This is a genomic window from Streptomyces tuirus (assembly GCF_014701095.1).
GTDB classification, from domain to species: Bacteria; Actinomycetota; Actinomycetes; order Streptomycetales; family Streptomycetaceae; genus Streptomyces; species Streptomyces tuirus.
The window spans coordinates 3,263,957-4,170,485 of sequence record NZ_AP023439.1; the positions used below are offsets into that span (position 1 = coordinate 3,263,957).

At 71.1% G+C, this 906,529-nt stretch carries 826 protein-coding genes, 22 tRNA genes, 3 rRNA genes, 1 other RNA gene, 22 pseudogenes and 2 riboswitches (2 of these 876 cut by a window edge); of the genes and pseudogenes, 478 read left to right on the forward strand and 396 right to left on the reverse strand.

The annotated features are described in order from the left end of the window. Both IGS69_RS14865 and IGS69_RS14870 read left to right on the forward strand, forming a co-directional pair. Positions 1-682 carry the 3' portion of an enoyl-CoA hydratase/isomerase family protein gene (locus tag IGS69_RS14865; RefSeq protein WP_190899999.1) on the forward strand. Its footprint begins 110 nt before the window's first position, so the window shows 682 of its 792 coding nt (coding positions 111-792); its start codon lies beyond the left edge, outside the window; its stop codon occupies positions 680-682. A gap of 63 nt (positions 683-745) precedes the next feature. Next, positions 746-1,360, forward strand: coding sequence for a flavin reductase family protein (locus IGS69_RS14870; protein ID WP_232543526.1), 615 nt, complete (start codon positions 746-748; stop codon positions 1,358-1,360). 91 nt (positions 1,361-1,451) lie between these two features. On the opposite strand, the gene IGS69_RS14875 is transcribed toward IGS69_RS14870, so the two are convergent. After that, the gene (locus tag IGS69_RS14875; RefSeq protein WP_190900009.1) at positions 1,452-2,753 is read right to left on the reverse strand and encodes an MFS transporter; all 1,302 of its coding nucleotides are present in this window, start codon (positions 2,751-2,753) and stop codon (positions 1,452-1,454) included. Between the two features lie 71 nt (positions 2,754-2,824). Between IGS69_RS14875 and IGS69_RS14880 the strand changes: the two genes are divergently transcribed. Next, a complete protein-coding gene (locus IGS69_RS14880) occupies positions 2,825-3,838 on the forward strand; it encodes a GlxA family transcriptional regulator (protein WP_190900010.1) in 1,014 nt (337 codons plus the stop codon). Here the strand turns inward: IGS69_RS14880 and IGS69_RS14885 are convergent. From IGS69_RS14885 to IGS69_RS14895, 3 genes are all read right to left on the reverse strand, one after another. Then, on the reverse strand, positions 3,828-4,877 hold the full coding sequence (locus IGS69_RS14885; protein WP_190900011.1) for a Zn-dependent alcohol dehydrogenase: 1,050 nt from the start codon (positions 4,875-4,877) through the stop codon (positions 3,828-3,830). The genes IGS69_RS14880 and IGS69_RS14885 overlap by 11 nt on opposite strands. Next, the gene (locus IGS69_RS14890) at positions 4,877-6,025 is read right to left on the reverse strand and encodes an acyl-CoA dehydrogenase family protein (RefSeq protein WP_190900012.1); all 1,149 of its coding nucleotides are present in this window, start codon (positions 6,023-6,025) and stop codon (positions 4,877-4,879) included. The genes IGS69_RS14885 and IGS69_RS14890 overlap by 1 nt, the downstream gene beginning before the upstream one ends. A gap of 124 nt (positions 6,026-6,149) precedes the next feature. Then, positions 6,150-7,064: an SDR family oxidoreductase gene (locus IGS69_RS14895; RefSeq protein ID WP_190900013.1), complete on the reverse strand. Its 915-nt coding sequence runs from the start codon at positions 7,062-7,064 to the stop codon at positions 6,150-6,152. Positions 7,065-7,168: 104 nt separating this feature from the next. On the opposite strand from IGS69_RS14895, the gene IGS69_RS14900 reads away from it, so the two are divergent. Next, positions 7,169-8,095, forward strand: a complete 927-nt coding sequence (locus tag IGS69_RS14900; RefSeq protein WP_190900014.1) for a cyclase family protein — start codon at positions 7,169-7,171, stop codon at positions 8,093-8,095. Positions 8,096-8,528: 433 nt separating this feature from the next. On the opposite strand, the gene IGS69_RS14905 is transcribed toward IGS69_RS14900, so the two are convergent. From IGS69_RS14905 to IGS69_RS14920, 4 genes are all read right to left on the reverse strand, one after another. Continuing rightward, positions 8,529-9,008 carry an ATP-binding protein gene (locus IGS69_RS14905; protein ID WP_190904505.1) on the reverse strand — a complete coding sequence of 160 codons (480 nt, stop codon included), beginning with the start codon at positions 9,006-9,008 and terminating at the stop codon, positions 8,529-8,531. 443 nt (positions 9,009-9,451) lie between these two features. Then, positions 9,452-10,429, reverse strand: coding sequence for an acyl-CoA dehydrogenase family protein (locus IGS69_RS14910; RefSeq protein ID WP_232543762.1), 978 nt, complete (start codon positions 10,427-10,429; stop codon positions 9,452-9,454). 258 nt (positions 10,430-10,687) lie between these two features. Next, positions 10,688-11,821 (reverse strand): acyl-CoA dehydrogenase family protein, encoded by a 1,134-nt coding sequence (locus IGS69_RS14915; protein ID WP_190900017.1) that lies wholly within the window; start codon positions 11,819-11,821, stop codon positions 10,688-10,690. Positions 11,822-11,830: 9 nt separating this feature from the next. Next, on the reverse strand, positions 11,831-13,039 hold the full coding sequence (locus tag IGS69_RS14920; RefSeq protein ID WP_190900018.1) for an amidohydrolase family protein: 1,209 nt from the start codon (positions 13,037-13,039) through the stop codon (positions 11,831-11,833). A gap of 101 nt (positions 13,040-13,140) precedes the next feature. Here IGS69_RS14920 and IGS69_RS14925 point away from each other — a divergent pair, with 101 nt between their 5' ends. Next, positions 13,141-14,643, forward strand: coding sequence for a class I adenylate-forming enzyme family protein (locus IGS69_RS14925; RefSeq protein ID WP_190900019.1), 1,503 nt, complete (start codon positions 13,141-13,143; stop codon positions 14,641-14,643). Positions 14,644-14,952: 309 nt separating this feature from the next. Here the strand turns inward: IGS69_RS14925 and IGS69_RS14930 are convergent, their stop codons facing one another. Next, positions 14,953-15,465 (reverse strand): EF-hand domain-containing protein, encoded by a 513-nt coding sequence (locus IGS69_RS14930; RefSeq protein ID WP_190900021.1) that lies wholly within the window; start codon positions 15,463-15,465, stop codon positions 14,953-14,955. Positions 15,466-15,633: 168 nt separating this feature from the next. Further along, complete coding sequence (locus IGS69_RS14935; RefSeq protein WP_190900023.1) at positions 15,634-16,014, reverse strand: STAS domain-containing protein; 381 nt, start codon at positions 16,012-16,014, stop codon at positions 15,634-15,636. A 362-nt stretch (positions 16,015-16,376) separates the two neighbouring features. Here IGS69_RS14935 and IGS69_RS14940 point away from each other — a divergent pair, with 362 nt between their 5' ends. Next, positions 16,377-16,958, forward strand: a complete 582-nt coding sequence (locus IGS69_RS14940; RefSeq protein WP_190900027.1) for a sigma-70 family RNA polymerase sigma factor — start codon at positions 16,377-16,379, stop codon at positions 16,956-16,958. Beyond that, positions 16,955-18,325 (forward strand): zf-HC2 domain-containing protein, encoded by a 1,371-nt coding sequence (locus IGS69_RS14945; protein WP_190900029.1) that lies wholly within the window; start codon positions 16,955-16,957, stop codon positions 18,323-18,325. The genes IGS69_RS14940 and IGS69_RS14945 overlap by 4 nt, the downstream gene beginning before the upstream one ends. A gap of 122 nt (positions 18,326-18,447) precedes the next feature. Here IGS69_RS14945 and purU read toward each other — a convergent pair whose 3' ends face one another. Then, positions 18,448-19,329 carry a formyltetrahydrofolate deformylase gene (purU, locus tag IGS69_RS14950; protein ID WP_190900030.1) on the reverse strand — a complete coding sequence of 294 codons (882 nt, stop codon included), beginning with the start codon at positions 19,327-19,329 and terminating at the stop codon, positions 18,448-18,450. A gap of 72 nt (positions 19,330-19,401) precedes the next feature. Further along, positions 19,402-19,902, reverse strand: a complete 501-nt coding sequence (locus IGS69_RS14955; RefSeq protein ID WP_097217291.1) for an SCO4402 family protein — start codon at positions 19,900-19,902, stop codon at positions 19,402-19,404. A gap of 117 nt (positions 19,903-20,019) precedes the next feature. Between IGS69_RS14955 and IGS69_RS14960 the strand changes: the two genes are divergently transcribed. Continuing rightward, positions 20,020-21,330 (forward strand): ABC transporter substrate-binding protein, encoded by a 1,311-nt coding sequence (locus IGS69_RS14960; protein WP_190900031.1) that lies wholly within the window; start codon positions 20,020-20,022, stop codon positions 21,328-21,330. Between the two features lie 33 nt (positions 21,331-21,363). Here the strand turns inward: IGS69_RS14960 and IGS69_RS14965 are convergent, their stop codons facing one another. Both IGS69_RS14965 and IGS69_RS14970 read right to left on the reverse strand, forming a co-directional pair. Beyond that, entirely contained in the window at positions 21,364-23,256 is a 1,893-nt protein-coding gene (locus IGS69_RS14965; protein ID WP_190900034.1) for a hypothetical protein, read from the reverse strand. A gap of 201 nt (positions 23,257-23,457) precedes the next feature. After that, entirely contained in the window at positions 23,458-24,843 is a 1,386-nt protein-coding gene (locus IGS69_RS14970) for a transcriptional regulator (RefSeq protein WP_190900039.1), read from the reverse strand. Positions 24,844-25,149: 306 nt separating this feature from the next. Between IGS69_RS14970 and IGS69_RS14975 the strand changes: the two genes are divergently transcribed. From IGS69_RS14975 to IGS69_RS14985, 3 genes are all read left to right on the forward strand, one after another. Continuing rightward, the gene (locus IGS69_RS14975; protein WP_190900041.1) at positions 25,150-25,812 is read left to right on the forward strand and encodes a bifunctional DNA primase/polymerase; all 663 of its coding nucleotides are present in this window, start codon (positions 25,150-25,152) and stop codon (positions 25,810-25,812) included. A 108-nt stretch (positions 25,813-25,920) separates the two neighbouring features. Continuing rightward, positions 25,921-26,712 carry an ABC transporter ATP-binding protein gene (locus IGS69_RS14980; protein WP_190900044.1) on the forward strand — a complete coding sequence of 264 codons (792 nt, stop codon included), beginning with the start codon at positions 25,921-25,923 and terminating at the stop codon, positions 26,710-26,712. Further along, entirely contained in the window at positions 26,709-28,301 is a 1,593-nt protein-coding gene (locus IGS69_RS14985; protein WP_190900045.1) for a transporter, read from the forward strand. Before IGS69_RS14980 ends, IGS69_RS14985 begins: the two co-directional genes overlap by 4 nt. Before the next feature lie 216 nt (positions 28,302-28,517). On the opposite strand, the gene IGS69_RS14990 is transcribed toward IGS69_RS14985, so the two are convergent. Continuing rightward, positions 28,518-29,417 carry an alpha/beta fold hydrolase gene (locus IGS69_RS14990; RefSeq protein WP_190900048.1) on the reverse strand — a complete coding sequence of 300 codons (900 nt, stop codon included), beginning with the start codon at positions 29,415-29,417 and terminating at the stop codon, positions 28,518-28,520. A 600-nt stretch (positions 29,418-30,017) separates the two neighbouring features. Further along, entirely contained in the window at positions 30,018-30,710 is a 693-nt protein-coding gene (locus IGS69_RS14995) for a metal-dependent transcriptional regulator (protein WP_010035781.1), read from the reverse strand. 294 nt (positions 30,711-31,004) lie between these two features. On the opposite strand from IGS69_RS14995, the gene IGS69_RS15000 reads away from it, so the two are divergent. Further along, positions 31,005-31,760, forward strand: a complete 756-nt coding sequence (locus IGS69_RS15000; RefSeq protein ID WP_190900050.1) for an SIS domain-containing protein — start codon at positions 31,005-31,007, stop codon at positions 31,758-31,760. Between the two features lie 75 nt (positions 31,761-31,835). Here IGS69_RS15000 and IGS69_RS15005 read toward each other — a convergent pair whose 3' ends face one another. After that, positions 31,836-33,293 (reverse strand): PAS domain-containing protein, encoded by a 1,458-nt coding sequence (locus tag IGS69_RS15005; RefSeq protein WP_190900051.1) that lies wholly within the window; start codon positions 33,291-33,293, stop codon positions 31,836-31,838. 420 nt (positions 33,294-33,713) lie between these two features. Here IGS69_RS15005 and IGS69_RS15010 point away from each other — a divergent pair, with 420 nt between their 5' ends. Next, entirely contained in the window at positions 33,714-34,190 is a 477-nt protein-coding gene (locus tag IGS69_RS15010; protein ID WP_190900053.1) for a diadenosine tetraphosphate hydrolase, read from the forward strand. 54 nt (positions 34,191-34,244) lie between these two features. On the opposite strand, the gene IGS69_RS15015 is transcribed toward IGS69_RS15010, so the two are convergent. Then, positions 34,245-35,345, reverse strand: coding sequence for a citrate synthase 2 (locus tag IGS69_RS15015; RefSeq protein WP_184910130.1), 1,101 nt, complete (start codon positions 35,343-35,345; stop codon positions 34,245-34,247). A 285-nt stretch (positions 35,346-35,630) separates the two neighbouring features. Between IGS69_RS15015 and pdxH the strand changes: the two genes are divergently transcribed. Then, positions 35,631-36,299 (forward strand): pyridoxamine 5'-phosphate oxidase, encoded by a 669-nt coding sequence (pdxH, locus tag IGS69_RS15020; RefSeq protein ID WP_190900055.1) that lies wholly within the window; start codon positions 35,631-35,633, stop codon positions 36,297-36,299. Between the two features lie 3 nt (positions 36,300-36,302). Here pdxH and IGS69_RS15025 read toward each other — a convergent pair whose 3' ends face one another. From IGS69_RS15025 to IGS69_RS15085, 13 genes are all read right to left on the reverse strand, one after another. Continuing rightward, the gene (locus tag IGS69_RS15025) at positions 36,303-36,704 is read right to left on the reverse strand and encodes a DNA-binding protein (RefSeq protein WP_190904506.1); all 402 of its coding nucleotides are present in this window, start codon (positions 36,702-36,704) and stop codon (positions 36,303-36,305) included. Beyond that, positions 36,701-36,949, reverse strand: a complete 249-nt coding sequence (locus IGS69_RS15030; RefSeq protein WP_190900057.1) for a type II toxin-antitoxin system CcdA family antitoxin — start codon at positions 36,947-36,949, stop codon at positions 36,701-36,703. Before IGS69_RS15030 ends, IGS69_RS15025 begins: the two co-directional genes overlap by 4 nt. A 54-nt stretch (positions 36,950-37,003) precedes the next feature. Beyond that, complete coding sequence (locus tag IGS69_RS15035; protein WP_190900059.1) at positions 37,004-37,615, reverse strand: TetR/AcrR family transcriptional regulator; 612 nt, start codon at positions 37,613-37,615, stop codon at positions 37,004-37,006. Continuing rightward, positions 37,603-38,337, reverse strand: coding sequence for an enoyl-CoA hydratase family protein (locus tag IGS69_RS15040; protein ID WP_190900061.1), 735 nt, complete (start codon positions 38,335-38,337; stop codon positions 37,603-37,605). The genes IGS69_RS15035 and IGS69_RS15040 overlap by 13 nt, the downstream gene beginning before the upstream one ends. Beyond that, positions 38,334-39,902 (reverse strand): 4-coumarate--CoA ligase family protein, encoded by a 1,569-nt coding sequence (locus IGS69_RS15045; protein ID WP_190900063.1) that lies wholly within the window; start codon positions 39,900-39,902, stop codon positions 38,334-38,336. Before IGS69_RS15045 ends, IGS69_RS15040 begins: the two co-directional genes overlap by 4 nt. 30 nt (positions 39,903-39,932) lie before the next feature. Beyond that, the gene (locus tag IGS69_RS15050; RefSeq protein ID WP_190900065.1) at positions 39,933-41,060 is read right to left on the reverse strand and encodes an acyl-CoA dehydrogenase family protein; all 1,128 of its coding nucleotides are present in this window, start codon (positions 41,058-41,060) and stop codon (positions 39,933-39,935) included. 81 nt (positions 41,061-41,141) lie between these two features. After that, a complete protein-coding gene (locus tag IGS69_RS15055) occupies positions 41,142-42,986 on the reverse strand; it encodes an acetyl/propionyl/methylcrotonyl-CoA carboxylase subunit alpha (protein ID WP_190900067.1) in 1,845 nt (614 codons plus the stop codon). A 5-nt stretch (positions 42,987-42,991) separates the two neighbouring features. After that, positions 42,992-44,590, reverse strand: coding sequence for an acyl-CoA carboxylase subunit beta (locus tag IGS69_RS15060; RefSeq protein WP_190900069.1), 1,599 nt, complete (start codon positions 44,588-44,590; stop codon positions 42,992-42,994). Further along, complete coding sequence (locus IGS69_RS15065; protein WP_190900071.1) at positions 44,587-46,254, reverse strand: acyclic terpene utilization AtuA family protein; 1,668 nt, start codon at positions 46,252-46,254, stop codon at positions 44,587-44,589. Before IGS69_RS15065 ends, IGS69_RS15060 begins: the two co-directional genes overlap by 4 nt. Continuing rightward, positions 46,251-47,045 carry a TIGR03084 family metal-binding protein gene (locus IGS69_RS15070; RefSeq protein WP_190900073.1) on the reverse strand — a complete coding sequence of 265 codons (795 nt, stop codon included), beginning with the start codon at positions 47,043-47,045 and terminating at the stop codon, positions 46,251-46,253. Before IGS69_RS15070 ends, IGS69_RS15065 begins: the two co-directional genes overlap by 4 nt. A gap of 307 nt (positions 47,046-47,352) precedes the next feature. Next, entirely contained in the window at positions 47,353-48,321 is a 969-nt protein-coding gene (locus IGS69_RS15075) for an EamA family transporter (RefSeq protein ID WP_190900075.1), read from the reverse strand. Between the two features lie 171 nt (positions 48,322-48,492). Further along, positions 48,493-49,629 carry a lipid II:glycine glycyltransferase FemX gene (locus tag IGS69_RS15080; protein WP_190900086.1) on the reverse strand — a complete coding sequence of 379 codons (1,137 nt, stop codon included), beginning with the start codon at positions 49,627-49,629 and terminating at the stop codon, positions 48,493-48,495. Between the two features lie 375 nt (positions 49,630-50,004). Next, the gene (locus IGS69_RS15085; protein WP_190900088.1) at positions 50,005-52,890 is read right to left on the reverse strand and encodes an FAD-binding and (Fe-S)-binding domain-containing protein; all 2,886 of its coding nucleotides are present in this window, start codon (positions 52,888-52,890) and stop codon (positions 50,005-50,007) included. A 74-nt stretch (positions 52,891-52,964) separates the two neighbouring features. Here IGS69_RS15085 and serC point away from each other — a divergent pair, with 74 nt between their 5' ends. Then, a complete protein-coding gene (gene serC / locus IGS69_RS15090) occupies positions 52,965-54,083 on the forward strand; it encodes a phosphoserine transaminase (RefSeq protein ID WP_190900091.1) in 1,119 nt (372 codons plus the stop codon). A gap of 153 nt (positions 54,084-54,236) precedes the next feature. On the opposite strand, the gene IGS69_RS15095 is transcribed toward serC, so the two are convergent. The 3 genes from IGS69_RS15095 to IGS69_RS15105 all read right to left on the reverse strand — a co-directional run bounded on the left by IGS69_RS15095 (position 54,237) and on the right by IGS69_RS15105 (position 58,037). Next, entirely contained in the window at positions 54,237-55,844 is a 1,608-nt protein-coding gene (locus IGS69_RS15095) for an alpha/beta hydrolase (RefSeq protein ID WP_190900093.1), read from the reverse strand. Positions 55,845-56,259: 415 nt separating this feature from the next. Next, positions 56,260-57,081, reverse strand: a complete 822-nt coding sequence (locus IGS69_RS15100) for an ABC transporter permease (RefSeq protein WP_190900095.1) — start codon at positions 57,079-57,081, stop codon at positions 56,260-56,262. Further along, on the reverse strand, positions 57,078-58,037 hold the full coding sequence (locus tag IGS69_RS15105) for an ATP-binding cassette domain-containing protein (protein ID WP_190900097.1): 960 nt from the start codon (positions 58,035-58,037) through the stop codon (positions 57,078-57,080). The genes IGS69_RS15100 and IGS69_RS15105 overlap by 4 nt, the downstream gene beginning before the upstream one ends. 109 nt (positions 58,038-58,146) lie before the next feature. Here IGS69_RS15105 and IGS69_RS15110 point away from each other — a divergent pair, with 109 nt between their 5' ends. Beyond that, positions 58,147-58,920, forward strand: a complete 774-nt coding sequence (locus tag IGS69_RS15110; protein ID WP_190900099.1) for a TetR/AcrR family transcriptional regulator — start codon at positions 58,147-58,149, stop codon at positions 58,918-58,920. 28 nt (positions 58,921-58,948) lie between these two features. Here IGS69_RS15110 and IGS69_RS15115 read toward each other — a convergent pair whose 3' ends face one another. Continuing rightward, positions 58,949-59,923, reverse strand: coding sequence for a WD40 repeat domain-containing protein (locus IGS69_RS15115; protein WP_190900101.1), 975 nt, complete (start codon positions 59,921-59,923; stop codon positions 58,949-58,951). A gap of 123 nt (positions 59,924-60,046) precedes the next feature. Between IGS69_RS15115 and IGS69_RS15120 the strand changes: the two genes are divergently transcribed. Both IGS69_RS15120 and IGS69_RS15125 read left to right on the forward strand, forming a co-directional pair. Then, positions 60,047-60,721, forward strand: a complete 675-nt coding sequence (locus tag IGS69_RS15120; RefSeq protein ID WP_190900103.1) for a GDSL-type esterase/lipase family protein — start codon at positions 60,047-60,049, stop codon at positions 60,719-60,721. A 60-nt stretch (positions 60,722-60,781) separates the two neighbouring features. Continuing rightward, positions 60,782-61,774: an aldo/keto reductase gene (locus IGS69_RS15125; protein WP_190900105.1), complete on the forward strand. Its 993-nt coding sequence runs from the start codon at positions 60,782-60,784 to the stop codon at positions 61,772-61,774. Between the two features lie 196 nt (positions 61,775-61,970). Here the strand turns inward: IGS69_RS15125 and thpR are convergent, their stop codons facing one another. Next, a complete protein-coding gene (thpR, locus tag IGS69_RS15130) occupies positions 61,971-62,543 on the reverse strand; it encodes an RNA 2',3'-cyclic phosphodiesterase (RefSeq protein WP_190900108.1) in 573 nt (190 codons plus the stop codon). Positions 62,544-62,568: 25 nt separating this feature from the next. Between thpR and IGS69_RS15135 the strand changes: the two genes are divergently transcribed. Both IGS69_RS15135 and IGS69_RS15140 read left to right on the forward strand, forming a co-directional pair. Beyond that, the gene (locus IGS69_RS15135; RefSeq protein WP_190900110.1) at positions 62,569-63,090 is read left to right on the forward strand and encodes a GNAT family N-acetyltransferase; all 522 of its coding nucleotides are present in this window, start codon (positions 62,569-62,571) and stop codon (positions 63,088-63,090) included. A gap of 100 nt (positions 63,091-63,190) precedes the next feature. After that, positions 63,191-63,778 (forward strand): Uma2 family endonuclease, encoded by a 588-nt coding sequence (locus IGS69_RS15140; RefSeq protein ID WP_190900112.1) that lies wholly within the window; start codon positions 63,191-63,193, stop codon positions 63,776-63,778. Between the two features lie 17 nt (positions 63,779-63,795). Here IGS69_RS15140 and IGS69_RS15145 read toward each other — a convergent pair whose 3' ends face one another. Further along, the gene (locus IGS69_RS15145) at positions 63,796-65,172 is read right to left on the reverse strand and encodes an MFS transporter (protein WP_190900114.1); all 1,377 of its coding nucleotides are present in this window, start codon (positions 65,170-65,172) and stop codon (positions 63,796-63,798) included. 27 nt (positions 65,173-65,199) lie between these two features. After that, complete coding sequence (locus IGS69_RS15150) at positions 65,200-65,637, reverse strand: MarR family winged helix-turn-helix transcriptional regulator (protein ID WP_190900116.1); 438 nt, start codon at positions 65,635-65,637, stop codon at positions 65,200-65,202. 155 nt (positions 65,638-65,792) lie between these two features. Here IGS69_RS15150 and IGS69_RS15155 point away from each other — a divergent pair, with 155 nt between their 5' ends. After that, complete coding sequence (locus IGS69_RS15155) at positions 65,793-66,020, forward strand: ribbon-helix-helix protein, CopG family (RefSeq protein ID WP_190900118.1); 228 nt, start codon at positions 65,793-65,795, stop codon at positions 66,018-66,020. On the opposite strand, the gene IGS69_RS15160 is transcribed toward IGS69_RS15155, so the two are convergent. Next, complete coding sequence (locus IGS69_RS15160; RefSeq protein ID WP_190900120.1) at positions 65,990-67,441, reverse strand: NCS2 family permease; 1,452 nt, start codon at positions 67,439-67,441, stop codon at positions 65,990-65,992. The genes IGS69_RS15155 and IGS69_RS15160 overlap by 31 nt on opposite strands. A 117-nt stretch (positions 67,442-67,558) precedes the next feature. On the opposite strand from IGS69_RS15160, the gene IGS69_RS15165 reads away from it, so the two are divergent. From IGS69_RS15165 to IGS69_RS15175, 3 genes are all read left to right on the forward strand, one after another. Further along, positions 67,559-67,834 (forward strand): DUF2530 domain-containing protein, encoded by a 276-nt coding sequence (locus IGS69_RS15165; RefSeq protein ID WP_190900122.1) that lies wholly within the window; start codon positions 67,559-67,561, stop codon positions 67,832-67,834. A gap of 382 nt (positions 67,835-68,216) precedes the next feature. Further along, positions 68,217-69,056, forward strand: coding sequence for a class I SAM-dependent methyltransferase (locus IGS69_RS15170; protein WP_190900123.1), 840 nt, complete (start codon positions 68,217-68,219; stop codon positions 69,054-69,056). Positions 69,057-69,215: 159 nt separating this feature from the next. Further along, positions 69,216-71,609 carry an HAD-IC family P-type ATPase gene (locus IGS69_RS15175; protein WP_190900125.1) on the forward strand — a complete coding sequence of 798 codons (2,394 nt, stop codon included), beginning with the start codon at positions 69,216-69,218 and terminating at the stop codon, positions 71,607-71,609. A gap of 29 nt (positions 71,610-71,638) precedes the next feature. Here IGS69_RS15175 and IGS69_RS15180 read toward each other — a convergent pair whose 3' ends face one another. From IGS69_RS15180 to IGS69_RS15190, 3 genes are all read right to left on the reverse strand, one after another. After that, complete coding sequence (locus IGS69_RS15180; RefSeq protein ID WP_190900127.1) at positions 71,639-72,547, reverse strand: hypothetical protein; 909 nt, start codon at positions 72,545-72,547, stop codon at positions 71,639-71,641. 215 nt (positions 72,548-72,762) lie between these two features. Then, positions 72,763-75,891 carry a sacsin N-terminal ATP-binding-like domain-containing protein gene (locus IGS69_RS15185; RefSeq protein WP_190900129.1) on the reverse strand — a complete coding sequence of 1,043 codons (3,129 nt, stop codon included), beginning with the start codon at positions 75,889-75,891 and terminating at the stop codon, positions 72,763-72,765. A 549-nt stretch (positions 75,892-76,440) separates the two neighbouring features. After that, on the reverse strand, positions 76,441-77,367 hold the full coding sequence (locus tag IGS69_RS15190; protein ID WP_190900131.1) for a DUF3027 domain-containing protein: 927 nt from the start codon (positions 77,365-77,367) through the stop codon (positions 76,441-76,443). Positions 77,368-77,638: 271 nt separating this feature from the next. On the opposite strand from IGS69_RS15190, the gene IGS69_RS15195 reads away from it, so the two are divergent. The 4 genes from IGS69_RS15195 to IGS69_RS15210 all read left to right on the forward strand — a co-directional run bounded on the left by IGS69_RS15195 (position 77,639) and on the right by IGS69_RS15210 (position 81,273). Next, entirely contained in the window at positions 77,639-79,072 is a 1,434-nt protein-coding gene (locus tag IGS69_RS15195; RefSeq protein WP_190900133.1) for an MFS transporter, read from the forward strand. Positions 79,073-79,248: 176 nt separating this feature from the next. Beyond that, positions 79,249-79,722 (forward strand): DUF2771 domain-containing protein, encoded by a 474-nt coding sequence (locus IGS69_RS15200; protein ID WP_190900134.1) that lies wholly within the window; start codon positions 79,249-79,251, stop codon positions 79,720-79,722. Continuing rightward, a complete protein-coding gene (locus tag IGS69_RS15205) occupies positions 79,692-80,438 on the forward strand; it encodes a futalosine hydrolase (RefSeq protein ID WP_385863093.1) in 747 nt (248 codons plus the stop codon). Before IGS69_RS15200 ends, IGS69_RS15205 begins: the two co-directional genes overlap by 31 nt. Continuing rightward, the gene (locus IGS69_RS15210) at positions 80,428-81,273 is read left to right on the forward strand and encodes a 1,4-dihydroxy-6-naphthoate synthase (RefSeq protein ID WP_190900138.1); all 846 of its coding nucleotides are present in this window, start codon (positions 80,428-80,430) and stop codon (positions 81,271-81,273) included. The genes IGS69_RS15205 and IGS69_RS15210 overlap by 11 nt, the downstream gene beginning before the upstream one ends. 4 nt (positions 81,274-81,277) lie before the next feature. On the opposite strand, the gene IGS69_RS15215 is transcribed toward IGS69_RS15210, so the two are convergent. Beyond that, positions 81,278-81,661 (reverse strand): cold-shock protein, encoded by a 384-nt coding sequence (locus IGS69_RS15215; RefSeq protein WP_010035896.1) that lies wholly within the window; start codon positions 81,659-81,661, stop codon positions 81,278-81,280. Between the two features lie 164 nt (positions 81,662-81,825). On the opposite strand from IGS69_RS15215, the gene IGS69_RS15220 reads away from it, so the two are divergent. Next, on the forward strand, positions 81,826-82,074 hold the full coding sequence (locus tag IGS69_RS15220) for a hypothetical protein (protein ID WP_190900141.1): 249 nt from the start codon (positions 81,826-81,828) through the stop codon (positions 82,072-82,074). Here the strand turns inward: IGS69_RS15220 and IGS69_RS15225 are convergent. Further along, positions 82,053-82,694 carry an HAD family hydrolase gene (locus tag IGS69_RS15225; protein WP_385862908.1) on the reverse strand — a complete coding sequence of 214 codons (642 nt, stop codon included), beginning with the start codon at positions 82,692-82,694 and terminating at the stop codon, positions 82,053-82,055. The genes IGS69_RS15220 and IGS69_RS15225 overlap by 22 nt on opposite strands. 43 nt (positions 82,695-82,737) lie before the next feature. Further along, positions 82,738-83,727: a hypothetical protein gene (locus IGS69_RS15230; RefSeq protein WP_190900155.1), complete on the reverse strand. Its 990-nt coding sequence runs from the start codon at positions 83,725-83,727 to the stop codon at positions 82,738-82,740. Between the two features lie 152 nt (positions 83,728-83,879). Here IGS69_RS15230 and IGS69_RS15235 point away from each other — a divergent pair, with 152 nt between their 5' ends. The 3 genes from IGS69_RS15235 (at position 83,880) to IGS69_RS15240 (ending at position 87,041) form a co-directional block, all read left to right on the forward strand. After that, positions 83,880-86,420: a helicase C-terminal domain-containing protein gene (locus IGS69_RS15235; RefSeq protein WP_190900157.1), complete on the forward strand. Its 2,541-nt coding sequence runs from the start codon at positions 83,880-83,882 to the stop codon at positions 86,418-86,420. A 166-nt stretch (positions 86,421-86,586) separates the two neighbouring features. After that, positions 86,587-86,718 (forward strand): hypothetical protein, encoded by a 132-nt coding sequence (locus tag IGS69_RS34965; protein WP_269783173.1) that lies wholly within the window; start codon positions 86,587-86,589, stop codon positions 86,716-86,718. A 134-nt stretch (positions 86,719-86,852) separates the two neighbouring features. Next, positions 86,853-87,041 carry a hypothetical protein gene (locus tag IGS69_RS15240; protein WP_190900159.1) on the forward strand — a complete coding sequence of 63 codons (189 nt, stop codon included), beginning with the start codon at positions 86,853-86,855 and terminating at the stop codon, positions 87,039-87,041. Here IGS69_RS15240 and istB read toward each other — a convergent pair. Continuing rightward, entirely contained in the window at positions 87,019-88,254 is a 1,236-nt protein-coding gene (gene istB / locus IGS69_RS15245) for an IS21-like element helper ATPase IstB (protein WP_190900161.1), read from the reverse strand. The two genes, IGS69_RS15240 and istB, sit on opposite strands and share 23 nt — an antisense overlap. Before the next feature lie 181 nt (positions 88,255-88,435). Here istB and IGS69_RS15250 point away from each other — a divergent pair, with 181 nt between their 5' ends. Then, the gene (locus tag IGS69_RS15250) at positions 88,436-90,079 is read left to right on the forward strand and encodes a DNA repair helicase XPB (protein WP_190900163.1); all 1,644 of its coding nucleotides are present in this window, start codon (positions 88,436-88,438) and stop codon (positions 90,077-90,079) included. 76 nt (positions 90,080-90,155) lie between these two features. Here IGS69_RS15250 and IGS69_RS15255 read toward each other — a convergent pair whose 3' ends face one another. Continuing rightward, on the reverse strand, positions 90,156-90,344 hold the full coding sequence (locus tag IGS69_RS15255; protein WP_190900165.1) for a hypothetical protein: 189 nt from the start codon (positions 90,342-90,344) through the stop codon (positions 90,156-90,158). 272 nt (positions 90,345-90,616) lie between these two features. Between IGS69_RS15255 and IGS69_RS15260 the strand changes: the two genes are divergently transcribed. Continuing rightward, the gene (locus tag IGS69_RS15260; RefSeq protein ID WP_190900167.1) at positions 90,617-92,656 is read left to right on the forward strand and encodes a HelD family protein; all 2,040 of its coding nucleotides are present in this window, start codon (positions 90,617-90,619) and stop codon (positions 92,654-92,656) included. Between the two features lie 22 nt (positions 92,657-92,678). Here the strand turns inward: IGS69_RS15260 and IGS69_RS15265 are convergent, their stop codons facing one another. Together IGS69_RS15265 and IGS69_RS15270 are read right to left on the reverse strand one after the other, a co-directional pair. Then, positions 92,679-93,371 carry a copper homeostasis protein CutC gene (locus IGS69_RS15265; RefSeq protein WP_190900169.1) on the reverse strand — a complete coding sequence of 231 codons (693 nt, stop codon included), beginning with the start codon at positions 93,369-93,371 and terminating at the stop codon, positions 92,679-92,681. Positions 93,372-93,473: 102 nt separating this feature from the next. After that, positions 93,474-94,154, reverse strand: a complete 681-nt coding sequence (locus IGS69_RS15270) for a maleylpyruvate isomerase family mycothiol-dependent enzyme (protein ID WP_190900171.1) — start codon at positions 94,152-94,154, stop codon at positions 93,474-93,476. A 46-nt stretch (positions 94,155-94,200) separates the two neighbouring features. On the opposite strand from IGS69_RS15270, the gene IGS69_RS15275 reads away from it, so the two are divergent. Together IGS69_RS15275 and IGS69_RS15280 are read left to right on the forward strand one after the other, a co-directional pair. Beyond that, entirely contained in the window at positions 94,201-94,863 is a 663-nt protein-coding gene (locus IGS69_RS15275) for an HD domain-containing protein (RefSeq protein WP_190900173.1), read from the forward strand. Between the two features lie 34 nt (positions 94,864-94,897). After that, positions 94,898-95,953, forward strand: a complete 1,056-nt coding sequence (locus tag IGS69_RS15280; protein WP_190904507.1) for a GNAT family N-acetyltransferase — start codon at positions 94,898-94,900, stop codon at positions 95,951-95,953. On the opposite strand, the gene IGS69_RS15285 is transcribed toward IGS69_RS15280, so the two are convergent. Both IGS69_RS15285 and IGS69_RS15290 read right to left on the reverse strand, forming a co-directional pair. Next, the gene (locus IGS69_RS15285) at positions 95,923-96,210 is read right to left on the reverse strand and encodes a DUF4031 domain-containing protein (RefSeq protein WP_190900174.1); all 288 of its coding nucleotides are present in this window, start codon (positions 96,208-96,210) and stop codon (positions 95,923-95,925) included. The genes IGS69_RS15280 and IGS69_RS15285 overlap by 31 nt on opposite strands. 7 nt (positions 96,211-96,217) lie before the next feature. After that, positions 96,218-96,601: a hypothetical protein gene (locus IGS69_RS15290; protein WP_190900176.1), complete on the reverse strand. Its 384-nt coding sequence runs from the start codon at positions 96,599-96,601 to the stop codon at positions 96,218-96,220. Positions 96,602-96,656: 55 nt separating this feature from the next. Here IGS69_RS15290 and IGS69_RS15295 point away from each other — a divergent pair, with 55 nt between their 5' ends. Then, positions 96,657-97,592, forward strand: a complete 936-nt coding sequence (locus IGS69_RS15295; protein ID WP_190900179.1) for a MurR/RpiR family transcriptional regulator — start codon at positions 96,657-96,659, stop codon at positions 97,590-97,592. A gap of 46 nt (positions 97,593-97,638) precedes the next feature. Continuing rightward, complete coding sequence (gene murQ, locus IGS69_RS15300; RefSeq protein ID WP_190900181.1) at positions 97,639-98,571, forward strand: N-acetylmuramic acid 6-phosphate etherase; 933 nt, start codon at positions 97,639-97,641, stop codon at positions 98,569-98,571. Between the two features lie 21 nt (positions 98,572-98,592). Here the strand turns inward: murQ and IGS69_RS15305 are convergent, their stop codons facing one another. Together IGS69_RS15305 and IGS69_RS15310 are read right to left on the reverse strand one after the other, a co-directional pair. After that, positions 98,593-100,617 (reverse strand): hypothetical protein, encoded by a 2,025-nt coding sequence (locus IGS69_RS15305; protein WP_190900183.1) that lies wholly within the window; start codon positions 100,615-100,617, stop codon positions 98,593-98,595. Positions 100,618-100,806: 189 nt separating this feature from the next. After that, positions 100,807-100,998: pseudogene (locus tag IGS69_RS15310) on the reverse strand (hypothetical protein); the annotation flags it as partial. Between the two features lie 113 nt (positions 100,999-101,111). On the opposite strand from IGS69_RS15310, the pseudogene IGS69_RS15315 reads away from it, so the two are divergent. The 4 genes and pseudogenes from IGS69_RS15315 to IGS69_RS15330 all read left to right on the forward strand — a co-directional run bounded on the left by IGS69_RS15315 (position 101,112) and on the right by IGS69_RS15330 (position 103,759). Beyond that, a pseudogene (locus IGS69_RS15315) lies at positions 101,112-101,947 on the forward strand (helix-turn-helix domain-containing protein). Between the two features lie 10 nt (positions 101,948-101,957). Continuing rightward, positions 101,958-102,122: pseudogene (locus IGS69_RS15320) on the forward strand (DUF397 domain-containing protein); the annotation flags it as partial. Positions 102,123-102,369: 247 nt separating this feature from the next. Beyond that, positions 102,370-103,176, forward strand: a pseudogene (locus tag IGS69_RS15325) (hypothetical protein). Positions 103,177-103,189: 13 nt separating this feature from the next. Continuing rightward, positions 103,190-103,759 (forward strand): hypothetical protein, encoded by a 570-nt coding sequence (locus IGS69_RS15330; RefSeq protein ID WP_190900187.1) that lies wholly within the window; start codon positions 103,190-103,192, stop codon positions 103,757-103,759. Positions 103,760-103,769: 10 nt separating this feature from the next. On the opposite strand, the gene IGS69_RS15335 is transcribed toward IGS69_RS15330, so the two are convergent. From IGS69_RS15335 to thrC, 6 genes are all read right to left on the reverse strand, one after another. Continuing rightward, a complete protein-coding gene (locus IGS69_RS15335; protein WP_190900188.1) occupies positions 103,770-105,320 on the reverse strand; it encodes a carboxylesterase/lipase family protein in 1,551 nt (516 codons plus the stop codon). Positions 105,321-105,410: 90 nt separating this feature from the next. Next, entirely contained in the window at positions 105,411-106,535 is a 1,125-nt protein-coding gene (locus tag IGS69_RS15340) for an NADH:flavin oxidoreductase (protein WP_190900190.1), read from the reverse strand. A gap of 229 nt (positions 106,536-106,764) precedes the next feature. After that, positions 106,765-108,387: a chaperonin GroEL gene (groL, locus tag IGS69_RS15345; protein WP_190900191.1), complete on the reverse strand. Its 1,623-nt coding sequence runs from the start codon at positions 108,385-108,387 to the stop codon at positions 106,765-106,767. Between the two features lie 393 nt (positions 108,388-108,780). Next, a complete protein-coding gene (locus IGS69_RS15350; protein WP_010035953.1) occupies positions 108,781-108,984 on the reverse strand; it encodes a cold-shock protein in 204 nt (67 codons plus the stop codon). A gap of 445 nt (positions 108,985-109,429) precedes the next feature. Continuing rightward, entirely contained in the window at positions 109,430-109,705 is a 276-nt protein-coding gene (locus IGS69_RS15355) for a MoaD/ThiS family protein (protein ID WP_031135858.1), read from the reverse strand. A 119-nt stretch (positions 109,706-109,824) separates the two neighbouring features. After that, positions 109,825-111,111: a threonine synthase gene (gene thrC, locus IGS69_RS15360; RefSeq protein ID WP_190900192.1), complete on the reverse strand. Its 1,287-nt coding sequence runs from the start codon at positions 111,109-111,111 to the stop codon at positions 109,825-109,827. Between the two features lie 18 nt (positions 111,112-111,129). Further along, a riboswitch (SAM riboswitch) is annotated at positions 111,130-111,286 on the reverse strand. 155 nt (positions 111,287-111,441) lie between these two features. Between thrC and IGS69_RS15365 the strand changes: the two genes are divergently transcribed. The 3 genes from IGS69_RS15365 to otsB all read left to right on the forward strand — a co-directional run bounded on the left by IGS69_RS15365 (position 111,442) and on the right by otsB (position 114,677). Next, entirely contained in the window at positions 111,442-112,386 is a 945-nt protein-coding gene (locus IGS69_RS15365; RefSeq protein WP_190900193.1) for a glucosyl-3-phosphoglycerate synthase, read from the forward strand. A gap of 73 nt (positions 112,387-112,459) precedes the next feature. Next, positions 112,460-113,848 carry an alpha,alpha-trehalose-phosphate synthase (UDP-forming) gene (locus IGS69_RS15370; RefSeq protein WP_190900194.1) on the forward strand — a complete coding sequence of 463 codons (1,389 nt, stop codon included), beginning with the start codon at positions 112,460-112,462 and terminating at the stop codon, positions 113,846-113,848. Positions 113,849-113,855: 7 nt separating this feature from the next. Next, on the forward strand, positions 113,856-114,677 hold the full coding sequence (gene otsB / locus IGS69_RS15375; protein ID WP_190900197.1) for a trehalose-phosphatase: 822 nt from the start codon (positions 113,856-113,858) through the stop codon (positions 114,675-114,677). A gap of 83 nt (positions 114,678-114,760) precedes the next feature. Here otsB and IGS69_RS15380 read toward each other — a convergent pair whose 3' ends face one another. Both IGS69_RS15380 and IGS69_RS15385 read right to left on the reverse strand, forming a co-directional pair. Further along, a complete protein-coding gene (locus IGS69_RS15380; protein ID WP_190900198.1) occupies positions 114,761-115,006 on the reverse strand; it encodes a DUF3263 domain-containing protein in 246 nt (81 codons plus the stop codon). A gap of 38 nt (positions 115,007-115,044) precedes the next feature. Beyond that, positions 115,045-116,298 carry an extracellular solute-binding protein gene (locus tag IGS69_RS15385; RefSeq protein WP_190900199.1) on the reverse strand — a complete coding sequence of 418 codons (1,254 nt, stop codon included), beginning with the start codon at positions 116,296-116,298 and terminating at the stop codon, positions 115,045-115,047. Between the two features lie 133 nt (positions 116,299-116,431). Here IGS69_RS15385 and IGS69_RS15390 point away from each other — a divergent pair, with 133 nt between their 5' ends. The 3 genes from IGS69_RS15390 to IGS69_RS15400 all read left to right on the forward strand — a co-directional run bounded on the left by IGS69_RS15390 (position 116,432) and on the right by IGS69_RS15400 (position 119,627). After that, positions 116,432-117,373: an ROK family protein gene (locus tag IGS69_RS15390; RefSeq protein ID WP_190900200.1), complete on the forward strand. Its 942-nt coding sequence runs from the start codon at positions 116,432-116,434 to the stop codon at positions 117,371-117,373. Beyond that, positions 117,373-118,584: an N-acetylglucosamine-6-phosphate deacetylase gene (gene nagA / locus IGS69_RS15395; RefSeq protein ID WP_190900201.1), complete on the forward strand. Its 1,212-nt coding sequence runs from the start codon at positions 117,373-117,375 to the stop codon at positions 118,582-118,584. The genes IGS69_RS15390 and nagA overlap by 1 nt, the downstream gene beginning before the upstream one ends. 113 nt (positions 118,585-118,697) lie before the next feature. Next, entirely contained in the window at positions 118,698-119,627 is a 930-nt protein-coding gene (locus IGS69_RS15400) for a 1-phosphofructokinase family hexose kinase (protein WP_190900202.1), read from the forward strand. A 9-nt stretch (positions 119,628-119,636) separates the two neighbouring features. Here the strand turns inward: IGS69_RS15400 and IGS69_RS15405 are convergent, their stop codons facing one another. Both IGS69_RS15405 and cdgB read right to left on the reverse strand, forming a co-directional pair. Then, positions 119,637-120,569, reverse strand: a complete 933-nt coding sequence (locus tag IGS69_RS15405; protein ID WP_190900203.1) for a CBM35 domain-containing protein — start codon at positions 120,567-120,569, stop codon at positions 119,637-119,639. Between the two features lie 117 nt (positions 120,570-120,686). Further along, entirely contained in the window at positions 120,687-122,345 is a 1,659-nt protein-coding gene (gene cdgB / locus IGS69_RS15410; RefSeq protein WP_190900214.1) for a diguanylate cyclase CdgB, read from the reverse strand. A gap of 393 nt (positions 122,346-122,738) precedes the next feature. On the opposite strand from cdgB, the gene IGS69_RS15415 reads away from it, so the two are divergent. Together IGS69_RS15415 and IGS69_RS15420 are read left to right on the forward strand one after the other, a co-directional pair. Beyond that, positions 122,739-123,323: a flavin reductase family protein gene (locus IGS69_RS15415; RefSeq protein WP_190900216.1), complete on the forward strand. Its 585-nt coding sequence runs from the start codon at positions 122,739-122,741 to the stop codon at positions 123,321-123,323. Between the two features lie 45 nt (positions 123,324-123,368). Then, a complete protein-coding gene (locus tag IGS69_RS15420) occupies positions 123,369-123,836 on the forward strand; it encodes a GNAT family N-acetyltransferase (protein ID WP_190900218.1) in 468 nt (155 codons plus the stop codon). On the opposite strand, the gene arfB is transcribed toward IGS69_RS15420, so the two are convergent. Next, positions 123,833-124,270, reverse strand: a complete 438-nt coding sequence (gene arfB / locus IGS69_RS15425; RefSeq protein ID WP_190900220.1) for an alternative ribosome rescue aminoacyl-tRNA hydrolase ArfB — start codon at positions 124,268-124,270, stop codon at positions 123,833-123,835. The two genes, IGS69_RS15420 and arfB, sit on opposite strands and share 4 nt — an antisense overlap. 146 nt (positions 124,271-124,416) lie before the next feature. Between arfB and IGS69_RS15430 the strand changes: the two genes are divergently transcribed. Further along, entirely contained in the window at positions 124,417-124,992 is a 576-nt protein-coding gene (locus tag IGS69_RS15430) for a TerD family protein (protein ID WP_190900222.1), read from the forward strand. 271 nt (positions 124,993-125,263) lie between these two features. On the opposite strand, the gene IGS69_RS15435 is transcribed toward IGS69_RS15430, so the two are convergent. Next, complete coding sequence (locus IGS69_RS15435; protein ID WP_232543528.1) at positions 125,264-126,679, reverse strand: M1 family metallopeptidase; 1,416 nt, start codon at positions 126,677-126,679, stop codon at positions 125,264-125,266. A 37-nt stretch (positions 126,680-126,716) separates the two neighbouring features. Between IGS69_RS15435 and IGS69_RS15440 the strand changes: the two genes are divergently transcribed. After that, positions 126,717-127,217: a hypothetical protein gene (locus tag IGS69_RS15440; protein ID WP_190900224.1), complete on the forward strand. Its 501-nt coding sequence runs from the start codon at positions 126,717-126,719 to the stop codon at positions 127,215-127,217. 107 nt (positions 127,218-127,324) lie between these two features. On the opposite strand, the gene IGS69_RS15445 is transcribed toward IGS69_RS15440, so the two are convergent. Next, positions 127,325-128,002, reverse strand: coding sequence for a pentapeptide repeat-containing protein (locus tag IGS69_RS15445; RefSeq protein WP_190900226.1), 678 nt, complete (start codon positions 128,000-128,002; stop codon positions 127,325-127,327). A 128-nt stretch (positions 128,003-128,130) separates the two neighbouring features. Between IGS69_RS15445 and IGS69_RS15450 the strand changes: the two genes are divergently transcribed. From IGS69_RS15450 to IGS69_RS15465, 4 genes are all read left to right on the forward strand, one after another. Then, positions 128,131-129,291 (forward strand): NAD(P)-binding protein, encoded by a 1,161-nt coding sequence (locus tag IGS69_RS15450; RefSeq protein WP_190900228.1) that lies wholly within the window; start codon positions 128,131-128,133, stop codon positions 129,289-129,291. Positions 129,292-129,357: 66 nt separating this feature from the next. Further along, positions 129,358-130,341, forward strand: coding sequence for a zinc-binding dehydrogenase (locus tag IGS69_RS15455; RefSeq protein WP_190900230.1), 984 nt, complete (start codon positions 129,358-129,360; stop codon positions 130,339-130,341). A 68-nt stretch (positions 130,342-130,409) separates the two neighbouring features. Next, complete coding sequence (locus IGS69_RS15460; protein WP_190900232.1) at positions 130,410-131,912, forward strand: MFS transporter; 1,503 nt, start codon at positions 130,410-130,412, stop codon at positions 131,910-131,912. Positions 131,913-131,940: 28 nt separating this feature from the next. After that, a complete protein-coding gene (locus IGS69_RS15465; RefSeq protein ID WP_190900234.1) occupies positions 131,941-132,867 on the forward strand; it encodes an aminoglycoside phosphotransferase family protein in 927 nt (308 codons plus the stop codon). A gap of 290 nt (positions 132,868-133,157) precedes the next feature. Here IGS69_RS15465 and IGS69_RS15475 read toward each other — a convergent pair whose 3' ends face one another. From IGS69_RS15475 to IGS69_RS15485, 3 genes are all read right to left on the reverse strand, one after another. Next, complete coding sequence (locus IGS69_RS15475) at positions 133,158-133,934, reverse strand: hypothetical protein (RefSeq protein WP_190900238.1); 777 nt, start codon at positions 133,932-133,934, stop codon at positions 133,158-133,160. A gap of 224 nt (positions 133,935-134,158) precedes the next feature. Continuing rightward, positions 134,159-134,746 (reverse strand): ALF repeat-containing protein, encoded by a 588-nt coding sequence (locus IGS69_RS15480; protein ID WP_190900240.1) that lies wholly within the window; start codon positions 134,744-134,746, stop codon positions 134,159-134,161. Between the two features lie 492 nt (positions 134,747-135,238). Further along, a tRNA-Thr gene (locus tag IGS69_RS15485) sits at positions 135,239-135,312 on the reverse strand. A gap of 309 nt (positions 135,313-135,621) precedes the next feature. Here IGS69_RS15485 and IGS69_RS15490 point away from each other — a divergent pair. The 3 genes from IGS69_RS15490 (at position 135,622) to IGS69_RS15500 (ending at position 138,205) form a co-directional block, all read left to right on the forward strand. Then, positions 135,622-136,710, forward strand: coding sequence for an ABC transporter ATP-binding protein (locus IGS69_RS15490; RefSeq protein ID WP_031105478.1), 1,089 nt, complete (start codon positions 135,622-135,624; stop codon positions 136,708-136,710). 218 nt (positions 136,711-136,928) lie between these two features. Further along, complete coding sequence (locus tag IGS69_RS15495) at positions 136,929-137,378, forward strand: hypothetical protein (RefSeq protein ID WP_190900241.1); 450 nt, start codon at positions 136,929-136,931, stop codon at positions 137,376-137,378. A 98-nt stretch (positions 137,379-137,476) separates the two neighbouring features. Beyond that, positions 137,477-138,205 (forward strand): nucleotidyltransferase family protein, encoded by a 729-nt coding sequence (locus IGS69_RS15500; protein WP_190900243.1) that lies wholly within the window; start codon positions 137,477-137,479, stop codon positions 138,203-138,205. A 510-nt stretch (positions 138,206-138,715) separates the two neighbouring features. Here IGS69_RS15500 and IGS69_RS15505 read toward each other — a convergent pair. From IGS69_RS15505 to IGS69_RS15530, 6 genes are all read right to left on the reverse strand, one after another. Continuing rightward, positions 138,716-140,416, reverse strand: coding sequence for a DoxX family protein (locus IGS69_RS15505; RefSeq protein ID WP_190900245.1), 1,701 nt, complete (start codon positions 140,414-140,416; stop codon positions 138,716-138,718). 128 nt (positions 140,417-140,544) lie between these two features. Further along, positions 140,545-141,486 carry a 23S rRNA (guanosine(2251)-2'-O)-methyltransferase RlmB gene (gene rlmB, locus IGS69_RS15510; RefSeq protein WP_190900247.1) on the reverse strand — a complete coding sequence of 314 codons (942 nt, stop codon included), beginning with the start codon at positions 141,484-141,486 and terminating at the stop codon, positions 140,545-140,547. A gap of 69 nt (positions 141,487-141,555) precedes the next feature. Then, entirely contained in the window at positions 141,556-142,950 is a 1,395-nt protein-coding gene (cysS, locus tag IGS69_RS15515; protein WP_190900249.1) for a cysteine--tRNA ligase, read from the reverse strand. A 100-nt stretch (positions 142,951-143,050) separates the two neighbouring features. Next, positions 143,051-143,545 (reverse strand): 2-C-methyl-D-erythritol 2,4-cyclodiphosphate synthase, encoded by a 495-nt coding sequence (ispF, locus tag IGS69_RS15520; RefSeq protein ID WP_190900251.1) that lies wholly within the window; start codon positions 143,543-143,545, stop codon positions 143,051-143,053. After that, complete coding sequence (ispD, locus tag IGS69_RS15525; protein ID WP_190900253.1) at positions 143,535-144,299, reverse strand: 2-C-methyl-D-erythritol 4-phosphate cytidylyltransferase; 765 nt, start codon at positions 144,297-144,299, stop codon at positions 143,535-143,537. The genes ispF and ispD overlap by 11 nt, the downstream gene beginning before the upstream one ends. Before the next feature lie 323 nt (positions 144,300-144,622). After that, positions 144,623-145,105 carry a CarD family transcriptional regulator gene (locus tag IGS69_RS15530; RefSeq protein WP_003953493.1) on the reverse strand — a complete coding sequence of 161 codons (483 nt, stop codon included), beginning with the start codon at positions 145,103-145,105 and terminating at the stop codon, positions 144,623-144,625. Between the two features lie 582 nt (positions 145,106-145,687). Between IGS69_RS15530 and IGS69_RS15535 the strand changes: the two genes are divergently transcribed. Next, a complete protein-coding gene (locus IGS69_RS15535; RefSeq protein ID WP_190900255.1) occupies positions 145,688-146,371 on the forward strand; it encodes a copper chaperone PCu(A)C in 684 nt (227 codons plus the stop codon). A 76-nt stretch (positions 146,372-146,447) separates the two neighbouring features. Here the strand turns inward: IGS69_RS15535 and IGS69_RS15540 are convergent, their stop codons facing one another. Next, positions 146,448-147,128 carry a response regulator transcription factor gene (locus tag IGS69_RS15540; RefSeq protein ID WP_030243122.1) on the reverse strand — a complete coding sequence of 227 codons (681 nt, stop codon included), beginning with the start codon at positions 147,126-147,128 and terminating at the stop codon, positions 146,448-146,450. Further along, positions 147,125-148,468: a sensor histidine kinase gene (locus tag IGS69_RS15545; protein WP_190900257.1), complete on the reverse strand. Its 1,344-nt coding sequence runs from the start codon at positions 148,466-148,468 to the stop codon at positions 147,125-147,127. Before IGS69_RS15545 ends, IGS69_RS15540 begins: the two co-directional genes overlap by 4 nt. A gap of 266 nt (positions 148,469-148,734) precedes the next feature. Between IGS69_RS15545 and phoU the strand changes: the two genes are divergently transcribed. From phoU to IGS69_RS15560, 3 genes are all read left to right on the forward strand, one after another. Continuing rightward, positions 148,735-149,436, forward strand: coding sequence for a phosphate signaling complex protein PhoU (phoU, locus tag IGS69_RS15550; RefSeq protein WP_190900259.1), 702 nt, complete (start codon positions 148,735-148,737; stop codon positions 149,434-149,436). A 188-nt stretch (positions 149,437-149,624) separates the two neighbouring features. Continuing rightward, positions 149,625-149,780 (forward strand): hypothetical protein, encoded by a 156-nt coding sequence (locus IGS69_RS15555; RefSeq protein ID WP_167345925.1) that lies wholly within the window; start codon positions 149,625-149,627, stop codon positions 149,778-149,780. Positions 149,781-149,966: 186 nt separating this feature from the next. Continuing rightward, the gene (locus IGS69_RS15560) at positions 149,967-150,218 is read left to right on the forward strand and encodes an SCO4226 family nickel-binding protein (protein ID WP_190904509.1); all 252 of its coding nucleotides are present in this window, start codon (positions 149,967-149,969) and stop codon (positions 150,216-150,218) included. Between the two features lie 18 nt (positions 150,219-150,236). Here the strand turns inward: IGS69_RS15560 and IGS69_RS15565 are convergent, their stop codons facing one another. From IGS69_RS15565 to IGS69_RS15575, 3 genes are all read right to left on the reverse strand, one after another. Next, positions 150,237-151,388, reverse strand: coding sequence for an RNA polymerase sigma factor (locus IGS69_RS15565; protein WP_190900261.1), 1,152 nt, complete (start codon positions 151,386-151,388; stop codon positions 150,237-150,239). After that, complete coding sequence (locus IGS69_RS15570) at positions 151,381-151,803, reverse strand: YciI family protein (RefSeq protein WP_190900262.1); 423 nt, start codon at positions 151,801-151,803, stop codon at positions 151,381-151,383. Before IGS69_RS15570 ends, IGS69_RS15565 begins: the two co-directional genes overlap by 8 nt. A 112-nt stretch (positions 151,804-151,915) precedes the next feature. Next, entirely contained in the window at positions 151,916-152,545 is a 630-nt protein-coding gene (locus IGS69_RS15575) for a DinB family protein (RefSeq protein ID WP_232543529.1), read from the reverse strand. A 296-nt stretch (positions 152,546-152,841) separates the two neighbouring features. Here IGS69_RS15575 and IGS69_RS15580 point away from each other — a divergent pair, with 296 nt between their 5' ends. Next, positions 152,842-153,486 carry an SMI1/KNR4 family protein gene (locus IGS69_RS15580; protein ID WP_190900264.1) on the forward strand — a complete coding sequence of 215 codons (645 nt, stop codon included), beginning with the start codon at positions 152,842-152,844 and terminating at the stop codon, positions 153,484-153,486. On the opposite strand, the gene IGS69_RS15585 is transcribed toward IGS69_RS15580, so the two are convergent. From IGS69_RS15585 to IGS69_RS15605, 5 genes are all read right to left on the reverse strand, one after another. Further along, positions 153,459-154,994, reverse strand: a complete 1,536-nt coding sequence (locus IGS69_RS15585; protein ID WP_190900266.1) for an RICIN domain-containing protein — start codon at positions 154,992-154,994, stop codon at positions 153,459-153,461. The genes IGS69_RS15580 and IGS69_RS15585 overlap by 28 nt on opposite strands. An 856-nt stretch (positions 154,995-155,850) precedes the next feature. Next, entirely contained in the window at positions 155,851-156,228 is a 378-nt protein-coding gene (locus tag IGS69_RS15590) for a S1 domain-containing protein (protein WP_190900268.1), read from the reverse strand. Positions 156,229-156,801: 573 nt separating this feature from the next. Then, positions 156,802-160,977 (reverse strand): caspase family protein, encoded by a 4,176-nt coding sequence (locus IGS69_RS15595; RefSeq protein ID WP_190900270.1) that lies wholly within the window; start codon positions 160,975-160,977, stop codon positions 156,802-156,804. A gap of 53 nt (positions 160,978-161,030) precedes the next feature. Further along, on the reverse strand, positions 161,031-161,891 hold the full coding sequence (locus tag IGS69_RS15600; RefSeq protein ID WP_190900272.1) for a hypothetical protein: 861 nt from the start codon (positions 161,889-161,891) through the stop codon (positions 161,031-161,033). Positions 161,892-162,180: 289 nt separating this feature from the next. Continuing rightward, entirely contained in the window at positions 162,181-163,395 is a 1,215-nt protein-coding gene (locus IGS69_RS15605) for an IS110 family RNA-guided transposase (protein WP_190904511.1), read from the reverse strand. 612 nt (positions 163,396-164,007) lie between these two features. On the opposite strand from IGS69_RS15605, the pseudogene IGS69_RS15610 reads away from it, so the two are divergent. Then, positions 164,008-164,553: pseudogene (locus IGS69_RS15610) on the forward strand (IS5 family transposase); the annotation flags it as partial. Between the two features lie 180 nt (positions 164,554-164,733). On the opposite strand, the gene IGS69_RS15615 reads toward IGS69_RS15610, so the two are convergent. Next, a complete protein-coding gene (locus IGS69_RS15615; RefSeq protein ID WP_190900274.1) occupies positions 164,734-165,273 on the reverse strand; it encodes a hypothetical protein in 540 nt (179 codons plus the stop codon). A 472-nt stretch (positions 165,274-165,745) separates the two neighbouring features. Between IGS69_RS15615 and cutA the strand changes: the two genes are divergently transcribed. Continuing rightward, complete coding sequence (gene cutA / locus IGS69_RS15620; protein ID WP_190900276.1) at positions 165,746-166,063, forward strand: divalent-cation tolerance protein CutA; 318 nt, start codon at positions 165,746-165,748, stop codon at positions 166,061-166,063. Here the strand turns inward: cutA and IGS69_RS15625 are convergent. Next, on the reverse strand, positions 166,060-167,364 hold the full coding sequence (locus IGS69_RS15625) for a helix-turn-helix domain-containing protein (protein ID WP_190900279.1): 1,305 nt from the start codon (positions 167,362-167,364) through the stop codon (positions 166,060-166,062). The two genes, cutA and IGS69_RS15625, sit on opposite strands and share 4 nt — an antisense overlap. Positions 167,365-167,798: 434 nt before the next feature. On the opposite strand from IGS69_RS15625, the gene IGS69_RS15630 reads away from it, so the two are divergent. The 5 genes and pseudogenes from IGS69_RS15630 to IGS69_RS15650 all read left to right on the forward strand — a co-directional run bounded on the left by IGS69_RS15630 (position 167,799) and on the right by IGS69_RS15650 (position 171,706). Further along, positions 167,799-168,101 carry a hypothetical protein gene (locus IGS69_RS15630; RefSeq protein WP_190900281.1) on the forward strand — a complete coding sequence of 101 codons (303 nt, stop codon included), beginning with the start codon at positions 167,799-167,801 and terminating at the stop codon, positions 168,099-168,101. Next, positions 168,091-168,483, forward strand: coding sequence for a hypothetical protein (locus tag IGS69_RS15635; RefSeq protein WP_190900283.1), 393 nt, complete (start codon positions 168,091-168,093; stop codon positions 168,481-168,483). Before IGS69_RS15630 ends, IGS69_RS15635 begins: the two co-directional genes overlap by 11 nt. A gap of 275 nt (positions 168,484-168,758) precedes the next feature. Next, a pseudogene (locus IGS69_RS15640) lies at positions 168,759-169,139 on the forward strand (tyrosine-type recombinase/integrase); the annotation flags it as partial. A 654-nt stretch (positions 169,140-169,793) separates the two neighbouring features. Further along, positions 169,794-170,590 (forward strand): IS5 family transposase gene (locus IGS69_RS15645; protein WP_232543531.1). Its coding sequence is split into 2 segments (ribosomal slippage): positions 169,794-170,129 and positions 170,132-170,590, totalling 795 coding nucleotides; the frame shifts between segments, so codons are not numbered across the junction. A 246-nt stretch (positions 170,591-170,836) separates the two neighbouring features. After that, positions 170,837-171,706, forward strand: a complete 870-nt coding sequence (locus IGS69_RS15650) for an IS5 family transposase (RefSeq protein ID WP_190900287.1) — start codon at positions 170,837-170,839, stop codon at positions 171,704-171,706. A 21-nt stretch (positions 171,707-171,727) separates the two neighbouring features. Here the strand turns inward: IGS69_RS15650 and IGS69_RS15655 are convergent, their stop codons facing one another. Further along, on the reverse strand, positions 171,728-171,979 hold the full coding sequence (locus IGS69_RS15655) for a hypothetical protein (RefSeq protein WP_190900289.1): 252 nt from the start codon (positions 171,977-171,979) through the stop codon (positions 171,728-171,730). Between the two features lie 172 nt (positions 171,980-172,151). Here IGS69_RS15655 and IGS69_RS15660 point away from each other — a divergent pair, with 172 nt between their 5' ends. Beyond that, positions 172,152-172,367 carry a hypothetical protein gene (locus tag IGS69_RS15660; RefSeq protein ID WP_161329321.1) on the forward strand — a complete coding sequence of 72 codons (216 nt, stop codon included), beginning with the start codon at positions 172,152-172,154 and terminating at the stop codon, positions 172,365-172,367. Positions 172,368-172,562: 195 nt separating this feature from the next. On the opposite strand, the gene IGS69_RS15665 is transcribed toward IGS69_RS15660, so the two are convergent. Next, a complete protein-coding gene (locus IGS69_RS15665) occupies positions 172,563-173,324 on the reverse strand; it encodes a phosphoglyceromutase (protein WP_190900291.1) in 762 nt (253 codons plus the stop codon). Between the two features lie 208 nt (positions 173,325-173,532). Between IGS69_RS15665 and IGS69_RS15670 the strand changes: the two genes are divergently transcribed. Then, complete coding sequence (locus tag IGS69_RS15670) at positions 173,533-174,846, forward strand: MDR family MFS transporter (RefSeq protein WP_190900293.1); 1,314 nt, start codon at positions 173,533-173,535, stop codon at positions 174,844-174,846. A 108-nt stretch (positions 174,847-174,954) separates the two neighbouring features. Here IGS69_RS15670 and IGS69_RS15675 read toward each other — a convergent pair whose 3' ends face one another. Continuing rightward, entirely contained in the window at positions 174,955-175,290 is a 336-nt protein-coding gene (locus IGS69_RS15675; protein WP_190900295.1) for a DUF6233 domain-containing protein, read from the reverse strand. A gap of 113 nt (positions 175,291-175,403) precedes the next feature. Then, entirely contained in the window at positions 175,404-175,841 is a 438-nt protein-coding gene (locus tag IGS69_RS15680) for a DUF2000 domain-containing protein (RefSeq protein ID WP_190900297.1), read from the reverse strand. Between the two features lie 49 nt (positions 175,842-175,890). On the opposite strand from IGS69_RS15680, the gene IGS69_RS15685 reads away from it, so the two are divergent. Continuing rightward, positions 175,891-176,691: a helix-turn-helix transcriptional regulator gene (locus IGS69_RS15685; RefSeq protein WP_190900300.1), complete on the forward strand. Its 801-nt coding sequence runs from the start codon at positions 175,891-175,893 to the stop codon at positions 176,689-176,691. Positions 176,692-176,697: 6 nt separating this feature from the next. Here the strand turns inward: IGS69_RS15685 and IGS69_RS15690 are convergent, their stop codons facing one another. Both IGS69_RS15690 and mshA read right to left on the reverse strand, forming a co-directional pair. Further along, on the reverse strand, positions 176,698-177,237 hold the full coding sequence (locus IGS69_RS15690) for a type III secretion system chaperone family protein (protein ID WP_190900302.1): 540 nt from the start codon (positions 177,235-177,237) through the stop codon (positions 176,698-176,700). Continuing rightward, on the reverse strand, positions 177,230-178,567 hold the full coding sequence (gene mshA, locus IGS69_RS15695; RefSeq protein WP_190900304.1) for a D-inositol-3-phosphate glycosyltransferase: 1,338 nt from the start codon (positions 178,565-178,567) through the stop codon (positions 177,230-177,232). The genes IGS69_RS15690 and mshA overlap by 8 nt, the downstream gene beginning before the upstream one ends. Positions 178,568-178,866: 299 nt before the next feature. Here mshA and IGS69_RS15700 point away from each other — a divergent pair, with 299 nt between their 5' ends. The 5 genes from IGS69_RS15700 to IGS69_RS15720 all read left to right on the forward strand — a co-directional run bounded on the left by IGS69_RS15700 (position 178,867) and on the right by IGS69_RS15720 (position 184,061). Beyond that, entirely contained in the window at positions 178,867-179,478 is a 612-nt protein-coding gene (locus IGS69_RS15700) for a dihydrofolate reductase family protein (RefSeq protein WP_190900306.1), read from the forward strand. A 58-nt stretch (positions 179,479-179,536) separates the two neighbouring features. Beyond that, the gene (locus IGS69_RS15705; RefSeq protein WP_190900308.1) at positions 179,537-179,965 is read left to right on the forward strand and encodes a CPCC family cysteine-rich protein; all 429 of its coding nucleotides are present in this window, start codon (positions 179,537-179,539) and stop codon (positions 179,963-179,965) included. Between the two features lie 30 nt (positions 179,966-179,995). Continuing rightward, positions 179,996-180,814 carry a class I SAM-dependent methyltransferase gene (locus IGS69_RS15710; RefSeq protein WP_190900310.1) on the forward strand — a complete coding sequence of 273 codons (819 nt, stop codon included), beginning with the start codon at positions 179,996-179,998 and terminating at the stop codon, positions 180,812-180,814. Positions 180,815-181,002: 188 nt separating this feature from the next. After that, on the forward strand, positions 181,003-182,091 hold the full coding sequence (locus IGS69_RS15715; RefSeq protein ID WP_190900312.1) for a C40 family peptidase: 1,089 nt from the start codon (positions 181,003-181,005) through the stop codon (positions 182,089-182,091). Between the two features lie 623 nt (positions 182,092-182,714). Further along, on the forward strand, positions 182,715-184,061 hold the full coding sequence (locus IGS69_RS15720) for a PP2C family protein-serine/threonine phosphatase (protein ID WP_190900314.1): 1,347 nt from the start codon (positions 182,715-182,717) through the stop codon (positions 184,059-184,061). A 27-nt stretch (positions 184,062-184,088) separates the two neighbouring features. Here the strand turns inward: IGS69_RS15720 and IGS69_RS15725 are convergent, their stop codons facing one another. The 3 genes from IGS69_RS15725 to IGS69_RS15735 all read right to left on the reverse strand — a co-directional run bounded on the left by IGS69_RS15725 (position 184,089) and on the right by IGS69_RS15735 (position 185,947). Continuing rightward, positions 184,089-184,421, reverse strand: a complete 333-nt coding sequence (locus tag IGS69_RS15725) for a DUF2516 family protein (protein WP_190904512.1) — start codon at positions 184,419-184,421, stop codon at positions 184,089-184,091. 107 nt (positions 184,422-184,528) lie between these two features. Next, positions 184,529-185,194, reverse strand: a complete 666-nt coding sequence (locus IGS69_RS15730; protein WP_190900316.1) for a hypothetical protein — start codon at positions 185,192-185,194, stop codon at positions 184,529-184,531. Between the two features lie 87 nt (positions 185,195-185,281). Continuing rightward, positions 185,282-185,947 (reverse strand): helix-turn-helix domain-containing protein, encoded by a 666-nt coding sequence (locus IGS69_RS15735; RefSeq protein ID WP_190900318.1) that lies wholly within the window; start codon positions 185,945-185,947, stop codon positions 185,282-185,284. 286 nt (positions 185,948-186,233) lie between these two features. On the opposite strand from IGS69_RS15735, the gene IGS69_RS15740 reads away from it, so the two are divergent. Further along, the gene (locus IGS69_RS15740; RefSeq protein ID WP_190900320.1) at positions 186,234-187,433 is read left to right on the forward strand and encodes an AAA family ATPase; all 1,200 of its coding nucleotides are present in this window, start codon (positions 186,234-186,236) and stop codon (positions 187,431-187,433) included. Next, positions 187,430-189,052 carry a vWA domain-containing protein gene (locus IGS69_RS15745; RefSeq protein ID WP_190900322.1) on the forward strand — a complete coding sequence of 541 codons (1,623 nt, stop codon included), beginning with the start codon at positions 187,430-187,432 and terminating at the stop codon, positions 189,050-189,052. Before IGS69_RS15740 ends, IGS69_RS15745 begins: the two co-directional genes overlap by 4 nt. Positions 189,053-189,176: 124 nt before the next feature. Here IGS69_RS15745 and IGS69_RS15750 read toward each other — a convergent pair whose 3' ends face one another. Further along, positions 189,177-189,491: a hypothetical protein gene (locus IGS69_RS15750; RefSeq protein ID WP_190900324.1), complete on the reverse strand. Its 315-nt coding sequence runs from the start codon at positions 189,489-189,491 to the stop codon at positions 189,177-189,179. Beyond that, on the reverse strand, positions 189,491-189,841 hold the full coding sequence (locus tag IGS69_RS15755) for a hypothetical protein (protein ID WP_190900326.1): 351 nt from the start codon (positions 189,839-189,841) through the stop codon (positions 189,491-189,493). Before IGS69_RS15755 ends, IGS69_RS15750 begins: the two co-directional genes overlap by 1 nt. 198 nt (positions 189,842-190,039) lie before the next feature. On the opposite strand from IGS69_RS15755, the gene IGS69_RS15760 reads away from it, so the two are divergent. Beyond that, positions 190,040-190,288, forward strand: coding sequence for a GntR family transcriptional regulator (locus IGS69_RS15760; RefSeq protein WP_365257513.1), 249 nt, complete (start codon positions 190,040-190,042; stop codon positions 190,286-190,288). A 17-nt stretch (positions 190,289-190,305) separates the two neighbouring features. On the opposite strand, the gene IGS69_RS15765 is transcribed toward IGS69_RS15760, so the two are convergent. Then, a complete protein-coding gene (locus IGS69_RS15765) occupies positions 190,306-190,953 on the reverse strand; it encodes a class I SAM-dependent methyltransferase (RefSeq protein ID WP_190900331.1) in 648 nt (215 codons plus the stop codon). A gap of 110 nt (positions 190,954-191,063) precedes the next feature. Here IGS69_RS15765 and IGS69_RS15770 point away from each other — a divergent pair, with 110 nt between their 5' ends. From IGS69_RS15770 to IGS69_RS15780, 3 genes are read left to right on the forward strand one after another with little or no spacing between them, the layout of a single operon-like run. Beyond that, positions 191,064-191,570 carry a DUF2269 domain-containing protein gene (locus IGS69_RS15770; protein WP_190900332.1) on the forward strand — a complete coding sequence of 169 codons (507 nt, stop codon included), beginning with the start codon at positions 191,064-191,066 and terminating at the stop codon, positions 191,568-191,570. A 60-nt stretch (positions 191,571-191,630) separates the two neighbouring features. Next, entirely contained in the window at positions 191,631-192,218 is a 588-nt protein-coding gene (locus IGS69_RS15775) for a TetR/AcrR family transcriptional regulator (protein ID WP_190900334.1), read from the forward strand. Positions 192,219-192,223: 5 nt separating this feature from the next. Beyond that, a complete protein-coding gene (locus IGS69_RS15780; RefSeq protein WP_190900336.1) occupies positions 192,224-193,402 on the forward strand; it encodes a GDSL-type esterase/lipase family protein in 1,179 nt (392 codons plus the stop codon). A 39-nt stretch (positions 193,403-193,441) separates the two neighbouring features. Here IGS69_RS15780 and IGS69_RS15785 read toward each other — a convergent pair whose 3' ends face one another. Then, positions 193,442-194,551: a phosphotransferase gene (locus IGS69_RS15785; protein WP_190900338.1), complete on the reverse strand. Its 1,110-nt coding sequence runs from the start codon at positions 194,549-194,551 to the stop codon at positions 193,442-193,444. Positions 194,552-194,788: 237 nt separating this feature from the next. Here IGS69_RS15785 and IGS69_RS15790 point away from each other — a divergent pair, with 237 nt between their 5' ends. Continuing rightward, positions 194,789-195,547, forward strand: a complete 759-nt coding sequence (locus tag IGS69_RS15790) for an HAD family hydrolase (protein ID WP_190900340.1) — start codon at positions 194,789-194,791, stop codon at positions 195,545-195,547. Here the strand turns inward: IGS69_RS15790 and IGS69_RS15795 are convergent. Then, positions 195,540-196,406, reverse strand: coding sequence for a winged helix-turn-helix domain-containing protein (locus IGS69_RS15795; RefSeq protein ID WP_190900342.1), 867 nt, complete (start codon positions 196,404-196,406; stop codon positions 195,540-195,542). The two genes, IGS69_RS15790 and IGS69_RS15795, sit on opposite strands and share 8 nt — an antisense overlap. Before the next feature lie 170 nt (positions 196,407-196,576). Between IGS69_RS15795 and IGS69_RS15800 the strand changes: the two genes are divergently transcribed. After that, positions 196,577-196,759, forward strand: a complete 183-nt coding sequence (locus IGS69_RS15800) for a hypothetical protein (protein ID WP_190900344.1) — start codon at positions 196,577-196,579, stop codon at positions 196,757-196,759. Between the two features lie 34 nt (positions 196,760-196,793). Here IGS69_RS15800 and IGS69_RS15805 read toward each other — a convergent pair whose 3' ends face one another. Together IGS69_RS15805 and IGS69_RS15810 are read right to left on the reverse strand one after the other, a co-directional pair. Further along, positions 196,794-197,537, reverse strand: a complete 744-nt coding sequence (locus IGS69_RS15805; protein WP_385865327.1) for an HAD family hydrolase — start codon at positions 197,535-197,537, stop codon at positions 196,794-196,796. After that, a complete protein-coding gene (locus IGS69_RS15810) occupies positions 197,537-198,427 on the reverse strand; it encodes a FadR/GntR family transcriptional regulator (RefSeq protein ID WP_190900348.1) in 891 nt (296 codons plus the stop codon). Before IGS69_RS15810 ends, IGS69_RS15805 begins: the two co-directional genes overlap by 1 nt. Before the next feature lie 147 nt (positions 198,428-198,574). Here IGS69_RS15810 and IGS69_RS15815 point away from each other — a divergent pair, with 147 nt between their 5' ends. Continuing rightward, positions 198,575-198,763: a hypothetical protein gene (locus IGS69_RS15815; RefSeq protein WP_030849031.1), complete on the forward strand. Its 189-nt coding sequence runs from the start codon at positions 198,575-198,577 to the stop codon at positions 198,761-198,763. A 36-nt stretch (positions 198,764-198,799) separates the two neighbouring features. On the opposite strand, the gene IGS69_RS15820 is transcribed toward IGS69_RS15815, so the two are convergent. The 3 genes from IGS69_RS15820 to IGS69_RS15830 all read right to left on the reverse strand — a co-directional run bounded on the left by IGS69_RS15820 (position 198,800) and on the right by IGS69_RS15830 (position 201,947). Then, a complete protein-coding gene (locus IGS69_RS15820) occupies positions 198,800-199,717 on the reverse strand; it encodes a FadR/GntR family transcriptional regulator (RefSeq protein WP_190900350.1) in 918 nt (305 codons plus the stop codon). A 247-nt stretch (positions 199,718-199,964) separates the two neighbouring features. Beyond that, the gene (locus IGS69_RS15825) at positions 199,965-201,227 is read right to left on the reverse strand and encodes a GNAT family N-acetyltransferase (RefSeq protein WP_190900352.1); all 1,263 of its coding nucleotides are present in this window, start codon (positions 201,225-201,227) and stop codon (positions 199,965-199,967) included. A gap of 87 nt (positions 201,228-201,314) precedes the next feature. Further along, the gene (locus IGS69_RS15830) at positions 201,315-201,947 is read right to left on the reverse strand and encodes an RsiG family protein (protein WP_190900354.1); all 633 of its coding nucleotides are present in this window, start codon (positions 201,945-201,947) and stop codon (positions 201,315-201,317) included. A gap of 211 nt (positions 201,948-202,158) precedes the next feature. On the opposite strand from IGS69_RS15830, the gene dtd reads away from it, so the two are divergent. After that, positions 202,159-202,584 carry a D-aminoacyl-tRNA deacylase gene (dtd, locus tag IGS69_RS15835; RefSeq protein ID WP_030242984.1) on the forward strand — a complete coding sequence of 142 codons (426 nt, stop codon included), beginning with the start codon at positions 202,159-202,161 and terminating at the stop codon, positions 202,582-202,584. Between the two features lie 49 nt (positions 202,585-202,633). Here the strand turns inward: dtd and ygfZ are convergent, their stop codons facing one another. The 6 genes from ygfZ to IGS69_RS15865 all read right to left on the reverse strand — a co-directional run bounded on the left by ygfZ (position 202,634) and on the right by IGS69_RS15865 (position 207,344). After that, positions 202,634-203,599, reverse strand: coding sequence for a CAF17-like 4Fe-4S cluster assembly/insertion protein YgfZ (gene ygfZ / locus IGS69_RS15840; protein ID WP_190900356.1), 966 nt, complete (start codon positions 203,597-203,599; stop codon positions 202,634-202,636). A gap of 10 nt (positions 203,600-203,609) precedes the next feature. Next, on the reverse strand, positions 203,610-204,047 hold the full coding sequence (locus tag IGS69_RS15845; protein WP_190900358.1) for a Fur family transcriptional regulator: 438 nt from the start codon (positions 204,045-204,047) through the stop codon (positions 203,610-203,612). 51 nt (positions 204,048-204,098) lie between these two features. Then, on the reverse strand, positions 204,099-204,674 hold the full coding sequence (locus tag IGS69_RS15850; RefSeq protein ID WP_190900359.1) for an FABP family protein: 576 nt from the start codon (positions 204,672-204,674) through the stop codon (positions 204,099-204,101). Between the two features lie 218 nt (positions 204,675-204,892). Further along, entirely contained in the window at positions 204,893-205,741 is an 849-nt protein-coding gene (locus IGS69_RS15855) for a hypothetical protein (protein ID WP_190900361.1), read from the reverse strand. Continuing rightward, on the reverse strand, positions 205,738-206,619 hold the full coding sequence (locus IGS69_RS15860) for a hypothetical protein (protein ID WP_190900363.1): 882 nt from the start codon (positions 206,617-206,619) through the stop codon (positions 205,738-205,740). The genes IGS69_RS15855 and IGS69_RS15860 overlap by 4 nt, the downstream gene beginning before the upstream one ends. Next, positions 206,616-207,344: a hypothetical protein gene (locus IGS69_RS15865; protein ID WP_385865319.1), complete on the reverse strand. Its 729-nt coding sequence runs from the start codon at positions 207,342-207,344 to the stop codon at positions 206,616-206,618. Before IGS69_RS15865 ends, IGS69_RS15860 begins: the two co-directional genes overlap by 4 nt. A 120-nt stretch (positions 207,345-207,464) precedes the next feature. Here IGS69_RS15865 and IGS69_RS15870 point away from each other — a divergent pair, with 120 nt between their 5' ends. After that, positions 207,465-207,827 carry a DsrE family protein gene (locus IGS69_RS15870; protein WP_190900367.1) on the forward strand — a complete coding sequence of 121 codons (363 nt, stop codon included), beginning with the start codon at positions 207,465-207,467 and terminating at the stop codon, positions 207,825-207,827. Here IGS69_RS15870 and IGS69_RS15875 read toward each other — a convergent pair. The 9 genes from IGS69_RS15875 to IGS69_RS15910 form a co-directional block, all read right to left on the reverse strand. Beyond that, entirely contained in the window at positions 207,821-208,201 is a 381-nt protein-coding gene (locus IGS69_RS15875) for a VOC family protein (protein WP_190900369.1), read from the reverse strand. The two genes, IGS69_RS15870 and IGS69_RS15875, sit on opposite strands and share 7 nt — an antisense overlap. A 179-nt stretch (positions 208,202-208,380) precedes the next feature. Then, a complete protein-coding gene (locus tag IGS69_RS15880) occupies positions 208,381-208,641 on the reverse strand; it encodes a DUF3099 domain-containing protein (RefSeq protein ID WP_104787603.1) in 261 nt (86 codons plus the stop codon). An 86-nt stretch (positions 208,642-208,727) separates the two neighbouring features. Further along, entirely contained in the window at positions 208,728-209,015 is a 288-nt protein-coding gene (locus IGS69_RS15885; RefSeq protein WP_003991226.1) for a DUF1416 domain-containing protein, read from the reverse strand. 42 nt (positions 209,016-209,057) lie between these two features. Then, complete coding sequence (locus IGS69_RS15890; protein WP_190900371.1) at positions 209,058-209,903, reverse strand: sulfurtransferase; 846 nt, start codon at positions 209,901-209,903, stop codon at positions 209,058-209,060. A gap of 137 nt (positions 209,904-210,040) precedes the next feature. Beyond that, on the reverse strand, positions 210,041-210,121 hold the full coding sequence (locus tag IGS69_RS35210; RefSeq protein ID WP_350310325.1) for a putative leader peptide: 81 nt from the start codon (positions 210,119-210,121) through the stop codon (positions 210,041-210,043). 203 nt (positions 210,122-210,324) lie between these two features. Further along, entirely contained in the window at positions 210,325-211,062 is a 738-nt protein-coding gene (locus IGS69_RS15895) for an LmeA family phospholipid-binding protein (protein WP_190900373.1), read from the reverse strand. Positions 211,063-211,213: 151 nt separating this feature from the next. After that, complete coding sequence (locus IGS69_RS15900; RefSeq protein WP_190900374.1) at positions 211,214-212,329, reverse strand: hypothetical protein; 1,116 nt, start codon at positions 212,327-212,329, stop codon at positions 211,214-211,216. A 3-nt stretch (positions 212,330-212,332) separates the two neighbouring features. Continuing rightward, positions 212,333-212,587 carry a MoaD/ThiS family protein gene (locus IGS69_RS15905; protein WP_010036212.1) on the reverse strand — a complete coding sequence of 85 codons (255 nt, stop codon included), beginning with the start codon at positions 212,585-212,587 and terminating at the stop codon, positions 212,333-212,335. A 38-nt stretch (positions 212,588-212,625) separates the two neighbouring features. Next, positions 212,626-213,477 carry an alpha/beta hydrolase gene (locus tag IGS69_RS15910; protein ID WP_190900376.1) on the reverse strand — a complete coding sequence of 284 codons (852 nt, stop codon included), beginning with the start codon at positions 213,475-213,477 and terminating at the stop codon, positions 212,626-212,628. 176 nt (positions 213,478-213,653) lie between these two features. On the opposite strand from IGS69_RS15910, the gene IGS69_RS15915 reads away from it, so the two are divergent. The 6 genes from IGS69_RS15915 to IGS69_RS15940 all read left to right on the forward strand — a co-directional run bounded on the left by IGS69_RS15915 (position 213,654) and on the right by IGS69_RS15940 (position 219,246). After that, the gene (locus IGS69_RS15915; RefSeq protein ID WP_190900378.1) at positions 213,654-214,442 is read left to right on the forward strand and encodes a response regulator transcription factor; all 789 of its coding nucleotides are present in this window, start codon (positions 213,654-213,656) and stop codon (positions 214,440-214,442) included. A 127-nt stretch (positions 214,443-214,569) separates the two neighbouring features. Then, positions 214,570-215,592, forward strand: a complete 1,023-nt coding sequence (locus tag IGS69_RS15920) for a LacI family DNA-binding transcriptional regulator (protein WP_190900380.1) — start codon at positions 214,570-214,572, stop codon at positions 215,590-215,592. Between the two features lie 148 nt (positions 215,593-215,740). After that, positions 215,741-216,739 (forward strand): S1C family serine protease, encoded by a 999-nt coding sequence (locus IGS69_RS15925; protein ID WP_190900382.1) that lies wholly within the window; start codon positions 215,741-215,743, stop codon positions 216,737-216,739. 33 nt (positions 216,740-216,772) lie between these two features. Further along, positions 216,773-216,952 (forward strand): hypothetical protein, encoded by a 180-nt coding sequence (locus IGS69_RS15930; RefSeq protein ID WP_190900384.1) that lies wholly within the window; start codon positions 216,773-216,775, stop codon positions 216,950-216,952. Positions 216,953-217,039: 87 nt separating this feature from the next. Next, the gene (locus IGS69_RS15935) at positions 217,040-217,777 is read left to right on the forward strand and encodes a response regulator transcription factor (RefSeq protein ID WP_190900386.1); all 738 of its coding nucleotides are present in this window, start codon (positions 217,040-217,042) and stop codon (positions 217,775-217,777) included. After that, positions 217,774-219,246, forward strand: a complete 1,473-nt coding sequence (locus tag IGS69_RS15940) for a sensor histidine kinase (RefSeq protein ID WP_190900388.1) — start codon at positions 217,774-217,776, stop codon at positions 219,244-219,246. The genes IGS69_RS15935 and IGS69_RS15940 overlap by 4 nt, the downstream gene beginning before the upstream one ends. A 710-nt stretch (positions 219,247-219,956) precedes the next feature. Here the strand turns inward: IGS69_RS15940 and IGS69_RS15945 are convergent. The 3 genes and pseudogenes from IGS69_RS15945 to IGS69_RS15955 form a co-directional block, all read right to left on the reverse strand. After that, positions 219,957-220,118, reverse strand: a pseudogene (locus IGS69_RS15945) (DUF397 domain-containing protein); the annotation flags it as partial. Between the two features lie 9 nt (positions 220,119-220,127). Next, positions 220,128-221,339 carry an LmeA family phospholipid-binding protein gene (locus IGS69_RS15950; protein WP_190900390.1) on the reverse strand — a complete coding sequence of 404 codons (1,212 nt, stop codon included), beginning with the start codon at positions 221,337-221,339 and terminating at the stop codon, positions 220,128-220,130. A 58-nt stretch (positions 221,340-221,397) separates the two neighbouring features. Continuing rightward, the gene (locus IGS69_RS15955) at positions 221,398-223,212 is read right to left on the reverse strand and encodes a bifunctional metallophosphatase/5'-nucleotidase (protein ID WP_190900391.1); all 1,815 of its coding nucleotides are present in this window, start codon (positions 223,210-223,212) and stop codon (positions 221,398-221,400) included. A 156-nt stretch (positions 223,213-223,368) separates the two neighbouring features. Here IGS69_RS15955 and mshD point away from each other — a divergent pair, with 156 nt between their 5' ends. The 3 genes and pseudogenes from mshD (at position 223,369) to IGS69_RS35220 (ending at position 224,606) form a co-directional block, all read left to right on the forward strand. Continuing rightward, positions 223,369-224,295: a mycothiol synthase gene (gene mshD, locus IGS69_RS15960; protein WP_190900393.1), complete on the forward strand. Its 927-nt coding sequence runs from the start codon at positions 223,369-223,371 to the stop codon at positions 224,293-224,295. A 58-nt stretch (positions 224,296-224,353) separates the two neighbouring features. Continuing rightward, a pseudogene (locus IGS69_RS35215) lies at positions 224,354-224,443 on the forward strand (GNAT family N-acetyltransferase); the annotation flags it as partial. Positions 224,444-224,450: 7 nt separating this feature from the next. Then, positions 224,451-224,606: a hypothetical protein gene (locus IGS69_RS35220; RefSeq protein ID WP_385865306.1), complete on the forward strand. Its 156-nt coding sequence runs from the start codon at positions 224,451-224,453 to the stop codon at positions 224,604-224,606. Here IGS69_RS35220 and IGS69_RS15970 read toward each other — a convergent pair. From IGS69_RS15970 to IGS69_RS15990, 5 genes are read right to left on the reverse strand one after another with little or no spacing between them, the layout of a single operon-like run. Further along, complete coding sequence (locus IGS69_RS15970) at positions 224,601-225,227, reverse strand: ABC transporter (protein ID WP_232543533.1); 627 nt, start codon at positions 225,225-225,227, stop codon at positions 224,601-224,603. The genes IGS69_RS35220 and IGS69_RS15970 overlap by 6 nt on opposite strands. Continuing rightward, on the reverse strand, positions 225,218-226,729 hold the full coding sequence (locus IGS69_RS15975; protein WP_190900396.1) for an ABC transporter permease: 1,512 nt from the start codon (positions 226,727-226,729) through the stop codon (positions 225,218-225,220). Before IGS69_RS15975 ends, IGS69_RS15970 begins: the two co-directional genes overlap by 10 nt. Then, positions 226,726-227,586: an ABC transporter ATP-binding protein gene (locus IGS69_RS15980; protein ID WP_190900398.1), complete on the reverse strand. Its 861-nt coding sequence runs from the start codon at positions 227,584-227,586 to the stop codon at positions 226,726-226,728. Before IGS69_RS15980 ends, IGS69_RS15975 begins: the two co-directional genes overlap by 4 nt. Continuing rightward, a complete protein-coding gene (locus tag IGS69_RS15985; RefSeq protein ID WP_190900400.1) occupies positions 227,583-228,419 on the reverse strand; it encodes a zf-HC2 domain-containing protein in 837 nt (278 codons plus the stop codon). The genes IGS69_RS15980 and IGS69_RS15985 overlap by 4 nt, the downstream gene beginning before the upstream one ends. Continuing rightward, positions 228,416-228,958, reverse strand: a complete 543-nt coding sequence (locus tag IGS69_RS15990) for an RNA polymerase sigma factor (protein WP_190900402.1) — start codon at positions 228,956-228,958, stop codon at positions 228,416-228,418. Before IGS69_RS15990 ends, IGS69_RS15985 begins: the two co-directional genes overlap by 4 nt. Positions 228,959-229,069: 111 nt before the next feature. Between IGS69_RS15990 and IGS69_RS15995 the strand changes: the two genes are divergently transcribed. The 11 genes from IGS69_RS15995 to pstB all read left to right on the forward strand — a co-directional run bounded on the left by IGS69_RS15995 (position 229,070) and on the right by pstB (position 240,792). Continuing rightward, positions 229,070-229,462 carry a GntR family transcriptional regulator gene (locus IGS69_RS15995; protein ID WP_190904514.1) on the forward strand — a complete coding sequence of 131 codons (393 nt, stop codon included), beginning with the start codon at positions 229,070-229,072 and terminating at the stop codon, positions 229,460-229,462. Further along, positions 229,459-230,343, forward strand: coding sequence for an ABC transporter ATP-binding protein (locus IGS69_RS16000; protein ID WP_190900404.1), 885 nt, complete (start codon positions 229,459-229,461; stop codon positions 230,341-230,343). Before IGS69_RS15995 ends, IGS69_RS16000 begins: the two co-directional genes overlap by 4 nt. Beyond that, on the forward strand, positions 230,340-231,209 hold the full coding sequence (locus tag IGS69_RS16005) for an ABC transporter permease (RefSeq protein ID WP_190900406.1): 870 nt from the start codon (positions 230,340-230,342) through the stop codon (positions 231,207-231,209). Before IGS69_RS16000 ends, IGS69_RS16005 begins: the two co-directional genes overlap by 4 nt. Beyond that, positions 231,206-232,135: a hypothetical protein gene (locus IGS69_RS16010; RefSeq protein WP_190900408.1), complete on the forward strand. Its 930-nt coding sequence runs from the start codon at positions 231,206-231,208 to the stop codon at positions 232,133-232,135. Before IGS69_RS16005 ends, IGS69_RS16010 begins: the two co-directional genes overlap by 4 nt. Positions 232,136-232,551: 416 nt before the next feature. Continuing rightward, positions 232,552-234,783 (forward strand): RNA degradosome polyphosphate kinase, encoded by a 2,232-nt coding sequence (locus IGS69_RS16015; RefSeq protein WP_190900410.1) that lies wholly within the window; start codon positions 232,552-232,554, stop codon positions 234,781-234,783. Continuing rightward, a complete protein-coding gene (locus IGS69_RS16020; RefSeq protein ID WP_190900412.1) occupies positions 234,764-235,930 on the forward strand; it encodes a CHAD domain-containing protein in 1,167 nt (388 codons plus the stop codon). Before IGS69_RS16015 ends, IGS69_RS16020 begins: the two co-directional genes overlap by 20 nt. A gap of 49 nt (positions 235,931-235,979) precedes the next feature. Further along, a complete protein-coding gene (locus tag IGS69_RS16025) occupies positions 235,980-236,414 on the forward strand; it encodes an NUDIX hydrolase (protein ID WP_232543535.1) in 435 nt (144 codons plus the stop codon). A gap of 246 nt (positions 236,415-236,660) precedes the next feature. Further along, positions 236,661-237,785, forward strand: a complete 1,125-nt coding sequence (pstS, locus tag IGS69_RS16030) for a phosphate ABC transporter substrate-binding protein PstS (RefSeq protein ID WP_190900417.1) — start codon at positions 236,661-236,663, stop codon at positions 237,783-237,785. Between the two features lie 104 nt (positions 237,786-237,889). Next, positions 237,890-238,891: a phosphate ABC transporter permease subunit PstC gene (gene pstC / locus IGS69_RS16035; RefSeq protein WP_190900419.1), complete on the forward strand. Its 1,002-nt coding sequence runs from the start codon at positions 237,890-237,892 to the stop codon at positions 238,889-238,891. Then, the gene (gene pstA, locus IGS69_RS16040; protein ID WP_190900421.1) at positions 238,888-239,943 is read left to right on the forward strand and encodes a phosphate ABC transporter permease PstA; all 1,056 of its coding nucleotides are present in this window, start codon (positions 238,888-238,890) and stop codon (positions 239,941-239,943) included. Before pstC ends, pstA begins: the two co-directional genes overlap by 4 nt. A 72-nt stretch (positions 239,944-240,015) precedes the next feature. After that, the gene (pstB, locus tag IGS69_RS16045; protein WP_190900423.1) at positions 240,016-240,792 is read left to right on the forward strand and encodes a phosphate ABC transporter ATP-binding protein PstB; all 777 of its coding nucleotides are present in this window, start codon (positions 240,016-240,018) and stop codon (positions 240,790-240,792) included. Positions 240,793-240,934: 142 nt separating this feature from the next. Here the strand turns inward: pstB and IGS69_RS16050 are convergent, their stop codons facing one another. Both IGS69_RS16050 and IGS69_RS16055 read right to left on the reverse strand, forming a co-directional pair. Further along, positions 240,935-241,933, reverse strand: a complete 999-nt coding sequence (locus IGS69_RS16050) for an inorganic phosphate transporter (RefSeq protein WP_190900424.1) — start codon at positions 241,931-241,933, stop codon at positions 240,935-240,937. 7 nt (positions 241,934-241,940) lie between these two features. Beyond that, on the reverse strand, positions 241,941-242,561 hold the full coding sequence (locus tag IGS69_RS16055; RefSeq protein ID WP_031105674.1) for a DUF47 domain-containing protein: 621 nt from the start codon (positions 242,559-242,561) through the stop codon (positions 241,941-241,943). Positions 242,562-242,766: 205 nt separating this feature from the next. Between IGS69_RS16055 and IGS69_RS16060 the strand changes: the two genes are divergently transcribed. Then, a complete protein-coding gene (locus IGS69_RS16060) occupies positions 242,767-243,144 on the forward strand; it encodes a metal-sensitive transcriptional regulator (RefSeq protein ID WP_232543536.1) in 378 nt (125 codons plus the stop codon). 21 nt (positions 243,145-243,165) lie between these two features. Here IGS69_RS16060 and IGS69_RS16065 read toward each other — a convergent pair whose 3' ends face one another. Both IGS69_RS16065 and IGS69_RS16070 read right to left on the reverse strand, forming a co-directional pair. Continuing rightward, the gene (locus IGS69_RS16065; RefSeq protein ID WP_162494362.1) at positions 243,166-243,333 is read right to left on the reverse strand and encodes a hypothetical protein; all 168 of its coding nucleotides are present in this window, start codon (positions 243,331-243,333) and stop codon (positions 243,166-243,168) included. Positions 243,334-243,424: 91 nt separating this feature from the next. Next, positions 243,425-244,276, reverse strand: coding sequence for a hypothetical protein (locus IGS69_RS16070; RefSeq protein ID WP_190900428.1), 852 nt, complete (start codon positions 244,274-244,276; stop codon positions 243,425-243,427). 133 nt (positions 244,277-244,409) lie between these two features. On the opposite strand from IGS69_RS16070, the gene IGS69_RS16075 reads away from it, so the two are divergent. Both IGS69_RS16075 and IGS69_RS16080 read left to right on the forward strand, forming a co-directional pair. Further along, positions 244,410-244,580, forward strand: a complete 171-nt coding sequence (locus IGS69_RS16075) for a hypothetical protein (protein ID WP_190904775.1) — start codon at positions 244,410-244,412, stop codon at positions 244,578-244,580. Positions 244,581-244,674: 94 nt separating this feature from the next. Further along, positions 244,675-246,231 carry an FAD-binding oxidoreductase gene (locus IGS69_RS16080; RefSeq protein ID WP_190900430.1) on the forward strand — a complete coding sequence of 519 codons (1,557 nt, stop codon included), beginning with the start codon at positions 244,675-244,677 and terminating at the stop codon, positions 246,229-246,231. Between the two features lie 5 nt (positions 246,232-246,236). Here the strand turns inward: IGS69_RS16080 and IGS69_RS16085 are convergent, their stop codons facing one another. The 3 genes from IGS69_RS16085 to IGS69_RS16095 all read right to left on the reverse strand — a co-directional run bounded on the left by IGS69_RS16085 (position 246,237) and on the right by IGS69_RS16095 (position 249,567). Then, positions 246,237-246,935 (reverse strand): phosphatase PAP2 family protein, encoded by a 699-nt coding sequence (locus tag IGS69_RS16085; RefSeq protein ID WP_190900432.1) that lies wholly within the window; start codon positions 246,933-246,935, stop codon positions 246,237-246,239. 246 nt (positions 246,936-247,181) lie between these two features. Then, the gene (locus IGS69_RS16090; RefSeq protein WP_385865343.1) at positions 247,182-248,126 is read right to left on the reverse strand and encodes a bifunctional lytic transglycosylase/C40 family peptidase; all 945 of its coding nucleotides are present in this window, start codon (positions 248,124-248,126) and stop codon (positions 247,182-247,184) included. Positions 248,127-248,634: 508 nt separating this feature from the next. Further along, positions 248,635-249,567, reverse strand: a complete 933-nt coding sequence (locus IGS69_RS16095) for an oxidoreductase (protein ID WP_190900436.1) — start codon at positions 249,565-249,567, stop codon at positions 248,635-248,637. Between the two features lie 72 nt (positions 249,568-249,639). Between IGS69_RS16095 and IGS69_RS16100 the strand changes: the two genes are divergently transcribed. From IGS69_RS16100 to IGS69_RS16130, 7 genes are all read left to right on the forward strand, one after another. Continuing rightward, positions 249,640-250,260 (forward strand): TetR/AcrR family transcriptional regulator, encoded by a 621-nt coding sequence (locus tag IGS69_RS16100; RefSeq protein ID WP_190900438.1) that lies wholly within the window; start codon positions 249,640-249,642, stop codon positions 250,258-250,260. 520 nt (positions 250,261-250,780) lie between these two features. Further along, entirely contained in the window at positions 250,781-251,089 is a 309-nt protein-coding gene (locus IGS69_RS16105) for a hypothetical protein (RefSeq protein WP_003991275.1), read from the forward strand. Between the two features lie 208 nt (positions 251,090-251,297). Next, the gene (locus IGS69_RS16110; protein WP_190900439.1) at positions 251,298-252,125 is read left to right on the forward strand and encodes a hypothetical protein; all 828 of its coding nucleotides are present in this window, start codon (positions 251,298-251,300) and stop codon (positions 252,123-252,125) included. Next, positions 252,115-253,446 carry a hypothetical protein gene (locus IGS69_RS16115; RefSeq protein WP_190900441.1) on the forward strand — a complete coding sequence of 444 codons (1,332 nt, stop codon included), beginning with the start codon at positions 252,115-252,117 and terminating at the stop codon, positions 253,444-253,446. The genes IGS69_RS16110 and IGS69_RS16115 overlap by 11 nt, the downstream gene beginning before the upstream one ends. Beyond that, complete coding sequence (locus IGS69_RS16120) at positions 253,443-254,999, forward strand: SCO6880 family protein (RefSeq protein WP_190900443.1); 1,557 nt, start codon at positions 253,443-253,445, stop codon at positions 254,997-254,999. The genes IGS69_RS16115 and IGS69_RS16120 overlap by 4 nt, the downstream gene beginning before the upstream one ends. Positions 255,000-255,005: 6 nt before the next feature. Further along, positions 255,006-256,415: an ATP-binding protein gene (locus IGS69_RS16125; protein ID WP_190900445.1), complete on the forward strand. Its 1,410-nt coding sequence runs from the start codon at positions 255,006-255,008 to the stop codon at positions 256,413-256,415. Between the two features lie 16 nt (positions 256,416-256,431). Beyond that, positions 256,432-258,024, forward strand: a complete 1,593-nt coding sequence (locus IGS69_RS16130) for a type IV secretory system conjugative DNA transfer family protein (protein WP_190900447.1) — start codon at positions 256,432-256,434, stop codon at positions 258,022-258,024. A 23-nt stretch (positions 258,025-258,047) separates the two neighbouring features. On the opposite strand, the gene IGS69_RS16135 is transcribed toward IGS69_RS16130, so the two are convergent. Continuing rightward, complete coding sequence (locus tag IGS69_RS16135) at positions 258,048-258,590, reverse strand: GNAT family N-acetyltransferase (protein WP_190900449.1); 543 nt, start codon at positions 258,588-258,590, stop codon at positions 258,048-258,050. Between the two features lie 230 nt (positions 258,591-258,820). On the opposite strand from IGS69_RS16135, the pseudogene IGS69_RS34625 reads away from it, so the two are divergent. Next, positions 258,821-258,922: pseudogene (locus tag IGS69_RS34625) on the forward strand (DNA-binding response regulator); the annotation flags it as partial. A gap of 71 nt (positions 258,923-258,993) precedes the next feature. Here the strand turns inward: IGS69_RS34625 and rrf are convergent. The 4 genes from rrf to IGS69_RS16155 all read right to left on the reverse strand — a co-directional run bounded on the left by rrf (position 258,994) and on the right by IGS69_RS16155 (position 265,353). Further along, positions 258,994-259,110: ribosomal RNA gene (gene rrf / locus IGS69_RS16140) — 5S ribosomal RNA — on the reverse strand. Positions 259,111-259,182: 72 nt separating this feature from the next. Next, positions 259,183-262,303: ribosomal RNA gene (locus IGS69_RS16145) — 23S ribosomal RNA — on the reverse strand. A gap of 313 nt (positions 262,304-262,616) precedes the next feature. Beyond that, positions 262,617-264,142 (reverse strand): 16S ribosomal RNA (locus IGS69_RS16150). The 16S, 23S and 5S rRNA genes sit together here, the layout of an rRNA operon. 662 nt (positions 264,143-264,804) lie before the next feature. Further along, positions 264,805-265,353, reverse strand: coding sequence for a MarR family winged helix-turn-helix transcriptional regulator (locus tag IGS69_RS16155; RefSeq protein ID WP_190900451.1), 549 nt, complete (start codon positions 265,351-265,353; stop codon positions 264,805-264,807). A 122-nt stretch (positions 265,354-265,475) separates the two neighbouring features. Here IGS69_RS16155 and IGS69_RS16160 point away from each other — a divergent pair, with 122 nt between their 5' ends. Further along, the gene (locus IGS69_RS16160) at positions 265,476-266,741 is read left to right on the forward strand and encodes an MFS transporter (protein ID WP_190904516.1); all 1,266 of its coding nucleotides are present in this window, start codon (positions 265,476-265,478) and stop codon (positions 266,739-266,741) included. A gap of 40 nt (positions 266,742-266,781) precedes the next feature. Here IGS69_RS16160 and IGS69_RS16165 read toward each other — a convergent pair whose 3' ends face one another. Continuing rightward, positions 266,782-268,449 (reverse strand): ATP-binding SpoIIE family protein phosphatase, encoded by a 1,668-nt coding sequence (locus tag IGS69_RS16165; RefSeq protein ID WP_190900453.1) that lies wholly within the window; start codon positions 268,447-268,449, stop codon positions 266,782-266,784. Positions 268,450-268,623: 174 nt separating this feature from the next. Further along, positions 268,624-270,003, reverse strand: a complete 1,380-nt coding sequence (locus tag IGS69_RS16170) for an NAD(P)/FAD-dependent oxidoreductase (RefSeq protein WP_190900455.1) — start codon at positions 270,001-270,003, stop codon at positions 268,624-268,626. 372 nt (positions 270,004-270,375) lie between these two features. Here IGS69_RS16170 and IGS69_RS16175 point away from each other — a divergent pair, with 372 nt between their 5' ends. Next, complete coding sequence (locus IGS69_RS16175) at positions 270,376-271,137, forward strand: TetR/AcrR family transcriptional regulator (RefSeq protein ID WP_190900457.1); 762 nt, start codon at positions 270,376-270,378, stop codon at positions 271,135-271,137. Positions 271,138-271,391: 254 nt separating this feature from the next. After that, complete coding sequence (locus IGS69_RS16180) at positions 271,392-273,389, forward strand: sigma-70 family RNA polymerase sigma factor (RefSeq protein ID WP_190900459.1); 1,998 nt, start codon at positions 271,392-271,394, stop codon at positions 273,387-273,389. 360 nt (positions 273,390-273,749) lie between these two features. On the opposite strand, the gene IGS69_RS16185 is transcribed toward IGS69_RS16180, so the two are convergent. Then, the gene (locus tag IGS69_RS16185; RefSeq protein WP_190900461.1) at positions 273,750-275,867 is read right to left on the reverse strand and encodes an asparagine synthase-related protein; all 2,118 of its coding nucleotides are present in this window, start codon (positions 275,865-275,867) and stop codon (positions 273,750-273,752) included. A gap of 931 nt (positions 275,868-276,798) precedes the next feature. Between IGS69_RS16185 and IGS69_RS16190 the strand changes: the two genes are divergently transcribed. The 4 genes from IGS69_RS16190 (at position 276,799) to IGS69_RS16205 (ending at position 282,183) form a co-directional block, all read left to right on the forward strand. Beyond that, complete coding sequence (locus IGS69_RS16190; RefSeq protein WP_190900463.1) at positions 276,799-278,223, forward strand: MFS transporter; 1,425 nt, start codon at positions 276,799-276,801, stop codon at positions 278,221-278,223. A gap of 73 nt (positions 278,224-278,296) precedes the next feature. Next, entirely contained in the window at positions 278,297-279,502 is a 1,206-nt protein-coding gene (gene lhgO / locus IGS69_RS16195; protein WP_385863976.1) for an L-2-hydroxyglutarate oxidase, read from the forward strand. A gap of 342 nt (positions 279,503-279,844) precedes the next feature. Then, positions 279,845-280,777 carry a tRNA (guanosine(46)-N7)-methyltransferase TrmB gene (trmB, locus tag IGS69_RS16200; protein ID WP_232543538.1) on the forward strand — a complete coding sequence of 311 codons (933 nt, stop codon included), beginning with the start codon at positions 279,845-279,847 and terminating at the stop codon, positions 280,775-280,777. A gap of 59 nt (positions 280,778-280,836) precedes the next feature. Next, positions 280,837-282,183: a PrsW family intramembrane metalloprotease gene (locus IGS69_RS16205; protein WP_190900465.1), complete on the forward strand. Its 1,347-nt coding sequence runs from the start codon at positions 280,837-280,839 to the stop codon at positions 282,181-282,183. A 133-nt stretch (positions 282,184-282,316) separates the two neighbouring features. Here the strand turns inward: IGS69_RS16205 and IGS69_RS16210 are convergent, their stop codons facing one another. The 4 genes from IGS69_RS16210 to IGS69_RS16225 all read right to left on the reverse strand — a co-directional run bounded on the left by IGS69_RS16210 (position 282,317) and on the right by IGS69_RS16225 (position 286,255). Continuing rightward, entirely contained in the window at positions 282,317-283,261 is a 945-nt protein-coding gene (locus tag IGS69_RS16210; RefSeq protein ID WP_190900467.1) for an aldo/keto reductase, read from the reverse strand. Between the two features lie 185 nt (positions 283,262-283,446). Continuing rightward, entirely contained in the window at positions 283,447-284,487 is a 1,041-nt protein-coding gene (locus IGS69_RS16215) for a M23 family metallopeptidase (protein ID WP_190900469.1), read from the reverse strand. An 11-nt stretch (positions 284,488-284,498) separates the two neighbouring features. Further along, positions 284,499-284,655, reverse strand: a riboswitch (cyclic di-AMP (ydaO/yuaA leader). Positions 284,656-284,985: 330 nt separating this feature from the next. After that, positions 284,986-285,059: transfer RNA gene (locus IGS69_RS16220), tRNA-Met, on the reverse strand. Between the two features lie 65 nt (positions 285,060-285,124). Further along, positions 285,125-286,255, reverse strand: a complete 1,131-nt coding sequence (locus IGS69_RS16225) for a dihydrofolate reductase family protein (RefSeq protein WP_190900471.1) — start codon at positions 286,253-286,255, stop codon at positions 285,125-285,127. Positions 286,256-286,332: 77 nt separating this feature from the next. Between IGS69_RS16225 and IGS69_RS16230 the strand changes: the two genes are divergently transcribed. From IGS69_RS16230 to IGS69_RS16240, 3 genes are all read left to right on the forward strand, one after another. Further along, positions 286,333-286,848 (forward strand): MarR family winged helix-turn-helix transcriptional regulator, encoded by a 516-nt coding sequence (locus IGS69_RS16230; protein ID WP_190900473.1) that lies wholly within the window; start codon positions 286,333-286,335, stop codon positions 286,846-286,848. A gap of 130 nt (positions 286,849-286,978) precedes the next feature. After that, positions 286,979-287,620 carry a GTP cyclohydrolase II gene (locus IGS69_RS16235; protein ID WP_190900475.1) on the forward strand — a complete coding sequence of 214 codons (642 nt, stop codon included), beginning with the start codon at positions 286,979-286,981 and terminating at the stop codon, positions 287,618-287,620. 118 nt (positions 287,621-287,738) lie between these two features. Continuing rightward, complete coding sequence (locus tag IGS69_RS16240) at positions 287,739-288,242, forward strand: MarR family winged helix-turn-helix transcriptional regulator (RefSeq protein ID WP_190900478.1); 504 nt, start codon at positions 287,739-287,741, stop codon at positions 288,240-288,242. A gap of 204 nt (positions 288,243-288,446) precedes the next feature. On the opposite strand, the gene IGS69_RS16245 is transcribed toward IGS69_RS16240, so the two are convergent. From IGS69_RS16245 to IGS69_RS16265, 5 genes are all read right to left on the reverse strand, one after another. Beyond that, positions 288,447-289,517, reverse strand: coding sequence for an ATP-binding SpoIIE family protein phosphatase (locus IGS69_RS16245; protein WP_190900480.1), 1,071 nt, complete (start codon positions 289,515-289,517; stop codon positions 288,447-288,449). Next, positions 289,517-289,960, reverse strand: a complete 444-nt coding sequence (locus IGS69_RS16250; RefSeq protein ID WP_190900482.1) for an anti-sigma regulatory factor — start codon at positions 289,958-289,960, stop codon at positions 289,517-289,519. The genes IGS69_RS16245 and IGS69_RS16250 overlap by 1 nt, the downstream gene beginning before the upstream one ends. Beyond that, entirely contained in the window at positions 289,960-290,373 is a 414-nt protein-coding gene (locus IGS69_RS16255) for an STAS domain-containing protein (RefSeq protein ID WP_190900484.1), read from the reverse strand. The genes IGS69_RS16250 and IGS69_RS16255 overlap by 1 nt, the downstream gene beginning before the upstream one ends. Then, positions 290,370-291,287 carry an STAS domain-containing protein gene (locus IGS69_RS16260; RefSeq protein WP_190900486.1) on the reverse strand — a complete coding sequence of 306 codons (918 nt, stop codon included), beginning with the start codon at positions 291,285-291,287 and terminating at the stop codon, positions 290,370-290,372. Before IGS69_RS16260 ends, IGS69_RS16255 begins: the two co-directional genes overlap by 4 nt. A 139-nt stretch (positions 291,288-291,426) precedes the next feature. Further along, positions 291,427-292,599, reverse strand: a complete 1,173-nt coding sequence (locus tag IGS69_RS16265; RefSeq protein WP_232543539.1) for a PP2C family protein-serine/threonine phosphatase — start codon at positions 292,597-292,599, stop codon at positions 291,427-291,429. Positions 292,600-292,734: 135 nt separating this feature from the next. Here IGS69_RS16265 and IGS69_RS16270 point away from each other — a divergent pair, with 135 nt between their 5' ends. Continuing rightward, positions 292,735-293,229 (forward strand): MarR family transcriptional regulator, encoded by a 495-nt coding sequence (locus IGS69_RS16270; protein WP_190900488.1) that lies wholly within the window; start codon positions 292,735-292,737, stop codon positions 293,227-293,229. 330 nt (positions 293,230-293,559) lie between these two features. Continuing rightward, positions 293,560-294,420 (forward strand): RNA polymerase sigma factor SigF, encoded by an 861-nt coding sequence (locus IGS69_RS16275; RefSeq protein WP_232543540.1) that lies wholly within the window; start codon positions 293,560-293,562, stop codon positions 294,418-294,420. Between the two features lie 59 nt (positions 294,421-294,479). Here the strand turns inward: IGS69_RS16275 and IGS69_RS16280 are convergent. The 4 genes from IGS69_RS16280 to IGS69_RS16295 form a co-directional block, all read right to left on the reverse strand. After that, positions 294,480-294,552 (reverse strand) — tRNA-Lys (locus tag IGS69_RS16280). A gap of 213 nt (positions 294,553-294,765) precedes the next feature. Then, positions 294,766-296,838, reverse strand: a complete 2,073-nt coding sequence (locus IGS69_RS16285) for a DEAD/DEAH box helicase (RefSeq protein ID WP_190900490.1) — start codon at positions 296,836-296,838, stop codon at positions 294,766-294,768. Positions 296,839-297,206: 368 nt separating this feature from the next. Further along, positions 297,207-297,737, reverse strand: a complete 531-nt coding sequence (locus IGS69_RS16290; RefSeq protein ID WP_190900492.1) for a hypothetical protein — start codon at positions 297,735-297,737, stop codon at positions 297,207-297,209. An 87-nt stretch (positions 297,738-297,824) separates the two neighbouring features. Next, positions 297,825-298,175 (reverse strand): metallopeptidase family protein, encoded by a 351-nt coding sequence (locus IGS69_RS16295; protein ID WP_031108284.1) that lies wholly within the window; start codon positions 298,173-298,175, stop codon positions 297,825-297,827. 83 nt (positions 298,176-298,258) lie between these two features. Between IGS69_RS16295 and IGS69_RS16300 the strand changes: the two genes are divergently transcribed. The 7 genes from IGS69_RS16300 (at position 298,259) to IGS69_RS16330 (ending at position 305,010) form a co-directional block, all read left to right on the forward strand. After that, on the forward strand, positions 298,259-299,833 hold the full coding sequence (locus tag IGS69_RS16300) for a metallophosphoesterase family protein (RefSeq protein ID WP_190900494.1): 1,575 nt from the start codon (positions 298,259-298,261) through the stop codon (positions 299,831-299,833). Positions 299,834-299,913: 80 nt separating this feature from the next. Further along, positions 299,914-299,986 (forward strand) — tRNA-Glu (locus IGS69_RS16305). Between the two features lie 35 nt (positions 299,987-300,021). Further along, positions 300,022-300,096: transfer RNA gene (locus tag IGS69_RS16310), tRNA-Asp, on the forward strand. 24 nt (positions 300,097-300,120) lie between these two features. Then, positions 300,121-300,194: transfer RNA gene (locus IGS69_RS16315), tRNA-Phe, on the forward strand. Between the two features lie 163 nt (positions 300,195-300,357). Continuing rightward, the gene (gene hrpA / locus IGS69_RS16320; protein ID WP_190900496.1) at positions 300,358-304,326 is read left to right on the forward strand and encodes an ATP-dependent RNA helicase HrpA; all 3,969 of its coding nucleotides are present in this window, start codon (positions 300,358-300,360) and stop codon (positions 304,324-304,326) included. Positions 304,327-304,419: 93 nt separating this feature from the next. Continuing rightward, positions 304,420-304,494: transfer RNA gene (locus IGS69_RS16325), tRNA-Asp, on the forward strand. 324 nt (positions 304,495-304,818) lie between these two features. Beyond that, positions 304,819-305,010 carry a DUF6274 family protein gene (locus IGS69_RS16330; RefSeq protein ID WP_190900498.1) on the forward strand — a complete coding sequence of 64 codons (192 nt, stop codon included), beginning with the start codon at positions 304,819-304,821 and terminating at the stop codon, positions 305,008-305,010. Positions 305,011-305,473: 463 nt separating this feature from the next. On the opposite strand, the gene bldC is transcribed toward IGS69_RS16330, so the two are convergent. Then, on the reverse strand, positions 305,474-305,680 hold the full coding sequence (bldC, locus tag IGS69_RS16335) for a developmental transcriptional regulator BldC (RefSeq protein WP_003949541.1): 207 nt from the start codon (positions 305,678-305,680) through the stop codon (positions 305,474-305,476). Positions 305,681-306,279: 599 nt separating this feature from the next. Then, on the reverse strand, positions 306,280-307,125 hold the full coding sequence (locus tag IGS69_RS16340; protein ID WP_190900500.1) for a hypothetical protein: 846 nt from the start codon (positions 307,123-307,125) through the stop codon (positions 306,280-306,282). Between the two features lie 222 nt (positions 307,126-307,347). Between IGS69_RS16340 and IGS69_RS16345 the strand changes: the two genes are divergently transcribed. Then, complete coding sequence (locus IGS69_RS16345; protein ID WP_190900502.1) at positions 307,348-308,454, forward strand: Leu/Phe/Val dehydrogenase; 1,107 nt, start codon at positions 307,348-307,350, stop codon at positions 308,452-308,454. Between the two features lie 319 nt (positions 308,455-308,773). Continuing rightward, positions 308,774-309,022 (forward strand): DUF3073 domain-containing protein, encoded by a 249-nt coding sequence (locus IGS69_RS16350; RefSeq protein ID WP_031108294.1) that lies wholly within the window; start codon positions 308,774-308,776, stop codon positions 309,020-309,022. An 83-nt stretch (positions 309,023-309,105) separates the two neighbouring features. Here the strand turns inward: IGS69_RS16350 and purM are convergent, their stop codons facing one another. The 7 genes from purM to purS form a co-directional block, all read right to left on the reverse strand. Beyond that, positions 309,106-310,173, reverse strand: a complete 1,068-nt coding sequence (purM, locus tag IGS69_RS16355) for a phosphoribosylformylglycinamidine cyclo-ligase (protein WP_190900505.1) — start codon at positions 310,171-310,173, stop codon at positions 309,106-309,108. A gap of 44 nt (positions 310,174-310,217) precedes the next feature. Further along, positions 310,218-311,747 carry an amidophosphoribosyltransferase gene (purF, locus tag IGS69_RS16360; RefSeq protein WP_190900507.1) on the reverse strand — a complete coding sequence of 510 codons (1,530 nt, stop codon included), beginning with the start codon at positions 311,745-311,747 and terminating at the stop codon, positions 310,218-310,220. A gap of 63 nt (positions 311,748-311,810) precedes the next feature. Next, positions 311,811-312,584, reverse strand: coding sequence for an META domain-containing protein (locus tag IGS69_RS16365; RefSeq protein ID WP_190900510.1), 774 nt, complete (start codon positions 312,582-312,584; stop codon positions 311,811-311,813). Between the two features lie 94 nt (positions 312,585-312,678). Then, the gene (locus IGS69_RS16370; RefSeq protein ID WP_190900511.1) at positions 312,679-313,476 is read right to left on the reverse strand and encodes a maleylpyruvate isomerase family mycothiol-dependent enzyme; all 798 of its coding nucleotides are present in this window, start codon (positions 313,474-313,476) and stop codon (positions 312,679-312,681) included. 125 nt (positions 313,477-313,601) lie between these two features. Next, the gene (gene purL / locus IGS69_RS16375) at positions 313,602-315,860 is read right to left on the reverse strand and encodes a phosphoribosylformylglycinamidine synthase subunit PurL (RefSeq protein WP_190900513.1); all 2,259 of its coding nucleotides are present in this window, start codon (positions 315,858-315,860) and stop codon (positions 313,602-313,604) included. Further along, on the reverse strand, positions 315,857-316,561 hold the full coding sequence (purQ, locus tag IGS69_RS16380; RefSeq protein WP_190900515.1) for a phosphoribosylformylglycinamidine synthase subunit PurQ: 705 nt from the start codon (positions 316,559-316,561) through the stop codon (positions 315,857-315,859). The genes purL and purQ overlap by 4 nt, the downstream gene beginning before the upstream one ends. Continuing rightward, positions 316,558-316,821, reverse strand: coding sequence for a phosphoribosylformylglycinamidine synthase subunit PurS (gene purS / locus IGS69_RS16385; protein ID WP_189590372.1), 264 nt, complete (start codon positions 316,819-316,821; stop codon positions 316,558-316,560). The genes purQ and purS overlap by 4 nt, the downstream gene beginning before the upstream one ends. 324 nt (positions 316,822-317,145) lie before the next feature. Between purS and IGS69_RS16390 the strand changes: the two genes are divergently transcribed. From IGS69_RS16390 to IGS69_RS16425, 8 genes are all read left to right on the forward strand, one after another. Beyond that, positions 317,146-317,463 carry a histone-like nucleoid-structuring protein Lsr2 gene (locus tag IGS69_RS16390; protein WP_031109676.1) on the forward strand — a complete coding sequence of 106 codons (318 nt, stop codon included), beginning with the start codon at positions 317,146-317,148 and terminating at the stop codon, positions 317,461-317,463. A gap of 134 nt (positions 317,464-317,597) precedes the next feature. Next, positions 317,598-317,669 (forward strand) — tRNA-Gly (locus tag IGS69_RS16395). Positions 317,670-317,750: 81 nt separating this feature from the next. Beyond that, positions 317,751-317,823 (forward strand) — tRNA-Gly (locus IGS69_RS16400). Positions 317,824-317,952: 129 nt separating this feature from the next. Beyond that, positions 317,953-318,924: an ABC transporter ATP-binding protein gene (locus IGS69_RS16405; protein ID WP_190900517.1), complete on the forward strand. Its 972-nt coding sequence runs from the start codon at positions 317,953-317,955 to the stop codon at positions 318,922-318,924. Next, a complete protein-coding gene (locus IGS69_RS16410) occupies positions 318,921-319,724 on the forward strand; it encodes an ABC transporter permease (protein ID WP_190900519.1) in 804 nt (267 codons plus the stop codon). The genes IGS69_RS16405 and IGS69_RS16410 overlap by 4 nt, the downstream gene beginning before the upstream one ends. A 22-nt stretch (positions 319,725-319,746) precedes the next feature. Further along, positions 319,747-321,030: a sensor histidine kinase gene (locus IGS69_RS16415; RefSeq protein WP_190900521.1), complete on the forward strand. Its 1,284-nt coding sequence runs from the start codon at positions 319,747-319,749 to the stop codon at positions 321,028-321,030. Then, the gene (locus IGS69_RS16420; protein WP_190900523.1) at positions 321,027-321,647 is read left to right on the forward strand and encodes a response regulator transcription factor; all 621 of its coding nucleotides are present in this window, start codon (positions 321,027-321,029) and stop codon (positions 321,645-321,647) included. Before IGS69_RS16415 ends, IGS69_RS16420 begins: the two co-directional genes overlap by 4 nt. Positions 321,648-321,669: 22 nt before the next feature. Continuing rightward, positions 321,670-321,745, forward strand: a tRNA-Gly gene (locus tag IGS69_RS16425). Positions 321,746-321,786: 41 nt separating this feature from the next. Here IGS69_RS16425 and IGS69_RS16430 read toward each other — a convergent pair. From IGS69_RS16430 to ffs, 6 genes and pseudogenes are all read right to left on the reverse strand, one after another. Continuing rightward, positions 321,787-322,686 (reverse strand): phosphoribosylaminoimidazolesuccinocarboxamide synthase, encoded by a 900-nt coding sequence (locus IGS69_RS16430; protein WP_190900525.1) that lies wholly within the window; start codon positions 322,684-322,686, stop codon positions 321,787-321,789. Positions 322,687-322,754: 68 nt separating this feature from the next. Further along, entirely contained in the window at positions 322,755-324,230 is a 1,476-nt protein-coding gene (locus tag IGS69_RS16435; protein ID WP_190900526.1) for a N,N-dimethylformamidase beta subunit family domain-containing protein, read from the reverse strand. Between the two features lie 277 nt (positions 324,231-324,507). After that, positions 324,508-326,365, reverse strand: a pseudogene (locus tag IGS69_RS16440) (hypothetical protein). A gap of 399 nt (positions 326,366-326,764) precedes the next feature. After that, a complete protein-coding gene (purD, locus tag IGS69_RS16445) occupies positions 326,765-328,015 on the reverse strand; it encodes a phosphoribosylamine--glycine ligase (protein WP_190900529.1) in 1,251 nt (416 codons plus the stop codon). Between the two features lie 119 nt (positions 328,016-328,134). Beyond that, positions 328,135-330,609, reverse strand: coding sequence for a DNA polymerase III subunit gamma and tau (locus IGS69_RS16450; protein ID WP_190900530.1), 2,475 nt, complete (start codon positions 330,607-330,609; stop codon positions 328,135-328,137). 72 nt (positions 330,610-330,681) lie between these two features. After that, positions 330,682-330,776, reverse strand: an RNA gene (gene ffs / locus IGS69_RS16455) — signal recognition particle sRNA small type. A gap of 72 nt (positions 330,777-330,848) precedes the next feature. Between ffs and IGS69_RS16460 the strand changes: the two genes are divergently transcribed. Then, positions 330,849-330,936: transfer RNA gene (locus IGS69_RS16460), tRNA-Ser, on the forward strand. 188 nt (positions 330,937-331,124) lie between these two features. Beyond that, positions 331,125-331,583 (forward strand): hypothetical protein, encoded by a 459-nt coding sequence (locus IGS69_RS16465; RefSeq protein WP_190900532.1) that lies wholly within the window; start codon positions 331,125-331,127, stop codon positions 331,581-331,583. A gap of 39 nt (positions 331,584-331,622) precedes the next feature. Here the strand turns inward: IGS69_RS16465 and IGS69_RS16470 are convergent, their stop codons facing one another. From IGS69_RS16470 to IGS69_RS16485, 4 genes are all read right to left on the reverse strand, one after another. Beyond that, positions 331,623-331,952: an amphi-Trp domain-containing protein gene (locus tag IGS69_RS16470; protein ID WP_190900534.1), complete on the reverse strand. Its 330-nt coding sequence runs from the start codon at positions 331,950-331,952 to the stop codon at positions 331,623-331,625. 100 nt (positions 331,953-332,052) lie between these two features. Beyond that, positions 332,053-332,313, reverse strand: a complete 261-nt coding sequence (locus IGS69_RS16475; protein ID WP_190900536.1) for a hypothetical protein — start codon at positions 332,311-332,313, stop codon at positions 332,053-332,055. Positions 332,314-332,329: 16 nt separating this feature from the next. Continuing rightward, positions 332,330-332,554 carry a hypothetical protein gene (locus tag IGS69_RS16480; RefSeq protein ID WP_190900538.1) on the reverse strand — a complete coding sequence of 75 codons (225 nt, stop codon included), beginning with the start codon at positions 332,552-332,554 and terminating at the stop codon, positions 332,330-332,332. A 44-nt stretch (positions 332,555-332,598) separates the two neighbouring features. Beyond that, positions 332,599-332,835 (reverse strand): hypothetical protein, encoded by a 237-nt coding sequence (locus IGS69_RS16485; protein ID WP_190900540.1) that lies wholly within the window; start codon positions 332,833-332,835, stop codon positions 332,599-332,601. A 146-nt stretch (positions 332,836-332,981) separates the two neighbouring features. Here IGS69_RS16485 and IGS69_RS16490 point away from each other — a divergent pair, with 146 nt between their 5' ends. Then, positions 332,982-333,203: a hypothetical protein gene (locus IGS69_RS16490; protein ID WP_031110278.1), complete on the forward strand. Its 222-nt coding sequence runs from the start codon at positions 332,982-332,984 to the stop codon at positions 333,201-333,203. 277 nt (positions 333,204-333,480) lie between these two features. On the opposite strand, the gene IGS69_RS16495 is transcribed toward IGS69_RS16490, so the two are convergent. The 3 genes from IGS69_RS16495 to IGS69_RS16505 all read right to left on the reverse strand — a co-directional run bounded on the left by IGS69_RS16495 (position 333,481) and on the right by IGS69_RS16505 (position 337,022). Further along, on the reverse strand, positions 333,481-333,966 hold the full coding sequence (locus IGS69_RS16495; RefSeq protein ID WP_190900542.1) for an MSMEG_6728 family protein: 486 nt from the start codon (positions 333,964-333,966) through the stop codon (positions 333,481-333,483). Positions 333,967-334,074: 108 nt separating this feature from the next. Further along, positions 334,075-334,527, reverse strand: a complete 453-nt coding sequence (locus IGS69_RS16500) for a DUF4383 domain-containing protein (RefSeq protein WP_190900544.1) — start codon at positions 334,525-334,527, stop codon at positions 334,075-334,077. A gap of 14 nt (positions 334,528-334,541) precedes the next feature. Beyond that, positions 334,542-337,022, reverse strand: a complete 2,481-nt coding sequence (locus tag IGS69_RS16505; RefSeq protein WP_190900546.1) for a SpoIIE family protein phosphatase — start codon at positions 337,020-337,022, stop codon at positions 334,542-334,544. Between the two features lie 144 nt (positions 337,023-337,166). On the opposite strand from IGS69_RS16505, the gene IGS69_RS16510 reads away from it, so the two are divergent. Next, positions 337,167-338,057, forward strand: coding sequence for a DUF72 domain-containing protein (locus IGS69_RS16510; protein ID WP_190900548.1), 891 nt, complete (start codon positions 337,167-337,169; stop codon positions 338,055-338,057). On the opposite strand, the gene IGS69_RS16515 is transcribed toward IGS69_RS16510, so the two are convergent. The 4 genes from IGS69_RS16515 to IGS69_RS16530 form a co-directional block, all read right to left on the reverse strand. Then, on the reverse strand, positions 338,047-339,906 hold the full coding sequence (locus IGS69_RS16515; protein ID WP_190900549.1) for a copper resistance CopC/CopD family protein: 1,860 nt from the start codon (positions 339,904-339,906) through the stop codon (positions 338,047-338,049). The genes IGS69_RS16510 and IGS69_RS16515 overlap by 11 nt on opposite strands. A gap of 303 nt (positions 339,907-340,209) precedes the next feature. Continuing rightward, positions 340,210-340,689 (reverse strand): cupin domain-containing protein, encoded by a 480-nt coding sequence (locus tag IGS69_RS16520; RefSeq protein ID WP_190900551.1) that lies wholly within the window; start codon positions 340,687-340,689, stop codon positions 340,210-340,212. Then, positions 340,686-341,294, reverse strand: a complete 609-nt coding sequence (locus IGS69_RS16525; RefSeq protein WP_190900553.1) for a GNAT family N-acetyltransferase — start codon at positions 341,292-341,294, stop codon at positions 340,686-340,688. The genes IGS69_RS16520 and IGS69_RS16525 overlap by 4 nt, the downstream gene beginning before the upstream one ends. Next, a complete protein-coding gene (locus tag IGS69_RS16530) occupies positions 341,287-343,482 on the reverse strand; it encodes a penicillin acylase family protein (RefSeq protein WP_190904520.1) in 2,196 nt (731 codons plus the stop codon). Before IGS69_RS16530 ends, IGS69_RS16525 begins: the two co-directional genes overlap by 8 nt. Positions 343,483-343,564: 82 nt before the next feature. Between IGS69_RS16530 and IGS69_RS16535 the strand changes: the two genes are divergently transcribed. The 4 genes from IGS69_RS16535 to IGS69_RS16550 all read left to right on the forward strand — a co-directional run bounded on the left by IGS69_RS16535 (position 343,565) and on the right by IGS69_RS16550 (position 346,392). Beyond that, positions 343,565-344,287 (forward strand): siderophore-interacting protein, encoded by a 723-nt coding sequence (locus IGS69_RS16535; protein ID WP_190900555.1) that lies wholly within the window; start codon positions 343,565-343,567, stop codon positions 344,285-344,287. A 36-nt stretch (positions 344,288-344,323) separates the two neighbouring features. Beyond that, a complete protein-coding gene (locus IGS69_RS16540) occupies positions 344,324-344,917 on the forward strand; it encodes an HhH-GPD-type base excision DNA repair protein (protein ID WP_190900556.1) in 594 nt (197 codons plus the stop codon). 920 nt (positions 344,918-345,837) lie between these two features. Further along, the gene (locus IGS69_RS16545) at positions 345,838-346,179 is read left to right on the forward strand and encodes a hypothetical protein (protein WP_232543541.1); all 342 of its coding nucleotides are present in this window, start codon (positions 345,838-345,840) and stop codon (positions 346,177-346,179) included. Positions 346,180-346,254: 75 nt separating this feature from the next. Beyond that, complete coding sequence (locus IGS69_RS16550; protein WP_190900557.1) at positions 346,255-346,392, forward strand: hypothetical protein; 138 nt, start codon at positions 346,255-346,257, stop codon at positions 346,390-346,392. 143 nt (positions 346,393-346,535) lie between these two features. Here IGS69_RS16550 and IGS69_RS16555 read toward each other — a convergent pair whose 3' ends face one another. Beyond that, on the reverse strand, positions 346,536-348,152 hold the full coding sequence (locus tag IGS69_RS16555; RefSeq protein ID WP_190900558.1) for a helicase HerA-like domain-containing protein: 1,617 nt from the start codon (positions 348,150-348,152) through the stop codon (positions 346,536-346,538). A 106-nt stretch (positions 348,153-348,258) separates the two neighbouring features. Between IGS69_RS16555 and IGS69_RS16560 the strand changes: the two genes are divergently transcribed. Together IGS69_RS16560 and IGS69_RS16565 are read left to right on the forward strand one after the other, a co-directional pair. Next, positions 348,259-348,555 carry a type II toxin-antitoxin system VapB family antitoxin gene (locus IGS69_RS16560; RefSeq protein ID WP_003999914.1) on the forward strand — a complete coding sequence of 99 codons (297 nt, stop codon included), beginning with the start codon at positions 348,259-348,261 and terminating at the stop codon, positions 348,553-348,555. Between the two features lie 121 nt (positions 348,556-348,676). Then, the gene (locus IGS69_RS16565; protein WP_190904522.1) at positions 348,677-349,294 is read left to right on the forward strand and encodes a LytR C-terminal domain-containing protein; all 618 of its coding nucleotides are present in this window, start codon (positions 348,677-348,679) and stop codon (positions 349,292-349,294) included. A 28-nt stretch (positions 349,295-349,322) separates the two neighbouring features. On the opposite strand, the gene upp is transcribed toward IGS69_RS16565, so the two are convergent. Beyond that, the gene (upp, locus tag IGS69_RS16570) at positions 349,323-349,958 is read right to left on the reverse strand and encodes a uracil phosphoribosyltransferase (protein ID WP_097217661.1); all 636 of its coding nucleotides are present in this window, start codon (positions 349,956-349,958) and stop codon (positions 349,323-349,325) included. Positions 349,959-350,090: 132 nt separating this feature from the next. Here upp and IGS69_RS16575 point away from each other — a divergent pair, with 132 nt between their 5' ends. The 8 genes from IGS69_RS16575 (at position 350,091) to IGS69_RS16610 (ending at position 354,714) form a co-directional block, all read left to right on the forward strand. Further along, positions 350,091-350,324, forward strand: a complete 234-nt coding sequence (locus tag IGS69_RS16575; RefSeq protein ID WP_190900559.1) for a hypothetical protein — start codon at positions 350,091-350,093, stop codon at positions 350,322-350,324. A gap of 276 nt (positions 350,325-350,600) precedes the next feature. Next, positions 350,601-351,140 carry a tRNA adenosine deaminase-associated protein gene (locus IGS69_RS16580; RefSeq protein ID WP_190904523.1) on the forward strand — a complete coding sequence of 180 codons (540 nt, stop codon included), beginning with the start codon at positions 350,601-350,603 and terminating at the stop codon, positions 351,138-351,140. 56 nt (positions 351,141-351,196) lie between these two features. Next, entirely contained in the window at positions 351,197-351,628 is a 432-nt protein-coding gene (tadA, locus tag IGS69_RS16585; RefSeq protein WP_190900560.1) for a tRNA adenosine(34) deaminase TadA, read from the forward strand. Between the two features lie 45 nt (positions 351,629-351,673). Further along, positions 351,674-351,758 (forward strand) — tRNA-Ser (locus tag IGS69_RS16590). A gap of 116 nt (positions 351,759-351,874) precedes the next feature. After that, on the forward strand, positions 351,875-352,051 hold the full coding sequence (locus IGS69_RS16595; protein ID WP_190900561.1) for a hypothetical protein: 177 nt from the start codon (positions 351,875-351,877) through the stop codon (positions 352,049-352,051). Continuing rightward, the gene (locus IGS69_RS16600) at positions 352,051-352,344 is read left to right on the forward strand and encodes a Dabb family protein (protein WP_031105389.1); all 294 of its coding nucleotides are present in this window, start codon (positions 352,051-352,053) and stop codon (positions 352,342-352,344) included. The genes IGS69_RS16595 and IGS69_RS16600 overlap by 1 nt, the downstream gene beginning before the upstream one ends. Positions 352,345-352,532: 188 nt before the next feature. After that, a complete protein-coding gene (locus tag IGS69_RS16605) occupies positions 352,533-353,543 on the forward strand; it encodes an RNA polymerase sigma factor SigF (RefSeq protein WP_385864040.1) in 1,011 nt (336 codons plus the stop codon). A gap of 268 nt (positions 353,544-353,811) precedes the next feature. After that, on the forward strand, positions 353,812-354,714 hold the full coding sequence (locus IGS69_RS16610) for an RNA polymerase sigma factor SigF (protein WP_190900562.1): 903 nt from the start codon (positions 353,812-353,814) through the stop codon (positions 354,712-354,714). Between the two features lie 510 nt (positions 354,715-355,224). Here IGS69_RS16610 and IGS69_RS16615 read toward each other — a convergent pair. Continuing rightward, positions 355,225-355,422 (reverse strand): hypothetical protein, encoded by a 198-nt coding sequence (locus IGS69_RS16615; RefSeq protein WP_184847865.1) that lies wholly within the window; start codon positions 355,420-355,422, stop codon positions 355,225-355,227. A gap of 215 nt (positions 355,423-355,637) precedes the next feature. Here IGS69_RS16615 and IGS69_RS16620 point away from each other — a divergent pair, with 215 nt between their 5' ends. The 3 genes from IGS69_RS16620 to IGS69_RS16630 all read left to right on the forward strand — a co-directional run bounded on the left by IGS69_RS16620 (position 355,638) and on the right by IGS69_RS16630 (position 359,588). Then, positions 355,638-356,126, forward strand: a complete 489-nt coding sequence (locus IGS69_RS16620; protein WP_190900564.1) for a MarR family winged helix-turn-helix transcriptional regulator — start codon at positions 355,638-355,640, stop codon at positions 356,124-356,126. A gap of 13 nt (positions 356,127-356,139) precedes the next feature. Next, entirely contained in the window at positions 356,140-358,677 is a 2,538-nt protein-coding gene (locus IGS69_RS16625) for an MFS transporter (protein ID WP_190900566.1), read from the forward strand. An 89-nt stretch (positions 358,678-358,766) separates the two neighbouring features. Next, on the forward strand, positions 358,767-359,588 hold the full coding sequence (locus tag IGS69_RS16630; protein ID WP_190900568.1) for a YceI family protein: 822 nt from the start codon (positions 358,767-358,769) through the stop codon (positions 359,586-359,588). Here IGS69_RS16630 and IGS69_RS16635 read toward each other — a convergent pair. Beyond that, positions 359,571-360,272 carry a GAF and ANTAR domain-containing protein gene (locus IGS69_RS16635; protein ID WP_190900570.1) on the reverse strand — a complete coding sequence of 234 codons (702 nt, stop codon included), beginning with the start codon at positions 360,270-360,272 and terminating at the stop codon, positions 359,571-359,573. The two genes, IGS69_RS16630 and IGS69_RS16635, sit on opposite strands and share 18 nt — an antisense overlap. Before the next feature lie 57 nt (positions 360,273-360,329). Next, the gene (locus IGS69_RS16640) at positions 360,330-361,052 is read right to left on the reverse strand and encodes a GAF and ANTAR domain-containing protein (protein ID WP_190900572.1); all 723 of its coding nucleotides are present in this window, start codon (positions 361,050-361,052) and stop codon (positions 360,330-360,332) included. Positions 361,053-361,327: 275 nt separating this feature from the next. On the opposite strand from IGS69_RS16640, the gene IGS69_RS16645 reads away from it, so the two are divergent. Next, complete coding sequence (locus IGS69_RS16645) at positions 361,328-361,621, forward strand: STAS domain-containing protein (protein ID WP_232543767.1); 294 nt, start codon at positions 361,328-361,330, stop codon at positions 361,619-361,621. Between the two features lie 9 nt (positions 361,622-361,630). Further along, the gene (locus IGS69_RS16650; protein WP_190900576.1) at positions 361,631-362,101 is read left to right on the forward strand and encodes a PPOX class F420-dependent oxidoreductase; all 471 of its coding nucleotides are present in this window, start codon (positions 361,631-361,633) and stop codon (positions 362,099-362,101) included. 50 nt (positions 362,102-362,151) lie between these two features. Here IGS69_RS16650 and IGS69_RS16655 read toward each other — a convergent pair whose 3' ends face one another. The 8 genes from IGS69_RS16655 to IGS69_RS16690 form a co-directional block, all read right to left on the reverse strand. Continuing rightward, positions 362,152-362,910, reverse strand: a complete 759-nt coding sequence (locus IGS69_RS16655) for a TetR/AcrR family transcriptional regulator (RefSeq protein ID WP_190900577.1) — start codon at positions 362,908-362,910, stop codon at positions 362,152-362,154. Between the two features lie 124 nt (positions 362,911-363,034). Then, entirely contained in the window at positions 363,035-364,531 is a 1,497-nt protein-coding gene (locus tag IGS69_RS16660) for an MFS transporter (protein ID WP_190900579.1), read from the reverse strand. 123 nt (positions 364,532-364,654) lie between these two features. Further along, positions 364,655-366,865, reverse strand: coding sequence for a glycosyltransferase family 39 protein (locus IGS69_RS16665; protein ID WP_232543542.1), 2,211 nt, complete (start codon positions 366,863-366,865; stop codon positions 364,655-364,657). Continuing rightward, a complete protein-coding gene (locus IGS69_RS16670; RefSeq protein ID WP_190900581.1) occupies positions 366,862-368,346 on the reverse strand; it encodes a bifunctional glycosyltransferase family 2/GtrA family protein in 1,485 nt (494 codons plus the stop codon). Before IGS69_RS16670 ends, IGS69_RS16665 begins: the two co-directional genes overlap by 4 nt. Before the next feature lie 14 nt (positions 368,347-368,360). Further along, positions 368,361-369,995 carry a sensor histidine kinase gene (locus IGS69_RS16675; RefSeq protein ID WP_190900583.1) on the reverse strand — a complete coding sequence of 545 codons (1,635 nt, stop codon included), beginning with the start codon at positions 369,993-369,995 and terminating at the stop codon, positions 368,361-368,363. Continuing rightward, the gene (locus IGS69_RS16680; protein WP_190900585.1) at positions 369,992-370,732 is read right to left on the reverse strand and encodes a response regulator transcription factor; all 741 of its coding nucleotides are present in this window, start codon (positions 370,730-370,732) and stop codon (positions 369,992-369,994) included. Before IGS69_RS16680 ends, IGS69_RS16675 begins: the two co-directional genes overlap by 4 nt. Before the next feature lie 129 nt (positions 370,733-370,861). Then, on the reverse strand, positions 370,862-371,734 hold the full coding sequence (locus IGS69_RS16685) for a DUF2797 domain-containing protein (RefSeq protein WP_190900587.1): 873 nt from the start codon (positions 371,732-371,734) through the stop codon (positions 370,862-370,864). A 57-nt stretch (positions 371,735-371,791) separates the two neighbouring features. Then, positions 371,792-372,187, reverse strand: coding sequence for an HGxxPAAW family protein (locus IGS69_RS16690; RefSeq protein ID WP_190900589.1), 396 nt, complete (start codon positions 372,185-372,187; stop codon positions 371,792-371,794). A 97-nt stretch (positions 372,188-372,284) separates the two neighbouring features. Between IGS69_RS16690 and IGS69_RS16695 the strand changes: the two genes are divergently transcribed. Next, positions 372,285-372,761, forward strand: coding sequence for a MarR family winged helix-turn-helix transcriptional regulator (locus IGS69_RS16695; RefSeq protein ID WP_190900591.1), 477 nt, complete (start codon positions 372,285-372,287; stop codon positions 372,759-372,761). A gap of 81 nt (positions 372,762-372,842) precedes the next feature. On the opposite strand, the gene IGS69_RS16700 is transcribed toward IGS69_RS16695, so the two are convergent. Beyond that, a complete protein-coding gene (locus IGS69_RS16700; protein WP_190900593.1) occupies positions 372,843-373,109 on the reverse strand; it encodes a hypothetical protein in 267 nt (88 codons plus the stop codon). Between the two features lie 349 nt (positions 373,110-373,458). Here IGS69_RS16700 and IGS69_RS16705 point away from each other — a divergent pair, with 349 nt between their 5' ends. Continuing rightward, a complete protein-coding gene (locus tag IGS69_RS16705; RefSeq protein ID WP_190900595.1) occupies positions 373,459-373,968 on the forward strand; it encodes a hypothetical protein in 510 nt (169 codons plus the stop codon). 73 nt (positions 373,969-374,041) lie between these two features. Here IGS69_RS16705 and IGS69_RS16710 read toward each other — a convergent pair. Both IGS69_RS16710 and IGS69_RS34630 read right to left on the reverse strand, forming a co-directional pair. Continuing rightward, positions 374,042-374,341: pseudogene (locus IGS69_RS16710) on the reverse strand (IS5/IS1182 family transposase); the annotation flags it as partial. Between the two features lie 100 nt (positions 374,342-374,441). Further along, the gene (locus IGS69_RS34630) at positions 374,442-374,813 is read right to left on the reverse strand and encodes a hypothetical protein (protein ID WP_232543543.1); all 372 of its coding nucleotides are present in this window, start codon (positions 374,811-374,813) and stop codon (positions 374,442-374,444) included. A 692-nt stretch (positions 374,814-375,505) separates the two neighbouring features. Between IGS69_RS34630 and IGS69_RS16715 the strand changes: the two genes are divergently transcribed. Together IGS69_RS16715 and IGS69_RS16720 are read left to right on the forward strand one after the other, a co-directional pair. Next, complete coding sequence (locus tag IGS69_RS16715) at positions 375,506-376,066, forward strand: hypothetical protein (RefSeq protein ID WP_190900597.1); 561 nt, start codon at positions 375,506-375,508, stop codon at positions 376,064-376,066. A 379-nt stretch (positions 376,067-376,445) separates the two neighbouring features. Further along, positions 376,446-376,961, forward strand: a complete 516-nt coding sequence (locus tag IGS69_RS16720) for a hypothetical protein (protein WP_190900599.1) — start codon at positions 376,446-376,448, stop codon at positions 376,959-376,961. 135 nt (positions 376,962-377,096) lie between these two features. On the opposite strand, the gene IGS69_RS16725 is transcribed toward IGS69_RS16720, so the two are convergent. Further along, on the reverse strand, positions 377,097-377,663 hold the full coding sequence (locus IGS69_RS16725; RefSeq protein ID WP_190900600.1) for a DUF4231 domain-containing protein: 567 nt from the start codon (positions 377,661-377,663) through the stop codon (positions 377,097-377,099). A gap of 229 nt (positions 377,664-377,892) precedes the next feature. Here IGS69_RS16725 and IGS69_RS16730 point away from each other — a divergent pair, with 229 nt between their 5' ends. Next, entirely contained in the window at positions 377,893-378,426 is a 534-nt protein-coding gene (locus IGS69_RS16730; protein ID WP_190900602.1) for an NUDIX hydrolase, read from the forward strand. Here the strand turns inward: IGS69_RS16730 and IGS69_RS16735 are convergent. After that, a complete protein-coding gene (locus IGS69_RS16735; protein ID WP_190900604.1) occupies positions 378,404-379,744 on the reverse strand; it encodes a helix-turn-helix domain-containing protein in 1,341 nt (446 codons plus the stop codon). The two genes, IGS69_RS16730 and IGS69_RS16735, sit on opposite strands and share 23 nt — an antisense overlap. A gap of 112 nt (positions 379,745-379,856) precedes the next feature. Between IGS69_RS16735 and IGS69_RS16740 the strand changes: the two genes are divergently transcribed. The 3 genes from IGS69_RS16740 to IGS69_RS16750 all read left to right on the forward strand — a co-directional run bounded on the left by IGS69_RS16740 (position 379,857) and on the right by IGS69_RS16750 (position 381,642). Then, complete coding sequence (locus tag IGS69_RS16740; protein WP_190900606.1) at positions 379,857-380,087, forward strand: hypothetical protein; 231 nt, start codon at positions 379,857-379,859, stop codon at positions 380,085-380,087. 204 nt (positions 380,088-380,291) lie between these two features. Further along, the gene (locus tag IGS69_RS16745) at positions 380,292-380,735 is read left to right on the forward strand and encodes a glycine-rich domain-containing protein (RefSeq protein ID WP_190900608.1); all 444 of its coding nucleotides are present in this window, start codon (positions 380,292-380,294) and stop codon (positions 380,733-380,735) included. A 70-nt stretch (positions 380,736-380,805) separates the two neighbouring features. Then, a complete protein-coding gene (locus IGS69_RS16750; protein ID WP_190900610.1) occupies positions 380,806-381,642 on the forward strand; it encodes a protein kinase family protein in 837 nt (278 codons plus the stop codon). A gap of 7 nt (positions 381,643-381,649) precedes the next feature. Here the strand turns inward: IGS69_RS16750 and IGS69_RS16755 are convergent, their stop codons facing one another. The 3 genes from IGS69_RS16755 to IGS69_RS16765 form a co-directional block, all read right to left on the reverse strand. After that, the gene (locus IGS69_RS16755) at positions 381,650-381,937 is read right to left on the reverse strand and encodes a GntR family transcriptional regulator (protein WP_190900612.1); all 288 of its coding nucleotides are present in this window, start codon (positions 381,935-381,937) and stop codon (positions 381,650-381,652) included. A 313-nt stretch (positions 381,938-382,250) separates the two neighbouring features. Next, a tRNA-Arg gene (locus IGS69_RS16760) sits at positions 382,251-382,323 on the reverse strand. Between the two features lie 198 nt (positions 382,324-382,521). Further along, positions 382,522-382,612, reverse strand: a tRNA-Ser gene (locus IGS69_RS16765). A gap of 188 nt (positions 382,613-382,800) precedes the next feature. On the opposite strand from IGS69_RS16765, the gene IGS69_RS16770 reads away from it, so the two are divergent. Continuing rightward, a complete protein-coding gene (locus IGS69_RS16770; protein WP_232543544.1) occupies positions 382,801-383,316 on the forward strand; it encodes an SSI family serine proteinase inhibitor in 516 nt (171 codons plus the stop codon). A 410-nt stretch (positions 383,317-383,726) separates the two neighbouring features. Beyond that, positions 383,727-388,595, forward strand: coding sequence for a PAS domain-containing protein (locus IGS69_RS16775; protein ID WP_232543545.1), 4,869 nt, complete (start codon positions 383,727-383,729; stop codon positions 388,593-388,595). Positions 388,596-388,794: 199 nt separating this feature from the next. Here the strand turns inward: IGS69_RS16775 and IGS69_RS16780 are convergent, their stop codons facing one another. The 6 genes from IGS69_RS16780 to IGS69_RS16805 all read right to left on the reverse strand — a co-directional run bounded on the left by IGS69_RS16780 (position 388,795) and on the right by IGS69_RS16805 (position 394,255). Next, on the reverse strand, positions 388,795-390,450 hold the full coding sequence (locus IGS69_RS16780) for a long-chain fatty acid--CoA ligase (RefSeq protein ID WP_190904526.1): 1,656 nt from the start codon (positions 390,448-390,450) through the stop codon (positions 388,795-388,797). Positions 390,451-390,611: 161 nt separating this feature from the next. Further along, positions 390,612-391,172 carry a SigE family RNA polymerase sigma factor gene (locus IGS69_RS16785; RefSeq protein ID WP_190900616.1) on the reverse strand — a complete coding sequence of 187 codons (561 nt, stop codon included), beginning with the start codon at positions 391,170-391,172 and terminating at the stop codon, positions 390,612-390,614. Positions 391,173-391,305: 133 nt separating this feature from the next. Then, entirely contained in the window at positions 391,306-392,478 is a 1,173-nt protein-coding gene (locus IGS69_RS16790; protein WP_190900618.1) for a lipid-transfer protein, read from the reverse strand. Further along, on the reverse strand, positions 392,475-392,858 hold the full coding sequence (locus IGS69_RS16795; protein ID WP_190900620.1) for a MaoC family dehydratase: 384 nt from the start codon (positions 392,856-392,858) through the stop codon (positions 392,475-392,477). The genes IGS69_RS16790 and IGS69_RS16795 overlap by 4 nt, the downstream gene beginning before the upstream one ends. Continuing rightward, positions 392,855-393,769: a bifunctional MaoC family dehydratase N-terminal/OB-fold nucleic acid binding domain-containing protein gene (locus IGS69_RS16800; protein WP_190900627.1), complete on the reverse strand. Its 915-nt coding sequence runs from the start codon at positions 393,767-393,769 to the stop codon at positions 392,855-392,857. The genes IGS69_RS16795 and IGS69_RS16800 overlap by 4 nt, the downstream gene beginning before the upstream one ends. 159 nt (positions 393,770-393,928) lie before the next feature. Continuing rightward, positions 393,929-394,255: a hypothetical protein gene (locus IGS69_RS16805; protein ID WP_190900629.1), complete on the reverse strand. Its 327-nt coding sequence runs from the start codon at positions 394,253-394,255 to the stop codon at positions 393,929-393,931. Between the two features lie 362 nt (positions 394,256-394,617). On the opposite strand from IGS69_RS16805, the gene IGS69_RS16810 reads away from it, so the two are divergent. Next, positions 394,618-395,484, forward strand: coding sequence for a bifunctional DNA primase/polymerase (locus IGS69_RS16810; protein WP_190900631.1), 867 nt, complete (start codon positions 394,618-394,620; stop codon positions 395,482-395,484). A 37-nt stretch (positions 395,485-395,521) separates the two neighbouring features. Then, the gene (locus IGS69_RS16815; RefSeq protein WP_190900633.1) at positions 395,522-396,016 is read left to right on the forward strand and encodes a hypothetical protein; all 495 of its coding nucleotides are present in this window, start codon (positions 395,522-395,524) and stop codon (positions 396,014-396,016) included. Positions 396,017-396,266: 250 nt separating this feature from the next. Here IGS69_RS16815 and IGS69_RS16820 read toward each other — a convergent pair whose 3' ends face one another. Beyond that, positions 396,267-400,619, reverse strand: coding sequence for an nSTAND1 domain-containing NTPase (locus tag IGS69_RS16820; RefSeq protein WP_190900635.1), 4,353 nt, complete (start codon positions 400,617-400,619; stop codon positions 396,267-396,269). A gap of 488 nt (positions 400,620-401,107) precedes the next feature. Between IGS69_RS16820 and IGS69_RS16825 the strand changes: the two genes are divergently transcribed. Further along, positions 401,108-401,533 (forward strand): hypothetical protein, encoded by a 426-nt coding sequence (locus tag IGS69_RS16825; protein WP_190904776.1) that lies wholly within the window; start codon positions 401,108-401,110, stop codon positions 401,531-401,533. Between the two features lie 94 nt (positions 401,534-401,627). Beyond that, positions 401,628-401,885, forward strand: coding sequence for a ferredoxin (locus IGS69_RS16830; RefSeq protein WP_190900637.1), 258 nt, complete (start codon positions 401,628-401,630; stop codon positions 401,883-401,885). A 17-nt stretch (positions 401,886-401,902) separates the two neighbouring features. On the opposite strand, the gene IGS69_RS16835 is transcribed toward IGS69_RS16830, so the two are convergent. Then, on the reverse strand, positions 401,903-402,673 hold the full coding sequence (locus IGS69_RS16835; protein WP_232543546.1) for a glycosyltransferase family 2 protein: 771 nt from the start codon (positions 402,671-402,673) through the stop codon (positions 401,903-401,905). 40 nt (positions 402,674-402,713) lie between these two features. Further along, the gene (locus IGS69_RS16840) at positions 402,714-403,094 is read right to left on the reverse strand and encodes a hypothetical protein (protein ID WP_190900639.1); all 381 of its coding nucleotides are present in this window, start codon (positions 403,092-403,094) and stop codon (positions 402,714-402,716) included. A 220-nt stretch (positions 403,095-403,314) separates the two neighbouring features. Between IGS69_RS16840 and IGS69_RS16845 the strand changes: the two genes are divergently transcribed. Beyond that, a complete protein-coding gene (locus IGS69_RS16845) occupies positions 403,315-404,064 on the forward strand; it encodes a hypothetical protein (protein WP_232543547.1) in 750 nt (249 codons plus the stop codon). Between the two features lie 181 nt (positions 404,065-404,245). Here the strand turns inward: IGS69_RS16845 and IGS69_RS16850 are convergent, their stop codons facing one another. From IGS69_RS16850 to IGS69_RS16860, 3 genes are all read right to left on the reverse strand, one after another. After that, entirely contained in the window at positions 404,246-405,067 is an 822-nt protein-coding gene (locus IGS69_RS16850) for a hypothetical protein (RefSeq protein WP_232543548.1), read from the reverse strand. Positions 405,068-405,585: 518 nt separating this feature from the next. Continuing rightward, positions 405,586-406,062: a hypothetical protein gene (locus IGS69_RS16855; protein ID WP_190900643.1), complete on the reverse strand. Its 477-nt coding sequence runs from the start codon at positions 406,060-406,062 to the stop codon at positions 405,586-405,588. 60 nt (positions 406,063-406,122) lie between these two features. Further along, positions 406,123-406,821 carry a hypothetical protein gene (locus IGS69_RS16860; protein ID WP_190900645.1) on the reverse strand — a complete coding sequence of 233 codons (699 nt, stop codon included), beginning with the start codon at positions 406,819-406,821 and terminating at the stop codon, positions 406,123-406,125. A gap of 202 nt (positions 406,822-407,023) precedes the next feature. On the opposite strand from IGS69_RS16860, the pseudogene IGS69_RS34635 reads away from it, so the two are divergent. The 5 genes and pseudogenes from IGS69_RS34635 to IGS69_RS16880 form a co-directional block, all read left to right on the forward strand. Then, positions 407,024-407,116: pseudogene (locus IGS69_RS34635) on the forward strand (RNHCP domain-containing protein); the annotation flags it as partial. 56 nt (positions 407,117-407,172) lie between these two features. Continuing rightward, positions 407,173-407,301, forward strand: a pseudogene (locus tag IGS69_RS34640) (RNHCP domain-containing protein); the annotation flags it as partial. Between the two features lie 551 nt (positions 407,302-407,852). Continuing rightward, positions 407,853-408,440 (forward strand): reprolysin-like metallopeptidase, encoded by a 588-nt coding sequence (locus IGS69_RS16870; protein ID WP_190900647.1) that lies wholly within the window; start codon positions 407,853-407,855, stop codon positions 408,438-408,440. A 91-nt stretch (positions 408,441-408,531) separates the two neighbouring features. After that, positions 408,532-409,011 (forward strand): RNA polymerase sigma factor, encoded by a 480-nt coding sequence (locus IGS69_RS16875; RefSeq protein WP_190900649.1) that lies wholly within the window; start codon positions 408,532-408,534, stop codon positions 409,009-409,011. Then, a complete protein-coding gene (locus IGS69_RS16880) occupies positions 408,998-409,876 on the forward strand; it encodes a hypothetical protein (protein WP_190900651.1) in 879 nt (292 codons plus the stop codon). Before IGS69_RS16875 ends, IGS69_RS16880 begins: the two co-directional genes overlap by 14 nt. A 359-nt stretch (positions 409,877-410,235) precedes the next feature. Here IGS69_RS16880 and IGS69_RS16885 read toward each other — a convergent pair. Both IGS69_RS16885 and IGS69_RS16890 read right to left on the reverse strand, forming a co-directional pair. After that, positions 410,236-410,322: transfer RNA gene (locus IGS69_RS16885), tRNA-Ser, on the reverse strand. Between the two features lie 63 nt (positions 410,323-410,385). Continuing rightward, entirely contained in the window at positions 410,386-411,852 is a 1,467-nt protein-coding gene (locus IGS69_RS16890; RefSeq protein ID WP_190900653.1) for a S1C family serine protease, read from the reverse strand. 288 nt (positions 411,853-412,140) lie between these two features. Here IGS69_RS16890 and IGS69_RS16895 point away from each other — a divergent pair, with 288 nt between their 5' ends. From IGS69_RS16895 to IGS69_RS16905, 3 genes are all read left to right on the forward strand, one after another. Next, a complete protein-coding gene (locus tag IGS69_RS16895; protein ID WP_190900655.1) occupies positions 412,141-412,968 on the forward strand; it encodes a glycerophosphodiester phosphodiesterase in 828 nt (275 codons plus the stop codon). A 170-nt stretch (positions 412,969-413,138) separates the two neighbouring features. Then, positions 413,139-413,777 carry an ATP-binding protein gene (locus IGS69_RS16900; protein WP_190900657.1) on the forward strand — a complete coding sequence of 213 codons (639 nt, stop codon included), beginning with the start codon at positions 413,139-413,141 and terminating at the stop codon, positions 413,775-413,777. Between the two features lie 258 nt (positions 413,778-414,035). Further along, on the forward strand, positions 414,036-415,025 hold the full coding sequence (locus IGS69_RS16905; protein ID WP_190900659.1) for a DUF5926 family protein: 990 nt from the start codon (positions 414,036-414,038) through the stop codon (positions 415,023-415,025). Between the two features lie 232 nt (positions 415,026-415,257). On the opposite strand, the gene IGS69_RS16910 is transcribed toward IGS69_RS16905, so the two are convergent. Next, positions 415,258-415,941: a hypothetical protein gene (locus tag IGS69_RS16910; RefSeq protein WP_190900661.1), complete on the reverse strand. Its 684-nt coding sequence runs from the start codon at positions 415,939-415,941 to the stop codon at positions 415,258-415,260. 55 nt (positions 415,942-415,996) lie between these two features. After that, positions 415,997-416,662, reverse strand: a complete 666-nt coding sequence (locus IGS69_RS16915) for a bifunctional DNA primase/polymerase (protein ID WP_190900664.1) — start codon at positions 416,660-416,662, stop codon at positions 415,997-415,999. A 505-nt stretch (positions 416,663-417,167) separates the two neighbouring features. On the opposite strand from IGS69_RS16915, the gene IGS69_RS16920 reads away from it, so the two are divergent. Continuing rightward, the gene (locus tag IGS69_RS16920) at positions 417,168-418,682 is read left to right on the forward strand and encodes a PP2C family protein-serine/threonine phosphatase (RefSeq protein WP_190900666.1); all 1,515 of its coding nucleotides are present in this window, start codon (positions 417,168-417,170) and stop codon (positions 418,680-418,682) included. A 79-nt stretch (positions 418,683-418,761) separates the two neighbouring features. Then, the gene (locus tag IGS69_RS16925; RefSeq protein WP_190900668.1) at positions 418,762-420,228 is read left to right on the forward strand and encodes an aminopeptidase P family protein; all 1,467 of its coding nucleotides are present in this window, start codon (positions 418,762-418,764) and stop codon (positions 420,226-420,228) included. A 58-nt stretch (positions 420,229-420,286) separates the two neighbouring features. On the opposite strand, the gene IGS69_RS16930 is transcribed toward IGS69_RS16925, so the two are convergent. Further along, positions 420,287-421,120: a triphosphoribosyl-dephospho-CoA synthase gene (locus IGS69_RS16930; RefSeq protein WP_190900670.1), complete on the reverse strand. Its 834-nt coding sequence runs from the start codon at positions 421,118-421,120 to the stop codon at positions 420,287-420,289. A 199-nt stretch (positions 421,121-421,319) separates the two neighbouring features. On the opposite strand from IGS69_RS16930, the gene IGS69_RS16935 reads away from it, so the two are divergent. Further along, positions 421,320-424,313, forward strand: coding sequence for a glycine--tRNA ligase (locus IGS69_RS16935; protein WP_190900672.1), 2,994 nt, complete (start codon positions 421,320-421,322; stop codon positions 424,311-424,313). A gap of 78 nt (positions 424,314-424,391) precedes the next feature. Here the strand turns inward: IGS69_RS16935 and IGS69_RS16940 are convergent, their stop codons facing one another. Continuing rightward, positions 424,392-424,856, reverse strand: a complete 465-nt coding sequence (locus IGS69_RS16940) for an ATP-binding protein (RefSeq protein ID WP_190900674.1) — start codon at positions 424,854-424,856, stop codon at positions 424,392-424,394. A gap of 244 nt (positions 424,857-425,100) precedes the next feature. On the opposite strand from IGS69_RS16940, the gene IGS69_RS16945 reads away from it, so the two are divergent. From IGS69_RS16945 to IGS69_RS16985, 9 genes are all read left to right on the forward strand, one after another. Then, a complete protein-coding gene (locus tag IGS69_RS16945; RefSeq protein ID WP_190900676.1) occupies positions 425,101-425,922 on the forward strand; it encodes a hypothetical protein in 822 nt (273 codons plus the stop codon). Positions 425,923-426,087: 165 nt separating this feature from the next. Further along, positions 426,088-426,831 carry a YcnI family copper-binding membrane protein gene (locus tag IGS69_RS16950; protein WP_190900678.1) on the forward strand — a complete coding sequence of 248 codons (744 nt, stop codon included), beginning with the start codon at positions 426,088-426,090 and terminating at the stop codon, positions 426,829-426,831. Positions 426,832-426,920: 89 nt separating this feature from the next. Then, the gene (locus tag IGS69_RS16955) at positions 426,921-427,574 is read left to right on the forward strand and encodes an SCO family protein (RefSeq protein WP_190900680.1); all 654 of its coding nucleotides are present in this window, start codon (positions 426,921-426,923) and stop codon (positions 427,572-427,574) included. After that, the gene (locus tag IGS69_RS16960) at positions 427,571-428,050 is read left to right on the forward strand and encodes a copper chaperone PCu(A)C (RefSeq protein ID WP_190900682.1); all 480 of its coding nucleotides are present in this window, start codon (positions 427,571-427,573) and stop codon (positions 428,048-428,050) included. The genes IGS69_RS16955 and IGS69_RS16960 overlap by 4 nt, the downstream gene beginning before the upstream one ends. A gap of 13 nt (positions 428,051-428,063) precedes the next feature. Next, on the forward strand, positions 428,064-430,130 hold the full coding sequence (locus tag IGS69_RS16965; protein ID WP_190900684.1) for a copper resistance CopC/CopD family protein: 2,067 nt from the start codon (positions 428,064-428,066) through the stop codon (positions 430,128-430,130). Positions 430,131-430,136: 6 nt separating this feature from the next. Next, a complete protein-coding gene (gene efeB / locus IGS69_RS16970; protein WP_190900686.1) occupies positions 430,137-431,426 on the forward strand; it encodes an iron uptake transporter deferrochelatase/peroxidase subunit in 1,290 nt (429 codons plus the stop codon). 62 nt (positions 431,427-431,488) lie between these two features. Next, positions 431,489-432,421: a prephenate dehydratase gene (pheA, locus tag IGS69_RS16975; protein WP_190900688.1), complete on the forward strand. Its 933-nt coding sequence runs from the start codon at positions 431,489-431,491 to the stop codon at positions 432,419-432,421. A gap of 540 nt (positions 432,422-432,961) precedes the next feature. Then, entirely contained in the window at positions 432,962-434,239 is a 1,278-nt protein-coding gene (gene serS / locus IGS69_RS16980; protein WP_190900690.1) for a serine--tRNA ligase, read from the forward strand. Further along, positions 434,236-435,054 carry an HAD family hydrolase gene (locus tag IGS69_RS16985; protein WP_190900692.1) on the forward strand — a complete coding sequence of 273 codons (819 nt, stop codon included), beginning with the start codon at positions 434,236-434,238 and terminating at the stop codon, positions 435,052-435,054. Before serS ends, IGS69_RS16985 begins: the two co-directional genes overlap by 4 nt. 93 nt (positions 435,055-435,147) lie before the next feature. On the opposite strand, the gene IGS69_RS16990 is transcribed toward IGS69_RS16985, so the two are convergent. The 6 genes from IGS69_RS16990 to IGS69_RS17015 form a co-directional block, all read right to left on the reverse strand. Beyond that, positions 435,148-435,234: transfer RNA gene (locus IGS69_RS16990), tRNA-Ser, on the reverse strand. Between the two features lie 322 nt (positions 435,235-435,556). Then, positions 435,557-435,784 carry an SGM_3592 family protein gene (locus IGS69_RS16995; protein ID WP_190900694.1) on the reverse strand — a complete coding sequence of 76 codons (228 nt, stop codon included), beginning with the start codon at positions 435,782-435,784 and terminating at the stop codon, positions 435,557-435,559. Positions 435,785-435,884: 100 nt separating this feature from the next. Beyond that, positions 435,885-436,604, reverse strand: a complete 720-nt coding sequence (locus tag IGS69_RS17000) for an ABC transporter permease (protein ID WP_190900696.1) — start codon at positions 436,602-436,604, stop codon at positions 435,885-435,887. 9 nt (positions 436,605-436,613) lie between these two features. Further along, positions 436,614-437,525: an ABC transporter ATP-binding protein gene (locus IGS69_RS17005; RefSeq protein ID WP_190900698.1), complete on the reverse strand. Its 912-nt coding sequence runs from the start codon at positions 437,523-437,525 to the stop codon at positions 436,614-436,616. Beyond that, positions 437,522-438,439: an ABC transporter permease gene (locus IGS69_RS17010; RefSeq protein ID WP_190900700.1), complete on the reverse strand. Its 918-nt coding sequence runs from the start codon at positions 438,437-438,439 to the stop codon at positions 437,522-437,524. The genes IGS69_RS17005 and IGS69_RS17010 overlap by 4 nt, the downstream gene beginning before the upstream one ends. Then, positions 438,429-439,397 (reverse strand): ABC transporter ATP-binding protein, encoded by a 969-nt coding sequence (locus IGS69_RS17015; protein ID WP_189590592.1) that lies wholly within the window; start codon positions 439,395-439,397, stop codon positions 438,429-438,431. The genes IGS69_RS17010 and IGS69_RS17015 overlap by 11 nt, the downstream gene beginning before the upstream one ends. A 180-nt stretch (positions 439,398-439,577) precedes the next feature. On the opposite strand from IGS69_RS17015, the gene IGS69_RS17020 reads away from it, so the two are divergent. From IGS69_RS17020 to IGS69_RS17035, 4 genes are all read left to right on the forward strand, one after another. Beyond that, positions 439,578-441,335 carry an SDR family oxidoreductase gene (locus IGS69_RS17020; RefSeq protein WP_190900702.1) on the forward strand — a complete coding sequence of 586 codons (1,758 nt, stop codon included), beginning with the start codon at positions 439,578-439,580 and terminating at the stop codon, positions 441,333-441,335. 139 nt (positions 441,336-441,474) lie between these two features. After that, the gene (locus IGS69_RS17025; protein ID WP_190900704.1) at positions 441,475-442,023 is read left to right on the forward strand and encodes an RNA 2'-phosphotransferase; all 549 of its coding nucleotides are present in this window, start codon (positions 441,475-441,477) and stop codon (positions 442,021-442,023) included. A 109-nt stretch (positions 442,024-442,132) separates the two neighbouring features. Further along, complete coding sequence (locus tag IGS69_RS17030; protein WP_190900707.1) at positions 442,133-443,035, forward strand: LLM class flavin-dependent oxidoreductase; 903 nt, start codon at positions 442,133-442,135, stop codon at positions 443,033-443,035. A gap of 123 nt (positions 443,036-443,158) precedes the next feature. After that, positions 443,159-444,046, forward strand: a complete 888-nt coding sequence (locus tag IGS69_RS17035) for a Cof-type HAD-IIB family hydrolase (protein WP_190900709.1) — start codon at positions 443,159-443,161, stop codon at positions 444,044-444,046. 18 nt (positions 444,047-444,064) lie between these two features. On the opposite strand, the gene IGS69_RS17040 is transcribed toward IGS69_RS17035, so the two are convergent. The 4 genes from IGS69_RS17040 to IGS69_RS17055 all read right to left on the reverse strand — a co-directional run bounded on the left by IGS69_RS17040 (position 444,065) and on the right by IGS69_RS17055 (position 451,514). Further along, positions 444,065-445,138: a M23 family metallopeptidase gene (locus IGS69_RS17040; protein WP_190900710.1), complete on the reverse strand. Its 1,074-nt coding sequence runs from the start codon at positions 445,136-445,138 to the stop codon at positions 444,065-444,067. 341 nt (positions 445,139-445,479) lie between these two features. Further along, complete coding sequence (cydD, locus tag IGS69_RS17045; RefSeq protein WP_190900712.1) at positions 445,480-448,968, reverse strand: thiol reductant ABC exporter subunit CydD; 3,489 nt, start codon at positions 448,966-448,968, stop codon at positions 445,480-445,482. A 12-nt stretch (positions 448,969-448,980) separates the two neighbouring features. After that, entirely contained in the window at positions 448,981-449,985 is a 1,005-nt protein-coding gene (cydB, locus tag IGS69_RS17050; protein ID WP_190900715.1) for a cytochrome d ubiquinol oxidase subunit II, read from the reverse strand. Positions 449,986-450,005: 20 nt separating this feature from the next. After that, positions 450,006-451,514, reverse strand: a complete 1,509-nt coding sequence (locus IGS69_RS17055) for a cytochrome ubiquinol oxidase subunit I (RefSeq protein WP_190900717.1) — start codon at positions 451,512-451,514, stop codon at positions 450,006-450,008. A gap of 149 nt (positions 451,515-451,663) precedes the next feature. Between IGS69_RS17055 and IGS69_RS17060 the strand changes: the two genes are divergently transcribed. Then, positions 451,664-452,056, forward strand: coding sequence for a cyclophilin-like fold protein (locus IGS69_RS17060; protein WP_190900718.1), 393 nt, complete (start codon positions 451,664-451,666; stop codon positions 452,054-452,056). A gap of 87 nt (positions 452,057-452,143) precedes the next feature. On the opposite strand, the gene hisC is transcribed toward IGS69_RS17060, so the two are convergent. Beyond that, positions 452,144-453,223 carry a histidinol-phosphate transaminase gene (hisC, locus tag IGS69_RS17065; protein WP_190900720.1) on the reverse strand — a complete coding sequence of 360 codons (1,080 nt, stop codon included), beginning with the start codon at positions 453,221-453,223 and terminating at the stop codon, positions 452,144-452,146. A 431-nt stretch (positions 453,224-453,654) separates the two neighbouring features. On the opposite strand from hisC, the gene IGS69_RS17070 reads away from it, so the two are divergent. The 3 genes from IGS69_RS17070 (at position 453,655) to IGS69_RS17080 (ending at position 457,187) form a co-directional block, all read left to right on the forward strand. After that, on the forward strand, positions 453,655-454,767 hold the full coding sequence (locus tag IGS69_RS17070; protein WP_190900722.1) for a LacI family DNA-binding transcriptional regulator: 1,113 nt from the start codon (positions 453,655-453,657) through the stop codon (positions 454,765-454,767). A 278-nt stretch (positions 454,768-455,045) separates the two neighbouring features. Then, entirely contained in the window at positions 455,046-456,137 is a 1,092-nt protein-coding gene (locus IGS69_RS17075) for a metallophosphoesterase (protein ID WP_269783175.1), read from the forward strand. A 183-nt stretch (positions 456,138-456,320) separates the two neighbouring features. Further along, complete coding sequence (locus tag IGS69_RS17080) at positions 456,321-457,187, forward strand: hypothetical protein (RefSeq protein ID WP_190900726.1); 867 nt, start codon at positions 456,321-456,323, stop codon at positions 457,185-457,187. A 198-nt stretch (positions 457,188-457,385) separates the two neighbouring features. On the opposite strand, the gene thiC is transcribed toward IGS69_RS17080, so the two are convergent. Continuing rightward, positions 457,386-459,170 carry a phosphomethylpyrimidine synthase ThiC gene (thiC, locus tag IGS69_RS17085; protein WP_232543549.1) on the reverse strand — a complete coding sequence of 595 codons (1,785 nt, stop codon included), beginning with the start codon at positions 459,168-459,170 and terminating at the stop codon, positions 457,386-457,388. Between the two features lie 254 nt (positions 459,171-459,424). On the opposite strand from thiC, the gene IGS69_RS17090 reads away from it, so the two are divergent. Further along, positions 459,425-461,134 carry a YibE/F family protein gene (locus IGS69_RS17090; protein WP_190900728.1) on the forward strand — a complete coding sequence of 570 codons (1,710 nt, stop codon included), beginning with the start codon at positions 459,425-459,427 and terminating at the stop codon, positions 461,132-461,134. A 151-nt stretch (positions 461,135-461,285) separates the two neighbouring features. On the opposite strand, the gene IGS69_RS17095 is transcribed toward IGS69_RS17090, so the two are convergent. The 4 genes from IGS69_RS17095 to IGS69_RS17110 form a co-directional block, all read right to left on the reverse strand. After that, a complete protein-coding gene (locus tag IGS69_RS17095) occupies positions 461,286-461,720 on the reverse strand; it encodes an SsgA family sporulation/cell division regulator (RefSeq protein ID WP_030849994.1) in 435 nt (144 codons plus the stop codon). Positions 461,721-461,818: 98 nt separating this feature from the next. Then, on the reverse strand, positions 461,819-462,544 hold the full coding sequence (locus IGS69_RS17100; protein WP_332836557.1) for an IclR family transcriptional regulator: 726 nt from the start codon (positions 462,542-462,544) through the stop codon (positions 461,819-461,821). A 329-nt stretch (positions 462,545-462,873) separates the two neighbouring features. Then, positions 462,874-463,086, reverse strand: coding sequence for a DUF5326 family protein (locus IGS69_RS17105; RefSeq protein WP_030189024.1), 213 nt, complete (start codon positions 463,084-463,086; stop codon positions 462,874-462,876). Between the two features lie 164 nt (positions 463,087-463,250). After that, positions 463,251-463,568, reverse strand: coding sequence for a cupin domain-containing protein (locus IGS69_RS17110; RefSeq protein WP_190900730.1), 318 nt, complete (start codon positions 463,566-463,568; stop codon positions 463,251-463,253). Positions 463,569-463,628: 60 nt separating this feature from the next. On the opposite strand from IGS69_RS17110, the gene IGS69_RS17115 reads away from it, so the two are divergent. The 5 genes from IGS69_RS17115 (at position 463,629) to IGS69_RS17135 (ending at position 467,601) form a co-directional block, all read left to right on the forward strand. Continuing rightward, positions 463,629-464,006, forward strand: a complete 378-nt coding sequence (locus IGS69_RS17115) for a phage holin family protein (protein ID WP_190900732.1) — start codon at positions 463,629-463,631, stop codon at positions 464,004-464,006. Between the two features lie 6 nt (positions 464,007-464,012). After that, positions 464,013-464,507 (forward strand): low molecular weight protein-tyrosine-phosphatase, encoded by a 495-nt coding sequence (locus tag IGS69_RS17120; RefSeq protein WP_190900733.1) that lies wholly within the window; start codon positions 464,013-464,015, stop codon positions 464,505-464,507. Next, a complete protein-coding gene (locus IGS69_RS17125; protein WP_232543550.1) occupies positions 464,504-465,898 on the forward strand; it encodes a cystathionine gamma-lyase in 1,395 nt (464 codons plus the stop codon). The genes IGS69_RS17120 and IGS69_RS17125 overlap by 4 nt, the downstream gene beginning before the upstream one ends. 196 nt (positions 465,899-466,094) lie before the next feature. After that, complete coding sequence (locus tag IGS69_RS17130; RefSeq protein WP_190900735.1) at positions 466,095-466,997, forward strand: LysR family transcriptional regulator; 903 nt, start codon at positions 466,095-466,097, stop codon at positions 466,995-466,997. A 121-nt stretch (positions 466,998-467,118) separates the two neighbouring features. After that, positions 467,119-467,601 (forward strand): NUDIX domain-containing protein, encoded by a 483-nt coding sequence (locus IGS69_RS17135; protein ID WP_190900737.1) that lies wholly within the window; start codon positions 467,119-467,121, stop codon positions 467,599-467,601. Positions 467,602-467,609: 8 nt separating this feature from the next. Here IGS69_RS17135 and IGS69_RS17140 read toward each other — a convergent pair whose 3' ends face one another. Beyond that, positions 467,610-469,211, reverse strand: coding sequence for a globin domain-containing protein (locus IGS69_RS17140; RefSeq protein WP_190900739.1), 1,602 nt, complete (start codon positions 469,209-469,211; stop codon positions 467,610-467,612). A 591-nt stretch (positions 469,212-469,802) separates the two neighbouring features. Between IGS69_RS17140 and IGS69_RS17145 the strand changes: the two genes are divergently transcribed. After that, a complete protein-coding gene (locus IGS69_RS17145; RefSeq protein WP_190900742.1) occupies positions 469,803-470,666 on the forward strand; it encodes a GNAT family N-acetyltransferase in 864 nt (287 codons plus the stop codon). An 85-nt stretch (positions 470,667-470,751) separates the two neighbouring features. On the opposite strand, the gene IGS69_RS17150 is transcribed toward IGS69_RS17145, so the two are convergent. Beyond that, positions 470,752-471,174 (reverse strand): GlcG/HbpS family heme-binding protein, encoded by a 423-nt coding sequence (locus tag IGS69_RS17150; RefSeq protein WP_190900744.1) that lies wholly within the window; start codon positions 471,172-471,174, stop codon positions 470,752-470,754. A 68-nt stretch (positions 471,175-471,242) separates the two neighbouring features. After that, entirely contained in the window at positions 471,243-472,451 is a 1,209-nt protein-coding gene (locus IGS69_RS17155) for an MFS transporter (protein ID WP_190900747.1), read from the reverse strand. A 141-nt stretch (positions 472,452-472,592) separates the two neighbouring features. Between IGS69_RS17155 and IGS69_RS17160 the strand changes: the two genes are divergently transcribed. Continuing rightward, positions 472,593-473,057 (forward strand): MarR family winged helix-turn-helix transcriptional regulator, encoded by a 465-nt coding sequence (locus IGS69_RS17160; RefSeq protein WP_190900749.1) that lies wholly within the window; start codon positions 472,593-472,595, stop codon positions 473,055-473,057. Positions 473,058-473,264: 207 nt separating this feature from the next. On the opposite strand, the gene IGS69_RS17165 is transcribed toward IGS69_RS17160, so the two are convergent. Both IGS69_RS17165 and dnaB read right to left on the reverse strand, forming a co-directional pair. Then, complete coding sequence (locus IGS69_RS17165) at positions 473,265-474,650, reverse strand: serine hydrolase domain-containing protein (protein WP_190900751.1); 1,386 nt, start codon at positions 474,648-474,650, stop codon at positions 473,265-473,267. A gap of 73 nt (positions 474,651-474,723) precedes the next feature. Further along, positions 474,724-476,205 (reverse strand): replicative DNA helicase, encoded by a 1,482-nt coding sequence (gene dnaB, locus IGS69_RS17170; protein ID WP_190900753.1) that lies wholly within the window; start codon positions 476,203-476,205, stop codon positions 474,724-474,726. Between the two features lie 460 nt (positions 476,206-476,665). Between dnaB and IGS69_RS17175 the strand changes: the two genes are divergently transcribed. Beyond that, complete coding sequence (locus IGS69_RS17175; RefSeq protein ID WP_190900755.1) at positions 476,666-478,003, forward strand: MATE family efflux transporter; 1,338 nt, start codon at positions 476,666-476,668, stop codon at positions 478,001-478,003. A 172-nt stretch (positions 478,004-478,175) separates the two neighbouring features. Here IGS69_RS17175 and rplI read toward each other — a convergent pair whose 3' ends face one another. From rplI to rpsF, 4 genes are all read right to left on the reverse strand, one after another. Continuing rightward, entirely contained in the window at positions 478,176-478,622 is a 447-nt protein-coding gene (rplI, locus tag IGS69_RS17180) for a 50S ribosomal protein L9 (protein ID WP_190900757.1), read from the reverse strand. An 18-nt stretch (positions 478,623-478,640) separates the two neighbouring features. Next, positions 478,641-478,877 carry a 30S ribosomal protein S18 gene (rpsR, locus tag IGS69_RS17185; RefSeq protein WP_003949403.1) on the reverse strand — a complete coding sequence of 79 codons (237 nt, stop codon included), beginning with the start codon at positions 478,875-478,877 and terminating at the stop codon, positions 478,641-478,643. A 45-nt stretch (positions 478,878-478,922) separates the two neighbouring features. Further along, on the reverse strand, positions 478,923-479,516 hold the full coding sequence (locus IGS69_RS17190; RefSeq protein WP_190900759.1) for a single-stranded DNA-binding protein: 594 nt from the start codon (positions 479,514-479,516) through the stop codon (positions 478,923-478,925). 71 nt (positions 479,517-479,587) lie between these two features. Beyond that, positions 479,588-479,878: a 30S ribosomal protein S6 gene (gene rpsF, locus IGS69_RS17195; RefSeq protein WP_030847098.1), complete on the reverse strand. Its 291-nt coding sequence runs from the start codon at positions 479,876-479,878 to the stop codon at positions 479,588-479,590. 263 nt (positions 479,879-480,141) lie between these two features. Here rpsF and IGS69_RS17200 point away from each other — a divergent pair, with 263 nt between their 5' ends. The 3 genes from IGS69_RS17200 to IGS69_RS17210 all read left to right on the forward strand — a co-directional run bounded on the left by IGS69_RS17200 (position 480,142) and on the right by IGS69_RS17210 (position 482,851). Beyond that, positions 480,142-480,447, forward strand: a complete 306-nt coding sequence (locus IGS69_RS17200) for a hypothetical protein (RefSeq protein ID WP_190900761.1) — start codon at positions 480,142-480,144, stop codon at positions 480,445-480,447. Positions 480,448-480,616: 169 nt separating this feature from the next. After that, positions 480,617-481,738: a peptidoglycan bridge formation glycyltransferase FemX gene (femX, locus tag IGS69_RS17205; RefSeq protein ID WP_142161973.1), complete on the forward strand. Its 1,122-nt coding sequence runs from the start codon at positions 480,617-480,619 to the stop codon at positions 481,736-481,738. A gap of 81 nt (positions 481,739-481,819) precedes the next feature. Continuing rightward, positions 481,820-482,851 (forward strand): alanine racemase, encoded by a 1,032-nt coding sequence (locus tag IGS69_RS17210; protein ID WP_190900764.1) that lies wholly within the window; start codon positions 481,820-481,822, stop codon positions 482,849-482,851. Positions 482,852-482,954: 103 nt separating this feature from the next. Here IGS69_RS17210 and IGS69_RS17215 read toward each other — a convergent pair whose 3' ends face one another. Beyond that, positions 482,955-484,469, reverse strand: a complete 1,515-nt coding sequence (locus tag IGS69_RS17215; RefSeq protein ID WP_190904532.1) for a glycosyltransferase family 87 protein — start codon at positions 484,467-484,469, stop codon at positions 482,955-482,957. Positions 484,470-484,593: 124 nt separating this feature from the next. Beyond that, on the reverse strand, positions 484,594-486,867 hold the full coding sequence (locus IGS69_RS17220; protein WP_190900766.1) for a transglycosylase domain-containing protein: 2,274 nt from the start codon (positions 486,865-486,867) through the stop codon (positions 484,594-484,596). 786 nt (positions 486,868-487,653) lie between these two features. Here IGS69_RS17220 and IGS69_RS17225 point away from each other — a divergent pair. The 4 genes from IGS69_RS17225 (at position 487,654) to IGS69_RS17240 (ending at position 491,452) form a co-directional block, all read left to right on the forward strand. Continuing rightward, positions 487,654-488,337, forward strand: a complete 684-nt coding sequence (locus IGS69_RS17225) for a PadR family transcriptional regulator (RefSeq protein ID WP_190900768.1) — start codon at positions 487,654-487,656, stop codon at positions 488,335-488,337. Between the two features lie 44 nt (positions 488,338-488,381). Next, a complete protein-coding gene (locus IGS69_RS17230; protein WP_190900770.1) occupies positions 488,382-489,464 on the forward strand; it encodes an inositol-3-phosphate synthase in 1,083 nt (360 codons plus the stop codon). Between the two features lie 89 nt (positions 489,465-489,553). Then, positions 489,554-490,816, forward strand: coding sequence for an MFS transporter (locus tag IGS69_RS17235; protein WP_190900772.1), 1,263 nt, complete (start codon positions 489,554-489,556; stop codon positions 490,814-490,816). A gap of 123 nt (positions 490,817-490,939) precedes the next feature. Then, positions 490,940-491,452 carry an LppU/SCO3897 family protein gene (locus IGS69_RS17240; protein ID WP_190900774.1) on the forward strand — a complete coding sequence of 171 codons (513 nt, stop codon included), beginning with the start codon at positions 490,940-490,942 and terminating at the stop codon, positions 491,450-491,452. A gap of 116 nt (positions 491,453-491,568) precedes the next feature. Here IGS69_RS17240 and IGS69_RS17245 read toward each other — a convergent pair whose 3' ends face one another. Next, complete coding sequence (locus IGS69_RS17245) at positions 491,569-493,014, reverse strand: CCA tRNA nucleotidyltransferase (RefSeq protein ID WP_190900776.1); 1,446 nt, start codon at positions 493,012-493,014, stop codon at positions 491,569-491,571. Positions 493,015-493,293: 279 nt separating this feature from the next. On the opposite strand from IGS69_RS17245, the gene IGS69_RS17250 reads away from it, so the two are divergent. The 7 genes from IGS69_RS17250 (at position 493,294) to trxA (ending at position 503,068) form a co-directional block, all read left to right on the forward strand. Then, a complete protein-coding gene (locus IGS69_RS17250) occupies positions 493,294-495,711 on the forward strand; it encodes a DUF6049 family protein (protein WP_190900778.1) in 2,418 nt (805 codons plus the stop codon). A gap of 43 nt (positions 495,712-495,754) precedes the next feature. Next, positions 495,755-498,046, forward strand: a complete 2,292-nt coding sequence (gene murJ / locus IGS69_RS17255; protein ID WP_190900781.1) for a murein biosynthesis integral membrane protein MurJ — start codon at positions 495,755-495,757, stop codon at positions 498,044-498,046. A gap of 140 nt (positions 498,047-498,186) precedes the next feature. Next, positions 498,187-499,881, forward strand: a complete 1,695-nt coding sequence (locus tag IGS69_RS17260) for a protein kinase family protein (protein ID WP_190900783.1) — start codon at positions 498,187-498,189, stop codon at positions 499,879-499,881. Between the two features lie 27 nt (positions 499,882-499,908). Then, entirely contained in the window at positions 499,909-500,634 is a 726-nt protein-coding gene (sigM, locus tag IGS69_RS17265; RefSeq protein ID WP_190900785.1) for an RNA polymerase sigma factor SigM, read from the forward strand. Continuing rightward, positions 500,631-501,554 carry an anti-sigma factor family protein gene (locus tag IGS69_RS17270; protein ID WP_190900787.1) on the forward strand — a complete coding sequence of 308 codons (924 nt, stop codon included), beginning with the start codon at positions 500,631-500,633 and terminating at the stop codon, positions 501,552-501,554. Before sigM ends, IGS69_RS17270 begins: the two co-directional genes overlap by 4 nt. A gap of 167 nt (positions 501,555-501,721) precedes the next feature. Further along, on the forward strand, positions 501,722-502,690 hold the full coding sequence (trxB, locus tag IGS69_RS17275) for a thioredoxin-disulfide reductase (RefSeq protein WP_190900789.1): 969 nt from the start codon (positions 501,722-501,724) through the stop codon (positions 502,688-502,690). Positions 502,691-502,735: 45 nt separating this feature from the next. Next, complete coding sequence (trxA, locus tag IGS69_RS17280) at positions 502,736-503,068, forward strand: thioredoxin (protein ID WP_097217897.1); 333 nt, start codon at positions 502,736-502,738, stop codon at positions 503,066-503,068. 88 nt (positions 503,069-503,156) lie between these two features. Here trxA and IGS69_RS17285 read toward each other — a convergent pair whose 3' ends face one another. The 9 genes from IGS69_RS17285 to rpmH form a co-directional block, all read right to left on the reverse strand. Continuing rightward, positions 503,157-503,774 (reverse strand): GNAT family N-acetyltransferase, encoded by a 618-nt coding sequence (locus tag IGS69_RS17285; RefSeq protein WP_190900791.1) that lies wholly within the window; start codon positions 503,772-503,774, stop codon positions 503,157-503,159. 324 nt (positions 503,775-504,098) lie between these two features. After that, positions 504,099-505,199, reverse strand: a complete 1,101-nt coding sequence (locus IGS69_RS17290; RefSeq protein WP_190900793.1) for a ParB/RepB/Spo0J family partition protein — start codon at positions 505,197-505,199, stop codon at positions 504,099-504,101. After that, entirely contained in the window at positions 505,196-506,272 is a 1,077-nt protein-coding gene (locus IGS69_RS17295) for a ParA family protein (RefSeq protein ID WP_078899128.1), read from the reverse strand. Before IGS69_RS17295 ends, IGS69_RS17290 begins: the two co-directional genes overlap by 4 nt. Before the next feature lie 265 nt (positions 506,273-506,537). Beyond that, on the reverse strand, positions 506,538-507,254 hold the full coding sequence (gene rsmG / locus IGS69_RS17300) for a 16S rRNA (guanine(527)-N(7))-methyltransferase RsmG (RefSeq protein ID WP_190900795.1): 717 nt from the start codon (positions 507,252-507,254) through the stop codon (positions 506,538-506,540). Between the two features lie 125 nt (positions 507,255-507,379). After that, positions 507,380-507,892 carry a Jag family protein gene (locus tag IGS69_RS17305; protein ID WP_185008428.1) on the reverse strand — a complete coding sequence of 171 codons (513 nt, stop codon included), beginning with the start codon at positions 507,890-507,892 and terminating at the stop codon, positions 507,380-507,382. Between the two features lie 15 nt (positions 507,893-507,907). Continuing rightward, the gene (gene yidC / locus IGS69_RS17310) at positions 507,908-509,209 is read right to left on the reverse strand and encodes a membrane protein insertase YidC (protein ID WP_190900797.1); all 1,302 of its coding nucleotides are present in this window, start codon (positions 509,207-509,209) and stop codon (positions 507,908-507,910) included. Between the two features lie 3 nt (positions 509,210-509,212). Beyond that, complete coding sequence (yidD, locus tag IGS69_RS17315; RefSeq protein WP_190900799.1) at positions 509,213-509,587, reverse strand: membrane protein insertion efficiency factor YidD; 375 nt, start codon at positions 509,585-509,587, stop codon at positions 509,213-509,215. Then, positions 509,584-509,955 carry a ribonuclease P protein component gene (gene rnpA, locus IGS69_RS17320; protein ID WP_078615240.1) on the reverse strand — a complete coding sequence of 124 codons (372 nt, stop codon included), beginning with the start codon at positions 509,953-509,955 and terminating at the stop codon, positions 509,584-509,586. Before rnpA ends, yidD begins: the two co-directional genes overlap by 4 nt. Before the next feature lie 21 nt (positions 509,956-509,976). Then, positions 509,977-510,114 carry a 50S ribosomal protein L34 gene (gene rpmH / locus IGS69_RS17325; protein ID WP_005482975.1) on the reverse strand — a complete coding sequence of 46 codons (138 nt, stop codon included), beginning with the start codon at positions 510,112-510,114 and terminating at the stop codon, positions 509,977-509,979. A 374-nt stretch (positions 510,115-510,488) separates the two neighbouring features. Here rpmH and dnaA point away from each other — a divergent pair, with 374 nt between their 5' ends. The 9 genes from dnaA (at position 510,489) to IGS69_RS17370 (ending at position 523,763) form a co-directional block, all read left to right on the forward strand. Further along, a complete protein-coding gene (dnaA, locus tag IGS69_RS17330) occupies positions 510,489-512,606 on the forward strand; it encodes a chromosomal replication initiator protein DnaA (protein ID WP_190900801.1) in 2,118 nt (705 codons plus the stop codon). 1,106 nt (positions 512,607-513,712) lie between these two features. Beyond that, complete coding sequence (gene dnaN / locus IGS69_RS17335) at positions 513,713-514,843, forward strand: DNA polymerase III subunit beta (protein WP_097217913.1); 1,131 nt, start codon at positions 513,713-513,715, stop codon at positions 514,841-514,843. Between the two features lie 207 nt (positions 514,844-515,050). Next, positions 515,051-515,926 (forward strand): phosphogluconate dehydrogenase (NAD(+)-dependent, decarboxylating), encoded by an 876-nt coding sequence (gene gnd / locus IGS69_RS17340; RefSeq protein ID WP_097217915.1) that lies wholly within the window; start codon positions 515,051-515,053, stop codon positions 515,924-515,926. A gap of 30 nt (positions 515,927-515,956) precedes the next feature. Next, on the forward strand, positions 515,957-517,078 hold the full coding sequence (recF, locus tag IGS69_RS17345) for a DNA replication/repair protein RecF (RefSeq protein WP_190900803.1): 1,122 nt from the start codon (positions 515,957-515,959) through the stop codon (positions 517,076-517,078). Continuing rightward, complete coding sequence (locus tag IGS69_RS17350; RefSeq protein ID WP_190900805.1) at positions 517,075-517,620, forward strand: DUF721 domain-containing protein; 546 nt, start codon at positions 517,075-517,077, stop codon at positions 517,618-517,620. The genes recF and IGS69_RS17350 overlap by 4 nt, the downstream gene beginning before the upstream one ends. A gap of 432 nt (positions 517,621-518,052) precedes the next feature. Then, complete coding sequence (gene gyrB, locus IGS69_RS17355; RefSeq protein WP_190900806.1) at positions 518,053-520,113, forward strand: DNA topoisomerase (ATP-hydrolyzing) subunit B; 2,061 nt, start codon at positions 518,053-518,055, stop codon at positions 520,111-520,113. Between the two features lie 42 nt (positions 520,114-520,155). Then, complete coding sequence (gene gyrA / locus IGS69_RS17360; protein WP_190900808.1) at positions 520,156-522,750, forward strand: DNA gyrase subunit A; 2,595 nt, start codon at positions 520,156-520,158, stop codon at positions 522,748-522,750. Between the two features lie 19 nt (positions 522,751-522,769). After that, positions 522,770-523,576 carry a DUF3566 domain-containing protein gene (locus tag IGS69_RS17365; protein ID WP_190900810.1) on the forward strand — a complete coding sequence of 269 codons (807 nt, stop codon included), beginning with the start codon at positions 522,770-522,772 and terminating at the stop codon, positions 523,574-523,576. A 110-nt stretch (positions 523,577-523,686) separates the two neighbouring features. Then, a tRNA-Ile gene (locus IGS69_RS17370) sits at positions 523,687-523,763 on the forward strand. A 381-nt stretch (positions 523,764-524,144) separates the two neighbouring features. Here IGS69_RS17370 and IGS69_RS17375 read toward each other — a convergent pair. Next, entirely contained in the window at positions 524,145-524,633 is a 489-nt protein-coding gene (locus IGS69_RS17375) for a hypothetical protein (RefSeq protein ID WP_190900812.1), read from the reverse strand. Between the two features lie 240 nt (positions 524,634-524,873). Beyond that, positions 524,874-525,236, reverse strand: a complete 363-nt coding sequence (locus IGS69_RS17380) for a DUF6344 domain-containing protein (RefSeq protein ID WP_190900813.1) — start codon at positions 525,234-525,236, stop codon at positions 524,874-524,876. Between the two features lie 337 nt (positions 525,237-525,573). Here IGS69_RS17380 and IGS69_RS34645 point away from each other — a divergent pair, with 337 nt between their 5' ends. Beyond that, the gene (locus tag IGS69_RS34645; RefSeq protein WP_003999697.1) at positions 525,574-525,702 is read left to right on the forward strand and encodes a DLW-39 family protein; all 129 of its coding nucleotides are present in this window, start codon (positions 525,574-525,576) and stop codon (positions 525,700-525,702) included. Between the two features lie 221 nt (positions 525,703-525,923). Next, on the forward strand, positions 525,924-527,201 hold the full coding sequence (locus IGS69_RS17390; RefSeq protein WP_232543552.1) for a hypothetical protein: 1,278 nt from the start codon (positions 525,924-525,926) through the stop codon (positions 527,199-527,201). Between the two features lie 34 nt (positions 527,202-527,235). On the opposite strand, the gene IGS69_RS17395 is transcribed toward IGS69_RS17390, so the two are convergent. Together IGS69_RS17395 and IGS69_RS17400 are read right to left on the reverse strand one after the other, a co-directional pair. Beyond that, positions 527,236-528,780, reverse strand: a complete 1,545-nt coding sequence (locus tag IGS69_RS17395) for a serine/threonine-protein kinase (RefSeq protein WP_190900817.1) — start codon at positions 528,778-528,780, stop codon at positions 527,236-527,238. A 322-nt stretch (positions 528,781-529,102) separates the two neighbouring features. After that, positions 529,103-529,651 (reverse strand): helix-turn-helix domain-containing protein, encoded by a 549-nt coding sequence (locus IGS69_RS17400; RefSeq protein ID WP_190900819.1) that lies wholly within the window; start codon positions 529,649-529,651, stop codon positions 529,103-529,105. 180 nt (positions 529,652-529,831) lie between these two features. On the opposite strand from IGS69_RS17400, the gene IGS69_RS17405 reads away from it, so the two are divergent. Continuing rightward, positions 529,832-529,904, forward strand: a tRNA-Ala gene (locus IGS69_RS17405). 158 nt (positions 529,905-530,062) lie between these two features. Here IGS69_RS17405 and IGS69_RS17410 read toward each other — a convergent pair. Further along, complete coding sequence (locus IGS69_RS17410; RefSeq protein ID WP_190900821.1) at positions 530,063-530,764, reverse strand: DUF5324 family protein; 702 nt, start codon at positions 530,762-530,764, stop codon at positions 530,063-530,065. A 338-nt stretch (positions 530,765-531,102) separates the two neighbouring features. On the opposite strand from IGS69_RS17410, the gene IGS69_RS17415 reads away from it, so the two are divergent. Together IGS69_RS17415 and IGS69_RS17420 are read left to right on the forward strand one after the other, a co-directional pair. After that, positions 531,103-531,630, forward strand: a complete 528-nt coding sequence (locus IGS69_RS17415) for a peptidylprolyl isomerase (protein WP_097217938.1) — start codon at positions 531,103-531,105, stop codon at positions 531,628-531,630. A gap of 88 nt (positions 531,631-531,718) precedes the next feature. Continuing rightward, the gene (locus IGS69_RS17420) at positions 531,719-532,609 is read left to right on the forward strand and encodes a rhomboid family intramembrane serine protease (protein WP_190900823.1); all 891 of its coding nucleotides are present in this window, start codon (positions 531,719-531,721) and stop codon (positions 532,607-532,609) included. Positions 532,610-532,863: 254 nt separating this feature from the next. Here the strand turns inward: IGS69_RS17420 and crgA are convergent, their stop codons facing one another. After that, a complete protein-coding gene (crgA, locus tag IGS69_RS17425) occupies positions 532,864-533,118 on the reverse strand; it encodes a cell division protein CrgA (protein WP_030846986.1) in 255 nt (84 codons plus the stop codon). 139 nt (positions 533,119-533,257) lie between these two features. On the opposite strand from crgA, the gene IGS69_RS17430 reads away from it, so the two are divergent. The 6 genes from IGS69_RS17430 to IGS69_RS17455 are packed head-to-tail and all read left to right on the forward strand — an operon-like array spanning position 533,258 to position 537,478. Further along, positions 533,258-534,040: a DUF881 domain-containing protein gene (locus IGS69_RS17430; RefSeq protein ID WP_190900825.1), complete on the forward strand. Its 783-nt coding sequence runs from the start codon at positions 533,258-533,260 to the stop codon at positions 534,038-534,040. Positions 534,041-534,060: 20 nt separating this feature from the next. Further along, positions 534,061-534,738, forward strand: coding sequence for a class E sortase (locus tag IGS69_RS17435; protein WP_190900827.1), 678 nt, complete (start codon positions 534,061-534,063; stop codon positions 534,736-534,738). A gap of 17 nt (positions 534,739-534,755) precedes the next feature. Further along, on the forward strand, positions 534,756-534,953 hold the full coding sequence (locus IGS69_RS17440; protein ID WP_190904777.1) for a hypothetical protein: 198 nt from the start codon (positions 534,756-534,758) through the stop codon (positions 534,951-534,953). Continuing rightward, complete coding sequence (locus IGS69_RS17445) at positions 534,950-535,588, forward strand: aminodeoxychorismate/anthranilate synthase component II (protein WP_031105357.1); 639 nt, start codon at positions 534,950-534,952, stop codon at positions 535,586-535,588. The genes IGS69_RS17440 and IGS69_RS17445 overlap by 4 nt, the downstream gene beginning before the upstream one ends. Next, entirely contained in the window at positions 535,585-536,715 is a 1,131-nt protein-coding gene (locus IGS69_RS17450; protein ID WP_190900828.1) for a class E sortase, read from the forward strand. The genes IGS69_RS17445 and IGS69_RS17450 overlap by 4 nt, the downstream gene beginning before the upstream one ends. Before the next feature lie 13 nt (positions 536,716-536,728). Beyond that, a complete protein-coding gene (locus IGS69_RS17455; RefSeq protein WP_190900830.1) occupies positions 536,729-537,478 on the forward strand; it encodes a class E sortase in 750 nt (249 codons plus the stop codon). Between the two features lie 94 nt (positions 537,479-537,572). Here the strand turns inward: IGS69_RS17455 and IGS69_RS17460 are convergent, their stop codons facing one another. The 7 genes from IGS69_RS17460 to IGS69_RS17490 all read right to left on the reverse strand — a co-directional run bounded on the left by IGS69_RS17460 (position 537,573) and on the right by IGS69_RS17490 (position 547,016). Next, positions 537,573-538,604: a restriction endonuclease gene (locus tag IGS69_RS17460; protein ID WP_190900832.1), complete on the reverse strand. Its 1,032-nt coding sequence runs from the start codon at positions 538,602-538,604 to the stop codon at positions 537,573-537,575. A gap of 200 nt (positions 538,605-538,804) precedes the next feature. Next, entirely contained in the window at positions 538,805-540,826 is a 2,022-nt protein-coding gene (pknB, locus tag IGS69_RS17465; RefSeq protein WP_190900834.1) for a Stk1 family PASTA domain-containing Ser/Thr kinase, read from the reverse strand. A gap of 169 nt (positions 540,827-540,995) precedes the next feature. After that, entirely contained in the window at positions 540,996-542,474 is a 1,479-nt protein-coding gene (locus IGS69_RS17470) for a penicillin-binding transpeptidase domain-containing protein (RefSeq protein ID WP_190900836.1), read from the reverse strand. Next, positions 542,471-543,919, reverse strand: coding sequence for an FtsW/RodA/SpoVE family cell cycle protein (locus IGS69_RS17475; RefSeq protein ID WP_190900838.1), 1,449 nt, complete (start codon positions 543,917-543,919; stop codon positions 542,471-542,473). Before IGS69_RS17475 ends, IGS69_RS17470 begins: the two co-directional genes overlap by 4 nt. A 22-nt stretch (positions 543,920-543,941) precedes the next feature. Continuing rightward, positions 543,942-545,498, reverse strand: a complete 1,557-nt coding sequence (locus IGS69_RS17480; protein WP_190900840.1) for a Stp1/IreP family PP2C-type Ser/Thr phosphatase — start codon at positions 545,496-545,498, stop codon at positions 543,942-543,944. Positions 545,499-545,638: 140 nt separating this feature from the next. After that, positions 545,639-546,151: an FHA domain-containing protein FhaB/FipA gene (locus IGS69_RS17485; protein ID WP_033309926.1), complete on the reverse strand. Its 513-nt coding sequence runs from the start codon at positions 546,149-546,151 to the stop codon at positions 545,639-545,641. A 10-nt stretch (positions 546,152-546,161) separates the two neighbouring features. Beyond that, positions 546,162-547,016, reverse strand: a complete 855-nt coding sequence (locus IGS69_RS17490) for an FhaA domain-containing protein (protein ID WP_190900842.1) — start codon at positions 547,014-547,016, stop codon at positions 546,162-546,164. 480 nt (positions 547,017-547,496) lie between these two features. Between IGS69_RS17490 and IGS69_RS17495 the strand changes: the two genes are divergently transcribed. The 5 genes and pseudogenes from IGS69_RS17495 to IGS69_RS17515 all read left to right on the forward strand — a co-directional run bounded on the left by IGS69_RS17495 (position 547,497) and on the right by IGS69_RS17515 (position 549,964). Next, a tRNA-Leu gene (locus IGS69_RS17495) sits at positions 547,497-547,580 on the forward strand. Between the two features lie 331 nt (positions 547,581-547,911). Continuing rightward, entirely contained in the window at positions 547,912-548,685 is a 774-nt protein-coding gene (locus IGS69_RS17500; protein WP_198427723.1) for an AMP-binding protein, read from the forward strand. Next, positions 548,571-548,858, forward strand: a complete 288-nt coding sequence (locus tag IGS69_RS34375; RefSeq protein ID WP_232543770.1) for a thioesterase II family protein — start codon at positions 548,571-548,573, stop codon at positions 548,856-548,858. The genes IGS69_RS17500 and IGS69_RS34375 overlap by 115 nt, the downstream gene beginning before the upstream one ends. 74 nt (positions 548,859-548,932) lie before the next feature. Next, positions 548,933-549,247 (forward strand): annotated as a pseudogene (locus tag IGS69_RS17510) (cysteine dioxygenase); the annotation flags it as partial. Positions 549,248-549,418: 171 nt separating this feature from the next. After that, positions 549,419-549,964 carry a GNAT family N-acetyltransferase gene (locus IGS69_RS17515; RefSeq protein WP_190900846.1) on the forward strand — a complete coding sequence of 182 codons (546 nt, stop codon included), beginning with the start codon at positions 549,419-549,421 and terminating at the stop codon, positions 549,962-549,964. A gap of 103 nt (positions 549,965-550,067) precedes the next feature. Here IGS69_RS17515 and IGS69_RS17520 read toward each other — a convergent pair whose 3' ends face one another. Further along, a complete protein-coding gene (locus tag IGS69_RS17520; protein ID WP_198427724.1) occupies positions 550,068-551,105 on the reverse strand; it encodes a quinone oxidoreductase family protein in 1,038 nt (345 codons plus the stop codon). Beyond that, positions 551,102-551,743 carry an MBL fold metallo-hydrolase gene (locus tag IGS69_RS17525; RefSeq protein WP_190900848.1) on the reverse strand — a complete coding sequence of 214 codons (642 nt, stop codon included), beginning with the start codon at positions 551,741-551,743 and terminating at the stop codon, positions 551,102-551,104. Before IGS69_RS17525 ends, IGS69_RS17520 begins: the two co-directional genes overlap by 4 nt. Before the next feature lie 139 nt (positions 551,744-551,882). Between IGS69_RS17525 and IGS69_RS17530 the strand changes: the two genes are divergently transcribed. The 10 genes from IGS69_RS17530 to IGS69_RS17575 all read left to right on the forward strand — a co-directional run bounded on the left by IGS69_RS17530 (position 551,883) and on the right by IGS69_RS17575 (position 561,592). Next, entirely contained in the window at positions 551,883-552,812 is a 930-nt protein-coding gene (locus IGS69_RS17530) for an NADP-dependent oxidoreductase (RefSeq protein ID WP_190900850.1), read from the forward strand. A gap of 272 nt (positions 552,813-553,084) precedes the next feature. Then, complete coding sequence (locus tag IGS69_RS17535) at positions 553,085-554,104, forward strand: ScbA/BarX family gamma-butyrolactone biosynthesis protein (RefSeq protein ID WP_190900852.1); 1,020 nt, start codon at positions 553,085-553,087, stop codon at positions 554,102-554,104. Then, positions 554,094-555,146 (forward strand): ketoacyl-ACP synthase III family protein, encoded by a 1,053-nt coding sequence (locus IGS69_RS17540; protein ID WP_198427725.1) that lies wholly within the window; start codon positions 554,094-554,096, stop codon positions 555,144-555,146. Before IGS69_RS17535 ends, IGS69_RS17540 begins: the two co-directional genes overlap by 11 nt. Positions 555,147-555,212: 66 nt before the next feature. Then, positions 555,213-555,452, forward strand: coding sequence for an acyl carrier protein (locus tag IGS69_RS17545; RefSeq protein ID WP_190900854.1), 240 nt, complete (start codon positions 555,213-555,215; stop codon positions 555,450-555,452). Next, positions 555,452-556,708, forward strand: coding sequence for a beta-ketoacyl-[acyl-carrier-protein] synthase family protein (locus tag IGS69_RS17550; protein WP_190900856.1), 1,257 nt, complete (start codon positions 555,452-555,454; stop codon positions 556,706-556,708). Before IGS69_RS17545 ends, IGS69_RS17550 begins: the two co-directional genes overlap by 1 nt. Then, complete coding sequence (gene fabG / locus IGS69_RS17555) at positions 556,705-557,448, forward strand: 3-oxoacyl-ACP reductase FabG (RefSeq protein WP_190900858.1); 744 nt, start codon at positions 556,705-556,707, stop codon at positions 557,446-557,448. Before IGS69_RS17550 ends, fabG begins: the two co-directional genes overlap by 4 nt. 54 nt (positions 557,449-557,502) lie before the next feature. Then, positions 557,503-558,489 (forward strand): 3-oxoacyl-ACP synthase III family protein, encoded by a 987-nt coding sequence (locus IGS69_RS17560; RefSeq protein WP_190900859.1) that lies wholly within the window; start codon positions 557,503-557,505, stop codon positions 558,487-558,489. 63 nt (positions 558,490-558,552) lie between these two features. Continuing rightward, positions 558,553-559,311 (forward strand): SDR family NAD(P)-dependent oxidoreductase, encoded by a 759-nt coding sequence (locus tag IGS69_RS17565; RefSeq protein WP_190900861.1) that lies wholly within the window; start codon positions 558,553-558,555, stop codon positions 559,309-559,311. After that, positions 559,299-560,864: an FAD-dependent monooxygenase gene (locus tag IGS69_RS17570; RefSeq protein ID WP_190900863.1), complete on the forward strand. Its 1,566-nt coding sequence runs from the start codon at positions 559,299-559,301 to the stop codon at positions 560,862-560,864. Before IGS69_RS17565 ends, IGS69_RS17570 begins: the two co-directional genes overlap by 13 nt. After that, positions 560,861-561,592 carry an HAD family hydrolase gene (locus tag IGS69_RS17575; RefSeq protein WP_190900865.1) on the forward strand — a complete coding sequence of 244 codons (732 nt, stop codon included), beginning with the start codon at positions 560,861-560,863 and terminating at the stop codon, positions 561,590-561,592. The genes IGS69_RS17570 and IGS69_RS17575 overlap by 4 nt, the downstream gene beginning before the upstream one ends. A 125-nt stretch (positions 561,593-561,717) precedes the next feature. Here the strand turns inward: IGS69_RS17575 and IGS69_RS17580 are convergent, their stop codons facing one another. Further along, positions 561,718-562,674, reverse strand: coding sequence for an aldo/keto reductase (locus tag IGS69_RS17580; protein ID WP_190900867.1), 957 nt, complete (start codon positions 562,672-562,674; stop codon positions 561,718-561,720). A 184-nt stretch (positions 562,675-562,858) separates the two neighbouring features. Here IGS69_RS17580 and IGS69_RS17585 point away from each other — a divergent pair, with 184 nt between their 5' ends. The 4 genes from IGS69_RS17585 (at position 562,859) to IGS69_RS17600 (ending at position 566,524) form a co-directional block, all read left to right on the forward strand. After that, positions 562,859-564,424 carry an MFS transporter gene (locus IGS69_RS17585; protein WP_190900869.1) on the forward strand — a complete coding sequence of 522 codons (1,566 nt, stop codon included), beginning with the start codon at positions 562,859-562,861 and terminating at the stop codon, positions 564,422-564,424. 9 nt (positions 564,425-564,433) lie between these two features. Continuing rightward, positions 564,434-564,865 (forward strand): hotdog fold thioesterase, encoded by a 432-nt coding sequence (locus tag IGS69_RS17590; RefSeq protein WP_190900871.1) that lies wholly within the window; start codon positions 564,434-564,436, stop codon positions 564,863-564,865. A 92-nt stretch (positions 564,866-564,957) separates the two neighbouring features. Next, positions 564,958-565,407, forward strand: coding sequence for a MarR family winged helix-turn-helix transcriptional regulator (locus IGS69_RS17595; RefSeq protein ID WP_190900873.1), 450 nt, complete (start codon positions 564,958-564,960; stop codon positions 565,405-565,407). Between the two features lie 229 nt (positions 565,408-565,636). Next, the gene (locus IGS69_RS17600; protein WP_190900875.1) at positions 565,637-566,524 is read left to right on the forward strand and encodes an AfsR/SARP family transcriptional regulator; all 888 of its coding nucleotides are present in this window, start codon (positions 565,637-565,639) and stop codon (positions 566,522-566,524) included. Between the two features lie 63 nt (positions 566,525-566,587). Here the strand turns inward: IGS69_RS17600 and IGS69_RS17605 are convergent, their stop codons facing one another. The 3 genes from IGS69_RS17605 to IGS69_RS17615 all read right to left on the reverse strand — a co-directional run bounded on the left by IGS69_RS17605 (position 566,588) and on the right by IGS69_RS17615 (position 569,134). After that, entirely contained in the window at positions 566,588-567,631 is a 1,044-nt protein-coding gene (locus tag IGS69_RS17605) for a 3-oxoacyl-[acyl-carrier-protein] synthase III C-terminal domain-containing protein (RefSeq protein WP_190900877.1), read from the reverse strand. Next, positions 567,631-568,125 (reverse strand): cupin domain-containing protein, encoded by a 495-nt coding sequence (locus IGS69_RS17610; RefSeq protein ID WP_190900880.1) that lies wholly within the window; start codon positions 568,123-568,125, stop codon positions 567,631-567,633. Before IGS69_RS17610 ends, IGS69_RS17605 begins: the two co-directional genes overlap by 1 nt. A gap of 133 nt (positions 568,126-568,258) precedes the next feature. Beyond that, entirely contained in the window at positions 568,259-569,134 is an 876-nt protein-coding gene (locus IGS69_RS17615) for a helix-turn-helix transcriptional regulator (RefSeq protein ID WP_190900881.1), read from the reverse strand. A gap of 57 nt (positions 569,135-569,191) precedes the next feature. Here IGS69_RS17615 and IGS69_RS17620 point away from each other — a divergent pair, with 57 nt between their 5' ends. Continuing rightward, positions 569,192-570,661, forward strand: coding sequence for an MFS transporter (locus IGS69_RS17620; RefSeq protein WP_190900883.1), 1,470 nt, complete (start codon positions 569,192-569,194; stop codon positions 570,659-570,661). Positions 570,662-570,683: 22 nt separating this feature from the next. Beyond that, positions 570,684-571,718 carry an aldo/keto reductase gene (locus IGS69_RS17625; RefSeq protein WP_190900885.1) on the forward strand — a complete coding sequence of 345 codons (1,035 nt, stop codon included), beginning with the start codon at positions 570,684-570,686 and terminating at the stop codon, positions 571,716-571,718. 48 nt (positions 571,719-571,766) lie between these two features. Here the strand turns inward: IGS69_RS17625 and IGS69_RS17630 are convergent, their stop codons facing one another. Together IGS69_RS17630 and IGS69_RS17635 are read right to left on the reverse strand one after the other, a co-directional pair. Further along, positions 571,767-572,300: a winged helix-turn-helix transcriptional regulator gene (locus IGS69_RS17630; protein WP_190900887.1), complete on the reverse strand. Its 534-nt coding sequence runs from the start codon at positions 572,298-572,300 to the stop codon at positions 571,767-571,769. A 62-nt stretch (positions 572,301-572,362) separates the two neighbouring features. Continuing rightward, positions 572,363-572,533 carry a hypothetical protein gene (locus tag IGS69_RS17635; RefSeq protein WP_232543553.1) on the reverse strand — a complete coding sequence of 57 codons (171 nt, stop codon included), beginning with the start codon at positions 572,531-572,533 and terminating at the stop codon, positions 572,363-572,365. Positions 572,534-572,606: 73 nt separating this feature from the next. Here IGS69_RS17635 and IGS69_RS17640 point away from each other — a divergent pair, with 73 nt between their 5' ends. Further along, positions 572,607-573,236 carry a response regulator transcription factor gene (locus IGS69_RS17640; RefSeq protein WP_190904535.1) on the forward strand — a complete coding sequence of 210 codons (630 nt, stop codon included), beginning with the start codon at positions 572,607-572,609 and terminating at the stop codon, positions 573,234-573,236. Positions 573,237-573,454: 218 nt separating this feature from the next. Further along, entirely contained in the window at positions 573,455-574,735 is a 1,281-nt protein-coding gene (locus IGS69_RS17645) for a cytochrome P450 family protein (protein WP_190900889.1), read from the forward strand. Positions 574,736-574,784: 49 nt separating this feature from the next. Here the strand turns inward: IGS69_RS17645 and IGS69_RS17650 are convergent, their stop codons facing one another. After that, complete coding sequence (locus IGS69_RS17650) at positions 574,785-575,711, reverse strand: NAD-dependent epimerase/dehydratase family protein (RefSeq protein ID WP_190900891.1); 927 nt, start codon at positions 575,709-575,711, stop codon at positions 574,785-574,787. After that, a pseudogene (locus tag IGS69_RS17655) lies at positions 575,708-576,568 on the reverse strand (ScbA/BarX family gamma-butyrolactone biosynthesis protein); the annotation flags it as partial. The pseudogene IGS69_RS17655 and the gene IGS69_RS17650, both read right to left, overlap by 4 nt. Positions 576,569-576,666: 98 nt before the next feature. On the opposite strand from IGS69_RS17655, the gene IGS69_RS17660 reads away from it, so the two are divergent. The 5 genes from IGS69_RS17660 to IGS69_RS17680 all read left to right on the forward strand — a co-directional run bounded on the left by IGS69_RS17660 (position 576,667) and on the right by IGS69_RS17680 (position 580,726). Beyond that, complete coding sequence (locus tag IGS69_RS17660; RefSeq protein WP_190904778.1) at positions 576,667-576,834, forward strand: hypothetical protein; 168 nt, start codon at positions 576,667-576,669, stop codon at positions 576,832-576,834. A 235-nt stretch (positions 576,835-577,069) separates the two neighbouring features. Further along, positions 577,070-577,753: a ScbR family autoregulator-binding transcription factor gene (locus IGS69_RS17665; RefSeq protein WP_190900893.1), complete on the forward strand. Its 684-nt coding sequence runs from the start codon at positions 577,070-577,072 to the stop codon at positions 577,751-577,753. Positions 577,754-577,856: 103 nt separating this feature from the next. After that, positions 577,857-579,341, forward strand: coding sequence for a DUF2252 domain-containing protein (locus tag IGS69_RS17670; protein ID WP_385864128.1), 1,485 nt, complete (start codon positions 577,857-577,859; stop codon positions 579,339-579,341). A gap of 138 nt (positions 579,342-579,479) precedes the next feature. After that, the gene (locus IGS69_RS17675; protein ID WP_190900898.1) at positions 579,480-580,331 is read left to right on the forward strand and encodes a J domain-containing protein; all 852 of its coding nucleotides are present in this window, start codon (positions 579,480-579,482) and stop codon (positions 580,329-580,331) included. Between the two features lie 65 nt (positions 580,332-580,396). Then, a complete protein-coding gene (locus IGS69_RS17680; protein WP_190904537.1) occupies positions 580,397-580,726 on the forward strand; it encodes a rhodanese-like domain-containing protein in 330 nt (109 codons plus the stop codon). A 34-nt stretch (positions 580,727-580,760) separates the two neighbouring features. Here the strand turns inward: IGS69_RS17680 and IGS69_RS17685 are convergent, their stop codons facing one another. Then, positions 580,761-581,894: an acyl-CoA dehydrogenase family protein gene (locus IGS69_RS17685; RefSeq protein ID WP_190900900.1), complete on the reverse strand. Its 1,134-nt coding sequence runs from the start codon at positions 581,892-581,894 to the stop codon at positions 580,761-580,763. A gap of 667 nt (positions 581,895-582,561) precedes the next feature. Between IGS69_RS17685 and IGS69_RS17690 the strand changes: the two genes are divergently transcribed. Genes IGS69_RS17690 through IGS69_RS17700 form a run of 3 tightly spaced genes read left to right on the forward strand, consistent with a single transcriptional unit; the run spans position 582,562 to position 585,364 of the window. Continuing rightward, on the forward strand, positions 582,562-583,416 hold the full coding sequence (locus IGS69_RS17690; RefSeq protein ID WP_332836577.1) for a DUF5819 family protein: 855 nt from the start codon (positions 582,562-582,564) through the stop codon (positions 583,414-583,416). Then, positions 583,413-584,624 (forward strand): HTTM domain-containing protein, encoded by a 1,212-nt coding sequence (locus IGS69_RS17695; RefSeq protein ID WP_190900902.1) that lies wholly within the window; start codon positions 583,413-583,415, stop codon positions 584,622-584,624. The genes IGS69_RS17690 and IGS69_RS17695 overlap by 4 nt, the downstream gene beginning before the upstream one ends. Continuing rightward, on the forward strand, positions 584,621-585,364 hold the full coding sequence (locus IGS69_RS17700) for a TrmH family RNA methyltransferase (RefSeq protein ID WP_190900904.1): 744 nt from the start codon (positions 584,621-584,623) through the stop codon (positions 585,362-585,364). Before IGS69_RS17695 ends, IGS69_RS17700 begins: the two co-directional genes overlap by 4 nt. A 90-nt stretch (positions 585,365-585,454) precedes the next feature. Here IGS69_RS17700 and paaN read toward each other — a convergent pair whose 3' ends face one another. Beyond that, on the reverse strand, positions 585,455-587,146 hold the full coding sequence (gene paaN / locus IGS69_RS17705) for a phenylacetic acid degradation protein PaaN (protein ID WP_190900906.1): 1,692 nt from the start codon (positions 587,144-587,146) through the stop codon (positions 585,455-585,457). Positions 587,147-587,306: 160 nt separating this feature from the next. On the opposite strand from paaN, the gene IGS69_RS17710 reads away from it, so the two are divergent. Both IGS69_RS17710 and IGS69_RS17715 read left to right on the forward strand, forming a co-directional pair. After that, the gene (locus tag IGS69_RS17710) at positions 587,307-588,827 is read left to right on the forward strand and encodes a 3-hydroxyacyl-CoA dehydrogenase (RefSeq protein WP_190900908.1); all 1,521 of its coding nucleotides are present in this window, start codon (positions 587,307-587,309) and stop codon (positions 588,825-588,827) included. After that, positions 588,824-589,414: a TetR/AcrR family transcriptional regulator gene (locus tag IGS69_RS17715; RefSeq protein WP_190900910.1), complete on the forward strand. Its 591-nt coding sequence runs from the start codon at positions 588,824-588,826 to the stop codon at positions 589,412-589,414. The genes IGS69_RS17710 and IGS69_RS17715 overlap by 4 nt, the downstream gene beginning before the upstream one ends. A gap of 21 nt (positions 589,415-589,435) precedes the next feature. Here IGS69_RS17715 and IGS69_RS17720 read toward each other — a convergent pair whose 3' ends face one another. Beyond that, positions 589,436-589,921 carry an Lrp/AsnC family transcriptional regulator gene (locus tag IGS69_RS17720; protein WP_190904539.1) on the reverse strand — a complete coding sequence of 162 codons (486 nt, stop codon included), beginning with the start codon at positions 589,919-589,921 and terminating at the stop codon, positions 589,436-589,438. Positions 589,922-590,111: 190 nt separating this feature from the next. Between IGS69_RS17720 and pdhA (IGS69_RS17725) the strand changes: the two genes are divergently transcribed. The 6 genes from pdhA (IGS69_RS17725) (at position 590,112) to IGS69_RS17750 (ending at position 597,515) form a co-directional block, all read left to right on the forward strand. Then, positions 590,112-591,257 (forward strand): pyruvate dehydrogenase (acetyl-transferring) E1 component subunit alpha, encoded by a 1,146-nt coding sequence (pdhA, locus tag IGS69_RS17725; RefSeq protein WP_190900912.1) that lies wholly within the window; start codon positions 590,112-590,114, stop codon positions 591,255-591,257. Beyond that, on the forward strand, positions 591,254-592,258 hold the full coding sequence (locus IGS69_RS17730) for an alpha-ketoacid dehydrogenase subunit beta (RefSeq protein ID WP_190900914.1): 1,005 nt from the start codon (positions 591,254-591,256) through the stop codon (positions 592,256-592,258). The genes pdhA (IGS69_RS17725) and IGS69_RS17730 overlap by 4 nt, the downstream gene beginning before the upstream one ends. Further along, positions 592,258-593,694 carry a dihydrolipoamide acetyltransferase family protein gene (locus IGS69_RS17735; RefSeq protein ID WP_190900916.1) on the forward strand — a complete coding sequence of 479 codons (1,437 nt, stop codon included), beginning with the start codon at positions 592,258-592,260 and terminating at the stop codon, positions 593,692-593,694. The genes IGS69_RS17730 and IGS69_RS17735 overlap by 1 nt, the downstream gene beginning before the upstream one ends. A gap of 271 nt (positions 593,695-593,965) precedes the next feature. Continuing rightward, the gene (locus tag IGS69_RS17740) at positions 593,966-595,012 is read left to right on the forward strand and encodes an NTP transferase domain-containing protein (RefSeq protein ID WP_190900918.1); all 1,047 of its coding nucleotides are present in this window, start codon (positions 593,966-593,968) and stop codon (positions 595,010-595,012) included. After that, positions 595,009-596,409 (forward strand): molybdopterin molybdotransferase MoeA, encoded by a 1,401-nt coding sequence (locus IGS69_RS17745; protein WP_190900920.1) that lies wholly within the window; start codon positions 595,009-595,011, stop codon positions 596,407-596,409. Before IGS69_RS17740 ends, IGS69_RS17745 begins: the two co-directional genes overlap by 4 nt. Next, positions 596,406-597,515 carry a potassium channel family protein gene (locus tag IGS69_RS17750; protein WP_190900922.1) on the forward strand — a complete coding sequence of 370 codons (1,110 nt, stop codon included), beginning with the start codon at positions 596,406-596,408 and terminating at the stop codon, positions 597,513-597,515. The genes IGS69_RS17745 and IGS69_RS17750 overlap by 4 nt, the downstream gene beginning before the upstream one ends. A 128-nt stretch (positions 597,516-597,643) precedes the next feature. On the opposite strand, the gene IGS69_RS17755 is transcribed toward IGS69_RS17750, so the two are convergent. Together IGS69_RS17755 and IGS69_RS17760 are read right to left on the reverse strand one after the other, a co-directional pair. Continuing rightward, a complete protein-coding gene (locus IGS69_RS17755; protein WP_190900924.1) occupies positions 597,644-598,492 on the reverse strand; it encodes an ABC transporter permease in 849 nt (282 codons plus the stop codon). Next, positions 598,489-599,508 carry an ATP-binding cassette domain-containing protein gene (locus IGS69_RS17760; protein WP_190900926.1) on the reverse strand — a complete coding sequence of 340 codons (1,020 nt, stop codon included), beginning with the start codon at positions 599,506-599,508 and terminating at the stop codon, positions 598,489-598,491. Before IGS69_RS17760 ends, IGS69_RS17755 begins: the two co-directional genes overlap by 4 nt. A gap of 170 nt (positions 599,509-599,678) precedes the next feature. Here IGS69_RS17760 and IGS69_RS17765 point away from each other — a divergent pair, with 170 nt between their 5' ends. After that, positions 599,679-600,668: an NAD(P)H-quinone oxidoreductase gene (locus tag IGS69_RS17765; protein WP_190900929.1), complete on the forward strand. Its 990-nt coding sequence runs from the start codon at positions 599,679-599,681 to the stop codon at positions 600,666-600,668. An 894-nt stretch (positions 600,669-601,562) separates the two neighbouring features. Here the strand turns inward: IGS69_RS17765 and IGS69_RS34650 are convergent. Beyond that, positions 601,563-601,874 (reverse strand): hypothetical protein, encoded by a 312-nt coding sequence (locus IGS69_RS34650; protein ID WP_232543554.1) that lies wholly within the window; start codon positions 601,872-601,874, stop codon positions 601,563-601,565. Positions 601,875-602,335: 461 nt separating this feature from the next. Between IGS69_RS34650 and IGS69_RS17775 the strand changes: the two genes are divergently transcribed. Both IGS69_RS17775 and IGS69_RS17780 read left to right on the forward strand, forming a co-directional pair. Next, the gene (locus IGS69_RS17775; RefSeq protein WP_190900933.1) at positions 602,336-602,905 is read left to right on the forward strand and encodes a PadR family transcriptional regulator; all 570 of its coding nucleotides are present in this window, start codon (positions 602,336-602,338) and stop codon (positions 602,903-602,905) included. A gap of 85 nt (positions 602,906-602,990) precedes the next feature. After that, positions 602,991-603,530 carry a bacterial proteasome activator family protein gene (locus IGS69_RS17780; protein WP_190900935.1) on the forward strand — a complete coding sequence of 180 codons (540 nt, stop codon included), beginning with the start codon at positions 602,991-602,993 and terminating at the stop codon, positions 603,528-603,530. 72 nt (positions 603,531-603,602) lie between these two features. Here IGS69_RS17780 and IGS69_RS17785 read toward each other — a convergent pair whose 3' ends face one another. Beyond that, positions 603,603-605,243: a protein kinase domain-containing protein gene (locus IGS69_RS17785; RefSeq protein WP_190900937.1), complete on the reverse strand. Its 1,641-nt coding sequence runs from the start codon at positions 605,241-605,243 to the stop codon at positions 603,603-603,605. A gap of 347 nt (positions 605,244-605,590) precedes the next feature. Here IGS69_RS17785 and IGS69_RS17790 point away from each other — a divergent pair, with 347 nt between their 5' ends. From IGS69_RS17790 to IGS69_RS17805, 4 genes are all read left to right on the forward strand, one after another. After that, positions 605,591-607,180 (forward strand): protein kinase domain-containing protein, encoded by a 1,590-nt coding sequence (locus IGS69_RS17790; protein ID WP_190900939.1) that lies wholly within the window; start codon positions 605,591-605,593, stop codon positions 607,178-607,180. Between the two features lie 408 nt (positions 607,181-607,588). After that, positions 607,589-608,779: a pyruvate dehydrogenase (acetyl-transferring) E1 component subunit alpha gene (gene pdhA / locus IGS69_RS17795; RefSeq protein ID WP_190900941.1), complete on the forward strand. Its 1,191-nt coding sequence runs from the start codon at positions 607,589-607,591 to the stop codon at positions 608,777-608,779. Between the two features lies 1 nt (position 608,780). After that, positions 608,781-609,758 carry an alpha-ketoacid dehydrogenase subunit beta gene (locus IGS69_RS17800; protein ID WP_190900943.1) on the forward strand — a complete coding sequence of 326 codons (978 nt, stop codon included), beginning with the start codon at positions 608,781-608,783 and terminating at the stop codon, positions 609,756-609,758. A gap of 10 nt (positions 609,759-609,768) precedes the next feature. Then, positions 609,769-611,220: a dihydrolipoamide acetyltransferase family protein gene (locus IGS69_RS17805; RefSeq protein WP_190900945.1), complete on the forward strand. Its 1,452-nt coding sequence runs from the start codon at positions 609,769-609,771 to the stop codon at positions 611,218-611,220. An 89-nt stretch (positions 611,221-611,309) separates the two neighbouring features. Here IGS69_RS17805 and IGS69_RS17810 read toward each other — a convergent pair whose 3' ends face one another. Then, positions 611,310-612,209 carry a D-alanyl-D-alanine carboxypeptidase family protein gene (locus IGS69_RS17810; protein WP_190900947.1) on the reverse strand — a complete coding sequence of 300 codons (900 nt, stop codon included), beginning with the start codon at positions 612,207-612,209 and terminating at the stop codon, positions 611,310-611,312. A 208-nt stretch (positions 612,210-612,417) separates the two neighbouring features. Here IGS69_RS17810 and IGS69_RS17815 point away from each other — a divergent pair, with 208 nt between their 5' ends. Further along, on the forward strand, positions 612,418-613,068 hold the full coding sequence (locus tag IGS69_RS17815; protein ID WP_190900949.1) for a GntR family transcriptional regulator: 651 nt from the start codon (positions 612,418-612,420) through the stop codon (positions 613,066-613,068). After that, entirely contained in the window at positions 613,065-614,360 is a 1,296-nt protein-coding gene (locus tag IGS69_RS17820) for an MFS transporter (protein WP_190900951.1), read from the forward strand. The genes IGS69_RS17815 and IGS69_RS17820 overlap by 4 nt, the downstream gene beginning before the upstream one ends. Positions 614,361-614,366: 6 nt before the next feature. On the opposite strand, the gene IGS69_RS17825 is transcribed toward IGS69_RS17820, so the two are convergent. Together IGS69_RS17825 and IGS69_RS17830 are read right to left on the reverse strand one after the other, a co-directional pair. Continuing rightward, complete coding sequence (locus IGS69_RS17825; RefSeq protein ID WP_232543555.1) at positions 614,367-615,104, reverse strand: SAM-dependent methyltransferase; 738 nt, start codon at positions 615,102-615,104, stop codon at positions 614,367-614,369. Positions 615,105-615,325: 221 nt separating this feature from the next. Next, on the reverse strand, positions 615,326-616,150 hold the full coding sequence (locus tag IGS69_RS17830) for a maleylpyruvate isomerase family mycothiol-dependent enzyme (RefSeq protein ID WP_190900955.1): 825 nt from the start codon (positions 616,148-616,150) through the stop codon (positions 615,326-615,328). Between the two features lie 182 nt (positions 616,151-616,332). Here IGS69_RS17830 and IGS69_RS17835 point away from each other — a divergent pair, with 182 nt between their 5' ends. Beyond that, positions 616,333-617,130 (forward strand): carbon-nitrogen family hydrolase, encoded by a 798-nt coding sequence (locus IGS69_RS17835; RefSeq protein WP_190900957.1) that lies wholly within the window; start codon positions 616,333-616,335, stop codon positions 617,128-617,130. 9 nt (positions 617,131-617,139) lie between these two features. Here the strand turns inward: IGS69_RS17835 and IGS69_RS17840 are convergent, their stop codons facing one another. Beyond that, positions 617,140-617,631 (reverse strand): LURP-one-related/scramblase family protein, encoded by a 492-nt coding sequence (locus tag IGS69_RS17840; protein WP_031104342.1) that lies wholly within the window; start codon positions 617,629-617,631, stop codon positions 617,140-617,142. Then, positions 617,628-618,620: a GlxA family transcriptional regulator gene (locus IGS69_RS17845; protein ID WP_190900959.1), complete on the reverse strand. Its 993-nt coding sequence runs from the start codon at positions 618,618-618,620 to the stop codon at positions 617,628-617,630. The genes IGS69_RS17840 and IGS69_RS17845 overlap by 4 nt, the downstream gene beginning before the upstream one ends. Positions 618,621-618,672: 52 nt before the next feature. Here IGS69_RS17845 and IGS69_RS17850 point away from each other — a divergent pair, with 52 nt between their 5' ends. After that, a complete protein-coding gene (locus tag IGS69_RS17850; protein WP_190900961.1) occupies positions 618,673-619,065 on the forward strand; it encodes a cupin domain-containing protein in 393 nt (130 codons plus the stop codon). Between the two features lie 121 nt (positions 619,066-619,186). Then, positions 619,187-620,992 carry a thioredoxin-like domain-containing protein gene (locus IGS69_RS17855; protein WP_190900963.1) on the forward strand — a complete coding sequence of 602 codons (1,806 nt, stop codon included), beginning with the start codon at positions 619,187-619,189 and terminating at the stop codon, positions 620,990-620,992. Between the two features lie 12 nt (positions 620,993-621,004). Here IGS69_RS17855 and IGS69_RS17860 read toward each other — a convergent pair whose 3' ends face one another. The 4 genes from IGS69_RS17860 to IGS69_RS17875 form a co-directional block, all read right to left on the reverse strand. Next, a complete protein-coding gene (locus IGS69_RS17860) occupies positions 621,005-621,259 on the reverse strand; it encodes a DUF6458 family protein (protein ID WP_190900965.1) in 255 nt (84 codons plus the stop codon). An 88-nt stretch (positions 621,260-621,347) separates the two neighbouring features. Next, positions 621,348-622,697: a M18 family aminopeptidase gene (locus IGS69_RS17865; protein ID WP_269783176.1), complete on the reverse strand. Its 1,350-nt coding sequence runs from the start codon at positions 622,695-622,697 to the stop codon at positions 621,348-621,350. A gap of 76 nt (positions 622,698-622,773) precedes the next feature. Next, positions 622,774-624,600 (reverse strand): acyl-CoA dehydrogenase, encoded by a 1,827-nt coding sequence (locus IGS69_RS17870; protein ID WP_190900966.1) that lies wholly within the window; start codon positions 624,598-624,600, stop codon positions 622,774-622,776. A 135-nt stretch (positions 624,601-624,735) separates the two neighbouring features. Further along, on the reverse strand, positions 624,736-625,548 hold the full coding sequence (locus tag IGS69_RS17875; protein WP_190900968.1) for a dioxygenase family protein: 813 nt from the start codon (positions 625,546-625,548) through the stop codon (positions 624,736-624,738). A gap of 121 nt (positions 625,549-625,669) precedes the next feature. On the opposite strand from IGS69_RS17875, the gene IGS69_RS17880 reads away from it, so the two are divergent. Next, entirely contained in the window at positions 625,670-626,137 is a 468-nt protein-coding gene (locus IGS69_RS17880; protein ID WP_190900978.1) for an SseB family protein, read from the forward strand. A gap of 79 nt (positions 626,138-626,216) precedes the next feature. On the opposite strand, the gene IGS69_RS17885 is transcribed toward IGS69_RS17880, so the two are convergent. Then, positions 626,217-626,948, reverse strand: coding sequence for a TetR/AcrR family transcriptional regulator (locus IGS69_RS17885; RefSeq protein WP_190900980.1), 732 nt, complete (start codon positions 626,946-626,948; stop codon positions 626,217-626,219). A 137-nt stretch (positions 626,949-627,085) separates the two neighbouring features. On the opposite strand from IGS69_RS17885, the gene IGS69_RS17890 reads away from it, so the two are divergent. The 3 genes from IGS69_RS17890 to IGS69_RS17900 all read left to right on the forward strand — a co-directional run bounded on the left by IGS69_RS17890 (position 627,086) and on the right by IGS69_RS17900 (position 631,166). Then, complete coding sequence (locus IGS69_RS17890; RefSeq protein WP_190900982.1) at positions 627,086-628,585, forward strand: MFS transporter; 1,500 nt, start codon at positions 627,086-627,088, stop codon at positions 628,583-628,585. 179 nt (positions 628,586-628,764) lie between these two features. After that, entirely contained in the window at positions 628,765-629,742 is a 978-nt protein-coding gene (locus tag IGS69_RS17895) for a pirin family protein (protein WP_190900984.1), read from the forward strand. A 383-nt stretch (positions 629,743-630,125) separates the two neighbouring features. Next, positions 630,126-631,166: an AI-2E family transporter gene (locus IGS69_RS17900; protein ID WP_232543556.1), complete on the forward strand. Its 1,041-nt coding sequence runs from the start codon at positions 630,126-630,128 to the stop codon at positions 631,164-631,166. Positions 631,167-631,302: 136 nt separating this feature from the next. Here IGS69_RS17900 and IGS69_RS17905 read toward each other — a convergent pair whose 3' ends face one another. Continuing rightward, the gene (locus IGS69_RS17905) at positions 631,303-633,441 is read right to left on the reverse strand and encodes an ATP-binding SpoIIE family protein phosphatase (RefSeq protein ID WP_190900988.1); all 2,139 of its coding nucleotides are present in this window, start codon (positions 633,439-633,441) and stop codon (positions 631,303-631,305) included. Positions 633,442-633,686: 245 nt separating this feature from the next. On the opposite strand from IGS69_RS17905, the gene aspS reads away from it, so the two are divergent. Both aspS and IGS69_RS17915 read left to right on the forward strand, forming a co-directional pair. Then, positions 633,687-635,450, forward strand: coding sequence for an aspartate--tRNA ligase (gene aspS, locus IGS69_RS17910; RefSeq protein ID WP_190900990.1), 1,764 nt, complete (start codon positions 633,687-633,689; stop codon positions 635,448-635,450). Positions 635,451-635,567: 117 nt separating this feature from the next. Beyond that, complete coding sequence (locus IGS69_RS17915) at positions 635,568-636,557, forward strand: intradiol ring-cleavage dioxygenase (protein ID WP_190900992.1); 990 nt, start codon at positions 635,568-635,570, stop codon at positions 636,555-636,557. A gap of 241 nt (positions 636,558-636,798) precedes the next feature. On the opposite strand, the gene IGS69_RS17920 is transcribed toward IGS69_RS17915, so the two are convergent. Together IGS69_RS17920 and IGS69_RS17925 are read right to left on the reverse strand one after the other, a co-directional pair. Continuing rightward, entirely contained in the window at positions 636,799-637,689 is an 891-nt protein-coding gene (locus IGS69_RS17920) for an RpnC/YadD family protein (RefSeq protein WP_190900994.1), read from the reverse strand. Between the two features lie 83 nt (positions 637,690-637,772). Then, positions 637,773-637,934: a hypothetical protein gene (locus tag IGS69_RS17925; protein ID WP_190900996.1), complete on the reverse strand. Its 162-nt coding sequence runs from the start codon at positions 637,932-637,934 to the stop codon at positions 637,773-637,775. Between the two features lie 5 nt (positions 637,935-637,939). On the opposite strand from IGS69_RS17925, the pseudogene IGS69_RS34655 reads away from it, so the two are divergent. Then, positions 637,940-638,119: pseudogene (locus IGS69_RS34655) on the forward strand (Scr1 family TA system antitoxin-like transcriptional regulator); the annotation flags it as partial. 38 nt (positions 638,120-638,157) lie between these two features. Then, complete coding sequence (locus tag IGS69_RS17930) at positions 638,158-638,340, forward strand: DUF397 domain-containing protein (protein WP_190904541.1); 183 nt, start codon at positions 638,158-638,160, stop codon at positions 638,338-638,340. A gap of 19 nt (positions 638,341-638,359) precedes the next feature. Here IGS69_RS17930 and IGS69_RS17935 read toward each other — a convergent pair whose 3' ends face one another. The 5 genes from IGS69_RS17935 to IGS69_RS17955 form a co-directional block, all read right to left on the reverse strand. Then, positions 638,360-638,788 carry a hypothetical protein gene (locus IGS69_RS17935; protein ID WP_190900998.1) on the reverse strand — a complete coding sequence of 143 codons (429 nt, stop codon included), beginning with the start codon at positions 638,786-638,788 and terminating at the stop codon, positions 638,360-638,362. 13 nt (positions 638,789-638,801) lie between these two features. Further along, positions 638,802-639,068 (reverse strand): hypothetical protein, encoded by a 267-nt coding sequence (locus IGS69_RS17940; protein ID WP_190901000.1) that lies wholly within the window; start codon positions 639,066-639,068, stop codon positions 638,802-638,804. Between the two features lie 123 nt (positions 639,069-639,191). Continuing rightward, positions 639,192-639,557, reverse strand: a complete 366-nt coding sequence (locus tag IGS69_RS17945; RefSeq protein ID WP_030846758.1) for a PH domain-containing protein — start codon at positions 639,555-639,557, stop codon at positions 639,192-639,194. A 123-nt stretch (positions 639,558-639,680) separates the two neighbouring features. Then, on the reverse strand, positions 639,681-641,399 hold the full coding sequence (gene metG, locus IGS69_RS17950; RefSeq protein ID WP_190901002.1) for a methionine--tRNA ligase: 1,719 nt from the start codon (positions 641,397-641,399) through the stop codon (positions 639,681-639,683). 171 nt (positions 641,400-641,570) lie between these two features. Next, positions 641,571-643,268 (reverse strand): VWA domain-containing protein, encoded by a 1,698-nt coding sequence (locus tag IGS69_RS17955; RefSeq protein ID WP_190901003.1) that lies wholly within the window; start codon positions 643,266-643,268, stop codon positions 641,571-641,573. A gap of 280 nt (positions 643,269-643,548) precedes the next feature. Here IGS69_RS17955 and IGS69_RS17960 point away from each other — a divergent pair, with 280 nt between their 5' ends. Next, on the forward strand, positions 643,549-645,660 hold the full coding sequence (locus IGS69_RS17960; protein ID WP_190901005.1) for a PhoX family protein: 2,112 nt from the start codon (positions 643,549-643,551) through the stop codon (positions 645,658-645,660). A gap of 36 nt (positions 645,661-645,696) precedes the next feature. Here IGS69_RS17960 and IGS69_RS17965 read toward each other — a convergent pair whose 3' ends face one another. Continuing rightward, positions 645,697-646,656 carry a LysR family transcriptional regulator gene (locus IGS69_RS17965; protein ID WP_190901007.1) on the reverse strand — a complete coding sequence of 320 codons (960 nt, stop codon included), beginning with the start codon at positions 646,654-646,656 and terminating at the stop codon, positions 645,697-645,699. A 172-nt stretch (positions 646,657-646,828) separates the two neighbouring features. Between IGS69_RS17965 and snpA the strand changes: the two genes are divergently transcribed. Beyond that, complete coding sequence (gene snpA / locus IGS69_RS17970; protein ID WP_190901009.1) at positions 646,829-647,506, forward strand: snapalysin; 678 nt, start codon at positions 646,829-646,831, stop codon at positions 647,504-647,506. Between the two features lie 73 nt (positions 647,507-647,579). Here the strand turns inward: snpA and IGS69_RS17975 are convergent, their stop codons facing one another. Together IGS69_RS17975 and IGS69_RS17980 are read right to left on the reverse strand one after the other, a co-directional pair. After that, positions 647,580-648,581 carry an endonuclease/exonuclease/phosphatase family protein gene (locus IGS69_RS17975; RefSeq protein WP_190901011.1) on the reverse strand — a complete coding sequence of 334 codons (1,002 nt, stop codon included), beginning with the start codon at positions 648,579-648,581 and terminating at the stop codon, positions 647,580-647,582. Positions 648,582-648,623: 42 nt separating this feature from the next. After that, positions 648,624-649,433 (reverse strand): alpha/beta fold hydrolase, encoded by an 810-nt coding sequence (locus IGS69_RS17980; RefSeq protein ID WP_190901013.1) that lies wholly within the window; start codon positions 649,431-649,433, stop codon positions 648,624-648,626. A gap of 87 nt (positions 649,434-649,520) precedes the next feature. On the opposite strand from IGS69_RS17980, the gene IGS69_RS17985 reads away from it, so the two are divergent. Further along, positions 649,521-650,867, forward strand: coding sequence for an aminotransferase-like domain-containing protein (locus IGS69_RS17985; protein ID WP_190901015.1), 1,347 nt, complete (start codon positions 649,521-649,523; stop codon positions 650,865-650,867). Here the strand turns inward: IGS69_RS17985 and IGS69_RS17990 are convergent. Together IGS69_RS17990 and IGS69_RS17995 are read right to left on the reverse strand one after the other, a co-directional pair. Next, positions 650,764-651,735 (reverse strand): hypothetical protein, encoded by a 972-nt coding sequence (locus IGS69_RS17990; protein WP_232543557.1) that lies wholly within the window; start codon positions 651,733-651,735, stop codon positions 650,764-650,766. The genes IGS69_RS17985 and IGS69_RS17990 overlap by 104 nt on opposite strands. Positions 651,736-651,891: 156 nt before the next feature. Further along, positions 651,892-652,332, reverse strand: coding sequence for a hypothetical protein (locus IGS69_RS17995; protein ID WP_190901017.1), 441 nt, complete (start codon positions 652,330-652,332; stop codon positions 651,892-651,894). Between the two features lie 120 nt (positions 652,333-652,452). Here IGS69_RS17995 and IGS69_RS18000 point away from each other — a divergent pair, with 120 nt between their 5' ends. The 5 genes from IGS69_RS18000 to IGS69_RS18020 all read left to right on the forward strand — a co-directional run bounded on the left by IGS69_RS18000 (position 652,453) and on the right by IGS69_RS18020 (position 659,366). Then, entirely contained in the window at positions 652,453-653,658 is a 1,206-nt protein-coding gene (locus tag IGS69_RS18000) for a PP2C family protein-serine/threonine phosphatase (RefSeq protein ID WP_232543558.1), read from the forward strand. A 65-nt stretch (positions 653,659-653,723) separates the two neighbouring features. After that, positions 653,724-654,785, forward strand: coding sequence for a hypothetical protein (locus tag IGS69_RS18005; protein ID WP_190901021.1), 1,062 nt, complete (start codon positions 653,724-653,726; stop codon positions 654,783-654,785). 124 nt (positions 654,786-654,909) lie between these two features. After that, positions 654,910-655,245: an effector-associated constant component EACC1 gene (locus tag IGS69_RS18010; RefSeq protein WP_232543559.1), complete on the forward strand. Its 336-nt coding sequence runs from the start codon at positions 654,910-654,912 to the stop codon at positions 655,243-655,245. A gap of 3 nt (positions 655,246-655,248) precedes the next feature. After that, the gene (locus tag IGS69_RS18015) at positions 655,249-657,975 is read left to right on the forward strand and encodes a substrate-binding domain-containing protein (protein ID WP_232543560.1); all 2,727 of its coding nucleotides are present in this window, start codon (positions 655,249-655,251) and stop codon (positions 657,973-657,975) included. After that, positions 657,975-659,366, forward strand: a complete 1,392-nt coding sequence (locus tag IGS69_RS18020; protein ID WP_190901025.1) for an extracellular solute-binding protein — start codon at positions 657,975-657,977, stop codon at positions 659,364-659,366. Before IGS69_RS18015 ends, IGS69_RS18020 begins: the two co-directional genes overlap by 1 nt. A gap of 95 nt (positions 659,367-659,461) precedes the next feature. Here IGS69_RS18020 and IGS69_RS18025 read toward each other — a convergent pair whose 3' ends face one another. Next, complete coding sequence (locus IGS69_RS18025; protein ID WP_190901027.1) at positions 659,462-659,617, reverse strand: hypothetical protein; 156 nt, start codon at positions 659,615-659,617, stop codon at positions 659,462-659,464. 129 nt (positions 659,618-659,746) lie between these two features. Between IGS69_RS18025 and IGS69_RS18030 the strand changes: the two genes are divergently transcribed. After that, positions 659,747-661,090, forward strand: a complete 1,344-nt coding sequence (locus tag IGS69_RS18030; RefSeq protein WP_190901030.1) for a helix-turn-helix domain-containing protein — start codon at positions 659,747-659,749, stop codon at positions 661,088-661,090. Between the two features lie 287 nt (positions 661,091-661,377). After that, positions 661,378-662,175, forward strand: a complete 798-nt coding sequence (locus tag IGS69_RS18035) for a GAF and ANTAR domain-containing protein (RefSeq protein WP_190901032.1) — start codon at positions 661,378-661,380, stop codon at positions 662,173-662,175. Between the two features lie 2 nt (positions 662,176-662,177). On the opposite strand, the gene IGS69_RS18040 is transcribed toward IGS69_RS18035, so the two are convergent. The 3 genes from IGS69_RS18040 to IGS69_RS18050 form a co-directional block, all read right to left on the reverse strand. Then, positions 662,178-662,963 (reverse strand): hypothetical protein, encoded by a 786-nt coding sequence (locus tag IGS69_RS18040; protein ID WP_190901034.1) that lies wholly within the window; start codon positions 662,961-662,963, stop codon positions 662,178-662,180. 44 nt (positions 662,964-663,007) lie between these two features. Further along, positions 663,008-664,210: an IS110 family RNA-guided transposase gene (locus IGS69_RS18045; protein ID WP_385865423.1), complete on the reverse strand. Its 1,203-nt coding sequence runs from the start codon at positions 664,208-664,210 to the stop codon at positions 663,008-663,010. Positions 664,211-664,589: 379 nt separating this feature from the next. Continuing rightward, entirely contained in the window at positions 664,590-665,135 is a 546-nt protein-coding gene (locus IGS69_RS18050) for a pyridoxamine 5'-phosphate oxidase family protein (protein WP_190901036.1), read from the reverse strand. Between the two features lie 220 nt (positions 665,136-665,355). On the opposite strand from IGS69_RS18050, the gene IGS69_RS18055 reads away from it, so the two are divergent. From IGS69_RS18055 to IGS69_RS18065, 3 genes are all read left to right on the forward strand, one after another. Next, positions 665,356-666,330 carry a nucleoside hydrolase gene (locus IGS69_RS18055; RefSeq protein ID WP_190901038.1) on the forward strand — a complete coding sequence of 325 codons (975 nt, stop codon included), beginning with the start codon at positions 665,356-665,358 and terminating at the stop codon, positions 666,328-666,330. A 92-nt stretch (positions 666,331-666,422) separates the two neighbouring features. After that, positions 666,423-668,105 (forward strand): glycoside hydrolase family 13 protein, encoded by a 1,683-nt coding sequence (locus tag IGS69_RS18060; protein ID WP_190901040.1) that lies wholly within the window; start codon positions 666,423-666,425, stop codon positions 668,103-668,105. Between the two features lie 196 nt (positions 668,106-668,301). Continuing rightward, complete coding sequence (locus IGS69_RS18065) at positions 668,302-669,036, forward strand: Ig-like domain-containing protein (protein ID WP_190901042.1); 735 nt, start codon at positions 668,302-668,304, stop codon at positions 669,034-669,036. Here IGS69_RS18065 and IGS69_RS18070 read toward each other — a convergent pair. Beyond that, positions 669,030-669,518: a hypothetical protein gene (locus IGS69_RS18070; protein WP_190901044.1), complete on the reverse strand. Its 489-nt coding sequence runs from the start codon at positions 669,516-669,518 to the stop codon at positions 669,030-669,032. The genes IGS69_RS18065 and IGS69_RS18070 overlap by 7 nt on opposite strands. Before the next feature lie 54 nt (positions 669,519-669,572). After that, a complete protein-coding gene (locus tag IGS69_RS18075) occupies positions 669,573-669,947 on the reverse strand; it encodes a DUF6479 family protein (protein WP_190901046.1) in 375 nt (124 codons plus the stop codon). A gap of 449 nt (positions 669,948-670,396) precedes the next feature. Here IGS69_RS18075 and IGS69_RS18080 point away from each other — a divergent pair, with 449 nt between their 5' ends. The 3 genes from IGS69_RS18080 to IGS69_RS18090 all read left to right on the forward strand — a co-directional run bounded on the left by IGS69_RS18080 (position 670,397) and on the right by IGS69_RS18090 (position 672,222). After that, the gene (locus tag IGS69_RS18080) at positions 670,397-670,951 is read left to right on the forward strand and encodes a tellurite resistance TerB family protein (protein ID WP_190901048.1); all 555 of its coding nucleotides are present in this window, start codon (positions 670,397-670,399) and stop codon (positions 670,949-670,951) included. Positions 670,952-671,174: 223 nt separating this feature from the next. Beyond that, complete coding sequence (locus IGS69_RS18085) at positions 671,175-671,537, forward strand: DUF952 domain-containing protein (RefSeq protein WP_190901050.1); 363 nt, start codon at positions 671,175-671,177, stop codon at positions 671,535-671,537. A gap of 4 nt (positions 671,538-671,541) precedes the next feature. Beyond that, positions 671,542-672,222 carry a DUF4328 domain-containing protein gene (locus IGS69_RS18090; protein ID WP_232543561.1) on the forward strand — a complete coding sequence of 227 codons (681 nt, stop codon included), beginning with the start codon at positions 671,542-671,544 and terminating at the stop codon, positions 672,220-672,222. Here the strand turns inward: IGS69_RS18090 and IGS69_RS18095 are convergent. The 6 genes from IGS69_RS18095 to pip form a co-directional block, all read right to left on the reverse strand. Next, complete coding sequence (locus tag IGS69_RS18095; RefSeq protein ID WP_190901055.1) at positions 672,219-673,088, reverse strand: putative RNA methyltransferase; 870 nt, start codon at positions 673,086-673,088, stop codon at positions 672,219-672,221. The two genes, IGS69_RS18090 and IGS69_RS18095, sit on opposite strands and share 4 nt — an antisense overlap. A 417-nt stretch (positions 673,089-673,505) precedes the next feature. Continuing rightward, positions 673,506-674,030 (reverse strand): hypothetical protein, encoded by a 525-nt coding sequence (locus IGS69_RS18100; RefSeq protein WP_190901057.1) that lies wholly within the window; start codon positions 674,028-674,030, stop codon positions 673,506-673,508. Then, positions 674,014-674,505 (reverse strand): RNA polymerase sigma factor, encoded by a 492-nt coding sequence (locus IGS69_RS18105; RefSeq protein WP_031113208.1) that lies wholly within the window; start codon positions 674,503-674,505, stop codon positions 674,014-674,016. The genes IGS69_RS18100 and IGS69_RS18105 overlap by 17 nt, the downstream gene beginning before the upstream one ends. Continuing rightward, entirely contained in the window at positions 674,502-675,116 is a 615-nt protein-coding gene (locus IGS69_RS18110; protein WP_190901059.1) for a class F sortase, read from the reverse strand. The genes IGS69_RS18105 and IGS69_RS18110 overlap by 4 nt, the downstream gene beginning before the upstream one ends. Beyond that, on the reverse strand, positions 675,113-675,490 hold the full coding sequence (locus tag IGS69_RS18115) for a Tat pathway signal sequence domain protein (RefSeq protein WP_190901061.1): 378 nt from the start codon (positions 675,488-675,490) through the stop codon (positions 675,113-675,115). Before IGS69_RS18115 ends, IGS69_RS18110 begins: the two co-directional genes overlap by 4 nt. A 441-nt stretch (positions 675,491-675,931) precedes the next feature. Continuing rightward, positions 675,932-676,894 carry a prolyl aminopeptidase gene (gene pip / locus IGS69_RS18120; RefSeq protein WP_190901063.1) on the reverse strand — a complete coding sequence of 321 codons (963 nt, stop codon included), beginning with the start codon at positions 676,892-676,894 and terminating at the stop codon, positions 675,932-675,934. Positions 676,895-677,073: 179 nt separating this feature from the next. On the opposite strand from pip, the gene IGS69_RS18125 reads away from it, so the two are divergent. Next, positions 677,074-678,681 carry an RICIN domain-containing protein gene (locus tag IGS69_RS18125; protein ID WP_232543562.1) on the forward strand — a complete coding sequence of 536 codons (1,608 nt, stop codon included), beginning with the start codon at positions 677,074-677,076 and terminating at the stop codon, positions 678,679-678,681. 157 nt (positions 678,682-678,838) lie between these two features. Here the strand turns inward: IGS69_RS18125 and IGS69_RS18130 are convergent, their stop codons facing one another. The 3 genes from IGS69_RS18130 to IGS69_RS18140 all read right to left on the reverse strand — a co-directional run bounded on the left by IGS69_RS18130 (position 678,839) and on the right by IGS69_RS18140 (position 681,317). After that, complete coding sequence (locus IGS69_RS18130) at positions 678,839-680,287, reverse strand: DEAD/DEAH box helicase (protein WP_190901065.1); 1,449 nt, start codon at positions 680,285-680,287, stop codon at positions 678,839-678,841. Positions 680,288-680,437: 150 nt separating this feature from the next. Further along, entirely contained in the window at positions 680,438-680,641 is a 204-nt protein-coding gene (locus IGS69_RS18135) for a cold-shock protein (RefSeq protein WP_003991681.1), read from the reverse strand. A gap of 355 nt (positions 680,642-680,996) precedes the next feature. Beyond that, positions 680,997-681,317, reverse strand: coding sequence for a GYD domain-containing protein (locus tag IGS69_RS18140; RefSeq protein ID WP_190901067.1), 321 nt, complete (start codon positions 681,315-681,317; stop codon positions 680,997-680,999). A gap of 670 nt (positions 681,318-681,987) precedes the next feature. On the opposite strand from IGS69_RS18140, the gene IGS69_RS18145 reads away from it, so the two are divergent. The 3 genes and pseudogenes from IGS69_RS18145 to IGS69_RS18155 all read left to right on the forward strand — a co-directional run. Beyond that, positions 681,988-683,196: a cation:proton antiporter gene (locus tag IGS69_RS18145; protein ID WP_190901069.1), complete on the forward strand. Its 1,209-nt coding sequence runs from the start codon at positions 681,988-681,990 to the stop codon at positions 683,194-683,196. Between the two features lie 260 nt (positions 683,197-683,456). Then, entirely contained in the window at positions 683,457-683,900 is a 444-nt protein-coding gene (locus tag IGS69_RS18150) for a hypothetical protein (RefSeq protein ID WP_190901071.1), read from the forward strand. Between the two features lie 46 nt (positions 683,901-683,946). Then, a pseudogene (locus IGS69_RS18155) lies at positions 683,947-684,156 on the forward strand (ABATE domain-containing protein); the annotation flags it as partial. 34 nt (positions 684,157-684,190) lie between these two features. On the opposite strand, the gene IGS69_RS18160 reads toward IGS69_RS18155, so the two are convergent. The 7 genes from IGS69_RS18160 to IGS69_RS18190 form a co-directional block, all read right to left on the reverse strand. After that, the gene (locus tag IGS69_RS18160) at positions 684,191-684,478 is read right to left on the reverse strand and encodes a DUF4190 domain-containing protein (RefSeq protein WP_031109362.1); all 288 of its coding nucleotides are present in this window, start codon (positions 684,476-684,478) and stop codon (positions 684,191-684,193) included. Positions 684,479-684,600: 122 nt separating this feature from the next. After that, positions 684,601-685,197 carry a TetR/AcrR family transcriptional regulator gene (locus IGS69_RS18165; RefSeq protein ID WP_190901078.1) on the reverse strand — a complete coding sequence of 199 codons (597 nt, stop codon included), beginning with the start codon at positions 685,195-685,197 and terminating at the stop codon, positions 684,601-684,603. 19 nt (positions 685,198-685,216) lie between these two features. Next, positions 685,217-687,280: a galactose-binding domain-containing protein gene (locus IGS69_RS18170; RefSeq protein WP_190901080.1), complete on the reverse strand. Its 2,064-nt coding sequence runs from the start codon at positions 687,278-687,280 to the stop codon at positions 685,217-685,219. Positions 687,281-687,510: 230 nt separating this feature from the next. Then, a complete protein-coding gene (locus IGS69_RS18175; RefSeq protein WP_190901082.1) occupies positions 687,511-687,858 on the reverse strand; it encodes a MerR family transcriptional regulator in 348 nt (115 codons plus the stop codon). A gap of 458 nt (positions 687,859-688,316) precedes the next feature. Next, the gene (locus IGS69_RS18180; RefSeq protein ID WP_190901084.1) at positions 688,317-688,550 is read right to left on the reverse strand and encodes a CBS domain-containing protein; all 234 of its coding nucleotides are present in this window, start codon (positions 688,548-688,550) and stop codon (positions 688,317-688,319) included. Between the two features lie 83 nt (positions 688,551-688,633). Further along, on the reverse strand, positions 688,634-690,124 hold the full coding sequence (locus IGS69_RS18185) for a DEAD/DEAH box helicase (protein ID WP_190901086.1): 1,491 nt from the start codon (positions 690,122-690,124) through the stop codon (positions 688,634-688,636). 245 nt (positions 690,125-690,369) lie between these two features. Further along, positions 690,370-690,573 carry a cold-shock protein gene (locus tag IGS69_RS18190; protein WP_028799214.1) on the reverse strand — a complete coding sequence of 68 codons (204 nt, stop codon included), beginning with the start codon at positions 690,571-690,573 and terminating at the stop codon, positions 690,370-690,372. Between the two features lie 554 nt (positions 690,574-691,127). On the opposite strand from IGS69_RS18190, the gene IGS69_RS18195 reads away from it, so the two are divergent. The 6 genes from IGS69_RS18195 (at position 691,128) to IGS69_RS18215 (ending at position 695,997) form a co-directional block, all read left to right on the forward strand. Next, positions 691,128-691,817: a DUF4232 domain-containing protein gene (locus tag IGS69_RS18195; RefSeq protein ID WP_190901088.1), complete on the forward strand. Its 690-nt coding sequence runs from the start codon at positions 691,128-691,130 to the stop codon at positions 691,815-691,817. Positions 691,818-691,949: 132 nt separating this feature from the next. Next, positions 691,950-692,441: a hypothetical protein gene (locus IGS69_RS34660; protein ID WP_408647952.1), complete on the forward strand. Its 492-nt coding sequence runs from the start codon at positions 691,950-691,952 to the stop codon at positions 692,439-692,441. Further along, positions 692,401-693,087, forward strand: a complete 687-nt coding sequence (locus tag IGS69_RS18200; protein ID WP_190904544.1) for a GntR family transcriptional regulator — start codon at positions 692,401-692,403, stop codon at positions 693,085-693,087. Before IGS69_RS34660 ends, IGS69_RS18200 begins: the two co-directional genes overlap by 41 nt. 106 nt (positions 693,088-693,193) lie before the next feature. Next, positions 693,194-694,546, forward strand: a complete 1,353-nt coding sequence (locus IGS69_RS18205) for a phosphatase PAP2 family protein (protein ID WP_190901090.1) — start codon at positions 693,194-693,196, stop codon at positions 694,544-694,546. Between the two features lie 295 nt (positions 694,547-694,841). Continuing rightward, entirely contained in the window at positions 694,842-695,651 is an 810-nt protein-coding gene (locus tag IGS69_RS18210; RefSeq protein WP_190904545.1) for an SDR family oxidoreductase, read from the forward strand. An 85-nt stretch (positions 695,652-695,736) separates the two neighbouring features. Continuing rightward, positions 695,737-695,997 (forward strand): hypothetical protein, encoded by a 261-nt coding sequence (locus tag IGS69_RS18215; RefSeq protein WP_232543563.1) that lies wholly within the window; start codon positions 695,737-695,739, stop codon positions 695,995-695,997. A 3-nt stretch (positions 695,998-696,000) separates the two neighbouring features. On the opposite strand, the gene IGS69_RS18220 is transcribed toward IGS69_RS18215, so the two are convergent. Next, entirely contained in the window at positions 696,001-697,833 is a 1,833-nt protein-coding gene (locus IGS69_RS18220; RefSeq protein WP_190901094.1) for a glycoside hydrolase family 15 protein, read from the reverse strand. A gap of 555 nt (positions 697,834-698,388) precedes the next feature. Between IGS69_RS18220 and IGS69_RS18225 the strand changes: the two genes are divergently transcribed. After that, positions 698,389-699,177, forward strand: a complete 789-nt coding sequence (locus tag IGS69_RS18225) for a calcium-binding protein (protein ID WP_190901095.1) — start codon at positions 698,389-698,391, stop codon at positions 699,175-699,177. Between the two features lie 160 nt (positions 699,178-699,337). Here IGS69_RS18225 and IGS69_RS18230 read toward each other — a convergent pair whose 3' ends face one another. Continuing rightward, on the reverse strand, positions 699,338-699,967 hold the full coding sequence (locus tag IGS69_RS18230; RefSeq protein WP_232543564.1) for a sigma-70 family RNA polymerase sigma factor: 630 nt from the start codon (positions 699,965-699,967) through the stop codon (positions 699,338-699,340). Between the two features lie 185 nt (positions 699,968-700,152). Continuing rightward, the gene (locus IGS69_RS18235) at positions 700,153-700,965 is read right to left on the reverse strand and encodes a hypothetical protein (RefSeq protein WP_190901099.1); all 813 of its coding nucleotides are present in this window, start codon (positions 700,963-700,965) and stop codon (positions 700,153-700,155) included. Between the two features lie 404 nt (positions 700,966-701,369). Here IGS69_RS18235 and IGS69_RS18240 point away from each other — a divergent pair, with 404 nt between their 5' ends. Both IGS69_RS18240 and IGS69_RS18245 read left to right on the forward strand, forming a co-directional pair. Beyond that, positions 701,370-701,807 carry an NfeD family protein gene (locus IGS69_RS18240; protein WP_190901101.1) on the forward strand — a complete coding sequence of 146 codons (438 nt, stop codon included), beginning with the start codon at positions 701,370-701,372 and terminating at the stop codon, positions 701,805-701,807. A 42-nt stretch (positions 701,808-701,849) separates the two neighbouring features. Next, positions 701,850-702,965, forward strand: coding sequence for an SPFH domain-containing protein (locus IGS69_RS18245; protein ID WP_190901103.1), 1,116 nt, complete (start codon positions 701,850-701,852; stop codon positions 702,963-702,965). Between the two features lie 291 nt (positions 702,966-703,256). Here the strand turns inward: IGS69_RS18245 and IGS69_RS18250 are convergent, their stop codons facing one another. After that, a complete protein-coding gene (locus tag IGS69_RS18250; RefSeq protein WP_232543565.1) occupies positions 703,257-703,697 on the reverse strand; it encodes a DUF6193 family natural product biosynthesis protein in 441 nt (146 codons plus the stop codon). Positions 703,698-703,728: 31 nt separating this feature from the next. Between IGS69_RS18250 and IGS69_RS18255 the strand changes: the two are divergent. Continuing rightward, positions 703,729-704,587: pseudogene (locus IGS69_RS18255) on the forward strand (IS5 family transposase). Positions 704,588-704,604: 17 nt separating this feature from the next. Here IGS69_RS18255 and IGS69_RS35225 read toward each other — a convergent pair. Next, a pseudogene (locus IGS69_RS35225) lies at positions 704,605-704,789 on the reverse strand (hypothetical protein); the annotation flags it as partial. A gap of 356 nt (positions 704,790-705,145) precedes the next feature. Between IGS69_RS35225 and IGS69_RS18260 the strand changes: the two are divergent. Beyond that, positions 705,146-705,841, forward strand: a complete 696-nt coding sequence (locus IGS69_RS18260; protein WP_190901104.1) for a DUF4190 domain-containing protein — start codon at positions 705,146-705,148, stop codon at positions 705,839-705,841. Between the two features lie 155 nt (positions 705,842-705,996). Here IGS69_RS18260 and IGS69_RS18265 read toward each other — a convergent pair whose 3' ends face one another. Beyond that, positions 705,997-706,392 (reverse strand): hypothetical protein, encoded by a 396-nt coding sequence (locus tag IGS69_RS18265; protein ID WP_232543566.1) that lies wholly within the window; start codon positions 706,390-706,392, stop codon positions 705,997-705,999. A gap of 87 nt (positions 706,393-706,479) precedes the next feature. Here IGS69_RS18265 and IGS69_RS18270 point away from each other — a divergent pair, with 87 nt between their 5' ends. Next, positions 706,480-706,701, forward strand: a complete 222-nt coding sequence (locus IGS69_RS18270) for a type II toxin-antitoxin system VapB family antitoxin (protein WP_105973854.1) — start codon at positions 706,480-706,482, stop codon at positions 706,699-706,701. Beyond that, entirely contained in the window at positions 706,698-707,108 is a 411-nt protein-coding gene (locus tag IGS69_RS18275; RefSeq protein ID WP_190901116.1) for a PIN domain-containing protein, read from the forward strand. Before IGS69_RS18270 ends, IGS69_RS18275 begins: the two co-directional genes overlap by 4 nt. Before the next feature lie 610 nt (positions 707,109-707,718). On the opposite strand, the gene IGS69_RS18280 is transcribed toward IGS69_RS18275, so the two are convergent. Then, positions 707,719-708,381 (reverse strand): hypothetical protein, encoded by a 663-nt coding sequence (locus IGS69_RS18280; RefSeq protein WP_190901118.1) that lies wholly within the window; start codon positions 708,379-708,381, stop codon positions 707,719-707,721. A gap of 329 nt (positions 708,382-708,710) precedes the next feature. Here IGS69_RS18280 and IGS69_RS18285 point away from each other — a divergent pair, with 329 nt between their 5' ends. The 4 genes from IGS69_RS18285 (at position 708,711) to IGS69_RS18300 (ending at position 713,519) form a co-directional block, all read left to right on the forward strand. After that, on the forward strand, positions 708,711-709,913 hold the full coding sequence (locus tag IGS69_RS18285; protein WP_385865423.1) for an IS110 family RNA-guided transposase: 1,203 nt from the start codon (positions 708,711-708,713) through the stop codon (positions 709,911-709,913). Positions 709,914-710,473: 560 nt separating this feature from the next. Continuing rightward, on the forward strand, positions 710,474-711,733 hold the full coding sequence (locus IGS69_RS18290) for a nucleotide sugar dehydrogenase (protein ID WP_190901128.1): 1,260 nt from the start codon (positions 710,474-710,476) through the stop codon (positions 711,731-711,733). Positions 711,734-711,840: 107 nt separating this feature from the next. After that, positions 711,841-712,056, forward strand: coding sequence for a hypothetical protein (locus tag IGS69_RS18295; protein WP_190901131.1), 216 nt, complete (start codon positions 711,841-711,843; stop codon positions 712,054-712,056). Positions 712,057-712,121: 65 nt separating this feature from the next. Then, positions 712,122-713,519, forward strand: a complete 1,398-nt coding sequence (locus IGS69_RS18300) for a glycosyltransferase family 2 protein (RefSeq protein ID WP_232543567.1) — start codon at positions 712,122-712,124, stop codon at positions 713,517-713,519. Positions 713,520-713,757: 238 nt separating this feature from the next. Here the strand turns inward: IGS69_RS18300 and IGS69_RS18305 are convergent, their stop codons facing one another. Together IGS69_RS18305 and IGS69_RS18310 are read right to left on the reverse strand one after the other, a co-directional pair. Continuing rightward, positions 713,758-714,339, reverse strand: coding sequence for an HD domain-containing protein (locus IGS69_RS18305; protein WP_190901132.1), 582 nt, complete (start codon positions 714,337-714,339; stop codon positions 713,758-713,760). 13 nt (positions 714,340-714,352) lie between these two features. Then, complete coding sequence (locus IGS69_RS18310) at positions 714,353-715,498, reverse strand: helix-turn-helix domain-containing protein (protein ID WP_190901134.1); 1,146 nt, start codon at positions 715,496-715,498, stop codon at positions 714,353-714,355. Positions 715,499-715,797: 299 nt separating this feature from the next. Between IGS69_RS18310 and IGS69_RS18315 the strand changes: the two genes are divergently transcribed. Next, on the forward strand, positions 715,798-716,214 hold the full coding sequence (locus tag IGS69_RS18315; protein WP_232543568.1) for a hypothetical protein: 417 nt from the start codon (positions 715,798-715,800) through the stop codon (positions 716,212-716,214). Continuing rightward, entirely contained in the window at positions 716,211-716,471 is a 261-nt protein-coding gene (locus IGS69_RS18320) for a hypothetical protein (RefSeq protein ID WP_190901136.1), read from the forward strand. The genes IGS69_RS18315 and IGS69_RS18320 overlap by 4 nt, the downstream gene beginning before the upstream one ends. Positions 716,472-717,573: 1,102 nt before the next feature. Here IGS69_RS18320 and IGS69_RS18325 read toward each other — a convergent pair. Both IGS69_RS18325 and IGS69_RS18330 read right to left on the reverse strand, forming a co-directional pair. Continuing rightward, entirely contained in the window at positions 717,574-718,026 is a 453-nt protein-coding gene (locus IGS69_RS18325) for a hypothetical protein (RefSeq protein WP_190901138.1), read from the reverse strand. 478 nt (positions 718,027-718,504) lie between these two features. Continuing rightward, on the reverse strand, positions 718,505-718,846 hold the full coding sequence (locus tag IGS69_RS18330) for a hypothetical protein (RefSeq protein WP_190901140.1): 342 nt from the start codon (positions 718,844-718,846) through the stop codon (positions 718,505-718,507). Between the two features lie 291 nt (positions 718,847-719,137). Here IGS69_RS18330 and IGS69_RS18335 point away from each other — a divergent pair, with 291 nt between their 5' ends. Further along, positions 719,138-720,058: a hypothetical protein gene (locus IGS69_RS18335; RefSeq protein ID WP_190901142.1), complete on the forward strand. Its 921-nt coding sequence runs from the start codon at positions 719,138-719,140 to the stop codon at positions 720,056-720,058. Between the two features lie 44 nt (positions 720,059-720,102). Beyond that, positions 720,103-720,618 carry a Pycsar system effector family protein gene (locus IGS69_RS18340; RefSeq protein ID WP_190901144.1) on the forward strand — a complete coding sequence of 172 codons (516 nt, stop codon included), beginning with the start codon at positions 720,103-720,105 and terminating at the stop codon, positions 720,616-720,618. A 184-nt stretch (positions 720,619-720,802) separates the two neighbouring features. Here the strand turns inward: IGS69_RS18340 and IGS69_RS18345 are convergent, their stop codons facing one another. Beyond that, positions 720,803-721,960 carry an IS110 family RNA-guided transposase gene (locus IGS69_RS18345; RefSeq protein WP_190904549.1) on the reverse strand — a complete coding sequence of 386 codons (1,158 nt, stop codon included), beginning with the start codon at positions 721,958-721,960 and terminating at the stop codon, positions 720,803-720,805. 90 nt (positions 721,961-722,050) lie between these two features. Beyond that, positions 722,051-723,148, reverse strand: coding sequence for a DUF1152 domain-containing protein (locus tag IGS69_RS18350; protein ID WP_190901146.1), 1,098 nt, complete (start codon positions 723,146-723,148; stop codon positions 722,051-722,053). Between the two features lie 144 nt (positions 723,149-723,292). Here IGS69_RS18350 and IGS69_RS18355 point away from each other — a divergent pair, with 144 nt between their 5' ends. The 3 genes and pseudogenes from IGS69_RS18355 to IGS69_RS35300 all read left to right on the forward strand — a co-directional run. Beyond that, complete coding sequence (locus IGS69_RS18355; protein ID WP_190901148.1) at positions 723,293-724,033, forward strand: GntR family transcriptional regulator; 741 nt, start codon at positions 723,293-723,295, stop codon at positions 724,031-724,033. Positions 724,034-724,306: 273 nt separating this feature from the next. Further along, positions 724,307-724,747, forward strand: a complete 441-nt coding sequence (locus tag IGS69_RS18360; protein ID WP_190901150.1) for an ATP-binding protein — start codon at positions 724,307-724,309, stop codon at positions 724,745-724,747. 18 nt (positions 724,748-724,765) lie between these two features. Beyond that, a pseudogene (locus IGS69_RS35300) lies at positions 724,766-724,954 on the forward strand (hypothetical protein); the annotation flags it as partial. Between the two features lie 15 nt (positions 724,955-724,969). Here IGS69_RS35300 and IGS69_RS18365 read toward each other — a convergent pair. Further along, positions 724,970-725,043: transfer RNA gene (locus IGS69_RS18365), tRNA-Gly, on the reverse strand. A gap of 560 nt (positions 725,044-725,603) precedes the next feature. Here IGS69_RS18365 and dcd point away from each other — a divergent pair. Both dcd and IGS69_RS18375 read left to right on the forward strand, forming a co-directional pair. Further along, complete coding sequence (gene dcd, locus IGS69_RS18370) at positions 725,604-726,179, forward strand: dCTP deaminase (protein ID WP_190901152.1); 576 nt, start codon at positions 725,604-725,606, stop codon at positions 726,177-726,179. A gap of 11 nt (positions 726,180-726,190) precedes the next feature. Further along, positions 726,191-726,688, forward strand: coding sequence for a phosphoribosyltransferase (locus IGS69_RS18375; RefSeq protein WP_190901154.1), 498 nt, complete (start codon positions 726,191-726,193; stop codon positions 726,686-726,688). 90 nt (positions 726,689-726,778) lie between these two features. Here IGS69_RS18375 and IGS69_RS18380 read toward each other — a convergent pair whose 3' ends face one another. The 6 genes from IGS69_RS18380 to IGS69_RS18400 form a co-directional block, all read right to left on the reverse strand. Further along, on the reverse strand, positions 726,779-727,789 hold the full coding sequence (locus tag IGS69_RS18380; RefSeq protein WP_190901156.1) for a Yip1 family protein: 1,011 nt from the start codon (positions 727,787-727,789) through the stop codon (positions 726,779-726,781). 251 nt (positions 727,790-728,040) lie between these two features. Beyond that, positions 728,041-729,393 carry an FG-GAP and VCBS repeat-containing protein gene (locus tag IGS69_RS18385; protein WP_190901158.1) on the reverse strand — a complete coding sequence of 451 codons (1,353 nt, stop codon included), beginning with the start codon at positions 729,391-729,393 and terminating at the stop codon, positions 728,041-728,043. 17 nt (positions 729,394-729,410) lie between these two features. Then, the gene (locus tag IGS69_RS34970) at positions 729,411-729,539 is read right to left on the reverse strand and encodes a hypothetical protein (protein ID WP_269783177.1); all 129 of its coding nucleotides are present in this window, start codon (positions 729,537-729,539) and stop codon (positions 729,411-729,413) included. 99 nt (positions 729,540-729,638) lie between these two features. Next, a complete protein-coding gene (locus IGS69_RS18390) occupies positions 729,639-731,063 on the reverse strand; it encodes an FG-GAP-like repeat-containing protein (protein WP_190901160.1) in 1,425 nt (474 codons plus the stop codon). 35 nt (positions 731,064-731,098) lie between these two features. Beyond that, entirely contained in the window at positions 731,099-732,502 is a 1,404-nt protein-coding gene (locus IGS69_RS18395; RefSeq protein WP_190901161.1) for an FG-GAP-like repeat-containing protein, read from the reverse strand. Between the two features lie 382 nt (positions 732,503-732,884). Beyond that, on the reverse strand, positions 732,885-734,402 hold the full coding sequence (locus tag IGS69_RS18400) for a VCBS repeat-containing protein (protein ID WP_190901163.1): 1,518 nt from the start codon (positions 734,400-734,402) through the stop codon (positions 732,885-732,887). Between the two features lie 329 nt (positions 734,403-734,731). Between IGS69_RS18400 and IGS69_RS18405 the strand changes: the two genes are divergently transcribed. Further along, complete coding sequence (locus tag IGS69_RS18405; protein WP_190901165.1) at positions 734,732-734,980, forward strand: hypothetical protein; 249 nt, start codon at positions 734,732-734,734, stop codon at positions 734,978-734,980. A gap of 46 nt (positions 734,981-735,026) precedes the next feature. Here IGS69_RS18405 and IGS69_RS18410 read toward each other — a convergent pair whose 3' ends face one another. The 3 genes from IGS69_RS18410 to IGS69_RS18420 all read right to left on the reverse strand — a co-directional run bounded on the left by IGS69_RS18410 (position 735,027) and on the right by IGS69_RS18420 (position 736,904). Continuing rightward, complete coding sequence (locus IGS69_RS18410) at positions 735,027-735,833, reverse strand: DUF1963 domain-containing protein (protein WP_190901167.1); 807 nt, start codon at positions 735,831-735,833, stop codon at positions 735,027-735,029. Between the two features lie 190 nt (positions 735,834-736,023). Beyond that, positions 736,024-736,536, reverse strand: coding sequence for a GntR family transcriptional regulator (locus IGS69_RS18415; RefSeq protein WP_385865008.1), 513 nt, complete (start codon positions 736,534-736,536; stop codon positions 736,024-736,026). A gap of 107 nt (positions 736,537-736,643) precedes the next feature. After that, entirely contained in the window at positions 736,644-736,904 is a 261-nt protein-coding gene (locus tag IGS69_RS18420; RefSeq protein WP_190901170.1) for a GntR family transcriptional regulator, read from the reverse strand. A gap of 449 nt (positions 736,905-737,353) precedes the next feature. Between IGS69_RS18420 and IGS69_RS18425 the strand changes: the two genes are divergently transcribed. Then, a complete protein-coding gene (locus IGS69_RS18425) occupies positions 737,354-737,683 on the forward strand; it encodes a hypothetical protein (protein WP_190901172.1) in 330 nt (109 codons plus the stop codon). A gap of 110 nt (positions 737,684-737,793) precedes the next feature. Here the strand turns inward: IGS69_RS18425 and IGS69_RS18430 are convergent, their stop codons facing one another. Then, positions 737,794-740,121 (reverse strand): (Fe-S)-binding protein, encoded by a 2,328-nt coding sequence (locus IGS69_RS18430; RefSeq protein WP_190901175.1) that lies wholly within the window; start codon positions 740,119-740,121, stop codon positions 737,794-737,796. 243 nt (positions 740,122-740,364) lie between these two features. Here IGS69_RS18430 and IGS69_RS18435 point away from each other — a divergent pair, with 243 nt between their 5' ends. From IGS69_RS18435 to IGS69_RS18465, 7 genes are all read left to right on the forward strand, one after another. After that, positions 740,365-741,384: an MraY family glycosyltransferase gene (locus tag IGS69_RS18435; protein WP_190901177.1), complete on the forward strand. Its 1,020-nt coding sequence runs from the start codon at positions 740,365-740,367 to the stop codon at positions 741,382-741,384. 94 nt (positions 741,385-741,478) lie between these two features. After that, complete coding sequence (gene dnaK, locus IGS69_RS18440; RefSeq protein ID WP_190901186.1) at positions 741,479-743,326, forward strand: molecular chaperone DnaK; 1,848 nt, start codon at positions 741,479-741,481, stop codon at positions 743,324-743,326. Then, complete coding sequence (grpE, locus tag IGS69_RS18445; protein ID WP_190901188.1) at positions 743,323-743,979, forward strand: nucleotide exchange factor GrpE; 657 nt, start codon at positions 743,323-743,325, stop codon at positions 743,977-743,979. Before dnaK ends, grpE begins: the two co-directional genes overlap by 4 nt. A 33-nt stretch (positions 743,980-744,012) precedes the next feature. Further along, a complete protein-coding gene (dnaJ, locus tag IGS69_RS18450; protein WP_142161419.1) occupies positions 744,013-745,203 on the forward strand; it encodes a molecular chaperone DnaJ in 1,191 nt (396 codons plus the stop codon). A gap of 5 nt (positions 745,204-745,208) precedes the next feature. Beyond that, positions 745,209-745,661: a heat shock protein transcriptional repressor HspR gene (locus tag IGS69_RS18455; RefSeq protein ID WP_033310108.1), complete on the forward strand. Its 453-nt coding sequence runs from the start codon at positions 745,209-745,211 to the stop codon at positions 745,659-745,661. Positions 745,662-745,941: 280 nt separating this feature from the next. Next, on the forward strand, positions 745,942-747,051 hold the full coding sequence (locus tag IGS69_RS18460; protein WP_385865001.1) for a sugar ABC transporter substrate-binding protein: 1,110 nt from the start codon (positions 745,942-745,944) through the stop codon (positions 747,049-747,051). Positions 747,052-747,238: 187 nt separating this feature from the next. Next, positions 747,239-748,282, forward strand: a complete 1,044-nt coding sequence (locus tag IGS69_RS18465; RefSeq protein WP_190901192.1) for a helix-turn-helix transcriptional regulator — start codon at positions 747,239-747,241, stop codon at positions 748,280-748,282. On the opposite strand, the gene IGS69_RS18470 is transcribed toward IGS69_RS18465, so the two are convergent. Further along, a complete protein-coding gene (locus IGS69_RS18470; RefSeq protein ID WP_190901194.1) occupies positions 748,245-749,255 on the reverse strand; it encodes a helix-turn-helix domain-containing protein in 1,011 nt (336 codons plus the stop codon). The two genes, IGS69_RS18465 and IGS69_RS18470, sit on opposite strands and share 38 nt — an antisense overlap. Before the next feature lie 316 nt (positions 749,256-749,571). Between IGS69_RS18470 and IGS69_RS18475 the strand changes: the two genes are divergently transcribed. Continuing rightward, positions 749,572-749,907, forward strand: a complete 336-nt coding sequence (locus IGS69_RS18475; protein WP_030846386.1) for a Rieske (2Fe-2S) protein — start codon at positions 749,572-749,574, stop codon at positions 749,905-749,907. A 167-nt stretch (positions 749,908-750,074) separates the two neighbouring features. On the opposite strand, the gene IGS69_RS18480 is transcribed toward IGS69_RS18475, so the two are convergent. After that, positions 750,075-750,491 carry a TIGR03618 family F420-dependent PPOX class oxidoreductase gene (locus IGS69_RS18480; protein WP_190901196.1) on the reverse strand — a complete coding sequence of 139 codons (417 nt, stop codon included), beginning with the start codon at positions 750,489-750,491 and terminating at the stop codon, positions 750,075-750,077. Positions 750,492-750,594: 103 nt separating this feature from the next. Between IGS69_RS18480 and clpB the strand changes: the two genes are divergently transcribed. Next, positions 750,595-753,192, forward strand: a complete 2,598-nt coding sequence (gene clpB / locus IGS69_RS18485) for an ATP-dependent chaperone ClpB (protein WP_190901198.1) — start codon at positions 750,595-750,597, stop codon at positions 753,190-753,192. A gap of 4 nt (positions 753,193-753,196) precedes the next feature. Here clpB and IGS69_RS18490 read toward each other — a convergent pair whose 3' ends face one another. Further along, entirely contained in the window at positions 753,197-753,685 is a 489-nt protein-coding gene (locus IGS69_RS18490; protein ID WP_190901200.1) for a hypothetical protein, read from the reverse strand. A gap of 164 nt (positions 753,686-753,849) precedes the next feature. Between IGS69_RS18490 and IGS69_RS18495 the strand changes: the two genes are divergently transcribed. Continuing rightward, positions 753,850-754,380, forward strand: a complete 531-nt coding sequence (locus IGS69_RS18495) for a YbjN domain-containing protein (RefSeq protein WP_190901202.1) — start codon at positions 753,850-753,852, stop codon at positions 754,378-754,380. Between the two features lie 91 nt (positions 754,381-754,471). Here the strand turns inward: IGS69_RS18495 and IGS69_RS18500 are convergent, their stop codons facing one another. Next, entirely contained in the window at positions 754,472-755,671 is a 1,200-nt protein-coding gene (locus IGS69_RS18500) for a pyridoxal phosphate-dependent aminotransferase (RefSeq protein WP_190901203.1), read from the reverse strand. A 201-nt stretch (positions 755,672-755,872) separates the two neighbouring features. Here IGS69_RS18500 and IGS69_RS18505 point away from each other — a divergent pair, with 201 nt between their 5' ends. The 20 genes from IGS69_RS18505 to IGS69_RS18600 all read left to right on the forward strand — a co-directional run bounded on the left by IGS69_RS18505 (position 755,873) and on the right by IGS69_RS18600 (position 778,787). Further along, the gene (locus IGS69_RS18505; RefSeq protein ID WP_190901206.1) at positions 755,873-757,948 is read left to right on the forward strand and encodes a fibronectin type III domain-containing protein; all 2,076 of its coding nucleotides are present in this window, start codon (positions 755,873-755,875) and stop codon (positions 757,946-757,948) included. A 228-nt stretch (positions 757,949-758,176) separates the two neighbouring features. Next, the gene (locus IGS69_RS18510) at positions 758,177-758,449 is read left to right on the forward strand and encodes a hypothetical protein (RefSeq protein WP_190901208.1); all 273 of its coding nucleotides are present in this window, start codon (positions 758,177-758,179) and stop codon (positions 758,447-758,449) included. A 605-nt stretch (positions 758,450-759,054) separates the two neighbouring features. Continuing rightward, positions 759,055-759,582, forward strand: coding sequence for a DUF2617 family protein (locus IGS69_RS18515; RefSeq protein ID WP_190901210.1), 528 nt, complete (start codon positions 759,055-759,057; stop codon positions 759,580-759,582). 134 nt (positions 759,583-759,716) lie between these two features. Beyond that, positions 759,717-761,372 carry a polyamine aminopropyltransferase gene (locus tag IGS69_RS18520; RefSeq protein ID WP_190901212.1) on the forward strand — a complete coding sequence of 552 codons (1,656 nt, stop codon included), beginning with the start codon at positions 759,717-759,719 and terminating at the stop codon, positions 761,370-761,372. A 144-nt stretch (positions 761,373-761,516) separates the two neighbouring features. Further along, a complete protein-coding gene (locus IGS69_RS18525) occupies positions 761,517-762,338 on the forward strand; it encodes an SRPBCC domain-containing protein (RefSeq protein WP_190901215.1) in 822 nt (273 codons plus the stop codon). Positions 762,339-762,456: 118 nt separating this feature from the next. Beyond that, positions 762,457-763,254 carry an aldose epimerase family protein gene (locus tag IGS69_RS18530; RefSeq protein WP_190901217.1) on the forward strand — a complete coding sequence of 266 codons (798 nt, stop codon included), beginning with the start codon at positions 762,457-762,459 and terminating at the stop codon, positions 763,252-763,254. A 165-nt stretch (positions 763,255-763,419) separates the two neighbouring features. Then, on the forward strand, positions 763,420-763,968 hold the full coding sequence (pyrE, locus tag IGS69_RS18535) for an orotate phosphoribosyltransferase (protein ID WP_190901219.1): 549 nt from the start codon (positions 763,420-763,422) through the stop codon (positions 763,966-763,968). Positions 763,969-764,116: 148 nt separating this feature from the next. Continuing rightward, a complete protein-coding gene (fbaA, locus tag IGS69_RS18540; protein WP_190901221.1) occupies positions 764,117-765,139 on the forward strand; it encodes a class II fructose-bisphosphate aldolase in 1,023 nt (340 codons plus the stop codon). A 134-nt stretch (positions 765,140-765,273) separates the two neighbouring features. Then, positions 765,274-766,740 (forward strand): MFS transporter, encoded by a 1,467-nt coding sequence (locus IGS69_RS18545; protein WP_190901223.1) that lies wholly within the window; start codon positions 765,274-765,276, stop codon positions 766,738-766,740. A 181-nt stretch (positions 766,741-766,921) separates the two neighbouring features. Beyond that, positions 766,922-767,335 (forward strand): DUF3151 domain-containing protein, encoded by a 414-nt coding sequence (locus tag IGS69_RS18550; RefSeq protein ID WP_190901225.1) that lies wholly within the window; start codon positions 766,922-766,924, stop codon positions 767,333-767,335. A gap of 167 nt (positions 767,336-767,502) precedes the next feature. After that, a complete protein-coding gene (locus IGS69_RS18555) occupies positions 767,503-768,333 on the forward strand; it encodes a tryptophan 2,3-dioxygenase family protein (protein ID WP_190901227.1) in 831 nt (276 codons plus the stop codon). Next, positions 768,326-769,537 carry a kynureninase gene (kynU, locus tag IGS69_RS18560; RefSeq protein WP_190901229.1) on the forward strand — a complete coding sequence of 404 codons (1,212 nt, stop codon included), beginning with the start codon at positions 768,326-768,328 and terminating at the stop codon, positions 769,535-769,537. Before IGS69_RS18555 ends, kynU begins: the two co-directional genes overlap by 8 nt. A gap of 285 nt (positions 769,538-769,822) precedes the next feature. Then, positions 769,823-770,686 carry an alpha/beta hydrolase gene (locus tag IGS69_RS18565; protein ID WP_190901231.1) on the forward strand — a complete coding sequence of 288 codons (864 nt, stop codon included), beginning with the start codon at positions 769,823-769,825 and terminating at the stop codon, positions 770,684-770,686. Positions 770,687-770,939: 253 nt separating this feature from the next. Further along, the gene (locus tag IGS69_RS18570; protein WP_190904550.1) at positions 770,940-772,016 is read left to right on the forward strand and encodes an alpha/beta hydrolase; all 1,077 of its coding nucleotides are present in this window, start codon (positions 770,940-770,942) and stop codon (positions 772,014-772,016) included. Further along, complete coding sequence (locus IGS69_RS18575; protein ID WP_190901233.1) at positions 772,009-773,220, forward strand: acyltransferase family protein; 1,212 nt, start codon at positions 772,009-772,011, stop codon at positions 773,218-773,220. The genes IGS69_RS18570 and IGS69_RS18575 overlap by 8 nt, the downstream gene beginning before the upstream one ends. Next, on the forward strand, positions 773,213-774,589 hold the full coding sequence (locus tag IGS69_RS18580; protein ID WP_190901235.1) for a sensor histidine kinase: 1,377 nt from the start codon (positions 773,213-773,215) through the stop codon (positions 774,587-774,589). Before IGS69_RS18575 ends, IGS69_RS18580 begins: the two co-directional genes overlap by 8 nt. Further along, positions 774,586-775,269 carry a response regulator gene (locus tag IGS69_RS18585; RefSeq protein ID WP_190901237.1) on the forward strand — a complete coding sequence of 228 codons (684 nt, stop codon included), beginning with the start codon at positions 774,586-774,588 and terminating at the stop codon, positions 775,267-775,269. The genes IGS69_RS18580 and IGS69_RS18585 overlap by 4 nt, the downstream gene beginning before the upstream one ends. Positions 775,270-775,395: 126 nt before the next feature. Then, positions 775,396-776,739 (forward strand): sensor histidine kinase, encoded by a 1,344-nt coding sequence (locus tag IGS69_RS18590; RefSeq protein ID WP_190901239.1) that lies wholly within the window; start codon positions 775,396-775,398, stop codon positions 776,737-776,739. Then, positions 776,736-777,401 (forward strand): response regulator, encoded by a 666-nt coding sequence (locus tag IGS69_RS18595; RefSeq protein WP_190901241.1) that lies wholly within the window; start codon positions 776,736-776,738, stop codon positions 777,399-777,401. Before IGS69_RS18590 ends, IGS69_RS18595 begins: the two co-directional genes overlap by 4 nt. A 180-nt stretch (positions 777,402-777,581) precedes the next feature. Continuing rightward, positions 777,582-778,787, forward strand: coding sequence for a cytochrome P450 (locus IGS69_RS18600; protein ID WP_190901243.1), 1,206 nt, complete (start codon positions 777,582-777,584; stop codon positions 778,785-778,787). Positions 778,788-778,833: 46 nt separating this feature from the next. Here the strand turns inward: IGS69_RS18600 and IGS69_RS18605 are convergent, their stop codons facing one another. Then, a complete protein-coding gene (locus IGS69_RS18605) occupies positions 778,834-780,432 on the reverse strand; it encodes an ABC transporter permease (RefSeq protein WP_190901246.1) in 1,599 nt (532 codons plus the stop codon). Continuing rightward, on the reverse strand, positions 780,429-781,343 hold the full coding sequence (locus IGS69_RS18610) for an ABC transporter ATP-binding protein (protein ID WP_190901248.1): 915 nt from the start codon (positions 781,341-781,343) through the stop codon (positions 780,429-780,431). The genes IGS69_RS18605 and IGS69_RS18610 overlap by 4 nt, the downstream gene beginning before the upstream one ends. 74 nt (positions 781,344-781,417) lie before the next feature. On the opposite strand from IGS69_RS18610, the gene IGS69_RS18615 reads away from it, so the two are divergent. After that, complete coding sequence (locus tag IGS69_RS18615) at positions 781,418-781,918, forward strand: GbsR/MarR family transcriptional regulator (protein ID WP_190901250.1); 501 nt, start codon at positions 781,418-781,420, stop codon at positions 781,916-781,918. A 41-nt stretch (positions 781,919-781,959) separates the two neighbouring features. Here IGS69_RS18615 and IGS69_RS18620 read toward each other — a convergent pair whose 3' ends face one another. Further along, entirely contained in the window at positions 781,960-782,841 is an 882-nt protein-coding gene (locus tag IGS69_RS18620; RefSeq protein WP_190901252.1) for a diacylglycerol kinase catalytic domain-containing protein, read from the reverse strand. A 185-nt stretch (positions 782,842-783,026) separates the two neighbouring features. On the opposite strand from IGS69_RS18620, the gene IGS69_RS18625 reads away from it, so the two are divergent. Together IGS69_RS18625 and IGS69_RS18630 are read left to right on the forward strand one after the other, a co-directional pair. Next, positions 783,027-784,310, forward strand: a complete 1,284-nt coding sequence (locus tag IGS69_RS18625) for an adenylosuccinate synthase (protein ID WP_190901254.1) — start codon at positions 783,027-783,029, stop codon at positions 784,308-784,310. Positions 784,311-784,445: 135 nt separating this feature from the next. Beyond that, positions 784,446-784,739: a hypothetical protein gene (locus IGS69_RS18630; protein WP_190901256.1), complete on the forward strand. Its 294-nt coding sequence runs from the start codon at positions 784,446-784,448 to the stop codon at positions 784,737-784,739. A 53-nt stretch (positions 784,740-784,792) separates the two neighbouring features. Here the strand turns inward: IGS69_RS18630 and IGS69_RS18635 are convergent, their stop codons facing one another. From IGS69_RS18635 to IGS69_RS18645, 3 genes are all read right to left on the reverse strand, one after another. Continuing rightward, a complete protein-coding gene (locus tag IGS69_RS18635; protein WP_031109637.1) occupies positions 784,793-785,443 on the reverse strand; it encodes a hypothetical protein in 651 nt (216 codons plus the stop codon). Positions 785,444-785,651: 208 nt separating this feature from the next. Next, complete coding sequence (locus IGS69_RS18640) at positions 785,652-786,365, reverse strand: GntR family transcriptional regulator (RefSeq protein ID WP_190901258.1); 714 nt, start codon at positions 786,363-786,365, stop codon at positions 785,652-785,654. Positions 786,366-786,487: 122 nt separating this feature from the next. Continuing rightward, positions 786,488-787,843 carry an aspartate aminotransferase family protein gene (locus IGS69_RS18645; RefSeq protein WP_190901260.1) on the reverse strand — a complete coding sequence of 452 codons (1,356 nt, stop codon included), beginning with the start codon at positions 787,841-787,843 and terminating at the stop codon, positions 786,488-786,490. Positions 787,844-788,005: 162 nt separating this feature from the next. Here IGS69_RS18645 and IGS69_RS18650 point away from each other — a divergent pair, with 162 nt between their 5' ends. The 3 genes from IGS69_RS18650 to IGS69_RS18660 all read left to right on the forward strand — a co-directional run bounded on the left by IGS69_RS18650 (position 788,006) and on the right by IGS69_RS18660 (position 791,176). Continuing rightward, complete coding sequence (locus IGS69_RS18650; RefSeq protein ID WP_190901262.1) at positions 788,006-788,644, forward strand: type 1 glutamine amidotransferase family protein; 639 nt, start codon at positions 788,006-788,008, stop codon at positions 788,642-788,644. Continuing rightward, positions 788,641-789,117, forward strand: a complete 477-nt coding sequence (locus IGS69_RS18655) for a MarR family winged helix-turn-helix transcriptional regulator (protein ID WP_190901265.1) — start codon at positions 788,641-788,643, stop codon at positions 789,115-789,117. The genes IGS69_RS18650 and IGS69_RS18655 overlap by 4 nt, the downstream gene beginning before the upstream one ends. Positions 789,118-789,196: 79 nt before the next feature. Further along, complete coding sequence (locus IGS69_RS18660) at positions 789,197-791,176, forward strand: serine/threonine-protein kinase (protein ID WP_190901266.1); 1,980 nt, start codon at positions 789,197-789,199, stop codon at positions 791,174-791,176. Between the two features lie 114 nt (positions 791,177-791,290). Here the strand turns inward: IGS69_RS18660 and IGS69_RS18665 are convergent, their stop codons facing one another. Continuing rightward, positions 791,291-792,046, reverse strand: a complete 756-nt coding sequence (locus tag IGS69_RS18665; protein ID WP_190901268.1) for an SLATT domain-containing protein — start codon at positions 792,044-792,046, stop codon at positions 791,291-791,293. Positions 792,047-792,320: 274 nt separating this feature from the next. Here IGS69_RS18665 and IGS69_RS18670 point away from each other — a divergent pair, with 274 nt between their 5' ends. The 3 genes from IGS69_RS18670 (at position 792,321) to IGS69_RS18680 (ending at position 794,008) form a co-directional block, all read left to right on the forward strand. Beyond that, positions 792,321-792,662, forward strand: a complete 342-nt coding sequence (locus IGS69_RS18670; RefSeq protein ID WP_078885280.1) for a YbaB/EbfC family nucleoid-associated protein — start codon at positions 792,321-792,323, stop codon at positions 792,660-792,662. A gap of 94 nt (positions 792,663-792,756) precedes the next feature. Beyond that, on the forward strand, positions 792,757-793,356 hold the full coding sequence (gene recR / locus IGS69_RS18675; RefSeq protein ID WP_003991835.1) for a recombination mediator RecR: 600 nt from the start codon (positions 792,757-792,759) through the stop codon (positions 793,354-793,356). After that, positions 793,349-794,008, forward strand: a complete 660-nt coding sequence (locus IGS69_RS18680; RefSeq protein ID WP_190901270.1) for a DUF5063 domain-containing protein — start codon at positions 793,349-793,351, stop codon at positions 794,006-794,008. Before recR ends, IGS69_RS18680 begins: the two co-directional genes overlap by 8 nt. A gap of 4 nt (positions 794,009-794,012) precedes the next feature. On the opposite strand, the gene IGS69_RS18685 is transcribed toward IGS69_RS18680, so the two are convergent. After that, positions 794,013-794,849, reverse strand: coding sequence for a PhzF family phenazine biosynthesis protein (locus IGS69_RS18685; protein WP_190901272.1), 837 nt, complete (start codon positions 794,847-794,849; stop codon positions 794,013-794,015). 371 nt (positions 794,850-795,220) lie between these two features. Here IGS69_RS18685 and IGS69_RS18690 point away from each other — a divergent pair, with 371 nt between their 5' ends. The 4 genes from IGS69_RS18690 (at position 795,221) to IGS69_RS18705 (ending at position 799,816) form a co-directional block, all read left to right on the forward strand. Further along, positions 795,221-796,495, forward strand: a complete 1,275-nt coding sequence (locus tag IGS69_RS18690; RefSeq protein WP_161369440.1) for an aspartate kinase — start codon at positions 795,221-795,223, stop codon at positions 796,493-796,495. Then, positions 796,495-797,580: an aspartate-semialdehyde dehydrogenase gene (locus IGS69_RS18695; RefSeq protein WP_190901283.1), complete on the forward strand. Its 1,086-nt coding sequence runs from the start codon at positions 796,495-796,497 to the stop codon at positions 797,578-797,580. Before IGS69_RS18690 ends, IGS69_RS18695 begins: the two co-directional genes overlap by 1 nt. Before the next feature lie 494 nt (positions 797,581-798,074). After that, positions 798,075-798,650 (forward strand): SigE family RNA polymerase sigma factor, encoded by a 576-nt coding sequence (locus IGS69_RS18700; RefSeq protein ID WP_142161321.1) that lies wholly within the window; start codon positions 798,075-798,077, stop codon positions 798,648-798,650. Positions 798,651-798,778: 128 nt separating this feature from the next. After that, positions 798,779-799,816 (forward strand): hypothetical protein, encoded by a 1,038-nt coding sequence (locus tag IGS69_RS18705; RefSeq protein WP_190904551.1) that lies wholly within the window; start codon positions 798,779-798,781, stop codon positions 799,814-799,816. A gap of 42 nt (positions 799,817-799,858) precedes the next feature. On the opposite strand, the gene IGS69_RS18710 is transcribed toward IGS69_RS18705, so the two are convergent. Continuing rightward, complete coding sequence (locus IGS69_RS18710; RefSeq protein ID WP_190901285.1) at positions 799,859-800,653, reverse strand: SURF1 family protein; 795 nt, start codon at positions 800,651-800,653, stop codon at positions 799,859-799,861. A 288-nt stretch (positions 800,654-800,941) separates the two neighbouring features. Between IGS69_RS18710 and IGS69_RS18715 the strand changes: the two genes are divergently transcribed. After that, positions 800,942-802,810, forward strand: a complete 1,869-nt coding sequence (locus tag IGS69_RS18715; RefSeq protein WP_190901287.1) for a S9 family peptidase — start codon at positions 800,942-800,944, stop codon at positions 802,808-802,810. A gap of 139 nt (positions 802,811-802,949) precedes the next feature. On the opposite strand, the gene IGS69_RS18720 is transcribed toward IGS69_RS18715, so the two are convergent. After that, the gene (locus IGS69_RS18720; protein ID WP_190904552.1) at positions 802,950-804,842 is read right to left on the reverse strand and encodes a potassium channel family protein; all 1,893 of its coding nucleotides are present in this window, start codon (positions 804,840-804,842) and stop codon (positions 802,950-802,952) included. A 183-nt stretch (positions 804,843-805,025) separates the two neighbouring features. Between IGS69_RS18720 and IGS69_RS18725 the strand changes: the two genes are divergently transcribed. From IGS69_RS18725 to IGS69_RS18770, 10 genes are all read left to right on the forward strand, one after another. Continuing rightward, complete coding sequence (locus IGS69_RS18725) at positions 805,026-806,084, forward strand: permease (RefSeq protein WP_232543570.1); 1,059 nt, start codon at positions 805,026-805,028, stop codon at positions 806,082-806,084. Beyond that, a complete protein-coding gene (locus IGS69_RS18730; RefSeq protein WP_190901291.1) occupies positions 806,081-806,872 on the forward strand; it encodes a TIGR03943 family putative permease subunit in 792 nt (263 codons plus the stop codon). The genes IGS69_RS18725 and IGS69_RS18730 overlap by 4 nt, the downstream gene beginning before the upstream one ends. Positions 806,873-806,936: 64 nt before the next feature. Then, positions 806,937-807,347 carry a hypothetical protein gene (locus IGS69_RS18735; protein ID WP_190901293.1) on the forward strand — a complete coding sequence of 137 codons (411 nt, stop codon included), beginning with the start codon at positions 806,937-806,939 and terminating at the stop codon, positions 807,345-807,347. A 131-nt stretch (positions 807,348-807,478) separates the two neighbouring features. Further along, complete coding sequence (locus IGS69_RS18740; RefSeq protein WP_190901295.1) at positions 807,479-808,030, forward strand: class I SAM-dependent methyltransferase; 552 nt, start codon at positions 807,479-807,481, stop codon at positions 808,028-808,030. A gap of 375 nt (positions 808,031-808,405) precedes the next feature. Beyond that, positions 808,406-808,774, forward strand: coding sequence for a hypothetical protein (locus tag IGS69_RS18745; RefSeq protein WP_190901297.1), 369 nt, complete (start codon positions 808,406-808,408; stop codon positions 808,772-808,774). Beyond that, positions 808,774-810,222, forward strand: a complete 1,449-nt coding sequence (locus IGS69_RS18750; RefSeq protein WP_190901299.1) for an FAD-dependent oxidoreductase — start codon at positions 808,774-808,776, stop codon at positions 810,220-810,222. The genes IGS69_RS18745 and IGS69_RS18750 overlap by 1 nt, the downstream gene beginning before the upstream one ends. Beyond that, positions 810,219-810,992, forward strand: coding sequence for an SDR family NAD(P)-dependent oxidoreductase (locus IGS69_RS18755; protein WP_190901301.1), 774 nt, complete (start codon positions 810,219-810,221; stop codon positions 810,990-810,992). The genes IGS69_RS18750 and IGS69_RS18755 overlap by 4 nt, the downstream gene beginning before the upstream one ends. A gap of 153 nt (positions 810,993-811,145) precedes the next feature. Further along, positions 811,146-812,108, forward strand: a complete 963-nt coding sequence (locus tag IGS69_RS18760; protein ID WP_190901303.1) for a GNAT family N-acetyltransferase — start codon at positions 811,146-811,148, stop codon at positions 812,106-812,108. 97 nt (positions 812,109-812,205) lie between these two features. Continuing rightward, positions 812,206-813,045 (forward strand): ester cyclase family protein, encoded by an 840-nt coding sequence (locus IGS69_RS18765; RefSeq protein ID WP_190901305.1) that lies wholly within the window; start codon positions 812,206-812,208, stop codon positions 813,043-813,045. A 50-nt stretch (positions 813,046-813,095) separates the two neighbouring features. Beyond that, complete coding sequence (locus IGS69_RS18770; protein WP_190901307.1) at positions 813,096-814,754, forward strand: FAD-dependent oxidoreductase; 1,659 nt, start codon at positions 813,096-813,098, stop codon at positions 814,752-814,754. Positions 814,755-814,838: 84 nt separating this feature from the next. Here the strand turns inward: IGS69_RS18770 and IGS69_RS18775 are convergent, their stop codons facing one another. Continuing rightward, entirely contained in the window at positions 814,839-815,327 is a 489-nt protein-coding gene (locus IGS69_RS18775; protein WP_190901309.1) for a MarR family winged helix-turn-helix transcriptional regulator, read from the reverse strand. Positions 815,328-815,438: 111 nt separating this feature from the next. Between IGS69_RS18775 and IGS69_RS18780 the strand changes: the two genes are divergently transcribed. From IGS69_RS18780 to IGS69_RS18810, 7 genes are all read left to right on the forward strand, one after another. Next, positions 815,439-816,995 carry an FAD-dependent monooxygenase gene (locus IGS69_RS18780; protein ID WP_190901311.1) on the forward strand — a complete coding sequence of 519 codons (1,557 nt, stop codon included), beginning with the start codon at positions 815,439-815,441 and terminating at the stop codon, positions 816,993-816,995. A gap of 94 nt (positions 816,996-817,089) precedes the next feature. Beyond that, positions 817,090-818,091 (forward strand): methyltransferase, encoded by a 1,002-nt coding sequence (locus IGS69_RS18785; RefSeq protein WP_190901313.1) that lies wholly within the window; start codon positions 817,090-817,092, stop codon positions 818,089-818,091. A gap of 82 nt (positions 818,092-818,173) precedes the next feature. Then, positions 818,174-819,151, forward strand: coding sequence for a quinone oxidoreductase family protein (locus IGS69_RS18790; RefSeq protein WP_190901315.1), 978 nt, complete (start codon positions 818,174-818,176; stop codon positions 819,149-819,151). Between the two features lie 154 nt (positions 819,152-819,305). After that, on the forward strand, positions 819,306-820,283 hold the full coding sequence (locus IGS69_RS18795; protein WP_190901317.1) for a quinone oxidoreductase family protein: 978 nt from the start codon (positions 819,306-819,308) through the stop codon (positions 820,281-820,283). Between the two features lie 218 nt (positions 820,284-820,501). Then, entirely contained in the window at positions 820,502-822,067 is a 1,566-nt protein-coding gene (locus IGS69_RS18800) for an MDR family MFS transporter (protein WP_190901319.1), read from the forward strand. A 204-nt stretch (positions 822,068-822,271) separates the two neighbouring features. Further along, positions 822,272-823,312 (forward strand): methyltransferase, encoded by a 1,041-nt coding sequence (locus IGS69_RS18805; RefSeq protein WP_190901321.1) that lies wholly within the window; start codon positions 822,272-822,274, stop codon positions 823,310-823,312. Beyond that, positions 823,309-824,916 carry an FAD-dependent monooxygenase gene (locus tag IGS69_RS18810; protein WP_190901323.1) on the forward strand — a complete coding sequence of 536 codons (1,608 nt, stop codon included), beginning with the start codon at positions 823,309-823,311 and terminating at the stop codon, positions 824,914-824,916. Before IGS69_RS18805 ends, IGS69_RS18810 begins: the two co-directional genes overlap by 4 nt. A gap of 249 nt (positions 824,917-825,165) precedes the next feature. Here the strand turns inward: IGS69_RS18810 and IGS69_RS18815 are convergent, their stop codons facing one another. After that, positions 825,166-826,743, reverse strand: coding sequence for an FAD-dependent monooxygenase (locus IGS69_RS18815; RefSeq protein WP_190901325.1), 1,578 nt, complete (start codon positions 826,741-826,743; stop codon positions 825,166-825,168). A 209-nt stretch (positions 826,744-826,952) separates the two neighbouring features. Between IGS69_RS18815 and IGS69_RS18820 the strand changes: the two genes are divergently transcribed. The 17 genes and pseudogenes from IGS69_RS18820 (at position 826,953) to IGS69_RS18895 (ending at position 842,233) form a co-directional block, all read left to right on the forward strand. Then, positions 826,953-827,399: an anthrone oxygenase family protein gene (locus IGS69_RS18820; protein WP_332836559.1), complete on the forward strand. Its 447-nt coding sequence runs from the start codon at positions 826,953-826,955 to the stop codon at positions 827,397-827,399. Continuing rightward, complete coding sequence (locus IGS69_RS18825) at positions 827,396-827,929, forward strand: PNPOx family protein (RefSeq protein ID WP_190901329.1); 534 nt, start codon at positions 827,396-827,398, stop codon at positions 827,927-827,929. Before IGS69_RS18820 ends, IGS69_RS18825 begins: the two co-directional genes overlap by 4 nt. Then, on the forward strand, positions 827,926-829,797 hold the full coding sequence (gene asnB, locus IGS69_RS18830) for an asparagine synthase (glutamine-hydrolyzing) (protein ID WP_190901331.1): 1,872 nt from the start codon (positions 827,926-827,928) through the stop codon (positions 829,795-829,797). Before IGS69_RS18825 ends, asnB begins: the two co-directional genes overlap by 4 nt. 330 nt (positions 829,798-830,127) lie before the next feature. Continuing rightward, positions 830,128-832,044, forward strand: coding sequence for an AfsR/SARP family transcriptional regulator (locus IGS69_RS18835; protein WP_190901333.1), 1,917 nt, complete (start codon positions 830,128-830,130; stop codon positions 832,042-832,044). A gap of 159 nt (positions 832,045-832,203) precedes the next feature. After that, positions 832,204-832,575, forward strand: a complete 372-nt coding sequence (locus tag IGS69_RS18840; protein ID WP_190901335.1) for a TcmI family type II polyketide cyclase — start codon at positions 832,204-832,206, stop codon at positions 832,573-832,575. Continuing rightward, entirely contained in the window at positions 832,572-833,003 is a 432-nt protein-coding gene (locus IGS69_RS18845) for a cupin domain-containing protein (protein ID WP_190901338.1), read from the forward strand. Before IGS69_RS18840 ends, IGS69_RS18845 begins: the two co-directional genes overlap by 4 nt. Then, complete coding sequence (locus tag IGS69_RS18850; RefSeq protein WP_190901339.1) at positions 833,000-834,286, forward strand: beta-ketoacyl-[acyl-carrier-protein] synthase family protein; 1,287 nt, start codon at positions 833,000-833,002, stop codon at positions 834,284-834,286. The genes IGS69_RS18845 and IGS69_RS18850 overlap by 4 nt, the downstream gene beginning before the upstream one ends. After that, the gene (locus IGS69_RS18855) at positions 834,283-835,551 is read left to right on the forward strand and encodes a ketosynthase chain-length factor (RefSeq protein ID WP_190901341.1); all 1,269 of its coding nucleotides are present in this window, start codon (positions 834,283-834,285) and stop codon (positions 835,549-835,551) included. Before IGS69_RS18850 ends, IGS69_RS18855 begins: the two co-directional genes overlap by 4 nt. A gap of 116 nt (positions 835,552-835,667) precedes the next feature. Beyond that, on the forward strand, positions 835,668-835,931 hold the full coding sequence (locus IGS69_RS18860) for an acyl carrier protein (RefSeq protein WP_190901343.1): 264 nt from the start codon (positions 835,668-835,670) through the stop codon (positions 835,929-835,931). Next, a pseudogene (locus IGS69_RS34675) lies at positions 835,931-836,383 on the forward strand (SRPBCC family protein); the annotation flags it as partial. The gene IGS69_RS18860 and the pseudogene IGS69_RS34675, both read left to right, overlap by 1 nt. A 27-nt stretch (positions 836,384-836,410) precedes the next feature. Continuing rightward, positions 836,411-837,127 (forward strand): SDR family NAD(P)-dependent oxidoreductase, encoded by a 717-nt coding sequence (locus tag IGS69_RS18865; protein WP_232543774.1) that lies wholly within the window; start codon positions 836,411-836,413, stop codon positions 837,125-837,127. A gap of 29 nt (positions 837,128-837,156) precedes the next feature. Further along, positions 837,157-837,906, forward strand: a complete 750-nt coding sequence (locus tag IGS69_RS18870; protein WP_190901345.1) for an SDR family NAD(P)-dependent oxidoreductase — start codon at positions 837,157-837,159, stop codon at positions 837,904-837,906. Between the two features lies 1 nt (position 837,907). Next, a complete protein-coding gene (locus IGS69_RS18875) occupies positions 837,908-838,234 on the forward strand; it encodes an antibiotic biosynthesis monooxygenase family protein (RefSeq protein WP_190901347.1) in 327 nt (108 codons plus the stop codon). Next, a complete protein-coding gene (locus IGS69_RS18880; RefSeq protein ID WP_232543571.1) occupies positions 838,231-838,584 on the forward strand; it encodes an antibiotic biosynthesis monooxygenase family protein in 354 nt (117 codons plus the stop codon). Before IGS69_RS18875 ends, IGS69_RS18880 begins: the two co-directional genes overlap by 4 nt. Positions 838,585-838,586: 2 nt before the next feature. Continuing rightward, positions 838,587-839,846, forward strand: coding sequence for a cytochrome P450 family protein (locus IGS69_RS18885; RefSeq protein ID WP_190901349.1), 1,260 nt, complete (start codon positions 838,587-838,589; stop codon positions 839,844-839,846). A gap of 38 nt (positions 839,847-839,884) precedes the next feature. Beyond that, positions 839,885-840,724 carry an SAM-dependent methyltransferase gene (locus IGS69_RS18890; RefSeq protein ID WP_232543572.1) on the forward strand — a complete coding sequence of 280 codons (840 nt, stop codon included), beginning with the start codon at positions 839,885-839,887 and terminating at the stop codon, positions 840,722-840,724. 6 nt (positions 840,725-840,730) lie between these two features. Beyond that, on the forward strand, positions 840,731-842,233 hold the full coding sequence (locus IGS69_RS18895) for a peptide MFS transporter (protein WP_190901353.1): 1,503 nt from the start codon (positions 840,731-840,733) through the stop codon (positions 842,231-842,233). 41 nt (positions 842,234-842,274) lie between these two features. Here IGS69_RS18895 and IGS69_RS18900 read toward each other — a convergent pair whose 3' ends face one another. Further along, positions 842,275-842,931 (reverse strand): DUF1326 domain-containing protein, encoded by a 657-nt coding sequence (locus IGS69_RS18900; RefSeq protein ID WP_190901355.1) that lies wholly within the window; start codon positions 842,929-842,931, stop codon positions 842,275-842,277. 193 nt (positions 842,932-843,124) lie between these two features. Then, on the reverse strand, positions 843,125-843,961 hold the full coding sequence (locus IGS69_RS18905) for a DUF2182 domain-containing protein (protein WP_190901357.1): 837 nt from the start codon (positions 843,959-843,961) through the stop codon (positions 843,125-843,127). A gap of 507 nt (positions 843,962-844,468) precedes the next feature. On the opposite strand from IGS69_RS18905, the gene IGS69_RS18910 reads away from it, so the two are divergent. Both IGS69_RS18910 and IGS69_RS18915 read left to right on the forward strand, forming a co-directional pair. Further along, positions 844,469-845,407 carry an SRPBCC family protein gene (locus IGS69_RS18910; protein WP_190901358.1) on the forward strand — a complete coding sequence of 313 codons (939 nt, stop codon included), beginning with the start codon at positions 844,469-844,471 and terminating at the stop codon, positions 845,405-845,407. Then, positions 845,404-846,579, forward strand: coding sequence for a zinc-dependent alcohol dehydrogenase (locus IGS69_RS18915; protein ID WP_190901360.1), 1,176 nt, complete (start codon positions 845,404-845,406; stop codon positions 846,577-846,579). The genes IGS69_RS18910 and IGS69_RS18915 overlap by 4 nt, the downstream gene beginning before the upstream one ends. A gap of 131 nt (positions 846,580-846,710) precedes the next feature. Here the strand turns inward: IGS69_RS18915 and IGS69_RS18920 are convergent, their stop codons facing one another. Beyond that, the gene (locus IGS69_RS18920) at positions 846,711-848,678 is read right to left on the reverse strand and encodes a hypothetical protein (protein ID WP_232543573.1); all 1,968 of its coding nucleotides are present in this window, start codon (positions 848,676-848,678) and stop codon (positions 846,711-846,713) included. Positions 848,679-848,912: 234 nt separating this feature from the next. Continuing rightward, the gene (locus tag IGS69_RS18925; protein ID WP_190904779.1) at positions 848,913-849,089 is read right to left on the reverse strand and encodes a hypothetical protein; all 177 of its coding nucleotides are present in this window, start codon (positions 849,087-849,089) and stop codon (positions 848,913-848,915) included. 166 nt (positions 849,090-849,255) lie between these two features. Here IGS69_RS18925 and IGS69_RS18930 point away from each other — a divergent pair, with 166 nt between their 5' ends. Beyond that, positions 849,256-849,783 (forward strand): MerR family transcriptional regulator, encoded by a 528-nt coding sequence (locus IGS69_RS18930; protein ID WP_232543574.1) that lies wholly within the window; start codon positions 849,256-849,258, stop codon positions 849,781-849,783. A gap of 32 nt (positions 849,784-849,815) precedes the next feature. Here the strand turns inward: IGS69_RS18930 and IGS69_RS18935 are convergent, their stop codons facing one another. The 5 genes from IGS69_RS18935 to IGS69_RS18955 form a co-directional block, all read right to left on the reverse strand. Continuing rightward, positions 849,816-850,709 carry a phosphorothioated DNA-binding restriction endonuclease gene (locus IGS69_RS18935; protein ID WP_190901364.1) on the reverse strand — a complete coding sequence of 298 codons (894 nt, stop codon included), beginning with the start codon at positions 850,707-850,709 and terminating at the stop codon, positions 849,816-849,818. 31 nt (positions 850,710-850,740) lie between these two features. After that, positions 850,741-851,088: a GIY-YIG nuclease family protein gene (locus IGS69_RS18940; protein ID WP_232543775.1), complete on the reverse strand. Its 348-nt coding sequence runs from the start codon at positions 851,086-851,088 to the stop codon at positions 850,741-850,743. Between the two features lie 211 nt (positions 851,089-851,299). Then, positions 851,300-851,373: transfer RNA gene (locus tag IGS69_RS18945), tRNA-Pro, on the reverse strand. A 47-nt stretch (positions 851,374-851,420) separates the two neighbouring features. Then, the gene (locus IGS69_RS18950) at positions 851,421-852,191 is read right to left on the reverse strand and encodes a Pr6Pr family membrane protein (protein WP_190901368.1); all 771 of its coding nucleotides are present in this window, start codon (positions 852,189-852,191) and stop codon (positions 851,421-851,423) included. 183 nt (positions 852,192-852,374) lie between these two features. Further along, on the reverse strand, positions 852,375-853,313 hold the full coding sequence (locus tag IGS69_RS18955) for a metallophosphoesterase (RefSeq protein WP_190901370.1): 939 nt from the start codon (positions 853,311-853,313) through the stop codon (positions 852,375-852,377). A gap of 136 nt (positions 853,314-853,449) precedes the next feature. Here IGS69_RS18955 and IGS69_RS18960 point away from each other — a divergent pair, with 136 nt between their 5' ends. Beyond that, on the forward strand, positions 853,450-853,914 hold the full coding sequence (locus tag IGS69_RS18960; protein WP_190901372.1) for a GatB/YqeY domain-containing protein: 465 nt from the start codon (positions 853,450-853,452) through the stop codon (positions 853,912-853,914). A gap of 285 nt (positions 853,915-854,199) precedes the next feature. Here the strand turns inward: IGS69_RS18960 and IGS69_RS18965 are convergent, their stop codons facing one another. After that, on the reverse strand, positions 854,200-856,485 hold the full coding sequence (locus IGS69_RS18965) for a transglycosylase domain-containing protein (protein WP_190901382.1): 2,286 nt from the start codon (positions 856,483-856,485) through the stop codon (positions 854,200-854,202). 408 nt (positions 856,486-856,893) lie between these two features. Here IGS69_RS18965 and wblA point away from each other — a divergent pair, with 408 nt between their 5' ends. Continuing rightward, positions 856,894-857,232 (forward strand): transcriptional regulator WblA, encoded by a 339-nt coding sequence (gene wblA / locus IGS69_RS18970; protein WP_030846174.1) that lies wholly within the window; start codon positions 856,894-856,896, stop codon positions 857,230-857,232. A gap of 141 nt (positions 857,233-857,373) precedes the next feature. Here the strand turns inward: wblA and IGS69_RS18975 are convergent, their stop codons facing one another. Next, positions 857,374-858,801: an ArsA family ATPase gene (locus tag IGS69_RS18975; RefSeq protein ID WP_190901384.1), complete on the reverse strand. Its 1,428-nt coding sequence runs from the start codon at positions 858,799-858,801 to the stop codon at positions 857,374-857,376. 193 nt (positions 858,802-858,994) lie between these two features. After that, positions 858,995-859,972 carry an ArsA family ATPase gene (locus IGS69_RS18980; RefSeq protein WP_190901385.1) on the reverse strand — a complete coding sequence of 326 codons (978 nt, stop codon included), beginning with the start codon at positions 859,970-859,972 and terminating at the stop codon, positions 858,995-858,997. Between the two features lie 107 nt (positions 859,973-860,079). Between IGS69_RS18980 and IGS69_RS18985 the strand changes: the two genes are divergently transcribed. The 4 genes from IGS69_RS18985 to IGS69_RS19000 all read left to right on the forward strand — a co-directional run bounded on the left by IGS69_RS18985 (position 860,080) and on the right by IGS69_RS19000 (position 862,501). After that, positions 860,080-860,238, forward strand: coding sequence for a DUF4177 domain-containing protein (locus IGS69_RS18985; protein ID WP_097218487.1), 159 nt, complete (start codon positions 860,080-860,082; stop codon positions 860,236-860,238). Then, positions 860,238-860,699, forward strand: a complete 462-nt coding sequence (locus IGS69_RS18990; protein ID WP_030846166.1) for a RidA family protein — start codon at positions 860,238-860,240, stop codon at positions 860,697-860,699. The genes IGS69_RS18985 and IGS69_RS18990 overlap by 1 nt, the downstream gene beginning before the upstream one ends. 105 nt (positions 860,700-860,804) lie before the next feature. Beyond that, on the forward strand, positions 860,805-861,674 hold the full coding sequence (locus IGS69_RS18995; RefSeq protein ID WP_190901387.1) for an NUDIX hydrolase: 870 nt from the start codon (positions 860,805-860,807) through the stop codon (positions 861,672-861,674). Continuing rightward, positions 861,671-862,501, forward strand: coding sequence for an MBL fold metallo-hydrolase (locus tag IGS69_RS19000; protein WP_190901389.1), 831 nt, complete (start codon positions 861,671-861,673; stop codon positions 862,499-862,501). Before IGS69_RS18995 ends, IGS69_RS19000 begins: the two co-directional genes overlap by 4 nt. An 82-nt stretch (positions 862,502-862,583) precedes the next feature. Here the strand turns inward: IGS69_RS19000 and IGS69_RS19005 are convergent, their stop codons facing one another. After that, on the reverse strand, positions 862,584-863,258 hold the full coding sequence (locus IGS69_RS19005; protein ID WP_010031945.1) for a Crp/Fnr family transcriptional regulator: 675 nt from the start codon (positions 863,256-863,258) through the stop codon (positions 862,584-862,586). A gap of 494 nt (positions 863,259-863,752) precedes the next feature. Here IGS69_RS19005 and nth point away from each other — a divergent pair, with 494 nt between their 5' ends. From nth to IGS69_RS19020, 3 genes are all read left to right on the forward strand, one after another. Then, on the forward strand, positions 863,753-864,778 hold the full coding sequence (nth, locus tag IGS69_RS19010; protein ID WP_190904555.1) for an endonuclease III: 1,026 nt from the start codon (positions 863,753-863,755) through the stop codon (positions 864,776-864,778). Between the two features lie 199 nt (positions 864,779-864,977). After that, positions 864,978-865,673, forward strand: coding sequence for an NUDIX hydrolase (locus tag IGS69_RS19015; protein ID WP_190901391.1), 696 nt, complete (start codon positions 864,978-864,980; stop codon positions 865,671-865,673). A 13-nt stretch (positions 865,674-865,686) separates the two neighbouring features. Beyond that, positions 865,687-866,886, forward strand: coding sequence for a MarP family serine protease (locus IGS69_RS19020; protein WP_190901403.1), 1,200 nt, complete (start codon positions 865,687-865,689; stop codon positions 866,884-866,886). Between the two features lie 67 nt (positions 866,887-866,953). Here IGS69_RS19020 and IGS69_RS34680 read toward each other — a convergent pair whose 3' ends face one another. From IGS69_RS34680 to IGS69_RS19045, 6 genes are all read right to left on the reverse strand, one after another. Then, entirely contained in the window at positions 866,954-867,136 is a 183-nt protein-coding gene (locus IGS69_RS34680) for a hypothetical protein (protein ID WP_078885154.1), read from the reverse strand. Positions 867,137-867,264: 128 nt separating this feature from the next. Then, the gene (locus IGS69_RS19025) at positions 867,265-868,203 is read right to left on the reverse strand and encodes an alpha/beta fold hydrolase (protein ID WP_190901405.1); all 939 of its coding nucleotides are present in this window, start codon (positions 868,201-868,203) and stop codon (positions 867,265-867,267) included. Next, positions 868,200-868,688, reverse strand: a complete 489-nt coding sequence (locus IGS69_RS19030; RefSeq protein WP_030846131.1) for a phage holin family protein — start codon at positions 868,686-868,688, stop codon at positions 868,200-868,202. The genes IGS69_RS19025 and IGS69_RS19030 overlap by 4 nt, the downstream gene beginning before the upstream one ends. A gap of 41 nt (positions 868,689-868,729) precedes the next feature. After that, entirely contained in the window at positions 868,730-870,166 is a 1,437-nt protein-coding gene (gene nhaA, locus IGS69_RS19035; RefSeq protein ID WP_190901407.1) for a Na+/H+ antiporter NhaA, read from the reverse strand. A 198-nt stretch (positions 870,167-870,364) separates the two neighbouring features. Then, complete coding sequence (gene acs, locus IGS69_RS19040) at positions 870,365-872,320, reverse strand: acetate--CoA ligase (RefSeq protein ID WP_190901409.1); 1,956 nt, start codon at positions 872,318-872,320, stop codon at positions 870,365-870,367. Positions 872,321-872,602: 282 nt separating this feature from the next. Beyond that, the gene (locus IGS69_RS19045; protein ID WP_190901410.1) at positions 872,603-874,972 is read right to left on the reverse strand and encodes a bifunctional SulP family inorganic anion transporter/carbonic anhydrase; all 2,370 of its coding nucleotides are present in this window, start codon (positions 874,970-874,972) and stop codon (positions 872,603-872,605) included. A 291-nt stretch (positions 874,973-875,263) separates the two neighbouring features. Between IGS69_RS19045 and IGS69_RS19050 the strand changes: the two genes are divergently transcribed. Beyond that, positions 875,264-876,637, forward strand: a complete 1,374-nt coding sequence (locus tag IGS69_RS19050) for a polysaccharide deacetylase family protein (protein WP_232543575.1) — start codon at positions 875,264-875,266, stop codon at positions 876,635-876,637. A 207-nt stretch (positions 876,638-876,844) separates the two neighbouring features. Beyond that, positions 876,845-877,669, forward strand: a complete 825-nt coding sequence (locus tag IGS69_RS19055) for a Fic family protein (RefSeq protein ID WP_190901412.1) — start codon at positions 876,845-876,847, stop codon at positions 877,667-877,669. Between the two features lie 380 nt (positions 877,670-878,049). On the opposite strand, the gene IGS69_RS19060 is transcribed toward IGS69_RS19055, so the two are convergent. Next, positions 878,050-878,883 (reverse strand): HAD family hydrolase, encoded by an 834-nt coding sequence (locus IGS69_RS19060; protein WP_190901414.1) that lies wholly within the window; start codon positions 878,881-878,883, stop codon positions 878,050-878,052. A 574-nt stretch (positions 878,884-879,457) separates the two neighbouring features. Between IGS69_RS19060 and ssd the strand changes: the two genes are divergently transcribed. From ssd to IGS69_RS34685, 7 genes and pseudogenes are all read left to right on the forward strand, one after another. Further along, on the forward strand, positions 879,458-880,570 hold the full coding sequence (ssd, locus tag IGS69_RS19065; protein ID WP_190901416.1) for a septum site-determining protein Ssd: 1,113 nt from the start codon (positions 879,458-879,460) through the stop codon (positions 880,568-880,570). After that, positions 880,567-881,877 (forward strand): TadA family conjugal transfer-associated ATPase, encoded by a 1,311-nt coding sequence (locus tag IGS69_RS19070; RefSeq protein ID WP_232543576.1) that lies wholly within the window; start codon positions 880,567-880,569, stop codon positions 881,875-881,877. Before ssd ends, IGS69_RS19070 begins: the two co-directional genes overlap by 4 nt. A gap of 62 nt (positions 881,878-881,939) precedes the next feature. Next, positions 881,940-882,788, forward strand: coding sequence for a type II secretion system F family protein (locus tag IGS69_RS19075; RefSeq protein WP_190904556.1), 849 nt, complete (start codon positions 881,940-881,942; stop codon positions 882,786-882,788). Next, positions 882,785-883,576: a type II secretion system F family protein gene (locus IGS69_RS19080; RefSeq protein WP_190901425.1), complete on the forward strand. Its 792-nt coding sequence runs from the start codon at positions 882,785-882,787 to the stop codon at positions 883,574-883,576. The genes IGS69_RS19075 and IGS69_RS19080 overlap by 4 nt, the downstream gene beginning before the upstream one ends. Positions 883,577-883,653: 77 nt before the next feature. Further along, entirely contained in the window at positions 883,654-883,866 is a 213-nt protein-coding gene (locus IGS69_RS19085) for a DUF4244 domain-containing protein (RefSeq protein ID WP_190901435.1), read from the forward strand. Beyond that, positions 883,853-884,212: a TadE family type IV pilus minor pilin gene (locus IGS69_RS19090; RefSeq protein WP_190901437.1), complete on the forward strand. Its 360-nt coding sequence runs from the start codon at positions 883,853-883,855 to the stop codon at positions 884,210-884,212. The genes IGS69_RS19085 and IGS69_RS19090 overlap by 14 nt, the downstream gene beginning before the upstream one ends. 59 nt (positions 884,213-884,271) lie before the next feature. After that, positions 884,272-884,505 (forward strand): annotated as a pseudogene (locus tag IGS69_RS34685) (Rv3654c family TadE-like protein); the annotation flags it as partial. A 40-nt stretch (positions 884,506-884,545) separates the two neighbouring features. On the opposite strand, the gene IGS69_RS19100 reads toward IGS69_RS34685, so the two are convergent. Next, positions 884,546-887,125 carry a DEAD/DEAH box helicase gene (locus IGS69_RS19100; protein ID WP_232543577.1) on the reverse strand — a complete coding sequence of 860 codons (2,580 nt, stop codon included), beginning with the start codon at positions 887,123-887,125 and terminating at the stop codon, positions 884,546-884,548. 78 nt (positions 887,126-887,203) lie between these two features. Between IGS69_RS19100 and bldG the strand changes: the two genes are divergently transcribed. From bldG to IGS69_RS19155, 11 genes are all read left to right on the forward strand, one after another. After that, positions 887,204-887,545 carry an anti-sigma factor antagonist BldG gene (gene bldG / locus IGS69_RS19105; protein WP_190901439.1) on the forward strand — a complete coding sequence of 114 codons (342 nt, stop codon included), beginning with the start codon at positions 887,204-887,206 and terminating at the stop codon, positions 887,543-887,545. Between the two features lie 122 nt (positions 887,546-887,667). Next, positions 887,668-888,105, forward strand: a complete 438-nt coding sequence (locus IGS69_RS19110; RefSeq protein ID WP_190901441.1) for an ATP-binding protein — start codon at positions 887,668-887,670, stop codon at positions 888,103-888,105. Between the two features lie 274 nt (positions 888,106-888,379). Further along, on the forward strand, positions 888,380-890,785 hold the full coding sequence (locus IGS69_RS19115) for a sodium-translocating pyrophosphatase (RefSeq protein ID WP_190901442.1): 2,406 nt from the start codon (positions 888,380-888,382) through the stop codon (positions 890,783-890,785). A gap of 192 nt (positions 890,786-890,977) precedes the next feature. Then, positions 890,978-891,568: a small secreted protein gene (locus IGS69_RS19120; protein ID WP_190901444.1), complete on the forward strand. Its 591-nt coding sequence runs from the start codon at positions 890,978-890,980 to the stop codon at positions 891,566-891,568. A gap of 214 nt (positions 891,569-891,782) precedes the next feature. Next, positions 891,783-893,321 carry a DUF7059 domain-containing protein gene (locus IGS69_RS19125; RefSeq protein WP_190901447.1) on the forward strand — a complete coding sequence of 513 codons (1,539 nt, stop codon included), beginning with the start codon at positions 891,783-891,785 and terminating at the stop codon, positions 893,319-893,321. A 265-nt stretch (positions 893,322-893,586) separates the two neighbouring features. Beyond that, positions 893,587-893,784, forward strand: coding sequence for a hypothetical protein (locus tag IGS69_RS19130; RefSeq protein WP_190901449.1), 198 nt, complete (start codon positions 893,587-893,589; stop codon positions 893,782-893,784). Between the two features lie 245 nt (positions 893,785-894,029). Beyond that, entirely contained in the window at positions 894,030-896,876 is a 2,847-nt protein-coding gene (gene topA, locus IGS69_RS19135; protein WP_190901451.1) for a type I DNA topoisomerase, read from the forward strand. Between the two features lie 221 nt (positions 896,877-897,097). Beyond that, positions 897,098-900,391: a dTMP kinase gene (gene tmk, locus IGS69_RS19140; RefSeq protein WP_190901453.1), complete on the forward strand. Its 3,294-nt coding sequence runs from the start codon at positions 897,098-897,100 to the stop codon at positions 900,389-900,391. Between the two features lie 103 nt (positions 900,392-900,494). Beyond that, on the forward strand, positions 900,495-901,700 hold the full coding sequence (locus IGS69_RS19145) for a DNA polymerase III subunit delta' (RefSeq protein WP_190901455.1): 1,206 nt from the start codon (positions 900,495-900,497) through the stop codon (positions 901,698-901,700). Between the two features lie 182 nt (positions 901,701-901,882). Continuing rightward, positions 901,883-903,505 (forward strand): alpha/beta hydrolase, encoded by a 1,623-nt coding sequence (locus tag IGS69_RS19150; protein WP_190901457.1) that lies wholly within the window; start codon positions 901,883-901,885, stop codon positions 903,503-903,505. A gap of 107 nt (positions 903,506-903,612) precedes the next feature. Next, a tRNA-Thr gene (locus IGS69_RS19155) sits at positions 903,613-903,689 on the forward strand. Positions 903,690-903,744: 55 nt separating this feature from the next. On the opposite strand, the gene IGS69_RS19160 is transcribed toward IGS69_RS19155, so the two are convergent. Continuing rightward, the gene (locus tag IGS69_RS19160) at positions 903,745-904,641 is read right to left on the reverse strand and encodes an AraC family transcriptional regulator (RefSeq protein ID WP_190901459.1); all 897 of its coding nucleotides are present in this window, start codon (positions 904,639-904,641) and stop codon (positions 903,745-903,747) included. A gap of 205 nt (positions 904,642-904,846) precedes the next feature. Between IGS69_RS19160 and IGS69_RS19165 the strand changes: the two genes are divergently transcribed. Together IGS69_RS19165 and IGS69_RS19170 are read left to right on the forward strand one after the other, a co-directional pair. Next, positions 904,847-905,740 (forward strand): glycosyltransferase family 2 protein, encoded by an 894-nt coding sequence (locus tag IGS69_RS19165; RefSeq protein ID WP_190901461.1) that lies wholly within the window; start codon positions 904,847-904,849, stop codon positions 905,738-905,740. 402 nt (positions 905,741-906,142) lie between these two features. After that, a protein-coding gene (locus IGS69_RS19170) for an AfsR/SARP family transcriptional regulator (RefSeq protein ID WP_269783178.1) crosses the window boundary here: on the forward strand, positions 906,143-906,529 show its beginning. The gene runs 2,877 nt beyond the window's last position; 387 of the gene's 3,264 nt are visible here — the first part of the coding sequence; its start codon is at positions 906,143-906,145; the stop codon falls past the right edge of the window.

Sequence of the window (906,529 nt, forward strand, 5' to 3'; positions counted from 1 at the left end):
CGGGCTGCTGTCGGGGGCGTCCGCCGCGGCCGAGGTGCGGGCCGTGGTGATCACGGGGACGGGCCGCGGTTTCTGCGCCGGGGCGGATCTCCGGGTGGCCGGGACTCCCGGAGAACGCCTCGCGGGCGATGTCGCCCGTACCCTGCGCACGGGCGCCCAGCGTCTGATCGCCGCCGTGCTCGACTGCGAGAAGCCGGTGATCGCGGCCGTGAACGGCACGGCGGCCGGGCTCGGCGCGCATCTGGCGTTCGCCTGCGATCTGGTCCTCGCGGCCGAATCGGCCCGGTTCATCGAGGTGTTCGTGCGCCGCGGTCTGGTCCCGGACGGTGGCGGCGCCCATCTCCTCCCGCGGCTCGTCGGACCGCAGCGCGCGAAGGAGCTGATGTTCTTCGGTGACGCGCTCGGCGCGACGGACGCCGAACGCCTCGGGCTCGTCAACCGGGTCGTCAGGGACGAGGAGCTGGAGAAGACGGCCCGCGCCTGGGCCGAGCGTCTCGCCTCGGGCCCCACCCGCGCCCTCGCCCTGACCAAGCAGCTCGTCAACGCCTCCCTCGAGACCGACCGCGCCGCCGCCTTCGCCGCCGAGGCCGCCGCGCAGGAGATCAACATGACGACGGCGGACGCGCGGGAGGGCGTGCGGAGCTTCCTGGAACGGCGGAGCCCGGAGTACCGGGGCCACTGACCCCGTCCCACCCCCTCACCGCCCTTCCCATCTGACGCTGCGTCAGTTTCAATGCGGGATGTGATGGGACAAGCAGGGATGGCGGAGGCCGCCGTCCGCTACCTCAGGTCGGTCCGCGCCACCGCCCCGGAGCCCGTCGACGCGCTGCCGCGCCCGGAGTTGAGGTGCGTCGGCGCCGACGAACGCGCTCCGCTGGACGCCCGGGAGTTCCGCCGGGTCCTCGGGAACTTCGCCACGGGCGTGGCCGTGATCACGGCACCCGCCGCCACGGCCGGAGAACCGCCCGCCGGCTTCGCCTGCCAGTCCTTCAGCTCCCTCTCCCTCGACCCGCCCCTGGTCGTCTTCATGGTCGGCCGGACCTCGACGACCTGGCCCCGGATCGCCCGCGCCGGGGTGTTCTGCGTGAACGTCCTGGGCTCCGGTCAGGGCGAGATGTGCCGCGCCTTCGCGGTGAGCGGCGCGGACAAGTTCGCGGGGGTGGCGTGCGACGCGGCGCCGGTGTCGGGCTCGCCGCGTCTGACGGGCGCCGTGGCGTGGATCGACTGCGCGATCCACGCCGTCCACACCGGCGGCGACCACCTCATCGTGGTGGGCCGGGTGAACGCCCTCGGCACGCGGGACACCGACGACCCGCTCCTCTTCCACCGGGGGCGCTTCGTCCGGCTGGCGCCGCCGTAGCCCACCCCGGTCGCGCAGGCCTGGCCGTTCGGCCCGGACGTCGCGAAAGCGGGTGTCCTGGGGGCGCAACGTGCTCTACCGCCACGGGGGTTCAGGCCACCGCCAGCTCGCCCCCTGCCCTCCGCCGGATCACCAGCGCCATCAGCGCCGCCGCCGCGCACAGCGCCCCGGAGGCGTACCAGACCACGTCGTACGACCCGAAGGCGTCCCGCGCGACACCGCCCAGGAAGGCGACGACGGCCGCGCCGACCTGGTGGGAGGCGAGGACCCAGCCGAAGACGATCGCGCTGTCCTCGCCGTACTGCTCACGGCACAGGGCGAGGGTGGGCGGCACGGTGGCGACCCAGTCGAGGCCGTAGAAGACGATGAAGAAGATCATCGGGGGGTGGACCGCGGGGCCGAGCAGGAGCGGCAGGAACATCAGGGACATGCCCCGCAGCGCGTAGTACACCGCCAGCAGACGGCGCGGCTCGAAGCGGTCCGTGAACCAGCCGGAGGCGATCGTGCCGACGACGTCGAAGACGCCGATGACCGCGAGCAGGGAGGCGGCGGCCTGGACGGGCATGTGCTGGTCGTGGGCCGCGGGGATGAAGTGGGTCTGGATCAGACCGTTGGTGGAGGCGCCGCAGATCGCGAAGGTGCCGGCGAGCAGCCAGAACGGGCCGGTGCGCACGGCGGACAGCAGCACGGTCACGGCCCGGCGGGCGGCGCCGGGTACGGGCGGCGACTTCGGCACGAACTCGGCGGCGCCGTACGGCTTCTGACCCACGTCGGCCGGGTGGTCGTGCAGCAGGAGCCACACGAACGGGACGACCGCGAGCGCGGCGAGCGCGACCGTCACGGCCGCCGGGCGCCAGTCGTACCGGTCGATGATCCAGGACAGCAGGGGCAGGAAGATCAGCTGGCCGGAGGCCGAGGCGGCGGTGAGGATGCCGCTGACCAGGCCGCGCCGGGCGGTGAACCAGCGGTTGGTGACGGTCGCCGCGAAGGCCAGCGCCATGGAGCCGGAGCCGAGTCCGACGAGCAGGCCCCAGCACAGCATCAGCTGCCAGGCCGCGGTCATCCACACGGTGAGCCAGGAGCCGGCCGCGATCACGGTCAGCGCGACCGCGACGACCCGGCGGATGCCGAAGCGGTCCATCAGGGCCGCCGCGAACGGGGCCGTCAGACCGTAGAGCGCCAGGTTCACCGAGACGGCGGCGCCGATCGTGCCGCGCGACCAGTCGAACTCGGCGTGCAGCGGATCGATGAGCAGGCCCGGCACGGACCGGAAGGCGGCGGCGCCGATGATCGTCACGAAGGTGACGGCGGCGACGAACCAGGCGCGGTGCACCCGTGCACGGGTCGGCTTCGGCGGCTGCTGGACGGCCGCTGCTTCGGTTGTCTGGGTCACGACATAGAGCTTCCGATCTCCGGCGCACTCCATCGAGTGGCCCGGAGGACAGCATTCGTTAGGATCGGGCCATGAGCCGTGAGCCGGAGTTCCGTCCGCACCGGGTCGTCGTCCTCGCCCTCGACGGTCTGCTCCCCTTCGAGCTGGGCATCCCGCACCGCATCTTCGGCCGCCCCCGGGACGCCCGCGGGCGCCTGCTGTACGACGTCGTCACCTGTTCGATCCGCCCGCCGGGCCCGGTGCGGACCGACGCCGACTTCGCCGTCCAGGTCGAGCACGGCCCCGAGACCCTGGCCACGGCCGACACGGTGATCGTCCCGGCGTCGTACGAACTCGGCCCGGTCTTCGAGCAGGGCGTGCTCACCGCCGAACTGGCCGCCGCCCTGGCTCACATCCGCCCGGGCACCCGGCTCGCCTCCATCTGCACCGGCGTCTACGTCCTCGCCGCCGCCGGTCTCCTCGACGGCCGGCCCGCCACCACGCACTGGGCCGACGCCGACCGTTTCCAGCGGCTGTTCCCGCGGATCGAGGTCGACCCGGACGTGCTGTTCATCGACGACGGCGACGTCCTGACGTCCGCCGGCGTCGCGGCCGGCATCGACCTGTGCCTGCACATGGTGCGCCGCGACCACGGCACGGCGGTCGCCAACGAGGTGGCCCGCCGCACGGTCGTGCCGCCGCACCGCGACGGCGGTCAGGCGCAGTACATCCACCGGCCGGTGCCCGACCCGCAGCAGGCGACCACCACCTCGGCCCGCGCCTGGGCCCTGGGCCGTCTCCACGAGCCGATCCAGCTGCGCGACATGGCCGCCCAGGAGTCCATGTCGGTGCGCACCTTCACCCGCCGCTTCCGCGAGGAGACCGGCGTCAGCCCCGGCCAGTGGCTCACCCAGCAGCGCGTGGAGCGGGCCCGCCACCTCCTGGAGTCCACCGACCGCTCCGTCGACCAGGTCGCCCGGGACGCGGGCTTCGGCACGGCCCAGTCGATGCGCCAGCACCTCCAGTCGGCCCTCGGGGTCACACCCACCGCCTACCGGCGCACGTTCCGGGCGGAGAACGACACCGCGGCCGCCGTCAGAAAGTGAGCACCGCCCGCGCCACCCGCCCCGCCTCCGCGTCCGCCGCCGCCTCCTCGAACTCCTCGACCGGGTAGGTCCGGGTGACCAGTTCGTCGAGCAGGAGACGCCCCTGGCGGTACAGGCCGGCGTACAGGGCGATGTCCCGCTGGGGGCGGGAGGAGCCGTAGCGGCAGCCCAGGACGGACTTGTCGAGGTACATCGAGGAGACGCGGAAGGACGCCTCGGCCGTGGCGGGCGGGACGCCGAGCAGGACGGCCTGGCCGTGCCGGTCCAGGGCGTCGACGGCCTGGCGGATCAGCTCCACCCGGCCGACGCACTCGAAGGCGTGGTCCACGCCCGTGGGCAGCAGGTCGCGCACACCCGCGGCCGAGGTGAGGAAGTCGGTCGCACCGAACCGCCGTGCCGCCGCCTCCTTCGCCGGGTTGGCGTCGACGGCCACGATCCGCCCGGCGCCCGCGAGCCGCGCCCCCTGGAGCACGTTCAGGCCGATGCCGCCCGCCCCGATGACCAGGACGCTGTCACCGTGGTCCACCCGCGCCCGGTTCAGCACGGCGCCCACCCCGGTCAGCACGCCGCATCCGATGAGCGCCGCCGAGGCCATCGGGATGTCGGCGGGGATCCGGACCGCCTGGACGGCCTTGACGACCGTGCGCTCCGCGAACGCCGAGTTGGACGCGAACTGGTGCACCAGCGAGCCCTCGTGGCCGAACGGCCGGCCCGGGCGTCCGATGGCCTGCCGGCACATGGTCGGCCGGCCCCGGTCGCACTCCGCGCACGTGCCGCAGTTGGCCAGGGTGGACAGCGCGACATGGTCACCGGGCGCGACATGGGTGACGCCCTCACCCACCGCCTCCACGACCCCGGCCCCCTCATGGCCCAGCACCACGGGCACGGGGAAGGGGATCGTCCCGTCCACCACCGACAGATCGCTGTGGCACAGCCCGGCGGCCGAGATCGCCACCCGCACCTCGCCCGGCCCGGGCTCGCGCACCTCCAGGTCCGTCACGACCCGGACCTGCTTCCCGTCGAAGATCACGCCTCGCATCACACGGCTCCCTTGGGCTCCCTGGGCAGGCCGAGCACGCGCTCGGCGATGATCGTGCGCTGGATCTGGTCGGAGCCGCCGTAGATCGTGTCGGCCCGCGAGAAGAGGAACAGGTGCTGTGCGGCGTCCAGTTCGTACGGCGCCGACGCCGACCAGTCGGTGGGGCCGGCCCCGGCCGCCGCGCCCCGTACCAGCACCGCCAGCTCCCCGAGCCGCTGGTGCCAGCCGGCCCACAGCAGCTTGGCCACGCTCGGGGCACCTAGGTCCGCGGAACCCCCCAGCGTGCGCAGGGCGTTCCAGCGCATCGTGCGCAGCTCGGCCCACTGCCGCACGAGCCGCTCCCGTACGACGGGGTCGTGCACCGCGCCCGACTCCACCGCCGCCCGCACCACAGCGCCCAGTTCCTCGGCGAACCCGATCTGCTGGGCCAGTGTGGACACCCCGCGCTCGAAGCCGAGCAGACTCATGGCGACGCGCCAGCCGTTGCCCTCCCCGCCGACGACATGCTCCGCGTGCGCGCCGTCGAAGAAGACCTCGTTGAAGTCGCTGGTGCCGGTCATCTGGCGGATGGGGCGGACCTCGATGCGGCCGGGCTGGTCCATGGGGACGAGCAGGAAGCTCAGCCCGTGGTGTCGCGCCGAGCCGGGCTCGGTCCTGGCCAGCACGAAACACCAGTCGGCCTCGCGGGCGAGCGACGTCCAGATCTTCTGCCCGGTCACCCGGTAGGTGCCGCCGTCCGGCTCGCGCACGGCCGCGGTACGGACACCGGCCAGGTCCGATCCGGCGCCGGGTTCGCTGTAGCCCTGGCACCAGAGTTCCGCGCCGGCCGCGATCGGGGGCAGGAACCGCGACTTCTGCTCGTCGGTGCCGTGGGCGAGGAGCGTGGGCGCGAGCAGGTTCTCCCCGACGTGCCCGGAGCGCGCCGGCGCCCCCGACCGCGCGTACTCCTCGGCCCAGACGACCTGCTGGGTGAGGGTGGCGATCCGGTTCCCGTACCCGGAGACCCCCCACCCGAGCCCGATCCATCCGGCAGCGCCGAGAGTGCTTTCCCACGTGCGACGGTCGGTGACTCCTTCGGCATGCGCCGCCAGCCAGCCGCGCACCTCGGCACGGAAGTCCTCGTCGTCTTGTCCGAACCCGAATTCCACGGTCACCGCCTCAGATCGGCCAGGTCCTTCACACGTGCGGTGGGGGCAACTCCCCAGGGGCGCGGGGAACTGCGCGACAAGCCACGATGAGACCCGCACTCGCCGGACAACCCCCACCCCCGAGCTACTGGGCGTTCGGCCGCTCCCCCCGCGCCGCCGCCCTCTCCATCCCCGCCACCCGCTCCAGCATCGGCATCGGATCCACCCCCACCGACCCGGGCAGGAACTCCGCGATCCCCTCCACCGTCCACCCGCCGGAGGCATACGCCGCACGCAGCTCCCTCGGCTGCGCCCACACCGCGATCTTCGCCCCGGCGACCGTGTAGACCTGCCCGGTGATCCCCTCCCGGGAGGCCGCGTCGGACAGCAGGTACACCACCAGCGCGGCGACGTCCTCCGGCTCCCCGATCTCCGCCAGTTCCATCGGCACGCCCGCCGACATCCGGGTCCGCGCGACCGGCGCCACCGCGTTCGCGGTCACCCCGTACTTGTGCAGCCCCAGCGCCGCGCTGCGCACCAGCGAGATGATCCCGCCCTTCGCGGCGCTGTAGTTGGCCTGCGACACCGACCCCTGGTGGTTGCCGCTGGTGAAGCCGATCAGCGTCCCGGCCCGCTGCCCGCGCATCACCGCGGAGGCCGCGCGGAACACCGTGAACGTGCCCTTCAGATGCGTGGCGAGAACCGGGTCCCACTCCTCCTCGGTCATGTTGAACAGCATCCGCTCGCGCAGGATCCCGGCCACGCAGACGACCCCGTCCAGCCGCCCGTACGAGGCCAGCGCCACGTCGACGACCCGCTGCCCGCCCGCCATGGTGGAGATGTCGTCGGCGACGGCCACCGCCTCGCCGCCCGCCGCCTCGATCTCCTTGACCACACCCTCGGCGATCTCGCTGGTCGGCGAGGCGCCGTCGACCGCGACGCCGTAGTCGTTGACGACGACCTTCGCGCCCTCGGCCGCCGCCGCGCGTGCGACCGCCCGGCCGATGCCCCGCCCGGCACCCGTGACGGCGACGACCTTGCCTGCCAAGAAGTTCCCCACGCCCGGCCCCTTCCCGTCCCACGGTTTCTGACGGACCGTTAGATTCTCGATTCCCGAATTCTACGGCCCGTCAGATACGGGAGGACAAGCCCCGGGGAGGACTCATGTCGCTGCCGGACGCGTTCCACGACATCGCCAAGCGCGTGAACAACTGGGGGCGTTGGGGCGCCGACGACGAGATCGGCACCCTGAACCTGATCACCGACGAGGTCGTCCGGCAGGCCGCGGCCACCGTCCACACCGGCCGGCGCGTCCCGCTGGCACTGCCCCTGAGGCAGGACGGCGTGCAGACCGGCATGATCCCCGGCCGGGTCGATCCCCTGCACGCCATGGTGCAGATCAACCAGGAGATCTTCGGCCCGGGCACGGTCGCGTGCAGCGACGACATCGTGACCATGGGGCTCCAGGCGGCCACCCACTGGGACGCCCTGTCCCATGTCTCGCACTCGGGCCGGCTCTACAACGGCCGCCCGGCGCACACCGTCACCGCGCACGGCGGCGCCGGGTTCGGCGGCATCGGCACGGTCCGGCACGTCGTCTCACGCGGGGTACTGCTGGACGTCGCCCGGGCCCGGGGCACCAACCGGCTCGACGGTGGGTACGCCGTCACGCCCGAGGACCTGGACGCCGCCGAGGAACTGGCCGGCACGCGGGTGCGGGCCGGTGACATCGCGCTCGTACGGACCGGACAGATCCAGGCCTGCCTGGCGGGAGACCGGCACGGCTACGCGTATCCGTCACCGGGGCTGTCGATCCGCACGCCGGAGTGGTTCCACGCCCGGGACGTGGCGGCCGTCGCCAACGACACCCTGACCTTCGAGGTGTTCCCGCCGGAAGTGGAGGACCTCTGGCTGCCGGTGCACGCCCTGCACCTCGTGGAGATGGGCCTGCCGCAGGGCCAGAACTGGAATCTCGAAAAGTTGTCCACAGCCTGTGGAGAAGCGGGCCGCTACGCCTTCCTGCTGACGGCGACCCCCGAGCCGTTCACCGGGGCGACCGGCTCTCCGGTGGCGCCCGTCGCCGTCCTGTAGACCGGGCCGGGCCGCCACCCACTGAAGCTGGATGGCGGCGCCGCGCTGCTCGCCCCGAGCACGTCAGCGCGCGCCGCCACCCGACTTCGGCGCTCCCGCCCCGACTCCCCGCCCCTGAAGGGAGCCGACGCCGAATCACGACTCACGCTCGCCGAGGGCTGCCGTCCACCGAAGCCCTCGTCGTCCCCTCACGGCGAATCGCTGACCACAAGCGTGAGCAACCGGTCACGACGCGTCAATACCGATTCGGCGATATGTCACTCATGCGGCTTTTGCCGCAGGCGCGCACGGAAGCACGTCCCGGCGCATCGCCGCATCTCCCGAGGGAGCCTGCCGACCCGCCGTGCATCCGTGCCCCGGCCCCGGCGCACACACCCGCGGCATGTGCCGTCGTCCTTCACGCCCGGTCCGGCACGGGCGGCGAGCGGCGGCGCTACACCGCCTCGTACGCCAGCCCCTCGAAAGCCGCCCCGCCGTCGTACGCGGCCACGCCGCCCGCGCACGACGCCGTGAGGTCGCGGGACTTCTCGCACCGGTCCAGTTCGCACCAGATGCGCTTGCCGGTGGCCTCGACGCTCCAGCCCCAGCGGTCGGCGAGCCCGTCGACGAGCGCCAGCCCCCGGCCGCCGGTCGCGTCGTCCCCGGCGCACCGGGGCACGGGGGCCCGGCCGCTGTGGTCCGCGACCTCGAGACGGACCGTGGTCTCCTCCGTCACCGCGTGCGGCAGCGACAGCCGCAGGACCGCGGGCCGGCCGGTGTGCACCACGGCGTTGGTGACGAGCTCGGAGACGAGCAGGATCAGCGTCTCGGCGAGGGGTTCATCGGCCTGTATGCCGGACCCGGCCAGGCGGGAGCGGGCCCACCGCCGGGCACGCCCCACTTCTGCGGGGTCGGGCCGGATCTCCAGCTGCACTTGAAGCACCTGCACCGCTCACACCATCCGAACCGGCGGACACTTAGGCTCGCGCCTCACGAGGGCCACGATCGTAGCCATTTTCTGCATGGCCAGAACAACGGCCGGGACAAGGATCACGGAACGTGAATCCCTTGTGGGACAGCATGGTTGACGTACAGTCACGCCAACAAGCGCTTCGGGCATATTCCAGCGCGAAGGAGTACCCGTGCGGCATACTGTGCGACGCTCGCCGCGGGCAGTCGAACAGGCGGCGCTACGGGGTCGCACTGCGCTCGGAGCCACTCGCATCTGACACAAGGTACCGGAGCGGACAATCGACTCCAGGCCGTAACGAGTCACACTGAGGACACAAGCCGATATCAACGCTCCGTGATTCCGGTGTGCCACGATCCGTGACATCTCCGGGAGCGCGCAGGGCGATGGCGCAGCCAGGCGGCCCGTCAGGCCGTTTCGGCCGCCAGAGCCGCCGCGAGAGCTTCCTCACTCTCCGTGACACCGCCCGCACGCTGGGTTCGAACCCATGCGCGTTTCAGATGCAGATGGACCTCGGACTCCCAGGTGAAGCCCATGCCGCCGTGCACCTGGAGACAGTCGCGGGCGCCGTGCACGGCCGCCTCGTCGGCGAGGATCCGGGCCGCCGCGATGTCGGCCGGGTCGGCGGTGACGGCGGCGGCGTAGACCGCGGCGCGGGCCGTCTCCATCCGGACCAGGATCCCCGCGCACAGGTGCGCCACCGCCTGGAAGGCCCCGATGGGCCGACCGAACTGTTCGCGCGCCCGGGCGTGTTGCGCCGCGAGTTCGCAGACGCGGCCGGCCGTGCCGAGTTGCTCGGCGGCGGTGAGGAGGACGGCGACGGGGTCGGAGGCGACCCGCCCGGCGGGCACCCGGTGCAGGGGCGTCAGCGGGTCGAGCGAACGCAGCGGCACGGCCCCGGTGAGGTCCCCGCGTACGACGTCCGCCTCCTCCAGCCACTCCACGAGCCCGCCGTCCACGGCCGCCACCACCGTCTCCCCGGTGGCCGCGCCCGGTACGGCACCGGCCGCGAGGTGGGTGGCGACGAGCGGCCCGGGCACCAGAGCCCGCCCCGCCTCCTCGAACAGCAACACCGCCTCCGGCAGCCCGAGTCCGACCCCACCGTGCGCCTCCGGCAACCGCAGCGAGAAGAACCCGAGGTCTCCGAGGACCCGCCACAACGCCCGGTCGAGCCGCGGCGACTCGACCGTACGACAGGCCCCCGCAGCGCCCCCGCCCCTCTCGGCAAGCCCTGCCGACCGGCCACGGGCCCCTGCGCGGCCCACGCGTTCGTCGTCGGCCCCTGCACGGCCCACCCGTTCGCCACCGGCCCCGGACCCATCCGCCCGGGCCCCGGCCGAGGCGGAACGGCTCGGCCTGCCTCCGCCCTTCCCGGAACGGACCATCCCGTCACCGTCCGCCCCGCCTCGGCCCTTCCCCGACCGGACCGCCCCATCACCGTCCGACCCGCCTCCGGTAGGACGCGCCCCCGCCGTACGCTCCGTGCCTCCACCGCCCGACCGGGGACGGCCCGTCCCCGCGTCCTCCGGGCCTGCCGCCAAGGCCGACCGCAGGGCGTCCGGGCCGAAGCGCCGGACCAGTGCCTCGCGCAACCCGTCCCGCAGTGCCCGCTGATCGTCCGTCAGGCGGAACCGCACGGCGCCTCACCGTCCCTTCGGCAGGCCGAGGATGCGCTCGGCGATGATGCTGTGCTGCACCTGCGAGGTGCCGGCCGCGATCGTGTACGACAGGGAGCTCAGCCGTTCGAGGGCCCAGGGCCGGTCCAGGTCGAGGCAGTCGGGGCCCAGCACCTGCGCGGCGGCGTCGTAGAGCTCCTGGCGGGCGTGTGAGTAGCGGAGCTTGAAGACCGAACCGCCGGGGCCCGGTACCCCGCCCGATGCCTCCGCCGCGCTGACGTTCCACTGGGTGAGCCGCCACAGCGCCCGGAACTCGGCGTTGAGCCTGCCCAGTCGGCGCCTGAGGGCCGGGTCGTCCCACCGGCCGTTCTTGCGGGCCTCGACGGCCAGTTCGCCCAGGACGCGCCGGCAGGCGACGACCTCGCCGGCGAAGGCCGTGCCCCGCTCGAAGGACAGCGTCACCATGGTCACGCGCCAGCCGTCGTTCTCGTCCCCGACCCGGTTCGCCACCGGCACCCGCACCTCGTCGAGGAACACCTCGGCGAACTCGGCCGACCCGGAGAGCGTGCGCAGCGGACGTACGGTGACGCCGGGCGCGTCCATGGGCAGGGCGAGCCAGGTGATGCCCCGGTGCTTGGGCGCGCCGGGGTCGGTGCGGACCAACAGCTCGCACCAGTCGGCGACTTCCGCGTGGGAGGTCCAGATCTTGGAGCCGGTCACCACGTAGGCGTCGCCGTCGCGCCGCGCGCGGGTGCGCAGGGCCGCGAGGTCGGATCCGGCGTCCGGCTCGCTGAAGCCCTGGCACCAGACCTCCTCGCCGCGCAGGATCGGCGGCAGCCAGCGGGCCCGCTGCTCCGCCGTGCCCTCGGCGGCGATGGTCGGACCGGCGTGCAGCAGGCCCACGAAGTTGGCGCCCACGTAGGGCGCGCCCGCCCGCTCGGTCTCCTCCAGGAAGATCAGCCGCAGGGTCGGGGAGGCGTCCCAGTGGACGTCGGCGTATCCGGCGTCGTGGAGCCGGCGCTGCCAGCCGAGGTCGTAGGCCCGCCGCCCAGGCCAGTCGTCGGGCGACGGCTTGGGCGGGAGAGCGGGGAGCACCCGCGCGAGCCAGTCCCGCAGCCGGGCCCGGAAGTCCTCCTCCTCGGGCGTGTACGACAGGTCCATCCGCGGGCCTCAGCGATCCCGGCCCATGTCGAGGTCGAGGTCGAGCATCCGGATGGCGTTGCCCCGCATCAGCTTGTACACCGTCTCGTCGTCGAGGCCCTTGACGTGGTCGAGGGCGACCTCCTTGGTGTGCGGGAAGGTCGAGTCGACGTGCGGATAGTCGGTCTCGAAGGTGGCGTTGTCCCGGCCGACCACGTCCAGCGACGCCACGCCGTGCTTGTCGCGGAAGAAGCAGCAGTACATCTGCCGGTAGTAGTACGTCGACGGCGGTTCGGGGATCGTCTCGCGCACCCCGCCCCAGGCGCGGTGCTCCTCCCACACGTCGTCGGCGCGCTCCAGGGCGTACGGAACCCAGCCCATCTGCCCTTCGGAGTAGGCGAGTTTGAGGCGCGGGAAGCGCACCAGGACCCCGCTGAAGAGGAAGTCCATCATCGAGGCCATGGCGTTGTTGAAGCTGAGGGAGGCCTGGACGGCGGGCGGGGCGTCGGGGGAGGCGGCGGGCATCTGGGAGCTGCTGCCGATGTGCATGTTGACGACCGTGCCGGTCTCCTGGCAGACCGCGAAGAACGGGTCCCAGTAGCCGGAGTGGATGGACGGCAGCCCGAGGTGGGTGGGGATCTCGGAGAAGGTCACGGCCTTCACCCCGCGCGCGGCGTTGCGGCGGATCTCCTCGACGGCCAGGCCGACGTCCCACAGCGGGATCAGGCACAGCGGGATGAGCCGCCCGCCGCTGTCGCCACACCACTCCTCGACCATCCAGTCGTTGTAGGCGCGCACGCAGGCGAGGGCGACCTCCTTGTCGTGCGCCTCGGCGAAGGTCTGCCCGCAGAAGCGGGGAAAGGACGGGAAGCAGAGGGACGCCTCCACGTGGTTGAGGTCCATGTCCTCCAGGCGGGCCTTCGGGTCCCAGCAGCCGCGCCGCATCTCCTCGCGGGTGATGCCCTCCAGGGTCATCTGGTCGCGGTCGAAGCCGACGGCTGCGATGTTGCGCTTGTACGGGAACTTCAGGTCCTCGTAGATCCACCAGTCGGTGGGCTGGCCGTCGGGGTCCATGGTGATCCGGTACTTGCCGCCGACGTAGGCGAGTTCGCCGATTCCCGCGGTCAGGGCCCTCGGTCCGCGTTCGCGGTACCTGGCCGGCAGCCAGGTGTCGAAGAGGTGGGCGGGCTCGATCACGTGGTCGTCGACGCTGATGATGCGGGGCAGTTCGGTCGCCATGGGTCCCCTCCGCCGGACGGTACTCATCTGATGCAGCGTCAGCTAGCATCCCACCTGACGACCCGTCAGCCAAGCAGCTCTCCGAGGAGCAGGGGGCAGCCGTGAACGAGACCCCGCACGCCCTGAGTTCGTCCCGCACCCTGTGGGAGCTGGTCACCCGCCGTGCCGCCCTCACGCCCGACCGCCCGCTGTTCCTCCAGGACGACCGGACGCTGACCTTCGGGGCTCTCCACGCCCGTGCCGAGCGGGTCGCGGCCGGGCTCTACGGCATGGGCGTACGCCCCGGCACGGTGGTCGCCTGGCAGTTGCCCACCCGCATCGAGACGGCCGTGCTGTCCTTCGCCCTGGCCCGGCTCGGCGCCGTGCAGACCCCGGTGATCCCCTTCTACCGGGACCGCGAGGTCGGCTTCGCGCTGCGCGAGTCGAGGGCCGGGTTCTTCGCGGTGCCGGGCACCTGGCGCGGCTTCGACCACACGGAGATGGCCCGGCGCCTCGGCGCGAAGGGTGTCTTCGAGGCCTACGACGACCTGCCCGAGGGCGATCCGTCCGTGCTCCCGCCCCCGCCCGGCGACGGCACGGCCGTCCGCTGGATCTACTGGACGTCCGGCACGACCTCCGACCCCAAGGGCGTGCTGCACACGGACCGTTCGCTGCTCGCGGGCGGCTCCTGCCTGGCGCACGCGCTGCGCCCCTCGGCGCGGGACGTGGGCTCGATCGCCTTCCCCTACGCCCACATCGGCGGGCCGGACTACACGGTGATGCTGCTGCTGTACGGCTTCCCGGCGGTGCTGTTCGAGCAGTTCGCGCTGCCGGAGGCGCTGGCGGCGTACCGCGCGCACGGGGTGACCATGGCGGGCGGGTCGACGGCGTTCTACTCGATGTTCCTCGCGGAGCAGCGCAAGCGGCCGGGCGAGCCCGTGGTGCCGACCCTGCGGCTGCTGGCGGGCGGCGGGGCACCCAAGCCGCCGGAGCTGTACCGCGCCGTCGTACGCGAGATGGGGGTGCGACTCACCCACGGGTACGGCATGACCGAGGTGCCGATGATCACCATGGGGGCGCCGGACGACACCCCCGAGCTGCTCGCGACGACGGAAGGGCGTCCGCCGCGGGGCATGGAGATCCGGATCGTGGACGGCGAGGTACGGCTGCGCGGGGAGGCGGTGTGCCGCGGGTACCTGGATCCGGGGCAGACGGCGGAGGCGTTCGACGAGGACGGGTTTCTGCGCACCGGTGACCTCGGGCGGCTCACGGACACCGGGCACCTGGTCCTCACCGGCCGGCTGAAGGACGTGATCATCCGCAAGGGCGAGAACATCTCGGCCCAGGAGATAGAGGACCTGCTGCACCGGCATCCGGCGGTCGGCGACGTGGCGGTGATCGGCCTGCCGGACACGGCACGCGGCGAACTGGTGTGCGCGGTGGTGGAACAGCCGCCCGGGGCAGACCCCTTGACGCTCGCCGACGTGACCGCCTTCCTCCGCACGGAGGGCCTGTCGGTACACAAACTGCCGGAGCGCCTGGAGCTGATGGCCGCCCTACCACGGGGCGAAACCCTCCGAAAGATCCTGAAGTACAAACTCCGCGAGCGCTACACGGCCACATGACCCACAGCGCCCCCAGGGGCGCGGGGAACTGCGCGAACAACCACCCCCCAGGGCCGCCGGGACCGGCGCGAACAACCACCCCCTAGGGGCGCGGGGAACTGCGCGAACAACCACCGACGGCCCGCAGCCGCCCGACCGTGAACGCCCCCAACGGCGAAGGGGCGCCCACATCCCACGGACACGTGACCCACAGCGGGCAGCCCCCCAGGGGCGCGGGGAACTGCGCGATCAACCACCGACGGCCCGCAGCCGCCCGCCCGCGAACAACCCCTACGGCGAAAGGGCGCCGACGGGCCCGGCCGCGTGGCCCTACTCGGGCACCGTGAAGTAGCGGGCGAAGGCCGGAACAACCTCGGCCTCGCCGACCTTGCCGTCACCGTCCTCGTCGAGCGCCGCGGCGGCCGGACCCGCGAGCTCCTCAGGAACGCCGAGGCACTTCAGCACGCGCCCGGCCTCCTCGGTCGTCGCGGCGCCGTCACCATCGGTGTCGGCGACATCCAGGGCCGCGTGCAGAAACGGGCGGGCGATCTCGGCGAACCGGTCGGGGTTGTCACGCAGGCGCTTGACCGCGCCGTTGACGAACTCCTCGCGCGTGATGCGCTGATCGCCGTCGCGGTCCGCTATCCCGGCCATGCCCTGCCAGAAGGCCTCGGCGCCGCCGTACAGCGCCTGTCCCTTGTCGGAGCGGGCCGCCACCGCGAACTCGGAGAGCAGCGCCTTGGCCGCACCGTAGAAGTCCTCGCGGTCGATGTAGCCGTTGCCGTCCTGGTCGAAGGTGGCGAACCGGGCGGCGATCCTGCGCTCGTACTCGCTGCTGACCATGTCTCTTTCAGGCCGCCTTACGTCGGGTGGGGTGCGTCTCGGTCGGAGCGTACGACGGGGGGCGCCGTTCGGGCGCGGGAAAACGTCACTTGTGCCAAGACCGGGGGAATTCCGGGACAACGGCGTGCCGGAACGGCAACACTCGGTCTACCGTGCGTCATCGGGCGGTCACGCGGACAGGGGTTCGCCCTCGTCACCGAGAGCCGCGCCCACGTCGCCGTACACGTCGAACAGCCTGCGCACACCCAGCGCGCCGAGGACCCGGTTGACATGCGAGCCGTCCGCCGCGCCGCGGGCGGGCAGCACGAGGCGCAGCCGGCCCTGGCAGGAGCGGATCAGCCGGCGGGCCGCGATGAGCACACCGACGCCGCTGGAGTCGCAGAAGAACACCTCGGACAGGTCCAGGACGAGACAGTGATGCCCCTCGGCCACCACGTCGTGCACGCGCTGACGCAGCACCGGCGACGTCACCAGATCCAGCTCGCCCGACACCTGGAGCACGGCCCATTCGCCCTGCTCGCCGCCGGTCACTTTGAAGGTCACCACCACGCCCCTCGCTCGCCAAACCGGAAGCAGACCCTACGCTTCCTTGCAGCGCGGCTGCCCAGCGGCCGTTCCCTGAAACACAACCCGAAAAACCGATCTCCCGCGAAAGAGGCTTGTTTTAGTCGACTTCGATCCTGTTCGATCCTCTTCAGTCAGGCCTGATCCTTGGCCGGCGGGGTAGGCGCGAGCCCAAAGGCAACCGGTGCGAGCGCCGGTGGCCCCCTACCACCTGCGGCCGGTCAGGGGGCGCACATTGCCACAAAGGGGCGTGCGCTACCGGACGTGCCGACTACATTCGAGGAGAGGTCGGCCACAGGCTGGACAGAACAAGGGCGCGGAACACGAGCAGGGGGTGAGGGGGCCGCATGGCGAAAAAGGACGTACCGCTTCGCTGGGACCGCAAGATGCAGCAGCGGCTCGCCCGCGGGGAAGCCGCCGCGCTCGGTGAGCTCTACGACCGGTTCGCCTCCCTCGTGCACGGCCTCGCCCACCGCGTCCTCGGCGACGAGCGCGCCGCCGACGCCATCACCCGCGAGGTCTTCATCCACGTCTGGGAACACCCCGACTCCTACGACCCCCGGCAGGGCCCGCTACGCACCTGGGTCGCCACCCTGACCCACCGGCTCGCCGTACAGCGGCTGCGCGCCACCGAGACCGCCGCCCTCGCCCGCGAAGGCTCCGGCCCCACCGAGGAACTGGAGCACAAGGTGCGCCTCGCCTCGGTCGCCGCCCGCGCCGACTACATCGTCCAGTCCATGCCCGTCCCGCTGCGCTCGGCCCTGGAGCGGGCCTACTTCCAGCGCCGCGACTACCGCCAGACCGCCGCCGACCTCGGCATCACCGAGGACGAGGCCCGCCGCCGCCTGCGCCTGGGCCTGCAACTGCTCTCCACCGCCCACGACACCGAGGCACCGGGCGCACCGCCCGGGTACGGGGGTGCGGTGTGAACGGCCCGGACCGGTTCGAGGCGTACGACGGCGACGAGGGGGAGAACGACCACGAGGGGAAGGGCAACACCCGGGACGAAAGCGGCATTCGCGATGACGGCGGCGAGGGTGGGCGCGGTGCCGGCCCGCCCGGTGACGCCACGGAGCGCGGGCGTCCGCCGCGGATACCCATGCCCCGGGCCTCCGTCGAGGACAGCGGACTGCCGCTGCCCGCGCCGGCCGGCTCCGGCGCCACCCCGCCGCCGCCCGCCCCGCCCGTCTTCGAGCACCCCGTGCTGAAGGCCCTGCTCGGCGCCTGGGCGCTGGCCGCGTGCTCGGCCGAGGAGGCCACGGCCGTCGAGGAGCACCTCGGCGCGTGCGGCTCCTGCGCCGACGAGGCCCGGCGGCTGCGCGAGGCGGTCGGTCTGCTGCAACGCCCCGAGACCCTCGACCTGGACCCGGGGCTGCGCACCCGCGTCCTGGACACCTGCCTGGAGCGGCGCCCGCCACGCATCCCGGTACCGGACTGGGCCGCCGCCTATGACGCCGAGACCGCGCGCCTGGACGCCCTGCTGCAGGACTTCGGCGACGCCGAGTGGCACGCGCCGGTACGGCTGCGCTGGTTCCGGTCCGACGGGTCGACGAGCCGCCGCACCACCGTCGCCGGGGTCATCGCCCACCTGCTCAGCGTCGACGGCCTGGTCGCGATCGCGCTCGGCCTGGACGACCCGCTGGGCGACGTCCCGTCCCGGCGGCCGACGCCGGCGGCCCGCACCGAGGCCCTCTGGCGCGCCTCCCACTTCCCGCCGACCCGGTTCGTCCGCGCGCCCTGGCGCGAGCAGAGCCACAGCCTCGTGCGCACGGTGTCCTTCACGGGCGGCGGCGCCGGGAAGATGCCGGTGTCGTACGGCGACTTCGAGCTGCCCCTGCACGACGCGATGCTCGACCGCGCCTTCGAGTGCTGGGTGCACGCGGAGGACATCGCCGACGCGGTCGACTACCCCTACGACCCGCCCTCGCCACGCCATCTGCACCGCATGATCGACCTGGCGGCCCGGATGCTGCCGACGGCCCTGGCCCACCGCCGCCGCGCCGGCCTCGCCTCCCCCGCCCACCACCGGCATCTGGTCGCGGCGGGCGAACCGGGCCGCAGCCTCCGGCTGGAGATCGAGGGCTCGGGCGGCGGCGAGTGGCTGATCCCGCTGGACTCCCCCGCGGCGAAGGGCTCCGCCGAGCACGAGGTGGCCCACGTGGCCCTGGACGGCGTCGAGTTCTGCCGCCTGGCCGCCGGCCACGTCCCTCCGCAGGAGGCGGCGGCGGGCCAGGTGGGAGACAGGGAGGCGATCAGAGACGTCCTGTTCGCGGCGGCTTCACTGAGCAGGATGTAGAACCCGACCTCGGGGACGCGCCCTCAGGGGCGCGGGGCTCTGTCTGATATGCGGCTCCGCCGCGTGGGCGCGAACAACCCCCACACAGCCGCACCCGCCACCAAACGGGACGAACCGAACTCTCAGGCGAAAATCACAGTCCGCCGCCCATTGAGCAGAATCCGCCGCTCGGCATGCCACTTGACCGCCCGCGCCAGCGCCTGGCACTCCACGTCCCGCCCGATCGCAACAAGCCCCTCCGGCGTCACATCGTGCCCGACCCGCTCGACCTCCTGCTCGATGATCGGCCCCTCGTCAAGATCAGCCGTCACGTAGTGAGCGGTCGCACCGATCAGCTTCACACCCCGGGCGTGCGCCTGGTGGTACGGCTTCGCACCCTTGAAGCTCGGCAGGAACGAATGGTGGATATTGATGATCCGCCCGGAGAGCGCCTTGCAGAGGTCGTCCGACAGCACCTGCATGTACCGGGCGAGCACGACCAGTTCGACGCCCTCCTCGCGCACGATGTCGAGCAGCCGCCCCTCGGCCTCGGACTTGGTGTCCTTCGTGACCGGAATGTGGTGGAAGGGAATGTTGTACGACTTCACCAGCTCGGCGAAGTCCGTATGGTTCGACACCACTCCGGCGATCTCCACCGGCAGCGCCCCGGTCCGCGCCCGGAACAGCAGGTCGTTCAGGCAGTGCCCGAACTTGCTGACCATGAGCAGGATGCGCATCTTCTGGTCGGCCCGGTTGATCTGCCAGTCCATCTGGAACGAGTCACCGATCGCCGCGAAGCTGGCCCGCAGCTTCTCCACGGTCACCGGGGCGTCCGCGGAGAAGTGGACCCGCATGAAGAACAGTCCCGTGTCGTGGTCGCCGAACTGCTGGCTGTCCTCGATGTTGCACCCGGTCATGAACAGATAGCTCGACACGGCGTGCACGATGCCCTTCCTGTCCGGGCAGGAAAGGGTGAGGACGTACTGATCGGCCGGGACCGCGGCGCTGGAGGACTGCTCGTTCATGCAGGACAGGTTCCCACAAGGGACGACACCCCCGGCAATCGTCCCGCAGGGCGGACCGCACCGCGCAAACCGCTAGGCGGACCTCGTCATGATCCGCAGCACTTCCAGGCTGCGCGGCGCCGCGTCCGGCTCCTCGCCGTCACTCGTCGCGAGCTGCACGTGCGCGTCCCGGGCCGCCTGGACCGCCTCCGGCCACGCCTCGTGCTCGAGGTAGGCGGCGACCGGCGCGTCCGGCCCGACCTGGTGCATGATCCGCAGCACCCGCAGCACCGCACTGTCGACCAGGGCGGCCTCCTGCGCGTCGCGGAAGATCGTGCCGACGTACTTCTCGGCGGACCAGTGGTCCAGCCAGGTGTCCTCGACCAGCCGGTACACGGCGTCGGTCACGTCGCCGAAACCGTCCGCACCGGCCAGCCAGACGTCCCGCTGGAATCCGGGATCGGAGAGCATGTGCAGCGCCGAGCGCACATTGCTGCGCCAGCGCCACCACGGCATGTCGTTGACAGGCATGCCGCCCATGGTGGATGAGCGACGGCCACGACGGGAAGAGTTCTCCGAAGCTTGCACGGTCATCGATCGTACGTTCCCCTCCACATCGGTTACACCAGCCCCCGTAATTCACCTGTGCGTCACCAAGCGTTGACCCGAGATCACACACCGGTTAGCCCTGTGGCGGAATCGTGCAGACCCATGACCGGCAGGCGACGCACCCGCAGCACATTCCTCCCCGGCCTCCTCACCCGTCACGCCAGACACGGCGTCCTCTCCGCGGGCACGGCGGTCGCATGCGCGTCCCTCCTCGCCGGCTGCGGGGTCGTCCCCGGCACCGCGGGGGATGTCGGGGACGACACCATCACCGTCATGACCTGGGCCCCGCAGGACACCAAGGCCACCAACAAGCCCGGCATGCCCGCCTTCGCCGAGGCCTACGCCCGCTGGATCAACGCCGCGGGCGGGATCAACGGCCGCAAGCTCAACGTGCTGACCTGCAACGACCACAACGACAGCGTGGACGCCGCCAAGTGCGCCCGGCGGGCCGCCAAGGAGAACGCGGTCGCGGTCGTCGGATCCTACAGCCAGTACGCGGACTCCTTCTTCCCGTCGCTGGAGGGGGCCGGCATCCCCTACATCGGCGGCTACGGCATCACCAACGCCGAGTTCACCAGCCCCCTGTCCTACCCCGTCAACGGCGGCCAGCCCACGCTGCTCGCCGGTCTCGGCAGCGCCCTCGCCGACTGCGGGCCCGTCGCGCTGATCCGGCCCGACACCCTCGCGGGCGACCAGCTGCCCCCGCTGCTCGACTCCGGTCTGAAGGCCGGCGGCCACCGCCCCTCGACCGACCAGCGGGCGGCGGAGGACGCCACCGAGTACGACGGCCAGGCCGGGCGGGCGCTGCGCACGACGACCCGCGGCGCGGCGGAGGACGGGTGCGTGGTGCCCGCGCTGGGGGACCGCAACAGCACCTTCATGGACTCCTTCCGGCGAGCCCGCGAGGACTACCCCGAGGTGCGGACGGCCACCGTGCTGGGCAGCGTCGACCAGACGGTGATCGACGCGACCGGCGGCGCGTCGGGGCCCTACGAGGGCTCGTACATCACCGGCTGGTACCCGGTGGCGAGCGACCCGCGCTGGAACGGCATGAAGCGGGTGATCCGGGAGCAGGCCTTCGGCGACAACCGCATCGACCCCGCGGACGCCGGAGTGCAGACCACGTGGATCGCCTACACGGTGTTCCGGCAGATCGTCGAGTCGCTCGGGGACGGCGGGGTGAGCGCCGACACGGTGACGGAGGCCCTCGACGACGGCCTGGAGGTCGGCACGGGCGGGCTCACGCCGACACTGCGCTGGCGGTTCCAGGACAAGCTCGCCTCCGTGGGCTTCCCGCGCCTGGTCAATGCGAACGTGACCCTCCAGGTGGTGCGGGACGGGCGGCTGGTGTCGGCGCGCAAGGGCTTCGTCGACACGACGAAGACGCTGCAGGACGCCGACGTGAACTACTGAGCGGCCCCGCGGGTCAGTAGTCCACGCCCCGCGTCACAGCTGGGTCGGCTGGCGCTCGGTCAGGCCGTACTTCTTCGCGATCCCGTTCCACAGCCCGGCCGCCTTGGCCTTCTCGGTGCTGGCGACGCCGCTGGCCCGGTTGCCGGCCTGGGTCTGGTTGGTGGCGCGCGCCTGGCCCTTCTTGCAGCCCTTCTTGCCGGCGGTCTGGTCCGCCCACGCCGCGTAGTGGTTGTCGGCCGAGGCAGAGGCCTGCCAGGCCTTGGTGAGGGCGGTGGTCAGCGCGGCGTGGTCGGGCAGCAGGTCGACCTTGATGCCGGAGAGCCGGGTGACCAGCTGGTTGCGCTGCTTGGCCGCGTCGCGCAGGTCCTTGGCGGCGCCCGGGAGGTTGTCGCAGCCCTTGACGTCGGCGACCGCGTTGATCACGGTGCTGCGGCTGTCGCCGCTGTCGGCGAGCAGCTTGTCCAGCTCGACCGCCTGGGCCCGGGCCGGGTCGGCGGACGGGGAGGGGGAACCGTCCGTCGCGGGTGCGGAGGCGGCCACGGTCTTCTTGTCGCCGCTGTCGTCGTCACCGCCGCCCCCGCCGCCCGCGAGCAGCGCGCCCGCGCCGACGCCGAGGACGGCGATGCCGATGCCGACGGCGGCGATGACGGGCACGCGCGAGCCGGTACGGCCGCCGCGCGACCGGCCGCCGCCGGGCGGGGCGTGGGAGGGCTGGGGAGCGCCGTACGAGGCGGGGGGCTGCTCGATGCGGGGCATCTGCTGGGTGGCCCCGGCCGGGCTCTGTGCGCCCTGGTCGCTGCGGAAGAGGTTGTCGAACTCGGCGGGCGGCTGCTTGTCGCCGCCGGGCACCGGCGGTATGTACTGCGTCGCCTCGGCGTCCGGGTGCGCGGCGGGCGGCAGCGGTCCGGCCCCGGTGCGGGGCCCGGTCCCGAGGAACCGCGTCGCTTCGGGATCCTCCCCGGCGGGCATCTCGGGCGGCAGGGCCCCCGGGGCCACCGGGGGTATGTACTGGGTCGCGCCCTCGTCGGCGGACGGCGCGACGGGCGGCAGATACTGCGTGGCCGCGGCGGCCCCGTCACCCGTGACGGGCGGTATGTACTGGGTCGCGCCCTCGTCGGCGGCGGGGGGCAGGGGGGCACCCCCTGCGGGCCCGTAGCCGCCCGGGGCCTGCGACAGTGCACCGCCGTACGCATCGGAAGCCGGCGGCAGGCCGCCCCCGTAGGCGTCGGCACCCGGCTGCTGCGGGGCGCCCCCACCGGCTGCGCCGTACGCACCGGCGGCGGGCGGCAGACCGGCCCCGTGCGGATACCCGTACCCGGAGCCGCCCTGCGACGGCTGCCCGCCGGCCTCACCGGCCCCGGGCGCGCCGGAGCCCGGCTGCGGCTGGGCGCTGCCGGCCGCGGCGCCGTAGGCACCGGCGGCCGGCCCCTGCGGATATCCGTACCCGGAGCCTGCCTGTGCCTGGCCGGAGCCCTCCGGAGGCAGCGGGGCCGCACCGGGGGTGCCGTACGGGTCGTACCCGGCGCCGCCCGCGGGCGGCCGGCCCGTGCCGTACGGGTCGGGGGTCGCGGGTGTGCCGGCGTAGGGGCCCGGGGACGGGGTGCCGTCCGGGGGGAGCGCTCCCTGCGCGTCCCACGCGGGCTGCTCCGGAGTGCTCCACTGCTCGGGCTGGGCCTGCCAGGTCTGGCCCGGCGCGGGCGGGGCCTGCTGCCGGTCGGGGCCCCACGGCTGGCCCCAGGTCTGGCCCTCCGCGGGGGCCGAGGCCTGCGGCCCGGCCGTCGCCGGCGGGGCGGGCCGGCGGCCGGGGGCGTCGGCGGGTCCGCCCGTCATGCCCGGCAGCAGGGGTTCGCCACCGTCGGAGGGCAGCACGATGCCTTCGCGCGCGGGGCGCGCCGAGGGCTCCTCGCCCTGTCCACTCTGCGTCACCGGGACTCCTACTAATGGGGGACCTTGTGAATCGTCGGGTCACGCTACCGGGTCCCCAGAGCCCCGTGCCACGCAGCACAGGGCGCGACCTCATGCCCTGTGAGCGCGGTAACACCACCGGCTCACGGCGCGCTGTTCATGTCACCTCCTGCGCACCGAGCCGTTGTTTCCCGCACGTTCACGCATCCGCGGACCCCGTGTTCACGCCGCCGCCTGCAGGTCGAGCCGCGCCCCGAACTCCCTTACCACCGCCTCGTCCCGGTACGGCTCCAGCCGCTGCTGGAAGTCCTCCAGGTACTCGGCGCCCCGGTTGGAGCGCAGTCCCTCCAGCAGTTCCACCGCCTTCATGCCTGTGGCGCACGCCTCTTCGATGTCGCGCTGCTGCACCTGCGCCGTGGCCAAGAGCACATATCCGATGGCCCGGCGGCGCGCCCGCGTCTCGGGGTGCCCGGCCAGCGACTCCTGCGCACACCGGGCCGCCGCCTCGGCCTGCCCGAGATCGCGGTGGCAGTGCGCCAACTCGTCGGCCAGATAGGCCTCGTCGAAGTGCGCGATCCACACCGGGTCGTCCCCGGCGGCCGGGTCGGCCGCCTCCAGGGCGCTCACCGCGCGCCCCGCCGAGGACTGGGCGGCGCGCACGTCGCCCATGAGGGCGTGCCCGCGCGCCTCCGCCGCCAGGAACATCGACTCCGCCCGCGGCGACACGCGCCCCCGCGCCCCTTCCTGCGCCGCCCGCGCCAACTGCGCGATCTCCCGCGGGTTTCCGAGCTGCGCGGCGAGATGGCTCATGGACGCGGCGAGGACGTACCCGCCGTAGCCGCGGTCCCCGGCGGCCTGCGCCAGGCGCAGCGCCTGGATGTAGTAGCGCTGGGCCAGGCCGGGTTGCCCCGTGTCGACGGCCATGTACCCGGCGAGCTCGGTCAGCCGGGCCACCGCGGCGAACAGGTCCCGCCCGACCGCCTCCCGGTAGGAGCCCGCCAGCAGCCCCGAGACCACACTGTTGAGGTAGTGCACGACGACCGGCCGCACATGCCCGCTGCCGTACTGGTGGTCGAGCTCCACCAGCGCCTGCGTCATGGCCTGGACCGCCTGCACGTCGGACTGCCCCACCCGCGGCCCCGCCGAGCGCGAGACCTGCGAGTCGGGCGAGGAGATCAGCCAGTCGCGGCTGGGCTCGACCAGTGCGGACGCGGCGACGGAGGAGCCGGACAGGAAGTCCCGCCGCCCCACGTCGCTGCGCCACAGCTCGCAGACCTGCTCGATGGCCCCCAGCACGGTCGGCGAGAACTGCAGGCCCACGCCAGAGGCGAGGTTCTTGCCGTTGGCCATGCCGATCTCGTCGATCGTGACCGTACGGCCGAGTTTGCGGCCCAGGGCCTCGGCGATGATCGCCGGCGCCCGGCCCCGTGGCTGCTGTCCGCGCAGCCACCGCGCCACCGAGGTCTTGTCGTAGCGCAGGTCGAGACTGTGCTCGGCACCGCACATGTTGACCCGGCGGGCCAGGCCGGCGTTGGAGCATCCGGCTTCCTGGATGAGCGCCTGGAGCCGTTCGTTCGGCTGCCGGGCGACGAGCGGCCTTGCGGCCATGGCGTACCCCCTGTGGCTGCGGTGCCTGCCCACGCACCGAGTTGACGTGTCTTCCGCGGCCGAGCCCCTCACGTCCCAGCGAAAAGATCCGGCCGTGAAGATCAATGCCCCGCCCACCAGGTGAAAATGCGAGGCATGTGAGGAATGCCGGGGTAACGGCTGGTGCCGGCCCCACTCGTGGCTACCCAGCTCCGGCCACGGTTCCTCCTGCGCGCCCCCGCACATGCACCCATGCGCCCCGGGAACAGGGGCGATGCTCTCCCCCGCGCACGCGGGCGGGCGTAACCCCTGGTGACGACCAGAGTTGTGTTCATCGTGGAAGAGACGATCGCCGGCACCGAAGCCGCTCAGATCCCGAAGCAGCGCGGGGAATCGCTGCTGGAGACCGCTGTTCGCTACGCCGAGGAGCGTCACTGGGACGTGTTCCCCGGCACCTGGCTGGAAGCCGTCGACGGGAGTCAGCGCTGCTCCTGCGGTGACGCGGCGTGTCCGGCGCCGGGGTCGCACCCGGCGCGTCCGGACTGGGCGACGCAGGCGACGGGCAGTGCGACGGTCGCGCGGCGGATGTGGCAGAAGCAGCCGACCGCGTCGATCCTGCTGCCGACGGGGCGGACGTTCGACGCGATCTCCGTGCCGGAAACGGCGGGGTTCCTGGCGCTGGCGCGGATGGAGCGGATGGAGCTGACGCTCGGGCCGGTGACGCTCACGCCGGATCGGCGGATGGAGTTCTTCGTGCTGCCGGGGGCCGCGGTAAAGGTGCCCGACCTGGTGCGGAAGCTGGGGTGGGCGGTGTCGTCGCTGGATCTGACGGTGCTGGGTGAGGGGGCGTACGTGGCTGCGCCGCCTACGCGGTTCGGGTCCCGTGGGGCTGTGCAGTGGGCCTGCCGGCCGACGCCTGCGAATCGGTGGTTGCCGGATGCGGAGGAGTTGATCTCGCCGTTGGCCTATGCGTGTGGGCGGGATCGGTAGCGCCTGATCGTCCGCGTGGTTGCCGTTGTCCGGCGGCTGCGGGTCGTCCGTGGTTGATCGCGCAGTTCCCCGCGCCCCTGGGGCATCACCGAAACCGTAGGGTGCACGGTGACGGAGGGAGGCGCGGTGGGATCCAGCGCTGTGCGTGTGGAAGGGCTCTGGAAGCGGTTCGGGCAGCAGGTCGCTGTTGCCGGGGTCGATCTCGAGTTGCCCGCGGGCAGGTTCATCGGGCTCGTCGGACCGAACGGGGCCGGGAAGACCACCACCTTGTCGATGGTGACCGGGCTGCTCCGGCCCGACCACGGGACCGTCGAGGTGGTCGGGCACGACGTGTGGCGGGACCCCGTCGAGGTGAAGGCCCGGATCGGGGTGCTGCCGGAGGGGCTGCGGCTGTTCGAGCGGCTGTCGGGTCGGGAACTGCTGGCGTACACGGGGCGGTTGCGCGGGCTGCCCGGTGCCGAGGTCGACAAGCGGGCCACCCAGCTCCTCGACGTCCTCGACCTGGCCGGCGCCCAGCACAAGCTGGTCGTCGACTACTCGACGGGCATGCGCAAGAAGATCGGGCTCGCCGCCGCTCTCCTCCACAATCCCGAAGTGCTGTTCCTGGACGAGCCGTTCGAGGGCGTCGACCCCGTCTCCGCGCAGACCATCCGGGGCGTCCTGGAGCGGTACACGGCCTCCGGCGCCACGGTCGTGTTCTCTTCCCACGTCATGGAGCTCGTCGAGTCGCTGTGCGACTGGGTCGCCGTCATGGCCGCCGGGCGGATCCGCGCCACCGGCACGCTCGCCGAGGTGCGCGGGGACGCGCCGTCGCTGCAGCGGGCGTTCCTCGAACTCGTCGGCGCGCAGAGCCGGGACGCCGGGTCGGACCTGGACTGGCTGGGCGGCGGGGCGCGGTGAGCGCCCCCGCGATCACCCCGGTCTTCGTACGGCTGAAGCTGTCGCTGCTGCGCAACGGGCTGCGGCAGTCCGGCGGGCGGAAGGCCGCCTACATCACCTCGGCCGTCTTCGCCCTGCTGGTCGCCGCGCTCCAGCTGATCGGCCTGATCGCGCTGCGCGGGCACGCGCACGCCGAGTCGGTGGTCGTGCCGGCGGTGGCGGTGCTGGGGCTCGGCTGGGCGGTGATGCCGCTGTTCTTCCCCAGCGGTGACGAGACCCTCGACCCGACGCGGCTGGTGATGCTGCCGCTGCGGCCCCGGCCGCTGGTGCGGGCGCTGCTCACGGCCTCGCTGGTGGGCATCGGGCCGCTGTTCACGCTGTGCCTGCTGGTCGGGTCCGTGGCCGCGGTGGCACGGGGCGGGGCGGCGTTCGCCGTCGCTGTCGTCGCCGTCGTCCTCGCGCTGCTGGTGTGCGTGGCCCTCGCGCGGACCGTCGCCGCCGCCAACGTACGGCTGCTGACCAGCCGCAAGGGGCGGGACCTCGCGGTGCTCAGCGGGCTCGTCATCGCCATCGGGGCGCAGATCGTCAACTTCGGCGCGCAGCGGCTCGGGGCGTCCGGGCTGGGCGAGCTCGACCCGGCGGCCGAGGTGCTCCAGTGGGTGCCGCCCGCGTCGGCGATCGGGGCCGTGCACGCGGTGAGCGAGGGCTCCTACGGCGTCGCCGTCGCGCAACTGGCGCTGAGCGCGGGTGCGCTGGCGGCACTGCTCGCGCTCTGGTCGCGGCATCTGACCCGGCTGATGACCTCGCCCGACGGCTCCACCCTGCCGAGCGCCGAGTCGGCCGCGAAGGAGCGCTCGTCGACCGGGCTCGCGCGGCTGCTGCCGGCCGGCCGTACGGGCACGGTCATGGACCGCAGCCTGCGGTACATCTGGCGCGACCCGAAGACCAAGGCCGCGTGGGTGACGTCGCTGGCCATCGGGCTGATCGTGCCGGTGTTCAACGCCTGGCAGGGCACCGGTTCGGTGTACTTCGCGTGCTTCGCCGCCGGGATGCTCGGCATCCAGATGTACAACCAGTTCGGGCAGGACACCTCGGCGTTCTGGATGGTCGCGACGACGATCTCCTCGGCCCGTGACGCCTACGTCGAACTGCGCGCGCGGGCGTACGCCCTGCTGCTGATCACCCTGCCGTACGCCACGCTCGTGACGGTCCTGACGACGGCCATGCTGGGCGACTGGCGGCGGCTGCCCGAGGCGCTGGGGCTGTCCTTCGCGCTGCTCGGCGCGATGCTCGCGACCGGGGCGTGGACGTCCGCCCGCTTCCCCTACTCCATCCCGCAGGAGGGCTACAAGAACGTCGCCCCCGGGCAGACCGGGCTCGCCTGGATCTCCATCTTCGGCGGGATGATGGCGGCCGCCCTGCTCTGCGCGCCCGTCATCGCGCTCACGATCTGGCTGAACGTGAGCGCGGAGGGCGACGACTGGACGTGGCTGCTGCTGCCGGCGGGCACGGCCTACGGGGCGGCGCTCACGGCGGCGGGGCTGAAACTGGCCGCACCGCCGACGGCCCGGCGGCTGCCGGAGATCCTGGCGGCGGTCAGCAAGGGGTGACACCGGCTTCCGGACTCCGGGGGCCGGGAGCCGGGGGCCGGGAGCCGGAGGCGGTCAGCGAGGGCTGAGCCGGCCTGCGGCGACCCGGAGGTGGTCAGCGAGGGCTGAGCCGGCCTGCGGCGACCGGAGACGATCAGCACGGCCTGACAAGGCCCGAACCGGCCCGCGGAGACCGGAGGCGGTGGGCAGGGGCTGACCCGGACCTGGGAGCCGGTGTCAGCTGTCGGCCAGCGAGTCCAGGAAGGGTTCGATGGCGGCGCGCCAGGCCTCCGGCTGGTCGTAGTGCACCAGGTGGCCGGCGTCGGCGACCTCCGCGTACTGGCCGCGGGGCAGGACCCGGACCATCTCCTGGGCCTCGGCGCGGCCGAGCTCGCCGTCCAGGCCGCGCAGGACCAGGGCGGGGCAGCGGACCTGGGCCAGCTCCTCCCAGTGCGCGTCGTAGACCCAGGTCTCGCGGGAGCGGAGCATCTGCTCCGGTTCGAAGACCGGGCGCCAGCCGTCCGGGGACTCGGCCATCACCTCGGCGTAGAACTCGCCGCGGGCCGGATTGGGCCGCTCCACCCAGGGATCGTCCTCGCCGAACCACTTGCGGACGTCGGCGAGGGTGGCGAAGGGCAGCGGCCAGGACTCGAACCACTGGCCCCACTCGCGCTGGGAGGCGGCGCCGAGCGCGGACGCCCGCATGTCGCAGATGATCAGCCCGCGCACCAGGTCGGGACGCCTGGCGGCGAGCTGCCACGCGGTCAGCGCGCCCATGGCGTGGCCGATGAGGACGACCGGGGCGAGGCCCAGCTGCTCCAGGGCGGCCTCGGCGTCGTCGACGTAGGCGTCACGTGTGAAGGAGCCCCGCGGGGGTTTGTCGCTGCGGCCGTGCCCGCGCTGGTCGAGGGCGACCGCCCGGTAGCGCCCGGAGAGCCAGCGGGCGGTGGACGCCCAGTGCGAGGCGCGGCCCATGAGGCCGTGCAGTAACAGCACGCCCGGGGAGCCCTCCGGTGCGGTGTGCCCGGCGTGCGCCCCCTGGCCGTCCTGCGCCGGATCGGTCTTGGGCGGGTCGCCGAACTCCCAGGCCGCCAGGCGTACGCCGCCCGTCCCGGTCACGTCGATGCGTCGCGCCATGTCCTGGCACCCCCAAGCTTCGCGCGGACCACGGCTCCCTCGAGCCGTCCGGTCCTGTGAACCGTGTTCTGCCTGCTGTGCCTTCTGCCGTGCTCGTTGCCGTATCCGTCGGTGCAAGTGTGCCGTGCGCCGCCCGCAGACTATCGAAAGCGCATTCGAGAATCGGGCTTCCGCGGGCAACACCCCTCGTTCGGGTGACCACCCCCGGGGATTGATCGCCGCTGCCGAGGGGAGATCTTCAGCGGGGGGCGGACCGCTCGGGGAAACCGGTCCGCGGGGAATGACCCTGAGAGCTCGGGGCTCCGGGTCAGCACAGGGGAGGACAGGCCCCGGCGCCGCACGGCGCCGGGGCCCTCCGCATCTCCGCGGCACATCCTCCCGCCCCCTCCCCGGCCGGGCGACATCGCTGTCGAGCCGCGGCCCAGAGCCCCTCAGGTCATATGCCTCACGCGACAGCGTCGCACGGGAAGCGTGCGGGCGCTGCCATTCGGCGGACTGGATCCCGGATCCGGTCCGGATCGCGCCAAGAGCCCACCGGCGCCACAAATACCGCCTACACCAAGGGAGTTGACGCCAGTCCTGGCGCGGTGGCCGACCGGTTCAGGGCTTGGCGACGAACACGTGGGAGGCGACGTCCGACTCCAGCTCGGCCGCCTCGCCACCGCTGCCGACCAGCACCCCGCCCGCTGACTCGGTCACGCTCACCACCGAGCCGGGCTGCACGCCCGCCCGCCGCAGCGTGTACATCAGCTGCGCGTCCGTCTGGATCGGCTCGCCGATCCGGCGCACCACGACCGTCTTGCCCTCGGCGCCCGGGTCGAGGCTGGCCAGCGAGACCATGCCCTCGTCCAGGAACGGGTCGGCGCCGTCCTTCTCGCCGAGCTCCTCGAGACCCGGGATGGGGTTGCCGTACGGCGACTCCGTCGGGTGCCGCAGGAGCTCCAGGACGCGGCGCTCCACGGCCTCGCTCATCACGTGCTCCCAGCGGCACGCCTCCGCGTGGACCTGCTCCCACTCCAGACCGATCACGTCGACGAGCAGGCACTCGGCGAGGCGGTGCTTGCGCATCACGCGCGTGGCCAGCCGGCGGCCCTCGTCGGTCAGCTCCAGATGCCGGTCGCTGGCGACGGACACCAGGCCGTCACGCTCCATCCGCGCCACGGTCTGGCTGACGGTCGGCCCGCTCTGGTCCAACCGCTCGGCGATACGGGCGCGCATGGGGACCACACCCTCTTCCTCCAGCTCGAGGATGGTGCGGAGATACATCTCCGTGGTGTCGATCAGTCCGGACATACGTGCCCCTCGAATGAGATCTGCCGGAGGCTGGACGGCTCACCGGCGTGTGCGCTGGCCCTGCACCCAATTCTGCCGGATACCACCGACAACCGGGCCTCGGGAGGGAAAGCCGGGGATTACCCGGCCCGGCGCAAGGGTACGGACTTCCCTTTCGGCGACTTCCCCGGACTTCCCCCAGGGCGACTTCCCCGGGCTCGGCGCGCGGCACCCACGCGTATTGACACCGCACTGGTCCAGACCGCACCGTGATGCGCGACACAAGCCGCCCAGGCCAGCCCGAAGGGACCCCGTATGAGCGACCGCGTGCCGGCCGGACAGTTCCTCGACGCCGCGATCGGCCTGCTGGAGCGGCTCCGCGACGAGGAGGCCGACAGCATCGCCGCGGCCGGGACGCTCCTCGCCGACACCGTCGCCGACGGGGGCCGGCTCTTCGCCTTCGGCGCCGGGCACTCCTCCCTCGCCGCGCAGGACCTGGTCTACCGCGCCGGCGGTCTCGCGCTGATGAACCTCCTCGTCGTGCCGGGTGTGGTCGGCGTCGACGTCATGCCGGCACCGCTCGGCTCCGCCCTGGAGCGCGTCGACGGCCTTGCGAGCGCCGTCCTCGACAGCTCCCCGCTCCGCGAGGGCGACGCCCTGCTGATCATCTCCCTGTCGGGGCGCAACGCCCTGCCCGTGGAGATGGCCATGAACGCCCGCGCCCTGGGCGTGAAGGTGATCGGCGTGACCTCGGTGGCCTACGCCTCGCAGACGAAGTCCCGGCACGCCTCCGGCACGTATCTGAAGGACCACTGCGACCTCGTCCTCGACTCGAAGATCGCGGTCGGCGACGCGGAACTCACCCACGTCGACATCCCGGCCCCGTTCGCCCCGGCCTCCACGGTCGTCACCTCGGCCGTCCTCCAGGCCGTCATGGCGACGACGGCCACCACCCTCGCCGACCGCGGCATCGAACCGCCCCTGCTGCGCTCCGGGAACGTCGACGGCGGCCACGACTGGAACACCCGGGTGATGGAGCGGTACCGCGACCGGATCTTCTACCGGCACTGAGCGGGCCGGGGCGGGGCCCGCGACGGCCCGGGCTGCCGCAGCCCGGCGAGGAGTACGGCGGGCGGGCCCGGCCCCTTACGCCTCGTCCGGCATCCCCGCGAGATCCAGTGACGCCGCGATCCGTACCGCCACGTCCTCCGCGTACATCGCGTCGGACCGCTCGAAGGCGCTGCGGCCCGCGCCCCGCAGGAACGTCACGACACCCAGGGTCCGGCCCCGGCTGCGCAGCACCGCGCACAGGGCGTGCACCGCGTCCGGCGGCCACTGGCGGGCCAGGGCCCACTCACGGGCCGCCTCGGGCGGGGCCGCGCCCGCGCTCGCGCGCAGGGCCCCCAGGCGCTCCACGCACTGCAGGGCCGGGTGCCCCTCGGCGTAGCGGACGGGCAGGCCCGCCAGGTCGGCCAGCTTGCTCGGGCCCGGTGCGCCGGACGGAGTGGCGGCCACCCGGACCAGCCGGACGGGCCCCTCGGCCTGTGTGTCGGTGAGCGCGCCGCCGACGACCCGGTCGATCACCGCGTGGTCCGCGAAACCGGCCAGGGCGAAGTCCAGGTGGGTCGTCGCCGCCTCCGCCGGGTCCTCGCACTCGGCCGCGGCCCGCGACGCCCGGTGCAGCTGCTGCATACGGAAGCGCAGCAGGGACGCCTCCTGCTCGGCCTGCTTGGCCTCCGTCACGTCCTGGAACAGCCAGCCCACACCCAGCGGAACCGGTTCTTCCGCGAGCGGCGAGGCCAGCCGCAGGAAGCCGCTGCGCCAGCACCGGCGCTTCTCGCCCTCCGACGCGCGCACGGTCACCCACACCTCGGCGGGCGCGGGCGGCGCGCCCTCCGCCAGCACATGCTGCAGCGCGCTCTCCAGTTCCTCCACGCCCTGCGACAGGAGCTCGCCGAGCGGCCGCCCGAGCACCGACGTACGGCCCGTGCCCAGCGCCCGGGCCGCGTGCGCGTTCACCACGGCCGGACGCAGATCCACGTCGACCAGCACGACACCCCAGCTGGCGTCCTCGAACAGCGCCTCGCTCAGCGCGATCGAACGCTCCAGATCGATCTGCGCGTGCACCTCGCTGAACGCGCAGTACACCCCGGCCGGTTTTCCGTCGGGCCCGCGCACCGCCGCCGACTGCGTCCGCACGAGCACCCGTCCGCCGTCCTTGGTCAGCAGGGCGAACTCGTGCACCTGCCGCCCGGGCGCGTGCATGACGGACAGCAGCCGCCCCTCGACCTCCTCGGCGTCCGCGGCGCGCAGGGCCCACCCGGCCAGGCCGCGCCGCCCCACGGCCTCGTCCGCGCTCCATCCGAGGATCCGCTCGGCCTCGCGGTTCCAGTGCGTCACGACCCCGTCGGCGTCGAACGCGCACAGCGCCGCGTCCATCCCGTCCAGCAACGCGGCAAGCAGATCCGAACCATCCGAGTTCTCCCGCTCGGGCTCGTCCGGCCCCAGCTCGTCGGTGGTCCCACTACGCCGGGAAGCACTCACCTGGACCCCCTGCAGGCTGCGTCCGCACGTCGGGCACGTCGGTTCGCTCCTTGCAATCATTCAACTGGAACGTGACCCAGCGCACACCGGGTTCCCACAACATTGAAGGAATCGTTGTACGGCGGCAATCCCCACGTCAACGCCACGGAGCCCGCCCGGCCGGACAGATCGTCGGCCGATCGCCGACGTCCGTCGATAAAAACCGGTTGATCCGAAGCCGAACGGCTTCTTAGGCTCCAGGTACACGAGAGAGGAGGTGGTTCGGCAGATGTATGAGAACCGGACGCGTGAGGTGGCTGCGGGCTAGCGGCCCGTCACCACACACAGTGCGGTGCCGGACCAGCGCGTGAGCGAACGCGCAGCCGGCCCAATCTCCAGCAGTCACCCGACCCGCGAGTCGCCGGCACGTCCGGCCGGCTCCTCCCCAGGAGGAACCAGACTCGCGGGTCGTCTGCGTTTTTCTGCGGCTTCCCGGGGGCGATGACGGTGGGTGCGTGGCGTGAGGACCGGATCGGGAGCGCCCTGCGGGGTGAGAACCCGGCCGTGATGCGGCGGCTGGGCTCGGGGTTCGCGGTGATCGGGGATGTGCAGTTCCTGCCCGGCTACTCGGTGCTGCTGACCGATGATCCCGCGGTGCAGCGGTTGTCCGAACTGCCGCGCAGCGGGCGGCTGGCGTTCCTGGCCGACATGGACCGGCTGGGGGAAGCCGTCGAGCGGGCCTGCGGGCGGATGGAGCCGGGGTTCCGCAGGGTCAATCTGGAGATCCTCGGGAACGCCGACGGGTTCCTGCACGCGCATGTGTGGCCACGCTACGACTGGGAGCCCGAAGAGCTGGTGCGGCGGCCCGTGTGGCTCTATCCGCGACAGCGGTGGAGCGAGGAGCGGTACGCGCTCGGGCCCCGGCACGACCGGCTGCGGGAGGCCATCGGCGAGGAGCTGGACCGGCTCGCGGGGTGAGACGTGCAAACGGCCCCACCCCGGGTCGGGTGGAGCCGTTCCGGGGCCGTTGGGTCAGTGGGCGATGTCCTCGTAGCCCTCGATCTCGCGGGGGTTGCGGGTGCCCGGGCCTACGTAGCGGGCCGAGGGGCGGACCAGGCGGCCCGTGCGCTTCTGCTCCAGGATGTGGGCGGACCAGCCGGCGGTGCGGGCGCAGGTGAACATGGACGTGAACATGTGGGCCGGGACCTCGGCGAAGTCCAGGACGATGGCCGCCCAGAACTCGACGTTCGTGGCGAGGACGCGGTCGGGGCGGCGGGCGTGGAGTTCCGCGAGGGCGGCCTTCTCCAGGGCCTCGGCGACCTCGAAGCGGGGGGCGCCCAGCTCGCGGGCCGTGCGGCGCAGGACCCTCGCCCTCGGGTCCTCGGCGCGGTAGACGCGGTGCCCGAAGCCCATGAGGCGCTCGCCCTTGTCGAGCGCGTTCCTGACGTAGGCCTCCGCGTCGCCTGTGCGCTCGATCTCCTCGATCATGCCGAGGACGCGCGAGGGGGCGCCGCCGTGCAGCGGGCCCGACATCGCGCCGACCGCGCCGGAGAGCGCCGCCGCCACGTCCGCGCCGGTGGAGGCGATGACCCTCGCCGTGAACGTGGACGCGTTCATGCCGTGCTCCGCGGCGCTCGTCCAGTACGCGTCCACCGCCGCCACGTGCTTGGGGTCCGGCTCGCCGCGCCAGCGGATCATGAACCGCTCGACGACGGACTGCGCCTTGTCGATCTCCCGCTGCGGAACCATGGGCAGGCCCTGGCCACGGGCGGACTGGGCGACGTAGGAGAGCGCCATGACGGCCGCCCGGGCCAGGTCCGCACGGGCCTGCTCGGCGTCGATGTCGAGGAGGGGTTTGAGGCCCCAGACGGGCGCGAGCATGGCCAGGGCGGACTGGACGTCCACGCGGATGTCGCCGGAGTGCACGGGGATGGGGAACGGCTCGGCGGGCGGCAGCCCGGGATTGAAGGCGCCGTCGACGAGCAGGCCCCAGACGTTGCCGAACGAGACGTGGCCGACCAGGTCCTCGATGTCGACGCCCCGGTACCTGAGTGCGCCGCCCTCCTTGTCCGGTTCGGCGATCTCCGTCTCGAACGCGACGACTCCCTCGAGCCCGGGTACGAAGTCGGACATCAGGCGGCTCCTCGTGATGTAAGTGACAGATGGTGTGATGTGGGGTGGGGCGAACGAACCATGTGTCAGTCAGCTTGCGAAGCGGGCGGCCGTCCGGGGGATCCGCGGTCGTCTGCGCGACTCGCGGTCCTGGCCGGTCTCCCCCTGTGATGCCCCGAACGGTCGGCGGTCACCCAACCGATACGGCACCGAAACGATATCCTCGAGTGCCACATTTGGGGAGGGTCCACGGCACTGAGTGCCACGCAGTGACGAAGGACACCGTCCGTACGGCAAGATGACCGGGTGACCGACCGCGACGACGTCCCTATCGATCTGGCCTCGATGCGCAAGCACTACCGGGCCGAGGGGCTCTCCGAGACCGAGCTGGCCGCCTCGCCCGTCGAGCAGTTCGCGCGCTGGTTCAAGCAGGCCGCGACGGACGGCGGGCTGTTCGAACCGAACGCCATGATCGTCTCGACGGCCGACGCCGAGGGGCGGACGAGCGCCCGTACGGTGCTGCTGAAGCACTTCGACGAGCAGGGCTTCGTCTTCTACACGAACTACGACTCCCGCAAGGCCCGTGACCTGGCGGAGAACCCGTACGTCTCGCTGCTGTTCCCCTGGCACCCGATGGCCCGGCAGGTCATCGTGTCGGGCGTCGCCCGGCGCACGGGCCGGGACGAGACGGCCGCCTACTTCCGCACCCGGCCGCACGGCTCACAACTGGGGGCGTGGGCCAGCGCCCAGTCCTCGGTGATCTCCACCCGCGCCGACATCGACGCGGCGTACGCCGAGCTGGCGGCCCGCTACCCGGAGGGCGAGCAGGTGCCGGTGCCGCCGCACTGGGGCGGCTTCCGGGTGGCCCCGCAGACGGTGGAGTTCTGGCAGGGCCGCGAGAACCGGCTGCACGACCGGTTGCGGTACGTGGAGCGACCGGACGGCAGCTGGCGGGTGGAGCGGCTCAGCCCGTGAGGCTCACATGCCGATGAGCCGGACGCGGTCGCCGCACAGCCGCGCCATGTCGTCGACATCGGACGTCAGCACGGCCACCGGGCCCGGCTGGCGCAGTGCCACCTCGGCGACGGTCGCGTCGATCGCGTACTTGTGGCCGTGCAGCCCGGCGGCCTTCAGCAGTTCCGCGGATGCTTTCGCGGCGGCCTCGGTCACCGGCTCGACCTTGACCCGCGAGAGCGCCCACTGCAGTCGAGGCATGTTCACCCGCGCATGGCTGACTTCCACGATGGTGTTGGCGCCGATGACGAAATCGGCGCCCGTGGCGTGCAGTACCTGGAACATGGCCAGGATCTTGCGGTCCTGGGCGATCCAGGCGGAGAGCCCCTGAGAATCCAGGACCACCGTCTCGACGTGCTCCATCAGGCAGCACTCGCCGATCCGCCGGCATCCGTCGTGCCGAAGATCCTGGAGCGGGCCTCGGCCAGTTCCTCCTCGGTGAAGGCCCCGTACTCCTCCTGGTGACGCATCAGGTCGGCGCCGAGCAGCTGATGCCGCAGCTGGCGTGCCACCGCCTCGGCGACATAGCCGGAGACGTTGTCGGTGAGCTTCCTGAGTTCGGCGACCTGGTCGGCCGGCAGTGTCACCGTGATGCGTGTCGTGTCCGCCATGCTCCGAGCATACTGCGGTATGCGCATCCCGCGTCCGCGCTGACAGCTGCTTCCTCAGCCCAGCGACTCCTCCAGCAGCCCCGCCCACTGCGCGACCACCCGTTCCCGGCGGGCCGCGTCGTCCGTGAGGAGGTTGGCGAGGCCCAGGCCGCGGGCCATGTCGAGGAGGCCCTGGACCGTTTCGCGGACGCCGGGGAGGGATTCGTCGGCGGAGAGGAGCTCGACCGCGATGCGGTGGGTCTCGCGGCCGACGCGGGATTCCAGTTCGGTGACGCGGGGCCGGAGCTGCTCCTCGTTGGAGGCGGCGACCCAGAGGTGGAGGGCGGCACGGAACAGCGGACCGGTGTAGAGGTCGACCAGGGCGGCGACGACGGCGTGGCGGTCCCCGGCCGCGCCGTCGGGGAACAGGTCGCGCAGGGCGGTGGAGCGTTCCTCGGCGACGTACTCGACGGCCGCCGTGAAGAGGTCCTCGCGGGTCGGGAAGTGGTGCTGGGCGGCGCCGCGGGAGACTCCGGCGCGTTCGGCGACCACGGAGACGGTGGACCCCGCCCAGCCGTGTTCGGCGAGGCAGGACACGGCGGCCTCGAGGAGCCGCTGCCGGGTGGCCCGGCTGCGGTCCTGCTTGGGGACTCTCTCCGCACGGTCGACCGTGCTCACACCACCCATGCCGGATCCCGTCGTTCGAGGAAGGCCGTCATCCCCTCGCGGGCCTGCGGGGAGGAGAACAGCCGGGCCGAGAGCGCGGTCAGGTCGGCGGCGTCCCGGTCGAAGGCTTCCAGCACCCTAGCCGTGAGCAGCCGTTTCGTCTCGGCCAGGGCGTCGGGGGCGGACTTGCGCAGACCGTCCAGGATGGGCTCCAGGGCCGTGTCGACGTCGTCCGCACAGGTGGTGACCAGGCCTGTCGCCTGCGCTTGCGCCGCGTCGAAGCGCTCGCCGGTGAGGCAGTGGCGGGCCAGGGCGCGCGGGTTCGTGCGGGGCAGGAGGGGGAGGGAGATGACCGCGGGGGCGACGCCGATGCGGACCTCCGTGAAGGCGAAGGTGGCGTCCGTGGCTGCGGCCGCGATGTCGCAGGCGGCCAGGAGGCCGAGGCCGCCCGCGCGGACGTGGCCGGTGACCCGGGCGACGACCGGCTTGGGCAGCTCGATGATCTGCCGCAGCACGGCGACCAGCGCCTCGGGCGGCGGCGGGTCCTTGAGGTCGGCGCCCGCGCTGAACGTGTTGCCGGTGTGGGTCAGGACGATCGCGCGGACGCCGGGGTCCTTCCCGGCGTCGGTGAGCGCGCCGGCCAGTTCGCCGACGAGGGCCGCCGACAGGGCGTTGCGGTTGTGCGGCGCGTCGAGGGACAGGGTCTCCACGGCACGCGTGCGGGTACGGGCGATCAGCGTCATGCGCTCTCCCTGAGCTGTCGGCGGAGGATCTTGCCGGAGGCCGCGCGGGGGACGCCGACGATGAAGGTGACGCGGCGGATCCGCTTGTAGGGGGCCACGCGCTCGGCGACGTACATCATGATCTCCGCCTCGGTGAGCTCCCCGGCGGACGGCTGGCGGACGACGTAGGCGTGCGGGACCTCGTTGCCGTCGGCGTCGTACCGGCCGATGACGGCGGCGTCGGCGATGCCCGGGTGGGTCAGGAGCAGGGCCTCCAGCTCGGCGGGGGCCACCTGGAAGCCCTTGTACTTGATGAGTTCCTTGACGCGGTCGACGACGAACAGCCAGCCTTCGCCGTCCACATGGCCCACGTCGCCGGTGTGCAGCCAGCCGTCGGGGTCGATCATGGCGGTGGTGGCGTCGGGGCGGCCGAGGTAGCCCTTCATGATCTGGGGGCCGCGGATGAGGATCTCGCCGGATGCGCCGGCGGGGAGGTCCTTGCCGGGGTCGTCGAGGGAGACGATGCGCATCTCGGTGCCCGCGATGAGCTTGCCGACGGTGCCGGGCGGGGCGTCGTTCATGGCGTCCAGGGGGACGACGTGGGTGCCGGGCGAGAGTTCGGTCATGCCGTAGGCCTGGCCGACGGGCGGCAGGCCGAGGCGCTTGGAGCAGGCGGCGGCGAGGCGGGCGTCCAGGGGTGCGGCGGCGCTGATGATGTACCGCAGGGACGACAGGTCGTACTGGGCGACGGCCGGGTGCTTGGCGAGGGCCAGGACGATCGGCGGGGCCACGTACAGGGCCGTGATGCGGTGGTTCTGGATGGCCGCGAGGAACTGCTCCAGATCGAAGCGGGGCAGGACGACGACGGTGGCGCCCTGCCGCAGAGGCGCGTTCATCAGGGCCGTGAGGCCGTAGATGTGGAAGAAGGGGAGGACCGCCAGGACGCGCTCTCCCGGGCCGGCGGGGACCGCCGGGTGGAGCTGGGCGAGGTTGGTGGCGATCTGCCGGTGCGTGAGCATCACGCCCTTGGGGATGCCGGTGGTCCCGGAGGAGTACGGCAGTGCCGCGACGTCCTCGGCCGGGTCGATGGCGATCCGCGGCTCGGGCGCGGCGGAGGCCAGCATGTCGATCAGGGAGCGGTGTCCGCTCGCGCTGTCGCACACGAATATCTCGCGTATGCCGCCCGCGAGTTCGGCGGCCCGGCGGGCGACGTCCAGCAGCGGTGACACGGAGACGATCCAGCGGGCTCCGGAGTCCCGCAGTTGCTTGGCGAACTCGTCGGCCGTGGCGAGCGGGTGCACGGTGGTGACGGTGGCACCCGCGCGCGTCGCGGCGTAGAAGGCGGTCGGGAAGGCGATGGTGTTGGGGCTGTGCAGGGCGAGGACGTCGCCCTTGCGGACACCGGCCTCGGCGAGCGCGGCGGCGACGCGCCGGTGGAACCGGTCCACCTGCTCGTACGAGAGGGTGGTGCCGTCGGTGCCGTCGATCAGGGCGGGGGTGTCGCCGAACTCGGCGGCCCGGGCCAGCACCGCGTCGTGGATGGGCAGGTCGACGGGCGGGACGTCTGCGTACTCGCTGCGGAACATGGGCGGTTCCTCCTCGCGGCGCGGGCCGTCTCAGTACGACTTGGGCAGGCCCAGGGTCTGGTGGGAGACGTAGTTGAGAATCATCTCCCGGCTCACCGGGGCAATACGAGCCACGCGCGCGGCCGTTATGAGCCGGGCCAGGCCGTACTCGCGGGTGAGGCCGTTGCCGCCGAGGGTGTGCACGGCCTGGTCGACGGCCTTCACACAGGCTTCCCCGGCCGCGTACTTCGCCATGTTGGCGGCCTCTCCGGCGCCGATGTCGTCGCCCGCGTCGTAGAGGGCGGCGGCCTTCTGCATCATCAGTCGGGCGAGTTCGAGGTCGATGTGCGCCTGGGCCAGGGGGTGGGCGATGGCCTGGTGGGCGCCGATGGGGGTGTTCCAGACCGTGCGGTCGCGGGCGTACTCGACGGCCTTGGCGAGCGCGTGGCGGCCCATGCCGATCGCGAAGGCGGCGGTCATGATGCGTTCGGGGTTGAGGCCGGCGAAGAGCTGGAGGAGTCCCGCGTCCTCGTCGCCGACCAGGGCGTCGGCGGGCAGCCGTACGTCGTCCAGGACCAGCTCGAACTGCTTCTCCGCGGCGTTCAGTTCCATGTCGATGGGGCGGCGGGTGAAACCCGGGGTGTCGCGCGGGACGATGAACAGGCAGGGCTTGAGGCGGCCGGTGCGGGCGTCCTCGGTACGGCCGACGATGAGGGTCGCGTCGGCGATGTCCACGCCGGAGACGAAGACCTTGCGGCCGGTGAGGAGCCAGTCGCCGGAGTCCTGGTCGCGGCGGGCCGTGGTGGTGATGCGGTGGCTGTTGGAACCGGCGTCTGGTTCGGTGATGCCGAAGGCCATGAGGCGGGAGCCGTCGGCGAGGGCGGGGAGCCACTGTTGTTTCTGTTGTTCCGTGCCGAAGCGCGCTATCACCGTGCCGCAGATGGCCGGGGAGACGATCATCATCAGCAGGGGGCTGCCCGCGGCGCCGAGTTCTTCGAGGACGAGGGAGAGTTCGGTGATGCCGCCGCCTCCACCGCCGTATGCCTCCGGCAGGTTGACGCCGATGTAGCCGAGCTTGGCTGCGTCGGACCAGAGTTGGAGGGGGTCGGTTTCCCGGCCGTGGCGTTTGCCGAGTGCGGATACGGCTTCTCGTAGGGCCTTGTGGTCTTCGGTTTCCATGGTCGTCCTTTCGGGTGCGGGCCGGATGTGGCTTGTCGCGCTCACGCGGCGGAGCCGCATATCAAGACAGCCCCGCGCCCCTTACGGGGCTTGCTTCACCACTGCCAAGAGCGCGCCCGGCTCGACCTGTTGGCCTGGTACAACGCACAGCTCGGTCAGCGTTCCCGTCACCGGGGCGATGATCTTGTGCTGCATCTTCATCGCCTCCAGCCAGAGGAGGGGGTCTCCCTCCTTCACGGCCGTCCCTACGGCTAGGCCGTCCACCACTCGGACCACCGTGCCCGGCATGGGGGCCAGGAGGGAGCCGGGGGCGTGCTGGGGGGTGGGGTCGGGGAAGCGGGGCAGGGCGGTCAGGGTCGTGGTGTTGACGTAGACCTGGTCGCCGTGGCGGGCCACCTCGTACGTCCGCCGCATCCCGTCCACGTCGAGGATCACGCGCCGCGCGTCGGCGTGCACCACCCGCACCCCGTCCGCCTCCAGGCCTTCCCTGCCGTGCCGGTAGCGGGCCTCGTGCTCCTCGCCCGCCATCAGGTACCGCTTGGTCTGCGGCTGGGAGGGAACGTTGCGCCAGCCGCCGAAGCGGGAGCGGCCGTGGGCGTCGGCGAGGGCGGCGGCCAGGGGCGCGAGCGGGTCGGGGACCGGCTCGGTGAGGTCCGGCAGGTGGCGGTCGTAGAAGCCGGTGTCCATGCGGGCCGCGGTGAACTCGGGGTGACGCAGGGAGCGGACCAGGAGGTCGCGGTTGGTGACGGGGCCGTGGATCACCGCGCGGTCGAGGGCGGCGGCCAGCTTGCGGATCGCCTCGGCGCGGGTGGGGGCGTGGGCGACGACCTTGGCGAGCATGGGGTCGTAGTGGACGCCGATGTCGTCGCCGTCCGCGTAACCGGTGTCCAGGCGCACGGCGTCGGGGACCGCGAGGCGGTGCAGTCGGCCGGTCTGCGGTGCCCAGCCCTTGGCCGGGTCCTCGGCGTAGAGGCGGGCCTCGACGGCGTGGCCCCGCGCGCGTGGGGGTTCGTCCGCGAGGGCGTGACCCTCCGCGACGCGGATCTGCTCGGCGACGAGATCGACTCCGAACACCGCCTCCGTCACGGGGTGTTCCACCTGGAGGCGGGTGTTCATCTCCAGGAAGTGCGCCCTGCCGTCGGCGACGAGGAACTCGACTGTGCCGGCGCCCACGTAGTCCACGGCCCGGGCGGCGCGTACGGCGAGGGCGCGGACCTCCTCGTCGAGGGCGGCGGGCAGTCCGGGCGCCGGGGCCTCCTCGATCACCTTCTGGTGACGGCGCTGGAGGGAGCAGTCGCGGGTGCCGAGCGCCCACACGGTGCCGTGCGTGTCGGCGAGCACCTGCACCTCGACGTGCCGGCCGCCCTCCACGTACGGCTCGACGAACACCTCGCCGTCGCCGAAGGCGCTCACGGCCTCGGCCCGGGCGGCGGCCAACTCGGCGTCCAGGTCGGCGAGGTGCCGTACGACGCGCATGCCGCGGCCGCCGCCGCCCCCCGCCGCCTTCACCAGCACCGGCAGATCGGCCTCGGTGACCTCCCGCAGGGGCTCGATGCCCAGCAGCTCCTTGGCGCGCGTCTTGGACGCCATCGCCTCGATCGCCTCCGGGGGCGGCCCGATCCACACCAGGCCGGCGTCCCGGACGGCCCGCGCGAACCCGGCGTTCTCGGAGAGGAAGCCGTAGCCGGGGTGTACGGCGTCCGCGCCGGCGGCGAGGGCGGCCTTCACGATCAGGTCGCCGCGCAGATAGGTGTCGGCGGGCGCCGATCCCGGCAGCCGTACGGCGGTGTCGGCCACGCGCGCGTGCAGGGCGTTCGCGTCGGCGTCCGAGTGCACGGCGACCGTCCGGATTCCCGCCGCACGGCAGGTGCGGACGACACGGCAGGCGATCTCGCCCCGGTTCGCGACAAGTACTGAAGTGATCATGGGCCTCACATCCGGAAGACGCCGAAGCCGCCGCGGGCGCCCTCGTAGGGGGCGGTGTGGATCGCGGACAGGCACAGGCCGAGGACGGTGCGGGTGTCGCGCGGGTCGATGACGCCGTCGTCGTAGAGCCGCCCGGACAGGAACATCGGCAGCGACTCGGACTCGATCTGCTGCTCCACCATGGCGCGCAGCGCGGCGTCCGCCTCGTCGTCGTAGGGCTGCCCCTTGGCTGCGGCCGACTGGCGGGCGACGATCGACAGCACGCCGGCGAGCTGCTGCGGCCCCATGACGGCGGACTTGGCACTGGGCCAGGCGAAGAGGAAGCGGGGGTCGTAGGCGCGGCCGCACATGCCGTAGTGGCCGGCGCCGTACGACGCCCCCATGAGGACCGAGAGATGGGGAACGCGGCTGTTGCTGACCGCGTTGATCATCATCGCCCCGTGTTTGATGATGCCGCCCTGCTCGTACTCCCGGCCGACCATGTAGCCGGTGGTGTTGTGCAGGAAGAGCAGGGGGATGTCGCGCTGGTTGGCGAGCTGGATGAACTGGGCGGCCTTCTGCGACTCCTCGCTGAACAGGACGCCCCGGGCGTTGGCAAGGATGCCGACGGGGTAGCCGTGCAGGGCGGCCCAGCCGGTGGTCAGGCTCGTCCCGTACAGCGGCTTGAACTCGTCGAAGTCGGAGGCGTCGACGATCCGGGCGATGACCTCGCGCGGGTCGAAGGGGCTCTTGAGGTCGCCGGGGACGATGCCCAGCAGCTCCTCCGGGTCGTACTTGGGCGGCTCGGCGGGGCCTGGATCCCCGTACGCCTTGCGGTGGTTGAGGCGGGCGACCACGCGGCGGGCCTGCCGGAGCGCGTCCGGCTCGTCGACGGCGAAGTAGTCGGCGAGGCCCGAGACGCGGGCGTGCATCTCGGCGCCGCCCAGGGACTCGTCGTCGCTCTCCTCCCCGGTCGCCATCTTCACCAGCGGCGGGCCGCCGAGGAACACCTTCGCCCGCTCCTTGACCATGATCACGTGGTCGGACATGCCGGGGATGTAGGCGCCGCCGGCGGTGGAGTTGCCGAAGACGACCGCGACGGTCGGGATCCCGGCGGCGGACAGCCGGGTGAGGTCGCGGAAGATGGCGCCGCCGGGGATGAAGATCTCCTTCTGCGACGGCAGGTCGGCGCCGCCGGACTCCACCAGGCTGATGCAGGGCAGCCGGTTGGCGAGGGCGATGTCGTTGGCGCGCAGGGCCTTCTTCAGCGACCAGGGGTTGCTCGCTCCGCCGCGCACGGTCGGGTCGTTGGCGGTGATCAGGCACTCCACGCCCTCCACCACCCCGATCCCGGTGACGAGCGACGCGCCGACGGTGTGGTCGCTGCCCCAGGCCGCCAGCGGGGACAGCTCCAGGAAGGGTGTGTCGGGGTCGAGGAGCAGCTCGATACGCTCACGGGCGAGGAGCTTGCCGCGCTTCCGGTGCCGTGCGACGTACTTCTCGCCGCCCCCCGCGAGGGCCTTGGCGTGCTCGGCGTCGAGTGCGGCGAGCTTGGCGAGCATCTCCTCGCGGTTGGCCCGGTGGTCGGGGCCGGCGGGGTCGAGCGCGGAGGTCAGGACGGTCAAAGGAGGGCCTCCGGTATCTCCAGGTGGCGGGAGCGCAGCCATTCGCCGAGGGCTTTGGCCTGCGGATCGAAGCGGTGCTGCGCGGCGACGCCGGCGCCGAGGATGCCCTCGACGACGAAGTTGAGGGCGCGCAGGTTCGGCAGCGCGTGCCGTACGACGGTCAGTTCGCGGCTTTCGGGGATCAGCTCCCGGAACCGGTCGGCGGTCAGTTCGTGCGCGAGCCACCGCCAGGCGTCGTCCGTGCGCGCCCACACGCCGACGTTGGCGTTGCCGCCCTTGTCCCCGCTGCGGGCACCGGCGACGAGCCCGAGGGGGGCGCGCCGGGTGGGCCCGGGCGCCGGCGGCTCCGGCAGGGGCGGCTGCGGCACCGCCTCGAGTACGGCCGTGTCGTGGGCCGGTGGCACGGGGATCCGGCGCCCGTCGTGGAGGACGGCCACATGGTCGACTCCCCCATGGGGCACATACACATCCTCGAAGACCCCATAGGGCGAGCCCTTTCCGGGTGGGGCCAGCACATGGAACCCGGGGTAACTGGCCAGCGCCAGCTCCACGGCCGCCCCGCTCAGCGCCCGCCCGACGGCCCCCTGGTCGGGGTCCCGTACGACGAGCCGCAGCAGCGCGCTCGCCGTCTCCTCGGTCGGGGCGTCGGGGCGGTCGGTGCGGGCCAGCTCCCAGCGCACGTCGGCGACCTTGCCGAGGGCCGGTTCCATCTGGTCGCGCACCAGGGCGGCCTTGGCTTCGATGTCGAGTCCGGTGAGCACGAACACGACCTCGTTGCGGAAGCCGCCGAGCCGGTTGAGCCCGACCTTGAGGGTGGGCGGCGGCGCCTCCCCGCGCACGCCCTCGATCCGCACCCGGTCGGGCCCGTCCTGGCTCAGCCGTACGGTGTCCAGCCGGGCGGTGACGTCCGGCCCCGCGTACCGGGCACCGGCCGTCTCGTACAGCAGCTGCGCGGTGACCGTGCCGACGTCGACGAAGCCGCCGGTGCCGGGGTGCTTGGTGATGACGCAGCTGCCGTCCTCGTGCAGCTCGGCGAGCGGGAAGCCGGGGCGGCGGGCGTCGCCGTCCCGGAAGAAGGCGTAGTTGCCGCCGGTGGCCTGCGCCCCGCACTCCAGGACGTGCCCGGCGACCACGGCGCCCGCGAGCCGGTCGTACTCCGTCGCGCTCCACCCGAAGTGGGCGGCGGCGGGCCCGGTGACCAGGGCCGCGTCCGTCACCCGCCCAGTGACGACGACGTCGGCGCCCGCCCGCAGGCACTCTGTGATGCCGAAGCCGCCGAGGTAGGCATGGGCGGCGAGGGAGCCCGGGTGCGCGGCGGTGAGGTCGTCTCCCGCCACATGGGCGACGCGTACGGGGATGCCCAGCCGGTCGGCCAACCGCCCTACGGCGTCCGCCAGTCCGGCCGGGTTGAGCCCGCCCGCGTTGGTGACGATCCTGACGCCCCGCTCGTGCGCGAGCCCGAGGCACTCCTCCAACTGCCGCAGGAAGGTGCGCGCGTATCCGGCGGCGGGGTCCTTCAGGCGGTCCCGGCCGAGGATCAGCATGGTCAGTTCGGCGAGGTAGTCGCCGGTGAGGACGTCGAGTTCGCCGCCGGTCAGCATCTCGCGCATCGCGTCGAAGCGGTCGCCGTAGAAGCCGGAGGCGTTGCCGATGCGGAGGGTCACGAGGCGGACTCCTTCGGCGGGCGTCCGCCCCCCGGCGGTCCGGCGAAGGCCTGGGCGATGTCCAGCCAGCGGTCGGCGTCGGGGCCGTCGGCGCGCAGGGCGAGGTCGGTGCGGTGGGCGCGCTGGGTGACCAGCAGACAGAAGTCGAGGGCGGTCCCGGTGAGGCGCTGCGTGGCGTCCTCGGGTCCGTAGGTCCACAGGTCGCCCGAGGGGGCGCGCAGTTCGACGCGGAAGGGGTCGGCGGGCGGGGTGAGGCCGTGCACGCCGAAGGCGAAGTCACGGGTCCGTACGCCGAGCCAGGCCACATGGCGCAGCCGGTCGGTGGGTGGGCTCACCACACCCAGGGCGTCGGCCACGTCCTGCCCGTGGGCCCAGGTCTCCATCAGGCGGGCCGTCGCCATGGAGGGGGCCGACATGGGCGGGCCGTACCAGGGGAAGCGCGCCCCGGGCGGAGCGGCCCGCAGGGCCTCCTCCAGTGCCGCTCGGCCCCCGCGCCACCGGGCGAGCAGCTCGCCGGGCGGGAGTCGCGCGCCCTCCTCGGCGCCCTCGTCGACGAAGGAGCCGGGCGCGGCGAGGGCCTTCTCGACCAGCGTGTGGAAGCCGTCGGGGTCCGTGAGGGCGAGCAGGGACGAGCGGTCCGTCCAGGCGAGATGGGCGATCTGATGGGCCACGGACCAGCCGGGCGCGGGGGTCGCGAGCGACCAGCGTTGCGGGGCCAACCCGGCCACGAGGCGGTCGAGTTCCTCGCTCTCCTCGCGCAGATCGTCGATCACGGACGTCGGATCGGACACGGGACGCTCCCCTCGGGGCACGGCGGTGTGCGGGGTGGTGCGGCGTGCGGGGTGGTGCGGTGTGGCGTGCTGAGGAGCATGGCAGCGGCGCCGGAAACAATCAAGCATGCTTGCATGAAAAGCGGACCCACCAGGGGCCCGCACCGCCGCAGGCGTTGTTCAGACGGCCTCGCCCGCCTCCCGCGCAGCCGCCTCAAGCCGCTGCTGATGGGCCTGCCACATGGTCAGGTCGCCCACAAAGGGGCCGGGCCGGACAGCGGCCGCTCCCCTCGGCGGGCCGGACGGGGCCACTTCGCTCGCGGCCCGCTCAGCCCTCCAGGCCCGTGCTCTCCAGTGCCGCCTGCTTCTTGCGGCCCCGGCCCACCTGGGTGCGCACCGCGCCCATGCTCGCCGCGACGACGAGGGCGATGGCGGCGGCCTCGGCGGCGCTGAGGGCCTGGTCGAGGATGAGGAACCCGGCCGTGGCGGCGATGGCCGGTTCGAGGCTCATCAGGATCGCGAAGGTGGAGGCGGGCAGGCGGCGCAGGGCGAGGAGTTCGAGGGTGTAGGGCAGCACCGAGGAGAGCAGGGCGACCGCCGCGCCCAGGCCCAGCGTCACCGGGTCGAGCAGCTTGGTCCCCGACTCGGCGATGCCCAGGGGCAGGAACAGCACCGCTCCCACCGCCATGGCCAGGGCCAGCCCGTCCGCCTGCGGGAAGCGGCGGCCCGTACGGGCGCTGAAGACGATGTAGGCGGCCCACATGGCGCCCGCACCCAGAGCGAAGGCCGCTCCTGTGGGGTCGAGCCCGCTGAAGCCTCCCCCGCCGAGGAGGAACACACCGGCGAGGGCGAGCGCCGCCCAGACGACGTTGATCGCGCGGCGGGAGGCGAAGACCGAGAGGGCGAGGGGGCCGAGCACCTCCAGCGTGACCGCGGGGCCCAGCGGGATGCGCGCGACGGCCTGGTAGAAGAGGCCGTTCATCGCGGCCATGGTGATGCCGAAGACGACGACCGTGCCCCAGTCGGTGCGCGAGTGGCCGCGCAGCCGCGGGCGGCAGACCAGGAGCAGGACGACGGCCGCGACCAGCAGTCGCAGGGCCACCACCCCGAGGGCGCCCGCCCTGGGCATCAGCGTCACGGCCAGGGCGCCGCCGAACTGCACGGAGATCCCGCCGGCCAGCACCAGGCCCACGGGTCCGAGGGAGCCGAGCCGGCCCGGGCCGGAGCCCGGCGCGGTGCCGTCGGGGGCGGCGGCGGTCGCGGGCTGGGGCGTGGTGACGCTGTCGGGGGTGGTCACGGGCGGTCCTGTGCTCGTCGGCGCTGGGTCGGGGGCTGTGCGTACATCCGCGTGCACTCCATGTACACCCCGATGCACTTGCCAGTCCAGAGTAGTGGACTCGGTCAGGTGCGTAAACACCTTTTACCTCTGTCCCGTCCCGTGAGACACCGGACGCCCCGGCCGGTTTCCTCAGCGGCGCGAGAGGTACAGGTCGAACGCCTTGTAGAGCAGCCGGTTGAGCGGGTAGTCCCATTCGCCGAGGTACTCCACGGCCTCGCCGCCGGTGCCCACCTTGAAGCGGAGCAGGCCCAGCAGATGGCTGGACTCCTCAAGGGTGTCGGTGATGCCGCGCAGGTCGTAGACGGCGGCGCCGAGTTCGTGTGCGTCGGTCATCATGCGCCACTGCACGGCGCTGCTCGGCTGGACCTCGCGGTGGCGGCCGGTGGAGGCGCCGTAGGAGTACCAGACGTGGTCGCCGACGGTCAGCATGGTGGCCGCGGCGAGCACCTCGCCGTCGTGGTAGGCGAGGTAGAGCCGCATCCGGTCGGGGTGTTCGGCGGTGAGCGCGCTCCACATGCGCTGGAAGTACGGCAGCGGGCGGGGGATGAACTGGTCCCGTTCCGCTGTCTCCCTGTACAGCTCGTGGAAGGCCGGCAGGTCCTCCAGGTCGCCGCGGACGACCTTCACCCCGGCCTTCTCCGCCTTCTTGATGTTGCGGCGCCACTGCTGGTTCAGGCCGTTGTGGATGTCCTCCAGCGACCGGCCGGCGAACGGCACCTGGAAGACGTACCGGGGCTGGCCCGCGGCGAAGCCGTCCTCGCCGGAGGCCTCGGACTGCCGCCAGCCCATGCGGCGCAGCGCGTTGGCGACCTGGCCGGCGCGCGGTTCGTACGACGTCGCCCGCACGTCGCGCAGCCGCCGGGCGGCCGGGTCCGCGATCGCCGCCTTGACCACGTCGGCGCTCCAGCGGCGCACCACCACGGGCGGGCCCATGCGCACCGCGAAGGCGCCGCGCCGTCTCAGGTGCGCGAGCATCGGCTCCAGCAGGCGGTCGAGGCCGGGCTCGTGCCAGTCGAGGAGCGGGCCCTCAGGCAGGTACGCGAGGTAGCGCGGCAGCCCGGGCACCCGCGGCCCGGGCAGCGGGCGCAGCAGCACCAGTCCCGCGCCGACGAGCTGCCCGCCGTCGTCGAACCAGCCGAGGCTCTCCGCCTGCCAGTCGGGCTTCACCTCACCCCAGGAGGGCACCTGGGTATGGCTGGCGGAGGGGCGGGCCGTGACGAACGCGAGGTGCTCGTCACGGGTGATCGGCTGGACGCGGACGCTCATGCGCGGGCTCCTTCGAGCAGCGGCCCTCGACGGGCCTCGACTGGTCCCGCGAGCCTAGGAGCGACGTCGACCCTCCCCGGCTCAGACACTCGGGTCCGCCGGCCTCGTGGCCCGAACGCCTCACCCAGGGGCCAGCCCGTTCCACGGCCCGTAGGCCTCACCCACGGTCCGGCCGACGCATAGCCCGCAGGCCTCACCCACAGCCCGCCCGACCCACGGCCCGTATGCCTCACCCACAGCCCGCCCGACCCACGGCCCGTATGCCTCACCCACAGCCCGCCCGACCCACGGCCCGCGCAGGCCTCACTCCCTTTCGTGCCCGACCCCGTGGCCGACGCACCACCCCCCGTCGTGCCCGACCCGCGTCCCGACCCCTCACCCCCCGTCGCGCCCGGGCCCCCCGTCCAGCGCCTCGGCCAGTACCTCCGCCAGGTGTCTGCCCCGCACGCCGGCCAGCTGCTCCAGCTGGGTGCGGCAGGAGTAGCCGTCCGCCAGGACCACCGTGCCGTCCGGGGCGTCCCGTACGGACGGCAGGAGCTGTTCCTCCGCGCAGGCGGCGGACACCTCGAAGTGGCCCTTCTCGAAGCCGAAGTTTCCCGCGAGGCCGCAGCAGCCGCCGCTCAGTTCGCCGGTGAGCAGGGCCGCGTCCCGCAGCCGGCGGTCGGCGGCGTCGCCGAGCACCGCGTGCTGGTGGCAGTGGGTCTGCCCGGCCACCGGGCGGTCGACGCGCGGCGGGGTCCAGCCGGGCGCGTGGCGCTCCAGCGTCTCCGCGAAGGTGAGGACCTTCGCGGCGAGCCGGGCCGCGCGCGGGTCGTCGTGCAGCAGCTCGGGGACGTCCGTGCGCAGGGCCGCGGCGCAGCTCGGCTCCAGGACGACGACCGGGGCGTCGGTCTCCAGCACCGGCTCCATCAGGTCGAGCGTGCGGCGCATGACGGCCCGGGCCCGGTCCAGCTGCCCCGTCGACACATACGTCAGCCCGCAGCAGACCCGGCCCCGGCCGCGCAGCAGGGACAGCGGGTCGAGGGCGACCGTCCTGCCGTCGCCCACCGGCGGTTTCTCCAGCCGCACCGTCGGTGGCAACGCCACCCGCAGCCCGGCCGCCTCCAGCACCCGCGCGGCCGCCTGCCCCACGGCCGGCGAGAGGTGCTCGGTGAAGGTGTCGGGCCACAGGACGACCACCTCGCCCCGGGCGTCCGGGCGCCGCGCGGGCCGCCGCTCCCACCACCCGCTGAACGTCCGCGTCGCCACCCGCGGAATTCCCCGCTCGGGCGCGAGGCCGCCCAGTCGTTTCGCCGCCCAGGCCAGGGGCGGTATCGCGGACAGCGCGTTGACCAGCCGTGCCGTGTGCGTGCGGGACACCGCGCGGAGCCACTCCGGCAGACGGCCCAGGGCGTGGTGCGCGGCGGGCCTGCGCCGGCCGGCGTAGTGCCGGTGCAGGAACTCCGCCTTGTAGGTGGCCATGTCGACCCCGACCGGGCAGTCCGACCGGCAGCCCTTGCAGGACAGGCACAGGTCCAGCGCGTCCCGGACCTCCTCCGAGCGCCAGCCGTCCGTCACCACCTCACCGGCGAGCATCTCGTGCAGCAGCCGGGCACGACCGCGCGTGGAGTGCTCCTCCGCGCCCGTCGCCCGGAAGGACGGGCACATGACGCCCGAGCCGGACACCGACGTCGTACGGCACTTGGCGACGCCCACGCAGCGCCGCACCGCCGCCGAGAAGTCGCCGCCGTCGGCGGGGTAGCCGAAGGCCACGTCGACCGGTTCGCGGGGCAGGACGGAGAAGCGCAGGCCGCTGTCCAGGGGCGCGGGGCGCACGAGCATCCCGGGGTTGAGCAGATCGTCGGGATCCCACACGCCCTTGACCCGCTCGAACAGGCCGACCATCTCGGCGCCGTACATCCTCGGCAGCAGTTCCGCCCGCGCCTGCCCGTCGCCGTGCTCCCCGGACAGCGACCCGCCGTGCGCCGCCACCAGGTCCGCGAGCTCCTCCGAGAAGCGGCGGAAACGGGCGACGCCGGGTGCCGTGAGCAGGTCGAAGTCGATACGGACGTGGATGCAGCCGTCCCCGAAGTGCCCGTAGGGCGTGCCGCGCAGCCCGTGCGCCGCCATCAGCGCACGGAAGTCCCGCAGATACGCCCCGAGCCTGGCGGGCGGCACCGCGCAGTCCTCCCAGCCCGGCCACGCCTCGGTGCCGTCCGGCATGCGGGTCGCCGTACCGCTCGCGTCCTCCCGGATCCGCCACAGCGCCCGCTGCCCGGCCGGGTCGGTGACCACGAGCGCGTCCAGGACGTCGGCGGCCCGCACGATCGCCTCCGCACGCGCGCGGGCCTCGCCCGCCGACTCCCCGCCGGTCTCGACGAACAGCCAGGCCCCGCCCCGCGGCAGTTCGGCCGTGGACGGCACCAGGTCCGCCGCCATGCCCTCCACCGTGAGCGGCCCGAAGGGCAGCAGCCCGGCCGCCGCCTCGGCCGCCGCGCTCTCGTCGGCGTACGCCAGCACGGCCAGCGCACGCGCGCGTGGCGCCTCCACGAGGCCTACGACCGCCTCCGTCAGCACCCCGAGCGTGCCCTCGGAGCCGCAGAAGGAGCGGGCCACGTCGGCGCCGTTCTCCGGCAGCAGGGCGTCCAGCGCGTATCCGGAGATGCGGCGGGGCAGCTCCGGGAAGCCGGTGCGCAACCGGGCGAGTTCCCCCTCGGCCAGTTCTCGCAGCCCGTCCGGCGCCCCGGCCCAGTCCCGCCCGAGCCGCAGCCGCCCGCCCCGCGCGGTGACGACGTCCAGTTCTCGCACGCTGTCCGCGGTCGTCCCCCACGCCACGGAGTGCGAGCCGCACGAGTTGTTGCCGATCATGCCGCCGAGCGTGCAGCGGCCGTGGGTGGAGGGGTCGGGGCCGAAGCGCAGGCCGTGCGGGGCGGCGGCCTCCTGGAGCCGGTCCAGCACCAGCCCCGGCTGCACCACGGCCGTCCGCGCCTCGGGGTCCAGGTCGACCAGCCGGTTCATGTGCCGGGTGAAGTCCAGGACGACGCCCGTGCCGGTGGCCTGCCCGGCGATGGAGGTGCCTCCGCCGCGGGCGACGACGGGCACGCCGTGCTCCCGGCAGACCGCCAGGACGGCGGCCACGTCGTCGGCGTCCACCGGGGCGACGACCCCGCGGGGCACCCGCCGGTAGTTGGACGCGTCCATGGTGACCAGCGCCCTGGAGGTGACATCGAACCCGACCTCGCCGCGGACTGCCCCGCGAAGCTCTGCCTCAAGATTCGCCATGCCCCCACTCAACACCGTCTCACCCGACGGACGACGTTTCGCCCACGTTTCCGGAAACGGCTACGCTCCCCTCCGTGGCTGAGATCCGGATTCCCGCTGACATCAAGCCCGCCGACGGACGTTTCGGCGCGGGCCCCTCCAAGGTGCGGACGGAAGCGCTGGACGCGCTGGCCGCGACCGGCACCTCCCTCATGGGCACCTCCCACCGCCAGGCCCCCGTCAAGAACCTGGTCGGCCAGGTGCGCGAAGGCATCAGTGAGCTGTTCCAGCTCCCCGACGGCTACGAGGTGATCCTCGGCAACGGCGGCTCGACCGCGTTCTGGGACGTCGCGACGCACGGCCTGATCGAGAACAAGTCGCAGCACCTGAACTTCGGCGAGTTCTCCTCGAAGTTCGCCAAGGCCGCCAAGCTGGCCCCCTGGCTGGCCGAGCCGGACGTCATCGCCTCGGACCCGGGCACCCACCCCGAGGCGGCCGCCCAGGCGGGCGTGGACGTCTACGCGTTCACCCACAACGAGACGTCGACCGGTGTCGCCATGCCGATCAAGCGCGTGGCCGGTGCCGACGAGGGCGCCCTGGTGCTCGTGGACGCCACCTCCGGCGCCGGCGGCCTGCCCGTCGACGTCAGCGAGACCGACGTCTACTACTTCGCCCCGCAGAAGTCCTTCGCCTCCGACGGCGGCCTGTGGATCGGCGTCTTCTCCCCGGCCGCGATCGAGCGCGCGGAGCGCGTTCACGCGTCCGGCCGTCACGTCCCGGAGTTCTTCTCGCTGCCGACGGCGATCGACAACTCCCGCAAGAACCAGACGTACAACACCCCGGCGCTCGCCACCCTCTTCCTGCTGAACCAGCAGCTGGAGTGGATCAACGGCCAGGGCGGCCTGGACTGGGCGGTCCGGCGCACGGCGACCTCCGCCCGCACGCTGTACGGCTGGGCCGAGGACATCAAGTACGCCAACCCGTTCGTCACGGACCCGGCCAAGCGCTCGCAGGTCATCGGCACGATCGACTTCACGGACGAGGTCGACGCCGCCGCCGTGGCCAAGGTGCTGCGCGCCAACGGCATCGTCGATACCGAGCCCTACCGCAAGCTCGGCCGCAACCAGCTGCGCGTCGCGATGTTCCCGGCGATCGACCCGGCGGACGTCGAGGCGCTCACGAAGTGCGTCGACTACGTGATCGAGAAGCTCTGACCTTCTCGCGTGCGTGACCGAGGGGCGCCCCGCTCGTGCGGGGCGCCCCTCTTGTTCATGCGCTCCCCCATGGCCGCACAGCCTAGGGGCGCCCGGCGCACAGCACCGGACGCCCCCTGTCGTCCCCTCAGGTCTGCGGGGTCAGCGAGGCGCTCAGCGCCCGGACCCCAGGATCCCGCGCAGGCTGTCACCGACCGCCGCGACGGCCGGCTGCGTCGCGCCCGTCGCCTTCTGCGCCGCCGGCTGCGGCTTGGGGTCGGGGTTCTTCTTGCACACCGCGTCGGCCACACCGCTGCCGTGCGGGACCTTGCCGCTGGTGAGGTACGTCGCGAGGTGCTTGTCCAGGCAGGCGTTGCCGCTCAGCGTGATGCCGTGGTTGCCGCCGCCCTGCTCCACCACCAGGCTGGAGCCCTTCAGCAGCCGGTGCATGGTCACACCGCCCTGGTAGGGAGTGGCCGCGTCGTCCGTCGCCTGGAACAGCAGCACCGGCGGGAGCTTGGTGTTGGCGACGTTCACCGGCTTCAGCGTCTTCGTCGGCCAGAACGCGCACGGCGCGTTGTACCAGGCGTTGTTCCACGCCATGAACGGCGCCTTCTCGTAGACCGCCCAGTTGTCCTTGCGCCACTGCTTCCAGTCACGCGGCCAGGACGCGTCACGGCACTGCACGGCGGTGTAGACGCTGTAGCCGTTGTCGCCGGAGGCGTCGATCGCCGCGATGTTGTCGTAGGCCTTGACCAGCGCCGCGGTGTCGTGGTTGTTGACGTACGCGGCGAAGGTCTGGGCGAGCGTGGGCCAGTAGGCGTTGTTGTAGCCGCCGGGTATGAAGATGTCCTCCAGCTCGGAGGCGCCCACCTTGCCGCCGGCCGGCTTCTTGGCCAGGGCCGCCCGCATGGCGTACCACTTGGCCTCGATCTTCTTCGGGTTCGTGCCGAGCTTGTACGTGGAGTCGTATGTGGCGATCCACGCCATGAGCGCCTTGTGGCGCTTGTCGAAGGCGTAGTCCTGCTGGATGTTGTCGTCGTACCAGACACCGGTCGGGTCGACGATCGAGTCCAGCACCAGGCGCCGCACCCGCTCGGGGAACAGCTTGGCGTAGACGGAGCCGAGGTAGGTGCCGTACGAGTAGCCGAAGTAGTTGATCTTCGACGCGCCGAGGCCCTTGCGGATCGAGTCCATGTCCTTCACGGCACTGACCGTGTCGATGTACGGCAGGACGTCCGCGTACTTGGTGCCGCAGGCCTTGGCGAAGGCTTTGGCACGGTCGAGGTTGGCCTTCTCCAGCGCCGGGGTGCTCGGCACGGAGTCGGGACGCACGGGGTCGAAGTGGCCCGGCTTGCAGTCCAGGGCGGGCTGGCTCTCGCCCACGCCGCGCGGGTCGAAGCCGATGACGTCGTACTGGGCTGCGACGGCCTTGGGCAGGGAGGACGCGACGAACTCGGCCAGGGACAGGCCGCTTCCGCCGGGGCCGCCGGGGTTGACGAGCAGCGGGCCCTGGGACTTCGGCGCGGTGTGCGGCACGCGGGAGAGAGCCAGCGTGATCTGCTTCCCTCGCGGCTTCGCGTAGTCGAGCGGCACCTTGACCGACCCGCACTGGAGCGTCGGGGTGTCGTCCGTCGCGCACTTCTTCCAGGTGATCTTCGCGGCGGCGGTCGTCAGGGCAGTGGTCGCGGATGGCGACGCGCTGGCGTTGGCGGGGACGGCGGTGAGTGTCCCGGCCAGGACGACCGTGGCGCCGCACAGTACGGCTGCGCTTCTTCTCATGGAGTTCTCTCGCAACGGTAAGGGGGGTCGCGCCCGCGAGTGACGCGGGCCGTGCCGCATCGTTTCGGAAGAGCGCACCGCGTATGTACGAATTCGAGCAAGACTTGACCAAATCGAGGCACAGCCAGCTCCCAGGAAGCCCCCGGAAACGGGGTGTTCCGGCAATTCCGGACAGGCGGATCAGGCCGTCGGGCCGGGCAGCGGGCGCCCGGCGAACACCGGGCGCCCGCCCCGCCTCACTCCGTCCTCACGCAGCCGCGCAAATCACCCTCGGCACGGCCCCGCCCCCGGGCGCACCGCCCAGGCCGAAGCTCGCCGAACCGCCCCCCGGCACACTCCCGTTGTGCACCGCGTTCACAACTGACGCAGCCTGGGCACGCCATGGCTCTGGGAGGTGTTGCCGGGGCCGGGACGGCTATCGGCTCAGCTTCCGGAACCGCCGTACGGCCAGCGGCAGGAAGATCGCCGTCAGGATCACCGGCCACACTCCGGCCATCAGCAACGCGTGCTGCTCCACCCAGGAGTCGCCGCCCCCGACCGGCGTCCCGAACAGCTCGCGGGTCGCCGCCGCCGTGGAGGAGATCGGGTTCCAGGCCGCCACCCAGCCCAGCCAGTCGGGCATGAGCTGGGGCGCGACGAAGATGCTGGAGATCATCGTCAGCGGGAAGGCGACCGCGAACAGGCCGCCCGCCGCCTCCGGGTTGGGCACCAGCAGGCCGAGCCACACGCCGATCCAGATCAGCGCGAACCGCAGCCACAGCAGGAGAGCGAACGCGGCGAGGAAACCGAGGCCGCCGTCCGGACGCCAGCCCATCGCCAGGGCCGTCAGCATCATGATGGCCAACTCGGCGCAGGCGACGATCAGATCGGTGACCCCGCGCCCGGCCACGACTGCCGAGGACGCCATCGGCATGGAGCGGAAGCGGTCGATGACGCCCTTGGTGGAGTCGTAGACCACGACGGTCGCGGTGTTGATGAAGCCGAAGGCCATGGTCATCACGAACATCCCGGGCATCAGGAAGTCCTTGTAGTCCCCGCCGCCCGGCACCGTCATCGCGCTGCCGAAGACATAGCCGTAGAGCAGCACCGACAGGATCGGGAAGCCCAGCTGCCAGGCGATGTTGACCGGCTGGCGCTGGTAGTGGGTCAGGCCGCGGCGGACGATGTTCCAGCAGTCGGCGAGCAGCCAGTACGTGCCGCTCCGGCGGCTCGGGGTGGTCAGGTCGGTGACGCTCATGCCGCGGACTCCTTCTCGGTGCGGTGTCCGGTCAGGCGCAGGAACACGTCGTCGAGGCTCGGCCTGCGCAGCCCGATGTCCTCGACGCGGACGCCCTCGTCCTGAAGGGTCCGTGCGACCTCGGTGAGGGCGGTGACCCGGTCCGCGACCGGGGCGTGCACCCGCAACTCGGTCTCGTCCGCCTCCGGTTCGCCGTCCGTGACCCGGGCGACGACCTTCACCACCCGCGGGATCTCGGACCGCTCGGCGACCACGACCTCGATGCGGTCGCCGCCGACCAGGTTCTTCAGGCCGTCCGGGGTGTCGTCGGCGATGGAGCGCCCCTGGTCGATGACGGTGATGCGCGAGGCCAGCTTGTCGGCCTCCTCCAGGTACTGCGTGGTCAGCAGCACGGTCGTGCCGCTCGCCACCAACGCCCGTACGGACTCCCAGACTTCGCCCCGGCTGCGGGGGTCGAGACCGGTCGTCGGCTCGTCGAGGAACAGGACGGCCGGGGCGAGGATCATCGACGCGGCGAGGTCGAGGCGGCGCCGCATGCCGCCGCTGTACTTGCCGACGCCCTTGTCGGCGGCGTCGGTCAGGTCGAACTGCTCCAGCAGCTCGGTCGCCCGGAGCCGGGCCCGCTTGCCGCCCAGGTGGAACAGGCGGCCGAACATCTCCAGGTTCTGCCGGCCGGTGAGCACCTCGTCAACCGCCGCGTACTGGCCGGTGAGGCCGATCCGGGCCCGCACCTCACGCGCCTGCCGGGCGACGTCGAGGCCGGCGACCGTCGCACTGCCCCCGTCCAGCCGGACCAGCGTGGACAGGATGCGGACGGCGGTGGTCTTGCCCGCGCCGTTCGGCCCGAGCAGGCCGTGCACCGTGCCCTCGCGCACCTCCAGGTCGAAGCCGTCGAGGGCGCGTTTCTCGCCGTACCTCTTCTCCAGCGCCTCGGCGCGTACCGCGTATCCGTCCATGGCGTCCCCTCCCGTACCGCCCGTGCCACCTCGGCACCGAACTGAGTACACCGTACCCGATTGCGCGTACGCCGTACCCAGTTTTTTGCGTGGCACCTAAGCTGGCCCCATGATGAGCGGGACGAGTGGCACGGGCGGTACGGAGACCAGCGGCAGCGGCGACATCGCCCGCACCCTGGAACTGCTGTGGGAGACCGGCCGCCGCCCCAGCCGGGGTCCCAAACCGACCCTGACGCTGGACCGGATCGTGGAAGCGGCCATCCAGGTGGCGGACACCGAGGGGCTGGAAGGCCTCTCCATGCGCCGCGTCGCCGCGGAGCTGGGCACCGGCACCATGTCGCTGTACCGATACGTGCCCGGCAAGGGCGAGCTGCTCGACCTGATGCTGGACCGGGTGCAGCGCCCCTCCGAGAACCCGGCCGACCTCGCCGACGACGGCTGGCGGGCGGCCCTGGAGGCACTGGGCCGCGCCACCCTCGCCCTCTACCGCCGCCACCCCTGGCTGCTCCAGGTCAACCAGACCCGCCCGATCCTCGGCCCGAGCGCCCTCGACGGGATGGAGAAGGTCCTCACCCGGATCCGCCCGATGGGGCTGACCGACCCCGAACTGGTCTCCGCGATCATCATGATCGACGGATACGTCGTCGGGGCCGCGCGCACGCAGCTCTACGAGCAGGAGGCGGAGCGCCGGACGGGCCTGACGGACGCAGAGTTCTGGCAGGCGCAGGTGCCGGCCCTGGAGAAGGCCATGACCTCGGGCCGCTACCCGGTGCTGGCGTCCCTCTCCGAGGACGCCTTCGGCTCGGACTTCGACCACTTCGAGTTCGGACTGCAGCGGATCCTGGACGGGTTGGAGGTGCTGGTGAACGCCCGCAGGGCCTAGAAGCGGGGGGCGGCCCCGCCGCGGGGCGCTACCCCCGCCGCCTCATCCCCCGCACCCCCAGGACGACCACCAGCAAAACCCCCGCGGCGATCGCACCCGTCTTGAGAGTGCCGGTCAGACCGTCTCCGCCGCTCTCGGACGCCGCCGAACTCCCGCTGCCGGAGGAGGAGTCGGAGTCCCCGCCCCCCGGGGCGTCCTGGGGCTCCACCGGGCTGTCCGCGCCCTCGGCGCCGTACATCAGCTTCTTGCCGTCCGCGGTGTACGTGACAGACTCGCCCTGCCCGAGGAACGGCACGCCGAGACGTTCCCTCTTCTTGACCTTCCCGCCGTTCCAGTCGTACGCGATCGCGCCGAAGTAGCTGCGTACGACGAGGTGTTCGCCGTCCGGGGAGAGCGTGGCGTCGGTGGCCTCCAGGTCGGGGACCGCGGCGACCGGGCGGAAGACGTTGGAGCCGGACGGGGAGAGCTCCGCCGGGCCCTCGAAGAGGTGCCCGCCCTTCTCGTTCTTGTCGACGATGTAGACACGGCCGGTCTTCGGGTGCACGACCAGGGACTCGGCGTCCCGCGCGCCGCCGGAGTACTTCACCACGTACTGCGTGGCCTTGATCGTCTGGTCGCGCAGGTTCTTCGGCTCGGGCAGCCGGTAGATCCAGACGTAGGGCCAGGTGCCGCCGAGGTTGTCGCCGATGTCACCGACGTAGAGCTGGTTGTCCGGGCCGATGGAGATGGCCTCGACGTCGCGCGGGCTGCCGACGCCGGACATGGTGATCGTGGCGACCGTCTCGCCCGTCGAGCTGTCGACGGCGTAGAGGTACGCCCCGTCGTCGCTGTCGTTGTGCGTCCAGTAGATGCCGGGGTGCTGCCGCGAGGCCGCCAGGCCGCTGGACTCGGTGATGCGCGGGTCCTTGATCGTGAACTTCTCGTCGCCGTCGGCGGCGGAGGCGGGCACGGCGAGGGCACCCGTGAGGAGGGCCGCGGCGAGAAGGGCGAACGGTCTGCGCATGCCCCAAGCCTGCCATCCGGCCCGGCGGTTCACCGGCGTAATGGATCACTGGGCCGGCGGCGGGACGTGGGGCGTGTCCCGGCTCACACCCCGTCGGCCGCCGAGATCGTTCATCATGAGCGGATGCTCAGGTTCATGCCCGTCGGTGACTCCATGACGATCGGGAGCACGGGCGAACACACATGGCGCTACCGGCTGTGGCAGCACCTGTGCCGTTCCTACGCCGGTCCCTGCACGCTCGTCGGCCCGCGCGAGACGCTCTACGACAAGCTCGCCGACGCCCCGGTGTCGTACGCCTACGCCGAACCGGACTTCCCGCGCTCCCACCTGGCCGGCTGGGGCGAGGGCTGGCAGCACATGGCGCCGCTGATCGGCGACGCGGTGCGGTCCTGCCGCGCGGACGTGCTGCTGGTCTCCCTGGGCCTGATCGACCTGGGCTTCTACACGAACGCCGAGCAGACCGCCGAGAACGTCCGGGCCTTCACGGCCGAGGCCCGGGCGGCGAACCGCCGGGTGCGGATGGTCTGGCTGCCGGTCACCCCGAACGTGCGCGCCCAGTCGGACGCGGCCTTCGCCGGCGAGGTCACCCGCTTCAACGAACTCCTCGCCAAGACGGCCGCCGACCTCGACGAACCCGGCTCCCCCGTCCTCCTGGCCTCACCCCCGCCCGCGTACGACGTCGCCACCGACACCTACGACGGCACCCACCCCAACGCCAGCGGCGAGCACAAGATCGCGGCGGCCTTCGCGGCGGCGATGCACCAGGGCTGGGACCTGGCCGGCCCCTACGAGGGCTAGGGCCTGTCGCCCCGGTACGTGCTTGCCTGGAGCGCACTCCAAGACGTTGGCTTGGACACCATGAAGTACACGCAGCTCGGACGCACGGGACTCAAGGTCAGCCGGCTCGTCCTCGGCACCATGAACTTCGGCCCGCAGACCGACGAGGCCGACAGCCACGCCATCATGGACGCGGCGCTGGACGCGGGCATCAACTTCTTCGACACCGCCAACGTCTATGGCTGGGGCGAGAACAAGGGCCGTACCGAAAGCATCATCGGCAACTGGTTCGCCAAGGGTGAGGGACGGCGCGACAAGGTCGTCCTCGCCACGAAGGTGTACGGCAACATGGGCGCCGACGGCCCGGCCTGGCCCAACCACGACAAGCTCTCCGCGGTCAACATCCGGCGGGCCGTGGACGCCAGCCTGAAGCGGCTCCAGACGGACCACATCGACGTCTACCAGTTCCACCACGTCGACCGGAACACCCCCTTCGACGAGATCTGGCAGGCGATCGACGTCCTGGTCCAGCAGGGCAAGATCCTCTACGTCGGATCGTCGAACTTCCCCGGCTACAAGATCGCCCAGGCCAACGAGATCGCCGCCCGGCGCGGCGGGACCATCGGCCTGGTCAGCGAGCAGTGCCTGTACAACCTCGCCGAGCGGCGCGCCGAGATGGAGATCATCCCGGCTTCGCAGGAGTACGGGCTGGGCGTCATCCCGTGGTCGCCGCTGCACGGCGGTCTGCTGGGCGGTGTCCTCAAGAAGGAGGTCGAGGGCGGCCGCCGCGCCTCCGGCCGCGCGGCCGACGCACTCGCCGACCCCGCCACCCGCGCACAGATCCAGTCCTACGAGGACCTGCTCGACAAGCACGGCATCGAGCCCGGTGAGGCCGCCCTGGCCTGGCTGCTCACCCGCCCCGGCGTGACCGGCCCGATCGTCGGCCCGCGCACCGCGGAACAGCTCGCCTCCGCCGTCCGCGCGTCCGAGCTGGACCTCTCCGAGGACCTCCTGACCGCCCTGGACGAGATCTTCCCGGGCCCGGGCCCGAGCCCGGAGGCTTTTGCCTGGTAGGCGCCTGTCAGGGGCGCGGGGAACTGCGCGACCGGCCCCCACCGGCCCGCAGCCGGAGAACGGCCGTCAGCCGCAGTTCCCTCGCCGCCCCCTGCCCTACTTCCCGATCACGGAAGCGAGGGCGACGACGAGAAACATCAGCACGAGCACACCGGCCATGATCCGGTTGCGGGTTTTCGGGTCCACGGCATCGAGCCTAACCGGCGCCCCCGAGTGCCCAGCGCCCGACCGCCTCGTACCGGGGCTGCTCCCCGGGGACCCCGGACGTCGGCAGACTGCTCCGTACCAGGCAGAGCTCCCGCACCGTCCAGGTCCGGCCCGTGAAGCCCGCGAGGGTGTCCAGGAAGGCCCGCACGTCCCCCGCCGCCCGGTTCCGCGCCACGGTCAGATGGGCCTTGTACCGCCGGTGCTCCCCCATCGGCACCCCCGCCTTGCGCGCCGCCGCCTCGGCCCGCTCGGCCAGCAGCCGCAGGGCCGCCAGGTCCCCCTCGGCCCCGGCCCACAGCGCCTTCCCGTGCCCGAACTGCCCACCACCCCGTACGGCCAGCGGAAACGGCTCGGTACGGCGCGCGGCCCGCTCCAGCCGCTCCGACAGCGCGGGGACGAGCGCGTCGTCGACCTCGCCGTAGAAGGCGAGCGTGAAGTGCCAGCCGGGCCGGCCGGTCCAGCGCATGCCGTCGGCACCGGGCTGCCTGCGCAACTCGTCGACCACGGCGCCGAGTTCACGGCACACTTCGTCCGGGGGCAGCAGGGCAGCGAAGAGTCTCATGGGGCCAGCCTGGCACCATGGGCCGATGCGGATCACCATCCGGGACGGCGGGCCCGACGACATTCCCTCGATACTCGGCATGCTCGACAGCTGCGTGGAGTGGCTGGTCTCCCAGGGGCGCACGGGGCAGTGGGGGACGAAGCCGCTGTCGCGGAGCCCGAAGACGGTGGAGTCGGTCGGCCGGTACATGGCGGAGGGCAGCGTGTTCATGGCCGACGTCGACGGCGTCCCCGCCGGCACCCTCACCCTCACCGGCTCGGCGGGCGCCTACCTGTCCCACCTCCCGCAGCCCGGCGAACCCGAGCGCTACATCCACTGGCTGGCCTCCGACCGCCGCTTCAAGGGCCACGGCGTCGGCAGCGCCCTCCTCGCGCACGCCGCCGAGGAGACCCGCCGCGCCGGCGTCTCCCTCCTCCGCGTCGACTGCTACGCCGGCGACGACGGCAAACTCGTCCGCTACTACGAGTCCAACGGCTTCACCCGCACGGAGGCCTTCACGGTCGGCGAGAACACCTGGCCGGGGCAGCTGCTGGCGCGGAGGGTGTAGGCACGGGTCCCGCGGACCCGGGCGTGTCCTGGTCACCGTACGTATCGTTGTACTGCTCGGCCGGATTCATCCACGGGTGCGGCCGGGGAGGAGCGCCACGATGACCGTCCTTGACGACAGGATCGAGATGGCCGAAAGCAGCGGCGAACTCACCCTCGACATGATGTTCGAGTGGGTGGAGACGATGCCCGTCCCCGAGGGTTACAAGGTCGAGATCGTCGGGGGGAACATCTTCATGGCGCCTCAGCGGGACACCCACTGGGACATCATCGCGGACATCTACGACCAGCTGCGCAGCAAGTATCCGCGCAAGCGCGTGAAGTCCGACGTCCGTGTCGACTACCCGGGCCACCTCAACGGCTTCGCCTCCGACATCACCGTGATGGCGGAGAACTCGACGAAGAACGCCAAGGGCCTGTGGCGCTACCAGGACGTCGAGTTCGTCGCCGAGGTGATCTCCAGGAAGACCGGCGCCAACGACTACGGCCCCAAGAAGGACGCCTACGCCGCCGCCGGTGTGCCGGTGTACCTGATCGTGGATCCGTACACCGGCCGCTGGCATCTGCACACCAAGCCCAAGGACGGCGAGTACCGGGGCGAGCTGAGCCTCGACTTCGGGGACGAGATCGACCTGACGGGCACCGCGGTCGGGCTCGTCCTCGAGACCGGCGAGTTCCCCCGGGACTGACACCGCACTACCCCGCACTACGCCGCCGGAGCCAGCGCCTCCTGCTGCTCCCGGGGCACGAACCGCACCCGGGGATGTCCGCCGTGCCAGCCCACCGACAGCCGTAGGTTGCCGACCCGGGCCAGGACCAGGCCGATGACGGCCGCGGCGAGTGCCGCCACCGCGCCGCCGGCCGCGAGGCCGACCCGGGCGCCGTAGGTGTCGGTGACCCAGCCGACGATCGGGGCGCCGACCGGCGAGCCGCCGAGGAAGATCATCATGTAGAGAGCCATGACCCGGCCGCGCATGGCGGGGTCCGTGGACATCTGGATGCTGGTGTTCGTGGTGACGTTGACCGTCATGCCGAACAGCCCCAGCGGGACCATGAGCAGGGCGAACATCCACAGCGTGGGGGTCGTCGCCGCCACGATCTCCAGGGCGCCGAAGGCCATGGCCGCCACGATCAGCAGCCGCAGCCGGGCCGTGCCCCGCCGCGCCGCGAGCAGCGCGCCCGCGACCGAGCCGACCGCCATCAGCGTGTTGAACATGCTGTACGCGCCCGCCCCGGCGTGGAACACGTCGTCCGCGAACGCCGAGAGGTACACGGGGAAGTTGAAGGCGAACGTGCCGACGAAACCGACCAGGACGATCGGCCAGATCAGCTCCGGGCGGCCGGTGACGTACCGCACGCCCTCCCGCAGCTGCCCCTTGCCGCGCGGGGCGCGCTCCACGACGTGCAGCTCACGGGCGCGCATCAGCAGCAGGCCGGTGAGCGGCGCGATGAAGGACAGGCCGTTGAAAAGGAAGGCGTAGCCGGTGCCGACGCCGGTGATGAGTATGCCCGCGACGGCGGGGCCGACCAGGCGGGCGGACTGGAAGTTCGCCGAGTTCAGGCTGACGGCGTTCTGCAGCTGCCCCGGGCCGACCAGCTCGGAGACGAAGGACTGCCGGGCCGGGTTGTCCACGACGGTGGCGAGACCGACCGCGAAGGCGGCAACGTAGACGTGCCACACCTGGACGTGCCCGGTGAGGGTGAGGACGGCCAGGGCGATCGCCGTGAGCGCCATCGACGACTGCGTCACGAGCAGCGTGGGCCGCTTGCGCAGCCGGTCGACGAGGACACCGCCGTAGAGGCCGAACAGCAGCATCGGCAGGAACTGCAGGGCGGTGGTGATGCCGACGGCGGCGGCGGAGCCGGTGAGGCTGAGCACCAGCCAGTCCTGGGCGATGCGCTGCATCCAGGTGCCGATGTTGGAGACGACCTGCCCCATGAAGAACAGGCGGTAGTTCCGCACCGAGAGGGAGGAGAACATCGAGGACTTGCGGGCGGGCCGGGCGGCGGGTGCGTCGGAGGTGGGCGGGGAATCGTGGGGGTCAGGTGCGGGGGCGGAAGCTGCTCCGGGTCCCGAACTCAAAGGGTTCGCCTCCTTGCGACCTACTGATTACAGATGCGCGAGCTTCTCCAGCACGGGGGCGGCGGCGCGCAGTTTCGCCCACTCGTCCTCGTCGAGGTTCTCCACCAGCGTGGCCAGGAACGCGTTCCGCTTGGCGCGGCTCTCCTCGAGCATGGCCTCGGCCTGCTCGGTGCGCGTGACGACCTTCTGGCGCCGGTCCTCGGGGTGCGGCTCCAGCCGGACCAGCCCCTTGGCCTCCAGCAGCGCCACGATGCGGGTCATCGACGGCGGCTGGACGTGCTCCTTGCGGGCGAGCTCGCCCGGCGTGGCCTTGCCGCACAGCGACAGGGTGCCCAGCACCGACATCTCGGTGGGGCTGAGCGATTCGTCGACCCGCTGGTGCTTGAGCCGACGGGACAGCCGCATCACTGCGGAGCGGAGGGAGTTCACGGCGGCTACGTCGTCGCCATGGCTGAGGTCCGGCATGTTCTTTAGCGTAACTCATTACTCTCGCTAAAGACCAGTGGGAACGCGCAGGAACGGCCGTGACCCCCGCCACTGAACCGTGACATCACTCATATGGGTGACGTCACGGCGAAACCACGCCCACCGCACCGAAGGCTGCCGCGACCCTCATGCCCATGGGGACCAGCGTGCTCAGCCTGCGAATAGACCACGACCTGCTCGAACGGCTCAGGCACCATGCCGCGAAAAGGGGAATGAGCGTCCAGGACTATGTCGTCCGGACGCTCATTCGAGATGACTTCGACCAGCGGTTCCAGGCCGCGGTGGAGGAGACGGAGAGGTTCTACGGCTCACCCGACTCCGGTGACGAGGATCAGGTCAGACCCAGCGCCGGCATCAGGTAGTAGAACGCGAACACCGCCGACACCACGTACATCGCCACCGGCACCTCCCGGCCCCGTCCGGCCGCCAGCCGCAGCACCGCGAAGGTGATGAAGCCCATGCCGATGCCGTTGGTGATCGAGTAGGTGAACGGCATCATCACCATCGTCACGAAGGCCGGGATCGCGATCGTGTAGTCGGCCCAGTCGATCTCCTTGACCGACCCGGCCATGATCAGGAAGCCGACCGCGACCAGCGCGGGGGTCGCCGCCTGGGACGGGACCATGGTGGCGACCGGCGTCAGGAAGAGCGCGACGGCGAAGAGGCCACCGGTGACGACGTTCGCCAGACCGGTCCGGGCACCCTCGCCGACACCCGCCGTGGACTCCACGAAGGCGGTCGTCGCGGAGGAGGAGCTGGCGCCACCGGCGGCGACCGCGAGGCCGTCGACGAACAGCACCCGGTTGATGCCGGGCATCTGCCCCTCGCCGTCGGTCAGCTTCGCCTCGTCGGAGACGCCCATGATCGTGCCCATCGCGTCGAAGAAGCACGACAGCAGCACGGTGAAGACGAAGAGCACGCCGGTCAGCACACCGACCTTGCCGAAGCCGCCGAACAGGCTGACCTGCCCGATCAGCCCGAAGTCCGGGCTCGCGACCGGGTTGCCGGGCCACGTGGGCGTGGTCAGGCCCCAGCTCGGCACCTTGGCCACCGCGTTGATGATCACGGCGAGGGCCGTCATGGCGACGATCGAGATCAGGATCGCGCCGGAGACCTTGCGCACGATCAGCGCGAAGGTCAGCAGCACGCCGAGCACGAAGACCAGCACCGGCCAGCCGTTCAGGTGACCGTCACCGCCCAGCTGGAGCGGGACGGTGGTCTGGGCGGCGTCCGGGATCCGGGAGACGAAGCCCGCGTCCACGAGCCCGATCAGCATGATGAACAGGCCGATGCCGATGGAGATGGCCTTGCGCAGCCCGAAGGGCACGGCGTTCATGACGCGCTCGCGCAGTCCGGTGGCGACCAGCAGCATGACCAGGAACCCGGCGAGGACCACCATGCCCATCGCGTCCGGCCAGGACATGCGCGGGGCGAGCTGGAGGGCGACGACGGAGTTCACGCCGAGACCGGCGGCCAGGGCGATCGGGACGTTGCCGATGACGCCCATGAGGAGGGTGGTCAGCGCGGCGGTGAGGGCCGTCGCGGTGACCAGCTGCCCGTTGTCGAGCTGGTGACCGTACATGTCCTTGGCACTGCCGAGGATGATCGGGTTCAGCACGATGATGTAGGCCATCGCGAAGAAGGTGGCGAGACCGCCGCGGACCTCACGGGGCAGGGTGCTGCCCCGCTCGGAGATCCGGAAGAAGCGGTCGAGTGCGCCGAACATGGGCCCGGCTCCCGGCTGCTGAGGGGCGGGGGCCTTGGCGGGAGCCGAGGAGGACATGTTTTGGTGTTTCCTACGAAGAGAAGTGGTCAGACACAAACCGTTTCAGTATGAACATATAAGGCCCCGATCGGCCATCTCCGCGCGTAGACCTGATCGCCTCGTAAGCTGTTCCCCATGGCGAAATGGACCCCCAGACACGAGGCGCCGGAGCCCCTTGAGGGCCCCGTGGTCGCCACCATCACCGGCGGCACCATCCTGTGGTTCGTCCTCTTCCTGGTCCAGCTCCCCTTCTACGGCTGGTTCGACGAACACGGCCACACCTGGTGGGTGTGGACATGCCTGGCCGGCGGCGGCCTCGGCCTGATCGGCATCTGGTACGTCCGCAAGCGCGACGCCGCGATCAAGCGCGCGGCGGTGCAGGACCCGACGGCGACTCGCGCGGCCCAGTAGGCGGAACCGAGCCACGACGCGCCCGCACCCGCGTACGGCGAGAAGGGGCCGTGTCGGGGGGTGTCCGCCCGCAGCGGTTGGCGCGTCAACGCCAGTCAGTCGGTATGAAGCTCCATCGCGCCGTTCCGAGGACGGACACCCCCCGGCGCGGCCCCGACCCCCACCCCACGCGAAGGCGAAACGAACACCCCACGCGAAGGCGAACCGGACACCCCACGCGAAGGCGAACCGAACGCGCACCCCCACCCGGCGTCGCGCGAAGCACAGCCCCGCACCCTCCGACGAGACACCCGCCCGCCCCCTCCCTACGCTCAGGAGATGGCGGCGAAACGCTCGAAACCGTCGGCGCGAAACCGCCGTCCGACCGGTGAGGAGCGCAGCGATGACGATGCAGAACAGCGTGACCGAGGCCGACCGCGCCCTGAAGACCAAGCACCGGGCGATGTGGGCCCAGGGCGACTACCCCTCCCTGGCCGCCGAGGTCATCCCCGAGCTCGGATCGGTCCTGGTCGAAGCGTGCGGAGTGCGCTCCGGCCAGCGGGTGCTGGACGTGGCCGCCGGCTCCGGGAACGCCGCGATCCCCGCGGCCCTGGCCGGCGCGGACGTGGTGGCCTCCGACCTCACGCCGGAGCTGTTCGAGGCCGGCCGGGCGGCGGCCGAGCAGCAGGGCGCGCACCTCACCTGGCAGGAGGCCGACGCCGAGGCCCTGCCGTTCGGCGACGCCGAGTTCGACACCGTGCTGTCCTGCGTCGGCGTGATGTTCGCCCCGCACCACCAGCAGGCCGCGGATGAACTCGTCCGGGTCTGCCGTCCCGGCGGCACCATCGGGCTGCTGAACTGGACGCCCCAGGGCTTCATCGGCCGGATGTTCGCCGCGATGAAGCCGTACGCGCCCCCGCCCGGCGCGCAGCCGCCCCCGCTGTGGGGGGACGAGGACCATGTGCGCGCCCTCCTCGGCGACCGGGTCACGGACGTCCGCGCCGAGCGCCGCACGGTCCGGGTCGACCGCTTCGAGACGCCCGAGGCGTTCCGCGACTACTTCAAGGAGCGCTACGGCCCGACCATCAGCGTCTACAAGAACATCGCCGACGACCCCGAACGCGTCGCGGCCCTGGATGCCGCCCTGGTGGACCTCGCCCGCGACGGCGACCTGGGCACGGGCTCGGGCGGAACGGTCCTGGAGTGGGAGTACCTGCTGCTCACCGCCCGCCGGGCGGACTGACACCGGGACGCGGAACCGGGGCCTGGCACCGGGACGTGGCACCGGGGCCCGGCGGCCTACAACTGCCGTACGACCACGGCACGAAGTCCGTCCTTCCCAGGTCGGATCTTCGCCGCATTCAGCGGGTGAACCGGCAAATCCGCACGTACCGTCGGATGCATGACGCATCTCGACGCGGGTGCCCGGCCCGACTCCGCGCGGCCGGCGACGGTCACCTCCCGCGAGACCGGCCTGACCGCCGCTCAGGTCGCCGAACGGGTGGCGCGCGGGCAGCGCAACGACGTGCCGGTGCGCAGCAGCCGCTCCACCGCCGACATCGTCCGCGCGAACGTCTTCACCCGCTTCAACGCGATCATCGGCGTGCTGTGGCTGATCATGCTGGTGGTCGCGCCGATCCAGGACAGCCTGTTCGGGTTCGTGATCCTCGCCAACACCGGCATCGGGATCGTCCAGGAGTGGCGGGCGAAGAAGACGCTGGACTCGCTCGCGCTGATCGGCGAGGTCAGGCCGACCGTGCGGCGCGACGGGACCGCCGCGCAGGTCAGCACGTCCGAGATCGTGCTGGACGACCTGATCGAGATCGGGCCCGGGGACAAGGTCGTCGTCGACGGTGTCTGCGTCGAGGCGGACGGGCTGGAGATCGACGAGTCGCTGCTCACCGGTGAGGCCGACCCGGTCGTCAAGCAGCCCGGCGGCCACGTCATGTCGGGCAGCTTCGTGGTGGCGGGCGGCGGGGCCTTCCAGGCGACGAAGGTCGGCCGTGAGGCCTACGCCGCCCAGCTCGCCGAGGAGGCCTCGCGCTTCACCCTCGTCCAGTCCGAGCTGCGGTCGGGCATCTCGACCATCCTCAAGTACGTCACGTGGATGATGGTCCCGACCGCGATCGGCCTGATCATCAGCCAGCTGGTCGTGAAGGAGAACGCCTTCGACGACTCCGTCGCCCGCACGGTCGGCGGCATCGTCCCGATGGTCCCCGAGGGGCTGGTCCTGCTCACCTCGGTCGCCTTCGCCATCGGTGTGATCCGCCTGGGCCGCAAGCAGTGCCTGGTGCAGGAGCTGCCCGCGATCGAGGGGCTCGCCCGGGTCGACACGGTCTGCCTGGACAAGACCGGCACCCTCACCGAGGGCGGCATGGACGTCACCGAACTGCGGTCGCTTAAGGGCGCCGACGAGACCTACGTACGGAAGGTGCTCGGCGCGCTCGGCGAGTCGGACCCGCGGCCGAACGCGTCCCTGAAGGCGATCATCGACGCCTACCCCGCCGTCGACGGCTGGCGCTGCACCGAGGCCCTGCCGTTCTCCTCCGCCCGCAAGTACAGCGGCGCCGCGCTCAGCGAGGGCGACGGGCAGACCGGCCGGTGGCTGCTGGGCGCGCCCGACGTACTGCTCGCGGACGACGATCCGGCCCTGGCCGAGACCGGGCGGCTGAACGAGCAGGGCCTCAGGGTGCTGCTGCTGGTGCGGGTCGCGCGGGACCTGGACGATCCGGAGGTGACCAGGGGGGCGAAGCCCACCGCCCTGGTCGTGCTGGAGCAGCGGCTGCGGCCGGACGCCGCGGACACGCTGCGCTACTTCGCCGACCAGAACGTGCGGGCCAAGGTCATCTCCGGCGACAACGCGGTGTCGGTCGGGGCGGTCGCCGCCAAGCTCGGGCTGTCCGGCACGACCGTGGACGCGCGCCGGCTGCCCGCCGAGCAGGACGGCATGGCCGACGCCCTCGACGACGGCACGGTGTTCGGGCGGGTCACCCCGCAGCAGAAGCGGACCATGGTGGGGGCGTTGCAGTCCCGCGGGCACACGGTCGCCATGACGGGCGACGGGGTGAACGACGTCCTCGCCCTGAAGGACGCCGACATCGGCGTGGCGATGGGCTCCGGCTCGGAGGCGACCCGGGCGGTGGCGCAGATCGTGCTGCTGAACAACAGCTTCGCGACGCTGCCGTCGGTGGTCGCCGAGGGGCGGCGGGTCATCGGCAACATCACGCGGGTGGCCACGCTGTTCCTCGTCAAGACGGTCTACTCGGTGCTGCTGGCCGTCCTGGTGGTCTGCTCGCAGGTGGAGTACCCGTTCCTGCCGCGCCATCTGACCCTGTTGTCGACGCTGACCATCGGCATCCCGGCGTTCTTCCTCGCGCTCGCCCCCAACAAGGAGCGCGCGAGGCCGAATTTCGTACGGCGGGTCATGCGGTACGCGATCCCGGGCGGGGTCGTGGCGGCGCTGGCGACGTTCGCGACGTATCTGCTCGCCCGGGAGCACTACACGGGGCCCGGGGCGCTGGACGCGGAGACCAGCGCGGCGACGCTCACGCTGTTCCTGATCTCGATGTGGGTGCTGGCGATCATCGCCCGGCCCTACACGTGGTGGCGGATCGCGCTGGTGGCGTCCATGGCCGGGGCGTTCGTGCTGGTGCTGGTCGTGCCGTGGTTGCAGCACTTCTTCGCGCTGAAGCTGGTGGGGGTGACGATGCCGTGGACCGCCGTCGGCATCGCGGCGGTGGCGGCGGCCACCCTGGAACTCCTGTGGAGGTGGGTGGACCGCCGCTTTCCCGCTTAGCGTGGAGCGGGGGTGGAGCGGGGGGCGCTCTACTTCACGTCGACGAAGTCACCCGTGGCGTTGACGGCCGGGGTGGTCGTGGTGCCCGCGAAGGAGTAGCGGAAGTAGCCGTCCGTCGAGGCCGTGACGGTGGTCTTCAGCTCGCCCGTGGAGTTGGACTTGATGGTCTTCACGGTGGTGTAGGTGTTGGAGCTCTTCTTGCGGAACTGCAGCTTCACCGACTGGTTGGTATAGCCGTGGTACTTGTTGTCGTCCCAGTTGGCGCGCGACAGCTTGCCGGTGACCGTGATGGTCTTGCCCTTCTTCACCGGCTCCGGCGAGGCGTTGACCGTCAGCTTCGAGTAGCGCTGGAGCTTGAAGGAGTTCGTCGGGTCCTTCAGCGCGACACCGACGTTGTCCAGGTTCGGGTCCTCGGGGTCCTCGCCGTTGAACGCGACCGCGAACGCGGCCGCCTTCCAGGAGCCGGCGTCCTCGTTCAGCAGCGCGAACGGGTCGATCTCGACGGTGGCCTTGCAGCTCGCGACGGTCGCGGACGAGTCCGTGCAGGTCGCGTCGTTGCTGTCGAAGAAGAAGATCGCCTCCTCGAACGAGGCACCGCGGTACAGCTCGACGCCCGCGAAGAAGTCCGCGGCGTGGATGTTCACTTCCTTGCCGTGGGTCAGCGTGAAGGACACGGGGACCTTGACCACGTTGGTGGTGCCGACGGCGATGTTCTTGCCGTTGTTGACCTTGACCGAGGAGAAGGTCGCGTTCAGGACGGTCGGCTCGCCGTCCACGGCGCCGACGTAGGCCGAGCGGCCCGAGTCGGCGTGGACGACCTCGCTGGCGGCGGCGATGTCCGCGGGAACCTTCGGCTCCGTGGCCTGCGCGGCCGGCACGGCGAGGGCGGAGAGGGCCAGGGCGCCGGTGACGGCGGCCACGGTGGCTCGGATACGCATGCGTTCTCCAGGTGGAGAGGGGCCCCGGTGCTCGTCGTCGGCTCTCGGGACCCAAGTGATCGTGGAGTCTGTTGACTCAGGTGATCAGATTCCTCAGCCATACGGATGGTTGTACGACGGGTGAAAAATATGTGCGGAATCCTTCACGAGCGGTCGCACGGCGCCGCCGACTCGGTCGCGCATCACCGCCGGCTCGGTCGCACATCACCGCCGGATCAGTCGAACCACCGGTCCCGTGCCAGTTCGTCCGTGCGTGACGGGTCCTCCAGGAGGGCCGCCACCTCGAACCTCCGCGGCCACTGCCCCGCCGCCCAGGCGAGCCCCGCGGCGACGCCCTCCAGGGTGGCGGCGTGCAGGACGCCGTCGTCGGTGAGCCGCCAGTCGATCTCCACGCCGTCGACGACGAGTTCCTCGTGCTCGACGTAGTAGGACGGGGTGTTGCGGCCGAGGAGCACCCGCACCGGCTCGGGCACGTCGTGCTCGGCGCCCTCGGAGGTGACCTTCCCGGTGACGGACTCGCTCAGCCGCCGCACCTGGAACAGCTCGGCCAGGTCGGCGGCGCGCGACGGCCGTACGGGAAGCAGCGGGACGCCCTCGGTGAACGGCAGCAGGTCGGGCGAGTCACACACCACGGCGTCGGCCGCGTCCACGACCTCCACCCGGCCGTCGGTGACGGCCCGCAGGTCGTCCGGCAGGGTCACCTGCTCGGGGTCCAGCTCCGCCAACGACCCGTACAGGGCGTGCAGCTGAGCGCCCGTCACCTCGCGGTCGGGGTCGGCGAGCCGCTCCAGCAGTTCGGCGGCGCCGCCGGGCTCGTCCAGCAGCGCGGCGACGGACGTCCGCACGCCCAGCGCCCGCAGCACCTGCTCGTCCTCGAACCCGGTCGCGTCGGCCTCGTCGTAGAGCCCGCGCAGCAGCGGGTCGCCGCCGGCGGCCCGCAGACCGGCCGGGCGGCGGCCGTCGAGCACCGGGTTCCCGCGCAGCCACCAGGCGGTGTACGGCCGGACGACCTCGTGCGTCCCGTCCGGCAGCAGGATCCGCACGGGCTGCACGATGGCGTCCCTGAGCGGCGGCCGGGACAGCAGCGCCAGCGCCTGCGCCCACTTGTCCTCGTCGACGAGGTCCAGGTCCCGTACGGCGACGATCTCGGTGGCGACCGGCGGCACCGGGCTGTCCGGGAAGCGGTCGAGGATGTCCTCGCACCACACGTCGACGGCGTCCAGCAGGCCCGCGTCGTCGGGCTCGGCGAAGTCGCCCTCGCGGGGCTCCAGTTCGTCGGGGTCGAGGACGACGTCGGTGGCGCGGACGAGCGCGAAGTTCACCAGGACACCGCAGGCGGCCAGCGGCTGCTCGCCCCACTTGGCGGCCAGCTCGGCGTCCACGGCGGCGAGTTCGCCCTCGCGCATGACCTGGGCGAAGGGGCTGCCGGGGTAGACGAGTTCGCAGGCCGGGGCCGGTTCGCCGTCCTCGTCGGGCAGGGCGAGCGCGCCGAGCCAGGGCTCGTCACCGGGCTCCAGGCCGGCGTCCCGCACCAGCGCGAGCACGGTGTCGGCCAGTTCGTCGGCGTCGAGGACGTCCTCCTCCCAGTTCACGCCGCCCTCGTCGTCCAGGGACGCGGCGACGGCGGCCCGGACCTGCGGCGTGGTGAGGACGGCCCGGGGTGTGGCGGGCAGCGCGCCGAGCTTCTCCAGGATCGGGTGGGCGGCGTCCGGGTGGGCGACCTTCAGCCCGAGCCGGGCCAGCACCTCGGGGTCGATCCGGGCGGCCTCCGCGCCGGGCAGCAGGACCTGCCGGGGCCCAATGGTCGTCCGGCCGTCGGCCAGCGGGACCGGGAGCCCCGACAGGCGGTCCGGGTCGACCCCGGCCAGGCTGTCGTAGAGCCGCCGCCACCAGCCGGGTTCCTTCTCCAGCCCGGCGAGGCGGTCGATCGCGTCGGTCAGCGGGACGCGGGCGACGCCCAGGGTGCGCAGTTCCGCCCGGCGCTCCAGCCCGGCGGGCAGCAGCGTGGGCAGCACCTCGGCGAGGACCCGCACGGTGTCCGCACCCGCTCCCTCGACGATCTCGGCGTCCCGGGGCCGCAGCGCATCGGGCAGGTCGTCGCCCTCGCGGGGAGGAAGGGCGGGCGGCAGGAAGGAGGTCCGCGGCAGCCGCTGAAGAATGGCTTGTCGCAGGGCGCCGTCCAGCTCGCCCTTGCCGAGCGGGCCGGGCACCAGGCCGATGATCCCGGAGGTCACCGGCCGCCAGTCGGCGAGGAGTTCGGTGTAGGCGTCGGCCGCGCGCTGGACGAGGAAGTCGGTCAGCGGGCCGGGGGCGGCGTGCCGGCGGGTGGAGTCCAGCGGGAACGAGGCGATGAGCAGCGCCGGGACGCCGAGGGGTTCGTCGCTCGGGGTGGGGGCGTGCACGACCGCGCTGGTGCGGGGCCGGGCCGGGCTGCCGTCGCTGTCCACGGGGACGGCCCAGGTGACGGACCAGTGGGGCCGCAGCCGCTCCTCGACGGGCCGGTCGGTGAGGAGGTCGGGGGTGAGGGGGCCGTGAGCCGCCGCGGTGCGCCAGTGGGTGACGCCGTGGACGGAGTCGTCGACGACGGTGAAGGCACCGTCGGTGCGGCGGGTGAGGGTCCGCGGGCTCTCCCCGTTGATCTCGACGACGAGCTCTTCGAGTCCGGGGAGGGTGAGCAGCAGGGCGTCGTCGACGGCCCGCAGCAGCCGCTCGGCGAGATCGGCGGCCGGGGTGTCGCGCAGCGGCAGGATGACGGCGGTGTCGTACGGGGCGGGTGCGGTGCCCTCGGCGGCGTACGGGAGGCGCAGCAGCGGTACGTGTCCGTCCCGGCGCCGGACCTCGTCCCCGAGGCCGGGGCTGTGCCGGGCGGTCTCGGCGGCCAGTGCCCTGGCCTCGGCGAGCGACCACCGCACACCGCCGTGCCGGCCGACGACGGCGGGCTCGTCGGTGACGGAGAGGACGGCGGCGAACCCGACACCGAACCGTCCCACGGAGGACGTGTCGCGGGGGTCCCGCTTGGCCGAGGCGCGCAGCGTGGACAGGGACTCCACTCCGGCGGCGTCCAGCGGGGCGCCGGTGTTGGCGGCGACGAGCACCCCGTCGCGCAGGGTGAGCCGCAGCCGTCCCGGCACGCCGGCCCGGGCCGCCGCGTCGGCGGCGTTCTGGGCGAGCTCCACGACGAGCCGGTCGCGGTAGCCGCCGAGGACCAGGTCCTCCTCGGCGTTGGCGTCCTCGCGGAACCGGGCGGGGCTGGTGGCCCAGGCGTCGAGGACACCGCGCCGCAGGCGGGCGGTACCGAACGGATCGGCCCCCTCGGCGGCGGGCCGCACGAACTTGCTGCTCACGTTCCGTTCCTTCTCCTCGTCTACGTGAGGACGAAGGTACCGCCTGGAACCCACCCACCGCCCGCCCGCCCGACGCGGCCCACGACCGCCCGCCCGGACACACGCGGGAACAACCACGGGCCGCCCGACCGGACACGAGCCCCAGTGTCAGGCCAACCGCCGGGGACACGACCGGGCGCAGGCACCGGAGCCAGGCGGAACGCCGGCGACACGGCCGGGCAGGAGCGCGGAAACCAGGCGGAACGCCACGGCCTCGGCAGCACAACCGACCCCGTCCCAGGCCAACCACCGGCCGCTCGACCAGGCGCGAGCCCCAGTGCCAGGCCAACCGCCGGGGACACGACCGGGCGCAGGCACCGAAGCCAGGCGGAACGCCGGCAACACGTCCGGACACGGACCCCGAAGCCAAGCAGAGCGCACGCGTCACAGCCGGGCACGAACCCGGAGCCAGCCGGGGCGCCGGTGGCCCCGTCAGGCGCGGGCCCGGAGCCGGGCGGGGTGTCAGAGACTCGGCAGTGCAGCGCCCCAGTCCCGTTCAGCCGCCGGAGGCTACGAGTGGCCCAGTTCCTCCGTGTCCTCGTCCGCCGTCGGGGTCACCGAGCCGGAGTCCGAGGACGGGCGCAGGGGGAAGGGGTCGACGCGGGTCTCGTCGATGACCGGGGCGGGCGGCTGGGGCGGGCGCGGCATGACCGCGGCCTCGGAGTGGCCGCCGCAGCCGTAGGCGAGGGAGACCAGGCGGCCGTCGGCCGGGGAGAACTCGTTGGCGCAGGCGCCGAAGGCCTGGCCGAGGGAGCCGCCGATGGGCACGAGGAAGCCGCAGCTGACACAGCGCGCGGGGGCCGCCTGGGCCATGGGCGTGTTGGGGCCGAACGCCTCCTCCCAGCGGTCGGCCGCGGCGTGCAGGCCGTAGCGGGACAGGACGCGGGCCCGTCGCATGCCCAGTTCCTCGGCGACGGCCGGGATCGAACCGCGGGAGGGGGTGCCGGCGAAGCCGGACGGCGGGCCCGTGGTGAGGTCCGCGTCCTCCGCCTCCACCAGGTCGGCCATCTCGTGCGACACGGGCGACTTCGGCGCCGGTTCGTCCTCGCCCGAGTAGCCCGGCTCCAGCCGCAGGTCCTCCGCGTCGGTGGGCAGCAGGTCGCCCGGCCCCAGGTCGCCGGGCCGCAGCCGCTCGCTCCACGGCACCCACTCGGGTGCCAGCACCGCGTCCGGGCCGGGCAGCAGCGCGGCCTCGTCCACGGTGACGATCTTCGCCCGGGACGCCCGGGCCACCGTCACGGCCCAGCGCCAGCCCCGGTACCCGAGCTCCAGGCACTGGAAGAAGTGCGTGACGACGCGGTCCCCCTCGGAGACCAGCCCCACGTGCTCGCCGACGATGCCCGGCGCGGCGGCCTCCTCGGCTGCGGCGCGTGCGAGGTCGACGGCCTCGGCGCACAGACGGTCAGGGGTGCGGCTTCGCGTTGTCGCTGCGCTCACAGGTATCGCTTCTCTCCATACGCCGTCTCACGAGTGCGCCACTCCCGGCACAGGGGCGGACGGAGCGGACCGGGGGACCGCGTCGACGTCCTTCATCCATTTTGCGGGATGGCTGAGATACGCACGCTACCCTTCCGCCCCACTTCGCGTACACCGACGGTCCTGTTGCACCGCCCACCCGCCCCGGACCGCCACCCCGTACGGTCACCCCACAGGCCCTATACAAGCGGTAATGGCACTAGCCACGGCGTTATCGGGGCACTATGACGTCGTGGCAGCCGCGAAGACACCCCCGGGCGCCACCGGCACCGGTGGATCGAAAGGGATCAAGGGAAGCAGCCGACTGAGCGGACCGGGCCGTCTGGGCGGCTCCTTCCGCGCGATCGGCCGTGCCCTGCACTTCCCCGTGACCGGTACGGCCCGCGGCATCCGCAAGGCCACCCACGCGCACGGCGCCGGCGAGTCCGGTCTCGGCAAGTTGATCGAACTGCACGGTGTGAACGGCGCCGGAGACATGATGATCACCGTCGCCCTCGCGTCGACCGTGTTCTTCTCCGTGCCGACCGACGAGGCCCGCGGCCGGGTCGCGCTGTACCTCGCCATCACCATGGCGCCCTTCACCCTCCTCGCGCCGGTGGTCGGCCCCCTCCTGGACCGCGTCCCGCACGGCCGCCGCGCGGCGATGGCCTGCGCGATGCTCGCCCGGGCGCTGCTCGCGATCGTCCTGTCCGGCGCGGTGGTCAGCGGCGGCCTGGAGCTGTATCCGGCCGCGCTGGGCGTCCTCGTCTCGTCGAAGGCGTACGGCGTGGTCAGAAGCGCCGTCGTGCCCCGGCTGCTGCCGCCCCGGTTCTCCCTGGTGAAGGCCAATTCGCGCGTCACCCTCGGCGGGCTCCTCGCCACCGGCATCGCCGCGCCGGTCGGTGCCGGGCTCCAGCAGATCGGGCCGCGCTGGCCTCTCATCGGCGCCTTCGTGATCTTCGTAGCGGGAACGTTCCTGTCGTTCAGGCTGCCGCCGAAGGTCGACTCCGCCAAGGGCGAGGACCGTGCCCTGCTGGCGGCGGACGAGCAGCACCTGCACGGCTTGCACCGGCAGCCCGTCAAGCGCCCCGGGCTGCGCACGGTCGGCCCGGCCGTCACCCACGCCCTGGCCGCCAACGCCGCCATCCGTTGTCTGACCGGGTTCCTGATCTTCTTCCTGGCGTTCCTGCTGCGCGAGCACCCGGTCTCCGGGCAGAGCGCCGCCGTGTCGCTGGGGATAGTGGGCGTGTCGGCGGGCGTGGGCAACGCGCTCGGTACGGCCGTCGGGGCGTGGCTGCGGTCCCGGGCGCCGGAGATCATCATCGTGACGGTCGTGGCGTGCGTGGCGGGCGCGGCGATCACGGCGGCGGCGTTCTTCGGCGCGGTGCTGGTGGCCGGTCTGGCGGCGATCGCCGGGTTCGCGCAGGCCCTGGCCAAGCTGTCGCTGGACGCGCTGATCCAGCGGGACGTGCCCGAGAGCGTCCGTACGTCGGCCTTCGCCCGTTCGGAGACGCTGCTGCAGATGTCCTGGGTGCTGGGCGGGGCGATCGGTATCGCGATGCCGCTCAACGGCACGGCCGGGCTGGCGGTGGGCGCCGCGATCGTCGGCGTCGGGTGGCTGACGACCGTGCGGGGGCTGATCGGCTCGGCCCGGCGCGGGGGCTCGGGGCGGGCGCGTGTCGCGTAGGGCCCGTCCGGCCGACCTCCGGCAGGGCTCCGGTGATCGATCTCCGGTAGGGCCCCGGTGATCGATCTCCGGTAGGGCCCCGGTGATCGATCTCCGGTAGGGCCCTTCTGATGGATCTCCCGGGGAGCCATACCCCGCGTGGGCGGTGCGACCCGCGCGCCCTATAGCCTTCGCCCATGAACACGTTGCAATCCGTTGTGCGACGCCGCCGCGCCGTCGCCGTCGCCGGCGTCGTATCCGCCGGACTGCTCGTCCTGTCGGCCTGTGACAAGCCGACGCCGGTCGCCACGGTCACCGTGGGCAGCGACTCGGTGAACTCCGAGGCCACCTGCGGCGGCGAGGGCGACGCCCTGAAGCCGTCCGACCTCACCGGGTGCCTGAAGGACAAGGGCATCAAGACCATCTCCGTCGACCCGGACGAGACGGTGCGCTTCGGTGTCGACCCCGAGATCGCCGACAACGGCTGGACGATCCTGATGAACGGTCAGCCGCTGACCGACTCCAGCACGAAGACCTACCGCACGATTCCGGGCAGCGTGTTCTTCAACGCCCAGTACGGCGCGCAGGGCAACTCGACGCTGGTCTCCATCAAGGAAGGCGACAAGGACACCTCCGGGCTCTGGAACTTCAAGCTCAAGAAGGACGCCTGATCGCTGCCGCCGGGCCTGGCCGGGTGCTTGTGGCCACCGCTGTTCCCGTGGAGAGGGACGCTGTGGCCGCGGGCCTGGGGGTGCCCCCGGGGTCCGATGAAGCGGTACCCGGCGCCGCCGGGCGTTCGTTCGATGTGATCGCCGCCGGTGTCGGGCCCGCGCGCGCCGCCGCCTCCACCGCCTCCGCGCTCACCGCCGCCGCCCTGAAGGGCGCTCCCTACGGCCTGGTCGTCTCGGCCGGGATCGGGGGCGGGTTCCTGCCCGGGGCTCCCGTGGGGTCGCTCGTGGTCGCCGACGAGATCGTCGCGGCCGATCTGGGGGCCGAGACCGAGGACGGGTTCCTCCCGGTGACCGAGCTCGGGTTCGGGACCGTCAGGCACGAGCCTCCGGCGGAGCTCGTACGGCGGGCCGCCGGGATCACCGGGGCGCGGGCCGGGGCCGTGCTCACCGTGTCGACCGTGACCGGGACGGCCGCCCGGGCCGCCGCGCTGCGGAAGCGGCACCCCACCGCCCTCGCCGAGGCCATGGAGGGCTTCGGTGTCGCCGAGGCCGCCGCCGCGCAGGGGGTGCCCGTGCTGGAGATCCGGGCGGTCTCCAACCCCGTCGGGCCGCGTGACCGTGCCGCCTGGCGGATCGGCGACGCCCTGGCAGCCTTGACCGAGGGGTTCGGGAAGCTCGCGCCCGTACTGGAGAGTTGGAACCGGCATGACAGTTGAGCTGCAGATCGCGTACTCGCCCTGCCCGAACGACACGTTCGTCTTCGACGCCCTCGCCCACGACCGCGTCCCCGGCGCCCCCGCGCTCGACGTGACCTTCGCCGACATCGACATCACCAACGGCATGGCCGAGCGCGGCGAGTGCGACGTGCTGAAGGTGTCGTACGCGGTGCTGCCCTACGTCCTCGACGACTACGCCCTGCTGCCCTGCGGGGGCGCGCTGGGGCGGGGCTGCGGGCCGCTGGTGCTGACGCGGGAGGCGGACGTCAACCTCACGGGGCGGACCGTCGCGGTGCCCAGTGAGAGGTCCACCGCCTATCTGCTGTTCCGGCTGTGGGCCGCGGACACGCTGGAGGGCGGGATCGGCGAAATCGTCGTCATGCCGTTCCACGAGATCATGCCGGCCGTGCGGGACGGCAAGGTCGACGCGGGGCTCGTGATCCACGAGGCGCGCTTCACGTACCGGAACTACGGGCTGCACAAGCTCGCCGACATGGGCGAGCACTGGGAGAACACCACGGGGCTGCCGATCCCGCTGGGCGCGATCATCGCCAAGCGGTCGCTGGGCGAGCAGAAGCTGCGGCTGCTGGCCGACTCGATCCGCACGTCCGTGCGCGCCGCCTGGGACGATCCCGAGGCGTCCCGGCCGTACGTCATGGAGCACGCCCAGGAGATGGACCCGGCCGTCGCCGACCAGCACATCGGGCTGTACGTCAACGAGTTCACGGCGGACCTCGGCGAGGACGGCTACGCGGCCGTGCGCGGGCTGCTCACACGGGCCGCGGCCGAGGGACTCGTACCGCCCCTCGGCCCGGACGCGCTGCGCTTTCCCTGAGGTCTCAGACGTCCAGCTGGTCGGCGACCGCGCGTAGCAGGCCGGCGATCTTCTTGCCGGCGGTCTTCTCGGGGTAGCGGCCGCGCTCCAGCATCGGAGTGATGTTCTCCAGGAGGGTCGTCAGGTCCTGGACGATGGAGGCCAGCTCGTCCGGCTTCTTGCGGGTCGCGGCGGCGACGGACGGGGTCGGGTCCAGGATCGTCAGGGACAGGGCCTGGTCGCCGCGCTGCCCGGCGACGACGCCGAACTCCACGCGCTGACCCGGCTTGAGCGTCTCGACTCCGGCGGGGAGGACCGAGGAATGGACGAAGACGTCACCGCCGTCGTCGCGGGAGAGAAAGCCGAAGCCCTTCTCGCTGTTGAACCACTTGACCTTGCCGGTGGGCACGTCTGTCCTCGTCCTCGTACTCGTCGGAAAACTGCTTCTGGAAACGGCTCTTGATAGCACTCGGGCGGGCCGTACGGACCCGCCGGTACCAAGGCTAATGCTCTTGCAGCCGGTGACAAGACGTCACCCGGTTGTTCCTTCGCGCTGGGAACTACCCTGGTGGGGTGCGTGACAAAACCCAAACGAATTCCGCCGCTCCCGGCGACCGCCTGGTCCGTGCCGGAGCCGTCGTCTTCTTCATCGGTTCCCTGGCCACACTGGTCACGGTCGCCCCGCTGTTCCTCGGGACGACTCCCTTTCCGACATACATGTTCGGATTGAGCATGCTCATGGCCGTCGGATTCCTGGTGGCCGGTGCGGGAGTGCTGCGTTCCGTGACGGCGGGCCGCCGTCAGGCGCGCGCGGGGCGGTAGTCCGAAAGCCACCGCGGGAATTCGGTCAGATCGGTGAGGACGACGTCGGCGCCCGCCGCGCGCAGTTCCTCTTCGGGGCAGGGGCCGGTGGCCACGGCGACCGAGAGCGCGCCGGCGGCCCGGGCGCCGCGGACGTCCCCCACGTGGTCGCCGACGTAGACGCCCGCGTCGTGCTCGCGCAGGGCCTGCGCCTTCTGCTCGGCCCACAGGTCGCCGACGACCGCGTCGGGCTCTATTCCCAGGTGGGCGAGGTGCAGCTTGGCGTTGGGCTCGTACTTGGCGGTGACGACCATCGCCCGTCCGCCGGCCTCCCGTACGGCCGCGATGGCCTCCCGGGCGCCGGTCATCGCCGGGGTCGCGGTGATGGCGATGGCCGGGTACATCTCCCGGTACAGGTCCGCCATGGCCGCGACCTCCTCGGCCGGGAACCAGTTGATCAGCTCCTCGGCCAGCGGCGGCCCGAGCCGCGTGACCGCCAGGTCGGCGTCGATGTACGTCCCCGTCCGCTCGGACAGCGCCTGGTAGCAGGCGCGGATGCCGGGCCGGGAGTCGATGAGGGTCATGTCGAGGTCGAAACCGACGGTGAGCGCGGGCGGGGTCATGAAGGCCATATGGGCCATTGTGCCCAGAGGGCGTGAACGCCAGGCGTCCGGCTGGGGGGCTCTAGCGCGAGCGCTGTGAACGCCACACCAGGAACAGGGCCGACGCCACCGCCGCGCCCCTGACCACCCACGGCCAGGTCTCCGACACCGCGGCGTTCATGTGGCCGTCGGCGATCGGGTCGCCCCAGCGGCCGTTCATCCGGCCCCACAGCCAGACCAGGCCTCCCGCCACCGAGAGGCTCGGCAGGATGACGACCGCCCATTTCGTCTCGGCCTGGGTGAGGCGCCGGGAGGCGTAGGCGATGAGCCATCCGAGCAGGAGGACGAACCAGTTGCCGAGCACGGCACCGGCGACGAGGAGGCCCGCGGCGATCAGGAGGAGCGGGTTGCTCCAGCTGGTGGTGGGCAGGCGCGGGAGCCGGCGGCGGCCGCCCTTCTCGGTCACCTCGGCCGTCTCGACGACCGGGGCGGTCTCCTCGGCGTCCGGCTGCTCCTTCTCGGCCTTGCGCGGCGCCGGCGGCTTCAGCAGGTCCGGCACCTCCACGCCGCCCACGAACCCCGGCACCTCGTCGCCCACGCCGAACGGGCTGCTGTCCACCCGCCACCAGTCCGGCCGGAGCGCGCTGTCGCCGAGCTCGTGCCCGGCGGCCAGGTGCGGCGGGGCCGGGCCGTCGGAGGGCGCGGGGTGCGGCTCCCCGGCGGACCGCGCCGGCCGGGGACGCGGCACGACGCGCCGCATGACGCCCTTCGCCCGCTCCTCCGGCTCGGCCTCGCGCTGCACGGGGACGGCGGCGGGGGCGGCGCCGTGCGCCTCACCACCCGTACCGTCCGCCGCGGCGGTCACGACGTCGTCGGGGCTGCCCAGGCGGGACAGGATGCGGCGGACGGCGGCGGGCGAGTCGACGGTGGCCTTCGCGCGGCGCTTGTCGATCTCGTTGCGCAGGTCCGCGACCAGGCGCATACGGGTGGCCGACGACAACTGCCGCTGCTGGGCCACGTCGCCGACGCGGCTCAGATACTCGTAAACGACCTGGTCGCTCTCAATCCCCACGAAGTCCCCTCCGGGGCGGGTGCGTTGCGTGACGCCGTCGCACGACGGTACCGCGAGTGCCCGCGAAGCGGCCAAAACCCCGTCCCGCGTACGGGGGCGAGGCGGCGCACAGTCCACCCGGGCCGGGGAAGCGACCCGCTACCGTGGACCGGATGAGCACCGAGGACAGGCCCCCGGCCCCCCGCTCCCTCGCGGAAGCGCTCCGCGCGCGGGGCGACGCTTCGCTGGGCGCGCTCCTGCGCAGCCGCCCGGATCTCATCACGCCCGTCCCCACCGACCTCACCCAGCTCGCGACCCGCGCGGGCACCCGTGCCTCGGTCGTGCGGGCGCTGGAGCGCCTTGACCGGTTCGCGCTCCAGACGGCGGAGGCGCTGGCCGTGGCGGCGGACCCGGCGACGTACGGCGAACTGCTCGGACTCATGGCCGGGGACGACGCGGACCCGGCCGTCGTCGCCGCGCTGCCGCACGCCCTGGACCTGCTGCGCGAGCAGGCCCTGGTGTGGGGCGACGACGACCGGCTGCGGCTGGTGCGCACGGCGCGTGAGCTGCTGGCGCCCTCGCCGCAGCACCCCTCGCCGACCGGCCTCGGCCCGACGGTCCAGGAGGCCACCGCCGGGATGTCGCCGGGGCGGATCCAGGAGATCGTCACCGCCGCCGGACTGGCCTCGACGCACGACTCGGTCTCCGCGGTGACCGCCCTGGCCGGCCTGTTCACGGACCGGTCGCGGATGGCCGCGCTGCTCGCCGACGCCCCGCCCGACTCCCTCGACGTGCTGGAACGCCTGGTGTGGGGGCCGCCGTACGGGCAGGTCACCGCCGATCCGGCGCCGCGGCTGCGCTGGCTGCTGGACCGCGGACTGCTGCTGCCGACGGCGCCCGGGACGGTCGTCCTGCCGCGCGAGGTCGCGCTGCATCTGCGGCGCGGCCTGGCGCACCGGGCGCCCGAGCCCGTGCCGCCGGTCGTGGAGACGGCGGCCGTTCACCGTCCACAGGTTGTGGACAGCGCGGCGGCCGGGCAGGCGTACACCGCGCTCGCCACCGTCGAGGAGCTGCTGAAGGACTGGGACGAGGGCGGGCCCGCGGTGCTGCGGGCCGGTGGGCTCAGCGTGCGCGACCTGAAGCGGACCGCCGTCGCGCTCGACCTGCCCGAGCCGGCCGCCGCGTTCTGGGTGGAGCTGGCGTACGCGGCGGGGCTGATCGCCTCGGACGGCGAGGCCGACGAACGGTACGCGGCGACCCCGGCGTACGACGAGTGGCGGGAACTGCCCGCCGCCGAACGCTGGTCGCGGCTGGTCACGGCCTGGCTCGCGGCGACCCGCACGGCCGGTCTGGTGGGCGGGCGGGACGCGAAGGACCGTTCGCTGTCCGCGCTCGGGCCGGGCCTGGACCGCTCGGCCGCGCCCGAGGTGCGGCACCGGGTGCTGGCACTGCTGGCCGGGCTGCCGGAGGGCGCCGCGCCCGCCGCCGGATCGGTGCTGGCCCGGCTGCGCTGGGAGCGGCCCCTGCGGGGCGACCGGCGCGAGGACGATCTGCGCGGCCGGCTCGCCGAGTGGGCGCTGTCCGAGGCGGAGCTGCTGGGCGTCACCGGCCGGGGCGCGCTGTCGGCGCAGGGCCGGGCGCTGCTGGGCGCGCCCGCGGCGCCCGCGCCGGCCCCGGAAGCGGAACCCTCCGGGCCGGGGGACAAGCTGCCCGTCCACCACCATCACCGCCCCGCCCCGCTCGCCCCACTCTCCCCCGCCGAACAGGCCGTGGCCTCGGCCGCCGCGGCCCGGCTGCTGGCGCCGCTGCTGCCCGAGCCGCTGGACCACGTGCTGCTCCAGGCCGACCTGACGGCGGTGGCGCCCGGCCCGCTGCAACGGCCGCTCGCGGACATGCTGGGCGTGCTGGCGGACGTCGAGTCCAAGGGCGGGGCGACCGTCTACCGGTTCACGCCCGGCTCGGTGCGGCGGGCGCTGGACGCCGGGCAGGCCGCCTCCGACCTGCACGCCTTCCTCGCCGCGCACTCCCGCACGCCGGTGCCGCAGCCCCTCGCCTATCTGATCGACGACGTGGCCCGGCGGCACGGCCACCTCCGGGTCGGCGCGGCCTCGGCGTACGTGCGCTGCGACGACGACGCGGTGCTCAGCGAGATCCTCGCCGACAAGCGGGCCGCCGGGCTGGGGCTGCGCCGGCTCGCCCCGACCGTGCTGGCCGCGCAGGCCGACCCCGCCGGGCTCCTGGAGGGCCTGCGGGCGATGGGGTTCGCGCCGGCCGCCGAGTCCGCCGAGGGCGATGTGCTGATCACCCGCGCCCTGGCCCATCGCACTCCGCCGCGCACCGCGCCCGAGCCGGTCCCGGACGGTCCGCCGGTCCCCGACGACACCCTCCTGGCGGCCGCGCTGCGCGCGATCCGGGCCGGCGACCTCGCCTCCACCACCCCGCGCAAGCCGGGCACGGCCCCCGCGGCCAACGGCGAGCTGCCCCGCACGGGTGCCGCCGAGACCCTCGCCACCATGCAGGCCGCCGTCCTCACCGGCGAGGCCCTGTGGATCGGCTACGTCAACGCCGATGGCGCGGCCAGCCAGCGGGTCATCGCCCCGATCCGTGTCGAGGGCGGCTTCGTCACGGCGTACGACCACACCGCGGACGAGGTCCGCACCTATCCGCTGCACCGGATCACCGGGGTCGCCGAGCTCGCCGACGACGCGGGCTGACCTCCGCTCGCGGAGCGTCACCCGTTCGGGTGCAGGCGGGCGTTCATGCACGCCACGCCGGGGAGGTCCCACGCTCGGGCGACCTTCCCGGGCGTGCCGCATCCCGCCGTGTGCGCGGGGGCAGCCACCGGGTGTCCTGTGAGCTCCGCCGAAAGGAAGTCCGCGCATGCGCACCGTCCGCCGAGTCGCCGCCGTCCTCGCCGCCGCCGCCCTGATGACGTTCGGGGGGCTCGCCACCCCGGCCTCCGCGGTGAGCATCGACGTCGCCGGTCTGGTCCTCGAGACACCGCAGATCTGATCCGCTCCCCCGCACCCGGAGGGCCGGCCCAGGCGCCGGGCCGGCCCGCGGTGCGGTGTCCGTCGTCTCTCAGCCCTTGAAAGGCGTCTCCACCGTGAAAGTCCTCTCAGCCCGTGAAAGGCACTGTCACCCTCATGCGTGAGAACCTGCCCGCCGCCGCTCTCTGTGCCGTCGCGCTCGTGGGGGCGCTCGCGCCCTGCGCCGCCGCGGCCCCCGCGCTGCCGCTGCCCCTGCCGGTCGCCGCCGTGGAGCCGCTGGTCACCGAGGGGGTCACGATCGAAGGGCCGCTGGTCCAGAACGTCAGTCTGCCCACGCTGAAGTAGCGCGACGCGTCCGGTAGCTGTCCCCGTCCAGCCGTACGACGTCGGCGTGATGGGCGAGCCGGTCCGTCAGCGCCGGGGCGGACGGGCCGAGCACCTCGTCCCAGCGGCCGAGCGGCCGGTCGGCGGTCACGATCAGCGAGGCCCGCTCGTAGCGGTGGGCGACGAGCTGGAAGAGCAGGCCCGCCGCTGCCGTGTCGAGGGGCGTGTAGCCGACCTCGTCGACGATCAGGAGGGGGTGATCGTCGAGCGCGGTCAGCTCCGCGTCGAGCCGCCCGGCGGCCCGGGCGTCCGCGAGCCGGGCGGCCCACTCGGCGGCGGTCGCGAACAGCACCCGGTGCCCGGCCTGGCAGGCGCGCACGCCCAGGGCGACGGCCAGGTGGGTCTTGCCGGTGCCGGGCGGGCCGACGAAGACCACGTTGCGCCGGGCGGTGACGAAGTCCGCCTTGCCGAGCCGCGCCACGGCCTCCCGGTCGAAGCCCCGGGGGTGCTGCTCGTCGAAGTCCTCCAGCAGCTTGCGCGCGGGGAACCCGGCGGCACGGATCCGGGCCTCGGCGTCGGCGTCCGGGTCGGGCTGCCGTGGGAGGGCGGCGGTGACCGGCGGCGCCTCGGGTTCCGGGTTCGCCTGATGCCGGTCTTCGTGGTCGCGACCCCGTGAACGCTCGACCTGTGTGTGAGCGGGCTGGCCGTGTCCGGCCTGGGCGACCATCGGGCCCGACATATAGGCGAGGATCGCCGCCGAGGCGATGAACGCCATGTGGATCACCGTCCCCCACAGCAGGGCGTGCTGGGAGGTGTGGTGGACGTCCACGAACATCTGGAGCAGATGCACGGAGGAGATGCCCACGATCGCCGTGGCGAGCTTGACCTTCAGTACGTTGGAATTGACGTGGGAGAGCCATTCGGGCTGGTCACGGTGGCCCTGGAGGCCGATGCGCGAGACGAACGTCTCGTAGCCGCCGACGATCACCATGATCAGCAGGTTGGCGATCATGACGACGTCGACCAGCTTGAGCACCGCGAGCATCACGTACGTCTCGGTGGCGTGCCCGCTCACGCACATCAGGATTAAGGTCCACAGCTCTTTGAAGAACTTGTAGACGTAGACGCCCTGGGCGGCCACCAGCCCGAAGTACAGCGGGGCCTGGAGCCAGCGAGTGGCGAACAGGGCGTAGCCGAGCGTGGTCGTCGTCGGGTTCTGCTGCACCCTCGCCATTCTTCGGGGCCGCGATGGAAAAACTGAATTCACACCACACGTTGGGATGAATAGGCATTCAGTACGACCGGACGCGCAGATCACACCACCCGACCCCGTCGATCAGGCACACTGGACGTTTGGCCGAGGCGTCGCGCTGTCGAGCCGTCCGAATCCTCCGGCCACAGAAAGGGTGCCGTGCGTGAATGGTCCGCTGATCGTCCAGTCCGACAAGACCCTGCTCCTGGAAGTCGACCACGAGCAGGCCGACGACTGCCGCCGGGCCATCGCCCCGTTCGCGGAACTGGAGCGGGCGCCGGAGCACATCCACACCTACCGCGTGACCCCGCTGGGCCTGTGGAACGCCCGCGCGGCCGGCCACGACGCCGAGCAGGTCGTGGACGCGCTCGTGCAGTACAGCCGCTACCCCGTGCCGCACGCGCTGCTCGTCGACATCGCCGAGACGATGGACCGCTACGGCCGTCTCACCCTGTCCAAGCACCCGGCGCACGGCCTGGTGCTGACCACCACCGACCGCCCGGTGCTGGAGGAGATCCTGCGGTCGAAGCGGATCATGCCCCTGGTCGGCGCCCGCATCGACCCGGACACGGTCGCCGTGCACCCCTCCGAGCGCGGGCAGATCAAGCAGACGCTGCTGAAGCTGGGCTGGCCGGCCGAGGACCTCGCCGGGTACGTCGACGGCGAGGCGCACGAGATCGAGCTGGCCGAGGACGGCTGGGCGCTGCGGCCGTACCAGAAGCAGGCCGTGGAGAACTTCTGGCACGGCGGTTCCGGCGTCGTCGTCCTGCCCTGCGGCGCCGGGAAGACGCTGGTCGGGGCCGGGTCGATGGCCCAGGCGAAGTCGACCACCCTCATCCTCGTCACGAACACCGTCTCGGCGCGGCAGTGGAAGCACGAGCTGGTGAAGCGGACCTCGCTCACCGAGGAGGAGATCGGCGAGTACAGCGGGACGAAGAAGGAGATCCGGCCCGTCACGATCGCCACGTACCAGGTGCTGACGACCCGGCGGAAGGGCGTCTACCCGCACCTGGAGCTGTTCGACTCGCGGGACTGGGGGCTGATCGTCTACGACGAGGTGCACCTGCTGCCCGCGCCGGTCTTCAAGTTCACCGCCGACCTCCAGGCGCGGCGGCGGCTCGGCCTGACCGCCACGTTGGTGCGTGAGGACGGCCGGGAGTCGGACGTGTTCTCCCTGATCGGCCCCAAGCGGTTCGACGCGCCGTGGAAGGAGATCGAGGCGCAGGGCTACATCGCGCCCGCCGACTGCGTGGAGGTCCGGGTCAATCTGACGGACTCCGAGCGGCTCGCGTACGCCACGGCCGAGACGGAGGAGAAGTACCGCTTCTGCGCCACGACCGCGACGAAGCGGAAGGTCACGGAGGCGATCGTCCGCCGCTTCGCCGGGCAGCAGATCCTCGTGATCGGGCAGTACATCGACCAGCTGGACGAGCTCGGGGAGCATCTGGGCGCGCCCGTGATCAAGGGCGAGACGTCGAACGCGCAGCGGGAGAAGCTCTTCGACGCCTTCCGTGAGGGCGAGATCAGCGTGCTCGTCGTGTCCAAGGTCGCGAACTTCTCGATCGACCTGCCGGAGGCGACGGTCGCCATCCAGGTCTCGGGCACCTTCGGCTCCCGGCAGGAGGAGGCCCAGCGCCTCGGCCGGGTCCTGCGCCCCAAGGCCGACGGCCACCAGGCGCACTTCTACTCGGTGGTCGCCCGGGACACGATCGACCAGGACTTCGCCGCCCACCGCCAGCGGTTCCTGGCGGAGCAGGGGTACGCGTACCGGATCATGGACGCGGACGAGCTGCTGGCGGAGAGCTGACGGGAGAGCCGACGGCGGGGGCCGGTCCGCTCACGTGCGGCGGACCAGGCCTTCTCATGTGCGGCCAGCCGCCTTCTCACTTGCGGCGGACCACGCCGACTTCTTCTCCGTACTGACCGAGTACGACCACGTCGAAGGCGGCGCCCAGGAAGACCTTGACGGCGCGCAGGGCATCGCCGAGGCGGTGGCTGTGACTGCCGCCCACGGCGGTGGCGCCGGGCGGGCGGCCCGGTGCCGGGGCGGGGTGGATGGTTGCTGCGCTCATGTCTCCATGGTGCGTTTCCGGCCGTAAAGCCCGCGTCGGTCTCCGGACCGAACTGTGCGGCGGTCCGCGTACGTCTGTGGGGCGACCCGCTCCCCTCAGAAAGGGCGGCCGTGTCCCCTAGGGGATGGGTGGAGAAAACCGTTCGCGGCCGGTGCCCCGCTCCTCTAAAATCTCCGCTCTTGCCCGCCTCCCTCGCGGAGTGCCGCCGACCGGACGGAAACCGGACGGCATCTACCGCCCACTCTTCAGCAGGTCCCTCCGGAGGCACCCCCTTGTCCACGCCCGTCGACGACCCGCTCTCGCGTGAGCGCTCCCACCTCTCCGCGTCCCGTTCCGCCCTGCGTGCCATGCGCGAGGACGTCGAGGCCCTCGACATCACCGACGTCACCGCGAACTGGGTCAACGCCGAGGTGCTGGCCCGGCAGATCGAGGAGCGCATCAAGGCGCTGGCCGACCTCAGCGACACCCCGCTGTTCTTCGGCCGGCTGGACTATCTGCACGCGCCGGGCGCCGGGCAGGCCGAGGGGGCGGACGGGGAGCGCTTCTACATCGGGCGCCGGCACGTGCACGACCACGACGGCGACCCCATGGTCATCGACTGGCGCGCGCCGGTCTCGCAGCCGTTCTACCGGGCCTCCAAGAAGGACCCGATGGACGTCGCCCTGCGCCGCCGCTTCGGCTACACCCGCGGCGACATCACGGCGTACGAGGACGAGCACCTGTCGGACCCGGCCGAGGCGGCCCGGACCAGCAGGCTGCTCCAGCAGGAGATCGAGCGGCCGCGTGTCGGCCCGATGCGGGACATCGTCGCCACGATCCAGCCCGAGCAGGACGAGATCGTCCGCTCCGGCCTGTCCGGCACGGTGTGCGTGCAAGGGGGCCCGGGCACCGGGAAGACCGCCGTCGGACTGCACCGGGTCGCCTACCTCCTCTACGCCCACCGCGAGCGGCTCGCCCGCACCGGCACCCTGGTCATCGGGCCGAACCGGTCCTTCCTGCACTACATCGAGCAAGTCCTGCCCGCGCTGGGCGAGTTGACCGTGCAGCAGGCGACCGTCGACGACCTCGTCGCCCATGTCGAGATCAGGGGCACGGACGACGCGACGGCCGCCGTCGTCAAGGGCGACGCCCGGCTGGCGCGAGTGCTGCGCCGGGCCCTCTACGCGCACGTCACGATGCCCGCCGAGCCGGTCGTGGTCGTGCGCGGCTCCCGCCGCTGGCGGATCCCGGCGTACGAACTGGAGGAGCTCGTCCGCGAGCTGCTCGACCGCGACATCCGCTACGGCGCTGCCCGCGAGGCCCTGCCGCAGCGCATCGCGCACGCCGTGCTGGTGCGGATGGAACGGTCGGGTGAGGCGCCGGACGACCGGGTGCAGGACGCGGTGGCCCGCAACAGCGCGGTCAAGGCGGCGGTGAAGGCCATCTGGCCGGCGGTCGACCCGGCGAAACTGGTGCTGCGGCTGCTGTCGGACGCGGAGTTCCTCGCCGTCCACGCCGAGGGGATCCTCGACGCGGACGAGCAGAAGGCGATCCTCTGGGCGAAGCCGGCGCGCGGCGTGAAGTCGGCCAAGTGGTCGGCGGCGGACGCCGTGCTGATCGACGAGGCCATGGATCTGATCCAGCGCACGCACTCCCTCGGGCACGTCGTCCTCGACGAGGCGCAGGACCTCTCCCCCATGCAGTACCGGGCGGTCGGCCGCCGCTGCACCACCGGCAGCGCGACCGTCCTCGGCGACCTGGCGCAGGGCACGACGCCGTGGGCGACCCGGAGCTGGCAGGAGGCGCTGACACACCTGGGCAAGCAGGACGCCGTGGTGGAGGAGCTGACGGCCGGCTTCCGCGTCCCGACGGACGTCATCACCTACGCCTCCCGGCTGCTCCCGCACATCGCCCCCGGCCTCACCCCGGTGGTGTCGATCCGCGAGAACCCGGGCCACTTCGAGGTGCGGCCGGTCTCCGGCCCGAAGGACGTGGTCGAGGCCTGCCGTGAGCTGCTGTGCCACGAGGGCTCGACGGGCCTGGTCGCGGCGGACGCCCGCGTTCCGGAGCTGGCCGGGGCTCTCGGGGAGGCCGGGATCCCGTACCTCGGCCCCGGCGAGGAGACCACCATGGACACCCGCCTGACCCTGGTCCCGGCGTCCCTCGCGAAGGGCCTGGAGTACGACTACGTGGTCCTGGACGAGCCCCGGGCGGTAGTCGACGGCGAACCGGACGAACGCACAGGCCTACGCCGCCTCTACGTCACCCTGACCAGGGCGGTCTCGGGTCTGACGGTCACCCACACGGCTCCGCTGCCGACCCAACTGGCTTAGCTGCGAGCGCGGCCCCTGGTACTCAGAGGCCGTCCACCGCCGCCCGCCACTCAGCCACCGCGCCCACAGAAACCGGCTCACCCCAGCCCCCCGGCCGCACGGCCCCGCCGATGTGAAAGGCGTCAACCCCCGCGCCCCGCAACACCGGCACATGCTCCAACCGCAGCCCACCCCCCACCAGCAACCGCTGCTCATACCCCGGCTCCCCCGACCGCCCCGCCTCCGCAAGCAGCACGGGCACCCCCTCGTCGACCCCGCCCGACGCCCCGGCCGTCAGATACGTGTCCAAGCCCGGCATCCCGTCCAGCTGCTTGCGCAGGGCGTCCCGGTCCGCGGCCCGGTCGATGGCCCGGTGAAAGGTCCAGGGGCAGCCGTCCAGCACCCCCACGACCCGCTCCACGGCCGCCAGATCCACCACACCCCCGGCGTCGAGGAACCCCAGCACGAACTCCTCCGCCCCGGCCTCCCGCAGCTCACCGGTCACCCGCACCAGCCGTTCGACGTCCCCCGCCGCGAACCCGTCCGCCAGCCGGATCATCACCCGCAGGGAGATGTCGACCGCACGCCGGATCCCGGTGACGGTGGCGGCCGACGGGCTGAGCCCGTCGGCCGCCATGTCGGTGACCAGCTCGAGGCGGTCCGCGCCTCCCGCCTGGGCGGCGACCGCGTCCTCGACTCCGAGGGCGATCACCTCCAGGACTGCACGCTTGCTCATGGGGCCCCTTCGTCGGCATGCGTCGGCGTTTCAGATGACAGGTCTAGTCCAATCAAGACTACGCTGCCCATCCGCGCCGCCTCCGACGCCCCGGAAGCGGACTCAACCGAAGATGTTCAGTTCCTTCCCCTCCACCCCGGCCAGCTCGAACGCCGGAACGGCGTCGACCGGCCGCCCCGCGTACAGCCGTACGAGCGTCGGCCCGTCCCCGATGAAACGGCCCGGGGGCCGCTCCCCGCCGCTCTCCCCCAGCCGCAGCGGCTCGTCCAGGTCGTCGAGGTCGGCGTGCACCGCCACGTGCCCCCGCTCGCGGGTGATCCGCGCGAGCAGCGCGAGCGCGTCCGGCAGCCCGGCCCCGCCGTACGCCCCCGGCTCCCCCAAGGCCTCGCGCACGTCACCGGCGTGCACCCACTCCCCGAGGGCGAGCCCGTCCAGCTTCCCGCCGGCCCCGGCGATCACGGGCCCGGCCTCGCTCAACCCCCGCTCCAGCTCGTCGACGATCTGCGCGTCGCTCCAGCCGGCCCGGTCGGCGATGTCCCGGTCGTTGGACTCGGGCGAGAACACGCCTGCCTCGAACCGGCCCTCCACCACCCGGCTCAGCGCGGCCGAGGAGTGCGCCAGCACGTCCCGCACCGTCCAGCCCGGACACGCGGCGACGGGCCGCGCGAAGTCCTCCCCGGCCCGGCCCCGCAGCAGCGGAATCAGCGCCTCACGCTCGATCGTCAGCAACCGCCCGGGCTGCTCGGGGTCCCGTACGTCGGGAACATCAGCAGGAGTCGTCATCCCCCCACGCTAGGTGCCCGACCCGTCCCAGCGGGAGAATGCCCCCATGTCCGACCTCGACTCCCTGCACGCCCGCTTCGCCCGCACGCTCGAAGCGGCCCGGGGCCCGGCCGGCGGCCCGGACCCGGCGCCGTACGCCGACGCCCTGCTGACCCGCTGGCAGGAGCCGCAGCGCCGCTACCACACGGTCGAGCACCTCACGGCGGTCCTGGACCGCGTCGACGAACTGGAGCGGTACGCGCGCGACCCGGACGTGGTCCGGCTGGCCGCCTGGTTCCACGACGCGGTCTATCTGCCCGACCGCTCCGAGAACGAGGAGCGCTCGGCCCGCCTCGCCGAACGCGCCCTCACGGAAGCCGGCGTCCCGGACGCGAAGACCGCCGAGGTGGCCCGCCTGGTCCGGCTCACCGTCACCCACGACCCGGCCGGCGACGACCCCGACGGCCAGGTCCTGTGCGACGCCGACCTCGCGGTCCTCGCCTCACCCCCGTCGGCGTACGCCGCCTACACCACGGCCGTCCGCGAGGAGTACCACTTCGTCCCCAGCGACGCCTTCCGCGAGGGCCGCGCCGCGATCCTGCGCCAACTCCTGGACCTCCCGCGCCTGTTCAGAACGCCGTACGGCGCCGCGAAGTGGGAGGCCACGGCCCGCTACAACCTCACCGCCGAGCTGGAAATGCTGTCGCCCCCACGCCACGACGCCTCGTAGCCTGCCCACCATGTGGACAACGGGAGCGGAACAGGTGGAGCAGGCCGTCGCCGAGTGCGCGGGGCTGCTGGGGGCGGTCGCCGAGCGGGAGTGGGAAGGGGTGCGGGCCGGGCGGCTGGAGTGGGACTGCCGGGAGACCGCGGTGCACATCGCCGGATGCCTCCTCGCGTACGCGGGGCAGCTGGCGGGGCCGGAGCAGGACGGCTACTCGCCGTTCGAGCTGTCGATGGAGGAGACCTCGGGCAACGCGGACGTGCTGCGGGTGATCGGCACGACGGGCGCCCTGCTCGCCGCCGCGATCCGCACCGCCCCGCGGCACGTGCGGGCCTTCCATCCGTATCCGTTCCGCAGCGCGAACCGTGAGGGGTTCGCCGCGATGGGCGTGGTCGAGGTGCTGCTGCACACGCACGACATCGCCGAGGGGCTGGGCGTGTCGTACGAACCGGCGCCCGAGCTGTGCGACTTCGTGCTCGGCCGGATCTTCCCGCACGTCCAGCCGGGACCCGCCCCGTGGCCGACCCTGCTGTGGGCCACCGGCCGCGGCGAGCTGGAGGGCCGGACCCCGCTCACCGAGTGGCGCTGGAACAACAACCTGGTGATCGACGCCGAGCGGATCACGCTCCAGGGCGTCACCCCGGCCGCGGCCACCGATCTGTCCACGGTCGGCGACGGCGGCTTCGAGTGGATCGAGGGCGGCCCGGTCGAGGGCACCCGGGTCGGCGCCGGGCTGATGTACAAGCAGTACGAGGACGGGGTCCACCGGCCGGAGTGGACCATGTACGTGCTGGTCCGGCGCGAGGACGAGCGCGCGATCGGCGCCATGGGCTTCCACGGCGTCCCGGACGGGGCGGGCCGGGTCGAGGTCGGCTACGACCTGGTCGACGGCGCCCGCGGCCACGGCTACGCCACCGAGGCACTGCGCGCGCTGACCGGCTGGGCGCTGGACCGGCCCGAGGTGCGGACCGTCGTCGCGAACGTCGAGCGGGGCAACACGCCCTCGCAGAACGTGCTCGCGCGAGCCGGTTTCACCCAGGTCGCCGAGGACCCCGAGCACCTGACCTACGAGCTGCGCGTCCCCGGCGAGGGATAGCGCCCCTTGGGCCGCCGCAGCCCCGACGCGTGCAGCAGCCGCACCACCTCGCGGCTGCTGACCTCGACGGCCCCGGCCCGCACCGCGTCGGCGTACCGCAGGTCGGGGATGTCGTAGTGGTCGCGTTCGAAGGCCCGGCGGGGGACGCCGAGGCCGGCGGCGAAGGTGTGCAGTTCCTCGTAGGAGACGTCGCTGACGAGGTGGGACCACAGGCGGCCGTGGCCGGGCCAGGCCGGCGGGTCGATGTAGATCGTCACGCGGGCCTCACGAGGACGCCGGCCCGCCGATGGCCTCGCCCAGTGATCCCACGGCGGCGACCTTCACGCCCGCCTCGCCGCACACCCAGTGCGGGTCGGGCCCCAACTCCGGCTCCACGTCGAGGGCGTGCGGCTCGCCGGCGCCGCACACCGGGCACAGCGGCCAGCGCCCGTACCGCTCCAGCAGGGAGTCCTGGACGTCCTGCGCGACCAGGCCGGCCACGTACCGGGCGCCCTCGGGCCACTGCTCGACCCACCATCGGCGCTGCTTGACGGACTCCTCGACCAGGGACACGACATCCGCGTCGGCGACGCGGCCCGCGACGAGGTCGGCCAGCACGAGGGCGCGCGCGGCGTGCAGCGCCTGCTCCAGGGGGCTGATGGGATCCATGCACCCATTGTGCGCACTCTTGACCCCACCGCCGCCCCGAAAATATCTTTCAAGGGTGACCCGAGACGTGAAGGAAATTTTCGCCCGCGAGCGCGGCGGCCCCTCGGGCGCGAGCGGCGCCCCGCCCGCCCCGGCCGCCCTCGCGGCCAAGGTCCGCACGCTGGGCCCGTCGATGACGCGGTCCATGCAGCGCGTCGCCGAGGCCGTCGCGGGCGACCCGGCCGGCTGCGCGGCCCTCACGGTCACCGGCCTCGCCGAGCTCACCGGCACCAGCGAGGCGACCGTCGTGCGCACCGCCCGCCTGCTGGGCTATCCGGGTTACCGGGATCTGCGCCTGGCCCTCGCCGGGCTCGCCGCGCAGCAGCAGTCGGGCCGCGCCCCCGCCATCACCACGGACATCGCGGTGGACGACCCGATCGCCGACGTGGTCGCCAAGCTCGCCTACGACGAGCAGCAGACCCTCGCCGACACCGCCGCCGGCCTCGACACCGTCCAACTGGGCGCGGCCGTCACCGCCCTGACCCAGGCCCGCCGCACCGATGTGTACGGCGTCGGGGCGTCCGGCCTGGTCGCCCAGGACCTCACACAGAAGCTGCTGCGCATAGGGCTGATGGCGCACGCCCACAGCGACCCGCACCTCGCCGTCACCAACGCCGTGCAACTGCGCGCGGGCGACGTCGCGATCGCCATCACACACTCCGGGTCGACGGGGGACGTCATCGAGCCGCTGCGGGTCGCCTTCGAGCGCGGGGCGACGACGGTGGCGATCACCGGCCGCCCGACCGGCCCGGTCACGCAGTACGCCGATCATGTCCTCACCACGTCCACCGCACGCGAGAGCGAGCTGCGCCCGGCGGCCATGTCGTCCCGGACCGGTCAGCTCCTCGTGGTGGACTGCCTGTTCGTGGGGGTGGCGCAGCGGACGTACGAGAAGGCGGCGCCCGCGCTGTCGGCGTCGTACGAGGCGCTGGCCCACCGGCACCGTTCCTGAGGCAGCCGCCCCGCCCAGCACCGGAAAGACACGGAAAGAGCCGTTCATGACCTCCACCTCCCACTCCCGTGATCTCAGGACCGAGTTGGAGTCCCTGACCACCGAGGCCTTCCGGCCGGAGCTCGCGGACATCGACCGGCTGCCCACCCTCGACATCGCCCGGCTGATGAACGGCGAGGACGCCACCGTGGCCGGGGCGGTCGCGGCCCGGCTGCCCGGGATCGCCGCCGCGATCGACGCCGTGGCGGAGCGGATGGCCCGGGGCGGCCGTCTGGTCTACGCGGGCGCGGGCACGGCGGGCCGGCTGGGCATCCTGGACGCCTCCGAGTGCCCGCCCACGTTCAACACCGACCCCTCCCGGGTCGTCGGCCTGATCGCGGGCGGCCCGGACGCCGTGGTGACCTCGGTCGAGGGCGCGGAGGACTCCCGGGACCTGGCGAGGACCGACCTGGAGGCCCTCGCCCCGGCCCCCGACGACACGGTGGTCGGCATCTCCGCCTCCGGCCGCACCCCGTACGCCATCGGCGCCGTCGAGCACGCCCGGGCCCGCGGCTGCCTCACCATCGGCCTCGCCTGCAACCCCGGCAGCCCGCTCGCGGCCGCCGCCGACCACGGCATCGAGATCGTCGTCGGCCCGGAACTGCTCACCGGCTCCACCCGCCTGAAGTCCGGCACGGCGCAGAAGCTCGTCCTCAACATGATCTCGACGATCACGATGATCCGGCTGGGCAAGACCTACGGGAACCTGATGGTCGACGTCCGCGCCTCGAACGACAAGCTCCGCGCCCGCTCCCACCGCATCGTCGCCCTCGCCACCGGCGCCGGGGACAAGGAGATCGAGGAGGCCCTCACGGCCACCGACGGCGAGGTGAAGAACGCCATCCTGACGATCCTGGCCGGGGTGGACGGCCCGACGGCCGCCCGACTGCTGGAGGAGTCGGGCGGGCACCTGCGGGCGGCCCTGGCGGCGAGCGGCTGAGCCGTCACACCCCCGACGCCGTCACGCCACCACGACCACGGACTGTTCCTCCCCCAAGCGCTCGGCCTGCTCCCCAGCCGCCTTCTCCGCCAGGGCGTTGACCGCCGCGTTGAAGCGCTCCATGGAGGTGGGGCGGTCCGGGCCGAGGACGTACTCCTTGAGGACCCGGCGCTCGGCCGCCATCGGGTCGCGGCCCGGTGCGCGCACCGAGTCGAGGATCTCCGGCAGCCGGGTGCAGGCGCGGTCGAGGAGGTAGGCGCCCCCGGCGGTGGTGTACGCCGCGCGGAACTCCTCGTCGGACAGGTCGTTCGCGTTGGTCAGGACGTACGGCTTGAGGCTCGCCACGAAGTCCGCGACCACGGAGGACACATCGCTGACGAGGATGTCGGCCTGGTCGAAGCACGCGTACAGCGTGGGCAGTTGCCTGACGATCACCTGGTGCCCGAGCGGGCCCCGGCTCTCCCAGTACAGCCGGTGCCACTCGGCGCGCAGCTCGTGCCACTCGGCCTCCCCGTCCAGGCCGGAGGGGCGGGCCTCGCGGGTCTGCTGGGCGTCGTCACCGGCGAGCCGCCCGGACAGTTCACCGAGCCGCGCCTGGATCTCCGCGAGCCGCGGACGGACGGCGGCGATCGCCGCCTCGGTCTCCTGGGCGCCGCGCCGCTCGTTGTCGGCGCGCAGCAGCTCCCGGATCGCCCGGTCCGCCTCGGCCGCCTCGCGGGAGCGCTTGCCGGTGAGGGGGTGCGGCTTGTAGAGGACCCGTACGTTCTCCGCGAGCAGCTTCTCGACCAGCGGCACACCCATCGGGATCAGCGACGTGTGGCAGTCGTCGTCGCTCCAGCCCTCCCAGGTCGGCGCGTACAGCACGGTCGGCAGCGGACCCGGCACATGGTCGGCGTGCAGCCGGATCGACGACAGCTGCGGGCGGCCCACCTCGACGATCGCCGAGTCGCTGATCGCGTGCCGCACCCGCTGGTAGCGGTCGCGCCCGGCCCGCCCGGCCACCCAGATCTCGTCGTACACCTTGCTCACCCGGTTGCTGCTGGCCAGCTTGTCGCTGTCGCCGTGCCCGATGAAGACGTGCTTGGCCTCGGCGACGCGCAGCATGTGCACGTTCTTGCCCGCGTTCCCCGGGTAGAGCACCACCCGCAGCTCGGGCAGCTCCAGCTGCGCCACGTCGTCGGCCTTCGGCACGCACAGGACCGGGATCGACGTACGGCTCAGGAAGCGGAACGAGGCCCGCTCCCTCAGGATGATCAACGGCCGCCGGTCGAGCTGCTCCAGCGTCTCGATCCACATGTTGACCTGGTACATGAAGTCCCGGGACACGGCCGCGAAGCTGAAGTAAAGCGCCACCTCCGGCCGGTATCCGGCCAGCTGACGGTTGACCTCGGCGATCACCTCGTCCCCCGACGGCACCCGGCGGGCCCGGCGCAGCTGCCCGAGCAGCGCCACCACGGCCGCGACAGCGAGCCCGGCGGTGAGCGCGAAGCCGATGCCCGCGGGCTGCCCCGTCCCGGCCGCCAGCGCGGCGAGCAGCCCGGCATGGGCCGGTAGGTCCAGGTGCAGCAGCTTGCGCAGGAAACGCCGGTAGAGGAGAGCGGGCGGCGACTGCGGAATGCCCGCCCCGCTCATGTCGAGGTTGCGCACCACCACCGGCAGCGTGCGCCGCCGCCGGATGGCGTGGTGCACGGCCGTGAAGATGATGACCAGGGTGAAGTGGGCGGCGAACACGGCCAGCGCGGCCACCAGCACCGCGCCCGGCGCGTCCATCCGGTCGGCCAGCGCGAGCAGCATCACCGTCCGCAGGGCGAACCGCATCGTGCGGGTCAGCTGCAACGCGGCCAACCGCCGCACGAAGGCGGGCGAGCGCGAGTGCAGCACCTCGTCCGCGACGTAGGTCACGGCCGAGGCGGCGGCGAAGCCCCACAGCGACGGGAGCAGCGCGAAGACGGGCAGTGCGGCGAAGCCGGCGGCGAACAGGAGCACAAGAAGAAGGTCGGTCTTCCCGCGCACACGCAGGACACCGCACAGCCAACGCAACGTCATAAGACAGGATTCCTCTAGGGAAAGGATGTGATTTCCGGAGTGGCGTGCGGTGGGGCGAACGCCGGCGTATGCGCGATACGCCTGTTCGACGGCGGTGAAGGGCGAATGGTTGTACTCCCACCGTTGGCCATTACTTCACCGTGACTTCATCTCCCGGTTGACCTGCCGCACGCGAGCCCGCAGCGTCTCCCCAACGGGCAGCGAGCGCAGTACGTCGGTGAGGTGCTCGGCCGTCCGTACGTTGCACCGCCCCAGATCGACCAGCGCGTACGGCTCGTCGCTCGCGCCGGTCACGGGGTCGATGCCCAGTGACGGCAGCACGACCCCGACTCCGGCGAGGGCGTCCCGCAGCGACTGCACGATCTCTTCGGTCGAACGCACCGTTCCTACCTCCACGCTGAGTTTGTGATTCACCACACAGCGTGGCGGACACGTCTCTAACCTGGCCAGATACGGCGGTCCAACAACCCGATCTGTACGACAGGGAGTTGCCCATGCCCGGTTCCAGGGACCTCGACCCGTCCTCCTCCCCTCGTGCCCTCCTGGGCGCCGAACTCCGCCACGCCCGCGAGAAGGCCGGCCTCAGCCAGGAGGACTTGGGTCAGCGGCTGTTCGTGAGCGGGTCGTTCATCGGGCAGCTGGAGGCGGGGACGCGGAGGTTGCAGCGGGAGTACGCGCGGTTGCTGGACGAGGTGCTGGGGACGGAGGACTTCTTCCAGCGGAACTGTGCGGCGGCGGCGAAGTCGAAGTACCGCGCGCACTTCGCAGAAGCAGCAGAGGTGGAGACGCAAGCCGCGGCCATCAGGGAGTACACATCGATGCTGATTCCCGGACTGCTCCAGACACCCGCCTACGCACGAGCCGTCAGCCGCGCTTACCAGCCCTCAGCGGCAGACGAGGTCATCGAGGCGCTGGTGACAGGCCGGATGGAGCGGGCGCGGATTCTCCGCGATCCAACAAAGCCTCTGTTGTGGACGGTGATTGACGAGGCCGCACTGCGCCGCGCGACGGGCGGACCGGAGGTGATGGCGGGGGCGCTACGCCACCTCATCGGCCTGATCCGTGGCAACCGCGTCATCGTTCAGGTGCTGCCGTTCGACGCAGGGGCCCATCCGGGGATGCAGGGCTGCGTCAGGGTGATGGACTTCGACGACGCCCCTCCACTCGCCTACCTGGAAGGGGTCGACACCGGGCAACTGGAGGACGACCCGGCCACCGTCGCGCGCTACAGGCTCTCGAGCTCCTCACGGCTTCGGCGCTCTCGCCTGAGAAGTCTCTGGCCCTCCTCGATGCGATGGCGCAGGATTACGACCATGAGGAACACGCCTGAGTGGTACAAGTCCAGCTACAGCGGCGGCACCGGCGACAACTGCCTGGAAGTCACCCAGGCATTCCCCGATGTCATCCCCGTCCGCGACTCCAAGACCCCCCACGGCCCGAAGCTCGTGTTCCGGGCCACCGCCTGGTCCGCTTTCGTCGAGAACCTCAAGGACGAGACGACCTGAGCTTCGGGATCCGGGCTTCGAGCTCTCTTTTCAAGGAGTGGGTGGAGGGCCTCAACCCACCCACCCTCCCGACTGGTTGACGCGACGCATCCGGTTTGCCACGGACAGTCACCTACCTCTAACGTTTCTGGAAAAGCAACAGCCCCCGCTTGGTGCGCCAACACCTGCGGGGGCTTAACCATCGAGATCGGACAGCGATCCCATGGCTGACGCCAACTTTAGTGCTGCCTCCCCGTCCGCGCACCCCATGGCCAACCCCGGCTACGGCAAGCGCACGACCCACGACCAAACCCCCGTGCACGAAACGCGACTTCGCCCACCTCCCACCCCGCGAAGCCGCCGTCGCCGCCTACCTCGACCGGCTCCCCGACGGCGCCGACATCTCCGTGAAGACGCTGGCCAAGCAGCTCCCGTACGGACAGTGCGCCCTGGGCACCGCCCTCAACCGCATCCAGCAGGCAGGTCACCTGCGCCGAGGCCGGGAGTGCGTCACGGCGGACGACGGCAGCTCCCGCTGGATCACCCGATCGTGGTGGTCCGGTACCGCCAGGGATGACGACTGGTGGACGGCGTTCACCCGCGGCGACGCGCCACGGCCGCAGGCGGCACGCCCCACCCGTTCCCGCGCTCACATCCTCCTGGCCGCCCTCGGCCGCACAACCCCCGTCCTGTCCCTCTCCCAGACCGACTGCGCGGACCTCGCCCCACTCGTGACGGAGTGGTTCGCACGGGGCGCCTCGGAGGAGGACGTAGTCGTGCGCTCACAGCCGGCCTGCCGACACCGGTCCATCACCCCGCCGCGCTCGTCCGCACTCGCCTGACCAGCAAACTCCCGCCCCCACCCCCTCCACGCCCACCCCTACGGGTCCTGGAGTGCGCGAAGTGCGGCGCCCCAGGGCGTCCGGAAACCCTGCCAGGAGGCCGTTGCAGCGCCTGCCGGGGCGAACGCGCCCCCACGCAACCCGCCGCACCCCTCTCCGCCCCCACGGTCCACGCACACGCGGCCGGGATCCGGGCCGCGATGTCCCGCCGACGCCACGACTACGCCGACTGACGACAATGGACTCATGAACCACTCCCAGCTGACCGCCCTAGGCCGCGCCCTCCGTCTGCTCGGGGAGCACGGGGAGGCCCTCTCCGCCGACACCCCGGACGCCAAGCTGCACGAGGTCAAGGCCGATCTGAAGCGCGCCCTGGACCTGCTGGACGAGAGTGTCACGGGCGCCGCGCCCAGTACCCGCTGCCCCGAGCACCCGAACGGCCCGGTCGACGAGGCCGCCCCCGATCTGTGCCTGCTGTGCGAGACGCGGCGCAGGGCGGCCCGCCGGGCGGAGTTCAACGGGCCCGCCCCGCAGCACCGGCCCGCCGAGCCCGCGCCGTCCCGCTACGGCGTGCGCGGCGACCGTCCCCAGCCCCAGCAGCGCTGGCTGGCGGAGCTGTGGAACGGTCAGGCCTGGCAGCTGTGCGGCACCCCGCGCCGGGACCGACGCGAGGCCGAACTGTTCATCAACGCCCAGCGCAAGGCTCCCCGGGCCGCCATGGCGTACCGGCTGGTCCACGAGTTCACCGACTACGAGGTGCTGCGGGTGTGGGGGACGCCGGTGCGGGTGGACATCGAGCCGATGGGCAACCTGTAGCGGCCCGGGCTCACAGCAGCGGCAGGGGCAGGAACTCGTACCCCTCCCACAGCCGCCGCGACCGCTCCTCCGGGTACGCCCGCACCTCTGGCTCCGCGTCGAGCACCTGCACCAGCCGCCGCTCGTCGTCGTACGCCGGCCAGCCCGGGTCGCCCGACCTCGCGAAGGACGTCCAGGACGCGCGGAAGCGGGACGAGAGCGCGAGGGCCTCGGCGGACGGCTCCGCGCCCGCGAACAGCAGCAGCCCCAGGTCCGCCCCGTAGGTGCCGAACAGCAGCGGGATGTCCAGGGCGTGGCAGGCGCCGAGCGCGCCGCCGTTGCCCGGGGCCGGCCAGGTCAGTTCGTAGACGTGCGCGCTGCCGCCGCCCGCGCGCTGCGCCTCGGCCAGGTGCAGGGACGGCATGTTGAACAGCCAGTCCGTCTGGACGCGTTCGTAGAGCTCGCTCGGGGAGGCGTCGGGGAAGGCGTCGCGGTACGCCTGTGCACCGCTGGGGGCGAAGAGGCTCAGGGCCGAGGCCGCCCGCTCGTCGGATATCTGGCCGAGCTGTCCGGCCATGGCGATGAAGAGGCGGTACTCGTCGCGGTTGTGGCCGACGAGGAGGTCGACGTCCGCCGCCGATCCGGACCGCAGCGCCTGCCACGGGCTCGTCGGCAGGACCTCGCCGTCGACGACCGGGGCGAACGGCGTGACCGTGGGCGCCGCCTGGCCCCAGCGGTCGATGCGCTGGAGCATCTTGGCGCTCAGTGTCTCGCCCGCCGACGTCAGCCGGTGCGGGGCGATCGTCGAGAGGTCGGCGACGGTGGGGCGCAGTCCCGCCTCGGCGGCGAGGGCGGTGCCGATGTCCCGGGCGAGCGCGTCGGAGAAGAACGTCCCCGGCACGCTCTGGGCGATCGCCCGCTGGAACAGCCCGGCCGCGCGCGGCATGGAGAGCAGCGAGGCGACCGAGCCTGCGCCCGCGGACTCCCCGAAGATCGTGACCTGGTCGGGGTCGCCGCCGAAGGCCTCGACGTTGTCCCTCACCCACTCCAGCGCGGCCACCTGGTCGAGCAGTCCGCGGTTGGCGGGCGCTCCCTCGATGTGCGCGAAACCCTCCATGCCCAGGCGGTAGTTGAGGGACACGACCACCACGTCGCCGTCGGCGGCGATGCGGTGGGCGTCGTAGCCGGGGCTGCCGGAGTGGCCGAGCTTGTAGGCGCCGCCGTAGATCCACACCATGACCGGGCGGCGGGCCGCCGGGTCGGGTTCGGGCGTCCAGACGTTGACCGTGAGCCAGTCGTCGCCCTCGGGAAGGTCGAGCAGGCCCGGGCCGCCCAGGCTGCCGAGGTCCTGCGGGGGCGGCGGGCCGAAGGCGTGGGCCTCCCGTATGCCGTCCCAGGGCTGGGCGGGGCGGGGTGCCTGGAAGCGGGCCGCGCCCACCGGGGGCGCGGCGAACGGGATGCCGCGGAAGACCGCGAGCCCCGCCTCCCTCCGGCCCCGGACCGCCCCGGCGGTGGTGCGCACCACCGGCCCGGGCTGCCCGGCGGAACCGTCGTGCGGCGGGCGGGACTCGGTCGTCGTCATCTGGATCTCCTCAACTCAAGGCCGGTGAACGGGCGCTCAGTCAGTGTCCTTGACTGACGCAAGCAGATCCAGGGCCTCAGGTGACGGAGGTCAGCTGAGGGACTTCAGCGCCGCCGGGTTGTAGGGCGCCAGCTCCTCGGTGCGGCCGTCGAGCACCTTGCGGGCCCACTCGGGGTCCTGGAGCAGCGCGCGGCCGACGGCGACCATGTCGAACTCGTCGCGCTCGAAACGGTCCAGGAGGTTGTCGAGGTCGCCCAGTTCGGCGCCCTGGCCCTGGAAGGCCTTGAGGAAGTCACCGTTCAGGCCGACCGAGCCGACGGTGATGGTGGGCTTGCCGGTGAGCTTCTTGGTCCAGCCGGCCAGGTTGAGGTCGGAGTCGTCGAACTCGGGCACCCAGTAACGGCGGGTGGAGGCGTGGAAGGCGTCGACACCGGCCGCCGCGAGCGGGGCCAGGATGGCCTCCAGCTCCTCGGGCGTCTCGGCGAGGCGGGCGTCGTAGGCCTCCTGCTTCCACTGGGAGTAGCGGAAGATGACGGGGAAGTCGGCGGAGACGCTCTCGCGGACGGCGGTGACGATCTCCTCGGAGAGCTTGGCGCGGGCGACCCTGTCGCCGCCGTAGGCGTCGGTGCGGCGGTTGGTGCCCTCCCAGAGGAACTGGTCGAGCAGGTAGCCGTGGGCGCCGTGCAGCTCGACGCCGTCGAAGCCGATGCGCTCGGCGGCAGCGGCGGCCTCGGCGAACGCGCCGATGACGGCGTCGATGTCGGCCTGGGTCATGGCCTTGCCGGTGGGCTCCGTCGCGCCGATGCGCAGACCGGAGGGGCCGACGGCGGGGGCGTCGGCGACCGGGGGCTCGCCCTGGTTGCGGACCATGCCGATGTGCCACAGCTGGGGCACGATCGTGCCGCCCGCGGCGTGCACCGCCTCGGCGACCTTCGCCCAGCCCGCGAGCTGCTCCTCGCCGTGGAAGCGCGGCACGCGGTCGCTCTGCCCGGCCGAGTCGTGGCCGACGTAGGTGCCCTCGGTGACAATCAGGCCGACTCCGGCGGCGGCGCGGCGCGCGTAGTACGAGACGACGTCCTCGCCGGGCACGCCGCCCGGGGAGAACATGCGGGTCATCGGGGCCATCGCGATCCGGTTCGGAACGGTCAGGCCGCCCAGCGTTACGGGCCGGGACAGGATTTCGGCGGCGCGGGATGCGGAGGCGGCGACAGTCACGTGGGGGCTCCCTCGGGGGTACCGGATGGTATGTGCATACGCATAGGACGCATGATTCAACCACCCAGCCCGGCCCCCGCATCCCGTCCCGGCTGTGATCCCGGACACGCGAGAGGCGCGCCCTTGAGCTCGCGAGGGGGCGTACCCCCGGACACGCCCGAGGGCGGCACCCCCTGCCGGAACAGGAAGTGCCGCCCTCGGTAAGGACGTTGATCAACCCTGGGGTCGATCAGAAGTCCATGTCACCGCCCGGCATGCCGCCGCCGGCGGGCGCGGCGGCCTTCTCCGGCTTGTCGGCGATGACGGCCTCGGTGGTGAGGAACAGCGCGGCGATGGAGGCGGCGTTCTGCAGGGCAGAGCGGGTCACCTTCGCCGGGTCGATGATGCCCTCGGCGATCATGTCGACGTACTCACCGGTCGCGGCGTTCAGGCCGTGGCCGACCTGGAGGTTGCGGACCTTCTCCACGACGACGCCGCCCTCGAGACCACCGTTGACGGCGATCTGCTTCAGCGGGGCCTCCAGGGCGAGCTTCACGGCGTTGGCGCCGGTCGCCTCGTCACCCTCGAGCTCCAGCTTCTCGAAGACCTGGGAGGCCTGCAGCAGGGCCACGCCACCACCGGCGACGATGCCCTCCTCGACGGCCGCCTTGGCGTTGCGCACGGCGTCCTCGATGCGGTGCTTGCGCTCCTTGAGCTCCACCTCGGTGGCGGCACCGGCCTTGATGACCGCGACACCGCCGGCGAGCTTCGCCAGGCGCTCCTGCAGCTTCTCGCGGTCGTAGTCCGAGTCGCTGTTCTCGATCTCGGCGCGGATCTGGTTGACCCGGCCCTGGACCTGCTCGGGGGAGCCGGCACCGTCGACGATGGTGGTCTCGTCCTTGGTGACGACGACCTTGCGGGCCCGGCCCAGCAGGTCGATCGTGGCGTTCTCCAGCTTGAGGCCGACCTCCTCGGAGATCACCTCGCCGCCGGTGAGGATGCCGATGTCCTGCAGCATCGCCTTGCGGCGGTCGCCGAAGCCCGGGGCCTTGACGGCGACGGACTTGAAGGTGCCGCGGATCTTGTTGACGACCAGGGTCGACAGGGCCTCGCCCTCGACGTCCTCGGCGATGATCAGCAGCGGCTTGCCCGACTGCATGACCTTCTCGAGGAGCGGCAGCAGGTCCTTGACGTTGCTGATCTTCGAGTTGGCGATCAGGATGTACGGGTCGTCGAGGACGGCCTCCATACGCTCCATGTCGGTGGCGAAGTACGCCGAGATGTAGCCCTTGTCGAAGCGCATACCCTCGGTGAGCTCCAGTTCCAGACCGAAGGTCTGGGACTCCTCGACGGTGATGACGCCTTCCTTGCCGACCTTGTCCATGGCCTCGGCGATGAGCTCGCCGATCTGGGTGTCGGCGGCGGAGATGGAGGCCGTGGAGGCGATCTGCTCCTTGGTCTCGACGTCCTTCGCCTGCTCCAGCAGGGCGGCGGAGACGGCCTCGACGGCGCGCTCGATACCGCGCTTGAGGGCCATCGGGTTGGCGCCGGCGGCTACGTTGCGCAGACCCTCCTTGACCAGGGCCTGGGCGAGAACGGTCGCGGTGGTCGTACCGTCACCGGCGACGTCGTCCGTCTTCTTGGCGACTTCCTTGACCAGCTCGGCGCCGATCTTCTCGTACGGGTCCTCGAGCTCGATCTCCTTGGCGATGGACACACCATCGTTGGTGATCGTGGGCGCGCCCCACTTCTTCTCGAGGACGACGTTGCGGCCCTTGGGGCCGAGCGTCACCTTGACAGCGTCCGCGAGCTGGTTCATGCCGCGCTCGAGGCCGCGCCGCGCCTCCTCGTCGAACGCGATGATCTTGGCCATGTGAAGTGGTCCCTCCAGGACTGGGGGTGATTACTTCGGACCGCGCCCGCGCCCGCGACGGACGGCTCGCCAGCCTTGTGGTTCCTTCCCCACCCGGCCTGCGGGCCTCACCGACCCGGTCCTTACGTTGTCACTCTCACCTTCAGAGTGCTAACGCAATGATTAGCACTCGACCCCCGAGAGTGCAAGGCGCGCTCGCGTAGCGAGTGCTCGTTGAGGGGTGGTGGTCGGGCGACGGGTGGGCGCAAGCGCCTCCGGGGGATCGGGCGGGGGCGTCAGCCCCTCGCGAACACCGCTCCATGGGGTGTTCGAACAGGCCGAAGGGCCCGCACCCCGGGGGGTACGGGCCCTTCTGAGAAGACCGGTCGCTGATGCGTTGGTCGTGGTGCGCGTTCAGGCAGAGACGCGAACCATGTCGGCCTGCGGTCCCTTCTGGCCCTGCGAGATCTCGAACTCGACCCGCTGGCCCTCTTCAAGGGTGCGGTAGCCGTCCATCTGAATCGCGCTGTAGTGGACGAAAACATCCGCACCACCGTCGACCGCGATGAAGCCGTACCCCTTCTCCGCGTTGAACCACTTGACGGTGCCCTGAGCCATGCCTAACTCCCCTATTACTGGCCCTTGCACAGATCCACACTTCGCGGATCCGGGTCAGACCTCACCCCCCACGGTTGGGGGCGTGCGCCGGAACGCGTCGACCGCGGCTGAATGTATCTGTCCAACTGCCGTCTGCAACAGGTCAATCGGACGAGAATTCTGGACGCGCCGGGTCCGGAATGTAGGGAGAATTCGTCCGAATTCAGGGCAAGTCGGGCCGCACAAAGGGAACAAAAGCCGCAAAAGATGCGCACACTTTGGCTACATCTTGTCGGACTCGCAGCGGGAATTCAGGGTTCCGATCAGGGGATCGGGATCGCGTTCCCCAACTGTACCGCGCTCAATCACGCAGAATTGCCCCCTCCGCTTCTCTCACGGAGGGGGCAATTCGATGAACTCTCAGTGACGGCCGTTACCGAAGGTAATAACAGGCCGCCCGACCGGTTCAGCCGCCGGCGACGGCGGGAATGATCGACACACCGGCACCGTCCGGCGTGGCCGTCTCCAGCCCCTGCTCGAACCGCACATCGTCGTCGTTGACGTACACGTTGACGAACCGACGCAGCTTGCCCTGGTCGTCCAGCACCCGGGCGGCGATCCCGGTGTGGTTCTTCTCCAGGTCGGCGATGACCTCGCCGAGGGTCCCACCATCGGCGGACACCTCAGCCTGCCCGCCGGTGTAGGTACGCAGGATGGTGGGGATGCGGACGGTGACGCTCATGACTTGCAACCTCCGGGTTGGGTGACGCACCTGCTTCTAGGGGCGCGGGGCTGTGTCGATTTGCGGCTCCGCCGCGCGGGCGCGACCAGCCCCCACAGGCCCGCAGCAAACAACGACGCTCAGACGAGCCCGGCCTCACGGAAAGACTCGAGGCTGGGACGAATGGTCGCCGTCAGACCCGTGCCCGCCACCGCATCCAGCGTCTTGAGACCGTCCCCCGTGTTGAGCACCACCGTGGTCTTGGACGGATCCAGCAGCCCGTTCTCCAGCAGCTTCTTGGTGACACCCACCGTCACACCACCGGCGGTCTCCGCAAAGATCCCCTCGGTCCGGGCAAGGACCTTGATCGCGTCGACGACCTGCTCGTCGTTCACGTCCTCCACCGCACCGCCGGTCCGCCGCGCGATGTCCAGCACGTAGGGCCCGTCCGCCGGGTTGCCGATGGCGAGCGACTTGGCGATGGTGTTCGGCTTCTGCGGGCGGACGACGTCGTGCCCGGCCTTGTAGGCGACGGACACCGGCGAGCAGCCCTCGGCCTGCGCACCGAAGATCTTGTACGGCTTGTCCTCGACGAGACCGAGCTTGATCAGCTCCTGAAGACCCTTGTCGATCTTCGTCAGCTGCGAGCCGGAGGCGATCGGCACCACGAGCTGGTCCGGCAGCTGCCAGCCGAGCTGCTCGCAGATCTCGTACGCGAGGGTCTTGGAGCCCTCCGCGTAGTACGGCCGGAGGTTGACGTTGACGAAGCCCCAGCCCTCACCGGCCGGGTCGCCGATGAGCTCGGAGCAGAAGCGGTTCACGTCGTCGTAGTTGCCCTCGATGCCGACGAGCTCGCCGCCGTAGACCGCGGCCATGACGACCTTGCCCTGCTCCAGGTCGTGCGGGATGAACACACAGGAACGGAAGCCGGCGCGGGCGGCGGCGGCGCCCACCGCACCGGCGAGGTTGCCGGTGGAGGAGCAGGAGAGCGTGGTGAAGCCGAAGGCGCGGGCGGCCTCCAGGGCCTGGGCGACGACGCGGTCCTTGAAGGAGTGCGTCGGGTTGCCGGAGTCGTCCTTCACGAACAGCTTGCCGGCGTCGACGCCCAGCTCGCGCGCGAGGTTGTCGGCCTTGACGAGCTTGGTCCAGCCGGGGTTGATGTTCGGCTTGTCCGCGACGTCGGCCGGGACCGGCAGCAGCGGGGCGTAGCGCCAGATGTTCGCGGGTCCCGCTTCGATGCGCTTGCGGAGCTCTTCGGTTTCGTAGGCCGAGAAGTCGTAGGCGATCTCCAGCGGGCCGAAACACTCCTCGCACGCGAAGACCGGGCCGAGGGGCACGCGGTGACCGCATTCGCGGCAGCTCAGCGCGGCGGCGGGGCCGAGGTCTACGGTGGATTCGGTGGTGCTTGCAACAGTCTGCGCAGCCATGTGAGGCGAGGCCCTTTCTCCTCATCTTCCTCACGACGCATCTCGCCGTGAGACGGATTTGGCACCTTCCCGAGCCGGGAGCCTCGCGCTGGCGGTCGACAGTGACCTACGAGTACCGACTGGAGGGTTGCCGGGGCTTCATCGGGCCGTTTCCCTCTGCCCCTCTGGATGAGCTGTATGTGGTTGTAAACGACGGCCGACCCCGGACATGCGATGGTCACCCGCGCTGTTCAAGACTGTAACCGACGACCAGGACAGTTGAGATAGTCGTCCGAACCGCGAGACGCGTCACATTCCGTCCCGCCGAGAGAACGCTAAGGAGCCGCCACGGTGCTGGAAGAAGTCGAGCGCTGGCTGAGCACCCGTTCCTGGTCCGCGAACGAGCGCCCGCTCCACCGGATCCTCGCCGCGAAGCAGCGCACGGGCCAGACGGTCAGCGTCGTACTGCCCGCTCTCAACGAGGAGGCGACGGTCGGGGACATCGTCTCCGTCATCCGCCACGACCTGATGCGGCAGGTGCCGCTCGTCGACGAACTGGTCGTCGTCGACTCCGGGTCCACCGACCGCACGTCCGAGGTGGCCGCCGCCGCGGGCGCGCGGGTGGTGCACCGGGACGAGATACTCCCGCGCCTGCCCGCCGTGCCCGGCAAGGGCGAGGTGCTGTGGCGCTCGCTCCTGGTCACCCGCGGGGACATCGTCTGCTTCGTCGACGCCGACCTCAAGGACTTCTCGTCCGACTTCGTCTCCGGGATCGTGGGCCCGCTGCTCACCGAGCCGGACGTGGACCTGGTGAAGGCCATGTACGACCGCCCGCTGGCCGGGGCCTCCGGGCAGGGCGGCCGGGTCACGGAACTGATGGCGCGCCCGCTGCTCAACATGCACTGGCCGCAGCTGGCCGGCTTCGTGCAGCCGCTCGGCGGCGAGTACGCGGCCCGCCGCTCCCTGCTGGAGCAGCTGCCGTTCCCCGTCGGGTACGGCGTGGAGCTGGGCATGCTGGTCGACGCCCTGCACCTGGCGGGCCTGGACGCCCTCGCCCAGGTGGACGTGGGGGTGCGCAGGCACCGCCACCAGGACGGGCAGGCGCTGGGCCGGATGGCCGCCGCGATCTACCGCACGGCCCAGCTGCGGCTCGCCCGCGGGCATCTGATCCGGCCGGCCCTGACGCAGTTCGAGCGCGGGGAGGACGGCTTCGAGCCGCGGACGTACTCCGTGGACACCGAGGAGCGTCCGCCGATGGTGGACATCGCCGAGTACCAGGCGCGGAGAGCGGCCTGACCGGGACGGTTTTCGGCCGGACGGGTCAGATCCGCACGTTTGAGCGTCCGGGGCCCGGGCTAGGTTGAGGCTTATGGCTTCGACGAACGGTGCTGCACAGGTGCTGGTGGCCTCCAACCGGGGTCCCGTCTCGTACACGGTGGGCGAGGACGGTTCGCTGGAGGCCAAACGGGGCGGTGGCGGGCTGGTCTCCGGGCTCTCCGCGATCGGCTCCGACGCGGACGCGCTGTGGGTGTGCTCGGCGCTGTCCGACGGCGACCGGGAGGCGGTGCGGCGCGGGGTCGGCGAGGACGGCGTGCGGATGCTGGACATCCCGGCCGACGTGCACGCCGACGCCTACAACGGCATCGCCAACTCGGTCCTGTGGTTCGTCCACCACATGCTCTACCAGACGCCGCTGGAGCCGGTCTTCGACGCGGAGTTCCGGCGGCAGTGGGCGTCCTACGAGGCGTACAACCGGGCGTTCGCCGAGGCGCTGGCCGAGGAGGCGGCCCGGGGCGCGGCGGTCGTGGTGCAGGACTACCACCTCACGCTGGTGCCGGGCATGCTCCGCGAGCTGCGGCCCGACCTGCGCATCGGGCACTTCTCGCACACGCCGTGGGCGCCGCCGGAGTACTTCCGGATGCTGCCGGACGACGTGGCCGGGCAGGTGCTGCGCGGCATGCTCGGCGCGGACCGGCTGGGCTTCCTCACCGAGCGCTGGGCGGAGGCGTTCACCGCGTGCGCCGAGCGGTTCGCGGGCGGGCTCGGCGGCACGCGGGTGGGGGTGCACGGGCTGGGCGCCGACGCGGACTTCCTGCGCAAGCGGGCGCACGAGCCGGACGTCGACGAGCGGATGGCCGCGCTGCGGCAGGAGATCGGCGAGGGCCGGCGCACCATCGTCCGGGTCGACCGCACCGAGCTGTCCAAGAACATCGTGCGCGGCCTGCTGGCCTACCGCCGGCTGCTGGAGGCGCACGCCGAGTGGCGCGAGCGGGTGGTGCACGTCGCCTTCGCGTACCCCTCGCGGCAGGACCTCGCGGTGTACCGGGACTACACGGCCGAGGTGCAGCGGCTCGCCGACGAGATCAACGCCGAGTACGGCACGCCCGGGTGGACCCCGGTCCTCCTCAACCTCAAGGACGACTTCGCCCGCTCGCTGGCCGCCTACCGGCTGGCCGACGTGGCCCTGGTCAACCCCATCCGCGACGGCATGAACCTCGTCGCCAAGGAGATCCCGGTGATCTCCGACGCGGGCTGCGCGCTGGTGCTGTCGCGGGAGGCCGGGGCGCACGAGGAGCTGGGCGAGGACGCGCTCACGGTGAACCCCTACGACATCACGGGCACGGCGTCGGCCCTGCACGAGGCCCTGTCGATGCGCCCGGAGGAACGCGCCGAACGCGGCAAGCGCCTGGCCGCGGCGGCGACGGCACTGCCACCGGCGCAGTGGTTCGTCGACCAGCTCGACGCGTTGAGGGGCTGAGAGCCGGATGAGCAGCCTTCCCACCCCCGCCACGCAGGCCGGGCAGGACGGCCTCGACGCCCTCCTCGCGCAGCCCGGCAAGGCACTGATCGGGCTCGACTTCGACGGGACGCTCGCGCCGATCGTGGCCGATCCGGAGCTGGCCCGGGCCCACCCCCGGGCGCTGTCCGCGCTGGCCGCCCTCGCGCCGAAGGTGGCCGCCGTCGCGGTGATCACCGGCCGGCCGGCCGAGGTCGCGGTGCGCAACGGCGGCTTCGCGGACGTGCCGGGTCTGGAGCACCTCGTCGTCCTCGGGCACTACGGCGCCGAGCGGTGGGACGCCCGCACCGGCAAGGTCACCGCGCCCGAGCCGCACCCCGGCGTCGCGGCCGTACGCGCCGAGCTGCCCGGGCTGCTCGACGGGAGCGGGACCTGGATCGAGGACAAGGGCAGGGCGGTGGCCGTGCACACCCGCCGGGCCGCCGACCCGCAGGCCGCCTTCGACGCCCTGCGCGAGCCGCTCACCGACCTGGCGACCCGGCACGGCCTGATCGTCGAGCCCGGCCGCATGGTCCTGGAACTGCGCCCGCCCGGCATGGACAAGGGCGTCGCCCTGACCGGCTTCGCCCAGGAGATCGGCGCCGGTTCGGTCCTCTACGCCGGCGACGACCTGGGCGACCTGCCCGCCTACGCGGCCGTCGACACCCTCCGCACGACCGGCACCCCGGGCCTGCTGGTGTGCAGCGGCAGCGACGAGGTGACGGAACTGCGCAAGCGAGCGGACGTGGTGGTGAACGGCCCGGAGGGGGTCGTGGACCTGCTGGCGGCCTTGGCGGACCGGATCGGCTGAAGGACACGTCCCCCTTAGGGGCGCGGGGAACTGCGCGAGCAACCACAACGGGCCCGCAGCCCGCGACGGCCGGGAATCCCCACTCACCGCTCGGACCGACGCCGCTCCCGAACCCGCCGCAACCGATTCACCGTCACCGGATCATGCTCCAACGCCCGCGCATCATCCAGCAGCGCATTGAGAAGCTGGTAGTAGCGCACAGGGGCGAGCCCCAGCTCCTCCCGTATCGCCCGCTCCTTCGCACCGGGCCCGGAGAACCCCCGGCGCTCGAGCGCGAGAATGTCCCGCTCCCGACGCCCGAGCCCCTGCTCACCCGCGTCCTCATCCATGAACGGCACCGTAACGCCCCCCACCGACAGCAGCGAAGCTACTCCGCACTCTCCGCCCGAGCCGCCCCCGCCTGAAGGTGCCCAAGGACGCCCGTGGGGCTGCCGCCGGGCGCGACGGCCTTGCCGATCTGCTGCTTGACCTGGGAGGCGACGTCGGCCCAGGACGTCTTGCCGACCGGGTAGAGCTCGGAGGCCAGCAGCTCCTCCAGGAACGGCCTGAGGTGCCGGTCCTCGTCGGAGGCGGCCATCGTGCCGGACGCGGAGGAGGTGACCGGCAGCAGGTCGTACTCGCGGGAGAAGGCCAGCACGTTCTTCTCGCTGTAGACGAAGTCGAGGAAATCGCCCACCTGGTCACGGTGGCCGTTCTTGCGGAACGCCGTCATCCAGTCGGTGACGCCGAGCGTGGACCTGCTCGGGCCCTCCTTGCCCGGCGTGGGCACCATCCCGTACTTGACGCCCTTCTTGGCGGCGATCTTCATCAGCGAGGGGTGGCCGTTGAGCATGCCGACCTGGCCCTTGGCGAAGGCGGCGAACGCCGCGGCCCGGTTCAGCTCCCCGGGCGCGACCGGCCCGGTCAGGTCCTTGCCGACCAGGTCCTGCTTCAGCCAGGAGAAGGTGTCGATGTTCTCCGGGGAGTCGATGCCGTAGCTGTCGACGCCGTCGGTGTAGCCGCCCCCGCCGCTGAGCATCCACTGCATGGTCTCGGCCTGTGCCTCCTCGGGGCCGAGGGGCAGCGCGTACGGGTACTTCACGCCCTCGGCCTTGAGCGCCTCGGCGTCCGCGGCCAGGTCGTTCCAGGACCCGGGCGGGGTGATGCCGGCCTTGGCGAAGAGGGTCTTGTTGTAGAAGAGCACGCGGGTGGAGGCGGCGAAGGGCAGCCCGTACTGCACGCCCCTCACCTGGCCCGCGGAGGCCAGCTGCCCCACGAAGTCGGCCTGTGTGCGTATGGAGAGCAGGTCGTCGGCCTTGTAGAGCTGGTCCTGGGCGGCGTAGTCGGCGTACGCGCCGATCTGCGCCATGTCCGGCGGGTCACCGGCGGCGACCATCTCCCTGACCTTGCGGTCGACGTCGTTCCAGGAGTGGACGCTGACGTCGATCTCGACGTCGGGGTGGTCGGCCTCGTACTCCTCGACGAGCTTGTCCCAGTACTTCTTCGAGCTGTTGGCCGCGCTGTCGCCGTAGTCGGCGGCGACCAGCTTCAGGGTCACGTCGGCCGATCCGCCGGTGACGCCGCAGCCGCCGAGGACCGCCGTCATGCCCAGTGCGGACACCACCGCGATCGTTCCTGCCATCCGCCGACGCTGCACCGCTGCTCTTCCCCAACCCCGGCGTCACCGCCGCCGAAACATTTCGATATCCGGAACAAGGTCTACACCACGTGAATGGACTAGACCTCTTGCGGGTCCCCGGGTCACACTGTTCTCCGTGAAACATGTCATCGCCCTCGACGTGGGCGGCACCGGAATGAAGGCCGCGCTGGTTGGGCCGGGGGGCGAGGTGCTGCACCGGGCCCGCCGGGCCACCGGACGCGCCCAGGGACCGGACGCCGTGATCGCGGGCATCCTGGACTTCGCCGCCGAGCTGCGCGCGTACGGCGCCGAGCGTTTCGGCACGCCCGCGTCCGCCGCCGGTGTGGCCGTGCCCGGCATCGTCGACGAGGCGCACGGCCTCGCCGTCTACGCCGCCAACCTCGGCTGGCGCGACGTCCCGCTGCGCGACCTGCTGACGCAGCGGCTCGGCGTCCCGGTCGCCCTCGGCCACGACGTGCGCACCGGCGGCCTCGCCGAGGGGCGGGTCGGCGCGGGCCGGGGCGCGGACCGGTTCCTGTTCGTGGCCCTGGGCACCGGCATCGCGGGCGCCATCGGCGTCGACGGCCGGGTCGAGGCGGGCGCGCACGGCTTCGCGGGCGAGATCGGCCACATCGTCGTACGCCCCGGCGGGGCCCCCTGCCCCTGCGGGCAGCACGGCTGTCTGGAGCGCTTCGCCTCGGCGGCAGCCGTGAGCGAGGCCTGGGCCGCGGCCTCGGGCGACCCGGGCGCCGACGCCGCCGACTGCGCCAAGGCGGTGGACGCCGGCGACCCGAAGGCCGAGGCGGTCTGGCAGGAGGCCGTGGCCGCCCTGGCCGACGGCCTGGTCACGGCCCTGACCCTGCTGGATCCCCGCGTCCTGATCATCGGCGGCGGGCTGGCGGAGGCGGGAGAGACCCTCTTCACGCCGCTGAGGGAAGCGATCCGCAGCCGCATCACCTTCCAGAAACAGCCGGCACTCGTCCCGGCGGCGCTGGGTGACACGGCCGGATGTCTCGGTGCTGGGCTCCTGGCCTGGGATCTCCTCGACCACACCGACCGCATGGAGGTAACCCCCTGATGACCAACGCCTCAGGGGCGCGGGGAACTGCGCGACAAGCCCCCACGCACCCGCACCCCGCAACGGCCGGACACCCCACGGTCCTCACCGGCGCGACAGTGGTCCTCCCCACAGGACCCGTCGAAAACGGCCGGCTGACCATCGAGGGGCCCCGCATCACCGGGTCGACACCAAAAAACGCCCAGGTCATCCACGCCCCCGCCCACTTCGTCATCCCCGGCTTCGTCGACCTGCACAACCACGGCGGCGGCGGAGCCTCCTTCACCTCCGGCTCGGTCGACGACATCCTCAAGGGCATCCACACCCACCGGCTGCACGGCACGACCACCCTGGTCGCCTCCACCGTCACCGGCGACCTGGACTCCCTCACGCGGCGCGCCGGCCTGCTGAGCGAACTCGCCGAGCAGGGCGAGATCGCCGGCGTCCACTTCGAGGGCCCGTTCATCTCCCCCTGCCGCAAGGGCGCCCACTCCGAGGCCCTCCTGCGCGACCCCCACCCCGCGGACGTCCGCAAGCTGATCGACGCGGCCCGGGGGCGGGCGAAGATGCTCACCCTGGCCACCGAACTGCCCGGCGGCCTCGAATCGGTACGTCTCCTCGCCGACCACGGCGTGATCGCGGCGATCGGCCACACGGACGCCACGTACGAGCAGACGGTGCAGGCCATCGAAGCGGGCGCCACGGTCGCCACGCACCTCTTCAACGCGATGCCGCCGCTCGGCCACCGCTCCCCCGGCCCGATCACCGCGCTGCTGGAGGACGACCGGATCACGGTCGAGCTGATCAACGACGGCACACACCTCCACCCCGCGGCGCTGCGACTGGCGTTCCATCACGCGGGCGCCGACCGGGTCGCGTTCATCACGGACGCGATGGACGCCGCCGGTTTCGGCGACGGGCGCTACTGGCTGGGCCCGCTGGAGGTGGAGGTCGCGGACGGCGTGGCCCGGCTGGTGGAGGACGGCACGATCGCCGGCTCGACCCTCACCCAGGACCGTGCGTTCAAGCGGGCGGTCACGGTCGACGGCCTCTCCGTGGAGGACGCGGTGCGGGCACTCTCGGCGACCCCCGCCCGGCTGCTCGGCATGGCCGACACGATCGGCTCACTGGAGCCCGGGAAGTACGCCGACCTGCTGCTCGTGGACTCCGCGTACGAACTGAAGGGCGTCATGCGCCGTGGCGAATGGGTGGTCCCTCCCCGACTGGGCTGATCCGTCCCGCAGTCGGGAGACGGTGGCCGACTCCAGGACTGGGCCGACCGCCGTCTCTTTGGCATGATCAGGGAACGTTCACGGCAACAAGCGCGCCTGGGGAGGTCGGCCCGGTGATCCTCACGGTCACGCTGAACACCGCTCTCGACATCACCTACCGCGTACGGTCCCTCAGGCCGCACGCCTCCCACCGCGTCTCCGAGGTGACGGAACGCCCCGGCGGCAAGGGCGTCAACGTGGCCCGGGTGCTCGCGGCCCTCGGGCGCGAGGTGACGGTGACGGGGTTCACGGGCGGGGCGACGGGCCGGGTCGTGCAGGAGAAGCTCGCGGCGGTGCCGGGGGTGGTGGACGCGCTGGTCCCGGTGTCGGGCGCGACCCGCCGCACGGTCGCCGTGGCCGACGAGCGCACCGGCGACACGACGCAGCTGAACGAACCGGGCCCGACGATCACGGCGTCCGAATGGTCGTCGTTCCAGGAGGCCTACGAGGACCTGCTCCCCGGGGCGTCGGCGGTGGCCCTGTGCGGCAGCCTGCCGCCGGGCGTCCCGGTGGGCGCGTACGCGGGCCTGGTCCGCACGGCCCGCTCCTTCTCGGTCCCGGTCCTCCTGGACACCAGCGGCGAACCCCTGCGCCGGGGCGTCGCGGCCCGCCCCGACATCATCAAGCCGAACGCCGAGGAACTGGCGGAACTCACGGGCTCCCACGACCCGCTCCGCGCGACCCAGGACGCCCGCCGCCGGGGCGCGGGCGCGGTGGTCGCCTCCCTCGGCCCGGAGGGCCTTCTGGCCCTCACCCGAGAAGGCCGCTGGCGAGCCACCCCACCGGCCTCGGTACGAGGCAACCCCACAGGCGCGGGCGACTCAGCGGTAGCGGGCCTGCTCTCGGCCTGGGTGGAACACCTCCCCTGGCCGGCCTGCCTCACCCGCGCGACGGCTCTCGCGGCAGCGACGGTGCGGGCACCGGTGGCCGGGGAGTTCGACCGGGGGCTGTACGAGGAGTTGCTGACGGGGGTGACGGTTTCGGGGGAGGTCAGCGCGGCTTGAGCCGAGCCGTCACTTCTTCAGCCAGAGCTGGTCGAGAACCGCGTCACACTGGTTGCCCTCGTTGCAGGCGATCTCGATCGTGTTGGTGCCCTTGGTCAGGTTGACGTTGGACCACGTCTCCTGCCAGCCCTTTTCCCAGTCGCCCTTGGGCAGACCGCCGAAGTTCTTCATGTTGACGGGCCGGTCCTGGGTGTCACCGTTGACCACCAGCGTGGCGTTGGCGTCCACGCCCGGGATGCCGTAGCGCACGTAGAGGCGGTAGCTGCCGGCCTTCTCGATACCGTCCACCGTCCAGGTCACCTTGGCACCGACCTGGTTGAAGCCCGTCACATAGACCCCGCCGTCGGCCTTCGCGCCCTTGAAGTCCGACGCCGTCGTCAGGCCGGGGCTGAGCCGCAGGGCCTTCGCGTCGGCCTCCGGGAGGTCCTTCGGGGCCGCGCCGGCCTTGGTCGCCGAGGGGCTCGGCTTGGACTCCTGGGACTGGGTCGGGGTGGTCCCCGTCTCGTTGCCCGCGTCGCTCTTTTCCTTGTCGCCGCCCAGCATGGCCACGCCGATGCCGATGACGACCGCGGCCACCACCGCGATCGCGCCGATCAGCAGACCCTTGTGGTTCGGGCCGCGGCCACCCCGGCCGCCACCGCCGCCGACCGGCATCTGCTGGGCGGTGGTGGCACCGCCGGGCAGCGTCTCCGGCGCGGCGTAGTGCGCGTTCGGCTGGCTGTAGGTGGCCTGCTGCGGGACCTGGCCGTACGGCGCGGTCTGTGCGTGCTGCGGCGGCTGGCCGTACTGGCGCGTGCCGACCGCTCGCACCCGGTTGACCGAGTTCGGGTAGCCGTAGCCCCCGGACGGCGGCTGGGCTCCGTTGGCCTGCCCGTCGGCGTAGAGATAGCCGAACGGGTCGTCGTCCTCGGGCGTGCTCGCGCCGTTGTTGCCGGGCGTCATCCCTTGGTCTCCTCAGTCAGGTGCGGTGCATGCGGTACACGGGTGAGTAAGCGAGCCTACCCGCTCCCAGAGACCCAAACGGGTGACTCAGACCGCATCAACTCACTGAGCTGGGCTTCACCCGGCGCGTCTGTGTTGTTTGGGACGAGATCGTTTCTCGACGTACATCCGCTCGTCAGCGGATTTCAACACTTCGTCCGCCGTCATTCCACAGTGTGCCCATCCGATGCCGAAGCTGGCGCCCACCCGCACGGCCCGCCCCTCGGCACGGATGGGCTGGATGATCTCGCTGCGGAGCCGGACCGCGAGGTCCTGCGCGTCCGCCCGGCCGAGCCCGTCGGCCAGAATGACGAATTCGTCACCCCCGAGCCGGGCGACCGTGTCACCGTCGCGGACGCCGCCGCTCAGCCGCCGGGCGACCTCGATGAGAACCGCGTCACCCGCGTTGTGCCCGAACCGGTCGTTGATCGACTTGAAGCCGTCGAGGTCGCAGAAGAGCACCGCGAGACCCTTGGTGCCGTCGTCGTGGGTCCCCTCCGGGGCGACGGTGTGCACATGGTGGTCGTAGGCGTCGTACGGCTCGGCGCCCTGCCGGAAGTCGAAGCCGGGCCCGACCACGTCGAAGGCGGGATGGCCGTAGGCCGCGTCGACGGATTCCACGGCGGAGCTCGGGGATGACGCGCGTTGACAGAGCCGGGCGGACAGGCGGGATCGCAGCTCGGCGGAGTTCGGCAGGCCGGTGAGCGAGTCGTGCGAGGCACGGTGGGCGAGCTGGAGCTCGCGGCGCTTGCGCTCCTCGATGTCCTCGACGTGGGTGAGCAGGAAGCGCGGCCCGTCCGCGGCGTCCGCGACGACGCTGTTGCGCAGCGACACCCACACGTACGTGCCGTCGCGGCGGCCCAGGCGGAGCTCCGCGCGGCCGCCCTCCGCCGAGGTGCGCAGCAGGGTGCCTATGTCCTCGGGGTGGACCAGGTCGGAGAAGGAGTAGCGGCGCATCGCGGAGGCCGGGCGGCCCAGCAGCCGGCACAGCGCGTCGTTCGTGCGCAGGATCCGGCCGTGCTGGTCGCCGCCCATCTCGGCGATGGCCATGCCGGACGGCGCGTACTCGAAGGCCTGCCTGAAGCTTTCCTCACTGGCCCGCAGCGCCTGCTGCTCGCGCTCCAGCCGGACGAGGGCGCGCTGCATGTTGGCGCGCAGCCGGGCGTTGCTGATCGCGATGGCGGCCTGGAAGGCGTACATCTGGAGCGCCTCGCGGCCCCATGCCCCGGGCCGGCGGCCGTTGCGCGGCCGGTCCACGGAGAGCACGCCGATCAGTTCGCCGCACGCCGCGCTGCCCTGGGGGCCGGGCGCGTACATGGGCGCGAAGAGGCGGTCGGAGGGGTGCCACTCGTCCTCGAAGCGGGGGGCGGGGCCGTCGGTGTACCACTGCGGGACGTCGTCGTCGTCGAGGACCCAGCCCTCGGTGTGCGGTATGAACACCAGGTCGCCCCACTGCTCGCCCATGGCGAGGCGGCGTTCCCAGGACTCGCGCGAGCCGACCCGGCCCGTGATGAGGGCCTCGGCCGCGGGGTTCCCGGCGAAGGCGGCGACGACGAGGTCGCCGTCCGGCCGTACGAGGTTCACGCACGCCAGCTCGTACCCGAGGGCCGCGACGACGCCCTCCGCGACGGTCTGCAGTGTGTCCGCCAGGCTCCGGGCCGTGTTCATGTCGGCCATGACCTGGTGCAGTTGTCGCAGGGACGCAAGACGGACGTAGGGTTCCGACTCGGTCTCCATGCTCGCCCTCCCCCCGAGTACTCGCAGCGATTCAAGGGTCTCGTCGGCGTATCCTCCTGGCAGCTTCCCCGCCACTGAATCACAGCGCGCTGCCCACTCGGTACACAGGGTCAACAATTCCTGCCCCTTGTGACTCAAGTCACAGGCAAACCTGAACAATTGAGTGGAGTTTCTGCGTTCTTCACGTGCTCTACCGAACGCAAAGTTTGTCGGGGTGCGCGCATGTATTTTCCCTGGTGACCGCGGGGAGACCGCGGATGTCCGTGGGGCGTCCGCCGCGATGTCCGTCGGGTGTCCTGGGGTGTCCGTCGCGATGTCCGTCCTGAGTCCTAGGACCGTGATCGGGCGGGAGTCCGATGCGGGGCGCGCGGGAGGCAGATTAGCGTCTCTGCTGTGCCGAACACTCCCGCTGCCACGTCCCCGATCATTCCGTCGCCCGCCTCCGGGCATGCTGAGGGGGTGAGCAACGACGAGTTCCGCGCCGCCATGTCCCGGCTGGCCTCGGGCGTGGTCCTGGTGACCGCGCAGGAGCCGCCGCTCGACCCGGACGACGCCACGGCGCCGGGCGGCGAGGACGTGGGCATGACGGCCACGGCCTTCATGTCGGTGTCCCTGGACCCTCCCCTGGTGCTGGTGAGCCTGCGCGAGGGCTCCCGCATGGACGAGCTGCTGGAGGAGCAGGACCTGTGGGGGGTCTCGGTCCTCTCCGAGAGCCAGCGGCACATCGCGGGCCGTTTCGCGATGAAGGGCCGCGTCAGCGACCGGCTGCTGTTCGCGGACATCCCGTACACGCGCGGCGAGTACACCGGCTCCCCGCTGGTCGGCGGCGCCCTGGCCGTCCTGGAGTGCCGCACCGAGCAGCGGGTGCCGGCCGGCGACCACACGCTGGTCATCGGCCGCGTCCTGACCGCCTCCGTCCCCAGCGCGGAGGGCGGCCCCCTGACGTACTTCCGCGGCAGGTACCGGCAGTTGGGCTGAGGAAATCGTTGGCCCGTCCACGGACCGGCTGCCTAGGGTGCGCGCATGACCGCGACCGGCCCGTGCCTCGAAGAGATCACCCCCGCGAATCTCGACGCCGCCCTCGGCATCCGCGTCCGCCCCGATCAGGAACACGCGGTCGCCCCGGTCGTGAAGTCGCTCGCCGAGGCCTACGTCCATCCCGGCATCGCCTGGCCGCGCCTGATCGTCGACGGCGACCGGCCGGTCGGCTTCCTGATGGCCTGCCTCGGCATCGACTGGTACGGGGACGGCAGCGAGTTCCGTTCGGGCCTGTGGCGGCTGAACATCGCGGCCGGTGAGCAGGGCAAGGGGTACGGCCGGTTCGCCGTCGAGTCGGTGGCCGAGCAGCTGCGCCGGCGCGGCACCGAGAAGTTCTACGTCACGTGGCACCCGGGCGCGGACGGCCCGGAGGGCTTCTACCTGGGGCTCGGCTTCCGCCCGGACGGGGAGAACAGCGGCGGCCAGACGGTAGGAGTGCTGGAGCTGGACTAGGCCCAGTTCCGCGCGGAGCGCCCCTGCTTCGTCTCCGAGCGCTGCTTCTTCTGTCGCAGCCGGCGCTCGTTGATGCCCCGGGGGATCCGGGTCGGCTTGCGGGGCTTGGGCGGGGGTGCGGTGGCCTCGGCCAGCAGCGCGGTGAGGCGTACGGCGGCGGCCTCGCGGTTGCGCCACTGGGAGCGGTGCTCGGAGGAGCGGACGGTGACGACCCCGTCGACCAGACGCCCGGCCAGCCGCTCCAGGGCCCGCTGCTTCCACACCTCGGGCAGTGCCTCGGTCTTCGCCAGGTCGAAGCTCAGCTCGACCTTCGAGTCGCTGGTGTTGACATGCTGCCCGCCCGGCCCCGATGACCGCGAGAAACGCCACATGAGCTCGGCCTCGGGCAGGGAGACGGAGCCGCGGATGACGTGGGAACCGGACATGCCGTCCATGTTCCCGCTTCTGCGCCGTCCACGTCACCCGAATAATCGCGAGTAAAGAAAGTAAAGGAGCTGGAACCTCGCGTACCCCTCTCCACGTTCATGGGGGTAGCTGTAGCTTCTTTGCCGTACGTAAACGAGGGAAGGGACTCCCAACAATGGCTGTAAGCCTGTCCAAGGGTGGCAACGTCTCGCTCACCAAGGAGGCTCCGGGCCTGACCGACGTCACCGTGGGCCTCGGCTGGGACGTCCGCACCACCACCGGCACGGACTTCGACCTCGACGCCTCCGCGATCGCGGTCAACACGCAGGGCAAGGTCTACTCGGACGCGCACTTCGTCTTCTTCAACAACAAGCAGACGCCGGACAACACGATCGTCCACACCGGCGACAACCGCACGGGCGAGGGCGCCGGCGACGACGAGGCGATCAACGTCAACCTCGCCGCGCTCCCGGCCGACATCGACAAGATCGTCTTCCCGGTCTCGATCTACGACGCGGAGAACCGCTCGCAGAACTTCGGCCAGGTCCGCAACGCCTACATCCGCATCGTCAACCAGGCCGGCGGCACGGAGATCGCCCGCTACGACCTGTCGGAGGACGCGGCGACGGAGACGGCCATGGTCTTCGGCGAGCTCTACCGCAACGGCGCCGAGTGGAAGTTCCGCGCGGTGGGCCAGGGCTACGCCTCGGGCCTGGTCGGCATCGCCCAGGACTTCGGCGTCAACGTCTGACGGACGCGCCTCAGCGTTTCGCGGGAAGCCCCCCGGGCCGGTCGTCCGGCCCGGGGGGCTTCGCCCTCAGGAGGCGCGGGGAACTGCGCCGCCCGGGGACTTGGCCCTAAGGGGCGCGGGGAACTGCGCGACAAGCCACACCCCACCCGCACCGGACAAAGCACCCGAGCCCCTGCGGCGCATCGAAGCCCCCTCGTCGACCACCGCGAGGACAAGCAGCCGGGACGCCCCTGCGCGGCCCTGCGCAAGGAACTGACCGGGCCCTGAGACCTCACGGCTGCTCCGGCTTCCCCTCCCCGTACAGCCACTCGTCCCAGACCGCCTCCAGGTCCGTCCCGGGCGCCTGCTTCTCCACGTAGGCCGTGAAGTCGGCGGTGTCGGCGTTGCCGTGCCGGTACGTGGCCGCCCACCCCCGCAGGATCGAGAAGAACCGGTCGTCCCCGACGGCCTGCCGCACCTTCTGCAGCACCATCGCCCCCCGGACGTACACAGGCGGGTCGGAGATCTGCCCGGCGCCCGGCGGGTCCGCCGGCGGGAACTCCCAGATCTCCTCCGCGGCCTCCTCCGTGTCGAAGGACGCGCCGGAGTACACCTCGTCGAAGGTCTTCTGCGCGCCGGCCCCGCCGTGGTCCTCCTCCCACAGCCACTCCGCGTAGGTCGCGAACCCCTCGTTGAGCCACATGTCCCGCCAGCTCTCGGGCGTGACGGAATCGCCGTACCACTGGTGGGCGAGCTCATGGACGAGCAGCGTCATGTCGGGGGCGCCGGGGAAGACCGGGCGGGTCTGCGTCTCCAGGGCGTAGCCGACGGAGGCCGCGCTGTCGACGATCGCGCCGGCGGAGGAGAAGGGGTACGGCCCGAACCTCCGCTCCGACCACCGCAGCACCTCCGGGATCCGGCCGAGCACGGGCCGGCTCGCCGCCGCCTCGGCCGGGTCGACAGCCGTGTACAGGGGCAGGTCCCCGGCCCTGGAGCGGCTGATGTCGAAGCGGCCGATCGCGAGGGTGGCGAGGTAGCTCGCCATCGGCTCCCCGCTGTGCCACACGAACGTCGTGCTCCCCCGCGCGGTGCGCTCGCTGCGCAACTCCCCGTTGGAGACGGCGTGCAGTCCCTCGGGCACGGTCACCGCGAGGTCGTAGGCCGCCTTGTCGGAGGGGTGGTGGTTGCCGGGGAACCACGCCATCGACCCCGTCGGCTCGCCGAGCGCGAGCACCCCGTCCGCGGTGCGCAGCCAGCCCTCCTGGGAGCCGTCCGGGTCGGTGACGGTCTCGGGCGTTCCGGAGTAGCGGACGGTCACGCGGAACGTCGCGTCCCGGCCGATGTCACCGTGCGGCCGGACCGTGAGCTCCTGCCCGGCGCGGTTCCAGCGTGCGATCTCGCCGCCGACGGTGACCTTCTCGACCTCCATGCCGAGCAGGTCGAGGTTGAACGCGGAGAGGTCCTTCTCCGCGCGGGCGGTGAGGACGGCCGTGCCGGTGAGGTGGCGGGCTCCGGGGTCGTAGGCCAGGCGCAGGCCGTAGTGGGTGACGTCGTAGCCGCCGTTGCCGGCCTTCGGGAAGTACGGGTCGCGGACGCCGGAGCCGCCCGGGGTGCCGTGCACTCCGCCGCCGCACGCGCTGAGGACGAGCGCGCAGGCGAGCAGGGAGGCTGCGGGCAGCGTGGGGACAAGACGTACAGATCGGGCCACGCTCGTGATCCTACGATCGCGTGACACCATCACCTTCGTGCTCGACATCGGCTACGCCCTCTCCAACCGCTTCCCCGACCCGCCGCAGACGGACTACCGCCGCGCGGACGTCCGGGCGCTGCGGCACGACCTGTTCTGCGGGGACGTCTATCTGGCGGACACCAAGACGGACCACGAGGTGTCCACAGCCTGGGGATGGGTGCCGGTGCTCGACTTCGCGTGGGCGCTGTGCGACATCGTGGAGCGCATCGACCGGGACCCGGCGGGCTCGCGGGCGTCCCGGCCGCAGCGGGCGGAGCTGGACTTCACCGAGTCGACGGACCGGATGCTCTTCGAGCGCCGCTTCGGGTGGGTGGACATCGAGGCGGACTGGATGCGCGCGGAGGAGCCCGCGCTCACCGTCTCCCACGCCGAACTGCGCCGCGAGTCACGGGACTTCCTGCACGACCTGATCGCGGACCTCACCGACCTCCACGACGACCTCGCGGAGAACCCGGCGATCTGGACCCTCCAGGCCCGCTTTCCCCGGGTCTCCTGACCCGTACCGGCGACCCTGCCCCGCGCCCGCCGGAAGGTGATCCATCCGGCTACGCGGGCTCTCTCGTGTGGTGGGCGCTGTGGCGGCCCCCCGTGCCGGTCGGCGCGTCAGCCCTCCACCCGGATCCCCCACTGCGCGGCCAGCACCGGTGCCAGGTCCAGTAGTTGCGACGTGCTGATCACCGCCCCCGACAGCCGGTCCAGCCCACGGGTGATCTCCAGGGACGCGGCGCCGCGCAGGTCGACGTCCGTGAGGGTCGCCGCGTGCAGGTCGGCGCCCTTCAGGGCGCAGTCGACGAACTCCACCCGCTCCAGGCGGGCGCCGCCGAAATCCGGCTCGACGAGGACGCAGCCCTCGAAGACGACGTCCCTGAGCCGGGCCGTGCGCAGGTTCAGATAGTCGATCTTGCCGCCGCGGATCAGCACCCGCTCCAGCACCGCCCCGTGCAACTGCGGCCCGCCGAGCCGGGCATCGGTCAGCTCCACGTCGCGCAGGGTCGCCTCGGAGAGGTCGGTGCCGACGCCCCGGACACCGGTGAGGGCGGAGTCCAGGACGCGGGCGTGCCGCAGCCGGGTCTCGTCCAGCGCACAGCCCGTCAGGGCGCAGTCCATGAAACGGGCGCCCGACCCGTCCTGCCCGGCGAGGTCGGCCTCCCGGAAGTCCAGCCCGTCGTAGTCCCCGTCCGGCTCCAGACCACCGCCCTCGTACGGCTCCAGCTGCGGCAGCCGCACCTCCGGTCGCCGCGCGCCCTTCACACCCGTACCGCCCGCCGCTCTCCTCGCCATGCCCCCATGCTGCACCCCGCCTCTGACAACCGTCCCTGACCTGCGCGGACACCGCTGATGTCACATTCCGGGGCCCGGTTCGGTCGTACTCACAGAAGGCGAACCCGACCCGAGGGAGATCCCCAGCCATGCACCGCATCACCGTCATCGGCGGCGGCCTCGCCGGACTGACCGCGGCCATCACCGCCGCCGAGGCGGGCGCCAAGGTCACCGTCCACGAGGCCCACCACACCCTCGGCGGCCGGGCGCGCACCGCCGACGGCCCGTACCGCACCAACGAGGGCCCGCACGCCCTCTACAACGGCGGCCCGCACTGGGCCTGGCTCAAGCAGCGCGACCTCATCGGCCCGCTCGCCCCGCTCCCGCCCCTGGAGGCCGCCCGGCTCCGGCTGCGGCACCAGGGCGTGCTGCGCCGCACCCCGCCCTTCCCGATGCTGAAGCTGCTGCGCCGCACGGCCCGTCAGGCCCCCGTGGACGCCGACTTCCTGACCTGGGCGACGGACATCGCGGGCGAGGAGGGGGCCCGGGCCGCCGCCCACTACTCGGCGGTCGCCCTGTTCCACCACGACCCCGGGTCGCTGTCGGCCGCGTTCGTCCAGGAGCGGCTGCGCCGCGCCACCAAGCTGCCGCCCGAGGCGCACTACCCGCGCGGCGGCTGGGCGAGCGTCATCGACCGGATGGCCGCCCGCGCCTGGAACCTGGGCGTCCGGATGGAGACGCTGTCCCGCGTCGACACGCTCCCCACCGACACGCCCGTCGTCGTCGCCACCTCCCTCGACGCCGCCCGCCGCCTGCTCGGCGACGACTCCCTGACCTGGCCGAGCGGCCGTACCGCCCTCGTCGACCTGGCCGTGCGCACCCGGCGCGGGGACGCCTTCGCGGTCTCCGACCTGGACGCACCCGGCTGGCTGGAGCGCTTCACCGCCCAGGACCGCAGCCTCGCCCCGGCCGGCGAGCAGCTGATCCAGGGCCAGATCCCCCTCGCCCCGCACGAGTCCAAGGCCGACGGCACCGCACGTGCCGAGCACCTTCTCGACCTGGGCTTCCCGGGCTGGCGCGAGCGGGTCACCTGGCGGCGCGAGTCGGTGGCGAGCGGCCGTACGGGCGCGGTCGACCGGCCCGGCACCAGCTGGCGCGACCGGCCGGCCGTGGACCGGGGCGACGGGGTCTACCTCGCCGGGGACCAGGTCGCGGCCCCCGGTGTGCTGTCGGAGGTGTCCTTCAACAGCGCCCTGACGGCGGTCTCACTGGCCCTCGGCCGGCGCGAGGTTGACCTCAAGCAAGCTTGAGGTTGAAGGCTGGTCGCATCCAACGCCCGATCAGAGGACACCGACCACCCGACCAGAGGAGTCGCCATGCACGCCATCCGGCTGCACGCCTTCGGCCCGCCCGAGAACCTCACCCACGAGCGGGTCGAGGACCCCCGGCCGGGCCCCGGCCAGGTCCGGATCGCCGTACGGGCCGCGGGTGTTCACCTCCTGGACGCCGCCCTGCGCGAGGGCATGCGGGGCGGCCCGGCGGCCGAGCCGACGCCGCTGCCCACCATCCCCGGCCGGGAGGTCGCCGGAGTCGTCGAGTCGCTGGGCGAGGGCGTCGCCGGCCTGTGGCTCGGCAAGCGGGTCGTCGCCCACCTCGGCTTCGTCCCCGGCGGATACGCCGAACTGGCCGTCACCGAGGTCGAGCGCCTGCACGAGATCCCCGGCAACCTGGACTTCGCCGAGGCCGTCGCCATGATCGGCACGGGCCGTACGGCGATGGGCATCCTCCAGTTCGCCGAGCTCGGCCCCGACTCGGTGGTGATCGTCCCGGCCGCGGCCGGAGGCATCGGCACCCTCCTCGTGCAGTACGCCAAGAACGCCGGCGCGACCGTCGTGGGCCTCGCGGGCGGGCCGGAGAAGACCGCGCGTGTGCAGGCCGGCGGCGCCGATCTCGCCGTCGACTACAAGGGCCCCGCCTGGCCCGCGAAGGTGCGTGCGCATCTCGGCGGCCGCAGGGCGACCGTCGTCTTCGACGGCGTCGGCGGCGACATCGCCCGCGAGGCCGTCGGCCTCCTCGGTCCCGGCGGCAAGCACATCGTGTTCGGCTGGTCCGGTGAGGGCATCATGGACGGCGAGCCCTACCTCGTCGACGGCGTCTCCGAGCAGGTCCTCGGCCCGGTGATGCTGGGCAGGGCCGGCGGGCCCGACCCCGTCCGCACCCTCGAACTGCGCGCCCTCGCCGAGGCCGCCGCCGGCCGGCTCACCCCGGCCGTGCAGCGCTTCCCGCTCGCCGAGGCCGCGGCCGCGCACCGCGCGCTGGAGACCCGCGGCACGGTCGGAAAGGTGGTCCTGGAGCCATGACCCGACGCCCCACCAGCGGCGACGAATCCGCGGATGCAGGCCGCCCGGATCCATGGTCTTCTGACCAGATGAGTGTCACCCGGACAGGCGAACAGGGCCCTCCCGTGGACACCGACCCGCGCCGCTGGTGGGGCCTGGTCGTCATCGCCCTGGCCCAGCTCATGGTCGTCCTCGACGCGACCATCGTGAACATCGCCCTCCCCTCCGCCCAGCGCGACCTCGGCATGTCCGACGGCAACCGGCAGTGGGTGATCACCGCCTACACCCTCGCCTTCGGCGGGCTGCTCCTGCTGGGCGGCCGGATCGCCGACCTGGTGGGCCGCAAGCGGACCTTCGTGATCGGGCTGATCGGCTTCGCCGCCGCCTCCGCGCTCGGCGGCGCCGCCACCAACGCGGGCATGCTCTTCGGCGCCCGCGCGCTCCAGGGCGCCTTCGCCGCGGTCCTGGCCCCTTCCGCGCTGTCCCTGCTGACCACGACGTTCACCGACCCCAAGGAGCGCGGCAAGGCCTTCGGCATCTACGGCGCCCTGGCCGGCAGCGGCGCCGCGATCGGCTTCATGGTCGGCGGGCTGCTCACCGAGTACCTGGACTGGCGGTGGTGCCTCTACGTCAACGTGCCCATCGCGATCGTCGCCGTGCTCGGCGCCCTCGCCCTGCTGCACGACCGCCCCGTCCGCACCGGCGCCCGCCTCGACGTCCCCGGCGTCCTGCTGGGCTGCGGCGGCCTCGTCGCGATCGTCTACGGCTTCAGCGAGGCCGAGTCCCGGGGCTGGAGCGACCCGATGGTGCTGTCGCTGTTCGCCGCCGGCATCGTCCTGCTCGCGGTGTTCGTCTGGTGGCAGTCCCGGGCGCCCAGCCCCCTGCTGCCGCTGCACATCATCCGCGACCGCAACCGCGCCGGCTGCTTCCTGACCATGGCCCTGGCCGTGATCGGCATGTTCGGCCTGTTCCTGTTCATGACGTACTACCTCCAGGCCATCCTCGCCTACTCCCCCGTCAAGACGGGCCTGGCCTTCCTGCCCCTCACGGCCGCGATCATCGTCGGCTCGACCCAGATCTCCGCCCGGCTCCTCCAGCGCGTGCCACCGCGCATGCTCATGGTCCCCGGCATGATCCTCGCCGCGACCGGCATGATCCTCCTCACCCGGATCACGACGCACTCCTCGTACGCCTCCGAGATCCTGCCCGCCCTGCTGCTGCTCGGCCTCGGCATGGGCCTGACGTTCATGCCGGTCTTCGCCACCGCCACCGCGGGCGTCGCCCCGCAGGACTCGGGCGTGACGTCCGCGACGGTCAACACCTCGCAGCAGGTCGGCGGCTCCATCGGCACGGCCCTGCTCAACACCATCGCGACGACCAGCACCGCCACGTACGTCAGCGCGCACCTCACCGACCCGTCCGACCGCACCCGGGTGATGCGGGAGGGCGTCGTCCACGGCTACACCGTCGCCATCTGGTGGGCCGCCGGCATCATGCTGCTGGCCGGGCTCGTCGCGGGCCTGATGGTGACGAAGAAGGCCCCGGAACACGGCACCCCGACGACCACGAAGGTGCCGGAACCGGTGGCCTGAGGGGGGACGGCGCCCGGGCGAAAATGGCATGCCCCACCCCGCCCGTCCCACTACCGTGCCGGGAGTGATCGACATCCCCCGGGAACTGGCGGCATCACAGGCGAGGTTCAACGGCGAGGCGGGCCGCGCCTTCATCGCCGGGCTGCCCGAGCGGACGGCCCACTTCCTCGACCACTGGGGCCTGAAGCCCGACGGCCCCCCGATGCACGGCGTCTCCGCCCTGGTCGTGCCGGTCGTCCGGACCGCCGACGGCACCGCGGCGGTCCTCAAGCTCCAGATCCTCGACGAGGAGAGCGAGGGCGAACCGGTCGCGCTGCGCGTCTGGAACGGCGACGGAGCCGTCCGCCTCCTCGACCTCGACGAGCCCACCGGCACCATGCTGCTGGAGCGCCTCGACGAGACCCGCATGCTGTCCCACCTGCCGGACCCCCATCAGGCCGTGGTCACCATCGCCGAGCTCCTGGCCCACCTCACGTCCGTCCCGGCCCCGCCCGGCATGCGCCGCCTCGGCGACGTCGCGCAGGGCATGCTCGACCGGACCCCGTGGGCCCTCGCCCGCATCCCCGACCCCGAGGCCCGCCGCCTCGTCGCCGACTGCGCGGCCGCCGTACGCGAGGTCGTGGACGACCCGGGCGACCGGCTCCTCCACTGGGACCTCCACGACGAGAACGTCCTGGCCGCCACCCGCGCCCCCTGGTTGGCGATCGACCCCAAGCCCCTCGCCGGCGACCCCGGCTTCGAACTGTGGCCGGCCCTCGACAACCGCTACGACCCCGACGACATCCTCTGGCGCTTCGACGCCATGACCGCCATCCTCGCCCTGGACCGCCCCCGAGCCCACGCCTGGACCCTGGCCCGCCTCCTCCAGAACACCCTGTGGGACACCGAGGACGCCCGCCCGGTCGACGACGCCCAGTTCGAGATTGCCCGCCGGCTGCGCGGTCACGTGCGCTGACCGCCGCCCCATACACGCTGCTGGTACGCCGGATCCGCCAGAGCACGTACGGATGCGATGATCTCCGCGCGCATGTCGGGGAGCGTGATGTCATGTCGTGCTGTCACGGCCTGTTCCACGCCTTCCACGTCAGCCATTCGTCCAGGGGAATGTGGGCCGCCCGCGCGTTCTTCTTGATGGAGCCGCTGATGGGCTTGCCGTCGCGGCCGATGACCTTGCCGCCCGAGTTGATGACAACATGGTCGACCGGCGAACCGTGCGCAGTGGGCAGAGCGCAGGGGCGGGCCCGATCAGTTGGCCGACGTGTTCCGTGTCATCTCGGCTGCCTCCTTGATGGCTCGCTGTCTGAGATCGCCGAACAGCTGCATCGTGACGGCGGCCAGGACGTCGTCCCCGCCAACAGTCCGCCCGTCCCCGCGACGGGTGGACAGGGCGAGGAGGGGGTCCTTGAGCAGCGGGGCCGGGGCCGGCTCGCCCGGCACCACCAGACTGACCGTCCCGAACCGCTTGACCCCGCCCTCGCGGACGACCTTGGCCGCGTCCCGGGCCAGGGCCGTCAGGAACACGCTCGCGATTCCGTCCAGGTCGCGGACCATCGCCGGGACCGCCCTCACCCCCCGGCTCCCCAGCAGCCTTCTCACCCCGGCCTCGAACCGGTGGGCGCCGGCCACACCACTCGGTGTCCGCGCCCCGCGGCGCTCACGAAGAGACACGAGCGCACCATCGGCGTTGCGCACCTCGCCCATCAGGCCGTGGAAGGTCGGGCTGTGCAGGTACCACTCCGATCCCACCTCCACCTCGACGTTCCGGTCGATCGCCGAGATGAGGTCCTTGGGAATCAGCCTCTTCCTGACCTCCTCGGCCGCCGCGCTTCTCGCGCCCTCGATGATCTCCGTCAGCACGGTCCGCGTCACCGACGCGGCGGCCCACGCAGCCGACCGGGAGACGTGCAACGAGGTCACGTCCCTGAACACCGCTTTGACGAGCTGAGGCCTGAACGGCAGGTCGGTCACGACGGAAGCGGTCTGCGGACGCCTGCGCTCGACGCGTAGGAGTTGTGTGGTCATCGAAGAATGCGCTTTCTGCTGTCGGAGGTGTCAGTGGCCCGTGCCGCACCGGGCGGCGAGGCCACAGAGCTCTGCGAAGGGCGCCGAGCCGGCACAGGACCTGCCAGGCGGGGCCGCCGGCACACAGAGGTGCAGGCGGCCCCGCCCGGATTGTCGGCGTTCCGGCGACCGGGCGTGCGGCAGGGGTGCCACCCGGGCGACGCCCTGTGGTACGGCGCCGCCGGTCAGGCGACCTGGTACCTGCCGACTTCCAGGAAGTGCCGCAGTGCTTCGGGTGTGTTGTCGTCCAGGGCGGCGTTGGCTGCCGCGCGCAGGGCCGGGCTGATGGACGAATCGGCGAGGATGCGGGCGATGGCGACGCGGTCGTCCTCGGCCTGGGCGATGCGGTAGCCGGTCTCCAGCCAGGCGCGTATCGCGTCGGAGTCGTTGGCGTCCAGGAGGGCGTTGACCTCGGCGATGACGCGCCGGCCGCTGTCGGGGTCGGCGAGCAGACGCGTGATGGCGACGCGGTCGTCCTCGGCCTGGGCGATGCGGTAGCCGGTCTCCAGCCAGGCGCGCATCGCCTCGGGGTCGTTGGCGTCCAGGAGGGCGTTGGCTTCTCGTGTCACACGCCGGCCGCTGTCCGGGTCGGCGAGGATCCGGACTATGGCCACCCTCAGGTCGTCGGCGTCCGGCTCGTCCGCGGACGAGGACACTGGGGGCACCGTCACCGCGGTCGGTGCCGCCGTGGCGGCGAAGGACGGGGTGGCGAGCAGGAGGGCCGGGGCAAGGATGCCCGCGGCGATGCCGGGCGCTACCTGATGCAGTCGCAAGGGAAATGCTCCTCTTCGTTGGCGACGGAGGCGAGTTGAGGATGCCTCAGGACGTTCACTTGGGTGATGCTGCCACCTGGGTCTGACAGTGGCAGTCGCCCCGCAGCGGTCGCAGGGCACCGTCGCCGCGGACGTGGCCGGTGTTTCATGGCGCCGCGCCTTCGAGAAGGGCGGCCTTGAGCGCGGCCCGTGGCTGTCGGGGCATGATCGGGGCGAGACGATTCCTGGGGACGGTCCTGGTGTGGTCCGCGCGTGTGGTGGTGCGCGACGGGGTTCGGCTTGTCTGCCGGGACCAGGGCGGGCCGGGGGAGCCGGTCGTGCTGCTGCACAGCTTGGCCGGTCATGCGGGTGAGTGGGGGCCGGCGGATCCGGACCCCACTGAGACCAGAACTGAGACCGCCGACACCCGCGCGGCTCGCGCCCGACGCCGCCGCCGCATCCGCTGACGACGAAACCCCAGGTCAGACAGCATCTGACCTGGGGTTCCAAGGGAGCCCCCTGTCGGATTCGAACCGACGACCTACGCATTACAAGTGCGTTGCTCTGGCCAGCTGAGCTAAGGAGGCGGGTGCCGTGTGGCGCGTTGCCGCGCGCGAGGGCGGCTCCACTGTACACAGAGCCCGTTACGCCGAGCCACGAAGTTCCGTTGCCGTGGGCCACGGCCGTCCCACCGTGGCATGCGGCCGTGACGTGCCGCTTCGAAAATTTCCGCGAAGTTCACCGGCCCGGAACTGCTGACAGACGTCTGAACGCCAGGTACCGTCCTGAGCCAGTTCACACACGTGGACTACACCACAACGGAACACCCGTCGTGGCACCGCCTTCCTACTCGGATCGTCCGGCACGTTCCTGCCGGTAGAAGGGGTTCATTCACCATGGCCACTGTCTCGTTCGACAAGGCGACCCGGATCTACCCGGGTTCCACCAAGCCCGCCGTCGACGCGCTGGAGATCGACATCGAGGACGGCGAGTTCCTCGTCCTCGTCGGCCCCTCCGGCTGCGGAAAGTCCACCTCGCTCCGCATGCTCGCGGGGCTCGAGGACGTCAACGGCGGCGCCATCCGCATCGGTGACCGCGACGTCACGCACCTGCCGCCGAAGGACCGGGACATCGCCATGGTGTTCCAGAACTACGCGCTCTATCCGCACATGACCGTCGCCGACAACATGGGCTTCGCGCTCAAGATCGCCGGCGTCAACAAGGCGGAGATCCGGCAGAAGGTCGAGGAGGCCGCGAAGATCCTCGACCTCACCGACTACCTGGACCGCAAGCCGAAGGCGCTCTCCGGCGGTCAGCGCCAGCGTGTCGCCATGGGCCGCGCCATCGTGCGCGAGCCCCAGGTGTTCCTCATGGACGAGCCGCTGTCCAACCTGGACGCCAAGCTCCGTGTCTCCACGCGTACGCAGATCGCCTCGCTCCAGCGCCGCCTGGGCATCACCACCGTCTACGTCACCCACGACCAGGTCGAGGCCATGACGATGGGCGACCGCGTGGCGGTCCTCAAGGACGGCCTGCTCCAGCAGATCGACACCCCGCGCAACATGTACGACAAGCCCGCCAACCTCTTCGTGGCCGGCTTCATCGGCTCCCCGGCGATGAACCTCGTCGAGGTGCCGATCACCGACGGCGGCGTGAAGTTCGGCAAGTCGGTCGTGCCGGTGCAGCGCGACGCGATCGCCGCCGCCACCGACAAGACCGTCACCGTGGGCGTGCGCCCCGAGCACTTCGAGGTGGCCGGCGCGGATGCCGAGCTGGGCCTCGCGGTCACCGTCAACGTCGTCGAGGAGCTCGGCGCCGACGCGTACGTCTACGGCACCGCCAAGGTCGGCGACGACTCCAAGGACCTCGTGGTCCGCGTCAGCGGCCGTGACGTCCCGGAGAAGGGCAGCCAGCTGCACGTCGTGCCCCGCTCCGGCGAGACCCACGTGTTCTCGACGTCGACCGGTGCGCGCCTGTCCGACTGATCAACCAGCAAACGCACAACCCCGGGTGAATCACCCAGGTTGACGACGAGGGCCCCGCAGCGTGCTGCGGGGCCCCTCTCGTTGTCGACAAATACCCCGGCAGACCGGACGTTTCGAGCCGTGTGCGTCAACCCCCTACCCGGAAAGTGGCACTCTCTCATCCCCCGAACCGGTGACTAAATGTCTACAAACCATTACCGGGCGCTACCCTCACACGCGTGAAGCACTCCATGAACCAACAGACGCGACGCGGCCAGGGCCCCGCCCGCCGGATCGGCCGCACCCTCGCATTCGTCCTGCCCGTCGTCCTGGTGCTCTCCGGGACCCTCGCGGTCACCCGAGTCAACTGGTCGGGGAACTCCACCGACCCGGTGCTCACCGCAGCGGACACCTCCGTGGGTTCCCCACGGGTCGCCAAGCGCGCCCCCCAGGAGATCCTGCGGGACAAGCTGCTGACCGAACTGCAGGAGGAGGACCCGGGTGTCGCCCTCACCCACCTCCAGCAGGCCGTCAACGGCCGCCCGTCGCTGGCGAAGCACTGCGCGTCCATCGCCCGCGCCCTCGGCCAGGCCGCCGTCCGCGTCTACGGCCCCACCCGCGCCCAGTCCTACGCGCGCCCGGTCTGCGACACCGCCTTCGCCACCGGCGTCGCCGCGGCGCACAGCTGAGCGCACGCCCTGCCGACGGGTGGGAGGTCCATCACGGCTGACATGAGATCGATCGTCGGCCGCCGTCCCGGGCGGGACGCCACGTACAGTTCGTGTCCATGAGCGATCCGAGCGCCGCGTCCCGCCCCGTTCAAGCCGTCGTGCTGGCCGGTGGCCAGGGCTCCCGGCTGCGTCCGTACACCGACGACCGGCCCAAGCCGATGGTCGAGATCCCCGGGACGGGCACGCCGATCATCGGCCACCAGTTGTCCTGGCTCGCCGACGAGGGCGTGACGGACGTCGTGGTCTCCTGCGGCCATCTCGCCGAGGTGCTGCAGAAATGGCTGGAGACGGCCGAGTTGCCCGTCTCCGTCACGACGGTCGTCGAGTCCGAACCGCTCGGACGCGGCGGCGGCCTCAAGTACGCCGCAGCGCATCTCCCCCACCCCGACCAGCCCTGGTACGCGACCAACGGGGACATCTGGACGCGCTTCTCGCTGCGCGACATGGCCGATTTCCACGCCGAGCGCGATGCCGTCGCGACGCTGGCGCTGGCGCGGCCCCGGCTGCCGTGGGGGGCGGTGCAGACCGACGGGTTCGGGCGTATCACCGACTTCATCGAGGCGCCGCCGTCGACGTTCGAGATCAACGCCGGCGTGTACGTCTTCTCCCCCGAGTTCGCCGGGCTGTTGCCGCACCGGGGTGACCATGAGCGGACGACGTTTCCCCATCTGGCCCGTGAGCGGCGGCTGGCCGGGTTCACGATTCCCCAGGGGTCGTACTGGCGGGCCATCGACACGGCGAAGGATCTGACCGAGGCGGCGAAGGAACTGGCGGCGGGGCGCTAACCGCGCTGTCCAGTGTGCTTCGGCCGCGGGCCCGTCGTGGTCGCTCGCGCAGTTCCCCGCGCCCCTTAAGGGCGTCTGGCTCCCGGGCGTCGAAAGGTGCTCTCGGCATCGCATGCGGCCGCGGGCCCGTCGTGGTTGCTCGCGCAGTTCCCCGCGCCCCTGAAGGGCGTCTGGCTCCCGGGCATCCGAAAGTGCTCTCGGCATCGCACGCGGCCGCGGGCCCGTCGTGGTTGCTCGCGCAGTTCCCCGCGCCCCTTAGGGACGTCTGGCTCCCGGGCATCCGAAAGTGCTCTCGGCATCGCATGCCGCCGCGAGCCCGTCGTGGTCGCTCGCGCAGTTCCCCGCGCCCCTTAAGGGCGTCTGGCTCCCGGGCATCCGAAAGTGCTCTCGGCGTCGCACGCGGCCGCGGGCCCGTCGTGGTTGCTCGCGCCGTTCCCCGCGCCCCTTAAGGGCGTGTGTGAAAAGGCCCCGCACCTCCCAGTGCGGGGCCTTTTCGTGTCCGGTCGGGGGCTAGCCCAGGAGGCCACCCACCAGGCCCGGGCGGCCTGTGGAGGAGCCGCCGCCCGTGCCGCCGGTCGAGCCCGTGCCGCCCGTTGCCGTGCCGCCGGAGGTGGGGCCGGTCGTGGTGCTCGGGGCCTGGTTCTCCGGGGTGGACTGCTGGGGCGGGGCCTGGCCCGCGGTGCCCTGGGTCTGGCTCGGGGAGCCACCGGTGACCGTGCCGGTGTCGCGCGTGGCGCCCGGCCTGGTCGTGGTGCCCGCGCTGGGGCTCGCCGAGCCGGCCGTGGCGCCCTGGGTGGGCGACGAGGAGGCCGACGGGGTCCGCTTGTCCTGCCGCTCGCCGGGCTCGCCCGGGAGCGGGGAGCCGGGCAGCTCGTTGCGCGGGGCCTCGCCGGGGCCCGGGACGACGACCCGGTCGGCGTCCCGGACGGCGCCGCCGAGCAGCGAGCCGACGAGCAGGGTGAGGCCGGTGGCGATGGCGGTGACGAGGGCGCCGCGGCGCAGCACGTAACGGCGCAGGTCCCAGATGTCGGCGCGGGGGCCGAGCCGGCGCCAGGCGCCGCCGGCGAGGCGGCCGTCGACGGAGTAGACGGGGGCGCCGGCGATGATCAGCGGGGACCAGGCGGCGAGGTAGATGATGTCGGGGGTCTCGTAGGCGGGGACGCTCTTCCAGCTGACCGTGACCAGCAGCGCGGCCGACAGCAGGGCGCCCAGGCACGCGGCGACGCGCTGCCAGCAGCCCAGCACCGTCAGGACGCCGACGATGACCTGCGCGAAGGCGATGACCAGACCGGCGCCGACCGGGTGCTCGAGGGCGAACTGGCGCAGCGGCTCGGCGACTTCCCACGGGTGCAGGGTGTTGAGCCACTTGACCATGGAGCCGCGCTTGCCGCCTTCGAAGTAGACGGGGTCGCACAGCTTGCCCATGCCGGCGTAGATCGAGATGAAGCCGAGGAAGACGCGCAGCGGGAGCAGGACGACGCCGAGGTTCATCCGGCGGCCCGGGTAGTAGGCGTGCCGGGCCGGGTCGTCGCCGTGCCGCTTGGCCCGGCGGCCGGTGTCGTCCGCGTCGGGGGCGGACTCCTCGAACTCGCCGTCCGCGTAGGCCGGTTCGTCGTAGGCACTGCCGACGGTGCGCATGGGCGGCAGCAGCCGGGTGCCGTCGGCGGGCTCGTGGGTGCGCTGGGGGCCGACGACCGGGGTCTCGACGGTCTGGGCGAGGTCGTCCCCGTAGCCGTCGCCGCCGTAGCCGCCGTAGCCCGCGCCCTGGTAGCCCGGGCCGTCGTAGCCGGGGCCGTCGTAGCCCGGTGCCACGCGGGAGATGACCTGGGTGGCTCCGGTGTCGGAGGCCGGCTCGTCGGCGTGGCGGACGCTCTCGTGCCGCACGGCTTGCAGGAGCCGGTGCGCGCCGGTGTCGTCGGGGGCGGATCTGCCGCTCCAGACGACGGGCCGGCGGCGGGCGGTGGCCCCGTCCGCCTCGCTCCCCACCTGGGGGATGCGGGCGGTGTCCTCGGTGGCGGTCAGATGCCGTGCGACCCGGGGGGACTGGACGCGACGCGTCGATACGCCCAACTGCACGCGGAAACTCGCGTGATTGACGATGACCTGCGCCGGGTCGCTCGGCACCTTCACCATGCTCAGCGCGGGAGCGTCGTCGAGTCCCGACGAGCGGTCCCCCGTGGGTGTGCGGGGTGTTCTGGTGTCCACACTCATCTAACCGAGTGACGTCGCGTTAGGACACTGCTTTGACCCGCCGGATCTGTCCGGACCCCGTCAAGCTTGTCCTCGTCGCCCCGATGACACCGGAATTACCCCGTACGGGTGAAGTTCCGGACGCGTGTTCAGCTGCGGCGGCGGGCCGCCTCGTACAGCACGATCCCCGCCGCGACACCGGCGTTGAGCGACTCGGCGCCGCCCGGCATCGGGATCCGCACCCGGACGTCACAGGTCTCCCCGACGAGCCGGGACAGTCCCTTGCCCTCACTGCCGACGACGATGACGACGGGGCCGTCCAGCGCCGGAAGCTCGCCGAGCTCGGCCTCGCCGTCGGCGGCCAGGCCGACGACCGTGATGCCGGCCTTCTTGTACGCCTCGAGCGTCCGGGTGAGGTTCGTGGCACGGGCGACCGGGGTGCGGGCCGCCGTACCGGCGGAGGTCTTCCAGGCACCGGCCGTCATGCCGGCCGCGCGGCGCTCGGGGACGACCACGCCATGCCCGCCGAAGGCGGAGACGGAGCGGACGACCGCGCCGAGGTTGCGCGGGTCGGTGACGCCGTCGAGGGCGACGATCAGCGGGTCCACACCCTCGTCGTAGGCGGCGGACGCCAGGTCCTCGGGGTGGGCGTACTCGTACGGCGGGACCTGGAGGACCATGCCCTGGTGGTTGAGACCGTTGGTCATCCGGTCCAGCTCGGGACGCGGGGCCTCCATGAGGTTGATGCCGCCGCGCTCGGCGGCGACCTGGAGGGCCTCGCGCACCCGCTCGTCGTTGTCGATGAACTGCTGGACGTAGAGGGTGGAGGCCGGGACGCCCTCGCGCAGCGCCTCCAGGACCGGGTTGCGTCCGACGACCAGCTCGGACGTGCCCTTGCCGCCGCGCCCGCGCACGGTGGGCCGGCGGACGGCCTGCTTGGCCTTGGCATTGGCGACGCGGTTCTTCTTGTGTCCCTTGCGCATCTCGGCGGGCGGGGTGGGGCCCTTGCCCTCCAGGCCCCGGCGCCGCTGGCCGCCACTGCCGACCTGCGCGCCCTTCTTGCCGGACATGCGGCGGTTGTTCGCGGCCATTGAGCTACTCGTCTCCGTGAGTGTCGCGTACGTACGACTGCGTCCGTACGGCTGTGTATGTCTGTTCCGTCAGCGGGGGCCGAGGCTCCAGCGCGGTCCCTGCGGGCCGTCCTCGATGACCAGGCCGGACTGGCCGAGCTGGTCGCGGATGGCGTCGGCGGTGGGCCAGTCCTTGCGGGCCCGGGCAGCCTCGCGCTGGTCGAGGACCATGCGGACGAGCGTGTCGACCACGCCGTGCAGGTCCTGGCCGCGGTCGCCCTCCCCGGCCCACTGGGGGTCCAGCGGGTCGAGGCCGAGCACGCCGAGCATCGCGCGGACCTCGGCGAGCCGGGCCACGGCGGCTTCCTTGTCGTCGGCGGCCAGCGCGCTGTTGCCCTGCCGGACGGTGGTGTGCACCACGGCGAGCGCCTGCGGCACGCCCAGGTCGTCGTCCATGGCCTCGGCGAAGGCGAGCGGCACCTCGGGGGCGGGCTCGACGACGCCGGCCTTCTCCACCACCCGCTGCACGAAGCCCTCGATCCGCGCGAACGCCGACTCGGCCTCGCGCAGCGCCTCCTCGCTGTACTCGATCATCGACCGGTAGTGCGGGGTGCCCAGGTAGTAGCGCAGCACGATGGGACGCCAGCGCTTGACCATCTCGCTGACCAGCACCGAGTTGCCCAGCGACTTGGACATCTTCTCGCCGCTCATGGTGACCCAGGCGTTGTGCACCCAGTACCGGGCGAACTCGTCGCCGTAGGCCTTGGCCTGCGCGATCTCGTTCTCGTGGTGCGGGAAGACCAGGTCGAGGCCGCCGCCGTGGATGTCGAAGGCGGTGCCGAGGTACTTGTGGGCCATCGCCGAGCACTCCAGGTGCCAGCCGGGACGGCCGCGGCCCCAGGGCGTCTCCCAGTCGGGCTCGCCGGGCTTGGTGGCCTTCCACATGGCGAAGTCGCGCGGGTCGCGCTTGCCCGAGACGCCCTCGTCGGGCTGGCGCAGGTCGTCGATGTCCTGGTTGGACAGCGCCAGGTACTCCGGGAAGGAGCGGACGTCGAAGTAGACGCTGCCGTCCGCGACGTAGGCGTGCCCGCGCTCGATCAGGCCGCGCATCATCTCCACCATCTCGGTGATGTGGCCGGTGGCGCGCGGCTCGTAGGTCGGGGGCAGGCAGCCGAGGGCGCGGTAGCCGTCGTTGAACGCCCGCTCGTTCTCGTAGCCGATGGCCCACCAAGGGCGGTTCTGCTCGGCCGACTTGGCGATGATCTTGTCGTCGATGTCGGTGACGTTCCGCACGAAGGTGACGTCGTAGCCGCGGTACTCGAACCAGCGGCGCATGATGTCGAAGTTCAGCCCGGAACGGATGTGCCCGATGTGCGGGGCGGCCTGCACGGTGGCACCACACAGGTAGATCGAGACGCAACCCGGCTGGAGCGGGGTGAAGTCACGGATCTGCCGGGCGCTGGTGTCGTACAGGCGAATAGTCACCACTCCAGGGTAGTGGGCCCCGGGGTGTGCCTCAGGACCTTCACCCCGGGGGCGCACACATTCGTGACATTGGCCATGAGAACGCCCCGGGCCCTTGTCTTCAGCCGGTTCGCACGACCAGCGCGGTGGCCACCGCCATCAGCCCTTCCTCCCGGCCGGGGAAGCCCAGGCCGTCGGTCGTCGCGCCCGACACCGACACCGGGGCCCCGGCCGCCTCCGACAGGAGTCTCTGGGCCTCGTCCCGGCGCTTGCCGATCTTCGGGCGGGGGCCCACCACCTGTACGGCGATGTTGCCGATGCGGAAGCCCGCCTCGCGCACGATGCGCGCGGCCTCCGTCAGGAGGGTGACTCCGGAGGCGCCGGACCACTCGGGGCGGCCCGTGCCGAAGTGCTGCCCGAGGTCGCCGAGACCCGCGGCGGAGAAGAGGGCGTTGCACGCGGCGTGGGCGACGACGTCCGCGTCGGAGTGGCCGGCCAGGCCCGGGCCCGCGTCCTCCCACTTCAGGCCGGCGCACCACAGCTCGCGGCCCTCCTCGAAGGCGTGGATGTCGGTACCGATGCCGACCTGGGGCAGAACGGGCTGGTCAGAAGCCATCGTTGAGCCTCCTGCGGGCCAGGACCGCCTCCGCGAGGACCAGGTCCAGGGGACGGGTGACCTTGAACGCCTCCTCGTGGCCGGGGACGGCCACGACCGCGAGGCCGAGCTGCTCGACCATGCCGGCGTCGTCGGTGACCTCGCCGGTCACCGTCTCGTGGGCCCGCACCAGCGTGGCCCGGTCGAAGCCCTGCGGGGTCTGCACCGCCCGCAGCAGCGAGCGCTCGGGCGTGGCGACAACCGGCTCCGGCTCGCCGGGGGTGGCGGCGGGCTCGACCTGCTTGACCGTGTCGGCCAGCGGCAGCGCCGGCACCACGGCCGGCGCGCCGTCCCGTACGGCCTCGATCACGGCGTCGACCGTGTCCACCGGGACCAGCGGCCGGGCCGCGTCGTGGACCAGCACGATGTCGTGGCCGGGCGGCAGCGCGTCCAGGCCGAGCTTCACGGACTCCTGGCGGCTCTGCCCGCCCGGGACGACGAGGAAGTCCGTCCGCTCGGGCAGCGCGTGCGCGTCGAGCAGCGACTTGACCTCGGCGGCACCGTCGGGCGGGGCCACGACGACGACCAGGGAGACGGCGCGGGAGGCGGCCATCGCCCGGATCGCGTGGATCAGCATGGGGGTGCCCCCCAGCGAGCGGAGTGCCTTGGGGGCGCCCGGACCGAGCCGGACACCCCGGCCGGCGGCCGGGATCACGGCCGCCGTACGGGCCGTGGAGGGACCTGCGGGCGGCGAGGGACGCGAATCGTCAGACATCGGTTCCTGTCAGGTTTGTGTGCTGGCCTGGCGTGGGTATGGCCTGGAGGAGTGCCGGGCGCGACGCGCTCGACCGGACCCTTCCGTGACGCCGGTCGAGCCGGCTGCCCGGGCCCGGCACGCCAGACAAACAACCGGGGCGTGAGTGATAACACACCTCGGGGTGGCGGTGCATCGGCATCAGGGAATGAACATGCCGCAGCGCCCGGCGACAGGGAATTCGTCATCGGGCACCGCGGCATTTCGATGTGCAGGCGCGCTCGATCAGCAGCCTTGATCAGCGGCAGCCTTGACAAGCGGAGCGCTGAGCGACCGGCTTCGCCTCAGGAGGCGAGAACCTCGTCGAGCAGAGCTTCGGCCTTGTCCTCGTTGGTGTTCTCCGCGAGGGCCAGCTCGCTCACCAGGATCTGGCGGGCCTTGGCGAGCATGCGCTTCTCACCGGCGGAGAGTCCACGCTCACGCTCACGACGCCACAGGTCACGCACCACTTCCGCGACCTTGATGACATCGCCCGAGGCGAGCTTCTCCAGGTTTGCCTTGTATCGACGGGACCAGTTCGTGGGCTCCTCGGCGTACGGCGCGCGCAGCACCTCGAAGACCCGGTCCAGCCCGTCCTGACCGACCACATCACGCACGCCGACGAACTCCGCATTGTCCGCTGGCACACGTACCGTCAGGTCGCCCTGGGCGACCTTCAGCACCAAGTAGGTCTTGTCCACGCCTTTGATCTGGCGAGTTTCGATGGCCTCGATCAGCGCGGCCCCGTGATGGGGATAGACCACGGTGTCGCCAACCTTGAACGTCATGTGACAGGTACCCCTTCCGTGGCTATCCAGGGTAACACGGAAACTGCGGGTTCTGAATGGCGTTTTCGCAGGTCAGGGCATATCTCGGGGCTTGACAACTCCAACAGGAACGTGCTTCGGACAGGGAGTGGAAGAAGGTATTCGCAGGTGAGAGCGGCTCTCCGGGGGGAGCGAAACGCGTACGTTACACGCATCCGGAGCACCCTCCAGAAGGCCGAACATCCCCATATGTCCGGTTCCGTATGATCGACTTCCGCTACTCCGTTCGGAGGCCCGAGCCGGGTTCCGGCCGAATCCGGAATTGATCACGAGCCACCCCGGCGGACCGCCGATGATCAATTCCGAGGTGCTCCGCGCATTCCTTCACGCAACATTTGCGGTACTCCCCGGGGCTCTTATGTGAATGCCGGACGAGCGCCGCGCCAATGTGACCCGGGAGTCATGTGTGACTCAGGTGGGATCGCCGGTGACGGGGGGTCGGGTGCGGCCCGACGAGGACGGCTCGGTAACCTAAGGCCCGCTGACAGACACTTAGGGCGGCTTTTCCGGCCGCTCCGCTCGAGTCAAGGAGTTGCCGCCGCCGTGAGCAGCAGCCTTCGACGCGGTGCCCTCGCCGCCGCCGTCATCGCGTTCTCGATCGCCTCGCTCGCCGCGTGCGGCGCCGGCAACAACGCCCAGACCCTGGAGATCCAGCCGGACAACGCGGCCACGAGCGTCGGTGACATCAAGATCCAGAACGCGATCGTCATCACGCAGCCCGACCTCGAGTCGACGGGCCCGGCCGCGATCTCCGCGACCGTGTTCAACTCCGGCAAGAGCGCCGAGACGCTGGAGTCCATCACCCTCCCCGGCACCGGCAAGACCGCCGAGCTCAAGCCCGCCAAGGGCGGCAGCCTCAGCATCCCGCCCGGCGGCTCGCTGATCCTGGGCGGCAAGGGCAACGCCACGGCGATCCTGCCCAGCAGCCGCGAGGCCGTGCAGGACGGCAACGCCCAGAAGGTCACCTTCACCTTCAGCAGGACGGGTGACGTGAGCCTGCGCGCCTTCGTCGTGCCCGCCGAGCACCACTTCAAGGAGTGGGGCCCGTCCGAGGTCCCGTCCGCGCCGGGCGCGTCGTCGTCCCCGTCCGGGTCGCCGTCCGGTTCCCCGGCCGAGGGTGCCTCGGGTGCGCCGGAGAGCCCCGCGGGCGGTGAGACGCCGGGTGGCCACGCGGCATCCGGCACGCCGACCGACGCGGCTTCGGCGAGCGCGGACGCCGGGCACTGAGCAGTCGTACCGACGAAGGGCGGGGCCTCTCCCGGGAGAGGCCCCGCCCTTCGCTCTGCCGTCGGGCGCGGCCGGTCTACGGCTCGAACTTGTAGCCGAGGCCGCGGACCGTCACCAGGTAGCGCGGGGCGCCCGGGTCCGGCTCGATCTTGGCGCGCAGCCGCTTGACGTGGACGTCGAGGGTCTTGGTGTCACCGACGTAGTCGGCACCCCAGACGCGGTCGATGAGCTGCATGCGGGTCAGGACGCGGCCGGCGTTGCGCAGCAGCATCTCCAGCAGGTCGAACTCCTTCAGCGGCAGGTCGATCTTGGTGCCGCCGACGGTGACCACGTGCCGGTCGACGTCCATGCGGACCGGACCGGCCTCCAGGGCCGCCGGCGTGACCTCCTCGGGCTCGCCGCGCCGGCGCAGCACCGCACGGATGCGCGCGACCAGCTCGCGCGAGGAGAACGGCTTGGTGACGTAGTCGTCGGCTCCTATCTCCAGCCCGACGACCTTGTCGATCTCACTGTCCTTGGCGGTCACCATGATGACGGGGACGTTGGAACGGCCGCGCAGCTGGCGGCAGACCTCGGTGCCCGGCAGGCCGGGCAGCATCAGGTCGAGGAGGACGAGGTCGGCGCCGTTGCGCTCGAACTCGTCGAGTCCGTCGGGCCCGGTGGTCGCGACGGCGACCTCGAAGCCCTCCTTGCGGAGCATGTACGACAGGGCGTCGGAGAAGGACTCCTCGTCCTCGACGACGAGCACTCGGGTCACGGAAGGACCTCCGGGGCGGGAAGCGTTTCGTACGCGGTTGATTCGGGGGATGTGGGGGTGGACCGCCCGGCCTCATCGTCGAGGCCCGCGCCTCCTGCGCGCTCGTGTCGGGCGGTCTGCTGATGTGCGCGGTCGCGGGCCGCACCGGCCTCCGGCAGCCGCAGGGTGAAGGTGGAGCCCTGGCCTTCGGCGCTCCACACCGCGACCTCCCCGCCGTGCGAGGCGGCCACGTGCTTCACGATCGCCAGCCCCAGCCCCGTGCCACCGGTGGCACGGGAGCGGGCCGGGTCGACACGGTAGAAGCGCTCGAAGATGCGCTCCTTGTCCTTGTCGGAGATGCCGATGCCCTGGTCGGTGACGGCGATCTCGATGTGATCGCCGCCGGGCGCGTTCACACTGCGGGCCGCTATGCCGACGCGGGTGCGGGCGGGCGAGTAGTTGACCGCGTTCTCGACGAGGTTGCCGAGGGCGGCGGCGAGCTGGCCGCGGTTTCCCCACACGCGCAGGTCGGCGGTGCCGCCCGCCCGTCGCCCGCCGCCACCCTGATCGAGCCCTTCGGGCGACCATACATTCGAGGCCATGGTGATCTGTTTGGCGCCGGCCTGGTGCCGGCAGCGGTCGACGGCCTCGGCGACGAGTTCGTCGACGCGGACCGGCTCTGCGTCCTCCAGCGGGTCGTCGTTCTGCACCCGTGAGAGGTCGATGAGCTCCTGCACCAGGCTGGTCAGCCGGGTGGCCTCGATCTGCATGCGCCCGGCGAACCGCTCGACGGCCTCGGGGTCGTCGGAGGCGTCCATCACGGCCTCGGAGAGCAGCGACAGGGCGCCCACCGGCGTCTTCAGCTCGTGGCTCACGTTGGCGACGAAATCGCGCCGGACCGCCTCGATGCGGCGGGCCTCGGTCAGGTCCTCCACGAGCAGCAGCACCAGCCGGGAGCCCAGCGGCGCGACCCGCGCGGAGACGGCCAGGGCCTCTCCGCGTCCGGTGCCGCGCCGCGGCAGGTCGAGCTCGACCTGGCGTATCTCGCCGTCCCGGCGGGTGTCCCGCGCCATCTGCAGCATCGGTTCGACGGCGAGCTTGCCGCCGCGGACCAGGCCGAGGGCGTACGCCGCCGAGCTGGCCTTGACCACGGCGTCCGCCTCGTCGAGGACGACGGCGGACGACCTGAGGACCGACAGCACCGTGTCCACACCCGGCGGGAGCACCGCGTCGGTGTGCAGGGAGCTGCGGGTGGGGCGATTCTGCTCGCGCTCGCTCCACCGGAACGCCAGCACGGCGATGACACCGGTGAGCACCCCGGCGATCGCTGCCGCTGCGGCGACCGCCGCGTTCACGTCCATGCACCCAGGTTAGGCATGGCTCCGGCACCCTCCACAGCTGTCGGGGTGCGAGCTCGAACACTCGTCGCCCAGAGTTCACCTTGGAGCCAGTATTGGTTCATTTGGGATGACGGAAACGGACGCGTACGGGGCGGAACGTGGGAGCGTGGGGTTCGGACCGTTGGTAATACGACGGTCGTACCGCCGGTTGTCCGGTGGGCCCCGGCACGTTCGGCGGGCCCCGGCCCGATGAACCCCCGACACAGACGTACGAGAGGGAAAGCCTGATGCGGGACGCGTACCACGAGGAACTGGACTCGATAAGCGACAGTCTGGTGGAGATGGCCCGGCTGGTCGGGTCGGCGATCGGGCGCGCCACGACCGCGATGCTCGACTCCGATCTGAAGCTGGCCGAGGCCGTCATCGAGGGCGACCAGAAGGTCGACGAGCTCCAGCACGACCTGGAGGCCCGGGCCATAGCCCTGCTGGCGCGGCAGCAGCCGGTGGCGACGGACCTGCGCATCGTCGTCACGTCGCTGCGGATGTCGGCCGACCTGGAGCGCTCGGGCGACCTCGCCCAGCACGTGGCGAAGCTCGCGCGCCTGCGCTACCCGGACCGCGCGGTGCCGAGCGACCTGCACGCCACCATCCTGGAGATGGGCCAGCTCGCGCAGCGCCTGATGGCGAAGGCCGCCGAGGTGATCATCACCAAGGACGTCGACCTGGCGCTCCAGCTGGAGCAGGACGACGATGAGATGGACCTGCTGCACCGCACCCTCTTCCAGCACCTGATGGACGACCGCTGGAAGCACGGCATCGAGACGGCCGTGGACGTCACCCTGCTCGGCCGCTACTACGAGCGGTTCGCCGACCACGCCGTGTCGGTCGCCAAGCGTGTGGTGTACCTGGTGACGGGTGAGCACGCGGACGAGCTCCAGACAGACGCGCAGCCGGAGATCCAGGCGGTCACGGGAGCGGAGAGCGCCTGACGATACGGATGCCTGGTGCCGGGTGTCGGCCGGAGCGGGTGCCGGGTGCCGGCCGGGGGCGGGTGCCAGGGCGGGTGCCGGGGGCGGGCGGGGATCGGCTGGGGCGCGTGGGCGCCTCAGTGCGCCGTTGATGCGCCCGGCGGAGCGGGCATCCAATGGGCACAGGCACCAGCCTCGAGGAGGGACCCATGGCCGAATCCCCCAGTACGACGCCCGACCCCGCCCGGCAGCGCGAGACCGAGCAGCCCGCCGAGATCAGGAGCCTTCCCCTGATCGCCGCGTGCGGCTGCGGCTCGGGCTGCGGCTGCGGGTGCCAGTCGGGCAGCCCCTGCCAGTGCGGCTGACGCCGACGCGTTGTCGTCCGTACGAGCGTTGTCGTTCGTACGACCCTTAGTTCGCAGGACCTGTAGGGCCCGGCCGGTCTCGCCGGGCCCTACGGCGTGGGGTCGCTCTCGTGGCCGTACGGGCGGAGCATGAGAGGGAGGCAAGGCGGCGCGGGCGAGCGCCGTGCCGGAAAGGAGACGCGAGGCATACCCAAGTTCATGGATGTCCATCGCGGCATGAAGGGCATCACGGAGGAGCAGCTGCGTGAAGCCCACAACGCGGACCTCGCCATAGAGAAGGACGAGCAGGTCCACTTCGAGATGGCCTGGGCGGACCCGGAGTCCGGCCACGTCTACTGCCTCTCCGAGGCGCCCTCGGCCGAAGCGGTCCAGCGCATTCACGAGCGGGCCGGGCACCTGGCGGACGAGGTGCACCCCGTGCCGTTGACCGTCCGGTGATCTGCCGCGTGCGGCCCGTCAGCGGCGCCCGCGCCGGTCGGCGTTGAGGCGGGCCGCCTGGCGGGTCAGATAGTCGCGTTCGGCGAGGTTCGGAGCCTTGCGGGCCGCCTCGGCGTACAGACGTGCGGCTGTCTCCGGGTCGCCGTCGCGCTCGTGGAGGTACGCCGCCACCGCGGAGTAGCGGGGCAGGGAGTCGTCCAGCGCCGCGAGCGCCGCCAGTCCGGCGCGCGGTCCGTCGGCCTCACCCACGGCCACCGCGCGGTTGAGCCGGACGACCGGGTTGTCCGTCAGGCGCAGCAGCTCGTCGTACCACTCCACGATCTGCACCCAGTCGGTCTCCTCGGCGGTGAACGCGTCGGCGTGGAGCGCCGCGATGGCGGCCTGGGCCTGGAACTCGCCCAGCCGGTCACGGGCGAGTGCCCCCTGCAGGATCCCGATGCCCTCGGCGATGGCCGCGGTGTCCCACCGGCTGCGGTCCTGCTCGGCGAGCGGCACCAGGCTGCCGTCGGGCGCGGTACGGCCGGCGCGCCGGGCGTGGTGGAGCAGCATGAGCGCCAGCAGCCCCGCCACCTCGGGGTGGTCGATCGTGCCCGCGAGCTGCCGGGTGAGCCGGATGGCCTCGGCGGAGAGGTCGATGTCACCGGAGTAGCCCTCGTTGAAGACCAGGTAGAGGACGCGCAGCACGGTCGCGACATCGCCGGGCTGGTCGAACCGCACGCCGGAGACGGTGCGCTTGGCCCGGCTGATGCGCTGCGCCATGGTCGCCTCGGGCACCAGATAGGCCTGGGCGATCTGCCGTGTGGTGAGCCCGCCGACGGCGCGCAGGGTGAGCGCGACCGCCGACGAGGGGGTCAGGGAGGGGTGGGCGCACAGGAAGTAGAGCTGGAGCGTGTCGTCGGCGTCGGGCGTGGGCCCGGGCGCGGGCTCCTCGTCGACCAGGTCCTCACGCCGGCGGCGGGCGCTGTCGGCCCGCGCCTGGTCGAGGAACTTGCGCCAGGCCGCGGTGACCAGCCAGCCCTTCGCGTCCCGGGGAGGGTCGGCCGGCCACACGCGGAGCGCCTCGATCAGCGCGTCCTGGACGGCGTCCTCGGCCGCCGCGAAGTCGGCTCCGCGGCGGACGAGGATCGTGAGCACGCTCGGAGTGAGGCTGCGGAGCAGTGCCTCATCCATGGGCGGAGCACTCCGGGATGGTGGGCGGCGCCGTCAGGAACGGACGCACCTCCAGCCACTCGTGGATCGGCTTCCCGCCCGCGCCGGGGGCGGCGGACAGCTCCCCGGCGAGCTCGACGGCCCGCTCGTAGCTGTCGACGTCGATGATCATCCAGCCGGCGATGAGGTCCTTCGTCTCGGCGAACGGGCCGTCGGTGACCGGCGGGCGCCCCTCACCGTCGTACCGGACCCACGCCCCCTCGGCGGCGAGGGCCTGCCCGTCGACGAACTCGCCGGTCTTCTCCAGCCGGGCCGCGAAGTCGTTCATGTACTGGATGTGCGCAGAGATCTCCTCCGGCGTCCACTGGTCCATGGGCACGTCGTTCACCGCTGCCGGGGCGCCGCGGTAGTGCTTCAGAAGCAGGTACTTGGCCATCGTCTTCTCCTCGGTGCTGTGCGACCCATCCTGGTCGCCTTCACCCCGGGAACGGAGCCGGACGCGGGTTCTCGACATCGCCGCCGAATTTTTTTTTCTCAGCTGTTTCCGTTCACTGCCCGACGCGGCCGTCGATGCGCTCGCGCAGGAGGTCGGCGTGGCCGCAGTGCCGCGCGTACTCGGCGATCTGCGCGACCAGGATGTCGCGGAGCTGGACCTGTCCGCCCTGCTCGGGGCCGTAGTCGGAGAAGCCGGCGTTGCGGGTGGCGAGGTCGGTGACGCCGGCCAGGAAGCGGTCGGTGCGCTCGATCTCGGCACGCCACGCCCGCCAGGCCTCGTCCACGACCGCCTGGTCGGCGACAGCACCGTTGAAGTCGCCGTCCCGGTCCTCCTCCGTGCGGTACAGCTTCGGCGCGTCCTCGCCGGCCATCACCCGCCGGAGGTGCCGCTCGTCCTCGGTCAGGTGCCGCACCAGCCCGAGGAGGGACATCGTGGACGGCGGGACGGAACGCCGGGCCATCTGCTCGGCGTCGAGTCCCGCGCACTTCATCTCGAACGTGAGGCGGTAGTTGCGCAGGTAGTCGAGGAGGATGCCGCGTTCGTCGACGGGCTGGGCGTCGGTCTCGCGGGGGTCGTCGTCGGGGTCGACCCACATGTCGGGGTGGACGGTCGCCCGCGTCCACCGCGTCATGTCCGAGGCTTGTGCCATCACCGCTTCGCCGGGGTGTTCACCAGAGACCATGCGGGCATGGTGGACCGGCGGGAGCGGTGCCGCCACCGAATATCGGGCTCACGGGGGTCGGACGTGCGTCAGCAGGGGCGGGCAGCCGACGTGGATGGTGCCGAGCGCGAACAGCCGAGCAGTCGAGCAGGATGAGGACGGGCAACTGCTGTGCTCCACCGAGCAGTTCGGCCAGCCCGGCCGGCACGGTTGTCGTCGAAGGCGGCGGCCTGGGGCAGGTAGTGGCCATCGGGGTCACGGTCACCGTCCGGCTGCTCCCCGGGGGTTGTCGGCACCCGGTGGCAGGATGCCGTGCCATGACCGCACCGATCAGTGAGTCGTGGACGCGCATCGAGAACTGGCTGGCCGAGCACGCCCCGGCGACCTACGCCGGGCTGGCGCCGCCCGCGGATCCGGCAGACATCGCCGCGATCGAACACGTCGTCGGCCGGCCACTGCTGAAGCCCTTGGTGATGTCGCTGGCGCGGCACGACGGTCTCCTCGACCAGCGGGGCTCGCTGCTGCCGGGGTTCTACAGGCCTATGAGCGCACGCGAGATGGCGGCTGCGTGGCAACTTCTCACCGGCTTCCACGACAAGCGCACGGCGGATGAGAAGGGAGAGGAGGCGGACTACGACTTCATGAGGACCGGGTCCAGCAGCGTCCTGTACGGACACCTGCAGTTGATCCCCATCGCACGGCACCCCGGCGGAGGTCATCTCGTGCTGGACCACCGTCCCGAGATCGACCGGGGGCGCGTCCACGAAGCCGAGGCCGTGGAAGGCATCATGCGCGTATCGCACGAGATGTGGACGTCCCTGCCTTTGCTCATGGAGGCGATCGCCACGTCACTTGAGACCTCCCGGCCCCTCAACGGCTATACGCCGGTAGTGGATGAGGAACAGAGGCTGCACTGGGAATTCGAAGGGGCGGGTCATTCCGCCCCCGCCCGCCACCGCTGAGCCGTGCCGCCGGTCAGCGGCTCCAGCGACAGCTCGCCGCCCCTGTCCGGAGTGACCGCCGTCTCGATGGCGATCGCCGGGCGGATGACCCCGTCGGAGTCGACCGTGAAGCGCAGGTTGTCGCCGTTGTCGCCGTCGACCGAGTCGCAGTCCCAGATGCCTACGCCCTTCTCGACGGAACCGCGGCTGTCCAGGCAGTAGTCGGGGTCCGCGGACGACTGCACGACACCGCGGCCGGTGTCGACGCGCCAGCGCTGGGTGGGGGCGGCGGTGCAGGGGGCGGTGACGACGTCGGTGCCGTTGTCGAAGTCGCCGTACACCTCCAGACACCGGCCCGAGGCGACGTTCACGACCTGGGCGTACCTGCCGCTCGGGGCGTGAGCCGTGGGGGAGGGGGACGGACGGTGGCTGGGGCGCGGGGGCCGTGTCGTCGGGCTCGGGCTCGGACTCCGCGTGGGAGAGGGGGACTTGGAGGTCCGGGACGGCGACGGTGTCGCGGACACCGTCGCCGTGACCGTGACCGGCGGCGCGGTCGTGGGCGTGCCGACGGCGCCCGCTGAGCGGTGGTCCGCGGTGTCGCCCGAGGGCAGCATGAGGATCACCAGGGGGACCAGGGCCACGCCGAAGGCCGCGGAGGCCAGCAGTAAGCGGCGGGACGGAGGGCGCCGCGACCCCGTGCCGCCGGCGACGACCCGGGGCTCGGGGCCCTGCCGGGTCGTGTACGCCGGACCGGACCACGGCAGCAGGCCCTCTGCCAGGGCCGCGCGCGGGGTGTCCCGCAGGGTCGTCAACTCCTCGTGCGCGGCCGTGCAATGCGGGCATTGCGCCATGTGCGCGTGCAGGTCGGCACTGTGGCGGGGGGCGTCCGCCCGCGTCGACTCCTCGATCAGGCGGCGGAAGTCCGCGCAGCGCGGGTCGTCGGAGGCAGCCAGGCGCGACTTGATACACGCCTGGGCCATCGCCTGGAGGGCCTGCGCTGTCCCGTACACCACGTCCTGGGGGGCGAGGTCGAGGAATGCGGCCGTGCGGTCCTCGGGCTCGTCGTCCACGACGGCGTACCAGAGGAGGCCCTGGGTGCGGGAGGGCAGGGCGTGGAACGCGGCCAGCAGAGGCGGCAGTGGGCCCCCCGGGGTGCCGGTGGTGTTCAGGACCAGCAGCAGGCCAGGGTCCAGGCCGGCGGAGCGGTCGTCGTGAGCCCAGGAGGCGGCCAGCCGGGCGGTCAGCAGCAGGAGGTGGTGGCGGAGCGGGACGCGGGGTTCCACACCGTGTGCCGTCTCGCGGGCCGCCGCCGTGAAGGTCTCGGCCACCAGCCGCCGAGCCGCCGACTCGCTCGCGGTGCACAGCCGGGCGTAGGCGAGGGCCGCCGGGCGGTGCCGTCGGTGGAGCTCCCGCAGCGCCGCGTAGGCGGTGGCGGTGTCGCCGCGCAGCAGTACGGTAAGCCGCGCGTCCGGCGCCTCGCCGTACGGCCCGCGGCCCGCGTCCCCGGCAGTGTCGCCGCCCTGAGCCATCCTCGCCCCTCCTCGCCCGCCACCCATCCCCAGTGCTGACGTACCAGCCAGTTTGGGGTGCCCACATGGTGGCGGAGGCGGCCCTCCCGGAAAAGAGAGTTACCTCAGGTAACTTGTCGGGGTTTCGGCAACCGGGAAGCGGACCTCCGAAAAGCGGCCCGGCGGTCCGGCGTCGTGGGCACCCACAGATGGCCCCAGGATGCGGACAAGCCCCCCATCTGCCGTGAAACAGCAGGTGGGGGGCTTGTTCGTGCGGGCTTACTTCTTCTTGCCCTGGGTGTTGTCGGGGATCTCGGGGAGCTGGGTCTTCGCTGGTCAGGTGCGGCGGGATCGTGCGCCTGGTGGTCGTCGTTTGTCGTCATTGACCACCGCCGAGCGGCCTCGGACGACCCAGGGACGGCCCAGCCAGCACCGTCATGAGCGTCGGCCTATCGCGTTGCGTAGCGCCTCGAACCAACCCATGACGACCCACCTCAACCGCCAGAACCGGCCTCTCCGCCTGCCCTGTTGCTGCGGTTCCGGAGGCGCCGGCATGCGCGGAAGTCGGGGAGGAGTAGAGACACGTGGGCTTCGGCTTCGTCGACCTCCACCACTGTGCAGATGGCAGTAGCCGTTCCATCCGGCCGGGTTTCCGCAGGCTCGTCCCTGCCGTGTCACCCCAGCGCAACGCCCCATGAAGCGAGTCTGGCAGAGCCTGCGCAGGGAGGGTTCGGCTGTGGGGCAACTGCTCCAAGAGCTGCTGCGTTTCGCCCAGGAGCCATCAGCTTGGGAAGCTGCGTTCTTTCAGGGCCCGTTGGCGGGCCGACCTGGCAGAACCGCTTTCTCGCGGTTGGGGCTCGGTCGGCCGGTCTCCCCGTTATTCCCCGTTGTTCCCCGAGGGATCTGGTGCGGTAGTGGCGCAGCCCGTGGTGCCCAGACGGGATGAGTTCGGCAGGGCCCACTCATCGAGCCGGATCTTCACCTGGCGGTTGCGATCTGCGTGCCAGATGACCTCGCCGGCGACGGCCCCCATGGCGGGTAGCTCCATGTGATGGGGCATGGCAGTGATCTCTGCGAGACCAAGCGCATTGGACACGCCGTCGATCAGGAGGAAGACGCCGAACGGCTGGCGTGCGACAACCCGACCGCTGACATGAGATCCGAGGGGCAGGGCAGCGACCGTTGACGGCCAGCTGCGGTTTATGGCCTCCGGCGTCGGCACCTGAGAGCGGTCTGGCCAGCTGAACTCGGACATTGACCCATCATGGAGAGTCCGAAGCTAGCTGTCCACAGACGAACGCAGCTGACCGCGAGACCCGCGGGCGCTCGACCTTGCAACACGCTTTCCAACTGTGGTGGTGGCCTGCGGTGCGGTGTGCAGGGGCGTTCGCCTGCGTTCATGGCCGACTGACAGCCGGTGAGGGGGCGACTGCGTGTCCCGCCTGAACGGCCGTGAACGGGGCTGAATGAGACGGGAACTGAGACGGCGCTTGGTCTGACGCAGTGCACGACCTGCCCCTTCGTGCAGTGGTCTGGGCTGCTGGCCGTCGGGTCACACTTCCCGCTGCTTTGGTGGATTGGCCAGGGCCAAGACAACGGGTACGACGTGGGCTCGGTGTTTCGCTATGGGGCGGGCGGCTTAACTCGGGAGTCCGAGCGTAGCGACCCCAGCTGATGAAGGCGTTGGCGCTCTCGGATCACCGCTACAGAAGTTCAATCCGAGTTTGCCTGTTGGCACACGTCCCGGTGCTCACGGCCGTTGCCCTGCTTAATCTCCTTGATTTGCAGTGGAAAGCAAGCTCGTGAGAGTGACCGATTGAGGTTCAAATCAGGGGGTTGACTTCGGTTCTAGGACTACAACTTCGTGTCCCATTGCGACGACGAGTTCTCCAGACGATCCAAAGGTCATTTCGGCCACATCATAGGGGAACGTCCAGTCGTCCAGTTCTGCTGTGGATTCTAGATCCCAAATCCGAACCTTATTGTCGTACGCGGACGCGATAATCATGCTTCCGTTAAGAACTCCGAGGCTGGACACTGCCCCCGCCCCCCGGTCGCTTTCGGCGAAGATTGTGCGGTATTTGATCCCGGACTCCAAGTCCCAGACGCACACTGTTCCATCTGTATGGCTGCTGGTAGCGTAAGGTCTCCCCAAAAGGAGCCTGGCTGCCACGTGACTCACCGGAGCCATAGGCCTTTCGCAGAGGTTTCGCTCCGTGCCGGCCGCTTCATTCCAGATGCTCACTTCTCCGCTGTGTGCGTAACCGTTGGCGTACCGATTGCGCGCTACCGCGATGATTGGTCCTTCGCTCCATTCGACGCAAGCAAGTCCGTCGATGGACGTGCCCGGCTGGTCGCTTAGAGCGACCTCCACGGCGTCTGTGCTCAGGCCTAGCGACTCGAGACGACTTCCGATGCCCATAACCGCCGTCGGCCTACCGCCGAGTACCGTGTACAACAGAGGGCGTACATTAGTGGGTTCGACTTCGAGAGCTTTTAGCTCCACACCTCTCTCGTAGTCCCAAAACCGGATCATGTCCGAACCTCCGCCCGATGTGACCACTACGGGCTGTCCGTCCCACTGTCCATGGGATATGGAGAGGACTCCCAAGCGATGCGCAGCCATGGTTGCCTGGACGTTTCCGGTTGCGAGATTCCATACCAGCACTGTGCCGTCGCTGCACCCTGTGATCGCCACAGAGTGGTTATCTTTTGTCACGCAAACCATCGCCTGGATTGCACCCGAGTGCCCTTCGGTGGAATCCTCGGTGGGGGCGTGATTCAAATCCCATACCCGTACTTCCTGGTCATAGCCGGATGTGATAGCTACTGGTTTGCCTCCCACTTCGCCACAAGCGACGGCATAGACGTGCCGCGTGTGACCTGCCAAGACCCTAGGCTGGGTTTGTCTGTCGAGATTCCATATCCTCACTCGGCCTGAGGGCTCGCCACAGATCGCAACGGGTGTCTTTTCGACTACTGAGGTCGCCATGTGCTCTGTCCCTGGCAGGTCATAGTCTGTGAGTTTTTGATGGCGATTCGACCCGCTCAAGTCCCAGAGGCTCAATCCGCGGCCGACAGACACAACGACAGGCCTTCCGTCCACGAAGGCACAGTCAATGGAGCGGCACCAGCTACCGGTATCGAACTCATACTTTTTGGTGCCGGAGGTCAAATCCCACACGTCAACGACACTGTCTCGGCCTCCGATGGCGGCGACAGGGGAGCCGTTCACGAAGATGCAGGCCACACTTTCGATAAACTGCGCACGCCCGGAAAAGGCGTGGCGTTGAGTGGCCGTTGCGAGGTCCCATACCTGCACTGTGCCGTCTATGCATCCCATAACCGCCAAGGGAACGCCGTCGAGCGTCGTGCAAGCAATAGCTGAGACGTGAGTTGGCGATTCCTGTTCTGAGGGTTGCCGCAGTACGGCCCGCTCGCTGCCCGCACGGAGGTCCCACACTCGAACGGAACCATCACGCGAGCTGCTTACAGCAATTGGAACCCCGTCAACCTCGCTGCACGCCACGGCATCGATGATGTGGCGGTGTCCCGTGAGGACGTGACGCTCTGAGTTGGTGTCAAGGTCCCAGACGCGCACGGTCATATCGCCGCTCGCACCGCCGGTGACAGCTACGGGAGTACCATCGATCGATGTGAATCCCACAGCCATGACCCAACCGGTATGACCCACTAGTGTCGCACGCAGTGCCGCACTGATTTGCGCTCCCGAGGCCCATCGCACCTGCCAATGCTCATCTTGGGAAAGCGCATGGGCCAGTGAGCGGTCGCCAAGGCGCATCGCATCCACCGACAGAACCGACCGCCGGCCGGCAGGCTCCAGTCCAGCATGACGGCCAGCGGAGGCCCTATACATCGCTCTGAGCTGTCGTCCTCTTGAGGTCACTACTTTCTGCAATGCTTGCAGCAACTGATGCGGGGCCGCCAACACCAGGTACTCGCGATCGTTCAGCAGTTCATCGACGCGACCGACATGCATCGCGTGGATGGCGAGATGGCGCAAGGTATAGGGATGAGCCCGGCTCCAATCGCGCCGCCCGTCAATTGATCGCGGAACGCCGCCAAGCAACACATCCACGAACGCCTTTTGCACGGCGTCCTCATCGCACCCACGCTTGAGATGCTCTGCGAGCGCAATATGGTACAGCCGGTAGACGGAGCGCCCGTCCTCTGTGGCCTCTACTACGTAGGAGCCGGCGTTGCGTTTGAGCCACAGCAGGTCGTCGTTACCGTAGGCGCGATCGGAAATCCGTGAGGCGAGGGGGCCCCAGATGTCTTCCCACGGCAGGCCCTGCCCTTCGGCGTAGGCAAGGGCCCGCAGTAGGTCTCGTGCCCGGACGGCATGGTCGCCAAGGCGCGTGTCAAGGTCCCGTGCCATGGCTGCGTCTGCACTGCGCGGGAGAGCAGCGCGCCATGCGTGGTCGCTCGGATCGGCGAAGGACGGCTCGGCGGCCAGGGTGCCGGAGACGATACGGGCGACAAGGAACGAGGGGACAGCAGCCTCTGCAACCGCTTCCGCTACTTCGGCGGTGAGACGGGGAGGGGCTTGAAGGTATGGGGTTCCAGGAACAGACTCCAGCAGCCCGCGTAGAGCGTACGCAGCGATTGCCCGCCGGTCGACGTGAGCTGGGTCGTCCAGGTTGATCACGGGTATTTCAGTCGACAGGTGTCGCAGGAGGTGCGGGCGGGTGCCAAGCAGCATGCGCACGCGTCCCTGGCCGTGCTCCAAGAGCGGCCGGATAAGTTGTGTCAGCAGGGTGTCAGGTGTAGCGGCCTCATCCAGCGCGTCAATGATTACGGTGAGTGGCCGTGCTTGCCCGGCTAGGGCGTCCACCAGATCACCGGGAACGGCGGCGGCGGTGCGGGCCGCCGCAGCAAGAGCGCGCAGTACTTCGTCGTTGGTCAACGCCTGCGCGTAGATGGCCACGTCTACCGATCCTGGCGCCGGTATCTCATGTGACTGCAGAGCCAGGAGGTGAAGAGGTACTGTGTTCCGTTGCTCGGGGTGACACAGAGCGGCGGTGAGGCCGAGGACCGCAGTCTTGCCGGACCCAGGCCCGGCCGTGACGACGAGTCCTGCCCGACCAGGGCCCGGCCGGACCAGCCAGTCGGTGATGTCGGACATCACCTCGTGGCGCCCCGTGAACCACCACTGCTCGGTGTCGCCGATGTAGCCCATGGCTCGTATGAGCATGCGCCGCGTGAACTCCGTGTCCCGGCGCTGGGACTGTGCGTCCCACTCTGCGGCGTGCTGGATAGCGAGATCCACCTCATGTGGCCCGGCGTCATGGCGTGGGTTGGGGAAGAAGTTGGGTAGCGCGCCGGTAAGTTTGGCCGCGTCCCATTCGATGCGCTGGGTCGGGGGCTTGGCCGGGTCGGCGTTCATGTGAGTGACGAGCGCCCCAAGATCCAAGGTCGGCGGTCGCTCGCCGGCGGTGGCCCGACTCTCGACTGCGGCTTCCAGGAGGTCGGGGAAAGCGCCCTCGATCGCCTGCTGCGCGGGCTGAGCGGAGGCGATAACGGCGATGCCTGACGGATCGTCGTCGATGCTGCGGCGCAGGCTTTCCAAGGCCGCTGAGATGGAATCGCTTCCCCCCTGACCCGAGTGGCAGGTGTCCAGGATCAGCAATAGCTGCGTGATCTTGGTGTCGTCGGTGAGGGCGGCCGCGATCTGTGCCGTGGGCAAGGCCAATTTAGGCTTTGCCAGGTCAGCGTCGGCAGGGAAGAACATGTGACGCCGTGGTGTGGAACCGATGAGCTGGCCGTGCCCGGCTAGGTATACGGCCACGATGTCGTCAGGGCGCCGGTCAGGGTCCGTGGCAAACCGGTCGAGGTGCTGCAGCAGCGAGTTTCGGTCAGGGTCTAGGCCTAGGTCGCTGACATGCGTGTAGCCAAGCCGCTGGGTGAACAGGGCGATGATCTTCTGCCGTGCCGCTACGAGGCCGGGCCGGTCACCGTCTGGGGAGCGCTGGTGGTGAGCCACCGCGGTCGCAATGAGGAAACGTCGCGGGTGCTGTCCCTGCGGAACCGTCCCAGTCAACGCAGCACCGCCGATAGTGCTGCTCCTGTCTCCCGTTTCCCTAGATAGTGGGTGGCGTCGTGGGCGTGGGAGCCATTGGGAACCAACTGACAGACCACGCGTGCGCCGAAGCGGGGGCGCAGGTCTTTGACCAGCGCCACGATGTCCGTCCTGTCGGCGATGTTGGTCCAGCTCAGTGTGTCGCTACCCGGCCAGGCTCCGATGCCGTCCGCAGGTGCGGGATCTAGCTGATCGAAGATCAGATTCCTGATTCCGAGGGGCGAACCGAGGGTAATGAGGGCCCGTACCCCATGGTCTGGCAGCGCGCATAGGGTCTCGTAGGCCACCACGGAGCCCAGAGAATGTGCCACCACGGCGACGGTGTCCGCCCCAATCAATGCCCGCAGCCGTGCACGGGCTGCAGCCCGCAGCCCCGGTTGGGTGAGGTAGCGGCGAACCTGCTTCAGGTCGAAGATCAGCGCCCGTTCGGCCAGTCCAGCAAAGAATCTGGATTGGGACAACGCGATCAAAGCACTTTGCACCGATATGGATATGCCGCCCAGCGTGCCCTCTGCTGCGGGGGCCATCACTTGGGGTTCGACCTCGGCGGCTTGTGCCCACCACGCCATCAGGGCATCGGTCTCCCATCCGGGCTCGACGTCCGGCGCAGAAAAGAACGGGTCGGCACCAGCTAGCGTGCGGCGCGGAGGGAGGAAGAGGTCGCCGTAGAAGGCCATGGCCACGTCGCCGGAACCTAACAGCCCCGGCGCCCCGGCACGCGTGAGGCCGTCCTGTAGGGCTGGCAACCAGTCCTTCAACAGCTGTTCTTCCCCTAACTGCTGGCTTCCGACACCGTGTAGACACACAACGCGCGCCACTGAGCCTCCCCCCTCGCTGTGCCACAGAGAATCAACTCTATAGCGACGTGACCGCCATGGGACGGTCCGCTACTCCTTAGCGTAAATCCGACACACCGAAGCGTGCATCCCGACAGCAGCTTGGTCTTCCGCTATGCCGACCTTCATGTCGAACTGGGTCGAGTGCCGACTCGTGAAAATTTCTTGAGAGCTTGTTCGATCTGATTACGTCGGCAAGCGAGCGGACTGAAAGTGGGAGTATTTCTCGGCGTAGCCCATGAACGAGGTCGGTGGAGTCTTAATGACCGAGTCAAGCGGCTGTAGCGGTGTGTGTCCTTGCTGGTGGGCTGGTGGTGAAGGGGCGGTCGTCGCGTAGCAGGGCCCAGAGGACGTCGGTGCGGCGGCGGGCGAGGGCGATGACGGCGGGGATGTGCTTGTGTCCCTGGGCTCGTTTCTTGAGGTAGTAGGTCCGGTTGGGGCCGTCGCGGATGATGCTGGTCTGCGCGGAGAGGTAGAACACTCTGCGCAGGCGGCGGCTGTAGCGCTGTGGCCGGCGGAGGTTGCCGGTGCGGCGTCCGGAGTCTTTGGCGACGGGGACCAGGCCGGCGGCGGAGGCGAGGTGACCGGCGTCGGGGTAGGAAGCCAGATCACCCGCGGCGACAAGGAACTCGGCGCCGAGGATGGGGCCGATCCCGGGCATCGACTCGGTGACGGCGGCCTGCGGGTGGGTGTGGAAGACGTCGCTGATCTGCCGGTCGAGCTGCTTGAGCCGTTTGTCCAGGGCCAGCACTTGCGCGGCGAGGTCTGCGGTGATGCCCGCGGCCGTGTTTTGGCCGGGCAGTTGGATGTGCTGGGCATGCGCGGCGGCGAGGGCGGTGGCGCCAACCGTTTCGGGGTGGCGCACGCCTCGTGCGGCGAGCCAGCGCGTCAGGCGGGCCTGGCCGCAGCGGCGCAGGGCTGCGGGGGTCTGGTAGCCGGTGAGCAGGACCAGGGCGCCCTTGTGGTCGGCGTAGTCGAAGGCCGCTTCCAGGGCGGGACTGATGCCGGTGAGCACGTCGTGGAGACGGTTGAGCAGGCGGACCCGGTCGGCGATCAAGTCGGAACGGTGGGTCGTGAGCAGAGCCAGGTCAGCAACCTGGTCCGTGGGGATCTTCACGGGGGCGAAGTCCTGCCGCAGACGGGCTGTTTCGGCGATGACATAGGCGTCGCGGGCATCTGTCTTGGCCTCGCCCCTGTAGGCGCCAGCCATGCGGTTGACCGTTCGGCCCGGCACATAGATGACTCGTTGGCCGTGGTCGGCGAGCAGGGCCAACAACAAGGCGGGGGCGGTGCCGGTGAGGTCCACTGCCCAGCGGACCTCGGCGGCCATCGCGAGGACCTCGCCTAGGCCGGCGAGGATGACGGCCTCGTCGTTGCTGACCTTCCGGCTCCAGATAGTGGTTCCGGTGTCGTCGATGGCGACCCACCAGTGGTGGGCCTTGCTGGCGTCGATACCGACCCATAAACAGGGCACCTGTGCGTTCATGTGCGTCTCCTCGACCTCGGACAGCGTGCCGTTCCGGTCCGAGGACACCCCGCCGTCAGCTCCGTAAGCAGCGACCGTTTCGCACATCTCAATCAGCGGCCCGGGCGTCCCGAAGAGCGGGGCGGCCACTCCACCGGAGCCACCGGGGGCAAGCGACTTTAGAGCCACGCCCCACTCTTCCGGACCGCCAAACACCTTACGGAGCGACTTTGGGCGGGAGCTGCCATGGGGCGAGTGATCACGGCCCCGTAAGCTTCCGGCGCGTCGGGCAGTCTGTGGACCTGCCCGGTGAAGCACGACGTTGGGGCCATGATCTTCGAGGCTCGCCCATGGTGGCTGCCTAACTGCCTGTTCTTTATCCGCTCGCGCGGTCGGGCAGGTTCGAACGGGGTCCTGGTTCGCGTGAGTTGTCCGGGGCGGGTGCATGAAGGAAGGGCCTCTTGGTAGCTCGCGGATGTCGAGTCCAGCGAGAAGCAAGAGGCCCTGTTGTCGAAGTGTCGCGTGGTCATGGTCGCCGAGTCCAGTTCGTCCACTCGTGGGTGTGACTGCCTCGCCCACAGGTTCGGGAGCGCGGTCGACCGGCCGCAGCGCCGGCCCCGATACGGCTCGGACATGAACGATGCCGAGTGGGCCGTGGTGAGGGACCTTCTGCCGGTGCCGGGCTGGCTTTCGGGCCGCGGCGGGCGTCCGGAGGGCTACTGCCACCGGCAGATGATCGACGCAGTGCGCTACCTCGTCGACAACGGCATCAAGTGGCGGGCAATGCCCGCGGACTTCCCGCCCTGGCCGCGCGTCTACGCCTTCTTCGCCCGCTGGCGGGACACGGGACTGGTCACCGAGCTGCACGACCGGCTGCGGGAAGCCGTCCGCGCCGGTGAAGGCCGCAGCGCCGAGCCGAGCGCGGGGGTCGTGGACTCGCAGTCGGTGAAGGCAGACGCCACCGTCACCTTCGGCTCACGGGGCTTCGACGCGGGCAAGAAGATCAACGGTCGCAAGCGGCACCTGCTCACCGACACGCTCGGACTTCTCCTGGCCGTGCTGGTCACACCGGCCTCCGTGACCGACCGGGGCGGCGCCCGGTCCCTTCTGGCAGCGGCGGCCGGCCGCTTCCGGCGGCTGGCCCGGGTCTGGGCCGACGGCGGCTACACCGGCCACCTCACCGACTGGACCAGCCAGCACCTCGGCCTCGTCCTCGACATCGTCCGCCGCAGTGAAGACGTCCGAGGCTCTTCCAGGCCCTTCCCCGCCGCTGGGTCGTCGAACGGTCCTTTGCGTGGTTTCTGCGCAGCCGCCGCCTGGTCAGGGACTACGAACGCCGCCCCGACACGAGCGAAGCCGTCATCCGCTGGTCGATGATCGCCCTGATGAGCCGCCGCCTGGCCGCACGATCTCGTCGGCCTGCAGTCCTGACGGCAGGGTGAACCTCCCGGGCTTCGTCTCCACCAGCCAGCCCCGTTCCACCAGCCTCTTCAGCCGTGCTCTCGCGCCCTCGACGCGTGAGGCCGAGGCACTGTCCGAGCCAAGCACCACGGCCGCCCGCCGGGCACCCAGCCCGTGGTTCCCGGCCTCGGCCGCGGCTGCCATCACCGCCTGGTAGTCCACCGACAGGTCTTCGACTCCGGCCGCGTTCTGTCGATGTGGCACCGCACGGCGCGGGCCCGCCGGCGTCCTCGGCGACGGGCCAACGACTGTCTCGGCCGGCTGTTCCTCCTCGGCGAGCGCTTCCAGATACTGCTCGAGGCCGATCGTCCGAAGCTTGAGAACCTCCTCGGCATCCGCCAAGTCTGCCCGCACCCGCTTCAGTTCGGCTTCGAGCTCATCCACCCGCACGGCAGCGGCCTTCCGCCGCGTTTCCAGGACCGCCCGCATCGACGGCATCCGCCACCCCCACCGACTCGATCAGCAACGGGTCGAGACTCCCGCCACAGCCGCAATCTCATGCCTGACCAGCGGAATCCGCACGGCTTTCGGAAAGAGAACGGCCTCTAAAACCGTGGAGCCGACCGCCCCAGCCACGACGTACCCCTTCTCTGGCATCAGGTGGCTGACTGCTGTGCGCGCGGCACGGACGCCGGCCGGGCTGGAGCGGGACGGAGGCAGGAGCGCAGGCCCGGCCGGGGGCCGGGCCGCGCGCGGCGAGCGGAGCGAGCCGCCTTGAACCAGTAGAGAAAGTTGTAACTCAGTCTCTGGCGGGCGCGAAGTCGTCTGTGTAGATGCGGAGTCCGAACGAGTCGTGGGGAGGGGGCTAACGGCAGGAAGACCGCTGGCCGGAGTGCGTGGGTCATTGTGAAGCGCACGGGCCGTACCCGGCGGTCTCAACAGAGCGGCCCCTGATCGCTACGCTCACCGCATGACTGAGTTTCTGCAGGTGTCGACCGCCACACCGGAACGTGAGCAAGCCATCGAGCTCGCCAAGGGTGCAGTCAAGGGGCGCCTCGCCGCAGGGTCACAGATCATCGGCCCTGTGGCGTCCGTGTTCTGGCACCTCGGCGAGTTCGGCGAAGGGGAGGAGTGGCGGCTGCTGCTCACCACCACGAGCGACCGCTATCCCGAGCTCGAGGCGTACCTGCTGAAGAACCACCCGTGGGACAACCCCGAGGTGATCGCCGCACCGATCCACGGGGCGCAGCGGTGTATGAAGTGGATCGAGGACACCGTGCAGCCCTAGGCGACCTTCTCCAACACGTTGCGGACGAGGCTCACGTCCTGGTGCCGGCGCAGTTGTTCCAGTACCGGGGCCAGGCGCTGCCGGGGGCGTACGGACGCTACTCCGACGGACAGGTCCCAGGCGCGGCCTGTCACCCGCGCGGCTTCCTCGACCTCGCCGGCAGCCAGGTAGGCGTCGGCCAGCCAGGACAGGTACAGGGCCTTGTCCCGGGCGTGGTGATCGTCGAAGCGGTCGAGCGCTCGCGTGAGGACCGGCACGGCCCGCAGAGGACGGCGTAGCTCGGTCCAGCAGCGGCCGGTCATGATGTCCAGCTCCGTCTGGTCGACCCAGGCTGCCCAGTCCGGCTGCGGCTCCCCGTCCTGCTGCTCTTGGAGAGCGGCCCGAGCGGCGTCCAGTGCTTGCTCGACCAGGTGAGGCTGATCCGCAAGAGCACAGGCCCACGCCATGCGCTCGTGCAGGAGCGCACGTACACCGGCGGGCGTGCTGGCGGTGATGGTGGCGCAGCTGCTCGCAGCCATCTCGACCGCCACATTCCGGTCGGCAGCCTGGTAGCCGAGGAACGCGTAAGCGTTGCCGAGGAGATCACCTTCAGCAGCTTCGCGGGCCGCGTGCCGACTCTCCTCGTACAGGCTCTCGGCCTGCTTCTGCTGGCCTCCGTCAAATGCGGCCCAACCCGCTTGCTGAGCTTGCTCAGCAAGCAGGGCTACCATGCGGCGGCGCGACTCCGGAGTGAAGGTGGAGGTGCGCAACAAGGCCTTGGTGGCCTGGTACTCGCCGAGGTACACGCGGTATGTGTCGCCGCCGCCGAGGATTTCGTCGAGTCGGCGCAGACGGGCCGTGCGGTGCCGCAACTGCTCGACGTCACTGTTGGAGAGGTGCCGGGGCGCCGGCGGTTTCGTTAGCGCCGGAAGGGCGGCGGCCAGGCCGGTGCTGGTGGCGGCTTGGAGGACGGTTCTGCGGCGCACGCTGGTCACTCCGATCTGTGGGTCGTACGGGGGTGCAGGAGTTTCGCCGGTCTCCCACGGTCGGGGAGCCAGGCCGACCATGTCCCCCGGTACACGGAGCGCGTCCGCGATCTGCCGGACCTTGTCGATCGTTGTGATCTTGCCCTGCCCCTTGGCCAGCGTGCCGACCCGATCCGGTTTGATGTCGCATTCCGCGGCGATGCGCGAGTAGCTGATCCCGGCATGGCTTCTCGCGAGTCGGAACACTGTCCCGAAGTCGTGCGCCTCCAGTGCTCGGCGCATCTCCTCGTCAGCGAGGAGTTCCCTTGGCAGCGCTGTCGGTAGCTGGTGAATCATGCGGCACTTCCTGCTCACCTGAGTCTGCGGGATGTCTGGCTGGGGGCTCTACCCATCATGGGTATACCGCGCTGCGGGAAGTGCGCTCTTCGCGAGAAGACCACTCTGGACGCGAAGAGCTCCGGCGGCCGGGTCCAGTCGGCCTGCCGGGGCATGGACGACTTCGAGGAGCCGCCACCATGCGTGAGACTACCCAACGCCTCACGAGATCAGTCGATTTGGCGAAGGTCTGGACGTCTGCGATCTCGATCGACCGTGATCGCGTCCTCGTGATCGAGGACTGGCTACTGGCCGCCGCTTCCGATGGGCCACAGGCGCGGAGGGAATGGGGCGAGGGCGGGTTGACCTTGCTTCGGTGCGGCGACTTGTTCACCGCGGTTCGCTTGCCCGAGGACTCCGTACGTGCTGCCGCCTCCAGCAGCGACCCCGCTGAGGTGAGCACCTATCTGGCCAAGGTGCTCGACGGCGGCCCCGTCATCGCCTCCCGCAGCCGCTACTACGCGCTCGTTCCGCCGAGCACGGGCGTGGCCTGGCAGCACCCGGACGCCGAGTGCCTGACGTGGGGCACCTGGCTCGGCGTCCCGCCGGTCACAAGGACGAGCTGCGAAGACTCCCCGGCGTACTGGGCTGTCCCCATGAGCGGGCCGGGCAAGCTGTGTGACACCGACGCCGTCTCGCAGCTGGTTCGGCTGGCACGGCAACTGCTCTCGGGGCAGGAGGCCGGCGATGGGAGCTAGTCGGGCGGCGCCGTTCAACGCGGACGAGATCCGGCGGCGGTGCGAGGAAGTGCTGTGGAGTCCCGGAGGGCAGCCGGACGAGCAGCGGGCCAGTCTTCAGGAGATGGAGGGGTATGTGCGACGACTGGCGCCCATGCTGGCAAGGCTCGTGCCGCGGATGCAGGAGGGCATGCAGGGCACGGCGCGCATCGTCCTGAGGCACTCGGGCGAACTCCTGGAGGAGAAGGCCCCGTCGGCTGATCCGGCGACTCGCCTGTATGACGCCGGAGTGAACGCGCGTGCGCTGCTGGGCCTGCTTGAGCGGCCCGGTGAACTCACCCCTGTTCCTGAGACGCCGGTCCGGGCTTCTAACAGGACGCGCACAGCAGCACAGCAGCACTGACCGGCGGAGGTTTTCGCCGGGGTCCACAAGCTCCGCCCGCGGCGACCGCCGCATTGTGCAACGAACGAGATTCGGCGCGGGTGGAACGGGCGCCGGGGGCACGTCCCCACTACGTCCCGGGCGCCAGCCTCACGACCCGCCGTCCGGCGGGTTTCTCAGTGCGACACAGAGGAGAGGCATGTTCGTTCACTCCGACCGTCTGCCCGCGAGCCCGGCTATCCCGCTGGGCCTGGTAACCGCCAGGCCATGGGGCCTGGCATGAGGCCCTCCGCTGACATCTGGAGTCCCACGCCGAGCCGGGCCCGGACGGGCTGCTCTTCGTCGGCGAGCAAGGGGCTCCCTTCCGGCGCGGTACCTTCGGGCGGAAGTGGCGGAAGGCCCGGGAGATCGTCGGCATGCCGGAGGGGTTCCGGTACTACGACCTGCGGCACACCGGGCACACGCTCTCTACCCGGTCCGGTGCCACCCTGAAGGACACGATGGTGCGCGCCAGGCAGTCCTCGGAGAAGGTCGCGCTGATCTATCAGCACTCCGACGAGGAGCGCCAGGAAGAGGTCGCCGTCTGCCTCGACGGCACGGTCCGGGAGGCCCGGGAAGAGGCTGCCCGGAAGGCGGCCGAGAAGCCTTCTGGCGCGGATCTGGCACGCGGCCGGTGATCACGGCGGACACAAAAGGGCCCAGGTCTCTGACCTGGGCCTTCTTCGTGGAGCGGGTGATGAGAATCGAACTCGCGCTCTCAGCTTGGGAAGCTGCGGTCATTTGCGGCTGGTTCGGGTACTGACCTGGGCGAACGTCCTGGTCGTGGTGGCCTCGGGCGGGGGCGGCTTTGACCGTGGCTCCCCGCTGCTCCCCGCACTATCTGGTGCGCTTGTGGTGCGTGGGGCTAAGACGTCGTCTCATTTGGAGTGCTAGATAGTCTGCACCTGAGTCGAGGCTCGATAGTTGTCACACCGGCACGCTCTTGTCCCCGAAGCATGAGTGGGGTTCGAGAGGGAGACGGGCGGAGTGCTGGTGGCGACCCCGGCAGCTCTTATCGCCTGTTCGTCGCCGTGGGTGAGGACTATGATCACCAGCAAGGCGGGGTCGTAGCACAGAGGTAGTGCGCCGCGACATCATCTCGGAGGACGTCGGTTCGAATCCGACCGCCCCGCCCCTTCAGTCCAGAACGCCGGCCTCTGGCCCGGATCTGTGGCCGGTGACAAGGAACGCGCCGATTCGGCGACAACTGCCATGCCTCGTCACCCTGGAGCCGCGGGTCAACGGCCGCTGGTAGTGACAACCATCAGGCTTCGGCCCAGCATCATGTGGTGATGGTCGAGCGCATGGTGCCGGACGAGTTGTGGGAGCTGTTTCAGCGGGTGGTCCCACCTGCTCCAACACGGCCGCAGGGCGGCGGCCGGCGGCGGTACGGTGACCGCGAGGTCCTCGCAGCGATCATCTTTGTGGCCACGACGGGTTGCACCTGGCGGCAGTTGCCGCCGGTCTTCGGCCCGTCGGGTCCGACCACGCACCGCCGGTTCACCGAGTGGAGCGCCGCCCGGGCGTGGGCGAAGCTGCACCGCCTCATCCTCGACGAACTCGGCTCGCGTGGAAACCTGGACTGGTCGCGGTGTGCGATCGACTCGGTGAACATGCGGGCCCTGAAAGGGGGGAGCTGACAGGTCCGAATCCTGTCGACCGGGGTAAGAAGGGCTCGAAGGTCCACTTGATCACCGAGCGGACCGGTTTACCCCTCTCCATCGGCATCTCCGGCGCGAACATTCACGACAGCCAGGCGCTTCAGCCACTGGTGCGGAGCATCCCACCGATCCGTTCCCGCCGCGGTCCACGCAGGCGACGGCCCGCCAAGCTCCACGCTGACAACGGATACGACTACGACCACCTGCGGCGATGGCTGCACGAGAGGGGCATCCGCCACCGCATCGCCCGAAAGGGCATCGAGTCATCCACACGACTTGGCCCGCACCGTTGGACCGTCGAGCGCACGATGTCCTGGCTGGGCGGCTGCCGTCGCCTACACCGCCGCTACGAACGCAAGGCCGAGCACTTCCTGGCCTTCACCGCTACCGCCTGCAGCCTGATCTGCTACCGCCGACTCACCAAATGAGACGACGTCTAAGAGGTCGTTTTCGCCTATGGCGCCCGCTTATCAGGTGATTCTCTAAGCGGTTGGTGGCGGCACAGGCGAGGTCACCGCGGCTGTCGATGCCGGCGAGTCGCGGGAGGTTGCAGGTGGGGCGGAAGAGGCCCTAATCCTGTCTCATCTCAGGATGCCCGGTCGTCGAGGTTATGTGCTTCGACCGCCGTCGGCGTGCGACTGGGCGCACTCGGTCCGCGGCAGTACGCCGGAAGCATGCCGAAGCGACGCCCGTATCCGAGTGATCTGTCCGATGCCCGCTGGGAGTTGATCGAGCCGGTCCTGGCGGCCTGGCGTTTCGAGCGCCGCGGCCGGGCCCTGGACTTCGGCCGGCCACCGGAACACGATCTGCGCGACATCATGGACGCGATCTTGTACGTGGACCGTACCGGGGTTCAGTGGCGCTACCTTCCGCACGACTTCCCGCACTGGAACACGGTCTACGGCTATTTCGCCAGGTGGCAGCAGGAAGGCGTGTTCGCCCAGCTCAATGGCCTGCTCAGGCAACTCTTACGGCAGAAGGAAGGACGGGAGGCCGAACCGTCGGCCTGCGTGATCGACGCGCAGAGCGTGAAAACCTCCACCAGCGTGCTCGCCTCCGGCCAGGGCATCGATGCCGGGAAGAGGATCGTCGGGAGGAAGCGGAGCATCGTCACCGACACGATGGGCCTTCTCCTTGCCGTGCTGGTCACCGCGGCGAGCGTGCAGGACTCCATCGCCGGCACCCAACTCCTGGACCAGGTCGCCGTCGAACATCCCCGCATCCGCAAGGTGTGGGTCGACGGCGGCTACCGCCAGCACCTCGTCGAGCACGCCGCCAGCCTCGGCATCGACATGGAAATCACGCAACGCAAGCCTGGGACCAGGGGGTTCGCCCCGATCCCGAAGCGGTGGGTGGTCGAGCGGACCTACGGCTGGCTCATGCTCCACCGCCGCCTGGCCCGCGACTACGAAACCAGGCCCGCCCGCTCCGAAGCCATGATCCACATCGCCATGACAGACCTCATGGCCCGCCGCCTCACCAGCGAGAACACCATCTCCTGGCGCGACCCGACACCGCAGACCAAACAGCAGATTCCGGGATGAAACAACGGGAGAAAACGACCTCTAAGCACCGTGGTCTGGAGCTGGCTCGATGACGTCGGCCCAGACCAGATCGCCCCACGGGTTTCCCTCTACGCCGAGGCGTTCCGCGACGACATCATCGAGGAATTTCGCGTGAGCCACCTCAACCGCTTCGCTCGGCCACCACAACGAGTCGCACTCGGTGCACAGCGAGAAGGGTGTCCCATCGGCCCTGAAGCGGTACGGGTGGATCCAGTCCTGCCCGCAGCGCGGACAGACTTGCTTGGTCGGCACGACTGGCACGGTATCCCAGCGGGGGCGCACATTTTCCAACTGTTTGGCGGGGCCCATGGCTGTGTACTGGGGGCGTTCACGGGCCGTTGGAGCGCGAGATGACCGGGCGTGTGGTCTTTCCTCAAGGGCCGTGAACCGGGTTGCAATTGATCAGGCTCGGTAGCATCGGGGTATGCCCACAGGACCTTTGCACGACCGCGCCGTCAACAGCATCGTCAACGGTGAGATCACCCAGGAGATCTTCCCCTGCCGGTGCATGACCGGCGAGGATCACATCGAGGGTCCGGACTCGGTTGACTACGAGGAGGAGCCTGAGGGCCACTCGTTCGCTGGAGCCGAGGAAATTTGGCTCTCCAGCGGCATGGATGAGGATTACGACTTCCGCTAACGACCTGGTGACGGTCGGCCCGTGACGCGCGGAGCGCACAACGCCTGCAGGGACCTGCGCACACAGTGATTCACCGAGGGCCGACAGAAGGCTTGACAGCGGCCTCAGATCCCTTTCACCCAGCGACGGCCCCAGTGCAGCAACAAGCCCCCTACTCGCGGGAAAACCGCAGGCAGGGGGCTTGATCGCGTCGCGTTACTTCTTCTTGCCCTGGTTCTTGACCGCCTCGATGGCCGCTGCCGCCGCCTCGGGGTCCAGGTAGGTGCCGCCCGGGTTGAGGGGCTTGAACTCGGCGTCGAGCTCGTAGGAGAGCGGGATGCCCGTGGGGATGTTGAGGCCCGCGATGTCCGCGTCGGAGATGCCGTCCAGGTGCTTGACCAGGGCGCGGAGCGAGTTGCCGTGGGCCGCGACCAGGACCGTGCGGCCGGTCAGCAGGTCGGGGACGATCGCGTCGAACCAGTACGGGAGCATGCGGACGACGACGTCCTTCAGGCACTCCGTGCGCGGGCGCAGCTCCGGCGGGAGGGTCGCGTAGCGCGGGTCGTGGAACTGGGAGTACTCGTCGTCGATGTCGAGCGGCGGGGGCGGGGTGTCGTAGGACCGGCGCCACAGCATGAACTGCTCCTCGCCGAACTCGGCGAGCGTCTGGGCCTTGTCCTTGCCCTGGAGGGCGCCGTAGTGGCGCTCATTGAGGCGCCAGCTGCGGTGGACGGGGATCCAGTGGCGGTCCGCGGCCTCCAGGGCCAGCTGCGCCGTGCGGATCGCGCGCTTCTGGAGGGACGTGTGCACCACGTCGGGCAGGAGATCGGCGTCCTTCAGGAGCTCGCCACCGCGGACCGCCTCCTTCTCGCCCTTCTCGTTGAGATTGACGTCCACCCAGCCGGTGAACAGGTTCTTCGCGTTCCACTCGCTCTCGCCGTGGCGGAGGAGGATCAGCTTGTACGGTGCGTCGGCCATGCCTCAGAGCGTAATCCACGCTTTCGCCCGTTCGCGTGGCTGCCCGGCAGGCGGACGTTTGACCGGATCTGTTAATCGAGTGGCCCCTGACAATCGGCGGCTTGTAACTTGCGCATGCGGTCGGCGCTACTTACAGGCGCCGTGAACGCCGCTCATCCGGCACCGCTCATCCGGCGCCGCCGACATCTTGTTGCCTCCGGGGGGATCCATGCCGTACGCCCTGCGTGCCCGACGCGCCGTCCGGGAGACGGTCTCCGGTCTCCCGCGTGAGTTCTGGTGGCTGTGGACCAGCACGCTGGTCAACCGGCTCGGCGCCTTCGTCGCGACGTTCATGGCGCTGTACCTGACCCTCGACCGCGGCTACTCCGCCACGTACGCCGGTCTCGTCGCCGCGTTGCACGGGCTCGGCGGAGTGGTCTCGTCGCTGGGCGGCGGGGTGATGACCGACCGGCTGGGCCGGCGGCCGACCCTGCTGATCGCGCAGTCCTCGACCGCCGTGTCCGTGGCGCTGCTGGGGTTCGTGCGCGACCCGGTGGCGATCGCCGGCGTCGCCTTCCTCGTCGGCATGGCGAGCAACGCCTCGCGGCCCGCCGTGCAGGCGATGATGGCCGACATCGTCCGGCCCGAGGACCGCGTCCGCGCCTTCTCCCTCAATTACTGGGCCATCAACCTCGGCTTTGCCGTCTCCTCCATGGCCGCCGGGTTCATCGCCGAGGTCAGCTACCGCGCCGGGTTCCTGATCGAGGCGGGGATGACGATGGTCTGCGCGGTCCTCGTCTTCCTGCGGCTGCCGGAGTCCAAGCCCACCGCGACCATGGTGGAGGCGGGCCCCCGGGACGACACGGAAGCGGCTCCCCAGGCCAGCAGGGAGGCAGCTCGCCGGGAGGACTCCGTGAGCCTGCGCACCGTACTGCGCGACGGGCCGTTCATGGGCGTCGTCGGGCTGTCCTTCCTGGTCGCGCTGATCTTCCAGCAGGGGGCGGTGGGACTCCCGGTGGCGATGGGCGAGGCCGGTTTCACCCCGGCCGAGTACGGCATGGCCATCGCCGTCAACGGCGTGCTGATCGTGGTCCTCCAGATCCCGGTCACCCGCTTCATCGAGCACCGGGATCCCCGTCGGCTGCTGGTCGTCTCGTCCGTCCTCGCGGGCTACGGCTTCGCGCTCACCGCCTTCGCGGGGTCGCTGGGGGTCATCGCGCTCACGGTGTGCGTGTGGACGCTGGCGGAGATCGTCAACGCGCCGACGCAGACCAGTCTCGTCGTACGGCTGTCCCCGGTGCACGGGCGCGGCCGTTACCAGGGCATGTACACGATGTCCTGGTCCGTGGCCGCGCTCGTCGCTCCGCTGCTGTCCGGGTTCGTCATCGACCGGTTCGGGGCGGAGTGGCTGTGGGGGTCGTGCGCGCTGGTGGGGACGGCGGCCGGGGTGGGGTACGCCGTGCTGATGCGGCGGGTGGCGCAAGACGCGCAGGAGAAGGAACCCGTCACACCGGCGGGGAGTACAGCCGCACCCGCCCGGTAGGCAGGCGCGCGGTGTCGTGCGGGGGCATCACCATCGTGCGCAACGGCATGGTCACCAGAGCGGAATCCGGGCGTCCTGCCCCGTCCCCCACCGTCCCGGGTGCGGTCCCTACCCGTCCACGAAGCCGAGCTCCGTGTCCGGACGGCACTGCGGGCAGGCCTTGACCCCGTCGGCGAGGGCGTGCCGGGCGTGGTCGCGGTCGACGCCCTTGGCGCGCCGGCCCGCGTTCCAGCAGCCGCCTACATGGACGTACACCGCTTCCTGGCCGGACAGGCCGCGCTCGATCACCCAGTCCGGCGCGGGCGGCCGGGCGAGGAGGCCGTGGCGGTGTTCGGCCTGGCGGCGTTCCTCGTCCGCGATCCATCGGCGGGTGCGTGCCAGGTCGCGCTCCTGCACGCGCTCCAGGAAGCGGAGCAGCGCGAGCCGCGACTCTGGATCGTTCATGCGTTCGATTCTAGGATCAGGTTCGCCGTACTCCCACCCCGGAACCCGTCGCGCACCGCGCACCGCGTACGACGTCGGCCCCGGCAGTGCGCGGAGACCACCTCCGAGTCGGCTCACGGGTGCATCCGCGCCCCCTTCACCACCTTGTCCACCGCGTTCCTCGGGCCGTACACGGCGAGCCCCACGAGGTCCAGGTCCGCGGTCGGCACGGCCCGTACGGCGGCGCGGTTGTCACGGTCGTTGCCCGTGGCGAAGAGGTCGGAGGTGAAGACCGCGCGGGGCAGGGCGCGGGAGAGGGTGCGGGCGTGGGCGGTGGTCAGGGTTTCCTTGGTGGCCTCGAAGACCATGACCGGCTGGCGGAACATGGGGAGGTAGGGCACGCCGTCCGCGTCCTCGTACGGCTCGCCGATCACCTCGGGAAGCTGCGTTCCCAGGCCGCTGACCAGGAACGACGTCACATTGAGGCGCTGCCACGGCTCCAGGTCGGCGCGCAGCAGTACGGCGATCTTCGTGTCGAAGCGGATCGGCTCCGAGGAGGGTGCGGTGTCCATGGTCCGAGCGTGCCCGGCAGCCCTCGCCGGGGTCTTGTACGTTCTTTGCATGGCCTCCGAGTCCTCCCGGATCGTCTCCGCCTGGCGGCCCGCCGTCCCGGGTGTCGTCGAGGTCTTCCACGCGCGGTTCACCGAGTACGCGTATCCGATGCACGTCCACGACGCCTGGACGCTGCTGATCGTCGACACCGGCGCCGTCCGGTACGACCTCGACCGGCACGAGCACGGCACCCCGCACGACACCGTGTCGCTGCTGCCGCCGCACGTGCCGCACAACGGCTCCCCCGTCACCCCGGAGGGCTTCCGCAAGCGGGTGCTGTACCTGGACGGAACGCATCTCGGGGACGAGTTCATCGGGGCGGCCGTCGACCGGCCCGATCTGCGCGATCCGCTGCTGCGGCGCAGGGTGGGGCAGTTGCACGGCGCGCTGGGGCGGCCCGGTGAGGAACTGGAGGCCGAGAGCAGGCTGTTGTTCGTCGGGGAGCGGCTGCGCGGGCACCTGCGGGGCGACCCCGGCTCCCCGCGGCCGGCCGATCCCCAACTCGCGCGGCGACTGCGCGAGTTGCTGGACGAGCGGATCGTCGAGGGCGTCGCCCTGCGGGAGGCCGCCGGGCTGCTCGGCGCCCATCCCGCCCATCTCGTACGGGCGTTCAGCACGGCCTACGGCATCGCCCCGCACCAGTATCTGACGTCCCTGCGCGTGGGGCGCGCCCGGCGGCTGCTCCTGGAGGGGCGCTCACCGGGCGATACGGCGGTGGCGGCCGGGTTCTACGACCAGTCGCACCTCACCCGGCACTTCCGCAGGCTGGTGGGAGTGCCGCCGGGGCGCTACAAGGCGGGTCAGCGCTAGGGCCGCTCAGGGCCGCTCAGGCCGCTCGGGGCGCTCAGGGCGCTCAGGGCGCTGGGTGAGGTGGGCGAACGCGTCGAGGTTGCGGGTCGATTCCCCCCGCGAGACCCGCCACGCGTACTCCTTGCGGATCGCCGAGGCGAAGCCCAGCTCCAGCAGGGTGTTGAAGGCTCCGTCGGAGGCCTCAAGGACCTGGCCGAGCAGCCGGTCGAGCTCGTCGGGGGTGACGGAGGTCAAGGAGAGGCGGCCGGTGACGTAGACGTCGCCGTGCTGGTCGACGGCGTAACTCACGCCGTAGAGCTTGAGGTTGCGCTCCAGCAGCCAGCGGTGGACGCCCTGCTCGTTCTCGTCGGGGTGGCGGATGACGAAGGCGTTCAGCGACAGGGAGTGGCGGCCGACGATCAGGGAGACGGTCGTCTTGAGCTTGCGGGTGCCGGGGAGCTGCGCGACGTAGGTGCCGGGCCGGGGGCTCTCCCACTCCAGGTCGGCGTCCTTCAGCGCTCCCTCGACGACCTGTGCCGCGCGCTGTTCCTGATCGGTTTCACCCATGCAGCGAGCGTACGCGACGGCGGTGCGCCTGCATCGCGGCCGTGTAGACGTCCGCCGTGGCGGCGGCCGCGGTGTCCCAGCCGAAGGACTGGGCGTGCCGGGCGGCCTGTCCGCCGAGCCGGTCCGTCAGGTGCGGGTCGTCGGCGAAGTTCTCCAGCACGCGCGCGTAGGCGGCCGGATCGTGCCCGCGCACGAGGAAGCCGGTGTGCCCGTCGCGCACGGCGACCGGCAGGCCGCCGACCGACGCCGCGAGCACCGGGGTGCCGGCCGCCTGCGCCTCTATGGCGACCAGGCCGAAGGACTCGCTGTAGGAGGGCATGACCAGCACGGACGCGGCGCGGAACCAGTCCGCGAGCTGCTCCTGGCCGACCGGCGGGCGGAACCGTACGACGTCCGCGACGCCGAGGCGCGCGGCGAGCTTCTGCAGGCCCTCGGGCTTGGCGAGGCCGCTGCCGCTGGGGCCGCCGACGACGGGCACGAGGATGCGGGAGCGCAGTTCGGGGCGTTCGTCGAGGAGGACGGCGACGGCGCGCAGCAGCACGTCGGGGGCCTTCAGGGGCTGGATGCGGCCCGCGAAGAGCGGGATCAGCGCGTCCTGGGGCAGACCGAGGCGGGCCCGGGCGGCGGCGCGGCCGTCGGCGGGCGAGAAGCGGCTGAGGTTCACGCCGGGGTGGACCACCGCGACCTTGCCGGCCTCGGCCGCGTAGTGCCGGACGAGTTCGTCTGCCTCTTCGGTGGTGTTGGCGATGAGCCGGTCGGCGGCGGAGACGATCTGGGTCTCGCCGATGACGCGGGCGGCCGGTTCGGGGGTGTCGCCGTCGGCGAGGTTGGCGTTCTTGACCTTGGCCATGGTGTGCATGGCGTGCACCAGCGGGACGCCCCAGCGCTGGGCGGCGAGCCAGCCGACGTGGCCGGAGAGCCAGTAGTGCGAGTGGACCAGGTCGTAGTGGCCGGGGCGGTGGTGGGCCCAGGCCTGCATCACGCCGTGGGTGAAGGCGCAGAGCTGGGCGGGGAGGTCCTCCTTGTTGAGGCCCTCGTAGGGGCCGGCGTCGACGTGCCGGACGAGGACGCCGGGGGCCAGTTCGACGGTCGGCGGGAGGGCGGCGGCGGTCGCGCGCGTGAAGATCTCGACCTCGATGCCGTGCGCGGCGAGGCGCTGGGCGAGCTCCACGATGTAGACGTTCATGCCGCCGGCGTCGCCGGTGCCCGGCTGGTGGAGCGGGGAGGTGTGCACGGAGAGCATGGCGACGCGACGGGGCCTGCGGTGCAGCCGCAGGCGCGCGGACGACGACGCGGAGCGCCGACCGAGCCTGCCGATGTACTGGCTCACGTGGCGTTCCTCCTCGCCTCGGGCATGCCTGACGCAGGGCGCACGGTGCCCTCCGAGGGGGTGCAACACCGGAGGGAGGTGCTCCATTTCCCGATTCGCGAGTTTTACCGAATCATTACCGCCCGTCGCTCAACCGTTCGAGGGCGGAGGCGTGCGGGTTCCCCGCAGGGTCATGCGCGGCACCCCCGGCGGGTCACCGCGCCGATGAGTTCCCGCGCCCCACAGTGTCTGAAGACGTGACGCAACTCGACGTGACGTGACTCGACGTGACGTGACGAGCGGGAAGAGGGTGGCGCGTGATGAAACTGGTGGTGCAGGAGTTTCTGTCGCTCGACGGTGTCTCGCAGGGGCCGGGCGCCCCGGACGAGGACACCAGTGACGGCTTCGAGCGGGGCGGCTGGTTCGTTCCGCATCTGGACGAGGAGTTCGAGCGGCTGGCCGGCAGCTGGCTCGGCGAGGCGGACGCGCTGCTGCTCGGCCGCCGGACGTACACGAGCTTCGCCCGGGACTGGCCGGCGATGACCGGCCATCCCCTCGCCGGGATCATGAACAGCCTGCCGAAGTACGTCGCCTCCCACACCCTGACCGAGGCCGGGTGGGACCCGACCACGATCCTGTCCGGCGACGTCCCCGCCCAGGTCGCCGAGCTGAAGCGGCAGCCCGGCCGGGAGCTCCAGGTGCACGGCAGTGCCCGTCTCGCCCAGTCCCTGCTCGCCGCCGGACTCGTCGACACGCTCCGGCTGGCGATCGCGCCGGTCGTGGTCGGCCAGGGGCGGCGGCTCTTCCCGGACGGCGGCGCCCCCGCGGGGCTGCGGCTGACCGGCCACCGGACGACGCCGGGCGGTCTGTCGGTGCACGTCTTCGAGTCGGCGGGAGCGCCTGGCTTCGGGACGTACGGGGGCGGGGCGTGACACCGCGGGACCGGAAAAGGCGAGGCGGCAGACCACGAGGATCCCTACCCTCACCGGCATGACAGGCCCACGGCACCACCCCGCACCGCCGCCTCCACCTCTGCCGCCACTCGAGGAGCTCCTCCCCTGCCCGTGCTGCGGCCACCGCACCCTCGGCGAGCTGTGGGCCTACGAGATCTGCCCGGTCTGCTACTGGGAGGAGGACCCCTTCCAGCTCCGCCACCCCACCTCCGGCGGCGGCCCCAACCACGGCCTGAGCCTGATCGAGGCACAGGCCAACTACCGGCGGATCGGTGCCGTCACCGAAGAGATGCGGCGATACGTACGGCCCCCACGGGACGACGAGCCCGTCGACCCGGGCTTCCGGCCCGCCGACCCCGGCCGGGACCCGTTCGAGCAGGGTCCGGCGCACGACCCGATGCCCGGCGACCTCACCACCCTCTACTACTGGCGCCCCACCTACTGGCGGCGGCACCTCGCGCCCTGACAGCCTCGGCGGCCGCTTAACCTCGTACGCATGACACCCCGCGCAGCCGCCCGCCCCTTCGGCACGGTGACGCGCGGGACGACCAACCCGAACCGGCTGCGCCGCATGGACCGCTGGATCGCGGCCACGCACGGCGCCGAGCTGCGCCGCGCCGCCGACCCGGTGGCGGTCGACCTCGGCTACGGCGCCGCCCCCTGGACGGCCGTCGAACTGCTCCAGCGGCTGCGCACGGTCGCGCCGCGCACGCGCGTGGTGGGCGTCGAGATCGAACCGGCCCGGGTCGCGGCGGCCCTGCCCTACACACAGGCGGGGCTCGTCTTCCGGCACGGCGGCTTCGAGATCCCGATCCCCCAGCGGCCCCTGCTCGTCCGCGCGGCGAACGTGCTGCGGCAGTACGACGAGGACGAGGTCGTGGCCGTGTGGGAGCGGCTGTGCGCGCGGCTCGCGCCGGCGGACCCGGCGACCGGGTCGCGCGGCGGGCTGCTGGTCGAGGGGACCTGCGACGAGATCGGGCGCCGCCACGTGTGGGTCGCGCTCGGTCCGGAGGGACCGCGCACGGTCACCTTCGCGACCCGGCTGGGCTCCCTGGAGCGCCCGTCGGACCTGGCCGAACGCCTGCCGAAGGCGCTCATCCACCGCAACGTCCCGGGCGAGCCGGTGCACGCCTTCCTGCGCGACTTCGACCGCGCCTGGGCGGCGGCCGCGCCCTACGCCTCCTACGGCGCCCGCCAGCGCTGGATCCGGGCGGTGCGGGACCTGACGGCGGACTGGCCGGTGACGGACGGGCCGGTGCGGTGGCGGCAGGGCGAAGTGACGGTGCGGTGGGAGGCGTTGGCTCCGGGCGGCTGAGCTCTCGGATCCACGTTGGAACGATCTCCGTGAGTCGTTCGTCACACAGACGGGGAGATCGTGTCGCCGGGGGCATACCGGCGAGGGGGTGGCGGGAAGTACTACCCCTGTCGCTTTGCGAGCCGACATGGCAGCATCCCCAGGCGAACCGCACGTTACTGACGGTTAATCAGTTTGGGGGCCGAGGTATGGGAACGGGCAAGCGTGGCCTGATGGCGACGGCGGTGGCCGTGGTCTGCGCGGTCACGGTGCTGGCCGCACCGGGCACGGCGTTCGCGAACCCGACCCCCTCGCCCACCCCGAGCGCGGGAGCGTCCCTCGCGCCCGCCAAGGACCTCGAGGCCGTCCGCAAGAAGCTCGACAAGCTCTACCGCGCCGCGGCCCGCGCCACCGACGAGTACAACGCCGCCGACGAGAAGGCGGACAAACAGTCCGCCCAGGTCGTCGAGCTGGCCAAGAAGATCGTCAAGGGCAAGGAGAAGCTCAGGAAACTGAGGGACCGCGCGGGCGCCGCGGCCGCAGCCCAGTACCGCGGGGGTGGACTGCCCCCGGAGGCCCACCTGGTGCTGAGTGACGATCCTCAGGACTTCCTCGACGGCGCGGGCCGGGTCCGCGAGGGCCACCACGCGACCAAGGGCCTGCTCGGCGAACTGACCCGCGCCCAGGAGGACTTGGAGCAGTACGCCAGGGACGCCTCCGCGCAGCTGAAGAAGCTGGAGGCGGGCCGCAAGGCCAAGGCCGCCGCGCAGAAGAAGATCGAGAAGCAGATCGCGCAGGCGGAGAAGCTCGAGTCCGCGCTGCAGAAGGAGGAGCAGGAGCGCCTCGCCGAGCTGGAGAAGGAGGCCGCGATCAAGGCGCAGACCGCCTGGCTCGACTCCGGCATCCTCGACGAGATCGACGGAAAGGCCTCGGAGCAGGGCAAGAAGGCCGTGAAGTACGCCACGGCCCAGATCGGCAAGCCGTACCAGTGGGGCGCCGAGGGCCCGAGGACCTACGACTGCTCGGGGCTGACGTCACAGGCCTGGATATCGGCCGGTCGCGGCATACCCCGCACCTCGCAGGAGCAGTGGAAGCGGCTTCGGCACATCGACGTCCAGGACATGCGGCCCGGCGACCTCATCATCTACTTCGGCGACGCCAGCCATGTCGCGATGTACATCGGCGACGGGGCGATCGTGCACGCCCCGCGCCCCGGCCGGACCGTGACGATCGCGGGGGCGGGCTCCATGCCCATCCTCGGCGTGGTCCGCCCGGACCCCGGCACCGGCGCCAACTGACCGCGGACGGCGACCGGACGGCACCCGGGACGGCGGCCGGACGACACCGGGGAGGGCGGCCGGACGCCACCCGGCACTACGACCGGACGCCACCGGGGACGACGGCCGGACGACACCCGGCCCTACGACCGGACGCCACCAGGGACGACGGCCGGACGACACCCGGCCCTACGACCGAACGCCACCAGGGACGACGGCCGGCCGACACCCGGCACTACGACCGAACGCCACCGGGGACTGCGGCAGGACGCCACCCGGCACTACGACCGAACGCCACCGGAGACGACGGCCGGACGCCACCCGGCACTACGACCGGACGCCACCAGGAAGAACGACCGGACCACGTCACACCGGATATCGGACACCCACGGTGACCTGACCCACGTGACCCACCGCACCCCCCGTCGCCCACAAACCGTGCGCCGGCGTGACGTTCGTCATCCCCGCAGCATCTCCGAGCTGTCCAACTGCGGGGCATATCGCGGCATATGACACTGACCGGTGGCACAGCGGCGTGGCTCACACCATTCCAATGCGGCGCCGACACCCGCTATGGTCCGGCTCGGTGGGTCGAGGTCCCTCGCCCCACCGTGCCCTCGGGGGGAGGGAAGGAACCCAAGAAGATGCCCGTACCCATACCGCGGCAGAGAGCGATCCCGGCCGTGGAAAGTGGTCAGGCGCAGGCCGCGTCCCCGCACGGCGGCTCGGCCGAGGAGTCCGTACAGGACACCTCGCCCACGGGCCGCACGCCGGACACCGCCGGGAACACCACGAACAAGGTGGAGAACAACACCGCCCACACCAACCTGACGCTGCTGCTGATCGAGGACGACCCGGCCGGTTCGCCGATCGTGCCGGACATGCTCGACCAGGCGGGCAAGCCGATCCGCGTCCGCACGGCCCGCAATCTGACGGAGGCCGGGCGGCTGCTGACCGACGACGTCCACTGCATCCTGCTGGACCTGGCGCTGCCCGCGCCGGGCCACGCCGACTCCGAGGACGAGCTCGCCGTGCTCAGGCACGTGCTGGAGCTCGCGCCCCGGCACGCCGTCCTGGCGCTGACCGCGTCCGGCGACGCCGAGCGCGGCGCCGAGGCGGTACGGGTGGGCGCCCAGGACTACCTCTTCCGCGACGAGCTGGACGGCAGGCTGCTGAGCCGCGCGATCCGCTACGCGGTGGAGCGCAAGCGTTCCGAGTCGGCCGAGCGCCGGCTCGCCGAGGGCCGGCTGCGCGCGCAGGAGAACCGCCGCCTGGAGCGCGGCCTGCTGCCGACGCCGCTGCTGGAGGGCTCCCCGCTGCGGTTCGCCGCCCGCTACCGCCCCGGCCGCTCACGCGCGCTGCTCGGCGGTGACTTCTACGACGTCGTCCGCACCCCGGACGGCACCGTGCACGCCATGATCGGCGACGTCTGCGGCCACGGCCCGGACGAGGCGGCCCTCGGTGTGGAGCTGCGGATCGCGTGGCGCGCGCTGACCCTGGCGGGCCTGTGCGGCGACCAGCTGCTGGGCACGCTGCAGCAGGTGCTGGAGCACGAGCGGGCCGACGACGAGATCTTCGCGACCCTCTGCACGGTGGACATCGCGCCGGACGGCCGCCGCGCCGGGCTCTGCCTGGCGGGACACCCGTCGCCGCTGCTGGCCCGCCCCGGCAAACCGGCCCGGCTGCTGCCGTACGACAACAACGGACCGGCCCTCGGGCTGCTGCCCGGCGCCCGCTGGCCGCGGATGCAGGTGGAGCTGGGGGCCGAGTGGAGCCTGATGCTCTACACCGACGGCCTGATCGAGGGCCACATCGGCCAGGGCCGGGAGCGGCTCGGCCAGGACGGCATGACGGAGATGGTCCGCCGCCAGATCGCCGAGGGCCTGCGGGGCGAGCAGCTGCTGCGGGCGGCGGTGAACGAGGTGCGCGACCTCAACGGTGGCGAGCTGACGGACGACGTGGCGGTACTGCTGCTGGACCGGGTGCCGTAGCCCCGGCTCCGGCTGCTCCGGGAGCCCTTACCGGCCGCCGTTCCACGGGCCGTAGGGGCCGTCGCTGCTCGAGCCGCGGCTGCTGCGGCCGCCGCCCGGGAGCGCGCGGATCGCGGGCCGCACGTCGACCATGTACACGATCGTCGCGATGAGGCCGATGATCGGCAGGAACGACAGGATCGGGAAGAGCAGGTTCACCACGAAGGCGATCCCGAGGATGATCAGCCAGAAGGGCTTGGTCTTCTTGTCGGCCGCCCGGTAGGCGTCCTCCCGGCGCACAGCCGCGTCGAACAACGCGAAGCCGCTGAAAACGATCAGGGCCATGCTCAGAAGCCACATAAACCCTGCGAAGCCCTGCATCAGCACAACGTCCACCACCTGACTCGGCTCGTCCTACGCGGTCACCGTACCCGTACAACGGGCCGGACACCCCCAGGGTGCCCGGCCCGTGTGATCGCCGCGCCGTCCTACTTGGCGGAAGGCGGGGTGGGCTTCTTCGCGGTAGTGGGCTTGCGCTGCGGGGCCTTCTTGGGCGCGGGGGCCTTCTTCGCCGGGGCGGCGGCGGCCGGCTTGGCCGGCTCCTCCTTGACCTCGACCGGCTGCGGCTTCGGCTCGACGGCCACGGCCAGCTCCTCGACGCCCTCGGCGACGTCCTCGATGCTGTCGGCGGCCTCGCCGCGCCAGGTGCGCACGGCCTGCTCGCCGTGCTCGGCGACCTTCTCGTAGGTCTCGCGGGCCTTGACGGCGTACTCGGCGGCCACGCCGACACCGCGCAGCGCGAAGTCCTGGGCGCTCTCGCCGAACTTCTTCAGGTCCGCGTCGAGGTTGCTGCCGAGCTTCTTGAAGTCGGAGTCGAGGGAGCCGATGAACGCCGTGACCTTGGTCTGAAGGGTCTCCTGCGTCTCCCTGACGCGGGCGGAGGCCTCCTTGGCCCGGGCGGACGCCTTCTCCTGGACCGCCTTGGTGTCGGTGTTGCGCACGGCTTCGAACCGCGCGGGGGCCTCGGAGCGCAGCTGCTCCACCAGGGCCGGCACCTTCTTGGCCTGCTGAAGGGCGAGGTCGGCGGTGCCTGCGGCGAAGTAGAGCGGCGTCGGGTCGCTGAAGGTCTTGCGCAGGTCGTCGGTGATGGCCATGGTGAGGGTCCTCCCGGATTCTGTCTCGCTTGAGGGTTCGGCTGAGGGTTGTGTGATCCGCGGCGGGCGGCCCATGCCCTGGTCCGGCTAACCGGCCGTCTGCTGCGGATCGGTGTCACTGCCGCCGGTGCTCTTGCGGGTCCGGCGGGTGGCGGTCGTACCGCCGTCGTTCGTGCTGTCGCTCTTGCCGGCGCCCTTGCCGGCGGTCTTGCGGCTACGGCGCCGGGCGGGCCGGCCGCCGTCGGACGGCCCGGTCGGCGATATCTCGGTACCGGCGTCGGCGCCGGAAGCATCCCTGTCCACGCTCACCACACCGTCACCGGTGACGACCCCGACGACGCCCGCACCGCGGGCTCCGCCTTCGGCACCCGGGACATCGCTGCCGTCGACGCCGTCGCCGGTTCCGAACCCGTTCTCCTTGCGGAAGGACTCGTAGATCTGCAGCAGCACCTGCTTCTGCCGCTCGCTCAGGGTCGGGTCCGCGAGGATGACGGCACGCGTCTCCACCTCGTCCCGGTCCCGCTCGGCGTCGAGAATGCCGGCCCGGACGTACAGGGTCTCGGCGGAGATCCGCAGGGCCTTGGCGACCTGCTGCAGCACCTCCGCGCTCGGCTTGCGCAGCCCGCGCTCGATCTGGCTCAGATACGGATTGGACACGCCGGCGGCGTCGGCGAGCTGCCGCAGCGACAGCTGCGCGTTGCGCCGCTGCTCGCGCAGGTAGTCACCGAGATTGCCGACGTTGAGCGATGCCATGCCCTCCACGGTGCCGCATCTCGCTAACTATTGCAAGCACCCGCTTGCAATAGTGCGCCATGCCACCCGGTGTCCTGTGACTCGATGGGCCGGCCCCGCGGGTGTGCGGCTGTGTGTCGCGCGCCGGAACGGTCGTGGCGCCGTCAGCGATTGACCTCCGGTTGCCCGCTTCTCTCACGCCGATGCCCGGCATCGCCCCCGGCGGCCTGCCACTCCGTCGTAGCGTCGGGGGGACGGGCCCACCGCCTCGTCGACGCAACGGCGCGCCACCGGCAAGGAGTTGATCGTGGACACACACAACGCGCAGGACACCGCGAAGAGACTGCGGGCGATCGGCGACGAGTTGTCGGAGCGGTTCTACGAACGGGACGACGTGGTGCGGACGCTGGTGGTGACGCTGCTGGCCGGGCAGCACTCGCTGGTGCTCGGACCGCCCGGGACGGCGAAGTCGGAGCTGGCCCGGGAGCTCACGGGCCGGGTCGAGGGAGCGGCCTACTGGGAGATCCTGCTGTCGAAGTTCACCGCGCCGACGCGGATGTTCGGCCCCATCGACGTCGCCGCGCTGGCCCGGGGCGAGTACCGGCAGGTCTACGACGGCCGCGCCACCACCGCGCATGTCGCCTTCATCGACGAGATCTTCAAATGCTCCACGGCGGCGCTGAACGAGACCCTCGGCTACCTCAACGAGCGGATCTACCACCCCGAGAACGGCGGCGAGCCGATCCGCTGCCCCCTGATCGGCGCCATCACGGCCAGCAACGAACTGCCCGCCGGAGAGGACTCCGCCGCGATCTACGACCGGCTGCTGGTGCGGATCGAGGTCGGATACCTGGAGGACCCCTCGAACTTCGCCGCGCTGGTCCGCTCCGCGGTCGGCCGCCCGGCGGCACCGGAGCGGACCACCGTCGAGCTCGCCGCACTGCAGCACGCCGTGGCGGAGGCCGTCCCCGCCGTGGACGTCCCGGACGCGATCGTGGACGCGGTGTGCACGCTGCGGGCCGCCCTGCGCCGCAGGGAACTCGTCGCCTCCGACCGCCGCTGGCGGCAGGCGGTGGGACTGCTCCAGGCGTCCGCGTACCTCGACGGCCGTCCCGAGGTCGCCGAGGCCGATCTGTCGGTTCTGACACACGTGCTGTGGGACTCCCCCGCGCAGCGCCCGACGGTCGAGCGCGAGGTGCTGCACCTGGTCAACCCCGACGCCAAGGAAGCGCTCGACCTGGCCGACACCATCGAGGAGCTGGAGGCCCAGCTCGACGCGATGGCCGGGCAGTCCCGCGAGGCGCTGAGCGAGTGGGTCATCAAGCAGGCCCACAACAAGCTCGCCATGGCCGGGAAGCGGCTGGAGAAGCTGCGCGAGGAGGCGGCGAGCGCCGGCCGTTCCACCGCCGCCATCGACCGGGTCACCGGCCGCCAGCGCGCCGTCCGCGCCCGGGTGCTCACCGAGGCACTCGGCATGGACGCGAGCATGGTGCAGGCCCAGCTGTGAGCGTCAGCGGACCCCACCGGCTCGAGGAGCTGGCGGGCCGGGGCGGGAAGTGGCTGGGTCTGTCCGCCGCGGCCCCCGAGCGGCACTCCGGGGCCGTGGTCGCGGACCGGTTCGACCGGATCGCCTGGCGCGACACCTGTGAGCAGTCGGCCGGGCTGCGCGAGCTGGCCGGGGAACTGAGCGACCGCTACGACCACGCCGGCGACCTCCTGGCCGACACGTTCCTGGCCGCCTACAAGGCCAGGCCCCGGTTGCGGGAGCCCGCCGAGATGGACCCCTCCCGGCTCGTCAACCACCAGGTCGTCAGCTCACTGGTGGCGTCCCCGGAGTTCACCGAACTGCACCGGGAGACCGCCGGCGACCCCTACGCCGCCGCCATGGCCGTACTCGCCCAGGCCGCCGCGCTGCGGGGGCTGCTGGAGCGTACGCGGCAGGCCCGCGAGCAGGCCGGGCGGCAGAAGCGGGCCCAGCGGGACGTGGCGGACGCGGCCGACGCCGTGAGCGAGGCGCTCCGGCGGGCCGCCGCCGATGCCGAGGCGGACGGCACGGTGCCCGGTCCGGCCGCCGATGCCGTGGAACAGGCGATCCAGGCCGCCGAGACCGCCGAAGCCGCCGGGCGGCGGGCCGCCCGGGACGCCGCGCAGGCCCTCGCCGCGGCGGCCCCCGGGATCGGCGCCGCCGCCCGGACCTCTGCCGCGCAGGCCGCCGCGGCCGTGCGGGAGGAGGCCGCGCTGATGCGGGCCTGGGGCGTCGGATCCGCCGAGCTGGAGCGGCTGCCGTTCGGCCGGCGTGCCCTGCTCGCCGAACGGCTGCGCACCGGCCGGCTCGCGCAGTGGGCCGAGCTGATCGGCCGCTTCCGGCAGATGGCCGGCGGCGAGCGCGCCCGCAAGGTGGAGAACGCCACCGGGGAGCTGGTCGGCGTGACCCTGGGCGACGATCTGTCCCGTGTCATCCCCTCCGAGCTCGCGAACCTCGGCCTGCCCGAGCTGCGCGCGGTGTTCGCCGTGCGCTACGCCGCCGGGGAGCTGATGCTCTACGACAGCCAGGGCGAGCAGGCCACCGGCCGGGGCGCGATCATCGCCTGCGTGGACACCTCGCACTCCATGTACGAGGCGGGGCCGGGCGGCATCACCCGGGAGGCGTGGGCCAAGGCGTGCGCGCTGGCACTGCTGGACCAGGCCCGTCACGCGGGACGCGACTTCGTCGGCATCCTCTTCTCCGCCGCCGACCGGCTGAAGGTCTTCCGCTTCCCGGCCGACGAGCCCGCGGGCATCGCCCGGACACTCGACTTCGCGGAGACCTTCCTCGGCGGCGGCACCAGCTACCAGCGACCGTTGTCGGCGGCCGCCGACCTTCTGGAGGAGGAGTTCAACGACGCCTCCCGCAGGCGCGGCGACATCGTGATGATCACCGACGACGACTGCGGCGTCACCGAGGAGTGGACACGCGCCTGGAACGAGGCCAAGCACCGCCTGGGCTTCCGGCTCTTCGGCGTTGCCGTGGGCGCCCCACGGGTCGCGGCGACCGACTCGGTCCTGGACACCCTCTGCGACAACCTCCGCGCGGTGGAGGACCTCACGGACGTCCACGCGGCCGCGGACCTCTTCCGGGTGATCTGACGCCGGTCACGCAGCCGCCCTCACCGTCCAGCGCGGCGAACCCGGCGTCCGGCGTGGGGTGGAGTTCATCTCCGGTGACTCCGGGCCGCCGCCCGGAACAAACGCCGGCCCAGCCGACCCGCCCCTACGTGTCCGTCGCGGGCAGGCGCAGCCCCCGTGACTCGGCGACGCGCAGGGCATCTGTCAGGCACTCGGCGAGACGAAGGCCGGCAAAACGGATCTCCCTGTACGGCGAGGCCGGGTCGTCCAGCACGCTGCGGGCGAGGTCGAGCACGTCGGCGCCGGTGGCGAGCTGGACGGCCTCCAGCTCGTCGGCGAGACGGGAGAGGCGGCTGAAGTTGTCGTCAGTCACCAGGTAGCAGGGTTTGCCGTCGAGCGACGGCCAGGGCAGGAGCCGGGGCGGCGGCGTGATGTGCGCCTGATCAGTGGGGCGTTCCATCAGGCGGCCACCTTCCGCGCGCCGATCAGGTGTTGGTCGAGATCGATCCCGAAGTCGGCAGCGAGCACGAGGGCCAGGCGGCGCCGTTCCTGGAGAGCGGCTTCCCGTTCTTGGGTGGCGACATAGGGGCGGACGAGGGCGGAGGCGCCCCCGTCGAGAGGACTGTGCAGGCCGTACGGCGAACGGTGGCGGGGGAGCTGCGGCGGCCGGGATGCGGAGGGGCAGCTCACGAGGGTGAGGTGCACGTGGGGGAAGAGGTGCCGTCGGGGACGCCCCCTACGCCGTTTCCCGGTGCCGGGGGCGAAGAGGAGGCGCAGCCAGTGGAGGGCCCGGGGGATAAGGTCGTGCATGTCGACGCTCCTTGTAAGCGTTGGCCGTGCCCCGGGAGGTCTGGCCACCTCGCCGGGGTCTTTTCTGTCTTCGACGCTACACCCAGCTATAGCCCTCTACATACAAGTACAGAGGGATCCACACGATCGTGCAGGTCGGCACCGCTCTACGTTGGACGTATGAGCGATAAAGCAGCTCCCAAGACTCAGCTGGACCCCGTGAGCGCCAGACCGCTCTATGTGCAGCTGGCCGACGTGATCGCCGGCAAGATCTCGTCCGGAGAGCTGGCGCCGGACAGGCCCATCCCCTCCGAGAACCATCTCGCCGACGAGTACGGCGTGGCACGACTCACCGCACGGCGGGCCGCACAGGAACTCCGCGAGCGCGGCTTGATCGTCACCGTGCGAGGCAAGGGATCCTTCGTTCTCGAACAGCCGGCTGACGACACGCCCAAGCCCAGCGAGTAGCAGCAAGGCCCGTCCCGCTACTCCGGCTTGTACGCCAGGAACGTGCCGTACTGTCTCCCGCCCCCCTCCTCCGGTTCCTGCACCACCCGCGTCGTGACCACCAGCCCCGCCTGCCCGAGCAGTTCCGCGATCCGGGCCGGCGGCAGCAGACGCGACTCGTAGGACACCGGATGGTCGCCGTACGCGCGCGTGGGGCGCAGGTGCTCGCCGTTGCCCACATGGCCGGCCAGCATCAGCCGGCCACCCGGCGCGAGGGTGCGGCGGAACTCCGCGAAGGCGGTCGGCAGCCACTGCGTCGGGGTGTGGTGGGTGGTGTAGTACGCGAGGATGCCGCCGAGTTCGCCGTCGGCGATGTCCAGCGCGGTCATCGAGTCGACGGTGAAGCGGAGTTCCGGATACGCCGCCCGGGCCAGCTCGGTCATCCTCGGTGACACGTCCACGCCGAACACCGGTACGCCCAGAGCGGCCAGGTGCGCCGTCACCTTGCCCGGACCGCAGCCCAGGTCGGCGACCGGCCCGAGAGGCACGGCGAGTTCGCCGAAGGCGGCGAGCATCGCGCGGGACACCGGGTCCAGCTCGGCCGGCTCCTTGACGAGTCGGGCGCAGTCGGCGGCGACGGTGTCGTAGGACTCCCGGATCGCGGTGAGGTGGGCGGGCTCGGTCATGCCGCGAAGCTGGACGATGGCACTGACACTCCCCGTACGCCGACGCGAGTACGCCGGCTTACTCCCGCTGCAAGACGCCCGCACCGCCCCTCCCCCGGCACGGTGACAGCGTGAAGCCGAAGCCGAAGCCGCAACTCAACCGCCGATCCCGCCGCGCCGCTCTCGTCGTGCACGTCACCGTCTCCGCCGGCTGGCTGGGGCTCTCGCTCGGGCTGCTCGCGCTCGGGATCACCGCGGCCACCACCGGAACCCCCGTGACCGTGGAGGCCTCCGTCCGGGCGATGAAGCTCTTCGCCGACTGGCTCCTGCTCCCCGTCGCGTTCCTCACGCTCCTCAGCGGCCTGCTGCTGTCACTGGGCACGAAGTGGGGTCTGGCCAGGTACCGGTGGGTCTGCACCAAGTTCTGGCTGACCCTCGCCACGACCACCGCCACGGTCTTCGCCCTGCGCCCCGGCGTGAACTCGGCGGTCACGGCCGTCGCCGCGGGCGGACCGCTGCCGGACGCCGGTGACGTGCTGTTCGGACCGGTCGTGTCGCTGTCCGCCTACGTCTTCATGACGGTGATCTCCGTCCTCAAGCCATGGGGCAAGACCCGCCGTGGCCGCACAACGCCTTAGCCATTTGCCTAAAAGGTTTAGGCATGGGCATACTCCCTTCAGGTAGAAGGGAGAGTCGTCATGGCACGCGTAGGACTGACGCCGGAGCGTCTGACCGAGGCCGGTGCCGAGCTCGCCGACGAGGTCGGCTTCGAGCAGGTCACCGTCTCGGCACTCGCCCGGCGGTTCGACGTCAAGGTCGCGAGCCTGTACTCGCACGTGAAGAACTCCCACGACCTGAAGACGAGAATCGCCCTGCTCGCCCTCGAGGAACTCGCCGACCGGGCCGCCGAAGCCCTGGCCGGACGGGCCGGCAAGGACGCCCTGTCCGCCCTGGCGAACGTGTACCGCGACTACGCCCGCGAACACCCGGGCCGCTACGCCGCCGCCCAGCTCCGGCTCGACCCGCGGACCGCGGCCGCGAGCGCCGGTGTCCGGCACGCGCAGATGACCCGGGCGCTGCTGCGCGGCTACGACCTGACGGAACCGGACCAGACCCACGCGGTCCGGCTGCTCGGCAGCGTCTTCCACGGCTACGTCAGCCTGGAGCTCGGCGGTGGTTTCAGCCACAGCGCCCCGGACACCGAGGAGACCTGGGCCCGGATCCTCGAGGCCCTCGACACGCTGCTGCGGAACTGGCCCGCGGCCCCTACCGATCCCCGAGGCTGACACCCATGCACACCGAGCACGACTGGATCACCACGCCCCTCACGGCGGACCTGCTGCGCGGCGCCCTCGACCTGGAGCGCACCGAGCACGGCCTGCTCCCCCACCGGCTGCCCGCCCGGGCCCGTGCACAGAACACCAGCCCGCAGCTGTCGATGGCCGAGGCCCAGCCCTCGGGCGTACGCCTGGCGCTGCGCACCGCCGCCACCGCCATCGAGCTGGACACCCTGCGCACCAAGCGCGACTACGCCGGCTTCCCACCGCGCCCGGACGGACTGTACGACCTGCTCGTCGACGGCGTCCCGGCCGGCCAGGCCGCCGGGACCGGCGGCAATGTCCTCACCGTCGACCTCGCCACCTGGGACGGCGAGGTCACGCCCGGCCCGGTGGGCACGGTCCGGTTCACCGGCCTGCCCGCCCGGGACAAGGACGTCGAGATCTGGCTGCCGCACAACGAGACCACCGAGCTGGTCGCCCTGCGCACGGACGCCCCCGTCGCGCCCGCCCCGGACCGGGGCCGCCGGGTCTGGCTGCACCACGGCAGCTCGATCAGCCACGGCTCGGACGCCGCGAGCCCCACGGCCATCTGGCCCGCGATCGCCGCGCTGCGGGGCGGGGCCGAGCTGGTCAACCTCGGCTTCGGCGGCAGCGCGATGCTCGACCCGTTCACCGCGCGCGCCATGCGGGACACCCCGGGCGACCTGATCAGCGTCAAGACGGGCATCAACCTCGTCAACCAGGACGCGATGCACCTGCGCACCTTCGGACCCGCCGTGCACGGCTTCCTCGACACGATCCGCGACGGACACCCGGACACCCCGCTGCTGCTCGTCTCCCCCATCCACTGCGCCATCCACGAGGAGACGCCCGGCCCCACCGCCCCCGACCGGGACGAGATGAGCAAGGGCCGGATGGTCTTCGCCGCCATGGGCGACCCGGCGCAGACGGCCGCGGGCAAGCTCACGCTCACCGTCATCCGCGAGGAACTGGCCCGCATCGTCGAGCAGCGCGCCGCCGACGACCCGAACCTCCACTACCTCGACGGCCTCGACCTCTACGGCGCGAAGGACGCCGCGGCCCACCCCCTGCCCGACAACGTCCACCCGGACGCGGCCACCCACCGCCACATCGGCGACCGCTTCCACGAGCTGGCCTTCGGAGACGGAGGGCCCTTCGCCACGGCGTAGCGACCGGCAGACCGAGAAAGGCCATGGCGGCCGTGAGGGTCAGTAGACGTCCGGCGCGGTGGGCATGGGCGGGTCCGCGGGTGACGCCTCTCGTTCTCCGTGCCAGCGGACCAGCGCGGCCATGATCTGGGACCGGCTCGGCACCTGCGTCAGGCCGAGCGGCCGTGCGGCGGCGGTCAGGATCCTCTGGAGCCGGCCGGCGACGACGGGGACGGCCATCCAGTTGAAGCCCCACTCCTCGCGCAGGGACAGCGCCAGCCGGATGACGTCGGTGAAGACCGACTGCGCCCTCTTGAAGTCGAGGATCATCGGCAGGTCCTCTTCCCAGCCGGCCGAGAGGCCGGGCCGGATGCCCTCGACGACCCGGCACCATTCGCGCGCCATGCGGCTCTCCTGGTCGGCCGGATAGCGCATCAGGTACAGATGGGTGGCCAGGTCGTAGAGCGGGTCGCCCAGCATCGCCAGCTCCCAGTCGATGACCCAGAGCCGCTCCCGGGGGTCGACGACGAAGTTCTCCCGGTGCAGGTCCGCGTGCAGCAGGCAGAAGGGACGCTGCTGAAGTCCCAGCACGTGCTTCCTGAGCAGGGTGAACGATTCCTCCGAGATGCCGAGCGCGTGGAAGAGCCCGGCGAACGTCCGGTGGTTCTTCTCGTAGACCTGCTCCTCGACGAAGACGATCAGACGCTCCAGGAAGCCGTCGCTGTCACCGTCCTCGGCACGGTCCCGGTCCTGGCAACGCCGCTCCACACTGAGCATGTCCGGCCTGACCGGCACCATCTCGCGGAAGACGTCCACGATCTGACCGAACGTGGCGTCGGAGACGCGCCGCCCCGGCCTGCGTTGTTCACCGAGCGTCCGCCCCTCGATGAAGCCCTGGAGCGCCACGCCGCCGACGTCGACGATGTGCGGGACGCGGCTGAGGTGCGGCTGGAGAGCCGTGAGCAGCTTCTCCTCCGACCCGAAGCACCTGCGGTCGAACCACAGGATCTCGGCCCTCGGCTCACGGACCTTGACGGCTCCCGCCCGGCCCGGCAGCGCGAGGACGTACGTCTCGTGGTGATACCCCTTGAGCGGCCCCTTGACCAGGCTCGGGTCGCCGCTCAGCTCCTCGGCTCGCTCTCGAGCACCGGAGACCAAGGGGGGTGTCATTCGCTGGTTCAGCCTGTTCCGGTGGTACCGATGGTGTAAGGGGAAACGCACGTTACTCCACCGCACTCGGTTGCCGGAGGAAAACCCGGCCATCCGAAGAGCGGGTCCCCTCCCAGGCGTAACCGACGCACACCCGAACGACGACGCAGACCGTCACGACGCCGGACCTGCGCCGTTGGAATGCCAGGACCGATGGGCCACACTGGCCCATCGACCACGAGGAGGCCGAGGAGCCCCATGACCGACGCGACCGCCGACGAGGATGCCCTGGTGCGCTTGCTCCGCCCCACCCGAGCGGTGCTGTTCGACTTCGACGGGCCGGTGTGTGACCTCTTCGGCGGTGCGTCGACGCGAGACGTGGCGGATGAGGTCAAGCGGGCGGCCCGGCAGCACTGGGGCACCCTCGACCCGGACGTGAGCGCCTGTGACGACTCGCACGGCATCCTGCTGCGGCTCAGGGACATGTACGACCGGCGGTCACCGGAACATCGCAGCCGGCGTCCCCTGGAGCTGGCGGAGGGCATCGTCGTGCGGCAGGAGGCCCGAGCGGTCGCGGGCGCCAGGCCGACGCCGTACGTCGGAGACCTCGTGGAGGCGCTGCTCGGCCTCGGTATGCGGGTGGTCATGGTGAGCAACAACGCCGAGGAGCCGATCCGCACGTATCTGAAGGCGCACGGGCTGGACACGAAGTTCGAGCGGGTCTTCGGCCGGGACCGGGAGGACGCCCGGCGCATGAAGCCCGACCCGCACTGCATCAAGCGGGCCAGGGAGCACCTGGAACTCCCGGCCGCGTCCTGCCTGATGGTGGGCGACCAGCTCACCGACCTCAAGGCAGCCCGCTCGGCCGGGACGTGCTTCCTGGGTTACACGGAGGACGAGGCCAAGGCCGAGGAAATGCGCCGCAGCGGCGCCGACTTCGTGGTTTCCTCACACCTCGCCGTCCTCGCCGCCGCGAGGAGGCTCCTGGGTTCACGGGTGGGCGAGCGCGTCATGTGAGGTACGTCCAGGCGGAGTCGAACCAGCTCTGGTGGGTCTCCACGAACACCGTGCCCGGCGAGTAGGGATCCTCGTCCTTGACGTGGTGGGTGAGCTGGGCCCCCAGGCCGAACACGTCGATGGCCTCGATCTCCCGGCCGTCCTCGAGAACGATCCTGCGCCTGAAGGTCTGGTACGGCCCGTGCAGCGCGGCCTCCCCGTTGACCAGATACAGCTTGAAAGCCGGCACCAGCCGGGCGTAACGGATCTCGAAGTCGACCGACGGCACGAGGTTCATGGTCCTCAGGTCGCTCAGCACGCTGCGCAGCGACGCGGTGTGCCGTCGGGCGATGCCCAGCAGCCGCTCCTTCAGAATGTCCTCGTTGGCGCCGTCCTTCGTACGCCAGTAGGGGAAGTCGAGGGACTCGTCGGGGAGCAGCATGCGCAGAGTGATGCTCTGCGGGGCGATCAGCTCAGCCCGTATCCGCTCCGTCTGCAGGCGGATGTGCGCGTCCAGCGACTCCGAGGTCAGCGTGAAGACGTCCAGGGTCACCTCGGGCTGCTCGAATGCCTCGCCGATGAGCGGGCCGAGCGTGACCATGCGGTCGGGCCGTTTACTGCTCGTCGGCGAGTGGATCTGCTGGGTCTTGATCACCCGGGATCCGCTCCCCTGGCGCGACTCGATCCAGCCCTCGCTCTTCAGCTCCCTGAGGACCCTCTGCACGGTGTCGCGGGAGACGCTGAACTCGTCGGCCAGTTCGCGCTGCGGCGGGAGCAACGCGTGGAGGGGGTACCGCCCGTCGGCCATACGCGCCCGCAGCTCACCCGCGACGCGCTCGAATGACCTGCCGCCGCCCTCGCCGGTGTGCCCCTCACTCACACCGCGACCGTACCTCTTCGCACGGACAGCCAAACCAGTTTCAGTCAACTCTGCGGCAAACTTGACGGCCGGTTAAGGGATCAACAGCCCGGGGCAGAACCACATTGCGACAACCAGTCCAATTGGACCGCAAGTTGATCGCTTAACGGGAAGTGGTAGCTGGGGGCGCCATGAAACTCGTCCAACTGATGTCCGTGCTGTTCGGCATGACCTTCACCCGCCTGCTCGAGGCGCGCTACGGCTCGTCCGGCGTGCTGTGCCTGTTCCTCCTGGGAGTCGGCGTCAGAACCCGCAACCCCACGTGCCTGACCATCGCCGCCGTTCTCCTGGGTCTCCTGCTGGCCCAGGACTAGCGGTCCCCGGTCAGCGGCCCGCCCCGTTCCTCGCTCACCCGCGCAGCACCCGCAGCAACGTCTCCAGGGACCCCACGACCGACTCCGCCCCGGCTGCCAGCAGGAGCTTCGCCTTCCGCTCGTTGCGGGCGTAGCCCAGGAAGGGCACTCCGGCCCGCTCGGCCGCCTCGTGGTCCGTGGGGGCGTCGCCGATCATCAACGCGTCCCCCGGCGCGGCGCCCATCGCCCGCAGCGCCCGGTTCAGGCAGTGCGGGTCGGGCTTCAGGTGGTGGAGTTCCTGGGTGCGGCCGTAGACGTGGGGGGCGAAGCAGTCGGCGAGGCCGCGTCCCGCGAGGTACGTGCGGACCACCCGTGGCGAGTTGTTCGTGGTGATCGCCAGGCGTGATCCCACCGCCGTCCAGGTGCGGATCAGCGGATCGGCGTACGGGGTCGGCATCGCCGAGGACGCGGCCCGCAGCTCCTCCTGGGTGAGGCGTTCCTCCAGCTCGGCGACGAGGTCGCTGCCGGGGTGCCGGCGGTCCACGGCGCGCAGGACCGCGTGCGGGTCGAGCGACTCGCGCTCGGTCTCCGTGAGCAGGCCGTGCAGCCCACGGCCCTCCAGCCAGGACACCAAATCGCCCGAGACCCGCTCCGCCGAGTGCCCGGCGAACAGGCGGCAGATGGGCCCGTCGAAGTCCCACAGCACGACATGGGCACGTCCGATGCGCTCGCGGAGTCGGTCCGGATCGTTCTCGGTCGGGATGTGCACCGCACCAGTCTGCTTCGTATCAGAAGTCACTAGGAGAGTGTCAGGTCCGACGTGATGGTTTCCCAGAGGGCGTTGAACCACTTCTGGGATTCCTTCACGAACGCCTCGTCCCGGCGGCCCGTGCGCTTCACGAAGGAGAACAGGAGGGACTGGGAGCCGAGGACGTCGTACATGTCCAGGGTCTGGCTGCCCCACTCCTCCTCGCGCCTGGTCAGCATGTAGTAGCCGATCAGGGCCTCCTCCTCGTTGAGGAGGTACAGCTTCACCGGCGGGGTGAACGGCAGCGCGCGGAAGGTGACGTGGACGTCGATGCCGTGCGTCGAGCGCAGCGCCTTCAGGTTGTGCTGGAGGACCTGCCCCTGGGCGTTGCGCATCGCCAGCCAGCGCTGGTGGACCGGGTTGTCGTCGCCGTGGGCCTCGACCGGGACCGGGAAGGCCAGCTCGATGTCCCGGGAGGGGACCAGGATGCGGACGTCGATCGACTCGGGACGGATGCGGCCCTCGTGGATCAGGCGCAGCGGCTCACCGATGGCGACCATCAGCGTCTCCGCGGTGTGGCAGACCACGTCGACGCGTACGTGCGGCGCCGAGAAGGCCTCCGTCAGTCGGGGGGCGAGGCCCACCATCGTCGGCTGGGGCTCCCCCCGGACCGGCTCCGGGGCCGCGATCCGCGGTGGGCTGCCCTTGCTGACGTTGGTGAGGAGGCCGTCCTCCTGGAGGGCGCGCAGGGCCTGGCGGACGGCGCCGCGCTCCACGCCGAACTCCTCCGCGAGTTCGGCCTGGGTGGGCAGGCGATCCCCCGGCTTGAGCTCACCGGCCCGGATGCGTTGCCGCAGGATGTCGGCGATCTCCTGGGGCGAGGGCCTTCTGCTGCCGTTCACTGCCACGTTCTCCGCCACGCTCTCCTGGGTCACGACCAAACGCTACAACTCTGATCCATCTGGCGGGAGTTGTTTGGAAGTTGTTTATGACTAGGGGCCAAGTGGGGACAACTTAATCAGAGTTGGTTGCCAACTTCTCGGAGTTGGCGGAAGTTTTGCTTCCGGACTTCCGAAGGGGGAACACCGATGCCCGCCCTCGCTCTCCTCTCCGCCGCCTTCGTCGTCGCCTTCGAACAGCTCGTCCAGTGGAAGTACGGTCCGGCCGGCCTCGTCGGCCTGATCCTGCTCACCGTGGGCGTCAAGGCCAAGAGCCCGGCCGTCAGCTCCGCGGGAGCGGTCGTGCTCGCGCTGCTGATGACGGGGCCCGCCCGATGAACCACCGCACCGCCCCGGAACGACCCGTGGGAGACGTCAGATCGTGAGCACCAGCTCCGAACTGATCGTCTCCCACAGTGCGTTGAACCACAGATGTGACTGCTCCACGAACGTCGTGTCGCGCAGCCCGGCGCCCTGCTCGAAGGAGAACAGCATCGACCGGGTGCCCTGGGCGTCGTACAACGCCGGCTGTTCGTGATCGGCCTCGGCCTCCCGGCGCGTCAGCGTGTAGTAGGCGAACAGCGCCTCCGTGCCGTTGAGCAGGTACAGCTTCACCGGCGGGGTGAAGGGCAGCGCCCGGAACGTCACGTGCACGTCGATGCCGTGGGTGGCGCGCAGGGCCAGCAGGTTGTGCTGGAGGACCTGCCCCTGGGCGTTGCGCATCGCCAGCCACCGCTCGTGCACCCAGTCGTCGCCGCCCCCCTCGACCGGCACCGGGAAGGCCAGGTCGATGTCCCGGCTGGGCAGCAGCACCCGGACGTCGACCTTGGCCGGTTTCAGCCGTCCGGCGTGGATCTGGCGCAGCGGCTCACCGATGGCGAGCGTGAGGGAGATGGACGTCAGGCACACGGCGTCGATCTCGACGTGCTCCGCGCCGAACGCCGCCGCTATCCGGGGGGCGAGGGCCACCGTCGTGGGCAGCGGAGGAGCCTCCGGGCCGGTCAGCGGCCCGACGGGGTCGGGGGCGACGGTCGCCGGACTGCCCTTGGACACGTTGGTGAGCAGCCGCTCGGACTGCAGGATGCGCAGCGCCTGCCGCACCGCCCCGCGCTCGACACCGAACTCGTGGGCCAGCTGGGCCTGGGTGGGCATGCGCGCACCCGGCCGCAGCGCCCCCGACCTGATCCGGGCACGCAGCTCCTCGGCCACCTCGTGATGTGTTCTCTGTGGCCGCTGCGACCTCTTCCGTCCAGTGACGGAGTCGTGTTCCGGGTCCACCACTGCACAGTACAACTTCCCGCCATCTTTGGGCAGTTCAAGGAAAGGTGGTTATGAGCCGCTTCCAAGCGGAGATAAGTACAGTGAAGTTGGTCGCCAACTTCGGGCACATGGTCAGACCTTCAGGGGGTTGGCCACCCGCCAGGGACTCCCTTCCGGAGGGGAGCCGGGAGTCCCGCCCGGCCGGCACGGCCGCACGACAACCACAACAGAACAGCTCGCTACGGATGCGGGTCCCAGCACACCGGCAGGAGGGAGCGGCTCAGAACAGGTCCGGGCACCAAGGCCGCCTGGACGTACGCAGCAGGGCGTCGGCCTTCCGGGCGGCGCCCGCTCGTTCTTCGCGCACCCGGCCCAGCGCCGCCAGCCGCACCGCCGACTCGTCCCCGAGCCACAGTGCCCCCAACTCGCCCAGTCCCAGCTCGAGTTCCGCGCTCTCGCCGGTCGGCGTGCAGGACGCCCCCTCGGGCGAGGCCTCCAGCCGGTAGCGCCCGCCGGTCAGCCCGTCCACACCGGCGACCTCCAGCACCAGCGCCCCCGTGCCCTCGTACGTCCGCGCCTCCAGCGCCCGTTCGACGTCCAGGACGCGCACCCACAGCCAGTCGGCCAGCGAAGTGATCCTGGCCGCCCGCGGATCGGGCAGGAGGTGCGGGAGCAGATCGTCGGGCGCCCGCTGGCCGCTCTTCACCGTCACGACCCAGTCGACGGAGCAGACGTACTCCCACAGCGCGCGTTCCGCGGCCGGTGTCACTCCGGTGAGCCACCGCACGGTCGCCGTGTTCAACGGCTGCTTGGCGTCACCCCAGTTGTCGTCCACCTCGTAGGCGGCCATTCCCTCGACCTCGCCGGACGCCGAGCGGTACACGGCGAAGAAGGGCGGCTTCCACGAACTGTCCCACGGCAGGGCCCCGGTCTGCGCCCGCCACCAGAACTCGGAGCGGTCGATCGCGCCGGGCCGGCCGCGGCGCAGCCGCTCGTGCAGCTCGGGGCCGAGCTTGCGGACGTCCTCGCCCTCCACCAGGTCGACCCGCCCGCCGTCCGCCGGGCCCGCCCAGCGGGCGTCGAGGCCGGCGCGCGGCACGTCGACCGTCCACTCCGCCATCCAGGTCGCGGGCCCGAAGCCGTAGCGGCCGTAGATCGGGTACTCGGCGGCGATCAGCGTCGCGGCCACGTCCCCGCGCTCCTTCGCGGCTGCCAGGTCCCGCGCCATCATGCGGCTGAGCAGCCCGCGACGACGGTGGGTGGCGGTGACGGTGACCCCCGAGATCGCGTCGGCCGCGACGCTCGCGCCGCCCACGGCCGTGAGCTCCTGGTCGAAGGACCGGAAGGTCGCCACACACCTGCCGCGGTCGAAGGCTCCGAGGCAGCGGCCTTCCACGAACCGCTCGCGCCGGCCCTCGACCTCCTCGTCGGTCACAGGAGCCGCCCGCAGAAAGCCGGTGTTCACGGCACGCAGCCAGTCGGCGAACTCGGATTCCGCGATCGGGCGTACGTCGATGTCGTCGGCGCCGGGTATGGGGGTCATGAACTCACGCTAGGCGGAGGGCCGGTCGGTGTCGCGCCAATATCCGACCGCCGGCCCTCCCACATCGCGTCCCTGCCCTGGGACGGATCAGACCAGCAGGTCCTCGACCTGCGCCTCCCCCTCGCGGTAGCGGCGCGCGATCTCCGCGCTGCACTCGTCGGCCGTGCGCTGGAGCCGCTGGCGGCGCCGGGAGACCTGCTGCTCGTGGCGCTCCAGCCGCCCCATCGCCGCGCTCAGCTCCAGGTCCGTACGCGCGCCGAGGTCGGACAGCTCCACCTCGGCGAGCATCTCGGCGGCCAGCCGCCGGTACTCCTCGCCCTGCGGGGTGCCCAGGGTGACGTGACGGGCGGAGGAGCGGTGCCGTGCCGGGGCGTCCCGCAGGATCTCCGCCAGCCGCTCCACCACCGAGGCCTCCTCGGACACCGCCACGGAAGCCCCGCCCGCCGGCGTACGCCGGTCCACCTCCGCGCGCAGGATGTCGATCCGCCCCTGGAGCAGCCGCCGCAGATAGCTGAGGTCGGCCTCGTCGCGCTGGGCCTCGCGGCGCAGCGTGCGCAGCTCGGGCAGGCTCAGCGCGGGCATCTCCGGTCCGGGGGCGTCCGAGGGCAGCCGCGGGCTGTCCGTGCGCTGTGTGGGCGGCCGGTGGTACTCCGACGCGCCCCTCCCCGTGTACGTCGACCAGACAGCCGCCTGCTGCTGTCCGGTGCTTGATGTGCTCATGTGCCTCAACCGTCCCCTCGACCGGTGTGTGCAAGCATCGTGCCACCCCAAGTGGCCGCTATGGGAACGAGTGCCCCCGATAGACCCCAGATGGGCGGTATAGCAGCAAAATACGTCCGTGCAGGGGCTGTTGGCGCCCGCGCAAACCACCCTTTCGGTGCATCCGCCGACCACCCGCGGCGCCGATGTCACCGCCCTGCATGATGGACGTATGCGAGCAGTGGTGCAGAGGGTGGACGGCGCGAGCGTCGTCGTGGACGGCGAGACCGTGGGCGCGATCGAGGGCGAGGGGCTGTGCGTCCTCGTCGGCGTCACCCACGAGGACACCAAGGAGAAGGCGGCCCAGCTGGCCCGCAAGCTCTGGTCGATCCGCATGCTGCACGACGAGAAGTCGTGCAGCGACATCGACGCCCCGCTCCTGGTGATCAGCCAGTTCACCCTCTACGGCGACGCCCGCAAGGGCCGCCGCCCCACCTGGAACGCCGCGGCCCCCGGCGACGTGGCCGAACCCCTCGTCGACGAGGTGGTCGCCCAGCTGCGCTCCCTGGGCGCGACGGTGGCCACGGGCCGCTTCGGGGCGGCGATGCGCGTATCACTGACGAACGACGGCCCGTTCACCGTGCAGATCGAAATCTGACCCGAAAGATCTACAAGCGTCGGCCGGGCCGGAGATCCACCAGGAGGGTCTACGGCTGGACGACGACTTCCTGGGCCGCCGCCGTGTCCCCCGCCACCAGCGGGGCGTCCACCGCCACGTTCCGCTTCACCAGGGCGAGGGCGACCGGGCCCAGCTCGTGGTGACGGGCGGACGTCGTGACGAAGCCGACCTTGCGGCCGTCGGGACCGTCGTCCGCGAGCCGGAGCTCCGTGCCGGCCACGGGCAGATGGACCTCGCTGCCGTCCAGGTGCAGGAAGACCAGCCGGCGCGGCGGCTTGCCCAGGTTCTGCACCCGGGCGACCGTCTCCTGCCCCCGGTAGCAGCCCTTCTGCAGATGCACCGCCGAGCCGATCCAGCCCAGCTCGTGCGGGATGGTGCGGTGGTCGGTCTCGAAACCGAGCCGGGGCCGGTACTGCTCCACGCGCAGCGCCTCGTAGGCGAGGATCCCGGCGGGCGGCCCGGCCTGCTCGGCGAACGCCTCCAGGTCGGCACGCGGCAGGAACAGGTCCCGGCCGTGCGGCGTCTCCCGTACGACGACGTCCTCGGGGACCGGGGCGATGGAGCCGGCCGGGAGGTGCACGACCGCGATGTCGGCCGTGCGGTCGGCGACCTCGACCTTGTAGAAGAACTTCATCGACTCCAGGTAGGCGATCAGCGCCTCCTGGGTGCCCGGCTCCACATGGGCCCAGACCGTCGCGCCGTCGTCGACGAGGTACAGGGCGTGCTCGATGTGGCCGTTCGCGGAGAGGATCAGCGCCTCGGTCGCCTGACCCGCCGGGAGATCGCTGACGTGCTGGGTGAGCAGCAGGTGCAGCCAGGCGAGCCGGTCCTCGCCGGTGACGGCGACGACCCCCCGGTGCGAGAGGTCCACGAATCCGGTGCCGTCGGCGAGGGCGCGCTGCTCACGGAACAGATCGCCGTAGTGGGCGGCGACACCTTCGTCCACGCCCTCGGCGGGGACGGCGCCGGGCAGGGTCAGCAGGGGGCTCTTCATATCCGTAAGCCTACGACTCGGTAGTTGAAGCCTTGAGCGTGCAGTCCTCGCACCGGCCGAAGATCGCGAAGTGCTTCATGTCGGTGTCGAATCCGAAGGTCTGCCGCAGCTTGGCGGTGAACTCGGCGGCCACCGAGACGTCCGCCTCGATCACGTTCTGGCAGTCCCGGCAGACCAGGTGGATGTGATGGTGCCGGTCCGCGAGGTGGTACGTCGGTGCCCCGTGCCCCAGATGCGCGTGGCTGACCAGACCGAGCTCCTCCAGGAGCTCCAGCGTCCGGTACACCGTCGAAATGTTGACCCCCGACGCCGTCTTCCTCACTTCCACGAGGATGTCGTCGGGGGTCGCGTGCTCAAGGGTGTCCACGGCTTCGAGCACGAGTTGCCGCTGCGGGGTCAGCCGGTAGCCGCGCTGCCGCAGATCGCTCTTCCAGTCGGTGCTCACCACACCCAAGAGTCTAGGTGCACTCGCGTGCGACCGGTCGAGGAAGGCGGGGGCTCACTTGAAGAAGGCGATGCCGTCGTCCGGCATGTCGTCGGGCAGGGCCTTGGCCCAGCGCTCGACCTCCTCCGGGGTGACGACCTTCTTCAGATGGGCCGACATGTAGGGGCGCAGCTCGACCTCGGGGGTCTGCTTCTCGCCGACCCACATCAGGTCGCTCTTGACGTAGCCGTACAGCCGCTTGCCGCCGGTGTAGGGCTGGGAGGCGGCCGTACGGGCCACCGCGTCCGTCACGAGGTCGATCTGCGGCTTCTTGTCGGCCAGCTCGCCGTACCAGATCTCGATGACACCGTCGTGGCGGGTCATCGTCACCTCGACCTTGCGGGCGCCGTCGATCCGCCAGAAGCCGTGCTCGGACTCCAGGGGGCGGACCTTGTTGCCGTCCTTGTCCAGGACCCAGCTGTGGGACTGGTACTCCAGGAAATCCCGGCCGTCATGGGTGAAGGTGACCTCCTGCCCGAAGTTGCACTTCTCGGAGCCGGGGAAGTCGTGCACGCCCGCGCCCGCCCAGGTGCCGAGCAGGAAGGCGAGCGGGACGAGGTCCTTGTGAAGGTCGGACGGGATCTCGATCATGGGAACTTCCTAGACGTGGGTCAGCGCTGGCCCTGGTACAGCTTCTTCACGGTCAGTCCGGCGAAGGCGAGGACGCCGACGGCGACCAGGACCAACAGGATTTCGAAGAAGATCTCCACGGGGTGCTCCTTGAGCGGGGTGCGAATGGGTGCACAGGGCCGAGCCCAGCTTACGCGGCCGGGTTCCGGGCCTCATGGTGAGGTGCGCCCGCGCTGACGTCAGCCGAGCAGCTGGCTCTGCAGCGTCACCGTCTGCCGGAAGGGCACGGCCCTCGCGCCGCCCTCGCGGGACTGCACGACCAGCGCGAGGGTGTCACCGGCGGCGAGGTAGGCGTGGCGGACCTGTTCGCCGCCGTACGGCCTGGCCTCGTCGTAGACCACGCGCTGGACGCCCTCCACCAGGGCGTCCTGGGGAAACGTCTCGTCGTTGGCGGATGTCGCGGCCCCGCGCAGCGGGAACTTCGGCGCGCTGTAGGGGGCGAGGTAGGGCCCGAGCAGCGCGTCCACGACCGCCGCGGTGTCGAACTGGAGCAGATAGATCCGCGTACGCGTACCGTCCGGCATGCTCCAGCCGCGAGCGGCGATGTGCCGCAGCCCGTGATCGGTGAGGTGCTGCCCGAGTTCCGCGCGGTCGTCCTTCGCGGCGTACTCCGCCAGGAAGTCCTTCCGCGGCAGCCAGCCGTCCTTGCCCCGCAGCGCCCGGTCGTCCTCGGCACCGGCGGGAGCGGGCAGGGGAAGGGACCGCAGATCGGCGTGGTGCGTGCCGGCCGTGTTGGCCTCGGCGAAGGGGCCCGGGCTGCCGGACGGCAGCGGCGGCCTGGCGAGCACCGGGTACTCCCAGCGCCCGTCCGGCTGAGTCGAGAGCCCGGGCACGTCGGTCCGCTCCAGCCGGGTGATGCCGTACGCCGTGGCCGCGCCGACCGCCGCGAAGACGACCACGGCGGTCGTCCAGCGCAGGGCGGCCGGCAGGACCCCGCGGGCCTTGCGGTCGTCGTGCACGGGCACCGGGGGTGCCTCCGGCAGCGCCTTCTCCGCGGGTCGCACGGAGATCTGCTGCTTCTCGGTCATATCGCCTTCCCCGGCTCGGTGATGCGGTCGAGCTGCTCGCGGAACAGCGTCGCGGTCGCTTTGGTATCGAGTGGCTTCGCGGCGTCCGCGACGAGTGTGACCAGGACGTTCCCGACGTACGCGAAGCAGAGCATCGACTCCAGCTTTTCGTCGTCGTCCTTCGGCGGCAGGAAGCAGGAGGCGTTCTTGTGGCCCTTGATCTTCGGACCCGCGCGGAAAACGTCCAGGGCGTCGAAGAACGCGCCGCGCAGCCGCGAGGCCTCCCGGACGGCGTCCCGGTTCTCCATCCGGGAGAGCTCGACGCGCACGGCGACGGCCTCGTCCGTGAAGTCGCCGGAGTGCTTCGCGGTGCTGTGGTAGCTGCGCATGGCGATGCCCGTGATGCGCTGCTGGTCGACCACCTTCTCCAGCCGCTTGCGCTGCGTGCGCGGCAGGCCGCTCAGGGCCTCCTTGCGCAGGGACGTGGCCTGCTGCCCGCTCAGCTCGGTGTCCGAGCCGTACTCGCCGAGGTCCGGGCCCGGCACCCAGCCGTCGGTCCCGTACGGCACGAGCATGCCGGCGAGCCCCTTGGGGGCGGCGGCCTTCTTCTCCGCCTCCGACTCGCTCCTGGCCTCGGGGAACTCCCAGACCGGCGCACCCGCGTCCCGGTCGGCGTCGTTCACGGCCACGACGGTGTACCCCGCGCCGCCGAGGACGGCGACCGCCAGCAGCGCGGACGCGGCGACGGCGGCGACCCGGGCACGGCGTGCGGGCTTCTCAGGGAGCTCGAGGGGGTCGGGGAGCTCGGGGAGCTCGGGGAGCTCGGGGACGGGCCGGGAGACGGTCTCCGCCCCCACTGGCTCCACCGGGTCCACCGGGTCCACCTGGTTGTCACTCACAGCCGCTCCATCTGCCGCTCGGCCAGGTCCATGATCTTCGCCTTGGGAATCGGCTTGGTGTCCGTGATCCACATCTCCACGGCGATGTCGCCGCGCCAGGCGTGTGCCTCGGCGGTGTACAGGGGCACGTACCCGGGCTTGGTGTCGGGCCGCGCGTGGACGTAGACCCGCCCGTTTCCGGTGCCGGGGATCGCCCAGCTGTCGGTGCCTTCCTCGTCCCCGACCCAGTACTGGGTGTTGTCCACGTTCTCGGCGGCGGCGAGCGTCTCCTCCTGCCGGAACTGCACCAAGCGGATCTCGACCTCGTAGGTGCGGCCGACCAGCCAGCCGGTGGTGGCCGCGCGCCGGAACTCGTCGCGGACGATCTCGCCGAACATCTCGCCCGGCTTGTCGTAGAACTCCGCGTAGTCCGCCAGGTCCAGCCAACCGTCCTCACCCATCAGGTACGCGGCGTCCCGGGCCCCACGCGGCTTCTCAAGCAGAAGCTTGCGCAGGTCGCCGTCGGTCTTCACCCGCCGGTCCCGCGCGGCCGACAGCGGCTCGGGGCCCTCCCCCCTGGCCTGCGCGAGCGCAGGCTGCGAGAGCGAGGGCAGCTTCGTGGGCGCGCGGTGCACCTGCACGAGGTAGCCGACGCAACCGCCGACGACCAGCCCCAGCACGGCGGCGGCACCGATCATCACGGCCGTACGCCGCCGACGCCGACGCGGCCGGGGCTCGGCGGTCACTTCTTCGTCTGCTTCCAAGACGTCCCCCCACAGAACGTGAGTCGCGCATTCCGTATGCGCGCGCACAGGAGACCCTCGGTCGACGCCCGCGGTTGCACGGGCGTTGATTACGATTCGGCTATGGCGAAGAAGCTGGTGATCAAGGTGACGGCGGGGGCCGATGCTCCCGAGCGGTGCTCTCAGGCGTTCACGGTGGCGGCGGTGGCCGTGGCCAGTGGTGTCGACGTCTCCCTGTGGCTGACCGGCGAGTCCGCCTGGTTCGCGCTGCCCGGCCGCGCCGCCGAGTTCGAGCTGCCGCACGCCGCCCCCCTGCCCGACCTGCTGGACTCCCTCCTCGCGGGCGGCCGCGTCACCCTGTGCACGCAGTGCGCGGCGCGCCGCGAGATCACGGAGCAGGACGTCATCAAGGGCGTCCGCATCGCCGGGGCGCAGGTCTTCGTGCAGGAAGCGATGGCGGACGAGACGCAGGCGCTCGTCTACTGAGGCGCTCGCCGAGGACTTTCCGTGTAGAGGCAGAACGGGTGCCCTGCCGGATCCAGCAGCACCCGGACGTGGTCCTGCGGCTGGTGCCCCGCCGGCCGCGCCCCGGCGGCGACGGCCCGCGCGGTCTCCCGCTCCAGGTCGTCGACCTCGATGTCGAGGTGCATCATCATCCGCGGCCGGCCCGGCTCGCTCGGCCAGACCGGCGGCCGGTAGCCGGGCTCCGTCTGGAAGGACAGCCCCGTGCCGCCGTCCGGGGGCCGGATGTGCACCCAGTCAGGGCCGTCCTCGCCCCGCCACACGCCCCAGCCGGGCAGCAGACGCAGGTAGAAGCGCGCGAGCTCCGGGGCGTCCAGCACGGCTGCTGTGAGTCTCATGGGCCGCGGATACCCCGGACGGGCGGGAAGGACGCCGGTCAGCAAGCGCGAGCGGACGCCGCTCAGCGCGGGCGAGCGAAGCAGGCGCCACTCAACCCGGACTGGCGGGGCGTACGCCGCTCCGTGGGGGCGGGCGAGGCAGGCGCCGCCCAGCACGGGCGCGCAGGGGCGGGCGGCGGTCAGTGGGGGCGTTTCTTGCCGTCCAGTTCGTCCCACCATTCGTCGGACTGGGGATCGCCGGACGGGTCGTCCCACCACCGGTCCTCCGGTCCGCGCCGGTTCGCGACCATGGCCGCCACGGGCGGGATGACCATGGCGACGACACACATCCCGACGGCGACGGGAACGGACCACAGCCGCACGACACCCCAGGCCAGCACGAAGAGGCCGATGCAGAGGCCCATCATCGCGAAGTACGTGTGACGCCGGCGTGCGTACATACGTCCAGCGTAGGTCCGGGCACGCCGAAGGGCCGCACCCCAGGTGTCCAACCCGCGGGGTGCGGCCCTTCGGAATACGGTCGCCGTCAGACGGCGATCGCGACCTCCGCCAGGCCGCCCTGCTGGGCGACGACCGTGCGGTCGGCGGTGGCGCCGGGCACGAGGGCACGGACGGTCCAGGTGCCCTCGGCCGCGTAGAAGCGGAACTGTCCGGTCGCCGAGGTCGGCACCTCGGCCGTGAACTCGCCGGTCGAGTCCAGCAGACGGACGTAACCCACCACGGGCTCGCCGTCCTTGGTCACCTGACCCTGGATGGTGGTCTCACCGGGCTTGATCGTCGAGGCGTCGGGGCCGCCGGCCTTCGCACCGCACATGTCTTACTCCTGAAGGGGTCTGGAAAGGTCGGTCGGGTGGGGTTACTTGCCGGCGCCGAGCTCGATCGGCACGCCCACGAGGGAGCCGTACTCGGTCCAGGAGCCGTCGTAGTTCTTGACGTTCTCCACGCCGAGCAGCTCGTGCAGCACGAACCAGGACAGCGCGGAGCGCTCACCGATGCGGCACAGGGCGATGGTGTCCTTGGACAGGTCGATCTCCTCGTCCTCGTAGAGCTTCTTGAGCTCCTCGTCGGACTTGAAGGTGCCGTCGTCGTTGGCGTTCTTCGACCACGGGATGTTGCGGGAGGTCGGCACGTGGCCGGGGCGCTGCGACTGCTCCTGCGGCAGGTGGGCCGGGGCGAGCAGCTTGCCGGCGAACTCGTCGGGCGAGCGCACGTCGACGATGTTCTGCTTGCCGATGGCGTCCACGACCTCGTCGCGGAAGGCGCGGATGGACGTGTCCTGCGGCTTGGCCTTGTACTCCGTCTTCGGACGCTCCGGCACCTCGTCGCCGCCGACCAGCTCGCGGGCGTCGAGCTCCCACTTCTTGCGACCGCCGTCGAGAAGCTTGACGCTGTCGTGGCCGTACAGCTTGAAGTACCAGTAGGCGTAGGAGGCGAACCAGTTGTTGTTGCCGCCGTAGAGAACCACGGTGTGGTCGTTGCCGATGCCCTTGTCGGACAGGAGCTTCTCGAAGCCCTCCTGGTCGACGAAGTCACGGCGGACCGGGTCCTGGAGGTCCTGCGTCCAGTCGATCCGGATGGCGTTGCGGATGTGGTTCTTCTCGTAGGCGGACGTGTCCTCGTCCACCTCGACGATGGCGATGGTCGGGTCGTCCAGGTGCTCCTGGAGCCAGTCGGCGTCAACCAGGACGTCGTTGCGGCTCATGCTTCTTCTCCTCCGGGGCAGTTACGGCGGGGCGTGCGAGGTATGGAGGGCGCGCCCTTGAGGCAGGGCGGCGCACAGGTGCCCGTGATGCGGGGCTGCGGGGATGCGCGCGCCGGCGCGACTGCCGACGCGATCGCTCAGAAGGTGCGACAGAGCATGGCGGCGACGCGGCACAGGTCTACTGCCCGCCGCTTCGTGAGATCCGCCTGTCGCTTCATAGCCTCGATCGTAGGGACGGTCGGGCGGGCATGTCACCGGCGTGTCGCATGCTGAGACGAGACAATCCGCCATATGGGATCGAGAGGCCGCCAGGGCGCTCCCCGCACGGCGTCCGGCCGACCGTATCCCCCGTCACAGCTACGCTGCGGACATCGCCGTCTCGCCCACCGGACAGCGCAGGTCGGACCCGCCGAGCGACTGCCTACCCGGCCAGACGGACGTCGGAACCCTTCACCGTGATCTCGACGCCGTCCGGGGCGGCCTGGACGGTGTCCAGCTCGATGCCGCCGGGCAGGCCGTCGATCTTCTGCTGGAAGTCGGTGATCGCCCGGACACGGTTCTCGGCGATGTCGACGCCGCCGAACTTGGGCAGGCCGTCGGCGTGCACGCGGACCGTGCCGTCGTCCACCTTCACCGAGCTCAGCACGGAGACCGGCTCCGGCAGCTTGGTGCCGAGGACCGTGGCCTCGACGGTCACCTTGATCTTGCCGTTGCCGCCGTCGGAGAGACCGACGACGTTCGCGGTGACGCCCGGGGCGACCTGGGTGGGCTCGGACTTCGCCGTCTTCAGCAGCTCGTCGTAGGCGATGGTCGCGGTGCCGGTGGCGGTGGAGGCGGTGGCGGAGCTGTAGTCGCCGGAGAACTCGACGCCCTTCATGTCCGCCCGGAGGTCGTCGATGCGGATCTTCTGGCCGTCGTTGCCCGCGGCGGCCTCGTAGTCCTTGATGCCGACCTCGATGTCGTCCAGGGAACCGCCGGCGACCTGGGTGAGGAACGGGAAGCCCTTGATGGACACATCGGGCGTCGCCGACAGGTTCTCCGTCGTCTTCAGCCGCTCGGCGGCCTCGTCCTCGGCGAAGCCGACCGCCACACGGTCGGCGATCACGAAGAGCCCGCCCAGGATCACGACGAAGATCAGCAGTATTCGCAGTGCGCGCATGCGGTGTGTCCCCCACCCAGTCGGTTAGACGGCGGTGCCTGACGACCGGGTGGCCGTCCCTTGCGTGAGAGTAACCCCGCGGGGAAGGGGGACCGCGGGATTGTTGATCATCTGTGACAGGGCCGGGGCGCGGTGTCCCGCCCGGCCGGATCTACGCCAGCGCCCTGCCCAGGACGTACACCGCGGGGGCCGCGGCGGCCAGCGGCAGGGCCACGCCCGCCGTGAAGTGGACGAAGCGGGAGGGGTAGTCGTAGCTCGCGACCCGGTGGCCGATCAGGGCGCAGACGGCGGCGCCCGCGCCGAGGAGGGCGCCCGACGCGCCGAGGTCCGTGACCGAGCCCATCGCGATGCCCGCACCCGCCGCGGCGAGCAGGGACACCACCACCGAGGCCGGGGTCGGCAGCGGCAGCGCGCGGGCCAGGACGGCGACCGCGACGGCCACCGCGCCGACCGTGACCGCGTCCGCGGCGGCCGCGAGGTACCCGCCGGCCACGATCGCCAGCGCCGACGCCGCGACCGTCGCCATCAGGCCGTACATCCGCTCGTCCGGATCGGCGTGCGACCGCAGTTGCAGGACCAGCGCGAGCAGCACCCACACCCCGATCGTGCCGAGGATCGCCGACGGCGAGCCGCCCGAGACCAGCAGCGCCGCGTCGGCGGCCAGCGCGCCCGCGAAGCCCAGCGCGATGCCCTGCCGGGCCGGCCACATCCCGTTCAGCCGGAACCAGCCCGCCGCGGTGACGGCCTGGAGGATCACCAGCGGCACGAGCAGCGCGTAGGTCCCGATCGCCGCGGCACCGGCCAGCAGCAGCCCGAGCAGCGCCGTCAGCGCCGCCGGCTGCATGCCGGGCTCGATGATCGGCGAGCGACCCTCCGCGCGGGCCCGCTGCGCGTCGGTGACGCGCGCGTTCCCGCCGACGGTGGCGGGGCCGTAGCCGCCGGCGGAGGCGTCGGCGTCGGTCGCGGCCGGGGCCGCGGGTTCCTGCGGCGTCCGGGGGCTACGGGGCTCCTGGGACGACTGGGGCGGCCGGGGCGACTGCGGGGTCAGAATCGCCGTCTCCGGATCCGGCGCCTGCGCGGACACCGCCTGGTGGTTCTGCGTCTCCCAGGTCTGCCCCTGCCACTGCTGCGTGTACTGCTGAGCGGCGTGCGGGTCCTCATACCCCTGGTACCCCTGCCCGGGCCACGCCTGCGGCTGCTGCCCGTAGGGGCCGTAGGGGTCGTACGGCTGGTTCTGCTGATGCGGCTGGTTCGGCTGGTTGGTCATCGCTCATCCTCCTGCGAACGGCGGGAGCACCTCGACCGTGCCGCCGTCGGCCAGCCGTACCGTCTCATGTCCGCGGGTGCCCACGGGGTCGCCGTCCACCAGGAACGAGCACCGGCGCAGGACGCGCTCGAGCTCGCCGGGGTGCCGCTCGCGCACTCCGTCGAGCGCCTCGGCGAGGGTGGCCGCCTCGTACGGCTCCTCGGCCACCCCGGCCGCGGCCTTGGCGGCGGCCCAGTAGCGCACCGTGACCTTTGGCATCTGCTTCCTCAATGAATTCGGCGATGAACCCCGTCAGGCTAGCCCGCCCGGGCCGCGACCCACTCCCCGATCCGGGCCAGCAACGCCTCGCCGGCCGCGTGCTCGGCATGCCCCATCCCCGGCTCCAGCCAGAGTTCACCCTGGTCACCGGCGGCGGCGGCCAGCATCCGCGGGTGGTCGACGGGGAAGTAGCCGTCGGCCTCGCCGTGCACGATCAGCAGCGGGGTGGGGGCGATCCTCGGCACCGCCTCCACCGGGGAGAGCGGGACCGGGTCCCAGTCACGGTGGTGGATGCGGGTCCCGAAGCCGTACCGGCCGACGATCCGCCCCTCCGGCCGCGTCACCATCCAGTGCAGCCGCCGCATCGGGGCGGTCCCCCGGTAGTACCAGCGGGCCGGGGCGCTGACCGACACCACCGCGTCGGTCTCGCGGGGGTGCAGCGCCGCGTGCCGCAGCACCACCGAGCCGCCCATCGAGAACCCGACCGTCCCCACGCGCGCGTGCCCGAGCTCCCGCGCCCACCGCACCGCCGCCGCCAGGTCGAGCACCTCCCGGTCCCCGACCGTGGACCGCCCGCCGGACGCACCGTGGCCCCGGAAGGAGAACGTGACGACCGCCCCGTAACGCGCGAAGACCTGCGCCACCCTTCGTACATGCGGCCGGTCCACGGCCCCGGTGAAACCGTGGGCGACGACGAACACGGGAGGACCGGAAGGCGTCCGCGAGGCGTCGTGCACCGCGGTGCCGGGGTCGTACAGGGCGTCGATCGTCACCCCGTCGGCCGTACGCAGAAACGTCCTCGACGGCCTCCGTACACGCGTTCCCGCGGGCGTCTCGGAGTGTGGACGATCGGTGGAACGCGCCACATGACCTGCCGGACCAGAGCTCATGTGGGCTATTCTGCTGGGCATAGGACTCGGGCAGCGAAGCCCCCGGGTCCTTTTGTGCTTTCGGAAGCGTTGTATACGAAGCGGGAAACCGCAGGTGTACGGGGCCTTCGGGATCGCAGACAGAGCGGTGCTGTACCAACAAGCGTCCTCGCAGGGACCGAGGAGGAACCAGACGTATGAGTTCTCTGCTGCTCCTGACCAACGCCCTCCAGCCCTCGACGGAGGTGCTCCCCGCCCTCGGCCTGCTCCTGCACACCGTGCGCGTGGCCCCCGCGGAGGGCCCCGCCCTCGTCGACACCCCCGGTGCCGACGTCATCCTCATCGACGGCCGGCGCGATCTGCCGCAGGTGCGCAGCCTCTGTCAGCTGCTGCGCTCCACCGGGCCGGGCTGCCCGCTCGTCCTCGTCGTCACCGAGGGCGGCCTCGCCGCCGTCACCGCCGACTGGGGCATCGACGACGTCCTGCTCGACACCGCCGGCCCGGCCGAGGTCGAGGCCCGGCTGCGGCTGGCCATGGGCCGGCAGCAGATCGTCAGCGACGACTCCCCCATGGAGATCCGCAACGGCGACCTGTCGGTCGACGAGGCGACGTACTCGGCCAAGCTCAAGGGCCGCGTCCTCGACCTCACCTTCAAGGAGTTCGAGCTCCTGAAGTACCTCGCCCAGCACCCCGGCCGCGTCTTCACCCGCGCCCAGCTGCTCCAGGAGGTCTGGGGCTACGACTACTTCGGCGGTACGCGCACGGTCGACGTGCACGTACGGCGGCTGCGCGCCAAGCTCGGCCCCGAGCACGAGTCGCTGATCGGCACCGTCCGGAACGTCGGTTATCGATTTGTTACGCCGGAGAAGCCGGAGAAGATGGACCGCCTCACCGAGGAAGCGAAGGCCAAGGCGGCCAAGGCAAAGCCGGACACCGCGGACAACTCGGCCGCCCTGAACGCGACCGAGGCCCGCGCGAAGGCGTAAAGAGGCGTATTGCGGCGCCGGCCCGGGCATCGCTTCCCGCACGGGATGCCCGGACGGCGGTCGGGATATCGTACGGAACCTCCTTTACGCCCTGCCCAGAGCCGGTATATCCGCGTAGACTCCGCGCGTGGCCAAGGTGACTCGGGATGATGTGGCGCGGCTGGCAGGGACTTCCACTGCCGTGGTCAGTTATGTCATCAACAACGGACCCCGGCCGGTCGCCCCGGCCACGCGCGAGCGTGTCCTCGCCGCGATCAAGGAACTGGGGTACCGGCCCGACCGGGTGGCCCAGGCCATGGCGTCCCGGCGCACGGACCTCATAGGCCTGATCATCCCGGACGCCCGCCAGCCCTTCTTCGGGGAGATGGCGCACGCGGTCGAGCAGGCCGCCTCCGAGCGCGGAAAGATGGTCCTCGTCGGCAACACCGACTACGTCGGCGAACGCGAGGTCCACTACCTGCGCGCCTTCCTGGGGATGCGGGTCTCCGGACTCATCCTCGTCAGCCACGCGCTCAACGACCTCGCCGCCGCCGAGATCGAGGCCTGGGACGCCCGGGTCGTGCTGCTGCACGAACGGCCCGAGGCCATCGACGACGTCGCCGTCACCACGGACGACCTGGGCGGCGCCGAGCTCGCCGTCCGGCACCTGCTGGAGCACGGCCACGAGTACGTCGCCTGTATGGGCGGCATAGCCGAGACCCCCGCGGTCGGCGACCCGGTCTCCGACCACGTCGAGGGCTGGCGCCGCGCGATGGACGAGGCCGGGATCTCCACGGAGGGCCGCCTCTTCGAGGTCCTCTACAACCGCTACGACGCCTACCAGGCCGCCCTGAAGATCCTCTCCGGCCCCCAGCGCCCCCCGGCGATCTTCTGCTCCACCGACGACCAGGCGATCGGCCTGCTGCGCGCGGCGCGCGAACTGCGCATCGACGTGCCCGGCGAGCTGGCGGTGGCCGGCTTCGACGACATCAAGGAGGCGGCGCTCACGGACCCGCCCCTCACGACGATCGCGTCCGACCGCCCGGCCATGGCCCGCGCGGCGGTGGACCTCGTCCTCGACGACGGGCTGCGGGTGGCGGGGGCCCGGCGGGAGCGGCTGAAGGTGTTCCCGTCGCGGCTGGTGACCCGGCAGTCCTGCGGCTGCGCGTAGCCTCCGAAGGCCGGGGCGGCGGGCCCCTCTCTGTCGAGGCGGCGGACCTCGAGACCGCAGGCCTCTTTATATCGGGCATACGAGGTTCTGTCGGGCTTTTCAGGGAGCACTCAGGAAGCTCTCATGGTCGGGCGACAAGCTCTGTTCCATGACCGAGAGCTTCCACCGCAGTGGCGGGTACGAGAACCCTTACCAGGGTCAGCAGCAGGCCCCGGTGAACCCCGAGTGGCCGCCCCCGCCGGCGTACGCCCCGGCGCAGGCTCCGCATCCGAAGAAGCGCGGCCGTGGCCCCTTCGCCCTGATCGCCGCCGTGGCGATCGTGGCCGCTGCGATAGGCGGCGGCACCGCCTACGGCATCCAGGAACTGACCGGCAACGACACCGTCGCCTCCAGCTCCACCAGCACCAACGTGGTCCCCTCCAGCCAGAAGGGCACCGTGGCCGGCGTCGCGAAGGCCGTCAGCCCGAGCATCGTCGAGATCAGCGCCACCTCCAACGCCGGGTCCTCCACAGGCTCCGGCGTGATCATCACCAGCGGCGGCGAGATCATCACCAACAACCACGTCGTCTCCGGTGCCTCCCAGATCAAGGCGACGACCAACGACGGCAAGTCCTACACCGCGAAGGTCGTCGGCACCGACAGCAAGAAGGACCTGGCGCTGATCAAGCTGGAGAACGCCTCCGGCCTGAAGGCCGCCACGCTCGGCGACTCGGCCGGGATCCAGGTCGGCGACCAGGTCGTGGCCATCGGCTCCCCCGAGGGCCTGTCCGGCACCGTCACCAGCGGCATCATCTCGGCCCTCGACCGTGACGTCACCGTCCCGACCGAGGAGGACCAGGGGCAGGGCCAGGGCCAGGGCGACGAGTGGCCGTTCGAGTTCGGCGGGCGCCAGTTCAACGGCGACACCGGCTCCGACACGACGACGTACAAGGCGCTCCAGACCGACGCGTCCCTCAACCCGGGCAACTCGGGCGGCGCGCTGATCGACATGAACGGCAACATCATCGGGATCAACTCCGCGATGTACTCGCCGGCCGGCCAGGCCTCCTCGTCCTCCGCCGCGGGCAGCGTCGGCCTGGGCTTCTCCATCCCGATCAACACCGTCAAGGCCGACCTCGCGAAGCTGCGGGCGGGATCGACCGACTGAGTCCGGGCGACCGAGAGAGCGAGGAGTACGGCGATGATCGAGCAGATGGTGCACACGGAACCGGGCGCGGACCCGGCGGCGATCGGCCTGGCCCTGGCGGTGGCGTCCGCCCTGCACGCGCCGACGGGCCGGGCGGCGGAGACGGCACCGGCCCCGGCGACCCGCAGGGCGAGCCGCGCCGGGAAGGCCCGGCGCCGGGCGCTGCGGGGCTGACGTTCCCGCCGGCTCGCGCCTGCGACGTGCGACGCTGAGAGCGTCAGAGCACCCCCGTCCCCCTTCACCTCCGAGGACCCCCGACCCATGAGCCCCGCAGACGGCGACCGTGACCCGCAGCGCATCCTGATCGTCGACGACGAGCCGGCCGTACGCGAAGCACTCCAGCGCAGCCTCGCGTTCGAGGGGTACGGGACCGAGGTCGCCGTCGACGGCGCCGACGCGCTCGAGAAGGCGGCGACCTACCGGCCCGACCTGGTGGTCCTCGACATCCAGATGCCGCGCATGGACGGCCTGACGGCGGCGCGCCGCATCCGTGCCACGGGCGACACCACGCCGATCCTGATGCTCACGGCCCGCGACACGGTCGGCGACCGCGTCACCGGCCTCGACGCGGGCGCCGACGACTACCTGGTCAAGCCGTTCGAACTCGACGAACTCTTCGCCCGCATCCGCGCGCTGCTGCGCCGCAGCTCCTACGCGGCGGCCGTGGGCGCGGCCGACCCGGCCGACGAGGACGCGCTCACCTTCGCCGACCTGCGCATGGACCTCGCGACACGGGAGGTCACGCGGGGCGGGCGCCCGGTGGAGCTGACCCGCACCGAGTTCACGCTCCTGGAGATGTTCATGGCACACCCGCGCCAGGTCCTCACCCGGGAGCAGATCCTCAAGGCCGTCTGGGGCTTCGACTTCGAGCCGTCGTCGAACTCCCTCGACGTGTACGTCATGTACCTGCGCCGCAAGACCGAGGCGGGCGGCGAACCGCGCCTCGTCCACACGGTCCGGGGCGTCGGATACGTGTTGCGGCAGGGCGGCGCGGAGTGAGTCCCCGCACGGTCGTACGGCGCTTCCGCTCCCTGCCGATCCGCTCCCGCCTTGCGCTGCTGGTGGCGGCGGCGGTGGCGTTCGCGGTGGCGGCGGTGTCGGTGACGTGCTGGTTCATCGTGCAGGGGAAGTTGTACGACGAGATCGACAACGACCTGAAGTCGTCGGTCGGGCCGCTGCGTCCGGACGACTTCCAGAGCCTCACGGACAACTGCCGCCAGACGCCGTCCGACACGCTGGGCATGGGGACCCGGCCCAAGAGCTACGGGCAGCTGGTCCGGGCCGACGGCAAGGTGTGCCTCTTCCCGAGTTCCACGGCCCAGGTACAGGTCCGCGGCGAGGACAAGGCCGTGGCCAAGGACCCCGTCCCGAACCAGGGCCAGATCCGCGACGGCACGGACAACGACGGCAACAAGCTCCGCGTCCTGGCCACGGCGGTCGTCATCAAGGACGGGCCCCTGACGCAGGGTGTGGCCGCGGACTACTCCCTCGTCGTCGCCCTGCCGCTCAAGGGAACCCAGTCCACGCTCAACGAGCTCGCCCTGATCCTCCTTCTCGTCTCCGGCGTCGGAGTGCTGGGTGCCGGAGCCGCCGGCCTGGCCGTCGCCCGGGCCGGGCTGCGCCCCGTGGACAAGCTGACCGAGGCCGTCGAGCACGTGGCCCGTACGGAGGATCTGCACATCCGCATCCCCGTGGCGGACGACAGCGAGGACGAGATCGCCCGGCTGTCCCGGTCCTTCAACTCGATGACGTCGGCGCTGGCCAGCTCCCAGGAGCTGCAACAGCAACTGATCGCGGACGCCGGCCATGAACTCCGCACGCCGCTCACGTCCCTGCGCACCAACATCGAACTCCTCACCCGCAGCGAGGAAACGGGCCGCCCCATCCCCGAGGCGGACCGCAAGGCGCTGCTCGCGTCGGTGAAGGCGCAGATGACGGAACTGGCCGCGCTCATCGGCGACCTCCAGGAGCTGTCCCGCCCGGACACGGGCCAGCACGCGGGCCGGACACAGATCGTCGCCTGGCACGACACGGTCGAGTCGGCGCTGCGGCGGGCCCGGCTGCGGGGCCCGGAGCTCACGATCACGGCGGACGTCCAGCCGTGGTTCGTCCGGGCGGAACCCTCCGCCCTGGAACGGGCGGTGGTCAACATCCTCGACAACGCGGTGAAGTTCAGCCCGGCGGGCGGCACGATCGAGGTCTGCCTGGCCTCGGGCACCCTCACGGTCCGCGACCACGGCCCGGGCATCCTCGCCGACGAACTCCCCCACGTCTTCGACCGCTTCTGGCGCTCCCCGAGCGCACGCGCACTGCCGGGCTCGGGCCTGGGCCTGTCGATCGTGGCGCGTACGGTGCAGCAGGCCGGGGGCGAGGTCTCCTTGTCCCGGGCGGAGAACGGCGGCACGGTGGCGACAGTACGACTGCCCGGGGCGGCGGTCCCCCCACCGGAGGATCTGCCCCTTCCCTGAGGTAGGTCAGGACTGGATCGACCACCCCCCGTCGAAGGAAACTGTCGGGGCCGCCCGCTTCTTTGGCAGTGCCGTGCTTCCACGGCCTGCATCAAGGGCGCTTCGCGTCGCCTTCGGCGATCGGCCTGCGGCCGACCCTTGACCCAGGCCGTTCCAGCACGGGAGAGAAGCGAGCGAGCGGCCCGAAGAGCGGGTGGCCAGGGCAGACGCCCCACCGGTCGCCTTTCCGGCCGCTCGGCGACGTAGGGCGCATCGGGCAGGGGGCGGCACGCCGGGCGGTCTCAGCGGCTTGCGGTGGGGTGGGGTGGTCAGCCGGCCACTCGGGAGGGGCAGCGCAAGGAACTGGAGCGTTTGCGCCACGCCTGCCCCTGCCTGCCAGGGCCCATGCACTCCCCACTGGTCCGAAACGCTCCACTCACCACCTCAACCCCCCTCCCAGCGCCCACCCACCCACCGATCGCCGCTTAGCCCACCTGGCGTGCGGGCGAGGCGCGGTCGCGCACGTGGACGCCGCTGAGCGAGGCAACGGGCCGAAGATCGCAGGCAGGCTCGGCCACCCGCCTTTCCGGGCCGCTCGCTCGCTTCTCTCCCGTGCTGGAACGGCCTGGGTCAAGGGTGGCCCGCAGGGCCATCGCCTAAGGCGACGCGAAGCGCCCTTGAGGCAGGCCGTGGAAGCACGACACTGCCAAAGAAGCGGGCGGCCCCGACAGTTACTTCTTGACGTACGTTACGAAGGACGCCCAGGCGCCCGACCCGAACACGAGCACGGGACCATCCGACCGCTTGCTGTCTCGAACGGGGACTGTGCCGGGGCAGTTGTCGGCGACCTCTGCACAGTTGTTGGCTCCCCCGTCGCTGTAGCTCGACTTGCGCCCTGACCGTCACCGCCCCACCGTCAGCCCCGATCCCGACACCCGCACACGGATGCCGTCCTCCTCCACCCGTACCTCCTGCAACCGCACGTCTCCCTGGTCCGGTTCGGGCAGTTCGAACGCCAGGGACAGTCGGTCGGCCAGGGCCGGGCGGGTCAGGTCCGACAGGGAGTCGAGCAGGTTGGGGTCCAGGCCCAGGCGGCGCATGACCTCGGGGTTCTCCAGGGCCAGGTCGATGAGGTTGAGGCCGGCGGCCTGGCGGGCGAAGCGCGGGGAGCCGGTCAGCTCGGCGAGTTTGCCGTCGTCGGCCAGGGCCTCGCGCACGGTCGCCTCGGGCACGCCCATCCGCCGCACGATGGCCGGGACCGACAGCAGCGCCTTGGCCTTGCGGGTCTCCCGGGCGAGGTCGGCGGTGCCCTTGGCCGTCAGATGCAGGCCCTCCGAGGCGCGGGTGCCGGGGCGGTAGGTGGCCAGGTCGCCGATGTCCAGGCGCATCTTGCCGATCTCCGTGGCGATGCCCCGCTCCCCCTGCCGCTGGATCCGGGCCTCGGCGCGCAGCCGGAGGTTGTGCCCGGCGACCGGCAGGGTGCCGTTCGCCCGGACCCGGTCGCGGCCCTCGCCGGTGAACGTCACCTGGGAGGCGCCGAGTTCGCGGTTGAGGTCGGCGAAGGTGAGCTGGACGTCCCCGTCGAAGCGGGGGACGTGGGCGCCGCGCACGGAGGTGAGGCCGTCGGCGTTCAGCGTCACGTCGTGGGCCGTGGCCGACACCTTGGCCAGGGAGACCCGGTCGGCGGCGACGTCCGGGACGGTCACCTTCACCGAGTCCAGCCGCTTGTCGGCGAGTTGGGTGAGGAAGGGGAAGCCGCCGATCTCCACCTCGGGCGCCGCGGCCAGGCCGAGGCGGTCCTTGAGGGTGTCGGCGGCCCGGTGCTCGGCGTACAGCACGGCCCAGCGGTCGCCGAGGGCGGCGAACGAGGCGAGGACGGCCAGGCCGACCACCGCCTTCACCGCGAGCGGCAAGCCAGCGAAACGATTCTTCCTGCGCCGCTTGCCGCCGCGGCGGTGGTCCGGCGGGGCCCAGGCGTCCTCGGCGCCCGCATCGCGTTCCTCCGTGAGGAACTCCTCCAGAGGGGTCTCCTCCAGAGGCCCGTCATCGAGGGCGGCGAGCTCCTCGTACGGGTTCGGTCGGGGATGCGCATCTAGGTGGTGGGGGGTACGCATCGATCCATCCGATCACGCGTACCTCCCCCACCCGCAACCTGTACCCCGGGTATGCGACTTACTTCACGATCGTGATGCGGTCCGCCTTCGGCGGCGCGATCGGGTTCGACGCCGAGGAGTTGGCCGTCAGGTACTGCTCCAGAGCCGTCAGGTCGTCGCTGCCGACCACGTCGTTCGTGCCCTGCCCGAGGGTCGGGAATCCGTCGCCGCCGCCCGCGAGGAAGCTGTTCGTCGCGACGCGGTAGGTGGCGGCCGGGTCGATGGCCGAGCCGTTCAGCCTGATGCTGTCCGTGACCACCCGGTCGGCACCGGACTTGGTGAGGTCCAGCGTGTAGGTGAGGCCGGACGAGACCTGGAGGACCTTCGGGGCCGCCGCGTTCGGGCCGGACACCTGCTCCTTGAGCACCTGGATGACCTGCGCTCCCGTGAAGTCCTGGAGGTTCACGGTGTTCGCGAACGGCTGGACCGTGAAGCCCTCGGCGTAGGTGACGACCCCGTCGCCCTCACCGGCCTTGGCGGCGTAGGTCAGCGGGGCGCGGATACCGCCCGGGTTCATCAGCGCCAGGTCGGTCTCCGGGTCGAGCTGCTTGCCGTGGGCGAGCTGGGCGTCGGCGATGAGGTCGCCGAGCGGGGACTCGCTGCCGGTGTTGCCGATGTCGCCGGAGATGTAGCCGATCGGCTTGTTGCCGATGGGCGCGGCCAGGGCGTTCCACTTGCTGATCAGCTCGGTCATGTCGGGCGCCTTGGGGACGTCCCGGGTGACCACGCGGTTCGCGGACTTCACGGCCGTACGGGCGATGTCGCCGGTCTTCCGGTCGTAGGTCAGCGTGGTGTCGGTGTAGAGGCGGCCGAAGGACGCGGCCGAGGTGACCATGCGGGGCTTGCCCGCCGGGTCGGCGATGCTGCACACGTACGCGTTGTGGGTGTGGCCGGTGACCAGCGCGTCCACCTGCGGCGTGACGTTCTTGGCGATGTCGACGATCGGGCCGGAGATGCCGTCGCCGGCGCCCGGGGAGTCACAGTCGTAGTTGTACGACGTCGACGCCGGGAAGCCGCCCTCGTGGAGGAGGGCGACGATCGACTTCACGCCCTGCTTCTGCAGCACCTTGGCGTACTTGTTGATCGTCTCGACCTCGTCCTTGAAGGACAGGCCCTTGACGCCCTCGGCGGAGACGATGTCCGGGGTGCCCTCCAGGGTCACTCCGATGAAGCCGACCTTGACGCCGTTCTTCTTCCACACCCAGTAGGGCTTGAGGATCGGCCTCTCGGTCTTCTCGTCGAGGACGTTGGCCGCCAGGTAGGGGAAGTCGGCGCCCTTGAACTTCTCGTCCGCGTAGCAGCCGTCCTTCGGGTGGCAGCCGCCGTTCTGCAGGCGGGCCAGCTCCTTGGCCCCCTCGTCGAACTCGTGGTTGCCGACGGAGGTGACGTCGAGGTCGAGCTTGTTCAGCGCCTCGATGGCCGGCTCGTCGTGGAACAGCCCGGAGATCAGCGGGGAGGCGCCGACCATGTCGCCGCCGGCCGCCGTGATGGAGTACTTCTCGCCCTTGCGGGCCTGCCGCAGATGCGTGGCGAGGTACTCGACACCACCGGCGTCGATGGTCTTCGTCGTCCCGTCGGCCTGCGTCTCGGTGACCCGGCCGGAGGAACCGGCCGGCGGCTCGAGGTTGCCGTGCAGGTCGTTGAACGACAGCAGCTGCACGTCCTGGTAGCGGCCGTACCCGCCCTTGTGCTCCTCGCCGGCACTGGCCGAACCGGGCAGCGCCGCGGCGGCCAGCGCGCCGACGGTGACGACACCGGCGGTGAGAGCGACGAAACGGTTCGTACGACGTCTGCGGCGCTCCTGGTGCGCCGACGCCGGTGAAGTGGCTGGCATACGCCCCCCTGTGGGTCTGCTGTCGGTTTTGCTCGGACGGTGTTGCCGTCCGGCGCAGCCTAGAGTCAACGCGCGTAGCGCGACAGGGGTTTCGTGGTTACGTCTGGGTTGCTTCTTGCCGCCGATTTGCCGGTGGCGCCCCGTACCCTCGTACGCATGACCAGCGACGACACCGTACGACCCGGACGCCCCCGCTCGATCGAGACCCTGACCGCGCTCTCCACGGAGCAGACCGAGGCCGTGCTCGGACTGCTCGACGAGGCGGCCGGGGCCGACGGGCAGCAGGCGGTGTCCGAACAGGGCCGGTTGCAGTTGCGCGGCGGGGAGCGGGAGGGCGTGTCCCATCTGCTGCTCACCGTCGGCGGGGAACTTGTCGGTTACGCCCAGCTGGAGGACACGGACCTGGTGGAGCCGCCGGCCGCCGAGCTGGTCGTGCACCCCGGGCACCGCGGGCACGGGCACGGGCGGGCGCTCGGCTCGGCGCTGCTGGCGGCCTCCGGCAAGCGGCTGCGGGTGTGGGCGCACGGCGGGCACTCCGCCGCCCGGCATCTCGCGCAGGTCCTCGGCCTGACCCTCTTCCGTGAACTGCGCCAGATGAGGAGGCCGTTGACCGGCTTCGACGCACCCGAGCCGGTGCTCCCCGAGGGCGTCACCGTCCGCACCTTCGTCCCCGGCAAGGACGACGCGGCCTGGCTCGCGGTGAACGCCGCCGCCTTCGCCCACCACCCCGAGCAGGGCTCCCTCACCCAGCGCGACCTCGACGACCGCAAGGCCGAGCCGTGGTTCGACCCGGAGGGCTTCTTCCTCGCCTTCCGCGGCGGCGAACTCGTGGGCTTCCACTGGACCAAGGTGCACGCCGAGGAGGGCCTGGGCGAGGTCTACGTCCTCGGCGTCGGCCCCGGCGCGCAGGGCGGCGGCCTCGGCAAGTCCCTGACCACGATCGGGCTGCGGCACCTGGCGGGGCGGGGGCTGCCGACGGCGATGCTGTACGTCGACGCCGACAACAAGGCGGCGGTGTCGGTGTACGAGCGGCTGGGCTTCACCACGCACGAGGTGGACCTGATGTACCGGACGGAGACCTGACCTCTCCCGCGATGCCGGCCGGTGTGTCCGCCCGGCCGCCGCATCCGGCCTCGCCGCCCTGGTCCGGCTCCGCGACGACGCCGCCCGCTGGATGCCGGCCCGGGGCGTCACCGGGCAGTGGCGGCCGGGGGAGCTGGACGAGGAACACTTGCGTGATGGTGGACCGGGCCGCCGCCCCGCCGGGGACGGGGCGGGTGCTGCCGACGGCCGGGGAACGCAGCGTGGCCGAGGCGGGGCTGACCTGGACGCGTCCGGACTGCCTGGCGGGCGACGCGCAGCTCGACGCCTATGACCGGATGCGCCGCCTATGACCGGCTGCGCCGCCGCAGTGGCTCCACCGCGCATACCGCGCCCAGGATCACGGCCCCGGCCAGCACCACGCCCCAGCGGTCGTGGGCCGCGGCCCACCGTTCGTCCTCGACGGGCACGAACAGCGCCCAGCGCCCGGGCTGGAACAGCATCGCCAGGAGGGCCGTGGTCAGCAGGCCGATCGCGACCGGGAGTCCGGGCCGGGCGACCTCGCTGAAGCGCACCGCGGCCGCCGCGCCGGTCACCGCCAGGGCGCAGGCGGCCCCGGCTTCGAGGGTGATGTCGCCGACCGGGGGCCGTACGTACGGCGGCACGAGCAGCAGGGCCACCGTCCACCAGGCCGCCGCGGCCGGGGCGGCCAGGGCGACGCGCAGGGCGGTCCGGACCGGGCGGGGGGTCGGTACGGCGGCGGTGGTGTGCCGGGCCGGGTCGTCCAGGAGGAAGGCCAGGCCCACCGCGAAGGCGAGGATCGCGGCCCGCAGCAGGTACAGGGAGAGCCGTTCCGCGCTCTCACCGGTCCGGGTCAGCGCGGTGAGCAGCCATCCCGCCGCCCCGGCCGCGCCGACCGCTCCCCACGGCAGTGTCCGGTGGACGGGGAGCACCAGGTGCCGGGTCAGGAGCACTTGTCCTCCCCGTCGGGCTCGGGCAGGTCCAGCAGCTCGGCGGCCCGGGCGGCGGTGATCTTCGGCGCGGTCAGTTCGCGCCACCGGTCCTTGACCCGTGCGCCGGCCTCGCCCCGGGGCAGGTCGAGCAGTGCGCGCAGCACCTCGGTCTGGGCCACGGTCATGGACAGCCCGTCCGTGGGCTGGAGCACCATGGCGGAGCCGGTGATGCTGTCGTCGAGCCGGACGCGGCGCAGCGCGTCGAGCGGGTCCGGCTCCCAGCCCACGGCCAGCCACATCAGGGGGACGATGCGGGCGTCGCAGATCGAGGTCGCGGCCTTCTCGTCGCCCGCGATCAGCACACCGGCCACGGCGGCGGAGAACTCGGGAACGCGGTTGCCGCCCCACTGGGTGCCCACCGTCACCTCGTGCGGACGCTCCAGCGGCATCAGGGCGCCGTCGCCGGAGAGGCCGTAGCGCGCCTCGACCCGCTGCCGTACGACGACGTCCTGCTCGTGGGCGGCGCCCCCGGCCAGGGAGCGGACCCGGTCCACCACCGCGGCCCAGTCGGCGACCCGTGGCCCCCACTCGGGGAACGCGCAGTAGGTGGAGCCGTCCCGGCGGACGCAGGACTGCAGCTGCTCGGGGTGCACGGTGGCGCGTTCGCGTGCCTCGACCAGCCGGGGGGAGTCGCCGCCCGACTGGGCCACTGCGCCGACCAGCGTCATGGCGAGCGCTCCGGCGGTACCGGCCAGGACGGCCGGCTTGCGGCCACCGGCGGCCAGGACCGCCACCAGGCCGAGGAGCAGGGCCAGTCCGGCGAGGTACAGGGCGTGCCAGCCGGCGGGCCGGCCCATCAGGTCGGAGGGCAGCGTGTTGCTCGTGAACTCGCCGACGGCCGGCAGCAGCCAGCGGCTCGCGTCGTCGCTCATGCCCCAGAAGGCGAACAGGAAGAGCCCGAACACGACCAGCAGCGGGGCCGCGAGGACCGATCTCACCAGCCCGGCCATGAGCAGCCCGGCCAGTCCGAGCAGCAGCACCGTCAGCGGCCCGACGAGCAGTTCGCCCACCGACCCCTGCCCGATCGCCCCGGGCCGCAGTGCCTCCCGGCCGAACTGCCCGGCCACGCACACGGCGGTGACCAGGGCCGGGGCCAGGACCGACAGGGCGTGGGCGACCGTGCGGCACCAGTGCGGGAGCGGCAGCACCGCGAAGTGCCGCTCCGTGCCGTGCCGTCGGGAGCGCAGGGCGGCCTGGTTGACGGACAGCAGGACGGCGAGGCCGACCAGCATCGGGGCGTCCTGGGTGGCGCGGTCCGCGTCCTGGAGGGCCGGGTAGTCGCCCCAGGCCCTGCCGGCCCGCCACACGGTCCAGCCGACGTAGGCGGCGAAGGCGAGCAGCACCGGAATCCGGGTCAGCAGCCGGCGGGACTCGAACAGGGCAAGGGCGAGCACGGCCTGGAAGGGCCCGCCGGGCTCGTTCCGTGTCCCGGGAGCGAGCGGCTTCTCCACGACCGTGGTCATGCCGCCACCTCCGCTCCGGCGTCGTCGAGCGTGAGCAGGTAGCCGTCCTCCAGGGTGGGTTCGAGCAGGTCGGCGCCGGACGGCGGGTCCCCCACGTTGCGGAAGGTCCCGGTGCCGGTGCGCCAGCCCGCCTTCGCGCCCGGGTCCCGCTCGGTGCTGCTCCACACGCGCCCGGCGGCCCGCGCGGTCAGCTCGGCCGGGGTGCCCTCGAAGCGCACGCGCCCTCCGGCCATGACGATGACGCGGTGGCAGAGCATCGCCACGTCCTCCGTCTGGTGGGTGGACAGCAGGACCGTCCGCCCCTCACCCGCTGTGGCGATCAACTCCCGGAAGCGCATGCGCTGTTCGGGGTCCAGCCCCACGGTCGGCTCGTCGAGGACCAGGAACCCGGGCCCGCCGACCAGGGCGGCCCCCAGGGCGACGCGCTGCCGCATCCCGCCGGACAGCTTGCGGATCCGCTTGCCCCGCACGTCCGCCAGGCCGACCTCGTCGAGCACCCGCCGCACCTCCCGGTGCCGGGCGCCCCGGTCGGTCATCTCCTTGAGGATCGCCACGTAGTCGACGAACTCGAAGGCGGTGAAGTCCGGGTGGAAGCCCGGCGTCTGCGGCAGATAGCCCAGCCGGCGCCGCACCTCCTGGCGGCCGCGGGCGGTGCCCGGGTCGTGCCCGAGGACGGTGAAGGCCCCCCGGTCGGCGGGCAGGGCCGTGGCGAGCACCCGCAGCAGCGTGGTCTTTCCGGCGCCGTTGGGGCCGAGCAGCCCGGTGACGCCGGCGGTCAGCCGCAGCGACACGTCGTCGAGGGCCCGGGTGCCGCCGTAGCGGAGGCTCAGCCCGGAGGCGGACACGGTCGGGGTCATACGGCACGTCCCTGGAAGAGGTCGAATCGGTCACGGAGCAGGAAGAGCAGCCCGGCGGCGAGCGCGGCGACCACCGCCGCCACGCCCTGCCCGGCCGGGGTGAACGGCGCGAGCGGCACGTCGGCGCCCGTCCGCACCGCGTCGGCGGTCAGCAGCAGCCCGACCCACGCCCCGCCGACCAGGGACGGTGCGAGCACCGGCCCGAGCCGGGGCGTCAGCGCGAGCCCGGTCGCGGTGAGCGCCAGCGCGGGCAGCAGCCAGGCCAGGCCGCGCAGTCCGTAGGCGGGCAGGGCGAGGGTCGCCAGCCCGTTCAGACCCAGCGCCACACCCAGCACGGCCACCGTCCGGATCATCAGCAGCCGGAACCCGTGCATCGGCGCGACGACGGTCATCTCGTACGTCGGGTCCAGCGCGGGTCCGTACGACAAGGCCACCCCCGCCAGCGGCAGCAGCGGCGCGAGGGCCAGGAACAGGGTGGGGAACTCCCCGCCGCGCACGGCGTGCCCGGCCCCCACGCTCAGGAGCAGCACGGCGACGACGGCCCCGAGCCAGGACCGGCGCAGCACGGGCGTCGCCGCCAGCAGCCGCGCGGTGTGCCCGGCGACCCCGATCCGCACCAGCAGCCGCTCCAGGAGCCCCGTCCGGGGGGCGTCCAGCTCGGCGTCGAGCCTCTCCCACCCGGCGTCGAGGGCGACGGGGTCGCTGACCTCGGCCAGTGCCGCCCGGCACCGGGCGCAGGAGGCCAGATGCGTATCGGCGGACCAGAGCAGAGGGGCTGCCAGCGCCCCGTGCGCGTAGGCGCGCAGATCCTTCTCGGACACGTGCCAGCTCATGCCAACGCCTCCCGCAACTGCTTGCGGGCCCGCATCGCCCGCGTCTTGACCGTCCCTGGCGGAATCCCGAGCAGCACGGCCGCCTCACGGGTCGTCAGCCCGTCGATGACGGTCGCCTGCAGCACCGCCCGCAGCTCCGGCGACAGCCGGACCAGGGCCCCGGCGAGGTCCCCGTGCTCCACCCCCGCGAGCACGCGTTCCTCCGCCGAGACCTCGTCCCGGTGCCGCAACCGCGCCAGGGCCTGCCGCAGCCGCCCGCGCGCCCCGTCGCCCCGCAGCGCGTCCACCAGCCGCCGCGACCCGATGCGCCACAGCCACCCGGCCGCGTCACCGTCCTCCCGGTAGCGGGCGGTGCCCCGCCACACCGCGAGGAAGGTCTCCTGCACGACGTCGTCGACGACCCCGAGGTCGGCGCACCGCCCGCGCAACCGGGCCCGGAGCCAGGGCGCGTAGCGCCGGTACAGCTCCTCGAAGGCGCGCCGGTCGGCGTCCGCGGCGATGGCCCGCAGCAGCTCCCCGTCGCTTCTCGTATCGCTCACGTCTCCTCATCGGGCGGCCCGGTGCGAACGGTTCACGAAAGCACGGTTGACTTTCCGGCCCTCCTTCCACCACCCTTTCACTACTCAATTAGTGAAAGGGTGGTTCAAGCAGTGGTCGAGTACCGCATCGACCGGCGCAGCGGTGTGGCCACCTACGTCCAGATCGTCCAGCAGACCAAACAGGCCCTGCGCCTGGGCCTGCTGGAGCCGGGCGACAGGCTTCCCACCGCCCGCGAGGTCGTGGAGGCCACCGCCATCAACCCGAACACGGTGCTCAAGGCCTACCGGGAGCTGGAGCGCGAGGGCCTGGTCGAGGCCCGCCGGGGACTGGGCACGTTCGTCCGCAAGTCCCTGAGCACCGCCCCCGCCGACTCCCCGCTCCGCGCGGAACTGGACGCCTGGGCGCTCCGGGCGCGCGAGGCCGGCCTGGAGCGCGAGGACGTGGCCGCCCTCTTCACTTCCGTACTCGACACGCACTTCGCAGAATCCAAGGGGGACGCATGACCGACACCGCCATCGAGGCGGCGGGGCTGAGCAAGAGGTTCGGGCGACGCCGCGGGCCCGCGCTGGACGGCTGCGCCTTCCGGCTCCCCGCGGGCAGCGTCTGCGCCGTCACCGGCCCCAACGGCGCCGGCAAGTCCACCCTGCTCGCCCTCGCGGCCGGCCTGCTCCGCCCCACCGAGGGCACGATCACCGTGCTCGGCACCACCCCGGCCGCGGCCCGCGAACGGCTCGCCTACGTCGCCCAGAACAAGCCGCTGCACCCCCAGCTCACCGTCGCCGGCACCCTGCGGCTGGGCCGCGACCTCAACCCCCGCCGCTGGGACGCCGGGGCCGCCGAGCGGATCGTCGCGGAGGGCGGCCTCGACCCGGACACCAAGATCCGCGCGCTCTCCGGCGGCCAGCGCACCCGCGTCGCGCTCGCCCTCGCCCTCGGCAAACGCCCCGAACTGCTGCTCCTGGACGAGCCGATGGCCGACCTCGACCCGCTCGCCCGCCACCAGCTGACGGCCACACTGATGGCCGACGCCGCCGACCGCGGCACCACGGTTGTCATGTCCTCGCATGTCGTGGCGGAGCTGGAAGGCTCCTGCGACCACCTGCTGCTGCTCGGCTCGGGCCACGTCCGGCTCGCCGGGCCGCTGGACGACCTGCTCGCCGCGCACACCCTGGTCACGGGCCGGGCGGGCGAATCCCTGGACCCGCACACCGTGGTCGAGTCCCGCACCACCGGCCGCCAACTGACCGCCCTGGTCCGGCCCTCGGGCCCCCTCGGCGACGGACTCCAGGGCGACCGGCCCTCCCTGGAGGAGGTCGTCCTGGCCCACCTGCGCTCGCCGGACGCCCCGCCGCTGCGGCTCGATGCGCGGGGGGTCGCCGTATGACCGCCGTGACGGGCGAGGCGCCCGTCGCCGCCCTCCGGTCCCCGGGGCCGCGCGGCCTGTTCCTCGCCATGGTGCGGGTGCACCGCACGGCGCTGCTGTTCTGGATCGGGCTGGTGGCGCTGGACTGCGTGGCACTGCTCTGGGCACTCGGCCCGGGCGCGGATGCCGCGTGGGCCGAGCACCGGGCCATGGGCTGCCACAGCGGCAGCCCGAACCTGGGCTGCGACATGCCCGGGCCCGCGATGCTCCGGTACGAGACGGTCGCCACGCTCGCCACCGGCCTCCTCTCCCTGCTGCCGGTCCTCACCGGGGCCTGGGCGGGCGGGGCGCTCATCGGACGCGAACTGGAGGACGGCACCGCCCAGCTGGCCTGGACCCAGTCGGTCACCCCGGCCCGCTGGCTCGCCGCCAAGCTGGCCGTCCCGGCACTGCTGCTGGTACCGGGCACCCTCGCGGTGACCCTGCTGCACCGCGCTGTGTGGTCCGCGCACGGCGATCTGGCCCGCGCCATGGGCTGGCGCTCATGGCACGACGACAGCATCTTCGAGGCCAACGGCACCCTCGCCACCGTCCACCCCCTGACCGCCTTGGCCCTCGGCGTCCTGGCGGGCGTGCTGCTGCGCCGCGCCCTGCCCGCCCTCGGCGTCGCCGTCCTGGGCGTGTCGTTCATGATCTGGGAACTCGACGAGCTGCGCCCGCGCCTGTGGCCGACCCCGCCCGGGACGCCTTCCCTCATGCACAAGCACCCTCCGTCCCACTTCTGGCCCCTCCAGCTCGTCGAGACCGGCATCGTGCTGGCCGTCGCCGCGCTGGCGACCGCGACCGCGTTCCTCGTCCTGCGCCGCCGCACGGGAGCCGCCGTATGACCGCCCCCGCCACAGCCGCCCCCGCCGCGGCCGCCGCGCCTGGCATCCGGCCGGGCGGCCTCCTGCGGGCTGTCGGCAGGACGCACCGCGCCGCCCTCGTCCTGTCACTCCTGGCCCTGGCCGCCGCCGCGGTCGCGCTGGTCTGGCTGCACTCCCTCGGCGACGAGGCCCGGGCGGGCGTGAGCGCCTGCGCCACACCCCCCACCGGCGGGCTCCCCTCCTGCGCGGCGGTCGATGCGATCACCGCCGACGAGACCTACCGGGACGGCCTGTCCGCACTCGCGACCTCCCTGTCCTGGCTGATGTTCCCCGTGGCCGCCTGGGCGGGCGGCGCCCTGACCGGCCGCGAGCTGGAGAACGGCACCGCCCGGCTGGCCTGGACCCAGTCGGTCACCCCGGTCCGCTGGCTGGCCGTGAAACTGGCCGCCCCGGCCGCCCTGCTCACCGCCGGCACCGGCGGGCTCCTCCTGCTGAACGCCTGGGCCCGCGGGGACGGCAACCCCAATCTGGCCGGCGACTGGCACTACCCGGACGTGTTCGTCTCGACGGGCCCGGTGGCCGTCGCCTACGCCCTGGCCGGTCTCGCCCTCGGGGCCCTGGCCGGCCTGGTCTGGCGCCGGGCCCTGCCCGCCACGGGCGTGGCCCTCGCGACCTCCCTGCTCCTGCACGGCGTCCTGGAGCGGTACCGGGAGAACCTCTGGCCGCCCGTCACGCGCACCGAGGCCGGCGACTTCGAACTGCCCCGCTCCGCCCTCCAGGTCGCCTGGGCCGACTCTCCCGTGAACGGCGTCCCGCTCACCCGCGCGACCTTCCACCCCGAGTCACACTTCTGGCCGCTCCAGTACGTGGAGAGCGGCCTCCTGCTGGCCGTGGCCGGCACCGCGACGGCCGCCGCCTTCCTCCTCCTGGCCCGCCGCCTCCCCTGAACCCGGGCCGCGCGTCCTTCCACGGGGGGATGGACGCGCGGCCCGCCCTTTGGTGACTTCCGGGGGCGATGACCCTTCCGGGACACTCCGGGGCGACGGTCCTACCAGGAACACTCCGGGCGTACGGTGTCGCCGAGCGCCCGTCCACAGCCTGTGGGCAACCGTGGGCAACCGCACCGACCCCTCCCCCGGCCCCGTGGACGCCCGCGAGCCGCTCCCCGATATCCCGCACGTCATGTCTCCGTAACCATCGATTCAGACGAGCTTGCGAAGCTCGGCCAATGAATCCCGCCGTGCCAGAGCCTCCCCCGCCCCGCGAGGGTCCCGAGGGAAACGGGAGCACTCATGTGACACCCCCGCTCCCGCCCGCGCTGTCCGACGCGCTCGTGACGCTCGCGGCGCGGAAGAATGGGTCCATGAGCCAGCCGAACACCCAGGCACAGGTCCAGCACGCGCAGCCCTCAGTGGGCTCCATAGCAGCCCACCGCCCGCACACGGTGGCGGCGGCCGTCTCCGATCTGGAGCCGGACATCGACGCCGACCTCGACGCCTACGAGGAGTCGCCGTACGACGGGCCCCAGCTGCCCCAGGGGCGTTTCCTCGACCGGGAACGCAGTTGGCTCGCGTTCAACGAGCGCGTGCTCGAACTCGCCGAGGACCCGAACACGCCCCTGCTGGAGCGGGCCAACTTCCTCGCGATCTTCGCCAGCAACCTGGACGAGTTCTTCATGGTCCGGGTGGCCGGTCTGAAGCGCCGTATCGCCACCGGCGTGGCCACCCGCTCCGCCTCCGGCCTCCAGCCCCGCGAGGTGCTGGAGATGATCTGGGCCCGCTCCCGCGAACTCATGGCCCGGCACGCCGCCTGCTACCACGAGGACGTCGCCCCCGCACTCGCGGAGGAGGGCATCCACCTGGTCCGCTGGAACGAGCTCCACGAGAAGGAGCAGGCCCGCCTGTTCACCCTGTTCAGGCACCAGATCTTCCCCGTGCTGACCCCGCTGGCGGTCGACCCGGCGCACCCCTTCCCGTACATCTCGGGCCTCTCCCTGAACCTGGCCGTGGTCGTACGGAACCCGGTCACAGGGCACAAGCACTTCGCCCGGGTGAAGGTGCCGCCGCTGCTGTCCCGCTTCCTGGAGAGCTCCCCGGGCCGCTACGTCCCCATCGAGGACGTCATCGCCGCCCACCTGGAGGAGCTGTTCCCGGGCATGGAGGTGCTGGAGCACCACGCCTTCCGCCTGACCAGGAACGAGGACCTGGAGGTCGAGGAGGACGACGCGGAGAACCTGCTCCAGGCCCTGGAAAAGGAGCTCATGCGGCGCCGCTTCGGCCCGCCGGTGCGCCTGGAGGTCGAGGAGTCCATCGACCGCGAGGTCCTGGACCTGCTGGTGCGCGAACTGAAGATCAGCGAGGCCGAGGTGTACCCGCTGCCGGGCCCGCTGGACCTCACGGGCCTCTTCCGCATCGCCTCCCTGGACCGGCCGGAGCTGAAGTACCGCAAGTTCGTCGCCGGCACCCACCGCGACCTCGCCGAGGTCGAGTCGGCCTCCGCGCCGGACATCTTCGCCGCGCTGCGCGAGCGGGACGTGCTGCTGCACCACCCCTACGACTCGTTCTCCACCTCCGTCCAGGCCTTCCTGGAGCAGGCGGCCGGCGACCCGGACGTCCTCGCGATCAAGCAGACCCTGTACCGGACCTCCGGCGACTCCCCGATAGTCGACGCGCTCATCGAGGCCGCCGAGTCCGGCAAGCAGGTCCTGGTCCTGGTCGAGATCAAGGCCCGCTTCGACGAGCACGCCAACATCAAGTGGGCGCGCAAGCTGGAGGAGGCCGGCTGCCACGTGGTCTACGGCCTGGTCGGCCTGAAGACCCACTGCAAGCTGTCGCTGGTGGTCCGCCAGGAGGGCGAGACGCTGCGCCGCTACAGCCACGTCGGCACCGGCAACTACCACCCGAAGACGGCCCGCCTCTACGAGGACCTCGGCCTGCTCACCGCCGACCCGCAGGTCGGCGCGGACCTCTCGGACCTCTTCAACCGCCTCTCCGGCTACTCGCGCCGGGAGACCTACCGCCGTCTCCTGGTCGCCCCCAAGTCGCTGCGCGACGGCCTGGTCTCGCGGATCGCCAAGGAGGTCCAGCACCACCGAGCCGGACGCCCCGCGCACGTCCGCATCAAGGTCAACTCGATGGTCGACGAGGCCGTCATCGACGCCTGCTACCGCGCGTCCCAGGCGGGCGTGCCGGTGGACATCTGGGTGCGCGGCATCTGCGCGGTGCGCCCGGGCGTGGCCGGCCTGTCGGAGAACATCCGGGTCCGCTCGATCCTCGGCCGCTTCCTGGAGCACTCCCGGGTCTTCGGCTTCGGCAACGGCGGTGAGCCCGAGGTGTGGATCGGCAGCGCCGACATGATGCACCGCAACCTCGACCGCCGGATAGAGGCCCTGGTCCGGGTCACCGACCCGGCCCACCGGGCAGCCCTCAACCGGCTGCTGGAGACCGGCATGTCCGACTCCACCGCCTCCTGGCACCTCGGCCCGGACGGCGACTGGACCCGGCATGCGACCGACGCGGACGGACAGCCCCTGCGCAACGTCCAGGAGATGCTCATAGACGCCCGGAGGCGCCGGCGTGGCACAGCAACACCTTGACCCCACGAACCCCCTGGCCGGGCCCGCCCCCACCGGTGACGCCCTCGCGGGCTATCTGCGGGCCCAGGCCACGGAGTTCCTCCGAGCGCTGCGCCTGCACCGGGAGACGGGGTCGGGTGCGAACGGCTCGGAGGGGTCCGCCGAGGCGGCCCGCGCCCTGCGCCGCTCGGCCCGGCGCATCAGCGCCGGCCTGCACACGTTCCAGCCGCTCCTCGACCCAGACTGGTGCGAGTCGATGCGCCCCGAACTGGCCTGGGTGTCGGGGACGTTGGCGATGGAGCACGCGTACACGGCCCGTCTGGAACGCCTGCTGACGGCGCTGCACCGGCTGTCGGGGTCGACGGCGCTGCCGGGGCAGGCGGCCGGCGCCGTCGCCGCCGGCCGCGCGGAGGCTCCGGCGGGCGCGCGCGCCGACGCGGCCGCGGGCGGTCGTGCCGCCGCTGCCGCGTCCGTCCCGCAGCGAGCGGCGGCCCGCGACGCCGGGCTGCGCAACCCCCCGCCCGCGGCGCCGGAACGCGGCAACCTCACGGTCGGAGCGGCGAAGGCGGGGGCGCTGCTGGACCGCCAGCTGACCCTCGCCCGCACCCGGGCCCACTCCACGGCCCTGCAGGCCCTGGGCAGCAGCCGTTTCCACGCCGTCGCGGACAAGGTCGCCGTCCTGGCCAGCGAGGTCCCGCTCAGCAGGGCGGCCGGCAGCACCGACCTGCGCCCCCTCGCCGACGCCGCCCGGGGCCGGCTCACCGACGCCGTGAGTGCCCTCCCCCTCGTCACCGCGGGAAGCCCGTACAACGCCGCGGCCCTCGTCCACGGCCTGTCCCCGGACACGGTCCCGCACCCGCAGGACGCCCCCTGGCACCAGGTCCGCCTGCTGCTGCGCCTGCACCGCTACGCACGCGAGGCCGTCAACGGCCCCCAGGGCAACGCCGTGGTCGATCTGCGTCTGCTGTCCGCGGGGCGGGCCCTGAACCGGCACCGGGACGCCTCGGAGGCGGCGGCAGCGGCGGCCCAGGCGGCCCGCACCCCGCGCATCGCCCCGGCCACGGCGTACGCCCTCGGCGTGCTCCACGCCGACCAGCGGCACGAGGTGGAGGCGGCGCGCTTCGCGTTCCAGCAGTGCTGGCAGAAGGAGACCGTCCGCACGTCATGACCGGCCGGCCCGGCAGGTCCGGCCACGGCACCAGGAGGCGGTGAACCCGGTGAGCACTCCGAAGGACAACACGGTCCAGGCGGCGGGCTGCGTCCTGTGGCGCCGCTCCCCCAGCACCGGCGAGCCCGAGCTGTGCCTCGTGCACCGGCCGAAATACGACGACTGGTCGTGGCCGAAGGGGAAACTGAAGCGCGGCGAGGCGGCCCTCGACGGCGCGCTGCGCGAGGTGGCGGAGGAGACGGGCTGCCGGGCCGAGCCCGGGCCGGAGCTCTCCACCCTGCGCTATGCGGCGGGCGGCCGCCCGAAGCAGGTCCGCTACTGGGCGGCCGAGGCCGTGTCCTGCGCGTTCTCCCCGACGGATGAGGTGGACCGGATCGTGTGGCTGACTCCCGACGCCGCCCGGGACCGTCTCACCCAGCCCCACGACCGGCCGCTGGTCGACGAGCTGCTCGCCGTGCTGCACCTTCCGCGGACGGCCCGCTGACCGGAGCGTCCGATTTTGTCCGCAAAAGCGGAATGACGACGTGCTCTCCCCGTAAGCATTCCGTGACCTCACCAGGCCTTAGGCAGGGGTTCACCCCTCGTTCATTTGCGGCCATCGGCGGCTTCACCTGATCTGCCTAATTTCAGCCTTACCGACGCGAGCCGCGCCCACCGAGTGCGACCGCGTCCGCGTCACTCAGACTTCGCACGCCGCCGATCAGGACGGCGGCTCCTGGAAGGAACTCAAGTGAAGCTTCAGCGCATGAACCGGCGGGCCCTCGCTCTCGGTGCTCTCGCCGTCTCCGGCGCCCTGGCCCTCACGGCGTGCGGCTCCGACGAAACCGGCGGCAACGGCAACGGCGGCGGTTCCTCCAACGCCGCGCCGAGCAACGTCAAGTGCGACGACGCTTCGGGCCAGGTGCTCGCCGACGGCTCCTCCGCGCAGAAGAACGCGGTCGACGCGTGGGTCAAGCAGTTCTCGGCCGCCTGCAAGGTGGAGATCAACTACAAGGCCGGCGGTTCCGGGGCCGGTGTCACCGCGTTCACGCAGGGCCAGGTCCCGTGGGCCGGCTCGGACTCGGCCCTGAAGCCCGAAGAGGTCGCGGCCTCCAAGAAGATCTGCAAGGGCGGCCAGGGCATCGACCTGCCGATGGTCGGCGGTCCGATCGCCGTCGGCTACAACGTCCCGGGTGTCGACAACCTCGTCCTCGACGCCCCGACGATCGCCAAGATCTTCGACAGCAAGATCACCAACTGGAACGACCCGGCGATCGCGAAGCTCAACCCCGACGCCAAGCTGCCGAACCTCAAGATCCAGGCGTTCCACCGCTCGGACGAGTCCGGCACCACGGACAACTTCACCAAGTACCTGATCGCCACCGCCAAGAAGGACTTCCCCTACGAGGGCGGCAAGGCCTGGCAGGCCAAGGGCGGCCAGTCCGCTCCGCAGTCCTCCGGGGTGGCCGCGCAGGTCAAGCAGACCTCCGGCGCGATCGGCTACTTCGAGCTGTCGTACGCCAAGGACGGCATCAAGACCGTCGCCATCGACACCGGCGCCGGCAAGCCGGTCGAGGCGACCGTCGACAACGCCACCAAGGCCATCGCCGACGCCAAGATCGTCGGCACCGGCAAGGACCTCTCGCTGGACCTGAACTACGCGACCAAGGCCGAGGGCGCCTACCCGATGGTCCTGGTGACGTACGAGATCGTCTGCGACAAGGGCAACAAGGCCGACACCCTGCCCGCCGTCAAGGCGTTCCTGCGCTACGCGGCCTCGGAGGACGGCCAGAAGGTCCTCGCCGAGAACGACTACGCGCCCATGCCCGACGACATCATCGCCAAGGTTCGCACGACCGTCGAGAGCCTGAGCTGACCCGAGTGCGGTCCGGTCTCCCCAGCGGGAACCGGACCGCACCGTCCGGTGCACCGCCGCCAAGAGCCGCGCAGACCGTGCGGTTCCGCAGACCGGAGAACCCGATGGACACTACACAGATAGCTGACGCACCACCCCCCGCCCAGCCCTCCGCACCCGAACAGAAGCGCGCGGCCCGCGGGGCCACCCGGCCCGGAGACCGGATCTTCCTCGGTCTCTCCCGTGGCTCGGGCATTCTGCTGCTGGTGATCATGGCCGCGATCGCGGGCTTCCTCACCTACCGCGCGGTCCTCGCCATCAGCGAGGACGACGGCAACTTCCTCACCACCTTCGAATGGAACACCGGTGTCAACCCGCCGGTCTTCGGCATCGCGGTGCTGGCCTACGGCACGATCGTCTCCTCGGTCATCGCCATGATCATCGCGGTCCCGATCTCGGTCGCCATCGCGCTGTTCCTCACGCACTACGCCCCGCGCCGGCTGCGCGGCCCGATCGCCTATGTGATCGACCTGCTCGCCGCGGTGCCGTCCATCGTCTACGGCCTCTGGGGCGCCCTCGTCCTCGTGCCGCACATGAGCGGCCTCTTCGGCTGGCTGAACGACTACCTCGGCTGGACCGGCATCTTCTCCTGGCAGGGCGGCGCCGCACGCTCCATGCTCACCGTGGGCATCCTGCTCGCGATCATGATCCTGCCGATCATCACCAACGTGAGCCGTGAAGTCTTCCGCCAGGTGCCGCAGATGCACGAGGAAGCCGCCCTGGCGCTCGGCGCCACCCGCTGGGAGGTGATCCGCATGGCGGTCATCCCCTTCGGCCGCTCCGGCGTCATCTCCGCGTCGATGCTCGGCCTCGGCCGCGCCCTCGGCGAGACGATGGCCGTCGCCACCGTGCTCTCCCCCGACTTCCTGATCCACACCAGCCTGCTCGACCCGGGTGGCGGCACCTTCGCCCAGAACATCGCCAGCAAGTTCAGCGAGGCCACCGAGTTCGGCCGTGACGCGCTGATCGCCTCCGGCCTGGTCCTGTTCGTCATCACCCTGCTGGTCAACGGCGCGGCCCGCGCGATCATCGCCCGCCGCAAGGAGTACTCGGGGGCCAACGCATGAGCACCTCAACCATCGCCCCGAAGCACCGCAGCACCCTGCGCGGCGGCCGTCTGCCCAAGTGGGCTCCGTGGGCCATCGCCGCCGGATCCGTCGCTGCCGGCCTCGGCATCAGCGCCGCCGCCGGCCTGCACAGCAGCATCCAGTGGGCCCTGATCGCCGCGATCCTCTACGTCCTCGGTACGTACGTCATCGCGGCCCGGGTCGAGAACCGCCGCCAGGCCAAGGACCGTGTGGTCACCTCGCTGGTGTGGGTCGCGTTCCTGCTCGCCGTGGTGCCGCTGGCCTCGCTGGTGTGGTCGACCGTCCAGCGCGGCGTGAAGGTCCTGGACGTCTACTTCCTGACCCACTCGATGGGCGTGGTCGCCGACTCGGAGACGGGCGGCGGCATCTACCACGCCATCCTCGGCACGCTGGAGCAGGTCGGCCTCGCCACGCTGATCGCCGCGCCGGTCGGCGTGCTCACCGCGATCTACCTGGTGGAGTACGGGCGCGGCAGCCTCGCCCGGGCCGTCACCTTCTTCGTCGACGTCATGACGGGCATCCCGTCGATCGTCGCCGGCCTGTTCATCCTCAGCCTCATGCTGATGTTCGAGATGGAGCCCTTCGGCTTCGCCGGCTCGCTCGCCCTCGCGATCCTGATGATGCCGGTGGTCGTCCGCTCCACGGAGGAGATGCTCAAGCTCGTCCCGAACGAGCTGCGCGAAGCCTCCCTGGCGCTCGGCGTGCCCAAGTGGCGCACCATCCTGAAGGTGGTCCTGCCGACCTCGCTCGGCGGCATCACCACCGGCATCATGCTGTCGATCGCCCGTATCGCCGGTGAGACCGCGCCCGTGCTGCTGCTGGTGTTCGGCAGCAAATTCATCAACGCCAACCCCTTCGAGGGTGCGCAGGCGTCGCTGCCGCTGTACATCTACCAGCAGTACGGATCGGGCGAGGTCACGGCGTACGACCGGGCCTGGGCGGCGTCCCTCACGCTGATCGCCTTCGTGATGATCCTCAACCTGGTGGCCCGCGGCATCGCCCGCTGGAAGGCCCCGAAGACCGGTCGCTGACGCGACAATCTGCGGCTACCGCCGCGCGGGGCCACACAGCGACCCCCCAGACTTTTTGGAAGTGAAGTAGTCATGGCCAAGCGAATCGACGTAAGCGGACTGACCGCCTACTACGGCTCCCACAAGGCGATCGAGGACATCTCGATGACCGTCGAGCCGCGCTCGGTGACGGCGTTCATCGGCCCGTCCGGCTGCGGCAAGTCGACGTTCCTGCGCACGCTGAACCGGATGCACGAGGTCACCTCGGGCGGCCGCGTCGAGGGCAAGGTGCTCCTCGACGACGAGGACCTCTACGGCACGGGCATCGACCCGGTGTCGGTCCGCCGTGAGGTCGGCATGGTGTTCCAGCGCCCGAACCCGTTCCCCACGATGTCGATCTTCGACAACGTGGCGGCGGGCCTGCGGCTGAACGGCAACTACAAGAAGACCGAGCTGGCGGACATCGTCGAGCGCTCCCTCAAGGGCGCGAACCTCTGGAACGAGGTCAAGGACCGCCTGAACAAGCCCGGCTCGGGCCTCTCCGGTGGTCAGCAGCAGCGTCTGTGCATCGCGCGGGCGATCGCGGTCGAGCCGAACGTCCTGCTCATGGACGAGCCCTGCTCGGCCCTGGACCCGATCTCCACCCTCGCCATCGAGGACCTGATCGGCGAGCTGAAGGAACGGTTCACGATCGTCATCGTGACGCACAACATGCAGCAGGCGGCCCGCGTCTCCGACCGCACGGCGTTCTTCAACCTCGCGGCGGTCGGCCAGCCCGGCAGGCTCATCGAGATCGACGACACGGAGCGGATCTTCTCCAACCCGTCGGTCCAGGCCACGGAGGACTACATCTCCGGCCGCTTCGGCTGATCCGTCCCGCCGAGTCTCCTCGCGGTGCTGCATGGCGGTGCCACCGCGAGGCCGAAAAAAGGCCCGCCCCTCTCCCAGGGGCGGGCCTTTTCACGTACAGAGCGGCGGGCAGGCGCACCGCCCCCACCACAGACCCGCTGAGCTACAGAAACGCCAGATTCACAATCCCGAAGGACGCCGCGGCCACGATCGCCGCGGCCGGCATCGTGATGAACCACCCCAGGATGATGTTCTTGGCGACACCCCACCGCACGGCGTTCACCCGCTTCGTCGCACCGACGCCCATGATCGCGGAGGTGATGACATGCGTCGTCGAGATCGGCGCCTTGAACAGGAACGCCGTCGTGAACATGATCGACGCACCCGTCGTCTCCGCCGCGAACCCCTGCGGCGGATCCAGCTCGATGATCTTCCGCCCCAGCGTCCGCATGATCCGCCATCCACCGGCGTACGTGCCCAGCGACAGCATCACCGCACAGGCGATCTTGACCCACACCGGGATCGGATCGCCGTAGTCCTCGACATCGGCGATGACCAGCGCCATCACCACGATGCCCATGGTCTTCTGCGCGTCCTGCAGACCGTGCCCCAGCGCCATGCCGGCCGCCGAGACGGTCTGCGCTATGCGGAAACCCCTCTTGGCCTTGTGCGGGTTGGCCTTCCGGAAGATCCACATGATCGCGGTCATCACCAGATAGCCGGCCAGCAGACCGACCACCGGGGAGATGAACATGGGGATGACGACCTTCTCCAGCACCCCGCTCCAGTAGACGGTCGTCCCGCCGGCCAGAGCCGCGCCGACCATCCCGCCGAACAGCGCGTGCGAGGACGAGGACGGCAGCCCGAAGTACCAGGTGATGAGGTTCCAGACGATGGCGCCCACCAGCGCGGCGAAGAGGATCCCCATCCCCTTCGACCCCGTCGGTGTCTGGATCAGGCCCTCACTGACGGTCTTGGCGACCCCGGAGCCCATGAAGGCACCGGCGAGGTTCATCACCGCGGCCATGGCCAGCGCGGCCCTCGGCGTCAGCGCCCGCGTCGAGACGGACGTGGCGATCGCGTTGGCCGAATCGTGAAAGCCGTTGGTGTACGTGAAGAAGAGCGCGACCCCGATGGTCACGACCAGAGCAAGGGTGTCCATGAAGGGCTCAGGACTCCTTGACGGCGATGGTCTCCACCGTGTTCGCCACGTGCTCGAAGGCGTCCGCCGCTTCCTCCAGGACGTCCACGATCTGCTTGAGCTTCAGCACGTCCATGGCGTCGTACTTGCCGTTGAAGAGGTGCGCCAGCAGCTTGCGGTGGATCTGGTCGGCCTGGTTCTCCAGCCGGTTGACCTCGATCCAGTACTCGGTGAGGTTCTCCATGGTGCGCAGATGCGGCATGGCCTCGGCCGTCAGCTCGGCGGCGCGCGCCAGGACCTCGATCTGCTGCTCGACGCCCTTGGGCAGTTCCTCGACGTTGTAGAGGACGACCAGGTCGACGGCCTCCTCCATGAAGTCCATGATGTCGTCGAGGGACGACGCGAGGGAGTAGATGTCCTCGCGGTCGAACGGCGTGATGAAGGAGGAGTTCAGCTGGTGGAAGATCGCGTGCGTGGCATCGTCACCTGCGTGTTCCGCTGCCCGCATACGCTCTGCGATCTCGGCCCGGGCGGGTGAGTCCGCCCCGAGCAGTTCCATCAGGAGCTTCGAGCCCGTGACGATGTTGTCCGCGGAGGCGGCGAACATGTCGTAGAAGCTCGTCTCCCTGGGGGTCAGACGAAAGCGCACGTGGGGTCCTCGGGGGTGCTTCGGTTTCGGTCAGGCTGATGCTAGGCGCAACATCCGGCCACGGCTATCGGGCCGCCCACCAGTGTCGCCCATCGGCCACGCCGATGAGCACGGGGGCGGTTCTCAGGGCCGTGTACCCGGCGAAGTTCGGTACCATATACCCACTAGGGGTATAAGTCGGCCCACTGCCCACCAGGAGGAAGCGATGACGGACGTGACCGACGCAACAGATGTCGCACATGTCACCCCCGGCACCGCCGACACCGCCGGTGCGGACGGGACAGCCGATCACGACCACGGTGTGCACGGGTACCACAAGCAGAAGGACGAACACCTCAAGCGGCTGCGCCGTATCGAGGGCCAGATCCGCGGCCTGCAACGCATGGTCGACGAGGACGTCTACTGCATCGACATACTCACGCAGGTCTCCGCCTCCACCAAGGCCCTGCAGTCCTTCGCCCTGCAACTGCTCGAGGAGCACCTGCGGCACTGCGTCGCCGACGCGGCCGTCAAGGGGGGCGACGAGATCGACGCGAAGGTGAAGGAGGCGACCCAGGCGATCGCCCGCATGCTGCGGACGTGAGCCGGGTCCCGCGGCCCGCGGTCAGCGCCCGGAGGAGTCCCGCTCCTCGGCCACCTTCAGCACCTCGTCGATGCTCTCCAGGCTGAGCCGCTCCTGGGCGGCCGAAGCCGCGATGATCAGCTCTCCGCACAGCTCGATCTCGGCGAGGGCCACGTGGTCCTGAACTGCCGTACCGCCGACCGGAGCCACGTGCATCACCTCATCTCTGCCGTTACCGACTTCCTAGAGTAGGGAGCGGCCTACACACCGCGCATGGCACGGACGGGCTAGTTCACGCCGGTCACTCTTCGGCGATCTTGCCCGCGTAGATGTCCTCGGTCCGGGGCAGCCGTACGCGCACCGAGGCCCCGAAATCGTAGAGCAGCGTGGTCGAGGCGACGGCGACCGGGCTCTTCTCCCGGCCGTTCAGGAAGCTGAAGCGGTGCCTGATCTTGCGGATGCGCCCCTCGTCGTCGAGATACGCGTCGAACGGCACCTCGGCGGTGGCGAACCCGCCGGCCGCCGCCTTCAGGGGCCCCTTGTTCCCGGCGGTGGCCCGCCGGGCCGCGTCACCCAGGTGCGCCGTCCCCCGGTAGTGCCGCACCTGCGTTCCCGCGACCTTCGTCCTGCCCAGGTAGGTAGCCGTACGCGTCCCGAGCAGCACCTCGGCCGCCGTGAACGGATCGGTGGCCCCGCCGGTGACGAGGTTCCCGTCGGACAGGGTCCGCGTGTCCACCCGCACCCATTTGTCGGCCGGTACACCGGCGCCCCGGTTCTTCATGAACAGCGCACCCGGCGCGAGCAGTTCGGTGATCGGCCGGCGCTCGGCGACCCCCGCGGGATCCTGCGGCAGCAGCACCTTCAGCTGCCCCATCCGCTTGCGGTAGTCGTACACCCCGGCGCCCCGGATGGTCACCCGGGTCCCGCCGGCCGCCATCTCCATCGACGTACGGGCCTTCGAACTCCCCGCGCCGACCAGCCGGTCGGCCGCCTTCCGCAACGTGAGGACCGCGTCGCCGCCGCGGGAGTCCCCGGCGACCGCGTCACTCCCGGAGCACCCCGCTGCCCCCAGCCCCGCCCCCGCCAGGAGCCCGGCCGCGGCGACCGCCGCGGCCGCCCGCCTGCGCCGCCGTTCCCGCTGCCGTCCAGTCATCGCCTGCCTACCCCCGGTACGTCCGTCACGGGCCCCTCGTTGTCCCGGTTAACGACGGGTTTGTGCCCTCGTCACGCGCGCCCGCGCCGACCGGCATACGCACCCTTTACCCGCGCTGGGTACCGTTGGCGGTGTGGCGCAGCAGGACGGGCTGGAAACTCCCCCCAACCTCCCGGAACACCGCACGACGACCTTGGAGAAGGGCCGTTTCTGCATGGCCCGCTGCATCTGCGGCTGGCGCGGCCCGGCCCGCAGAGCGAGAAGCCAGGCGCGCACGGACGCGGAGAAGCACGCGATGGGCTGAGACCCCCGACGGACGCCGTACAGTCGCCGCCGGACCGGTGGAACCCCCACCCCCCGTCACCCCGTCTCCCAGGGCGGAACCACCGGGAGGCCCCATGGAACGGCGCACGATCATCACAGCCGGCACGGCGGCGGCCGCCGCGGCCGCGACCCCCTTCACCACCGCCTGCACCCGGTCGGGCACCCGCTCCGGGGCCACGGCCACCAACGCCGCGCGCACCACCACCACCACGTCGAAATCCGCCGCCGCCAACTGGTCCGCCCTGGCACGCGACCTCGACGGCCCCCTGATACGCCCGGGTGACGCCAACTGGCCCGCGGCCCGGCAGCTGTACAACACCCGCTTCGACAACCTGAAGCCCGCCGCCGTCGCGTACGTGTCCCACCCGGACGACATCCGCACGACCCTGGCCTACGCCCGCGCCCACGCCCTGCGCGTGGCGATCCGCAACGGCGGCCACTCCTACGCCGGCTGGTCCTCCGGCGACGGCCGCCTGATCGTCGACGTCTCGAAGCTCAACCGCGTCCGGGCCTCCGGCACCACCGCGGTGGTCGGCGCCGGCGCCAAACTCATCGACGTCTACCGCGCCCTCGCCGCGAAGGGCGTCACGATCCCCGCCGGTTCCTGCCCGACCGTCGGCGTCTCGGGCCTCACCCTCGGCGGCGGCCACGGCGTGGTCTCCCGGGCGTACGGCCTGACCTGCGACAGCCTCACCCGGGCCACGCTGATCACCGCGGCCGGCAAGCAGCTCAGCGCCGACGCCCGCGAGCACAAGGACCTGTTCTGGGCGCTGCGCGGCGCCGGCAACGGCAACTTCGGCGTGGTCACCGAGCTGCACTTCAAGACCCACCCCGCCCCGCAGGGCGTCTCGGCGTATCTGTCCTGGCCCTGGTCGAAGGCGGCCGCGGTGGTGAAGGCCTGGCAGGAGTGGGGCCCGTCGCAGCCCGACGAGATCTGGTCGTCCCTGCACCTGGCGAGCGCGGCGGGCGGCACTCCGACGGTCTCGGTGGCGGCGTTCTCCCTCGGCACCCACGGCGAACTCAAGAACGCCGTCGACCGCCTGGCCGACCGCGTCGGCGCCCCGGCCCGCAGCGTCTCCCTGAAGCGCCGCTCGGACGAGGAGTCGATGGAGGTGTACGCGGGCTGCTCCTCGTTCCCGACGGACGCGCAGTGCCATCTGCCCGGCGCGACCCCGGGCCGCTCCCCGAAGGGCGCGCTGGGCCGTGAGACGTACGCGGCGGCGTCGGACTTCTTCGACCGCTCCCTCTCCACGGCCGGCATCCGCATGCTGCTTTCGCAGATCGGTTCGGTGCGCGGCGGTTCGGGCAGCATCGCGCTGACCGCCCTCGGCGGAGCGGTCAACCGCGTCTCTCCCACGGAAACGGCGTTCGTCCACCGCCGCTCGCGGATGCTGGCCCAGTACATCGGGGCGTGGCGGGCCGGCACGAGCGGTGCGACGTCCCGCGACTGGCTGGCGTCGGCCCACGAGGCCATGCGCCCGTACGCCTCGGGGGCGGCCTACCAGAACTACACGGACCCGACCCTGACCGACTGGCGCAAGGCGTACTACGGAGACGCGGCGACCCGCCTGGCCAAGCTGAAGAAGCAGTACGACCCCGACCGCTTCTTCACGTATCCCCAGGCGCTGTAAGGCCCTTACGCGGCGAGGTCCCGCTCCGAGGTCCGATCGCTGCGGGCCTCGGGGATCACCGCGTCGTCCCGGTCCGCCCGCCCTCTGCCGCGCACAAGCCATCCCAGCCGGGGCGAGCGCTCAACGGCCTTCACCACGGGCGTCAGCAGGGCCATGGCGAGCGGCGACAGCAGCAGCGCCACAGCCGTCCCCAGCGCGAACCCGCCCACGACGTCGGTCGGGTAGTGCACGCCCATGTAGACGCGGATGAACCCGCCGAACAACGCCAGCACGAGCGCGACGAGGCCGAACCTGCGGTGGGCGACGAACAGGCCGACGGCCATCGCCATGACGATCGTCGCGTGGTCGCTGACGAACGAGTAGTCGGTCTTGCCCTGGACGAGCACCTCGAGCCCCTGGTGGTCCAGGAACGGCCGGGGCCGCTCCACGAAACCCCGTATGGGCACGTTCACCAGTACGGCGATCCCGGCGGCCAACGGGGCCCAGACCAACGCGGCGACGGTGGACGCCGCGTCGTCGTCGCCCCGGCGCCGCACGGACCACCAGCACCACATCACGAGCAGGACGATGGCGAGCAGCAGCCCGTACTCACCGACGTACTCCATGACGCGGTCGAACCAGCCCGGCGCATCCTTGGCCAGGCCATTGATGTCGTACAGCAGGTCGACGTCAGGGTTCGACCCGGAATCGGCGAGTCCAGCCATGGCGCTGCGGCCCCTTCGTCGTCTCTCCCGGCGCACCTGTGCGTGCGCCGCTCCTGCCACCCCCGTGGTTGTAGATCCGCTTCCGCCGCACGCGTGCGTGACACGTGCCGAATGAACGTCTGCTCGGCTACGTCAACAGGAACGCACGGTCCCCGTCGATACGTTCCACACTCCACCGAATGATCACGCAGACGTTATCGAAGAGAGACACGTCTTCGCAGCTCAGGGGGTGGGTTAACACAGGGTTCACACCGTTGTGGGCAGCGCTTTCGCGCCATCTTCGGTGACGCGGGTGGCTCCGAAGTAGTCGGGGGTGTCGATCGGGTCGAATCGGATGACGGCACCGGTCCGGGGCGCGTCGATCATGTACCCGCCTCCGACATAAATGCCGACATGCCGGATGGCTCGGGAATTTGTCAGGTCGTCCGAGAAGAACACCAGGTCGCCGGGGAGCAGTTCGTCCCGCGAGGGGTGCGGACCGGCGTTGTACTGGTCGTTGGCGACACGCGGCAGCTTGATGCCCACGGTCTCGTAGGCGGCCTGGGTCAGACCCGAGCAGTCGAAGCGTCCGCCCTGCTCAGCGGTGCCGGTGCCGCCCCAGAGGTAGGGCGTGCCCAGCTTCTTCTGCGCGTAATCGATCGCGGCGGCGGCCTGCTCGGAAGGGTCGACCCGCCCGACCGGCGCCGCGAAACTCTCCGAGAGCGTCGTGATCCGCTTCACGTAGTTGCGGGTCTCGCTGTACGGCGGCACGCCCCCGTACTTGATCACCGCGTAGGCGCCCGCGTTGTAGGCGGCCAGCATGTTTTCGGTCGCATTCCCGCCAACCTTCTTCACGTACGACGCGAGTTCGCAGTCGTAGGAGGCGGCCGAGGGAATCGCGTCCTTCGGGTCCCACACATCACGGTCGCCGTCACCGTCGCCGTCGATGCCGTGACTGGCCCAGGTGCCGGGGATGAACTGCGCTATCCCCTGCGCGGCGGCGTGGCTCTGCGCCCGGGGGTTGAAGCCGCTCTCCTGATAGAGCTGGGCGGCGAGCAGGGCCGGGCTGATGGCGGGGCAGAGGTTGCCCCACTTCTGCACGAGGGCCGCGTACGCGGCGGGCACCGACCCCTTGGCCAGCGATTTCGCCCCACCGCCCACACCGTTGACCAGGTTCCCCGCGACGAGATAGACCCCGACGACGAGCAGCATCACGAAGGCCAGGGCGGAACTGATCGCAACACCCGCCACGATCCATGCCTTACGCACCGTCAACCGCCCCTCGCCGCCCAGGAGTCCGTTGGTCAGTGTAGAGGCGGCCGGTGCGCCCGGGAATGATCAAAGGGAGGAGAGTCGGGGCGGACGGAGGAACGGGGCACGACACGGGCAGCACGACCGAAGCACGACGACTCCGACCGGCGCACGGAGTCGCGGCACATCACGGCCGCCCCGCGGCTCGCGGGCAAACCCGCCGGGCCTCCGTGCTCCGACCGGCGCACGGGACCGCGACACATCACGGACGCCCCGCCGCTCCCAAGTACAGCCGCCGGGCCCCCGCGCTCCGACCGGCGCACGGGACCGCGGCACATCACGGACGCCCTACCGCTCGCGGATGCGCCCGCAGGGCCTCCGCTCCGAGGACCACGCTCCAGGAGCAGCCGACCTCCCCGTCGCACACCCGCGCATTCACCGGACGCCGCATCGGACGCCGACCTGCTCGTCAGACACCCGCCTCTTCACCCCGCGGCAGCGGAAAGTGCGTCCCTGTCAGCTCCTCCGAGACCCGCCACAGCCGCCGGGCGGTCAGCGGGTCGCCGGCCGCGCGGGAGCGGCCCACGAGGGTCGGCTTGCCGCGCATCTCGCCGAAGCCGTCGGGACCCACGTAGCTCGCCCCGGGGAGGTCCTCGGTGGCGGCGTAGAGGGTGGGGAGGGCGCCCGCGCGGTCGTCCTGTGCGAAGAACCGGTTGCCGAGGCTCATGAGGGCGCGCAGCACCGGGTTGGCGGCATGACTCTGGAGGTTGGTCGCCGCGTAGCCGGGGTGCGCGGCCAGGGCGCGGACCGGGGACCCCGACTCGGTGAGCCGGCGCTGAAGCTCCAGGGTGAACAGGAGGTTGGCCAGCTTGGACTGGGCGTATGCGCGCTGCGGGGTGTAGTTCGCCGCCATGTCCAGGTCGTCGAAGCCGATCCTCGCGCCACCCCAGCGGTGGGCGCCGGAGGAGACCGTGACGACGCGGCCGGTGATCTGCGGCAGCAGCAGGTTCGTCAGGGCGAAGTGCCCGAGATGGTTCGTGCCGAACTGCATCTCGAAGCCGTCCTTGGTGCGCTGCCGGGGGAGCATCATCACCCCGGCGTTGTTGACGAGAAGGTGCAGTGGCTCCTTCCAGGCGTCGGCGAACGCCCGCACGGAGGCCAGGTCCGCCAGGTCCAGCCGGCGCACCTCGGTGCTGCCCGGCACGGTCGCCGCCGCGGCCCGCCCGCGCTCGGTGTCCCGCACGGCGAGGACGACGTGCGCCCCCGCCCGGGCCAGCGCGTGGGTCGCGGTGAGACCGATGCCGCTGTTGGCGCCGGTGACGACGACGGTCCTCCCGTCGAGGCCCGGGAGCCGGTCCGCGCTCCACGTCTCGCTGTTCTGGGTCTTCGTCTGCTCAGCCATGCCTCCGAATGTAGGCGGTGCCAACAATGCTGTCAATGACAACAATGATGTCATCGCCAACATCGGGATACGATGGTCCGCATGCCAGCAAGCCGCCCCGCCCCGGAGAGCCGCCCCTACCACCATGGGGACCTGCGCTCCACCCTGCTCGCCGGCGCGGAACGCACCCTGCGGGAGAAGGGGGTCGGCGCACTCTCGCTGCGCGAACTCGCCAGGGAGGCAGGGGTGAGTCACGCCGCACCCGGCCGCCACTTCAAGGACAAGCAGGCCCTGCTCAACGCCCTGGCACTCGTCGGCTACGACCGGCTGGGCCAGGCCCTGGAGGGCGCCGACGACCCCGCTCTCCCGCTGGAGCAGCGGCTCACCGCGCTCGCCCGGGCCTATCTCGCCTTCTCGATCGACAACGCCGAGCTGCTGGAGCTCATGTACGCCCGCAAGCACGAGCCCGACGCGTCCGAGCAGCTGGCCGCGGCCGTGGACCGGACGGTCGGCTCCCTGGAGCGGGTCATCGCCGACGCCCAGGAGCGCGGCGAGATCATCGCGGGCGACCCGCAGTACCTCACCCTGGTGACCGGCGCGACCCTCCAGGGCATCGCCTCCTTCGCGGCGGGCGGCATGCTCGCCCCCGAGGCGGCCCTCGACGGCACCGAGGAGTTCGTCCACCTCCTCCTGCACGGCCTCAAGCCCCGCTGATCCCCCCCCCGAAGGGGCCGCGGCGCCTTCACCGGCTGACGCCCCCCCACCCGGTGACAGACCGTCACCGAGCAACGCCGTCCAGGACTGTGGGGGCCACAAGGGCGGCCGGGGAACACAGGGCCCGCGGCAACCCAGCCGCGACCCCTTCCCCGTGCCCGGTAGCCTTCACCCGGAGAACACCGGCGCGACCACTCACCCGACCAGCCGTCAGAAACAGCCCCCAAAGGTGAGAAAGGCCGCAAGAGGGCACAACGACGGAACCGCATCCCAGGTTCCGCTCAGGCCTCATTGCCCGGGGTTACCTGCCGTGATACACAGAGTGACCATACGATCCTTCGTACACCGCCCGTCCGCACCCCTAGGGACCGGAGCGGAACGGTGGCAAGGTATTCGTACGAAACCCGCCAATCAATGACGCCAAGTCGACATACGACAGCATCATTGTCGGCGAGAATGAGGCCTGACCTCTGCACGACCGCAGAGGGCGCGGAACTACCCAACAGGGGCGGTGACTTACATGCTCTTTGCGGCCGACAAGGGAGACATCAACACCATCATCGGTGGGATCGCTCCGGACTGGGGCCCCTTCGGCAGCCTGGGCAACGAGGCGAAGGTGATGATCGAGGTCGTGATGGCGGTGGCCATCCTGCTCTGCCTCGGCATCGCCATCTGGGGCGCCGCCAAGCAGCGCATCGGAGCCACCGCACTGCGCGACACCTTCAGCGCGGAGCAGGGCAAGGGCCTCATCATCGCGGGCCTGACGGGAGTCTTCATCATCGGCTCACTCGGGACGCTGTTCACCATCGTGTACGGCATGGCCGTGTAGCCCGGGCACCACTCGCCCGGCCGGGCCCGCCCGGCCCCCCTCCATCCCACCCGCCCGTCGTGCCCACCGGCTGAGGTTGCGTTTCCCTGATGTCGAGTCACCACACCGCGCCCGCGCGGGAACCAGCACGGCTACCGTCGTACGAGGAGTATGAGAAGTACGACCGGTACGAAGTGTTTCCGCACGACGTCGAGGGGGCGTACGCGGCATGACTCTCGGTGACGACCACGAGTCCTCCGGTGGCTACGCCGGCACGGGCCAGACCCGCACCCGCCTGCCCGACTCCGGCGACGCCTTCGGCGACCCCCGCCGCCGCTCCTCCTCCCGCAGCCTGGTCACCGTGGTCGGCGTGGTGGTCCTCCTGATCGCAGCAATCGCCTTCGCGAACCGGGGGGACGGCGACAGTTCCTCTTCGACGAACGGCTCCTCCGGCACGCCTGACGCAGCGGCGACGGCGCCCTCCGGCCAACGCCCCGTCAAGTCCAAGTCCGCCGCCGGCATCCCGTCGGGCTTCGCCCAGGACCAGGAGGGGGCGGAGAGCGCCGCGGCGAACTACGCCGTCGTCCTCGTCTCCGCCGACATCCTCAAGCCCGCGCGGCGACCCGAGATCGTCCGTCAGGTGTTCGACGCCGGCCGGGTCTCCGAGCTGGAGAGAAACCTCGACCGGGTCTACAGCAAGACGTTCCTGGAGAAGGTCGGCCTGGACGAGAACGGCGAAGCCCCCAAGGGCAGCACCTACGTCTCCCGCACCATGCCGGTCGGCACCAAGGTCACCGACTTCTCCGGCAGCACCGCCACCGTCGAGGTCTGGTGCACGGGCGTGTTCGGCATGACCGGGGAGACCTCGCAGAACCCGGTCACCAACGACTGGTTCACCATGACCCTCCAGCTGCGCTGGACCGACGGCGACTGGAAGGTCGACAGCTTCTCCCAGAAGGACGGCCCCGCGCCGGTCAACGGCGACAACAAGGTGTCGACCTCGGAAGACATCTCCAAGGCCGTCGAGGAGTTCGGAGGGTTCACGTATGCCCGGTAACCCGCGCCGCGCCGTCAAGGTCGCTGCAACCCTCACCGCCGTACAGACCACCCTGGTCCTGTTCGCCGCCCGGGCCACAGCCGCACCCACACCGTCGCCCAGCCCCAGCAACGACAACTGCTCCCTGCTCTCCGGCAGGGCACGCGAAATCTGCGAAGGCGACACCGGCAGCGGAGGCGGCGGCGGTGGAACGTCCCGCCTCGACCCCACCTCCACCCTCGACCCCCTCTCCTCCCTCGCCAAGGGCTGCGCCGACGCCGCCTCCTGGACCGTCGACAAGCTCAGCGACGCCGTGAAGGAGACCGCCGAGGTCGACTTCACCAACCCCAAGTTCCTCCAGCAGTACGCCGTCGTCTTCGCCGCGTCGACGATCCTCACGCTCCTGCTCTGGCTCCTGGCCGTCGCCAAACGAGCCGTCCGCGGCGTCCCGCTGACCACCGCCCTGTCCGAAGCGATCGGCTTCCTCTGGCTGACCGTCCTCGCCTCCGCCTTCACCCCCCTGATCCTCTACACCGTCGTCTCCGCCACCGACGGCGTCACCGAGGTCCTCGCCAAAGCCACCGGCGACCAGACCGACGCGTTCTTCGGCACCTTCTCCGAGGCCCTCAAGAAGGGCGAGGACATCGGCGGCGGCCCGATCATGCTGATCGTCGTCTCCCTGGTCAGCATCCTCGCCGCCGGCGTCCTCTGGCTGGAGCTCGTCATCAGGGCCGCGCTCCTCTACGTCGGCGCCCTCCTCGGCACCGTCGTCTACGCCGGCCTCGTCGACAAGAACCTGTGGGGCCACGTCCGCCGCTGGGCCGGCATCATGATCGCGGTCATCCTCATCAAACCGGTGATCGTCATCGTCCTCGGCCTCGCCGGCGCACTCTCCGCCGACGACGGCCCGAACGCCTTCTCCGCCGTCGTCTCCGGCCTCGCCATCATCCTGCTCGCCATCTTCGCCAGCGCGATGATCTACCGCTTCGTCCCCGGCTTCGGCGACGAGATCGCCGGCTCCCGCAACAACCGCCTGATGCAGGGCGCCGAAGGCAAGGCCGCCGCCGTCATCAGCTCCCCGGCGTCCCTCGTCGCGCAGGGCATCAAGACCCACAGCACCCGCGCCGACAACAACGGCGGAGGCAGCCAGTCCTCCGCCCCCCGCCCCAGCAACCCCGCCTCCGGCGGAGTCGCCGCGCACAGTGCGCGCACCTCGAACGGCGGCGGCGGATCTGTCCCCTCCGCCGCACCCGCCCCCCGTTCGAGCAGCCCCGTCAACACTCCCCACGCCAGCAACACCCGCAACAGCAGTACCAATCGCACGGGAGGTGAAGGGCGTTGACGACCGAGTCCCACGTGTCCCATCCGGTCACGCCCCGCCGGACATATCTGATCGGCCGCGCCCGGCCGAACGCGATCATCGGCCGCAACCGCGAGACCGGCGAGATCGCCCTGATCGTCGTGGGCGCGTTCCTCGGCATGATGTGCGGGCTCCTCGTCCCGGTGCTGAGCCTGCGCATCGTGCTGCTCGCCGGCTTCCCCATGCTCGCGCTGTCCGCGGTCTACGTGCCGTACAAGCACCGCACGTTCTACAAGTGGTTCGAGATCAACCGCAGCTACAAGCGGACCCTCAAACAGGGCACCGCCTACCGCTCCGCCGTCATCGAGGCCGGCACCCGGCTCGACGGCCGCGAGGTCGAGATCGGCCCGCCCCCCGGCATCGGCCGCATCACCTGGCTGGCCGCCCCCTTCGGCCCCGACGAGATCGCCGTGCTCCTGCACGCCGACCGCAAGACCGTCACCGCCGCCATCGAGATCGAGGGCCCCGGCGTCGGCCTGCGCGACAGCGAGGACCAGGAAGCCCTCGTCGACCGCTTCGGCACCCTGCTCAAGCACGTCGCCAACGGCGACGGCTTCGTCACCCGCATCCAGATGCTGGCCCGCACCCTCCCCGCCGACCCGGACGCCCACGCCAAGGACGTCGCCGTCCGCGGCGACGAAAGGGCCCTGCCCTGGCTCCAGGAGTCCTACGACCAGCTCCAGTCGATGGTGTCCACCAGCAGCGAGCAGCACCGCGCCTACCTCGTCGCCTGCATGCACTACACGCGCGACCTCGCCGCCGAGGCCAACGCCATGGCCCGCGCCGCCCGCGCCCACGGCGGCAAGGTCGACCGCGACGCCGGACTCGCCGTCGTCATGGCCCGCGAGCTCACCGACATCTGCTCGCGCCTCCAGGAAGCCGACATCCGGGTACGCCAGCCCCTCGGCCAGAGCCGGCTGTCCTCCCTGATCCACTCCATGTACGACCCGGACCACCCGATCGACCACATCCAGGCGATGACCAAGCGCAACGCCTGGCCGGCCGAACTGGACGCCATGGAGCCCACCTACCTCCAGGCCAAGACCCGCGAGTCCTCCACCCGCGCCCCCTGGTGCCACGCCACGGCCTGGGTGAAGGAGTGGCCGATGACCCCCGTCGGCGTCAACTTCCTCGCCCCGCTGCTCGTCCACACCCCGGACGTCATCCGCACCGTCGCCGTCACCATGGACCTCGAACCCACCGAGGTCGCCATCGAGCGCATGCTCACCGAGAAGACCAACGACGAGGCCGAGGCGTCCCGCGCCGCCAAGATGAACCGCACCGTCGACCCCCGCGACATCGCCGCGCACTCCCGCCTCGACCAGCGCGGCGAGGACCTCGCCAGCGGCGCCGCCGGCGTCAACCTCGTCGGCTACATCACCGTCTCCTCCCGCTCACCCGACTCCCTCGCCCGCGACAAGCGGACGATAAGGGCCTCGGCCGGAAAGTCGTACCTGAAGCTGGAATGGTGCGACCGCGAGCACCACCGCGCCTTCGTGAACACCCTTCCCTTCGCCACCGGCATTCGGAGGTAGGACCTGATGCGGGACCCGCTGTCCGTCCTCACCGACGCCTTCACCTCCTTCCTCTTCGGGAAGGTCGAGACGACCAGGCTCCCGGTGCGCACGTCCACGGGCCAGGCCCAGGCGGTCTACCTCCCGACCGCCGCCCCCGGCCTCGGCGACTCCGGCGTCATCATCGGCCGCGAGGTGTACTCCGGAAAGGGCTACATCTACGACCCCTTCCAGCTCTACGGCCAGCAACTCCCCGCCCCCCACTGGCTGGTCCTCGGCGAGTCCGGCAACGGCAAGTCGGCGCTGGAAAAAACGTACGTCCTGCGCCAGCTCCGCTTCCGCGACCGCCAGGTCGTCGTCCTGGACGCCCAGGGCGAGGACGGCGTCGGCGAGTGGAACCTCATCGCGCAGGAGCTGGGCATAACTCCCATCCGCCTGGACCCGACAGCGGCCCTGGACATGGGAATCCGCCTCAACCCGCTCGACCCCGCGATCACCACCACGGGCCAGCTCGCCCTGCTCCGGACGATCATCGAGGTCGCCATGGGGCACGGCCTCGACGAACGCTCGGGCTTCGCCCTCAAGGTCGCCCACGCCTACGTCAACGAGACCATCGTCGACCGCCAGCCGGTCCTGACCGACATCGTCGAGCAGCTGCGCCACCCCGAACCCAAGTCCGCCGAGGCGATGAACGTCGCCATAGACGACGTACGGGCCTGGGGCCTCGACGTCGCCCTGGTCCTGGACCGCCTGGTCGACGGTGACCTGCGCGGCATGTTCGACGGCCCCACCACGGTCGGCATCGACCTGGACGCCCCGCTCATCGTCTTCGACCTGTCCCACATCGACCGCAACTCCATCGCCATGCCCATCCTCATGGCGATCGTCGGCGTGTGGCTGGAGCACACCTGGATCCGCCCCGACCGGAAGAAGCGCATCTTCCTGGTCGAGGAGGCCTGGCACATCATCAACAGCCCCTTCGTCGCCCAGCTGTTCCAGCGCCTGCTGAAGTTCGGCCGACGCCTGGGCCTGTCCTTCGTGGCGGTCGTCCACCACCTCTCCGACGTCGTCGACGGCGCGGCCGCCAAGGAGGCCGCGGCCATCCTGAAGATGGCCTCGACCAGGACGATCTACGCGCAGAAGGCGGACGAGGCGAGGGCGACGGGCCGCGTCCTGGGCCTCCCCCGCTGGGCGGTGGAGATCATCCCGACGCTCACCCCCGGCATCGCCGTCTGGGACGTCAACGGCAACGTCCAGGTCGTCAAACACCTGGTCACGGAGACCGAACGCCCCCTGGTCTTCACCGACCGCGCGATGACCGAGGCCTCCACCGACCTCACGGACGACGCCCTGCACGCCGCCGAACTCGAGGCGGAGGAACGCGCCGCGGCCTTCGTGGAGCACCACCTGGGCGACTCCGAATCGACGGTGGCGTAGGCACAGGGGAGGACGCGTGAGACCGGACGACCGTCACGACCGGCGGGCCGCCCAGGGAGGCATCCCCGACGGCCTGCTGGTCGGCATACTGGCGTTCCTCCTCGGCATGACCGTGCTGGCGTGGACGGCCACGGGCCTGGCCGCCCTGTTCGCCCACGGCTCCTGGCCCTCCGGCGTCACCTTCGCCCGGACACCGCTCGCCATGCGCGGCCTCATCGCCCAGCCCCACGACATCCCCGGCGCCTGGCCCGACACACCCCCCGGTGAACTCTCCGGCTACGGCCTCTTCTGGGGCCTGTTCATCGGCCAGCTGATGATCCTGGTCGTCCTGACGGTGTTCGTCATGGGCACCCTGGCCCGATGGCGGGCGGTCCGGGCCAGACGCCGGGAGGAGAGAATCCTGGCGGCGGAGGAACGGCCGGCACCGACGCCGCACGAGGTACCGGCGGCGGCGCGGGAGCAGGCATCCACAGCTGCGCGGCACGAGGTACCGGCGGCACAGGAGCCCGCATCCACAGCCGTACAGCACGAGGTTCCGACACCGCGCCGCTCGGCCCCCGATCCCGCGAGCCCCCCAGCAAGCCCTGCCGACCTCCCACACTCGACGGCAACCGCCACCCCAGCCCCGGCGACCGTCCCCGCGACCCCGGCGTCCCTCTTCGCCCAGCCATGGACGGGCGGTTGGGAAAAGGTCCTGGTAGCCCCGAGGGAAACCCGCCAGACCACCGCCACCCAGGCCGTACGCGACGCGGAAGGCCCAGCCCTCATCGTCACGTCGAACCCCCTCCTCTGGCAGGACACCAAGGACGCCAGAGCCAAACTGGGCCCCACCCACCTCTACGACCCCACCCACCTCTGCGACACCCCGTCCCGCCTCCACTGGTCCCCCACCACCGGCTGCGAGGACAAGGACACGGCAACCCGACGGGCCACCGCCCTCCTCACCCCCGTACGCCCCACCGCCAAACTCGACCAGGCCCTCACCGACACGGCCACCACACTCCTGCGCAGCTACCTGCACGCCGCCGCGATCGACGGCCGCACCATCCGCCACGTCCACCGCTGGTCCCAGGGCACCCAGATCCAGGACGCCGTACGCATCCTCCGCACCAACCCCAAGGCCGCCCCCGGCTCCGCGGGTGAACTCGAGGGTGCCCTCACGGCCCACCCCGAACGCCGCGACATGGCCCAGCAGTTGACCACCCGCGCCCTCGCGGCCCTCTCCACGGTCAATATCCGCGAGGCCTGCACTCCCAACCGAACTGATGCCCTCGCCTTGGATTCCTTCGTCCACGAAGGGGGCACGCTTTACGTGGTGGGGGAATCCATCGAGGACCCCAGGACACACCCGGGCGCCATGCCCCTCCTGACGGCCCTCGTCTCGAGCGTGGTCGAGCGCGGCCGGCACATGGCCGAACGGTCATCGGCCGGTCGCCTCGACCCACCAATGACGCTCGTCCTGGACGACGTCGCGGCCGTGGCCCCGCTTCCCCAACTCCCGGAGCTGCTGGCCACCGGAGCGGACCGGGGCATGCCGACCCTGGCCCTGCTCCGGTCCCGCGAACAGGGCCGAGCCCGCTGGCCGCACGACGAACTGCCGGTCCAGTAACCCGGCCAGACCCATCGAGGCCCCTACTCCCGCTCGAGGACGAACTCCAACTCCCGCTCCCCCGCGTCCCCCAACGGCACGACCACGCCACTCGGCAGGAACCCCACCCGCCGGTAGAACCGCTGCGCCCGCCCGTTCTCCTCGTGCACGATGAGCCGCACCCGCTCCAGACCCTGCGCCCACGACCACTCCAGCGCCGCGTCGAACAGCACCTCGGTCAGCCCGCTCCCGCGCTCCTCGGGCCGTACGAACACACCGACCACATGCCCCTGCTTCCGCTCCACCGGAAACCCGGCCCAGTCGGTCGTCCCGGGCTCCTCCACGAGCACGGTCAGCGTCCCCACCCACCGCCCGTCCGGCCCCTCGGCGATGATCTGCTGCGCCTTGTCCGCCCCTTCGGCAGCCCCCGCGGTCCGCTCCTGCCAGAAGGAGTCCGGTCTGGCCGCGGCCTCCTCGTACGTCTCCAGGAAGGCCAGATGCGCCACCGGATCCCGCAGCGCCGCGAGCCGCAGCTCCTTCGCCGCGACCCACTCACCAGCACGGACGGACCTGATCACATAGCTCATACGGCCACGGTAGTACCCGGGTACGACACCGCTCACCCCGATTTCCCCACCGGCCCGACGCCCACCACCCCCGCACACGCGAGCATCGAAGCCTGCCGCCGGCACACGAACCCACCCATCGCCACGGCCACGTGGACGACGCGTCCGCCCCCGCGCAGACGCCTGCCACCCGGCACCGGAATCCCGCACGGTGGCCCCCGTGACGGACAACCGGGCGCCGGAGCCCCTCTGGGACCCGCCGCATCACCGCCGCCGGCGACCGCGCCCGCATCCTGATCGTCACCACCTTCGACCTGGACGAATACGCCTACGCGGGCCTCCGCGCGGGCGCCCGCCTTCAATGAATTGGCTCTGAACGCAGAAAACCCCCGCATCCGAAGATGCGGGGGTTTTCCCAAAAATTGTTCGGCGGCGTCCTACTCTCCCACAGGGTCCCCCCTGCAGTACCATCGGCGCTGTAAGGCTTAGCTTCCGGGTTCGGAATGTAACCGGGCGTTTCCCCTACGCTATAACCACCGAAACACTATGAAACTGACAACCGGCACTTTGGTTGTTCGTGGTTTCAGAACCAACACAGTGGACGCGAGCAACTGAGGACAAGCCCTCGGCCTATTAGTACCGGTCAACTCCACACGTTACCGTGCTTCCATATCCGGCCTATCAACCCAGTCGTCTACTGGGAGCCTTACCCTCTCAAGGAGGTGGGAATACTCATCTCGAAGCAGGCTTCCCGCTTAGATGCTTTCAGCGGTTATCCCTCCCGAACGTAGCCAACCAGCCATGCCCTTGGCAGAACAACTGGCACACCAGAGGTTCGTCCGTCCCGGTCCTCTCGTACTAGGGACAGCCCTTCTCAATATTCCTACGCGCACAGCGGATAGGGACCGAACTGTCTCACGACGTTCTAAACCCAGCTCGCGTACCGCTTTAATGGGCGAACAGCCCAACCCTTGGGACCGACTCCAGCCCCAGGATGCGACGAGCCGACATCGAGGTGCCAAACCATCCCGTCGATATGGACTCTTGGGGAAGATCAGCCTGTTATCCCCGGGGTACCTTTTATCCGTTGAGCGACGGCGCTTCCACAAGCCACCGCCGGATCACTAGTCCCGACTTTCGTCCCTGCTCGACCCGTCGGTCTCACAGTCAAGCTCCCTTGTGCACTTACACTCAACACCTGATTGCCAACCAGGCTGAGGGAACCTTTGGGCGCCTCCGTTACTCTTTAGGAGGCAACCGCCCCAGTTAAACTACCCATCAGACACTGTCCCTGATCCGGATCACGGACCCAGGTTAGACATCCAGCACGACCAGACTGGTATTTCAACGACGACTCCCCCTGAACTGGCGTCCAGAGTTCACAGTCTCCCAGCTATCCTACACAAGCCGAACCGAACACCAATATCAAACTGTAGTAAAGGTCCCGGGGTCTTTCCGTCCTGCTGCGCGAAACGAGCATCTTTACTCGTAGTGCAATTTCACCGGGCCTATGGTTGAGACAGTCGAGAAGTCGTTACGCCATTCGTGCAGGTCGGAACTTACCCGACAAGGAATTTCGCTACCTTAGGATGGTTATAGTTACCACCGCCGTTTACTGGCGCTTAAGTTCTCAGCTTCGCCCCACCGAAATGGAGCTAACCGGTCCCCTTAACGTTCCAGCACCGGGCAGGCGTCAGTCCGTATACATCGCCTTACGGCTTCGCACGGACCTGTGTTTTTAGTAAACAGTCGCTTCTCGCTGGTCTCTGCGGCCACCCCCAGCTCACCGTGCAAAACGGATCACCAGGTGTGGCCCCCCTTCTCCCGAAGTTACGGGGGCATTTTGCCGAGTTCCTTAACCATAGTTCACCCGAACGCCTCGGTATTCTCTACCTGACCACCTGAGTCGGTTTAGGGTACGGGCCGCCATGAAACTCGCTAGAGGCTTTTCTCGACAGCATAGGATCATCCACTTCACCACAATCGGCTCGGCATCAGGTCTCAGCCTTATGTGCGACGGATTTACCTATCGCACGGCCTACACCCTTACCCCGGGACAACCACCGCCCGGGATGGACTACCTTCCTGCGTCACCCCATCACTCACCTACTAACCGCTTGGTTCGGCGGCTCCACCACTCCCCTTTGCCCGAAGGCTCCGGGGCGGCTTCACGGCCTTAGCATCACGATGCTCGATGTTTGACGCTTCACAGCGGGTACCGGAATATCAACCGGTTATCCATCGACTACGCCTGTCGGCCTCGCCTTAGGTCCCGACTTACCCTGGGCAGATCAGCTTGACCCAGGAACCCTTAGTCAATCGGCGCACACGTTTCTCACGTGTGAATCGCTACTCATGCCTGCATTCTCACTCGTGAACCGTCCACAACTCGCTTCCACGGCTGCTTCACCCGGCACACGACGCTCCCCTACCCATCACGATCCCCGTTGGGGGTACATATCGCAATGACACGACTTCGGCGGTACGCTTGAGCCCCGCTACATTGTCGGCGCGGAATCACTAGACCAGTGAGCTATTACGCACTCTTTCAAGGGTGGCTGCTTCTAAGCCAACCTCCTGGTTGTCTCTGCGACTCCACATCCTTTCCCACTTAGCGTACGCTTAGGGGCCTTAGTCGATGCTCTGGGCTGTTTCCCTCTCGACCATGGAGCTTATCCCCCACAGTCTCACTGCCGCGCTCTCACTTACCGGCATTCGGAGTTTGGCTAAGGTCAGTAACCCGGTAGGGCCCATCGCCTATCCAGTGCTCTACCTCCGGCAAGAAACACACGACGCTGCACCTAAATGCATTTCGGGGAGAACCAGCTATCACGGAGTTTGATTGGCCTTTCACCCCTAACCACAGGTCATCCCCCAGGTTTTCAACCCTGGTGGGTTCGGTCCTCCACGAAGTCTTACCTCCGCTTCAACCTGCCCATGGCTAGATCACTCCGCTTCGGGTCTTGAGCGTGCTACTCAGTCGCCCTATTCGGACTCGCTTTCGCTACGGCTTCCCCACACGGGTTAACCTCGCAACACACCGCAAACTCGCAGGCTCATTCTTCAAAAGGCACGCAGTCACGAGAACAAGGCAAGCCTTGTTCCGACGCTCCCACGGCTTGTAGGCACACGGTTTCAGGTACTATTTCACTCCCCTCCCGGGGTACTTTTCACCATTCCCTCACGGTACTATCCGCTATCGGTCACCAGGGAATATTTAGGCTTAGCGGGTGGTCCCGCCAGATTCACACGGGATTTCTCGGGCCCCGTGCTACTTGGGTGTCTCTCAAACGAGCCGCTGACGTTTCGACTACGGGGGTCTTACCCTCTACGCCGGACCTTTCGCATGTCCTTCGCCTACATCAACGGTTTCTGACTCGTCCCACGGCCGGCAGACCGTGAAAGAGAGATCCCACAACCCCGCATACGCAACCCCTGCCGGGTCTCACACGTATACGGTTTAGCCTCATCCGGTTTCGCTCGCCACTACTCCCGGAATCACGGTTGTTTTCTCTTCCTGCGGGTACTGAGATGTTTCACTTCCCCGCGTTCCCTCCACATGCCCTATGTGTTCAGGCATGGGTGACAGCCCATGACGACTGCCGGGTTTCCCCATTCGGAAACCCCCGGATCAAAGCCTGGTTGACGACTCCCCGGGGACTATCGTGGCCTCCCACGTCCTTCATCGGTTCCTGGTGCCAAGGCATCCACCGTGCGCCCTTAAAAACTTGGCCACAGATGCTCGCGTCCACTGTGCAGTTCTCAAACAACGACCAGCCACCCGTCACACACCACTCACGCGATGCTTCACCGGGGCCGGCGCTGAAGGCAGCCGAATCGGCCGTACCTTCAGACACCCAACAGCGTGCCCGACACACTCCCCGCTTCCCTCAACGTTCCACGCTCCGAAGAGCAGTACTAGAAGGAGAAGACGATCAAGTGTGCCGAGTAGTCAACGTTCCACCCATGAGCAACCAGTGCGAGACGTTCGCTCGCATGCTGGCCTCTGACCTCATCCCGAAGGACTCGGTAAGAAGTGCTCCTTAGAAAGGAGGTGATCCAGCCGCACCTTCCGGTACGGCTACCTTGTTACGACTTCGTCCCAATCGCCAGTCCCACCTTCGACGGCTCCCTCCCACAAGGGGTTGGGCCACCGGCTTCGGGTGTTACCGACTTTCGTGACGTGACGGGCGGTGTGTACAAGGCCCGGGAACGTATTCACCGCAGCAATGCTGATCTGCGATTACTAGCGACTCCGACTTCATGGGGTCGAGTTGCAGACCCCAATCCGAACTGAGACCGGCTTTTTGAGATTCGCTCCACCTCGCGGTATCGCAGCTCATTGTACCGGCCATTGTAGCACGTGTGCAGCCCAAGACATAAGGGGCATGATGACTTGACGTCGTCCCCACCTTCCTCCGAGTTGACCCCGGCGGTCTCCCGTGAGTCCCCAGCACCACAAGGGCCTGCTGGCAACACGGGACAAGGGTTGCGCTCGTTGCGGGACTTAACCCAACATCTCACGACACGAGCTGACGACAGCCATGCACCACCTGTACACCGACCACAAGGGGGACCCTGTCTCCAGGGTTTTCCGGTGTATGTCAAGCCTTGGTAAGGTTCTTCGCGTTGCGTCGAATTAAGCCACATGCTCCGCCGCTTGTGCGGGCCCCCGTCAATTCCTTTGAGTTTTAGCCTTGCGGCCGTACTCCCCAGGCGGGGCACTTAATGCGTTAGCTGCGGCACGGACAACGTGGAATGTTGCCCACACCTAGTGCCCACCGTTTACGGCGTGGACTACCAGGGTATCTAATCCTGTTCGCTCCCCACGCTTTCGCTCCTCAGCGTCAGTATCGGCCCAGAGATCCGCCTTCGCCACCGGTGTTCCTCCTGATATCTGCGCATTTCACCGCTACACCAGGAATTCCGATCTCCCCTACCGAACTCTAGCCTGCCCGTATCGACTGCAGACCCGGGGTTAAGCCCCGGGCTTTCACAACCGACGTGACAAGCCGCCTACGAGCTCTTTACGCCCAATAATTCCGGACAACGCTCGCGCCCTACGTATTACCGCGGCTGCTGGCACGTAGTTAGCCGGCGCTTCTTCTGCAGGTACCGTCACTTTCGCTTCTTCCCTGCTGAAAGAGGTTTACAACCCGAAGGCCGTCATCCCTCACGCGGCGTCGCTGCATCAGGCTTTCGCCCATTGTGCAATATTCCCCACTGCTGCCTCCCGTAGGAGTCTGGGCCGTGTCTCAGTCCCAGTGTGGCCGGTCGCCCTCTCAGGCCGGCTACCCGTCGTCGCCTTGGTGAGCCATTACCTCACCAACAAGCTGATAGGCCGCGGGCTCATCCTGCACCGCCGGAGCTTTCGACCATCACAGATGCCTGCGATGGTCAGTATCCGGTATTAGACCCCGTTTCCAGGGCTTGTCCCAGAGTGCAGGGCAGATTGCCCACGTGTTACTCACCCGTTCGCCACTAATCCCCACCGAAGTGGTTCATCGTTCGACTTGCATGTGTTAAGCACGCCGCCAGCGTTCGTCCTGAGCCAGGATCAAACTCTCCGTGAATGTTTTCCCGTGATCGGGATGACACGCACGAGAGCGGAACAGTCAGGCGGAATAGGCCCGACCGTTCACAGCGTCCTCGCTGTGTTTTCTTCAAAGGAACCTCGACCATCGGTTGTCCGATGGACGGGGTATCAACATATCTGGCGTTGACTTTTGGCACGCTGTTGAGTTCTCAAGGAACGGTCGCTTCCTTTGTACTCACCCTCTCGGGCTTTCCTCCGGGCTTCCCTTCGGTCTTGCGTTTCCGACTCTATCAGATCTTTCCGATCCGATTTCCTCGGTGCTTTCCAGGTTCCCGCTTTCGCGTTTCCCTTTCCGGCGGTTCCGACTCTATCAGATCCTTTCGGGCCTGATCCCCAGTCAGCGGGGTTTGCCTTCGCGGCTGTTGGGCCGTTCCGACGTCCCCAACCTTAGCGCGCCCTCTCGGCGATTCCCAAATCGAAGCCGGTGTGGAGTCGATCGGTCGTCGAGTCCCAATTCGAATTGAATTCGGGCGTGCCGAAATCAACCCTGTCGGGAGGTCGAGCTGGTGGTTTGGGTGCCGCTGCTGCGGCGGAAGTGCTGTCGAAGAACCGTTACGGCTCTGCGGCAACCCGAAGAACTTTACGGATCCGCCGGGGGGCTGTCAAGCGGCCCCTGTCAAGATCTTTTCGGCCCCGGTGTCAGTCCAGGTCGGTGAGGCGTCCGCCGGCGTCCGGCTGGGCGTCCTCGACCCGCCGGAGCAGACGCGTGAGCACTTCGCCCAGCGCCGTGCGCTCGTCGGGGGTCAGGTCCTGGAGCAGGTCCTCCTCGAAGACCGACGCCAGGCGCATCGCCTCCAGCCACTTCTCTCGCCCCTCGGGTGTCAGCTCCACGATGACTCGTACGCGGTTGGACTCGTCTCGCTCACGGGTCACCAGAGATTCGGCGACCATGCGGTCGATCCGGTGGGTCATCGCGGCCGGGGTGAGGCCGAGGCGCTTGGCCAGTTCGCTGGGGCCCAGGCGGTAGGGAGCACCGGAGAGGACGAGGGCCTTGAGGACCTCCCACTCCGTGTTGCTGATGCCGAGGGTCGAGGTCTGACGGCTGTAGGCGACGTTCATGCGGCGGTTCAGGCGGGAGAGGGCCGAGACGATCTGCTCGACCTGGGGGTCGAGGTCCTGGAACTCGCGCTGGTACGCGGCGATCTGCTCTTCGAGGGTCGGCTCGCTGGGGCCGGGGGTGTCGCCCATGTGCGCAGTATCGCACGGCTGATCTTTGCCTTGAAGTCCTTGGGTATGTACTCTTTAGCTTCGAACTTTAGATTCGAAGTCTTCACTCCTAACTTGTGAGAGAGGTGAACGTGACCAGGGCGATGGGCGCAGCGATGCGCCGCATTCACGTGGGTAACGCACTCAGCGCGTTCGGGCTCGGCTTCACGGTCCCGTACCTGTACGTCTATGTGGCGCAGGTGCGAGGGCTGGGGGCCATGACGGCGGGTCTCGTACTCGCCGTCTTCGCCGTGGCAGCGCTGGTCGTGCTGCCCTTCGCCGGGCGGGCCATCGTCCGGCGGGGTCCGCTGCCTGTGCTGCTCGCCGCCCTGGTCACCGCCGCCGTCGGCGCGCTCAGTCTGGGTCTCGCGAGCAGCGCGGCGGCCGTGCTGGTGTCGGCGTCCCTGCTGGGGGCCGGGCAGGCCGTGATGCAGCCGGCGCTCGCGACGATGATCGTCGACTGCTCGTCGGCGGACACCCGGTCGCGTGCCTTCGCCATGCAGTTCTTCCTCCAGAACCTGGGGCTCGGCGTCGGCGGTCTGATCGGCGGGCATCTGGTCGACACCACCAGTGCCGCCTCCTTCACCCTGCTCTTCGCGATCGAGGCGGCGATGTTCCTGCTGCTGGTCGTGGTGATGGTGACCGTGCGGCTGCCGCACGCGCCGCGGATCGAGGGCGCTCCCCAGGCCGCGGGCCGGGGGAGCTGGAAGCAGCTGATGGGCAACCGGGCCATGGTGCAGCTGTGCGTGCTGGGCTTCGTGCTGTTCTTCGCCTGCTACGGGCAGTTCGAGTCGGGGCTCAGTGCGTACGGGGTCGAGGCCGCCGGGATCTCGACGTCCGTGCTGGGGACCGCGCTGGCGGCGAACACGCTGATGATCGTCGTGGCGCAGTTCGCCGTGCTGCGGTTCGTGGAGCGGCGCCGGCGGTCGCGGGTGATCGCCGCTGTCGGGCTGATCTGGGCCGTGGCGTGGGCCGTCGCCGGGTACGCGGGGCTCGGGCACGGGAGCCAGGAGATGGCGACGGCCGCGTTCGTCTCGACGTACGCGCTGTTCGGGCTGGGTGAGGCGATGCTGTCGCCGACCGTGGCGCCGCTGGTCGCGGATCTCGCGCCGGAGGGGATGGCGGGGCAGTACAACTCCGCGTTCGCGCTGGTCAAGCAGCTGGCGCTGGCCGTCGGGCCGGCGGTGGGCGGGCCGCTGGGGGCTTCGCTGCACGCGCCGTACATCGTGGCGTTCCTGGTGTTCTCGCTGGGGATCACGGTCCTGGCCGTGCGGTTGGGGCGGCAGCTGACCGAGGCGCAGGATCAGCCGTGGCTGGGCAGGAGCCGGGTCGTGGCGCGGGGTGGGGCGCCCGTTTCCGCCGACGTCTGATCCCTGTTCTCCGTCCAGGGCCTGTCCTCCGGGGCAGGCCCTAAGTCGTCTGGGGGCGGGGCAGGGCGAACTCGCACCAGACGGCCTTGCCGCCGCCGGGGGTGCGGCGGCAGCCCCAGTTCGAGGCGATCGTGGCGACGATGGCGATGCCGCGGCCCGATTCGTCGCCCGGTTCCGCGCGGCGGCGTCTGGGCAGGTGGTCGTCGCCGTCGGTGACCTCGATGATCAGCCGTCTGTCCGTGCGGCGCAGGCGCAGTCTCATCGGCGGGGTGCCGTGCTGGAGGGAGTTGGCGACCAGCTCACTGGTGGCCAGGACTCCGAGGTCGTGCAGGTCGGCGGGGAAGCGCCAGCTGGTCAGAACGCCGGAGGCGAAGGCACGCGCGCGGGGGGCCGCTTCCACGCCGCCCAGGAGTTCCAGGGCGGCGTTGCGGAACAGCTCGCCGTCCGCACCCGTGCGGGCGGGGTGCTGGAGGACCAGGACGGCCACGTCGTCGTCGTGGTCGGGGGTCACGCCGGCGGAGCGGACCAGGCGGTCGCAGACGACCTGGGGTGTGCCGGTGGCTCCGGCCAGGGCGCGCTCCAGGGCTGCGATGCCCTCGTCAAGGTCCGCGTCGCGGCGCTCCACCAGGCCGTCCGTGTAGAGGACCGCGGTGGAGCCGGGGGCGAGGGGGACCGAGCCCGAGGCGTGCATCCAGCCGCCGGTGCCGAGCGGAGGGCCGGTGGGTTCGTCGGCGCGCAGGACCGTGCCGTTCTCGTCGCGGACGAGGATCGGGAGGTGGCCCGCCGAGGAGTAGATCAGCTTGCCCTCGTTGGGGTCGTGGATGGCGTACGCGCACGTGGCGATCTGGTTGGCGTCGATCTCGGCGGCCAGGCCGTCCAAGAGCTGGAGGACCTCGTGCGGGGGGAGGTCGAGGCGGGCGTAGGCGCGGACCGCCGTGCGGAGCTGGCCCATGACCGCGGCGGCGCGCACGCCCCGGCCCATGACGTCGCCGATGACCAGGGCCGTGCGGCCGCCGCCCAGGGTGATGACGTCGTACCAGTCGCCGCCGACCGCGGCTTCGGTGCCGCCGGGGTGGTAGGTGGCGGCGATGCGCAGGTCGTCCGGCTGTTCGAGCTCCTGGGGGAGCAGGGAGCGCTGGAGGGTGACGGCCGTTTCGCGCTGGCGGCGTTCGCTGGCGCGCAGGCGTTCGGCGGCTTCGGCGTGGTCGGTGACGTCAGTGGCGAAGACGAGGACTCCGCGGCCGTCGCTGCCGCCCTTGCCGTCGCCCTGGGCGACCGGGGTGCAGGTGAACGAGTAGGAGCGGCCGTCGGGGGCCTTGCGGGACTTGACCGTGCGCGGCTTGCCGCTGCGCTGGACCTGGTCCAGGAGGGGGAACAGGCCGAGGGCGTCCAGCTCGGGGAGCGCCTCGCGGGCGCGTTCGCCCAGGGGGCGTACGCCGAAGGCGGTCGTGTAGGCGTCATTGACGTAGGCGATGCGGTGGTCGGCGCCGTGGACCAGGGCGACGAGGGAGGGGACGCGGTCGAGGACCTCACGCACCCGCAGTTCGTCGACGGCGGGTACGGAGGGTGACTCGTCGGTCGGTCGTTCGGCACGGGCGGCGGGTACGGAGCTTTCCCCCCGCCGGTCCGGGGAGGCCGTCTGCTCGGTCCGCGCTGCGGCGCGGCGCTGCGTTCCGGGGAGCCGGGCGCTCCAGCGCGTGAAGTTCACGAATCCTTGCCTCGTGTAGTGGTCGGCGGCCGGCACCGGAACCGGCCGGGGCCCCGGAGGGCCCGCACCGGGGCGAGCGGTGGCATGCCCGCGGTGGTGGACCAGTCTGGCAGTGCGCGGACCGGACCGACATCCGTCAGACGCCGGGCCGGCCGATGGAGTTCCTGGGTCCGGTCAGGACGACCCCTTCGGGTTGTGCGGGGGCTCGAGAGAAGGCTTTCCACCGGCCGCGAGTTCGAACTCCGCCCGGGGGTGTTCGAGTGAACCCAGGGAGACGATCTCCCGTTTGAACAGACCGGCCAGCGCCCATTCGGCGAGCACGCGCGCCTTGCGGTTGAAGGTGGGCACGCGGCTGAGGTGGTAGGCGCGGTGCATGAACCAGGCGGGGTAGCCCTTGAGTTTGCGCCCGTAGACGTGGGCGACGCCCTTGTGCAGGCCCAGGGAGGCGACCGAGCCGACGTAGGCGTGCTCGTAGGTCTCCAGGGGTTCGCCGCGCAGGGAGTGGACGATGTTGTCGGCGAGGACCTTGGCCTGGCGGACGGCGTGCTGGGCGTTGGGCGCGCACTCGCTGCTCTTGCCGTCGGCCGTGACGTCGGGCACGGCGGCGGCGTCTCCGGCGGCCCACGCGTGCGTGGTGCCGTCGATCGACAGTTCCGGTGTGCAGGTGAGGCGTCCGCGGCCGTTGCGGGGCAGGTCGGTGGCGGCGAGCACCGGGTGGGGTTTCACGCCGGCCGTCCATACGACCGTACGGGTGGGGAAGCGGGCGCCGTCGCTGAGGACGGCGACCCGGTCGGCGCAGGATTCGAGGCGGGTCTCCAGGCGTACGTCGATGTTGCGGCGGCGCAGCTCGGTGACGGTGTAGCGGCCCATCTCCTCGCCGACCTCGGGCAGGATCCGGTCCGATGCCTCGACGAGGATCCACTTCATGTCCTCGGGCTGGACGTTGTGGTAGTACCGCGCGGCGTAGCGGGCCATGTCCTCCAGTTCGCCGAGCGCCTCCACGCCCGCGAAGCCGCCACCGACGAAGACGAAGGTCAGGGCCGCGTCGCGGATCGCGGGGTCGCGGGTGGAGGAGGCGATGTCCATCTGCTCGATGACGTGGTTGCGCAGGCCGATGGCCTCCTCGACGGTCTTGAAGCCGATGCCGTGGTCGGCGAGGCCGGGGACCGGCAGGGTGCGCGAGACGGAGCCGGGGGCGAGGACGAGCTGGTCGTAGGAGAGCCGCTGTCCGCCCGTGCCCTCCTCCTCGGTGGCGAGGGTGGTGACGGTGGCGGTGCGCTTGGCGTGGTCGACGGCGGTGACCTCGCCGATCAGGATCCGGCACCGGTCGAGGACGCGGCGCAGCGGTACGACGACATGGCGGGGGGAGATCGCGCCGGCGGCGGCCTCCGGGAGGAACGGCTGATAGGTCATGTACGGGTCGGGGGTGACGACGGTGATCTCGACCTCGTCCCGGTCCAGTTCCCGTTTCAGTCTGCGCTGCAGGCGCAGGGCCGTGTACATCCCGACGTAGCCGCCACCGACAACGAGAATGCGCGCACGTTCCTTCACCATCCCATGACGCACCCGTCGCTTGCGTTTGTCCACAGCCTCGACGAATTGTGTGACCGGAGCGGGAGAGGGCGCGTAGTTGGCCGGAATACCGACCTTCTGCAGATAGATGCAGGTCAGGAGGGGTGGCGTGGGGGGCGTGCGGGGGCACATTCGGGATGTATGCGACCCGTACTCCGATCGGTGGGCGCTCCGTGCGGAACCTGCCCCTTCTGAATTGACTCCCTCTCAACTATGTTCGTGTGTCGACGGGGTGTAGGGGGATGTGCTCACCGGGGTCCGCGCGGGCGGGCCGCGGGACCGGGCCGTTCCCTCGCTCCGGTATCGAATGGCGGGGAGTCTCCGGGGGGAGACGTCATTACCGGGGGAATGCTTATGCATGTTCAGGACTCTCATTGGTCGCCCACGTCCGCACTCGCGGCGGGTGGCATGACCATGAGCGCGGCGACGGGCACCGGACGCGACGCGTCGCGGACGACGCCGCTGCGTGTGGACGCACAGCGCAATCTGGAGCACGTGCTGCGTGCGGCGCGCGAGGTCTTCGGCGAGCTGGGGTACGGCGCGCCGATGGAGGACGTGGCGCGGCGCGCGCGCGTCGGTGTGGGCACGGTGTACCGGCGGTTCCCGAGCAAGGACGTCCTGGTGCGGCGGATAGCCGAGGAGGAGACGTCCCGGCTGACCGACCAGGCGCGTGCGGCGCTCGGGCAGGAGGACGAGCCGTGGTCGGCGCTGTCGCGCTTCCTGCGGACGTCGGTGGCCTCCGGCGCCGGGCGGCTGCTGCCGCCGCAGGTGCTGCGGGTCTCGGTCGAGGACGGCGCCGGAGGCCCGCGGGTGCCGCAGCAGCGGACCCAGCCGGGCACGACGGAGCTGCGGCTGGTGCCGGACCAGCCCGTGGCGGTCGCTTCGGTACCGGCGGCCGAGGACGACGCCGGGACGTCGGCGCTGCTCGAGGTCGTGGGCCAGCTCGTGGACCGGGCGCGTGCGGCCGGTGAGCTGCGGGCGGACGTGTCGGTGTCGGACGTACTGCTGGTGATCGCCACGGCCGCGCCCTCACTGCCGGACTCCGCTCAGCAGGCGGCCGCGTCGGCCCGGCTGCTGGACATCCTGCTGGAGGGGCTGCGCTCGCGACCGGCGTGAGCCACCGGGGGCTCGGGGCCCGCGGCTCGGGGGCGAACGGACCCGGGCCGGCTGGGCCCAGAGCTCGGGCGGGACGTCAGGGCCCTGCGCGAAAGGGGAGCAAGCTTTCCCCGAATGAGTGACGGCTAGTACTGCCGTGCCGCATATCCCCACGGATGAGTGATGGTCCGACCTATGGGGTTCTGACCAAATGCCAATATGGCACGCTGACCTGGTGGTCTGGACGGTTGGGCGGCTGGCGGGGGCTTTCCGCGATGAGCGGTGACGGGCGGGACGAGGCGAGCGGCGGCGGGAGCGGCGACGCCACGGCCGACGGCCCGGTACCGCCACAGGTGCCGAGCCAGAGCGGACGCGCGAGCGTACCGACCGGCGGGCACCCCGGGGGGCATCCCGCCGACGGCACGGTCCCGGCCCAGCGCGACTCGCACGAGGACGGTGTGCTGCCGCCGCCCCGCGAGATCCCGCCGTCCGACGCCGACCTCATCGACCGCATGCGCGCGGGCGACGACACGGCGTACGAGGAGCTGTACCGGCGCCATGCGCAGGCCGTGCGCCGCTACGCCCGCACCTGCTGCCGGGACGCCCACACCGCGGAGGACCTGACCGCCGAGGTCTTCGCCCGCATGCTCCAGGCGGTACGCGGCGGCGCCGGGCCCGCGCACGCGGTGCGCGCGTATCTGCTCACCTCCGTCCGGCGTGTCGCCGCCTCCTGGACGCGATCGGCGCGGCGCGAGCAACTCGTCGACGACTTCGCCGTGTTCGCCGCCCAGTCCGCACGCGGATCCGACGTGTCCGACGACGACACGCTCGAACTCGGCGCGGACGTACGGGCGATGCACGAGGCCGAGCAGTCCATGGCCATGCGCGCCTTCCGGTCGCTGCCGGAGCGCTGGCAGGCCGTGCTGTGGCACACCGAGATCGAGGACGAGTCGCCCAGCGAGGTCGCCACGCTGTTCGGGCTGGACGCCAACGGCACCCGCGTGCTCGCCAGCCGGGCCCGCGAGGGCCTCAAACAGGCCTACCTCCAGGCCCACGTCAGCGCCACGCTCACCGGCGACGAGGCCTGCGCCCGCTACGCCGACCAGCTCGGCACCTACGCCCGCGGGCGGCTGCGCACCCGCGCCGAGCGGGGACTGCGCAAGCACCTGGAGGAGTGCGCGAAGTGCCGGCTGGCCGCTCTGCAGATCGAGGAAGTGGCCGGCGGTATCCCGGCGGTCGTGCCGGTCGCGGTCATCGGCTGGTTCGGAGCCGCCGGGTACGCGAAGGCGGCCGGGCTCATCGCCGGGGGCGCGGGAGCGGCCGGTGCGGCGGGGGCGGCCGCGGCGGCGGGAGGCTCGACCGGTGGGGCAGCCGCAGCGGGCGGCGGTTCGGCAGCGACGGGCGGTGGGTCCGGAGGCGGGGGCGGCGCGGCGGCCTCCGAGGGGCTCGGCGCGCCGGTGAAGGCCGGTATCGCGGCCGGTGTGGTCGCCGTCGGGGTGGTGGCCGCGGTGGTCATGGCCCTGGCCGGCAGCGAGAAGCCGAGGGAGGAGGCCAGGACCGCTCCGTCGTCCCCGAAGCCGTCGTCGGTGGTGCGGCCCGGCGAGCCCACGCCCTCGCCCTCACCCCCACGGCGGAACCCGGATCCGGATCGGCGCCCGCCGGGGATCACGCCCGCACGCACCGAGACGCCCGCGCCCACACCGAGCTCCAGGACCAGCCCGGCCCCGGATCAGGACCCGACCCCCACCCCGCCCCGAAAGCCCGCTCCCCCACCCGAGCCGACACCACCACCCGCCCCCACACCGACGCCCACTCCCCCACCGCCCCCGCCTCCCGCCCCGGCCGTCTACCAGTGGAGCGAACTGTCGTACGACATCGGCGGCGACGGTACGAAGCCCGAGATGCGGATCGGTTCGAGCAGCTGGGTCTGGAAGCGGTCCGGCCTGTCGGTCGGCAATCAGCGGTACGCCCACGGCGTCACCGTGCACGGCCGCTCGTCCGTCACCATCGACCTCAACCGCTCCTGCTCGTCGTACGACGCCCTCGTGGGGGTGGACGACATGACGCTGAGGCTCGGCAAGGTCTACTTCTCCGTGTACGCCGACGGCGCCCGGCTGTGGCGGTCCCCGCTGGTCGAGGGCGGCGACCCGGCCGTGCCCGTCCATGTGAACCTCACCGGCCGCAGCACGGTCCGGCTCGTGGTGGAACCCCGCAGCGCCCTCGACAACCCGATGCCGGTGGACTGGGCGGAGTCGAGGTTCACCTGCGGCTAGGGCCTGTGGTTTGGATCAGGTCGTAGGGAATCGGCGGTGCTTCTCGATGCCGGTGAGCGGGGCCTGGTGCGTGTAGCTGCAAGGCGGAGGAGGGAGTCGACGCGTGGGGGTCCCTCCCGCGCGAGCGCAGCCGAGCGTGGGGGAGTCGGCGACTGACGACAACGCGGCAGATGCGCGTGCCAGGCCCCGCGTCTGCGGCCTGATCCAAACGACAGGCCCTAGGTCCCCTTGCGGGTACGGCGGTTCGGAATGAACCGGTGGCGTACGCGCCGCGCCGGGGTCGGTGTGAAGGCCGGGGGGTTTCGGGGCGGGGTGTTGTCTGCGGGCTTGGCTGCGGGTGGTCGGGGTGGCAAGCCACCGCTACACCCGCCGCCCCCCACCGGCCCCCGCCCCCAACGCCCCCCGCTGCGGTGCGATCCCCGCCGGTACCGCTCGCTGCCTGGCAGGCGTGCCCGTCCAGCATGTGCCGCGGCGGGACAGCAGGCGGCGCAGCCACAGCTCCAGGGAGACCAGGTCCGCGAGGCCGTCCAGGGGCAGGGCTTCGCCCGCCGCCGCGCCGCGCAACGCCTTGCGGACCACGCGGGCCTCGACCAGACCCGCCTCCGCCAGCAGCGGGGTGTCGAACAGGGAGACCAGGGAATCCGCCGCCACACGCAGCCCCGTACGCTCCGCGGCCGCCGCGGTCGCCTGGGTCGGAGCGCCCCACCCCGGCGGCAACTCCCGGACGCCGGCCCCTTCCAGCACCGTACGCAGGATCGCCGCCCGCGCCCCCGGCCGCACCCGCAGCGCCTCGGGCAGCGCCCGGGCCGCCCGCACAACCTGGTTGTCGAGGAACGGCGCGTGCAGCCGCTGGAAGCGGACCTCCGCGGCCTGCTCCAGCACCCGCAGGTCCGCCGCGTACCGCGCCAGCGCCGCTCGCGCACGGAAGTCACCCGGCCGCTGCCCCGGCCCCACCAGCTCCGACCGGTGTGTCGCCGCCTGAAGGCGAACCGATACTTCAGCGAGTGCCTCACCGGTCAGCCAGCGCGCGGCCGGCCCGGGTCTCCCCCAGGTCAGCGCGGCGAGCGAAGCGTCCAGCGCGCCCCCTGGCGCGTCGAGACCGTCGTCGGAGCGAGGATCGAGGAGGCGCTCGGCGAGGGACTCCAGCCCCGATCGGTACGGCGTACGGGACAGCCGGCGCGCCGCCGCGTACACGCGCGCGGGCACCAGCACCGACCCGTCGGCCTTGGCCAGCGCGGCGACCGGCCGTACGAGATGCCGCCGCCGGCGGTCCATCAGCAGGTCGGCGAGCCGCGCGGGATGGGCGTCCAGGACCTGGCGCGCACCGTGCCCGGTGAAGTGGTCCGCGCTGCCCGCCGCCAGCCGGGCCCGGTGCCGCGCCGCCGACACCAGGCAGGGCCCGGGTTCGTCGGTCAGCGGCCCGTCCAGGTCGGCGTACGGGAGGGTCTCCTCACCACCCGTCACGACCACGTGGTGGAACCGCGGGTTCGCCGCCAGCGCGCCCGCCCGCTCCAGTTCGGCCTCCCGCCCTCCGACGGCGAGGTCGTTGAACGTGACGGCCAGCAGCCGCTCCCCCGCGCCCGTGCCGTGCCCCAGCACCGTGCCCGGCATCCCGGGGAGCCCCGCGGCCAGCAGAGCCAGTGCCCCGGAGGCCGGCCCACCGGACAGGTCCGCGCCGATCCCCGGCACCGGCATCCCGCGCGCGGCCCGTCGCTCGGCGGGTCCCATGCCGGGCACGGGGCCCGGGTCGATGTCCATCCCCGGGACGTGCCGCGGAGCGGACAGCCGCGTCCGTACGGCTTCCACGAGCGCGTCGCGCACCGCGTCGACCGCGCTCTCGGGGTCGGCCGGGGGCGCCGCGACGGCCAGTGAGGCGACCGGCTCGTACCCGGCGATCTCGCGCGCCCCGGCGCGCAGGATCAGGGCATGCCCGGGCGGAATGCGCTTCACGCCGTCGTACGGCGTGGAGTCGTGCAGCGCGGCGGGCACGTCCGGCGCGGCCAGCAGCGCGGCGAGATGCCCGAAGTCGAGGTTGGCCTCGATGAGGTCGGCCAGCGGCAGCGCGGCGGTCGCGTACGCCGTACCCCCCGCCCAGGGCGTGTGGAACACCGGCCGCGCGCCCGCGAGATCGCCGCAGACGGTGATCCGCCTACCGACCTGCACGATCGCGGTGTAGCTGCCCGGCCAGGCGGTCAGATGCCGAAGTGCCCCGCCGCGTGCGGCGAACAGCGCGACGCGCAGCTGCTCGTCGGTGGCGCCGCAGATGCCGAGGACGGCGATCCTGGTCCGGTCGTCGGCCTTCACGACCCGCACCTCGTCGGGGCGCCAGTCGCCGACCGCCCACAGCGGATCGGGATCGCCCCACAGGAGTTGGGACCCCACCGGGTGCAGCGTCTCACCCTCGCTGCCGGTCGCCCCCGCCGAACCGGCAGCGACGGCTCCCGCGGCGGTGCTGCTCCATCCCACCAACCACCGCATCGCCGCCTCCACAGGCTGTGGACAACCAGTGCACCGTACGAACCGGTTCCCCATGCTGCCATGAAGGAGGCGTTTCCAGAGGGTGCCGACGCCGCTTGCGCTCCGCCGAATGCGCCCCGGCGGAGCCACCCACACCGTCCCGAACCCCCCGAACACCCGCACACCACCCGCGAACTCGGGCGGGCAAGGCAACGCCGAAGGAGAGGCGGACAGGCCGACGACAGAAGGCAAGACCGAAGAAGAAGCCGTAGACGAGACCGCGGACAAGGCCGACGACGAGACCGAAGCCAAGGCCGGGGCAAGATCGAAGCCAAGGCCGGGGCAAGACCCAAGCCAAGGCCGGACAACGCCGAAGCCAAGACCAAGAGCCGCCCAAGAATCAAGGCGAGCCAGCGACATGTCTGCGGTACGACTGCGACGCGAATGCGCCCCCGAAACGCGCCCCAATCACACCCGGAGCGCCCTCAAGTGCCGTGGTAGGAGGCTTGATACCCCGCGACCGGCGGGATCGATTTTCAGCCAAATCGGCGTGCCACGGGCGGCTTCGAACACTCTCCGTACAGGCCCGGCGCGTCGCCTTCCGGTCGCGCAGTCCGGGAGGCGCAGCACGCCTCCCGGACCGTTCCGCCGCCCGCGGGGATGTAGGCGGCGGTGTCCCCCAGCCCACTGGATCCAGTACAGCGGGCCGACCCACGCAACGACCATGGAACCGCTCCCGCGGTGGCCGGAGAAGAGCGCACGGGCAGGCGCACGGCCACACAGTGGGAGCACGTCGCAACAGCCCGTATCTGAACCGTACTTCAGTACGGACCACAATCCCGCCAACCGGAACAATGCCCCTTAACGCTTGGGATGCGGCGAACTACGCTGGGTTTACGAATGCCGCGTGGTTATGCCAGTGCCGGCAGCCGTCTGTGTCGAGGGGTGGCTCATGTCCAGGGAGCAACGCGGGCCGAACGAGAAACTCGGCGCCGTTCTCGCCCTCGCGGGAATCAGCAACGCAGGCCTCGCGCGGCGAGTCAACGACCTCGGCGCCCAGCGCGGCCTGACGCTGCGCTACGACAAGACATCGGTGGCGCGCTGGGTGTCGAAGGGCATGGTGCCCCAGGGTGCCGCCCCGCACCTCATCGCCGCCGCCATCGGCCAGAAGCTCGGCCGCCCGGTGCCGCTGCACGAGATCGGCCTGGCGGACGCGGACCCCGCACCCGAAGTCGGCCTCGCCTTCCCGCGGGACGTCGGCCAGGCGGTCAAGTCCGCGACCGAGCTGTACCGCCTCGACCTCGCCGGCCGCCGGGCCGGATCCGGGGGCATCTGGCAGTCGCTCGCCGGATCGTTCGCAGTGAGCGCATACGCAACGCCCGCCTCACGCTGGCTGATAACCCCGGCCGACAGTTCGGTCGCGCGTGACGTGGGCCCCGGCGAGGGCTCCGGCGCACCGCTCAAAGTCGGCCACAGCGATGTGCAGAAGCTGCGGGAGGCCGCCGAGGACGCACGGCGCTGGGACTCCAAGTACGGCGGCGGCGACTGGCGTTCGTCGATGGTCCCCGAGTGCTTAAGGGTGGAGGCGGCCCCCCTGCTGCTCGGCTCCTACTCCGACGAGGTCGGCCGGGCCCTCTTCGGCGCCTCCGCCGAACTCACCCGGCTCGCCGGCTGGATGGCCTTCGACACGGGCCAGCAGGAAGCGGCCCAGCGCTACTACATCCAGGCCCTGCGTCTGGCCCGGGCGGCGGCGGACGTCCCCCTCGGGGGTTACGTGCTGGCCTCCATGTCCCTCCAGGCCACCTACCGAGGCTTCGGCGACGAGGGCGTGGACCTCGCCCAGGCCGCCCTGGAACGCAACCGCGGACTGGCCACGGCCCGCACCATGAGCTTCTTCCGCCTCGTCGAGGCACGCGCGCACGCTCGCGCGAACGACGCCCCGGCGGCCGGCGGCGCCCTGAAGGCGGCCGAGAGCTGGCTGGAGCGCGCCCGCCCCGGCGACAACGACCCGAGCTGGCTCGGCTTCTACTCCTACGACCGTTTCGCCGCCGACGCGGCCGAGTGCTACCGCGACCTCAAGGCGCCCCGCCAGGTCCGCCGCTTCACCGAGCAGGCCCTGTCGAAGCCGACCGAGGAGTTCGTCCGCTCGCACGGCCTGCGCCTGGTCGTCTCCGCGGTCGCGGAACTGGAGTCGGGGAACCTGGACGCGGCGTGCGAGCAGGGCGTGCGGGCGGTGGAGGTCGCCGGGCGGATCTCCTCGGCCCGTACCACCGAGTACGTCAAGGATCTCCTGCACCGCCTGGAGCCGTACGGCGACGAGCCCCGGGTGGTGGAGCTCCGTGAGCGTGCCCGGCCGCTGCTGATGGCTCCGGCGTAAACCCGAGCAGGCATGCGGCCCGTCCCGCGTTTGAGGGCATTGTCAGTGGCGCAGTGCACTATCGAAGCGGGAGGTGGTGCGAGTGCGGATCACATACGACTGTGACGTGCTGGTGATCGGCGGCGGCATCGTCGGCCTGTCGACGGCGTACGCGATCACACGCGCCGCACCGGGCACACGTGTCACCGTCCTGGAGAAGGAACCGGGCCCGGCCCGCCACCAGACCGGCCGCAACAGCGGCGTCATCCACAGCGGCATCTACTACCGCCCCGGCTCCCTCAAGGCGCGCTACGCGGTGCGGGGCGCCGCGGAGATGGTCAAGTTCTGCGCCGAGTACGGCATCCCGCACGCGGTCACCGGCAAGCTGATCGTCGCCACGGACCGCGCGGAGCTGCCCCGCCTGCACGCGCTCGTGCAGCGAGGCCGGGAGAACGGCATCCCGGTGCGGGAGCTGGGCGGCCCCCAGATCGCGGAATACGAGCCGGAGGTGCGCGGGCTCGCCGCGATACACGTCGGCACGACGGGCATCTGCGACTTCGTCGCGGTCGCCCGCCAGCTGGCCCACGGCTCGGGCGCGGAGATCCGCTACGGCACGCGGGTCGTGCGCGTCGACCGGCGTCCCGAGCGGGGGGTCGCCGTGCTCACGGCCGCGGGTGACGTCGTACGCGGGCGGGTCCTGGTGAACTGCGCGGGCCTGCAGTGCGACGAGATCGCCCGGCTCACCGGGGACGACCCGGGCATGCGGATCGTGCCGTTCCGGGGCGAGTACTACGAGCTGGCCCGGCCGGAGCTGGTGCGCGGGCTGGTGTACCCGGTGCCCGACCCGGCGTTTCCGTTCCTCGGGGTGCATCTGACGCGCGGCATCGACGGGGGCGTCCATGTCGGGCCCAACGCGGTGCCGGCCCTGGCCCGCGAGGGGTACAGGTGGGGCACGGTCCGCCTGCGCGAGCTGGGCTCGACCCTGGCCTGGCCCGGCTCCTGGCGGATAGCCCGCCGGCACTGGCGGTACGGGGCGGGTGAGCTGCGACGGTCCCTGTCCAGGACGGCGTTCACAGATGCGGTGGGCCGGCTGTTGCCCGCGGTGTCCGAGGACGACCTGGTGCCGACGGCCGCGGGTGTGCGCGCACAGGCGGTTCTCCGTGACGGGACCCTGGTCGACGACTTCCTGATCCGCGAGGGCGCCAGGACCGTCCACGTCCTCAACGCACCGTCCCCTGCGGCCACGGCGTCCTTGCCGATCGGCCGCGAGGTGGCACGCAGAGCGCTGAGCGCGCTGTGAGGCGCTGACGGCAGCTCCTGCCAACGCCGGGTGTGTCCGCGACCGGGCATCTCGGGGTGCTCGGCGTCGGTGCTGAGGCGGGGTGGGTGCGCAGCCCGGCGTAGCGGGGTGCCGCTGCGCCCACCCGTGCCGCCCTTAGCGGCACGCATGCCCGCAGCTAGCCGCCGGACGACGCAAGGGGCCGTGTCGGGGGGTGTCCGCCCGCAGCGGTTGGCGCGTCAACGGACAGTCAGTCGGTATCCGACCCCATCGCGCCGTTCCGAGGACGGACACCCCCCGGCGCGGCCCCGACCCACCACCCGGCGCCAGGCGAAGCACCGCAGCCGTAAAATCAGGGGCACTGTGTCTGACTCCGCGAACACCACCCCCGAAGCCCCGAACCCGAACCGGCACCCGCACCCGCACCCGCACACCCCGGGTGTCTCCGTCCGGAGTACCCGGGTCAAGGGCGAGCCGCGTTTCCCCGACGGGCCGAAGGCCGACCCCGCCGGGTCGCACTTCGAGCGGCGGATCCGGAGTTTCCAGCCCCGCCGCAGCCGCGTCACCGCCGGCCAAGCGGACGCGCTACAGCGGCTGTGGCCCAAGTGGGGCCTCGACATCGACGGCAGCCGGACCCTCGACCTGCCGGATCTGTTCGGCAACGACAACCCCGTCGTCCTGGAGATCGGCTTCGGCATGGGCGAGGCCACAGCCCAGATGGCCGCGGCCGCCCCCGCCACGAACATCCTCGCCGTCGACGTTCACACCCCCGGCCAGGGCAACCTGCTCAACCTCGCCGACCGCAACGGCCTGTCCAACATCCGCGTCGGCAACGGCGACGCGATCATCCTCCTGCGCGAGATGCTCGCCCCGGACACCCTCGACGGCCTCCGCGTCTACTTCCCGGACCCCTGGCCCAAGAAGCGGCACCACAAGCGCAGGATCATCCAGCCCGACTTCCTGACCCTGGCCGCCACCCGCATCAGACCCGGCGGGATCGTCCACTGCGCCACCGACTGGGAGCCGTACGCGGAGCAGATGCTCGAGGTCCTCACGGAACACCCCGACTTCGAGAACACCCAGGCGGACGGCGGTTTCGCGCCGCGCCCCGACTTCCGGCCGCTGACCCGTTTCGAGGGCCAGGGACTGGACAAGGGACATGTCGTGAACGACCTCCTCTTCCGCCGCGTACAGCACGTGGACCAGCCGATCCACCCCGACCAGCCGAACCAGCCCCACCACCCCGACCAGCCCGACCACCCCGACCAGCCGGACCAGCCCCCCGTCGGCGCCTGACCACCCCTGGCACCTCTCCCGCCTGCGGACAGCGCCCATCCGTCGTTAGGGTCAATGCCGTGGCCACCAGCCCCCCACATCCGTCGTACCCCAGCGGTCCCCCCGACGGCGCACCCTTCGCCGGCCCAGGCACGGCCGGCTCTTCGCGGCACGCCCACTGGTGGCACCACGCCTGGGTCCGCTACGGCGCGCTGAGCACACTGCTCGCGATATCCGGCCTGGTCATCCTCGCCCTGGTCCGCGAGGAGACCGGCACGGAAGGGTTCCTGGTCGGGCTGGGGCTGGCCGTCCTCCCGGTGCCCCTGCTGATAGCCGCGTTCCGCTGGCTGGACCGCGTGGAACCCGGCCCCTGGCGGAACCTGCTGTTCTGCTTCGCCTGGGGCGCCTGCGCGGCGGCGCTGATAGCGATCGTCGCCAACAGCTTCGCGACGAGATGGATAGCGACGGCGACGGCGGACCCGTCCAGCGCGGACACCCTCGGCGCGACGGTGATAGCGCCGGTGGTCGAGGAGTCGGCCAAGGCGGCGGCCGTCCTCCTGGTCTTCCTCTTCCGGCGCCGCGACTTCACCGGCATCGTCGACGGGGTCGTCATAGCCGGCGTGACGGCCACCGGCTTCGCGTTCACCGAGAACATCCTCTACCTCGGCACGGCCTTCGGCACCGACCAGCTCACCGGCGGCAGCGGCATCGCCTCCGTCACGGCGGCGACCTTCTTCGTGCGCATCGTCATGTCGCCGTTCGCGCACCCGCTGTTCACGGTCCTCACCGGCATCGGCTTCGGCATCGCCGCACTCGCGGCGCACCGCCGGCCGCTGCGCCGGGTCGCCTTCCCGCTCGGCGGGCTGCTGCTCGCGATGGGGATGCACGCGATGTGGAACGGCTCGTCGGCCTTCGGCGAGTACGGGTTCTTCGCCGTGTACGCGGCGTTCATGGTGCCGATCTTCGGGCTGCTGACGTGGCTGGTGATCTGGACGCGGCAGCGGGAGCTGAAGACCGTACGGGCGGAGCTGCCGGCCTACGCCGTGGCGGGCTGGCTGACCCCGGCCGAGCCATACGCGCTCGGCTCGATGCGGGCTCGGCGGATCGCCCGGCAGTACGCCCGCCGGCACGCGGGCAGGGCGGCGGCCCGGGAGGTGGCCCGCTACGAGGCGTACGCGACGTCCCTGGCGTTCCTGCGGCACCGGGCCCGGCGGGGCAGCCCCGGGGCGGACTTCGCCGTACGGGAGCGGGAACTGCTCGGCGAACTGTGGCGGCGCCGGGAGGTGGCCCGCCCCGCGCTGGACCACGCGGCCCGGATCACCGCCCCTCCCGTCCCGGTGACGGCCCCGCCCTGGCCGGTGTACGGGGTGTACGGGTACGGCCACCAGCCGGCGCCGTACCCCGCGTACAACCCCTACCGCTCCTAGGCCCCCCGGGGCCCGCTCAGGCCGAGGCCCCCGTGAACCTCAGGCCGAGGCCCCTGTGAGCCTCAGGCCGAGGCCTCCGGGTCCCGCTCAGGCCGAGGCCCCCGTGAACCTCAGGCCGAGGCCCCCGTGAACCTCAGGCCGAGGCCTCCGTGAGCCGTTCCACCTCGGCCTCCGAGAGCGTCAGCTCCCCCACGCCGAGCAGTGCGGGCAGCTGCTCCACCGTCCGCGCCGAGGCGATCGGCGCCACCACGGTCGGCTGGGCGGCGAGCCAGGCGAGGGCCACCGTGGCGACGGGAGCGTCGTGCGCTGCGGCGACCTCGTCGAGCGCGTCGAGAACCCGCCGCCCCCGCTCGGTCTCCAGATGCTTGGCGGCACCGCCCGCCCGCGCGCTCTCGACCCGCGTACCCGGCCGGTACTTGCCCGTGAGGAAGCCGGACGCGAGCGCGTAGTACGGAACGGCGGCGAGGCCGGCCCGCTCGGCGAGGCCCTGGAGCTCACCCTCGTACGTGTCACGGGAGACCAGGTTGTAGTGCGGCTGGAGGGCGACGTACCGCGCGAGACCCTCGCGGTCGGAAAACTCCAGGGACGCCCGCAGCCTCTCGGCGGAGATGTTGGAGGCGGCGATGTGCCGCACCTTGCCGGCCTTCACGAGTTCGTCGAGCGCGCCGATGATCTCCTCGACGGGCACGTCGGGCTGGTCGAAGTGCGTGTAGTAGAGGTCGATGTAGTCGGTGCGCAGGCGCCGCAGGGAGGCGTCGGCGGCGGCCTTGATGGTGGCAGCGGACAGGCCCCGGAAGTCGGGGTGCTGGCTGACCTTCGTGGCGACGACGACGTCGGAGCGGTTGCCGCGTGCCTCGAGCCACGTGCCGAGGATGGTCTCGGACTCACCGCCCTGGTTGCCGTCGACCCACGCCGAGTAGACATCGGCGGTGTCGACGAAGTTGCCTCCGGCGGCGGTGTAGGCGTCGAGGACGGCGAACGACCGGTCCTGGTCGGCGGTCCAGCCGAAGACGTTGCCGCCGAGGGCGAGGGGGAAGACCTCGAGGCCGGAAGTGCCGAGCTTGCGAAGAGACGTCATGCCCGGTGTCAACGACCGCGCAGGAACGCCCCATTCCGCAACGGACGCAAAACTCCCGTAAACACAGCCGACGGCCCTGACGTCGGAGGGTCGTCGTCAGGGCCGTCGATGCCTCAGAGAAGGTGCACTGCTCAAAAAAGGTGCACTGCTCAGGGAACGTGCACTGCTCAGGGAACGTGCACTGCTCAGGGAGTCAGCCCCTTGCCCCGCAGCCAGGCCACCGGGTCGATGCCACTGGAGGATCCACCGGAGTGGACCTCGAGGTGCAGGTGCGCCCCGGTGACGTTGCCGGTGGCGCCCACGCGGCCGATGACGTCGCCGGTGCTGACCTTCTGGCCGACGCTGACGCCGATGGAGGACTGGTGCGCGTACCAGATCTCGGTGCCGTCATCGAGGGTGAGGACGGTCTTGTAGCCGTAGGAGCCGTTCCAGCCCGCCTCGGTGATGGTGCCGCTGTGCACGGCCTTGATCGGCGTGCCCGTGGGAGCGGCGAAGTCGAGGCCGGTGTGGTAGCCGGAGGACCAGTAGGCACCGGCCTGGCCGAACGTCGAGGTGAGGGTGTACGAGGAGGTCGGCAGCGTGTACTGCTTGGCGAGGGCGGCAAGCCGCTCGGCCTCGGCCTTCTTCTCGGCCTCCGCCTCCGCCTTCTTCTTGGCCTCGGCGGCCTTGGCCTTGGCTTCCTGCTCCGCCTTGGCGACGGCCTCCTTGGCCGCCTTCTCGGCGGCGGCAGCGGCGTCCTCGGCGGCCTTGGTCTCGATCTGCTCCTGCTGGTGCTCGACCTGCGCCATGATCCGGGCACGCAGCGCGTCACCGGCGCCGGTGCGGGCGCCGGACGCGTCCTGCGCGGTGTCCGCAGTGGCGGTGCCGAGACTGCTGAGCGGGGTGGCGGAACCTTCGGGGGTGTCGTCGTCCGAGATGAGGGAACCCACCGAGGGCAGGTCCGGCACGGAGATGGACACCGGGGGCTTGCCGGTCTGGGCACTGGCCATACCGCCGGCACCCACGGCGGCTATGACGCCGACGCCCAGGACGGTGGAGCTGCGGGCGAGACCTCCGCCGCGCTGCTTGGTGACGCGATGCCGGCCACGGACGGGACGGATGGACTCCTCGGTGGGGTTCCACTCCTGGAACGGGCCCTCGTCGGTGCGCTGACCGCCGAAGCCGAAGGTGTCGTTCTCGCGCTTCGGCGCGTACGGGGCCGCGGGGGCAGGCCGGTTGGACGCCACGTGGGCGTACTCCTTTCCTTCCTTCTCGCCTACCGGGTTAGCTGACGGGTTCGGAGCAGGAAGGTCTCCTACGCGCGTATACCTGCCGTGCTTCCACGGTGGCATCCGCCCGATTCACCCCAAGTGATGGTTCCCCGGTTCCCTTTCGGGATTCGGCGCGTGCGCACGGAGCCGCCTTCTGTGACGGCTGGGACGACCGCGCTGCGTTATCGAACGTTAATGGAGGCGCGAGGGGTATTCCAGCGATTCCACTTGATCATTAACCTTTTTCGCGCGGACTTACCTGCCACGACCGGTTCAAATCGGGCGAGTTGACCGCGCCGCAAGTGACTGACGGGTTTTGACGGTGCGTCAGTTGTTATGCGGAACGGGACGGTTCGCTCACCGACCGTAGCGATCCACCGGGCAAGTATCAGGAAGGCATGAGGAAGGCACCAGGAGGGCATCGGAAAGCACCGATGGCCGGAACCCTTTCGGATTCCGGCCATCGGCCTTCAGTAGCGGGGACAGGATTTGAACCTGCGACCTCTGGGTTATGAGCCCAGCGAGCTACCGAGCTGCTCCACCCCGCGTCGTTGTGTCACCAGTGTACGCCATCCGCGGGACCGCTCGCGCACACCCACCGACCGGGCCCTGCTCAGCCCGGCAGATGACGGTTCGGGGCCTTGGCCCGCTCCTCGTGTTCCGGGAGCACGACGACCTCCACGCCCTCGGCCGCGAGGAGGCCGCTGCCGTCGGCGTCCGTGACGAAGGTGTCCGGCTCACGCCAGGCCGTGACCACCCGCCGTACGCCCGCGTCGAGGATCAGCCGGGCGCAGGGAGCGGGGCGCGAGGCGCGGCGGGCGCAGGGCTCCAGGCTGCTGTACACCGTCGCGCCGGGCAGGCGCGGGTCGGCCGGGTCGACCTTGGCGAGGGCAGCCTCCTCGGCGTGCACCACCGGGTCGCCGGCCTCGCGGGAGTGGCCGCGGGCCAGTTCCGTGCCATCGGCGGCGACCACCACCGCGCCCACGCTGAACGCCGTGTCCGACGGCGGGCAGCGCTCGGCCAGTTCGCAGGCGAGGGCCAGCCAGTGGTGGTCGGCGGCGACGGGCAGGGGGCCGGCGCCCGGGGCGGTCGGCTCGTAGCGCATCAGGACCACGTCCTCGATCTGCCGCGACTCCAGCAGCCGGAGCCGGCCGCCCTGGTAGCCGCCGGGTCCGAAGAGACGGGGGGCCCGGGGGTCACCCACGAAGAGCGGGGCGAGGACCAGCTGCAGTTCGTCCGCGAGGCCCTGGGTGAGGAGCTGGGTGTGGATCAGGCCGCCGCCCTCGACCATGAGCCGCCCCACACCCCGGACGTCGTGCAGGTGCGTGAGCAGCCGCCGCCAGTCGAGGCCGGCGCCGAGCGGCACGACGTCGGTGGCCAGGCCCAGGGCGCGGGCCCGCTCGGCGCCCCGGTCGGTGGTGTAGAGGACCTTCTCGCCGCCGGTGTGCCAGAAGCGGGCGTCCGGGTCGAGATCGCCGGAGCCGCTGACGGTGACCTTGAGGGGGTACTCGGGCTTTCCTGCCGCCGTGCGGGCGGCACGGCGCTTCTCCGCGTTCACCAGCAGCCGCGGGTTGTCGGCGCGGATGGTGCCGGCGCCGACCAGGATGGCGTCGACGCCGGCCCGGACCTCGTCGACCCGGTCGAAGTCGGCCGGGCTGGACAGGAGCAGCCGGTCGGGTCCGGTGTCGTCCAGGTAGCCGTCGAGGGAGACGGCGGCGGACAGCAGGACGTACGGGTGAGGCATCGGTGCTCCGCGGTTGGTCGGGACGGCGGGACGGGACAGGGCTTGGTTCAAGTTTGAAACAAACCTACACTGGCGGCATGACGACTCGCTGGCTCAGCCCCGATGAGCAGCGCGCCTGGCGCGCCTACATCGCCGCCTCGCTGCTGCTGGAGGACGCGATCGACCGGCAGCTCCAGCAGGACGCCGGCATGCCGCACCTGTACTACTCCATCCTGTCCGTCCTGTCGGAGTCCCCGGAACGGCGGCTGCGCATGACCGATCTCGCCGAGCGGCTGAAGATCACGCGCAGCCGGCTGACGTACGCGGTCACGCGGCTGGAGAAGGACGGGATGCTGCGGCGGGAGGCCTGCCGCCATGACAAACGGGGCAGCATCGCGGCGCTGACGGACGAGGGGTTCGCCGTGCTGGAGCGGGCGGCGCCCGGGCATGTCGAGACCGTGCGGGGCTTCCTGTTCGACCGGCTCAGCGAGGAGCAGGTGGGGCAGCTGGAGGAGATCTCCACGGCGATCGCGCAGGGTCTCCAGGAGGACGGGGCCCGGCCGGCGGCGGACGACGTGCCGTGGCGGCGGAGGTCGTCGTCGCCCTGTTCGTGACGAGCATCACACAGGTCGGATCTCATTGCTTCAAATTTGAAGCACGAGTAGGGTTCCGATCGTGGATCTGCTTCAAATCTGAAGCACTATGGCTGCGCAGCCGAACAGGAACGGAACCCGGAGGCCCCGCATGCCCGACACCCCAGCCGTCGTCGCCACCCCGCGCTCGCGCGTCCGGGTCCCGCTGCGCTTCCACGACGGCTACGAGGCGGACGCCGAGCTCGTCACCTTCCACGGCCTGGCCGACGGCCAGGAGCACGTCGCCATGGTCCTCGGCGAGCCCGGCCCGGTCCCGCTGGTGCGGCTGCACTCCGAGTGCCTGACCGGGGACGTGTTCGGCTCGGCCCGCTGCGACTGCGGCCCGCAGCTGCGCGAGGCGGTCGAGAGCATCGCCGAGCGCGGCGGCGTGCTCCTCTACCTCCGCCAGGAGGGCCGGGGCATCGGCCTCTACAACAAGCTCGACGCGTACGCCCTCCAGGACGAGGGGCTCGACACGTACGAGGCGAACGCGGCGCTCGGGCTGCCCGAGGACGCCCGCGACTACACGGCCGCGGCCCAGATGCTCAGAGCCCTGGGCATCGGCGAACTGGACCTGCTCTCCAACAACCCCGACAAGGCGGACCAGTTGCGGACCCTGGGTGTCGCCGTCCGCGACCGGATCCCCACGGGCGTCTTCACCACCGCCCACAACGTCCGCTACCTGCGCGCGAAGGTCCTCCAGACGCAGCACACGCTGCCGCTCGCCGCGCTGACGGAGCTCAGCGCCGGCTGAGCCGCCCCCGGTCCGGCCGGGCTCCGAACCGGGCTGCTTGCCCCTCGGTTCATCGGGTACAGCCTTTGAAAGAGGGCGACCTCATCAGTACCCGGAGCTTTATGGAAGTGACCGTTTCGTGACCGATCTCGGCGGCCCCGGCAACCACCGGGCGAGGGGACCGGGCGACGGCCCGGAGGCCGTCGCATCGCAGATCGCCGATGCCGTGGAGAGTCTGACGGCGCTGTGGTCGATCGCCGCGCAGGAGGCGTCCCTGCGCCTGTCCCTGCACCAGTTGCGGGCGTTGCGCACCGTGCAGGCGGCGCCCGGCCTGAATCTGACGGCCCTGGCGGAGGGGCTGGACATCGGCCTGCCCACGGCCAGCCGCCTCTGCGACCGCCTGGCGGCGGCCGGCCTGCTGGAACGGACCCCGCACCCGGACACCCGCCGGGAGGTCCAACTGCGGCTCACGACACACGGACAGCACGTCCTGGGCGATGTCGCCGGCCGCCGCGCCCAGGCCCTGGCCACAGCCCTGGCAGCGATGGAACCGGCCGAACGGGCGGCACTGAGCAGGGGGTTGCGGGGTTTCCTGGCGGCTCAGAACACGCCGTCCGACGCCGGCGGGGCGCAGGGGCGGTGACGTAGGACGTCGGGGTGGGTGCCTGCCACGCGCCCGGTCCCTCAAGAGCCGGTCGCTGAGGGCCCAGACCCGGTCGCCCAAGGCCCGCCCCCTCAAAACCCGGTCGCTCAGGGCCCGACCCCTAAGACCGGCCCCACAAGACCCGCGCCACTCGAGCCCCTGCCCCTCAAAGACCCAGACCCTCGACGCCCGGCCCGCTGCCCCTCACGTCCCCGAGCCGTGGCGGCTCACTCCGCCGGCGGTCAGGACCGCCACGCAGGTGTCGTCCCGTACCGGCCGGGCCGCGCTGCCCGCGTCGCGGAGCACGACCGCGGCCGCCACCGCCGGGTCGCAGCCCGGCAGCACGCCGTCGTCGGGCGGTGTCCAGCGGCCGGGCAGGCCGTCGCTGTGCAGGACCAGCAGGCTGTCCGCCTGCCAGGGAACGCGCTGCACGGGTACGGAGGCCGGGGCCTGCGCGCCCACGATGCCGGGGTGGGACAGCAGCGCCTTCCACGTGCCGTCGGTCCGCAGCCGGGCGCCGACGTTGCCGATCCCGGCGAAGCTCAACTGCCCGGTATACGTATCCAGTTGGGCCACGGCGACGGCCGCGCCCCGAGTGGGCCGCAGAGCCCGGCCCAGACTCCGCAGGATCTCGGCGGGCGGCAGCTCGGCCAGGCCGCGCAGCTCCTTCACCGCCAGGCCGGAGGCCTCGGCGGCCTTCTCCCCGTGACCCAGCCCGTCGGCGAGCAGCAGGGTCAGCCGGTCGCCGCCGCGTACCCGGCCCCAGGCGTCCCCGGAGTGCTCGGCCCGGCCGAGGGGGACGTTGACGCCCCCGGCGCGCGGACCGGGCGGGGGCGGCCCCTGGTTGCGGGCGGCGGGCTCGTGGCCGATCCGGGCCATCACGACGGTGCCCCGGCCGGGCGCGCTGTGCAGATCGAAGTCGTTCGCTATGCGCCGGCACGTGCCGAGCCCGGCGCCGAGCGAGGCGGCGACGGTCGTGGTGTAGCCGTCGCGCATCGCCGCCGCGACGTCCGGGATGCCGGGGCCGTGGTCGAGCGAGACGAGCTGCACGGCCGCCCGGCGGCCGTCGCCGTGCCCCCGCTCGACGAGGTTGATCAGGACGCGCCCGCCGTCCGCGTGCCGCAGCAGGTTGGTGGCCAGCTCCGTCGCCACGAGCGCGGCGGTGGCGGTGCGGCTCGAGGGCAGGCCCGCGCGGGCGCTGGCCTCCTCGGCCGCCACCCGCACGTCCCGCACCCGGGTCGAGTCGTCCACCGGAACGTCCCAGACCCTGCTCATCAGGGCACCGTCCGGGAGGGCGGTACGACGGTGGCCCAGGCGGTGACGGTGACGGTGGTTCCCTCACCGGGCCGGCTGTCCACCTCGAACTCCTGCACCAGCCGCTTGGCACCGCTCAGGCCCAGCCCGAGCCCGCCGCCGCTGGTGTAGCCGTCGGTCAGCGCCTGGTCCAGGTCCCGGATGCCGGGTCCGGTGTCGACGAAGTCCAGCCGCAGCCCCTGCGACGACCCGGCGTCCAGCGGGGTGAGCCGCACATGGCCGCCCCCGCCGTGGACGAGGGTGTTGCGGGCCAGCTCACTCGCCGCGGTGACGAGCTTGGTCTGCTGCACCAGCCCGAAACCGAGCTCGGCGGCTGCCTGCCGGACCTGCTGCCGCACCCACGCCAGATCGGCGTCCGAGCCGATCGGCAGGCTGGCCGGACCGGCATGGCGGGAAGCCTGCATCACGGACTCCTCTCGCCCCGGCGCGTGGTCACGCCCAGCAGCTCCATGGCACGTTCGACGTCCAGGGCCGTCCGCAGGCCGGGCAGGGTGAGCCCCAGCTCGACCAGGGTGATCGCCACCGCCGGGCGCATCCCGGCCAGGACCGTACGGGCCGCCAGCAGCTTGGCCCCGGCGGCGATCTCGGCGAGCACCCTGCCCAGGAAGGAGTCGACGATCTCCACGCCGGAGATGTCGATCACGACCCCGCTCACCCGGCTGTCCGAGATCCGGGCCGTGATGTCCTGCTGGAGCTGCTCCGCCATCCCGTCGTGCAACTCCCCCTGGAGGGTGACCAGCAGGACATCGCCCAGCTGGAGGACCGGCACGGTGAAGCCGTGCCCGCCCGCGGGCCCGTGTCCCGCGAAGGCGGTCACCGCGTGCCCGCGTCCGCCGCCGCGCCGGCCGCCCGCAGCGGTGCGATCTCGACTCCCTGCTCGCTCAGCGCGTAGGCGAGCGCGTCCGCCAGGCTCGAGCGGGTGAGCACCGTGCCGAGGTCGATGCCCAGGTGGACGATGGTCTGCGCGATCGCGGGCCGGATGCCGGACACGATGCACTCGGCGCCCATCAGCCGCGCCGCCGCCACGGTCTTCATCAGGTGCTGGGCGACCAGCGAGTCGACCGTGGGCACGCCGGTGATGTCGAGGATGGCGTACCGGGCGCGCTCGGCGACGATCGCGTCCAGCAGGCTCTCCATGACCACCTGGCTGCGCGCGCTGTCCAGGGTCCCGATCAGCGGTACGGCGACGGTGCTCTCCCACAGCTTGATCACCGGGGTGGCCACCTCGTGCAGCTGCTCGCGCTGCCGGGCGATCAGTTCCTCCCCGGCGCTGAGGGTCGTCTCCATCACGACCAGGCGCAGCGTGCCCAGGAGCACGGTCAGCGCGACCACGGCCTCCTGGGCCTCGGGGGCGTAGGGCTCGGGGAACTCGGCGCGCAGCAGCTCGGTCACCGGCTCGCGCAGCGCGGCCACCTCGGCGGCGACGCCGTCCGGGTCGATGCCCGTACGGGCACGGGAGGCCGCCATCCGGCCCAACTGGTCGCGCACGGACTCGAATCCGGACGCCCGGATGTCGTCGAGTCGCCCGGAGGCCGCCACCGCCGCCAGCGCCGCCGTCACGGCCCGGCCCGCCTCCACCGCCTCGTCCCGGGAGACGGTGAAGACCGTGCGGAACAGCGCGGCGTCCGCCCACCGTTGGGCGATCTGCTCCCGTCGCCGCTCCAGAAAGGCGCTCACCTGGTATGCGGCCGGCTCCTGTTCCGCGTTCTCTTCCGACACCGACACTTGCATCGCTCCCTTGCACGGGCCGGACCGAGGTCGCGCGACAGCGCCTCAGCCATTACTTGCCGTATGACAAACATTAGTGCCGGCGTCCGGCACCACCAAACAACTGCCCACGGTCACCCCCGACCTGCGCCTTCCCCGTCCCTCACCGACCACGCCAGTCCAGACACACCACGAGGGCGTCGTCGTCCGGGGTGGAACGGCCGCGGTGGCCCGTCAGTTCGCGCAGGATGGCCCGGGGCACCTCGGCGGCAGGCAGCAGCCGGGTCGACTGGATCGCCCGGGCCAGCGCGGCGTCCCCGTAGGGCTCGCCCCCCGGGGAGGCGACGTCGTAGACCCCGTCACTGACGAAGACCAGCCGGTCGCCCGGCTCCACGTCGAACTCCTGGACCACGTAGTCGGTCTCCTCGAACATGCCGAGCGGCAGCTGGGCGTCGAAGGGCACCCGCTCGACCACGCCCCGGCGCAGCCGCAGCATCTGCGGCGACCCGGCGTCCACCGCCCGGACCCGCCCGGTGGCCAAGTCGAAGTCGAGCATCAGCACCGAGAGGTAGCAGCGGCCCCGGTAGTGCGCGTACACCGCCTGGTCGGCCAGGGCCGCCTGGTCGTCGATGGACAGCCCGGCCCGGCGCGCGTTGCGCAGGGCGTTGATCGCCAGGTTCGTCAGCAGGGAGGCCTCGATGCCCTCGCCCATGCCGTTGGTGACGTACAGGCTGAGCCGGTCGGCCGAGGCGGACCAGTCGAAGTTGTCGCCGAAGATCGCGTACGCCGGTTCCAGCTGCGCGCCCAGCTCGTACTCGGGGCGGGCGCAGGAGCGGCCCGGCAGCAGCTGCCACTGCATCTCGGCGGCGAGCGTGAGCCGGTCCCGGCGGCGCGCCTGGAGGTACAGGTCGGTGTCCCGCTCGGCCACGTAGACCTCGTGCCCGAGCACCTCGGCGATCTCGGCCAGCTCGCCCAGGCAGCCCTCGGCGTGCCCGCCGCCGGGCAGGGTCACGGTCAGCACGCCGAGCCGGTCGCCGCGCACGGTGACGGGCAGGTGCGCCCGCACGAGGTCGCCCGAAAGGGTCTCCACATGCGGCTCCTGCGCGCCGAAGGCCCGGCCGGCCGGGCTGTTGTGCACGGACACCGGCTGGAGGGTGTGCGGCAGCACGGACACCGGCTGAAGCACCGTCAGTCCGTAGTCGGCCAGGAAGAGCTCGACGGAGTCCGCCGCGTACTGATCGGTCAGTACACGACGGACCGCGTCCAGCAGTTCATGGGGGGCCGCCGTGCGCAGGGCGCGCTCGGCGGCCACGAATCTGCTCGTGATCGTGGTCACGGTGGTCTGCTCACCATCCTCGGTGGGACGCCGACGCGTCCTCGAAACGGGTTCTTGTCCACGGGCCGGGAAGCGGTCCCGGCCGGTTCAGCTCACGCCAGGTACGCTGACGGCCATCCCGGCGCCTGCGAGAGTGTGACTGTGACTTCCCTCCGACCCCGCCCTGAGCCAGCAGAGGTCGCCCGTGTGACCTCCACGGCCGCGGAGTTGCTGGAAGTCCTCTGGGGCCGGGCCTCGACCGCGCCGGCCTCCGCGTCCCAGCTGCGGGTGCTGCTCATCCTCGAACACCACGAGGACATCAACCTGCGCACGCTGGCCGGCTCCCTGGCCTCCACACCGCCCTCGACCAGCCGGCTGTGCGACCGGCTGCAGGCGGCCGGGTTCGTCGAGCGCGAGGTGAGTGAGGCCGACCGGCGCGAGGTCCGTCTGCACCTCAGCGGCCGGGGCCGTGCCTTCCTGGCCGACCTGCGGGTGCGCCGGGAGCAGGCGCTGGGCGCGGTGCTCGACCAGATGCCCGCGGCCAAGCGGGTCGCGCTGCTGCAGGGGCTGGAGGCGTTCTGCGACGCGGCGGCGGCCCAGATACACGACGACTCCGAAGACTCCCCCTCGTCCGGTACCCGGACTGCCTGAATTACGCGCCGCCCCGCACGGAGTCGTTCCTTCCGGTCTCCCCGGGCATGTTCGGCATGCCTAGGCTGTTGCCCTCCACCTATAGTTGTCAAACGACAACTGTCCGCTCCGCGAGCCCTTCGGCCTTCTCTCCCGCACTCCACCGCCCGCCCTCCCCGCTCGTACCGTCGCAGTACCGGTCCGAGTACCCCGACACCGCCTCGACCTGCGCCGACTGTGGTCTACATCTCGCCGGGGCATATGCGGGGCATGACCGGGGCGAGCGCGGGTAACGGCGCTGGAGGTGGCCTGTCGGGGGATCGGAGCGGGCCGGAACGAGAGGGAGGGCCCGTGACGGCGACCATGCGCATCGGCACGACGACGGATTCCGCCACCTGCACCGGTGAGGAACTGCCGCAGATCGCCGAGCCCCAGAAGCTCGCCCCGCAGGACGCGCGCGGACTGACCGGACAGTTCCTCGACCGGCTCGCCGTGCTCGAGGAGGGCACGCCCGAATACCAGTACGCCCGCAACACGCTCATCGAGATGAACATGTCGCTGGTGCGCTTCGCGGCCCGCCGGTTCCGCACCAGCGGCCAGTCGATGGAGGACATCGTCCAGGTCGGCGTCATCGGGCTGATCAAGGCCATCGACCGGTTCGAGGTCTCCCGCGAGGTGCAGTTCACCAGCTTCGCGGTGCCGTACATCATCGGCGAGATCAAGCGGTTCTTCCGTGACACGTCCTGGGCCGTGCATGTGCCGCGCCGCCTTCAGGAAGCCCGTACGGAACTCGCCAAGGCCACCGAGGAGCTGGCCTCCCGCCTCGGCCGCGCGCCGAAGGTGGCCGAACTGGCCGCTCTGATGAACCTGTCGGAGGAAGAGGTCGTCGAGGCCCAGATCGCCGCCGCCGGCTACGTGTCGTCCTCCCTCGACGCGACGGTCACCGGCGACCCGGACGAGAGCGATACGACGCTGTCGGCGTTCATCGGCGAGGAGGACCCGGCCCTCGAACTCGTCGAGGACTTCCACGCCCTGGCCCCGCTGGTCGCCGAACTCGACGAACGCCAGCGCCTCATCCTGCACCTGCGCTTCGTGGAGGAGCTGACCCAGGCGGAGATCGGCGCCCGGCTCGGCATCTCGCAGATGCACGTCTCCCGGCTCATCTCCCGCACGGTCGCCCGCCTGCGGTCGGGAATGCTGGCCACCGGCTGACCCACCCCCACAACGACAAGAGCCCCGGTCCGGAGACAATCCGAACCGGGGCTTCCTTGTAGGCCCTGTGGGACTCGAACCCACAACCAATGGATTAAAAGTCCACTGCTCTGCCAATTGAGCTAAGGGCCCAGGCGCTGTTGCCCCCACGAGCATAGCCGGACGATGCCGAGTCTCCGATCGGGTATCGGTGTCCCGGCCCTGTCAAAGGGACGAACAGGGCCGATGAGGGCCACGGACCGGCCGGTTCGGGCGGGTCGGCAGGCCGCGGAGCGGCCGCCGCAACGACGGAGCGCCGTGGCCCGCCCGTTGGGGCGGAGCCACGGCGCTCGTCATGCGCGTATGTCAGCCGTTGCGCTTCCAACGCGGCTTGTCGTCGCGACGCTGGAACGAACCGCCGCCGCGGTGGTCGTCACGACGGCCGAAGGGGCGGTCGTGACCCGAGGAGCGGAAGCCGGGGCGGTCGCCCTGACGGTCGCGGTTGAAGGGGCGGTCGCTGCCACGGTGCCCACCGCGCTCGTCACGGCGCTCGAAGGAGCGGCCCGGACGGTCGTCGCGGCGGAAACCGCCACCACGGTTGTCGTCACGACGCTCGAAACCACGGCCACCACGGTCGTCACGACGCTCGAAAGAACGACCACCACGGTCGTCACGACGGTCGTCCCGGCGGAAACCGCCACCACGGTTGTCGTCACGACGCTCGAAACCACGGCCACCACGGTCGTCACGACGCTCGAAAGAACGCCCGCCACGGTCGTCGCGGCGGAAGCCGCCACCACGGTTGTCGTCACGACGCTCGAAGCCACGGCCACCGCGGTCGTCACGACGCTCGAAGGAACGACCACCACGGTCGTCACGACGGTCGTCACGGCGGAAACCGCCACGGTCGTCACGACGCTCGTACGAACGCCCGCCACGGTCGTCCCGGTCCGCCCGGTCGACGTCCTGCGCCGCCGGCTGCTCGGGCACGGACACCTCGGCCGCAGCTGCCGCCACCGCGGCCTGGGCCTCGGCCACCGCGGCCTCGGGGTCCTCACCCTGCTCGCGGGCGATCCGGGCGACCAGGCGGTCGGCCTCCTCGCGCAGCTCGTTCGCACGCCGCTGCGCGCGCTCGAGCTCCTTGGTGAGCGAGGCGACCTCACGCTCGGCCTGCTGCGCGGCGTTGCCGACGGACTCGGCCTGGACCTCGGTCATCGACCGGGCACCGGTGATCTCGGCGACCTCCGGGTCGAAGGCGCCGGCGCCCTGGATGATGTGGCGCGAGGCGTCGACGCCCGCGTCCTCCATCAGCCGGAAGATCTGACGCCGCTGGTGCGGCAGGGACAGCGACACGACAGTGCCGGAGCGCCCCGCACGCGCGGTACGGCCGGACCGGTGCAGGTAGTCCTTGTGGTCCCCGGCCGGGTCCACGTTCAGCACCAGGTCGATGCCGTCGACGTGGATGCCGCGGGCGGCGACGTCGGTCGCGACGAGCGCGTTGACGTAGCCCTTCTTGAAGTCCTCCAGCACGCGGGTGCGCGCGCCCTGCGTCATACCGCCGTGCAGCGCGTCGGCCTTCACACCGGAGTCGCACAGCTGCTCGGCGATGCGGTCGGCGCCCAGCTGGGTGCGGACGAAGATGATCGTGCGGCCCTTGCGGGAGGCGATCGCGGCGGTGACCGGCGCCTTGTCCTTGGGCTTCACGATGAGGATGTGGTGCGACATGGTCGTCACGTTGCCCTGGGCGCTGTCGACCTCGTGCGAGACCGGGTCGACCAGGTAGCGCTTGACCAGCGTGGAGATCTCGTTCTCCATCGTGGCCGAGAACAGCATGCGCTGACCGCCGGCCGGGACCTGGTCGAGCAGCTCGGTGACCTCGGGCAGGAAGCCCAGGTCGGACATCTGGTCGGCCTCGTCGAGGACGGCGACCTCGACGTTCTCCAGGGAGCAGGCGCCACGGTTGATGATGTCGCGCAGCCGGCCCGGGGTGGCGACGAGGATGTCGACGCCGCGCTCGAGGGCGTAGATCTGGTTGCCCATCGACGTACCGCCGCAGACGACCTTCATCTTCAGGCCGACGACGTCGCCGTACGGCTGGAGGGCGTCCGCGACCTGCATCGCGAGCTCACGGGTCGGGGTGAGGATGACCGCGCGGGGCTTGTGCTTCTCGGTGCGGCCGCCGGCGAGACGCGCCAGGGTCGGCAGACCGAACGACAGGGTCTTGCCGGAGCCGGTGCGGCCACGGCCGAGGATGTCCTTGCCGGCCAGGGCGTCCGGGATGGTCGCGGCCTGGATCGGGAAGGGGGTGGTCACGCCGTTCTGCGCGAGCTTGCGCACAACGCCTTCGGGGAGACCGAGGTCCGCGAAGGTGACCTCGGGGGCGTCATCGGCTGCCTCGTTCTCGGGCACGACGACGTGATCAGTACTGGCGATGGACATGCGAATGCGAAACCTTCCGGAGTCTCAGTCGGCACGCGCCCGTCAACTCCGTGATTCGCGATTCGCAATACGACCGCCTCAATGCGGTCCACCACGGCAAGGGAGAGTACGCGCCACACGGCGCGCTCTGCAGTGGCGCCGGGCAAGATGGGATCAAACGATCTGCCACCATACGCACTCCGGGCCCCTCAAGGCAAACCGGACTGTCCAGGCGACAGCGGGCCACCGTCCGACGACCGGACGGCATCCCGAGGGCTTCAACCACCCTCCCGCGGGGATTGTTCCCGCCCCCGAAGAAAACCTTCCGGCCCCTGTGAACCTTCCGGCCCCTGTGGACCATCCCGCCCTTGTGAAGCATCCCCACGGCCCTACGCCGGCGAGCCGGCCTCCGGAGCCGGCTCCCGCTGTGCGAGCTGCGGCCCGGGCGGCTCGTGCGCAGACGACGACGGCTCGGGCGTGGGCTCCGGTGACGTCGTCGGCTCCGGGGGCGTCGGCGTGGGCTCCGGTTCGGCCGTGCGGGTGGGTGTCGGCGGCGCCGGCGGCTTCGGCGTGGGCCGCGCCGGCTTCCCCGGCTCGTCACGCCCCGGCACGGCCGGGCTCGCGTCAGCGCTCGGCGACGCCTCGGGGGAGGCCGACTCCCCCGCCCGGCCGCCCTTGCCCTTCTTGTCCTTCCCGCCCTTGCCGCGCTCCCGCTTACCCCCGGCCCCGGCCGCGCCGAACCCGGCACCGCCACCCGACACCGCGGGCCCGCCGTCGGGCGCCTCGCCGCCCCGCTGACCGGCGGAGTGCGACGGCTTGACGCTCCCGCCCGTGTCGTCTCCGACACTCATGCAGCCGGCGGCAGCGGCGACCGCCACGACCGTGGCGGCCAGTCGGACGGGTACGTACAAGGGGCGCACGGGGCCACCTCCGGAAGGGGTGATGGAGTCAACATCTCCAACTCCCGCCGCCCACAAGAGGACACGCGCCCCGTATTCACAACCCGGTCAGCCGTACCCCAGGGCGTGAAGGCGCGCGTCGTCGATGCCGAAGTGGTGGGCGATCTCGTGCACGACGGTGATCTCCGTCTCCGCGACGACGTCCTCCCGCGACTCACACATCCGCAGCGTCGGATTCCGGTAGACGGTGATCCGGTCGGGCAGCACACCGGCGTACCACTCACCCCGGTCGGTCAGCGGAGTCCCCTCGTACAGCCCGAGCAGCTCGGGATCGTCGGAAGGCGGCTCGTCCTCCACGAACACCGCGACGTTGTCCATCAGTCGCGTCAACTCCGGCGGAATCCGGTCGAGCGCCTCGGCGACCAGCTCCTCGAACTCCTCACGCGTCATCTCCAGCACAGGCCCATTGTCGGCCACGACCTCGCCGTACGAGAGCCGTACGGCGCCGCATATCCGGCCCCGGACTTGGGCATACGGGATCAATGGCCCGCGTCCCCGCCGCAGTCCTGAGTGTCCTGAACCCGATCCGCAAGGCCCCGAGCGCCCTGGCGCGCCGTTATCGCTCCCGCCAGGCACCCACCACGATCGAGCTCGTGACGCAGCCGCACCCGTGGACCCGTGCGGTGGGGCTCGTCGCCGTGGTCTTCCTCGGCGCCTGGCTGGGACTGCTGGTCGTGGGCAATGTCCGGGTCCCGGTCGGCCCCATGAACACCACCATGACCCTGCGCCCCTCCTTCACCGGCGGCACCAAGATCAACATCTCGCCGCTGGGTGCCCTCCAGCTGGACAGCCACATCGCCCCCGTCCGCCTGGACGTCAACGTCGACCAGCTCGACCCCGACCGCTCTCAGGCCCTCGTCGACCACCCCGAACGCCTCTCCGGTCTCCAGGACGAGGTCACCGAGGACGTCGGCCGCGGCACCCTCGACCTGGCCGTGCGCTCCGGCGTCGCCGTGGTCGCCGGCGCCAGCGCACTCGGTCTCGCCGTCTACCGCCGCCCGCGCCGCGCCCTGGCCGCCGGCGGTCTCGCCCTCGCCCTGCTCGCCGCCTCGGGCGGCACCGCGTACGCCACCTGGCGGCCCGACTCCGTCCTGGAGCCCAAGTTCTCCGGCCTGCTCACCTCGGCCCCGTCCCTGGTCGGCAACGCGCGCAGCATCGTCACGGAATTCGACGTCTACCAGAAGGAGTTGGCCCGCCTGGTCACCAACGTGACCAAGCTCTACGACGCCACCTCGACGCTGCCCGCCTACGCGCCCGACCCCTCCACGATCCGGGTTCTGCACGTCTCCGACATCCATCTCAACCCGGCGAGCTGGAAGATCATCGCCTCGCTCGTGGAGCAGTACAGGGTCGACGTCATCGTCGACTCCGGCGACACGATGGACCACGGCACCGCCGCCGAGAACGGCTTCCTGGACCCCATCGAGGACCTCGGGGCCCCCTATGTCTGGGTCCGCGGCAACCACGACTCGATGATCACCCAGCGCTACATGGAGGACCTGAAGAACGTCCACGTCCTGGACGACGGAAAGGCGCAGACGATCAAGGGCCTGCGCTTCGCGGGCATCGGCGACCCCCAGTTCACCCCCGACCGCTCGCAGCGGACCGGCGCCGAGCAGACCCAGGAACTGGCCGGCGCACGCCTGGCCACGGCCCTGCGCGACCAGAGCGCCGCGGGCACCCCGGTGGACGTCGCCGTCGCCCACGAGCCGTCCGCCGCCCGCGAGGTGGACGGCGAGGTCCCCCTCGTCCTGGCCGGACACCTCCACCACGACGAGATGGAGGAGCTGCCGTACGGCACCCGGCTGCGGATCGAGGGGTCCACCGGTGGCAGCGGCCTGCGCGCCATCGAGGGCAAGCACCCCGACCCCATCGAGGCGTCGATCCTCTACTTCGACCGCGACACCCGCCACCTCCAGGCCTGGGACGAGATCGAGCTGGGCGGCCTCGGCCTCACGACGGCCGAGGTCAGCCGTCACCTCCCGAAGGAGAACCAGCCCGGCGCGAGCCCGTCCCCCGGCACCCCGTCCGAGGGCACTTCCTCGCCCTCCCCCTAAACCGTTTTGGCGATAGCTCCCGCCATCCCATATGCTTCTCACGTCCCCGACGCGCTGCGAAGCGCACAGGCGGGCCGATAGCCCTCATCGTCTAGCGGCCTAGGACGCCGCCCTTTCAAGGCGGTAGCACGGGTTCGAATCCCGTTGGGGGCACGCACCACCCTGTGCGACACTGTCGTACGAAGCTTGGTCCTGTGGAGCAGTTTGGAGTGCTCGCCACCCTGTCAAGGTGGAGGCCGCGGGTTCAAATCCCGTCAGGACCGCTGAGGTTTCACGTGAAACCTCGTGGCTGGGTAGCTCAGTTGGTACGAGCGTCCGCCTGAAAAGCGGAAGGTCGCCGGTTCGACCCCGGCCCCAGCCACCGCAGCCCCCACCAGGGCCTGAGCCCCTCTCCACCTACACCGGAGAGGGGCTCTTTCGTGCTCTGCCCGTCCGGGCACGGCGAGCTCTGGCCGGCGCCGCTCCGTCCCCCGGGACAAAAGCGTTCGCCATCAAATTCGGCGGGATGAGATCCTGGATCGCGTATGTCTACGCACCCTGCCCCCGCCCTCGGCGCCCTCGCCCCCCGCCTGACCGAGCTGTCCCTGCGCGACGCGCACCGGCTCGGGCGCAGGCTCGAAGGCGCGCGCAAGATCCGTAAGCCGGAGGCCCGGGCCGCCGTGCTCGCCGAGATCGAGGCGGAGGTCGCCAAGGCCGAGGAACGGATGGCCGGCCGGCGCGCCCTCGTGCCCGAGGTCACCTACCCCGAGCAGCTGCCGGTCAGCCAGAAGAAGGACGAGATCGCCGCCGCCATCCGCGACCACCAGGTCGTGATCGTCGCCGGCGAGACCGGCTCCGGCAAGACGACGCAGATCCCGAAGATCTGTCTGGAGCTGGGGCGTGGCGTCCGGGGCATGATCGGGCACACCCAGCCCCGCAGGATCGCCGCCCGCACGGTCGCCGAGCGCGTCGCCGAGGAGCTCGACACACCGCTCGGCGAGGCCGTCGGCTGGAAGGTGCGGTTCACCGACCAGGTGAACCAGGACGCGACCTTCGTCAAGCTCATGACGGACGGCATCCTGCTCGCCGAGATCCAGACCGACCGTGAGCTGCGCGCCTACGACACGATCATCATCGACGAGGCCCACGAGCGGTCCCTCAACATCGACTTCCTGCTGGGCTATCTCGCCCAGCTGCTGCCGAAGCGTCCGGACCTCAAGGTCGTCATCACCTCGGCCACCATCGACCCCGAGCGCTTCTCGCGGCATTTCGGCGACGCCCCGATCGTCGAGGTCAGCGGCCGTACGTACCCCGTGGAGGTCCGCTACCGGCCGCTGCTGGAGGAGGACGGCGACGACGCCGACCGCGACCAGATCACCGCGATCACCGATGCCGTGGAGGAGCTCCAGGCAGAGGGCAAGGGCGACATCCTCGTCTTCCTCTCCGGTGAGCGGGAGATCAGGGACACGGCGGACGCGCTCACCAAGAAGAACTACCGCTTCACGGAGATCCTGCCGCTCTACGCCCGGCTCTCCCATGCCGAGCAGCACCGCGTCTTCCAGCCGCACACCGGCCGCAGGATCGTTCTGGCCACGAACGTCGCCGAGACCTCGCTGACCGTCCCCGGCATCAAGTACGTCATCGACCCGGGCTTCGCGCGGATCTCGCGCTACAGCCATCGCACCAAGGTCCAGCGGCTGCCCATCGAGCCGGTGTCGCAGGCCAGCGCCAACCAGCGCAAGGGCCGCTGCGGCCGTACGTCGGACGGCGTCTGCATCCGGCTGTACAGCGAGGAGGACTTCGAGGCCCGGCCGGAGTTCACGGACGCGGAGATCCTCCGGACGAACCTCGCCTCCGTCATCCTGCAGATGACCGCTGCCGGTCTCGGCGACATCGAGAAGTTCCCCTTCATCGACCCGCCGGACCACCGCAACATCCGTGACGGCGTGCAGCTGCTCCAGGAGCTGAACGCCCTGGATCCGGCGCAGAAGGACCCCCGCAAACGGCTCACGGACACCGGCCGCAAGCTGGCCCAGCTGCCCGTCGACCCCCGGCTGGCCCGGATGGTCCTGGAGGCGGACAAGAACGGCTGTGTACGCGAGGTCATGGTCATAGCCGCCGCGCTGTCCATCCAGGATCCGCGCGAGCGCCCCGCCGACAAACAGGCCCAGGCCGACCAGCAGCACGCCCGCTTCAAGGACGAGACCAGCGACTTCCTGGCCTACCTCAACCTCTGGCGCTATCTGCGCGAGCAGCAGAAGGAGCGGGGCTCGTCCTCGTTCCGCCGGATGTGCAAGCAGGAGTACCTCAACTTCCTTCGCATCCGCGAATGGCAGGACATCTATACGCAGTTGCGCACGGTCGCGAAGCAGATGGGCATCCACCTCAACGAGGAGGACGCCCCGGACGACCGCATCCATCTCTCCCTCCTGGCCGGCCTGTTGTCGCACATCGGCATGAAGGACGTGAAGGACGCCTCAGGAGAGGGCGGCAGGAGCACGGGAAAGAACGAGTACCTGGGGGCGCGGAACGCCAAGTTCGCGATCTTCCCCGGTTCGGCCCTCTTCAAGAAGCCCCCGCGCTTCGTGATGTCGGCCGAGCTGGTCGAGACGTCCCGCCTCTGGGCCCGCGTCAACGCGAAGATCGAGCCCGAGTGGGTCGAGCCCCTCGCCGCGCACCTCCTCAAGCGCACGTACAGCGAGCCGCACTGGGAGAAGGACCAGGCCGCGGTGATGGCGTACGAGAAGGTCACGCTCTACGGCGTGCCGATCGTGGCGCAGCGGAAGGTCAACTACGGGCGGATCGACCCGGAGGTCAGCCGCGAGCTGTTCATCCGGAACGCGCTGGTCGAGGGCGACTGGCGGACCCACCACAAGTTCTTCTCGGACAACCGCCGTCTCCTCACCGAGGTCGAGGAACTGGAGCACCGGGCCCGGCGCCGGGACATCCTGGTCGACGACGAGACGCTGTTCGACTTCTACGACCAGCGGATCCCCGAACACGTCGTCTCCGGCGCCCACTTCGACTCCTGGTGGAAGCACAAGCGGCACGAGCAGCCCGACTTCCTCGACTTCGAGCGTGAGATGCTCATCAACGAGAAGGCGGGTGAGGTCAGCAAGGCCGACTACCCGGACTCGTGGCGGCAGGGGAACCTGAAGTTCCGGGTGACGTACCAGTTCGAGCCGGGCGCGGACGCCGACGGCGTGACCGTGCACGTCCCGCTGCAGGTCCTCAACCAGGTCACCGACGAGGGCTTCGACTGGCAGATCCCGGGGCTGCGCGAGGAACTGGTGACAGAGCTGATCCGGTCCCTGCCCAAGCCGATCCGCCGCAATTACGTGCCCGCGCCGAACTTCGCGAGAGCGTTCCTGGACCGGGCCGTCCCCCTCCAGGAACCTCTGACCACGACCATGACGCGCGAGCTGAGGCTCATGGTCGGGGTGCCCTTCGAGGCGGACGACTTCGACCTGTCCAAGGTCCCCGACCACTTGAAGATCACGTTCCGGATCGTCGACGAACGGCGCCGCAAACTGGCCGAGGACAAGGACCTGGAGGCGCTGAAGCTCAAGCTGCGCCCGAAGGCCCGCAAGGCCCTCTCCCAGGCGGCCGCGGCGACGGCCGAACGCTCCGGCGGCGAGTCCCTGGAGCGCTCGGGCCTGACCGACTGGACGATCGGCACGCTCACCCGCGTCTTCGAGACCCGCCGTGCCGGTCAGCCGGTGAAGGCGTATCCGGCGCTGGTCGACGACGGCGACACGGTCTCCGTGCGCCTCTTCGACACGGAGGCGGAGCAGGCGCGGGCCATGTGGAAGGGCACGCGGCGGCTGATCCTGCGCAACATCCCGGTCAACCCGGCGAAGTTCGCCTCGCAGAAGCTGACGAACGCGCAGAAGCTGGCGCTGTCCGCGAATCCGCACGGTTCCATCCAGGGCCTGTTCGACGACTGCGCGATGGCCGCGGCGGACAAGCTGATCGGCGACTTCGGCGGGCCGGCGTGGGACGAGGAGTCGTACCGGAAGCTGTACGACAAGGTGCGCGCCGAGATCGTCGACACGACCGTCCGCACGGTGGGGCAGGTGCAGCAGGTCCTGGCCGCCTGGCAGGCCTGTGAGCGCCGTCTGAAGGCCGTGCGCAGCCCCGCGCTGCTGGCGAACCTCCAGGACGTGCGGGCGCAGCTGGACGCGCTCGTGAAGCCGGGCTTCGTGACGGAGGCGGGGCTGCGGCGCATGCCGGACCTGATGCGCTACCTGGTGGCGGCCGACCGGCGTCTGCAGCAGATGCCGACGAACGTCCAGCGGGACACGACGCGGATGCAGAAGGTCCACGAGATGCAGGACGAGTACGCCTGGCTCCTGGAGCAGCTGCCGCAGGGCCGGCCGGTGCCGCCGTCGGTCCTGGACATCCGCTGGATGATCGAGGAGCTTCGGGTCAGCTACTTCGCCCACGCGCTGGGCACGGCGTACCCCGTCTCCGACAAGCGGATCGTGAAGGCGATCGACGCGGCGGCGCCGTAACGGCACCCGCACACAGGGTGAGTTCGACCAGGGCCCCACCCTCCTGTACAGTCTCTTTTCGCAGCGCACCGCAAGGATCGCACTGCGAAACCTGGTCCTGTGGAGCAGTTTGGAGTGCTCGCCACCCTGTCAAGGTGGAGGCCGCGGGTTCAAATCCCGTCAGGACCGCAGAGAAAGAGCCCGGATCTTCGGATCCGGGCTCTTCGCCGTCTGCGCCACCGCTCCGAGCAGACGAAGGCCGCGCCCGCGGCGGAGCCGCAATCGGATACAGCAAATCCCGTCAGGACCGCACAGAAAGAGCCCGGATCTTCGGGTCCGGGCTCTTTGCCGTCTGCGCCACCGCTCCGCCCGGATCCGAAGATCCGGGCTCTTTTGCATGCCCTGACCTCGGCGTAAGCCCCTTGGGCCCGCACACGCCGTCTTGACGGCCCCTCAATCCCTCGGTACCCCAGAACCAGGGCCGTTCCCCGTGCGGCCTTCAGGAGGTGGCGTATGGCGACAGCGACCAGGCACGAGACGCGGGCCCTGCTCCGCGCGCACCTGTCGGCCGCGTCGTCGTACCGGCATCTCACACGTCACTGCCCGATCTGCCATCACCTGTTGAAGCTGGCGATGGAGTCGGGGCCGGGTGCGCCTCAGGCCGTGACGCCGGCCCGGGAGGACGAGAGCCCGGCGCCCGCATGATCCACGAACGGTCTCAACACCCGCCGGAGCAGGGGCTGCTGGAGCCGGAGGCTCCTCTACCGCACCCGTGGCGGAGCTAACAAGCCGCTTGGTATGTGACGGGTGTCACCGCATGAGTTTTGGAAAGTACGGTACTTACACCCCACCTACAAAGGGTCAATTTAATATGTGCAATTGCACCCTGTCCGAGGTGCCGCACACAGCTGATCCGACACCCCTCCCCAGGCTCCTACAAGGCCGCTCACAGCAGGTGCGGCAGACCCACCCCGGGCGCACAAAAAAGATCGCGCTGGACCCGGCGGAGTCCAGCGCGATCTACGACGCACCCTGTTGTATGCCTGGAAAGCTCTGACTGGCTTGGGCGTGGGGCCTGTTGGGGCAGGATCCCGCGTCGCTTGGAGCTGTGGGTCCGGACGCCGCGGCCAGTTGGGGGACCAGCCGGTTTGCCCGGTTATTCAGTTGTTCAGGCCTCGCTGCGCTGCTGCGGGATGCCCGCGAGCAGAGCGCGGACCTCGGCCTCGCGGTAGCGCCGATGCCCGCCGAGCGTGCGGATCGACGTGAGCTTGCCGGCCTTCGCCCACCGCGTGACCGTCTTGGGGTCGACACGGAACATGGTGGCGACCTCAGCCGGGGTCAGCAGCGGCTCGGCATCAGGGGTGCGAGCGGTCATGAGCGGCCTCCTCGGGAGAACCGAACCTTCTCGGTTCTTTCCTCTAAATTCTGCACCTTGACCCGCGTTGCCCGAAATGGCGGACGCGAGTCGAGTCGGTTATAGGACGAACGGCTTGTCCTCGGCACTACAACTACACCATCTGTCCAGCCGCGTCGGCCAAACCGATGGAATTGCCCCTCCAGGTGTTCATCAGCGACGGAAGCCGATGGACCATGCCATAGCGGACAGTCACACCGCTGTGACGATCAGTCACAGGGCGATCAGGAAGTCACCAGACCCCCCAAAGCGTGCAATGCTGAGATTCCGCCCATAGTGCAGCACTACAGGACGGAAGGAGTCCTCCCCGGACTCCTTGTCCTATTTTGGCATGAGGAGGGGCAAGGGACGCAAGAGCCTCGTACGTGTAGTCCGTCACGCTTGGCCTACTTGAGAGGTCTGCCCGGATCGGGCCCTACGTCCCTTGTTGACGAAGCCTCAGGAGACGCACAGCCCGCTACAGGAACTCGGTGCGAGGACGAAACCCCAAATCGGGCGGTTCGTCAAACGTCAGTTCGTGACCGAATGCGAGCGTTCTGTACGGACATCAAGGTCAGACGTCAGTTGGCCGACCGAAGATTCCGTACGGAACGCCACCGCTCCACGAGCCGGGCGTACGCCTCCCCCGCACCGGCCCCGTCGCCCCTGCGCAGCGCGGCGATGCCCTCGGCCACGTCCGCCGCGGAGTGGTCGTCCTCCAGGGTCCCGGCCGGCACCACGTGCACCAGGCCGCCGTAGTCCAGCTCCACGAGCGAGCGCGGGTGGAACTCCTCCAGCCAGCGGCCGACGTCCATCAGGCCGTCGATCAGCGGCCCTTCGTTCATGGCCTCCCTCAGGGCCCGCAGGCCCCGGGCCACCCGCCGCCGGGCCTGGACCATGGGAGTGCGGTAGCGCAGCACGGGCGGGCTGTCGCCGGACGCGCCCTTGTCGTACTCGCGCTCCTCGTCGGAGACCAGCACGAACCAGTTGATCGGCACCTGCCAAGTGGCCGTACGGATCCACGGCCGGGCGTCCGGGTTGATCGTCAGCCACCGCTCGTAGTCCTGGGCGGCCTGACGCCGCAGCACGGGCGGCAGGACCGCGTCCATGACCGGCGGGGGGAGCTCCTCGGAGAGCTCGTCCAGAGCCAGCCAGCCGCGCAGCCGGGTACGCCAGGGGCAGACGCAGACGACTCCGTCCACGTCGAGGACGAAGGCGTCGTCGCTCTCGTGCACCGGCACCGGGACCGGCGGGGTGGGGGCCAAGTCGGCGAGGGCCCGGCGGAGTTCGTCCTGGTACGAAGGGCGGTCCGCGCGGCGGGCGTAGCGGGCCCACTGGCTGCGCTCCGGCTCGGGGAAGGCGGCCAGCGGTTCGTACACGCGCAGGTAGGTCGTGTAGGGGACGATCACCGAGGTCACCTTGGGCACGCCTGCTCCCTCCCCCGCGCACCGCCGTGAAAACCTGCGGAGGCCACTCACGATCGCGCGGGAAATCTATGCAAATCGTCGCACGCGTGTACTCCGGTCGGAGGTGATCCTGTGCACTGTGCGGCCGGCGGGGCCACCAGGCTCTAATCTCATGCTCAACAGTCCCCGCCACCCGCACGAGGGCTGGTCTCCACCCGCCGCACCTACTCAGGAGTCACCACAGTGACCGACGTAACCGGCGCACCTGCTGATGTACTGCACACCCTGTTCCACTCGGACCAGGGAGGACATGAGCAAGTCGTGCTCTGCCAGGACCGCGCGAGCGGCCTCAAGGCCGTCATCGCCCTCCACTCCACCGCCCTGGGCCCCGCGCTCGGCGGTACGCGCTTCTACCCGTACGCGACCGAGGCCGAGGCCGTCGCCGACGCGCTGAACCTCGCCCGCGGGATGTCGTACAAGAACGCCATGGCCGGTCTCGACCACGGCGGCGGCAAAGCCGTGATCATCGGCGACCCGGACGAGATCAAGAGCGAGGAGCTGCTCCTCGCCTACGGCCGCTTCGTCGCCTCCCTCGGCGGCCGCTACGTCACCGCCTGTGACGTCGGCACGTATGTCGCCGACATGGACGTCGTGGCCCGCGAGTGCCGCTGGACGACCGGCCGCTCGCCGGAGAACGGCGGCGCCGGGGACTCCTCCGTCCTCACCGCCTTCGGCGTCTACCAGGGCATGCGGGCCTCCGCGCAGCATCTGTGGGGCGACCCCTCGCTGCGTGGGAAGCGGGTCGGCATCGCCGGTGTCGGCAAGGTCGGCCACCACCTGGTGGAGCACCTGCGGGCCGAGGGCGCCGAGGTGCTCATCACCGACGTGCGCGAGGAGGCCGTGGGGCGGATCCTCGCGGCGCACCCGACGGGCGTGACGGCCGTCGCCGACACCGCGACCCTGATCCGCGCCGAGGGCCTCGACATCTACGCCCCGTGCGCGCTCGGCGGTGCCCTGAACGACGACACCGTGCCCGCGCTCACCGCCAAGGTGGTCTGCGGCGCCGCCAACAACCAGCTCGCCCACCCGGGCGTGGAGAAGGACCTCGCCGACCGCGGGATCCTCTACGCGCCGGACTACGTGGTAAACGCCGGCGGTGTCATCCAGGTCGCGGACGAGCTGCACGGCTTCGACTTCGACCGGTGCAAGGCGAAGGCGTCGAAGATCTTCGACACCACGCTGGCCATATTCGCACGTGCGAAGGAAGACGGTATTCCGCCGGCCGCCGCGGCCGACCGGATCGCCGAGCAGCGGATGCACGACGCGATCCTGGCCCACCGGGGGCGCTGACCCCGGGGCGGTGCGGGACTGATCCACGCAGTCTCGTACGTTTGGCCGGTACCCGCCGGTGGGCAGTTAGAGAGAACTCTCACTTCTACCGGCGGGTCGACCGCCGATAAGTGGTTAAAATCGCGGTTGACCAGCGAGGACGGGGCGCCTCGAAGGTCCTGGGCGCGGGCACGTCATGCGGGCGACGTACCGTATGGGCGCGGGCTCAGGTACCGTGGAAGCCCTACGGACCGGTCTCTCCGCGGAGAGTCCGTGCCGGACCATGAACGCGTGTCAAGACTCTGGGGCCGTCGAGCCCCGTCGTTGAGGGGGTCGAGCCATGGGGCGCGGCCGGGCCAAGGCCAAGCAGACGAAGGTCGCCCGCCAGCTGAAGTACAACAGCGGTGGGACTGACCTCTCACGCCTGGCCGAGGAGCTGGGTGCATCGCCTTCGAATCCGCAGCCGCCTAACGGCGAGCCGCTCGAAGACGATGATCAGGACGAGGACCTGTACGCACGGTACGCCGACCTCTATGAGGACGACGACGACGAGGACGACCAGTCCTCGCAGCATCGTCGCGGCGCTTGACCCTGCACTGAGCACTTGCCCGGTCGGTGACTTCGGTCACCGACCGGGTTCTGTGCTGCCCGCAGGGGCATGACCCCCGTGCCTCAGCTCGCGTAGTCACCGATCAGGGCGGCACCAGTGGTGTGCTCGCCCCGGTCCGTGATCTCTCCGGCCACCCAGGCGTCCACGCCTCGGTCGGCGAGGGTCGTCAGAGCCACGTCCACGGACTCCTGCGGCACGATCGCGATCATGCCGACGCCCATGTTCAGGGTCTTCTCGAGCTCCAGGCGCTCGACGCTGCCCGTGCGGCCGACGAGGTCGAAGATCGGGGCCGGCGTCCAGGTGGAGCGGTCGACGATCCCGTGCAGCTCGTCCGGGATCACCCGGGCGAGGTTGGCCGCGAGGCCGCCGCCGGTGATGTGGCTGAAGGCGTGCACCTCGGTGGTGCGCATCAGGGCCAGGCAGTCCAGCGAGTAGATCTTCGTGGGCTCCAGGAGCTCCTCGCCGAGGGTGCGGCCGAGCTCCTCGATGTGCGCGTCCAGGGCCAGGCCCGCCTGGTTCAGCAGGACGTGGCGGACGAGGGAGTACCCGTTCGAGTGAAGACCGGAGGACGCCATGGCGATCACCGCGTCACCCGTCCGGATGCGATCCGCGCCGAGCAGCCGGTCGGCCTCCACGACGCCCGTACCGGCGCCTGCGACGTCGAAGTCGTCCTCGCCCAGCAGGCCCGGGTGCTCGGCCGTCTCACCGCCGACCAGGGCGCAGCCGGCGAGTACACAGCCCTCGGCGATGCCCTTGACGATGGCGGCGACGCGCTCGGGGTGGACCTTGCCGACGCAGATGTAGTCGGTCATGAACAGGGGCTCGGCGCCGCAGACCACGATGTCGTCCATGACCATGGCGACCAGGTCGTGGCCGATGGAGTCGTAGACGCCGAGCTGGCGGGCGATGTCGACCTTGGTGCCGACACCGTCCGTGGCGGAGGCGAGCAGCGGCCGCTCGTAGTTCTTCAGGGCGGAGGCGTCGAAGAGGCCGGCGAAGCCGCCGAGGCCGCCGAGGACCTCGGGGCGCTGGGCCTTCTTCACCCACTCCTTCATCAGTTCGACGGCGCGGTCGCCGGCTTCGATGTCGACGCCCGCGGCTGCGTAGCTGGCACCGGTTGTGTCAGGCATGACGATAAGAACCTTTGTGTCGTACGGCAGGTGTTACGGGCCGTCTACGGGCGGCGGATCGCGTCGGCGGCGGCCGTGGCGGCCGGGCCGGCGGCCAGCTCCGTCTCCAGCAGCTGCTTGCCGAGCAGCTCGGGGTCCGGGAGCTCCATCGGGTACTCGCCGTCGAAGCAGGCGCGGCACAGGTTCGGCTTGGCGATGGTGGTCGCCTCGATCATGCCGTCGATGGAGATGTAGGCCAGGGAGTCGGCGCCCAGGGAGGTGCCGATCTCGTCGATCGTCATGCCGTTGGCGATGAGCTCGGCGCGGGTGGCGAAGTCGATGCCGAAGAAGCAGGGCCACTTCACGGGCGGCGAGGAGATCCGGATGTGGACCTCGGCCGCGCCCGCCTCGCGGAGCATGCGGACCAGGGCCCGCTGGGTGTTGCCGCGCACGATCGAGTCGTCGACGACGACCAGGCGCTTGCCCTTGATGACTTCCTTCAGCGGGTTCAGCTTCAGGCGGATGCCCAGCTGGCGGATGGTCTGCGAGGGCTGGATGAACGTCCGGCCGACGTACGCGTTCTTGACGAGGCCGGCGCCGAACGGGATGCCGGAGGCCTCCGCGTAGCCGATCGCCGCGGGCGTGCCCGATTCCGGGGTCGCTATCACCAGGTCGGCCTCGACGGGCGCTTCCTTGGCGAGCTTGCGGCCCATCTCCACGCGGGAGAGGTACACGTTCCGGCCGGCGATGTCGGTGTCCGGGCGGGCCAGGTAGACGTACTCGAAGACACAGCCCTTGGGCTTCGCGTCCGCGAATCGGGAGGTTCGCAGGCCGTTCTCGTCGATGGCGACGAACTCGCCCGGCTCGATCTCCCGGACGTAGCTGGCGCCGCAGATGTCGAGGGCGGCGGACTCGGAGGCGACGACCCAGCCGCGCTCCAGCCGACCGAGGACCAGCGGGCGGATGCCCTGCGGGTCCCGGGCCGCGTACAGGGTGTGCTCGTCCATGAAGACGAGCGAGAAGGCGCCCCGGACCTTCGGGAGGACCGTGTGAGCGGCCTCCTCGATGGTCAGCGGCTTGCCGTCCTCGTCGACCTGGGCCGCGAGAAGCGCGGTGAGCAGGTCGGTGTCGTTGGTCGCCGCGACGCGCGGGGTGCGTCCGCCGTCCTGCTTGGGCAGGTCGGCGACCATCTCGGCGAGCTGGGCGGTGTTGACGAGATTGCCGTTGTGGCCGAGCGCGATGGATCCGTGTCCGGTCGCGCGGAAGGTCGGCTGGGCGTTCTCCCAGACGGAGGCACCGGTGGTCGAGTAGCGGGCGTGACCGACCGCGATGTGACCCTGGAGCGAACCGAGGGAGGTCTCGTCGAAGACCTGGGAAACCAGGCCCATGTCCTTGAAGACGAGGATCTGTGAGCCGTTGCTGACCGCGATTCCCGCGGATTCCTGGCCTCGATGCTGGAGGGCGTAGAGCCCGAAGTACGTGAGCTTGGCGACCTCTTCGCCCGGAGCCCAGACACCGAAGACGCCGCAAGCGTCCTGGGGGCCCTTCTCACCGGGGAGCAGGTCGTGGTTGAGTCGTCCGTCACCACGTGGCACGCCACCGAGTGTAGGCGAGGTCGACCACTGGTCCGAATTGGGGATACCGGACTTTCCGGTGGATCACCGCTCGGCGACGGCTCGCACACTCGTACCGTTTGCGCTGGTCAGCGTCAGGGTTTGGTGATCGACTCCGTACTTCAGCTTCCCGTCGAAAAGGCGCAGCAGCGTCTTCTCGCTGTCCATGAGTGAGTCTTCGCACATCATTCGGGTCGTGGCCGGGGGGCCGACGGTGATATGGCCGTCGCTGACCGTGGCCTTCGCGTTCACCTTGTTGCAGCCGAGGCTGCCGGAGACCGTGCCCTTCTTCGCGTCGAAGGTGAGGTGGGCCCGGCCGTCGGCGTCCGGGGTGGTGACGGTCCACTTGGTGCCGGCCAGCGGGGCGTCCTTCGCCTTGGTCAGGCGGACGGTGTCGCCGCCATCGGTGGTGAGGGTGAGGCGGTCGTCGTCCACCTTCGCCTTCAGCTCCTGGTCGGAGAAGGCCCGCGCGAGGGTCGTCTCGAACTCCATGGGCTTGTTCTCGCAGGCCATCTCGGTGGACCTGGTCTTGCCCAGCCGGACGCGGTCGCCGTCGACGGTGGCCTCGGCGCTGAACTCGTTGCAGCCGAGGCTGCCCTCGGCCCGGCCGTGGTCGAAGGTCACGTGGGCGCCGGTGGGGGCCTTCTGCGTCCTGCCGTCCGCGGTGACGCTGTCCACGCTCCACCGCACGCCGGTGACCGGCTTGTCGGCACCGACCGAGCCGCTGCCGCTGTCCGCCTTCTCGCTGCCGCAGGCCGCCATGAGCGGGACGAGCATGGCGGCGGCCGTCAGGGTCATGCGCTGCTTCTGCCTGTCCATGCCACTTCGACGGGGGACCCGGGGGGATCGGTTCCCCTTACGGCGGGGATTCCTTCTGATGCCAAGAGCATTCAGGCGAACGGGCGTCCGGTGCTCAGGCCAGCAGCGGCAGGAGGGCCGACAGGTCCGCGCGCTCCCCGCTCGCGCTGACCTTGGCGTCCCGGAGGGCCTCGGCCCAGGCCAGCCGCCCGGTGGCCAGCCGGATCCAGGTCAGCGGGTCCGTCTCGACGACGTTGGGCGGGGTGCCCCGCGTGTGCCTCGGCCCCGCCACGCACTGCACCACCGCGTACGGCGGCACCCTCACCTCCGTCGAACCGCCGGGCGCCTTCGCGGCGAGCGCGTCGGCCAGCAGCCGGGTGCAGGCGGCCAGGGCCTGCCGGTCGTAGGGGATGTCCAGGCCGGGGACGGCGGCGTTCAGGTCGTCGGTGTGGACGACGAGTTCGACCGTGCGGGTGACCAGGTAGTCGGCGAGCGGCAGGGCGCCGGCGCTGGTGGCGAGCAGCCGGGTGCCGGGGTGGGCGGCGAGGTCGGCGGTGAAGCGCTCCTCGACGGCCGCGAGGTGGGCGGCCGGGTCGGGGTGGCTGCCGGCCGGCTCGCGGGCGTGGGCGGCGATGTCCGGGGCGTCGGCCGCGATCGCGGCGGGCCAGTCGAGCAGCGTGCCGTCCTGCTTGGCCGGCTCCGGCAGGCCGGTCAGCCGGGAGACCGCCGCGAGGCTCATCCCGACGTGGGCCACCAGCTCGCGGACGGTCCAGTCGCCCAGCCGGGTGGGCAGGGCGAGCTGCTCGGCGGTGAGCCCGGCGGCAGCGGACCGCACGTTCCCGAACTGGGCGAGCACCGCCGTGCGGATCTTGGCGGGGTCGTAGCTGCGGGTGCGCTTCCTGGCCGGTGGCATGGGGGTCAGCCTAAGCGGGGGCTGTGACAGTCAGGGGGGCTCGGAGGTCTCCGGGGGTGCCCGCCGGTCCGGGTACGGCGAAGCCCCCGTCCGGCTGACCCGGGCGGGGGCTTCGGCGTGGTCGCCTACTTCAGCAGCGCCGGGATCGTGCCCTCGTGCGTCTCGCGCAGCTCGGCCAGGGTGAGCGCGAACTCGCCCTGGACGTCCACGACATCACCGTCGACGACACCGATGCGGGTGACCGGGAGGCCCCGCGCACCGCACATGTCGTTGAAACGGACCTCCTCGGAGCGCGGCACGGCCACCACGGCGCGGCCCGCCGACTCGGAGAAGAGGAAGGTGAAGGCGTCCAGACCGTCCGGGACGATCAGGCGGGCGCCCTTGCCGCCCAGCAGCGCCGACTCGACGACCGCCTGGATCAGACCGCCGTCGGACAGGTCGTGCGCGGAGTCGATCATGCCGTCGCGGGAGGCGGAGATCAGGATCTCGGCCAGCAGGCGCTCGCGCTCCAGGTCGACCTTCGGGGGCAGTCCGCCCAGGTGGTCGTGGACGACCTGGGACCAGGCCGAGCCGCCGAACTCCTCACGCGTGTCGCCGAGGAGGTAGAGCAGCTGCCCCTCCTCCTGGAAGGCGACCGGCGTGCGGCGGGCCACGTCGTCGATGACGCCGAGGACCGCGACGACCGGCGTCGGGTGGATGGCCGCCTCGCCCGTCTGGTTGTAGAGCGAGACGTTGCCGCCGGTCACCGGCGTGCCGAGCTGCTGGCAGGCGTCCGCCAGACCGCGCACGGCCTCCGCGAACTGCCACATCACCGCCGGGTCCTCGGGCGAGCCGAAGTTCAGGCAGTCGGAGACGGCCAGCGGCTTGGCGCCGGTGGTGGCGACGTTGCGGTACGCCTCCGCCAGGGCCAGCTGGGCGCCGTGGTACGGGTCGAGCTTGGCGTACCGGCCGTTGCCGTCCGTGGCGATGGCCACGCCCAGGCCGGTCTCCTCGTCGATCCGGATCATGCCGGAGTCCTCGGGCTGGGCGAGGACGGTGTTGCCCTGCACGAAGTGGTCGTACTGGCTGGTGATCCAGGACTTGGAGGCCTGGTTCGGGGAGCCGACCAGCTTGAGGACCTGGTCCTTCAGCTCCTCGGAGGTCGCCGGGCGCGGCAGCTTGTTCGCGTCGTCGGCCTGGAGGGTGTCCTGCCAGTCGGGACGGGCGTACGGGCGCTCGTAGACCGGGCCCTCGTGGGCGACCGTGCGCGGGTCGACGTCGACGATCTTGCCGCCGTGCCAGTAGATCTCCAGGCGGTCGCCGTCGGTCACCTCACCGATGACGGTGGCGATGACGTCCCACTTGTCGCAGATCTCCAGGAAGCGGTCGACCTTCTCCGGCTCGACGACCGCGCACATGCGCTCCTGCGACTCGCTCATGAGGATCTCCTCGGGCGAGAGCGTGGAGTCGCGCAGGGGGACGTCGTCCAGGGTGACGCGCATGCCGCCGGAGCCGTTGGAGGCGAGCTCGGAGGTGGCGCAGGACAGGCCCGCCGCGCCGAGGTCCTGGATGCCGACGACGAGCTTCTCCTGGAAGGCCTCCAGGGTGCACTCGATGAGGAGCTTCTCCTGGAAGGGGTCGCCGACCTGGACGGCCGGGCGCTTCGAGGGCTTGGCGTCGTCGAAGGTCTCGGAGGCGAGGATCGAGGCGCCGCCGATGCCGTCGCCGCCGGTCCGGGCCCCGTAGAGGATGACCTTGTTGCCGGCGCCGGACGCCTTGGCGAGGTGGATGTCCTCGTGCCGCATGACGCCGATGGCACCGGCGTTGACCAGCGGGTTGCCCTGGTAGCAGGCGTCGAAGACGACCTCGCCGCCGATGTTGGGCAGGCCCAGGCAGTTGCCGTAGCCGCCGATGCCCGCGACGACACCTGGCAGGACGCGCTTGGTGTCGGGGTGGTCGGCGGCGCCGAAGCGCAGCGGGTCGACGACCGCGACCGGGCGGGCGCCCATGGCGATGATGTCGCGCACGATGCCGCCGACACCGGTGGCCGCGCCCTGGTAGGGCTCGACGTACGACGGGTGGTTGTGCGACTCGACCTTGAAGGTGACCGCGTAGCCCTGGCCGACGTCCACGACACCGGCGTTCTCGCCGATGCCGACGAGCATCGCGTCGGACTCGGGGGCCTTCTCGCCGAACTGGCGCAGGTGGACCTTGCTGCTCTTGTACGAGCAGTGCTCCGACCACATCACCGAGTACATGGCGAGCTCGGCCCCGGTGGGCCGGCGGCCGAGGATCTCGACCACGCGCTCGTACTCGTCCTTCTTCAGACCCAGTTCGGCCCAGGGCAGCTCGACGTCGGGGGTCGCGGCCGCGTGCTCGACCGTGTCCAGAGGCGTCCGGCTCATGCGTTGACCAGCTTCTTGAGGATCGAGGTGAAGAACGGGAGGCCGTCGGTGCGGCCGGTGCCGATCAGCGGCTCGACGGCGTGCTCGGGGTGCGGCATGAGGCCGACCACGTTCCCGGCCTCGTTGGTGACGCCGGCGATGTCCCGCTGCGAGCCGTTGGGATTGCCGTATCCATCAGCGGCTTCGCCGCGGACCAGGTACCGGAAGGCGACACGGCCCTCGGCCTCCAGCTGGTCGAGCGTGTACGCGTCGGCGACGTACTGCCCGTCGTTGTTCTTCAGCGGGATGGAGATCTCCTGGCCGGCCGTGTAGTCGGTGGTCCAGGCGGTCTCGGCGTTCTCCACGCGGAGCTTCTGGTCGCGGCAGATGAAGTGCAGATGGTCGTTGCGCAGCATCGTGCCCGGCAGCAGGTGGGCCTCGGTGAGGATCTGGAAGCCGTTGCAGATGCCGAGCACCGGCAGACCGGCCTTCGCCTGCTCCAGCAGGGGCTCCATCACCGGCGAGAAGCGGGCGATGGCCCCGGCGCGCAGATAGTCGCCGTAGGAGAAGCCGCCGCACAGCACCACGGCGTCGACCTGCTTGAGGTCCTTGTCCTTGTGCCACAGGGCGACCGGCTCGGCGCCGGCGACGCGGATCGCGCGCTGTGTGTCACGGTCGTCCAGACTGCCGGGAAAAGTGACGACGCCAATACGAGCGGTCACTTCGCGGCCTCCGCGACTTCCTCGACCCGGATCGAGAAGTCCTCGATCACGGTGTTCGCGAGGAAGGACTCCGCAAGATCATGAATGCGGGCGAGGGCGGCCTCGTCGACCGGCCCGTCAACTTCCAGTTCGAAACGCTTTCCCTGGCGGACGTCCGAGATCCCGTCGAAACCCAGCCGCGGCAGTGCGCGCTGCACCGCCTGGCCCTGGGGGTCGAGGATCTCCGGCTTGAGCATGACGTCGACTACGACGCGTGCCACTGGCACTCCCGGTGTGTGGTGCTGAGCAGGTTCCTTCAGACTACCCGCACAAAATTTCTACGCGCGTTGACTTGTAGGAAACTACGTGACCGTCATCACGATCCGGCATCGACGGACCCACGCACGAAATTTTCGGGAAAGATTCCGGATCGACACCCGGGATCTATTGCGCCCGCCCGTCTCCCACCGCCACCCTTCCAACGAAGTCGCTCCGCTCCCCTTCTTGCTTTTGGACACGCAGAAGGATTTAGTCGGGCTTCACAATGTATTGCCGGGCACTGTACAAATGAATTGGCATAGTGCCGCATGAAGGGACCGATATTCGTGGCGCAGAAGGTCGTGGTCACTCTCTTTGACGACATCGACGGCTCGGAAGCGACGGAAACGATCGCCTTCGGACTGGACGGCAAGTCGTACGAGATCGACCTGAGCGAAGTCAACGCCGGAGAACTGCGGAAGGCGCTCGCGCCCTACGTGGAAGCCGGCCGCAAGCGGTCCCGCTCGGGCAAGGCCTACCGGCAGACGGAGGTCGCCCCCGACCCGTCGGCCGTGCGCGCCTGGGCCCAGGCCAACAAGATGGAGGTCCCCGCGCGCGGGCGCATCCCCAAGAAGGTCTACGAGGCGTTCACCGCCGCGCAGTGACGGCCCGTCGGGACCGGCCCGGCGCCCGCCCACTCGCCCCTCGCGGCAACCGACTTGCGCAGCACCCCGGCTGATCAGCTAGAGTCTGGAGCACGCCGAGGGGCGAGGCCGAAAGGCCCGGCTCACGGAAACATGCGGGTGTAGTTCAGTAGTAGAACATCCCCCTTCCAGGGGGAAGGCGCAGTGTGCGATTCCTGTCACCCGCTCTGCATCGCCGTACCGGCCACTGTCGTGGATCAGGTAGGCTGGTGCCCGCACCGGTCAGTGAAAGCTGATCGGGAGCACATGCGGACGTAGCTCAGTTGGTAGAGCGCAACCTTGCCAAGGTTGAGGTCGCGAGTTCGAACCTCGTCGTCCGCTCGGGAAAGAAGCCCCGGTCCATCAGGACCGGGGCTTCTTCGTGTGCCGCGCCCCGCTTCTGACATTTGTCATGCCGAGTGATGACAGCGCGCACTGCTTGCGGGCCCGAACGGCCGGGACGCTTGGAGCATGGAAACCAACGGACACGAACACGTGATTGAGGTCACTGACCTGCGACGTGTGTACGGGGGCGGGTTCGAGGCGGTCCGCGGAATCAGCTTCTCCGTCCGGCGCGGGGAAATCTTCGCGCTGCTCGGCACCAACGGCGCGGGCAAGACGTCGACGGTCGAACTCCTGGAAGGCCTCGCGCAGCCGGCCGGCGGACGGGTACGCGTCCTCGGGCACGACCCCTACACCGACCGGGCCGCCGTACGGCACCGCACCGGCGTGATGCTCCAGGAGGGCGGCTTCCCCTCCGAGCTCACCGTCGCCGAGACCGCGCGGATGTGGGCGGGCTGCGTGAGCGGGGCCCGGCCGCCCGCGGAGGTACTGGCGCTGGTCGGCCTGGAGGCGAAGGCCGGCACGCGGGTCAAGCAGCTGTCCGGCGGCCAGCGGCGCCGCCTCGACCTGGCCCTCGCCCTGCTCGGCGACCCCGAGGTGCTCTTCCTCGACGAGCCGTCCACCGGGCTGGACGCCGAAGGCCGCCGGGCCACCTGGGAGTTGGTGAGCGCGCTGCGCGACGGCGGCACGACCGTGCTGCTGACCACGCACTACCTGGAAGAGGCCGAGAACCTCGCCGACCGGCTCGCGATCATGCACGAGGGCCGGATCGCCACCACAGGTACCCCGGCCGAGGTGACCGCCGCGGAGCCGTCGCGGATCTCCTTCGAACTGCCCGACGGCTACTTCGTCGGCGACCTCCCGCCGCTCGCCGAACTGGGCGTGACCGGCCACGAGACCGACGGCCGGATCGTGCGGCTGCGCACCCATGAACTCCAGCGGTCGGCCACCGCCCTGCTGATGTGGGCCGCGCAGGCCCGGGTCGAACTGCGCCGCCTGGACGTGCGCTCGGCCTCCCTGGAGGAGGCGTTCCTCGGGATCGCCAAGGACACCTCCGCCCAGCAGGCCACGGGCATGACGACGAAGGAGTACGCGGCATGAGCGCCACGCACACGACCCCCCGCCCGGCCGCGGCGGCGACGACCCCCCTGAGCCGGATGGCCTCTCTGGCCCGCGCCGAACTGACCCTGCTCGGGCGGACCCGCGGCGCGCTCTTCGCCGCCCTGTTCGTACCGCTGGTGATGCCGGTCAGCGTGAAGGCGGCGTCCGAGGACATGGACCTCGCCGGGGCCGGGCTGAGCCCCGGCACCCTGGTGCTGCCCGCCGCGGTCGGCTTCTCCCTGCTGTTCGCCGTCTACTCCGTGCTCGTCGGCGCGTTCGTCGTGCGGCGTGAGGAGCTCGTGCTCAAGCGGCTGCGCACCGGTGAGCTGCGGGACGTGGAGATCCTGGCCGGCACGTCACTGCCGGCGGTCCTCACCGGGCTCGCGCAGTGCCTGCTGCTGGTGGTGGGGTGCGCCGTGCTGATGGACCTGTCCGCGCCGTCCGCCCCCCATCTGGTCGTCCTCGGGCTGCTGTTGGGGCTGGTGATGAGCGCCGCCCTCGCCGCGGCCACCGCCAGTTTCACCCGGACCGGCGAGAGCGCCCAGGTCACGCCCATGCCGCTGCTGATGGTCTCGATGATCGGCTCCGGCATGTTCGCACCGCTGGAACTGTTCCCGGACCGGGTGGCCTCCGTCCTCGAACTGCTGCCGCTGACCCCCGTCGTCACACTGGTACGCGGTGGCTGGACCGGCGACCTCTCCGCGTACGAGGCGCTGGGCGCGCTCGCGACCGCCATGGCCTGGATCCTCATCGCGGTGTTTGCTGTACGGCGGTGGTTCCGCTGGGAACCGCGGCGTTGACCGAAGGGGAGTGACGGGGCGCATGCGCACGCCGGGCAGGTGGTGGCGTCACAAGAGCACGCCGGAGAAGGTCGAGTCGTACACGCGGTGGTCGTTCCACTTCTTCGCGGTGATGGAGTTCTTCTCCGTCGGGGTCACGTCCGTGGCTCCGCTCGGGCCCCGGCTGGGTGCCGCCGTGATGCTGGTGGTGGCCGTGCACGCGGCCCTCTGCTTCGTGACCGTGTCGCGGTCGGTCGACTGGACCCGTGGCCGCAGGCCCCAGCCCACCGCACTGATGTGGACCCTGGCCGCCGTCACGGCCGCCATCGCCGCCGCCGCGATCGGAATCGCCGAGCTCGGACCCGACCGCGAGGGCGTCGACGCCGCCGCCGGTGGCGTCTTCGGAGTGATCCTGATCTTCGGGCCCGGCATCATCGCGCTCGGCGTCCGCTCCCGGCGGCGCGCGTTCGGCATCGCGGGGGGCTTCGCGGCGGGCACGTGGGTCATGGCGTTCTCGCTCGGCGCCTCCGCGCTCACGGCACTCATCACATCTCTGATCGTGCTGATCGGCGGCGTGTTCATCGCCTTCACGGCCGTCTTCTCGGTGTGGCTGCTCAATTCCGTCTACGAACTCGACGAGGCCCGTGAGGCCCGGGCCCGGCTCGCCGTCGCCGAGGAGCGGCTGAGGTTCGGGCGGGATCTGCACGACGTCATGGGGCGCAACCTCGCCGTGATCGCGCTGAAGAGCGAGCTGGCCGTGCAGCTGGCCCAGCGGGGGCGGCCCGAGGCCGTGACGCAGATGGTCGAGGTGCAGCGGCTCGCGCAGGAGTCGCAGCGGGAGGTGCGGGAGGTCGTGCGCGGCTACCGGGAGGCCGACCTCGGTTCGGAACTCGCCGGGGCGCAAGGGGTGCTGGCGGCGGCCGGCATCGACTGCACGGTCGGCGGGGCGACGGCGGCCGGATTGCCGACCGCCGTGCAGTCCGCCCTGGGGTGGGTGGTGCGGGAGGCCGCGACGAACGTCCTGCGGCACGGGGACGCGCGGCGGTGTGCGGTGCGCTTGCAGGTGCTGGAGGGGCGGGTGGTGTTGTCCGTGGAGAACGACGGGGTGAGCGAGGCGGGGACGGAGTCCAAGGCCGGGCCCTCCGGCACGGGGCTCGCCGGGCTGCGGGAACGGCTGGCGGAGATCGACGGGACCCTGGAGGCCGGGCCCGCGGGCCAAGGACTGTTCCGGCTGACGGCGGAGATTCCGCTGCCGTCGCGGCCCGGGTCTTCCGAGGCCGTCCCCGCCGCCGTCGCCGCGCGTGCGGTGAGCGAGGTCACGCCATGACGGCCATGGAACCCGTGCGGCTGCTGCTCGCCGACGACGAGCACCTCATCCGCGGAGCGCTCGCCGCGCTGCTGTCGCTGGAGGACGACCTCGTCGTCGTCGCCGAGGCGGCGACCGGGCCCGAGGCGCTGGCGATGGCCCGGGCGCACAAACCCGATGTCGCCGTGCTGGATCTCCAGATGCCCGGCGCCGACGGTGTGAAGGTCGCCACATCCCTGCGGACCGAACTGCCCGGCTGCAAGGTGCTCATCGTGACCAGTCACGGACGGCCCGGGCATCTGAAGCGGGCGCTGGCGGCCGGAGTGCGGGGGTTCGTGCCGAAGACCGTGAGCGCGCAGCGGCTCGCGGAGCTCATCCGGACGGTGCACGCCGGGAACCGTTACGTCGACCCGGAGTTGGCCGCCGACGCGATCGCCGCCGGGGACTCGCCGCTGACCGCGCGGGAGGCCGAGGTCCTGGAACTCGCCGCCGACGGTGCGCCCGTCGCGGAGATCGCCGAGCGGGCCGCGCTGTCGCAGGGGACCGTGCGGAACTATCTGTCGTCGGCCGTCTCGAAACTCGGTGCCGAGAACCGGCATGCGGCGGTACGGCTCGCACGGGAGCGAGGTTGGGTATAGTGGTTCTCGCGCCACGGCGCATGCGAACGTAGCTCAGTTGGTAGAGCGCAACCTTGCCAAGGTTGAGGTCGCGAGTTCGAACCTCGTCGTTCGCTCCATCGAGAAGCCCCCCGGCTCCGCCGGGGGGCTTCTTCGTGTCCTACGACCAGCTCGTGCCGGTCAGGCGCTCGTACGCCTCGACGTACTTGGCGCGGGTGGCGTCGACGACCTGCTGGGGCAGGGCCGGCGGCGGCTGCTCGCTCTTGCGGTCCCAGCCGGACTCCGCCGAGGTCAGCCAGTCCCGGACGAACTGCTTGTCGTACGACGGCTGCGCCCGGCCCGGCTGCCACTGGTCGGCCGGCCAGAAGCGGGAGGAGTCCGCCGTGAGGACCTCGTCGGCGAGGACCAGATCGTCGCCCTCGAAGCCGAACTCGAACTTCGTGTCGGCGAGGATGATGCCCCGCTCCCGGGCGATGTCCCGGCCCCGGGAGTAGACGGCGAGGGTCGCCTGGCGCAGCCGGGCCGCGGTGTCCGCGCCGACCTGGCGGGCGACCTCCTCGTAGGAGACGTTCTCGTCGTGCTCGCCGACTTCGGCCTTGGTCGCCGGGGTGAAGATCGGGGCGGGCAGTTCACTGCCGTCGCTCAGGCCCTCCGGCAGGGCGAGACCGCAGACCGTGCGGGTCTCGTTGTACTCGGCGTGGCCCGAGCCGGTGAGGTAGCCGCGGGCCACGCACTCCACCGGGACCATCTGCAGCGACTTGCAGATCAGCGTGCGGCCCGCCCACTCGGCGGGGGCGCCGTCGGGCAGTTCCGTGCCCAGCACGTGGTTCGGGACCAGGTCGGCCAGCCGCTCGAACCACCACAGGGACAGCTGCGTGAGGATCCGGCCCTTGTCGGGGATCTCGGTCGGCAGCACCCAGTCGTAGGCGGAGATGCGGTCGCTGGCGACCATCACGAGGTCGCCCGCCTCGTTCCGGTACAGCTCGCGCACCTTGCCGGTGTGCAGATGCACCAGGCCCGGAACCTGGATCGGCTCGGGCTTTGCGACGAATCCGGACACGGTTCCTCCCCGTGGTTCTGTCCAATGGCTCGATTCTCCCGTACCCGGGCATGATCACGGACAGTGGGTCAGTCGCGTTTGCAGATGCGGTCCAGGAGATTGGCCGTGGCCCGCTGGACACGGCCGTCGACGTGGCCCGGGCGGTCCAGGGCCGGTGACCAGGCGAACGTTCCGGACGCGAAGACCCAGGCGCCGGAGGGAGCGCGGTACAGGGACGTCTCCTGGTGGCGGAGGACGCCCTCCTTGTCGGTGTACGGGGAGTGGGCGAGCAGCATGCGCTCCTCGTGCTCCGGCAGCGGGGTGCGCGGGAAGTAGCGGTCGGCCTCGCCCGCCACCAGGTTCTCGATCTCGTCGCCCTCGTGCGCCCCGGTCGCCTCCCACAGCCAGTGCCCGGCATTGCGCACGATCAGCGGGTGCGGCTCGGGGACGGGCCCTGCGTACTGGATGCCCAGGAGCTGCTGCTCCGCGCGGTCGATCTCCCGCCACAGCACCGGCTTGCCCGGGCCGCGGCGCTTGCGGCAGGTCAGCAGCCGGGCGGGCACGCCGGACGGGGAGGGGCCCAGCTCCACCTGCCAGTACATGGAGTTTGCGGAGAGGAAGACCAGCGAGGTGCCGGCGTCACGGCCGCGCTCCACGGTGGCGCGCATGGCGGCCGACCAGTACTCGTCGTGGCCCGGGAAGACCAGGCCGCGGTAGCGCGTGGGGTCCACGCGGCCCGCGTGCAGATCGCTGGCGTCGGCGTAGGCGACGTCGTAGCCGTAGCGCTCGGCCCAGCGGATGAAGTCGTAGGCGTGGCCGACGTGCAAGGGGAGGCCCGCGCCCGCGTACGGGCGGTCGAAGGAGACCGTCGTGGCGGCCTCGGACTCGCCGAGCAGCCGGCCCTTCTCGTCCCAGGCGTGGTAGAGGCTGGCGCCGGTGCGGCCGTCCTCCGGGTAGAGGTTGTACGCCTGCCAGGTGATGTCGGGCAGCACGAGCAGCAGGTCGGCGGGCTGGTCGTGGCGGACGGTGAAGGGGACGTGGGAGCGGTAGCCGTCGGCGGTGGTGAGGACGGCGACGTACGCGCCGATGTTCCAGTACGAGGGGACCTGGAGGCGCCAGGACAGCCACCAGTGGTGGCAGGAGACCGTACGGTCCGCGGCGAGCGGCGCGGGCTGGACGATGCCGGACAGCCGCGGGCTGGTGGTGATCTTCGCGGCGCCGTCACCGCCGTAGTGGCCGATGCGGTAGATGTCGACGGCGAACTGCTGCGGCGGGTCGACGGTGATGTGGAAGTCGATGGCCTCGCCGGGGGCGACCGCGCCGGTGGAGGTGAAGCCCTTGATCTGGCGGTTGACGTCGTCGGCCGCGCGGGGGCCGCCCGAGCGGCCGCCCTTCTTCGGCGGGTCCGTCGCGTCCTGGTCCACGTACCAGGGGACGACCTGGCCCGAGTGGTCGAAATACGTCACGTTGCCCCGCAGCCACGGAACGGGCCCCTGCCCGAAGGGATCCGTCACGGCGTGCGCAAGCGCTCCCGACTCCCAGCGGCGGATCTGCTCCGAGCCCATGGTTCTTCCCCTCCCCTGTGCCCCCGTGGTGGTGCCTGCTCGTGTGGTGTGTGCGGTGCCTCTGCGGTGCGCGGTGCTGGCGGTGCCTCTGCGGTGTGTGCGGCGTTCGGCTGTGTGTGCGGCGTTCTGCGGTCGGTGTGACGCGGGCGTGCCTATGTGCTTGTCGTATGTCGCAAGCCCTTGCCATACACGAACGGTCCAAGCACATCACATAACGCGCGCACTTCGTCACTGCTCGTTTTGAATTGGCCAGAACCGGAAGCTCGTACTCCGGTGTTCAGCCGAGGCGGACCGGCTTCTCCGGGCGTATGCCGAGCTGGGACAGCCAGACCCGCAGGGGCGTCGCGTCGCCGTCCTCGATGAGGGTGAGGACCTTGGGCGCCAGGTCGGCCGTGCGCTCACCGTCGATCAGGAGGGTCGGGCCGTCCAGCCAGTCCAGGCCCGGGGTCGCACCGGCGGTGTCCATCGCGGCGCAGCAGACCATCGCGGTGAGGTGGTCGGCGAGCAGCTCCCTGGCCGTGCGCGGGGGCTGGAGGGGGAAGAGGGGGAGGGCCCGGTCGTCCCAGAGCGCCGCGGGGTCGGGGGTCGGGGAGGCGGGTGAGGGGGCCGCGGGGGAGGGGGCGGCCTCCTCGCGGGCCAGTTCGGCGCTGAGGCGGGCCGCGAGGGTGGCGCTGGGGGCCGTCGTACCGGCGAGGTCCTCGTCGTCGAGGGCGTCCGGTCTGCCGGGGGGCGGGCCGGCGGCTTCGCGCGGTGCGGGGTCCGGCATGTCCGGCCCGAGGCCGGTGGAGCCCGCTGTGTCCGGCCCGAGGCCGGTGGGGCCTGCTGCTGGATCGGTCGCTCCGGTGGTACCGGCCGTCCACGCCCGACCGGTGTCCGTCGAGGACGCGGGACAGGGTCGGGGCGACGGTGGCGGGAGCCGTGGGGCCGGTGGCGGGGCGGACGCCCATCGCGTCCAGGACGCGGTGGAGGCGGGCCGCGTCGAGGCGCCACTTGCGGTCCACGACCTCGTCCGGGTACTCGCTCCAGTCCACCGGCGACCAGTCGGGGCTGGGCCCTGCGGGGCCGCCGTGGAAGAGGCGGGCGGCGAGGAGGGAGGCGGCCTCGTCGACCGTGCCCGGCTCCTCCAGAAGATCGCAGGCGGGCCGCTCGCCGAGCCGGGACGCGAATCCCTCGGCCAGGCGGTCGCGCCGGGACAGCTCCGTGAGCGCCGCGACCACACCGGCGTCCAGCCGGGACGGCCAGCGGCCCATCCGCCAGGCGGGCAGTGCGACCCGGGTCAGCAGCCGGTCCCAGCCCGCGTACGCCAGGCCCACCTGCTCCTGCGCGACGATCCGCAGCCCGTAGTCCACAGCCTGTGCACGCTCCGCCGCCGCGGCCGCCACGCCCCGCTCCAGCTCGGCGGCATGGACCCGGCAGCTGCGCAGCAGGAGCCGGGCGACCCACCCGACCCCGGCGAGCACCGCCCGCGACACCGGGTCACGCCGGGGCTCCGAGGCCACGGCCACCGCGGCGTCCAGGCCCCGGACGAAACGCCGGGCCGCGGCTATGTCCGGGTGGGCCGAGGGGCCCGTACCGGCGATGACGGGGGCGAGGACCGCGCGCAGCTCGCCGACCCGCATCCACCACAGGAACGGGGAGCCGATGACCAGGACCGGTGCCACGGGATGCCGGCGCTGCGCCTGCTTGCCCGCTCCCGCGATGTCGCCGTGCTCCTCGGCCGGGGGCGGTGCGTGGGCCGGGTGGGTGCGGTCCTCAAGCCAGCTGTCGCAGTCCGGGGTGAGCGCTATCGCGGAGGGCGCGGGGACGTCGAGGCGGTCGGCGAGATCACGGACCATCCGGTACAGGTCCGGAGCCGCCTCCTCGGTGACCGGGACGGTCGGGCTCATGGCGGGCCGGGCCCGGGCGACGACCAGGGCGATCCCGGCGGCGGCCAGCAGCACCAGGACCGCGAACGGCGTCAGCACCCAGCGGGCCGCGTCCCAGACGGGGCCCTCGATGCGGTCGCCGACCGCGCCCGCGAGCAGGATCACGGCGACGGCGGCCGGCAGCAGGGCGACGGCCAGGGCACGGCCGCGGATGCGCAGCACGGCCAGGGCCCGTGCTCGCGCGGCCTGCGCGCCTGCTTCCACACCCATTCCGGTCACGACCGACCTCACCCCCTCCCCGTTGACCCGACGCTGCCCTTGCTCACTCCCCCACTGTGGCACCCGTCACTGACATCGCAATGCCGGTGGGCCAAGTGCCGGAACGCTTGCGCCGCACCCTAGTTGGGGCTCCGCCCCCCGTCAGCCGGATAGGGCATCGGTCACTCGATGGAATGGCTTTGGGGAGAGGTGGATGACGGAAAACGAGCGTCCGGCTCCCGCCGCTCCCGCCTCTTGCCTCCCGCCTCTCGCCTACGGGCCCCGCCCCCTCACATGCTTCAGGCCCCGGATCCTGAGACGGGTCCGGGGCCTGGGGGGGGCATCGGCGGCGGGGTGGTTTCACTCCGGCCGCCCGAGCGAGGGGGCCTTACGGGGGCCCTGCGGGGGGCTTTACGCGCCCGCCGCCTTCGCGGCGATGTCCGTGCGGTGCTGCGAGCCGTCGAGGCGGATGCGGCCGACGGCCGTGTAGGCGCGGTCACGGGCCTCGGTGAGGTCCTTGCCGGTGGCCGTCACGGACAGGACGCGCCCGCCCGCGCTGACCACGGCGTCGCCTTCCTGCCGGGTGCCGGCGTGCAGCACGTACGCGTGCGGGGCGTCCTGGGCGGCGACCTCGTCGAGTCCGGTGATCGGGTCGCCGGTGCGCGGGGTGCCGGGGTAGTTGTGCGAGGCGACGACCACGGTCACGGCCGCGTCGTCGCTCCAGCGCAGCGGCTCCAGGTGGGCGAGGTTGCCGGTGGCGGCGGCCATCAGCAGGCCTGCCAGCGGCGTCTTCAGCCGGGCCAGCACGACCTGGGTCTCGGGGTCGCCGAACCGGGCGTTGAACTCGATCACACGCACACCGCGCGAAGTGATCGCGAGGCCGGCGTACAGCAGGCCGGAGAACGGCGTGCCGCGCCGCTGCATCTCGTCCACGGTCGGCTGCAGCACGGTCTGCATCACCTCGTCGACCAGCTTCGGGTCGGCCCACGGCAGCGGGGAGTACGCGCCCATGCCGCCGGTGTTGGGGCCCTCGTCGCCGTCCAGGGCGCGCTTGAAGTCCTGCGCGGGCTGGAGGGGCACGACCGTCTCGCCGTCGGTGACGGCGAAGAGGGAGACCTCGGGGCCGTCGAGGTACTCCTCGATGACCACGCGCTCGCAGGCCGCCGCGTGGGCCCGCGCCGCTTCGAGGTCGTCGGTGACGACGACGCCCTTGCCGGCGGCGAGCCCGTCGTCCTTCACGACGTACGGAGCGCCGAAGGCGTCGAGGGCCGCGTCGGCCTCTTCCGGCGTCGTGCAGACGTACGAGCGTGCCGTGGGCACCTCGGCCGCCGCCATGACGTCCTTCGCGAAGGCCTTGGAACCCTCGAGCTGCGCCGCCTGTCCGGACGGGCCGAAGACGGGGATGCCCGCCTCTCGGACGGCGTCGGCGACACCGGCGACCAGCGGGGCCTCCGGGCCGACGACCACGAGCTCCGCGCCGAGGCGGGTGGCCAGCTCGGTGACCGCGGCGCCGTCCGAGGCGTCGACCTGGTGCAGCTCGGCGACCTCGGCGATGCCGGCATTGCCGGGGGCGCAGTGCAGCGCGGTGACATCGGGGTCGTGGGACAGGGAGTGGCACAGGGCGTGTTCGCGGGCGCCGCTGCCGATGACGAGGACCTTCACAGGGGTCAGCCTAACGGGAGGCGCCGGGTTCCCTTTGTGCGGGCTTCCGAAGGGAGGGGGGATCTTGAGCTGGATGTTCCTCCAAGAGGGGTCCGGTGTTGCTCGCGGTTCCGTGTGGGCTATTCGTTCGTGAACTCCTCGACCACCGTCGCCCCCAGCTCCCGGACGATCAGCTCCTGGCCTGAGAGGGCCGACTCGTCCAGGTCGGGGTCGTCGTCCTCGGGGATGTCCTCCTCGACCGAGACGTGGCGCGGCGGTGGGGCGGAGGGCTGGGGGACGGAAGCGGTCGGTGCCGGGGCCGGGGTGGAGGCCGGGGCGGGGCTGCTCGACTGCTGGGTGGGAGCGGCCGGGGGCGCCGACTGGGGCGGGGCAGGGCGCTGGGCCGTGGCCGTACCGCCGCCCGCGTTGTAGCCGCCGCCACCGCCGGGGTTGTAGCCGCCACCGCCACCCCCGCCGAACCCGGAGGGGCCGCCCGGCGCCGGTGGCGCGGAGCCGCCCGAGGGGTCGACGATCGCCTCGATCTTCCACTGCACGTTGAACTGCTCGCCCAGCGCCTGCCGCAGTACGTCCTCGCTGCCGCTGCTCAGGAAGTTGTCCCGCGCGCCCGCGTTGACGAAGCCCAGCTGGAGGGTCGTGCCGTCGAAGCCGGCCACCTGGGCGTTCTGGCTGAGCAGGATCCAGGTGAAGCGCCGGCGGTTCTTGACCGCGTCCAGGATGTTCGGCCAGAGCATGCGGGGGTCGAGGCCGCCGCCGCCCGAGGCAGCAGAGGCAGGGGCGGGTGCGGCCTGCGCGGGAGCCGGGGGCTGGGCCGCCGGTGGGGTGCTGGGCGCGGGCGTGCTCGTCGGCGGGGTGTGCGCCGGTGGGGTGTTCGAGGCCGGCGCGACCGGGGCGGCCGTGGGCCAGCCGCCGGGGCGACGGCCGCCGCTGCCGGCGGAGGCGGCGGTGGGCCAGGCGCCCGGGGCGGCCGGGGCGGACTGGGGCTGTCCGCCCGGGGCCGGGGTGGAGGCGGCGGGCGGGGCCTCGGTGGGAGCGCCCGGACCGCCGGGGGCACCAGGTCCGGCCTGCGAGCCGGGGGCAGGGGCATGAGCCGGGGGCGCGGCCGGTGCGGTCGGCGTCGCGCCGTGGCCCGGTGCGGGCTGCGGCGCACCCTGGCCCGCCGCCGAAGGGGCGGAGCCGGCCGCGGCCGGCGCAGGGCCGACGCCACCGGCGCCGTGTGCGGCACCGCCGTTGCCGGGTCCTCCTTGTCCTGGTCCTGCTCCTGCTCCTGTTCCTCCTCCGGACGCCCGGACGGCAGCGCGGGCCGCGGCCGGGCCGCCGGCCGGTGGCACGGCGCCGCCGCCACCCGCCTGGACGGGGGCAGCCGCCGCTCCCCCATGGCCCTCGGGCCCGGGGGCGTATCCCATGGCGGGCATGCCGGCGGGGCCCGCGGAGTAGTTCCCGCCGCGCTCGATCCGGTCGAGGCGGGCCATCACGGACCGCTCGTCGCCGTAGGCGGCGGGGAGCAGCACGCGAGCGCAGATCAGTTCGAGCTGGAGACGGGGCGAGTTGGCGCCGCGCATCTCCGTCAGGCCCTCGTTGACGAGGTCGGCGGCGCGGCTCAGCTCGGCGGGGCCGAAGGTGCCGGCCTGGGCCTGCATGCGCTCGATCACATCGGCGGGGGCGTCGATGAGCCCCTTCTCGGCCGCGTCCGGGACGGCGGCGAGGATCACCAGGTCACGCAGCCGCTCCAGGAGGTCGGCGACGAAACGCCGGGGGTCGTTGCCGCCTTCGATCACGCGGTCGACGACCTCGAAGGCCGCGGCTCCGTCGCCGGTGGCGAAGGCCTCGACGACGGAGTCGAGCAGGGAGCCGTCGGTGTACCCGAGCAGGGCGGTGGCCATGGCGTACGTCACACCGTCGGCCGTGGCGCCGGCGAGGAGCTGGTCCATGACGGACATGGAGTCACGCACGGACCCGCCGCCGGCGCGTACGACGAGCGGGAGCACGCCCTCCGCGACCGGGATGGTCTCCTTCTGGCAGACCTGCCCGAGATACTCCCGGAGGGTGCCGGGGGGCACGAGCCGGAAGGGGTAGTGGTGGGTCCGGGACCGGATCGTCCCGATGACCTTCTCGGGCTCGGTGGTCGCGAAGATGAACTTGAGATGCTCCGGCGGCTCCTCGACGACCTTCAGCAGCGCGTTGAAGCCGGCCGACGTGACCATGTGGGCCTCGTCGATGATGTAGATCTTGTACCGGCTGCGGGCGGGCCCGAAGAAGGCCTTCTCCCGCAGGTCACGGGCGTCGTCCACGCCTCCGTGCGAAGCGGCGTCGATCTCGATGACGTCGATGGAACCGGGGCCGTTGCGCGCGAGGTCCTGGCAGGACTGGCACTCCCCGCAGGGTGTCGGCGTGGGCCCCTGCTCGCAGTTCAGGCAACGGGCGAGGATGCGGGCGCTGGTCGTCTTGCCGCAGCCGCGCGGCCCGCTGAACAGGTACGCGTGGTTGACCCGGTTGTTCCGCAGCGCCTGCTGCAGCGGGTCGGTGACATGCTCCTGCCCGATGACCTCGGCGAAGGTCTCCGGGCGGTAGCGGCGGTACAGAGCGAGAGACGACACGCATACGAGGTTATAGGCGCCCACTGACATCCGGCCCGGCCCGGGCCCGGCCGGAAGATCCCGTACCGGAACGCAGACGCCCCTCACGCACCCGCCAGAGCCAACCTACCCTTGCTGCCTTCCGGCCCTGGGGGAGTTCAGTCAGATAGCGCCGCGTGAGGGGCTGCGCCAAGGCTACCTGATGTCGGCAGCGGGAACGAGTTCGCGAGCACTCCTCAACGTCTTGTATTGTTTGCGGCGGAGGATTCGCCTAGAGGCCTAGGGCGCACGCTTGGAAAGCGTGTTGGGGGCAACCCCTCACGAGTTCGAATCTCGTATCCTCCGCCAGTGCCTCACCGGGCACGATGTCGAAGGGCCCCACCGTTCGCGGTGGGGCCCTTCGACGTTGTCCGTCTCAGTTGGTTTCCGGGAGCTCCCACAGCGCGTCGCCGACCTGCTGCGCGACCTTGCGGAGCATGGTCCCCGTCCGATCTCAGGTCCTGCCACCGGAGCGTACGGGTGCCTACGATCGCGCGGTGAGCTACGACATCTACTTCTTGAGCCGACGCGACGGGCAGTCCTGGGATGACGCCCTGGAGGCCATGGAGGACGCAGCCGAGGAGAGCGAGCCGATCCCTGCCCGCCTCCTTGAAGCGTGGGACCGAATCGTGCCGCAGGCCCGGACCCTGCTGGGCGAAGTAGAGATCACGGAATGTGGGCAGGAGTCGCGGGACCTGAGCCACCCGGACACTGGCACCGACCTGTCCGTCTTCGGCGACGAGGTGAGCGTTACTGTGCCCTACTGGCATGCGGGGGACGACGCTGCAATCGTGCTCGAAAGGGTCTTCGCCCTTGCGGCCATCGTCGAGAAGGAGACCGGGCTGACTGCCTACGATCCCCAGGTGGAGCGTCCACTTCGAGAGACACCGTTGCAGAGCGCTACCGGGCTGATGTCGCGCATCGCCGAGGACTTGCGCAGTCGCTACGGCGGTTGATCACCGGGCCAGGCGGCGCCGGGCCAGATTCCGAGCCGTCTACGATTTCGCGGCGGTCCGCTTCGGGGTCCTGGTCTTGCCGGAACCCTCGCGTTTGGGCTTCTCCGCGGAGGCGTCCGTGCGTGGCCTGGTCGGTCGGGTCGGTCCGGTCTTCCACTTCAGTTCGATCTCCAGCTCGACCTCCCCGCCTCCGATCTCGACCTCCAGCTCGCTGTGCAGCTCGTCGGGGATGCGCAGGCCCAGCGTTCCGGGGCCGAGGTCCAGCTCGGCGTCCCCGCCCTCCCTCAGGGCGTCTGCCAGTGCCGTGAGCTGGTCGGCGGCCTCCTGGCGTGACAGCGAACGCTTCTGCTCGAACTTGAGGTCGGTCATGGGTGCCTCCGATGCGGCAATGGCGCAGAGAGAGGGGATGGAGAGTGGAACGGAAGAGTGAGTATGTCCATTTTGGCTCGATGTGGCGGCTTGGACATCCTCATGCGCCCCGCGGGGCGAGGCTCACCCTCACGCCCTCGTCCGTCGCCTCCCACGGCACACCGCGTTCGAGGGTCCGGCGCCCCTCGTCCAGGATCTCCTCGCGCACCCGCAGCGCCGAGTCCATGAGCCCGCGCCACTCCCACTCGGTGTCGAAGGCGCGCCGGGCGCGCTCCGTGGACTCGACCAGCCAGTTGGCGGCCTCCGCCACGCCCTCCACGGACTGCGAGGCCCTGCCGACCCCTTCCAGGTCCCACGTCATCCACAAGGTCACGGCGTCAGCCGCCCGCCCGCGGGCCCCACTGCTCGGGCCCCACGCCGCGCCAGTCGATCCACGACACCTCCGCCACGTCCGCGGGGTCGATCTCCAGGCCCGCGCGGCGGAGGAACTCCGCGACATCGGTCACATTGTGGGCGAGGCCGAGGATCTCGCCGTCCACGCGCACCCGGCGGCCGCCCGAGGGCGACGGTGGGTGCACGGTCACGCGAATCGGTCCGGCCATACCTTCAGGATCATCCGGGACGTACGGTCCCGCAGGCCGGGGCGTCACCGGCGCGGCCGCTCACGCACCACGTCCCCGGCCGTCCGCCCCAGCTCGCGCAGCTCCCACCACGCCGCCGGGCTGGGCCGTCGCCGCTGCCAGTAGGGGTGGAAGAACGCCTGGGCCGACAGCCGCAGCAGACGCCGGCGCAGCTCGGTGCGGCCGGGCCGGTCGGCGAGCTGCCGGTAGGTGGCACTCCACTCCCGCTGCGCCCGGACGAGGTCGTCGGGAAACGTTCGCATGGCCGAATTCAATCATGTGTTCGATTTTTCGGGCCAGCGCAACAGGAGGCTCGAGGCCCCGGCAACGCTTCTCTTACGTCTCGGTTCGGGCACTGGACGTGGACAGCAGCAGCGCGAGGGGCGTCGGTAGGCGCATACTGAGGCCAATGACAAAGCCTGCTGCTCCCAAGCGTCATTTGCCTACCAGCCCCTTCAAGGCTCCGGTCGCCCCCGCTCCCAAGCACTTCGCCGTGGGTGACCAGGTCACGCACGACATGTACGGGCTCGGCCGGGTCATCGGCATCGAGGACGGGATCGCCGCGCTCGTGGACTTCGGTTCGGCGCAAATGCGGATCCTGAGCCCGTACGCCAAGATGACCAAGCTGTAGGACCTCCGTGCCCGGTCAGGGCACGCCTGGCCCTGACCTGGGCCAGTAACGAAAAGAGACCTCTCATCGAACCGACTTCGCTGTTCTCCGCCGTGGAAGGGCAGACCAGCCGTTCCCGTGCGGCGTCGCCGGCTCCGGCGACCAACCCTTTCCAGGCCCCGGACTTCGGGGAGGACGACGCCTTCCCGCTCGACGACGTGACGGAGCAGCCCGCCCCGTCCGGGCGTCCGGCGCGCCGCAGGGCCGCCTAGCTCCCGGGACTCGCAGGGAGGGCCCGTCAGTTCCGGGCCGGCTGCCCGCCCGCGCGGTCCGACGTCGGCCAGACGTACGGCAGATCGTCGGGGACGTCCGGGAAGAGGGTCGCGTAGGTCTCGGGATCCTTGCGGACCAGGGCCGAGCGGTGGCTCTCGTGGAAGGGGTCGTCGCCGAGCCAGGGCGGGAGTTCGCCCTCGGCGGCCAGGAGGTGCTGGTCGCGGATGGGGGCGTGCGGGCGGATCGCCGCCAGGTCGGCCACGAGCGTCGCCGCGCAGGTGTCCTGGTGGCCCTGTTCGCGCCACACACGGCAGATCTCCAGGCCGTAGCGGACCAGCGCCTCCTCGTAGCCGAGCCACATCTTCACGGCCGGGTGGTTGCGCCAGCCGTAGCCGGGGACGACCAGGCCGCGCAGCACCTGCAGCGCCTCGACGCGTTGTTTGCCGAGCCGGCGGCGGTCGAGGGACAGGGCCGTGGTGCGGAAGTCGGGGTGGGGCAGGAAGGTCTGCATACCGTCCTCGGTGTTCCTTGATCCTGGCCGTACTCGGTGATCGTTGATCCCGGCCGTGCTCGGTGATCCTTGCCGTGCGTCCGGGATCCTTGTCGTGCGTCCGTGTCCTTACCGTGCGTCGGTGGGCGTCTCGCGTCGGCTGAGGGTCAGGGCCAGGGCGATCATGGCGACGCCCAGGACGCAGTGGAGCCAGTCGTCCGCGGTGTTCAGCGGCACGAAGTTGGCGGCGCTGTCATGGCCGACCGACAGGCCGTACACCCACAGCACCAGGTAGACGGCACCGCCGACCAGCAGATACGAGTACGCCCCGGCGGCCGTGCCCGCGAGGATCAGACCCAAAAGGCCGTAGGCCAGGTGCACGAGGTTGTGCAGGATCGAGACCTGGAACAGGCCGAACAGCTCCGCGCCCGACTCGTGGGAGGCGAACTCCAGCGAGCCGTAGTCGGTGGTGGCACCGGGGATGAAACCCAGCACGCCGACCACGAGGAAGACCAGGCCCAGCACCACGGCGGCCTGCTGGACGGGGGCGCGGGCGGTCCGGCGCGACGCGGGTGTGCTCATGGCCGGTGGGCTCCTCACGCGGGGACCAGGTTCTGTTCCGCCCAGATGGTCTTGCCCGTGGTGCTCTGGCGGGTGCCCCAGCGCTCGGTGAGCTGGGCGACGAGCAGCAGGCCCCGGCCGCCCTCGTCGTAGGTGCGGGCGCGCCGCAGATGGGGGGCGGTGTTGCCGCCGTCGGAGACCTCGCAGATCAGGGTCGAGTCGTGGATCAGCCGGAGCTGGACGGGCGGCTCGGCGTGCCGGATGGCGTTGGTGACGAGCTCGCTGACGACCAGTTCCGTGACAAACACGGCGTCGGAGAGCCCCCACCGCTCCAGCTGCGCCACCACGTCCTTGCGGGTCTGCGCGACCGCGGACGGGTCGGCCGGCACCTCCCAGGTGGCGACCTGCCGCGCGTCCAGCGCACGCGTACGGGCGATGAGCAGGGCCACGTCGTCGGCCGGGCGCTGCGGCAGCAGGTCGGCGAGGACCGTGTCGCACAGGGCGTCCAGCGAGGCCGCCGGGCGGGCCAGGGCCTGGCGCAGCCGGTGGACGCCGGCGTCGAGGTCCCGGTCGGGCGTCTCGACCAGGCCGTTGGTGTAGAGGGCGAGCAGGCTGCCCTCGGGAAGGGTCACCTCGGTGGCCTCGTACGGCAGGCCGCTCACGCCCAGCGGGGGCGCGGCCGGGAGGCCGACGAGGTCGACGGTGCCGTCGGGGCTCACCACGGCCGGCACGGGATGCCCGGCCGCTGCGAGGCAGCAGCACCGTGTCACGGGGTCGTAGACGGCGTACAGGCAGGTGGCCCCCACGTCGCTCGAGGTCTCCGGGGAGCCCGCGTGCCTGCCCTCGGTGTCGCTCTCCTCCTCGGTGTTCAGGCGGGCGACCAGGTCGTCGAGGTGGGTCAGCAGTTCGTCGCAGGGCAGGTCGATGTCGGCCAGCGTGCGGACCGCCGTGCGCAGCCGCCCCATGGTCGCCGAGGCGACCAGGCCGTGGCCGACCACGTCTCCGACGACGAGGGCCACCCGCGCGCCCGAGAGGGGGATGACGTCGAACCAGTCCCCGCCGACGCCGGCGTGGGGGCCCGCCGGGAGGTAACGGGAGGCGACCTCGACGGCCGCCTGCCGGGGCAGCCGCTGCGGCAGCAGGCTGCGCTGGAGTGTGACCGCGGTGGCCCGCTCGCGGGTGTAGCGGCGGGCGTTGTCGATGCTGACGGCGGCCCGGGCGGCGAGCTCCCCGGCCAGGACCAGGTCGTCGTGCTGGAACGTCTCCTGGTTGCGGTGCCGGACGAAGAAGGCGACGCCCAGGGTGGTGCCGCGGGCGGCCAGCGGCACGGCCATCACGGAGTGGATGCCGAACGCCCGGACCCGGGCGGCGCGGGCCGGGTCGCGGGCGAGCCAGGTGGTGAACGCCGGGTCGGTCACCTCGTGCAGGGCGGGGCGTCCGGTGCGCAGGCTCTCGTAGGGCGCCGAGCCCGGCGGATAGGAGTCCACCGCGCCGGCCGCGACGACCGCCTCCGGGGCACCCGCGGTCACCGACCGCAGCGCGGCCCGGCGCAGCAGCAGCGGCCCCTCCGCCGGAACCACCGGCGCGGGCGGCTCGGGTGCGTCGTCCAGCGCGGCCAGCAGATCGACGCTGACGAAGTCGGCCAGGACCGGAACGGTCACATCCGCGAGCTCCTGGGCCGTGCGCGTCACATCGAGCGTGCTGCCGATGCGCCGGCCGGCCTCCGCGATCAGCTGGAGGCGCTTGCGGGCCCAGAACTGCTCGGTCATGTCGTGCGCCGAGAGGCAGACGCCCCGGATGGTGCCCTCGTGGTCACGCAGCGCGGAGATGAAGACCGACCAGGCGTGCTCGTGGTTCTCGCCGGGCGCCTGCAGGTAGTTCTCCTGGTACTCCGGCTCGCCGGTGCGCAGGACCCGGGCCATGCTGCGCTCCGCCCGCAGGCCGGCGTGGTGGTCGATGATCTCGGAGACGCGCAGGCCCCGCATCTCCTCCTCGGTGAGCGCCGCGGAGCGTTCCATGTCGGCGTTGGCCCGCCGCAGCCGCAGCCGGGTGTCGTAGATCGCCTGGGCGCAGCACGGGGACTGGGCGAAGCTCCAGCTGACGAGCGACTCGTCGAGGCCGGTCGGTGGCTGCCGGTCGGTCAGGGCGGAGACGATGAGCCAGGCGGGGGCGTCGGCGCCGGCCGGCCTGTGGTGGGCGAGGATCCCGACCGTCAGTTTCCGGCCGTCACGGTGCCGGAGCGCCACGTCGCCGTTCCAGCGGGGCAGCCCGGCGAGGGTGGGCAGACCACCCCGCACCGGGATCGGCTCGGCCAGCAGATCCGCGGCACGGCGGCCGGTCACCTGCCCGGCCGGGTACCCGAGGAGCCGCTCGGCGCCCGGGTTCCAGCCGGTCACGATGCCGTGTTCGTCGAGGGTCACACGGGCCGTGAGGGATGCGTCGACGAGGGCTTCGAGGGCCCCTGGCTCTTCTCCGAACGACCGGCCGGCCCGGCCGACGGTGACGGGCTGCTCCATGATGGGTCATCTCGCTCTCGGGAGAATCAGCCGTAGCAGCGTATTTGCACAGATATCACCTGCTTACCCCGATTACGACGTGTCTCACAGCGGCGTCCCGAGAAGCGGAGCCTGCCGCCACCGGGCCCGGGTAACCGCTCCCTCATGGGTCAGATCCTCGTGGGCACGTGTTCCTGGACCGACCGGGCACTGGTCGGCAGCGGCTGGTACCCGCCGGGGCGGCGGGACGCCGAGGGGCGGTTACGGCACTACGCCGAGCGGTTCGGTGTCGTCGAGGTCGACGCCTCGTACTACGCGCTGCCGGGCGAGCGGAACAGCCGGTTGTGGGCCGAGCGCACACCGGATGGATTCATCTTCGACGTGAAGGCGTTCTCGCTGCTCACCGGGCACCCCACCCGGGCGGCGGTGATGCCGGACGGGTTGCGGGCCGATGCCCGGGACCCGGCGGTGCTCGACGAGGTGTGGGCGCGGTTCGCGGCCGGGATCGAGCCGCTGCGGGAGGCCGGGCGGCTCGGGAGCGTGCTGTTCCAGTTCCCGCCCTGGTTCCGGCCCGGGCAGCGGGCGGAGGTGTTCCTCCGGGAGTGCGCGGAGCGGACCGGGGGCTGGCCCGTCGCCGTGGAGTTCCGGCACCCGTCCTGGTGGGAGCCGGGGCAGGACGAGGCGACGGGCGCGCTGCTGACCCGGCACGGCATGGCCGCGGTCGCCGTCGACATGACGCAGAAGCTGCCCTCCTCCATCCCGCCGGTCACTCCCGTGACCTCGTCCCGGCTCTCGGTGGTCCGGTTCCACGGCCGCAGCACCGCGTGGGGCACCGGCAGCAAGGAGGACCGGTTCCGGCACGCCTACGACGAGGACGAACTCGCCGGGTGGCTGCCCCGCGTGCGGCGGCTGGCCGAGCGGACCGAGCAGGTCCACGTTCTGTTCAACAACTGCTGCGGTGACGCCGCCGTCCGCGCCGCCGAGGCCATGACACGGCTCCTCGGCGAGGCCGCCCCGGCACCGGGCGCGGTGGCGGCGCGGCTGCCTAGGGCTTGACCCGCACCCGGCGTTCCACCGACACCTGGTCCACGTCCGACACCCGCACGGTCGTCTTCATCGTCCAGTTCCCGGCGAGCGGCAGGTTGACGGCGTTGGTGCTCCAGTACCCGCCCCGGTCGACGAGTTCGGCGTCGATCGGGCCGACGTCGCGAGAGGGCAGACTGAAGGTGATGCGGACCTCGGGGACCGCGACCACGCCCCTGTCGGAGCCGTAGACGAGCGCCTGCATGCCGTTCTCGCCGACGCGGGCCGGGTCCAGCGTGATCTGCACCTTGCCGCTCCCGGTCACGGATCCCGTGCCCGTGTCGAAGGGCACCGTGATCTCGGTCGTGGGCGGCAGCGCCCCCACCGGTGCCCGCTGGGCCGCCTCGGCCTGGGCCCGGCTCGGAAGGGTGCCCGTGAGCACGGTCGTGATCATCAGCACGACGGCGGCGACGACGACTTCGACCAGGACGGAGCGGCGCAGGCGGCGCCGGATGCCGGGGTCGCCGGATCCCGCCCCCGGCTTCACCGGGCCGCCGGGCGGCTCGGGTTCCTCGGAGTCCGGCCCCGCTTCGCCGGTCCCGGGTCCCTCGGCGGCTTCCTGGCTTTCCGCAGGCGCGCCGACCGGCTGCGGGACCGGTGCCGGTGCCGGTACGGCCGCCCGGGCCAAAGCCGCCGGTGCCGCGATCAGCGCCGTCCAGCGCCGCGAGTACCCGGCCACCAGCAACAGCACGCAAACGCCCGCGAGTTTGGCGAGCAGCAGACGGCCGTACGACGTGCCGGTCAGCGCGGAGAGGGAGCCGAGGCCGCGCCAGGACTGGTAGACGCCCGTGACGGCCAGGACGGTCACCGAGGTGAAGGCGATCCGCGAGAAGCGGGGGACGACCTCCACGAGGTCCTCGTCCAGGTCGTCGCCCAGGTCCTCGCCGGACGGGCGGCGCAGGGTCAGCAGCAACGCCACCAGGCCGCCGAGCCAGACGCCCGTCGCCAGCAGGTGCAGCACGGACGACGTCATCGCCAGCGGCACCTGGATCCCGGCGGAGGCGTGCTCGGCCGCCGCCCAGGTCAGGCCCAGGGCCGCTGCCAGGGCCGTGCCGGTCGCCAGGGCGGCGGGCCGCTGCTCGGGGGCACGGCGCCCGGACAGCCGGATCAGGAAGGCGGCGAACAGCAGGAGGACGACCAGCCGGGCGAGCAGGGCCTCGCCCGGGCGGCCGGTCAGGGTGCGGCCGAGGGCGGAGGCGTCGAAGGCGGCGGCCGGGCCCGTGCCCGTCTCGTAGGGGGCGCGCAGCAGGATCAGGACGACCGTCGAGCCCAGCAGCGTCCACCAGGCGGCCACCAGCGGCCGGCGCAGGGGTGACGTGTCCGCCGGCCGGCACAGCAGCACGAACGCGGTCAGGCCGACGAGCAGCGCGCCGGCGAGGTAGGCGAGATAGCGGGCGGCGTCGTGGAGGCCGCCGGTGAGCGGGTCCTCGGCGGGGCCCGTGTCGATCTGGCCCGTGGTCGCGGACGGTTTCCCCACGGAGAAGCTGAAGGCGCCGGAGACGGGGTGGCTGTCGGCGGAGACGACGCGCCAGGCCACCGTGTACGTGCCCTGGGCGAGCTTGCCGGGCAGACCGACTCGGGCCGTGTCGGAGCGGCCGTCCGCGTGCGTGGCCTCGCCGGTGTGGACCCGGCGCTGGTCGGGGCCGAACACCCGGAAGGAGTCGTCGAGCAGGCCCACGGACTCGGTGAAGGTCAGGGTGACGTGGCGGGGGGCCTGCTTGAGGACGGAACCGTCGTCGGGGTCGGTTCCGCGGAGGGCGGCGTGGGCGGAGGCGGGGGCTGCTCCGGCGAGGAGCAGTACCAGCACGGTGCCGAGCAGCACCAAGGCTTGGAATCGCCGGGGATGTCCGACATTGCGATCCTCGTTCCGCCGTTGGTCCACGTGGGTCTCCGGGGTGGGGCTGGGGGTCGGGCTGGACGGCTACGAGTGAAGTACGGACCGGATCGGTGTAGTGCTCACCGGGCTCGGGAGAGGTGTGGGCTGACCGGGCTCGGGAGAGGTGTGGGCTGACCGGGCTCGGGAGGGGTGTGGTGCTCACCGGGCTCGGGAGAGGTGTGGTGCTGACCGGGCTCGGGAGGGGTGTGGTGCTCGTCGGGCTCGGGAGAGGTGTGGTGCTCGTCGGGCTCAGGACGCAGGCCTGGACAGCCGTGCGATCTCGTCGGCCGCCGCCGGGTAGCGGGCCGTCAGCTCCGCGGCGTCCCCGTGCTCGTAGCCGTCGAACGTGAAGCCGGGCGCCATCGTGCAGCCGAACAGGGCCCACTGCCCGGCGCCGCGCACCCTGCCGCCCATCCACGTGCCCGCCGGGACGGTGAACTGGACGTGCTGGCCGTCGAGGACGTCCGGCCCGAGGACCACCGTCCTCGTCGTGCCGTTCGGGGCGAGCAGGAGCAGCTGGAGAGGGTCGCCCCAGTAGAAGTGCCAGATCTCGTCCGTCGGCAGGCGGTGGAGGGCGGAGAAGTCGCCCGCTGTCAGGAGCGCGACGATCGCCGTGCCCTCCGGCCTGCCGTCGGGGCGTTCGGGGCCGGCCCAGGTCTGCCGGAACAGGCCGCCCTCGCGCGGGATCGGTTCGAGGCCGTAGTGGGCGATGAGGTCCTCCGGGGTCACGCGGGGAACAGTATCTCCCGGTCGAGGAAGGCGAGCTGGGCCTTTTTCTCCGGCAGGTACACGTCCGGGAGGTCGATCTCCGGCAGCACCACCACCGGCCCGGGGGCGAAGCCGAGCTTGAGGAAACGGGCGACGGCCTTCTCGTTGCGCACGTCCGGGTCGACCACGATCCGTCGGCGGTCCAGGCCGAGCAGGACGTATCCGGCCATGACCGCCACCAGCCGCGCGGTCCAGCCGGGCCGGGCGCCGCCGGGTCCGGCGGGGGCTAGGAGCAGGTGGACGCCGATGTCGCCGGGGCGCACGTCGTAGCACTCGCTCACCCGGTCGGCCTCCGGCTCGTAGGTCTGGAGGAGCGCGACCGGCTCGCCGTCCCGGACGACGAGATGGGCGTGGTGGGTGTCGAGCGTGGCCATGTGGGCGTAGATCCCGGCGACCTGGTGCTGGGTCAGTCCGGTCATGCCCCAGAAGACGGCCCGGTCCTCACCGACCCACTGGTGGATCACCGCGGCATCGGCCCCGGGGTCGAGCGGCAGCACGCGGACGGTGCCGAAGCCGTCGATCACCTGCTCATGGACGGGCGTGCGGGAGGCGTACGGGTCAGACATCGGTCTCCTTCTTCAGCCGGGTCCAGTCGGTGACGACCGGGACGAGGTCTCCCGCGAGCCAGAGGGGCAGCTGGTCGCGGTGGTGGGGCGAGCCGGGGACGCCCGAGGCGCCGAGCGGGACCACCCAGCGGCTGTCCTCGCGCCGGGCCAGGTCCCAGACGTAGCGGGCGGCCGGGCCCCGGGCGGCGCGGTCGGTGAGGCCCGGCACGCCCGAGGTGCACAGCACGCAGTCGTGGTCGCCGGACAGCCCCGGTTCCTCGTACGGCTGCTCCGGCTCCAGGGCCCGCCAGGGGGCGAGGCGGTGGGTGTCGCCCCAGACACCGGCCGGCGGGCGCAGGGCCACGTCCTCGACGGCGGCGCGGACCACCGCCGGGCGGTCGATTCCGTACAGGTCCTCGGCCCGCAGCAGGTTTTCGAGGGCGAAGCCGACCCGGGGGACGAGGGCGAGCCAGGGCTGGAACACCTCCGGGTACGCCGGTGGTGTGGTGAGCGCGGCGAACGCCGGGTGCGCCGCGAGCCGCCGTACGACCGCTCCGCGCACGGCCGCGTAGAGGGCCGCGTCGGCGCTGCCGGCGTCCATGCGGCGGTCCCAGCCCCGGAGCCGGTCCCGGAGGGCGGCGGCCTCGGGGGTGAGGCCGTCGAGGGCGTCGAGGTGGTCCAGGAGGGCGGAGGCGGAGGCCAGGTGGGTGTCCGTGTGGAGGGCGGGCATGTCGGCGGCGGACCAGCGCTCCTTGCCGGCGAGCAGCGCGGCGATGCGGTCGGCGCGGTGCGGCGGGGCGAACTCGACGCCGAGGGGCTCGGCCGGGCCGCGCTGGTTGGCCATGACGGCGACACCGTCGGTGAGCCCGGCGCGCGGCGGCACGTGCCAGCCGCGCCACTCGTGGCCGGGCTCCCAGGCGGGCACCACCCGCAGCGAGTTGGCCTCGGCGCGCCGCGGCACCCGCCCGGCCACGCGGTGCAGGACACCGCCCTCGGTGTCGGCCGCCTGGACGACGTTGACCGGCTCGGCCCAGCGGTCGAAGGCACGGTCCACATCGGCCACCCGACGCGCCCGCAACAGCGGCAGCAGCGCGCCGAAACCGAGGTCGCCGGTGACGCGGGGCGGGTAGCGCAGGCTGATGGCCAGGGGTGGGGCGAGGGGGGTGGCGGGATGGGCGGGGTCGGCTGGGTCGGCGGGGTCGGCGGGGTCCGCCGGCTCGGCGGGAGCATCCAGCGGTTCTGCCGGACCGGGACTGCCCGCGGACGCCAGATCCACCGGGTCGCCGTCGATCCCCTCGGGTCCGCCGATGATCACCGGGCCCCGGTCGGTCTCGATGACCTCGACCTCGACCGGTTCCTCGCCCGCCACCTCGATCGTCTCCGTGTGCCGGGGCGCCCGCCGCCAGACCCCGTCCGGGCCGAGGGCCTCCACCCCGGCGCCGGTGCGCCGCAGCCGCTCCCGGTAGAGGTCCTGGTAGTCGGCCATGGCGTTGGTGATGGCCCAGGCGACCGAGCCGGTGTGCCCGAAGTGGGCGATGCCGGGGACGCCGGGGACGGCCAGGCCCACGACGTCGAACTCGGGGCAGGACAGATGGATCTGCTGGTAGACGCCCGGGTCCTCGATCCAGCGGTGGGGGTCGCCGGCGATGACCGCCTGCCCGGTGACCGTCCGCTCGCCGCCGACCAGCCAGCCGTTGCTGCCGGAGGTGCCGGGGCCGTCGGTGGCGAAGAGGCCGATGGCGTCCGCGTCCAGGTGCGCGGCGACCTGCTCACGCCAGAGCTTGGCCGGGAACCCGGCGAACAGGATGTGGGTGGCGAGCCAGACGCCGAGCGGGGTCCAGGGCTGCCAGCGGCCCGGGGTGAGACCGACGCGGGCGAACTCGGGGGCGGTGCTGCCGGCCAGACCCTCGTTGACCCCGTCGACGTACGCGCGCACCCACCGCGCCGTCCCGGGGTCCTGTCTCTCCAGGTCGGCGAAGCAGCGTCTCGCGGTGTCGTCGACTCCGGCCCGTCTCGCGAACAGGTCCCAGGCCAGGGCGCTCCCGCCGAGGAAGGACGCCGAGGTGCCCTGCGCCCGGTGACGCTCGGTCTCCAGCTGCCAGGCCCGGTCGCGGGCGGTGACGAGGCCCTGCGCGTGGGCGAGTTCGGCCGCGCTGCCCGCGCGCAGATGCGGAATGCCCCAGGCGTCACGGTAGATCTCGGTGGCCACGCTGCGCCCCCACATTTCTTTAGGTTAGGCTTGCCTAAGTCATAACTGTGGCCGGAATCGTACGCGAAGGGGCGGAAAAGCGATGGGGCAGGGGCGGGGTTGGGAGGGCGCGGTCCTCAAACTGATGCGTGGCAAGGACTTCGAGTTCACGGTGACGGACGTCGAGGACGTCACCCCGGCCTACCGGCGGCTGCGCTTCACCGACGGCGGTCTGCTGGCCGCGACCGGAGTACACCCCACCATGTGGGTACGGCTGTGGTTCGACAACGCCGGCAAGCCCCACCAGCGCGCCTACACCCTGGTCGACCCGGACGCCGGGGCCGGCACCTTCGGTCTGGAGTTCGCCCTGCACGAGGGGTTCGCCAGCGACTGGGCCAGGGCGGCGAAGCCGGGCGACACCATCGAGGCGACCGTCCAGGGCACCGGCTTCGACCACCCGGACCCCGCACCCTCGCACGTCTTCGCCGTCGGCGACCCGGCCTCGCTGCCGGCCATCAACTCCCTCCTGGACGCCCTGGGTTCCGCCCCGGCCACCGTCTGGTTCGAGGGCGGCGACGACGACCTGCCCTTCCGTACCGACCCGGACCGGCACGAGCTGCGCAAGGTGCCACGGCAGGACTCCGGCGCCCACCTCGTCGACCGCGTGAAGTCGGACCTGCCCGGCCTGCTCCAGGGCACGGCCGACCCCTACGTCTGGATCGCCTGCGACACGGTGACGACCCGGGCCCTGACGGCGTACGTCCGCAAGGAACTGGGCCTGCCCAAGCAGCGGGTGCACGCGCTGGGCTACTGGCGGGCGACCTGAGCAGCGGGCGGGCCCGCCCCGGGGGATGATCGGGGCATGGACGTCACCCTTCACCTCGCCCAGGATCCCGAGGCCGACGCGCTGCTCGGCCGCAGCCCGCTCGCCGCGCTGGTCGGCATGCTGCTGGACCAGCAGGTGCCGATGGAGTGGGCGTTCAAGGGCCCGGCGACGATCGCCCAGCGGCTCGGCACGGACGACCTGGACGCGCACGAGATCGCCGCGTACGACCCGGAGGCCTTCGCCGCGCTGCTCTCGCAGAAGCCTGCGGTGCACCGCTACCCGGGCTCCATGGCCAAGCGGATCCAGCAGCTGTGCCAGTACCTCGTCGAGCACTACGACGGTGACGCCGAGGCCGTCTGGAAGGACGTCGCCACCGGCAAGGACCTGCTGAAGCGGCTCGCGGAACTGCCCGGCTTCGGCAAGCAGAAGGCCCAGATCTTCCTCGCCCTGCTCGGCAAGCAGCTTGGGGTCCGTCCCACGGGCTGGCGGGAGGCGGCGGGCTCCTACGGCGAGCCCGACTCCTTCCGCTCGGTCGCCGACATCACCGGTCCCGAGTCCCTGGTCAAGGTCAGGGCGCACAAGCAGGAGATGAAGGCGGCGGCGAAGGCGGCGAAGGCCTCCGGCAAGTAGCAGTGACTCCGGGGCCAGCCATGTCAGCTCGGCCGTGCGTGCTCGGCCGAGACCGCCCGGCTGTGACTGCTCGGCCGCGTCCACCAAGCCATGTCGGCTCGGCCCTGCCTGCTCGGCCATGACCGCTCCGCCGTGACCGCCGCTGTGACTGCTCGGCCGTGTTGCCAGGCCGCGTCCGGTCGGCCGTGACCGCCCAGCCGTGACTGCCGGGCTGCGCCCGCTTGGCCGCGTCCACCAAGCCATGTCGGCTTGGGCCCTGCCTGCTCGGCCTCGACCGCTCAGCCGCGGCTGCCAGGCCGTGTTGCCAGGCTGCGTCCGCTCAGCCTGCCCCGCCATGCCGTGACTGTCCGGCTGCGTCCACTCGGTCATGACCACCCGACCGTGCCCCCTCGGCCGTAACCGCTCGGCCATGCCCCCTCGGCCCTGTCCGCTCAACCGTGACCGCCCGGCCGTGACCACTCGGCCGGGTCCCTGGTCGCGCCTGTCGTCCGCCTGGCCCGGCCCGGGTGGCGGGCCCCTCGGGCCGGGGTCGAGCATGGACCATGGCCGAGCCACCGAGCGGCTCCCCCCGGGGCCGGGAGCACGACACCGACCGCGACCGCGCGCCCCTGGGCCTTGAACCCCCCGTCCGGCACGGCCCGGGTCCGAACGGCCCCCACTCCCGTGACCAGCGCGAACGACACAGCCGCACGCCGTCCGAGCCCCCGGAGCACTGGCCGTACGACCCGCAGGCCCCCCGCGACGCCGGACCCCGCGAGCGGACCGCACGGCCCGGCCCGCAGGACCTCTGGCCCTCCGACCCGCACGGTCCGGAGCCCTCCGCGCAGAGCCACCGCGAGCCGGACACCGGCATGGGCCGGGTGGGCGTATCTCGCGGCAGGCGGGATGAACGGCGTGGCCACGGCGGGGAGTGACCTCCCGTGACCCCCGCACCGCAGCCGGTCCCCCGCAGCCCGCGTCGACACGCCTGGCTGCGGGTGCTCGTTCTGCTGCTCGCCCTGCTCGTGCCGGGCGCGCACGCGGAGGCCCACACGGGGTGGACGGCCGGCGTCTCCGGCGAGAGCACCACCGTCGAGTGCGACGTCCTCGACACCGCCCTGCGCCCGCCGGCCAGAGCCGCCCGCCGCACCGCGGCCGTCCCGCTGAGCCCCGCCCCGCTCCCGTACCCCGGGCCCGCTACCACCGCACAGCACCCGGTTCCCGTACCGCCGAGCCCGCGGCTCGACCCTCGCCCCCTGCGTTCCGAGGTCCTGCGCTGCTGACAGGACCGGCCCGCCCCGGTCCGTCCGTCCCGCACGGAACCAGCAGTACGACGAGGAACGACGAGGAACCCAGCCATGCTTCAAGACCCGTACGCCGTCCTGCGCGCCCTGCTGCGCGCGGAAGCCGCCCGCAGCACTCCCAAGCCCCACCCCGAGCCCGACACGCGGAAGCCGCAGCAGCCCCCGAAGGGAGCGAGAGGGAACCGCGGCTGACCCACGCACCCGGCGGAGGCACACCGACGCCTCCGCCGGCCTGAAGAGTTCGAGACACCCCTTGGCTGGCACCCCACCGACCCGAGGGCACCCCCGCCCGACAGCTCCGGCGGCCGCGCGACCCCGTCCCCCTGTTGGCCCTCCTACCGCCTCCGCCGTCCCGAACGCCGGGCCGTGCCGAACAGTGATCTCGTGATCTCCCGCCCGATCTGCGTGCCCACCGACCGGGCCAGGGACTGGAACACCCCGCTCCTGACCACCTGCTCCACTGCGGACGGCTGTTCCTCTTCACGGGGTTCCCGGGAACTCCGGGGTTTCCGGGGAGCGGCCTCCCGCATCTCGTCGGGACCCTTCGCGCCGCGGCCGTGCTCCAGCCGCTCGTAGGCCGACTCCCGGTCCACGGCCTGCGCGTACCGCTCGTACAGCGCGGATTCCGCCACAGCCCGCTCCAGGGCGTCCTGCCCGAGCGGGCCCATCAGCGACTCGGGCGCCCGCAGCCGGGTCGCCGCGACCGGCGTGGGCGCGCCCTTCTCGCTCAGCACCGTCACGACCGCCTCGCCCGTCCCCAGGTTGGTCAGCACCTCTTCGAGGTCGTAGGGCGACTTCGGGAAGGTCTTCACCGTGGCGTTCAGGGCCTTCTGGTCGTCGGGCGTGAAGGCCCGCAACGCGTGCTGCACCCGGTTGCCGAGCTGGGCGAGGACGTCGGCGGGTACGTCCTTCGGCGTCTGCGTCACGAAGAAGACGCCGACCCCTTTCGAGCGAATCAGGCGCACGGTCTGCGTGATCGACTCCAGGAACGCCTCGGAGGCGTCGTCGAAGAGCAGGTGCGCCTCGTCGAGGAAGAACACCAGCCGCGGCTTGTCGACGTCGCCGAGCTCGGGCAGATCGTGGAAGAGGTCGGCGAGCAGCCACATCAGGAACGTCGAGAAGAGCTGCGGCCGGTCCTGTACGGCGCTCAGCTCCAGGACCGAGACGATGCCGCGTCCGTCCTCACCCGTCCGCAGCAACTCGGCCGTGTCGAACTCCGGCTCCCCGAAGAACCCGGACGCGCCCTGCGCCTCGAAGGCGGTGAGGGACCGCAGGATCACCCCGGCCGTGGCGGCCGAGAGACCGCCGATCGTCTTCAGCTCCGACCGGCCCTCGTCCGAGGTCAGGAACGTCACGACCGCCCTGAGGTCCTTCAGGTCGATCAGCTCGAGGCCCTTGCTGTCGGCATAGTGGAAGATCAGCGCGAGGGACTGCTCCTGGGTCCGGTTCAGCCGCAGCACCTTCGACAGCAGCACCGGCCCGAACCCGGTGACCGTCGCCCGGACGGGGATGCCGCGCCCGATGCCGCCGAGGGCGTGGTACTCGGCGGGGAAACCGGTCGCCCTCCAGCTCTGGTGGACGTCCGCCGCCCGCCCCTCGACCCGGGCGTCCTGACGGCCCGGCGCGGCGATCCCGGAGAGGTCGCCCTTGATGTCGGCGAGGAACACAGGCACGCCCTGGGCGGACAACTGCTCGGCGATCAGCTGGAGCGTCTTGGTCTTGCCGGTGCCGGTGGCTCCCGCGACCAGGCCATGGCGGTTGAGCATCGCCAGCGGCACCCGGATCTGCGCGTCCGGCAGGCACTGCCCGTCCCACAGCAGGGCGCCCAGATGCAGGGCCGGGCCGGAGAACGCGTAGCCGGAGGCGATCCGCAGGGCGTCCTGGGGGAGGGCGGCGGCACGCTCGGATACTTCCGGGGCGGACGCCGACGGCATGGTCTCGCGATCCGGCATGTTCACGCACCTGTTCCGGGTTCGTACCGCCTTGTATTGATTTTTTCAGCGTCGCACTCGCTCGCCATGGCTGCGCCCGGAACGTCTTGACCGGTAGGCTTTCCGTGTGATCTTCAAGCGCATCGGAAACGGCCGGCCGTACCCCGACCACGGCCGGGAAAGCACCCGGCAGTGGGCGGACGTCGCGCCGCGCCCGGTCCGCCTCGATCAGCTCGTGACGACCAAGGGTCAGCTCGATCTGGAAACACTGCTCGCCGAGGACTCCACGTTCTACGGCGACCTCTTCGCGCACGTCGTGAAGTGGCAGGGCGACCTGTACCTGGAGGACGGGCTGCACCGCGCGGTGCGGGCGGCACTCCAGCAGCGCCAGGTGCTGCACGCGCGCGTGCTCGAGCTCGACTGATCCCCGCCGGTCCCGGGTTGGCCCTTTCGGGTTCCGCTGGGCGACGTCGAATGATCATCTAGTAGGCATCGTCGCCCGGGCGCACTACGCTGCGCTCATGAGCATGCTGACTCCCCCCGGCATGGGCGGCAAGTACCGCATCACGGGCAACAAGTACCCCCGGATGCGCCGGCCCCGGCGGCGCGGCAGGCTCGTCGGCCTGACCGTCGCGTCCGTCGTCGTCCTCGGCGTGGGCGGCTGGGGCACGCTGCAGCTCATCGACGTCTTCACCGGCGGCGGCAGAATGGCTTCGGCGGCCGGAGACGGCACGGACTGCGGCGCCAAGACCAAGGCGAGCCCCTCGCCCAGCGCCAAGCCCCTGCCCGAGCCGCGCACCATCACCGTCAACGTGCTCAACGCCACCACCCGCGGCGGACTGGCGAAGAAGACCGCCGACGAGCTGAAGAAGCGCGGCTTCAAGATCGGCGACGTGGGCAACGCGACGAAGCAGTACGACAAGAAGGTCAAGGGCACCGGCCTGCTCCTCGGCCCCGCCACCGCCCTCGACACCGCGCTGCCCGTGCTCGGCACCCAGCTCCCGGGCGCCGAACGGCGCACCGAGGCGGCCCGCAAGGGCACTGCCGTCGACCTCGTCATCGGGGACGGCTTCAAGGAGCTGGCCACACGGCAGGACGCCGGCCGGGCGCTGACCAAGCTGGCCACGCCCGAGCCGGCGCCCACGACGAAGAAGGGCTGCTAGGGCCTGTCGCCAGGCCCCGGCGGGGGGACTACTCGGCCGCCCCGTACATCCGGTCCCCCGCGTCTCCGAGGCCCGGCACGATGTAGCCGTGCTCGTTCAGCCGCTCGTCGACCGAGGCGGTCACGACCGTCACCGGCGTGCCGGCCAGCTCGCGCTCCATGATCTCGACGCCCTCGGGGGCGGCCAGCAGCACCACGGCGGTCACGTCGTCGGCGCCGCGCCGGATCAGCTCCCGGATCGCCGCGACCAGCGTGCCGCCGGTGGCGAGCATCGGGTCGAGCACGTACACCTGACGCCCCGAGAGGTCCTCGGGCATCCGCGTCGCGTACGTGGAGGCCTCCAGGGTCTCCTCGTTGCGGATCATGCCGAGGAAGCCCACCTCGGCGGTCGGCAGCAGCCGGACCATGCCGTCCAGCATGCCGAGCCCGGCCCGCAGGATCGGCACCACCAGCGGCCGCGGGTGCGACAGCTTGACGCCCGTGGTCCGCTCGACCGGCGTCTGGATGTCGACCTGTTCGGTGCGCACGTCACGCGTGGCCTCGTAGGCGAGCAGGGTGACCAGCTCGTCGGCGAGACGGCGGAAGGTCGCGGAGTCGGTGCGCTGGTCGCGCAGCGTGGTGAGCTTGTGGGCCACCAGAGGGTGGTCGACGACGTGGAGACGCATGTCCACAACATTAACCGGGCGGGGTCAGCCGGACCGCACGGCAAGGCCGCGGTCCGGCCGTCACCCGAACGCTGGCGTCAAACCGCCCGTCCGGGGGAAAGTGGGAAAGACGGACTGGGGGTGGTGAACCAGATGCCCGACCGGGATTTCCGAGACGATCCGTCGCCGCGCGTACGGCCGGGGGCGGGCCCGGAGCCCGACCAGACGGACGGGACCGAGGAGTCCGACGCCGAGCGCCGCCGGCGTCGCGCCCGGTTCCTGCGCGATCTGGCCGAGGCCCGGGAGCTGCGCGACCGCGTCCAGCCGCGCCGCGCCAAGACGGCCCGGCTGCGCCACGCCATGCGCATGCGTACCTTCCGCTGGTAGGAAACCGGTGCGGAAACCTCCGGCAAAGATCACGAACCGCGCGGAGGTTGTGGCGGTTGACCGTGCGTGCAGCGGGGTAAAGCCGCGTACGATCCGCAGGTGGTGGCAACGGGCGTGCGAACAGAACAGCCCAACACAGGGGGCCGAAGACGTCCCCTGAACGCCTTGTTTCTGCCACGATTCCGAGTGGGTGGGGCTCGGACGAGCACTCCCCGCCCGTAACCTCCGCCGGGGGGACCCCCAACCGGCACGCCTATGACCAGTGGGAGAGTCACGGTGTACTTCGCCGCACTGCTCGCGCGCACCGAAGACGGGTGGGAAGCGAGCGACACAGAGCTCGACGATGTGGAAACCCTGTCGGATCTGGCCGACCTGGCCCGTGAAGCCTCCCCCGACGAGGACACGGTGCTCGTGCTCATCGAGCAGGAGGACGCCTGGTTCGGCGTGGTCCGCGTGGACGGCGAGGAGGATCCTCGCATCTACGTCTCGGACGCCGCCGCCGCTGCCCGCAGCAGCTACGGCGAGATCCTCCTCACCGACGAGCTGCTCGGCCGCGATCCCGACGACGGGGACGTCCTCGACGCCCTCGACCTCGACGGCACCGAGGACGGTGAATCCGACGAGGACGACGACGATGCCGAGGACGGTGCCGGGGCCGCCGGAGCCGCCGACGTGCCGCACGGCCCGGTCGGCGACGCGCTGATCCTGGAGGACCTCGGCGTGAGCGAGAAGGAACTGCGCCTGATGTCGACGGACGCCGTCACCGAGATCGCCGAGTCCCTGGGCGCCTCGGAAACCCTGGAGACCGTCCGCTGACCGGCCCCGTCCCCGCGGGTACGCCGGATCCCGTTCGGGATCCGTGGCGGGCTGTGATGCGGCTTGCCCTGGGCGAGGCGGCCGAGGCGGTCCGGGGCGGGGACGTGCCCGTCGGGGCCGTCGTGCTGGCGCCGGACGGCACGACCGTGCTCGCGGCCGGGCACAACGAACGCGAGGCCGGCGGTGATCCGACGGCCCACGCGGAGCTCCTCGCCCTGCGGCGGGCCGCGGCCGCCCTCGGCTCGTGGCGGCTCGCCGGCTGCACCCTCGTGGTGACCCTGGAGCCCTGCACGATGTGCGCGGGCGCGATCCAGCAGTCCCGCGTCGACCGGCTCGTCTACGGCGCCCGCGACGAGAAGGCCGGCGCGGCCGGATCGCTCTGGGATCTCGTCCGTGACCGGCGGCTCAATCACCGCCCCGAGGTGATCGAGGGCGTGCTGGCCGAGGAGTGCGCGAAACTGCTCACCGCGTTCTTCCGCGGTCGCTGAATACCGATTTCAAAGCACGCGGCACCTTGCTGTAAGGTCTCCCTCGGTAGCGTGTCCGAGCGGCCGAAGGAGCTCGCCTCGAAAGCGAGTGTGGCGCAAGTCACCGAGGGTTCAAATCCCTCCGCTACCGCTTGAGAAGGGCCCCGTCGTCAGACGGGGCCCTTCGTGCGATCAGCCCCTTCGTGTGATCGGCCCTTCATGCGATCATGTGCGCTGCATGGGACATGAGTGACAGGGGAGGCCGCGGTGGCGGTGAACGCGAAGAAGGTCGCCGTCTACGTCGTCGTGGTCTTCGTCATGTACGTGATCATCACGGACCCGAAGAAGGCCGCCGACTACGTCCAGATAGGCTTCCAGGGCATTTCGGACGCGGCCAAGGCCCTCGGCGACTTCGCCACGTGGGTCGCCAACGGAGGAAAGTGATGATCCGCCACCTGGTGCTCTTCAAGCTCAACGAGGGCGTCGAGCGCGACGACCCGCGGGTCGTGAAGGGCGTCGAAGCCTTCCGCGCGCTCGGCGACAAGATCCCGGAGCTCCGCTTCTGGGAGCTCGGCTGGAACGTCAGCGACCGTCCCATCGCCTACGACTTCGCCATCAACTCGGCCTGCGACGACGCGGACGCGCTGCGGCGGTACGTGGAGCATCCGGACCACCAGGCGGGGGTCGCGCTGTGGCGCGAGTTCGCCACGTGGGTGATCGCGGACTACGAGTTCTGACCGTTCCGAACCCCGCCGCTCCGGGCCCCCTGTCGCTGCGACAGGGGGCTCTTGTGTGGCGTGAGTTGATTTGTGCGGTGTTCATCCCTCAACACGTAGTTATGGGGTGCTTGCACACAGTGCACATGTCTTGTGATGCTATGACCGCTTTTGATGGAAGAGTTGACGGATGAGTTGACGATGACGAGGTGGAGTTGACCGTGCTGGCCAGTACCGCACCTCAGGCACCGTCCCCGCCAGCGCCGGCTCCTCAAGCACCGCCCCCTCATCAGGCACCGGCTCCGCAAGGACCGGCTCCGCAGGGACCGGCTCCGCAGGGACCGGCTCCGCAGGGACCGGCTCCTCAGACTCCGGCTCCTCAGACACCGGCTTCCCAGGGAGCCCCTGCTCAGGCCGCTCCCGCGGAAGGCGCTCCGGCCGTGCCCCAGCGGAGCAGCCGTGGTGCCGACACCCGGGCGCTGACGCAGGTCCTCTTCGCGGAGCTCAAGGAGCTCCAGCCGGGCACGCCGGAGCACGACCGCGTGCGCGGGGCGCTCATCGAGGCCAACCTCCCGCTCGTGCGCTACGCGGCCGCCCGCTTCCGCTCCCGCAACGAGCCGATGGAGGACGTCGTCCAGGTCGGCACCATCGGGCTCATCAACGCCATCGACCGCTTCGACCCGGACCGGGGCGTGCAGTTCCCGACGTTCGCGATGCCGACGGTCGTGGGCGAGATCAAGCGGTACTTCCGGGACAACGTCCGCACCGTCCATGTGCCGCGCCGGCTGCACGAGCTGTGGGTGCAGGTGAACAGCGCGACGGAGGACCTGACGACCTCGTTCGGGCGCACTCCGACGACCTCCGAGATCGCCGAGCGGCTGCGCATCACCGAGGACGAGGTGCTGTCCTGCATCGAGGCCGGGCGTTCGTACCACGCGACCTCCCTGGAGGCCGCCCAGGAGGGCGACGGGCTGCCGGGGCTGCTGGACCGGCTCGGCTACGAGGATCCCGCGCTGGACGGCGTGGAGCACCGGGACCTCGTACGGCACCTGCTCGTCCAGCTGCCCGAGCGGGAGCAGCGGATCCTGCTGCTGCGGTACTACAGCAATCTCACGCAGTCTCAGATCAGTGCGGAGCTCGGTGTCTCACAGATGCATGTGTCGCGGCTACTCGCGCGTAGTTTCCAGAGGTTGCGGTCTGCGAACCGTATCGACGCGTAACCGCAAACGTTAGCGAGAGATCACCTCGGGGAGGGAATCGCTCATCAGGGCCGTTCCCGGCAGTTGAGAGCCGAAAAGCCGTCAGACCCCTTGTTTGCAGGGCGGATTCGCGTCTCAGATGTCGACATGTCACTACAGCGTGTTGCCGACATGTGACATTCTGCGGGAAGCGCGTTTGCCGGAGCTTCGGCGCCGGTATTCAGGTGAAGGCTGCGTTCCTCAGGCGGGGACGTTCGCCGCGACCGTCCCGCGACCCAAAGGGGGTGGCATGTCCGTAGAACAGGGCAGCTCGAAGGTGCTCACGCTCGCGGAGAGCGAGACAGCTCCCCATGCTCTCGACTCACTCGGCCCCATCGGTGACGTACCGGCCGTCCCGGCCGAGCCCGTTCCGGTCCTTCCGGCTGCGGGCGCCATCGACACCCGCACCCTGTCCCGCTCCCTGTTCCTGCGGCTGGCCGCGCTCGACGAGGACAGCCCCGAGCGTGCGTACGTCCGTGACACGCTCATCGAGCTCAATCTCCCGCTGGTGCGGTACGCCGCCGCGCGGTTCCGGTCCCGGAACGAGCCGATGGAGGACATCGTCCAGGTCGGCACGATCGGGCTGATCAAGGCGATCGACCGGTTCGACTGCGAACGGGGCGTGGAGTTCCCGACGTTCGCGATGCCGACGGTGGTCGGGGAGATCAAGCGGTTCTTCCGGGACACGTCGTGGTCGGTGCGGGTGCCGCGCCGGCTGCAGGAGCTGCGGCTCGCGCTGACCAAGGCGAGTGACGAGCTCTCGCAGAAGCTGGACCGGTCGCCGACGGTGACCGAACTGGCCGCTGTGCTCGGGGTGTCCGAGGAGGACGTCGTCGACGGGCTGGCGGTGGGGAACGCGTACACCGCGTCCTCGCTGGACTCGCCGGCGCCGGAGGACGACGGTGGCGAGGGGTCGCTGGCGGATCGGCTGGGGTACGAGGACACCGCGCTGGAGGGTGTGGAGTACCGGGAGTCCCTGAAGCCGCTGCTGGCGAAGCTGCCGCCTCGGGAGCGGCGGATCATCATGCTGCGCTTCTTCGCGAACATGACGCAGTCGCAGATCGGCGAGGAGGTCGGCATCTCGCAGATGCACGTCTCCCGACTGCTGACCCGGACGCTGGCACAGCTCCGGGAGGGCCTGATCTCGGACTGAGGGAGTCTTGACGGAGTCCTGACGGACGGCTGGGGCGCGGCTGTTGGGGCCGCGCCGTTTGCCTGTGCGCGTCCTTCGCCTGACCGGCGGGGGGTGCGCGTCCGTCTCGCCTTCGCGTGGGGGGTGGGTCGGGGCCGCGCCGGGGGGTGTCCGTCCTCGGAACGGCGCGATGGAGCTTCATACCGACTGACTGTCCGTTGACGCGCCAACCGCTGCGGGCGGACACCCCCCGACACGGCCCCTTCTCGCCGTACGCGGGTGCGGGCCGTCCCCGCTACGGGCATGCGGGCCCGCCCAGCTGCGGGCATGCGTGCCGCTTAGGGCGGCACCCGTCCCAAAGAGAGCGGCACCCCGCTACGCCGGGCTGCGGACCCACCCCTCCTCAGCGCCGACGCCCCGTGCCGGAAAGCAACAGGAGCCGTACGCGGCTACGGGAACGTCGGGCCCGCACCCCGCGGCGCAGGGCTGCGGACCCACCCCGCCTCAGCACAGCAACAGCAGCCGTACCCGTTACGCCAGGGCCAGCCAAGCAACCGCCGCGACGATCGCCACCGCGGCGATCACGCCGAGGATGAGGCCGATGCGGGGGCCGCCGCTGGAGGACGCCGCCGCCTGACGGCCCTGCGGGGCCTCGTCGACGAACGCGCGGAACATCTGGGTGCTGCCGGCGGGGTCGTGATTGCCCTGCGGGGCCTGGTTGTTAGCCATGGCCCGAGACCCTAGCGAAAACGGCGGGGCTCCCCAAGTGGGGGTTGGGGTTCCGATTGACGCCGAGTGGCCAGTACCGGCGGGCACGTCACCTGCACGTTTACTCCCGCAATACTTGCCTTTGCCAACTTTTTATGCCGCACCCCCCTCTTTTATTTGCCTGCAGCAACCAACAGCTCCTATCGTTGCCCTAAGCAACGAAAGCGGGAGGTGTCATGGCCGAAAGGGCGCAGTACGAAGAGCTGGTCCGCCAGTTCAGCGCCTTCGGTGCCGTGAAGCGGGAGCTCGGACGGATCATGCCCGCCGAGTGCCCCGGCGGGTCGGCGGCCGTGCTGACCCTGCTGGGCCGCCACGGCGACATGCGCATGAGCAAGCTCGCCGAGCTGCTGGCGGTGGACATGTCGGTGACCAGTCGCCACGTCGCGCACGTCGTGGACCGGGGCTGGATCGAACGCTCCCCCGACCCGGCGGACAAACGCTCACGCATCCTGCGCCTCACACCCGCGGGCCACACACAGCTCGACGAGCTGTCCCGGCGGACCACCGAGGTCCTCGCCGAGCGCCTGAGCGACTGGTCCGACGAAGAGGTCGGCCAGCTCACCAGCCTCATGGCGCGGCTGAGGGACAGCTTCGACTGCCGGCCCGGGGCCCGGGCCGCACCGGCCGCTTTCGACCAGACCACCCGTACACCCGCAAGCACGTAAGAAAAGGAAGCCCATGGCAACGACCACACCAGCCGGTGTGCGGGCTCATGCCAAGCACGGGGGAGGCTCCCACGGCTCCTCCGGCGACGGCGCTCCGATGACGCACCGGCAGATCATGGAGGCCCTCACCGGCCTTCTGCTCGGCATGTTCGTCGCGATCCTGTCGTCGACGATCGTCTCCAACGCCCTGCCCCGGATCATCAGCGATCTCGGTGGCGGCCAGAGCGCCTACACCTGGGTCGTCACCGCGTCCCTGCTGACGATGACCGCCTCCACCCCGCTGTGGGGCAAGCTCGCCGACCTGTTCTCCAAGAAGCTGCTGATCCAGTTCGCGCTGGTCATCTTCGTGCTCGGTTCGGCGGCGGCCGGCATGTCCCAGAACCCGGGCATGCTCATCACCTTCCGCGCGGTCCAGGGCATCGGCATGGGCGGTCTGTCCGCGCTGGCCCAGATCATCATGGCGGCGATGATCTCGCCGCGTGAGCGCGGCCGGTACAACGGCTACCTCGGCGCCACCTTCGCCACCGCCATGGTCGGCGGCCCGCTGGTCGGCGGTGTCATCACCGACACCGACTGGCTCGGCTGGCGCTGGTGCTTCTACGTCGGCGTGCCCTTCGCCGTGATCGCCCTGGTCGTGCTGCAGAAGACCCTGCACCTCCCCGTGGTCAAGCGGAAGGTCAAGGTCGACTGGGCGGGCGCCTTCCTGATCACCGCGGCGGTGTGCCTGCTGCTGGTCTGGGTCACCTTCGCCGGTGACAAGTACGACTGGGTGTCCTGGCAGACGTACGCCATGGTCGGCGGTTCGGTGGTGCTGCTCGCGCTGTTCGTCCTCGTCGAGGCGAAGGCGAGCGAGCCGATCATCCCGCTGCGGCTGTTCCGCAACCGCACCATCACGCTGGCCTCCGTGGCCTCCCTGTTCGTCGGTGTCGCGATGTTCGCCGGGACCGTCTTCTTCAGCCAGTACTTCCAGCTGGCCCGTGGCAAGTCGCCGACGATGTCCGGTGTGATGACGATCCCGATGATCGCGGGTCTGTTCGTCTCCTCCACCGTCTCCGGCCAGGTCATCACCCGGACCGGGCGCTGGAAGGCGTGGCTGATCGGCGGCGGTGTGCTGGTGACCGCGGGCCTCGGCCTGCTGGGCACGATCCGGTACGACACCGAGTACTGGCACATAGCGATCTTCATGGCGCTGCTGGGTCTCGGCATCGGCATGATGATGCAGAACCTGGTGCTGTGCACGCAGAACCAGGTGGAGCCGGGCGACCTGGGTGCCGCCAGCTCCACGGTGACCTTCTTCCGGTCCCTCGGCGGTGCGATGGGCGTCTCCGCCCTGGGCGCGGTCCTCGGCACCCGGATCACCGACTACGTCAAGGACGGCCTGGCCGGCCTCGGCCCCAAGGGCGCGGCCCTCGGCCACGCCGGCACGGGCGAGGGCAACATCCCCGACCTGAGCGCGCTGCCCGCGCCGATCCGCACCGTCGTGGAGAGCGCTTACGGCCACGGTGTCGCGGACGTGTTCCTCTACTCGGCCCCGATGGCGCTGCTCGCGCTGCTGGTGGCGCTGTTCATCAAGGAGGTCCCGTTGAAGACGAGGGGCGGGCTGGCGCAGGCCGCCGACACGGAGACGCCGGCCGCTGTTCCGGCCGAGGCCGCCGTCGAGGCCGCCGAGGCGGAGCAGGCCGTGCCGAGCTGGGCCGTGGCCGAGAGCGAGGCCGCCGACGGGTCCGGGCCCGAGGGGACGCAGCGGCTCGCCGCCGTCGCCACGGCGGTGCGCGCCGAGGAGACCTCCGGTGGTGTCCCGGTCCACGGTTTCGTCCGCGGGAACGAGTCCGCCCCCGTGCCGCAGGCCGCCGTCACGCTGATCTCGCTGGCCGGGCGCCAGCTTGGCCGGTCCGTGGCGCAGGCCGACGGGTCGTACACGGTGGACGCCCCGGGTTCCGGTTCGTACGTGCTGATCGCCTCCGCCGACGGCTTCCAGCCGCAGGCGTCCACGGTCGTGGTGAACGGCGAGCCGGTCGCCTACGACATCCTGCTCAGCGGCACCAGCGGGCTGACCGGCCTGGTGCGGGCCGCCGAGAGCGGCCAGCCGGTCAAGGACGCCATGGTCATCGTCACGGATGTGCGCGGGGACCTGCTGGCCAACGGGACCACGGGTGAGCAGGGCGAGTTCTCCTTCGCCGAGCTGGTACCGGGGTCGGTGACCGTCGCGGTGAACGCCGCCGGGTACCGGCCGCGCGCCCTGCCCGTCGAGGTGGGCGGCACCGGGGTCACCCGGGTCGACATCGACCTGGACGCGGGCGCCCGCGTCCAGGGTGTCGTCCGCGCCCCGCACGGCCCGCTGGCCGACGCCCGGGTCACGCTGGTCGACCAGGCGGGCAACGTCGTCGGCTCGGCGACCACCGGGACGGACGGGGCGTACGCCTTCACCGACCTGGACGGCGGCGAGTACACGGTCATCGCCACGGGTTACCCGCCGGTGGCCACCGCCCTGACGGTCACGGGTGCCGGCACCGACGGCCACGACATCGAACTCGCCCACCCCGGCGAGTAGCGACGACCCCGGCCCGTGACAGGTGGGCGCGCTCTGAGCGGAGGTGCGCCCCCTGTCGCGGGCCGGTTTCTTTCTGAGGAGTAGCTGAGATGGGACTGACCGCGAGGATCCGTACCCGGGACGGATGGGCCGTGTCGCACGCGGTCGTCACGGTGGCGGACATGACCGGTGCGCAGGTGCTGCGGGCCGAGGCCGACGCGGAGGGTGCCGTACGGGACGCGACGCCGATGGAGCCGGGGGCGTACACCGTCATCGTCACGGCGGTGGGTTATGCGCCCGCGGCCTCCAGCGTGATCGTGACCGCGAGCGGGCGGGCCGAGGTCGGCTCGGTGACGCTGGCGCGCCAGGGCGGCACCGAGCTGCCGCCGCCCGGGCCGTGGACCGTCGACCCGGTGCACTCCAGTGTGGCCGCCGTGGCCCAGCACCTGGGCATCTCCAGCGTGCACGGCCGGTTCACGGAGTTCTCCGGCTCGATCGAGATCGCGCCGGACGACGTCACCAAGTCGCGGGTGGAGGCGGTGATCCGGGCCGCGTCCATCGACACCGGCAACGGCATGCGCGACGGGCACCTGAAGTCGCCGGACTTTCTCGATGCCGAGCGGTTCCCCGAGATCACCTTCCGGTCCACCGGGCTGACGGCGACCGGGTCCGACCGGTGGACCGTGCACGGGGAGTTGGGCATGCATGGTGTCGTGCGGCCCGTGGATCTCGATCTGGCCTACCTCGGGACGGGCCCGGACCCCTGGGGCGGCACCCGGGCGGCGTTCCGCGCGACGACCGAACTGCACCGCGAGGACTTCGCGATGAACTACAACCAGGTCCTCCAGGCGGGCATCGCCGCCATCGGCACGACGCTCAAGGTGGAGCTGGACATCCAGGCCGTGCAGGGCGAGTCACTTCCCGCGGCGTGAGTCCGGGGCGGACACCCTCGCCACCAACTGGCCGCACAGGTCCCGGAGCTTGACGTTCCGGTCCTGCGAGGCCCGGCGCAGCCGCTCCAGCGCGATCCGCGCGTCGATCCGCTCCCGGGCCATCAGGATGCCGATCGCCTGGTCGATGACGCTGCGGGAGAGCAGCGCGGTGCGCACATCGGCCGCCGACTGGCTCCGGCGCTCGATCCGCAGCGCCACGTCGATCGCGTCCCCGGCCCGGGCCGCGAAGGCACGGGCCGCGTCCCGGCCCGGGCCCAGTGCTCCGGCCCGCACCCCGTAGAGGTTGATGGCCGCGCCGCTCTCGCCCTCGACGGCGACCGGCACCGCCAGCGCGCAGCGGACGCCCGTGGACAGCGCGTACTCCGTGTAGGAGGGCCAGCGGGACTCCTCGGCCAGGTCCGGGGCGTACTGCTCCTCACCCGTCTCGGCCGCCTCGACGCAGGGCCCCGAGCCGTTCTCGTACTGGCGCAGGTCCAGGCCGCTGGGCATGCCGTCGCTGCCGGCCAGGGTGAGCAGCCGGCCGGCGCGGCGCACGGTGATGCTGCACGCGTCGGCGCCGGGCACTTCCCGCACCGCGCGGTCGGTCAGATCGCGCAGCAGGGTGTCGAGACCACTGCTGCGCACCATCGCCTGGTCCAGCGTGTCGGACGTCTCGGAGCTCATGACCGTACGGGTATCCCGTCACCGGTCATACACGCCATCTACGTAACTCACCTCACGTCAGGGGGCGTTGGGCGCGTTCACGATCCGGCGGGCGAGATCGCGCAGCTTCACGTTCTCCCGCTGGGAAGCCCGCACCAGGCTCTCGAAGGCCGCGGTCGCGTCGATGCCCTGGCGCTCCATGAGGATGCCGGTGGCCTGGCCGATCAGGTCCCTGGTGTGCATGGCCTCCGTGAGCTGCTCGCGCACGGTCGCGGAGTCCAGGGCGATGCTGACGTGCGCGCTGAACAGCCGGCCGACGCGGGTGGCCTCCTCGTCGAAGGCGCCCGGCTTGCGCGCGTAGGCCGTGAGCACGGTCAGCCGGCGCCGGTCGGTGCGCAGCCGCAGCGACAGCGCCGAGCGCAGGCCCAGGGCCGCCAGCACGTCCCAGCCGTCGTCCGCCTCGCTGTCCGCTATCCGCGCGACCGGGCTGTCCCACAACTGGTCCCACAGCCCGTGCTGTTCGCGGCCGGTGTACCGGGACTCGGCGGAGCGCACGGCCTCGTCGGTCCAGGCGAGCGTGCGGATCTTGCCGCCGCGCTCGATCACGGAGATGCCGGCGTGCTCGGCGCCCGGCATGAGATGCACGGCCAGCCGGACCGCGGTGCGCAGCGTGCTGTGCGGTGTGAGGGTCTCGTGCAGCTGCTGCGACGCCACCGTCAGCGCTTCGGCCAGCTCGGAGCCGACCGGAAAACGGGGCAAATCAGGAAACTCGGACGCAGCCACCACGAACCTCTTCGGCATGCACGGCCAACGGCCGTGCGCAGGAGAGCTCCGCAGCACATTCCCGACTGCGAGCACAGGACGGAAAGCACTCTAACTGCTCGGTTGCCTCCAAGTGACGTCCGGCCGACGCCGCCACCGGGCGCTTCCGTCACCGGCCCCCGCATGGTGGAATGGCCTTCGGGTCAGGAAGCGGCCTTACCGGAATCCGGACGAACGTCTGCCAGGTGAGTGCCGTGACCTTCTTCACGAATCCCACAGAACCGCGCGACCTTCCCGGCCGCGTCCACCTCACGATGCCCGCCGAGATCGACTTCTGCAACGCGGCGAAGCTGCTGCCCGTCCTCATGTCCGCGGTCCGCGCCCGTGGCGACCGGCTCGACATCCTCGTCCTCGACCTGTCCACGACCTCGTTCATGGACTCCCAGGGCATCCGCCTCATCAACGACGTACGGCGCCGGCTGCGCCCCGGGGCCGCGGTGCGTCTGGTGGCCCGGCCGGAGGGGACCACGAGCCGTGTTCTGGAGGTGACGGGCCTGCGCCGGGACGTCCCCGTGTACGACAACCTCGCCGAGGCCCTGGCGTCATAGGCTGCGCCCATGGCACCGAACATCGCGACGAACACCCGTGTCTCCCTGGACGAGTTGCTCGACTTCGTACGCCCCCGCCACCACGCGATCCTGCTGACCCGGCGGACCGACGGCAGCCCCCAGGGCTCCCCGCTGACCTGCGGTGTCGACGACTCCGGCCGGATCGTGGTCTCCACCTACCCGGAGCGCGCCAAGACCCGCAACGCCAAGCGGGACCCGCGCGTGAGCCTGCTCGTGCTCAGCGACGACTGGAACGGCCCCTGGGTGCAGATCGACGGCACGGCCGAGATCATCGACTCCCCCGACTCCGTCGAACCCCTCGTGGAGTACTACCGGAACATCGCCGGGGAGCACCCCGACTGGGACGAGTACCGCGCGGCCATGCTCAAGCAGGGCAAGTCGATCATCCGGATCACGCCGGAGCGGTGGGGGCCGGTGGCGACCGGTGGGTTCCCGGCGCGGCTGGTGGAGGGGGAGTAGCTCGCGGCTGACGCAGGAGAGGGCCCGGGGGGCTTGAGCCGGGGCGTGGTTCAGGCGCGGGCGACCATCGTCTCGATGCCGGCGATCAGCAGTTCCAGCGCGAACTCGAAGTCCCGCTCCAGCATCTCCGCCACGGTCTCCCCGCCGCGCGCCTCCATGAGCTTCTGCGACTCCCGCATGACGTCCGCGGCCTGAGGGGCCTCGGTCACCATGCTCACGGCGTCCTGGAAGTACTCGTCCATGGTCAGGCCGGCGGCGGCGGACCGGGTGGAGAGGTGGCCCTCGAGCGTGCCGTAGCCGTAGACGAACTGGAAGACGGCCGAGATCCCGCTCGTCAGCCGTTGCGTGGGCAGCCCCGTCCTGCGCATGACGCGTTGCACGACCCTGGAGAAGGCCAGGTTGTTCGGGCCGATGTTGAGGAAGGTGCCGACCAGCGGGGACACCCACGGGTGCCGCACCAGCAGCGTCCGGTACTCCCGGGCCAGCGTCCGGACCTGGTCGCGCCAGTCGGCGTCGGCGGCCTCCGGATCGGGCAGGACCATCTCGCCCATGACGGCGTCCAGGGCGAGTTCGAGCAGGTCGTCCTTGGTGTCGACGTACCAGTAGACGGACATCGCCGTCACGTTCAGCTCGGCGGCGAGCCGCCGCATGGAGAACCTGGCCAGCCCCTCGGCGTCCAGCAGCCGCACGGTGACCTCGGTGATCCGGTCCCGGTCCAGCCCCGAGGGCTGCCCGCCGCCGCGCCGCCGGTGCGCCCTGCCCTCCAGCCAGACACTGGACCGCGCGGCCTTCTCGGCTGCCTTCGCCATGGCGCACCTTCCTCGATCTCTCAGCGCCGCTCATGCCGGACGCGCTGTCCCTTCAGGGGCGCGGGGAACGGCGCGACCAACCACGACGAACCCGCACCCGCACGCTACGACCAGCCCCGGGCTCCTAGGCGGACTCTGCCCGCTCAGCACGTCGAAGCAACGCCGCCGCGACCAGTCCACCGGCCAGCACGGCAACCGCCCCCACCAGCTGACTGGTCTCCAGGCCTGAGGCGAAGGCGTCGGAGATGCGCGCCTTCTCCTCGGCACTGCCGGCCGCCGCCAGCGCCGCCGGCAACGACGCCGCGGACACGGCGACCAGCGACGCGAACCGGGAGTTGAGCACGGCACCGAGGACGGCGACGCCCAGTCCGTTGCCGAACTCCGCGAGCGTGCCGTTGATCCCCGCTCCCACACCCGCCTTCTCCGGCGGTATCGCGCCCATGATCGCGTTGGCCATGGCCGGCATGGACAGGGCCACACCCGCGCCCATCACGATCAGCCCGAGCAGCATGCCCCCGTACCCGTGGCCCCCGAGCAGCGCGATCGCCGCGAGCCCGGCGGACACCAGGGTCATGCCGAGCGCGATCGCCGCCGGTGTCCCCGCCTTCAGCACCAGCTTCGCCCCGACCCCCGTGAAGTTGAGCGCGACGACGGTCAGCGCCAGCGGCGCCGTGCGCAGCCCGGCGTCCAGCGGCTCGTACCCGAGCACGAACTGCAGGTGCTGCGTGAGCAGGAACAGCGACCCCGTCATACCGAACGCCACGAGGATCGCGCCCGCGACGGCGCCCACGAACTTCTGGTTGCGGAAGAAGTGCATGTCGAGCATCGGGTGCTCGGTCCGCAGCTCCCACAGCACGAACAGGCCGAGCACGACCACGCCGATCAGCGCCGAGACCAGCACCTGCGCGGAGGTCCAGCCGTGCTCGGGCCCGGTGATGATCGCGTAGACGACGGCCGTCATACCGATGGTCGACAGCACCGCGCCGAGCAGGTCGGGCCGGTCCCCGGACTTGTGCCTGGACTCCGGCACCAGTGCCGCGACGGCGACCAGGCCGAGCAGGGCGACCGGGATGTTGATCAGGAAGATCGCGCCCCACCAGAAGTGGTTCAGCATCACGCCGCCGATCAGCGGTCCGGCCGCGAAACCGAGCGAACTGACCGTCGACCAGAGCGCGATGGCCTTGACGCGTTCCTGGTCGTCGAAGATCTGCACGACCACGGCGAGGGTGGTGGTCATCAGCAGCGCCCCGCCGACGCCCATGCCCGCCCGGGCCGCGATCAGCTGGCCCGGGTTCTGGGACAGTCCGGCCGCGAGCGAGCCCAGGCCGAAGATCGCGAGGCCGGACATCAGCAGCAGCTTGCGGCCGTAGCGGTCGGCGGCGTTCCCGGCGGTGAGCAGCAGGCCGGACTGCACCAGCGCGTACGCGTTCATCATCCACTGGATGTCGGCGGTCGAGGCGTCCATCTCACGGGTGAGCGAGGGGATGGCCACGTTGAGGATCGTGTTGTCGAGCAGCACGGTGAGCTGCGCGAGGCAGATGACACCGAGGATCAGCCAGCGCTGGGGGTGGCCGCCCGGTGCGGTGTGCGGCAGGGCCGTTTCCTGGGGGGACGTCGTCATGCTGTACACCGTAGAACAGTTCCTATACGGCGTACAACGGAGTTTCGGCGGGGGCGCGACGGGGACGGCGACGGGGACGGGCGGTGGCTGTCAGCCACCGCCCGTCGTCCGGTCGGGCTCGTGTCAGCCGCTCGCCTTCTGTGTGAGGTCGTAGAAGGTGCTCGAGCCGACCGTGACCTTCTTGAAGGTGGCCTCGACCCAGGGGGTGATCTGGGAGGAGGTGTCGTCGCCGCCGGCGCCCATGCCGCCGCCCATGCCGCCCGAGGCGATGAAGTAGTGGATCTTTCCGTCCGCCACGTACTGCTTGAACTGGGCCAGGGTCGGGGACGGGTCGGTCCCGTTGAAGCCGCCGATGGCCATCACCGGGTCGCCGGTCGACAGCTGGTAACTCGCCGCGTTCTGGGCGCCGATGGCCGCCGCCGCCCAGGTGTACCGGCCGGCGTCGGTCTCCAGCAGCTTCTTGGCCTCGGAGCTGACGCCGGCGCCGTTGAGCAGGCCGCTGATGCCACCGCCGCCGCCCATGCCGCCCATGCCGCCCATGCCGCCCATCCGGCCGCCGTCGCCATTCTGCTGGTTCTGGTTCTGGCCCTGCGGGTTCTGGTTCTGACCCTGCTGGTTCTGGCCGCCGCCCGGGAAGCCGCCGCCGGGGAAGCCGTTGCCCGGCTGATTCTGACCCTGCTGGTTCTGGCCTCCGCTCGGGAAACCGCCTCCGCCGGGAGCACCGCCGCCCGGGCCGCCCCGGGCGCCCGCGACCGCCGGGCCCGCCGTGACGATCGAGCCGGTGTGCCCCTCGTTCACGGTGGTGAGGGTGTACGCCGCCGGACCGGCCAGCGCGGCGACGAGCCCCAGCCCGGCCGCTCCCAGGGCCGGCCGGCGTCCCAGCCGACCGGCGAAGATCAGGCCGAGGGCCGCCGTCAGACCGCCGACCAGGACCAGCCACTTGAGCCAGGGCAGGTAGTCGGAGGAGCGGTTGAGCAGGACGTACCCCCAGGCCGCGGTCGCCGTCATCGCGGCGGCCAGGGTCAGCGACGCCCAGGCCTTGTCGCGCTTCTCCCAGAGCAGCGCCGCGCCCATGCCGACCAGCGGGGCGATGTAGGGGGCGAGGGCGACCGTGTAGTACTCGTGGAAGATGCCCTGCATGTAGCTGAAGACCAGCATGGTCGTGAGCAGCGCGCCGCCCCACACCAGGAACGCGCCCCGGGTCGCCGACGTCCGGCGGGCCATGGGGGTCCCCCCGCTCGAGCGAAGCCGGGAGTGGGGGAGCGTGGCCACCAGGCCTGCGACGAGAAGGATGAGCGCGGCCGGGATCAGCCAGGAGATCTGGCCGCCGATGGAGGAGCCGAACAGCCGGTCCCAGCCGGTCTCGCCCCAGGCTCCACCGCCGTTGCCGCCCCCGCCACCGCCTCCGACGCTGCCGGTCTCGTCGCCGTTGAGGCGGCCCAGGCCGTTGTAGCCGAAGGTCAGTTCCAGGAAGCTGTCGTTCTGCGAGCCGCCGATGTAGGGGCGGGAGGACGCGGGCCACAGCTCGACGATCGCGACCCACCAGCCGCCCGAGACGACGATCGCGGCGAGACCCGCGGCGAGCTGACCGATCCGCTTCCTCACCGTCACCGGGGCGCAGACGCCGTAGACGAGGGCGAGCGGCGGCAGGATCAGGAAGGCCTGGAGCGTCTTGGCGAGGAAGGCGAAGCCGATCGCGGCACCGGCCCACAGCAGCCACTTCGTGCGGCCGTCCTCCAGGGCGCGGATGACGAAGTAGCAGGCCGCCGCCATCAGCAGCGCCAGCATCGCGTCCGGGTTGTTGAAGCGGAACATCAGCGCCGCCACAGGGGTGAGCGCGAGCACGGCACCCGCGATCAGACCGGCCGCGGGGCTGAACCGGCGGCGCACGGCCGCGTACACGACGGCCACCGTGCCGACGCCCATCAGGACCTCGGGCGCGAGGATCGCCCAGGAGCCGAGGCCGAAGAGCCGCACGGAGAGGGCCATGGGCCACAGGGCGGCCGGGGGCTTGTCGACGGTGATGGCGTTGCCGGCGTCGAGCGAGCCGAAGAAGAACGCCTTCCAGGACTGGCTTCCGGCCTGTACGGCCGCCGAGTAGAAGGAGTTGGCGTAGCCGGAGGCGCTCAGGTTGTAGAGGTAGAGGACGGCGGTCGCCAGCAGCAGGGCGAGGAAGGCCGGGCGGGCCCAGCGGGGGTCCTCGGTGCGGCCGTGCCAGAGCCGTCGCACGAAGGGCCGCTCGGTGGCGCCGGAGGCACCGGACGCTTCGGCCGGGGTCCGGTTTCCGGGGCCCGTGTCTCTGCCGGTGATCGGGTGGTCGAAGTGGACGGTCATCGCGAGTCCCTCGAATCGGTGTCGTGCGGGCGCACCGGCAGCAGGTGCAGGGTTGCGTCCGGCCAGGTGCCGTCCGCGGCTGCACCGGCGCGGAAGGGGGCGGTGTTGTACGGGGTGGTGTCGTAAGGCGTGGTGTTGTGCGGGGTGGTGTCGTAAGGCGTGGTGTTGTGCGGGGCGGCGTCGTAAGGCGTGGTGTTGTACGGGGTGGTGTCGTACGGGGCGCGCGCCGCCGGGTCGTCCTCGCGCCGGTCCGGGAACACCCACGCCCGGAAGAGCAGGAAGCGCAGCACGGTCGCCGCGAGGTTGGCGGCGACGAGGACGGCCAGTTCGGTGGAGTGCGCCGGCTCGGAGGTCGCCGCGTTCAGTGCCGCGAGCGAGCCGCTGGTCAGGGCGAGTCCGATGCCGAAGACGACCAGGCCCTGCGCCTGGTGCCGTACGGCCCCGCCGCGCCCGCGCACCCCGAAGGTGAGCCGCCGGTTGGCCGCGGTGTTGGCGACCGCCGAGACCAGCAGGGCCAGGGCGTTGGCGGTCTGGGAACCGGAGAAGACCCGGAAGCCGCTGTAGAGCAGCAGGTAGAAGAGGGTGGACAGGGCGCCGACCACGCAGAATCCGACCAGCTGGCGGGCGAGTCCCCTGGGCACGTCCTTGAGGTCACGGTCGCGCGGGTCGTCGCCGAACGGCCGGGCGATCCGGTCCAGCGGCAGCGAGCCGGTGGCCAGGGCCCTGCCGACCCGCCACACGCCCTTGAGATCGTCGGTCGCGGTCCTGACGATGTGCACCGTCGAATCGGGGTCGTCGACCCAGTCGACCGGCACCTCGTGGATCCGCAGCCCCGCCCGCTCGGCGAGCACCAGCATCTCGGTGTCGAAGAACCAGCCGGTGTCCTCGACGAGCGGCAGCAGCACCTGCGCCACGTCCCGGCGGATCGCCTTGAAGCCGCACTGCGCGTCCGAGAACCGCGCCTGGAGCGAGCCGCGCAGGATGAGGTTGTAGGCCCGGCTGATGAACTCCCGCTTGGGTCCGCGCACCACCCGCGAACTGCGGGCCAGCCGGGAGCCGATCGCGAGGTCCGAGTGGCCGGAGATCAGCGGCGCCACCAGCGGGAGCAGGGCGTTGAGGTCGGTGGAGAGGTCCACGTCCATGTAGGCGAGGACCGGGGCGTCCGAGGCCGACCAGACGGCCCGCAGGGCCCGGCCGCGCCCCTTCTGCTCCAGGCGGAAGGTGGTGACCTCGGGGATCTCCGCCGCCAGCCGCCCGGCCACCTGCGGAGTGGTGTCCGTGGACGCGTTGTCCGCGATGGTGATGCGGAACGCGTACGGGAACGTCCGGCCGAGGTGCTCGTGCAGTCTGCGGACGCACGGCTGGAGGTCCTTCTCCTCGTTGTAGACGGGGATCACTACGTCCAGGACAGGCGTACCGGCTGGTGCGGCCGGGAGGTGCTCCCGCGCCGGCAGGGTGCCGGGAGAAGAGTCGGTTCGCATGGAACCGACTTTCGTCAGGCGCCCTGTCGTGCCCGTGTGGTGAGGCTGTGGCGTGCCTGTGAGTGCGGCTGCCAACTCATGTCCGGCTGCCAGCTCATGCCCGGCTGCCAGCTCATGCCCGGCTGCGGCTCGGGCGGCAGCGCGGGCAGATGCACCGTGAACACGGTCCGCCCGGGCACGCTGTCGACGGTCACGGCACCGCCGTGCGCGGTCACCACGGCCCGCACGATGGCGAGGCCGAGCCCGGTCGAGCCGGTGGCGCGGGAGCGCGCGGAGTCGCCTCTGGCGAACCGCTCGAAGACGTGCGGGAGCAACTCCGCGGGAATGCCCTGCCCGTTGTCCTCGACCTCCACGCACAGCCACCGGTCGCGCCGCTGCACCCGCGCGGTGACGGTCGTGCCGGGCGGCGTGTGCTTGCGGGCGTTGCCGAGGAGGTTGACGAGGACCTGTTGCAGCCGGGCCGCGTCCGCCGACACGAGTGCGGGCTCGTCGGGCAGGTCGAGCCGCCAGTTGTGGTCCTGGCCGGCCGCCCGGGCGTCGCTGATGGTGTCGATGACGAGCGGGACGAGGTCGGTGTGCTCGAACTGGAGCGGCCGTCCGGCGTCGAGCCGGGCGAGCAGCAGCAGATCCTCGACGAGGAGGGTCATCCGGCCGGCCTCGGACTCGATCCGGCCCAGGGCGTGCCGGGTGTCGGGCCCGACCTGCTCCCTGCCGCGCCGGGTGAGCTCGGCGTAGCCGCGGATGGACGCGAGCGGCGTGCGCAGTTCGTGGCTGGCGTCGGCGACGAACTGTCTGACGCGGGTCTCGCTCTGCTGCCGTGCGTGCAGCGCCCCGTGGACGTGGTCGAGCATCCGGTTGAGCGCGGCGCCGACCTTGCCGACCTCGGTGTGCGGGTCGGTCTCGGAGTCGGGGACCCGCTCGCTGAGGTTCACCTCGCCGGTGTGCAGGGGCAGTTCGGACACGCGGGTGGCGGTGGCGGCGACGCGGCGCAGGGGGCGGGTGGCCACGCCGATGAGGACGGAGCCGGCGATGGCGGCGGCGACCAGTCCGGCGCCGGTGACACTCACCTCGACGATGATCAGGGTGTTGATGGTGGTGGTGACCGACTCGGTGGGCAGGGCGACGTAGTAGGTGCCGCCGTCGAACCCCATGACGTACTGCGCGCGGTACTCGCCGAGGCCCGGGATCTCGACGGTGTGCATGCCCGTGGTGGGCACGCGCGCGAGGGCGGCCTTCTGTTCGCTGGTGAGGCCGACGGGGATGTTCCCCTGGTAAGGGCCGTTCTCCTCGGGGTCCTTGGCGAAGGCCGCCCGGGTGATGTCGCCGTCGGCGCCGACCACGGCGGCCACGGTCCCGGGCCGCGCCGGCCCGTTGATGAATCCGGTGATCCTGTCCGCCGCGTCGATGTCTTTCTCTCTGTCGGGCTTCGCGGGACCCGACAGGCGCTTGCCGGTGTCCTCGACCTGCCCGTCCAACTGCTCGTTCAGATGCGACCGCAGCGCCAGCGTCGTCACCGTCCCGATCACCGCGCACACCACCGCGATCAGCACGACGGACGCGACGACGAGCCGTGTCCGCAGCGTGCGCGGCTTGCCTGCCCACCGCCTGCCCGCCCGCTGCTGCGTACGCGGCCGCCGTCGGCCGCTCATGACGCAGCGGGCTTGATCAGGTACCCGGCACCGCGCCGCGTGTGGATCATCGGCTCGCGCCCTGCGTCGATCTTGCGTCGCAGATAGGAGATGTACAGCTCGACGACGTTGGCCTGGCCCCCGAAGTCGTACGACCACACCCGGTCGAGGATCTGCGCCTTGCTGAGCACACGGCGCGGGTTGCGCATCAGGAACCGCAGCAGCTCGAACTCGGTGGCGGTGAGGTGGATGTTGTCGCCGCCCCGCGTCACCTCGTGGCTGTCCTCGTCGAGGGTGAGGTCACCGACGACCAGCGTGGAGTCCGAGCGCCGGTCGGTGGCGCCGGAGCGGCGGATCAGCCCGCGCAGTCGCGCGACGACCTCTTCGAGGCTGAACGGCTTGGTGACATAGTCGTCGCCACCGGCCGTGAGCCCGGCGATACGGTCCTCGACGGCGTCCTTGGCGGTGAGGAACAGCACCGGCACGTCCGGCAGTTCCCGGCGCAGCCGCCCGAGCACGGCCAGCCCGTCCATGTCGGGCAGCATCATGTCGAGGACGACGGCGTCGGGCCGGAAGTCGCGGGCGGTCTGGATCGCGCCCGTGCCGTCACCGGCACTGCGGATCTGCCACCCCTCGTAGCGCAGGGCCATGGACAGCAGCTCGGTGATCGACAGCTCGTCGTCCACCACGAGCACGCGGACGGGGCTCCCGTCCGGCCTGAGCAGTTCGGTGCGCCCCTGGGGCGAGGTCGTGGTCATGTGAACACGGTGTCGGGGACCTCTGAGAGCACGCTTTCCGCAACCTGTGATTTCCCTGAGAAACACACAGGCGCTTCTCAGGGAACTCCTGGGAAGGCCTCGCCGCGGCTTCCGGGAACGCCGCGCGGGTCAGAACAGCCCGTCCTGCACGCCTGCCGCCTCCCTGAACTGCCGCACGGGCACGGTCAGTTCGTCTCCGGCGGCGGGCACCAGCCCCCATCCGGTCATCAGCCGTGTGTCGAGTACGACGACCCCGCCACCGGTGGCCAGGTGCAGATCGGGCCCGGCGGCCGCGACCAGCTCCCCGCCCACCGCACCGCCGGCGACGAGCTCGCTCACGCCGCCCATGGCGACGGGCACGTCCGCCAGCCCGAACACCCCCACGTGATCGACGACCCGCAGCGGCTCCCGCACGAGCGACTCCGGCCAAGCGGGAAGCCGCACCGCCCTCTCGTACAGCTCGGCGACCTCACGGGCCCGGTCGGCGGCGGCCTCCGGCAGCGCGGCCCGCACCGTCCTCTTCTCGGCGTACGGAATCCGGTCGGGCACCCGCAGGGCGGCCCTGAGCAGCTCCTCCGTACGCCGCGCGGCCATGAGCGGACCGACGCCGAGCCAGCTGAAGCAGACGGCGCCCTGCTCGAGCAGCCGGGCGGAGCCGCGCTCCTCGGCGGTGATCCCGACCTTGACCATGCCGGGCCCGAACCACGCCAGATAGACGTGGTACGGCCGGGGATCGTCGGCGATGGTGTCCGCCGCCACGGAGTGCGCCCGGTCCAGCCGCGCACACTCCTCGCACCGCGCCCCCGTACTCCGCCCCGGCACGGCCGCACCCACGGGGCACGCATGCCCCCGAGCCCCCACACAGATGCGCACACCCCCTTCCGCGACCCTGAAGGCCACGCGTTTCCCCCAGGTCAGCGCACTGCGCCGCCCGCCGTCCCACACCAGCACGGGACCATCCGCCGACCACCGCAGCCCCGAGCACTTCCATGCCTGTGCCATCTCTGCCGAGCGTAAGGGGCACCACTGACAACGGGGGACGGCCGGCGTAGAGCGGCCTCAGCGCCCGGAATCGGCCCCGACCGCGGCGACGTCCTCCTGCTCGCCCGCGCGCTGCACCGGCATGACCGGCTCCACCGCACCCGCGCCACCCCGCCGCCCCCGCCCGGCCAGCCGGCACCCGAGGCACTCCGCGTGCCCGCCCGGCGCCGCCGCGTCCCGCACCCGCCACCCCCACTCCGCCCGGGGCCGCACGCCCGGCCCCTTCCCCCACCCGGAGAGATGCAGGGCCCAGGTGACGAGCAGACTCACGACCCCGATCGCCACCCCGCCCGCGATCAGCACGCCGGAGACGGCGCAGACCCCCAGCCCCGCCACCCCCGCCCCGACGGTCGCGATGCCCCATCCGACCCAGCCCGCGACCGTGTGCCCGTGGTCATACTGATGTGCACTCACGTGTCACTCCCCCGCACCTGAGGACTCCGACCCGCCGAACCCCTCATCTGCTAAGACTTTTATTGCCCAAACATCTCACGAACTAAGGGATCTGGGAATGCAAGCCAAGCCTCGTCCGGCCGCCACACCGGAGCAGGCGCTGTCGGCGATGGACCGACTCATCGCGACTCACCTGGTCGGACAGCACGAGATCGCCCAGCAGGTGGGCCTGAGTGTGACCGACCTCACCTGCTTCGCCTACGTCATCGAGGCCGGCGAGAACCTCCCCACGGCAGGTGATCTGGCGGCCCGCGTCCATGTCACGACCGGCGCCGTCACCGGCATCCTCAACCGCCTGGAGCGCGCCGGCTACATCACCCGCCGCCCCGACCCCGCGGACCGCCGCCGCATCCGCGTGGCGGCCCGGCCCGAGGCGGTCGCCCGCGTCCGAGAGGTCTACGAGCCGTACTACGCCCGCCTCACCCAGCTCTTCGCGGACTACTCCCCGGACGAGATCGCGGTCCTGCACGACTGGTTCACCCGCGCGGGCACACTGGCGGCGACGTACCTGGAGGAGCACTGCCGCCCCGACTGAACCGGGGCCGCCGTCGCTACTCGGGCTGACGTGAGTGCCGACTCCGTCGCTACTGGGCTGACGTGAGTGCCGACTCCGTCGCTACTTGGACTGACGTGAGTGCCGGCTCCCCCGTCGGCGCACGGTGAAGAAGCAGGCGAGCATGCCGAGCCCCCAGGCGATCAGAAGGGCTCCCCACAGCGGCATGGTCACGATCGGCACGAGAAGGCGGATCTCGACGTCCGAGCGGTTCTCGAAGATGAAGATCAGAGCGACCGCGGTGATCAGAACGAACGGCGCGAAACGACGGACCGCCGGCCGGGAGAAGAACGGTGTGCGCGCCTTGTGGTCTGGGCTGATCTGAGCCATGGAGTACCTCTCCATCACGTAGCCCCTGATCCCAGCGTCCCCTTCCGAGCCACGGCGCGCCACCGCCGAGGTCGAAGACCGGGACCGCCGTGGGCCTGACGGAAGGCCAACGCCAAAGGCCCCGGATTGATCCCGGGGCCATTGATCCATGCGCACTCGGCAGGATTCGAACCTGCAACCTTGTGATCCGTAGGATCGGGCAGGGCGTCCTGCCTACGTCCCGCTGCAGCCCGGCCCGCGCCCGGGCCGCGCAGACAGCGGGTAGTCGCCTGATCCGAGAGAAGGTCGCCAAAGCGGTCTCCTCTGAGACGACGGTAGACCGCTGTGGTTTGGCCTTGATCATCGGTGGGTGACCGACGACGAGATCGTTGAACGAGTTCGGGCCTATGCGACAGCCCAGGAGCTGCCACCGCCCGCGCCTTCCCAGGCAGTTGCTGAGGTTGAGGCCGTCGTGGGGTATCCCATGCCGAAGTTGCTGCGGCGTTTGTACCTGGAGGTCGCCAACGGCGGCTTCGGTCCGGACGGGAGCATTCTGTCCCTGATCGACGCGGGCGAGTGGTACAGCGATGAGGAGTCGCTGCTCCAGCTTGTACGTGACTGGTGTTCGGAGTCCGAGCCGGAACCTCCGCTCCAGCCGCTTCATGTACCACCGCTGGTGACACTAGGCTGCGCGATCTGGTGGCACGTCGACGTCAGTACGCCGGAGGGCCGCATGTGGGGGTGGGACCCGAATGCGCGCTGTGAACAGCACCGCTTCCTCGTCGAGCAGTTCACCCTGGCGGAGTGGCTGGCGGACTGGCTGGAGGGCAACCGCACCTTCCCGCAGCCGCCGCCTGTGGTGGACTGCCCCAGTTGCTGAAGGACTGCCCTAACGGTCCAGTCGGCGGTAGCTGATCAGAGCTGCGGCAATGCCGCCGAAGGCAAGGAAGTGGCCAGGAAATGGTTCGCTCGACTACCCAACGATGGCGACCCAGCCGCTGTGAGGAGTTGCGCCTCTGCGGGCGATGCGGCGGCGGATTCCTTGCTCGCGTAGCCATCTGCGCAGGTGGTCGTAGTCGTAGCCTTGGTCGGCATGCAGCTTCGCCGCCCGTCGCCGCGTCCCTGTCGGTGATCAGGTGGATTTTCGATCCCCCCTTGCCACGGTCGGTCGGATTCGCTCCCGTCAGCGGCCCCCCTTTTTTTGCCGCCCGCAGGCTGACGGAGTCAATCGCGCAGCGCGACCAGTCCAGCTCACCTCGAGACCACCGTCTTCCGGCGCGCCCCTGCACCACCGGACCAAGCACTCATTCCGGTCTGAACGCCGAGCGAAATAACCCCTCAACCTGATCACGGTCATCCGGTGCCGATATCAGCCTTGTGCAGCCTCTGGGCCAACAGCAGGGCGCCTCCGGTCGCTGCCCCTACCGCTCCCGCGGCCAGGAAACCGCGAGAGGAACGCCAGGACAGCACCGACCACCGCGACTGCGCGGAAAACAACGATCCCGTACTCAGCCACGACCCGGTTGAGATCAGCGACAGGGCGGAGCCGATCGAGCCGACCGAGAGGGCGCTTCCGATCGAGCCCACCGACAAGGCCGAACCGACGGATCCCACAGACAGCACAGATCCCACTGAACCGATTGACAACACAGAGTCCTGTGACCACAAGGAGAGCACTGAACCAGAGGAGGCACGTCGGACTGACCGTACGGACAGTTTTGTCATGAGGCCATCCTGCCCGCTGATCGCTCTGTCTTGGGAGGTTGTGGACGGATGACGCGGGTCTCGTGTGAGGGCCGGCATCTGGCTCGCTGCGTGGCGGGGCAGATCCCCTTGGGAGCCCGGACCGGCCCGGATCTACGACCACGCCAGACTGCCGTGAGTGTCTAACTGCGTGACAACGCCGACGAACACCGGACGCCCCACGCACACGGCACACGGCACTCGGCACTCGGCAGGATTCGAACCTGCAACCTTCTGATCCGTAGGATCGGGCAGGGTGTCGTGCCAGCTGCCGACAGCCTCTGATCCCGATCGCCCAGGTGGGCGATCGAGTGCGAGCGTGTGCCGTCGTTGCCGTCAGGACTGCCGTCAAATTGACGCATCACGCCATCGCCGAGTGCTCGCCTCCACCTCGGTCCCGGCAAAGCTGTTCGTTCCAACCCACTGGCGTGGTAGCAGCGCGACTGACGGCCGGAGTGCCATGCGCAACGCTTCCATCCCCCCTGCCATCGTCCAGACAAGCCGAGCAGACGAGCCCACGGGCGTCCAGGTCGCTCATACAGAGGCGCGCTCCGGCTGGACGCCAGGAACCACAACTGCTTCGCGGGGTATGGATCAACGGGAGACAGGTGCGGGCTGCGGAGGGCGTTGGGTGATGAAAAAAGTCAGCGCGGAGGCAGCATGGGGACGAAGATATGGCGATGACGACCGGCCAGGGAGAGTCCCCCCACGAACGGGCAATGTATGAACTGCTTGGGCAAATGGTGTCCATGGCCGCCTACCTGGAGATGCGCCTCCAGATGCTTGCAAAGTGTCTCGTAGATACGCCGTATGCAGCTCACTGGATCAACGGCGAGAACAGCAGCAGGGTGATCAAGCTCATCGGCGATGTCGCCAAGGAACATCCGGCAGTGTCACCCAGCCGCCTTGAAGAACTACAGGTGACCCTCAAGGAATGCACGATCCTCCTCAACAGAAGGCATGGTTACGTCCACGGAGTTTGGTCAGTGGACGGTTCGAATCCGGCTGGATCAGAGGCTTGGCAGACCATGCGCTTCACGCGAGGCAACCAAGCCCCAACCTTCGCTCCTCTTTCCATCGACGACCTGGCAGATCTTATTCGCGGACTCGACCGAGCCTTGTCGTTGGTCATGACTTGGATGGTCGAGCACATCAACCATCGGGTTCAAACAAGCGTCGAGACCAGCGTTGGCGATTCGGGCGAAGCACCAACGGAGCGTGCTCCTAGCGAGTGATCACAATCCTTACTCGTTGCCCACTCCAGAACGACTCCACCGATGGTGACTGGAATCAGTGGATGACACCCACAGACACGGATGCGGACTGAGACGGCCCTTAGCGACCGCTTCGACGCGGCGCATTGGCATGTTGAGGGCGGTTCACTCCCCTGGGTTTGGCGCGAACGTAGAAGGAATGAGAATGAGCAGCAGGGACGATTTTACTGCCGCTACCAAAAAGGCCGTAGCGAACAGGGCCGGGAATCGGTGCAGCAATCCCACGTGCCGACTTCTCACCAATAGACCAGACCCGGTACACATCGACAAATTTCTCAATCTTGGCGTGGCTTCCCACATCCGAGCTGCAAGCCCCGGAGGGCCACGCTACGACGCTGACATGTCCACCGAGCAGCGCAAGTCACCGGAGAATGCACTTTGGTTGTGCCTTAGTTGCTCAAAAGTGATTGATGCTTCCCCGGCAGCTTTCACCGTCGACGGGCTCCTTGCCTGGAAAAAGAACGCAGAGATGCTGGCTGCGAGGGATTCCAAAGTCACGGCCGATCACGTGGGAACTCTCCTCGTGGAGATAGAGGCCGCACGCACGGATATAATTCGCTTCTGTTCATACTGGCAAGCTGCCGACCCTTCAAACGAGTGGCCCTCTCAACTCACCTTCAACGAAATGACCGAGAGGATACTTAAACACTCCACTCTCCGAAGGGCTGCCTATCATGAAGAAATCGCTCCACGAGTTTCCAAAATGATTTCTGTTGCGCGAACAATTCTCGGACCCGACAGTGATGAAGTGGCCAGCCTGGCACACATATTCACATATGCCGAAACCAACTACCTGTCAATGCTCAATTGCGCAAAAGCTCTGCAGCGGGTCGCAGACGTGCTCGCTATGCGCTAGGCCAACCGTACAGCCGTCGACAGTCGCCTCTGGAACGAACCTCCCAGCCAGGGGCGACTCCGGCTCTGGTCCGACTGTCAGGGACTCGGTGGTCTGCCTCGTTGCATAAGCGGCGAACAGGGAAACGGTCCCGAGTTAAATAACCTGCTGCTGCCCTTGCTGCGGTTGATCAAGCTGCTGTTCACGCATCCTCTGTTCTGCGCGCAGCTTCTCTACAGTTGTCGCGAAGACCTCAAGGTTAACCTTCTCTTCGGGAGAATTGTAGGGAGCGATCCCCAACTCCAGCGCTGTAACATGCTGCTGGATACTGTCAGCAGTCTGTTGCAAATTGCACGCTCTCTCGCGCGGCTTAAAATACCCCGCAGCTCCCGTGGTGACTGTGACAGTGAAGCCTAAGCCAATAAGAACTCCCTTGGCTGGCTGCGGCGGATCGTACCAAGCTGTTACCGCCGAGATAGCCGCCGAGCTAATGAACAAAAGCCACTGCATCACCAAATGCATGCGTCGATAATGACGCGAATCCTGCCGCAGACGAGAAATCTCCGAAGGGAGCTTCTCTTTGTAAGATGCTTGCCGATCTTCAGGTGGTGGTGTTCGCCGACGAATCTCAAGAACATGACGCTCCTCAGTCAAGGAGAGTTCGAGCTTGAGCTCCCTCAATGACTCCCCGGAATCCTCCCAAAATCCGCTGTCGAACTCCACGAGAAATTGCGCTGTGGAAGAGGGGCGAGTCCACAAACCTCAGCCAGCTGTTGGGTCCACGAGCGCCCTCGGGCTTAGCACTGCTCCTGAACTCGTCTCCCTGACACGCAGTGCTCGGAGGGCGGGGTCTCTCCCACATCTCGTCAATGTGACGCGAAAAGAGGGGGAACATGCACCGCCCTGCGGCTCGGTCTGAGATCCTGAAGACCGATCGAGAGGGGCCGCCGGTATGGAGTGGAAGACCCACGGTGAGCGACAGGTCTACACCAACCCTTGGGTGAATCTGTGTCTGGTCGACGTCCAGCAGCCTGACGGACGTAGGTGGGAGTACCACGTCGTCCGCCTCCGGCACCTGGCCGTCGCCGCCGTAGTGAATGGCCGCAAAGAGGTCCTCATGATGTGGCGACACCGCTTCATCACGGACTCCTGGGCCTGGGAACTGCCCATGGGCCTGGTCGAGGACGGCGAGACGCCGGAAGAAGCGGCTGCCCGCGAAGTCTTGGAAGAGACCGGTTGGCGTCCCGGTCCCATCAAGCCTCTTATCTACGCCGAGCCGGCGAACGGGATCACCGACTCCCAGCACCATGTCTTCCGCATCGACGGCGCCACCTACGCTGGTCCGCCCACGGAGAAGAACGAGTCCGACCGCATCGAGTGGATCCCCCTCTCAGAGGTGCGCGGGATGATAGACCGCCGCGAGATCGTAAGCAGCGGCTCACTCGTGGGTCTGCTCTACCTGCTCATGGACGAAGCAATCCGCTGACTGGCGGGAGGAGTTCCCGTAGCCGCGCCTCGAAGGCCAGGGCTACGGGCTCATGCCTGTGTGGGGCCAACTGGTCGTAAAACTCTTTGAGATGCCCAGTCACTCGCTCCGAGGCCACGGCCGACGCGGGCTCAAGGGCTTGCGTGGCGGTGTGACACGCCTGGTCAAGCTTGCCCTGGTCCAGCTGCGTACGAGCCAGCCAGAACGAGTGGAAGGCGCGGCCTCGCTGGTTCGTCTGGTGCTCCCGCCGCAGGGCATCGGCGATCAAGGGTTCGGCGGTTGCCGCTTCGCCCAGACGGCCATGGGCGATGCCTGTATCCACGATGAGCTTCGGCTCGTCGAAGTAAGTCACCCATGAGGGGTCCGGATCGCTCGCCCGGATCTGCTCGAATTGGCTGTGCGCTTCTCCGATCGCCCGGTGCGTGTCATCACGGTTGCCGAGGGTGGCGTGGGCGAATGCTTCCCGCATGGCCAGCATCGACATAACGCGCGGCGTGCTGCCGAGTGCTGACCGAGCCTGATCCTGGGCTGCGGTCACGAGTGCCAACGAGTCTGCGGGCTTGTCCTGGTAGGTCGCCTGCAAGCTCATGCAGGCGAGGACGTTGGCCATGAACTGCCGGTCGTCGATCTCCTTCGTCAGTTGCAGGGCCTCGGTGAAGTAGGCGCGGGCCTGGTTGTACTGGCGGGCGTCAAAATAGGTCCAGCCGGTGAGGCGTGCCAGCTCGGCCGCGATTCCGTACAGGCCGTTCCGGATGGACGGCGGTCGGCTCTCCTTCAAGAGCCCGACGACATGACGGAGCTGGCCGACAATGGCGGGCCGCAGTGCCTCGCCGCCGTGCTGGTCGTCTCGTCGCCAGTAGTCCTCGATAGAAGAGTGGAAGGCCTCAAGCGTGGCCGGCTTCAGGCTGGTTCGCGTGGCCAGAGCCAAGATGCTGTCGACATCGGGGCCCGGCAGCGGCGCGGGGGCCTGCTGCTCGGGTACCGGCACGTGCGGCGCCTCACGCTCATCGACCACGAGGGCCTGAGGCGTCTCCCACGCTCGGCGGGCAAGCCCGAGCATGTCTCCTGGGATGCGTAAACCGTCTGAGATTCGCTCGATGACATCCATGTGCAGCAAATGCCGGCGGCCTGCGATGACTTCGCCCACGCGGCTCGGCGTCAGGTCACAACGCCGGGCGATCATCGACGGGTAGATCCCCGCCCTGGCCTTCACCAGCCGGAAGACTCTGGCGAAGTCCCGGACCCGACACGCATCGATCATCTCGGGATCGGTGAGCAGCCTGGCCGGCAGTTCCTGCGGCCGGTCCGGGTCGGGCATCGGCAAGCTCCCACACTGCGAGGGCTACGCAACGTCGCTGGCTCTCTACTTGGCGCGATGTTACCCAAGCCTGACCTTTCAGAGGGTGACCTCAGATCGCGATGCTCCTTGCATGGCGAGCAACCAGCAGACCGGACCAGGCATTGGCGAGTTGGCGAAGGACACCGCCAGTGGACGTATCGGCGTCGTCATGGGTGAGCTCGGCGGCCGAGTGCAGATACGGCCTATCGGTGGCGGCCGGGAGTGGGATGCCATGCCGGACAAGGTGGTGCCGCCGAGTGCTCGGGAGGAACTGAGCGCCCGCCTGGCCATCAAGAACGGCAACAGCAGGGACGGCCTGTGATGCGCGCCATCGGCCGATACGCGGGAGTCCTCTTCATCATCATGATCAGCGGGTCGTGCGGCCTGGTGATCGGCCTGGCTCTCGCTGTCAGCCAGTAGACCGGCCGCCCCGGGCGGATGCTCCTTCCCTGGTTCCCACGCCCGTTCGGGGCGGCCTCCCAACCCTGAAAGTGCCACGCCCCACTACCCAAGAGGGAGTACTCGCATGACGGCAACGGCGAACGACCAGAGGACCGGCCGCGCGGTGGCCGGCGAGGAACTGTTCCAGAGCCTCGCCCACTTCGTGATCGTCCACAACGGGCAGTCACTCGAGCGTGCCGAGCGGATCGCGGACCAGGCGGTCGCCTTCGTGGCCACCGCAGCCACCGCGATCGTCCCCATGGTTCCGTCGGATGACGTGGACCTGGGTCTCCACGCGCTCATCCTGCACACGAAGGAGTACGCCGACCTGTGCGAGCGGTACGCGGGCCGCTTCCTGCACCACAACCCGAAGCCCGGTGGCGGGGCCCGCGACCCGAAGCAGGTCGCCGCTTCGGCTCGCGCCATGAAGACGGCGGGCTTCATGGTCTTCGATGACCTGTGGACCGTGAACGGCACGAACCTTGCCCAGTGCGACTCCGACTGCGGCCGCCCGTACGGCCAGGCGTAACACAAGACACCAGCGGCGCGGCCGGCCTTGACTCGTGGTCGGCCGCGTTCACCCGGAAGGAGAAGAGACGTTGTCCGGCTCACCCTCTGAACTGCCGATCGTGGTGCTCGACGCCCTGATGCCCACGTCTCAGCGCCTGGTCCTGAACCGCCGGGGCTCCATGGTCTGGGAGGTGCAGAGCCATCGAGGCCGTTACGCCGTCAAGGTCGGCTATCCGATCGAGGCTACGGCCGACTGGCCCGCCCAGCCCTGGACCGCCCTCGCGCCCGCACGCGAGGGTGCCGTGCTGCATCGCCTCGGTTGCGACGACTTCGCGTACGGAGAATGGGAGCGCGGGACGTGGAACTTCCAGCCGTGGCATGAAGGGCCGGACCTGCACCAGTTGTGGGAGCCCTGCCGCAGTAAAGACCGGTCCATCGCACCGGACCCCCGTGTGGCGTTGGGGTGTGTCGAGGTCCTGGCCGAACTGCACGCCAAGGGCTGGGCCCACGGCGACGTACAGCCCGCCCACTTCATCGTCGGGTCGGAGCGAACACACCTCATCGACCTGGCTCTAGCCCGAGGCGGACACGTCCCTGAGGGCTACGACTTCCCGTTCCGCGGCTGCCTGGTCCACTACGAGGCACCGGAGATCGCCCGTAGCGTGCTCGCCACGGGCCAGGCCGAGCCCACGCCGGAAGCAGACATCTACGCTCTCGGCGCCTCGCTGCTCATCTCGGCCACCGGCTGGCGGGCTGTCGAGTACCCGGACGACGCTCCACGTCCCGTCCAGAGAGAGGCCGTAGCCAACGGCAGACGCCGCGCCGTAAAGGCGCCCGGTGAGCTGGGCGAGTTGATCGAGGCAATGCTCAGTCATGCTCCCGAAGACCGGCCGGCCATCTACGAGGTGGCCGAAGCTCTGAGCTGAGTACCCGCTATGCCTTCTCCTCGGCACCGGCATTCCGTGGCCGCTCAGCGACGAACGACCCGAGGCCAGGCTCGGTATACGTCAGCCCTTCCTCCCGCAACGCGCGGAGCACCTTGTGCGCTGTCGCGTTGGCGACTCCGAACTCCGAGGTGAGCTGCACCACGGAGGGAACACGGGTGCGCGGCGGATACGTGCCATCCGCGATCCGGCCGCGAACCACCTCGGCCACCTGCCGCCACCGGGGAATGTCAGGAACGAACTCAATCACCTCACCAGCATGCGCATGCTTGGACATCCGTGCGATACATGGAATACCTAGAACACCTAGCATGCCTAGTATCCAGGCGCTACGGTTGACCCATGCGAGAAACCCCGACGACGGTTGCAGCCGCCTCGGGGCATGGCCACCAGCTACATGGGAGCTGACGACATGACCGACCTTATCCACCGACTCTTCGACTGGGTGCGCGTTCTGGTGAAGGGCTCGGGCGGGCGGGCACCCACCTCTCTGGCCACCCGCCCCCGGCATGCTCGTAGGCCAAGCCCCGAGCATCACCCCACCACGAAACGAAAGAGGCCCCGGATCTCTCCGGGGCCTCTCACCTGTGTGCACTCGGCAGGATTCGAACCTGCAACCTTCTGATCCGTAGTCAGATGCTCTATCCGTTAAGCTACGAGTGCTTGTTCTGTTTTTTCGCCGCTCTCGGGCCTTGCGGCTCGCTCGCGGCGACAGGAAGAACATTACATGACTGCCGCCGCCATGTGAAATCCGTTAGCCGCACCCCTTGTGAGCTGCGGAAACGGCCCTTACGGGCCACATGGGCGAGGTGCGACGACAACGAAGCCCCGGTCGGATGACCGGGGCTTCGTGATCGAGTGCGGAGGCGGAGGGATTTGAACCCTCGATGGGCTTTAAGGCCCAAACCGCATTAGCAGTGCGGCGCCATAGACCGGACTAGGCGACGCCTCCAGCATCACTCCCGCGCGAGCGCGAGCGGTGCGTGCCGATGATGACACAGTCGAGCGTGCTGTCACCAATCGACCCCCACGGTACTAGGCGGGCAGGGCGCAGGGCAAAGCCCTTGTCAGGCGCCTGCGGGTCCCCGCCCGGGCGTGCGCGCGCAACATCCGGGGCCGCGCCGCGTTAGGCAGGGCATGTTGCGTGCCACTCCCCGGGCCACGGCCCGCCCCGTCCTGCGGCGCCTCCTCGTCGGTGCCGCCGCCTCCGTCGCCGCCGCCGGGTCGCTGGCCGCGGCGCCCCCGGCCGCGTATGCCCAGGCCGGCGGGGCCGACCTGCTGTCCCCCGTCCGGCCCGGCGGCGGCCCGGACCGCGATCACCTCACCGTCACCGTGCGGAACGCCGGCGACGGGGCCGACGGAACGTTCGAGCTGTACTGCGGCCCCGACGGCGGCAGCCACCCCGACCCGAGCGGCGCCTGCGCCGCACTGGAGCGGGACACCCGGTGGGGACAGGACGTCTTCGCGCCCGCGCCGGAGGGCGGCATGTGCACCATGCAGTACGGCGGGCCGGCCACCGCGCACGTCACCGGAACCTGGGCCGGACGGCCCGTCGACGCCACGTACGACCGCCGCGACGGCTGCCAGATCTCCCGCTGGGACCGGCTCGTGCCGCTCCTGCCGGAAGTGGGGGGCGAACGGGGCGCCAAGGCCTGAGTCGGCTGTCGGGGTGTCGGGGCCTCGGGCTGCCGGGGTCTCGAGGTGTCGGCGTGTCGGCGTGTCGGGGGTTTTCAAGGCGTCCAGTCGTCGCCCGGCGCCCCGTACACCCCGTACCCCGCACCCCATTTGCGCCACTCTCCGCCCCCATCGCGCCAGCCCGGCCAAAAGGTACAGAAACGCCGTCGTCGTAAAGGTCCCGCGAAGGTCCCGCGACGTCGTCGCAGGAGGGCGGGCGTTTGGCGTTACTCGGTCGTCAGTTCGGGGTCACTTCCTCGTGCGACCTCGCTCTCATCCGGCGTCGCGAGCGCAACCGCAGCCCTTAGACTCCCTCGCGTGACACGCTGCGGGACGGTTGGCAAGATGGCCCGAGCGGTCGGCAAGGTGCGGTAACAGGGAGGAAGCGTCTCGTGAGCAGCAGGCCATCCCGAGGCGCTGCTCGCCTCGCAGCCATACTGGACGCCCTCCCTGACGCGTTGGTGCTGGTCAACGCCAACGGCACGGTCGTCAACGCCAACACCATCGCCCTGGAGGCCTTCGAGACTCCGGGCACCGCCCTCGTAGGGCGCGGGCTGCTCGATCTGCTGCCCCAGTTCGACTCCAAGCTCATCCCCGGCTCCATGCGCCGGCCGGAGCACCTCGATCCGCACGCCCGGACCAAGCCCACCCGGATGATCGCGCGCAGGACCGACGGGACCGAGTTCCCCGTCGAGGTCACCAGTGCGAATCTCGAGAACGGGCAGCAGGCCTACGACGGTTACGGCTACACCGGCGACGAGCTGCTCATGCTCGTCGTGCGCGACCTGTCCGGGACCGTGGACACCGAGGCCGAGCTCGCCCGGTCCCAGCGGCAGACCGAGATGATCCTGCGGGCCGCGGCCGAGGGCGTCGTCGGCACCGACACCGACGGGCGGATCGTCCTCGTCAACCCGGCCGCCGCCCAGATACTGGGATTCCGGGCCAGCGATCTCGGCGGACGCAAACTGCACGACCTCGTCCTGCACTCGCGCGCCGACGGCTCGCCCTTCCCTTACGACGACTCGCCGCTCGCCGACACCCTGCGCTCCGGGCGCAAACACCGGGTACGCGGGCAGGTGCTGTACTCCAAGAGCGGCGGCAAGGTGCCGGTCGACCTGACGACCGCGCCCGTGCGCGACGGCGACCAGCTCGTCGGCGCCGTGATGACCTTCACCGACCGGCGGCCCTACGACGCCGTCGTCGAGGAGAAGGAAGCGGCGGAGCAGCGGCACGCCGAGGAACTGGAGCGGATCGCCGAGGAGCACGCCTCCGAGCTGACCGCGCTGCGCCAGCAGCACGTCACCGAGCTGGAGGAGCTCACCGAGCGGCACGCCGAGGAACTCGCCGCCGACGAGGACCGCTACGCCGCGCTCGGGGAGCGCGAGAAGGACCGGTTCGAGGCGCTCGCCGCCCGGCACGAGCAGTTGCTGACCCTGCTCGGCCGGTCGCTGCGCGGGCCGCTGGAGGAGCTGCGCCGCGAGCTGGCAGCGCTGGCCGCCGACGACGCCGGGCAGCTGTGGCCCGAGGCCAACCAGGTCCTGCACCACCTGTCGGCCGGCTACTCGCGCATCACGACGCTGATCGACAACGTCCTCGGGTACCAGCGGCTCGACACCGGCAGCGAAAGCGTCTCCCGTACGAAAGTGATGCTGGACGCCGTCGTCGCCGCCGGGGTCGACGGGGCCGTCGAGCTGATCGGGCCCGGGCGGGTGCAGTTCGCCGTGCACGCGCCGCCCATCGAGGCCGAGGTCGACTCACGGCTGCTCGCCACCGCCCTCGCGCATCTCGTCGCCGACGTGGCGGGGGTCGACGCGACCGGCAACACACCCGTCTCGGCGGGCGGTTACCTGGACAACACCGTCGTCGTGGCGGCGGCGCAGCGCGGCGAGGTCGTCCGCATCGAGGTGCGCGGGCCGTACGCCGGTGGCGACACCGTGCACGAGCCGATCGTGCGCGGGATCGTCCGGGCCCACGGCGGTGTACTGCAGACGCATGACGTGCCGGGGATGAGCGGCAGCGCCTACGTCCTCGAGGTGCCGATCGGGGGCGGGGCCGGGGCCGTCGCCGCCCAGCCGGTGGACGAGTCCGCCGCGCTCGCCCTCGTCGAACCCGCCGATCAGACCTCCGGTGGGGGGCGGCGCCGGGCGCGCCGGGCCACCACCGACGCCTTCCTGGACGGAGACGTTCCGGGCGGTGCGGGCGACGGGGCCGGTGGTCCCGGCACCGACGCGCCCGGTGGTGCCGCAGCCGAGGGGGCCGCTCCCACCGGGCGGCGCAGGCGCCGGGCCGGCGGGGAGCAAGCGGCCCTTCCGGCGCAGGCGTCCGGTGAGGACTCCGCGTCGGGCGGTACCGGACGGCGGCGGCGCGCGGCCGACAACGCCGGTGCGGACGGTGTCGGCAGTGCCGTCCAGGGTGTGGCCGAGGGGGCCGTGGTGACGGCCGCCGAGCATGCGGCGGGGGCCGCCGCATCGAACACGGGGCTGGGCGGGACCGTGCCGCCGCAGGGTGTGCCCGGGCCGTCCGGGCGGCGGGCCCGGCGTGAACCCGGTGAGCAGGCCGCGCTGCCGCCGGCGTTGCCCGCGGGGTCCTCCGGTGGTGAGGCCGCTGGTTCGGCCGATGCGGATCAGGGGGAGGCGCAGCAGCCGACCGGGCGTCGGCGGCGTGCGCTGGCCGCCGCCAATGAGCGGGCCGCGGCCGCGCAGGAGGCCGCCGCGGCCGGGCCGCGTCCGGTGTTCGCGTTGCCGCCGGCCGAGGCCGACCAGAACCCGGCCCCGGCCCCGGCTCCTGCTCTGCAGGAGGCTCCGGCCGGGCAGGGGCAGCAGGTAGCCGGCGGTCCCGGTGGTCCCGGTCGTCCCGCGGGTGCCCCCGGTGTGGTGCCCCCTCAGGGGCACGGACCCGTGGCGGTTCCCGGAGCGGCTGCTGCGGGTGCGGGTGCGAGTGCGGGTGCGGGTGCGGGTGCGGGTGCCGGTGCGGTCGAGGAGGGCCGGCACGACGCCGTTCCGCACGACCAGTCCGCCGACCACACTCCTCCGCAGCCTCATCCGACCAGCGCGCCGACCGGCCGCCGGCGACGGGCCGTGGCGGCACCGCAGCGGGCCGAGGCGACGGAGGCGGCCGGAGCGCAGGTGCAGGTGCCGGGGAGTGCCGGCCAGGTGGGCCCCGTGGCCCCGGGCGCCGCAGCCGCACCCGCAGCCGGTCCTGTGCCTTCCGGTGGCGCGCCGGCAGCCGGTCCCGTTCCGGCGGGTTCTGTACCTGCCGCATCTGTTCCCGCCGGTCCCGTCGGTCCCGCGCAGGGGGTTCCCACGCCGGGCGTTCCCGCACCGGGTCTTCCCGCTCAGGGCGTTCCCGCCCGCCAGGACGCCACCGGGCAGGTCCCGTCGGCGCAGGCCGGGCCGGGGCAGGGCGTGCCCGTCCAGGCCGGCATGGCCGCTTCCCCGGTCGCGCCGGGCGCCGCCGTCCCGCCGCAGGGCGTGACAGTTGCCGCGCAGGGAAACGCCGTGCCCCCGCAGGGCGTGACAGTTGCCGCGCAGGGGAACGCCGTGCCCCCGCAGGGGAACGCTCCCCGGGCGAGCGCTCCGCACGGCGTCGGGCCGCAGGGTGTGTCCGTGCCCGCGCAGGGCGGGCTCGGGCAGAGTGTGCAGGCCGCCCTTCCGGGGCAGGGCCTCCAGCCTCCCGCCCCGGCCCAGCCCCTGCCGCAGCAGTCCGCCGGCCGGCCGCTCCCCGCCGAGGCCGCGCCCGGGCAGGGCACCCCGGCCCAGGGCACGCCTGCCCAGGGCACCGACGCCCAGAACGCCCACGCCACCCCGCCGCCCGGCTCCACCCCCGCGGCCCAGCCCTGGCCCGCCGCCGACGAGGCGTCCGGGGCCGTTGCCGCGCACCCCGCGTCCCCGAACGGCACGCCGCCCCGGGCCGCGCAGCAGAACACCCCCGCCCCGGGCACGCCGCGGGCCGCTCAGCCGCTGCCCGCGGAGGCCGCGGCGCCCCCCGTCGATCCGAACTCGACGCAGGGTCGGGCGATCAGCGTGCGCACGCTGGGCCAGGGCGTGCCGTTCACCCGGCAGGCGGCCCAGGTGCAGCAGCCATCGCCCATGCCCGTGCCGCAGTCCGCTCCGCAGCCGTCGGCGACGCCTCCCCCGCATCAGCCGGGCGGATCGGGCCGGCGCCGCAAGCTGGGGACACCGCCCGACCCGGCGACGCGTACGGAGCAGGCGGCCCGCCCTGAGCAGGGGCAGCCGCGTCCGGCCGACCAGGCGCCCCGTCCGGAGCAGGGCGCGCGCCCGCATCCGGGCGCCGAGCACACGCCGCCGCCCGTCGCCGCGCAGATCCCCGCCCCGGCCACCGCGCCGGCCCCGGCGCAGCCGTCCCTCGCCGGTCAGTCGCGCCTCGCGCAGATGACCGAGGGCGGCGGACGGTCGTACGCCATAGGCGCGCCGGACGAGAACGCCGCTGAGGGGCCCGAGCCGCTGGACGGGCCCGGCGGGGCCGTCGAGGTGGCCGATCCGCCGCGGCCGCAGCCGATGGACGACGAGTTGCCGCCCGAGCCGCTGGACAACCCGCGGCGGCTGCTGGTGTGGCCGGCGCCGGACGTCAGCACACAGCAGGCGCTGAGCGACCGCGGCTACCGGCCGGTGATCGTGAACTCGCGCGAGGAGGTCGACGCGCAGATCGCGGCCTTCCCCGCCGCGCTGTTCGTCGACCCGCTGACCGGGCCGATCACCCGTACGGCACTGCAGTCGCTGCGGCAGGCCGCCGTGGCCGCCGAGGTGCCCGTCCTCGTCACGGCCGGCCTCGGCCAGGCCTCGCGGGACGCGGCGTACGGCGCCGATCCCGCCGTGCTGCTGAAGGCGCTGGCGCCGCGTGACAGCGAGCAGCACCCGCCGCGGGTACTGCTGATCGAGGAGCACGCGGAGATCGCGCTGGCGCTGACCGCGACGCTGGAGCGGCGCGGGATGCAGGTCGCGCGGGCCGCGAGTGACGCGGACGCGGTGACGCTGGCGGGGCAGTTCAGGCCGAACCTGGTCGTGATGGATCTGCTGCAGGTGCAGCGGCGGCAGGAGGGGTTCGCCGGGATCGTCGACTGGCTGCGGGCGAACGGGCAGCTCAACCGCACCCCGCTCGTCGTCTACACCGCCGCCGTCGACCAGGCCGACCTGCCGCGGCTGGCCTCCGGGGAAACGGTGCTGTTCCTCGCGGAGCGGTCCACCAGCCCCGAGGTGCAGACCAGGATCGTCGAACTGCTCAGCCGGATCGGCACGAACTAACAGCTCCTCGCCCGCCCGAGGCACCGACCAGCGGCTCCCGGCCGTATGGCTGGTGCTGGGTGGGGGGTCCGAGCCGGTCGAGCCGGCCGCGCCCGTGAGGCGGCAGGACCTACGGGTGGGGCCGGGCTGGTGGGTCCCGTCCGGCCGACCGCGCACGGAAAAGGGCCCCGGAGAGATCCGGGGCCCCTGTCGCCGTTCGTCAGCCGAGGGACGTGATGTCCAGCTCGCCCTGGGCGTACTGCCTGCGCAGCACCTTCTTGTCGAACTTGCCCACGCTCGTCTTCGGGACCGTCGGGATGACCGTCCAGCGCTCCGGGAGCTGCCACTTGGCGATGCGGCCCTCCTCGGCGAGGAAGGCGCGCAGGGTCTCGAAGGTGGCGGAGGAGCCCTCCTTGAGGACGACCGTGGCCAGGGGGCGCTCGCCCCACTTCTCGTCGGGGACGGCCACGACGGCCGCCTCGGCGACGTCCGGGTGGGACATCAGCGCGTTCTCCAGCTCCACCGACGAGATCCACTCGCCGCCGGACTTGATGACGTCCTTGGCGCGGTCGGTGAGGGTGAGGAAGCCGTCGGCGGAGATGGTGCCGACGTCGCCGGTCTTGAGCCAGCCGTCCTCGCTGAACTTGTCGGCGGGGCGCAGCGGTTCGGCGTCGGGGCCGTTGTAGTAGGCGCCCGCGATCCAGGGGCCGCGCACCTCCAGCTCGCCGGCGGACTCGCCGTCCCAGGGGAGGCGTTCGCCGCCGGGGCCGGTCAGGCGGGCCTCGACGCCGGCCGGGAAGCGGCCCTGGGTGAGGCGGTAGGCGAACTCCTCCTCCGCGTCCGTCACACCGGCCGGCGGACGGGCGATGGTGCCGAGCGGGGACGTCTCCGTCATGCCCCAGGCGTGGCAGACCCGCATGCCGAGCTTGTCGAAGGCCTCCATCAGCGAGGGCGGACAGGCCGCGCCGCCGATGGTGACCTGGCCGAGGGCGGAGACGTCACGGGGGTTCGCCGTCAGCTCGGCGAGCAGGCCCTGCCAGATGGTGGGGACGGCCGCCGCGTGCGTGGGCTTCTCGCTCTCGATCATCGCGGCGAGGGGGGCCGGCTGGAGGAAGCGGTCGGGCATCAGCATGTTGACGCCGGTCATGAAGGTCGCGTGCGGCAGGCCCCAGGCGTTCACGTGGAACTGCGGGACCACGACCAGCGAGGTGTCCTCGTCGGTCAGGCCCATCGACTGGGTCATGTTGACCTGCATGGAGTGCAGGTAGATGGAGCGGTGGCTGTAGACCACGCCCTTGGGGTCGCCGGTGGTGCCGGAGGTGTAGCACATGGCGGCGGCCTGGCGTTCGTCCAGCTCGGGCCAGTCGTACGAGGTCGGCTTGCCGGCGATCAGGTCCTCGTACTCGTGAACGTGGATGTGACCGACGGCCGCGTCGGCGAGGAGGGAGCGGTCCCCGGGGCCCGTGACGACCACGTGCTCGACCGGCTTGAGGTGCGGCAGCAGCGGGGCGAGCAGGGGCAGGAGCGAACCGTTGGCGATGATCACGCGGTCGGCGGCGTGGTTGACGATCCAGGCCAGCTGCTCGGGCGGGAGGCGGAGGTTCAGGGTGTGGAGGACCGCGCCCATGGACGGGATCGCGAAGTAGGCCTCGACATGCTCCGCGTTGTTCCAGGCGAGGGTCGCGACGCGCTCGTCGCCGGTGACGCCGAGGTCCTCGCGCAGCGCGTGGGCCAGCTGGGCCGCGCGGGCGCCGATCTCCGCGAAGGAGCGGCGGTGCGGCTCGCCCTCGCCGGTCCAGGTGGTCACCTGCGATGTCCCGTGAATCGTGGACCCGTGGGCCAGGATCCTCGAGATCAGCAGCGGTACGTCCTGCATCGTGCTCAGCACGGCGTCCTCCCGGGGGCGACATTGCCTACGCGGTGGTAAAGGGTTGCGCTGATTCTGCGCACATACCGCGTGGTATGTCACTAGGACCGGGCGATCGATCACATCACGCCATGCCGGAGGAACAGCTCACAGCCGGCCGGCGCACCGCCTCACTGGCGGACAAGTCCCAGCTCAGCGTCCTCGCGGAGCTTGCCGAGCGCCCGGGAGACGGCCGACTTCACCGTACCCACCGAAACGCCGAGCAGCTCGGCCGTCTGCACCTCGCTGAGGTCCTCGTAGTACCTGAGGACCACCATCGCCCGCTGCCGGGCGGGCAGCCGCATGATCGCCCGCCACATCGCGTCGCGCAGCGCCTGCTGCTCGGCCGGGTCGTCACCGCCCGGGGCCGGGTCCGGCTCGGGCAGCTCCTCGCAGGCGAACTCGTCGACCTTGCGCTTGCGCCACTGGGAGGTCCGGGTGTTCAGCAGCGCCCGGCGCACATAGCCGTCGAGGGCACGGTGGTCCTCGATGCGCTCCCAGGCGACGTACGTCTTGGTGAGGGCGGTCTGCAGCAGGTCCTCCGCGTCGCTCGGGTTGCCGGTGAGCGAGCGGGCGGTACGCAGCAGCACCGGCTGGCGGGCCCTGACGTACGACGAGAACGACGGGTACGGAAGGGTCTGCGCCGCTGGTCCGGCCGCCTTCGAAGCGCTCGTGCAGACGAGTGTGGTCATGGCTCAACGCTATGAGCGCGAGCCCGGCGAGCGGATCGGCCGCAGGTCCCGAAGCGGGGTCCCCCTCAGGTTGTACGGGTAGGGCCCGCTGCACCTCCTACAGGTGGAGCGCCGGCCCCGGGGTACTGCGGGTTCACCCCTGCGGGTCGGCGGTGAGGACGAGCCCCGAGGTGGGCACGCCCGTCCCCGCCGTCACCAGGACCCGCTCCGCTCCGGGCACCTGATTCGCCGCGGTGCCCCTGATCTGCCGGACAGCCTCCGCGATGCCGTTCATGCCGTGCAGGTACGCCTCCCCCAGCTGCCCGCCGTGGGTGTTGAGGGGCAGGCGCTCCTCGGCCACGAAGTCCGCCGCCTCGCCGGGGCCGCAGAAGCCGAACTCCTCCAGCTGCGTCAGTACGAACGGGGTGAAGTGGTCGTAGAGGATGGCCACGTCGATGTCGGCCGGCGCGAGCCCCGAGGTCCGCCACAGCTGCCGGGCCACGACCGCGGCCTCGGGCAGGCCGGTCAGGTCGTCGCGGTAGAAGCTCGTCATCTGTTCCTGGGCGCGTCCGGCGCCCTGGGCCGCCGCGGCGATCACGGCGGGTGGGTGGGGCAGGCCGCGGGCCCGTTCGACGGAGGTGACGACGAGGGCCTGGCCGCCGTCCGTCTCCTGGCAGCAGTCCAGCAGCCGCAGCGGTTCGACGATCCAGCGCGAGGCGGCGTGGTCGGCCAGGGTGATGGGGCGGCCGTGGAAGTGGGCCGCCGGGTTGGTCGCCGCGTACTTCCGGTCGACGACGGCCACGTGCCCGAAGGCCTCCGGGGTCAGCCCGTAGGTGTGCAGATAGCGCTGGGCGGCCATCGCCACCCAGGAGGCCGGGGTGAGCAGGCCGAACGGCAGCGACCAGCCGAGGGCCGCGCCCTCCGCCGAGGGTTCCCGGTGCCGCACCCCGGAGCCGAAGCGGCGGCCCGAGCGTTCGTTGAACGCGCGGTAGCAGACGACCACGTCGGCCACGCCCGCGGCGATCGCCAGGGCGGCCTGCTGGACGGTGGCGCAGGCCGCGCCGCCGCCGTAGTGGATCCGGGAGAAGAAGGAGAGCTCCCCGATGCCGGCCGCCTGGGCGACGGTGATCTCGGGGCTGGTGTCCATGGTGAAGGTGACCATGCCGTCGACGTCGGCCGGGGTCAGCCCGGCGTCCGCGAGGGCCGCCCGCACCGCCTCGGCGGCGAGGCGCAGTTCGCTGCGGCCCGAGTCCTTGGAGAACGCGGTGGCCCCCACACCGACGACGGCCGCGCGCCCGCCGAGTCCGTCCCGCCGCCCGAGGCTCATGCCGGGACCCGCACCGTCACGGTTCCGGTGACGTGGTCGCCGAGGCCGTTCGCGCCGACGACCCGGACGGTCGCCGTGTCGCCGTCGACCTCCTCGACCGTGCCGGTCAGGACCATCGTGTCGCCGGGGTGGTTGGGCGCGCCGAGCCGGATGGCGACCCGGCGCAGCTCCGCCCGCGGGCCGAAGTGGTCGGTGATGTAGCGGCCGACCAGACCGTTGGTCGTCAGGATGTTCATGAAGATGTCGGGGGAGCCCTTCTGCCGTGCCAGGTCCGGGTCGTGGTGGACGTCCTGGTAGTCGCGGGAGGCGATCGCCCCGGCGACGATCAGGGTGCGGGTGATGGGGATCTCCAGCGGCGGGAGCCGGTCGCCGGCCTTCACGGCGTCACCCCCCGGAAGACGGGCAGCACCAGCTCGTCGTCGTAAGGCCGGAACTCCAGCCGCACCGGCATGCCGATCCGCACCTCGTCGTACGGCACACCCACCACGTTGCTGATCACCCGCACCCCTTCGGCGAGCTCGATCAGGCCGACCGCGTACGGCGGTTCGAAGGCCGGGAAGGGCGGGTGGTGCAGGACGACGTAGGAGTAGACGGTGCCCTCGCCGCTCGCCTCGACGGTGTCCCAGTCGGGGGAGCCGCAGCTGGTGCAGCCCGGCAGCCAGGGGAATCGGAGGGTGGCGCAGGCGGTGCAGCGCTGGATGAGCAGCGCGTGACGGGCGACGCCCTCCCAGAAGCCGGCGTTGTCGCGGTTGACGACCGGGCGGGGCCGGCGTTCGGCCGGTTTCGAAGACCGGTGCGCGGGGGCGTACTTGAGGATGCGGAAGCGGTGGGTGCCGGCGAGTTCGCCGCCCGCGCGGACGTCCGTGCGGGTCGTGACGAAGTAACCCGCCCCGAGTTTCGTGGTCTTGCGGCCGGACACCGACTCGATGACCGAGTCGAACGTGATCTCGTCGCCCGGGCGCAGCGGGCGCAGGTACTCCTGTTCGCAGTCGGTGGCGACGACCGCGTGGTGGCCCGACCCGTCGAGCAGGGCGAGGAGTTCGTCGTAGGCGGCCGTGCGTTCCGGGCGACGGGTGAGGCCGGCCATGGTCCAGGCCTGGAGCATGGTGGGCGGGGCGATGGCGTCCGGACCCGTGTACGCGGGGCCGGTGTCGCCCATGGCCTCGCACCAGTGCCTGATCATCGGCTCGTTGACCGGGTCGCGGCCGACCCCGGTGGCGGCGGCCGGACGGCCCTCGTAGGCCTTCAGGCGCGCCTCGAACTCCTCGTGGACCTCCGGCTCACCACTCACGGTTTCTGACTGTCCGTCAGATACAGCGGTCCGTCAAGAGCTCACAGACGCGAAAACGCCTGCGCGGCGGTACCGGAGTACCGCCGCTCAGACGTTTGTCACCCCACGAGACACACCCCCACGCACCCGGGCCGGTGCCGCCGCACCGGCCCGGTCAGTTCACCACCACAGCGGGGAGAAGCTGACGGCGGTGTTGGCGTTGCCCTGGTTGACGGCCGTGAACTCCGAGCCGTTGACCTGGGCGGTGTTGCTCTGGTTCGAGGCGCCGTCCCCGACGGCCTGCTGCTGGGTGGTGGCCGCGTTGCCGAAGTTGTCGCCGCCGACGCCGCTGCCGAGGATGCCCTGCTCGGCCTCCGTGACGGACGCGATGGATCCGTCGTCCGCGAAGGCGCCGTTGTCCGCCGTCGCGACACCGGTGAAGAGGGCGGCCGCGAGCGGAAGGGCGGAGACGGCTGCGATGACGCGGGCGGTACGGATGCTTGCCATGTTTCTTGTCCCTCCAGGACTGATCGGCGCACCGGCTCATGACCGCCGGGTGCGTGAACCACTGCTGTCACCAGGGAGGTTGGCCGGCCGCCCCGGTGCGGTGCTCGACGTCGCGAGTCCAGAGTTGCCCACCGAATCCCCGGCGAACCACACCGGAAGCCGCTATTCGCACGCAAGCGTGAGGACATGTCGATAAACCCCTATGCGTCACTTCCGTACCGGACGGGAGCGAAAGGGGGCGTTCGATCCCGGGTGCCGCAAGGGGTGAAGCGTTCCAGCACTTTCCCCGGCCGCCGCCCGGCCCCGGCGCGTCGTGCTCGATTCCCCTTTCCTTTTTCGAACGTACGTACGAAACTGGAGGCATGGCCACCACCGACCGGCAGGCCACGACGCTGGCCCTCGCACACGCCCTGTCAGCCGCCGAGCGCGGACTGGCCGTCATCCCCCTGTCCCGCTCCAAGCTCCCGGCACTGCGCTCCCCGCACCGCGACGACCCCGCCCCCTCCCCCTGCCACGGCGCGTGCGGCCGCCTCGGGCACGGTGTCTACGACGCCTCCAGCGACCCGAACCGCATCCGCGAGCTGTTCGCCGCCGCGCCCTGGGCGACCGGCTACGGCATCGCCTGCGGGCTGCCCCCGCACCACCTGATCGGCCTCGACCTGGACGTGAAGACCGGCACGGACTCCTCGGCCGCCCTGCGCGAGCTGGCGCTGCGGCACCTGTTCACGATCCCGCCGACCGTGGTCGTCGTGACCCCCTCCGGCGGGCGGCACCTGTGGCTGAGCGGCCCGCCCGAGCTGGTCGTCCCCAACTCGGCGGGCCGGCTCGCCCCCGGCATCGACATCCGGGGCGCGGGCGGCTACCTGGTCGGCCCCGGCTCCCGCACGGCCCAGGGTGTCTACGCCGCCGCCCCCGGCACCGCGCACCTCGCCCCCGCCCCCTGCCCCCGCTCCCTGCTGCGGCTGCTGCTCCCGCCGCCGCGCGCCCACCACCCGGTGCCCGAGGCGGCCGGCGGGCACGGCCAGGGCCTGGTCCAGTTCGTCCTGGCCGCGCACGAGGGCCAGCGCAACACCCGCCTGTTCTGGGCGGCCTGCCGGGCCTACGAGGACGGCATCGGCCCGGCGCTCGTGACCCCCCTGGTCGACGCGGCGGTGCACACCGGCCTGTCCGAGCGGGAGGCGCGGACGACGATCGCGTCGGCGGCACGGATGACCGGGCACCGGCCGTGAGCAAGGCCCCGCCCATGACCCCCACCGGAAGACCTCGATGCACGACCACGCACCATCACCGGCCCCGGCGCGCCGGCCCGCGAGAACGCCGGCCCTGGCGCTCGCCCGCCTCGTCCTGGCCTCCGGCCGTCCGGTGGACCTCGCCGAACTGCGCTTCTCCTCGACCTACGGCGACCTCCAGGACGGCTACCCCTGCAAGCCGCTGAACGACCTGCGGATCCGGGACCTCCTGCGGGCCGCCGAGCGGTCCCGCCCGGGCACACCGGTGCACCTCGTCCCGCCCCGGCGCGAGTACCCCGACCAGTACGCGGGCGGCCTCGGGCCGGTCGAGGTGCTGCCCGCCGTGGCCTGCCTCGGCACGTTCCACTCCGCGGCCCTGGACCCGGCCCGCGACCCGGTCGCCTACCGCTCGCGCCTGACCGTCGTCTGGTTCCAGGCCACGCCGCGCCTGCCCTCGGACTGCGACGCCGATCCCGCGCTGCGCACCCTCGACTGGCCGGTCCTGGCCCGGGACGCCCCGGCCCGTACGTAGGGTCGTCCCCTCGTTCGCCCGACCGGTGCTGAAAAAGGCGCTAAAGGGCGCTAAAGGGCACTGAAGGGCACCGAAAATGGCATGGAAAAGGCCCGACCGCTGGCGACGGGGGATGCACCAGCGGTCGAGCTATGGCCAAGGGTAACAAGCGCTTGCGCGCACCGAGACGACTGGCCGTAAGGAAGCCCCGGTTGTGACTCGTATCACGCAACCGCCGTGATGGCCGGGCCCGTTGGACGGGCCGGCCTGGTCAGTCGTCGCACGGGGGATCGTAGGAGAGCCGGGGCAGGTACTCCCGCCAGGTGTCCTGCGTCAGTACGCCCCGGGTCATCGAGCAGATGCGGCGCACCGCCGTGTCGACGTCGAGATTCCAGAGCCGGATGGTGTCCGCGCCGCTCGACACCCCCAGCATGGGGCTGTTCGGGCTGAACGCCAGGAACGTGCCGGTCCTGGAGTTGGGGCTCATCGACTGCCCGATCGCGGTGGCCTGCGAGGGGTCGGAGACGTTCCACAGCCGGACGGTGCTGTCGTTGCCGCCGCTGGCCAGGGTGCGCCCGTCCCGGCTGAAGGTCAGCGACACGACCGCCTCCGTGTGGCCCGTGAGCCGCGCATGCTGGGAGGCCTCGGCGGGGTCCGAGATGTCCCAGAGGCGGACCGAGGTGTCGTCACCGGCGCTGGCCAGCGTGCGGCCGTCGCGGCTGTAGGCGAGCGCGTTGACCGCTCCGAGGTGGCCCCGCAGCGGCTTGCCGATCAGGGTCGCCTTGCCGGGGGCGGTCACGTTCCACAGCCGGATCGTGCCGTCCGCGCTGCCGCTGGCGAGCGTCCGGCCGTCCGGGCTGAACACGAGGTGGTTGACATAGCCCTTGTGGCCGGTGAGGGGCTTGCCGAGCGGGCGCGGACGGGCCGGGTCGCCCACGTTCCACAGCTGGATGGTGCGGTCGTCGTAGGCGGTGGCCAGGACCTGTCCGTCCGGGCTGAAGGCCAGCGGGTCGGCGTACCGGATGTGCAGGGGGGCGGGAGAGCCGTGGCGGACCGGGTGTCCGGGGTCGGCGAGGTTCCACAGCTCGACCACCCGGTCGCCCGTCACGACCGCGAGGGTGCGGCCGTCCGGGGAGAACTCCAGGGAGCGCACGTCACCCTTGCCCGGGCGGAACGGTTCGCCCAGCCGCACCGGCCGGCCGGGCCTGCGCACGTCCCACAACCGGATCCGCCCGTCCCGCGCCGCCGTCGCGAGCAGCCGCCCGTCCGGCCGGAACACGCCGGTCCGGCCGGTCATGTCCGACGTCGGCAGCGACCACAGGCGGACCTTGTTGTCCCCCGCCCCGGTGGCGAGGGTGCGCCCGTCCGGGCTGAAGCCGAGCGCGTACATCTCACCGCTGCTGCCCGCGAGGGGCCCGCCGACCTGCGACGGGTACTCCGGGTCGCTGACCTTCCACAGACTCGCGGTGCTGTCCGCGCTGGCCGCGGCGAGCATGTTGCCGTCGGGGCTGAAGGCCACCGACCAGACCGGCCCGGTGTGACCGGCCAGCGGCGCGCCGATCGCGGCCGGGCGGCCCGGACCGGCCATGTTCCACAGTTGTACGGTGCCGTCCGCGCTGCCGCTGGCGAGGGTGCGGCCGTCGGGGCTGAAGGCCACGGAGTGCACGGTGGCCGTGTGCCCGGTCAGCGGCCTCCCGGCGGGCTCCGGGCGCGCGGGGTCGGACACGTCCCACAGCCGGATCGTGCCGTCGTCGCCCCCCGCGGCCAGCGTCCGCCCGTCCGGGCCGAACGCCACCGAGCGCACGGCGGCCGTGTGCCCGGTCAGGGGCTCGCCCAGGGCCCGCGGCCGGCGCGGGTCGGCCGTGTCCCACAGCCGGACCGTGTGGTCGTCGCCCACGGAGGCCAGCGTGCGCCCGTCAGGGCTGAAGGCGATCAGGTAGATCGTGCCGTCATGACCGGTCAGGGGCGTGCCGAGCGGCTTCGGGTGCCCGGGGTCGGACACGTCCCACAGCCGTACGGTGCCGTCGTCGGAAGCGCTGGCGAGCGTCCGGCCGTCCGGGCTGAAGACCGCGCTGCTCACCCAGCTCGTGTGCCCGGTCAGGGGCTTGCCCAGCGGCTTGGGCCGCCTGGGGTCGGCGACGTCCCACAGCCGCACGGTCCGGTCGTAGCTGGCGGTGGCGAGGATCCGTCCGTTCGGGCTGAAGGTCGTGAGGTAGACGGCGCCCGTGTGGCCGGTGAGGGGCGTGGAGAGGGGGGCGTTCACGATGGAGATCAGGCGGCTGTTCGCGCCCTTGTCGTCCGGCCGCAGGCCGTGGGCCACCAGGTCGAGCTGCGCGGACAGCGACGGATCGGTGTCCTGCACGCGGTCGGACTGCGCGAGCACCTGCTCGAAGACGGCCTCGTCCCGCTGCTTCCAGGCGACGACGGCCGACCCGACGGCCAGCATCGCCAGGACGACGAGCGTCGCCACCGCGCCCCGGCTGATCCAGATGATCCGCCTGCGCAGCCGGACCGACGCGGCCAGGAACTCCACGGCACCGCGGGTCAGGAACGTGTCCCCGGCGGATCGCGCCCAGCCGTGGGCCTGCTCCAGCCGGGAACCCCGGTAGAGCAGTGCGTTGTCGCGGTTCGACTCCTCCCAGGCGCGGCCGTCCTCCTCCAGACGCTGGCGCAGCAGATTGCCCTGGCGGTCCTCGTCGATCCAGTCGCGCAGGCGGGGCCAGGCGTGCAGCAGCGCCTCGTGGGTGATCTCCACGGTCTCCGCGTCGAGCGTCACCAGCCGGGCGCGGACCAGCGCTTCGAGGGACTCCTCGGTCTTGCCCGGGTCGGTCGACTCCTCGGCCAGCTGACGCCGGGTCCCGCGGCGCCGCGTGGCCTGGGTGTCCTCGCCCAGCCGGACCAGGCGGAGCAGGAGCAGCCGGGCGGCGGTGCGGGCGGCCGGGTCGAGGCCGGTCCAGGCCCGTTCGGCGGTCGCCGCGACCGCGCCCTGGATGCCACCGGCCGCGCGGTAGCCGGCCAGCGTGAGCCGGCCCGCCTTCCGGCGCTGCCAGGTGGCGAGCAGGGCGTGCGAGAGCAGCGGCAGCACACCGGCGTCGTGCGCGCCGCGCGGGCCGTCGGTGCTGACCTCCCGGACGATCAGCTCCGCGAGCCCCGGTTCCAGCTCCAGGCCGACGGCCTTGGCCGGGCCCGTCACCGCCTCGCGCAGTTCCGTGGTGGTCAGCGGCCCGAGCACCATGTGCCGGTGCTGGAGCGCGTCGGCCAGCTCGGGGTACCGCAGGCAGCGGTCGTAGAAGTCGGCGCGTATGCCCAGCACCACGATCGCCGGGGCCGGTTCGCCGGGGCCGGCGGGCGAGCAGGCGGCGTGCAGGACCTCGACGAAGGCACGCCGGTCCGCCTCGTCGGGGCAGAGGGTGAACGTCTCCTCGAACTGGTCCACGATGACGACCGGCCGGGCTCCGGAGGGATCCACGCGCCGGGCCCAGGCGGAGACGGCGACGCGGACGGCTTCGGGGGAGGGCGGGGCGGTGGTGCGGCGCGGTGGATCGTCGGTGGGGGGAGGGGCGTCGGATTCCGGGGCCTCGGATTTCGGGGCGGTCGGGCCTCCGGGCTGCTGCGGGGTGGGGTCGCCCGAGGGCGAAGGCGGGGTGGGGTCGCCTGTCCGGGGAGGTTGGCCGGTGCCGCCTGCGGAGGAGGCGTCGGATGCTCCCGGCCGGGGTCGCTCCGCGACGGAGACTTCGGATGCTCCCGGCCGGGGTCGCTCCGCGACGGAGGCGTCGGATCGCACCGCATCCGACCGGCGCGCCGCTTCTCCGGGCGGGATCGAGGCCGAGGACCCCGTACCGATGACGGCCGCCAGCTCGGGGATGCACCGGCTGAGTTCCGCCAGCGGATCGCCGCCCGGAACGAGCTGCACGACCTCTCGCGCCCGCCCGCCCCCGACGGCGCTCCCGACGCCTCTCCCGGCGCCGCTCCCGACGCCCCCGCCGTCACCGTCGTCGCCGCCCAACGCGCCGTCCCGCAGGGCGGGCACCAGACCGGCGTTCAGCAGCGAGGACTTCCCCGCCCCCGACGCGCCCACGAGCATGACCAGCCCGCCCGCCCCCGCGACGGCCCCGAGCTGGGTGACGAGCGCCTCCGTGCTCCGCTCCCGGCCGAAGAACCACCGGGCGTCCTCCCGCCGGTAGGAGGCCAGCCCCCGGTACGGGCACACCCCGCCGGGCGCGGACACGGTCTCGTCCGCGGACCGCTGCCGCTCCTCGGTGGCGGACTCGGTCGCCGGGGAACGCTCGCCGACCGGGTCGGCCACCGCGCGTTCCCACAGCCGTTGCCACTGGCCGAGGTCGTACAGCCCGGGGGAGACCGGCGTGGGCCGCGAGCGCCGCGCGTCGGGGATCAGCACGTGCAGCACCGCGGCCAGGGCGGGGAACTGGGCGGGTACGTTCCGGGCCCGCCGCCAGTCGCTGATGCGCTGCGCGGACACCCGCACGGGCCGCCCGCGTTCGTCGACGCGCTGGAGCCGGACGACCGCCTCGGACACCCGCTTGAGGGGAGGGTTGCCGGCTTCCTTGTACAGCAGTGCGAGGCGTTCCGCGAAGGCGGTGCGTGCCCCCGAGTCGGAACTCAAGGTCTCAGCTCCTTACTTCCACGCCTGGACGTCCGGACCGGAAAACTCACTCTATATGGCTGACCTGCGGTAATACCGTCCGCCAAGCGCCGGAACCTCCTCCTCCGTGGCCGGAAATGGCAGGATCCGGACGCAGCAGAGCACCCATCCGGACAGCTTCCGTCCGTCCCGGACGACGGCGGCTCCACCGTTCGGTACCGGTCCCCACGAGGGGAGGGACCGGTACCGGACGCCGTGGTGAGCCTCTCCGGCGGCCCCTGCCCCGCACCCCCGACGGCCCCCGCCCGGCACCCGCGACACCACTGCCCGGTACCCCTGCGGACCGTGTTCCCGCACCGGCGAACCCATTCGACCGACCCTGGAAACCTGACGCCCCGTCAGCTAAGGTCGCCCTGCCGTACCGCTTCCGGAGCGATGTACAGGGGGTGAGCGCAGTGGAGTCACGTCCCGAGAGCCCACGACCGCAGGGTGCTCCGCGCTGGGTCGCGATGTTCTACCGTCCGGCCACGGGCTCCTGGCGGACGGCCGCCCAATCGCCCCACCGCACGCCCGTGCTGTACGCCCTCGGCGAGATGACCCGGACCCTGCGCGCACGGGGCGACGAGGTGACGGTCGCCCTGTGGGGACCGAGGGACGGCGCATGGCACCGCTTCGACACCCCGCCGCGCCGAACCACCACTTCTCAGCCCATTCCCGAACCCGCAGCCGAGCGCTCCCCCGGCGAACCGGCCGGACTCACGGAACGGCTGACCGGCCGCCGCCACCAGGTCCTCATGTCCGGCCTGACCAAAGCGGGCCTCTACGACCTCTCCCCCGAGGACGACACAACCGTCCGGGCCCTGGTCGAACGACTCGACGAGGCCGCCGTACGGCGCGTCGCCCACTGGCTGGCGACCGCCGGAAGCACGCGGTAGCCGGCCCGGTTCAGCGTGCGTCCCACTGGGCAGTGAACTCCCGACGGCCATGGGGTTCCTGGTTCCGATGCCGTCAGGAGGGGGACAAAGGGGCATGAAGGTCTTCGTGGACCGCGACCTCTGCTACGGCTCCGCCGAGTGCGCCCACCGGGCCCCGGCGGTCTTCGACTTCGTCGACGGCTTCGGCGTCGTCCGCCCGGGCCAAGAGGAGCCGGACGGGGACCCGTCGATCCTGGAGGCGGCAGAGAGGTGCCCGAGCCAGGCGATCAGCATCACAGCGCCACAGCCACCGACACCGGCACCGGCACCGGCACCGGCACCGGCACCGGCACCGGCACCGGACCGAACGTAGCGAGGACGGAACTGCTCTCACAGAGCCGCCGAGGCCCCCCACCGCAGCCGGGACAGTGCTGTGGCCCTGGCCTCCACGACAGTCATCCGTACCTCGCGCTCGGCCTGGTCCACGTGGGCCGCCTGTCCGGTCACCTGCCCGTCCCACTTGCGGTACAGCAGGCCCACCTCACCCGAGAACCAGCCCCGGCTCACCGCGTTCAGCGCCAGCAGCAGCCCCGTGTCCTCCGAGGCGGGCAGCGCCATCCAGCCGCCCAGGGCGAGCAGCAACTCCCGTCGCACGCACAGTGAGGCGGGATGCACCTGCGCGAGGAAGCCGTTCGCCTTCCAGTGCGCCAGCACCGCCCCGCGCTCGATCGGCCCCTGGTCCGGATCGCCCGGGAATCCGACGGTCGACCCGTCGGGCATGAGGTCGAGCACCCGGGACGTGGCCCACCCGAGGTCCGGGTCCCCCTCCAGCACGGCGAGATCCCGCGCGAGCGCGCCCGGCGCCAACTGGTCGTCGGCGTCGAGGACCTTCACGTACGGCCCGTCCCCATGGGCCAGTGCCATGGTCCTCGCGACTCCGGGCCCACCGGCACGCCCCTGCCGGAAGGTCACGCGAGCGTCCCTCGGCACGTACGGCCCGACGTCCTCGCTCTCCCCGTCCTCCTGCACGACCCAGTGCCACTCCCAGCCCTCGGGAAGCCGCTGCGCGCACAACGACGCGTAGGCCTCCGGCAGGAACCGGGCATGGGGGCCGTGCACTGCGGTGACGACGACGATGCGCCGACTCACTGCGACGCTCACCCACCCTTCTCCTACCGGCACGCCCTGGTGATCGTAGTGCTCAGGGCGTGCCGGGCCGGCTGCCCAGTTCCACGACGAGGTGATAGCCGCCGGCCAGATCGATCCCGGTCCGCTCGCGCAGCAGCTTGACCGCGGCGATCTGCTGGCCGCTGTCGAGCAGCGCGGTCAGCTCCCCGACCAGCGGGGCATCGAGCGAGCGCAGGGCGTCCAGCGCCTGACCACTGTTCGTCGGCAGCGCCTGCCCGCCGACCAGCAGCTCCAGGGCCTCGCGCGCCGGCCCCCGCTTGAGCCACGAGCCCTTCCGCAACCGCCGCACGGCCTTGCCCGCCCGCCCCTCCCGCGCCAGCACCCTCGCCTCGTCCTGGGCCTCCTGCCCGACGGGCGTGATCATCGCGGCGGTCCGGGCCTTGGTGTTCGTCATGGCACTCCTGCGTCGTGGGGGGGGCTCACGCTTGAAGACGGCGCAGAGCCCGTCACCGTTGCCCACACGGAAAGGGCGCGCCCCGTTGGAGCACGGGAGCGGGAGCCAAGCCCCTCAGCCCCTTGCTGACAGTGGCAGTCGGCCGCCGACTGCACTCCCGCCCCAGGGGCGACTATGCTGCCGCTCTCGACGCCACGTACTGGAACCACGGGGGTTGTCTGTGGCAGCAGTGGACGGAAGCAAGCCTTCCCCTGGCTCAAGTGAGCCGCCCTCACATCAAGGCGAACCTTCCGGGCAAGATCCGAACAACAAGTGGCATCTGGGCAACAAACTGGCGCTTATCAGCGCCGTACTCGCTGTTCTGGGCATCGTCGTTCCCCTCCTCGTCACGAATGGTGATGACGCAGACAAAGACGATGGTCAAGGAGTCACCGCACCCAAGGCATCTACGTCGACCGGGGCTTCCGCGCCATCGTCACCGGAGCCCTCGGCTTCAGCCGTTGCGGAGAGCCCTGAGCCGAGCACCGACCCAGCGAAGCCCTTCCCGGGGGAACCGCTGCCTCTCCGTCTCAACGGCGACAGCACCTGCGACTTCGCCAGCCACATCGACCTCGACGCGTACCCCTTTGTCACCCGAGTCGACAGGGCCGAGCCCGACGCCGAGAACGCAGCCGCACCGGCGGATCTGAACTGGTACGGCTGCTCCCCGGTCGAATTCGGGACGGCGCGAGACAGCCACGCCGGCGTCCTCTCGAAGCGCCAACCGTTCGGAAAGGAAGCCTGCGAGGCCGCCGCGAACGGGGGTGGACTCGAAGAGGTCCTCATGCACTCGAATGAGGTGGCGGAGGCCGGAATCATCGCCGGCAACTCGATCTGCGTGATCACAGACAAGGGCAGACTGGTTCGCGCTCAGATCGTTGAGGCCCCGTGGGCGCCGAACCTATCCCTGAAGATCACCACGGTCTCGTAGCGCAGTACGGTCCGAAGCGTGGACCATGCCCAGGACCGCGAAGGCGCCACCCTCTTCCCCATAGGACCGAGGGTGGCGCCTGTGGTCGGAGTCCGCTCGACCTATGAGCCGTCGGCGACCTCCAGAATCGCTCGATCTGTGCATTCGCGCACTGCTGATTCCGGTGAATCGCCTTGGCGAACTACGCCTCCGGCCCCCATACGGTTGCTGCGAACTCGATCCGCTCCGGTGGTCCGAAGAGACTGCCGGGCTCACCGCCGACCAGGCGGGTGATTTGGAGACTCACCACATTGCCCTGGTCTGTCACCACGCAAAAGCCACTCTTCGCTTTGAGCCTCGCTTCGCTTACGGGCTGTGCCGTCCAACCGCCGACCCTGGAAGCTTGAGCGCACGCTTCAGGAGATGCCGGCGGCTGCTCCTCCCAATGGGCAGCCTGCTTACTGTCCGGGACGCCCAAATACCCCTTCGCGCAGTTGGAGTAGACGAAGTCTGCCGCAACCGATTCGTTCTGTTCCTCCGCCTCCTGCTTTTCTGTCTGCCACAGCTCGTCGTCGGCAGTTCTCGAGGAGGGGGCGTCGAAGTCGAGCAGCGCGACTTCCGAGCACCCTGGCAGGGTGACCGCCATCGCCAGGTCTTCATGGATCAGCGCATAGGCCGGCGAAGGCTTGGGGCTGGGCTTTGAAGAAGGCGAAGGAGGCGAAGGTGCCGCGGAACCAGCCAAAGAACCGGTGGTGGGCTTCGCGTCGTGGGTAGTGGCCGCGGCCGAGGGCTTCGCCTCTCCCTTCCCCTCGTCGCTACCGGAGGTGACGATAAGGAAGATGCCACCGATCACAGCTGCCAACACAGTGGCAGCGGCTCCGATGCGCGTGGCGCGGGCACCGATGTGAGCCGCTGTGATCACCGGGTCGACGGGGGGTGCCGCGGGTGGGGGCTGATCCGGCCGTGGTGGCTCCTGGCCAGGCGCAGGCGGCGTGTTGGTGTCGTTCGAGTTGTCGGCTGCCATCGGCTCCCCCGATCTACGCGGCTTGATGTACGACGAGATCTATCGCATGCGCAACTACAGCACCAACACGTACAGACTGTGGGCCACTTGATGACCACGGACGGTTTCCCTACCTCATCAGCCCCCGGCTGCGCTCAGCTCCGGCCTCCGGCGGCGGGGCGCTCAGGCTCCGACCGAGATGGCGGGGGCGCCGTCCGCCAGCGCCGGCCGGTGTAGTGGCGTGCGTGGGGGAGCTGGGGTGAGTGGTGGGACAAGGAGGTATGGACCGTCGCTGCAGACGATCACAGGGCAGGGGTCAAGGGATGACTCGGAATTGATCCGCAGTCATGGGCGCCCCATCCGCGGAACGTGAGGCCGCCGGCGTCGGTTGCGGACTCGGCGCGGTCGCCGACAGATGACCGATCCCGGCTCCCGTGCCCCAGCCGTGCCCGATCGAGCGGACCTCAAGGCGCTCGGATGCCCTCGGCGACGCGGCAGCAACGGTGTCCAGCCCCCCGTGATGAGGCCTCTGTTGCAAGTCACACAGGGTGTTCACCAGACACGACGGCAAGTGTCCAATGCACGGAGCCCCCCTTTACTCGTACGGAGAGCTCCTGGGGGACGATGTCTGTATAGACACGCCCAATGGTGGCAGGGCCGTTGCAGCCGATCTTGCTGGCGTCATCCCCCTGGGCGTTTCGATCGACGATAGTCATCTTGCCCTTCCCGGTGCAGGTGGCATAGATGGTGTACACGTCGCTTTCCGGCTTGAAAAGAGGCAGGTCGGTGTCGCCATCGCCCTCGGTCACAGGCATGAGGACCTTCGCATCGGCGGGCAAGTCGAACACCGATGGTGTGGCAGGCGAGCTGGACGCAGCGTCGGAGCTGCCGCCTGGCGTGGCACCGGCTGATGCGGCACTTGTGGCGGGTGGGTTTGCGTCACCGCCGCCGCTTCCCGAGCACGCTGCGGTGAACAGCAAGGTGAGCAGGGCGGGCGCTGTGGCGTATCGGCCCATGGAGGGCACTCCCCTCGGAGACGCGCGCCCCGGGCTCAGCCGGGGCGCGCAGCGGAACGGTTAGTGGATGACCCAGCCTTCACGGTAGGGAGCCCACACCGTCGAATACTTCTTATCGCCGGTCTTGCAGTTGCTGTACCGATAGGCGGTATAGCCGTAGACGTTTTCCTTCATGATCCCGTAATCGCCGTACACGGTGTCATGCGCCTTGACCTTGCCATAAGCCTCAACGCCAATTTCCGAGGTCCACGACTTTGAAGCATTGAAGTTGACGTCGGCCTTTATCTTGCCGAGCCACATCGCTTTGAACTCGCCGCTGAGGGTCACCGACCCGCCGATTGTCGTAGTGCCCGACTTCTTGGAGCTGAACTTGAAGTCCATGGTCTGAGACTTGTTGTTCTTGACGAAGGTCGCGTACTTGACCGACATCGTGTTCTTCTTGTTCTTGGTGATGTGGGCAAAATAGTGGCCGGGGCCGCAGTATTCGGACATCGGCTCCTTGGGCCCGAGCCGCTCAGGGCCATCTGTCTCGCCCGGGATGGGCAGGTCCTCTTTCAGGGGAGCCTCGCTGTCCACCCCCACTTCCGTCTCCGACCCGGTGACCGGGGCATCCGCTACCGAGCCCGGTACAACCCCAGCCCCCTCGGCAGTGACTACTGGTCTGGGCTCTTGAGCCGACTCATCGGCGAACGCCGGCACAGAACTACCCATGATCAGTAGGCCAGCGGCTACAGCGCAGATGCCAATTCGCTGCGACATGATCCCCCCTTGCTGTTCGACCCCTGGTGGGGCCGGTTTGGTCGGGGTTGATCAGAACACGTCATCGAGCACGCAGGAACGAACTTGAGCAAGATGTGAGGTGAACCCGTGAAGATCACACCGTGGCGGCTTGGCTCATGACTTGTCGCCACGACCGGGCCCCGGTCACCCTTGGCCGTATGGGAGCGGGACCTCGCGATACTGCGCGGACGACAACCAGCTCATCGTGATGCGTTTGGCCGTCCGCCCGCTGGCCCAACCGCCTTTCCCACTCGGAGTGTTCGGAACCCCCTGACCGCCCGAGAAGGAAAGGAGCGCCGCCATGTCCCGCAACAACAGCCGCAATAAGCGCGGTGCAACGGCGAGTGGATGATCACCCAGCAGTGCGTTGTGTGCTGCAAGCTCAGCGCCAACCGCATCGCGGGCGACGACAACCCACACGCCCTGGTCCGGCTGGCCCTCAGACCGTTGGACGACCCAGAGCCGCCGGCCGCGTCCCGCTCACTCTGTGACCAGGGTGGGCGGCTGATCAGTGGTCGAAAGTCGTCTTCTGGTACCACCAAGCCACACCGCACCCTTTCCTGAGCGCCTACGGCCGTAGCGCGAATACACAGCCGGACCAAGGTGAGACAGCTGCCACGCAGAAGGGGTGCCTCTCAACGAGAGGCACCCCTTCCCATGGCTCCGGGATCGCAGATGCCGCTGGGTGGGACCACCGCAGCCACCGACCTTGGGCCAGCTGGGACACAACCCGCTCATCTGCACGCAGAGTTGGGCAACGGCCTCAGGTACTGGCCCGTCCGCGCCTGTCGATCACCGGTGATCAGTGCATGCATCCCATCCCCTGTCACCGCTCCACGGAGAGGGGCAGGCCAAATGAAGTACCCATAGTCGATTGCCTGTTCGACATCGCCTGGATACTCTTGCGCCTTCCTTGCAAGATCACCACAAGGTGGTGATCGTTGCACGCGCTCACTCAAGGGGGGTATTCGGGCATGTCTGTGCGCGGAAGAACTTACGTAGCGGGCTGGATGGCGGCCGCCGGACTGGTGGTCACGCTGGCATCACCGTCGTGGGCACTCGACTTCGACAACATGTTCAAGACGTCCAACACGGACTGGGACTGCTGGGACGGAGAACGGGACAACGGCCTGTACTGCCGGACGGACAACGCCACCCTCACGATCACCCGCGAGCCGGGCATGACCGCCAAGGGCGATCAGGACATCGTCGACACTCTGCGCAACGAGTACTCTCCGACCCATCTCGCGGTCCACGTCAAGAGCCAGAGCGAGGCGTCGTACGAAGGCAGCGCCGAGACGGACATCGTCTACGACTACCACGAGTACAGCGGCAGCATCACCGGAATCGCCTGGTGCAACGACGCGACCAGCGACTACGAGTGCGACCAGCACTATGTCGAGTTCGATGACACAGATCCGTACATGAACACGATCTGCCATGAAACCGGGCACGCCGTCGGGCTGACCCACGGGCAGGAGGCGTCTCCCCGTGTGGCGCAGGACGATTCACGGCTTGCCTGCATGCGGAACTACCGCGTCGCCGAGTGGCGGGACCTCGGCTCCCACAACACCGCCACGATCAACGCGATGTACTGAAAATTCCTCGTCCCGCTGTGAAAGAAATCGCCGCCCCGAGTGCACATAGCCCTGTGGCAGCCGCATCGAAGCGCGGACGATGAGGGGGACGATGGCGCGTCAACAGAGTGACTGGTTCGAGGACGCCTACCAACAGACCCGTCACCACGTATGGCGGTATCTGCTGCGCCGGCTCCCGCGTGCCGAGGTCGAGGACGCCCTGGCCGACGTCTACGTCCGCGCCTGGAACTCGCGTCGCAGTCTGCGAGGCGAGCCCCTGCCTTGGCTGTACGGCATTGCCCGGCACGTCGTGGCGGCCACGCTTGCCGAGGCCGGTAAGCCGCAGGATCCGCCGTGGATTCGGGCCGATGCAAGCAGTGCGGAAGAGGAGGCGACCGTCCGCAGCGAGGCGTTGCGCGCGCTTCGCCGTCTGAACCCCAAGGAGCGAGAAGCGGTGCTGCTCATTGCCTGGGAGGGCTTGACTCCTCGCCAGGCGGCCCGCGCAGCAGGCTGTACGACGGCTGCCATAACCCTCCGTCTGCACCGTGCCCGCCGACGCCTCGAAAGGGAGGACGAACATGAGCACAGTTGATCGGCTGCGCGCTCGGTTCGCGGCCAGCGACCCAGCGAACGATGCCCGGATTCCCACAGACACGGAAGAGAAGGTTCAGGAATTGGTTGCACGTCTACAGTCAGCGCCGGACGCCCGGCCTCCACTGCGGCGACGCCCCGCGTTGCTTGCCGCTCTGACGGTGGGAGCGGCCGCCGTCTGCGCCGGAGCCGTCGTCATTCCGGGCATGGTGGGGGGCGGTGACGGGGACAAGCGGCAGCCGGAGGTCGTCGATGCACACGTGCAGGTGGCCTACCCGCTGGACACGGAGCGGGATTGGGTCTCGTACGGCGATCACGTCGCAGTCGTCCATGTCGAGAACGGCAGCGAGAAGATCGGCGCGGTTCCGGAAGACGTAAAGAACAAGGGCGAAGGGCACCTGGACCGCACAGGCCGCATCGTCGTGGACGAAGTCCTCTACAACCGGGACGGCGCTCCGTCTCTGCCGGACGCGTTCACCGCTCACCTGGGCGGTGTCTGGTGGGACAAGGACAGCGGACAGCAGGAGTTCAACCTCAAGGGAACGTCGCGCATCGAGGCCGGGCACAAGTACATCGCGGTGCTGGTCAAGGACGAGGACACCGATCAGTACGAGCTGGCCACCTACGGCGGTGTGCTCCCCTTCGACGGCGGCGCCGTCGGCGTCGGCGAGGTGGAAGGCACGACGCGCAGCAGCATCTCGGCCACCGCGACCGTGGGCGAGATGGACCAGAAGCTGAAGGGCAAGAGTTCCACCGATGTGAAGCAGGTCCTGAAGGCCGCCGACCTGTACCCTGCCGCAGCTGCCAACCCTGAACTTCCCGCCGGCAAGCGCCATGAGGAAGTAATAAAGGCAGGCGATCAGTAGGGCGCCGCACCGCTCCGTGACACTCGTCGGGCGAAGGGTGGTGAGTTCCTGTCCGGCTGAACTCACCACACCCCGCAGCACGGACGCATTCACCTCGGGACCGATGCGCCGCCCGAGCGACGTGTGAGCGGACGGCGCAGCACAGCTGCGAAGATCCCTCAAGGGCGGTCAGCAGCACTCCGAGACCTGATCTCTCGCGCCCTGGTAGAGGGGAGACCCCCTGATCCTGGCCCACAGATGGCCCATACGCACTGGTCAGCGCTGGGATACGGGCAAGAAAGGGTGAGACAGGCCGCGCGCAGAAGGGGTGTCCCGTGACCTGGGACACCCCTTCTGACCTGCAACATCTATGACCTGCGCGGAGGCGGTGGGATTTGAACCCACGGTGACATCGCTGCCACGACGGTTTTCAAGACCGTTCCCTTCGGCCGCTCGGGCACGCCTCCCCGCGCCGGCCGTGATCGGCGGCGCGGGGACAAGGGTAACGGGTCAGCGCGGGCCGGTGGGGGTCAGTTGTCGCCGACGCGGGAGCCGAGCGTGACGTCGACCGTGTGCTGCTTGCCGCCGCGCTCGTAGGTGATCGTGACCTTGTCGCCGGGCTGGTGGGTCCAGATCTCGCCGATCAGCGTGGGGCCGGAGTCGATCACCCGGTCGTCGAGCTTGGTGATGACGTCGCCCGGCTTGAGGCCCGCCTTGGCGGCCGGACCGCCCGGCTCGACCGGTGCCGCGCCGCCCGCGCCCTGGTCGGTGATCTGCGCGCCCTCGGAGCTGTCGTCCAGCGAGACGGACGCGCCGATCTTCGCGTACACCGGCTTGCCGTTCTTGATCAGCTCCTGGGCCACGTACTTGGCCTGGTTGATCGGGATGGCGAAGCCCAGGCCGATCGAGCCCGACTGGCCGGTGCCGAAGCCGCCGTTGCCGGTGGACTGGATCGCGGAGTTGATGCCGATGACATTGCCCCGCGCGTCCAGCAGCGGACCACCGGAGTTGCCCGGGTTGATCGAGGCGTCGGTCTGCAGGGCGCTCATGTACGACGCCTGGCTGCCGCTGCCGTCGCTGGAGGCCACCGGGCGGTTCTTGGCGCTGATGATGCCGGTCGTCACCGTGTCGGACAGGCCGAACGGGGCGCCGATCGCGATGGTCGAGTCGCCGACGGCCACCTTGTCCGAGTCGCCGAGGGTGAGCGGCTTCAGGTCGGAGGGGGCGTCCTTGAGCTTGATGACCGCCACGTCGTAGCCCTGCGCGTGACCGACCACCTCGGCGTCGTACTTCTTGCCGGTCGGGAAGGTCGCCGTGAGCTTGCCGCCGTCCACCGCGTCCGCCACCACGTGGTTGTTGGTGACGATGTGGCCCTGCTTGTCGAAGACGAAGCCCGTGCCGGTGCCGCCCTCGCCGCTGGTGCTCTCGGCCTCGATCGTGACCGTGCTCGGCAGCGCCTTGGCGGCGACACCCGCGGTCGTGCCCGGGTCGCGCTTGACGTCACCGCCGTTCGCGGAGGCCGAGACCGTCGTCGAGCCGGTGCTCTCGTCGTTGTCCTTCGCCAGCACGTAGCCGAGCCCGCCGCCGACACCGCCGGCCACCAGCGCGGCCACCAGGACCGCGGCGACCAGGCCACCGCGCCCGCGGCCGGACTTCGGCGCCGGCTGCTGGTACGACGAGCCCCAGCCGCCCGGGCCGGACCCGGAACCGCCGTCGCCGTAGGGGGCGGTCGGCGGCGGGGGCGGGGGCCAGGACGGATCGGGGGCAGAAGAGGAGGCGCCGGGGTGACCGGCGTCACCGGAGGCGCCCTGCCCCTGGGGGGCCTGCCCCTGGGCATCCTGCCCGTACGGCCCCTGGGGGACCTGCCCCTGGGCGTCCCGTCCGTACGGCCCCTGGGGGGCCTGTGCCTGGGGCTCCGGAGCAGCGGGAGCGTCCACCGGCACGGGGGGTGCGGACGGGGCGGGGGGTACCGCGGTGCCCTCGTTCTCGGTGCTCACAGCTTCTCTCCTAGATCCACGGCTGTTTTCCGGGTCGCACTCGGTCACGCTTTTCCACGCCGGTCGACGGGTCCGGCGGGCTGCAGCTGTGCTTGTCCCTTTGTATGCCGTCAGCTTTTCCCACTGGCCGTCAGAGCACCATAAGCGGTGCCTGTGCGTCCGCAGCCATTCTTTATATAGGTCATTACTGGCGAAAAGGGTGCAATCCCAATGCCTCCGTCCGGACCTGTGCATCCGTCGAGTCCGTCCGACCGGACGCGTACCCGCACTCGGTGGCACCATGACGCGGTGACCCACGCACGACAGCACGTCATTCAAGTCGTCGCCCACCGCGGAGCCTCCGAGGACGCCCCGGAGCACACCCTGGCCGCGTACACCAAGGCGATCGAGGACGGCGCGGACGCCCTCGAATGCGACGTACGCCTCACCGCCGACGGCCACCTCGTGTGTGTACACGACCGCCGGATCAACCGTACGTCCAACGGCCGCGGCGCGGTCTCGGCGCTGGAGCTCGCCGACCTCGCCGCCCTGGACTTCGGCTCCTGGAAGACGGGCGAGGCCTGGAAGGGACGCGACGAGGAACCCGACTGGGAGCACCGTCCGGAGGACCGCGAGGCGACCTCCGTCCTCACCCTGGAACGGCTGCTGGAACTCGTCGCCGATGCCGGGCGCCGGGTGGAACTGGCCATCGAGACCAAGCACCCCACGCGCTGGGCGGGCCAGGTCGAGGACCGGCTGCTGGTCCTGCTGAAGCGGTTCGGCCTCGACGCCCCGGCCTCCGCGGAGGAGTCACAGGTACGGGTCATGAGCTTCTCCGCCCGATCCCTGCACCGCGTTCATGCCGCCTCGCCGACCCTCCCGACGGTCTATCTGACGCAGTTCCTCTCACCCCGGCTGCGCGACGGACGGCTGCCTCCGGGGGTACGGATCGCCGGGCCGTCCATCCGGATCGTGCGCAACCACCCCACGTACATCGAGCGCCTGAAGCAGGCCGGCCACCAGGTGCACGTGTGGACCGTGAACGAGCCCGGGGACGTGGACCACTGCGTCGGACTGGGCGTCGACGCCATCATCACCAACCGCCCGCGCGCGGTGCTGGACCAGCTCGGCCGCTGACGTCCGGCTCCCGCGCCGTCAACCCGGTCAAGTCACGCCAGAACCACGCACACCTCTTGACCCCGTGCCTCGACGGGCGGGATCCTCCACTCTCGGCCACACCGACGATTTCCGGCCATGTGATGACAGGGAGTGCTCCGGCGCGTTCGTTCCGTGATCACTCATGGTGAATGCGTCACCGGACGTGGATTGGCCGGTTTCCGGTACAGGCCAATGGGGCATCCACACCGTGGCGTGGGGCGAAGGAGGTCTCGGGGGTGGCGTTGGTGGTGGCACAGGAGGTGCCCACGTCGTCGAGCATGGCCGTGCCCCATGGCCCTGCGGGCGTGGGGGAAGCGCGACACCGGATGCGTACGCAGCTGCGCAGAAGCGGAGTCGCGGAATCGGTCATCGACGACGCCGTACTGATCCTTTCCGAGCTCTTGAGCAACGCGTGCAAGCACGGCAGGCCGCTGGGCGACGCGTTCGCCGGTGACGGTGACGTCCGTGCCGCGTGGCGCGTGGAGCCGGCCGGCCGGCTCGTCGTCGAGGTCACGGACGGCGGCGGCCCGACCCGCCCCGCCCCCGCGACCCCGTCGGTCACGGCGCACGGCGGCCGCGGGTTGAACATCATCACCGCGCTCGCCGACGACTGGGGCGTGCGGGACGACATCCGCGGCGAGGTCACCGTGTGGGTGATCGTCCACGACGACGTCCACGACCCGGACGCGGGCCACCGCCGCGACGACTTCGCCACGCGCGTCATCGCCCCCGCGGTCTCCCGGATACCCGGGCTCGACTTCGCGGACGCCTTCGACGACATGGACTGAGAACCGCGGAGGCTGAGAACCGCAGGGACTGAGCACCACAGCGGCTCAGCACCACAGCGGCTCAGCACCACAGGGGACTGAGAACTACAGCGGGCTGAGGGACCACAGCGGCGGCTGATCACGACCCACTCCGGAAACGGCAGGACCCGACCGCGTACGCCGCGCTGGACCGAGGTTGTCCACAGGACCCCGTCGCCCCCGGCACGAACGGCTAGGCTCGCGACCGTACGAGACGAGCCGTAACCGGGAGACCCATCGATGGCCAAGAAGCGACCCCAGACGAAGGCCAAGCGCCCGCAGACCACGGGCGGAGCCCGCACCGCAGGTGCCGATGGAGACGTTCCGGTCGTCGGCGCTCGCGAACCCTGCCCCTGCGGCAGCGGCCGCCGCTACAAGGCCTGCCACGGCCGGGCCGCCTCGCACGCCGCGACCGAGCTGGTGCACCGCCCCTTCGAGGGCCTGCCCGGCGAGTGCGACTGGGTCGCCCTGCGCGAACTGGTCCCGGCGGCCACGGTCGAGCTGACCCTCAAGGACGGCCTGCCCGAGGGCGTCCCGGCGGTCACCCTGGCCACGGTCCTCCCCATGGCCTGGCCGGCGCTGCGCCGCGACGACGGCTCGGTCCTGCTCGGCCTGCAGAACGACACCTCGTCCGGCGACATCAGCCGCGACCTCGCCGACACCCTCCAGCGCGCCCTGGAAGCCGAGCCCGGCACGCCCGTCCAGGGCCGCCGCGCCCCGGCCGACAGCCCGCGGCTGCAGGACCTGCTCGACCCCGAGGGCGCGTTCGAGCCAGAAGTCCACAGCGGCTTCGAGTTCTGGGTGCCGGACCCGGAGAACGCCACGCCCGACGTGACCGCCTCCCTGGAGCGGGCCAACGCCGCGGCCATCCCGACCGTCAAGCTCCAGGGCGTGGACGCGGCGTACTGGTGCGAGACGCCGGAGAAGAACCACCTGCGGTGGGTCATGCCGCACGCCGAGGAGCTGCTTCTGGACGCGCTCGCGCGGCTGCACGCCGCGGGCCGCTCCAGCCTCGGCGAGGGCACCCGCCTGGTGGGCTCCTTCCGCGCTCACGGACTCACGGTGCCGGTGTGGGACCTGCCCAGCGAGGTCACGGCCGAGGACGTCGAGAAGCCGGCGGCGGAGTTCGCCGAGCGCCTCGCCGCCGCCCTGGCGACGGACGCGCCGCTCACCGCGGACGAGCGCCGCGCCCGCGGCGGCCTCACCAACCGGCAGGTCACGCTCAGCTGAAGCCCGCCTCGGCACCCGGCCGGCCGGACCACCGGCCGGCCGGGGTGTCGCGCCCTCGACGGATCACAACTGCCGTCGGGGACAAGCCAGTCGGTGACTGGAAAGGCGAGTTCGAATTTGCGAACCGCCGATCTCTTGTTACCGTTCCTGTAGCCCGGTTGCTGGTGCATCCCCCGTCGCCAGCAACCGGGTCTTTGCGTCCGGGCTTCCGTTCACCGAACGCAGCCGCTCGTCAACTGCCCGTTTCCACAGGTGAGTTGCTCCCCGAGCGCAGCAGCAGCGGCCCCAGCCCGCCCCGCTCGGCGAACTCCGCGACGGCCGTGTACGCCGCCGGATTCCCACGTGCGGGTTCCCGGGGTGTCTCACACGTCCCCGGCTCGTCCTCCGCCCCCACGGCGCACGTCATGCGCACGTTCCGGTCGTCAGGACCCATCAGGCTCAGCACGGCGTCCAGCGTCTGGCCCGTCGCATTGCGGTAGTAGGTCCGCGCCCAGGTCTGCGCACCCTGCGTCACCACACAGGTCTGCGCCTCGATGCCGTCGGGGGAGGTGAGTTCGGGGCCGCAGCGCACCGCGGTCGACAGCCCCTGGCCGAGCCCGGGGAGAGCGGCGACGGCGGAGGGCTCCGGGGCCCCGGGCGCCTTGTCGTCGGCGCGCGGGGAAGGCCGTAGGGCACCGGAACCGGACGCCCGGGCATCGGCACCCACCGAACCCGCGGCCCCCACCGAACCCACAGTGCCCTTCGCACCCACAGTGCCCTTGGAACCCACGGCACCCTTGGGCCCCGCGGAACCGGCGGACCCCGCGGACGCCGCCGCGAGCGGCAGTGCGATCGCGCACGCCGCCACGACGCCCACGAGGGCGAGCAGTCTGGTCTTTCGGGAGTCCCGGGAGCGGCCCCGGGCGTGTCGCCGCATGGTTCCGGAACTTAACGCGCCGGGGCGGGCGACAGGCTCGGCGCGCCCGACAGCCCTACAACTCGGGCGCGCTCACACCCGTACGAGTGAGGGCTTCGACCACGGCGTCCACCACGGCCTCGACATCGGGCACCCACGGGGAGGCCGAGCCGGGCAGCGGCGCGCGCTCCCAGCGGATCTCGCCCCGGCCGGTCTCGGACGGCGGCAGGGCCAGGTAGCCGCCCTCGCCGTGGAAGCGGAGGGAGCCGGGCACGAAATCCTTGGCGTAGAGCAGCTCGCCGAGCTGCTCCATGGAGTACGGCTTGACGAGGATCGCCCAGCGGGCGGGGGAGGCGACGACCGGGCCGAGCCGCATGCCCATCCGGTCCAGTGCCTTGAGTGCGCGGGCGGCCGGGAGGGCCGGCAGGGAGACCGCGCAGGGGGCCTGGCCGCCGGTGGCCAGGACGATCGGCGCCGTCGGCCTGTTGCCCCACCACCAGCTCACCATGCGTCCGTCGGTGGTGGCCGCGAGGAGAGCGGGGTCGAAGGGATGCGCGCCGGGCACCGTGCAGTCGGGGTCGGGGCAGCTGCAGCGGGAGGGCCCCTGCGGGTCCGCCGCCACGCCCGGGAGTACGGGCCACCGCCATTGCGTCGCGTAGGTCAGGGCCGCGTCGATCAGCTCAGGCTTCCCGTCGCCGCGCTGAGACAAGAGCCTGCGTCGCCTTCCGAGGATCTCGCGCATGAGCGCTCGTTCCTTTCCGTTGCACGCCTGGCAACACCGTGGTCCACGTCACATCGTGTGTCGATCACTTCACTGTGCGTACCTGTTGGCGCATCACACCCCTGCTTGAAGCAAGGGGAACCCCCTGTGGGTCGAGCTTTGGGCTGCCTCCGCGGCCGTCCCGCCCATACTGCGTCTGTCGAAAGCACGGGCGTGGCGTAGGGGTGGCGAAGTATGGCGTTTGCCGTCGCGCGTATTTCTCTCCGCCTCCGCCACGGGAGGATGGGGCACGGTCGTCGGTGGATAGGACGCCCGGTTCCGTCACCAGGTTCCGGGTGGTTCCCAACCACCCCTGGCCTTTACCGAGTACGTACCCATCACGACCGTTGTGACGCTCCGTCGAGCAAGCCCAGTCGACCGCAATAAGCCGTCCCCTGAGGCAGTTTTAAGCCAACTTTGCTTTTCCGCAAGAGGAAGGGGAGTTGTTCCCTCGCACCTCACGGACACCAGGAATCCCGGCAGGACAATGCTGGACATCTCCTCACGAGTGCGTGTACATGTGGAGACACTGCTAGCGACGCAGAATGACATGGGGGTTTGCGATGCTTTTGAGCAGTACGTACCGGTTGGAAGGCCGGACGCCATGAACGCTCCGCACCCTCCGAAAGTGGCCGGAATCGATTCAACGGTTCCGGCACCCGCACACACTGTCGCGCCCGTGACGACGGGTTCGTCCCCGGCCGTCCCCGCACCTCCCCCGGCCCCTCCCGGCGCGGTGCTCCAGGACCGCCTCGCGGGCTGGGTCTCCGGCCTCACCACCCTGCACGAGCTCACCGAACGCCTGGCCCGCACGGCCACGCTCGACGAGGCGCTCCAGGAACTGCTGAGGGCCGGCGCCGCCTTGGTGGGCGCCCGGCGCGGACTCGTCGTCCTCGAACCGGGCGACGGACTCGGTCCGGACACCACCACCGGACTGGGTCTCGCCCGCGCCGATCTCGGCCACATCGAGACAGTGCCGCGCAGCGCCCTGTCCTACGGACGGATCCTCGATGGCCTGCCGGGCGGCGAGGGCGGCATCGCCGTACCCGACCTGTTCGCGGAGGAGGGACTCGATCCCCGCCACCGCGAGGTCGCCGCCCGCCTCGGCTACGCCGCCAGCTACGCCCTCCCCTTGGCCACCGACACCGCCGGCCGCCTCGGCGCCGTGGTGTGGCTCTACGACGAGCCCGCCGAACCGGGCGAGCGGCAGCGCCACCTGGCCGGCCTCTACACGCGCTACGCCGCCGAGCACCTGGCCCGGCTCCTCGAACTGGAACGCACGCGCACGTCCATGGCCACGATGTCCGACGAGCTGCTGCCCGCGCGGCTGCCCCGGGTCGCCGGCGTCCAGCTCGCCGCCCGGCACCGCAGCGGCCCGCGCGGCGGCGGCGACTGGTACGACGCGCTGCCGCTGCCCGACGCCGCCCTCGGTCTCGCCGTGGGGTCCGTCACCGGCTCGGGCCCCAGCGCGGTCGCCGCGATGGGACGGCTGCGGGCGTCGCTGCGCGCCTACGCCGTGATGGAGGGGGAGGACCCGGTCGCCGTCCTGTCCGACCTGGAGCTGCTGCTGCGGCTGACCGAGCCGGCCCGCTCGGCCACCGCCCTGTTCGGCTACTGCGAACCGGCCGCCCGCAAGATCACGCTGGCCGGTGCCGGGCACAGCCCGCCGCTGCTGATCGGACAGCGCCGCACGGAGTTCGTGGAGACGTCCGTCTCCGCCCCGCTGGGCATGCTCGCCTGCTGGGAAGCGCCGAGCGTGGAGATTCTCGCCGAACCCGGAGAGACGGTTCTGCTCTACACCGACGGGCTGCTGCACCGCACCGGCGAGACCACCGACCGCGCCTTCGCCCGGCTGCACACGGCGGCGGCCGGAGTGCCCCGGGCCCTGCGCGGCGACCCCGGCGCGATCGCCGACCACGTCCTGCGGAGCGTGCTGCCGGACGGGCTGGACGCGGCGGAGGGTGCGGAGGACGTCGTCCTGCTGGCGGTCCGCTTCGAGTGACGCTCCTCGTCGCCCCGGGCCCGGTTCCACGCCGCCGTAGAGTGGACGGTGGTCCAGTGCCATATCGAGGAGGATGACCGTGGCCGAGGAGCTCACACCGGCGACCCCGGACGAGAGCGAAGAGCCGATCAAGCAGCGGAAGAACGGACTGTACCCCGGCGTGTCCGACGAGCTTGCCGAGAACATGAAGAGCGGCTGGGCCGACACCGAGCTGCGCGACCTCGAGCCCATCCCCCAGGCCGCCGAGACCGCCGCCCGCCGGGCCGCGCTCTCCGCGCGCTTCCCGGGCGAGCGTCTGGTGATCCCCGCGGGCAACCTGAAGACCCGCTCGAACGACACCGAGTACGCCTTCCGCGCCTCCGTCGAGTACGCCTACCTCACCGGCGGCCGGCCCGACGAGAGCGCAGACGGCGTCCTGGTCCTGGAGCCCAAGGACGAGGGCCACGAGGCGACCATCTACCTCCTGCCGCGCTCCGACCGCGAGAACGGTGAGTTCTGGCTGGACGGCCAGGGCGAGCTGTGGGTCGGCCGCCGCCACTCCCTCACCGAGGCCGGGACGCTGTACGGCATCCCCGCCTCCGACGTGCGCGAGCTGGCCGGCGCCCTGCGCGAGGCCACCGGGCCGGTACGGGTCGTGCGCGGCTACGACGCCGGCATCGAGGCGGCCCTGACCGACAAGGTCACCGCCGAACGCGACGAGGAGCTGCGGGTCTTCCTCTCCGAAGCGCGCCTGGTCAAGGACGACTTCGAGGTCGGCGAGCTGCAGAAGGCGGTCGACTCGACCGTGCGCGGCTTCGAGGACGTGGTGAAGGTCCTCGACAAGGCCGAGGCCACCTCCGAGCGGTACATCGAGGGCACGTTCTTCCTCCGCGCGCGCGTCGAGGGCAACGACGTCGGCTACGGCACGATCGCCGCGGCCGGACCGCACGCCTGCACGCTGCACTGGGTGCGCAACGACGGGGCGGTCCGCTCCGGCGAGCTGCTGCTGCTCGACGCGGGAGTGGAGACGCACACGTACTACACGGCCGACGTGACGCGCACGCTGCCGATCAACGGACGGTTCAGCGATCTCCAGCGCAAGATCTACGACGCCGTGTACGAGGCCCAGGAGGCCGGGATCGCGGCGGTGAAGCCCGGCGCGAAGTACCGCGACTTCCACGACGCCGCGCAGCGGGTGCTGGCGGAAAAGCTCGTCGAGTGGGGCCTTGTCGAAGGGCCTGTGGAGCGGGTGCTGGAGCTCGGGCTGCAGCGGCGCTGGACGCTGCACGGGACCGGGCACATGCTCGGCATGGACGTGCACGACTGCGCTGCCGCGCGGGTGGAGACGTACGTGGACGGCACGCTGGAGCCGGGCATGTGCCTCACGGTCGAGCCCGGGCTGTACTTCCAGACGGACGACCTCACCGTGCCCGAGGAGTACCGGGGCATCGGGGTGCGGATCGAGGACGACATCCTCGTCACCGAGGACGGCAACCGGAACCTCAGTGCGGCGCTGCCTCGGCGGTCCGACGAGGTCGAGGCGTGGATGGCCTCTCTCAAGGGCTGAGTGTTGTCTGGGGGGCGTGGGGGCTTGGTCGCGCCACGCGGCGGAGCCGCACAGGGACTCAGCCCCGCGCCCCCGCAGGCTTGAGGGCGTCCAGGAACAGGGCGCCTGCCAGCAGGGGCCCGCTCCCCCTCGGGGACCAGGCTCGCCGGCGAAGGTCCGTATCGAGAACTCCCAGGGCCGCCGCCCCCGGCTCGGTGGCCGTACCGCCCGCTTGCAGGACACCCCGTGCTCCTGCCTGGACCTGCCGCAGGCCCACCGGACCGGCCGCATACAGCAGTTCCGTGTCCTGGAGGGTGGACATCACCGTGAGCAGGGCGTCCAGGCGGGCCTGGGGCTCGCTGGCGCCCTGGCTGCGGGCCGTGGCGAGGGCGGTCAGGGCGCGGCGGACGTGGGGGAAGCCGGCCCGGGCCTCTCCCCGCGCGCCGGCCGCGCCGTAGCGGGCCGACATCGTGGAGCCGCGCGAGGGGCGGCGTGGGGCGCGGCGGTCGGGGTAGGCGGCCAGCTGTTTGGCCAGGGCCGTGGTGTCGGCCGGACCGGCTTCCGGCCGCAGGGCTGCCGCCGCCACCAGCAGGCCCAGCGTCCACAGGGCGCCTCGGTGGCCGCCGCCCGCCAGCGCCACCGTGTGTTCGGTCGAGCGGCCGATCGCGCCCAGGTCGGCGCGGAGGCGGGCGCTGGGCTCGCCCGTGCGGCGGGCTGTGGCGGCCATGGCGATGAGGCCGGGGAGCAGTGCTCGGGCCGACCACCGCAGGGCGCTGTGGTCCCGGGCTGTGCGCTCCCGCGGGTCGGGCAGGCCCGGCTTGGGGGCCAGGGCCAGCTGACCGACCAGGGCGTCGACGGCGGCCTTCGCTAGTGCCTGGTCCTCACGGCCGTTCCCGTACTGCGTTCCCGTCATGGGCCGGGAATGTAGGGGTGCCACCCATGAGACGGATGGGTCCCGGCTGTGGGCCCCTTTCCATCGCCCCCTGGGGCACCTACTGGCCCTTCCCTCACACGTCCAACCGGTCGGTCAAGAAACAGCAGGTCAGCGGTAGTTGACGTATGAGATCATGGCCGACCTTGCCGGTCCGACTCGGGGAACAGGCGCGATCATCATGAAGAACGTATCGACGGCGCTGACCATGCAGGACGCCATCCTCACCCTCCAGAAGTACTGGAGCGACAACGGCTGCATGATCACGCAGCCGCTGAACACCGAGGTCGGAGCCGGTACGGCCAACCCGGCCACGGCGCTGCGGGTGCTCGGTCCCGAGCCGTGGAGCGTCGCCTACGTGGAGCCCAGCGTGCGGCCGGACGACTCGCGCTACGGCGAGAACCCCAACCGGCTCCAGACCCACACCCAGTTCCAGGTGATCCTCAAGCCCGACCCGGGCAACCCGCAGGAGCTCTACCTGGGCAGCCTGCGCGCCCTGGGCGTCGACCTGAACGCGCACGACGTGCGGTTCGTCGAGGACAACTGGGCCTCGCCCGCCCTCGGCGCCTGGGGGCTGGGCTGGGAGGTCTGGCTGGACGGCATGGAGATCACCCAGTTCACCTACTTCCAGCAGGTCGGCGGCGTCGCCCTGGACCCGGTGTCGGTGGAGATCACATACGGTCTCGAACGCATCCTGATGAACCTTCAGGGCGTGTCCCACTTCAAGGACATCGCCTACGCGCCGGGCATCACCTACGGCGAGGTGTTCGGGCAGAACGAGTACGAGATGAGCCGCTACTACCTCGACGACGCCGACATCGACACCAACCACCGGCTGTTCGAGTCGTACGCGGCCGAGGCCCGGCGCCTGCTGGACCTGGAGCTGCCGGTCCCGGCGTACACCTACGTGCTCAAGTGCAGCCACACCTTCAACGTGCTCGACGCGCGCGGTGCGATCAGCACCACCGAGCGGGCCAAGGCGTTCTCGCTGATGCGCGGCCTGACCCACGAGACGGCCAAACTGTGGGAGCGGCGGCGGGCCGCGCTGGAGCATCCCCTCGGGCGGGCGGCGGCGCCCGCTCCGGCCGAGCGGGCCGTGCTGCCCAAGGTGCCCGGCGTCGAGACGCTGCTCTTCGAGATCGGCGTGGAGGAACTGCCCTACGCCGACGTCCCCGCGACCACCGAGGCGGTGCGCGAGTCGGTCACCGCCAAGCTCGCCGCGACCCGGCTGGGGCACGGCGCGATCAACGTGCTGGCCACCCCGCGCCGGATCGTGATCACCGTCGACGGTGTGCAGCCGCGCGAGCGGGACACCATGAAGACCGTGCGCGGGCCCAAGGTCGCCGCCGCCTTCAAGGACGGCGCTCCCACGCCCGCGTTGCTGGGCTTCGCCCGCAGCCAGGGCGCCGAACCGACGGACGTGCGGATCGTCGAGGTCAAGGGCGTCGAGTACGTGGCCCTGACCCGGCACGAGGAGGGCCGCCCGGCGGTCGAGGTGCTCAGCGATCTGCTGGCCGAGGTCGTCTCCGGGCTGCGGGCCGGACGCAACATGCGCTGGAGCGACCCGGGGCTGTCGTTCTCGCGCCCCGTGCGCTGGCTGCTCGCGCTGCTGGGCCGTACTCCCCTGCCCGTCGTGGTCTCCTCGCTGTCGGCCGGCGACACCACGCGGGTGCAGCGGCAGGCCCCCTACCCGGAGGTCCGGGTGACCTCCGCCGAGGGCTACCCGCACTTCCTGCACATGCATGGCATCCTGCTCGACCGGGACGCCCGGCGCGGCGCGGTCGTGCGCGGGGCCCTGGAGGCCGCCGCCGAGGTGGGCGGGCGCATCGACGTCGAGGGCCAGGCCGGGCTGATCGACGAGATCACCGACATCCTGGAGTTCCCCTACGCCGTGCGGGGGTCGTTCGACGAGCGCTACCTCGAACTGCCCGCGAGCGTGCTGACCACCGTGATGCGCAAGCACCAGCGCTATCTGCCGGTGCTGGACGGCGAGCGGCTCATGCCGCACTTCGTGACCTTCGCCAACGCCCTGTGCGACGACGACGTGGTGCGGGCGGGCAACGAGGCGGTGCTGCGGGCCCGTTACGAGGACGCCGCGTTCTTCTGGCGGGCCGACCTCAAGGTGGCGCCGGAGGAGTTCCGGCGGCGGCTGGACAAGCTGACCTTCGAGGACCGGCTGGGCACGGTCGCCGACCGTGCCGTCCGGCTCGCCTCCCTCGCCCAGGACCTGGCCGGACGGGCCGGGCTCCCGGAGGAGTCGGTGGAGGTCGTACGGCGGGCCGGCGCGCTGGCCAAGTTCGACCTGGCCTCGCAGATGGTGATCGAGTTCTCCGGGCTGGCCGGGGTCATGGCCGAGGAGTACGCCAGCCGGGCCGGCGAGTCCCCGGAGGTCGCCCGGGCACTGGCCGAGATGGAGCTGCCCCGGTCCGCCGGAGGCGCCCTGCCCGCCGGTGACGCGGGGGCCGTGCTGTCCCTCGCCGACCGGTTCGACCTGGTGACGGGCATGTTCCTGATCGGCGCCGCACCCACCGGAAGCTCCGACCCGTACGGGGTGCGCCGGGCCGCGATCGGGCTGCTCAACGTGCTGCGGAGCCTGCCCGCCGTGGCCGGGGTGCGGGTGAGCGAGGGGCTGCGCGCGGCGGCCGTACGGTATGCCGCACAGGGCGTCGAGGTACCCGCCGAGCGGGTCGCCGAGGCCGCCGAGCTGATCACCCGGCGCTATGAGCAGCAGCTCACGGACGCCGGGCACGAGCACCGGCTCGTCCAGGCGGTCCTGGTCTGGGCCGACCGGCCCGCCCATGGCGATCGCACGCTGGCCACGCTGGAGCGCCATGTCGGAAGCGAGGCGTTCGAGGCGCTCGCCGCCGCGTTCCAGCGGGTGGTGCGCATCCTGCCCGAGGGCGGTGTCGAGGCGGCGGACACGTCACTGCTGACCGCCCCCGCCGAACTGAGTCTCGCCGAGAGCGCACAGGCCGTACGCCAGGCGTTGCAGGGCCGCGAGGACGATCTCGGCGCGCTGATCGAGGTCTCCGCCCCGCTGGTCGACGCGATCGGCGTGTTCTTCGACGAGGTGCTGGTGATGGACCCCGACCCGGCGGTCCGCGCGGCACGGCTGGCGCTGCTGACGGAGGTGGCGGGGCTGGCGCGTACGACGCTGGACTGGGACGCGCTGTAAGGGCGCCGGTCCGGTCACGGGCGGTGTTTCACGTGAAACACGTGAAACACGTGAAACACCGCCCCGTCGTCGGGAGGGTCAGACCGCCATCAGCGGTGCGCCGGACCGCCACTTCAGGACCTTGTCGAAGCTCACCACGGCTCCACCCCGGCCCGGCTTGTTGCCGATGTGGACATGGTCGGCGAGCTCCTCGATGAGGCACAGCCCCCTGCCGTTCTCCGCGTCGGAGTGAGCGGGGCGGATCGGCGGGCGGGACCGGCCTGCGGGCGCCGCGGGGAAACCCGGGCCTGCGTCGGCGACCTCGATCCGGCACTTCTCGCCGTCGAGGTAGGCGGTGACCCGGTACGCCTCCGAGCCGGGGCCGCGCCCGGTGTCCCCGCCGTGCTCCACGGCGTTCGCGCACGCCTCGCTGAGGGCGACGGAGAGGTCGTAGGAGATGTCCGGGTCGACGCCCGCGGTCTCCATCGTGCCGATCAGCAGGCGGCGGGCGAGCGGCACGCTCGCAGCTTCGCGCCGCAGATGGAGTGACCACCAGATGCTCATGCTCCAGCCTCCTGGCTGCGGCTCGACATACCGATACGTATTGCCCTCCGTGCCCATGTGTAAGCGTGAAGTTGACGTGACGCCGCCCATACGGCGGATGCGTGCTGGTCCTGATCGGTGTATGTGAGGGCAGACTTCGGCGCATCCGGGGGCACGCGGTGCCAGAGCGTGACGTTCCGGTCGTATGGCATCTTGTGGACCTGCCGCACGGGGCATGCGGGGCCAGTGCGATGATGAGCCCGCCATGACTGCCCCCCACGCGCGCGCGACGCGCTCCGGACACACGCTCCGGATCCTGCGGGCCGCGGTGTTCGCCGCGGTCTGTGTCGTGCTGGCCGGGGCAGGTCACGCAGTCGCCTCCTGCGACGGCATCCCGCTGTGGACGCTGGGCGCCGGGTTCTTCGGGGTCGCCGCCGTGGCCGCTCCGCTGGCCGGGCGCGTGCGCTCGCTGGTCGGGATCACGGCACTGCTCGCGGCCGGTCAGACGGTGCTGCACACCCTGTTCGGCCTCGGCCAGCACGGTACGGCCGCCGTCACGTCCTCGGTGCCCGCGGGCGGGAGCGACGCCGCACTGATCCAGCAGGCCGCGCGATTCGCGTGCGGCACCACGGCGGCGGCGATCAGCCCGGTGCAAGCGCAGAAGATCCTCACCGACGCCCGGATCCAGCCGCCCACCCGGGCCCACACGCATCTGGCCGCGGACGCCGTCCCCGGCTCCGCCGCCTCGCTGTGGCCGTCCCTGCCGATGCTGCTCGGACACGTCCTCGCGGCGCTCGCCGCCGGCTGGCTGCTGCGCCACGGCGACCTGGCGCTGCTGCGGCTCACCGAACTGTCGGCGCAGGGAGTCACCGAGGGAGCGCTCATGCGCTCCCTGCGGGCCGCTCTCGCGCTGGTACGCGCCCTGCGCGCCGGGCTTCCGGGAGCCCCGGAGGCCCACCCGCGCCCGGCGCACACCGCCCGGCCCGCGCCCCCGATGCCGCGCACCACGGCACTCCAGCACTCGGTCATCCGTCGCGGCCCGCCGGCCTCCCCGGCTTCCGCAGCCGCACTCGCCCTCGCCGCCTGACGCGACGCGACCACCACCACTTCCGCCCCTCGGATGCCCGGGACTCCTTGCCGGAGCCCTGGATTCCTGGATCCCGCGGAGGAGGGGCCGCCGTCGTGCGGCACGCGCGTGGGCGCGCATCCCTCCTTCCTCATCCAGACCGACTCACAGCGGAGTGCTCCTTTCATGAAGGCTTCCCGAATCGTCGCGGCCGGTGCCGCCGCCGGTGTCACCGTTCTCGCCCTGTCCGCCCCCGCCTTCGCGCACGTCTCCGTGCAGCCCGAGGGCACGGCTGCCAAGGGCGGCTACGCGGTCATCGACTTCAAGGTCCCCAACGAGCGCGACGACGCCTCCACCACCAAGCTCGAGGTCAACTTCCCCACCGACCACCCGCTGGCCTCCGTCATGCCGGAGCCGATGCCGGGCTGGAAGATCGAGGTCACCAAGTCCAAGCTGGACAAGCCGCTGGAGATGCACGGCGAGAAGATCACCGAGGCCGTCAGCAAGGTCACCTGGACCGCCGACGGCAAGGGGATCGAGCCCGGCTACTTCGAGAAGTTCCCGCTCTCGGTCGGCCAGCTCCCCGAGGACACCGACCAGCTGGCCTTCAAGGCCCTGCAGACGTACTCCAACAAGGAGGTCGTCCGCTGGATCGAGGTGCCGGAGAAGGGCAAGGAGGAGCCCGACAACCCGGCCCCGGTGCTGGAGCTGTCCGCCGCCTCCGAGGACGGGCACCACGGCGCTGCGTCCGATGACGACTCCGACGCCAAGTCGGCCGAGAAGGCCTCCACCCACACCGCCGCCGACGACTCCGCCTCCTCCGACGGCACCGACACCACCGCCCGCGTGCTGGGCATCGTCGGCATCGTGGTCGGCGCCGCCGGCGTCGCCTACGGCGTGCTCGCCGGGCGCCGGCGGTCCAACGCCTGACGCCGCTTCCGTTGACGGCGCGCACCGGATCCCCGCCCCCTGCGGGGATCCGGTGCGCGCCGGGTCACCGACATCTGGGACATTTTTCTATGCGCACCAAGACCTTCGCCGCGGCCGCACTCCTCGCCGCCGCCTCCCTCACCCTGACCGCATGCGGCAGCGGCGACGACAGCGACAAGCCCGTCACCGTGGTGTCGGAGGAGGCCGGTTCCGACAAGGCCGCCACCGTCCTCGACAAGCCGTTCGAGAAGCCGGACCTGGTCCTCACCGACACGCAGGGCAAGAAGTACGACCTCCGCAAGGAGACCGCGGGCAAGCCCACGCTGATCTACTTCGGCTACACCCACTGCCCCGACGTGTGCCCGCTGACGATGAACAACATCGCCGTCGCCAAGAAGCAGCTGCCCAAGGCCGAACAGGACGAGCTGCGCGTGGTGTTCGTCACCACCGACCCCAAGCGCGACACCTCGGCCGGGCTGGGCAAGTGGCTCAAGGGCATCGACACCGAGTTCGTCGGTCTCACCGGCGACTTCGCGACCATCCAGGCCGGCGCCCGCACCCTCGGCATCTCCATCGAGCCGACGCGGAAGGACAAGAACGGCAAGCTCATCTCCGAGCACGGCACCCAGGTCATCGCCTTCTCCCCGAAGACCGACGGCGGCTACGTGCTCTACGGCGAGAACGCCAAGGTCGACGACTACACCAAGGACCTCCCCAAGATCATCAAGGGGGAGAACCCGTGAGGCGGCGGCTCGGCCCGGCGGCCCTGGCCATAGCCGGAGCGCTGGCCCTGGCGGGCTGCGGCGGCTCCGACTCGGCCGACTCCGGCGACAACGGCTCCGGGAAGGCGGAACTGTCCGCCGGTTCCGCCTACATGCCGCAACCGGTGTCCGGCGACATGGCGGCCGGCTTCCTCACCGTCACCAACAAGGGCGCTGCCCCCGACGAGCTGACCTCGGTCACCAGTGACATCGCCCGGCAGGTCACCGTGCACGAGACCGTCGACGGGGCGATGCAGGAGGTCAAGAGCCTCAAGATCCCCGCGGGCGGCCGGCTGGAGCTGAAGAGCGGCGGCGACCACCTGATGTTCGAACAGCTGAAGAGCAAGCCGAAGGAAGGTCAGACGGTCTCCGTCGAGCTGCACTTCGCCCACTCCGGACCCGTGAAGGTCGAGATGCCGGTGAAGCCGGCGACCTACACCCCGAAGACCGGACATTGAGGGAGGGACCCCTGTGACGCAGACCATCGCCCCCCGCGTCCGGACACTGGTGCTGCTGCTCCTGGCCGCGGCCTGCGCACTCCTCACCGGAGCCGGCCCGGCCTCCGCGCACGCCGCGGTGACCGGCAGCGACCCCGGGCAGGGGGCGGTGGTCGACAAGGCCCCGGCCCGGATCACGCTCACCTTCTCCGAACCGGTCGCACTGTCCGACGACTCGCTGCGCGTCCTCGACCCCGAGGGCAAGCGCGTCGACACGGCCGAACCGGCCACCGTCAGCGGCACGACGTACGCCGTGCCCCTGCACTCGGGCCTGCCCGACGGCACGTACACGGTGGCCTACCAGGTCGTCTCGGCGGACAGCCATCCCGTCGCCGGCGCCTACACCTTCTCCATCGGCGCCCCCTCCAAGACATCCGTGTCGGTCTCCGGGCAGTCGACCGACGACGGCGTCGTGGGATGGCTGTACGGCTTCGGACGGTATGTGTCGTACGCCGGGTTCATCGTGATGGCCGGCGGCGCCGCCTTCGTGCTGGCCTGCTGGCGGCGCGGTTCCGGGGTGCGGCCGGTGCAGCGGTTCGTCGTCTCCGGGTGGGTCGCACTCACCGCTTCGACGCTCGCCCTGCTGCTTCTGCGCGGCTCCTTCACCGGCTCCGGGAAGGTCGCCGACATCTTCGACCTGTCCCTGCTCGGGCAGGTGCTGCAGACCAAGAGCGGTGCGGCCCTGGTGTCCCGGCTGCTGCTGCTCGCCGCGGCGGCCCTCTTCATCGCCGTGCTGTTCGGCGCGTACGCCCGCCCGTCTCCCACCACCACCCTGACCGACGGCGCTTCGCGCCGACAGCCTGATTCAAGCGAGGACGCCGAGCAGAAGCGGGACCTGACCTTCGGGCTCTCGATCGGCGGCGTCGTGGTGGCGGCCGGGCTCGCGGCGAGCTGGGCGATGTCGGAGCACGCCTCGGTCGGCCTCCAGGCGGGCATCGCCATGCCGGTCGACGTGCTGCACCTGCTGGCCGTCGCCGCCTGGCTCGGCGGGCTGGGCGCGCTGCTGGTCGCCCTGTACCGCGCGCCCGCCGACACGCCCGTCGACGCACCGGCCGTACGCCGCTTCTCCCAGGTCGCCTTCGGCAGCGTCCTCGCCCTGATCGCGACCGGGACGTACCAGTCCTGGCGCCAGCTCGGCTCCTGGTCGGCCTTCACCGACACCCGCTACGGGCAGCTCCTCCTGGCCAAGATCGCCCTAGTGGTCGTCCTGGTCGGCGTCGCGTGGATCTCGCGCCGCTGGACCGGGCGGCTGGCACAGACGGTGCCGGTCGATGCATCGGCGGTACGGGAGAAGGCGCGCGTCGGGGCGGGGGCTGACGGCGCCGGGGAAGCCGCTGCCGTCGGCGACAGGGACGCCCGTGCGGAGAACGAGAGCGGCCTCGACACCGACGAGCAGCCCGGCACCGAGTCCGCCGGGCCCGCCGAACCCGCCGAGCCTGCCGAGCCCGCCGACTCCGAACGCGCCGCGCAGCTCGCCCGGCAGCAGGCCGCCCGGGACGCGGCCCAGCAGAGGCGGATGCGCGACGCGGACCCCAACCGCTTCGGGCTGCGCCGCTCCGTGCTGGCCGAGGCCGGTATCGCGGTCGTGCTGCTCGCCGTGACCACCGTCCTGACGCAGACCGAGCCGGGACGCACCGAGCAGGAGGCCAAGGCGGCCACCGCGGCCTCCGCGTCCTCCTCCGCCGACGAGGGCGCGTCCGGGGCGCTGACCCTGAACATGCCGTTCGACACCGGCGGCGAGGACGGCAAGGGCATCGTCACCATCGACGTCGACCCCGCCCGCGTGGGCGGCAACGAGATGCACGTCTACGTGGAACGCCCCAACGGCCAAGCCTTCGACATCCCTGAGGTGAAGGTCGAGTTCACCCTCAAAGCCAAGGACATCGGGCCCCTGCCCGTCGTCCCCGACCACATCGCCACCGGACACTGGTCGGCGATCGGAGTGCAGATCCCCATGGCCGGGGACTGGCAGGTCGACGTGACCGTGCGGACCTCCGACATCGACGAGGTGACCGTCTCCAAGAACGCGCAGATCGGCTGAACGACCATGCCTGACCAGTCCCTTCCGAAGACCCGCACCCCCGAGGCCGGCACGGCGCAGAGCGAAGCGGCCCCCGCCCACGAGGGCCTCTCACGGCGGCGGCTGCTCGGCACCGCGGGTGCCACCGGGCTCGTCCTCGGCACGGCGGGTGCCGCCGTGGGCTACGCCACCGCCCCCTCCGAGGCGGCCGCTCCGCTCACCTCGCTCGGCACGGACCGGGCGATGTTTCACGGGAAACATCAGCCCGGCATCACCGACGGCCTCCAGGCACGCGGCCATCTGGTGGCCTTCGACCTGACGGCGGGCTCCGGCCGCAAGGAAGCCGCGGCCCTGCTCCGCCGCTGGTCGGAGACGGCCCGGCGGCTGATGGCAGGCGAGCCGGGCAGCCACGACGACACCGACGTGGCCCGTGACGCGGGCCCGTCGTCGTTGACGATCACCTTCGGCTTCGGCCACAGCTTCTTCGCCCGGACGGGTCTGGAGAAGCAGCGCCCAATCGCCCTGGACCCGCTGCCCGAGTTCTCCTCCGACCACCTCGACAAGAACCGCAGCAACGGCGATCTCTGGGTGCAGATCGGCGCCAACGACGCCCTGGTCGCCTTCCACGCCCTGCGCGCGATCCAGAAGGACGCGGGCCGGGCGGCCAGGGTCCGCTGGCAGATGAACGGCTTCAACCGCTCCCCGGGCGCCACCGCCCACCCCATGACGGCCCGCAACCTCATGGGCCAGATCGACGGCACCCGCAACCCGAAGCCGGGCGAAACCGACTTCGACCAGCGCATCTTCGTCCCCGCTAAGGCCGAACCGGCCTGGATGGCGAACGGCTCCTACGCCGTCGTACGCCGCATCCGCATGCTCCTCGACGACTGGGAGCAGCTCTCCGTCAAGGCGCAGGAGGACGTGATCGGACGCCGCAAGTCCGACGGGGCGGCCCTGTCCGGGGGCACGGAGACGACCGCCATGGACCTGGAGAAGACGGACGCCCAGGGCAACCTGGTCGTTCCGATCAACGCCCACGCGCGCATCACCCGGCCCGACCAGAACGGCGGCGCGGCCATGCTCCGCCGCCCGTTCTCCTTCCACGACGGCATCGACACCGACGGTGTGCCCGACGCCGGCCTGCTCTTCATCTGCTGGCAGGCCGATCCCCTGCGCGGATTCGTGCCGGTGCAGCGCAAGCTCGACCGCGGTGACGCGCTGTCGCAGTTCATCCGCCATGAGTCGAGCGGGCTGTTCGCGGTGCCCGGCGGGGCGGCGGAGGGCGAGTACGTGGGGCAGAAGTTGCTGGAGGGGTGAGAGTTCACCCCTGTACGGGCTTGTGGGGGATAGCGCTTCCGCGGGCCCATTAGGGTGAGGTCATGCCAGCGAGCTATGCGTATCTCGGTCCTGAGGGCACGTTCACCGAAGTCGCCCTGCGCACGCTTCCCGAGGCCGCCACCCGGGAGCTGATCCCGTACGTGTCGGTCCAGTCCGCGCTCGACGCGGTACGCGCCGGCGAGGCCGAGGCCGCGTTCGTGCCGATCGAGAACTCCGTCGAGGGCGGCATCACCACCACCCTGGACGAGCTGGTCGCCGGCGCGCCGCTGATGATCTACCGCGAGGTGCTGCTGTCGATCACCTTCGCGCTGCTGGTCCGCCCGGGCACGAAGCTGTCGGACATCAAGACCGTCTCGGCCCACCCGGCCGCGCAGCCGCAGGTGCGCAACTGGCTGAAGAAGCACCTCCCGGACGCCCACTGGGAGTCCGCCGCCTCGAACGCGGACGCCGCCCGCCTGGTCCAGGAGGGCCAGTACGACGCGGCCTTCGCGGGTGAGTTCGCGGCCGCCCGCTACGGCCTGGAGGCCCTGGAGACCGGGATCCACGACGCGGAGAACGCCCAGACGCGGTTCGTGCTGGTGGGCCGTCCGGCCCGGCCCGCCGCGCCGACCGGCGCGGACAAGACCTCGATCGTGCTGTGGCAGCGCGACGACCACCCCGGCGGCCTGCGCGACCTGCTCGGCGAGTTCGCCACCCGCGGCATCAACCTGATGCTGCTCCAGTCCCGGCCGACCGGCGCGGGCATCGGCAACTACTGCTTCTGCATCGACGCCGAGGGCCACATCTCCGACCGCCGCATGGCCGACGCCCTGATGGGTCTGAAGCGGATCTGCCTCCAGGTGCGCTACCTCGGCTCCTACCCGCGCGCGGACCTGCGGCCCGAGGATGTGCAACCGCCGCGCCTGGGGACCTCCGACGAGGAGTTCGCGGGGGCGGCGGACTGGGTCGCGCGATGCCAGGACGGGCGTTTCTGACCGGCTTCCGAGCCTGTTCCCGGACCGGTCGTACCTGCTGATAGTCGTTATCCACAGAAGTTATCCACAGGTCCGCTTCTCGACCTGGGGACAAGTCGACAACGAAGCGTGAGTCAGTCGACAAATCGCCCTACAGGCCCCTGATGCACCCATCACCGGGCAGGTCACCCTTCGTCCACCGTTTCCCCTTCCGTAACTCTTCGGGGTGACCTTTTTCCATCGAAAGTGAGGGTAGATCGGGTTTGCGAAGGGAATTCATGAGGTGGTCGAGGCGTCCGGAGTGATCAATTCCGAAGTCCACAGATCTTGCACACAGCCTGTGGATAACTCTTCCCGGGGTGTGGATCCCTGTGGACAACTCAACCCCAAGTCCCGTCTCCCGCAAGGGATTCGAGTCAAGGCGGCGCCCGCCGGATGCCTCGTTCCGGGGAGAGGCGTCTTCTTTATTGACACTGTGCGCAATTCGCCCATAACGGTACGTAAGTAGCCATCGGAATAGTGAGTCGTGGACGGTCACCCCGCACCGGTAGCCTTGGGCGCGTGATTGACCTTCGCCTGCTCCGTGAGGACCCCGACCGTGTGCGCGCGTCGCAGCGCGCCCGTGGAGAGGACGTCGCGCTCGTCGACGCCCTCCTGTCTGCCGACGAGAGGCGCAGGTCGTCCGGCGTCCGCTACGACGAGCTGCGCGCCGAGCAGAAGGCGCTCGGCAAGCTCATCCCCAAGGCGACCGGCGAGGAGAAGTCCGAGCTGCTGAAGAAGGCGGGCCAGCTCGCCGCCGACGTCAAGGCGGCCGACGCCGAGCGCGACGCCGCCGCGACCGAGACTCAGGAGCTGCTCCAGAGGCTCGGCAACCTCGTCCACCCGGACGTGCCCGTGGGCGGCGAGGAGGACTTCGTCACCCTCGAGACGCACGGCACGATCCGCGACTTCGCCGCCGAGGGCTTCGAGCCCAAGGACCACCTGGCGCTCGGCCAGATCCTCGGCGCGATCGACGTCGAGCGGGCCGCCAAGGTTTCCGGCTCGCGCTTCTACTTCCTCACGGGCGTGGGCGCCCTCCTGGAGCTCGCCCTGGTGAACGCGGCGATGGCGCAGGCCACCGCGGTCGGCTTCACCCCGATGCTGACCCCCGCTCTGGTGCGCCCGCAGGCGATGGCAGGCACCGGCTTCCTCGGCCAGGCGGCCCAGGACGTCTACCGCATCGCCGAGGACGACCTCTACCTGGTCGGCACGTCCGAGGTGCCGCTCGCCGCGTACCACATGGACGAGATTCTCGACGCCGACCGCCTGCCCCTGCGCTACGCGGGCTTCTCGCCCTGCTTCCGCCGCGAGGCCGGCTCGCACGGCAAGGACACGCGGGGCATCTTCCGCGTGCACCAGTTCGACAAGGTCGAGATGTTCTCCTACGTCGCTCCCGAGGACGCGCAGGCCGAGCACCAGCGCCTGCTGGAGTGGGAGAAGCAGTGGCTGACCTCGCTGGAGCTGCCGTACCGCGTGATCGATGTGGCGAGCGCCGACCTGGGCGCCTCGGCCGCCCGCAAGTTCGACTGCGAGGCGTGGATCCCGACCCAGGGCAAGTACCGCGAGCTGACCTCGACCTCGGACTGTGGCGAGTTCCAGTCCCGCCGCCTGTCGATCCGCGTCCGTGACGGCAAGCAGGTCAGGCCGCTGGCCACGCTGAACGGCACGCTGTGCGCCGTTCCCCGCACGATCGTGGCGATCCTGGAGAACCACCAGCAGGCCGACGGTTCGGTGCGCGTGCCCGAGGTGCTGCGTCCGTACCTGGGCGGCCGGGAGGTCCTGGAGCCGGTGGCCAAGTGAACGACACGGCTTCCCACGGAGGCTTCCCGTACCGGCTCGTCGCCACCGATCTCGACGGGACGCTGCTGCGCTCCGACGACACGGTGTCGCAGCGCACCCGTGACGCACTCGCCGCGGCCACCGCGGCGGGCGCCGCGCACATCGTCGTCACCGGCCGCGCCGTCCCGTGGACCCGGCACATCCTCGACGACCTCGACTACCAGGGCCTGGCCGTCTGCGGCCAGGGCGCGCAGGTCTACGACGCCGGCGCGCACCGCCTGCTGACGTCGGTGACGCTGGACCGGCAGCTGGCCGGGGTGGCGCTGGCCAAGATCGAGGCGGAGGTGGGTCCGCTGTACCTGGCGGCGAGCCGAGACGGCCTCCACGGCGAGGTGCTGGTCGGTCCGGGCTACGCGGTCCAGGGCACTCTGCCAGCCACGCCCTTCACGGACGCGTCGGACCTGTGGACCGCGCCCCTGAACAAGCTGTACATCCAGCACCCGACCCTGTCGGACGACGAGCTGTGCGAGGCGGCCACGCGGACCGCCGGCGGTTTCGTCACGGTCACGATGGCGGGCGAGGGCATTGTCGAGCTTCTCCCCCTGGGTCTGTCCAAGGCGACGGGCCTGTCCCTGGCGGCCCGCCGGCTCGGGATGAAGGCAGCCGACACGATCGCCTTCGGAGACATGCCCAACGACATACCGATGTTCGCCTGGGCCTCCTACGGCGTCGCCATGGCGGACGCCCACGAGGAACTGAAGGCGGTGGCCGACGAGGTGACGTCCTCCCACGACGAGGACGGCATCGCGGTGGTGCTGGAGCGGTTGCTGGGCTGAGCGCCGGGCCGTCGCCCGGTGGGACGTGGGGCGGCTCGCCCGATGCTGTGCTGAGCCCAGGGCCGGTCGCGCCCGGCGTCGGGTGGTGCTCGGCGGAGGATGCACGGATCGAACGTGCGCGGGCCTTTCGACCCGACCGCGGTTTAGCAAACCGGTGCCTTACCACTCGGCCAATCCTCCGGGTGGGCGGCCCACGCGATGTGCGATTCGCGTGCTCGAAGCGGCCGCCCCGGGCAGCTCCCCGTGTGGGGCGGGTTCGACGGAGGGGTGGTGGCTACTCCGGATCCCGCCGCGGGCTGCCCTGAAGGGAGCTGGACGTACTGCCGTGCATGGACATCGTCCCGCTCCTCTCCCAAAACGTGGCGCCGGGCTCTCCGCCCGGCGGTGACGACAACCACTGTGCCTGCCAGGCGAATTGGACGCCACTGATTAAATCGGCGCCCGGATCGCCGCGGCGCGGCCGGCTACTTCCTGCGCCACCGGCTACTTCCTGCGCCACCGGCTACTTCCTGCGCCACCTGCGCCGCCGGACCTTGCTGAAGAACCAGCCCGCCGGCGGCTCGTCGGAGCGCCAGGGCTGCGGCTCGGGCTCCTCGCGGCGCCACTTCGCGGCGAGCATCCGGGCACGGGCGGACGGTTCGGAGGTCCCGGCGGAGCGTATGAAGTCCTCGTCCAGTACGACCCCGTCGAGGTCGTCCCGGGTCTCGTCCTGAGCTCTCTCGTCCGCCATCCCCGTCCTCCCAGCCGTCCAACTCCCGTGTGGTTCTCCGACATTCCGTTCGCCCAGTGTGCCCTGACCGAGGTGAAGTCTCCGTCAGGGCCGGGGCACGTCACTCCTCGCCGGCGAGGGTGAGGGAGCGCAGCTTCTGTCCGGCGAACCAGGTGGCCAGCACCGTGACGGCCAGCAGCAGCACCGTCGCCGTGGTCAGACCCACGTCCGAGGAGACCAGGTCCCCTCCGGACACCTTCTGGGCCACCGCCAGCGACCACTGCTGGACGCTCAGCGTGCGCGCACCGGGCACCAGGGAGCCGAACAGGGCCTCCCAGACCAGCGCGTAGACGAGACCGAACACCACCGCGTGCCGGGACACCGTGCCGAGCAGCAGGAACAGGGCCGCGTAGGCGATGGACGCGACCAGTGCGGCCACCGTGTAGGCGACGGCGACCTGCTGGCCGTTGCCGTTCAGGATGAAGCCGGCGAGGAGCGTCGGCACCGCGGAGAACACCATGGTCACCGCGATCGCGACGATCAGCTTGGTGAAGATGATCGTCGGCCGCTTGATCGGCTTCGACAGCAGGTACACCACCGAGCCGTCGTCGATCTCCGGCCCGATCGCGCCGGTTCCGGCGATGACACCGATGATCGGCACCATCGTGGCGAGGGCGAGGCCGCCCAGCAGGTCGGCCGCGGTCTGGTCGTCCGCCCCGGCCAGGCCGCGCACCGCCACGGCGATCACGATCAGCAGCATCGGCAGGGCGCCGAGGATGAGGGCCCGGCGACGGCCGAGCAGGGCCCGGTACGTGAGCCGGGCGACTGTGGGGTCGTACATCAGGGCCTCCTACGCCGCGACGAGGTACGAGAAGACGGACTCGAGGGACTCGTCGGACGGCGAGACCGTGAGCAGCCGGATGCCGTGGTCCCTGGCCACCCGCGGCAGCAGGGCCGTGAACCGGCCGAAGTCGACGGCCTGGATGCGCAGCGCGCCCTCGGCGAGGTCGACCTCGATGCCGGACGTCGACGGGTCGGCGATCAGCGCGGCCGCGAGGGCGCGGTCGTCGCTGGAACGCACCAGGTAGCGGTGCGGCCGGTCGGTCATCAGGCGGCGGATCTTGCGGAAGTCACCGCTGGCGGCGTGCCGGCCGGCGACGACGACCTCGATGTGCCAGGCGAGTTGCTCGACCTCTTCGAGGATGTGGGACGAGAACAGCACCGTGCGGCCCTCGTCGCCCATGCGGCGCAGCAGGTCCATCAGCTGCATGCGCTGGCGCGGGTCCATGCCGTTGAAGGGCTCGTCGAGCAGCAGCAGCGACGGGTCGTGCACGAGCGCGGAGGCCATCTTCACGCGCTGGCGCATGCCCTTGGAGTACGTCTGGATCTTGCGGTCCTGCGCGTACTCCATCTCGACCGTGGCCAGGGCCTTCTGTGCCGCCTTGGCGCCGAGGCCGTGCAGTTCGGCGTTGGCGAGGACGAACTCCTTGCCGGTGAGGAAGTCGTACATCGCCTCCCGCTCGGGGACGACGCCGATCTGCTTGTAGATCTGCTCGTTGCGCCACACGGCCTGGCCGTCGAGGGTGACCGAGCCGGTGGAGGGGGCCAGGAAGCCGCCCATCATGTTGATGAGGGTGGACTTCCCGGCGCCGTTGGGGCCGAGCAGGCCCGTGACGCCGGGGCCGATGGTCATGGTGATGTCGTTGACGGCGACCACGTTGCCGAACCAGCGGGAGACGTGGTCGATGTTGAGCGTGGTCACAGTCCCACCTTCTTGTAGCGGCGCATCAGGAGGCCGTAGCTCGCCGCGATCAGGCCCAGGGCGACGACGACGTAGACGACGCCCTCGGCGGTGCTCGGGCCCACCCCGCTGGGGGAGGCGGACGTCGCGCCCAGGAACGCGGACTGCACACCGTCGATGATCGTGATCGGCGAGAACAGGCCGATCCATGGCACGGCCTCGCCGCTGCCCTGTGCGTCGGCGATGGCCTGGAGGGTGGAGACCGCGCCGTAGGTGATGGTCAGCACCGCGATCACGGCCGCGATGCCGAAGCCGCGGCGCGGGGTGAAGGATGCGATGACGAGGCCGATGCCGGCGAAGAGCAGTGAGAGCAGTGCCACCGAGACGAGCCCCTGTGCGAATCCCTTGGTCTGGTCGGCGAAGTCGAGCTTGGCCAGCAGCGCGCCCACGTAGAGCAGGAGCAGGGGGCCGGCGGTGAGGATGAAGAGTGCCGAGGCCAGCGCCGCGAACTTGGCGCGGACGTAGTCGGCGGTCTCGATGGGCCGCGAGAAGTACAGCGGCACCGTCTTGAAGCGCAGGTCGCGCGAGACGGACTGGGGTGCCTGCGAGGCGACGTAGAGGCTGATGACCGCCTGCATGATGATCGCGTAGCGCGTGTAGTCGACGGGCAGGGCGTTGGCCTTGGTGGCGACCGCGACGGCGACCATGATGGCCGCGGGCACGCACATCACCACGAAGAGCAGCATCGGCAGCACCTTGGACTTCACCGAGCGGCCGAGGCCGTAGGAGCCGCGCAAGGACTGCGAGTACAGGGAGCGGCGGGCGTAGGCGCGGCCGAGGCGGGGGCCGTCGTAGTCGCGGTACCCGATGTTGTGGATGCGGGTCTGGTCGCCCGGTGCCGGGGCGGCTGTTCCCGTGGAGTGCTCAACCGCCATGGCCGACCGCCTCCTTCCGCTGCTCGCGCTCGTCGGTGCTGGTGAAGACCTCGGAGATGTGGTGCCGGCGCTGCTCCATGCGCACCAGGCCGAGTCCGAGGTCCGCGATCACGTCCCGGACCACGTCGTACGTCTCCTCGCCCTGCGCGGTGAGCAGCAGGACGTGGCCGGCGCCCGGCAGGCCGCTGCCGTCCTCGACGCTCACCCCGCGCGCGTGCAGCGCCTCGCGGACCGCGCGGGTGCCGTCCGGGTGTTCGTCGGTGTCGGTGACCTCGATGGCGAGGGTGGTGGTGATCTGCGTGAAGTCCGTGGTGGAGCTGGAGCGCAGGAGCTTGCCGCCGTCGATGACGACGACGTGGTCGCAGGTGCGCTCCAGTTCGCCCAGCAGATGGGAGGTGACCAGGACCGAGATGCCGAAGTCGGTGTGGATCCGGCGGATGAGGCCGAGCATCTCGTCGCGGCCGACCGGGTCGAGGCCGTTGGTCGGCTCGTCCAGGAGGACCAGCTGAGGGTCGTGGACCAGGGCCTGCGCGAGCTTGACGCGCTGCTTCATGCCGGTCGAGTAGCCGCCGATGGGGCGGTAGCGCTCCTCGTACAGCCCGACGTGGCGCAGGGTGTCGGCCGTGCGCTCGCGCGCTGCCGTGGGCGGCAGGCCGGACATGCGCGCCATGTGGACGACGAACTCGGTGGCCGAGACGTCCGGCGGCAGGCAGTCGTGCTCGGGCATGTAGCCGACCCGCTCGCGGATGGCGCCGCCCTTGGTGGCGACGTCGAGGCCGAGCACTTCGGCGCGGCCCTCGGTGGCGGGGGACAGACCCAGCAGGATCTTGATCAGTGTGGACTTGCCGGCTCCGTTGGCTCCGACGAGTCCGGTCACACCGGGTCCGACGTCCACGGAGAGCCGGTCAAGCGCGGTCACCCGGGGGAACCGCTTGCTCAGGCTTTCGGTCGCGATCACAGTCACCCTTCGAAGGTAGGGGCCGTGCGCGTGGCGGTCATCACTCCGCAGAGCTGTCTTGGGATCAGCCCTGAGTATTACGGGCCCCTAGGGGAGCTGGTTCTCGGGAGTTACCACGCCGGGTGGGGGCCGGGGCAGCGCCCTATTGACGAAGTCTCTAACAACTGCCAGATTCGCCGGATGACGTTGCTGACGGGCGCGCGGGAGCGCAGGGTGCGGACCGGCGAAGTCGAGCTGTGCGTGGCCGAGATGGGGGATCCCGGGCGGCCCACGGTAGTCCTGGTCCACGGCTACCCCGACAGCAAGGAGGTGTGGTCCGAGGTCGCCGAGCGGCTCGCCGACCGCTTCCACGTGGTGGCGTACGACGTCCGCGGCCACGGCCGGTCGACGGCCCCGCGGCCGTTGCGGGGCGGGTTCACGCTGGAGAAGCTGACGGACGACTTCCTGGCCGTGGCGGACGCGGTCAGCCCGGACGCGCCGGTGCACCTGGTCGGGCACGACTGGGGTTCGGTGCAGGCCTGGGAGTTCACTACCGTCCGGCGCACCGAAGGGCGCATCGCCTCTTTCACCTCGATGTCCGGGCCGTCCCTCGACCACTTCGGCCACTGGATCGGCAAGCGGGTGCAGCGGCCCACCCCGCGGCGCATCGGGCAGCTCCTCGGGCAGGGCGCCCGGTCCTGGTACGTCTATCTGCTGCACACACCCGTCCTGCCCGAGCTGGCCTGGCGCGGCCCGCTCGGCAAGCGCTGGCCGCGGATGCTGGAGCGCCTCGAGAAGGTGCCCCGGGGCGACTACCCCACCGCCTCCCTGCCCTCGGACGCGGCCCACGGGGCCTGGCTGTACCGGGACAACGTCCGGCCCCGGCTGCGCGGGCCGCGCCCGGACGCGCACGCCCACGCGCCCGTGCAGATCATCACGCCCCTGGAGGACCGGTTCCTCTCGGAGCGGCTCCACGACGAACTGGAGCAGTGGGTTCCGCAGTTGACCCGCAGGACGATCCAGGCGGGGCACTGGATCCCACGGACCCGCCCGGACCGGCTGGCCTCCTGGATCGAGGAGTTCGTGACGTCCGTCGAGAGCGGGCGGTCCCCGCGGGCGGCGAACGGGGAGCACGCGGAGCGGTTCGGCGGGCAGCTCGTGCTGGTCACCGGGGCGGGCAGCGGCATCGGGCGGGCGACGGCGCTCGCGTTCGCCGAGGCCGGCGCGCGGGTGGTGGCCGTCGACCGGAACGCGGAGGCCGCGGCCCGCACCGCCGAGTCGTCACGCCTGCTGGGCGCCCCCGACGCCTGGGCGGAGACGGCCGACGTCTCCGACGAACAGGCCATGGAGAAGCTCGCCGACAAGGTCACCACGGAGTACGGAGTGGTGGACGTCCTGGTGAACAACGCCGGGATCGGGCTGTCCGGGTCGTTCTTCGACACCACACCGGAGGACTGGAAGAAGGTCCTCGACGTCAACCTGTGGGGTGTCATCCACGGCTGCCGGCTCTTCGGCGGGCGGATGGCCGAGCGCGGGCAGGGCGGTCACATCGTCAACGTGGCGTCGGCCGCGGCGTACCAGCCGTCCCGTGCGCTGCCCGCGTACAGCACGTCCAAGGCTGCCGTGCTGATGCTCAGCGAGTGCCTGCGGGCGGAGCTCGCCGGGCAGGGGATCGGCGTGACGGCGGTCTGCCCGGGCATCGTGAACACCGCCATCACGTCGACGGCGCGTTTCGCGGGGGTCGACGCCCTGGAGGAGAAGCGGCTGCAGAAGCGCGCTTCCCGCCTGTACGGGCTGCGGAACTATCCGCCGGAGAAGGTCGCCCGCGCGATCCTGAGGGCCGTGACCCGCGACGAGGCGGTGGTGCCGGTGACTCCGGAGGCGCGGGGTGCGCGCTGGCTGTCGCGGTGGACGCCGGGGGCTCTGCGGGGCCTCGCCCGGGTGAAGCCGCCGGTCTGAGGGCCCAAAGCCCTTGTGGCGAGGGCCAGTTGTCCACAGAGACGCCAATTCCCCTGTGGATAACCGCACTTGGTTGTGGATCAAACCTCGGGAGCGAAACTCGATCGCGTGATTCCCGACCCTCACGCACTCTGGTGGGATGGACGAGAGACGCACCGTGAAGGTGTCGAAGTACCTGTCGAAACATCTGCGCCACCAGCCGGAACGCATCGGGCTCACACTCGACGAGGCCGGCTGGGTCGAGATCGACACATTGATCGCCGCGGCCACCGCCCACGGCTTCCGGTTCACCCGCGACGAACTGGACCACGTCGTCGCCACCAACGACAAGCGGCGTTTCGCCGTCGAAGGCACCCGGATCCGCGCCAGCCAGGGCCACAGCGTGGAGGTCGACCTCGGGCTGGCGCCGGCCACCCCACCCGCCCGTCTCTACCACGGCACCGTCGACCGCAGCCTGGACGCCATCCGGGCCCAGGGGCTCCGGCCGATGAACCGGCATGCCGTGCACCTCTCGCCCGACCGGGAGACCGCGACCCGGGTCGGCGCCCGCCGGGGCCGGCCGGTCGTGCTGACGGTGGACGCGGGCGCCATGCACCGCGACGGCCACGCCTTCCATGTGAGCGCGAACGGGGTGTGGCTGACCGACGCCGTCCCGGCTCGCTATCTGCGCTTCCCCGAACCGCACTGACCCACCGCATCCGGCCGACCGCGCACTGTGTCCGCGTTCACCCGGCGCGCCTGGTGACTGTTTCACGTGAAACACGGGCCACCATCGGCACTCCCTTACGCTCGATGCCATGAGTCTGCGTCTGAGTACCGTGATCCTCCCGTACCGCCGCTGGCACGAAGGCGGCCGTTCGGCCTGGACACGTGCCGAGCAGCTCGGCTTCCACACCGCGTACACCTACGACCACCTGTCCTGGCGCACCTTCCGGGACGGCCCGTGGTTCGGCGCCGTACCGACCCTCACGGCCGCCGCGAGCGTCACCGAGCGGCTGCGACTCGGCACCCTGGTGACCTCGCCGAACTTCCGGCATCCCGTGACCCTCGCCAAGGAACTGATCTCCCTCGACGACATCTCCGGCGGGCGGGTCACGCTGGGCATAGGCGCAGGCGGCTCGGGCTTCGACGCCACCGCGCTGGGCCAGGAGCCGTGGACGCCGCGCGAGCGCGCCGACCGCTTCGCCGAGTTCGTCCCGCTGCTCGACCGGCTGCTCAGCGAGGACGCCGTGTCCTACGAGGGCGACTTCTACTCCGCCCACGAGGCGCGGAACATCCCCGGCTGTGTGCAGCGCCCCAGGCTGCCGTTCGCGGTGGCCGCCACCGGGCCGCGCGGAATGCGGCTCGCCGCCCGGTTCGGGCAGGCGTGGGTGACCACCGGCGACCCCAAGCTGTACGAGAGTGGCACGTCTGAACAGTCGATTCAGGCCATTCGCGGGCAGGCTGAGCGGCTCGACGACATCTGCGCCGAGGTCGGCCGGGACATGACCGATCTCGACCGGGTCCTGCTCACCGGATTCACGCCGGACCGTGTCGCCCCGCTCCAGTCCCTGAACGCGTTCGTGGACTTCGCCGGGCGGCACGCGGAGCTGGGCTTCACGGAGATCGTGGTTCACTGGCCGATCCCCGACTCGCCGTTCGCGGCCGACGAGAAGGTCTTCGAGCAGATCGCGATGGAGGCGCCGGCGCAGCTGCGCTGAGCGCGGAGGGATGTGCCGGGGGCCTCTGGCCAGGGGCTCCTGGTGAAGGGCAGCCGGTGCAGGGCTCCTGGTGAGGGCGGTATCCACTCACCTGTGCGGAGCCCTGCACGCCCGTGCAGGCATGTGCGGGACAATAGCCGGGTGACCTCAGCGACCCGACAGCCCGAGACCGCGGCCGAGACCCTCCCGCCGCGGCTGATCGCCACCGACCTCGACGGCACCCTGCTGCGCGACGACAAGTCGGTGTCGCCGCGCACGGTCGCCGCGCTGGCCGCCGCCGAGGAGGCGGGCGTGGAGGTCTTCTTCGTCACGGGCCGCCCGGCCCGCTGGATGGACGTCGTCAGCGACCACGTGCACGGCCACGGCCTGGCGATCTGCGGCAACGGCGCCGCCGTGGTCGACCTGCACGGCGGACCCGGCGCCCACCGGTTCGTGAAGGTGCGGGAACTGGCCCGGGAGAACGCCCTGGACGCCGTACGGCTGCTGCGCGACGCGGCGCCGGGCACGGTGTACGCGGTGGAGCAGACCTACGGCTTCTACCAGGAGCCGGCGTACCCGAAGCTCCACATGGAGACCCCGGACAGCCTCGCCCCGGCCGAGGAGCTGCTGGGCCCTGACCACCCGGCCGCCGCGGAGCCGGTGCTGAAGATCCTCGCCTACCACCCCGAGATCGAGCCCGACGCCTTCCTGACCCTGGCCCGCCTCGCCATCGGCGACCGCGCCAACGTCACCCGCTCCAGCCCCAGCGCCCTGCTCGAGATCAGCGGCCCCGGGGTGTCGAAGGCCAGCACCCTCGCCCTGTGCTGTGCCGAGCGCGGCATCTCGCACGAGCAGGTCGTGGCCTTCGGTGACATGCCGAACGACGTGGAGATGCTGACCTGGGCGGGCCGGTCGTACGCGATGGGCAACGCGCACCCGGACGTGATCGCCGCCGCCTCGGGCCGGACGGTCGCGAACAACGACGACGGGGTGGCCGTCGTGATCGAGCAGTTGCTGACGGAAGTGCCGTAGCCGCGGGCGCGGGGTGTCTCAGAGGGACACCCCGCGCGCCGACAGCCACGACACCGGGTTGACCGCCGAGCCCGACTCCGGTGTGACCCTGGCCTCGAAGTGCAGGTGTGGCCCTGTGGAGTTGCCCGTGGTGCCCGACTGGCCGATCCACTGCCCGGGGCTGACGCCCTCCCCCTGGTCGACCGCCACGGAAGCCAGATGGGCGTACTGCGTGTAGTAGCCGCCTGCGTGCTTGAGCACGATCTCCATGCCGAAGGGACCGCCGCAGGACACCTTCACGACCCGGCCCGCGCCCACCGCCCGCACCGGAGTGCCGATCGGTACCGCGAAGTCCTGCCCGGTGTGCCGGTTCGACCACCGCGCACCGCCACTGCCGTAGGACGCCGACAGCTCGTACGTCTCCACCGGCGCGACCCAGTCGCCGTCGGTGAAGCCCGTCACCGGCTGATCCAGCCGGACGGCCCCGCGGCACGCCCCGGCGGCGACCGCCGCGTCCGCCCGCCCCTGGAGCTCCGAGCGGGCCGTCTCCAGCTTCTGCTCGATGTCCGCCTTCAGAGCGGCGAGTTGGATGTTGCGCTTCTCCAGCACCTCCCACTGGGCCGCGGCCCTGGCCTCGTCCGCCGCGAGCCGCGCCTCGGCCCGCTTGTTCTTGGAGATCGCGTTGTTCACGGCGAGATCCGCCTGCGAGAAGGCGTGCTGACCTCGCATCAGGCCCTCGGGACTGTCGGCCAGGATCATGTGGGCGGCCACCGGCAGACCACCGCTGCTGCGGTACTGCGCCCGCGCGATCCGGCCCAGATCCTCGTGCAGGTCGGCGATGTGCCGCCGCTGCGCGTCCAGGAGGGCCTCCGCGCGCTGGGCTTCCGCCCGCTGCTCGTCGGCTTCCTTGCGGCCGGCCTCGTACTGCTGCGTCGCCACCGCGGCTTCCTCGTACAGCCGCATGACCTCGGCACTGAGGCCGGTGGCGGGGCCGCCGCCGGTGCCGGTGTCGCTCCCGGGGTCCTTGCCCGCCGCCGTCGGCCGGGCCGCGAGCACGGCCAGCGCACACAGCAAAACCGGAACGAGCAGCCGATGACGGCGATATGAGCGCATGTCAGCGATCGTCGCCCAGCACTGCCGACCCGGTCCTGTTCACGTCGTACGCCCGGGGGACCGGCTGCGCCGAACGGCCCAGTGCGCGCCGATGCCGGCAGTCGGCCGGGGATGCGGAGACCGAGGGCAGCCGAGGGTGCCGAGACCGAGGGCATCCGAAGTCGAGGCACCTGAGCCAAGACGCTGGGGTAGAGGGCGCGCGGTCGTCAGGCGCCGGGGCGGAGAGCGCCGACGTCGCGCACAGGGGTCGGGGGCGGCCACGCCACGCACCGGGGCCTAGGGCCTACCGCGCCACACGCCGAGGCCGAGGGCGCCGACGTCAGGGTGCCGAGGCCAAGGGCCTACCGCGCCCCCACCAGCGCCTCCGCCGCCGACTCCCGCTCCGCCATCCCCCGCAGCGGTCCGTCCGCCGCCAGCAGCTCGGCGTACGGTCCGCGCTGCACCACCCGTCCCTCGTCCAGCACGATCACCTCGTCGACCGCTTCGAGGCCCGCCAGCCGGTGCGTGATGAGCAGCGTCGTCCGGCCCGTGGTGGCGGCCAGCAGATCTGCGGTGAGCGCGTCGGCGGTCGGCAGGTCGAGGTGCTCGGCGGGCTCGTCCAGCACCAGGACGGGGAAGTCGGCGAGCAGCGCCCGGGCCAGCGCCAGCCGCTGCCGCTGCCCTCCCGACAGCCGCGCCCCGTGCTCGCCGACGAGCGTGTCGAGCCCGTCGGGCAGGCTGTCGGCCCAGTCCAGCAGCCGGGCGCGTTCGAGCGCGGCGCGCAGGTGTTCTTCGCCGGCGTCCTTCCGGGCGAGCAGCAGGTTCTCGCGCAGCGAGCTGTCGAAGAGGTGCGCGTCCTGCGCACAGAGCCCGACGAGGCGCCGCACGTCGTCACCGCGCAGCCCGTACGCGTCCACGCCCGCGAGCGTGTACGAGCCCCCCTGGGCATCCAGGAAGCGCAGCAGCACCTGCGCCAGCGTGGTCTTGCCGGAACCGGAAGGGCCGACCACGGCGATCCGGCGGCCCTCCTCGAGGGTCAGGTCGAGCCCGGCGAGCGCGTCCCGGTCCTGCCCGGCGTGCCGGGCGGTCAGCCCCGTGAGGACAAGCGGGAACGGCGACGCGGGCGCCTGCTGGGGCCGCTCCGGCTCCCGCACGGGCTCCGGGGCGTCCAGCACGTCGTAGACCCGCTCCGCGCTCCGGCGCACGCGCTGCCGGTACTGCACGGCGAGCGGCAGCCCGAGCACCGCCTCGAAGGCGGCGAGCGGGGTGAGGACGACGACGGCCATGGTCACGCCGTCGAGCCGTCCGGCGGCGACCGCCTGCGCGCCGACCAGGGCGGCGGCCGTGACGGTCAGTCCGGAGATCAGCGCGGTGAGGCCGTCGCCCAGGGCCGTGGCGGTGGCGGCGCGCGAGGCGATCCGGGTGAGTACCCCGTCCGCCTCGCGCGTCCGGGCGGTCCGCGCGGGCAGCGCGCCGGCGACGGTCAGTTCCGCGGTGCCGGTGAGGAGATCGGCCACCCGCGTCGCGAGCACGCCACGGGCGGGCGCCAGCCTGTGTTCGGCACGCCGGGCCACCGCGCCGGTGATCAGCGGCACGCCGGCCCCCGCCGCCAGGAGCCCGGCCGCGAGCACCGCCCCGGCCTCGGGCAGCAGCCATGCCGTGAAGCCGACCGACGCGGCCGACACGGCGACGGCCGCCCCGGCGGGCAGCAGCCACCGCAGCCAGTAGTCCTGCAGCGCGTCCACGTCCGCGACCAGCCTGGAGAGCAGATCACCCCGGCGGACCCGGCGCAGCCCGGCCGGCGCCAGCCGCTCCAGCCTGCGGAACACCGCGACCCGGGTGTCCGCCAGCATCCGCAGCACGGCGTCGTGCGACACCAGCCGCTCGGCGTACCGGAAGACGGCGCGCCCGATCCCGAACGCCCGCGTCGCGGTGACGGCCATCATCAGATACAGCACGGGCGGGTGCTGTGAGGCCCGCGAGATCAGCCACCCGGACGTGGCCATGAGCCCCACGGCGCTCCCCAGGGCGAGGCTCCCGAGCAGCAGCGCGAGTCCCAGACGCCCGCGCCGGGCACCGGACATGGCGCGGACGCGTGCGAGGACATCGCCTGAAGCCGCCTCGTCGACAGGCTCGTCCGGGACGCGCACCTGGACCTCATGGGACCGCGTTCCAGCCCCCCGGGCCACGGCCGGTGCCGCAGACAGGGCAGCGGCGGTCTCGGGCTCCTCCAGCCGCACCACCCGGTCCGCAATCTCCAGCAGCGCCGGGCGGTGCACCACCAGCAGGACCGTCCGTCCGGCCGCGAGGCGCCGTACCGCGGTCACGACCTCGGCCTCGGTGGCCCCGTCCAGCGCCGCTGTGGGCTCGTCGAGCAGCAGCACGGGCCGGTCCGCGAGGAACGCCCTGGCCAGCGCGAGCCGCTGCCGCTGCCCGGCGGACAGGCCTGCGCCGTCCTCGCCGAGCGCGGTGTCCACGCCCTCGGGCAGCGCGTCGACGAAGTCCAGTGCCCCGGCGTCCCGCAGCGCCCGCCGTACCGAGTGGTCGTCTGCGCCGGGCCGCGCCAGGCGTACGTTCTCGGCGATCGTGCCGGCGTACAGATGCGGGCGCTGCGGCACCCACGCGATCCGGGAGTGCCACTGCTGAAGGTCGGCGTCGGCGAGGTCGACGTCCCCGACCCGCACCCGCCCCGCGGCCGGTCGCACGAACCCCAGCAGGACGCTCAGCAGCGTCGACTTGCCGGCGCCGCTCGGCCCCACCAGCGCGACCGTCTCCCCGGGCTCGACATCGAAAGACACGTTCGAGACGGCGTCCGCCGACCGCCCCGGGTACCGGACGGTCACGTCCTCGAACGACAGCGCACCCTCCGGTACGGCCGCGGAGCCGGACGCCGGGACGGGCGTCTGAAGAACCTCGAAGACCTCCTCGGCGGCGGCGAGCCCCTCCGCCGCCGCGTGGTACTGCGCCCCGACCTGACGCAACGGCAGATACGCCTCGGGCGCGAGGACCAGGATGACGAGGCCGGTGTACAGGTCCATCTCGCCGTGCACCAGCCGCATGCCGATCGTCACGGCGACCAGCGCCACCGAGATCGTCGCGAGCAGTTCCAGGGCGAAGGAGGAGATGAAGGCGATCCGCAGCGTCCGCATGGTCGCCTGCCGGTATGCGCCGGTGATGCGTCGGATGGACTCGGCCTGCGCCTTGGCCCGCCCGAAGACCTTCAGCGTGGGCAGCCCGGCGACGACGTCCAGGAAGTGCCCGGACAGCCGCGACAGCAACCGCCACTGACGGTCCATCCGGGACTGGGTCGCCCAGCCGATCAGCACCATGAAGACCGGGATGAGCGGCAGGGTGCCCACGATGATGGCGGCGGAGACCCAGTCCTCGGTGACGATCCGCGCCAGGACCGCCACCGGCACGACCACCGCGAGACCCAACTGCGGCAGATACCGCGAGAAGTAGTCGTCGAGGGCGTCGACTCCCCGGGTGGCCAGGGCGACCAGCGAACCGGTCCGCTGTCCGCTCAGCCAGCCCGGCCCCAGCTCGGCGGAACGCTCCAGCAGCCGCCCCCGCAGCTCGGACTTCACGGCTGCGCCGGCCCGGTGCGCGGCGAGCTCGGTGAGCCAGCCCACCAGCGCCCGTCCGACCGCGACGGCGGCCAACAGCAGCAGGGGAGTGCCGAGGTCGGACACCGCCATGCGGTGCTGGAACGCACCGACCACCACCTCGGCGATGAGCATCGCCTGGGCGATGACCAGCCCCGCCCCTACGGCCCCGAGGGCCACGACCGCCACCAGGAAGACCCGGGTGGCACGGGCGTACCGGAGCAGACGCGGATCGATTGGTTTCACGTGAAACACACCTCAGTGCACGGTCTCGGCGATGTGCTGCGTGCCGATCCGCTTGCGGAACACCCAGTACGTCCAGCCCTGGTAGAGCAGGACGACCGGGGTGGCGATCCCGGCACACCAGGTCATGATCTTCAGCGTGTACGGGCTGGACGAGGCGTTGGTGACCGTCAGGCTCCAGTCCGGGTTCAGCGTCGACGGCATGACGTTCGGGAAGAGCGTCAGGAAGAGCATCGCCACCGCGGCCACGATGGTGAGTCCCGACAGGGCGAACGCCCAGCCCTCACGCCCGGCCCGGGCCGCGACCAGGGCCACGAGGAGCGATACCACGGCCACGACCATCGCCACGAGCGACACACCGTCGCCCCGGTCGGACTGCGTCCACAGCAGGAAGGTGAGCGCCAGCAGGGCGGTCACCAGCCCGACGCGCAGCGCCAGCTTCCGCGCCCGCTCCCGGATCTCCCCGACGGTCTTGAGCCCGACGAACACCGTCCCGTGGAAGGTGAACAGCGACAGCGTGACCAGACCGCCCAGCAGCGCGTACGGGTTGAGCAGGTCCAGGACGCCGCCGGCGTAGTTGAAGTCCTGGTCGATCTTCACGCCCCGCACGATGTTGGCGAAGGCCACACCCCACAGGAACGCGGGCAGCAGCGAGGCCCAGAAGATCGCCGTCTCCCAGTTGCGCTGCCACTTCTCCTCGGGCCGCTTGACCCGGTACTCGAAGGCCACACCCCGGACGATCAGACAGACCAGGATGAGCAGCAGGGGCAGGTAGAACCCGGAGAAGAGCGTCGCGTACCACTCGGGGAAGGCGGCGAAGGTCGCGCCGCCCGCCGAGAGCAGCCACACCTCGTTGCCGTCCCAGACGGGGCCGATGGTGTTGATCAGCACCCGCTTCTCGGGCCGGTTGCGGGCGAGCAGCTTCGTGAGCACACCGACTCCGAAGTCGAAGCCCTCCAGGAAGAAGTAGCCGGTCCACAGGACGGCGATCAGGACGAACCAGATGTCGTGCAGTTCCATGACTGTGCAGCTCCCTCGGCCTAGTACGAGAAGGCCATCGGCTTGTCGGCGTCACGGGAGTCGCCGCCGATCTTCGTGGGCGGGTTGAGGTCGGCCTCGGTGAGCTCCGGCGGGCCCGCCTTGACGTACTTGACCAGCAGCTTGACCTCGATCACGGCGAGAATTGCGTACAGCGTGGTGAAGACGACCATCGACGTGATGACCTCGGCCGTGGAGACACCGGGGGAGACCGCGTCACGTGTCTGGAAGAGGCCGTAGACGACCCACGGCTGGCGGCCCATCTCGGTGAAGATCCAGCCCCAGGAGCTGGCGATCAGCGGGAAGCCCAGGGTGAGGATCGCGATGCGCCAGTACCACTTGGTGAGGGTCGGCCCGAGCGCCTTCTTGGGCAGCAGCACCAGATGCGGCACCTCGTCGTCGCCCACCCTCAGGTGCCGCGGCAGCATGAACTTCTTGCGGGTCAGCCACAGTCCGGCCAGGCCGATGGCGAACGACGTCATACCGAAGCCGATCATCCACCGGAAGCCCCAGTAGGCCACGGGGATGTTGGGCCGGTAGTCACCGGGCCCGTACTTCTCCTGCTCGGCCTTGTTGACGTCGTTGATGCCGGGCACGTACGAGGTGAAGTCGTCCTTCGCGAGGAAGGACAGCAGGCCGGGGATCTCGATGGCGACCTTGTTGTGGCCCTTGTCGACGTCGCCGACGGCGAAGACCGAGAAGGGGGCCGGCTTCTCGCCGTCCCACAGCGCCTCGGCCGCGGCCATCTTCATCGGCTGCTGCTGGTACATGATCTTGCCGAGCACGTCGCCACTGATCGCGGTGAGGAGGCCGCCGATGACGACGGTGACGAGGCCCAGCCGCAGCGAGGTCTTCATCACGGGGACGTGCTTCTTGCGGACCAGGTGGAAGGCGGCGATGCCGACCATGAAGGCGCCGCCGGTCAGGAAGGCCGCGGTGAGCGTGTGGAAGACCTGGGCGAGCGCGGTGTTCTGGGTGAGCACCAGCCAGAAGTCGGTGAGCTCGGCCCGGCCCTTCGCCTCGTTGATCTTGTAGCCCACCGGGTGCTGCATCCAGGAGTTGGCCGCGAGGATGAAGTAGGCCGACAGGATCGTGCCGATCGAGACCATCCATATACAGGCCAGATGGATCTTCTTCGGCAGCTTGTCCCAGCCGAAGATCCACAGACCGATGAAGGTCGACTCGAAGAAGAACGCGATCAGGGCCTCGAAGGCCAGCGGCGCACCGAAGACGTCACCCACGAAGCGCGAGTAGTCCGACCAGTTCATGCCGAACTGGAACTCCTGCACGATGCCGGTGACCACGCCCATCGCGATGTTGATCAGGAAGAGCTTGCCCCAGAACTTCGTCGCCCGGAGGTACTTCTCCTTCTCCGTCCGCACCCAGGCCGTCTGCAGACCAGCCGTCAGCGCGGCCAGCGAGATCGTCAGGGGGACGAACAGAAAGTGGTAGACGGTGGTGATGCCGAACTGCCATCGCGCCAGGGTCTCCGGCGCCAGAGCCAGGTCCACGTCGCCGCTCCTTACCTACGCTTGTGAAAGCGTTCACATTCACAAGCCATTATGCAGCACGCACTTTCGAGCCCTGGAGGGGGTCCCCTGTCTCCCCCGTCACAACCGACCTCTTGGCCCCAACTTCAACATATTGTTGAATCGACGGCATGCAGGCACCGACATCGGTACAGATACGGATCTCCTGGCCCGCGGGCCATCTCGACGCATGGCTCGACGACACCCCGACTAGTCAGGCCCTGATCAAGGCACTGCCCCTCGTCTCCACCGCACGCACCTGGGGCGAGGAGGTGTACTTCGACACGGGGGTGTCGGTTTCACGTGAAACAGGCTCCCGGGAGGTCGTCGAGCCGGGCACCGTCGCCTTCTGGACCGACGGCGACGCCCTCGCCCTCCCCTACGGACCCACGCCGATCTCCCGGGGCGACGAGTGCCGCCTCGCCGGCCCGTGCAATGTCCTGGGCCGCCTCGACGGCGACCCGGGCCTGCTCGCCACCGTGCGGGACGGCGACCCCGTACGCGTGGAACTCCTGGACGCCTGACCTGGCCCGCAAGGCCCTACGGCTGTTTGCGGAGCGTCACCGCACCCGCACCCCGCCTCTCGCAGAGCCCCACCGCTCCACTGAGGACTACAGCTCCCTGCGGAACCCTTCCGACACCTTCAGGAAGATGTCGTTCGCCTCGGCCTCCCCGACCGTCACCCGCACACCCTCGCCCGGGAACGGCCGAACCACCACACCCGCCTGCTCGCACGCCTGCGCGAACGCGACCGTGCGCTCCCCCAGCCGCAGCCACACGAAGTTGGCCTGGGTATCGGGCACCGTCCACCCCTGTGAGCGCAGTCCCTCGACCACGCGGATGCGCTCGCACACCAGGGAGCCGACCCGGCCGAACAGTTCGTCCTCGGCCCGCAGTGAGGCGATCGCCGCCTCCTGCGCGAGCTGGCTCACGCCGAACGGCACCGCCGTCTTGCGCAGCGCCGCGGCCACCGGCTCGTGGGCGATGGCGAAACCGACGCGCAGGCCCGCGAGGCCGTACGCCTTGGAGAACGTCCGCAGAACGCAGACGTTGGGCCGCTCGCGGTAGATCTCACGGCCGTCCGGCACCTCGAGGTCGCGGATGAATTCGCGGTAGGCCTCGTCGAGGACCACCAGCACATCGCTCGGCACCCGGTCGAGGAAGCGCTCCAGCTCCGCCCGCCGCACCACCGTGCCGGTCGGGTTGTTGGGGTTGCAGACGAAGATCAGGCGCGTGCGGTCGGTGATCGCGTCAGCCATCGCGTCGAGGTCGTGCACCTCCCCGGCCGTCAGCGGCACCTGGACCGACGTCGCGCCGCTGATCTGCGTGATGATCGGGTACGCCTCGAAGGACCGCCAGGCGTACATGACCTCGTCGCCGGGGCCCGCGGTGGCCTGGATCAGCTGCTGGGCGACACCGACCGAACCGGTGCCGGTGGCTAGGTGAGAGAGGGGGACTCCGAACCGTTCGGACAGCTCGCTCATCAGCCCGGTGCAGGCCATGTCCGGGTAGCGGTTGAAGGTGTCGGCCGCCGCCGTCACGCTCTCCATCACGCCCGGCAGCGGCGGATACGGGTTCTCGTTGGAGGACAGCTTGTAGGCCACCGGACCACCTGCCGCGGCGGGCTTGCCCGGCTTGTAGGTGGGAATCCCCTCCAGCTCGGCGCGCAGCTTGGGGCTCGTCTCGCTCACCGCAGTCCTCCTCGTGAAGACCGGCGGCCCATGACCGCCGCCGACATCCAATACTGCTCACCCTATGAGGATTCAGCGCCGCTGCGTATAGCCACGACCGAGCGACCGGCCCCCGTCTCGTCGGTCCCACCGGCATCAGGGGCATCACCACACCAAGGCGTACGAATCCGGGGGCGCGCTGCACATATATCTATGCGCCGGTGGTGCACGCCGTGGCGCGCATCCCCCGTGCAGGTGAGTTGAGACCTCTTCGCAACATCGACCCCTTGGCAGGCCCGCACGCGCCGACAAGACACGTACTGGCATGAGAGCGCTCAACGCCCTTGGTTTCCCAAGCAATTGGGGTCAAATGATCATGCAAAAACGTGCCTGTCAACGCGTGCATATGCGTCCGCACTACCCCACCGCATGAGCCCTACTATCGGCTCGCCATGACAGCAGCAGGGAAGCACCAGGTGAGCCGCGCGGAAACCTCACGGCGAGGCAGCCGGCCGGGTCGGGCCGGCATCAGAGACGTGGCCGCCGCCGCCGGAGTCTCCATCACGACCGTCTCCGACGCCCTCAACGGCAAGGGCCGGCTCCCGGACGCCACCCGGCGCCATGTCCGGGAAGTCGCCGACCGGCTGGGCTACCGGCCCTCGGCCGCGGCCCGGACCCTCCGTACCGGCAAGTCGGGACTCATCGGCCTGACCGTGACCACGTACGGGGATGAACCTTTCACCTTCACGGAGTTCGCGTACTTCGCCGAGATGGCGCGGGCCGCCACCTCCGCCGCGCTCGCCCGCGGCTACGCCCTCGTCATCCTGCCCGCGACGTCGCGCCACGACGTGTGGTCGAACGTCGCCCTGGACGGCACGGTCGTCATCGACCCCTCCGACCAGGACCCGGTCGTCAGCGAACTCGTCCGGCAAGGGCTGCCGGTCGTCTCCGACGGCCGCCCGGCCGGTGCGCTGCCGGTCACGGCCTGGGTCGACAACGACCACGAGGCCGCCGTCCTCGGCATCCTCGACCACCTGGCCGACGCCGGCGCCCGCCGCATCGGCCTGCTGACCGGCACGAGCACCGACACGTACACCCACCTGTCGACCACCGCGTACCTGCGCTGGTGCGAGCGTGTCGGCCAGGATCCGGTGTACGAGGCCTACCCGGCGCACGATCCGTGCGCGGGCGCCGTCGCCGCCGACCGGCTCCTCGCCCGGCCCGACCGGCCCGACGCGGTCTACGGCCTGTTCGACCCGAACGGCACCGACCTGCTCGCCGCCGCCCGCCGCTACGGCCTGCGCGTCCCCGAGGACCTGCTGCTGGTCTGCTGCAGCGAGTCCACGGTGTACGCCAACACCGAGCCGCCCATCACCACGCTCTCCCTGAAGCCGCGCCGCATCGGCACGGCGGTGGTCCAGCTCCTCATCGACGCCATCGAGGGAGTGGACTCCGACCACCCGGTGGAGCAGGTGATACCGACGGAGCTGATCGTGCGCACCTCGTCCCAGCGACGCCCGCCGCGCACGACGGTCAGCCCGCCGCGTTCACCCGAGGGGACGTAAGCCCCGCACCCGGGTCGATGGAAGGTCGTACTCCTGGGGAGAAACAGGGCCGGTCCCCCGGAGAGAAAGGATCGTTCTCGCGAAGAGAAGAAGAGCGAGGACGGTCACACGGTGGTCAAAGCCCGGCCCAAACGGGGCGAAAGCCGCGGTGAACTGGACTCTTGCTCTGATTCACCACCCCTGGGTCATCACATGGCGCGATCCGCATTCCTATGATGGGCCCACGACACCCGCGGGCCGCTACGACCAGGCAGTCCGATGCGGTGCAATGCGGCGCGATGGTGGAGGGGTCGATGACTCAGGGGGCCGGTCAGGGACCCGAGGTGGAGCGCACGGCGACGTTGCGCGACTTCCGGGTGCCCGCGTACGTCCACGAGGCCGGTCCGCACGTCCACAGCGTCCACCCCGGCGAGGTCGCCCCGCCGCCCGAGGAGACCTACCCCGAGGGATACACGCCGACTCAGCGCGACCTTCCCGTCGTCAACCGGGGTGACACTGTCCAGGTGACCGTGGACCCCGAGACCGCCACCGCCCCGCAGGCCTCCACCGGGCAGGGCCCGCTGTACGTCGTGGGTGACGTGCACGGCTACCTCGACCAGCTGGTGTCGGCCCTCCAGGAAAAGGGCCTGCTCGACGCCGCCGGCAACTGGTGCGCGGGCACCGCCCGGCTGTGGTTCCTCGGCGACTTCACCGACCGCGGCCCGGACGGCATCGGTGTCATCGACCTGGTGATGCGGCTGTCCGCCGAGGCCGCCGCGGCCGGCGGCTACTGCAAGGCGCTCATGGGCAACCACGAGCTGCTGTTGCTGGGCGCGAAGCGGTTCGGCGACACCCCCGTCAACTCCGGCGCGGGCACCGCCACCTTCCAGGCGGCCTGGCTGCTCAACGGCGGCCAGAAGACCGACATGGACCGCCTCCAGGACCACCACCTGCAGTGGATGTCCCGCCTGGACGCCGTCGAGGAGGTCGACGGCCACCTGCTCGTCCACTCCGACACCACCGCCTACCTCGACTACGGCCGCTCCATCGAAGAGGTCAACGACACCGTCCGCGAGACGATCACCCGCAACGACGCGGACGAGGTCTGGGACCTGTTCCGCAAGTTCACCAAGCGGTTCTCCTTCCGCGACGAGGGCGGCGCCGACGCCGTGCGCTCCCTGCTCGATACGTACGGCGGCACCCGCATCGTTCACGGGCACAGCCCGATTCCGTATCTGCTGGGCGAGGTCGGCTCCGAGGACGACGAGGACAACCGCGACCCCGTGATCGAGGGGCCGCACGTCTACGCCGACGGACTCGCCATCGCCATGGACGGCGGCGTGACCATGGCCGGAAAGCTGCTGGTCCAGCAACTGCCGCTGGGTACGTGACCGTTCACCGGGCAGGCGCTCCCGATCGGAGGACCCGGCCGGTGAGGGGCCAATTTCGGTAAACCCCCTGTCACCGCATACCGTCGCCGCTCTACCATCGGCTTATCCGTAGCAGGCTCCCCTCCGTTTCTGCCCGACGGCTCGTCAGCATGCCGAGCCCCAAGCCCTACGGAGCATCGGGGGATGCACATGAACAGCGTTCCGCAGCACCTGCTGAGCGAGGACCGCCAGGAATACGAGCGGATCCTTGATGAGGCGCTGCGCTCCGCACCACACCGTCCGGAACTGGCCGCTGTAGGACAGCGCCTCAACTCCGAACAGCTGCGCACCATGGCGCTGAACGCCACCGCACTCATCACGGCGGCCGCGTCGGCCGAATACCAGCACTACGTCAAGGTCCGCGACGAACTGCGTCAACCGGCGTCGGCCGGCTCACCGACCCTGCGTGCATCCGGTTCCTCCGAGCCGGGTACGGACGCGTCGGGGCTCGCCGCGACCATGGGAGGGGTCGCCGAGACCGCCGGCGCGGGCGCCGTCGCCGTCGTCGCCGTGCTCGCACCCGTCCTGGCCGGAACCGCCGCGGCGATCTTCCTGCTCGTCGGCTACATCCTGCGGATGCTCGACCCCGAGCAGGGGTTCGCCCGGACCATGCTCACCACGGGCTGGGTGTTCGGCGCCGTGACCGCGGTCGCGATCCTCGTCGCCGCCGTGGGACTGCTGCTCACCGCCCTGCGCAACAAGCCCACGGCCGACGGCGGGTCGTACGGCGAACTGCGGGGCGAGGTGGCCCAGGCCAAGGAGGCCTGGCACGAGGCCCTGCTGGAACGCGGCATCCTGCCCTTCCTGCGGGATGCTCTCGTCGACCCCGGCGCGGCCGCCGCGCTGCACCACACGCCGTCGTCGACGCCGGTCAGCCGCATGCCTCACCTCGGCTACGGCCGCCCGGGGTTCACCAGCCCGGACGACGGCGACCGCGGCTCGCGCCCCAGCTTCAGCAGTCCGGACTACAGCAGCCCGGACTTCGGCGGGCCGGAGCACCAGCCGGAGTAGCCCCGTCGAGCCCATCCGAGCGGGCGGACCGAATGGGCGCATCCGCATGGGCGGACCGAATGGGCGCATCCGCATGGGCGCATCCGCGTGGGTGCGTCCGCGTGGGCAAACCCGGTCGGGCGTACCCGTGGGCGGACCCACAGGCCGGGGGACCAACGGCCCCCGGGCCTGTGCGCGGCCGGGTCATTCCGCGAGGGGTCAGTCCGCGATGGGCAGGTAGACGCGGTTGCCGCTCGCCGCGAACTCCTTCGACTTCAGGGCCATGCCCTCCTCGATCTCGTTCCGGGTGCCGCCGTGTTCACGGCGGATGTCCTGCGAGATCTTCATGCTGCAGAACTTGGGACCGCACATCGAGCAGAAGTGAGCCGTCTTGGCCGGCTCGGCGGGCAGGGTCTCGTCGTGGAACTCCCGCGCCGTGTCCGGGTCGAGGGCCAGGTTGAACTGGTCCTCCCACCGGAACTCGAAACGGGCGTCGGACAGCGCGTCGTCCCACTCCTGCGCACCCGGGTGTCCCTTGGCGAGGTCGGCTGCGTGGGCGGCGATCTTGTAGGTGATGACGCCGGTCTTGACGTCGTCGCGGTTCGGCAGGCCCAGGTGCTCCTTGGGCGTGACGTAACACAGCATCGCCGTGCCCCACCAGGCGATCATCGCGGCACCGATGCCGGAGGTGATGTGGTCGTACGCCGGTGCGACGTCCGTGGTCAGCGGGCCGAGCGTATAGAACGGAGCTTCATCGCAGATCTCCTGCTGAAGGTCGATGTTCTCCTTGATCTTGTGCATCGGGACGTGGCCCGGGCCCTCGATCATGGTCTGTACGTTGAAACGCTTCGCGATCCGGTTGAGTTCCCCGAGGGTGCGCAGTTCCGCGAACTGCGCCTCGTCGTTGGCGTCCGCGATCGATCCAGGACGGAGACCGTCCCCGAGCGAGTAGGTGACGTCGTACGCGGCGAGAATCTCGCAGAGCTCCTCGAAGTTCTCGTACAGGAACGACTCCTTGTGGTGCGCGAGGCACCAGGCGGCCATGATCGAGCCGCCGCGGGAGACGATGCCGGTCTTGCGGTTCGCCGTCAGCGGCACGTACGCCAGGCGCACACCCGCGTGGACCGTCATGTAGTCCACGCCCTGCTCGGCCTGTTCGATGACCGTGTCCTTGTAGATCTCCCAGGTCAGCTCCTCCGCCCGGCCGTCGACCTTCTCCAGGGCCTGGTAGAGCGGCACGGTGCCGATGGGGACGGGGGAGTTGCGCAGCACCCACTCGCGCGTGGTGTGGATGTTGCGGCCGGTCGACAGGTCCATGACCGTGTCGGCGCCCCAGCGGGTCGCCCAGGTCATCTTCTCGACCTCCTCCTCGATGGAGGACGTCACCGCCGAATTGCCGATGTTGGCGTTGACCTTCACCAGGAACCGCTTGCCGATGATCATCGGCTCGATCTCCGGGTGGTTGACGTTGGCCGGCAGCACGGCCCGGCCCGCGGCGATCTCGTCCCGCACGACCTCCGGCGCCACGCTCTCCCGGATGGCGACGTACTCCATCTCGGGCGTGATCTCGCCGCGGCGGGCGTACGCGAGTTGTGTGACCGCCTGCCCGGTCCTGCCGCGGCGCGGCTGGCGAGGGCGGCCGGGGAAGACCGCGTCCAGGTTGCGCAGGCCGCCCCGGGGCGAGGTGTGCTTGATGCCGTCGTCCTCGGGGCGCACGGGACGGCCCGCGTACTCCTCGGTGTCGCCGCGAGCGATGATCCAGTTCTCGCGCAGTGGCGACAGGCCCCTGCGGACGTCGGTGTCGACGAGCAGATCGGTGTACGGGCCCGACGTGTCGTACAGCGTGACCGACTGGCCGTTGGTGAGGTGCACCTGACGGACCGGCACGCGCAGGTCGGGGCGGGTGCCCTCGACATACGCCTTGTGCCAGCCGATGGACTTCCCGGCCTCCTCGGACTTCTCGTCCTGAACGGAGGCAGGCGTGCGTGCGTCCTTGCTGGTCATGAGACCTACTCCCTACGCCGGCATTACCCGGTAACAGGTTCGGCGGTCGACGCAGCGATTTCCGTCCGGCGACGTTTCGTGTGAAACATCACTCGAGTCCGGCGATGTTTCATGTGAAACATCGCTGGGACGGAGGTCAGCGCCCTCTCAGCCCGGTGCTCCGAGCTCCCGCGTGTACAAAAGGTGCCTCCACGCTAGCGGCAATTCTGGCGCGGTGAACAGAGGGCCCCCCTCGTTCTTGCGATGATCGGGCGGTGACCACGACGCAGCGTCCCTCCTACCCACCGCCCGAGCCGCCCCGCGGATCCGGCGCCGGAAACGGCAACGGCCGTGGTGCCGGCCATGATTTCGCCACCCCGGCCGGGCCTGGGCCGACCAGAGGGCAGAGTCCCGGGCTCAGGTACGGGCGTGACGCGGGTTTCGGTCCCGGCTCCGGCCCCGGTGGTGAGTCCGGGCAGGGCTCCGGCGGAGGCCAGGGTGCCGGTCCTTCCGGTGGCCACGGTGGCCCCGGCGGCCCCGCCGGTGGGCAGGGCCCCGGCCCGGGCCCCGGTGACGGACACGACTCAGGACCCCGTGGCGGTGGCGGGCACGGACACGGCGGAAGCGACGGACACGGACACGGCGGGGGCGACGGACACGGTCACGGGTCCGGCTCCTCCCCGGGTGGCGGGCACGGGCACTCCCACAGCCACGGTCCGGCCACGCCCGTCTCCCGGCATCTGCGCAAGGTCATCGCGGCGATCCTGATCCCGTTCGCCGCGGCGGTGCTGGTCGGTCTCGCCGTGCTGTGGCCGGGCGGCGCTCCGTCGCACGAGCGCACCGGCGTCGGCTTCGACCGGCAGACTCAGGACGCCACGGTCACCAAGGTGGTCGAGGTGAGCTGCAGGGAGGCCGGCGCTTCGGGCGTCCCGCCGACCGGTGACACTTCCACCGCCGAGGGTTCCTCGGCGGTGCAGCAGGAGAAGGGCACCTGCAAGCGGGCGACGATCCGGGTCGACAGCGGCGACGACAAGGGCCGCACGTTCACCGAGATCGTCCAGCCCGACCAGTCCCGCCAGCTGCACGAGGGCCAGGAGGTCGTGGTCGCCTACGAGCCCTCGGCGCCGAAGGACCTGCAGTACTCGGTCACCGACATCAACCGCAGTGTGCCCATGGGGCTGCTGGCCGGCATCTTCGCGATCGCCGTCGTGGTCGTCGGACGGCTGCGGGGTGTCATGGCATTGGTCGCGCTGGCCATCAGCTTCATGGTGCTGAACTTCTTCATCCTGCCCGCGATCCTGCAGGGCTCGAACCCGCTGGTCGTCGCCGTGGTGGGCGCCAGCGCCATCATGCTCATCGCCCTGTACCTGTGCCACGGCCTGTCCGCCCGGACGTCGGTGGCCGTGCTGGGCACCCTGATCTCGCTGCTGTTGATCGGCATCCTCGGCTCGGTGTTCATCGGCTGGGCGGCCCTGACCGGCAACACCGACGACAACACCGGCCTGATCCACGGCCTCTACCCGACGATCGACATGAGCGGTCTGCTGCTCGCCGGCGTCATCATCGGCTCCCTGGGCGTGCTCGACGATGTGACGGTCACACAGACCTCGGCGGTCTGGGAGCTGCACGAGGCCAACCCCTCGATGGGCTGGCGCGGGCTCTACCGTGCGGGCATCCGGATCGGCCGCGACCACATCGCCTCGGTCGTCAACACGCTCGTCCTCGCCTACGCGGGTGCCGCGCTGCCGCTCCTGCTGCTGTTCTCGATCGCGCAGAGCAGCGTGGGGACGGTCGCCAACAGCGAACTGGTCGCGGAGGAGATCGTGCGCACGCTGATCGGTTCGATCGGCCTGGTCGCCTCGGTGCCGGTCACCACAGCCCTGGCGGCGCTGGTGGTCTCCGCCGACCGCCCCGGCACGGAGCCGGCCGTGGAAGCCTCTGCCGTCCCCGCGCGCGGGGGCAGGGGCCGACGCCGCAAGCGCTGACGCCCCCTGGGCCGACGGCGGCGCCTCGTCCTTCGCCGCCCGACCCGCATGAGGATCGCCCGGTCATACGAAGATCGCAGGAAGAAGCGTTCCTGCACAGCTCGGCGGCATCCGGTGAAGCGTTACTCCACCGTGCCGCCGGGGTCATGTCTCAACCAGCGCCCTGCTCGGCGAGGATGCGGTCCAGCGCCTCGTCGAGGTGTGCGTCGAAGTCGGCGAGCGAGCCCTCCTGTCCCAGCGGCACCAGCTTGTCCGTACGGTCGAGGAAAGCGACGAGCGGCGCCGTCGACGAACGGAACAACGCCTGGTCACTGCCCACCTGAAGCCGGATCAACACCTCGCCGAGCGCGTCGGGATCGACGGGCGTGACCCGCACATCGCCCTCCCCGCACGGCCGGCCCACACCGTCGATCAGCAACTCCCGCCCAAAAGCCCACGTAACCGGGGCATCACCGGGCAAATGGAACGTCAGCCGGACGGCATAGGGATCACTGGACTCATAGCGCAGCTCCACGGGAATGCGGAAGGAGAGCTCCTCGGACACGAGAAAGCTCATCATGACCTCTGCTTGTACGGACTCGCGCATCGATAACCCCGTCATTCGCCGTGACTGGCCGGGAACGAACCTCTGACACTTGGTGGAATCTTGCTGAACGTACACAGCAGATCACAAGGAGTGAGTTTTCACATACTGATACAGAGCGCGAGTGAGCCGAGCAGTGCCCCGATCTCGGCCTGCAACTCCCGGGCCGCGGGCAGCAACCGATCGGCCTGGTGTGCGGGGAGTGAGATGGCCATCGTCGCTGCCGTGGTGCCGAACGTGAGCGGAATCGCGGCGCAGACCGTGCCCAGGGCGTACTCCTGACGCTCGGTCACCGGTTCCATGCGCCGGATCCGCTCCATGCGCCGGAGCAGGCTGTGGTTGTCGCGCACGGTGTACGGCGTGAGGGGCTGCACCGGGTAGCGGTCGAGGTGGTCTCGGCGGGCTTCCTCGTCCAGCTGGGACAGCAGGCACTGGCCGATGGCGTGCGCGTGCCCGGTCTCCCGGAAGTCGGCCCACTCCTCGACCGCCGGGGTGCCAGGACTGTCGGAGACGCACATGACCTCGATCTCACCCTCGCGGTAGACCGCGTAGTACACGGGCACGCCCAGGACGTCCCGCCAGTGGGCGAGCGCGTCGACGACCGTGCTGCGACGTTTCTGCCTCGCTCCGCTGCTGCTCAGCCGCTCGGCGGCCGCACCGAGGAAGAACAGGCCCTTGTCCCGGCGCAGATAGCCCTCGTGCACGAGCGTGCGCAGCAGGTGGTAGGTCGTGGGCAGTGCCAGCCCGGTCTCGCGGGCCAGTTGCTTGGCGGGGGCGCCGTACTCGTGCCCGGCGACGGTCTCCAGCAGGCGCATAGCGCGCTGCACGGATCCGATGAGGGTCGGTGGAGGTGGTGGTGCGGAGGGGGGCGGTGGCCCTGAGGGCGCCGCCGAGCGAGGTTGTGCGGGGACGGTGCGGAGGTGGACGGAGGCGGTGTCAGCCGGGACCAAGGGGCTCTCCCGAAGCGCGAGGGGGCAGACCGTGCGGAGGAACACGGGTGGGGGTGAATGCCGCTCGCGGGGAAGTCCCCGCGTCGAGTTCCGGACTCTATTCGCCTGCCACCGCGTGCAGACGGCCCCGCCGGGAAACTTCCCTCGCCCGAGGGAACCGGTGATTCCAGGCGTTTCCCGCTACCCCCACCGGTTTCCCACGCGCCTCACCAGTCGCTGCGCGACGAGGAACTCGACGTGAACTTCCGTACGACGTAGATCAGTCCGCCGACCAGTGCCACGAAGACCAGCAGCTTGAAGAGCAGTCCGATGACGAACCCGACCACACTGGCGATCAGCCCGCCGAACACGACCAGGGCGATGACCGGCACCGCGATCCACTTCACCCACCACGGCAGCCCCGTGAAGATCTCTCGCATCGCCCTCGTCCTTACCTCTCCGCCCGCTCGAGTGCCGGGTCCTGTCGGTCCTTCTGGATCTCTGATGTCCTGCACTCGATGCTAGGTCCAGGAAGGTTCGAACGGGCGCCTCGCATCCCTTGTCCTCCCCTGACCGAACCCCTAGGGAACCCTGAGGCGGTCCGTCACCTCTCGGAGGGAGAGAAGACCACCAGCACCCTCAGATCCTCGGTGATGTGGTGGAACTTGTGGGCGACGCCCGCCGGCACGTAGACGATGCTGCCGCGCGCCACCTGGGTCGTCTCCAGACCGACGGTGATCGCCGCCCGGCCGCTCACGATGAAGTAGACCTCGTCCTGATGGTGCGGCTTCTGTGGATCCTGCTCGCCCGCGTCAAGGGCGTACAAGCCGACCGACATGTTCTGCTCCCGCAGAAACTGCAGGTAGGCGCCCTCGTTGGCGGCGCGCTCCGCCTCCAGTTCATCCAGCCGGAATGCCTTCATCGTCTTGTCCGCCCCTGCCTTTTGTGCCCGCGTCCGATCAGGTCTGCCACGATCAGACACATGAAGAATTTCGTAGTCAAGACGATCGCCAACGCGGGCGCCCTGGCGGTCGCCGTCTGGCTGCTCGACAAGATCACCCTGACCGGTGACAGCACGGTCAAGGAAGTCGGCACCCTGATCATTGTGGCGCTGCTCTTCGGCCTGGTGAACTTCCTGGTCAAGCCGCTCGTCAAACTCCTCAGCCTGCCGCTGCTGATATTGACGCTCGGTCTGTTCACGCTGGTCGTCAACGCGCTGATGCTGCTGCTCACCTCGTGGCTGGCGGACACGCTCGATCTGAGCTTCCACGTGGAGGGTTTCTGGACGGCCGTCGTGGGTGGTCTGATCATCTCGGTCGTCTCCTGGGCGCTGCACGTCGTGCTGCCCGACGGGGACTGAGCGGACATGACATACCGGGTCTGCTTCGTCTGCACGGGCAACATCTGCCGTTCCCCGATGGCCGAGATCGTCTTCCGCGCGCGGGTGGCGGAGGCGGGTCTCGACGAGCTGGTGGAGGTCGACAGCGCCGGCACGGGCGGATGGCACGAGGGCGACGGAGCCGACCCGCGTACGGTGGCCGTCCTCGAGGACAACGGCTACGCCGGGGGCCACACGGCCCGGCAGTTCCGGTCGTCCTGGTTCTCCCGCCTCGACCTGGTGATCGCCCTCGACTCCGGCCATCTCGGGGCCCTGCGCGGGCTCGCGCCCACGGAGGAGGACGCGGAGAAGGTGCGGCTGCTGCGCTCGTACGACCCCGCCGCCGGCGACGATGACCTCGACGTACCGGACCCCTACTACGGGGGCATGGACGGCTTCGAGGAGTGTCTTGAGATGGTGGAGGCGGCGAGCGCCGGTCTGCTCGCCGCAGTGCGCAAGAATCTGGAGGGACAGGCGGCATGAGCGATTCCGCGACGGGTGACGCGGCCGGGACGACGGGCGACCCGGCCAGGGCGGCCGACGACGCGGGCCGGGCGAAGGATGCCGCGAGCCAGGTGACGCGTGCGGCGGACCGGGCGACGGGTGCCGTCGACGAGGTGACGGTCGCCGTGGACGACGTCACGGATGCCGTGGACAAGGCGACGAACGCCGCCGACGAGGTGACGGGTGCCACCGACCAGGGGACGAGTGCCGCAGCCAAGGTGACGGGCGCCGTGGGCCAGTCGGCCGCGGGCGCCGGGGACGGCACGCGGGCGGTGCGGGCCGGGCTGCCCGAGCCGGTCAAGCACGAGCCGACGCTGCCCGGCCCCGTGTTCGCCGCCCACTTCCACCTGCCGGGCGACCCGACCGGCCCCTACACGTACGGCCGCGACGAGAACCCGACCTGGACGCTGCTGGAACGCGCCATCGGCGAACTGGAAGCGCCCCGCGAGGACGGCGCCGAGACGCTCGTCTTCGCCTCCGGCATGGCCGCGATCTCGGCGGTGCTCTTCTCCCTGCTGCGCACCGGCGACGTGTGCGTCCTGCCCGACGACGGTTACCAGGCGCTGCCGCTGGTCCGCGCACAGCTGGAGGCGTACGGCATCGAGGTGCGCACCGCGCCGACGGGCGGTGACGCCCAGCTGGACGTCCTCGACGGCGCACGGCTGCTGTGGATCGAGACCCCGTCGAACCCCGGGCTCGACGTGTGCGACATCAGGCGGCTCGCCGAGGCGGCACACGCGCGTGGTGCCCTGGTGGCCGTCGACAACACCCTTGCGACACCGCTCGGCCAGCGTCCGCTGGAGCTCGGCGCCGACTTCGCGGTGGCCAGCGGCACCAAGCAGCTGACCGGCCACGGTGACGTCCTCCTGGGCTATGTCGTCGGCCGGAACGCCGAGGCGATGGCCGCCGTGCGCCGCTGGCGCAAGATCGTCGGTGCGATTCCCGGGCCCATGGAGGCCTGGCTCGCGCACCGCTCGATCGCAACACTTCAGATGCGGGTCGACCGGCAGAGCGCGACAGCCCTGGCGGTCGCCGAGGCGCTGCGCGAGCGGCCCGAGGTGACGGGGCTGCGCTACCCGGGGCTTCCCGACGACCCCTCGCACGAGATCGCCAGGCGCCAGATGCGGCGCTTCGGGTGTGTGGTGTCGTTCACGCTGCCCACGCGCGAGCGTGCCGACCGCTTCCTCGACGCGCTGCGGCTCGTGGACGACGCGACGAGCTTCGGCGGGGTGCGGTCCACCGCCGAACGGCGTGGACGCTGGGGCGGGGACGCGGTGCCGGAGGGCTTCGTCCGCCTGTCGGTCGGCGCCGAGGATCCGGAGGACCTGGTGGTGGATGTGCTGCGTGCGCTGGACGCGTCGGCCGCCTGACCATCGTCACGGACGGTCCGAGCCTCCCCCCTCGTGGCTCGGACCGTCCCCCGGTTCCGCGCGCAAGAACCGCGCGACCAAGGCTAGTTGACTCTCTGTCAGTGTCCAATCACCGTAGCGACAGAGACCTATCGACTTATTTATAGTTGAGCGCGGCCGGGGGGCCGGAGCGGGGGCCGAAGAGGGAGTGTGTGCGGTGGATCTGGCCTTGCTGCGGACCTTCGTGACCGTGCACCGGGCCGGCTCCTTCACCCGTGCCGCCGCTCTGCTCGGCCTCTCCCAACCTGCCGTCACCTCGCAGATACGGACGCTGGAGCGGCAGCTGGGCCGCCCCCTGTTCCTGCGACAGGCCCGGGGCGTGACCCCGACGAGCATCGGCGACGAACTCGCCCACAAGGCCGCACCCCATCTCGACGCCCTGGTGGAGATCACCGAGACCGGCCTCGACGACGACTCCTCCTTACGGACGCTGCACCTCGCAGGCCCGCCGGAGTTCACGGCCGAACGAGCCCTGCCCGCCCTCACCGAGCTGACCGGCGAGGACGGCCAGGGCTTCGCCTTGCGCGCGTCCTTCGGGAACGCCGAGGAAACACTGGAGGGGCTCTCCGCCGGACACCATGATCTGGCCATCAGCACCGCCCAGCCGCGCGGCGCCCTGCTCACGGCGACTGCGCTCTGCGACGAGGAGCACATCCTGGTCGCGGCTCCGCGCTGGGCCGAGCAGGCCGGCACCGGTCGGGACCGCAGGCCGGCACCGGCCCTCGAGAAGGTGCCTGTGGTGGAGGTGCACGAGTCGCTGCCGTTCGTCTCCCGCTACTGGGCCTCCGTCTTCGACTCGCCCCCGGCCGTCCCGGGCACCGTGATCGTCCCCGACCTGCGTGCGGTCCTGGCCTGCGCGGTCGCGGGCGCCGGGCTGGCGGTGCTGCCCCGCTACCTTTGCGCCGCGGCGCTGGAGCGGGGCGAAGTCGTCGCCCTGAACGAGCCGGACGTGCCACCGCTGCGCACGTACTTCCTGGTGGTCCGCACCGGGACGCTCGCCATGCCCCATATCGCGCGGGCTCACGAGTGGTTGCAGCAGGCTTCGGCCGACTGGTGCTGAAGCCCTCAAGGGCGGCTTCTGGCGACGAAGCGGGGTGCTTGGGACCATGCTTCACTCTGGGAGCTCAGCCGGTGACGTTTCGCGATGTTTCACGTGGAACCAGCCGGGCCACATTTCACTCATGACCGTCCGACCCGTGGTCAAGCGCACCGCCCGCGCCGTTCTGCTGGACGGTGCCGACCTGATCTTGATCAAGCGCACCAAGCCGGGTGTGGATCCCTACTGGCTCACCCCCGGCGGTGGAGTCGAACCCAGCGACTCGACCGTCGTCGACGCCCTGCACCGCGAGGTGTACGAGGAACTCGGCGCGAAGATCACCGACGTGGTGCCCTGCTTCGTGGACACCATGGAGCACATCGGGGAGGACGGCGGCGCGACCGGTGTGAAGGTGCAGCACTTCTTCGTCTGCCGTCTGGAGTCCATGGACCCGTCCCTGCGCCACGGCCCCGAGGTCGACGCGCCGGTCGGCGAGTACGAGATCGTGCGCGTGCCGTTCACCCGGGTCGGGATCGCCTCCGTCCATCTCGTGCCGCTGTCACTGCGGCATTACCTGGACGGCAACATCGAGGGCGTCCTGGCGATGCATGCGCCCGACCTGGGCTGAGACGCGGATCAGTTTCCGGCGGCGACCAGTTCCTCGACGGAGTCGTGCCGTATGCGGTCCGACGGGATGCCGCTGTCCCGCAGGGCGTGCACCCCACTGCGGATCATCCCGGGCGGGCCCGATAGGTAGGCGTCGAACTCGTTCCACGGCCCATAGGCGCGCACGGCGTCCGGCAGCTGCTGGTTGGCCTGCTGGTCGATGATCGCTCTGACCGCGAGCCACGGGTGGGTCTGCTGGAGGCGGAGCATGGTGTCGATGTCGTACAGGTCGTGGTCGGTGCGGGCTCCGTAGAAGACCTCGACGGACCGGCGTTCACCGTGCTCGGCGACGTCCTCGACCAGGGCCTTGATGGGCGCTATGCCCGTGCCGCCGCCCACGCAGAGCAGGCCGCTGTCGGTGGTGTGGTTCACGGTCATGGAACCCGCGGGCGGGCCGAGCCGGATGATGTCGCCGGGGCGGGCGCGGTGCACCAGGGCGTTGGAGACCCAGCCCGCCGGGACGGCCTTCACGTGGAACGACAGCAGACCGTCGGAGCGGGGCGCGGAGGCGAAGGAGTAGTGCCGCCAGATCCGGGGCCACCAGGGTGTCTCCAGGCTGGTGTACTGCCCGGCGAGGAAGGGGTACGGCTGGTCGGGGCGGACGGTGACGACCGCGACGTCCGGGGTTCTCATGTCGTGCGCGACGATCTCGGCGTACCACCAGGCCGGGGCGCGCAGTTCGTCCGCGGCCGCCGCGTCGATCATGACCTGGGAGATCGTGGTGTAGGTCCGGACCCAGGCCGCCTCCATCTCCGGGTTCCAGACCCCGGCCGCGTACTTACTCAGCGCGCCGATCAGGCACTCGCCGACGGCCGGATAGTGCTCGGGTCGTGTGCCGTACTTCCGGTGGCCCCGGCCGAGGTTCTGCAGGTAGTCGACGAGGACGTCCTTGTTGTCGATGTGTTCGGCGGCCGTGAGCAGCGCCCTGAGCAGCCGGTCCCGCTGGGTGTCCATCGCGGCCGGGAACAGCGACCGCAGATCGGGGTGGCGGACGAAGAGCAGGGCGTAGAAGTAGGAGGTCACCTTGTCGGAGACCGGGGCGACCTCGGCCATGGTGCGACGAATGAGGACGGCGTCCGGGGACCCCGCTTCGGCCGGCGCGGGAGTGACCTCTTCTTCGGGCGGCACCGAGGCGGGCCGTTGGGCGGGAACATGCTCCTCGGCGGCAGCCGTGGGCGGCGGAACGGTGGAGGCGAAGGGCGTCGGGGTGAGCGCTGTCGGAACGGGGCCCGGCGACGTGACGGTGGCAAGGCGCGGGACCGCGGGGGACTCGGCGTGCTGCGCGGCGGGAGGGGTGGACCGGGGTATGGACTCCGGAGCTTCACGCCTTTGGTCCGGCGCACCGGTGCTCGCGCCGTCGGGGGGCGCGGGGGTGTGGTCCGCCGGTGCTTCCGCGGCCGCCCCGGGCCTGCCCACCGGGCGTATCGCGGCCGGTCGACGCCCTTCTGCCGGCCTGTCTGCGGTTCCGGCGTCGCTGTCCGGCGGCGTCGTCGGGTTCTTGCGGGGTGTGAACCAGCCGCCCCCGCCGCCAGAAGTGCCGTTGTCGGCCGACGTGGTGGTCGGAGCGTCCATGGTGTGCCTCGCCTCGAGCATCTTTCGGTCGGTCTGCGCACTTCCCCAAGTCGGAAGGTGCCTGCTTTCCCCCGTGGACGGCTTGCGTTCCCATCCTTGTCGCGGCCAATGCGGCCACATTCAACCCGTATTCCGGCTCCGTACGGACAAGTAAGACGAGAGTGTGACATTGGCCGCAGTAACTCTCGTCGAGCTTCTCACTCGTCAGGACGCTTCCGTCGCATAACCGGAAACGCGGGTCTTCGATCTCTCCGTCCCGTTAGGCTGCGTTGCCCTGCTTTCGGCCCACGGGCGGGTCGTCCCATCCCGGATGCGAACCGGAGTCGACCCTACCGGCCACCGCCGCGCACACAAGTCCCCCCTCGCCTCGTCACGAATACGGGCACGCCGCGAATCATCAAGTCCGTCAACTATTGGACGAGAAAAGCCCGTTCAACGCCTCGATCGGACATCCGGTGTTCTTACGTGTTTCACGTGAAACATGCAGCGGTGGTCCGCAACGTGTGCGGGCGGCGACAACTGGCCAAAAGCTCGTATGACTCCTCTGAAACAGGTGGACGCCGGGGGCCGATGTCAGACAGCCTGACCTGCGTGTCGACTCCTTCCCTTGCCTCATTGCCCATCCGCCGTCTGACGCTTCGCGATCAAGCCGCCTGCGCCGACTTGTCCGAGGACCGGGGGTGGCCACGGGAGGAGCACAAGTGGGGCTTCCTCCTCACAGCCGGGCAGGGCTACGGCATCGAGGATCCCGACGGAGGCCTCGTGAGCGCCTGCGTCGTCACCGAGTACGGCCCCCAGAGCCCTTCTCTCGCCGCGATCGGCATGGTCCTGGTCGCCGGACGGCACGCACGGCAAGGTGTGGGACGCCGGCTGATGCGCCACGTCGTGTCCGCGATGGGCACCACGCCCCTCACCCTGCACGCGACGCCGAACGGCCGCCCCCTCTACGAGGAACTGGGGTTCAAGGTCATCGGACGGGCCGAGATGGTCATCGGGAGTTTCACTCCCGGTGGGCCGGAGCCCAGGGTCGCCACCCGGGCCGCCACCGCCGAGGACCTCACCGCGATCCTCCACCTCGACGAGCAGGTGTTCGGGACCGACCGCACGCACATCGTCACCCGACTCCCCGCATTCGCCGATCAGTTGCGGGTGGCCGAGGAGGGCGGACGGATCATCGGGTACGCGGCCGCCTGGCCCAACATGGACACCCACGTCGTCGGCCCGCTCATCGCACGCGACACATCGGTGGCCCAGGCGCTCATCGCCTCCCTCGCCGCCCACACCGACCGCCCCCTGCGCACCGACATCGATGTGCGCCACGAGGAGCTCCTCGCGTGGGTGAAGGAGCACGGCCTGGAGTCCGTCGCCTTCAACTCGGTGATGGCGTACGGCATCACCGAACTGCCCGGAGACTGGACCCGGCGGTTCGCGCCGGTCACGGTCGCGGCGGGCTGACGATCTCGATACGGCGACGCCGGCTCCCCCGGGATCGGGGAACCGGCGTCGCCGCTCTGAGGGGTCTCGCGCTGAAAGAGCCCGGTCAGGCGAGGGCCTCCACGGCGGCCGTGGCAAAGCCGTGGTCCTGCTCCGGGGCACCTCCGCCGACGCCGATCGCGCCGATCAAACGGCCCTCACGGTGCACCGGCACACCACCCGCGATGAACAGCAGGGGACGGTCGAGCGCGGTCGGCAGCGTGTGGAAGGGGCCGCCGGGCTGTACCGCGTCGACCAGGTCGGCGGTGGGCGCGTTCAGCTGGAGGGCCGTGTAGGCCTTGCGGGTGCTGGTCTCGCCGGAGATCAGCACGGCGCGGTCGTCCCGGCGGAAGGCGAGCAGATGGCCGCCCGCGTCCAGGACGGTGACGCTGACGGTGACGCCTGCGGCGTCTGCGGCACGGTGGGCGGCGGCGACGAGGGCGTCGGCGTCCTGGGTGGTCAGGGGGGCGACAGCGGGGGTTGTGTTCATGAGGGGATTCTCCTGGGGGACTTGCTGGTAGTGCCGGATCGTGGGGTGCATCGGGGTGATCCGGTGGTTCAGTGGTGGGCAGTGGCCCGCTGCTCGGCCGGCGCGGATCCCGTGACGACGGTGCCGGAGCCACCGGCACGGCGCTCCAGGGCGGCCGAGAGGAGCGCCAGGGCCAGCGCCCCGGCGGCCAGAGCGGCGCCGACCCAGTTGGGGGCGGTGTAGCCGAGGCCGGCCGCGATCACGAGGCCGCCGAGCCATGCGGACAGGGCGTTGCCGAGGTTGAAGGCGCCGATGTTCACGGCGGAGGCCAGCGTCGGGGCACCGTGCGCCTGGTCGAGGACCCGCTTCTGAAGCGGCGGCACGGTGGCGAAGCCCAGGGCGCCGATCAGCACGACGGTGACCGCCGACAGCAGCTTGTCGTGGGCAGTGACGGTGAACAGCGCCAGGACAACGGCCAGGGCGCCCAGGGAGACGTACAGCATGGGCATCAGGGCGCGGTCGGCGAACTTGCCGCCGACGAGGTTGCCGCCGACCATGCCGAGGCCGAAGAGGACCAGCAGCCAGGTGACGGAGCCGTCCGCGAAGCCTGCAACGTGGGTCATCATCGGCGCGATGTAGGTGATGGCCGCGAAGACGCCGCCGAAGCCGAGGACGGTCATGGCCATCGCGAGCAGGACCTGCACGTTCTTGAACGCGGCCAGCTCGTGTCGCAGGTGCACGCCCTCCGGCTTGGGCATGTCGGGGACGAGCCGGGCGATGCCGGCCAGGCCGATGAGGCCGAGAGCGGCGACAAGGCCGAAGGTCACCCGCCAGCCGGCGGACTGCCCGACCAGCGTGCCCAGCGGAACGCCGACCACGTTGGCGACGGTCAGACCGGTGAACATCATCGCGATGGCTCCGGCCCTCTTGTCCGGGGCGACGAGGTCGGCCGCGACGACCGAGCCGATACCGAAGAAGGCGCCGTGGGCCAGCGAGGCGATGATCCGGCCGATCAGCATGACGGAGAAGGCCGGGGCGAGCGCCGAGAGCAGGTTGCCGACGATGAACAGGCCCATCAGAAGCATCAGCATCCGCTTGCGGGAGACCTTGGTGCCGAGCACCGTCATCAGCGGGGCGCCGAACATGACGCCGAGCGCGTAGCCGGTCACCAGGTATCCGGCGGTGGGGATGGAGACCCCGTAGTCGCCCGCGACCTCGGGCAGCAAGCCCATGATCACGAACTCCGTCGTTCCGATCCCGAAGGCCCCGATCGCGAGGGCCAGAAGCGCGAGAGGCATGGAGGGGTACCTTCCCAAACGATTGCAGGAGCGCTTTGCGTGCGTTCACAATAGTTGCAGACGCGGGTTATGTGCAAGCGACGTCAATTGCGGTCGTGCTCTATCCTGGATGGCAGCCGCTCCGGGACGGAGGAAACGCCAATGACAGCGACGGACCCCGCGCTCACCGCTCTCGCCCAGAGCTGGCGCGCCCTCTCCCTGCTCCACGGGAGGATCGAGGCCCACATCGAGCGTGCCCTGCAGGCGGGGCACGACCTCAGCGCGCGCGAGTACTCCCTGCTGGACGTGTTGAGCAGGCAGCACGACGGGGACGGCGGGCATCTGCAGATGAAGCAGGTCGCCGACGCGGTCGTCCTCAGTCAGAGCGCCACCACGCGCCTGGTCACCCGGCTGGAAGACCGGGGTCTCCTGGAGCGCTACCTGTGCCCCACCGACCGCCGGGGCATCTACACGAACGTCACCGCGGCAGGTCTCGAGCTGCTGCAGGCGGCACGGCCGACCAATGACGCCGCCCTGCGCGAGGCCCTCGACGAAGCGGCGAAGAACCCGGAGCTGGCCCCGCTGGTCCGCGTCGTGGAGACGCTGAAGGCTCCGGTGCCCGCCTAGAGCGCGCCCTGCGTGGTCACCGTGGTCACCTCTCCAAGGGCGGTTGACTCTCGTCGGGTGCGGCTATGAGAGCCGTAGGGTGCGGCCATGGCCGATCTTGAAATACGTGCCGCCGTCCCTGACGACGTACCGGAGATCGTCGCAATGTGACCGGTGTGCGTGGGCGCCCCGTTTCACGTGAAACGGGGCGCCCACGCATCCCACCGCCTAGCGGATGCCGCGCCATCCCTCGGGATCGACGCCACCCGGCACAGAAGCCTGCTCCTCGTACGGCTGACGCGTGAACACGAACGAGCCGAGGTCCAGGTGACTCACGGACCCGTCCGGCCGCCGTACGGCCTTCAGGAGCTCGCCGGCGTAGTAGCCCTCCAGCCCCGTCCATGTGCCGTCACCGTTCGGGAGGAACCGCGAGCGACGGCCGGCGCCGGTCAGCGGCCCGAGCGAGACCAGCCCGTCGGCCATCAGCCGCAGGGCGAAAGCGTGCGTCCCCCAGTACCACTGCCCCGTCAGCCCCAGCAGCGACGGGTCGACCTCATCCAGCGGCTTCCACGGCGCCGGGATGCGCGGCTCCGCCTCGGCGACGATACGGACCAGATCGGCGGCGACGGAGAACAGCAGCGGTCCGGACGTGGAGTTGGCCAGGGCGATCGCCGCAACGTCGTCCTCGACGCTGATCATGAGGCACGCGAGGAATCCGGGCAGCGAACCGGTGTGTCCGACGAGGGACCGTCCGTTCCGTCGCCGGATCTCCATGCCCAGGCAGTAGGCGTAACCGCTCGCCACGTCCGCCGCCTCGTGAGGCGCGGCCGGTGTCCTCATCTCCCGTAGCGACTCGGCACTCAGCACCCGCTCGTCGCCGTTGACCAGGAAGACCGCGAACCGCGCCAAGTCTCCAGTGGTCGACCAGAGTTGACCTGCCGGCGCCATGCGCCCCAGATCCTCGGTGGGCTCGGGAAGCATCACATCGGCCCAGGGATGAACGGCCCAGCCGCCCGCATGGGGCGCCTGCGCTCGGGTGCTCGTGCGATGCAACCCCAGGGGTTCGAGCACCTCACGCCGAAGCACGTCCTCCCAGGGAGCCCCGCGGAGCTTCTCGATGAGTGCGCCGAGCAGGGCGTAGCCCGGGTTCGAGTAATGGAACCGGCGGCCCGGCGGAGTCAGCAGAGGCCGCTCGCCCAGTACGTCGGCGAGCTCGGGCCGCAGGGATCCGGGACTCCGCTCCCACCAGGGTCCCGGCGTCTCGGCGGCCAGCCCGCCCGTGTGCGCGAGGAGCTCGGCGACGGTCGCCTCCCCCACACCGGTGCCCGGCAGATGCTTCTCGAGTGGGTCCGCGAGATCCAGTAGGCCCTCGTCGCGCAGCCGCAGCACGAGAACAGCCGTGAAGGTCTTGGTGATCGAACCGATCCGGTACTGCACGTTCTCGTCCGGGGCGTGCCCGTCCACCGAGGTCCGTGCGCCCGTCCACACCGTCGTCCCGTCCCGTACCACGGCCGCGACGAGCGACGGGGCCCGCCCTTCCGCCTGTGCGACGGCGATGCGGTGCAGCAGAGCGCGACGCGTGCCGGGAAGCAGTTCTCCCTGAGATGTCGTCATGGGCCCAGTCCACCTGGCCCGGCACCTTCCCGTCGAGCACATTCGGGGGGAGGGACGATGAGGTCGGGGCGGATCAGGTCTGCGCCATGTCCACGAACCGCGAGTAGTGGCCCTGGAAGGCGACGGTGATCGTCGCCGTCGGGCCGTTTCGGTGCTTGCCCACGATGATGTCCGCCTCGCCCGCGCGGGGCGACTCCTTCTCGTACGCGTCCTCGCGGTGCAGAAGGATCACCATGTCGGCGTCCTGCTCGATGGAGCCCGACTCACGCAGGTCGGACACCATCGGCTTCTTGTCCGTGCGCTGCTCGGGACCACGGTTGAGCTGGGAGAGCGCGATCACCGGAACCTCCAGCTCCTTGGCCAGGAGCTTGAGGTTCCGGGACATGTCCGAGACCTCCTGCTGACGGCTCTCGGAGCGCTTCGATCCCCCGGCCTGCATCAGCTGGAGATAGTCGATGATCACGAGCCTGATGTCGTTGCGCTGCTTCAGTCGACGGCACTTCGCACGGATCTCCATCATCGACAGGTTCGGGGAGTCGTCGATGTAGAGGGGTGCGGACGAGACCTCGGGCATCCGGCGCGCCAGACGCGTCCAGTCGTCGTCCGTCATGGTGCCGGACCGCATGTGGTGAAGGGCGACGCGGGCCTCTGCGGACAGCAGACGCATCGCGATCTCGTTGCGCCCCATCTCCAGGGAGAAGATGACACTCGGCAGGTTGTGCTTGATCGACGCGGCCCGGGCGAAGTCCAGGGCCAGCGTCGACTTACCCATGGCGGGACGGGCCGCGATGACGATCATCTGCCCGGGGTGCAGGCCGTTGGTGAGCGAGTCGAAGTCGGTGAAGCCGGTGGGCACGCCGGTCATCTCGCCGCTGCGCGAGCCGATGGCCTCGATCTCGTCGAGCGCGCCCTCCATGATGTCGCCGAGCGGCAGGTAGTCCTCGCTGGTGCGCTGCTCGGTGACCGCGTAGACCTCCGCCTGGGCACGGTTGACGATCTCGTCGACGTCGTCGTCGGCCGCGTATCCCATCTGCGTGATGCGGGTACCGGCCTCGACCAGGCGGCGCAGGACCGCCCGCTCGTGGACGATCTCCGCGTAGTACGCCGCGTTGGCTGCCGTGGGCACCGTCTGGACGAGGGTGTGCAGGTACGAGGCCCCGCCGACCTTGTTGATCTCGCCGCGCTTGGTGAGCTCGGCCGCGATCGTGATGGGGTCGGCCGGCTCGCCCTTGGCGTAGACGTCGAGGACGGCCTGGTAGATCGTCTCGTGGGCCGGCTTGTAGAAGTCGTGGCCCTTGAGGATCTCGACGACGTCGGCGATGGCGTCCTTGGACAGGAGCATGCCGCCGAGGACGGACTGCTCGGCGTCGATGTCCTGCGGGGGGACCCGCTCGAACGACGGGGACGATCCGCCGTCCCACGCCCCGTTGTCCCTGCCGCGCTCGTGCTGTTCGTCGCGGCCCCGGGCTCCGTCGCCCCGCCGACGGGAGGCGGGCAGACGATCACTGGGCCCGCTGTCGGCCCACGGGTCGTCCAAGGGCTCGGAAATGCTCACCGAGCCACCTCCTCCCGTCCGCCGAAGCAGACCTAGCCGTGCCTCTCTGTTCTACGGCACGGCACTGACAAATAAGAGGCCCAACTCCGGTTGGCACGCGCCGGTTTTGTGGCGTTTTGAAAACCGGCGGACGGAGCGGGCGCCGGACTACCGTAGGCCCCTCGGCACCGTCAGCCAATCTGGTTATCCACAGGCCATGTGGACGACGGCCCAGATGCTGTGGAGAACTCCGCGAAACCTGTGCACGACGCGGTGGACAGGCCTGTGAACAAGCAACGCTCCTCGCGAGAGGAACCGCCCTGACCTGCGACTTCGCCATCCACCGGCTGTGCAGAAGAAAAACTTCCCCAACCGGCTCAAGATCGCCTCGAAGAGTGCACAGCAGTGCGCACCCCGGGACAGAAAGTAAGGGTCGCAAAAGCTTTGCATCTCTTACCTGTGGACGATTAGATTGGTGCACATGACACAGGCCCCCGTGCGCCGCCGAGCCGGCCGGAGACAGCACGACCGCGAGATCGTCGCACTGGCCCTTCCGGCCTTCGGCGCCCTCGTCGCCGAGCCCCTCTTCCTCCTGACCGACACCGCCATCGTCGGCCATCTGGGCACGGCCCAACTCGCCGGCCTCGGCATCGCCTCGGCCCTGCTGATGACCGCCGTGAGCGTCTTCGTCTTTCTCGCCTACGCCACAACAGCCGCGGTGGCCCGTCGCGTCGGAGCGGGCGACCTCCAGGCCGCCATCCGGCAAGGCATGGACGGCATTTGGCTGGCACTGCTCCTCGGCGCCGCCGTTGTCGCGGTCGCGCTGCCCACGGCACCCCACCTCGTGGACCTCTTCGGCGCCTCGGACGCGGCAACCCCATACGCGATCACGTATCTGCGCATCTCCGCGCTCGGCATACCGGCCATGCTCGTCGTCCTCGCGGCGACCGGCGTCCTGCGTGGCCTGCAGGACACCAGGACCCCGCTCTACGTGGCCATCGCGGGCTTCGCCGCCAACGGCGCCCTCAACGCCGGGCTCGTCTACGGCGCCGGCATGGGGATCGCGGGTTCCGCATGGGGCACCGTCATCGCTCAGTGCGGCATGGCCGCGGCCTACCTCGCGGTCGTTCTGCGAGGAGCGCGCAAGCACGGTGCCTCGTTGCGCCCGGACGCCGCCGGGATCAGGGCGTCCGCACAAGCCGGTGTGCCTCTGCTGGTCCGCACCCTCTCCCTGCGGGCGATCCTGATGATCGCCACGGCGGTCGCCGCCCGCCTCGGGGACGCCGACATCGCGGCCCACCAGATCATCCTCTCCCTGTGGAACCTGCTGGCCTTCGCCCTCGACGCCATCGCCATCGCGGGGCAAGCCATCATCGGTCGCTACCTCGGAGCCGGTGACGCCCAAGGCGCCAGAGACGCGTGCCGTCGCATGGTGGAGTGGGGCATCGCCGTCGGGGTGGTCCTGGGCGTACTGGTGGTCGCCACCCGACCAGCGTTCCTGCCCCTGTTCACCAGTGACCCGGGGGTCAAGGACGTGGCGCTGCCCGCCCTGATCATCGTCGCGCTTTCCCAGCCGATCTCCGGCATCGTCTTCGTTCTGGACGGAGTCCTGATGGGTGCCGGCGACGGCCCGTACCTCGCCTGGGCCATGCTGCTCACGCTGGCGGTGTTCACGCCGGTGGCCCTGCTGGTCCCCGTATTGGGCGGTGGGCTCACCGCCCTCTGGGCGACGATGGCGCTGATGATGACCGTGCGGATGGTGACGCTGTGGGTCCGTGCGCGTTCGGGGCGCTGGATCGTCACAGGCGCGACTCGCTGACCGTTTCACGTGAAACGCTGCCTGTTTCACGTGAAACAGGGTGTGCTCCACAGAACGCGGTGTTTCACGTGAAACACGGACGCCCCCGGCATGCCGCCACCCAACGGACACGAAAGGGGCCGCACCCTCCAGGGTGCGGCCCCTTCGCTTACTGCTTCAGCTGACGCGGCATTCAGGCCGCGACGACCTCGATGTTGACCTTGGCGGCAACCTCGGGGTGCAGACGCACGGACGTCTCGTGAGCGCCCAGTGTCTTGATCGGCGAGCCGAGCTCGATGCGACGCTTGTCGACCTCGGGACCACCGGAGGCCTTGATCGCGGAAGCGACGTCGGCCGGCGTGACGGAACCGAAGAGACGACCGGCCTCGCCGGAGCGAACGGCCAGACGGACCTTGACGCCCTCGAGCTGGGCCTTCACAGCGTTGGCCTGCTCGATGGTCTGGATCTCGTGGATCTTGCGAGCACGACGGATCTGCTCGACGTCCTTCTCGCCACCCTTGGTCCAGCGGATAGCGAACTTCCGCGGGATCAGGTAGTTACGAGCGTAACCGTCCTTGACGTCGACGACGTCGCCCGCGGCACCGAGGCCGGAGACCTCGTGGGTGAGGATGATCTTCATGAGTCGGTCACCCTTCCCTTATCGCGCGGTGGAGGTGTAGGGCAGCAGCGCCATCTCACGGCTGTTCTTCACAGCCGTGGCGACGTCACGCTGGTGCTGCGTGCAGTTGCCGGTCACGCGGCGGGCACGGATCTTGCCGCGGTCGGAAATGAACTTCCGCAGCATGTTCGTGTCCTTGTAGTCCACGTACGTGACCTTGTCCTTGCAGAATGCGCAGACCTTCTTCTTCGGCTTGCGCACAGGCGGCTTAGCCATGGTGTTTCTCCTGTGTGATCAAGAAGTGTGAGTGCGAACCCGCCCCTAGAAGGGGGGCTCGTCCGAGTAGCCGCCGCCACCGCCGCCGGAGTTTCCACCCCAGCCGCCGCCACCGCCCTGGTTGCCACCAGCGGGAGCGCCGGTCGCCCACGGATCGTCGGCGGGAGCGCCGCCGCCCTGCTGGCCGCCACCGGGGCCGCCGCCCCAGCCGCCGCCACCCTGGCCGCCACCGCCACCGCCGCCGTAACCACCCTGGCCGCCCTGGCCACCGCGGCCGGTGGTCTTGGTGACCTTGGCCGTGGCGTTGCGCAGGCTGGCGCCGACTTCCTCGACGTCCAGCTCGTAGACCGTGCGCTTGACACCCTCACGGTCCTCGTAGGACCGCTGCTTCAGCCGGCCCTGCACGATGACGCGCATGCCTCGCTGGAGCGACTCCGCGACGTTCTCCGCCGCCTGACGCCAGACCGAGCAGGTCAGGAAGAGGCTCTCGCCGTCCTTCCACTCGTTCGTCTGGCGGTCGAAGGTGCGGGGGGTGGACGCGACACGGAACTTCGCGACCGCCGCACCGGAGGGGGTGAAGCGCAGCTCGGGGTCATCGACAAGATTGCCGACGACCGTGATGACGGTCTCGCCTGCCATGGGGGAACCTCTCGGCGGGTTTGCTCTGGCTGCTTGCTACTCGAATCCCGGGATCAGCTGAGCTGGGAAGCTCAGTGGGTCTCGGGGCGGAGGACCTTGGTCCGGAGGACCGACTCGTTCAGGTTCATCTGGCGGTCGAGCTCCTTGACGACCGCAGGCTCGGCCTGCAGGTCGATGACCGAGTAGATGCCCTCGGGCTTCTTCTTGATCTCGTACGCGAGACGACGACGGCCCCAGGTGTCGACCTTCTCGACCTTTCCGCCGCCGTCACGGACGACAGAGAGGAAGTTCTCGATCAGCGGAGAGACAGCGCGCTCCTCGACCTCGGGGTCGAGGATGACCATCACCTCGTAGTGACGCATGTGGAACCCACCTCCTTTGGACTCAGCGGCCACGGTCGTTCCGTGGCAGGAGGGTTGTGATGCGTAGCAACGGTATCGGCCACCACTGACAATCGAGGCTTCTGGCGAGAAGCCCCTGCCATGACATGGGCAGACACCGGTGCGGACGGTACAGAGTACCCGCACAGCGGCTTGCGGTTGAAATCCGGCCGCCAGGGCAGCCAATCTGTACACATCGGGTGTGTATGGCGCTACGATGCGCCGACTTTCGCAGGAGGTGCCCTATGGCACAGGCATTGCGACCCAACACCGCCGGCGGCCTCTTCGCCACGGACGGCCAGCCCCATCCCCTCCAGGACGCGCTGCTCGCGGTGACCCTGGTGCTGGGCCTCACCTCGTTCCTCTCGGCGATCATCGACGAGGACCTGCATCTGCTCAGCTCCTGGGCCGGTCTCGTGGGCATCCTCACGGGTGCGTACGGCCAGTGGATCTCGGAGACGACCCGCGAGCGGTTCGGCCTGATCCTCGGCCTGGGCGCATCGGGCGTGGGGTTCTTCCTGGGCATGGCGCACGGCGGTCTCATCGGCTGACGCCAGGACACCCCCTTCATCCGAACACCGGGTCACGCCCCGGCCGGCCTCGGGCCGGGGCGAAGGTTCCGTACGCCCAACCGGCGCGCTTCCACGGCGCAGTAGGCTTCGCGCGAGAGCCGGAGCCCCTGTACCCATGGGGACACACCAGCCCGAGGAGCGCCCCTAAATGAGCCTGACCCTGAGGACCATCAGTCGCGAGCAGCATCTGGCCTACATCCAGAGCCTGCCGTCGGCGAGCCACATGCAGGTCCCGGCCTGGGCTGACGTCAAGGCGGAGTGGCGCTCCGAGAACCTCGGCTGGTTCGACGACCGCACGGGCGAGATGGTCGGTGCCGGTCTGGTCCTCTACCGGCAGCTTCCCAAGATCAAGCGCTACCTCGCCTACCTGCCCGAGGGCCCGGTCATCAACTGGTTCGCGCCGAATCTGCAGGACTGGATCGAGCCGATGCTGGCGCATCTGAAGCAGCAGGGCGCCTTCTCCGTGAAGATGGGCCCGCCGGTGATCATCCGGCGCTGGGAGGCCCCCTCCATCAAGGCGGGCATCCAGAACCCGGACGTCAAGCGCCTGCGCGACATCGAGGCCGATCACATCGAGCCGCGTGCCTTCGAGGTCGCCGACAAGCTGCGCCGCATGGGCTGGCAGCAGGGCGAGGACGGCGGCGCCGGTTTCGGCGACGTCCAGCCCCGCTACGTCTACCAGGTGCCGCTGGCGAACCGCTCCCTGGAAGAGGTCCACAAGAACTTCAACCAGCTGTGGCGTCGCAACATCAAGAAGGCCGAGAAGGCCGGCGTCGAGGTCGTCCAGGGTGGCTACCAGGATCTCGAGGAGTGGCAGCGGCTGTACGAGATCACGGCCGTGCGCGACCACTTCCGGCCGCGCCCGCTGTCGTACTTCCAGCGCATGTGGACGGCCCTCAACACCGAGGACCCCAACCGGATGCGGCTGTACTTCGCCCGCCACAACGGCGTGAACCTGTCGGCCGCGACGATGCTGATCGTCGGCGGGCACGTCTGGTACTCCTACGGCGCCTCCGACAACATCGGCCGTGAGGTCCGCCCCTCGAACGCGATGCAGTGGCGGATGCTGCGCGACGCCTACGCGCTCGGCGCCACCGTCTACGACCTGCGCGGCATCTCCGACTCGCTGGACGAGACCGACCATCTCTTCGGTCTGATCCAGTTCAAGGTGGGTACCGGCGGCCAGGCGGCCGAGTACCTCGGCGAGTGGGACTTCCCGCTGAACAAGCTGCTGCACAAGGCGCTCGACATCTACATGTCGCGCCGCTGATGTCCCGTTCAGTGCTTCTATACCTCTGACACACGGCAACCGCCGCTACACGGCACCGCGAGAAAGGTTCCAGGTCCGGCCATGGCGCTCACGCTCTACGTCGACACCGCGCGCTGGCGTGCGCACCACAAGCACGTGCAGGAGCAGTTTCCGGGCCTCGTGCCGGTCTGCAAGGGCAACGGCTACGGCTTCGGGCACGAGCGCCTGGCGGAGGAGGCCACACGGCTCGGCTCGGACGTCCTCGCCGTGGGCACCACCTACGAGGCCGCCCGGATCAAAGACTGGTTCGGCGGGGACCTGCTGGTGCTGACCCCCTACCGGCGGGGCGAGGAGCCGGTGCCGCTGCCGGACCGGGTCATCCGCTCGGTGTCGTCGATAGACGGCGTGTACGGCTTGGTCGGTGCCCGGGTGGTCATCGAGGTGATGTCCTCGATGAAGCGGCACGGCATCAGCGAGCAGGACCTGGCACAGCTGCACGCCGCCATCGAGAACGTCCGCCTGGAGGGCTTCGCCATCCACCTGCCGCTGGACCGCACCGACGGCTCGGACGCCGTCGAGGAGGTCATCGGCTGGATGGACCGGCTGCGTGCCGCCCGGCTGCCCCTGCACACCATGTTCGTCAGCCACCTCAAGGCCGAGGAACTCGCCCGGCTCCAGCAGCAGTTCCCGCAGACCCGCTTCCGGGCCCGTATCGGCACGCGGCTCTGGCTGGGGGACCACGACGCCACCGAGTACCGCGGCGCGGTCCTGGACGTCACGCATGTCACCAAGGGCGACCGTTTCGGCTACCGGCAGCAGAAGGCGGCCTCCGACGGCTTCCTGGTGGTCGTGGCGGGCGGTACGTCGCACGGAGTGGGTCTGGAGGCCCCCAAGGCACTGCACGGCGTCATGCCGCGCGCCAAGGGCGTCGCCCGCGCCGGCCTCGCGACGGTGAACCGGAACCTTTCTCCGTTCGTCTGGGGCGGCAAGCAGCGCTGGTTCGCGGAGCCGCCGCACATGCAGGTCTCGATCCTGTTCGTGCCGGCGGACGCACCCGAGCCGAAGGTCGGCGATGAGCTGGTGGCCCATCTGCGGCACACCACCACGCAGTTCGACCGGATCATGGACCGCTGACCGTCGCGGGACGCGCCTTTCTGGCAGCGCAGCAAGAAGGCCGTACACGGTGTTCCGTGTACGGCCTTCGGCGTTCCCGGCTACGGCCTCTCGTGCCGTTCGCTCAGAGCGAACCGCCCGTGGGGCCCGGCTTGCCCCACGCGACCGGCGGCCCGTCGAACCGGGCATCGGCAACGTGCCGCCGTGAACGAGCCGCCGGGCCGAGAACGAAGACGTCCTCGGCGCCGTCGAGCACTCCGCCCGAGGGGTCGTCGTCGCCGGAACGCCGCACCGGGTCCCGATCCGGCATGAAGATGTCGCGCACGACCATCACGCACAGGTACAGCGTCCCGAGCAGATGCAGTCCGATGGCCCAGTGGTAGCCGTCCGTGGGCAGCCCCTTGTGAGCGTCTCCACTGGTCGTGTACGCGAGGTACAGCCAGATCCCCAGGAAGTACGCCACCTCGCAGGCCTGCCAGATGAGGAAGTCCCGCCATTTCGGCCGGGCGAGAGCGGCCAGCGGCACCAGCCACAGGACGTACTGCGGCGAGTAGACCTTGTTGGTGAGGATGAACGCCGCGACGATCAGAAAGGCGAGCTGGGCGAAGCGTGGGCGGCGCGGGGCGGTCAGTGCGAGCGCCGCGACGGCCGCACAGCACACCAGCATCAGCAGCGTGGCCAGTGTGTTGACGGTGTCGGTGCTGAGCGGATCGTCCGAGTTCTGGGCCATGATCAGCCAGAAGGACCCGAAGTCGACGCCCCGCTCCTGGCTGAACGTGTAGAACTTCGACCAGCCCTCGTAGGCGAAGAGCATCACCGGCCCGTTCACGACGGCCCAGGCGACGATCGCGCCCCCCAGGGCCTTCCCGAACTCGCGCCACCTGCCCGCGCGCCAGCACAGCACCATCAGCGGCCCGAGGAGCAGGAAGGGGTAGAGCTTGGCGGCCGTGGCCAGCCCCAGCAACACGCCGAACGCGAGGGAGCGGCCCCGTGACCACATCAGCATCGCCGCCGCCGTCAGAGCCACGGCGAGCAGGTCCCAGTTGATGGTCGCCGTCAGCGCCGCGGCAGGCGCCAGGGCGACCAGCAGGCCGTCCCAGGGACGCCGGGCGTGGGTGCGGGCCACGCAGACGACGATGACGGCCGCACACACCATGAGCATTCCGGCGTTGACCATCCAGTACCACTGCTCCTGGTACTGGATGGTGCCGCTGCCGGGCGTGAGCCAGGAGGCGACCTCCATGAAGACGCCGGTGAGCACCGGGTACTCCAGGTACTGCATGTCGCCGGGAAGCCGGTCGAAGTAGGGCACGAGCCCATCAGCGAAGCCCCGCCCCTGGTAGAGGTGGGGGATGTCCGAGTAACACGCGTGCGTGTACTGGGAGCTGGCGCCGAAGAACCAGGCGCCGTTGTAGCAGGGCGCCTTCTGGACCAGGCCGAGGGCGAACATGCCGATCGCCACCAACGCGATCACCCGCACGGGGGTCCACCAGGACGACCCGAGCAGGGCACGCCGCCCGAGCGGACCGCCGATCAGCTCGCTGCCGGCCGCGGCGACCTCGTCCTCCTTGGTCGGCTGCACCGGCTCCCGCTCATGGACGCTCGCTTGCGTCGATTCTGCACTGGCCATGCCGCACATCCTGCCGTACGAGTCTGGCAATACGCCGAGGGCCGCCGTACCCACGTGGGACGGCGGCCCTTGTTTCACGTGAAACACCCTCGCGTTTCACGTGAAACACCCAAGCCGGGCGATCTGGCTGCGACTATCCCTCGGGGCCTCCGAAGATGCCGCCGTTGCCGTTGCCTCTGCTGTTGCCGCCACTCAGGTCGGTATCGGTTGGCGTGGGCTCGGTGGTAGCCCCTCCGTCTGTGCCTCCGTTGCCGGTGTTACCACCGTTCTCCGTCCCGCCGTCGTTCTCGCATCCGAAGAACCCACAGGTGTTGCTCGGCGTGGGCGTCGGAGTCGGGCTCTCGGTGGGCGTCGGACTCGGCGACTCGGTCACGGTCTCGCTGGGCTCCACGCTGGGTGTCGGCTTCGGCGACGGAGCACCCACCGCGTCCTGAATAGCGCCGATCTTCTCGGCCTCGGGGAAGCCGAGGTCGGGCTTGCCCTTGAGCGCGGCCTTCATGTACTCGGTCCACACCTGGGTGGGAGTGTCACCACCGTGGATGGACTCCTCACCCGCCGTGCCGTTCATGGAGAGCAGCTTGGCGCTCTTGGGGTCCTCGCGGAACATCGCGACCGAGGTCGACAGCTGCTGGGTGTAGCCGACGAACCAGGCGGACTTGTTCTCGTCCGTCGTACCGGTCTTGCCGGCCGCCGTACGGCCCAGGGCCAGCGCATTCTTACCCGTACCGTTCTGGATGACGTTCTCCAGAGTGTCGGTGACGTTGTTGGCCACGTTCTCCGGCATCGCCTGCGTGATCCTCGGCTTGTCGAAGCCGTCGATCTCCTGGCCGTTGAACTTGACGCTGGTCACCGAGTACGGGGCGGCCTGCTTACCCGATGCGGCGAAGGTCGCGTAGGCGTCGGCCATACGGATCGCACTGGGCGTCGACGTACCGAGCGCGAACGACGGGTTGAGCGTGGCGAAGCTGGCGTCCAGGATGCCGGACTTCTCGGCCACATCCCGTACGTTCCTCATCCCCACGTCCATGCCGAGCTGCACGAACGGCGTGTTGACCGACTGCTCCATGGCCTTGTGCAGGGAGATGTAGCCCCACGGGCGGTCGCTCTCGTTCTCCTGGAAGAACGGGGTGTTGTCCTTTTTCAGGACATAGCTGCCGTCGTTGTTCCTGACCTTGAGATGGTCGTTGCCGTTGTACTTGCTCAGCGGCGAGACCCCGGCTCCGTCGCTCCGATACGTGCCGTGCTCCATCGCGGCGGCGAGCACGAACGGCTTCCACGTCGAACCGACGGGGACACCCGAGGTGTCCGCGTTGTTGTTGAAGTGGCCGTTCTCGTACCCGGCACCGCCGTAGAGCGCGACGATCGCGCCGTCCTTGGGCTTCACCGACGCGGCGCCGAACTGGACGTGCTTGTCCAGCTCACGGTTCTTCGGGTCGAGCTTCTCCTTCTCGACCTTCTTGACCGCCTTCGCCAGCGCCTCGACGTTGGCCTTCTGGAAGGTCGTCTTGATCTGGTAGCCGCCCAGATCGAACTGCTTCTCGGAGATGTTGGAGTGGTTCAGGACGTACTTCTTGGCCGTGTCCACCAGGTAGCCGACCTGGCCGGTCATGCCCTTGGACGCCTTGCGGCCCTGGGGCATGGGGTACTTCTTGATCGCTTCCTGGTACTCCGCGTCCGTGATCCTCTTGTCGTTGTGCATCTGCTCGAGGATCCAGCCCCAACGCTCCTTGGAGCGCTCGGTGTTGGCCTTCTTGGTCGCCGTCTTGTCGATGCCGTCATTACCCGCGGGGTCGTAGTACGTCGGACCCTTCAGGAGAGCGGCGAGGAAGGCACACTCGCTCGGCGTGAGCTGTCTGGCTTCCTTGCCGTAGTAGGCCTGGGCGGCGGCCTGAATGCCGTAGGCGCCTCGGCCGTAGTACGACGTGTTGAGGTATCCCTGGAGAATCTCGCCCTTGGTGAGCTTGGTGCCCACCTTGATGGAGATGAACATCTCCTTGAACTTCCGGCTGAGCGACTGTTCCTGGCTCAGGTAGGTGTTCTTGACGAACTGCTGCGTGATCGTCGAACCACCCTGCGTGTTGCCACCGCGGGCCATGTTCGCCAGGGCCCGGGCGATACCCATGGGGTCGACGCCCTTGTCCTCGTAGAAGCTCTTGTTCTCGGCCGAGATCACCGCCCACTGCATGGCCTTGGGGATCCGGTCGATCGTGACGTTCTGCCGGTTCTGACCACTGCCCGCCGCGACCATCTGGCTGCCGTCGGCCCAGTAGTAGACGTTGTTCTGCGACAGGGCCGCGGCGTTCTCCTCATTGGGGACGCCCACCATGGCGTAGCCGATGCCCGCCACGGCCATCAGGCTGCCGACGAAGCCGATACACAGGCCGGAGACGAGCTTCCAGGACGGCATCCAGCGCTGCCAGCCGTACTTGCCCGCCCGCGGATAGTCGATCAGCCGGTTCTTGTCTGGGACGGCGGCGGCGCGGCCTCTGCCCCGGCCGGGCCCGTTCGGCCCGGCCGGGGCGGCGCGCCGGCCACCTCGGGTCGGTTCGGCCGCTCTGCGGCGGCTGCCACCCGTACTTCTCTGCGCAGCACGGCGGGCCTCGGCACGGCCGCCGTACTGACGCTCCTCACCCCCTGAGTCGACAGCGTCCGACCCATAGGAGTCGGACGGAGACCCGGTGGCGCCTCGCGGTGCCGCACGGCGGCCGGGGGACGAGCCGGACTGGCCGCGTCGGGCCGCGGCACGTCCGCCTCCCTGCGGCTGCGGCGGTTTGCGACGGTGCTCGCTCATCGAACGACTACTCCTCGGGCAGGCGCACCCCTGCGCGCCTGGAAACGGCGGCTAGTTTCCGGTCCCCCCGAAGTACGGATGCGGTCGGCTCCGCATTCATCGGTCCCGCATGCACCCGTACTACACCGAAGACGACGACGCTCACAGGCGTCACACGGTTCCCGGTGATGTGCATGGCGCACAGACTACGCACCGCCAAAACCTGCCGAGCCCCGAAGTTCACCTCAAATCAGGCAACTCGTGTCCGATGAATCGGTGATGTGATCCCGTTCACCCACCCCCCTCTTGTCGCATCCGGAAGGCCGTTCTATCGTCGTGATGTATCGAGTCGATACATCAGCTCGACACATCGGCCCGACACATCGGACTGATACATGCGCACCGCGGCGAGAGGAGGCGACGATGAGCCGGCGTTCCGGGATCCTCGAGTTCGCCGTACTCGGCCTGCTCCGCGAATCTCCGATGCACGGCTATGAGCTCCGTAAACGGCTCAACACCTCGCTGGGCGTCTTCCGTGCGTTCAGCTACGGGACGCTGTACCCCTGCCTCAAGACGCTGGTCGCAAACGGCTGGTTGATCGAGGAACCCGGGACTACCCCCGAGGAAGCCCTGGCCGCCCCCCTCACGGGGCGCCGCGCCAAGATCGTCTACCGGCTGACGGCGGAGGGTAAGGAGCACTTCGAGCAGCTGCTCTCGCAGACCGGGCCCGACGCGTACGAGGACGAAACCTTCGCAGCCCGTTTCGCCTTCTTCGGACAGACCTCACGCGATGTCCGCATGCGCGTGCTGGAAGGCCGCCGCAGCCGGCTGGAGGAGCGGCTGGAGAAGATGAGCGCGGCCCTGGCCAGGACCCGGGAGCGACTCGACGACTACACGCTCGAGCTCCAGCGCCACGGGATGGAGTCCGTGGAGCGCGAGGTGCGCTGGCTGAACGAGCTCATCGAGAGCGAGCGGGCGGGGCGGGACCTCAAGGGTCCGGCCACCGGGGAGCCCGCCTCGCGTGACACCACATCTGGAGCGTCGGGCGGCCTGCCCCGGCCGGGGGACGACCCCCGTCCGGATACGCCCGACGACACCGCCACGTGAGAGCCCACTCAGGGCCTCACTCGTACACACAGGGAGCAACCGGAATGGGTTCGGTTCGCGTAGCCATCGTCGGTGTAGGCAACTGCGCCGCATCGCTGGTGCAGGGAGTCGAGTACTACAAGGACGCCGACGCGGCGTCCAGGGTGCCGGGCCTGATGCACGTCCAGTTCGGCGACTACCACGTCAGCGACATCGAGTTCGTCGCCGCCTTCGACGTGGACGCCAAGAAGGTCGGTCTCGACCTGGCGGACGCCATCGGCGCCTCCGAGAACAACACCATCAAGATCTGCGACGTCCCCAGCACGGGTGTCACGGTGCAGCGCGGCCACACCCTCGACGGCCTCGGCAAGTACTACCGCGAGACCATCGAGGAGGCTGCCGAGGAGCCGGTCGACGTCGTCCAGGTCCTCAAGGACAAGCAGGTCGACGTCCTGGTCTGCTACCTGCCCGTCGGCTCCGAGGACGCGGCGAAGTTCTACGCCCAGTGCGCCATCGACGCCAAGGTCGCCTTCGTCAACGCCCTTCCGGTCTTCATCGCCGGCACCAAGGAGTGGGCGGACAAGTTCACCGAGGCGGGCGTCCCGATCGTCGGTGACGACATCAAGTCCCAGGTCGGCGCCACCATCACGCACCGTGTGATGGCGAAGCTGTTCGAGGACCGGGGCGTCGTCCTGGACCGCACGATGCAGCTGAACGTCGGCGGCAACATGGACTTCAAGAACATGCTCGAGCGCGACCGTCTCGAGTCGAAGAAGATCTCCAAGACCCAGGCCGTCACCTCCCAGATCCGCGACCGCGAGCTGGGCGAGGGCAACGTTCACATCGGCCCGTCCGACTACGTCGCCTGGCTGGACGACCGCAAGTGGGCCTACGTCCGCCTCGAAGGCCGTGCCTTCGGTGACGTCCCGCTGAACCTGGAGTACAAGCTCGAGGTCTGGGACTCCCCGAACTCCGCCGGCGTCATCATCGACGCCCTGCGCGCCGCGAAGATCGCCAAGGACCGCGGCATCGGCGGTCCGATCCTCTCCGCGTCGAGCTACTTCATGAAGTCCCCGCCCGTGCAGTACTTCGACGACGAGGCCCGCGAGAACGTCGAGAAGTTCATCAAGGGTGAGGTCGAGCGCTGAGGCGCCGCAACCAGTCGCTCCTGCCAGGGCTGTGAGGGTCCCCGGGTCGTACGACCCGGGGACCCTCCCCGTATGTGAGGCTGGGCCCCATGGCCGTCGTCCGTGACCTGCGCGTCCTGTTGCGCTTCCAGGGCTTCCGGCGCCTGCTCGCCGTACGTCTGCTGTCCCAGGGTGCCGACGGCGTCTACCAGGTCGCGCTCGCCGCGTACGTGGTCTTCTCGCCGGAGAAGGAGACCTCGGCGGCCGGCGTCGCCTCAGCGATGGCCGTACTGCTGCTCCCGTACTCCCTCGTCGGCCCCTTCGCCGGCGTTCTGCTGGACCGCTGGAGGCGCCGTCAGGTCCTGCTGTACGGCAGCCTGCTGCGTGCCCTGCTGGCGCTGGCGACGGCCCTGCTGATCCTCAGCCCGGCTCCGGACTGGCTCTTCTACGTCTCGGCCCTGTGCGTCACGGCCGTCAACCGCTTCGTCCTGTCGGGACTTTCCGCCGCCCTGCCGCGTGTGGTCGACGCCGACCGCCTGGTCATCGCCAACTCCCTCTCCCCGACGGCCGGGACACTGGCCGCGACCGCGGGTGGCGGGCTCGCCTTCGTCGTGCGCCTGGCCGTGGCGGACTCGGACGCCGCGGTGGTCCTTGTCGGAGCCGGGCTGTATCTGTGCGCCGCGCTCGCGTCGCTGAGCATGGCTCGGGAACTCCTCGGCCCTGACCGGCCCTTGGCACGCGAGCAGATCGGGACGGCTCTCACGGGCACCGCCCGCGACCTGGCGGCGGGTGTCCGCCATCTGGCCGCGCCACAGCGCCGGGAGGCCGCCTGGGCGCTCACGGCGATGTCGCTGATGCGATTCTGCTACGGCGCCCTGCTGGTCATGCTGCTGATGCTGTGCCGGTACGCGCTGACCTCGACCCCGGGCGACGGACTCGCCCTGCTGGGGCTGGCGTTGGGCTTCTCCGGCGCCGGATTCTTCGCGGCTGCCGTGGTGACCCCCTGGGCCGCGGGGCGGCTCGGGCCGAGCCGCTGGATCGTCGTGTGCGCGGGAGCCGCGGCGCTGCTGGAGCCCGCGCTCGGACTGCCGTTCGCCACCACCCCGCTGCTGGCCGCGGCCTTCGTCCTGGGGCTCACCACCCAGGGCGCGAAGATCGCCACGGACACCATCGTCCAGTCCTGCGTCGAGGACGGCTTCCGTGGCCGGGTCTTCTCCGTTTACGACGTCCTCTTCAACGTCTCCTTCGTCGGCGCGGCCGCCGTGGCCGCCGTGATGCTGCCGCCGGACGGCCAATCCGTCCCGCTGGTGATCACGATCGCCGTTATCTACGCGGCAGTAGCTATGGCTATGGGCCGTTTTGGCCGCCAGTAAGTGTCACATCAATGACACAGAGCCACTTCTGGCTACTGCGTTGTCAGTGCGGACCGCTACCTTACGTGGGTCTTATCTCGCGACATGTTCGCGTCACTCACCATGTTCTAGGGGGACCCCCAAGTGACCACTCCGCCGCCCCAGGGCAATCCATTCGCACAGGGCCAGCCCGCTGCTGCACCCCAGGCTCCGGTCCCGCCCCAGGGCGGCTACCCGCAGCAGCCCGGGCAGCCCGGCTTCCCGCCCCAGGGCGCTGCTCCGTACGCGCCGGTTCCCCCGCAGCCCTCCGGCCGCAAGCTCAGCTTCAAGACGATCAAGAACATCGTCGTCGTCATCGCCGTGGCCGGCGTGGCCATCGGCGGCTACCTGGCCAGCCGGGACGACGCCAACACGGCGGCCGTCGGCAACTGCATGCACCGCGGCAGCGCCAACGACGACAACCCGGACCTCGAGGTCGTCGAGTGCAGCGATGCGAAGGCCCAGTACAAGGTGCTGGCCAAGATCGAGGGCTCGTACCTCACGCAGACGCTGGCCTCCAGCAAGTGCGAGGCCGAGGCCAAGGACTTCCAGTACACGTACACCGAGAGCGGTGACGGCAAGGACTTCCTGCTCTGCCTGAAGGACTACAAGAAGTAGGCAGACGTGACGAGGGGCGGTGTTTCACGTGAAACACCGCCCCTCGATCCTTCTCCGCAGGCCGCCTGGCTGCATTGGGGTCATGTTTCACGTGAAACATGACCCCGTTTCACAGCTCAGCTCTCCTGCCGGGCCCACCACTCCTTGAGTGCGGCCACCGCCGCGTCGTGCTCCATCGGCCCGTTCTCCAGCCGCATCTCCAGCATGTGCTGGTAGGCGCGGCCGATGATGGGGCCGGGACCCACACCGAGGATCTCCATGATCTGGTTGCCGTCGAGGTCCGGACGGATCGAGTCCAGCTCCTCCTGCTCCTGCAGCTTGGCGATCCGCTCCTCCAGCCCGTCGTAGGCACGAGAGAGAGCCGCCGCCTTGCGCTTGTTGCGCGTGGTGCAGTCCGAGCGGGTCAGCTTGTGGAGGCGGCCCAGGAGGGGACCGGCGTCACGGACGTAGCGGCGCACCGCCGAGTCCGTCCACTCGCCGGTGCCGTAGCCGTGGAAGCGCAGGTGGAGCTCGACCAGACGCGAGACGTCCTTCACCAGCTCGTTGGAGTACTTCAGAGCGGTCATCCGCTTCTTGGTCATCTTCGCCCCGACCACCTCGTGATGGTGGAACGAGACCCGGCCGTCCTTCTCGAACCGGCGCGTGCGCGGCTTGCCGATGTCGTGCAGGAGAGCGGCCAGGCGGAGGGTGAGGTCGGGACCGTCCTCCTCCAGCGCCATCGCCTGCTCCAGGACGATCAGCGAGTGATCGTAGACGTCCTTGTGACGGTGGTGCTCGTCACGCTCCAGGCGCAGGGCCGGCAGCTCGGGCACCACGCGTTCGGCGAGGCCCGTCTCGACGAGCAGCGTCAGGCCCGTGCGCGGCTGCTGGGAGAGGATCAGCTTGTTCAGCTCGTCCCGCACCCGCTCCGCCGAGACGATCTCAATGCGCCCGGCCATCTCCGTCATCGCCGCGACGACCTCGGGGGCGACCTCGAAACCGAGCTGAGCCGCGAAGCGCGCGGCCCTCATCATCCGCAGGGGATCGTCCGAGAACGACTGCTCAGGGGTGCCGGGAGTACGCAGCACACGCGCCGCGAGGTCCTCGAGCCCCCCGTGCGGGTCGACGAACTCCTTCTCCGGCAGGGCCACCGCCATCGCGTTCACCGTGAAGTCACGGCGGACGAGATCCTCCTCGATGGAGTCCCCGTACGACACCTCGGGCTTCCGTGAGGTGCGGTCGTAGGCCTCGGAGCGGTAGGTGGTCACCTCGATCTGGTAGCCGTCCTTGTGGGCGCCGACCGTGCCGAAGGCGATTCCGACCTCCCAGACGGCCTCCGCCCACGGGCGCACGATCTTGAGGACGTCCTCGGGACGGGCGTCCGTCGTGAAGTCCAAATCGTTGCCGAGCCGGCCCAACAGCGCGTCCCGCACCGAGCCGCCGACGAGGGCAAGTGAGAACCCGGCCTCCTGGAAGCGGCGGGCGAGGTCGTCGGCGACAGGAGCGACCCGCAACAGTTCACTCACCGCGCGGTGCTGCACCTGGCTGAGGGCACTGGACGTTTCTTCGTTGGCGTTCGGCACAACAGAAGAGGGTACGTGGCCCGGGCCACCGAGAGCTCCTCCTATTCCGCCCGCCACTCCTCACGCAGATGCAGGGGACACGTCCGTCATGGGCGCACAAGCGCAGCTCCCCAGCCGTAAAGAGCCGCTCCCGCACATAGAGTCATATAGCAGGCAGCAACGGAGCCGGCCCGTGATCTTGTGGAGCGGGACCGCGGCACTTCCCCTCCGCGCGCATCGTTACCATGCGTGGACGCACATTCCGACGACCACTGACGACGACGAGGGACGGACGAGCGCGTGGCCGAGGCGGCAGACTTCCAGGGGACCAGTGCCTCACCTGCCCGCCGCTGGCTGCGGCGCACCGGGGCACTGCTCACCGGCGCGCCGCTGCTGGCCGGACTCCTCCAGCTGCCCGCCGCGACGCCGGCGGACGCGGCCGGGCAGGAGTCCCTGCAGGCTGCCGCCGGCACAGGCTCGGTATCGGTCGCTGTCGACTCGCTCACACCCAGCGCCCCCTCCGACGGGGACACGATCACCGTGTCGGGCACGGTGACGAACAACGGCAAGCAGACGGTCACCGGCGCCCACGTGGACCTCCAGGTCGGGCCTCCGCTCGAGACCCGCTCGTCGATCGACACCCTCGCCAAGAAGAGCAACGACGTCCAGGGACCCTCCGGCGAGAAGGTCGGCGGCAAGTACACCGAGAAGTACTCCGCGCTCACCCCCGGCGTCGCAGAGCCCTTCAGCATCTCCGTACCGGCCGACAAGCTCGACCTCGGCCGTGACGGCGTCTACCAGCTGGCCGTCTCGCTCTCCGGAGAGACCTCGGCACAGCCCTGGGACCAGGTACTCGGCATCCAGCGCACATTCCTGCCATGGCAGCCGGAGGAAGCCGACACCAAGACAAAGACCACCTTCCTGTGGCCGCTCATCTCCAGCGCCCACATGGCGGCCGAGACGGGGTCGAACGAGCAGCAGACGCCGGTCTTCCGCGACGACGAGCTCGCCGAGGAGATCTCCCCGGGCGGCCGCCTCGACCAGATGGTGTCTCTGGGCAAGGGCCTGGACGTGACCTGGGTGGTCGACCCGGACCTGCTGGCGTCCGTCGACGCGATGACGCGGAGCTACCAGGTCCGCGCCGCGGACGGCAGCACCACCCCCGGCAAGAACCAGGAGATCGCCAAGCACTGGCTGGCCGAGCTCCAGCGGGCGGTCACGGGCAACGAGGTGGCCGCCCTGCCCTTCGGCGACCCGGACCTGGCCTCCCTCGCCCACAACGGCACGAACGTCACCGGCTCCCTGGGCCACCTCAAGGAGGCCACCGACGTCGCCGACGAGACGGTGGACACGATCCTCCACGTGAAACCGTCCACGGACTTCGTCTGGCCCGTGGACGGCGCCGTCGACCCGTCGATCGTGAAGGTCGCCACATCCGCGGGCGCCGACAAGGTGATCACCCGCAGCGACAGCCTCCAGGACAACCTGTCGTACACGCCCTCCGCGGCCCGGCCCATCGGCGGCGGCACCACTGCCGTCGTCGCGGACTCCCGGATGTCGACGGCCTTCCAGGGCGACCTGACCAAGGCCTCCGCCTCCACGCTCGCCGTGCAGCGCTTCCTGGCCCAGAGCCTCACGCTCGGCCTGCAGACCGGCAAGCAGCGCAGCGTCGTCGTCGCCCCGCAGCGCATGCCGTCCGTGAGCCAGGCACAGGCCATGGCAGAAGCTCTGGGAACCCTCCAGGACGGGAACTGGTCCGAGTCGCAGGACCTCACCGCCGCCGCCAAGGCCAAGCCCGACCCGGCGGCCAACACCAAGGTGCCGCCGGCCTCCGCCTACCCCTCCTCGCTGCGCAAGCAGGAGCTGCCGCGGGCCGCCTTCGAGCAGATCGCCCGGACCCAGGGCAAGCTCGACAAGTTCAAGGTGATCCTCACCCGCCAGTCCCGGGTGGTGACCCCGTTCGGGCGGGCCATGAACCGCGAGATGTCCACGTCGTGGCGCGGCCGGGGCATCGCGGCGGTGGGATACCGCGATGGCATCGAGTCGTATCTCAACGGGCTCATCGACGGGGTCAAGCTGATCCAGAAGTCGGAGACCAAGCTCTCCGGCCGCAGTGCCACGATCCCCGTGACCGTGCAGAACAACCTGGTCCAAGGTGTCGACCACCTGCGGCTGCGGCTCACGTCGAAGAACCCCACGCGCCTCAAGATCGGCGGAGACGCCTACGAGGAGCAGCGCGTCACCGTCAACGGCGGCCACGCCCAGTCGGTGAAGTTCCCCACGTCGGCCAACGCCAACGGCCGGGCGGAAGTCGTCGCCCAGCTGTACACGGAGGACGGCCAGAAGTACGGCGCCCCGGTCACCTTCGACGTGAAGGTCACCGAGGTCACGCCCACGGTCATGCTGGTCATCGGCGGTGGCGTGCTGCTCCTGGTCCTCGCGGGCTTCCGGATGTACACCCACCGCAAGCGCGCCGCCGCCCGTGAGGCCGCCGAGGACGACACCGTCGAGACGGACGACGAGACGGACGACGAGACCGACGGCCCGCACGACCGGGAAGACGCGCCGCAGAACCCGGAGCCTTCCGGCGCGCGTCTCAAGGAGGAGACCGGGGCCGGCTCGGAGGCAGACGCCTCCGAGCAGCCGAGTGACCCGGCCCCGGACACCGCAGCGGAAAGCGCCGACCCGTCCGGCACGGGTGAGAGAGTGGACCGTTGAGAAATCGTGGCCGGTGGGCCCGGGACGATGAGGTGGGGTAAGCATGAACGCGCCGTACGACGGTGACCGCGGCCGTGCCGCGGGCAACTCGGGCTACCCCGACGCGGGTGGACCCGAGGGTTCACCGCCCGAGCACGGCCAGGTGCCGCCGCAGCCGCCCGCGGACATCCACCCCCAGGACGCCTACGGCCAGGACCCCTACCGGGCACAGGACCTCTCCGCACAGGACCCGGTCGGCGAGGCGCTCTACGACCGTTCCGCGCACCCGCCGCCCGCCCCCGGCACCTACCAGCCGCAGCAGCAGCTGTACGGCCGGCCGCCGCAGTCGCCGTACGCGCCCGACCCGCAGGTGTGGGCGCAGACACCCGCGCCGGAGCCGGAGGGCCCGACGCGGCATCTGCCGTACGGCGACGACGCCCGCACCACCCAGTTCGTCGGCGTGGACGACCTCGTCTCCCAGGCCGGCGAGCCCCGCCAGGAGCCGGACGCGTTCGCTCACCTCTTCCGGGACCAGCAGCAGGGCAGCGGTCACCCGTCGTACGAGTCACCGGCGGTCCCCGGCCCGTCCCCGGCCCCGGGGCAGATGGCACAGGGCCCGTACGCACCGCAGGGTCAGTACGCGGAGCCCGGCCGGACCGCGGCACCGCCCGTCCTGGACGAGACGCCGGCCCCCGAGCCCGCCGCCGCATCCGCCCCGAAGAAGACCGGCCGCGCCGCGGGCCTGATGAAGTCCAGCGCCGTGATGGCGGCAGGCACGATGGTCTCCCGCCTCACCGGCTTCATCCGCTCCGCGCTGATCGTGTCGGCGCTGGGCGTCGGCCTCCTCGGTGACACCTTCCAGGTCGCCTACCAGCTGCCGACGATGATCTACATCCTCACCGTCGGCGGTGGTCTCAACTCCGTCTTCGTGCCGCAGCTGGTGCGCGCCATGAAGGAGGACGACGACGGCGGCGAGGCGTACGCCAACCGCCTGCTCACCCTGGTCGTCGTGACGCTGGGCGGACTCACCGCGCTCTCCGTCCTCGGCGCACCGCTCCTGATCCGCATGCTGTCGGACCCGGTGGCCAGCGACCCGGCTGCGAACGAGGTCGCCGTCACCTTCGCCCAGTACTTCCTGCCCACCATCTTCTTCATGGGCATCCACGTGGTGATGGGCCAGATCCTCAACGCCCGCGGCAAGTTCGGCGCGATGATGTGGACCCCGGTCCTGAACAACATCGTCATCATCGTGACGCTGGGCATGTTCATCTACGTCTACGGCACCGCGGCCGACTCCGGGATGAAGGCCGCGAACATCCCGCCGGAGGGCCAGCGCCTGCTCGGCATCGGCGTGCTGCTCGGTCTCGTGGTCCAGGCGCTCGCGATGATCCCCTACCTGCGCGAGACCGGCTTCCGGCTGCGGCTGCGCTTCGACTGGAAGGGCCAGGGGCTCGGCAAGGCCGTCACGCTGGCCAAGTGGACGGTGCTGTTCGTCCTCGCCAACCAGGCCGGCGCCATGATCGTCATCCAGCTGTCCACCGCCGCGGGCAAGGCCTCGCCGGTGGACGGCACCGGCTTCGCCGCCTACGCCAACGCCCAGCTGATCTGGGGCCTGCCGCAGGCCATCATCACGGTCTCCCTCATGGCCGCCCTGCTGCCGCGCCTGTCGCGGTCGGCCGCCGAGGGCGACGGAGGCGCCGTCCGCGACGACATCTCCCAGGGCCTGCGCACCACGGCGGTGGCGATCGTGCCGATCGCGTTCGGGTTCCTCTCCCTCGGCATCCCGATGTGCACGCTGATGTTCGGCTCCTCGGGCACCAGCGAGGCCACCAACATGGGCTTCATGCTCATGGCGTTCGGTCTCGGCCTGATCCCGTACTCCGTGCAGTACGTGGTCCTGCGTGCCTTCTACGCCTACGAGGACACCCGAACTCCCTTCTACAACACCGTCATCGTGGCCGCGGTCAACGCGGGCGCCTCGGCGATCTGCTACTTCGTCATCCCGTCCCGCTGGGCCGTGGTCGGCATGGCCGCCTCGTACGGCCTGGCCTACGCGATCGGCGTCGGCGTCGCCTGGCGCCGGCTGCGCAAGCGGCTCGGCGGAGACCTCGACGGCGCCCGCGTCCTGCGGACTTACGCCCGGCTGTGCATCGCCTCGGTCCCGGCCGCCCTGCTCAGCGGCGCGGCCTGCTACGGCATCGGCCACGCGCTCGGCCAGGGCCCGGCCGGCTCGCTCGCCGCGGTCCTGGCCGGCGGCGCCGTACTGCTCGGGATCTTCTTCGTCGCCGCCCGCCGCATGCGCATCGAGGAACTCAACTCGCTGGTCGGCATGGTCCGCGGACGCCTGGGACGCTGAGTCGGCGGGTAGGCGCACAACCATCGTCAGCCACCGCGTGTCGTGCATAGCGGCGGACTGTGGGCACAATTGGTTTCGGCGTCGGGCGGCATGCATGGGACGCCGGCCGGCGCGTAATGGATGGGGAGGCAGGAACGACGGTGGCGGAACGGAGTACGGCTGCCGTCGACGTGGCAGACAACAGCGACGAGTCGTCGCTGACCGCACAGGCGGACCAGTCCACGGCCGACGGGGTGGCCAAGAACCGGGAGCGGGACACGGACAGCGACGAGGTACAGGAGAGCACCGGGACAGACGGTGCCGGAACGACCTCGCCGCCCGAACTGCACAGTGGTCACAAACTCGCCAGACGCTACCGCCTCGAGGAGTGCGTCACCCGTCTGGACGGTTTCAGCAGTTGGCGTGCCGTGGACGAGAAGCTCCGCCGTGCCGTCGGGGTGCACATCCTGCCCGCCGACCACTCACGGGCCCGCTCCGTCCTGGCGGCCGCCCGCTCGTCCGCCCTCCTGGGTGACCCCCGCTTCGTCCAGGTGCTGGACGCGGTTGAGGAGAACGACGTCGTCTACGTCGTGCACGAATGGCTTCCCGACGCGACGGAACTGACCACGCTCCTCGCCTCCGGGCCCCTGGAGCCCTACGACGCCTACCAGATGGTCAGTCAGGTCTCCTCCGCCATGGCCGCCGCCCATCGTGAGGGCCTCGCCCATCTGCGGCTGAACCCCAACGCCGTGCTCCGTGCCTCGACCGGCCAGTGGCGCATCCGCGGCCTCGCCGTCAACGCCGCCCTGCGCGGCGTCTCGTCCGACACTCCGCAGCGCACGGACACCGAGGCCATCGGCGCCCTGCTGTACGCGGCCCTCACCCAGCGCTGGCCGTACGAGAGCGACGCCTACGGCCTGTCGGGCCTGCCGAAGGACATCGGCCTGATCGCGCCCGACCAGGTACGGGCCGGTGTGCACCGCGGCCTGTCCGAGCTCTCCATGCGCGCGCTCGTCAACGACGGTGCCACCGCCTCCCGGCACGAATCGCCGTGCACGACGCCCGAGGAACTGGTGAAGGCGATCGGTGAGATGCCCCGCATCCGTCCACCGGAGCCGGCGTTCACCGCCCCGCCCGAGTACCAGCGCACCACGTACCAGCAAGGCACGTACGGCCGTCAGGCCCCGCGCCCCGGCGTCACCCAGCCGGTCCCGACCCCGCCGCCCCCGCTCCAGAGCCGCACGGGCAAGGCCCTGAAGTGGGCCGTCTCCGCGCTCCTGATCGCCGCGCTGGGCCTCGGCAGCTGGCAGCTGGCGGACGCGCTGATGGACCAGGGCGGCAAGACCGAGGACCCGGGCCGGACGCAGACGAACGACGGGAACGACAAGAGCCCGAAGAAGCCGGTCAGCAAGCCGATCACCATCAGCTCTGCCCGCGACTTCGACCCCCTCGGGGATCAGACGGAGAAGCCGTCCGACATAGGGAAGGTCTACGACGGCAGCACAGCCACCTACTGGCAGACGGACTTCTACCTGAGCCCGGACTTCGGCCGGCTCAAGTCGGGCGTCGGCATCATCCTCGACCTTGGCAAGACACAGCAGGTCGGGAAGGTGACCGTCAGGTTCGTGGGGGACACCTCCGTCGAGCTCCGCAGCGCGAGCCCGGACGCAGGAGCGGAGCCGACGTCCCTCGACGCCTACACCACGGTCGCCGAAGGTTCAGGGACGACTGTTGAGCTCAAGCCTGGCAAGTCACTCAAGAGCCGGTACCTCCTCGTGTGGCTGACGAAACTGCCGCTGCAGCAGGACGACGGCAAGTGGCGCGGCAGGGTGGCGGACATCAAGGTGACCAGCTGACGGCATCTGCCTCGAGGAAGGAGGCCGATGGCAGACGGCACCGGATATGACGGAGTGAGCGACCAGGACCTGCTCGCCCGGCACATCGAAGGCGACCCCGACGCGTTCGGTGAGATCGTGCGGCGGCATCGCGACCGGCTCTGGGCCGTCGCCCTGCGGACCCTCGGTGACCGCGAGGAGGCCGCTGACGCCGTGCAGGACGCCCTGGTGTCCGCCTACCGGGCCGCCCACACCTTCCGGGGCCAGTCGGCCGTCACGACGTGGCTGCACAGGATCACGGTGAACGCCTGCCTGGACCGCGCCCGAAAGGCGGCCTCCCGCAAGACCTCTCCCGTCGACGACACCGAACGCCTCGAGCAGCTGCTGGAGCCGCACGAGTCGGCTTCCGCCCCCGCCGAGCGCAACGACCTGCACCGGCAACTCATCGAGGCCCTGGGAACCCTGCCGGCCGACCAGCGCGCCGCGCTCGTCCTGGTGGACATGCAGGGCTACCCGGTCGCGGAAGCCGCCCGCATTCTCGACGTGCCGACCGGCACGGTGAAGAGCAGATGTGCGCGCGGCAGAGCCAGACTCCTGCCACTGCTCACCCATCTCAGGCCGGACCACAGCGGTGAGGGCAAGAACCCGGGCTCAGAACGGAACCGGACGCCGGGGCCGACCGTCCCACCCGCAGCGGGGTCACACCGAGCGGAACCCCCGGACACAGGACCGAGCGACCCAGCTGCAGTGAAGGGCGGAGGTGGACGAGCGTGACGTCGACGACAGACATGGCCGGGCACCCGGACGTCGCGGAGATCTCCGACCTCGCCGAGGGTCTCCTCCCACCGGCCCGGACCACCGAGCTGCGCCGGCACCTGGACGACTGCGAACTCTGTGCGGACGTCTACACCTCCCTGGAGGAGATCCGCGGGCTGCTCGGCACACTGCCGGGTCCGCCGCGCATGCCCGCCGACGTCGCAGGCCGCATCGATGCCGCTCTCGCCGCCGAGGCCCTGCTGAACGCCGCGGGACCGGAGGCCGCAGAGAGTCCGCAGCCGGCGAGCGTTCCCGGTTCCGTCTCTGAGGACGACAGCGATGCGCATGTTTCACGTGAAACGTCGACGCCCCCCGACCGGCCCGCCGGCCGTCCCCGCTCCTCCACCACCGGTCCGGGCCGAAAGAGCCGCCCCCACAATGGACGCCGCAGGATCGCCGTCCTGGGGACCGTCTTCACGGTGGCCGCCTTGGGTCTGGGGTCCGTCCTGCTGACGTCGCTCGGCGACAACAAGCCTCCCGCCGGTGGCTCAGGTGAACGGCAGACCACGGCGGCGGACACCTTCTCCGAGGGGAAGCTGCAGGAGCAGGTCACCGGGCTCCTGGCCGAGAACAAGACCAAGGGCGGCGGCTCCCGCACCCCCTTCGGCGCGGCGACGGCCCCCGGCACCAACCAGCCGAAGGTCTTCAGGGGGGTCGTGGTGCCCGGCTGCGTCCGCGACGGCATCGGGCGCGACGACGCGGCTCTGGCCACCGAGAGCGGCACCTACCAAGGGAAGAAGGCCATGCTCGTGCTGCTTCCCGACGCTGCCGACGCCACCCGGGTCACCGCCTACATCGTTGACGCGACCTGTGTCGATCACAAGGCGCCCACCGCCGCCGGCAAGGTCCTCCTGGAGCGCACCTACCCGTCGGCCTGAGCGAACACGTCGTCTTCGCCCTGCGAGGGGCCACCGCAGGGCACCGCGTCTCCGTGTGCCCGGACACAGCGGGAATGCGCGCCCCTTAGGATCCGTTGGGTGGGGTGAGAGGTCAAAGAGAACTCCCACCCCTCGACCGACGCAGTCCAGAGACGAGGAAACAAGCCGTGAGCGACGTCCGTAACGTGATCATCATCGGCTCCGGGCCCGCCGGCTACACGGCGGCGCTCTACACCGCGCGCGCGTCGCTGAAGCCACTGGTGTTCGAGGGCGCCGTCACCGCTGGTGGTGCGCTCATGAACACCACCGACGTCGAGAACTTCCCGGGCTTCCAGGACGGCATCATGGGCCCCGAGCTCATGGACAACATGCGTGCCCAGTCGGAGCGCTTCGGAGCCGAGCTCGTCCCGGACGACGTCGTGACCGTCGACCTGACCGGTGAGATCAAGACCGTCACGGACACGGCCGGCACCGTACACCGGGCGAAGGCGGTCATCGTCGCCACCGGCTCGCAGCACCGCAAGCTCGGACTGCCGAACGAGGACGCCCTGTCGGGCCGCGGTGTGTCCTGGTGCGCCACCTGTGACGGCTTCTTCTTCAAGGACCAGGACATCGCCGTGATCGGTGGTGGCGACACCGCGATGGAGGAGGCCACCTTCCTCTCGCGGTTCGCCAAGTCGGTGACCGTCGTCCACCGCCGGGACACACTGCGCGCCTCCAAGGCGATGCAGGAGCGCGCCTTCGCCGACCCGAAGATCTCCTTCGTGTGGGACAGCGAGGTCGCCGAGATCCAGGGCGACCCGAAGCTCTCCGGTCTGAAGCTGCGCAACCTCAAGACCGGCGAAATCTCGGACCTGCCGGTGACCGGACTCTTCATCGCCATCGGCCACGACCCGCGCACCGAGCTCTTCAAGGGCCAGCTCGACCTGGACGAAGAGGGCTACCTGAAGGTGAACGCGCCGTCGACGCGCACGAACGTGACCGGCGTCTTCGGCGCCGGCGACGTGGTCGACCACACCTACCGTCAGGCGATCACCGCGGCCGGGACCGGCTGCTCCGCAGCTCTCGACGCCGAGCGCTACCTCGCCGCCCTGGCGGACGAAGAGCAGCCCGAGCCCGAGAAGACCTCCGTCTGACCTCTCCCTACCCGCCCCACGCATCAACCAGTTAAGGAGCCCGCCGTGGCCGGCACCCTGAAGAACGTGACCGACGACTCCTTCGAGCAGGACGTCCTCAAGAGCGACAAGCCTGTCCTGGTGGACTTCTGGGCCGCCTGGTGCGGTCCGTGCCGCCAGATCGCTCCGTCCCTCGAGGCGATCGCCGCCGAGTACGGCGACAAGATCGAGATCGTCAAGCTGAACATTGACGAGAACCCGGGTACGGCCGCCAAGTACGGCGTCATGTCCATCCCGACCCTGAACGTGTACCAGGGTGGCGAGGTCGCCAAGACCATCGTGGGCGCCAAGCCGAAGGCCGCGATCGTTCGCGACCTCGAGGAGTTCATCGCCGAGTGAATCGGCGGCAGCGTCGCACCGGCGGCGCATGTTTCACGTGAAACACGAATGGGCCAACCCGGAAGGGTTGGCCCATTCGTTTGTCTGCTCACAGCGGCCGCAGCGCCGGCTCCTTCTGCACGGCTCCCAGGAGCCGGTCCAAGGCCATCTCGACGTCTTCCTTCCAGGAGAGCGTCGACCTCAGTTCCAGCCTCAGCCGCGGATAGGTGGGATGCTGACGGACCGTCTTGAAGCCCACCGCCAGAAGATGGTCGGCGGGCAGCACACACGCCGGTTCCTTCCAGCGCGCGTCTCCGAAGGCCTCGATCGCCTTGAACCCGCGCCGCAGCAGATCTTTGGCGACCGTCTGAACCATCACTCTGCCCAGTCCCTGCCCCTGGTAGCCGGGCACGATGAACGCGGTCATCAGCTGAACCGCGTCAGGCGAGACGGGGCTCGTGGGAAACGCCGTGGAGCGGGGGACGTAGGCGGGTGGGGCGTAGAGCACATAGCCCACCGGCACGTCGTCGACGTACACGACCCGGCCGCAGGACCCCCAGTCCAGCAACACCGCTGAGATCCAGGCTTCCTTCTCCGAAGCGGACGTGCCGTCCTTTACCGCGGCCTCACCGCTGACTGGGTCGAGCTCCCAGAAGACACACGAGCGACAACGCTTGGGAAGGTCCTGGAGGTTGTCCAGCGTGAGCGGTACGAGCCGGCGGCCCATGAAGGCTGATCCTCGCTTCCTTCGCCCGCCACCGCGTCGCGGGCGGCTGTCAGAGCGCTCCGTTCCCTGAGAAGACTGCCGATGAACCCACCGACCGCCCCCAGCCCCAAACCGGCGCTGACCAGTCCGGTGCGGCTCATGGTTCGCATGGCCCCCGCCTCCCTTTCAGAGGTGCTGCCGTGTGGTTGCGCCGTACCTGACGCATCGTATCCACGATGCGATTCCATCGATACCGCCAGAAAGGAAAGAGCGAGCCATGTTCCGGCACACACCGGACACAGCCCGCTCTGTCCCCCTGCACAGCAGAGGCTCCATTCCGGAGACTCAGGACTCGCTCTCTTCGGAGTCGCCCTCCGAGAGGCTGTTCTGCAGAACCGGCCCCTCGCCAGGAGCCAGTGAGCCGAGGATCCGCTCGAGATCCTCCATCGAGGCGAACTCGACGGTGATCTTTCCCTTCTTCTGACCCAGGTCGACCTTCACCCGTGTCTCGAAGCGATCCGAGAGCCGCGTGGCGAGGTCGGACAGGGCCGGAGAGACCCGGGCACCGGCGCGCGGGCCCTTGGGCTTCTGAGCCTTCTGAGGCCGCGACCCCATCAGGGTCACGATTTCCTCGACGGCTCGCACCGAGAGGCCCTCGGCCACGATGCGGTGAGCCAGCCGATCCTGCTCCTCCGAGTCCTCGACGGAGAGCAGTGCCCGTGCGTGACCGGCGGAGAGAACCCCGGCGGCGACCCGGCGCTGCACGGCCGGCGAGAGCTTCAGCAGACGCAGGGTGTTGGAAACCTGCGGGCGGGATCGCCCGATGCGGTCCGCCAGCTGATCGTGCGTGCAGCTGAAGTCCCTCAGCAACTGGTCGTAGGCGGCAGCTTCTTCCAGCGGGTTCAGCTGCGCGCGATGCAGGTTCTCCAGCAACGCGTCCAGGAGGAGCTTCTCGTCCTCGGTGGCCCGGACGATCGCCGGGATCGCCTCCAGCCCCGCCTCGCGGCAGGCCCGCCAGCGGCGCTCGCCCATGATGAGCTCATAGCGGTCGACACCCACCTGCCGTACGACGACCGGCTGAAGGAGCCCGACTTCCTTGATGGAGGTGATGAGCTCGGACAGCGCGTCCTCGTCGAAGACATCACGAGGCTGACGCGGGTTCGGCGTGATGAAGTCGAGGGGGATCTCGGCGAAATGCGCGCCGATGGGTGCCGCAGGCGTGGCAGGAGCACTCTGCGACGCCGGCTCCTCTGTTTCACGTGAAACAGCCGGCAGGGTCGCGACCTTCGCCGCGGCCACCCCACGATCGTTCGGCAGCACAGGCACTGCCGCCGGGGACGTGGCAGCAGCGTTCCCCGCCGCAGCCTGGGCCACCGATTTCTCCGTCGGTGCGGCGGGGATCAGTGCGCCAAGACCACGGCCCAGCCCCCTCCGTCGCTCGCTCACTGAATGCCCTCCACCATGCTCGGGTCGTTCTGCTGTACGCCGATATGGGCGTGCGTGGCGTCATAGCTGATGCCCACGCCCTTCAGCGCGATCTCGCGTGCCGCCTCAAGGTAGGAGAGGGCACCACTCGATCCTGGATCGTAGGTCAAGACCGTCTGCCCATAGCTCGGGGCCTCCGAGATACGGACGGAGCGGGGGATGCTCGTGCGCAGCACCTCGTCGCCGAAGTGGGTGCGCACCTCTTCGGCGACCTGGGATGCGAGGCGCGTCCGGCCGTCATACATGGTGAGCAGGATGGTCGATACATGCAGGGCGGGGTTGAGGTGCCCCCGCACCAGGTCGACGTTGCGCAGCAGCTGTCCGAGGCCTTCCAGCGCGTAGTACTCGCACTGGATGGGGATCAGAACTTCCTGGCCCGCCACGAGAGCGTTGACCGTCAGGAGTCCGAGTGACGGCGGGCAGTCGATGAGGATGTAGTCCAGCGGCTGCTCGTACGCCTGGATGGCGCGCTGCAGCCTGCTCTCCCGTGCCACGAGGGACACCAGCTCGATCTCCGCACCGGCGAGATCGATCGTGGCGGGGGCGCAGAAGAGGCCCTCGACATCGGGGACCGGCTGGACGACCTCGGAGAGAGGCCGGCTGTCCACCAACACGTCATAAATCGAGGGGACTTCGGCGTGGTGGTCGATACCCAGTGCGGTGGACGCATTGCCCTGGGGGTCGAGGTCGACCACGAGGACCCGGCCACCGTGCAGCGCCAGCGATGCGGCAAGGTTGACGGTCGTCGTCGTCTTGCCCACACCACCCTTCTGGTTGGCGACCACCATAATTCGGGTCTGCTCGGGCCGTGGCAAACCCTCGCCGGCACGCCCCAGAGCCTCCACCGCCAGTTGGGCAGCACGACCGATGGGAGTGTCGTCCATCGGAGGCGGTGTTTCACGTGAAACATCCGCCCCCATCGACTCGGTACGGGGACCGGGGACCGGATCGGTCATCGGTCCCGCGATGTTGGCGTCGGACCGCAAGGATTCACTCTCCTCGACTTCAGGCTCGCAATGAACAGAGCCTCCCATGTCTTCGGGGTCGTGAACCAGTGAGGCCTGGCGTTCTGTGGAGAAATCCACCTCTGTGGATACCTCGGGTCCCTCATCGAGTGAACCAAGAGGCTTTCGGTCGCGGGGTTCGGCCGCAGCGCGGCCACGACTGATGATGCCGTGCAGCAGTGAGCGACGTTTCACGTGAAACACGATGCACAGCAGCCATGGCCGGACTGTCGCGACACTCCGGCATGCATAGGTTTGGCAGCTTGTGTGGAGTACGTCTCGTCCTCAGGACGGATCAGCGTCGACGACGCGTCCGCCCTGTGCGAGCCGCCTTGGCGCGCTTCGCAGCGAAACGCACTCCGCCAGGGCTCTCCCCGACCTCGACCCGCACGACGGTGGACAACGGGTCCACTACACCCTCACCCACATGCAGGATGGACGTCTCCACCGCACCCAGCTTGCTCAGCGCCACCGAAGCGCTCTTCAGCTCCTCCTCGGCGGCATCGCCCTTGAGCGCGAGCATCTCCCCGTACGGCCGCAGCAGCGGAATGCCCCACGTGGCAAGCCGGTCGAGCGGCGCGACGGCTCGGGCCGTCACCACGTGCACGGGCTGGATCTTCCCCATGACCTCCTCGGCCCGCCCACGCACCACCGTCACATGATCGAGGCCGAGCAGTTCCACGACCTCTGTGAGGAAATTGGTGCGCCGCAGCAGCGGCTCCAGGAGCGTGATCTTCAGGTCGGTGCGGACCAGCGCCAGCGGAATGCCAGGAAGACCGGCACCGGAGCCGACATCGCACACCGTCACACCGTCGGGAACGACCTCCGAGAGCACCGCACAGTTCAAAAGGTGCCGCTCCCACAGGCGAGGCACCTCACGCGGGCCGATGAGGCCGCGCTGCACGCCGGCCTCAGCGAGCAGCTCGGCGTACCGCACCGCATCCGCGAAGCGATCACCGAACACCTCTCGCGCCTGCTCGGGCGCGGGGGGAAGCTCCGCTGCCTCCGTCACGGGGGACCGTCCTTCCGTACCGCGTCAGCGCACCCGGCGCCGACACCAGAACCACCAGAACTATCAGGCTGACAAAGTTCGGCCCCGCCTGCTCAACAGACGGGGCCGGGGAAAGCAGAGGCCGATCAGGCGGGCAGCACGACGACGAACCGCTGCGGCTCCTCGCCCTCGGACTCGCTGCGCAGGCCCGCGGCCTTGACCGCGTCGTGCACGACCTTGCGCTCGAACGGCGACATCGGCTTCAGCTTCACGGCCTCACCGCTGCTCTTGGCCTCCGCGGCGGCCTTGGCGCCCAGCTCGGACAGCTCCGAGCGCTTCTGTGCCCGGTACCCCGCGATGTCGAGCATCAGACGGCTGCGGTCACCGGTCTCCCGGTGCACGGCCAGACGGGTGAGCTCCTGGAGCGCCTCCAGGACCTCGCCGTCACGGCCGACCAGCTTCTGCAGGTCACGGCCGCCCGAGTCGCTGATGATCGAGACGGAGGCACGGTCGGCCTCGACGTCCATGTCGATGTCGCCGTCGAGATCGGCGATATCGAGCAGACCCTCCAGGTAGTCCGCCGCGATCTCGCCTTCCTGCTCAAGGCGGGTCAGGGTGTCTGCACCCTCGGCAGCGGCGGAGGTGGTGCCTTCCGTCACGGGATGGACTCCTTCTTACTTCTTGGACGGGGACTTGGGCCGCTGCGGACCCTTGCGCTGTCCGGACTGGGCCTTGCTGCGGGTACCGCCGGCGGGCTTCGCGCCGCCCTTCTTGGCAGCGGCGGCGGGCTTGGCGTCCTCGGGCTCGCCGGACTTGGTCAGCGACGTCTTCGGCTCGTCGGTCCCACCGGCCGCCTTGGCACCGCCGGCACCGCCGGCTCCGCCGTGCTGCCGCTGCGACTTGCTCTGCCGCTTGGGCTGCTGACGCTTCGGGGTACCGCCGGTGGCGGTCGGCGTGCCGTCCTCGGCCTGGGCCGTGGCCGCGCTGTCGCTCTTGATCACGGTGCCGTCGGCCTGGGCGGCGAGGCCGGCCTTGCTGAGGCCGTTGATGAACTTGCGCTCGAACTCGTTGCGGTCGCGGCCCTTGGCGACGATCGCCTTCACGATCGCCCGGTCACGGCGCTTGCCGACCTTGTCGTGCTGCGTGATGTGCTTGGTCAGCCGGTCGAGGTACGAGGCCTGGGCCTTGGAACCCGGGGTCGGGTTGTTGTGGATCACGTACATCTGCTGGCCCATGGTCCACACGTTGGTGGTCAGCCAGTAGACGAGGACACCGACCGGGAAGTTGATGCCGAAGACGGCGAACATGACCGGGAAGACGTACATCAGCATCTTCTGCTGCTGCATGAACGGGGTCTTCACCGTGGTGTCGACGTTCTTCGTCATCAGCTGGCGCTGGGTGAAGAACTGCGACGCCGACATCAGGACGATCATGATGGCGGTGACCACACGGACGTCGGTGAGGGAAGCACCGAGTGCTTCCACCTTCGACGCGCTGTCGGTGAACTTCGCGGCCAGCGGAGCCCCGACGATGTGCGCCTTCTGCGCGCTCTGCAGGAGGTTCTCGTTGATCACGCCGATGGTGTCGTTCGACGCGATGCTGTTGAGCACGTGGTACAGGGCGAAGAAGAACGGGGACTGCGCCAGGATGGGAAGGCACGAGGACAGCGGGTTGGTGCCCGTGTCCTTGTACAGCTTCATCATCTCTTCGGACTGACGCTGCTTGTCGTTCTTGTAGCGCTCCTGGATCTTCTTCATCTCGGGCTGCAGCGTCTGCATGGCCCGAGTCGCCTTGATCTGCTTCACGAAGAGCGGGATCAGGCAGATACGGATGAGGATCACCAGGGACACGATCGACAGGCCCCAGGCCCAGCCGGTGTCGGGGCCGAAGATGGCGCCGTACACCGAGTGGAACTGGACGATGACCCAGGAGACGGGTGTGGTGATAAAGCTGAAGAGGCTGGCAATCGTGTCCACTAATCATGCTCCTTGGGCATGGGACGGTGTCTCTGCGGCCGGGCCCGAAGGACTGGACGGACTTGTGGGAGAAGTCTGTCCCTCGGTCGCCGGTCCGACGGCGGAGTGCCCGCCCTTGCGTGCACGCCACGCGTTACGCAGCATTTCGTGCCACCGCGGGCGCTTGCGCGGCGGGACATGGTCCACACCGCCCAGCGACCACGGATTGCATCGCAGGATGCGCCAGGCCGTGAGAGCCGTTCCCTTGATGGCACCATGCCGGTCGATGGCCGTGAAGCCGTAGTGGGAGCACGACGGGTAGTACTTGCAGACCGGCCCGAGCAGCGGACTGATCGTCCACTGGTAGAGCTTGATCAGAGCCAGCAGCGGGTACTTCATCGCGCGCCCCCTCCCAGCAACCGCTGGAGAGCGGCATCCAGGTCTCGGGCCAGCTGTGCATGGTCGGCGTCGCCCGATCCGGGCAGCGCTCGTACGACTACCAGGCTACCGGGGGGCAGCTGGGCGACTCGCTCCCGCATCAGGTGACGAAGCCTGCGCTTCACTTTGTTCCGCACGACCGCGCCACCCACTGCCTTGCTCACGACGAAACCCGCACGCGTCGGGGGAGCGCTCTCCCCAGGCGCGTGCGGGTCCGTGGAACCGCTACGTAGGTGGACGACGAGGAGCGGGCGTCCGGCCCGGCGTCCTCGTCGTACCGCGGTCGCGAAGTCCTCGCGCCGCCTCAGCCGATGCTCGGTAGGCAGCACGACGTCATGACCTGATCAGGATCAGGCGGACAGGCTGGCGCGACCCTTGCTGCGGCGGTTCGCGAGAATCGCGCGACCGGCACGGGTACGCATCCGCAGGCGGAAGCCGTGGGTCTTCGCGCGACGACGGTTGTTCGGCTGGAAGGTGCGCTTGCTCACTCGGGGGCTCCAGAAGAAATTGGTGGTTGCGGGGTGCCGTCCTGGCTGTCACCGTGCGCCCACGAGTAGCTCGCAGTTACGCCCGAGTGCACCGCTGACCGATCACCCAAATGATCTGTGCCCATCGGAGGCAGGCGGCAGCAGCCATCGACAACTCGACCTGGTTACGGTACGCGCGGCTACGCCATCCGGTCAAACCAGGAGTCGCCGGGAGACACTTGTCCACAGGCTGGGGACAACAACTTGAACCGTACCGGCCGCCCTGACTACCGTGACGGAACTCCGATTCGTTCCCTTATCCCTGCCCCACCCGATTTACATCCCGAGCCGTCCCAGAACCACACGTTCGTGGGACCTGTGAGAGAGCGTGCCCTGTGGCTGACGTACCTGCCGATCTTGCCGCAGTGTGGCCACGCGTATTGGAGCAGCTCCTCGGGGAGGGCCGCGTCCAAGGGGTCGAGGGGAAGGACGAGCACTGGATCCGGCGCTGCCAGCCGCTCGCGCTGGTCGCGGACACCGCCCTGCTCGCCGTACCGAACGAATTCGCGAAGGGCGTACTCGAGGGCCGGCTGGCGCCGATCGTCAGCGAGACGCTCAGCCGCGAGTGCGGCCGCCCCATCCGGATCGCGATCACCGTCGACGACTCCGCGGGCGAGCCTCCCGCCCCGCCGGCGCCCCCGGCCCACCGCCCCCAGCCGCGCTACGAGGAGCCCGAGCTCCCGTCCGCGCGCCAGGACCGCGAGGGATACGACCGTCCGGACCGTGATGGATACGACCGTCCTGAGCGCGACGCGTATGAGCGCCCCGAGCGTGACGCCTATGAGCGGCCCGAGCGCGACGCGTACGACCGGCAGGAACGCGACGCATACGACCGTCCGGAACGCGACCCCTATGACCGCCAGGACCGTGACGGGTACGAGGGGTACGGCCGCCACCGGGCCGACCAGCTGCCCGGCCCGGCCGGCGACCAGCTTCCGCCTACGCGCGCAGATCAACTTCCCACCGCCCGTCCCGCGTACCCGTCCGAGTACCAGCGCCCCGAGCCCGGTGCCTGGCCACGGCCCACGCAGCAGGACGAGTACGGCTGGCAGCAGCAGCGCCTCGGCTTTCCCGAGCGTGACCCGTACGCGTCACCCAGCCAGGACTCATACGGCTCGCAGGACTCCTACGGCTCCTCTGACTCCTACGGCCCGCCCTCGCAGGACGCCTACGGCTCCCCCTCGCAGGACTACCGCCCGCAGCCCATGGAGCGCCCCTCCTACGAGCAGCAGCGTCCCGACTACGACACGTCGCGCGGTGACTACGACCAGCGCGACCCGGTGCGCCGGGAGCTGCCCGAGCCACCGGCCGGCTCCGGACACGTCCACCGGGGCGGCCCGGTCGGCCCGAACCTGCCGACGACCGGTGCTCCCGGCCCGCTGGCCGCACAGCCCGCGCCGGCGACCGGCCCGGGCGAACCCACCGCGCGTCTGAACCCGAAGTACCTCTTCGACACCTTCGTCATCGGTGCCTCCAACCGTTTCGCGCACGCGGCCGCGGTCGCTGTGGCCGAGGCCCCGGCGAAGGCGTACAACCCCTTGTTCATCTACGGGGAGTCCGGGCTCGGCAAGACGCACCTGCTGCACGCCATCGGCCACTACGCGCGCAGCCTCTACCCGGGCACACGGGTGCGGTACGTGAGCTCGGAGGAGTTCACCAACGAGTTCATCAACTCCATCCGCGACGGCAAGGGCGACAGCTTCCGCAAGCGGTACCGCGAGATGGACATCCTGCTCGTCGACGACATCCAGTTCCTCGCGGACAAGGAGTCGACGCAGGAGGAGTTCTTCCACACCTTCAACACGCTCCACAACGCCAACAAGCAGATCGTGCTGTCCTCCGACCGGCCGCCGAAGCAGCTGGTGACGCTGGAGGACCGGCTGCGGAACCGTTTCGAGTGGGGTCTGATCACGGACGTCCAGCCGCCGGAGCTGGAGACGCGGATCGCGATCCTCCGCAAGAAGGCGGTGCAGGAGCAGCTGAACGCGCCGCCGGAGGTGCTGGAGTTCATCGCGTCCCGGATCTCGCGCAACATCCGTGAGCTGGAGGGCGCGCTGATCCGGGTCACGGCGTTCGCCTCGCTCAACCGGCAGCCCGTGGACCTGGGCCTGACGGAGATCGTCCTGAAGGACCTCATCCCCGGCGGCGACGACTCGGCGCCCGAGATCACCTCGACGGCCATCATGGGCGCGACGGCGGACTACTTCGGGCTGACCGTCGAGGACCTGTGCGGCACCTCGCGCGGCCGCGCCCTCGTCACAGCCCGGCAGATCGCCATGTACCTGTGCCGTGAGCTGACGGACCTGTCGCTGCCGAAGATCGGCGCGCTGTTCGGCGGCCGCGACCACACCACCGTCATGCACGCGGATCGCAAGATCCGCAATCTCATGGCCGAGCGCCGCTCCATCTACAACCAGGTCACGGAGCTGACCAACCGCATCAAGAACGGCTGACGGCCAAGCCCTGGTCAGGGCTATGGCTACCGCGACGGCGGCTCGCCGCTGAAGACCGCTGAGGGCGCCACCGGGGGATCCGGTGGCGCCCTTCTTCTTGCGCTGCGGCGCGCTGCGGTGCGCTGCGGCGCGCTGCGGTGCGCTGAGGGCGCGCTCGCTGCCCGCCATCCACTGCGACTCCTCGCTGCGGAGCGCTGCCGCTCGCCGTCCCGCGGACCCCGTTCCAGCGGCCGCGCGACCACCGTGTGACCCGGTTTCCGGGCCGCCGAGCCCCTCACCGGCTCCCGCCGCCACAAACCCCGCCGAGCCCCTCACCGCAACCCGCTGTTCGATTAACCGCCGGGTTACGGCCTCCCTCCACAGATTCGGGGACTTTCTGCCGTCCACATCCTGGGGACTGGGGAGTTGTCCAGATCGTGTCCACAGGGGCCCCTGTTGATAGACCATCAGGGCAGCTCAGGTGGTTGTGGATTCGTGGACGAAGGATCTCCACAGACTGTGGACGACGAGATGATCCACAGGCTGTGCACCGAGTTGTCCACCGGCTACCCACAGGCTGGGAGGAGTTGTCCCCAGCGATCAGTCGCTTCTCCACAAGCCTGTCCACTGTTCGGCAACGCGACGCGCCTTCTCACCGAGTCGAGTGAAAGGCGTCACACGAAGCTGCCGGGTTGGGCTGTGGGAAAGGTGGGTAAAGCTGGGGACGGCGTTGGGGAGAACTCGCCTCCCCCTGTGCACGGCGTGTGCAGAACTTTCTGTTCTCCACAGATACGCCCGGTTGTCCACCGCCTCCACCCACAGGCCCCGTGGACAAAATTGCCGCTCTGAGCTGGGCAAACGAGGTTATCCACGGTATCCACAGCCCCTACTACTACTCCCGACTAGAGAGAGCTGGGAATCCGTTTCGAAGGGGGCCCTGTGCACAACTCGGTCTTCGGTGCCCGGCTGCCGCTCATCACGACTTGACCCCGAGAGGCACCTACTGTCAGTGCGGTGCGTCAGACTGGTCCCCGGTGTCCTCCCCGTCACGGGGACCGTCGACACCGAGACAGACGACGAGGGCCAGGCAGAGCGAGAAGCGCCGGCAACAGCAGGAGGCGGCAACAGTGAAGATCCGGGTGGAACGCGACGTACTCGCGGAGGCAGTGGCCTGGGCGGCACGCAGCCTCCCGGCCCGTCCGCCGGCGCCTGTCCTCGCCGGCCTGCTGCTGAAGGCCGAGGAAGGCCAGCTGAGCCTGTCCAGCTTCGACTACGAGGTCTCCGCACGGGTGTCCGTGGAGGCCGAGGTCGACGAGGAGGGCACGGTCCTGGTCTCCGGCCGCCTGCTCGCGGACATCTGCCGCGCGCTGCCGAACCGACCGGTGGAGATTTCCACAGACGGTGTACGGGCGACCGTGGTCTGCGGCTCGTCCCGCTTCACCCTCCACACCCTGCCTGTAGAGGAGTACCCGGCCCTGCCCCAGATGCCGAACGCGACGGGCACGGTCCCCGGCGAGGTCTTCGCCTCCGCCGCCTCCCAGGTCGCCATCGCGGCCGGCCGTGACGACACGCTGCCGGTCCTCACCGGTGTCCGCATCGAGATCGAGGGCGACACCGTCACGCTGGCGTCCACCGACCGCTACCGCTTCGCGGTCCGCGAGTTCCTGTGGAAGCCGGAGAACCCCGACGCCTCCGCGGTCGCCCTGGTGCCCGCCAAGACGCTCCTGGACACCGCCAAGGCCCTGACCAGCGGCGACCAGGTGATCCTGGCGCTGTCCGGCTCGGGTTCCGGCGAGGGCCTGATCGGCTTCGAGGGCGCCGGGCGCCGTACGACGACGCGTCTGCTGGAGGGCGACCTCCCGAAGTACCGGACGCTGTTCCCGACGGAGTTCAACAGCGTCGCCGTGATCGAGACCGCCCCCTTCGTGGAGGCCGTCAAGCGCGTGGCCCTGGTCGCCGAGCGCAACACCCCGGTGCGGCTCAGCTTCGAGCAGGGCGTGCTCATCCTGGAAGCCGGTTCCAGCGACGACGCACAGGCTGTGGAAAGGGTGGACGCGCAGCTCGAGGGCGACGACATCTCGATCGCCTTCAACCCGACGTTCCTGCTGGACGGCCTGAGCGCCATCGACTCCCCGGTGGCCCAGCTGTCGTTCACGACGTCCACCAAGCCCGCGCTGCTCAGTGGCAAGCCGGCGCTGGACGCCGAGGCGGACGAGGCCTACAAGTACCTGATCATGCCGGTGCGCCTCAGCGGCTGAGCCCGCCCGAGGGCCGGTGAGACGCCGAGGATCACCAACGGCTGTCCACAGGGTGAGGACAAAGCCGCAGGTGAGGGCGTACGACTGAGCGCGTATGCCCACAGATGTGCGCGAGCGTCCGGGTTTAGGCTCGGACGCGGGTACGAAAGTGCCTCGCGGTACGTACGTGCCGCCACGCCACGTCGCAGAACCTAAGGAACACAACTGATGGAGCTCGGTCTCGTCGGCCTCGGCAAGATGGGCGGCAACATGCGCGAGCGGATCCGCCGCGCAGGTCACACCGTCCTCGGATACGACCGCAACCCGGACCTCGCCGATGTCCACAGCCTGGAAGAGCTGGTGGGCAAGCTCAGCGGCCCGCGCGTGATCTGGGTGATGGTCCCGGCCGGTGAGGCCACGCAGACCACGATCGACCAGCTCGCCGAGCTGCTGGAGCCCGGTGACGTCGTCGTGGACGGCGGCAACTCCCGCTGGACCGACGACGAGAAGCACGCCGAGGAGCTGGCCGCCAAGGGCATCGGCTTCGTCGACTGCGGTGTCTCCGGTGGCGTCTGGGGCCTGGAGAACGGCTACGCGCTGATGTACGGCGGCGACAAGGAGAACGTCGCCAAGGTGCAGCCGGTCTTCGACGCCCTCAAGCCGGAGGGTGACTCCGGCTCGGTGCACGCCGGCAAGGTCGGCGCGGGCCACTTCGCGAAGATGGTCCACAACGGCATCGAGTACGCGATGATGCAGGCCTACGCCGAGGGCTGGGAGCTCCTGGAGAAGGTCGACTCCGTGACCGACGTCCGGGAGGTCTTCCGCTCCTGGCAGGAGGGCACGGTCATCCGCTCCTGGCTGCTGGACCTCGCGGTCAACGCGCTCGACGGGGACGAGCACCTGGACGAGCTCCGGGGTTATGCACAGGACTCCGGCGAGGGACGCTGGACTGTGGAAGCGGCCATCGACAACGCGGTGCCGCTGCCGGCGATCACCGCGTCGCTGTTCGCGCGGTTCTCCTCCCGCCAGGAGGACTCGCCCCAGATGAAGATGATCGCGGCGCTGCGGAATCAGTTCGGCGGCCACGCGGTCGAGAAGAAGTAACCGAGTACCGAGGGAGGTCGGCGAACGACCATGCACGTCACGCATCTGTCGCTGGCCGACTTCCGCTCGTACCCCCGGGTCGAGGTCCCGCTCGACCCGGGGGTGACGGCCTTCGTCGGGCCGAACGGGCAGGGCAAGACCAACCTCGTCGAGGCCGTCGGCTATCTCGCCACCCTCGGCAGCCACCGGGTCTCCTCCGACGCCCCCCTGGTCCGGATGGGCGCCGAGCGCGCGATCATCCGGGCCCAGGTACGGCAGGGCGAGCGGCAGCAGCTGGTCGAGCTGGAGCTGAACCCGGGGCGCGCCAACCGGGCCCGGATCAACAGGTCCTCGCAGGTCAGGCCACGTGATGTGCTGGGGATCGTGCGGACCGTGCTGTTCGCGCCCGAGGATCTCGCGCTGGTCAAGGGCGACCCGGGTGAGCGGCGGCGCTTCCTCGACGAGCTGATCACCGCGCGCTCCCCGCGCATGGCCGGGGTCCGTTCCGACTACGACCGGGTCCTCAAGCAGCGCAACACCCTGCTGAAGTCGGCGGCGCTGGCCCGCCGGCACGGTGGTCGCACCATGGACATGTCCACCCTGGACGTGTGGGACCAGCATCTCGCGCGCGCGGGTGCCGAGTTGCTCGCCCAGCGCCTGGACCTGATCGCCACGATCCAGCCGCTGGCCGACAAGGCCTACGAGCAACTGGCCCCCGGCGGCGGCCCGATCGCGCTGGAGTACAAGCCGTCCGCACCGGGCGAGGCGCACACCCGCGAGGACCTCTTCGAGCAGCTGATGGCCGCGCTGGCGGAGGCCCGCAAGCAGGAGATCGAGCGCGGCGTCACCCTGGTCGGCCCGCACCGCGACGACCTCCAGCTCAAGCTCGGCCAGCTCCCCGCCAAGGGCTATGCCTCCCACGGCGAGTCCTGGTCCTATGCGCTGGCGCTGCGCTTGGCCTCGTACGACCTCCTCAGGGCGGAGGGCAACGAGCCGGTGCTGGTGCTCGACGATGTCTTCGCCGAGCTGGACACCCGCCGCCGGGAGCGTCTCGCCGAGCTGGTCGCGCCCGGCGAGCAGGTCCTGGTGACGGCCGCGGTCGACGACGACGTACCGCATGTGCTGTCCGGGACGCGGTTCGCCGTGTCCGAGGGGACGGTGGAGCGCGTATGACGCAGAACACATCCGGGGGCGCTCCCGAGCCCTCGAAGTCCCCCGAGCCCTCCGGCGTCGACCTCGCGCGCGTGGCGCTGCGGGCCGCGAAGGAGGCCGCACGCGCGCGGGGGGACGCGGCGCAGCAGAAGAAGCAGGCGCGCCGCGGCGGCCTGCGCTCCGGCGCGCGCGCTGACGGGCGCGACCCCATGGCGCTGGGCTCCGCGATCAACCGGCTGATCACCGAGCGCGGCTGGGAGGCGCCGGCCGCGGTGGGCGGTGTGATGGGCCGCTGGCCGCAGATCGTCGGCGAGGACGTCGCCAAGCACTGTGTGCCGGAGAAGTACGACGAGGACGAGCGCGTCCTGACCGTGCGCTGCGATTCGACGGCCTGGGCGACCAACCTCCGGCTGCTCGCGCCCACGCTGGTCGCGCGCCTGAACGAGGATCTCGGCCACGGCAGGGTGAGGCTGATCAAGGTGCAGGGCCCCGGTGGTCCGGCCCGCCGCTTCGGCCCGTTGCGCGCCCCCGGCAGCACCGGTCCGGGCGATACCTACGGCTGATCTGCACCGGTTTCCCGCCCGTCGACAGCACGTGACTGACATCACATCAAGGGCTTCGCTGCGCTCTTTCGGAGCGTCTGCGGCCCGCTCGTCGTGCGCCCGCACACGGTTGCGAATCGCTACCTGACTCCGAAGTAGCCAAGGGTTGACGGCCGGAAGCGCTGAGTGCCTCCGTGAGCCTCTTGGAGCCCCCATCCGCATATCGGGAGTCGGACAAGACCCGTCGAGGGCGGCACATGCGGACTCAGGTACCGGCAAACCCCCATCAGTGTCAGTGCTACCGGTAGACTGGAAGCAATCCCGCCCCACTCGCTGGGGACCGTCCGGGAAAAGCTGAGCAACGCTGATCAAGGCTTACCAACGCAACATGCCGCAGCCGCTCCGGCAACCCGCCGACGAGCCTGGCTCGTGCTGTGCCAGAAAGGGCGCTTCGTGGCCGATTCCGGCAACCCCAACGAGAACATTCAGTCCACCGACGCCGGCACCACCGGCGCGGTCACCTCGTCGAACGGCGAGGTGACCGCCTCGTACGACGCCAGCGCCATCACCGTCCTCGAGGGTCTGGACGCGGTCCGCAAGCGACCCGGTATGTACATCGGCTCGACCGGTGAGCGCGGACTCCACCACCTGGTGCAGGAGGTCGTCGACAACTCCGTCGACGAGGCGCTCGCCGGGTACGCGGACACCATCGACGTCACGATCCTCGCCGACGGTGGCGTGCGGGTCGTCGACAACGGCCGTGGCATCCCGGTCGGCATCGTCCCCTCCGAGGGCAAGCCCGCCGTCGAGGTCGTGCTGACGGTCCTGCACGCGGGCGGCAAGTTCGGCGGCGGCGGCTACGCGGTCTCCGGCGGTCTGCACGGCGTGGGTGTCTCCGTCGTCAACGCCCTGTCCACCAGGGTCGCGGTGGAGGTCAAGACCGACGGCTACCGCTGGACGCAGGAATACAAGTTGGGCGTCCCGACGGCCCCGCTCGCCAGGCACGAGGCCACGGACGAGCACGGCACCTCGGTCACCTTCTGGGCCGACCCGGACATCTTCGAGACCACCGACTACTCCTTCGAGACGCTGTCGCGGCGCTTCCAGGAGATGGCGTTCCTCAACAAGGGCCTGCGCATCAACCTCACCGACGAGCGCGAGTCGGCGAAGGCCACCGCCGGCGCGGACGAGGCGGGCGAGGACGAGAAGCACGAGGTCAAGAGCGTCTCGTACCACTACGAGGGCGGCATCGTCGACTTCGTGACGTACCTGAACTCCCGCAAGGGAGACCTGGTGCACCCCACCGTGATCGACCTGGAGGCCGAGGACAAGGACAAGAGCCTGTCCCTCGAGGTCGCGATGCAGTGGAACGGCGGCTACACCGAGGGCGTGTACTCCTTCGCCAACATCATCCACACCCACGAGGGCGGTACGCACGAAGAAGGCTTCCGCGCCGCGCTGACCTCGCTGATCAACAAGTACGCGCGCGACAAGAGGCTGCTGCGCGAGAAGGACGACAACCTCACGGGTGACGACATCCGCGAGGGTCTGACGGCGATCATCTCGGTCAAGCTGAGCGAGCCGCAGTTCGAGGGCCAGACGAAGACCAAGCTGGGCAACACCGAGGTCAAGACCTTCGTGCAGAAGGTCGTCTACGAGCACCTGACGGACTGGCTGGACCGCAACCCCAACGAGGCCGCGGACATCATCCGCAAGGGCATCCAGGCGGCCACCGCGCGTGTGGCGGCCCGCAAGGCCCGTGACCTCACACGTCGCAAGGGCCTGCTGGAGACGGCGTCCCTGCCGGGCAAGCTCTCGGACTGCCAGTCGAACGACCCCGACAAGTGCGAGATCTTCATCGTCGAGGGTGACTCCGCCGGCGGCTCGGCCAAGTCCGGCCGCAACCCGCAGTACCAGGCGATCCTCCCGATCCGCGGCAAGATCCTGAACGTCGAGAAGGCGCGGATCGACAAGATCCTGCAGAACCAGGAGATCCAGGCGCTGATCTCGGCCTTCGGTACCGGAGTCCACGAGGACTTCGACATCGAGAAGCTGCGCTATCACAAGATCATCCTGATGGCCGACGCCGACGTCGACGGCCAGCACATCAACACCCTGCTGCTGACCTTCCTGTTCCGCTTCATGCGGCCCCTGGTCGAGGCCGGGCACGTGTACCTCTCCCGCCCGCCGCTCTACAAGATCAAGTGGGGCAAGGACGACTTCGAGTACGCGTACTCCGACCGCGAGCGCGACGCCCTGATCGAGATGGGCCGCAACGCGGGCAAGCGCATCAAGGACGACTCGGTGCAGCGCTTCAAGGGTCTCGGTGAGATGAACGCCGAGGAGCTGCGCATCACGACCATGGACCAGGAGCACCGCGTCCTCGGCCAGGTCACCCTCGACGACGCCGCCCAGGCCGACGACCTGTTCTCGGTCCTCATGGGTGAGGACGTCGAGGCCCGCCGCGCGTTCATCCAGCGCAACGCCAAGGACGTCCGCTTCCTCGACATCTGAGTCGGTCTCAGCTGACCGCACCAGGAAGGACCTTCACCAGCAATGACCGACGAGAACACTCCCGTGACGACGCCCGAGGGTGACGCCCTGGCCATGCGCGTCGAGCCCGTCGGGCTCGAGACGGAGATGCAGCGCTCGTATCTCGACTACGCGATGTCCGTCATCGTCTCGCGTGCGCTGCCGGACGTCCGCGACGGCCTCAAGCCCGTCCACCGCCGTGTCCTGTACGCCATGTACGACGGCGGCTACCGCCCCGAGCGCGGCTTCTACAAGTGCGCCCGCGTCGTCGGCGACGTCATGGGCAACTACCACCCGCACGGCGACTCCTCCATCTACGACGCGCTGGTCCGCCTCGCGCAGCCGTGGTCGATGCGCATGCCGCTCGTCGACTCCAACGGCAACTTCGGCTCCCCGGGCAACGACCCGGCCGCGGCCATGCGGTACACCGAGTGCAAGATGGCGCCGCTGTCGATGGAGATGGTTCGCGACATCGACGAGGAGACCGTCGACTTCACGGACAACTACGACGGCCGCTCCCAGGAGCCGACCGTCCTGCCGGCCCGCTTCCCGAACCTGCTGATCAACGGCTCGGCCGGTATCGCGGTCGGCATGGCCACCAACATCCCGCCGCACAACCTGCGCGAGGTCGCGGCCGGCGCCCAGTGGTACCTGGAGAACCCCGAAGCCTCCCACGAGGAGCTGCTGGACGCGCTCATCGAGCGCATCAAGGGCCCGGACTTCCCGACCGGCGCGCTCGTCGTCGGCCGCCGGGGCATCGAGGAGGCGTACCGCACCGGACGCGGCTCCATCACCATGCGCGCGGTCGTCGAGGTCGAGGAGATCCAGAACCGCCAGTGCCTGGTGGTCACGGAGCTTCCGTACCAGGTCAACCCGGACAACCTCGCCCAGAAGATCGCCGACCTCGTCAAGGACGGCAAGATCGGCGGCATCGCGGACGTCCGTGACGAGACCTCCTCGCGCACGGGCCAGCGCCTGGTCATCGTGCTCAAGCGGGACGCGGTCGCCAAGGTCGTGCTGAACAACCTCTACAAGCACACCGACCTGCAGACGAACTTCGGCGCCAACATGCTGGCGCTGGTGGACGGCGTGCCGCGCACGCTCTCGCTCGACGCGTTCATCCGCCACTGGGTGACGCACCAGATCGAGGTCATCGTCCGCCGTACGCGCTTCCGGCTGCGCAAGGCCGAGGAGCGGGCGCACATCCTGCGCGGTCTGCTGAAGGCCCTGGACGCCATCGACGAGGTCATCGCGCTGATCCGGCGCAGCGACACCGTCGAGATCGCCCGCGGCGGCCTGATGAGCCTGCTGGAGATCGACGAGATCCAGGCCAACGCCATCCTCGAGATGCAGCTGCGCCGACTGGCCGCCCTGGAGCGCCAGAAGATCGTTCAGGAGCACGACGAACTCCAGGCGAAGATCAACGAGTACAACGAGATCCTCGCCTCCCCGGTCCGCCAGCGCGGCATCGTCAGTGCCGAACTGGCCGCGATCGTCGAGAAGTTCGGCGACGACCGCAAGACGACGCTGATCCCCTACGAGGGCGACATGTCCATCGAGGACCTGATCGCCGAGGAGGACATCGTCGTCACGGTCACCCGGGGCGGCTACATCAAGCGCACCAAGACCGACGACTACCGTGCCCAGAAGCGCGGCGGCAAGGGCGTGCGCGGCACGAAGCTCAAGGAAGACGACATCGTCGACCACTTCTTCGTGTCCACCACGCACCACTGGCTGCTGTTCTTCACGAACAAGGGCCGCGTGTACCGCGTGAAGGGCTACGAGCTGCCCGACGCCGGCCGGGACGCGCGCGGTCAGCACGTCGCGAACCTGCTCGCCTTCCAGCCGGACGAGGCGATCGCCGAGATCCTGGCGATCCGCGACTACGAGGCGGTTCCCTACCTCGTGCTCGCCACCAAGGCCGGGCTTGTGAAGAAGACGCCTCTGAAGGATTACGATTCGCCCCGTTCCGGCGGTGTGATCGCGATCAACCTCCGGTCGATGGAGGACGGTACGGACGACGAACTGATCGGAGCCGAACTGGTCTCGGCAGACGACGATCTGCTTCTGATCAGCAAGAAGGCGCAATCGATCAGGTTCACCGCATCGGACGACACCCTGCGGCCCATGGGCCGCGCCACCTCGGGCGTCAAGGGCATGAGCTTCCGTGAGGGGGACGAGCTGCTCTCGATGAATGTTGTTCGACCCGGTACGTTCGTGTTCACTGCCACAGACGGCGGGTACGCGAAGCGGACCAACGTCGACGAGTACCGCGTCCAGGGTCGCGGCGGCCTCGGAATCAAGGCCGCCAAGATCGTCGAGGACCGTGGGTCTCTCGTCGGCGCGCTGGTGGTCGAGGAGACCGACGAGATCCTCGCCATCACGCTGTCGGGCGGTGTGATTCGTACGCGAGTCAACGAGATCAGGGAAACCGGCCGTGACACCATGGGCGTCCAACTGATCAATCTGGGCAAGCGCGATGCCGTCGTGGGCATCGCTCGCAACGCCGAGGCGGGGCGCGAGGCGGAGGAGGTCGACGGCGACGTGGTCGTCGACGAGACCGCCGAAGGCGCCGTGACCACCGGCACGGACGAGGGTGAGGCGCCCTCGGCCGAGTAGGCACGAGGAGTGAGTCAGCGTGAGCGGAGCCACGGGCGCCGGACCGGCCGGAACCTCAAGGGGTACGGAAGCGGACGACGGCGGTCGTGGCTCCGCCGCGCGTGCGGCGGACCCGCACACGACCAACCTGAAGGCGATCAAGTCCCCGACCAAGGACAAGCCCTCGCCTGACGCGCATGACTCACAGGGGGGAACTGTGACGGACACCCGAGGTCCGCAGACCGGGCAGAACAAGCCCGGCGCGGGCCCGTCCGCCTCCGCTGCGCAGCCGCAGCCGGCCGCGCAGGAACCGGGCGCGGCCTCGCCCCTGCCCGGGGAACGGCAGGCGCAGCAGCAGGCCGGGCCGTACCACCCGCCGCAGGCCTACCCGGCGCAGCAGGCGGCGGCCGGCGCGGCCGGGGGCGCCGCTGCCGGCGCCGTGCGGCGTCCTCGCACGGGGGCACGCACCACGCCGCGCGTCCGCAAGGCGCGGCTGCGGGTGTCGAAGGCCGACCCGTGGTCGGTGATGAAGGTCAGCTTCCTGCTCTCCATCGCCCTGGGCATCTGCACGATCGTCGCGTCCGCCGTGCTGTGGATGGTCATGGACGCGATGGGCGTCTTCTCGACGGTCGGCGGCACGATCTCCGAGGCCACCGGCTCGAACGAGTCCAACGGCTTCGACCTGCAGGCCTTCCTGTCGCTGCCCAACGTCCTGCTGTTCACGTCGATCATCGCGGTCATCGACGTCGTCCTGGCGACCGCCCTCGCGACGCTCGGCGCGTTCATCTACAACCTGTCCGCGGGCTTCGTGGGCGGTGTCGAGCTGACCCTCGCCGAGGACGAGTGACGTCACCTCTGTCGTTGCCCTGACGGTGCCCCGACAACCGATTTTGGGACTGCCCATGTCGTGCGCTAATCTTCAGGAGTCAGCGCGCGGGACACACCGCAGAGCGCGGCGGGGCTATAGCTCAGTTGGTTAGAGCGCATCCCTGATAAGGATGAGGCCACAGGTTCAAATCCTGTTAGCCCCACCAGCGAAAAGACCCCCAGTCGGTAGCGGCTGGGGGTCTTTGACGTCCATGGCTGACATCAGCCGATGAGTGGATCTTCCATTGAGGACTCCGTCTTGAGGTCCTTGAGCACCGGGTCGGCGCCCTTGACCCGCTGACCTGCTTGACCGGGGTGAAGCGGCTGGCCTCGCTTCGTTCCCGACTGCGGGTCCGTAGTGGCGTGCGCGGGGGCCCCATCCCGACCACCACCGACTCAGGCAGAACCGTGCAGACGCGGCCCATGGCGTCCAGGTCGTTCGTACAGTGGCGCACTCCACCTGGACGCCATGAACCCCGCCCGCTCCAGATGCGTGTGGGTCGACGGCGGACGGGATGGGAGCTGGGGCAGGTGTGTGGTTGAGGTGGTCAGGCGAGCGTCGACCGGATTCGGTCGATGGCACGCAGGACCTCACCTCTGTTCTTTGCGCTCTTGATCCAGCTTGGTAGCCGCGCGACAACCGTCATCTTCTTGACCCGCGCATCCCATGGGGTTCTTTCACGCAGCGGCGCCCGTACGAACTGGCGGAGCAGCTCCAGGTGCTCCGGGTTGTAGGCCCACAACCAGCCGTGCCGCGTCTCCGCCTGCAACCACAACGGCAGGCCGAAGTAAGGATCTGTGGCTTCACCACGCCCCCCGAAGAGTCGAAACCCTCCCCCGGCCGCATCGCGCGACAGACCGCACGCCCTACAGACAAGGCGGCGGCGCGCGAACACCGAGGGGGCCGAGCCATCGGCCGTAGGCGCCACCGGGGCAACATGTGCAATTCCGGCGCACTTCGGACAGCGCACGAGCACATGGTCAATGAAGTGGTACTTCGTCTGTCGAGCATCCCGGAACCGCTGCGGCGCGAGCATGGCGTCAGTATGCGACGCCTCCGCCTGTCCATGTTCGGAACAACCCCCGCCGATCAAGGCCGAACCTCAGCGAGAGCCGGACCAGGGTTCAGCGGTGCGGTACACGGCGGCGTAAGGCTTCGGGGTGGCCTACTGGGCACGTCCTGGCCCGAGGTCGTGGCTCAGGACATGCGTAAGCCCGGCCGCTCTGTCGAGCTGCCGGGCTTTGTACGCAGATCGCTTGGGTGGTGTTCGGGGGGTTCAGCGCTTCAGGGGCGTGAGATGGTCCGCGTCGGCGTCGGGGTCCTCGTCGGTGCAGTCGGTGCCGGGGGAGGATGCCGTGTCCGCGGGCGAGCGGTGCCGGCAGCGAGGGGTCTTGCCGTGGGCCTCGGCGCGGATGCGCTGCTTCATCGTGGGGGGCAGGGCCCTGGGGGAGGACCAGGGGAACGTCGCCGGTGCCGCCGTCCGCTGCTGCGGGATGCTCGCGCCGTTGCTGTTGCTCTTCTGCTCGGTCTGCGGTACGGCCGCGGCGGCGGTCGTGGTGACGAGTCCGAGCGCCGTGCACAGCGCGACGAATGCGGTGACGATGGCGGTCCACACCTTCATGACCTTGTTCCGGGCCATGGCCCCTCACTTTCGGGTTGGGCGATTTGCGTACTTTCCTCATGATGTGTATGGGGGCCGAGAAGTGGTGGACCTACGCCCGTGGCGCGGCGATGTTCAGATGAACACCACCCGGATGGCCTCAAGGGCGGGCAAAAGCCCAGAAGAGCGGAGGAGAGAGGTCAAAGTAACCGTCCGTCGTGGTGTGATCACCCTCCGATCGGAGCGGTTCACTCCGCTTCTATCCCGGTTACCGGGACGGGAGTTGAGGGCCGACTCAGGTCACCGATCGGTATCGGTCGGTGTGTATAGTCGGGCGCCAGAGGTCCCCTACGTCAAGGAAAGACGAGGTCGCGCGGTGAAGAAGCTTCTCCTGGTCGCACTGGCCGCCATCGGCGGGCTCCTCGTGTACCGCCAGATCCAGGCGGATCGCGCCGAGCAGGATCTGTGGACGGAGGCGACTGACTCCGTGCCCACGGGTTCGTGAGTCACGACAACCCAGACCGAGCACACCCCGGCCGCCTCGCGGTCGGGGTTTTGTGTGCCGAGGCCCGCTCGTGAACCCGGCCGGCCCGGCAGGATGGGCGACGGTGGCACGACTTCGTGGCCGGCGACGGTGAGGGGTGGCGCGTGAGGGGTCGGTGTCGTACGGAACGGCGTCGTACGGCGTGGGGGCGGAGCGCGGGGACGTGGCGCCGCCGTCCGACGATGGCCGTGCGCGTGGGCGCCGCGGCGGTGGTGCTGGGGGCGACCGCGGCCGTGCTGCCGGGACAGGCCGCCGCAGCCGGAGAAGTCGCCGGCACACCGAGCCCGTACGCCTTCGCCGACGACGCACAGAGCGTCGAGGGAGCACGAAGCACCGGAGACGCCGCCCCGCTGAAGCCCGGCGGAACCTACAGGAGCTCCCTGCCGAGCAGCGGCAACGTCAGCTACCGCCTCGACCTCGACGCCGCGTCCAACGCGTACGTCTCCGTCACCGCCGTCCCCTCCCCCGGCAGCACGGTCTCCGTCATCGACGGGATCAAGGTGACCATGCAGGACGCCGAGGGCAACACCTGCTCCGACGACACCGCGAGCTTCGGAGTCGCACGCAGCCCCCACCCCATCGCGGCCTGGGGCAGGCGCGAGGCCGGCAAGCCGCTGTGCCGGAAGGCCGGCGCCTACTTCGTGTCCGTGGAACGCGTCGACCCCGACGGTGAGGGCTCCTCCCCGGACGCCTGGGATCTGGAACTCGTCGCGATGACGGAACCCGGCGAAGCGAAGACCGGGACGACCAGCGCACCCGGGGCGTGGAACTCCGCCACGCCCCAGCCGCTCCAAGGGGAGCCCGAGCGCCGGAAGGGCGGCGCGGGATTCAGCGATGCCACCCCCGTCGACCAGGGCGTCTGGCGGGACGACATCCGGCCCGGCCAGACCCTCTTCTACGAGGTGCCGGTCGACTGGGGGCAGCAGGTGTCCGTCACCGCGGAGCTCGGAAGCTCCGACTCCGGCGGCACCGGCTACACGTCCGGCGCGCTCGACCTGGATCTCTACAACCCCGCGCGCGGTCGCGTCGCCGACGTGGGCGTCGGCTACGACGGGGGCCAAAAGTCCGGGAGCCTGCCGCCCCTGCCACCCGTCGACCACGCCAACCGCTACGCCGCCACCGCACAGGTCAGCGCGCTGCGCTTCGCCGGTTCCCACTACCTCGTCGCCCATCTCTCGCAGGCCGTCGCGGACACCTTCGGGAACGGCCCGTTCGCGATGACCCTGCGCGTCCGGACGAGCGGGCAGCCCCGGAGCGGTCCCGAGTACGCGGGGGAGTCCGTGCCCAAGGGCGTCTTCGAGGTCTCGGACGAGGACCGGGAGGCAGCTGCGGAGGGCGTGGCCGCGGGCGACACCACCGCCATGAGAGCACTCGCCGTGGGCGGCATCGGCACCGGGAGCGCCCTGCTCGTGGGGCTCGGGGTGTGGACAGTCATGGCCAGGCGGCGGACCACGACGTAGAGGGCGGGCACTCCTCGGCCCCTCGCAGGACCCCTCAGACGCGGGTGAGGGCCCAGAAGCCCACCGCGTAGCAGGCCAGCGCGAGAAGCAGCAGCGGCACCGCCACCTTGGCCGGAGGCCCGGCGTGGGAACGCCGCCGTGCCCGGTGCCGTGACGGCGTCTGGCCGACCGATGGGGTCTGCGGGCTCTGGGCGGTGTACGAGGCCGTGGAGGCGTCCGTGCGGTACTGCTCCGCAGAGGCCGTGGAGGCATCCGTGCGGTACTGCTCCGCAGGGGGCAGCGGCGGGCCGGAGTACACCGGCGGGAGTGGCTGGGCGGGGGACAGGCGGTGCGTCGGATCGTGGGGCGAGACGGGCGCCTGCCGATACGGAGCGGGCGCGGCCGGCGCGGGTGCGGGCGTGGGCGACGAGGTGACGGTGGCCTGCGGAGGCGGCAGATGGAAGCTGCCGGTGTCCGACATCGAGGGCAACGGGGTGGGGTCCGGGCCGGTGGCGCGTCGCGGGTCCGTCGGCACCGCCTCGGCGCCCTGCTGCCGGGGCTCGGCGTACTGTCGGGGCTCGGCGCCCTGCTGCCCAGCCTCCGCGTGCTGTCCGCCGGGCACCGAGTGCTCGCCCCCGCCACTTCCCTGCCGGGACCGCTTTTCCACGGTCGCCGAGGAGTCGGGCAGACCCCGCCTCGGGCCCAGCCCCTTCGCTCTCTCCAGCGGCCCTTCGGGGGCGAACCCCTTGGGAAGCGGGCCGAGTTGGTCGAAGATCTCGATCAGCTCGTCGTCCGGCCCCGGTTCCGGCAGGAGCTCCGCGGCGGCGGCGAGGGCCTTGCGCGCCCCCGTGGCCGTACGGAACCGCGCCTCCGGATCCGGCTGGAGCAACATGGCCACCACCTGCCACAGCGGCTCCGGGATGCCCTTGGGCGCACCGGGCGTGCCATGCTCGGCGAAGTACTGGATGAGCGCCTTGCTGTCCGGCTTGGCACCCTCCAGCAGATACAGCGCGACCAGCCCTACCGCGAACAGATCGGCGGGGAAGTCGGGTTCGGCGCCCATCATCTGCTCGGGCGCGAGATAGCCGGGCGTCCCGACGACCAGGTTGGTCTCCGTCAGGCGGGGCTCGCCCAGCCGCATCGCGATGCCGAAGTCGGACAGCCGCAGCCGCGGCCGGCCCGTGCCGGTGGCCTCCAGCAGCACGTTGGCCGGTTTCACGTCACGATGCACGACGTCCTCCGCGTGCACCGCGGCCAGGCCCGCCAGCAGCTGGTCGAGCAGGGTGCAGACGAAGGCCGGCGGAAGGGGACCGTAGTCCCCGACGAGATGGACCAGGGAACCGCCCGCGACCAGATCCATGGTGAACAGGACCTTGTCGTCGTCGGCGGCCCAGCTGGTGGGGGCCAGTACATGGGGGTGGTCGATCCGCAGGGCCTGTTCCCGGACGAAGCGCAGCAGCGAGTGCGCGTCGCTCTGCAGCAGGACCTTGGCGGCCACATAGCGACGGCGGCGGTGGTCCCAGGCGCGCCAGACGGCACCGACCCCTCCGCGCCCGATCGGGTCGACCAGTTCATACCGGCCGGCGAAGACCTCACCCATGGCTGTACGTCGCTCCTCCCCCTGCGGCTTCCCCCCTTGCTTCCCCTCGGCGAGCGCTACGACTCCCCGACGGGTGAAACGACCCCCTGAATCCCTGAATCCCCTGAAATCCCTCGAATCCCTGGGATCCCTTGGACCGCGGGAATCCCCCGAGTCCCCCGACTTCCCGAGTCCCCGACTCCTTCGATGAGCGGTACATCCCCCTCGCGTCGACCGGTCCCCCGTACGGCCACGCCCCCTCGTGCCCGTCCGTCCGCGACGCGTCCCCCGTCACCTCACCCGCAGCCCGCTGCCGAACCCCCTTCGGCGCCGGGCGGTGGGATCAGCTCTGGTGGGACTGGTAGTGCGTGACGGCGTCCGAGGTGCGGCCGGCGCCGTAGACCCGGAGGAACTCCGCCAGTTCCGGATGGGTCGGGGCGAGAGTGTCGGCGGCGTCGATGATGTCGCCCGCCGCCGCGACCGACCGCAGCAGCGACTGGATCTCGCGGACGACCCGCTTGACCGTGGGCGCCCCCGAACTGCTCGTCGTCTGAGTGGTGTTGCTGAGCACCGACCCCCCTTGTGACTTCTTGATCTCCTCCATGCGCTCGGTGGCCTCGGCGGCGCTCACACTGCCGTCCGCGACCTGCCCCGCCAGGTCCTGCAGCAGCTGCACCCGCTGCACGACAGCCGGGTTGCCGATCTTCGCCCGCTGACCGCTCATCAGCTGCGACAGCATCGGTGCGGACAGTCCCAGAACCCCCGCGAGACGAGCCTGGTTGAGACCAAGATCGTCGATGAGCCTACGGAAGAGCGCCCCCAGCGGCTCCCCGTACCAGTTCCGCTGCAGTTCCCGCGCTCTTGCGGTCGCTTCCTGCTGTGCGGCGTCCATTGCGTCTCCCCATCGCTTCCCCATGTACGGCGGTTCGCGGTAGCGAACCACGCCGAGCATCTTACGGAGAGTGGTCGGCGACGGGGACCCCCAATCTTTTTGCGGAACCACGGGGGTGACCCGGTACTCTGGTCTCCGACGCCCGCCGGGACGCGGTTCTCCCGTCGGACGTCCCCTTACGGGGCCTTAGCTCAGTTGGTAGAGCGCTGTCTTTGCATGGCAGATGTCAGGGGTTCGACTCCCCTAGGCTCCACACCGGAAATGCCCTCCGACCTGCGGAAACGCGGTATCGGAGGGCATTTTTCGCGCACCGGCGCGGATGCCGGCGGCCGGTGTTTCACGTGAAACAGCACGGCGGGGCGGGAGACCCTCAAGTCTCCCGCCCCGCCGTGCTGTTGAATCCGGGCGCCCTCAGGAACGGTCGTCGCGCCGCGCGGCCTCGTCCTCGGCCTGCTTGGCCTCGACCTCCGGGTCCAGGACCGACGGGCCCGTGCCGTCCACGGACGACAGATGCCCCGACTCGGGGACCTCCGTCGCCGCCGGCGGCTCCACCAGCCAGTCCGGGTTGGCCTGCTTGTCCCACCACTTCCACGCGGCGAAAGCACCGCCCGCGACCGCGCCCAGGATCACCAGCGTCTTCATGACCTTGCCGGTCTTGGCCCGCCGCTCATGCTTGCGGACCAGCTTCTGGATCTCCTTGGACGTGACCTGGCCGCGCAGCGCGGCCAGGGCGGCCCCACTCCGGGCTGCGGCCTCGGTCGTCACGGGCACGGCCGCGGCCACCGCCTGCTCGATCCTCGGCCTGGAGTACTCCGCCGCCTGGCGGGCGGCCTTGCGGGTGCGTTCGGCGGCTTCCTGGGCAGCCTGGTCGACCTTCGGCGGCACATGCGTGCGGGCCTGCTCCAGATACGGCTGCACATGCGTGCCGTACTGGACGCGCGCCTGCCCTGCGGCCTGCGTCACCTTGGGCGCTAGCCGTACGCGTGCCTCGTGTGCGTAGTGCGCGGCCCTGTCCTTGGCCGTGTCGGCGTAGGGCGCCACCACTTCCGCGGCGTGCAGCACGCTGTCCTTCGCCGAACCAGTCGCGGCGCGCACGCTGTCGATGCGGGTCACGGGTTCCTCCTCCTCGGTGGCGTACGGTATTTCGACTTTCCACCCTTTTACGGATCATGCCTCCTGGCGCACGACCAGGCATGCGCGGAAGGGCATCCGGGTCACGCAAGTCGGCATCCAGAGCCGATCACGTGCAATAGCGGATGAATAGGGGGCAACAGGAGCTTGTCGTCGACAATGCCACGGATCGCCGCCCCGCGCCCCCGCCCCGGGACTACTGGCCTGATTTTCTGCACAGGCCCGCCGAGGGTTTCCCCCCGCCGCACCCAGGCCGGGCGACGCGAGAGCCCGACCGTGCGAGGATCAGGGGGTCACGGAAAGACAACGGAAGGCAGATCGTGGCTGAGCAGCTCTACGCCACCCTGAAGACCAATCACGGCGACATCGAAGTCCGGCTCCTGCCGAACCACGCGCCCAAGACGGTCAAGAACTTCGTCGAGCTCGCCCAGGGCGAGCGGGAGTGGACCCACCCCGAGACGGGCGAGAAGTCCACGGACAAGCTCTACGACGGCACGGTCTTCCACCGGGTGATCAGTGGCTTCATGATCCAGGGCGGAGACCCGCTGGGCAACGGCACCGGCGGCCCCGGCTACCAGTTCGAGGACGAGTTCCACCCGGATCTGCGCTTCGACAAGCCCTACCTGCTGGCCATGGCCAACGCCGGCCCCGGCACCAACGGCTCCCAGTTCTTCGTCACCGTCTCCCCGACGGCGTGGCTGAACCGCAAGCACACCATCTTCGGCGAGGTCACCGACGCGGCCAGCCAGAAGGTCGTCGACACCATCGCCACCACACAGACCAACCCGCGCACCGACCGGCCGCTGAACGACGTGGTCATCGAGTCGGTCGTCATCGAAACCCGCTGAGTGCGACGGCTCCCGCAGGGAACCAATCGCCCCGCTCATCCGTAAGGATGAGCGGGGCGGGCTTTTCTCACACGACCAAGGGGAGACCATGGACGACCAGGCTGCGGGCAGCCCACAGGACGCCCACAGCGTCCCCATGTGCTACCGCCACCCCGACCGCGAGACAGGCATCCGCTGCACCCGCTGCGAACGCCCGATCTGCCCCGAGTGCATGGTCAACGCCTCCGTCGGCTTCCAATGCCCCGAATGCGTCCGCACCGGTTCCGGCACGGGCCACTCGCCCACCGCCGCCATGCCCCGCACGATCGCGGGCGGCTCCATCGCCGCCGACCCCCGGCTGCTCACCAAGATCCTCATCGGGATCAACCTGGCCGTGTTCATCGCCGTCCAGGTCCACGAGCCCCTGCTCATCGACATCGTCCTGCGCGGCGCCTGGCCGCCGGCCCCCTTCACCCCCACACAGGGCGTGGCGGGAGGCGAGTGGTACCGCATGGTGACCTCGATGTTCACCCACCAGGAGATCTGGCACATCGCGTTCAACATGCTCAGCCTGTGGTGGCTCGGCGGCCCGCTCGAAGCAGCCCTCGGACGCGCCCGCTACCTCGCCCTCTACCTCATCTCCGGCCTCGCGGGCAGCGCACTCGCCTACCTCCTGGCGTCCCCGAGCACGGCCACCCTGGGCGCCTCCGGCGCGATCTTCGGCCTGTTCGGCGCCACGGCCGTCCTGATGCGCCGGCTCAACTACGACATGCGCCCGATCATCGCGCTGCTGGTGATCAACCTGATCTTCACCTTCAGCCCCGGATTCAACATCTCCTGGCAGGCCCACATCGGAGGCCTGGTCGCCGGTGTCGTCATCGGATACGCCATGGTCCACGCCCCGCGGGAGCGCCGCGCACTGGTCCAGTACGGCACCTGCGCCCTGGTCCTGGGCGTGGTCGTGCTCATGACCGTCCTGAGGACGGCGCAGCTCGCCTGACCAGGTGTTGTCCACAGCGGGTGCCGGATCTTGTGCACACGGTGCGGGAACACATGTGCCCCCTGTCACCGACCCGCGTTTCCGCAGGTGAGGCAGGGGGCGAACACGTTTTCGAGTGCCGGTACTTCCGTCATACCGGCGTCAACGTCCAACTGGTTATCCACAGATCGTCTTCATTATCCCCATGTGGAAAACCGCTGTGGATAACTCAACGAACACCCCTGGGCAGAGCTGCGTTCACCGTGCGGTGACCGCTACTTCCACTGGGTCGATACACCGAATCCGGCGGCGATGAAGCCGAAGCCCACCACGATGTTCCAGTTGCCCAGCGAGTCGATGGGCAGGGATCCGTCGGTGACGTAGAAGACGACGATCCAGGCCAGGCCGATGAGGAACATGGCCAGCATGACCGGCGCGACCCAGGCACGGTTGCTCAGCTTGATGGCGGTCGTCTGCTTGGCAGGCGGCGGCGTGTAGTCGGCCTTCTTGCGGATACGTGACTTCGGCACGAGGGTCTCTCCTGTCGATGCGCTGCGTGGCCGCGCAGGTATCTGGGTCGGTCTCGGGGCAGCGTGAGGGGACTCCGATTGCTCCCCCGGGCGTCCGTTAGCGTAGTGCTTCCGCCGCGCCGAAGGAGATAAGGGTACGTTGAGCAATTCTGCCGACTCCCCCGGGACGGGATCCACCCCTGAGCGCGCGCGCCGTTTCCGCCCGGTGCGTATCCTCACGGCGGCCGTGTTCGCTCTCGCGGGGCTCATCTTCTTCACCAGCTTCGACACCGCCAAGGGCACCAACATCCGGACGGACAGTTCGCTGCTGAAGCTGTCCGACCTGATCCATGAGCGCAGCCGGGAGAACGGCGAGCTGGACGAGACCAACGGCACGCTGCGGCAGGACATAGAGGCTCTCGCCGAGCGTGACGACGGCAGCACCAAGGCGGAGGACGACAAGCTCACGGCGCTGGAGAAGCGTGCGGGTACGCAGAGGCTCAAGGGCGACTCGCTCACGGTCACGCTCAATGACGCGCCGCCGGACGCCACCGCCAAGCTGCCCGGCTACCCCGAGCCGCAGCCCGACTACCTGGTCATCCACCAGCAGGACCTCCAGGCCGTGGTGAACGCGATGTGGCAGGGCGGGGCCAAGGGGATCAAGGTGATGGACCAGCGGCTGATCTCCACCAGTGCCGTGCGCTGCGTGGGCAACACCCTGATTCTCCAGGGCCGCGTCTACTCACCGCCGTACAAGATCACGGCGGTCGGTGACCCGGACAAGCTGCAGAAGGCGCTCGCGGCCTCCCCGGCGATCCAGAACTACATGGTCTACGTCAATGTCTACGGGCTCGGCTGGAAGGTCGAGGAGAACGGACCGGTGACTCTGCCGGGCTACTCGGGCACAGTGGATCTGCATTACGCGAAGCCTGTGGAGCAGTAGCCGGACCGGGGGAGCTGCCGGTGCGCGTGATCGTCAGGACCGTCAGCGAGCTGTGTATCACCGTCGGCAGCCTGATCGTGCTGTTCGTCGTCTATGTGCTGTTCTGGACCGGTGTGAAGGCCGACGGTGTCATGGACGACCAGATCAAGCTGCTCCGGAAGGAGTGGTCCAGGCCTCGTCCGCCGGCCGGTGGCTCCCCTGTGGGGCCCGCGAAGCCCGCGCCCTACGCCAAGGGCAGGCCTTTCGCGATCATGTACATCCCGCGGCTTGGTTTCACGTGGAACAAGCCCGTGCTCGAAGGCACCGCCACCGGCACGCTGAAGAAGGGCCTCGGCCACTACGGCGAGACCGCTCAGCTCGGGCAGAGGGGGAACTTCGCGGTCGCCGGCCATCGCCGCACCTATGGGGATCCGTTCAAGGACTTCCCCGAGCTCAGGCGGGGTGACGCGGTGGTGCTGACGGACGGCGTGACCTGGTTCACGTATCGGATCGACAAAGGACCGTACAAAACAGTGCCCTCGGACATCGAGGTGATCGACCCTGTCCCACGTACATCCGGGTATACGCGTTCGGGCCGTTATCTGACGCTGACCACGTGCGAACCGGAGTGGGGACACAGTCACCGTCTGATCGTCTGGGCGCACCTGGACTCCACCCAGCCCGTGGAGGCCGGGAAACCGGAGGCGCTGCGCCGTTAGTCTGGTGGCTGTACGGCGTGGGTCTGGTGCCGTGGTACGAGGGAAGGGACGGCATGTACGGCTGGATCTGGCGGCATCTGCCGGGGAACACGTGGGCGAAGGCAGTGATCTCGCTTGTCCTGGTCGTGGCCGTGGTCTACGTCCTCTTCCAGTACGTCTTCCCGTGGGCGGAACCGCTGCTGCCCTTCAACGATGTGACGGTGGACAACCAGTGAGCGCGCGCATTCTCGTCGTCGACAACTACGACAGCTTTGTCTTCAATCTGGTCCAGTACCTCTATCAGCTCGGTGCCGAGTGTGAGGTTCTGCGCAACGACGAGGTGTCGACGGCGCATGCCCAGGACGGTTTCGACGGGGTTCTGCTCTCTCCGGGGCCCGGTACGCCCGAGCAGGCCGGTGTGTGCGTCGACATGGTCCGGCACTGTGCCGGTACGGGTGTCCCGGTCTTCGGTGTCTGTCTCGGCATGCAGTCGATGCAGGTGGCGTACGGCGGTGTGGTGGATCGTGCGCCCGAGCTGCTGCACGGCAAGACCTCGCTGGTCGAGCACGGCGGTGGTGGTGTCTTCGCGGGCCTGCCCTCCCCGTTCACGGCGACGCGTTACCACTCGCTGGCGGCGGAGCCCGCCACGGTTCCGGCGGAGCTGGAGGTCACCGCGCGCACGCACGACGGCATCGTGATGGGCCTGAGGCACCGCGAACTTCCGGTGGAGGGTGTGCAGTTCCACCCGGAGTCGGTGCTGACCGAGCACGGGCACCGGATGCTGGCCAACTGGCTGGTGGAGTGCGGCGACCAGGGTGCGGTGGCGAGGTCGGCCGGGCTCGCCCCGGTGGTGGGCAGGGCCTCGGCGTGACCGCCCTGCGCCCCGAGCGCGAGTCCGACACCTCGTACGGGCAGCAGTCGTACGGGGCGCGGGGTGCGTTCGAGGAGTGGTCGGGCGGGGAGACGTACGGTGTGTCCCCGCAGTCGCAGTCGCAGCAGCCGTACGCGTCGTATCAACCCGTTCCGGAGGAGGCGTATCTGCCGCCTGCCGACGAGGAGACGGTGGCGTTGCGGATACCGGATCCGCCGCCGGGGTCCGGCGACTCCGCATCGGGTTCTGCGGGCTCTTCCGCCTCGCGGCAGGGTGCACCCACCCATGGAGGGCGCGCGGCCCGCAGGAAGGCCGCCAAGCGCCGTCATGGACGTCATGGTGGCGGGTCGGAGACCCCGTCGGCTGCTCATGCCGGGCGGGGCACCGGTACAGGGGGTACGTCGCGGGCGCCGTTGTCGCGGGTCGAGGCGCGGCGGCAGGCGCGGGCGCGCAAGCCCGGGGCGGCGGTCGTGGCGAGCCGGGCGATCGGAGAGGTGTTCATCACCACCGGCGTGCTGATGCTGTTGTTCGTCACGTACCAGTTGTGGTGGACGAACGTCCGGGCGCATGCCCAGGCCGGCCGGGAGGCGAGCAGTCTTCAGAACGACTGGGCGAGCGGCAAGCGCAATCCCGGGGCGTTCGAACCGGGGCAGGGGTTCGCGATCCTGCACATTCCGAAGCTGGACGTGGCGGTTCCGATCGCGGAGGGCACCAGCAGCAAGGGCGTGCTGGACCGGGGCATGGTCGGTCATTACGCCGAGGGTGCGCTGAAGACGGCGATGCCCGGCGACAAGAGCGGGAACTTCGGGCTCGCGGGTCACCGCAACACGCACGGAGAACCGTTCCGGTACATCAACAAGCTTGCTCCGGGCGACCCGATCGTCGTGGAGACGCAGGGGGAGTACTTCGTCTACAAGATGGCGTCGATCCTGCCGGTGACGTCGCCGAGCAATACGAGCGTGCTCAATCCGGTGCCCACGGGTTCCGGGTTCACCAAGCCCGGCCGCTACATCACGCTGACCACGTGCACGCCGGAGTTCACCAGCAAGTACCGGATGATCGTCTGGGGCAAGATGGTCGAGGAACGGCCGCGCAGCAAGGGCAAGCCGGATGCGCTCGTCAGTTAAGGGCAGATGACCAGTGGCAGCGACCACCGACACCGACCACGAGAAGTACACCGGCGGGGGGTCCCGGCCGCCTGCGGCACGTCGCAGGCCCGGCCCGATCGCCATGGCGGTCAGTTTCTTCGGGGAACTCCTCATCACCGCGGGCCTGGTCCTCGGGCTGTTCGTCGCCTACTCGTTGTGGTGGACGAACGTGGTCGCCGACCGTGCGGCCGGCAAGCAGGCCGACAAGGTCCGTGAGGACTGGGCGCACGGCCGGGGCGGCCCCGGTGCGCTGGACACCAAGAACGGCATCGGTTTCCTGCACGTGCCCGCGATGAGTGGCAGCGAGGTCCTGGTCGAGAAGGGCACGTCGAACAAGATCCTCAACGACGGTGTGGCCGGCTACTACACCGACCCCGTCAAGGCGACCCTGCCGATGTCGGGCAAGGACGGCAACTTCTCCCTCGCCGCCCACCGCGACGGCCACGGGGCGAAGTTCCACAACATCGACAAGATCAAGAAGGGCGACCCGATCGTCTTCGAGACGAAGGACAAGTGGTTCGTCTACAAGGTCTACGGCATCCTCCCCGAGACCTCGAAGTTCAACGTCAAGGTCCTCTCCAAGGTCCCGGAGGAGTCCGGCAGGAAGAAGCCGGGCCGCTACATCACCCTGACGACCTGCACGCCGGTGTACACGAGCACGTACCGGTATGTCGTGTGGGGCGAGCTGGAGCGGGTGGAGAAGGTGGACGAGGATCGGACACCGCCGAAGGAACTGGGCTGATCGCCTTCTTCGGGGGCATCGGGCCGCTAGCATGACGGAGGCCCGAAGCCGCAACTTTCTCTTGCGACTTCGGGCCTTTTCGACGTTCGAGCCGCTACTCCAGGGCGCTCAGGGGCGTCCCGCCGCTCCATTCCTCGAGCAGCCCGCGGTGGACGGCGGTGATGCCGCTTTCCCTGGCGATGTTGAGGGCGTCGCGGGTGAAGGCGCATGTCGCCACGAACAGGGCCACCTCGGAGTCGTGCAGGACCTTGGCGGCGCCGAGGAACTTCTGGACTTCGGGGCTGGTGATGGAGAGGTGGGGAGCGAACCTCTTGCACTGGACGACGAGGCGCCGGCCGTCGGCCGTGAGCGCGGTGATGTCGATGCCCCGGTCCCTTCCGCCGCCTTGCACGATCACGTCGGTGCAGCCGTCGCGGCGGAGCAACTCGGCGACGTGTTCTTCGAACTCGCGCCCGATCATGGCGTCCATCGCGGCCATCACTCCGGCGAAGGGGCGGTTCTCCCGGGGGCTTTCCAGTCGCTGTAGCCGGGCGTGGTGTTGCCGGAGCCGCTTCTCGATGCGCTGGATGCCTGCCCGGAGGGCGATGAGCTCTCGCCGGTGCTCGCTCGAGGTTTCGATCAGGGCGTTGAACATGGGGACGACGGTTGTCCCCAGGACGTGGGTGATGCGCTGGTCGATGCGGGCGTCGAGGGAGGCGGCGTCCATCGGGGCAGGGTTTTCCACAGGCTGTGTGCGTGCCAGGTACTCCGTGTCGAGGAGGTACACACGCACCTGACGTGCGACTTCGCTGTCTCGGAGCAGCATGGCGATGTTGAGGACGGCGCGCCGGGGGAAGAGGGCCAGGGATCGGGTGCGTGACTGGATTCCACTGAGGTTCTTGAAGGACCTCAGTTCCTCGCCGGTCAGCAGTCGGTAGCCGCTGGCCTCCAGCTCGGTTCGGTGGTCCTTGACGAGCGACTTGATGGCTTCGAGACCAACGTCGAAGTACGACGCCACCATCGCGGTCGTCACATGCATCCCGTCCGGCAGCAGGGACAGTGCCTTGACCTTGTCGAGTACGTCGGTGCGGTCGAGCACGCTGCCGCGCAGGGTCGGCGATTCCAGCAAGGCCGTTTCGTTGATCACGTTCTGCCCTTCTCGGCTCGTGTGGCCGGGGCGGGTTGCGATTCCCCACCCCACCCGGTGAACGAGTCGGGACATATGAAGACACGATCGACGGGCGCACACGCTTGCGGGTCTGCCGTCTGCCGTCTGCCGTGCACGGCAGAGCCCCCAGCCCTGTGGGGCCGGGGGCTCTGGGGTGTGTCGGTGTGGTGCGGGCGGGGTCAGTCGTCCTTGTTGCTGCCGCTGAGGCCGCCGAAGATGCCGCCGTTGCCGTTGCCGCCGTTGTTGTTGCCGCCTCCGACACCCACGGTCTGGAGGGTGATCGTCGTGGCCGCCGGGTCGTCGACCTCCTGGTTCGGACCCGGGTTCTGGCCGGCGACGAGGGCGTTGTCGCTCTGGTCGCTGCCGCCCGCGAACTGGATGTTGGTGAAGCCCTGCTGCGCGAGGGTCTGCTTGGCCTGGCCGACGGTCTGGCCGACGACCTGCGGGACCTTGACCTTCTGCTGCTGCTTCTTCTTGCCGATCTGGATGTTGACCGACGAGTTGGGGTCGACCGACGTGCCGGCCTGCGGGGTGGTCTGGATGACCTTGCCGACCTGGTTGTCGTCGTCGGTCTCCACCTCGGTGCAGTTGCCGACCAGTTCGCTGGCCTGCATCTGCTGCTTGGCGGCGTCACAGCTCTGGCCGAGCACGTCCGGGACGGTGGACTTCTCCGCCTCCTTGGCGACGGTCAGGGTGATCGTGGAGCCCTTCTCCTGCTCCGTGTCGCCCTTGGGGTCCTGGTCGGTGACCACGCCGGGGGTGCGGTCGGACTCCTCGGTCTTCTGCTCGACCTTGAAGCCCTTGTCGTCGAGTTGGGCCGCGGCCTTCTCGTAGGTCAGGCCCGTGACGTCCGGCACGGTCACCTTGGGCGCGCCGGTCGACACGACCAGGGAGATGGTGTCGCCCTTGTTGACCTCGACCCCGGGCTCCGGGTTCTGCTTGCAGATGTTGCCCTTGATCTGGTCGTCGCAGGGCTTTTTGGTGGTGCTCAGCTTGAGATCGCTGTTCTTCGCCAGTTGCTGGGCGTCGGCCAGCTTCTCGCCGACGAAGGTGGGCGCCGGGAGCGTGTCGTTGCTCGCGCCTCCGTCGCCGCTGAACGCCCATCGTCCGATCAGGATCGCTCCGACGAGGACGAGGATGCCCGCGACGACGAGCAGGATCGTGGAGGTGTTGGACTTGCGCTGCTGGCCGCGGCGCCGGTCGGGGCGGTCGTCGTAGCCGTAGCCGCCGTCGTCCGGGTTCATCGGGGGCAGCATGGAGGTGGCGCCGGCGCCGGAGTCGGCGCGCAGGGCCGTCGTCGGCTGGTCGTCGGGGTAGCCGCCGTAGCCGACGGCGCCCAGGGCGGCGGTGGCGGCGACGGGCTGGCCGTCGAGGCAGGCCTCGATGTCGGCGCGCATCTCGTCGGCGGACTGGTAGCGGTAGTCCGGGTCCTTGACGAGGGCCTTCAGCACGATCGCGTCCATCTCGGGCGTGATCTCGGGGTCGAAGACGCTCGGGGACTGCGGTTCCTCGCGGACGTGCTGGTAGGCCACGGCCACCGGGGAGTCGCCGACGAACGGCGGGCGGACGGTGAGCAGCTCGTAGAGCAGACAGCCGGTGGAGTACAGGTCGGACCGGGCGTCGACCTGCTCGCCCTTGGCCTGCTCCGGTGAGAGGTACTGGGCGGTGCCGATGACCGCGGAGGTCTGGGTCATGGTCATGCCGGAGTCGCCCATGGCGCGGGCGATGCCGAAGTCCATGACCTTGACCTGGCCGTTGCGGGTCAGCATGACGTTCGCGGGCTTGATGTCGCGGTGGACGATGCCGGCGCGGTGGGAGTACTCGAGGGCCTGGAGGATGCCGATGGTCATCTCCATGGCACGCTCCGGCAGGAGCTTGCGGCCGGAGTGCAGCAGTTCACGCAGTGTCGAGCCGTCCACGTACTCCATGACGATGTACGGGATCGACACGTTGTCGATGTAGTCCTCGCCCGTGTCGTAGACCGCGACGATCGCGGGATGGTTGAGCGAGGCGGCCGACTGGGCCTCCCGGCGGAACCGGGCCTGGAAGGAAGGGTCACGCGCGAGATCCGCGCGCAGCGTCTTCACCGCCACGGTGCGGCCGAGGCGGGTGTCATGCGCGAGGTAGACCTCCGCCATGCCACCACGCCCGAGCACCTGGCCCAGTTCGTACCGGCCGCCGAGGCGACGCGGCTCTTCCATAGCTACCTACCAGCCCTCTCCGTCGGTCCCGACCGGCACGCTTGTACGGTCGGAGGCTGCCGTCCGGGCCTACCGTACCCGGCTCGCTTTGTGTGACCTGGCCAAGCCCGTCAGCCGATACAGGACCGGTATCGCAACGTGCACCGATGTGAAGCAGGCGTGAGCGGGGTCACTTCTTGCTTTCGATGACCGCCTCCATCACGTTCCTCGCGATCGGGGCCGCGAGGCCGCCACCGGAGATGTCGTCACGGACGGCGTTGTCGTCCTCGACGACGACCGCCACGGCGACCGGCGAGCTGCCGTCCTCGCCCTTGGCGTATGAGATGAACCACGCGTAGGGGTTCTCGCTGTTGTCGACGCCGTGCTGGGCGGTACCGGTCTTGCCGCCCACCGTGACGCCGCCGATCTTGGCGTTGGAGCCGGTGCCCTTGTCGACGACCGTCTCCATCATCGACTGGAGGATCTGGGCGTTCTCCGCCGACAGCGGCTGGCTCAGCTCCTCGGGGTCGGTCTTCTCGATCGGGTCGACGCCGGACGACTGGAGCTCGTCCACCATGTAGGGCTTCATGAGCTTGCCGTCGTTGGCGACGGCGGAGGCGACCATGGCCATCTGCAGCGGGGTCGCGGCGGTGTTGTACTGGCCGATGGACGACAGGGCGGTCTGCGAGGGGTTCATGTCGTCGGAGAAGACCGAGGCGTTGGCGCGGACGGGCGTGAACTGCTCCTCGTCGAAGCCGAACTTCTTGGTCATGTCCAGCATCTTGTCGTTGCCGAGGTCGGCGCCGATCTTGCCGAAGACGGTGTTGCAGGAGTACTGGAGGGCCACCCGCAGTGTCGCGTTCTTGCAGGGGATGTTGCCTTCGTTGGGCAGCTTGGTGTTGGTGCCCGTCATGGTCCACGGGTCCGGGGAGTCCGTCTTGGCGTCGGCGGACGTGTAGAGCCCGTCCTCGAGGGCCGCAGCCGCGGTGACCACCTTGAAGGTGGAGCCGGGCGGGTAGGTCTCGCGCAGCGCCCGGTTGAGCATGGGGTCGTCCGGGTTGTTCTTCTTCTGCAGCTTCTGCCAGGCCTTGCTGTCCGTCGTGGTGGAGTTCCCGGCGAAGGACGACGGGTCGTACGACGGGTAGGAGGCCAGTGCCAGGATCTTGCCCGTGGAGGGCTCCAGGGCGACGACGGCGCCCTTGCCGCCCTGCTTCTCCAGGCCGTTGTAAGCGGCCTTCTGGGCGGCGGTGTTCAGGGTGGTGACGACGTTGCCGCCCTGCTGCTTCTTGCCGGTGAGCATGTCGAGGGTGTTGCGGAAGAACAGCCGGTCGTCGTTGCCGGTGAGGATGCCGTCCTCGAGGTTCTCCAGCTGTGTGGCGCCGAAGGCCTGTGAGGCGTAGCCGGTGACCGGGGCCCACATGGGGCCGTCCTTGTAGGTGCGCTTGAACTTGAAGTCGCTGCCCGGTGACTCGGCGGAGCCGGTGATCGGCTTGCCGTCGACGATGATGTCGCCGCGGGGTGAGGCGTAGCGCTCGATGGTGACGCGGCGGTTGTTCTTGTCGGTGCGCAGTTCGTCGGCCTGGACGTACTGGATCCAGTTGTCACGGATCAGCAGGGCCAGTACGAGCAGGCCGCAGAAGATCGCGATCCGGCGCAGGGGCTTGTTCATGACGGGCGGACCACCTGGGTCATCTCGGCGTCGGGGTTGGCGGCGGGGGCGGGGGCCGGGCGGCGGGCCGTGTCGCTGATCCTCAGCAGGATGCCGATGAGCGCCCAGTTGGCGATCACGGAGGAGCCGCCGTACGCCACGAACGGCAGTGTCATACCGGTCAGCGGGATGAGGCCCATCACGCCGCCGGCCACGACGAAGACCTGGAGGGCGAAGGCGCCGGACAGGCCGATGGCCAGCAGCTTGCCGAACGGGTCGCGGGCCGCGAGGGCGGTGCGCACGCCCCGTTCGACGATCAGGCCGTAGAGCAGCATGATCGCCATGACGCCGGCCAGGCCGAGTTCCTCGCCGAAGGTGGCGAGGATGAAGTCGGAGTTGGCGGCGAAGCCGATGAGGTCGGAGTTGCCCTGTCCGAGGCCGGTGCCGAGGGTGCCGCCGGAGCCGAAGGCCCACAGGGCCTGCATGGCCTGCTCGGAGTGGACGATGCCGTCCTGGATGCCTGAGCGGGAGAGTTTGAACTCGCGCGCCGGGTCGAGCCAGGCCTGGACTCGCGTCTGGATGTGCGGTTCGAAGCTCGCCACGCCGACGGCGCCGACCGCGGACATCAGCAGACCGAAGACGATCCAGCTGGTCCGCTCGGTGGCGACGTACAGCATGATGACGAACATCCCGAAGAACAGCAGGGACGTACCGAGGTCGGTCTCGAAGACCAGGATGAGGATCGAGATGACCCAGACGACGAGGATGGGTCCGAGGTCGCGGCCGCGCGGCAGGTACAGGCCCATGAAGCGGCGGCTGGCGAGGGCCAGGGCGTCTCTTTTGACCATGAGGTAGCCGGCGAAGAACACCGCGAGGACGATCTTCGCGAACTCACCGGGCTGGAGCGTGCCGAGGCCGGGGATCTTGATCCAGATCTTGGCGCCGTAGATGTTCGCGCCGAGTCCGGGCACGAGCGGCAGGATCAGCAGGAACAGCGCGCCGGCCATGGAGATGTACGTGTAGCGCTGCAGGACGCGGTGGTCCTTGAGGAAGACCAGCACGACCGCCAGCAGGGCGACGCCCATCGCCGAGTACAGCAGCTGCCGCGGTGCGGCGTCGGCGTAGTTGTTCAGTTTCTCGGACTGGTCCAGGCGCCAGATGACCACCAGACCGAGCCCGTTGAGCAGGGTGGCCAGCGGCAGCATCAGGGGGTCGGCGTACGGCGCGAACTTCCGGACGACGAGATGCCCGACGCCCGCGAGCAGGCCGAGTCCGAGCCCGTAGCTCAGCAGGCCCGGCGGCACCGAGTCGTGAAGCGCCAGGCCGACGTTGGCGTAGGCGAACACCGGGATGACGACGGCGAACACCAGCAGCGCGAGCTCGGTGTTGCGCCGGCTCGGCGCGCCGATGGCGCCGATCGTGGACGTGTGGTTCGTCGGCGAGTGCGACGTATTCGTACCGCTCATCGTGTGACAGGGCCTCTCACGGCTACTGCTTACCGCACAGCGAGACGACCTTCTGCTCTTCCTCCGAGAGGCTGGGGCCGGGGCTGGGAGTGGGTGCGGTCGTGGTCGGGGGCGTGGACTTCTCCGGGGCCGACGGTGAACCCGACGGGCTGGACGGGTTCGGCGTCGGTGTGGCCTTGGACGTGAAGGAGGCGGGAGTGGTTCCCGTGGTGCCCCCGGCCTCGCCTTCGCCGGTCTTGGAGTTGTTCTTGCTCTCGGCGTCGCGCCGCTGCGCCTCCTTCTTGCACGCGGAGGCCTGCACCGACAGTTCCTGGATCTTCGCCTGGGCGTTCTTCAGTCCGCCCTCGGGGATGGTCGCCTCGACCAGCTTCTGCTGGTAGGGCGGCAGGTACTTGAGTTCGATCTCGGGGTGGTCCTTCTCGACCTTCGAGAGCGAGACCCAGGCCAGGTCCTGGCTGATGCCCCGGTACAGCGCGACGTGCTCGTCCTCGGTGCCGACGTAGTACTGCGTCTGCGTCCAGCGGTATCCGCCGTAGAGGCCGCCGCCGATGACGGCCAGCGCGAGGGCGCCGTAGAGGGATCTCTTCAGCCACCGGCCCTTCTTGCGGGGCTTGGTGAAGTCGTCGTCGCCGTAGTCGAAGCCGCCCGCGGGGATGTAGCCGGTGGTGTCGCCGGATCCGGGCGGGCCGAACTCGCCGCCTCCGCCGCTGCGGCCGTGCCCTGGGCGGCCGAGCCCGGAGGCGCGGCCGGCGGGGGTCTGCATGATGCCGTTGTCGTGCTGCTGGTGCTGGTTCTCGGCGACGGCGCCGACGACGACGGGGGTGTCGGACAGCTGCCCGGCGAGGGTGTCGCCGGTGTCGAGGTCGAGGACGTCGGCGATGATGACCGTGATGTTGTCCGGGCCGCCGCCGCGCAGCGCCAGCTCGATGAGGTTCTGGACGGTCTCCTGGGGGCCCTGGTAGCTGGCGAGGGTGTCCTCCAGGGTCTGGTGGGACACCACGCCGGACAGGCCGTCGGAGCAGATCAGGTAGCGGTCGCCGGCGCGGACCTCGCGGATGGACAGGTCCGGCTCGACGTGGTCGCCGGATCCGAGGGCGCGCATCAGCAGCGAGCGCTGCGGGTGTGTGGTCGCCTCTTCCTCGGTGATCCGGCCCTCGTCGACGAGGCGCTGCACCCAGGTGTGGTCCTGGGTGATCTGGGTGAGGACGCCGTCGCGGAGCAGGTAGGCGCGTGAGTCGCCGACGTGCACCAGGCCGAGGCGCTGACCCGTCCACAGCAGGGCGGTCAGGGTGGTGCCCATGCCCTCGAGCTGGGGGTCGTCCTCGACCATCGAGCGCAGCTGGTCGTTGGCGCGCTGTACGGCCGTGCCGAGCGAGGTGAGGACGTCGGAGCCGGGGACGTCGTCGTCGAGGGCGACGATGGTGGAGATGGCCTCGGAGGAGGCGACCTCTCCGGCCGCCGCGCCGCCCATGCCGTCGGCGATGGCGAGCAGGCGGGGGCCGGCGTAACCGGAGTCCTCGTTGCCCTCCCGGATCATGCCCTTGTGCGATCCGGCCGCGAAGCGCAGTGACAGACTCATGCGCACCTCGCCTGTCGGCTCCGGGTACAGCCGGTCGTGTCGAGCCACACTGCCCACCCTCCGGTCGGGAGCGCGCGGGGGGCCGGGGTGGGGCCCGCCACTGCGTGCTCGCTCCGCTCGCGCCTATCCATGATGTAGCACTACTTCCGCAGCTCGATGACGGTCTTGCCGATGCGGATCGGCGCGCCCAGTGCAATCGGTGTGGGAGTCGTCAGCCGGGACCGGTCCAGGTATGTGCCGTTGGTGGAGCCGAGGTCCTCGACGATCCACTGGCCGTCGCGGTCCGGGTAGATCCTGGCATGGCGGCTGGAGGCGTAGTCGTCGTCCAGCACGATCGTCGAGTCGTGTGCCCGGCCCAGGGTGATGGTCTGGCCCTGGAGCGCGACCGTGGTGCCGGTGAGGGTGCCCTCGGTCACGACCAGCTTGGTGGGGGCGTTACGGCCGCGCCGGCCTCCGGCGGGCTGCTGGCGCTGCTGCGGCGGCGCCTGGCGGGCGGCGGCCTGCTGCTGCCTGCCCGCCTCGCGGCGCGAACCGCGCTGAGTGACACGCGTACCGAACAGGTCGCTGCGGATGACCTGCACGGCCACGATCACGAACAGCCACAGTACGGCCAGGAAACCCAGCCGCATGACCGTGAGGGTCAGCTCTGACATTGCCCCCGCTTCACCCTTCGGCTTGCCGGTAAATGATGGTGGTGCTGCCCACGACGATCCGCGAGCCGTCGCGGAGCGTAGCGCGGGTGGTGTGCTGCCCGTCCACCACGATGCCGTTGGTGGATCCGAGATCCTGGATCGTCGAGGGCGTTCCGGTCCGGATCTCGCAGTGCCGGCGGGAGACGCCGGGGTCGTCGATCCGCACGTCGGCGTCGGTGCTGCGGCCCATGACGAGCGTGGCGCGGGAGATCTGGTGGCGGGTGCCGTTGATCTCGATCCAGTGGCGGGTGCGTCCGCCGGCGGCCGGGGGCCGCTGGCCGCTCGCGGCGGGCGGGTAGCCGTAGCCGCCGGGGCGGCCGCCGGGCGGCGGCGCGGACGGCATGGGCGGGGCGCCGGAGGGTGCCGCGGCGGGCGGGTAGCCGTAGCCGCCGGGGCGTCCGCCCTGCGGGGCGGCGGGCGCGCCGCCTCCCGGGCCGCCCTGCTGGCTGCTGGAGGAGGCGAGCGTGCGGCTGCGGACCCGGTACAGGCCGGTGTCGAGGTCGTCCGCCTTCTCCAGGTGCACCTTGATCGGGCCCATGAAGGTGTAGCGCTGCTGCTTGGCGTAGTCGCGGACCATGCCGGCGAGCTCGTCGCCGAGCTGGCCGGAGTAGGGGCTGAGCCGCTCGAAGTCGGGGGTGCTCAGCTCGACGATGAAGTCGTTGGGCACGACCGTCCGGTCGCGGTTCCAGATGGTGGCGTTGTTGTCGCACTCGCGCTGGAGCGCTCCGGCGATCTCCACGGGCTGGACCTCGGACTTGAACACCTTGGCGAAGGTGCCGTTGACCAGACCTTCGAGACGTTGCTCGAACTTCTTCAGGACTCCCATGGGGCACCTCCTCCTTGGCTGCCGTCCTGTGTACTGCCCTGCGGGCCGCTTGCCGGGTTCTGCTGGTACTGCTTACTGATCGTATCCACGCGCCGGTCGATCGGCTGGTTCCCCCTGTCAGCGCGGCCGACGGGTGTCGACGCATGACGAAGTTCCCTGTGGAGCTCCTCTTCGAACTCCTCCGGTGGTACTGCTGCGCGTGACCGCCTCCGGTATGCCTGCATGGATCGTAGAGGCGGCCGAAGACCAGTGTCCCGCACCTGACTGTGGACCCCGACCCCCTCCTGCGGAGACGGCGGGTACCGGTACGAGGTTGATACGTGAACCGGTACGGGTTGATACGTGGCAGGGACATCGAAGGTTCGGTGGAGGGTCTGCCTGCGGGGACAAGGGATGTGAACCCACCCCCTCCAGCGTGCTAATGTTCTGGGTGTCGGAAGGCGCCGGCCCCAAGGGACAGACGCCCAGGACACACCCAATGCGCGGGTGGCGGAATAGGCAGACGCGCTGGATTCAGGTTCCAGTGCCCGCAAGGGCGTGGGGGTTCAACTCCCCCCTCGCGCACAACGGGAGCACCGACGAAAGTGCTCCAGCTGCACCGACGGTATGGGCGGCATCGCGATGGCGATGCCGCCCATTCCTGTTTCTGTGGTGTGAGGTCTGTCTCTGGGCAGGGTGAGGCGGACCGTCGGTGGTCCGCGTTCGTCTGTGGATCCTGCTTGAGCAGCTCTCGGGGCGCGCTCTCTGTGAGGAAGGTCTCAGCGCTGGGTGATGTGGCCCTTGGGGGCCCACGTGCCCAGGGGCCTGGTCCTGCGGCGTCGGGCGGGCCGTCGGCGGGGCCGCTCGCCGCCTAGGGCGCTGGCGTCGGCCAAGAGGCGAGTTTGCGGCGGTTGGCGTGGGCGAGCTGGAAGGCCAGAAGGAGGGTCTGGGCCGCGATGCCGCGGATGCGGCGGGTGCCGGCGTCTTCGAGGCGTTCCTGGAGGCGGTCCTTGGCCCTGGCCGCCGGAGCAACAGCGGCAGCGGCGTCATCCCGCTCGGCTGGGGCCATGCCGGTGTCGCCGCAGTGGCCGAGCGGGAGGCGTACAACCGGACCGGGGGCCCGCTGCCGTCGGGGCTGCTGCACGCGCCGTTCTTCACCGCGGCGGCCGCGACGCCCGAGCGCACCGCCGTCGTCACCCCGGGCCGCACCCTCAGCTACGGAGAACTCGCCGCCCGGGCCGGTGGCATCGCCCGTCGTCTCACCGGCCTCGACGTCCGTCCCAACGACCTGGTCGCCGTGGTGATGGAGAAGGGCTGGGAACAGTGCGCGGCCGTCCTCGGCATCCTCGCCGCCGGCGCCGCGTACCTGCCCATCGACCCCGAACTGCCCGACGAGCGCGTCCGGCTCCTGCTCGAACACGGACAGGCCCGCGCGGTCCTCACCCAGGGCCGGGTCGCACAGGGCAGGGAGGACCGCTTCGACGGAGTGCAGGCCGTGTTCCGGGTCGATGAACTCCCTCTGGAGGAGGACGCGGCCGACGCGAACCGAAGCTGCTCGAACTGCTCATGCCGACCATCCGTGCGGACTTCTCGGTCGTCGAGACGTACGCGCACCGGCCCGAGCCCCCGCTCCGGTGCCCCGTCGTGGCCTTCGCGGGGACGCAGGACCGGGAAGTGCCGCCCGAGCTGATGGCCTCCTGGCACGAGCAGACGACGGGCGGTGTCACTCGCCACGTTCTGCCCGGCGACCACTTTTTCCTGCACGGCGAGCGGACCGCGCTCCTGGCCACGGTCAGCGCGGCGTCAGCGGTCGTGGGGCGCCTGACCGACCCGATGAACCCGACCGGACGAAAGGACCAGTAATGGACACGACCGAGGCCTGTGGCCTGATGCTTCCCCGCTGCTGCGCCCACCTGATGTCTTGGGACGGCGGTCCGCGTCTGCGCACGGGGCACGGCTACGAGGTGTGGCTGCTGTCCTGGGTGCCCGGTCAGGGCACCGGGCTGCACGACCACGGGAGCTCCTCCGGGGTGCTGACCGTGCTGGAGGGCACCCTGACCGAGCGGACGCTCAAAGGAAGGCGCGTGCTGGGTACGGGCGCGCAGCGGGTGTTCGCGCCGGGGTGTGTGCATCAAGTCGTCAACGACGCGCTGGAGCCGGCGGTGAGCCTGCACGTCTACTGCCCGGGCCTGACGGAGATGCCGACGCACACCACCCCGCCGGCGAGGCGCGCACGCAGCCGTGCCCGGTGACTGCCTGGCACTCGGCCGGACCCGCCTCCAGGAGTCGCCCCCGCGGCCGTCCGTGACTTCGGTGTTCCCGGAGGTCAGCGCTCAGGTGCAGGAGCCAACGGAAAGCCCGGTGAGCAGATGACCGCCCCAGTTATGCTGCCCTGTCTTGTCAGGCCAGGGAGGATCGGCACCATGAGTGGTACCCCGTTACCGTTTCCCGAGCGGATCGAGCTCGCAGGGGAAGGTCTCGTACTGCGCGACTGGACGGAGGCGGACCTGGCCGCGATGCCGGAGTTGTTCGACCATCCCGACATCGCGTACTGGACGCCGATCGTCTCACCCTTCGACGAAGCGGTCGCTCGCGCACGGCTGAACAAGGACCGGCAGATGCGGGCGGAGGGCACGACCATCCTGCTCGCCATCACCGTTGACGGCCGCACGCCGCTCGGCGAGGTGATGTTGCGGCGCGCCCCCGAGGGTGCGGAGATCGGCTACGTGGTCGGCCCGGCGCACCGCGGCCAGGGGCTGGCCGCACGGGCGGTCCGGGTGATGGCCGAGTATGCCTTCGATCAGCTGGGCGTGGGACAAGTGGTCCTGGAGCTGGAGGCCGAGAACGCCGCGAGCGTCGCCGTGGCCACCAAGGCGGGCTTCGGACTCCTCGACGTGCCGCTGATCCGGGGGGAGGAGAAGGGACGGCCCTATGCCCTGCAGACGTGGGGCCTGCGGCGCGCTTTGTGACGCTGTTCGGGCTGATGCTCCGCCGGTGGGACAAGGACCCGCGGCTCGAATGAGAGGTCCGCGCCGGAGTCGGGACGGCGGCCCCGGCTCCGGCTCTCACATCTCAGGAGCGGACATCGAGGACGTACTTGCCCGTGGAGGCCCGGTTCTCCAGCAGTTCGTGCGCGTGGGCCACGTCCTTCAGCGGCAGCACCTTCACGTCCACGCGGACGTGGCCCTTGGCGACTTCCGACAGCGCCCGCTCCAGGTGGGCGCGGAGCAGCGCCGGTGCCCGGCCGGCGACGCCGCCGAGGTTGTAGCCGGCGAGTGAACTGTTCGTGTACCAGGGGTGGTTGCCCTCGAAGGTGACGTCCTCGGCCGCCGCGTTGCCGAAGACGACGTGCCGGCCGAAGGCCGCCAGGAGGCCGGTCACCGAGGAGCGGAACGCGCCGCCGACGGAGTCCAGGACCAGGTCCGCGCCCGCCCCGTCGGTCCGCTCGGCCACCTCCTGCTCGATCTCCTCGTACGACACCACGCTGTCGTAGCCGTAGCCGCGCGCGTACTCGGCCTTGGCCGGGGAGCTCGTCACGCCGATCACCCGGGCCGCGCCCAGCGACCGGGCGAGCTGCGCTGCGGCCGTGCCCACTCCGCCGGCGGCGGCGAGGACGACCACGGTCTCGCCCGGGGCGAGGTGCCCGGCCGAGGTGAGCACGCCCAGCGCGGTGGTGACGTTGCACAGGGCGCCCGCCGCCAGGGTTCCGTCCAGGCCGGCGAGTTCGCCGTCCAGCCGTACGGCGTGCTCCGCGCCGGCGGCGACGACCTCGGCGTTGCCGCCGCCGCCCAGGGTCAGGGCGGCCACCCGGTCGCCGGTCTCGAACCCGGTGACACCGTCACCCACGGCGCGGACCGTGCCGACCGCCTCCAGGCCCGGGAAGTGCGGCAGGTCGACCGGGAACTGGCCGCGCCGGAACATCACTTCGGCGAAGTTCACGCCCGCGTACTCGACGTCGATCGTGATCTGCCCGGGCTGCGGTGCGGGCACGGCGACCTCTGCGACGGCCAGGACGGACGGGTCGCCGAACGACTGGAAGAGGACGGTGCGCATACGGCTCCCTGAGGTCGTGGAGGTCTCGTTCGCCGGGGTCTCGGAGGTGTCGGTCATCGGATTCCCGTCTCGCTGAGGGTGGTGGTGGGGCCGTGCCCGGTGAGCAGGCGTGTGTCGTCCGGGCAGGTGGTCGCGACCATGCGCAGGGAGCTGTGCAGGGCGGCGGGGCTGGCGCCCGGCGCGTCCGCGCGTCCCGGGCCGCCGGCGAGCAGGGCGTCGCCGGTGGCCAGCAGCGGAACATCGCCGGTGCCGAAGCGGAACATGACGGAGCCGCCGGTGTGGCCGGGGGTGTGCAGCACGGTGACCCGGCACGCCGCGAAGGTCAGTTCGCCGCCCTGTTCGGGGAGTTCGCTCACCTCGTCGGGCTCGCGGTCGGGGTGGCCGATGAGCAGGTCGCGGGGGAAGGAGTCCGGCAGTCCCTTGGCCGGGGCGCCGAACTGGTAGCGGTCGGCCGGATGGATCCAGGCCGGGATGCCGTAGTGCCGGGCGAGCGGCACCGCGTCCCAGGTGTGGTCCATGTGGCCGTGCGTGATCAGGATGGCCTCGGGCTCCAGACGGTGGGCACGGACGGCCTCGAGGACCGCGTCGGCGGAGTCGTGCCCCGGGTCGACGATGAGGCAGGGATTTCCCGGTCCGGCGGCGACGAGATGGACGTTCGTGCCGAACTTGCCGGTGGCGGCGGACAGTACGAGCATGACCGCGACTCTGACGGAGTACTCGGTCATATGTCAATTGACGTCTGTGTGGCAGAACTCTGGCTCAAGTCTCGCCTATAGTGCGAGGGCCATCGTCTTGGAGTGCGTGCAGTCGCCTTACCAGCAGGGGGTTTTGTTCGTGAAGGCCATCGCCGTTCAGCGCTACGGAGGTCCGGAGGTCCTGGAGCTGATGGACCTCCCCGAGCCGCGTCTGGGGCCCGACGTCGTGCTCGTCCGCGTGAAGTACGCGGGCGTGAACCCGGCGGACTGGAAGATCCGGGAGGGCTACATCGACGACTGGTTCGAGTCGCACTTCCCCCTGGTGATGGGCTGCGACATGGCCGGAGTGGTCGAACGCGCCGGTCTCGGTGTCACCGAGTTCTCCGCGGGCGACGAGGTCGTCGGGTACGTCCGCGCCGACCACATGCAGCGCGGCACCTACGGGGAGCTGGTCGCCGCGCCCGTACGCACCCTGGCGCACAGGCCGCGGACTCTCGACTGGCGCGAATCGGCCGGACTGCCGGCCGCCGGCCTCACCGCCTACCAGGCGCTGCGCCGCCATCTGGAGATCGCCGCCGGCGAGGTGCTGCTCGTGCACGCGGCGGCCGGCGGGGTCGGTTCGCTCGCGGTCCAGATCGGCCGCGCCCTCGGCGCGCGCGTCATCGGCACGGCGAGCGAGCGCAACCACGACTTCCTGCGCTCGCTCGGGGCCGAACCGGTGGTCTACGGGCCCGGGCTCGCCGACCGGGTGCGCGCCCTGGCCCCCGAGGGCGTCGACGCCGTGTTCGACCTCATCGGCGGCGACACACTCTCCGGCTCGCCGGCGCTGCTGCGGCCGGGCGGGCGGCTCGCCTCCATCTCCGGTGACGTGACGCGGCTGGGCGGACGCTATGTGTTCGTACGCCCCGACCCGGCCGACCTCGCCGAGCTGGTGGCGATGGCCGACCGCGGGGCGGTGCGGGTCCACGTCAGCGCCGAATTCCCGCTGTCCGACGCCGTACGCGCACACGAGCTCGTGCAGAGCGGGCATGTGCGCGGAAAGGTGGTCCTGGCAGTCGACCCGTCCTGATCCGGCGCGGCGGGAGGACCGGACAGCCCTGCTGTCCGGGGGAAAAGGTGCGGGAAGCGGGGCCGTCCCCTGAGGGAGACGGCCCTTTTGCATGTCCGGGGCACGCCGTGCAACAGGCCTCCAGCGATCCTTGAGCGGCTCTCCACTCAGCCGCCCCGGACCGTCGGCCGGGCCCCTCGCCGTTCGCAGCCGAACCCACAGAGGCGGCTGTGAGGCTGGATTCAGCGCCCTCAAGGGCCGCCGAAGCAGACCCACGGACGAACGGAACGGGCATGACCCTTGCTGAGCAGGAGCGGCCGGAAGCCGCTCCGGCCGCGGCCGAACTCGCCTACCAGCGTTCGATGGACCGCGTCCTGGTGCACCGCCGGGCCGTGATGGAGGTCTTCGTCACGGACGCGGTGCGGCTCGGCGACGAGACGTTCGCCGTCGCCCTCCAGGCACCTCGCGCGCACAGCTACTACAACGACCACACGCAGCGGCCCGCGCTGCTCGATCCGCTGTTCCTCCTGGAGGCGGCCCGCCAGGCGGTCACCGTCGTCGCACACCAGTGGCTGGACGTCTCGTACGACACGTCCTTCCTGATCAGCGACTGGACGACCGAGTTCACGGATCTCGCGGCCCTGCGGGCCCGGGGCGACGCACCGGACGAGCTGGTGATCGAGGTGAGCGCGCGGGACCTCAGACGACGGGGCAGCAGACTGCTGGCCGCCACGCTGGAGTGCGTGTTCGTCGTCGCCGGCCGCAGGGCCGGGACCAGCGCCATCGTGGCCGGATACCTCAGCCGGGACGGCTACACCGCCCACCGGGAGAAGAGCCGGGGAAGCATTCCCCCCTCCTCGTCCGACCTGCCGCACACCCGGCTCGGCGCGACCGTCCAACCCGCTCTTGTCGGGCGGGAGCGGGCCGAGAACGTCGTGCTCACCGATGTGGAACGCCCGGGCGGCGCGCTCACCCTGACGGCCACGCTCGACGTCCCCGTGTGGCATCCGGCCATGTACGACCACCCCCTGGACCATGTGCCCGCGATGGCGCTCATGGAGGCCGCACGGCAGGCCGCCGTGCTCGCCGCCGGAGATCCCGCCGAACGGCACCACGCCCGCGCCTTCGGCGCCACGTTCCGCCGGTTCGTGGAGCTGGACAGCCCGGTCACGGTGACCGTCACACCCTCGGGCGAGGCCCGATGCACCGTCGACTTCCTCCAGGACGGGGAGTCGGTCTGCACGGCTGAGATCGCCGTCGCCCCGGTGCCCGCTGGCCCGGACACGGACGGCGGTGACGGCCGTGCGACTTGACTCACCGCTCGCTCTGACGGCGACAGCGTGGTACCCGGAGCAGCGCCAGACGGTCGAAGAGGCCCTGGCCGCGGGTGACATCGACGCCCGGACCGCCCGCGAACTCGGCTACACATCCCTGCCGGTCAGCGAAGACACCGCACCGCCCGACATGGCCGTAGAGGCCGCGACCGGGGCCCTGGCGCTGTCCGGAGCCCGGCCCGACGACCTCTCCCTGCTGCTGCACGCGAGCGTCCACCACCAGGGGCACGACGCCTGGTCCGCCCCGCACTACATCGCCCGGCGTCTCGGAGCCCACAACGCCGTGCCGATCGGACTGCTCCAGCAGTGCAACGGCGGCGCCATCGGCATCGAACTGGCCGCGAGCAGGCTCCAGGGCGACCCGGAGGCCGGGCCCGCACTGGTCACGACCGCCGACCGCTTCCTGATGCCGAGCTGGCACCGCTGGCTCAGCGACTACGGCATGGCCGCCGGCGACGCGGCCACGGCGGTCCTCGTCCACCGCGTCACCGAACCACCCGGCCCGGCAGGCCACGGCGGCGGGCCGGACCTGCTGCTGCACTCCCTGGCCACCCGGGTCGCGGCCGAACTCGAGGTGATGCACCGCGGGGACGACGAACTCAACGCCACGCCCATGGGTCACAGCCCGATGATCGACGTGCGGCGCACCAAGCGCGCGTTCATCAAGACGTACGGCGTCGAGTTCTTCCTCAAGACCGCGGCCGACCGCATCCGGGCCGTGGTCGAGGAGGCCCTGGCCGGAGCCGGACTGGCCGGCGACGACCCGCGGCTGCGCCACGCCGTGATTCCCCGGCTGGGCGGCAAGGCGATGGCGGAGGCGTACATCCCGCCCCTGACCGACGTCACCTCGGCGGAGGTGCTCGACCTCGGCCGCGCCACCGGGCACGTGGGGGCCGGCGACCTCAACGCCTCCCTCGCCGACCTGGCCCGCACGGACCTGCTGGAGCCCGGGGACCACGCCCTCGTGCTCAACGGCGGCGGTGGATTCACCTTCACCGCGGTCGTCGTCAGCAGGCACTGACGTACCACCCCACCGCCCGACTCGTTCGATCCGCTGATCCCTTCATCCACTCAAGGAGATACCGCCATGTCCGCAACCCAGGACCGTCTCTTCGCCCTCGTCTCCGACAAGCTCGGTGTGCTCGCCGAGGAGCTGAACACCGAGGCCACCTTCGACAGCCTCGACCTGGACTCGCTCGCGCTGATCGAGCTCAGCGTCATCGTGCAGAAGGAGTTCGGTGTGCAGATCGATGAGACGGCGCTGACCTCGGAGAACACCTTCGGTGACGTGCTCGCCACCATCGACGCCAAGGCTCCGGTGGCTTGATGAGCGGCATACCCACGCAGCGCCGAGGGCGCACGGAACGCTTCGACGTGGCCGTCACCGGGGTCGGCCTGGTCACCCCGGCCGGGCTGGGCGTCGAGGCCAACTTCGAGCGGGTCTGGTCGGGCGAGTCCACGGCCGCGACCGACCCGGACCTCGCCGGCCTGCCCGTCGACTTCGCCTGCCGCGTCCCCGGCTTCGACGCCGGAGCGCTGCTAGGACGGCGCAGCGCCGTCCGCATGGACCCCGTCAGCCACTTCGGTGTGGTGGCGGCCCGGCAGGCCGTCGAGGACGCCGGGCTCGACCCGGCGGCCTGGGACGGTGCCCGGGTCGGTGTGGTCGTCGGCACGTCGCTGGGCGGCTGGTCCACGGTCGAGCGGGAGCACGGCAAACACCTGGAGGACGGACCGGAGTTCGTCTCCCCGCTGCTGATGGTGATGGGTCCGGTCAACATGACCGCCGGCTACATCGCCATGGACCTCAAGGCGCTGGGCCCCAACCAGGTGGTCTCCACGGCCTGCGCCTCCGGCAACACGGCGATCGGATACGCCCGCGCCCTGCTGGAGGCCGGCGTCTGCGACGTCGTCCTGGCGGGCGGCGCCGAGGCGGCCATGTCGCGGACCGCGATGGCGAGTCTGGCCCGGGCCGGCGCGCTGTCCACGCGCGATGACGACCCGGCGTCCGCCTCCCGCCCGTTCGACGCCGACCGCAACGGTTTCGTCGCGGGCGAGGGCGCGGCCATGCTCGTGCTGGAGCGCGTCGAGGACGCACGGGCCCGTGGCGCCCGGGTCCGGGCCCGCGTCTCGGGGTTCGGCGCCTCCGCCGACGGCCACCATGCCTCGGCGCCCGACCCGACCGGCGGTGGGGCGGAGCGGGCCATCCGGGCCGCCCTCGCCGACGCCCTGGTCGACCCGGCCGAGGTGGACCACGTCAACGCGCACGGCACGTCCACGCCGCTCAACGACATCACCGAGGGCGGTGTGATCCGCCGGGTCTTCGGTGAGAAGCCGGCCGTCACCTCTACCAAGGGCGTCGTCGGGCATCTGCTGGGAGCGGCCGGAGCGGCCGAGGCGGTGTACACGGTGCTGGCCGTGGAGCGCCGGCTCGTCCCGCCGACCGCCAACCTGACCAGCCTGGACCCGGGCATCGGGGTGGATGTCGTGGCGAAGGAGGCCCGGCCGCTGGAGATCGGCGCGGCGGTGAACGACTCCTTCGGCTTCGGCGGCCAGAACGCGGTGATCGTGGTGACGCCGGCATGACACGGACTGCGGGGACAGCGGCGCCCGGCGACGGCACCGGCCGTTCCGTGCTCGTCACCGGGGGCAACCGCGGCATCGGCCTGGCCGTCGCGCGGGCGCTCGCCGCGCGCGGCGACCGGGTCGCGGTCACCTACCGCACCGGTGAGCCCCCGGCCGGGCTGCTCGGGGTGCGGTGCGACGTGACCGACGAGGCGCAGGTGGAGCGCGCCTTCAAGGAGGTAGCGGCCGAGCAGGGCGATGTCGAGGTGCTCGTCGCGAACGCCGGGATCACCCGCGACGGGCTGCTGCTCGCCCTCGAGGACGACGCGGTCGACGCCGTGCTCGACACCAATCTGAGGTCGGTAATCCGCCTGGCCCGGCACGCCTCCCGGGCCATGCTGGGCAGGCGCTGGGGCCGGATGGTGCTGGTCTCCTCGGCCGTCGCGTTCACCGGCTCGCCCGGCCAGACCAACTACACCGCCGCCAAGGCCGGCCTGCTCGGGCTGGCCCGCTCCCTCGCCTGGGAGCTCGGCAGCCGCGGCATCACCGTCAACGTCGTCGCCCCCGGCCTCGTCGAGACGGACATGCTGCGCGAAGTGCGCCCGGCCCGCCTCGCCCAGTACCTGGCGATGACGCCGCTCGGCCGGGCCGGGAGCGCCGAGGAGGTGGCCGCCGCCGTGCGGTTCCTCACCGGCGACGAGGCCTCGTACATCACCGGCGCCGTGCTGCCGGTCAGCGGTGGGCTCGGCATGGGTCACTGACGCCCCGTGCCGCACCTGCCCACCACCACCCAGAAAGCACAGGAAAGGGAAGCCATGCCAGTCGGTGTCCTGTCGATGGGCTCCTACACACCGGACAAGGTCGTCGACAACCAGCAGATCAGTGCCTGGACGGGGATGCCCGAGTCCTGGGTGACCGAGCGGACCGGGGTGCTCCAGCGGCGCTACGCCGAGCCGGGCACCACCACCTCCGACCTCGCCGTCCCCGCCGCACGCGAGGCGCTCCAGGGCGTCTCCGACGCGGCGCGCGAACGGCTCGGCGCGCTGGTCGTGGCGACCAGCACCCCCGACGTCCCGCAGCCGTCCACGGCCGCGATCCTCCAGCACAAGCTGGGTCTGTCCACCCTGCCCGCCTTCGACATCAACGCCGTCTGCAGCGGTTTCCTCTACGGCCTCGCGGTCGCCGAGGGCCTGCTGAAGGCGGGGCGGCACGGCGAGCAGGTGCTGCTCGTGGGGGCCGACATGTTTTCCACGATCATGGACAGGTCCGACCGGCGCACGGTGAGCCTGTTCGGCGACGGCGCGGGCGCCGTCCTGCTCGGCGAGGTGCCCGAGGGCTACGGCCTGCGGTCGGTTCAGCTGGTCACGGACGGGGAGTTCCACCACTACGTCGGCGTGGAGGCCGGCGGCACCCGCACGCCGCTCGACGCCGAGGCCCGCGAGGCCGGGGGGCACTACTTCCGCATGGACGGACGCGCGGTGCGCGACTACGCGCTGTCGGTGCTGGCGAAACTGACCGCCCTGACGCTCGACGAGTGCGGGCTGGCCCTGGAGGACGTGGACCGGTTCGTCTTCCACCAGGCGAACACCAGGCTTCTGGAGACGTTCGTGGCGGATGCCGGGATCGACCCGGCCCGGGTCGCCTACACCGCTCCGCACCTGGGCAACACCGTCGCCGCGTCCGTGCCGCTCACCCTGCACGCCACGCACCGCGAGCGGCCGCTGCGGCGCGGCGAGCGGGTGCTGCTGGCGTCCGTGGGCGGCGGCATGACCGCCGGTGCGGCGCTGCTGACCTGGTACTGACGCGCCGCCCTTCCCGCACGGCACACCGACCACACGCACACGACACGCAGTATCGGAGGAGCCATGAGGCTCGACGGACAGACGGCCGTCATCACCGGGGGCACCCGCGGCCTGGGGCGCGCGATCGCCGAGGCCTACCTCGCCGAGGGCGCCTCGGTGGTGGTCGCCGCACGCAACCCGTACGACATCAAGGAGCTGGCCGACGAGTACGGCGACCGGCTGCTCTACCACCACACCGACGTGACCGACGAGGCGTCGGTGGACGGGCTGATGACCACCGCCGCCGAGACGTACGGCGGCGTCGACGTCCTGGTCAACAACGCGGGAGTCAGCCGTGACGGCCGGATCTCCCGGCTGTCGGTGGCCGACTGGAACACCACGCTGGCCACCAACCTGACCGGCGTCTTCCTCTGCACGCGCGCGGTGATCGCCCCGATGACCGCCCGGCGGGAGGCGACCGGCGTCGGCGGCCGCATCATCAACGTGTCGTCCTGCGTGGCCGGCCGGGCCGCGATCGGGGCGTCCGCCTACAGCGCGAGCAAGGCCGCGGTGGAGATGTTCACCCGCAGCTCGGCGGCCGAGCTGGCGCCGAAGGGCATCACCGTCAACTGCCTGTCGCCCGGCTACATCGACGAGGGCATGGGCAAGGAGCTCGCCGCCAACGAGCGCGCTTGGGAGAGCTACCGCGGCCGGCTGCTGTCCGGGCGGCTGGGCCGCCCCCAGGAGGTCGGCGCCACCGCCGTGTTCCTGGCGTCGCGGGACAGCTCGTACGTCAACGGCAGTGTCGTCGAGGTCAACGGAGGCCTGATGTGGGCGGCCTGACCGGGCGTGGGCCCGCGGCGCCCGTGCTGGTCGTCGGAGCCGGGCCGGTGGGTCTGGTCGTCGCCTGCGAGCTGCTCCAGCGGGACATCCCCGTACGGCTCGTGGACGCCGGGCGCGGGCACTCCGCGCACTCCCGGGCGAACGTCGTCTGGCCGCGCAACCTCGAACTGCTCGACCGGATCGGGGTCACCGGCGACCTGCTGGACATCGGCCACCGGCTGGCGGGCACGGCGTTCTACTCGCGCGGCCGCCGCCTGGCGACGGCCTGGATGAGCCGACTGCCCGACTCGCCCTACCCGTTCGCGCTCACCCTGCCGCAGCACGACACCGAGCGGGTCCTGCGCCGCCGGTTCGCCGGTCTGGGCGGCACCCTGGAGGAGGGCGTCCGGCTCACGGCCCTCGCCAGCACCCCCGGCGGGCCGGCCGTCAAGCTCGAGCACGAGGGCGGTCGCGTCGAGGAGCTGGAGCCCGGCTGGCTGGTCGGAGCGGACGGTGCGCACAGCACCGTGCGCAAGGAACTGGGCATCGCCTACGACGGCCCGCCCGTCGACGTGTCGTTCGCCATCACCGACGCCCGGCTGACGACCACCCTCTCCGAGGACCTGTCGCACTACTGCTACGCGCCGAGCGGCGCCATGGTGCTCGGCCCGATGGGCGACGGCGTGCACCGCATCGCCCTGAGCGTGCCGCACGACGCGTACGACGAGGGCGATCCTCCGCCGCTGGAGATGTTCCAGCAGGTCGTCGACGACCGGGCGGCCGGCCGCAGCCGTGTGGAGGAACTGCTGTGGAGCGGTTCCTTCCGGGTGCGGGTCAGGATCGCCTCCGCCTTCCGCAGCGGGCGCTGCTTCCTGGTGGGCGACGCCGCCCATGTGATCAGCCCGGCCGGCGGTCAGGGCATGAACACGGGGATGCAGGACGCGTTCAACCTGGCGTGGAAGCTGTCCGGAGTCATCCGCGGGGAGTTCGGGGAGGCGATCCTGGACTCCTACGACACCGAGCGCCGGGCCGTCTCGCACTCCGTGGCGCGCTCGACCGAGCTGCTGACCAAGGCCGGGCTGGTCAGCACACCGGCGAAGGTCGCTCTGCGGGACGCGGCGTTCATGGCGGCCGACCGGTCGGGCCTGTTCCAGCGCAAGATCGCCCCGCAGCTCGGGCAGACGGACGTCAGCTACGACGGTGATCGCCATCCCCGCCTGCCGGTGATGGTCTCGGGCGGGGCGGAGCCGGGCGCCGCCTCCTCGCGGCACGGCGGCGGGTGGCCCGCCATCGACCGGGACCGGCACACCGTGCTCCTGTGGCCCGGCCGGCGGACGCCGCCACCGGACTGGCGGCGCACCCGCGACCGGCTGCGGCGGGCGCTGCCCGAGGGCACCCCCGTGCTCGACCTGACCCGTGCGGTCCCCAAGGGGCTGGCCGCCGCCCTGGGCCCGGGGCCGGCCGTGGCGGTGGTCCGTCCGGACGGCCATCTGCTGGCCCGGCTCGACCCCCGGCGACCCCGGGACACCACCCACCTGCTCACCCGAGCGGCCCACCTCAGGAGCCGGCCATGACCACCGCACTTCCCCCGCTGACCACCGGCCACTCCCGTCCCGTGGTGGCGTTCTTCGACGCTGACGAGACCCTCATCGCGATGAAGACCCCGTTCTCGCTGCTGCGCCACCGGCTGCGGCGGCAGGGCGACATCACGGGCGCCGAGTACGAACGGCTGGTGGAGCCGCTGCGGCGCCTGGCGTCGATGGGCGTCACCCCGGTCGAGGTGGTGTCCAAGTTCTACGAACTGCACACTGGCGTCCCCTGGGACGACGTCGTCGCGGAGGCCCGCGCGTGGTACGCCGAACTGCGCGAGGGCGGAGCCCCGTTCATCGAGCCGGCCGTCGCGCGGCTGCGGCGCCACCAGCAGGCGGGCCACCACACGGTGGTCGTCTCCGGCTCGTGGCCCGCCACCCTGCATCCGATCACCGACGACCTCGGGGTCGACCTGGTCCTGTGCACCGAGCCGGAACTGGACGACAACCGGTGCATGACCGGGGGGATCCGGCACGCGATGTTCGGTCCGGCGAAGGCGGAGGCGGTCCGGGAGGCGCTGGAGAAGTTCGGCGCGGATCCCGCGGACTGTTACGCGTACGGGGACGACCCCGGGGATCTGACCATGCTGCGCATGGTGGGCCGTCCGACCGTGGTCGGAGCGAACCCGAGGATGGCGGCGCACGCGGCGGAACACGGCTGGCCGGTCATCCCGGCGACCCTCGTGGCGGGCACAAGGCGCCAGCCGGTGTGAGCGCGACGAAACCGCCCCGCGCCCCTCGGGGGGTGCGGGGCGGCGTCGTGTGGCGGGTCGCCGCGTCGCCCGTCCCGGGGCACTCGGTGCGGCCGGGCCGGGCAGGCGGTGCGCCGGTGGCCGGCTCAGCGGGCGCCGACTGCCTCCGGCAGGGCCGCCAGCTCCGCCAGCGCCTCGGGCGGCAGGGCCAGGGAGCCGGCCGCCACGTTGTCCTCCAGGTAGCGGCGGGTCTTGGTGCCGGGGATGACGCCCACGTGGTCGCCCTGGGCCAGGACCCACGCGATCGCCACCTGCGCCACGGTCGCCCCCAGTCCGTCGGCCAGGGCCCGCACCCGGTCGACGATGGCCTGGTTGGCCTGGATGGCCTCGGGCTGGAAGCGCGGGATCCGGTGCCTGCCGTCCACCTGCGGCAGGTCCTTCGGGCTGCTGATGAGCCCGGACAGGAAACCCCGGCCGAGCGGTGCGAAGGCGATGAACGCGATCCCTTCGCGCCCGCAGTGCTCCACCACGCCGTCGGTCAGGGCGTTCCGGCTCCACAGGGACAGTTCGCTCTGCACCGACGCGACGGGGTGGACGGCCTGCGCCCGGCCGATCTCCTCCACGGACGCCTCGGACAGGCCGAGCGCGCCCAGCTTGCCCTCCTTCACCAGCTCCGCGAGCGCTCCCCAGCTCTCCTCGACCGGCACCTCGGGGTCGATGCGGTGCAGCTGGTAGAGGTCCACGTGATCCACGCCGAGCCGCCGCAGGCTCGCGTCGACGGCTGCCCGCAGGTACTCGGGCCGGCCGTCCCGGTGGCTGCGGTAGGTGGCGGGGTCGTCCACGACGAGCCCGCCCTTGGTGGCGAGCAGGACGCGATCGCGGTAGCCCTTAAGCGCCTTTCCGACCAGGACCTCATTGGTGAACGGGCCGTACTGGTCGGCTGTGTCGATCAGATCGGCGCCGATGTCGACGGCATGCCGTATGACCCCGATCGACTCGCTCTCGTCCCGGCCCAGCTCGTCGTAGCCCCACGACATTCCCATGCAGCCGAGGCCGACGGCCGCGAAGCTCCGCTCTGAGCCGCCCAGTTGGATCCTGCGCATCGCCGTGCGCACCGCCTTTCCCAGTCGTGTCGGTCCGTCGATTGACAGGCCTTCATCTTTACACAGAACTCTGCCATACGACATTGACAGCGGCTATGTTCAGCCCCCTAACCTATGCCAGGGTTCTTACACATGGCTGACTGCGAACAGTCAGCTGACTACGAACAGACAGAGGTGATCCTCCGTGTCCACCGGCAACCCGCGGGCCACGCTCGCCGCGGCGTGCGTCGTCGGCCCGCTCATGACCCTGGTGGTGACCGGCCCGTCCGTGGCCGTCCCCGACATCGGCGCCGATCTGCACAGCTCACTCGCCGCCGCCCAGTGGGTGGTCGACGGCTACATGCTGACCGCGTCCAGCAGCCTCGCGGCCATGGGCTCGCTCGCCGACCGCGTCGGCCACCGCAGGATGTTCACCTGGGGCATGGCCTTCTTCGCCTTCTGGATGACCGTCTCGGGCCTGGCGAACAGCATCCTGCTGCTCGACGTCTCGCGCGCGATCGCCGGCTTCGGCAGCGGCGCGGCGCTCGCCTCCATCACCGCGATCCTGGCGCAGTCCTTCGACGGCGCCGCCCGCGCGAAGGCGTTCGGCCTCTTCGGCACGTTCCTCGGAGCCGGCCTGGCCTTCGGGCCGATGTTCGGCGGTGTGCTGGTCAACCTGTGGGGCTGGCGTTCGGTCTTCCTCGTCCTGGCCGCGGTCTCCGCGCTGGTCCTGCTGAGCACTCCGCTGCTGCCCCGCCCGGAGCCCAACCGCGGGCCCCGCTTCGACTGGACCGGCACCTTCACCTTCGGCCTCGGCATCGCCCTGTTCGTCCTCGCCCTCGTCGAGGGGCCGGGCCGGGGCTGGACCGACCCGGTCGTGCTCGGCTCGGCCGCCGGCTGCCTGATCCTGATGGCCGTCTTCGTGACGGTGGAACGCCGTACCGAGCACCCGATGTTCGACCTGGGCCTGTTCGCCCGGCCGCAGTTCCTGGCCGTCTGCCTGGTGCCGCTGGTGCTGGCGTTCAGCTTTGTGGCCCTCGTCATCGTGCTGCCGCCGTACCTGACCTCCACCAGCGGTCTGTCCGCCTTCCGGATCGGTCTGGTCCTGCTTCTCCTGACCGGGCCGTCCCTGGTGATGCCCGCCGTCACCGGTGTGCTCGCGCAGAAGATCTCGCAGCGCGCCCTGTTCGTCGTGCTGCTGTGCTTCTCCGCCGTCGGCGCCGCATGGCTGACCATGGTCGACCCCGGCGCCTCCACGGCAGCGCTGGCCGGCCCCCTGCTCTTCCTGGGCGTCGGGTACGGCATCTCCCTGGGCATCCTGGACGGCGCTGCGGTCTCGGCCGTCGAGCCGGAGCGGATGGGCATGGCCGCCGGCATGTTCAACACGGTGCGGCTCGCCTCCGACGCCGTCTCGATGGCCGGGCTGGGCACGCTCGTCACGGCCCTCACCAAGAGCGCCCTCGACAGCGGTGCCGTGTCCGCGTACCCGGGTGGCGCCGAGGCGCTGACCTCGCGCGCGCTCCAGGGCGGCCTGCCCGAGGCCGCCGCGTCGCTCCCGGCCGGCGAGGTCCGGGACCGGGCCGTGACCGCGATGGCCGACGCCTACGCCAGTGGGCTGCACACCACCATGTGGATCGTCGCGGCGGCCTGTGCGGTCAGCGCGGTCGTCGTCGGCAGCCTGCTCAAGGGCGGGAAGCCGTCCGGTGACGCGCCCGCCGAAGCCCCCGGCGACGCGGCCCCGGCGGCGCCCGAACCCGCCTCCGCGCACTGAGGGGCGGACATGACACAGACCGCCCTGGGGCCCATCGAGGTCCTACCGCCCTTCGTCGACCAGCAGTTGGTGGAGCGCCTCGGCATCGAGATCACCGTCTGCGGGCCCGACCTCGTGGTCGGCACCATGCCGGTGGAGGGCAACCGCCAGCCCATCGGCCTGCTGCACGGCGGGGCCAACGCGGTCCTCGCCGAGACGCTCGGGTCGCTCGCCGCCTGGGTCCACACGGGTGCCGACCGGATCATCGTCGGCCAGGAACTGTCCTGCACCCATCACGCCGCGGCCCGCTCCGGGCTGGTCACCGGTCACTGCCGGCCGCTGCATCTGGGTACGCACACCGCCACGTACGAGATCGTCATCAGCGACGAGCGGGACCGGCGCACCTGCACCGCCCGCCTGACCTGCGCGATCCCGGCCGTCCGGCGCCGGAAACAGCGGTGACCGCAACCGCCCGGGGCAAGGACCGGCGGCCGCCCAGGCGGAGGCAATACTCGGCCAATGCTTCGTCCTCTGTCGTATGCAAGACTATTGAGATGGCGAACACGACGACGGAGACGGTCGCCGCCGGCCGGCTCGGGCACACGATCAAGAGGGCGGAACAGGCCCTCATCGCACGCAAGACGGAAGTGTTGCGGGAGTTCGGCCTGACGGTGCCCCAGTACTCGGTCCTGCTGCTGCTGTCGGTCTCCGACGGCATGTCCGCGGCCCAGCTGGCACGTGAGTGCATGGTGACGCCGCAGACGATGGCCACGGTACTGACCAACCTGGAAAAGGCCGGCCTGGTGTTCCGCGAACCCTCGGAACTCCATCAGAAGGTCGTGGTCAACCGGGCCACCCGGGCGGGCCGCGCCATCGCCAAGAAGGCCGACAAGGCGGCGCTGCGCGTCGAGGGCTCGCTGAGTGCCGAATTCACGCCCGAGGAGTTGGCCCACTTCGAGGAATATCTGGAGCGGGCGATCGCGCTGCTGGGCTCACGGGACTGATCCGCCGGCGGTATACGCCGTAAGTTGAGCATTGCACGGCCGGGAAACCGCGGTGATTGCGCCATTGGTGCGGCACCGCGGTTTCCCGTTTTTGCAGATGTGAGCCACGTAACAAGCTCGGTTACAGCACGTAAACATTTGTTCGGAGCGCATCTCAATTTGCGATTTTCAAGCCAAATCCCTGATATGGTTGGTGCGTCACTCGAGGTGGATGTACCAATAAGGGGGAATGGTGCAGATTCATGTCCTCGGCCCGATGACGGTTCTCGACGACGAGTCGCAACCGATCGTTTTGGCACCCAAGCCAAGGCGACTTCTCGCTTTACTCGCCGTCAACGCGGATCGGGCGGTATCGGTCAACGCACTTGTGCAGGAGTTGTGGGGAAGCAGCCCGCCACGCACCGCTACGGCAACGATCCAGACGTATATCGGTCAGGTCCGGCGAACCATTGCGGAAGCACTCAAGGAAAGCACCGCCGAAGTCGCTGAAGAAATTCTTGTCACTGAGGGCAGCAGTTACGTACTGTCCACTTCCAGGGTCGCGCTCGATATCTCGGAATACGAGACGCTGGCGGAAGCCGGCAGTGCGGCCGTTCAACGCGGTGAATTCGTGCAGGGGTCCGGACTGCTTCACCAGGCGGTCGCCCTGTGGCGGGGCCCGGCACTCGTCAACGTCGAGGCGGGTGAACTGCTCGGCGCCCGGATCGTCCACCTTGACGAATCGCTGCTGTGCACCCAGGAGCACCGGATCTACGCCGATCTCCAGCGCGGCGCACACCACACGCTGGTGCCGGAGCTCAAGGAACTGACCGCCCGGCACCCGCTGCACGAGAACTTCCACCGGCATCTCATGCTCGCGCTGTACCGCTGCGGCCGACGGGCGGAATCGCTCGCCGTCATGCGGCGGCTGCGAGCCCGCCTGGTGGAGGAACTCGGTCTGGAGCCCTCGCCGTTCCTGGTGCAGATGGAGCAGGACATCCTGCGGGGCGAGCCGTCCCTGGACCGCTCGCGGCCCAGGGCTGCCGACCCCCAGTGCTCCGGGCGGCAGCAGGACCGGATGTCGGTGCGGAGCGTGGTGCAGCGCGTGTCCCGGTCCACCATGCAGCCCACCGGCTGAGTCGGCCGACGCCGTCGGGGTCCGCGGGGCAGACCGCCCCGCGGACCCTCGCCCGTTGCGGGCTCAGGTGCCGCTCACCAGCAGGCACGACCAGGTGAAGCCCGCCCCCGCGCTCACCACGAGTGCGTACTCGCCGGGGCCCAGCATCCGCCGGGTGTGCAGCTCCGCCAGGTTCGCCGCGGTGTCGCCGGCCCCGAGGTGCCCGGTATCGGCTCCCGGGCGCAGCAGTTCCGCCCCGGTGAGCTTGGTCAGCAGCGGCGCGTAGGCCAGGTCGACGGTCCTGCGGCCGAGGCGCGGGGTCACCACATAGCGCAGCGGGGCATCGCCCGTGGCCGCCAGGCCCGCGTCCGCGAGACACGACTCCACCGCCGACCGGAGGGCCGCCGCGCTCGCCTCGGTGAAGGCCTCCATGCCCTCGCTCCGCAGAAACGCCTTCTTGGTGCGGCGGATGTCGACGCGAGGGCCGAGCGAGCGGGCGGCCGGGCTGAAGGGATCGTCCCCGCGGTGCATCCGCTCCAGCCGCGGCGCGGCCACCGTGGACACGGCGTGCAGCACCAGGTCGGCCGGCCTGCCGCCCTCGGTCCCCGGCAGGCGGTGCAGGACCAGGGCCGTGGCCCCGTCGCCGTACGCGATGCCGTAGTCGCCCCTCCAGCGGTCGAAGCCCGGATCGAGGAAGGCGTCGGCGGTGGTGACCAGGGCACTGCCGAGGCCGGGTTCGACGAACAGCCGTGCCGCGGCCAGCTCCACGGCCGCGGCACCGCCGTTGCACACCTGCTGGACGCCGACGGGAACGGCGCCCGCGGCGCCCAGCCGGTCGGCGATGAAGTGCGCCGGCGACCACAGGTCGTGGCCCTGGTAGTGGATCCAGGCGTGCAGGACGAGGCCGACGGCACCGGCGTCGACACCGGCCGCCGTGAGGGCCCGGCGGCCCGCCTCGACCGCCATCTCGGGCGGCGCCTGGTCGGCCACCGGCAGCCCGTCACAGCCCAGTTCGTCGGCGGTCTCCGGGTCGAGCAGCTCCAGGCCGACGGCCTCCCGCACACTCTGCCGCCCATCGGGCAGCAGGAGCGTGGGGCCCGAAATGCCCAGCGGGTGGGGCAGACGCATCACTCGCCCCCGCGGCCCGCGCCCTTGCCGGCCGGGTCGCAGCCCGGGTCCGGGGCGGCCACGGTCGGTGCGGTGGCGTTCTTGGGGATGATGTCGACGACGTACAGCTCCACCGGCTCGGTGCCGTTGTTGACGCCCATGTGCACGGTGTCCGGGCCCACGGGCTCCACGAGCGACTCCCCGGGGCCGTACTCGCGCACCGAGCAGTCCGAGCCCTCGATCCGGGTGAAGGTCCCGGAGTTGATGACGGCGATCTCCTCGCCCAGGTGGTAGTGCCAGCCCGTGGAGGCGCCCGGCTGCACCACCGCCTTGCGGTAGAGCACCTTCCGGTCGCCGTTCGCCTTGATCTTGAAGGGCGCCGAGGTGACGCCCTGGCTCAGGACGACGGCGCTCACCGGAGGCACCTCGGCCCGGGCGGGCTGGACGGCGAATCCGGCGCCCACGAGCACCGCGGCGACGGCACCGGCACGTGCGACCTTGCTCTTGCTGACCACGGTTCGTACTCCTCCGCTCACAGGTACCTGACCGCAGCCATGTGTATCAGAGCATTGTCATTGGATCGAGTGCTGTCTTGGGTTCCCGAACAGGCCTTTTGTGACTCTCCAGTGGTTCTCGTGTGCCTCCGGCTCAGCCGGCCTCCACCAGCGAGATCCTGCCCTTGCGGGCGTCCCGGCCCAGCAGTTCCATGACCCGCTCGCGGGTGTCCGTACCGGCCTGCGCCGTGTGCAGCATCAGCCGGACGCCCGGGCGGTCGGGGATCTCCAGCACCGAGTGCTCGAAGATCAGGCACCCCGCCCGAGGATGGTCGATCGCCTTCACGCCCTGGTTGGCCGCCGTGATCTCGTAGCGCGACCACAGCGCGGCGAAGTCCTCGCTCTCCTCGGCCAGCAGGCCCGAGATCCGCGTGAACTCCGGGTCGTCCGGGTAACGGGCGGCGTCCCGGCGGAACTCGGACACCAGCCCGGGAGCGATCTCGTCCCAGTAGCGGTGCCGCGCCCGGAACGCCGGGTTGGTGAAGAAGGCCACCAGGCAGTTGGTGTCGCCCTCGCGGAACCCGAAGACCAGCTCCGCCGCCCGGTTGGTCCCGACGATGTTCCAGCACCGGTCGATGACGTACGCGGGGCTCGGCATCCAGCCCTCCAGCAGGGCCGTCAACTGCGCCGTGCCGGGGGTTTCGTCGGCCGTGCGCTGCGGCGGGTTCATGCCCACGAGCCGGTAGAGGTGGTCCCGCTCGACCGCGTCCAGACGCAGGGTCCTGCTGATGGCGTCCAGGACCTGCTCCGACACCTTGATGTCCCGGCCCTGCTCGAGCCAGGTGTACCAGGAGGCGCCGATGCCGGCGAGCATCGCGACCTCCTCCCGGCGCAGCCCCGGGGTGCGCCTGCGGGCCCCCGGCGGAATGCCCACGTCCTCGGGCCTGACCCGCTCCCGGCGGGTGCGCAGGAACTGCTTGAGCTCCTCGCGTCGACGGGACTCCCGTACTGCGTTGAGGCTGGTGGTCATAAACCCAGGATAAGTTCGGGCTCCCCGCGGCGGGTTGGACCTTGCCAGCCTCGTCCCATGACTTCCGATCCCGGCAACTCCGCGGCCAAGGTGCGTTTCACCACGCGCCAGTGGCTCATCATCGCCCTGTTGTGCGGCGCCCAGTTCATGCTCGCGCTGGACTTCTCCATCCTCAGCGTCGCGCTGCCCGTCCTCGGCAAGGACCTCGGCTTCGCGCTGAGCGACCTCCCATGGGTCGTCACCGCGTTCGCCCTGCCCTCCGGCGGCCTGCTGCTGCTCTTCGGCCGGGCGGCCGACCTCTACGGCCGCCGCAACTGGTTCATCGCCGGCATGGTCCTGTTCACCGTCGCCTCCCTGGCGGGTGGTCTCGCGCCGTCGCCCGGCTTCCTGCTCGCGGCCCGTGCGGCACAGGGTGTCGCGGCCGCCATGCTGACCCCGGCGGCGATGTCCCTGCTGACGACCAGCTTCGCCGAGGGCCCGCAGCGCGACCGTGCGCTCGGCATCAACGGCGCCCTGCTGTCGCTCGGCTTCCTGTCCGGCGTGGTGCTGGGCGGTGTCATCACCGACCTGACCAGTTGGCGCGTCACGCTGTTCATCAGCGTCCCGGTCGGTCTCGTCGCGTCCATCGCCGCCCCGGTCCTGATCAAGGAGAGCCGCAACGAGGAGACACCGAGGCTGGATCTCCTCGGCGCGGTCACCGTCACCGGCGGCCTGCTGGCGGTCATCTACGGCATCACCTCCGCCGAGCGCAGCGGCTGGGGTGACGGCACGACTCTGCTCGCGCTCGCGGCCGGTGTGGTGCTGCTGATCGCCTTCTTCGCCGTCGAGTCCCGGGTCGCCGCACCGCTCGTGGACCTCAACGTGCTGCGCCGCCGCACCGTCAGCTGGGGCAACGCCACCGGCCTGGTCACCTTCGCGATGATGACCGGCATGGTCTTCCTGCTCACTCTGTACATGCAGCAGGTGCGCGGGATGACGCCGCTGAACGCCGGATTCACCTTCGCCTCCCTGGGAGTCGCGGCCGTCCTCGGCGGCGCCTTCGCGGCCCGCATCATCGGCGCCATCGGCGTCCACCGGGCGCTGGTCCACGGCCTGCTGCTGCAGGCGGCCAGCACCGCCGTGCTCTTCTTCCTCGACACCGGCGACGGCAGCATGCCGCTGCTGCTCGTGGCCACCGCGACCGGCGGTTTCGGTCACCTGCTGGCGGTCGTCGGCTACATGATCACCGCCACCTCGGGGCTGCCCGACCACGAGCAGGGCCTGGCCACGGGCCTGGCCTACACGGGCCAGCAGCTCGGTGTCACGGTCGGCACCCCGGTCCTCGCCACGGTCGCCGCGGCCGGTATCGACGCCTCCGGCGGCAGCGGCTCCACCGCGGTCCTGGAGGGTGTGCGCGACGGACTGCTGACCGCCGCCGGCGCGCTGCTCGTCGCGGGTCTGGTCGCCATCGCCTTCCTGCGGCCCCGGCAGACCGCCCCGAGCCCCGCCCCCGTCCTCGACGAGCAGGTCGCGGCCGACGCCCGCTGAGACCGTAAGGACCGACATCCCCATGCGTATGCGCTACTTGGGCCGCACCGGCCTGCGGGTCTCCGAGATCTGCCTCGGCACCATGACGTTCGGCGGCCGCCACGGCTTCCAGCACATGGGCCGGCTCACCACCATCGAGGCCCGGCGGCTCGTCGGGGCGAGCATGGACGCGGGCGTCAACTTCTTCGACACCGCCGACATGTACTCCGCCGGGCAGTCGGAGGAGGTCCTCGGCGGGGCCCTCGGCAACCGCCGCGACGACGCGATCATCGCGACGAAGGTGCGCTGGCAGATGCCGGACGGCAGCAGCGGCCCGAACGACCGCGGACTGTCCCGGCACCACATCGTGCGCTCGGTCGAAGCCAGTCTGCGCCGCCTCGGCACCGACTACATCGACCTCTACCAGACGCACGGCTGGGACGGACGGACCCCGTGGGAGGAGACCCTGCGGGCCCTGGACGACCTCGTGCGGGCCGGCAAGGTCCGCTACACGGGCGCCTCCAACCTGACGTCCTGGCAGCTCACCCGGGCCCTGGCCACCAGCGAGCGGCTCGGTCTGGAACGGTTCGTATCGCACCAGATCCAGTACAGCCTCGCCGCCCGCGAGGTCGAGTGGGAGCTGCTGCCCATGGCCGAGGCCGAGAACGTGGGCGTCATGGTCTGGAGCCCTCTGGCCGGCGGTCTGCTCAGCGGCCACCAGGAGCGCGGCGCGACGCCCCCGCCGGGCACGCGGCGGGCGGTGGGCTGGTTCGAACCGGTCGACCCGGAGCGTACGTTCGACACGATCGACGTCCTGCGCAAGATCGCCGCGGAGCGGCAGGTGAGCCCGGCCCAGGTGGCGGTGCGCTGGGCACTGGAGGGACGCGGTGTCACCTCGGTCGTGATCGGGGCGCGCAACGAACACCAGCTCGCAGACAACCTGGCCGCCACCACCTGGTCGCTCACCCCCGAGGAGCGCGCCGCCCTCGACGAGGTCAGCGCACCGCCTCTGCCCTACCCCTACTGGCACCAGGACTACTGCGACGCCGACCGCGTCAAGGACGTGGAAGGGGAGTGACCGGCTCTCGGCGATGACGGTTCCCGGTGCCGGGCCGGTGAGGAACGGTCAGTCCTCGCCGGCCCTCGCCTCCCCCAGGGTCCGCCCCGGCGTGAAGCGTTCCCGTACGACCGGGTCGTCGAGGAGTCGGGCCGGGTAGCCCGGGCCGGTCCGGGCGGTCATGTCCCGCTGCCGCAGGGGCTCGCCGCAGGCGGAGCAGACGACCCGGGCCTCGGTGTCGTGGTCGCAGGGCGTGTGGCGCAGGACCACCGGGGCGCCCTCCTCGCCGGCCAGCCAGCGGTCGCCCCAGGCGTTGATCGCGGCGAGCACACCGAAGAAGTCGCGGCCCTTGTCGGTGGGCAGGTACTCGTGACGGACGGGGTCGCGCTGGTAGACGTGCCGCCGCAGCAGGCCCTCGGCCTCCAGGCGCCGCAGCCGGTCGGTGAGGGTGTTGCGGGCGATGCCGAGCGTGCCGATGAAGCCGTCGAAGCGGGATTCGCCGTAGAAGACCTCGCGCAGGATCAGCAGGGTCCAGGCGTCGCCCAGGATGTCGGCGGTGCGGGCGATCGAGCAGGGCCAGTTGCCGAACGAGGTCCGTCTCATGGCCCCACTGTAGGCGGCTTGCCGCGGCTGGTCTCATGATGAGATCGACCCGGTCCGGAGGGCTAGTCGCGGATCCCGGCGAGGTCTGCCGGGCGGCGGCGCAGGGCGAGGGCGGCGGGGGCCGTCGCGCAGACCACGGCGAGGAGGGCGCAGGCGAGCGCCGTGGTGCCGAGGGCCTGCCACGGAAGGGCGATCGTGGGCCGGACCGACAGCAGCGCGAGGGCGCCCCACATCCCGGCCAGGTTGACGCCGGTGACCAGGAGGCCGAGGAGCGCGCCGGCCGCTACGGCCGTCAGGGCCTCGGGCCTGGCGGAGGACAGCGTCCTGCTGCGGGACGGGCTGGCCGGGCTGGTCGGGCGCTGCGGGCACGAGGTCGTCGCGGCCGTGGGGGAGGCCGAGGCCCTGGTCGCGGCCGTAGGGGAGCACGACCCGGACGTCGTCGTCACGGACGTGCGCATGCCGCCCGGCTTCCAGGACGAGGGGCTGCACGCGGCCGTGCGGCTGCGCGGGGAGCGGCCCACGCTGCCCGTGCTGGTCCTCAGCCAGTACGTGCAGCGCCGGTACGCCGCCGAGCTGCTGGACTCCGGCGACGGCACGAGCGTCGGCTATCTGCTCAAGGACCGCGTCGGCCAGGTCGAGGAGTTCGTCGAGGCGCTCGGCAAGGTCGCGGACGGCGGCACGGTCGTCGACCCCGAGGTCGTACGGCAGTTGCTGCGCCGCCGCCGCGATCCGCTGGAGCGGCTCACCCCGCGCGAGCGGGAGGTGCTGGCGCTGATCGCCGAGGGCAGGTCCAACAGCGCGATCGCCCGCGAACTGGTCGTCTCCGAGGCGGCCGTGGGCAAACACGTCTCCGGCATCCTCACCAAGCTGGACCTGCCGCCGGCGGACGCGACGCACCGCAGGGTGCTGGCCGTGCTCGCCTACCTGCGGGCCTGAGGAGACGCCCCAAGGCCCTTGGCCTGTCGACGCGTTGCGTGAAAACGGGCGAGTCGGTCTCCTTGCGCCGCCGTCGCAGCCCCGCTCACAGGGCGGAAGTCACCTGCCGTCGGCCGACCGTGTGCGAAGCCATGGCCGAAACAAACCGGTTGCCAAGTTTTTTCGCCCTGGCGATCGCACGATGGTCCCCCAGCCTCTGGACCAAGGAGCGATGAGTCATGGCACAGCAGGCCTGCCCCTTCCTGTCGATCGACCCGACCGGTCAGGACCTCTACGGCGAGATATCCCGGATCCGTGCCCGTGGCCCGGCCGTGGAGGTCGAACTCCCCGGCGGCGTACGGGCGTGGTGGATCACCGGCCTGGAGCTGAACAAGCGGCTCCTGGCCGGTCCCGAGACGAGCAAGGACGCCTACCAGCACTGGCCGGCCTGGATCAACGGGGACATCTCCCGCACCTGGCCGCTCGCCATCTGGGTCTCGGTGCGCAACATGGTCACCGCCTACGGCCCCGACCACAGCCGGCTGCGCAAGCCGATGGCCGCTGCCTTCACCAAGCGCCGCGTCGACGCGCTGCTGCCGCGCGTCCGGGAGATCGTCGACCGGTCGCTGGACGCCCTGGAACGCGTCCCCGAGGGCGAAGTCGTCGATCTGCGGGCGGCGTTCGCGGCGCCCGTCCCGCACGAGGTGGTGTGCGAGCTCTTCGGCGTTCCGCCCGGCGAGGACGGTCCGCGCGCGGCCCTCTACCGCATCATCGGCCGCTTCTTCGACACGGCGATCTCCCTGGAGGACGCCCAGGCCAACGCCGTCGACCTGTACGGCACGCTGACCGCGTTCCTCCGGTACAAGCGCGAGCACCCGGCCGACGACCTGACGACGGCGCTCATCGCCGCGCACGACGAAGGCAGCATCGGTGAACAGGAGTTGATGGACAACCTGATCCTGCTGCTCACCGCCGGTTTCGAGACGACGGTCAATCTCATCGACAACACCATCCACAGCCTGCTCGCCCACCCCGGCCAGCTCGACCTCGTCCGCTCCGGGAAGGCGACCTGGGAGGACGCCCTGGAGGAGTCGCTGCGCTTCGAGGCACCGGGCGCCATGTCGGGTCTGCGCTACGCCGTCGAGGACATCGAGATCGGGCCGGGCCTGACCATCCCGAAGGGCGACCCGCTCGTGGTCTCCTTCGCGGGCGCCGGGCGCGACCCCGACCGGCATGGTCCGGACGCCGAGCGCTTCGACCTCACACGTGTCACCAGTCGCGACCACGTGTCCTTCGGCCACGGCGTGCACCACTGTCTGGGCCGGCCCCTGGCCATGGCCGAGGCCACCGTGGCCCTGACGTCCCTGTTCGCGCGCTTTCCCCGGCTGGCCCTGGCCGATCCGTCGCGTCCGCCGAAGCGGCTGCCGTCCATCATCTCCACCGGCCACGAGGAACTGCCGGTGCTGCTGCACGGCCGGGACCCGGGCAGCGGCCCGCACCCGGAGGCGGCGCATGCCTAGACGGTCAGGCGACTCTCCGGCCCTGGAGGAAGGCGCGGTACCAGGGCGGTCAGGCGACTCTCCGGTCCTGGAGGAACGCGCGGTACCAGGGCGCCGTGCGGCGGAACTCGGCCGTGAACCCCTCGCCGGGCGAGCAGTCGAAGTCCTTCCAGAACGCGTCGTCCACGAACCAGTGGTCGACCGTGAGCATGCCGAGGTGATGCAGGGCGAGGGGTGAACCGGCGGCCCGGCGCAGGGCGGTGGCGACGTCCACGGACGCCCCGCCGCCGGGCTGCCCCACCTCCCGGCCCACGGACGCCAGAAGGCCGGGGACCGTCACCGGCTCGGGGTGGTTGACATGGCGCACACCGCCGCCGGGCACCGGGGAGAGCGCGGCGGCCACCACCGCACGGCCCAGGGTGTCGACGTCGATCATCGACTGGAGCGCCTCGCAGCCGGTCAGGGTGGTGGCCGACAGCTCCTTCATCAGCCACACCAGGCCGGGGATCACCCAGCGGTCGCCCTCGCCGTACACGAGGTGCGGGCGCAGCACCAGGCCGCCCGCGTCGAGGACGTACCGTTCGGCGGCGGCCCGGGTGCGGCTGGTGGGCGACGCGGGTGCGATCGGCACCTCTCCGGGACCCACGCCGCGGAAGGGGCCCCGGCCGTGGACGGCGGCCGTGCTGACGTAGACGATGCGGCGCACTCCGGCGCGCACGGCCTCCTCGACCAGGGCACGGGTGCCGTGGTCGTTGACCGCCTCGGCGGTCTCGGCGTCGCCGCCGATCCGCGCGGCGCAGTGCACCAGGACGTCGGTGTCGGCGCAGACGCCGCGCAGGGAGGGCGGGGCGCAAAGGTCGCCGTGGACGTACTCGGGGCCGTGCGGCGCGTGCCGGGACAACAGGCGTACGTGGGCGTCCGGTCGACGCTGTGCCGTGGTGGCGACCCGGCCGCCGACGAAGCCGCTCGCGCCCGTGATCAGAATCTTGACCGTCACGACAGGGACCGTACCCGCGCCGGGCGGGCGGCGGTCAGGGTGGCGGTGAAGACCGGCTCGCCGTCCTGCCGCCCCGACACCCGTACGGTCACCTCCCCGGGGTGCTCGCCGAGGGTCTCGGTCTCGATCCGGCAGGGGCTGTGCAGCTCGGCGTAGCGGGTGAAGCCTGCCGTCATCGTGGCCGGCAGGAAGGGGTGCAGGCCGGACGCGGCGGTCGCGGCCTGGCGGGCCGCCTCGAACAGGACCATGCCGGGGACGTGGTCGTTGGGCCGCGGGAAGAGCACCGGGTGGCCGGTGTCCACGCGCAGGTGCCAGACGCCGGGGCGGTCCGCGGGGGCGAGGACCACGTCGTCGGCGCGGGTCCGTCCCGCGGTCCGCGGGGATATGCCGGGCAGCAGCGGCACCGGGGTGTCCGGGGCGTTCAGCCGGCCCGCCCGCAGGCGGCGGTAGGCGCCCGGGGAGGTGCACCCGGTGCTGCCGGTGCCGCGGGCGACGAGCCGCCCCGCGCGGCGGAACTCCATCGTGGTCCGCATGCTGTGCAGGCCGCGGCCCCGGCGGCGCACCTCGGAGCACACGACGTCGAACTCGACCGGCTCGTCGGCGTCCGCCAGCAGGAGCGCGGACGGGTTGACTTCGACCGTCAGGTCCCGCATGACGAAGTGCGTGTCGGCCGGGGCGCCGAACTCGGCGTGCGCCAGCACCATGGAGGCCTGCCGCAACGTTTCGCCAACGACCATCGGGTCCTGGTGGCGGCCGTCCACGGGGCCGAAGAAGGGGTGGGCGGCCGGCCAGTGCGCGGTGAAGTGGAAACGCGTGCCGGAGATTCGGACCCACCGGGCGGGGAAGACGTCCGTCTCGGCGGTGCGATGGGCGAGTTCCTTGGTGACGGTGGTGTGGGAGGGGCGCTCGGGGACTTCGGCGGACGAAGGGGTGGTCTCCGGAGGAACGGCGGCCGGTGGAGGAACGGCGGCCGGTGGAGGAGCGGCGGCCGGTGGAGGAACGGCGGCGGGTGGAGGAACGGCGGCCGGTGGAGGAACGGCAGCGGGTGGAGGAACGGCAGCGGGTGGAGGAACGGCAGCGGGTGGAGGAACGGTGGCCTGTGGCGAGTTCTCGACGGTCGTAGCGGTTGCGTTTGCCGGAGGGCCCCCGCGTCCGGTCTGATCCTCCGTGAGTGCGCTCAAAGGCCCTGTCTGCGGCATGAGAACCCCCAGGATCGGCTGCCCGGCCGTGATCGACGCCTGACTAAGATACGGACGAACCGGTTTTTTTCAAAGGGTGAGCCAAGCCTCTGGGACTGGCCCTCGCGCCCTCGCCACACAGCGACTTCACAGGGATCGACGCAGATCAGGAGGCACCCGATGGCGCGACAGGAGCGCGCGATCCGCACCCGGCGGACCATCCTGGAGGCGGCGGCGGCCGTCTTCGACGAACGCGGCTACACCTCGGCGACCATCGGCGAGATCCTGGACCGGGCAGGCGTCACCAAGGGCGCGTTGTACTTCCACTTCGGCTCCAAGGAGGAGCTCGCGGTGGGGGTGTTCGAGGAGCAGCTCGCGATCACCCTCCCCCCACAGTCGAGCAGGCTCCAGGAACTCGTCGACTCCGGTCTGGTGATGGCCCGCCGGCTGCGGTCCGAACCGCTGGTGCGCGCCAGTGTGGGGCTCGCCCTCGACCAGGGCGCCATGGACCTCGACCGCACCCCGGCCTTCCGGATGTGGATCGACCAGAACACGCAGGTGCTGGGCGAGGCGAAGACGCGGGGCGAGCTGTTGCAGCACGTCGACGTGGCGGAGACGGCGGAGCTGCTGGTCGGCAGCTTCTCCGGGGTGCAGCTGCTGTCCCAGCTGCGCTGCCAGCGGCAGGATCTGGAGCGCCGGGTGGTCGTGCTGTTCGAGCACTTCCTGCCCAGCATCACCGTTCCGGCGGTGCTGGCCCGGCTCGATGTCTCCGTGGGCCGGGCCGAGCGGCTGCTGAGGCAGGTGCGGGCGGAGGAGGACGCGGCGGCGGTGCCGGTGCAGGCCACCGTGCCCTCGGGGGCGTAACCCGCCACTGCCCTGCTGACCCGGCGTGGATTGTCCACAGCTGCGGAGTTGTCCACAGGGTCTGACGCGTTTCGGCCGCCGGTTGTACGGTCGGCAGGAGTTGATGTTCGAGCGCGTGCGGGGGAAGGCGGTCGGGATGAGCAGGACCGGAGATCAGGACGAGGGCGGGACCACGGCGAGGGCCGAGGAGCCGCGCCGGGCGCCGCGCCGGCTGCCCCGGGTGCGTGGCTTCGCCGAGTGGCCGGCCGCGGGTTCGCCCAAGGACGAGGGCAAGGCCCTGCGCAAGCGGATCCCGCGCAGCGCGCACGCCGCGCTCGACCTGGACGCGTCCCGGCCCGACGCGCTGAGCGCCGTCGAGGAGTCGGGCCGGGGCCGGCTGCCCGAGCTGACCCCGATCCGGGTCGGCCGCATGGCCGCCACCCCGTTCTCCTTCCTGCGCGGCTCGGCGGGCCTCATGGCCTACGACCTGGCGCGCACGCCCATGACCAGGATCCGCGCCCAGCTGTGCGGCGACGCCCACGCGGGCAACTTCGGCCTGTACGGGGACGCCCGCGGCGGCCTGGTCATCGACCTGAACGACTTCGACGAAACGGTGTCCGGCCCCTGGGAGTGGGACCTGAAGCGTCTCGCGGCCTCCCTGGTGCTCGCGGGCCGGGTGGCCGGCGCCGACGAGGACCAGTGCCGCAAGGCGGCGTTCGACGCGGCGGGCGCCTACCGCAGGACCATGCGCCTTCTGGCCAAGCTCCCCGTGCTGGACGCCTGGGCCGCCATCGCGGACGAGGAGCTCGTCTCCCACGCGGACGCCCATGATCTGCTCGGCACGCTGGAGCGCGTCTCCGAGAAGGCCCGCCACAACACCAGCGGCCGCTTCGCGGCCAAGTCGACCGAGCCCACCGAGGACGGCGGGCGCCGGTTCGTCGACGCCCCGCCGGTCCTGCGGCGCGTCCCGGACGCGGAGGCCGCCGCGGTGGCCACGTCCCTGGAGGAGTACGTCAGCACGCTCCAGGAGGACCGCCTGCCGCTCCTCGCCCGGCACGCGGTGCAGGACGTGGCCTTCCGCGTCGTCGGCACGGGCAGTGTCGGCACCCGCTCCTACGTCGTGCTGCTCCTGGACCACCGGGGCGAGCCGCTGGTGCTCCAGGTGAAGGAGGCGCGGGCGTCGGCTTTGGTGCCGCATCTGGTGACGGCCGGCTTCCAGGCGCCGCAGGCCGGTCACGAGGGCCGCCGGGTCGTGCTGGGCCAGAAGCGCATGCAGGTCGTCAGCGACAACCTGCTCGGCTGGACGACGGTCGACGGGCGCCCCTTCCAGGTCCGCCAGTTCCGCAACCGCAAGGGCAGCGTCGACCCGGCCGCCCTGGCCGCCGACCAGATGGACGACTACGGCCGCATGACCGGTGCGCTCCTGGCCCGCGCGCACGCCCACAGTGCCGATCCGCGGCTCATCGCCGGGTACTGCGGGAAGAAGGAGGAGCTGGACGAGGCGATAGCGGACTTCGCCGTGGCCTACGCGGACCGGACCGAGGCGGATCACGCGGAGCTGCTGGCGGGGGTACGGGCGGGGAAGGTCGCGGCGGAGATGGGGGTGTAGGGCCGCCCGGGCCCACAGGTGCCGTCCGGGCCCATCGGTGCCGTCCGGGCCCACCTGTGCCGTCCGGGCCGGTCGGCAGCGCCCCGTTCCTGTCCTGCGGGGCGCGGGCACCGTCGGTTCGTCCCCTAGGCTGGTCGGGTGACGACCCCGGAAGCTGAGCAGGACGGCGAGGACGCCGCACGGCCCGAGGCGCGGCTGGAGCGGGCCGTGCGGGCCGCCGAGCAGGCGTTGATCGAGTACGAGATCGCGGTGGAGACCTTCCGCGTCGAGATCGAGAACTTCTCCCGGCTGCACGAACAGAAACTCGGCCCGCTCTACGCCCGGCTCGAGGAGCTGGACGCCCGGATCCTGGAGGCCAGAGCCGTCCGCAGCGGCGACCCCGCGGACCGGCAGCGGGCGGACGAGGCCCGGGCGCGGCTCGCCCCCATCCCGGGCGTGGAAGAACTGCTGCACGGCTGGATGGACGGAGGCGGCCTGTTCCCCGAGGCCTCCGCGATGCTCACGGGCCAGCCGGTGCGGCCCCCGCAGCGGGTCCGCCCGAGCGAGGAGGCCCGCAAGCTCTACCGCGACCTCGCCCGCAAGGCCCACCCGGACCTGGCGCAGGAGGACAAGGAGCGCCAACGGCGCGAGGAGTTCATCACGCGTGTCAACGCCGCCTACGCCCGGGGCGACGAGGCGGAGCTGCGTGAGCTCGCCGAGGAGTGGGCGAAGGGGCCCGAGCTGAAGCGCGGCCCGAGCCGCGCCGAGGAGCTCTACGCCCGCCTCGAATGGCTCGCCCAGCGCAAGGAGCTGCTCGGCCTGCTCGCCAGGGAACTGGAGGACAGCGCCATCGGCCACATGCTCCAGCTGGCCCCGGACGACCCGGACCGGCTCCTGGACGAGATCGGCCAGGGCCTGCTCGCCCAGGTCGCCGAACGGGAGACGGAGCTGGCCGCGCTGCTCGGCGAGGCAGAGGGCCGGGGCGAGAGCGACGGCGGCGGCCAGGGCTGAGCCGCGTGGCGGCCGGTGCCGCGGCCGGTTCGGGTAGCGTCGGAGGCATGACTTTCGGAGCTGGTGTGCCCACGGTCGCGGTCGCGGACCTCAAGGACGGTGACTTCCTGCTGGACGTCCGGGAGGACGACGAGTGGAAGGCCGGTCACGCCGATGGGGCGCTGCACATCCCCATCAGCGAGTTCGTCGCCCGGTACGGCGAGCTGACCGAGGCCGCCCCGCAGGACGGCCGAGTCCATGTGATCTGCCGCTCCGGCGGCCGGTCCGCCCAGGTCACGATGTACCTGGCCCAGCAGGGCGTCGACGCCGTGAACGTCGACGGCGGCATGCAGGTGTGGGAGGCGGTGGGCCGTCCCGTGGTGACGGACGACGGGCAGCAGGGGTTCGTCCTCTAGCACCTGGTCGTCAGCGGGTCCCCGGCCCGCGTGGTCAGGCCAGTGGGTGGGCCGCCAGCAGGTCGCCCAGGGCCTCTTCGTGGGCCGCGGCCGGGCCGAGCGACAGTTCCAGGTGCTTGGCCCAGGCGTGGTAGCGGTGCAGGGAATAGTCGACGTCGGCGCCGAACCCGCCGTGCAGGTGCTGCGCGGTCTGCACGACCCGGCGTACGCCCTCCGCCGCCCACATCTTGGCAACGGCCACGTCCCCGGCGGCGGGCAGCGGGCCCGGTGCTCCGGAGGAGATCCGCCACGCGGCCTGCCACAGCGTGGCCTCCATCGCGCGCAGGTCGATGTAGCGGTCGGCGGCCTGCACGGCCACGGCCTGGAAGGTCGCGATCGGGAACCCGAACTGCTCCCGCTTGCCCGTGTACTCCCCGGTCATTCGCAGCACCCGCTCCCCGAGCCCGAGCGCCAGCGCACATGTCCCGGTGGCCAGCAGGTTCCGCAGCCACTCCCACGCCCCGTCGGTGTCGATGACGTCCCGGGCGGGCAGCCGTGCCGACTCCAGCCGCAGCTCCCCGAGACGCTCGCCGCTGGTGGAGAACTGCTCCGCGAGGACGGCGCCCTCGTGCCCGCGCGGCACCAGGGCGAGCACGGTACGGCCGGTCCCGGTGTGCGCGGGGACGAGCGTGACGTCGGCGTCGTAGGCCCAGGGCACGGCCGTCTGCACACCGTCCAGGACCCAGGTGCCGCCGTCCTGCCGGGCGGTCACGGCCTGCTCGGCCGGGTCGTGGCCGGTGCGGCCGTGCGCGGCGACGGTCAGGACGATCTCGCCCCGGCCGGCCCGGGCGAGCAGGCCCGCCTTCGCCTCTTCGCCGCCGTGGGCCTGGACGGCCGCCGCTGCCGCGCAGCTCTCCAGCAGGGGCACCCGGGCCAGGACCTTCGTCGACTCCCGCAGCACCAGGCAGAGCGCGACGGCGTCCAGACCGGACCCGCCGTACCGGGCGTCGAGCAGCAGGCTCAGCAGGTCCGCGTCGGCGAGCCTGGCCCACAGGGCGCGGTCGCAGGTCCCGGCGACGGCGCCCGGGGTCATGGCCGGGCTGGGCACGGCGTCGGGGGCGACGCCGGCGAACACGCCCTTCGCCGCCTCGGCCGCCGCCTGCTGCTCCTCGCTGAAGGTGAAGTCCACAGTGCCTGTCCTTCCGGCGGATCCCGTCGAGCTGACGGGGCGTCAAGATAGAACAGGTTCTAGAAGAAGGGAATGGGTGTACGGACGGGCGCCGTAGGGTGTCACTCCTGTGGACGACCGGCCGGGGCGCCCTGTGGATAACCTGCGGGGGTCCCCTGTGGACCAGGGGGACCGCGGCGCTCGGAGGGTCGCACTCGCCGTACGGTCGGCCTGCGTGGTGTGGGCGACGGCCACGGCGGGAGGTGCGGACAGGGGCTGTGCCCGGGTGGGTGTCCTGAGTACCGTGCCCGTGCCGACGCCGCGCAGGCCGCGCGGGCGGTACGACGCCCTCGCGGCCGGGCGGACGGAACGACGGACCGGGATCGTGGAACGGGGCGGAATGGACGCGTACGACGAGGGCTCGAACGCCCGGCACGGCCCGGACGCGCCGAGCCGCCCGGCCCCGCCCGCTCAGCGGGGCGCCCGGGCGGACTCGGCCGAGCCGGACCTGCACCAGGGGCCGCCGGCCCAGCCCGAGCCGTCGGCGCAGCCCGGGCCGCCAGCGCAGCCCGGGCCGCCCGGGTCGCCCGGGCGACCCGGGCGACCCGAGGCGATCGCGTCCCCCGCGCCGCCCGAGTCGATCACCTCACCGGCACCGGCACCGGCACCGGCTGCGCGGAGCGCCTCACTGGGACCGGCGGCGCCGAGCGCCTCACTGGGACCGGCGGCGCCGAGCGCCTCACCGGCACCGGCGGCGCCGAGCGCCTCACCGGCACCACCTGTGGTTGTGTCACCGGCACCACCTGCGCCGAGCGCCTCACCGGCACCCCGCGCGCCCATCACCTCCCCCGCACCGCCCGAGCCGTACCCGCCCGGTGAACCCCGTACCGGCATCGCCGTGCTGTCCCCCCGCTATCAGGTCGGGGTCGCCCTGGCTCTCGCGGTCGTCGCCATCGGCGTGTGTGTGCACATAGGGATGACGTTCCTGCATGTCGCGCCGGCGAACACGGTCACCCGGGAGCACGGCAAGGCCGTGGACGACTGGATCTATCCGGAGTTCGAGCAGAACTGGAAGCTGTTCGCGCCGAACCCGCTCCAGCAGAACATCTCGATCCAGGTCCGTGCCGGGATCCGGGGGCCGGACGGCATGACGCTGACCACCGGCTGGTACGACCTGTCCGCCGAGGACGGCCGCGCCATCGACGGCAATCTGCTGCCCAGCCACACCCAGCAGAACGAGCTGCGCCGCGCCTGGGACTTCTTCGTCGCCACGCACGACAGCGAGAACCGCCCGGTGGGCCTGCGCGGCTCGCTCTCGGAGTCGTACCTGCGCCGGATCACGGTGCTGCGCCTCGGCCGCGACGACGCGGTGCGGGCCGCGACCGGGAGTTCCGGGGTCATCGAGCGGGTGCAGGTGCGGTCCCGGACCAGCAACGTGCCGCCGCCCGGGTGGAGCCGGGAGAAGGTCTCGACGACACCGTCCTACCGGGAGCTGCCGTGGTGGAGGGTCCCGCGGGACGAGGCCCGGGGAGGCGTGCGGTGAACCGCTTCTCGCTGGCCGTCTCGGGCGGTATCGCCCGCGTCACCGAGGCGGCCCTCGGCCCCTGCCAGACGGCCGTCATCCGGATCGGCTTCAGCGCCACCTGGCTGTTGTTCCTGCTCCGTGAGTTCCCCCACCGCCACGAGCTCTACGGTCCCGGCGGTCCCTGGAGCTGGGACCTCGCCCAGCAGCTGGTCGGGTCCAACGGCTCGTTCACCGTCCTGATGTGGTCGGACGGCCGGGTCTGGTTCGAGATCGTCTACGCGCTGGCGGTCCTCTCCGCCGTGCTGCTGATGCTGGGCTGGCGCACCCGCACCATGGCGGTGCTGTTCATGGTCGGCGTGCTGTCGCTGCAGAACCGCAGCGTCTTCATGGGCGACGGCGGCGACAACGTGCTGCACCTGATGTCGATCTACCTGGTGTTCACGCGGTGCGCCCAGGTGTGGTCGCTGGACGCCCGGCGGGCCGTGCGGGAGAGGGCGGCCCGTGCGCGGGGCGAGCGGGTCACGGACCGGACCGGCCCGGCTCTGTGGGGCGTGCTCGGTTTCGTGCTGGTCGCGGTCACCCTGGTCGGCCGGATGCAGGGCGACTGGCTGATACCGGCGCTGTTGTGGACGGTGTGGGTCGTGCAGGCCCTGTGGTGGCTGGTCGGGCGCAGGGCCGGGACCGGTGAGCCGCGGATCATGCTGGACGTGATCGCCAACGTCGTGCACAACGGCGCCCTGCTCGTGATCATGGCCGAGGCCTGTCTGATCTACGCGACGGCCGGCTGGTACAAGATCCAGGGATCGCGCTGGCAGGACGGCACCGCGGTCTACTACCCGCTCCACCTGGAGTACTTCTCGCCCTGGCCCGCCCTCGCCGATCTGCTGTCGGCCAGCGGCACGATGGTGATGCTGGTGACCTATGGGACGGTCCTGGTGCAGGTCGCCTTCCCGTTCACCCTGTTCAACCGGCGGGTGAAGAACGTCCTGCTGGCGGTGATGATGACCGAGCACGCCGTGATCGCCGTGGTCCTGGGGCTGCCGTTCTTCTCACTGGCGATGATCGCGGCGGACGCGGTGTTCCTGCCGACGGGCTTCCTGCGCCGGCTGGCCGACCTGGCGGCACGCGCGCGTGACCGGCTCCGGCGCGGGAGCGGGCCCGCGCCCCTGCCCGGGCAGCGCACCGAGGGGAGCTCCGAGGTCACGCACGTAGGCTTCGGGGCATGACCGACCCCGTGACCGTCTGGCACCGGCTCGCCGGCGACACCGTCCTGCTCGACGGGTTCCACGCGCTCAAGCACGCGCTGCGCTTCGGCGCCGAGGTGCCGGTGGCGGTCACCGCCGACCGGGCGGCCGCCCTCGCCCTCGCCGACGAGCTGGCCCCGGACGTACGGGACGCGCTGGCCGGGCTGCTGACGGAGGTGCCGCACGCGACGTACGCGTCGTTGGTGCCGCGTCCGCACCCCACGGCCGTGGCCGCCCTGGCCGTACGGCCGCCCCGGGCCTCCCACCTGGAGAAGCTGGCGCGTGTGCCCCGCACGGCCCCGGTCGTGGTCCTCGACCACCCGCGCAATCTGGGCAACGCGGGTGCGGTGATCCGCCTGGCCGCCGGTTTCGGGGCGACCGGTGTGGTGACGACCGGGACGATGGACCCCTGGCACCCGACGGTCGTGCGGGGCGGGGCGGGGCTGCACTACGCGACGACGGTGGAGCGGCTGGCCGTCGAGGAGCTGCCGCCGGGCCCGCTGTTCGCCCTGGACCCGGAGGGCGACGACATCCGGGGCGTCAAGCTCCCGGACGACGCCGTCCTCGCCTTCGGCTCCGAGCGCACCGGCCTGTCGGGCGAACTGCGCGCCCGGGCCGACCACCTGCTGTCCCTGCCGATGCGCCCCCAGGTCAGCAGCTACAACCTGGCGACGAGCGTGGCGATGACGCTCTACCACTGGAGTTTCGGGGCGCCCTGTTAGGGGCGCGGGGAACTGCGCGAACAACCACGACGCACCGGCACCCGCGCGCCGACGAGAAGCCCCGAACTCCTGGGCGCCCCCGAGCTTCAGCTACGCGTCCCGGCGCACCTCGACCACCCGGAACCGGTTGGCCACGAACGCCCCGTCGCACAGCGCCGCACTGGCCGCCGGGTTGCCACCGGACCCGTGGAAGTCGGAGAACGCGGCCGTCTGGTTCACATAGACCCCGCCCGTGAGGTTCAGCGACAGCTGCGCCGCCTCCTCCAGGCAGACCTCCTGCACGGCCTGCTCGACCTCCGGGTCGGTCGTGTACGCCCCGACGGTCATCGCGCCCTTCTCGCGGACGGTGCGCCGCAGCAGCTCCGCCGCGTCCTCGGCCGAGTCGACCGCGACGGCGAAGGACACCGGTCCGAAGCACTCGCTCATGTAGGCGGCCTCGTCGTCCGGCTTGGCGCCGTCCAGCTTCACGATCACCGGCGTGCGGACGACCGCCCCGGGGAAGTCCGGGTTGGTGATCTCGCGGGAGGCCAGGGCGACCTCGCCGAGACCCGCCGCCGCCTCCAGCCGGGCCTTCACGTCCGGGTTGACGATCGCGCCGAGCAGCGCGTTGGCCCGGGCGTCGTCGCCGAGCAGCCCGTCGACGGACTGGGCGAGGTCCGCGACCACCTCGTCGTAGGACTTGGGGCCCTGGTCCGTGGAGATGCCCTCGCGGGGGACGAGGAGGTTCTGCGGGGTCGTGCACATCTGGCCGCTGTACAGGGACAGCGAGAACGCCAGGTTGGCGAGCATGCCCTTGTAGTCGGAGGTGGAGTGGACGACGACCGTGTTGACGCCGGCCTTCTCCGTGTAGACCTGCGCCTGGCGGGCGTTGGCCTCCAGCCAGTCGCCGAACTCGGTCGAGCCCGTGTAGTCGATGATGCGGATCTCGGGGCGCAGCGCGAGGGTCTTGGCGATGCCCTCGCCGGGGCGCTCGGCGGCCAGCGCCACCAGGTTCGGGTCGAAGCCGGCCTCCGCGAGCACCTCGCGCGCGACCTGCACGGTGAGGGCGAGCGGCAGCACCGCGCGCGGGTGGGGCTTGACCAGGACCGCGTTGCCGGTGGCGAGGGAGGCGAACAGGCCCGGGTAGCCGTTCCACGTCGGGAAGGTGTTGCAGCCGATCATCAGGGCGATGCCCCGCGGGACCGGCGTGAACTGCTTGTTCATGGCCAGCGGGTCGCGCTTGCCCTGGGGCTTGGCCCACTCGGCGTTGTCCGGCGTGCGCACCTGCTCGACGTAGGCGTAGGCCACCGCCTCCAGGCCGCGGTCCTGCGCGTGCGGCCCGCCCGCCTGGAACGCCATCATGAACGCCTGGCCGGAGGTGTGCATGACCGCGTGCGCGAACTCGTGCGTCCGGTCGCTGATGCGCTTGAGGATCTCCAGGCAGACCACGGCGCGCTGCTCCGCACCCGCGTCCCGCCAGGCCCGCTGGCCGGCCTTCATGGCGGGCAGCAGCACGTCGAGGTCCGCGTGCGGGTACGTCACGCCCAGGTCGACGCCGTACGGGGACCTCTCGCCGCCGACCCAGTCGTCCGTGCCCGGCTGGCCGAGGTCGAGGCGGGAGCCGAGCAGGGCGTCGAAGGCGGCCTTGCCCGACGCCGCGTCCAGGCTGCCGTTCTCCCCGTAGGCCTTGGGGTGCTCGGGGTGCGGGGACCAGTAGGCGCGCGTGCGGATCGCTTCCAGCGCCTGGTCGAGGGTGGACCGGTGCCGGGCGATCAGCTCGTGCGCCGAGAGTGCGGCGGTCATGGGTGACCATCTCCTCGTCTCAAGAACTCTTCGTCGAGTTCATGACCTGGGCAGAAACCTGGGCAGGAACACTCGGACAGAGCTAGAGTAACCGAACGATCGGTCGGTTCAAGGGGGTCCGCCGCATCTGTGGAAAACCCCGTGCGGGAGGATCGCGCACATGACAGCACTCGACCTCAGCAGCCCCGTGGCCGTCGTCGGCACCGGCACCATGGGCCAGGGAATCGCCCAGGTCGCGCTGGTCGCGGGCCATCCGGTACGGCTGTACGACACCCTCCCCGGGCGGGCCCGGGAGGCGGCCGACGCGATCGGTGCCCGCCTGGACCGGCTCGTCGAGAAGGAGCGGCTCAGCGACGCCGAGCGCGACGCCGCCCGCGCCCGGCTGCTGCCCGCCGAGGACCTCCCCGAGCTCGCCGACTGCGCCCTCGTCGTCGAGGCCGTGCTGGAGCGGCTGGACGTCAAACAGGACCTGTTCCGCGCGCTGGAGGGCATCGTCGCCGACGACTGCCTGCTCGCCACCAACACCTCGTCGCTGTCCGTCACCGCCATCGGCGGCGCCCTGCGCAACCCCGGCCGGCTCGTCGGCCTGCACTTCTTCAACCCCGCGCCACTGCTGCCGCTGGTCGAGGTGGTCTCCGGCTTCGCCACGGACGTCTCGTCGGCCACGCGCGCGTACGAGACCGCCCGCGCCTGGGGCAAGACACCCGTCGCGTGCGCGGACACCCCCGGCTTCATCGTCAACCGCATCGCCCGGCCCTTCTACGCCGAGGCCTTCGCGGTCCACGAGGCGCAGGTCGCCGACCCGGCCACCATCGACGCCGTGCTGCGCGAGTCGGGCGGCTTCCGGATGGGCGCCTTCGAGCTGACCGACCTGATCGGCCAGGACGTCAACGAGTCAGTCACCCGGTCGGTCTGGCAGTCCTTCTTCCAGGACGTGCGCTTCACGCCGTCCCTCGCCCAGCGGCGCCTGGTGGAGTCCGGCCGGCTCGGCCGTAAGACCGGCCACGGCTGGTACGACCACGGGGAGGGCGCCGAGCGCCCCGAGCCGGACACCGCCGACAAGCGGCAGCCGCCCGCGTACGTCGTCGCCGAGGGCGACCTGGGCCCGGCGTCCGAACTGCTCGAGCTGATCCGCGAGGCGGGCATCCCGGTCCGTGACGAGGGCGACGACGAGGAGCAGGGGGCGTGTCTGCTCCTCCCGAGCGGCGGCCGGCTCGTCCTGGCCGACGGGCAGACCGCCGGGGAGTACCGGGACTTCGTCTACTTCGACCTCGCGCTGGACTACCGCACGGCCGGCCGGATCGCCCTGTCCGCCTCCCAGGACACCTCCCCGCAGGTCCTCGCCGAGGCCATCGGCCTCTTCCAGGCGCTCGGCAAGCAGGTCAGCGTCATCGGCGACGTCCCCGGCATGATCGTCGCCCGCACGGTCGCCCGGATCATCGACCTGGCGCACGACGCGGTCGCCAAGGGCGTGGCCACCGAGGAGGACATCGACACCGCGATGCGCCTCGGCGTCAACTACCCGCTGGGCCCCTTCGAGTGGAGCCGCCGTCTCGGCCGCACCTGGGCCTACGTGCTCCTGGACGACCTGCACCGGCGCGACCCCTCGGGCCGCTACGCGCCGTCCCTGGCCCTGTACCGCCACGCCCACGCCTCCGACTCGCGGGAGGGCACCTCATGACCACCGCCAAGCGCGACACCTACACCCCGGACACGCTGCTGTCCGTCGCCGTCCAGGTGTTCAACGAGCGTGGCTACGACGGCACCTCCATGGAGCACCTGTCGAAGGCGGCCGGCATCTCCAAGTCGTCGATCTACCACCACGTCGCCGGCAAGGAGGAGCTGCTGCGCCGGGCCGTGAGCCGGGCCCTGGACGGCCTCTTCGGGATCCTCGACGAGGAGCACGCGCGCGTGGGGCGCGCCTCGGTCCGCCTGGAGTACGTCGTGCGGCGCATGGTCGAGGTGCTCATCGCCGAGCTGCCCTACGTGACGCTGCTGCTGCGCGTGCGCGGCAACACCGACACCGAGCGGTGGGCCCTGGAGCGGCGCCGCGACTTCGACCACCGGGTCGCCGACCTGCTCAAGGCGGCCTCGGCGGACGGGGACGTGCGTGCCGACATAGAGGTGCGGCTGGTGACCCGGCTGGTCTTCGGCATGATCAACTCGATCGTCGAGTGGTACCGGCCGGACGGCCGCGGGATGAACGAGCGCGAGGTGGCCGACGCGGTGGTGCAGGTGGCCTTCGGGGGGCTGCGCAGGGCCTCCTGATCCGAGCCGGGCCTCGCCTCGCTAGCCCTGCGGCTCCAGGTCCTCCTCCTCGAACACCAGCAGCGTGCGCGTGCTGAGGACCTGCGGGATCGCCTGGAGCCGGGTCAGCACCAGCTCGCGCAGCGCGCGGTTGTCGGACACGTGCACCAGCAGCAGCACGTCGAAGTCGCCGCCCACCAGGGCGATGTGGGACGCGCCGGGCAGCTGCCTGAGCTCCTCGCGCACGGTGCGCCAGGAGTTCTGCACGATCTTCAGCGTGATGTACGCGGACGTGCCCTGACCCGCCCGCTCGTGGTTGACGCGGGCGCCGAAGCCGCGGATGACGCCGTCCTCGACGAGCCGGTTGATACGGGCGTAGGCGTTGGCGCGCGAGACGTGGACCCGGTCGGCGACGGACCGTATCGAGGCGCGGCCGTCCGCCTGGAGCATGCGCAGGATGTCCTGATCGATGGCGTCCAGGGGCCGCGGCGGCGGAAGCACACCGCTGTCGTCCTGGCTCTCGGCCATTTGTTCAGATGCCACCCGCCCCCGCCTCTCTGCCATGGACGTACTGCGTCCATCTCAGGCTGTGGAGAACCGTTTGTCCACAGCCTGAGGCCACCCATAGCCAAATTGTGCCGTCGACCGAACAATCGGTAGGTGAGGCGGGTCACAGCCGACGCGCCTCTTCGAGCCGCTCCCACGAGGAGGTGCCGTCATGACGGTCATGGAGCAGCGGGGCGCGTACAAGCCGACCCCGCCGCCCGCCTGGCAGCCCCGGACGGATCCCGCGCCGCTGCTGCCCGACGCGGAGCCGTACCGCGTCCTCGGCACCGAGGCGGCCGCGAAGGCCGACCCCGAGCTGCTGAGGACGCTGTACGCGCAGCTGGTGAAGGGCCGCCGCTACAACGCGCAGGCCACCGCCCTCACCAAGCAGGGCCGTCTGGCGGTCTACCCCTCCACCACCGGCCAGGAGGCCTGCGAGGTCGCCGCCGCGCTCGTGCTGGAGGAGCAGGACTGGCTCTTCCCGAGCTACCGCGACACCCTCGCCGTCGTGGCCCGCGGCGTGGACCCCGTCGAGGCGCTCACCCTGCTGCGCGGCGACTGGCACACCGGCTACGACCCCTACGAGCACCGGGTCGCCCCCCTGTGCACCCCCCTCGCCACCCAGCTGCCGCACGCCGTCGGTCTCGCGCACGCCGCCCGCCTCAAGGGCGACGACGTGGTCGCGCTGGCCATGGTCGGCGACGGCGGCACCAGCGAGGGCGACTTCCACGAGGCGCTGAACTTCGCCGCCGTCTGGCAGGCCCCGGTCGTCTTCCTCGTGCAGAACAACGGCTTCGCGATCTCCGTCCCGCTGGCCAAGCAGACCGCGGCCCCGTCGCTGGCCCACAAGGCCGTCGGCTACGGCATGCCCGGCCGCCTGGTCGACGGCAACGACGCCGCCGCCGTGCACGAGGTCCTCTCCGACGCCGTGCGCCACGCCCGCGCGGGCGGCGGTCCCACCCTGGTCGAGGCGATCACCTACCGCGTCGACGCCCACACCAACGCCGACGACGCGACCCGCTACCGCGGCGACGCCGAGGTCGAGACCTGGCGCGAGCACGACCCGATCCGCCTGCTGGAGCGCGAGCTGACCGGGCGCGGCCTGCTCGACGAGGCCGGCATCGAGGCCGCCCGCCAGGACGCCGAGACCATGGCGGCGGCCCTGCGCGAGCACATGAACCAGGACCCGGCCCTGGACCCGATGGACCTGTTCACCCACGTCTACGCCGAGCCCACCCCGCAGCTGCGCGAGCAGCGGGACCAGCTGCGGGCCGAACTGGAGGCCGAGGCCGACACCGAGGGGGGCACGCACCGATGAGCACCGTCGCCGTCAAGCCGGCCACCATGGCGCAGGCCTTCACGCGCGCGCTGCGCGACGCCATGGCCGCCGACCCCGCCGTGCACGTCATGGGCGAGGACGTCGGCACCCTCGGCGGCGTCTTCCGCGTCACCGACGGCCTCGCCGAGGAGTTCGGCGAGGACCGCTGCACCGACACCCCGCTCGCCGAGGCGGGCATCCTCGGCACCGCCGTCGGCATGGCGATGTACGGCCTGCGCCCGGTCGTGGAGATGCAGTTCGACGCGTTCGCCTACCCGGCGTTCGAGCAGCTCATCTCGCACGTGGCCCGCACCCGCAACCGCACCCGCGGCAGGATGCCCCTGCCGATCACCATCCGCGTCCCCTACGGCGGCGGCATCGGCGGCGTCGAGCACCACAGCGACTCCTCCGAGGCGTACTACATGGCGACTCCGGGGCTCCATGTCGTCACGCCCGCCACGGTCGCCGACGCCTACGGGCTGCTGCGCGCCGCCATCGCCTCCGACGACCCGGTCGTCGTCCTGGAGCCGAAGCGGCTGTACTGGTCGAAGGACTCCTGGAACCCCGAGGAGCCGACGCCCGTTGAGCCGATAGGCCGCGCGGTGGTGCGGCGCCCCGGCCGGAGCGCCACGCTCATCACGTACGGGCCGTCCGTACCCGTCTGCATGGAGGCGGCCGAGGCGGCCCGGGCCGAGGGCTGGGACCTCGAAGTCGTCGACCTGCGCTCCCTGGTGCCGTTCGACGACGAGACGGTGTGCGCCTCGGTGCGGCGGACCGGACGCGCGGTCGTCGTCCACGAGTCGGGTTCCTTCGGGGGCCCGGGCGGGGAGATCGCGTCCCGGGTCACGGAGCGCTGCTTCCACCACCTGGAGGCGCCGGTGCTGCGTGTGGCCGGGTTCGACGTCCCGTATCCGCCGCCGATGCTGGAGCGCCACCACCTGCCCGGTGTGGACCGGATCCTGGACGCCGTGGGGCGCCTGCAGTGGGAGGCCGAGAGCTGATGGCACAGGTGCTGGAGTTCAAGCTGCCCGACCTCGGTGAGGGGCTCACCGAGGCGGAGATCGTGCGCTGGCTGGTCGAGGTCGGCGACGTGGTCGCGATCGACCAGCCGGTCGTCGAGGTCGAGACGGCCAAGGCGATGGTCGAGGTCCCGTGCCCCTACGGCGGTGTGGTCACGGCCCGCTTCGGCGAGGAGGGCACGGAACTGCCCGTCGGGGCGCCGCTGATCACGGTGGCGGTGGGGGAGCGGCCCGCCTCTGGCGCCGACGGCACCGCCTCCGAGGGGTCGGGCAACGTCCTGGTCGGGTACGGCACCTCCGAGGCGCCCGCGCGGCGCCGCCGGGTGCGGCAGGAGCGGCCGGTGTCCGGCGCGTCCGCAGCCGGGCCGACCGGTGCCGCCGCGGCGCCGGCACACGCGCAGGCCGCGGTCCCCGCGACCGCGGTGACCACGCGGGCGGGCGAGCCCCCGGCGTCGGTGAACGGGCAGGCCGGCGGTCCCGGGACGGACGACGGTCCCGTCCCCGTGATCTCGCCCCTGGTGCGCCGGCTGGCCCGGCAGAACGGCCTTGACCTGCGGGAGCTGACCGGGTCCGGCCCCGACGGGCTGATCCTGCGAGCGGACGTCGAGTACGCCCTGCGTGCCGCGGGCCGCGGCGCCACGACGGCACCGGCGGCCGAGCCGCACCCGGGCGTGCCCCAGGCACCGGCACCGGCCCTCGCGTCCCGGTCCTCGGCACCGGCGGCCCCCGGCGAGACCCGCACCCCGCTCAAGGGCGTCCGGGGCGCCGTCGCCGACAAGCTGGCGCGCAGCCGCCGCGAGATCCCGGACGCCACCTGCTGGGTGGACGCCGACGCCACGGAGCTGATGCGGGCGCGCACGGCCATGAACGCGGCCGGCGGTCCGAAGATCTCCCTGCTGGCCCTGCTGGCCCGGATCTGCACCGCGGCCCTCGCCCGCTTCCCCGAGCTCAACTCCACAGTGGACGCGGAGGCCAGGGAGATCGTCCGGTTCGACCAGGTGCACCTGGGCTTCGCGGCGCAGACCGAACGGGGCCTCGTCGTCCCGGTCGTACGGGACGCGCAGGCGCGGGACGCCGAGTCGCTGACGGCCGAGTTCGCGCGGCTGACCGAGGCGGGCCGCACGGGGACGCTGACCCCGGGCGAACTGACCGGCGGCACCTTCACGTTGAACAACTACGGCGTCTTCGGCGTCGACGGCTCCACCCCGATCATCAACCACCCCGAGGCCGCCATGCTCGGCGTCGGCCGCATCGTCCCCAAGCCGTGGGTGCACGAGGGCGAGCTGGCGGTGCGCCAGGTCGTGCAGCTCTCGCTCACCTTCGACCACCGGGTGTGCGACGGGGGCGTGGCGGGCGGCTTCCTGCGGTACGTGGCGGACTGCGTCGAACAACCGGCGGTGCTGCTGCGGACGCTCTGATCGTGCACGGGCCTGACGGGGGAGGCCTCTCTGCCGCCGCGCGGGCTTGGCGGGGGAGGCCTCTCTGCCGTCGTGCGGGCTTGGCGTCGCTTCTCTGCCGTCGTGCGGGCTTGGCGGCTGTTTCTCTGCCGCCGCGCGGGCCCGGCGGTCGCCGCTCCGCCGCCCCGCGGACGGCGTGACGCCGTGATTTCCGTTCGGCCCGCACCGCACCCAGTGATCGCGTCGGTTCCCCCGCGTTCCCTGTGATCGCGGGGACACGCATACTCGGGGGGTGACCGCCTACGAGCGCCCCGGCGTACCCGGCACCGGCACCGGCCCCGGACACGGCGCGGAACCCGCCGGGTACGACGCCGTCGTGCTCGCCGGTGGAGCCTCCCGGCGCCTCGGCGGCACGGACAAGCCCGGGGTGCGCGTGGGCGGCCGGGCCCTGCTCGACCGTGTCCTCGCCGCCTGCGGCGGTGCCCGGAGCATTGTCGTCGTCGCCGCGCCCCGGCCGACCGCACGGCCCGTGACCTGGGCCCGCGAGGACCCGCCCGGCGGCGGACCGCTCGCAGCGCTCGACGCCGGGCTCCGCCACACCACGGCCGAGCACGTCGTGGTGCTCTCCGCCGACCTGCCGTTCCTTCAGGAGCCCACCGTGGACCGCCTGCTGGACGCGCTGCGGGAGAGCGGCCGCGACGGCGTGCTGCTGACCGACCCCGGCGGCCGTGACCAGCCGCTCGTGGCCGCCTACAGTGCGCCGCGGCTGCGTGAGGAGCTCACGGTGCTCGCCGGACGGCACGGCTCTCTCGCCGGTCTCCCCCTGCGGCGTCTCACCGCCGGGCTGGACCTCACCCGCATCTCCGACCCCGTCGCGTCCTTCGACTGCGACACCTGGGACGACATCGCCACCGCCAGGGCACGTATCAGGGAGCATGGGCACGTGTTGGATGAATGGATTTCCGCTGTCAAGGACGAACTGGGGATCGACCTCGATGTCGACACCCGCGGCCTGCTCGACCTCGCCCGCGACGCCGCCCACGGTGTCGCCCGGCCCGCGGCGCCGCTGACCACCTTCCTCGTCGGCTACGCGGCCGCGCAGGCCGGCGGCGGCCCCGAGGCGGTCGCGGAGGCCGCCCGCAAGGCCGTGGCCCTCGCCGCCCGCTGGGCGCAGGAGAGCACCCCCGAGGAGCGGCCATCGGGCGACGGACCGCAGTCGTCCGGTGATGGACCGCAGTCGGCCGGTGATGGACCGACTTCGTCCGGTGACGGACCTGCGTCGTCCCCCGGTGATGTCGCCCCCGACGCCACCCCCGACACCCGCCCGGACGCCGGATGACCCCGCACGGCGCCCGTGCCGGTGAGGACGCCGAGGACCTCGATGTCGAGGAGGTGCTCGCCCTCGTGAGGAACAGCAACGGCGATCACCTGCCCGCCCCCGCCGCTCGGAGTGACGGAGGCGACGCCGGCAGCGCCCACCCCTCCCACCGGCCGGACACTTCCGCCCGGCCGCCCGACACCCGGCACCGAGCCACCCCCTGGCCCGAGGCCCGGGCCCTCGCCGAACGCGCCGGCCGCGACGCCGTCCGGGCAGCCCGCCGCGCGCCCGTCTCGGCGCCCCTCGACACCGCCCTCGGCCTGACGCTCGCCGCGCCGCTCGACGCCCTCACCGACCTCCCCTCCTTCGACACCTCCGCGATGGACGGCTGGGCGGTCTGCGGTCCCGCCCCCTGGCACGTGCGGGACGCGGGCGTCCTTGCCGGGCACGCCGCGCCCCCGTCCCTCACCGACGGCGAGGCCGTCCGGATCGCCACCGGCGCCCGCATCCCCCCGGACACCACCGCGGTCCTGCGCAGCGAGCACGGCCGCACCGACGACAAGGGCCGCCTGTACGCGACCCGGGACGTCGTCCCCGGCCAGGACATCCGCCCCCGCGGCCAGGAGTGCCGCACCGGCGACCAGCTCCTCGCTGTCGGCACCCTCGTCACCCCGGCCGTCCTCGGGCTCGCGGCGGCCGCCGGCTACGACGCCGTCACCGCGGTCCCCCGCGCCCGCGCCGAAGTCCTGGTCCTCGGGGACGAGTTGCTCACCCAGGGCCTGCCACGCGACGGCCTGATCCGGGACGCGCTCGGCCCCATGCTGGCGCCCTGGCTGCGGGCGCTCGGCGCCGACGTCACCGCCGTCCGGCGCATCCGCGACGACGCCGATGCCCTGCACCGGGCCGTCACCACCTCCGACGCCGACGTCATCCTCACCACCGGCGGCACCGCGGCGGGCCCCCTCGACCACGTCCACCCCACCCTGCGCCGAATCGGCGCCGAACTCCTCGTGGACGGCGTCAAGGTGCGCCCGGGCCACCCCATGCTGCTGGCCCGCACCACGCCGACCCAGTACCTCGTCGGCCTGCCGGGCAACCCGCTCGCCGCCGTCTCCGGGCTGCTGACGCTCGCCGAGCCGCTGCTGCGGATCCTCGCGGCCCGCCCGGCCCCGGAGCCGTACACGATGCCGCTCCGGGACGCCGTGCACGGGCACCCGCACGACACCCGGCTCGTCCCCGTCGTCCTGCGCGGCGACGAGGCCGTGCCACTGCACTACAACGGCCCCGCCATGCTGCGCGGCATCGCGGCGGCCGACGCGCTGGCCGTCGTGGAGCCGGGCGGCGCACGTCCCGGGCAGGAGGCGGAACTGCTCGACCTGCCCTGGGCGTCGGCAGGTATCGGGGTGTGTTTCACGTGAAACTTCCGGGCCAGGACGCGATCGCCCGCCAGGCCGACGAGCATCTGGTGACCTATCGGGTGAAACTCCCGAGAAAAGTGGTGGAGCACCCGATCCGCCAGGTCGCCAAGCGGCTCTCCATGGCGCTGTTCGTCCTCCTGCTGACCGCGCTGATCGTCTACGCCGACCGCGACGGCTACAACGACAACGCGGGCGGCGGCATCAGCCTCCTCGACGCGTTCTACTACGCGACCGTCACCCTCTCCACCACCGGTTACGGTGACATCACCCCGGCGAGCGAAAGCGCCCGGCTCACCAACATCCTCGTCATCACGCCGCTGCGCGTGCTGTTCCTGATCATCCTGGTCGGTACCACCCTGGAAGCCCTCACCGAACGCACCCGGGAGGAGTGGCGGCTGAACCGCTGGAGGTCCACGTTGCGCGATCACACCGTCGTCATCGGCTTTGGCACGAAGGGCAGGTCGGCGATCCAGACCGTCTGCGCGACGGGCCTGCGGAAGGAACAGGTCGTCGTGGTCGACCCCAGTTCCAAGGTGATCGACGCCGCGACCGCCGAGGGCTACGCGGGCATCGTCGGGGACGCGACCCGCAGCGAGGTGCTGAATCAGGCCGAGGTGCACAAGGCGCGCCAGATCATCATCGCGACCCAGCGCGACGACACCGCGGTGCTGGTGGCGCTGACGGCCCGCCAGATCAACCGCGGAGCGAAGATCGTGGCCACGGTGCGGGAGGAGGAGAACGCGCCGCTGCTCAAGCAGTCGGGCGCCGACGCGGTCGTCACCAGCGCCAGCGCCGCCGGCCGGCTGCTCGGCCTGTCCGTGCTCAGCCCCGCCGCCGGCATGGTCATGGAGGACCTCATCCAGCAGGGCAGCGGCCTAGACATCGTCGAACGGCCGGTGGTCAAGGCCGAGGTGGGCAAGACGCCGCGGGAGGTGGACGACCTGGTGGTCAGCGTCATACGCGGGCACCGGGTCCTCGGCTACGACGACCCGTCCATCGGGCGGCTGGAGCTGACCGACCGGCTCATCACGATCGTGCGGAAGACCCCGGCCACGCAGGTCGCGCCGGACATCCGCCCGATGCCCCCGATGCCCCGCAACAACTGACGACCGCAGCGAACGGCCGGCCGGCCCGCACACCCGTCACAGCGAACCGCCGGCCGCCTTGCACTCGGGCGCGGTGCGCAACGGCCGGCCAGTGCGGGGCGGCCGGCCGAAAACGCGGCGACCCAGGGCTACTTCCGGTTGTACAGCCGCATCGTGACCGGCCCGAAGACCAGCACGAACAGCGCCGCCCAGCCCAGCGACCAGGCGACCTCGTCGGCCGGCCAGTCCCCGCCCATCAGGCCGCGCACCGCCGACGCCAGATGAGTGATGGGGCTGTTGTTCACGAACGCCTGCAGCCAGCCCGGCATGGTCTTCGGGTCCACGAACACGTTGGACAGGAACGTGAGCGGGAAGATCACCATCATGCTGACGCCCATCACCGACTTCTCGGTGCGCAGCATCAGCCCGAACATCGTCCAGATCCACGAGAAGGCGAACGAGAAGGCCACCAGCAGGGCGATCCCGGCGAGTACACCGGCGACCCCGCCGTCCGGCCGGTAGCCGAGGATGACGCCGACGGTCAGCATCACGACCGAGGCGATGGTGTACCGCAGGGCGTCACCGAGCAGATAGCCGACCATCGTCGACGGCCGCCAGATCGGCAGGCTGCGGAACCGGTCGAAGACGCCCTTCTCGATGTCGGTGTTCACGGAGACACCCGTGTACATCGTGATCATCACGACCGACATCACGAGGATGCCCGGCAGCAGGAACTGGATGTACTCCTTCGGCGAGCCGGCCAGGGCCCCGCCGAACAGGTACGTGTACATCAGCACCATCATGATCGGGAACGCCGTGACGTCGAAGAGCTGCTCCGGCACGTGCTTGATCTTGAGGATGGCCCGCCAGCCGAAGGTCATCGACGCCGACCACGCGCTGGGCCGCGGCGGCCGCTCCTTGGCGACGAGCAGGGCGGCGAGCGACTCGGCGCTGACCGGGGCGAGCTCTTTGCTCTCGGTGGTCGTCGCGGTGCTCATGCCGCCACCTCGTCCTTCGGGTCGTCGGAGCGGTCGGAGGAGTCGTGCGTGTCGTGTCCGGTGAGGGCGAGGAACACCTCGTCCAGGCTGGGCTGGCCCAGCGAGAAGTTGTCGACGGTGATCCCGGCGCGGGCCAGCTCGCCCAGGGCGCGGGAGGCCTGCTCGGCCGCGGAGTCGGCGCTCGCCGCCGTACCGAGGCGGGCGGTGAGGGCCACCGGGTCGGGCTCCGGCTGCACCTGCGCGTCCAGGGCGCGGCGCAGCAGCTCGCCCGCGAGGTCGCGCTGGTCGGGATCGCGCAGCCGCAGATGCACGGACCCGGCTCCGACGGACGACTTCAGTTCGCCCTTGGTGCCCTCGGCGATCACTTTGCCGCGGTCGATGACGGCGATCCGGGACGCCAGCTGGTCGGCCTCGTCCAGATACTGCGTGGTCAGCAGCACGGTGGTGCCCTGGGCGACCACGGCCCGCACGATCTCCCAGACCTGGTTGCGGCTGCGCGGGTCCAGGCCGGTGGTCGGCTCGTCGAGGAACAGCAGGTCGGGGGTGTTGAGGATGGACGCGGCGATGTCGATACGGCGCCGCATGCCGCCCGAGTAGTGCTTGACCTGCTTTGCGGCGGCCTCCGTCAGGCCGAAGGCCTCCAGGAGCTGGCCTGCGCGCTCACGGGCGGCCTTCTTGTGGTGGCCGAGCAGCCGGCCCAGCAGGACCAGGTTCTCGGTGCCGGTGAGGTCCTCGTCGACCGAGGCGTACTGGCCGGTGAGGCTCACCCGGCCGCGCACCTCGTCCGCCTCGCGGACGATGTCGTGGCCGAAGACATGCGCTTCGCCGCCGTCCGGCCGCAGGAGTGTGGCGAGCATCTTCACGGTGGTGGTCTTGCCGGCGCCGTTCGGGCCGAGGACGCCGTAGACCGTGCCCGCGGGCACGGACAGGTCGACGCCGTCGACGGCCCTCGTCTCGCCGAACGTTTTCACCAGGCCCGCGGTTTCGATCGCCAGGCCGGACATCTGCGTGCTCATGCTTCGGGTCCTTCCGCGTGCTTGGGCTACGCATGGGGAGACCTTTACCGTCGCGCAAACTCATCGGTGGCGCACATGGGTTTTCGCCGGGACCGGACCAATGGCGCAGGGGCGGGGGTCCCGGCGGCGGAGGGGACTCCGTCCGGGGACCGAGGGGTACGGTCCCTTGCATGCATGCGATCACGATTCCCGAACCTGGTGGGCCCGAGGCGCTGGTCTGGGCCGAGGTCCCGGACCCCGTGCCCGGCGAGGGCGAGGTCCTGGTCGAGGTGGCGGCCAGTGCCGTCAACCGGGCCGACATCCTGCAGCGGCAGGGCTTCTACGAACCCCCGCCCGGAGCGTCCCCCTACCCCGGTCTGGAGTGCTCCGGGCGGATCGCCGGGATCGGCACCGGCGTCTCGGGCTGGAACGTCGGCGACGAGGTGTGCGCGCTGCTCTCCGGCGGCGGCTACGCCGAGAAGGTGGCCGTGCCGGCCGGGCAGCTGCTGCCCGTGCCCGACGGGGTGAGCCTGACACAGGCCGCGGCGCTGCCCGAGGTGACCTGCACCGTCTGGTCGAACGTCTTCATGATCGCCCACCTGCGGCCCGGCGAGACGCTCCTCGTGCACGGCGGCTCCAGCGGTATCGGCACGATGGCCATCCAGCTGGCCAAGGCGGTCGGTGCGCGGGTGGCGGTGACGGCCGGTACGAAGGAGAAGCTCGAGCGGTGCGCCGAGCTGGGCGCCGACATCCTGGTCAACTACCGCGAGCAGGACTTCGTCGAGGAGGTCAGGAAGGCGACGGACGGCGCCGGGGCCGATGTCATCCTCGACAACATGGGCGCCAAGTACCTGGAACGCAACGTCAGGGCCCTGGCCGTCAACGGCCGGCTCGCGATCATCGGCATGCAGGGCGGTGTGAAGGGCGAGCTGAACATCGGCGCCCTGCTGGCCAAGCGCGCCACCATCAGCGCGACGTCCCTGCGTGCCCGGCCCCTGGAGGAGAAGGCGGCCATCGTCGCCGCCGTCCGCGAGCACGTCTGGCCGCTGTTCACCGGCGGCCACCTGCGCCCGGTCGTCGACCGCGAAGTCCCGATGCCGGACGCTGCCGCGGCCCACCGCGTGGTGGAGGAGAGCGGCCACGTCGGCAAGGTCCTCCTGATCGCCCCCAACTCCGCCTGACCCCCGCGCCGGGCCCGCGTCACCCGCCCCGACCGGGATGCGGCCGCGGGCTCGGCCCAGCCCACGAAGAGGCAGGGCCCGCCCCCGGGCTCACTGCGACCCACCGGGGTCCGCAGCCCGGTGCGGTCCTCCCCCGGCGCCGACACCACCACCTGCCGGGCAGTGCTGCCCCCCCCCGCCCGCGGCAGCAACACCGCGCCGGCGGGAGGCGGCTCATGGCAGGCGCCAGTCCCACCGCGCCTGGCAAACCCCTCGACCTCCCTCGGCGGCAGACGGCCCGCGGCGGCGGCCCGGCGCACAGTGAGGGCCCGCCCTGCCCGGCGATGGCCTGCCTCACTGTCTTCGGTGAGGCGCCCGACCCGCCTCGGCGGCAGACGGCCGGTGGCGGCAGCCCGGCAGACGCCCTGCGGCGGCGCCCCAGCGCGCCGCGAAGCGCCGCCCTGCCCGGCGAGCCCTCACCGTCTTCGCTGAAGCGCTCGACCGCCTCGGCGGCAGACGGCCGGTGGCGGCAGCCCGGCAGACGCCCTGCGGCGGCGCCCCAGCGCGCCGCGAAGCGCCGCCCTGCCCGGCGAGCCCTCCCCGTCTTCGCTGAAGCGCTCGACCGCCTCGGCGGCAGACGGCCGGCGTCGGCAGCCCGGCAGACGCCCTGCGGCGGCGCCCCAGCGCGCCGCGAAGCGCCGCCCTGCCCGGCGAGCCCTCACCGTCTTCGCTGAAGCGCTCGACCGCCTCGGCGGCAGACGGCCGGTGGCGGCAGCCCGGCAGACGGGCCCGCCGTGGCAGCCCAGCGCACCGCGAAGCGCCCGACCCGCCCCGGAGGCGGATGGCGCACGGCGGCAGCCTCACCCGCCAAGCCACCGCCACCGCCGCCACCACCGCAAACGCCTACCCCCGCCCCTACACCCGCCGCAGCCGCAGCGCGAAGAAGGCCAGGCCCAGGCCCAGGCCGATCAGGAGCAGGCCGCTGCCCAGGGGCAGGATGCGCAGGACCTGGCCGACGGGGCGCTCGGCTGTCGCCGCCTCTCGGACGGGGTGCTCCGCCGGGGCGGAGGGCTCGGGGGCGATGTCCCGAGGCTCCTCGGGGACCGCCGTGGCGTCCGCGACGCCCGGTGTCTCCCCGGTGTCCTCCGGCCGTCCCGGCCGCACCCGGCCCTCCCCGGCCCGGCTCCCGGCCCGCGAGGGCTCACCGGCGGCGGAGGGAGCCGCCACCGCGGACGGGGTCGGCGAAGCCGCCCGGGCCGACGGGGCCGCCCGGGGCGAGGAAGCGGACCGGGACGACGGCGCCGACCCGGGGGGCGGGGTGGACCGGGGAGACCGGTGGGACGTCGGGCGCCCATGGGCCGACCGGGTGGGCCTGGGCGTCCGGTCAGCGGTGGGGCCCGGCCCCGTGTCCTCGTCCGCTGTTCCCTCCTCGTCGTAGGCGAGGACAGCCCCGTGGGACGGGACGGATCCGTAGGGTGAGACGACCGCGCCGGCCCCCAGGGCGAGCACCAGTCCCGCCGCCCGCAGTGCGCGTAGCCATGGAGTCACGTGGGTGACCCCCTCCCGCCGCGTGCCCGGTGGGGCAGATACGGCAAGTTCGGTCATATCGAGGCAACCAGCCTCACACCGCCCCGGGCTCCCGGCACTCCGGGTTCGGCCGACGGGCGGAATCGCTGCACAATCCGGTTATGTCGATACGTCACGGGCTGCTGGCCCTCCTGGCGGCCGGCCCCCGCTACGGCTCCCGCCTGCGCACCGACTTCGAGACCCGCACCGGCGGCACCTGGCCGCTGAACATCGGGCAGGTCTACACGACGCTCGGCCGCCTGGAACGGGACGGCATGGTCGCCCAGGACGCCGTCGACGCCGCCGGACGGACGCTGTACGCGCTCACCGAGGCCGGCCGGGCCGAGCTGCGCGCCTGGTACGACCGCCCCGTCGAACGGGCCGATCCGCCGCGCGACGAGCTGGCGATCAAGCTGGTGATGGCGCTCGGCGCGGACGGAGTCGACGTACGGGAGGTCGTCGAGGCACAGCGGCGGCACGTGGCGGCGGCCCTGCACGACCATGTGCGGCAGCGTGCCGAGGCCCTGGCCCGCGCGCCGGAGCACCCCGAGGAGATGGCCCGCCTCCTCGTCCTGGAGCAGCTCGTCTTCCAGGCAGAGGCCGAGGTCCGCTGGCTGGACCACTGCGAGGCCCGACTGCTCCGTTTCACCCGGGAGGACGAACCGCCCCGCCGGGAGCAACCCGAAGCCTGACCGATTCGTCTCCTCCGGCGTGGTGGATCAACCTCCCTGGGGGGCACCACGGAGGTGAGATGCAGGCGTGCGAGAGAATGGCGGCATGGAGATGCCGAGGAACGAACGGTCGCCGGAGAACCCGCAGATCCTGGTCGTGGGCCAGGACGGCATGGCGCTCGGTGGCGGCAGCGCAGACGAGGACTCCCGCGAGACCCCGGTCACGGAACAGGTGGAGCAGCCCGCGAAGGTCATGCGGATCGGCAGCATGATCAAGCAGCTGCTGGAGGAGGTGCGCGCGGCTCCCCTGGACGAGGCCAGCCGGGCGCGGCTCAAAGACATCCACGCCAGCTCGGTGAAGGAGCTGGAGGACGGTCTGGCGCCCGAGCTGGTCGAAGAGCTGGAGCGGCTCTCCCTGCCCTTCACGGACGAGGCGACCCCCAGCGACTCCGAGCTGCGCATCGCGCAGGCCCAGCTGGTCGGGTGGCTGGAGGGGCTCTTCCACGGGATCCAGACGACGCTGTTCGCCCAGCAGATGGCGGCCCGCGCCCAGCTGGAGCAGATGCGCCGCGCCCTCCCGCCGGGAGTCGGCGACGGCCTCGACGAGCAGCACCCGGGCCCCCGGACGGGCGGCCCCTACCTGTAGACGTCCGCAGGCCGCACAGACCGAGGGGCCCGGCAGCCGAAGCTGCCGGGCCCCTGTGCGTTCCGGCTTACGTCAGGAGGGCGGGTTGCCCGTCGAGACGCTGAGCTCGATCTCGGGCATGTCCTCCGGGTCGACGTCGGTGTCGGCGGACGGGAACTGGTTCATGACCGTGCCGTCGCCGTAGGTGTTCTCGTCGACCTTCTTCTCGTTCAGCTCCCAGCCGGCCGCCTGGAGACAGGCCTTGACCGACTTGATGTTCTTGAACTTGAAGTCCGGGATCTGGATCTTGTCGGGGTCGTTGTACGACTCCTGCGGCTCCGTGCACTCCTCGGTGTCGATCGTCTTCGTGGTGTCCGGCCCGCGGTAGCCGGGCTTCTTCTCCGCCGAGGCCGACGCACTCGCGCCGCTGCCGCCGCCCTTGTCGTCCTCGCCGCCGCCGTTCAGCAGCAGCGCCGTGACGAGGCCGCCGACGGCGACGACCGACACGATGACCGAGCCGATGATCACCGGCTTGTTGTTCCTGCCGCCGGAGGAGGCCCCCGCGGTCTGGGGCGTCAGGTTGTACGGCGGCGGCGTCGACGGGCCGTGCTGCGGGGAGTACGCCGCGGGGGACGGCGTCTGGTAGCCGCCCTGCTGCGGATAGCCGTAGGCCGGGGCCGGCCCCGCCGGGGCGGGCGTGCCGTACGGGTTCGGCGGCGGGGTCGGCTGGTACGGCGTCTGGACCGAGCCCGAGGGCGTGGGGGCCGCCTGATCGACCGGCGGGAACACGGCCGAGCCGACGCCCGCGCCGCTCGGGGCCTGGGTGCCCGGCACGATGCTCGGCGGCGCGGCGTTGAAGGACGCCGCCACGCGCAGGCATTCGTCGCGCATGGCCTCGGCGCTGGGGAAACGCTCGTTCGGGTTCTTCTTCAGCGCACGGGCGATCAGCGCGTCCACGGCCGGGGGCAGCGAGCGGTTGATCGAGGACGGAACCGGCGGCTCCTCCTGCACGTGCGCGTACGCGATGGCCAGCGGCGAGTCCGCCTCGAACGGCAGCCGCCCGGTGACCAGTTGGAACAGCATGATGCCGACCGAGTACAGGTCGGAGCGGGCGTCCACACCGCGGCCGAGGGCCTGCTCCGGCGAGAGGTACTGCGGGGTGCCGACGACCATGCCGGTCTGCGTCATCGACGTCACGCCGGACTGCATGGCGCGGGCGATGCCGAAGTCCATGACCTTGACCACGGCGCGCTTGGTCATCATCACGTTGCCCGGCTTGATGTCGCGGTGGACCAGGCCCATCTCGTGACTGATCTCCAGCGCGGCCAGCACGTCCGCCGTGATCTTCAGCGCCTTGTCCGCGGGCATCGCGCCCTGCTGCCGCACGTCCTCGTCGAGAACCGAGCCGAGCGGGCGGCCCTCGACGTACTCCATGACGATGTACGGCGTCGTCATGCCGTCGAGGGTGTCCTCGCCGGTGTCGAAGACCGACACGATGTTGGTGTGCGTGAGCTTGGCCACGGACTGGGCCTCGCGGCGGAACCGCTCGCGGAAGGCCTGTTCCCGTCCGAGATCCGTGTGCAGTGTCTTGATGGCGACCTGCCGGTCGAGCACGCTGTCGTACGCGAGGTGCACCGAGGCCATGCCGCCCTGGCCGAGCAGGTCGCGCAGCTGATAGCGGCCATTGGCGAGCGCCCGCCCCGTGTACTGGCCCTGTGCGCCGTCCTGGCTCATGTTCCCCGTCCCCCGTAGCCCCTGCAGGCGCCGCCGACTGTCGCTGATCCGTCGTTGATCCAAACCGCCATTCCCGGCCAAGTCTGCCCCAGGGCACCGACACGTCAAGCTCGGTGCCCGTTCCGTGACCGTACGCGAAAGAAGCGTCGCGTAAGCGTTACAGGGGGCGTACGGCCGGCACACGGAATTTGCACGACAGTAAGGAGTGAAGGTTTCATGGCCGGTCCGTCTCGTGCCCATCCCGGCACCCCTTCTCGGACCGGAGGCTTGCGCGGAGGCTGTAGCGTGGCCGACGGAGACCGTAACAACACCGCGCGCACCGCGGGCAGAAACGACGGCGAGGACTGATGGCACAGCAGCAGGCCGCTCAGGGCCCGTCCGACCCCGAGGCGTCTGGCGGCGGCATGTCGGACGCGCCTGAGCTCTGGGGTAACGGCGGGTTGGTCGGGGACGGCCGGTACCGGCTGACCCGCAGACTCGGCCGGGGCGGCATGGCCGAGGTGTTCGCAGCCGAGGACGTCCGTCTCGGACGCACCGTCGCGGTCAAGCTGCTCCGCTCCGACCTCGCCGAGGACCCGGTGTCCAAGGCGCGCTTCACGCGCGAGGCCCAGTCGGTGGCCGGTCTCAACCACCACGCGATCGTCGCCGTGTACGACTCCGGCGAGGACTTCGTCGGCGGCCAGTCCGTGCCGTACATCGTCATGGAGATCGTCGAGGGCCGCACCATCCGCGACCTGCTGCTGAACGCGGAGGCCCCCGGCCCCGAGCAGGCGCTGATCATCGTCTCGGGCGTCCTGGAGGCGCTGGCCTACTCGCACCAGCACGGCATCGTGCACCGCGACATCAAGCCCGCCAACGTCATCATCACGCACAACGGCGCCGTGAAGGTGATGGACTTCGGCATCGCCCGCGCCCTGCACGGCGCGTCCACCACGATGACGCAGACCGGCATGGTCATGGGCACCCCGCAGTACCTCTCCCCCGAGCAGGCGCTCGGCAAGGCCGTCGACCACCGCTCCGACCTGTACGCGACGGGCTGCCTGCTCTACGAACTCCTCGCGCTGCGCCCGCCGTTCACCGGCGAGACCCCGCTGTCGGTGGTCTACCAGCACGTCCAGGACATCCCGACGCCCCCGTCCGAGGCGTCCGACGCCTGCCCGCCGGAGCTGGACGGCCTGGTCATGCGCTCCCTCGCCAAGGAGCCCGACGACCGCTTCCAGACGGCCGAGGAGATGCGCGGGCTGGTCCAGTACGCGCTCCAGATGCTCTACGACCAGGGCGGCCACACCGGCACCTGGAACACCGGCCCGGTCGCCATGCACGACGGCCGGCACACCCCGTCGGGCGGCTTCGCCGGCACGGCCGTGATGGGCCACCCCGGGGACGCCTCCGGCACCACGCAGATCCCCTCGCCGATCCTGCCCGGCGGCTACGGCAACGGGGACGACGGCGGCTTCGAGGGCCACGGCAACAAGGGCAGCGGCCGCGGCAAGCTGTGGATCCTGGCCGTGCTCGCGGTGATCGCCGTCGCCGCGGGCGTCGCGCTGGCCCTGCAGAACACCGGCGGCGGCAAGGACGACCCGAGCAAGAAGCAGTCGCCGACCACCTCGCAGACGACCGAGGACAAGACGCCCAGCGAGACGCCGAGCGACGACGACACCGGCCGGCCGACCGACACCTCCACGGACGACGGCTCCGGGACCGGCTCGGGCAACGGCAACTGGACGCCGTCCTACACGCCCTCCTACACCCCGTCGCAGAGCGCTCCGGAGACGCCCACCGGCGAGCCGACGGGCGAGCCGACCACGGCGGAGCCGACCGGCGAGCCGACGGAGGAGCCGCCCACGGACCCGGGCACGCCGACCGGCGACACGGGCGGTGCCGACGGCGGCACCACGGAAGGTGTCGTCGGAGGCGCGGGCGGCGCCGAAGACTGACCCTGCGGCTCGACCTCGCAGCTCACTGGCATGATCCACGCGCGCGTGGGGCCCGGAAACGGGACCCGCGCGCGCGTGCCGTTCGGGGCGCGCCGAAAAGTGGACTCTTCCCGTGACCTGGGTCACCGGGTTAACGTGCGGTTGCTCCGGCCTCCTGCAAGGCTGTGACCTGGGACCCTTCACCGCCTTCCCGATTTACTTGGATATCCAAGCAAAATCGCAGGTCAGAGGGGGTTTCACAGAAATGTGGCGCACTGGGTAACGTGCTTTCTGCAGGGCGCTCGCCGGGGCACCTGTCACGCCTGTTCCCGGCCGAGTGGCACCCACCCCGTGTCCCGTGGGCCGAGAACAGGTGAGCCGCACTGGCCTACCGGCAACCCCGGGGGCCGGACCGACGGAGGAGCACACGTGACCGTGGAGAGCACTGCCGCGCGCACACCGCGACGCAGCGCCGGAAGCAAGGCCGGCACCACCGGCACCAAGCGCACCCGCACGACCGCCAAGAAGGACGCCGGCGCCGAGCCCCAGCTCGTGCAGCTGCTGACGCCCGAGGGCAAGCGCGTCAAGAACGCCGAGTACGACAAGTACGTCGCCGGCATCACCCCGGAAGAGCTCCGCGGTCTCTACCGCGACATGGTGCTCACCCGTCGCTTCGACGCCGAGGCCACCTCCCTGCAGCGCCAGGGCGAGCTGGGCCTGTGGGCGTCGCTGCTCGGCCAGGAGGCCGCCCAGATCGGGTCCGGCCGGGCCACCCGGGAGGACGACTACGTCTTCCCGACCTACCGCGAGCACGGCGTGGCCTGGTGCCGCGGCGTCGACCCGGCGAACCTGCTCGGGATGTTCCGCGGGGTGAACAACGGCGGCTGGGACCCCAACAGCAACAACTTCCAGCTGTACACGATCGTCATCGGCTCCCAGACGCTGCACGCCACCGGCTACGCGATGGGCGTCGCCAAGGACGGCGCCGACAGCGCGGTGATCGCGTACTTCGGCGACGGCGCCTCCAGCCAGGGCGACGTGGCCGAGTCCTTCACCTTCTCCGCGGTCTACAACGCCCCGGTCGTGTTCTTCTGCCAGAACAACCAGTGGGCCATCTCCGAGCCGACCGAGAAGCAGTCCCGCGTGCCGATCTACCAGCGCGCCCAGGGCTTCGGCTTCCCGGGCGTCCGGGTGGACGGCAACGACGTGCTCGGCGTCCTCGCGGTCACCCGGTGGGCCCTGGAGCGGGCCCGCGGCGGTGAGGGCCCGACCCTCGTCGAGGCGTTCACCTACCGCATGGGCGCCCACACCACCTCCGACGACCCGACCCGCTACCGGGGCGACGAGGAGCGCCAGGCATGGGAGGCCAAGGACCCGATCCTGCGCCTGCGCCGGTACCTGGAGGCCTCAAACCACGCGGACGAGGGATTCTTCCAGGAACTGGAGGCCGAGTCCGAGGCGTTGGGCAAACGAGTGCGCGAGGCGGTCCGTGCCATGCCGGACCCGGACCGTTTCGCGATCTTCGAGAACGCCTACGCCGACGGGCACGCGCTCGTCGACGAGGAGCGCGCCCAGTTCGCCGCGTACCAGGCGTCGTTCGCCGATGAGGGGGGTAACTGAGATGGCCGAGAAGATGGCACTGGCCAAGGCGATCAACGAGTCGCTGCGCCGCGCCCTGGAGTCCGACCCCAAGGTCCTGATCATGGGCGAGGACGTCGGCAAGCTCGGCGGCGTCTTCCGGGTGACGGACGGCCTGCAGAAGGACTTCGGCGAGAGCCGCGTCATCGACACCCCGCTCGCCGAGTCGGGCATCGTCGGCACGGCGATCGGCCTGGCCCTGCGCGGCTACCGCCCGGTGGTGGAGATCCAGTTCGACGGCTTCGTCTTCCCGGCGTACGACCAGATCGTCACGCAGCTCGCGAAGATGCACGCCCGCTCGCTGGGCAAGGTCAAGCTCCCGGTCGTCGTGCGCATCCCCTACGGCGGCGGCATCGGCGCGGTCGAGCACCACTCGGAGTCCCCCGAGTCGCTCTTCGCGCACGTGGCGGGCCTGAAGGTGGTCAGCCCGTCGAACGCGTCGGACGCGTACTGGATGATGCAGCAGGCCATCCAGAGCGACGACCCGGTGATCTTCTTCGAGCCCAAGCGCCGCTACTGGGACAAGGGCGAGGTCAACGCGGAGGCGATCCCGGGCCCGCTGCACAAGGCCCAGGTGGTCCGCGAGGGCACCGACCTGACCCTGGCCGCCTACGGCCCGATGGTGAAGCTCTGCCGGGAGGTGGCCGACGTGGCCGCCGAGGAGGGCAAGAACCTGGAGGTCCTGGACCTGCGCTCGGTCTCCCCGATCGACTTCGACTCGATCCAGGCCTCGGTGGAGAAGACGCGCCGCCTGGTCGTCGTCCACGAGGCCCCGGTGTTCTTCGGGTCGGGCGCGGAGATCGCCGCGCGGATCACGGAGCGCAGCTTCTACCACCTGGAGGCCCCGGTGCTCCGGGTCGGCGGCTACCACGCGCCGTACCCGCCGGCCCGCCTGGAGGAGGAGTACCTGCCGAACCTGGACCGGGTACTGGACGCCGTCGACCGCTCGCTGGCGTACTGAGGAGAGGGTCGTGACGACGATGACGGAAGCGTCCGTGCGCGAGTTCAAGATGCCCGACGTGGGCGAGGGACTCACCGAGGCCGAGATCCTCAAGTGGTACGTCAAGCCCGGTGACACGGTCACCGACGGCCAGGTGGTCTGCGAGGTCGAGACGGCGAAGGCGGCAGTCGAGCTGCCCATCCCGTACGACGGCGTGGTCCGGGACCTGCACTTCCCCGAGGGCACCACGGTCGACGTGGGCACGGCGATCATCGCGGTGGACGTGGGCGGCGGCAGCGCCGCACCCGCGCCCGCCGCCGAGCAGCCCGCCGCCGCCCAGCCCGCGGCGGCCGCACAGGCCGCACCCGCCGAGGAGCCGAAGGCCGCGGGCTCCGGCCGCCAGCCGGTCCTGGTGGGCTACGGGGTGGCGGCCTCGTCCACCCGCCGCCGCCCCCGCAAGGGCCCGGAGGTCCCGGTCCAGCAGGCCTCGACGGCGATCCAGACCGAGCTGAACGGCCACGCACCGGCGGCCCAGGAGCCGGCCCCCGCCGCGGCTCGGACCGCCCCGGCCGGCCCGGACCGTCCGCTGGCCAAGCCCCCCGTCCGCAAGCTGGCCAAGGACCTGGGCGTCGACCTGACGACGGTCGTCCCGACCGGCCCGGACGGCATCATCACCCGCGAGGACGTGCACGCGGCGGTCGCCGCCGCCGTCCCGGCGGCCCCCGAGCCGTCGGTCGCGTCCGCCCCGGCCCCGGCCGCGGCCCCGGCGTCGTACGACACCGCGCGCGAGACCCGCATCCCGGTCAAGGGTGTCCGCAAGGCGACGGCGGCGGCGATGGTCGGCTCGGCGTTCACCGCGCCGCATGTCACCGAGTTCGTGACGGTCGACGTCACGCGCACGATGAAACTGGTCGAGGAGCTGAAGGCGGACAAGGAGTTCGCGGGCCTGCGGGTGAACCCGCTGCTGCTGATCGCCAAGGCGCTGCTCGTCGCGATCCGCCGCAACCCGGACGTCAACGCGTCCTGGGACGAGGCAGCCCAGGAGATCGTGGTCAAGCACTACGTGAACCTGGGCATCGCGGCCGCGACCCCGCGCGGTCTGATCGTGCCGAACATCAAGGACGCGCACGCCAAGACGCTGCCGCAGCTGGCCGAGTCGCTGGGCGAGCTGGTGTCGACGGCCCGGGACGGCAAGACGTCCCCGGCGGCGATGCAGGGCGGCACGGTGACGATCACCAATGTCGGCGTCTTCGGTGTCGACACGGGCACGCCGATCCTCAACCCCGGCGAGTCCGCGATCCTCGCGGTCGGCGCGATCAAGCCGCAGCCCTGGGTCCACAAGGGCAAGGTGAGGCCCCGTCAGGTCACCACCCTGGCGCTGTCGTTCGACCACCGCCTGGTCGACGGCGAGCTGGGCTCGAAGGTGCTGGCCGACGTGGCGGCGATCCTGGAGCAGCCGAAGCGCCTGATCACCTGGGCGTGAGCGCTGGATGACCGTCGCACGGCCCGCTGTATGACGAAGGGGCTCCACCGCACACCGCGGTGGAGCCCCTTCGTCGTGCCGGTGTCGTCCTACTTGCTGAAGCCGTAGTTGAGCAGCTTCGTGGCGTCCGACTTGCGGGCGTCCAGGCCGGTCGAGGCGAGGACCGTGCCGATGACCGTCTTGCCGCTGCGGGTGGCGGCGAAGACCAGGCAGTACTTGGCCTCCGGGCCGGAGCCGGTCTTCACGCCGATCGCGCCGCTGTAGCTGCCGAGCAGCGGGTTGGTGTTCTGCCACGGTGCCATCGTCCGCGTGCCGCCGGACTTGGTGGTCGTCTTCGCCGTGTACTTCTTCGTCTTGACGACCGTGCGGAACGAGGAGTTCTTCATCGCGGCGCTGGCGAGCTTCGTCAGGTCGCGCGGAGTGGAGTAGTTGGCGCCGTGGCCGATGCCGTCGAACGAGTCGAAGTGGGTGTTCTTCAGACCCAGGCTCTTGGCGGTGGTGTTCATCTTGCCGATGAACGACTTCACGCGCGCCGAACGCGTCGAGCCCGAGCCGAACTTGTCGGCGAGCGCGTACGCGGCGTCGCAGCCGGACGGCAGCATCAGCCCGTACAGCAGCTGGCGGACGGTGACCTTGTCGCCGACGATCAGCTTCGCGTTGGACGCGTAGTTGTTGTCGACGATGTAGTCGCTGTACGCCTTCTGGATCGTGACCTTGCTGTCCATGTTCAGGTTCGACTGCTTCAGCACCACCAGGGCGGTCATGATCTTGGTGGTCGAACCGGTCGAGCGGCGGGTGTCGGCCGCCTTGGTGTAGAGCGACGTGCCGGTCGCGTTGTTCATCACATAGCCGCCCTTGGCGGCGATGGAGGGCGCCGAGGCGGCCTGCGCCGGCGCGACGGTGAGGGCACCGGTCGCGAGCATGGCGCCGGTGGTGACGGCGACGGCCGCGGCTCTGCGGAGACGAGTGCCCTTAATGCCGGTTATCAAGTGAAGTACCCCGATTACGTCGAATGCCCCAACGGTGCGGCCGAGTTGAGGACGAGGGGAAAGGGGCCGCACGTGTCTGACTTGTAACTAGCACACGTGGTTGTGCTGTTGCCGAGCCGGACCCCTGCTTTGCCACAGATGTGTGACATGCAAGTCCGCATACTGGACGTATCTCTCCATGCGTACTTGTTGTATCTATGCTGTCCGCATGACCTTGGCCGTGAAGCAACCGCCCGCCGCCGACCGTGTCTACGCCCATGTCAAACAGGGCGTCCTCGAGCGCCACTACGAGGGCGGGACCCTCCTCACCGAGGGCGAGCTCGCCGAAGCCGTGGGAGTCTCCCGCACACCCGTCCGTGAGGCTCTGCTCCGGCTGGAGGTCGAGGGCCTGATCCGGCTCTACCCGAAGAAGGGCGCCCTCGTCCTGCCCGTCTCCGCGCAGGAGATCGCCGACGTCGTCGAGACCCGGCTGCTCGTCGAGGAGCACGCGGCGCGCAAGGCCGTACCCGCGCCCGCCGGGCTCATCGAGCGCCTGGAGGAGCTGCTGGCCCGGCAGAAGAAGCAGGCCGCCGCCGGGGACCTCGCCGGGGCCGCCGTCACCGACCGCTGCTTCCACGCCGAGATCGTCCGCAGCGGCGGCAACGAGATCCTCTCCCGCCTCTACGACCAGCTGCGCGACCGCCAGTTGCGGATGGGTGTCGCCGTCATGCACTCCCACCCGGACCGCATCGCCAAGACCCTGGCCGAGCACGAGGAGATCCTCGAAGCGCTGCGCTCCGGCGACGCGGAGACGGCCGTCGGTCTCGTCCACCGGCACATCGGCTGGTTCTCGCACCTGGCCCGGGGAGAGGTCCGATGAGCGCCGTCGCGATACCCGGCGACCCGCCCGGCGGCCGCCGCGCCCTGGCCGTCTGGGGCACGGGCGTCTCGGTCTACTTCGTCGCGGTCGTCTTCCGCACGTCCCTGGGCGTGGCCGGCCTCGACGCCGCCGACCGCTTCCATGTGAACGCCTCCGCCCTCTCCACCTTCTCCATCCTCCAGCTGCTGGTCTACGCCGGCATGCAGATCCCCGTCGGCCTGCTGGTCGACCGGCTCGGCACCAAGAAGGTGCTGGCGCTCGGCGCGGTCCTGTTCACGGCCGGGCAGCTGGGCTTCGCCTTCTCCCCCTCCTACGGCATGGCGCTCGCCTCCCGGGCGCTGCTCGGCTGCGGTGACGCGCTGACGTTCATCAGCGTGCTGCGCCTCGGCAGCCGCTGGTTCCCGGCCCGCCGCGGGCCGCTGGTCGCCCAGTTCGCGGGGCTGATCGGCATGGCGGGCAACCTGGTCTCCACGCTCGTCCTGGCCCGGCTGCTGCACGGCATCGGCTGGACGGCGGCGTTCGCCGGCAGCGCGGCGGCCGGTGCCGTGGTGCTCGTCCTGGTGCTGCTGTTCCTCAAGGACCACCCCGAGGGCCACGAGCCCGAGCCCCTCCCGCACCAGGGCGCGGCCTACGTGCGACGGCAGATCGCCGCCTCCTGGCGGGAGCCCGGGACACGGCTCGGACTCTGGGTGCACTTCACCACCCAGTTCCCGGCGATGGTGTTCCTGCTGCTGTGGGGCCTGCCGTTCCTCGTCGAGGCACAGGGGCTGTCCCGGGCGGCGGCCGGTGAACTCCTCACCCTCGTCGTCCTGTCGAACATGGTGGTCGGCCTGGTCTACGGCCAGATCGTGGCCCGGCACCAGGGCGCGCGGCTGCCGCTCGCGCTCGGCACGGTCGGCACGACGGCGGCCCTGTGGGCGGCGACGCTCGCCTGCCCGGGCCCGCACGCCCCGATGTGGCTGCTGGTCGTGCTGTGCACGGTGCTCGGGGCCTGCGGACCCGCGTCGATGATCGGCTTCGACTTCGCCCGCCCGGCCAACCCGCCCGAGCGGCAGGGCACCGCCTCCGGCATCACCAACATGGGCGGCTTCATCGCCTCCATGACCACGCTGTTCGCGATCGGCGTGCTTCTGGACGCCACCGGCGACGACTACTCCCTGGCCTTCTCGGTGGTGTTCGTCCTCCAGGCGGTCGGCGTCTCCCAGATCCTGCGGCTGCGCAGGCAGGCGGCACGGCGGGAACGGGAACGGCTGGTGGCCAGCCGGGTGGAGACGGTGCACGTGCCCGCGTGACGTCCGTCAGGCGGCCGGTACGAGGGTGAGGTACGCGAGGCCGAGGACGCCGCGGTAGGCGAGCCACCGGGCGCGGTGCCGGTCGACGCGCTGCCGTGTCTCCTCGGCCCGGGGGTGACGGGGGTTCTCGGCGAGCCACACCTCGGTGTCCGCGAGGTACCCCGACTCGAACGCCTCCCACTCGTCGAGGCTCGCGGTCTCCGTCCACTCCGGCCGGAACCCTGCCTCGATCGCCAGGTCGATGAGCGTCGCGAGGTCGGGGTGGTCGGTGACGGACGCGTCCGGCCACATGCGGGACAGTTCGCCGGGGGTCGGGGTGCGCTGCCAGAAGCCCTCGCCCAGCAGGACGCGGCCGTGATCGGTGACCAGGCGGCGGAGTTCCGCGAGCGCCTCGGGGAGCCGGTCGCCGAGGGCCTGGCTCGACCCCACGCACAGCACGAGGTCGGCGGGGCCGCGGGTGGTTGCGGTGGCGGACTCCTCCAGGAAGCGGGCCCGGGAGGCAAGTCCGCGGTCGGCGGCGGCCTTGCGTCCCCGGGCCAGGTCGTCGGTGTCCAGGTCGATGCCTGTGCCGGTCGCCTCCGGCGCGGTGGCCAGGACACGGAGCATCAGTTCGCCCGAGCCGCAGCCGATGTCCAGGACGGTGGTGGGGTGGTGGCGGATGAGGCGTTGGACCAGGGCGTCCGCGCGGGTCTCGGAGAGCGGGCCGTGGAAGGTGAGGCGGGTGCGGTGGGGTGGGGTGGTCATGCCAGGACGGTATGGGTCGGGGCGGAGCGGCGGCATGGGGTTTTCAAGCCCTGGGGGTTGGTGCTGGGGGGCGGGTGGGTCCGTGACCCGGCCGTCCAGGGGTGCCGCTGCGTCGGTGCTGGGGCCGGGTGGGTCCGCAGCCCGGCGTAGCGGGGTGCCGCTCTCCTTGGGACGGGCGCCGCCCTTAGCGGCACGCATGCCCGCAGCGGGGGCGGTCGGCTCTACTGCGTCACTCTGAAGTGGTTCAGGATCGCCGCCGTCAGTTCCGGGTCGCCCTCCGTCTTCAGTCGGTCGGACACCGACTCCGGGGTCACGCGGCCGCAGGCCAGGCGGACGTATGTCTCCCAGTCGAGCGTGAGGGTCGCGGCGGGACCGAGGGCCGGAGCCGTCTCCAGCGTGCCGCGGCCCTGGATGTCGACGCGGATCGTGCGCAGAAACTCCACGGGCCCGTGCACGTCGATGACGATCGCAGAGCTGCGCGGCGCCTGCGCGTCCTCGGCGATCACGCGGGGAAGTTCGCCGAGCAGCACGTCACGGGCGATCAGCGCGCCGGGGGAGTCGAGGTTGCCGGGCCGGCCGAGGGCCGTGCGCAGGTCCTGTTCGTGCACCCACACGTCGAACGCGTGCCGCCGCATCGCCTCTTCCAGGGTGAGCTCGCTGCCGAGCGGCCCGCGCACCTTGGTGCCCGGGTCGCGCGACTCGTTGCGCAGCTGCCGGTTGCGGCGGATGATCACGTACTCGAGCTCGGAGGTCATCTCCGGCGCCGTGTGGTGGCGGCGGACGTCGACCTGCATCTCCATGTAGCGCTGGTGCTCGTTGGTGACGTGGAACAGGTCGCGCGGGAGGCTGTGGATGGGCCGCGGGTCGCCGAGCATCTCGCAGTCCAGGCCGATGACATGGGAGACCACGTCCCGCACCGACCACCCCGGGCACGGCGTCCGCCGGTTCCACTCGGCCTCCGGGAGCGGCTGGAGCAGCTCGGATATCGCTTCGATGGAGTGGGTCCAGGCGTCGGCGTAGGGCTGGAGGGTGGAATGCAGACTCACGGAACGGGACCCCTCGGCGGTTCGTTGCACGGGCAGGTGGTGGCGGCGTTGCCAGTGGGAGGTGGCGGCTGTCGGCGGGCGTCTTGCGAGCTAAGTTACGCTGCTGTGAGGCACCCCGGCAGTGCTTTCGTGTGACGATCGTAGGCCCGAGTGGACGGCTCGAATGCCAGGACGGTGGTAGTGTGCGCGCCTCTGTGATCCAGATCGCCGTAAACGAGGACGAATCGGTCGAAGCGCGCCGCCGACGCGTATCGGCGCTGGTCCGGGAGCAGGCCGGGGCCGACCTGGTCGTCCTGCCGGAGCTGTGGACCACGGGTGCCTTCGCCTACGAGGAGTTCGGGCGCGAGGCCGAGCCGCTCGAAGGACCGACGTTCGAGGCGATGGCGAAGGCCGCGAGCGACGCGGGCGTGTGGCTGCACGCCGGTTCCATCCCGGAACGGGACCCCGACGGACCGCTCTACAACACCTCCCTCGTGTTCTCCCCCTCCGGCGATCTCGCCGCCCCTTACCGCAAGATCCACCGCTTCGGCTTCGACAAGGGCGAGGCCGTGCTGATGGGCGCGGGCGCGGAGCTGGTGACGGTGCGTCTGCCCGAGACGACCCTGGGCCTGTCCACCTGCTACGACCTCCGCTTCCCCGAGCTCTACCGCGGCCTGGTCGACGCCGGTGCCCAGACGCTCGTGGTGTCGGCGGGCTGGCCGGAGCGCCGCCGGTCCCACTGGACGCTGCTGGCCCAGGCACGGGCGGTCGAGAACCAGTCGTTCCTCCTCGCCTGCGCAACGGCCGGGACGCACGCCGGAGTTCCCCAGGCCGGTCACTCGATCGTGGTCGACCCGTGGGGCGAGGTGCTGGCGCAGGCCGGTGCCGGCGAGGAGGTCCTCACCGTGGAGTTCGACCCCGGGAAGGTCGCGGCGACGCGGGAGCAGTTCCCGGCGCTGAAGGACCGGATGCTCGGCCTCGAGCCGCCGCGCAGGCCCTGACCGGCGCTCTCAGTCCTCCCGTTCCTTCTCCGCCAGGTGGATCACACACACGGCCACGGCGATCAGCAGCGCCGGATCCGCGTCCTCGCGGACGACGTCCACACCGTAGGTGTCCCGTACGGTCAGCCACCGTCGGGAGATCACCGCCAGCAGCTCCCCGTCGTACTCGACGGCGAACTCCCGGTCGAGGATCTTGCCGCTGACGTCCAGCTCGTTGCCGTCGGCCAGGGACACCCGGTAGTGGTTGCGCAGCAGGGACAGCCGCTTGCGGCGGATCGTCGCCAGCGGTTCCCCGCTCCGCTGGAGCACCATGGTGTCGCGCAGGGCGAGCATCTTCTGGTGGATGTCGACGAGGACGCGCCCCTGGGTGTCCTTCAGCTCCCAGGTGTCCCGCAGCCGCAGGGCCTTGCCGTCGACGAGGAACACCTTGCTGCCGCGGTCGTCCTCGATCCAGTAGTCGTCACCGAAGCCGAGGAGCCGGTCGTACACGAGGAATCTCATGAGACCAGGGCTTCCCCACGACCGCCCCCGAAACGCCGCCGATAGGCCGACGGGCTGAGCCCCGTCGCCCGCTGCAGGCGCGCGCGCAGATTGGCGGCCGTCCCGAGCCCGCTCCGGGCCGCCACCACGTCCAGTCGCTCCTCGCCCCGCTCGATCAGCCGGCAGGCCAGCGCCACGCGCTCCCCGGTGAGCCACGCGAGCGGGGTCGTCCCGAGCTGGGCGCGGAAGCGGCGGTGCAGCGTGGCGGGGCTGACACGCGCGCGTGCGGCCAGCTCCGCCACCGTCAGCGGCTCGCCCAGCCGCTCCTGCGCCCACGCCAGCAGCGGAGCCAGCGACTCGTCCCGGACCTCCGGCACCGGCCGCTCCACGAACTGCCGCTGCCCGCCGTCCCGGTGCGCGGCGAACACCAGCCGACGTGAGACGTGATTGGCGATCTCCGCGCCGTGATCCCGTCGTACGACGTGCAGCCCCAGGTCCAGCGCGGAGGCGCTGCCGGACGCGGTCAGGATGTCGCCGTCGTCCACGAACAGCACGTCCGGCTCCAGCAGGACCTCCGGGAACCGCGCCCGGAAGGACTCCGCCCACATCCAGTGGCAGGCCGCCCGGCGTCCCTTCAGCAGCCCGGCCTCCGCGATCGTGAACGCGCCCGAGCAGAAGCCGACGAGCCGCGCACCACGCGCGTGTGCCCGGCGCACGAGGTCCAGGACGTGCGGCGCCCGGGGGGTGCCGGTGTCAGGCCGGTTCGGCACGATCAGGGTGTCCGCCTCCTCGGCGGCCTCAGGTCCGGCCACCCCGGTCAGGGTGAAGAAGCCGTCCCGCATCCGGGTGTGCGGTGCGACGGCGCACAGCCGGAAGTCGTACAGCTCCCGCCCCAGCTCGGGCCTGCGCAGCCCGAAGATCTCGATGGCGCAACTCATCTCGAAGGGGTTCGAGTTCTCGTCCACCAGCAGGACGACCCGGTGAGGACGGTGCGAGGATCCTTGCGGCATGTGCGATTCCTAGCACTCGCGGAGGATGTACGGTACCCCGCAAGATCCCCTCATGACCCAGGAACCCGTCTCCCTCGCCCACGCCCTGTCCTCCTTCTCCGAGCAGTGGAGCCCCCGAATCGTCACCGCCGTCAACGACTACGACGTCCGGGTGGCCAAGGCCGAGGGCGAACACGTCTGGCACGTCCACGACCACACCGACGAGTTCTTCCTCGTCCTCGACGGCGAACTGCACATCGCCCTGCGCGAACAGGCCGGCGAACGCACGGTCGTGCTGCCGAGGGGCAGCGTCTTCACGGTCTCCCGCGGCACCGAGCACAAGCCGTACGCGCCCGTCCCGACGTCAATCCTGCTCTTCGAACCCATCGGCACCCTCACGGTCGGCGACCGCCACGACGACATCCCGGCTCATGTGGACGCCACGACGGGACATGCGCTCACCTAGCGGTTATGCAAGTCCCTTACCTTCGGAGACTCTGGGTCACCAGAGCAGCCTGGAGGGGACTGCGGTTCGATCCGGCGACGCGACTTCGGATCATGGGGCAGCGGTGTGATTGGCTGGGGTCATGGCGAAACGCGCACGAGTCCGCGCCCCCGAGCTGACCGGCAAGGGCGGCTGGCTGAACACGGGCGGGCAGCCCTACACCCTCGCCGACCTGCGGGGACGCATCGTCGTCCTGGATTTCTGGACGTTCTGCTGTATCAACTGCCTGCACGTCCTGGACGAGTTGCGTGAGCTGGAGGAGAAGCACCGGGACACGGTCGTCGTCATCGGGGTGCACTCGCCGAAGTTCGTGCACGAGGCGGAGCATCAGGCCGTCGTCGACGCCGTGGAGCGGTACGGGGTGGAGCACCCGGTGCTGGACGACCCGGAGCTCGCGACGTGGAAGCAGTACGCCGTGCGGGCCTGGCCGACACTGGTCGTGATCGACCCCGAGGGGTACGTCGTCGCGCAGCACGCCGGTGAGGGGCATGTGCACGCCATCGAGCGGCTGGTCGGAGAGCTGGAGGCCGAGCACACGGCGAAGGGCACGCTGCGGCGGGGCGACGGGCCGTACGTGGCGCCCGAGCCGGAGCCCACGGTGCTGCGGTTCCCGGGCAAGGCCCTGTCGCTGCCGTCCGGGACCTTCCTGGTGAGCGACACCACGCGGCATCAGCTGGTCGAACTCGCCGAGGACGGCGAGAGCGTGGTGCGCCGGGTCGGGTCGGGGGAGCGCGGCTTCACGGACGGGACCGGTGATACCGCCGCCTTCAGCGAACCGCAGGGACTCGCCCTGCTGGACGACGGCTCCGTCGTCGTCGCCGACACCGTCAATCACGCCCTGCGGCGGCTGGACCTCGCCACCGGTGAGGTCACCACCCTCGCCGGCACGGGCCGGCAGTGGTGGCAGGGCTCGCCCACCTCGGGGCCGGCCCGCGAGGTCGACCTGTCCTCCCCCTGGGACGTCGCCTGGTGGCAGGGCAAGGTCTGGATCGCCATGGCCGGTGTCCACCAGCTGTGGGCGTACGACCCGCGGGACGGGACGGTCGCGGTCACGGCCGGGACGACCAACGAAGGGCTCGTCGACGGGCCGGCCGGCGAGGCCTGGTTCGCGCAGCCGTCCGGGCTGGCCGCCACGCCCGAGCGGCTCTGGCTCGCCGACTCGGAGACGTCCGCGCTCCGCTGGGTCGAGCCGGACGGTTCCGTGCACACCGCCGTCGGCACCGGCCTGTTCGACTTCGGTCACCGCGACGGGGCCGCCGGACAGGCCCTGCTCCAGCATCCGCTGGGCGTCACGGCCCTGCCGGACGGTTCGGTCGCGGTCAGCGACACCTACAACCACGCCCTGCGGCGCTACGACCCGGCGACCGGAGAGGTGACGACCCTCGCCACGGACCTGCGCGAGCCCAGCGACGCGGTGCTCGCCGGCGACGACATCGTGGTCGTCGAGTCGGCCCGCCACCGTCTGACGCGGCTGCGGCTGCCGGACGAGGCGGTGAAGGTCACCGAGGTCGCCCACCGCACCCGGCGGGAAGCGACCGAAGTCGCGCCCGGACGGCTCGAGTTGGACGTCATCTTCCAGGCCCCGGCAGGTCAGAAGCTGGACGCCCGGTACGGCCCCTCCACCCGTCTGCTCGTCTCCTCCACCCCGCCGGAGCTGCTGCGCGGGGGCGAGGGCGCGGGGACGGACCTGTCCCGCGCCCTCGAACTCGACCCTGCCGTACCGGAGGGTGTGCTGCATGTGTCCGCGATGGCCGCCTCCTGCGACGACGACCCGGACAACGCGTACCCGGCCTGCCATGTCCATCAGCAGGACTGGGGTGTGCCCGTCCGTCTCACCGATGCGGGGACGGACCGGCTTTCGCTGGTGCTGGCCGGGATGGACGCCTGAGAGCTCCGGACGTCACACCCCGTATCCGTCGCTGTAGCCGTCACGGCGGGGGTGGACCGCCGGGTCCTCGACGACACCGGGCGTCGTCGGGGGCACCACCACGCGCCGGCGCCTGGCGATGCTGCTGAACGTGGTGACGCCGATCAGTCCGACGATCATCAGGATGATGCCGACGAGGTCGAGATTGACCCCCTGCATGTCCCAGTCGGTCGCGAACGTGAGGATGGCTCCCACGGCGATGAGGATGATGCATCCGCCGAGGCCCATGTGTGTCGCCTCCCTGTACGGTCCGGTCGTTCCGGTCCCGGAACACCGGGTACCCCCGAGGCGAACACCCATGCGGTGACGGCTCGTTCTACCTCTCCAGGAACGCGGTCAGGGCGCCCGCGAGGAGGAACGGGTCGTCGGCGCCGCACAGTTCGCGCACGCTGTGCATCGACAGGATGGCCACGCCGATGTCGACGGTCTTGATGCCGTGCCGCGCGGCGGTGATCGGGCCGATCGTGGTGCCGCAGGGCATGGAGTTGTTGGAGACGAACGACTGGAAGGGCACGCCGGCCGCCTCGCAGGCCGCCGTGAACTCCGCCCGGCCCGAACCGTCCGTGGCGTAGCGGTTGTTGACGTTGACCTTGAGGATCGGGCCGCCGTTGACGCGCGGGTGGTGCGTCGGGTCGTGCCGCTCCGCGTAGTTGGGGTGGACCGCGTGGCCCGTGTCGGAGGACAGACAGACCGTGCCGGCGAAGGCGCGGGCGCGATCCTCGTAGGAGCCGCCGCGGGCGTAGACCGAGCGTTCCAGCACGGTGCCGAGGAGCGGCCCGTCCGCGCCGGTGTCCGACTGGGAGCCGTTCTCCTCGTGGTCGAAGGCGGCCAGGACCGGGATGGAGGCCGGCTGTGACGAGGAGGAGGCGACGGCCACGAGGGCGGCGGTGCCGGCGTGCACCGACAGCAGGTTGTCCATGCGCGGCCCGGCCAGCAGCTCGTGGTCGCGGCCCAGGTAGGCGGGCGGTTCCACGGAGTGCGTCATCAGGTCCCAGCCGGTGACCTCGCCCGCGGGGATGCCGGTCGTCTCCTCCAGGAAGGCGATCAGGTCGCCGTCGCGGACGTCGCGGCCGAGGCCCCAGACCGGCTGCATGTGCCGCTGCTTGTCGAGCTTGAGGCCGTCGGCCGTCACCGAGCGGTCCAGGTGGATGGCGAGCTGCGGGACGCGCAGCAGCGGCCGGTCCACGTTGACCAGGCGCGTCGAGCCGTCGCGCAGCGTCAGCCGGCCCGCGAGGCCGAGATCGCGGTCCAGCCAGGAGTTGAGCAGTGGTCCGCCGTAGATTTCCACGGCCACCTGGCGCCAGCCGTGCGCCCCGGTGTCGGGGAGCGGCTTGACGCGCAGGTTGGGGGAGTCGGTGTGGGCGCCGACGATCCGGAACGGAGTGTGGGGCGCGGCGCCCTCCGGCACGTACCAGGCGACGATCGCGCCGCCGCGCAGCACGTACTTGCCGCCGCTCGTCCCGTCCCACGCGTCCGTCTCGGCGACCTGCCTGAAGCCGGCCTTCTCCAGTCGCTCGGCGGCTGTGGCCACGGCGTGGTACGGCGTGGGGCTCGCCGCCAGGAAGGTCATGAGGTCGTCGGTGTGGCCGCGGTCGAACGTAAGGGGTGCGCGCGAAGCGCCCGCTGCAGGGGCGGCGGTGGGAGACGGGCGGGCTGGTTGGGTCATGGGTTCACTCTAACGACGGGCGAGGGCCCGTTCCCGGCGTAGGGGAACAGGCCCTCGAACAGAGGACGTGAGGGGTCTAGAACGCGGCCTCGTCCAGCTCCATCAGGTCCAGCTCGACACCCTCGGCGACCTTGCGGGCCAGGGTGACGCCCGGCAGGACGCTGGCGGCGAAGAACTTCGCGGCGGCGATCTTGCCGGTGTAGAAGGCCTTGTCCTTCGCGGAGGCCGTCTCGAGCTTCTCGGCGGCGATGGCGGCGCCCTTGAGCAGCAGGTAGCCGACGACGACGTCTCCGGAGGCCATCAGCAGGCGGGTGGTGTTGAGGCCCACCTTGTAGATGTTCTTGACGTCCTGCTCGGTGGCGGCCAGGTCGGTGAGCATCAGGCCGACGATGGCCTCCAGCTCGACCGCGGCCTTGGCGAGGTGCTCGCGGGCACCGGCCAGCTCCTCGCCGCCCTCACCGAGCGCCAGGAACTTCTTGATGTCCTCGGCGAGGGAGTTCAGCGCGGCGCCCTGGTTGCGGACGATCTTCCGGAAGAAGAAGTCCTGGCCCTGGATCGCGGTGGTGCCCTCGTAGAGGGTGTCGATCTTGGAGTCCCGGATGTACTGCTCGATCGGGTACTCCTGGAGGAAGCCGGAGCCGCCGAAGGTCTGGAGCGACTGGGCGAGCTGCTCGTAGCCCTTCTCGGAGCCGTAGCCCTTGACGATGGGCAGGAGCAGGTCGTTCAGGGCCTCCAGGGCGGAGGTGTCCTCGCCCGCGGCCTCCTTGATCTGGATCTCGTCCTGCACGGAGGCCGTGTGGAGCACGAGGGCGCGCATGCCCTCCGCGTAGGCCTTCTGCGTCATGAGCGAGCGGCGCACGTCGGGGTGGTGGGTGATGGTGACCTTGGGCGCGGTCTTGTCCATGAAGTTCGCCAGGTCGGGGCCCTGGACGCGCTCCTTGGCGTACTCCAGTGCGTTCAGGTAGCCCGTCGACAGCGTGGAGATGGCCTTCGTGCCGACCATCATGCGGGCGAACTCGATGATGCGGAACATCTGGCGGATGCCGTCGTGCTTGTCGCCGATCAGCCAGCCCTTGGCGGGGTGCTGGTCGCCGAAGGTCATCTCGCAGGTGTTGGAGGCCTTCAGGCCCATCTTGTGCTCGACGTTGGTGGCGTAGACGCCGTTGCGCTCGCCCAGCTCGCCGGTCTCGAAGTCGAAGAGGTACTTCGGGACGAGGAAGAGGGACAGGCCCTTGGTGCCGGGGCCGGCGCCCTCGGGGCGGGCCAGCACGTAGTGGAGGATGTTCTCCGACATGTCGTGCTCACCGGAGGTGATGAAGCGCTTCACGCCCTCGATGTGCCAGGAGCCGTCCTCCTGCTGCACGGCCTTGGTGCGGCCGGCGCCCACGTCGGAGCCCGCGTCGGGCTCGGTGAGGACCATCGTGGAGCCCCACTGCTTCTCCGTGGCGACCTTGGCGATGTGCTTCTGGACCTCGTTGCCCTCCTCGAAGAGGATGCCGGCGAACGCCGGGCCCGAGGAGTACATCCACACGGCCGGGTTGGCGCCCAGGATCAGCTCGGCGTAGGCCCAGATCAGGGAGCGGGGCGAGGTCGTGCCGCCGATCTCCTCGGGGAGGCCGAGCCGCCAGTACTCGGAGTCCATGAAGGCCTGGTAGCTCTTCTTGAAGGACGCGGGGACCGGCGCGGTGTTGGTCTCCGGGTCGAAGACCGGCGGGTTGCGGTCGGCGTCGATGAAGGACTCCGCGAGCTCGTTCTCCGAGAGGCGGGTCAGCTCCTCCAGGATGCTCTTCGCGGTCTCGACGTCCATCTCCCCGAACGGACCGGTGCCGTACACCTTGTCGCGCCCGAGTACCTCGAAGAGGTTGAACTCGATGTCGCGGAGATTCGACTTGTAGTGCCCCATGGCGACAGGCTCCCGGCTCCGTAGAGAGATCGGCGAGGCACTGGATCCTCGCGCTAGTTCACGTACCAACAAGTAGCTACGATGATGCTACCCGTCGGTAATAAGACGCAACCCCGATCCTTCATCTGTGACAGGTCACACCGGAACGGTCAGTGTTGCGCTGTAGCCGGCCCCCGTACTCCCCTCCATCGCGGCCAGTTGACGGTCGTGGCCGTCACGGAAGATCCCGTCGTCCTCCAGCGAGAGGCCGCTCAGGTTCCGCACGCTCGCGCCGTAGCCGTCCGTGGCGTAGACGGTGTCGCAGACCTCCTTGGGGAAGGCGAGCTGCGAGGTGTTCGTGATCGACGTGGCCGCGGTGGCGTCGGCCAGGCTGCCGTACACCTCGAAGTGGACGTGCGGCCAGCGGCCCGGGTAGCAGCCGGGGAAGACACTGCGGAAGGTGACCCGTCCCTCGCCGTCCGTCTCCTGCACGCCCCGCAGATAGTTCTCGCCGGTGACGCCCTCGGAGTAGAGGGAGTAGGCGCCCTCCCGGTCGCACTGCCAGAGGTAGACGGCGGCGCCCCGCTTCGGCATCCCGCAGCCGGAGGCCGCGTCCACCACCGTGAGCGTGATCGTCAGGGGGACGCCGTCGGCCGTGCCGCCCGCGGAGTCGCCGAAGCTGCGGGTGATGTCGCTGCGCACGACCCCGCTCTCCTTGAGGACGTTCACCCCGTTCGAGCCGTCACCGGGGAAGGGGCCGGCCGTCTCCTCGGGGATCTCCGCGCACCCCGCGGACGAGGAGGAGGGGGCTGGGGCCGCCGGGGTCTTCCCCTCCGGTGCGCAGCCCACCAGCGGGACCAGGCCCGCGCCCGCCATCAGCCGGATCATCCGCCGGCGGGCGAGGACGGGCAGGTCGTGGGCGAGGCCTCCGTCGTGCTCGGGCGGGCCCTGGTCATGGCGTCCGTTCATGACACGACGCTACGAGCCGCCGCCCCGGCGATCCACCGAGCGGCGCTGTCGACTCGCTGTCGGTTTGCCGGGACCGGCGTACCGGCCCACCGGCCCCCGCGCGCTCGGTACGCTTGCGCCCATGTACGGCTACGACCAGACAGCGGGCCCGCAAGGGCAGTACGCCCCTCCGCAGCAGCCGATGTCCGGCGGGTACGGGCAGCAGCCGCCGCTGTACCCCGAGCCGTCCCCGCCCTCCCTCACGGACGCGGTGCGCGCCTTCACCACCGGGCAGATGGCCGCCGAGGACTTCCAGCAGGCCTTCGCGACGTCGAAGGTCTACTGCCCGCGCGGCGACAACCCCGGTTTCCTGGCCCTGCACAACACCCAGCAGCCCGTGATCCCGATGTTCAGCACGCTCAAGGAGCTGCGCCGGTACGCGGGCAAGGAGTCCAAGTACTTCGTGATCACCGGCGCCGAGGTGCTGGACCTGCTGCCGACCGGCTACGGCTTCGTCCTCGACATGGAGGGCGAGCACCGCATGGTGTTCGACGCGAAGGCCGTGGAGCAGATGGTCGAGTTCGCGATGCGCCGGATGTACGGCGGCTGAGCCCACCCCGTAGTCACTTCGTATGGAGGCTGGGGCCGGCCCGTAGTCATTTCGTACGGCGGCTGGGGCCGGCCCGAAGTCACTTCGGCAGGCGCAGCGCCAGGCCGTCCAGGACGACGTCCAGGCCGTAGGCGAACTTGTCGTCGCGCAGCTTCGCGGGGTCGGAGGCCTGCGCGGACGTCTCCGGCCCGGCGGCGGCCAGATGGTCGTAGCCGGCCGAGGCCTGCTGGGCCGCGGGCAGCAGCCGGGCGACGAACTCCGACTCGCTCTCGCCGGAGCGGGCGACCGTGGTGAGCCAAGCGGCCTCGGTCGTGCTCATGCCGATGACGTACGAGAAGACGGCGTCGATCGCCCGGCTCGGCTCCGGGAATCCCGCGGCGGTGAACAGGGCCGCGAGCCGTTCCGAGAAGTTCATGTAGTTCGGCCCGAGGTAGGCGAGACCGGCCTGCCCCAGGACCAGGGTCAGCCAGGGGTGCCGCAGCGCCGTCGTGCGGAAGGACCCGGCCGCCTCGGTGACCGCCGCGCGCCAGTCGGGGCCGCCGGCCTGCGGGACGTGGATCTCGGCGGCGACCTCGTCCACCGCCAGCTCCATCAGCTCGTCCTTCGTCGCCACGTGCCGGTAGAGCGAGGTCGCGCCGGCGTTCAGCCGGGCACCGAGCTTGCGCATGCTGAGCGCCTCGATCCCCTCGGCGTCGAGCATGGCGATCGCCTCGCGGACGATCGCGTCCCGGCTGAGCGCGGGCTGGTCGGTCCGGCGCTGCTCGCGGGTCCATACGGACGGGATGGGGTTCTTGTCCTTCGTCCTGCTCATCGGGGTTCCTCCTGCCGGACCTCTGCCTGCGAACAGCGTGCGCAACCAGCGTACAGAACTCAAGGATTGCGCACACTGTTCCGCTGTGCGTACAGTGTGCGCACCGAAGGAACGGTGTTCGCAGGAGGGGAACGGACATGGAAACTCGCCATCCACGCCGCTGGTGGATCCTGATCGTGCTGTGCCTCAGCACACTCGTGCTGGTCGTCGACAACATGGCGTTGACGGTCGCGGTGCCCGCGCTGACCGAGGACCTCGGGGCGAGCGCCCAGGAGACGCAGTGGATCCTCGACTCCTATGTCCTGGTCTTCGCCGGGCTGCTGCTGACCTCGGGAAGCCTGGGGGACCGGTTCGGACGCCGGAAGGTGATGCTGATCGGGCTGCTGCTCTTCGGGGCGGCCTCGCTGGGGGCGGTGTTCTGCTCCACGCCGGGCGAGCTGATCGCGGTGCGGATCGCGATGGGCGTCGGCGGGGCGCTGATCATGCCCTCGACGCTGTCCATCCTGATCACCGTCTTCGACGAGGACGAGCGGCCCAAGGCGATGGCCGCGTGGGGCTCGGTGTCGATGCTGGGGCTGGTCGGCAGCCCGGTGCTCGGCGGGGTCCTCATCGACCACTTCGCCTGGCAGGCCATCTTCCTGATCAACGTCCCGATCGTCGGTCTCGCGCTGCTCGCCGGTGTGCTGCTGATGCCGGAGTCGAAGGCGCCCTGGCAGAAGCCGGACCCGCTGGGCGCGGTGCTGTCGGCGGTGGGCATGACGGCCCTGGTCTGGTGGATCATCGAGATTCCGCAGCACGGCGCGTTCGAGGGCCGCTCCCTGATCGTCCTGGCCGTCGCGGTGCTCGCCCTGGCCGGCTTCGTGATCTGGCAGAACATGACCCCGGCGCCGATGGTCCCGCTGGTCCTCTTCAAGCACCGCAACTTCAGCGGGGGTTCGCTCTCCCTGGCGCTCGTCCAGATCGGCAACGCCGGGCTGCTGCTGGTGCTGACCCAGTACCTCCAGTTCGTGCTCGGATGGTCCGCCGTCAAGGCCGGCCTGGCCTTCCTGCCGCTGGCCGTCGCCGCGCTGGCCGGCAACACGGCCGGGGCGCAGCTCGCCGTGAGGTTCGGCAACCGGTTCGTCATCCTGGGCGGGATGCTGCTGATGGTCGCCTCCTTCGGGCTGCTGACCACGCTCACCGCCGGCAGCGGGTTCACGGTTCCGGCGGTGGCCCTGGGGACCTTGGGGCTGGGGGCCGGCCTGGCCATGCCGGCGGCGGTGGCCGCGCTGATGGGCACCATCCCGGAGGACAAGGCGGGCGTCGGCTCGGCCCTCAACGACACCATCCAGCAGTCCGGCACCGCCCTCGGCATCGCGATCCTCGGCTCCCTGCTCTCCAGCGGCTACACGGACGAGATGCCGGCCGGCGCCCCCGAGCAGGCCCGCGAGTCCATCGGCGGGGCGCTGGCCGTCGCCGGCGGTGACGCGGGGCTGGTGCGGGCGGCCCGGGAGGCCTTCGCCGCCTCGATGTCCACGACCTTCACGATCAGTGCGGTCGGTGTCCTGGCCGCGGCGGTCGTGGCCACGGTCGTGATGCGGGACCGCACGTCCGGGCCCGCGGGGGCGGAGAGCGAGCAGCGCGAACTGGTCGCCTGACCCGTCCCGGACACCGATGGCCGTCACCCCGCAGCGGGGTGACGGCCTTCCGCCACGCCCGTCTTCCGTGGTTCGCTGCGCCGTCGCCCGGGTCGGGAATGCCTTCCCGGTTTTCTCTGTTCGGGGTGGCAGAAAGTTCAACGCTCAACTAAACTGGGCGTACACGAGGAGGAACCGACATGCCTGCAGTGACCGTCGAGAACCCGTTGACGCTGCCCCGAGTGACCGCGCCTGCCGAGGCCGTGGCACGTCCCGTGCTCGCCGTCACGACCGCTCCGAGCGGTTTCGAGGGTGAGGGCTTCCCGGTGCGCCGGGCGTTCGCGGGGATCAACTACCGTCATCTCGACCCGTTCATCATGATGGACCAGATGGGCGAGGTGGAGTACGCGCCGGGCGAGCCCAAGGGCACCCCCTGGCATCCGCACCGTGGCTTCGAGACCGTCACCTACATCATCGACGGGATCTTCGACCACCAGGACTCCAACGGCGGTGGCGGCACCATCACCAACGGGGACACCCAGTGGATGACCGCGGGCTCGGGCCTGCTGCACATCGAGGCCCCGCCCGAGCACCTCGTCGTCTCCGGCGGGCTCTTCCACGGCCTCCAGCTGTGGGTGAACCTCCCGGCCAAGGACAAGATGATGGCCCCGCGCTACCAGGACATCCGCGGCGGCTCGGTCCAGCTGCTCAGCACCCCCGACGGCGGCGCGCTGCTGCGGGTCATCGCCGGTGAGCTGGACGGGCACGCGGGCCCCGGCATCACCCACACCCCGATCACGATGGTCCACGCGACCCTCGCCCCGGGCGCGGAGCTCACGCTGCCGTGGCGCGAGGACTTCAACGGACTGGCGTACGTGCTGGCGGGCAAGGGCTCGGTCGGTGCCGAGCGCCGCCCGGTCCACACGGGCCAGACGGCCGTCTTCGGCGCGGGTTCCTCGCTGACCGTCCGCGCGGACGAGAAGCAGGACTCCCACACGCCGGACCTGGAGGTCGTCCTGCTCGGCGGGCAGCCGATCCGCGAGCCCATGGCCCACTACGGCCCGTTCGTCATGAACACCAAGGACGAACTCATGCAGGCCTTCGAGGACTTCCAGAAGGGCCGCCTGGGCACGGTCCCGGCGGTGCACGGAATGACCGCGAGCGGTCCGCAGGACTGACGCCGCACCGGGCGCCGGCGTTGCGGGGACTGGCTCCGCACCGGGGCGCCGGCCGTGTGGGGACTGGCTCCGCACCGGGGCGCCGGCCGTGTGGGGACTGGCTCCGCACCGGGGCGCCGGCCGTGTGGGGACTGGCTCCGCACCGGGGCGCCGGCCGTGTGGGGACGGGCTCCGCACCGGGCGCAGGCCCTGTGGGCACGGGCTCCCCACCGGGGCGCCGGCCCTGCGGGGGACTGGCTCCGCACCGGGGCGCCGGCCCTGCGGGGGTTGGGCTGCCCACCGGGCGGCTGACGCCCCGTCACCCTGGCGGGCCTCCCTGACGGGACGGCCCGCCCGGGGCGTGGTCGGGTGGGGATGTGCAGGCCCCCCTCTCGCTCCTCCCCGTGCCCGTCCGGCGCTTCGCGGCCTGGTGTGCCGTGCTGCTGCTCGCCACCGGGGTCGTCTACGTCGGGATCCGGCTGGTCGTCGAGTTCCGGACCGCCGTCGTGCCCGTGCTGCTCGCCCTGCTCGGCACGGCGCTGCTCGGGCCGCTGCACCGGCGGCTCGTGAAGGCCGGGGTGCACCGCTCGGTCTCGGCCGGGCTCACCTGTGTCGCGGTGGTCGCCGTGGTGGGCGGCGCCGTGTACATCGTGGTCGCCGCGCTCATCGACACCGGCGACGAGATCCTCGCCTCGCTCAAGCAGGCCGCCCGCGGGGTCTCCGAGCACTTCGGCGCGGCCGGCACCTCGCTGGACGACCTCGCCTCCAACGCCCGTGAACTGCTCGGCAAGTTCGGCGGTACGGCCGCCTCCGGCGTGATCAGCGGGGTCAGCGTGGTCGGCGAGTCCATCGCCATGGCCGTCCTCGCGCTGCTGCTCGTCTTCTTCTTCCTGCGCGACTCCGACAAGGCCGCCGCGACGCTGCGCTCCCTGTCGCCCCGGGGTGCCGCCGACACCCTGGAGGCCATGGCACGGCGGGCGCTGAGAGCCGTCGAGGGGTTCATGCGCGGCACCACCATCATCGCCCTCATCGACGCGCTGCTCATCACCGTGGGCCTGCTCGTCCTCGACGTGCCCGGCGCGGCCGGACTGGGCGCACTGGTCTTCGTCGGGGCGTACATCCCCTACCTCGGCGCCTTCATCTCCGGCGCCCTGGCCGTCCTGGTCGCCCTCGCGGACCGGGGGTTCGTCATCGCGCTGTGGGCGCTCGGCGTGGTCCTGGCGGTGCAGGTGCTGGAGGGGCACGTCCTCCAGCCGATGATCCAGAGCCGGACCGTGCAGATGCACCCGGCGCTGGTGATGGTGACGATCACGGCCGGTGCCTCCGTCGCCGGCGTGCTCGGGATGCTCCTCGCGGTCCCCCTCACCGCGGCGGCCTTCGGCATCGTCCAGGAACTGCGCACGCGCTACGGCGATCAGGAGCCGTCGCCGGCACAGGAACCGTGACCGGTCAGGGCGACCGGGGCCGCCACCGTCCGCTCGTTGCGTCGGCAGCTACAGCGACCAGGAGTCACCGTCCCCTCCTGCGCCGGTCGGCTGCTACAGCGACCAGGGGAGCCACTGTCCTCTCCCGCGTCGGCCGCTACAGCGACCAGGAGCCGTCGCCCGAGCCGTTCACGGACTCGTAGAGCTCGAACCAGATGCTCTTGCCCTCGCCGCGCGGGTCGACGCCCCAGGCATGCGCGAGCAGTTCGATCAGCACCAGGCCGCGGCCGGAGGACGCCAGCTCCCCGGGCCGGCGCCGGTGGGGCAGGTCGTCACCGGCGTCCGTGACCTCGATCCGCAGCCGCCGCCCGCCCACCTCGCCGGTGATCTCGGCGACCAGCAGCGCGTCGTGGTCGGTGTGCACGAGGACGTTCGTCAGCAGCTCGGACAGCAGCAGCACCGCGGAGTCGACCTGGTCGGGCGAGGCCCAGTCGTGCAGCAGCTGGCGCAGCTGCTGCCGGGCGACCGCCACCCGCTCGGGCTCGGCCTGCGCCACGGTCAGCACCGAGCGCCGCACCGCAGGCCGTACCGACATCGCGTCACCGCAGCCGCAGCCCCCGCCCTCCCGGCTCAGCAGCAGCATCGCGATGTCGTCCTCGCGGCGGTCCGCCAGCGGGCCGGTGGTGTGGTGCGAGGACGGCCCGTGCACGGCCTGCACCAGCGTGTCGGCGAGGTCCTCCAGATCGCCCTTGTGCTCCTCCAGGGTCACGCGCAGCCGCCGCCAGCCGGAATCCAGGTCGTGGCCGCCGGTCTCCAGCAGGCCGTCCGTGCAGATCAGCATCGTCTCCCCGGGCTCAAGGGCGAGCCGGGTCGTGGGGTAGTCGGCGTCCGGGTCGATGCCGAGCGGCAGACCGCCCGACGTCGGCCGGGTCAGCACCGTGCCGTCGGCCATCCTGATCGCCGGGTCCGGATGCCCGGCACGGGCGATGTCCAGCACGCCCGTCGCCGGGTCGACCTCGACGTAGACGCAGGTCGCGAAGCGCGCGTCGGCCGGGTCCTCGTCGCCGATGCCGTGCAGGAAGCGGGAGGCGCGCGAGAGCACCGCGTCCGGCCGGTGGCCCTCCGAGGCGTAGGCCCGCAGGGCGATCCGCAGCTGGCCCATCAGCCCCGCCGCCCGTACGTCATGGCCCTGGACGTCACCGATGACCAGCGCGAACCGCCCGCTGGGCAGGGGGATCACGTCGTACCAGTCGCCGCCGACCTGGAGCCCGCCGCCCGTCGGGACATAGCGGGCGGCGACGCTCATGCCCGGGATGCGCTGCGGTCCGAGCCTCGGCAGCATCGTGCGCTGGAGCCCGTCGGTCAGGGCCCGCTCGCTCTCGGCCACGCCCGCCCGGGTCAGGGCCTGCGCCAGCATCCGTGCCACCGTCGCCAGCACGGACCGCTCGTCCGGGGTGAACGCGACCGGGTAGGTGAACGCCGCCATCCACGCGCCCATCGTCCGCCCGGCCACGGTCAGCGGCAGGAACGCCCAGGAACGGCGGCCGAAGCGCTCGGCGAGCGGCCAGGTCAGCGGGTAGCGGGCCTTGTAGTGCTCGGCGGAGGACAGGTAGACGGCCCGGCCCGTCCGCACCACCTCGGCGGCCGGGTAGTCCGTGTCCAGCGGCATGTCCGAGAAGGGGCTCTCGGTGCCCCGCTGCTGCCCGTGGTGGCCGATGATCGTCAGGCGGTCGCCCGAGACCCCGAACACCGCCAGCCCGTCCGGCGAGAACCCGGGCATCGACAAATTCGCCGTGACCCGCAGGACCTCCTGGGTGGAGCGCGCCTCCGCGAGGGCCCGGCCCGCGTCCAGCAGGAACGCCTCCCGCGAGCGCCGCCAGTCGCCGGTCACCGCGCTGCGCCCGGCCGGGGTGCCCGGCGTCGGCTCGGTGACCTCCTGAAGGGTGCCGATCAGCCGGTACGCCTTACGGGCCCGGTCGAAGGTCGGCTTGGAGCGGCTGCGGACGACCCGGACGACCCGGCCCAGCTCGTCCATGATCCGGATCCGGACCTCGGCGAGGGTGCCCTCGGCGACGGCCAGCTGGACCACGCCGGTGATCTCGTTCCAGTCGACCGGGTGCAGCCGGGCCCGGGCCTGGGCCTCCGTGAGGCTGACCTGCTCGGCGGGCAGCCCGAGCAACCGGGCCGCCTCGGCATCGACCGTGACCAGCCCGGTGGCGGTGTCCCAGTGCCACAGGCCGGTCGCGAGGGCGGCGAGGGCCTCCCCCACGGCGGGCAACGGCTCGCCAGTGCGCATTGCCCTACTTTAAGAAGAGGCCGTCGAACGCTGCCACCGATAGCGGACATGTGCCCGAACGACGGCGGGCGCGGACTCGATGAACGACCACGGCGGACTCGATGAACGACCACGGTGTGCTCGACGCACGACCGCGGCGTGCTCGATCCATAACTGTGGAGAGGCGATCTTCGCCTGCCCGGTACGCTGGGGAGGCGTTTCACGTGAAACACAGACCCCGATCAGCGAAGACTGGATGAACGACGATGCATCGGTACAGGTCCCACACCTGCGGCGAGCTCCGCTCCTCTGACGTCGGCAGCGACGTCCGGCTGAGTGGCTGGCTGCACAATCGGCGCGACCTGGGCGGCATCCTCTTCATCGATCTGCGCGATCACTACGGCATCACGCAGCTCGTGGCCCGTCCCGGCACCCCCGCCTACGAGGCCCTCGACAAGCTCTCCAAGGAGTCGACCGTCCGTGTCGACGGCAAGGTCGTCTCCCGGGGCGCGGAGAACATCAACCCCGAGCTGCCGACCGGTGAGATCGAGGTCGAGGTCGGCGAGGTCGAGCTGCTCGGCGCGGCCGCCCCGCTGCCGTTCACGATCAACACCGAGGACGGCGTCAACGAGGAGCGGCGCCTGGAGTACCGCTTCCTCGACCTGCGCCGCGAGCGCATGCACAAGAACATCATGCTGCGCTCGTCGGTGATCGCCTCGATCCGCTCGAAGATGGTCGCCCTCGGGTTCAACGAGATGGCGACGCCGATCCTGTCCGCGACGTCCCCCGAGGGCGCCCGCGACTTCGTCGTCCCGTCCCGTCTGCACCCCGGCAAGTTCTACGCCCTGCCCCAGGCGCCGCAGCAGTTCAAGCAGCTGCTGATGATCTCCGGCTTCGACCGGTACTTCCAGATCGCGCCCTGCTTCCGCGACGAGGACGCCCGCGCCGACCGTTCGCCGGGCGAGTTCTACCAGCTCGACATCGAGATGAGCTTCGTCGAGCAGGAGGACGTCTTCCAGCCCGTCGAGAAGCTCATGACCGAGCTCTTCGAGGAGTTCGGCGGCGGCCGGCACGTCACCTCGCCGTTCCCGCGGATCCCGTTCCGCGAGGCGATGCTGAAGTACGGCTCCGACAAGCCCGACCTGCGCGCCCAGCTCGAACTCGTCGACATCACCGACATCTTCGAGGGCTCGGAGTTCAAGGCGTTCGCCGGCAAGCACGTCCGTGCCCTGCCGGTGCCGGACGTCTCCGGCCAGCCCCGCAAGTTCTTCGACCAGCTCGGCGACTACGCCGTCTCGCAGGGCGCCAAGGGCCTGGCCTGGGTCCGCGTCGCCGAGGACGGCTCGCTGTCCGGCCCGATCGCGAAGTTCCTCACCGAGGACAACGTCGCCGAGCTCACCAAGCGCCTGTCGCTCGCGGCCGGCCACGCGGTCTTCTTCGGCGCGGGCGAGTTCGACGAGGTCTCCAAGATCATGGGCGCGGTCCGGGTCGAGGCGGCCAAGCGGGCCGGGCACTTCGAGGAGGGCGTCTTCCGGTTCTGCTGGATCGTCGACTTCCCGATGTACGAGAAGGACGAGGAGACCGGCAAGATCGACTTCTCGCACAACCCGTTCTCCATGCCGCAGGGCGGTCTGGAAGCCCTGGAGACCCAGGACCCGCTGGACATCCTCGGCTGGCAGTACGACATCGTCTGCAACGGCGTCGAGCTGTCCTCCGGCGCGATCCGGAACCACGAGCCGGAGATCATGCTCAAGGCCTTCGAGATCGCCGGGTACGACCGCGAGACCGTCGAGGACAAGTTCGCGGGCATGCTGCGCGCCTTCCGCTTCGGCGCCCCGCCGCACGGCGGCATCGCCCCGGGCGTCGACCGCATCGTCATGCTGCTCGCCGACGAGCCCAACATCCGCGAGACCATCGCCTTCCCGCTCAACGGCAACGCCCAGGACCTGATGATGGGCGCGCCGACGGAGCTGGAGGAGGACCGGCTGAGGGAACTGCACCTGTCGGTGCGCAAGCCGCAGCCGAAGTAGCCGATCTGCCGTGAGTGGCTCGGAACCGCCGCCGGTTCCGGGCCACTTTCGCGTCCAGGGCTCTTACCCAGCTCTCACCCAGGCTCCTGACAGCCGGGCTGCCTAGCTTCCCTTTCCATGACGGCACAGGAGACGGCCCGAGGGCCTAAGCACAAACGGGATCTGACACGCCGCAAGGTCGTCGCCGCGGGCGCCGGTGCGGTGGTGGCGGCGGGCGTCGGCGGTGCGTTCGCCGCGGGCGCCTTCGCCGACGAGGAGACGACGGCGGCGAAGGGGAAGGCGGCGGCCAAGGGGAAGGCGGCCGGAACGTCCGGCGAGGCCTGCTACAAGCTGACCTCCGAGACGACCGAAGGCCCCTACTACATCGACGCGGACAAGCTCCGCCGGGACGTCACCGAGGACCAGGAGGGCATCCCGCTCACCCTGCGTCTGAAGGTGATCGACTCCGACACCTGCAAGCCGCTCGCGAACGCCGCCGTCGACATCTGGCACTGCAACGCGCTGGGCGTGTACTCCGGGTACGAGTCGATGGGCAGCGGGGGCGGTGGAGGGGACGGCGGCACGCCTCCCTCCGGTATGCCCTCCGGTACGCCGACCGGGACCCCCACGGGTGCGCCTCCGGGAGGCGGCGGTGGCGGAGGAGGGCACGAGGAGCCCACCGACGACGAGCGCTACCTGCGGGGCACGTGGCGTACGGACAAGAAGGGCGAGGTCGTGTTCCGCACGGTCTTCCCGGGCTGGTACCAGGGGCGTTGCGTGCACATCCACACCAAGGTGCATGTGAACGGCACCTGGACCGACGCGGGCTACGAGGGCGGCACGACCTGCCACACCGGGCAGCTCTTCTTCGACGAGGCGTCCGTGCTGGCGACGGCCGAGGTCGCGCCGTACTCCGCCAACACCACGACCCGCACGACCCTCGACGACGACACCATCTACCCGGGCAACGGCACCGAGGGTGGTCTGCTGAGGCTGAAGTACAAGAAGGGCGCCATCGCGAAGGGCGTCACCGCCTCGCTCATCATGGGAGTCGACCCGGAGACCACACAGGACGGCACGGGCGACTCCGTCCAGCCGGGCATGTCGGCCTCGGCGTCCGCGGGCTGAGAGAGACGGAGACAGCACGAACGGGGGCCTGTACACCCTCTCGCCGGCGTCGCTCCTGGCGGTGCTGGGGGTGGCGTTCGTACGGCACACGCAGCATGGTGCGGGGACGGGCTCGGGCGGGGAGAGCGTGGCCGTGACGGGGCGGCTGGTCGCGGGGAAGGCGCGCTGACTCGAGCCCACCCGACCCAGGCCTCGGGCCCGCTTCTTGGATGGGGCGGGCCCGGCCTTCGGGAAGTACCGCTCACTCTTCGACGAACAGATCCTCGGCGGTGGTGGCCGTCAGGGAGCGGTCGAACCAGAGGGTGAGGGTGTCGAGGTCGGTGCAGGAGGTGATGCGGTCGCGGATGTCCTGGGGAATGCCGATACCGCGCTTCTCCAGTACGCGCAGGACGGACTCGGCCTTGCCCTCGACGATGCCTTCGGCTTTGCCCTCCAAGTACGTCTCCTCGAAGAGGGTTCCCCTGCCCGGGAAGTATGTGGCGACCATCTTCTCCAGCTCTCTCCATGTCTCCCGGACCGGAGTGTTCTCCAGTCCGACCTCAAGCCATTCGCACCAGTACTTCGCTGTTGCCCTGTCGAGCGACCGCATGCCGCGGGCCACCATGGACAGTATGGCCGGGGCGTTTTCGCTCTCGCTATGCACGATGGCCGAGAAGGTGGCCATGGCCGGTTCCCGGGCCACGACGGATTCGTCCGTGATCTCCGGGACGTTGTCGGGGCTCAGTACGAAAGGGCGGGTGCTCTGTGTCGTCCAGGTGCCCACTCGGCACTCGAAGGGGCCGGCTGCCCAGGAAGCCGTCGACCGCTTTCTGCAGACCGAGACGAGCAGCACCGGCAGCTCGTACTTCGCGTGCAGGTACGCCACGTAGTAGGACCAACTGGAGCCCTTGTCGCGAGCCCGGTCGGTCTGGGCCTCGATGGCGATCAGGAAGCCGTCTCCGTCAGACGGTTCGACCCTCAGCACCGTGTCGACGCGGCGCTCCAGCGGTTTGACCTCCGTGGCGTCGGGGGTGAGCGCCTCGATGATCGCTTTCGCGGGCGGCGGCAGCCCCAGCGCCTTGAAGGCGGGAGTGAGAACCTCCGGATGGTCCTGGAAGATCCGGTGTGAGGTCTCATGGGTTGATGTGACCATGTGCGCAAGCTAGGACCATCGAATGCGGTGTACTCAGCGGTTCAGCTGCGTTCACTCTTTCGAGAGCGGCGGATACGTTCACGTCATGTGGTCGACGGCCGCTGGAGGAGATAGCCGGAGACGGAGCTGAGGGCTTCGTCGTCCAGGACGTAGGTGTCCGACCAGTTACGTTGTTCGACGGGGGCCAGCAGGGACTCGACGGTGCAGGACCAGGCTTCGCACAGGTGACGAATGAAGAGGCCCACCAGAGATCGAACTGCTGAAGTTCGCGGACGGCTCCGCCGTGGGGCGCTCCGATGGTGCGTTCAACGGCCGGCCGACCTCCGACCCCAGACACCTGCGCATCCTTGAGCTGCGGTATGGCACCATCCGGGCCCAGGCGCTCTCACCGCGGGAGTCGCTGGCCTTCGTCGACCAACTGCTGGGAGAGGCACGGTCCGCAAGACCACTGCTGGGGACGCCTCCGGGCTGGTGTGGTTCAAGAGCAGCTACAGCAGCGGGAACGACGGCAACTCCTGCGTTGAGCTCGCCGTCACCCCCGGCACCGTGCATGTTCGCGACTCCAAGAACGTGGAAGGCCCCCGTTTGGCGATCACGCCCGGCGCGTGGGCGGACTTCGTGGCCCATGCTTCGAGGGCGCTGACCGGGTAGCTCCTGACCTCTGGGGCCCCTACTTCTCAGTGTCGATCACTGCGGTGCACAGTTCCTCCGGTGTGTCCACCGTGGTGGCGCGGTCGAGACAGCGTGTGAGGGTGTCGGGGTCCGGACACAGGTGGAGGGGGCGGAAGACCTCCTTGGGGACCGTGATGTCACGAGTCTCCAAGAGCCGTTGGACCGCGCCGGCCAACGCCGCCTTGTATCCGGCGGTGAACCCCCGCACCCACTCCTCGTCCTCGTGGTCGTCATCGAGCCGGTTGTCCACCCGGGCCCGGATGCGGGCCATGTCCTGGAGGGAGAGGGAGCCTTGCTGCCTCAGTTCCTCCGGCCCGGAACGGAAATCGCCCATGACTCGCTCCGGCGGAATGCCCAAGCCCATGCATGTCAGCGTGAACCGGAGCAAGTCGTGAAGTTCCGGTGCGGCGTTCGGATCGTCGATCATGATCGCCCCGGGGTCAGGTTTCGGTCCGGTCCGCGGCGGGCGCCGTGTCCTCGACGAAGAGTTCGTCGACGCTCCGCACGTGGGGCGTCCGGTCCAGCCAGCGGTTCAGGAGGTCGAGGTCGGTACAACCGGCGATGTGGTCCCGGGCCTCCTGGGGGACCGGGACGCCTCGTGCTTCGAGGAAACGCAGAATGGCCTTGGCTTCGCCTCTGGCCTCGCCCTCGAGATAAGCCTTCTCCATCACCGTGCCCCGGCCGGGGAAGTAGTTGACGAACGTCACGATGTCCCTCCATTTGTCTCCGGCGGGGGTGTCGCCCAACGCCGAGTAAGGGGGTGGAAGACCGTATTTCCGGCGGACTGAAGGCGTTCACTCTTTCGAGCTTGGGAGGGACGTTCCCGGGGGCTACCTCGCTACGAACTGGGTCAGGATCGCCTGGACCTCGTAGATGTCGACGCCCTTGGTGAAGGTCTTCTCGATGGGGGTCGGGGTGCCGGAGATCCAGATTTTCAGCTCGGCGTCGAGGTCGAAGGTGCCGGCCGTTTCCACGGCGAAGTGGGTGATGCTGCGGTACGGGACCGAGTGGTACTCGACCTTCTTGCCGGTGATGCCCTGCTTGTCGATCAGGATCAGGCGGCGGTCGGTGAAGAGGATGGTGTCGCGGATCAGCAGGAACGCGGCGTGCACCTGCTCGCCGTGGCCGAGGAGGCGGGCGTAGTCCTGCTGGGCCGACTGCGGGTTCACCGTGTGCGCGTTGCCGAACAGTGCCATGGAAACCCCCGTGTGAGTCGCGGCGGCCGGGTGGCCGTCTCGTGCGATCTTCGCAAAGCACAGGGCCCGGGAGAAGGCTCTCGCTCTCCCGGGCCCCGTGCTGTAGCCGGCGTGTTACGACCGTTACGCGGCCGACTCGCCGCCGAAGCGCTCCTTGTACGACTCCAGGTCCTCGTCCGTGAGCTTGGCGAACAGCACCGGCGGGATGGTGAAGGGGGTGCCGGCCGGGACGGTGGTGAGGGACTTCGCCTCTTCCGGGGTGACCCAGGTCGCCGTGTCGTTCTCCAGCGAGAACGCCTCGCGCATCTTCTGCGCCGACGTCGGGATGAACGGCTCGGAGACCACGGCGTAGAGGTGGATCAGGTTCATCGCCGTGCGCAGGGTGACCGCGGCGCCCTCCGGGTTGGTCTTGATCTCCAGCCAGGGGGCCTTCTCCTCCAGGTAGGAGTTGCCCGCCGACCACAGGGCGCGCAGCGCGGCCGCCGCCTTGCGGAACTGGATGGCCTCCATGTGCTCCTCGTACTCGGCGAGCAGGCGCGCGATCTCCTCGCCCAGCTTGGCCTCCGCCTCGCCCGCCTCCGCGCCCGCCGGGACCTCCTCGCCGAAGCGCTTCTTGGAGAAGGACAGGACGCGGTTGACGAAGTTGCCGAGGGTGTCGGCCAGGTCCTTGTTCACCGTGGCGGTGAAGTGCTCCCAGGTGAAGGACGAGTCGTCCGACTCCGGGGCGTTCGCCATCATGAAGTAGCGCCAGTAGTCGGCGGGGAGGATCTCCAGGGCGTCGTGGGTGAAGACGCCGCGGCGCTGCGACGTGGAGAACTTGCCGCCGTAGTAGTTCAGCCAGTTGAAGGCCTTGATGACGTCGACCTTCTTCCACGGGGCGCGGGTGCCCAGCAGGGTCGCCGGGAACATCACGCTGTGGAAGGGGACGTTGTCCTTGCCCATGAACTGGGTGTAGTGGACGTTCGCGTCCGACTCCCACCACCACGAACGCCAGTCGCGGTTCTCCGGGTCCTGGTCCGCCCACTCCTTCGTCGCGCCGATGTACTCGATCGGGGCGTCGAACCACACGTAGAAGACCTTGCCCTCCGCGGCCAGGTCCGGCCACGTGTCGGCCGGGACCGGGACGCCCCAGTCCAGGTCGCGGGTGATCGCGCGGTCGTGCAGGCCCTCCGTCAGCCACTTGCGGGCGATGGAGGACGCGAGGACGGGCCAGTTGTCGGCGCGCTCGTCGACCCACGCCTCCACCTCGCCGGCGAGCGCCGACTGGAGGAGGAAGAGGTGCTTGGTCTCGCGGACCTCCAGGTCGCTGCTGCCGCTGATCGCGGAGCGGGCGTCGATGAGGTCGGTCGGGTCCAGGACGCGCGTGCAGTTCTCGCACTGGTCGCCGCGTGCCTTGTCGTAGCCGCAGTGCGGGCAGGTGCCGATGATGTAGCGGTCGGGCAGGAAGCGGCCGTCCGCGATCGAGTACACCTGGCGGATCGAACGCTCCTCGATGAAGCCGTTCGCCTTCAGCTCGCGGGCGATCTCCTGGGTGATCTCGTGGTTCTGCGGGGAGGAGCTGCGGCCGAAGTAGTCGAAGGCCAGGTTGAAGCCGTCGTAGATCGCCTTCTGCTGGTGGTGCGCGTCCCTGCAGAACTCGTCCACGGGGACGCCCTGCTCCTTGGCGGCGAGCTCCGCGGGAGTGCCGTGCTCGTCCGTCGCGCAGATGTAGAGGACCTCGTGGCCGCGCTGGCGCAGGTACCGGGAGTAGACGTCAGCCGGGAGCATGGACCCCACCATGTTGCCCAGGTGCTTGATCCCGTTGATGTACGGAAGGGCGCTGGTGATGAGGTGTCGAGCCATCGCGGGCTGCTCCCAAGTCGCTACGTGGGGTGACGATCTCGTGGTCTCGGTCGTCTACGGAACCTTGAAATCGTAGCTGACATGGGTACGCCGCCCGCCTCCCCTTTTGCGGGGTGGGATGCGGGCGGCGTGGGGCGGGGCAGGTGAGCAGTGCCGGTGGGGCCGGAGGGCTTACGGGCGCCAGCTCGCCAGTACGCCCTCGTAGAGCTCCTTGTCCGTGAGCTCGCGGGGGGTTTCGCCGGCGAGGAAGTGGGACGTGTTGGGGGTCTTGAGCTTGCGGAGGTAGTCGAAGGCCTTGTTCTCCGGGTCTCCGAAGGCGACGAAGGAGAAGAAGACGGTGGGGTGGGTCTTGGCCGCGTCGGTGAGGGCCTGCGTGGCCGGGGTCTTCGCGTCCGGGGCGCCGTCGGTCTGGAAGACGACGAGGGCGGGGGTGGTGGAGTCCGCCGCGGTCTTGTCGTGGTGGGCGAGGACGGCTTCCACGGCTGCGTGGTAGCTGGTGCGGCCCATGCGGCCGAGGCCGGCGTGCAGGTCGTCGATCTTGTTCTCGTGGTCGGTGAGGGTGATCTCGCCGGTGCCGTCGAGTTCGGTGGAGAAGAAGACGACCGGGACGGTTGCCTCGGGGTCGAGGTGGGCGGCGAGGGCGAGGGTCTGCTCGGCGAGGGCCTGGGCGGAGCCGTCCTTGTAGTACGGGCGCATGGAGGCGGAGCGGTCGAGGACGAGGTAGACCTTGGCGCGGGTGCCGGTGAGGTTGTGGGAGGCGAGGGTGGTGGTGGCGGCGTTGTAGGCGGTGGTGAGGCCGGGGGCGCGGGTCTTTACGCGGGTGAGGGGGACGGCGGGACCGTCCTCGGCGCTCTTCGGCTCGGTGTCGGGCTTGGGGGTGGCTTTGGTGGGCTTGCGCTTCGGCTCGGCGGCGGGCGCCTCGGCCTCGGCTTCGCCTTCGGCCGTCTTGTTCCCGGCCGCACCGCCCGTGCTGCTTTCGTTGTCGGGTGCGGGTGGCCCCTGTGGGGCCGGGTCGCCGTCGGCGGCCGCGGGCTCGGCGGCGGGCGCCTCGGCCTCGGCTTCGCCTTCGGCGGTCTTGTTCCCGGCCGCACCACCCGTGCTGCTCTCGTCGGCGGCTGCGGGTGGCCCCTGTGGGGCCGGGTCGCCGTCGGCGGCTGCGGGCTCGGCGGCGGGCGCCTCGGCCTCGGGCTCCGTCTCGGCCTTCGTGTCCGCCGGAGCCGTGGTCTCGTCCGCCGGAGTCGGATCGGCGGCCGCCGTCGGCTTGTCCTCCTCGGACGGCTCCTCCACCGGCGCCGGCTTCTCCGCCGTGGCCGTGTCCACCGGCGCCGGATCCTCGGCGACCGCGGGCGCCTCGGTCTCTGCCTCCGCCGCCTTCTCGGCGTCCGCCGGCGTCTCGGTCGCGGTTTCCGCCGGCTCCTCGGCGACCGCGGGCCCCTCGGTCTCTGCCTCCGCGGCGTCCTCAGCGACCGCCGGCCTCTCCGGCTCTGCCTCCGCCGGCTCCTCAGCCACCGCCGGCCTCTCCGGCTCCGCCTCCGCCGCCTCCTCCGCGACCGCGGGCTCCTTCGCCCTCGGCGGCTCGGGGGTCGGTGTGGTCTCCGTCGAGTCGGCCGGGCGGGGGACCGCGACCTTGTCGAAGGCTGCCGATACGAGGTCGTGTTCGTCGTCGCGGGGTTCGGGGACGGTCGCCGTCGGCCCGGGCGTGGGTTCCGGGGAGGGGGACGGGACCTTGGGGGTCGCCGCCGGTGCTGTCGGAGTGGTCTCGGAGATCGTCGGTTCGGCCGGCGTGGTCTGCGCCGCACCCTCCGCCTCGGCGGTTTGTGACTTGCGGGGTCGTCCGAACGCGTTCCGCAACCGAGTGAGAATGCCCATGTGCGCGCAACCCTTCGCGTGAGTTGAAGCCCGTCGATCCCTGGCCAGGACGGACACGTAAGGTTAGCGGCCCTCCTGTGTGATCTTGGGCAGGGTCTGTTGTGCCAGGTCCACCTTGTCAAGACGACATCCGGCCCGCGCAAGTGTCGCCGGGCTGAATCACCACAACCCCCATACGTAACCCGTGGGTTCAACCGTTGTTCACCAGGGCGCCCGGCTCTCGCACACATGCGCCCCTACGGTCACGCTGACACCAAGGGCATCCATGGGGAGAGTAAGAGTGCGCAAGCTGCTGCCGTTGATCGGAACACCGTCCGGTTCGCACCCCGGCGGCCGGTCCGCCATGACCTGTCGTTTCCGGTGTGGTGACGCCTGCTTCCACGAGGTGCCCAACACCAGCTCCAACGAGTACGTCGGTGATGTGATCGCCGGTGCGGTCGGCCGCCGGTCGATGCTGCGGGCCGCGGCCGTGGTGACCGTGGCCGCCGCGGGCGCGGGTGCCGCCGGTGTCGTACAGGCTCCGCGGGCCGCCGCCGTCCCGGCCACCGGCGGCCCGTCCACCGGCGCCCCGTCCGCCGCTGCCGCCTCCGACGCCGCCCGGCGCGCACACAAGGGCGCGCGCGGGCTGCGCTTCGCGCCCGTCGCGCCGAACACCACCGACGCCGTGACCGTGCCGGAGGGGTACCGGCAGAACGTCGTCATCCGCTGGGGCGAGCCCATCCTGCGCGGTGCGCCCGCCTTCGACCCGGAGAAGCAGACCGCGAAGGCACAGGCCGGGCAGTTCGGGTACAACTGCGACTTTCTCGCCCTGCTGCCGCTGCCGGGCGAGCGCGGGCGGCAGCTGCTCGTCGCCAATCACGAGTACACCGACGAGATCCTGATGTTCCGCGGGTACGACGCCGCCAACCCGACCCGAGAGCAGGTCGAGGTCGCCTGGGCCGCGCACGGGCTGTCCGCCGTCGTGGTGGAGGAGGACCGCGGGAGCGGCAAGCTCACCGCCGTCACCCGGCACCAGCTGAACCGGCGGGTCACCGCCACCACCGCCTTCCGGCTCACCGGGCCCGTCGCCGGGTCCGAGCTCGTGAAGACCTCCGCCGACCCGACCGGCACCAAGGTGCTCGGCACCCTCAACAACTGCTCCGGCGGCGTCACCCCGTGGGGCACGACCCTGCACGGCGAGGAGAACTTCAACCAGTACTTCGCCAACAGCGGCCGGGCGACCGACAAGCGCTACGGGATCGGCACCGGGGCGAGCGAGCGGAAGTGGGAGAGGTTCGACAAGCGGTTCGACGTCGCCCGGGAGCCGAACGAGGTGCACCGGTTCGGGTACGTGGTGGAGTTCGATCCGTACGACCCCGCATCCACGCCCCGCAAGCACACCGCTCTCGGGCGCTTCAAGCACGAGGCGGCCACCGTGCGGCTGACGCACGACGGGCGGCCGGTCGTGTACTCCGGTGATGACGAGCGGTTCGACTACTTCTACAAGTTCGTCGGCAGCAAGCGGATGAAGCGCGGCTCCTCCCGTGCCGTGCGTGAGCACAACCTCTCCCTGCTCGACGAGGGCACGCTGTACGTCGCCAAGCTCACCGGTGACTCCCCCGCCCTGGAGATCGACGGCACGGGCAAGCTGCCGAAGGACGGCGAGTTCGACGGGAGCGGCGAGTGGATCCCGCTGGCCACCGCCACCGCCGAGGGTGCCGTCTCGCACGTGGACGGGATGAGCGCCGAGGAGGTGTTCGTCTTCACGCGGCTCGCCGGTGACAAGGTGGGCGCCACCAAGATGGACCGGCCCGAGGACATCGAGCCCAACCCGGTGACCGGCAAGGTCTACGTCGCGCTGACCAACAACACCAACCGCGGCGTCGGCTCCAACGCCAAGGCGAACGAGGCCAATCCGCGCCACGCCAACAAGCACGGCCACGTCCTGGAGCTCACCGAGCGGTGGAACCGGCCCGAGAGCACCCGGTTCGCCTGGTCGCTGTTCCTGGTCGCCGGTGACCCGGACGACCCCGCGACCTACTTCGCCGGGTTCCCGAAGGACGCCGTCAGCCAGATCTCCTGCCCGGACAACGTGGCCTTCGACCCCCACGGCAACCTGTGGATCTCCACCGACGGTGCCCAGCTCGGCTCGCACGACGGCTTGTTCGGAGTGGCGACCCGGGGCGAGCGGCGCGGTGAGCTCAAGCAGTTCCTGACCGTGCCGAAGGGGGCCGAGACCTGCGGCCCGATCATCCAGGACCGGCGCGTTCTCGTCTCCGTGCAGCACCCGGGCGAGATCGACGGTGCGTCCGTGGAGACGCCGGCCAGCGCCTGGCCCGACGGGCCCGGCACGTACGTCCGCCCGGCGGTCGTGGCCGTGTGGCGTGCCGACGGGCGCGACATCGGCGTCTGAGCCGTCCGGCCACAAAGGCTCGTTGGCGACAGCGGTTCAGGGCAGGGCCGGGCTCGGGGGTCTGAGAGGGCTCCCGGGTACCGGCCGCTCCGGCTCCAGCCACTCCCGGTAGGCCGGTGCCTGCCGGGCCACCTCCCCGTACGCCTCCTCCAGCGCGGGGTAGACGCCGTCGAGGTCGGTCTCCGTGCGGGCCGCGGCGAGCAGCCGTACGCCCAGCGGGTCGCCCTTGATGCGGCGTACCGCCATGTCGGGCCGGGGGGTGCGGGTCGGCTGGCAGACGGTGACCACCTCGCCGGTCGCGACCAGGGCGTCGGCCGTGTGGTAGTCGCCGTGCAGGACGTGCGGGCTGACCCGGGCGGCGCGGAACATGCGCTGGACGGCGTCCCATTCGCCGTCGACCGTGGGGTCGATCATCCAGCGGTCGCCGGCCAGGTCGGCAACGTCGATCTCCTGCTTCACGGCCGCCGGATGGTCGACCGGCAGGGACACGCACTGCGGTTCGCGCTCCACCAGGACGCGGACCCGAAGCTCCGAGGGGATGCGCAGTGGGCAGCCCTCCACCTCGTGCACGAAGGCGACGTCGAGCTGGCCGTCGGCGACCATGCGGAGCAGGGCGTTGGGCGAGACGTTCATATGGAGGCTGGGGTTCTGGCCGCGGGCGCGCAGCCGGCGCAGCCAGCCCGCCAGGGCCTTGCTCGCGGTCGAGCCGATGCGGAGCTCGGCGCCGCCGGACGCCGCCGCCCTGGCCTCGGTGACCAGCAGGTGCAGATCGGCCATCAGCGGTCGGGCGCGGCTGAGGACCAGGCGGCCGAGCGGGGTGGGGCGGCAGCCGGTGTGGGAGCGCAGGAAGAGCGGTCCGCCCAGCTCCTGCTCGATCCGGCGCAGCTGTGTGCTCAACGACGGCTGCGCGACGCCCAGTTGCCGCGCGGCACGGTGCAGACTGCCGGTGTCGGCTATGGCGCACAGCGCGCGGAGGTGCCTCACCTCGAGCTCCATGCTCCGTGAGGGTAAAGCGGAATGGCAGCGTTAACCAGCCACATAATTCATCGCTAAACCAGGTGAATTGGGCAGCCGATAGCGCGGTCCTATCGCCGGTTGCCATCATCACAGGCGCCGCACAGGCATCGAGACTCACCGGTGAGACTCAACCCCACCCAAGGAGTCCTCGATGCGAAAGTCCCTGTCCTCCCTGGCGGTTCTCGGTCTCGGCCTCACGATGGCCGGACTCGGAACAGCAGCCCCGGCCGCGGCGTCCCCGTCCGCGGAGCCCCACGCCGGGTTCGTCGCCAAGTCGTCCCCGTCCGCCCGGTCGGCCGACTCCGACGCGAGCCGAGCCTTCTTCCAGGCGGTCCTGGAGTCCGTCGCCGAGAAGCGCGCCGAGAACCCGAGTGCCGCCGCGGCCGTCACCGTCGTCTACGACGCCTCCCGCGCGCCCTCCTTCAGCGCCCAGATAGCGCGCAGCACCCAGATATGGAACAGCTCGGTGTCGAACGTGCGGCTCCAGTCCGGCTCCGCGTCGGCGGCCGACTTCAGCTACCGGGAGGGCAATGACTCCCGCGGCTCGTACGCCTCCACGGACGGCCACGGCAACGGCTACATCTTCCTGGACTACCGGCAGAACCAGCAGTACGACTCCACGCGGGTCACCGCCCACGAGACGGGTCACGTCCTCGGTCTTCCCGACCACTACTCGGGCCCGTGCAGTGAGCTGATGTCCGGCGGCGGTCCCGGCCCGTCCTGCACCAACGCCGTCCCGAACGCGGCCGAGCGGTCCCGTGTCAACAGCCTGTGGGCGAACGGCCTCGCCGCGGCGATGGACAAGGCCCTGGAGAAGTCGGCCCGCTGAGATCCCGACGCGGACACGGCCGCCCCGCTGCTGTGCGGGGCGGCCGTGTCCGTCTGCGCGCACCCGGCCCGGGTCAGCGCCCTTCGTGCAGCGTGAGGTCCGTGACGACCGCGCGGTGGTCGGTGCCGGCCAGGTCCAGGATGCGGGTGCGGCTCGCCCCGAAGTCCTCGGACACCAGCACGTGGTCGATCTGCGCGCCGAGTGTGGGTGCCGTCCGGGCCGGCCAGGTGACCGTGCGGTCGGCGCCGTCCAGGCGGGAGGCGTCGCGCAGGCCCGTGTCGAGGATGCGCCGGAAGGCGGCGTGGTCCTGGGAGGCGTTGAAGTCGCCGGCCAGGACCAGGGGGGTGCCCGGGTCGGTGCGGGCCGCGTCGCGCAGCGCGCCGAGCTCGTGGCGCCAGAGGTCGACCTGGCCGGGCAGCGGCGGCATGGGGTGGGCGAGTTGCAGCCGTACGGCGTGCCCGTCGACGTCGGCGACCGCCCCGGGCATGCCCAGCGTGCCGCGCACGCCCTCGGTGGGCCGGAGCGGGAAGCGGCTGAGGATGACGGAGCCCTCGGAGCCGCCGCCCTCCACGGCCCGGCGGTGCGGATAGTCCGGGGAGAGGTCCCGCTTCAGCAGCGTGTCGCAGTCGTAGTCGCACTCCTCCACGAAGAGCACGTCCGGTTTCTCGCGGCGGACGGCGGTGACGAGGGAGGCGGTGCCCTGGCCGAACTCGACGTTGGAGGTCAGCACGCGCAGTTCGGCGACCGGCCGGCCCGCGGGGTCGTCGACCGTGCCGTACGGCTCGATGAACCAGGCCAGCATGCCGAGCAGGATCACGCCCCACACCGTCCCGGTCCACCAGCGGGACAGCAGCGTGAGCAGCAGCCCGGCGGCGGTGGGGACGAGCAGCCAGGGGAGGAAGGCGAGGAACTGGGGGACGGGGGTGAAACCGTCGCTGTCGGCGGCCCGGAAGCCGACGATGACGCTCACCCCGGCGAACAGCAGGCCGGCACACCAGGCGCCGGACCGCCGTCCGGGCGGGCGGTGCTCGCGCCCGTCGTCCCTGGCGGTCCACTCGGCAGCGGCGGTGTCCAAGGCCCGGCCTTCCGTTCGCGGGTGGGGTGCCCGAATCCTCCCTCAAAGACGGGGCGGGGCGGGGGAAGGTTGCCGGGCATCGACCCGGGTCAGGAACTCCTCCAGCGCGGCGTCGAACACCTCCGGCCGTTCCAGGTTGGGCAGGTGGGCCGCGCCGTCGACGATGTGCAGCTCCGCGTCCGGGAGGGCCGCGTGCAGGGCCAGGGCGTCGGAGACGGGCGTGAAGGTGTCGTCCGCTCCCACGACGACCAGGGCCGGGACGCGGACGCGCGGCAGCAGGGCGGTGTAGTCGGGGCGGCGGGCCCGGGCGCGCAGGGCCGCGGCGGCGCCCTCGGGGGCGGTGGCCGTCATCATGCCGTGCACATGCGCCTTGACCTCGGCGGACGCGTACGGGGCGACCATCCGCTCCAGGACCTCGTCGGCGTAGCCGCGCATGCCCTCGGCGAGGAGGCGGTCCGCCATGGCGTCACGGGTGCGCACGCCCTCTGGGGTCTCCGCCGCCGGGAAGGTGTCCGCGAGGACCAGGCCGCGGACGCGCTCGGGGAACAGGCGGTAGCAGTCCATGACGATCTGCCCGCCCATCGACAGGCCCGCCAGGACGAACGACTCGACATCCAGGTCGTCCAGCAGGGCCTCGATGTCCCGGGCGAATCCCGAGAAGTCCGCGACGGCCGGGGTCGTGGGGGAGGCGCCGTAGCCACGCAGGTCGGGTGCGACGACCCGGCGGGTACCCGGGAACCTCTCGAGCTGCGGGGCCCACATCGTGCGGTCGAAGGGGTGGCCGTGGACGAGGACCAGGGGTACCCGATGCGTGTCGGGGCCTTTGTCCTCATATGCGAGGAAGGGTGCCATGACGTCGACCCTAGGCCGCCCAACTACTCGGTGCAATAAGATCTTTGCTCTCGGTGCAATCCAGGGGTCCAAGGGGGAGACCGGCCGATGAACGACTACCGGCGCATCGCCGACCGCATCGCCGACGACATCGCCACCGGGCGGCTGCGGCCGGGTCAACGGCTGCCGCCGCAGCGGGCGTTCGCCCGGCGGAGGGGCATCGCCCCGTCGACGGCCGGGCGGGTGTACGGCGAACTGGTGCGGCGCGGGCTGGTCGTCGGGGAGGTCGGGCGCGGCACCTTCGTACGGGCCGCACCGGACGGCCCGGCCGGGCAGGCGCTCACCGAGCCCGGCCCGGCCACCGCGCCCGTCAACCTGGAGCTCAACTACCCGTCCACGCCCGGCCAGCCGGAGCTGCTCGCCCCCGTCCTCGCGCCACTGCTGCGCCCCGACGTGCTGGCCGAGGCGCTGTTACCCGCCGCCGCGACCGGCACCGAGGCCGCCCGGGAGGCCGCGGCCACGCTGCTCGCCACCCCGGGCTGGCGCCCCGCTCCGCAGCGGCTGCTGTTCACGGGCAACGCCCGGCAGGCCATCGCCGCCGTGCTGGCCTCGCTGGTCCGGCCGGGCGGCCGGGTCGGGGTGGAGCAGCTGACGTATCCGCTGGTCAAGGAGATCGCGGCGCGGCTCGGCATCACGCTGGTGCCGCTGGCCCAGGACGCGTCCGGGCTGCTCCCGGAGGCCGTGGCGGCCGCGCACCGCTCGGCGCCGCTGTCCGCCCTCTACGTGCAGCCGACGCTGCACAACCCGACGTCCCTGACGACGAGCAGGCCGCGGCTGCTGCACCTCGCCCAGCTGGTCCACGACCTGAACCTGCCGGTGGTGGAGGACCGCATCTGGTCCTTCCTCCGGGAGACCGGTGATCCGCTGGCCGCGCACGCCCCGGACCTCACCCACGTCGTCGACGGGCTCTCCAAGCGGGTCGCCCCCGGGCTCACCGCGGGATTCCTCGTCGTGCCGCCGCACCGGGTCGACGCCGCGGCCCGGGCCGTGCGGTCGGGCGGCTGGAACGCGGGGCGGTTCGCGCTCGAGGCGGCCGTGCGGTGGGCCGGGGAGGGGACGGTGGCGCGGCTGGTGGCGGCCAAACGGGCCGACGCGGCACGGCGGCAGCGGATCCTCGCCGAGGAACTGGCGGGCTTCACCGTGCGGTCCGACCCGGGTGCCTACTTCGCCTGGTGGGAACTGCCCGCGCCGTGGCGCGCGGACACCTTCACGGCCGCCGCCGCGGCCCACGGCATCGCCGTCACCCCCGGTCCCGCCTTCGCCGTCGCCCCCGGGCACACGCCCGACGCCGTCAGGGTCGGGCTCGCGTCGGCTCCGGAACCGGATCTGCGACGGGCACTGCGGACCCTCGCGCATGTCGCCGAGCGGCGAGCCGGGGACCGTACCGGCCCGTGACCCAGGCACCGGCCGCCACCGCCACCCCCAGCAGGCACAGCAGCAAGGACACCGTGCGCAGGGTGGCGGTGAGGGCGTCGTAGACGGCGCCCGCGGCCGGGCGGTGCAGGGCGTCCGGCAGGTCGGCGAGGGTGAGGCGGCGGCCGATCGCCACCGCGAGGACCAGCAGCGCGCCGCCCAGGGCCGTGCCCAGGCCGAGGGCGGTGACCGCGCGGCGGCGGGACGCGGCGACGGCGATCGCGGCGAGAGCGAGGACGGCGGCGGCCAGCGGCAGCCAGAAGGCGGCGGTGTCCAGCACGTGGTACCCCTTGCGCAGTCGGTCCACGTCCTCGGCCGGCAGCACCGGGATCCGCGTGTGCGTGACCGGGATGCGATGGGCGAACGGCACGTGGTCGTCGGAGAATTGCTGCTTCACCCGGGCGATGACGGGAGCGGCGTCGACGGTGACCGGGGCTCCGCGGGCGCCGTCGTCGCGCAGGGCGCGCAGCACCGCGTCGTGCACGGCCCGGTTCGCCGCGTCCCAGGCCACGCGGTAGGCCTCGGTGCGGGTGAAGGAACGGGCCGCGTCGTGCACGAAGGGCCCGACCGCCCCGCGCAGTGGCCCGGTGTCGATCTCGCGCCGCCCCGCCTCCCGCATGACACCGTCGCCCATGGCCTCCGCCACCGCGTGCCGCACGTCCGGGTCGGCGGCGAGCGGCGCCATCGTCCGCACGTAGCGGCCGGTGTCGGTGAGCCCGTGGGCCGCCCAGGACGCGAGCGCCGCGAACGGCAGCAGCAGGCACGCGAGGGTGAGCAGAACGCCCGACAGGACGTTCCGCGCTCGTGGGGGCGCCTTCTCGGGGCGGGGCGCCCGGTCGTGCTCGGACACCCTTCCAGGCAACGGGCCCCGGGCCCGGCCCGCGAGCGCTGCGACGCCCTCCGCCCGGCCGTCCACCGTGCCGAACGGCTCTCCACCTGCGGGAAACGGGGCAGCCCGGCTCCGGTGCCGGGCTCCCCCGAACGGGTGCCCCGGTCCGGTTCCGGTTCAGCCGATGCGCCGGCCTTGGGCGTCCTCGTGCGTGTAGTAGCGGTAGAACACCATCGCGAAGACGGCCGCCCCCACCACGAGCCCCAGGCCGCTGGAGCTGAGCACGGACGCACCGGACTGGCTGTACAGGAAGCCCGTCGCAGCGCCCGCGAAGACGAACCAGCACAGCGCGTGCAGTTCGCGGCGCAGCAGCGGCGCCACCGCGCACACGGCGGCGAACAGCGCGGCGAACACGAGCGCCGTGACGAAGCCGAACAGCAGGTTCCAGCCCGTGATGGGCCCGGCGTCGCGCCGGATGGCCGCGGCCCAGTAGCCGTAGGTGAGCCCGAGCACCAGGGGCAGGCCGACCTTCACGGCGAGGTGGGTCCGCGCGCCGAAGACATCGGGCCGGCGACGTGGCGTGATCATCCTGCGTGAGGCGGGTGCCGCATGAGCCATGACAGCTCTCCTCTCTGTCCCTGCCCCTGGAACCAGGGCACACCTGCGGGCAGCTGCTGGCAAGTCGGCGGCACGGGGGAACGGGATGCGACCGGTGCGGGCCCGTGTTTCGCTGGGGCCGTGAGCCGCCACCGCGAGGGCCAGGGCCCGCTCGTCCGGCACGCGCGGGCCGGACGCCGCGACGTCGTGCGGCGGCAGGAACTGCTGCGGGTGCGGGGGCACAGCGTGGCCTGGGTGCCGCCGCTGCTGCTGCTCGTCGCCATCGCCGTGGCCGACTACCACACCATCGGCGAGTTCCGCATGATCTCCTGGATCGTGCTGGTGCCCGCCATCGCCGCCTCGCTCTGCGGGGTGTGGGGGACGGCCCTCTTCGCCGTCCTCTCCCTGGTGACGTACGCCGTCGCCGACAGCGCCTGGCCGCACGAGTACCGGGCGGGCCGCGCCGACTTCGTCCTCGTCGCCCTCGGCGGCATCCTCGCCACCCTGGCCTGCGCGATCCGCGTGCGCGACGAGAACCGCGCGCTGCACATGAGCGACGTCGCCGACACCGTCCGCCGTACCGTGCTGCGCCCGCTGCCGGCCGGCTGGGGCGGCCTCGACCACGCCGGTGTGTATCTCACCGCCGACGCCGACGCCCGCGTCGGCGGCGACTTCTACGACATCCAGCCCGGCCCGCACGGCACCCGGGTGCTGGTCGGCGACGTGCAGGGCAAGGGCCTGGGGGCGGTGGAGGCGGCGGCCGCGCTGCTCGGCGCGTTCCGTGAGGCCGCGTACCACGAGACGGAACTGGTGACGGTCGCCGAGCGGCTGGAGACGCGGATGATCCGGCACCGCGGGCACACCGTCGCGCTCGGCCGCTCCGACGGCGACCGGTTCGCCACGGCCGTCCTGCTCGCCTTCCCCGACGACGAGACGGAGGCGGTGGACGTGGTGCTGTTCGGGCACGAACCGCCGCTCGCCGTCGGGCCTGCCGGGGTGCGCACCCTGTCGGCCGGGGCCGGGCTGCCGCTCGGCTTCCGGGGGCTCGCGCCCGGCCCGCCGGAGATCCGGCGGTGGCGGATCTCCGCCGACGAGACGCTGCTGCTGGTCACGGACGGCGTGACCGAGGCCCGCGACGGCACCGGGGCCTTCTACCTGCTCGCCGACGAGGTGACCCGGGCCGTCGCCGAGGACCCCGGCACCGCCGAACCGGCCCGGCTCGCCGCCTTCGTACGGGACGGCACACTGCGGCACGGCGGTGGGCGTCTGGCCGACGACACCACGGTGTTCACCGTCCGCAGGAGACCCGGGGCCGAAGCCCCCGAAGGCGGACGTTTGCGGTCCTGAGACCCACCTTTGCAGCCGCAGCGGTTACGGTGCTGACGTACGTGATCGACACAGGGGGTGGGGCGATGCCCGGAACCGTGCTGCTGCTGGCGGCCTCGCCGGTGGGCAGGGGGCGCCTGGTCGACGCCGCCTCGGTGCTCCCCGTCCTCGCCGCCGTACCGCCCGCGGTGCTCTCCGGCACCGACACCGCGAACGTCGTCGAACTCGCCGACCCACTCGAGCCGCAGGCCGTCCTCACCCGGCTGCGCGCCGCCGCCGCGGCCCCCGGGCCCCTCACCGTGTACGTCACCGGGCAGCTCCAGCTCGACCGCCGGCAGCGCCTGCCCCACCTGGCGCTCGCCCGCACCACCGCCTCCACCGCCCGCTACACGGCCTTCCCCTGGCACTGGTTCCGGGAGGAACTGCGGCTCAGACCGGCCGGCGCCACGACCCTGCTGCTCGACCTGCATGCCGACGCCGAGACCTGGGAGCTGCTGCGGAGCACCCCGCTGGACTCGGGGCGCGGCAACGCCGTTCACGGTCGCATCGCGCCCCCGCCGTCCCGGCGCACGGTCGCGGTCCCGGCGTATATGAAGGCCGTCGCGACGATCCTGCGCAGCGGACTCCGGCCGCCCGTCGAGCAGCTGCACCAGCAGGCGCTGACCCGGATCGCGCCCGAGAGCGCGGCCACGGACCTGGTGCTGAGCACGTCCGGCCCGACGGGCGGCGATCCGCACGCCGCCCTCTCCGCCGCCGTCCGGTCCGGCCGGCACGCGGACGCCGACGCGCTCGCCGCCCGACACGAGCAGGCGGCCGTCACCGCGCACGGGCCCGCCTCCGAAGAGGCCCTGCACTGGGCCGAGGTACGGGCCGACCTGGCGATGTTCGCCGGGGACGCCGCCCGCAGCTGCCGCACCTGGCTGATGATCGCCACCGCCCGTCTGAACGCCGGGCAGGCGCCGGACGCCCCCGCCGTCGAGGCCGCCGTGGACCGGGCCCACCACCAGTGGGGCCAGGTCCACGACCCCGCCCCCGCCCGTGAACTGGGCGCCTCACTCGCCGCGTTGCGCGGGCGGGTGCCCGGGCGGCGCGAAGGAGCACTGGACCATGTGCAGCGCCAGCTGAGGCAGTTGCAGACCCAGGGCTGAGTCGCGTGCGCCGTGTGCGCGTGGCGTGAAGGGGGCGTGGGATCGCGTGCGCAGGTCACGTCACGGGTCTGCCGCCGGGGCCTGACCCGGTGTCATGATGGCGGGCATGACAGAGGGGGACCATGTGGCTGTCTTAGGCGTGCGCGTCCGGCTGGGGGCCGGCGCCACCGTGGACGACGTCAGAGCTCTGAAGACGTGGCTGAAACGCGAGGAGCCGCTGGAGGAACTGCTCTCCGGCCGGCATCTGCGCATCGAGGAGCGGACCGGCACGGACGGAACCCCGGGACGCCTCGGGCCCGACCTCGAACTCGTGCTGGAGATCCTCGGTGACGTCGTCACGCTCGCGGCGCTCACCGAGTACACCGCACGCGCGGTGAAGACCTGGACGAACAACCGCCGCCGGCTGCAGGGCGGCGATCCCGATCCGCAGATCCGCCCACTGGACCCCGACGGGGAGTAGGCGGTGAGCCGCTTCGACCCGCGCGGCAAGGCCAACCGGGCGCTGCTGGCCGGTGTGTCCGAATACGACCACACGGCACCGGATCCCCAGGGCGTCGCCGGGCAGCTCCCGGCCGTGCGGCACAACCGGACGGCCCTCGAGGACGCGCTGCACCGGGGCGGGGTGTTCGGCGCGGGCGAGGTGCGGACCCTGGCCTCCCCGGCCCCGGACGACTTCACGGGTGCGCTGCGCCGCGCCTGCCGCGAGGCCAGGGGGCTGCTGCTGCTCTACTTCGCCGGGCACGCCGTCACCTCCACCTCCGGCAGCGAACTGCACCTCCAGATGCGCACCGCGCGCGTGCTCACGGGCCACGGGCTGCCCGGCTCGGTGAGCTTCAGCCAGGTGCTGGCCGAACTCGCCGAGAGCAACGCCGAGCAGGTCGTGGTGATCCTCGACTGCTGCTACGCGGGCAACGCCGCGGGGATCTGGCACCGCTTCGACGATCCCAAGCGCAAGAAGCACAAGATCCTGCTGCTGATGAGCGTGCAGCCCAACCGCTGCATCCTGGGCGGGGACGCGGACGTGGCGACACCCTTCACCCGTGAACTCACCCATGCCCTCGACGCGGGCGGCGAGGTGTGGCTGTCCGGGCTGTACGCCGCGGTGAAGGAGCGGATGGCCGCGGCGAAGTACCGGGCGGAGGACGACGATCCGCAGCGGCCGCAGGCGCTGGCGCCCCCCTGGGACCCGGAAGCGGACGTCCTGCTGGCGGCGGGGCCGGGCTCCACGGAGACCGAATCCGACTCATCGGGCGGCAGCTGGTTCACCTGGCTCCGGGGGGTGTTCGCTGGCGGCCGGGAGGCCGGTGACCGGGGGGCCGGAGACCGGGGGGCCGGTGATGGGAGGGCCGGTGACGGGAAGGCTGGGGCCGGGAAGGCTGGCGCCCGGAATGCCGGCGCCGGGAAGGCTGGGGCCCGGAAGGCCGGTGACCGGAAGGCCGGTGTCCGAAAGACCGGTGCCCGGCAGGCCCGTCGCCGAAAGCGTCCTGCCCCGTCCGGCCGTATGGCCTCGGCCGTGCTGCTCGCCCTGCTCGCCACCGGCGCCGGCGGCTACGGCATCCTGGCGCTGACCGGCGAATCCGCCCCCTGCGGGCCGCCCCTGGAACTGCGCGTCCTCACCGACCTTGACCTGGAGCCGGTCACCCGTGCGGCGGCCGACGCCTACGTCGCCTCGGACGCCAACACCACCGGCGACGGCTGCCGGCGCAGCGGCGTCACCGTCAACAGCGCCGGTGCCGCGGCCGTGGTGACCGCGCTGGGCGAGCGGACCGACGCCTGGCAGCAGCCCCGCGAGGACGACAACCCGCAGCGGGACATCGGCCCGCAGCCGGACGTGTGGATCCCCGCCACCCGCGCCGACGTCGACCGGGTCACCTCGGCCGCGGCCCGGCAGGACCGCGTCTTCGCCCGGCTGGAGCCGCAGGACGGGCCCCTCGCGTACTCGCCGGTCGTGCTGGCCGTACCGAAGGCACGCGGCGCCGGTCTCGCCCCCACCGGCCGGTCGCTGGCCGAGCTGCTCGCCGACCTGGAACAGGCCGACGCCACGACCGAACTGCACCGCTCCGACCCGGAGTCCACCGACTCGGCCCTGCTGGCCACGATGGGCCTGTACGGCGACGAGCCCGGGGCACGCGGTGCGGCCGACGCCCGCGCCGCCGAGCTGCGCCTCGCCCGCACCGCACGGCCCGAGCCCTCGGCCGCGCGGCTGCTGTGCACGCTGCCCGGCGACCACGCGGTGGACGGCCGCAGTGCCGCACTGGTACCGGAGTTCCTGCTGAAGACGGGCATCGGCTGCCACCCGGCCACCCGCGTCCCGCGCGTCGCCGCCTACCCCGACGACGTGCCCGGTCTGGAACCGGCGTTCGTGCGGGTGCGCTGGGAGGACGGCGACCGGGACGCCGAGGCGCGCGACGACGCGGTGAACCGCTTCCGCACCTGGCTGACCGGGGCGGACGGCCGGGCGGTGCTCGGCGAGCACGGCTTCAGATCCGCGACCGGTGAACGCGGCCTGCTCGACAAAGCGTCGGCCCCAGAGGGCCTGACCGAGTCCGTCCGCCCCGCCGGGCGGGCCGACCCCTCGACAATGGAACGGGCACTGGAGCGGTACGGCAACGCGCACGGCCCCGGCCGGGTCCTGTTCCTGCTCGACAGCTCCGGCTCGATGGCCGGCCGGTGGGACGGCTCCAGCGGCGGCCCGGGCATCCTGAAGCAGACCCTGCCCGGGCTCGGCGGGGAGGACGAATACGGCGTATGGGCGGTGCACGGCACCGGCGACCGCACGCACACCGAACTCCTGCCCTTCGGCACGCACGAGCGCTCCGCCGCCGAACACGCCCTGGACAAGGCCGAGGTCCGGGACGCGGAGGCCGATCCGTCCGGCGCCCTGCGGGACGCCCTGGAGTTCATGCGGGAGCGCGGCTCCGACGACGAACGGCCGCAGCTGATCGTCCACCTGACCGACGGCGAGGACGACGGCCGCCTGGCCGGCAAGGCCCTCGACGACGTCCTCGACCGGGCCCGCGACGCGGGCGTCCCGGTGGCCATGGTGTCCCTGAGCAGCTCCGGCTGCGACCAGGGCCGCCCCGCCCCGCGCATCGCCGAGGCCGGCCGGGGCCGCTGCCTGGACGTCGGGGACGACCTCGTGCCGGACGTGCACGACGAGGTCGCCCGCACCGGAATGGGGGAGGAATGATGGCCCGCCGCCTGACGGCCGCCGCACTGTCGCTGCTGTCCCTGCTCGCGCTCACCTCCTGCACCGGCCAGGACACCCGGGAGCAGCCGCAGGGCGCCGACCCGCCCCGGATCGTGGTGGCCAGCGGCCAGGACGTCACCGGGAAGAACGGCATCCGTCAGCAGCTCATCGACGCCTGGAACGCCAAGGAGGGCGAACACGGCTACCGGGCCCGCCTGGTGGAACTCCCCGGCTCCGCAGACCAGCAGCGCAGCCAGCTGCTCGGTGCGCTCCAGTCGGGCGGGGCCGAGTACGACGTGGTGAACCTGGACGTGACCTGGATCCCGGAGTTCGCCGCCGCGGGCCTGATCCGCCCGCTGACCGGCGCGGCGGTGAAGGCGCCCGGCGACATCATCCGGTCCGTCGACAGCACGTCGTTCTGGGACGGGAAGCGGTACGCGGTCCCCTTCAACAGCGATGTCGGCCTGCTGTACTACCGCAAGGACCACCTGCGGAAGGCCGGCACCTACCGGACCGACCTGGGCCGCGGCGTGACCTGGGACGTCCTGCGGGAACTCATCGACGTCGTCAACGACCGCCCGAGGCAGCCGGGCTACGAGGACGGGTGGACCACGCAGCTCGCCGCCTACGAGGGCCGGACGGTCAACGCGATCGAGGCGTTCGCCTCCGCCGTCCCGGACTTCGCACTGACCGACCGGGACGGCCGGTACGCCGCCGACGAGGCGCAGTTGACGGCCGGGGTGGCCGAACTGCGGGAGCGCACGGCGCCGTCGTACCTGTACGGGGAGGCCACCGGGTCCCGCGAGGCCGAGTCGCTCAGCGCCTTCGCGGAGGGCCGCACGACCTTCCTGCGCCACTGGCCGTACGTCTACCCGGCCCTGTACGAGACGTTCAAGGGGGACCTCGGTGTGACCCGGCTGCCCGGCAAGGCGGTGCTCGGGGGCCAGAACCTGGCCGTCACCTCCTCCACCTCCGACCAGCGCGCAGCGAAGGCCGCCGAGCTGATCGCGTTCCTGACCGACCCGGACAGCGAACGCTGCCTGCTGCGCGCCGGGTTCGCCGCGACCCGCACGTCGGCCTACCGGGCTGCCGGCAACACCCCGGAGTGCCGGCACGCCGCCGCGTACTCCGAGAGCGCCTCGGCGTCACCCACCGGCGAGAGTGCCGAACTCAAGGCACCCGACCGGCTGGCGGGCGGCCTCAGCTACTCCCGGGACATCCTGCTGCCCGCCCTGAGCAAGGCCGTTCAGCGCCCCCGCACGCCCCTGTACGGCGCCGTCACGCAGACCCTCATCACCCAACTGGACGCCCTGTACGGCCCTCACTCGGTGGGTGACGTGCAGGTGGCGAAACGCCTTGACGAGGCACTGAGCAGGGTCTTACCCGGTTGACCCGGGCAGGCCGGCACACTCCACCCGCACACGGATGAGCGACGTATGTCAGGTCAGGTCCCTGCGCTCAGCGCTCTGCGCTCTGCGCCTTGCGATCACCGGGAGTCGGCGACTGTCCGTGGTCCGGCCTCCGGTGTCTCGGCTGCCTTCGCCGGGCCCGCGTTCGCCGCGAGCAGGAGGGTCGCCACGGCCACGAGGGCTGCGGTGAAGCCTCGGGCGTACCGCTCGGCGGTGCGTGTGCGTTCGAGCACGGCGACCTCGCAACTGGGGCGGGCGACTACGGTGGCAACGTATTAAGCACGTTCGACAATGGGGCTTAACACTCCGTTTAACCTAGGGGCAGTACCGGTCGAACGGCAAGAGGCACAGGGGGAGTTGGCGTGGGGGAGCGTGACGATCCGGGCACCATCGGTCGCCGGGTGCAGCGGTTGCGTGTGGAACGCGGGCTGACTCAGCGGCAGTTGGCGGAGCCCGTGTACACGCCGGCCTACATCTCCACCCTGGAGTCCGGCCGGGTGCGCCCCTCGGACGACGCCCTGCGGCACCTCGCGGAACGCCTCGGCGTCGCCTTCGACGAGCTCGCCGGCGGGCACTCCGCCCGGCTCGTCACCGGACTGCGGCTGCGGCTGACCGAGGCCCGGCGCGTCCTCGCCCTCGGCGAGGCCGAGGCGGCGGCCGGGAGTTACGCCGAGCTGCTCGTCGAGGCCGAGGCGAACCACCTGGCCGCGGAGCAGTCCGCCGCGCTGCTCGGGCTCGGCGAGTGCGCCCTGGAGACGGGCGAGCTCGTGGCCGGCCGGCAGTACTTCGAGCGGGCGGAGGAGTGTCTGGCCGGCGACCCGCTGCCCGCCCGGGTCCCCGCCCTGCGCGGTCGTGCCGTGGCCCACTACCTCGCCGGTGAACTCCGCTACGCCGTCTATCTGCTGGAGACCACCCTCGACGAACTCAACCGCGGCGGCCTGCACGACCCGGACGCTCTCCTCCTGCTCTACGCCAGCGCCATCGGCCCCTATATGGACATGGGCGCCCACGCCCGGGCCGCCCAGGCCGCCGAGTTCGCCCTGGCCCTCGCCCCCCGGTCCGACGACCCCGCCCTGGTCGCCCGGATGCACCGGTCCGTCGCCCGCACCCTGGTCGCCGAGGGCCGTCTCGCCGAGGCCGACGCCTCCCTGGCCAAGGCCGCCGAGCTGTACCGGAACCTGCAGATCCGCACCGAGCTCGCCAACTGCCACTGGATGCGCGGTTACGTCTACGCCCAGGACGGCCAGCTGGAGCGCGCCGAGGACGAGCTGCGGCAGGCCCTCGGCATGCTGTCGGCCAGACGCGCCGCCCTCTACAGCAGCCAGGTCGCCGTGGAGCTCGCCGACGTGCTGCACCGGCGCGGCCGGTCCGACGAGGCTGCGGCCCTGCTGCACGACGTCCTCGGGCACCTGTCCCCCGAGCGCGGCGCCGTCCACTCCGCCGCCGCGCACCGCCTGCTCGGCATCATCGCCGAGGACGCCCGCCGCACGGAGGACGCCGAGGAGCACTACGTCCGCGCCCTGAGCCTGCTGGAACGGGCGGGCGCCGCCGGTGACCTGGCCGACCTGTGCCGGCTGCTCGGGGACCTGCTGCGGCGGACCGGGCGGGTGGAGGCGGCCCTGGACGCCTACCGGACGGGCCTCGGGCACCGCACGGCCCCCGGCACCACCACTCTCGGACCCGCGCCCGCACAGCCTCCTCTCTGAGAAAACAGGTCCCGTAAGCCACGAGGGCGGTGACGGTCGGGGAGGCGGTGACGGTCACGAGACCGATGAAGGCCCCGTCCCTGACGGCGACGCCCCGCCCGGTGGTTTTGCCCCACCTGCAACGGGTAGTCGGGGCACGGTTCCGGAAGGGCTCGGAGTGACCGGGCGGGTGCCGGGCCCGGTGCCGGGCGGGCACCGGGCCCGGGTGCGGTCGCGTGTCGTGGTCACGTGTCGTGGTCACGTGTCGTGGTCACGTGTTGCGGTCGGCCGCGTGATCGAAGGAGGCGGTGGTCGTGTGGCCCAGGGACGATCCCCGAGGCGCCTCCGACGGCGACGACGGCGACCAGGGCCACGGCCGCACCGGGGGTGACCGGGACCCGGACGGGGCCCTGGCCGCCGACGTGATCGCCAGGGGCGTACGGGGTGCCGAGCCCGGAGAGGTCCCGGGGCGGCTGTGCGAGGTGGCGGTGGAGCTGCTGCCGGTGATCGGCGCGAGTGTGTCGCTGCGCAGCGAGGGCATGCCCGTGCAGCTGAGCGCGAGCAGCCCGCAGGCCGCGCACCTGTCGCAGATCCAGGCGACGCTGGGCGACGGTCCCTGCCAGAGCGCCGTGGAGGACGGCGCGCCCGTGCTCGCCTGCGACCTGACCACCGGCCGCGACGCGGGACGCTGGCCGGTCTTCGCCCAGCAGGCGACGGAGGCGGGGGTACGGGCCGTGTACGCGGTCCCGCTGGGCAGCGGCGGGGCGTGCGTCGGCACGCTCGACCTGTACCGCGACCGCCCCGGGGCCCTCACGGACCGGCAGTTGCACGTGGCCCGGATCGTGGCCGGCGTGATGACCGTGGCCCTGATGGCACTGCCGCACGGCGACGAGCCGGAAACGCAGGGCGGCGAGGACGACTGGCTGAGCGGCCTGGCCTCCGACCACGACGAGATCTACCAGGCCGTCGGCATGATCATGGCGCAGCTCGGCGCGGGCGCGGACGACGCGCTGGCACGCCTGCGGGCGGACGCCTTCGCCCGCGGGCGTACGGCCCTGGACGTCGCACGGGACGTGATCGCCCACCGCACGCGCTTCGACCGCTGACGTCAGATCTGCGCCCGCCCCTGCTTCCTGATCTCCGCGAGCCGCTGCGCCCCGAGCTGGACGGCGTGCTGGGTGACCTCCTCGTACACCTCGTCGAGGCCCGCGTTGGTGAGGGTGATCGTCTCCTCGCCGACGCGTACGGCGGCGAGATCGACCGTCAGGTACGTCAGTTCCCCCTCCTCCGTCTCGCCGGCCAGCGTGACCCGCAGGGCCTGCCGGGCGTCCCCCACCGGCGGCAGCGGCAGGTCGCTGACCTCCACGCCCTGGACGCCGCCGCGGGTCGTCGAGGCCGTGAACTGGCCGCACCTGCCGGGCAGCGACCTCATCCAGTCCAGCGTGCGGTCCACGTCGGCCGGGGGGTGGGCGGTGACCCGGTAGTGCAACTGGGCGTCGGTGTCGCCGTCGTCGAGCGCGGACGACGCCTGCGGGCCCTTCGGGGCGCCGAAGGGCTCCTCCGTGTAGAGGGCGTCCAGCAGCCGCTGGCAGTCCCGGTCCTCCGTGCCGGCCTTGAGCAGTCCGTCCCGCCAGGTGCGCGCGCCCCGGCTCGGTGCCCACGGCTCCCCCAGATCGGCCTCGGTGACCAGGGCCGCCCGGGCCTGCGCCTCGGTGAGGGCGGCCCCGGAACCGGCGGGCTGCTCGACGGCGGGTGACACGGCGGTCGCGGACGCGGAGGCGGAGAACCACCGGGGCCTCGGCTCGTCGCCGACGGAGCAGCCGGCCGTGGCCAGCAGGGCGGTCACGGACAGCGCGGAGGCCAGGAGGGCACGGGTGGCCGGGGGACGGGTCATCGGAGTGCCTCCTGCGGGCGGGGGGGGTGCCCCTATGACTTTGGTCAAGGGGTGGTCGGGGTTGGTGGTTGGTAGAAGGTGCCGTCGCGGAGCATCGCGAAGAGCACGTCGGCTCGGCGTCGGGCGAGGCAGAGGATGGCCTGGGTGTGGTGCTTTCCCTGGGCGATCTTCTTGTCGTAGTAGGTGCGGGAGGCCGGGTCGGCCAGTGCGGCGAACGCGGAGAGGAAGAAGGCGCGTTTGAGCTGCTTGTTTCCTCTCCGTGAGGGCTGTTCCCCGCGGATGGAGGACCCGGAGGTCCGGGTCGCCGGAGCGAGGCCGGCGTAGGCGGCGAGGTGGGCGGCGGACGGGAACGCGGTGCCGTCACCGACGTCGATGAGGATGCGGGCTCCGGTCCTGATGCCGATGCCGGGCATGGACATCAGGACCTTGGAAAGAGGGTGGGCCTCCAGGAGTTCCTCGATCCGGTGGGCCAGCAGTTTGCGCTGGTCGAGCACGGCCTGGAGCGAGGAGGCGAGGCTGGGGACGATCAGCGCGGCCGCATCCGTGCCCGGGACGACGACGGTCTGTTCGTCCAGCGCGGAGAACACGTCGTCGATCAGCCGTTCGGCCATCCTGGGCGCCTTCGGCCGGATCAGGGTGACGAGCCGTCGGCGTCCGGCCTTGCGGATCTGGGCCGGCGAGCCGAACTGGTCCAGCAGCCTGAGCACGGCCGGGTGCTGCATGCGCGGGCCCAGGACCCGTTCCAGATGCGGGTGGATCTGCGTGAACAGGCCCCGCAGCCGGTTGGACAGGCGAGTCGCTTCGGCGGCGAGGTCGTCGTCGAAGCCGACGAGCATCTGCAGCTCGGCGATCGTCTCGTCGTCGAGGTCGACCGACCGCAGCGTGTGAGGCATTGCCCGGGCGGCGTCGGCGATGATGAACGCGTCCTTCGCGTCGGTCTTTGCCTCGCCGGGGTAGAGGTCGGCGATCCGCCGCATGGTCAGGCCGGGCAGATAGGCGACATGGCAGCCGAGCTCGCGGGCGACGGTCAGCGGCAGGGCGCCGATGGAGGCGACCTGGTCGACGATGACGAGAACGGTGCCGTGCTTGGCCTGCAGTTTGGCGAAGACCTCGCGGAGTTTGGGTTCGCTGTTGGGCAGTCTACGGTCGAAGGTCTTCTTCCCGGCCGGGGTGAGCGCGGTGGCGTGGTGTTCGCCCTTGCCGACGTCCAGGCCGAGGTAGACGTCGATGTCGCCGGTGTCGATCACGTGCGGTGTCCTCCGGTCGTACTCGTCCGGCCCTGCCACGGCACTGATCGCCACATCCACATTACGAAGAGCCTCCCGACCTGCGAAGAAGTCGGTGGTCATGCCCCTAATCAGCGGTCTGTCAGTGCCTCCGGAGCTGGTGACACCACCCCCCAGGCCATGCACTCGACAAGGGGAGGTAGTCATGCCAACTCCGAAGGCCGGTAACCCCGTTGCGGGGCTACGAAGACGGTAATGGGGGGGCTCATGGAGGCGCCTTCGTGCGGGGGCGGGCTCTCCAAGATCGGGTAAGTGCTCTTACGGCACCACCGCGACCGCCCGCCCACCAGCGATACGGGCCGTCCGGGTGACCGGACCGCGACACCCACTCCTGCCGGTCTCAGAACGTCCAGCGCGTGTGGCTGTACACCCCGTTGTCCCGGCCGAAGCCGTACGCCGTGTCCGGGGCCAACGCGAACACCACCGCCTCGCCGCCGCGGAACGCGTCCCCGATGCCGTGGAAGGTGCCCTCGGGGGAGGTGATGTGCGGGCCGTACTTCGTCTCGTACGCCGTGATCACCTCCTCCAGGCGCTCCCGGTCGGCGACCGGTTCGGCCGTGCCCTCGACGACGAGGTCGAGCCCGTCGGTGAGGGAGTTCGCCCCGGTGGTCAGCGCGCAGTGGGCGTCGTGCGTGAGGTTCTTCGCCTTCTGCTCGGTACGGCCGGTGGAGAAGTACAGCACCCCGTCGTGCCAGGCGGCGATGCAGGGCGTGACGTGCAGCCGGCCGTCCGGCCGCACGGTGGACACCCAGAAGATCTCGGCGGCCTCCAGTCGCCCCTGCGCCTCGGCCCAGGCGGTCGCGGTGACCTCCGCGGCACCTGGGCGGGGGTTGAGCGCGGAGCTGTAACGGGCGTCGAGCTCGGTCGTCGGTTGCTGTGCGGGCATGGCGGGACCCCTTCCTCGTCTCCTGCCCGTAACGACCGTCCGGCGGGGCCGGAATCATCGCCGCGTCCGTTCGTGTGGCCGGTCCGGCCGCGATCCGCAGGGGAGCCGGTCGGCGGTACGCCGGTCCTGAGCCGTCGGGGACCGGCAACGGGCGGTCGTCCAGGTCGTAGGGTCGCTGCTGCGGAGCTTTCCCGCGCAGCCACTGGAAGGAGTCCCCGCCGTGCCGGACGGTCAGCCCATCCCGGTGATCATCGACTGCGACACCGGTGTCGACGACGCCCTCGCCCTGCTCTTCGCCGTACGGCACCCGGCGCTCGACGTGCGCGCGATCACCTGCGTGGCCGGGAACACCGACGTCGACGGCGTCGTCCGCAACACCCTGACCGTGCTGGAGCAGGCCGGCGCTCCCCACATCCCCGTCGCCCGGGGCGCCGAGCGGCCGCTGATCGAGGCTCCGCGCTCGGCGCGGCACGTGCACGGGCACGACGGCATGGGCGACCTGGGCCTGCCGGAGCCGTCCCGGGGGCCCGCCGACGTCGACGCGGTGACGCTGCTGCGGCGCGAGATCCTCGCCTCCCCGCGCCCGGTGACCCTCATCCCTACGGCTCCCCTCACCAACATCGCGCTGCTCCTGCGCACGCATCCGGAGGTCGTCGGCAACATCGAGCGGATCGTCTTCATGGGCGGCGCGGCGGCCGTCGGGAACGCCACGCCCGTCGCGGAGTTCAATGTCTGGCACGACCCGGAGGCCGCCGCGATCCTGCTCACCGCCGGGGTGCCGATCACGATGTACGGGCTGGACGTGTTCACCCGGGTCGTGGTCCCCGCGGCGGATGTGCGGAGGCTGCGGGCGAGCGGCGAACCGGGGGCGCGGCTGGCCGGGGAGCTGCTCGCGCACCGTCCGGCCCATCCGGACAGCCGTCCCGACGACCCCTCCGAGACGTCCGGCGGCCTCGGCGACGCGGGCGCGGTGTGCGCGGTCGTCGACCCGGAGGGCCTGACGACCCACCGCCTCCCGGTGGAGGTCTCCCTCGCGCCCGGGCCGACGCGCGGCATGACGATCGTGGACCGCCGGCCTCGGCCCGGCGAGGCGGAGCTGCACGAGGGCACGCGCGAGCAGCCGCTGGTCGACGTGGGGTCGGACGTGGACGTGGAGCGCTACGTGAAGCTGTATCTGGCGACGGTCGAGAGGTGATCCACCGATTCTCACAACAGGAATGGACTGCTCCGATCGGCGCGATGGTTCCTTTTTCCGGCATTCTGGACAGATTCAATGCTGTCGCCCGTATGCCCTGCGAAGGAGACCGCGTGACCGATCGCTCCACCCTCGACCTGTCGTCCCGTGACCCCGACTGGTGGCGCCAGGCCGTCGTCTACCAGGTCTACCCCCGCAGCTTCGCCGACGCCGACGGCGACGGACTCGGTGATCTGCGCGGCATCACCCGCCGGCTCACCCACCTCGCCGCCCTGGGCGTCGACGCCCTGTGGCTGAGCCCCTTCTACCCCTCCGAACTCGCCGACGGCGGCTACGACGTCGCCGACCCGCGGGGCGTCGACCCGCGCCTGGGCACCCTCGACGACTTCGACGCCCTGGTCGCCGAGGCCCACCGCCTCGGCCTGAAGGTCATCGTCGACATCGTGCCCAACCACTCCTCGCACCGGCACGCCTGGTTCCAGGAGGCCCTGGACGCCGGACCCGGCTCGGCGGCCCGCGACCGCTACGTCTTCCGCGACGGACGCGGTGAACACGGCGAACTCCCGCCCACCGACTGGCAGTCCGTCTTCGGCGGCAGCGCGTGGAAGCGCGTCCCCGACGGCCAGTGGTACCTCCATCTGTTCGCCCCCGAGCAGCCCGACCTCAACTGGGAGAACCAGGAGGTCCGCGCCGACCACCGCACCACCCTGCGCTTCTGGTCCGACCGCGGGGTCGACGGCTTCCGCGTCGACGTCGCCCACGCCCTCGCCAAGGACCTGAGCGAACCCCTGCGCGACCTCGGCGCCCCCGAGCTGAGCGGCGAGGAGGCCCTCAGCACGATGCCGCCCGGCACCCACCCCTTCTACGACCGCGACGACGTGCACGAGATCTACCGCGACTGGCGCAAGATCCTCGACGCCTACCGCCCGCCCCGCATGGCCGTCGCCGAGGCGTGGGTGCCCGGCGCCCGGCGTGCGCTGTACGCCCGCCCGGACGAACTGGGCCAGGCCTTCAACTTCGAGTACCTGCAAGCCGGCTGGGACGCGGAGGAACTCCGGCAGGTCATCACCGGCTCGCTCGCCACCGCCCGGGCGGCGGGCGCCTCGGCCACCTGGGTGCTGTCCAACCACGACGTCGTACGGCACGCCTCCCGCCTCTCGCTGCCGCACGGCACCGACCCCGACGCCTGGCTGCTCTCCGGCGGCCGAGCCCCGGCCGTCGACGAGGCGGCCGGGCTGCGCCGGGCCCGCGCGGCGACCCTGCTGATGCTGGCGCTGCCCGGCTCGGCGTACGTCTACCAGGGCGAGGAACTCGGCCTGCCCGAGGTCGCCGACCTGCCCACCGAGGTCCTCCAGGACCCGATCTGGGAGCAGACGGGCCACGTCCGCAAGGGCCGCGACGGCTGCCGGGTGCCACTGCCGTGGACGATGACCGGACCGTCGTACGGCTTCGGGCCCGGCGGCGCCTGGCTGCCGCAGCCGCCCGCCTTCGCCGCCTACGCCGTCGAGGCGCAGGACGGCGTCGAGGGCTCGACCCTGGAGCTGTACCGCACGGCCCTGCGGCTGCGCCGCAAGCTCCTCGACGGGGAGGAGCTGACCTGGGCGGCGGACGCCCCGGCCGGCGTGCTCCGGTTCGACCGCTGCGAGGGGTGGCGGTGCGTCACGAACCTGTCGGGCAGGGCGGTCGAGCTGCCGGCGGGTGAGGTGCTGCTGAGCAGTGCGCCGCTGGAGGACGGGCGGGTGGGGCCGGACACGACGGTGTGGCTGGGCCGGTGAGGTCGTTCCTTGGCTGCGGCGGTGTGGGGGCCGGTCGCGCCCCGCGGCGGAGCCGCAGACCGGCACAGCCCCGTGCCCCTCAGGGCGTGGGGACACTCGCGTGGATCAGTCGGGCGTGCCGTCGTTACGGACCGCCGTGAGAATCGTCGGCGGAGTGTCTTCGACGGCCGGACACGGACAAGGAGCCCCGCCCGCGATGAACAGGTACAGCAGGACAGCAGCCGTGGTGGGGGGTGTCGTGGCGGGGGTGCTCGCGGTCCCCGGGGCGCCCGCGGCAGCCCGGGACGGTGGGCTGTGGGGGGCGGCGACGATCGCACCCGGACGGGAGGGCATCGTCGAGGTCGCGGGTGTCCCGGAGGGCGCCGAGGGCGTGACGCTGACGCTGATCGCACCCCGGGGCACGCGGGTGACCGGCGCACCCCTCGACGCGTCCGGCTACCGCGGCTCGGTCGCCGCCGACGGACGCAGCGCCGCGTACACCGTCACCGGCGGGGTGCCCGGGCCGGACGGCGTGCTCCCCTTCGTACTGGCCGTGCCCGCGGACGCCGTCCCGGGCACCCGGCTGCGGGACTGCTCGCTGCGCCTCACCGACGCCCGGGGCGTGCCGCGGGCCGTCGGCCGGTGCTCGGTGACCGTGGGCCTGGCCTCGCCGACCCTGACCCATCCCCTGTCCGGTGTACCGCTGGCCGCCCGGCCGGAGGTCTCCGGCACCGCCCACCCGGGAGCCCAGGTCACCGTCCGCGACAAGGAAGACCAGGAGACCTGCGCGACCACCGCCGCCCCCGACGGCACCTGGAGCTGCACCCCCGGCACCGGCCTCCCGGCGGGCGCCAACCGGCTTCAGGCGGTCGCCGCCCTGAACGGGGTGAGTGCGATGAGCGAGCAGATCGACATCGTGGTGGCGGCGGAGGCCGGCGCGGGGCGTCAGTAGCGCACGGCGCGGGCCACGTCCGCGCGGACGTCACCGGAGAGGTCGTGGGTGCTGCGGGCGGTCGCCGTGGCGGACTCGCCGGCCTGGACGTGGTCGACCGTGACGATGGCGGTGTCCACCAGGTCGCCCTCGGAGTTCTTGAAGTCGACCTGGACGGCGAAGGAGCGGGTGGTGTCGTCGGAGTTGCGGACGGTGACCTCGGCGCGGACCCGCCCGTCGGAGCCGGTGACGGGCGTGCCGACCCGGACGTCGTCCTTGACGTCGATGCCGTCCTGGATGTCGTCGAGGCGGCGCCCGGCCTCCGCCGTCGCGGACTCGATCGCCTCGGAGACCCCCGAGGCGATCGACCCCACAGCGGACTCCGCCTTGCTGGCGGCGTCCGACGGAGTGCCGTCGCCGCCGCAGCCGGTGAGCGCGGCGGACAGGGCGAGCGCCAAGGCCGCCCCTCCCGTCGCCCAGCGGGTCCGGTGGCGGGCAGCCATGTCGCCTCCCTGGTCCTTCCTCTACGGCCTCACGGCCTCGCGGCTTCGGGTCTCTCAGGTGCGGCCGAGTCCGCCGCCGCCGAAGGATCCACTGGACCCCGGCGACCAGCGGCGCGGTTTCTGGTCCTTCCCCGTCCTGGTGCTCGCGTGGTGGAGCTCGTGGGGCATGAGCCGCTGCCCGTCGCGCGTGACGACCGGCACGTCGTCGGGCTCCCGCATCTCCCGCATCTCCCGGACGGGCCCGCCGTCGGGGACGTGCGGCTGTTCTTCCGGGGCGGGGTGATGGGTGTCCGTGTCCATGACCCGCATCCCGACCCGCACGGCCCAGATCAGCGCACAGGCCACGATCATTCCGCCGACGAAGGCGATGGTCACGGCGACCGCGTGATCTGACGACGCCGCCAGTTCTGCATACGCTGCCGTATTCATGCCCCAAGTATCGCCGACGGAATGAGATAAAGCGCCCGGAATGCCCCGCGGTAGGTGCCCGGCAACCCACGCCCCGCCACCCGTCCCCAGGCGAGGGTCGGCGTGCGCTCATCGATCACAGCACCGCCCGGCCCGGCCCGGCCCGTTCGGGCCCTCCCGGGAGGCGCCGCGGGCCTCGGACTGGCAGATTGCGCCCAGAGGAAGGCCGGCCCCGGCCGTCGCGTCCCCGCGTGTGCCGCTCGGGAGCCGGGACCGGCCTTCCCGCTTGCGACGCGGATTCCGGCGATTCGGCGCGTCCACCGACCTCGACGGCGGCAGCCTCGCCTCCACCGGCGCGGGCGGTCTCCGTTTCGTTTTGCGGAACCTTTGCCCGGGGGCCGGGCGTTGGGTGGGTGTGCGCGCGTGAGCGGGTGCGCCAGGTGAGGCCTACTAGTACCGAGGTGACGTCAATGGCAGTGTGGGACCGGCTCAAGGACCAGGCCAAGGCTCTCCAGCAGGGGCAGAGCGGCCGGGGCGCGCCGACCGGTGGGCACGGCGGCGGTGGGGCGAGGTCCGGTGGTGGCGGCAAGGCCCAGCTGGTCGGTCTGCTGAAGACGCAGCTCGGGTCGCTGAAGAACGAGCTGAAGAGCGGTGCGTACCGGGACGCGAGCATGGCGATGTGCGCCCTGGTCGCGGCGGCCGACGGGAACGTGGACCCGGCCGAGCGCCAGCAGGTCGAGTCGATGATCCTCAGCAACGACGTCCTGCAGAACTTCCCGCCGGAGCAGCTGCGCACGCGTTTCAACAAGCATGTGGACCAGCTGACCGCCAATTTCCAGCACGGCAAGGCGGAGGCCATGCAGGAGATCGCCAAGGCCGCCAAGAAGCCCACCGAGGCCCGGGCCGTGATTCAGACCGGCATCGTGATCGCCGGTGCGGACGGCCACTTCTCCCAGGCCGAGGCGACGGTCCTGCGCGAGGCCTGTGCGACGTTGGGGGTGAACGCCGCCGAGTTCCAGCTCTGAGCGCGGAGGTGCACGGGCCGTGCGGGTGAAGCCGGCTACGGCGTAGCGGGCTCTCCCGGCTGCCCCGGCTCCCCGGGCTCCCCGGCTCTCCGGGGGAGCGCTTCGCCCGGCTGCCCCGGCTCCCCGGGCTCCCCGGCTCTCCGGGGGAGCGCTTCGCCCGGCTCCCCCGGTACACCGGGCTCCCCCGGCTCCCCGCGCGCCCTCCGCCGTCTATAACGGGGCCATGATCTATCACGTCGTACCGCGCACCGTCTGGACCACCGCCACCGGCCCCGCCTACGCGCCCGGCTCGCTCGCCGAGGAGGGCTTCGTGCACTGCTCGCCGGACGAGGCGACCACCCTGGCCGTCGTCGACGCCTTCTACCGGGACGCGCCCGGTCCCCTGCTGGTGCTCGCCCTCGACGAGGCCCGGCTCACCGCCCGGGTGGAGTGGGAGGCAGCGGACCCGGCCCCGCCGCCCGGAGTCTCCGGGGCCACGCTCTTCCCGCATGTGTTCGGCCCCCTCGACCGCGACGCCGTCGACCACGTCCTGGAAGTGCGGTTCGACGAGGAGGGACGGGCCTCGGAGTTGCGTGCGGCAGGATGACCGGGTGATCGAACAGAGTTCCACTCCGGCCGCCCCCGGGCCCGTCCTGCGCCCCGCCCGGGGAGCCGCCCGCTGCGCGGTCGCGGCCCTCGCCCTGGCCGCGGTCGCCTGGGCGGCCCGGGCGGTGTGGCACCTCCGGCTCTCCGTCGCGGGGGAGCCGGCGTCCGGCCCGCCCGACCAGGGCGGCGGTGTGCACCGTCCGCTGACCGCGCTGGAGGACTCCTACCACCTGGTCTCCTCCGTGGGCGCCGCCGTCACGGCCGTCTGCGTGCTCGTGTTCCTGTTCTGGCTGGATCAGATGCGGGACAACGCCAAGGCCCTCTCGGGCACGGCCCCGCGCTACGGCGACCTCTGGCTCTGCCTGGGCTGGATCGTGCCCGTCGTGAACCTGTGGATACCCCGGGGCGTGGTCGCGGACGTCCACCGCTCGGTCTTCCCCGAGCGGCGGCTGCCCGCCGTCGTGAACTGGTGGTGGGGCCTGTGGCTGGCCGGTCTGGCCGGCGGCGTGGGAATCATCTACGCCGACGACACGGACGAGGTCATCGCCCGTGCCTACAGCGAAGTCCTGCCCCTGCTCGCCGCCGACCTGGTGATCGTGGCCGCTGCCGGGGTCGCCGCCCTCATGGTGCACACGCTCACGACGGCCCAGCAGCGGCGCATGGACGAACGCGCGGCGGTCGCCTAGGAGGCGGGCGTCCAGCACGGTCCTCCCCGGCGCGGCCGGTACACCGACGCGACGAACGAGGCGGTCACCCGCACCGGCGCCCCCATCTGCCCGATGCGCCCGCGCAGTTCCGCCGCGTCGACGTGACGTGCGGCCGGACTCATGGCCACCAGGGCGGTGGCCTCCCCGGCCGTGAGGCTCATGGCGTACTCCAGCGGCTCGGCGCGCTCGCGCCGGAAGTGTGCCCCCAGGGTCCGGCGCAGCCGGTCCTCCTTCAGCGGGTCGACGGCCGGCAGCCCCGGGGACGCGCGCAGTTCGCGCAGATGCCGGGCGGTGGGCGTGACGACGAGCAGCGCGCCGTCCCGGCCGAGGACGCGGTGGAACTCGGGCCCGTTGCGGGGTGCGAAGACGTTGAGGACGAGGTCGGCGCAGCCGGTGCGCACGGGCCAGGGCTGCCATACGTCCCAGCCTGCCGCCTCCGCCCGGGGATGCGCGCGGGCCGCCGCGCGCAGGGCGGGCACGGAACTGTCCAGCCCCAGCCCGAGGGCATCGGGGAGGGCGTCCAGGACGGCCGCGAGGTAGTGGCCGGTGCCCGCACCGGCGTCCAGGACGCTGGCGTTGGGCGGGGCCAGTTCCGTGGCCAGTTCCGCGAGGGCGCGGGCCAGCGGGTCGTAGTGGCCGGCGCCGAGGAACGCGGCGCGGCTGCGGACCATGTCGGGGGAGTCGGCGCTCGGAGCCCGCCGGTGACCGGTCAGCAGGCTGACGTAGCCGTGGCGGGCGATGTCGAAGGTGTGCCGGCCGGCGCACCGCAGGGCGCCGTCGGTGCGGCGCAGGGCGGCCGGGCACAGGGGGCAGGTCAGGACGGACAGGAGTCGGTCGGAAGGCAAGGGTGCTCCTCGGAACGCGGGGCACCGCGGCGGGGCGGCGCGTCGCGTGCGGGCGGCGGACGGTGAGGCGTCGGCGCCCGCCGGCCGGCTCGCCGTGAACCGGCAGCCGGGGGGCGGGTACGCCGAGGGCGGCGACGTGAGTGACTCACGTCGCCGCCCTCACCGCGGCGTCAGAGGAAGCAGTGAGGCAGGGCGTTGAATGCCAGTGCCATACGGCCAGGTTACCGGGCGCCGCCGAACGTCACGACGAGCCGCCCGTCCGAGGCGAACGGCCGGCGAACGGCCGGCACACGGCACCGGCGAAACGGCCGGCGCATGGCACCGGCGCACGAGGCGCAGCGGGAGCCCTTCGATCCGACCGCGCGCACATCCGTCCGTCCCCGACCGCCCGCACATCCCTCCATCCCCCGGCGCCGGTCAGCGGTTGCCGTCCGCCGTCCTCCGGTCCGTGCCGGGGTGGGCGGTGGACGGGACGGGCTCCACCGAGGTGGGTGTGGCCGACGGGGTGCGTGCGGCCGCCCGGCCGGTCGCCTCGTCGGTGACGGGGGTGCCCGGCGCGGACGCGCGGGGGGTGCCGGTGCCCGGGAGGGGCGTGTCCGGGACCGAGGGGCGGGACTCGGACGGGGACGGCTCGGGGGTGGGGGCCGCGGAGGGGACGGGCGGCGCGGTTCTGGAGGCGGGCGGGGCCATCGGGATGGTCGGAGCCGTGGGGCGCTCGGGTGCCGTGTGCCGCAGGGGGACGGCGATGAGGACGGCCGCGACGCAGCACAGGCCCGCCCCGGCCGCGGTGCGCAGCAGGCGGCGGCGGGTCGCCCGGCGGCGGATCGTCTCGTACTGGCCGGGGGGCGGGCCCAGGTAGTCGGGGGAGGAGGGGCGCAGGATCACGGCCAGCGGGTCGTCGGGGCCGGACTCCGGGCCGTCGTCGTCAAGGCGTGTGGTCAAGGCTTCTCCTCAGGTGGACGCGGAGCAGTTCCCGGGCCGCGTGCAGGTCGGCCTTGACGGTTCCTTCCTTGCGCCCGGTCAGCGCGGACACCTCCCGGATCGGCATGTCAGCGTAGTAGTGGAGGAGGATCGGGACGCGCAGTCGCTCCGGCAGTGACTGCACGAGCAGCCGCACCGACGGGTCGGCCTGTTCGGGGTGCGGGCGCACGGCGGCCTCCGAGGTGACGCGGTGCATGGCCCGGCGCTCGCGCTCCAGCTTGCGCCAGTGGTCCCGGACCAGGTTGGCCGCGGTCACGTAGAGGAACCCGCGCGGCTCCTCCACGGACGTCCAGCGGGCCCAGAGCCGGGTGAACGCCTCCGAGGCGATCTCGTGGGCCGTCCCGTCGTCGTCGACGAGCCGGCGGCACCAGCCGGCGAGGCGCGGGTAGAGGGCGGCGAACAACTCGGACGCTGCCTTCTCGCGGGACCGTTTCAACGCTCTCCAGAGATGGGGGACTTCGTACCGCTCAGGGCCGCGAACACGATCACGTTGTCCGCGTAGCCGTCGCCGGTCCGTGCTCCGCCGCACGTGATCAGCCGCAGCTCCGGGCGGTCCACGTTCCCGTAGACGTCGTCGGCGGGGAAGTCGGTTTTCGGGACGGTCCGCACCGCCGAGACGGCGAACTCCGCCGCGGTGCCGTTCTCCAGGCGCGCCACGATCCGGTCACCCCGGCGCAGCCGGGCGAGCCGGCGGAAGACGCCGTCGCCGTACGGGCCGACCGTGACATGGCCGAGGATCACCGACGGGCCCCTCGCGCCGGGCGTCGGCGAGTGCCGGTACCAGCCCGCCCGGTCGTGAGCCGTGACCGGCGGCACCTGCACCGTGCCGTCGGCTTGCAGGCCCAGCCGGATGACCGGGGTGTCGACGCCGATGGCCGGGACCAGCAGCCGCACCGGGACCGAACGGGCCAGGGGGCGGGCCCTGTTCGCTGGGACCGGCCGGGCGGTGGGCGTCTGCCGGGGTGTGCCGCCGCCGTGGCTCCCGCACGCCGTCAGCAGGGACGCCAGCGCCCCGGCCGTGAACGCGCGCCTGGAGAACGGGCTCATGCCCCGGTCGCCCGGCGGCGCCGCACGACGAAGACCGTGCCGCCGCCCAGGGCGAGCACCGCGGCGGCGCCCGCGCCGACCGCCGTGCCGCCGGTCCCGGAGGCGTCGGTCGCCGCGACACCGGTGTCGGGCGCGCCGCTCGGCCGCACGGAGACCTGGCCGTCGGCCGGTGCCCGGGTCGGCTCCGCGCCGGGCGTCTTGCGGGCCGGCTCGGGTGCCCGGGTCGGCTCCGCGCTCTCCGCCGGCCGGGTGGAGGGCGCGGCGTCCGAGGGGACCGGGCTCGGGGTCGCCGGCCCGTCGGCGAACGCGGGGCCGGTGCCCATCAGGACGGCGGTGCCCGCGAGGGCCAGGGCGCTCAGGACAGTTCGGCGCATGGAATCGCACTCCTTCGTCGGTCCGCCCGGCGGTCGGCGGGCGGGGTGACAGTTCGTGCGGAGAGACGAGGCGGCCCCGGGACGGGTTGTAAAGAGATGGCAAAGCCGCCGGAGTCGGGCCGCCCGCGGCCCTGGGCCGCCGACGGGCAACCTGGTCCCGCCGGTGGACGTCACCCACCGGCGCCGGCCGGACGCTCCGGCGGACGGACATCCTCCCGTCCCCGCCGCCGCCCGCCCCGCGTGTCCCTCGTCGTCGACACCTCCGGTCCCGGTCAGCGACGCCGCGCCTCGACACGCCCTGCGCGCCCACACCTCCTGCCCCTCGACACGCCCTGCGCCTCTACACCCTGCGCCACGACATCCCCTGCGCCTCTACCCCCTGCGCCTCTGCACCCCCTGCGCCCCCTCCGCACCTGCGCCCCCGCACACCTGCCCGCCCCCTCACGCCCCCCTGAACCGATCCGTGGCCCCCACGACCGCCGCCGTCGTGGAGCCCCCCGACAACCCGTGGCCCTCGTCGCCGATCAGTACGAGTTCCGCGTCCCGCCACACCTGGGCCAGCCGCCACGCGACGTCCACCGGCCCGCTGATGTCCATCCGGCCGTGGATCATCACGCCCGGGATGCCGGCCAGCTTCCCGGCGTCGCGCAGCAGTGCCCCGTCGTCCAGGAAGGCGGCGTGCCGCCAGTAGTGCGTGACGAGGCGGGCGAAGCGCATCCGGAAGAGCGGGTCTTCGTAATGGGGGTCGGGCCGATGCCCCGGCCCGGTGGAGACGTGCACGTCCTCCCACCGGCACCACTCCCGCGCGGCCCGCTCCCGTACGGCCGGATCGGGGTCGGCGAGCATCCGGGCGTAGGCGTCCACCAGGCTCCCGTGGCGCTCGGACTCCGGTACGGCGTCCCGGAACCGGGCCCACTCGCCGGGGAAGATCCGCCCCATGTCCCGGGTGACCCACTCCACCTCCCGCCGCGTGGTGTTGGTGACGCTGAACAGGACCAGCTCGGACACGGCACCGGGATGCTGCTCGGCGTAGGCCAGTGCGAGGGTCACGCCCCAGGAGCCGCCGAGGACCAGCCACTCCTCGATGCCGAGGTGCCGCCGCAACCGCTCGGCGTCGGCGATGAGATGGTGCGTGGTGTTGGCGTCGAGCGAGGTCCGCGGATCGGCGGCGTCGGGCGTGCTCCGCCCGCACCCGCGCTGGTCGAGGAGGACGATGCGGTACGCCGCCGGGTCGAACAGCCGGCGCCAGGACGGCCCGGCCCCTGACCCCGGACCGCCGTGCAGCACGAGGGCGGGCTTGCCGGCGGGGTTGCCGCAGGTCTCCCAGTACACGCGGTTGCCGTCGCCGACGTCGAGCATGCCGTGCGCGTACGGCTCGATACCGGCGGGATAGAGCTCGGGCATACGGGAGGTCCTCTCCGACTGCCCTGGACGGCAAGGCAGTTGCTTGATCTGTCACAGAGTCGCCAGGCGCCCCACCCTAGAGCGCCGGCATGGTGACGCCGAGAGCGGGAAGTCGCGCGTGGAAGCCCGGCACGGCTCGCAGGGCCTCGGTCTTCCTCGTGGCCCGCCGCCTTTCAGCTGTGCCGTCGCGCCGTACTCGCCCGCCGCACCAACCGAAGAAGGACATCACCCACTGGGAGACCTTCAGCAACTCCCCGCCCTGGTTCATGACCGAGAGCGGCTACGTCTCCGGCAACTTCGACGCCGGCAAGGACCAGCTGAAGCCGGGGTCGGTCGACGACTTCGCCGAGTACCTGGCCGGCGCGACCGAACGCCTGGAGAAGGCGCACGGCATCAAGGTCGACACCCTCGACCCCTTCAACGAGCCCAACACCGACTACTGGGGCACGAGGCTCGGCCCCGACGGCCAGCCGGTCGGCGGACGCCAGGAGGGCGCCCACATCGGCCCCGAGCTCCAGCAGAAGGTGATCCGCGCCCTGGCCCCCGTCCTGAAGAAGTCCCGGTCGGACGCGGAGATATCCGCGATGGACGAGACCAACCCCGGCACGTTCGCCACCAACTGGAACTCCTACCAGCAGGAGGTGCGCGACCTCGTCGGCCAGATGAACGTCCACACCTACGGCACCGGGCAGCGCACCACCGTCCGCGACCTGGCCAAGGCCGCCGGCAAGCCGCTGTGGATGAGCGAGGTCGAGGGCGACTGGGGCGACGGCCAGAGCTTCACGGACATGCGGCCCGGTCTGGGCCTCGCCCAGCGCATGGTGGACGACCTGCGCGAACTGGAGCCCAAGGCCTGGGTGTTCTGGCAGCCCGTCGAGGACTACGACAACATGAAGCCGGGCGGCGAGTCCGCCAAGGGCGGCAACTGGGGCGAGATCCAGCTCCCGTTCAGCTGCACCTCGCAGGACACCCTGACGTCCTGCCCGATCCACACCAACACGAAGTTCGACACGGCCCGCAACTTCACGCATTACATCAAGCCCGGCGACCGCCTGATCAAGACGAACGACACGTCCAGCACCGCGGCGGTCTCCCGCAAGGGCGACGCGGCGACCGTCGTCCACGTCAACAGCACGACCGAGGCGCGTGACGTCACCCTCGACCTCTCCAGGTTCGGCCGGGTCTCCTCCCGAGCCACGGTCACCCCCGTGGTGACCAGCGCCGACGGCAAGCTGGAGAAGCAGCAGCCCATCCGCGTCACCGGCAAGCGCGCCACGCTCGCCGTGCCCGCGCAGTCCGTGACGTCCTTCCTGGTCAAGGGCGTCTCGGGGGTCGCCGAGGACGCGGCCGAGCTGCGCAAGGGCCACACCTACCGCCTGACCGGCGTCCAGAGCGGCAAGGACCTCACCATCGCCGGCAACGGCACGGGCCTGGTCATCAGGACCCGGAACACGACCGACCCCAGCGGGCAGCAGTGGCGCGTGGAGCAGATCCGCGGCGAGGGCAACCGCAAGCGCTACGTCCTCACCGAGACCGGCGCGGACAAGCGCCTGGCCGTCCGTGACGGCGCCCTGGTCGCCGAACCCGACGAGGGCCGCCGCGACGCCGCCGCGCAGTGGATCGCGTCCTCCACCGGCGACGGTTCGTGGACGCTCGTGAACGCGGCGACCGGCCAACTCCCGGATGTCGGCGGCCAGTCCACGAACGACGGCGCCTCCGTGGGCGTCTGGCAGCCGAACTCCGGATCCAACCAGCGGTGGAAGGTCACGGAGGTGGCGGGCGACTGAGCCGTCAGCCCCCCGCCCCCGACGCCCCCGGCGCCGCGGCCTCCTGTCGGTCGCGGCGCCGGGGGCGTCAAGCATCACCCGGCGTCCCCGGCCTGGCCCCGCCCTCCGGGTGGACGACGGGACTTTGCGGACACGACCCGGCGCCCGGGGGGCCGGGTCAGCGGCGGCGGCCCCGGGACGGCCTGCTCCGCCGCCCGCTGGAGGCGGAACCCGTGCGCGCCGGAGGCTTCTCGGCGGGCGGCGGGGTGAGGACGACGGGCACGCCCGACGGCTCCTGCGCCCCGGTGATGCGGCTCAGTTCGGCCTCGTCCGAGCGGACCCGGGTGATCTGCGGGGTGATCCCGGCGTCCGACATCAGCCGGGTCATCTCGCGGCGCTGGTGGGGCAGGACCAGCGTGACGACGGTGCCGGACTCGCCGGCCCGGGCGGTGCGGCCGCCGCGGTGCAGGTAGTCCTTGTGGTCGCCGGGCGGGTCCACGTTGACGACGAGGTCGAGGTTGTCGACGTGGATGCCGCGGGCGGCGACGTTGGTGGCCACCAGGACCGTGACCTGACCGTCCTTGAAACGGGCCAGGGTCTTGGTCCGCTGCGACTGGGACTTTCCGCCGTGCAGGGCCATGGCGCGCACACCGACGGCGAGCAGCTTCTTGGCCAGCCGGTCGGCGGCGTGCTTGGTGTCCAGGAACATGATCACGCGTCCGTCGCGGGCGGCGATCCGGGTCGTGGTGGCGTGCTTGTCGTCGTCCTCCACGTGCAGCAGGTGGTGCTCCATGGTGGTGACCGCGCCCGCGGACGGGTCGACGGAGTGGACGACCGGGTCGTCCAGGTAGGTGCGGACGAGCCGGTCGACGTTGCGGTCCAGGGTGGCGGAGAAGAGCATCCGCTGGCCGCCGGGGCGCACCTGGTCGAGCAGGGCGGTGACCTGCGGCATGAAGCCCATGTCGGTCATCTGGTCGGCCTCGTCGAGGACGGTGATGTCGACGTGGTCCAGTCGGCAGTCGCCCCGGTCTATGAGGTCCTTGAGCCGGCCGGGCGTGGCGACGACGACCTCGGCGCCGGTGCGCAGCGCGTTCGCCTGCCGGCCGATCGGCAGGCCGCCGACCACCGTGGTGAGCCGCAGCCGCAGCGCCCGGGCGAACGGGGTGAGGGCGTCGGTGACCTGCTGGGCCAGCTCGCGGGTCGGCGTGAGGACCAGGGCCAGCGGCTGCCGGGACTCGGCCCGCCGTCCGTCGACGCGGGCCAGCAGGGCCAGCCCGAAGGCGAGCGTCTTGCCCGAGCCGGTGCGCCCGCGGCCGAGCACGTCCCGGCCGGCCAGGGAGTTCGGCAGGGTCGCCGCCTGGATCGGGAACGGCGCGGTCAGGCCCTCGGCGCGCAGCGCGGCCAGCAGTCGCTCGGGCAGGTCGAGCTCGTCGAACGCCTCGACGGCCGGCAGCGCCGGCGTGACGGTGACGGGCGGCGCGAATTCCCGGCTGGGGGCGGGGCGGCGCCCGCCGCGGCCGCCGCCCGCCGGACGGGAGGCGGTGCCTGCGCCGCCCGACTTACGGGAGCGGAACCCGTTGCCGCGGGAGTGGGGGGAGCCGTTGCTCCTGCGAGCCGTGCGGTCCATGGAGAACCTTCCTCGAAGCGGCACGCGTCGAGGAATGCGCGACGGCAGGGGGAGCCGCGGAATTCACAAGAGTTGAGCCGGATGGAAACAAAACGAGCCGAGGCCCGCACCGCGAGGGTGCGGGCCCCGGTCAGGGCATGCGCGTCCGCGTCAGGCGGGAACGATGTTCTCGGCCTGCGGGCCCTTCTGGCCCTGCGTGACGTCGAAGGTGACCTTCTGGCCTTCCTGGAGCTCACGGAAGCCAGAGGTGGCGATGTTCGAGTAGTGGGCGAAGACGTCCGGGCCGCCACCCTCCTGCTCGATGAAGCCGAAGCCCTTTTCCGAGTTGAACCACTTCACGGTGCCGGTAGCCATATGAATCTCCCTTGAGGGCAGTACTCAAGGCCCGCACCTTGCGGGCCCGTAGTCGCCGAAATGATCACCCTAAGGAGATCCGAGAATCCTCGGAAACAAAAAAGAGTGCTCGTGTCGACAAAGGTCGAAAGAGCACTCGAAGTCTCTGGGAACCAAAACTGCAACGCCAGCCAAGGTAGCACAGGCGGCGTCCGATGGCTCGGGGATCTCGCCCCCGAGGTGGAGCATCCCCGTGCGGCGTCGCTGCGCGGCCCGCCATCGAGGAATTCGCCGCGCAGCCCCCCTCCTGCCCAGCGCGAACCGCCCGCCCCTCTCGTGCGGCCCGGTTTCCGGAACGGTAGGGGGGCGGGCCGCTTCAGGCGCCGGGTGCGCGGAAGGAGACCTGCCGGCGGGTGGCCTCGTCGATCTCGTCGAGGGTGAGCAGGGGGGTGGCCCGGGTCTGCAGGGCGCCGCTGGCCTTGACGGTGAGACTGGCGGCGGCCATGGAGACGCTGTCGGGGAGCTCGACGATCATGATGAGGTCGTCCGCCCCGAAGGCGAAGTACATGGCCTCGACCCGCCCGCCGAGCCCGGAGACGACCTGCTCCACGGCGGCCCGCCGCCCACTCGCACCTTCCCTGAGCAGCCCTTGGGTGCCGTCGGGCGTGTAAGAGGCCTGGATGAGGAATTTGGGCATGCGGCAGGCCTTCCCGGGGCGGTCGTGGCGGTCACGCGGGGACGGCCGTCTTCACTCGTTGGCACTCGTGCCCGGACGGCCTGCGCACCACCGTCCGGCGCGTCCCCACCGCGACCGAGGCCCTCGGCGAGGCCTCGAAGCCTGGCTGCGGGACCTGAAGGCGATGGCCGAAGTCGGCGGGTCCGTACGTCCCAGAACTTCTGGACGATCAGCCGCCGTTGACGTGCGCTAGGATTCTTTACCGAGCTCTTATGCTCGGTTGAGCGTTGCCGCGCACAGTCGTTCGGACGCTCTGTTCGTCGAGACAGTGGCCGCCCGGTTTCCGGGCCGGCGTGAGGGGGGCGTGACATGGGGCGAGTGGTGCCTGTCCGCGTTCACAACGCCGCCCGTGACGGCGTCCCTGATACCGACCGCGCCGCCTGAGCGGTTCCTCTCCAACCGACGCGTGATCCCTGACGCCTGACGCCTGACGCCTGCTGTCCGAGGCGCGGCGCATCATCCGCGTCCCCCCTGGCCGACCACGGCCGCAGGGGAGCACGCCGCCGGGCCCGTCCCACCCCCCCCCCACGCGAGGGCACGCTCCGTCGTGCCGCTCGCCGAGCCGTACCCACGGGCACCCACGCCCACTGGCACAGACGCCGCAGACCCGATCAACGGAGGTCAGACGCCCGTGCACGACACCACCGCCATGCTCATCGAACTCGGGGCGATCATCTTCGCCCTCGGACTTCTCGGACGCCTCGCCGGACGAGTGGGCTTCTCGCCCATACCCCTCTACCTGCTCGCCGGACTCGCCTTCGGCCAGGGCGGCATCCTGCCGCTGCGGGCCAGCGAGGAGTTCGTCGCCACCGGAGCCGAGATAGGCGTCATACTCCTGCTGCTCCTGCTCGGCCTGGAGTACAGCGCCTCCGAGCTGGTCACCACGCTGAAGACGCAATACCCCTCCGGGGCCGTCGACTTCGTGCTCAACGCCGTGCCGGGGGCCGTGATGGCCTTCCTGCTCGGCTGGGGCCCGGTGGCCGCCGTCGCCCTGGCCGGGGTCACCTGGATCTCCTCGTCCGGGGTCATCGCGAAGGTGCTGGGCGACCTGCGGCGGCTCGGCAACCGCGAGACACCGGTCGTCCTCGGTGTGCTGGTCCTGGAGGACCTGGCCATGGCGGTCTACCTGCCGATCCTCACCGCCCTGCTGGCCGGGGTGAGCCTCGCGGGCGGGGCGGTCACACTGCTCATCTCGCTGGGCACCGTGGGCGCCGTCCTCTACGTGGCACTGCGGCACGGCCGTCTGGTGAGCCGCGCGGTGTCATCCGACAGTGCCGAGATGCTGCTGCTGGCCGTCCTCGGTCTGACCCTTCTCGTGGCGGGCCTCGCCCAGCAGCTGCACGTCTCGGCGGCGGTCGGCGCGTTCCTGGTGGGCATCGCCCTGTCCGGCGAGGTCGCCGAGGGGGCCAGCAGTCTCCTCACCCCGCTGCGGGATCTGTTCGCGGCGGTGTTCTTCGTCTTCTTCGGCCTGCACACCGACCCGGCCGCCATCCCGCCCGTGCTGCTGCCCGCGCTCGCCCTGGCCGTCGTCACCACCCTGACGAAGATCGCCACCGGCTGGTGGGCCGCCCGCCGGGCCGGGATCTCGCCCCGGGGCCGCTGGCGCGCGGGCGGCACGCTCGTCGCACGCGGCGAGTTCTCCATCGTCATCGCCGGTCTCGCCGTCGGCGCCGAGCCCCGCATCGGCCCCCTGGCCACCGCCTACGTCCTGATCCTGGTCGTCCTCGGCCCCCTCGCGGCCCGCTGGACGGAGCCGCTGGCACGCCGCGTGACCCGCCGCCCGGCCCGGGGAATGGCGGTCGCCGAATCACCCAAGGAAACGGCCCCCGCCCACCGCTGACCTGCCGAGCCTCGGCCCCCGGGCGGCGCCGCGACGCAGGGCCGCCGCCCGCCGACCCCCCACCACCTCGCCAACTCATCCGAACGGTCGGCCGTTGGGGCTTTGCCGTGCACGGCCGGAGGCCCTGGGCGCACGGCGGGGCTGTCCGGATTGGCTGTTTCCCGGGCGTGGGCTTGCTGGCACTCTGGCGAGCACCCCGGGAGCCGGTAGGGGAGACCAGGGGAGAATTCCGTCCAGGAGGACCGGAAGGAAGCGCCAGCATGATCGAGTGGAAGCCCCTGGGCACCGGAGCCAGACCCGTACCGCAGCCCGTGGCCACACCACTGGTCTGGGCCGGGGCCGGCGGCGGCGCACTGGTGCTGGTGGCGCTGCTCAACACCGTGGTGGGGCCCGACCGGCCGGAACTGGCCCTGCCCGCGCTGTCCCTGCTGGCCGCTCTGCTGGGTCTGTGCGCGCGCTTCACGGCCGCCCCCGGGACGGCCCTGCTGTGCTGGCTGTTCCTCAACGGCTTCGCGATACCGCCCGCCGGCGCCCTCACCTGGGCCGGGCACCGCGACACCACCTGGCTGGCCTGTCTGCTCACCGCCGCCCTCATCGGCACGGCCCTGGCCCGGCTCGTCCACGCCCGTGCCGCCTACCGCCGCATGGCCCCCGACCGCGCCCGGCCCGACACCGCGACCGGCGACGGACCCTACGATTCCTGACGCAGCGCCGCGAACCGAAGGGGCGTCAGACGTGGGGCGGTGACTCGAGATGTTCGTGACGCCGGACCGGCTGAACGCCTGGTACGTGGAGTCCGGCCTGGTCGACGCGGTCTCCCCGGGCCAGGAGGCCGACGTCGAGCGGGCGGGGGCCGTACGGGAGGCGGTCTACCGGCTGGTCACCGCCCGCCGGCTCGGGGAGGAGTACGACGGGGCGGCGCTGACCGTCGTGAACAACGCCGCCCGCACACCGCCCGCCGCGTACCGCGCCCGCAAGAGGACCGCGGCGGAGGCTAGCCGCCGACGTACCAGCTGAAGCCGCCGTTGCTGCTGGCTATGGCCAGGAGCACGAGCCACAGGACCACGTCGACGATGCCGAGGATGATGCCGGCCTTCGCCATTCCGGCGCCGTTCTTGACCGACGCCTGCCGGCGGGCGACGGCACCGAAGATGATGGCCAGCGGGCCCAGGATGATGTTCAGGAAGAACAGGCCGATGATGCCGCAGCACAGGCTCGCGATCGCCAGGCCGTTGGTGCGCGAACCGGAGGACGCGGCAGAGGAACCGCCATAACTCGCCATGGAAAACTCCTAGTTGTCGATGGCACGGACCGAACGGGCCGCACTCTCCTCACTTTCGACTTGTTTTGTTCGAATGCCCCTCAAGGCCGTTCCCATGACAACCGATTCGGGAGAACGTCCCGTCAGTTCTCGTGCACCAGCCCGGCGACGTGCGCGGTGACCATGTCGAGGACGCCCGTCCAGGCCGTGTCGTCGCCGAGCACGAGGTGGCTGAGCGTCAGGCCGTCGGTCATGGCGGCCAGGTACCGGGCCAGGTCGGGGACGGGCACGCGCAGACGCAGGCCCATGGACTGCCGCAGCTGGTCGATGAGCTCGGTGTACGTCTCGGCGTACAACTCGTACTGCCGGCGCGCCAGATGCTCGAAACCGGGCTGGCGCAGCGCGTACTGCGTGAGCTCGTAGGTGAGCATGTGCTCGTCGGGGTGGGCCCGGACGTGGTCCCAGTACGCCTGGAAACCCGCCCGGACCGTCTCCTCGAGGGTGGCTCTCGGCCGGATGGCCTCCTTCACCACCGTGACGTAGTGCCCGGTGATGGTGGTGATCACGGACTCGATCAGCTGCTGCTTGGAGTCGAAGCAGTAGTGGAAGACGCTCAGCGAGACGCCCGCCTCGGCGGCGATGGACCGGGTCGTCGTCCTGGGGACGCCGTCCCGGGCCATCGCCCTGATCGCCGCTTCGGTGAGCTGTCGCCGCCGCTCGGCGGACGGCAACCGTGCCATGGAGCCCCTCTCGTGGGTGTCAGCCGCCGTGGACGCCGACCTCGTGGAGGGAGTAGCCCCAGCCGGTGCCGCGCTCCAGCCCGTGGACGCGGACGTACCGGGCCGGTGTGCCGGCGAACCGCGCGGTGTCCAGGCCGCCGTCACCGGCGGTCGTGGACCAGGCGGTCCGCCAGGTCGTGCCGTCGGCCGACAGCTCGATCCGGTACGACTTGGCGTACGCGCGCTCCCAGTCGAGGGTGACCCGCCCGACGGTCCGCGCCGAGCCGAGGTCGACCTGGTACCACTGGTCGTCGCTCCAGTCGCTCGCCCAGCGGGTGCGGCGGTCTCCGTCGACGGCCCGGTGCGGCTGGTAGCTCGTGAACAGGCTCCACTCCGAGGAACTGGCCGAAGTGGCGGCGCCGGCCGCCAGGTTGGCGCCGGCCTTGTGGTGCTCGGAGGCCCCCCAGGTGCCGAGGTAGGACTCCGCGCCCCGGAACAGGTCGTCGACCGTGTCCTGGCCGCCGACCCGGCGGATGTCCTCGATCCAGTCCGGGACGAGGCCGTAGTGGGCGGCGCCGTCGGTGTTCAGGTCCCAGGTGCGCTCGCCGGTGGTCTGCCGGTCGATGACCGAACCGCCGTCGACGCTCTTGAACGGGTAGGTGACCTTGTTCGGCGCGTCCGCCCCGCGCGGTCCCGGCCAGCCGCCGACGCCGTTCATGTCGGTGCCGTAGCCGTAGCCCACGCCGTACTTGTCGCGCAGGGCCTCGGTGCGCTTGGCCTCCGCGATGAAGCCCTCGGAGCCGTGCATGTACTGGGCGATGAAGCCGCCGAGGCCGTAGACCCGCTCGGTCCAGTCCATGTCCATCCAGCTGTGCGAGGAGAGCACGCCGGGGTAGGACTCGGACTCGAAGATGTCGAGCACCCGGCCGGTGGCCTTGACGCTCATGTGGTCGATCTCCAGCATCATGCCGCGCTTCATCATGCCGCGGACGGCGTACTCGCCGAGATCGGTGAGCCCCCGCACGTTGCACTGGGCGTCGGCGCTGTACGAGGGGACCTTCTCGCCCTCCGGGAGCTTCTTCTCGGCCGCGGGCGCCGCCGCGTTGCCGATGGGGTTGTCGTGCTGCGGGCCCTTGCACGTCTCGGTCTTCCAGTAGGTGCCGGTCGACAGGAACTGCCCGACGTTGATGGCCGTTCCGAGCGAGCCCGAGTCGAACCGCACCCCGCACAGGGCGTTGTCGAACTTGTGGCACAGGAACATGCTGCGCACGCCCAGCGCGTGCAGTTCGTCCAGGCCCTTGTCGATGTCCGCCCTGCTGCACTGCGCGATGTCCAGGACCTGCTTGCAGCCGAACGGCTCGGAGGTCTCGACCCCCATGACCACCGCCAGTTTGCCCTGCTCGATGACCTTGCGGGCCTGCGCGCTGTCGGTGACGACCCGGAACCAGCCCTTGCCGGGCCCGCCGTACATCCGGTCGACGTAGGCCTGCATGTCGTACGTCAGCTTGGCCTGCAGCCGGATGGACGTCATCTCGTCGCAGGAGCGGTCCTTGAAGAAGTACACCGAGCAGATCACGCCGTTGGTGACGAGGTCGTTGACCAGCACGCGCTGCCCGCCGCGCCAGGCCCGCTCGATCCAGGCGTAGTAGTTCTGCTGGTGGGTCAGCGAGTCGTGCCGCGGCCAGTCCTTGAAGGTGGGCCAGCCGTTCGGGTCGTGCTTGCCGTCACCGCCGTTGGTGATGAAGTCGAAGATCGCGAGCGAGCCGTCGGGGTAGTGCTCCGGGCAGTCCTTGAGCGCGTCGGCCACGCCCTGCTCGGAGAACGCCTTGCCGCAGATCAGACGGCCGCCGAAGGCCTCGTTGGAGAAGATGTGGTCGTGCGCGTCGACGAACCCGCGCACCCGGCCCTCGGCGTCGGTGCCGGTGAAGGGCTCGCCGGTGACGTTGATCTGGGAGTCGGGCGCGGGCCGTGCGGCCGGGTCCCACCAGTTGTCCCCGGCCGCCGCGCTCGGGGTGGGGCCGAGCGCGAGCGACAGCACGAGCAGGAGAAGCGACACAACGGTGACGTTCTTGCGTCTGCGGTACGGGCGTTCGGAACTGATCACAGCCCACGTCCCTCGGTCGGCGGGTCGCGCGGTCGTCTTGTCATGACCTCGCAAAGTGTGCGACGAGGATCGCCACTGCCACCGAATGAGTCAAGAGTCCGGGACGGTTGACCTGATGGCGCGATCTGCCCTGGGCGGACCGCGCGCCGAAGCGGGGCAACAACGAACCCCAGGTCGCCGACCCGGGGTTTCTGGGGAGGGAGTGACAGGACCCGCCTGCCGTCGCGCGATCAGCTTGAAGCGGGAGAAGAGCCGCCGGAGGCTTCGTGCGCGGCACGGTACTCGGCGTGGATGCGCTGGGCTTCCTCGAGCTGGTCCTCGAGGATGACGATGCGGCAGGCGGCCTCGATCGGGGTCCCCCGGTCGACGAGCTCACGGGCGCGCGCGGCGATCCGCAGCTGATAGCGCGAGTAGCGGCGGTGTCCGCCCTCCGAGCGCAGCGGCGTGATCAGCCGGGCCTCCCCGATGGCGCGCAGGAAGCCGGGAGTGGTGCCGAGCATCTCGGCGGCCCGGCCCATGGTGTAGGCCGGGTAGTCATCGTCTTCCAGACGATCACTGAGCGGGGTATCTGCTGGCATGTCACCTCGTAGTGCAACGCGTCGAGGGGCCCTGGTGCCGTACGGCACCAGGGCCCCGAAGGAAATTCAACACCATCTGTCGGCCCTTATGCGGTGCCGACCTTCTGTTTCCGCTACCCGGCCCGGCTGCGGGAGGGGGAGCGGGGATCGCGGCTGCGTGACCGGGGACCACCATCCAATCCGGGGTCTTGCGGTACCCGGACCGAGAGCTTCCCGGCCGGGCGATCCTGATGGCGTCTGCTCCTCCGTCCTTACTCGGTTCTCCTCTGACCATGTCTACGGGAAGAAGGCTAACCGCGACGAGAGGCAATGTCTACTCTGACAAAGACAGATTTTGGATTCCGGTGGGTGCAGGCATCCTGTGGCGTCCGATCGCGTGGTGACATGCCAGTGGGGCCCTGCCGACGCGCGTCGGCAGGGCCCCACTGGGTCCGTGATGGCGGTGACCCGCCTGTGTCTCACTCCTCCGGGAGGTCCCGGAGCCTTACGCGGTCCGTGTAGCCGGGGGCGTCCCGCAGCACGGTGAGCCGGGCCAGGGTGACCAGCCCCGTGCTCTGGTCGTCCCCGTCGCACAGGACGAGGTGATCGACCCGCGCACCGGCCATGAGCGACAGCGCCACCTCGACCGTCATGTCGTCACGGATGCGAGGGGCGTGGGCCGTGGCGGCGTGCTGCGTCAGAACCGGCGTCATGGGTGTCTCCTGCCGAGAGGGGAGGGCGAGTGGGTCAGGGCGCTGTGCGGCCGAGCCGGAACCGGGCGAGTGGGCCCAGGGCGCTATGCGGCCGGGCCGGAACCGGAACCCGGTCGCCGCTGCGCCCTGGGGCGCGCCGCCTCACCGGCGGGGCGGCCCTGTCCGGAGGGGCGGCGACCCCGGCGGCCCCGGGGCCCGGCGGGGCCGCCGGGGCGGCGTTCCGCGCGCGGCGCGGGGATGACGACCGGGACCCCGGAAGGGGCCTGGGCGCCCGTGATGCGGCTCAGTTCCGCCTCGCCGGAACGCACCTGGGCGACCTGGGGGGTGATGCCCGCCGACGACATCAGCCGGCTCATGCCGCGCCGCTGGCCCGGGGTCACCAGGGTGACCACGCTGCCGGACTCGCCGGCCCTGGCCGTACGGCCGCCGCGGTGCAGGTAGTCCTTGTGGTCACTGGGCGGATCCACGTTGACGACGAGGTCGAGGTTGTCGACGTGGATGCCGCGTGCCGCGACGTTCGTCGCCACCAGGACCGTCACGTCCCCGCTCTTGAACTGGGCGAGGGTCCGGGTCCGCTGGGGCTGGGACTTGCCGCCGTGCAGGGCCGCGGCGCGGACACCGCTGTTCAACAGGTGCGCGGTCAGCCGGTCCACCGCGTGCTTGGTGTCGAGGAACATGATGACCCGGCCGTCGCGCGCCGCGATCTCGGTGGTCGTCCGGTGCTTGTCGGCGTCGTGCACATGGAGGACGTGGTGCTCCATCGTGGTGACGGCGCCCGCGGACGGGTCGACGGAGTGCACCACCGGGTCGTGCAGATAGGTGCGGACGAGGCGGTCGACGTTGCGGTCCAGGGTGGCGGAGAAGAGCATCCGCTGGCCGCCCGGGCGCACCTGGTCGAGCAGGGCGGTCACCTGCGGCATGAAGCCCATGTCGGCCATCTGGTCGGCCTCGTCCAGGACGGTGATGTCGACCTGGTCCAGGCGGCAGTCGCCCCGGTCGATGAGGTCCTTGAGCCGGCCGGGCGTCGCGACGACCAGCTCGGCCCCGCCGCGCAGGACACTGGCCTGCCTGCCCAGGGACATCCCGCCGACGACGGTGGCGAGCCGCAGACTCACGGAGCGGGCGTACGGGGTGAGGGCGTCGGTGACCTGCTGGGCCAGCTCGCGGGTCGGCACCAGGACGAGGGCGAGCGGCTGCCGAGGCTCGGCGCGCCGCCCGGCCGTGCGGGCCAGTGCCGCCAGGCCGAAGGCCAGGGTCTTGCCGGAGCCGGTACGGCCACGGCCGAGCACATCCCGGCCGGCCAGGGAGTTGGGCAGGGTCGCCGCCTGGATCGGGAACGGCGCGGTCACACCCTCGCGGCCGAGGGTGGCCAACAGCCGCTCGGGCAGGCCGAGATCGGCGAACGCCTCGACGGCCGGCAACGGGGGAGTGATCGTCTTCGGCGGCGCGAACTCGCCCTGGGGAGCCCGGCGACTTCCGAAGCCGCCGGAGCGGCGCGGACGACCGGAGTGGCGGTCGGGCCCGCCGCCCTGCGGGAAACGGTCACGGGTACGGGATGTGTGGGCACGCTTCATGCGGGACCTTCCTTGACGGGCGCGTAGCAAGGAAATCCGCAGCAGAGGAGCGGCGCAGAGAATCTCGAGACGAGCCGAAGTCGATGTGGCCGGATCGGGCCGGCGGGAAAAGCAGCGAGCCGGATCGGACCGGCGGGAAAAGCAGCGAGCCGGATCGGACCGGACCGGCTGGGAAAAGCAGCGAGCTGGGACCCGCACCCCTTCAGGTGCGGGCCCCAGCTGCGAAATACGCGCGAGCGCCGATGTCAGGCGGGCACGATGTTCTCGGCCGTCGGGCCCTTCTGGCCCTGCGCGATGTCGAACGACACCTTCTGGCCTTCGAGCAGCTCGCGGAAGCCCTGGGTGGCGATGTTCGAGTAGTGGGCGAAGACGTCGGCGCCGCCGCCGTCCTGCTCGATGAAGCCGAAGCCCTTTTCAGCGTTGAACCACTTCACGGTACCGGTAGCCATTTGATTTCTCCTTCGGAGGCGGTTTCGGGAATTCACCTCGTGTGAATTCCGTGTCGCCGTGATGATTACCCCGTAGGAAATGAACCTTCCGGCAACCACAACTGCAACTGCGATCGACAGTAGCACGGGGGGTTCGGCCCCGCGGTGATCGAAAATTCCGATCGGGCGGCCGATCGAGGAATATTCGGCGGGCCCCGCTTCTATTTCTCATTTTGCGGGCACAGATATTGCCCTCCGGGGGTGCGGACCTTCCTGTCGCGGCCTCGCGCGCCGGCCCTGTGACCTCCCTCTACGGCTGATGTGCCGCTGCCGCCGTGATCGGCGCACGGCAGCGCGGCACATGCGCCGGTGCGCCACTCCGGCGACGAAGGTCACATCCCTCCGACGGCCTAGTCCGGTGACAACTACGTGGACATGTCACCAATCGGTGACGGCAGCGTGCGGGAACGAAGACGACGGGATCCCCGCGGCTCCCAGCCCCCTCCTAGTGATGGAGAAACACCGGGAGGCCGAACCGACCACGGCCTCAACCGACCGATGAATAAGGGGATTTCATGTCCGGCAACCGTCGCAAGGCCTTCCTCGTCTCCGCAGTCCTCGTGGGCGGCGCCATGCTGATGACCGCATGCCAGGACACGGACAAGGCCGCGGACACCGGAGCGTCGCAGGGTTCCTCGTCCGCGTCCGCCGACGCGGCCACCCCGTCCGGCTCCTCGGCCGCGGGCGGCGGCCAGGGCACCAGCAAGGGCTCCGGCACCGCGGGCAAGGGCTCCGGGGCGACGGGCGGGACGGAGGACGGGGCCGGCTCCGGCGCCGACACCGGCAACGGCAAGCGGGAGCCCGTCCAGCAGAGCTGCGGAGCCAACGACATCTCCTGGAACACCAGGTCCGAGACCCAGGCCGGCGGCTACATCCTGATCTCCGCGAAGGCGAAGCCCGGGATCACCTGCATCCTGCCCGCCGCACTCCCGACCGTGGCGTTCGGATCCGACGGCACCGAGGCGGGCCCCGCGGAGCAGGCCGTGGGCGAGCAGATCACGCTGAGCGGCAACACCACCGCCTACGCCGGGGTGAACCCCAAGAGCACGAACGCGGACGGAGGCAAGGAGCTGGACAGCATCATCGTCGCCGTCGGAAACGACGACCCCGAGCCGGTCTCACTGAAGGTCGGCACCATCACGGTCGACAAGCCGGTCGTCACCAACTGGCACACCTCCGCGACGGACGCCGTCCCCTTCAGCTGAACGGACCTCCCCGCGCACCACGGCACCTCGCCCTCGTCGTCGAAGAAGCTTCGTCGCCGTTGCGGAGGCGCTGCACGTCGGCAGGGCCGCGCAGCGGCTCGGGATCGCGCAGCCCCTGCGCTGTCGCGGGCGATCGGCCGGCTCGAACGGCGGCTCCAGGCGACGCTGTTGGAGCCCGGCAGCCGCGCGGTCGCCCTGACGGAGGCCGGCGCGGTGCTCCTGCGGGAGGCCCGGGCGGCGCTCGACGCGGTCGAGGCCGCCGAAGGCCGCACCCGTCGCGGTCGAGGCCGCCGAACGCCGCACCCGTCGCGCGGCGTTCGCGACGACCGGCAAGGCCGGGGCCGTCCGCGTCACGAAGGCCGGCGCGTCCGCCGAACTGCTGGCGGAACTCCTCGACGCCCACGCCGCCGAACCCGACGCGGTCACCGTCGATCTGCTCCTGTGCGACATGGGCGAGCAGGGCCCGACGCTGCGCGACCGCCGGGCCGACGAGGCGCTGCTGCACCCGCCGCCCCGGCCCGGGCCCTGGTCAGGCCGACCACGGCAGGCCGAGCCGAAAACGTGGCGATGTACTGTACGCAATATGTCGCTCGACCGTCCCGTCTCCCGCCGCCTTCTCAGTGACGAGGTCTTCGACCGCCTGCGCGACTCCATCGTGCGCGGGGAACTCGTCCCCGGCGAGAAGGTCAGGGACGGTGAGCTCGCCGAGCGCCTCGGTCTGAGCCGCACGCCCGTGCGCGAGGCGCTCGCCCGGCTCGCCGACATCGGCCTGGTCGAAGCGAAGCCCGGCGTCTACACCCGCATCACCACCCTCAACCGGCGCGATGTCGAGAACACCCTCGCCGTCCTGCGCTCCCTCGACCAGCTCGCCGTGGAAGCGGCCGTCCCGGTCATGACCGAGCAGGACCTCGGCCGCATGCGCGAGGCCAACCGCGACTTCGAACGGGCCGTCGCGGCCGGCGACACCGCCGCCGCGCTCGCGGCCGACGACCGCTTCCACGCCGTCCCCCTCACGGCCGCCGCCAACCCCGTGCTCAGCCGGATCGTCGAGCAACTCCACCCGCAGATCCACCGCTTCCTGCACCGCGAGTTCTCCACCCTGCTCGGCGGACGCGGCACCATCGAGCACCACGACCGGCTCGTCGAGGTCTGCGCCGGCGGTGACGCCCGCGCCGCCGCCGACCTCTCCGGACGCCACTGGCTGGAACTCGGCGGGCACATCAGCGAGCTGTTCGACACCGACCAGTTCGCGGAAGCGGCGACCGGATGAGGCGCTCCGATAACATGTTCGACCGCGCGATGGTCCCGCCATCGCTGTCCCTCGCCCCAGCCACTCGGATGAACCGGCCAAAAGATTGATAGCCAGAAGATCGCGGGTGTTCTCGCCAAGAGGCGGCACGACGTCGGGGGGTGCGTGGCGCCCTGGGCGCGCGACGCTGTGGATCGCGGCGGGGGTGGTGGCGTGCGGATTCCTCGTCGCGCTGGAGATCGCCTCCCGCGGCTACGGTGAACCGGGGCCGATCACCAACCAGCTGAGGGCCCTGGTCTTCGCCCCCAAGCCGGGCCCGCTCTACGGCGGCCTGGTGCTGATGATGGTGGTGCTGACCTGGCGGCAGCGGTTCCTCGCGGCCGGCGCAGCGCTCGGTATCGACTCCGTCCTGCTGCTGGTGCGATGGGCGGCCGGGATCGAGGCGGGTGACGGCGAGTTCATCGGCACCGGCGCGCTGTGGGTGATGCTGGGCTTCGCCGTCGTCGCCGTCACCCGCCGCACCGGCGCGGAACGCGTCTTGCTGCTCAAGGGCGTAGGGCTGGGCCTGTTGCTGGTGGCCGCCCGCAAGACCGGTGACACCTGGCTGTTCATCACGTCGAAGACCCGCCCGACGGTGCTCGACCAGTACGTGGCGATGGCCGATCACGCGCTGGGCAACCCGTCCTGGCTCGCGGGCCGGCTGGTCGAGGCCACCGACCCGATCAGCTCCCACGTCCTTCAACTGGTCTACGGCCAGCTCGCGGTGGCCGCGGTCGTCGTCGCGGCGTACCAGCTGCGCGACGTGGTGGCCGAGCGCCGCTTCCCGAGCCATCACCTCGTGCGCACCTTCCTGGTGATAGGCCTCCTAGGGCCGGGCATCTACATGCTCTTCCCGGTGGTCGGACCGGTCTTCGCCTACGGCCCGGGCGCCTCCGGCACCGGCGGTGTGGAGTGGGCGGCGGCCAACCTGTGGCCCCACACCCCGCTGCCGATCACCACCCCGGCGCCGATGACGTACGACGGGCTCACCCCCCGCAACTGCATGCCCAGCCTGCACACCGCCTGGGCCGTCGCGATCTTCGTCCACACCCGCCGGGCGCCGCGGATGCTGCGGTTCGCGGGCACGTTCTGGCTGGTCGCCACCCTCGCCGCGACGCTGGGATTCGGCTACCACTACGGCGTCGACCTGGTCGCCGGCGTGGTGTTCACCCTCACCATCGAGGGGGCGCTGCGCTCGGCCGAACGCGGCTGGGACCGGCGGGGCGTCCAGCTGGTCACCTACGGCACCACGGTCTTCGTCGCGCTCCTGGTGTCATACCGCTACCTGCCGATGGAGATGGCCCAGCACCCGGAACTCTTCGGGCCCTTGCTCATCCTGGCGATGACCTCGGTGATCTACGGCTACATACGGACCACCAGGCGGTGGGAGGCGGCACGCGCACCGGCCCGGCAACCGGAGCCGCAGCCCGAGCCGGCCTGAGCCGTGCCGCGTCGCCGAGAGCCCGGTCGCGGGCAAGGTCGCGGCCTTCGGACGGCGTGAGCCGCACGGAGTCCCCGAAGGCCCGCCCATGCGTCTCACCGACCGTCCCGACGTCGTCTCCGGCCGGGGGAACCTCATCGGCCAGGCAGCGCAACACCAGCCCGCCGCCGGCGCCGCCCGACGCCCCCGGTGATTGTGTGACGCGCGAGCGCGACGGGCCGCGGCCCGACCGTACGGGGCCGTGCAGTGCAGGAGGCAGTCGATCGTGAGTTCCACCGAGGGCGCACCCCAGGGCATGATCTCCACCCAGCTGCTCAGGGGCCAGAAGGCGCTGGTGACCGGGGCCAACTCCGGCATCGGCAAGGCCACGGCCATCGGCCTGGGCAGAGCCGGAGCGGACGTGGTCGTCAACTACGTGACCGGCCGCGACGAGGCCGAGAAGGTCGTCGAGGAGATCACCTCGTTCGGGGTGCGGGCGGCGGCGTACGAGGCGGACGTGTCCGACGAGGGCCAGGTCGTCGCCATGACGCAGCGGATGGTCGAGGAGTTCGGGACGATCGACATCCTGGTCGCCAACGCCGGGCTGCAGCGTGACGCCGCGGTCACCGAGATGACGCTCGCCCAGTGGCAGAAGGTCCTCGACGTCAACCTCACCGGGCAGTTCCTCTGCGCCCGCGAGGCGACCAAGGAGTTCCTGCGCCGCGGGGTCGTCCCCGAGGTGTCCCGCGCCGCGGGCAAGATCATCTGCATGAGCTCGGTGCACCAGATCATCCCGTGGGCGGGGCACGTCAACTACGCCTCCTCCAAGGGCGGCGTGCGGATGATGATGGAGACCCTCGCCCAGGAACTCGCCCCGAAGAAGATCCGGGTGAACGCGATCGCCCCCGGGGCCATCAAGACCCCCATCAACCGCAGCGCCTGGGAGACGCCGGACGCCGAGCGGGACCTCCTGCGGCTGATCCCCTACAACCGCGTCGGCACGCCCGAGGACATCGCCCACGCGGCCGTCGCCCTCGCCTCCGACGTCATGGACTACGTCGTGGGCACCACCCTCTACGTCGACGGGGGCATGACCCTCTTCCCCGGATTCGCCACCGGCGGCTGACCCCGCTCCCCCGCGTCGCCGGTTTCCGGGAAAGGCATGGCCCAGTGGCCGGGCCCAGTGCCCGTCCCCCTACACCGGGGGCGGGGTGCTCTTCGGGGCCGGCCTCGTGCGGGACACCCTGGCGGCCCGCCATGAGCGTGGGGCCCGCTTTCTGGTGCAGCCCGCCTCCGAGGAGCGGCCACCCGGGCACGACACGCTGTTCGTCGTCCGGGCCGACGGCCGTCTCGAACCGGTCACCGAGGCGCGGGAGGCCGCCTGGGCCGAGGGAGACACCCTCGTGCTCCTCGGACCCGTACCGCACGAGTCCGCGGACACGATCACCTCGGGCACGAGCCCCCCGCTCTGACCGTCATCGGCGGTTCAGAGCCGCGTCGAGGGTGATGGCCGCGTCGATGAGCGCCAGGTGGGTGAACGCCTGCGGGAAGTTGCCGAGTTGGCGTCCCGTCAGGGCGATCTCCTCGGAGTACAGGCCGAGATGGTTGGTGTAGCCGAGCATCTTCTCCAGGACGAGCCTGGCCTGGTCGGTCCGTCCGGCGCGGGCGAGGGCGTCGACGTACATGAAGGTGCACAGCGAGAAGGTCCCCTCGGAGCCGCGCAACCCGTCGGGCGAGGCCTCGGGGTTGTACCGGTACACCAGGCTGTCGGTGACCAGCTCCTGCTCCATCGCGTCCAGCGTGGAGGCCCACATCGGGTCCTCGGGCGTGATGAAGCCGACCGTCGGCATCCGCAGCAGCGAGGAGTCGAGCACATCGCCGCCGTAGTGCTGGACGAAGGCCCCGCGCGACTCGTTCCAGCCCCGCTCCATGACCTGCTCGTAGATGGTGTCGCGCACACTGCTCCAGCGCTCGGTCCGGGCCGGGCGGCCCGCGGCCTGCGCGAGCCGCAGCGCGCGGTCGAAGGCGACCCACGACATCACGCGGCCGTACGTGAAGTGCCGACGGCCGCCGCGGGTCTCCCACAGGCCCTCTCCCGCCTGGTCCCAGTGCTCCGTCAGCCAGTCGAGCACGGCCAGCAGCCCGGTCCACTGCCGGTGCCCGGGATGGATCCCGTGCCGGTGGGCGAAGTAGATGCTGTCCAGCGCCTCGCCGTAGATGTCCAACTGGATCTGCGTGGCGGCGCCGTTGCCGATGCGTACCGGGGCCGACCCCTCGTAGCCCTCCCAGTGGTCCAGAATCTCCTCCTTCAGATCGGAGGAGCCGTCGACCGCGTACATGATGTTCAGCGGCCCCGAACCCCCCTCGCCACCCGCCCGCTCCTTGATCCGCTCGCCGAGCCACCCGATGAACGCCCGGGCCTCTTCGGTGAACCCCATGCCCAGCAGGGCGTACACGGAGAAGGAGGCGTCCCGGATCCAGGTGAACCGGTAGTCCCAGTTGCGCTCGCCCCCCAGCTGTTCGGGCAGCCCCGTCGTGGGCGCCGCCACCACGGCGCCGGTCGGGGCGTAGGTCATGAGCTTCAGCGTGATGGCGGAGCGTTCCACGGCCTCGCGCCAGCGCCCGGAGTACCGGGACTTGCTCAGCCAGGACCGCCAGTACCGGATGGCGTCGTCGAAGTCCTGCTGGAACTCGGCGAGCCGGATCTCCCGGGGCGGCCCGTCGGCGGCCGACTCCAGGACCAGTCCGCGCTGCTGCCCCGCCTGGAGACCGACCGCGAGGTGCAGGTCGTTGTCGACCGTGAGGGAGTTCAGCAGCCGGTCGTCGTCCGGTTCACGGATGGGGTGGACCGTCAGGCTCTGCCCCTCCGAGACGAAGACCGCGCCGTGCTCGGTGACGTGCAGCTCGTGCGGCTTGCGCCCGTAGTCGAAGCGCGGCGCGATGTCGATCTGGAACGTCATGCTGCCGCGCACACAGCGCACCAGGCGGACCAGCCGGTGGCGCGGGGTGACCGTCGTACCGGTCACCGGCATGAAGTCGACCACCTCACCCGCACCCGCCTCGGTCATGAACCGGGTCACCAGGATCGCCGTGTCGGGCAGGTACAGCTGCTTGGTCGCGTACGTCGTGTGAGCGGGCCTGACCGTGCAGTGTCCGCCGTCGTCCTTGTCCAGCAGCGCGCCGAACACACTCGGCGAGTCGAAGCGCGGACAGCAGAACCAGTCGACCGTCCCGTCGGTGGTCACCAGCGCCGCGGTCTGCAGATCACCGATCAGGCCGTGGTTCTCGATCAGCGGGTACTCGTCCATGGAGGAACCCCTTCCGACGTGCACCGTCACCGGACATCGGCCCCCCGACCAGCGTAAGCCGGGGGTCGGGGACCGTCCTCCCGGCCGCTGCCGGGTCATCGTCGTCGGCATCGCCCAGCTCTTGGCAGGCGTGGGCGTGCTCGTGGGTGACGTCTGAGGAGGCCGGCGCGCTGGATACATCGGGCCGGTCTGTGTGACAGCAGTGCCTGAGCATGCCGACGTGAACCGGGGGATCAGTGGCACCGCGTACAGCAGCGAGTCATCGGCGTTCGTCGAAGCGACGCTTCCTTTTCGTCGCGGGGACGCCGGCCGCCAGGCGACGCCTTCGCCTCCCCGCGGCCACTTCGCCTTCTTGCGGCCATGCCGAGGCCGCTGTCCGCCACGGCCCCCTGCCCAGGGTGATCCGGCAGCAGGAGACCTGAGCTCCCTGCCGTACACGGCAGGTCCGTTTCCGTTTCCGGACGCCCCTCGCCCCGATCACCTGGGCTCGCCCCACCCCGCCCTGCCCCGCTCGGCGGTCCTACTCATCGCTCCATCGCTCCGTGAAGGAGACACATGCGCAAGCGCGCTGCTCTTGCCGTACTCACCGCCGTCGCCGGACTGGCGGCCCTGGCCATGCCCGGTGCCCACGCGGATGACAACGTGGGCGACCTCCAGGTCGACGGCGTCGTCGTCAACGGCGGAAAGAACATCGTGGTCGACACGGCCGACAAGACGATCACGGTCTCGGTGACCGCCACCGACCCGTCGGGCATCTGGGACGCGGACTTCACCCTGTGGCGGGGCCCGGACGGCACCGACCCCTACTACAGCGCCGACGGCGTGATCGATCCCAACGAGAACACCACCCCGGCCGACTGCGTCGCCTCCAGCAGCACGACGTCGACCTGCTCGAAGACCTTCACCTTCGAACCGGACTGGTGGCTCACGAACGCCGACGCCGGCACGTGGAAGGTCCAAGCCCAGGTGAACGCCAACGACGGCAGCTACACCGACCGGTGGGCCTACACCACCACCCGGCTCCAGCGGCACTCCAAGCTGACCGTCAACGCGAGCCCCGAGCCGATAGCCAAGGGCAGAACGCTCACGATCACCGGCAAGCTCAGCCGGGCCAACTGGGACACGCTCGACTACCGGGGCTACACCAACCAGCCGGTCAAGCTCCAGTTTCGCAAGGCGGGCACCACGACGTACACCACGGTCAAGACCGTGTACACCTCCAGCACCGGCACCCTGACGACCACGGCCCCCGCGTCCGAAGACGGCTACTGGCGCTGGAACTTCGCAGGGACGACCACCACCCCGGCCGTCAGCGCGACCGGCGACTTCGTCGACGTGCAGTGAGTCGAGAGCCGGTGTCTCCGGCACGTAGGTCGCTGTCTCCAGCACATAGGCCCCCGCGAGCGGCCCGCTGACGCGCAGACCCGAGGGCCCGAAGCCGGTGACGGCTTCGGGCCCTCGCCGTACCGCCCCGCGCTGCGCGAAGCGGCCGTCTCACGGTGTGTCAGGCCGCCGCCCCGACCGGCCCTGAGCGTTCCGCGTCCCGCAGCGACGCGACCAGGGTGGTACGGGCGCGGGCGACCCGGGACCGGACGGTGCCGATCGGGCAGTCGCTGAGATGTGCGGCCTCCGCGTAGGGGAGTCCGACGAGTTGCGTGAGGACGAACGCCTCACGCCGGTCCTCGGGCAGCTCGGCCAGCAGTTCGGCGAGCGCGACGCCGTCGTCGAAGCCGGGCAGACCGCGCGGCTGGACCCGTTCGGCGGCGCACTGCCAGTCGTCGGTGTTGGCGAGGCGGGGGCGGGCGGCGGCGTGCCGGAAGCTGTCGATCACCGCGCGGCGCGCGATGGACAGCAGCCAGGTGCGGGCGGAGGAGCGGCCCTCGAAACGGTGCAGGCTGCCGAGGGCGCGCAGGAACGTCTCCTGGGCGAGGTCGTCGGCGGCTTGGGGGTCCGCACCCAGGTAGGTGACGTACTGGCGGACGTCGCGATGCAGGGCGCGGACGAAGCGCTCGACGGCCTCGGGGTCGCCGCCGCGGGCCGCGAGCGCCCACTCCGTTATCGACTCCTCGGCCGGCGTCGTGGTGCCGGCGTGCACCGTCTTGTCGTGCGAGGTGGGCAGGACAGGAGTGATCACCTGGTGTCCTTCTCGGGAATCCGGCATCCGGGCCGACGCAGGGGTCGGTGGATCCGGTGAGGTGTGGGGTACGGCCGTACGCGCGCACGCCGGCGCATCACAGGCGGATGCGCGGCACGGCGTTCGACCGGTGCCCGAGCCGTCCGGACGCGGTGGCGCGGCGGGCGGTCGGGAAGCCGGCTGTCTCAGGCGACAGCGGTCCCCACGGGCGGACCCCGGGTGGTGATGGCGTGGGTGAGAAGGAGCCCGCGTGGTGCCCGGGCGGAATCACCGCGGCGGGCGCGGACGCGGGGGCGGTGCGGCGGTGCCGGAAGGCGGAGCAGCAACCGCAGGGGCGCGACGAGCCATCCGGCCAACGCCCGCAGGATGCGGAAGGCGGCACGCTCGCCGTGCGCGAGCCACAGCCCGCAGAGCAGGGCGGCCAGCAGGTGCGCCGCGAGCATGCCGCTGGAGGACATGCCCGCCATGCCATGCCCTGCGGACGTGAGGGTGTCGATGCCGTGTGCTGCCCCCGCCAGGGTGTCCATGCCGTGCCCTGCGGACGTGAGGGTGTCGATGCCGTGCGTTGCGGACGCCAGGGTGTCGATGCCGTGTCCCATGGAGGGCATGCCGTCCATGCCGTGTCCCAGGGAGGCCATGCCGTCGTCCGGGCCATGGCCGGGGTGGGACATGGGCATGGAGTGCGGGCCGTGCTCCATGGCGTGGGGGTGCGCCGGCATCGAGGGAGCGGGCGCCGGACTCAGGGCCGTCTGCGTGAAGGAGAACCACGCGTGCAGCGCCGTCTGGGCGGCGATCGTGAACGCAACGACGACGTGAAGTCCGCGCTCCCGGCCGGCCAGCAGCCACGCCGCACCGCCGACCGCCGCGGCGCCGGCGACCAGCGCCCACCACGCCACCGCGGCCTCCGCCATCAGGACGTGGCCCAGAGCGGCGAGCACCACACAGACGGCCGCGAACACCGCGGCCCGCCCTGTGCGTGAACACCACCCTGCTGTCATGGCGGTTCATCCTCGCATCCGTGGATCCGACGTCAGGGGTGGGTACGGAAAGCCCCCTGGTATCACCCTCAACCCGACCTCCGTGATACACGCCACACGGCTTGCAAGGGAACGGTGGATTTCACGCCATCGTCGGACCACACCCGAACGCACCCACAAGCAGCCCTCCGACGAAACGAGCACCCTCACCGCGTTGCTGTCTCCTGCTCGGCGCAACGGCCGTCGTGCTGCCGCGCATCGGGAGCCGGGGCATCGGGGCGGTGCGGCTGACGCTCTGCGTCTTCCTGGCGGTCCACACGCTGAGGTCATGGCCCTGACCGTGAACCACTGCCGCCCCGTGTCTGTCCTGCCCAGAGTTCCGGGCGGTAGCGTGGAGGAGAGGGCCCCTGCAGAAGGGCGATTCGATGGCGTGGTTCGCGTGGCTGCTCGCCGCCGCAGCACTGGGCGTCGCGGAGTTCTTCACCCTGACCCTGGTCTTCGGGCTCCTGGCGGGTGCCGCTGTGGTCGCCGCCGTCGTCGCCGGTGTGGGCATCGGCGTGGTCGGCCAGTTCGTGGCCCTCGGAGTCGCGGCGGCCGCCGGCCTGGTCGTCGTCCGACCTGTCGCGCTGCGGCAGATGTCACAGCAACCCCTCACCCGCGACGGCAGCGACGCGCTGATCGGCAAGCGTGCCGAGGTCATGCAGGAGGTCACCGCGACCCGCGGTCTGATCAAACTCTCCGGAGAGGAGTGGTCCGCCCGCGCGCTCGACGAGAGCCACGTGATCCCGGTGGGAGCTCTGGTCGACGTCATGGAGATCGAGGGCGCCACGGCCATCGTCTACCCCCGCGAGCTTCTTCCGTGAACGGCTGAACGCAACCGCTGAACGCACAGCAACGGAGGCACTGTGGAACCAGTTGTCGTCCTCGCCCTCGTGGCGGCCATCGTCGTCGTCTTCCTCGTGGCCTCCAGCGTACGGATCGTCCCGCAGGCCCGCCGCTACAACGTCGAACGGTTCGGCCGCTACCGCCGGACGCTCCAGCCCGGGCTGAACCTGCTCCTGCCGGTGGCGGACCGCATCAACACCAAGCTCGACGTGCGCGAGCAGGTCTACTCGTCCGACCCCAGGCCGGTGATCACCGAGGACAACCTCGTGGTGAACATCGACACCGTCCTCTACTACCAGATCACCGACCCACGGGCGGCGGCGTACGAGGTCGCCGACTACCTCCAGGCGATCGACCAGCTCACCGTGACCACACTGCGCAACGTGATCGGCTCCATGGACCTGGAGGAGACGCTCACCTCGCGCGAGGAGATCAACTCCCGGCTTCGCGCGGTCCTCGACGACGCCACCGGCAAGTGGGGCATCCGCGTCAACCGCGTCGAGATCAAGGCCATCGACCCACCGCACACCATCAAGGAGGCGATGGAGAAGCAGATGCGGGCCGAGCGGGACAAGCGCGCGGCCATCCTGCACGCCGAGGGCGAGCGGCAGGCCAAGATCCTCACCGCGGAAGGCACGAAGCAGAAGGACATCCTGGAGGCGCAGGGCACGCAGCAGGCCATGATCCTGCGCGCGGACGGTGAGGCGAAGGCGGTGGAGCTCGTCTTCCAGGCCGTCCACCGCAACAACGCCGACGCGAAGATCCTGGCCTACAAGTACCTGGAGACGCTCCCGCACCTGGCGAACAGCGACAACAACACGTTCTGGGTGATCCCGGGGGAGCTGACCGAGGCGATCCGCACCGTCACCAGCGCGTTCGGCGACCAGTCGACAGCGGCAGCCCCGCCCTCACCCGCGCAGCCCGGGGAAGCAGCCACGGCCGGCCCCGGCGACACCTCCGGCGAACGCCGGACTCCGGAGCTCGGCGCGGCCTCGACGGCCTCGCTCGACGCCGCCGCGGCCGCCGACGAGGCGGGAAGGCAGGCAGCGGCGGCGGTGAGCGACGCCAAGGCCGAGGCCGAGGCGGCGAAGTCGCCACAGCCGCCGCGGCGGGGGCAGACGCCCGGGGGTGCGTGAGGCGGGCACAACCGGGCGACGAGGAGAGCAACCGGGCGACGAGGAGTACAACCGGGCGACGAGGAGTACAACCGGGCGACGAGGAGTGCTCCGTCACGGATCTCGCGCCCTGTCCGGCTCGACGCGCGCCGACACCTGAGGCTGCCTACGCTTGAGTTGCCACCGCTGGGCCACCGCTGGGCAGGGGATCCGAGTGACGGGGCGCATCAGGCGGCTGTTGCTGCGCGCGGTGAGCGGAGCGAGCGAGCCGCCTAAGACCCGTAGAGCAACTAGGGCCCCTCTTCAAACGTTCTACCTGCCGTCCCGCGCCCTCTCGTAGGCGGCCAGTGCCTCTGCATTGCCGATGAAGGCCGGGCCGCAGTGTGGTGGTAGGCGATCAATGACCATCGCTACTGCAGCTTGCGCGCTGTCCGTCTCGGCGATCCGCGGGCTGTTTCGGCTCGGCCCTTCGACGTAGTACCGGCCCTCTCCCAGTGTGCCGATGTAGGTGACGTCCCAGGTGTGGCGGATCTCCGTGCACCTGCTGAAGTGCAGCTCCCACATACCGGTCCAGGGATAGAGCTGACGAAGCAGCGGCTCAGCATGCGCCACCAGCACCAGCTCGGCAAACGGAGCGGCAAGCGGCGATTCTTCCTGCCGGCGAGGCTCGCCCGCAATGGTCAGGATCTTGTGCCAGGCTGCTTCGGCGGTATTGATCATGCCGTGATTGTGCAGGCGCTGCTGCCACGTCATCAAAGATCACCTTCTGGCAGATCATGGTCTAATGCGCCGACATGAACTCAGCGACCAGGAGTGGGATTTACTCGCTCCGCTCATACCGCGAGCCGTGACTGGCCGGCCGAGGGCGGATGACCGGCAGGTCGTCAACGGGATGATCTACAAGATCCGCACCGGCATGCCGTGGCGTGACCTGCCCGACCGCTACGGGCCATGGCAAACGGTCTACACCCGCTTCCGTCGCTACGCGTTGAGCGGTGTCTTCACCCAGGCCCTCCAGCAGATCCAGGCCCAGGCTGATGCGGCCGACGACATCGACTGGCTCGTCCAGATCGACTCCACCATCGTGCGAGCTCACCAGCATGCCGCCGCCACCGGCCGAAAAGGGGGATGCGTGGGCGGGACGAACCGGACGATCAGGCCCTCGGCCGATCACGCGGAGGTCTGACCACCAAGATCCACCTCGCCTGCGACGGCCGAGGCAGACCCCTGGCCCTCCTGATCACTCCCGGCCAACGCCATGACGGCATCTGTGCGCAGCCGCTGCTGAAACGCATCCGCGTCCCGCGCCTCGGTTTCGGCCGCCCGCGCTGCCGCCCCGCCACGTGATCGCAGACAAGGCATACAGCTCTCGCGGGTTCCGCGCCTACCTGCGCAAACGCGGGATCGGCCACACCATCCCCGAGAAGGCCGATCAACAGCGACACCGGCACAAACGCGGCCGCCAGGGCGGCCGACCACCCAGCTTCGACCGCGAGACATACCGTCGACGCAACGCCGTGGAGCAGTGCTTCAACAGACTGAAGCACTTCCGTGGCATCGCCACCAGGTACGACAAGACCACCACCTCCTACGAGGCGGCGGTCAGCCTGGCCTCCTTCCTGCTCTGGGCGAGATCTACTTGAAGGCGGGGCCTAGCAACTCAGCTGGCGTTCCAGACCCGTTCAGTCGTGTTCTCCCGCGCAGCCACCAGTTGGTGGCCTTCCCTCGCTCCGACGCGCAGCAAGACGGCCGCTGTGGTGTGGAGTTCGTTCCAGGAGTGCGGGCGGCCGATGGATGCCGCGTCGGGATGGCGGTCACGGCGACCGCGAGGGCTTGGGGTGCTTCAGCCCGGATCGCTCAGGTGCTGCGAGAGGACGCCGTGGCGCTCACCGACCGGGCCGGGCCAAGGCCCAGCGCGAGGCCGTGGCCACCGTGCACCAGCTGGAGATGGTGCAGCCCGTCGACCACCTCGACCACCTCGCCGACCTCGCGGCCGTCATATGGGACCTCTAGGTGCCCCCGGAAACGGCCTTTTCTCACGCCCACCGCAAGCTCACTCACCGACAGGCATCGGGGCCCTGCCTCGCACCCCCCCCGGGCCGTTGATAACGATCAGGTGAACAACAGCAGCTTGAGGCAACCACACAGCAGCTCCACAAGTCACACACTCGCAACTCACAACGCAAGTCCCAGGGGGGACCATGAGCCAGCAGTACCCGCCCCAGACCCAGCAGCCCGGCAACGGCGAGCCCCAGCAGCCCGGCAGCAACGGCCTGGCCACCACCGCACTCGTCCTCGGCATCATCGCCGTCGTAGTCAGTTTCATCCCTGTCGTCAACGTCGTCGTCTGGCCGCTCGCGATCCTCGGCCTCATCTTCGGCGCCATCGGCCTCTCCAAGGCGGGCAAGGTCCACAAGGGCAAGGGCGCCGGCATCACCGGCCTCATCACGTCGGCCGTGGCGATCATCATGTTCTTCGCCATGAACGCCCTGTTCTTCTCCGCCGTCGACAAGGCCAGTGAGGAGCTGGACAAGTCGTACGACTCCACCACCGTCGGCGACGGTAAGTCCAAGACCGGCGGCGCCAAGGACTCCGAGGTCATGAAGGACTTCAAGGTCACCAAGTGCGACGTGGTCACCGGCGACTTCGACATCAAGGAGATGGCCGTCCACGTCGAGTACGTCAACAAGGGCGACCGCCGTTACTCGTACCTCGTCGAGGGCGAGGTCCTTGCCGACGGCAAGAAGGTCGGCGACTTCATGTCGACCGCCGAGAACCTCGCCAAGGGTCAGAAGTTCACCGACAAGGACGCTGGTGCGCTGGTGAACGCGGACGAGATCAAGGACGCCAAGAAGCTCGAGTGCAAGACCATCGAAGCGTCCCGAACCGACTTCTGATCGCTGACGTCCAGCGACGCTGACCCCCCACCCCGAGGCCCCGCCGCGCACCCCGTGCGGCGGGGCTCGCTGCATCCATGGAGACCATGGAGTCGCAGCGCGGCACGGGCGCCGGCCGCGCTGGAGCGGGGCGGAGGCAGGAGCGCGGGCCCGGCTCAGACTGAGGCGTGGGGCTCTTGGGTCTCTGTCGGCGGGTGTCCGTCAGGCTCGGCACCGTCGTGCCCCTGGTGGCCGGCGGCGCGGAACTCGTCCAGGAACTCGAAGAACATCTCCATGGCGGGCCTGCCGGCCAGCTCCGCCTCACGCTCGATCTCTACAGCCCAGCCGAGGCAAGAGTGACGGCCCAGGCGCTGCCCCAGCCACTCAGAGGAGCGGCCCTGACTGCCCGGGGTCCAGAAGTTGAACGGCTCCGCGATGCCGTGGATCCCGAGCGCGACGCGGTAGCCGGTGAGCATGGAGTCCAGGTGCTGCAACGAACGGCGATTGACCCACATGCCCGGACGCAGTCGCACTTCCTCCAGGAAGTCGACTCGCCCCTCGCGACTGCACATGCCGGGTGCCGAGACTCTGCCGTGGACTCGTGAATGTTGGCGAAGTATTCTTCTATGTACATCACCAACATTGTGAGGAGGTGTCGCGTGTCTGTGACTCAGATCGACATCGACGACGACGCCCTGGAACGCGCCATGGCTCTGTCCAAGGTCAGGACCAAGAAGGAGGCGGTCAATCTCGCCCTGCGCTTCTACGCCGAGCAGCAGGAGCGTGCGGCGCGCATCAGCCGTCATTTCGAGCGTGCGCGTGAGTGGGGTGCCGTCGAGGACGCAGAGCGTCTGCACCGGGCGGAGAAGCACAGCCGGTGATCTACTTGCTCGACACGTCCGGCCTGGTCCGACTGCTCCGGGACCCAGAACTTCAGACGGCTTGGTACGACGCGATCGACGCCGGGGCCATCGCATCCTGTTACGTGCAGCGAGCCGAGTTCTTGTACCGCGCCCGGAACGCCCGCGAGTACGACGAGATCGCGGAGATGTTCACGGACCTCTACCCCGATGCGGCGGTGCCGAAGAACGCGGGGCGTTGGATCAGCGCGGTGCAGCATCGTATGGCCCGGGCTGGGGAGCATCGCAGCGCCTCGGCGGTGGACCTCGTCATCGCCGCCACGGCAGCCCACCACGGCCTCGCTGTCCTCCACGACGATGCCGACTACCGTGCCATGGCCCGGCACGCACCCGACCTGCTCGAGCACAACGTCCACGACATCGCCTGAGGCGCTCCCCACAAGGACATCGGCAACCGTCGCCGCTGCGGGGGTAGCGACATCCTTCAGCCTCGCCGTGGAACGGCGGGCTGAGGTCTCCTGGCGGAGGCAGGCTGCGAACCGCTGAGCCACAGGTCAAGGATGGGTTTCATCGCCGGGGCATTACGCCCAAGGCCACCACCCGAGACCCCCTGCCCTGGGCCGACCGTACGCGCAACTTCGGCCCTTCCGGCGAGGGTTGTTGTGTGCGGTAATCCGCAGCCACCCGGGCCGGCGCGGCCGCGTCCCCGCCGGAAAGCCAGCGGAAGAAGCAAACCCCAGGCCGCTGACCTGGGGTTCTCATGGAGCGGGTGACAAGAATCGAACTCGCGCTCTCAGCTTGAGAAGCTGCGGTTACTCGAGGCTGGCTTGAGCGCTGACCTGGGCGTACGACTGGGCAGCGCGCTCGTTGGCCAGGGCTGCTTTGACCGTCATTCCCCGCTGTACCCCGCTCGATCTGGTGCGCTTGTGGTGCGGTGCCCAGACGAATGAATACGCAGGAGGCACGTAACGATGGGTACTGACAGCAACCAGAGCCCCCGACGCCTTGGTTGAGGGCCGAGGGCTCAACGGTGGCTGGTCAGGTGAGGTCGACGAGCGTGGGCGTCACTTCGTTCTCAAGGTCGTACTCGGAGAACTCCCATGTCGTGACCACCGCGTCTTTGGGAACGCGGTAAACGAACTGCATCTCGTCGTCGAAGCCGGGCTGCAGCTGCGCGTTGCATTCCGGGTTGCCGGCGACGTCGTAAAGATCTTCGATCGTGTCGAAGCGACGACCCTGGTCGTCGATGAGCGCGTTGACGATGGGCAGTGAGCAGGTCAGGTCCATGCTGGCCTTGCCCTCGTTACTGACGACGGTCTTGAGGATGACGTATTTCGCGTCGGCGCCTGCGGGTTTGCGGGCTCCGGCGAGCGTGATGCTCTCGGCTTCCACCATCTTCGTGACCTTTACGACGGCTCCACCGTTCCGGCCCTCCTCGCCGACCTTGGAGTCTGTGCTCTGGTCGGTTGCCGCTGCAGCCCCCTCTTCGACCGCGGGCTCGGGCTCAACGGTTTCCGTCACAGTGACCGTGGGCTGTGGCTTCGCCGTGTCGTCGCCGCTGCCCGAGACGGCGATCCATGTGCCGACGATGGCGGCAGCGATGATGACCGCGCCGCCGATGATGTAGGCGTTGGTGCGGTTCTTCTTGCCGGGCTGCGGCGGCTGAGCCGGCATCGGCGGCGGCGTTATGTTGGTACTCACGATCCCCCCGGGATGGTGCTGCTGTGAGGCGAATCATCCTCCGTGAACGGCTGTGCTGACAGCGGGCGTCACAAGAGAGGGCTCGGCCTCCCCATTACCGTCTTCGTAGCCCCGCAACGGGGTTACCGGCCTTCGGAGTTGGCATGACTACCTCCCCTTGTCGAGTGCATGGCCTGGGGGGTGGTGTCACCAGCTCCGGAGGCACTGACAGACCGCTGATTAGGGGCATGACCACCGACTTCTTCGCAGGTCGGGAGGCTCTTCGTAATGTGGATGTGGCGATCAGTGCCGTGGCAGGGCCGGACGAGTACGACCGGAGGACACCGCACGTGATCGACACCGGCGACATCGACGTCTACCTCGGCCTGGACGTCGGCAAGGGCGAACACCACGCCACCGCGCTCACCCCGGCCGGGAAGAAGACCTTCGACCGTAGACTGCCCAACAGCGAACCCAAACTCCGCGAGGTCTTCGCCAAACTGCAGGCCAAGCACGGCACCGTTCTCGTCATCGTCGACCAGGTCGCCTCCATCGGCGCCCTGCCGCTGACCGTCGCCCGCGAGCTCGGCTGCCATGTCGCCTATCTGCCCGGCCTGACCATGCGGCGGATCGCCGACCTCTACCCCGGCGAGGCAAAGACCGACGCGAAGGACGCGTTCATCATCGCCGACGCCGCCCGGGCAATGCCTCACACGCTGCGGTCGGTCGACCTCGACGACGAGACGATCGCCGAGCTGCAGATGCTCGTCGGCTTCGACGACGACCTCGCCGCCGAAGCGACTCGCCTGTCCAACCGGCTGCGGGGCCTGTTCACGCAGATCCACCCGCATCTGGAACGGGTCCTGGGCCCGCGCATGCAGCACCCGGCCGTGCTCAGGCTGCTGGACCAGTTCGGCTCGCCGGCCCAGATCCGCAAGGCCGGACGCCGACGGCTCGTCACCCTGATCCGGCCGAAGGCGCCCAGGATGGCCGAACGGCTGATCGACGACGTGTTCTCCGCGCTGGACGAACAGACCGTCGTCGTCCCGGGCACGGATGCGGCCGCGCTGATCGTCCCCAGCCTCGCCTCCTCGCTCCAGGCCGTGCTCGACCAGCGCAAACTGCTGGCCCACCGGATCGAGGAACTCCTGGAGGCCCACCCTCTTTCCAAGGTCCTGATGTCCATGCCCGGCATCGGCATCAGGACCGGAGCCCGCATCCTCATCGACGTCGGTGACGGCACCGCGTTCCCGTCCGCCGCCCACCTCGCCGCCTACGCCGGCCTCGCTCCGGCGACCCGGACCTCCGGGTCCTCCATCCGCGGGGAACAGCCCTCACGGAGAGGAAACAAGCAGCTCAAACGCGCCTTCTTCCTCTCCGCGTTCGCCGCACTGGCCGACCCGGCCTCCCGCACCTACTACGACAAGAAGATCGCCCAGGGAAAGCACCACACCCAGGCCATCCTCTGCCTCGCCCGACGCCGAGCCGACGTGCTCTTCGCGATGCTCCGCGACGGCACCTTCTACCAACCACCAACCCCGACCACCCCTTGACCAAAGTCATAGGGGCACCCCCCCGTGACCGGGCCTGTTCCTGCTTGCATCACTGCGCACTGCCCCGCAGGTCATCATCTCGGGTGCGCTTGTGACACCGCCGAACTCATTGGCGCTGTATGAGGTGGACCCAACCCCCGGGGGCCGGTGACGCTCGCTCAATTCCCCCGCTTGCGCGAGCAGTCGCGTACAAGGGGCAGGCAGGTGCGTCCCCCCGTCGTCTGTCCGCTCCACGTGCGGCCCTAGTGAGGGCTGATGCAGGGATCACAGGCGCCACCTCGCACCGGATGGCCTGACGGATCCCAGTTGGCCGGACGGTGGCGCAGGGACGCACATCCAGATGACTTCTATAACGACAGGGACACGTATGTGTCGATGTTGTGTACGATGCAACCGTCTTGTGAATAGTCTTCTATCGAGACACCAGTGAACTAATCGCACGCATGTCTGGCGGAAGGCATGAGCAACCGGCGGGTGAGGGGGGCCTCGTACCGCCGGAACCGGGCACGGGGCCCGGAAGCCAGTGGGGAGCTGGCCGGAAGCTCAGGGGAATAAGCAAAATGAAGAACATAGTCGTGGCCGGACAAGGCTACGTCGGGCTTCCGCTTGCAGTGGAAGCGGTCAGGGCGGGGTACGACGTCGTGGGTTACGACGTCGACGAACAGAAGATCGCCAGTCTGCAAAGCGGAAACTCATATATAGAGGACATCGGCTCCGAGACCATCTCGGAGATCCTCCGGACGAACCGCTATACCCCCTCCTCCCAGGGCCGGGAGATGAAAGGGTTCCACGTCGCGATCATCACCGTTCCGACCCCGCTCCGGGACGGCGACCCGGACCTGTCCTACATAGAGAGCGTTGCCGAAACAGTCGGCCGGTTCATCGAAAAGGGCCAGCGCCAGACGGTTGTCCTGGAGTCGACCACATACCCCGGTACCACCAGGGACGTGCTCATCCCGATCCTGGAGCGGGTCTCGAACCTCACCGCCGGCGTCGACTTCCACGTCGGCTTCAGCCCCGAGCGGATCGACCCGGGCAACAAGGCCTGGGCCTTCCGCAACACTCCGAAGATCGTGTCGGGGCTGGGCGACGAATGCCTGCGCAGGGTCAGTGAGTTTTACAGCTCGGTGTGCGACAACGTCGTAACCGCCAAGGGGCTGGAAGAGGCCGAGCTGGCGAAGGTAATGGAGAACACCTTCCGCCACGTCAACATCGCACTTGTCAATGAGCTCGCGGCCTTCGCCGACGAACTCGACATCGACGTATGGCACACGCTGGACCTTGCCGCCACCAAGCCGTTTGGCTACATGAAGTTCACGCCGGGACCCGGTGTCGGCGGCCACTGCCTGCCGATCGATCCCGCCTACCTTGCATGGCACGTCAAGAAGCGGGTCGGCCGGCCCTTCCGGTTCGTGGAGACCGCGAACGAGATCAACCGGGCCCAGCCCCGGTACGTGGTGGACCGTCTGGCCCGGCTGCTGAACAGCCAGCGGACGTCGGTGAACGGCGCAAAGGTCCTGATGTACGGCTATGCCTACAAGAAGGACAGCTCTGACTACCGTGAGTCTCCGGCAATTGAGATTCGCGCGCTGCTCAGGTCGCTCGGTGCCACGGTCGACGTGGTCGACTCCTATGTAGCTCGTCAGGGGATCGAGGACGTCGAGGGCGCTATCGGCCCCGATCAGACTTCGCAGTACGACGTCGCTGTGATCGTCACCGATCACAGCGACGTCGACTACGAGAAAGTCGTCCAGAACTCAAAGTTGGTTTTGGACACACGGAACGTCGGTTGTGTGGCCGACAACCTAGAGCTGCTCTAGACGGAGCAGCCAGGGATACGAGACGGGAGCCCCTCCCGGGGTCCAAACCCGTCAAATCATGAATGCGTAACAACCACTTACCCATCACTATTCCTTGGGGGGTTTATATGTCTGGACGCGCGCAGCTTGCGCAAACCGGTCTGCCCGTGCTCGTCCTCGGCGGCGTTACCATCCCGTTCGGTATGTATCTGGCCCTGGCCGTCACCGTCGCCGCTCTCGGCCTCATACTCTTCCTGAAGTTCGGTTGGCGCCGCCACCTCACGGCCGGCCAGCTGGCTCCCGCGAAGGGCGCTACCACCGAGCGCCGTCGGCACGGTAAGTGAGCAGAGCACGTCGCCCGCCGGTGCTGACAGCCCATCAGCACCGGTCGGCAACCGTCCTGATGGGCATGATCATTCTTCTTCTCCTCGCTGGGTGGGCCACGCACCACACCATGACGGTTCTCGCCACCGACCCAGCGACGCGGAGCCGTGCCACCTTCGTATTCTCCGGCCTGTTCGCGATCTTCGTTATCCAGACGCTGCTGTACCACCTGGAACGCGCCCCGAGAATGACGCCGCGTATCGCCCGGCGCCTCAACGGGCTGCACGCAGCAGTCCTCGTACCCGCCTACAACGAGGACCCCGGATATCTCAAACTGGGCCTTCAGGCTTTCCTCGCTCAAACCCGCCTTCCGGACTCCGTCCACATCGTCGATGACGGGTCCACGAGCACGGACTACGCCGAGGTGCGGACCTGGTGGGAACGTGCTGCTGCGGAGAAGGGCGTGGCTACCACCTGGCAGCGCGTCCCTAACGGGGGCAAGCGCAGCGCCCAAGCCCACGGGGTGCGCGTCAGTCCCGACGCGGACATCTACGTGACGTGCGACTCCGACAGTTGCTTTGCCCCCACTGCCCTTGAGAACCTCCTGACTCCGTTCTCACGGGCCCGGGTGCAGTCCGTTGCTGGAGTCGTGGTTGCCACGAACAATCGGGCGAACTGGTTCGTACGGATCATGGACCTGTGGTTCACCGTCTGCCAGCTCGTCGACCGTTCAGGGCAGTCGGCCGTGGGTGCCGTCATGGTCAACTCTGGTGCCATCGCGGCCTACCGGGCGGGCGTCATCCGGGACAACCTCGACGGCTATCTGAACGAGACGTTCATGGGGCGCGGCGTTGGCTTCTCTGACGACTCCATGCTCACCCTTTTCGCGCAGGAACGCGGCCTGACGGTGCAGCAGCCTCGCGCGATCTGTTTCACGGCTATGCCGGAGAAGTGGTCGCACTTCAACCGCATGTACCTGCGGTGGATGCGGGGCTCAACCATCCGCTCCATCTGGCGTATGCGCTACCTGTCGGCCCGGCGTCCCGCATTTTGGCTGCACATCGTGCGCTGGGTGCAGATGATCCTCACCCAGGCCATCACGGCGTGGCTGCTGATTGCGGAGCCGATCGTCAACCGCGAGCCGCCGCCGGTCACGATGCTCATCATCCCCCTCCTCATTGGCTGGGCGCAGGGGTTGCGATACCTGAGCGTCATCCGCTCCGACGAACGGATTCGCTCACGGATCCTCACCTGGTTGGCGATGCCCGTCGCCATTGCCATCGCGTGGACAGTACTGCGCTGGCATCGCTGGTACGGGGCTCTGACGTGCCTCAAAACTGGCTGGGGCACCCGGCAGAACGGGGCTGAGGTTTCCCTGGAAACAAGCGCCACACCAGACCCGACAACGCCAAAGCTCTACGACCCGCTCGACGATTCCACACTGAAGATCAGACAGTACCGGTCGATGTCCTCGACCTCTTGACCCGTTCGATCTTTCCTCGTCCTGGCCCGGTCTCGCCTCGGGCACCGGGCCGGACGTGGTTGCCGCGTGCCGCTGCCGTCCACGCTCGTTGATGTCAGCGTTGGATGTCAGCGGAACAGCTCCGGCACCGGGCAAGCCTCCAAAGGCTCGTCCGGCCGGTCGGCCCAGCGCCACCAGACATGCAAGTTGCCTCATCAGGCGCAGCGTTGTGCCTCGGCGGTTGAGGAGCGTTGCAGAGTCAGTCCGACTCGCCCATCGTGCTGCGCAGCCAGTCCAGTGGGTCGGTCGCCAGGAGTTGGTCGGCCAGTTGGTTCGCCGTCTTCGTGACCAGGCGAGCGCGGCTGTTGTCGATCCACCGCTGTGCGTGCTGGTAGCCCTGGGCCTTGTACTCGATGCCCTGCAGCATGCATTCGAGCTTGTCCGCGTCTCGTGCGCAGATCGCTTCGGGAGATTCCCGGGACTCGTACTCGTTGATCAGATCGCGAACAGTGGAAGCGAGCACCTCGGGCATGCCTGCGACCTGGTCGGCGGTGACCACCTCGGGGTCCGCTTCACCGGCACCGTACTTCTTGGCCAGGTGGTTGACGTCCCCGGTTCTGGTCTCCTGGGAGTCGTGCCACACCGCCAGGAACGCGGCACGGGCAGGGTCTGCCCCCTCCAGCTTCGCGATGATCGACGCGATCAGCGAGGTGCGCCAGGAGTGCTCGGCAACGCTCTCCGGGTCGCGCACGCCGGCCATCCACCACCCGGTGCGCTTCGACTGCTTGAGCGTCCCCGCTTCGTACAGGAACCGTGCCACCTGGGTCAGCTCCTCGGTCACGTCGAGTCTCCTCTCACGCCTCGGCGAGGCGGATCGCATACCTGATGCTGTCCAGTTCACGGCGAGCGCGCGCCGACAACTCCCGGCTATCCAACATCACTGGAAGCCGGTCGCGCAGGGCTTGGGTCGCTGTCGTGGATCGCAGCAGGTTCGGGCGGACGGCGACCAGGGACCACAGTGAGTGGACGGTCAGGTCGACAAATCCGTGGTGGGGAGCCAGCCCATGGGTGAAGTGGGAGAGCAACTTGTCTCCGGGCCAGTGCCCTGGCTGTCCGGCTGCGATGAAGTCGTCGGACAGTTCGAGGTGGCGGTTCTCGCCCACCCAGTACGCCCAGTAGTTCAGGTTCGCGGACTCGCCGCCGTCGTCGTCCAGCAGGACGGTGTTGACGAAATGGACCATCCGCTCGCGGTCGCCGTGCCGTGCGGCAACAGCCGCTACGGAGCGGGCGTTCAACCAGTCGGGGAGCCAGCCTGCGGGCCGTTCTGTGGCCTGCTGGTGAGTGAGCCATTGGAAAGTGTCGGCCTGGTCGTCATAGCCGGACAGATACAACGCCTGTCGTCGCAGCAGGAACTGCCGCTCGCCTCGCGCCTGTTCTGCGATCTCCCGCATCCGTGCGAAGAACCTGCGCCGGTCGATGGCCGGGAGCTCGGGACCTGAGGGAACGGGTCCTCGGCGGGGCCGCCGCGGCGCGGGTAAATCCCGAATCGGCTGGGGCGGAACGCGCGTGAACGGCCATGCGAGGACCTCGACCAGGTCGCGCTGCATGACCCACGCCCCGAGCGGACTCTCTTCGGCGGATGTCTCCTCGTCCAGGGCGCCGGCCAGGAGAACGTCGGCCTCTGCCGCTCTTTCCAGGGTCTGCAGCAGGGCGGGAGACGTACCCATCTGCATGAGTCGGTGCCGGTGCACGAGCATCTGCCCGACCGGCAACGCGGGCAGGGGCCGACGCCCGGACTCCCAGCCCGCGATCGTGTCCGGCGAGACCTCCAACCGCTCGGCCACGTCGTCCTGCGTCCGGCCGAGCTGCTCCCGGATGACCCGGAATGTGTACCCGGAGATGGCCCCGATCCGAGGGCGCGAGGGCGTACCCCGACCGCCAGTGAGGGTTCGTCCTGGGAATGAAGGCACCTCAACCACCTGTCCCCGTGCGGGCCTCATCCGTACCTGTACTGCCAGTCACTACAAGCGGGCAACGGTGCTCCCTAGCGTTCATGCAGTAGCGACTCCGCAACTGAGCGTATAGGGAAGGTGCGACCGTGGATGCCGATACGGCAGCAGGTACTCAGCCGGGAGAAGCCCCGCGCACTGTCAGCGGGCTGGGTCCGGTCCGGGCGGTGGGACCCGGCAGGCTCATCCACTCCACCTCACACCGTCGCCTCGATACGGAGCACTGGCTGCTTGCGACACTGCCGGCCACGCTGCGGGAGCGGGCTCGGTGGGAGTGGGAGGAGCGCCGGGTGGCACTCCTGCCCATGGGTGGACTCTTCTCCGCCGTGCGGATGCCCGAGTACCTGCTGACTGCTCTGAGCGGCGGTGCCGAGGCCGCCTGCGTGGACGACTTCCTGGCCGAGGCCCTCGGCGGCGGGCCGGTCATCTGCGACCCGCGCTTCTCGCGGTACTACGCGCTGGTGCCCGCCGACGTGTCCACGACGCCGCACCGGATGGCAGACACCTGGCATGCACTGGGGGTGAGTTGCCTTGGTCGCGGCAGTCACCTGGGAGTGCCGCGGCCGGATGCCGTGGACAGTCGACGCCCGTCGGCCTCTTACTGGTCGGTGCCGCTGAACTCTGCGGCGATGCTGTGCACTCCGCTCATGGTCGCCCGGCTGATCGCCGCTGGGCGGAGCTGCGTGGACACGGAGCCCGAGGCGTGAGCAACACCTCGAACCCGTCATTCGCCGATACGCCGTGGACGCATGCGTACGTGCGTCTGGCGAACCACTGCATCACCTGTGCGACGTGCAGGGCCGTGGACGAGGAGGGCGCAAATCTCGGGCTTACCTGTGGGGCGGCCGATCAGCTGAGCGAGCAGTACCGGCAGGCGCGGCGCGGTGGCATCGTCCCGACCTCCCCGGCCCAGGAGGTCTCCGAATGCAGGAGCGCGACGAGAGCCAAGGACCGCTCTCATTGAAAGGACCGCTCTCGTTGATCAGAAGGGGATGGCGGGAGCCCCCGGGCGCCGGGTTCCAGGGCTGGTGCGGATGTGGTGCAGGCCCCCGCCTGCTAGGCCGGGCAACAAACAACCCCCAGGTCCCTGACCTGGGGGTTTCGCATGGAGCGGGTGACGAGAATCGAACTCGCGCTCTCAGCTTGGGAAGCTGCGATCATTTGGGGCCGGTCTGGGCGCTGACCTGGACCAATGCAAAGTCATGACTTCGTCTGGCTCAGCTGGATTCACCGTGATTCCCCGCTGCTCCCCGCTCTATCTGGTGCGCTTGTGGTGCGGCGTCCGCGTCCCTGCCTGACTCTGCTGGTCCGTCGGCATCGCCGTAGAGGCCGGCTGAAAGTAGTTCCTTGGCTGCGTCGAGCCGCTCGGCGCAGTCGGGCATGAAGATCTCGCTCAGTGCCGGGTCCAGCGTCCCGAGACGGTGTAGATGGGTGACCAGAAAGCTCCGTCGCGCTGATCCTCTCAAGGTCGTCAGATTGCGTCGGGGGATCGAACTTGCCCTCCCGCGCTCCCGCAAGCCCCCCGAATGCCTCCCACCGCCCCTGGAGACGCCGCAATCGAACCTGCCTTCTGGACACAGTTATTAGGTCAGTCAGCAGGAAGGGGAGAGCAATGAACCCGCCGAACGGATTTGGCGCCAACGGCATGGGGGTGTCCACCAACGGCTACCAGCACGGCAACCTGAGCAGGCAGCCCCCGCTGTGGTCAAGGCCATCACTGGCAAGTGAATCTACAAGTGAATCTAAGAGCGCCCGTTCCCTCCCGGGCTCAGTCCGTCGGGATGGGACGGGTCTCTCGGCCATGTCTCACTGTTGACGCAGAGGCAGATAGATCAACCACGCCAGTCGCAGATCATGATCCGTCCAGGGCTCAGACGCGCCCGTTACATCTGCTTTAGGAGTTCGATCCGTACGCGCTCCGGCGACTGGCGGCGACTGATGCGACTGCCGACCAGAGATGCTGGCGTTTGCCGTTGTCCGGCGTCGTTGATGTCAGCCATGGATGTCAGAACCTTCTGATCAGTCGCTCTTCGTCCAGTGGAGCGACGGCGCCTTCCGGCGGTCGGTCAGGCTTCGCGTCGGTTCGCTTCGCAGCGCTTGAAGAGGTAGTAGCCCACGGTCTCACCTTTGATGGCAACGTTCTGACCGGAGGACATGAACTTGTCGCGGCTCTGCTGTCCCTGCTCCACGAAGACGAAGGAACCGTTCACTAGCTCCCAACCCTCTCGGCATACGGCGTTGAGGACGACGAGGGGATCTGTCGTCTGCTTGGTGGTCGTACTGCCAACCATCGCGACGATGACCGCTTGCTGGCTCATCACGTCCATCGAGCACTGATACACAAGGTCCCCCTCCTCGAAGCACTGGCGTGCCTGACCCACAGGTGTGGACAGGAACGCCCGTCGGTCGCGCTCAAGTCGCTCGGCTTGCTGCTTCTCTTCTGCCTCCTGCCGCTTGCGCTCCTTCTCCGCAGCCGCCTGCGCCTGTTGCTCTGGGCTCTTCTTCGAGATGAATGCCATGCCGCTCCCTCCAGGTGTGACGACCGTCACGCTACCTTCATGACGTGCTCAATGACTGGCAGTCGTGACAGTTGGGCAGCGGCGCGCGTGTTCCTCCTCCAAAGCGACACACGGGAGTACTCCTTCACCCATGCATCACGGCCGCGCCAGGGATCCACATGCGCGAAGCGCGGCCGACGGCAGTCAGCCACGATGGCGGGTGCGCCGACCGATCACGCACGCGTGTGCCTCGCCGCACCCCCACCGACCTCAGCCCCGCTGCCACATCGTTGACCAGAAAGGGTTGCGCCTGCGGAAGCATGGCGGTGAGACCTTGGGCGGTGACCTCTTCGTCCCGAAGCAACTTGGGTGGGCCCTCGACCTCGGGGCCGTGCGGCTCTCACCTGCTGCGATGGTCCGCAAGCGTGCGCGGTTGTCCGCCCCTGTCCGTCGGCGTTGTCACGCAGTTAGACACTCACACGGCAAGCTGGCGGGATCTTCAGTCGCCTGCGAACCGCAAGTAGCTGCCTGGGGTAGCCGCGCAATGTTCCAGCATCGCTTTGAGATCGTCCAGCGCAGCGAGCTGACGCTCATCAGCGCAACTCCGTCTCAAGCCGTGGATCTCCTGGAGGGCAGCCGCGGCCTCCTGCTCGTTCATCAACGTGTTCCCGTACGGATCGACGGCGGTGAGCCTTCCGGGCACTCCATGGAGTTGGAGCGAGCCGAGTGCATCGGCCAGTGCGTCGCCATGCCCGTGGGAGCTCCGCAGGAGCGTTGCGCGGGACTTGCGCCAGTTGTTGCGTGCCGGCCGTGACGAGTGCAGCTCCAGATCAATCCCCATGCTTCATGATGACGCGCTGCGCTGCTGCACAGCCACAACTGATTACCGGCGGCCGTGACCTGCGGCCTCTGTATCGATCAACGTCCTGATCTGCTGCTGAGCTGTCGGCAGTTGTCGGCCTTGGTCATCGTTGAGCGCCCTTTCACGGCCCCAGGACGGCCCGGGAGGGCGCTCTTGCGCAGGTTGCGCCCGGGATGTCAGTGGCTGCCCTTACGCTGAGGGGGAGCAGCTGGCTTACTCGTTCAGAGTGGCGAGAGTACGGCCAGCAGCATGCGCGTAAGGGGATGGGGAATGGCCAGCGACCTGAATCTAGATGAGCTGCTTGCCGATCTGAGTGCCAAGACGAAGGAGGAGATCTCCAGTACTCCTGAGGTAGTCACTCAGGATTCGGTTGACGTAGCTTCACTGCCGATTAAAGCTAGAAAATGGATCAAGCTGCCGAGCATTGTTGCAGTGATGGTCGACCTTAAGAGTTCGACGAAGCTTGGCACCGGTAAGTGGGCTGCGTCTACGGCCAGTATCTATGAGGCATCTACCGGTGGAGTAGTAAAGGTCCTAAACAACTTCGATGCGGACTTTATTCAGATTCAAGGTGATGGCGCCTTCGGCTTGTTCTGGGGGGAGCGGCGGTTTGAAAGAGCCTTGTGTGCTGGTATCACGGTAAAGACTTTCAGTGTCGACCTGGGTGATCAACTCGAAGCTCGGTGGCCTAACATGCCCACCACTGGATTTAAGGTGGGTGTCGCTTGCAGCCCTATCCTCGTCAAGCGCATTGGGACGCCCAGGAACCCCGCTCAGCAGGAACCTGTTTGGGCCGGGAAGGCGGTAAACTACGCAGCTAAGTGTGCGCAGTCCGCAGATCGACACGAAATGATTGTGGCCGGATCTGTGTGGGATCGCGTCGAGAAGAACGATTACCTTTCTATTAGTTGTCCATGTAATGACGGCCCCAGTTCCGGGATTTGGGAGACCGTTGACGTTGATAGGCTCCCTGATGGTGACCCGGAAGCATCGGGGCGCAAGCTCAAGGTTGGCTGGTGCAAGGTGCACGGCCAGGCTTATTGCGAGGCTGTGCTAGCAGGCAATAAGAGGCGGCAAGATGTTGATGGTGTGCGCTCGGAACTGCAAAGAAGTCTAATGCGCGATGCCATTTTCTCCAAGGCTCAGACTGAGCGCGCGATGCGCGACGCGCGAAGAAGAGGGTTGAAGTGAGACTGAGGAGAAACGGTGGCAGTGCGCGAGGGCAGCAACCGTTGATGTCGCAGATCAATGATGAAGATGTCAGTCGATATGCGGCCTCGCTGCTTGCCACTGCGCGCGAAGAAATTGTTCGAGCCGACGGGAAAGCCTCCCTGCTGCTAGCTACGGTCGGAATCGCACTTGGTGCAATCGTCTCAGCCATTCTGTCTGGAGACTGGACGCCGTTCGAGCTGGTTAATTGTGTCGAGTGGATTTGGTGGGTGGGCGTAGCGCTGGCTGTTTTGGGTGTCGTGCTTCTTGGTTGTGCCGTTCACCCCCGAGTTGGCCGGGGTCACGACGCGCCAGACTACTTGGTCGCTTATTTTGGAGACATCGCCGGTAAGCCCAGGGCAACTTTGGAGCAACGCATTCGAGAGACGTTGAGTGCGCCCAAAGAAGCGCCACTCGATCAGTTGTATAGGGTCTCCAATCTTGCCGCGAGTAAGTACTGGTATATTCGGACGGCTCTATGGGCTCTAGCAAGTGCTATGTCGCTTTGCCCGTCGTCGCTGCTGTTGAACCTCGCGTTCTAGCGTTTGATGAAAACATAGGGCGGCGGAGTCTTAATGACCGAGTCAAGCTGCTGTAGCGGCCGGTGTCTGGCTGGCGGGCTGATGGTGAAGGGGCGGTCGTCGCGCAGGAGGGCCCAGAGGACGTCGACGCGGCGACGGGCGCGGCCAGCCGGGGCGCAGACAGACATCCGATGCGGTTGATCAGTCAAGCGGTGCTGGGGAAGGCGGTCTGCTCGTCGTAGGGGATGCGGTGGGTGAGGCAGTGGTGCAGGCAGCCCAGTAGCCGGTTGAAGAGGTTGCGTTGGGCTGCGACGTGTCGGTCTTCGGCTTGGCGGCGGCGGTCGTAGTGGGCTCGTGCTCCGGGGGATGCGGTGAGGGCGGCGAAGGCCCAGATGTAGCCGGCCGAGGCGAGGCGCTGGTTCTTGATGTGCCTGGCCAGGACGGTGGTCTTGCGTCCGGAGGATCTGGTGATGGGGGCGGATCCCGCGTAGGCCTTGAGCGCGCGTGGGCTGGTGAAGCGGGTGTGGTCGTCGCCGAGTTCGGCCAGGATGCGGGCGCCGGTCAGTGCGCCGAGGCCGGGGAAGCTGGTGATGATTTCGGCGTCCTGGTGGGTGGCGAAGGCCGTGGTGGTGGCTGCTTCGAGGTCGTCGGCGCTGGCGCAGGCCGCGTTGAACTGCCGGAGCAGCGCGAGGGTTTTGGTGCCCATGGCCTGCTCGAGCAGGGCTGGCTGGTGCATCTGTGGCTCGCGGAGCAGGGTGTGGAGTCGTTCGACTTCTCCGGTGATCTCGCGCTGGCGTCCGGCCTTCTTCAGGATGGCTCGCAGCTGTGGGCGGGTGAGCTGGGCGGCCTGGGTGGGTGTGGGGGCCGCGGCGAGCAGGGTGCGGGTGACGGGTGAGGCGAGGCCTTCGCGGAAGTGGCGGAAGACGGTGAGGAAGCCGGGGAAGTACTCGCGCAGGTGGGAGCGGAGGCGGTTGCCGGTTTGGACGCGGTCCCAGACGGCGTCCTGGTGGGCTCGGGCCAGGACGGTGATGGCCTGGGCGAGGTGGCTGTCGGCGGGCAGGGGCCGGTGTTCTGCGGGGTCGGTGCGCAGGATGTGGGCCAGGACCTTGGCGTCGAGGTGGTCGGACTTCTTGCGGCTGAGGGCGTAGCGGTCGCGGTAGCGGGCGGCGGTCAGTGGGTTGATCACGTAGATGGGTCTGCCGGTGGCGCGTAAGCAGGCGACCAGGAGTCCGTGAGAGGTCTCGATGGCGACGGGGATCGGGTGCTCTGGGCTGTCGCCGTGCCGGGCGAGCAGGTCCAGGAGCTGGCTGAGGCCGGTAGGGGTGTCGTCGATGCGGAGCTTGTCCAGGAGAAACCCGCCCAGCGTCTTACCGCACCATTAGGAGGCAGGCCGCGCCGCAGAGGCGGCGCGCGCCCGCGCCGTGCGCGGGCCTTGAACCCGTGAAGAAGGTTGTTACTCAGTAGCGGCTGTGATGCGCCACAAGGGAGCGTCGTACTGCTGCGGACGGCTGTTGATGAGCAGTTGGCGCAGGTCCTCACGCAAGGAGCCGTTGAGGTTCAGGGCCTCGGTGATGCGGCGAAACGTCGTGTGGGTGACTCCGCGGCTGTGGGCCTCGGCTTCGAACTGGTCGAGCTGGGACAGTACGGCGTCTGGCTCGAGCTGCACCGGCGGCTGGTTGTTGAGCCATGTGGCCTTGTTGCGCTCGTAGTCGATTTCCGAGTAGCCGCAGATTTCGCGGCTGTGTGCCTCGACCTCGTCCAGGGTGGCGGTCGTCAGGATGGCTCGGGCCAACTGGTTACGGGTCAGTGCCTCGTCCAGGTCGACCTCATGGACCGTCGGTCCGTCGTTGGTGAGGGGGACCGGGAGACCGGCGTCTCGCATTTCGCAGGTGCCGCGTACGCCTCGGGCTGTCGCTGCGAGCATCCCGGTTGCCTCGGAGGGGTGCCATTCCAGGACCGAGCTGATCGGCTCGACGTCCTTCGCGGTGAGGGTGTGGAGGAGCGGGCCGAGCATGCCGCGCAGTTCGTCGAGAGGGAGTTCGCCGTCGAGGCCGGGGCCCGCCACCAGGAGGCGGATGGGAGCGTTCACCTGGCAGCACGCGGCGAGCGTGAGGGCGTCGGCGAGGGGGCTCTTCAGCGTCGGCTCGTCGCCGCGGGCGAGGATGTCGCCGCCCACGTCCAGGAGGTCGATCGACTCCGGTGACAAGTGGTCCACCAGCTCTTCCAGTTGCCGAGTGACGCCCTCAACTCCGTGGCGCGGATCGATCAGCGCGACCCTGTGAGGGAGCTCTGCTGCAAGTCGGGGGAGAGCCGAGCCTGCCGGAGCGATCGGGCCGCCCTCGGCCGGCACTGTCCAAACAACTGGAGTGAGGGGCTGGAGGCCGGTGAAGTTGTCTGGCCCTCGGGGACCCGGAACCGGGTCGATCAGGAGGCGGTCCCATGCGTACGTGAGGATCACCGCCTGGTCCTCGTCGCCGTAGAGGGCTGCGTGAATCATTGCGGCGGCGACTGCGTCGCCCCCTCCTCCTGCTGCGACGATCAACCGCGTCATGCGTCTCAGCCTACGGGGTAGGGGGTTGACCACTCACCCTATAGTGGCTAGAGGCCATAGCCACTTGTATCGAGAAGCAGGCCTCAGCTCGGTAGCGGGGCGCCCGACTACTCGCCTGGGGCTCGCCTTGGGTGAGGAGGACTGATGCCCCAGATCGAGGAGGCGCAGCCGAAGTATCTCCAGATCGCGCACTACATCCGTGATCAGATTCTTCGGGGTGACCTGCGACCAGGTGACGAGGTGCCGTCCGAACGGCAGTTGGCGGCGGACTGGAAGGTGTCCCGGCCCACGGCCGCACGGTCGTTGGAGGCGCTGAGCCATCAAGGGCTCGTCGAGAAGCGTCAAGGGTCGGGCACCTACGTGCGCAGCCTCGAAGTCAACCGGCGGGCACGTGAGTTGTACGGGCGCGCTCGGCAGACCGGGAAGATCTACACACACGGCGAGTACGCCGTGATCACCTCTGCCGGTTGGCTGGAGGCCCCGGATCACGTCGCTGAGGCGCTGGGCCTGGTCAAGGACCGTCGGGCGGTGCACCGGCGGCGAGTGACCAACAACCAGGACGGGCCGATCACGCTGTCCACCTCGTGGTTCGCTCCGGACGTCGGTCAGCGTGCGCCGAAGCTCCTGGAGCCGGAGCGGATCCAAGAGGGGACGCTGCTGTACGTCGAGAACCTGACCGGACGACAGGGGAGTTACGCGGAAGATCGCATGTGTGCGCGTGCGGCAACCGAGGAAGAGGCCGCGGACCTTCAACTTGCCGCCGGCTCCGCCGTGCTGATCGTGCACCACGTCGTCTTCGACCTCCAGGACCGGCCCTTGGAGTTCGCTGAGGCCACCTACCCGCCGCATCGCTGGGCGTTCGAGCAGGGCTACCCCCTCACCTGAGGGGGCCAGTTGCGGCGAATCGCTTGCGTCCTCCAAGTGGCTAATGCCACTATCCAGAAAGTGGCTAAGGCCACTTCACTGGGGGGGCGCGGTGTGACGAGTCAACGGCCGGATCAGGGCATGCACTTACCTTGCCGGGGTTGCCGGGGCGCGGTTGGAAGCGCGTCGGCTCGCGGACGACCCTGGCGCTTGCCGCCGCCGCCGATCGCACCCGTGCCACATCAAAGCGGCGCTGCCTCGACTGCGACGGCAGCGGCAGGAAGTGAGCACCTGATGGCCTACACGATCGACCGCTACCCGTCTGAGGAATCACCGCGCCTCGGCGCGATGACCTTGCACCCTGTCGCTGAGTCCGTACCGCGGGCTCGGCGCTGGTTCCGCAAGTTCATCGCCCCGTACAACCCGGCCTGCTCCGTCGACGACTGCGCGCTGATGATCTCGGAACTGGTCACCAACGCCATCGCTTACGGCCGGTCGGACGAACCCTGGCTCGTACGGGTCGAGTGGTTCCGTGAAGGGACCTCGCTCCGAGTTGACGTGCACAACCCTGGCTTTCCGGCGGACGTGCGGCTGAGGCATCCCGACGCCAACGACTCCCACGGGCGCGGACTGCTCCTGGTCGATTCGCTGGCCGAGTCGTGGCACGCATCACCGAGCCGCTTCGGCGGAACTGTCGTTTCCTTCGTGGTGGCCGATGCCTGGCCCGGACGGTAAGAGTTCGCTCCCCTTCTATCCGAGAAGGCCGCGCTGATCTATCAGCACTCCGACGAGGAGCGCCAGGAGGAGGTCGCCGCCGACCTCGACGTCACGGTTCGGAAGGCCCGGGAAGAGGCTGCCGGAAGGCCGCCGAGAAGTCTTCTTGCGCGGCTCTGGCGCGCGGCCAGTGATCACCCCGGACAGCAAAAGGGCCCAGGTCTCTGACCTGGGCCTTCTTCGTGGAGCGGGTGACGAGAATCGAACTCGCGCTCTCAGCTTGGGAAGCTGATGTTCTACCATTAAACTACACCCGCGTAAGACGCCGACCGGAGTCGGTGTCGAATGCTCGCTCACTCTACCTCATGCCAGGCCTCCGGCGTTCGCGCCGCGGGGCCTGAGTGCGTTTCAGGGATGGGATGCGGCTGCGGGGGAACGGAGTTGGGGCGTACGGTGGTCGGGCGTGAGAGGGTCCGGGCGGGACCGGAGTGCCGCCTGGAGGGGCGTCCCTTTGATCCCGTACTGTGGCTTTTGTCGTCAGGCGAGAAACAGCCAGACGCGGCTCTGGGGAAGGGACTCTGGGACTTGATGGAGCGCACCGTCGTCCGTTGTGCCGATGGGCACGTGTTCAGCACCGCTTCGTTCCCGATGCAGCAGGCCGAGCGGCTCGGCCCCGGGCGGCTGCTCCGGTGCCCGCGATGTGCGCGGCTCCGGAGCGTGGTGCCCGTCAGCCATCAGAAGCAGTAGCGGCGACAGCAGCGGCAGCCGCAGCGGCAGCACGGCCGGTGCGGTAGCGGACAAGCAGTAGGCAACAGGCACAAGGCGCGCGGAGACGTCCGGTTGTGGTCGCTCCGCGCGCCTTGCGTATCCTCGGGGCGTGCTTCTCTCAGACAAAGACATCCGGGCCGAGATCGATGCAGGGCGGGTGCGGATCGACCCGTACGACGAATCGATGGTTCAGCCGTCGAGCATCGATGTGCGCCTCGACCGCTTTTTCCGGGTGTTCGAGAATCACCGGTACCCCCACATCGACCCCGCCATCGAGCAGGCCGACCTGACCCGGCTCGTGGAGCCGGAGGGCGACGAGCCGTTCATCCTGCACCCCGGGGAGTTCGTCCTCGCCAGCACGTACGAGGTCATCACCCTGCCCGACGATCTCGCCTCCCGGCTGGAGGGCAAGAGCTCGCTGGGGCGCCTGGGGCTGGTGACGCACTCCACCGCCGGGTTCATCGACCCCGGCTTCAGCGGTCACGTGACCCTGGAGCTGTCCAACCTCGCCACCCTGCCCATCAAGCTCTGGCCGGGCATGAAGATCGGGCAGCTGTGCATGTTCAAGCTCAGCTCGCCCGCCGACTTCCCGTACGGCAGCGAGCGGTACGGGTCCCGGTACCAGGGGCAGCGGGGGCCGACCGCCTCCCGGTCCTTCCTCAACTTCCATCGGACCCAGGTGTGAGCGGCACGAGCATGAGTGACGTACGGGAGAACCTGACCTACGAGAAGTTCGGCGTCGCCGTGCGCGAGCTCGCGCAGACCATCGCCGACGACGGCTACGAGCCCGACATAGTCCTGAGCATCGCCCGCGGCGGTGTCTTCGTGGCCGGCGGGCTCGCCTATGCCCTGGACTGCAAGAACATCCACCTGGTGAACGTGGAGTTCTACACCGGCGTCGGGACGACCCTCGAGATGCCCGTCATGCTCGCGCCCGTCCCCAACGTGATCGACTTCTCGCAGAAGAAGGTGCTGATCACCGACGATGTCGCCGACACCGGCAAGACGCTCAAGCTGGTGCGCGACTTCTGCCTCGACACCGTCGCCGAGGTGCGCAGCGCCGTCGTCTACGAGAAGTCCCAGTCGCTCGTGAAGTGCGAGTACGTGTGGAAGCGCACCGACGACTGGATCAACTTCCCGTGGAGTGTCGAACCGCCCGTGGTGCGGCGGGCCGGCCAGGTGCTCGACGCCTGACCGGCGGAAGACGGCGACAGAGACTGATACAGAGAGGGGCTCCCCGTGGGGAGCCCCTCTCTCGTGCCGCAGAAGAAGCGGGCAGAAGAATCAGACCGTGCCCAGCTTCACGATCGACAGCAGCGCGATCAGCTGGATCGCCGACGCGCCCAGCGCCTTCGGCCAGGGCAGGTCGTGGGAGCGGCTGACCATGAGGGTCAGCAGGGCGCCGCCCGCGACCCAGGTGGCCCAGCCCAGGAGCTGGACGAACGTCGCGTCGCCGCCCGCGAACATCGCGAAGACCAGGCGGGGCGCGTCCGTGAGGGACATGATCAGCATGGACAGGCCGACCGTGGGCTGCCAGGCGCCGTCGCCGCCGAGCTGGCGGGCCAGCGTGTGGGTGACCACGCCCAGGACGAACGCGCTCAGCACCATCGCGACCGCCGTCGTCAGGACGATCGGGACCGCGTTCGACAGTGTGGCGTTTATCGCATCTTCGCGGGCGCCGTCGAAGCCGAACACGGCGAGCAGGCCGTAGAGGAACGTGACGATGAGGGCCGGGCCCCACATCGAGTAGTCCCGCATCTGGAGGAAGGTCTGGTTGGGGGCGAGGACGATCCCCCGGAGCAGCTGCTTCCAGTGCAGGCGCGGGCCGACCGGGCCGGGCGCCGGGGCCGCCGCGCCGGCGCGGTAGGTGTCGCCCTGTGTGTAGGGGTCCTCGCCGACCGAGAAGGCCTGGGTGTGGCCCGGGTTGTTCGCTGCGTACGGGTCGTGCGGACCCTGCGGGCCGGCTGGGTACGCGCCGTCGCCGAAGTACTCCGGCTCGCCCTGGCCGCCGTAGCCGCCGCCGTGCCCGGCGTTCGGCTGCGGCCACGTGGGCCCGCCGCCGTTGCCGTACGGCTGCTGCCGCGGGTACGGCTGCGGCGCCGGCGGGGAGCCGTACGGCGGTCCCTGCGGCGTCTGCTGCCCGTACGGAGGGTTGTGCGGTCGCGTCTGAGGAGCGCCGTTGTTCCGGCCGCGTCCGATCCTGAATCCAGCCACGTCTTCGAACGTACCTGGTCCCCGGCGGTGGTGTGCCGGGCCCGGGCTTCCGGGCCCGGCTTTGCGGCCGAGCTGTGACATCCCTTAAGGGGAAGGGGCTTTGGGTGTCCGTGGGGTGTCAGGGTTCGGCCGTACGGGCCATGTCCTGGGCCCTGTCCCGGGCCATCGGGGGCGGGCCATGCCCCGGGCCATGTCCCGGGCCATCGGGGCGGGCCACGGCCCGGGCCCTGTCCCCGGCCATCTAGGCCGACCGCGGGGCATCGCCTCCGGGACGGCCCGTGTAGCCCCCCGGTCGGGCCCGGCCAGGCCCGGCCAGCCCCGTTCAGCCCCCGTCAGTCCGCGAAACCGCCGCCCAGCTCCGGCAGGGTGATCGCGCCGGTCTTCGTCGGGACCGTGCTCGTGCCGCGCATGAGGAGCGCGCCGCCCGCCGCGCCCACGGCGAGGTCCGCCCGGCCGTCGGCGGTCAGGTCGCGCAGGCGGAGGGTGTAGCCGAAGGCGGCGTGGGAGTCGGCGGGGCCGAGCACCGTCTGGGCGATCCACGAGGAGCGCGCGCCGCTGAGGCCGCCGGAGCCGCCGCGGAAGACGTGGACGCCGCCCTGGTCCTCCTCGCCGTCGACGTCCTCGTGCGGAACGCCCACCGCGAGGTCCGCGTAGCCGTCGCCGTTGGTGTCGGCGGCCGAGATCGCGTAGCCGAAGTTGTCGTCGGCCTCGGGGCTGCCGGAGACGCCGGAGGTGGCCTGGGTGAGGGTGACCGATGTGCCCGGGCCCGACGACGTGCCGCGCCAGATCGTGACCGCGCCCTTGCCCTTGTCCTTGTCGGGCACGCCGAGCGCGATGTCGCCGTAGCCGTTCTTGTCGAAGTCGCCGATGACGGGGCTCGGGTAGAGGCCCTCCTGCCGGTCGCTGAGGGTCTTGGAGGCGCCCGAGGCGAGGCCGGAGGAGGTGCCCTTGAGGTACCAGGCGCGCTCGCGGATCTGGCTGTCGTTGATCTCCGTGCCGATCACGACCAGGTCGGTCTTGCCGTCCCCGTCGACCTTTCCGGCGGCGAGGGCGGTGGAGGACCAGCCGCCGGAGCTCTTGTCGATCTTGCTGACCTTGCCGGTGGTGCCCGACTTGGTGAAGGGGCCGCGGTACAGCCACGCCTCCTCGCCGCCGATCACGGCCAGGTCCGGGGAGCCGTCGCCGGTGAAGTCGCCGGTCGCCAGGTCGCGGCCGAAGTGGCCGGCCGCGCCGCCGACGGGGGCGATGTTGGTGCCGCCGGACAGGCCGGACTTCGAGCCCCACAGGACGGTGACGGTGCCGCGGTAGTCGTCGCTGCCCACGTGCTCGGTGGGGTTGCCGACGACGAGGTCCGCGTAGCCGTCCTTGTTGAGGTCCGCGCTGGCGAGGGACGCGCCGAACTGGTCGTCCTCCTCGCCGGAGCCCGGTACGCCCGCGCTGTCCTGGTGCAGGTACTTCGGGTGGGCGGTGTCGAGGCCGGTGGCGGTGCCGTACACGACGGTGATCGTGCCGCCCTCGCGGTCGACGTCGTTGTAGCCGCCGTAGGCGAGGTCGCGGCGGCCGTCGCCGTTGAAGTCGTCGTAGTGCTTGGCCACCGCCGCGGCGGCGGGGCCGGTGAGGAACACGGGGGTGAGGCCGGTCGCCAGCAGGGCGGCGACCAGGGCGGTCGAGGTCGATCTGCGCATGGGGATCTCCTGGTTCGTCAGCCGATGAGGCCGGCGCCGAACGCGCCGTAGGAGCGGGTCCGGCCGAGGCTGCCCGGGCCGAGGGTGCGGGCGCCGTCGCTGATGGGGCCGGGGGCGGGGGCACGTAGGGCGGTGCGCTTGCTCATCGGGATCCCCTTCGGGTCGGCGGTCGGCGGTCATCGGTTGGCGGTCGGCGGTGGTCGGTTGCCGGTGGGCGGTCGGCTGGTTGGAGGGGGCTCGTCGGCTCAGGAGTTGAGCGCGGTGCCGTAACCCGGGGTGCCGGCCGTCGAGATGCCGGTGGTGCCCGGGCCGAAGCTCGTCGAGCCGGAGGTCGTCGGGCCGGTCGCCGTGGCGCGCAGGGACCAGACGGCGCCGTCGCCGGCGTTCTCGCCCGGCGCGGAGACGGACAGGTCGGCGCGGCGGTCGCCGGTGTGGTCGGTGAGCGTGACGCGCTCGCCGAACCGGTCGCCCGCCTCGGAGGCACCCGGCACACCGGCGGTGTTCTGGGTGTACGACGTGGCGCCCTTGGTGGTCAGTCCGGACGCCGAGCCGTACAGCACGGTGACGGCACCGGCGGAGCTGTTCTCGCCCGCGGTGCCGACGGCCAGGTCGGCGTACCCGTCGCCGTTGATGTCGCCGAGCGACACGCCGCTGCCGAAGCGGTCGCCCTTCTCGGCGGCGCCGGGCACACCGGCGGTGTCCTGGGTGAGGACGAGCGGGGCGCGGCCGCTGTCACGGCCGTCGGGTCCGCCGTAGACGACGGTGACCTTGCCGCCGAGGGCGCCCCCGGGGTCGGCGGAGGCCTCCCGGTCGTTCCCCACGACGATGTCGGCGTGGCCGTCGCGGTCGATGTCGCCGACGGCGGAGACGAACCCGGCGGGCAGCTTCTGCAGCCAGTCGACGTAGTTGCCGATCTTCATGTCGGCGAGGGACGTGGCGGCGGCGCCGTCGTGCGCGGTGCGGCCGTGCAGGACCACGCGGGGGCGGCCGTCGCCGGCGACGTCGCCGGAGGAGAGGTGGGTGACGCCGTTCGACGACGACCACCAGTCGTTGCGCGAGCCCGAACCGCCGTTGGACGCGCTGGTCTTGGTGATCGGGCCGTTCACGAGGGAGAGGGTGACCGGCCCGGTGGAGCCGACCGCGACGTCCACGTTCCCGTCACCGTCGAAGTCGCCCGCGGCCAGCGTCCGGCCGTACCGGTCGTAGTCGGTGCTGAAGAAGCTGAACAGCGTGCGGGCCCCGGACAGGCCGGACGGCGAGCCCCAGACGATGGTGACCGTGCCGTCGTTGCTGTCGCTGCCGTCCTCACCGGGCGTGCCGACCAGCAGGTCGGCGTAGCCGTCGGTGTTCAGGTCGGCGGAGGCGAGCGCGGAGCCGAAGGCGTCGTCGGCCTCGGCCGTGCCCGGCATGCCGGCGGTGTTCTGGGTGAGGAGCGTGCGCGTGGAGCTCTTCGGGCCGCTCGAGCTGCCGTAGACGACGCTCACGGCGCCCGCCTTCGCCTGCCCGGCGACCGTGGCGCCCGGCGCGCCGATGGCGAGGTCGGTGCGGCCGTCGCCGTTGAAGTCGTAGGGGGCGGCGGCCGGCACGGCGTGCGCGGCCGGGGCGGAGAGGGTGAGGGCGAGCGGGGTCAGGGCCGCGGCGAGGACGGTGGAAGCGATACGGGTACGCATGGGGGTACGTGCCTCACGGGGAAGTCGGCGGGTCGTCACTGGGCGAGGACGGAGCCGAAGTTGGCGCCGTACTTGAGGGCGATGGCGGCAGTGGTGATGCCCTGCGCGCCGGTGGTGGTCAGGCCGGTGGCGGAGCCGCGCAGAGTCCACAGACCCCCCGTGGAGTTCTCGCCGTCGACACCGACGGCCAGGTCGGCCTTGCCGTCCTTCGTCACGTCGGTCAGGTCGACCGCGGACCCGAAGCTGTCCCCGGACTCGGCCGAACCGGGCACACCGGCGGTGTCCTGGGTGTACGACTTCACGCCACTGGTCTTCAGACCGGACGCGGAGCCGAACAGCACGGTCACCGAGCCGGCGTTCTTCGCCGAGCCGACGTCCTCGCCCGGGGCGGCGACGGCGACGTCGGCGTACCCGTCGCCGTTGATGTCGCCGGTGCTCACCGACGTGCCGAAACGGTCTTCCGGCTCGCCCGCGCCGGGCACACCGGCCGTGTCCTGGTGGATGACGGTCGGCTGCTGCGCCGGATCCGGGCCGTTCGGGCCGCCGTACCAGACGGTGATCTGGCCGCCCTTGTGGCCGACGGGCTTGAGCTCGTACGGGTCCGTGGAGTCGCCGAGGACGAGGTCGCCGTAGCCGTCGTGGTCGATGTCGCCGATCGCGCCCTGGGAGCCGTCGGCGTTGGGCAGCTCGGTCATCTTGTGGGAGGTGCCGTTGTAGCGGAAGTAGAGGATCTCGCCGCCGGGGTCGCCGTCCACGGCGAACGGGTAGACGCGCTCGGCCGCGCCGTCGCCGGTGAGGTCGCCCGCGATCACCGCGGACGTGGTGCCGAGTTCACCCACGCGGGTGTGGGTCAGCGGGCCTCCCGTCTTGGTGAAGGGGCCCTGGTAGAGGCGGGTGTGGCTCTGTCCGGTGAGGGTGACGTCGGTGTCGCCGTCGCCGTCGAAGTCACCGGTCGCGATGCCCTGGGAGAAGCCGCCGTATTCGGAGAGGGTGGAGGGCTGCGGCAGGCCCTTGCCGCCGGCCAGGCCCGACTTGCTGCCCCACAGGACCGTGCCGGAGCCGACGCCGTCCCGGTCGCCGATGCTTTCGTTGGGGGCGCCGACGACGAGGTCGGAGTAGCCGTCCCGGTCCAGGTCGCCGGCGGCCAGGGAGGCGCCGAACAGGTCGCCGGACTCGGCGGTGCCGGGCACGCCCGTGGAGTTCTGGGTGATGACGGCCTTGCGGCTGGCCGACACACCGGACGCCGAGCCGTAGAGCACGACGACGGCACCGGCGCAGGAGGCCGAGCCGACGTTGGTGCACGCGGCACCGGCCGCGATGTCGCGGTATCCGTCGCCGTTGAAGTCCCCGGCCAGGCCGGAGGGGGCGGCGGTGGCGGGGGTGATGGTCAGGAGGCCGGTGGTGAGGGTGGCGGCCAGCAGGAGGGTGCGCTTGCGCAAGGGGGTACTCCGGGTGGGAAGGGGTTGGGCTGGGGCCGGGGACGGGGCCGGGGCTGGGGCTGGGGGCCTGGGGGTGGCGCCGAGGTGGTGCGGTGGCGGGGGTGCGGGGTGGCGGGGGTGTGAGGTGGTGCGGTGGGTGCGGGTGCGGGGTGGTGCGGTGGCTCCGCCGGTGGGGGCGGCTCGCCGGTCCTGTACGGCCTGCCGGTCCTGTACGACCCGTCGGCCCGGCACGACCCAACGCCCCGGAACGACTCCCCCCCCGGCACGACCCCCCGGTCCTGCACGACTCCCCGCCCCTGCACGACCCCCCGGTCCTGCACGACCCGCCCGTGCAGGACCGTTCCGCTGACGTGGGTCACCCCACCCGGTTCCCGCGTACGGCTCAGTCGCCGAAGTTGGCGCCGAAGTTGGGGTAGCCCGTCGTCGAGACGCCCGAGTCGCTGGGGGACACGGTGCGCGAGCCCGTGGCGGTGATCTTCGTGCCGTTGGACGGCAGGTAGAGGACCGCGCCGTTGCCGTCGTTCTCGTACGAGCCGGCCAGTACGTCGGCGCGGCCGTCGCCCGTGACGTCTTCGAGCTTCACGTCGGTGCCGAGGAAGTCGCCCTTCTCGTCCGAGCCGGGGACGCCCGCGGTGCTCTGCGCGAACGACTGGGTGCCGGAGGAGGTGTTGATGCCGGAGGCCGAGCCGTACAGCACGACGAGCTGGCCGGCGTCGGCGACCGAGCCGATGTCCTCGCCCGCGACGCCGACCACGAGGTCCTGGTAGCCGTCGCCGTTGACGTCGCCCAGGTCCAGCTCGTAGCCGAAGTAGTCGTTCCTCTCCGAACTGCCCGGGACGTTGCCGGTGTTCTGGGTGATGCCGGTGGTGGAGCCGGCGCCGTCCGCGGTGCCGTAGGTGATCCACACCTTGCCGCCGTCGGAGGCCCCGGGGAAGGTCACGCCGTCGTCGGTCTTGTTCCAGTGCATGCCGGTGACGATGTCGCCGTAACCGTCGCCGTTGACGTCCGCGATGCCGGTGATGACACCGGCCTTCAGCGGCTGGGCGCCGGCGGCGGACAGGCCGGAACTCGTGCCCGGGAGGAGGTAGTTGGCGTTCCAGTACTCGCCGGTGGCGGTTTCGAAGCCGTCGACGACCAGGTCCGTGCGGTGGTCGCCGTTGACATCGCCCGCGGTGATGTTGAGCGGCCCGGAGCCGTCGCCCGACGCCTGGACCGGCGCCTTGACGCCGTACCGCCCCTTGAGCGCCGTACCGGAGGCGCTGATGCCGCCCTTGAGCACGTAGACGGTGTTGGAGGTGTTGCCGACGGCCAGGTCGGCCTTGCCGTCGCCGTCGAAGTCGCCGGCGGCGAGGTTCCGGCCCCAGCGGTCGTGCTTGGTGGGGGCCGCGTCGGCGATCGAGACGCCCTTGCCGGTGATGCCCTGGGCGGAGCCCCACAGGACCGCGACGCCGCCGCCGTCCTTGTCGCTGCCGACGTCCTCCATCGGCGAGGAGACGGCGAGGTCGTCGTAGCCGTCGCCGTTGAAGTCGGCGTAGGCGCTGTCGGCGCCGAACACGTCGCCGGTCTCGGCCGTGCCCGGGTTGCCGGTGGTGTTCTGGCTGATCGCGGACCGCTTCGCGGAGGACACTCCGGTCTTCGTGCCGTACAGCACGACGAGCTGGCCGGCGTCCTTCTTGCCGCTGACGTACGCGCCGGCGGCGGAGAACGCCACGTCGCCGATGCCGTCGCCGTTGAAGTCGGCCCGAGAGGTGTGTGTGCCGTCCGCGGCCGTCGCCGGGCCGGCCGTGGCCGACAGCAGCGTGCCGGTCAGCGCGGCCGCGGCGGCGGTCGCCAGGGCGAGCCGCACGCGGGGGCGTCGGGACGGGACTGCGGGTACGGAGGGGCGCTCGTGCTGCTGCATGCGGGGTCTCCTGCTGCATGCGGGGGACGTCTGGCGGACATCCACAGTCGATGGAGGGCCGGACTGTCCGTGTTCGCCGGGAGTTGTCCGGGCGTTCACGGGCGTTCGGCGATCAAGAGACCCTTGGAGAGACGTAAGGGTTGTACGTGAGTTCGGTTGATTTCCGGGGTTGCCGACGGCGGCGTGCAGGGGCGCGGAGATCACCCGGCGGGCGTCGACCGGGACGCGACGGTCTCCGCCGGGTGCACGGGGGGTGTGGCGGGGTGCGGCCCCGCCGGACACGGGTGCTGCCTGATCAGAAGCTCTGCTGCCCGTACAGAGGAGGTGCCGTGCACGTCGAGGGCGCCATGGACTTCCCCGACGGCTGGACGCCCGCCGACATCCCGGTGCACATCCAGTACTCCCGCGACGGCAAGCGCTGGACGGACCTGGTGACGGCGCAGGCCAACTGGTCCGGTGAGGGGCACGCCTTCTCGGCGGACATCGCCGACGGGCGGCGGGACTACTACCGCGCGCAGTTCGACAAGACGGAGTCGTTCCGCGGGGCGACGTCGGAGGCGGTACGGGTAGGCCGCTGACGTCCATGGCCGCTGACGTGCACGGACGGCCCGCCCTTCCGGGCCGTCAGTGGCAGTCGAAGCGCCAGTCCCAGGGCCGGCCCGGGCACCGGCGGCAGTGGAAGAAGTACACGCCTCCGCAGTCGCCCAGCTGGATGTCGCCGGTGATGGTCAGCAGGTGCTCCATGCGGTGACCGCTCTCGCAGTCCGGCCAGTCGGCGGGCTGTGTCCAGGCGGGCCAGCCGCCGACCTTCGTCGCGATGACGTTGGAGTCCGGCGGCCACACGGCACGACCAGTCCGCGCCCGGAGGCGGGGTTCCCAGGTCTCCCACATGTCCTCGGGCAGATCGAGCCACCGCGGGCAGTCCTCCGCGGTGGTGGGCGCCAGCGTGGACGGCTGTGGCATATGGTCCTCGTCGTACTCTCCCTCGCTCACCCCGGGAAGGGCGGACAGCGTCCCCGCGGCCACGACCTCCGCCTCGTTGCGCCAGTACAGCCGCGGCATCACCGGCCCGGGGTCCTCTTCGTGCACCAGCGCGCACCACACCAACTGCAGCAGGTCCTTCCCCTGAGGGAACTCGAGCTCCGGGACGTCCCGGGCGTACAGCTGGAGGATCGGCACCATCGGGACCGCCCCCGGGACGATCTCGGTGCGGTTGCGCGGGTCGGTCCCGAACGTCCAGTGGTCCTCCTGCGCGCAGTACGGCCAGGGCTCGTCCGCGGGCCACAGCAACTCCCCTCCCAGGGAGCTCTCCCGCACATCGGGGTCCCCGGGCTCCGGATTGAGGAGGGTGGTGGTCCGGGCAAGACCCGCGTACTCCGGTATCAGCGTGCGCAGGTCTCTGGCGGGCAGCTCGGGGCTGTCTTCGGACATCGTGGCTCCTCAGGGCGCTCGGGACATCGACGGGAGGCAGCGGGCACGCTAACGCCTGCCACCGACAGCGGGGGAGGCGGACGCCTCTTTCCCTTCACTCCGCCGCGAACTCGTACTGCACCTCGTAGAGCCGTCCGGCCTTCACCATCGAGGTCGCTTCGATCGGGCGGCCGGTTCTGCCTTGGCACGGTCACCCGATGCTGATCTCGTAACGCAACTGCTGCCGCTGGGCGGGCATCACCATGCGGTCGACCTGGATCGGCTTGTCATCGCCATCCAGGGTGAGCCTGGTGAGGCGCAGAACGGGTGCCGACGGTGTGAGCCGTAGAGCCTCTTGCTCCTGCTCATCCGGCAAGCCGGCCGTCACGTCCTCCCTGACCCGTGCGCCGGCATGGCCCAGCGTCGCGAGCAAGGTGACGGCGCCCCCGCGGATCTTCGCCGTGCCGGCGAGCGGGGTGCCTCGGGCGATGGCGATGGGGTAGTACGTGTCGGTCAGTTCGTTCGGCTCGTCGTCGAGAAGGATCACGCGGCGTCGTACGACGACCGGTTCGCCGTCAGCAATGTCGAAGAGACGGGCGACTTCCGCCGGTGCCCGCACCTCTCCGGCATGGACGATGCGCTGAGATCCGCGCCGGCCCCGGGCGGCGGCCTCCGCGCTCCAGGCATCGCCCTGCTCCGGCTCACGCGGCGCCAGATACGGCATCGACGTACTGACCCACCTGCTCGTGCCCACGTTGCCTCCGATCGACGGTGCCGACAGGCCCTTCGCGCTTCAAGGCCCCCAGGCCCGAGCGTGCAACAAGGCCCCGCCTACGCTCCTGCGTCCGTGGGCTTCCCAGGGCGCTCCGCGACGAACGACCCCAGACCGACCTCAGCCCGGACGAGTCCTTCCGTCTTGAGATGAGTCAGTGCCTTCTGCGCAGTCGAGGCGGCGATGCCGAACTCGGTGGACAGTTCGACGACGGACGGCACCCGACTGCCCACGGGATACGACCCGTCAGCGATGCGATCGGCGATGACTGCGGCTACCTGCCGCCAGACAGGGCGGGTGCGGTCAAGCTCGGGACTCATGCAGTGGACGCTAAAACTCTGCGGTAGACCGCGCGAACGCAGTAGACTGCGGTAGACCGCGACTGATGCGGAGTACAGAAACCCCCGCGACGGGTGGAGCCGTCCGGGGCGTGGCCACCAGTGAAGCCGAACGGAGCTGATGACGTGCTCGACCTTATCCGCCGTCTCCTCGTGTGGGCGGGCCTCTCGGCTCCGCGCTCCCGCAGCCGCAGTGCGGCTGCTCGTCCACCACGGATCGTGCCCGCCCTACTCATCCCGGAGTGGGCACCGCTTCCCGCTCACCGCAGTCCTTACGGGCTCGACACTCTTCTTGACGGTGCTGCCACCGTCACCGTGCGCCCCTACCTCGCCGCTCCCCAGCAACGCCGAAGGCGTCATGAGCCGGCCATGGTGTCCTCGGAACCGGACCTGCCAGCGCCCTTCTGGAGCGAGCGGGCGGAGGTCGTTTGATGAGCGCCGGCTTCGAGGCAGCACAGCCGGAGGCGGGGCACCGGTTGCGCGAAGCGCGTCTGCTGCCCTGGTCCGGCCCTGAGGGCAAGGCGAGCTACCTGATCAGCGACGGCCGTGGAGGACGCCTGTCGCGGCTGGCCGACGTCGCCGAGGCGACCCGGCTCGACATGGGCGTGCGGCTCCTCGCGCATGCCGAGGACATGCTCCCGGACGCCACCGAGACGCAACTGCGCTTCCTGGCCGAGCGGCTGACCGAGGCGCTGCGGGACATCCTCCGCGTTGCCGAGAACCAGGAGCTGAGGACCGGCGGGTGCTCCTGTCACGCATGACGACCGTGAGGCCCCCACGCGACCGTAGGCCGTAGGGAACGCCGACGCCCCCCGCCCGATGAATCGGGACAGGGGGCGTCGAAACCGTCGGAACGACCGGGTGGGAGCGTCTACTTCACCGGCTCCGGCTCCGGGGCGCTCGTAGAGTCCGCCGTGCCCGCCGGCGGCTCGCCGTCGCCGTCGTCCGAGTCGTCGTCGGCGCTCTCCGCCGGGACCGGCGTCTTCACCGAGTCCAGGAGCAGCTGGGCGACGTCCACGACCTGGATGGACTCCTTCGCCTTGCCGTCGTTCTTCTTGCCGTTGACCGAGTCCGTGAGCATGACCAGGCAGAACGGGCAGGCCGTCGAGACGATGTCGGGGTTGACCGAGAGGGCCTCGTCGACGCGCTCGTTGTTGATGCGCTTGCCGATCCGCTCCTCCATCCACATCCGCGCACCACCGGCGCCGCAGCAGAAGCCGCGCTCCTTGTGGCGGTGCATCTCCTCGTTGCGGACACCGGGGACGGCGGCGATGATCTCGCGCGGCGGCGTGTAGATCTTGTTGTGACGGCCCAGGTAGCACGGGTCGTGGTACGTGATGATGCCCTCGACCGGCGTGACCGGGATCAGCTTGCCCTCGTCGACGAGGTGCTGGAGCAGCTGCGTGTGGTGGATGACCTCGTAGTCGCCGCCGAGCTGCGGGTACTCGTTGCCGATCGTGTTGAGGCAGTGCGGGCAGGTGGCGACGATCTTCTTGGCCGACTTGGGCTTCGCCGACTCGGGCGTCACCTTGCCCTCGTCGTCCATCTCCTCGCCGAACGCCATGTTCAGCGCCATGACGTTCTCCATGCCGAGCTCCTGGAACAGGGGCTCGTTGCCCAGACGCCGGGCGGAGTCACCGGTGCACTTCTCGTCGCCGCCCATGATCGCGAACTTGACGCCCGCGATGTGGAGCAGTTCGGCGAAGGCCTTGGTGGTCTTCTTGGCGCGGTCCTCCAGGGCGCCCGCGCAGCCGACCCAGTACAGGTACTCGACCTCGGACAGGTCCTCGATGTCCTTGCCGACGACCGGGACCTCGAAGTCGACCTCCTTGAGCCACTCCAGGCGCTGCTTCTTCGCCAGGCCCCAGGGGTTGCCCTTCTTCTCCAGGTTCTTGAGCATCGTGCCCGCCTCGGACGGGAACGACGACTCGATCATCACCTGGTAGCGGCGCATGTCGACGATGTGGTCGACGTGCTCGATGTCGACCGGGCACTGCTCGACACAGGCGCCGCACGTGGTGCAGGACCACAGGACGTCCGGGTCGATGACGCCGTTCTCCTCCAGCGTGCCGACCAGGGGGCGCTCGGCCTCGGCCAGCGCCGCCGCGGGCACCGAGGCGAGCTGCTCCTCGGACGCCTTCTCCTCGCCCTCCATGGTCTTGCCGCCGCCGGCCAGCAGGTACGGCGCCTTGGCGTGCGCGTGGTCCCGCAGGGACATGATCAGCAGCTTGGGGGAGAGGGGCTTGCCGGTGTTCCAGGCGGGGCACTGCGACTGGCAGCGGCCGCACTCGGTGCAGGTGGAGAAGTCCAGCAGGCCCTTCCAGGAGTACTGCTCGACCTGGGAGACGCCGAAGACGTCGTCGTCGCCCGGGTCGCTGAAGTCGATCGGCTTGCCGCCCGAGGTCATCGGCTGGAGCGCGCCGAGGGCCGTGCCGCCGTTCGCCTCGCGCTTGAACCAGATGTTCGGGAAGGCGAGGAAGCGGTGCCAGGCCACACCCATGTTGGTGTTGAGCGACACCACGATCATCCAGATGAACGAGGTGCTGATCTTGATCATGGCGACGAAGTAGACGAGGTTCTGCAGCGCCGTGACGCTCAGTCCCTTGAACGCGAGCACCAGCGGGTACGACGCGAAGTACGACGCCTCGTAGTGGTCGACGTGGTGGAGCGCGCCCTCCAGGCCCCGCAGGACGTAGATCGCGAGGCCGATGGTGAGGATGACGTACTCGACGAAGTACGCCTGGCCGGCCTTGGAGCCGGCGAAGCGGGACTTGCGGCCCGGGCGGCTCGGCAGGTTCAGCAGGCGGATCGCGATGAGCACCGCGATGCCCAGGACCGTCATCACGCCGATGAACTCGATGTACAGCTCGAACGGCAGGAACTCACCGATGACCGGCAGCACCCAGTCGGCCTCGAACAGCTGGCCGAAGGCCTGGGCGAGGGTCGGGGGGAGCGTCAGGAAGCCGACGGCGACGAACCAGTGGGCGACACCGACGATGCCCCACCGGTTCATGCGCGTGTGGCCGAGGAACTCCTTCACCAGGGTCACGCTGCGCTGGTAGGGGTTGTCGGTCCGGGTACCGGCGGGGACCGGCTGGCCCAGCTTGAAGTACCGGACGAACTGGCCGATCGCGCGCGCGAGCAGCGCGACGCCGACCACGGTCAGAACCAGCGACACGATGATCGCGGCGAGTTGCATGGGGGCTCCTCGGGCCTGCGAGGGGTTTTGTCAGGGGGACCTGTGGTTTCTTCAGGCTTCCCCGAGATTACTAAGCGGTAACTTATGCAGTCCGTCTGAGACTACCCTCATCCTCCGCCGCACTGTAGCCGGGTGGGCAGTGATCTGAATCGCTGAGGGTTGCCTCAGAAACAGACGGGATCCGGTCGCGATCCAGTCGTGTTATTCATACCGAATTGTCATAGTCCCGCCTAACTTATATCCGTGCTCTACGGGATCACCGCCGCCGCCACCGCCCTCCTTCTCACCGCCCTGCTCGCGGCCGCCCTGCGGACCCCCGCGCTACGGCTGCGCCTGGTCGAGCGGAGGCGGCAGCGGGACGTACCGCTGTCCGGGGGTGTGGCCGTCGTGCTGGTCACGGGCCTGGTCGTCGGGGCCGGGGAGTGGCTGGGGGTCGCACCGCCCGCCGACGGGACGGGCGGGGTTCTCGTCGCCGCGGGCGCCGTCGCCCTGCTCGGGCTCGCCGGTGACGTGTGGCGGCTGCGCCGGCGGGTGCTGGCCGCCGGTACGGGCGTGGCGGCCGCGTGTGTCGTGCCGTACGGGGAGACGGGGGTGGGGACCGGGCTGCTGGCCGTCGCGTGGGTCGTGGCGGTGGTGTCCGGGTTCCGGGGGCTCGATCACGCCGACGGGCTGGCGGGCACGGTCGGGGTCGTCGCGGCCTTCGGGGCGGCGGCCTGCGCGGCCGTCGAGGTGATGGACGGGATCGCGGGGCTGATGAGCGTGCTGGCCGCCGCGCTGACCGGGTTCCTGCTGCACAACTGGCACCCCGCGCGCGTGGCGCTGGGCGGCTGCGGGTCCATGTCCGCGGGGTTCATGATCGCCGTGGGGGCCGTGTACGCCCGGGCCGGGTCCGGCGTCGTGGAGAGCGCGGGGGTCCTGTTCGCGCTGACCGCCGTGGTGGCCGCCGACGCCGTACTCGTGCTGGTGGTACGGCGGTCGGCCGGGCGGGGCGTGGGGCGCGGCGGCCCCGACCATCTGGCGCACCGGCTGCGGCGGCTCGGGCTGACCGCGCCGGGGGCGAGTCTGCTGCTGGGGATCGGGGCGCTGTCCGGGATGCTCGCCGGGGTACTCGCGCACGCGGGCCACATCGGGGCCGGGGCCCTGTGGTGGGTGGCGGGAGGGGTCCTCGTCGTGGTGTTCACCCTCGCGCGTGTCCCTGTGCACGACGCTCGACGGAGCGTATCGCCGCAGGTAGGAGTCCCGTTGCGTGTAAGGAACGGATAAGAGTTGAGCCTGCCCGACTCAGCTCTGTTGACCGGTTGGGGGCCGTCGTGCACACTTGAGTCCGTTCCACTCAAGTCAGCTGGAGGAATCAACCATGGCACGTGCGGTCGGCATCGACCTGGGCACGACTAACTCCGTCGTCAGCGTTCTGGAGGGCGGCGAGCCCACCGTCATCACCAACGCCGAGGGCGCCAGGACCACGCCGTCCGTCGTCGCCTTCGCCAAGAACGGTGAGGTGCTCGTCGGAGAGGTGGCCAAGCGCCAGGCGGTCACGAACGTGGACCGGACCATCCGCTCCGTGAAGCGTCACATGGGCACGGACTGGAAGATCGAGCTGGACGGGAAGCCTTTCAACCCGCAGCAGATCAGCGCCTTCGTGCTCCAGAAGCTGAAGCGGGACGCCGAGGCCTACCTGGGCGAGAAGGTGACCGACGCGGTCATCACCGTCCCCGCGTACTTCAACGACTCCGAGCGCCAGGCCACGAAGGAGGCCGGCGAGATCGCCGGTCTGAACGTGCTGCGCATCGTCAACGAGCCCACCGCGGCCGCCCTGGCGTACGGCCTCGACAAGGACGACCAGACCATCCTGGTCTTCGACCTCGGTGGCGGTACGTTCGACGTCTCGCTGCTGGAGATCGGCGACGGCGTCGTCGAGGTGAAGGCCACCAACGGTGACAACCACCTCGGTGGTGACGACTGGGACCAGCGCGTCGTCGACTACCTGGTCCAGCAGTTCCAGTCCGGCCACGGCGTGGACCTGGGCAAGGACAAGATGGCCCTGCAGCGTCTGCGCGAGGCCGCCGAGAAGGCGAAGATCGAGCTGTCCTCGTCCACCGAGACCTCGATCAACCTGCCCTACATCACCGCCTCCGCCGAGGGCCCCCTGCACCTCGACGAGAAGCTCACCCGCGCCCAGTTCCAGCAGCTGACCGCGGACCTCCTGGAGCGCTGCAAGACGCCGTTCCACAACGTCATCAAGGACGCCGGCATCTCCATCAGCGAGATCGACCACGTCGTCCTGGTCGGCGGCTCCACCCGTATGCCCGCCGTCGCCGAGCTCGTCAAGGAGCTGACCGGCGGCAAGGACGCCAACAAGGGCGTCAACCCGGACGAGGTCGTCGCCATCGGCGCCGCCCTGCAGGCCGGTGTCCTCAAGGGTGAGGTCAAGGACGTCCTGCTCCTCGACGTCACCCCGCTGTCCCTCGGCATCGAGACCAAGGGCGGCATCATGACCAAGCTCATCGAGCGGAACACGACGATCCCGACCAAGCGGTCCGAGATCTTCACCACCGCCGAGGACAACCAGCCCTCCGTGCAGATCCAGGTCTACCAGGGCGAGCGCGAGATCGCGGCGTACAACAAGAAGCTCGGGATGTTCGAGCTGACCGGTCTGCCGCCGGCGCCCCGCGGCGTCCCGCAGATCGAGGTGTCCTTCGACATCGACGCCAACGGCATCATGCACGTCACGGCGAAGGACCTCGGCACCGGCAAGGAGCAGAAGATGACCGTCACCGGCGGCTCCTCGCTGCCGAAGGACGAGGTCGACCGCATGCGCCAGGAGGCCGAGCAGTACGCGGAGGAGGACCACAAGCGCCGCGAGGCCGCCGAGTCCCGCAACCAGGGCGAGCAGCTCGTCTACCAGACCGAGAAGTTCCTCAAGGACAACGAGGACAAGGTCCCGGGCGAGATCAAGACCGAGGTCGAGGAGGCCGTCGCCGAGCTGAAGGAGAAGCTCAAGGGCGAGGACTCCGCCGAGATCCGCACGGCCACGGAGAAGGTCGCGGCCGTCTCGCAGAAGCTCGGCCAGGCCATGTACGCGGACGCGGGCGCCGCCCAGGCGGCCGGTGGTCCCGCCGGTGACGCCGGTGGTGCCAAGGCCGCTGACGACGACGTCGTCGACGCCGAGATCGTCGACGAGGACCGGAAGGACGGTGCCGCGTGACGGAGGAGACCCCGGGCTTCGACGAGCAGCAGCCCGACGTCCCTTCCGGCGCCACCTCCGACGACGCCGAGCCGAAGGCCGCCTCCCCCTCCGCGGAGGAGGGGGCGGCCCCGGCCGGGGACACGGGCCAGGACGTGGCTCTGGTGGCCCAGCTGGACCAGGCCCGCACCGCGCTCGGTGAGCGCACGGCGGACCTCCAGCGCCTCCAGGCCGAGTTCCAGAACTACCGCCGCCGGGTCGAGCGCGACCGGATCGCGGTCAAGGAGATCGCCGTGGCGAACCTCCTGACCGAGCTCCTGCCCGTGCTCGACGACATCGGCCGCGCGCGCGAACACGGCGAACTGGTCGGCGGCTTCAAGTCCGTCGCCGAGTCGCTGGAGAGCACCGCGGCGAAGATGGGCCTGCAGCAGTTCGGCAAGGAGGGCGAGCCCTTCGACCCGACGATCCACGAAGCCCTGATGCACAGCTACGCACCGGACGTCACCGAGACGACGTGCGTCGCGATCCTGCAGCCCGGGTACCGGATCGGCGAGCGCACCATCCGCCCCGCGAGGGTGGCCGTGGCCGAACCCCAGCCGGGGGCGCAGACGGTCAAGGCGGACGAGTCCGCCGACGCCGACGACAAGGAGAGCGGTGGCCCGGACGAGGGCTGACGTCATCAACGAAGGGAAGGAGGGGCGTCGAGGATGAGCACCAAGGACTTCATCGAGAAGGACTACTACAAGGTCCTCGGCGTCCCCAAGGACGCCACCGAGGCCGAGATCAAGAAGGCGTACCGGAAGCTCGCCCGCGAGTTCCACCCGGATGCCAACACCGGCAACGTCAAGGCGGAGGAGCGCTTCAAGGAGATCTCCGAGGCCAACGACATCCTCGGCGACCCCAAGAAGCGCAAGGAGTACGACGACGCGCGCGCCCTCTTCGGCAACGGCGGCTTCCGCCCGGGGCCGGGCGGCGCGGGCGGCTCCTTCAACTTCGACCTGGGCGACCTCTTCGGAGGCGGCGCCCAGGGTGGCGGCGGCCAGGGAGCCGGCGGCTTCGGCGGCGGACTCGGTGACGTTTTCGGGGGCCTGTTCAACCGCGGCGGCGCGGGCGGGCCGGGGACGCGTACGCACCCCCGGCGCGGCCAGGACATCGAGTCCGAGGTCACGCTCAGCTTCACCGAGGCGATCGAGGGCGCGACCGTCCCGCTGCGGATGTCGTCGCAGTCCCCCTGCAAGGCCTGTTCGGGCACCGGCGACAAGAACGGCACGCCCCGCGTGTGCCCGACCTGCGTCGGCACCGGACAGGTCGCCCGGGGCAGCGGCGGCGGCTTCTCCCTGACCGACCCCTGCCCGGACTGCAAGGGCCGCGGCCTGATCGCGGAGAACGCCTGCGAGGTCTGCAAGGGCAGCGGCCGGGCCAAGTCCTCGCGGACCATGCAGGTGCGCATCCCCGCGGGCGTCAGCGACGGCCAGCGGATCCGGCTGCGCGGCAAGGGAGCGCCGGGCGAGCGCGGCGGGCCGGCGGGAGACCTCTACGTGGTCGTGCACGTCGACACCCACCCGGTGTTCGGCCGCAAGGAGGACAACCTCACGGTCACCGTCCCGGTGACCTTCACCGAGGCGGCCCTCGGCGGCGAGGTGCGGGTGCCCACCCTGGGCGGCCCGCCCGTCACGCTGAAGCTGCCTCCGGGCACGCCCAACGGGCGCACCATGCGCGCCCGGGGCAAGGGCGCGGTCCGCAAGGACGGCACCCGCGGCGACCTCCTGGTCACCGTGGAGGTGAGTGTTCCGAAGGACCTGACGGGGAAGGCTCGTGACGCACTCGAGGCGTACCGCGAGGCGACCGCGGGTGAGGATCCGCGGGCGGATCTGTTCCAGGCCGCGAAGGGAGCATGAGTCAGATGGACGGTCGTCGGCGCAATCCGTATGAACTGACCGAGGAGACCCCGGTCTACGTCATCTCGGTGGCGGCCCAGCTGTCCGGCCTGCACCCCCAGACCCTGCGCCAGTACGACCGGCTGGGCCTGGTCTCCCCCGACCGCACCGCGGGCCGGGGCCGGCGCTACTCGGCCCGCGACATCGAACTGCTGCGCACCGTCCAGCAGTTGTCGCAGGACGAGGGCATCAACCTGGCCGGTATCAAGCGCATCATCGAACTGGAGAACCAGGTCGCCGCGCTCCAGGCCCGGGTGGCCGAGATGCAGGACGCCCTCGACGGCGCGGCGGCGGCGATGCGCCAGCGCGAGGCCGCGGTGCACGCGTCGTACCGCCGCGATCTGGTGCCGTACCAGGAGGTGCAGCAGACCAGCGCGCTGGTGGTGTGGCGGCCGAAGCGGCAGCAGCAGTCCGACTGACGCGCATGCGCACAGGAGAGGGCCGGGAGTTCGCTCCCGGCCCTTCCGCATGCCTTGGTGCGGTTTCACCCGTTCTCACCCGGTCTCCTGTGGATGACCGGAGCGTGCACGGCACTTGAAGACGATTCCGCAGAGTCTTCACAACTGCTGCGGAGCGTGGTGTTGCCATCTCGTTAAGTGCTTCCGCTTGACGCTGGGAGCGCATCCGCGTTGGCTTTTCAGTCACATGGGTCCCAAAAGAGGTGCCCACGTCCGAATCACACGCGAAGTGAGCTCCCGCATGCGTCGTCGCATCTCCATATCCGTGGCAGTCGCCGCGATGTCCGTCACGCTCGCCGGCTGCGGCATGCTCAACGCGACGGAAAGCAGTGACGAAGCGAGCCCGGCGAAGGGCAACGACATCACCGTGGGCCTCCTGCTGCCGGAGAAGGCGAACACGCGGTACGAGAACTTCGACTACCCGATCATCAAGCAGAAGGTCGAGTCGCTCACCAACGACAGGGGCCGCGTCGAGTACGCCAACGCCGAGGCGAGCGCCGACAAGCAGGCGGGCCAGCTCCAGCAGATGATCGACGACCGGGTCGACGTGATCCTGCTGGACGCCGTCGACGCGCAGGCCATCGCCGGCGGCGTGAAGAAGGCCAAGGAGGCGGGCATCCCGGTCATCGCCTACGACCGGCTGGCCGAGGGCCCGATCGACGCGTACATCTCCTTCGACAACGAGCTGGTCGGCGAGGTCCAGGGCCGCACCCTGCTGGAGGCCATCGGCGAGAAGGCGAGCCTCTCCGACAAGATCGTCATGATGAACGGCTCGCCGACGGACCCGAACGCCAAGCAGTTCAAGGCGGGCGCGATGTCCGAGCTGAACGGCAAGGTGACGATCGCCGACTCCTTCGACACCAAGGACTGGAAGCCGGAGAACGCCCAGGCCAACATGGCCCTCGCCATCCAGAAGATCGGCAAGGACAACATCGCGGCGGTGTACTCCGCCAACGACGGCATGGCCGGCGGCATCGTCAAGGCGCTGGAGGCCGCGGGCGTGTCCGACCTGCCCCCGATCACCGGGCAGGACGCGGAACTCTCCGCCGTGCAGCGGATCCTCAGCGGCGAGCAGTACATGAGCGTGTACAAGTCCTACCCGCAGGAGGCGGAGAACGCCGCGGAGATGGCCGTCGCCAAGGTCCAGGGCCGCGACATCCAGTTCGCCGCCCTCACCCGCGACAAGGTCGACAGCCCCACGGACAAGGGCATCCCGGCGCAGCTCGTGCCCGTGGTCGCGCTCACCAAGGAGAACATCGAGGACACGGTGGTCGCGGACGACATCTACAAGGTGTCGGACATCTGCACGGCCGCGTACAAGGCGGCGTGCCAGGCCGCCGGTCTGAAGTAGCCGCACCCCAGGGCGGGTTCACCCACCCCGGCCGGCTGCCGCGACATGACGGGCCGAGGCTCGTCGGATACCGGTGCGTACCGGTGGTTTCCCGTGCTCGTCGCGCGGGGAGCCGTGTTGCGGAGCACGTTCCGTCCGCGCATAGTTGCGCTGCGACAGGACGGCGGAACCGGGGGTGGGATGGGCGATGGCCGGGCACGGGGCGGATGAGCATCCCCACGGTGCCGACCGACTGTGCGAGGCCGGGGATCGCGTGTATTCCCGGGCCGTACGGCGCGGCCGGGTGCCGCGCCGGGACGCGGAACCGGTGCCCTGCCTGCTGGAGCTCGCCCTGCTGCACCCGGACCCCGACGACATGGACTGGCTGGTGCCGACCTCCCCGCAGGAGGTCATGACCCGGCTGCTGCGCGGGATGCACGACGAGGTCAGCGCGAGCCAGCGGCGGGTGGGCTCGGCCGTCGCGGCCGTCGAGTGGTACGCCGGTCTGGGCCGCCAGGTGCGCCCGGCGGCGTCGGGGGCGGAGGGCCCGGCGATCCGGGTCCTGGACGGACTCGCCCGGATCCAGGCCGCGATGGACGAGGCGACCCAGGCGTGCACCACCGAGGTGCTCACGGTCCAGCCCGGCGGCATCCGCCGTGAGGCGGAGCTCTCCGAGGGCCTGCACCGGGCGCTGGCCCTGCGGGGGCGCGGGGTGCGGATGCGGGACCTGTACACCCATGTCGCCCGGCACGGGCAGGGGTTGCTGAACTATCTGGAGCTGATGGGCGACGCGGTGGAGGCGCGCACGCTGGACGAGGTGATCGACCGGCTGATCCTCTTCGACCGCAGGGTCGCCTTCATCCCCGCCAACTCCGACCGCACGATGGCCCTGGAGCTACGGCACCCGGCGCTGATCGAGTATCTGGTCACGGTCTTCGAACGCCTGTGGCGCCTCGCCATCCCCCTCACGGCCCCGCTCCCCGACACGGGCATCGAGGGCATCTCCCACCGGGAGCAGTCCATCGCCGCGCTGCTGGCGGAGGGGCACCAGGACGCGGTGATCGCGGAGCGGCTGGGCATAAGCGTCCGGACGTGCCGGGCGCACATCGCGCGCCTCTCGGAGACGCTGGGCGCGGCCAGCCGCACACAGCTGGGCGTACGGATCGCCCAGGCGGGCCTGGACGGCCCGCCCCCCTCGGCCGCGTCCCCGTCCCTCAGTCTCCCTGACCGAGGATCCCGGACTGCGCGATGAGATAGCCCAGTTGGGCGCGGCTCCCGCTGCCCAGGGCCGATGCCAGCTTGGCGATATGGGCCCGGCAGGTGCGCACGTTCATGCCGAGACGGCGGGCGATGGCCTCGTCGACGTGGCCCTCGACCAGGAGTTTGGCGATGGAGTGCTGGATCTCCGTGATGCCGTCGGGGGCGGTTTCGTAGGGGGCGCCGGCGCTCAGCGGGACGGCCCGGTCCCACATGAACTCGAAGACCTTGATCAGGTAGGACACGAGACCGGGGTGGCGGAGCTCGAGAGCGACCTTCTGGTCGTCGCGCGTGGGGATGAAGGCGACCGTCTCGTCGCAGATGATGAGCCGCTCGACCAGTCCGTCGATGGTCCGGTGTTCCACCTTGCCGTCGGAGAACTGACCTGCGTAGGCCAGCCGCTCGGGGTTGTGCCGCGCGGTGTGCGGATACAGCGTGCGTATGCGCACACCACGTTCGATGAGCGGCCGGTCGCGCTCCAGGCCCTGGATCAGGCTGCGTTCGGGCCGGTGCCCGCTCGGCTGGATGGTGAGCATCTCGGACTGGCACTGGGCCGTGGCCAGGTTGAGCGCCGCGTTGATGCGCTCGCTGCCCTCCAGCACCGTGATGGAGTCGCTGGTCGTCGTGGCCTGTGCGCTGAGCGCCATGAACGGGGCGAAGGTGTCGGACAGCTCGATCGACACGCGGCGGCGCTCGGTGATCTCGTTCTCGATGGGATTGAGCCGCTGCGCGAGTGCCACGGCCGGGGGGATGGGGCGCAGCCAGTCCGGGTCGTCGGGGTCCGGGTGGAGCAGGGCGAAATCGATCAGGCAGGGAGCCGCTTCCACGTCCGCTCGCAGAACGCGTCCCGCACGCAGGGCGTTCGCGTAAAGTCGGCCACCTTCCTCGCACATCTCGGTCACCACATGGGGATGTGTCACCTTGGTCCGATTCGTTGTCAAATCTCCACCCCCCAGGGTCCTGAACATGCAGGAACATGATGCATCGATTCTGTGGCCATGACGTGCCCGAATGAGCCATCGTCGTATTCGACGGGGGAAGAGGGGACCTTCAAGTGAGGACGAAGCCGACTATGCGTAACAGAATGCTTCGCTTGGGGCTTGTCGCCGCCTTCTCTGCCGTCGTGGCCTTCGGAACCGTGAGTGGCCTTTCGGACGCGAACGGCGACGACCGGGCGGACAGTGTCTGGCCGGCGGCTGCCAAGAGTCATGTTCTGGCCGACAGTGTGTGGCCGGTGGCGGCTCGATCCGCGGAGACCGCAGCAGACGGAGCCGGGAGCTGACCGTGACCACTCCACCCGACGACCGCTCCTTCCGTCGTGAAATGGCCACCGCCTACCGCTCCGGCTGGCACTTCATCGACCTGGTCACCGCCATCCCCCACAGCGGTGACTCGTTGATGGTGACCGTTTTCGGCGAGCCGGTGGTCGTCACCCGGGACGACGACGAGGACGTACGGGCGTACCGGTGTCTGCGGCGGCCTCGGGGGGCGCCGCAGCCGGTGCGATGTGCCGTACGGTACGGAATGATCTTTGTGAACCTGGACCAAAGGGACCACCAGCAGGTGGAGGCCGACTCTCCTGCCCCGAGGACCATCTCTGCCACCCCCCGCAGTGCCTGACGCGATTCCCCCGTCGTAACAGATCGCTCAGGTGCTTCCCCCCGCAGCGGCGTCACCGTGACCTGAACACGGTGACGCCGCTGCAGTTTTCGGGGACATTTCCGGGTATCGGCCCGGTCCGAGGGTGGCCGGATCCGGTCGATCACCGCTGTGGATGTTCACTTCGCTCAACCTCGGCCCATCGCCCGCGTCAGGTGGATCTCGATCACCACGCGTGCCGGATTCGGTGACGGCGTCCTGCCGTAGCGCTCCGCGTAGCGCCGCTCCGCCTCGGCCACCCGGTCCGGCTCCTCACGGACGAAGGCCCGGCCCTCCAGCGTCGCCCAGCGGCGCCCCTGAAGCTGGCAGACGGCGACGGCCGCCCCCTCCTCGCCGGCGGCGCGCACATACCGGACCTTCGCGCTCGCCCGGTTCGTGATCACCCGAGCCAGACGGGCCTCGGGATCGTATGTGACTCCGACGGGTACCAGATGCGGAGTGCCGTCCGGGCGGGGAGTCGTCAGGGTGCACAGGTGCCGCTCCTGCCAGAAGCCGAGATACGACGGGTCCGGAGCCCCGGGATCCACGGAGTACTTGGTCGCCATGCCCCGGAACCTAGACCCCCGGAGCTCCCGGAACCGCCCTTGAGTGCACTAGACTCAACTTTGTGCAAGCCGTTCGGGTCAGTGCAAGGAGGAGAACGCGAACGTGGACGCCGAGCTGACCAACCGGAGCCGGGACGCGATCAACGCTGCCAGCAACCGGGCCGTGACCGAGGGACACGCCGACCTCACCCCCGCCCATCTGCTGCTCGCGCTGCTTCAGGGCCAGGACAACGAGAACATCACCGACCTGCTCGCAGCGGTCGACGCCGACCAGGCCGCCGTGCGCTCCGGAGCCGAGCGCGTGCTCGCCGGGCTGCCGAGCGTGACCGGGTCGACCGTCGCGCCGCCCCAGCCCAACCGCGAGATGCTGGCGGTCGTCGCCGACGCGCAGGCCCGCGCCAAGGACCTGGGCGACGAGTACCTCTCCACCGAGCACCTCCTCATCGCCCTCGCCGCGAAGGGCGGCGCGGCCGGCGAGGTGCTGGCCCGGCAGGGCGCCGACGCCAGGAAGCTCCAGGCCGCATTCCAGAAGACACGAGGGCAGCGACGCGTGACCACGGCCGACCCCGAGGGCCAGTACAAGGCCCTGGAGAAGTTCGGGACCGACTTCACCGCCGCCGCGCGGGAGGGCAGGCTCGACCCCGTCATCGGGCGGGACCAGGAGATCCGGCGCGTCGTGCAGGTGCTGTCCCGGCGGACCAAGAACAACCCCGTGCTCATCGGCGAACCCGGCGTCGGCAAGACCGCCGTCGTCGAGGGACTCGCCCAGCGGATCGTGAAGGGCGACGTGCCCGAGTCGCTGAAGGACAAGAGGCTCGTCGCGCTCGACCTGGGAGCCATGGTCGCGGGCGCGAAGTACCGGGGTGAGTTCGAGGAGCGGCTGAAGACCGTCCTCGCCGAGATCAAGGACTCCGACGGGCAGATCATCACCTTCATCGACGAGCTGCACACCGTCGTCGGGGCCGGCGCGGGCGGCGACTCCGCCATGGACGCCGGGAACATGCTGAAGCCCATGCTGGCCCGCGGCGAGCTGCGCATGGTCGGCGCCACGACCCTCGACGAGTACCGCGAGCGCATCGAGAAGGACCCCGCCCTGGAGCGGCGCTTCCAGCAGGTGCTGGTCGCCGAGCCGACCGTCGAGGACTCCATCGCGATCCTGCGCGGGCTCAAGGGGCGCTACGAGGCCCACCACAAGGTGCAGATCGCGGACAGCGCGCTGGTCGCCGCCGCCTCGCTCTCCGACCGGTACATCACCTCCCGCTTCCTGCCCGACAAGGCCATCGACCTCGTCGACGAGGCGGCCTCGCGGCTGCGCATGGAGATCGACTCGTCCCCCGTCGAGATCGACGAACTCCAGCGCGCCGTCGACCGGTTGAAGATGGAGGAGCTGGCGATCGGCAAGGAGACCGACGCCGCCTCCCGCGAGCGCCTGGAGAAGCTGCGCCGCGACCTCGCCGACAAGGAGGAGGAGCTGCGCGGCCTCACCGCCCGCTGGGAGAAGGAGAAGCAGTCCCTCAACCGCGTCGGTGAACTGAAGGAACGCCTCGACGAGATCCGCGGCCAGGCCGAACGCGCCCAGCGCGACGGCGACTTCGACACCGCCTCCAAGCTCCTCTACGGCGAGATCCCCGCCCTGGAGAAGGAGCTGGAGGCCGCCTCCGAGGCCGAGGAGGAGGTTGCCAAGGACACCATGGTCAAGGAGGAGGTCGGCTCCGACGACATCGCCGACGTCGTCGCCTCCTGGACCGGCATCCCGGCCGGGCGCCTGCTGGAGGGCGAGACGCAGAAGCTGCTGCGCATGGAGGACGAGCTGGGCAAGCGGCTCATCGGCCAGACCGAGGCGGTGCGCGCGGTGAGCGATGCCGTACGACGGTCCCGCGCAGGGATCGCCGACCCCGACCGCCCGACCGGCTCCTTCCTCTTCCTCGGCCCGACCGGTGTCGGCAAGACCGAGCTGGCCAAGGCCCTCGCCGACTTCCTCTTCGACGACGAGCGGGCGATGGTCCGCATCGACATGTCGGAGTACAGCGAGAAGCACAGCGTGGCCCGGCTGGTCGGCGCCCCGCCCGGATACGTCGGCTACGAGGAGGGCGGCCAGCTCACCGAGGCCGTGCGCCGCCGCCCGTACTCCGTCGTCCTGCTGGACGAGGTGGAGAAGGCCCACCCCGAGGTCTTCGACATCCTGCTCCAGGTGCTGGACGACGGGCGGCTCACCGACGGGCAGGGCCGCACGGTCGACTTCCGCAACACGATCCTCGTGCTGACGTCGAACCTGGGCAGCCAGTACCTGGTCGACCCGATCACCAGTGCGGAGGAGAAGAAGGAGCAGGTCCTGGAGGTGGTGCGGACCTCCTTCAAGCCGGAGTTCCTCAACCGCCTGGACGACCTGGTCGTCTTCGCCGCGCTGACCAAGCCCGAGCTGGAGCGCATCGCGAAGCTCCAGCTGGACCGCCTGGCCAAGCGGCTCGCCGAGCGGCGCCTCACCCTGGACATCACGCCCGACGCCCTGGCCTGGCTCGCCGAGGAGGGCATGGACCCGGCGTACGGCGCCCGGCCGCTGCGCCGGCTCGTCCAGTCCGCCATCGGCGACCGCCTCGCCAAGGAGATCCTGTCCGGGGAGATCAAGGACGGCGACACGGTCCGGGTGGACCGCTTCGAGGACGGGCTGCTGGTGGGCCCGGCGACGGGCAAGACGCTCTAGCCCGTCACATCGTGAACGCCGAGAACCGCACGAGCGCGGTCTCGGCGTTCTCGTACTCCACCCTCACCTGGACCACATGCGCCTCCGCCGTGCCGGGCAGCCCGTTCTCGTGGGTCACATCGAGGCAGAGCACCCCGCAGGCGCCACCGCCCGCGCGGGCCTCGGGGCCGTTCGGGTACGTCTGGCGCAGCCAGTCGCGGACGTCCTCGCGCGGCATCCGCAGCACCGCCGCGTACGAGGTGTCGATGCCCCGCTGCACGGTGCAGTCGTCGACCCGGGCGTTCGCGGGGCGCGCGGCGGCGCCGAAGGCCAGGGCCTCGGTGCAGGGGACCGCGGCCGCCGCGCCCGCACGGGTGCCGTCGTGGGCGTCGTCGTCGTCCGTCCAGGCCCACAGGAACAGGCCGATGACCATGACGCCGAGCACCACAACCGGCAGTGCCAGGAACGGCAGGACGATCCCCCACCGGGTATGCCCTCGCTCCGCTGCCTGCATGTGGACCGCCCCTCCGTCGGCTGCTCAGAAGGACGGTTGTGGGTACCCGGAGGTTGCAGTTGACCGGATCGTGTCAGCCCAGGGCTGACAGGGTCTGTCGGGGCTTGCCACCCCCCTCCCCGCATGGGGGAGGATGGCGGAATCCGTACGAAGGGAAATTCACGGTGACCATCGACCCGTCCTCGATTCCGAACTTCGGGGGCCAGCCCGAGCCGCAGCCCGGCAGCGGCCCGGCCGGCCCCGTCGTCCCGGATCAGGACCTCGTGAAGCAGCTCCTCGACCAGATGGAGCTCAAGTACGTCGTCGACGACGAGGGAGACCTCGCGGCGCCGTGGGAGCAGTTCCGCACCTACTTCATGTTCCGGGGTGAGGGAGACCAGCAGGTCTTCTCCGTGCGGACGTTCTACGACCGGCCCCACGAGATCGAGGCCAAGCCGCAGCTCCTCGAGTCGATCGACGACTGGAACCGCCGGACCCTGTGGCCGAAGGTCTACAGCCACACTCACGACGACGGCACGGTCCGCCTGATCGGCGAGGCCCAGATGCTCATCGGCATGGGCGTCAGCCTGGAGCACTTCGTCTCCTCGACGGTCAGCTGGGTGCGCGCGGCGATCGAGTTCGACAAGTGGCTCGTAGAGCAGCTCGGCCTGGAGCAGGAGATCGACGAGGCGGAGAAGCCCGAGGACGACGAGTAGGCCCCTGGCCGGGTCCTCACGGCGCGTCGGCGCGTACGAACGGGTACGCGCTGTACGCGCCGTTTGCCGTTTCCGGTCCCTGGGGCGCTCGTCAGGCCCCCGCGGCGCCCTTCAGCCGCCGTGCCGCATCCTCCAGCACCCCGGTCCGCTTGCAGAACGCGAACCGTACGAACGGGGCGCCCTCCTCGCGGTGGTCGTAGAAGACGGCGTTGGGGATGGCGACGACGCCGGCGCGTTCCGGCAGGCCGCGGCAGAAGGCGAAGCCGTCGGTTTCGCCGAGGGGGCGGATGTCGGTGGTGATGAAGTAGGTGCCCGAGGGGCGGAAGACCCGGAACCCGGCCTCCGCCAGGCCCGCCGCCAGCAGGTCCCGCTTGGCCAGCATGTCGGCGCGGAAGTCCGCGAAGTACGACTCGGGCAGCGAGAGCGCCTCGGCGACGGCGTACTGGAACGGGCCCGCCGAGACGTAGGTCAGGTACTGCTTCGCCGAGCGCACCGCCGTGACCAGCTCGGGGGCACCCGTCACCCAGCCGACCTTCCAGCCGGTGAACGAAAATGTTTTTCCGCTGCTCGAAATGGTGACGGTGCGCTCGCGCATCCCCGGGAACGACGCCAGCGGTACGTGCTCGGCGTCGTCGAAGACCAGGTGCTCGTACACCTCGTCCGTCACCACCAGCAGGTCGCGCTCCACCGCCAGCTCGGCGATCGCGGCGAGCTCCTCGCGCGTGAGGACCGTACCGGTCGGGTTGTGCGGGGTGTTGATCAACAGTAGCCGGCTGCGGTCGGTGACGGCGTCGCGCAGCTCGTCGAGGTCGAGACGGAACCGGCCCTCGTCCTCGTGCGCCCGCAGGGTGACCGGCACCCGGCGCCCTCCCGCCATCGCGATGCACGCCGCGTAGGAGTCGTAGTACGGCTCGAAGGCGATCACCTCGTCGCCCGGCTCCACCAGGGCCAGCAGGGCGGCCGCGATGGCCTCGGTGGCGCCGGCGGTGACCAGGACCTCCGTGTCGGGGTCGTAGGACAGTCCGTAGCGGCGCTGCTGGTGGGCGGTGATCGCGGTACGCAGCTCGGGCACGCCGGGGCCGGGCGGGTACTGATTGCCGCGGCCGTCCCGCAGGGCCCGTACGGCGGCCTCCCTGATCTCCTCGGGGCCGTCGGTGTCGGGGAAGCCCTGCCCGAGATTGATGGCGCCGGTGCTCAGAGCCAGGGCGGACATCTCGGCGAAGATCGTCGTCCCGAACTCGGCGAGCCGGCGGTTCAGGAGGGGGCGTGCACTGGAGGTCATGCCGGTCATCCTGCGCCGAAGCTCTGGAGTTCCTCAACACTGCTTCGCTGATGTCCACCTGCGCCGGTACCCGAAGCACCCTTGCTGAGCAAGGAAGTATGTGAGGGACACCACACTTGAAACCCGTACAACCCCCTGCCCTTCCCGAGGGTCTGGGGCGGCGGTGGGAAGACGCCGTCTTCCCACCGCCGCCCCAGACCGAAGGAAGGCATGAACCGAGCCACTCGTGCGTCCGCCCTCGCAGCGACCACCGTCCTCGCGACGACCGGAGCCCTGCTCACGTGCACGTCCGCCGCCGGTGCGGCCACGGCGTCCGTGACCTGTAAGTCGCCCGTCTTCAAACGGCAGTTCTACGCGAACACGACCTTCTCCGGTACGCCGAAGAAGACCGACTGCGATTCGAAGATCGATCAGAACTGGGGCACCGGCGCCCCCGCCGCCGGGCTGCCCAGCAACTACTTCGGCGTGCGCTGGACCGTCACCCGGGACTTCGGCTCCGGCGGACCGTTCTCGATCCCCGTCTCGACCCGCGACGGCCTGCGCGTCTATCTCGACGGCACCCGCAAGGTCGACCTCTGGAAGAACGTCTCGACCACCCAGACGAAGACCGTCAACATCACCATCCCGTCCGGGACGCACACCCTCCGCTTCGACTTCGTCAACTGGACGGGCGCCGCGAACGTCAAGGCGGACTACCTGCCCCGCACGTCCGCCACCGTCGACACGGTCAAGCCCCTCGTGCCCACCGGCACCTCCCTCACGTACGACTCCTCGTACCAGGCCAACTTCAGCTGGACGGCCAACAAGGAGATGGACCTCGCGGGCTACCGCGTGTACCGCCGGCTCCAGGGCACCTCGTACGGCACCAAGCCCCTGGCCACGACGACCTCCACGTCGTACAAGGACACCACGCTGCCGAAGAACGGCGCGGTCCACTACTACGAGGTCCGCGCCTTCGACAAGGCGGGCAACGAGTCCGCGGGTACGGCGGACAAGTCCGTCACCACCGTCGACCAGAGCGCTCCCGCGGCGCCGAAGGGGGTCGAGGATGCCTGGAAGCCCGACTACTCCGAGAAGGTCAGCCTTTCCTGGTACGGAAACACCGAGGCGGACCTCGCCGGGTACAACGTGTACCGCTCCACCACCGGCGGGCCGGTCGCGCTCACCGCGGCGAACCGGCTGAACGGTGACAAGCCGCACACCCACTCCTGGTACGAGGAGTCGCTGCCGCTGACCGGGGACACGTACTACTACGTCGTCACGGCGGTCGACATCCGCGGCAACGAGTCGGCGGCTTCCGGCACGGCGGAGTTCTACACGCGGGACAAGACGGGTCCCGTGGACACGGCGCGCAACGCAACGGCGGTCGAGGACGAGCGCGGGGTCACGCTGACGTGGGACAAGTCCGAGACCACCAGCGAGGACTTCGTCGGGTACACGGTCCTGCGCTATGACAAGCCGCGCACGGAGCCCGGGCGCACGACCGTGCAGGTCGCCAAGGGCATCCGGGGCACGTCCTTCACGGACGCGGCCCCGCCGCCGGGCGCCACGCACTACTACTCGGTCGTGGCCGTGGACGACGCCGGGAACGGGGGCACCCCCTCCGTCGAGATGCCGGTCGCGGTCGCCGGAAACAACACGCCGCCGCCCCCGGTGACGGGCACGACCGCCACCGCCCAGGAGAACGGCGTCTCGCTGAGCTGGGACGCCAGTGACGATCCCGGTCTCGACCACTACCGCGTCCTGCGGGGCACCCTCGTCGACGGCGCGTGGGTCTACAAGCCGCTCATCGACGCCTGGACCCTCAAGCCCAAGGAGTTCACGGAGACCCGCCACCTCGACCGTATGGCCGCCGACGGTGAGCAGTTCCGCTACAGCGTCATCGCCGTCGACCAGTACGGCAACCAGCTCACCGTCGAGACCGGGGCCCCCGTGAAGGACGTCACCGAGCTCGACCTGCGCCCCGACGCCGGCGCGGGCCCCGCCGTGGGCGACACCCCGATCGGCCACCTCTACGGCGGCGTGAACGGCCGGGTCGGCTGGTGGCTGGGCAGCGACACGGGCGCCAACGGCAGCAAGGTGACCGGCTTCACCGTCTACCGCTGGAACCGGTCGACCCACGTCTTCGACAAGGTCGACGTCCAGACGCGCGGTGACATCACCAGTTGGTCGTACGTGGACACCGCCCGGCCCAAGGGAACGACCACGTACTACCGGGTGACGGCCACCCTCGCGGACGGCACGGAGACGGCCGCCCGCGAGATGGCGTTCGCCTCGGAGAATTAGCTCCCGCCACGGGAAGCGGTGGAGGCGCCCGGCCGGAGTTCCCGGCCGGGCGCCTCCCTGTTGTGTGCACTGCGCTCATGCACAGGTCAGGGGCTGTCCCCGCATCCGAACCCTCTGAAGTTCCTCAACTCTGTGTTGGGCCGGGAGCGGGGAGGGCATCACCGCCTCACGCAAGAGCGAGGCGCCCACGGGGGGCCGCTTCGGGGGAAACGAAAGGAGGGTGACGCCATGATCGTCGGCATCATCCTGGCGGTGGTCGGAGTCGTCCTGGTCGGGGCGCTGGTCTCCAAGGCCCGCAGGGGCGGGTCCCCTTCCCGACGGACGGCGCGGCGCGGGGCGTGGGCGTCCTCCGGTTCGAGCAGCAGCAACAACAGCTGGTGGGCGGGCGGGGGCGACTCCGGCGGCGGACACAGCAGCGGCTCGTCCTGCAGCAGCGGATCGTCCTGCGGCGGCGGCTCGTCCTGCGGGGGTGGCGGTGGCTGCGGCGGCGGAGGCAGCTGACTGACGCCGGCCTCCGCACGGCGACCGTCCGTTGTCCACGACCGGGGCCGTCGGCCGTCCCCGCGACGGGGAAGCCGTATCCACCGAACGCGGGGTCCGCACCTGGGCCGGGTCCCGCGTCGGCATGGTCGGGGCTTCCCGGACGGAGTATCGGCCGAACGCCTGTCGGGCGACCTCGGGGGGATTGCGGCGACGCTCTCTGCCTGTAGGACAACTCCGCCCGCCCTGGCACGGCTTCGGCAACTGCGGGCGGCCGACCGCCCCTTCGGGGATCGGGCGGAATCGCGCGCTCCCGCCAGTCCCGGCTCCGGTCGTGAACCACGGCGCACCGGCGCACGCCCCCACGGCACCGGCGCACGCCGTAGTTGAACAGTTGAGCTGTGGAGCCCTCTGAGGGATGGAAACCCTACGAACTTGGGTAAAAACGCTGTGGCGGCGCCACCGTTCATGATTCCCTCTAAGACACCGACGCAGCCCCACGGACGTCCTGCGGACACCTTCCTGAAACCGGCCGACCGGGCTGCCCCGGGCCGACATCCCCCGGTGCGACCGGGGCGCAGCGGACCCATCTCCCTCTCCTTTTTGTGTGCTTGCGGAGCCGATCCATGCTCACGACCCTGAACACCTCCTACACCGACACCCGCGCGGCCGATCTCGCATGGGCGCTGGGGCGCGAGCCGCTTCCCGCACTGGCCGCACTCGACCTCGAACTGGCGGACGTCAAACTGCAGTTGCGACTCCTCGGCGCATCCCACCAGGTCCTGCTGGAGGAGGAGCGGGGCATCTGCTCGGAGACGGTGGCGTGCATCGCGGGCAGCAGCACTCCGCTTCCGCTCGGCGTCGCCAAGCGGGTGGACGACTGGGAGTACGAGTTCGCGGCCCGGGTCGAGGTCCTCTCGCCCGGCTCCTTCGCGGGCCGCGCCCAGGAGTTGCTGGCCCTCGTCTCCGACCATCCGCACGGCCTCGCCGGCGTCTTCCCCGGCAGCCCGTACGCCTTCACGGCCCTGCTCGCCCAGCACCACGAGGGGCAGGTGCACTGGCGGACCTGGCACGCCTACCCGCAGGACGGGCAGTTGGTGGCGACCCGCACAAAGGTGGGCGTACGCCTGCCGGCGGCGGTCTACGTCAACTGACCCTCGCCGGCTGATGTTCGCCCCGCCGAACCGTATGTGGTCAACCGAATCTCATACCGATGTCCGTCCTCTGTAAACCAGCACCACACGTGTGGGTGACGGACCGCGGTCGAGGCGTGACGTAACGTCGCAGCGTGATCGAGCCGCACGCGCCCGCCCCGCCCCGTTCGCAGGAGCCCTGGAGCGCCCCGGGCGGCCCCGACGACCCGGCGCGACTGCCCGTCCGGCCCGGCACCGGACGGTTCCTCGTCCTCGCCGGCGTGTTCGTCTGTGCGGCCTGCGGACTCGTGTACGAACTGGAACTCGTCGCGCTCGCCTCGTACTTGATGGGCGACTCCGTGACGCAGGCGTCCGTCGTGCTGTCCGTGATGGTCTTCGCGATGGGCATCGGATCCCTCGCCGCGAAGCGGCTGCGCCGGCTCGCCGCGGCCGGGTTCGGCGCCGTCGAGGCCGCCCTCGCGCTCGTCGGCGGGTGCAGCGCGATGGCCCTGTACGCCGTATTCGCCTGGACCGGCGACTGGGGCGGCATGTGGGCCAACGGGCCGCGCTGCCTGCTGGTCGCCTTCTCCCTCGCCGTCGGACTGCTCATCGGCGCCGAGGTCCCGCTGCTGATGGAGCTGATCCAGCGGATCCGCCGCCAGGACGCGGGCGGCGCGGTGGCCGACCTGTCCGCCGCCGACTACGTCGGAGCCCTCGTCGGCGGCCTCGCCTTCCCCTTCCTGCTGCTGCCGTGTCTCGGGCAGCTGACCGGCGCACTGCTCACCGGCGCGGTCAACACCGTCGTCGGCGGGGCGCTGGTGCTCGGCCTGTTCCGCCAGGACCTCACCCGCCGGGCCCGCTGGCTGCTGCTGATCGGCAACGCCCTCGTCCTCGCCGTCCTCGCCTCCGCCACCGTCCTCGTCGACGACTTCGAACGGGCCGCGCGGCAGGCGATGTACGGCGGGGACGTCCGCGTGGCGATCCAGACCGGCGTGAAGGAGGTGGTCCTCGCCGGCGGTACGGGCGGCCGGCCCCTCGACATCTACTTCGACGGCCGGCTGCGGGTCAGCGGGCGCGACGAAGTGCGCTTCCACGAGGCCCTCGTCCACCCGGCCATGACCGGGCCGCACGCGCGCGTGCTGATCCTCGGCGGCGGCGACGGCCTCGCGGTGCGCGAGGTGCTGCGGCACACCGGAGTGGACCGGGTCGACGTCGTCGAACTCGACGCGGAGGTGGTCCGGCTGGCCCGCACCGACCCGGCCCTGTCCGCGCTCAACGAGCACGCCTTCGGCGACCCGCGCGTGCAGGTCACGACCGCGGACGCCTTCGGCTGGCTGCGCGGGGCGACCCCGGCGGCGTACGACGTGGTCGTCTCGGACCTGCCCGACCCGGGCATCACGGCGAGCACGAAGCTGTACTCGCAGGAGTTCTACGGCCTCGTGCGGCGCGTGCTGGCCCCCGGCGGGCGGCTCGTGGTGCACGCCGGGCCGGTCGCGTCCGACCGCCGGGTGTTCTGGACGGTCGAGGCGACCGTGCGCGCGGCAGGCCTACGCACCGCCCCGTACGGCACGGGAGGCCGATACGCCGGCCCCGCCGCCGGGCCCGGCCGCACGCCCTCCGAACGCGCCCGGGCGCCCCACGACTGGGGTTTCGTGCTGGCCGGCCGCACGAATCCGCGCCCGCGGCTCGACCCGGACGGCCCGCGGCCGAGCGTCCTCACACAGGCGTCCCTGGCCGCGGGCGAACGGGCGGCGCGACGGACGCGGATCGCGGGCCTGCCGGCGTCGACGCTGGTGCATCCGCGGTACTGACCCTGGTGCGTCCGCGGTACCGAGGGGCCCGGGGCCTGCCGGACGGGCGTGCGGGCCCGGAGGATACGCCTGGTGGAGGTGGATCGGGGGTGAATCCCCCGGGCGGGGGTGCGTTTCGGGCTGTGCTGGGTAGAGTCCGTCGACATGGAGCACGAGGTGTTCGTTCCGGTTCCGGCCGAGCGGCTCAGGGAGGTGCTGGACGACCCCGCGCGGGTCGCCCGGGCCGTTCCCGGGCTCCAGCAGGACGCCGGCGCCGAACCGGTCGCCGGGCGGCTGAAGATCCGGGTCGGCAGCCACTCCGTCACCTACCGGGGTGCCGTACGGGTCTCGCGCCGGGACGGTGACGCGTACGCCGTCGAGGGTGAGGCGGAGGAGTCGCGCGGCAGCGGCTCGGTCAAGCTCAGCCTGCGGATCGCCCTGCGCACGGCGGAGGACGGCTGCACCGTCGTCTACGACGGCACGGCCTCCGCGGACGGACGGATCAAGGACCTCCCGGCGGACGCGGTGGAGAGCGCCGTCACCCGGCTGCTGAACCGTTTCGCGGAGCACCTCGCCGCGGCGGCCACGGGCGCGGACGACGAGGCGCCGACGCCCCCGCCCCCGTCCGGCCAGGACTCGGGCGCGGCGGCCGAGGGGAAGGCCCCCGCCGACCCCGGTCTCACCGAGGAGCCACCGGCCGACCCCGAGCGCCCCTCCGTCTTCGGCGTCGACGTCCCGTCCTCCTCCCTCGGACCCGAGGACGAGGAGGACGAGGAGGACATCGCCGAGGCGGCGCACGCGCGGCGGACCATGATCGGGCGCAGCGCCGAGGAGGTCGACCACGCACCGCCGCGCGGCCGGTACGCCCCCGTGCCCGCGCCGCAGACCGTGACGCCCGCGGCCCCGCTGCGCTGGGCGGCCCCCGCGGCGGCGCTCGCGGTGGCCTCGGCCATCGTGGCGGTCCGGGCCCTGCGCCGGCGCCGCTGAGCGGGTCCTGGCCCTGCGCCGGCGCCTTTGAGCCACCACCGCGTGCGGGCCGGGCGGACATGGCCGAACCACCCCGCACCCGCCGAGGCCCTCTTGATCACCGCAGTAGGGTCGACCCGTGAGTGACGAAGACATCACGCTGACCGCGGGTGACGCGGAGGTGACCGTGCAGCCGGGCAACGGCGGCCGGGTCGGAGGGCTGCGGATCGGCGGCGTCGAACTGCTGCGACAGGGCGCGCGTTTCGGGTGCTTTCCGATGGTGCCGTGGTGCGGCCGGATCCGGGACGGACGCTTCCTGGACGGCGCCGAGATGCGGCAGATGCCGCTGAACGCCCCGCCGCACGCCATCCACGGCACCGTCCGCGACCACGCCTGGCGCACCGCCCGCACGAGCACGGACGAGGCCGTCCTCACCTGCGAGCTCACCGACCCCTGGCCCCACCCGGGCCTCGTCACCCAGATCATCGCCCTCACCGAGGACGCGCTGACGCTGACCATGTCCGTCGAGACGTACGAGTCGTCCTTCCCGGCGCAGATCGGCTGGCACCCCTGGTTCAACCGGAACCTCGGCGGCGAGGACGTGACCCTCGACTTCGACCCCGCCTGGCAGGAGGAGCGCGGCGAGGACCATCTGCCCACCGGCAACCGCCTCGATCCCAAGCCCGGCCCCTGGGACGACTGCTTCGGCATGCCCGGCGGCGTCGAGGCCACCCTGACCTGGCCCGGTCAGCTGGAGCTGAAGGTGACGAGCCGGGAGGAGTGGGTCGTCGTCTACGACGAGCAGCGGGAGGCCGTGTGCGTGGAACCGCAGACCGGCCCGCCCAACGGCCTCAACACCCTGCCGCGCCTGGTCACACCCCTGGAGCCGCTGGAGGCCACCACGACCTGGCGCTGGCGCCGCCTAGGGTCTTTCTGATGGAGATCCGCGGGAGAAGGAGCGGCGTTCGGTGCGTGCGATCGGCGTGCGGGGCCGAGGGTCATGTGGCGGAGCCACCTGGCCCTCGGCCCCGTGCGGCGAGCGTGCGTGCCGGGCGTCGCGACGCCGCGGAGCTCCATCAGAAGGACCCTTAAGCTGGGCGGCATGACGGACACTCGCGGCGCGCTGCTGCAGCAGATCAAGGACAAGGCCGTGGTGCACGGCAAGGTGACCCTGTCATCGGGTCTGGAAGCCGACTACTACGTCGATCTCCGGCGCGTCACGCTCGACGGCGAGGCCGCCCCGCTGGTCGGCCAGGTGCTGCTGGACCTGACCGCCGAGCTGGACTTCGACGCCGTCGGCGGCCTCACCATGGGCGCCGACCCGGTCGCCGCCGCCATGCTGCACGCGGCCGCCGCGCGCGGGAAGCGCCTGGACGCCTTCGTCGTGCGCAAGGCCGCCAAGGCGCACGGCCTGCAGCGGCGCGTCGAGGGCCCGGACATCGCGGGCCGCCGCGTGCTGGTCGTCGAGGACACCTCCACCACCGGCGGCTCCCCGCTCACCGCCGTCGAGGCCGTGCGCGAGGCCGGGGCCGAGGTCGTCGCCGTCGCGACCATCGTCGACCGGGCGACCGGCGCCGCCGAGAAGATCCAGGAGGGCGCCGGGGTGCCGTACCTCTACGCCTTCTCCAAGGACGAGCTGGGACTCGACTGACCGCGCACCGACCAGGGCGTGGACGGTGGCCTGGACCTTCCGGCCAAGTCTGGAAAGATGGGGCCGACGATGACGTCGCACCCCAAGGTCTAGGTCAGGGCCGTTAGACACAGCAGTACGTCAACCCGCAGATACAAGGAGCGGACGCATGCCCATCGCAACTCCCGAGGTCTACAACGAGATGCTGGACCGGGCGAAGGCAGGAAAGTTCGCCTACCCGGCCATCAACGTGACCTCCACCCAGACCCTGCACGCGGCCCTGCGCGGTTTCGCTGAGGCGGAGAGCGACGGCATCGTCCAGATCTCCACGGGTGGCGCCGAGTTCCTGGGCGGTCAGTACAACAAGGACATGGTGACCGGCGCGGTCGCCCTGGCCGAGTTCGCGCACATCGTCGCCGAGAAGTACCCGGTGAACGTCGCGCTGCACACCGACCACTGCCCCAAGGACAAGCTCGACGGGTACGTACGTCCGCTCCTGGCGCTGTCCCGGAAGCGCGTCGAGGCCGGTCTGAACCCGCTGTTCCAGTCGCACATGTGGGACGGCTCGGCCGAGACCCTCGCCGACAACCTCGCCATCGCGCAGGAGCTGCTGGAGCAGGCCCGCGCCGCGAAGATCATCCTCGAGGTGGAGATCACCCCGACCGGTGGCGAGGAGGACGGTGTCTCCCACGAGATCAACGACTCCCTCTACACCACGGTCGACGACGCGATCCGTACCGCCGAGGCCCTCGGCCTGGGCGAGAAGGGCCGCTACCTGCTCGCCGCGTCCTTCGGCAATGTGCACGGCGTGTACAAGCCGGGCAACGTCGTCCTGCGCCCCGAGCTGCTGAAGGAGCTGAACGAGGGCGTCGCCGCCAAGTTCGGCAAGGCCTCCCCGTTCGACTTCGTCTTCCACGGCGGTTCCGGCTCCACGGAGGAGGAGATCCGCACCGCGCTGGAGAACGGCGTCGTGAAGATGAACATCGACACCGACACGCAGTACGCGTTCACGCGCCCGGTCGCGGACCACATGTTCCGCAACTACGACGGTGTGCTGAAGGTCGACGGCGAGGTCGGCAACAAGAAGACCTACGACCCGCGCACCTGGGGCAAGCTGGCCGAGGCCTCCATGGCCGCGCGCGTCGTCGAGGCCTGCGGCAACCTGCGCTCGACCGGCACGAAGATCAAGTAAGTCCGGATCGCGGCGGATCGCTCCGGATCACGCCGGTGGGCATCGGTTAGTCCTGGTTAGTACTGGCTAGTACTGTTCGCTCGCGTGGAGCCCGGCACCTCCTGAGGTGCCGGGCTCTTCCGTATGCTCCCTGCATGCCCGATGTCCGGTTGGCCTCCCCGCAGGGCAAGTGGGTCCTGCTCACCACCGTCCTCGGCTCCAGCATGGCGATGCTGGACTCGACCGTCGTCAACGTCGCCCTGCCGCGCATCGGCCGTGACCTCGACGCGAACCTGTCCGCCCTGCAGTGGACGGTCAACGCCTACATGGTCACGCTGGCCGGGCTGATCCTGCTGGGCGGGGCGCTGGGGGACCGGTTCGGGCGGCGCAAGGTGTTCGTCGTCGGCGTGGTGTGGTTCGCGGTGGCGTCGCTGCTGTGCGGCATCGCGCCCAACGCGGGCGTGCTGATCGCCGCGCGGGCGCTCCAGGGGGTGGGCGGCGCGCTCCTGACCCCCGGGTCACTGGCGCTGATCCAGGCGTCCTTCCATCCCGACGACCGGGGGCGGGCCGTGGGCCTGTGGTCCGGCTTCGGCGGGATCGGGGCGGCGGTCGGGCCGTTCGTCGGCGGCTGGCTGGTGGACGGGCCGGGCTGGCGGTGGGTGTTCCTGCTGAACGTGCCGCTGGCGCTGGTGTGCGTGCCGGTGGCCCTGCGGCACGTTCCCGAGTCGGGGGACGGTTCGGCCCACGGGCGGTTCGACGTGCTCGGGGCCGTGCTCGGGGCGCTGGCCCTCGCGCTGGTGACGTACGCGCTGATCGAGGCCCATGAGGGCGGTCTCGTGGTCGCGGTCTCGGCGGTGGCCGGGCTGGCCGCGGCCGTCGCGTTCGTGCTCGTCGAGCGGCGCCGGCCCGATCCGATGATGCCGCTGGACATCTTCGCGTCCCGGCAGTTCACGGCCGTCAACCTGGTCACGCTGTGCGTGTACGCGGCCCTCGGCGGGTTCTTCTTCCTCGCCGCGCTCCAGCTCCAGGTGGTCGTGGGCTACTCCGCCCTCGCCGCCGGTACGGCACTGCTGCCGACGACCGTGCTGATGCTGCTGCTGTCGGCGCGCTCCGGGGAGCTGGCCGACCGGATCGGGCCGCGGATCCCGCTGACGGTGGGGCCGCTGCTGTGTGCGGCCGGGATGCTCCTGATGCTGCGGGTCGGACCGGGCGCGTCCTACGTCACCGATGTGCTGCCGGCGCTGGTGGTGCTCGGGCTGGGCCTGGTCACGCTGGTGGCGCCGCTCACGGCGACGGTGCTGGGCTCGGTGAGCGTGGTGTGGGCGGGGCTGGCCAGCGGCATCAACAACGCGGCGGCCCGGGCGGCGGGTCTGATGGCGGTGGCGGCGCTGCCGCTGCTGGTGGGCATGGGGGAGGAGGCGTACCGGGAGCCGGCCGCCTTCGACACGGCGTTCGACAAAGCGATGGGCTGGTGTGCGGGGGCGCTGGTGGCGGGGTCGGTGATCGCGGCCGCGGCGGTGCGCAGGCCGCCACCGGACTGCAAGCGCCCGGAATGCCTGCGGCACGGCGGCGTGACGGCACCGCCGCTGGAGGGGGAGCCGGTGCGGAAGCGGTTGGGGTAGCGGACCCGGCCTAGCGGGCATGCGTGCCGCTGGGGGCGGCACGGGTGGGCGCGGGCACCCCGCTACGCCGGGCTGCGCACCGACCCCGCCCCGAGTCAGCGCCGAGCACCCCGAAGTGCCGAGGTGCGTACCATCCCGGTCCAACGGCGCCGCCGCCGTCGCGATGCCGCAGACTTGGGGCATGTCCATTCACGAGAACCTGCTCGGGGGCCCGCCCCCGACCCACCTCCCCGACGACCCCGGGCCGCGGGAAATGCTCGCGTCGGGTGCCTCGCCCGTCGAGGTCGCCGGTGCGCACCCCACCTCCTCGCTCGCCTGGGCCCAGCTCGCCGACGAGGCGTTCGAGCGCGGCGCCGCCGTGGAGTCGTACGCGTACGCCCGCACGGGCTACCACCGCGGTCTGGACGCGCTGCGCCGCAGCGGCTGGAAGGGCCACGGCCCGGTGCCGTGGGAGCACGAGCCGAACCGCGGCTTCCTGCGGGCCCTGCACGCCCTCGCCCGCGCGGCGCAGGCGATCGGCGAGCAGGACGAGCACGAGCGCTGCTCCCAGTTCCTGAAGGACTCCTCGCCGACGGCGGCGCAGGTCCTGGGCTGACCACGGTCCGTGCCCGCGAGGCCCGTCCCCGAAAGGCGGGCCTTGCGGTCTCGGGGGACGATTGCGTTTCGGGGGACGATTGCGCAAGATGCCCTCGGGGACCGGGGCCCCCGTGTCGGATTCGGCAGGGGCGGACCGCTACCCGGAGTTATACGCAGGAGACAGCGATGTCCCACGAGGCTCACGAGCCCGAGACCCCGCATCTCGACTTCCACGGCACGACCCCGTACGAGGACTACGTCAAGGCAGACGTACTCACCCACCTCCAGCACACCCTCTCCGACGATCCCGGAGAGATGGTCTTCCTGGTGACGACCCAGGTGATGGAGCTGTGGTTCACCGTCATCGTCCACGAGTGGGAGACGGCGGCCGGCGCGCTCAGGGGTGACGACATCCCGACCGCCATCCACGCGCTCAAGAGGTCCGTCCGCGAGCTGGAGGCGCTCAACCACTCCTGGAAGCCGCTCGCCCAGCTCACGCCGGCCCAGTTCAACTCGTACCGCAGCGCCCTCGGCGAGGGCTCCGGCTTCCAGTCGGCGATGTACCGGCGCATGGAGTTCCTGCTCGGCGACAAGTCCGCGTCCATGCTCGTCCCGCACCGGGGCGCACCGCGCGTGCACGCCGAGCTGGAGAAGGCGCTGCACGAGCCGAGCCTGTACGACGAGGTCGTGCGGCTGCTGGCGCGGCGCGGGCACGACATCCCGGAGGCCGTGCTGCGGCGCGACGTCTCGAAGCGCTACGAGCCGTCGCCGCAGGTGGAGGCGGCCTGGACGGCCGTCTACGCGGGTGACGAGAGCGACGAGGTCGCCCGGCTGGGTGAGGCGCTGAGCGACGTCGCCGAGCTGGTGTGGCGCTGGCGCAACGACCACCTGGTCGCCACCCGCCGTGCGATGGGCGCCAAGACCGGCACGGGCGGCTCCGCCGGGGTGGCCTGGCTGGAGAAGCGCGCGCAGAAGAACGTGTTCCCCGAGCTGTGGACGGCGCGGTCCTATGTCTGACCTGGCCGTCGTGGCGGAGAAGCTGGACGCCGTCGACGAACTGGCGGCCAAGCGCGCCGAGTTCGTGCTCGACCCCGCGTCCGATCGTGCGGCCGACGCCGTGGACGTCTACCTCGACGGCAACTCGCTGGGCGCGCTGCCCGGCGTGGTCCCCGGCCGGGTGGAGGACGTCGTACGCCGCCAGTGGGGCGAGCTGCGCATCCGGTCCTGGGAGGAGAGCGGCTGGTGGACGGCGCCCGAGCGGATCGGCGACCGGATCGCCCCGCTGGTCGGGGCGGCGCCCGGGCAGATCGTCGTCGGCGACTCCACCAGCGTCAACGTCTTCAAGGCACTCGTGGGCGCGGTCCGGATGGCCGGGGAGGGCCGTGACGAGCTCCTCGTCGACGCGACGACCTTCCCCACCGACGGGTACATCGCCGAGTCCGCCGCCCGCATGACCGGCCGCACCCTGCGGCCCGTGGCACCGGCCGACGTGCCGGGCGCGCTGGGCGAGCGCACCGCCGCCGTCCTGCTCAACCACGTCGACTACCGCACCGGCCGGCTGCACGACCTGCCCGGTTTGACGGCCGCCGTGCGCGAGGCGGGCGCGGTCGCCGTCTGGGACCTGTGCCACAGCGCGGGCGCGCTGCCGGTCGGGCTGGACGAGCACGGCGTGGATCTCGCGGTCGGCTGCACCTACAAGTACCTGAACGGCGGGCCCGGTTCACCCGCCTACCTGTACGTGCGGCGGGAGCTGCAGGACCGCTTCGACTCGCCGCTGCCCGGCTGGAACTCGCACGCCGAGCCGTTCGGGATGCGCAGCGGGTACGAGGCGGCCCCCGGTGCCCTGCGCGGCCGGGTCGGCACGCCCGACATCCTCTCCATGCTCGCCCTGGAGGCGGCCTTGGACGTCTGGGACGGGGTGTCGGTCGAGGCCGTGCGGGCCAAGTCCCTCGCGCTGACGGACTTCTTCCTTCAGTGCGTGGCGGCGTACGTGCCCGAGGGCCGGGTCGTGTGTGTGACGCCGCTGGCGCACGAGGAGCGGGGCAGCCAGATCGCCCTGCGCTGCGACGACGCCGGTGACGTGATGAAACGGCTGATCGAGCGGGGAGTGGTCGGCGACTTCCGGGCGCCGGACGTGCTGCGCTTCGGCTTCACGCCGCTGTACGTCGGGTTCGCCGACGTGGAGCGGGCGGCGCGGGTGCTGGCGCAGACGCTGGCTTGAGGCGGCTTGAGGCGGCTTGAGTCGGCCTTGAGTCGGCCTGAGTCGGCCGGCCTGAGTCGGCCTGAGTCGTGAGTCGGCCTGAGGTGGCTTGAGCGGTGGCTCCGCCCGGGCGGCGGCGGGGCCGGGACACCCCGGTGGTGTCCCCGGCCCCGCGGCGTCCGCCCGGTCTTCACCGAGCGTCACATCTGCGTGTTCGCGCATGTCATGCGCCTGGTACCGTCCCGGCCAACGGCTGAACCCCTCAACTGGGGCGCCGCGTACGGTTCGACGCTGGAAGGTTGGAGCATGACGGACGACGTCGCAGCAGCACGGGCCGCTGCCGAGGAGAAGTCGGCCTTCTCCCACGCGCCCGTCGACCCCGACGCCACCGCGGCCTACGGTGACCATCCCGACCAGGTGATCGACTTCTACGCCCCGCGCCGGGCCGGTGGCCCCGGGCCCGCCCCGGTCGTCTTCGTCCTGCACGGCGGTGCCTGGCGGGCCCCCTACGACCGGCGCCACATCAGCCCCTTCGCGGACTTCCTCGCCCGCCGCGGGTTCGCCGTGGCCAGTGCCGAGTACCGGCGCGGCGGCGGTGACGCCTCCGTCGCCGGCCGCTGGCCCGACACCTTCGACGACGTCGCCGCGGCACTGGACGCCCTCCCGGCGCTGGTACGGGAGTTGCTGCCGCAGGCCGACCCGCGCCGTACGGTCCTCACCGGCCATTCGGCGGGCGGGCATCTCGCGCTGTGGGGTGCCGCCCGGCACGTCCTGCCGGCCGGCTCGCCCTGGCGGGGAGGCAGCCCGGCGACACTGCGCGGCGTCGTCGCCCTCGCCCCGATCGCCGACCTCTCCATCGCCGACAAGCTGGACGTGTGCGGGGGCGCCGCGCGTCAACTCCTGGGCGGGGACGAGAACTTCGCCGAGCGGCAGCCGTACGCGGACCCGGCGCTGCTGCTGCCCACCGGCATCGCCACCACCCTCGTCCAGGGCCGCACGGACCTCGATGTGCCGCAGGCCGTCGCCGAGTCGTACGCGGAGGCGGCGGCGAAGGCCGGGGAGATGGTGGGGGTGACGCTGCTGGAGGACGTGGGGCACTTCCCGCTCATCGACCCGGCGGCGGACGCGTGCGCGGTGGTCGTGGAGGAGATCGCGCAACTGGCCTGGTGAGCACCGCGGCGCGGCCGTCTCCGGCACCGCCCTCGACCAGCCCGTATGAGCAGGCCTCGGTCATACCCGTAATACCTGAGAGCTACCCGGCAGATGAGTTCCTGGGCGTGACGCGGACGAGGTCGCCCGCTCCGTAACTTCCCTTCCATGCGGATCCGATGGCCGGGCGCGCTGGAGGGGGACGACCATGGGGGCCGCACCGCAGTACTGCCGTGCCGACGGCGGACGCTGTGCCGACGGCGGATGCCGTGCAGTGCGGTGGCGCCGTGTCGACGGTGGACGCCGTGCAGGGCGATGGCGTGGCGCCGGGCGGTGGCGCCGTGCCGGTCGTTGGCGTCGCGCCGGGCGGTGGCGCCGCGCCGGGCGATGGCGTCGTGCCGGTCGCTGGCGCCGTGCCGCGCTCGCCGCCCTCGTGACGGGCGCCGTGGTCCTGCCCCTCTCCGCGGCCGTGCGACCGGACACCCCCGCACCGGCCCCCGCCTCCCTCGCGCCCCTCGGCGCGGCGACGCTCGACGAGGCCTACGCCGTCAACCGGGCCAACGCCGCCGAGGCGTCCCGCATGGCCGCCGCCCACCACGACCGCAGCCGTGCCGCGACGGACCGTCGGCTGGCCGCCCTCACCCGGCATCTGCTCCACTTCGACGGCCGCGGCTCCGGCCGGGTGACGGAGGTCCTCGGCGACCTCGCCCGGGCCGGCCGCGTCGCCGTCCTGGTCCCCGGCTCCGACACGGGCCTCGACACCTACGGCCGGTTCCACGCCGCGGCCTCCGCCCTGCACCGGCAGCTCGCCCGGCAGGCCCCGGCGGGCACGCACACCGCGGTCGTGGCCTGGCTGGGCTACGAGACGCCGGGCACGGTCAGCACGACGGTCACGACGACCACCAGGGCGGAGCAGGCGGCCCCGCACCTGCGCGCCCTGGTCGCCGACCTGCGCGCGATATCCGGCGAAGGAGCGCGCATCTCCCTCCTCTGCCACTCCTACGGCTCGGTCGTATGCGGCCGTTCCGCCGCCGGCCTCGACATCGACGACATCGCGCTCGTCGGCAGCCCCGGCACCGGCGCGGACACCGCCGCCGGCCTGCACACCCGCGCCCGGGTCTGGGCGGCCCGGGGCGGTGACGACTGGGTGGAGAACGTCCCGCACCTCGGCCTGGACCTGTTCGGCACCACGGTCGGCTTCGGCACCGACCCCGTCTCCCCGGCCTTCGGCGCCCGGGTCTTCACGGCGGGCGCCGGCGGCCACAGCGACTACTTCAGGCCCGGCTCGACCTCCCTGACCAACCTGGCCCGGATCGTCCTGGGCGACACCAAGGCGGTGACCCATGACTGACATCGGCGTACGCGCGCTCCGGCGGGGAGTGCGCCGCCGCGCCGACCGCATCGGTGCGGCCACCCCGCCCGACCGCGACCGGGCCGTGGACGCCCTGCGGGCCGTCGCCGTCCTCGGCGTCGTCCTCGGGCACTGGCTCGTCACCGCCCTGGTCTCCGACGGCCGCACCCTGCGCACCGCGAGCCCCCTGCAGCACATGCCCTGGCTGGCGCCCATCTCCTGGCTGTTCCAGACACTCGCGGTGTTCTTCCTGGTCGGCGGCCATGTCGCCACCCGCGGCTACGCCTCGGCCCGTGCCCGGGGGGTGCCCTACCACCAGTGGCTGACGGGCCGTCTGACCCGGTTGTTCACGCCGGTCGCGGCCGTCCTCGGCCTGTGGACGGCGGCCGCGCTCGCCCTGCTGCTGTCGGGCACCGAGTTCGGCACGGTCCGCACGCTGGTGAAACTGGCCCTGGCCCCGCTGTGGTTCCTCCTGGTGTTCGCGGGCCTGACGGCGGCGACCCCGCTGCTCACCCGGCTCAGCCCGCTCTGGCCCCTGGCCGTCGTGCTCCACGTCGACCTGCTGCGCTTCGGCCTGGGCGGCCCCTCCTGGCTGGGCTGGGTGAACGTGGCGGCGGGCTGGATGGTGCCCTACACGCTGGGCGCGGCCTGGACCCGCGGGGAGCTGGAGCGCCGCCGCGCGGGCTGGATCCTGCTGGGGGCCGGGGCGGCGGCGACCGCGGCGCTCGTCGGGTGGGCGGGCTATCCGGCCGCGATGGTCGGCGTCCCGGGCGGGGGCATGTCCAACCTGGACCCGCCCTCGCTGGCCGTCGTCACGTTCGGCCTGGCCCAGTGCGGTCTCGCCCTGCTGCTGCGCGAGCGCCTGCGGCACACGACGCGTCGGCCCCTGGCGTGGGCGGCGGTGGCGCTCGTCAACCTCTCCGCGATGACCGTCTTCCTCTGGCGCCAGACGGCCTTGATGGCCACGACCGCCACCGGCCTCCTCGCCGGCCGGCTGCCCGGCCTGCACACTCCGCCCGACGGGCTCGGCTGGGTCGGTGCCCGGCTGCTGTGGCTGCCCGTGTTCGCACTCGCCCTCGCGGTCTGCTGGGCCGCCTTCCGCTCTTTCGAGCGCAACAGCGGCGGCCGGGGCCGCAGATCGCGGGTGGTGCGCTCGCACCGTCCGTCCGACCGGGGCACCCCGGCGAAGGCCCGACATGTCTAGGCTGGGCCGCGTGACGGACACGGGGGTGGGCCGCGCGCCGCGAGCGCGCGTCACGGGCTGGCTGCGGGCACTGCGCGGGGACCTGTGGACCGTCCGGGCGGACCCGCTGCCCCCCTCCACCTGGCTGCGCTGGCTGCCGCACGGACTGCTGTGCCTGGCCGCGTTCGGCATCACGGTCGGTGGCGCGGGCGACATGACCGACAACGGGCATCTCGGTTCCGGCCTGGCGCTGCTGGTCGCGGGCGGACAGGGCGGCGCCGTGGTGCTGGGCATGTGGCGGCCGGTCCCGGCGTGGTGGCTGTCCCTGGGGGTATTCGTCCTGGGCGCCGCTGCGGTGCGCACCCGCATGGGCTTGGACCTGGAGACCTACACCTGGCCCTGGACCGCCGCCGGAATCATCGCCGAGCTGTTCGTGCTGCTGCTGCTCGCCCTGCGGGTGCCCACCCGCGCGGCGGTGGCGGCCCTGGCGGTGACCGCGTTCCCCACCTGGGTCTTCGAAAGCCTCTGGACCGGCGAGCCCTACGACACCACCGGCGTCCTCGCGGTCTCCCTGTTCACCATCGTCGTGATACTCGGCAGCGCGCTCCGGGGCCGGCGCGAGGCCCGCGCCCAACTCGTCGAGCAGACCACGCTCACCGCCGAGGAACGCACCCGGCGCACCCTCCTGGAGGAGCGCAGCCGCATCGCGCGGGAGCTGCACGACGTGGTGGCCCACCACATGTCGGTCATCTCCATCCAGGCACAAGTCGCTCCGCACCTCGTCGAGAACCCGCCCGACGAGCTCAAGGAGAACCTCGCGGGCATCCGGCAGAACGCGCTGGAGGCGCTGACCGAGCTGCGCCGGGTGCTGGGCGTGCTGCGCTCGGAGCACACCGGGCCGGGTGAGTCGCCCGAGGGCCCGCACGACGGGACAGCACCGCACGCCCCCCAGCCCACGCTCGACCGGCTCGACACGCTGGTGGAGAACACCCGGGCCGTCGGCCGCGAGGTCGTCACCGACATCAGCGGCGAGCGGCGCCCGCTGCCACCCGGCGTGGAGCTGTCGGCGTACCGGATCGTGCAGGAGGCGCTGAGCAACGCCCTGCGGCACGCACCCGGCGCGAACATCACGGTCCGCCTCACGTACGAGGCGGACGGCCTGGAGGTGGAGATCGTCAACGGCCGCCCGACCGGGCCGCCCCCGCCGTCGACGGGGGCGGGGCACGGACTGCTCGGCATGCGGGAGCGGGTCGCGATGCTCGGCGGCACGATGACCGCGCATCCGTGGCACTGGGACGGCTTCAAGGTCACCGCCTTCCTCCCGGACACCCCGCCCGCCGACACGCCGGGCACCGACCACCCCACGGCTCGCAGGAAAGGGACCTCATGACGAGCGGCACCGGCCACCCCATCCGGGTTCTCATCGTCGATGACCAGGCGATGGTCCGGCAGGGCTTCACCGTGCTGCTGGGCGTCCAGCCCGACATAGAGGTCGTCGGCGAGGCGAAGGACGGCGAGAGCGGTGTCGCGAAGGCCGCCGAGACCCTCCCCGACGTCGTCCTCATGGACATCCGCATGCCCGGCATCGGCGGCATCGAGGCGACCGAGCACATCACGGCCGCGCACCCGGACATCAAGGTGCTGGTGCTCACCACCTTCGACCTCGACGAGTACGTGTACGACGCGCTGCGCGCCGGAGCCTCCGGGTTCCTGCTGAAGGACGCGTCGGCGGAGCAGCTCGCCGAGGCGGTCCGGGTGGTCGCCGCCGGGGAGGCGCTGCTCGCCCCGGTCATCACCCGCAAGCTGATCGCCGAGTTCTCGCGGCTCGACGGCAAGCCCCGCGCCCCGCTCAAGGAGCGCATCGGCGACCTGACCGAGCGGGAGACGGAGGTACTCGCGCTGATCGCGCAGGGCCTGTCGAACGCGGAGATCGCCCGGCACCTGTATGTGGCCGAGCAGACGGTGAAGACCCACGTGGGCCGGATCCTGGTGAAGCTGGGCCTCAGAGACCGGACCCAGGCGGCGGTGTTCGCCTACGAGTCGGGGCTGGTGCGGCCGTCGGGCTACTGACGGGGCGGCGCCGATCGCCCCTGGGCGGATCGCCCCTGGTCCGCCCCGTAGTACCTGAGAGGGACGGGCAGGAACCCCTCTCACTGGGGACGACCGGGACCCGGGGGTACGCCTACGGTTCTGTACGTGACCGAGACGACTCACGTGCAGACCACACCGCCCGGGGACCGGGCCAAGCCACGCAGTCCGGAGTACCGGGTGGCGGTGGACTCCCTGCGCGGCCTGCGGCAGGACCTCATCGAGGACGCGTTCGCCTACCGGCCGTTGCCCGGCAGGCGCACGGACGGGCGGATCGTGCGGCGGCTACCGGGCCGGCTGCGGGAGTACGCGGCGTGGCTCCCGCACGCCCTGATCACCGTGGCGGCCCTGATCACCCTGGCGTTCTCCACGGTCGACTCCGGCGGCCCGGCCCTGCTGCTCGGTCTGCTCTGCGCGATTCCCGTGCTGCTGACCATGGTCCGGCCGGTCGTCGCGTTCTGGGCGTCCATGGTCTCCACGCCGATCGTCTCCGCGCTCGGCAGCCAATGGGGTGAATGGCCCTGGGCAGCCGGCAGCTTCGCCTGCCATCTGACCGTGCTGACGGTCGTGGCGATACGCACCCGGCCGCGCACGGCAGCGTGGATGTGGGCGCTGACGGCGGCGTACGCCCTCGTCGCGGACACCGGCATCGGCCCGACCTACTACGCGTACGGCAGCAACTCCGCCGCCATGCTGGTCATATCGGCCCTGGTCCTGCTCTGCGTCACCGTCTGGCACATCCGGCGCCACGCCGAGCAGGAGGTCACCGCCCAGCAGACGGTCACCGCGCACGAGCGCTCCCGCCGCACCCTGCTGGAGGAGCGCACCACCATCGCCCGCGAGCTGCACGACGTCGTCGCCCACCACATGTCGGTCGTCGCCATCCAGGCGGAGGCCGCGCCGTACCGGGTGGAGAACCCGCCGCCGGAGCTGGAGAAGGCGTTCGCCACGATCCGGGAGAACGCGGTGGCGGCCCTGACCGAACTGCGCCGGGTGCTCGGCGTCGTCCGTGCCGAGGACTACGAGGTGCCGGACGCCCCGCAGCCCACGCTCGCCGACCTGGACGGACTGCTGACCAATGTCCGGGAGGCCGGGCTGACCGTGGAGAAGACGGTGACGGGCGCGGTGCGGGAGCTGCCGCAGGGCGTGGAGCTGTCGGCGTACCGCATCGTGCAGGAGGCCCTGAGCAACACCCTGCGGCACGCGCCGGGGGCCACCGCCCGGGTGGAGATCGGGTACGTGCTCGGCGGCCTGGGGCTGCGCGTGGTCAACGGCCCTCCGCCCAACCCGAGCCTGGTCAAGCCCTCGCCCGGCGCCGGGCACGGCATCACGGGCATGCGGGAGCGGGTGTCGATGCTGACCGGCGAGATGACCGCCGGCGGCACGGAGGACGGAGGCTACGAGGTGACGGTGTTCCTGCCGGTCGCCCTGCCGGGCGGGGACGAGGCATGACCATCCGGGTCCTGATCGCGGACGACCAGATGATGGTGCGCGAGGGCTTCTCGGTCCTGCTGAACGCGATGCCGGACATCGAGGTCGTCGGCGAGGCGGTGAACGGCCGCGAGGCCGTCGCCAGGGTCCGAGAGCTCGCCCCGGACGTGGTGCTGATGGACATCCGCATGCCCGAGCTGAACGGCATCGAGGCGACCCGCGAGATCGTCGCCGCCGACGGTGCGGCGAAGGTGCTGGTGCTCACCACGTTCGACCTCGACGAGTACGTGTACCAGGCGCTGCGCGCGGGTGCCTCGGGCTTCCTCCTCAAGGACGCCTCGGCCCGCCAGCTCGCCGACGGGGTGCGGGTGGTGGCGTCGGGGGAGGCGCTGCTGGCCCCCTCGGTGACCAGGCGCCTGATCACCGAGTTCTCCAAGCTCTCCGAGAAGCCGCGCCTGATGCCCTCCGCGCAGGCGGCCTACGGGGATCTCACCGAGCGGGAGACGGAGGTGCTGGTCCTCATCGCGCAGGGCCTGTCGAACTCGGAGATCGCGGAGCGGCTGGTGGTCGCCGAGTCCACGATCAAGACACACGTCAGCCGGATCCTGGTGAAGCTGGGCCTCCGGGACCGGACGCAGGCGGCGGTGTTCGCGTACGAGGCGCGGCTGGTGACGCCGGGCTAGCCGGATGTCGTCCCGCAGGCCCCAGGGTCCGCAGGCCTTCGGGTCCGCAGGCCCCCGGGTCCGCAGGCTTTCGGGCCCGGGGGCGACATGGACGGATCAGTCCAGCTGCATCGGCTTGCAGGGCATCTCGCGAAGGAACACCCCTGGTCAGGGAGGGGGGTCGGGAGCTAGCGTCCCGGCATGGCTGCCTTCGACCCGTGGGACCCGGCGTTCCTCGCCGACCCTTACCCCGCCTACGCCGAGCTGCGTGCCCGGGGCCGCGTGCACTACTTCGAGCCCACGGACCAGTGGATCGTCCCGCACCACGCGGACGTCTCGGCACTGCTGCGCGACCGCCGCCTGGGCCGCACGTACCAGCACCGGTTCACGCACGAGGAGTTCGGCCGCACGGCGCCGGCGGCGGAGCACGAGCCGTTCCACACGCTCAACGACCACGGGATGCTCGACCTGGAGCCGCCGGACCACACCCGGATCCGCCGACTGGTGTCGAAGGCGTTCACACCGCGCACGGTGGAGCGGCTGAAGCCGTATGTGCGGGGCCTGGCCGACGACCTGGCGTCCGCGCTGGTCGAGGCGGGCGGCGGCGATCTGCTGAAGGACGTCGCCGAGCCCCTGCCCGTCGCGGTGATCGCCGAGATGCTCGGCATCCCGGAGTCCGACCGGGCCCCGCTGCGCCCCTGGTCGGCGGACATCTGCGGGATGTACGAGCTGAGCCCGTCCGAGGACACGGCGGCGAAGGCGGTCCGGGCGTCGGTCGAGTTCTCCGACTACCTGCGCGACCTGATCGCGGCCCGCCGCAAGGAGCCGGGCGAGGACCTCATCTCCGGGCTCATCGAGGCCCATGACGAGGGCGACCGGCTCACCGAGCAGGAGATGATCTCCACCTGCGTGCTGCTGCTCAACGCCGGCCACGAGGCCACGGTGAACGCCACGGTCAACGGCTGGTACGCCCTGTTCCGCAACCCCTCCCAGCTGGAGCTGCTGCGCGCGGACCACACGCTCATCCCCTCCGCGATCGAGGAGCTGATGCGCTACGACACCCCGCTCCAGCTGTTCGAACGCTGGGTCCTGGACGAGATCGAGATCGCCGGCACGACGATCCCGCGCGGCGCGGAGATCGCCATGCTGTTCGGCTCCGCCAACCACGACCCGGCGGTGTTCCGGGACCCGTCGGCCCTCGACCTGACCCGCGCGGACAACCCCCACATCTCCTTCAGCGCCGGCATCCACTACTGCATCGGCGCACCACTGGCCCGTATCGAACTGGCCGCGTCGATGGGTGCGCTGCTGGAGCGCGCCCCGACGCTGCGACTGGCCGCCGAGCCCGAGCGGAAGCCGAACTTCGTGATCAGGGGACTGGAGGGGCTGCCCGTGGAGGTGGGGTGACCCGCACCCGAATGCGCACCCGCACCCCCACCCGAACCCGTCCCGGTCACGTCGTCATGTCCCGCCGCCGCAACCCCGCCAGCCCTCCGGCCACCAGCAGAGCCGCCAGCCCGGTCAGGACCAGCACGGGCCCCCACTGCATGGATCCGCCCGGCAGCTTCGGCAGGTGCCCGAACGGTGAGACGTCCAGCACGGCCTGCGGTACGTCCAGCGCGGGCCCGACCCAGCCGATCAGAAGCACGGCCCCGGCGACGCCCCACGCCGCCGGGGCTGCCCGGGGCAGGACCCCGTGCAGCAGCACCGCCAGCCCGCCGATCACCCATACCGCCGGGAGCTGCGCCAGGCACGCCGCCAGGATCGGGCCGGTCTCCTTGCCGTAGCCGACGGCGAAGCCGAGCCCGGCCAGCAGCATGATCAGGGCGGCGCCGCCGAAGGCGATCACCAGATGACCGCAGGCCCAGCGCACCCGCCCCACCGCGTTCGCCAGCACCGGTTCCGCCCGGCCCGAGGTCTCCTCGCCGTGCAGGCGCAGCACCGACGCCACGATGTACAGCGCCGCGATCAGGCCCAGCATCCCGACCATCGACGCCAGGAACGCGTCCGTCAGGCCGGACCGGCCGCCCATGCGCTCGAAGACGCGCCGGGCGTTGTCGTTGTCGCCCACCAGCTCGGCCGCGCCGTCGGTCATGCCGCCGTAGACGACCCCGGCCAGGAAGAAGCCGATGCTCCAGCCCAGCACGCCGCCCCGCTGCAACCGCCAGGCCAGGGCGCCGGCGCTGCCCAGGCGGCCGGACGCCGGGCCCGGCCGGGTCGGCAGGAAGCTCATGCCGAGGTCCCGGCGGCCGGCCAGGGCGTAGGCCACCGCACCCTGGAGGGCCACCGCCCCGGCGAGCGGGGCCAGCACCCACCAGCGCTCGGACGCGTACGGCCGCAGGTTTTCCAGCCAGCCCAGCGGCGACAGCCAGGTCAGGACCGAGGAACCGTCGTCGGTGGCCGAGTCGCCCGCCGCGCGCAGCACGAACGCGGCTCCGAGCACCGCCGCCGTCAGACCGCGTGCCGGCCGCGCGCTCTCCGTCAGCTGCGCGACGATCGCGGCCATCGTGGCGAAGACCATCCCGACGGCGGCGATCCCGAGCCCGAGGGCCAGGGCGCCGGTCGTGCCCTGCCCGGCCAGCCCCACCGTCACCAGCAGCGCCAGGACCCCGTTCGCGACCGCCGCCGCGAGCAGGGCCGCCGTCAGGGAGGCCCGGCGGCCCACCATCCCGGACGCCACCAGCTCCTGACGGCCGCTCTCCTCCTCGTCCCGGGTGTGCCGTACGACGATCAGCAGGCTCATCACGGCCGCCAGGGCGCCGGCGTAGATGCCGACGCGCCAGGCCGTCAGGGCGCCCAGCGAGTCGCCGAAGACCGGGCCGACCATCGCGCGCAGCGAGGAGTTGGTCTCCATCTGCCGGATCAGGTCGGCGCGTTCGGCCGGGGTGCCGTACAGGCCCTCCAGGGTGCCCGGCATGGAGAGCACCATCAGCGCGTTCACCGCGATCCACACGGGGATCATCAGCCGGTCGCGGCGCAGGGCGAACCGCAGCAGGGTTCCCGTGCCGGCCAGTTGGCGTGAACTGCCGGGCCGTACCGCGAACGTGGTCATCGGGCCACCGCCGCGTCCGGCTCGGCCGTCTCCTCCTGGTAGTGCCGCAGGAACAGCTCCTCCAGCGTGGGCGGTGTCGACGTCAGCGACCGTACGCCCGAGTCGCTCAGCGACCGCAGGACGCCGTTCAGCCGGTCGGTGTCGACCTGGAGCCGGACGCGCTGCCCCCGCACGTCGAGGTCGTGCACGCCGGGCAGTTCCGCCAGGCCGTCGGGCGGACCCGCGAGTTCGGCGACGACGCTGGTGCGGGTGAGGTGGCGCAGGTCGGCGAGTGAACCGCTCTCGACCGTGCGGCCGCCGCGGACGATGCTCACCCGGTCGCACAGCTCCTCGACCTCGCTGAGGATGTGGGAGGAGAGCAGGACCGTACGGCCCCGGTCGCGCTCCTCCCGGACGCAGCGCTGGAAGACCTCCTCCATCAGCGGGTCCAGGCCCGAGGTCGGCTCGTCCAGGATCAGCAGGTCGACGTCCGAGGCGAACGCGGCGACCAGGGCGACCTTCTGCCGGTTGCCCTTGGAGTAGGTGCGGCCCTTCTTGGTGGGGTCGAGCTCGAAGCGCTCGATCAGCTCCGCGCGGCGCCGCGCGTCGAGCCCTCCGCGCAGCCGGCCGTAGAGGTCGATGACCTCGCCGCCGGAGAGGTTGCGCCACAGCGTGACGTCGCCGGGGACGTAGGCGATCCGGCGGTGCACCTCCACCGCGTCCGTCCACGGGTCGCGGCCGAGGACCTGCGCGGCGCCGGAGTCGGCGCGCAGCAGGCCGAGCAGGACCCGGATGGTGGTGGACTTCCCGGCGCCGTTGGGGCCGAGGAAGCCGTGCACCTCGCCGGCGGCGACCTCCAGGTCGAGCCCGTCGAGAGCATGCGTCCGCCCGAAGGACTTGTGCAGTCCGGAGACGGTGATGGCCTTCGTCATGTTTCAGAACGTACGCTTCTTTCATAAATTTGTGAAGTTAAGGAAGCGTGTGAATCACGGATAGGATGAGGCCCATGACGGAATCAGCCGGGACCGGCCGGGACGCGGAGGCCGTGTCGAGGTTCGTGGAGTCCTTCGCGGCCCAGCTCGTCGAGGCGGGGATGACGCGCATGCCCGCCCGGGTCTTCGCCGCGCTCCTGTCCTCCGACGCGGGCTCGATGACCTCCGCCGAGCTGGGGGAGCAGCTGCGGATCAGCCCCGCGGCGGTGTCCGGGGCAGTGCGCTACCTGGCCCAGACACACATGGTCTCCCGCGAACGGGAGCCGGGCTCGCGCCGGGAGCGCTACCGGGTGCACGGCGACCAGTGGTACGAGGCCCTGACCAACCGCGACACCGTCCTCAAGCGATGGGAGGGCGCCATGCGCGAGGGCGTCACCAGCCTCGGCGCCGACACCCCGGCCGGCCGCCGCCTCTCCGAGACGCTGGCGTTCTTCGAATTCCTCGACGGTGAACTCGTCGCCCTGATGGAGCGCTGGCGGGTGCACCGCGACAAGACGTTCGGACCCCGGGCCTAGGGGCCTTCTACGGAGGTCCGTCGGCAGGCCCCCGGGCCTGCTCACCGCCCCGACGGCACCGTCAGCCCCCAGGCGGCCTCCCGGACCACCCATGTCCGGGTCCGTACCGGCCCCGACACCGCCATGTCCGCGCGGTAGCGGAAGTGCGCCCCGGACACCGTCACCGTCCGGCCCTGGGCCAGCAGCGGCGAGGCCTCCGCGCCCACCGACACCGGCCTGACCTCCACCGACGCCACCCCCGCGGCGACCGGTGCCACCGACACGGCCTCCACCGGCTGGTCCAGGTCGATGAGCGTGTCCCCGTCCACCTCGACCCGCAGCCGGGACGGCCCCGGCTCGGGCGCGGCGGCGACCCGGGACGGGCGGCCCGCCGGGACCAGCGTGCGGACCAGGGACTGGCAGGTCCGCAGCCACGGGTGGCCCGGCATCGCGTCCGCGTCCGGTGTGCCCTCCGGGACCGCCCCGGCCGGAGCGGGCCGGGGCGGCGGTATCCGCAGCGCGCCGAGCACCACCCCGTCGCTGTCGTCGACCATCAGATCCATGCGCCGCTCGACGCCGTCGAGCACCGCCCGCGCCGCCGCGACCGTCCCCGTCGGCACCCCCAGCGACCGGGCCAGGGACAGCGCGCCCCCGACCGGCACCACCGACAGCGCACATCCGGCCAGCTCCCGGTGCCGGTGCAGCAGCGCCACCGCGCGGATCAGGGCCCGGTCGTCGCCCACCACCACCGGCCGCCGCGAGCCCCGCCGGGCCAGCGCCCGGGCGAACTCCTCCGGCCCGTCCGGCAGACACAGCTTCATGCCGGCACCCGCTCCGAGCACGTCTTTCGCGATCCGGACGGACTCTCCGTCCGACCTACGGGCGACCGGATCGACCACCACCAGCAGCTGCTCGGACGTCGCGGAAGTCGCCACCTCGGCCATGCCTCGCTTCCTCGGGTAGCATCTTTGTGCAAGAGCCCCTTGCGCTATTGCGCCAGGGGCTTCGTCTATTCCGGGGCATCCGGTCCGACGGTTGGCGGCCAACGGTGGTCGCGGTGCACGCGGTGGTACACCGCCGCGTTCGCCCTCGACCATGGACATGCCCCGCCCGGAAGGGGTGTACGCGCGTGCCCGCACTTGTGCTGCTCGGTGCTCAGTGGGGTGACGAAGGCAAGGGAAAGGCCACCGACCTTCTCGGTGGTTCCGTGGACTATGTAGTGCGCTACCAGGGCGGCAACAACGCCGGCCACACGGTGGTCGTGGGCGACCAGAAGTATGCACTGCACCTCCTCCCTTCCGGAATCCTGTCTCCCGGCTGTACGCCGGTCATCGGAAACGGCGTCGTCGTCGACCCGTCGGTCCTGCTCTCCGAGCTGAGCGGTCTGAACGAGCGTGGCGTCGACACGTCCAAGCTCCTCCTCAGCGGAAACGCGCACATCATCACCCCGTACAACGTGACGGTGGACAAGGTGACCGAGCGCTTCCTCGGCAAGCGGAAGATCGGCACGACCGGGCGGGGCATCGGCCCGACCTACGCCGACAAGATCAACCGCGTCGGTATCCGCGTGCAGGACCTGTACGACGAGTCGATCCTCACGCAGAAGGTCGAGGCGGCCCTCGACGTCAAGAACCAGGTCCTCACCAAGCTCTACAACCGGCGCGCGATCGCCGTGGACCAGGTCGTCGAGGAACTGCTGGGCTACGCCGACAAGCTCGCGCCGTACGTCTCCGACACCGTCCTGGTCCTCAACCAGGCGCTGGAGGAGGACAAGGTCGTCCTGTTCGAGGGCGGCCAGGGCACGCTCCTCGACATCGACCACGGCACGTACCCCTTCGTCACCTCGTCGAACCCGACCGCGGGCGGCGCCTGCACCGGCTCCGGTGTCGGCCCGACGAAGATCAGCCGGGTCATCGGCATCCTCAAGGCGTACACCACCCGCGTGGGCGCCGGCCCGTTCCCGACCGAGCTGTTCGACGAGGACGGCGAGGCGCTGCGCCGCATCGGCGGGGAGCGCGGTGTCACCACCGGCCGTGACCGCCGCTGCGGCTGGTTCGACGCGGTCATCGCCCGCTACGCGACCCGCGTGAACGGCCTGACCGACTTCTTCCTCACCAAGCTCGACGTCCTCACCGGCTGGGAGCAGATCCCGGTCTGCGTGGCGTACGAGATCGACGGCAAGCGCGTCGAGGAGCTCCCGTACTCCCAGACCGACTTCCACCACGCCAAGCCGGTCTACGAGATGCTCCCCGGCTGGAACGAGGACATCTCCAAGGCGAAGTCCTTCGGTGACCTGCCGAAGAACGCCCAGGCGTATGTGAAGGCGCTGGAGGAGATGTCCGGCGCCCCGATCTCCGCGATCGGCGTCGGCCCGGGCCGGGACGAGACGATCGAGATCAACTCGTTCCTCTGACCCGCCCCCGTGTCCGCAGGCCGCCCCCCGTACGCACGGGGGGCGGCCTGCGTTTCGTCGCAGGGAGAGTTGCCGGGAACCGGCATACGCTGAATTCATACCCCCACGTGCGTCGACCAGAAGAAGGTGACCACGATGCGCGTACTGCTGAAGATGAGCATGGACACGGAGAAGTCCAACGAGGCCATCCGCAACGGCACCCTGGGGAAGCTGATCCAGGAGTCGATGGAGCAGATCAAGCCCGAAGCGGCCTATTTCACCACCGACCACGGCAAGCGCACCGCCTACGTGTTCTTCGACATGCAGGACAGCTGGCAGATGCCGGTCATCAGTGAACCCTTCTTCCTGCAGCTGGACGCGGAGATCTCCTACACGCCGGTGATGAACATGGAGGACGTGCAGAAGGGTCTCTCCCAGCTGGGACGCTGAGCCGCGGGCCCCGCTGAGGACGACCGGGCTCGGCTGACCGACCGCGGCCGGGCTCAGCTGAAGACGATCATCGACCCCTGGGCGAGACTGCGGGTCACGGCCGCGTGCAGCCCGAGCCAGACGTGCCGTTCACGGGCGAACGGGCTCGGGTCGTACGGCGCGGGCACGGCGGGTTCCTCCAGCTCCGTCGGGGCGAGCGGCGCCTGGGGGGCCGCCGGCGGGTTGGCCGGGTCGATGCCGAGGGCCGGTGCGACCACCTCCAGCTCCCGCAGCAGGGCGTGCGAGGAGCCGAGCGGGCCGCCGCCGGCCAGGAGGGCGTCGTCGGCGAGCGGGCTGGGGAAGTCGACGGGGACGTACGCGCCCGCGTGGTCGTAGTGCCAGACCAGGTGCGACTGCTGGGCCGTCGACTCGAACATCTCCAGCAACTGCTCGTAGTCGCCGCCGAGTTCGTCCACGGGCGTCACCGGCAGGCCGCACACCTGGAGCAGATAGGCCCGGCGCAGGAAGTGCAGCGCGTCGTAGTCGAAGCCCGCGACCGGGGCGACCTCGCCGGACAGGCCCGGCATGTACTGGTACACCGGCACCGGCGGCAGACCGGCCTCGGCGAGCACCTTGTTGTATTGCGCGAGTTCCTCGGCGAAGGGGTTGTCCGGCGTGTGGCACAACACGTCGACGAGCGGTACCAGCCACAGGTCACAGGCCAAAGAAGGCTCCTCGCTCAGCGCGGTGGTCGGGTAGCACGGTGGTCAAGAAGGGTAGCGGTGCGGCGCGGTCACGGCTCCCGCCGTGCATGTCCCATACCCATACGGACAGCGGCGACTCGGGTCATCGGGGGACGAGACCCGATCAGGCTGAGTGTCATCGGGGGACGAGACCCGGTCATGCTGAGTGTCATCGGGGGACGAGACCCGGTCAGGCTGAGCGTGATCGGGAGGCGAGCCGTTCGATCAGGCTGAGCGAGTGCGTGTTGTACGCCGCGATGATCGCCCGGGCGGCGTCGTTGTCGCGGTCGATGAGGGCGTCGACCAGCTGGGTATGGCCGGCCCACAGCTCGCCGCGCAGATCGGTGAGCCGCCGCAGGTGCTGCACCGCGCACACCCAGGTCTGCACGCGCAGCCGGTGCAGGAAGTCGGTGAGGTAGGGGTTGCCGAAGCAGGCGCCGAGCTCGCGCCAGAAGCGCAGGTCGTAGCCGATGAGCACGGTGAGATCACCGGCGGCGGCGGCCCGCTGCGCCTCCTCGCCGCGCCGGCGGACCCCGGCGACCACGGCGGCGGACCGGGGATCGTCCGGCCGTACCGCACCCGGCCGCCCGGCGGTCAGCGCGAGGAACATGCCCTCGATGACCAGGCCGCGGGCCTCGATCATGCCGCGGAAGTCGTCGACCGAGTACTCGTGGACCCGGAAGCCGCGGTGCTGGTCGGCTTCGAGGAGCCCCTGCGCGGAGAGGTCGACGAGCGCCTCGCGCACCGGCGTCGCGGACACCCCGTACTGCTCGGCGATCTCCTTGACCGTGAACTCCTGACCCGGCTGGAGCCGCCCGGCCAGCACCTCGTCACGAAGCGCGTCGGCGATCTGCTGCCGCAGGGTGCTGCGGGTCACGGCGCCGTTGCCGGAGGTGGCGGGCATGGTCGGGGCGTCTCCCTCGTCGCGTTCGGGTGGCGTGCGCGTATATGTATGTCTACGAGCACGCCACCTTACGCGTTCGAACGGGACGCGAGGATGCCGGTTACTGACGGGTTTACAGGTGTTTACGCGGTGTACTCGTCCGCCACGGACAGTGCGGCGTCCAGCGCGGCGAGGCCCTCCTTGAGCTCCGCCTCGGAGATGTTGCAGGGCGGCACGACATGCGTCCGGTTCATGTTCACGAAGGGCCACAGGCCGCCCTTCTTCGCGGCGGCGGCGAAGGCGGCCATCGGGGCGTTCGCCTCACCGGCCGCGTTGTACGGCACCAGCGGCTCCCGCGTCTGACGGTCGCGCACCAGCTCCAGCGCCCAGAACATGCCCACGCCGCGCACCTCGCCGACGCTCGGGTGCCGCTCGGCGAGCGCCCGCAGCTCCGGCCCGACGACGGACTCGCCGAGCCGCGCGGCGTTCTCCACGACGCCCTCCTCCGCCATGACGCCGATCGTCGCGACGGCGGCGGCGCACGCCAGCGGATGCCCGGAGTACGTCAGGCCACCGGGGTACGGGCGCTTCCCGAACGTCTCCGCAATCGCGCCGGAGATCGCGACCCCGCCGAGCGGCACATATCCGCTGTTCACGCCCTTGGCGAAGGTCAGCAGGTCGGGCGTGACGTCGAACAGGTCCGCCGCGAACCACTCACCGGTCCGCCCGAACCCGGCCATGACCTCGTCCAGGACGAAGACGATCCCGTACTTGTCGCAGAGCTCCCGCACCCCGGCGAGGTAGTCGGGCGGCGGGACCATGATCCCGGCCGTGCCCGGGATGGTCTCCAGGATGATCGCCGCGACGGTCGAGGGCCCCTCGAACGCGATCGTCGTCTCCAGGTGCTCCAGCGCCCGGGCGCACTCCTGCTCCTCGGTCTCGGCGTAGAAGCGGGAGCGGTAGAGGTAGGGCGCCCAGAAGTGCACGACCCCGGCCGTGCCGCTGTCGGAGGCCCAGCGGCGCGGGTCGCCGGTGAGGTTCACGGCCTGCTGCGTGCCGCCGTGGTACGAGCGGTACGCCGAGAGCACCTTCGGGCGGCCCGTGTGCAGCCGGGCCATCCGGATCGCGTGCTCGACGGCGTCGGCGCCGCCGTTGGTGAAGAAGATCTTGTCCAGGTCACCCGGGGTGCGCTCGGCGATGAGCCGGGCCGCCTCCGACCGTGCCTCGACGGCGAAGGCGGGCGCGAAGGTCGTCATCCTCGCGGCCTGCTCCTGGATCGCGGCGACGATCTTCGGGTGCTGGTAGCCGACGTTGGTGTAGACGAGCCCGCTGGAGAAGTCGAGGTAGCGCCGGCCGTCGTAGTCCCAGAAGTACGACCCCTCGGCACCGGCGACGGCGAGCGGGTCGATGAGCTCCTGAGCGGACCAGGAGTGGAACACATGGTCGCGGTCGGCGGCCTTGACGGCGGCGCCGGCTTCGGGGTTCGGCTGAGGGGTCATGCGGGCGAGCGTAGGTGCGGGGGAGAGGGCGGTGAAATCGGCGGCCTGTCTGGAGTCGGCGGCGGCCCCCCGACAGGTTGTCCAGGCGGGACCTCTGCCATTGACAGCGTGCTGTCGTTTCGACAGAATACTGTCATCAGTGCACGGGATCGAGGAGGAGTCATGAACACCACCACCGGCAAGCCCGTCCATCTCGCCGTCTACGACACCCTCGCCGACTGGGAGACCGGCCACGCCACGGCCCAGCTCGCCCGCACCGGCCACGAGATCCGGACCGTCGGCCCGACCACGGCCCCGGTGCGGAGCATCGGCGGACTGCGCATCCAGCCCGACCTGGCCCTCGACGACCTGCGCCCCGAGGACAGCGCGCTGCTGATCCTGCCGGGCGCCGACCTCTGGACTGCGACATCAGCCGCTACCGCGGCGGGCACCGACGACCTCGCCCCCTTCGCCCGCACGGCCCGGGCCTTCCTCGACGCGGGCGTCCCGGTCGCCGCCATCTGCGGCGCCACCGCCGGACTCGCCCGCGAGGGCCTGCTCGACGACCGCGACCACACCAGCGCGGTCTCCTTCTACCTGGCCGCCACCGGCTACGCGGGCGGCGGCCGCTACGTCGAGGCCGACGCCGTCACCGACGGCCCCCTGATCACCGCGGGCCCCACCGAGCCCGTCGCCTTCGCCCGGGAGATCCTCCGGCTGCTCGGGATCTACGAGGGAGAGGTGCTGGACGCCTGGTACCGGCTGTTCCACGACTCCGACCCGGCGGCCTACGGGGTGCTGGAGAAGGCCGGCGCGCTGTGAGCCGGGAGCGTCAGGACCTGCTCAGCCGCAGCGCCCTCGGGGTGTTCCGGCTGAACGGCCAGTTCCTCGCCGTCGCGGAGGAACTGGCCCGGCCGGCCGGGCTCACCGCCGCCTGGTGGCAGGTGCTCGGCGCGGTCCTCCGAGAGCCGCTGCCGGTCTCGGGGATCGCCCGCGCCATGGGCATCACCCGGCAGAGCGTGCAGCGCATCGCCGACCTGCTGGTGGAGCGGGGGCTCGCGGAGTACCGGCCGAACCCGGCGCACCGCAGGGCCAAGCTCCTCGCGCCGACCGACGAGGGACGCGCGGCGATCGACCGGATCGACCCCGGGCACGCGGCGTTCGCCGACCGGCTGGCCGAGGCGTTCGGCGAGGCGGAGCTGGCGGAGGCGGTACGGATGCTCGACCGGCTGTCGACGGTGCTGGACCAGGTGGGACCGCCCGGGACGCAGCCTCCGCCTGTTACGGAACCGTAGACATCGCCCAGGCCACCCCGCCCCGGCCCGGCACTATTCTCGATCTGTTGCTCACGTGTGGGGGGAAGGCGGCTGAGCGATGGAGAAGCTGGGGCCCGGGGATCCGCTGGGGGTGCCCCCAGGCGTTAAGCACTGGGGGAGAATCGGTGCTTACCGGTTGCTGGCGCGGCTCGGTGCGGGGGGCATGGGGCACGTCTATCTGGCCCGCTCCGAGCGGGGCCGTACGGTCGCCGTGAAGCTCGTGCGCGAGGAACTGGCCGCGCAGGAGGAGTTCCGGGAGCGGTTCCGGCAGGAGGTGCAGGCCGCGCGGCGGGTCGGCGGGTACTGGACGGCACCGGTGCTGGACGCGGACACCGAGGCGGCGGTGCCGTGGGTCGCCACGGGCTATGTCGCCGGGCCGAGCCTCCAGCAGGTCGTCGGGCACGACCACGGCGCCCTGCCCGAGCGGACGGTCCGCATCCTCGCGGCCGGGCTCGCGCACGCCCTGAAGGACATCCACGCCGCCGGCATCGTCCACCGCGATCTCAAGCCGTCCAACGTGCTGGTCAGCATAGACGGCCCGCGCGTCATCGACTTCGGCATCGCCCGCGCCCTGGAGACCGTGACGGACGGCGGGCTCACCCGCACCGGCGCGCTCGTCGGCTCGCCCGGCTTCATGGCGCCCGAGCAGGTACGGGGCGACCGCATCACCCCCGCGTGCGACGTCTTCTGCCTCGGCTCCGTCCTCGCCTACGCCGCGACCGGCGCCCTGCCCTTCGGCACCGCCAACAGCGGCGTGCACGCCCTGATGTTCCGCATCGCCCAGGAGGAGCCGGACCTGGAGGGCGTCCCTGAGGGCATCGCCGACCTCGTCCGGGACTGCCTGCGCAAGGACCCCGCCGCCCGGCCCTCCCTCGACCGCGTCCTCGAACGCATCGGCGCGGACGACACCGTCTCCGACGGCCGCGCCCTCGACCCGTGGCTGCCGAGCGCGCTCGTGGCCCAACTCGGGCGGCACGCGGTGCGGTTGCTGGACGCGGAGGACCCCGAGGGGGCCGGCTCCGCCGAGGAGGCCGGTGCTCCCGGGCCGCCCGCGGGCCGGCAGGGTTCCGGCCCCGGCGAGAACCCCGGTCCGGGTCCCACCCCCGAACACGCCCCGGCCGCCGACGAGTCGTCGCCCCGCCCGGCCCCCGCGACGGCGCCCGCCGCCACCCCTGCCCCGCCCCCGCCGGGACAGCCCGGCGAGGGCCCGCCGGTCAACCATCTGCCCACCCTGGTCGCGGGGCAGGGCGCGCCCCCGGCGCCCCGGCAACTCCCGGCCGCGCAGCCACAGTCACCGCCGCCCCACCCGCAACTGCAGACACCCCAGCCCCCGTACCCGGCGTACGGCTACCCCCAGCAGCACCCCCAGCCCCACCCCGCTTACGCCGGCCTGGGCTCCACCCCGCCCTACGGCCCGCCGCCGTACGGCACGACCCCGCCGTACGGCCCGCCGCAACCGCAGCAGCCGCGGAGGGACGGCCGTTCCACCGCGCTGCTCGTCGTGATCGCCCTGGTCGTCGCGCTCGCCGCGGGCGGGTCGGTGTACGCGCTGATGCAGGGGGGCGGCGACGACCGGGCCGACGACGGCGCCGGCCCGACGCAGGGCACGAGCGCCCCGCCGACCACCCCCGGCCCGTCCCCGGCGACCTCGCAGCCGGACCCGTCCCCCTCCCCGGCGGACGGCACGATCCCGGACGGGTACCTCGGCACCTGGACCACGACCATCGACAACGCCGACGGCGCGCACAGCCGTTCGCTCACCATCCAGCAGGGCGAACCGGGCGACACGGTCCTGTCCCTCGTGGCCGACGGCCCGACCGAGGGCGGCGGCAGCTACCACTGCGTGTTCGAGGGGCGGCTGACCGCCGCCCCCGGCACCGGCGGCGCGCTGCCGATCGGCCCGTCCACCGTGAAGGTCGGGCAGCCGCGCACCGCCTGCACCCCGGGCGCCGCCACCGAGGTGACCCTCCTGTCCGACGGCACGCTCGAGCGCGTGAACACGAGCAGCGGGGAACGGCTGACGTACACGAAGCAGTGACCAGCGTGCCGCTGCCGCCCGGTTGTCGAACGCCGGGCGCGGCGGCACCCCGCTACGCAGGGCTGCGGACCCACCCGCCCCCAGCGCAAAGGCCGAGCACCGGGGCCGGAACGGTCACCGCGGCTCCGGCGGCCGCTGCCGAGGCATGTTCGGCCGGGCCTGCGGCGGCGGCACGGTGAACCGCCCGTTCACCCCCACCTCGGCCCCGCGCCCCGGCCCCGGGAACACCACCGCCTGCAACCCCACCGGCGCGGAAGCCCCGGTCCGGAACTCCCCCATCCAGTCCGCCGTCTCCACCCGGACCAGCTCCGTCAGATCCTCGGAGAACCTCCGCAGCACCCCGAGGCACCGCTCCGCGGCCTCCCCGGCCGTCCCCTCCGCGGGCCCCAGCACCTCCCGCACACTCTCCGACGCCCAGTCGAACTGCAGAGCCTGCAACCGCCGCTGCACGGCCTGGGCGGTGGCCACGTCCCGCATCCACCCGGACGTCACCCCGAAGTACCGGTCGACGGCCACGCACGCCGCCCCCACCAGCAGCGCCAGACACCCCCAGGGCGCGATCCCGCCGGCGACCCCGGTCAGGTCCAGCAGGGGCAGCGCGACCCCGGTGACCGCCCCCACCGCGGCCCCGCAGCGCAGCACCCGCGCGCACCGCCGCTTCCACACCCGGTCCGCGAGGTACCAGGCCGCCGTCCGCAGCGCCCCGTGCTCCACCCACCGGTACAGCTCGTCCAGCCGGAGCGCCGGCTCACCCCAGTCCCCGAGCGGGAAGACCCGCCCGGTCAGATCGCCCGGCCGCAGCCCGGCCGCCGCCTGCTCGCCCCGCCCGTCCTGAGGCGGCCCCTCGGGCTGCATCTCCGGCTGACCCACCCGGCACTCCTCACTGACCACGAATGACCCCGTACGGTTCACTCACCGATCACGCTGCGCGATGGACGAAAGCCCGCCCTGCCCGCGCCCGACCCTTCCTACCCCCCAATGGGTGGCGAAGATGTAGCTTTCGCCTCTTTTCCGCCCGGAAGTATTCCTTGATCAGGTATAGGGCGCGAGGGGGACTCACTCGAAAGAGTGCTGGGGCGACGGCAGCCCCGACCACGTAGGCTCGTGCCCAACGGGAGAACCCGTACCGAGCAAGGAGCTGATCGTGATCCCCGGTGGTGGCCAGCCCAATATGCAGCAGCTGCTCCAGCAGGCCCAGAAGATGCAACAGGACCTGGCACAGGCGCAGGAGGAACTGGCGCAGACGGAGGTCGACGGGCAGGCGGGCGGCGGTCTGGTGACGGCCACCGTCACCGGCGCCGGAGAGCTGCGCGCCCTGAAGATCGACCCGAAGGCGGTGGACCCGGAGGACACCGAGACCCTCGCCGACCTGGTCGTGGCGGCCGTCCAGGCGGCCAACGAGAACGCGCAGGCGCTCCAGCAGCAGAAGCTGGGCCCGCTCGCGCAGGGCCTGGGCGGCGGAGGCATCCCCGGCCTGCCGTTCTGACCCGGTACACCGCCTTCCTCGGACGGGCGGCAGACAACTACGGTACGTACGGGACGGTGCGTACCGCCCCCGAAGACCCAGGAAGGGCAGTCCGTTGTACGAAGGCGTGGTCCAGGACCTGATCGACGAGCTGGGGCGGCTGCCCGGCGTCGGTCCGAAGAGCGCCCAGCGGATCGCCTTCCACATCCTGCAGGCCGAGCCGACGGACGTACGGCGTCTCGCGCAGGCCCTGATGGAGGTCAAGGCGAAGGTCCGCTTCTGCGCGACCTGCGGCAACGTCGCGCAGGAGGAGCTGTGCAACATCTGCCGCGACACCCGCCGCGACCCGGCCGTCATCTGCGTGGTCGAGGAGCCGAAGGACGTCGTGGCGATCGAGCGCACGCGTGAGTTCCGCGGCCGTTACCACGTCCTGGGCGGCGCGATCAGCCCGATCGACGGGGTGGGCCCCGACGACCTGCGCATCAGGGAGCTCCTGGCCCGCCTGGCGGACGGGACGGTCACCGAGCTGATCCTGGCCACGGACCCCAATCTCGAAGGCGAGGCGACGGCGACGTACCTCGCCCGCATGATCAAGCCCATGGGCCTGAAGGTCACCCGCCTGGCCAGCGGCCTCCCGGTGGGTGGGGACCTGGAATACGCGGACGAGGTCACCCTCGGACGCGCCTTCGAGGGGAGACGACTCCTAGATGTCTGACGCCACGCTGCACGCGACCGACCAGAACCCGGACGATTTCGCGGTCCAGATCGCGGATCAGATCGAGAGCTTCCTGGTCGCCGTCACGGAGGTAGCGAAGGGCGACGAGCCGGAATCGGCCGTGCCCTTCCTTCTCCTGGAGGTCTCCCAACTCCTCCTCGCGGGCGGCCGGCTCGGCGCGCACGAGGACATCGTGCCCGACGAGCGCTACGAGCCCGACTCGGGCCCCGAGCCGGACGTCGACGAGCTCCGTGAGAACCTCGCCCGCCTGCTGGACCCGGTCGACATCTACTCCGAGGTCTTCGACCCCTACGAGCCCCGCAAGGCCCCGGTCCCGGCCCGCATCTCCGACGACCTCACGGACGTCATCACGGACCTGCGCCACGGCATGTCCCACTACCGCTCGGGCCGCACCACGGAAGCCCTGTGGTGGTGGCAGTTCTCCTACTTCTCCAACTGGGGCTCCACCGCCTCGGCCACCCTGCGCGCCCTGCAGTCCGTCCTCGCCCACGTCCGCCTCGACCAGCCCCTGGCCGAACTCGACGGCCTGGACACGGACCAGGGCATGGGCGACGACACACTGGAGATCGAGGCGGGCCGGGTCATGGCCCAGGAGATCGCGGGACCTCTGGGGATGCGTCCGGCGAAGTAGCCGGTCAGATCCGAACGGCCGTGCCGGTGACGCCGATTCCGCTGTGCGGGTCCGCCGGGACCGTCACGGTGATCGTGCTCGGCCGGCCCATGTCCACTCCCTGATGGATCGTCAGTGTCGCGGGGACCGGCACGAGTTCGAGTTCCCTCAGGTAGCCGCCGAACGCGGCCGCCGCCGCTCCCGTCGCCGGGTCCTCGGTCACGCCGCCGGGCGGGAACGGATTGCGGGCGTGGAAGACGGTGGGTGACTCGCGGAGGACCAGGTCGATCGTGGTCCAGTTGCGGCGCGCCATGAGGTCGCCGAGTGCGGCCATGTCGTAGTCAAGGTCCGCCAGCCGGTCCCGGCTCGTGGTGGCGATGACCGGGTGCCAGGCCCCGGCGAAGGCCACCCGGGGCGGCAGGGCCGGGTCCAGGTCCTCGGTGGACCAGCCGAGGAACGCCAGCAGTCGGGCGAGGTCGGCCTCTTCGAGCGGGACCGTGCGCGGGGCGACGCTCACCAGGGTCGCGACCAGGGTGCCGTCGGCCGCCCGGTCCGTGGTGACGGTGACCGGTCCGGCCTGGGTGCGCAGGTGCAGCCGGCCGGTGCCGTGCCGCTCCGCGTGGGCGACGGCCGTGGCGATCGTCGCGTGACCGCAGAAGGAGACCTCGGCGAGCGGGCTGAAGTACCGGACGTCCAGGGTGCCGTCGCCGGGGTCCACCACGAACGCCGTCTCCGAGTAACCGACTTCGGCCGCCGCCGCCAGCATCACCGCGTCGTCGGCGCCGCTCGCGTCGAGCACCACCCCGGCCGGGTTGCCACCGTCGGGATCCGTGCTGAACGCCACGTAGCGCAGTATCTCCATGCCCAGACGGTAGCGCCGGGCCCTCTGCCGGGGCGTCCCGGCGGGGGTGCGGGGCCGGGTGCGGCGCATGACCGTCCGTATGCGTGCGATGACCTCCCGGTCAGTGCACGCGGCGGTCTTCCGGCAGGAGTACGCGCACGGCCGGACCCTGGTGCTTGAACGTTGTGTGATCGGGGCGGCGGCTCGTGCGATTGTGACGCCGGGCACTTTCCCGAGTGGCCGGTGCCCAGATGGGCATGAGCGACTCTGGACGGGCGCCGAGATCTCACCATGCGATACCGCGGAGGGGTTTTTCGGACGCTCGTTAGACTGAGCCGACCGCGGTACGAATGCGTATGAGCGGATAGAGACGGATTGAGCGAGGAGCGCACGTGGGCCTTGTCGTGCAGAAGTACGGAGGCTCCTCCGTAGCCGATGCCGAGGGCATCAAGCGCGTCGCCAAGCGGATCGTGGAAGCGAAGCAGAACGGCAACCAGGTGGTTGCGGTGGTTTCCGCGATGGGCGACACGACGGACGAGCTGATCGATCTCGCCGAGCAGGTATCCCCGATGCCTGCCGGGCGCGAGCTCGACATGCTGCTGACCGCCGGAGAGCGGATCTCCATGGCCCTGCTGGCCATGGCGATCAAAAAGCTGGGCCACGAGGCCCAGTCGTTCACCGGCAGCCAGGCGGGTGTCATCACCGACTCGGTCCACAACAAGGCCCGGATCATCGACGTCACACCGGGCCGGATCAAGACCTCGGTGGACGAGGGCAACATCGCGATCGTGGCCGGTTTCCAGGGTGTCTCCCAGGACACCAAGGACATCACCACGCTCGGCCGCGGCGGCTCCGACACCACGGCGGTGGCTCTCGCCGCCGCCCTGGACGCCGACGTCTGCGAGATCTACACCGACGTCGACGGCGTGTTCACCGCCGACCCGCGCGTGGTGAAGAAGGCCCGGAAGATCGACTGGATCTCCTTCGAGGACATGCTCGAACTGGCGGCGTCCGGGTCGAAGGTGCTGCTCCACCGCTGTGTGGAGTACGCCCGCCGGTACAACATCCCGATCCACGTCCGGTCCAGCTTCAGCGGACTTCAGGGCACATGGGTCAGCAGCGAGCCGAAGCAAGGAGCAAAGCAGGTGGAGCAGGCTCTCATCTCCGGTGTCGCGCACGACACCTCCGAGGCCAAGGTCACGGTCGTCGGCGTGCCCGACAAGCCGGGCGAGGCGGCCTCGATCTTCCGCACGATCGCCGACGCCGAGATCAACATCGACATGGTCGTGCAGAACGTGTCCGCGGCCTCCACGGGCCTGACGGACATCTCCTTCACGCTGCCGAAGACCGAGGGCCGCAAGGCCATCGACGCGCTCGAGAAGAACAAGGCCGGCATCGGCTTCGACTCGCTGCGCTACGACGACCAGATCGGCAAGATCTCCCTCGTCGGCGCCGGCATGAAGACCAACCCGGGCGTCACGGCCGACTTCTTCACGGCGCTGTCCGACGCGGGCGTGAACATCGAGCTGATCTCGACCTCCGAGATCCGCATCTCGGTCGTCACCCGCGCCGACGACGTCCCCGAGGCCGTCCGCGCCGTGCACTCCGCGTTCGGGCTCGACTCCGACAGCGACGAGGCAGTCGTCTACGGAGGCACCGGCCGCTGATGGCCGACCTCCGACAGGACGCCCGGGCCGGACGGTCCGGGCGTCCGACGCTTGCCGTGGTGGGGGCGACCGGTGCCGTCGGCACGGTCATGCTCAGGATCCTGTCCCAGCGGGCGGACGTCTGGGGTGAGATCCGGCTCATCGCCTCCCCGCGCTCGGCCGGCCGCAAACTGACCGTGCGCGGCGAGGAGACCGAGGTCGTGGCCCTCAGCGAGGAGGCCTTCGACGGGGTCGACGTCGCCATGTTCGACGTCCCCGACGAGGTCGCCGAGCGCTGGGCGCCGCTGGCCGCCGCCAAGGGCGCGGTGGTGGTCGACAACTCCGGCACGTTCCGGATGGACCCGGACGTGCCGCTCGTCGTGCCCGAGGTCAACCCGCACGCCGTGCGGATGCGCCCGCGCGGGATCATCGCCAACCCCAGCTGCACGACCCTGTCCATGATCGTCGCCCTGGGCGCGCTGCACGCCGAGTACGGGCTGCGCGAGCTGGTCGCCTCCTCGTACCAGGCCGTCAGTGGCGCCGGGCGCGCCGGTGTGGCGACCCTGCGCCGGCAGCTGTCCCTGGTCGCCGGCACGGAACTGGGCACCCACCCCGGTGACGTACGCCGGGCCGTCGGGGACCACACCGGGCCGTTCCCGGAGCCGGTCGCGCTGAACGTCGTGCCGTGGGCCGGTACGGCGGAGGAGGACGGCTGGTCCTCCGAGGAGCTGAAGGTGCGGGACGAGTCCCGCAAGATCCTCGGCCTGCCGAACCTCCCCGTGGCCGTCACCTGCGTCCGAGTGCCGGTGATCACCACCCACTCCCTGACCGTGCACGCCCGCTTCGAGGGCGAGGTCACCGTCGACAAGGCCCGCGAGATCCTCGCCACCGCGCCCGGGGTCGTGCTGTTCGACAACCCGGCCGCGGGGGAGTTCCCGACCCCCGCCGACGTGGTCGGCACCGACCCGACCTGGGTCGGGCGGGTCCGGCGGGCGCTGGACGACCCCACGGCGCTCGAACTGTTCGTGTGCGGGGACAACCTGCGCAAGGGGTCCGCGCTCAACACCGCGCAGATCGCCGAGGTGGTCGCGGCCGAGCTGTCCTGACGCGGCCGGGGCTGAACTCCTCGGTCGATGTCAGAGGCGGTTTGTAGGATCTGTGCACCACATGTGAGCCGGTCCATTGGCCGTACCACTTGTTCATGGCGCTTCGGCATCAGAGGATTTACCTCCCCGTCCTCCGCAACCGTGCGGAGGGCGGGGAGCGTCTTTGCGGTCGCCCTTCGGCCGTGGAAGCGCTTCATCAGGCGTGGGGACGCCTGGAACCGGGCGTGGGGACGTCCGTTCACATTTGGACATAGGGGAAGAGCGGGACGCATGAGGGCATTTGATGCACCATCGATTGTGCTGCCTGACGCGGGTAGACCGTCGGCGACGACGGTCGGCGTGAAAGTGATGCCCGGCACGTACAACCCTCACAGGGGTCAGCGTGTCCAACAGGCGTGGCAGAGGTACTCGACTTCAGCGCGGCACGCGGCACGGTCCTTCGACCGCCCCGTCCGGCGGCTCTACGACCCCGCATGGCCGGTACGCCCGGTGGCATGCCGGTGATCGCGCCCGTGCCCGCAGCGCGGCCGGCCCGCATCCCCAGTCAGCGCGACGGCGCGGAGGACGGCCTCGCGGCCGGCACCACCGTCGACCATCTCACCGAGACCTACCGGGCGCACTACCGCTCGCTGCTGGGCCTCGCCGCGCTCCTCCTCGACGACACGGCCTCCTGCGAGGACGTCGTCCAGGAGGCGTTCATCCGTGTCCACTCCGCCCGCAAGCGGGTGCGCGACCCCGAGAAGACCCTGGCGTACCTGCGCCAGACCGTCGTCAACCTCTCGCGCTCCGCGCTGCGCCGCCGCATCCTCGGCCTGAAGCTGCTGTCGAAGCCCATGCCCGACATGGCCAGCGCCGAGGAAGGTGCCTACGACCAGCTGGAGCGCGACTCCCTGATCAAGGCGATGAAGGGGCTGCAGCGCCGCCAGCGCGAGGTGCTGGTGCTGCGCTACTTCGCGGACATGACCGAGGCGCAGGTCGCCGAGACGCTCGGCATATCGCTGGGCTCGGTCAAGGCCTACGGCTCGCGCGGTATCGCGGCGCTCCGGATCGCCATGGAGGCGCCGGCATGAGTGACGGCAACGGCACGGGCGGCAACGGGCGCGACCGCCCCGAGCCCGCCGAGGGCCTGGACGAGCGGCAGGCGCCGGCCAGGCTCCACGGGCAAGATCCGAAGCAATCGCACGCTGGGAACGGAACTGTGAACCACGGCCCCGACGACCAGAACCCCGACGGGTTCGACTCGGACGAGCTGGACCTGCGCAGGATGCTGCACCAGGTGGTGCAGGAGGTGGAACCGCGCGACGGCACCCTGGACTACCTCCGCAAGGCGGTACCGCAGCGGCGGACCCGCAAGCGGCAGGCCGTCGTCGGCATGGCCGCCGCCGCGCTCTTCATCGGCACCGCCATCCCCGCCCTGGTGCACGTCTCCAACGCCACCGGCTCCGACGCCAACCCGTCCGTCGCCGGCCACGCCTCCGCGACCGAGGGCGGCGCGAGCCAGGGCAAGGGCCCGGACGGCGGCGAGAGCACCTCGGGCGGCTCCTCCGGCAAGGCCGAGGGCAAGGACAAGGGCGACAAGAAGGAGAAGGACAAGGGCAGGGGATCCGGCGCCGCCACGGGCTCGTCCCAGGGCGCCGGCCCCTCCTCCAGCACGGCCGCCGGCATCCCGGTGTGCACCCCCGCCCAGCTCGGCCCCGCCTCCGGGAGCAGCAACGCCCCCGACTCCACGGGCGCGGTCTCCGGCTCCTTCCGCGTCACCAACGTCTCCGGCGCGGCCTGCACGGTCACCGGCCCCGGCTCGGTGAGCGCGCTGCCGCAGGGCGCCGCCGACGCGAGCAAGGTCGGCTCGGCCCGGCACGCCGCGGGCGACGCGGCGGCAGGCATCCTGCCCGACCCGTCCCTGGAGGCCGCCCAGCTGGTCCTCCAGCCGGGCATCGGCTACGAGGTGAAGTTCGCCTGGGTCCCCTCCGAGACCTGCCCCACCCCCGGCGGCAGCGTCGGCGGCCCCGACCCCAGCCCCGACCCCACCCCGTCGGACGACCCGGCGGCCACGAGCGGCACCTCCACCGGCGGCGACACGGGCACGGCCCCCCAGCTCGTCCGGGAGGACGGCACGGTCGACGGCAGCGTGGCAGTGACGTACACCCCGGTCACGGGCTCGGGCGGCACGTCGGTGACGGTGTCCAACGCGTGCGCGGGGACGGTGTACTGGACGGGCGTGCTGGCGGGATCGTGACCACACGGTCGCGGACCCACCCGGTCCGTGCCCGGACCCCGCTCACCTCACCGCGGCGTCCACGGTGACGGGCTGCTCGTCCGTCACCAGCCCCAGCTCCGCGTCACGTACGGACTCCGCCTCGCGCCGCAGCAGCCGGAACCACATGAAGATCACGAACCCCACGAAGGCGAACCACTCGGCGGTGTAACCCAGGTTCTGGAAGGCCTTCAGGTCCAGCCCCGAGTCCGGCGGCGCGGCGGCCGGCACGGCCTTCATGCCCGAGTCGCCCTTCGCCAGCGTGACCCACGCGTCGTACACGTCGTACGGCACCAGGTTCACCAACGACGCCGCGCTGATCGCCGCGGTCTGCCCGGCCGGCAGCCCGCCCTGCGCGCTGACCCCGTTGTCCCCGGGCGTCTCCGAGGCCTGCAGCGCACCGGTGACGGTGACCTCACCGGCCGGGGGAGCGGGAGCCTTCGCCGCGTCGGCGGAACCGGGCAGCCATCCCCGCACCACCGGCAGCGCCTCGCCCGAGCCGGTCCGCAGCAGCGTGAGCACGTAGAAGCCCTGCCTGCCGTCGAGCTTCCGCCCGGGCACCAGCAGCTGCTCACCGTACGTGCCGCTCGCGGTGACCGGCTTCCCGGACGTCGCCTTGTCCACCGGCAGCATGTCCTTCAGCGGCCGGGGCGTCTCGTGCCGGGCCTTTGACACCTGCTCGGTCGCGGTCCGGTGATCCTGCACACGGTCCTCGAACCGGCCCAGCTGCCAGGACCCCATGAAGACGCAGAAGGGGATGGACAACAGCACGAAGACGTTGATCCCCCACCATCGGGGCGTCAGCAGAAACCGGTACACACCCCCACGGTACGGGGGTGCCGGGCAGGGCCCGGCCGCGGGGTCGGCAAGGCGGCGCGGGCGGCGGGCGGTTCAGGACGGCCGCCGCCAGGCCGGTGTGACACGGCGGATGCGAAAGAGAGCGGTTGCCGTCGTCCCGGTGGGCGCGGTTGGCCTCGTTCCGGTCGGCCGGGGTGGGGGAGTACAAGGGTGCGACTGCTGACCTGCTCGGAGGGGGACCGGTGGAGGTTATCCACAGGCTGGGGACCTCGCCAGCGAATTGTCGGCCCGGGCGTGCAGTATGGGGCCATGACTGAGAGCAACGGGTCCGACGCGCGCGATCAGCGGGACCAGCACGAGCAAGCGGTACAGGCGGGACGGCAGGAGCGGATGCCGGACTGGGAGAAGCGCTTTCGGGCGCCCCGGGTGTCCCTGCCCGACTGGGCGGAGGACGCGCCGGACCACTCCCTGTTCGTCTCGAACGCGACCGGGACGTACGAGCTGTACGCCTGGGACCGGTCGACGGGCGAGCAGCGCCAGGTGACGGACCGGCCGAACGGCACGACGGACGGCGTGCTGTCCCCCGACGGCGCGTGGATCTGGTGGTTCGACGACAAGGACGGCGACGAGTTCGGCGTGTGGCGCCGCCAGCCCTTCACCGGGGGCGCGGACGAACCGGCCGCCGCGGGCCTGGACGCCTCCTACCCGGCCGGCCTCGCCCTCGGCCGTGACGGGCGGACGGCGGTCGTGGGCCGTTCCACGGACGAGGACGGCACGACCATCCACCTCGTGCGCACCGGCGAGGACCCGGTGGAGATCTACCGGCACCGCGAGTCGGCCGGCGTCGGCGACCTCTCCCACGACGGCTCGCTCATCGCCATCGAGCACACCGAGCACGGTGACGCGATGCACTCGGCGCTGCGCGTCCTGCGCCCCGACGGCACGGCGGTCGCCGACCTCGACGACACCGAGGGCGGCACCCGCGAGCTGGGCCTGGAGGTCCTCGGCTTCGCGCCCGTCGACGGCGACACGCGCCTGCTCATCGGCCACCAGCGCCGGGGCCGCTGGGAGCCCCTGGTGTGGGACGTGGCCACCGGCGAGGAGACGGACCTGGCGCTGGAGCTGCCGGGCGACGTCAGCGCCGAGTGGTACCCGGACGGCAGCGGCCTGCTCATCGCGCACAGCTTCGAGGCCCGCAGCGAGCTGTTCCGCTACGACCTGGCCGGCCGCGCCCTGTCGGAGATCCCGACCCCGAAGGGCACGGTGTCCGGCGCGACGGCCCGGCCCGACGGCAGCGTGGAGTTCCTGTGGTCCTCGTCCGCCGAGCCGTCGGCGGTGCGCTCCACGACGGGCGGTGTCGTGCTCGACCCGCCCGGCATGAAGTCGCCCGGCTCGGTGCCGGTGGAGGACGTGTGGGTGGAGGGTCCGGGAGGGCGCATCCACGCCCTCGTCCAGAAGCCGCAGGCCGTGAGCGGCCCGCTCCCCACGGTCTTCGAGATCCACGGCGGCCCCACCTGGCACGACAGCGACTCCTTCGCGGCGGGTCCGGCGGCCTGGGTCGATCACGGCTACGCGGTGATCCGTGTCAACTACCGCGGTTCCACGGGCTACGGCCGCGCCTGGACGGACGCCCTGAAGCACCGTGTCGGCCTCATCGAGCTGGAGGACATCGCCGCGGTCCGCGAGTGGGCCGTCACCTCCGGCCTCGCCGACCCCGACCGCCTGATCCTCACCGGCGGATCCTGGGGCGGCTACCTCACCCTGCTCGGCCTCGGCGTCCAGCCGGACGCGTGGACGCTCGGCATCGCGGCGGTGCCCGTCGCCGACTACGTCACGGCGTACCACGACGAGATGGAAGCGCTGAAGGCGATGGACCGCACGCTCCTCGGCGGCACGCCGGAGGAGGTGCCCGACCGCTTCGAGGCGTCCTCCCCTCTCACCTACGTGGACCAGGTCAAGGCCCCGGTCTACATCTCGGCCGGAGTCAACGACCCCCGCTGCCCGATCCGCCAGATCGAGAACTACGTCAAGCGCCTGGAGACGAGAGGCGCGGTGCACGAGGTGTACCGGTACGACGCCGGTCACGGCTCCTTGGTGGTGGACGAACGCATCAAGCAGGTCCGGTTGGAGCTGGAGTTCGCGGAGCGGCACCTGAGGGGGCGGGGGAGCGCCCAGTAGCCCGGGGGCGGGGGTGGTGTGGCGACCGCGGGTGCGTGCCGGCTGATCGCGCAGTTCCCCGCGCCCCTCGGGTTCCTGCGGAACCCCGGGGGTGCCGCCGAGCATTTCCTGACGCCGGGCAGAGGGACCCGCTCGGCGTCTACGCCCCCGACCGCTCCCGCCTCCTCCGCCCCAGCAACTCCGCCAGCCCCCGCCGCGTCGCCGCCAGCACCACCCGGTCACCGGCACCCAGCACATACGTGGGAGGCAGATCCCACACCAGTCCCGAGGCCGGCGTGCTGTCCTCTTCCCCGCTCTCCCCCTCACCCCGCCGCCGCCCAGGAGGTGACGTATTGAGCGCCAGCACCCGCCACGCCCCGGCCCGGAACGCCTCCCCGACCGTCCGCCCCTCCAGCTGCGGATGCCCGGCCACCTCCACCTCCGCGAACAGCAGCACCCGCCGCTCCACCGGGATCGCCCCCAGGATCTGCCGCCCCATCATGGCCCCGGCGAACGCGGGCGCGGCCAGATGCGACACACTCCGGCTGCGCGTGAGGGCGAACGGATGCGCGGCCCGCATGGTGCGGTACACGGCCGTAGCGAAGTCGTCGTCGTACAGCCGCAGCACGACCCGCAGGTCGGGCCGTACGGACCGGGCGTACAGGGAGGCCTCCAGATTCGTCGTGTCCGCGCTGGTCAGCGCGAGCAGCGCATGGGCGCGATGGATCTTCGCGGCCTCCAGGACCCCTTCCTGGGTGACGTCCCCGAGCACCACCGGCACCCGCAGCCGCCGCGCCGTGGCCATCCCGCGCGCGTCCGGGTCGGACTCCACGCACACCACGGGAATGTGCAGCTCCCGCAGCCGCGTCAGCACCCGCGTCCCGATCTTGCCGAGCCCGAGCAGCACCACATGACCGCCGAGCCCGCGCGGCGGCTTCCGCAGCGCGGACGCGCTGCGGAACGTGCCGAGTGCCTCCAGCACCGCGGCCAGCAGCACCGGCAGCAGCAGCAACCCCACCAGCCCGGACAGCAGTTGCAGTACCTGACGGGCGGTCGACTCGTGGAAGGCGGGATCGTTGATGCCGAAGAGATCGAGCAGCGTCACATACGTGGCGTACAGCGGATCCTCGCCCGTCACGATCATCAGCCCCACGGCGAGCGCCAGCACACAGGCCACCAGCCCGGCCAGCGACCACCGCAGCCGCCGCGAGAACAGCGAGGCGAACGGCGGCACACCACCCCGCCCGGCGGGCAGGGACGGCCCGGAGTACGACACCTGCTCCAGGACGACGGTCCCGCGCCCGGTCGCCGCCGCCACCGCCGCCTCGTCCGGCAGCAGGTGCGGCCCGTGCTCCCCGCTCCCCTCGGAACCGTCCGCACCGGCCGGGTCGTTGCTCGTCGCGGACAGCAGCGCCAGGGTGCACAGCCCCGGGTCGGCCACCTCGCCCGGCCGCGGCGGCTGCCGTTCCACCGCACGCAGCACGAGCCCTTCCGTCTGGACGACCTTGCTGGTGCCCACGAGGGCGGTGGCGGCCAGCGCGGGCGCGGCCGTGTCGGCGTCGGACAGCACCGTCGTCGACGCGTCGAGGCCCGCGCCCTGCCCGTCCCCAAAGGCCACGGCGGCGGTCTGGTCCAGCAGTTCCTCGATGTGCTGCCCCAACCGCCGGTTGTAGAGCCGGAGTACGAGACGGATACGGGGGTTGAGCCGGCGAGCGGTGAGGGCGGCCCGGATGTTGGTCTCGTCGTCGTCGTAGACGAGCGCCAGGGCCGCCGCCCGGTCGGCGCCCACCTCGGCGAGGACGGACTCGGTGATCTCCGGAGCCTCCACGACCTGTTCGTTCGAGGCCGGTTCGCCGCTCGGGCCGGTCCGGTTGACGGCCGCGTTCACGACCCGGTCGAGCAGTGCCGCCGAAGCGGCCCGGGCCCGTCCGACCACGGGCCGGCGCACCCGCCTCCCGGAGGGCGGCACGACGAGCGTGACCTGCTCGGCGTAGACACCTCGGAGTTCGGCGGCCAGCCGGTGCGCGAGCCCGTCGTCACCGCACACGATCATGTGCGTGGCCGGATCACCCGGTCGGCCTTGGTTCGGAACGCTCCCCACGAGGAGAAGACTGCCTCACCGGGGCGGCCGGTTCCAGAAGGGGACGGTGGGGCGTGAACACCCGGCCGTCGCCGTCCGTACACAAGGGGAGGGAATGGGGCAATGCCCTCGCGCACCACCGGAGGTACCGGGCCCGTGGCCATCACGAAGACCGCCCCGCGGGGCAGCGCCGAGCCCGGGGATGCCGGGCGCGGGGGCGCCGGGCCCGGGCACACCGCGCCGGCCGGCGGCAAGGAAGAGGACGCCCGGCACCTCAACTCCCCTCTCCTCCTGACCCTTCTGCTGCTGACGGCGGTGATGTTCCAGGACCCGATCCGCGGGGCCCTGGCCGCACCGGTGATGCAGAGCTGGATGACGGTGTTCGTCGCGGTCATGGTCCAGGCACTGCCGTTCCTGGTGCTCGGTGTGCTGCTGTCGGCGGCGATCGCGGTGTTCGTGCCGCCGTCGTTCTTCGCCCGGGCCCTGCCGAAGCACCCGGCGCTGGCGGTCCCGGTCGCGGGCGCGGCGGGCGCGGTACTGCCCGGCTGCGAGTGCGCCTCGGTGCCGGTGGCCGGCGCCCTGGTCCGCCGGGGTGTCACACCGGCGGCGGCCCTGGCCTTCCTCCTCTCGGCGCCCGCCATCAACCCCATCGTGCTGACGGCGACGGCCGTGGCGTTCCCCGGCAACCCCGAGATGGTCCTGGCCCGGTTCGTCGCCAGTCTGCTCGTGGCCTGCTCGATGGGCTGGCTCTGGCACCGCCTCGGTCGCACGGACTGGTTGCGTCCCCCGGCCCGCGCGTCGTACGAGGGACAGAGCAAGGGCGCGGCCTTCTGGGGCTCGGTCCGCCACGACGTGACGCACGCGGGCGGCTTCCTGGTGGTCGGCGCGATGGCCGCGGCGACCCTGAAGGCGGTGGTCCCGGCGGACTGGCTGGGCGTCGCGGCCGGCCATCCCGTGCTGTCGGTCCTGTTCCTCGCGGCCCTGGCGGTCCTGCTCTCCATCTGCTCGGAGGCGGACGCGTTCGTGGCGGCGTCCCTGACCCAGTTCTCCCTGACGGCCCGGCTGACGTTCCTGGTCGTCGGCCCGATGATCGATCTGAAGCTCTTCGCGATGCAGGCGGGCACCTTCGGCCGCGCCTTCGCGCTGCGTTTCGCCCCCGCGACCTTCGCCCTGGCCGTCGTCGTAGCGGCCCTGACCGGAACGGTCCTGCTGTGAACCGCCTGGCCCAGACGGCCCTCCTCTTCCTGCTCGGCGCGACCCTCCTGCACGCCGGCACGACCGACCTCTACCTGCGCTACGTCAAGGAGGGCCTGCGCCCCCTGGTCCTCCTCGCGGGCGCGGTCCTGATCGTCACGGCGGCGGCGACTCTCTGGTACGACCGCCGCGGCACCTCCCCGCGCGACCGAGGCGGCACCCCCACGCACGACCGAGGCGGCACCCCCACCGAGGACCGAGGTGCCCACGACCGAGGCACCCCCGCCCACGACCACGACCGAGAACCCCGCATCTCCTGGCTCCTCGCGCTGCCGGTCCTCGCCCTGATCCTGGTCGCCCCGCCGGCCCTGGGCTCCTACAGCGCGGCGCACACCGGCACGGCCCTGACCAAACCCTTCGGCTTCCCGGCCCTCCCGGCCGGCGACGCCCCCCTCCACCTGGCCGTGGCCGACTACGCCGGCCGCGCGATCTACGACGACGGCCGTGCCCTGCGCGACCGCGAGCTGAAGATCACCGGTTTCGTCACCCTGGACCGCGAGGGCGCCCCCTACCTGGTCCGGATGGGCCTCAACTGCTGCGCGGCGGACGCCCAGCCGGTCAAGATCGCCCTGACGGGCAGCGTCCCGCCGGTCCTGCGCCCGGACACATGGCTGGAGATCACCGGCACCTACACGCCCCGCCGTACGAAGGACCCGGTCAACGACGGCCCGATCCCCTACCTGGAGGTGACGACCGCCAAGCCGGTCCCCACCCCGCACGACCCGTACGACGAGACGTGGAACACCTGAACCGCGTTATGGCACAGCCGGGTTGGGGTACTCGCAAGGAACCGCTGATCAGCGAGGGACACCCATGACCACACTCCGAGGCGGTCACACCGCGGACATCGACCGGCCGCTCCCGCCCGAGACGGCGCGCGAGGAACTGGCGAAGGCCGACCACCGGGCCAACCTGACCCTGGCCACCCTGGGCGCGGCCCTGGCCGCCCTGCTCACCGCGATCACCGCGGGCGTCATCACGCCCACCCAGTACGCCACGATCCCCCAGCTCCTCCTCTGGACGGGCTGCGCGGCCTGCGCCCCCTCCCTGGTCCTGCTGAGCCTGGCGACCAGGCCCCAGCCGACCCCGACGACCGACACCCCACCCCAGCTCCTGACCCGCACCACCCACGCCAAGCACCGCCGCATACGCCAGGCGATGACGTGGGGCGCGGCGTTCCTCGCCCTGACCCTCGCGGGGACGCTGGCGGGAGTGCTCTCCTAGACCGCCCGGGTTGGAGGGCGGCTGGAGCCCCGCTCGCGAAGGCATCCAGGGCCGTCGCCCGTGGGAGCGGCGTCTGTAACTCTCGGCGGAGAGACGGCGAACGTCTCGAAACTCGTGACGGGGAGTTCCGCATGCCCAATGCCGTTTGCTGCCCAGGTTCTTCGGCCGAATGCTCCGCCGTTCCATCCACCGAAGCCGCCACCGGAACCCTCCTCCAGCAGTTGGTGCTGGCGACCGGACCGCTCACCGTGCTCCAGATCGGTTGTCCGTACGAGTCGTTCACCGCCAGGCTCGCGGCCGCGGTGAGCGAGAACGGGCAGGGCCGGGTCATCTGCTGCGAGGCGGAGACCGTACGCGCCGAGGCCGCCGCGGCGGCGGTCGAGAAGGCCGGACTCGGACGGTACGCGGAAGTACGGGTGGGCCGTCCCGAACGGTCGCTGGCGACCGTCCCCGGACCGGTCGACCTGCTGCTGCTCGGCGGCCCGCCGGAGTCCTTCCTGCCGCTGCTGAAACTGGTGGAACCCAGGATGCTGCCGGGCGCGGTGGTGGTGGCCCACGGCGTACGGGACGTGCCGACGCTGTGCGCGGAGTTCCTCACTCACGTCCGGTTCTCCGGCAGCGGCTACGTGTCGCTCCCCCTTCCCTTCGACGGAGGCGTCGAAATGGCCGTCCGCGCTGCCTGACGGACGCCAGCCGCCCGACGAATCCGCGCAGCCAGCCTCTAGGAGTGCCGTGTCCGTGCGTCCGTTCGACCCGGAGTTCCTGCCCGAGGGACACCCCGACAAGAAGCCCGTCCCGCCCCGCGGCACCGCCTCGCGCGCTCTGTGGCGAGGGCTGGTGCGCTACCTCCTGCTGCCGTCGTACCGCGCGCTGGTGGCCCTCGGCTCGGTGCACGTGGCCGCGCTCTGGCACCCGGAGTTCGGGCCCGCGTGCAGTCCGCCGCCAGAGGAGCCGCCGAACTACAGGACGTTTCGAGCAGGTCTTGAGAGTGGGCCGGAAGCCTGGCGGCCGGGACATTCCCATCCCCCAACTCCCGGAGAGAATCGAGGAGATCTGTCATGAGCGACGCGCGGCTGGTCGGCACGTGGACCACGCAGCTGGACGACGACGGCAAGGTGGTCCCCGGGCTAGTCTGCTTCTCGGCGGACGGCACGGTCGTCTCGACCCAGCTCAACACGAAGAACATCGGCCTGGGCACCTGGCGTTCCTCGGGCCCGGACAGTTTCGAGTACGGCTTCCACATCCTGGCCGCCGACCCCGAGGGCAACCACGTGGGGGAGGCGCACGTCCGGGTGTCGGGCGAGTTCGTCTCGGACACGGAGTGGCAGGGCACCGGCGGTGCCGAGTTCTTCGACCCGCAGGGCACCAAGCTGCGCGGGCACGCGGGGTCCAAGGTGACCGCCGGCAAGTTCGGCGTCGACGACTGATGCGGGCGGCGGCGCTGCGGGGTCGGCTCGACGGGGACCTGGTTCTGCCGGACGAGAGGGGCTTCGCCCTGGCCCGGCAGCTGCAGAACACCGAGTACGACACGATCGAGCCGTCGGCCGTCGCGTACTGCGCCTCCGAGCGGGATGTCGCGCTGTGCGTGCGGCACGCCCGGGAGCAGGGGGTGCGGCTGCACATCCGGGGCGGCGGACACAGCTTCAACGGCTGGTCGACCGGCGAGGGGCTGGTCGCCGACCTGTCGCGGATGAACCACGTCGTCGCCGAGGGGCCCGTGGTGCGGCTCGGGGCGGGCGTCCAGTCGCTGGACGCGCTGGACGCTCTGCGGACCCAGGGGCGCCAAATCGTCACCGGGACCTTTCCCACGGTCGCCGCGGGCGGATTCCTGACCGGCGGCGGGATCGGCTGGCAGACGCGGAGATTCGGGCTGGGCAGCGACCGCGTCGCCGCGGCGCGCGTCGTGCTCGCGGACGGCAGGACCGTCCGCTGCTCGCCCACCGAGGAGCCCGATCTGTACTGGGCCTCGCGCGGCGGGGGCGGCGGCACCTTCGGGGTGGTCACGGAGTTCGAGGTGCGGTCGATCGACGTGCCCGCCATGACCGGCTTCGAGACGCTGTGGGCGTACGACGACGCCGTGGAGGTGCTGACGGCCTGGCAGGAGTGGGCCGTGGACGGCCCCGACGAGCTCGGCACCTCCCTGGTCGTGCTGCCGGGCATGTTCGGGCCCGGCGGGCGTCCGGTGGTCCGGGTCTGGGGGGCGCACCTGGGTCCGGACCAGGCCCTGCACGAGGGGCTGGACGAACTGGCGGAGCGGGCCGGGTGCAAGCCGCTGAGCAGGACTGTCGGTGCGCGGAACGGATTCGCCGAGGTGATGCACGAGGCGCTGTGCGGCTCGAAGCCGGTGTCCCAGTGCCGTCGTACGGGAACCGGGCCCGAGGCCGAGGGGCACCGCCACCCGTACACCCGGCAGAGTTACCGGCTCACCGGCCGGTCCGCGACCCGGGCGGAATCCGCGGCACTGCTCGATGCCTGGGACCCCGCACTCGACGCGGTGGGCCAGGAGCGCTATCTGCTGTGCATCGCGCTGGGTGGAGCGGCGAACCGGGTGCCGAGCGGCGCCACCGCCTACGCACACCGGGACGCCCGGTTCCTGATCGGCTATCAGTTCGCCTGCCGGGAGGCGGAGGCGGACCCGGCGGCACCGGCGCGGCTCACCGCGCTGGCGGACCGTGCTGCCGCCGCACTCGCGCCGCTCGCTTGCGGCTCGTACATCAACTTCCCCAGCTCGCGGGTGGGCGGGGACTGGGAGACGGAGTACTTCGGCGCGAACCGTTTCCGGCTGCGCGCCGTGAAGCGGGCCTACGACCCGGAGGACTTCTTCCGGCACGCGCAGAGCATCGGCGGTGCCCCGACGACCGAGGTGGAGTCATGAGGACGGATCTTCGGAACAAGGTCGTACTGGTCACCGGTGCGTCCTCGGGCATCGGCCGGGCGACGGCCGTGGCCTACGGGGAGGAGGGTGCCAGGGTCGCGATCACGTACCACAGCAACGCGGAGGGGGCCCGGGAGACGGCGCGGCTGGTGACCGAGGCGGGCGGGACACCGCTGGTGGTGCGCTACGACCTCGCCGACGAGCGGTGCATACGGGACGCCGTGGGACGGGTCGCCGAGGAGTGGGGCGGCATCGACGTGCTGGTGGCCAACGCGGTGGTCTGGAGCGAGGCCATCCCGCGGCCCGGGCAGCCGGTGCCGCGCTTCGAGGACGTGCCGCCCAAGCAGTGGCAGGAGGTGCTGCGTACGTCCGTCGACGCCGTGTTCCACACCCTGCAAGCGGTACTGCCGTGGATGCGCGGACGGCCGTGGGGCCGGATCGTGCTGATCGGCGCGGGCCTCGCGGACACCGGCAAGGCCGGGGCGGGGGCCTACGGCGCGGGCAAGTCCGCGCTCTTCGGGCTGATGCGCAGCCTGGCCTGGGAGCTGGGGCCCGACGGGATCCTGGTCAACATGGTCGTGCCGGGCCAGACCAGCACCGAGACCGTGCGGGCGCATGTGCCCCCGGGCTTCCTGGAGGAGAAGGGCAAGGCTTTGCCGTCGGGCCGGATGTCCGCGCCCGGGGACGTGGCCCGGGCGGTCACCTTCCTCGGCTCGGCCGCCAACGGCAACACCAACGGCGAGACGCTCCGCGTGACGGGTGGCGCCTGACGGGTCCGGTCAGCGACGGCTCGCGGGTTGGCCCCGCCGCGCTCCGGGAACCCCGGAGCGCGGCGGGGCCCGACCCGTTCCCGGCCGGTGTACGCGCACGGTGTCGAGTTGTCCTCGACGGTGTTTCGAGAGGCCCGGGCCACCGTGTGGGGCATGGAGATTCGTAGCCTCGACGGCGATGAGCCGGCGACCATTGCCGCGTTGCTTCCCGGGTTCCGGGACACCATGAGCCTGGAACTGCCGGGTGACCCGCCGGTGACGGAGGCGCTGCTGGCGCGGCTGTTCCAGCGGCGGCACGGGACGGAACGGATCGTGCTGGCCGCCTATCACGGCGGCACCCCCGCCGGCGTGCTGAAGCTGGGGCTCGATCTGGGTGACCCGAGCGGTCCGGGACACGGTTCGCTGTGGGTGTTCCCGGGGTTCCGGCGCCGCGGTGCCGGGCGGGCGCTGGCGGCCGCGGGGCTGGCGGCGCTGCGGGAGCGCGGGCGGGAGGTGCTGCTGGCGGACGCTCCCCGGGCGGCGGCCGGCGAGCGTTTTGCGGCGGAGCTCGGAGCCGAACTCATCGGCGAGAGCGTGCGCCACCGGCTCCGCCTGGCCGGGCCCGCGCGTGCGGTGCTGGAGGCCGCTGCGGCCCGGCCGGTGCCCGGCTACCGGCTGGTGGCGTGGCAGGGGCCCTGCCCCGATGACCTGGTGGAGTCCTACGCCCGGGCCTGGAGCGCCCTGGAGGAGCGGGTCAACGGCCAGGCCAGGATCCGGCGTCCCTCCGCCGACGACGTACGGGCGCGGGAGGCCGAGGCGGAGCGGGCCGGGCATCTGCCCCACGTGGTGGCGGCGCTGCCCGAGCACGGTGAGTCGATCGCCGCGTACGCGACCTTGTTCGTGCGGAACGGTCCGATGGCGGACGGCGGCGAGACGCTGGTGCTGCCGAAGCACCGGCGGCGCGGTCTCGCCCACTGGCTGAAGGGCGAACTGCTGCTCGGGGCCGTCCGGGAGAACCCCCGGCTCGCGCTGGTCCAGGTCTTCAACGACACCGCCGACACCGCCGTGGTCGCGCTCAACCGGAAGCTTGGCTTCGAGGCCGACTCGACCTGGTCGACCTATGCGCTCAAGGCCTGAGCGGTCAGCCCCGCTCGTTCCCGCATCCGTTCCCCGATGCCCGATGCCCGATCCCCGATGCCCGATCCCCGATCAAGAGCCGAGCCGAGAGGAACCCATGACCACCGTGATCCCCGCCGGGCAGCGCACGCGCAACGCCGAGCTGATCCGCGAGCTGTACGGGACGCTCTATCGTGAGCACCGCTTCGAGGAGGCCGGCCGCTTCTTCCACGCCGACTGCGTCGAGCACGACCCCGGCGACTGGCGGACATCGGACCGCGGGTTTTCGGCGCTGCGCGCGGACATCGACCACCTGATCGCCGGCAACGACCGGGTGATGCTCTTCGCCACCTGGACCGGACGCTCCCGCTCAGGCGGCGAACTCCGCCTGCACACAGCCGAGTTGTATCGCATTCGGGACGGCAGGGTCGCCGAGCACTGGAGCGTGGTGGACCGTGACGTGCTCGTCGCGCACGGCGTGGACGGCGGACCGGACCGGAGCGGTCAGCCGGCCGCCCCGGGCCTGCACGGCCCGCACAGCGACACCGAGCGGGCCAACGCGGAGCTGGTGCTCGGCGCGTACCGCGACGTCTTCAGCGAGCACCGGCTGGACCTGGCCGAGCGCTACTACCACCAGGACTACCGGCACCACAACATGCGTACGGACGCGGTGCCGGACGGGCTCGACGCGTTCAAGGCGTTCTTCGCCGACAACATCGCCGCCTTTCCCGACCTGGTCACCACCGTGGACCACATCGTCGCCGCCGACGACCGGGTGATGGTCTTCGTGACCTGGACCGGCACGCTCACCGGCGCGTGGAGCGGAGGCGGGCCCTCCGGGCGGCCTCTCGAAATGCGCACCTGCGACCAGTTCCGCATCGAACGCGGGAAGGTCGCGGAGCACTGGGAGGTCGTGGACTACCTGGCCCTGGGGCGGGCCGGACTGCCGACCCCGTGAGCAGGACCGACGCCGTTGCGAAAGCCGACATCCGAGAGAGGGACCCCGCGATGACCTCCGCTTCCGAACTTTCCGGCAGCGCACCCGTACTGATCGTCGGTGGCAGCCTCGTCGGGCTGTCCACCGCCGTGTTCCTCGCCCGGCACGGGGTCCGTTGCACCCTCGTGGAGCGCCATCCGGGCACGTCCGTCCATCCGAGGGCCGTCGGCTACTACCCCCGGACCGGCGAACTGCTGCGCCAGGCCGGGGTCGAGGACGCCGCCGTGCGGGAGGCGTCCGGGTTCGCCACGCACCGGACCCGTGCCGGGGTGACCTCGCTGGCCGGCGAGGTGCTGTTCAGCAAGGAGGAGCTGGAGGGCGACGACGATCTGGGCGACCTCACGCCGTCCCGGTTGCTTCTTCTGCCGCAGGACCGGCTGGAGCCGCTGCTGCGGGACCGCGCGGTGGAGCTGGGAGCCGACCTCAGGTTCGGTACGGAGCTGGTGTCCTTCGCGGAGGACCCGGAGGGGGTCACCGCCGTTCTCGACGACGCCGCCGGCGGCAGCCGTACCTTCCGCAGCTCCTACTTGGTGGCCTGCGACGGGCCGCGCAGTACCGTCCGGGAGGCGTTGAAGGTGCCCCGGCAGGGGCGCGGGGTGCTGTCCCGCCATGTGAGTATCGCGTTCGGCGCGAATCTGCGCCCGGTGCTGGGGGACCGCCGCTACAGCGTCGTCCATGTGAAGAACCCCCAGGTCACAGGCATCCTCGTGCACGACGACACCCTCTCCGGCGGCACACTCATCGTCGGGTACCGGCCCGAGGACGGCGAGAGCCTGGAGGACTTCACCGACGACCGCTGCGCCGAGCTGGTGGGGGCCGCGGTGGGAGCGCCGGGGACCGAGGTGACGATCCGCTCGCGCTTCCCCTGGGACATGGCGGAGCAGGTGGCCGAGAGCTTCGTGCACGGCAGGGTACTGCTGGCCGGGGACGCGGCACACGTGATCCCGCCCACGGGGGGCTACGGCGCCAACACCGGTATCGCGGACGCCCACAACCTTGCCTGGAAGCTCGCCCTGGTGGTCGGGGGCGTCGCGGGACCCGGCCTTCTGGAGACGTACGACGCCGAGCGACGGCCCGTGGCGGTGTACACGGCCGAGCAGGGATCCCTCCAGCTCGCGCTGCGTTCCGGCACCGCCACCCCGGAGCAGCAGGCCACCGTCGCGGACGCGGTGACGGTGACGTCGGGGCAGGCGTACCGCTCCGGCGCGGTGGTGGGGGAGCCGGACGGCGCGGACCTCCCGGTCGCCTCCGACCCGCGGGCGCTGCGCGGGGCGCCGGGCACCCGGGCGCCGTACGTGGAGCTGCTGCGGGGCGGCGAAGCGGTGTCCACGCTCGATCTCTTCGGGCGGGACTTCGTCCTGCTGACCGGGGAACACGGCCGTGAGTGGATCTCGGCGGCCGTCTCCGCCTCCGCCGAACTGGGCCTGAAGATCACCGCTCGCCGGGTGGTCCCGGGTACGGACGCCGGGGCGGGCACGCTGGCCGACCCGGACGGCAACTGGTCCGCGCGCTACGGCGGTCTGCGCCCGGACGGGGCTGTCCTGGTGAGGCCGGACGGCGTTGTCGCGTGGCGGTCGCCGGGCGCGGACCCGGCAGGCGCGGAGACCCCGGTGCTGACAGCGGTGCTGAGCAGTGTCCTCGCGCGAGAGTCCCGCACGGCCGGGCGGTAGGGGGCCGGGGCCCGTGGCGGTCGCCGCCACGGGCCTCTGACGCGCGGAGGGCCGGGCCGCCCACCCGGCCGGGGCGGCGGAGGGTCAGGCGGAGCCCGACTCGTGCTGCAACTCGCCCACGGAGTCGACGTACTTGATGAGGAGGCGGGCGAATTCGAGCCGCTCCTCCTCCGGCCAGTCCTGGGTGATGCGCTCGAAGGCCGCACGCTGGTGGCGGCGGAAACGGGCGAGCGTCTCGTGCCCCTCCGGGGTGAGCTGCAGGATCGTGCGGCGGCCGTCGCGCTGCGAGGCCGCACGGATCAGATAGCCGGCGGAGATGCAGTCGGAGACCATCCGGCTGGCCACGGAGGGGTCTACGGCGAGGCGCTCGCCCACGACACCGACGGTGATCTCCTGGCCCTCCTGGTCGGGCCCGTCCTGAACGATGTTGAGGACCAGCGTCCTGGTGAAGTCCTTGCGGGACACCTGCTTCTCCACGTTCAGCGCCTGCGCGCGCCGCAGCCGGGAGAAGGCGGGACCGACAGCGTCGAGCAGATCCGCTGCCCGCGGCGAGGGCTGAGTCGAAGTGTCCATGTCCGCATTCTAAGCGAGTTGATTACGGCAGACGAGCATCTGTATGCTCTCAATCGACTGCATGACATTAAGCATATACCTGTGGGTAAACATCTATCGAAGGGAACGTCCATGTCCCAGTCCGTCCCGCCAGGGCAACCCGGCCACGACGTCGAGATCACCTACGACACCGATGTCGACTTCGACGTCCTGATCGTCGGCGGCGGTCCCGTCGGCATGCTGCTCGCCGCGGAGCTCCGGATCGCGCGCGTCCGTGCGGTGGTGCTCGAGCGGCTGCCCGAGCGCACTCCGCACTCCAAGGCCTTCGGGCTGCACGCCCGCTCCCTGGAGTCTCTCGACCGGCGCGGCCTGCTCAAACGGTTCCGCGAGGGAGCCCGCTCCTGGAACAACGGCCACTTCGCGGGCCTCGACGAGTGGGTCGACTTCTCCACCCTCGACAGCGCGCACGGCTACGCCCTGCTCTCCGAGCAGACCAGGACCGAACGACTGCTGGAGGAGCGTGCCGCCGAGTTCGGCGCCGAGATCCGGCGCGGTCACGAGGTCACCGCGATACGCCAGGACGCCGACGGTGTCGAGGCCGAGGTCGCGGGCCCCGACGGCACCTACACCCTGCGCGCCCGGTACGCCGTGGGCTGCGACGGCGGTCGCAGCCTGGTCCGCCGGGAGGCCGGCATCGACTTCCCCGGCACCGGCGGCCGGGTCACCGCCCGACTCGGCGACGTGATGCTCGCCGACCGCGAGAACGCCCCCATGGGCATGGAGCGCACCGACCGCGGCCTGCTGTTCTGCGTGCCGCTGGACGACACCTACCACCGGGTCTCCACGTTCGACTTCGAGGCCGACCGCGAGCCCGGGGCAGAGCTCACCCTGGAGGAGCTGACCGCCAGCCTGCGCGAGATCTGGGGCGACGACCTCGGCGCGCACTCGCCGCGCTGGCTCTCCGTCTTCACCGACTCCGCGTGCCAGGCCGACCGCTACCGTGCGGGCCGGCTGCTGATCGCGGGCGACGCCGCCCACACCCACTTCCCGGTCGGTGGCCAGGGCGTCAACCTCGGTCTCCAGGACGCCTTCAACCTCGGCTGGAAGCTCGCCGCCGCGGTGCACGGCTGGGCTCCCGAGGACCTGCTCGACAGCTACGACCGCGAGCGCCAGGCACCGGCCCGCAAGGTGCTGGCCAACACCCGCGCGCAGATCGCGCTCATGAACCCGGACCCCTACGTCACCCCGCTGCGCGAGCTCTTCACCGACCTCATGCGCAAGGAGCAGGTGAACCGGCACCTCGCCGAGATGCTCAGCGGAGTCACCGTCCGCTACGCGATCGACGGCCCCGAGCACCGGCTGCTCGGCGACTTCGCCCGCGACCTGGAGCTGAGGACCGAGGACGGCGTCCAGCCGCTCCCCAAGTACCTGAAGCGCGGCACCGGTCTGCTCCTCGACCTGACCGGCGACGCGCAGATCGGCCAGGTCCACGAGAAGTGGGCCGCGGGCGTCTCCTGGGCCGGTCGCCTTCAGCACGTGCGGGCCGAGTGCGCCGAGGAGCCCCAGCTGGCCGGCCTGCTGGTCCGCCCCGACGGCTATGTCGCCTGGGCCGCGGACCGGGACATGCCGGAGGCGGAGCTGCGGGAATCGCTGACCGCGGCCGTCACCACCTGGTTCGGCACCGTCTGACGACGTGGCCGCGAGGGCCGGAGGGGCACGTCCTTCCGGCCGGCACCGCGACGTCGCCCACCCCCCACACCGCTTGTGCACGTGAGAGGACGCAGTGAGCAATCCCCCGTGGTCGCAGGAGTTACTGGACAAGAGCGACCTGATCACCCCCATGGCCATCAGGGTGGCCGCCACCCTCGGGCTCTCGGACCACATGGCCGCCGGAGCGGTCACGGTCCGGACGCTGGCCCGCGAGGCGGACGTGGACGCGATCGCCCTGGGCCGTCTCCTCGGTCACCTGGTGAACGCCGGGATCTACCGCAGGCTCCCCGACGGGGCCTACGAACCGACGGACCTCGGTGCCCTGTTGCGCGACGACGTCCCCCAGTCGGGCCGTGACTGGCTCCGCCTGGACGGCCCCACCGGCCGGGGCGAGGCCGCGGTGTTCCGCCTGCTCGATGCCGTGCGCTCCGGCGGACCGGTCTACTCCGCCCTGTACGGGCAGGAGTTCTGGACGGACGTCGAGTCGGACGGCGCGCTCGCCGAGGCCTTCGCCCGGCGGATGGCGGCCAGTATGCGCTGGGTCGTTCCCGAGCTGCTGGCCCAGGGCGACTGGCGGTCCGTGCGGCACGTCGTCGACGTGGGCGGCGGCAGCGGTGACCTGCTCGCCGCCGTGGTCGACGCCACCCCGGGCGCCCGGGGCACACTGCTCGACCTGGAGGCGCCCGCGGCCGCGGCCGAGCGGGACTTCGCGGACGCCGGACTCCAGGAGCGCTGCCGTGCGGTGGTCGGCAGCTTCTTCGATCCGCTGCCCGCCGACGGCGACGTGTACCTGCTGTCCAACGTCCTGCTCAACTGGCCCGACGACCGTGCGGCCGAGATTCTTCAGCGCTGCGCCGAAGCCCTTCGTCCGGGCGGCCGCGTCATGGTCCTCGAGGGCCTGCTCGATGTGCAGACCGACCAGACGGATCTGGACCTGCGGATGCTCATCTACCTGGGCGGCCGGATGCGCACCACCGCGCAACTGCGCGAACTGGCCGCCGGTGCCGGGCTCGCACTGCGCCGCGTCGTCGACCTGGGGCCGGTGCGCTCGCTCGTCGAACTCACGCGGGCCTGACCCGGCCAGAACCCCCGTCGTGCACGCCGAAGCTCCCCCTGACGTGCACGCAAGCCAATGAAAGAGAAAGAGGAGTACGTCCATGCGTATCGTCCGACACCACGAGTTCGGTGCCCCTTCGGTGTTGCAGCTCGAAGAGGCCGACACCCCTGCCCCCCACCCGGGCCAGGTGCTGATCCGCGCCGAGGCCGTCGGGGTCAACTTCGCCGAGTGCCAGCGCCGTCAGGGCATCCCCGTCGGCGGTCCCGCCACGCTTCCCGGCTCGCCGGGCGGTGACGTCGCGGGCGTGGTGGAGCAGCTCGGCGAGGGCGTCGACCAGGTGAAGGTCGGTGACCGGGTGGTCACCGGTGTCGCCGCCGACGGCTACGCCGAGTACGTCGTCACCCAGGCCGACTGGCTGTTCGCCGTCCCCGAGGGCATCGACCCCGGGCAGGCCACCTCGCTGCCCATCCCCGGCCAGACCGCCTACCACGTGATCACCACGGCGGCGAAGCTCCAGCCCGGTGAGACCGTGCTGATCACCGCCGCGGCGGGCGGCATTGGCCATCTGCTGGTCCAGATGGCCAAGGCCCTCGGCGCGGGGCGGATCATCGCCGCCGCCCGCGGAGCGCAGAAGCTGGCCTTCGCCGCCTCGCTCGGCGCGGACGTCACCGTCGACTACGGCGAGGACGGCTGGGACGAGAAGGTGCGCGCCGCGACCGACGGCCGGGGCGTGGACGTCGCCCTGGAGACCGTCGGCGGGGACATCCTCACCAAGTCCGTGAATCTCACCGCCCAGTTCGGGCGGACGGTGGTGTACGGCGCGGCAGGCGGCGAGCTGCCGGCCATCGAAGTCGGTGACATCTTCGACAACCGCATCGTCATGGGCTTCAGCATGTGGGGCGTGATCGGCAGCAAGCCGGACGTCATGGCCCAGGGCGCCCGGGAGCTGCTGGAGATGGTGACCTCCGGAAAGGTCCGTCCCGTCGTCCACGCCGAGCTGCCGCTCAAGGACGCCGCGGCCGCGCACGAGCTGATGGAGTCGCGCTCCCAGCTCGGCCGTGTGGTGCTCGTACCCTGACGCCTCATCAGAACGTGTCCTGAATCATTGATGTGCAGTTGACAAGTGCATGCATGAGGACATGTAATTGTCCCACCACGTAACCCGGATCCCTGGGCGGAGCCGCGCGACGACCATCCGCGGCTCGACAACACCTCCTAGTTGGGAGAACACCATGCGAATCGTCCGCCACCTCGAGCACGGCGCCCCCTCGGTGCTGCGTGTCGAAGAGGCGGAGAAGCCGCAGCCCGGACCGGGCGAAGTGCTGATCCGCTCCGAGGCCGTCGGCGTCACGTTCGCCGAGGTCCAGCGCCGCCAGGGCATCCCGATCGGTGGCCACGCCACGCTGCCCGGCGCCCCCGGCGGCGATGTCGCGGGCGTCGTCGAGGCAGTCGGCGAGGGCGTCACCACCCTGAGCGCCGGGGACCGGGTCGTCGTCGACGTCGACCACAGCGCCTACGCCGACTACGTGACCGCCGACGCCGCCTGGGCCATCACCATCCCGGACTCGATGGACGCGGCCGAGGCCACCCTGCTCCCCAGCCCGGCCCAGACGGCGTACCACGCCATCAAGGAGTCCGGTCAGCTCAGACCCGGGGAGTCGATCCTGATCGACGCCGCTTCCGGGGGCGTCGGCCACCTCGCCGTGCAGATCGCCAAGGCGATGGGCGCGGGCAAGGTCATCGCCACCGCCAGTACGCAGGCCAAGCTGGACTTCGTCCGTGACCTCGGCGCCGACGTCACCGTCAACTACACCGACGACGACTGGGACGACCAGGTCCGGGCCGCGACCGACGGCCGGGGCGTGGACGTCGTCCTGGAGACCGTCGGCGGCGACATCCTCACCAAGTCCATAGCCCTGACCGCCCAGTTCGGCCGACTGGTCTTCTACGGCTCGGCCAGCGGCGACATTCAGCCCATTCACCCGCTGATGCTCAGCCGGATGAAGACCGTGGCCGGATTCGCCCTGTACGCCATGCTCTACAACAGGCCCGAGGCGATCGCCGCGGGACAGCGCGACCTGCTCGACATGATCGCCACCGGCAAGGTGCGCCCGGTCGTCCACGAGCGGCTCGGTCTCGACGAGGCCGTCAAGGCGCACGAACTCATGGAGGCCCGGGCCCAGCTCGGCAAGGTCGTCCTCGTTCCCTGACGCGGACCGGCGACGGCCCACCGCCTCCCGACCGACGTGACCGGTCTCGGTGATCCCCCGCACGAGAGCGGCCACTCGCCGTACGGCACGAGACGCACTCGTGCCGTACGGCGCAGCCCACAGCAATCCCCTGACGGACCCACACCGCAGCTGACGCCGGCCGACCACGGCCGGCGGGACGGGGATGGCACCCACTCCAGCCCGAAAGGCCCATTCCCGTGCCCTCCCGGACCACAGGGGCAGACGGCCCGCTGACCGCCGTCGGTTCCCCACCCCAGACCCGGATCCGCCCCGTCATCACCGCCTGCCTGCTGGCCGTCTTCCTGGCCATGCTGGACTCGCAGATCGTGGCCACCGCGCTGCCCCGCATCGTCGGGGACCTCGGCGGTCTCGACGTCTTCGCCTGGGTGACGACCGCGTACATCATCGCCGCCAGCGTCACCACGCCCGTCTACGGCAAGCTCGGAGACCTCTTCGGCAGGAAGAAGATCTTCCTGATCGCCGTCACGGTCTTTCTGGCCGGTTCCGCGCTGAGCGGTGCCGCCCAGTCCATGGACCAGCTCATCCTGTTCCGCACCGTGCAGGGCATCGGCGCCGGCGGCCTCTTCGTCTCCGTGCTCGCCATCATCGGGGAGCTGTTCAACCCGCGCGAGTCCGCCAAGTACTTCAACCTCTTCGGCATCGTCTTCGCCCTCGCGGCGCTGGCCGGGCCCGCCGTCGGCGGCGCACTCACCGACCTGCTGAGCTGGCACTGGGTCTTCCTGATCAACCTGCCCGTCGGCATCGTGATCCTGGTGCTGGTCTCCACCTGCCTCCACCTGCCTCGTGTCGAGCGCCCCGCCCATATCGACTACGCGGGCTTCGTCCTGCTCAGCGCCGCGATCGTCGCTCTCACCCTGGCCGCGAGCTGGGGCGGGGTGAAGTACGAATGGCTGGACTGGCGGATCCTCGGGCTCGGCGTGGCAGCGGTGCTGCTCGCCGTCGCGTTCGTCGCCGCCGAGCGCCGGACCGCCGAACCCGTCATCCCGCTGCACCTCTTCCGCGACTCCACCTTCAGCGTCAGCGTGCTGGTGAGCGTCGCGGCGGGCATCGTCTTCCTCGGCTCGGTCAACTTCCTGGCGATCTACATCCAGGTGGTCACCGGTGCCAGCCCGACCATGTCCGGGGTGGTGCTGCTGCCCATGATGTTCGGCCTGGTCGCCTCCTCCGTCGTCAGCGGCGCGGCGATCACCAAGACCGGGCGGTACAAGTGGTACCCCGTGCTCAGCATGGCCATCGGCATCGCGGGGGCGCTGCTGCTGGCCACCATGGACACCGGGACACCCCGTGCCGTGGTCATCGCCTACATGCTCGTCTTCGGCATCGCCGCCGGGCTGAACATGCAGGTGCTCACCATGGCCGCGCAGAACACCGCCCCCCGCGACGACATCGGCGCGGTCCACGCCACCGTCTCCTTCGCCCGGCAGCTGGGCACCACCGTGGGCATCTCCCTGTTCGCCTCGATCTTCTACAACAGGCTGACCGAGGAGATCGTCGTCCGCACGCCCCCGGGCGCGCTGCGCGGAATCGACCATGACGCGTTGTCCTCGACCGAGACGCTGGACCGGCTCACCGAGCCCGTGCGCAACGCCGTGGAACAGTCGTACGCCGCCGCGCTCACCCCCGTGTTCCTCACCGCCGTGCCGGTCCTCCTCCTGGGGCTGCTGGCCGCCCTGAGGATGAAGAACCTCCCGCTGCGCGGCGAGGATCACCAGGGCCACGAGGCGGTCGCCGAGGAGAGCTGACCCCACCGCACCCACCGGCTGCGAGCCGCCGTCCCGCACGGGACGGCGGCTCCTGCGCGTCCGCCGCCGCCCGGCCGTGCCCCGGCCGGCCCTTCAGCGCCCTTCGAGCCCGAATCGACGGCCCGCGACCATCGTCGGCACTGCACAGCCGTACGACGCAGGACGCAGGCCGAGGAACCGGCAGAGGCAGACCAGGAGGCTCGTGTGACAACGACCGAAGACCCGCAGACGGCTCCGGCGGTCGACCCCGGACCACTGATCCGGCTGACCATTGCCGACTGCGCCGCCAAGGTGCTCCACAGCGCCGTCACCCTCGGCGTGTTCGGCGCGCTGGCCGAGAGTCCCGCCGATGCCGCGGAGCTGGCACGGCGCACCGGCACCCACCACCGTATGGTCCCGGACTTCCTGGACGCGCTGGTCGGGCTCGGGATGCTGGAGCGGACGGCGGGCACCTACCGCAACTCCCCGCTGGCGCAGGCCTATCTGGTGCCGGACTCCTCCTCGTACCTCGGCGGCTTCGTCGAGCTCACCAACGAGACGCTCTACGGCACCTGGGGCCGGCTCACCGAGGCCTTGCGCACCGGCGAGCCCCAGCACCTCGACCCGGACAAGGGCGGCTTCGTCGGTGACCGGCACAAGGACCCCGCCAAGATGAAGCGGTTCCTCGCCGGGCTCGACGCGTACAGCGACCGGATGGGAGCCGAACTCGCCCGGCGCACCGACTGGGACCGCCACTCCTCGTTCGTCGACCTCGGCGGCGCCCGCGGCAACCTCGCGGCCGTCCTGGTACGCGAGCACCCGCATCTGAAGGCGACCTGCTTCGACCTGGAGCGGACCCGGCCGCTGTTCACCGAGCACATCGAGGCCCTGGGCCTGACCGGCCGGATCGCCTTCGCCGGCGGCGACTTCTTCACCGAGCCGATCCCGCCGGCCGATGTCGTCGTCCTCGGCCACATCCTGCACGGCTTCGACACCGCCCGCCGGCGCGAGCTGCTCGGCCGGGTCTTCGAGGCGGTGCGGCCCGGCGGCTCGGTCCTCGTCTACGACCGGATGATCGACGACGACCGCAGCGACCCGGACCGGCTGCTCAGCAGCCTGCACATGCGGCTGGTCAGCCCCGACGGCTCCGAGTACCGGGTGGCGGACTGCCGGGCCTGGCTGCGCGGGGCCGGCTTCACCGACGGCGGCGCACAGCCCCTGCTCGGGACCCACACCCTGGTCACCGCCCACAAGGAGGCAGCATGAAGCAGCACCGGACCCCTGTGCTCATCGTCGGGGGCGGGCTGGCCGGACTGTCCGCGGCCGTCTTCCTCGCCCACCACGGCATCGCCGCCACTCTGGTGGAACGCCATCCCGACACCTCCACCCACCCCAAGGCCCGTGCCATCAACCCGCGGACGATGGAGCTGTATCGCGCCGTCGGCATGGAGGAGCGGGTACGAGCGGGGCGTTCCCCCATCTCCGGCAACACCGACCTGGTGCACGTCGAGAGCCTCGCGGGCAAGGAACGCGTACGGATGCCCAGCGCCTCACCGGAGGACATCGGCCGGATCAGCCCCACCCAGTGGACACTGATCGACCAGAACCAGCTGGAGCCGATCCTGCGGGAGCGGGCCGCCGAGGCCGGGGCGGACATCCGGTTCTCCACCCGGGTCGACGCCCTCGAAGAGCAGGCGGACGGAGTGCTGGCCCACACCGTCGACCTGTCCACCGGGGAGAGGGCGCGGATCCACGCGCAGTACGTGATCGCGGCGGACGGCAGCCGAAGCCCGCTGCGCGAGATGCTGGGCATCGGGGCGCACGGCCGGGGCACCATCACCAACCTCGTCAGCTTCTTCTTCGAGGCTGATCTGACCGAGGCGCTGCGCGGCCGCCGGATCATCGCGGCGTACGTCAACAACCCCGAGGTGCGCGGCACGGTCATCCCCATCGACAACGACCGCCGCTGGGTCATCAACGTCTCCTTCTTCCCCGAACAGGGCCAGCGCGCCGAGGACTTCACCGAGGAGCGCTGCACCGCCCTGGTGCGCGCCGCGGTAGGGGTGCCCGACCTGCCGCTGAAGATCGAGTCGGTGGACATGCCCGCGTGGGACATCTCCGCACGGGTGGCGGACACCTTCGCGACCCGCCGGGTGTTCGTCGCCGGCGACGCCGCCCATGTGATGCCGCCGACGGGGGCGTTCGGCGCGAGCACCGGTATCCAGGACGCGTACAACCTGGCCTGGAAGCTGGCACTGGTGCTGTCCGGCACGGCCGGCCCCGGACTCCTGGAGAGCTACGACGCCGAACGGCGGCCGGTGGCCGAGGAGACCGTCCGGCAGGCCATGCTGCGGTTCGCGGTGCGGGAGGGCAAGCAGTACCAGGACGTCGCCGCGGACCTGCTGGACGAGACGACCATGACGTTCGGGTACTGCTACCGCTCCGGGGCCTTCGCCGCGGAGGAGGGGGCGCCGGACGCGATCGTCGAGGACCCCGCGCACCCCTCGGCGCGGCCCGGGGCGCGGGCACCGCATCTGCACCTCGACGGGCCGGAAGGACCGGTGTCCGTCATCGACCTGTACGGCGACGGGTTCACGCTGCTCGTCGACGAGGCGGCGGGACCGTGGACCGGCGCGGTGGAGCGGGAGGCCGAACGGCTGGGTGCCGGCCTGAAGGTGGTCCGTATCGGCCGGGGCACCAGGCTGTGGGACCAGGACGGGTCGTTCCGGCGCCGGTACGGGCTGTTGGCCGGGGGCGCGGTTCTGGTGCGGCCCGACGGATTCGTGGGGTGGCGCACGACCGCGGGGCGCAGTGGGCCCGTCGACCAGGCGGCGATCGCCGCACTGCGGGGAATTCTGGACCGGGCCTAGGCGCCCAGGGGCGCGGGAGGGGGGGGGCCGTCGGGCGGCTGCGGGCCGGTTGTGGCCGGTCGCGCGGTTCCCCGCGCCCCTCGAGGCACGCTGCGCGTGCACGGGACGGCCGCGGTGCTCCGGGAGGGAGCACCGCGGCCGTTTCAGCGGGGGCGCCCCGCAAGGGCGCGGGGAACCGCCCGGCCGGCCGACGGCACACCGCGGCACCGAGCCGAGGGCTCACGCACGCCGCGGTACCTGGCCGAAGGCTCACGCACGCCGCAGTACCGCGTCGAGTGCCGCTACCAGCGACCCGGCGGGGTCGCCCACCGCACCGGTCGCGCGCCACGCGATGAACCCGTCCGGCCGGAGCAGCACCGCACCGGCGCCCTGCACCCCGTAGCGGGTGAGGAAGCGCTCGACGACCTCGGAGGGCTCCTGCGATCCCACGCGGTGGAAGGAGACGCCGAGCGCGGCCGCCGGCTCCTGCCAGGCAGCGCCGTCCGGGCCGGCGAGGAGCCAGAAGTCGCCGTCGAGGAGATCGTGGAGGGCGACGTCCTTGCCCTGGCGGACCAGGGGGAGGTGGGGAGCGCGGGTGCCGGGGCGGCCGGTGGGTGCCGTCGGATCCTCCACCACGGCGGTGTCGTCGTCCCCGGCCTCGCGGAGAACGGCGTCCGACCGGTACACGTGGCCGAACAGCACCGTGGTCTCGGGCCGGTGCCGGGCCGCGGCCGCCTCGTCGAGTCCGCTGCGCTGGAGGTAGCGGATGACGCCCTGGTCGACCGTGAACTCGGCGACCGGGGCCCGCTCCTGCTCGTAGGTGTCCAGCAGGCCGTGGCCCGCCTGTCCGCGCAGCACCCGTGCGAGCTTCCAGGCCAGGTTGTGCGCGTCCTGGATGCCCATGTTGCCGCCGAACCCCCCGGTGGGCGGCATGACGTGTGCGCTGTCACCGGCCAGCAGCACGCGTCCGGAGCGGAAGCGGTCCGCGACCCAGGCGGCGATCTCCCAGCTCGTCGCGGACTCCACCGTGACCGGCAGATCGGGCACACCCACCGCGGCCCGGACCAGCTCCACGCAGTCCTCGGTGCCGTAGACGCGGTGGTCGGCGCCGGGTGGCAGGCTCGGAGCGAGCACCCAGCGGTCGGAGTCCGCCCCGCCGAGCTTGCCGAGCACGCCCTTGACGGTCGGATTGCTGACGAAGCAGAGGAAGAAGGTGCGCCCCGCCACGTACGGGTCGAGGTCGGCATGGAAGACGATGTTCATCTGCCGCCCGAACACGCCCTGCCCGTGATGGCCGATGCCGAGTGAGGTGCGTATCGGCGCCCGTGAGCCGTCGGCCGCTATCAGGTACCGCGCCCGCACGGTGCGCTCCGAGCCGTCGCCCAGGTCGCGCAGGACCGCCGTGACGCCGTCTGCGTCCTGGGTGAACTCCGTCATCTCGGTGGCGAACCGGATGTCCGCGCCGAGTTCCACGGCCCGCTCCCGCAGCACCGGTTCGAGACGGTCCTGCCCGATCAGGGTCCAGCCGGTGGTGCCGACCTCGTGCCGGTCGACGCGGAACGGTCCGTCGAACCGCCCGAGTTCCGCCCCGGTGAGGGACTCGGCCTGGAGGATGTCGCCGTACTGGGCGTGCGGGTTCTCCCGTGCCCGTACCGCGTCCTCCAGACCGAGCGCGCGCAGCAGCTCCATGGTCCTCGGGCTCGCGGCCTGCGCCCGGGGGTGCGCCGAGATGTCCGCGTGCCGCTCCACCAGCACCGGCCGGATGCCCTGCCGTGAGAGGAACAGGGCCTGGGCGAGCCCCACCATGCTGCCGCCCACGATGAGTACATCGGTCGTCTCGTCCGCCATGCCGGCTCCTCGGAGGGTGTGGATTGCGTTGGGTTTCGGCGGGCCGATGCAACACCTGACGCCTCGAACCCGGCTCGCGGCGCGGGCGAGCGGAACCGGTGCGGAGCGACGCGCTCCCAGTCGGATTCGAGTGCCGTGCGAGGAGCGGCTGACAGGTTCGGGCCAGGCCCGAAGTACGGCGCACGGCTCGAGGGAGGACGGAAGCGGTGGTGGAGGCTTTGAGTGTGCTGGTGCTCACGGGCACCGGCCTGGTGGCGGGGGTGCTCTTCGCGGTCGCGGTGAGCGTGATGCCCGCGCTGATCGCGATGACCCCGGAGCGGTACGTGTCCACGCACATCCTGCTCGGCAAGCGCTACGACCGGATCATGCCGTTCATCGTCACCGGCTCCACGGCCGTGGACGTGGGGCTCGCGATACGGGCACCGGACGGCCCCCGGGCGCTGTTCGCGGCCGCCGCGCTCTGTATGGCCGGGGTGGCCGTGGTGTCGCAGACCCGGAACGTGCCGATCAACCGGAGGGTCAAGCGGACCCGGCCCGAGGACCTGGGTCCCGGCTGGCGGGATCCCCGTCCGGCCTGGCGGGACTGGCATCTGGTCCGCACCGGCCTCGCGATCGCGGGCTGCGCGTCGACCGCCGCCGCGGTGGTGCTGTCGTGACCCCCGCCGTCGTACGCGAACTGCCGGAAGGACCGGAGCGAGCGGCGGCCGATGCCCGGATACGGGAGCTGCTGTCCCGTCCCGAGCCCGGTCCGGTGGCCGAAAGGCTCGCGCTGCTGCACTTCAGCGGGCGGCGCAGCGGGCGGCCGTACACCGTGCCCGCCGGGGTGCACACCCTCGGGGACGCGCTGGTGGTGGCGACCGGCAGCGGCTGGCGGCACAACTTCGCGGGCGGCTCGCCGGGTGAGCTGACCTGGCGCGGACAGCGGCGGCCGGTGCGGTTCACGCTGGTCGACGACGCGGAGCGCAGCGCGCGCGGCTATCTGGAGCTGTACCGCCGCTACGGGGAGGAGGCCCCGCGCCGGCTCGGGCTCGCCGTGCGCGGTGAAGGGGCGCCCGCACTCGCCGAGTTCCGGGAGGCGGTCGACCGGCACGGGCTCTCCCTGGTGGAGGTCACCCTCCTCACCCATGCCACGGCGGAGAACAGCGCACCCCCATCAGACGCAGAGAGCGAAAGGACGCCACGATGAGCGGAATCGCCGGCTGGGTGGACTTCGAACGGGACCTGACACCGGAGGCGCCCACCGTACGGGCGATGGCGGCGGCGCTCGCGCACCGCGGCCCGGACGGCTTCGGTGAGTGGATCGAGGGCCATGCCGCGCTCGCTCACCGGCGGCTCGCCCTGCTCGGCTCCGAGCACGCGGGGCAGCCGGCCGTCGTGGAGTCGGAGGCCGGGAGCCCGGTGGCCGTGCTGACCCTGGACGGGAGCGTCACCAACGGGGTGGAGCTGCGCCGCGAACTGGCTGCGAAGGGGCACCGGTTCACCGGGGACGGTGACGCGGAGGTGGCGCTGCACGCCTACCTGGAGTGGGGTACGGCGTTCCCCGAACGGCTGGAGGGCCTGTTCGCGCTGGCCGTGTGGGACGTGCGGCGGCAGGAACTGCTGCTGGTCCGCGACCGGTTGGGGGTGAAGCCGCTGTGCTACTTCCTGACGCCGTCCGGTGTGCTCTTCGGCTCCGAGCCCAAGGCGCTGCTGGCCCATCCGGCGGTACGGCCGGTGGTCGACGCCGACGGGCTGCGGGAGCTGTTCGCGCACAGCCGCAAGCCGGGCACCGGGGTGTTCCGGGGCACGCGCGAGGTGCTGCCCGGCCACACGATGACCGTGCGGGCGCCCGGCACCGGCCACCGTCGCTACTGGTCGCTGCCCGCCCGGCGGCACACCGACAGCCTGGAGACCACGGTCGCCACCGTGCGCCGGCTGCTGTCGGAGGCGGTCGCCACGCATCTTCGTGCGGACGTGCCGGTCGGCGCGATGCTCTCCGGCGGGATCGACTCCAGCGCGCTGACCGCGCTCGCGGCCCACCGGCGGCGGGCCGAGGGCGCCGGACTCCGGTCGTTCTCGGTGAACTTCACCGGCTACGCCGAGAACTTCAAGCCGCACCCCACCATGCGCGCCACCCCCGACGCCCCCTACGCGGCTCTCGCCGCCGAGCACATCGGGACCGAGCACACCGAGATCCTGCTCGACACGGCGGCGCTCGCCGATCCGCGGACCCACGCCGTCGCCCTGCGCAGCCAGGACGCGCCCTCACCGCTCGGTGACATGGACGTCTCGCTGCTGCTGTTCTTCCAGGCGCTGCGCCGCGCGGGGATCACCGCGGTGCTCTCCGGGGAGACCGCGGACGAGGTCTTCAACGGCTACTTCTGGGCCTACGACCCGGCCCACAGCAACTCCACGACCTTCCCGTGGGTCTCCTTCGAGCGCGGGCACGACGCCGCCGCGGGCGGTCTGGGCTGCTCGCTGGTGGACCGGACGCTCCGCAAGGAGCTGGACTTCATGGAGTACGCCGACCAGCACTACCGCGACGCGCTCACCGAGGTCCCGCGAGTGGCCGGCGAGAGTTCTGCCGAGCGCAGGGCGCGCGAGGTCACGTATCTGGCGCTGACCCGGTGGGCCCCGACCCATCTGGACCGGGCCGACCGGATGAGCATGGCTCACGGGGTGCAGCTGCGCCCGCCGTTCTGCGACCGGGCGCTGGTGGAGTACGTCTACAACGTCCCGGCCGACTTGAAGAGGGTGAACGGCCAGGAGAAGAGCCTGCTGCGGGCGGCGGTCTCCGATCTGCTGCCGGAGCGGGTGCTCAACCGGCCCAAGAGCGCCTATCCGACCGTGCAGGAGGCGGCGTACGGCGAGTTCGTGCGCCACCGTTTCGAGGGCGTGGCCGCGGACGGTACCGCGCCGGTCGCCCCGCTGCTGGACGCCGAGGCGACCAGGGCGGCGCTGGGTACGGCGGTGGCTCCCAGCGGTGCCTTCGCGTGGGTGGAACGGGCGAGCATGGAGATGGTGCTGCAGTTGAACACGTGGCTCTCGGAGTACGGGGTCGAACTGCGGGTGTGAGGGTGCCGGGCGCCACAGCCCGCACAGAAATATGCTCCTTGTCATCCATGTGCGCGAAGCATAGGATACGACGAGGTAAAGAGCGAGAATGCGGCACTCGGTTTCGACCCGCAGTGCCGGGTGCGCGCAGGATTATTGCTGGTTTCAACTTCTTTTTCGGTGAAACGTAATTCTCCGAGTAAAGGGACGGCAATTTTTCCGCCCCTTCGAGCGTGTGATGTTTCGCCCAAAAATGAGTGACGCAGGAAGGTGAATAACCGATGGCCGCCACACTGCACAGGCGGCTCACTCAGGGGGAATGCAGTGATAGAGATCGGTCTGCTGGGCTCCATGCGAATACGCAGGAACGGGGAGGACGTCACACCGTCCGCCCCCAAACTGCGTCAGGTGCTGGCCCTGCTGGTGCTCAATGCCAACTCGCTGGTCAGCGTGGACCAGCTGTGCGAGGAACTGTGGGAGGACCACCCGCCGCTCAGCGCCCTGACCACCTTGCAAACCTACATTTATCAACTGCGCCGCAGACTGTTGCTGGCCACCGGGCAGCACGGCGCGGCTTTCGGCTCCCGTCCACCGCACGGCTGCCCCGCAATCCTGACCAGGGTCGGCGGCTACGAACTGCGGCTGGACGACAAGCAGTCGGTGGACGCTTACCGCTTCGACCAGCTCACCGAACAGGGCATGGCACAACTCCGCACCGGCGCGGGGGAGGAAGAGGCGGCCCGCACTCTCAAGGCGGCCCTTTCCCTGTGGCAGGGCGGAGCCCTGGTCGACGTCAGTACCGGACGCCGGCTGTCGGCCTGGTCGACCCAGCTGGAGGAACGCCGTAAGAGCGTCCTGGAGCAACGTTTCTCCCTCGAGCTCGAACTCGGCCGTCACCACACCGTCCTGGACGAACTGTCCGAGGCCTTCCGGGCCCACCCCACCCACGAGGCGTTCGCCGGCCAGCTGATGCGGGCCCTGCACCGCTGCGGCCGCCGGCCGGACGCCCTCAACACCTTCCGCACCCTGCGCGGCCATCTCGTCGAGGAACTCGGCCTGGAACCCTCCGCGCAGCTCCAGCGGCTCCACCAGGAGGTGCTCGCGGACCGCGGCCATCTCCGAGGACCCGCCCCGGCCAAGGCCGAGGCCGTGCCGGGCGGGCGTCGGCTCGTGCCCGGCCCGGCCCAGCTCCCCGCCGACGCCGGTGACTTCGTCGGGCGGGAACGCGAACTCGATCAGCTGGAGACCTTCCTCGGCGCGGACCGGCCCAGCACCGGCATGCGCGTGGTGGAGGTGCACGGCCCGCCCGGTGTCGGCAAGAGCGCCTTCGCCGTGCGTGCCGCGCACCGGCTGCGCCCGCGCTTCCCCGACGGACAGCTCTTCATCGACCTGTCCGCCGTCGGCGAGGGCTCCCAGCAACTCGCGGACGTGCTGTCGGCCTGCCTCACCGCCTGCGGCATCCAGCGCGAGAAGCAGCCCAGCGGGCTCGGCGAGCTCAGCAGACTGTTCCGCACCTGGACCGCCGACCGCCGGGTGCTGGTCGTGGTCGACGACGCGCTCACCGGCTCCCAGATCCGCGCCGTCCTGCCGGGCGGCTCCGGCTGCGCGGTGATCGCCACAAACCGCTACCGCGCGCACAGCCTGTCCACCGGCCGCAAGATCGTGCTCCCCGCCCTGTCCCGGGAGGAATCCCTCCAGCTCTACGACCGGGTCGCCGGGGAGCGCTCCAGGCAGCAGGACCCCGGGGCGGTGCGGGAGCTGATGGCGCTGTGCGAGGGGCTGCCCCTGGCCATCAGGGCCGTCGCCGGCCGGCTCACGGCGCGGCCCGGCTGGTCCGCGGCCCGGCTGGCGTCGCGGCTGCGCGGCAACCACCGGATGCTGCTCGAACTCCCCGCCGGCACCCAGTCACTGATGACCACCGTGGCCGCCAGCCACCGGCATCTGCCCGCCCCGTCACGGGAGTTGCTGCGCCTGCTGCTCCAGCGCGAGCGCCCCCGCTGGAGCCTCGACGAGGTGGTGACCCGGCTGCGTCCCGGCAGTGGAGACGCCGAGACGCTCCTCGAATACCTTGTCGACGTCCACCTCGTCGAGGAGCACCTGACACCGGAGGCCGAGCTCCTCTACTCCGTGCCCCGGCTCACCCGGCAGGCCCTGATTCTCCTCTCGCGCGGCACGCCCGCGGGCGACGTACCGAACGGCCGGATGGTCGGCGCCGGTGTCGTCGCCGGCACCGGCGTCCCCCTGATGAAGGCGGACATCCGCCGGTAGCCCGGCCCTCTCACGGCCCGCCGCACCCCCGGGTGCGGCGGGCCGTCGTGCTGTCCCCGTCGCGGCACCGGGCCGTCAGCGGTTCTCCAGGCGCCTTCGAGAGCGTCTCGACCCCCGCCGACCAGGGTGAACACAGCACCGACAAGCCGGGAGGACATCGTGCACCGAACGCTGATCGTGGCGAGGATGGACCTCGCCGACGCCGAGGGCGTCGCGCAGGTCTTCGCCGATTCGGACAGCACCGAACTGCCCCATCTGGTGGGGGTGTCGAGGCGGACGCTGTTCGCGTTCCACAACCTGTACTTCCACTTGGTGGAGGCCGACCAGGACATCGCGCCGAACCTGTACAAGGCGCGCAGCCACCCGCTCTACGAGGAGATCAACACCCGGCTCGGCCAGTTCATCTCGCCCTACGACCCCGACTGGCGCGAGCCCAAGGACGCCATGGCCGTCCCCTTCTACTCCTGGACACCCCAGGAGGGCCCGCAGACCAGCGCCCCGCGCTCGGCGAACCTGGGCGGTGCCCGATGAGCGCCACCGCCAGCACCAAGGTCGCCGTGAACGAGGTCGCCGCCAACACCAAGCGCGGCGGCGACATCCGCGTCACCCTCAGCCCCAAGACCGTGGGGTGCACCTCGGGCTTCGGCGGAGTGCTGCGGCTGGCCCCCGGCCACCACGTCACCGAGCACCTCCACCCGTACTCCGAGGAGTTCCTGCACGTCGTCCAGGGCCGGCTGGAGATGACGCTGGACGGCGGCACCCCGCAGCCGCTCGGCCCCGGCGACTCGCTGCTGGTGCCCATCGGGGTGCGCCACCGCCTGGTGAACACCGGGTCCGTGCCGGCCGAGGCGGTCTTCCACCTCTCCCCGCTCGCGCCCCGCCCCGAGCTGGGCCACGTCGACACGGAACAGCCGCTCGACGCGTCCGCGGGCAACCCGGATGTGGGTGCGGCCCGATGACAGCCGGACAGCGACGCGCGGTGATCACGGGGGTGGGGGCCGTCGCGCCCGGCGGGATCGGGCGGGACGCCTACTGGGACCTGCTCACCGCCGGACGCACCGCCACCCGCCGCATCAGCCTGTTCGACCCGGCCGGCTTCCGCTCACAGGTCGCCGCCGAGTGCGACTTCGATCCGCTCGCTGCCGGGCTCACACCCCAGGAGGCCCGCCGGATGGACCGGGCCGGTCAGTTCGCGGTCGTCGCCGCCCGTGAGGCCGTCGCGGACAGCGGAGTCGAACTGCCCGGCACCGACCCGGAGCGGGTCGGCGTCAGCATCGGCAGCGCCGTCGGCTGCACCATGGGCCTGGAGGAGGAGTACGCGGTCCTCTCCGACGGCGGCCGCGAGTGGCTGGTCGACCACAGCTACGGGGTTCCCCACCTGTACGGCTACATGGTGCCCAGCACCCTCGCCGTCGAGGTGGCCCGGCAGGCGGGCGCGGAGGGGCCGGTCGCGCTGATCTCCACCGGCTGCACCTCGGGTCTGGACGCCATCGGACACGGCGTCCAGCTGATCGAGGAGGGCACCGCCGACATCGTGCTCGCCGGGGCCACCGACGCTCCGCTGTCGCCGATCACATCCGCCTGCTTCGACGCCATCAAGGCCACCACCGCCACCAACGACGACCCCGCACACGCCTCCCGGCCCTTTGACGGGCGGCGCGACGGCTTCGTCCTGGGCGAGGGCTCCGCCGTCATGGTGATCGAGGAGCTGGAGTCGGCCAGACGCCGCGGCGCCACCGTGTACGCCGAGATCCTCGGCTTCGCGGGCCGCAGCAACGCCTTCCACATGACCGGACTCAAGCCCGACGGCCGGGAGATGGCCGAGGCCGTCCGGGTCGCGATGGACCGGGCGCGGCTCGACCCCGGCGCCATCGACTACATCAACGCCCATGGCTCGGGCACGAAGCAGAACGACCGGCACGAGACCGCCGCGTTCAAGCGCAGCCTCGGCCGGCGGGCCCACGAGGTGCCGGTCAGCTCCATCAAGTCGATGATCGGGCACTCGCTCGGCGCCATCGGCTCCCTGGAGATCGCCGCCTGCGCCCTCGCCCTGCGCCACCAGGTCGTCCCGCCGACGGCCAACCTGTCCACGCCCGACCCCGAGTGCGACCTCGACTACGTGCCGGTGACGGCCCGCGAGCACCGTATGGACCGGGTGCTCAGCGTCGGCAGCGGCTTCGGCGGCTTCCAGACGGCGATGGTCCTGGGCCGGCCCCACCTCGCGCACGGGGAGGCGGCATGAGCGCCTCCGGCATACGCCCCGGCCGGCGCGGCCGGTCCGTGGTCACCGGGATCGGCGTCGTCGCGCCCACCGGGATCGGCGCCGCCCGGCACTGGGAGTCGGTGCTCTCGGGCAAGAGCGGCCTCGGCCGCATCACCCGCTTCGACCCGACCGGCTACCCCGTCCGGGTGGCGGGCGAGGTCCCCGGATTCCGCGCCGGTGAACAGGTGCCGGGGCGGCTCGTCCCGCAGACCGACCGCTTCACCCACTTCGCGCTGGCTGCCGCCGAGGACGCCCTGGCCGACGCCGCCGCCGACCCGGCGACCCTGCCGGAGTACGAGATGGCGGTGGTGACCGCCAGCTCCTCGGGCGGCACCGAGTTCGGACAGCACGAGATGGAGAACCTCTACCAGAAGGGGTCTTCCTGGGTCGGCGCGTACCAGTCCATCGCCTGGTTCTACGCGGCCACGACCGGCCAGGTCTCCATCCGGCACGGCATGCGCGGCCCCTGCGGGGTCATCTGCGGCGAGCAGGCCGGCGCTCTCGATGCCCTCGGCCAGTCCCGGCGGCTGCTGGACACCGGCTCCCGGCTCGTGCTCAGCGGCGGCACCGACGCCTCGCTGTGCCCATACGGCCTGGTGGCGCAGCTGTCCACCGGCCGGCTGTCCACCGAGGATGATCCCGCCCGCGCCTACCTGCCCTTCGACGCGGCCGCCTCCGGCTTCGTCCCGGGGGAGGGCGGTGCCATCCTCGTCGTCGAGAGCGCCGAGGCGGCACACGCCCGCGGGGCCCCGGCCTACGGCGAGATCCTCGGTTACGCGGCCGGCTTCGACCCCACCGCGGACGGCACCACCGCGCGGCACTCCGTGCTGGTATCCGTCGTGCGGCGGGCCCTCGCCGACGCCGGGCTCGCCCCGGGCGATGTCGACGTGGTCTTCGCCGACGCCGCCGGCACCCCCGCCGAGGACCTCGCCGAGGCCCGGGCGATCACCGAGGTCTTCGGGCCCGGCGGGGTGCCGGTGACCGCGCCGAAGACCCTCACCGGGCGCCTCTACGCGGGCGGCGCCGCACTGGACGTGGCGACCGCGCTGCTCGCCCTGAGCGCCGGTGTCGTCCCGCACACCGCGGGGCTCGGCCGCCCGGCCCCCGGCTGCGAGATCGACCTCGTCCTCGATCGCCCCCGCCAGACCGACCCGCGCACCGCCCTGGTCCTGGCCCGCGGCCACGGCGGTTTCACCTCCGCCCTGGTGACGGGCGCCGGCGATCGCCACGCCCTCAGGAGGTGACCGGCTCACCGGCAGCCGACCGAGATCCGCGGTCGCGGCCCGGCCAGGGGCGAGGAGAACCGCGAGACCGGCCCCCACACACCCGCAGCCCACACACCACCCACGAAAGGCTTCTCATGGCGGACTTCACCCTCGACGACATCCGGCGAATCCTGCGCGCGAGCGGCGGGGTCGACGAGCAGACCGACCTGGACGGCGAGCACTTCGCCGGCACCTCCTTCGCCGACCTCGGCTACGACTCCCTGGCCCTGCTGGAACTCGTCAACCGCATCGAGCGCGAGTACGGCATCCAGATCCCCGACGGCGACCTCGCGCACACCCAGACCCCGCTTGAGGCCCTGACCTATGTCCAGGCCCGGCTCACGGAGGCTCGCGTCTGATGGCGGGACACACCGACAACGCGATCGTCGTCGAGGCACCGATGGACCTGGTGTGGACGATGACCAACGACGTGGCCGCCTGGCCGCGGCTGTTCGACGAGTACGCCTCCGCCGAGATCCTCGGCCGGGACGGCGACACCGTCACCTTCCGCCTCGCCCTGCACCCGGACGAGAACGGCACGGTCTGGAGCTGGGTCTCCGAGCGCACCCCCGACCCGGCCACCCGCACCGTCGTGGCCCGCCGGGTCGAGACCGGCCCCTTCGCGCACATGGACATCCGCTGGGAGTACGAGGAGGTGCCCGGCGGCGTACGGATGCGCTGGATCCAGGACTTCGCGATGAAGCCCGACGCCCCGATCGACGACGCCGGGATGACCGCCCGGCTCAACCGCAACACCGCCGTCCAGATGCGGCTGATCAAGGCCAAGGTGGAGACCGCGGCCCGGGCCGGCCGGCAACTCCGGGGCAAGCGCGTCCTGGTGACGGGCGGCAGCCGGGGCATCGGCCGGGGGATCGTCCTCGCCGCGGCCCGGGCCGGTGCCGACGTCATCACCTGCTACCGCACCCCCGGCGAGGCCGTCGCCACGCTGGAGGAGGAACTCGCCGGCACCCCCGGCAAGCACCAGGTGCTGCGGGCCGACGCCGCCGACGCCACGGACGTGGACCGGCTGGCCACCGCGTGCGAGGCGAGCCTCGGCGGACTGGACGCGGTCGTCAACAACGCCGGGACGTTCCGCCCCCAGCCGTACACCGACCTCGGACCCACCGAGTGGGCCGACACCCTCCAGGGCAACCTCACCGCCACCCACCTGGTCACCCGGCGCACCCTGCCGCTGCTCTCCGCCGGATCCTCGGTGATCAACGTCGGCTCCACGGTCGCCTTCATCGGCATGGCCGGCGGCGTCCACTACACCGCCGTCAAGGCCGCGCTGGTCGGCATGACCCGCTCCCTGGCCCGGGAGCTCGGGCCGCGCGGCATCCGCGTCAACACGGTCTCGCCCGGCCGCATCGCCACCGAGGCGCTCGACGAACTGCCCCCCGAGGAGGCCGAGCGGCAGCGCGCCGCCTTCGCCTCCTTCACCGCGCTCGGCCGGCTCGGCACCGTCGACGACATCGCCCGGACCGTGCTGTTCCTCATCAGCGACCACGCCGGCTACGTCACCGGCCAGAACATCCACGTCGACGGCTGCGTCTGAGCCGCGGCCCGGCCAAGGAGGAGACCCCAGTGGAACTCGCACTGCACGGAAGGAAACTGCTCGTCACGGGCGGCACCCGCGGCATCGGCCGGGGCATCGTCCTCGCCGCGGCCCGGGCGGGCGCCGACATCCTCACCTGCCACCGGCAGGAGAGCGAGGCCGTCGACAGCCTGATCGCCGCGCTGAAGGAGACCGCCGGCGACCACCACGTGATCCGCGCGGACCTCGGCGAGACCGCCGAGGCCGACCGTCTCGTCGGCGAGGCCAAGGACCGCTTCGGACGGCTCGACGGCATCGTCAACAACGCGGGCGTGATCAGCCACATCCCGTTCGCGGAACTGCCCGCCGAGGAGTGGGGGCGGATCCTCGACACCAACCTCACGGCCGCCTACCGGATCATCCAGCAGGCGCTGCCGCTGCTCGGCACCGGCTCCTCGGTGGTCAACATCGGCTCGCGCGGAGCCGCCGCGGGCATACCGCTGCGCGCTCACTACACCGCCGCGAAGGCCGCCATGATCGGGCTGACCCGTTCCCTCGCGAAGGAACTCGGCCCGCAGGGCATCCGGGTCAACGTGGTCGCCCCCGGCGTCATCGAGACCGAGGCCTTCGCCGACATGCCCGCCGAGCGCGCCGCCGGACTGCGCGCCACCTACTCCCGGAAAACGGCCCTGGCCCGCCTCGGCACCGTCGAGGAACTCGCCGGACCGGTGCTGTTCCTGCTCTCCGACGCCGCCGCGTACATCACCGGCGAGACCCTCAACGTCGACGGGGGGATCTGACATGCCCGAGCCCGCCGAGAAGGTCTTCCGGGTCATGCTGCGCATGCAGATCAAGTCCGGCATGGAGCACGAGTTCGAGAAGGTGTGGCAGGAGGTCGGCGACTCGGTCACCACCCACCCCGCCAACCTCGGCCAGTGGCTGTCCCGCAGCGCCGAGGAGGACGGCATCTACTACATCGTCAGCGACTGGGTCGACGAAGCGCTGTTCCGCGAGTTCGAGACCAGCGACCGTCACCTGGAACACCGTCAGAAGCTGCACCCGTACCGCAGCGGCGGCTCCATGACGACCATGCACGTCGTCGCCGCCCTGGCCGGCGCCGCGTCGTGACCGCCGGCGCCATCGAGGTGGTGCTCTACCACCTGAGCGACGACCCGGACCGGGTGCTGCCCGCCTACCACGAGGCCAGCCGCCGGATGGCGGGCACCGCCGGCCTGCTCGGCAACAAGCTGCTGCACGCGCTCGGCGAACCGCGCTCCTACGTCGTGGTCAGCCGCTGGACCGGCTGGGAGGCGTTCACCGCCTGGGAGAGCGGGCCCGCCCACAAGGACCAGACCGCACCGCTGCGGCCGCTGCGCGACACCGCCCGGGACCGGCCCTTCGAGATCTACCGGGAGCTCGCCAGCTATCCGGGGGACCGGGTAGTCACCCCCGCCGCCGACGTCACGGAAGGAGTCTGAGCATGGCACGCACGGACGCCCGGCAGGCAGCCCCGCCGGCCGACCTGTTCACCCCGGCCTTCCACCAGGACCCGCACGAGGCGCTGGCCGGCCTGCGGCGCACCGCGCCCGCCGTGCCCGTCATGACACCGAACGGCCTGCGCACCTGGCTGGTCACCGGACACGAGCACGCCCGGGCCCTGCTGGCCGACCCCCGGCTGAGCAAGGACATGCGGGTCGGCCGGGACCTCATCCCGCGGAACTTCGCCGACCCCGGCAAGCGGCAGGAGTTCCTCGCGGAGTCGGGGGAGCGCAGCCAGTTCCCGCACGTCCTCAGCGTGCACATGCTGGACAGCGACCCGCCGGACCACACCCGGCTGCGCCGGCTCGTCGGCCGGGCCTTCACCGCGCGCCGGGTCGAGTCCCTGCGGCCGCGCATCACCGAACTCACCGACGAACTGCTGGACGCCATGGCCCGGCACGAGCGGCTGGACCTCATGGAGGCCCTGGCCTTCCCCGTGCCGTTCACGGTCATCTGCTGGCTGCTCGGTGTGCCCCCGGACGACCGGGCCGCTTTCCGCCGCTGGTCCAACCTGCTCGTCTCCGGCGCGGGCACCGACGAGGTGCGCGAGGCCAGCGCGTCGATGATCACGTACCTGACGGAGCTGATCGAGGCCAAGCGGAACGAGCCGGCCGACGACATGCTCACCGACCTGGTGCACGCCCGGGACGCCGGCGACCAGCTGTCGTCCGACGAGCTGATCTCCATGGCGTTCCTGCTGCTGGTGGCGGGCCACGAGACCACCGTCAACCTCATCGGCAACGGCGCCCTGGCCCTGCTCACGCACCCCGGGGTGCGCGAGCAGCTCGCGGTGGACGCGTCGCTGTGGCCCGCGGCCGTCGAGGAGTTCCTCCGCTACGACGGTCCGGTGACCAACGCCACCTGGCGCTTCACCACCGAACCCGTCGAGGTCGGCTCCGTCACCATCCCCGAGGGCGAGTTCGTGACCATCTCGATCGGCGCCGCCGGCCGGGACCCCGACCGCTACCCCGACCCGGACCGCCTGGACATCACCCGCGTCCAGTCCGGCTCGGTCGCGTTCGGCCACGGCATCCACCACTGTCTGGGCGCCCCGCTCGCCCGGCTGGAGGGCCAGATCGTCCTCAGCCGCCTGTTCACGCGCCTTCCCGGGCTGCGGCTCGGCGCGGACGCGGACGAACTGCGCTGGCGCAGCAGCCTGATGATGCGCGGCCTCGAAGAACTGCCGGTGTTCACGGCATGAGCGCCGACCCCGCCCCGCCCCTACTGGAGGAGACACCCGTGGAACGTCAGGACACCGGGCCGGCACCCCGGACCACCGAACGCCCCGCCTGGGCCCCGCCGGAGGTCGACATCGACACCCCGAGCATCGCCCGGGTCTACGACCACTGGATCGGCGGCACCCACAACTTCGCGGTGGACCGGGAACTCGCCCGCAAGGTCGCGGCCGGCAACCCGGACCTCCCGGCCACCCTCAAAGCCAACCGCGCCTTCCTGCGCCGCGCGGTGCGCGAGCTGTCCGCGCTCGGCATACGCCAGTTCCTCGACATCGGCTCCGGCATCCCGGCCGAGGGCAACGTGCACGACGTGGCCCTCGCCGCCCACACGGACAGCACGGTCGTCTACGTCGACATCGACCCGGTGGCCGTCGCGCACGGCCGGGCGCTGCTCGCCGGCGAACCCCGGGCGGCCGTCTTCCAGGGCGACCTGTACAAGTCCCGGGAGATCCTGGAGGCGGAGGAAACCCGTCGGCTGATCGACTTCGACCGGCCGGTCGCGCTGATCCTCGCCGCCGTACTGCACTTCGTCCCGGACGGCGACAACCCGCTCGCCCTGGTGCGCCAGTACACCGAGCGGCTGGCGCCCGGCAGCGCCTTGGTGATCTCGCACGCCGGCGCGGAGGAGGTCCCGAGGACGGCGCCGGAGGCGGCCGAGCAGTACCGGGGCGCGGTGAGCCAGGTGATCTGGCGCGACAACCGGGAACTCGCCGCGCTGTTCGAGGACTTCGAGCTGGTGGCGCCCGGTGTGGTCCGGGCCCCGCTGTGGCGCCCCGAACCGGCCGAGACTCCCGACCCGGCGCTCGCCATGCTGGCCGGAGTGGCAGTCAAACCGGCCCGGTGATCTCCGGTGGACACGTCCCTCACCCCACAGGACTCCCCGCCGACCGCCACCACCTCCGCACCACCGCGGGCCGGTGACCGCGGGCCCGGCTTCGGCACACTGCTCGCCGTCGACCTGTGGGAGCGGTTCAGCTTCTTCGGGATGGCGGCGATCCTGGTCCTCTACCTGACCGCTTCCGAGGCGCGCGGCGGCATGGGCATGGCGCCGCAGTCGGCCACCGCGATCTTCGCGGCGTACATGTCTCTCAGCTTCATGGCCGGTCTGCCCGGAGGCTGGCTCGCCGACCGGGTGCTGGGCGCGCGCCGGGCCGTGCTGCTCGGCGGTGCGCTGATCACTTGCGGCCACGCGGTGCTGGCGGTTCCGGTGACGGGCTCGCTCTACGCCGGTCTGCTGCTGGTCGTCGCGGGGACGGGCCTGGTCAAGCCTGCCATGGCGGCCATGGTCGCAGCGGTCAGCGGGGACGGGGAGGGCCGCCGCGAGGCGGCCTTCTCCCTCTTCTACATGTGCATCCAGGTCAGCGCGCTCATCGCCCCCGTCGTCACCGGGCTGCTCGCCGAGCGCGTCGCCTGGCACCTCGGCTTCGCGGCGGCCGCCGTCGGCATGACGGCGGGACTGATTCAGTTCGCACTCGGCCTGCGCCGGTACGGGGACGTCGGCGCGCGTCCACCTCGCCCGGTGCCGCGCCCCGAGGCCACAGCGATGCTCCGGCGCGCCGCGTGGATCACCGGGGCGGTGGGCGCGCTCATGGTGGTGCCGGCGTCCTGCGGACTGCTGCCTCTCCCCGTGGTGCTCGCCGTCCTCGGCCTGACGACCGTCACCCTCCCGTTCTGGTACCTGAGCTCACTCCGCCGGGCCCATGCGCCGGGCACGGGCCACAGGCGCCGGCTCGCCGGCTTCACCGTGCTGATGGCGGCGTCGGCCGCCTTCTGGATGATCTTCGCGCAGAGCGGTTCGGTGCTCAGCCTCTTCGCCGAGCGTCACACCGACCGGGACCTGCTCGGCTTCGAGGTCCCCGCCAGTTGGTTCCAGTCCGTGCATCCGCTCTTCGTCCTGCTGGTCGCCCCGCTCTTCGCCCGGCTCTGGCCACGGGTGCCGCGTGTGGACGTGCCGGTCAAGTTCGCGGGCGCGCTGATCGCGGCAGGCTCCAGCTTTGTGCTGATGGCGGTCGCGGCCACGCTCGCCGAGCACGGCCCGGTCGGCCCCCACTGGCTGCTGCTGGTCTACCTGCTGTACTCCTGCGGCGAGATCGCACTCGCCCCCGCGGGTCTGGCGCTCGCCGCAGCGGTGGCCCCACCCGGCAGCACCAGCCGCCTGCTCGCCGTGAACGGCCTGTTCGGCGCGGTGGGAGTGGTCGTGGGAGGCCAGCTGTTCCGGCTGACCACGGTGCTGACGCCGGCGACATACTTCCTGCTGCTCGGCATCTTCGTCCTGGCAGTCGGCACGACGATCGCCCTCGGCGCCCCCCGCCTGCGCGTACTCCTGGCCCTCCCGGCGGACCCTGGCACCTGAGCCCCAGGACCCGGAGCCCTCAGCCCAGACGGGCCGCCTCCTCAGTCAGGGCCGCTCCAGTCGAAGGAGAAGTGCTTGCTCGACTTGCCGGAGCGTTCCCAGGTGAAGCCGAACGCGTCGGCGCGGTCGACCGTCGCCCGGCCCCACGTGGCGACCTGGCCCGGCCCGACCTCGGCGCCCGGGGCGTTGTGCACCTCGACGCGAGCGCCGTCCGGCGTGGTCGGGCCGGTGAGAGCCTCGGCGCTCGCCGTGACACGGCCCGGGATCTCGGCTCGCCAGGTGGCGAGGTCCTCGTCGATCTCCACGACGATGGGGGCGATGTCCATGCCGCGCATCTCCGGGTGGAACATCTCCCCGAACTGGGCCGGCCATCCGCCCGCCTCACCGCCGAAGACGGCCCCGAGCGCGGCCCGCTGCTCGTCGTCGGCGCGTTCGTCGAGGAAGACCGCGGCGTAGGGCTCGGTGTGCGTGCCGGCCCACGGGTTGCCCTCGAAGGAGCCGAGCATCAGGACGTTGAGACCGTCGAGCCGTAGGTCGCCGAAGGTGCCTTCCCGGATGTGCCAGACCAGTACGCCTTCGCAGTCGCCGTAGGTCGGGGGCTGCGCGAACGTGCAGGGGCAGGGTATGGCGCACTTGCACACATCGAACCAGTCGCCGGCCAGGTGCCAGCGTGTGCCGGTGGTGGCCTGCTCTGTCATCTCGCTTCCCTCCTGCCGAGCCCGAAGGGGCTCACTCGGAGTGGCGAGACCGCGTGTCCCGAGTCCGCTCCCGGGATCGGGAGGGTGGCCTCCCTTCCAGCTTGCACCTCACGCCCCGGGCGGGAAACCGTTCCACGTCGGCAATCGTGCCTCTGGCGACTCGATGACGGCCGGAGAGCGGTGGGACTCGGGATCACATGCCGTCCATGGGCGGCATCGAGCCCTGCAGCCCCGGCAGCAGCCAGTCCTGAAACGGTGCGAGCACGGCCAGGACGAGGAAGGCGACACCCACGACGCCGGAGAGAAGCAAGCCGCGGGACCACAGCTTCTCCGCGAAGACGACCAAGGCCAGTCCGGCCATCGCCGCCACGTTCATCACGCCGAGGGGTATGAGGACGACCATCAGCCCGGCGCAGCAGCCGACGCAGTAGGCGCCGTGGTGGACGCCCACCCGCAGGTCGCGGGCGGGTCGCCGGAAGCCGGCGTAGCGCACCAGATGACCCAGCGGGTCGCGGCAGTGCCGCAGGCAGACGTGCTTGAGCGGCCCGAGCTGATACAGGCCGGCGAGCAGGAAGGCGATCGAGCCGATCCAGCGTCCGGCGGTCGGATGGTCGTCCACCAGGTCGCCGGTGAGGGCGAGGGCCCCGTAGGCGAGCAGCCCGAAGGCCGTCCACACCAGCAGATATCCGCCCACGAACTCGATGGTGCGGGCGGCCCGGGTCCAGCCGGAGGACTGCCGTCCGATACCTCGCACCCAGGTGATGGCCACCGGTGCCATGGACGGCAGCATCATGGCCGCCATCATCGTCACCCAGAGCAGCAGGAACAGGGGGAGCGCCATCCCCATGGTGCCGGGTTCGACCCCCATGTCCTGGGCCTGCCCGACGGTCAGCGCCCATGCCGGGACCGCGATCACGACGACGAGGGCCCATCCGGCGAGGAGATCCCGCGTGGGCAGCAACGTCCCGCCCGATCCGGTCGGGGCGGGCGACCGGGAGGGTACGAACGCGGTAGCCCAGCTGCCATGCATCGGTGTCGCCTCCTGCGGCTGCTTCCAGCACAGCACAGCGACATCTGCGACGCGACCGGGCCGAGGGGGCTACGACAGCTCCCCACCGATCTCCTCTCACCGCATGACTGCACGATGCTGCACGGTGGTCGCTCTGGCGGGCGGGAAATGCACCTGATTCACACGATGAGTGACTGTTTCGGCCGTAGGTTGGCGGGGACTCGCACCGCACGCCGCCGGAGCACCGGTGCTCCGCCCGGCGGACCGGGCGAAACAACCGTTCTCTTTTCTTCCAGGTGAACGCCTCGCGCACGCGTGCCGAAACCACGGACTCCGTCCTCGCAAGCTCGAGAGTCGTCAGCCGCTCCGGCACCACTCCGGGCGGGCCTTCCTCACCCGCGGTCGGCCGCCTGGACGCGGATCGCGCGGATACGCCGGCGTTGCCACCTGTGGGGCCGTGGGCCCCCTGAAGCGGCCCGCCTACCGTTCACCTCACCTCATCGCACGCGACGCACGCGAGGAGCACTGATGACTACAGACACCCGTTCCACCTCCAGCCTGCGACACGATCCGCTCGTGCGTGGCCTCGGCTGGGCCAGTGCGGCCCTGGGCGTGCCCCAGGTCGTCGCCCCGGCGGGCTTCGCGCGGGCCCTGGGCGTGGGCGACGCCCCCCGGCACCGAACGGCCACGACGGCCGTCGGCGTGCGCGAACTGGCGGCGGCGGCCGGGCTGCTGGGACGGCCGCATCCCGTCTGGCTCTGGGGTCGCGTCGGCGGCGACCTCATGGATCTGACGATGCTCGGCCGGGCCTTGAAGAACCACGACGGTCGAGGCCTCGGACGCACCGTCGCTGCGACGGCCGCGGTCACCGCCATCACCGCCACGGACGTCTACGCGGCCGTGACCCGCACGCGTAGGAGCAGCCCCATGGAACTGACCGCGGCCACCACCGTCACCCGGTCCCCGGACGAGGTGTACACCCTCTGGAAGGACCTGGAGCGACTGCCGGAGTTCATGGTGCACCTGGACGAGGTGCGCGTGACCGGCCCGCGCACCAGTCACTGGCGCGCCGGCGCGCCGTTCGGCAGGACCGTCGAATGGGACGCCGAGATCACCCAGGACGTCCCGGGCCAACTGATCGCGTGGCGCTCGGTGGACGGTGCCGACATCGACAACTCCGGCGAAGTCCGTTTCGTGCCGGCCCCAGGCGGCCGGGGCACGGAGATACACGTGTCCCTGCGCTACGACCTGCCAGGGGGGCCGCTGGGCCAGGCGGCGGCGCGCTACTTCGGCGAGGAGCCGCACCAGCAACTGGACGACGACCTTCGCCGCTTCAAGCAGATCGCGGAAATCGGTGAGGTCGTCCGCTCCGAGGGCGCACCCGGCGGCAAGCGGGCCCGGGGCGAATTCCCGCAGCACCCCGCCCGACCGCTGACCGAGGACGAACTGAAGGAGGCCCTGTCATGAAGGCCAACTGCTGGACGGGACGCAACTCGGTCGAGGTGCAGGACGTCCCCGACCCCTCGATCCTGAACAGCCGCGACGCCATCGTGAAAATCACCTCCACGGCGATCTGCGGCTCCGACCTCCATCTGGTCGACGGCTACGTGCCCACCATGGAGAAGGGCGACATCCTGGGCCATGAGTTCATGGGAGAAGTCGTCGAGGTCGGCTCCGGCATCAGCGACGGCAAAGTGCGCGTCGGCGACCGGGTCGTGGTGCCCTTCCCCATCGCCTGCGGCGCTTGTGCGTCCTGCCGCGCGGAGCTGTACTCGTGCTGCGAGAACAGCAACCCCAACGCCGGCATCTCGGAGAAGATGTTCGGTCATCCCACCTGCGGCATCTACGGGTACTCCCATCTCACCGGCGGCTTCGCCGGCGGCCAGGCCGAGTACGCGCGGGTGGTGCTCGCCGACACCAACGCCCTCAAGATCGAATCGGACCTGAGCGACGAGCAGGTGCTCTTCCTGTCCGACATCCTCCCGACCGGTTTCATGGGCGCCGACATGTGCGACATCGAGGAAGGTGACGTCGTCGCCGTCTGGGGCGCCGGGCCGGTCGGCCAGTTCGCCATGGACAGCGCCCGGGTCCTGGGCGCGGAGAAGGTCATCGCCATCGACAAGGAGACCTACCGCCTCGACATGGCCGCCGCCCAGGGCTACACCACCATCAACTTCGAGGACACCGACGTACGGTCCGCCCTGCTCGAACTCACCGGCGGCCGTGGCCCCGACAAGTGCATCGACGCGGTCGGCATGGAGGCCACACACGGGGCTTCCCACATCCACCTCTACGACCGCGCCAAGCAGGCGGTCCGCTCCGAGACCGACCGGCCGCACGCCCTGCGCCAGGCCATCATGTCCTGCCGGAGCGGCGGCGTGGTCTCGGTCATCGGCGTCTACGGCGGGATGATCGACAAGTTCCCGGCGGGTGCCTGGATGAACAGGTCACTGACCCTGCGGACCGGCCAGTGCCACGTGCAGAGGTACATGCAACCGCTGCTGGCCATGATCGAGCAGGGCAAGATCGACCCCACCCGGATCATCACCCACCGCCTGCCCCTGACCGAGGCACCGACCGGCTACGACCTGTTCAAAAACAAGAAGGACAACTGCGAGAAGGTCGTCCTCAAACCGTGAGGAAAGCACCGACGAACTGCGGCACCAAAAGCCCGTGACGCCCCCAACGGCTACGCGTTCTCCGGCCCGGCCCCTGGTCACCAGGGTCGGACTGTCGGCTCCCGGACTGAGACCGATCGACATGGCTGCTGTCATCGTCCCTGCGGAGGCGTCGGCCACGCGGCCCCCTCAACTGCCGCGTCGAGGAGATCCCCGAGCCGATGCCAGGCGCCCGGGCCGGCGTGCGACATGGGGCTTGCCGCGAACCGTTGCCACGCCTCGTCACTGTCTCCGAGCGCCTCGGTGACGTAGGCGGCGACTGCGGGATGAGTCGTGTCGTAGCGCGGGCCACGGGCCTTCAGCGCTGACCAGGCAGGCAGCAGCCGGAGCAACTCCGCAGAGCACTCGGGCCGGGCCAGCATGATCTCGGCCCAGCGTCCACGAAGGTCTGGTCCGCCGCCCAGGCGCCTACGCAGGTGCAGTGTCAGATCGAGCAGTGTGTGCTGTGGGGCGGAGTGGCGGGCCAGCACGTCGTCGAAGGTGAGGGACTTCCGGTAGGAGCGGGCGGCGAAGGAGAGCAGGGCCTCCTCGACGAGCGTGTCGTTGCCCGTGTGCCGGTCGAGGTAGGCGGCGAGAACGTTCTCGTCGGCGTCCGCCAGCTTCTTGAAACCGATGTCCTGCGGGTCGCCGAGAGAGGCCGTGCGTCGGCCCGGCAAGGCGGGGACGGGATCGGTGATGAGCGGCATGATGGTGGCGATCAGCTCATTGGCCCGTCGGTTCTCCTCCCACGCGGAACGGCCGGAGGAGGAGTAGTCGCGCGCACCGGACCGGGCGGACAGGGCCCGCCTGGTTTCCTGCACCATGAGACGTGCTTTCTGCCGCGCCTCGTCCGGGACTTCGGGGAGATGTACAAGCAGGGCATGCAACCAGCCGAGATCACGCACGACCGGATGGCGCGAATCGGGGTCCGGCTCCCAGAGGCTCAAGGCAGTAAGGGAAATGGTCGCGAACCGAGTGCCGAGGTCGGCGACGAGCTCTTCGGACGCCAGCCATTCCCGGGGCCGTCCGAGACGCCGGGCCTCGCTGGGGTTGAGGAGGAACCGCCAGGTTTGCCTGCTTGCGCGCTCCACCCAGGCGACAGCGGAGCGGCAGGCCATGGTCTGGATGTACCCGGACTGCATCTCCTCGTCGAGGAATCGCTCCACGTAGTCCCGCTCCTCCTGGGACGCAGCCGCCAGCTCCTCGGCGTAGCGCTCCCGTGCTTGCGCGGGCGTGAGCCCGTCCCGGCAGGACCGGGAGATCCGGGTGAGCAGGACCGCTCGATCGAAGCGCTCCAGGTCATGTGCGGCGACTTCCTCGAGCAAGGCCGGTTCGACGTGCCACGGCAAGGAACTCAGCAGGTGCTCGCGCACCACGCGATCGGCGGCGGGGTGCTGCGCGGACCAGGCCAGCAGGGGGCGGTGATGCTCCTTCTGCGCCCGGAGGATGCCGGACCACATGTTGTCCCAAGCATCGGATGCGGCGCGGTGGCGCTCCAGCCACGCCTCGACGTCTTCTTCGCCGTCATGCTTGTCCGGCCCGGACGGGAGGCAGTCGAGGGCTGCGACGAACACGTCCTCGTGCAAGCCGTGTTCACCGAGTACGAGCTGGGCGGGCGTCGGAGCGGTGAGCAGTTCGGGGGTGATGGTCAGGCCCGTTGCCGAGCGGCGGTGGAGCTCGGCAACGACGGCGCGGATGAGTGCTGCCCCACTCTCTCTCCGGCCAAGCCCACCGAGCTGCGCCTCAGTGCACTCTCGCAGAAGTCGCACCCTTTCTTCGTCCGGGCAGGCGGGGTGCGACAGGGCGACACAGGCCAACTCCATGTGGCCGGGCGTCCTATACGGCTGCGGTTCGCGATTCAGGTCGCTCTCCACCGCCGTGGCCAACAGCCACTCGGGTGCCGACTGCGCGAGCGGTCCCGTGAGCAGGGCCATGAGCAGGCCGTCCCGGTCCGTGCCCTGGGGCGCCGTGCGTATCGCCTCGACAGCCATGCGCGTGGGCGGGGAGTCGCCGGACGTCTGTGCGATGACCGTACGGAGGAAATCGAAAGGCAGGGACGTACGTGATTCCGCCGCGGCCATCGGACTCCAATCTCCGACACCGTGCCTCTGGCCTCTGATCGGACCCACCCGGGCACGGTGGTGTACCAGGTGTGGGCGTCAATCATGCCGAAAGGGACTGACAGTGAGGGCGGTTACCGACATACGGGCCTGGAGGGGCCCGCGGGGCGGGTTGGTTCCGGGAGTTCGGCATGGCGCCGACGTCCCTACATCTGATGTGACAGGTCATCCACCAGAAGGTCGAGAGTGGCCTCCTCATGGAGTGCGACGCCGAGGGCGGTCATGGCCCGGCGCCAGCAGCGTTCCGCAGAACACCCGCATGATCGCGACGTGCTCCAGCCGCTCGGGCGCGCTGAGATACGTGTACGCGTCCAGCCGCCGTCGCGCCCCCTCGTCGGCGTCCTGACCTGCACCGGATGGTGATGCCCCCAAGTCCGCGAGGTTACGCGGCGCAGCCGGGTACCGCCGGTGAGTGGCCGAAAATGCCGCGGACGAGTGCCAAGCCCCCTGAATGGGCCCTTCGGCTTCTGCGCCGAGTGGCTTCCAGGAGAATGGGGTACGTTCGGCCCGTATCGGCAGGGGTGGAAGGAGGCGCGCGGTGTCGTACGAACCCAAACTCGCCGCGGCACTCTCCGGCGCGACGCTGCGCCAGCTCTCCCACTGGCGCCGAGCCTCAGGGCCCAAGGATGCCGTGCTCGTGCCCGAGATCTCCAGCGAGAGGCCGATCCTCTACTCGTTCCGCGACGTTGTCGCACTCCGCATCTGTGTGCAGCTGCGCGAAGAGGCTTCGTTGCAGAAGATCCGCCGTGCGCTGAACACACTCCGGGAAGACCTCGGCGAGTGGAAGCACCTGTCCTCGTACAAACTCGTGGCGGGCCCGGACACCATCTACCTGGCCGAGCCCGACCACGCCGTGGACCTGATCAAGGGGGGCAACGTGGTCATCCACCAGATGGTCGATGTTCTGGCTCCCTTCTACAAGGATGGCCGCAGCATTCCTGCCTTGCTCACCCCCCGTGAGCACGTCGCGGTCGACGAGTCGGTCCGAGGTGGGGAACCGGTCATCCAAGGCACGAGGATCCCCGCGTCATTGCAAGCGGGGCCGGGAATGACTCGGTGTCGCTGACCGGGCTTCCCTACTGGCTCCCGATCGCCGGGTCACGCGGCGGTGGGGCGTGGGCTGCCGTGGAAGACCTGGCTGGTGTGCCAGGAGCGGTGGGCTGCCGCGATGGGCGGGGTGCCGGGTTGAGGGCCTATGAGCGGACGGCCGGCGAGCGCGGTGACCTGCTCGCGGGCAGTCGGGCTGCGGCCGATGAATTGCCGAGAGACCAGGATGCGGTGGCCGTCGCCTATGCCGAGGACGCCCTTGTCGAAGAGTTTGTGGTGCAGCGAGCACAGGCACAGTCCGTTGTCGACGTCGTCCGGGCCGTCGAACGCCCACCAGCGCACGTGTGCGGCCTCCAGCCCGACGGGCGCCGTGGCGATCATCCCGTCGTAGCCGCAGAAGGCGCACTGGTACTCGTACGCGGTCAGGACCATCTCCCGCATCCGTCGGTTTCGAAGCCGTCGCCCGGGTGTTGCCAGGGCATCGGTCTCCGCCAGTTCCAGTTCCAGGCCCACCGCGTCGCATAGGTCTTGGTGCAGCGACGCCGGAAAGTGCAGATCCAGCAGCACCCTCGCCATGCGGCCGAGAAGGGACGGTTCCCGCCGCAGCGCCACCTGAAGGTCCGGGGCCAGCCGCCCAGTGGCTCGGCTGGCCCGGAGCTCCCGCACCCCGGTGCCCGGGCTGCTGGCGCCGTGCTCGGTCCGCACTTCCCACACTCCGTCGCTGACCAGATGGTGGAAGGGATAGGCGGGCGTGGTCGCGCGCGGCGGACCGTACTCCACCAGCAGTTGCTTCAGATCCGACTCCACCGCGCTGTACGGCAACTCGTCCGCGGCATCCGCCTGAAAACGGCCCAGCGCGTACAGCAGCAGCAACGGCTTGTGCGGCGCCCGCACCCCGTCTCGGCTCCACTGCCTCAGCTTCGCGGCACGCTCCAGCCAGTCCATGACGGTGATCGTAGTGACGCTTTGCCGCACATCATGCTGTCGGGGCCACAACTCCTCCTGCGCGCGCGGCAGGCGCACCGGCTTCGCCCACGTGCCGCCCGGCCCGCCATTCCAGTGCCTGGGGCTCTTCGGTGAACTCGATCAGATGTTGTCCTGCGAACCGTTGAAGCGCGTCCCGCACCTCCGCCAGGGTGGCATAGAAGAACTCCTTGCGGCTGTTGACCTGGTTGACCCGCCGGGAGGCGAACTGCCGGTGGAGTTCCGTCTCCAGGCCGACCGCGTCCTTGCCGACGAGCACTGGGCGTACCGCGCGAGTGTGGAGGCTGTTCGCGTGGGTGGCACCGTGGCGGGTCTGGCTGGGCCCCTTCTTCCTGAGCATGGTCACCAAGCCCCGGTTCCTGAGCGCGCGAGCCGTGGCGGCGAGCTCGGGGCTAGGAGGAGGAGGAATGCCACTCCTCTGGAGCCAACCTGGGAACCGATCTCGAAGATCACACCCAGTTGGCTCCCAAATAGCTCCCACACAGGGCCACAACACAAAGCAGGCCCGGTGCTGATCTCTCAGTACCGGGCCTGACCTGCTATTACGGCTGTCGGGGTGGCGGGATTTGAACCCACGACCTCTTCGTCCCGAACGAAGCGCGCTGCCAAGCTGCGCTACACCCCGATGTCGCTGCTGTCGCGGCGACGACGTTTACTTTAGCCCACCGGTGGCTAGAGACGAAATCCGGTTTTGCCGCGGTGGCGGATGGGGTTCGGGCGGGCGTGGTCGAGGCCCACGAGGAGCACGGCCAGGGCGTAGAAGGAGAGGCCCAGGAGGAGGGCGTTGCCGAGAACGCGCTTGAAGCCGTCCTGGCCGACGTCCAGGAAAGGGTAGAGGTAGCGGTCGGGGGTCCCCGGGAGGAGCAGCTCTCCCCGGGTGAGGCAGAAGGCCAGGTAGGCCATGGGGTAGAGCAGCCAGGTGCTGGCATCGCGGAGATGCATGCGGCCGGGGGACGTGAGCAGGAGCCACTCCAGTGCCGCCATGATCGGGGTCACCGTGTTCAGCGCCGCGTGGGTGAGGGCCTGCCGGTCCGTCGGGGTGGCGCCCTCGCCGGTGAGGGAGAACGGGCTCGCCGCGTTCGCCAGGAGCAGGTGGTGCACCAGGGCCGCGATGACGACGTAGAGCAGCGTCGCGCCCAGTACGGCACCCGGCAGGGGCCGGCTCGCTGTCCATGCGCGGCGCGCCGAGAGTGCCATGACCAGCGCCAGCAGCAAGTTGCTCTGGATCGCGAAGGAGCTCAGGACCCGGGACGGGTCGCCGAGGAGCAGTTCGACAGTGACACCCGCGGTCGCCGCGAGGGCGATGAGCAGGCGGAAGGCCGCGGCCGCGGGGCGGCGGACCGGGGTGACGACGGCCGTGGCCGGCACAGGGGCGGGCTTCAGCGCCGGCGGGGACGGTATCGCTGGGAGGTCCGGGATGTCCCGGGGTATCGGGGCGGTCATGCCCCCACGCTGACAGAAACGGACATAGGGGGCGATGTGGGCGGGGCTGTGCGGGTTACGCACCCGGGCCGCTCCGCCCATGGACGTCTCACCTGGGCCGTCTCACCCGGGCCGGTCTGCCTGGACCTCTCCCGCGGGCCGCCTCACCCGGGCCGCCTCACCCAGGTCGGCCGCCCCTTCCCCCTACCTCCCCGAACCCTCGCGCCCCACCAACGTAAGCAACGTCGCCTCCGGCGGGCACGCGAACCGTACCGGGGTGTAGCGGTTCGTGCCGCAGCCCGCCGACACGTGGAGGTACGACGTGTTGCCTTCCGCCGTGTGCGTGGACAGGCCCTTCACCCGGTCCGTGTCCAGGTCGCAGTTGGTGACCAGGGCGCCGTAGAAGGGGATGCACAGCTGGCCGCCGTGGGTGTGGCCGGCAAGGATCAGGGGGTAGGCGTCGGCCGTGAAGGCGTCCAGGGTGCGCAGGTACGGGGCGTGTACGACGCCCATGGAGAAGTCCGCCGACTGGGACGGGCCGCCGGCCACCTGCGCGTAGCGGTCCCGCTTGATGTGCGGGTCGTCCAGGCCCGTGAGCTCCACCGAGCCGCCCTCGAGCTTGAGCTCGCCGCGCGTGTTGGTGAGGTTGAGCCAGCCCGCCGCGTCGAAACCGTCCCGCAGGTCCTCCCACGGGTTGTGCACGACGCCCTCGGCCGGCGCGTTGCCGTTGAGCCCGTGGCGGCCCTGGGCCTTCTCGAGGAGGTAGAGGGCGGGGTTGCGCAGCTTGGGGCCGTAGTAGTCGTTGGAGCCGAAGACGTACGCGCCGGGGAATTCCATCAGGGGGCCGAGCGCGTCCAGGACCTCCGGGACGCCCTCCGGGTCGGAGAGGTTGTCGCCCGTGTTGATCACGAAGTCGGGGCGCAGGCCCGCCAGGGACCGCAGCCAGCGCTGCTTCTTGCGCTGGCCGCCGACCATGTGGATGTCGGAGACCTGCAGTACACGCAGGGGACGCATTCCCGGGGGCAGGACCGGGACGGTGACCCGGCGGAGGCGGAAGGAGCGGGCCTCGAAGCCCGCCGAGTACAGCAGTCCGGCGGCGCCAGCCGCCGCGATTCCCAGGGTTACTCCATATCGCGCGCGCATACGACCATCGTGTCAGACCCGGGCCGTCGTCCGTGCCCGGGCGGTGCCCCGAAATCCCCTGACCGCGCCGGGCATTAGACGGCCGCCCCGCAAATCGAGGGGCGCCGCTGCTCCCGCACCTGCGACAATCGACCTCATGACCACGCTCAAGTCGAAGCTGCAGGAAGACCTCAACGTTGCGATCAAGGAGCGCGACGAGCTGCGCTCCTCGACGCTCCGGCTGACGCTCGCCGCGATCACCAAGGAGGAGGTCGCGGGCAAGGAGAAGCGCGAGCTCTCCGACGACGAGGTGCAGAAGGTGATCGCCCGGGAGGCGAAGAAGCGGCGTGAGGCGGCCGACGCCTTCGCGCAGGGTGGTCGCCCCGAGCAGGCCGAGCGGGAGAAGGCGGAGGGCGAGGTCCTCGCCACGTACCTGCCGCAGCAGCTGTCGGACGAGCAGCTTCAGGAGATCGTCGCCCAGGCCGTCGAGGAGGCGAAGGCTGCCGGTGCGGAGGGGCCGCGGGCCATGGGTGCGGTCATGAAGATCGTGAACCCGAAGGTGGCCGGGCAGGCCGAGGGCGGCCGCGTCGCCGCCGCGGTGAAGAAGCTGCTGGCCGGCTGACCGTCCAGTCGAAACGACGACGGCCCCCTCCCACCCACGCGGGTGAGAAAGACGGCCTCCTCCCGCCCATGCGGGTGAGAAAGACGGCCCTCTCCCACCACGCGGGTGAGAACGAAGACGGCCCCCAGCCACGCGGATGAGGACGAAGACGGCCCCCAGCCACGCGGATGAGGACGAAGACGGCCCCCAGCCACGCGGATGAGGACGAAGACGGCCCCTTCCCACCCACGCCGGGTGAGAGGGGGCCGTTTCGACGCGTCAGGTCAGTCAGGTCACGCCGCCGGCTCAGCCGAACCGGCCGCCGTTCCCGTTCCCCCCGCCGTTGCCCTGCCCCCGGATGAAGCCCTCCGGGATGGAGAACGAGGGCGTGGGCTCGTCGCCGCCTCCGCCGTTGTTGCCGCCGACCAGGCCGCCGATGAAGCCGCCGTCGCCGTCGTCGCCGTTGCCCCCGTCGTCCCGGCCGCCGTCCCCGTCGCCGTCACCGCGGTCCCGGGGCTTGCTGTCGGGGATGTGGACGGAGTTGAAGTTTTCGACGGGCTTGCCCTCCAGCGCGCCGGACATCATGTCGCCCCAGATCGGGCCGGGGACCTCGCCACCGAAGACCTTGCCGTACGGCCGGCCGCCGATGGTGATGCCGACCATCTTGCGCTTGTGCGCGGGGTCGCCGACCCAGACCGCGCCGGCCATGTTCGGCGTGTAGCCCACGAACCAGGCCGCGTAGCGCTCGTCCGTCGTACCGGTCTTACCGGCACTGGGGCGGCTGCCGAGGCCGGCCTTCTTACCCGTGCCGTCCTCGACGACGCCCTTCAGCAGCGCGTTGATCGTGTCGGCGGTGTTCTCCGACATCGCGCGCGAGCAGGTCGACTTCGGGACCTCCAGCGACGTGGTCTTGTCGCCGATCCGCCGGTTGACCGACTCGATGGCGATCGGCGTGCAGTACATGCCGCGCGAGGCGAAGGTCGCGTACGCGTTCGCCATGGTCAGCGGGGACATCTCCTGGGTGCCGAGGGCGATGGAGGGCACCTGCGGCATCTTGTCGCCGTCGGCCCGCACGACGCCCATCTTCTTGGCCATCGTCGTCACCGGGCAGATGCCGATGTCGCTGATCATCTGCACGTAGTAGGTGTTGACCGACTTGGCGGTTGCCTCCCGCATGTCGTACGGGCCGACCTCGGAGGAGTTCTCGTTCTGGAGCTTCGCGGGGCTGTTGGGGTCGTTCACCCACCGCTTGCCGTCGCAGGCCGAGACCGGGCTCGGGTACGCCATCCGGTACGGCGACGGGTACACCTTGTTCGCCGGCATGCCGTCCTCGAGGGCCGCGGCGGCCACGATCGGCTTGAACGTCGAACCGGGCTGGTAGCCCATGCCGCCGCCCATCGACTGGTCGACGGAGAGGTTGATCTGCGTCTCGTTCTTCTTGAAGCCGTACGGACGCGACTGGCCCATGGCGAGGATCTTGCCGGTGCCGGGCTGGACGATGGAGGCGGCGGTGGCCACCTCGTCGCTCTTGTAGACGTGGTCCTTGATGGACCGCTGCGCCGCGTTCTGGGACTGCGGGTCCATGGTCGTGCGGATGGTGAGGCCGCCCTGGTTCCAGATCTTCGCGCGCTGCTCCTTGGTCTTGCCGAAGACCGGGTCGGTCAGGAACACCTCGCGCACGAAGTCGCAGAAGAAGCCCGCGCCCTTGACCGCCGTGATGCAGCCGTTCTTGGGCTTGCTGACCTTCAGGCCGAGCGGTGCCTTCATCGCGTCGGCGGCCTGCGCCCGGGAGATGTCGCCGGTGGCCGCCATGCGCTGCAGCACGGTGTTGCGGCGCTTGGTGGCCTCCGCCTCGTCGTTGACCGGGTCGTAGCGGCTCGGCGACTGGACGATGCCGGCGAGCAGGGCCGCCTGCTCCAGGCTGAGGTCCTCGGCGGACTCGGAGAAGTAGCGCTGGGCGGCGGCCTCGACACCGTAGGCCTGCTGGCCGAAGAAGGTGATGTTCAGGTAGTTCTCGAGGATCTTCTTCTTGCCCAGCTCCTCCTCGACCTGGATCGCGTACTTGAGCTCGCGGATCTTGCGGCCGATGGTCTGCTGGGTGGCCTGCGCGACCTTCGTCGGGTCGTTGCCCGCCTCCTCGACGAAGACGTTCTTCACGTACTGCTGTGTCAGCGTGGAGGCGCCCTCGGAGACCCCGCCGGTCTGCGCGTTCTTGTTGAGGGCGCGCAGGACGCCCTTCAGGTCGACCGCGCCGTGCTGGTAGAAGCGCGAGTCCTCGATCGCGACGATCGCCTTCTGCATGTACGGCGAGATGTCCTTGAGGGGGACCACCGTGCGGTCGCGCGAGTAGACCGTGGCGATCTGGCCGCCGTCGGCGTCGAGGATCGTGGTGCGCTGACTCAGCGGCGGGGTCTTCATGTTGGCCGGGAGCTCGTCGAAGCTCTCGACCGATCCCTTGGCCGCCAGCCCCAGCGCGCCCACCGCGGGGAGCGCGATGCCGGCCAGCACGGCTCCCGCGAGGACACTGACACCGAGGAACTTGGCGGCCTGCTGCGTGGGAGACAGACCACCGCCCGAGCGCTTCTTTGGCATGAGGGCAGCCTACGTTCTCATTCGCCGGACAGGCGTATAGGCCTTGGCCTAAGCTGCTCTCAACTGTCACAGCAGCGAGGTCACGTATCAATACGTCCGGCGACCCCGAATCGTTCTGGGTGTTCTCCAACTTTTTTGTTGGGGGCGTGTCCGAATCCGCCTTGTGTGTCATACGGCGTCCGGTGTGACGCAACTGAACTGTCCCGTTTTGCCGGGAGAGTTACGTATGTCACCAGCTCACTCCCCCGGGTGATCTGCCGCTTACCCATAGTCCGTTCGGGCCATTCAAGATTGGGCCCGCTGGGGGTGTTGCGCTGTGCCCACCTTCCGTAACGTCCTCAACTGGCGGCGGTGAATATGCCGCTGCCGCCGTGGGGGAGCCTCGATTCGGGAGAGGACGGCGCCGGTATGGGCTGGGTAGTCGACTGGAGTGCGCAGGCGGCCTGCCGCACTACCGATCCGGACGAACTGTTCGTTCAAGGAGCAGCGCAGAACAGGGCCAAGGCGGTGTGCACCGGATGCCCGGTGCGCACGGAGTGCCTGGCCGACGCGCTCGACAACCGCGTCGAGTTCGGTGTGTGGGGAGGCATGACGGAGCGGGAGCGCCGCGCACTGCTGCGCAGGCGTCCCACGGTGACCTCCTGGCGCCGGCTGCTGGAGACGGCGCGCACGGAGTACGAGCGGGGGTGCGGTGTCCTGCCCCTCGACGACGACGAGATCTACGAGAACTACGCGGCGGTGAGCTGAGGAGTCCCTCCCTCCGGGGAGTTTCCCAGGTCAGGTCTGAGGGCCCTCCCCGGGCCCTTCGCCGTCACCTACGGGTTCTTCGCTCTCGCCGGGCCGTCCTCCGGGCACGCCCCTTGGGCACGCTCCTCGGGCAGGCGCGCCTCAGGCACTCGCCTCAGGTGACTCCGGCTCGTCGGCAGGGTCGGGCAGCTCGCGCTCGCCCGCCGCGAGGCGGTCGCCGATGTCGCGCAGTCCCGCGAGGTCGTGCACGTCGCCGGGGAGCGCGGCCACTTCCGTCACGGCCACCTCCGGGTGGAGCGCGGTGAAGCGGTCACGCGTGCGCTGCTCACGGGAGAGCAGCTGCATGCGATCGGCGTGCAGCCTCAGCAGGCCCGCGGTGAGCTGGTCGACGGACCGCTCGGGGTCCTCGGTGACCGCAGCGTGCTCGATGTCCTCGGCATGCCCGGCGCCTTCGGTGGGGGAGCCACCCTCGGGAGCCGATGCCGGAGTCGGAGCTGGTGTTCCGGACGTGGGAGAGTCTGAACTGTCGGGTGCGTCGGGGGAGTTACGAAGACTTGCTTTCCCGCCCTCCTGATCCACAATGCGGGGCTCTTCAAGATTTTCCGCGGCGGCGAGCGCCCGCTCGGCCGACAGCCGGTCGGCGCCGCTGCCGTGCACCCGGTTGAGCACCAGACCGGCGAGCGGCATGTCCTCCGCGGCCAGCCGCTCCACGAAGTACGCGGCCTCACGCAGCGCGTCCCGCTCCGGGGCCGCCACCACGAGGAACGCCGTGCCCGGCGCCTGGAGCAGCTTGTACGTCGCGTCGGCGCGCGTGCGGAAGCCGCCGAAGGTGGTGTCCATCGCGGACACGAACGTCTGGACGTCCTTGAGGAGCTGACCGCCGAGCAGCTTGCCGAGGGTGCCGGTCATCATCGACATCCCGACGTTCAGGAACTTCATCCCGGCGCGGCCGCCCAGCTTCGCCGGTGCCGTCAGCAGCCGGATCAGCCTGCCGTCCAGGAACGAGCCGAGCCGCTTGGGCGCGTCCAGGAAGTCCAGCGCCGAACGGGACGGCGGGGTGTCGACGACGATCAGGTCCCACTCGTCCCGGGCGCGGAGCTGCCCGAGCTTCTCCATCGCCATGTACTCCTGCGTGCCCGCGAAGCCCGCCGAGAGCGACTGGTAGAAGGGGTTGCCCAGGATGGCGGCCGCCCGCTCGCCGTCCGCGTGCGCCTCGACGATCTCGTCGAAGGTGCGCTTCATGTCGAGCATCATCGCGTGCAGCTCGCCGCCCGCGGAGTCGTCGATGCCCTTCACCCGGCGCGGGGTGTTGTCGAGGGAGTCGATGCCCATGGACTGGGCCAGCCGGCGGGCCGGGTCGATGGTCAGGACGACCACCTTGCGGCCCCGCTCGGCCGCGCGCAGGCCCAGGGCCGCCGCGGTGGTGGTCTTGCCGACCCCGCCCGACCCGCAGCAGACCACGATCCGGGTCTTCGGGTCCTCCAGCAGCGGGTCGATGTCGAGCAGGCGCGCGGGGGCGAGACGCGGGCGGGCCGGGTCGTGGGTGTGGGCCGGGTCCGAGCGACTCATGACATCCCCTGCTTCCGACTCATGACGGGCCTTGCCTGTCTGCCGCGGCTGGTGACGCGCGCTGCTTGCGTGCCGTGTCTGCCGCGGCTGGTGACACGCCCTGCTCGCATGCCGTGCCCGTCCTGGCTCGTGACGCGTGCTGCTCGCGTCTGCTGTCCGTGCCGGTTCGTGACACGCGCCGCTCCGTACCGGCTCATGACACGCCCTGCTCGCGCAGCTCACGGGCCAGCTCGTACAGCCCCGCCAGGTCCATGCCCTCGGCGAACAGCGGCAGTTCGTGCAGCGGCAGGGCCAGTTCGGCCAGCACCGCCCGCTGCTCGTGCTCCAGCGTGTACCGCTCGGCGTACTCCTCGGCCTGCGTGAGGAGCGGGGCCACCAGCCGCTCGGCGTGCCCGCCGCGCCGCGCCCCGCCGAGCCCCGCGGACGACAGGGACCTCGCGACAGTGGAACGCGGGACCGTCCGTACGAGTTCCAGGTCCGTCTCGTCCAACACCTCCGGCCGGACCATGTTCACGATGATCCGCCCCACCGGCAGCCGGGCCGAACGCAGCTCGGCGATGCCGTCCACGGTCTCCTGGACGGGCATCTCCTCCAGCAGCGTCACCAGGTGCACGGCCGTCTCCGGCGACTTCAGCACCCGCATCACGGCCTGCGCCTGATTGTGTATCGGGCCGATCTTGGCGAGGCCCGCGACCTCGTCGTTCACGTTCAGGAAGCGGGTGATCCGCCCGGTCGGCGGGGCGTCCATGACGACGTAGTCGTACGCGAACCGCCCGCTGCGCTCCTTGCGGCGCACCGCCTCGCACGCCTTGCCGGTCAGGAGGACGTCCCTCAGGCCGGGCGCGATGGTGGTGGCGAAGTCGATCGCGCCGAGCTTCTTCAGGGCCCGTCCGGCGCTGCCCAGCTTGTAGAACATCTGGAGGTAGTCCAGAAGGGCCAGTTCGGGGTCGATGGCGAGGGCGTACACCTCCCCGCCCCCGGGTGCTACCGCGATTTTCCGTTCCTCATAAGGCAGCGCCTCCGTTTCGAAGAGCTGCGCGATGCCCTGACGGCCCTCGACCTCGACGAGAAGCGTCCGCTTCCCCTCCGTGGCCAGGGCCAGCGCTAGGGCCGCGGCCACCGTGGTCTTGCCGGTACCGCCCTTGCCGCTGACGACCTGGAGCCTGCTCACGTATTCGAGCCTAACCAGTCCGTGCCCGAGCTACGCGGGAGGCTGTGGACAACCGGTGCGGTGGTGGGCCGCGTGGCCCCCGCCCGCCAGGGGCTAGAGTCGGCCGCATGACCAAGTGGGAATACTCGACTGTGCCGCTGCTCGTCCACGCCACGAAGCAGATTCTGGACACCTGGGGCGAGGACGGCTGGGAGCTCGTCCAGGTCGTGCCCGGGCCGAACAACCCCGAGCAGCTCGTGGCCTACCTGAAGCGGGAGAAGCAGTAGTGGGCGCCGTCGAGGCGAAACTGGCCGAGCTCGGCCTGTCCCTGCCCGCGGTGGTCCCGCCGCTCGCCGCCTACCAGCCGGCCGTGCAGTCCGGACCGTACGTCTACACCGCCGGGCAGCTCCCGATGGTGGACGGCAAGCTTCCGGTCACCGGCAAGGTCGGTGCGGAGGTGACCCCGGAGGAGGCCAAGGAGCTGGCACGCACGTGTGCGCTGAACGCCCTGGCCGCCGTGAAGTCCGTCGCCGGTGACCTGGACCGCATCGCGCGCGTGGTGAAGGTCGTCGGCTTCGTCGCCTCCGCCTCGGACTTCACGGGCCAGCCCGCGGTGCTGAACGGCGCGAGCGAGCTGCTCGGCGAGGTCCTCGGCGACAAGGGCGTGCACGCGCGCAGCGCCGTGGGCGTCGCGGTGCTTCCGCTGGACGCACCGGTCGAGGTCGAGATCCAGGTGGAACTCGCGTAACACCACGCCGCGCACCCGCCCGCGTCCTCTTCGATGGCCCCAGCTGCGGATTCCGTCCCCCGGGGCCTCTCGAACATCCGCCCGTCACGGGATAGCCTCGCGCCCATGGCGAACGGTCAGTGGTACCCCCCGGAGTGGCCGGACCGCATCCGCGCACTCGCGGCCGGCACCCTCACCCCGGTGGCCCCCAGGCGTGCGGCCACCGTCATGCTCCTGAAGGACACCGGCAGCGGCCCGGCCGTCCACATGCTGCGCAGACGCGCCTCCATGGCCTTCGCCGGAGGCGCGTACGCGTACCCGGGCGGCGGCGTCGACCCGCGCGATGACGACCACCAGGTCCGCTGGGCGGGCCCCACGCGCGCGTGGTGGGCCGATCGGCTCGGTGTCGACGAGACGGCGGCCCAGGCGATCGTCTGCGCGGCCGTGCGCGAGACGTACGAGGAGGCGGGTGTGCTGCTCGCCGGACCGTCGGCCGACTCGGTCGTCGGTGACACCACGGGAGCCGACTGGGAGACCGACCGGGCCGCCCTGGTCGCCCGGGACCTGTCCTTCGCGGAGTTCCTGGACCGGCGGGGACTGGTCCTGCGCTCGGACCTGCTGGGCGCCTGGGCCCGTTGGATCACCCCGGAGTTCGAGGCCCGCCGCTACGACACCTGGTTCTTCGTGGCCGCGCTCCCCGAGGGACAGCGCACCCGCAACGCCTCCACGGAGGCGGACCGCACGGTGTGGATCGCCCCGCGCGAGGCGGCGGCCGGGTACGACAAGGGCGAGCTGCTGATGATGCCGCCCACGATCGCGACCCTGCGCCAGCTGGCGGCGTACGAGTCGGCCGCCGGGGCGCTCGACGCCGCCCCGGGGCGCGACCTCACGCCCGTCCTGGCCACCGCCCGCCTGGTCGACGGCGAGCTCGTGCTCTCCTGGCCGGGCCACGACGAGTTCACCAAGCACATCCCGACCGGTGGAGCCACCGCATGACGGACGCAAGCGCCCTTCCCGGCCAGCCCCGCGGAGGGGTCCTCTCGGGGCCCGCCACCGCGCGGGCCGTCAACGTCCTGGCCCCCAACGCGTCGGCGATGACCCTGGACGGCACGAACACCTGGATCGTCTCCGAGCCCGACTCGGACCTGGCCGTGGTGATCGACCCGGGGCCGCTGGACGACGAGCACCTGCGCCGGGTTCTCGCCACGGCCGAACAGGCCGGCAAACGCGTCGCCCTCACCCTGCTGACCCACGGCCACCCCGACCACGCGGAGGGCGCCGCCCGCTTCGCCGAGCTGACCGGCACACGCGTGCGTGCCCTCGACCCGGCACTGCGGCTGGGCGACGAGGGCCTGGCCGCCGGAGAGGTGATCACGACCGGGGGACTGGAACTGCGCGTCGTGCCGACCCCCGGCCACACCGCCGACTCCCTCTCCTTCCACCTCCCTGCCGACCGGGCGGTCCTCACCGGCGACACGATCCTGGGCCGCGGCACGACGGTCGTGGCCCACCCCGACGGCCGTCTCGGCGACTACCTGGACTCCCTGCGCCGCCTGCGCTCCCTCACGGTCGACGACGGCGTCCGCACCGTCCTGCCGGGCCACGGCCCGGTCCTCGACGACGCCCAGGGCGCCGTCGAGTACTACCTCGCCCACCGCGCCACCCGCCTCGCCCAGGTCGAGACGGCCGTCGAGGACGGCTACCGCACCCCTCCACTGGTCGTCGCCCACGTCTACGCCGACGTGGACCGCTCCCTGTGGCCGGCGGCGGAACTGTCCGTACGGGCCCAGCTGGACTACCTGGAGGAGCACGGGCTCATCTGACCGTGCGCGGCCTCGCGGATACGACGTCGGGCCCCGTCTCGTGAGGAGAGGGGGCCCGATGACGTACGGGAGGGTGTGCGCGTCAGCGCGAGCGCTTCGCGAGGCGCTCCACGTCCAGGAGGATCACCGCGCGGGCCTCCAGGCGCAGCCAGCCGCGCTGGGCGAAGTCCGCGAGGGCCTTGTTGACCGTCTCGCGGGACGCGCCGACGAGTTGGGCCAGCTCCTCCTGCGTGAGGTCGTGCACCACGTGGATGCCCTCCTCGGACTGCACGCCGAACCGGCGCGACAGGTCGAGCAGGGCGCGGGCGACACGGCCCGGGACGTCCGAGAAGACGAGGTCGGACATCGCGTCGTTGGTCTTGCGCAGCCGGCGCGCGACGGCGCGCAGAAGTGCCGTCGCCACCTCCGGGCGGGCGTTCAGCCAGGGCTGGAGGTCGCCGTGGCCGAGGCCGAGCAGCTTGACCTCGGTCAGTGCCGTGGCGGTCGCGGTGCGCGGGCCCGGGTCGAACAGCGACAGCTCACCGATGAGCTCGCCGGGGCCGACCACGGCCAGCATGTTCTCGCGGCCGTCGGGGGACGTGCGGTGGAGCTTCACCTTGCCCTCCGTGACCACGTACAGGCGGTCACCGGGGTCGCCCTCATGGAACAGCGAGTCACCGCGGGCGAGGGTCACCTCACTCATGGAGGCGCGGAGCTCCGCGGCCTGCTCGTCATCGAGCGCCGCGAAGAGCGGATTGCGCCGCAGAACGTCGTCCACGAGTTCTCTCCTATTCGACCTGCTCAGGGGATCTTGCTCCCCCGTGTACCGAGGGACCGTGGTGCCCATTTTGTCGGGCGGTCCAAACAGTGTGATCTGTCACAAGGATGCCGCACACGTGTCCCGGGGTACGCGGCAGGGGTCCAATTGGGCGCCGATCTTCAGGGGCCGGGGCGGATGTCCGTGCCGGGCCTTAGGCTGGCCGGGTGTCCAAATCGCCGGTGAGAGCACAGGCCGAGGGGGCTGCGCGGGTGGTTGTACGTCGCAATTCCGCCGTGGGCGAACAGGGCCCCGATGGCGGTAGGAAAACGGCGAAAGAGAACAAGACGGAACCGGTGAAGAAGTCGGCTTCCGCGAAGAAGGCGGCTTCCGCGAAGAAGGCGGCTTCCGCGAAGGGTGCCGCCGCGAAGAGGGCTGCGTCCGCCGGTGAGACGGGCTCCGCGAAGCAGGCGGCTTCCGTGAAGAAGGCCGCGGCCGCGAAGCAGGCGGCTTCCGTGAAGAAGGCCGCGTCCGCGAAGAAGGCCGCGCCCCCCAAGAAGGCCGCGCCCCCCAAGAAGGCCGCGTCCGCGAAGAAGGCCGCGCCTCCGAAGAAGGCCGCGTCCAAGGCCTCTGTCGCCGCGAAGGCATCGAAGGGCGCCGCCGTGAAGAAGGCGCCCGCCGCCAAGAAGGTCGCGGTCGCGCCCAAGAAGGCCACCGCCCGTATCAAGGGCACCGCCCCCGCCAAGGCCGTCGTCCACCCGCCGGGCGACGAGTCGCCCACCGCTCTGGTCCGCCGGGCCCGCCGGATCAACCGCGAGCTCGCCGACGTCTTTCCGTACGCGCACCCCGAGCTGGACTTCGAGAACCCCTTCCAATTGCTCGTCGCCACGGTCCTGTCCGCCCAGACGACCGACCTGCGCGTCAACCAGACGACACCCGCCCTCTTCGCCAAGTACCCGACCCCGGAGGATCTGGCCGCCGCCAACCCCGAGGAGGTGGAGGAGATCCTCCGCCCGTGCGGCTTCTTCCGGGCCAAGACGAAGTCGGTCATCGGGCTGTCGAAGGCACTGGTCGAGGACTTCGGGGGCGAGGTACCCGGCCGGCTGGAGGACTTGGTCAAGCTGCCCGGCGTCGGCCGCAAGACCGCGTTCGTCGTGCTCGGCAACGCCTTCGGCCACCCCGGCATCACCGTCGACACGCACTTCCAGCGCCTGGTGCGCCGCTGGCGCTGGACCGACGAGACGGACCCGGACAAGATCGAGGCCGCGGTCGGCGCGCTCTTCCCGAAGAGCGACTGGACGGATCTGTCGCACCACGTCATCTGGCACGGCCGCCGCATCTGCCACGCCCGCAAGCCCGCGTGCGGCGCCTGCCCGATCGCCCACCTCTGCCCGGCCTACGGCGAGGGCGAGACCGACCCGGAGAAGGCGAAGAAGCTCCTCAAGTACGAGAAGGGCGGCTTGCCCGGCCAGCGCCTGAAGCCCCCGCAGGCGTACCTGGACGCGGGCGGCAAACCGGCGCCGCCGCTGGGGGCCGGATGAGCTGCCTGAGGCGCCCGCGGCATCCGACGCGCCGCCCGAACGGCCCGGCGTGCGACGCGAAGAGCCCCGCGCGCCATCAGAAGAACCTCACGCGCCGTCCGAAGAGCCCCACGCGCCGCCCGTTCAGGGGATCCGAGGCGTTCGCGGAACGATCTCGGACCTGTCGTGCGTTGGACGCGGCAGGACGACGGGGGTGGCGATGACGCGTGCGAGCGACACACAGGGCAGCCCGGTGGCGCTGATCAAGGACGGGCTGCCCGGCTGGCTGGACCCGGTGGTGCACGCCGTGGAGACCGTCCGGCCGAGGCAGCTGAGCCGATTCCTGCCCCCGGAGGACGGGGCGGGGCGGCAGTCCGCCGTGCTGGTCCTGTTCGGTGAAGGGGCGCACGGCCCGGAACTGCTGCTCATGGAGCGTGCGAGCTCCCTGCGCTCGCACGCCGGCCAACCCTCCTTCCCGGGCGGCGCCCTCGACCCGGAGGACGGCGACCCGTACGGCGACGGCCCGCTGCGGGCCGCCCTGCGCGAGGCGGAGGAAGAGACCGGCCTCGACCCGTCCGGCGTCCAGCTCTTCGGCGTCCTGCCCCGCCTCTACATCCCGGTCAGCGGCTTCGTCGTCACCCCCGTGCTGGGCTGGTGGCGCGAGCCGAGCCCGGTCGGCGTGGTCGATCCGAACGAGACCGCCCGGGTCTTCACCGTCCCCGTGGTGGATCTCACGGATCCCGACAACCGAGCGACCACCGTCCACCCCAGCGGCCACCGAGGTCCGGCATTTCTGGTGGAATCAGCCCTTGTCTGGGGTTTCACGGCCGGAATCATCGACCGGCTGCTGCACTTCGCGGGCTGGGAGCGGCCCTGGGACCGCGAGAAGCAGGTCCCGCTCGACTGGCGCGCATGACAGGGTGGCCTCCGTGAACGTGCTGGACATCTTGTTGCTGGTCGCCGCCGTGTGGTTCGCGGTCGTGGGGTACCGCCAGGGGTTCGTCGTCGGCATCCTGTCGGTGATCGGCTTCCTGGGCGGTGGCCTCGTCGCGGTCTACGTGCTGCCCGTCATCTGGGACGCGCTGACGGACAACGCGGAGGTGAGCACGACCGCCGCCGTCGTCGCGGTCGTCGTCGTCATTGTCTGCGCCTCTGTCGGCCAGGCCCTCACCACCCACCTCGGCAACAAGCTGCGCCGGCACATCACCTGGTCCCCGGCCCGGGCCCTCGACGCCACCGGCGGCGCGCTGGTCAACGTCGTGGCGATGCTCCTGGTCGCCTGGCTGATCGGCTCGGCCCTCGCGGGCACCACACTGCCGACGCTCGGCAAGGAGGTCCGCAACTCCAAGGTGCTGCTGGGCGTCTCGCAAGCCCTGCCCGACCAGGCCGCCACCTGGTTCGCGGACTTCTCCTCCGTCCTCGCGCAGAACGGCTTCCCGCAGGTCTTCAGCCCCTTCTCGAACGAGCCGATCACCGACGTCCAGCCGCCCGACCCGGCGCTGGCGAACAGCCCCGTGGCGAACCGCGCCCAGCGCTCCATCGTCAAGGTCATGGGCACGGCCCCGAGCTGCGGCAAGGTCCTGGAGGGCACCGGCTTCGTCTTCTCCGGCCGCCGCGTGATGACCAACGCGCACGTGGTGGGCGGAGTCGACGAGCCGACCGTGCAGATAGGCGGCGAGGGCAGGAAGTACGACGCCAAGGTCGTGCTCTACGACTGGCGGCGCGACATCGCCGTCCTCGACGTGCCGGATCTCAAGGCGCCCGTGCTGCGGTTCACCGAGAAGGACGCGAACAGCGGCGACGACGCGATCGTCGCGGGCTTCCCGGAGAACGGCGCGTACGACGTGCGGGCCGCCCGCGTGCGCGGCCGCATCACCGCCAACGGCCCGGACATCTACCATCGCGGCACGGTCCGCCGCGACGTCTACTCCCTCTTCGCGACCGTCCGCCAGGGCAACTCCGGCGGCCCGCTGCTCACCCCCGACGGCAAGGTCTACGGCGTCGTCTTCGCCAAGTCGCTCGACGACGCCGAGACGGGATACGCGCTGACCGTGGACGAGATCCGGGAGGACATCACCAAGGGGCGTACCGCCACCCGGCAGGTGGGCAGCGACAGCTGCGCGCTGTAGCGCCCGGCAGGTCTACGGGCGGCCTTGGAGCCGCAGGTGGCGGGGTGTCACTCGCGCGAGTGATGCCTCAGTCGCGAGTGTGGCGCAGACGTACGGAGACCCAGCGGGCCCGGCGGCGGAGGATCCGCGGGATTCCGACCCGGGGGTCCGCGGTCGCCATCTGCGGTGCGCCGCTTCGCCGGTGGGGGTTCGCACCGCCCGCCGAGCGGCGATTGCGGGTTGCGTCACTGTAGTCGTGCGTCCAGCCCATACCCCGACGTGTGCCCCCGCCCCATGGTCGATAACCGCTCCCGGGGCGTCCAATTGGCCTATGCGCCAGGCAATTGGCCGTTCGTCAGACAACTGTTCACGCGCCCGTGACGGGGCGGGGCCGGTTGGTCACCGGTCGGGTTCGGGATCCCGCAGCCAGTTGATGAGTTCCGAGGAGAACGCGACTGGGTCCTCCTCGTGCGGGAAGTGGCCGAGTCCGTCGAACAGGCGCCAGCGGTAGGGGGCTTCGACGTACTCGCCGGACCCGGCCGCGCTGCGCGTGCGCATCACGGGGTCGAGCGAGCCGTGCAGATGCAGGGTCGGCACGCGCACGGGCCGCTTCATCCGCCGGTTGAACTGGATGCCGTCCGGGCGGGCCAGGGAGCGCACCATCCAGCGGTACGGCTCGACCGCGCAGTGCGCCGCGGAGGGGATGCACATGGCGCGGCGGTAGTTCTCCAGCGCCTCGTCCTCGGGCGGGCGCGGCCCGGACCACTCCTCGATCAGCTCCGCGACGAGGGCCCCGTCGTCGGCGGTGAGCTGCCGCTCCGGGATCCAGGGCCGCTGGAACCCCCAGATGTGTGAACCGGCGCGGCTCTGCTTGACGTCCCTCAGCATGGCCGAGCGCCAGCGCCGCGGGTGCGGCATGGAGGAGACCGCCAGCCGCCGCACCAGCTTGGGGCGCATCGCGGCCGCCGTCCACGCGAGGTATCCGCCGAGGTCGTGGCCGACCAGCGCGGCGTCGGGCTCGCCGAGGGAGCGGATGACGCCGGTGACGTCGAGCGCGAGGTTGGCGGGGTCGTAGCCGCGCGGTGTGCGGTCGCTGCCGCCGATGCCCCGCAGGTCCATGGCGACGGCCCGGAAGCCGGCGTCGGCGAGCGCCACCAGCTGGTGCCGCCATGTCCACCAGAACTGCGGGAAGCCGTGCAGCAGCAGGACCAGCGGCCCGTCCCCCAGCTCGGCGATGTGGAAGCGGGCGCCGTTGGCGGCGACGTCGCGGTGGCTCCAGGGGCCGTCCAGGAGTACGGCCGAAGCCGGTTGTGCCGGGGCAGGGGCGGGGTCCGTCATGAGGACGAGCGTGCCACAGCCTCGATGGCCTCGGGGACCCGGTCCTGCGGGAGCTCCGGCCGCGGGTGCGGCTTGGCCTTCTGCAGCACGACCGCGGTCTCCTTCATCGAGGCGGCGACCTTCTGCGGGCCCTTGCTCTTCTTGGCCTTCTTCGCGAAGGTCACGCCGATCAGCGCGAGCACCCCGGCGACCAGCACGTTCGCCGCGAAGGACAGCAGGAAGCAGACCGCGAGGTTCCAGTCGCTCCAGGTGCGGATGCCGTACGCCAGCGCGAAGTTCAGCATCGGCAGGGAGAAGATCAGCACCGCGCCGGCCGCCGAGAAGGCGCCGCCACTGGTCGCGCCGCGCTTCACGTCCTGCTTGAGCTGCGCCTTCGCCAGCGCGATCTCGTCGTGCACCAGCGCCGACATTTCAGCCGTCGCCGAGGCGAACAGCTGGCCGATGCTGCGTTCGGCGCCGACCGGGCTGCCGTCGGGTGCGCTCATCGCGGTGTCTCCCTCTCCGTCTTTTGTACCGTCTCGTCAGATCATGCCGGACCGTCGTGGTCCTCGCCTGCCCCGCCCGGTACTTCGGCAAGCTCGTGGCGCGCCGCTGCCTTCTCCTGGGCGATCCGGCGGTGTTCCGCGGCTTTGGCCTCGTAGCGCGCGGCCAGGCGCAGGTGGTACGCCGGATCATCCTCCTCGTAGACGTCCGGGACGCCGTCGGCGTCCTCGTCGCGCTCCTCTTCCTCCCACAGACGGCGGTACTTGGCGTTCCGGATCTTCAGCAGGACGGTCGCGAGTGTCGCGGCGATGAGGGAGCCCAGCAGGACGGCGGCCTTGACCTCGTTCGTCATCGTCTCGTCGCCGGCGAAGGCGAGTTCGCCGATGAGCAGCGAGACCGTGAATCCGATGCCGGCGAGACTCGCCACCGCGAACACGTCCGCCCAGGCGAGGTCGTCGCTGAGCGAGGCGCGGGTGAATCGGGCCGTCAGCCACGTGCCGCCGAAGATGCCGAGCGCCTTGCCGGCGACCAGCCCGAGGACGACCCCGAGCGTCTCCGGCTGGGTGAACACGTCGGTGAGTGCCCCGCCGGACACCGCGACGCCCGCGCTGAACAGCGCGAACAGCGGGACGGCCAGCCCTGCCGACAAGGGCCGCACGAGGTGTTCGATGCGCTCGCCGGGGGAGTGGTCCTCGCCCTCGTGGCGGTGGCAGCGCAGCATCAGGCCCATGGCGACACCCGCGATGGTGGCGTGGATGCCGCTGTTGTACATCAGCGCCCAGACGACGAGGGCGAGCGGCACGTACACGTACCAGCCGCGTACGCCGCCCCGCAGCAGCAGCCAGAAGAGCAGCAGACCGGCGACGGCGCCGCCGAGCGCGGCGAAGTTCAGGTCGGCGGTGAAGAACACCGCGATGATCAGGATCGCGAAGAGGTCGTCGACGACGGCGAGCGTGAGCAGGAAGGCCCGCAGCGCGCTCGGCAGGGAGGTGCCGATGACGGCGAGCACGGCGAGGGCGAAGGCGATGTCGGTGGCGGTCGGCACGGCCCAGCCGTCCAGGGAGCCCCCGCCGGCCAGGGCGGTGACGGTGTAGACGAGTGCCGGTACGGCCATGCCGCACAGGGCGGCGACGACCGGGAGCGCGGCGGCCTTGGGGTCGCGCAGATCGCCCGCGACCAGCTCGCGCTTGAGCTCGATCCCGGCGACGAAGAAGAAGATCGCCAGCAGTCCGTCGGCGGCCCAGTGCGCGACGGACAGGTCGAGGCCGAGGGCGGCGGGGCCCAGGTGGAAGTGGGAGACGCTCTCGTAGCTGTCGTGCAGCACGGGGATGTTCGCCCAGAGCAGCGCGGTGACCGCGGCTGCGAGCAGCAGCACCCCGCCGACGGTCTCCGTGCGCAGCGCGTCCGCCACGTAGGTCCGCTCGGGCAGTGACAGCCGGCCGAGGACCGTGCGGCGGGTGGTGGAGCGGGGCGCGGTCACAAGGAGAACCTCCGGTCGGTGGGCAGGACGGAACACATGCCGACCAGACTTCCCGGCGCACCATGGAGCACTTGTTTTGCTTAGTTTAGGTAACCGTACGGCTCTGCGCATCCGGCGGCCCTCGCCGCGGGGGCACGCCGGCGGAGGGCACCCGGTGAGCGGGTGCCCTCCGCCGGATTCGTCATGCCGCTGCCGCGATCAGTCCTCGCTGGGCGCGGCGGGCAGCTTGGTCTGGATGAGGTCCATGACCGTGGAGTCGGTCAGCGTGGTGACGTCACCCAGCTGGCGGTTCTCGGCTACGTCCCGCAGCAGCCGGCGCATGATCTTGCCCGAGCGGGTCTTCGGCAGCTCGGCCACCGGCAGGATCCGCTTGGGCTTGGCGATGGGGCCGAGGGCGTTGCCGACATGGGTGCGCAGCTCGGCGACCAGGCCCTCGGTCTCCGAGGCCGTCCCGCGCAGGATCACGAACGCGACGATCGCCTGCCCGGTCGTCTCGTCCGCCGCACCGACCACGGCCGCCTCGGCGACCGAGGGGTGGGAGACGAGCGCGGACTCCACCTCGGTGGTGGAGATGTTGTGGCCGGAGACGAGCATGACGTCGTCGACCCGGCCGAGCAGCCAGATGTCACCGTCGTCGTCCTTCTTGGCGCCGTCACCGGCGAAGTACTTGCCCTCGAAGCGCGACCAGTACGTGTCGATGAAGCGCTGGTCGTCGCCCCAGATGGTGCGCAGCATCGACGGCCACGGCTCGGTCAGCACCAGGTAGCCGCCACCGCCGTTCGGCACCTCGTTCGCCTCGTCGTCGACGACCGTCGCGGAGATGCCGGGCAGCGGCGTCTGCGCGGAGCCGGGCTTGGTGGCGGTCACGCCCGGCAGCGGGGTGATCATCATCGAGCCGGTCTCGGTCTGCCACCACGTGTCGACGACCGGGGTGCGGTCGGCGCCGATGTTCTTGCGGTACCAGACCCATGCCTCGGGGTTGATCGGCTCGCCCACCGAGCCCAGCACCCGCAGGCTGGACAGGTCGAACTTGGCGGGGATGTCGTCGCCCCACTTCATGAACGTACGGATCGCGGTCGGCGCGGTGTAGAGGATGGTCACGCCGTACTTCTGCACGATCTCCCAGAAGCGGCCCTGGTGCGGGGTGTCGGGCGTGCCCTCGTACATGACCTGCGTCGCGCCGTTGGCCAGCGGCCCGTAGACGATGTAGGAGTGGCCGGTGACCCAGCCGACGTCGGCGGTGCACCAGTAGACGTCGGTCTCCGGCTTGAGGTCGAAGACGGCGTGGTGGGTGTAGGCGGTCTGGGTGAGGTAGCCGCCGGACGTGTGCAGGATGCCCTTCGGCTTACCCGTGGTGCCCGAGGTGTACAGGATGAACAGCGGGTGCTCGGCGTCGAACGCCTGCGGGGTGTGCTCCGCGCTCTGGCGTCCCACGAGGTCGTGCCACCACACGTCGCGGCCCTCGGTGAAGGCGACCTCCTGGCCCGTGCGGCGCACGACGAGGACGTGTTCGACGATGCCCGCCTTCTCGACGGCCTCGTCCACGGCCGGCTTGAGCGCGGACGGCTTGCCGCGCCGGTAGCCGCCGTCGGTGGTGATGATCACGCGCGCGTCGGCGTCCTGGATGCGGGTGGCGAGCGCGTCCGAGGAGAAGCCGCCGAAGACGACCGAGTGGGCGGCGCCGATCCGGGCGCAGGCCAGCATCGCGATCGCCGTCTCGGGGATCATCGGCATGTAGACGGCGACCCGGTCGCCCGCCTGGACTCCCAGCTCCTGCAGGGCGTTGGCGGCCTTGGAGACCTCGTCCTTGAGCTCGGCGTAGGTGATCGCGCGGCTGTCGCCCGGCTCGCCCTCGAAGTGGATGGCGACGCGGTCGCCGAGCCCGGCCTCCACATGGCGGTCGACGCAGTTGTAGGCGACGTTGAGCCGGCCGTCCTTGAACCACTTGGCGAACGGCGGGTTCGACCAGTCGAGCGTCTCGGTGGGCTCCTTGGCCCAGGTCAGCCGGCGGGCCTGCTCGGCCCAGAAGCCGAGCCTGTCAGCCTTGGCCTGTTCATACGCCTCCGCGGTGACGTTGGCGTTCGCGGCCAGGTCGGCGGGGGGCGCGAAGCGTCGCTCCTCCTTCAAGAGGTTGGCCAGGCTTTCATTGCTCACGGCATCTGCCTTTCCCAGGGTGTCCGTTGTGTCCCAGGCCACAGCTCATCAGACCCGGGGGTGCGATGACAAGGGCCGACCGCCGATTGGTTTAGACCTTTGGGCGGCGCTGTCGGGAACCGAGGTCATCCGTACCCACGGACGCCGACCAGGGAAAGTTCAGTGTGTGTGCTGCGGGTCACCCTGCTCGCGGTCCGGCGGGCCGCAGGGTGTGCTCCCGCTGTCGATCGGGGGCACACCCTCTTCCGGTGCAGGGCGGGACGCACCGCACCGGGCACCGGCTCACGCCGACAGATCCGGCTCCCGCACGCGGTCGAAGACGCCGCCGGTCTCCGTCTCGGTGAGCAGGTACGCCTCGGCCTCGCCCACGTGGAAGTACATCCCGTGCAGTTCCAGGGCGCCCTCGTCGAGTGCCCGTCTCACCGAGTCGTGGGCGCGCAGGTGCTCCAGCTGCTGGACCACGTTCGTCAGGCAGAGCTGCTCGACCGCGTCCTCGGGGGACCGTCCCGCCAGCATGTCCCGGGGCAGGCCGGCCTCGGCCATGCGCTCCAGGCTCGGCAGCCCGTGCCGCAGCCACCGCTTCAGCGGGGTCCGGGCGCCACCGGGCTCGGAGTCGAACAGGGCCTGCATGGCTCCGCATCCGGAGTGTCCGCACACCGTGATGGACCGCACCCGGAGCACGTCCACGGCGTACTCGATCGCCGCCGCCACCGAGTCGTCACCGCTCTCCTCGCCCGGGCGCGGGACGAGGTTGCCCACGTTGCGCACGACGAACAGGTCGCCCGGACCACTGGAGGTGATCATCGATGTGACCAGCCGTGAGTCGGCGCAGGTCAGGAAGAGCTGCGACGGCCGCTGCCCCTCTCTCGCCAGCCGGGCCAGCTCGCTGCGCACCAGCGGTGCGGTGTTGCGCTGGAACGCGCTGATGCCACGCGCCAGTTCGTGCCCGCTGGCTCCGCCGGTGCCCGTCGGGTCCGGCTGGGAGCGGTCCGACCCGTCCGGGTTCTTCTCGGCGGGGGGTGTGGACTGGGGGCCGTCGCACTGGTGGTTGCGCCAGGGTGTCCAGGGCCGGCAGCGGCAGTCGCCGGAGGCCTGGGGCTCGGAGATGCGGGTGCCGGGATGCCGGCCGGTGATCTCCACGGTGCCGCCCTGCGCGGTGTGCGTCTTCTGCCAGTCCTGCAACGTCTCGTACGCCGCGTGGTCCATGAACGACCCGTCCAGCTCGACGACGGTGTCGGCGCCGTGGGGCACGAGATGCAGGGCCCGGCTGAGCCGTGGCACCGCGAGGAACGTCAACTGTCCTCTGACGTGGACGTGATGGACTCCTTCCCTCTCGTCGTGCGTGATGCGGGTGCGGGTGAGGCGGTGCAGGGCGACGCCGACGGCCATGGCGATGCCGAGCGCCACGCCCTCCAGGACGCCGAGGGAGACCACGCCGAGGGTGGTGACGGCGTAGACCCAGACCTCCCGGTGGCGGGTCACCGTGCGGATGTGGTTCAGGGACACCATCTGGATGCCGACGGCCATCACCAGGGCGGCGAGCGAGGCGAGCGGGATGAGCTCCAGGATCGGGACCATCAGCAGCGCGGCGATCACTACGAGAACGCCGTGCAGCATCGTGGAGTTCCGGCTGATCGCGCCCGCGTGCACATTCGCCGAACTTCGCACGGCGACACCGGCGATGGGCAGTCCGCCGAGCGAGCCGGAGACGATGTTGGCGGCGCCCTGTCCGAGCAGTTCGCGGTCGAGGTTCGAGCGCCCGACACGGGGCGACAGGCCGGGGCGGCCGGCCACCAGCTTGTCCACGGCGACCGCGCCGAGCAGCGACTGCACGCTGCACACCAGCGTGGTGGTGAGCACGGCGGCGACCAGGCCGAGCACGGGGCCCTCGGGGAGCCCGGCCAGGGCGTGGTTGCTCCAGGACGGCAGGTCGACCTTGGGCAGGCGGAGCCCGGCGAGCGCGGCGGCGGCGGTGGCTCCGGCGACCGCGACGAGCGCGGCCGGGACCTTGCGCAGCAGGCGTCCGGCCCGGCCGGGCAGTCTCGGCCAGAGCAGCAGCAGCGCCAGGGTCAGCACGCTCACCGATACGGCCGCGGGGCGCATGTGTGCCAACTGGGCGGGCAGCGCGCGGAGGTTGTCCGGTACGGAACTCTGCGGTGTGCCGCCGAGCACGATGTGCAGCTGGGCGACGGCGATGGTGACGCCGATCCCGGCGAGCATGCCGTGCACGATGGCGGGGCTGACGGCGAGAGCGCCGCGGGCCACGCGCAGGCAGCCGAGGCCGAGTTGGGCGAGGCCGGCGAGGACGGTGATGGCGCAGGTCGTCCGCCAGCCGTAGCGCTGGATGAGGTCGGCGGTGACGACGGTGAGCCCGGCGGCCGGGCCGCTCACCTGGAGCGGGGAGCCGCCGAGCCGCCCGGCGACCAGCCCGCCCACGGCGGCGGCGACGAGGCCGGCCTGGAGAGGGGCGCCGGTGGCGAGGGCGATGCCCAGGGACAGGGGCAGGGCGATCAGGAAGACCGCGATCGAGGCCGACACATCGGCACCCGCGATCCTGAATCGGCGGGGTCCGGTCGGCGGCGGACTGTGGGGCGGATGGGTGCGTTCGGTGCGGTTCGGATCGGCGGCGCGTGTGGGGACGCAGGCTGACATGGGTTCCCGTCTCCTCCGGGGCTGCGCGGTCGCGTAACTGGGGGGTCCCGCTCAGGGCGGGGTTCGGTCGCGGCGGTCACGGCGTAAATCGGCGGGATGAATCAACACTCGGTAAACGGATCGTAATGCAGAGTAAAGGACGAGCATAGACTTTACGGGCAAATGGGTGAATAGATCACCCTGAAGAGTGAAGTGGCCATTTCATCGGCTTGTCGTACTAATTCCTTCTCGACCTCGTGCGAATTTGGCGGCGCTGTCCGCACCCGAGAGAAGGAAGAAGGTGGGCGGAACATGGCCGCCACCCACAGGATCGCCGCGAGTTCCGTGATCGCCGCGGTCTGCGCCGCATCGCTCGCCGGTTGCGCGACCGGCACCCCCCGGCAAGAGGCCCCCGAACCCCAGAAGGCGACACCGGCACAGGCGCCGAAGAGCGCCGTCCGCCTGATCGGAGACGGCTCCACCGCCTACACCGGCGCCCAGCCGCACCTCCCCAGGCCCGAGCGGCTGCGACCCGGTCAGAAGCCCCCGCAGTTCGTCGTCTTCTCCTGGGACGGCGCGGGCGAGGACAGCCAGAAGCTGTTCTCCCACTTCCGCAAGGTCGCCAAGCGGAACAACGCGACCATGACGTACTTCCTGAGCGGCGTGTACATGCTGCCGGACGAGAAACGGGACCGCTACCGGCCGCCGCAGCACTCGCCGGGCCGCTCCGACATCGGCTTCAACGACCGCCGCGGCATCGCCGCCACCGCCAAGCAGCTGCGCCTGGCCTGGCTCGAGGGCAACGAGATCGGCACCCACTTCAACGGCCACTTCTGCGGCAGCGGTGGCGGCGTCGGCGAGTGGTCCGTCCAGGACTGGAAGGACGAGATCTCCCAGGCCAAGCACTTCGTGAAGACCTGGAAGACCAACACCGGCCTGACGGGCGCGGCTCCTCTGCCCTTCGACTACGACAAGGAGCTCATCGGCGCCCGCACGCCGTGCCTGGAGGGCCAGCGCAACTTCATGAGAGCGGCCCGTGACCTGGGCTTCCGCTATGACACCAGCGGCGTGAACGACCAGGTCTGGCCGAAGAAGAAGCAGGGCCTGTGGGACGTGTCCATGCAGCTCGTGCCGTTCCCCGGCCACTCCTTCGAGCAGCTCACCATGGACTACAACTTCATGGTCAACCAGTCGGGCACCAAGACCCAGGGCAACCCCGCCATGCACGACTTCTGGGGCGACCAGATGCGCGACGGCCTGCTCAAGGGCTTCTCACGGGCCTACAACGGCAACCGCGCGCCCCTGATCATCGGCAACCACTTCGAGTCCTGGAACGGCGGCACCTACATGCGGGCCGTCGAGGAGGTCATCGAGACGGTGTGCACCAAGGAGGAGGTGCGCTGCGTCTCGTTCCGGCAGCTCGTGGACTGGCTGGACGCCCAGGACCCGAAGACGCTGGAGAAGCTGCGCACCCTGCAGGTCGGCCAGGCGCCCAAAGCGGGCTGGGCGACCTTCCTGTCGGACCGGCCCGCCCCGGCGCCCAAGGGCGTGCCCGGAGCGCCGGCGGCCAAGGGCGTGCCCGGAGCGCCGGCGGCCAAGGGCGTGCCCGGAGCGCCGGCGGCCAAGGGTGCTCCGGGTGCTTCGGGGGTCAAGGGCGTCCCGGGTGCTCAGGGGAGCAAGGGGTAGTCCTTCGGGCGGACGTGGCCGGAGGCACGCGCGCGTGATGGCCGGACGCTCGCACGAGTGATGGCCGGGCGTTCGCGAGCGTATAGGCAGGGTGCTCGCGCGACGTATAGGCAGGGTGCTCGCGCGACGTGTAGGCAGGGCGCTCGTGGGCGTGAAGAAGGCCACTCCGCGGCGGAGCGGGGCCCCGGGGTGCGTAGGGTCGTACTCATGAGTACAGCAGGCGCGAGCGCCGATCCCCTCGCGGCCCTGGGGGCGCTGCCCGGAGTGGCCGATTCCGTGGAGTCCGTCCGCAAGGCCGTCGACCGGGTCTACGGGCACCGGGTCATGCGGCGGCGCAGCAACGCGATCACCTCCGAGGCCGCGCTGCGCGGCGCCCGCGGCTCGGCCGCGCTGTCCGGCGCGGACTGGGCGCTGGAGGAGGTGCGCCGACGCACCGACTTCAGCGGCGACGACGAGGCCCGCACCGTGGGTGCCGCCCTGCGACTCACCGCTGAGGCCGGCCAGCTGCTGTCGATCTGGCGGCAGTCGCCCCTGCGCGTGCTGGCCCGGCTGCACCTGGTGGCGGCCGCGGACAAGGCCGACCAGGTGGGACGGCCCCGCAAGGAGGGCGAGCCGGTCGACGAGCCACTCGTCGGGCTGCCGCTGCCGAGCGCCACCGAGACGCACGGCAGGCTGGACGGACTGGCCGAGCTGATCATCGCGGGCGGCTCCGCACCGGCGCTGGTGACGGCCGCCGTCGTGCACGGCGAACTCCTGGCGCTGCGTCCCTTCACGTCGCACAACGGCCTGGTCGCACGCACGGCGGAGCGGATCGTCCTCATCGGCAGCGGCTTGGACCCGAAGTCGGTCTGCGCGGCCGAGGTCGGCCATGCGGAGCTGGGGCGCGAGGCCTACCTGGAGGCCCTCGGCGGGTACGTCTCCGGTACCCCGGAGGGCGTGGCCGCCTGGATCACCCACTGCGGCAGGGCCGTCGAGCTGGGTGCTCGTGAGTCGATGGCGGTGTGTGAGGCGCTGCAGCGCGGGGCGGCATGACATCGCGGGCGGTCCGTCGCAGAGCGGCGTGACCTGGCGGGGCCTGGAAACACGGCCGGAAAAATGATGCGGCGGTACGAGTTCTCGTACCGCCGCTGGCATGAGCATCGGGTTACCAAGCGTCCTCGATATATGCCCATCAGGTCGGGGGCTTTGCCCGTCACCTGGTGTGGCTGGCCCGTATTCGACGGGTCGACGTCGCGTGGGTGCCCGGTGTTCATGCTCGGTCCGTGGGGCCAAATGCGTTAAAAGGTGATCCTCTCGGATGTCCTTGGTCTCGCGGGCCGTTGAGTCCTTTGTACTCCTGCCCCGGAGCGAGCGGAAGTCCAGGCCGCACTTCTTTACTTTTCGGTTCAAATAGGACCGGGCATCGTCACAGGTCAAGCGACCGTGGCCCGGCGTCTGTTCGCGTACCAGACGAGTCCCGCGGTGGCCGCCGCAGCGCCTATCGCCGCGACCGCCACGAGCGCCGGGCGCGGCGGGACGGAGAACGCGGGAATGCGCTGCTTGAGCCGGACCGGGCGGTGGAAGTCCAGGATCGGCCACTCGCGCGCGAGGGCCTCGCGGCGCAGCGCCCGGTCCGGGTTCACGGCATGCGGATGGCCGACGGACTCCAGCATCGGCACATCGGTCGCCGAGTCGCTGTAGGCGTAGCAGCGGCTGAGGTCGTACCCCTCGGACTCGGCCAGCTCCCTGACGGCCTCGGCCTTGGTCGGGCCGTACGCGTAGTACTCCACTTCGCCCGTGAAGCAGCCGTCGTCGCCCACGACCATGCGGGTGGCGACCACGCGGTCCGCACCCAGCAGTTCGCCGATCGGCTCGACCACCTCGGCGCCCGAGGTGGACACGATCACGACGTCGCGGCCGGCGGTGTGGTGCTCCTCGATGAGGGAGGCGGCCTCGTCGTAGATGATCGGGTCGATCAGGTCGTGCAGCGTCTCGGCGACGATCTCCTTGACCTGCTGCACGTTCCAGCCCCGGCACAGGGCGGACAGATAGGCGCGCATGCGCTCCATCTGGTCGTGGTCCGCGCCCCCGGCCAGGAAGACGAACTGGGCATAGGCGGTACGCAAGACGGCCCTGCGGTTGATCAGACCGCCTTGGTAGAACGACTTGCTGAACGTGAGCGTGCTCGACTTCGCAATGACCGTCTTGTCCAGGTCAAAGAAGGCGGCTGTGCGGGGCATCGAGTGGTTTTCCACGCACCAGAGCATAGGGGCAGCCCATTCGGCGTAAGGTGGGGCGCGTGGGTTTGCCTGAGAAGGCTCTCGGGTACACCATGGAAGTCACGGATCGTTCGCGACCGTGCTAACCCGGCCCGACTCCTCCCCCCCCGAGTCGGCCGTGGGGACGACCCCCGCTCTCCCCCCCGGCGGGGGTCGTCGCATGTCCGGGTGGGTTTTCATCTCCTTCGCGCGGCTTGAAAGCCGCTTCGATACGGCTGTGGCGAAGCGCTTGTCATGCACCTGACTTGTCACGGTCGGTAGTCGCCGGACTGCTCTGTGGGAGTCGCACAGGGGGACTGAGCCGCTCACCGGTATGGGTGACGGCGATATCCACAACCCCCGGAACGTCCACAGTTATCCACCAAGATCCACACGATTTCCGGGATCGCTGCACCGTGATTCCAGCGCATCCCGCTCGCGGCGAGTTCATGGCCCGTTCCGAGCACCCGGGGGCGTTTGGCCGGTTTCTGCCGGCCGTTCACAGGGAGGCCGCTTGTCGGTTCTTCCCACGTTTGGGAATCGCGGGGCCGCAGGGGCCGCGCGAGTCATGCAGCGAAGGGGGATGGAAAGCGTGGCCGGAACCGTCACACACGACCCGCCGCCCGCAGCCGGAGGGCGGCAGGGCGGACCGCTGATCGTCACCGAGGACGGCGAACTCCTCGACGACCTGCTGCGCCTGTGCGCGGCGGCGGGCGCCACACCCGAGGTGCACCACGGGGTGCCCGAGCGCAGAGGCAGCTGGGAGGCCGCGCCGCTCGTCCTGGTCGGCGACGACGCCGCGCGGCGGGTGCGCGGGGCCGTCCGCAGAAGGGGTGTCGTGCTCGTCGGCCGGGACCAGGACGACTCCGGGGTGTGGCGGCGCGCCGTCGAGATCGGCGCCGAGCACGTCCTGATGCTGCCCGACGGCGAGCAGTGGCTGGTCGACCGGATCGCCGATGTGGCCGAGGGTGTCGGCAGGCCCGCCCTCACAGTGGGCGTCATCGGCGGCCGGGGCGGGGCCGGAGCGTCCACGCTCGCGTGCGCCCTCGCCGTCACCTCCGCGCGGGAGGGACTGCGCACGCTCCTCGTGGACGCCGATCCCCTGGGCGGGGGACTCGACGTCCTCCTCGGAGGTGAGACGGCCGAAGGGCTGCGCTGGCCCGCGTTCGCCTCCTCGCGCGGACGGGTCGGCGGGGGAGCCCTGGAGGAGTCGCTGCCCGAACTGCACTCGCTGCGAGTGCTCAGCTGGGACCGCGGCGACCGGATCGCGGTCCCGCCGCAGGCGGTGCGCGCGGTGCTCGCGGCGGCCCGCCGCCGCGGCGGCACGGTCGTGGTCGACCTGCCGCGCCGGATCGACGACGGCGTCGCCGAGGTGCTCACCCAGCTGGACGTGGGCGTGCTGGTGGTGCCCGCCGAGCTGCGGGCCGTCGCGGCCGCGGGGCGGGTGGCCTCCGCGGTCGGCATGGTCCTGCGGGATCTGCGGGTGGCGGTCCGCGGCCCCTACCCACCGGGGCTCGACGACCGTGAGATCGCGCGGCTGCTCGGACTGCCCCTGGTCGGCGAAGTGCCCGACGAACCGGGGCTGTCGCGCCCGGACAAGGGCACGGCGCCACCGGGTGCCGCTCCGCGCGGGCCGCTCGCCCGGTTCTGCAAGGGGTTCTGGGAACGGGCGCTCGTCGAGGCGGGTGCGGCATGAGCACCCTGGCCGGGCTCGAAGGCGCGGCGCTGCTCGACGGAGTGCGGCGATGGCTGGCGGAGAGCGGGGCCGAGCCGACACCCGCGCGCGTGGCGCAGGCCCTGCGGGACCAGGGGCGGGTCCTCGGGGACGCCGAAGTCCTGGGTGCCGCGGCGCAGTTGCGGTCCGAGCTGGTCGGCAGCGGACCGCTGGAGCCGCTCCTCGCCGATCCGTCGGTGACGGACGTGCTCGTGTCGGCCCCGGACCGGGTCTGGGTGGACCGGGGTGGCGGACTGGAGCTGACGTCGGTGCGGTTCGCGGACGCGGCGGCCGTGCGACGGCTCGCCCAGCGCCTCGCCGCGGTGGCCGGACGACGGCTGGACGACGCCCGCCCCTGGGCCGATGCCCGGCTGCCCGACGGAACCCGGCTGCACGCCGTGCTGCCGCCGGTGGCGGTGGGCTGCGCCTGCCTGTCGCTGCGGGTGGTACGGCCGCGAGCCTTCACGCTCGGCGAGCTGGTCACGGCGGGCACGGTGCCGCCGGGCGGGGACCGCATGCTGCGCGCCCTGCTCGACGCTCGGCTGTCCTTCCTGGTCAGCGGCGGTACCGGTACCGGAAAGACCACGCTGCTGAGCGCCCTGCTCGGGCTCGTGGGGCCGGATGAGCGGATCGTCCTCGCCGAGGACTCGGCGGAGCTGCGGCCCGACCATCCCCATGTCGTGCGGCTGGAGACCAGACCCGCGAACCAGGAGGGCGCGGGCCTGGTCACCCTCGAGGACCTGGTGCGCCAGGCGCTGCGGATGCGGCCCGACCGGCTGGTCGTGGGTGAGGTGCGCGGGCCCGAAGTGGTGCATCTGCTGGCCGCGTTGAACACCGGCCATGAGGGCGGCTGCGGCACCGTGCACGCCAACGCCGCCGCCGATGTACCGGCCCGGCTGGAAGCGCTCGGCACGGCCGCCGGGCTCGACCGGGCCGCGCTGCACAGCCAGTTGGCGGCCGCCCTCTCCGTCGTGCTGCACCTGGTGCGCGACCGGGCGGGGCGACGGCGGATCGCGGAGGTGCACGTGCTGGAGAGAGACCCGTCGGGGCTCGTGCGCACGGTGCCGGCACTGCGGTGGGGACCGGAGGCGTTCGTGCGCGAGCGGGGGTGGGAGCGGCTGCGGGGGCTGCTTCGGGGCGGGGCGAGTGGGCTGGGTGGGGTGAGGGGACCGGGTGAGGCGAGTGGACCGGGTGAGGCAAGGGGGCCAGGTGAGGCGAGTGGACCGGGTGAGGCGAGTGGACTGGGTGAGGTCGCGATGGAGGGGGCGGGGCATGGCGCGGGTGTCTGAGATGTCGATGGGTGTGGACGTGATGGGGGAGGCGAGTCGTGACGGCGGTGTCTGAGATGTCGATGGGTGCGGCCTTGGCGTGCATGGGGGCGGCTGTCTGGCTGCTGGGGGAGCGTGAAGAGGTGGCGCGGCGGGCGCGGTTGCTGCTCGCGGAGGGGGCAGCTGTCTGGAGCGGCCCGCCCGGGTGGCGGCGGATGAGCGGTGGGCTGCGGCGTGTACGTGGGCGGCTGCGGGCCGAGTGGTGGTCGCCGGTGGCCGGGCTGATGCTGGCGGTGCTCGGGGCGTCGGTACTGCCGGCCGTCCTCGGGGCCGCCGGGGTGCCGTTGCTGCGGCGGGCCCGACAGGCCGGCGAGGCGCGGCGGGACCGGGAGCGCCGGGCCGACGCGGTGATCGCGCTGTGCGGGGCGCTCGCCGGGGAGGTGAGGGCCGGGCGCCAGCCGGGTGAGGGGCTGCTGCGGGCCGCGCGGGACTGCGGCGGGCTCGCGGACGCGCAGGCGACGGTGCTTGCGGCGGCGCGGTTCGGCGGTGACGTGCCGGACGCGCTCGCCACGGCGGCGCGGCAACCGGGCGCCGAGGGACTGAAGGGACTCGCCGCGTGCTGGCGGGTGGCCGTGGACCAGGGTGCGGGGCTCGCGGCCGGGCTCGACCGGCTCGCCGCGGCCCTGCGCGCGGAACGGGACCAACGATCCGACTTACGGGCCCAGTTGGCAGGCGCCCGGGCCACGGCGGTGATGCTCGCCGGATTGCCGGCCCTGGGGCTCCTCATCGGCACCGCCCTCGGGGCCGATCCCCTCCACGTCCTGCTGCATACCGGGGCGGGACTGGGCTGTCTGGCGGCCGGCGGGGCGCTGGAGGGCGCGGGGCTGTGGTGGGTGCAGCGGATCGTACGAGGCGCGGAGACGGCGGCATGAGCGGAGAAGTCGTCCACAGGCTGGGGGTGACCGTGGGGATCGTGCTGGCCTGCGGATGGCTGGTGCGGTGGCTGCTGGAGATGCGGCGCCGCAGGAGGATGCGCCGGCGGCTGACGGAGCTGTCGGGCGTACGGGAAGCGACGGCGCCGGCCCTGAGCCCGGCCGTGCGGGGGCTCGCGCGGACGTGGCTGGCTCCGGTGGGCGTGGCGTGCGCCGGATGGGCCCTGGTCGGAGGCCTTGCTGGGGCCGCCGTGGGACTGGCCGGCGCGGTGGGGGTGTGGCGGTGGCGGCTGCGACAGGAGACGTCCGGCGCGGACCCGGGGGCTCCCGACCTCCCCGAGGGGGCACGGCAACTCCCCCTCGCCGCCGACCTGCTGGGGGCCTGCATCGCGGCGGGCGCCGGCCCGGTGATCGCCGCGCAGGCGGTGGGTGAGGCCCTGGGCGGCCCTGTCGGCGACGCCCTCGCCCGGGGTGCGGCGGAGGTGCGGCTGGGCGGCGAACCGGGCGTGGCCTGGCGGAGGTTGGGTGCGGTCCCGGGCGCCGGAGGTCTGGCCCGGCTGCTCGAACGGGCCGATGTGTCCGGGATGCCCGCTGCGGTGCCGGTCGCGCGGCTCGCCGCGGAGGCCAGGGCCGACTGGGGCCGCGCCGCGACGGCCAGGGGCCGGCGAGCGGGCGTGATGGTGAGCGCGCCGGTGGGGCTGTGCTTCCTGCCCGCGTTCATCGCGGTCGGCGTACTGCCCGTGGTGATCGGACTCGCGGGCGGGGTGCTCGGAGGGGGTGGTGGGTGAGGCGGCGACGGACCGGAAGCAGTGAGCGACAACCAGCAGAAACGTAGAAGTTCGGACTCTTTCTTACGGGGGTTGAGATGTATCAGGCGGTGCGGGCACGGCTGCGTGCCCTGGTGTGCGGGATGCGGCGGGCGGCGCGGAGGGACGCGGGAATGGTCACCTCCGAGTACGCCATGGGAATCGTCGCGGCCGTGGCGTTCGCGGTGGTGCTCTACAAGGTCGTCACGAGCGGCCCGGTCAGCGCGGAACTCCAGAACATCGTGAAGGGGGCCCTGAATGCGCGGATGTGAGCTGGGCGGGGACCGGGGGTTCGTCACGGCGGAGTCGGCCGTGGTGCTGCCCGTGCTGGTGATGTTCGCGATGGCACTGGTGTGGGGGCTGCTGGTCGTGGCCGCGCAGATCCAGTGTGTGGACGCGGCGCGGACGGGCGCCCGTGCGGCGGCCCGGCAGGACTCGCCCGGCGCGGTTGTGGAACTGACCCGCGAGGCGGCGCCGCCCGGCGCGAAGGTGACCGTCAGCCGGGGCGCGGAGCACGTACGGGTGACCGTCGTGGCCGAGCCGCCGGTGCTGCGCGGTCTGCCCTTCACCGTGCGCGAGGAGGCCGTGGCGTCGGTGGAGGAGGCGGTGGGCACGTGAGACTGGACCGGGGGCGTGCCGGTGTTCGGGGCGCCCGTTCGGACCAGGGGTCCGCCACCGTGTGGAGCGTGGGAGCGATCGCCGTTCTGTGTGTGGTGTTCGGGGTAGTCCTGGCGCTCGGGCAGGCCGTAGTCATCCGGCACCGGGCGGCGGGCGGTGCGGATCTCGCGGCGCTCGCCGCGGCGGACCACTGGGCCGACGGCGGTTCGGCGGCCTGCGCCCGGGCCGGCCGGGTGGCCCGGGCCCAGGGCGTGCGGCTCGTGCGGTGCGAGGTCGCCGGGGAGATCTCGGAGGTGACGGCGGCGTCGGGACGGGGGCTGTTCACGGCGGAGGTCAGGTCGAGGGCGGGGCCCCCGGCGAGTCGGCCGGTTCCCCGTCTGGCCGCTCAGGTGCCTCGTCCGCCTCCTCCTTCTCCACCGGCTTCTCCTCCGGAGCGTCCTCATCCCCCGGGTCGCCTTCCTTCTCCTGCGGAGCCCCCTCCAGCAGCACCGTGAGGAGCCGTACGGCGCCCCTCTTGTGCAGCGGGTCGTTGCCGTTGCCGCACTTGGGGGACTGGATGCAGGACGGGCAGCCGGCGTCGCACTCGCAGGAGGCGATGGCCTGGCGGGTGGCGGTCAGCCAGGTGCGGGCGGTGTGGAAGGCGCGCTCCGCGAAGCCCGCCCCGCCCGGATGGCCGTCGTAGACGAAGACGGTGGGCAGCAGCGTGTCGGGGTGGAGCGGGATCGACACGCCGCCGATGTCCCAGCGGTCGCAGGTCGCGAAGAGGGGCAGCAGGCCGATCGACGCGTGTTCGGCGGCGTGCAGGGAGCCGCCGAGGATCTCCGGGTTGATCCGGGCCCGGTCCAGCTGGTCCTCGGTGACGGTCCACCACACGGCGCGGGTGCGCAGCGTACGGGGAGGGAGGTCGAGTTTGGTCTCGCCGAGCACCTCACCGGTGATGAGCCGTCTGCGGAGGAAGGAGACGACCTGGTTGGTGACCTCGACGGAGCCGTAGCAGAGGCGGCCGTCGCCCCACGGGATCTCGACGTCCGTCTCCAGGACGGAGATCGACGTGGTGTCACGGGCGACCGTGGAGTACGGCGGGGCGGCCTCCTCCACGAGGGCGACGGAGTCCTCCAGGTCCAGCGACCGCACCAGGTACGTGCGGCCCTGGTGGAGGTGGACCGCCCCCTCGTGCACCGTCGAGTGCGCGGCTCCGGCGTCGACCGTGCCGAGCAGCCGGCCCGTGCCGGTCTCGACGACCTGGACCGGGCGTCCGCCCTCACCGCGGATGTCCGTCAGGTCGGCGGCCCGCTCGCGGCGGGTCCAGTGCCAGGCCCGGGTGCGGCGGCGCAGCAGCTTCGCGGCCTCCAGCTGGGGCAGGAGGCCCTCGCTGGCCGGGCCGAACAGGCTGAGGTCCTCGTCCGTCAGGGGCAGCTCCGCGGCGGCCGCGCACAGGTGCGGGGCCAGCACGTAGGGGTTGTCCGGGTCGAGGACGGTCGATTCGACGGGCTGGTCGAACAGGGCCTCGGGGTGGTGGACGAGGAAGGTGTCCAGCGGGTCGTCGCGGGCGACCAGGACGGCCAGCGCCCCCTGGCCGGACCGTCCGGCGCGGCCCGCCTGCTGCCACAGGGACGCACGCGTGCCGGGGTAGCCGGCGATGACGACCGCGTCGAGGCCGGAGATGTCGATGCCGAGTTCGAGGGCGTTCGTCGCCGCGAGACCCAGCAGTTCACCCGAATGGAGGGCTTGTTCGAGAGCGCGGCGTTCTTCGGGAAGATAGCCGCCCCGATACGCCGCGACACGCCGGGCCAGCGACCGGTCGACCTCGCCCAGGCGCTCCTGGGAAATGACCGAGATCAGCTCGGCGCCGCGCCGGGAACGGACGAAGGCGACCGAGCGCACGCCCTGCACGGTGAGGTCGGTCAGCAGGTCGGCGGCCTCCGCGGTGGCGGTACGCCGGACGGGGGCGCCCTTCTCGCCGTGCAGGTCGGTCAGCGGCGGCTCCCAGAGGGCGAACACCAGTTCACCGCGGGGGGAGGCGTCGTCGGCCACTTCCAGCACCGGCACGCCGGTGAGGCGACGGGCGGCCACGGAGGGCTCGGCGGCGGTGGCCGAGGCCAGCAGGAACACCGGCGACGCGCCGTAGCGGGCACACAGCCGGCGCAGTCGGCGCAGCACCTGAGCGACGTGCGAGCCGAAGACGCCGCGGTAGGTGTGGCACTCGTCGATGACGACGTATTTCAGCGACTTCAGGAAGGAGGACCAGCGGGGGTGGGACGGCAGGATGCCGCGGTGCAGCATGTCCGGGTTGGTCAGCACGTAGTTGCCGTACTGGCGGATCCACTCGCGCTCCTCGAACGGAGTATCGCCGTCGTACACGGCTGCGCGCACGGAATTGCCCAGCGGATGTGAAAGTTCCTTCACCGAGCGGCACTGGTCCGCCGCGAGAGCCTTGGTGGGAGCCAGGTAGAGGGTGGTCGCGCCGCGGCCGTTCGGGGCCTCCGAACCCTCCAGAAGGGTGGAGAAGACCGGCACGAGGTAGGCCAGGGACTTGCCGGAGGCAGTGCCGGTGGCGACGACAACCGACTCGCCGTCCAGGGCGTGCTCGGCCGCGCGTGCCTGGTGGGCCCAGGGATGCTCGATGCCCGCGGCTCGCACCGCCGCGACGACCTCCGGGCGGATCCGGTCCGGCCAGACGGCATGCCGACCCTCACGCGGGGGCAAGTGCTCCGTATGAGTAATGCGAGAGGCCCTGCTGGGGCCGGACGCGAGCCGGTCCAGGACCGCGCCCGGCGCGGGTCGGGAGGCGGGGTCCGTAGGGGTTCGATCGGATCGGTGATTCTTGGCCATCGGCACCGAGTGTGTCACTGGCGTGACGGACAATGGAGCCAAGGCGTCGTGCACGCCTGCCGGTAAGTGATTGAATGCCATCGCGGCTGGCGAAGCGTCCAGGGGCTGAAGCCGAATGCCCCTAGGGCGACCGCTCGATAGCAAGGTGCTGGAGGATCCGTGGACCTGTCCCTGTCGACCGAAACCATGGGCGATCGCACGATCGTCAGGGTCGGTGGCGAAATCGACGTATATACCGCGCCCAAGCTGCGCGAGCAGTTGGTCGAGCTGGTGAACGACGGCAATTTCCACCTTGTCGTCGACATGGAGGGCGTGGACTTCCTCGACTCCACCGGGCTCGGCGTACTGCTCGGAGGCCTGAAGCGCGTGCGTGCCCATGAGGGCTCCCTGCGCCTGGTCTGCAACCAGGAGCGCATCCTGAAGATCTTCCGTATCACCGGCCTCACCAAGGTGTTCCCGATTCACACCTCGGTCGAGGAAGCGGTTGCGGCCACCGACTGACACCGGGCCCGGGCCGTGCGCCCGGGCCGGCCGTCGTTCGGCAGAAGTGAAGACCGAGGGGGCCCGGGCTTTCGGTGGCCCGGAGCCTCTCGACAGCACGCCCGCAATTGCGAGGGGGATGCATGGCCACCGTTGAGCTCCGCTTCAGCGCGCTGCCCGAGCATGTCAGGACCGCCCGGCTGGTGGCGGCAGCGGTGGCGCGCAGGGCCGGAGTGGACGAGGCCGTCCTCGACGAGGTCAGGCTCGCCGTCGGCGAGGCGTGCACCCGAGCCGTCGCTCTGCACCAGACCGGCGGGATCTCGGCACCGGTGAAGGTGCTCCTGATCGAGGAGGAGAAGCAGTTCTCCATCGAGGTCGGCGACGAGGCCCCGCACGCGGTCCCCGGCGAGCGCGCCTCCGGAGCCGGAACCGGCGACGCCGACGGTGAGGCCGACGAGGACGAAATGGGCCTCGCGGTCATCAGCGGACTCGTCGACGACGTCGAGGTCAGCGCGGGAGAGCACGGCGGGCGGATCAAGATGACATGGCCGACCACGCCGCCGCCGACGATCCTGGTCTGATCCCGCCACCGCGTACGCCGCTCTTGACGAAGGGCCCCACCCGTGGGGCCCTTCGTCATGTGCGGGTGTCAGTGCCCGCCTTTACAGTAGGTCCTGTGCCGTTCGTCGCGTGAATTCGTTCACGATCATTCGCGCGCCCTCCGGGAGCCTCGGAATGCTTTCAAGGCATTACTTCGGACGGCCAATTCCGTTTATCGCGCTCTGTTTTGATCAGGTTCCGGTACCTACAATCCCGTCCACATCTTGAGCTCAGCCCAAGCGTCAAGGAGGACGAATGGCGGGGCTTTCCCTCTCACAACAGTCGGGCCATCCCACCGACCTCGCAGCCGCCGTACTCACCGATGGCAACCGTGTCCTCATCGTGGTCATCGCGGTCGTCGCACTGGCGGCCCTGGTGCTCGCGGGGGTCCTGGTGCGCCAGGTACTCGCGGCCGGCGAGGGCACCGACAGCATGAAGAAGATCGCGGCAGCGGTCCAGGAAGGCGCGAACGCCTATCTGGCCCGTCAGCTGCGCACGCTCGGCGTATTCGCCGCGGTCGTGTTCTTCCTGCTCATGCTGCTGCCCGCGGACGACTGGAGTCAGCGTGCCGGACGGTCGGTGTTCTTTCTGATCGGAGCGGCGTTCTCGGCGGCCACCGGCTATATCGGTATGTGGCTCGCCGTACGCAGCAATGTGCGTGTCGCCGCGGCGGCGCGTGAAGCCACTCCGGCTCAAGGCGAGCCGGAAAAGGATCTGACCGCGGTCTCGCACAAGGCGATGAAGATCGCTTTCCGTACGGGCGGTGTGGTCGGCATGTTCACGGTGGGCCTCGGCCTGCTCGGCGCCTCCTGTGTGGTGCTGGTGTACGCGGCCGACGCGCCGAAGGTGCTCGAGGGCTTCGGCCTCGGGGCCGCGCTGATCGCGATGTTCATGCGTGTCGGCGGCGGCATCTTCACCAAGGCCGCCGACGTCGGCGCCGACCTGGTCGGCAAGGTCGAACAGGGCATTCCGGAGGACGACCCGCGCAATGCCGCGACCATCGCCGACAACGTGGGCGACAACGTCGGCGACTGCGCGGGCATGGCGGCCGACCTCTTCGAGTCGTACGCCGTGACCCTGGTCGCCGCGCTGATCCTCGGCTCGGCGGCCTTCGGCGACGCCGGGCTCGGCTTCCCGCTGCTCGTGCCGGCGATCGGTGTGGTCACCGCCATGATCGGCATCTTCGCGGTGGCACCCAGGCGCGCCGACCGCAGCGGCATGAGCGCCATCAACCGCGGATTCTTCATCTCCGCGGTGATCTCGCTGGTGCTGGTGGCGGTGGCCGTCTTCGTCTACCTGCCGGGGAAGTACTCCGAGCTCGACGGGGTCACCGACGCCGCGATCCAGGGCAAGGACGGCGACCCGCGGATCCTCGCGCTCGTCGCGGTGGCCATCGGCATCGTCCTCGCCGCGCTCATCCAGCAACTGACCGGCTACTTCACCGAGACCACCCGCCGGCCCGTCAGGGACATCGGCAAGACCTCGCTCACCGGCCCGGCCACCGTCGTCCTCGCCGGTATCTCGGTCGGTCTGGAATCCGCCGTCTACACCGCCCTGTTGATCGGTCTCGGCGTGTACGGGGCGTTCCTGCTCGGCGGCACGTCGATCATGCTGGCGCTGTTCGCGGTGGCGCTGGCCGGCACCGGCCTGCTCACCACGGTCGGTGTGATCGTCGCGATGGACACCTTCGGGCCCGTCTCCGACAACGCGCAGGGCATCGCCGAGATGTCCGGTGACGTCGAGGGCGCGGGCGCGCAGGTGCTCACCAACCTGGACGCCGTCGGCAACACCACCAAGGCGATCACCAAGGGCATCGCGATCGCCACGGCCGTGCTCGCGGCGGCGGCGCTGTTCGGGTCGTACCGCGACGCGATCTTCACCGGCGCGCGGGACGTGGGCGAGAAACTCAGCGGGGAGGGCGCCCCGATGAGCCTGATGATGGACATCTCGCAGCCCAACAACCTCGTGGGTCTCATCGCCGGCGCGGCGGTCGTCTTCCTCTTCTCGGGGCTGGCGATCAACGCCGTGTCGCGGTCGGCGGGTTCCGTGGTCTACGAGGTGCGGCGGCAGTTCCGTGAGAAGCCCGGGATCATGGACTACAGCGAGAAGCCGGAGTACGGCAAGGTCGTCGACATCTGCACCAAGGACGCCCTGCGCGAGCTCGCCACGCCCGGTCTGCTGGCCGTGATGGCGCCCATCTTCATCGGGTTCACGCTGGGCGTCGGAGCGCTCGGCGCGTTCCTGGCGGGCGCGATCGGCGCGGGCACGCTGATGGCGGTGTTCCTCGCCAACTCCGGTGGCGCCTGGGACAACGCCAAGAAGCTCGTCGAGGACGGCCACCACGGCGGCAAGGGCGGCGAGGCGCACGCGGCGACCGTGATCGGCGACACGGTCGGCGACCCCTTCAAGGACACCGCGGGGCCCGCGATCAACCCGCTGCTGAAGGTCATGAACCTGGTCTCGCTGCTCATCGCGCCAGCGGTGATCAAGTTCTCCTACGGTCCGGACAAGAGCATCGGGGTGCGGATTCTGGTCGCCGTCCTCGCGTTCCTGGTGATCGCCGGGGCGGTGTACGTGTCAAAGCGGCGCGGAATCGCGATGGGTGACGAGGACAACGCCGGATCGGCGCCCAAGTCGGCCGATCCGGCGGTGGTTTCGTAGGGAGGTCCGAGAGCCCCGTTCCAAGGTGCGGGCGGGCGGCGCGCGTTGGCGTGTCGCCCGCCCGCGCTGTGTGGGTACACGCTCACGCGTGAGCCTTCTCTCGCTTGGTGCAAAAGGTTACAAAACGGTCTTAAAAGACGATCGACGTGCTGTTGTCGTGCATCTGGCGTGTATGTTCCGGGGCCGAGAGCCATGGAAGGGACCAAACCGGTGAACAAGAAGCTCGCGGCCGCACTGTCCGGCGGTGCGGTACTGGTACTGGCGCTGTCGGGCTGCGGCGGCGACGACAGCAACGACAAGCTCGACTCCTGGGCCAAGCAGGTCTGTGACGCCGTACAGCCGCAGGCCAAGAAGATCGAGTCGGCCAATGCGGCGATCCAGAAGGAGACCTCGGACAACAGCACGCCCGAGGATGTCCAGAAGACCGATGCAAAGGCCTTCCAGGACATGTCCGACGCCTACAAGGCGATCGGGGCCGCCGTGAACAAGGCCGGGGCCCCGGACGTCGAGAACGGCGAGAAGAAGCAGCAGGACGCGGTCAAGGAGCTCAACGCGATCTCCGCCGCGTACGCCTCCCTGAAGAAGCAGGTCGACAACCTGGACACCAAGGACCAGGGCAAGTTCGCCGACGGTCTGAAGGACATCGCCACCGAGCTGGACAAGCTGAGCCAGAGCGGCAACGACGCCCTCAGGAACCTGGAGGAGGGCGAGGTCGGCCAGGCGATGGCCAAGCAGCCCAGCTGCAAGGCGGCCACGGCGCCGGCCGGGACCACGCAGAGCTGAGGCTCCGGGCGGCGGGCGGCGCAGTGACGCGGGTGTGACGACTGAGGCGTAGGTGCCGTCGGTGCCTGCTGAGTCGTAGGCGACTGCGGGTGTCTGCTGAGTCGTAGGTGACTGTCAGGGTCTGATGTGCCGTACGGCGGGGACGTGTGCCGTGCGGCAAGAATGCGTGCCGTCCCCCTCACGGGCAGGTGCGGCACCCGCACCGGCGGCCACAATGGGGGGCGTGAGTAACGCCAGCCAGTCACCCCTGCCCCCGCTGCCCGCCTCCGACCGTCCCGATGTCGCCGCCCGGCTCCGTGACGCCCTGCTCGCGGCCTCCTTCACCGCCGACGGACTGCTCGAACTGCTCGGCGCCCCCGCGTACGCGGCACTGGCCCGGAGCGAGACCGTACCCGCCCTGCGGGCCACCCGCGGGGACACGCCGCTGGAGATGCTCGTCCGGCTGTTTCTGCTCCAGCAGCCCGTGCCGCAGGCGCGCGTGGCGGAGGTCCTGCCCGTGGACGCCTGTCTGGAGAGCGGCTGGCTGGCCCGGGCCGGTGCCGGCGAACTCGCCGCCACCGTGGACGTCCGGCCCTACGGCGGGCCCGGCGGCGAGGACTGGTTCATCGTGTCGGACCTCGGCTGCGCGGTCGGCGGCGCCGGCGGGATCGGCCGGCGTGAGGAAGGGGTCGTCCTCGGAGTCGGCGGCGCCTCCACGACCCTCGCCGGCATCACCGTCCGTACGCCCGCCGCCGCGGCGCTCGACCTCGGCACGGGCTCCGGCATCCAGGCCCTGCACGCGGCGCAGCACGCCACGCGCGTGGTGGCCACCGACCTCAACCCGCGCGCCCTGCACATCACCGCCCTCACGCTGGCGCTGTCCGCCACCTCGGCCGTCGAACGGCGCGAGGGTTCCCTCTTCGAACCGGTCCGCGGCGACGAGACCTTCGACCTGATCGTGTCCAACCCGCCCTTCGTCATTTCCCCCGGCGCCCGGCTCACCTACCGGGACGGCGGGATGGGCGGGGACGATCTGTGCCGCACGCTCGTTCAGGAGGCAGGGGAGCGGCTGAACGAGGGAGGGCTCGCGCAGTTCCTCGCCAACTGGCAGCACGTGGAAGGGGAGGACTGGCAGGACAGGCTCAGGTCATGGGTGCCCCGGGGCTGCGACGCGTGGATCGTGCAGCGCGAGGTGCAGGACGTCAATCAGTACGCCGAGCTGTGGCTGCGTGACGCGGGCGACCACCAGGGCGACACGGCGGAGTACCAGGCGCGGTACGACGCATGGCTCGACGAGTTCGAGGCGCGCAAGGTGAAGGCCGTCGGCTTCGGCTGGATCACCCTGCGCAGGACGAGCGCCGCCGTGCCCTCGCTCACGGTGGAGGAGTGGCCGCACCCGGTGGAGCAGCCGCTCGGCGACACGATCCGGGCCCACTTCGACCGGCTCGACCACCTGCGCGACCACGACGACGCCGCTCTGCTCGAAGGACACTTCCGGCTCGCCGCCGAGATCGTGCAGGAGCAGGTCGGGCTGCCCGGCGCGGAGGATCCCGAGCACGTCGTGCTGCGCCAGAACCGCGGCATGCGCCGGGCGACCCGGGTGGACACCGTCGGCGCGGGATTCGCGGGCGTCTGCGACGGCACGATGAGCGCGGGCCGCATCCTCGACGCCATCGCCCAGCTGATCGGCGAGGACCCGGTCATGCTGCGCGACCGCACACCGGCCCAGATCCGGCTGCTCGTCGAGCAGGGCTTCCTGGAGCCGGTCCGCTGAGGGGACGGAGGGGGCGGAGGGGACGGAGAGGACGAGGGGACTGAAGGGGCTGCCGAGAGTGGCCCCCGAGGTCGTGAAGGAGGCTCGCCAACAAATTCGAGTCGATTTGAATCCCTCGTCCGCAACGGGGCACGAGGTACCGACGCCCTTGATCCACCGCCGTGTCGCCCCCGCGTTCACCTCTGGTTCGCCTGCCCGCCGCCCGCGCGTGTCAGCCTCCCGTGGCTGGGGATGCGCGGACAGAGGAAAAGGGGCACGGCGGGTCATGGAGAGCGAACCGGCGATCTTCGCGGGAGCGGTGTTCTCCCTGTTCGGAGGCGCCCTACTGGCATGGACCGTGACCTGCGTGCGCCGGCAGCGGCCCGTCGCCCTGGGTGTGAGGCCCGTCGCATCGGCGACCCTCGCGAGCGTCGTCTCGGTGCTCGCGCTCGCCCTCGGAACGTGGTGCTTCACGCGCCTGTGAGGCCGCTCCGGCGACGCACCTGCCGGTAACCGGGGGCTCGCGCTCCGCACAGGGGCCGCCCTGCTCCCGATCCTCCGGGCGGCAGGATTGGTGGTAGTCGGGTTACCGTTCGAGTGGCCGTTGCGGGCTTTTCCCGTTTGACACGGGGGCGGGATGTACCGTCACACTCCGCAGCGTCACCACGTACCCAGCCCCGGTAAGCGACTCCGGGGAGGCCCCAGCGTCGACCGGAGAGAAGAGCGAAGTTGTCCCCGACCAGCGAGACCGCGAAGGGCGGCCGCCGACTCGTCATCGTCGAGTCGCCTGCCAAGGCGAAGACGATCAAGGGCTATCTCGGCCCCGGCTACATCGTCGAGGCGAGCGTCGGGCACATCCGCGACCTTCCCAACGGCGCCGCCGAGGTGCCCGAGAAGTACACCGGCGAGGTCCGCCGCCTCGGTGTGGACGTCGAACACGACTTCCAGCCGATCTATGTGGTCAACGCCGACAAGAAGGCACAGGTCAAGAAGCTCAAGGACCTGCTGAAGGAGTCCGACGAACTCTTCCTCGCCACCGATGAGGACCGCGAGGGCGAGGCCATCGCCTGGCATCTCCAGGAGGTGCTCAAGCCCAAGGTCCCGGTCAAGCGGATGGTCTTCCACGAGATCACCAAGGCCGCGATCCAGGCCGCCGTCGCCAACCCGCGCCAGCTCAACCAGAAGCTCGTCGACGCCCAGGAGACCCGCCGCATCCTCGACCGCCTCTACGGCTACGAGGTCTCGCCGGTCCTGTGGAAGAAGGTCATGCCGCGGCTGTCCGCGGGCCGCGTCCAGTCCGTCGCCACCCGGCTCGTGGTGGAGCGGGAACGCGAGCGCATCGCCTTTCGTTCGGCTGAGTACTGGGACCTGACGGGCACCTTCGCGACCGGCCGCGCCGGAGACTCGTCGGACCCGTCGTCGCTGGTCGCGCGCCTGCAGACCGTCGACGGCAGGCGGGTCGCACAGGGCCGCGACTTCGACTCCCTCGGACAACTGAAGAGCGCGAACACCCTCCACCTCGACGAGGCGAACGCCCGCGCCCTGGCCGCCGCCCTGGAGCAGACGCGGTTCGCCGTCCGCTCGGTCGAGTCCAAGCCGTACCGCCGCTCGCCGTACGCCCCGTTCCGTACGACGACGATGCAGCAGGAGGCCAGCCGCAAGCTCGGCTTCGGCGCGAAGGCCACCATGCAGGTCGCGCAGAAGCTGTACGAGAACGGCTACATCACCTACATGCGTACGGACTCCACGACCCTGAGCGACACGGCGGTCGCCGCCGCCCGCGCCCAGGTCACGCAGCTGTACGGCGCCGACTACCTGCCGCCGCAGCCGAGGACGTACGCCGGGAAGGTCAAGAACGCGCAGGAGGCCCACGAGGCGATCCGCCCCTCGGGTGATCGTTTCCGCACTCCCGCCGAGACCGGACTGACCGGTGACCAGTTCAAGCTGTACGAGCTGATCTGGAAGCGGACCGTCGCCTCCCAGATGAAGGACGCGACCGGCAACAGCGTCACGGTGAAGATCGGCGGCACGGCGGCCGACGGCCGGGACGTCGAGTTCAGCGCGTCCGGCAAGACGATCACCTTCCACGGCTTCCTCAAGGCCTACGTCGAGGGTGCCGACGACCCGAACGCCGAGCTGGACGACCGCGAGCGCCGGCTGCCCCAGGTCTCCGAGGGCGACGCCCTGAGCGCGCAGGAGATCACGGTCGACGGGCACGCCACCAAGCCCCCGGCCCGCTACACCGAGGCCTCCCTGGTCAAGGAGCTGGAAGAGCGGGAGATCGGCCGCCCGTCGACGTACGCGTCGATCATCGGCACGATCCTCGACCGCGGCTACGTGTTCAAGAAGGGCACGGCCCTGGTGCCGTCCTTCCTGTCCTTCGCCGTGGTCAACCTCCTGGAGAAGCACTTCGGGCGGCTCGTCGACTACGACTTCACCGCCAAGATGGAGGACGACCTCGACCGCATCGCCCGCGGTGAGGCCCAGGCCGTGCCGTGGCTGAAGCGGTTCTACTTCGGCGAGGGCACCGTCAGCGGGGCCGCGGCCGATGCCGGCAACGGCGACGGGGACCACCTCGGCGGCCTCAAGGAGCTGGTGACGGACCTGGGCGCGATCGACGCGCGCGAGGTGTCGTCCTTCCCGGTGGGCAACGACATCGTGCTGCGGGTCGGCCGCTACGGGCCGTACATCGAGCGCGGCGAGAAGGACACCGAGCAGCACCAGCGCGCCGACATCCCCGACGACCTGGCGCCCGACGAGCTGACCGTCGACCTCGCGGAGGAACTGCTCGCCAAGCCGAGCGGCGACTACGAGCTGGGCACGGACCCGGCCACCGGCCACACGATCGTCGCCAAGGACGGCCGCTACGGCCCGTACGTGACGGAGATCCTCCCCGAGGGCACCCCGAAGACGGGCAAGAACGCGGTCAAGCCGCGTACGGCGTCCCTGTTCAAGACCATGTCCCTCGACACGGTCACCCTCGACGACGCCCTGAAGCTGATGTCGCTGCCGCGTGTCGTCGGCGTCGACCCCGAGGGCCAGGAGATCACCGCGCAGAACGGCCGCTACGGTCCGTACCTGAAGAAGGGCACGGACTCGCGCTCGCTCCAGTCCGAGGAGCAGCTCTTCACGATCACGCTGGAGGAGGCGCTGGCGATCTACGCCCAGCCCAAGCAGCGTGGCCGGGCCGCGGCCAAGCCGCCGCTGAAGGAGCTGGGCACCGACCCGGTCAGCGAGAAGCCGGTCGTGGTCAAGGACGGCCGCTTCGGCCCGTACGTCACCGACGGGGAGACCAACGCGACCCTGCGCTCCGGCGACAGCGTCGAGGAGATCACCCCGGAGCGCGGTTTCGAGCTGCTTGCCGAGAAGCGCGCCAAGGGGCCGGCGAAGAAGACCGCGAAGAAGGCGGTCAAGAAGGCACCGGCCAAGAAGACGACGACGGCGAAGAAGACGACGGCCAAGAAGACCGCGGCGAAGAAGACCACCACCGCGAAGAAGACGACGGCCAAGAAGACCACCACCGCGAAGAAGACGGCCGCCAAGACGGCCACCGCCACCAAGTCCACGGAGGACTGAGGCCGTTCCACGGAGGACTGAGGCCGTTGTCCACGGAGGACTGAGGTCGTTGTCCACGGAGGGCTGAGGTCGTTCGGGCCCTGTTCGGAATCCGGACCATTCGGTCCGGATCCTGGCCCAGGGTTCGGAAAGCGAACGCCCCGGCAACACTTCGGTGTCGGGGCGTGCGCATGCCAGACCGCGCCCCTCAAGGTGTCGGTGGCTCCCGATAGGCTGAACGCATGACGCGAGCCGACCACCAAACGGCCCCTCAGCCCGCCCCCGACGACGCCCTGGTCGCGGACTCCCGCGAGCGTGCCGTCCGCGCCCTGCTGCGACGACCGCAGCTGAAGCGGTTGTGGAGCGCACAGCTCGTGGGTGGCGTGGGGGACACCCTCGCCCTTCTCGTGCTGGTCGTCCTGGCCCTTCAGGCGGCCGTCGCCGAGGGCTCTTTCGGGGGCGGCTACCGGGGCGTGGCGTTCGCAGTGGCGACCGTTTTCGGGGTGCGGATCCTCGCGACCCTCCTGTTCGGCGCCGTCCTGCTCGGCCCGCTCACCGCGCTCACCTCGCAGGACGGCCCGCTCGACCGGCGCTGGACCATGGTGGGCGCCGACGGTCTGCGCGCCGCGCTGCTCATCGTCGCGCCCCTGTGGATCGACTGGACGCCGGAGAACGCACTGGCCGTCCTCCTCGTCACGGCCTTCGTGGCCGGAGTCGCCGAGCGGTTCTGGACGGTGTGCCGTGAGAGCGCCGCGCCCGCGCTGCTCCCCGCCCCGCCGCCCGAGGGGGCGACGGTCCGTCCGCTACCCGACCACATGGACGCCCTGCGCCGGCTGTCGCTGCGCACCGGCTTCGTGGCGATCCCCCTCGCCGCCGTCGCGCTGGTCGTCGCGTCCCTGTTCAACAACGTGCTGGGCGCCGGCATCGACTGGTTCGGCCAGCACCAGGCGGCCCTCGCCTCCTACGTGGCCGCCGGGCTGTTCGCCGCGTCCCTGTCCGTGCTGACCTTCCTGGAGCTGCCCGGTACGCGCACGCCGCGCGCGCGGTCGCCGCTCGAGGGACTGCGCCGCCCGAGGACCGGCACCGGCTCCGACAAGGGCCGCACCGGCGCGATGCCGCTGCTGGTCCTGGCCTGCGCCGCCGTCGCCGCGGCGGTGTCGGCCGCCGTCGCGGTGGCCGTGCTGCACGCCAAGGACCTGGGCGGCGGCCCGGTGCTCTACGGCCTGTTCGTGGCCGCGCTGACCGGCGGTGTCGTCGCCGGCATCCGTACGGCGCCCGCCCTGGTGCCCGCGCTGTCGCGCCGCCGGCTGCTCGCGCTGACCATCGCCTTCACCGGTGTCGCCCTGCTGGCCGCCGGGCTGATCCCGGACGTCACCACGGTGCTGCTGATCCTCGCGCTGGCCGGCGTCGGCGCGGGCCTGTCCGCCAACATCGGGCACACCCTCCTCGACCAGGAGGCCGAGGAGTACCGGCGGCCCCGCACGACGGAGCACCTGCACGCGGTCGTCCGGGTCAGCGTGGCACTCGGCGCGCTCATCGCCCCGCTGGTCGCGGCGGCGATCGGGCCGCACCGGCTGGAGAGCGGCAAGTTCGTCTTCGCGCACGGCGGCGCGGCCTTCACGCTGATGCTGGCCGGTGCCCTGCTGCTGCCGGTCGCCGCGCTGGTGCTGGCCAAGGTCGACGACCGTTCCGGTGTGCCGCTGCGGCAGGACCTGAAGGACGCGCTGCTCGGCGGCGACGACCCGGAGCAGGGGGCCGCGGCCGCCGGCTTCTTCATCGCCCTGGAGGGCGGCGACGGCGCCGGCAAGTCCACGCAGGCCGAGGCGCTCGCCGAGTGGATCCGCGCCAAGGGCCACGAGGTCGTGCTGACGCGCGAGCCCGGTGCGACGCCGGTGGGCAAGCGGCTGCGGTCGATCCTGCTGGACGTGTCGAGCGCGGGCCTGTCGCACCGCGCGGAGGCGCTGCTGTACGCGGCCGACCGGGCCGAGCACATCGACACCGTCGTACGGCCCGCCCTGGAGCGTGGCGCGGTCGTCATCTCCGACCGGTACATCGACTCCTCCGTCGCCTACCAGGGTGCCGGCCGCGACCTGTCGCCGACCGAGATCGCCCGGATCAACCGCTGGGCGACGAACGGACTCGTGCCGCATCTGACCGTGCTGCTGGACGTCGCGCCGGAGACCGCGCGCGAGCGGTTCACCGAGGCGCCGGACCGGCTGGAGTCGGAGCCCGCCGAGTTCCACGCGCGCGTGCGGGCCGGTTTCCTGACCCTGGCCGCCGCCGACGCCGGGCGGTACCTGGTGGTGGACGCCGGCCAGGAGCCCGAGGCCGTCACGACGGTCATCCGGCACCGGCTCGACCAGGTGCTGCCCCTGTCCGAGGCCGAGGTCAAGGCACGGGAGGAGGCGCGGAAGAAGGCCGAGGAGGAAGCCCGCCGCAAGGCCGAGGAAGAGGCCGCCCGCAAGGCCGAGGAGGAGCGCCTGGAGCGCGAGCGCCAGGAGCAGCTCGCCAAGCTGCGCGCCGAGGAGGAGGAGCGCAAGCGCCGCGAGCTGGAGGAGGCGCAGCGCCGCGAGGCCGAACGGCAGGCGGAGGAGGCCCGGCGACGGGCCGAGGAAGCGCAGCGGAAGGCCGAGGAGGAGCGGGCCCGGCTCCTCGCGGAGGAGAAGGCGCGCGCCGAGGAGGAGGCCCGCCGCAAGGCGGAGGAGGAGCGGCGCCGCAAGCAGGCCGAGGAGGAGGCGCGACTGCGTGCCGAGGCCGAGGCGCTCCGGCTGGAGAAGCAGCGCAAGGCCGAGGCGGCGCTGCTGCGGGCCGAGGAGGCCCGCCGGCTCGCCGAGGCGGCAGCGGCTGCGGCCGAGGCCGGGCCGAAGAACACGGCTCCGAAGAGTTCCGCTCCGAAGGGCGCCCCGGGTTCCGTGACCGGTCAGGACGCGGCGACCGTGCCCACGCCGGTGGTGACACCGGGCGGTACGGGGGACGACACGACGGTGCTGCGCCCGGTGCGGGACGAAGAGCGGGGTCCGGGCCGGGCCAACGCCGGGTCGGAGGCCGACGTGACGGCCGAGCTGCCCAAGCCACCGGTTCCGCCTCGCGCCGGGGACGAGACCGAGGTGCTGCCGCAGGTGCCGAACCGGGACGCCTCCGGTGCGGCCGACGAGACGGCGGTACTGCCTCCGGTCCGGCCGGGCGACGCCGAGGAGACCGCGGTGCTGCCCCCGGTCCGGCCGGCGGACGCCGAGGAGACGGCCGTCCTGCCGCCGGTGCGCGGGGACGACCCGGCGGACCGGGTGCCGCCCGAGTACTTCCGCAAGGACGCCCCGGCCGCCCGGCCCGACGGTACCGGTACCGGTACCGAGGACCGTACGCGGGAGATGCCCCAGGTCGACGCCGACGGGGCGCCGCGCCGCCGCCGGTCCGACTGGGCCGAGGAGACGCCGCTGGACGACCTGCCCTCGCTGGCGGACGAGCTGCTCGGGCCGCACGACGAGGAGCCGGACGAGGGACGCGGCCGCCGCGGCAGGGGTGGCCGGGGGCGCTGACGCCTCCTACGCATGCGAGATCGGGTGGGGCGGCAGGCGTTGTCAGTGGTCGCCCCCACAATGGATCTGGCAACGCGGACGTGACGGAAGGGCGGCGTGACCCATGACCGTGTGGGACGACCTCGTCGGGCAGGAAAGGGTGAGCGAGCAGCTGGCCGCTGCCGCCCGGGACGCCGACGCCCTGGTCACCGCAGCCGTCACCGGCACAGCGCCGCCCGAGGCGTCGAAGATGACGCACGCGTGGCTGTTCACGGGCCCGCCCGGCGCCGGGCGCAACCAGGCGGCCCGCGCGTTCGCGGCGGCGCTGCAGTGCGTCAGCCCCGACCGCGCCCTCGGCGGCTCCCCGGGCTGCGGCTTCTGCGACGGCTGCCACACGGCACTGATCGGCACGCACGCCGACGTCACCTCCGTCGCCGCCGTCGGCAGTCAGATCCTCGCCGAGGACATGCGCGACACCGTCCGCAAGTCCTTCACCTCGCCGGCGACCGGCCGCTGGCAGATCATCCTCGTCGAGGACGCCGAGCGGCTGAACGAGAAGTCGGCGAACGCCGTCCTCAAGGCAGTGGAGGAGCCCGCCCCCCGCACGGTCTGGCTGCTGTGCGCCCCCTCCATCGAGGACGTCCTGCCGACCATCCGCTCCCGCTGCCGCCACCTGAACCTGAGCACGCCGAGGGTCGACGCCATCGCCGACATGCTCGTCCGCCGCGAGGGCATCGAGCCGGACGTCGCCGCCGCCGCGGCCCGCGCGACCCAGGGCCACGTCGAGAGGGCGCGCCGCCTGGCCACCGACCCGGCCGCGCGAGAACGCCGCGCCGCCGTGCTCAGGCTGCCGCTGCGCGTCGAGGAGATCGGCGGCGCGCTCAAGGCGGCCCAGGAGCTGGTCGACGCGGCCGCCGAGGACGCCAAGCAGCTCGCGGAGGAGACGGACTCCAAGGAGACCGAGGAGCTGAAGGCCGCTCTCGGCGCCGCCCAGGGCGGCCGCATGCCCCGGGGCACCGCGGGCGTGATGAAGGACCTGGAGGACAAGCAGAAGCGCCGCAGAACGCGCACGCAGCGTGACAGCCTCGATCTCGCCCTGACCGACCTCACGGCCTTCTACCGCGACGTCCTCGCCCTCCAGCTCGGCTCGCGCGTGGCCATCGCCAACGCGGACTCCGAGGACGCCCTGGAGCGCCTCGCCCGCGGCAGCTCCCCGGAGTCCACGCTCCGCCGCATCGAGGCGATCGCCGCCTGCCGTGACGCCCTCGACCGCAATGTGGCGCCGCTGCTCGCGGTGGAGGCGATGACGATGGCGCTCAGAGCGGGCTGAGGAAACGGGCGGAAACGGGCGGCCCTGCAGCGCGCGGGCAGACTGCTGCGGCTCCGGCGGTTCCGGGGCTCGGGCGGCTCCGGCGGCTCCGGGGCGACGGCTCCGCGTTGACGACGTAACTCGTACGAGGCACGACGCGCACGCACGGCACCCATTCCGTCGCCCAGAGTTACGCTCGCTGGATGTACACACGGCGCACCCCCCGTTCCGCCTCCGGCTCCGGTGGTCTCCACCGCAGGACACGAAGCCGGGCCAAAACCGCTGCCGGCCTGCTCGCCACGGCCGCGCTGCTCGTCTCCGCCTGTTCCTCCGGGAGCGCGACGACGTCAGCCGCCTCGGCGGCGGCGGAGGCGGCGCTGGTCGAGCTGCCGCAAGCCACGCCCGCGGCGCTGACGTCGTACTACGGGCAGAAGCCGGCGTGGCGCGCATGCGGTGTCCCCGGCTTCGAGTGCGCCACCCTCAAGGCACCGCTCGACTACGCCACGCCGTCCTCGGGTGACGTCCGGCTGGCCCTCACCCGCAAGAAGGCCACCGGCCCCGGCAAGCGGCTGGGCTCGCTGCTCGTGAACCCGGGCGGGCCGGGCGGCTCGGCGATCGGCTACGTGCAGGCGTACGCGGGCATCGGCTACCCGGCCGAGGTGCGGGCCCGCTACGACATGGTGGCGGTCGACCCGCGCGGCGTGGCCCGCAGTGAGCCCGTCAAGTGTCTGGACGGGCCGGACATGGACACGTACACACAGACGGACGCCACCCCCGACGACGGCAAGGAGACGGACGGGCTGGTCGCGGCGTACCGGACGTTCGCCGAGGGCTGCGGAGCGGACGCGCCCCGGCTGCTGCGCCACGTGTCCACCGTGGAGGCGGCCCGGGACATGGACATCGTGCGGGCGGTCCTCGGCGACAAGAAGCTGAACTACGTCGGGGCCTCCTACGGCACCTTCCTCGGGGCGACGTACGCCGGGCTCTTCCCGGACCGGGCGGGGCGACTGGTGCTGGACGGCGCGATGGACCCGTCGCTGCCCGCCCGGCGGCTGAACCTCGAACAGACGGCGGGCTTCGAGACGGCGTTCCGCTCGTTCGCGAAGGACTGCGCACGGCGGGCCGACTGCCCGCTGGGCGGCAAGGGCGCCTCGCCCGAGCGGGTCGGGGAGAACCTCAAGGCGTTCTTCGCGAAGCTGGACAGGCGGCCCGTCCGCACCGGCGACGCCGGCGGCCGCAGGCTCACCGAGTCGCTCGCCACGACCGGCGTGATCGCGGCCATGTACGACGAGGGCTCCTGGGAGCAACTTCGCGAGGCGCTGACCTCCGCGATCAAGGAGAACGACGGCTCCGGACTCCTCGTCCTGTCCGACGGCTACTACGAGCGGGACGCCGACGGCGCCTACAGCAACCTGATGTTCGCCAACGCGGCGGTGAACTGCCTGGACCTGCCGGCCTCCTTCGACACCCCCGACGAGGTGAGCAGGGCCCTGCCCGAGTTCGAGAAGGCGTCGCCGGTCTTCGGCAAGGGCCTCGCGTGGGCGGCCCTGAACTGTGCGTACTGGCCGGTGCAGGCCACGGGTGAGCCGCACCGCATCGAGGCGAAGGGCGCCGCGCCCATCGTCGTGGTCGGCACGACCCGCGACCCCGCGACGCCGTACCGCTGGGCGAAGGCCCTGGCCGGCCAGCTCTCCTCGGCGCGCCTGCTGACCTACGAGGGTGACGGCCACACGGCCTACGGCCGCGGCAGCTCCTGCATCGACCGGACGATCAACGCCTACCTCCTCCGCGGCACCCCGCCCACGGACGGAAAGCGCTGCTCATAGCCCTGCTCCCAGCCCCGGAAGACCCCCCTCCGGGGCTGGTGCGGAGCACCCTTCGAAACTGTGTAGACTTACCGTCGTTGCTGATCGCACCATAGTGCGGACAGCGCGCCGCCTTAGCTCAGATGGCCAGAGCAACGCACTCGTAATGCGTAGGTCTCGGGTTCGAATCCCGAAGGCGGCTCCACTGGTACCCCAGGTCGGATGGACTTCGACCTGGGGTTCTTGCGTGTGGTCGGGTGTCAGTGGGTGGGCTCGCGCTCCACCGGCAGCCACAGTTCCGCGTCCGCCTCCGTGCCGTCGGAAGACAGGTGGGTGCGGAGGATTTCCGGGCCTGGGCGGCTGCGGTAGGGGTTGGACGGGAACCACTCGGTGAACACGTCGCGCCACAGCTCCTGGATGGCCCGGGGGGCCGGGCCCGAGGTGGTGAAGACCGCCCAGGTGCCCGGGGGGACCGGGAGGGCGGTGATGCCCTCAGGGGCTCCCGCCGGGGTGGCTCCCGCCGGGGTGGGGGACGAGGTGATCACGGCCTGGTAGTAGTCGAGTTCCGTGCCCTCCGCGCGGCTCGGGTCCAGGTCGTCACAGACCGCGACGACGCCCCGCGGCTCCTGGTCGGACAGTTTCTCCAGGGCCTCCACGGCGGTTTTGTCCAGGCCCCGGACGAAGTCGATGATCGCCTGGTTCGGGCCGGAGTGGATCAGGGGGATCCGGGTCTTGAAGCCCGTGACGGTGAAGGCCGGGCGGTCCACGACGCGGTAGTGCATGCTGCTGTTCCCTTCTACGGTGAGGCGGAAGGCCAACCGGGGCTGGGAGACGAGCACGGCGCCGGTGCGCCGGGCCTCGCCCGGGCCCACGCCGTGCATCGTGCGGAACGCCCGCGCGAACGCCTCGCCCGAGCCGTAGCCGTAGCGGACCGCGATCTCCAGCAGCGTCGCGTCGCCCGACAGCACCTCCGCCCCCGCGACCGTCAGCCGCCGGCGCCGGATGTACTCCGACAGTGGCATGCCTGACAGGGCCGAGAACATACGGCGCAGGTGGTACTCCGAGGTGCATGCCGTGCGCGCCAGGTCCGCCACGTCCACGGTGTCGGCGAGGTCCCGTTCGATCCGGTCCATCGCCTGGTTGAGCCGGTCCAGCACGTCCGGTCTCCTTCCTTTCGTGCCTTCACGCTAGGCAGCGCGTGCCCTGCCGCACCCGACATCCTGTGCCCGCTCCGGTCGGGTGCCGCCTGCGCTGAACGGCGTAGGAGAACCGCCGTCCGGCAGGCGTACTCAAGGCGTCCCCGCCGTGAACGGCTAGCATCGCCCGTCAACCCGTCAGTTGCCGACCGGATGAGGTGAGGACATGGGGGTCCCCCGGATCGCCGTCGCCGTGGTGACGATGGGCAACCGGCCCGACGAGGTCGACGCCCTGCTGGAGTCCGTGGCCAAGCAGGACGTGCCGCCCGAGCGGATCGTCATCGTCGGCAACGGCTGCCCGCTGCCCGACTTCGCCCGGCGGCTCACGCTGCCCGGCGAGGTCACCGCCGTCGAACTCGACGAGAACCTCGGCTGCCCCGGCGGGCGCAACGCGGCCCTGGCACGGCTGCGGGAGTTCGGTGACATCGACGTCGTCGTGGATCTGGACGACGACGGTCTGCTCGTCGACCCCGATGTGCTGCGCCGCGTGCGAGACCTGTACGCCGCCGACGAGCGGCTCGGCATCGTCGGCTTCCGCATCGCCGACGAGCTCGGTGAGACGCAGCAGCGGCACGTGCCCCGGATCGGCAACTCCGACCCCCTGCGGGGCGGTTACGTCACCGGATTCCTCGGCGGCGGGCACGCGCTGCGGATGGCGATGCTCGACGAGGTCGGCGACTGGCCCGCCGAGTTCTTCTTCGCGCACGAGGAGACCGATCTCGCATGGCGTGCGGTGGATGCCGGGTGGCGGATCCTGTACGCCCCGGAGCTGCTGCTCCGGCATCCGAAGACCTCACCCGCCCGGCACGCCATCTACTTCCGGGTGAACGCCCGCAACCGGGTCTGGCTGGCCCGCCGCCGGCTGCCGCTCGCGCTCGTCCCCGTCCACCTGGGCGTGTGGGTGCTGCTCACCCTCGCCCGGAACCGGTCGGGCGCCGGACTGCGGGCGTGGTTCGGCGGATTCGTGGAAGGCGTGCGGGAGTCGGCGGGGGAGCGGCGGCCGATGCGCTGGCGGACGGTGTGGCGGCTCACCCGGCTGGGGCGGCCGCCCGTCATCTGACGCCGTGCGGGGGCCGGAGCGAGCGAGCGATTGCGAGGGCCGCGCCGGGGCGGAGCGATGGGTCGGGCCTGCGGGAGAGATTGAGTGGGTCCCGGTCGATCACCTCCGCCGACCGGGACCCGGATCCGGCCGCGGCGGCGGCACTCCCCCGAGTTGCGCGTCTAGACGCGCGCACCGTCGGGCCGGATCCGATGTAGTGATCACATCAGGCTTTGCCAACCGATCGCTAACATATGGCCAACGGTTCGCCGTCGCGCCCTCTCCCGATTGGCCGGAAGTCACTGAACCAAGGTCGGGCATGGCCAGGGCAGCGGCAGGTTCCGGTGGAACCGGTGAAGGTCGAGGTGGCGGAAACCCGCCGCCCGGGGGTGGATTTTCGGCACGGCGGGGGGCACGGGGGTCATGCGGTTCGGGTTGCTGGGGCCGCCAGTGCTGTTCGACGACGACGCCGGGGAGGGCGACGGCCGGGCGGGCGGCTGGGCGGGCGGCTGGGCGGGTGGTCGGAACGGCGGTCGGGCGGGCGACTGGGACGGCGGTCGGGCGGGTGACTGGGACGGCGGTCGGGACGGCGGTCGGGCGGGCGACTGGGACGGCGGTCGGGCGGGTGACTGGGACGGCGGTCGGGACGGCGGTCGGGCGGGTGACTGGGACGGCGGTCGGGACGGCGGTCGGGCGGGCGGCCGGGACGGTGCCCGGGTCATCGCGAGCCCCAAGTCCCGTGTGCTGCTGGCCGCGTTGCTGCTCGACGCCGGACGGGTCGTCTCCGTCGAGTCGCTCAAGGACGCGCTG

What these genes read in the sequence shown, in the direction of transcription:
- IGS69_RS14870 (WP_232543526.1), top strand. Translation starts at nt 746, where the DNA reads ATGGGACAAGCAGGGATGGCGGAGGCCGCCGTCCGCTACCTCAGGTCG.
- IGS69_RS14880 (WP_190900010.1), top strand. Translation starts at nt 2,825, where the DNA reads ATGAGCCGTGAGCCGGAGTTCCGTCCGCACCGGGTCGTCGTCCTCGCC.
- IGS69_RS14885 (WP_190900011.1), bottom strand. Translation starts at nt 4,877, where the DNA reads ATGCGAGGCGTGATCTTCGACGGGAAGCAGGTCCGGGTCGTGACGGAC.
- IGS69_RS14900 (WP_190900014.1), top strand. Translation starts at nt 7,169, where the DNA reads ATGTCGCTGCCGGACGCGTTCCACGACATCGCCAAGCGCGTGAACAAC.
- IGS69_RS14910 (WP_232543762.1), bottom strand. Translation starts at nt 10,429, where the DNA reads ATGGTCCGTTCCGGGAAGGGCGGAGGCAGGCCGAGCCGTTCCGCCTCG.
- IGS69_RS14915 (WP_190900017.1), bottom strand. Translation starts at nt 11,821, where the DNA reads ATGGACCTGTCGTACACGCCCGAGGAGGAGGACTTCCGGGCCCGGCTG.
- IGS69_RS14920 (WP_190900018.1), bottom strand. Translation starts at nt 13,039, where the DNA reads ATGGCGACCGAACTGCCCCGCATCATCAGCGTCGACGACCACGTGATC.
- IGS69_RS14930 (WP_190900021.1), bottom strand. Translation starts at nt 15,465, where the DNA reads ATGGTCAGCAGCGAGTACGAGCGCAGGATCGCCGCCCGGTTCGCCACC.
- IGS69_RS14940 (WP_190900027.1), top strand. Translation starts at nt 16,377, where the DNA reads ATGGCGAAAAAGGACGTACCGCTTCGCTGGGACCGCAAGATGCAGCAG.
- purU (WP_190900030.1), bottom strand. Translation starts at nt 19,329, where the DNA reads ATGAACGAGCAGTCCTCCAGCGCCGCGGTCCCGGCCGATCAGTACGTC.
- IGS69_RS14955 (WP_097217291.1), bottom strand. Translation starts at nt 19,902, where the DNA reads ATGACCGTGCAAGCTTCGGAGAACTCTTCCCGTCGTGGCCGTCGCTCA.
- IGS69_RS14960 (WP_190900031.1), top strand. Translation starts at nt 20,020, where the DNA reads ATGACCGGCAGGCGACGCACCCGCAGCACATTCCTCCCCGGCCTCCTC.
- IGS69_RS14970 (WP_190900039.1), bottom strand. Translation starts at nt 24,843, where the DNA reads ATGGCCGCAAGGCCGCTCGTCGCCCGGCAGCCGAACGAACGGCTCCAG.
- IGS69_RS14990 (WP_190900048.1), bottom strand. Translation starts at nt 29,417, where the DNA reads ATGGCGCGACGCATCGACGTGACCGGGACGGGCGGCGTACGCCTGGCG.
- IGS69_RS14995 (WP_010035781.1), bottom strand. Translation starts at nt 30,710, where the DNA reads ATGTCCGGACTGATCGACACCACGGAGATGTATCTCCGCACCATCCTC.
- IGS69_RS15000 (WP_190900050.1), top strand. Translation starts at nt 31,005, where the DNA reads ATGAGCGACCGCGTGCCGGCCGGACAGTTCCTCGACGCCGCGATCGGC.
- IGS69_RS15005 (WP_190900051.1), bottom strand. Translation starts at nt 33,293, where the DNA reads ATGATTGCAAGGAGCGAACCGACGTGCCCGACGTGCGGACGCAGCCTG.
- IGS69_RS15010 (WP_190900053.1), top strand. Translation starts at nt 33,714, where the DNA reads ATGACGGTGGGTGCGTGGCGTGAGGACCGGATCGGGAGCGCCCTGCGG.
- IGS69_RS15015 (WP_184910130.1), bottom strand. Translation starts at nt 35,345, where the DNA reads ATGTCCGACTTCGTACCCGGGCTCGAGGGAGTCGTCGCGTTCGAGACG.
- IGS69_RS15030 (WP_190900057.1), bottom strand. Translation starts at nt 36,949, where the DNA reads ATGGCGGACACGACACGCATCACGGTGACACTGCCGGCCGACCAGGTC.
- IGS69_RS15035 (WP_190900059.1), bottom strand. Translation starts at nt 37,615, where the DNA reads ATGGGTGGTGTGAGCACGGTCGACCGTGCGGAGAGAGTCCCCAAGCAG.
- IGS69_RS15040 (WP_190900061.1), bottom strand. Translation starts at nt 38,337, where the DNA reads ATGACGCTGATCGCCCGTACCCGCACGCGTGCCGTGGAGACCCTGTCC.
- IGS69_RS15045 (WP_190900063.1), bottom strand. Translation starts at nt 39,902, where the DNA reads ATGTTCCGCAGCGAGTACGCAGACGTCCCGCCCGTCGACCTGCCCATC.
- IGS69_RS15050 (WP_190900065.1), bottom strand. Translation starts at nt 41,060, where the DNA reads ATGGAAACCGAAGACCACAAGGCCCTACGAGAAGCCGTATCCGCACTC.
- IGS69_RS15055 (WP_190900067.1), bottom strand. Translation starts at nt 42,986, where the DNA reads ATGATCACTTCAGTACTTGTCGCGAACCGGGGCGAGATCGCCTGCCGT.
- IGS69_RS15080 (WP_190900086.1), bottom strand. Translation starts at nt 49,629, where the DNA reads ATGAGCGTCCGCGTCCAGCCGATCACCCGTGACGAGCACCTCGCGTTC.
- IGS69_RS15085 (WP_190900088.1), bottom strand. Translation starts at nt 52,890, where the DNA reads ATGGCGAATCTTGAGGCAGAGCTTCGCGGGGCAGTCCGCGGCGAGGTC.
- IGS69_RS15095 (WP_190900093.1), bottom strand. Translation starts at nt 55,844, where the DNA reads ATGAGAAGAAGCGCAGCCGTACTGTGCGGCGCCACGGTCGTCCTGGCC.
- IGS69_RS15100 (WP_190900095.1), bottom strand. Translation starts at nt 57,081, where the DNA reads ATGAGCGTCACCGACCTGACCACCCCGAGCCGCCGGAGCGGCACGTAC.
- IGS69_RS15105 (WP_190900097.1), bottom strand. Translation starts at nt 58,037, where the DNA reads ATGGACGGATACGCGGTACGCGCCGAGGCGCTGGAGAAGAGGTACGGC.
- IGS69_RS15110 (WP_190900099.1), top strand. Translation starts at nt 58,147, where the DNA reads ATGATGAGCGGGACGAGTGGCACGGGCGGTACGGAGACCAGCGGCAGC.
- IGS69_RS15115 (WP_190900101.1), bottom strand. Translation starts at nt 59,923, where the DNA reads ATGCGCAGACCGTTCGCCCTTCTCGCCGCGGCCCTCCTCACGGGTGCC.
- IGS69_RS15120 (WP_190900103.1), top strand. Translation starts at nt 60,047, where the DNA reads ATGCTCAGGTTCATGCCCGTCGGTGACTCCATGACGATCGGGAGCACG.
- IGS69_RS15125 (WP_190900105.1), top strand. Translation starts at nt 60,782, where the DNA reads ATGAAGTACACGCAGCTCGGACGCACGGGACTCAAGGTCAGCCGGCTC.
- thpR (WP_190900108.1), bottom strand. Translation starts at nt 62,543, where the DNA reads ATGAGACTCTTCGCTGCCCTGCTGCCCCCGGACGAAGTGTGCCGTGAA.
- IGS69_RS15135 (WP_190900110.1), top strand. Translation starts at nt 62,569, where the DNA reads ATGCGGATCACCATCCGGGACGGCGGGCCCGACGACATTCCCTCGATA.
- IGS69_RS15140 (WP_190900112.1), top strand. Translation starts at nt 63,191, where the DNA reads ATGACCGTCCTTGACGACAGGATCGAGATGGCCGAAAGCAGCGGCGAA.
- IGS69_RS15150 (WP_190900116.1), bottom strand. Translation starts at nt 65,637, where the DNA reads ATGCCGGACCTCAGCCATGGCGACGACGTAGCCGCCGTGAACTCCCTC.
- IGS69_RS15155 (WP_190900118.1), top strand. Translation starts at nt 65,793, where the DNA reads ATGGGGACCAGCGTGCTCAGCCTGCGAATAGACCACGACCTGCTCGAA.
- IGS69_RS15160 (WP_190900120.1), bottom strand. Translation starts at nt 67,441, where the DNA reads ATGTCCTCCTCGGCTCCCGCCAAGGCCCCCGCCCCTCAGCAGCCGGGA.
- IGS69_RS15165 (WP_190900122.1), top strand. Translation starts at nt 67,559, where the DNA reads ATGGCGAAATGGACCCCCAGACACGAGGCGCCGGAGCCCCTTGAGGGC.
- IGS69_RS15170 (WP_190900123.1), top strand. Translation starts at nt 68,217, where the DNA reads ATGACGATGCAGAACAGCGTGACCGAGGCCGACCGCGCCCTGAAGACC.
- IGS69_RS15175 (WP_190900125.1), top strand. Translation starts at nt 69,216, where the DNA reads ATGACGCATCTCGACGCGGGTGCCCGGCCCGACTCCGCGCGGCCGGCG.
- IGS69_RS15180 (WP_190900127.1), bottom strand. Translation starts at nt 72,547, where the DNA reads ATGCGTATCCGAGCCACCGTGGCCGCCGTCACCGGCGCCCTGGCCCTC.
- IGS69_RS15200 (WP_190900134.1), top strand. Translation starts at nt 79,249, where the DNA reads ATGAACACGTTGCAATCCGTTGTGCGACGCCGCCGCGCCGTCGCCGTC.
- IGS69_RS15210 (WP_190900138.1), top strand. Translation starts at nt 80,428, where the DNA reads ATGACAGTTGAGCTGCAGATCGCGTACTCGCCCTGCCCGAACGACACG.
- IGS69_RS15225 (WP_385862908.1), bottom strand. Translation starts at nt 82,694, where the DNA reads ATGGCCCATATGGCCTTCATGACCCCGCCCGCGCTCACCGTCGGTTTC.
- IGS69_RS15235 (WP_190900157.1), top strand. Translation starts at nt 83,880, where the DNA reads ATGAGCACCGAGGACAGGCCCCCGGCCCCCCGCTCCCTCGCGGAAGCG.
- IGS69_RS34965 (WP_269783173.1), top strand. Translation starts at nt 86,587, where the DNA reads ATGCGCACCGTCCGCCGAGTCGCCGCCGTCCTCGCCGCCGCCGCCCTG.
- IGS69_RS15240 (WP_190900159.1), top strand. Translation starts at nt 86,853, where the DNA reads ATGCGTGAGAACCTGCCCGCCGCCGCTCTCTGTGCCGTCGCGCTCGTG.
- istB (WP_190900161.1), bottom strand. Translation starts at nt 88,254, where the DNA reads ATGGCGAGGGTGCAGCAGAACCCGACGACGACCACGCTCGGCTACGCC.
- IGS69_RS15255 (WP_190900165.1), bottom strand. Translation starts at nt 90,344, where the DNA reads ATGAGCGCAGCAACCATCCACCCCGCCCCGGCACCGGGCCGCCCGCCC.
- IGS69_RS15265 (WP_190900169.1), bottom strand. Translation starts at nt 93,371, where the DNA reads ATGAGCAAGCGTGCAGTCCTGGAGGTGATCGCCCTCGGAGTCGAGGAC.
- IGS69_RS15270 (WP_190900171.1), bottom strand. Translation starts at nt 94,154, where the DNA reads ATGACGACTCCTGCTGATGTTCCCGACGTACGGGACCCCGAGCAGCCC.
- IGS69_RS15275 (WP_190900173.1), top strand. Translation starts at nt 94,201, where the DNA reads ATGTCCGACCTCGACTCCCTGCACGCCCGCTTCGCCCGCACGCTCGAA.
- IGS69_RS15290 (WP_190900176.1), bottom strand. Translation starts at nt 96,601, where the DNA reads ATGGATCCCATCAGCCCCCTGGAGCAGGCGCTGCACGCCGCGCGCGCC.
- murQ (WP_190900181.1), top strand. Translation starts at nt 97,639, where the DNA reads ATGACCTCCACCTCCCACTCCCGTGATCTCAGGACCGAGTTGGAGTCC.
- IGS69_RS15305 (WP_190900183.1), bottom strand. Translation starts at nt 100,617, where the DNA reads ATGACGTTGCGTTGGCTGTGCGGTGTCCTGCGTGTGCGCGGGAAGACC.
- IGS69_RS15330 (WP_190900187.1), top strand. Translation starts at nt 103,190, where the DNA reads ATGAACCACTCCCAGCTGACCGCCCTAGGCCGCGCCCTCCGTCTGCTC.
- IGS69_RS15335 (WP_190900188.1), bottom strand. Translation starts at nt 105,320, where the DNA reads ATGACGACGACCGAGTCCCGCCCGCCGCACGACGGTTCCGCCGGGCAG.
- groL (WP_190900191.1), bottom strand. Translation starts at nt 108,387, where the DNA reads ATGGCCAAGATCATCGCGTTCGACGAGGAGGCGCGGCGCGGCCTCGAG.
- IGS69_RS15350 (WP_010035953.1), bottom strand. Translation starts at nt 108,984, where the DNA reads ATGGCTCAGGGCACCGTCAAGTGGTTCAACGCGGAGAAGGGGTACGGC.
- IGS69_RS15355 (WP_031135858.1), bottom strand. Translation starts at nt 109,705, where the DNA reads ATGAGCGTCACCGTCCGCATCCCCACCATCCTGCGTACCTACACCGGC.
- thrC (WP_190900192.1), bottom strand. Translation starts at nt 111,111, where the DNA reads ATGGCTGCGCAGACTGTTGCAAGCACCACCGAATCCACCGTAGACCTC.
- IGS69_RS15370 (WP_190900194.1), top strand. Translation starts at nt 112,460, where the DNA reads ATGGCTTCGACGAACGGTGCTGCACAGGTGCTGGTGGCCTCCAACCGG.
- otsB (WP_190900197.1), top strand. Translation starts at nt 113,856, where the DNA reads ATGAGCAGCCTTCCCACCCCCGCCACGCAGGCCGGGCAGGACGGCCTC.
- IGS69_RS15380 (WP_190900198.1), bottom strand. Translation starts at nt 115,006, where the DNA reads ATGGATGAGGACGCGGGTGAGCAGGGGCTCGGGCGTCGGGAGCGGGAC.
- IGS69_RS15385 (WP_190900199.1), bottom strand. Translation starts at nt 116,298, where the DNA reads ATGGCAGGAACGATCGCGGTGGTGTCCGCACTGGGCATGACGGCGGTC.
- nagA (WP_190900201.1), top strand. Translation starts at nt 117,373, where the DNA reads ATGACCAACGCCTCAGGGGCGCGGGGAACTGCGCGACAAGCCCCCACG.
- IGS69_RS15405 (WP_190900203.1), bottom strand. Translation starts at nt 120,569, where the DNA reads ATGACGCCCGGCAACAACGGCGCGAGCACGCCCGAGGACGACGACCCG.
- cdgB (WP_190900214.1), bottom strand. Translation starts at nt 122,345, where the DNA reads ATGGAGACCGAGTCGGAACCCTACGTCCGTCTTGCGTCCCTGCGACAA.
- IGS69_RS15420 (WP_190900218.1), top strand. Translation starts at nt 123,369, where the DNA reads ATGACCGCGACCGGCCCGTGCCTCGAAGAGATCACCCCCGCGAATCTC.
- arfB (WP_190900220.1), bottom strand. Translation starts at nt 124,270, where the DNA reads ATGGACGGCATGTCCGGTTCCCACGTCATCCGCGGCTCCGTCTCCCTG.
- IGS69_RS15430 (WP_190900222.1), top strand. Translation starts at nt 124,417, where the DNA reads ATGGCTGTAAGCCTGTCCAAGGGTGGCAACGTCTCGCTCACCAAGGAG.
- IGS69_RS15445 (WP_190900226.1), bottom strand. Translation starts at nt 128,002, where the DNA reads ATGGCGAGGAGAGCGGCGGGCGGTACGGGTGTGAAGGGCGCGCGGCGA.
- IGS69_RS15450 (WP_190900228.1), top strand. Translation starts at nt 128,131, where the DNA reads ATGCACCGCATCACCGTCATCGGCGGCGGCCTCGCCGGACTGACCGCG.
- IGS69_RS15455 (WP_190900230.1), top strand. Translation starts at nt 129,358, where the DNA reads ATGCACGCCATCCGGCTGCACGCCTTCGGCCCGCCCGAGAACCTCACC.
- IGS69_RS15460 (WP_190900232.1), top strand. Translation starts at nt 130,410, where the DNA reads ATGAGTGTCACCCGGACAGGCGAACAGGGCCCTCCCGTGGACACCGAC.
- IGS69_RS15465 (WP_190900234.1), top strand. Translation starts at nt 131,941, where the DNA reads ATGCCCCACCCCGCCCGTCCCACTACCGTGCCGGGAGTGATCGACATC.
- IGS69_RS15475 (WP_190900238.1), bottom strand. Translation starts at nt 133,934, where the DNA reads ATGACCACACAACTCCTACGCGTCGAGCGCAGGCGTCCGCAGACCGCT.
- IGS69_RS15490 (WP_031105478.1), top strand. Translation starts at nt 135,622, where the DNA reads ATGGCCACTGTCTCGTTCGACAAGGCGACCCGGATCTACCCGGGTTCC.
- IGS69_RS15500 (WP_190900243.1), top strand. Translation starts at nt 137,477, where the DNA reads ATGAGCGATCCGAGCGCCGCGTCCCGCCCCGTTCAAGCCGTCGTGCTG.
- IGS69_RS15505 (WP_190900245.1), bottom strand. Translation starts at nt 140,416, where the DNA reads ATGAGTGTGGACACCAGAACACCCCGCACACCCACGGGGGACCGCTCG.
- rlmB (WP_190900247.1), bottom strand. Translation starts at nt 141,486, where the DNA reads ATGGCCGCGAACAACCGCCGCATGTCCGGCAAGAAGGGCGCGCAGGTC.
- ispF (WP_190900251.1), bottom strand. Translation starts at nt 143,545, where the DNA reads ATGGCTTCTGACCAGCCCGTTCTGCCCCAGGTCGGCATCGGTACCGAC.
- ispD (WP_190900253.1), bottom strand. Translation starts at nt 144,299, where the DNA reads ATGTCTGACGATTCGCGTCCCTCGCCGCCCGCAGGTCCCTCCACGGCC.
- IGS69_RS15530 (WP_003953493.1), bottom strand. Translation starts at nt 145,105, where the DNA reads ATGACGTTCAAGGTTGGCGACACCGTGGTCTATCCCCATCACGGGGCC.
- IGS69_RS15545 (WP_190900257.1), bottom strand. Translation starts at nt 148,468, where the DNA reads ATGGACGTGAACGCGGCGGTCGCCGCAGCGGCAGCGATCGCCGGGGTG.
- phoU (WP_190900259.1), top strand. Translation starts at nt 148,735, where the DNA reads ATGCGGGACGCGTACCACGAGGAACTGGACTCGATAAGCGACAGTCTG.
- IGS69_RS15555 (WP_167345925.1), top strand. Translation starts at nt 149,625, where the DNA reads ATGGCCGAATCCCCCAGTACGACGCCCGACCCCGCCCGGCAGCGCGAG.
- IGS69_RS15565 (WP_190900261.1), bottom strand. Translation starts at nt 151,388, where the DNA reads ATGGATGAGGCACTGCTCCGCAGCCTCACTCCGAGCGTGCTCACGATC.
- IGS69_RS15570 (WP_190900262.1), bottom strand. Translation starts at nt 151,803, where the DNA reads ATGGCCAAGTACCTGCTTCTGAAGCACTACCGCGGCGCCCCGGCAGCG.
- IGS69_RS15575 (WP_232543529.1), bottom strand. Translation starts at nt 152,545, where the DNA reads ATGGTCTCTGGTGAACACCCCGGCGAAGCGGTGATGGCACAAGCCTCG.
- IGS69_RS15580 (WP_190900264.1), top strand. Translation starts at nt 152,842, where the DNA reads ATGACCGCACCGATCAGTGAGTCGTGGACGCGCATCGAGAACTGGCTG.
- IGS69_RS15585 (WP_190900266.1), bottom strand. Translation starts at nt 154,994, where the DNA reads ATGGCTCAGGGCGGCGACACTGCCGGGGACGCGGGCCGCGGGCCGTAC.
- IGS69_RS15590 (WP_190900268.1), bottom strand. Translation starts at nt 156,228, where the DNA reads ATGTCCGAGTTCAGCTGGCCAGACCGCTCTCAGGTGCCGACGCCGGAG.
- IGS69_RS15605 (WP_190904511.1), bottom strand. Translation starts at nt 163,395, where the DNA reads ATGAACGCACAGGTGCCCTGTTTATGGGTCGGTATCGACGCCAGCAAG.
- IGS69_RS15615 (WP_190900274.1), bottom strand. Translation starts at nt 165,273, where the DNA reads ATGCCGTCGATGCGGGCGGTCCTGGAAACGCGGCGGAAGGCCGCTGCC.
- cutA (WP_190900276.1), top strand. Translation starts at nt 165,746, where the DNA reads ATGACTGAGTTTCTGCAGGTGTCGACCGCCACACCGGAACGTGAGCAA.
- IGS69_RS15625 (WP_190900279.1), bottom strand. Translation starts at nt 167,364, where the DNA reads ATGATTCACCAGCTACCGACAGCGCTGCCAAGGGAACTCCTCGCTGAC.
- IGS69_RS15635 (WP_190900283.1), top strand. Translation starts at nt 168,091, where the DNA reads ATGGGAGCTAGTCGGGCGGCGCCGTTCAACGCGGACGAGATCCGGCGG.
- IGS69_RS15650 (WP_190900287.1), top strand. Translation starts at nt 170,837, where the DNA reads ATGCCGAAGCGACGCCCGTATCCGAGTGATCTGTCCGATGCCCGCTGG.
- IGS69_RS15660 (WP_161329321.1), top strand. Translation starts at nt 172,152, where the DNA reads ATGCCCACAGGACCTTTGCACGACCGCGCCGTCAACAGCATCGTCAAC.
- IGS69_RS15665 (WP_190900291.1), bottom strand. Translation starts at nt 173,324, where the DNA reads ATGGCCGACGCACCGTACAAGCTGATCCTCCTCCGCCACGGCGAGAGC.
- IGS69_RS15670 (WP_190900293.1), top strand. Translation starts at nt 173,533, where the DNA reads ATGCCGTACGCCCTGCGTGCCCGACGCGCCGTCCGGGAGACGGTCTCC.
- IGS69_RS15675 (WP_190900295.1), bottom strand. Translation starts at nt 175,290, where the DNA reads ATGAACGATCCAGAGTCGCGGCTCGCGCTGCTCCGCTTCCTGGAGCGC.
- IGS69_RS15680 (WP_190900297.1), bottom strand. Translation starts at nt 175,841, where the DNA reads ATGGACACCGCACCCTCCTCGGAGCCGATCCGCTTCGACACGAAGATC.
- IGS69_RS15685 (WP_190900300.1), top strand. Translation starts at nt 175,891, where the DNA reads ATGGCCTCCGAGTCCTCCCGGATCGTCTCCGCCTGGCGGCCCGCCGTC.
- IGS69_RS15690 (WP_190900302.1), bottom strand. Translation starts at nt 177,237, where the DNA reads ATGGGTGAAACCGATCAGGAACAGCGCGCGGCACAGGTCGTCGAGGGA.
- IGS69_RS15700 (WP_190900306.1), top strand. Translation starts at nt 178,867, where the DNA reads ATGAAACTGGTGGTGCAGGAGTTTCTGTCGCTCGACGGTGTCTCGCAG.
- IGS69_RS15705 (WP_190900308.1), top strand. Translation starts at nt 179,537, where the DNA reads ATGACAGGCCCACGGCACCACCCCGCACCGCCGCCTCCACCTCTGCCG.
- IGS69_RS15710 (WP_190900310.1), top strand. Translation starts at nt 179,996, where the DNA reads ATGACACCCCGCGCAGCCGCCCGCCCCTTCGGCACGGTGACGCGCGGG.
- IGS69_RS15715 (WP_190900312.1), top strand. Translation starts at nt 181,003, where the DNA reads ATGGGAACGGGCAAGCGTGGCCTGATGGCGACGGCGGTGGCCGTGGTC.
- IGS69_RS15720 (WP_190900314.1), top strand. Translation starts at nt 182,715, where the DNA reads ATGCCCGTACCCATACCGCGGCAGAGAGCGATCCCGGCCGTGGAAAGT.
- IGS69_RS15725 (WP_190904512.1), bottom strand. Translation starts at nt 184,421, where the DNA reads ATGCAGGGCTTCGCAGGGTTTATGTGGCTTCTGAGCATGGCCCTGATC.
- IGS69_RS15730 (WP_190900316.1), bottom strand. Translation starts at nt 185,194, where the DNA reads ATGGCCATCACCGACGACCTGCGCAAGACCTTCAGCGACCCGACGCCG.
- IGS69_RS15735 (WP_190900318.1), bottom strand. Translation starts at nt 185,947, where the DNA reads ATGGCATCGCTCAACGTCGGCAATCTCGGTGACTACCTGCGCGAGCAG.
- IGS69_RS15750 (WP_190900324.1), bottom strand. Translation starts at nt 189,491, where the DNA reads ATGGAACGCCCCACTGATCAGGCGCACATCACGCCGCCGCCCCGGCTC.
- IGS69_RS15755 (WP_190900326.1), bottom strand. Translation starts at nt 189,841, where the DNA reads ATGCACGACCTTATCCCCCGGGCCCTCCACTGGCTGCGCCTCCTCTTC.
- IGS69_RS15765 (WP_190900331.1), bottom strand. Translation starts at nt 190,953, where the DNA reads ATGACCGAGCCCGCCCACCTCACCGCGATCCGGGAGTCCTACGACACC.
- IGS69_RS15775 (WP_190900334.1), top strand. Translation starts at nt 191,631, where the DNA reads ATGGCACGCGTAGGACTGACGCCGGAGCGTCTGACCGAGGCCGGTGCC.
- IGS69_RS15780 (WP_190900336.1), top strand. Translation starts at nt 192,224, where the DNA reads ATGCACACCGAGCACGACTGGATCACCACGCCCCTCACGGCGGACCTG.
- IGS69_RS15785 (WP_190900338.1), bottom strand. Translation starts at nt 194,551, where the DNA reads ATGACACCCCCCTTGGTCTCCGGTGCTCGAGAGCGAGCCGAGGAGCTG.
- IGS69_RS15790 (WP_190900340.1), top strand. Translation starts at nt 194,789, where the DNA reads ATGACCGACGCGACCGCCGACGAGGATGCCCTGGTGCGCTTGCTCCGC.
- IGS69_RS15800 (WP_190900344.1), top strand. Translation starts at nt 196,577, where the DNA reads ATGAAACTCGTCCAACTGATGTCCGTGCTGTTCGGCATGACCTTCACC.
- IGS69_RS15815 (WP_030849031.1), top strand. Translation starts at nt 198,575, where the DNA reads ATGCCCGCCCTCGCTCTCCTCTCCGCCGCCTTCGTCGTCGCCTTCGAA.
- IGS69_RS15825 (WP_190900352.1), bottom strand. Translation starts at nt 201,227, where the DNA reads ATGACCCCCATACCCGGCGCCGACGACATCGACGTACGCCCGATCGCG.
- IGS69_RS15830 (WP_190900354.1), bottom strand. Translation starts at nt 201,947, where the DNA reads ATGAGCACATCAAGCACCGGACAGCAGCAGGCGGCTGTCTGGTCGACG.
- dtd (WP_030242984.1), top strand. Translation starts at nt 202,159, where the DNA reads ATGCGAGCAGTGGTGCAGAGGGTGGACGGCGCGAGCGTCGTCGTGGAC.
- ygfZ (WP_190900356.1), bottom strand. Translation starts at nt 203,599, where the DNA reads ATGAAGAGCCCCCTGCTGACCCTGCCCGGCGCCGTCCCCGCCGAGGGC.
- IGS69_RS15850 (WP_190900359.1), bottom strand. Translation starts at nt 204,674, where the DNA reads ATGATCGAGATCCCGTCCGACCTTCACAAGGACCTCGTCCCGCTCGCC.
- IGS69_RS15855 (WP_190900361.1), bottom strand. Translation starts at nt 205,741, where the DNA reads ATGACCGAGAAGCAGCAGATCTCCGTGCGACCCGCGGAGAAGGCGCTG.
- IGS69_RS15870 (WP_190900367.1), top strand. Translation starts at nt 207,465, where the DNA reads ATGGCGAAGAAGCTGGTGATCAAGGTGACGGCGGGGGCCGATGCTCCC.
- IGS69_RS15875 (WP_190900369.1), bottom strand. Translation starts at nt 208,201, where the DNA reads ATGAGACTCACAGCAGCCGTGCTGGACGCCCCGGAGCTCGCGCGCTTC.
- IGS69_RS15880 (WP_104787603.1), bottom strand. Translation starts at nt 208,641, where the DNA reads ATGTACGCACGCCGGCGTCACACGTACTTCGCGATGATGGGCCTCTGC.
- IGS69_RS15885 (WP_003991226.1), bottom strand. Translation starts at nt 209,015, where the DNA reads ATGTGCGGTGCGAAGGCCGGCGGCCCCGACGCCTCGACGATCAAGCCC.
- IGS69_RS15890 (WP_190900371.1), bottom strand. Translation starts at nt 209,903, where the DNA reads ATGAGCCGCAACGACGTCCTGGTTGACGCCGACTGGCTCCAGGAGCAC.
- IGS69_RS35210 (WP_350310325.1), bottom strand. Translation starts at nt 210,121, where the DNA reads ATGAAGCGACAGGCGGATCTCACGAAGCGGCGGGCAGTAGACCTGTGC.
- IGS69_RS15895 (WP_190900373.1), bottom strand. Translation starts at nt 211,062, where the DNA reads ATGCGCGCACTGCGAATACTGCTGATCTTCGTCGTGATCCTGGGCGGG.
- IGS69_RS15900 (WP_190900374.1), bottom strand. Translation starts at nt 212,329, where the DNA reads ATGACCAACCAGCCGAACCAGCCGCATCAGCAGAACCAGCCGTACGAC.
- IGS69_RS15905 (WP_010036212.1), bottom strand. Translation starts at nt 212,587, where the DNA reads ATGCCAAAGGTCACGGTGCGCTACTGGGCCGCCGCCAAGGCCGCGGCC.
- IGS69_RS15910 (WP_190900376.1), bottom strand. Translation starts at nt 213,477, where the DNA reads ATGAGCTCTGGTCCGGCAGGTCATGTGGCGCGTTCCACCGATCGTCCA.
- IGS69_RS15915 (WP_190900378.1), top strand. Translation starts at nt 213,654, where the DNA reads ATGAGTTCTCTGCTGCTCCTGACCAACGCCCTCCAGCCCTCGACGGAG.
- IGS69_RS15925 (WP_190900382.1), top strand. Translation starts at nt 215,741, where the DNA reads ATGACCGAGAGCTTCCACCGCAGTGGCGGGTACGAGAACCCTTACCAG.
- IGS69_RS15930 (WP_190900384.1), top strand. Translation starts at nt 216,773, where the DNA reads ATGATCGAGCAGATGGTGCACACGGAACCGGGCGCGGACCCGGCGGCG.
- IGS69_RS15935 (WP_190900386.1), top strand. Translation starts at nt 217,040, where the DNA reads ATGAGCCCCGCAGACGGCGACCGTGACCCGCAGCGCATCCTGATCGTC.
- IGS69_RS15950 (WP_190900390.1), bottom strand. Translation starts at nt 221,339, where the DNA reads ATGCGTACCCCCCACCACCTAGATGCGCATCCCCGACCGAACCCGTAC.
- IGS69_RS15955 (WP_190900391.1), bottom strand. Translation starts at nt 223,212, where the DNA reads ATGCCAGCCACTTCACCGGCGTCGGCGCACCAGGAGCGCCGCAGACGT.
- mshD (WP_190900393.1), top strand. Translation starts at nt 223,369, where the DNA reads ATGACCAGCGACGACACCGTACGACCCGGACGCCCCCGCTCGATCGAG.
- IGS69_RS35220 (WP_385865306.1), top strand. Translation starts at nt 224,451, where the DNA reads ATGGTGGACCGGGCCGCCGCCCCGCCGGGGACGGGGCGGGTGCTGCCG.
- IGS69_RS15975 (WP_190900396.1), bottom strand. Translation starts at nt 226,729, where the DNA reads ATGACCACGGTCGTGGAGAAGCCGCTCGCTCCCGGGACACGGAACGAG.
- IGS69_RS15980 (WP_190900398.1), bottom strand. Translation starts at nt 227,586, where the DNA reads ATGACCCCGACCGTGTCCGCCTCCGGGCTGAGCCTCCGCTACGGCGGC.
- IGS69_RS15985 (WP_190900400.1), bottom strand. Translation starts at nt 228,419, where the DNA reads ATGAGCTGGCACGTGTCCGAGAAGGATCTGCGCGCCTACGCGCACGGG.
- IGS69_RS16000 (WP_190900404.1), top strand. Translation starts at nt 229,459, where the DNA reads ATGACCGACACCGCCATCGAGGCGGCGGGGCTGAGCAAGAGGTTCGGG.
- IGS69_RS16005 (WP_190900406.1), top strand. Translation starts at nt 230,340, where the DNA reads ATGACCGCCGTGACGGGCGAGGCGCCCGTCGCCGCCCTCCGGTCCCCG.
- IGS69_RS16010 (WP_190900408.1), top strand. Translation starts at nt 231,206, where the DNA reads ATGACCGCCCCCGCCACAGCCGCCCCCGCCGCGGCCGCCGCGCCTGGC.
- IGS69_RS16015 (WP_190900410.1), top strand. Translation starts at nt 232,552, where the DNA reads ATGAGCCAGCCGAACACCCAGGCACAGGTCCAGCACGCGCAGCCCTCA.
- pstC (WP_190900419.1), top strand. Translation starts at nt 237,890, where the DNA reads ATGGACACTACACAGATAGCTGACGCACCACCCCCCGCCCAGCCCTCC.
- pstA (WP_190900421.1), top strand. Translation starts at nt 238,888, where the DNA reads ATGAGCACCTCAACCATCGCCCCGAAGCACCGCAGCACCCTGCGCGGC.
- pstB (WP_190900423.1), top strand. Translation starts at nt 240,016, where the DNA reads ATGGCCAAGCGAATCGACGTAAGCGGACTGACCGCCTACTACGGCTCC.
- IGS69_RS16050 (WP_190900424.1), bottom strand. Translation starts at nt 241,933, where the DNA reads ATGGACACCCTTGCTCTGGTCGTGACCATCGGGGTCGCGCTCTTCTTC.
- IGS69_RS16060 (WP_232543536.1), top strand. Translation starts at nt 242,767, where the DNA reads ATGACGGACGTGACCGACGCAACAGATGTCGCACATGTCACCCCCGGC.
- IGS69_RS16070 (WP_190900428.1), bottom strand. Translation starts at nt 244,276, where the DNA reads ATGACTGGACGGCAGCGGGAACGGCGGCGCAGGCGGGCGGCCGCGGCG.
- IGS69_RS16080 (WP_190900430.1), top strand. Translation starts at nt 244,675, where the DNA reads ATGGAACGGCGCACGATCATCACAGCCGGCACGGCGGCGGCCGCCGCG.
- IGS69_RS16085 (WP_190900432.1), bottom strand. Translation starts at nt 246,935, where the DNA reads ATGGCTGGACTCGCCGATTCCGGGTCGAACCCTGACGTCGACCTGCTG.
- IGS69_RS16090 (WP_385865343.1), bottom strand. Translation starts at nt 248,126, where the DNA reads ATGCTGCTCGTCGTCGGGGTCTATCTCGTCGCGGGGAACCTGGTCAAC.
- IGS69_RS16095 (WP_190900436.1), bottom strand. Translation starts at nt 249,567, where the DNA reads ATGGCTGAGCAGACGAAGACCCAGAACAGCGAGACGTGGAGCGCGGAC.
- IGS69_RS16100 (WP_190900438.1), top strand. Translation starts at nt 249,640, where the DNA reads ATGGTCCGCATGCCAGCAAGCCGCCCCGCCCCGGAGAGCCGCCCCTAC.
- IGS69_RS16105 (WP_003991275.1), top strand. Translation starts at nt 250,781, where the DNA reads ATGCTCTTTGCGGCCGACAAGGGAGACATCAACACCATCATCGGTGGG.
- IGS69_RS16110 (WP_190900439.1), top strand. Translation starts at nt 251,298, where the DNA reads ATGACTCTCGGTGACGACCACGAGTCCTCCGGTGGCTACGCCGGCACG.
- IGS69_RS16115 (WP_190900441.1), top strand. Translation starts at nt 252,115, where the DNA reads ATGCCCGGTAACCCGCGCCGCGCCGTCAAGGTCGCTGCAACCCTCACC.
- IGS69_RS16125 (WP_190900445.1), top strand. Translation starts at nt 255,006, where the DNA reads ATGCGGGACCCGCTGTCCGTCCTCACCGACGCCTTCACCTCCTTCCTC.
- IGS69_RS16135 (WP_190900449.1), bottom strand. Translation starts at nt 258,590, where the DNA reads ATGAGCTATGTGATCAGGTCCGTCCGTGCTGGTGAGTGGGTCGCGGCG.
- IGS69_RS16155 (WP_190900451.1), bottom strand. Translation starts at nt 265,353, where the DNA reads ATGGGCGACACCCCCGGCCCCAGCGAGCCGACCCTCGAAGAGCAGATC.
- IGS69_RS16160 (WP_190904516.1), top strand. Translation starts at nt 265,476, where the DNA reads ATGGGCGCAGCGATGCGCCGCATTCACGTGGGTAACGCACTCAGCGCG.
- IGS69_RS16170 (WP_190900455.1), bottom strand. Translation starts at nt 270,003, where the DNA reads ATGGTGAAGGAACGTGCGCGCATTCTCGTTGTCGGTGGCGGCTACGTC.
- IGS69_RS16175 (WP_190900457.1), top strand. Translation starts at nt 270,376, where the DNA reads ATGCATGTTCAGGACTCTCATTGGTCGCCCACGTCCGCACTCGCGGCG.
- IGS69_RS16180 (WP_190900459.1), top strand. Translation starts at nt 271,392, where the DNA reads ATGAGCGGTGACGGGCGGGACGAGGCGAGCGGCGGCGGGAGCGGCGAC.
- IGS69_RS16185 (WP_190900461.1), bottom strand. Translation starts at nt 275,867, where the DNA reads ATGCGGTGGTTGGTGGGATGGAGCAGCACCGCCGCGGGAGCCGTCGCT.
- IGS69_RS16190 (WP_190900463.1), top strand. Translation starts at nt 276,799, where the DNA reads ATGTCCAGGGAGCAACGCGGGCCGAACGAGAAACTCGGCGCCGTTCTC.
- IGS69_RS16210 (WP_190900467.1), bottom strand. Translation starts at nt 283,261, where the DNA reads ATGACGTCTCTTCGCAAGCTCGGCACTTCCGGCCTCGAGGTCTTCCCC.
- IGS69_RS16225 (WP_190900471.1), bottom strand. Translation starts at nt 286,255, where the DNA reads ATGCCTCACCCGTACGTCCTGCTGTCCGCCGCCGTCTCCCTCGACGGC.
- IGS69_RS16230 (WP_190900473.1), top strand. Translation starts at nt 286,333, where the DNA reads ATGACGACTCGCTGGCTCAGCCCCGATGAGCAGCGCGCCTGGCGCGCC.
- IGS69_RS16235 (WP_190900475.1), top strand. Translation starts at nt 286,979, where the DNA reads ATGCCCGACACCCCAGCCGTCGTCGCCACCCCGCGCTCGCGCGTCCGG.
- IGS69_RS16245 (WP_190900480.1), bottom strand. Translation starts at nt 289,517, where the DNA reads ATGAGCAGGGTCTGGGACGTTCCGGTGGACGACTCGACCCGGGTGCGG.
- IGS69_RS16250 (WP_190900482.1), bottom strand. Translation starts at nt 289,960, where the DNA reads ATGCAGGCTTCCCGCCATGCCGGTCCGGCCAGCCTGCCGATCGGCTCG.
- IGS69_RS16260 (WP_190900486.1), bottom strand. Translation starts at nt 291,287, where the DNA reads ATGCAAGTGTCGGTGTCGGAAGAGAACGCGGAACAGGAGCCGGCCGCA.
- IGS69_RS16285 (WP_190900490.1), bottom strand. Translation starts at nt 296,838, where the DNA reads ATGTCCATCGCCAGTACTGATCACGTCGTCGTGCCCGAGAACGAGGCA.
- IGS69_RS16300 (WP_190900494.1), top strand. Translation starts at nt 298,259, where the DNA reads ATGGCCCGCGTCCCCGCCGCAGTCCTGAGTGTCCTGAACCCGATCCGC.
- hrpA (WP_190900496.1), top strand. Translation starts at nt 300,358, where the DNA reads ATGTCTACGCACCCTGCCCCCGCCCTCGGCGCCCTCGCCCCCCGCCTG.
- IGS69_RS16330 (WP_190900498.1), top strand. Translation starts at nt 304,819, where the DNA reads ATGGCGACAGCGACCAGGCACGAGACGCGGGCCCTGCTCCGCGCGCAC.
- bldC (WP_003949541.1), bottom strand. Translation starts at nt 305,680, where the DNA reads ATGACCGCTCGCACCCCTGATGCCGAGCCGCTGCTGACCCCGGCTGAG.
- IGS69_RS16350 (WP_031108294.1), top strand. Translation starts at nt 308,774, where the DNA reads ATGGGGCGCGGCCGGGCCAAGGCCAAGCAGACGAAGGTCGCCCGCCAG.
- purM (WP_190900505.1), bottom strand. Translation starts at nt 310,173, where the DNA reads ATGCCTGACACAACCGGTGCCAGCTACGCAGCCGCGGGCGTCGACATC.
- IGS69_RS16365 (WP_190900510.1), bottom strand. Translation starts at nt 312,584, where the DNA reads ATGGACAGGCAGAAGCAGCGCATGACCCTGACGGCCGCCGCCATGCTC.
- IGS69_RS16370 (WP_190900511.1), bottom strand. Translation starts at nt 313,476, where the DNA reads ATGCCACCGGCCAGGAAGCGCACCCGCAGCTACGACCCCGCCAAGATC.
- purL (WP_190900513.1), bottom strand. Translation starts at nt 315,860, where the DNA reads ATGAGCCGGACGCCTCTGGACACGGTCGAGCACGCGGCCGCGACCCCC.
- IGS69_RS16405 (WP_190900517.1), top strand. Translation starts at nt 317,953, where the DNA reads ATGGAAACCAACGGACACGAACACGTGATTGAGGTCACTGACCTGCGA.
- IGS69_RS16410 (WP_190900519.1), top strand. Translation starts at nt 318,921, where the DNA reads ATGAGCGCCACGCACACGACCCCCCGCCCGGCCGCGGCGGCGACGACC.
- IGS69_RS16415 (WP_190900521.1), top strand. Translation starts at nt 319,747, where the DNA reads ATGCGCACGCCGGGCAGGTGGTGGCGTCACAAGAGCACGCCGGAGAAG.
- IGS69_RS16420 (WP_190900523.1), top strand. Translation starts at nt 321,027, where the DNA reads ATGACGGCCATGGAACCCGTGCGGCTGCTGCTCGCCGACGACGAGCAC.
- IGS69_RS16435 (WP_190900526.1), bottom strand. Translation starts at nt 324,230, where the DNA reads ATGGGCTCGGAGCAGATCCGCCGCTGGGAGTCGGGAGCGCTTGCGCAC.
- IGS69_RS16470 (WP_190900534.1), bottom strand. Translation starts at nt 331,952, where the DNA reads ATGACCGACCTCAAGTTCGAGCAGAAGCGTTCGCTGTCACGCCAGGAG.
- IGS69_RS16475 (WP_190900536.1), bottom strand. Translation starts at nt 332,313, where the DNA reads ATGACGTGGGACCTGGAAGGGGTCGGCAGGGCCTCGCAGTCCGTGGAG.
- IGS69_RS16480 (WP_190900538.1), bottom strand. Translation starts at nt 332,554, where the DNA reads ATGGCCGGACCGATTCGCGTGACCGTGCACCCACCGTCGCCCTCGGGC.
- IGS69_RS16485 (WP_190900540.1), bottom strand. Translation starts at nt 332,835, where the DNA reads ATGCGAACGTTTCCCGACGACCTCGTCCGGGCGCAGCGGGAGTGGAGT.
- IGS69_RS16490 (WP_031110278.1), top strand. Translation starts at nt 332,982, where the DNA reads ATGACAAAGCCTGCTGCTCCCAAGCGTCATTTGCCTACCAGCCCCTTC.
- IGS69_RS16495 (WP_190900542.1), bottom strand. Translation starts at nt 333,966, where the DNA reads ATGCAGACCTTCCTGCCCCACCCCGACTTCCGCACCACGGCCCTGTCC.
- IGS69_RS16500 (WP_190900544.1), bottom strand. Translation starts at nt 334,527, where the DNA reads ATGAGCACACCCGCGTCGCGCCGGACCGCCCGCGCCCCCGTCCAGCAG.
- IGS69_RS16505 (WP_190900546.1), bottom strand. Translation starts at nt 337,022, where the DNA reads ATGGAGCAGCCCGTCACCGTCGGCCGGGCCGGCCGGTCGTTCGGAGAA.
- IGS69_RS16510 (WP_190900548.1), top strand. Translation starts at nt 337,167, where the DNA reads ATGGGTCAGATCCTCGTGGGCACGTGTTCCTGGACCGACCGGGCACTG.
- IGS69_RS16525 (WP_190900553.1), bottom strand. Translation starts at nt 341,294, where the DNA reads ATGTCTGACCCGTACGCCTCCCGCACGCCCGTCCATGAGCAGGTGATC.
- IGS69_RS16535 (WP_190900555.1), top strand. Translation starts at nt 343,565, where the DNA reads ATGGGGCAGGGGCGGGGTTGGGAGGGCGCGGTCCTCAAACTGATGCGT.
- IGS69_RS16540 (WP_190900556.1), top strand. Translation starts at nt 344,324, where the DNA reads ATGGACGTCACCCTTCACCTCGCCCAGGATCCCGAGGCCGACGCGCTG.
- IGS69_RS16550 (WP_190900557.1), top strand. Translation starts at nt 346,255, where the DNA reads ATGCTTCAAGACCCGTACGCCGTCCTGCGCGCCCTGCTGCGCGCGGAA.
- IGS69_RS16555 (WP_190900558.1), bottom strand. Translation starts at nt 348,152, where the DNA reads ATGCCGGATCGCGAGACCATGCCGTCGGCGTCCGCCCCGGAAGTATCC.
- IGS69_RS16565 (WP_190904522.1), top strand. Translation starts at nt 348,677, where the DNA reads ATGGGCGGCAAGTACCGCATCACGGGCAACAAGTACCCCCGGATGCGC.
- upp (WP_097217661.1), bottom strand. Translation starts at nt 349,958, where the DNA reads ATGCGTCTCCACGTCGTCGACCACCCTCTGGTGGCCCACAAGCTCACC.
- IGS69_RS16575 (WP_190900559.1), top strand. Translation starts at nt 350,091, where the DNA reads ATGCCCGACCGGGATTTCCGAGACGATCCGTCGCCGCGCGTACGGCCG.
- tadA (WP_190900560.1), top strand. Translation starts at nt 351,197, where the DNA reads ATGCGGCTTGCCCTGGGCGAGGCGGCCGAGGCGGTCCGGGGCGGGGAC.
- IGS69_RS16600 (WP_031105389.1), top strand. Translation starts at nt 352,051, where the DNA reads ATGATCCGCCACCTGGTGCTCTTCAAGCTCAACGAGGGCGTCGAGCGC.
- IGS69_RS16610 (WP_190900562.1), top strand. Translation starts at nt 353,812, where the DNA reads ATGTCCGTAGAACAGGGCAGCTCGAAGGTGCTCACGCTCGCGGAGAGC.
- IGS69_RS16615 (WP_184847865.1), bottom strand. Translation starts at nt 355,422, where the DNA reads ATGGCTAACAACCAGGCCCCGCAGGGCAATCACGACCCCGCCGGCAGC.
- IGS69_RS16620 (WP_190900564.1), top strand. Translation starts at nt 355,638, where the DNA reads ATGGCCGAAAGGGCGCAGTACGAAGAGCTGGTCCGCCAGTTCAGCGCC.
- IGS69_RS16625 (WP_190900566.1), top strand. Translation starts at nt 356,140, where the DNA reads ATGGCAACGACCACACCAGCCGGTGTGCGGGCTCATGCCAAGCACGGG.
- IGS69_RS16630 (WP_190900568.1), top strand. Translation starts at nt 358,767, where the DNA reads ATGGGACTGACCGCGAGGATCCGTACCCGGGACGGATGGGCCGTGTCG.
- IGS69_RS16635 (WP_190900570.1), bottom strand. Translation starts at nt 360,272, where the DNA reads ATGAGCTCCGAGACGTCCGACACGCTGGACCAGGCGATGGTGCGCAGC.
- IGS69_RS16640 (WP_190900572.1), bottom strand. Translation starts at nt 361,052, where the DNA reads ATGCCGAAGAGGTTCGTGGTGGCTGCGTCCGAGTTTCCTGATTTGCCC.
- IGS69_RS16645 (WP_232543767.1), top strand. Translation starts at nt 361,328, where the DNA reads ATGCCCGCCGAGATCGACTTCTGCAACGCGGCGAAGCTGCTGCCCGTC.
- IGS69_RS16650 (WP_190900576.1), top strand. Translation starts at nt 361,631, where the DNA reads ATGGCACCGAACATCGCGACGAACACCCGTGTCTCCCTGGACGAGTTG.
- IGS69_RS16655 (WP_190900577.1), bottom strand. Translation starts at nt 362,910, where the DNA reads ATGGCGAAGGCAGCCGAGAAGGCCGCGCGGTCCAGTGTCTGGCTGGAG.
- IGS69_RS16660 (WP_190900579.1), bottom strand. Translation starts at nt 364,531, where the DNA reads ATGACGACGTCCCCCCAGGAAACGGCCCTGCCGCACACCGCACCGGGC.
- IGS69_RS16665 (WP_232543542.1), bottom strand. Translation starts at nt 366,865, where the DNA reads ATGACCGTCCACTTCGACCACCCGATCACCGGCAGAGACACGGGCCCC.
- IGS69_RS16670 (WP_190900581.1), bottom strand. Translation starts at nt 368,346, where the DNA reads ATGCGAACCGACTCTTCTCCCGGCACCCTGCCGGCGCGGGAGCACCTC.
- IGS69_RS16675 (WP_190900583.1), bottom strand. Translation starts at nt 369,995, where the DNA reads ATGAGCGGCCGACGGCGGCCGCGTACGCAGCAGCGGGCGGGCAGGCGG.
- IGS69_RS16680 (WP_190900585.1), bottom strand. Translation starts at nt 370,732, where the DNA reads ATGACCACGACCTCGCCCCAGGGGCGCACCGAACTGCTCAGGCCGGAC.
- IGS69_RS16685 (WP_190900587.1), bottom strand. Translation starts at nt 371,734, where the DNA reads ATGGCACAGGCATGGAAGTGCTCGGGGCTGCGGTGGTCGGCGGATGGT.
- IGS69_RS16695 (WP_190900591.1), top strand. Translation starts at nt 372,285, where the DNA reads ATGCAAGCCAAGCCTCGTCCGGCCGCCACACCGGAGCAGGCGCTGTCG.
- IGS69_RS16700 (WP_190900593.1), bottom strand. Translation starts at nt 373,109, where the DNA reads ATGGCTCAGATCAGCCCAGACCACAAGGCGCGCACACCGTTCTTCTCC.
- IGS69_RS34630 (WP_232543543.1), bottom strand. Translation starts at nt 374,813, where the DNA reads ATGACAAAACTGTCCGTACGGTCAGTCCGACGTGCCTCCTCTGGTTCA.
- IGS69_RS16715 (WP_190900597.1), top strand. Translation starts at nt 375,506, where the DNA reads ATGGCGATGACGACCGGCCAGGGAGAGTCCCCCCACGAACGGGCAATG.
- IGS69_RS16720 (WP_190900599.1), top strand. Translation starts at nt 376,446, where the DNA reads ATGTCCACCGAGCAGCGCAAGTCACCGGAGAATGCACTTTGGTTGTGC.
- IGS69_RS16730 (WP_190900602.1), top strand. Translation starts at nt 377,893, where the DNA reads ATGGAGTGGAAGACCCACGGTGAGCGACAGGTCTACACCAACCCTTGG.
- IGS69_RS16735 (WP_190900604.1), bottom strand. Translation starts at nt 379,744, where the DNA reads ATGCCCGACCCGGACCGGCCGCAGGAACTGCCGGCCAGGCTGCTCACC.
- IGS69_RS16740 (WP_190900606.1), top strand. Translation starts at nt 379,857, where the DNA reads ATGGCGAGCAACCAGCAGACCGGACCAGGCATTGGCGAGTTGGCGAAG.
- IGS69_RS16745 (WP_190900608.1), top strand. Translation starts at nt 380,292, where the DNA reads ATGACGGCAACGGCGAACGACCAGAGGACCGGCCGCGCGGTGGCCGGC.
- IGS69_RS16755 (WP_190900612.1), bottom strand. Translation starts at nt 381,937, where the DNA reads ATGTCCAAGCATGCGCATGCTGGTGAGGTGATTGAGTTCGTTCCTGAC.
- IGS69_RS16780 (WP_190904526.1), bottom strand. Translation starts at nt 390,450, where the DNA reads ATGCAGGACGTACCGCTGCTGATCTCGAGGATCCTGGCCCACGGGTCC.
- IGS69_RS16785 (WP_190900616.1), bottom strand. Translation starts at nt 391,172, where the DNA reads ATGACCACACTCGTCTGCACGAGCGCTTCGAAGGCGGCCGGACCAGCG.
- IGS69_RS16790 (WP_190900618.1), bottom strand. Translation starts at nt 392,478, where the DNA reads ATGAGCCTCGGGCGGCGGGACGGACTCGGCGGGCGCGCGGCCGTCGTC.
- IGS69_RS16805 (WP_190900629.1), bottom strand. Translation starts at nt 394,255, where the DNA reads ATGGCAAGCATCCGTACCGCCCGCGTCATCGCAGCCGTCTCCGCCCTT.
- IGS69_RS16810 (WP_190900631.1), top strand. Translation starts at nt 394,618, where the DNA reads ATGGCCACCACCGACCGGCAGGCCACGACGCTGGCCCTCGCACACGCC.
- IGS69_RS16815 (WP_190900633.1), top strand. Translation starts at nt 395,522, where the DNA reads ATGCACGACCACGCACCATCACCGGCCCCGGCGCGCCGGCCCGCGAGA.
- IGS69_RS16825 (WP_190904776.1), top strand. Translation starts at nt 401,108, where the DNA reads ATGTTCTACCGTCCGGCCACGGGCTCCTGGCGGACGGCCGCCCAATCG.
- IGS69_RS16830 (WP_190900637.1), top strand. Translation starts at nt 401,628, where the DNA reads ATGAAGGTCTTCGTGGACCGCGACCTCTGCTACGGCTCCGCCGAGTGC.
- IGS69_RS16840 (WP_190900639.1), bottom strand. Translation starts at nt 403,094, where the DNA reads ATGACGAACACCAAGGCCCGGACCGCCGCGATGATCACGCCCGTCGGG.
- IGS69_RS16850 (WP_232543548.1), bottom strand. Translation starts at nt 405,067, where the DNA reads ATGGCAGCCGACAACTCGAACGACACCAACACGCCGCCTGCGCCTGGC.
- IGS69_RS16855 (WP_190900643.1), bottom strand. Translation starts at nt 406,062, where the DNA reads ATGGGCCGATACGCCACAGCGCCCGCCCTGCTCACCTTGCTGTTCACC.
- IGS69_RS16860 (WP_190900645.1), bottom strand. Translation starts at nt 406,821, where the DNA reads ATGTCGCAGCGAATTGGCATCTGCGCTGTAGCCGCTGGCCTACTGATC.
- IGS69_RS16870 (WP_190900647.1), top strand. Translation starts at nt 407,853, where the DNA reads ATGGCGGCCGCCGGACTGGTGGTCACGCTGGCATCACCGTCGTGGGCA.
- IGS69_RS16875 (WP_190900649.1), top strand. Translation starts at nt 408,532, where the DNA reads ATGGCGCGTCAACAGAGTGACTGGTTCGAGGACGCCTACCAACAGACC.
- IGS69_RS16880 (WP_190900651.1), top strand. Translation starts at nt 408,998, where the DNA reads ATGAGCACAGTTGATCGGCTGCGCGCTCGGTTCGCGGCCAGCGACCCA.
- IGS69_RS16900 (WP_190900657.1), top strand. Translation starts at nt 413,139, where the DNA reads ATGCGTCACCGGACGTGGATTGGCCGGTTTCCGGTACAGGCCAATGGG.
- IGS69_RS16905 (WP_190900659.1), top strand. Translation starts at nt 414,036, where the DNA reads ATGGCCAAGAAGCGACCCCAGACGAAGGCCAAGCGCCCGCAGACCACG.
- IGS69_RS16910 (WP_190900661.1), bottom strand. Translation starts at nt 415,941, where the DNA reads ATGCGGCGACACGCCCGGGGCCGCTCCCGGGACTCCCGAAAGACCAGA.
- IGS69_RS16915 (WP_190900664.1), bottom strand. Translation starts at nt 416,662, where the DNA reads ATGCGCGAGATCCTCGGAAGGCGACGCAGGCTCTTGTCTCAGCGCGGC.
- IGS69_RS16920 (WP_190900666.1), top strand. Translation starts at nt 417,168, where the DNA reads ATGCTGGACATCTCCTCACGAGTGCGTGTACATGTGGAGACACTGCTA.
- IGS69_RS16930 (WP_190900670.1), bottom strand. Translation starts at nt 421,120, where the DNA reads ATGACGGGAACGCAGTACGGGAACGGCCGTGAGGACCAGGCACTAGCG.
- IGS69_RS16935 (WP_190900672.1), top strand. Translation starts at nt 421,320, where the DNA reads ATGAAGAACGTATCGACGGCGCTGACCATGCAGGACGCCATCCTCACC.
- IGS69_RS16940 (WP_190900674.1), bottom strand. Translation starts at nt 424,856, where the DNA reads ATGAGCATCTGGTGGTCACTCCATCTGCGGCGCGAAGCTGCGAGCGTG.
- IGS69_RS16945 (WP_190900676.1), top strand. Translation starts at nt 425,101, where the DNA reads ATGACTGCCCCCCACGCGCGCGCGACGCGCTCCGGACACACGCTCCGG.
- IGS69_RS16950 (WP_190900678.1), top strand. Translation starts at nt 426,088, where the DNA reads ATGAAGGCTTCCCGAATCGTCGCGGCCGGTGCCGCCGCCGGTGTCACC.
- IGS69_RS16955 (WP_190900680.1), top strand. Translation starts at nt 426,921, where the DNA reads ATGCGCACCAAGACCTTCGCCGCGGCCGCACTCCTCGCCGCCGCCTCC.
- efeB (WP_190900686.1), top strand. Translation starts at nt 430,137, where the DNA reads ATGCCTGACCAGTCCCTTCCGAAGACCCGCACCCCCGAGGCCGGCACG.
- pheA (WP_190900688.1), top strand. Translation starts at nt 431,489, where the DNA reads ATGCCAGCGAGCTATGCGTATCTCGGTCCTGAGGGCACGTTCACCGAA.
- IGS69_RS16995 (WP_190900694.1), bottom strand. Translation starts at nt 435,784, where the DNA reads ATGGCGGACGAGAGAGCTCAGGACGAGACCCGGGACGACCTCGACGGG.
- IGS69_RS17000 (WP_190900696.1), bottom strand. Translation starts at nt 436,604, where the DNA reads ATGTACGACCCCACAGTCGCCCGGCTCACGTACCGGGCCCTGCTCGGC.
- IGS69_RS17010 (WP_190900700.1), bottom strand. Translation starts at nt 438,439, where the DNA reads ATGGCGGTTGAGCACTCCACGGGAACAGCCGCCCCGGCACCGGGCGAC.
- IGS69_RS17020 (WP_190900702.1), top strand. Translation starts at nt 439,578, where the DNA reads ATGACGTTGCTGACGGGCGCGCGGGAGCGCAGGGTGCGGACCGGCGAA.
- IGS69_RS17025 (WP_190900704.1), top strand. Translation starts at nt 441,475, where the DNA reads ATGGACGAGAGACGCACCGTGAAGGTGTCGAAGTACCTGTCGAAACAT.
- IGS69_RS17030 (WP_190900707.1), top strand. Translation starts at nt 442,133, where the DNA reads ATGAGTCTGCGTCTGAGTACCGTGATCCTCCCGTACCGCCGCTGGCAC.
- IGS69_RS17040 (WP_190900710.1), bottom strand. Translation starts at nt 445,138, where the DNA reads ATGCGCTCATATCGCCGTCATCGGCTGCTCGTTCCGGTTTTGCTGTGT.
- cydB (WP_190900715.1), bottom strand. Translation starts at nt 449,985, where the DNA reads ATGGAACTGCACGACATCTGGTTCGTCCTGATCGCCGTCCTGTGGACC.
- IGS69_RS17060 (WP_190900718.1), top strand. Translation starts at nt 451,664, where the DNA reads ATGCAGGCACCGACATCGGTACAGATACGGATCTCCTGGCCCGCGGGC.
- IGS69_RS17070 (WP_190900722.1), top strand. Translation starts at nt 453,655, where the DNA reads ATGACAGCAGCAGGGAAGCACCAGGTGAGCCGCGCGGAAACCTCACGG.
- IGS69_RS17075 (WP_269783175.1), top strand. Translation starts at nt 455,046, where the DNA reads ATGGTGGAGGGGTCGATGACTCAGGGGGCCGGTCAGGGACCCGAGGTG.
- IGS69_RS17080 (WP_190900726.1), top strand. Translation starts at nt 456,321, where the DNA reads ATGCACATGAACAGCGTTCCGCAGCACCTGCTGAGCGAGGACCGCCAG.
- thiC (WP_232543549.1), bottom strand. Translation starts at nt 459,170, where the DNA reads ATGACCAGCAAGGACGCACGCACGCCTGCCTCCGTTCAGGACGAGAAG.
- IGS69_RS17095 (WP_030849994.1), bottom strand. Translation starts at nt 461,720, where the DNA reads ATGCGCGAGTCCGTACAAGCAGAGGTCATGATGAGCTTTCTCGTGTCC.
- IGS69_RS17105 (WP_030189024.1), bottom strand. Translation starts at nt 463,086, where the DNA reads ATGCGAGAGATCTTCACGGGGCTGCCGTGGTGGGTGAAGTGGATCGCG.
- IGS69_RS17110 (WP_190900730.1), bottom strand. Translation starts at nt 463,568, where the DNA reads ATGAAGGCATTCCGGCTGGATGAACTGGAGGCGGAGCGCGCCGCCAAC.
- IGS69_RS17115 (WP_190900732.1), top strand. Translation starts at nt 463,629, where the DNA reads ATGAAGAATTTCGTAGTCAAGACGATCGCCAACGCGGGCGCCCTGGCG.
- IGS69_RS17120 (WP_190900733.1), top strand. Translation starts at nt 464,013, where the DNA reads ATGACATACCGGGTCTGCTTCGTCTGCACGGGCAACATCTGCCGTTCC.
- IGS69_RS17125 (WP_232543550.1), top strand. Translation starts at nt 464,504, where the DNA reads ATGAGCGATTCCGCGACGGGTGACGCGGCCGGGACGACGGGCGACCCG.
- IGS69_RS17135 (WP_190900737.1), top strand. Translation starts at nt 467,119, where the DNA reads ATGACCGTCCGACCCGTGGTCAAGCGCACCGCCCGCGCCGTTCTGCTG.
- IGS69_RS17140 (WP_190900739.1), bottom strand. Translation starts at nt 469,211, where the DNA reads ATGGACGCTCCGACCACCACGTCGGCCGACAACGGCACTTCTGGCGGC.
- IGS69_RS17150 (WP_190900744.1), bottom strand. Translation starts at nt 471,174, where the DNA reads ATGAACACAACCCCCGCTGTCGCCCCCCTGACCACCCAGGACGCCGAC.
- IGS69_RS17155 (WP_190900747.1), bottom strand. Translation starts at nt 472,451, where the DNA reads ATGCCTCTCGCGCTTCTGGCCCTCGCGATCGGGGCCTTCGGGATCGGA.
- IGS69_RS17160 (WP_190900749.1), top strand. Translation starts at nt 472,593, where the DNA reads ATGACAGCGACGGACCCCGCGCTCACCGCTCTCGCCCAGAGCTGGCGC.
- IGS69_RS17165 (WP_190900751.1), bottom strand. Translation starts at nt 474,650, where the DNA reads ATGACGACATCTCAGGGAGAACTGCTTCCCGGCACGCGTCGCGCTCTG.
- IGS69_RS17175 (WP_190900755.1), top strand. Translation starts at nt 476,666, where the DNA reads ATGACACAGGCCCCCGTGCGCCGCCGAGCCGGCCGGAGACAGCACGAC.
- rplI (WP_190900757.1), bottom strand. Translation starts at nt 478,622, where the DNA reads ATGAAGATCATCCTCACCCACGAGGTCTCCGGCCTCGGTGCCGCGGGC.
- rpsR (WP_003949403.1), bottom strand. Translation starts at nt 478,877, where the DNA reads ATGGCTAAGCCGCCTGTGCGCAAGCCGAAGAAGAAGGTCTGCGCATTC.
- IGS69_RS17190 (WP_190900759.1), bottom strand. Translation starts at nt 479,516, where the DNA reads ATGGCAGGCGAGACCGTCATCACGGTCGTCGGCAATCTTGTCGATGAC.
- rpsF (WP_030847098.1), bottom strand. Translation starts at nt 479,878, where the DNA reads ATGCGTCACTACGAGGTGATGGTCATCCTCGACCCCGAGGTCGAGGAG.
- IGS69_RS17200 (WP_190900761.1), top strand. Translation starts at nt 480,142, where the DNA reads ATGGCACAGGCATTGCGACCCAACACCGCCGGCGGCCTCTTCGCCACG.
- femX (WP_142161973.1), top strand. Translation starts at nt 480,617, where the DNA reads ATGAGCCTGACCCTGAGGACCATCAGTCGCGAGCAGCATCTGGCCTAC.
- IGS69_RS17210 (WP_190900764.1), top strand. Translation starts at nt 481,820, where the DNA reads ATGGCGCTCACGCTCTACGTCGACACCGCGCGCTGGCGTGCGCACCAC.
- IGS69_RS17215 (WP_190904532.1), bottom strand. Translation starts at nt 484,469, where the DNA reads ATGTGCGGCATGGCCAGTGCAGAATCGACGCAAGCGAGCGTCCATGAG.
- IGS69_RS17220 (WP_190900766.1), bottom strand. Translation starts at nt 486,867, where the DNA reads ATGCCGTCCTGGAAGCTCGTCTCCGGCCTGTGTATCGGCTTCGTCGGC.
- IGS69_RS17225 (WP_190900768.1), top strand. Translation starts at nt 487,654, where the DNA reads ATGAGCCGGCGTTCCGGGATCCTCGAGTTCGCCGTACTCGGCCTGCTC.
- IGS69_RS17230 (WP_190900770.1), top strand. Translation starts at nt 488,382, where the DNA reads ATGGGTTCGGTTCGCGTAGCCATCGTCGGTGTAGGCAACTGCGCCGCA.
- IGS69_RS17235 (WP_190900772.1), top strand. Translation starts at nt 489,554, where the DNA reads ATGGCCGTCGTCCGTGACCTGCGCGTCCTGTTGCGCTTCCAGGGCTTC.
- murJ (WP_190900781.1), top strand. Translation starts at nt 495,755, where the DNA reads ATGAACGCGCCGTACGACGGTGACCGCGGCCGTGCCGCGGGCAACTCG.
- sigM (WP_190900785.1), top strand. Translation starts at nt 499,909, where the DNA reads ATGGCAGACGGCACCGGATATGACGGAGTGAGCGACCAGGACCTGCTC.
- IGS69_RS17285 (WP_190900791.1), bottom strand. Translation starts at nt 503,774, where the DNA reads ATGGGCCGCCGGCTCGTACCGCTCACGCTGGACAACCTCCAGGACCTT.
- IGS69_RS17295 (WP_078899128.1), bottom strand. Translation starts at nt 506,272, where the DNA reads ATGGGAGGCTCTGTTCATTGCGAGCCTGAAGTCGAGGAGAGTGAATCC.
- yidD (WP_190900799.1), bottom strand. Translation starts at nt 509,587, where the DNA reads ATGAAGTACCCGCTGCTGGCTCTGATCAAGCTCTACCAGTGGACGATC.
- gnd (WP_097217915.1), top strand. Translation starts at nt 515,051, where the DNA reads ATGGAGCTCGGTCTCGTCGGCCTCGGCAAGATGGGCGGCAACATGCGC.
- recF (WP_190900803.1), top strand. Translation starts at nt 515,957, where the DNA reads ATGCACGTCACGCATCTGTCGCTGGCCGACTTCCGCTCGTACCCCCGG.
- IGS69_RS17350 (WP_190900805.1), top strand. Translation starts at nt 517,075, where the DNA reads ATGACGCAGAACACATCCGGGGGCGCTCCCGAGCCCTCGAAGTCCCCC.
- gyrA (WP_190900808.1), top strand. Translation starts at nt 520,156, where the DNA reads ATGACCGACGAGAACACTCCCGTGACGACGCCCGAGGGTGACGCCCTG.
- IGS69_RS17375 (WP_190900812.1), bottom strand. Translation starts at nt 524,633, where the DNA reads ATGCTCGCGCCGCAGCGGTTCCGGGATGCTCGACAGACGAAGTACCAC.
- IGS69_RS17380 (WP_190900813.1), bottom strand. Translation starts at nt 525,236, where the DNA reads ATGGCCCGGAACAAGGTCATGAAGGTGTGGACCGCCATCGTCACCGCA.
- IGS69_RS17390 (WP_232543552.1), top strand. Translation starts at nt 525,924, where the DNA reads ATGGCCGTGCGCGTGGGCGCCGCGGCGGTGGTGCTGGGGGCGACCGCG.
- IGS69_RS17395 (WP_190900817.1), bottom strand. Translation starts at nt 528,780, where the DNA reads ATGGGTGAGGTCTTCGCCGGCCGGTATGAACTGGTCGACCCGATCGGG.
- IGS69_RS17400 (WP_190900819.1), bottom strand. Translation starts at nt 529,651, where the DNA reads ATGGACGCCGCACAGCAGGAAGCGACCGCAAGAGCGCGGGAACTGCAG.
- IGS69_RS17420 (WP_190900823.1), top strand. Translation starts at nt 531,719, where the DNA reads ATGGACGACCAGGCTGCGGGCAGCCCACAGGACGCCCACAGCGTCCCC.
- pknB (WP_190900834.1), bottom strand. Translation starts at nt 540,826, where the DNA reads ATGGAAGAGCCGCGTCGCCTCGGCGGCCGGTACGAACTGGGCCAGGTG.
- IGS69_RS17470 (WP_190900836.1), bottom strand. Translation starts at nt 542,474, where the DNA reads ATGAACAAGCCCCTGCGCCGGATCGCGATCTTCTGCGGCCTGCTCGTA.
- IGS69_RS17475 (WP_190900838.1), bottom strand. Translation starts at nt 543,919, where the DNA reads ATGAGCGGTACGAATACGTCGCACTCGCCGACGAACCACACGTCCACG.
- IGS69_RS17480 (WP_190900840.1), bottom strand. Translation starts at nt 545,498, where the DNA reads ATGAGTCTGTCACTGCGCTTCGCGGCCGGATCGCACAAGGGCATGATC.
- IGS69_RS17485 (WP_033309926.1), bottom strand. Translation starts at nt 546,151, where the DNA reads ATGTCAGAGCTGACCCTCACGGTCATGCGGCTGGGTTTCCTGGCCGTA.
- IGS69_RS17490 (WP_190900842.1), bottom strand. Translation starts at nt 547,016, where the DNA reads ATGGGAGTCCTGAAGAAGTTCGAGCAACGTCTCGAAGGTCTGGTCAAC.
- IGS69_RS17515 (WP_190900846.1), top strand. Translation starts at nt 549,419, where the DNA reads ATGAGTGGTACCCCGTTACCGTTTCCCGAGCGGATCGAGCTCGCAGGG.
- IGS69_RS17520 (WP_198427724.1), bottom strand. Translation starts at nt 551,105, where the DNA reads ATGACCGACACCTCCGAGACCCCGGCGAACGAGACCTCCACGACCTCA.
- IGS69_RS17525 (WP_190900848.1), bottom strand. Translation starts at nt 551,743, where the DNA reads ATGCTCGTACTGTCCGCCGCCACCGGCAAGTTCGGCACGAACGTCCAT.
- IGS69_RS17535 (WP_190900852.1), top strand. Translation starts at nt 553,085, where the DNA reads ATGACCCTTGCTGAGCAGGAGCGGCCGGAAGCCGCTCCGGCCGCGGCC.
- IGS69_RS17545 (WP_190900854.1), top strand. Translation starts at nt 555,213, where the DNA reads ATGTCCGCAACCCAGGACCGTCTCTTCGCCCTCGTCTCCGACAAGCTC.
- IGS69_RS17550 (WP_190900856.1), top strand. Translation starts at nt 555,452, where the DNA reads ATGAGCGGCATACCCACGCAGCGCCGAGGGCGCACGGAACGCTTCGAC.
- fabG (WP_190900858.1), top strand. Translation starts at nt 556,705, where the DNA reads ATGACACGGACTGCGGGGACAGCGGCGCCCGGCGACGGCACCGGCCGT.
- IGS69_RS17560 (WP_190900859.1), top strand. Translation starts at nt 557,503, where the DNA reads ATGCCAGTCGGTGTCCTGTCGATGGGCTCCTACACACCGGACAAGGTC.
- IGS69_RS17565 (WP_190900861.1), top strand. Translation starts at nt 558,553, where the DNA reads ATGAGGCTCGACGGACAGACGGCCGTCATCACCGGGGGCACCCGCGGC.
- IGS69_RS17575 (WP_190900865.1), top strand. Translation starts at nt 560,861, where the DNA reads ATGACCACCGCACTTCCCCCGCTGACCACCGGCCACTCCCGTCCCGTG.
- IGS69_RS17580 (WP_190900867.1), bottom strand. Translation starts at nt 562,674, where the DNA reads ATGCGCAGGATCCAACTGGGCGGCTCAGAGCGGAGCTTCGCGGCCGTC.
- IGS69_RS17590 (WP_190900871.1), top strand. Translation starts at nt 564,434, where the DNA reads ATGACACAGACCGCCCTGGGGCCCATCGAGGTCCTACCGCCCTTCGTC.
- IGS69_RS17595 (WP_190900873.1), top strand. Translation starts at nt 564,958, where the DNA reads ATGGCGAACACGACGACGGAGACGGTCGCCGCCGGCCGGCTCGGGCAC.
- IGS69_RS17600 (WP_190900875.1), top strand. Translation starts at nt 565,637, where the DNA reads ATGGTGCAGATTCATGTCCTCGGCCCGATGACGGTTCTCGACGACGAG.
- IGS69_RS17605 (WP_190900877.1), bottom strand. Translation starts at nt 567,631, where the DNA reads ATGCGTCTGCCCCACCCGCTGGGCATTTCGGGCCCCACGCTCCTGCTG.
- IGS69_RS17615 (WP_190900881.1), bottom strand. Translation starts at nt 569,134, where the DNA reads ATGACCACCAGCCTCAACGCAGTACGGGAGTCCCGTCGACGCGAGGAG.
- IGS69_RS17620 (WP_190900883.1), top strand. Translation starts at nt 569,192, where the DNA reads ATGACTTCCGATCCCGGCAACTCCGCGGCCAAGGTGCGTTTCACCACG.
- IGS69_RS17625 (WP_190900885.1), top strand. Translation starts at nt 570,684, where the DNA reads ATGCGTATGCGCTACTTGGGCCGCACCGGCCTGCGGGTCTCCGAGATC.
- IGS69_RS17630 (WP_190900887.1), bottom strand. Translation starts at nt 572,300, where the DNA reads ATGAGACGGACCTCGTTCGGCAACTGGCCCTGCTCGATCGCCCGCACC.
- IGS69_RS17635 (WP_232543553.1), bottom strand. Translation starts at nt 572,533, where the DNA reads ATGTGGGGCGCCCTCGCGCTGCTGTCGGTCCGGCCCACGATCGCCCTT.
- IGS69_RS17645 (WP_190900889.1), top strand. Translation starts at nt 573,455, where the DNA reads ATGGCACAGCAGGCCTGCCCCTTCCTGTCGATCGACCCGACCGGTCAG.
- IGS69_RS17665 (WP_190900893.1), top strand. Translation starts at nt 577,070, where the DNA reads ATGGCGCGACAGGAGCGCGCGATCCGCACCCGGCGGACCATCCTGGAG.
- IGS69_RS17670 (WP_385864128.1), top strand. Translation starts at nt 577,857, where the DNA reads ATGTTCGAGCGCGTGCGGGGGAAGGCGGTCGGGATGAGCAGGACCGGA.
- IGS69_RS17700 (WP_190900904.1), top strand. Translation starts at nt 584,621, where the DNA reads ATGACCGACCCCGTGACCGTCTGGCACCGGCTCGCCGGCGACACCGTC.
- paaN (WP_190900906.1), bottom strand. Translation starts at nt 587,146, where the DNA reads ATGACCGCCGCACTCTCGGCGCACGAGCTGATCGCCCGGCACCGGTCC.
- IGS69_RS17710 (WP_190900908.1), top strand. Translation starts at nt 587,307, where the DNA reads ATGACAGCACTCGACCTCAGCAGCCCCGTGGCCGTCGTCGGCACCGGC.
- IGS69_RS17715 (WP_190900910.1), top strand. Translation starts at nt 588,824, where the DNA reads ATGACCACCGCCAAGCGCGACACCTACACCCCGGACACGCTGCTGTCC.
- IGS69_RS17720 (WP_190904539.1), bottom strand. Translation starts at nt 589,921, where the DNA reads ATGGCCGAGAGCCAGGACGACAGCGGTGTGCTTCCGCCGCCGCGGCCC.
- pdhA (WP_190900912.1), top strand. Translation starts at nt 590,112, where the DNA reads ATGACGGTCATGGAGCAGCGGGGCGCGTACAAGCCGACCCCGCCGCCC.
- IGS69_RS17730 (WP_190900914.1), top strand. Translation starts at nt 591,254, where the DNA reads ATGAGCACCGTCGCCGTCAAGCCGGCCACCATGGCGCAGGCCTTCACG.
- IGS69_RS17735 (WP_190900916.1), top strand. Translation starts at nt 592,258, where the DNA reads ATGGCACAGGTGCTGGAGTTCAAGCTGCCCGACCTCGGTGAGGGGCTC.
- IGS69_RS17745 (WP_190900920.1), top strand. Translation starts at nt 595,009, where the DNA reads ATGACCCCGCACGGCGCCCGTGCCGGTGAGGACGCCGAGGACCTCGAT.
- IGS69_RS17755 (WP_190900924.1), bottom strand. Translation starts at nt 598,492, where the DNA reads ATGAGCACCGCGACGACCACCGAGAGCAAAGAGCTCGCCCCGGTCAGC.
- IGS69_RS17760 (WP_190900926.1), bottom strand. Translation starts at nt 599,508, where the DNA reads ATGAGCACGCAGATGTCCGGCCTGGCGATCGAAACCGCGGGCCTGGTG.
- IGS69_RS17765 (WP_190900929.1), top strand. Translation starts at nt 599,679, where the DNA reads ATGCATGCGATCACGATTCCCGAACCTGGTGGGCCCGAGGCGCTGGTC.
- IGS69_RS17775 (WP_190900933.1), top strand. Translation starts at nt 602,336, where the DNA reads ATGTCGATACGTCACGGGCTGCTGGCCCTCCTGGCGGCCGGCCCCCGC.
- IGS69_RS17780 (WP_190900935.1), top strand. Translation starts at nt 602,991, where the DNA reads ATGGAGATGCCGAGGAACGAACGGTCGCCGGAGAACCCGCAGATCCTG.
- IGS69_RS17785 (WP_190900937.1), bottom strand. Translation starts at nt 605,243, where the DNA reads ATGAGCCAGGACGGCGCACAGGGCCAGTACACGGGGCGGGCGCTCGCC.
- IGS69_RS17790 (WP_190900939.1), top strand. Translation starts at nt 605,591, where the DNA reads ATGGCACAGCAGCAGGCCGCTCAGGGCCCGTCCGACCCCGAGGCGTCT.
- IGS69_RS17800 (WP_190900943.1), top strand. Translation starts at nt 608,781, where the DNA reads ATGGCCGAGAAGATGGCACTGGCCAAGGCGATCAACGAGTCGCTGCGC.
- IGS69_RS17815 (WP_190900949.1), top strand. Translation starts at nt 612,418, where the DNA reads ATGACCTTGGCCGTGAAGCAACCGCCCGCCGCCGACCGTGTCTACGCC.
- IGS69_RS17820 (WP_190900951.1), top strand. Translation starts at nt 613,065, where the DNA reads ATGAGCGCCGTCGCGATACCCGGCGACCCGCCCGGCGGCCGCCGCGCC.
- IGS69_RS17825 (WP_232543555.1), bottom strand. Translation starts at nt 615,104, where the DNA reads ATGACCACCCCACCCCACCGCACCCGCCTCACCTTCCACGGCCCGCTC.
- IGS69_RS17840 (WP_031104342.1), bottom strand. Translation starts at nt 617,631, where the DNA reads ATGAGATTCCTCGTGTACGACCGGCTCCTCGGCTTCGGTGACGACTAC.
- IGS69_RS17845 (WP_190900959.1), bottom strand. Translation starts at nt 618,620, where the DNA reads ATGCCGCAAGGATCCTCGCACCGTCCTCACCGGGTCGTCCTGCTGGTG.
- IGS69_RS17850 (WP_190900961.1), top strand. Translation starts at nt 618,673, where the DNA reads ATGACCCAGGAACCCGTCTCCCTCGCCCACGCCCTGTCCTCCTTCTCC.
- IGS69_RS17855 (WP_190900963.1), top strand. Translation starts at nt 619,187, where the DNA reads ATGGCGAAACGCGCACGAGTCCGCGCCCCCGAGCTGACCGGCAAGGGC.
- IGS69_RS17860 (WP_190900965.1), bottom strand. Translation starts at nt 621,259, where the DNA reads ATGGGCCTCGGCGGATGCATCATCCTCATCGCCGTGGGAGCCATCCTC.
- IGS69_RS17865 (WP_269783176.1), bottom strand. Translation starts at nt 622,697, where the DNA reads ATGACCCAACCAGCCCGCCCGTCTCCCACCGCCGCCCCTGCAGCGGGC.
- IGS69_RS17870 (WP_190900966.1), bottom strand. Translation starts at nt 624,600, where the DNA reads ATGGGGCACTACAAGTCGAATCTCCGCGACATCGAGTTCAACCTCTTC.
- IGS69_RS17875 (WP_190900968.1), bottom strand. Translation starts at nt 625,548, where the DNA reads ATGAACGGACGCCATGACCAGGGCCCGCCCGAGCACGACGGAGGCCTC.
- IGS69_RS17880 (WP_190900978.1), top strand. Translation starts at nt 625,670, where the DNA reads ATGTACGGCTACGACCAGACAGCGGGCCCGCAAGGGCAGTACGCCCCT.
- IGS69_RS17885 (WP_190900980.1), bottom strand. Translation starts at nt 626,948, where the DNA reads ATGAGCAGGACGAAGGACAAGAACCCCATCCCGTCCGTATGGACCCGC.
- IGS69_RS17890 (WP_190900982.1), top strand. Translation starts at nt 627,086, where the DNA reads ATGGAAACTCGCCATCCACGCCGCTGGTGGATCCTGATCGTGCTGTGC.
- IGS69_RS17895 (WP_190900984.1), top strand. Translation starts at nt 628,765, where the DNA reads ATGCCTGCAGTGACCGTCGAGAACCCGTTGACGCTGCCCCGAGTGACC.
- IGS69_RS17905 (WP_190900988.1), bottom strand. Translation starts at nt 633,441, where the DNA reads ATGCGCACTGGCGAGCCGTTGCCCGCCGTGGGGGAGGCCCTCGCCGCC.
- aspS (WP_190900990.1), top strand. Translation starts at nt 633,687, where the DNA reads ATGCATCGGTACAGGTCCCACACCTGCGGCGAGCTCCGCTCCTCTGAC.
- IGS69_RS17915 (WP_190900992.1), top strand. Translation starts at nt 635,568, where the DNA reads ATGACGGCACAGGAGACGGCCCGAGGGCCTAAGCACAAACGGGATCTG.
- IGS69_RS17920 (WP_190900994.1), bottom strand. Translation starts at nt 637,689, where the DNA reads ATGGTCACATCAACCCATGAGACCTCACACCGGATCTTCCAGGACCAT.
- IGS69_RS17935 (WP_190900998.1), bottom strand. Translation starts at nt 638,788, where the DNA reads ATGATCGACGATCCGAACGCCGCACCGGAACTTCACGACTTGCTCCGG.
- IGS69_RS17945 (WP_030846758.1), bottom strand. Translation starts at nt 639,557, where the DNA reads ATGGCACTGTTCGGCAACGCGCACACGGTGAACCCGCAGTCGGCCCAG.
- metG (WP_190901002.1), bottom strand. Translation starts at nt 641,399, where the DNA reads ATGGCTCGACACCTCATCACCAGCGCCCTTCCGTACATCAACGGGATC.
- IGS69_RS17955 (WP_190901003.1), bottom strand. Translation starts at nt 643,268, where the DNA reads ATGGGCATTCTCACTCGGTTGCGGAACGCGTTCGGACGACCCCGCAAG.
- IGS69_RS17965 (WP_190901007.1), bottom strand. Translation starts at nt 646,656, where the DNA reads ATGGAGCTCGAGGTGAGGCACCTCCGCGCGCTGTGCGCCATAGCCGAC.
- snpA (WP_190901009.1), top strand. Translation starts at nt 646,829, where the DNA reads ATGCGAAAGTCCCTGTCCTCCCTGGCGGTTCTCGGTCTCGGCCTCACG.
- IGS69_RS17980 (WP_190901013.1), bottom strand. Translation starts at nt 649,433, where the DNA reads ATGGCACCCTTCCTCGCATATGAGGACAAAGGCCCCGACACGCATCGG.
- IGS69_RS17985 (WP_190901015.1), top strand. Translation starts at nt 649,521, where the DNA reads ATGAACGACTACCGGCGCATCGCCGACCGCATCGCCGACGACATCGCC.
- IGS69_RS17995 (WP_190901017.1), bottom strand. Translation starts at nt 652,332, where the DNA reads ATGGCTCATGCGGCACCCGCCTCACGCAGGATGATCACGCCACGTCGC.
- IGS69_RS18005 (WP_190901021.1), top strand. Translation starts at nt 653,724, where the DNA reads ATGCCCGGAACCGTGCTGCTGCTGGCGGCCTCGCCGGTGGGCAGGGGG.
- IGS69_RS18020 (WP_190901025.1), top strand. Translation starts at nt 657,975, where the DNA reads ATGGCCCGCCGCCTGACGGCCGCCGCACTGTCGCTGCTGTCCCTGCTC.
- IGS69_RS18040 (WP_190901034.1), bottom strand. Translation starts at nt 662,963, where the DNA reads ATGACCCGTCCCCCGGCCACCCGTGCCCTCCTGGCCTCCGCGCTGTCC.
- IGS69_RS18050 (WP_190901036.1), bottom strand. Translation starts at nt 665,135, where the DNA reads ATGCCCGCACAGCAACCGACGACCGAGCTCGACGCCCGTTACAGCTCC.
- IGS69_RS18060 (WP_190901040.1), top strand. Translation starts at nt 666,423, where the DNA reads ATGCCCTGCGAAGGAGACCGCGTGACCGATCGCTCCACCCTCGACCTG.
- IGS69_RS18065 (WP_190901042.1), top strand. Translation starts at nt 668,302, where the DNA reads ATGAACAGGTACAGCAGGACAGCAGCCGTGGTGGGGGGTGTCGTGGCG.
- IGS69_RS18070 (WP_190901044.1), bottom strand. Translation starts at nt 669,518, where the DNA reads ATGGCTGCCCGCCACCGGACCCGCTGGGCGACGGGAGGGGCGGCCTTG.
- IGS69_RS18075 (WP_190901046.1), bottom strand. Translation starts at nt 669,947, where the DNA reads ATGAATACGGCAGCGTATGCAGAACTGGCGGCGTCGTCAGATCACGCG.
- IGS69_RS18080 (WP_190901048.1), top strand. Translation starts at nt 670,397, where the DNA reads ATGGCAGTGTGGGACCGGCTCAAGGACCAGGCCAAGGCTCTCCAGCAG.
- IGS69_RS18085 (WP_190901050.1), top strand. Translation starts at nt 671,175, where the DNA reads ATGATCTATCACGTCGTACCGCGCACCGTCTGGACCACCGCCACCGGC.
- IGS69_RS18110 (WP_190901059.1), bottom strand. Translation starts at nt 675,116, where the DNA reads ATGAGCCCGTTCTCCAGGCGCGCGTTCACGGCCGGGGCGCTGGCGTCC.
- IGS69_RS18115 (WP_190901061.1), bottom strand. Translation starts at nt 675,490, where the DNA reads ATGCGCCGAACTGTCCTGAGCGCCCTGGCCCTCGCGGGCACCGCCGTC.
- pip (WP_190901063.1), bottom strand. Translation starts at nt 676,894, where the DNA reads ATGCCCGAGCTCTATCCCGCCGGTATCGAGCCGTACGCGCACGGCATG.
- IGS69_RS18130 (WP_190901065.1), bottom strand. Translation starts at nt 680,287, where the DNA reads ATGGACCGCACGGCTCGCAGGAGCAACGGCTCCCCCCACTCCCGCGGC.
- IGS69_RS18135 (WP_003991681.1), bottom strand. Translation starts at nt 680,641, where the DNA reads ATGGCTACCGGCACCGTGAAGTGGTTCAACTCGGAAAAGGGCTTCGGC.
- IGS69_RS18140 (WP_190901067.1), bottom strand. Translation starts at nt 681,317, where the DNA reads ATGCCCAAATTCCTCATCCAGGCCTCTTACACGCCCGACGGCACCCAA.
- IGS69_RS18150 (WP_190901071.1), top strand. Translation starts at nt 683,457, where the DNA reads ATGATCGAGTGGAAGCCCCTGGGCACCGGAGCCAGACCCGTACCGCAG.
- IGS69_RS18160 (WP_031109362.1), bottom strand. Translation starts at nt 684,478, where the DNA reads ATGGCGAGTTATGGCGGTTCCTCTGCCGCGTCCTCCGGTTCGCGCACC.
- IGS69_RS18165 (WP_190901078.1), bottom strand. Translation starts at nt 685,197, where the DNA reads ATGGCACGGTTGCCGTCCGCCGAGCGGCGGCGACAGCTCACCGAAGCG.
- IGS69_RS18175 (WP_190901082.1), bottom strand. Translation starts at nt 687,858, where the DNA reads ATGCCAGCAGATACCCCGCTCAGTGATCGTCTGGAAGACGATGACTAC.
- IGS69_RS18180 (WP_190901084.1), bottom strand. Translation starts at nt 688,550, where the DNA reads ATGACGCCGGTTCTGACGCAGCACGCCGCCACGGCCCACGCCCCTCGC.
- IGS69_RS18185 (WP_190901086.1), bottom strand. Translation starts at nt 690,124, where the DNA reads ATGAAGCGTGCCCACACATCCCGTACCCGTGACCGTTTCCCGCAGGGC.
- IGS69_RS18190 (WP_028799214.1), bottom strand. Translation starts at nt 690,573, where the DNA reads ATGGCTACCGGTACCGTGAAGTGGTTCAACGCTGAAAAGGGCTTCGGC.
- IGS69_RS18195 (WP_190901088.1), top strand. Translation starts at nt 691,128, where the DNA reads ATGTCCGGCAACCGTCGCAAGGCCTTCCTCGTCTCCGCAGTCCTCGTG.
- IGS69_RS18200 (WP_190904544.1), top strand. Translation starts at nt 692,401, where the DNA reads ATGTCGCTCGACCGTCCCGTCTCCCGCCGCCTTCTCAGTGACGAGGTC.
- IGS69_RS18210 (WP_190904545.1), top strand. Translation starts at nt 694,842, where the DNA reads ATGATCTCCACCCAGCTGCTCAGGGGCCAGAAGGCGCTGGTGACCGGG.
- IGS69_RS18220 (WP_190901094.1), bottom strand. Translation starts at nt 697,833, where the DNA reads ATGGACGAGTACCCGCTGATCGAGAACCACGGCCTGATCGGTGATCTG.
- IGS69_RS18225 (WP_190901095.1), top strand. Translation starts at nt 698,389, where the DNA reads ATGCGCAAGCGCGCTGCTCTTGCCGTACTCACCGCCGTCGCCGGACTG.
- IGS69_RS18235 (WP_190901099.1), bottom strand. Translation starts at nt 700,965, where the DNA reads ATGACAGCAGGGTGGTGTTCACGCACAGGGCGGGCCGCGGTGTTCGCG.
- IGS69_RS18240 (WP_190901101.1), top strand. Translation starts at nt 701,370, where the DNA reads ATGGCGTGGTTCGCGTGGCTGCTCGCCGCCGCAGCACTGGGCGTCGCG.
- IGS69_RS18250 (WP_232543565.1), bottom strand. Translation starts at nt 703,697, where the DNA reads ATGACGTGGCAGCAGCGCCTGCACAATCACGGCATGATCAATACCGCC.
- IGS69_RS18260 (WP_190901104.1), top strand. Translation starts at nt 705,146, where the DNA reads ATGAGCCAGCAGTACCCGCCCCAGACCCAGCAGCCCGGCAACGGCGAG.
- IGS69_RS18265 (WP_232543566.1), bottom strand. Translation starts at nt 706,392, where the DNA reads ATGTGCAGTCGCGAGGGGCGAGTCGACTTCCTGGAGGAAGTGCGACTG.
- IGS69_RS18290 (WP_190901128.1), top strand. Translation starts at nt 710,474, where the DNA reads ATGAAGAACATAGTCGTGGCCGGACAAGGCTACGTCGGGCTTCCGCTT.
- IGS69_RS18295 (WP_190901131.1), top strand. Translation starts at nt 711,841, where the DNA reads ATGTCTGGACGCGCGCAGCTTGCGCAAACCGGTCTGCCCGTGCTCGTC.
- IGS69_RS18300 (WP_232543567.1), top strand. Translation starts at nt 712,122, where the DNA reads ATGATCATTCTTCTTCTCCTCGCTGGGTGGGCCACGCACCACACCATG.
- IGS69_RS18310 (WP_190901134.1), bottom strand. Translation starts at nt 715,498, where the DNA reads ATGAGGCCCGCACGGGGACAGGTGGTTGAGGTGCCTTCATTCCCAGGA.
- IGS69_RS18325 (WP_190901138.1), bottom strand. Translation starts at nt 718,026, where the DNA reads ATGGCATTCATCTCGAAGAAGAGCCCAGAGCAACAGGCGCAGGCGGCT.
- IGS69_RS18330 (WP_190901140.1), bottom strand. Translation starts at nt 718,846, where the DNA reads ATGGGGATTGATCTGGAGCTGCACTCGTCACGGCCGGCACGCAACAAC.
- IGS69_RS18335 (WP_190901142.1), top strand. Translation starts at nt 719,138, where the DNA reads ATGGCCAGCGACCTGAATCTAGATGAGCTGCTTGCCGATCTGAGTGCC.
- IGS69_RS18340 (WP_190901144.1), top strand. Translation starts at nt 720,103, where the DNA reads ATGTCGCAGATCAATGATGAAGATGTCAGTCGATATGCGGCCTCGCTG.
- IGS69_RS18350 (WP_190901146.1), bottom strand. Translation starts at nt 723,148, where the DNA reads ATGACGCGGTTGATCGTCGCAGCAGGAGGAGGGGGCGACGCAGTCGCC.
- IGS69_RS18355 (WP_190901148.1), top strand. Translation starts at nt 723,293, where the DNA reads ATGCCCCAGATCGAGGAGGCGCAGCCGAAGTATCTCCAGATCGCGCAC.
- IGS69_RS18360 (WP_190901150.1), top strand. Translation starts at nt 724,307, where the DNA reads ATGGCCTACACGATCGACCGCTACCCGTCTGAGGAATCACCGCGCCTC.
- IGS69_RS18375 (WP_190901154.1), top strand. Translation starts at nt 726,191, where the DNA reads ATGAGTGACGTACGGGAGAACCTGACCTACGAGAAGTTCGGCGTCGCC.
- IGS69_RS18380 (WP_190901156.1), bottom strand. Translation starts at nt 727,789, where the DNA reads ATGTCACAGCTCGGCCGCAAAGCCGGGCCCGGAAGCCCGGGCCCGGCA.
- IGS69_RS18385 (WP_190901158.1), bottom strand. Translation starts at nt 729,393, where the DNA reads ATGCGCAGATCGACCTCGACCGCCCTGGTCGCCGCCCTGCTGGCGACC.
- IGS69_RS34970 (WP_269783177.1), bottom strand. Translation starts at nt 729,539, where the DNA reads ATGAGCAAGCGCACCGCCCTACGTGCCCCCGCCCCCGGCCCCATCAGC.
- IGS69_RS18390 (WP_190901160.1), bottom strand. Translation starts at nt 731,063, where the DNA reads ATGCGTACCCGTATCGCTTCCACCGTCCTCGCCGCGGCCCTGACCCCG.
- IGS69_RS18400 (WP_190901163.1), bottom strand. Translation starts at nt 734,402, where the DNA reads ATGCAGCAGCACGAGCGCCCCTCCGTACCCGCAGTCCCGTCCCGACGC.
- IGS69_RS18410 (WP_190901167.1), bottom strand. Translation starts at nt 735,833, where the DNA reads ATGTCCGAAGACAGCCCCGAGCTGCCCGCCAGAGACCTGCGCACGCTG.
- IGS69_RS18415 (WP_385865008.1), bottom strand. Translation starts at nt 736,536, where the DNA reads ATGCCGTATCTGGCGCCGCGTGAGCCGGAGCAGGGCGATGCCTGGAGC.
- IGS69_RS18420 (WP_190901170.1), bottom strand. Translation starts at nt 736,904, where the DNA reads ATGAGTCCCGAGCTTGACCGCACCCGCCCTGTCTGGCGGCAGGTAGCC.
- IGS69_RS18425 (WP_190901172.1), top strand. Translation starts at nt 737,354, where the DNA reads ATGAGCGCCGGCTTCGAGGCAGCACAGCCGGAGGCGGGGCACCGGTTG.
- IGS69_RS18430 (WP_190901175.1), bottom strand. Translation starts at nt 740,121, where the DNA reads ATGCAACTCGCCGCGATCATCGTGTCGCTGGTTCTGACCGTGGTCGGC.
- dnaK (WP_190901186.1), top strand. Translation starts at nt 741,479, where the DNA reads ATGGCACGTGCGGTCGGCATCGACCTGGGCACGACTAACTCCGTCGTC.
- dnaJ (WP_142161419.1), top strand. Translation starts at nt 744,013, where the DNA reads ATGAGCACCAAGGACTTCATCGAGAAGGACTACTACAAGGTCCTCGGC.
- IGS69_RS18455 (WP_033310108.1), top strand. Translation starts at nt 745,209, where the DNA reads ATGGACGGTCGTCGGCGCAATCCGTATGAACTGACCGAGGAGACCCCG.
- IGS69_RS18460 (WP_385865001.1), top strand. Translation starts at nt 745,942, where the DNA reads ATGCGTCGTCGCATCTCCATATCCGTGGCAGTCGCCGCGATGTCCGTC.
- IGS69_RS18465 (WP_190901192.1), top strand. Translation starts at nt 747,239, where the DNA reads ATGGCCGGGCACGGGGCGGATGAGCATCCCCACGGTGCCGACCGACTG.
- IGS69_RS18470 (WP_190901194.1), bottom strand. Translation starts at nt 749,255, where the DNA reads ATGTTCAGGACCCTGGGGGGTGGAGATTTGACAACGAATCGGACCAAG.
- IGS69_RS18480 (WP_190901196.1), bottom strand. Translation starts at nt 750,491, where the DNA reads ATGGCGACCAAGTACTCCGTGGATCCCGGGGCTCCGGACCCGTCGTAT.
- IGS69_RS18490 (WP_190901200.1), bottom strand. Translation starts at nt 753,685, where the DNA reads ATGCAGGCAGCGGAGCGAGGGCATACCCGGTGGGGGATCGTCCTGCCG.
- IGS69_RS18500 (WP_190901203.1), bottom strand. Translation starts at nt 755,671, where the DNA reads ATGACCGGCATGACCTCCAGTGCACGCCCCCTCCTGAACCGCCGGCTC.
- IGS69_RS18505 (WP_190901206.1), top strand. Translation starts at nt 755,873, where the DNA reads ATGAACCGAGCCACTCGTGCGTCCGCCCTCGCAGCGACCACCGTCCTC.
- IGS69_RS18510 (WP_190901208.1), top strand. Translation starts at nt 758,177, where the DNA reads ATGATCGTCGGCATCATCCTGGCGGTGGTCGGAGTCGTCCTGGTCGGG.
- IGS69_RS18515 (WP_190901210.1), top strand. Translation starts at nt 759,055, where the DNA reads ATGCTCACGACCCTGAACACCTCCTACACCGACACCCGCGCGGCCGAT.
- IGS69_RS18525 (WP_190901215.1), top strand. Translation starts at nt 761,517, where the DNA reads ATGGAGCACGAGGTGTTCGTTCCGGTTCCGGCCGAGCGGCTCAGGGAG.
- pyrE (WP_190901219.1), top strand. Translation starts at nt 763,420, where the DNA reads ATGACGGACACTCGCGGCGCGCTGCTGCAGCAGATCAAGGACAAGGCC.
- fbaA (WP_190901221.1), top strand. Translation starts at nt 764,117, where the DNA reads ATGCCCATCGCAACTCCCGAGGTCTACAACGAGATGCTGGACCGGGCG.
- IGS69_RS18545 (WP_190901223.1), top strand. Translation starts at nt 765,274, where the DNA reads ATGCCCGATGTCCGGTTGGCCTCCCCGCAGGGCAAGTGGGTCCTGCTC.
- IGS69_RS18550 (WP_190901225.1), top strand. Translation starts at nt 766,922, where the DNA reads ATGTCCATTCACGAGAACCTGCTCGGGGGCCCGCCCCCGACCCACCTC.
- IGS69_RS18555 (WP_190901227.1), top strand. Translation starts at nt 767,503, where the DNA reads ATGTCCCACGAGGCTCACGAGCCCGAGACCCCGCATCTCGACTTCCAC.
- kynU (WP_190901229.1), top strand. Translation starts at nt 768,326, where the DNA reads ATGTCTGACCTGGCCGTCGTGGCGGAGAAGCTGGACGCCGTCGACGAA.
- IGS69_RS18565 (WP_190901231.1), top strand. Translation starts at nt 769,823, where the DNA reads ATGACGGACGACGTCGCAGCAGCACGGGCCGCTGCCGAGGAGAAGTCG.
- IGS69_RS18575 (WP_190901233.1), top strand. Translation starts at nt 772,009, where the DNA reads ATGACTGACATCGGCGTACGCGCGCTCCGGCGGGGAGTGCGCCGCCGC.
- IGS69_RS18580 (WP_190901235.1), top strand. Translation starts at nt 773,213, where the DNA reads ATGTCTAGGCTGGGCCGCGTGACGGACACGGGGGTGGGCCGCGCGCCG.
- IGS69_RS18585 (WP_190901237.1), top strand. Translation starts at nt 774,586, where the DNA reads ATGACGAGCGGCACCGGCCACCCCATCCGGGTTCTCATCGTCGATGAC.
- IGS69_RS18595 (WP_190901241.1), top strand. Translation starts at nt 776,736, where the DNA reads ATGACCATCCGGGTCCTGATCGCGGACGACCAGATGATGGTGCGCGAG.
- IGS69_RS18600 (WP_190901243.1), top strand. Translation starts at nt 777,582, where the DNA reads ATGGCTGCCTTCGACCCGTGGGACCCGGCGTTCCTCGCCGACCCTTAC.
- IGS69_RS18605 (WP_190901246.1), bottom strand. Translation starts at nt 780,432, where the DNA reads ATGACCACGTTCGCGGTACGGCCCGGCAGTTCACGCCAACTGGCCGGC.
- IGS69_RS18610 (WP_190901248.1), bottom strand. Translation starts at nt 781,343, where the DNA reads ATGACGAAGGCCATCACCGTCTCCGGACTGCACAAGTCCTTCGGGCGG.
- IGS69_RS18615 (WP_190901250.1), top strand. Translation starts at nt 781,418, where the DNA reads ATGACGGAATCAGCCGGGACCGGCCGGGACGCGGAGGCCGTGTCGAGG.
- IGS69_RS18620 (WP_190901252.1), bottom strand. Translation starts at nt 782,841, where the DNA reads ATGGCCGAGGTGGCGACTTCCGCGACGTCCGAGCAGCTGCTGGTGGTG.
- IGS69_RS18630 (WP_190901256.1), top strand. Translation starts at nt 784,446, where the DNA reads ATGCGCGTACTGCTGAAGATGAGCATGGACACGGAGAAGTCCAACGAG.
- IGS69_RS18640 (WP_190901258.1), bottom strand. Translation starts at nt 786,365, where the DNA reads ATGCCCGCCACCTCCGGCAACGGCGCCGTGACCCGCAGCACCCTGCGG.
- IGS69_RS18645 (WP_190901260.1), bottom strand. Translation starts at nt 787,843, where the DNA reads ATGACCCCTCAGCCGAACCCCGAAGCCGGCGCCGCCGTCAAGGCCGCC.
- IGS69_RS18650 (WP_190901262.1), top strand. Translation starts at nt 788,006, where the DNA reads ATGAACACCACCACCGGCAAGCCCGTCCATCTCGCCGTCTACGACACC.
- IGS69_RS18660 (WP_190901266.1), top strand. Translation starts at nt 789,197, where the DNA reads ATGGAGAAGCTGGGGCCCGGGGATCCGCTGGGGGTGCCCCCAGGCGTT.
- IGS69_RS18680 (WP_190901270.1), top strand. Translation starts at nt 793,349, where the DNA reads ATGTCTGACGCCACGCTGCACGCGACCGACCAGAACCCGGACGATTTC.
- IGS69_RS18685 (WP_190901272.1), bottom strand. Translation starts at nt 794,849, where the DNA reads ATGGAGATACTGCGCTACGTGGCGTTCAGCACGGATCCCGACGGTGGC.
- IGS69_RS18695 (WP_190901283.1), top strand. Translation starts at nt 796,495, where the DNA reads ATGGCCGACCTCCGACAGGACGCCCGGGCCGGACGGTCCGGGCGTCCG.
- IGS69_RS18700 (WP_142161321.1), top strand. Translation starts at nt 798,075, where the DNA reads ATGCCGGTGATCGCGCCCGTGCCCGCAGCGCGGCCGGCCCGCATCCCC.
- IGS69_RS18715 (WP_190901287.1), top strand. Translation starts at nt 800,942, where the DNA reads ATGACTGAGAGCAACGGGTCCGACGCGCGCGATCAGCGGGACCAGCAC.
- IGS69_RS18720 (WP_190904552.1), bottom strand. Translation starts at nt 804,842, where the DNA reads ATGATCGTGTGCGGTGACGACGGGCTCGCGCACCGGCTGGCCGCCGAA.
- IGS69_RS18735 (WP_190901293.1), top strand. Translation starts at nt 806,937, where the DNA reads ATGACCACACTCCGAGGCGGTCACACCGCGGACATCGACCGGCCGCTC.
- IGS69_RS18740 (WP_190901295.1), top strand. Translation starts at nt 807,479, where the DNA reads ATGCCCAATGCCGTTTGCTGCCCAGGTTCTTCGGCCGAATGCTCCGCC.
- IGS69_RS18745 (WP_190901297.1), top strand. Translation starts at nt 808,406, where the DNA reads ATGAGCGACGCGCGGCTGGTCGGCACGTGGACCACGCAGCTGGACGAC.
- IGS69_RS18750 (WP_190901299.1), top strand. Translation starts at nt 808,774, where the DNA reads ATGCGGGCGGCGGCGCTGCGGGGTCGGCTCGACGGGGACCTGGTTCTG.
- IGS69_RS18755 (WP_190901301.1), top strand. Translation starts at nt 810,219, where the DNA reads ATGAGGACGGATCTTCGGAACAAGGTCGTACTGGTCACCGGTGCGTCC.
- IGS69_RS18760 (WP_190901303.1), top strand. Translation starts at nt 811,146, where the DNA reads ATGGAGATTCGTAGCCTCGACGGCGATGAGCCGGCGACCATTGCCGCG.
- IGS69_RS18765 (WP_190901305.1), top strand. Translation starts at nt 812,206, where the DNA reads ATGACCACCGTGATCCCCGCCGGGCAGCGCACGCGCAACGCCGAGCTG.
- IGS69_RS18770 (WP_190901307.1), top strand. Translation starts at nt 813,096, where the DNA reads ATGACCTCCGCTTCCGAACTTTCCGGCAGCGCACCCGTACTGATCGTC.
- IGS69_RS18775 (WP_190901309.1), bottom strand. Translation starts at nt 815,327, where the DNA reads ATGGACACTTCGACTCAGCCCTCGCCGCGGGCAGCGGATCTGCTCGAC.
- IGS69_RS18780 (WP_190901311.1), top strand. Translation starts at nt 815,439, where the DNA reads ATGTCCCAGTCCGTCCCGCCAGGGCAACCCGGCCACGACGTCGAGATC.
- IGS69_RS18790 (WP_190901315.1), top strand. Translation starts at nt 818,174, where the DNA reads ATGCGTATCGTCCGACACCACGAGTTCGGTGCCCCTTCGGTGTTGCAG.
- IGS69_RS18795 (WP_190901317.1), top strand. Translation starts at nt 819,306, where the DNA reads ATGCGAATCGTCCGCCACCTCGAGCACGGCGCCCCCTCGGTGCTGCGT.
- IGS69_RS18810 (WP_190901323.1), top strand. Translation starts at nt 823,309, where the DNA reads ATGAAGCAGCACCGGACCCCTGTGCTCATCGTCGGGGGCGGGCTGGCC.
- IGS69_RS18815 (WP_190901325.1), bottom strand. Translation starts at nt 826,743, where the DNA reads ATGGCGGACGAGACGACCGATGTACTCATCGTGGGCGGCAGCATGGTG.
- asnB (WP_190901331.1), top strand. Translation starts at nt 827,926, where the DNA reads ATGAGCGGAATCGCCGGCTGGGTGGACTTCGAACGGGACCTGACACCG.
- IGS69_RS18835 (WP_190901333.1), top strand. Translation starts at nt 830,128, where the DNA reads ATGCGAATACGCAGGAACGGGGAGGACGTCACACCGTCCGCCCCCAAA.
- IGS69_RS18845 (WP_190901338.1), top strand. Translation starts at nt 832,572, where the DNA reads ATGAGCGCCACCGCCAGCACCAAGGTCGCCGTGAACGAGGTCGCCGCC.
- IGS69_RS18850 (WP_190901339.1), top strand. Translation starts at nt 833,000, where the DNA reads ATGACAGCCGGACAGCGACGCGCGGTGATCACGGGGGTGGGGGCCGTC.
- IGS69_RS18855 (WP_190901341.1), top strand. Translation starts at nt 834,283, where the DNA reads ATGAGCGCCTCCGGCATACGCCCCGGCCGGCGCGGCCGGTCCGTGGTC.
- IGS69_RS18860 (WP_190901343.1), top strand. Translation starts at nt 835,668, where the DNA reads ATGGCGGACTTCACCCTCGACGACATCCGGCGAATCCTGCGCGCGAGC.
- IGS69_RS18875 (WP_190901347.1), top strand. Translation starts at nt 837,908, where the DNA reads ATGCCCGAGCCCGCCGAGAAGGTCTTCCGGGTCATGCTGCGCATGCAG.
- IGS69_RS18885 (WP_190901349.1), top strand. Translation starts at nt 838,587, where the DNA reads ATGGCACGCACGGACGCCCGGCAGGCAGCCCCGCCGGCCGACCTGTTC.
- IGS69_RS18900 (WP_190901355.1), bottom strand. Translation starts at nt 842,931, where the DNA reads ATGACAGAGCAGGCCACCACCGGCACACGCTGGCACCTGGCCGGCGAC.
- IGS69_RS18905 (WP_190901357.1), bottom strand. Translation starts at nt 843,961, where the DNA reads ATGCATGGCAGCTGGGCTACCGCGTTCGTACCCTCCCGGTCGCCCGCC.
- IGS69_RS18910 (WP_190901358.1), top strand. Translation starts at nt 844,469, where the DNA reads ATGACTACAGACACCCGTTCCACCTCCAGCCTGCGACACGATCCGCTC.
- IGS69_RS18915 (WP_190901360.1), top strand. Translation starts at nt 845,404, where the DNA reads ATGAAGGCCAACTGCTGGACGGGACGCAACTCGGTCGAGGTGCAGGAC.
- IGS69_RS18920 (WP_232543573.1), bottom strand. Translation starts at nt 848,678, where the DNA reads ATGGCCGCGGCGGAATCACGTACGTCCCTGCCTTTCGATTTCCTCCGT.
- IGS69_RS18935 (WP_190901364.1), bottom strand. Translation starts at nt 850,709, where the DNA reads ATGGACTGGCTGGAGCGTGCCGCGAAGCTGAGGCAGTGGAGCCGAGAC.
- IGS69_RS18940 (WP_232543775.1), bottom strand. Translation starts at nt 851,088, where the DNA reads ATGCTCAGGAAGAAGGGGCCCAGCCAGACCCGCCACGGTGCCACCCAC.
- IGS69_RS18950 (WP_190901368.1), bottom strand. Translation starts at nt 852,191, where the DNA reads ATGACCGCCCCGATACCCCGGGACATCCCGGACCTCCCAGCGATACCG.
- IGS69_RS18955 (WP_190901370.1), bottom strand. Translation starts at nt 853,313, where the DNA reads ATGCGCGCGCGATATGGAGTAACCCTGGGAATCGCGGCGGCTGGCGCC.
- IGS69_RS18960 (WP_190901372.1), top strand. Translation starts at nt 853,450, where the DNA reads ATGACCACGCTCAAGTCGAAGCTGCAGGAAGACCTCAACGTTGCGATC.
- IGS69_RS18965 (WP_190901382.1), bottom strand. Translation starts at nt 856,485, where the DNA reads ATGCCAAAGAAGCGCTCGGGCGGTGGTCTGTCTCCCACGCAGCAGGCC.
- wblA (WP_030846174.1), top strand. Translation starts at nt 856,894, where the DNA reads ATGGGCTGGGTAGTCGACTGGAGTGCGCAGGCGGCCTGCCGCACTACC.
- IGS69_RS18975 (WP_190901384.1), bottom strand. Translation starts at nt 858,801, where the DNA reads ATGAGTCGCTCGGACCCGGCCCACACCCACGACCCGGCCCGCCCGCGT.
- IGS69_RS18985 (WP_097218487.1), top strand. Translation starts at nt 860,080, where the DNA reads ATGACCAAGTGGGAATACTCGACTGTGCCGCTGCTCGTCCACGCCACG.
- IGS69_RS18995 (WP_190901387.1), top strand. Translation starts at nt 860,805, where the DNA reads ATGGCGAACGGTCAGTGGTACCCCCCGGAGTGGCCGGACCGCATCCGC.
- IGS69_RS19000 (WP_190901389.1), top strand. Translation starts at nt 861,671, where the DNA reads ATGACGGACGCAAGCGCCCTTCCCGGCCAGCCCCGCGGAGGGGTCCTC.
- IGS69_RS19015 (WP_190901391.1), top strand. Translation starts at nt 864,978, where the DNA reads ATGACGCGTGCGAGCGACACACAGGGCAGCCCGGTGGCGCTGATCAAG.
- IGS69_RS34680 (WP_078885154.1), bottom strand. Translation starts at nt 867,136, where the DNA reads ATGGGCTGGACGCACGACTACAGTGACGCAACCCGCAATCGCCGCTCG.
- IGS69_RS19025 (WP_190901405.1), bottom strand. Translation starts at nt 868,203, where the DNA reads ATGACGGACCCCGCCCCTGCCCCGGCACAACCGGCTTCGGCCGTACTC.
- IGS69_RS19030 (WP_030846131.1), bottom strand. Translation starts at nt 868,688, where the DNA reads ATGAGCGCACCCGACGGCAGCCCGGTCGGCGCCGAACGCAGCATCGGC.
- IGS69_RS19045 (WP_190901410.1), bottom strand. Translation starts at nt 874,972, where the DNA reads ATGTCAGCCTGCGTCCCCACACGCGCCGCCGATCCGAACCGCACCGAA.
- IGS69_RS19050 (WP_232543575.1), top strand. Translation starts at nt 875,264, where the DNA reads ATGGCCGCCACCCACAGGATCGCCGCGAGTTCCGTGATCGCCGCGGTC.
- IGS69_RS19055 (WP_190901412.1), top strand. Translation starts at nt 876,845, where the DNA reads ATGAGTACAGCAGGCGCGAGCGCCGATCCCCTCGCGGCCCTGGGGGCG.
- IGS69_RS19060 (WP_190901414.1), bottom strand. Translation starts at nt 878,883, where the DNA reads ATGCTCTGGTGCGTGGAAAACCACTCGATGCCCCGCACAGCCGCCTTC.
- ssd (WP_190901416.1), top strand. Translation starts at nt 879,458, where the DNA reads ATGGAAAGCGTGGCCGGAACCGTCACACACGACCCGCCGCCCGCAGCC.
- IGS69_RS19070 (WP_232543576.1), top strand. Translation starts at nt 880,567, where the DNA reads ATGAGCACCCTGGCCGGGCTCGAAGGCGCGGCGCTGCTCGACGGAGTG.
- IGS69_RS19075 (WP_190904556.1), top strand. Translation starts at nt 881,940, where the DNA reads ATGGGTGCGGCCTTGGCGTGCATGGGGGCGGCTGTCTGGCTGCTGGGG.
- IGS69_RS19080 (WP_190901425.1), top strand. Translation starts at nt 882,785, where the DNA reads ATGAGCGGAGAAGTCGTCCACAGGCTGGGGGTGACCGTGGGGATCGTG.
- IGS69_RS19085 (WP_190901435.1), top strand. Translation starts at nt 883,654, where the DNA reads ATGTATCAGGCGGTGCGGGCACGGCTGCGTGCCCTGGTGTGCGGGATG.
- IGS69_RS19090 (WP_190901437.1), top strand. Translation starts at nt 883,853, where the DNA reads ATGCGCGGATGTGAGCTGGGCGGGGACCGGGGGTTCGTCACGGCGGAG.
- IGS69_RS19100 (WP_232543577.1), bottom strand. Translation starts at nt 887,125, where the DNA reads ATGGCATTCAATCACTTACCGGCAGGCGTGCACGACGCCTTGGCTCCA.
- IGS69_RS19110 (WP_190901441.1), top strand. Translation starts at nt 887,668, where the DNA reads ATGGCCACCGTTGAGCTCCGCTTCAGCGCGCTGCCCGAGCATGTCAGG.
- IGS69_RS19115 (WP_190901442.1), top strand. Translation starts at nt 888,380, where the DNA reads ATGGCGGGGCTTTCCCTCTCACAACAGTCGGGCCATCCCACCGACCTC.
- IGS69_RS19120 (WP_190901444.1), top strand. Translation starts at nt 890,978, where the DNA reads ATGGAAGGGACCAAACCGGTGAACAAGAAGCTCGCGGCCGCACTGTCC.
- IGS69_RS19125 (WP_190901447.1), top strand. Translation starts at nt 891,783, where the DNA reads ATGGGGGGCGTGAGTAACGCCAGCCAGTCACCCCTGCCCCCGCTGCCC.
- IGS69_RS19130 (WP_190901449.1), top strand. Translation starts at nt 893,587, where the DNA reads ATGGAGAGCGAACCGGCGATCTTCGCGGGAGCGGTGTTCTCCCTGTTC.
- tmk (WP_190901453.1), top strand. Translation starts at nt 897,098, where the DNA reads ATGACGCGAGCCGACCACCAAACGGCCCCTCAGCCCGCCCCCGACGAC.
- IGS69_RS19145 (WP_190901455.1), top strand. Translation starts at nt 900,495, where the DNA reads ATGACCGTGTGGGACGACCTCGTCGGGCAGGAAAGGGTGAGCGAGCAG.
- IGS69_RS19150 (WP_190901457.1), top strand. Translation starts at nt 901,883, where the DNA reads ATGTACACACGGCGCACCCCCCGTTCCGCCTCCGGCTCCGGTGGTCTC.
- IGS69_RS19165 (WP_190901461.1), top strand. Translation starts at nt 904,847, where the DNA reads ATGGGGGTCCCCCGGATCGCCGTCGCCGTGGTGACGATGGGCAACCGG.